Raw genomic sequence first — 922,746 nt, 5'->3', positions numbered from 1 at the left:
TAACCCGCGTCTGATTCAACGCGGGAGGTATATCGTTACGGCATTAGGTAACCATTCTGGATGTCACAGTCCGAACAAAACCCCTAACGATCCAGAGTGGTTAGCTGGATATTTGCCAGGAACTCCAGGGCAACCGTTTCAAATCGGTGAATTCCAAATTTATCCATCCAACATCACCCCCGATCGCGAGACGGGAATTGGTAGCTGGACACCTCAACAAGTTTTCAATGTCTTCCGCCAAGGACAAGACAAACACGGTAATACAATTTGCCCGCCGATGTTTTGGTCTGTATATCAGAACTTGAGCGATCGCGATACTTGGTCGATTGTGGCTTATCTTAAGGAAGGCATCAAACCAGTGAAAAATCAAGTTCCTGAAAATACAACATCTCAAGGGACGCGCCCAGATTACACGCCACTGTTCCAAAACTTACAACCTCTACCTGCTTATCCTGGAAAAAACGAGATTGGCGTGTGGCGCAGATAAGGATTGTTCGTATGCTCATAAAATTGGTGCGGGTACAGGCGTACTGGGCATCGGCACTGCTAACAATGACGTTGGCACCGTTACTTCTCCCAAGGGAAGACAAATTGCGATCGCAGTATTTGTCGTTGGTTCAAAAGCAACTTTAGAGGCACGCGAAAGAGTAATATCTCATATTGCTGCCGCAGTGGTCAAGGCAATCGAATAAAGTTGAATAAATTCATTAAATTGTTTTGTCAACCGGTACAAAACTTCCTTAATTGATAGTAGCAAAGAAAAAATATACTCCTAGATTTAAATCAGGAGTATCTGTATTGAAAAGATTTGTCGCTTAATCCTACTAGAATGGAATATCTAATTCATTAACGGACACACTATTACTAGCTGTGGCTGCTGTAACTAAAGTGTGTTCTGCTAGTTGAGATTGTAAATGCTTCTCAGTAAGTTTGGATTGACCAAATTCAGTTGGAATGAAGTTACGAATAAATAGAGTACATTTCTTTTCCTTATATCCGTTACCAGTGTCTACTACTTCCATGTCTGGATAACCAACGGCTACACCATCTGTTCCGGCTTCCACTCTAGCGATCGCAACGGCAGCTGCTCCTTTCGCACGAAAAGACGTGGTGCTTTCTACTAATCCATCTTTGGAGTAAGAATGAAACGAGCAATCGCCGTAGACTATTTTTACTCCTTGAGGATCGTGGGTTTTGTCACAAGAGCGAATTTTCACTGTAAGAGTTGCGTTAATCATAATATTCCATTGCAGACGAATAGATTCTGTTTAGTTGCGCGTAGCGCCATGAAGTAGCAAGACCGCACTCTGACTCAAGAACAAAGTACGGTCTGACTTTCGTTAGAAATTGGCGTTGGCTATACTAGCTTGTAGACTATTGCTGGAAGTATTGGGTTCTTCACCGCGCTTAGAGGAGCTAATTAGCTCTAATTCGCTGACTCTAATGACAGGTTTGCTACGAGGTAAGCCGCTATTTTTATCAACCCAAACATCAAATTTGAATTCTCCAGCGACACCAATCGTCGAACCTTTACGTACCCAATCAGTAGCAACTTGGGCAGTATTTCCCCACAGTTCTAAGTCCCACCACATAGGTGAATCACTTTTATACGGTGGTTTGACAGCAAGAGTCAAGGTAGTTTTCATCGCACCCGACTCGAAGTAGTGGGTAGCTGGATCTTGACCGACGCGACCGACTAATTCGATTCTATTGATGAATTGTTGGGTCATATTGCACTTCCTAATTTTTCATAAATTTTGCGCGTAGCGCCTGCTGCGTTACCCGTTTTCAATTGAGAAGCTAAGCTGCGATCGCGGGACTATCCTAATAGCAACAATATAAATCTCTTCTTGGCAGATGCGCCTTAGCGCTCAACACCTATCAAAATCTACTTTCTTACCCTGCCTCCCAGTCTTCAAGGTTGAGTTGAGGTACCCTACTAAACTCTCTAATATTGTGAGTCACTAGTGTTAAATTGTTAGCCAGAGCGATTGTAGCAATTTGGAGATCGTAGGGTCCAATGGGCGTACCATTGATGGCAAGAAAAGCTCTAATCCGTCCGTAAATTATGGCAGCTCGATCGTCAAATGGTAAGGAGACATATTGATTGAGAAACTCTTGCTGCCCTTGCAGCGTGCGTTCTGGATTTGAGCTTTTCATCGCTCCATAAAATAACTCAGCCTTAACAACAGAGCAAACAAAGACATCCGTAGATGGTATTGCTTCCAAACGTTGCCTCACACCAACTGCTCGACCCTTCAAGTATCCAATACAAGTATTGGTATCTAGTAAATACATCAGTCCAGCGGCTCCCGCTCTGGGAGTTCCCCTTGTGGTTCTCGCTCCAATTGCTCATCACTTAAACAGCCAAATGTACGTTCAAAAAAATCCGATGAATAGCCTAATTCTTCGGGTGATTTTGTCGGCGTTGGGGTGACGGGTTGAACCGTTACCGTAACTTCTAAGTCGGTATCTTGGAGCGCAACTGGTACATCTAAATGCAAAATGCCATCTTTACCAACGCGAGTACGTAGCACGATCTTTTGCATTACGATTTCTCCTTCCAGGAACTACACTATTATTGTCGATTTTCATCTAGGAATGACGCATCCAGCTAGTATGACTATGCGCTAGCCGATAATCAATTACCCAGCAATAGTACTTCCCAAACAAGTCTGGAAGAAGCCATCTTTAAGAGGGCGGCTTTGGCTGCTTCCAGTTTTTCTATCCAATCCCTATTACCAAGCGATCGCCACCATCGGTGTTGAAGGTAATCGAGCAACCACAGTTGCCGCTCGAAATCCAGCATTGTATCTATTTCCTTTGCCAAGCACATTGCAGTCAAAGCATTTGCGGGAGGTAAGACAAGTTGTTCTAGAAGCGCTTTTGGAATCGTTCTGAGTTGATTGTAGTGCGCGATCGCTTGCCCTGGACTACCAGCAGCCAACGCCACGACAGCCGGAGCGTTTATAATTTCTACGTTTCTAAGTCTTTCCAGCAACCGTACCATATTACTGCGATTCAGCCGATGAAACGGGATCGCCTGACAGCGGCTGGTGATGGTAGGCAATAGTTTTTGCGGTTGGGATGAAATCAGGATAATGCTGCCGCTGGTTGATTCTTCCAAAGTTTTCAGCAAAGCATTTGCAGCAGCAACAGCCATTCGATCTGCGTCTTGGATGACTACGACTTTGCTAGGTGCAGTTAGCGCACGGCAAGAGAGAAATTGAGTGACAACTCTGATTTGCTCGATTCGAATTTGAGGCGGCGACTTGGGCTTTACCTCCGAGTGGGCTAGCTTGCTTTGATTAACCAATTCTCCCCGATCCAGGTAGGTTGGTTCTACCCATAATAGATCGGGATGGTTAGTGAGGTTATGGGTGTCAAAGAGTTGAGCGATGAAGGTGCGAGCAGCCAGTGTTTTGCCCACACCATCTACACTAGCAAACAGATATGCTGGTGCAATTCGATTAGTTGCGATCGCTCCCTCAAGCAAAGATACGGCTGTTGATTGCCCCACCAAACTAGAAAATTCAAAAATTCCTCGTTCTTCGCTCTTCACATTTTCCCGCTCGCTTTTTATTGGAGCAACAGGAATAGATGCAGTTATAGGTAATGGCATATTTGACTGGATTATAGTTAGAACTAGGCACAAGTTTTTACGATTTGGGTTTCGAGAGCCATCTTTTCATCCCATCCATTCTTCAGCATTAATTCCAATTCCAACAGCACCGACAAAGCTTTCTGCAAGTCGCCAGCTGAAATACTGGCAACTTCTTGACGCAGGAAGTAAAGCCGTTTGAGATTTTTGATTTCTGCTAAGAACGCAATCGCGCTATCATCTTGATAGTTAGCAGCTATACAAAGTTTGACGACTAACCAAGTTCTAAATGCTGTCGTCAGGGTAGCAACAATTTTTAGGGAAGGTTCATTTCTAGTAATTAAATCCTCAACCAATTTTAATGCCAAAGAGACATTACCCGTGCGAATAGCACTTGCCAATTGCAAGCTGTTTGTTGCATTGTTGGTAACTAATTCTCTCACTGTATCGGCATTGACAGTTACACCATTGGCGTATACTTTAAGTTTTTCTAACTGGGTCACTAATAAGCGCGTATTGTTACCAACTGCTTCAACCAATACTCGATAAGCATCAGGTGTAAACTCGCTCCCCGTTTCTTTTGCTAAGTTACGCGCTTGCTTTATCAGCGTGTCAGTCTGCCACTGGGGAATCGAGGGAAATTCCTTAACTTGGGCAAATTGTAGCAGCAGCTTCACTGACTTGTTCCTAGAATCGGGTTTGTTAATAGTAGTAATCAGCAGAAAGTTAGTGGCTGGTACGATCGCTAAGATGTGCTCTAACTGCTGCAACATTTCTTTCGGGCAAACTCCCAATAGAGTGCTGGATGGTAAGTAAACTAACCGACCTCCCGTTCCTAATGGAGGAGTCATAATATCCGCGATCGCTTGAGGAATGCTATCTTTTGAATCTGGAGGATATTCGGAGTAATTAAAACTCGCCCATCGTTCATCGAGAACGCGCGATCGCAATTGTTTAATCACGCGACTCATCAGGAACTCGTCTTCGCCCCAATAAATCTGGATTGGCATGATTCTATAACTGAATAGAAGATTCTAGAAAGAGATACCCGCACTCTAGATGTAAGTGCGGGTTGTGCTAATTGAATTGAACTAGAGTCTAGAGAGCATCCACTGCTTGGAATGCACCGAAGTGTTCTCTAATTCTGTGTTGAACGGTAGGACTGCACTGCCCCCACCAGCGTTCTGTAGGCTGACCGCCTACACAAGAAAGAACAGCGCCAAAACCCGCTCCTACATATTTAACAGGCAGGCAAATACTACCTCTTGCGGTTTGTTTTGGTTGAGGTGTTACGCCAAAAGAAATGAGTTTTCTTTCTAGCTTGTTGAGAGTCTGAATTTCTGGCATAATCAAAGGTGCGTGTAATCGGTCACAGACAATTAGTGGAGTATTTGTCCGTGACCGTGTTTTCACCTCAATCGGCGCAAAAGCGCCAAAATGTCTTTGACGTAACTAACAATCTTTGCTGCACTGGCTTCTGGTTGGTCTTCACTTAGCTCTCTGCACAACCAGCTAAAGCTAGCTTTTAAGGTTTCCCTTCTTTTGAGCGGGTCTTCTTTGTTAGGATGGCGTGCAGTTAAAAATGTTGCGGCTTCTGCAATTACCTCTAACTTTGTTTTAACCACGATAATTTCTCCAATTTTGTCTCTAAATTTTGTCGATAATGATGAGGCAGCACTCTACACAGGTATAGCGATAACTTCGTTAAGCTTCGCTAACGCTATTGACAAATAATCCCCAAGGCAAATCCTGAACTTGGGCATTAACTGCGTTTAACCAATACCGAAATTGCTTGTAAAAACTGGTATTGTATTGCCAAGGACTATGACTCACAAGCGAGACCAGCCTGCCTCCAACTTTTAAGCATTGATAGGCTCTTTTCACGTGAGATATCTGCTGTGAGAAAGGAGGATTTTGTACGACTCGCTCGTAGCGATCGCGCTCGATGGGAGTAGTCAGAAAGTCCGAGCCAATTAGTAGTAAACCTTGTAGTGATAGGCTCGTTTGCAATTCTGGAATTGGTTCAATAACTTCGACGATCGCTCCTGCTTGCTGTAGAGAAGTCGCTAGCTTACCAAAACCAGCCGATGGCTCCAAACAACTGATTCCTGGCTTAATATTTGCTGCCTCTACTAATAATTCCACGACCCAAGATGGTGAGGGAAAGAGATCCCAAGATTTGAGAATTTCACAATTGTTCAACTGCTTTTACCGATTCAATTCGACAATCGCACTCGTCTAATAATCAAGCTTCTCTACTCGACTGGAATTAGAGCCATCAAGCTATGTTCTTTGAAGCGAAGATCGTTCGAGAATTCGCAAAACGAGCAGGCATGAGAAATGTTAAGGCTAGCCTACAGTAGTTGCGTTATGCCCGTGCTAGCCGCAAGGATAATTCGTTCTAGAAGGGAAAATAGTTGTTCAATGTCACGACCGAAAAAACACTCGGCAATGGTTCGCGAATCAACGCCGAGGTCAAGAGCGAGTTAATGTAATAATTGGTTTGCTGATAGGTTTTCGCTGCCGAATGCCAATGCGCTCGATATATAACAAAGCAGAGCGGCGCTATTGAGTCATCCTAGAGCGCCGCGCCAACCCTGCATTATTTGCCCGATGCATTCGACGATGAGTTTAACCGGCTTTATGACCACGGGATTTGGGGAGTTCTCTAGTATTTAGAGTTTCCGTGTTGAGCGATCGCACTTAGGCAATTCTCACTTCGCCTCTGCCCAATTTCTCTAAAAGTTCTGACACACTGCTACAGCCAGTCGCTTCTACTACCTCCGCCACACCCTTCCAGCCTGACTCGGTTACAGACAGAGTGCGCTTTTTCTTCTCCTCGTCATAGATCTTTTGTTGAGGACGAAGATTTGCCAAGCTATTTTGATGTTGACCTCTGCCCATACCCTTAAAACAAAGTGTTGACTTTTTCTCGAATACGTATACAATGAAATCAACTGAATCGGTAGCGGTTAGTCAGCGACGTAGGAAATCCAGAACTAACCGCTTCTAAGTTCCCTTGTAGAAAAGGAGCTTTTAATATGTATGGTATACTCGAACCCCCTACGATCGCAACTAGCGAGCTGCATTCTCATCTAGAACAGCAAGCGCAAAGCGTTGCCCCTCAAATAGAGCTAGTCGCTGCCACAATTTCTGTGGAGCGCCTGGGCTTAACTAGAAATGCATCCTCTACCCCCTATATTGTCTACCGCGTCAAAGAGCGTCGTTGCTGTACCTTTTTCAAACGCAAGCTGTTGTGGCAGCTAATGCAGGCAATGCTTCGAGCGGAGTACGGGATCGAAGACAAGATCCGCAGCATAATTTCTACCCCAGACTTTAGCTTGTCTTTCTTCATTGGTTCTAGCTGGCGGCACGTTCTCAACCAACAGATTTGTTGCTTTGTGGAACGAGCCAATAATTTGAGGCGGTTGGAGTCGATCGCATCGACCCCTTTATCCGCCGTCTCGCCTCCAGAAGAAACCATCCCAGATCCCGTAGAGATTTTAGTGGCAGCGATGAAACTGGCGATCGCCAAGTCTAACTGGAACTTAGTCAAGGGCGAAATCGCAGCATATCCAGAATACAAGGCGATTGCCTGGTCGCAGCTCACTAGAGACGAAAAACAGCAGCTTTGTGCCCTCGTTCCCGAAGCGATTCAACTGGCCCAAAACTTTGCCTTTCTTGTCGGAGAGCGTCAACCATCGCAACTCGACTCCTGGTTAGAACGGGCACTCAAGAGTCAACTTTCTCCCTTTCACCGCTTTGCCAAACGGCTGCAAGAGGACTACGATGCTGTCAAGGCAGGTATAACACTTCCTTGGAGCAACGGTCAGACCGAAGGTCAGATCAATCGACTGAAGATGTTGAAGCGTCAGATGTTTGGTCGTGCTGGAATGGAACTGCTCTCCCGACGATTCTTGCTAGCGGTGTAAAGCTCATCCCCACGCGGCAAATGAAATCTTTTGGGTTCAGCTAATGGCGATCGCCTCATTCTGTCTCCAGTCAAGAGCGATCGCTCATCCGTAACATTCTTCTGCATCACCAAAATTGCGGAGGACCCTTATTCCTGGCTCAGTTGCATTTAATCCTGGTTCAAACGAAATTATAGTTGCAAATAATCCTGGTTTGAAAATGTCTTGATTGCTGGTTTGAGCATTTATAATTGCAGGTCGCTACAGCTACATCGCGGAAATGGGGGATTTACCAGGGCTTGATTTGGATACTCTCAATGAGTGGCGTAGTTTTGCTAGTCGCGATCCTAATCCCGATGAATTTCTCTATCGTCGTCTGTTGATGGCTCAATGTAAAGCTTTGGCAGAAGGAATTCCCGCACTGTTTGATACTCGCCAAAACTACCAAGCACTGTTTTTGCCTGGGAATCTCTTGAATCAGGATTCGATTGTGCGGTGGTTGGTAAAGGAGATTCCAGAGGAGGATTGGCAAGATATTGAGGTAGTAGGGTGGCTGTACCAGTTTTATATTTCCGAACGCAAGGATGAGGTAATAGGGGCAAAGTCGAAGGTTGCAGCGGCGGATATTCCAGCAGCAACGCAATTGTTTACTCCCCATTGGATTGTCCGGTATATGGTGGAAAATAGTTTGGGGCGGTTGTGGTTAGAGGCGCATCCTGAATCGCGGTTGCGGGAACATATGCCCTACTATTTGGAGAATCCTAATAATAGTAGTGGAGAAAATGAAGATCTTAGATCGCTAACGCCTCAAGATTTAACTGCGATCGATCCTGCTTGTGGTAGCGGTCATATATTAGTGTATGCGTTTGATTTGCTGTTTGAGATTTACAAGGAACAAGGTTATTTAGAACGGGATATTCCGGCGTTGATTTTGATACATAATTTGTATGGTTTAGATATTGATGAACGTGCGGCGCAGTTGGCAAGTTTTGCCGTGTTGATGAAGGCACGGGCGAAAAATTCTCGAATTTTGCGGAAGCCGCCTGTTTTGAATATTACGACAGTACGTCCTACTCATAGTCAGACTTTACCACCTGCTGCGGAGTTGAAGGCTGAAGATTGGGAACCGCTAGTTGAGGCTTTTGAGAATGCCGATAATTTGGGAAGTTTGATTACGCCACCACCTTTTGATGCACAGAGGTTGAAGGCGCAATTGGAAAAGTTGGAAAACAGCGATCGCAATCCACTATTTCGAGAATATGTTCCAGCTTTGCAGGGGTTGCTTTTACAGGCGGAGTTGTTGAGTAAGCAGTATTGGGTTGTAGTAGCAAATCCGCCATATATGGGTAATGGTTCGTTTAATAATGTAGTCAAAAAGTTTGTTAATACAAATTATCAAAACAGTAAAAGTGATTTATTTGCTATTTTTATGGAACTGTGTATAAAGATGGTTGCTAATACTGGGTTTATGGCAACCATCAATCAACAGTCTTGGATGTTTCTCAGCAGTTATGAAAATTTACGAAAAGAATTGTTGACAAAATACACTATAGAGTCAATGGTTCACTTGGGAGCAAGAGCCTTTCCTGAAATAGGTGGCGAAGTTGTACAATCAACAACTTTTGTATTGAGTAAACAAAGCCCTCAAGATAGAACAGGAAATTATGTTCGTTTAGTTAATTACAATAGTGCTGAGTCGAAAGAGAAAAAATACTTCAGCGGCGAACATAGGTATTTTGGAGTTAATCAAGCTGATTTTGCTAAAATACCAGGAAGTGCGATCGCTTACTGGGTCTGTAAAAATATTTTTAACATTTTTTGGCAAAGTCATAACTTAGGTAAAATTGCTGTTACTACTAAAGGAATAGCAACCAATAAAAACGATCGTTTTATACGTTGTTGGCAAGAAGTAAGTATTGAGCGCACAAATTTGAAATATTCAACTAAAGGTAAAAATAATTCAATTAAATCTTGGTTTGCATTAAGCAAAGGTGGAGAATTTAGAAGATGGTACGGAAATTTGGAATACGTTATTAACTACTTGAATGACGGGGAAGAAGTGAGAGAGTATAGGGTCAAAGTTGGACAAGCTGAAGCATTGCCAGGAGCCAAATATTACTTTCTTCAGGGTATTACGTGGTCAAAAATAAGTTCGTCGTTTTTTGGTGTACGTTTTTTACCAAAAGAATTAATTTTTGATGATGCAAGTCCATCATTATTTACAAGCAAAAATTATATTTATTGGCTGTTGGGATATATGTGTTCTAACGTTGCTTTTGAGTTAATTAAAGTTATAAGTTCTACACTTAATTTTCAGTCAGGTGATATCAAAAATTTACCTGCGCCAGTCAATAATGAATCGCATACGTATGCTCAAAATATTGCCTTATCAGCTATCGAAATTTCTCGTCAAGACTGGGATAACTTTGAAACATCCTGGGACTTCCAAACCCATCCTCTTCTTCGCCACAACACCAAACACCTCAGCGAAGCTTTCACCATTTGGCAAAGTAAATCAGAAACCGCCTTCCGCGAACTCCAACGCCTTGAAGAAGAAAACAACTGCTACTGGATAGAAGCCTACGGCTTACAAGACGAGCTTACCCCAGAAGTACCCGACGACCAAATCACCATCCGCCGCGCCGACTTAGATAGAGATATCCGTTCCCTCATATCCTACGCAGTTGGCTGCATGATGGGGCGCTATTCCCTCGATAAACCAAGACTCATTCACGCCGAACAACCTTTTGACCCCACCCTACACCAATCCTTCCCGCCAGCAGCAACGCAATTATTCCGATTACCGACCAAGCATACTTTGATGACGACATCGTTACCCGCTTCATAGAATTTCTGCGCGTCGCCTACAGTCCCGAAACCCTCACCGAAAATCTCAATTTCATCGCCAACGCCCTCAAACTTAAAAACGGAGAAAGTGCCCAAGAACGCATCCGTCGCTACTTTGTGCAAGAATTCATCTCCGACCACATTCAAACTTATAAAAAGCGTCCTATTTACTGGCTATTTACTAGTGGTAAAAAACGAGCCTTTGGCGCATTAGTCTACTTACACCGCTACAACGAAGACACCCTCGCCCGCATCCGCACCGATTACGTTTTGGAATTGCAAGTCAAATTAGACGGTGAAATTGCACGCGCACAACAACAGCTAGACAACGCCAGTTCCAGCGCCGCTAAAAAAGCCGCCACCAACCGCTTAAAAGAACTGCAAGCCCAACAGCTAGAACTGCGAGATTACCAAGCCAAGCTGCAAACCCTAGCCGATGCGCGAATTACACTCAACCTTGACGATGGAGTAGCCTACAACTACACTCGCTTCAAAGGCTTGGTTTATGAAGGCTCTGATTTAAAAATGGCAGATTTAGAGAAAGCTTCTCAATGGAAAAGGGAGTTATTGTAATGAGTCATACCATTTCTTTCAAACTTCGCGCCTAGAAGATCCCCCAACCCCCTTTTTAAGGGGGCTATAGGATTGAAACTGGTGTAATGATAAACAGAAATGGTATTAAGCAATAGCAAATTCTGTCAATTCTCGTTTACTGGGATGATGAAACCCTAAAACAATATCACTTTGAGGGATGCCAGCAGATAGTAAATCGTCAACAACGCAGAAATTAGTTGCATCTGTTTCAACCCAAATTTTGCCGTTTTTAATGCAGAGATACATGATGATATACTTGATCTGCTTTTTTCCCTCCCAACCAAAACGAAACCAAAGATATTGATCTCGTGTTTCATCAAAAGCTAGGCGATCGCTTGCCTCAACTTCTCTATTTTCCGTAACTTGAATATTAGCTATTTCATAATATTCTGTTAATATAACTTTGATAGCACTACGATATTTTTCTAGCTCGTTCATTGCAAAACCTCCTCTTTTTTTAGATTCACAAATATTAACTTTTTCATGTTCGATAATCTCTGTAAGTTCCTAGTCGAGAATTTTTCCAACGATTTCGCTACTTGGCTGCTAGGCGAACCAATAGCCTTAACCCAGTTAAGTCCTAAAGAACTTTCCCTAGAACCAATTCGTGCCGATGCTCTCATCTTACGGCAATCAGATGAAATAGTTTTGCACATCGAATTTCAAACTCAACCGGATGGGAATATTCCTTTTCGCATGGCAGACTACCGTTTGCGGGTATATCGTCGCTTTCCTCGCAAACAGATGCGTCAAGTAGTGATTTATTTACAAAAAACTAATTCAGAACTGGTTGGGCAAACTACATTTACTCTTGAAGAAACATTTCATCGCTTCCAAGTAATTCGTCTATGGGAACAACCAACAGAAATATTTTTGCAAACTCCTGGCTTACTTCCATTTGCTGTTTTAAGTAATACCGATAATAAAACTAATACTTTGCAGGAAGTCGCAACAGTAATTAACAATATTACCAACCAACGAATGCAGAGCAATCTTGCTGCATCTGCATTCATCCTAGCTGGGCTAGTATTGGAAGAAGAAGAGATTCAGCGTTTGCTACGGAGAGATATTATGCAAGAGTCAGTAACTTATCAATTATTACTAGCTGAAGGTCGAGCTGAAGGTCGAGCTGAAGGTATCGAACAGGGGATTCGACGTGTTGCGATCAATATGTTAAAAGAGGGAATGTCTATTGAAGTAGTGGCAAGAGTGACAGGTTTAACGGTGGAACAAGTACAACAATTACAAATTGCTGAAGCAGAAAAACCAGGAGAATGAACACCGCCCGTATCCAAAACACCCTAGAAAACCTCTTCCATGATTCCGCCCGTTGGTCGCACTCAGGACAACGGGTTGTATTTTGGTACGATCCCGATCGGCAATTTGCCAGCAGTTTCGACGAACTCCAGCTCGAAGGTGTAGAGAAAATCCAACTGATTGACACTCCCTTCACCGTCAAGTATCGCCTATTAATCGAGCAACCGACTCAAGCCTTTCTCCTGTACGCCCCTTTTCCCGAACCTGCGCCCCAAGAAAACTGGCTGCTGGATATCCAAAAGAGCGGCTTAACCTTCTCTGCCGATCCTGCTGCTCTGATCTACGCTGATTTAGGACTGCGCCAGCGCCGCCTAGAGAGTGTAATTCGAGAACAGATAAAATTTTTCAAAAACCGCAAGCGCACAGAAGCCCTGCAAGCAATGGCTATCTCCCCTGATAGCGACGAACGGGGATTACTCCTCGCCATGCTTTCCGTTCTCGCAGGCTTAAAAGTCCCTGACGCAGGTACGTTGATCCGACGGGTGCTGCTAGGAGGATTGTTAGAGTCCGATAATTCCCTTTGGTCTGACATTGAGCGTTTTGTCTCCCCAGCAGCCTTCTGGGAGATAGTCCAAGAACACACCGACTTCCCTACGCAAAATCCCAGCTTAAACAAGTTATTCGTGCAGTTGCTAGTCACTCATTTCGCTAAATCGCTGCACGGTGCAATTCCGCCTCAGTTAGCAGATCGAGTTATCACGCCTGGACAACGGGCTTATGCCTTTATCGATTAGTGGATGCGCGACCAGCAGGATTATCCTGGCTGGCAGATCCTTAGTAGTGAAGTAGCAGAACAATTACAGATATTTGATGCGATCGAGCATTTAGAGCCAGAAGTTTTATATGAAGCAGCTAGCTTTGAGGTCGTAGACCAGGTTTTAATTCGTACCTGCGTCAAAACACTACGTTCTCAGATAGGGCAGCCAACAGCACAACTAGCCCCTTGGCGCAATTGGTTACAGGCGCGTCACACTCTAATTTGGTTTTCCAAGTATGAGAAGATTTACCAAGCCATAGAAGCCGCGATCGCGCTGTTGGAATTTAAGCAGCAGTATACCGAAGGATTCCGCCAGCCTGCACCTACCCTCTTCAAAGCCTATGCTAGCAATTTACATTCCTTTGACCGAGCCTACCGCCACTTTATTACGAAGAGTGATGATGCTCATGGGGACATCCTGAAGGGCTTAATTGAAGACGTAGAGAATTTATACACCCAATGGTTTTTGGATGAGCTAGGAGATGCTTGGTCTAATGCCCTTGACGAACGCTGGGAATTGGCAGGTATAGCTTCTCAAACCAAGTTTTTTGCTAGGTACGTGCTACCAATTTTAGAACGGAGCGATCGCGAGAAAGCATTTGTGATTATTTCCGATGCCTTGCGCTACGAAGTCGCCAGCGAACTCCAGGAGATAATCCAGAAAGAAATACGGGGTGAAACTAGTATAGAGGCGCAATTTGGAGTTTTACCCAGCGTCACGCGATTGGGAATGGCAGCACTGCTTCCAGGGTCGAGGTTAGAACTTATTCCAGGTAGTGACGATGTTTTACTCGATGGGCTGAGTACCAAAGGAGCGATCGCAAGGCAAAAGGTACTGAATCAAAATAGCCGTGTAGAAGCTACGGTAATTGATGCCAAAAACTTACTAGAGATGAATACAGACGAGGGACGGGCTGCCGTGCAACCGTATCGCCTGATCTACATTTATCACAACGTCATTGATGCAATTGGAGATAAGGCATCAAGCGAACGCCAAGTATTCTCAGCTTGCGAACAGGCAATTAGTGAACTGCTACGGCTAGTCAAGAAAATTTGTAATTCTATCAACGGTACAAACGTCATTATTACCGCCGATCACGGGTTTTTGTACCAACGCCGCCCGATTCAAGAAGCAGACAAGCGACCCATACCGAGTAGCGAAGCAGTGCTAGAAAGCAAACGCCGCTACCTCTTAGCACGAGAGCAAGTGAGCGACTCAACCTTGCTGCACTTCAACTTGCCATATTTAAAAGATGGTGTTGCCATTGTACCCCGTGGTAGTTTACGCTTTGCCGTCCAAGGGGCGGGGGCGCAGTTTGTCCACGGCGGGGCATCGCTTCAGGAAATCTGCGTACCAGTCATTACCTACCATCACCAAAGGGCAAAAGGCGACGAGGGACCAGCCCGTAAAGTAGGAGTACAGGTAAGTGCGAGAGTCCGACGGGTAACGAATAATCGCTTTAGCTTGACATTAGTACAGACTGAAGCAGTTGAGGGTAGATGGCGATCGCGTCAAATTACAGTTGCCTTATACGATCCCCAAACGAATACACCCATTACAGACGTGAGAGGAGCTAAATTAAGTAGCAATAGCCCCCATCCCAGCGATCGGGAAATTAACCTGCGGTTGACCGTAACTACCGCTAATCCCCCTACTAACGCCTATTTAATCGTCAAAGATGCAGATGACGAGAGTGAATTGCTGCGAGAACCTTGGACAGTTAGTTTAGGAATCGCCAACGACTTTGGAGACTTCTGATCGAAATCTTCACCCAGTAGATGATACCAAATCATCTCCCCCTGCCCCCCTGCCACTTCTCCCCAATGGACGACCTGAACCAAAAACTCAACAACATTTACCCTGGAAAGGTAGTACGGAAAGACTTGAACAAGCGGATCAAAGAGGGTGCTAACGTACCCGTGTACGTGCTGGAATACCTACTGGGTATGTACTGTGCTACTGACGATGAAACCACCATTGAGGAAGGCGTTACTCGTGTAAAAAACATCCTAGCTCAGAATTACGTCCGTCCTGACGAAGCAGAACAGGTTAAATCTAAGATTCGGGAATTAGGGCGCTTCACCATCATCGATCGCGTGACAGTTACACTCAACGAGAAAAATGACATTTACCAGGGCGCATTAATGAACCTGGGTGTCAAGGGCATAGTGATTGATTCTGAAATCGTCAAACCTAACCAAAAACTCCTGGGTGGTGGTATTTGGTGCATCCTGCAACTAGAGTACGAAGCTGGGATGAAACCCAGCCCCTTCATTGTGACAAGCCTCAAACCGATCCAAATGCCCAGCGTGAATATGGATGAACTGTTTGCAGGTCGTCCAGCTTTTACTCGTAGCGAATGGATTGACTTGCTGATTCGCTCGACGGGACTAGAACCCACCACTACCAGTGAGGATGTGAAGTGGCATTTACTTGCCCGCTTAGTACCCCTTTGTGAAAATAACTACAACTGCTGCGAATTGGGACCGCGCTCTACAGGCAAATCTCACGTTTACAAAGAAGTTTCTCCCAACTCAATCTTGGTTTCTGGTGGAAAAACCACAGTAGCAAACCTGTTTTACAATATGTCCAGCCGCTGCGTAGGACTGGTAGGTTTATTTGATGTCGTTGCCTTTGACGAAGTAGCAGGCATCAGCTTCCACGATAATGATGGCGTGCAAATCATGAAAGACTACATGGCATCGGGTTCATTTGCACGGGGTAAGGCAGAGATTACCGCCAATGCTTCTATGGTGTTTGTCGGCAACATTAATCAAAGCGTGGAATCCTTGGTGAAAACTTCTCACCTGCTAGCACCGTTCCCCGAAGCTATGATTGACACTGCCTTCTTCGATCGCTTTCACGCCTATATCCCTGGTTGGGAAATTCCCAAATTTAGCCCCGAAAATTTTACCAATCAGTACGGTTTTATCGTAGATTACTTGGCGGAGTGGCTGCGGGAAATGCGGAAACGCAGCTTTGCCGATGCGATCGACCTTTACTTTCGATTAGGTAATAATCTCAAGCAACGGGATGTACAAGCAGTCCGCAAAACTGTATCGGGACTGCTGAAGTTGCTCTTCCCCGATGGCTCGTTTAGCAAAGACGACGTGCGCGATGCCCTGGTGTACGCCCTACGAGTGCGGCGGCGGGTGAAGGAACAGCTCAAGAAAATTGGTGGGATGGAATTTTACGACGTGCATTTCAGTTACATTGACTTGGAAACTTTAGAAGAACATTTTGTCTCAGTTCCAGAACAAGGTGGAGCGAGCTTGATTAGCCAAGACATACTAACTCCTGGTCACTTATACTTTGTCAGTACTGGGGATAGCGGTATCGTCGGCACGTTCAAACTCGAACTGCAAGCAGTACCAGGTAGTGGCAAGTTGGTACGCACTGGGGGCGCGAGCGCTACCAGGATGAAAGATAGTGTAAACATTGCCATCAATTACTTTAAAGCTAACGCTCAACGGGTTAGCAGCAGCATACACCCAAATAATTGGGATTTCTTGCTCCAGTTACTCGACTTGCAAGGAGCTGGGACACCGGAGGAAAGTGGATTAGCTTTGTTTGTTTCCTTATGCTCCGCTTCCTTAAAACGGAGCGTCCAGACACAATTAGCCATATTTGGTGAGATGACTTTAGGTGGTACGATTAACCCAGTCAACAATCTAGCAGCTAGCCTGCAAGTAGCCTTTGATGCTGGTGCTAAGCGCGTTCTCCTACCAATGGCAAGTGCCGTAGACTTAGTTAGCGTCCCACCAGAGTTATTTGCAAAATTTCAGACATCATTTTACGCCGATCCTGTAGACGCAGTATTTAAAGCACTGGCAGTAGATTGAAGAGGCAGGGGGGCATCGCTGCGCTTGGGAGCAGGGGAGCAGAGGGGAGAAGCTACATATAGATTCCCCCTTCCCCTGCGTTGAATTAAACGTCTAACATTAAACTCAGGTAATAACCCAACCCATCAGCAAGTAGTTGCTGACGTAAAGCGGATGGTATGGGAACGGCGCGAATTTGATAATTCCCTTTTGGTGAGGTGGGCTGCAACAACCCCGCATTGACCAGTACCAGTAAGGTGTTGCTTGCAACTTTTTTGTAGGTAGATTCTGACCACGCAGCCACAGCAGAACAAGAGTCTCGCTTGGTTTCAAAGAAAGTCCGTAAGTCAGCAGGAGTTACTAAGCGATCGCAACCCTTAATTTTGTCCAGCAAGACTTCAGCGATAAATTCCCGTAGCAGGCGATCTTCTCGCAGGATGAGGAACAGGATAGTAAGTCGGCGAATGTCAGGATTGCCAGTAGCAATAAATTGAATGTATGCCTCTGTTGTTTGCCCAAGGCGTTTAAGGATAGTTTGCAGCGCCCGTGCGCGAGAAACTTGGGAGCGCAGCCCGAACAAGTCTTCTACTAATACTTGCGTGCGAATCTGCTCCTGGGTTACGCCTTGATGTATCAGTTGGGCAACCGTTGCAGTTTCAGTCAACACAAAAGCGTGGCTAGTTCGAGCAGCATAAGTGGTTTCGGTCATAGTGGTAGAGTAGGAATCTATTAACGATCGCTCTCGTATCGCGCTTACGTACATCCCTCGTAGCTTTCTCATCAACTCTTCTAGGGCTACAATAAATCCTACCCACCACTGATAAAAATTCCAGCAAGCTCAAGCCCTGGATTTCAAATTTAAGCTTTATGCACTTTTGCAGCTTTAATCGATCGCATGAGCGAATATCAATACTATGAATTTCAAACTCTAGACCGATCGCTGAACAAAACAGAACAAGCAGCGATCGCTCAACTCTCCAGCCGTGTGGAGTTAAGTACCACCAAAGCTGTGTTTACTTACAGCTATAGCGATCTTCCAGGCGACCCCAAGCAACTCTTGGCAAAATACTTTGACGCATTCTATTACATTGCCAATTGGGGTACGCAACAGTTGGCGTTTCGCTTCCCCAAAGCCCTCATCGACTCAAATGCTATTGAACCCTATTGTCTTGAGGATTGCATCAGTCTTTCTTACATGGGGGACTATGCCATTTTAGATTGGGAATTTAGCCAAGAGGAAGGATTTGATTATTGGATCGAAGGAGAAGGAATTCTTTCACAACTGGTCGGACTACGCCAAGAGATTCTCCAACAAGACTATCGGGGCTTGTACTTAGCATGGCTCAAAGCCATTACCCGATCGCCAGAATACATCACTTTGGAGCCAACACAACTAGAACCTCCAGTTCCTTCTGGACTGAATCAACTCTCCGATGTTCAAGCAGCCTTTAAAGAAATTTTTCAGCTAGACGAGCATTTGCTCAAAGCTGCATCCGCCTCTAGCAGCGAACCGACAGTTGTTTCAGAACAAACAATCGAGCAAGCGATCTCTCAGTTATCCCGCAGTGAGTGCGATGCTTTCCTGCTGCGATTGGCGAGAGCAGAACCCCACCTATCTGTCAAGTTTAGGCAAGAATTGTTGGGTGCGATCGCCATCGACTCTTCTGGCGATCGGTCTGTCCGAACCATTCAACAGCTTTTAGATGCAGCTCAAAAAGAGCAAGCAGAGGCAGAAAAACGGCAACGACAAGCAGCAGAGGCTCAGCGAATTCAAGAACTACAAGCATTAGCTGGACGGGAAACACAAGCATGGGACGAAGTAGAAGCACTATTACAAAAACCCCAAGCCAAGACCTACGATCGCGCCGTTGAGATATTAGTGCAGCTACGAGATTTAGCAAAATATCGAGATAAATATCCAGCCTTTCAAGAGCGATTGAATCAAATTTATGGGCAGTATAGTAAACGGACTGCTTTGATCGAACGATTGCGCCGAGCTAGGTTACTCTAGCCCAATAGTGCTTTGTCCGATTGACAGTAATTACATTACTGATGCGAATTGCCTTTAAGGGCGATCGCGCTTGGAGAAAAGACTGGCTATCACTTTTCACCAACTCAATCAACCGCAACTGATTTTTTACGGGTGGGACGCTTGCGGTCGGATTTTTTCTTCAATTCAATCGCTTGGACTCGATCGCTATCCGATCCATCGCAATGCAGGAGGTTGCACTTACGATGGCACAAAGATGCAAGCACATATTCACGGGATGATATTGGTAAGTATAGGGTATTACAAGTATGATATTTCTAATACGGTTAGTTTCTAAACTACCTACAAATCCTTACTGAAATAAGCTTTAACCGTGAGTTACCAAGATCTCTTTGAACAAAAAAGATACGCCGAAGCTATAGAGGAACTTCAGAGAGAACTGGAGTTAGAGCCAAATGACAAGAAGCGTAGTTTACTAGCTGTTTGCTGGTTTATCCTTGGTAAATCTAGAGACGCTTTAAGGATCTTGCAGCAGATTGAATATCCCACAAATCTAGATTATGAAATTTGGGCTGATATCCATTGGCAATCCGAAAATTGGAACGAAATGGCAATTGCTTTAAGATCGGCACAACGAATCAGCCCATCTGCTTATACGTATTATCGCTTAGCACTTGTCGAGGGAAAGGGGCGTTATTCCTACGAAATTGATGCTGCTAGTAAGGAGATAATGCAGAGTTACCTTATAAGAGCTATTGAGTTTGAAGAGTGTCCTGTTGAAGCATACCTCTTACTTGCAGATTTGTATGAACTTAAAGATATAGAGAGTAGAGTCAATACACTAAATAAAGCCTTTCAAAAATATCCGGATAAAGCTATTGTTCGCCTTGAGCTAGCCCCAACTCTCATCTACCGTAAGGGAGAATATGAAAGAGCAATTGTACTATTATCTCCTCTACTTGGGACAGAAGAATTTGATCGAAGGGCAAGATGGTACACATTTGAAGCCTTGGTGTGTCAGAAAAAATTTGCTGATGCTATTCGCTGTCTAGATGGTATTTTAATCGAGGACGAGAGTTTTATATCTAGAATTAAAGCCGATCTATTGTTTAGACAAGGACAACTTGGTGAGTGGCTAGCTTCTTCTGCTGAATATATGGATAGTACAAATCTCGAATCTGTCATTCGGCATTATTTCCGAAAAGCTTATATCAATTTTCACAGGAACAATCTGAAGCAAGCGGTTAGTGATTTTAGGTCTGGCGCAGAGTTATTCCTTGGCATTGATACTTATTTAGATAGTTTAATAGGAGTTTGGGCTAGTGTTTATTATTTTTCATATCAAGAATTTGATGTTATCGCTGATGTCTGTGAAACCTTAGTCTTACTGAAAGATGAGACTGAACTACTGGCACAACAAGATAGAGGTTTATTGCTATACATAATTCAAAAATATTTCTGTGAAGAACAGCAAGAAGAACTACTTCAATTCTTTCCAGATCTATCAGAATCACCACTTGTATCCGCAGCAGAATTACTTGGATGCCCACCTTGTTTAGGTTACGAACTAGCTCAAGAGATTTTAGATAAGAATCTTCTGCAAGCTATACATTATTACTTAAAACACGCTATTTGGAAATGCGAGAGTGATGACTATCTTTTAAAAAGTTTTTCGGAGAAAGTTTTTAATGAGAAAAATAAGCTTAGCAATGAGGATAAAGAAGAAGTTTATTTAATAAATAATATCGTTTTACCTGAATTGAGGAAATGTAAAAATCCAGATGTAATTTCCAAGGTCTTTCTACCTTTCTATAATACTATTTGGCGTAAGCTTCTTTTCGAGACTAACTCGTTTGCCATTGTTGCTGAAGTTAGCAAAAAGTTTGTAGATAATTCTAAAAACCTTGAGGGTCTCTTCGATTATGCTTATAGTATGGATTGTATAGGAAATCAAGATGAGGCAGCAACTACCTATTTAAGGCTGATTGACCAACAACCGATAAATACAGCAGCTCTCAACAATTTAGGCGTTATCTATGAGACAAAAGGTATGCTTGATGAAGCCTTTTCGCTTTTTTCTCAAGCAGTAGAGTTTTCTCCATCTGATAAAATTTTTTCTTCAAACTACAACAGATTAAAATCGCAAATTAACCGCCGAAATCAATCACTTCAGAGCTTTCGGGACGCTATTGAAAAAGTAAGAACTAAAGCAGCTAGTATCGGTTTCTCTGAAGAAAGCTTAGCGGAACTCAATAAAATTTACTGGGAAAGCGATATAGCTGTAAAATCTATTCAAGAGAAATTCGATGTCAAACGTTATGGCTATAGTAGTATCTACAGCTTTGTTTTCCCTTATCTTGCCAGTGAGAAATGTCCTAACTGCTTCATTGATTTAGTTTATAAAAACCGTTCGGCAAAAGCTTCAGAAGATAAAATCTGTCTTGGTTGTGGACATCAAAGTAGAGGTTGGTGCGCTTGCCAATATTGTAAAAAAATTCAGGAAGAGCGGAAACAGCAAGCAGAAAGAGCGCGTCGTCAGGCTGCTATGGAGGATTTTAACAAACTTAAAGAGCAATATTGTAGACAAGAATATGTTCAGTGGGCTATTACTAAACTCTCACGAAGAGAGAAGATTTTTTTGAAATCATTTATTGAAATCGTTCAAAATAGTGGCGAACCAACTTGGGAAGAAATTTGTGAACGAGCAGGTGTTGTTTCTCAAAAGATATATGTAGAGAAGCTAAGAAATCTAAAATTGTTATTAGTCGATCCCAACAATCAATTTCTAAGTAATTCTGCTGTTCAACTGAGTATGCTTGAGGTTGAGAGCGTTCGTAAAATTTCACCTTCAATTCGTTTTGATGTTTTTCAAAGAGATAACCATACCTGCCAGTACTGTGGGCGTACTCCGCCAGAAATAAAATTGGTTGTAGATCATCTTATTCCAGTAGCTCAAGGTGGTACTGATGTATTTGAAAATTTAGTGACAAGTTGTGAAGACTGTAATTCTGGTAAATCTGACAAGTTAATAAAAGATTTTACAGGTGGATTCAATAAAGAAGAATGGGCTGAGCATATTCAAACTAAACATTTATATATTCTTAAGGAACGTCGTGAGAAGCTAGATGAAATTAAGCAGCATTGGGCATCTTCACTGAGACGAAGAAGTTTATCAGAACGAGATATTACAGCTATTCATACTTTTATAGAAAGATATGAGCCTGATTGGATTAAACTAGCAATTGATATTGCAATACGTAAAGGAATTAAGGACTATTCTAAATACACAGCAGGTATTTTAAGGAATTGGGCAAAGGAGGGTCCACCAAAGCATTTGTCGAATTCTAATGCTGGACTAGTTAAGCAGCCTGCAACTCCTAAACAAATTGCCTACATAGCTTCTTTATTAGAGAGGTCTAGGCTTAGTTTAAGCGATGTAAGTGATAAGACTGACTTTAATGAACTTACAATGTTAGACGCAAGAAATTTGATATCTACCCTCACTGAAGAGGCTGAAGAGTAAGTTAATAGGTAACTATTTCAAAGAGCAGTCATGGCAGTATAACAATTCTGGTGCAGTGAATTAATCGAAGCTGCTTGTGGTGTTGCAAAGTTTTGGCAGTTGCTAATCTGGACTGTCAGCGCGATCGCCAATCCTATACCCTACATTAGCTCTTGCGTAACGCATCAAAAATAGCGATCGCTAAAGCTCTACGCTCAACAAGGTACTACAACTAACGTCCCTGGTGCTTTCATTGATTTATTGCAGGGAAACAAATTTAGCAAACTGATTGTTAAGGTGAGTGACAATCCGACAAGACATAACACCGGATGAGTGGGTTATAGGCGAGTATATTACTTCTTACAACCTCGACACAAATTTTATTAACTCCAATGAGAAATACCGCCATTTAAGTTTGAAGCAGTTCTTATCGGGCAAAAGAGTTTCAGCCTGTCAAAGGTAGTTTGGGGAATTCTTGATGAAGCACAATGCCTCACGCCGTCAAGTTTTGCAAGGTGCGATCGCAATCGCGATCGTTGTTGGGTTCGATCTAGTTAACCGAGAGTGGGTGACATCAGCCAGTGCTGCATCTGAATTTGAATCACTGCCACCCCTGGATGGCATACTGTACACCGATGCTACGACGCGCAATGCTGCCGCTGATGATTTCGGTCATCTGGTGCGCCGCTACCCAACTGCCCTCCTCAAACCAGGTTCGGTTGAAGATGTCGTCAGGATCGTGCGGTTTGCTCGCAGCCATAAACTAAAAGTTGCCGCACGCGGTCAAGCTCACTCCACCTACGGTCAATCCCTCTTAGAGGCGGGGATAGTTATTGACATGGGTACGCTCAACACGATTCATTCTATTGATACACAGCGGGCAGAAGTAGATGCAGGCGTGTTGTGGAGCCAACTATTACAAGCATCCCTAGAGGAACAACTGACACCCCCTGTCCTGACAGATTACATCGAGCTATCTGTTGGTGGTACTTTAGCAGTTGGCGGCATCGGTGGTAGAAGTCATCGCTACGGCGTGCAGGTGGATAACGTCTTGTCCCTTCAAGTCGTCACGGGTGCGGGCAACTTAGAAACTTGCTCTCGCGAGCAGAATCGCGATTTGTTTGAAGCAGTGTTGGCAGGGTTGGGTCAATGTGGCATTATCGTTAGGGCAACAGTTCGTCTGGTTTCTGCTGCTCAAAATGCCCGCGTATTTCTCTTGTTTTACAACGAGCTGGCTGCTTTGACTCGCGACCAACGCCTACTAATTGCTCAAAAACGATTCGACTACGTAGAAGGTCAAGTCGTACCCGATGATAGTGGTGGATGGCGCTATTTGCTGGAGGCAGCTAGCTTTTATACTCCACCGAACGAGCCTGACAATGCTAGTTTGCTTGCTGGATTAAGCTACAACCAGGGGACTCAACAGATTGAAGACAAGTCTTATTTTGATTTTGCCAATCGGTTAGCTCCAACTGTGGCTTTTTTAAAGGAGAATGGTGCTTGGTTTTACCCGCATCCTTGGTTAAATTTATTTGTCCCAGGAACCGCAGTCGATCGCTTTGTGGGTGAGATCGTTTCCGACTTGACTTTAGCAGATACAGGTCAGGGTCCGGTGTTGCTATATCCCGTGGCGACAGACCGCTTGAAGCTACCACTGTTTCGGGTTCCCAACGAGGAGATCGTGTTTCTGTTTAGTATTCTCCGCACTGCACCGCCTGATGCTAGCGCGATCGCATCTATGCTAGCCGACAACCGCACGTTTTTCGAGCGCAACCGCGACAGTGGTGGATATCGCTACCCAATTGATGCGGTTCCCTTTTCTCAAGCCGACTGGAAGCAGCACTTTCATCCGGTTTGGGGTAGGCTAGTCAGCGCCAAGCGCCGTTACGACCCCGACAATTTACTTACGCCAGGTCAAGGGATTTTCTAGCACGGATTTTCGCGCCTCAAGTCATACCCATTGGGTTTCAAACGCATCTTCACCCCTGCCATAGATTAAGTCACCATATTTCTGCCAACAAGCTATTTCTGCTGGTGAGAGGGGAGGTGCTTGCAAAACAGCTAAGTTTTCCTGCAACTGCTGTAAATTCTGCGGTGCGGTAAGTGCTAAGCTGACTGCCGAATGATTCAGGACGTAACGATAACAGTCGGCGGCGGTTGGCGGTTTTTCTTGCCAGTTGGGATGTCCTTTCAACAGCGTCCCCCAGCGCGTACAGGTAAATGCGATGACAGGAATACTTGCTGCTTGAGCGCTAGGTAAAACATTTTCTTCTGCTTTACGATGCGCCATGTTGTAGCGGTGCATTAATAACTCGCACTTGCCGCGTTCGATCGAATCTAAAGCAATCGGTCGATTGTGAGTCGTGATTCCGACGTAGCGCACGAGTCCTTTTTGTTGCCAAAGCTGCAACTGCTCCAGTACTGCCTCAACTTGCTGCATATCCTCACTCGGATAGATATATTCGACAAAGAAGGCATCGACGACATCAATATTTAGTTGCTGGCGCACAGAATCGAAGTCGTGGCGCAACCAGTTGAGATCTCTTTCTTGACTACCCGTGGCAACTAAAACTTGCTCTCGCTTTGTTGCTAACAGCGATCTTAGACCAGCTAAAAATTTCTCATTAGTGAAATCGTAAAAGAAAAAGTAATTGATCCCTGCCTCAAATGCGGCGGCGATACAATTCGCATCCATGCCCCAGAAGCTGCCAAACCGAGAATGCTGGCTGAGTGTCCCTGTTGCGTGACTATTTCCACGAGCTTCACTCCGACATCAAAAATTCTTGCTACGGGGCAGTTTGAAAAAATGGTTCATCTACTACCCCAGCCGTTGCAGGCATACTACTTACCAGAAATTCTAGCCTAAGCCGATCGGGGTGAAAGACGCGATCGTGCCTCTTGAAAAGTTAATGGCAAGAGTGCAAACAACAGTAGAAACAACTTTTATCAGTCCTACGGTGGAAGACATACTTAGTAATCAATTTATCTTTTCAAACACGTAACGATTGAAAGCTCCTGCATTTCCTTGTCGATCGAACCAGAAGACAGTAAATGGCTCTTGTCTCTCGCCATCCTCCATCCCAGGCGTACCGATTGGCATCCCAGCTACGGCGATTCCAGCTACTTGAGGCTGTTGTGCCAACAGGCGTTTAATGTCTTGAGCGGGAACGTGTCCCTCGATCGCATACCCCCCAATTGTTGCGGTGTGGCAGGATGCCAAGCGATTCGGTACACCTTGTTGCTGCTTGACTAGATTCATCTTGGATGTGGCGATCTCTTCGATCTCAAAGCCCTCTGACGCTAGGTGAGACATCCAGCCCCCACAGCAACTACAGGAGGGATCGCGATAGACAGTGAGTGTTGAAGCTTGAGTAGCTGCCAGACTTGGAACACTCAGCAGTACCAATGTTGCAGTAATTGTCGCAAAAGCGATCGCTAGCCACTTAAGGGAGCGACGAACTTGAGAGCTAGATCTCTTAAATTTCATACGACTTCAAGTCAAGTAAGTAGCGGTAGGTGCGCTGACTTTTCTTTACAAAGGAACGAGCTATTATTGCTCTGTTTGCTTCCCTCTCACCCTCCTCACGATAGCGAATTTTCCAGTGATTCAAGGTGGCGTGAAACCACACTTCACAGGGAGAGGTTCTACGAATGTCACTTTGATGAGGGTAAATTCTGGAACCCGCTTTGGGCTTAGATTTCTATCCTAGCAGGCTTACCCACTGACGAATACCACCCGAGCTACCGATGCGGTAGCGACGGAGTTCTCTGGCAGCAATGACTCCTTTGGGCGGTTGCAGCCCAAACCAGTTAGGATACTTGCCAACCGTCTGAATAAAATCTTCCTCGTGTAAGTCGCAACTAAGTCATCACGCCCGACTCTTTGTTCAATCTAAAACACTACCCCTTTCGACAATTGGCTCAGCCGCTTGTAAACAGGGATGAGGCGATCGCCCTCCAGTTCTACCGAGGTAGCTGGATAGTGACGAATAGCTCCTAGTAGCGTGACTTCACCAGTTTGCTCGATCGTCACCGCCAAAGCAGTACGCAACGCCTGTTGGTCGAGTTGTTGAGCGGGAGGATGAACGACTGAGCCAACTTGGTCGAGCAAGATTGGTCCTGCCCAGCTAGATAGCAAGTTATTTAAAAAGGCTGGCTCGGCTTTTAATCCGGCGGTTAATGCTTTGCGAGCTACTGCGGGGTCTTGTTTGGCTGTCTTCAAATAAGCTTCTAGTGCTGGGGTAGTCTTGCCAGTTTTCACAAACTGATTTAACTGTTGAACAGAAACTGCTCCCCGAAAGCCACCGTACTTTAAAAACACCTGTTCGGCTGCATTTACTCCAGTGCTGTAAAGTAAAATACCGCTACTGACTCCCAAAACGACTAATTGGCTAAATAACCGATTAGCCCTCCAGTACTTTAACCAATTGATTCGTTGAAAAGTCTGCATCTTGGTGAGATATCTTTGCGATCGCATTCTTTCACTAGGATAGCTAGCGAAAGCTGAAACTTGGATTGGTCGCTCGCGTCCGGTGAGACATGATACGCAAGCTACTACTATTGGAATGGATGGTTGAGTTGGGCATGAATTTCGGCTTGACTGTAGAATATTCAAGTCTTTTGGTAACCTACACTGCTAGAGTCCTAATGCGTTTTGATGATTAGCTTTGTGGGATGCAACTGCATGAGTTTTTGCCACTAGAGCAAATCCGAGCGGCACAACCGCCCAAATCGCGTCTATTGCCCAATCCTTTCTTCTGTTATGCTTTGCCTGAAAATGTCGCACATGATGCTCCCACTATAGCTTTACAGTTACAGTGAAAAGACGAGGGGTGCTATAACGAGGGGACAGGGGCAGCGCACTTGCTCCTCAATGAGGGGATGTGGCGCACGTAAGTGGCTCCCCAACTCATCGGGGGATGGAGGGAACGAACCTTCTCCTCTGAAGTATTGCATTACCAAGAGTATCGACGCACAAATGACGGAATTATTCAGTCGCGATCGCCAATCGATAGCCAACTCCTCACCCCTAGCAGATCGAATGCGTCCCCGCACGCTCGATGAATTTGTCGGACAAGACCACGCGATCGCCCCTGGTCGTCTCCTACGCCGAGCGATTGAAGCCGACCAATTATCTTCTGTCATTTTTGCTGGATCACCTGGAACTGGAAAAACTACCCTAGCCAGAATTATCGCCAATACGACTCGCGCTCACTTTATCGCTATTAATGCCGTACTTGCGGGAGTCAAGGAAATTCGGGCAGCGATCAAAACTGCTCAAGAGCGAGCTAGCGAACGCAAACAGCGCACGATCCTGTTTGTCGATGAAGTCCACCGCTTTAATAAGTCGCAACAAGATGCGCTGCTGCCGTGGGTAGAAAATGGCACAGTTATCCTAATTGGCGCAACGACTGAAAATCCTTTCTTTGAAGTCAACAAAGCCCTCGTCAGCCGAAGAGCGGATTTTCCAACTCAAACCCTTGGGCGATCGCGACTTAGAGCAAGTTGCCCAACAAGTACTGTCCGACTCAGAGCGCGGCTATGGCAAACTCAAAGTCAAGCTAGAACCGGATGCCCTAGCTCACTTGGTCAATGTTGCTAATGGTGATGCCCGCTCTTTGCTCAATGCATTGGAGCTAGCAGTAGAAACTACACCTCCAGGCGATCGGGGAACGATCCACATCGTTAAATCGAACCGTAGATTGGTCTACTACAGTTGCTTTTCTCAAGGCGATCGCTCGATGAAGATGCGCTCTTGAGCGATCGCACTCCCTAGAGTCAGGAAAAAAACCCCGCGATCGCTTCACAGCAATATCTGTCGTTTATGTTTCTAGTTTTTTGACATAGGCTGGACGTAGTGTCAATGTATTGAGTAAAGATTGGTCCGCCGTCCAGAATTCGGCTTCTTCTAGCTCGGCGACTGCCAAAAAAGCAGCATCATAGAGTGTTGCAAGGGAAAACTGTTCGGCGATTGCCCATGTTTTGGCGCGAATAGTATCGCTATCGAGGTAGTCTACAGGCATTTGGCAGAAGTCATCATAAAATCCTTCTGCCTGTGCCGAAGTCATTGCTCCCAACCTCACTTTTTTTCGCAACACTGAACCCACTTCCGTCCAAGCAAACGCCGGAGCAACCAAATGCACGTTTGATGTTAGTAAGGGAACGATTAAGTTTCTGGCTTGAGGTTGCAATGGCTCAGGTACAAGATAAGGAATCCAAACACTGGTATCAATACACTTAGTCACGCCGTCCCTCCGAAGCTCGCAACTGATGAATTAAGTCCACAGAGCTTGGCTGGATACCTGTTTGGGCTTCTACAAGAGCACTACGAGCTATAATCCGCTGATGAGCTGCCAGAGAACGCCGCCGCCGCACTTCACGAGCGATCGCTTCGACAACCATCTCGTTAAAAGACTCGCTGCTCTCTCGCAACTGCCTTGCTTGCTCAAGTAGCTCCGCAGGAATACGAATGGTTACAGCTTCTCGTTCCATAGTTGTCTTGATACACTTTGATGTGTAGTCATACAGTGATATCGTATAGTGTAACCATTTTCTGCTTCAAGCTGCTACTACTATTTGCAACGGGTTAGCGATTGCTGTTAGAACCGTCCCGCTCGGCTTTTAAGAGAGCAGCAACAGTGAGTGACGAGCGTTATTTTCTCAAGGGATCTCAAATCTCCCTGTCGGTCACGGGTTCGCTGAAGGCGATTCTATAAAAAACTATCGTTTCTTTCTACTAGCATTGTGAGAAGAAGCTAGATCGGTGACAAATCAGCAAACATTTGATACAGAAATGGTATAATAATTATACAAAAATGGAATTTGAGTTTGACGAGACTAAGAGTCAATCCAATCGCGAAAAACATGGAATCGATTTTGTCGAGGCACAAGAATTATGGGAAGACTCTCAAAGGCTAGAAATTCCCGCACGGACGGAGGATGAACCTCGATATTTGGTTATCGGAAAAATTGGGGACAAGCATTGGTCGGCTGTTATTACCTATAGAAATGTAAAAATCCGCATCATTTCAGTGCGGCGGGCGCGTCAAGAAGAGATGGCAATATATGAAAGCAAGTGAATTTGACCAGAAGTTCGACAAGGGCGAAGACATTAGCGAATTTCTCGATCTAGCGGCAGCACGTCGTCCTGGATACGAGCAAAAAAGGGTGAACGTGGATTTTCCCGCCTGGATGATTGAAGCACTAGATCGGGAAGCAAAGCGTTTGGGTGTAACTCGTCAATCGATTGTCAAAGTCTGGATTGCAGAACGTTTGGAAAAATGCCCTCATAGGTAGGTCTACAACAGGCGATAAAATGCGATCGCCCAAACAGAATTAGCAGAAAAATTGAATCAGTTTAGGAAACTAATTCTAGTAATGTCAGGAAATCTTGAAATTGAGATAGATTTGAGATATTAATAGTTGAGAATAGCTGGAAGCTTTACGCCGCATCAATTACAGACTTCTATCATCTGCGATCGCACCGCAGAGGTCAGGGGTTCGAGTCTCCTATTCTCCATCGCCTGTAACCCTTTCTATTAAAGGGTTTTGTAGTTTATCAGCCTAACTTTGTTTACGAGTTCATTCTCAATAAGCAACCCAAAAATGGGTACAGATCGAGATATCTAGAGCTGGTGTCGATTAACAGGGTTGTTTGTCGCTTTAACAAATTAATGTTATCCGATCGTCAACTGCTGAAAACAAGTTGGCTCTGGGAGTTGTAGTTTTTTGAGCATACTTCACAAGGCGCGGTTGAGCAATCGCTTCAACAACTGATACCATTTTGAGCTGACTGCGCCACGGAAGAGCCCCCCAACCCCCCTTAACAAGGGGGGCTATGAGCGACCGATTTAGTGCAAGGATAAATAGAATTGGTATGAAACCGCTTGTGCTGCAAGGTTTTCTCTTTCGATGACATCAATCTGTTAAGACGGTAAATAATTTGTTAACCAACATCAAGTGCGATCGCAGTATCTCCAAATTAAAGTTTCTATAAAGTCTCAGTAGACTACTGATTTTTTGACTTCAGTGAAATTTTCAATGACATTCTTTAGTGGAAGCAAATAGGATGTTGCACGTAGCAGATTAAATGCTATGTCAAGTAACGCGCTCCAGGTTCAAAGGTCAGATGTCTGTCCAAAAGCTGCTCAACCAATTACAAATTAGCCAGTTCATTCGAGAACTAAGGGCTTTGACGGGTTTAACCCAAGAACAGTTTGCTGCTCGGTTGGGCGTGACATACTCCTCTGTCAGCAGGTGGGAAAGGGGGCGTGGTATTCCTTCACCTCTGGCTGTGCAGAAGATTGAGGGAATGCTGCAACAGATGGGCGATCGCGGTAGGGAGTTGCTGGCTAAATATTTAGCTAGTTAGTCTTCCAGACAGATTGGACGAGAGCCTGTTCCACGTCTATAAACGGCTCAATTTTTATCACTTAAAAGTAATCAGGGATTGGTGGCTTATGGCTCTCACCAAGGAGCATTTGCGTGTAGTTATGACTAGGACGCAAGAGAATCGCGTTGAGGAATTGCGGAAAATTTTAGGATACCCAGTTAAAGAACTCGATCGCGAAGGTTCTCGGTTTTGGTATTTGCGTCCTGGTGAGAGTAAAGAGGATGCAGCTGATACTTGTCCGATCGCGGTTGGTTTTTATGCAGAATTGAATGATGGGAGCGATCGCGACATCAGGCAGTTTTTGACCGCACCAGAGCAACAAAACAATATTTACGGGCATTATGTTGGGCGGGTGACAACAGAGCAACCCGTAATGTATCTGCTCTTACCCGAAGCAAATCTGCAAGGGCGCGTGGTATTAATCTTACCAACTGAGGGAGGGTTACGACAGCGGCAGATTCAGACTTTTGAGTGGAGCGATCGCGAGTTACCAGGACGATTGAGCCGATTGCAACAGGGAACGGTACGCATAGCCGATCGCCTTACAGCTTTGATTCCCCAAGTTGATTGGGTGTTCTACCCAGGCGTGAAGACGGCTGAGAAGCTGGCGCAGTTGATGGCAGAAGTCGCCAGACGGATCGAACAAGCGATTCCCTCGGTTTATGAAACCGAAACAGCAGGGGGATACTTGCATAAGCTATTCGAGAGCTTTAGAAAGGAATTACTACCAACGCTCAAACTTCAAGCAGATAACGAGAAAGATTACAGCTTTGCAGATATCTACGCTCAGACTGTTGCCTACGGGTTGTTTACAGCAAGGGTGTTTGGTTTTCTCAAATTCAAGCGAGAGAGAAAGAATCTGAACGATCTGGAACCAGACTTTTACCGCGATAATGCTTGGGAATTTCTACCAGAAACTAATCCTTTCCTCCGTAAACTATTTGAAGATATCTCAAAACAACCACCCGAAGATTTGGGAGAGGATCTAGTTAGTGCTGTCTCAGAATTATTGTCAGTGTTAAGAGCAGCAGAAATGGATGCTGTACTATCAGATTTTGAGCAAAAGATCGGGCAAGAAGATATTATTATTCGGTTCTACGAAGATTTTCTCAAAGCATATAAACCACAGATGCGGGAACGGCGAGGGGTTTACTACACGCCGGAACCTGTGGTTTCTTATATGGTGCGATCGGTAGATATTTTATTGAAAGAGAAGTTTAATAAGCCTTTGGGACTAGCCGATCCAGAGGTGATGATACTCGATCCTGCTTGCGGCACTGGGACATTTTTATTGTGGATTTGTCAACTGATTTATCAGCGTTTTCAAGAGTTGCCAGAAGCACTTACGGAAGGATTAGCGGATAAGTCTTGGTCTGGTTATGTAAAAGAGCGGTTATTACCAAGAATATTTGGTTTTGAGTTGTTGATGGCTCCCTATGCGATCGCGCATCTCAAACTCAGTTTATTTTTAAAAGAAACAGGGTATCAGTTTAATAGTGGTAAGCGGCTAGGGATTTATCTAACTAACACGCTAGATGATGCAGTTAGAAAGACTGAAACTCTATTTGAGGAGTTCATTGCACAGGAAGCTGACCAAGCGACAGAAATCAAGCGTGACTTGCCAATTATGGTAGTTGTTGGTAATCCTCCATATTCAGCTAACTCTGCTAATACAAAAAAATGGGCAACTGATTTAGTTCGAGATAGCTATTATCCAAAAGATGAAATTAAAGAACAAAATCCTAAACTTTTATTAGATGACTATGTAAAATTTATCCGCTTTGCTCAATGGCGAATTGAGCAGACAGGTTATGGAATTTTAAGCTTTATTACTAATCATGGCTACTTAGACAATCCAACTTTTCGTGGTATGCGTCAAAGTTTAATACAGACATTTGATACTATTTATACTCTTGACTTACATGGGAATTCTAAAAGAAAAGAAAAAACTCCTAATGGCTCAAAAGACGAAAATGTTTTTGATATTCAACAGGGTGTAGCAATTGGTATCTTTACTCAAGTCCAAAAAAAATCTCAGAATATAAATACTACTTATCATACCAATTTATGGGGTAGTAGAGAAGCAAAGCATGAATGGTTGAATAAAAATGATATAGCGACTACAAAATGGAGTTGTATCAATCCCAAACTACCTTTCTCTCTTTTTTCTCCTCAAGATGTTTCTCTGTTACCGGAATATGAGCTTTGCTGGAAGATTACAGATGCCATGCCATTAAATTCAACAGGTGCTAGAACTCATCGTGACGATTTCGTCATGAATTTTGACTTGTCAAGACTTTACGATGGTATATCAAGCTTTAGAAATTTAGATATTTCAGATGTAGAAATCTCTGAAAATTACAATCTTAAAGACACTCGTGATTGGAAACTCAGTAAGAAACGACTCTCTTTAGCTAAAAACAAAGAATGGGAAAAATTCTTTACAAAGACTCTTTACCGCCCTTTCGATTTTAGACAGTACTATCATCACGCAGATGTGGTAGAGTTTCCAAGAAATGAAATAGTAGGTCATCTTTTAGTAGAATCTAACTTTGCTCTACTTTGGACTAGACCCCTTTCTCCAAGCTATGAATTTTCTATACTTGTAAGTGGTTATATTCCTCATCAGTGCGTTATTGGTAACAAAAATGCTGGTGCTGGTGCATCTTACATTGCTCCTCTCTACCTCTACCCAAACACTAATAGTTCTCTACAATTAGCCTTAGAAGAACAATCCCGACCTAATTTTTCTCCAGACTTCCTCAAAGACATCACCTCAAAACTCGGCTATACTCCCACCCCAGAAGCTATCTTCTACTACATCTACGCCATCTTCCACTCCCCCACCTACCGCACCCGCTATGCTGAATTTCTTAAAATCGACTTTCCTCGCGTACCCCTCACCAGCAGCGACAAACTCTTCCACCAGCTAGCTGCATACGGTGAAGAACTGGTATCACTGCATTTGATGAAATCTCCTAAATTAGACAACACAATTACCCAGTATGAAGATCGCGGTGGCGATCGAGTTGTTGATATTGCACCCAAATACCAGCAGGGTGACGTAATCATCAACAAAAAAGGCGACAGATTCACCGGAGTACCTGAAAACGTCTGGAACTTCTACGTTGGCGGCTACCAAGTCTGTCAAAAATGGCTCAAAGATCGTAAAGGGCGCACCCTTAGCGATGAAGACATCCTACACTATATGCGGATCGTCGTTGCCCTGCAAGAGACAATAGAGCTAATGGCAAAAATTGACGCAGCCATTCCTGGCTTTCCCATTCAATAAACTTCATCATGAGTACCAACGTCCAACAAAATTACAAGTATTTCACCGCTTTCTTCCTCCGTTTCAATCGCAAAGACAATACGACAGTCATACCCACAAGAACAAGATAGTAAACCCGATAATTTTCCTTCTAGCTTATGAGTACCCAAAGATGGATTGAATATGTCATCAGACAACGCAGTAATTGTTTCCTCAATCCGTACTTGCAACTGCGTATTACGGCGAGTAAATTTGCGGAACGCTCTCTTGAATTTACTGGAGATGACTATTTTACTCATTATTCATGAGTTAAGAAATTCTCGTAGTTCGGCGATCGCTTCAGAAGCAGTTTGCGCTTTTAGCTTACCTGCTCTGAATTGGGCTAAAGAAGCTGCGGCATCAGCAGCAATTTCATCTCTGCGCCGCTCTATTATGCGACGTTGTAGGATTTGTACCAGCATTTCCTGCTGTTCTAGTGGCAAATCCATTGCCTCATCCAAAACTTTATCTAGGTTTGCCATCACGCTGACTCAGAAATCTACATATTATTATGGATAAGTTTTAGATAACAGTAAAGAAACGTAAGGATTAACCCATGACTATTAAAAAACAACTACTTCAAGAAATAGAATCTACTCCAGATACTCTTTTGGCTGAAACGCTAGACTTTTTGCGCTTTTTGAAAACAAAACAAAATCTAGAGAAGTCAGAAGCCGCATCTACTGTACCAACCAAATTGGAAACAGATTCAACCAAAAATTCTCAACAACCCTATCGCCCTGCTTCTGGGCGTTCTATCCTCAGACACGCTGGGACGTGGGCTGGCGACGACTTTGAAGAGTGCCTTCAGCAAGTTTACGCCACACGCGGCAAAGCCAAATTTGAGTATGACCTTAATCCCTTTGAATAATGTACCTGCTCGATACGAACCACTGTAGCGCTATCATTTCAGGCGAACCAAACGTTATTCGCCGAGTCGCCCAAGTGGGAGAGTTGAATATTGCTACCTGCGTCATCGTGCAGGGAGAACTCACATACATGGTGGAAAAATCAACTCAAAAGGAAACTAATCGCGCTCGCTTGGCAGAATTTCTCGAAGATATACGTATCTATTTAGTTATAGATAATACCGCTACTATTTACGGACAACTAAAAGCAGCACTATTTAACCAGTTTGCTCCCAAAGAAAAAAGCAAGCGCCGGAAGACAAAAATTACCGATTTAGGATTTGATGAAAACGATCTCTGGATTACTGCTATAGCGTTGCAACACAGTCTTACCGTTGTATCAATCGATAGTGACTTCCCGCGCATTCAACAAGTAAGAACATTGTCAGTTGAATCCTGGCTTTAAATCCCCTCGCGTCCCTCTCATGCTTGAAAACGTTATCCAAGATCTCATTCGCAAACAACGCCCTTACTACCTACCCCAAGGTAATCCCATCAAGGGCATTGACAACCAACATTGGCTAGTTTTCAAGCACCGCGACGCTGACACCTTACTGAGGAATATCGTCACCTTTTTGGGTATCGGTGGCAAACACGCCACGCATAAACTGCTGCGGATCGATCCCAAACGCGCCAAAGTTTTCACCTACGCCCCCCGCTTCACTGGCAGCATCCCCAGCACCACGCTGCTGCGAACCAGTCCTCTCACTGAGATCGCCCCCTTCCTAGAATTAGAAAGCACCACAGAGGAAAAGACTTTACTTGCAGGCAGTTTCATTGAAGTCCAAAGCGATCGCCGCCGCAGATTCAACCTGCCAGACGAACTAGAGAAATACAATACCTTTATCGGTAACGTTTTAGAGCGCAGCCACATCTATCGGCGATCGACAGCATATTTTGACAGTGGGGTACTAAAACTGTATGAAGAACCGCTGCAAAAAATTATTCAAAACGAAGGTGAAATTCGCCTGCTACTAGACTGGCACGGCTTCACCAAACAAGCAGACATAGAAGAACTAGAGAAACTGCAAGATCCCGACTACCGCGCTCAATACTTCCACCGTACCCTGAAAGAATTTTTACAGGGATTAGCCGATCGCGCTTTTACGGGGACAGAAATTCTCGCCGAGTTAGTCCGGCTGGGATTTTTGCAAATCAAACTGGTAAAAATGGAATCGGGACGGGCGATTTACCACAAGAAAACGGGTATATTCAGCGATTCGCTCGACAATCACATCCTACACGAAGGTTCCGACAACTTTACGCGAGCGGCTCATGGCAGAAATGCCGAAAGCTTGTTATTTCTCTATTCCTGGGAAGAAATGGATGCAGAAGCGATCGCCGATAGCATCCGTCAATTTGATGCCGAGTGGCAGCGCCAAGACACCACCTTCGACCTGTCGCAAGAATTTTTACAACAGGTACTAGCCGAACGCGATCGCCGCGCTCAAGCCGATCGACCAGTCATCGAGGCGATCGCCCCTGACGAATTTACCCCTGGTGAAACAACCCCAGTTGAAATTACTGGTCGCAACTTAGATTTAGCGGACGAGATTACTGTAGCAGATAACGAACTCGTCAAAGTCACGATCGACAGCAAAGAGAAAGAACGAATCGTCGGTCGAGTTGAGGTAGATCCCCAACATCCACCGATTCCCCTCACAGATTTTCAAGTCAAAACCAGCACGGGCGTTTATCGTACCTCACCCAAGCAACCCGCAGCCGTCGAGAGATCGCTAGAAATTCCAGAATTTAGTGAAATTCTCGGATTCAAGCAAGCCGTAGAAACGATCCTCACCAGAAAGCACGGCACTCCCCAAGATTTTCTCTATTGGCTTGCCCAGCAACGCCCCCACCAATTCCGCGTCGAACGCAGCGATCTACTCGACGAACTACTCGGTCAAGATGTCCTATTCGAGCATCAAAAATCTGGGGCGCAGCACTGCTTGCGGGTAATGCAAGACTTTGGTGTTGCCGTCTGTGCCGATGCTGTCGGTTTGGGCAAGACTCGTTTAGCAGCTGCCGTCACCAGGTTGTATCGTCAACAAAACGTAAGTGCCAAGATCGCGATCGTCGCTGCTAAGAAACTCCATCCCAACTGGGAGCGAGAGATGGCTGAATTGGGCTTCAAACCCAATGAATACGAGCTTTACAACAAAAACTTAATGAGTCGTAAGGGGAATAACTTTCTCACGGACTTCAACCGTTACGGCGGTCCCGACTTAGTAATTATCGATGAGGCTCACGAAGGCATCCGCAACTACAACAACCGGATTCATAAAACCTGTGCGGCAATTCAAGCAAGCGATCGCGCAACGGGAAGACAACGCCATTTCCTCCTCCTGACTGCTACACCTTGGAACAACCGCCGTGCAGACATCTACAACATCCTTTCCCCTTTTCTCAGTCGTCCAGAAGGATTCAACGATCTAGGATTTCCCCCAGAACTAAGCCAATGGTTTCAAAATCGAGAAATTGGCGTAGAGAATTTCACCGACAACACAGAACTATTCCGCCGCACCTACCGCGAATTGTTTCTCCAGCGCACGCGGCAGATGCTACGCGATGCTACGCCAGACTTAAATATGTATGCCAAGCGGGTAGCAGAATGGTTGCCCGTAGAATTTGAAGCCAGTACCGAACTTGCACTCGATCGGATATTTACTTCCTTTGAAACTAGCTTGTTTATTCCCTTTGCCGACCCGATCCGTTATTTGCGCGGCAATGTCGAACAGCGCAGTCTCCTTCAAAACCAGCGCCGCTTTTTCCTGCAACGAGCAGAATCGAGTATGTATGCCCTCAACCGCACGATCCAAAACTTTAGCGATCGCATTCGGCAACTTCAGCAACGGTTAGAAAATGTCTCCCCCGATGCTGATGGTTTGAAAAAATTTCTGCTGTTGCACTACGGGTTCGAGTCTGAGAAAAAAGAAAAACAACAGGACTTCTCGGACTACGACGACAGTTTCGTCTGGGATGAAGACTACGAAGAAGACGAAGAGGATGAGGACGAAGAAACCCAGGCTCAACAGCAACACAAGCGGCAACAACTGCGGCGTTCGATTGACATCGCAACTGATGCACTGGGCAACGACTTGAGTAAAGCTCAATCCATTTACGACCGGATACTAGCTGATTGTGACAGCGACTTAGAGCAATTGGAGCAGATCCAGCAGCTTCTAGCAGGTGAAATCGCGATCGACCACAAGCGAGAGCAAGTGACCGGGAAAGTGCGAGAATTGGTGAGTCAAGGTCATAAGGTGCTGTTGATTTCCACCTTCTCGGATACAGTCATCGACTACTACCGTTACATGGCTAGAGATGAGGCGATCGCGGATCGAGGAATTGGGATGGCAATTGGTTCTACCAAGCGTTACTATCCCAGCCATTCTACTAACCCACTTGTTTTCAGTCCTAATAATGCTTCGCGAGGAACGCGCCAACTGACAGGCATGAAGCGACAGGAGATATTTCGGCTATTTGCCCCAGCCGCTACCTGTAAAGACCCAGCAGCAAGACCAAAGCCAGAGGCAGAACTCGCCGTCCTGATTGGATCGGAAACCCTATCTGTCGGGCAGAATCTCCAAGATGCCGATTATTTAATTAACATAGATTTGCCCTGGAACCCGATGATTCTAGAACAGCGAATCGGTCGGATCGATCGCCCCAAACAACGTCGAGTTGAAAACATCTATATCTATTACGCCAACAGTGAAAATCAACTGCTACGTCAAGCCAGTCGCTTGAGCAATCTACACAAGAAACTCGTCGGCGAACTTGCTCTAGACGAGCGACAAATCCCCACCATTTCTAGTATTGAGGCTTTGGGGGCTTCAATTTACGGCGATACACAATTCGATGATGAGGTATTACCTGGCTACATTGACTTTCTCAATAGCTTAGTCAAAGCGAGGCGGATGGAGCAGGGGAACTTACAAGAGGATACCTATCAAAAGCAAGAAACCAGCCGCGACCTTTACACCCACAACGAAATTCTCCATAGCGAGGAGTTAGGCAGGCTAGTTCAGCACTTAGGCGAAGATTATCAAGCCAATCCGATTGCTTTGGGGTGTCGTGCTGGTGAGAAAGAAGAACCTACCGGATTAGTAGCCCTGACAATTGAATATTTTGGACCCAATGGCGAACCAATTCCAGACCGCAAGCAGACTCTTTTCTGGAACGATCGAACCGGAGAAAAGGATGGTTACGGGATGGCGATCGCCACTGCCTTCAAAACTCCTCCCATAGCGGACGTGCTACCAGCCACAGATTTTATCTCTCATGCTCAAGAAATCTATCAACAATTGGTTGCCCTCAAACAACAGCGCCTTGCCCAGATCGAACAGCCAGAATCGCTAGAGAACATTAATATTACCAGCGATCGCATTAGCAGAATTAACCGCCGCGTCAGTCAACTCGATTGCTTCCCTGCTGGTATAGATCGAACTACGGTGAGGAAGACTTTTCAGAAATTGAATGCCTGGAAGGAGATGAAACAAGTACAAAAGCTGTTGCGGGATTACACGGATGGAGATAAAGCCAAATTAAACGATATCGATTTTGTGATTCAACTAGTGCAAGATGCTGACAAACTCAATCTCATTGCCAATGAGGGCATCCAACCTAGTATGTTACAAGTTTCTTTAGCCGCAATCCTGATTAGAATTTAACTAAATTGAGCCAATTTCTATTCCAACGCCTCAATTTCCGCTTTTATTTCTTGCTGCTCCTTGCGCCGAGCTTTGTAATATTCCATCCCTGCTTGAATTTGTGCCGCACGGGAACTATCTGCCATGCCATAAACTAAGCTGCCAACAAATGCAGCTAAACCAGATGGATCTTGCTCGTAGGCTCTCATCCGCTTTTGTCTTAGTTATCGGTTGGACGCGGTTATACTTGGGCGTGCATTATCAAGCGCGACATTTTGGCAGGCTGGACGGCTTCAATTGCTTGGGCAGCGGGGGTTAGTTGGGTCATCAGACCTTGGCGGCGACGTAATTTGAGTCAGGAAGCAAATAACTAACCGTGCTGCACTGAGTATCTGTTACGGGAAAAGCGCGAATCTACACTCATCCAGACAAAGATCGCTCCCTTTTGGGAGAATAAAATCAGTATAAATGTACTAAATCGTCATGCACATACTTTGGTTTCGCCGCGACCTGCGACTTAGTGACAACGAAATCGTTACCCTAGTAGCAGCCAACAGCGCTCAAGTTTTACCTTGTTTTATCATCGATCCCTGGTTTTACCAACAGCCGGATGTGGGTAAGGCAAGGGTCAGGTTTTTATTTGAGTCGCTAGAAAACTTAAACTCAAATCTCAAACAGCGGAGCAGTCAGCTGTATTTATTTGAGGGTAATAGCGTCGCCGTACTCCAAAGTCTCACTAGAGAGCTACTGCAACAAGGTCATCGTCCCAAACTATTCTTCAACCGTGACGTGCAGGTGGAGTATGGGATTAAACGCGATAACTTCGTTAAGCTTCGCTAACGCACTGTCCTTGACTTCTATCGTCAACTAAATCTTGAGTGTCATCTGGGTTTGAGCAGCTTCCTGCAAACCGAAGACCGCACCGACTCTTGGTATGAAGAATACTACACTTACCAAAGACAACCGCTACATCAAGCTCCGACTCAAATTAATACCCCGCAGCTATCTCTCAACCTGCCACAACTAACATTTGAGGAATTGAAGCAGAAGTACAGTCAGTTTTGGACTGCGGATAGTGGCTATTTCAATGGAGGAGAAGACAGCGCGATCGCCACTCTAGACTCATTTCTTCGCTCTCGATTCCACGGCTACCACTGGAAACTGTCTCGCCCTTGGCTGGCACAGAAGGGTGCGACTTCTCACCTGTCGCCCCATATAGCTTTCGGCACTATATCAACTCGACAAATTTATCAAAGCACCAAAGCTAGGGCAGCAGAGTTAGCGAATCAGCCCAAAGCCGAGTTTTCCCTCAAAGCATTCCGCGTTAGCGAAGCTTAACGAAGTTATCGCCTACGATGGCGCGATAGTTTTACTCAGAGACTCTACCACCATCCAGAAATAGCCCACACCAACCGCTACCCAGAATTTGACGAGTGGTATTTACCGGACGAGCTAACACCCCAAAAGCAGGAATTGTACGGGGCGTGGCAGGAGGGAGAAACTGGATTTCCCTTAGTAGATGCTTCCATGCGACAGCTCAAGACAATGGGATGGATGAATTTCAGGATGAGGGCGATGTGTGCCACCTTCCTAACCATCAACTGTGGTGTTTCCTGGCATCACGGGGCGCGGCACTACATGAATTATCTGGTCGATGGTGACTTGGCGATCGATAACTGGCAGTGGCAGATGCAAGCTGGGGTGACTAACCCGCTGTCCGATACCTTCCGCATCTATAACCCGAATAAGAATATAGAAGATAAGGACTCAGATTTAAGGTTTATCTACCATTGGATTCCAGAGTTACAGGGTTACAGCTTGCCCGAAATTCTCTCACTCGTTTACCAGGGTGAAAGTCACTATCCTGCACCTATATTGAATTGGTCGCAAACTCGGAAAGTTAACGGCAAAATTGTTTCGGATTTGCGTAAACGGGTGAGGGAGCGGCTAATTGCCCAAGGAGGCGATGAGTATGAAGGGGCGGCGATTGCTAAAACTACAGTAGATAAATATTGGGAGGTTAAGGATAAGCAGTATCAGGAGTACCGATGTAGACAAGAGAAACTGGATTTTGAAGCACTAAAGAATTTCTAGCTATTGGGGCGATCGCTACTTTTTCCTGGTGGTATCTAAAGTAATTATTGTCTCACTAACTGGAAGAGCGCGATCGGATCTACATCGGACACGAGCAAACAACGATAAATCTTTTCGGCAAAATACCAAGATAGCAGCAGATAGTGGACTGTTAATTGTCGTCTGGTCTTTACATAACTTAAAATTGTGAGAGGGAGAGATGAAAGCGCGTTATGAAGAAGTCGCCAGATTTAGCACCTGAAACTATTGACCGGATTATTGAAATGGCATGGGAGGATCGCACCCCATTTGAAGCGATTGAACTTCAGTTTGGTTTGTTAGAAAAGGATGTCATCGCCCTGATGCGTCGTCAGATGAAGTCGTCCAGTTTCAGAATGTGGCGGGAGCGCGTGACTGGACGCAAGACCAAGCATACCCACAAACGGGGTTTCATTGAAGGAAGATTTAAGTCACAGCGCCAGAAAACTTAATCCCTTGTGCGAGAGGCGATCTAATCTTGTAATCTTTTCGGGCTTTGTTTAGATACTCCAGCTCTATGTGCTGCCAAAATTCTCAAATTCATCTCAATTTAGTTGGCATTATTGAGGATGACTGGAGTATATTCCAGTGCTGCTCGATCCCAATTGCCTAAATTAGCAGCCGCCTCGTAGGTGCTTTGGAGGAAACTAAGTAGCATGGTATCTGGATCGTCAGCTTGTCGCACGGCTTCGTAGGGCAGGATGAACTCTTTCATTTGGGAGCTATAGAACGCTGAGTGCGGCTGCACTAGGTAATCTTTGAAGCCTTCTGGTTCTGGATAGGCGTAAGCATAAAACAGCGCTTCGGTCGAACCGCCTCCAAACCAAAAACCACAACTGCTCACCTCGTGGGAGTATGCTTCTCGCGTCACCCAGTCTGCCATATTGGGGACACCACCAGGATGTTCTGGCGCACGACGACCAGAGAAGCGAGTTACAGCCAGGTCAAAACTGCCCCAGAAAAAATGTACTGGGCTACACTTGCCAACATAGCGAGAGCGAAATTGGCTCATCACTCGGTTCGCTTGCATCAAAATTCGCCAACACCGTCGAGCATATTCTGGGTCGTAGGCAGCATGAATCTGGTCTTGCTCAAACGGAATCGGCTTGTCAACTTCCTGCGGCATCGTCCAAATCTGCACCTGGATGCCAATCGCTCTCAAGGTACTCATCACCGCTTGATAAAAATCAGCCACGGAGCGGGGAGCTAGTGCAATGTTCTTGGTCGTGCCGTCGCTAGTCTCGATGCGTAGCTGATGGTCGAGAAAATCAAAGTCGATTTGAAAGCTGCCCGTTTTGTAGGGGATGGCGGAAGTTGTCAATCCGCGTGGAGTCACGTACAGCGTGGAATGCCACCAGTGATTGATTTTAGGAGCCAAAGTCAGGCGAATTTTCCCAATAATCTGAGTCCATAGGTGCAGTGTTTCATAGGTGTCCTGCCACTCGGCAAGCGACAAACTAGACCAGATGGTAGCGTCAGACGTGTCAGGTGCAGGAGCGACCATAATGGAAACCTCCGAGGCGGGAAAGAGATCGGCGAATTGATTGCTAACAACAGTCTATAATCTACTTGGTTGTGTTACAAAAATTGTTGCCAACGGTAAGTACGCGATCGCCGCTATTAATCTTTTCGGGCTTTGTTTAGATACTCCAATTCTTGGGAGCTAGCCAGTAGTCCTGGGGATACCCTGGAGGCGGGGGAACAACAGGAAAGCACCGAGCAGGTAATCGATAATATTCTGATAAACTGCGATCCCTGCAAAAGCTTTGATTTTTTCCAGTGCTGCTTTAAAAGCTGCGATCGTAGTTCTGTCGATGGCGCAGATGAAGCGGGAAAGGTAGATTGGCGATCGCTCCGGCTTGTTGAATGATGTGGTGTAGCGATCGCTCGCTGAGCCGCTGCTTGCGTTCCGAGGCAAATAACCAATCTGTAGTGCGCTGCTCCTCAAGCTGCTGGAGAATGTCAATTTTTGTCTCACATAGAAATAGAAGTTGTATGTTAGTAGGGGCTTGAGTTTGGGGTTGTAGGTAATCAGGCTTGGAACGGATGCGATCTACACGCAAAATCTTTTCGGCAAAGTTAATGTCGCACCAGCGCAGCCAACATAACTCTGCTGGCTGTAGGGCTTGGCAGAATAGCAGGATGGCGAGTGCCTAGTTTCTAATGGGGGAGCGGGTATATTCCAATGCATCAATCAGCGCGTCCACTTCACTCAGGTAGAGAAATTCGCGATCGCGTCGCTGGGAGAAGGGAGACTTGCGTGGGGGTAGAGGAGGGGGCAATCTATAACAAAGCCCGAAAGAATTAATCGTTGACTCAAATAATTATAGGTTGAATCGCCATTGGGCAGCTCATCTGCCTTCCTCCCAAAAGGGCAAGCCAGCCTTCTCAGCTTTGGTTTAGCTATAATCCAGCAATATTTGAGAGTTGTAATTTCGCTTCCAATTGCGGTAGTGAACCGCTAGTAGGCTAAATCGCTTCATTGAAGCGGTCACATAAATAATAGAATTTGGGTCATGATAAATTTTCTAAACTTGACAAAAATCTCAAAGGCTCAAAGAGCTAAGATTAACTCTGTAATTGAGAACTCACCTGATTTTCACAAAATTTACAAGCCTTACAAAAAAGTCAAAAATTATCCTGACTTTAGAGAAGCTACAGACTCCCTAAAACTACCCAACCTGAATTTTCTGCAAAACTAATTTGTCGAATCTCTCTGCCCGAACGATGATATTTCCACAACGTATTAATCAGATCGTTTGGGATGTTACTGTACCAGAAGTCATTGCGCTCCCTCAAGATTACCCATCCTCCATTTGGGGCAAAAGCGATTTGCTTGATTTCTTCACCTGCCCCACGAAACTCTAGAAGTTTGTCGCTCATGTCATCTGGAATGTGACTATGTGAGAAAGTATTTTGTCCACTTGAGATAATCCAACCTAGATTGGCTGCGATCGCGATGTGCTTAATTTCTTGCCCTATATTGAAGGAACTCCAGAGCTGATTAAACATCCTTTTGGGTAGATTAGATTGCCAGAAATCGCACCGATTACGTAAAATAACCCATGCACCATTTGGAGCAAAGGTAACTTGCTTAATTTCTTCACCTGCATTGCTGAATTCCCACAACTTGTCAATCACATCATTGGAAATATCACTATAGAGAAAACCATTTCTTTCATATAAAACCACCCATCCTCCATCAGATGAAAACGAAACCTGCTTAATTCGCTCTCTTGCATTATGAATATGATTTAACTTGAATAGAAGATCTTTTGAAATTTGGCTACTATTTAGCGTATGAATATTTATCCGAAATCTTGCTAAGACTTTACGTTTAATTATAGCCAAAGGGCGAAAGATAAGAGCTTTTACTTTTCGTGAGAATCTGTTTGTTGAAACAGGTGTTCCCTTTTTTCGGGATACAAGACTACTTTCTCTTTCAGCAGGCAATTCAGTTTCAAAGATGCTTTGCGATTCTTCCAGTTCAGGCATCCAGCCGTATGACGTTGCTCTCTCAACAACATCAGCTTGGGAAAAAAAATTGTATGCATCATTGATTGCGATCGGTATCTCGGCAGCCTCAAGTACATCTGACTCTCTTAATGTGTATTTTTCAAGCTTCTGTACTCTTAGTTTGCCCTGACGCAATCTCAAAGCATCTTCCGGCACATAGAGTAGCCGTACAAAAGAATCTAATCCCATAAATTAGTGTTAAGGTCGATTCTGCCTTATATAGTTTGGAGCGCTGGCTTCAGAGCTATGTCAACCAAAAATACAGCGGTGTTCCAAGACAGGGCAATGTTAAAAAAAGGAGGCAAGTTAATCATTAGATGCGATGAACTCCGATCTCTATACTCGTTCTAAAGCCATAAAGGAATTGGTCTGTAGGCAGCAATGCTTCATGCTTGGATTGACATAGAAATATCGCCAAACTTCAATTAGTAAAATCTCCAATTTGTAGTAGAATTACTTGTTATTTACTAAAAGTTATATCTCGTGAGCCATTCTACTCAAATATACGATCGTGTAAGTAATTGTCGATACGTTGCTTGGCTTTGGTTTAAACGCGATCGAGCTTCAGTTAATTTCAAGATTTAAAACCTGCATAATTCAATGAAACAATAATCGGGAAAAGTTAAAGAGCAAGTCACCAGATTAGCAATTTTACTCTCAGTTAAAATTTATAATTTCAAAGCCTCGTCTTCTAGACACTCAGCAAGCTTCTCGATAGCTACAGAAAATCCGATACACGTAGAGATTGCTTGTCTAACATGGATGCTGCTGCACAACGCTGATTGAAAAAATAAACCTAGCTTAATCTATGCAAGCCAACTTTTTTACTGCCGTCCTCTTACCGATAGGTCTAGCAACCGTAATGCTAGGCATGGGGTTAACCCTCGTGCCAGAAGACTTTCAACGAGTCACCCGCTATCCCAAAGCCGTCGCTATTGGTCTAGTCAGTCAATTGCTCTTTCTCCCCATCGTCGGCTTTCTGGTCGCTTCGATCGTACCGATGCAGCCAGAAATGGCAGTGGGATTAATGGTACTGGCTTTGTGTCCAGGCGGACCTTCTTCCAACATGATTACTTATTTGGCGAAAGGAGATGTCGCCCTTTCCGTGACTTTAACGGCTTTGAGTAGCGCCATTACCGTATTCACAATTCCCATATTTGCAAACCTGTCACTGCAATATTTCATCGGACAAAATGCGGCGATCGCCTTACCAATTGGGCAAACGATGCTGCAAATTTTCGCGATCGCCATATTACCAATTGTTTTGGGAATGTCGATTCGGCAAAAGTTTCCCGACTTAGCCCGCCGACTAGAGAAGACCGCGAATCGGCTTGCCGTTGCCTTCCTCGCTTTAATTATCGTGGCAATTATAATTCACGAGTGGAATCGCATCCCCAGTTTTATCGCCCAAGTTGGAATTGGAGTAGCACTACTAAATATAATCTCAATGGCGATCGGGTTTTGGTTTGGCAAGTTGTTTAATTTGAATTTTGCCCAAAGGATCTGTATTGCAATTGAGGTGGGAATTCAAAATGCGACGCTAGCGATCGCGATTACTGCCGGACTGTTAAACAATCCCGATATGGCTGTTCCTGCTGCGATTTATAGCTTACTTGCATACGCCACCGCCATTCTTACCATTTTTTATGGGAGAAGATCTGTTCAAAAGATTTATCAGGAGGAGAGCGCCAACAATCTATCAACTCGACTTTAGCGATCGCACTACACGACAAAATAAGTTTGACCGAATCTTCAGCAAAATCTTCTTACCTTTTTTTCGCCCGAAGTTAACCGATGATTTCAAAATCTCGACTATGCGAGTCGATCTTTGTGACATATGACACGCTCATTTAAATTTAGTAGTTGAGCAAACACTAAAAATATTCAACAGAATGTAGCATAGTCAACCGTAGGAAACACAGCGATCGCTGAATGCTTTACTGCTAGGTTGACATGTTTGTCGAGCCAAACTTCAACCACCTACTAGTGTTGACTATATAAAGTTGGGAGTTACGGTTGAGCTGATGTACGAAAGAATCTTTGACCTCCAAACCTTCGCCTGCTTTTCTGACCAATGCGCTCAAGTCACTGAAGTTGTGGTGACGGATAACTCTAGTGTTGCAGTTTGGGCGGTACAACCTGGACAAAAGGTTGAAGCTCATCTTCACCCCAGCGGACAGGATACATGGGTAATGCTAAAAGGAACGCTGACTTATTATTTAGGGGACGGTCAGCGCCAAACACTGAGTGTGGGTCAATGTGCTGTTGCAGATCGATCGCAGATTCACGGAGCCGTGAATGAGGGCACAGAAGATGCTGTATTTGTTTCTATCTATTCAGCTCCACAGATTGGCTATGTCAAAGCATTGCCCTAGTTCGACATTATTCAGCCGAAATCTCGATTGACTCAGAGATTTTTTAGTAGGAACTCAGCGATTTCTCAGGCAATCCTTTTAGAGTAATTCTTTAAAGGTCATAGTTGGATTGGGACGATCGAGCTAATCTAACTCTGAAACATCAGTATGACACAAATTCAACAGAAGGAAACTCACTCGCATGAATACTCTTGTAAAAAGTATTGCCTTTACAACTATTAGCTTAGCTATAGCAACTACCTCCGCAAGTGCTACACAGTCAAATAATGTAGATACTCGCATGACTAACCATGCTAACACCATCGAACTGAATAGCCAAATAGCTCAACAATCTCCATCTAGTCCCCTGAATGAGACAAGATCTAGGCGTTTCATTGATGAGATGATTATGCTTCGGATGAAAATGGTTGAAGCAGCAGAGTCAGCACTTCAATCTCCAAATCCTGAAATCAAACGTATGGCACAGGAAACCATCAAAACTAGTAACACTGAAATTAAAAAAATGATGGAAATGCGGGGAAAATTTGGTATATATGAAGATGGTTAAGTTAGCCAAAGAACCACTTTAAATAATTCAGTACTTAGCAAAGCGCAATTTCTTGTTCTCTAATTCGACCCAGAGTTTTACGCGATCGCTGTTTATCCTCAGTCCCATTTCCCACTCGATTACCTGTAAAATCTTATTCTCTTCTATCTGAGCGGAAATAGTTGGCTTTTCTACCGTCCTCTTACTGTTTGTGGGACAAGGACTAACTGGGACGCGCGACTTGCTAGAAATTCCTTTGGGCTGGCAGAAACATTACATTGAGCAATGCGACTTCATGAATCAGACCTGTCCAGCCAAAACTTCACAGAGCCAGGTAGAGCAGGCACTAAAGGTAGCGCAGGCATCTCGCCTGTGAGGAGCAGAATAGAATTATGCAGGGAAGCAGGGGGACTTGGAGTCCCCGTCCCCGAAGGGGATGGGGAGAGGGGGACAGAGAACATTTCCTGAAGTATGGCGGCTCGATCCGTTTTCATTGCGATCGCGTTTAACAATTGGCATTGCAACTGTTTCCTCGGTAGGCTTGGGTAGCATTGCAATCTGGACGGGATGGCAAATGCAGCGCATCCTAATTAACAGCCACAAACAGGGAATTGAATACATAGCTGAACGCCTACCGCACGATGTAGAACTCTACAGTGAAATGTTGCCAGTAGAAACCGGATTAAGCAAAGCAATTAATAACCTGACGACTGCTGATACCCTTCTATGGGTAAAGCATCCTGATGGGAAAATTACAGCTAAGTCTGTCAGTCTCAAGATGCAGAACGATCGAAGTACGGCTGCTGCTTTAATGTCCCTAACACAAATGCCGTCTCAAGCCCAAGTCTCCGAAGTTAACGGACGCTACTTTGTGCTACGTGGCAGCTCATTGCAAGTCCGAGGGAGAGCAATCGGTCAACTGTTCGTGGCAAGAGACATTTCGCGCGATCGACAGATGTTTTTGGCAGTGGTGGGGAATTTGGGCATTATCAGTATAGGAGTACTGCTGGCAGTGACAGTAGCGATCGCTTTCTACCTGAAGCGATCGCTTCAACCTCTGCGCCAATTAAGCCAAATGACTCAGTTAATTTCGGCTGAAGATTTAGGGCGATCGCGATTGAATCTCGAACGCGCACCTAGCGAAGTGAAGGAACTGGCGCAAACATTTAATATGTTATTATCTCGCCTCTCTCAAGCTTGGGAACGAGAACGGGAATTTGTCAGCAATGTTTCCCATGAGTTGCGCACGCCGCTGACAATCGTGCATGGATACTTGCAAAGCGTATTGCGACGACAGCATAACTTAACAGAAACTCAACAAGAAGCTATAGAAACTGCTGCATCTGAAGCAGAACGTACCATCCGCCTCTTACAAGATTTACTCGATTTAGCCAGAGCAGATAGCGGTTATTTGCAGTTTCGGATCGATTCTTTTATACTCAACGATCTAGTAGCGGAAGTGGTGGGGATGGCGCGTCAATACAGCGATCGCGCGATCGCAATTGAGACAGAAACTTATCCCATCGTTGTGAAAGCAGACTACGATCGTCTCAAGCAAGTTTTGCTCAATTTAATTGATAATGCAATCAAATATTCTGAGCCAGATACGTCTATTCAAGTAAAACTAGACACTCAACCAGCAACAGCGATTATTCAAGTTTGCGATCGCGGCTATGGGATTCCCTTGCAACACCAATCTCGGATCTTCGAGCGTTTTTATCGCGTTGATGAAGCCCGTACTCGCACTACTGGAGGTTCTGGTTTAGGATTGCCGATTGTCAAAACTTTAGTAGAGGGAATGGGCGGTAGCGTGACATTGCGCTCAAAATTAGGCGAAGGTAGCGTATTTACAATTAGTTTACCTGTATAGCTCTGCTAAATACCAGTAATACGATCTCCGGTTAAATATCTGTCGTTATAATCGCAGCCAAGAAATGAAAAAATTATGGTGGCAGACTACTACATCAACTGTTTCAACAAATAATCGCCCACTCGTAGAGCATTAGCAACGATCGTTAATGTTGGATTTACTGCGGCACTGGAAGGAAAAAAGCTACCATCAACGACATAGAGATTATTAATTTCGTGAGTGCGACAATTGAGATCCAATACAGACGTTGTGGGATCTTCGCCAAAGCGACAAGTTCCGCATTGATGCCCTACTGCTTGTAGCGGGATTGTGTTGCGGGGGTAAAGACTGAAGGGCATGAAATGTTCTGCTCGATCGACCTGCTTGAGAACAGTCGCCCAACGTTGAATCAGTCGGCTAGCCGCTTCGGTATTATTGGGTTTGTACTCCAGGTAGAGGCGATCTCCTTCTACTCGCACTCTGTTGTCAGGGTCGGGTAAATCTTCGGTCTGTAACCACCAGCCTACACTACGGTCGGCGATCGCTTTCAGTTCTGCTCCCGGTCGAAGTTTTAACAAAGGAGCTAGTAAAGCAGGGGCTTCCGCAGGTAACATATCTGCTAGCACGTTGCCCGTGTTCTGCACCAAGCCCATTGGATAAGGAAAGCTCAGCTCCCCCCAATAGAAATCGCTGATGCAAATAGTCTTTTGATAAACATCTGAATTGAGCTTGGTACTCAGTTGCACCATCGCCGTGCAGTTGTGCTTCATCAGGTTCCGCCCTACCTGACCGGAACTGTTTGCCAGCCCGCTAGGATGCCGATCGTTTCGCGATCGCAACAGCAACGCTGCTGAATTAATTGCACCACAGGCAACTACGACAATATCGCTTGTGAAAAATTGATGCTCTCCATCAATTTCCGCTTCAACACGAGCGATCTCTCGACCAGAGGGACTGGTGTGCAGGCGCGTTACTTTGGCTGCTACGAGCAAGGTAACGTTTGTGCGATCGCGAATTGGTTGAATGCAGTTAACTTCAGCATCTGCTTTGCCGCGAGTTAAGCAGGGAAATCCATCACACGTATTGCAGCGAATACAGTTCTCCAAGCTGCGATCGACTTCATTGAGTTTCAGTCCCAAAGGTAGGTTAAATGGATGTAAACCTACCTGGGTTAGCAAATTGGCAAGTTCTTGCATCCGAGGTTCGTGGCGTACCGCAGGGTAGGGATAAGGCAAGCTTCGAGGTGGCTCAGTCGGGTCGATACCAGACTGCCCATGCACGTCGTACAATTCTTCTGCGCGATCGTAATAGGGTTCAAAGTCACGGTATTTCAGCGCCCACTCTGGCGAAATACCCTCTTTATGTTCGACCTGCTCAAAATCCCGTTCTCGCAATCGCAGTAAAGCCGCACCGTAAACTTTAGTATTGCCACCTACCCAGTAGCCAGTTGCGGGACGAAAAGTTTTGCCGTTCGTGTCATGCCAGCGTTCCTGGGTGTGATACCGCTCTCGTTGATAAACTTCTAAAGCACTCCAGTTCTCTTTCTCGATGGGTAAAAATGTGCCTCGCTCCAAAATCAAAATCTTTTTACCACTAAAAGCGAGACGATACGCCAGCGTACCACCGCCTGCTCCCGTTCCAATGATAATGACATCGTAATGTTGTGCGGTCATGAGTGAGTTCCTCTGAGCTAGAGAATAGGGGTCAGCGGTTAGAACACGCAAGAAGTCACATTCGGGACTTCATCAAAACTAATCAGGACGAAGTGGTTAGGGTTTTCCAAAAGTGTTTTGGAAACCAGAAAAGCCGCGATCGTCCAAGTCTGATATTTTCTCGCTGCTTTACGGCGATCGACGCTTCTGGCAGAGATGGTGCCTTGATTGTGGCTCATAAAATAGATCGAAAGATGATGAAACACTCAGAAAATTCACGTAAAAAGCTGATATGTGTATGAAAAGTAGCTGAGGAGTTTCCGATCGATCTCTCATATCGAGATATTTCGTCCGCTAAATTGGCTTTCACGGCAAGAGAGTATACTTTTATTCATCAAGATTCGAGTCGCTAAGGATCGATTATCGTGCAGCCTGAAGCACAGCAGGATGGAGTCAATGTAGCAGCCTTTGGACATCCAAAACAGCGCGTTTTAGAGGTTTTATCCTCCCTCAGCTATCGGACTGGCGAACTAAGTAGCTACCTGCTAGAAATTGCCCAAGGCGTGAGCGAACTAAAGAACTTTAGTTATGGGTTTAATGCCCGTTAAAAACCAACAATTATGTCGAGATACTACGCGGATGGACACAATTGTCAGCGTGCAATTACCCGTAGCACATTGTATCATTTGATATTACTCTCGCAATACATAGCCGACACCACGCACGGTGTGGAGCAAACGCTTTTCGTTGTTTTCTTCCAGTTTCAGGCGCAGGTAGCGAATATAAACTTCAATCACGTTGGAATCGCCTACAAAGTCATAACCCCAAACCTTTTCTAAAATTTGGTCTCTGGTAAATACCTGACGCGGATGGCTGAGGAGGTATTCTAGTAGATCGAATTCTTTGACAGTTAGCTCAATTGCTCGTTGACCGCGCAACACTTCGCGAGTTCGGCGATTCAAGCTTAAATCCTCAAATTGCATCAAATCTAAGTCTGGTTCGCTGGTACGGCGCAGATGGGCGCGAATTCGGGCAAGTAATTCCTCAATGCTGAATGGTTTAACTACGTAGTCATCAGCTCCAGCATCCAATCCAGCAACGCGATCGCCTACCTCATCTCTTGCCGTTAATAAAATCACGGGGATCTTGTTGCCAGTAGCACGCAGACGACGACATAGTTCCACTCCAGTTAACCCTGGTAGCATCCAATCCAGAATTGCCAGATCGAAAGCTGACTCTCGTGCTAAAGTCAGTCCCGCCACACCATCGTGCGCTACGCTGACGCAATAACCTTCGCTGTTCAATTCCAGTTCCAGGAATCGAGCCAGTTTGACTTCATCTTCAACTAGGAGAATATGTGCTGTCACGGTCTTATTCCTAATCAATGATGTTTTGTTGCTGATGAGGAGTCACGAGCATCTGTTTTTTCCATCTCATCCATATTGCCACGCTACCCAATTCGAGCCGAAAAATAATAGCGATGTCTACTTGAGTAATTTTTCCATGAGACTTATTATCGCAACTCATATCTACACAGAAGTTATCCGATTTCCGTTCGAGTAGGGGCGATCGCAGTACGTAGAATATCTGCTGCTAGTTTAAACTTCAATTTGCTCGTAAGCGGATAACTGGGGCGCTTTATCCCGTCCTTCGTACTCGCCAAACTGCCCGATTAGCTTTGCGACTAAACCCGTCCATCCAGTTTGATGACTAGCACCAATTCCCGCGCCGTTATCACCGTGGAAGTATTCGTAAAATAGAATCAAATCTTGCCAATATGGATCGGTTTGGAACTTTTGGGTTCCACCATAAACGGGTCGATAACCAGATGTGTTTTTCAGAAAAATCTGAATTAACCTTTGGGATAATTCAGCAGCGACTTCCCACAAAGTCATCATTTGACCGGAACCCGTGGGGCATTCAACCTGGAAATCGTCTCCCAGATAATAATGAAACTTTTGTAAGGATTCAATCAGGAGAAAATTCACGGGAAACCAAACGGGACCGCGCCAATTAGAATTACCCCCAAACAAACCGCTACTAGACTCTGCCGGTTCGTAATCAACTCGAAATTGAGTGCCATTGACATGAAAAATATAGGGATGTTCGGCATGGTAGCGAGAGATTGCCCGAATGCCATAATCTCCCAAAAACTCAGTTTCATCCAGCATCTTTTGCAGAATTCGCCGCAGCCGATCGCGGTAGACAATTGCTAGCAATCTTCGCTCTCCTACTCCCTCAGATTTCATGCAAGCAATATTTTGAGTCAGATCGGGGCGATTTTGAATAAACCACTCCACTCGCTTTTTAAAGCCTGGAAGTTTTTGTAGCGTTTCTGGCTCGATGGTTTCTACCGCAAATAGCGGAATCAGCCCCACAAGACTTCGCACTTTCAAAGCAATCTGTTGCTCGTTAGGTAAATGCAAGACATCGTAATAAAATCCATCTGCTTCATCCCAAAGAGATGCTTCCATTTCGCCAATGTGGTTCATGGCATCAGCGATATAGAGAAAATGCTCGAAAAATTTGGTAGCGATGTCTTCGTATACAGGATTGGTTTGTGCTAGTTCTAAGGCGATCGCCAGCATATTCAAACAATACATCCCCATCCAACTCGTCCCATCGGATTGATCGATATGTCCGCCCGTTGGGAGAACGGCACTGCGATCGAACACGCCAATATTATCTAATCCCAGAAATCCTCCTTGAAAGACATTTTTACCCTCGATATCTTTACGATTTACCCACCAAGTAAAATTGAGCATCAATTTCTGAAACACTCGCTCTAAAAAAGCGCGATCGCTACGTCCATAAATCTTTTGTTCGATTTTGTAGACGCGCCAGGTTGCCCAAGCATGGACGGGAGGGTTAACATCTCCAAATGCCCATTCATAAGCAGGAATTTGCCCGTTCGGATGCATATACCATTCCCGCGTCATCACGTCTAATTGGTATTTGGCAAAATCTGGGTCGATCGTTGCTAAAGGAATAGCGTGAAAGGCGAGATCCCAAGCGGCAAACCAAGGATATTCCCACTTATCGGGCATAGAAAGAATATCGTCGCTGTAAAAGTGAAACCATTCATGATTTCTGGCTTTTTTGCGATCGCGTGGCGGTGGGGGTGCAGATGGATCGCCCTTGAGCCAATCTTCGACAATATAGTGGTAGTATTGCTTATTCCACAGCATTCCGGCAAATGCTTGGCGTTGCACGTTACGCATATCCTCGCCCAGTGGAAAGGGAGTAATGCGTTGATAAAATTCGTCGGCTTCTCGCTGGCGGGTGGAAAAGATTGCATCGAATGCCGCAAATGGAGATCCCCCAACCCCCTTGAGAAGGGGGTAAGACGATCCCCCAACCCCCCTTGAGAAGGGGGGCAATCAGATCCTTCTAATCCCGCTTGAGAAGGGGGGTAATCAGATCCTTCTAATCCCGCTTGAGAAGGCGGGCAAAGAGATAGATCGCTGAGTCGCAATTTAATAATTTGAGTTTCGCCTGCACTGATAGTTAATAGATAATGAGCCGCAGCTTTAGTGCCAAATTGATTTGGGTTTACTGCCTCCTTTCGACCCTGCACGATGTAGTCATTAATGCCATCTTTGACGTAAGCAGAAGCATTAGGGACATTAAATAATCGTTCGGTATTCGTTTCATTTTCTGTAAATAAAAGCTCCGTTTCCCCCTGACAATACAAATATCTTTTTCCCAAAGTGGGATGAAAAGCCGCGATCGCACATAAACCGTTACCAGATTCAATTTTTTGTAGAATCGGCTTGTTCTCGTCTTTAGTCCAAGACCAAGTGTTACGAAACCATAGTGTTGGTAAAATATGTAGCGTTTTCGCTTCTGCTCCCCTGTTGATTACCTGAATTTGAATCAGAATATCTTCAGCAGAATGCTTGGCATATTCGATAAAGACATCAAAGTAACGATTTTCATCGAAGATAGCTGTATCTATTAGTTCAAGTTCTGGCTCTCTACGATTTCTGCGTCTATTTTCTTCCAGTATTTGAGTGTAAGGAAATGCTTGATGCGGGTATTTGTACAGTGCTTTCATGTAAGAATGAGTCGGGGTATTGTCAAGGTAAAAGTAATATTCTTTGACATCTTCTCCATGATTTCCTTCATTACCTGTCAGACCAAAAAGCCTTTCTTTGAGAATCGGATCTTCACCATTCCAAAGCGCAATCGCAAAGCACAATCTTTGATGGTTGTCGGAAATTCCAGCGATGCCATCTTCACCCCAGCGGTAAGCACGCGATCGCGCTTGGTCGTGGGTAAAGTAGTCCCAGGCGGTACCATAAGCGCTATAGTCTTCGCGGACTGTACCCCATTGGCGATCGCTCAAGTATGGCCCCCATTTGCGCCAGTGCGTTTCGTGCGTCAGGGCTGCTTTTAACCTGATTTCTTCTTGAGTTAAGGTTGTCATAATAAGTCTTCTTTGCAAAAGTCAAGGCTACCATCAAGATTTAACTACTTCTCTACCAACCGCATGACGTGACCATCGGGATCTCGCACTAAAAACCCTTTTTTAAAGCCTAACTTCTGCCCAGGAATGACTACGACACTAGGAGAAATAAACGTAGCTCGATGTCGTTGCAACTTTTGGGCTGTTGCTGCTGCATCTTTCACGACTAGTGTAGTTTGCCAATGCAATAAATCGTTAGGACGAGCATCAGTTGGGAAAGGTCGCCCATCTCTGGGGGTGAGGTATTCGAGAAACTCAATTCCAGGGGAAGCAAGGCGCGATCGCAAATTACTAATATGCAACCTTGCCCCAAATACGTTGTTGAGATGCTCTTGTTCTGTCCCGTAATTTTCACTTTCTCCCGCTAGCCTCATACCCAGGAGATCGCGATAGAATTTCAGGCTAGCTGCGGTGTTAGAAACAACGAGCGCGGTGTGGTCAATGCCTAAAAATAGTTGGTTTGTCGGCTGTTGCCATTTTGGATCGCCTTTACCTGGGGGAAAATAAATAGCTTCTAGGTAATGACCATCTGGATCGCGAAAATAGAAGGCACGAATTCCTGCTGCTGCTTTGTTCCAGTCGGGGATGCGTTGCGGGGCAGTGGAGGCGTATTGTACTTTAAACTTGCGTAAGTGTTGGTAAGCTTTATCCATATCGCTAACAGCGATCGCAATATGTTGAAACCAGCGATCGTGACTGCGCGAATCAACTGGAAATGGTTTGCCCTTGGGGGTGAGATACTCAGTTAGCTCGATAAATTCGCTACCTAGCTGCATTCTTACCACGCGCATCCGCACGCCAAACACTCCTTGCAATTGTTCGTATTGGGTTCCCAAAACTTCTACATCAGAGACTTTTTGGAAGGAAAGGACTTGGGAATAAAAATCAATGGAACGATCCATGTCTGCAACTGTCATTCCTACCGATTCTACAGCAGTGATAGCTGACTGAGCTGGCTGAGTTACAGATGTCGAAGCTAGCCGAGCGCTTGGCTGTGGATATACTTGAGTGTGAGTAGTAGCAATCGCGACAAATGCACCAACTGCGAACAATATTCTGGCGATTTGAGTTAGTTGCTTAGTCATAACTGTAGTGCTACTTATCAAAGATCGAGGACAACTCTTGCCGTTTTAGGTTTGGAAATGCAGATCAGTACCGCACCCTCATCAATTTCTGCGGTTGGTGCTTCCTGATAAGTCACTTCGCCTGCTTGGATTTTGCACTGACAAGTACCGCAGATACCCGCACGACAACTATAGGCAGGATCGAGATCGTTAGCTTCGGCAAACTCCAGAATCGTTCCTTCAGTCTCGTGCCAAGTTAAGGTTTTGCCCGATTTAGCAAAAACAATTTCTGCTGCTGCAACTTCCTCATCCCCACTTGCAGTAGGAAGTTGTTTCTCGGACGTGGCTTTCATCGGTTTACCAAAAGATTCAAACAAGATGGAACTACTAGCTACTCCCGATTCCTGAAGTCCTGCCATCAGAGACTCCATAAAAGCTGGAGAACCACAGAGAAAATACTCAGCTTCTTGCCTTACTAAGCTTTTAACCAGAGCTGCATCTACATAACCGATACCGTGATAATGTCCTTCATCTTCTACTCGCGGACGGCTGTAGCAAAAGTGTACGTGTAGGTTAAGATTCTGCGGCGCGATCGCCAATACTTCATCTCGAAATGCATGAAATCGACCATCTCGCGCCCCATGCAAAAACCAAATTGGTCGGTTGGGATTGAGACGACCACAAGCTTTTACCATACTGAGCATGGGAGTAATTCCCACACCATTGCTAATGAGTACGACTGGTAAAGACTTGTTGAGATCGAGAACAAATTTACCTTTGGGTGGTTTAGCCGGAACGATCGATCCCTCATGGATGCGATCGTGCATGAAGTTAGACGCAATCCCTGGTGGGACATCTAACCCTTGGGGAGCTGGTTCCCGCTTAATTGAAAGGCGATAGTATTCGCAAGGTTCGGGATAATCTGAGAGCGAATAGGTACGAATAATTGGTTTGGCTTGCCCAGGAATGTCTAGTTTGATGGTTAAAAACTGCCCTGGTTGAAAGCTAGGAATTTCACCGTTATCCTCTGGTTTGAGATAGAACGAGGTGATTTCCTCGCTCTCTTTTACCTTGCGAACGACAACAAAATTGCGCCAGTCTTGCCAAGTTGTGCTAGCAGTTGTGGGTTGAGCGATCGGTGCTTGTGTGCTTACCCTTCCAGCCGCAACTAAACCAACCAAAACGCCGCCACCAGTTCCCAGTAATGAAGCATACACGCTCAATCTAGCTTTGTCTCTAATATTTACTAAACCAACGACTGCACCAGAAACAATAGTTGCGATCGCAAATGCCGCGCTTGCTCCCGTAACAGTTCTGAGGACGGGATTTTGAATTTGTCTAAGACTTGCAAGCATCAATTCTCTCCTAGTAGTCACTGGTCACTGGTCACTGGTTACTGGTCACTGGTCACTGGTCACTGGTCACTGGTCACTGGTCACTGGTCACTGGTCACTGGTCACTGGTCACTGGTCACTGGTCACTGGTCACTGTCCCCGATAGCCACAGCGAAAGATGCAGCGTTTGTGATTGTGGTGGTGGAGTTTGGCGCAGCGGACTGCTTTACGCCCTTTGAGGCGCACGTAAAGTTCGGCTGCTAGCAGCATTCCTAACACTGGGGCAGTGAAATAAATCCAAATTGCCGTCCAAGTCTGCGCCCCAATTGCCGAAGCAAGGGTACGGGCGGGATTCATGCTCATACCTGATAATGGTGCTTCTACCGTGATGTAAGTTGCAACTAATAAGCCTGCAAATAGCCCAGTAAATCGAGCTAGTTTTGGGATATTCGATACAAATAGAATCGTCAGCATTATGCCAAAGGAAATTATTAGCTCGGCGCAGAAGGCAACACCTACACCAGCTTCCCCAGGAACAGTGACAACATAATTGACTGCTGGATCGGCGATCGCATCTCTCCATACCACTGCAACTAACCACAGCCCCAACAATCCGCCGACAAATTGCGCCACGATGTAGAAGAATGCATCCCATCGTTTAATCTTGCCCAAGCGCCAGAATGTAAATGTAACGACTGGATTGATGTGCGCTCCAGACTGCTTACCCCAAGGGGAATAGACGATCGCGATCGCGGTTAAACCCATTGCTATCCCAATAATGCAACGGCGTAATAACGGGTCGACAATTGTTTGTCGCAGCGGTGAAGCTGGATGCTCCAGTAGGGCTGTCACAACGACAGCAGAAACCATGAAGATCCCAAGTCCCGCAGCTTCCATTAAATATTCGGGATAGTGACGGTAGAGAGCATTCATATTTAGCTAGTCAAAAGTCAAAAGTCAAAAAATAATTAAGCAAGTAAACTGGCTTCTACTGCGTTTGTCTCACAAGATTGGCTAATTTGGAGAACGCTATCCATTGCATCAGTACCCATACGTGCAGCCATTTCAGGGCAGGGCTTATTTGCATGATGAATCGTGGCAACCTCTTCCTGCTGCTTATCCAAACTCACCTGCGTGCGTCCATACCTCAGCACGGTTGACATCCAAATTAGCTCTTGCATAAACCGCTCTAGGCGGCGGGTATAAGTCGGTTTGTCCATTAAATTTCCAGACTCATCAAATAGCGTTTGGACGTTGCTAAAGTTGAGGTCGTAGAAAATTGTCACCAGTCCCAACTCGCGCATCACGGGCAGCAGATTCTGGATGACTCGCGTACCGCCAAACGGTCCAGCAGAAACGCCGCATAGCCCGACAGCTTTGTGAATGTATTCTTTCAGACAAGTATCGAGTACGTGTTTGAGCAAGCCTGGATAGCCGTGGTTGTATTCTGGTGCGACAACAATTAATCCATCTGCTCGCTCCATCAAGGCTGAAAACTGCGGGTCTTTGAGCGATTCACCAGCATCGTTCGTGGCGATTGCGATCGCTCGAACATCAATTAACTCAGTCTCTACACCATCCCTTACCGAAAGTTGCTCGACGATAAATTTAGCAACGTATTCGCTTTGACGACCTTGGCGGGGAGTACCGAGAATGACGGGAATAAATAGAGGTGAGTCTGACATGAATTGATTCTCCTTACTGCTCTTGATAATTCCAAAGCAAGCCACCATCGACAAAGAAAGTGCTACCCGTAACGTAGTCAGCATCGGGGGATGCTAAAAAGGCAACCAAAGAAGCAACATCTTGTGGTTGTCCCAAACGACCGAGGGGAATATTTTTCAACAATGCACCCAACTTTTGGGGGTTGTGCAAGAGCTGGGTATTGATTGGAGTTTCTATTGCGCCAGGTGCTACGTTATTAATTGTGATGCCCAAAGAACCTAGTTCGACTGCTAAGTTGCGAGTTAGCATTTTCATGCCACCCTTACTGGCACAGTACACTGTAAAGTTAGGAAAGGACAGTTCCTCATGCACCGAACTGATGTTAATAATCTTTCCAGATCTTTTAGTTTCGATTAGGTGTTGCACAAAGGCTTGAGTTGCAAAGAAGACTCCCTTCAAATTGACATTCATTACCGCATCGTAATCGGCTTCCGTAACTTCCCAAAATGGAGCGTGTTTTTCAATTCCAGCATTATTGACTAAAATATCTAGCTTGCCAAAATGCTCGATACTTTCGCCAATCAATTGACGTATCTCATGTACGCTACCTAAGTCTGCTTGAATCGTATATCCCTGGGAACTGGGGGATTGAGCCATGAAGCATCTACCACCAGCAGCTTGTACTTTTGCTAAGGTTTCTGCCGCTCCTTCTGGATGCGAGCGATAGTTAATGACAACATCTGCTCCTTCTTGGGCAAGTCGCACCACAATTCCCTGTCCGATTCCTTGACTGCTACCCGTTACCAGGACAACTTTACCTTCAAGTCTCATATAAATTCTCCTTGAATAGATAGCAATTAGTTCTCAAGTGAGTAGCATAAGTAATAATCGATATCGTTCGTGGAAAGACCGAGCGAACTCATGACTAAATACGGATTGTTAAGTCATGCTTGAGCGATTTCATCATACGAAATTGCTCTAAGCAGCTTAAGTTCATTGTTGCTCGATTGACGAAATGATGAATGATAACTCTTTAAAAGTATCAGTTAGTAGAGCTGAGATTTTGGCTAGAAATTTATTATGTTTTTCTCAGTAAAATCTAATTTTTCCAGAATTATGCTGGGGCGAGCGATAGATGCAGGCGTTGGAGCAAGGTGGGTGTGCGCTGATGCACTGTATGGCACTGACCCTCGGCTATGGCAATTTAGTAAATTGTGACCAAACAATTTGGGTAGACAAGAGCCAACACCCTTGTGGATGCAATTATGAGGAGAATAGAAGAGTCTGCGATCGCAATAAAACAACATTTCTAAAACATTTAACGCCTACGATCGATATTAATTTAGCTCTAGAGAAACATCATTATGGCAACTGTATACTTGGTGAGCCTGATAAAACCATTCAAAGAATCTACTTAAACTTTGCTGTTTTCGTTGCACTTCAGCTTTGTTATCAGCGCAACAATCAACTTCCTCTAAAAATACTTTAGTTGCGTGTAAGCATAAATGGCTGGCATCACGTAACTGTTGAAAATCAATTTTCTTTAGCTCTGATTGCCGACTACGAATAGCATTGAAGTAATTGATCCGAACGTCTAGCCAGCTACCTGGTGTAATCTTGTGTACCATTTGCCGCGCTGGATTGCTGAGAAAATCTAATCCCATTGATGCTGCACGTTGATTAGTCATATCAAATGTTTCTAAGTGCCACAAATCTGCTGTTAAGTTGGGAAGCTGGCAGTTAGTTGCTAGTAGTTCGGATTTAGACATAAAAGTTTTCAACCATTCACACAGCAGTGCTAACTCTAAATTAGGAGAAACCGATTGTAATTGTGTTTCTATTCTTTCGACTAAAATATTAGCTTGGTAAATAGACTCAGAAACATATTTTTCAAAAATCTCACGTTCCGAGTTTTCTAATAAATATACGAGCGCGATCGCGGCTGAATACAAATGTTCAATTAAAACTTGACTGCCGACACGTTCGCGGTGTATCTCTAATAGAATATAAGAGTAATAGCTTTGAATCATTTTAGAAAATAAACTGACTATAGCTATAGTGTAAGGCTCGGTAGATATGTTAAAAACTGAGGTACTTAAAAGCTGAATATCTTGTAGATAACTATATAAAGTTTGAGCGGTTTGAAAAAAAGCACGACTGAAATTCAGTTCGGTTTTATCAAGTGTATGGATCGGTGGTAGAGTAATTTTTTCTTCTGAATTACTAGAAAAGTTTTGTTGCATTTATCCTCCAAAAAAATCATGAGTTTAAAAGGAACCTTAGTTTCGATGTCACTTGAAGTTGCGATTTCCGATTATTAACTGAGACTGTTGCATCATGCTGCCTTATCTCCTTTTCAAGCTAACTGAGGTTAGCAGAGAGAGTTAAGTATGATTTCTGGTGCTATCACATCTATACTCCGGTCAAATTAAAATCTTGTCAATTCAGTGTTAGTGCCATCATTTGTCAATCTAGTAAAGTTCAGAAAAGTTCTGGAGTTGAGATTCTTTTCTATTAAGAAAGGTTTTTTTTAATAACAAACGTGGTTTGCAATACTGAATTTGCAGTAGCTTTTGTTGTGAATTTAGCCTGTAGTCAGCAAATTAAGTTGCTTGCCTTGTTTGAGAATAAATGAATGCTATTCCTAGTAACTCGCATTAGTGGTTTATTGGTGTAAAGTGATGAGCTACGTCCAGCCTATTTATCGCAACCGAGATGATGTAACGATATCTCCAGCGACCCCAACTAAATTACAGTTTCAACGCCGCGATCGCTTACCAGAAAATCAAGAAGTTTTATGGCAAATTGAATCCGGGGTTGCCCGCAGCATTACTTGGAGTCAGGAAGGTGAGTTGGTTTGCTTGGGCTACTGGGGAGCGGGAGATGTTGTTGGACATGCACTATCACGAGTGCAGCCCTATGAAATCCACTGTCTGACAAATGTAGAAGTTAGTCGCTGGAACCGCAATCAGTGGGCGCAATTAACAGATGCGATCGTTCACCACCAGCAGCAAACAGAAGAACTACTGAGCATCATTCATATCAATCCTATATCTCAAAAATTGTGGCAGCTACTCGTGTGGTTGAGTCAAAAATTTGGTCGTAATGTCGATAACGGGCAGACGCTTGAGCTACCACTCACCCATCAGCAGTTGGCTCAGACGCTAGGTACGAGCCGAGTGACGGTGACTAGAGTTCTCCAGCAGTTAGAAGCAGAGGGAAAAATACGACGGCAGCGGCGGCGACTCGTTGTAACATGAAACACCAAAGAGAGTAAACACGGATAAAACCACCTTCGTTTATGTGACAAAATTATGAGTCATCAAATTGAGCATCAAATCGTCGAGGCAGAAGAAAAGCTCAGGCTAGCAATGCTTCACTCCGATGTGAAAGCATTAGATGAACTGTTGTCGCCTAAATTACTTTTTACAAATCACCTGGGGCATTTGGTAGGAAAAGAGGAAGATCTAGCAGGTCATAAGTCTGGCGCTCTCAAACTCAACTCGCTGTCAGCTTCCGAGCAGCATATTTTGTTAGCAGGTGATGTGGCGATCGTTTCAGTAAAGATGCAATTATCGGGTAGTTATAATGGTACGCCCACAAATGGCGTTTTTCGGTTTACTAGAGTTTGGTCGCAGTCTCAGGATGGGACTTGGCAGATTATAGCTGGACATTCAGGCATAGTGTCTTAACGCTTTGCTACTCCCTGCTCCCTACTCCCTTGTTGGTCACTTTTCTTACAGTGAATTTTGTGCCACAATTAAGAGTGTTTCTCATTTAACCAAAGGGATATAGCTAGCTGGAGCGTTCAATGTCAATGCGATCGCTGCAACCTCGACTGTTTGATGATGAAATGATTCTCATTAAATCATGACAATAATTCTTACAGATACAAGCTGGAATGAATTATGGCAAAAAACTTCCGATCGATCGAAGGATTTTGAAACGAGCGATCGGGGAAAAATTCCAAATGTCTGTAATACCTACGATTGGCAAGTAGAGTTACGTAGTGGGTTAACTCTTTCAATACATGAAGTAGAGTTAACTGAAGATATTGTATGGACTAGAGATAGATGGGATGATTCTCAATTCGGCTTGAGCTTTTTTCTCTCAGGAAAGGTGAGGATTGAGCGTTACAGCTTAACTGATGAAACTGATGAATCAGTAGGGAAGTACTATTCAGAATGTAACTGCGATTTTAAAGAGACTGAGTGGTGGAAAGCGGGAGAGAAATTTTCCCGAATTTATTTGAAAATCGAACCGCAGCAATTTTTTCAAAGTTTTGGTGAACAAGAGCTAGAACAGATTCCAATTTACTTGCGCCAAGCCGTAATTGGCGATCGCGTACAACCTTACTACCAACAACGGGAAATTACACAGCAAATGTGGATGGTGTTATCTAACATCCTCAAATGTCCCTATCAAGGCTTAATGAAGCGAATGTATTTGGAAAGTCAGGCGATGGAATTGATTGCATTTCATTTCCAGCAATGTCAGGAACAGGATATAGGCGATCGCCACTTCCCTACCAAGAACTTGAGCGATATTGACAGAATTTATCAAGCTAAAGAAATTTTACTAAAAAACTTAGAAAGTCCACCTTGCTTGATAGATTTAGCAAGGCAAGTAGGACTAAACGAGTTTAAATTGAAGCGGGGGTTCCGGAAAGTTTTTGGGACATCAGCATTTAAATATTTACACGACTATCGACTGGAACAAGCAAGGCAACTTTTAGCATTAGGAGACATGAATGTTGAAGAAGTAGCATTGAAAATAGGTTTTGATAGCCGCAGTTACTTTGCCTCAGCTTTCCGCAAAAAATTTGGCTTGAATCCCAAACAATACTTTCAGCATTGCCAAAAATCCCTCTAGCGTTCAAAAAAATCCCTCTAGCGTTCAAATTGGAAATACCGATCGCCTATTATACATACACTTCTAGTTTAGTTAGGAAATTTTCCTAATACTATCAGGAGTTACGCAGTCGATCCCCCCAACCCCCTTAAACAGGGGGCTTTATTCCTCCCTTTTTAAGGGAGGAACTAGGAGGGATCGTCGAGGACTGAAACTCAAGTGCGTAACTCCTGACTATCAAATGGTGTGAGGGAATGTAGGTGGAGCGATGAAGGTAGATAAATTGTGTCAAAGTTTGCTGCTAACAAGTGCGATAACCCTAACGGGATGCTTCGCTTACGCGCTTTTGCTCGGCACTCCAGCAAAAGGCGAGGAAATGGAAGCGCAGATTCGAGAAGTTGACAAAAATATTTTACAGCCAAACGAAATTAGACTTCCAACGACAAGCGCTCAAATGTTGGAATCGCCAACACCAACTAACCCACCTGCCGTCCTGCCTAACCAAGAAGGGAAGGGAAGCATTGTATCAATTACGGGAGTTGTGACAAATCCCACCGATAAAGGTGTAGAGATAATTCTACAAACTACTCAGGGTAAAGTGCTTCAGCCTGTAACTCTGGTTTTGGGCAATACGTATATTGCGAATATTCCCAACGCTGTACTAGCACTTCCTCAAGGAGAATTTCGCGCCTATAACCCTGCAAGCGGCATTACTCGCGTAGCTGTGACTCAAGCTACCGCTAATAGTATTCGAGTCGCGGTGACGGGGGAAACAGCTTTGCCACAAGTGCAATTATATGACGCTCCAAATCAGGGGTTAATTTTTAGCTTCACGCCAGGTACATCTGCTGCTCAGACTCCGCTACCACTGGGTGAAACCCAACCAGGAAAACCAACGGCGCAAACTGACGAGCAGGAAATTGTAGTAACGGGGGAGCAAGATGGCTATCTCGTCCCCGATACCAACGTGGGAACGAGAACCGATACACCTTTGCGAGATATTCCGCAATCAATTCAAATTGTCCCGCAACAGGTGCTAGAGGAACAACAAGTTAACACCTTAAATGAAGCATTCAAAAATGTTCCTGGTGCGACTCAAACCGCTCCTAATTACATCCCTGGATTTGCTGGTTTTACGATTCGAGGATTTTCTGTTGGCGACTTTGGACCAAACGTCACTAGAAACGGATTAAGTGTCAGACTTCCAGCAGGTACAAACGCAATTTTCTCTAACATCGAACGGGTTGAAGTTCTCAGAGGACCTGCTTCAGTTCTATTTGGTGAGGGCGATCCTGGCGGAACAATTAATATTGTCACCAAACAACCCCTGCGCGATCCTTATTATTCGGTTGAAGCCACTATTGGCAGCTATGACCGTTACGGAGGTGCGATCGATTTAACTGGTCCGTTGAATGATTCCAAAACAGCATTGTATCGACTAAATGCCTTTTATGAATCTGCCGACAGTTTTGTCGATTTTAGCGAGTTAGAAACCTCAGCAGTTGCAGGTGCTTTAAAGTTTGAACTTGGCAAAAATACCGATCTAAAACTTGATTTAGAGTATAGCAAAATAAATCAGAGTTATCCCTCTGGTCTTCCCGCCATAGGAACTGTATTACCCAACCCAAACGGAGAAATTAAGCGCGATCGCAATTTTGCCAGCGAAGATAGTGAATATAGTCCAGAGGTTTTCCGAGTTGGGTACGACCTAGAGCATCGCTTGAGTGAAAACTGGTCGTTGCGAAATGCTTTTTACTATTCCTATCTTTATCAAAAAATTAGAGGTGTCCGTCCTGCTAGCCTCGAACCCGATTTCAGAACTTTACAGCGTGAAGGTGACGATCGCGATTCCAAGGAATATATCTTCGATCTCTTCACAAACGTTGTTGGTAAATTTTCCACAGGCGCGATCGATCATCAGCTGCTATTTGGTGTCGATTTGAGAAAATATAATTCTAGCAGCTTTGCCTTGAGGACTTTCCAAGGAACGCCCATTGACATTTTTAACCCAGTTTACAGTTCCCAAAGACTTGATATAGTTGACCGTCCTTATGACGATGAAACATCAATCAATTTAATAGGTATTTATCTTCAAGATCAAATAACCTTGGCAGATAATTTTAAATTACTGCTAGGTGGTCGATTTGATGCCTTTGAACAAACTGACGAAGATCTGATCGAAGATACTGAAACATCTCAATCAGGAGATGCGTTTAGTCCGCGTCTGGGTCTAGTCTACCAGCCAATAGAGCCAATTTCGCTCTATGCCAGCTATACTCGGTCGTTTTCCCCCACTATTGGTAGATCTGTTGATGGCGAGCCATTTGAGCCAGGACGCGGTACGCAATATGAAATTGGAGTTAAAGCAGATATAAACGATCGCCTTTCTGCCACACTTGCATTGTACGACTTAACTCGCACTAACGTTACTACTGCTGACCCAGATAATCCTGACTTTGAAATTCAAACAGGAGAACAAAATAGTCAAGGTGTCGAGCTATTTGTTTCGGGTGAAATTTTACCAGGATGGAACATTATTGGCGGTTATGCCTATACCGATGCACAGATTACACAAGATGAAACTTTTACAATTGGTAATCGTATAAATAACGTGGCAGAAAGTAGCTTCAATTTATGGACGAGCTATGAAATTCAATCTGGGAATTTGCAAGGATTGGGTTTTGGTATAGGGTTTTTCTATGTCGGCGATCGCCAAGGAGATTTAGACAATTCATTTACGTTACCTAGCTATTTTCGCACTGATGCAGCGATCTTTTACAATCGCGGACAGTTTAGGGCAGCACTGAACTTTAGGAATTTATTTGATGTAGACTATTTTGAATCTGCTTATGGCGATCTGAGTGTTTATCCTGGGGAACCTTTCACCGTTCTAGGAACAGTTCCCTGGCAATTCTGAGTAGTTATTACATTCATGAAAATCTCTTTACGCCGCTTTGCCTATCTAGTATGTTTGGGAATTGTAATGGTAACGCTGATTTCGACTTGTAACGCGATCGGCGATCGCAGCCTTACACGCTCAAAACCACTGGTAGAGAATTGTCGGTTCGTGAAGCATGTGATGGGTGAAACTTGCATTCCTCGCAATCCTCAACGTGTCGTAACTCTGAGGACAGATACTTTCGCTAATAGTTTGGCATTAGGGATTAAACCTATTGCATCAGTGTATATTGAATTAGCCAATCCTATTCCTAATTATCTTCAAGATAAAGTAGATGGAATAGAACTTGTCGGAGGACATGACGCTCCTAATTTAGAAAAGATTTTGCGACTTAAACCCGATCTAATTCTGATTGGTTCTTATTACGCAAAAGCTATTTATAAACAATTATCCCAGATTGCGCCTACAGTTGTATTGAATATTCCTTATCCTCCTCCTTCTTGGCAGCGGCAATTAGAGGAACTGTCTCAAGTATTAGGTAAAGAAGATGTGTATCAGCAATTAATGAATGATTATTGGCAGCGAATTGAAAAACTCAAAAAAATATTAGGCATTGGCGCAGCCTCTCCAAAGGAGAATCGCCGTCATAATCGCAAGGTATCTGTTGCAAGTACCAGTTTGCAATATGGAATTTGGGCATATGGAGAAAAGCATTTTTCTGGGACGGTGCTAAGCGATATTGGATTCCAACGTCCGCGATCGCAAACCGGAGATTACTTCTATGTAGAAAACCTGTCGGAAGAGACAATATCTGAGATTGATGGGGATGTTCTTTTCTTTTTGACTTGGGATGATAAAGATGATAAGAAGACGCTAGAAAAGCTCAAACAAAGACCCTTATGGCGACAGCTTAATGTCGTGCAGCGCGAGCGCGTTTATTTCGTAGGTCAACATTGGCATAGTTCAGATATTTTTGCAGTTCATGCCATGCTGGATGACTTGTTTAAGTATTTAGGTGAAACACCTTGAATGATTGTTTCTTGAGAACGATATACAAATAGCGATCGCCATCGTTCAACTCAGCTGCGAGAACTCTGCGATCGCGACATCCCTCATCGTTATAGCGGTTTTCAATTGGATGCAATACACATCTGGTAGGGGCGCACGGCTGTGCGCCCCTACAATATATCATCCACACAATCGAGAATTGCTATTAAGCCTATGCAAAAGACTGCTAATCCCAAGTTATCGATCCGCAGTCACTTTTCTTATAGTCAATTTCGTGCCACAATTAAGAGTAGTTCTCATTTAAATTAGAGAGATGTAGCTAGCTAGAGTGCCGAATGCCAGGGCGATCGCTGTAACTATAGGTTTTTAATGATGAAATTAATTATCATTAAACTATGACAAAAACTCTGACAGATACAGATGAGCAAGAACTGTGGGCAGAAAGCGAGCAAAATGGTACGCTTTCTAGTCAGTCGAAGGGTTTTGAAACTATCACGCTCGGAAAGTTTTCAGATATCTGTAACATCTATAGTTGTTCGACAGAATTACGCAGTGGATTATCTATTGCGGTAGACGAGGTAGAGTTTATTGATGACCTTGTGTGGATGAAAGATAAATCGGATAACTTACGATTTGGGTTAAGTTTTTTTCTGTCAGGAAAAGTGACGGTTGAACGTCACGGTTTAATCGATAAAACTGATGAATCAGTAGGTAAATACTATTCGGAATGTAACTGCAATCTTCAAGAAACTGAGTGGTGGAAAGCCGGAGAGAAGTTCTCACGAATATATCTAAGAATTGAACCACAGCAATTTTTTCAAAGTTTTGGCGAAGTAGATTTAGAACAGATACCAATTTACTTGCGCCAAGCCGTAATTGGCGATCGCATCCAGCCTTATTACCAGCAAGAAAAAATCACGCGGCAAATGCAGCGAGTGTTACGCCAGATTTTACAGTGTCCGCATCAAGGCTTGATGAAGCGGATGTATCTGGAAAGTCAGGTAATGGAATTGATGATGCTTCATTTCCAGCAATTTCAGGAGCAGGGGAAATGCGATCGCCACTTTCCAGCTAGAAATTTGAGCGATGTGGAAAAAATTTATCAAGCCAAAGAAATTTTACTGAACAATTTAGAAAATCCGCCTAGTCTGCTGGAATTAGCAAGGCAAGTCGGGTTAAATGACTTCAAATTAAAATGCGGATTTCGGCAAGTTTTCGGCACATCTGCATTTAAATACTTGCACGACTATCGGCTGGAGAAAGCCAGACAACTTTTAGGATCGGAAGACATGAAAGTTGAAGAAGTGGCATTTAGAGTTGGTTTTGATAGTCGCAGCTACTTTGCTTCAGCTTTCCGCAAAAAGTTTGGTTTGAATCCCAAACAATACTTGCAGCATTGCCAAAAATCCCGCTAGCGTTCAGAAAAAAAATCCCTCTAGCGTTCAAATTAGAAATACCGATCGCCTACTATACATACACTGCCAGTTTAGTTAGGAAATTTTCTTAATACTATCTTGTGGTGTGAGGGAGTGTAGGTGGAGCGATGAAGTTAGATAAATTATTTCAAAGTCTGCTACTAACAAGTGCGATAACCCTAACGGGATGGTTCGCTTACGCACTTTTGCTCGGCACTCCGGCAAAAGGTGAGGAAGTAGGAGCGCAGATTCGAGAAGTTGACAAAAATATTTCCCAACTAAGCGAAATTGAACTTCCCGCGACAACCGCTCAAAATTTGGTACAGCAACCAACGCCAACTAACGAAACTTCAGGGGAAGTTATTGCGATTACGGGAGTTACGGCTAATCCTACCGAGAAGGGTGTGGAAATCATTTTACAAACTACTCAGGGCAAAGTGCTTCAGCCTGTAACTCTGGTATTAGGCAATACCTATATCGCGAATATTCCCAACGCCGTACTAACACTACCACAAGGAGAATTTCGTCAAGATAATCCTGCTGGTGGAATTACTCGCGTGGCTGTGACTCAGGCTACTGCCAATAGTATTCGAGTCGCGGTGACAGGGGAAGCAGCTTTACCACAAGTGCAATTATATGACGCTCCAAATCAGGGGTTGATTTTTAGCTTCACGCCAGGTACATCCGCTGCCCAGACTCCGCCAGCGCCAGAAGATGACGAGCAGGAAATTGTGGTGACAGGGGAGCAAGATGGTTATCTCGTCCCCGATACCAATGTGGGGACAAGAACCGATACTCCCTTACGCGATATTCCCCAGTCGATTCAAATCATTCCGCAACAGGTGCTAGAGGAACAACAAGTTGACAGCCTCAATGAAGCAATCAAAAATGTCCCTGGTGTAATTCAAAATACTCCTGATGACACCCCTATATTTAACTCGTTCACAATTCGGGGATTTGATGCTGGTGAGAATCAAAACTTTACCAGGAATGGATTGAAATTGCGATTTGCAAATTCGACAACAGCAATTTTCTCGAACATCGAACGGGTTGAGGTTCTCAGAGGACCTGCTTCAGTTCTATTTGGTGGAGGTGAACCTGGAGGGACAATTAATATTGTCACTAAACAACCCCTGCGCGAGCCTTTTTACTCGGTTGAAGCGTCTGTTGGCAGCTACGATTTTTATCAGGGTGCGCTCGATTTGACGGGTCCATTGAATGATTCCAAAACAGCATTGTATCGACTAAATGCCTCTTACGAATCTGCCGAAAGTTTTGTCGATTTTGTCAATCGAGAAATCTCAGCCGTTGCAGGTGCTATAAAGTTTGAACTTGGCAAAAATACCGATCTAACCTTTGATATACAGTATGTTGGAGCTACGCAGCGTGGCGGTTCTGGTCTTCCCGTTGAGGGAACGATATTACCGAACCCAAATGGCGAAATTCCTCGTAATCGCAATCTCGCAGAACCAGATAGTAGATTTATCATAGATAGGCTCATTGCTGGGTACAACCTAGAGCATCGCTTTAGTGAAAACTGGTCATTGCGAAATGCTTTTTACTTTGCCGACAATAATTATAGAATCAGAGACAGCGTTGCTGCAATAAGCCTCGAACCCGATCTAAGAACTGTAGAGCGATTCGCTGATGAGGTTGATACCAGGGATCAAACCTTTGATTTCGTGACGAATGTTGTGGGTAAGTTTTCTACAGGAGCAATTCAGCATCAACTTCTACTAGGTGTCGATCTCAGCCGATTTGATTCTAGATTCTTTACTGATGGGGCTTTCCGAGGAACACCCATCGATCTTTTTGACCCAGTTTACAGTACGGAGATACTTGAGCGAACTGACCCCCCTAGCGAAACCACCACTTTAACCGATTCGTTGGGGATTTATCTTCAAGACCAAGTCACCATAACAAATAATCTCAAGTTATTACTGGGTGGTCGATTTGATGCCTTTGAGCAAACTGAGGAAGATCTGCTCGAAAATACTGAAACATCTCAATCTGGGGATGCTTTTAGTCCGCGTCTGGGCATTGTCTATCAACCCATCGAGCCGATTTCGCTCTATGCCAGCTATACTCGCTCTTTTGCCCCAAGTTATGGTAGGTCTGCTGATGACGAACCATTTGAGCCAGGACGCGGGACGCAATATGAGATTGGAGTCAAAGCAGATATAAACGATCGCCTTTCTGCCACGCTGGCATTGTACGATTTAACTCGCACTAACGTTAACACCACCGATCCTGATAATCCTAACTTTGAAATTCAAACAGGAGAACAAAATAGCCAAGGTGTCGAGCTATTTATATCTGGAGAAATTTTACCAGGATGGAATATTATTGCAGGCTATGCTTACACTGATGCGCGAATTACACAAGATGAAACGTATGAAGTTGGTAATCGAATTAATAACGTGCCAGAAAGTAGTTTCAATTTGTGGACGAGCTATGAAATTCAATCAGGGAATTTGCAAGGATTGGGTTTCGGAATCGGATTTTTCTATGTGGGCGATCGCCAGGGAGACTTAGAGAATACCTTTACCTTACCCAGCTATTTTCGCACTGATGCGGCTATTTTCTACAAGCGCGGTCAATTCAGAGCAGCGCTTAACGTCAACAATTTATTCGATGTCGAGTATTTTGAAAATTCTAATTCTGGTCTGAGTGTTTATCCAGGAGAGCCATTCACCGTGCAAGGCAAGGTTTCATGGGAGTTTTGAGTGGTTAGTACATTCATGAAATCTCTGCACCGTCTCACCTGTTTTTTGCTTTTAGGACTCTTGGCAGTAACTCTCATTGCCGCTTGCAACACTGCTAGTAATACCCGCGTGACAAACACCCATACTACAAATGACCAGCCGCTAGCGGGAAATTGCCGAATGATTCGGCACGAATTGGGCGAAACCTGCGTCCCACTAAAACCACAGCGGATTGTTGCCTTAAACCCTGACATTAATCTCGATCCTCTAATCGCTCTCGGGATCGAGCCAATTGGTTACACGTCCGATCGCATCAAAGGGAAAGAAGTTCTTTCTGGTGTATCGCTTGATGATGTGAAAGGAGCTACGAATGTTGGGAAGCCAGATCAGCCTTCAATCGAAAAAATTTTCATGCTCAAACCGGATTTGATTTTAGCAACAAAGTACCATCCGTATCAATTCTTATCCGCGATCGCACCTACCGTTGTAGTGCCTTCTCCGAACCTTGAGATGGCAGGTCATGAAGCATTCTTTAAAGAAAATCTACGATATGTAGCCAAAGTTCTTGGTGAAGAAACAAAAGCTGAGTCAGTTTTAAGTCAATATCAGAAACGAATTGAAGACTTGAAGCAACGCTTGGGAAATCGGTTGTCACAAATCAAAGTTTCCGTAATTTATTATATTCATGGTCTTGTTTATACACCAGCAAAAAACTATGATGCAACTGCTGATGTTCTAATCGATCTGGGGCTACACTATAAACTGCCACCTTCTGGTAAGTCCTTTAGCATTGAAAGCGTCGATGAATACAACACTGACATCCTATTTATTATTAATCTGGAACGAAAGCCACTCAGCTTTTTTCTTCAACATCCTATATTTAGTCGCCTCAAAGCAGTCAAAAACAATCGAGCTTATCTCGTGCCTTTAGAAAGATGGGATACCAGGGGGATTTTAGGAGCGAATCAAATCTTAGATGACTTGTTTAAATACCTGCCGGAAAATCCATAAAATCTCTGTTTTCTTGAACAATCCAATTAATGTCACAATAACTGAGTCATCGATCGCCTTTATACATTCATTGTTAACACACTTTAAACTATGTCCAAACACGTTCTCTTTGTCTGCAAATCTTGTCACCGTGGCTCTGAAGAACTACCAGAAGGTCAGCCTGCTGACGGCACTATCTTACTTGACAAAATTAACAATTTATGTCATAAAGAATTCTCATCTGATGAAGTTGAAATTCAGCCAGTTGGATGTTTGTGGGCTTGCTCTCAAGGCTGTGTGGTATCGGTATCTAGTCAAGATAAACCGACATATCTGTTTGTCAATCTTTCACCAGAAGAAAGTGCAGCAGCATTAATAGAGTTTATGCAATTATATATCAAGAGTCGTAAGGGAAATATCGCTTGGGAAAAGTTTCCTGAAATATTGCGCTCTGCTATCTTCGCGCAAATTCCCCCTGTAGCTACTACGAAAAAGTCCGCGTAATTTTTAGTCAATACGTTGTCTGCGTTGGACGTTTATCATGTCATCTACACCAAATTCTTATGTGCGAGTCTCCAAAAAGCATCCACTTCTACGATTGTTAGGCTACGCCAAAAACTACCGTCCTCAAATCTGGATTGCTGTCACCTGCACAATTCTCAACCAACTCTGCGACCTAGCGCCATCCTATCTAATCGGTGTTGCAGTCGATGTGGTAGTAGAAAAAGAGAATTCTCTGATTGCTCAAATTGGCATCACTAACATCATTGGTCAATTAGCAATACTATCCCTATTAACTCTATTAGTTTGGAGTCTAGAATCACTCTTTGAATTTCTGTACGATCGCCTCTGGCGCAACCTTGCCCAAACCATCCAACACGAATTACGCCTCGATACCTACAGCCATTTACAAGAACTAGAACTGAGCTATTTTGAAGAACGCTCCACCGGAGAACTTCTCTCGATTGTCAACGATGACATCAATCAATTAGAAAGATTTCTCAATTTTGGCGCAGCAGAAATTCTGCAATTTCTCACCGTTGTTTTGGCTGTGGGTGGCTCGTTTATTCTGATTGCTCCTAGTGTGGCTCCTTTCGCAATTCTGCCGATTCCTTTCATTTTTTGGGGTTCATTTGTTTTTCAAAAACAACTCGCTCCCCGCTATGCAGATGTACGCGAAAAAGCGGGATTTATTAGTAGCCGTTTAGCCAACAATCTCTCAGGAATTGCGACAATTAAAAGCTTTACTACCGAAGACTACGAGCGCAGCCGTGTCCTTGATGAAAGCGATGCTTATCGACGTAGTAACCGTAAGGCAATTGCCCTTTCTGCTGCTTTTTATCCATTAATTCGCTTCCTAGTTGTCGTAGGTTTTATCGCTACGCTATTTTTTGGTGGTGTGGCTGTGGCAAACGATCGCCTCACCGTAGGAACTTACGGTTTCTTGGTATTTATCGTACAGCTATTACTTTGGCCCTTTGCCTCTTTAAGCCAAATTATGGACGAGTATCAAAGAGCAATGGCTTCGATCCGTAGGGTGATGGGATTGTTAGATACCCCGATCGCGATTGGGGGGGGCGATCGCACCTTACCATTAACAGTAGTACGCGGTGAAGTGCAGATAGAGAATATCGCCTTTGCCTACAAAGAGCGCCACAAGATCTTGAAAAACCTATCATTGCATATTCCCCCTGGTGCAAATATTGGTATTGTCGGTGCGACGGGTTCGGGGAAAAGTACGCTCGTCAAACTCTTGTTGCGCTTTTACGAAATTCAAAGCGGACGCATTAGGATTGATGGAGTCGATATTCGAGAATTACAACTACGAGAACTGCGACGTTGCATTGGTTGGGTGAGCCAAGATGTATTTTTGTTTCACGGTACGGTAGCTCAAAACATCGCCTATGGTAACTTAGCAGCCAGCGACGAAGAGATCGTCCATGCTGCCAAATTAGCCGAAGCACATGAGTTTATTGTGGAGTTGCCGCAAGGGTACGAGACGATTGTGGGAGAACGGGGACAGAAGCTTTCTGGCGGACAAAGACAGCGAATTGCGATCGCCCGTGCGATTCTCAAAGACCCGCCCATACTGATTTTAGATGAAGCAACGTCTGCGGTAGACAACGAGACTGAAGCCGCAATTCAAAAATCCCTGACCAAGATTACTCAAAATCGTACCACAATTGCGATCGCTCACCGCCTTTCCACAATTCGTCACAGCGATCGGATTTACGTGATGGATCGAGGTGAAATTGTCGAGCAGGGTAAACACGAAGACTTACTAGCACTTAATGGCATTTATGCTAGTCTTTGGCGAGTGCAGTCTGGGATTTGATAACGCTGTCAAGTTCCTTGACTTCTCAGCAGCAAATAGAGATTATTGATATTATTTCTCGTTAGTCTGCACTGCAATCTCCCATTCTCCTATGAGCCTTGAGCTGACCGAACAAGAGGTAGAGAAAATTTGTATGGAAGCCGAGCAGCAGTGTCCGCCAGTAACTTCCATAGATCGCCTGGAAACAATCTACAGCGTACCAACCTTGGTGGGCAGTGGCTACAGTCGGGACATAAAACTGTATCCTAGTTTGGAACTGTGTATTTTCCACGAAACCTATCGCGATCTGACAATAAAGGTACCAGAGAACAGGCATCTGGTGCAGTTTAAGGTGCTTTTATCAGGAGTGGAAGATAGTGGAAACCACGTATTAATCGATGCCAAGCAAAGTTATGTTGGTGGTAGCGGTATTCAACGCCGCCTGAAGGTGTTTTTGCCTCAGTCCCAACCCCAGGTTGGAGTTAATATTCACATACAGTCGCACTTACTGAGTCAGTTTTTTGCCACACCAACAGGAGAACTACCCGCAGAACTGCAACCTTTAGTACGCGGCGACGACTGGCAGCAGGTGTTTTCTCCCAAGACTACGGAGGCGATGCGATTAGTAGTGCAGCAGATCGTTGACTGCCCGTTTTGGGGGGCAACCAAGCGGCTCTATTTACAGGGCAAGGTGTTTGAGTTGATGGCGCTACAGCTTAGTAGTATTATGTGCGATCGACAGTCTGCACCAGAGACATCGCTGAAGCCCAGCACGATCGCTCGGATTTACTATGCAGCAGAAATTTTGCGATCGCGCCTAGAACAACCACCCTCACAGACAGAACTGGCGCAGCAAGTAGGAGTGAGCGATCGTACTCTCCGGCGAGGCTTTCAAGCATTATTTGGCACAACTGTGTGGGGCTACCTAACCGAGCAACGGTTGATTCAGGCAGAACAGCTTTTGCGCTGTGACAATTTGACGGTTGCTGAGGTAGTTCATCGCAGTGGCTACAGTAACCAAGGACACTTTGCTGCTGCCTTCAAACGCAAATTCGGTATTACTCCCAAACAATGCGCGATGGGTAAGAAATTAGCTCAAGATTAGGTTTTGCTAAGGTCGCGATTTATTGTCATGACTTGGGCAAAATTACTGAGTTAAAAATGTCCGGTTCGGGATCTATTTCCGGTTTTGAGTAGACACAGCGCGATCGACTTCTCTACACTGCCTTTTACTGCAATCGATAAAAGTTGGCAAGAAGGCGTTTTTTCAGGTGTGAGGAATTGAGATGCGCGTTTGGTGGTTTGCGGATTTAATGCGACTGGGATCGATCCTGGTATCGGGAAGTTTAGTTGGTGCGTTAGCTTTGCCTAGTTGGGCGCAAGTTTCTGCTTACCAAGGAGAGCAAGCCGCAGGGGAAATTGAGGGGAGTGCAAAGCCTCGACTAACAACCAACTCTCAACAAGGCGTTGGCGAAGCCCGCCGAAGGCATCGCCCTGCTACCACTGTTGCAGAATGGCTTGCCCAATCGCCTTCTGCCAACGACTCCCAACTCCCAACTCAGATCGCTGGAGTTCGCTTAAATCCTACCAAAAACGGCATTGAGTTGATTTTGGAGACTGCAAGTGGCGAACCATTACAAGTCTTAACTTCTAGTTACGGTCAAACCTTTGTTGCCAATATTCCCAATAGCCAGCTAGCACTACCAGAGGGAAAGATGTTTCGTGCTGACAATCCGGCAGCAGGAATTGCCACCGTGACTGTAACCCAGCCAACTGCTAGCGGGATTCGAGTCAGTGTAATTGGTAAAGCTGGTGTACCTACGACGCGAATAGTCCAGAGCAATCGCGCTTTGGTATTCAATTTATCTGCACCCGTCAATCCTACAGTCGTCCCTCCTACAGTCCAACCGCCACAACTGCCCTTGTCACAGGGGGAAACAGCGCAGCCACAACCCCCTACCAAACCAGAGCAAGTAACACCAGCGCCAGCCACGCCTCAACAGCCAACTAAGCCAGCGCCAGGGGCAGAGGAAATAGAAATTGTGGTGACGGGGGAGCAGGAAGGCTATCGCATCCCCGATGCCAGTATAGGAACTAAAACTGACACGCCCTTGCGCGATATTCCCGCATCAATTCAGATAGTACCGCAACAAGTGCTGCAAGAGCGGCAAGCGCGAAGCATCGCCGATGGATTAGAAAACGTCAGTGGCGTAGCTCCGATTACTGGTCCTGCGGGGACTCGAAATTATTTTACAATCCGAGGCTTCGCTTATAATAACTTCCTTGTCAACGGCATCCCCGACCCACAAATAAGTAGTGATGGTAGCTTTGCCAATATAGAACGGTTAGAGGTATTGAAAGGACCTGCCTCCGTCTTATATGGTGAAACTGGAGAAGGTTCTATCGGCGGTCTTGTTAACTTTGTTACTAAGCAACCGTTGCGCGATCCGTTTTACGAAGTGAGTGTAAGTGCTGCCAGGTTTGACGACTATCAAGGGATAATTGATTTCTCTGGACCCCTCAACGATTCCAAAACGGTTCTCTACCGCTTCATCGCTTCCTACCGGAATAGTGAGAGTTTCATTGACTTTAACGAATCTCAAGAGTTTTTCGTCGCTCCTACTTTGAGCTTCAGCCTGGGTCAAAATACTGACCTGATTGTGGAGGGCGATGTCAACGCTATGGAACGAAACGGACAGCAACCCTATGGAGTGCCAGCTGTAGGGATTGTGCTACCGAATCCCAACGGGGAGATCGACCGTAGCTTTAACCCCACAGGACCCCAAACAGATAACCTAACCATCAATGGCAGAGTTGGATATCGCTTGGAGCATCGATTTAATCAAAACTGGAAGCTTCGTAATGCATTCCGATACACATTCTACGATGATGACGATCGCGATGGCGCACCTAGTTTCTCTGGCGAAAGCCTAGCTGAAGATAACCGTACGCTCAATCGAGCTGCTAGTGTTGGTAGCCAGTTTTATGATTTCTACTACCTCAGTACCGACCTACTTGGCGAGTTCCGCACTGGTTCGATTGACCATCAACTCCTGTTTGGCTTCAGTTTGAGTCGAAATGAAATCGAGCTTACCTTTGAACAAGATAGTCCTGCCGCTCCGGTGGATATCTTCAATCCAGTTTTCGATCAAACCTTTGTTCGTTCCGGTATTCTTGAAACTGACAGTTTGACAACTAGAGATACGCTCGGTATTTATCTCCAAGATCAAATTGCACTGGCAGAAAATCTGAAACTTTTGCTAGGCGGACGGGTCGATTTCTTTGAGGAACGCGCCCTAGATCGACTTGCAGACGAGGAAACAACGCAATCAGATACAGCATTTAGTCCGCGTGTGGGGATTGTCTATCAACCGATCCCAGCGATTTCGCTCTATGGCAGTTTTACTCGCTCTTTTTCGCCGAGTATTGGTGTATCTGCTAGCGGCGACCCATTTGTGCCAGAGCGCGGCAAGCAGTATGAGGTGGGCATTAAAGCAGATGTCAACGACCGACTTTCGGCAACCCTTGCCCTCTACGATTTGACTCGCTCTAATGTCACGTCAACAGATCCAGAAGATCCTGACTTTTCGATTCAAACTGGAGAGCAGAACAGTCAAGGCATTGAATTGGATGTTAGGGGCGAAATTCTACCTGGATGGAACATTATTGGCGGTTATGCCTACACCGATGCCAAAGTCACAGAAGACACTGAGATTCCCGTTGGTAATCGGTTATATTTAGCGCCCGAACACATGTTTAATCTCTGGACATCATACAAAATCCAAACAGGGAGTTTGCAAGGTCTGGGGTTTGGTTTAGGCTTCTCCTATATTGGGGAGCGACCTGGGGATCTAGAAAATTCCTTCGATCTACCCAGTTACTTCCGCACCGATGCTGCTATTTTCTACGAACGGGATGCATTCCGTGCCGCACTCAACTTCCGCAATCTTTTTGATGTGGAATACTATTCAGGTGCTTATTCTATAGATAGAGTTTTTCGAGGCGACCCTTTCACCGTCCAAGGAACGGTTTCTTGGCAGTTTTGAGCGATCGCTAGATTCATGAAAATCTGTTTACGCCGCTTTGCCTATCTAGTATTTTTAGGAATCTCAATGGTATCACTGGTTTCGGCTTGTAATATAGTTCACGATCCTAATATTGCTAGCGATAAACAGCCTGTTGAGAATTGCCGAACCGTGCAACATATCATGGGTAGCAGCTGCATTCCTCGCCATCCTCAACGAGTAGTAACTCTTAATAGTTTTGAAAATACTTGGGCGTTAGGTATCCGTCCTATTGCATCGGCTTATGTTACAGGTTTTCCTATACCCAAATATCTTCAAGGTAAAGTAGATCGAGTAGAATCTGTCGGAGACTATAATAATCCGAATATAGAAAAGATTTTGAGACTTAAACCAGACCTAATCATTTCTGGTTCCCAGTTGAAAGGGATTTACAAACAGTTGTCTTATATTGCCCCTACAGTAGTACTCAATACCCCCTTTCCTTCACCCCCCTGGCAGGAGAGTTTAGAGGAACTTGCTACTATTTTGGGCAAAGAAGAAGTGAGCCAGCAATTCATAGATAAGTATTGGCAACGAGTGGAAAAACTAAAGCAAGCTTTGGGCGATCGCCATAAAACTATGGTGGTATCTATTGCCAATACATCTTCAGAATATGGTATTTGGTCTTATGGAGAAAAGCATTTCTCTGGGTCAGTATTGAAAGATATTGGTCTGCAACGTCCCAGCTCGCAGAGAGGGGATTTCTTCTATATTGAAAATATATCCAAGGAAAAAATATCAGATCTTGATGGAGATGTTCTTTTTTTTGCATCTTGGGAAAGAGAAGACGATAAGAAAACATTAGATAAGCTCAAACAAAGTCCTTTATGGTCACAACTCGAAGTCGTTCAAAAAAATCAAGTTTATCTTGTCGGCACACACTGGCATAGCTCAGATATTTACGCAATTAATGCCATCCTCGACGATCTAGAAAAGTACCTCGTCAACACACCTTAAACTATGCCCGACGATCGCACTCTGTTTGTCTGCAAATAGAAGCGATCGCGCTTTTGATTCTTCTACTTTTAACCCACTGCATAATCACTCATTTCACGCATAAAAGGGGGATAAAAACCTAACACAATATCTTGCTTTGGCACGCCTAAATTTACTAAATCATCTGCAATATCATGCTCCGTTGAGTTGTAGAGAATCCAGATTTTCTCATTCCGAATATCGAGATGCATTACACAATGATGTACCCACCGCTTATGATGCCAACCCAAATGCACAATTTGATAATGATTTCTCTGGGTATCAAAAATAGTTTCAACTTCAAGCTCGCCGTAAGCAGGCTTACTTTGGGCATAGCCCGTTAGTAGTTGCTGCACAATTTGTTGATAATGCGTTAATTTATCTGTCAATTTTTCCATAGGACGAGCTGCTCCATTTGAATATCGTAAACAATCAGTTTCACATGATTTTCTTGCAGCATTGAAACTGGAAAATCAAGTTGAAAGAAGCTGTTAGAGATAAAATCGGGTACGGCTAAATAGAGAACGCGATCGGGATCTTCACGACGCAGTGCTGCTCGATAGTTAATAAACTGCCCCAGTGCTGTATGAAACTCTGAAATTGCCGATGCACTAGCTAGAAAACTTTTGACTTCAACCGCAATCTTTTCACTTCCTCGCTCCGCTGCGAGTAATCGTTCTGCTCCTAAGTCGATTTCCATCTCTACACTGCCTACTTTAATCTGAAGCGGATCGTGAGTCACATTCCACCCATCCTTAACAAGAGCCGTCTTAACAACTTGATGAAAACGCTCTTTGGCAGCCACGACAAACGATCAAACTTAAAATTTCCTCTTTTAACCTATCACAGAGGTTTCAAACAACACGACGATTCGTTACAGTCATTGCATTTACGTGATGTATCAAGGCGATCGCCCTACTCGATCGCAAAGACTTACTAGCACGGAATGGCATTTATGCTAGTCTTTGGCGGATGCGATTTGGCAACAATTAACCATCGCTCGGTCATTTACCTGTAGAATTATTGTCAATAGTTGGCAACTAGCGTTCAAATTCTGGCTCGATAAGTAAAACTACGCATTCCCAATGACAAAAATTGACAATGTCAAAAGCGATCGCCAGCTCACCTAGAGGAGCGAACAAGCCCAAACTATCGCCCTTAGTTGGTCTAATCGTCGGGCTAGTCATCTTGCTCGTTTGCTTTTTGTACAGCATCAGTTTAGGCGCAGCAGAAATACCTCTAGCTCAAATTTTGGCATCCTTCACTGCTTTTGATGGTTCCTACAATCACTTAATCGTCCAAACTGTACGATTACCGCGATCGCTCATTGCTCTACTTGTCGGTTCTTCCCTAGCAGTAGCGGGAGCGTTAATGCAAGGCTTGACGCGCAACCCTTTGGCAGATCCAGGAATTTTAGGGATTGAGTCGGGAGCAGCACTAGCTGTAGTGGCGACAATTTTTCTGCTTGGCAGTTCTAGCTTGAGCGTTGTAACTCTTGCTGCCATGCTAGGTGCAGCAGCCACGGCAATTTTAGTCTACTTTCTCGGTTCTCTGGGACGGGGAGGAGCTACCCCACTGAATTTGACAGTAGCAGGTGCGGCGCTGACGGCTTTGATTTCTTCTCTGACTACGGCAATCCTGATTGTCAGCCAACAAACCCTAGAAGAAATTAGATTTTGGTTAGCTGGTTCGCTGGCAGGACGCGATACTGAGATTCTATGGCAAGTATTACCTTTTCTTGGAGTGGGTTTAATCGTCGCATTTGCTTTGGGTAGACAAATTACGACAATGAGCCTGGGTGAAGATGTGGCAAAAGGCTTAGGTCAACAGACTGCTTGGGTCAAAATTGTTACGGCGATCGGCGTGGTTTTACTGGCAGGAAGCTCGGTGGCGCTAGCCGGACCAATTGGCTTTATCGGCTTAGTCGTTCCTCACATGGTGAGATTTTTTATTCCCACCGATTACCGTTGGATTTTACTTTATTGTGCCGTTGTGGGGGCAACTTTACTCTTGGTGGCAGATGTAGCAGCGCGTGTCTTACTCAAGCCGCAAGAATTACCTGTAGGGGTGATGACAGCAGTAGTTGGCGCTCCCTTTTTTGTCTACTTGGCTAAGTCAAAGGTGAAAAAATGAAGTTGGATTGGCTAGTCATCCGCTCGCAGTCGCTCTCCTTTCGACTCGATCGCCGCGTTCCACCAGTGCTACTGTGTTTAGGGGCGATCGCCTTGGTAGGGATGGTGGCAAATGTAGGACGGGGTGAATATCCGATCGCGCCGTTAGATATAGTCAAAACTTTACTAGGTTTGGATACGGGAAACCCAGACCATGCATTCGTAATTAACGTCCTGCGTCTACCTCGCACGTTGGTTGCTTTGATGGTAGGTGTAGCATTTGCTATTTCTGGCACGATCTTTCAAGGTTTAACCCGCAATCCTTTGGCTGAGCCTAGTATTATTGGCATTAATGCAGGGGCAAGTCTCGCCGCAGTTACGGCGATCGTGTTATTTCCCGCAGCCCCAGTTTACACCTTGCCTCTCTCAGCTTTTGCAGGCGCTTTGTTGATGGCTATTCTAATTTATACGCTCGCTTGGAACAACGGTAGTTCGCCGATTCTGTTAATTTTAATCGGCGTTGGTTTATCGGCGATCGCTGGTGCTTTTACCAGTTTACTGATTACCTTCGGGCAAATTGATGACGTGAGTAGTGCTTTAGTTTGGTTGGCTGGCAGCGTCTACGGACGAACTTGGGAACAAGTCTTTTCTTTCTTGCCTTGGTTAATTATTTTCGTACCGCTAGCGTTGACAAATTCCAGACATTTGAATGCATTGAACTTGGGAGATGATGTTGCCAAAGGTTTAGGTAGTCGCGTGGAATGGCAGCGCGGAATGCTGGTGTTAGTCGGTGTAGCCTTAGCGGGTGCAGGAGTCGCCACTGCTGGCACGATTGGCTTTGTTGGTTTAATCGCACCTCATTTAGGTAGACAGTTGGTAGGGACAAACCATCAAGGGTTAATTCCAACATCAGCACTGTTGGGGGAATTATTGTGGTTTTGGCAGATTTGCTCGGACGAACTTTGTTTGCACCGCTCGAACTGCCTTGTGGAGTGGTGACTGCTGCTATCGGCGCTCCTTATTTTCTCTATTTATTAATTCGCCATCATCAAAAATAAAGCTGATGAAAGGCAGGAGTTACGCATTTGGTGCGGCACTCACCGCTCACCATAAGGCGGTGAGTGCCGCACCAAAGAAAGACACTGATATGAGTTGATACTTACCTCAATTCATACCTCATATTATGCAACGCCGAAATTTTTCTCCCCTTGACTCTCTAGTCAACTAGAGAATTCACAATAGATTTAGTCACGTTATGGAGTTGAGCAAATGTTAATCCAGCTCAAAGTTCCCAAACTCGCTTGCGCTGCTTGTGTCGATACTGTAACTCAAGCAGTGAAGAAGGTTGATGCAACGGCAAAAGTAGAAGCCGATCCGAAAACAAAAATGGTTAGTATCGAGACGCAACGATCGGCAGCAGAAATTGAAAATGCGATCGCTGCTGTAGGCTATCCTGCGGCTTAAGCAGCAATTGGTTACCAATAAAAAGTAATCGCCATATGGATAACATCACGCTGAAACTAAAAGGCATGAGTTGTGCCTCTTGTGCTAACAACATTGAAGCCGCGATTCGCTCTGTTCCTGGGGTGAGTCATGCCAGCGTTAACTTTGGTGCAGAACAAGCTACAGTTACTTACGATCCCGACAAAACAGATGTGGCGACACTGCAAAATGCGGTTGACGCAGCCGGATATTCCGCTCAGCCGATGCAAGAAGATGTGTTGGCAGCAGATGACGATGCCGAACGTCGGACGCGGCAGGTAGAAAATCGCGACTTGACTCGTAAGGTTTGGATTAGCGGGATTATTAGTGCAGTGCTGGTCATTGGGTCGTTGCCTGCTATGACGGGGTTATCTATCCCCTTCATCCCCATGTGGCTGCACAATCCCTGGCTGCAACTGATCCTCACGGCTCCAGTGCAGTTCTGGTGTGGTGCATCCTTTTATGTCAATGCCTGGAAAGCTTTCAAGCGCCATACAGCCACGATGGATACTCTAGTGGCGATCGGTACGGGTGCGGCTTACTTATATTCCCTGTTTCCCACCTTCTTTCCTGGGTGGTTTATCGCTCAGGGTTTGAACCCAGACGTTTACTACGAAGCCGCCGCTGTCATCATTACCTTAATCTTGCTGGGAAAACTTCTAGAGAATCGCGCTAAGGGACAAACCTCAGAAGCAATTCGCAAACTAATTGGCTTACAGGCAAAAACAGCGCGTGTCATTCGCAACGATCGCGAGGTGGATATTCCGATTGCCCAAGTCATAGTGGGGGATATCATCCTAGTTCGTCCTGGGGAAAAGATTCCCGTGGATGGAGAAATCGTTGATGGCTCCTCCACGATTGATGAGTCAATGGTGACGGGTGAAAGCTTGCCTGTGAAAAAGCAGCCTGGAGATGAAGCGATTGGGGCTACGATCAATAAAACTGGCAGCTTTAAATTTCGGGCGACACGAGTTGGTAAAGATACATTTTTGGCGCAAATTGTCAAGCTCGTACAGCAAGCTCAGGGTTCTAAAGCACCGATTCAACGGTTGGCAGACCAAGTGACGGGATGGTTTGTACCTGCGGTCATCGCGATCGCGATCGCTACCTTTGTCATCTGGTTTAACATCATGGGTAACCTGACGATGGCATTGATTACCACCGTTGGAGTGTTGATTATCGCCTGCCCCTGCGCTTTGGGTTTAGCTACACCAACCTCAATTATGGTAGGAACAGGTAAAGGTGCGGAAAATGGCATTCTGATTAAAGGTGCAGAAAGCCTGGAACTAGCGCACAAACTGCAAGCGATCGTGCTTGACAAAACGGGTACGATTACGCAAGGTAAGCCAACTGTCACCGATTTTGTCACGGTGAACGGTACGGCACATAGCAACGAGCTAAAACTCTTGCGCCTAGCTGCTGCTGTCGAACGCAATTCAGAACATCCTTTGGCTGAAGCGGTGGTGCAATACGCCTCTTCTCAAGGAGTAGAATTGACTGACGCACGAGAATTTGCAGCGGTTGCAGGTAGTGGCGTGCAAGGATACGTAGGCGATCGCCTCGTACAAATTGGCACGCAGCGCTGGATGCAAGAATTGGGAATTAACACTAGCCAATTACAGCCACAGTGGGATCGACTGGAGTATCTCGGTAAAACAGTCATTTGGATTGCTGTAGACGGCACAGTCCAAGCCATTATGGGAATTGCGGATGCCGTCAAACCATCTTCTGCTGCTGCTGTACGCACTATGCAACAGATGGGATTAGAGGTAATAATGCTGACTGGTGACAACCGCCGCACGGCGGAAGTTATTGCGCGGGAAGTCGGGATTAACCGAGTCATGGCAGAAGTTCGTCCCGATCGCAAGGCTGAGGTTGTTAAGTCTCTGCAATTAGAGCAGCAGGGGAGCAAAAAACGATTCACGACTCCCAAAATTGTCGCAATGGTTGGCGATGGGATTAACGATGCACCAGCCTTGGCGCAGGCGGATGTGGGAATTGCTATTGGTACGGGAACGGATGTGGCGATCGCCGCTAGCGATATTACGTTGATTTCCGGCGACTTACAAGGTATTGTGACGGCAATTCAACTCTCGCGTGCCACGATTCGTAATATCAGACAAAATCTGTTTTTTGCTTTCATCTACAACGTGGCTGGCATTCCAATCGCCGCAGGTATTCTCTTTCCTTTCTTTGGTTGGTTGCTCAGTCCGATTATTGCAGGTGCGGCAATGGCATTTAGTTCTGTTTCAGTGGTGACAAATGCACTGCGTCTGCGTAACTTCCATCCGAAAACTGGGCGCTAAATTCATGATGCTGAAGAAAGTGACATTCTTTGCGGACGTTATACCATTTCACTCAAGCTATGTTAGAGACGATTTTCTATAGCCCCCCTTGAAAAGGGGGTTGGGGGATCTTTCTGCCGTAGTCAAAAAGTCAATTGGTATTAGCAGGATTTAGATTTTTGTTAGGAGCCAGGAGCAGTTTTATAGGAGGTTTTCAATGGTAAGCAAAACTGCGATCGTAGGTGGTATTGCGAGTATAGGATTGGCATTAGGCATTGCTTCGGGACAAGCAGTGGCACAAATGTCTCATGAAGGGATGCAACGCTCCGAAATAGAGCAGAAGGGTCAGTTCCACCGGATCGAACAACCGCTATGGTTGAAAGGAGCCGTTACGGTTAGTGGTTTGGGATTAATTGGACTAGAACTGTGGTGGTTTTTGCTCAGCAAGCCTAAGTCACACAAAGCCAAGACGAGTCAAGGGATTCAGGCAGTCGAGATTGCTGTTGATGGTGGGTACGAACCCAGTCGAGTTGTGGTAAAAGCAGGTCAAAGAGTCCGACTCAACTTCCACCGTACAGATCCTAGCAGTTGCCTCGAAGAAATTCGATTTCCTGACTTTCATATCGCCCAGAATCTCCCCCTCAACCAAGTCACACCCATCGAGTTCACGCCGGACAAACCAGGGACTTATACTTTCACCTGTGGCATGAATATGTTTCGAGGAGTCATCGAAGTTCAACCTGCCGATTCTACTTTTGTTGCCAGCTTAACGCCTGTTGCCCCATCTACTACTGTCAAATAACTGCTTTGAACGGCTCGAACTCATCATGCATTAGTCCGACACAAATTTTATTGCTTTCAATGAGAAATACTATCATTTAAGTTTGAAGAAGTTCTAATTGAGCAAAAGAATTTCGGTCTGTCAAACGCTAGTTCAGGGGATGCTGGATGAAGAATGCTTCACGCCGTCAAGTTTTGCAAGGTGCGATCGCCAGTGCGATTATTATTGGGTTCAATCCTGCCATGCGATCGTGGGTTACATCCGCCAGTGCTGCATCTGAGTTTGAATCTCTGCCACCCCTGGACGGTATACTTTACACCGATTCTGCCACCCGCAATGCTGCCGCTGATGATTTCGGTCATCTCGTGCGTCGTTACCCAAGTGCCGTACTCAAACCAGGTTCGGTTGAGGACATCGTGAGAATTGTCCGGTTTGCTCGCAGCCACAAGCTGAAAGTTGCTGCACGCGGTCAAGCGCACTCCACTTACGGTCAACCGCTCATAGAGGCGGGAATAGTTATTGATATGAGTTCGCTCGATACGATTCATACTATTAATGCAGAGGGGGCAGAAGTGGATGCAGGTGTATTGTGGAGCCAATTGCTGCTGGCATCGTTAGAGCGACAACTGACACCCCCCGTCTTGACAGATTACATCGAGCTATCCGTGGGTGGCACTTTAGCCGTTGGTGGAATTGGTGGCAGGAGTCATCGTTATGGCGTGCAGGTGGATAACGTCTTATCCCTTCAAGTCGTCACGGGTGCGGGCAACCTAGAAACTTGTTCTCGCTCCCAAAATCGCGATTTGTTTGAAGCAGTGCTGGCAGGGTTGGGTCAATGTGGCATTATCGTCAGGGCAACAGTTCGCCTGATTCCGTCTGCCCAAAATAGCCGTGTATTTCTCTTGTTTTACAACGATCTGGCTGCTTTGACGCACGACCAGCGCTGGCTAATTACCCAAAAACGATTTGACTACGTAGAAGGTCAAGTCGTACCCGATGCTAGTGGTGGATGGCGTTATATGTTGGAGGCAGCTAGCTTTTATACACCGCCAGATGAACCAGACAATAGCAGTTTACTTGCTGGGTTAAGTTACAGTCAGGGTACTCAACAGATTGAAGATAAGTCTTACTTTGATTTTGCGAATCGGTTGGCTTCAACTGTTGCTTTTTTAAAGGAGAGTGGAGTATGGTTTTATCCGCATCCTTGGTTAGATTTATTCGTACCAGGAACCGCAGTTAACGGCTTTGTCGGCAAGATCGTTTCTAACTTAACTTTAGCAGATACGGGTCAGGGTCCAGTACTGCTGTATCCCGTGACAACAGACCGCTTGACGCTACCCCTGTTTCGAGTTCCTGATGAGGCAGTCGTGTTCCTGTTTGCTATTCTACGCACTGCACCACCCAATGCTAGCGCGATCGCCAAAATGCTAGCTGATAACCGCACGTTTTTCGAGCGCAACCGCAACAGTGGTGGATATCGCTACCCGATTGATGCCGTTCCATTTTCTCAAGCCGATTGGAGACAGCACTTTTATCCAGTATGGGGTAGGCTAGTCAGCGCTAAGCGCCGCTACGATCCTGACAATTTACTTACACCTGGTCAGGGGATTTTTTAGCACAACTCTAAAAAGAAATTACTAAATACGGTTCCTCAAATTTACCAGATTGTACAGATTTTCCTTTCAACTCTGGTGGTAAGACAATCTGTCGCCTTTGGTCGCCAGCTTCAATAACTATTTCTGCACCAGACTGCGTTAACTTAACTTGTTTTTTATGAAATCCTGGTAAAAAAACGTGAACTTGGCGCTGGACGAGATCGATGTTGAGTGGCGGTGTTACGGAAATACTAGCGTTAAAATCTGGCAATTCCTGAATAATTGCTTCCCAATTCCTCTCCTGCAAAGTAGAGATATGATGGACAGCTAATGGGGTGAAAGCCGACTGTATAGCTTCTCTACTTAAATCTCGATCTTGATACGCTAAAACACCACTGACAGTGAGGTTAATTTGTTGGGCGCTGCCCCAGCACCAGCGAGTATCGGCGATCGCTTCTGGTGTATCGTTAGTCACGAGATAGGCTGTTAACTGACTTGCATCGTTAACCACTGCCACTCCTTGCTCGATCCAATGCTGAATTTGAGCCAGTCCTTCTTGCATTTTCTGGCGATCGATATTAGCGTGAAGAATTGCCGCAGCTAATGGACCACCAATTGAATTAGCAATTTCGCTAATATCTAGATCTGCAAATATTTGGTGAAAGCGCCGAAAATACCAATCCAAAGCACTAGGAATCCCTAGCATACGCAGTATCTCTAAATTTTCCCGATCGCTATAAATAATGACATCATAGCTACCACTTTGATAGTATTGTCGTAGGGCATTGAAAGTTAAAAAACTATCAAATCCAGGTAGTATAATCAATTCGGCAGGATAGATTTGTTCGGAAAAAGAATCTGGGAAATAGGTAGAAACAAGTTTTTTGACTTCATCCCAAGCCTGTTCTAACAGTACAGTTGTTTGTAACTGTACAACTTGCAGATGACTCTCAACGCTTTGAGGATGCGTACTTAAAGAAGTTTCTAAAAGTAGCTCCGTACTGGGATTAACATAGGTAGCCAATAAAACTCTTTTACCTTGTCGGGCAAACCATTTCGCAGTAGCAATTGCTAGCGTTGTCCGTTCTCTAGATCCATCGCCCAGAAATGTCATTATTCTGCTCATTGAATCAATCCCGTTGCTAATAGGGAATTGTAGGGGCGAGTCTACCAAAAAATTGCTAGGTGCAGGTATTCTAGTTAAATTCGCCCTTCCGAAATGAGGGATTTACAAGAGTGCATCGAGCGAAAGCTTCACAGCAAATAAGTAACTTGGTTCAACTCTCTCCTACACAAGAAGGTAAGAGATGACTGATAACTTTGTCCAGACATTACATGTAACGTCTCTACGCTGACAACTGACAACTGACTCAATTTACTGTTCGATCGCGCCGAAACAAGCTGCTGCTACTAATAAGAAGGGAGTACCAGGAATCAAAGGTAATAAAACACCAATGACACCTATACCCGCGCAGAGTGTACCCGCAGCAATTAAAGCTGCATTCTTGATTTGCTTGAGCATATTGACTTGAGTGATATCTTGATAGTTTTCAGTCTAGTAATCTTCAGTTTTGTAGTTTTTACACTACCATGTAATAGTTACTACTGTGCATCAAAATTGCAGATGATAGCAACAATCTTTACTCTTCTTAGCATTTTACCTCTTATGTTTGCTCTACAAAGTTTTGCTTTTAGTAAGTGCTAACTGCTAGCAGTCTTGTTTCTGAAAAGAACAGGAAACAAAAGACAGAATAATTTGTAATTATAACCCTCAACAGAGTCATAAAATACTCATAACACTGTCATTAGCTTATCTCGCATGGCAAATGACCAATAACAAGATTGGTCTTTCACAAATGATAAATGATAATTATCAATGCTGTTCGTAACAGTGAAGGTGAGTTGAATTGTTTTGGCGATCGAGATCGCCGCTAGTTATTTGCGTATCCGTCGTAAAAAAGGCACTAAGAATTGTTTCTAGTCCTTCACTATAGTCTACTTCCCGATCTAAACAAAACTGCTTAAAGCGGCGTGCTACATCTTTTCGCACATGACCTCTGATTTGCACGTAGTTCCGATCGTCTTTTTTTCCCACAGCTCTTCTCAATCAGATTATAATTTTTGCCAAGCGCTGAAATCTAGCCAAATTTAATGTCTATGCGTACCTGAGCCAGCTATTAAATTAAACCAATGGTTTGCATATAAAAATACCATCTCCTAAGCATTAAAGGTTATCTTTCATCGTAAAGTATTACGAATAAAACATAAAAGGTTTAAATGTTCAGTTTTACCTAACGTTACATTAACTTATAGTAATCAATGTAACTTTTTACAATGAGTAGTGGGGAGCCGTAAGGATAGTTTTTCTCTAGTTTCTCAACTCGCGTTGATAGGTTTGCAACTTTGCACAAATGCAAAGTTGCAAACCTATCAAATTGATAAGTTTGTTTCTATGGCGATGCAGTCAAGCACCCAAGGGACGTAGTGAGTCATTAGATTAGAATCCTTCACGACTCACTCTTGTTCATCCAAGTTCACACTACTTAACCATGCTAAGGGTATGCAAGGCATATAGTTAAATGATATAGGTTATAAGAGCATTCCTGAGTTTTTGAGAAGTAAAATAATGTCTTCAAGCACTGGCACAGACTTAGCAGTGGCTAAGCCTGCCGGAGAGTCTTACGCTTGGCATACTCTGGAAGCTGAGAGAGCCACAGATGTTCTCCAGAGCGATCGCACCTCCGGCTTAACTTCCTCTGAGGTTAATGAAAGATTACAACGCTACGGTTTCAACGAATTACAAGAAACAGGAGGACGTAGTGGTTGGGAAATCCTCCTAGACCAATTCAAAAACATCATGTTGCTGATGTTGATAGCAGTTGCCGTCGTTTCAGCAATTTTAGATGTGTTCGGTACGAGACAACCAGGAGAAATACCGTTTAAAGACGCGATCGCGATTGGCGTAGTGGTCGTTCTGAACGGGTTGCTGGGATATATCCAAGAAAGTCGCGCAGAAAAGGCTTTAGCTGCCTTAAAAGGCTTGTCTTCGCCCAAAGTGCGAGTTCTGCGCGACGGCAAAACCGTGGAAGTCGATTCTAAAGAATTGGTTCCAGGGGACGTAATGTTACTGGAAGCGGGCGTGAAGATTTCTGCTGACGGTCGCCTCTTAGAAGTTGCAAATCTGCAAATTCGGGAAGCCGCCTTGACAGGAGAGGCTCACGCCGTCAACAAACAAGCCACGCTCCAACTACCAGATGATACCGTATTAGGCGATCGCGTCAATATGGTTTACGAAGGTACGGAGGTCGTCCAAGGGCGAGGAACAGTCCTCGTCACGGGGACGGGAATGAAGACTGAACTAGGGAAAATTGCTACAGCACTGCAATCGGTAGAAGCCGAACCCACACCGTTACAAAAACGGATGGCGCAACTAGGCAATACCTTAGTCACGGGGGCGATGATTCTAGTACTGTTGGTGGTGGGATTAGGAATGCTCCATACACCAACCATGAGTAATTTCGAGAACCTCGTGAAAGTCTCGCTCAGTATGGCGGTTGCTGTCGTTCCCGAAGGGCTACCTGCCGTGATCACCGTTACCCTGGCGTTGGGAACTCAACGCATGGTGAAGCGCAACGCCCTGATCCGCAAACTCCCAGCTGTAGAAACTCTTGGTAGCGTCACCACAATTTGCTCTGATAAAACAGGGACGCTGACTCAAAATAAAATGGTCGTCCAGGCAGTTGCAACAGCTAGCAACTCTCTGCGAGTCACGGGCGAAGGATACGACCCCATTGGCGAGTTTCGCCACCAAGATCGAGTCGTCTCAGCGCCAGACCAACCGGAACTGCAAGCCTTACTCTTAGCTTGCGTACTTTGCAACGATGCCATATTGCAAAGAGATAAAGGCGAGTGGGCAATCCTTGGAGATCCGACCGAAGGAGCGCTGTTGTCTTTAGCAGGTAAAGCAGGGCTAGAAAAAGACCAGCAATCGAGCTGGTTTCCCCGAATCGCTGAGTTTCCGTTCTCCTCAGAACGCAAGCGTATGAGTACGATCTGTGAAGTGAGAAACGAGGACTTAGTGAACTTCCTCGCCTCTCATCCCTCACCGCTTACCGCTCATCCTTATTTGATGTTCACCAAAGGTTCGCCCGAACTGACTTTAGAGCGTTGCACTCATATTCAAACGGGCGATCGCATCAAACCGCTGACTGACGAGATCCGGCTAAACATCCTCGACCGGAACAACCAGTATGCCAGTAAGGGGTTACGAGTTCTGGGCTTTGCCTACAAAGCAATTGCAAGTATTCCCCCAGAGGGTTCGGAAGAAACCTCAGAGAACGATTTAACTTGGTTGGGCTTAGTGGGAATGTTGGATGCACCCCGTCCCGAAGTTCGCGAAGCCGTGGCTAAGTGCCGTACTGCTGGTATCCGTCCTGTGATGATTACAGGCGATCACCAACTGACTGCCCAAGCAGTAGCTGAGGATCTAGGGATTGCTCACCCAGGAGATTTAGTACTGACAGGGCGAGAGCTGGAAAAATTGAGTATGCCAGAACTTGAGGCACACGTCGATCGCGTCAGCGTCTACGCCCGTGTCTCGCCAGAGCATAAGTTACAGATCGTCCAAGCACTACAACACAAAAACCAAATTGTTGCCATGACAGGGGATGGAGTCAACGATGCTCCCGCCCTCAAACAGGCAGATATTGGTGTAGCAATGGGTATTACAGGTACGGATGTCAGTAAAGAAGCTAGCGATATGGTGTTGCTAGACGACAACTTCTCAACAATCGTCTCGGCGACAGAAGAAGGACGAGTCGTCTACATCAACATCCGTCGCTTTATTAGATACATTCTAGGTAGTAACTTAGGAGAGGTTTTAACTATTGCTTCAGCACCGCTATTAGGTCTGGGAGGAGTACCGCTTTCACCGTTGCAAATTCTCTGGATGAATTTAGTGACAGATGGAATTCCGGCGCTAGCTCTGGCTGTCGAACCAGGTAGACCAATTGTCATGCAACAACCCCCAAAAAATCCCAAAGAAAATATCTTTGCGCGAGGACTGGGTTCGTACATGATTCGGATCGGGATTATCCTCGCCATCGTGACGATTATACTGATGGTTTGGGCTTATCACCATTCCCAGGTAGTTCAAGGCGGTGGATTGAGCGCAGACCGCTGGAAAACAATGGTATTTACCACCCTTTGTCTGGCGCAAATGGGACACGCGATCGCGATTCGTTCTAACACCCGCTTAGCGATTCAAGTCGATCCGTTCTCTAATCCCTATATTCTGATTTCAGTAGTCGTGACCACCCTTTTACAACTACTGCTAATCTACGTTCCACCGCTGCGTAGCTTCTTCAGCACCTACTATATACCACCTATAGAACTGTTGATTTGTTTCGGCTTCAGTTCCTTGGTATTTGTTTGGATCGAGCTAGAGAAGCTATTCATCCGTTGGCAAAGATCTCGGCAATCTTAAGTGAGTAGTGCGTAGTGAGTAGCGATCGGTGATTAGAAGTAAGAATCTAGCTAGTAGCCACCGATTGCTAACCAATTACCAATTACCAATTACCAATTACCCCTCTTATGACTTGGTTAATCTCATTTGTGACTGAAACTTTAGTTGAGGCGATCGCGGTCTGGATTGCGGAATTAGCGATCGCGGCGATCGCAGAATGGATGCGAGAGGCGATCGCCGTTACTCTAGTTGAATGGATGCGAGAGGCTGTAACTCAGCTCATCGCTTTACTGAGCAGCCACAGAGCATATTCTTAAAACCGCGATCGTCTTTATTCCCTCCCGCTTCCCAGGGAGGGAATTTTGTGAGAGACAGCACAGTAGAGACACGAAATAGAGACACGAAATAGAGACACGAAATAGAGACGCACAATTGTGCGTCTCTACTGATGGTTCATAGTTTTCGATTTAGGTAAGTAGGGGCGTACATCTGTGCGCCCCAGAGAGAGCGTGTATTTCGTTATTTTTGACTCGTATACTGCACCTGGTTAGGCGAACAATGATTTCCACTGGGTTGTACGACTCCAGTAGAACTTGCAACTTTGATACATGAGCGATCTGCTTGCCATACTTGCCACTGATGCGAGGAAAAATCAATTCCAATCAGTAATAGCAGAAAAGCCAAGGGACCAACTGCAAGGGCGATCGCGGTCTTACGCACGTTAAAAAAGTCTGGATGCTCGATCATGATTACCTCTTGAGAGTGAGTAGTGAGTGGCTGGTGGCTGGTGGCTAGATTCATTAGTTATTGGTCTAGTCACTAATCAGCAGTCACTGATAACAGAATCCTGATTCAGTCATGCAAGTAAAAAGCTGTTAATAGCATTGTGTAGGTCATCAGCAACAACACGCCCTCTAGCCAATTAGACTTACCATCCGTACTGACTGAGTTTGTCATCAGTACAGCTACACCAACTGCTAAAACTGCAAATGTATCAAAGGCTAAATTCATCGGTTGCCCCATTGCTTGTCCCGCTAGAACTAACGCTGGAGCTACAAACATGGCGATTTGCAAGCTAGAACCGAGGGCGATGGAAATAGACAGATCGATTTTTTGCTTCGCAGCACACATACCACAGGTAATAATTTCTACTGCTGAACCGAAAATCGGCAGTAGCATGACACCTGTAAATAAACTAGTCAAGCCGAGACTAGAGACAGCTTCTTGCAAACTATCAACCAGTACTTCAGAGACAAATAACAGCGCAACCGTAAAACCTAAGAGCAAACCAACATGTATCCACAGATCGTACTTTTGTCCTGTAGCCTCGCTACCATAGCTCTCAGGTTCGGCATCTTCCTCCAACTCATACATAAATCTATGAGTCTTCATCGAGAAAAATAGCATCATGGCGTAGAAGCCTAGTAACAGTATGGATGCTACAAAAGAAAAATGATTGGCATTGGCGAGTTGATGACTAGAACTTGTCGTAAATTTGAGCGCTACAGGCATCAAAATAAATACAACTGCCAGATTGAGCGAACCAGAATTGATCCGCGCTACAGTCGTTCGTTTGATGTTGTGCTGAAAATCTAGCCTTTTGAAGCTCAAGCCGTCTAAGATAAATGCGAATCCTAGACCTAATAAAAGGTTAGCAATAATTGAGCCAATTAAACTCGCTTTGACCACCTCAACCATACCCGCTTGCAGGGCAACGATTGAGACGACTATTTCGGTGACGTTACCAAAGGTGACGTTGAGTAGACCACCCAGAAATGAACCAATTTTGTTAGCGATCGCCTCTGTAAAGTTAGCAATCCATGCTGCTAGAGGGATAATTGCTAAGCCTGCTGTAGCAAAAACAACTAATGGTGGTAAACCAAGTTGTCTAAACAGCAGTGCCAAAGGAACGAACACAAGCATACGTAACAAGAACGCATCCTTGCGTGACATCGTTCGGCGCGACACCACTTTCCCCGCAGTGGGTTTGTCTGGTTTTGTTGATACTGACATTATTCCGGCTCCAAAAGTCTGTTGTGCTTTGGAGGGGATGGGGCAATCTCACATACCTAATCCTGCGGAGATTGCTTGGCTGCTTTTCAAGCGACACCCAGCCCAACCTCATTCCATGTAAGGGCGAGTTTAATTCTTGGCAATCCTATCTACAGCCGTTTTCAATTACCACACACCTAAGCAAGAAGCTGATGTTGTGCAACAGCTATCTCTATAATTCATTTCTCAGCTTGTAGAACAGGTTATTCAATCGAGATAGTAGGCACTGCCATTGCTGTTCAGTACGTCAACTAGAGCGACACTTGATTTGGATATGGGATATCTGAATGAATTAAGAAACTGCAATCGACCCGAAGGTAATGATGCAGCTTTGAAACTCTAAATGCACTTGACTTTAAATCTACAATAAACTCGCTGAGAAAATCTAAAATTTTTGTTAAGTGCAAACAAAGAAAAATAATTATCCTTCTATAGATACACGTAAAAAAGCTGCTATCTCTTGCCCTGCAAGGATTTAGCTCTAATGTAGTAAATCCCCTAAAACTTTTCAAATTGGACTTTATTGATGAGCAAACTATCTGAAATACCTAAACTTATGTAAAACAGCGTGAGGTAAAAATTGACAGATTTCCAAATTTTCAGATGTCAAGTTTTTAACTATATAAAGTGAGAAAATATAACTATTACTTGTTTGCAATTTATTTAATTTGCGAAGTTGTGACTTTCAAATATATTTGGAGGATAAGCTGAGGGATTGCCAAAAATTCGCTCCCTCAACCTCTGACATTTATAAGAACTGCTGGGCGATCGCCAGCAGATTTTGAGATATATATGCTTTGACTTCGCTGTAAGTGAAGCTATAGCCGTTCTGTTTGCCTAGTTCCACTGCTAGATTTAAAAAACTTTCGCGATCGCCCGACTGTTTCAGCTTTTCTTTAAGCGATGAGTCTTGCAATACCAGTTGATGAAACTGTTCTATTTGTTTTGTCATTGGTCATTGGTCATTGGTCATTGATTGTGAATTAAGAGTGGTAGGGGCGGGTTTAGCAAGCATATTCACCGTTCCCAGCGTCAATCTGGAGTCAAAACCCGCCCTTACCCAAGTAGGTTTAGCAAGCATATTCACCGTTCCCAGCGTCAATCTGGAGTCAAAACCCGCCCTTACCCAAGCAGAGAGTAATTACAAATTCGGAATTCGGAATTCGGAATTCCGAATTCCGAATTCCGAATTCCATTGTCTCCCAGTCCTTTTTTAGCCAATTTCCACTTGATGCGGAATTGAACTCTGTTCGGGCTTGGCTTTACTCTTTTTCAAGTCAGTTTTGGCTTCCGCCACCAAGTCCTGAAAAGATTCTGATGCTTCAGCTACGGTACTTTGAGCCTTGTCATAAGCATCTAACATCCAAACCATACCCGTTTTCGCTAAGGATTTGGATGACTCTGACAAAGAATTACCTACAGCTGAATTAGACCCTCCCATAGCAGAACCTACGACACCAACTACAGGTGCTAGGGCTAATGCTCCTAAACCAATCCCTGCTGCTGTTAACGGTTCTAGTCCTAGCAATAAAGCTTCTAGTTCAAGCATGTTGATTCAGTTTCCAAAAAAGAACAATTGCAACTCGTACCGGACGCAACGACTACCTCATGCCTATCGTGGGAAGCGATCGCGCTAAAGCTATTTGTCACTCGTTATTAGCTATTTGCCTAGATCGATGACCGACAGCAGATAACTAATAACCAACAGCTGCTAATCGCTCTGAGTGCGAAAGACAGTCGTTATCTCTGAATTTGGGTCACAAGAGCAAAATGTATTTGCACTCAATCAAACTCTGTCACCCTACGTAGCTTCTAAAACTCAATTTTGATGATAGCAGGAATAACACAAATCTAATTGAACTACTTCAAAGATTTTTAAAAAAGTTAATTGAACCTGAGTTAATACTATAATTTAATTTTCTTAATCTAAGTTATTAAATCTTAGAACATCTGTTATTGAAAAGTAACTCCACGTACCTGAGCGATCGATAAAATTCAAAACAATTGAAAAATTTGAACTGTTCAATAACTTTACATGCGATCGCTGCCAACTGTTCTTCAGCTTCAGACTATCCGTAACTTAATCGTGTTTTTCACTCTATTCATTTTGCAGCTCGATCTCGTCTAAGCCTTGATATACGAGGAGTTCGTCGTAGTCTTCCGAGCGATCGGCTCTATAACTAACAACAACTTTTAATCCACGATCTTTTAAAACTTCTACTAATTCGCTAAACTTATCTGGTCTAGTGTAAATCTTAAACATTACTGCTTCCATATGACTTTGCCTCCTTTAGTATTATTTTTTAAATTGATTTCTTTAACAAGTAATCTAACCAAAGTCAGAAATTTTAACTCCATGAACTAGTGGTTTGGCAAAGCTAATGAATGAGTTAAAGCTAAATTATTGTTTTCCTTTTCTCCTGCTTATAAGTGATATTGTTTATAATTAACATGGACAATCGCTCTGTTCGATAATTATTTAATTATCGAACAATTTTGTCGATTTGAGAAATATTAATCAACTAAAATCTGTCATTTTTTCTGATTATTTGGATTGAATTTTATATATACAACTGTCTAGTTTGAAATTATCCAAGCAGCTAGCAGTAAGCGTTACAAGCTTGTTTTCACCTATAACACACCCTCTAAGCAAACTGAGTCATCACTGCTTGCAATCGAATATATTAGTGAAACCAATGTATAAAATTGAAATTTGCGATTTATACTAAATCTAAACAAAGTCTTAAAAAAAATCTTGAGTAGGCAAAGCAACTCTTATAGTAACGATAGACTAAGACTTAGTAAGTTTTCTTCCCGGAGTGTTAGCTGGACAAAACAATTAGCAATAAAATTTCTAAAACTTTATGTTTCTCTCTCACACTGTAGGTAGGCTTTTTGTCTGTATCTCTACTCGTGCGATCGCCTGACTTGGCGAAGTCGGTGCAACTTAGCAAGAATAGTTTACACTCATCAATTCAAAGCCGTTTAGATAGAGTTCTCGATCGCGAAGTTGCAACTATGCCTATTCTGAATATAATAGTCATGATAGGGAGGCAACACATGCCTGTCCAAAGGCAGAGGAAACAAAATTTTCTTTGAAGTAAAAAAGATAAATATCTGGCAAAACTATATTGATAGCGGGTTTTAACAAATGAATAGAATGCCAGTCTCAGTAATCGACGCGGCTCGAAAAGAGTTTAATTATACAGAGCTAGAAGCAGAAATCTCTCAATTTGTGCGACAGCAAACGGGAGAAATCCAAGCCCTGGTGAAACGCACTGCCCAAGATATTATCGAAATCGGGCAGAAGCTTAATGCCGTAAAAGATAAATTGAAGCACGGACGCTTTATTGATTGGATTGAGGCAGAATTTCATTGGAGCTATCCAACTGCGGCGAGATTCATGCAAGTTGCCGATCGCTTTGGTAGCCAAATCTATCAAATTGATAAATTTGCTCCGTCGGCAATGTACGAGCTAGCAGCGCCGTCAACTTCAAAACAAGCGATAGAAGAAGCGATCGCCCTAGCTGCATCGGGGGAAAGTATTACCTACTCGAAAGCGAAAGCACTCAAAAAAAAATACAAGGTTTCTTCGGCAAAGCCAAAGTTAGAAGCTCAATCCACAGTTAGCGAAACCGATCCGAGCAGTCATCAGGCAGTTTCGGCACAAACATCGCTATTATCCCCCCAAGTGGAGATCGTTGAAACAAAGCCTAACACTGTAGCGCGTTTATCTCCCAACCAAGCAAGCAGGAACAGGAAAAGTTCAACTAGCCAGCCGGAAGTTTGCTGGCACTTAGCCAAAGATCACATCTTATATTGCGACGAGCCAAATTCTCCTGCACTCCGTCAACGGCTGCCAGAAAAGCTAAAACTTCTGCTTGCTTTTCCGCCAGTTCCCAATTGGCAGACAGATATTCCCGCAGATACGCGGATCATTGCCACGCGGTATTTACCTAAAGGTAAGAATTCCGAACTACTGGAAAACACTTTAGAGGCATTACTCGATCTCTATACGGAAGTGGGAGAGACAGTCGCAATTTGTTATTTGCCTTTTCCTAAAATCTTAGATGTTTTGAATCGATTTGAACGGCGGGGAATCTTGGTAGAGCCAGATCGCCAGCAAGTACATGAGATCGTTTCTTACTGGAAGAAAGGCTGGAAGAAAGGCGAGACGAAAGTGAAAGAAGTGAGTTTGTGAAAGAAGTCAGAAGCCGGAATTCAGGAGATGGAAGTTAATTTGGCTAACGTTACGTGAAGCAAAAGTTACAAAAAAGAGTTAAAAATGGCAAAATTTCAGGATATTTTTAGCTTTACTTAACATAACGCAGCTTAGAAACGAGAAAATTCTCAGAAATTCTGTGGCGTGAGTGAGGGCGATCGCCAAAAAAATTCCGCTGAACTCTCAGTGAAGCGATCGCCTAAAAGCTAATCAAATTAAAGCTATAACTTTTTCAAACGCAGGATCGAACCAATATCTAATGTAGGCTTCAGAGTCGAATCAATCGATTTAATTGTAGTTTACAAAAGTTTTCTGTTTATTCTGGAAATTTCATAGTAAGCTTTAGAAGAACTCTAAATGCACTCGCTGTAGCACTGTAAAGCTGAACTATAACGCGAGGTCAATGTCTGATTTTTGTCGATCGCCCATATTTTCTATTCGTCCTGGTGAGCTGACGGATCGGGGCAGCATCCAGTTGTTATCAACTGCGAATACCTCAGTTAGTAGAGGTTTCAGCTTGACATCTACAAGGTCTAAAAATTACCCATACAGCTTATATCTAGCAAGTAATGCCTCACAATTGTGTGGTTTGGTATGCGGGCAATCGTAGTGAATTGTGGATTTTACCGCCCCATTCATTAGCAAGCCTCAGCAAACTCAGTATTGCAGGATAAATGCAAGGTATTAGCCAGGGTTTGGAATAACTAAAATTTTGTGTTTTGTCAGCCACTTTGGAGATAACTGTTTGTCATGATTGCTACAAGCGTTACTAATGATTTGACTCCTACGGTTGCTGCGGTTGAACCAACGATTCAAATCGAAAACATCCATTACCAAGTTGTTCACTGGACTGAGGGACGTTTTCGGATTCGCATCCCCAGACTGGCAGACGATCCAGAATATGTCGGCAAGCTTCATTACTTAGTTGACGGGCTAGATTTTGTCAGCGATGTTCAACTCAACCCAGCCTCTCGCTCGTTGACTGTAGAGTATGACTACGAAGCTAGTGCCAAAGCGATCGCGATCGTTCAAGAAAAGCTATTCAGTGCAATTCAAACAGCGCCGCAAGTAGAAGTTCCCATAGGATGGACACCAAAAACAGAGGAGGAAAAAGCTAGTAACGAAGTAGACTTCGTAGAACGGTTAGCTTTTCCTGCGGCTGGTTTAGCACTCTCTGTAGGCGCGATGATAGGCTTACCAATTCCAGGGTTTGTTATTGCTGGCGTAGTATTTGTCGGTGCTATCCCTGTCTTTAAACGAGCCTGGGAAGCAATCCAACAAGACAGACAATTGACAATCGACTTCCTCGATGGTTTGGCACTGAGCTTGCATACTTTGCAAGGTCACTACTTTGCACCATCGTTCATGCTCGGTTTAGTCGAAGGCGGTGAGGCGATCCGAGACTTGACAGCTCGCGGTAGCGAAAGAGCTAACCTCGACCTACTCGACTGTTTGAGTAAGACGGCATTCGTCATTCGTGACGGACAAGTAGTAGAAATTCCTACAGCTGAAGTGGTAGTAGGCGATCGCATTATCGTCTATCCTGGCGACCAAATTCCGGTTGATGGGAGTATCATCAGCGGCACTGGCATTATCGACCAATGCAAATTAACAGGTGAATCAGTCCCCGTTACCAGACGCGAAGGTGAAGAAGTATTTGCTTCCACCCTATTAGTTGACGGGACATTAACAATTGATGCCGAGCGTGTCGGTAACAACACCCGCGCAGGCGTGATTGTCAACTTAATGCAAGCCGCACCAGTACACGATACCAGAGTTGAAAACTATGCGGCAATGGTAGCCAACCAAGCCGTTCTTCCCACTCTGGCAATTGGTGCTGGTGTCGGTCTAATGAGTGGCGATCTGAATCGTGCCGTTGCTCTGTTAACTTTAGACTTTGGTACGGGCATTCGCGTATCAGTACCGACCACGATCTTATCGGTTCTGACTTACACAGCTCGTAACGGTGTCTTGATCCGCAGTGGTCGAGCCATTGAAATTCTTGCCCGCATCGATACAGTCGTCTTCGATAAAACGGGAACCCTAACTGTCGGTCATGCTGGTGTCAACGACATCGACATCATGGACGATCGCTTTACTAAAGATGATGTCTTGTGCTTGGCTGCAACCGCCGAACAAGGATTGACGCATCCAATCGCTGAGGCGATCGTCCATAACGCCAAAGATAAAGGCATAGCGCTGAAAGAATGCGAAGAGTGGGAATACAAAGTCGGTCTGGGTGCAGCAGCCAAAATCGACGGAATGCAAATCATCGTCGGCAGTCCGCGCTTCATGAACCAAGAGAACGTTTCTCTGGATGAATACGATCGCAGGTATCCCGATGCTAAATCCGGCGGACAATCTCTAGTTTACATTGCAGGCGACGGCAAACTCATCGGCGTAGTCCGCTACAGCGACCCAGCTCGCGAAGAAAGTCGAGAAGTCATTGCCGAATTGAAGCGCATGGGTATTACTGCTTACATGCTCAGTGGTGACGTATCGCGAGTCGCGAAAGCCGTTGCTGGTAACTTGGGCATGAATCCCGACAACATCTATGCTGAAGCATTCCCAGAGCGCAAAGTCGAAGTTGTGAAGTCCCTGCATGACAGTGGCAAGACAGTTGCTTTCTGCGGTGACGGAATTAACGACTCAGCCGCACTCGCTTACGCCGATGTTTCGATCTCATTTGCTGGTGCAACGGATATTGCTAGAGAAACCGCTGATGTCGTGTTGATGGAAGACGACCTGCGCGGCTTACTGATGGCAATTAAGGCAGCAAGACAGGCGATGGATATCATTTGGCAAAACACGGCGATCGTTGCCGTTCCTAACCTTGGCGCATTGGTCTCAGGTATCTTCTTCGCCCTCGATCCACTACTTGCTGTTGTGATCAACAACGGTACGGCTATCCTTGCCGAACTGAATGGCTTGCGTCCGCTGATGGGACCTGGAATGGAAATTCCCGCCCTCACCGGAGCCAAGGCAGTACCTCAAGAAGCAATCGCCGCTCCGTCAGAAACATCCACTCCAGTAGTTAGTGCAACTCCAATTGTCGAGTCGAAACCACAGCCAGCTAAGGAAGACATTGTAACTTCAATTGTCGAGTCGAAACCGCAGCTTGCTGAGGAAGTCAGTGTAGCGATCGCGCCTGAAACGAATGGCAACGGACACTATACAAACGGCAATGGCAACGGACACTATACAAACGGCAATGGCAATGGTAACGGCAAGCATCCAGCAGTAGAAACGGCGATCGAGCTAGAAATGTCGAAGAAACCATCACCTCTAGGTCATTTAAAGCAGAGCGACTTAGCAAGACGTTTGGGTATGTCTCCTCAAACCCTGACATACCGCAGATCGAGAACTGATTTCGTTGAATGGAGCATGACCAAAGATCCAGAAGGTGTTGCATGGCTCTACGAACCAGGTTCGAGGTACTTCTACACGGTTGAATTCGACGATTCCAACGTTCAGCAAGAACAGCTAGCTACAGCAGGAGTGCGCTAATGTTTGAACAAATTCAATTGGGAGAAAAGCCCAAGTTCAACTCTAACGTATACGCTGCTTACGATCGCGCTCTTGCTTACGATGAGTTAATTGCCGAGGCATGGGACGGACGCAACCTAGCAGATGCCGATGCCAAGCATGACTCTCACCATACGCTGAATGAGTACCACGCCGCCTACAAAAATCAAAATGGCGAGTATTATATTTACTCATTCACCCACATTGGCTACACACCGGCGATCGCGGTGACGGCGGAAAAACTCGAAAGAGCGCACGCTGCCGAACCCGAATCGATCCATGTCGAACATTGTGGTTGGCACGACAGCGACAACCCGCAAGCAAGAGCAATGGAGTGGTGGAATAGTCATGTCATTGCTCACCTTGCTAGTCGTGTTGTTCCACAACCAACGTAGTTTAATGTCCGTAGAGACGTTGCGTGCAATGTCTCTACGGACCTCATCCCCTCGTTAAAGATGGATTGCCAAGTTATTCACAGCACGGAGGGGCGCTTGCGGATTCGCGTCCCTTGGATTGCCGACAATTCAGAGTATACCGACAAGCTGAATTGGCTATTAGAGTCGCTGAATTTTGTCACCAGCATTCGGATCAATCCGGCGGCGCGATCGCTGATCGTGACTTACGAAACTCATTTAGTTTCCGAAACGATCGCCGAAGCAGAACTGCTCGATCGCATTCAACGATTCTGTAATGCAGATGGCAGTACCGATCTAATTCTGCCAGAGACAAAACCACTAGACCGACCGCAGGTCAATGAGTGGGAACAACTAGGACTACCAGCGATCGCCCTCGGACTTGCCTTGGTAGCTGCTCCACTGGAAATTCCACCCCTAATTATTGGTGCGGCGATCGCAAGTGCTGCCGTACCTTGGTTCAGTCGGGCAACTGAGAGTTTAGTTGTCAATCGCCAGCCCAATGTCGATCTGCTAGACTCCCTGTGGATGACATTTCACACCCTCAACGGGCAGTTTGTCGCTCCATCACTGAAGACAGCTTTGGTAGGCGTGCGGCGGACTCTGCGCGGTATGAGTGGAGAGGAAAAAGAACGACAATTTCAACAGTTGTTGAATGGCTCCCAACAGCTTGTTTGGGTCGAACGAGATGGGCAAGAACAACAAATTGCTTATCAAGAGGTGGTAGCAGGCGATCGCGTCATCGTCTATCCTGGCGATGTGATTCCCGTAGACGGGCAAATCTTACAGGGAACGGCATTAATTGACGAACGGCACTTAACTGGCGAGCCGCAGCCAGTCGTTGCTACAGCAGGCGAAGATGTCTGTGCCTCTGCCCGATTGTTAGAAGGTAAACTCTGCATCCAAGCCAAACGCACTGGTTACAATACCCGCGTCGGATTAGCTTTTCAATTGTTGCAAGCAGAACCCGTATACGACACCCAGATCGGTACGCAGCAGGCAGAATTTGCCAAAAGTGCTGTCGTACCGACTATCTTTTTAGGTGCATCTATTTTTGCCTTGACTGGGACGTATGGTCCGGCGATTACGCCCTTCCAACTCGACTTTGGTAGCGGCATTCAAATTGCCATGCCCACAGCTTTTCTGGGCGCTCTCACAGCTGCGGCACGTCATGGCGTGTATATTCGTAGCGGTCGCGTTTTAGAGTTGCTGGCTCAAGTTGATACTATAGTTTTCGATCGCACTGGTACTTTGACGCAAGGCAATGCAGTTGTAGCCGTCCATACCACAGATCCAAGTATCTCCCCTACTGAAGTATTAAAACTCGCCGCAACCGCTGAAGCCTCTCTCAATCATCCCGTAGCAACTGCGATCGTCTATGCTGCTGAAACCCAGGGAATTCAGTTATTGGAATGCGAAACATGGGATTACTTTGCCGGCATGGGAATTGCTTGTCAGATCGACGGGCAAGAAATCTTAGTTGGAGGCGATCGCCTATTGCAACAACACCATGTCGATGTCAGCTGCCTTCAGCCTGAAATTGATGCTAGTACTGACTCCTACATATACGTGGCTAAAAACGGGCAAGTTATAGGAGCAATCTTCTATACTGATTTTTTACGCCCAGAAAGTGCAGACATAATTGCAACTTTGCAACAATTGCAAATTGAGATTTATGTAGTGACAGAAGACAATCCCAAAGTTGCCAACGCTGTTGCAACGCAACTGGGTATGACTCCTAATTGCGTTCACGCCCATGCAACTAGCCAGAACAAAGCCGAGTTAGTACAAGCACTGTGCCACCACGGTAAAACTGTGGCTTTTGTCGGGGATGGAATTAACGAAGCGGCGGCGCTATCTTTTGCCGATGTCTCAATCTCTTTTGCATCTAGTAGCGACATAGAAGCAGAAACCGCAGATGTCGTACTGTTAGATCGCGATTTAGCTGGGATAGTAGAAGCGATCGCCCTAGCCAAAAGAGCGATGGAAATTGTTTATCAAAATGCTGCGATCGTCATCGTTCCTAATCTCGCCGTAGTCACTGGCGGGATCTTTTTCGGTCTTAACCCGATTGTCAATGTCGTCACCAACAACTTTACTGCCTTCCTAGCTGAATTCTTCAACAGTACGCGCCCCCTCTTGAGGACAAGGAGGACAAGGGAGACAAGGGAGCAGGGAGCAGAGGAGCTTCAGGTGCAGAGGGGCGACTACCAATTACCAATTACCAATTACCAATTACCCATGATGAAAAAACTCGCCCAGGTAGAAACCTAAAAGCGAGTGTTGAGAGGGTTGTTTAAGAGCGAGAGGGGAAGGCGGTTACCTTCCCAGGTTATAGCGTGTTACGACATCACTCCTCATCCACCAAAAAATATCCAAAGCTCAGAGCTTATTGAGATACGATTGATACCTCACGGGGAGCTTCTGGAGCGCCATTAGTCGGTTTAGTTCTTTCTGATTTAGCTTCAGCAACTAAATCTTGGAAAGATTCGCCAGCTTCGGCAATCAAACGTTGTCCCTTGTCGAATGAGTCGAGGGCAAAAACTAAACCATTTTTAGCAGCACCTCTTGCCGAGTCTGAAAGAGAGTTACCCGTCATTGAATCGATCGCGCCGATCGCCGGAACTAAAATTAATGCACCAGCACCAATAGTTAATGCTGTAATTGGCTCAAGACCTAGTAACAAAGTCTCTAGTTCGAGCATCTTTATTTATCCTCCAAAAATTACTGAACGGTTAGGTATCGCGTAACTACTATAGATGTAGCCGACAGCTAATTTGACTGTATGAATTAGCCTCTGTTTGCTTCACATCGCACGCTATGTAGCAGACTAATAACTATTAACTACCAGAAATAATGGTTACGCGAAATGTCAGCCACGACAGGGTGAAGTAACAAGGTTGATAATTAGCAAACACAGATACATTTTCTCGTTACTTCGGCATATACCTTTAGTGGTATTGCTTTCTTGTAGAATACAATATTTACTAGCAATAAGAGCGCAAATTTAGAAATCTTAAAAGAACAATAGTATAAATAAATATAATCTGTTCTGCGATTAAAGTGTTGGTTTTACTAGTAGCAGAACTCTATAATATCTGATACAATCTTTTTAAATTATTTTTTATTTATCTTTTCAAATTCAATTAGGTTTTATTTTGGATAGAGTAAAGATTCTCAGGAGATTTTGAAGCTATAAAATCTCCTAAAATTACAAAAAAGTATGGCGGACAGGATTTAAAGATTCTGGGTGCTTCACCAACCCGCCCCAAGTATCGAAACGTGCCTCAATGGAAGAACTTTTCCTTTCTACATGGCGCGACGATCGAGTTGAGAGTTCGGTTGCCCGAACTGCTAAAAATAGCGATTTAGCAACTTTTCGATAGTGCTATCGTGTTTAATTGCAACTTTTAAAACCAAGCTGCAATAAACATTGACTCAAGAATTGACTCAAGCAGAGTCGCGAAGCAGAAGAAAGCTAAAATTAAAAAAGGAGTTCCTGGTAATATAGGAAGAATAACTCCTACAATCCCAACCACCAAGCTAATCGTTCCTGCAACTAGTAAAGCAACGTTCTTAAGTGTTCTTAGCATATTTTTTCCTCCTGCTCTTGGTTTCAACTTTTCAACAATTTCAACTTTCTCAAAGCATTGAATTGCAGAACAGTTTTCAGTATAAATTGAAGGAATTGAAGCGAACATCTACCAAGAGGAATGTAACATTAGGTGGAAATTGAGACGATTTACCTTACTTTTAAATAGTCAGCTATTAAACTCATGATTGCTTATAGTTTTGATTTTCTGAGTGTGGCGATTGCTGGCAACTGATAACTGATTATCCGGTTTCCTAATCATAGAGTTATGAATATACGAACACTTTGTGACCTGAACTTGTGCTAATAGTAGAAAGCACATGGATAGTTCATCTCAGCCCAAAAGCTGAAAAACGGCACATAGCCCGTCCAATGAACTTTGAGTTTATGCAGGAATCAATCGTAACTGTCAAGAAGAGTTTATCCTTCTTGCGGTTCTTGCTTAATTCCTGCATTTTTGTAAAAATCCCCTTAATAATCAAATAAAAAAGTTGTGGATGTTTAATAAGGCGAAAATAATATGCTGCAAGCAATCCAGCCTGAGTCCATAGAAGAGCGATCGCTAGAATATGAAGTCATCCACACAATTGAGGGTCGCTGGCGCATCCGCGTTCCTCGGTTAATCGATGACTCAGAGTATGCTAGTAAACTGAAATGGTTATTTGATACTTTCGAGTTTGCAATTTACGTCCGAATTAACTGTCTGGTTGGTTCGCTCGTGCTGGAATATGATGTTTGTGCCATTGCTCCCACACAATTAAAAGAGAAAATTGGCACTGCCATTCAACAGGCTTACGTTATCGAATTACCTGTGGCGGCAGCACCCGAACAACTCGACCAAAGACCCGAAATCGATTGGGTAGAACGCCTGGGTTTGCCGATGTTAGGGTTGTCTCTATCTTTGCTTGCCAATCAACTAGCAATGCCAATTCCGGCAATCTTGGTAGGCGGAGCCGTGGTTGCCGCAGCTTTACCGTTTTTGACGCGAGTGTTCGAGACGACGGTAAAAGAAAAGCGACTAGATGCCGACCTGCTCGATGCGCTATGGATTAGTCTTTATACTGCCAAAGGCGATTTTGTTGCTCCGGCTTTGATGGTCAGCATGATTGAATCTGGCGAGTTATTACGCGATGTCACCGCCAGCGCCTCAGATCGACAAGCATTAGATTTGGTGAATAGTTTGGGTGAATATGCCTTAGTAGAACAGGACGGAGAAGAACGGCGAGTTCCGCTCAAAGAAGTACAAATAGGCGATCGCGTTGTTGTCTACCCAGGTAGCATAATTCCTGTCAGCGGTCGCATCCTGCGGGGTAAAGCTTTAATCGACGAACACAAACTTACTGGAGAATCTACCCTTGTTTCCCGCTGTGAAGGGCAGGTAGTACACGCCTCTACTTTATTAGTAGAAGGAAAGCTTTGCGTTCTGGTCAAACGGGTTGGTGATAGTACCCGCATTGGTGTTGCATTCCAGTTAATGCAAGCCGCTCCCGTCCACGATACCCGCGTAGAAGATTACGCCTCAAAACTCGCCAATGCTGCCGTATTACCTACCTTGGGCTTGAGTGCCTTGATTTTTGCCGTGACGCGAGACTTCTCTAGGGCAGTGGCTCCCTTACACCTCGATTTCAGCCAAGGCATTCGGCTTTCCGTTCCCACCACAGTGATTTCTGCACTCTCCTATGCAGCACGCAATGGCGTATATATTCGTAGCGGCAGGGCATTGGAAATGCTAGCGCGGGTCGATACCATCGTATTTGATAAAACGGGAACGCTGACGCAAGGCAATCCGGCTGTCGTGGCAATTCGTACCGCTAGCGATCGCATTGACGCAGATCGAGTCCTGACAGTCGCCGCCTCCGCCGAGCAAACCAACACTCATCCCGTTGCCGACGCGATCGTCCGCTACGCCGAAGCTAACGGCATCGAACGGCAAAAGTGCGAAGTTTGGGATTATCAAATTGGCTTAGGTATTGTTGCTCAAATTGCCGGACAAAGAGTGCTAGTCGGTAGCGATCGCCTAATGCGGCAAGAGGGCATTGAGTTGAATGCATTTCACGCTCGATATCCTGACATCACGTCCGGCAACCACTCCCTCGTCTACGTGGCGCAAGATAGCGAACTGCTGGGGGCAATTTTATATACCGATCCCGTGCGTCCAGAAAGCCATAGCGCCGTTGCTGCTCTTAAAGCTCAACGTTTAGATATTTATACACTCAGCGGCGATCGGCAGCGCGTTGCGAATGAAGTCGCCGAAAAATTAGGCATAGAGCCTGACAATACCTATAGTTCCTGTTCGCCCCTCCAAAAAGTTGAGATCGTTCGCCAACTGCGCGATAATGGATGCACGGTGGCATTTGTAGGCGAGGGCATTAACGATGCTGCGGCGCTTGCCTATGCCGATGTTTCGATTTCGATTGCCTCTGGAAGTGACATTGCACGGGAAACAGCAGATGTGTTGCTGCTAGACGACGACTTGCGAGGACTGACAAAAGCGATTGAAATTGCCAAAAGGTCAATGGATATCGTTTACCAAAATACAGCTTTAGTTGCCATTCCCAACATTGGAGTTGTACTTGCAGGTATTTTCTTCGCCTTAAACCCAGTTCTCTCAGTCATTATCAGCAACGGTTCTGCCCTCCTTGCCGAGTTGAATGCTTTGCGCCCGCTATTCGATGCGGAAGACGATCCGATCGCCAAAATCTCCACCGCTAAGTTTTCTAACTCCAACACGAGCAATGATATTCCAGATTTCTCACCTCTGATGGCAACTGTCTGAATCAGCGATTGGTTATCAGTGACCAGTGACTAGTTATCAGCGACCTGTTACCAGTGGTAATGGGTAGTTGGTAGTTGGTAGTTGGTGGTTGGTGGTTGCTCCCCCTGCTTCCTTGTCTCCCTTGTCTCCCTTGTCTCCCTTGTCTCATAAAAATTCTAGCCCTTAGCCCCTAGCCCCTCCTATGGCTAAATGTCCTGTTTGCCAGACGGAATACATTGAAGGCGAAATTGAAAATTGCCCTGTCTGCCATTGGCAACTCCAGCCTTACCCATTTTTAGTTAGCTTACTGCCAGATTGGATCGAGCAAGAGAAAGTCAAACTAGAGTGGGCGCGGAAACAGTGGATGGCAACTAAGTTGCAAAAAGAACAAATGCATCAGTTGCAACTGCAAATCAAACAAGCCAGACAAAAAGAATCTCATCTTCAGTTTCAGCTAGAACAATCGCTCCAAGAGCGATCGCGCTTGCAAAGCAAATTGTCTCAAGTCGATCGAGAGCGATCGCAACTACAAGTAGAGTTAGAGCGCGTACCATCATTACTGCTGGAGAGCATACCTACTAGCAGATCGGAATTTTCTTTCTCTGTCCTAACCTTAGACGATCGCGGCAAACAAATCGATCGTCATACCAGCTTTGCCCAATCTTGGAGCGAGCAACTGGGAGATGGGATCGAGTTAGAAATTGTTTCAATCGCATCTGGTACGTTTTGGATGGGTTCGCCTCCGAATGAAGAGGGACGGGAAGCCAACGAAGGACCGCAGCACCAAGTTACGGTCAAATCTTTTTGGCTGGGAAAATATCCAGTCACTCAAGCTCAGTGGCAAGCAGTCGCGGCTTTACCTAAAGTCGAACGATCGCTCAATCCCGATCCTGCTCATTTTAAAGGCGAAGATTTACCCGTAGAACAAGTCACTTGGTACGAAGCAGTTGAGTTTTGTGCCAGACTCAGCCGCAAAACTGGACGCGAGTATCGGTTACCCAGTGAAGCCGAGTGGGAGTATGCTTGTCGGGCGATCGCCTCGACTAAATTCGATCTGAGTCAGGCAGCGTTTAAATACACTGAGGATCGAGAAATCTTTAAAGCACAGGCAACAAAGCCATTTCACTTTGGCGATACGATCGTTTCTGATGTTGCTAACTACGACGGCAACTATACTTACCGCTCTGGAATCCGAGGAACTTATCGACAGCAAACAACTCCTGTAGGTAGTTTTGGTGTCGCTAATGCCTTTGGATTATACGATTTGCACGGGAACGTCTGGGAATGGTGCGCCGATCCTTGGTACTCCAACTACAAAGGCGCTCCTACCGATGGTAGCGTTTGGGATTTTGGGGGAGACAACAGCCAGAGACTACTACGAGGCGGTGCTTGGTACTGTATTCCAAAGCTCTGCCGTGCCGCACAGCGCCACTGGGATCGAGCAGATAATGGTGGTAGCGGTATCGGTTTTCGCATCGCCTGTTCCTTTGTTTAGGGAGCAGGGTGTAGTGAGTGGCTAGTGGCTAGTGGCTGGTGGCTAGTAGTAAATAGGGTGTGGAAGTGTGGGAAGTGTGGAAGTGTGGGGTGTAGTGGATTGTTAACTGGTTAGGAGTCACTGCTCCCGGCTCCCGGCTCCCGGCTCCCGGCTCCCTGCCTCAGCTGGTACTTCTGCCTGTTTGTAATGAGGCTCCTCGTCGCTACTTTTGTTAGTCTTGCCAGCAGTCTGCTCTTTTTTGGCTTCAGTCACCAACTCTTGCATGTATTCCTGGGCTTGGTGGCTAAACTCCTGCACTCGATCCATGCTTTCTAAACCCCAAACGATAAAAGCTTTTGCCAATGCTCTAGTTGATTCTGCAAGAGATTTATTGAGGTCGTCAGAACTCATATCGGTTAGTCTCAAACTAGATTTTAATTCTGTTTTATCTGTATTTAAAGGCGATCGGTGCTTTTGTCAGTATATTTCGATATTAAAAATACACGACGGCTTTTTCCAGCCAGCTATTTAACAACCAAAATAGGCTTTAGATCGCATATTTAATACTACACCATTCTCGTAGAGAATCGCGCAGTTTCGATCGCAAACTTTTGCCGATCGCGAGTTCTATTTAAAAGAGGTCAGCCTATTATGTTAGCAATGTTTGGGCTGCCTGAGTTTGAGTTTGTTCAATGCAGATCGCTTCTCAACTGTCCACAACACAGCTACGGTAATCGCGATCGCCATAATCCCCAAGCCGATACAAATAGCTAGAGTTTCCATATCTCACACTTCCTCTGCTTCAAATTTTGTTTGTTAATCGCGTAAATAGATTTTGATTATATACATAAGTTAATATTTCTGCAAAAATGAATACTTAAGTACTAGCTTTAGCTATTTTTTCACAGAGGCAAAGCCACAGCAGCTTTGATTTTCGATCTTTTTCAACCGCTCGCACGCTTAATTTTTGACAGTAAATCTTTAGAAATAATACAGATTTACACAAGTGCGAGCGATGCTTATTAAAGGAATTGAATATACTTATATACTTAGCATTTAATATCAAAAGCTGTTTTCTATCTAATGAGGTAAGCCAAAGACTGTGGTAGTAAAATCTATCCACGGATCGAGCCATCAGGCATAGTTGTTTTAAAAAACTTAGCTTGGGAAAAGTTAGTACGATTCGCGATCGCGGCGTGAAGATTAGCACCGCTTAAATCGGCTTCGCTCAGATCGGCTCCAGTTAGATCGGCTCCACTCAAACTAGCTCCCGTCAAGTTTGCGCCAATAAGATATGCATTGTTGAGATTAGCACCACTAAGATCGGCATCGGTTAAATCAGCAATATTGAGGTTAGCCCCAGTCAAGTTTGTAGCACAGAGATTAGCTTTACTTAAATTGACAGCGCACAGATAAGCTCTGATTAACGTAGCTCGACTCAGGTTTGGCATAACTCCCCCATTCTTTTTGCGCCAATCATTCCAAACTGCTATTCCTTGAGTTAGTAGAGCAAGTTGCACCGGATCTGCCATTTTATTGCCTTAACCTGAGGGAGTCTTACGCTCTTTAAGTCTAAGTTACAACGTCTAAGTTACAACGTCTAAGTTATAACTCAAGTGGAAAGCAGCGTGAAGCATACTAACTGCTCGATTTAGTCATTATGCCGCAAGTCCTTCAACAGATGGCGGCGGACGCGATCGCACTTGATGTTCTGGGAATTTCTAAAGTGCATTTCGCCGCTCATTCAACAGCGGATGGAGCAAGCAAAGCTACTGCTGACGACTACTGACTTAGCGATCGCCGCGATTTCTAGGCATGATGGTCGGGTACGAGGCTTTCCACGTCACGTAATACTGGAAAGGCATACCCTCCAAAGCCAATCAGCATACTACAGCAAGAAAAGAGACTATATTGCAGTGCCATCCCAGCACCATTACCAGTGCCGAACAAACCACCAAATATTCCAGCCATGCTACCTCCTGGCATCATCGCTGGCTCAAAAAAATAGTCAGCTAATGGTCCGGCGATCGCTAACCCTAACGGTGTAGTAACCTGGGCAATCAGATAGCGGGAGGCGAAGACTCGCCCTTGTACATCTGGTTCCACCTTCGACAGCCAAATTGCTTGATTGGAACTATCGATCGCCGGAGAAACGAAAGCTGCTAAAAAGCCAGCCGTCATCCAATGCCAAGCTACACGTCCTAAGCCAAAGATGATTTTACCCAAGCTCATCAGTGCTGTACCAAATAACAGACCGTGAATGCGGCGTTTAGGTCCACCCCAAACACTCAACCCCGTAGCACCCACTAAACCACCTATGCCGATCGCGAATTGCACGCTAGCTAAGACTGCGGCATCATTTGCCGGAGCCATGATGTAGGAGCCAAAATAGGTGACATACGAACTCATCGCCGTAGCACGAGTGTAATGTCGCGGCGGAACGATCGCCGACATAGAAGCTGAGAAGGCTAGACTTTGGATATAGCCGAACAGTCCGTTGATAGCAGCAGTGATGTAGAAATGCCAGATTTCTAAGCGCCCGGTCAACAACAACAGTAGAATGGCAATGGTAGAAATTCCTGCTGCTGTGTCGCCCCCCATCATCAATTGCTTGCGATTCCAGCGATCGACGAGTAACCCAGCAAAAGAGGCAGCAACTAATTTTGGTGTATATGTAAAAAAGAAAATTAAGGATAAGGGCGTTGCTTGACCTGCAATCTGCCAAGCCCAGATTGTGATGGCGAAGTTAGTCATCTCAGAGCCAAGGATCGAAGTCATCTGACCGATCCACAAAATTAGGAAAGTGCGTAAGCTAGTTGGTTGTTCTGGCTGCAAGAAATGGCTCTCCCGCTCGTTAGGTGGGCAATGCCCACTCTACATTTAAATTTACTTTTGAATTTTGAATTTTGAATTTTGAATTTGTTAGACGGCTAGCTTTTTTCCGCTACTAGATATTTAAATAAGTCATCCAGAATCCGATTTGCCCCTAAAATGTTGCTGCCGAGATGCCAAACCTCAGCGTCCACTTGATACACCTGTCCTTTTTGGACGGCATTCAGTTGAGAAAAGAGCGGATCTTTTGCAAACTGGTTAACCGTAAAACTACCTGGGACTTTATCTGAATCGACGCTGAGCAGGAAAATCGCATCGCCATCTATACTATTAATGTCTTCCCGCGATACTTGTTCCCAGGATTTCCCCCTCACGTCTTGAGCTGGGGACGAGCTAAACCTACATCCTGCAACACTAAACCAGGAAAGCTGTCTTGCGTATAAAAAGCTATCCAACCTTCAGTTGTAATAACTACAGATACCTGTATATTACTAGGTTGAGCTTTGAGCTGTTGTTGGAGTTTGGCTACCCGCCGATCGTAATCGTCAAGGAGTGGCTGAACGGCATCAGCGCGATCGAGCGCTTGGGCATAGAGTTGGAGTTCTTGCTTCCACTGTCCGTCAGTGCTATTTCCTGCTGTTAAGACCGTGGGGGCAATTTGCGATAACTTGTCATAGATTTGTCTATGAGCCATCGTATTGCCCAAGATCAAATCCGGCTGGAGGCGCAGAATTGCCTCAAGGTTAGGTGGGGTTTTACCTACAGGCGTAATTCCTGCCGCGCGATCGCCTAAATAGGCTGGCAAAGAATCAGTTCTGGGAAGACTGGAGCCGATCGGTTTAACACCCAACGCTAAAGCAGGATCGAGGGGGGCTGTATCCAGCATCACCACTCGCTGCGGCTGAGCCGGAACTTTAGTCTCCCCCATTGCGTGTTTTATGACTCGTGCGGTTGCGCCTGATGTAGAAACAGAATTAGCAATCTTGTTATTGCTGGGCAATTCTTGGGAAGTATTGCTACTGCACCCATAGACTGTTAAAACTGTCAAGAGCATCAGGGTATAGCCAAAAGATTCTCCTTGTAGTTCGCCCAGATCGGTACGCGCCCCTACGACTAACTCTGACTGAATTCTTTCGTCAGTCGGTTGACGAGTAATAATATTGATGACTCCACCCGTTGCGCCCTGACCGTAAACAGCACTGGGACCGCGCACGACCTCGATCCCTCGATCGATGACGGGTCAATGGCATTGAGTTGGCGATCGAAACCAGCACTCGTATTTTGAACGACTCCATCGATTAAAATTAGCGGCGGACGACCCCGCAGAGTTTGCAGACGACCAGTCCGGCGGTTTTGGGTCGGCGGACCAAAGCCAGGAACCGCCTGACCGAGAATATCTGGCAAATTCCTGGTCACAGAGGTCTGAGTCTCGATCTGTTCGCGAGTAATTGTCGTCACCGATCGCGGCACGTTCTGTAGTAATTCTTCTACGCGACTAGCAGTCACGACAATATCGAGTTCCTCTGCCTCGGCTTGAGTCGCTGGTTGTTCCGCTGGTTTAGGTTGAGCTTCCGGTGTCTCTGGTGCTGGTGCGGGTACTTGACCCGTTTGAGTTGTTGGGGTCAAACTGAAAATCAGCCCTTCTTTACCGCTCTCAAACACCTCAACTTTCGGTGCTGCTGCCGTTCCTGTCACCCTCACCTGAATGGTGTTGTCATTCAGATTCACGACTCTAATTGCAGAAATGCCCTCAGCCGGATTGTCAGCCTGAAACTCATTGCCCTCTGGTAGAACTAGCTGGGCGTTGGCAACGTTGGAAATTAAGGTAGCTTCCTCGCTGGTAGTGGAGAATTCCAGCTTTTGCGGAGCAGCTGTCTCTAGGATAACTTCCAGCCCCTTATCAGTTGGGATCAGCCGTACACCCTTGACTTGTACGATCGCACTCGCTGGCGCTAACGGAGAAGTTTGAGATAGGGACTGTACGGTTTTGTGAGGCTGTTTTACCTCACGCAGACGCGCAGCTAAAGGATTTTGTGGCGATCGCACTTTTGCCGCGACAGGCAGCGAGCTCTGATGGGAATATTTGGCAACTTCCTCAGGAGACTTTGGTGATGCCATTGCTGTCGGCATCATACCAACACTGAGCAGTGCGACGCAGGAGAGCAATAAATGCAGCTTCATGACTTTACCTCACACCCTATCTACCTAAACTGTTGCACCGTATGTCATCGTCAAAAGCATTGATGACAACTGGGAACGAATAAGAGTTGTCAACCACACAAAAAATTCACCCACACACAAGCCTGGGAGTAACGACTGTCTTTTCAATCCGGTTTTCTCACGTCTAGTCAATCCACTTAAATCATTCTCAAATCTAAGTCGATATTATTGCGAATATTTTTTATAAGCTTGAGCAGAATAGAACAATTTGCGGGTCAATGTCAAGTTAGTAACAATTCAAAAACAGCAGTTTTTATACATAAATCTGCAATAAATACACCCGTAATACCATTTTACTTTAAAGATGCTACAGATAGTAGGAGGTATCAAAAGGTGAAATGCTATGTCTGGCGTGGTTAAAATTGACATCATTGAATCAGTTGAAGAGCTGAAAACGTTATTAGCGGCACAAACAACAGCTTTTGGCAAGGAAAGAGTACAAGCATTATATCTGCTGAAAACAAAACAAGTCGAGACAGTACAACACTTGGCAGCAATTCTGGGACGGAATCGAGTTACAGTTCAACGTTGGTTACGCTCTTATCGTAGTGGTGGACTATGCCAATTGTTGTCCCAACACAAAAGCCAAGGGAGACCGATGGTGAGATCAGCAGAGGCGATCGCATCGTTAAAAGAAGAATTAAAAGATCCAGAAGGATTTTCTAGTTATAAAGAAGTGCAGTTATGGTTCAAAACTGTACTAGGAGTTGAAGCAAATTATCACGTTGTTCACCGTTTAGTTCGTGACAAGCTAAACGCCAAACTGAAATCATCACGACCATGTAGTAGCGAACAGAACCCAGAAGAACTTAATAAGTTTAAAAAAAACTGCCAAGCCTTTTGCAAACAATAGTTACATCTCTAGGCAGTCAAGGAATAGAAGAGAGTCAATTACGCTACTGGTGTCATAATGGTATCTCGATTTGGGCTAAAAACTATTGAGCGCCGACTGCTCACAGGTTTTGGCGTTAAACCAATCGGAATCGGACAATGGAAACGTGAGAATTATTACCTTTACGGCATAGTTGAGCCAACAACAGGTTGTCGCTTTTTCTACGAGTTTTCTCACTTGGACACTACCTGCTTTCAAGCTTTTTTAGAGTTATTTTCTCAGACTTATCCCAAAGATTTTCACATTATACAACTTGACAACGGCTCCTTTCACAAAGCTGATGATTTAACAGTACCAGACAACATGCTCTTGTTATTCCAACCATCACATTGCCCAGAACTCAACCCAATTGAAAGGTTATGGCAGTATCTCAAGAGTTTTTTAGGTTGGCAGTTGTTCAATAATCTGGATGAATTGAGAGATAAAGTTCGGCATATTCTGAATTCTTTCACACCAGAAATCGTTGTTAGCTTAACAGGTTGGAATTATATTCTCCAAGCTTTATCTGTAGCAGGTATTTCATAAAATGGTATAAAAGAGGGTGTCTACAGCCTGAATCCGCAACAAGCGCCAGATTACGAGGCTTTGCTGCAAGCACTGCACGCCCGACAGCAGTTTCCTGATTCTGTTATTCATCTGTGGACGATCGCACCCTATACCCAGATTGCGTTGGATGTTGAAATATTTGAGCGATCGCAAGTTAGAGGATTCTATAGTTTGCTGTTTCTCACTCAAGCATTGGGGAAGCAAAATTTGGGCGATCGCTTGCAATTAACGGTTGTCTCTAACCATCTTCACGGCGTGACGGCAGAAGAAATTGTGTCTCCAGAGAAAGCGACTGTATTGGCAGCGGTGAAGGTAATTGGGCAAGAATATCCCCAGATTCGCTGTCGCAGTATTGATGTGATGATTTCTGATGCGGAGAAGCTAGTGGAGCGGTTGTTGGGGGAGTCGATCCCAAGTCAAGCAGAAGATTTGGTGTCACGCATTAGCCGAAGGCAAAGCGAAGCGTTAGACGCAAAGGCGCAAAGGGCGCTTAAGGTAGATGTGTCTGATGATGTGGCGATCGCTTATGGAAAGGGACAGCGTTGGGTACAAGCGTTTGAATCAGTTAAGTTACCAAAAACAAATACATCTGCACTCCTTAGAACGGGTGGAGTACATCTGATTACTGGTGGACTTGGCAATATTGGATTGGTGTTGGCGGAGTATTTGGCTAAGAGTGTCAAGGCGAAGTTGATTCTGACGGGGCGAGCGGTTTTTCCGACGAAAGATGAGTGGGAAAAATGGCTAGCTACTCACAATGAAGATGATGAAATTAGTGGCAAAATTCGGAAAGTTCAACGGTTAGAAACATTGGGCGCACGGGTGATGGGAGCTGCTGCTGATGTGGCTGACATCCAACAAATGCAAGCTGTTATCGCTCAAGCTGAGTCGCAATTTGGTCGATTGAATGGTGTGATTCATGCTGCTGGAGTTTTGGGAGAAAGCTCGTTTAATACTATTGAAAAGATTGAAAAAATACATTGCGATCGCCAGTTTCAATCGAAGGTTTATGGATTATTGGTATTAGAAAAGATTTTACAGGAAAAACAACTAGATTTTTGCTTGTTGATGTCTTCTCTTTCTTCTGTTTTAGGAGGCTTGGGTTCTGTTGCTTATGCGGCTGCGAATCTGTTTATGGATGCTTTTATCCATCAGCAGAAGCAAAATAATTCGATTCCTTGGATTGGTGTAAACTGGGATATCTGGCAGTTTAAAAATAACAAAAATATTTTTACTAGTGCTAGTTTGGCTGAATTCGCGATCGCACCGAAAGAAGGTATAGATGCTTTGCAACGAATTTCATCCCAAGATGAATTCGAGCAGGTAGTTGTTTCAACGGGAGATTTACAAAGCAGGATCGATCGCTCGATTCAAGTGAATCTACGCGAAACGGATATTCCCCAGCAAGACAGTTTATCCTCGGCATACTCTAGACCGAATTTACCGAATTGCTATGTCGCGCCGCGCGATCGCCTGGAACAAATAATTGCTAACCTCTGGCAACAACTTTTCGGGATCGAGCAAGTAGGAATTCACGATAACTTTTTCGATCTGGGTGGTGAATCGATTAATGGGATGACATTTATCAACCAGTTCCAAAAACAACTGGGGCAGATCGTGCATATTTCAGCAATTTTTGAAGCGCCAACTGTTAACGAATTTGCTGCATACTTGCAGAAAAAATATCCTGAAGCGATCGCGAAAATGTTGAAACTCGAAACAGTTCTGGTAGGCGATCGCGAGGAGGGAGAACTATGAATATTGATGAGTTTTTATCCTACTGCCGCAGTCTAGATATAAAAATCTGGCTCGATGGCGCACGATTGCGTTATAGCGCTCCGACGGAGCGCTTTTTGACAACTCTAAGATTGCTTCTTGGCTGTCTTGGCGGAATTTTTTCAGCCAAGATGTCTGCAATCAGCTTGGTGAAAAAAAAGGTAATTCTTCTGGTTGGAGATCTTGAAAATCACTAATCGCGCGTCGAAGGACTTTAAGCGTACCAGTAAAACCCAAGCGTAGCGGCGCTATTCCAGCTTGTTGGGCAGCAGTAAATATTAAATGTCGCACGGCATAATGACCCAAAAGCCAGTCATAAATTTCTTGAACAACTTCACGAGGTTTGAGAGAGCGGATGGGAGTTTTGCGTCCATTCAAATGGGTTTTAAGTTCATCAAGTGTGTTTTCTATTTCAAGAGCGTTGATGGTATTCAGTAGCTAGTAATGAAGCCGGAAACAGGGCGATATCTAGCAAACTAGAAATCAGACGATACGTTTGTTGCTGCTCACCTGTATCACTCGTGTAAGCTGTTCCACATATAAATTGCATAAAATGGAAATTAAATAAGCGCGTGAAGCTAATGCTATGCCTGCCAAAGGATATCTAAATCAATCGCAGAAAGAGAATTTACAGCAAGCACTATCAGAGAGTAAAAATCCACAGTTTACATAGAGAATATTAATGTTGTTACTGATGGATGACGGGAAAATAACCCACGAAATCAGTAATTGATTGGGCTGTAGTTATAGAAGTGTAGCATATTGGTGTATACACGGAGATCCAGACAATTTAGACAGTTTAAAAGATGGCAGAAGTTAGGGAAATTATCGAAAAGCGACTGAGGAATATATCAATTTATTAATGGATGTGATTGAAAAAGACAAGAGCGAATTTGGATATGAGTTTGGACAGTGGACAACAGCCAGATTAGCTACATATATGAAAGAACAAACAGGAATCGAGCTAAGTGGAGAACAAATTCGGAGGATTCTTAAACAAAAAAGTTCGCTTACCTCTGGGGCGCGGGTTCGCTGGACAGAGTACTCTGTCCGTCGAACCCGCTTCAAAATACAGTCTAGAAGACAGACAAAGTCTAACGAAAAAGGAAGCATTTAAAGAAAAAAATCCAAGGATACTTAGAAGCCTCAGAGACTGAGCCGACAAAGATTCAAGTATGGTTTTGGGATGAGAGTGGGTTTAGTTTAAGAGTGATTCGCCGAAAAACTTGGGGCAAAAGAGGGTCAAGAAAAAAAGTGACAGGGCAACGGAGTCGTGGACGAGTAAATCTCATGGGAGGAGTGAGGTATCATGACAAAAAAAGAATCTGCTATTTCATTGAAAAAGGTAATGGTGAAAGCTTTTATGAACAATTAGAAAAGTTGAATGAGTTGGGAAAAACCGAATGGGTTATGCAAGGTAATCTCGAAGCGAATTTTTCTGAATCGGGATCAAAAATTTTGCTAGTCTTGGATAATGCTAGTTGGCACAAGAAGAAAGCAGTTCTAGCAGAGATTGAAAAAAACCTCTCGAATATTCAACTATATTTTCTTCCTGAATATAGCCCTGATTTTAATTTAGTAGAGCTAGTGTGGTATTCAGCTAAAGAATATATATCTCATAGGTTATTTAAATCAGTAGATGAGCTAAAGAGTTTATTAAATAGGTTGTTAAATCAAGGAGAACTCATAATTAAATGGGGACGAAAAGTTAAAAATAAGGGTATTACTGTTATTGCAAGCTAAATGTGGAACAGCTTAGCTAACTTTGTCGATCGTGCCGTGCCGTTAGGTGATGCTTACCGCTTGGAAACACGGATTGTGGTTTGGGAGGGTCACAATGTTTTAACTGTTCCCCTCAATGCTCTTTTCCGTTGTCAGGAAAACTGGTGTGCGTTCGTGGTAGAGAACGGTCATGCAAATAAACGTCAAGTCAAGGTCAGTCACCGCAGCAATTTAGTAGCAGCGATCGCAGACGGATTGGTAGAAGGATAAAAAGTTATCCTCAACCCATCTCAGGAAATGCAAGAAGGAACGCCAATTGCAGACCGTTGAATGCCGACAAGAGGGCTAGTGTACTCGGTTAATTACACTGACATTTGAATCGAAGGAGTCACCTACTCGATAAACATAGTTAAAAGCATCTTTGTCTTGAAGGATGTTTGCTCGTAAGAAAAGAGCGCTCCAACGGGCAAGTGTTTCTATTCCTACATTTTGGTTAATGGTAGGAGTATTGCGATCGGGTACTGTGCCTACAGGATTGTTAGTATTTGTAATGCTGTAGTGGTTAGCACCAATAATACTAATAAAAGATTTGGGTGGTTTTTGAATTTGGTTGTATGTTTCCTTGACTGAATCGAACGTGGCTAAACCATCTAAAACACCAGCTAAAGTAACTATGGGAATACCGTCATTCTCAATTGTCGGCGTTTGCTCGAATTGACCTAAAAGATTGAAGTTACTACCATAGAATGCCCCACCTACAAGTTCTTTTGGTCGAGTAAATTCGCTTTTGCAATACGGCAAAATACAAGTACCCTGAATTGCATTGAGTCCAACTACTCCTCCAGATGAGTGTCCGAGTAATACTAATTTGCTAGGATCGAGTAGTTTAAAAACAGGAGAATCTGGATGACGATTTTCTTGTTTCATGTAGTCTAAGACTTGATTCACCTGTTCCTGTTCGGAGAAAAAACCTTCTGGAAACCCAAAAGGCACAAGCACGTCATTTAAGTTATTGGGAACGACGACAACAAATCCGTATCTTGCTACTATACTAGCAAACTCCGAATAATTAGATTTATCTACAAACGTGCCTTGCAAAAATAAAGCTATGGGTAACAATTTAGTGTCAGTTTTAGGCTTAGATACGGGAAAGTATATATCAGCCGGATCGCCGCGATCGCCTATTGTTGTTTCGTAACTACTGACCTGTTGAAATAATGGAGCAACACTAAAATTGGTAGCCTCAACAGAGTCTCCAGGTTTCAAAGATATGAGAAGTGTTCCCAGCAGTGCTAAAAATGCTAATAATAATTCTCTTTTAATCTGCTTAATTACAGGAAAGCTCATAACTTAAAATAAATTCCTCTTTTTCGAGCGAGTAAACTTCGCGATTGCCATAGCTTAGATATTCTATAATACTTGGGCGATCGCTTGCAGTAACAGTGGCTGTGCAGTATTAATAAAAAAGTGGTTGCCTGGAAACATTTCGATTGAAAAAGCAGTATTAGTATGTTCGCGCCATGCTTCTAGTTGTTCGGAGTTTGTTTCGGGATCTTCTAAACCTCCAAAAACAGTAATCGGACATTCTAATCTAGGTTCAGAAGTGTAAACATAGGCTTCGTCAAGCACCAAATCTGCCCGCAGGAGGGGAATTAACAGTTGCATCATTTCCGTATTTTCCAACACTTCTTTAGGCGTACCGTTAAGACATTTTATTTCCTGCAAAAACTCTTGTTCTGGTAAAGCGTGTCTAGGCGACGGATCGGGAATATGAGGTGCTTGGCGACCAGACACGAACAAATGGATGGGACTGCTACTGACATTACGGCGAAAATATCTAGCTAGTTCAAAACCTATTAGCGCACCCAAACTATGACCAAAAAAGACATATGGCTTGTCTAAATAAGGAAAAAGAGCGTTACCGAGGGTCTGGACTAGAGGAGAAATCTGAGTGAAAGGAGTTTCCCTCAGGCGCGATCCTCTTCCAGGTAGTTGAATAGGACAAACTTCTACAAAACTTGGTAAGTCACGATTCCAAGTACGAAAAACTGTAGCACTACCACCTGCGTAAGGAAAGCAGAATAAACGTAACTTTGCTTGAGGATTGGGCTGATAATATTCAATCCAAGGAGTATTTGTGATTGACACCGCCATATAGTTATCCTATTTGAATTGTGCGAGAGTGACTATGATTATCAGTTGATAGTAAGCGATCGAGCGTTGACAAATATTGTCTGTTAAATTAGGTAAATATAATTTTTATAATATTTTTAGCAATTAACGAGATAAAATAACATATTTTCTGCCAGTTTTTCTATTTTGTCTCGCTCTATTAAAGGTTCTGAAAACATAAAATTCAAAAACATTTTGTCAGTGAAGGTGGTTGCGGCAACAGTGAAATTATTATTGACAATAGACTGAACTGGAAAAAAGCCGATTTCTTCTAGCTCCAATGAACCGTACATCTTTGCTATATCGATACTACCAATATTTGTCACAGCAACACTATCAGGTACTATTTTAGGATTCGCCAAACTCATATCGGTCATTAACTTATATGTCATGACTTTGCTAAAAAGTTCGTGGCGATTCATTAAACTAATATCAAGCTGGCTTTTCACTTGCCGAGCTAGCTGCCAAAAAGATAAATTCTTACTTACATTAAAAAATCCCGTGGCATAAGAAAACGCCACGATCGCATTTTCATCATTAATAACTGGGTCTAAAAATCTTCTGATGTCTATGGATGAATGACAGATAATTTCTACTGTTTCTTTCTCTACACTAATTATTCTTGTAGTTGCTAGTAGCATGGCAGCGCATAAAGCACCTTGCACAGTTGTTTTTTCTTGCTTGCAACGCGCTCTAAGTTTTTGGGTACAATTCTTGTCAAGCTGTCTGCGAACAAATCGATTGTAACGCTCTGAATTAGTAAAATTAGACCGATCGAATCCTAAAGATATTGGTCGATGCAAAAGAGATTTCAGAAAAGTACGCAATACAAATAATCCATTTGCGATCGCGCCTCTCACTCCTTTAGCAGAACTAGGTAGTAGTTCTTCAATCGATGAAAGTGCAGGTAAACTCACGATTGACAAATCTTTCTCACCCGCACTAATTTTTTGATAATAAGTTAATATTTCTGAGTGTAGTCTAACAACTGTTGAAGCAAGAGCGATCGCATGATGAACTGTAACGATTAAGTAACTAATATTGTTCTGGCTAGCAATCCGAACGAGTACTGCTCGTACTAATACTTTACTACTATCTAGTTTTTCGTTTAACTCCTCCTGAAGGATTTCTTGCCACTGTTCGGGATGAGATGCGATCGCAACCCGTAAAGGAATTTCGGGCGTACCTTCAGTTTCAAAATGAAGTAGTTCCGCCGAGCCAATAATTCGTGACTTTAGCCGAGGATGGCGATTTTGCAAACAGTCTAGAGCCTGTTTCAAAGTTTCTTCATTGAGGTTTCCTTTAATGCGGCTTGCCGTCACTATGAAGTACTTATCATAGCGATTCATGATTTCCATTGCTTGCTCTGTCGCACCGAGTTTTCTGTTATTATTCACAGTGATTTTTCAATGAATATCTAGTATTTTTTGCAGCTAAACAAAGGAACGTTTTGTCTTTGCTAAATTGGGTATTGCTTTTTCCTCCTTGTTCCAGACCGTAACAGTTGATATCGTGTAGAAAATCAAATTAGAACCGAAGAAAAACACTGGTGCTAAATATTCGGCAATAGTTTGTGGCAGCAGTGATAAAACTAATACTAAAGAAATCCCAATGAGAATTGGATTGAAAAGTGCCATCCAGCGAGGATAAAGAGTTTCTCCACCTAATACTAAAACCACAAAAATTATCGACCACAGTGCTAATCCGCTCAAAAAAACAAACTGCAACCCAATTTGAAGATCTTGAAACTCAGACAACATTTGAATTAAATAGGATTGCATTGATTCTGGCAAAGTATTTTTTACTCGCACGGCAGTGCCAAAAAAAGGTATAGTGCCGTTATAGACTGTGCCGATAGTTCCAGTAGCAATTTCAACGGCGATCAGAAGTAGAGTACCCAGTTGTCCGCTCGGTTTGAGAGCAAGGTAAATGTGCAATACAGAATATATAGCAATTGGGAAGCTCAAAACCACTAAGTAGTGACCGAGTACGAGTCGCCAATGCGGAACAGAAAATGGACTGGTTAAACTGTTGACTAAATTAGAAAATCCAGGTTCAATGTTTGGGCTGTAGAACATTAAATCCGCACCAATACATAGGAGAACTGATGCAACAATCCCAACAATGCCAGTTAATCTCAATATGTTACGACTTTCAAGATTCATGCGTGAATTCCTTCCTAGTTAAGACTAGCGATCGCAATGTATCGACAAATTTCTCAGACAGGTTTTCAATTGTGGCGCGTTGGTAGAAATTTTCACTGTAGATCCACTCAAACTGAAGCTTGCCCGAGCCAATTTTGGCAACAACAGCCAGTAAATGCTTGCGAATTCCTTGCGGGTCAAAATTCGAGCCAGTAGATTCTGGAGCAAGTTGAAACAGAGACGTATCGGAAAAATGCTGGTTTGTTTGACCGATGTAGTTAAAGGCAATTTCTGCTTCAGGTAGAGTTCTAAGTTGTTCGCTGATGTTTGGTTCTAAAGCCAAATAGCGGAGTAAACCGTAGCCAATGCCGCGATTTGGAACTTGACGTAACTGCTGCTTGACTGGTTGCAATGCTTGCTCTGGAGAATGAGCATTACCTAGCTGGAAAAAGACAGGGTAAATAGTAGTAAACCATCCCACTGTGCGAGACAAGTCTACATCTGCCAGGATGTCTTCTCGTCCGTGAGCCATCAAGTCTAACAAAATCGAATTTTTTCCCGTCCACTGACTGATGACGTGCAGTAAAGCACTCAACAAGACTTCTTGAATTTGAACGCCATAAGTTATCGGTAATTCCCGTAGTAAAGCCTGACTGTCTTTAACGTCGAGAAACCCAGAAACAACGCGGGTGGAAGATTCTGTATTCTTGCCAAGAGAATAATCCACAGGTAAGCGATCGCTCTGATGAGGCAGAGCTTTTAGCCAATAATCAAGTTCCTGCTGCATTTGAGCTGACTGAGCATACTCTGTCAGTTTTCTCGTCCATTGTTGGTAAGAGGTTGTCTTTGGTGGCAACTGAATAGTCTCACCCTGACTGAGCTGTTGATAAGCCGTTTGCAGATCTTCAATTAAAATTCGCAGAGAAACTCCGTCAATTCCCAAATGGTGGGCAGCGATCGCCATGCGATCGCCATGCTGGGAACCGAGATCGAAGAGTGCGAACCGAATTAGCGGTCCTGACGACATATTCAGCGTTGTCTGTAACTTGGCAGCAGCAGCTTCAATGGCAGGCGATCGCTCGTTCTCTGGGAGCTGTGATAAGTCAATGCGCTCAAAAGCTACAGTTTCTCCTAGAGCCTGGTTGTACTGCTGCCAACCCGATTTCTCGACACAACGAAGGCGCAGAGCATCGTGATGACACAAAAGATGCTGGCAGGCAGTTTCCAGCAGTGAGGCATCTAATTTCTGTTGCTGCAACAACAAACTTAGATTCCAGTGATGGGGATTGGGTAGATTTTGTTCTAGTAACCATAGTTGGATTGGAGCCAGCGGAACTAATCCGGTTACAGGTTGCTGTGAGGCTGGAATAGCTGGAGTCAGATCGGCTACAGCTGCTAGTTCGGCAATTGTAGGAGAGGCAAATAATTGTCTGGGAGTCAGTTGAATTCCGGCTCGATCGGCTTGGGCGATCGCCTGAATGCCAACAATTGAATCACCACCCAAATTAAAGAAATTGTCGTAAATACCAACTTGCTCAAGATGAAGCAGCTTTGACCAAATCTGTGCCAGTGTTTTTTCAATAGAGGTACGAGGTGGGACGAAACCTTTTTCCAATTCTACGATTTCCCCAGGTATTGGCAGCGATTGCCGATCTACCTTGCCATTTGGAGTCAGAGGCAAAGTATTCAGCAGGACAAAGCTGGATGGCATCATGTAAGCTGGCAGCTTTTGGCTCAAAAATTGCCGCAGTTCCTCGTCAGTGGGGGCTGGCTGTTCGCCTGGAACGACATACGCCACCAATCGTTTATGACTTTGTTGTTCGCTAACGGCTGCAACTACAGCATGAGCAACTGCTGGATGCAACTCTAGTGCTGTCTCAATTTCTCCTAGCTCGATACGATAGCCTTGAATTTTAACCTGAAAGTCTTCCCGACCGATAAAGCAAATGTTGCCATCTGGTAAATAATAACCGAGGTCGCCAGTGCGGTAAAGTCGCTCTTTTGTTATCGGATGAATGATAAAATTATTGGCAGTTTTTTCTCGATCGCGCCAGTAACCTTTAGCGAGTCCGACACCACCGATATACAGTTGCCCTGGAACCCATACGGGGACTGGCTCTAGATTGCGATCGAGTATGTGAAACTGTTGGTTGGTCATGGGACACCCATATGGAATACTCTTCCAAGCTGGGTTTACCTGTTGAATTGGGTAGAGAATAGACCAGATCGAGGCTTCAGTTGCACCACCCAAGCTAATGACTTGCGCTTTTTCGCTCGCAGCCATGATGCGATCGGGCAAACCGAGCGGAATCCAATCGCCACTGAGCAATACCAATCGCACAGAGGTAAGATTGACTTCAGCACGAACGGCAGCATAGTCTACCAGCATTTGCATCAAGGCAGGTACGGAATTCCAAACAGTAACCTGCTCTTGCAAAATTATTTCTGCCCAGCGTGATGGGTCTTTGGTAGCCGAAGCTTCAGGGATAACTATAGTTCCCCCAGCGGCAAGAATGCCAAAAATATCGTAAACGGACAGGTCGAAACTCAGGGAGGAGAGAGCTAGCACCCGATCTTGCGATCGCACGTTAAAACGTTGATTAATATCAACAATCGTGTTGATAGCACCACGATGATCGATCGCGACTCCTTTGGGCGTGCCAGTAGAGCCAGAAGTATAAATGACGTAGGCGAGATCTGTCTGTTGCTGTAATGGTTCTAGGGGGCGATCGCTTTCACCTGCTAGCTCTTGGGTGTCAACGCACAATCGGATCGTACCTTCTGGAAATTCTAATGCTGAATCCCACTGTGACTGAGTTAGTATTATCCGTACCTCTCCTTGCTCTAGCAAATACCACTGGCGCTCTTGAGGCAGAGATGGATCGATTGGTAAATAGGCGGCTCCGGCTGTAAGGATACCTAAAACGGCAACGACCTGCTCCCAACCTTTTTCCATCACGACAGCTACTAATTGGTTGGGGCGAGCGCCCAATTGTCTCAACCTGCGTCCTAGTTGATTGGTAAGATGAAATAATTCTGCATAAGTAAAGGTACGGTTGGGTGTCACTACAGCAAGTTGATGCGATCGCGCTTCTACCTGCCGAGCAAACAGCGTGTGGAGCAGCCCTGCTGGTATTGGTGCGGTGGTGGAGTTGATTGCTTGCCGTTGCGCCAAATCTACTGGTACGAGGCTTGTTGTTTGATGCCATGCCTCTTCTTCATCAGCTAGGCGCTGGAGGAGATGACAATAGGCACTGAACATATCATCCAGCAGCCCTGGAGGAAAAAGTTCTGCAACCACATCCCAATTGAAAACTAAAGTGCCTGCCTGTTCAAACACCTGATGATCTAGCCATACCTGCGGTGTCTGAGTAATACCGTAGACAGTTTCCCCAGTCTGATTTGCGATCGCCGTGTTGTCTTGACTTAAATTGTCTAGAGTTAGAGTACTGGTGAATACAATCGGCGCGATCGCTTTTGTCTTGCCTCCTTGCGATCGCGATAATTCCCGCAAGACGCGCACGCCACTAAAGTGCCGATACTCTAGATCTGCCCATAACTGTTCCTGTAAACTTCTTGCTCGTTCTGCAAATGTTGCTGGGGCTGATTCTTTAACTTCCAGCAACGTCATCGAGGTAAAATCTCCGACCAGTTGATTTACCTGGGGATGTAAAGGCAGACGGTTGAATAAGGTTAAATTAAGCGTAAATTTAGAGGTTTTGCCCCAAAATTTGAGAATATCGACAAAAGCAGTGAGTAAAATTCCAGAAGGGGTAATCCCAGCCTTTTTTGCTCGATTTTTCAGTTGCATCCATTGCGGAGGCGATAATGTAGCACTCATCCGCTGAAATTTAGGTTTTGTCAGCAGAGCTGGATTTTGTGCCAAGGGTAAATCTGGTGCTGGTGGCAGCGTGGGGATGCGATTGAGCCAATATTCTTTCGCCCGTTGGTAAAATTCTTCTGTTTGTAGCGATAATTCTGTTAGAACGTAGTCTCGGAATGATATTTCTATGGGAGAGAGGGCAGCATCGGGATTTTGATAAAGAGCGTCGAGTTCCTGAAACAGGATTTGCAAACTCCACTGGTCGGCAATTAAGGCATCGATACTAAAGTGAATTCTGGTGCGCCGATCGTCTAACCGCGAAGCGCAAATTTCAAACAAAGGACAGCGATCGGTTGGTAGGACTTGATGAGACATCCGCTGCCGAATTGCCTCTAACTGAGCAGCCACCTTCTCTGAGCTTTGTCCGCGCAAATCTACAACTGGAATTTGATAAGCAGGTACGGATGCTAAAATTTGTTGCTGTCCGTGAGGATGTACGATCGCCCGCAGCATATCGTGACGCTCGATTAATCGCTGCAAGGCTAAGTTATACCGTTCTAAATCTAAATTGTCGCTTTCAAATTCCGTATAACCTTGGCACGACACATTACCAATTTCAAAAGTATCATTGCGACCGATCAGGTAGGCTTGTTGAATGTCGGTTAATGGGAAGGGTTGATACCGTCCTTCTAGATCGGCTCTGAGAGATGGCAGCGATCGCTGCTGGGATTGAATGTCTTCTTCCTCCAGCAAATACATTAGCAACTGGCGCTGCTCGGCAGAAAGTCCACCCATGCTCATCAAACGCGACCTCCTTTTTGCTTCACGTCAAGCTCTTCTCTCACTTGTTGGGTAGACATTTCCTTAACCCGCTTTAGAGTCCGAGCAATTTTTGCTGTCTGTCCTGGTTTTGCTTCGTTGTCAATAATGACTTGTGCTAAAGCTGCTACATTAGCTTTGTTAAATAGGGTGGGTAGAGGTAGTTCTACCTGAAAGGTATCCCGTAGTTGAGCCACCATTGGCAGGGCAACGAGGGAATCTCCACCCAATTCAAAAAAGTCATCGTAGATCCCGATTGAGTCAATGCCCAAAGTTTCTTGCCAGATGTCTGCGATCGCTTGCTCGATCTCATCACGGGGAGAGACGTAAGTATTACTTAATGTCGGTCGTGGGTGGAATTTGGACTCGCGATCGCGATCGGCTACGGTCTGTAGGGGTGGTAACGTCCAAGTCCGGTCTTGCTGAATTTGCGTTTGCAGCTCGTGGGTGGAAACGATCGCCTGGGACAATTGACAACCCAGAATCCGGCTCAACGCATCCAGCCCTTCTGAGGACGTCATGCCTTGCTGCCATTCTTTGCCTGTCAGTGCTTTCTGCCGAGCTTCGACAGCAATTGACATACCGACACTTTGCCAATTTTCCCAGTTAATAGACGCGGTGAACGTGTTATCTCTCAAAGATTTGTAGTGAGCAAAAGCATCCAGAAATGAATTGGCAGCGCAGTAATCTGCATATCCCACTTGACCGCGAATGGAAGCAATTGAAGAAAAAAGGATGAAAAAGTCTAGATGCGTATCCTTGAGGACGAGATCTAGTACTTTTGTTCCTTGAACTTTGGGGACTAAATTACCATCTGCTGTTTCTGGAGTTTTGAGTTGAATTAAACCACCGCCATAGACTCCTGCTGTGTGGAACACTCCTTGAATCTGACCGAATCGCTCAGTTGAAGAGGCGATCGCGTCTTGCATTTGTGCCAAATTAGCTACATCAGCACTCAAGACTAGCACCTCAGCACCCAGATTTTCTATGGCTTGCAATCGCCGAATTTTGCAACTAATCTCATCAGTGGCTTCGTGGCTTGCCAGCCATTGTTTCCATTCATCTCGGTGGGGAAAAGCCGATCGCCCCAATAAAACTAGCTTTGGTTGCACTGTCTTAGCTAGGTATTCAGCAATGACCAAACTCATGCCACCCAATCCACCTGTGAGTAGATAGACTCCGCCTTGCTGCAATCGCGTTTTCTTGGCGACAGTTGACTCTAATTTGACTGGCTCGAAAGCTTCTACCCAGCGATGAGTTTCCCGATAGGCGATCGCGATATCTGACGAATTTGCGGCAAATTCTGCTATCAATTGTTCTGTGAGTTTTTCTACTGGTTTTCCGGCTTCAGGCAGCACGATATCAATGCTGCGACAAGCGATTTGGGCGTATTCCTGTGGAATCACGCGACATAGACCCAGAATAGTTGCTTTTTCTGGGTAGAGCAGCTCCGATCCCCAGACTCCCTGCATATTATTGGATACAACCTGGATTTGCACGGAATGCTTAATTTCCCTAGCTCCCAGTGCTTGTGCTAAATATACTAGGCTGTCATAGCTGAAAACTTGAGCCTTTTCCAACGGGCGATCGCTGGGCGTGATATTCCACAAATGGGCGATGACTTGAGGCTGCCGATCTCGATCGCCCAGTTCTGCCAATAAAGCTTGATAGTCTGCGCGGGTTGCTGGATTAATGGTATAAACGCGATCGCTGATGCGGCAAAACTCCTCTCCAACCAGCACTGCGATCGCTTCTCGACCCTCAAGTTGTAACCGTTTGACTATTCTCTCACCCAAGCCACATTCATCAACAAACACTAACCAACACTTACCAGCTAATTCTCCTGGTGGTAATGGCTCTGGTGGTAAGGAGCGTTTCCACGATGGGATGTAAAACCAGTCGGTAATATCGGGTTTTCTGCCAGTTGTTACTTTACCGTTACTGGCAGCAGAAAGTTGCTCTTGTGGCTCAATCCAATAACGCTGGCGTTCAAATGGATAGGTTGGCAAGGGTAGGCGATGGCGTTGTTCCCAGGCATAAAATCCCGACCAATCTATCGTTACGCCAGCAAGCCACAACTGACCGAGGGTATTGAGCAAAAATGCTAAATCTGATTCCTGGCTCTTGGGATGGCGCACGCAAGAAAGTACGACTTGTCCAGCCAGTTGCGAAGAATGCTGTCGCACCAACGTACTTAGCGTGTTTCCAGGTCCTACTTCTAAAAAAATTTGCTTTGACTGTTTTAGTAACTCTGTAATTCCTTCTGAAAATCGTACTGGTTGACGTAAATGTTTTGCCCAATAATTCGGGTCTGTTGCTTCTGCTGCGGTAATCCAACTACCAGTGACATTAGAAATAAAAGGAATTTGTGGCGGCTGAAGGTGAATTTTCTGAACTTGTTGAGTGAATGGCTCAATGATGGAATCCATCATTTGGGAATGAAAAGCATGGGAAGTATGCAAACGGCGAGAGTTTATTCCCTGTTGTTGCAATTGACGTTCTAGTTGCTCTATAGCTGTAAAGGAACCCGAAACTACGCTCAGATTCGGGGCGTTGCTGGCTGCCAACTGTAGAGACGTTTCATGAAACGTCTCTACTAGTAGAGATTTTACCTCTGATGCTGACAGGGGAACTGAAAGCATTGCACCTTGGGGTTGTTGCTGCATCAGCCGTCCTCTTACAGCCACGAGTTCTAAGGCATCCTCTAGGGAAAAAACGCCAGCAATACAGGCTGCTACATATTCCCCAATGCTGTGACCGATCGCAGCTACTGGCTGCACGCCCCAAGAATTCCACAGTTTTGCTAGGGCGTACTCGATCGCAAATAATGCTGGTTGAGTAATCGCAGTTTGTTCTAATGTAGCTCTGGCTGTTTCTAGCTGCTCGTCGCCAGGATATAGCACTTGGCGTAGATCTAGCCCTAGATAAGGTTCGAGTTGTTGGCAGCAGCGATCGATTTGTTCTCGAAATGTCGGTTCGTTATCGTAGAGTTCCCTAGTCATGTTGGGATACTGAGAACCCTGACCAGTAAACATAAATACAACTGGATGCTCTTTACGTATATTGCGATCTTTCGATGCTTGGGACTTGGTAAAAACTCTTTGCGGATCGTTTGATTCCAGCACTTTGATTGCATCATCCAAGTCTTTGACGACTGCAACTTTTCGGCGATCGAACGCTTTTCGACCTACCTGTAGGGTGTAAGCTACATCTGCCAAGTTGAGATCGGGATGTTGCTTGAGGCGATCGACCAGATTTACTGTAGCCGCTTCTAGGGCAGAATCAGTTTTTGCCGATAGCACTAAGAGTTGATATTTTCTCCCTTGTTCCTGCTGCCTAGACATAACAGGAGCTTCTTCTAAAATTGCATGGGCATTAGTACCACCGACACCGAAAGAACTCACTCCGGCACGGCGGGGAGTGCCGTTTGCCTTCCATTCGGAAAGATGGTTGTTAACGTAAAAGGGGCTGCTGGCATCAATTTGGGGATTCAGCACCTCAAAGTGCAGGCTAGGTGGCAGTAACTTGTGCTGGAGTGCTAGGACAGTTTTGATTAAACTACCGACACCAGCAGCAGCATTCATGTGTCCCACATTCGTCTTTAAAGAACCGATCGCGCAGTAACCCTGCTTTTGAGTACTAGCATGAAAAACCTTTTTCAAAGCAGCAATCTCAATTGGATCTCCCAATGACGTTCCAGTACCATGCGCTTCTACATAGCCGATTGTTTCAGGTTCAACTCCAGCCATAGCCAGTGCTTCGGCGATCGCCTCCGCCTGTCCATCTACGCTAGGCGCTGTGTAGCCAACTTTGGCAGCACCGTCGTTGTTGATTGCTGCACCTTTGATAACTGCATGAATGTAGTCCCCATCTGCGATCGCCTCTGCCAATCGTTTTAAAACCACAACTCCTACACCATTGCCTCCAACAGTTCCCCGTGCTTTGGCATCAAAAGCCCTACAATGTCCATCCGGTGAAAGAATTCCCCCTTCTTCATACCAGTAACCGCTCTTTTGTGGCACTTTAATTGAAACTCCACCAGCCAATGCTATATCGCATTGATAATCGAGCAAACTTTGACAAGCTAAACCGATCGCGACTAATGAAGTAGAGCAAGCAGTTTGTACGTTGATACTGGGTCCAGTCAGGTTTAATTTATATGAGGTACGTGTAGCCAAGTAATCCTTATCATTGGCAATTAAGACTTTTAAAAATTCTTTTCGCAAAAGTTCTGGAGATAGATTAAACAATAGATATGTATTCAAACCTGCACCAGCATAAACGCCAATTCGTCCTTCATAGCGATCGGGAACGTAACCAGCTTGCTCGATCGCTTCCCAAGCACTTTCTAAGAAAATACGATGCTGCGGATCTGTGAGTTCGGCTTCTCTAGGACTAAAATCGAAAAAGGAAGCGTCAAATAATTCTACATCATCTAAGACAGCCGATGCTTTCACAAAATGCGGATGATTTTGAATTTCCGGTTTCGGCTTTTCCTCTAATTCCTGCTCGGAAAAAAATGAGATTGATTCTACACCGTTTTTCAAATTGTGCCAAAATTCTTCAAGATTCTTAGCTCCTGGAAAACGACAGCTCATCCCAATTATTGCTAAATCGTTAGTTACGTATGTATCTATCATATTCACAATCTGTATTGTTTTGTATTTTTATGCAATGGTATTAGCAATCGATTCTCAGCCCCAAACCCCAGTAAATAGAAGTTAAAATTTTTAATTTTTAACTTTTAACTTTTGACTTTTCTATGTTGCATTTTTTGAGCTGATTGTTTACGCTTTTGAGCGCGATCGCTAGCTTGTTGAAATAAAGGTTTGTCAGTTTTTTCTTGACTTAAATTGTCAATTCGATCGTTTTCAGGCGTTACTTGCGCGATCGCAGTAAGCGATCGTAAATCAACTCGACCATTTTCATCCAGAGGTATATTATCTAAAAGCCTGTAAGCAGAAGGGATTTTATATTCAGGTAATCTATCCTTCAGAAAATTGTGTAACTCATATGGTTTAAACTGCTTTCGCGATGCAGATTTCCGAGCAACTATGAGATTTTGTCCCATAAAATCGGTTGGAGAACCAGTTTCAGGAAAAGCTACTATTTTTTCAAAGCCATGAGATTGTAGAGTGTTATGCCATTTTTCTACCGATAGAACTGGTATATTGTTTTCCACTCTTTCATCTTCAAATTTACTAAAACCATGTACGAATCCCATTGTGGTCATAACTGTGCGATTGTATTGCGTTAGTTCGATGAGTAACAGCAGACCGTTGGGGGCTAGTAGCGAACGAATATAGGATAATGTTTTTGATAGGTTGCCAGCAATATGAAGTACGTTTGCTGCTACAATTACATCAAAACTTTGCAGTTGATATCCTTGTTCTTGAGGACTTTTTTCAATATCTAGTTGCTTGTACTCAACAAATGGATAGTTTCTAAACTTTTTCTTAGCTGGCTCCATAAAAAAAGTTGAAACATCCGTGTATGTGTATACCGTTCGATTTAGTGGTAACACGGGTAGTAGTGATGCTGTGGTTGCACCAGTCCCAGCTCCAACCTCTAGTATTTTCAAGGGTGTTTCTGGCTGCCAGAATTGCACCACCGAGCTGAAAATTTCTCTAGCAATGCTGTTGTAGTAATTAGCTATGGGATTAAATTGATATGCACTATCTGCTGTATCTAAAGCACCTTGAGCAAAGAATAACTCTAGAGGATCGACTTCACCTTTGAGCATTGCCACATGATTGTCAGCACTTTGTTGGAGATAGCGGAGATTATTTTCTAAATGTGGAATTGATTCTCGTGGCATCAATTTCATATGTTGTTGAACCTGATGCCAACAGTCGTCTAGAGCAATCGGTAAGGGGTGAGGATTGACAAAGGTTTCTTCGCTTTCTCGCTGTAACAACCTATCTTCTTCTAGGACGCTTAACCATTGTTGAATCAATTTTTGGTAGCGCGGTTGAATCTGACACCGACTGAGTAACTCGCGTGTAGAATACCTTTCCTGGGGATGGATGTAAACACCCATGTTCCTAAGGGTGTGACATATATAGGCAGTACTCAAACGCTCCACAGATGCTGATAAGGATGAGAAAGTCTGAAGATCTATCCCCGATTCAGGTGGTTGCTGAGCTTTTTGGTGTCCCGTATTTACTAGAGATTGCCAAAGGTTTTGTATCTGTACAGGATTACCTTCGATCTCAAATAGAGCAGATGCATTCTTTAGATCTGGAACTACATAAGCCACCAATTGTTGATTCTTATCCGATTCTCCTACAGCAGTGACGGTAACTTCGCTAACTGCTGGATGCTGCATTAATGCAGTTTCAATTTCTCTGATTTGTTCTCTGATTTGAGTATTGGTACTACCTGAAATGCTCATAGTTGTTTTTCCTAAAACTAGAAAAAAGATTATGGAATTCCAAAACTCTCCCAGCCCCTAGTTCCTCTTATCTTGCCTACGGCGTTTTTGTTGAGCAACTTCTTTTCGCTTCTCACCGCGATCGCTACCCTGTTGCAGAACAGGTGTTTCGTTTGCCTCATTACTTAAATAGTTAGCCAAAGAGCTAATATTTGGATATTCAAAAATTTTGACTAAGGGAAAATCTCTTTGTAGGGTAGTTTGTAACTTGTGGTGAACCTGAGTCGCGACTAAAGAATCTCCACCCAAATCGAAAAAGTTATCTTGAGTCCCGACCTGCTCAATGCTAAGGCACTCAGTCCAAATCGCTGCGATTGTTTCCTCTAGTGGAGTTTGTGGTGCTACAAAAGTTTTTTCTCGATCGAGTTTTACCAATCTGATAGTAGAAAGTGCTTGCCGATCTATTTTGCCGTTAGAGGTCAGTGGTAAAGCTTCTAGTAAATTATAAGCACAAGGAATTGCATATTCAGGTAACTTTTTCTGCAAAAAACTGTTCAATTCATTTGGCTTAAATCGCTTGATAGAAGCTGGTGCTTGAGCAAGTAAAACATCAAAGCCGAGAAATTCAGGGACAGTATTTGCTTGGTTAAAAATGACACAATTTTTAAATCCTTGTGCGGCTAGTAACTGCTGCCATTTTTCTCTTGATAGCAGCGGATGATTTTGACGTAGTTCTTCATCCTCGAAGCGATCGAAACCTTGTTGGAGTCCCATACCTAAATCGAAAGGTCGGTGAAACTTGGTTTCTTCTATCAGTAGCAGTAAACCGTTAGGAGCTAACAAAGACCGTAGATAGCGCAAAGTCTCTTCTAGATTACGAACAACGTGGAGTACGCTCGATGCAACGACTACATCAAAAGAATGGGGTTCGTAACCCTGTTTTTGCGGATCTTCTTCTATATTCAACAGGCTTGTTTTCAGAAATGGATACGCTCCAAACTGTTGCTGAGCCAACTGCATGAAATAGTTAGAAATATCAGTATAAAAATAGGTAGTCCTTTCTGGGGGTAATACAGGTAATAAATAAGCTGTGGTTGAGCCTATGCCTGCACCAACTTCTAGAATTCGCAATTGTGCTTCTGGTTGCCAAAATTGCACTACTGCACGTATAACCGTGCTGGCAATGGTATTGCAATACTTAAATAGTTTTTGGTAAATTTCTGCGGTTTCCTCAGAAGCATAGATCTGTGCCGAGTGTAGGTTTTCTGTGAGGATATCTGGTAAATGGTTAGCAGTATGCAACAAGGAATTGGTCATTGCTTGGGATAACCCCAATTTTTGAGCAGCTTCAGATTGAAAACCTGCCGCTAGCGTTGATAAAACTTCTGTAGATAGGGGAAGAGTATTTTCAAAAACTTCACCATGCTGTTGTAGCAACCCCTCTTCCACCAGTGTTTTTAAGGCTCGTTTCAACCATTTATCATAACGAGGCTTAATCTGACACTTCTGCATTAGATCGTCTAGGGAATATTTTTCATGCGATCGCACAAACACATCTAGTTTTTTCAGCGCCAAACGTACAGAGCTAATGTATAACTTATCCAAAAGCTGCCAGTAAGCTGAAAAAGTAGAAACATCAACCCAGTCAAAGGTTTGTTGAGCTTGTCGGCAACCTACTTCTACTAGAGATTTCCAAAGAGATTGCATTTGTGAAGGGTCTGCCTGCTCTATTTCAAATAGAGTTGTTGTCTCCTCCTGTGGCACTAAATAAGCTACTAATTGTTTGTTTCCTTGTTTTTCACCAACAGCTGCGATCGCCCCATCTTTAACATCTGGATGCTGCTTCAGTGCGGTTTCAATCTCCCCTAATTCAATTCGATAACCTCTAATCTTGACTTGAGAATCTTCCCTACCTAGAAACTCAATATTACCATCAGGCAAATAGCGACCTAGATCGCCAGTACGATAAAGGCGATCGCCCGTGACGGGATGAGTGATAAAACTATTGGCAGTTTTTTCTTCGTTCCGCCAGTAACCTTGGGCTAGTCCGACTCCACCAATATAAAGTTGCCCTGGAACCCATACGGGAACTGGCTCTAACTTGTCATTGAGGATGTAAAATTGCTGGTTTGCCATTGGATACCCATAAGGGATACTCTTCCAAGATGGGTCTACCTGTTGAATCGGGTAGAGAATAGACCAGATCGAAGCTTCAGTTGCACCTCCCAGACTCACTAACTCTACTTCTTGCACCCGTGCGCGAATTTGCTCTGGTAAATTCAAGGGTATCCAATCGCCGCTCAGCAGCACTAACCGCAAGGAATCGAGGCTGCACTCAGAGCGATCGCTGACGTATTGTACGAGCATTTGCATTAGGGCAGGTACGGAATTCCAAATTGTAACCTGCTGTCGCAAAATCATTTCTACCCAATGTGCAGGGTCTTTAGTAGCGGCTGCGTCTGGGATTACAATAGTTCCACCCGCTGCTAAAGTGCCAAAAATATCGTAAACTGACAGGTCAAAACTTAGGGAGGAGAGAGCTAGCACTCGGTCTTGTGAGTTGATACTAAAGCGTTGGTTGATATCGACAATTGTGTTGACAGCGCCACGATGATCGATCGCCACTCCTTTAGGTTCCCCAGTAGAGCCAGAGGTGTAGATGACATATGCTAGGTTCTCTGGTGATGGGTAATGGGTAATTGGTAATGGGTAATTGGTAATGGGTAATTGGTAGTTGAAGGAATCTATACAAATCTGTTGAATACCTACTGGGTAATCTAGTTTTTCATTTAACTCCGATCGCGTTACAACTAGCTGGACTTCACCCTGTGCCAGCAAATGCCACTGACGTTCTTGGGGTAAAGCCGGATCGATGGGTACGTAGGCAGCACCAGCGATGAGAATACCCAAAACTGCCACGACTTGCTCCCAGCCTTTCTCCATCACTACGGCTACTAGGCGATCGGGGCTGGCTCCGAGTTGTCGCAGTTGTTGAGCTAGACAATGAGCGTGGTGAGACAGTTCCTCGTAGGTAAGAGTATGGCTGGATGTAATTACAGCAGGTTGCTGCGGGCGTTGGGGGACTTGGGCAGCAAATAAGGTATGGAGTAATTCAGTCGAGATGGGAGTGTTGGTAGCGTCGATCGCGGCTCTTTGTGCCAGTTGAGTCGGCGGTACTAATTGCAAGCTTGTCTCTTGCCATATCTTTTCCTCGGATACCAAACGGTTGAGGAGACGACAGTAGGCATCAAACATATCTTCTACCATGCCTTCAGGGAAGAGTTCTGCAACAAAATCCCAGTTGATAGATAAGCTACCATCGGATTTAACCGCATATTGATTGTCTATCCAAACTTGCGGTGTTTGGGAAATGCTGTAAACAAGCTTTGTCTGTTCTTCTAGAAAAGCGATCGCTGTCGGATTTTTATCATCTACTTGAGGTCCGTGAGTGAAGACAATTGGCATCGTGCCTGCCCTGGCAGCTTTGTCTTGAGCATTAGTCCACTCCCGTAGGACTCGGACTCCACTAACATATTCGTGTTCCAAATCTTGCCACAGCTGTGTCTGAATTCGCTGCGCTCGGACTTGAAAAGATTCCTGTCGCGTGTTGTCTATCTCCAGTAGGGTAAAGGAAGCACATTCACCAACAATCTCGTTTACCTGGGGATGGAAAGGCAGGCGATTGAAGGAAGGTATATTGATGGTGAATTTGGGAGATTTACTCCAAAGGGTGAGAACTTCTGCATAGGCGGCAAGCAAAACCCCTGTCGCAGTTAAGTTTGCTCGTGCAGCTCGCTTTAGCAGTTGCTGCCAGGTTTGAGAATCTAATGCGGACTGAAGGCGGATAAACTCAGGTTTGGCGATCGCGCTAGGATGTTTCGCTAAAGGTAATTCTGGCGCAGGTGGTAAGCTAGGAATGCGACTGCGCCAATAATCTAGAGAACGTTGGTAGATTGGAATATTTTCTAGGGTGCGGGAAGCTAGAACATAGTCGCGGAAGGAAATTTCCAAGCAAGGCAGGGGTTTCTCTGGTTGGTTGTAAAGTTGAGATAAATCTTGAAACAGCTTGATGCTACTCCAGTAATCGATGCACCAGCCATCTAAGCTCATATGGAGTCGGAAGTGGCGATCGCCCAGGTGAGTGGCAACAATCTCAAATTGGGGATACCGATCCAGGGGTAGCACTTGATGGGAGAGGCGATCGCGAATGGTTTGGATCTGGGAATTAATTGTTTGCTCGTCTCGACTCCGCAGATCCAAGACCTGAATTTCGTAAGGTGGTACGCGATCCAAAATCTGCTGCTGACCGTTTGGCAACACAACCGCTCGCAGCATATCATGATGGTCGATTAAGCGTTTCCAAGCGCAATTGAATCGCTCGATGTCTAAATCGACAGCATCAAGTTCTATGTAGTTATGCATGGACACGTTGCCCAAGTCAAACACATCGCTTCTACCGAGCCAGTAAGCTTGTTGCATTTCCGTCAGCGGGAAGGGTTGGTATCGGCTCTCGCGATCGGGAACAAGCTGAGGTATTGTTTCTTGTGCCTGCTGGGGATTGGGGGTTGCAATTTCGCCCTGTAGCAGCTTTGCCAATAGCTCTCGTTTAGATGCTGATAGTTTGGAGTTTTGAGCAGAAATGCTGCGATCTTGTACCATTTTCAGCTTTCCATATGATTTTTTAAAGCGAGCGTTCGCTGATATTTGCGGTCAAAAATTGTCTATTAGATAGACTTATGCAAGCAGTCCGTTATTGATGAGTTGTAGCAAATGTTCGGCTTCTTCTTCTGTCAATTTGGCAATTTTCTCAATTAATTTGTCTTCAATAGCTCTAGCTAATTCTGCAATTGTGGCAGCAGTTAATAACTGACGCAGACTTATTTCTAACATCGGTAATTTTTTACGAATCTCGGTTAGAATTTGTGTTGCTTGAAGAGAGTTTCCACCTAATTCAAAGAAATTATCGTTAATGCCTATTTGCTCTAGGCTCAGCACCTCACGCCAAATTTGGGCTAACATTTTCTCTTGAGGAGTCTGAGGAGCAACATAGGTTTTTTCTAGTTTAGGGGTAATAGGTGCAGGTAATGCCTTCCGATTCACCTTACCATTAGATGTCAGTGGCAGAGCATCCAAATTGACATAAACGGTAGGGATCGTATATTCAGGCAATTTCTGCTTTAAGAAGCTACGCAATTGTTCGTTAATGTCTTGCGCGTCCTCTTTAACCTCTGGTTGCAGCCATTGTATTGTTTGAGTATGTTCTACTTGACCACCCAGAAAACTATGCAATAATACGTGACTCGATCCTAACTCAAATAAATTTTGAATCGTTGCAGAATCCATGCGATCGCCAATCGGACACAGCCCAATTTTATGTTCGGGGGCTTCAGTCATGAGTAATTGGCTCATGTAACCAGCCTCCAACAAACAAAATTCTTTGGCTGATTCTCCATACAGTGGAGCGATCGCATCCAGTTGTCCGACTAGAAATAAGGAGAACGCCGAGCGATCGAAAATAGATTGATTGTATTCGCTGTAAAGTCTATTTTCAACCTGAGTGTCAGATGAAAGTAAGATCAATTGTCGCTCGACTGGATGATAATAATAAGTACCAGCTTCTATTCCTTCAACTCTGCCTGACTTGACATACAGATAAGTTTGAACTGGATAGAGATGTCCCGCAGAGGCATAGCGATATTTTGGTAAAGGAGAACCATCAAACTTAACTGGTGATAGACAGTGTAAAATTTCAACAAACTGTTTTAAAGGAATTGGAGCGGAGTTAAATTGTCGATAGCTTTGGCGTTTGACGTATTTTTGTAAGCTAGTTCGATCGAGATCGGGAAATGGCAATTGAATACACTTGCATTCTTGATTAATCTGTCGTAAGCCTGGTTGTTTGAGCCTAAATTCTAGGCGATCGACTGGATCTAAAATTAAGTTTTTGGCTTGCCGATCGACTAAAAAATCAATTTGTTTAGCGGGTTCTGAGCTTTCAGGAACTACATATGCTACTAATTGTTCGTTTCCTCGTTCTCGCATAGCTGTGACAACTGCTGCACGAACTTGCGAATGTTGCATCAGAGCCGCTTCAATTTCTCCAGCTTCAATCCGGTAGCCGCGAACCTTGAGTTGAAAATCCTCTCGTCCTAAAAATTCAATATTACCATCAGGTAGATAGCGCCCTAAGTCACCAGTCCGATAAAGGCGATCGCCCGTTTCTGGATGGGTGATAAAGCTAGCAGCAGTTTTTTCCTCATCGCGCCAATAGCCTTGAGCTAGTCCGATTCCACCAATATATAACTGCCCCGACACCCACACCGGACAAGGTTCTAGCATCTCATTTAAGACGTAGAAACGCTGATTTTGCATCGGTCGTCCGTAGGGGATACTTTTCCAAGCTGGATCGATGTCTGCAATGGGGTAGAGAATCGACCAGATCGAAGCTTCGGTTGCACCGCCTAAACTAATAACCTCGACCGTTGGCATTAAATCCTTGATGCGAGGAGGTAAAGTCAGCGGTAGCCAATCGCCACTCAACAGCACTAAGCGCAGTGTTTCAAGTTGAACTGGCTGTGCTGCTACATGGTCAACGAATAACTGCATTAAAGCGGGTACGGAGTTCCAGACAGTCACGCGATCGCGCACGACTAATTCTGCCCAATGTGCCGGATCTTTAGCAGCGATCGCATCGGGGATCGCAATAGTTCCACCCGCTGCTAACGTGCCAAAAATATCGTAAACTGACAAGTCAAAACTCAACGCTGAAACCGCCAGTACCCGATCCTCAGCACCAATTTGAAACCGTTGGTTAATATCGACAATAGTATTTAACGCCCCTCGATGGTCGATTGCCACACCTTTAGGTAAACCAGTCGAACCAGAGGTGTAAATGACATAAGCTAAATCTGTTGGTTGTTGCACAGCCTCTAAAGACTCGTCGCTTTCCCGATCCAGTTCAGCTGTATCTAGGCAAATTCTCTCAATTCCTGCGGGTAACTTTAATTTCTCAATCAGCCAAGATTGACTCAGCACGATGTTAGCGGCGCTATTTTCCAACAGATAAGCAATCCGCTCTTGCGGTAAGTCTGGGTCGATGGGTAAATAGGCGGCTCCAGCAGTGAGGATTCCCAACACGGCAACCACCTGCTCCCAGCCTTTTTCCATCACCACGGCAACTAACTGGTTGGGAGTTGCTCCCAAATTTCGCAAGCGATGCCCGATTCGATTAACGCAGCAGAACAACTCGCGGTATGTCAAAGTGCGATTAGATGCCACTACTGCCACTCGATCCGGTTGCTGTTGCACCTGCTGGAAAAACTTGGTGTGGAGTAGTCCTTCTGGAATGGGAGCATCAGTGAAATTGCTCGACTGTTGTGTTAATTGGACTTGCCGCTTTGTTGCCTGCCAAGCCGTCTCTGTCGTCGCTAACTGCCGTAGGAGATCGCAATAAGCAGCGAACATATCGTCCAGCAGCCCCTCTGGGAACACCTCATCCACGCTATCCCAATTTAAAACTAGCGTTCCCCCATCTTCATAAACCTGATGGTCTAATATGACTTGGGGTGTCTGGCTGACACTATAAACTAACTCACCAAACTTACTAATTGCTGAAGGTTGCGATGCTGCGCCTTGTTGGACGAGGTTACTAGTAAATACCACGGGCATGAGAATGCCACCCCCGCCTTGAATTTTGCTCCACTCCCGCAGAACTCGCACGCCGCTGACGTAGCTACGGTCTAAATCTTCCCATAGCTGTTTTTGCAGGCGTTGGGCGCGAATTTCAAAAGATTCGGCTTGGGAGTTATCAACTGCTAATAAAGTTAAGGAGGTAAAATCTCCTACTATTTCGTCAACTTCAGGATGGAGTGGCAGACGATTGAAGAGGGTTAAGTTAAGAGTGAATTGCGATCGCCTGCTCCATATTGTCAGCACTTCGGCAAAAGCTGCAATCAACAATCCTGAAGGAGTTAAGTTAGACTGACTGACTCGATGCTTCAATCGTCCCCAAATTTCTGCATCTAGTTTGTGAATCCGACGATGGAATCGCGATCGACCGATCGCAGCAAGATTTTTCACCAGTGGTAATTCTGGTGCAGGCGGTAATTGGGGTAAGCGATGCAGCCAGTAATCTAATGCACGCTGATAGTTTTCAGAAATTTGCAGTTTTTCTAAGGCTAAAACATAATCTCGAAATGAAAGTTCGCTGCTTTTCAGGGAAACATGAGGATTTTGGTAGATTTCATACAGCTGTTGCAGAATAATTTCAATACTCCTCAAATCTGCAATTAAAGCATCGAAGCTGATGTGAATCCGCACTCGCCCAGCATCTAACAAAGATACACAGATTTCAAACAAGGGAAAGCGATCGCTGGGTATGACTTGGTGAGATAGGCGATCGCGCACCTGCTCTATTTCTAATTCGATCTCTTCCTGACTTTTTCCCCGTAAGTCTTGGACTTGAATTTGAAAAGGCGGGACTTGCTCTAGAATTTGTTGCTGCCCGTCAGGACGTACAATTGCTCTCAGCATCTCGTGTCGCGAAATCAACCTCTGCCAAGCTCGGTTATAGCGATCGATGTCTAAATCGATGCAGTCAAATTCGCCGTAGAAATGAGTTGAGACGTTACCCAATGCAAAATCGCTACTGCGACCGATCCAGTAAGCTTGTTGAACTTCCGTCAAGGGAAACGGTTGAAATCGCTGTTCTGGAGCAAGCGCGATCGCAGGTAGGGAATTAGCTACATCCGGCTGTTTTGTCTCCTGTATTGCTTCTGTGCCAATTGCCGCAGCTAAACTAGCCACAGTGGGAGACTCAAACAACTGGCTTAAAAGCAGTTCTACACCAAAAACAGAACTCAACTTGGTTACGAGGCGGGTTGCAAGTAGAGAATGTCCCCCCAGTTCAAAAAAATCATCGTGAATACCTATTGGCTCTATACCTAGATATTCTTGCCAAATCTCGATAATCTTTTGCTCGGTTTCGTTTCTTGAAATAATATAAGAACTACTCAGTTCCGGTCGCGGATATGTTTGTTTAGATGAGTCAAGCCGCTCTGAATCTACTACTGTGTCTGTATTCTCTTGCTTGTTTTCAAGTACAAGATTGCGAGTTGAGACTAAAACTTGAGGTAGCGTACTGCCTAATATGCGACTAAAAATATCGACTCCTTCTGTAGGTAATAGTCCTACTTGAGGTAAGTTTCCTCGATTGATACCTGGAGTTACTACAATAGATTTTCTTTGTTCTTCTTTTCCTTGAAAAGAGACAATAACTTTGCCAATATGCTTGGCTTCAGACATATACTCAAAAGCACGAGTCACTGACTCGATGGGAAATATATGATGGGGTAGGGGGCGGAAGTTGTTAACTTGAAAATGCTGCACTATTTCGCGCCATATCCCTCTGAATTGAGGACGATCTGGTTCGATATTAATAGCAAAGAATGATATGTTATTTTCAAAAGGTAGTAGGCTCAGTTGACTATTCTTTAAAATATCTCTTCGTCCTAGTTCTAAAAAGCGTCCATAGGGTGCTAAAATTTTCAGATTTTTAGAGATAGCTTCACCTCCTAGTGAGTTTAAAACTACATCTACTCCTTTGCCAATACTGCGCTGCATCACTTCTTCAGCAAAAGCTAAAGAGCGAGAATTCATAATATGCTCAATACCCAAAGAGCGCAAAAATTCCTGTTTTTCAGGATTGCCAGCCGTAGCAAAAATTTCTGCTCCTATCCATTGAGCAATTTGTACGGCAGCCAACCCTACACCACCAGTAGCAGCATGAATCAGAATGCGATCGCCTTTACTCAGCCTACCCAATGTTATTAGGGCGTAATACGCTGTCATAAAAGCAACTGGGATCGTTGCTGCTGCTTCTAGGCTGAGATGAATTGGTTTTAGTGTTACGCACTGAGCGGAAATTGTAATGAATTTGCTAAAACATGAAGAACCAAAGGCAATAACTTCATCGCCAATTTCAAAACCTTCAACTCCTTCCCCTACTGCTACTATTTTTCCGGTACACTCTAAACCAAATTCAATCTGAACATCTGGCGAACAAGGAATTAAACCTAGTGCTAGTAAAACTTCTTTAAAATTAAGTCCAGTAGCACAAACTTCGATTTCTACTTCATCCCAGTCTGGTTTTTGGCGCTGAACGCTTTTAAATTCAAGACTATCCAATAAACCAAGTTGAGAGATTTGTAGAAAAAAGTTTTCGCTGTCAGGAATAGTGGCAATATCTTTACTTTGAGAGAGAGAGACTGTGTTGCTTGGTGTCATGGAATTGCCTCAAAGTATAATCTTCAATTTCTATCAGTTCTGTTCCCAGGTCGTCTAAAATCGTAAGATTGAATTTTAAATTTCCTGACGGAGAACGATCCAATAAACGGCTGTAGCTATAAATTTTTGCTGGCAAAGAGCCTTTAATTGTTAGCTTTTTGTAAGAAAAAGGTAGATAATAGCTTTCGCCTCTAAACTCATCAACTAAAAAATGAACCGCTAAATCAAACAAGGCTGGATGCAATTTATAGGAACCGATATCATCTATAAATTCTTGAGATAATTCTAGGAGAGCCAAACCTCGATTTTGTCCTAGATTAACCTGTTTTAAATTATTCCATCTAGAACCAAATTCTGCAAATCCCTTGAGAGGGTGATAATTGTTCTGAATAACATTTTTGCCTTCGTTGCACTTTGATTCCAGTTCTGCGATCGCTAATTTTTGAGATGAATCTACATCGAGAGAAGTTATTTCACCGATCGCGTGTTCTAACCATTGCTCTGATTCTGAATTCAAGTAACTGACAATCTTAAACTCAAAGCGATCGCCCTTCTGTTTCAGAATTGTCCGTACTTCTTTTTCTACATCGTCTTCTACAATTAAAGGCGTTGGGAAATAAACTTCCCTCATTTGAGTCGCACGAGTATTTTGTTGATGAGTGTGGTTTGCCCAAGCTGCCAAAGCCATTTCAAGAAAAGCTGTGCCTGGAACCATTGCTTTTCCCATTAACCTGTGTTCCTTCAGAATCCAGTGCTTGCTAACACTCAATTTAGAAATATAAAATTCCTGGGAATTCTCAATAATGCAAGAGTCGAATAAAGGATGGTTGACTGCTAGAGATTGAGTTTTAGTAACTGAGTTGGCTGGCGATCGCTTCGCCGTTGCTGCCATCCCGACTTCTTGCCATACATCCCAATTAATCCCTACTGTAAATGTACCATCTGTGGTAGTTTTGTAGTGAGCGAAAGCATCCAGAAAGGCGTTGGCTGCACAATAATCTACCTGTCCGAATCCGCCTTGTGCTGAAGCTAGGGACGAACAGAGAACAAAGAAATCTAACTGGGTGTCTTTGAGCAGAGTATCGAGAACTACTGTACCCTTGACTTTAGGGGCGAGGACTCTTTCTGCTGCCTCAAAGGTTTTGCGCCCGATCGCACCACCGCCAGCAACGCCAGCGGCGTGAATAATGCCGTTAAGTTGTCCAAATTGCTGTTTTGCTTGAGCGATCGCCTGTTGCACTTGTTCTAAATTAGCAACATCAGCATTTGCGACGATCGCCTGTGCGCCTAGTGCTTCTAGTTCCTGCACTTTGCGGATTTGATAACTGGTGCGATCGCTTTCGTCGTGAGTCGCTAGCCATGTTTGCCAATCTGCTCTAGCAGGAAAAGCAGAACGCCCGATCAGTAATAATTTGGCTCTAACTGTTTTCGCTAGATATTCCGCCAGCACTAGCCCAACTCCTCCGAGTCCACCTGTAATCAGATAAACTCCCCTTTCCCTCAGTCTTGGTGTCTTGGCGGCGGTTTCCTCTAATCGAACTGGTTCCAAAACTTGCACCCAGCGGCGATCGTCGCGATAGGCGCTGATTTGCTCAAAAGTAGGAGCTGTAAGCTCTGTTAGCAATTGGTTGACTAGTTGCTCGTTTTGCCCAACAGATAGATCGATGCTGCGACAGGTGATATTTGGATATTCTAAAGGAATGACTTTAACGGCTCCAAGTAGAGTTGCTTTTTCTGGATGGATTTCTGCTTGAGTAACTGGCTGCATATTACTAGATACAACCGCAATTTGTAGCTTTTGCGTCACATTCTGCTTGCCAATTGCTTGAGCGAGAAACAGCAGGCTATAAAAACCTAAATATTGAGCTTGTTCGACTCCTGCCAGTTCCGATCCGGCATAACTTTGCGATGTAACATTCCACAGATGGACTATTGTAGCGGGGAGCTGGTTTTGGGCGCGTAGTTTGCTGAGTAAGACATTGTAATCATTGCCGTTTTGAGGATTGAGACTATATGTGAATTCATCGATCTGTGCAAACTCGGAACCAATTTGCACCGCGATCGCATTTTGTCCCTGTTGTTTGAGTTGTTTTAATAATTGCACGCTCAAGCCGCACCGATCTGCAAATACCAGAGTGCAACCCAAAATCGATGCATCTGAAGATTTATTGAGAGAAATATTAGTAGGTTTCCACTTGGGGACGTAAAACCAATCTGCAATATTGCGTTTGTCCTGTGCTGTGACCTGGGGAATATAGTTCTCTTTTTCTAGGGGAGTTGGAGGCATCTGTACCGCAGGAAGCGCAGCAGGCGGATCGATCCAATAACACTGGCGTTCAAAGGGATAAGTTGGCAGTGGTAGGCGACGGCGTTGTTCGCTAGCAGAAAATCTCGACCAATCCACCTGCACCCCCGTTAACCAAAGCCGCCCTAGCGCGTGCAGCACGAAAGCAACATCTGACTGTTCTTCCTTGGGATGACGCAGGGAAGATAATACAACCCGTCCAGGTGCTTGCTGTTTAGCTAAAGTGCTTAATGTTCGTCCAGGTCCAACTTCTAGGAAAACTCGTTTGGCATCTTGGAATAACTCGGCAATTCCTTCTGAGAATTGCACTCTTTGGCGCAGATGCCGCGCCCAGTAATTTTGGTCTGTTGCTTCTGCTGTGGTAATCCAAGTACCAGTGACATTGGAAATAAAAGCAAGTTGTGGGGGTTTGAGATCGATCGTTTTGAGATACTCGGTGAAAGGCTCGACGATCGCCTCCATCATTGCAGAATGAAAAGCATGGGAGGTATGCAGGTGGCGAAAGTCTATTCCCCGTGCTTGTAGTTCGCGTTCTAGTTGCTCGATTGCTAGCTCACAACCAGAAATTACGCTCAATTTGGGGGCGTTACTTGCTGCTAGTGAAAGGTTTTCATTGAGGAAAGATTGTACTTCCTCTGTCGATAAACCTACAGAAAGCATTTTTCCTGGTGGCATTTGTTGCATCAGCCGCCCGCGAGTTGCTACAACTGCTAAAGCATCTTCTAGAGAAAATACGCCAGCGATACAGGCTGCTACGTATTCTCCAATGCTGTGACCGATCGCCGCTACGGGGCGCACTCCCCAAGACATCCACAACTTAGCAAGGGCGTACTCGATAACAAACAGTGCTGGTTGGGCGATCGCAGTTTGTTGTAGTTGCTGTGCTGCATTTTGGGTGTCTGTGGTGGGAAACAATACTTCTGCTAAATTCAGCTGAAGATGAGGTTGGAGCAATTCAAAACAGCGATCGCACTCTGCTTGGAATGTCGCTTCACTTTCGTAGAGTTCCCGCGCCATGTTTGCGTACTGCGCTCCTTGACCGGAAAACATAAACACGACAGAGCGATCGTCCTCCTGAATCTGTGTCATGACTCTTTGTGGAGTTGCTGATTCTAGGGTGGCGATCGCGTCTTCCAAGTTTTCTACTACAGTCATGCGGCGATGATGAAATTCCCGCCGACCGACTTGGAGGGTGTAAGCTACATCAGGTAGATTGAGTTGTGGATGCTGTTTTAAGTGCCGCACCAAATTAGTTGTAGCCGCTTCTAAGGCAGAACTAGTTTTCGCAGACAGCACTAAAAGTTGATATTTTCTCCCTCGTTCCTCCTGATTGCATTCAACAAGAGCTTCTTCTAAAATTGCATGGGCATTAGTACCACCAATACCAAAGGAACTAACGCCTGCTCGACGGGGAGAGCCGTTAGCTTGCCACTCCCTCAGCTTGTTATTGACATAGAACGGGCTATGCTCGAAATTAATTTGAGGATTAGGCTGCTCGAAGTTAATACTGGGTGGTAGTAACTTATGGTGCAGTGCCAAAGTTGTCTTGATCAAGCTAGTAATTCCTGCGGCTGCATCTAGATGACCGACATTAGTTTTCACTGACCCAATCGCACAATAGCCTTTTCGATCGGTGCTGAGCCTAAACGCTCGTGTCATCGCCGCTACTTCAATTGGGTCGCCCAAAGGAGTTCCAGTGCCGTGAGCTTCCATATAGGTGATGGTTTTTGGCTCGACTTCAGCCATGACTTGAGCAGCATGAATTACTCTGGCTTGACCGTCTTCGCTGGGCGCGGTGTAGCCTATTTTTGAACTTCCATCATTATTAATCGCTGAGCCTTTAATAACTGCATAAATATAATCTCGGTCTGCGATCGCATCTTCTAATCTTTTGAGTACAACTACGCCAATGCCATTGCCACCTAGAGTACCGTTTGCCTTGGCATCAAACGCTCTACAATGTCCATCGGGTGAAATAATTTCATCTGGAGATAAAGTTAATTCATTCTGAGGAACTTTAACGGCAACACCAGCAGCCAAAGCCATATAACATTCACCGCCCAGTAAGCTTTGACAGGCTAAGTGAACTGCAACTAACGAACTAGAACAAGCTGTGCCAACACTGATACTTGGACCTTTGAGATTAAGTTTATAAGAAACGCGGCTGGGGACATAATCTTTATCTACTCCAATCAGACTTTGTAAGCCGCCAATCGATTGCAGTAAATCTCGGTGAGGATAAAGGTTATAGTACAGGTAATATCCCATCCCGACCCCAGCATATATTCCTATAGCTCTGTTTTCTCGTTCGGAGTCATACCCAGCATTTTCTAAAGCTTCCCAAGCACACTCTAAAAACATTCGGTGCTGGGGGTCCATAATTTCAGCTTCTCTAGGATTGAAACCAAAGAATGAAGCATCAAAGAGTTCTACATCTTGCAGGACAGCTCCAACCTTAACTTTCTGCTTTGACTGCTTGGACTTATCTGAAACGCGATCGGGAAAACTAGAAACAAGTTCTACTCCATCGAGTAAATTTTTCCAAAATCCATCGATATCTTTACTACCAGGAAAACGCCCTGACATTCCAATTATTGCTATTTCTAAGCCATTAGTTTCAGAATTCATAAGCTATAGTAATTTTATCAAAGTCTAATTTGTGAAATGATAGATCGCCTCTCTACACAGCTTGATTTTCTTGCCTCAAACTGGACTCAACTTATGGCGGCTGATTTTTTATACCTTTGCTTGAGCCGATTTTTCCCTGCTGCTAATTCTTTATCCGACTCAGCACTTTGCTGCTGTAAAGATGATGCTGTTTGATTCGCGCTTAAATATTGAGCTAAAGATCTGACAGTCGAGTAGTTAAATAAATCGACTATTGACAAATATTGTACCGCATCTGGCATCACTTTTTTGAGATTGCTATAAATTTTTGTTAGCAGTAACGAGCTACCACCAATTTCAAAAAACTTATCATTTACACCCACTTTTTCTAGGTCTAAGACTTCTTGCCAAATAGTAGCAATACCTTGTTCGATCTCGTTCTGAGGTGCTACGTAAGTCACTGCCAATTGCAACAATCCATCTGGACTAGGCAACGCTCGACGGTTAACTTTTCCATTTGCAGATAGTGGTAAAGCATCCAAAAATAGAAAAACTGACGGCAGCATATAGTCTGGTAGTTTGTCACCTAGAAAACAGCGCAGTTCCTCTAAAGAAATTTCCCATTCTGGGACTACGTAAGCTACTAGGCGCTTGTAAGTTGATTGTTCTCCTGCAACAGTGACGACTGCTTGCCGCACGGCAGAATGTTGCATCAGTACCGCCTCAATTTCCCCTAACTCAATCCGGTAGCCACCAATCTTGACTTGAAGATCTTCTCTACCGAGGAATTCAATATTTCCATCAGGAAGGTAGCGACCCAAATCGCCCGTGCGGTACAAACGCTCTCCTGTAAGAGGATGAGTGATAAAACTAGTTGTGGTTTTAGCTTCATCCCGCCAGTAACCCTTTGCTAAACCAATACCTCCAATATAAAGCTGCCCTGGAACCCACACGGGACATGGTTCGAGTAATTCATTCAACACCTGAAAATGTTGATTTGCCATCGGACGACCGTAGGGAATACTTTTCCAGCTTGGGTCAACGGTTTGAACTGGATAAAGAATAGACCAGATCGATGCTTCTGTCGCACCCCCTAAGCTAATTGTCTGGACGTTTGGCACGAGGGCTTTAAGGCGATCGCTCAAGCCTAGCGGCAGCCAATCTCCACTTAGTAAGGCTAACCGCAGACTTGCTAAGATTTGAGGATTATCCGCCGCGTAGTCCACCATCATTTGCATCAATGCTGGTACAGAGTTCCAGATCGTCACTTTGTGCTGCACCATCAATTCTGACCAACGGGCAGGCTCTCGCTCTAACGATGCTTCGAGGAGAACAATTGCTCCTCCAGCTGCCAACGTGCCAAAAATATCGTAGACCGACAAATCAAAACTGAGGGCAGAAAGGGCTAAAACTCGGTCGTCGGAACTGACACCAAAACGCTGGTTGATATCGAGGATGGTGTTGACAGCACCGCGATGGGCGATCGCTACTCCTTTCGGCAAACCTGTGGAACCGGATGTGTAGATCAGGTAAGCTAAATCGTCGGCTGTTTGGATTAGTTCTAACGGTTGCGTGCTTTCGTCGGCTAAATCTTCAGTATCTAGGCACAGTTGTTGTACTTCCGCCGGCAATTCTAATGTCTCATTCAGCCAAGATTGGGTGAGAACAAGCTTAGCCTCACTATTTTCTAACAGATATAGTATGCGCTCTTGAGGTAGACCAGGATCGATAGGAACGTAAGCAGCTCCAGCAGCCAGAATACCCAAAACAGCTACAATTTGCTCCCATCCCTTTTCCATCACAACAGCCACTAATTGGTTGGGAACGGCTCCCAGCTGCCGCAATCGGCGACCAACCTGATTGGAGCGATCGTAGATCTCTCGGTAGGTGAAGCTGCGTTGAGGCGCAATGACAGCAGTTGCTTCTGCCCTTGCTCGTACTTGGGCTGTAAATAGAGCGTGCAGCGTGGATTCAGAAACTGGCACTGTCGTGGCGTTAACAACATCCCGTCGTAGCAACTGAGCAGGTGGTACGAGCTGTCGAGTAGGAGCCAGCCAAGCAGATTCAGAAGTTACCAGTTGTTTGAGCAGGGAGCAATAAGCCTCAAACATATCAGCTATTAACCCTTCAGGGAAGAGTTCTTCCACCACATCCCAATTGAAAGTTAAGGCTCCCTTTTCCTCCCAAACTTGTACGTCTATCCAAACTTGGGAAGCTTGGCTGATGCCATAAACTAGTTCGCCAAAATGACTAAACGTTTGAGTTTCCTGACCGAGAGAATCTAAGCCTAAAGTGCTGGTAAATACAACTGGTATGGCGCTGGGAGCCGTACCTTGCCTGCGGGCTAGTTCTCGCGTTACGCGCACTCCATTGAAGTAACGGTGTTCTAAATCTTGCCACAGTTGTCGTTGAATGCGAACGGCGCGATCGCTAAATGATGCGGGGATGGAATTGTCTACTGCTAACAAAGTGGCGGAGGTGAAATCTCCTAAAATGTCATAGACTTGAGGGTGTAGCGGCAAGCGATTAAATAGGGCGAGGTCGATTGTAAAGCGCGGATTTTTACTCCAAAGCGTCAAAATTTCTGCTAGAGCAGCGAGTAGGACTCCAGAAGGGGTCAATCCGGCTTGAGTTGCCCGTAGCTTCAACTGTTGCCAGTCGGCTGATTCTAGCCTTCTATCATAGCGCCGACACCGAGGTTGTTTGAGTTCTTTGGGATTCTTCGCTAAGGGTAAGTCTGGCGGTGGAGGTAAACTGTCTAAGCGGCTGAACCAATAATCCTGCGATCGCCTGTACAATTCTGTTTGTTGCAGGTTTTGCTCTGCCAAAACATAATCTCGGAATGAAAGTTCTAGAGATGGCAACACCAAGTCAGGATTTTGGTAAAGTTGAAACCACTCTGCGAATAGGCGGAACAAACTCCAAGCATCAAATACAAGCAAGTCGTAGCTAACGTGCAACCGGACGCGCCCCCGATCCAACAGCGTAGCGTGACATTCAAATAGGGGGCATCGATCGGCTGGTAACACCTGATGGGAGAGCCGATCGCGAATTGCTTCTAGTTGAGAGATTACTGCTTCTTCGTCCTGTCCTCGCAGGTCTAAAACCTGAATTTCAAAAGCAGGTACGGATTCAAAAATTTGTTGTTGACCGTCAGGTAATATGACTGCCCGCAGCATATCGTGGCGGGCAATTAGTTGTTGTAGCGCCCAGTTCAAGCGTTCTACGTTTAGATCGTTTCCCTCAATTTCGTAATAACCGTGATTGGAAACGCTACCTAGATCGAATACCCCACTACGACCCAGCCAGAAAGCGTGTTGCATATCAGTCAAGGGAAAAGGTTCGTACCGCTGCGTTAGGGCTGGTGCAATTGCTGGTAGGGCAACTGTTGCGATCGCGCTATGCTGCCGTAGTAACAGCAGAAGTTCGGCTTTATGCTCAGTTAGTGCCTGCCGCAGTTCTGGAGCGATCGCCCCTTTTGGTGCGTCAACTAAGAGTGAATCTCCATCGGCAGATAGTTTTACGCCTCGATCGGAAAGATTGGTTAAAAGTGAATGCAAATCCATTTCTCCCCCCCTATCTACTAGCTGTAGCTAACTTGACAGCAGCTAACAAATCTTCTGTATCGTAGTCAAAATATTTCTTAATCTCTGGTTTTTTAGCAGTTTTCACCCAAGACAAAAAGCGCGAATATTCAGATTTAAATAGTTCGGATTCCATATCTACATCTTTTTGTAGAGGATCTGCCATGCGCCAAAAGTTAGGAGGTAGAAAATCTATTGAATTAATTGCCGACATTAATTGACTGGCTGCTTCATCTGGAGATAGTAAACCTGCTTCCACTTTTTCAACTGTTGCAGTAGCTGTTTGGAAAAAGTTTTCTCCCAACCCTTCATAACTAGGGGTTAGGCTATCTAAATTTTCATCATCTTTAGCTAACTCTTTACCTTTACCTGCGGCAATCTTTAGCCTTTTTCTCAAACCAGCTTTTGCCTGACGCACAAAGCTTCCCAGTATCCAGACTCTTCTCCAAGCATTCCAAAGATTAAAGTTAGAAAAAGCAATATACGAACAGTTTACTAAGTTATCATTGTAATTAAAAAGTTTTTGCTGTAAACACTCAATATCGGCAAAATGCTCTGAGGAATAGTCGTTATCTGCTAGAGCTTTCATAATCCGAGCAGCTAAAGCAGTAATAATCGTACAACTATTGACTAATCCAAAGGAATAGAGCGCATCAATAAATCCTGCTGCATGAGGTAGTAGATAAAACCTTTCTCCCATACAGGAACGAGATGAATATTGCAAGCGATCTGTTGACACCCAGTTACGCACGGGTTCAGCATCTTCAAACTGATTGGCAATACTAGGAAATCGTGCTAGAAAATTTTGAAACTCCTGTTCGGGAGATACATCAGTTTTAGGAAAGCGCCTAGAATCAAAGTTCAATCCTACGCTACATATTGGGTTAGTCGAGCGAGCGTGATTATTGAATGGAATTACCCACATCCACCCACCATCAAATACATGATGCAGAGTACCTTGATGCCATAGTAAGTTATCTTGACTTACTCTCACAGATGATACGCAATCATCATATTTTTTCACACCTACCATGTGAGTGAAAATACTTCTTGAATGCGTTTTATATCGAGTTGGATTTTCTTGCAACTCTAACTTACGGCTCAGTAAAGAATTATGACCGCTAGCATCAACTAAATAGTTAGCGTTGAACGAAGTGCCATTTTCAATTTCAACTTCAACTCCTGTATGCAAATCTATTTTTATATCTGTAACTTTCGTATTTTCTAAAATTTTAGCTCCATAGTTTACGGCAACTTTTGCCATGTATTGGTCTATATCTTGGCGAAATAGATGGCTGCTAGGGTGAACGCCAACTTTGTTAGCTTCCTGCAAAGTTTGTTCTTCTCCTTCGCGATGGTATACGAAATTGAAAGAACGCTTTAATCCACAGGCAGAAGGTGAGATATGGTTACAGATATTCTCAAAAGAACTCAGGTATGAGATTTCTGGCACGGAATATTTATAACTCAAAATACTCATCATAAGATCTGTATCGGGAGTCATTGCTTCTCCAATCGCAAATCTAGGATGAGTACCTTTGTCAATCGTCAAAACTCGAATATTATGTCTTGCTAAAATAGTCGCCAAAATCGAACCTGCAAGTCCAGAACCCAGAATAATGACATCAAATTGTTTATTGCCGTTATAGCTCATGACGGGTTTTCTCTCATTTGGCTAATATTAATTTCAATTCAACACAATTGATTTAGATGCTCAATTGCTCTCTCTTTTCATTGCCCTCTGTGGCGACAATTGGTTTTGAGGTAACTAAATCTGTTAAAGCTAATTGGTACAGCACAAATTCAGCTAGATGAGCTATGGTGTTGTTCCCGATAAATTTCTCCATTGGCACTCGCACTGCAAGATCGGACTCAATTCGGCTTTTGAGTGCCACAGCTAGTAAAGAATCGAGTAACGAGACAAGTGATTGTTGTGGGTTGAGTTGAGTCAATGGCAGTTGGAGTGAATGAGCCAACCACTCTAAAACATAAGATTGTAATATCTGATGTCGTTGGGCTGATTTTGTAGCCAACAAGGTTTCTCTGGATAAACCAACTAATTTCTCGTTGCTAACGACAAGCCGATTGTCTCTATCTAGATTGCTGTCATGCCAAAGAACCAAATTTGTGTGAGTCACGTCGATCGGGGGAGTTGGAGCCGCACCTAACGCCACATCGCCCCAACGCATGACTGTAGCTGCTGCTGTAGCTGCCGCTCCATTAGTGTAGACAAGAACAAGATCGTTTTCCCGAATCTTACCCTCTTGTGCGGCATGGTACAGGTTCGCTAGAGGCAAGACTGAACCAATATTTGCATATCGAGGGTAAAGATCGATCGTGCGTTCTGGAGGGATATCTAAAGCTCGCGCACACACGCTAGTATACCAGGCTGTAGGCGCATTGAAAGCGAAAAAGTCAATTCGATCGAGGGTGAGATTGGCAGCAGCAACAGCTCCTTTACAGCAGGTACGGACAAAATCCACGGCTGTTTCGGCAAGCGCACTAGCGTTTTCGCCCGTTCGCGTGCAGATGCGCGGCTTGCCCTGTGCGTCTGCTACCAGTTCATACGAGTAAGCACCGCAAGTTGAGGTAGTCGGAACAATTTTCATACCGAGGATGCCTTGCTGAGGTTGAAGGGAACTGACAACGAAGGCTCCAGCACCGTCACCCATCGATCGTGAAAGAGTATCTTCCTCTGCAACCGCCTGAGAACCAATTTGCGAAACAACGACTAGTACGTTGCGATAAGCTCCTGCTTGCACCAAAGCACAAGCATTTTGCAGCGCTACTAAGGCGCTAGAGCAAGTCGATTCTAGATTCCATGCAGGGCAGTGTAATTCTAACTGTTGAGCAAGGTAGGTGGCATGACCAAGAGTAATCTGTTCGGAGAAAAGAGAAGAAGCGATCGCTAACTCAACTTCCGTTGGAGCAAGATTTGCTGCTGTCAATGCTTCTCTAGCAGCACGAACCTCTAGCGTTAGTGCTGACTCGTCTGCACCCAGTACCCGCCGCTCGACATTTCCCCGAAAAGGATCGGCTAAGTAGGGCGCTACTGCTTGCGACCAAATATCTAGCCCATTATTGGTAAAAGTGTCAGAGGTAGGACTATGCCTCTGCTGTCTAGCTCGTCTTGGCTCAACTTTAGCCAACTGGGGATACTTCTCCAGCCAATAATCGTTTGTCCGAATGGTGCTGGGAAAGCTAACTGCGAGCGAACGAATGCCCACAGGATGGTGGATCGTGACAGAACGTTGTTTCATGGCGATTGAGTTTCACAGTCATTACGGAATGCATGGCGCGAACGTTGACTCTCAACAGTCAACCGCTAACCGTCTACTCTTCCAGTGCTATACGAGAGAGTTGGTACAGATCGAAGCTGTGTTTCCAGTACTTCTATGCGGGCGATTAAAGCTTGAATTTCCTCTAGCAGGACATCTGGAAGGCGATCGTGGGCAAGGGGTTCTAGCTTGACTCCAGCTTGGCAAACAATCCGACCAGGTACATCCACTACAGTACAACTATCAGGAATATTTTGCAATACCACCGAACCAGCTCCAATGCGGACATTGTTACCAATTTGGATGTTCCCCAACACTTTTGCACCAGCGCCAACAACAATGTTTTCTCCCAAAGTAGGGTGGCGTTTGCCACTCTCCTTACCAGTGCCGCCAAGAGTCACTCCTTGATAGATTAAGGCATAATCACCAACAATTGCTGTTTCCCCAATTACAACTCCCATACCGTGGTCGATAAATACTCCTTTGCCAATGACTGCGCTAGGGTGAATCTCAATTCCAGTCAAAAACCGAGCTATATGAGAGCAAAAGCGAGGGATAAACAGAATACCTTGCTGCTGAAGCCAATGAGCAATGCGATAGAATAATAAAGCCTGAAAACCAGGGTAGCAAAACAGTGTCTCTAACCAGTTATTGGCTGCTGGGTCGCGCTCAAAAATGACGCAAAAATCAACTGCTAATGCAGACAGAATCTCTGTGATTTGTCTCATGACACGCTAGTTTTAGGAGTAACGGGTTCTGAACCTGTACCAAGAGCGATCGCGCAAGCTGCGGCACAAGATGACACATGGCTGATGCTGATTAGCCACTTTCTAATCCCAAGCTTTGTCGCAATCTTTTGACAATTACCATACAAGACAACGGAAGGTTCACCTGTTGGCATTCGCTGCACCTCAATATCTAACCATGAAATACCCTGACTCCATCCTTGACCCAGAACTGTAAGAATCGCTTCCTTAGTTGCAAAACGACCTGTAAGGTACTGGATACGTTTAGCGTTAGATTCAATGACATTCAGCTCTGTAGGGGTGAATCGTTGAGTTTCAAATCTCGCTCCCAATCGTTCCATTAGCTTTGCAATCCGTCTGGTTTCTACAATTTTTAAGCTGTGACCGACGATGTACAAAGTTTCAAGCTCAGAGATGGGTAATTTTGACAGGATATTGTCATCTTCTAAATTCTCAGCTTTCATCCCGATCTCGTTCGCTTTGATTAAGAATGCAAAACAAGATTGGTCAACATGGTGTTCATTTTGTTAACGGACTCGATGTACTCTCTTTGAGGTACTGATTCCGCCACAATTCCAGCTCCAGCATTTAAATAGATACTGTTACCGTACTGGTAAACTGAGCGAATGGCGATCGCTAAATCTGCCGTATTATTGCTATCTACCCAACCAATACCTCCAGCATAGATACCTCTGGGTTCGTCTTCTAGGCGATCGATCCACTCTAAAGCTTGTGCTTTATCGATTCCAGAAACTGTAATTCCAGGAAATAAAACCTTCAAAGCATCCCACAAAGTATGCTCTGGCTTGAGACAACCGCCAACTTGAGATGATAAATGTTGTACGCATCGATACTTTTTCACCTCCATGAAATTAGAAATTTGTACGGTTTCAGGTAAACAAAGCGAAGCAATCTCTCTTTGTGCCAGCCAAATTGAGAGTGAATGCTCTTTGACTTCTTTTGCATCTCGCAGCAACTCATCATTTAGTTGTTTATCCTCTGCTAAACTCTTACCACGCGGTCGCGTTCCTGCTAATGGATTTGTTGTCACAAAACCATCTCGATTAACTTCCATCAGGATTTCAGGACTAAAGCCAACTGCTCGCACGTCTCCTAAGTTTAAACAGTACGATCGCACTGCATTATTGACTCTAGATCCAACAATATAAGTCCCAAGTACATCGAGATCGCCATCGATTTTCATGGAACGAGAAATAATCGCCTTTTGCAACTCGGTGCGTTGAATGGCTTGAGTAAGAGTGTCAACGTGCTGCTGATAAATTTCGCGATCGCCAAAGTTAGCTGCTAAAGATACTGGGACGTAATCGATTGGTTGATACTCGCTCGACAAAGCTTCTTGGACTAACTCTAAAGAACTAGTACTTTTAACATATATTCCTTCTTCCGTGCAACGAAGTTCTATTTCTGGAATTAGAAAATAAAGCAGTGCTTGCTCGATTGCTTTGGAGTAAGAAGAATAAAAACGAGCGATATCAAATGCTATGTAACCATATGCCGTCCAATTTTTAATTGGTAAGGACGCAAGTAGTTGCTTTACCTGTTGAAAAGGATCTTTAACTGGTTCGGAATAATGTTTTCCTAAACCTTCTATTGAAACAATCTCCTGACTGACCGATACTTTAGCTATCTCGTTACCAGCTATTCTGACTTCATTTTTTCCTTCATACATCACGTATTTGGAAAAAAGATTGGCTTTCAGGAGATTTTGTAAAACCTCAATGGGAGAACGTTTACCAGGTATGAATATTTCACAATATGCGATCGCAGTTTCTAATTCTGTTGCCATTCACTGTCTCCTTTTCGCTCTAATTTACACTTGCTTGCCCAGACAAGCTTAGGCTTTTCTTTAATAACTGACGATGAATTTTGCCAGTTGAAGTACGTGGCAATTCTTCCACAAAATGAATAGTTTTTGGAGCCTTGAAATGAGGTAAATTCTGTTTAGCAAATTTACGAATGCTCTGTTCTATTTCCGATTCAGGTGTTTGCCCTAGTTTGAGAGTGATATAAGCAACAACTTGAGTTAATTGTTCTCCATTATCGGACTCAGGAACTACTGCTACCTCAAAAATTTGAGAATGCTGATGTAAAACATCCTCAATTTCTAGCGGGGAAATCCACTGTCCATTGACTTTAAAAAGTTCGTCCTTACGCCCCATAAACCAGAAATATCCATCTGCATCGCGTAAATATTTATCTCCAGTTCGCATAGTACTGCCGTAAATCGCTTGTCGTGTCTGCTGCAATCGATTCCAATACCCCAACATCAAGCTCTCTCCACTGACTTGTAGATTGCCTATTTTTCCAGGAGGGCAAAGAGAACCATTTTCATCCACAATTTGAACATCATAACCAGCAACAGAGCGACCAGAACAACCAGGTTTACACTCCCCAATTCGATTGGAAAGAAAGATGTGCAAAAATTCAGTAGTGCCAATTCCCTCACAAATTTCGCGGTTATAAGTTGCCGACCATTTTTGCCAGATACTTTTAGGCAATTGCTCGGCAGCAGATACGCACAAACGCAAAGAAGAAACATCGAGGGGAGAAATTTCGTGTACGTTCAAAATGCCAGCATAAACGCTAGGAATGCCAAACAAAACTGTAGGTCGATAGGATTGCAGATCGGAGATAATATCAAAAATGCTGTTAGCATCAGATAAAACAGCAGCTGCTCCAACTGCCATTGGCATATATAAAGTATTTCCTAAACCATAAGCAAAAGGCATTTTAGCAACTGAGTACGCAATGTCATCTTTGTGTAAGCCAAGGATAGTTTTACCGTACTGTTCTGCACAAACCACCATACTCTGATGTGCGTGAACTACACCTTTTGGTTTACCCGTACTCCCAGAAGTGTAAAGCCAGAAAGCTGCTTCGTCTTTCGATGTTTCAGCACAAGATTGTAGTTTATCTTGTTCAGTAATTAGAGAAATAAACGATCGCTCTCCATTGACCAGCAGAACATCATGCAAGAATTGAGACTGGATGGGAGTTAATTTCTCTTGCCATTCTTTAGTAGTTAACAAGACCTTAGCGCGTGAGTCTTTCAAGATATAACGAATGTCGTCAACGGTACAACTAGTGTTAATTGGTACTGGCACTACCCCTAGCCAAATTGCACCCCAAAATGCGAAGATAAACTCCGGCATATCTGGTAATAAAATAGCAACGCGATTTTCTTGTTCCAGATTCAAATTAGAAAAGAATTGAGCCGCGCGCCGCACGTAGCTATTCAATTCAGTATAGGTGTATGCCTTGCCTTGGTAGTAAAAAGCTGTTCTTTTACTATATTCTTCTGCTAGATTTTTTTCTAAGAAATAAGCCGCTACATTAAATATTTCGGGTAATTGCTCTGTAATCTCGCTCATTTTATTTCTCATCCTCTACAATTTCTGCTAATTGCAAATTGTTGCTGCATTCTTCTAATTAAAGCTAATCGAGTTTGTTACTCACGACTCGCTTCTGAATAAGCAAGCACATGAACGAGTATGTGGTCATCCCAACACAACCACTGAGCTATCCATGTTTGTATACCTCGTTCGATCGCTTGCATTCTTGCCTTGCCATAAAGAGCGATCGCGATCTTGTTATGAGTAATATTTGCTTCAATTTCATTCCAATCAATTCCAACTAGTCCAGTACCTAGCGCCTTTCCTACAGCCTCTTTAGTCGCAAAGCAAATTGCATAAGACCGATCGCGATCGCAATTCGATTGGCAACGCTCTATTTCTGTAGGAGTGAACAACATTAGTAAAGTTTCGCGATCGTAGCGATCGATGAATTTGGCAATTCGGTGAATTGAGGCAATATCTATACCAAGTCCCACAACTCCATCTGTCAGTTCTGATTCTACGTACATTTTTCCCTTCTGTTTCTGCCTCTTGCCTTCTTGTACTAGCCAGATTCAGTACTAGCAGGCATTGCCGCTACGACCAGATGACAGACTTGAGCTAGCGTCATATCCTGCCGAGTCTCCAGCTTCACGCCGATTCCCAACTCCCGTTTCAGTCCTAGAGCAATTTCTACTGTCTCAGTGGAGTCAAGCTGTAAGTCTTTGCGTAACAATGTATTTTCATGCAGTGTCTCTTCTGGAATCCCTAAATCGGTAAGTATTGCTCTGAGAGTATCCATCACTTGATAGGTATCCATAGATCGCGACTCCTCAACAGTGCAATTTAATCTCTGACTCCCATATATCTGACTTGCGTTTAGAGGATGTTATTTCTGAGTAATGCAGGTAATAGTCTCGGTCAATCTTGCACCGATCTAATTTCACGCCACGATTATGTAATTCATGCCAACTTTGGAGGAGTTGCTGCTAATCGGACTCGTTTTTTCGCAGCGAGGCTAGCCAAACACCTTTTCCTGACGGTAAACATTTGCGAACCATTTCTATCAATACGGGATTGGCACAATAAAAGCACCTGCCTCCTCTTACGTCTAATTGAGTAGAGACTCATACCCGCTAGCTGTAGGTGTAACTTTGCTTCTTGTTATTTGGGCAGACATACGATTGTCAAGTCGTAGTGCTGCCTGTACGACTTATTATCAACTACAAGAAGTATTTCAAATATTTAGACAAATTGGTGCTATTAGCTGAAAATTGGAACGATAGAAAGTCTATGCGATTAGTCATGACAATACACCCTTGATGACAAACAATGGATAGACTGAACTAATCAAAAAGCGAATACTTCCAACTAAAATTACATCGAAAAGTGTTCTGTTTTCATTTCTAGTCCTTTTAGGCACTAGTCTTTTCAATCTATCGATCTCTAGTTCAACCTGACAGTCCAACCTCTTCAGCCCGAATAAATCTGCTGGCTCTGCTTCTAAATCTGTCTCAACTAAATTTGTTGAGAGCTATTTTCATTAACAGTAAACAGCCTAATACAGATTCTTGGCTGAAACAAGCAAAAAATATAAAGTTTTGTTTAAGACAAAGCTACTACTACTGAATAATCGGCACGGCTTATAAAGTGCGATCGCAGTCAGATTGGATGTGTCTTAATCGCTAAAGTTACTTAGGTTAGGACAGTTTGACAGATTTGTTGCGAATAGTATTCTGTAGTTGTAGCTAGCTAAATCGGTTTAAAATAATACATGTATATGCACAAACTTTTTTTGTGTCAAAGTGAATAGTATTACAACAAACAATCATTTTCCGATCGAGTATGCGTTAAAACTATTGAGTTCAAATTGCAATAAGTTTCAACAGAGCTATTGACTACTGTTACTGCTGACCAACCTGAAATAAACGTAATAAATAGAGAGTAGCTATCATTCTTGGCGATCGCCAACAGTTGAAACATTTATATTGAGGCAGAAATTGACAAAGCGATAATACTTGCGAACACTTCAACCTAACTAAAAATCTTTCTAGTTAAACGCCACTGCTTAAACCCATGAGACACCGATCGCTCTTCATATTCCAGCACCATTTTTGTTCATCTTGTGCGGGCGATCGTCACCACGTATGCTAATTTGACTTGTCATTGCAGATAGCCATTAATCCAACAAGAAGTCAGCAAAATAGTGCGATCGCTATCTTGCTTTCTTCGATTGCTTGCGAGTCAGCAATTAGAAGCAACGCAGTCAATTAACTGCTGTACTATCTCAAATTTATTGATAAAAAATTTCAATAATTTACTATAGAGTTTATCACAAAATCCTGATATCTTTCGACGCTCGATATGAAAAACCTCTTAAAATGTTCATCATAATAATTTTTATAGAAATATTATTAGCAGTTGAGATAATTAAGATAAATGGTTGAAATGTGATTGTTTCACAGCGTTTACTATATAGTTTACCTCCCCTTTTCCCAAGCTGCCTAGACCTAATCTAGTAGTATGAGAATGATTATCTTAATTTTTGTTGATAATATCGACAAATCTACTTGCATTTTATTCTCAAAAACCACAGAATATTTTTTTGATAAGCCGCGAGTCAAAACGAGCCGAGTCGGAATGCTACCAAGCACTTTGATTGGCGTGTAACCTAAGTGACAAAGAAGCGCGATCGCCGTCCAGTTAGCTTTTACTAACAAATCATGGCGTTCCTGCTGTGTAAGTTAAGAGCGAGCGTTTGTTGAGGATTGTAGAAAGAGTTGCTTACTGACAAGGTAGCTCTGTTTGATGAAGAGATTGGGTGTGAGGAGAAGAAATTGCAAATACATAGATTAATCATATGTTTTCTGTTCGCGGGATCGATACCTTGGCTCTTGATAACTCCCGTTATGGCTGGTTCAGAAGTAGAAGTAGTGAAAGGTACTGATACTAAACGAGTATCATCCGCTACATCATTTTTGAGCGATCGCAAATCGGAAAATTCCCATCAAACACTTAACACCAGAACAAACTCTCAAATTCCACGACTGAGCGATCTAAAACCTACCTTAACTAACGCTTCTTGGCTGACTCAACAGCCGTCCCCCAATGAAGCTGGTGCGTCAGAGGCGATCGAGGTTACAGGTGTGAGGTTAAAACCAACCGAACAAGGGTTAGAAGTCCTCTTAGAAACTGCTACTGGGCAACAGCTGCAAGCTACAACTACCAGCGAAAACAATAACTTAATTGCCGATATTCCTAACGCTCAACTGCGTCTGCCAGATGGTAAAACTTTTCGCCAAGACAAGCCAGCGAACGGAATTGATGCAGTTATTGTGACACAGCAAACAGAAAATAGTATTCGGGTGACAATTACGGGTACGGCAGAACTGCCACAGGCAGAGGTTAATCAAAGTGCACAAGGGTTGGTACTCAGCGTCACTGCTTCCCCAGAACTAGAAATCACAGTTACATCTGAAAAAATTGAACAAAACCTTCAGGATGTACCAGCTAGTATCACCGCAATAACAGGCGAAGAAGTTAGAGACTCTGGAGTTACATCAACACGGGATGTTGCCAAATTTACTCCCAACTTTAGTACCTTACGCAGCAATGGCGGTCGGACGAGGGCAACCTACAATATTCGCGGTCTGGGTAACACGAGCAGCATTAATAGTAGTGGCGGCTCTGCGGTTGGATTGTATGTAGATGGCGTGCCTTATTCCGACTGGTTCAGTTACGAGAGTGCCTTAAATGGTGATGACATCGAGCGCATTGAAGTACTGCGGGGTCCGCAAGGTTCTCTCTACGGTCAAAATACCCAAGGCGGTGTCATCAACGTCATTACGGAACCCCCTGGAGATGTTTTGGAATTAGGCACTTCTGCTACTATTGGCGATCCTGGTTTGTTTGACGGTCAAGTCACCCTAAAGGGACCATTTCAACCGGAAGAATCGAATTTATTTTTTAGTTTGTCCGGTTTATATGGGGAACAAGATGGTTTTGTCAGAAACACTTTCTTAGATCGGGATGTAGATACCCGTCAAAATTATAGCTTCCGAGGACTACTGCGTTGGTTTCCCCCCGAAGAAAACTGGGATGTGAGACTGAGCGCCAACTACGAGCAGTATAACGACGGTTCTTTATTTACAGTGCCGCTCGATGCGAGCGATCGCGATGAAATTCAAAATGATTTTGAAGGTGAAAATACAGTTTATACTAACAATCAAGCTTTGACAGTCACTCATAAAGGCAGTGACTTTGATTTCACTTCGATTACAGCTAGGCGACAGTGGAATAATCTTCCTGGTTCGGCTGATGGTGATTCCACGATTCAATCGATCGCCAGTGCTGGCGTAGATATTAAAACACTAAGTTGGAGTCAAGAGTTTCGCTTTCAATCTCCGGCAGATTCTCAACCCTGGCAGTGGGTAGTTGGTGCTTTTTTGGAAGATAAAGATACTGACATCAATCTCAAAACTACGTTTGGTGCTGACGCAGCGAGTATAGGCTTTCCCTTGCCACCAGGAGCAACGCAATCTTCTCCTAGTGATTTTCAAGATACAACTTATGCCCTTTTTTCTCAAGCGACATATCAAGCAACACCACAGTTAAGTTTTACAACTGGCATAAGATTTGAAACTCGCGACTTTAGTATCGATCGCCGTCAATTACTCAGCGTTGGGGGAGTCACCGCACCAACAGCTGACGATATTAATCTGGAAGACAATGAGAGCATAGTACTGCCCAGGTTTGTAATGGAATATAAATTCAATCCCGATTTATCGGTTTATGGAAGTGTCGCTCGTGGTTACAAAAACGGGGGTTTTAGTACGCTGCCAAGAACGCCTGAAGAAACTCAATTTGAAAGAGAAACGAGCTGGAGTTACGAAGCGGGATTGAAATCAGCCTGGTTTAATAACCGCCTCATTGCAAATTTAGCTGTATTTTACACGTCAGTTCAAGATTATCAGGTCATTGGTTTTATCCCGCCAAATGTATCGACAGTTGTTAATGCTAACGGGGTAGGTATTTGGGGTGCTGAACTGGAACTGAGAGCGCAGCCCTTGCAAGGACTGGATTTAATTGCTAGTTTTGGCTTTGTCGATGCTGAATTTACTGACTTTACTGACCCTGGAACAGGCGAAGATTATGAAGGTAATAAAGTTATCAGAACTCCCGAATATACCTTATTTTTGGCGGCTCAATACCGCAGTACTGGTGGATTTTTTAGCCGTCTGGAATTACAAGGATTTGGTACGTACTATTTTGAACCAAACAACAGGCGCAGACAAGATCCCTTTGCTCTAATTAATGCTCGAATTGGATATGAGTTCGATAATTTTGGTATCTATCTATTTGGGAATAATTTGTTTGATAAAGATTACTTTACCGAAGCATTTGATAGTTTTATCATTCCTGGGTTGGCTTTAGGTACAGTAGGAGATGGCAGAACTTTTGGCGTTCAGTTAAGGGGGAATTTCTAAACTGATATGTCTTTTAGATAGAAATGAGAAATTTTTCGGCAGCAGCGTCAGCGTTGCGTCAGCGTAGTTATTGCATTTCTCCAGAACTCACAAGAAAGTGTATTTATGTCGCAAATTACATTAGAATTATCAGGCGTACCGCGCACTATGCTAATGACTCTCCGAGGACGAGCAGACGAGCAGGCGCGATCGACTCCTCTGTTTCAAGACGAACTAGCTGTAAAGTGGCGCAAATCCCTACCTTGGGACGACCAGTTAGAGGCATTCTACAATCAGTTTGCTCAAATTGCTTGGGCTATAAGAGCTTACCAATTCGATTTAGTGGCAAATAAGCACGTTGCTAGCGTTCAAAGTCCCCTAGTTGTGGAATTAGGTGCGGGACTGTCCACCCGTTACCATCGAGTTAGACAAGAACAACTACACTGGATCGAGCTGGATTTGCCTGAAGTTACTAACTTGCGTCGGCAATTGGATATCGAGACAGACAGGCATCAGTTTATCAGTAGTTCGGTCATGGACTTTAGCTGGATGGATGCTTTACCTTCAAGGTCGCCTGAGAGTATTTTATTCATTGCTGAAGGTCTGCTGATGTATTTTGAAGCGAACCAAGTACAGCAGTTAGTTAACCAAATGCGTCAGCGATTTCCTGGTGCTACTCTGGTGATGGATGTAGTAGGTCAATTAACTAAGAAAACTGGAAATAAGCTGGCTCAATTAGGCGCACCGCTACAATGGTACGTTAAGGGAGAACAAGAGGTAGCCCAAATGGGACTATCGCTCGTCAACGTTTGGTCTTTATATCAATTGCATCCCGAACGCTGGTCTTTTTTGCTGCGATCGCTTTCTTGGATTCCATATATCCGCAATGGTTGTTTGATTTTAGAAACCAAGCTTGAACCATTCGAGCGATAGTTGGTTAACAAGTGAGTAAATAGTTAGCGAACGATATTTAATAGCTCGTAGTCGTTCGCTATTAACGATTAGTTATGACTCACCCCGCAACTTAAAGCGTATGACAAAGCCTATTTCCAAAACTCAGCCTACCATAATATCAAACTTGGTGAAACAGCGGCTAATGCCACTCAGTTTCTCTGTTAGTTTTGCCGCAATCGGTACGCTATTAGAGCTAGTACCGCTGATTCTAATTTACGCGATCGCGATTGAGTTACTCGCCCCACCAATCGACCCAAATTATGTTTGGAAATTGGCAGCAATTAGTGTTGTAGCAATTTTTGTCAAGTCATTGTGTGCTACTGCTGCAAAAGCGATCGCTCACAAAGCTGCCTACGAAATTGTTTATGACGTGCGGATTGCCCTTGCTAATAAACTCAATACTCTACCACTTGGCTATTTCAATCAGAAATCTTCTGGTAATTTGAAAAAAGTCATGGAAGAAGATGCAGAGAATATTGAAGAAGCTTTAGCCCACGTCATTCCCGATCTAGTATCGGCGATCGCGTTAGTTTTATTCACCGCTATATATCTATTTACTGTTGATTGGCGGATGACTTTGGCAACCATTGCGACTCTACCCATTGCTATTGCCGGTCAAATCTATACAAGTCAAGCAATTAAGCCACTTTACCAACCCTACCACGATGCCCTCGAACAGATGAATAGCACGATCGTCGAGTACGTGCGAGGGATGAAGGTGGTTAAAGCTTTCCAGCAAACGGCAACATCCTACGCAAAGTATCAAACAGCCGTCAACCGCTACCACGCAATCTATGAAGATTGGGTTTGGAAGTCATTACCTGGTCTTGCTACCTTTTTTATTTGCATCACGGCTAACATCGTCACTGTTGTACCAGTTGGAGTATGGCTTTACCTGCAAGGTAGCCTCGAACTATCGACGCTGATTTTATTCCTAGTACTTGGACTCAGCTTCAATGCCCCCTTGTCGAAGGTGATGACAATTGCCAGTGAGTTTTACTACATCAGTGAAGGTGTAAAGCGGATTAACGAAATCTTTAATGCAGAGTCACTGTCGCGATCGCAAGGTAACAGTTACCCAACTAATTGTACTATCGAATTTCGAGATGTTACCTTTAGCTACAACGAAACACGGGTACTCAATGGAGTTAGCTTTACCGTACCACAAGGGGCGATCGCCGCTTTTGTTGGAGCTTCTGGAGCAGGTAAAACGACCGTAGCGAGACTGATCCCTCGTTTTTGGGATGTGGACGGTGGAGAAATTCGGATTGGCGGAGTTGATATTAGGGAGATGTCCGTCGAAACCCTAATGTCGCAGGTTGCGTTTGTATTTCAGGACGTATTTTTGTTTAACGATACTATTTTAGAGAACATTCGCTTTGGTAATCCTACTGCTAGCGAAGCTGAAGTCATCCAAGCAGCTAAACTAGCGCGGATACACGAGTTTGTGGAGACTCTACCGCAAGGTTATCAAACTATAGTAGGCGATCGCGGTGCTAAACTCAGTGGCGGACAGCAGCAGCGAATTTCTATTGCTAGAGCGATTTTGAAGCAGGCTCCGATTATTATTCTCGACGAAGCGACAGCCTTTATCGATCCAGAGAATGAAGCTCAAATTCAGGATGCGATTAGTACTTTGATTGAAGACAAAACCTTGATTGTCATTGCCCACAGATTATCAACCATCACCGCAGCAGATCGGATCTTCGTGATGGATAAAGGCACAATTGTTGCTGAGGGAAAACACGAAGAACTTTTGAAAACAAGCGATTTGTATGACAGGATGTGGCATTTTCATATGCAAGCTTGTAAAAGTCAAAAGTCAAAAGTTAAAGGTCAAAAATTGACAGTAAGATCTCATAACTAAAGCTAGAGAGTTGCATATTGAAATGTATTGACTGTTCATTGTCAGCAATCAGAAACTAGATAGAAAACTATGCTTAGTTTGGTCAAAAATCTATATAACTTGGGTACTCAGCAAGATAAAGCTGAGATGATTCGAGCAACGTTACTCAAAGCGATCGAGTCATTTTTCACTAGCGCACCCGTTATCTTTCTCTACTTAATTTTACTTGAGCTATTCAAAGGAAGCATCAATCGCCAAACAGTTATTTACCTAACGCTAGGTATGGTTAGTTGTATCGTATTTCAGTTTATTTTTGGCTATTTTGCTTATGGTGCTTACGGTACAATTCAGTCCCGTGTCGTAGGGAGAATTCATAATCAAATTGGCGAACATCTGCGAAAGCTATCAATGGGGTTTTTCTCAAGTACCAATGTGGGCGATATTAACGCCGTTGTAACAACAGACTTGGCAAAAATTGACTATATGTACGCACTACCTACAACCATTGATGCGATCGCGGTTCCTAGTTTTGTCGCTCTATTACTGTTTTTTGTCGATTGGCGGATGGCTTTAGCAACCGTTGCAGGTATTCCCTTGGCAATGGGAATTTATCGTTGGAGTCAAAGTCAATTGAGGCAATTAACTCAGTTTCAGGCTCAGTCACAGATAGAGGCAAATTCTCGCACGATCGAGTACATTCAAGGTATGAATGTCATCCGCGCTTTTGACCAAACAGGAGCGCAATTTAGCAAGTTCGACCGAGCCATTCAGCACTATAGAGACACTAACATTAATCTGGCAACCAAATTAGCACCAGCGGAAGTAGCATTTGACACAACACTTGAATTAGGTTTCGCTGTCATCCTCGTGTCTGGTGCATATCTACTTTTGCAAGGTCAACTGACTACACCTACATTTTTAATGTTTTTAATTTTGAGTTTACGATTCTATAAACCCCTGCAAAAAATCGGCGATTTATCTCGTCATCGACAGTTAGTAGATACTGCTATAGAGAGAATATCGAGCGTATTTAATATTAAGCCACTTCCAGAACCAGAGCAGAGCCAAACTTTAAAGCAGTTTGATATTGAGTTCAAAAATGTTTCTTTCAGCTACGAACAACAGCCAGTGCTACAAAATGTCAGTTTCACCGTACCCGAACGCAGCATGACAGCACTAGTGGGACCTTCTGGTGCAGGCAAAACAACTGTTATCAATTTGATTGCTCGTTTCTGGGATGTCGATGAAGGAGAAATTTTAATAGGTGGAGTCAACGTTAAAGACTTGAAAACCGACTCTTTACTATCCTATATCAGTCTGGTATTTCAGGATGTATACTTATTTAACGATACTATCCTTAACAACATTAAATTTGGTAATCCTGATGCTTCGGAAGAGCAGGTATTTACAGCGGCAAAGGCGGCTAGATGTCACGAGTTTATATTAGAGAAGCCTCACGGCTATCATACCATTATTGGTGAGGGAGGAGCTACTCTTTCTGGTGGAGAAAAGCAGCGAATTTCTATTGCCCGCGCTATCTTGAAAGATGCACCGATCGTTCTTTTAGATGAAGCAACAGCATCAATCGATCCAGAAAATGAATTAGTAATTCAGCAAGCGATCGATTCACTAGTTGCCTCGAAAACTTTAATTATCATTGCTCATAAGCTCTCAACAATCGAAAATGCCGAGCAAATTTTGGTAATCGATCGCGGTCAGATTATAGAGCAAGGTAAACATGAAGACCTAATTACTAATAATAGCCTTTATAGTCGCTTTTGGGCTGAGCGGCAAAAGGCACGCACTTGGAAAATCGCACGTCGATAATTTTTAATTTGTAGTTCGTAATTAATAGAGTTCAATGACGTACTCGAAGTTATTAGCTAGTAATTGAATTTAGCCTAGAAATTTTTTGCTTAGTAGATTTTAGCTTGTAGGAGTAATAACATGATTTTACCTAATGGTCCACGCTCTCCTAAATTAATAGAGTTAATTAAGTTAGGTACTAACCCTTATGAGTATCTATATAACTGTAGCCAGCGTTATGGAGAATGCTTCAAAATAGGTGGCACAAAAAATCCTACTGTGTTCTTCAGCAATCCCCAAGCGAACGAAACCATTTTTAATGCCGAGCCTACCCAGTATTACGATTGTAAAATGACCGCTGAAGTACAGCAGTTTTTTGAATTTCTTTTGGGAAAAACGCTGTTCAACTCTATTGATGAAGCTCAACTGCAACGCCTGCGACACTTGTTGAAAACTTCCTTTATGAGTAACGTGTTAAAGAGTTCTGCCGTAGGTAACTGCATGGAGAAATACGGTCAGTTAATCTGTGATGTTACTAGTGAGACAATATTGCAGTGGAAGGTCGGTAAACCTTTTTACGTGCAATCAGTAATGAAAGAAATTACTACCCAGTTTATGACAAAAGTATTGTTTGGATTGAAGGAGGGAGAGCGTTACCAGGAATTGAAGACAAATTTTGTCTTTCTGATGGAGTCCTACAAAACTCCCTTTAATCTTGCTTATATCATGTTGGGACTTTTTCAGCAAGAAAAAAAGTATTAAGTCCTTGGGCAGCTCTGTGGCGTTCTAGGAATGAAGTTCATCGGACTATATTAGAAGAGATAAAAGAACGCCGAGAACAAAGTAATCCAGCTGAGAGCGACGTTTTGAGCCGTCTGATGTCAGTTCGCGATGAAGCGGGACAGCAACTGACAGATGCAGAGTTGCTCTACTTTTCCATGATTACCCTATTCAATGGATATGAAACAACTTCCTCTACATTAACCTGGATTCTTTACTGGATTCATCATCAACCAGAAATTCATGACAAGCTGCGCGATGAGATTAACGCTTTGGGTGCTAACCCAGACCCAATAGAAATCTATCGGCTGCCTTATTTAACGGCTATCTGTAAAGAAACACAGCGTCTTTGCTCAGTTGTTGTCAATGGCTCTGGACGAATTTTAAAATCTCCACTGCAATTTATGGGCTATCAACTAGAACCTGGAACGCAATTGATTCCTTCTATTTATTTAATCCATATGCGGGAGGACTTATACCCGCAGCCTCAGCGATTCATCCCAGAGCGCTTTCTCGAAAAGAAGTATTCACAATACGAGTATTTTCCCTTTGGCGGCGGTCACGCTATTTGTAGCGGGTTGGCATTGGCGCAAACTCAAATGAAACTGGTACTCGCCGTTCTGATGTCGCGCTTGCAATTAGCTCTAACAAACAATCGTCCAATTAAGACAGAAAACGTAGGTGCTTTCCTTGTCACGCCTCAAAGAGACTTGCAGATGGTTGTGACTGAATTTAAGCGATTGCAGATACAGATTTGAGCAAAGCCGTGCAAATTTTGACAGCAGCAGGGTGGCGCGATCGCAACGGTAATGGAACGGTAGATAAAAATGGTGTAGAAGCAGAATTTACTCTGCCCGTCCACCCAAGAACTCAGTGGCAGTTACAGGTGGTACGTGGCAGAAAATCATTGTCGGCTGCTTGGCGTGCTGGGTTAAGTCCTGACGCAGAAATGCCAGTTGTTTTTCTGTAAACTCACCGACGAACTCCCCAGGGGCGGTCAGATGGATGTTGTCAAGTACGACAAAATGCCAATTGTTATGGTTGAAACTGTAGGACAGGCTTTTCATCCCCAGCTTGTCCATCAGTAGTTTCATACCGAATTGAGGATGTTTTTGAGGAAAAGTCTCGCTGCTCCATCCGGCGGGATCGTGGTTGCCCAGGCTGTGGTAGGTGGGTAGCTTGGTGTGTTCCTGCCAGATTTTGACAAACAAGTTGGCAGTCTCGTTGGCTTCCTTTAACCCTTGAGAGCGCAGGTCGTGACATAAATCGCCACCTGTAACGATAAACGCTGGTTTAGGGGAGAGTCGTTCGACCGCATCCAACGCCGCCGCCATGCCTTGGGGCGATCGCAAATCCTTTCGCAAGTGAATATCTGACAAAAACACGAATCGAAAAGGTTGAGTCGCTGACTTTGGGGTGAAGATTGAGCCAGCGCCGTTAATCGAGTTAGTCCTCCAAAGCTGGCTACCAAAGCCATACCGCCAAAGCCGAATAGGAAATCTCGTCGGGTGGGAGTGGATGAGTTTTTTTGAGTTGGCATCGTTGTCTCTCAATTCGTCACTTTATTATTTAAAGATGTTTCTGGTACATTTAGATCGCTACAATTGGCAAGGCGATCGCCCACGAAGAACAAACCTACTTTACAATCTAATCCTTTTAAATCGCTACTTTAAATTTCATATATAGCCTATAAACTAGCAACTAACGGCTTTATGTTTTCATTTTTTATCTTCTACTAAATATTTAAATAGGTCATCTAAGACAGCATTGGCAGCTATAACACTACCCCAGAGCCAGTAACTTCCATCAACCTTGAAAACTTGCTTATTTTGAACAACTTTTAACTGCTGCCACAGCAGATTTTTCTGATATTTTTGGAAATACTTTTCTGAATCTTTACTCCTACTAATTACGGCAAACATAACATCTCCATCGAGCAAATTCAAGCACTCAAGGCTAATATTTAACGGAGAATATGCGTTAACTTGACGTTGTTTAGTGGGTATAAAAAATCCAATGTCCTGCAAAATACTGCCAGCGAAATACGAGGGATGGTTTTGAGTATCCATTCTGCCATCCCAGTAAAAGCGAGCAATAGAAACGTCAATCTCAGATAAATGCTTGCCGAGTGCTTTTCGTATTGTTTCTACTCGCTGTTGATAATCATCGAGCAATTGTACAACCTGTTGACTTTTATCTAGAAGTTCACCAGTACGTTGTAAACAATCTTTCCAATTAACCCCGCCACAGTTATTTAGATCGCTTTGAGAATAGTTGAGTACAACTGTTGGCGCTATTTGTGAGAGCAGATTATAGTCTTTTTTGATTTGACTATCCCAACCCAAAATCAAATCTGGCTTCATCTGCAAAATAGTTTCTAAATTTAAAGATTCCCCTATTCCCAGAGACGCTATACCATCAATCTTTCCCGACAAATGGCGCGATCTGCCACGCTGGAGTTCAGGGAATCGAGATGCTATAGGTTTTATATCCAGTGCCAATAGTGGTTCCAGGAGCAGTGAATCTGTAGTAACAATGCGATGGGGGTTTAGAGGAACACAAGTTTCGCCCATTACGTGTTTAACAACTCGGCATTTAGATGTGGATGAATGTGAATTGAGAGAAGGATTTTGAGTAGGTTTACCACTACAAGCTAAGATTAACCCGAAGACGATAGTTGCAAGCGAAAACATCCTGAGCAAACGATAAATTTTAGTAGCTATTTGTTTCTTGTTATCTTTCATCCGCAAAAACCTTCTGCTAACTCATCAAAACTCCCATGAAATCGTTCCTTGGACGGTGAAAGGCTCGCCAGGAGGAATGTTTCTTCTGTTCTGCACGCCCACAAAATATTCGACATCAAACAGGTTTTTGAAATTCAATACTGCTTTGAAGCTTTCTTTTTCGTAGTAGATGGCAGCATCGACACGAGTATAACCAGGCACTTCAAACGAGTTATTTAAATCTCCCTGGCGACTATCAACATAAAAGATACCTGCACCAAATCCCAATCCTTCCAAAGAGCCTTTCTGAATTCTATAAGTTGTCCATAGGCTAGCAGTATTAAACGGAACGTTGTTGAGGCGATTACCCACTTCATAGGTGTTATCTTCTGTAATTTCAGCATCGGTGTAAGCGTAGGAAGCAATAATGTTCCAACCAGGTAAAATTTCCCCAGCAAGATCGAATTCAATCCCGCGACTGCGTTGTTCTCCTACCTGAATTGATAAATCTGGATCGCTAGGATCTTCCGTGAGAACGTTACTTTTTGTAATTTCATAGGCTGCTAGAGTGGAAGAAAGGCGATTATCCAAAAAATTGGCTTTTACACCCACTTCGTACTGAGTGCCTCGTTCTGGTTTAGCAGCACCGCCACCAGTAATTCTGCCAGCCTGCGGCACGAAGGCGCGGCTATAGTTGGCATAAAGAGAAACGGCTTCACTCGGTTGGTAAACAATCCCCGCTCTTGGGGAAAACTCGCTAGCTTCGGAACTGCTGCTGGAAGAATCTCTATAGCTTTCCTCAGCGTCGTAGCTATCAAATCTACCACCTAGCACGAGTTTGAGATTATCGAGTAGTGCAATCTGGTCTTGCAGATAAACTCCAATCGTGTTTGCCCTCGTGTTGCCATTGCTACCAGGTTGGTCTTGAAAATCGATTGGTGGGAAGTCGTAGCTTGGGTTAAATATATCAATAACGGCAGCATCTTCAGCGCTCTGCTGATCGAAATTGACCCCAGTTTGTCTCGCCAGTTCTAGACCAAGCAAAACTGTGTGCGCGACTGTACCAGTATTAAATTTGCCAATTAAGTCAGTTTGTAACGTGTAAGTTTCGTATAGTTCGCGACCGAAAGAAGCGAACAGAGGTAAAAGCTGTTCCCCAAATTCCAAGCCACCGCTAGATTCTAGCGAGTTATAAATTTTTTTAGCTCTAGTGAACCGCAAGGCGTTGCGAAGTGACAGGTTTTGATTAAACCGATGATCCAGGTAGAGATAGGCTCGCTGTTCTTCAATCTCGTAGCGGCGGCGGGGGTCGCCTAAAAATCGGGTGAAGGGAATATCAGCTGGCTCGTCCCCGACAGCAACTAACCCTCGGTCGATCGGTCGCTTGTCATGAAAGTATTCGCCTTCTAGCGTTAGGGTGGTGTTAGCTCCAATTTGCCAGGTGAGTACGGGAGCAATGAAAAATCGCTCTGCTTCCACGCGATCGCGAAAGCTCTCGGTATTTTCATAGGCAACGTTCAACCGATAAGCCAAAGTTTTATCTGAGTTGAGCGGACCGGAAAAATCCAAAGTCGGACGATAGAAGTCATAGCTTCCTGCCGTAAACTCGACTTTGTAGAAAGGATCGGGCAGTGGTCTTTTTGTTACCTGGTTGATGAGTCCGCCAGGTTCTGCTTGTCCAAACAGCACTGAGGCTGGTCCTTTCAACACTTCAATCCGTTCGAGGTTTGCCGTTTCAGGGATAGAGCGAGTAGCAAATCCTTCCTCTAGACCATTTTTGAATTGATTGACAGTGAAACCTCGGGCGTTAAATGTTACACCTTGAGCGCCAGAGTCTAGCGAAAAGTTGACACCACTGACATTACGTACTGCCTCTTCAAGGCGAACTACTCCTTGATCTTCTAGCACCTGCTGGGGGATTACTTGAATATTTGTCGGAATGTCTCGCAGTGGCGTGTCAGTTTTGGTCGCAGTCGAAGCATCTGGTGCGCTATATCCTTCTCGATCGCCCGTCACCACGATTTCTTGTTCTTCATCTCCCTCAGCCATTGCTGGTGGCTGTTGGACACCTTCTGGGGTAACATTATCCATCTCTGGTGTTGCTTCTGGTTCTATTTCGCTTTCTGGCTTTACCGTCTGGGGTACATTTGGCGGTGGTGTCGGTTGTTGCGCTGTCGGAGCAGTGGGGGCAGTTAAGCCCAGAACCAAAGCACTATCGCGCTGTACTATGTTTGACGAAGGCACGCCCGTTTTTCCAATCACCGTGACTCGGACGCTATCAGCAGCAGGTTGGGTGACAGTGACGGTAGTAATTCCTGCTACTGGGTTGTCAGTACGGAAAGTTTTATTTTCTGGCAGTGCTAGCTGAGCATTTAAGATGTTGGCAACATAAGTGCGATCGTAACTAGAGGACAACACGCGCATCTGTTGCTCGCCAGAAGTTTCTAAAATTACCTCCACGCCTTGAGCAGTGGGATTAACTTTGACTCCAGTTACTTGCACGACTTCTGATGCATCTTTGAAAGTCGATCCATTTGGTAGTGTTGGCGCTTGGACTAGCATTTGGGCGCTAGTCATGGGACGTTCTATTTCACTTAGTTGCCGAATTTTGCTGCTAGATGTGTCTCGTACTTCCCCAGCAATCGCAGAAATTGTGACTAACACCCAAACCGAATTTGCCATCAACAGAATTGAAATTAATTTTTGTAGCTGCATAATTTGCCTCACACCTCATTTTGAACGGCGATCGCGACAGAATAGATCGCCCAAAAATTTATCCAATCGCTCTTTCCCATCCAAAATCTAAAATCTAAAATGGGATTAGCTGGTACTTGCTTCGCAATCTGGCAATCTCCCTTCAACATCGCGCAGCACTGGAAAAGCATAACTACCCAAACAAATCAGCACGACGATAAAAGAGAATAGGCTAAATTGCACTGCCATGCCGCTCCCCGTACCCGTACCGAATATGCTGCCAAAGATAGGAGCTAGCATTCCTCCCGATCGCATTGCAGGTTCAAAGAATCGATCGGCAAGCGGTCCTGAAATCAACAATCCCAAAGGAACAACTAATCCGCTAAACAGCGAACTAGCAGCAAAAACACGTCCCTGAGTGGCTGGCTCCACTTTAGACAGCCAGATGGCATCTTCACAGCTATTCGCCAAAGGCTTAAATAAACCCGCACAAAAGTTGGTTCCAATCCAGAGAGTAGGCGATCGCAAGACTCCTAGCATTGTCTCAAAGCCAAAGACGAAGGCTCGACCGATTAACAGTCCGTGAATGCGCCGTCTCGGTCCACCCCAAAACATCAGCAATATACCGCCAATTAAGCCGCCAAGTCCCACCGCTCCACTCACCATCCCCAATACAGCCGTGTTGTTGTTGCTTCGTGCCAAAATCATCGGTTCGCCCACAGCAGAAGCGGTGTCGAAGAAAATGAAACTCAAGGAAAAAAGTTGCAATGCCATGAGGCTGGGACGTTGCCAGAGATAGCGAAATCCAATGGTCAACTCTTGCCAAGCAGCTGCTAAATTCGACTCTTTCTGCTCTATTTCTCTGTGTGGTTGAGAAATTCGTACCAGTGCCAGCGTGCCGACTGCAATGGCAAATGTAGCCAAATCGACTGATAAAATACCGATTAATCCCACAATGGGATACAATACGCCTGCCAATGCTGGAGCTATGACACCAGAGCCAAAGGTTCTAATCGATCCCATTGCACCGACTCTGACATAGTGTTGTTGAGAGACAAGTAGAGCTTGAGAGGCAGAGAAGGCTAATCCATGAAGGTAGCCGAATAAGCCGTTGACTACAGCGATAATATATAGATGCCAAATAGCTAGCTGGTTAGTAAAAAATAAAATCAAAATCGTGACAGTAGAAAGTGCGGCAACGGTATCGCCGCCAATCATAATGAATTTGCGATTGTAGCGATCGACCAAAACCCCTGCAAAGATTGAGGCGATTAAAACTGGAACTTCTGTAAAAAAGGCAATGAGAGAAAGTGGAGTGGCTTCGCCTGTTTGCTGCCATGCCCAAATGGTAAGAGCAAAGCTAGTCATGTTAGAACCAATTAGAGAGGCGCTTTGACCTAGCCAGATGAAAGTAAAGGTGCGTAGACTTTTGGGTTGTTGCTCTAGTACCATATCAATTTGCCTGAGCCAGTTTCTGCTTCATGCGGGCAAGGCGAGCGCTACCAGTAAAAGCGAGTTGAGCCATCGACCGAAACACCAAAACCTCATCTTCAAGCTGCTGCTCACGCCATAAATTGAGAATTAGTTTCAAATAGATTACAAGGATATGCCAACCATTTGGAAGTATTTCACTTCTTCCAAACGGAACTTTTCTTGTTCTAAACGGAATTTTTAGATGAATTGCCGCGTGACAGAGGCGATCGCCTGTGCAAAAAAAAGATAGTCTAAAAAAATACCTGACGGCGATTGGTAGCAAGATACGTGCTAGGATTCACGCCAAACTTCTTGCGAAATGCAGCATGAAACGAACTGGGACTAGCATAGCCAACAGAACGGGCAACTTCCCGAACACTCATGCTTTGCGCTTCCAGCATTTGTCTAGCTCGATTCATGCGGTAGTCGTGCAAATAGCCAAATACGGTTGTGCCAAAACAGGCGCGAAATCCTCGCTTTAAAGTGCAGTCATTTATACCGACTTGACGTGCTAATTCTAATAGCGAGGGAGGATGCTCGGCGTGTTGAATCAAAATCTCCTTAGCTTGGTGAATGCGATCGATATCATCCGCTTGCAGCTTAACTGGCGATTTTGCTGGCTGTGTCATCACCGCATCGAGATATAATGCCAAAATTTCCACGCATTTGCTCTCTAAATAAAGCTGCTTTGTCAAGCCTTGGTAAGGACAATTGAGAATTTGCTCCAACACGAGCTGCATGGCAGGAGTTGTTGTTTGTAGTGATGAAAAGGGTAAACTCTCATCACCCTCAGCCATACGTTGCAAGTCAGGCGGTAACAGATGAAAGCGATCGCCTACTAAAGTCTTAAATAATTCCGGCTCTAGATGAAGATCGACTTCTAATCTGGGATCGCGGGCAAGATCTAAACTTTCACCACCAGGCATAAACATCCCAGCTACATAATGCCGTCCCGCCGTAACGTAAGAGCCGTTCCAAAACTTGAAGGTCGATGAAAGGTTGAAGATCCACTCCATACAGCCTGTTTCATACGGTTGTCCGTCTACGGTAATTACATCTTCATGAAATGTATAGCGATGAAGCGTGAGATCGATGCCGTTACGTAGACCGATATTCCGCTTGTAACCCTTGGCAAGCTGTGCGGGATACTCAGCGATCGCATCAGAATTATCCAAAGGGTCTAGATTGCGAGTATGTTGCCAACTTTCGTCCCAGAGTTCGAGCCAACTTGTTGATGAGAGGATAATGCTCATTTGATGACTGGTATGTTTTAGTTAGTGCGATCGGGAAAAAGTAGACGATTTAGCTATATTTTTAGTCAAATTGCAAGTCGGAAGATTTTGTTTGTAATTTCCTTTCCCCCTTACGTCCTATCGGTACGCACAACGGTGTTTTCACCACTGGGTCAGGCACAATCCGACACTCTAAGCCAAACACTTCTCGCACCATTTCCTCAGTCATGACCTGCTGTGGCGCTCCAGCCGCAAAAATTCGACCATCTTTGACAGCAACTAAATAATCGGCATAACGACACGCTTGATTTAAGTCGTGCAATACCATCACAATTGTCCGTTCCTGGATCTGGTTCAACTCGTACAATAAATCTAAAACTTCTACCTGGTGGGCTAAATCGAGAAAAGTCGTTGGCTCGTCCAAAAGTAAAATCTCCGTATCTTGTGCTAGCGCCATTGCAATCCAAGCTCGCTGTCGTTGTCCGCCAGATAAAGTATCGAGCGATCGCTCTGCCAGATTTAGCAAATCTGTAATCGAGAGCGCCTGTTGGACGATTTTCTCATCTTGTACCGACCACTGCTGCAACCAATTTTGATAAGGATAACGCCCTTGCGCTACCAAATCTCGCACTGTTAATCCTTCTGGTGCAACTGGACCTTGAGGTAAAATCCCTAACTGCTGGGCTACCTCCTTAGTGGAAAGCTGCAAAATTGAAGTGCTATTGAGATAAACTGCACCACCAATGGGTTTGAGCAATCTTGCCAGTCCCCTTAACAACGTTGATTTACCACAGCCGTTTGCACCGACTAACGCCGTAATTTGTCCAGTTGGAATTGCCAAATTTAAGTCACGCACAATCGGCGCACCGTCGTAAGCAAGAGAGAGATTTTTGGTAGACAATCCTTTCATCAGCTTTATTTTTGACGATGGCGAATTAATAAATAGAGAAAATAAGGAGCGCCGATAGCAGCAGTCACCACTCCACAAGGCAGTTCGAGCGGTGCAAACAAAGTTCGTCCGAGCAAATCTGCCAAAATGACGATCGCTCCTCCTAACAATGCCGCAGTTGGAATTAACCCTTGATGGTTTGTCCCTACCAACTGTCTACCTAAATGAGGTGCGATTAAACCAACAAAGCCAATCGTGCCAGCAGTGGCGACTCCTGCACCCGCTAAGGCTACACCGACTAACACCAGCATTCCGCGCTGCCATTCCACGCGACTACCTAAACCTTTGGCAACATCATCTCCCAAGTTCAATGCATTCAAATGTCTGGAATTTGTCAACGCTAGCGGTACGAAAATAATTAACCAAGGCAAGAAAGAAAAGACTTGTTCCCAAGTGCGTCCGTAGACGCTGCCAGCCAACCAAACTAAAGCACTACTCACGTCATCAATTTGCCCGAAGGTAATCAGCAAACTAGTAAAAGCACCAGCGATCGCCGATAAACCAACGCCGATTAAAATTAACAGAATCGGCGAACTACCGTTGTTCCAAGCCAGCGAGTAAATTAAAACAGCCATTAGTAAAGCACCGGCAAAAGCTGATAAGGGCAAGGTGTAAATGGGTGCTGCCGGAAATAGGACAATAACCGTCACGGCTGCCAGACTTGCCCCTGCATTGATGCCAATAATGCTAGGGTCAGCCAAAGGATTGCGGGTCAAACTTTGAAAGATCGTGCCGGAAATGGCAAATGCTACACCTACCATCAAAGCAACCAGGGTGCGGGGTAGACGTAGGACGTTAATGACGAAATTATGGTCTGGGTTTCCCGTATCCAAACCCAACAGAGTTTTAACGATATCTAACGGCGCGATCGGATATTCACCCCGTCCTACATTTATCACCATCCCCACCAAGGCGATCGCCCCTAAACACAGTAGCACTGGTGGAACGCGGCGATCGAGTCGAAAGGAGAGCGACTGCGAGCGGATGACTAGCCAATCCAACTTCATTTTTTCACCTTTGACTTAGCCAAGTAGACAAAAAAGGGAGCGCCAACTACTGCTGTCATCACCCCTACAGGTAATTCTTGCGGCTTGAGTAAGACACGCGCTGCTACATCTGCCACCAAGAGTAAAGTTGCCCCTGCAACTGCTGCATAAAGTAAAATCCAACGGTAATCGGTGGGAATAAAAAATCTCACCATGTGAGGAACGACTAAGCCGATAAAGCCAATTGGTCCGGCTAGCGCCACCGAGCTTCCTGCCAGTAAAACCACGCCGATCGCCGTAACAATTTTGACCCAAGCAGTCTGTTGACCTAAGCCTTTTGCCACATCTTCACCCAGGCTCATTGTCGTAATTTGTCTACCCAAAGCAAATGCGACGATTAAACCCACCCCAAGAAAAGGTAATACTTGCCATAGAATCTCAGTATCGCGTCCTGCCAGCGAACCAGCTAACCAAAATCTAATTTCTTCTAGGGTTTGTTGGCTGACAATCAGGATTGCCGTAGTCAGAGAAGAAATCAAAGCCGTCAGCGCCGCACCTGCTACTGTCAAATTCAGTGGGGTAGCTCCTCCCCGTCCCAGAGAACCGAGAAAGTAGACTAAAATTGCCGTGGCTGCTGCACCTAGCATGGCAGCAAGAGTTAAAACGCTCAAGCTAGAACTGCCAAGCAGAAAAATTGTCGCCACTACAGCTAGTGCTGCTCCCGACTCAATCCCTAAAATTCCTGGATCTGCCAAAGGGTTGCGCGTCAAGCCTTGCATTAACGCTCCCGATACTGCAAGCGACGAACCAACAAGCAACGCCATTAGCGATCGCGGTAATCGTACAGTTTGGACGATTAAGTGATTGTAGGAACCATCAAAAGCAGTAAAAGATGCCAAAATCTGAGCTAGAGGTATTTCTGCTGCGCCTAAACTGATGCTGTACAAAAAGCAAACGAGCAAGATGACTAGCCCGACGATTAGACCAACTAAGGGCGATAGTTTGGGCTTGTTCGCTCCTTTAGGTGAGCTGGCGATCGCTTTTGACATTGTCAATTTTTGTCATTGGGAATGCGTAGTTTTACTTATCGAGCCAGAATTTGAACGCTAGTTGCCAACTATTGACAATAATTCTACAGGTAAATGACCGAGCGATGGTTAATTGTTGCCAAATCGCATCCGCCAAAGACTAGCATAAATGCCATTCCGTGCTAGTAAGTCTTCGTGTTTACCCTGCTCGATAATTTGACAATTCCTGCGCGGTTTGATTTTCTGACGATCCCTCAAAGGAACGATCGCTCCTATTTGCAGACAAATGGATTTATGGTTTGTTGACAAGATATTTATATAGGTCGTCAATTACTGCATCGGCAGCTAGCAGGTTCGATCCAAGCCAGGTTAACACGTCTACAGTGTATACTTGCCCTTTTCGGACAGCTTTGAGCGTTTTCCAAAGTGGCTTGTTTTGCAGTTGTTCCAACTTTTTACTGTCACGCTCTCTCAGAGTTAAGATGAAGAGAATGTCGCCATCTACTTCTTGTAGCCTTTCCTCTGAAATACCATAAATGCGATCGCCACGAGGTAAGATAACATCTTGTGCTTTTGGTTGTTGCAATCCAATATCATTCAGAATTGAACCAGGAAATGAACTTTTAACCCAACTTATAATTCCGTAGCTGCTACTAAAAGAAACAATAGATATTTTCTTGTCTTTATATCGGTCGTTTAAAGCTATTTTTAATTTCTTAATTCTTTGAAAATAGTGTCTCCAAGCTTTTTGATATTCTTCTTCTTTCCCTAATGCTTGAGCTAGGAATTGAAAGTGTTCTTTCCAAGAGGATGTACCTTTCCAAGTGACAAGAGCTGTTGGACTAATTTGAGAAAGCAAAGGATAAATTTTGCGAATAGGTCCCCAACCTAAGATTAGATCGGGTTGCAACAAAGCTATTTTCTCTATACTAGGCTGATATTGGTTGCCCAACATTACTACGTTTTTTGTGTAAGTTTCTAAGTAGCTAGGAAAACCATTTAAATCAGTCAAGGCTGAAGCACCAGCAATGGGATAAAGACCCAAGACAAGAAGATTACCCAAGGTAAATTGAGAGACTGTAATAATGCGATTAGGATTTTTAGGAATACAAGTTTTTCCCACTACGTGCTGTATCAATCGACAGTCTTTCAGGGGTTGCAACAAACTTGTAGCATGGTTATTTATGCCCACACTACAAGCTGTAGCAAATATAAACGTTGAGAATCCTAAAAGCAATAAATAAGTCAACTTATGCCAGAACACTTTTATTAATCTCAACTTGTTAAAACTCCCATGAAATAGTTCCTTGTACTGTAAATGGCGCACCATAGGAAACACGTAATCTACCAAAAGAGTTTTCAAAGTAATCCACGTTAAATACCGGTCTTTCCTGGCGCGTCACAATTCCATCAGTACTGTTGTAGTATTGTGATGCTAGTTGCAATACGGCTGCTGCGCTTTCTAAAGGTGGCAAGTCACCAAACATGAGAGTTGTTTTATGCGGTGCAGCTAAAGCTACAGCACAAGGACGTTTACACGCGCTCAGGCATTCTACTGGTTGAATGACAAATGACGCTCGCAATTGCCAACTTTCCGACAGAGATAGCAATCGATCGAGCAAATACCAGCCTCCTCGCTTACCCATATATTCTCGTTGATGAAGAGAATACATGCAAGATTTACAGACAAATAAAGCGTGTTTAGTCATAAAAAATTGACTCGATTCCCATTACTTTTGTTGAAGAGTGCGAGCAATATCTGTAAATGCTATTTCGGCAATTGATTTATGAATTTTGTAGGTTTTGGTAGGAACGGTCATCACGGCGATCGCTGTTTCCAGTAGCGGACAGCCAGGTTCGTTGCAGCGTAATTGAATAATAGAAATAGGAGTATCTAGATTGAGTTGCAATAGTTCGTAAACCCAGATTTTGATTTGTTGGACTTTCTCTGGTTCTGCTTTGGCGTTAGGTTGAGAAAATAAATTCATTGTTCGCAGAGGTGCGAAATCAATAATCAGCGTGTTATTTGCGCTCGCCTGACTAAAAACATATGTGCCAATGCTAGAGAAACTATCCAGATACCTTCCTTAATTAGCAGGCGTGCTAGCAGTAGTGGAGTGAGATCGTGAGAAATTCCTGGGAGAATTCCAGTCAGGAGAACTAAGCCTTCAAACAAGATAAATCCACCCACAAAACTGACTCCCAGCCAGAGAAAATGACCGCCGATTTTCTCACGACTAAACTTATACCAATTTACTCTTTGACTACGACAAAAGAGTAAATTGGTATTAACTCAACATCCTGCAGTAGAAGTGCTCTCAAGAGATCGCTCTACCGCAGATAAAAGTGGCATGACACAAGGAGCGCCAGAAGCATTACAAGTAGCGGACCGGTTTCATCTAGTGCAAAACTTGACTGAGACTTTAGAAAAGGTACTCAGCAGCTATGATGCCCAGCTCAAAGCAATTGTGCACTCATCAGCGTCAGGCTTTAGCTGCAACATAGACAGCTGTTGTGAGTCCTAAGCCAACCGCAACGGCGAAGGCTCAAGTGCGAACCCCAGCTGCTCATCAACACCGAATCGAGCAACAGTAGCAGATCCAGTCACTGCACCAACAACAGTGGTCTCAAATCGCCATTGCCCAAGCGGTGGGTGTCAGCGTTCGGACTGTACTACGCTTCCTAACTCTGCCGCGACTGCCAGAAACTCCACCTCGACGCAAATCGTTTGGCACAAGTGTTCTTGACCCTGACAAACAGCTTCTCCTAGAGCAGTGGAATGGGGGCATCCGGCAGCCGAAACTGCTGGTGAGCTTGCTACAACAGCAGGGATACAATGGTCGTGAGCGAACATTGACTCGCTACATCAGTCAATTACGTTCCTCTCAGGGTCTGTCCGTCAAACAGGGGCATTCTGTTCAAGCAACAGTGAAAGTCATCGATCCACAGTCCCCGCCTTTGACGGCTCGTCGAGCGAGTTATTCGATCGTCAAGCGGCGAGAGAATCGTAAGAGCGAGGATACCAAACTGCTGGAGCAGATCGTGGCAGAGCATCCAGACTTGGCACTAGCAGTTGAGTTAGCCGATGAATTCTTGCTACTACTACCTCAGCAGAGAGCTGATGGATTTGACAAGTGGTTGATGCAGGCGATGCAGAGTTCATTAAAACCTTTCGAGCAGTTTGCACAAGGGTTGTTAGAGGACTATGTTGCGGTTAAGGCGAGCATGATGTCGAGCGTGAGTAATGGTGCAGTTGAGGGATTGAACAATCGCTTGAAGATGCTCAAGCGACAGATGTATGGACGAGCTAGATTAGAATTACTCAGCAAACGTTTCATCCTGGCTCATTGAGCCGCTCTCAAACACTTTTTTTAGGTTGTCCTGCTTCACCAAAAGCTGCGAAGACCCCAAGTTAGTTGACTTGGAGGTAGTGCCGCAGGCTTTGAACGATGATGTGTTTTTGGTTTTAGACAATTGAAGTGCTTTGTCTAACTGGTTTTCTAGCATCCTGCTTAACACAACTTTACATTGTGTCCTATTTTGCACGTATCTCACTTTTCCCCAATTTATATAGTATACTATTTTTGCATAATTTTCTCAATTACTTCTGATAGGATGGCAACTTACACAATAGTCCTGGTTAAAATTTAGCGACGTTATGAAAATTGGTCTAAAACAGTTTGGCAATTTATTGATAGACTACCTCAAGCCTCAGAAAGGACGCGTTGCCAAGTTTGCGATCGCTCTACTCGCTAGTATCGGTTTACAACTGCTCAACCCGCAAATTTTACGTAATTTTATTGATACAGCTGTAGCAGGCGGTTCAGCGCAGAGCTTATTTATCGCCGCATTTCTATTTATTGGTGTAGCTTTAGCGAAGCAATTAATGTCAATTGCGGCTACATACTATGGCGAGAATGTTGCTTGGACTGCTACTAACGCTTTACGTGCCGATTTAGTTGAGCATTGTCTCAAACTCGATTTATCTTTTCACAAGATTACTACGCCAGGTGAATTAGTAGAACGAGTTGATGGTGATATTCACAATCTTTCTCAGTTTTTCTCAAAATTTAGCGTTTATATCTTAGGCAGTTTGCTGCTGATCTTGGGTGTGATTGTGGTGATGTTCGTCGAAGATTGGCGGGCTGGCATGGCTATTTCATTTTTCGCCCTCATCGCATTATCAACTCTCATTAGTCTGCGTTCCATTGCCGTTCCTTATTGGGGAAAATATCGCCAAATCAATGCAGAGTTCTTTGGGTTTTTGGGTGAGCAACTAACAAGCATTGAAGACATCAGAGCAAATGGTGCCAAAAATTATGTTATGTACCGCTTCTATAAAATTTTACAACGCTGGTTGCCTACCTATCACAAAGCGCGTTTTGCTGATACTATCCTCTGGACTACTACTAATGGTATATTCACACTAGGCTATGTTATCGCTTTAGCTTTAGCTCTTTACCTTTGGAATCAAAAAGCGATCACTATCGGAACTGCATACGTATTTTTTTACTATACTACACTTCTGAGCGAACCAATTGAGCAAATTCGCAATCAGTTAGAAGACCTTCAACAAGCGGAAGCTAGCATTTATCGTATTCAAGACTTATTTCAAGTGCGATCGCAACTGAATGCTGGAGGCAAAGAGCAACTTCCTAGTGGCGCACTCTCTGTTACTTTGACTAATGTCTCATTTAGCTATAGCGATGTCCAAGGACAAGCCTCTACGAGTCTACGCATCAAAAAGCCAGATATAAAACCAGAATTGATCCTGCAAGATATATCTTTCCATTTACCGCCTGGTCATGTCTTGGGACTGTTAGGACGTACAGGTAGCGGTAAAACGACATTAGCACGCTTATTACTGAGGTTATATGACGCACAATCAGGCTCAATTAGGTTGGGAAATGTACCCATCAATCAAACTCCCTTAACAAACTTATCAAAGCACGTCGGATTAGTAACTCAGAATGTACAGTTATTCCAAACCACAGTCCGCAACAACCTCACCTTTTTTAACGAAAATATCAGCGACGAGCGCATATATGAAACTTTGAAGATGCTGGGATTATCTGGATGGCTACATTCATTACCCAAAGACTTAGATACCCAATTGGGTCCTGATAATAGTGGCTTATCAGCAGGACAGGCGCAACTGTTAGCATTTGCCCGTGTTTTTCTCAAAGATCCTGGTCTAGTAATTCTAGATGAAGCATCCTCACGGCTCGATCCTACAACAGAAAAACTCATTGAAAAAGCTATAGATCAGCTATTGATTGGGCATACCGGCATCATTATTGCTCACCGATTAGCAACTGTGCAAAGAGCAAATCAAATTCTGATTTTAGATAAAGGTCGGGTCAGCGAGTATGGATTACGAGAAGAATTAATGCAAGATTCTCATTCACGCTTTGCTCAATTACTTAAGACTGGTTTAACAAATTTATTAGTTTAATTCTCGTCGCTTAACGCTTGTATTGTAATTAATAATTAATATGTTGTTAGCGCCTAAAAAAATTCAAAGCTGGAAATTATTATGGAACTTAATTTGCTATCAACCTAAACTGTACACAACTGATAGTCTTTTATGGATTTTAATTATGGGTTTGCCTGCAATTCCTGGGTTAATTATTCGGGAATTCTTTGATAGCCTAACAGGTAAAGCACAATTTGGGTTAACACCTTTAGTTTGGATTTTGTTGTTGCTTGCTTTAAGCTTAGGACATATTGGAACCATATTTGCAGGGCGCATAACTAAAACTCAGCACCGTTTTACCATGAGTTCCTTGCTGCGGCGTAACTTATTAGAACGTCTGTTAAACAATCCTACTGCTCAACCTGTAATTGTTAACAGTGACGTGGAAAAAGCTGTATCTCAAGGTGAAATTATTAGTTATTTTCGTGATGATGCCGAGCAAATAGAAGATAGTGTGGCATGGGTATCAGAACTGCTTGGGGAAGGATTATTCACTGTTCTTTGTCTAGTAATTTTATTAAGTGTTAATGTCCAGATGACCTTGTTTGTTTTTCTGCCTTTGGTTGGCACGATCGCGATTATTCAAAAAGCAGAAACTTACATCAAACGATACCGTAAAGCTAGCCGCGAAGCCACAGAAAAAGTGACAGGAATTTTAGGCGAAATGTTTAGTTCAGTGCAAGCAATTAAAGTTGCTGGTGCAGAACAAGATGTGCTGCATCACTTTCGCACTCTCAACGACAAACGCCACCAAGTGATGGTGAGAGATAGCTTATTAAATTCCCTGTTAGATTCAGTATTTCAAAATATGACGAATTTAGGGACAGGGTTAATTTTGCTGCTAGCTTCTGTGTTAATTCAGCGTCAAAGTAGTAATTTGACTGTAGGCGACTTTGCTCTGTTTATTTATAATCTTTCCTTTATCACCGGCTTTTTCAATTCTTTAGGGAGATTCATGGCATTGTACAAGCAAACCGAAGTCTCCTTTGAAAGGATGACGGCTTTGCTTTCTGGTGTGACCGCAGATACTTTAGTGGCTAAAAAGCCACTTTACCTGAATAACCTGCGCGGTCGCAAACCACCACTTCCACCATTAGAACAACCACAAATAAAAGAAAGCGATCGCTTAAAATCATTAACTCTATCTAACCTCACTTATCACTATCCCGATACTAACCAAGGAATAACAGACATCAGCTTTCAGCTACAGCGCGGTAGTTTGACTGTGATTACTGGTCGCATTGGTTCAGGTAAAACTACCCTGCTACGAGTGTTATTAGGATTATTACCCAAGCAATCAGGTGCTATTTATTGGAACGGACGGCTAGTAGAAGACCCTGCTAATTTCTTTGTACCACCTCGTAGTGCTTATACTCCTCAAATTCCCCAACTTTTTAGTTATACACTGAGAGAAAATATTTTACTGGGGTTAGAAAAAGATGATGATGAAATCGAAAAGGCACTAAAAATGGCTGTATTTGAACAAGATTTAGCCACTATGAACGCCAAAATGGAAACTTTAGTAGGAGCAAAAGGAGTTAGGTTATCGGGAGGACAATTGCAACGTTTAGCAGCTGCCCGAATGTTTATTCGTCAACCAGAATTGCTAGTTTTTGATGACCTTTCTAGTGCTTTGGATGTAGAGACAGAATTAGCTTTATGGTTGCGGATATTTAATAATAGAAGCGAAGACAATTGGATACCAACTTGTCTTGTGATTTCCCATCGGCGTTCTGTTTTAAGCCGCGCCGACCAAATCATTGTTATGAAATCAGGGGCAATAGCAGCACAAGGAAAGTTAGATGAAATTTTTGATAAGAAAGGTCAAGATTTAAATTTTTGACCCTCTTTGCTTTCCTTAAACTAAGCTCTTGTCTCAGGTGTAGGAGGGATACGTGCTAGTAGATGGGATCGCAGTTTTCCCGGTAGTTTACCAGGTAAAACATATCCGTCTTGACTTTCTTCATAAAGCTGGCTGAATTGTAACAAATCAGTTGTACAATCTTCAGTCAGATCGACAAAATGGTATGTATGTTTTTGCGGACAAACAAAGGTAACAACACAAGAGCGTTTGCAAGTCCACAAACAGCTATCAGACTGAATATTGAGCGTGTTGTAAGTAGAATTATTTTTTTGAGCGTCTAGCAACTTGAGAAATAATTGGTTTCCTTCAGCGCGATCGTCTGCTTCGTCGTGAGAAAAAACAGCACTGCACGATGTACAAACAAATAAGGTATGAAGTGTCATAGTCAGTTCCTTCGTAAAAAGTAAATAGAAATTATTTAACGATAAATTGGTATAAATATTTCTTGAGAAATCTTATGGTTGCTTTATGAGATACTTAAATAAATCATCAATAATTGCATTTGCTACTAAAACACCACCCCCACTTTAATAGTCTGGAACTAAGTAAACCTTAATAATTAACAATCTTTTCCAAGTAATTTACTGAGATAAATAAATTTATTACAATCTTTCATTGGTTTTGGGGTATTGTACTTTCACGAAGAGTATGACTAAACCAGATATTTAAACAAATCATCAAGTAGCTTATTGACTCCAAAAAATCCGAATGTCCACCATCTATCTATTTGGACTGCATACACTTGATTATTTTTTGCTGCTTTGAGTGTAGTTAAAAGAGGATTATGAAAAAAATCCTGGAGCAATTGCTGATTATCATTCATGACAAATAAAACATCAGCATCATACTTGTTTAATAGCTCGATACTTGCTACTAAAGTCCCTTCTTTTTGATTTGCTAGCGTAGGTATAAGTTTGATACCAATGTCTTGGAAAACTTGATTATAAGTTTCATTATCTGAATATGTAGCGATGAGACTTCCTTCAAAAAGATTAATCACTGATACTTCTATATCTTTGAGACGCTCGCCTATTAAATTTTGTAACTTTTTGACTCGTTCGTAGTATTGAGCGATGACTTGTTCTGCCTTTTCACTCTCACCTAACACTTGAGCAATAAAGCGAAGATTTTCTTTAAAAGAATAATTCAGACCTGGTAAATCTACAATAACTGTAGGTGCGATCGCTGATAATTGTTTGTAGGCGCTTTTCTGGTATTCACGCATCAAAATTAAATCGGGTTTGAGCATGAGGACTCTTTCCAAATTAGGCTGATTTCCCACACCTACTATTTCGATCCCAGCCGCTTCATCATTGGTTACACCACGGAATAAAAAGTCGTATTCTGGAAAAAAACTTACTGTACCAATTGGTTTGATACCCAGAGATAGCACGGGATCTAACAGACCAATATCATTTAATACAATTATTCGCTGTGGCTTGATAGGAATTCTTGTTTCACCCAAAGCGTGTTTGACTACTTTTGTAGCTACTGGTAATTGAGAAGTGGGTGAAGTCCTATCACCTTGAAGTTGCTGTGGGAACAAATACTTATGACTTACCCAAAGTAAAACAATAGTAACAATCCCTAGCAAAAGCAATTTGATGGGACTCTTGATTTTCATACTGTATTCTCCACCTTCACGCCACTTACTCAGCAATAGAAAGCCACTACGCAGCTATAAGTATGGCAACAAACGTAGTGGCTCCTATAATGTTGACTAAAATTCAATCGAAAGTGTCCCTACCACCGTGAACGGTGCGCCGGGAATAACTGTGTTTCTGCCAAAGTTAAATGACTCAATATACCTGACACCAAAGATGTTTTCAAAATTAATTGCGGCTCTCCAGTTATCACGCTTGTAATAAATTGTAGCATCAGTTCGCAGATAACTAGGTAATGTGAAAGTATCATCAGATGTGAGGGTAGGAATGTCACCACCTACTCTATCTGAAAGGTAATATAGTCCCAAGCCAAAACCTAAACCTTCCAAATCACCTCGGAGCAATTGATAAGTTGTCCATAGGCTTGCTTTGTGTTCGGGTACTTTGGGGACTCTAGAACCCACTATAGGAGCATCAGGAGAATCACTACTTTCTGTGATTTCAGCATCGGTATAACCGTAAGCAGCGATGATATTCCATCCAGGCAAAATTTCACCAGTTACATCTAGTTCAATTCCTCGGCTTCTCTGCTCTCCAATAGGAATGCTAAAACCATCAGGGTCATTTGGATCGGGTGTAGCAATATTTGTTTTAGTAATTTGATAAGCTGCTAAAGTCGCTGCAAATTTTTCATTAAAATCTGCTTTGATCCCCACTTCATACTGAGTTCCGCGCTCAGGTGGCAAAAACGTAGAATCAGCACGTTGGGCAGAATTCGGGGCAAACGAGCGACTATAACTGGCATAAAGTGAAATGGGTTCAATTGGCTGGTAAACAACACCAATTCGAGGGCTGAACGCTTCGTCATACTGAAGAGTACGAGTATCTGAAAGGCGATCGAACACGTCTTGATCGAGAATGTCAAAACGACCACCCAGCAGTAACTTGAAATTGTTTGAAAGTGCTATCTGATCTTGTAAATAAATACCTAGTGTATCAACCTTATCCTTACCATCTCGAACTACATCGGTGAGTTCAGAAAGCGCAGGTCTAGGAATAACGTTGTAAACTGGGTCGAAAATATTTATAGATGGAGTTAGCCCTTCAGGTAGTCGGCTCTGTGAACCATTGCTCTTTTGCCGAGCGAGTTCAAGCCCAAACAAGAGTGTGTGTTCGATTGAACCCGTCGCAAACTCACCAACAAGATCCGTTTGAAGCAAGTAGGCTTCACGGTAATCATCATTGGAACGGAAGTTGCGTGTTAATTCGCCAGTTTCTTCGTCCACTTCTAGAGGCTGGGCGCGGTAATCAGCAGTATCTTGTGAAGTGTAGCGAAAGGCATTGCGGAGGGTTAAGTTGTCATTGAAGCGATGTTCTAGGCGATAACCAATATTTACCTCTTGTGTTGTACGTTCATCTCCTGGTTCGCCCAAGAATCTACTATAGGGAATGTCAGCAATTCCTTGACCAAAAGCAACTATGCCCTGGTCAAATGTGCGCTCGTCGTTGACATAACTAACATTAAACAATATGTTAGTGCGATCGCCCAGTTTAAACTCAAACACTGGTCCGACAAAGAATCGCTCACTATTGACAAAATCCCTGAAGCTACCAGCATTCTCATAAGCAGCATTCAGTCTATACAGTAATATTTCATCTCGATCGTCGAGAGGTCCAGATAAATCAATAGCAGAACGGTAGTAATCGAAGTTGCCTGCTGAGAAATCAGCCGAATAATAAGGGATATTCAGAGGTTTTTTCGTAACTAAATTAATGATTCCTCCTGGTTCAGCATTTCCATATAATACAGAAGCTGGACCTTTAACAACTTCTATCTGCTCAATATCGGCAAGTTCTCGCAATGCAAAGCCGACCTCTCTTAAACCATCACGAAAAGTAGAATTAAAATCAAAACCTCTAATATTTACATTGTCATTTGTTCCACCAAAAGTATCGCCTTCTACAACACCACTAACGTTACGAATTGCGTCTGTGAGCCGAATGACTTGTTGGTCTTCTAGAACTTGTCTTGGGATTACCTGAATTGACTGGGGAATGTCACGAATTGGGGTATCGGTTCTAGTAGCCCCTGATGCTTCTGGCACACGATATGTATCTTGTTCACCTCTTACAACTATCTCAATAGGTTCTTCATCTTCAGGTGTCTTAGCTGTGGATTCTTCTGAAGGAGCCTCACTAGAACGTTGTTCTGCTGGTGGTGTCTGACTAGCGGATGTAGTTGGTGTCACCCCAAAAATTAAACTTTCATTATCATCAAACAACTCTACAGTTGGCGCACTTGCTTCACCTGTCACAGTTACCCGAACTGTATTCGCATCTAAGTTTGTTACGGAAACTGCTGTAATTCCTGTAAATGGTTTTTCTTGAGTGAATGCGTTACCAGTCGATAGACGCAATTGAGCATTGGGAATATCTACAATAAAATTATTCCCCTCACTTTTGTTGAGAGGTTTCAACTGTTCGCTTTGAGGTGATTCTAAAATTATCTCAAGTTGCTTATCGAGTTGCTTGAGTTTGACTCCGGTAACTTGTACAACTTCCGTTGCTTGAGCTAGCTTTTGAATATTTTTGCCGCTGTGTTGTGATGTCTTTCTTGCCAGTCTATGAGGTTGAGTTTTAGTTTTTTTATAAGTCGCATTTCGATCGGTAAAAGTTGTTTCTTGCTGCTTTTTAGAATGTTGTAGTTCTTGACTTAAAGCGGGAGTTGCTAACAATAAAGCAAATGAGCCTGTAAATATTAAGCTTTTAAGCAACAGCACTAGTTTCATTTATTTCCTCACACATGGTTAAAAAGCTGTTAACACCCTGATGCAGATGCTTATTAAAATTTATTAGCACCAGTCCTATTCAGATTAGATTATTAGTTTATCAAAAATTAGTTAACATATACATATTTTTGCATAGTTATGTCAATTAGCTAAGATTAAGTTATTGTACTTACGTAGCTCCCATGTCAATTGTGTAAAAAGTTACTAAGTAGGAATGCAAAATTCCTGCCTTAATGATTTTAGAGCAATATCGATCGTTTTGATGGTTTTTTTCTAGTGATGGCTATGCTCAGGGAAAGCAGGCTTGTAACAAAAATAACTATACAGCATCTATCTAAAGAATGAAACTTTTCTAAAAATCCGAGGTGTTTAGGATCGGAATCTCACAAATTTTAGTGAAAAGAAAAATTAAAAGAGAATTATTCGCGTTAATGTGATATACATGAATGTTGAGAATAAATTGCAAGACTGCGTGTAAGGTTCTTATTTATGGATTCTGACGATCGCTAAACTCACCCTTGACCGAGACTGTGCGCGAATTTGGATTTGGTCAAGAAGTCTACAAATCGCTAGTACAGTTTCAGCTACACCACTTATGACAGTTACACTCCAAGATTAAGCGTGCATCTCAATGTCTGAACAAAACAATATTCAAAGCTGTAATGCTATTGAAAGCATGAGCAAATTTTCGACTATTGTTGAACTTTTGCGTTATAGAAGCAATATACAGGGCGAACAACTTAGTTACACATTCTTAGCAGATGGGGAAACCCAAAGCGATCGCCTCCTTTATCAAGATCTAGATAGATGTAGTCGGGCGATCGCCTCTCAACTCCAAAGCTTAGGTTTAAGTGGAGAGCGTGCTTTACTGCTTTATTCACCAGGTTTAGAGTATCTTGCCGCCTTTTTCGGGTGTTTGTATGCTGGGGTTGTAGCAGTTCCAGCTTATCCACCACGCAACCAACGTAATACCCCCAGAATTTTAGCAATTTTAGAAGATGCACAAGCAGCGATAATTCTGACCACCACAGCCATTTTGCCGCAATTGCAATCTTTGTTTGTCGACAAAATCAATAATATTCACTGGCTAGCTACTGATAACCTCGCTCCTGGTATAGAAGAAGCTTGGCAAGAGCCTTTTATTAATATAGATACATTAGCCTTTCTGCAATATACATCTGGTTCTACTGGTACGCCCAAAGGTGTAATACTCAGTCATGGCAACCTACTTCACAATGCTGAGGTAACGCGCCAGTATATGGAACATACCTCTAGTAGTAAGTTTGTGAGTTGGCTGCCTGTTTATCATGACATGGGTTTGATTGGTGGCGTACTACAACCTTTATATGGTGGTTTTCCTTGTATTATGATGCCGCCAGCAGCTTTTCTCCAACGTCCTTATCGTTGGTTACAAGCAATTTCTCGTTATGGAGGAACCACCAGTGGCGCGCCTAACTTTGCTTACGAGCTTTGTATTGAAAAAATTACGCCCGAACAACGCTCAACCTTAGATTTAAGCAATTGGAGTGTAGCTTTCAATGGTGCTGAACCCATTCGTCAAGAGACTCTAGAGAAGTTTGCAGCCACCTTCGCTGAATGCGGTTTTCGTCCAGAAGCTTTTTATCCTTGCTATGGCATGGCAGAAGCCACTTTAATGGTATCTGGGAGCGTCAAAGCTGCGTTGGTAAGTAGCATATTTCTGCAAAAAAACGTTTTAGAACATAACCGTCTGACTCATGCGGTTGCTAACACAGAGAATTCAATACAATTAGTCGGATGTGGTCGAGTTGTACCACAACAAGAGGTTGTAATTGCCAATCCAGAAACCTTAACTCTGTGCGATCCCGACCAAGTTGGGGAAATTTGGGTTGCAGGTCCTAGTATTGGTCATGGTTACTGGAACCGACTAGAGGAAACTGAACAAACCTTCCACGCTTATCTACAAGACACGGGACAAGGACCATTTTTACGGACTGGGGATTTAGGCTTTCTGCACAATGGCGAACTCTTTATTACAGGTAGAGCTAAAGATTTAATTATCATCAGAGGGCGTAATCTCTACCCACAAGATATTGAGTTAACCGCAGAACGCAGCCATAAAACATTACGAGCAGGAAGTGTTGCAGCTTTCGCTGTAGAGGTAGAAAAAGAAGAACGATTGGTAGTTGTACAAGAATTAGAGTTTCGTGCCAAACCTAATATAGATGAAGTGACAGATGCTCTTCGCCAAGCAATCACAGAAGAACATGAAGTAGAAGTTTATGCAGTTGTTTTAATCAAAGCCGGCACTATTCCCAAAACTTCTAGCGGTAAAATCCAACGTCGAGCTACCAAAGCAGGATTTTTAGCAGGTACATTAGAGGTTGTTGGTAGTAGTATTCTGGAAATTACCCAGACAACAGAACTAGAAGAAGTTCTGACAGACAAAGAATTACTAACACTAGAACCAAAACAACAACAACAATTATTAAACTTCTATTTACAAAAGCTGGTAGCGCAGGTACTAAGAGTAAAACCTTCGCAAATAAATCTAGAGCAACCTTTAAGTAGTTTGGGTCTAGACTCCTTAAAAGTTTTCGAGTTAAAAAACCGGATTGAGGTTGATTTTGGCGTAACTCTATCTGTAGCTAACTTCTTTGATGGTGCTGGTATTAGTGAGCTAATAATCCAAATATTAGATAAAGTTAACAACAACCTCACTAGTGAATACTTGCCTATCTCTAAAGTAGAGACAACCATTAACCAACATCCACTTACCTTTACTCAACAGCAGTTGTGGTTTATCAATCAACTGCAACCTGGAACAGCTACATATAACATTCCCGTAGCTATTCATCTGACAGGAGAGTTGAATGTTCCTGCATTAGTCCGTAGTCTCAACGAAATTATTCAAAGACACGACATCTTACGAACCAGCTTTGAGTTAGTGAATGGTGAACCTATCCAAAAAGTTGCACCTATAGCCCCATTCACTTTACCAGAAGTTGATTTGTGTCATTTGTCTGATGAACAAAAACAGGCTGAAGTACAAAAGCTATCTTTGCAAGAGGCTCAGTCATCTTTTGATTTAGGACAAGCACCTTTGTTGCGGGCAAAACTGCTGCACTTGCAAACAGAATCGATATTACTCATAAATCTGCATCATTTGGTTGGTGATGGTTGGTCAATCAAGGTACTAGTTCAAGAATTATCTACAATTTATCAAACTTTTGCTAATGACAAAATATGTCAACTACCTCAGCTTCCTGTACAATATACAGATTTTGTGTATTGGCAACGAAATTGCTTGCAAGATGAAGTTATAGAAAAGCATTTAGTTTATTGGAAGCAGCATTTAGGTGGAATGCCTGTATTGCAATTACCGACCGACCGCCCCAGACCACCAATACAAACTTTTAAAGGAGCGCAGCAGAAGTTTGTATTGTCTCCACAGTTAACCCAAGCAATCAAACAGTTAAGCCAAAAAGAAGGTGTAACCTTATTCATGACCTTGCTAGCGGCTTTTCAAACATTGCTTTACCGCTATACAGGTCAGGAAGATATTCTTGTCGGCTCACCAATTGCTAACCGTACCCGTACTGAACTAGAACAGCTAATTGGGTGTTTTATTAATACTTTAATATTGCGTACCACTCTAGAAGGGAATCCCACATTTACAGAATTGTTGAGGCGAGTGCGAAAGGTAGCAGTTGAGGCTTATACTCATCAAGATTTACCTTTTGAGAAGTTAGTAGAAGCATTACAACCAAATCGGGATCTCAGCTATAACCCATTGTTCCAGGTGATGTTTGTGCTTCAAAATCCTGCTACAAACAGCATCTGGAAAACTGAGGAGATAGAGACGGGAACAGCCAAATTTGATGTCCTTCTATCAATGATTGAGAGCGAAGAAGGATTAACAGGAACGCTAGAATACAACACCGATTTATTTAATGCAGATACCATAGCTAGGATGGTTGGACATTTCCAAACCTTGCTAGAGGGTGTAGTTAGTGATTCCCAGCAGCGTATTGCTGAGTTACCAATATTGACACCTGCTGAACGTCAGACGCTACTAGTAAACTGGAACAGCACGCAGGTTGATTATCCTCAATACGCTTGCATTCATCATTTGTTTGAGGCGCAGGTAGAAAAAACACCAGATGCGATCGCGCTCATTTTTGCTAACCAACAACTTACCTATCGAGAGTTAAACAATCGAGCCAATCAACTAGCTCACTACCTACAAAATTTAGGGGTGAAACCAGAATCCTTAGTTGGGATCTGTATGGAACGCTCTATCGAAATGGTAGTTGGAATATTAGCAATTATGAAAGCAGGCGGTGCATATCTGCCGCTAGATCCTAACTATCCTCAAGAGCGTTTGGCATTCATGCTAGAAGATGCTCAATTATCATTATTGCTAGTGCAACTGCATCTAGTTAATGAACTACCAGCACACACAGCCAAAGTAGTAACTATAGATACTGATGGTGCAGCATTTGCTGACTACAGCCAAGCTAACCCTTTTATTAGCGTTCAGCTAGAAAATGCAGCTTACATAATTTATACTTCTGGTTCCACAGGAAAACCCAAAGGAGCAATTAATACTCATAAGGGTTTATGCAACCGCTTACTATGGATGCAAGATACTTACCAATTGGAAGAATGCGATCGCGTTTTACAAAAAACACCCTTTAGTTTTGATGTTTCTGTCTGGGAATTCTTCTGGACTCTATTTACTGGCGCAACTCTAGTCATAGCTAAACCCGGTGGACATCAAGATGCAAGCTATCTATTGCAACTCATTACCCAGCAGCAAATTACGACATTGCACTTTGTTCCTTCAATGCTGCAAGTGTTTTTAGAGGAACCAGAACTAGAAAATTGCCATAGTATTAAACGTGTAATTTGTAGTGGTGAAGCACTACCCTTTGAACTACAAAAACGCTTCTTTGAGCGTTTGGATGCAGAATTACACAATCTCTATGGTCCCACAGAAGCGGCAATTGATGTAACTTCTTGGAAATGTCAAAAAAACAGCAACGAGAAAATAGTTCCTATCGGTCGTCCTATCGCCAACATCCAGATATACATATTAGACAATTATTTGCAACCTGTTCCAGTTGGTATTCCTGGTGAGTTGCATATTGGTGGTGTAGGTTTAGCGCGGGGCTATCTGAATCGACCAGAATTGACTAATGAAAAGTTTATTTCTAGTCCGTTTGAACCAGAAAAACGCCTTTATAAAACAGGAGATTTAGCGCGTTACCGTTCTGATGGTAGTATTGAATACTCAGGCAGAATTGACTATCAAGTAAAAATTCGAGGTTTCCGTATTGAACTAGGAGAAATTGAAGAAGTCATAGCAGAATCTTTCAATGTGCGAGAAACGGTAGTTCTTGCCAAAGAAAACCGCCTGATTGCTTATGTAGTGCCTAAGGAAAAAATTACATTTTCTATCAATGAATTGAGGCATTTCCTCAAGAAAAAGCTGCCTGAATATATGCTTCCTTCTGTATTTGTAGTTTTAGAAGCATTACCTCTTACATCTAATGGCAAAGTAGACCGTCGTGCTTTACCTGCGCCAGATAAATTGCGTCCAGAATTAGCAAATAATTATCAAGCGCCTCAATCTGAAGTAGAAAAATTAATAGCTAAGGTTTGGAAACAGGCGCTACAGCTAGAAAGAGTAGGTGTTCATGATAATTTCTTTGACATTGGTGGGCATTCATTGTTAGTGGTGCAGGTTAGTAACCAACTTAGAGAAATCTTGAACTGGGATTTATCAGTTGTAGAAATTTTTCAAAATCCGACTATTAAGTCGCTGGCGGAACATTTAAGACAAAAATCATTAGCACAAAAAAATTTAGAGAAGACGCATGAAAGGGTAGGTAAACAAAGAGAAGCTTTGAACCAACGCAATCAAGTATTAATGAAACAACGGAAGAATCTTAAGTAATAAGGAAATTGTTAGTTATGGAAGGCATTGCCATTATTGGCTTGGCAGGGCGTTTCCCTGGAGCAAAAAATATTGCGGAGTTTTGGCAAAATTTATGTGATGGAGTTGAGGCAATTTCTCAATTTAGTGATGAAGAATTAATTGCTGCTGGAGTAGATCCATCATTACTCAAGGAGCGTAACTATATAAAAGCGGGTGCTGTATTAGAAGATATAGATTTATTTGATGCTGGGTTCTTTGGTGTTAATCCTAAAGAAGCTGAGATGACCGATCCGCAACATCGGTTGTTTTTAGAATGTGCTTGGGAAGCATTGGAAAATGCTGGCTATGATGCTCAAAGATGCGAAAGCCGAATTGGGGTTTATGCTGGTGCTAGTTTAAATAATTATTTAACTTTTAGTTTAAATAGCGATCGAATTGGTTCAGCGCATAGTTTCCAAAAGCTAATTGGAAATGATAAAGATTTTTTGTCTACTCGCGTTTCCTACAAGTTAAATCTGACTGGACCTAGTCTCACCATACAAACGGCTTGTTCGACTTCCTTAGTTGCAACTGCTTTAGCTTGCCAAAGCTTACTAAATTATCAATGCGATATGGCTTTGGCTGGTGGGGCTTCGATTCGTGTACCCCAAAAAACAGGGTATTTACATCAAGAAGGGGGTATATTATCACCTGATGGTCATTGTCGCGCCTTTGATGCCAAAGCAAGAGGGACAATTATTGGTAATGGCGTAGGAGTGGTGCTATTAAAGCGGTTATCAGAAGCGATCGCAGACGGCGATCGGATCTATGCTGTGATTAAAGGTAGCGCCATCAATAACGATGGTTCGCTTAAAGTCGGCTATACTGCACCCAGCGTCAACGGACAAGCAGAAGCGATCGCCGAAGCAATAGCCCTGGCTGACGTCGATCCTGAGACAATTACCTATATCGAAACTCACGGTACAGGAACCGCTTTAGGCGATCCCATCGAAATTTCTGCTTTGACAAATGCTTTTCGGGCAGAAACTGAGAAGAAAGGTTTTTGTGCGGTCGGTTCTGTCAAAACAAATATTGGACATTTAGACGCTGCTGCTGGGGTAACAGGTCTAATTAAAACCGCTTTGGCTTTACAACATAAGTTGATTCCTCCCAGTTTAAATTTTGAGCAGCCTAATCCAGAAATTGATTTTGCTAATAGTCCTTTCTACGTCAATAATCAGCTGACTGAATGGAATGCAACTTCTACACCACGTCGTGCAGGAGTGAGTTCTTTAGGTATCGGTGGGACGAATGCTCATGTCATTCTAGAAGAAGCCCCTTCTTTAAGAGAGCAGAGGAGCGCTTTAGCAGGGGAGCAGGGGAGAAATTATCAGTTGTTAGTACTTTCGGCTAAAACTGATTCGGCTCTGGAAACTGCTACTAATAATTTGGTTCAACACCTCAGACAGCATCCTGAGTTGAATCTGGCAGATGTAGCTTACACATTGCAAGTAGGGCGTGGCGTATTTAATTATCGCCGTGCGGTGGTTTGTCAAAGTACCCAAGAAGCCATAACCGCATTAGAAACTATAGATCCTCAACAAGTATTAACTCACTTTGAGGAACCAATCCAACGCTCTATTACTTTCATGTTCCCCGGACAGGGCGCTCAGTATGTGGAGATGGGTAAAGAACTTTACCAGACTGAGCCTACATTCCGTGAACTAGTAGATCGTTGTAGTTTGCTACTTGAACCGCATTTAGGTTTAGATTTGCGATCGCTTATTTATCCACAAGAGTCTGAAAAACAACCAGCAGCAGAACAACTCAAGCAGACGCAGTTTGCACAACCAGCATTGTTTGTAATTGAGTATGCCTTGGCTCAACTGTGGATGTCTTGGGGTATTTCTCCACAAGCAATGATTGGTCACAGTATTGGGGAATATGTAGCCGCTTGTCTTGCTGGTGTGATGAGTTTGGAAGATGCATTAACGTTGGTTGCTGTGCGTGGGCGGCTGATGCAGCAAATGGCTACGGGTGCAATGCTGTCTGTTTCCGCATCAGCAGCAGAAGTTAAAACTTTCCTCAACGAAGATTTAGCTCTAGCTGCTAATAATGCACCTTCCTTGTGCGTGGTTTCTGGAAGTTATGACGCAGTAAACAAGATTGCAGAAAAGCTAACAGCAAAGGGTATAGAGTGTCGCCGTTTGCATACCTCTCATGCTTTTCACTCTCACATGATGGAACCGATGTTAGAACCATTCATGGCGGAACTGAAAAAAGTCAACTTCAATCCTCCCGAAATTAGGTTTATTTCTAATTTGACGGGTACTTGGATTACAGCAGATCGAGCAATATCTCCAGATTATTGGGCGCAGCATTTACGTCAAACAGTACAGTTTTCATCGGGTTTATCAGTATTGTTGGAGGAAAGCGATCGCATTCTCCTAGAAGTAGGTCCAGGGCGTACTTTGTGTACTCTCGTCAAACAACACGCCCAAAAAGCAGGCGGACAAGTTGTATTACCTTCCTTACGTCATCCCCAAGAAGAAAAATCAGATATTAATTTCCTACTCAACATTTTAGGGCGGTTGTGGTTAGCAGAAGTTGAGATAAATTGGTCTGTTTTTTACGATCGCGAGCAGCGTTATCGAGTATCTTTACCGACTTATCCCTTTGAACGCCAGCGTTACTGGATTGAACCAGAAATACCAACTCAAGTATCTGCTAAAGGTGAGAGCAAGCAAGGTAAAAAGCCTAATATTAGTAACTGGTTTTATGTTCCTTCTTGGAAACGAGTTCCCCTCGTCAAAACAAAAGAGATTAGCTCTGATTGTTCTTTAGTTTTTATAGATGAATATGGCTTAGGTTCAGAACTTGTTCAACAACTACAACAACTTGGACAGAATGTAATTACCGTTAAGGGAGGAAAAGAATTTAATCAACTTGATAGCAATACATACGCTATCAATCCATCTCAAGCGGATGATTATCTCAACTTGCTGCGACAGTTACGAGAACAGGGTAAAACTCCTAAGACAATTACCCATTTGTGGAGTCTTCACCAATCGCAAACTTTATCTTGGGAAACAACTCAAAATTTAGGTTTCTATAGTCTTGTTTATTTAGCACAAGCCATTGGACAACAGCAGATAAGCGATCCAATTCAAATTTTAGTTATTGCTAATCATCTGCACGATATAACAGGAAATGAAGAATTATTTCCTGAAAAAACAACCATATTGGGTGCTTGTAAAGTAATTCCTCAAGAATATCCCAATATCAGTTGTCGTCTGGTTGATATTTTACTGCCCACATCAACAAGCGAAAATATTCTAGAACAGTTATTGGCAGAATTAACAGCAGAATTAGAAGAATCGATAATTGCCTACCGCAATAATTACCGTTGGGTACAAACATTTGAGCCTGTTACATTAGAACCTACTACCGAAGATAATATTCGTTTGCGGCAACAAGGAGTCTATCTAATCACAGGTGGGATGGGAGGTATTGGTTTAGTTTTAGCTGAATATCTGGCTAAAACTGTACAAGCCAAACTGATTTTATTAGGGCGTTCTCTCCCATCCGATCGCGAAAAAATCAAACAATTAGAAGCATTAGGTACAGAAGCATTGGTACTGGCTGCTGATGTGACGAATGAGGAACAGATGCACAGTGCGATCGCACAATCTTTAGAACGCTTTGGTACAATTCACGGTGTCATTCATACTGCGGGTGTTGCTGGCGCTGGGATGGTTCAACTCAAAACACCAGAAATTGCTGAAAGAGTTTTTGCACCCAAAGTTCAAGGAACAATAACTCTAAATAATGTACTCAAAAACATCAATTTAGACTTCTTAGTTCTTTGTTCATCCTTAAGTTCAATACAAGGAGGATTTGGACAGGTAGATTATTGTGCTGCAAATACTTTCTTAGATACCTTTGCTCATTGGAATACAACAACAAATAACAGCTTTACAGTTGCGATTAACTGGGACGCTTGGCAACAAGTTGGGATGGCAGTTAATACTAATGTTCCTGATGAAATTAAAAACTGGCGTGAAGAAAGTTTAAAGAATGCTATCTTGCCATCAGAAGGGGTAGAAGCTTTTAGCCGCATCTTAGCAAACTCGCTACCTCAAGTTATAGTTTCCACCCAAGATTTACTAGCAGGAATTGAGCAACTTAACCAATCAGTTTTATCTTTATCCTTTGCTAAAAAGTCTGTCAACTCTTGCCAAGTATCTGCCAGCAGGCATTCACGTACTCTGCAAGAAAATACCTATGTAGCTCCTCGTAACGAAATTGAACAAACTGTTGCCAATATCTGGGAAGAACTCATCGGTATTGAAAAAGTAGGGATTTACGATAACTTTTTTGAATTAGGTGGACATTCTTTACTAGCAGTCCAAACTATTTCCCGCCTTAGAGAAGCGTTTCAAGTCGAATTACCATTGCGTACCCTCCTTTTTGATGCGCCAACAGTTAGCGAATTAGCTAATGTCATTGCCCTGAAACAACCACAATCAGAAGAACTTGATGAAATCGCAAAATTATTAGCAGAAGTAGAAAACTTATCGATTGAAGAACTCCAAAAACAACTAGCCCAAGAATCACCAGTTAGTTAAATCAACTTTAATTTTGTATGTCCTTCTTTGCGCCCCTGCCATAATATATGGAATTCAGCATACTCTACTTTTCAGGCGACGGCTCAACAACTGAATCAGATAAATATCAACTGTTATTAGAAACAGCTAAACTCGCTGATAAACATGGATTTTCAGCAGTATGGACTCCCGAACGCCATTTTCATCCTTTCGGGGGTTTGTATCCAAATCCCTCGGTGATTAGTGCCGCCTTAGCAATGGTGACAGAGAAAATTCAACTCAGATCGGGTAGTATTGTAATGCCATTACAACATCCTGTCAGAGTAGCTGAAGAATGGGCAGTCGTTGATAACTTATCTGGTGGTAGAGTTGGACTTTCTTTTGCACCAGGTTGGCACGCCGATGATTTTTTATTACGACCAGAAAATTACACTGAACGTAAAGAAGTTATGTGGCGTGACATTGAGATTATGCAGAAACTTTGGCAGGGGGAAGAAATTGAATTTGTTAATGGTTCAGGCAATAAAGTTCAGATAAAAACATTTCCCTGCCCTATACAATCGCAAGTACCAATTTGGATTACTTGTCAAGCTGACGCTACATTTATTGGCGCGGCTAAGATAGGGGCTAATGTTTTAACTTCTTTGTTGTATGCCACCATTGATGATTTAGCTCAACAAATCTCTCTTTATCGTCGGACTTTGGCTCAACATGGTCACGATCCAAAAAGTTACAAAGTGTCTCTGATGATGCACACCTATATAGGAGATAATGAACAATTAGTTAAGCAACAAGTAAAGCAACCTTTTTGCAATTATCTCAAAACCCATTTTGGCTTAGTTGAGAACTTAGCTAAACGCATCAATTTTCAATTCAATCCCGAGAATTTTACAGAAGAAGACCGAAAACAGCTTTTAGAATTTGCTTTTGAGAGATATTTCCAACAAGGTAGAGTTTTAATTGGTACGCCAGAAAGTTGCCGTCAAACAATCGCACGTCTTCAAGAGATAGGAGTGGATGAAATAGCTTGTCTCGTTGATTTTGGTCTAGATTTTCAGACAGTGATGGCAAGCTTGAATAAATTAACAGATTTTAAGCAAAACTATCAGCTAAGAAAAGACACAAGTAAATATTCGAGTCTCAGCTTATTTGGGTGATTAATTGTGAAAGATATAAATGCAAGAATTGCCGCATTATCTCCAGAACAACGAGCATTGTTTGAAATGCGGCTTAAACAGAAGGGTTTAAATTCTGCCACAATTCAGTCAATATCTAAAAGAAAAGATACTAATTCATTGCCCTTGTCTTTTAACCAGCAAATGCTCTGGTTTCTTCACCAATTAGCCCCCCAAAGCCCTGTTTACAATATTCCTGTTGCTATTTTATTAGAGGGTCAACTGAATGTAAAAGCACTGGAGCAAAGCCTTAATCAAATCCGACAACGGCATGAAGTTTTGCAAACGTGTTTTCAGATGGTAGAGGGGCAACCTATGCAAGAGAGAGTTGCCGATTTAACCTTAGAGATGCCTGTCATTGATTTACAAGAATTTGCTGAAAGTAAACAGCAAGAATTGGTGCAAAAATTAGCAAAACAGGAAGCTCAATGTCCTTTCGATATATCGCGGGAACCATTGCTAAGAGTCAAGCTATTGCGGTTGCGTGAGACTAAATATGTAATGTTATTTACAATGCACCATATTGTTTCTGATGCTTGGTCTCGTGGCGTAATTATTCGAGAATTAGCGGCTTTGTATAAAGCTATTTGTTCTAATCAGCCGTCTCCCCTAGCGGAATTACCTATTCAATACGCAGACTTCGCTGCATGGCAAAGGGAATGGTTACAGGGAGAGGTTTTAGAGTCTCAGCTTTCTTATTGGAAAAAGCAACTGGAGGGTAAACTTCCGGTAATTAACTTACCTACAGATAAACCTAGAACAGACGTGCAGACTTTTCAGGGTGCAAGGCGATCGCTCATCTTACCAGAATCTTTAACTAAAGAGCTAAAGTCTTTTAGTCAACAGCAAGAAGTAACACTATTTACGACATTATTAGCTGGATTTTATATATTAATTAATTGGTATACACAACAAGAAGATATTCTTGTTGGTACAGATGTTGCGAATCGTACCTGGGCTGAAACTGAGGTATTAATTGGCTTTTTTATTAACCAATTAGTGCTAAGAACAAAGGTATCAGATAACTCTAATTTTCAAGAATTTCTTATGCAGGTGCGAGAAGTAACATTAGGTGCTTACTCTCATCAATCTCTGCCTTTTAGTAAGTTAGTAGAAGTTATCAATCCCGCTCGCGATCTCAGCCGTAACCCAATATTTCAAGTTAAGTTTGTCCTGCAAAATACCCCGATGCCGCCTTTGGAAATTGCGGGTTTGACTATCACTGTTTTGGATGATGTTGATAATGGTACTGTTCCTCTTGATTTGTTGTTAGACATGATAGAAACAGACAAAGGAATGGCGGCTATGTTGAGATACAATACAGACCTGTTTAATGTAAATAGTATTGATAATATGTTAAAAAATCTCGTGCAGGTTTTAACTACTATAATTCAAAACCCAACCTCTACAATATTAGAAATAAAAAATAATTTAACTTCTTTTAATCGTAAACAGACTGAGTCTCACAAAAATCAGCGTAAAGCATCTGAATATCAGAGCTTAAAAAAAATTAAAAGAAAAGAAGTATTTTTACAATAAATATAAACTAACGCTATTACACCTAAAACCTTCTGAATAACATTGTAAGAAAGATGCAAACACAAATACATGGATTTAGACTTTCGCCACAACAACGGCGTTTGTGGTTATTACAAAAGGACTCTTCTGTTTACCAGTCATATTGTGCAATCCTTTTAGAAGGGAATTTAAATCAAGAAATTTTAAAAGCAGCCTTACATCAAGTCGTCAATAGACATGAAATTTTGCGAACAAACTTCCACACTTACAATGGAGTCATGAAAATTCCCGTTCAGGTAATTAGCGATCGCGTTAATAATATATCGCTTTCTGAACATTATTTTCCGCAACAAGAAACTTTAGAAAATAGATTGGAACAGCTATTGCAATCTTTATGTCAAAAGAATTTTGATTGTGAGCAAGAATCACTTTTACACGCTGACTTAGTGATTATATCGCCAAAAAAACACATATTGTTGATTAGTTTACCTGCTCTGTGTGCTGATTTAGAATCATTAAATATTTTAGTTGTTGAGCTTGGTAGATGTTATAGTGCTTGTTTATCTGGGGAGGAAATTGCTGAAGAACCGATGCAATATGCCGAAATTGCTGAATGGCAGAATGAGGTTTTAGAGTCAGAAGAAGCAGAAATAAATGGTGGAAAACAGTTAAACATAAATAGTATTTTTAATTTAAAACTACCTTATTCAAATCAGCAAACAAGAGATTTATATTTTAATCCTCAATATTACAGTAAAGAAATCCAGCCCAATTTGGTGGCTCAGATAGATGCGATCGCCCAAAAATTAAATATTACTACCTATGTATTTTTCTTAACTTGCTGGCAAATATTACTTTGGCGTTTAACTCAAAATACCGACTTAATTATCGGCACTGCTAGTAATGGTCGTAACTACGAGGAATTGCAATATTCTCTAGGAATATTAAGTAAATATTTACCTTTATATTGCCAATTTGAAGAAGAACATGAATTTATAAATTTATTATCAGAGGTAAAAGAAGCTACAGAAGACCTATTTGAATTACATGGTAGGTTTGCCTGGGAGAAAAATATAGAGTTAGATCCAGAAAGTTTATTCTTCCCATTTTGCTTTGAATTTACTTCTGCTGTAGCCAAGCAATATGCTGGTGATATCTGCTTTTCAATATATCAACAGTATGCTTGTATTGACAGATTTCACCTCAAATTATCTTGTGTCCGTCAAGATGATGTTATAAAGCTTGAATTTTTCTATGATGCCAATGTCTACACTTTAGAAGCTATTAAGCGTTTAGCAAGTCAATTCGAGACACTGTTAACGAGTGTAATTGAGAATCCCCAAGGAGCGATCGCTAGCTTTGACATCCTCAGTTCCCAAGAACGCACTCAACTTTTAGTTGACAACAACACGAAAACCGTTGCTCCTCAATACCAATGTATACATCACTGGTTTGAGTCGCAGTGCGATCGCACACCAAACTATGTTGCAGTAGTGTATGACAACCAGCAACTAACTTACAGTGAACTAAACGCACGCGCCAATCAGTTAGCTCATCACCTACAACAGATGGGTGTAGGCTCAGAAGTCATAGTAGGGATTTGCTTAGAGCGATCGCTAGAGATGGTAATTGGAGTGTTAGCAATTCTGAAAGCAGGTGGCGCTTACTTGCCATTAGATCCCAACCATCCCAAAGAACGGTTAGCTTTTATTTTAGAAGAAACCTCTGCACCCATACTCTTAACTCAACAACACCTGCTCCCAGTTCTTCCTGCTCACAATGCTAAAGTACTCTGCTTAGACTGTGATTGGGAAAAAATTGAGCAGCAAAATATATTTAACCCGACTAGCCAGACCATTTCTGACAACCTAGCCTATATTATTTATACCTCCGGCTCCACTGGTAAACCAAAAGGAACGCTCATTCCCCATCGAGGACTAGTTAATTATCTTACTTGGTGTACCCAAGCCTATGCAGTCCAAGAAGGCAAAGGAACTGTAGTTCACTCTTCTCTAGCCTTCGATCTCACTATTACTAGTCTATCCCCCTTATTAGTAGGACGTTGCATAGAACTCCTCCCAGAAGACCAAAGCATCGAGTCTTTACGCAATGCCTTATCTCAAGGCTCAAACTATAGCTTAGTAAAAATTACACCTGCTCATTTGCAATTACTCTCACACCAATTATCACCTTCACAAGCAAATGGTCGCACCAGAGCCTTTATCATCGGTGGTGAAAACCTTCTAGCACAAAGCGTTAGCTTCTGGCAAAAGTTTGCACCAGACACAATGCTAATTAATGAATATGGACCAACAGAGACGGTTGTGGGTTGCTGTATTTATCAAGTACCCCAGGGTGAAACACTCTCAGGCTCAATTCCTATTGGTCATCCCATCGCCAACACCCAACTGTACGTCCTCAATAAGTACTACCAGCCAGTACCCATAGGAGTTCCAGGTGAACTATATATTGGTGGCGCTGGTGTAGCGAGAGGATATTTAAATCGTCCTCAACTCACAGCAGAAAAATTTATTCCCAATCCCTTTAGTGACGAACCGGGTGCAAGGCTATATAAGACGGGTGATTTAGTTCGTTTTCGTTTAGACGGAAATTTAGAGTTTTTAGGAAGAATAGATAATCAAGTAAAAGTAAGAGGCTTTCGGATCGAATTAGGAGAAATAGAAGCATTACTGGTACAACACCCAGCCGTAGAGGAAGCAGTAGTCATAGTGCGCGAGGATACACCAGGCGACGAGCGTTTGGTAGCTTACGTTGTGCCTGATAGTCATGTAACTCCAGTCCCTAGCGAACTGCGGAGTTATCTAAAAGAGCAACTACCAGAATATATGCTGCCATCAGCGTTTATCCAGTTAGATGCTCTGCCATTAACAACTAATGGTAAAGTGGATCGTCAAGCTTTACCTGCACCGAACCAAGCAGATATTGCTCAATTAGGAAATATCTTTGTCGCTCCTCACACACCTGTTGAAGAAATGCTGGCTGGAGTTTGGGCGCAAATCCTCCGCTTACAGCAAGTTGGCATCCATGACAATTTCTTTGATTTAGGTGGACACTCTCTCATTGCTACTCAGGTAATCTCCCAAGTACGAAAAACGTTTGGGGTAGAACTAACGCTACACCATTTGTTTAAATTACCCACAGTAGCCGGACTTGCCAAACATATAGAAATTGCATTGAAGGCTGAACCACAATTAAATTCCGAACCTTCTCTAAAACGTGTTTCACGCGATGAAGAATTACCCTTGTCTTTTGCTCAACAAAGGCTGTGGTTTCTCCATCAATTAGATCCCAACTCAACAGCCTACAATGGTTCTAACTTGGTGCGACTGCAAGGAACACTAAATGTAGCTGCATTAGAAGACAGTATTAACGAGATCGTGCGGCGACATGAAGTTTTACGGACGTACTTTGCAGTTGTGGAAGGGCGACCAATTCAGAAAATTATTTCTGAGTTAAAAGTACCTTTACCAATTGTAAATTTACAGCATTTATCAGTAATTGAAAGAGAAAAAGAAGTACAAAGGCTAGAGGTAGAAAATGCCCAGCAGCCATTTGATTTGACACAAGCGCCATTGCTGCGGTTGGCGCTTTTGCGTCTCACCCAAGAAGAACACATCTTGTTAATAACAATGCACCATATTATCTCTGATGCTTGGTCAGCAGGAGTGTTTATCCGCGAGGTGACAGCACTTTACGAAGCCTTTTCAACTGGAAAACCTTCTTTGCTACCAGAGTTACCAATTCAATATGCTGATTATGCAGTATGGCAACAGCAATGGTTACAAGGAGAAAGGCTTGATACCCAATTAACCTACTGGAAGCAACAGTTAGAGAACGCTAAAACAATTCTAGAATTACCAACAGATAAACCCCGCACCCAACTACAAACTTCTTTAGGAAAAAAACACTCGTTCACTCTATCTGCAACACTAACTGACAAGCTCAAATCTCTCAGTCAGCAAGAAGGTGTAACTTTATTTATGACTCTGCTGGCAGCTTTCAATACTTTGCTATACCACTATACAAAGCAAGAAGATATTCTTGTAGGTTCTCCTATTGCTAACCGTAACCGTAGTGAATTAGAGGGGTTAATTGGCTTTTTTATCAACACTCTAGTATTACGTACTAATCTCTCTTTTTCTCATAACCCCAGCTTTCAAGAGTTATTGCAACAGGTAAGAAAAACAGCTTTAGGAGCTTATGCACATCAAGAGTTACCTTTCGATAAGTTAGTAGCAGAACTACAACCACAGCGTAATTTAAATCATTCACCACTATTTCAAGTATGGTTTGTTTTGCAAAATGCTCCTAAATCCAACCTTGAAATGAAAGGGCTAAATCTCAGCCTTTTAGAAAGTGAAAGTGGCACTGTTCGCCATGAATTAAAGCTACAATTCACACAAACACCAGAAGGGCTAGAAGGTTTTTTTGAGTATAAAACAGATTTATTTCATGCAACTACTATTACTCGCATGGCAGTTGTTTTAGAAACACTACTAACAACCGTTGTGGAACAACCTGAGATGTTACTTGACCAGCTAGTACAACTAATGCAGGAAACAGAAAAACAACAGCAACTTATTCACAATCAAGAACTACAACAAGCTCGGGTTCAGAAGTTGGGCAAAATTGGGCGCAAGGCGATTACTGGCAAAATTGAATCATAATTAAACAAAATGAATTTAAAAACATTCAAAAGAAAATCAATTACAGTTTCTTCAGAAAACTTGGTTACAACCAATTTCTTAGAATCTACTCAACAACTACCTCTTGTCATTCAACCTGCTGTCGATGGTGTGAATTTAGTCAGTTGGGCTAGCAGTAACCGTGACTGGATAGAAAAACAATTAATTCAATACGGAGGTCTGCTTTTTCGCAATTTTCCGATTAATACTCATAGCGAATTTGCTAATTTTATGCAGGCTGTAGCAGGAGAATTAATCGAATACTCTTATCGTTCAACTCCGCGTAGTCAAGTTGATGGTAAGATATACACATCAACAGAATATCCACCCGATCAATCAATTCCTTTACATAACGAAATGGCCTATTGTCTTAATTGGCCAATGAAAATTGCCTTCTTTTGTGTAAAGGCAGCAGAGCAAGGCGGAGAAACACCAATTGCTGATAGTCGTAAAGTATTTCAACGAATAGATCCAAAAATCAAAGAGCAATTTATTCAGAAAAAGATTATGTATGTCCGTAATTATGGACAAGGGATTGATTTACCTTGGGAAACTGTATTTCAAACTAACGATAAAGCCGAAGTTGAAGCTTATTGTCAATCTACTGGCATTGATTTTACATGGCTAGATGTAAATAAACTTAGAACTCGTCAAGTTTGTCAAGCTGTTGCTACCCATCCTCAGACTGGCGATTTAGTTTGGTTTAATCAAGCACATTTATTTCATATTTCAAGCTTAAAAGCTGAAGTTCGTCAATCTTTACTTGCTGTACTAAATTCTGAAGAATTACCACGAAACTCTTATTATGGAGATGCTTCAGAAATTGAAATATCTGTATTAGAGGAAATTCAAGCAATATATGAGCAAGAAACAGTAACATTCTCTTGGCAAGAAGGAGATATTTTATTATTAGATAATATGCTAGTTGCTCATGGACGTAAGCCATTCACAGGCGCGAGAAAAGTTTTGGTAGGTATGGCACAACCTTATAGCAACAAATAGTTTAAATATAGTAAGTACATTAGAAACATTATGCAAGTATCTATAGAAGGCTTTCAAATTTCACCTCAGCAAAAACGCTTATGGTTATTACAACAAGAAAACAACTATCAGCCATATCGCATTCAGTGTACAGTTTTAGTAGAGGGAAATATTGAATATACAATTTTAGAAAAAGCCATACATAATGTTTGGGCTAAATATGAAATTTTACGTACTAGCTTTCCTACCTTGGCGGAAATGGCAGTTCCTTTACAAGTTATTGGAGAAGCATCTATTAAGAACTATTATGATTGGCATGATTTAGATACAGAAAGCCAACAACTAAATATCGAACGTCTATTTTCAGAAGTTAATAAATTATATTTTGAGTTAGAAAAAGGTTTTACTAGCAAGGTTGATGTAATTAAACAATCCGATCGTCATTGTATTTTACTAATAGCAATATCAGCTATTTGTGCAGATAGAATATCCCCGCACCATCTCGTGCATGATATTAGCGCCACTTATGATGCTTATTTGCAGGAACATGAGTTAGAAGATACACCTTTACAATATGCAGATATTGCTGCTTGGCAAAATGATTTATTAATGGGAGAAGAAGCAGAAACAGCAAAAGATTATTGGCACAATCAAAAAGTGCCTAATTCTCTTATAGGTAAATTACCAGACGAAAAAAAGGTTAACCAAAAACAAATATTTGAACCCAAAGCTATTAACATCAACTTTGATGCTGCTACGACAACTAATATTGTAGCGATCGCACAAAAATACTCTGTTGATATTTCGACAGTTTTGATGGCTTGCTGGGAAGTCCTATTATGGCGTTTGACTAACAAATCTGAACCTGTTTTAGCTTGGTGTTGTGACGGGAGAAATTACGCAGAATTACACTCAGCAGTCGGATTATTAGCTAAATCTTTACCTATTCGTATTCAAGTACAAGAAGAATATATACTTGCTGATATATTAAGACAGTTAGATAAAACAATTAGTGAAGTTTCTCAATGGCAAGACTTTTTGAATCCAGAAGAGTTTTTCGCTGAGACTAAAGATACTCAATCATCATCATTTTTACCCTTTGCCTTTGAATTTGTATCCCAACCCAGTAAATATTTTGCTGGTGACGTAACTTTCTCTATTCAAAAAATATATAGCTGTATTGAACGCTTCAAGGTGAAATTATTATGCTGGCAACAAGCTGATTCACTTGCAGCAGAATTATATTATGATGCTAACTTATTTGAGCAAAAAGACATTGAACGTTTAGCAGCACAGTTTCAGACTTTTTTAAGTAGTGCAATAAACAATCCAGAGACTTCAATTGCTCAACTAGAAATTCTGTCTCCACAAGAACGTCAGCAACTATTAGTCGATAACAATACAAAAACTACTTCTCCATATCAGTGCATTCATCACTGGATTGAAGCACAGGCTAATAGCACACCAAATAATATTGCTGTTGTTTTTGACAATCAACATTTAACATATCAAGAACTAAATGCCAAAGCTAACAACTTAGCTAATCATTTGGCATCATTGGGAGTCCAACCGGAAACTGTAGTTGCACTTTGCATTGAACGTTCTTTGGATATGATAGTTGGTATTCTAGGCATTTTCAAAGCAGGTGCAGCATACTTACCTCTAGAACCTTCTTTACCCGAAGCAGCATTAGCCTTCAGATTGCAGGATGCTCAAGTATCGGTGCTGTTAACTCAAAAGCACCTTGTTGAAAAAATAAATTTCCAAGCGCAGATAATTTGTATTGATGCAAATCTAAGCGTGCCTCAAGATAACATTCTCAAGCCTGCTAGTTCAGAAAACTTGGCTTACGTTATCTACACCTCTGGTTCAACAGGTAAACCCAAAGGTGTTGCAGTTGAACATCGGCAAATAGTCAATTATGTTAACGGTATATTAGAAAAACTCGATTTACCAGATACGGCTAGCTTTGCCACTGTTTCTACCTTCGCCGCAGACTTAGGTAACACAGCAATTTTCTCAGCCTTGTGTACAGGTGGATGCTTGCATATCATTGCAGAGGAACGTGCTACCGATCCAGTTGCATTTGCTGAATATTGCGATCGCTATTCTATAGATTGCCTCAAAATAGTTCCTTCACACCTATCAGCTTTATTATCAGGTTCATATCCCGAAAAACTTCTACCACGTCAGCACCTCATTCTTGGTGGTGAAGCTGCAACCTGGGATTTAATTAAACGGGTACGTGAATTAGCACCACAATGCAAAATTCTTAACCACTACGGTCCAACAGAAACTACCGTTGGTGTACTCACCTATCCTGTAGAAGAAATCTCTACTGATACGTCATCAAATACTGTACCTCTCGGTCGTCCTTTAGCCAATACCCAAATATATTTACTCGATAACTATTGCCAACCTGTCCCCTTGGGTGTAACAGGAGAAATCTATATAGGTGGAGATAATGTAGCTAGAGGATATATAAATCAACCAGAACTAACTAACGAGCGATTTATTCGTAATCCATTCAGTAGTGAACCTGAAGCAAGACTTTATAAAACTGGGGATTTAGGATGCTACAAACCTGATGGTAACTTAGAATTTTTGGGTCGAATGGATGACCAAGTAAAATTACATGGTTATCGCATTGAACTAGGGGAAATTGAAGCTGTACTTTGTCAACATTCACAAGTAAGAGAATTAGTTGTAGTTGCAAAAGAAGCTCATCCAGGGAAAAAGCAGCTTGTAGCTTATATAGTTGGACAAGAAGATTTAAAACCTGCCCAATTGCGCAATTTTATCAAGCAAAAACTGCCTGAATATATGGTGCCTTCACAATTTGTGTTCTTGAAGGCTTTACCACTAACAGCTAATGGTAAAATCGATAAAAAAGCTTTACCAGCAACAAATGCAGTTAAACCAGAATTCCTTGCTGCTTTTGTTGCACCGCATACTCCAGTAGAAATTGCATTAGCCAAAATTTGGGCAGAGCTTCTCAATTTAGAGCAAGTTAGTATTCACGATAACTTCTTTGAATTGGGTGGAGATTCGATTATTAGTATTCAGGCGATCTCTAAAGCAAATCAAGTAGGTTTACGTCTCACTCCTAAGCAAATTTTTGAACATCAAACTATTGCTAAACTTGCATTAGTTGCCGATACTAGTTTAACAACAGAATCAGAACAAGGATTGGTAGTTGGTATTGTACCTCTGACACCAATTCAACATAGCTTTTTTGCTCAAAATTTACCAGAGGCGCATCATTTTAATCAATCGTTGTTGCTAGAATTACAGCAAGATATCGAACCTAACATTTTACAGCAAGCAATACAGTGTTTACTAGCACACCATGACGCACTTCGCTTACGTTTTCGCCCCACAGCTAATGGTTGGGAATCGTTTAATGCTGGTGTTGAAGCTGAAGTACCATTTACTAAATTCGATTTTTCCGAACTACCTCTACAACAAAAAGTGGTTATTGAAGCCAAAGCCACAGAACTACAGGCAAGCTTGGATTTATCAAATGGTTCCATTGTGAGGGTGGCACTATTTGATTTAGGTTCTCAGCAAAATAATCGCTTACTGTTTATCATTCATCATTTAGCTATTGATGGCGTTTCTTGGCGAATTTTATTGTCAGATTTGCAAACAGCTATAGAAAAACTTCAGCAAAATCAAGCAATTCAATTACCAGCCAAAACTACTTCTTTTAAACAATGGAGTGAACGTCTGCAAGAATATGCAAATACAAAGACGCTACACTCACAATTAGATTTCTGGTGTTCTGAGTTGAGAAAACGAGTTTCTCCGTTACCAGTGGACTATGTAGGCGGATTAAATACTGTATCTACAAGTCAAACTTTTTCTGTATTCCTCAATGAAACTGAAACACAAGCACTACTGCAAGAAGTTCCAGCCAAGTACCATACACAAATAAATGATGTTTTGTTAACAGCACTAGCAAGAACCTTTGCAGCATGGACAGGAGAACAAACGCTGTTAGTTAACTTAGAGGGACATGGACGAGAAGACATTTTTGCTGATATTGATTTATCTCGTACAGTCGGTTGGTTTACTACCGTCTTTCCAGTCCTGTTGAATTTAGAAAATAGTGCGATTGGAGATGCTTTAAAAGCAATTAAAGAACAGCTACGTAGTATACCCAATCGAGGTTTTGATTATGGTGTATTGCGTTATCTGTGTAGCAATACTGCTGAAAGTTTAGCTGCTATACCTCAAGCAGAAGTTTGTTTTAACTATTTAGGACAATTTGACCAAGTTTTACAAGAATCTTCTTTATTTAAATTAGCATCAGAATCGAGTCGTACAGAACGTAGTCCTTTAGGAAACCGTCGTCATCTCATAGATATTAGCGGGTTTGTGAGTGGAAGCCGCCTGCAACTGGATTGGACTTATAGCACCAAAATACATAAAGACACTACTGTGTCAAATCTAGCGGATAAATTTGTCCAAGCACTGCGGGAAATTATTAGTCATTGTCAATCAGTTGATGCAGGAGGTTATACCCCTTCTGATTTCTCCAAAGCAAAAGTAAGCCAAAAAGACCTCGACTTTTTACTGGCAAAAATTAACCGAGGGAGTGGGAAGTAAAACATATGAAAGCTGACAATATCCAAGATATTTATGAACTATCACCTTTACAACAAGGAATTCTCTTTCATAGTTTGTATGCTCCCGAATCGGCTGTTTATTTTGTCCAGTTATGTTACTTCCTGAAAGGCAATTTTAATGTTGTAGCTTTTGAACAAGCTTGGCAAGAAGTAGTCAACCGCCACACTATTTTACGCACAGCTTTTTATTGGGAAAATCTAGAAAAACCTTTACAGGTTGTGCATCGGGAAGTCAAAATATCGCTAATACAGTACGATTGGCGAAATCTAAACCCAAATGAGTCGTCGCAGAAATTGCATAATTTTTTGGAGAGCGATCGCACCTGCAATTTCGACTTAACACAACCATGCCCAATGCGGCTGAATTTAATTCGCTGTAACGATGATTCTTATTACTTGGTTTGGAGTAAACATCATCTTATTTTAGATGGTTGGTCAACAGCTTTAGTTTTAAAAGAAGTAGTAGAAATTTACCAATCGTTTTGCCAAGGTAAAAATTTACCTTTAATATTAGATACTTCCTTTGGTGATTATATTGGTTGGTTACAACAACAAGATTTAAACAAAGCAAAGGAATTTTGGCAACAGTCATTACAGGGCTTTACAGCACCCACGCCCTTAATTAATTTAAATAATAAAAACTTATCCAACCAACCAGAGAAATACGATCGGCAAGTAATCAAGCTTTCACAAACAACCACCGCAACGCTAGAATCTTTAGCAAGACAGAATCAACTCACACTCAACACCCTTGTCCAAGGAGCTTATGCTCTACTTTTAAGCCGCTACAGTAGAGAAACAGATGTAGTTTATGGTGTAACAATCTCCGGTCGTCCAGCAGATTTAGCCAAAGCCGAGTCTATAGTGGGGATGTTTATCAATACTCTACCTGTACGAGTCACAATTGATGCTAAAGAATCTTTGTTATCTTGGTTGAGAAAATTACAATCACAACTAGCAGAAATAAGGCAATATGAATATAGCCCACTGGTAGAAGTGCAAGGTTGGAGTGAAGTACCAAGAGGGATGCCTTTATTTGAAAGCATATTAGTATTTGAAAATTACCCAGTAGACAGGATTTTAAAAGAATGGCAAGGGAATTTAGTAGTTCAAAGCATTAGTACTGTCGATCGCACTAACTATCCCTTAACAGTTAGTGTTCTTCCTGGTGAAGAGTTAGAAATTGTTATAGATTATCAGAGCGATCGCTTTGATTTTGCCACCATCCACAGAATGTTAGGACATCTCCAAACATTGTTGCAAGGCATGGTGAGTCATCCTTACAGTGAAATAAAAGATTTATCACTGTTAACAGATACAGAGAAACACCAGCTATTAGTATGGAATAGCAACAAAGTTGATTATCCCCAAAATATTTGCCTTCATCAGCTATTTGAAAACATTGTTAAGCAAACACCTCAGGCGATCGCAGTAGAGTTTGCAGGTAGAAGTCTTACTTATCAACAACTAAATCAGCAAGCTAATAAAGTCGCTCATTATTTACAGAAATTAGGAGTAATACCCGACCAATTAATTGGTATTTGTGTAGAACGCTCATTAGAAATGGCGATCGCACTTTTAGGTATTTTAAAAGCAGGTGGTGCGTATGTACCATTAGACCCAGATCAACCACAGCAACGTTTAGAATTCATGTTGCAGGATGCGGGTTGTAATATCCTACTCACTCAAAAGCGACTGGTTGAAACTATTTCCACCTATGCAGAGAAAGTCATATATTTAGATGCAGATTGGGAATTAATTGCTAACGAAGAAGAGTCTAACCCAACCAGCAACGTACAACCAGAAAATTTAGCCTACCTGATTTACACCTCTGGTTCTACGGGTAAATCAAAAGGGGTAATGATTCAACATAACAACCTTGTTAATGCTTACTATGCTTGGGAAAAAGCTTATCAACTAAGTTCTCAAGTTCGCTGTCATTTACAAATGGCTAGCTTTTCCTTTGATGTCTTTTCTGGAGATTTAATTCGGGCTTTGTGTTCTGGTGGAAAGTTAGTGCTGTGTCCAAGGGAAATACTTCTAGAACCCCAACAACTCTATGAATTGATGCGTCAACACAAAATTGACTGCGCGGAATTTGTACCAGTTGTATTAAGAAACCTTGTGCAGTACCTAGAAAAAAGCCAACAAAAACTCGATTTTATGCGGTTGGTTATCTGTGGTTCTGATAGTTGGTATGGAGCCGAGTATAGTAAATTCCGTGATGTTCTTGGTAAAGAAACACGGTTAATTAACTCTTTTGGTGTAACCGAAGCCACAATCGACAGTTCATATTTTGAACACGCCACAGTAGAGTTACCAGCTCAACAGTTAGTACCAATTGGCACACCTTATGCTAACAGCCAACTTTATATATTAAATGACTATTTACAACCAGTACCAGTAGGCGTTACTGGAGAACTTTACATTGGTGGTGAAGGTTTAGCCAGAGGGTATCACAACCATCCAGAATTAACCACCGAAAGGTTTATTACTAATATTTTCAGCCAAAAACCACAAGAACGGCTTTATAAAACTGGTGACTTAGTTCGCTATCTTCCAGATGGAAACATCGAGTTTTTAGGACGCATTGACAACCAAGTCAAACTTCGCGGTTTTCGGATTGAACTGGGAGAAATTGAGGCAGTCCTGAGTAAATATCCACCCCTCCGAGAAGTTGTGGTTATAGTTAGAGAAGATAACCCTGGTGACAAACGTTTAGTAGCATATATCGTTCCTACTACTGGGAATTTTGACTCAGCAAATAATAGTGAACTGATACCACAGTTACGAAAATACTTGAAAGCAAGTCTACCACAGTATATGGTGCCTTCTGCTTTTGTACTCTTGGAAAAATTACCACTGACACCAAATGGTAAAATAGACCGCAAAGCCCTGCCTATACCAGATGCCGCTAGACCCGAATTACAAACGGTTTTCATCACACCCCGCACTCCAATTGAGGAAACGCTGGTGCAGATATGGACTGAAACCCTACGACTCAAGAAAGTTGGTATTAATGACAATTTTTTTGAGTTAGGTGGAGATTCGATACTGAGTCTGCAAATTATTGCTAAAGCTAAACAAGCTGGGTTGCAGCTAACCCCCAGACAGATATTTGAATATCAGACAATTGCCGATTTAGCTGCTGTAGCAGGTACAATTACAAAAATTGAAACCGAACAAGGTCTTGTTACGGGTTCTTTACCTCTAACTCCTATTCAAAGTTGGTTTTTTGAACAGGTACTTGTTGATTCCCATCACTGGAATCAAGCGGTATTGCTAGAAGTAGATCGAAGTTGTAACCCAATTTTATTAGAGCAGGTTATCTGCCAATTACTGACTCACCACGATGCACTGCGTTTGCGCTTTATGCAAACTGAATCTGGTTGGGAGTCAATTATTGCAGCTCCCGATCGAATATCACCTTTTTCGATTATTGATTTATCAAGCCTATCCCAAAGCGAGCAGAAGCAGGCTATGGAGGCTAAAGCTACTGCTCTACAAGCCAGCTTAAATTTATCAAAAGGTCCATTAGTTCAAGTTGCTTTATTTGTAATGGGGGCAAAACAACCCAACAGATTATTATTGACCGTTCACCATCTCGCCATTGATGGAGTTTCCTGGCGGATTTTGCTAGAAGACCTACAAACTGCTTACCAACAACTCAGCCGAGAGCAAGAGATACAACTACCAGCGAAAACTACTTCGGTAAAACAGTGGGCTGAAAAACTTCAAGAATACGCTAACTCGGAAACTGTAAAAGCAGAAATAAATTATTGGTTGAGTCAGTCTTACCAAAATATTTCTTCTTTGCCTATTGACGATTTAAATGGAGAAAATACTGTAGCTTCAGCTTGTACCATTTCAGTTAGTCTTACCCAGGAAGAAACCGAAGCTTTATTACATGAAGTACCAGCAGCCTATCAAACTCAAATTAATGATATTTTGCTAACTGCTCTTGTGCAGACATTTTATCAATGGACTGGTCATAGTTCACTTTTGATTAATTTGGAAGGTCACGGACGAGAAGACATTTTAGAAAACGTGGATTTATCCCGTACTGTTGGCTGGTTTACTAGTATCTTTCCGGTGGTGTTAGATATCACAGCCACTTTTAGTAATGGAGAAGCATTAAAGACGGTAAAAGAACAATTGCGTAATATTCCTTGTAAAGGTATTAACTATGGTGTATTGCGTTATCTCAGTGAAAAGTCAATTGCTGATGTGCAAACTTTACCCCAAGCAGAGGTAACATTTAACTTCTTAGGTCAGTTTGACCAAGTAATTTCTGAAACCTCTATGTTTCGACCTGCTGCTGAATCTGCTGGAGAAACACAAAGTCCTAGAGGAAGCCGCGACTGTTTACTGGAGGTAGGTGCATTAATTGTTTGTAGTCAACTGCATATAAATTGGACTTATAGCAAAGCATTACATAAACAAACCACGGTTGAAAAGCTGGCTCAAGTATTTATTGAAGCGTTGCGATCGCTCATTGTTCACTGTCAGTCCCCGAAGCTGAGGGTTACACTCCTTCTGATTTTCCCCAGATGCAGTTTAGTCAACAAGAACTGGATCGATTAATGGCAGAACTCGGTTAGCCTTAAGGTAATTAATAATGAATAAGAAAAATATTGAAAATATCTATCCACTTTCACCTATCCAGCAGGGTATGCTCTTTCATACCCTTTCCGCACCAGAATCAGGGGTTTATTTTGTTCAAAGTTGTTATACGTTTACTAAAACTATTGACATTCCAGCTTTTAAACAAGCTTGGCAACAAATCATAAATCAGCATCCAATTTTACGCACGTCTTTTTACTGGAAGCAGCACAAAGAGCCGTTTCAGGTAGTGCATAGATTTGTGGAGTTACCTTGGCAAGAATATGACTGGCAATCCTTGTCAGTTGTTGAGCAGCAAGAAAGCCTAGAAGTCTTCTTGCAAGCAGACCGCCAGAAAGGGTTTGATATTTCTCAGCCACCCCTGATGCGCTTGATTTTAATTCAGCTAGCCCAAGAGACTTACCATTTTATTTGGAGTAGCCACCATTTGCTTTTAGATGGGTGGTCTACAGCTTTAGTGCTTCAGCAAGTTTTTCAGACTTACGAATCACTTTGTCAAGGGCAAGTTTTACCATTACCACGTTCTCGTCCTTATGCAGATTACATTGCTTGGCTGCAACAGCAGAATTTAGATCGAGCTGAAGCATTTTGGCGTAAGGTTCTGAAGGGTTTTACTGCACCCACTCAGTTGAGAATCGGTAGTTTGTCAAATTCAGCTACAGGATCTGGGGAAGAATCAATCAAGCTATCACCAGTAACAACAGTCGCCCTGCAAACATTAGCGCGACAGCACAAGTTGACCTTAAATACTGTTTTACAGGGAGCTTGGGCTATCCTCCTGAGCCGCTATAGCGGTGAAGAAGATGTTGTTTTTGGAGCAACTTCTGCTGGTCGTCCACCTGCATTAGTCGGTTCGGAATCAATGGTGGGGCTGTTTATTAACACTTTACCAGTGCGGGTACAGGTTTCTGGGAATGAGTTGCTGATTCCTTGGCTGCAAAAACTCCAGGCGCAACAATTAGAGGCGCAACAATATGAATATAGCCCTTTAGTACAAGTACAGGGATGGAGTGAAGTTCGTAGAGATTTGCCCCTGTTTGAGAGTATTTTTGTATTTGAAAACTATCCTGTAGACGCTTCGTTAAAAGAATGGGCTACAGAAATGCAGATCCATAATATTCGGTCTGTAGAATCGACAAACTATCCCATCACGTTTTCAGTTGGGGTAAGTACAGAGTTATCGTTAAAGATTTTATATGATTGCAGCAGGTTTGATGTAGCCACCATCAGAGCGATATTAGTCCATCTAAAAACTTTACTGGAGGGTATAGTTGTAAATCCTAGTCGATCGCTCTTTTCACTACCTTTGTTAACAAAAACTGAGCAAAATCAACTTTTAGAATGGAATACCATCACAACTGAGTACCCGCAGGATAAGTGCATTCATCAATTATTTGAGGAACAGGTAGAAAAAACACCAGATGCTGTAGCTGTAGTTTTTGAAGAGCAACATCTCACCTATCGAGAACTAAATCAGCGAGCCAATCAACTAGCACATTACTTGCAAAAATTGGGTATTGAGTCAGAGGCATTAGTGGGAATTTGTGTCGAGCGTTCTTTAGAAATGGTAATTGGCATTTTAGGGATTCTTAAAGCTGGTGGTGCTTATATCCCTCTCGACCCAAGCTACCCCCAACAGCGTTTAGCTTTCATGCTAGAAAACTCCCAAATTCAGGTTTTATTATCCCAGCAGAACTTAGTCGCACAACTAGGGGATTATGCAGCCAAAGTCATCTGTTTAGATACCGATTGGGAAAAAATTGCTCAAGCAAGCCAAGAAAACCCATTAACTGATGTCAGCAGCCATAACTTAGCTTATGTAATTTACACCTCTGGTTCCACTGGTATACCCAAAGGTGTGTTAATTCAGCATTCCAATGTAGTAAGACTGTTAGCAGCTACTCAAGCTTGGTTTGAATTTAATAGTAATGATGTGTGGACTTTATTCCATTCCTACGCATTTGATTTCTCAGTTTGGGAAATTTGGGGTGCGCTGCTTTATGGCGGACGGTTAGTGGTTGTGCCTTATTGGGTCAGTCGCTCTCCAGAAGAGTTTTATAAATTACTCTCCACTCAAGGGGTAACGGTTCTCAACCAAACGCCTTCCGCCTTTTACCAACTGATTCAAGCCGATGCTGTTTTGCAGCAGCACTCATTGAATCTACGGTTTGTTATTTTTGGTGGCGAAGCCTTAGTACTGCAAAGCCTAAAACCCTGGTTTGAGCGACATGGCGATCGCTCACCGCAGCTCGTTAATATGTACGGTATTACCGAAACCACCGTTCACGTCACTTATCGTCGGTTAACCCAAGAAGATGTGATGCAGTCTTTAGGTAGCGTAATTGGTCGTCCGATCCCAGATTTACAGGTGTACCTACTCGACCAAAACCAGCAACTTTTACCTATTGGCGTAGCCGGTGAAATGTATGTTGGTGGTGCTGGAATAGCGCGGGGTTATCTGAACCAACCAGAACTAACTACACAAAGATTTATCTCCAACCCCTTTAGCCGCAAACCAGATGCACGTCTTTACAAAACAGGTGATTTAGCTCGTTATTTACCAAGTGGGGAACTAGAGTACATTGGTCGGATTGATAACCAAGTTAAAATTCGGGGCTTCCGCATTGAACTAGGAGAAATTGAAGCTGCTATCAACCAACACCCATCTGTATCTACGAGTGTGGTTGTCATGCGCCAAGATGAATCCGCAAATCAAATAGTAGCTTATATAACTCTATATCCAGAGCAAATAGTAACAATTGCTCAACTGCGCCGCTTCTTAGAGTCAAAGCTGCCAAACTATATGGTGCCAACAGCTATTGTAGTGTTAGAAGCGTTACCTTTGACACCCAATGGTAAAATAGACAGACGAGCATTGCCAGCACCTAACCTAACACAGCTAACATCTGAATCTAATTTTGTAGCTCCTGCCACACCAGTAGAAGAAATGCTCGCTGGAGTTTGGGCGAAGGTACTGGGTTTAGAAAAGGTAGGTGTAAACGATAACTTCTTTGATTTGGGCGGACATTCCCTTCTAGCAACTCGTGTTATATCCCAGATCCGGCAAGTATTTGAGGTAGAGATACCAATACGTCGCTTGTTTGAATTGCCAACACTAAGCGAGTTAGCTAAAGAAATTCAAACAGCAATTAACGCCGACAAAAGATTAGAGTTACCACCGATCGAGCGCATTGAGCGATCGCCAGAATTACCCTTATCCTTTGCCCAACAGCGATTATGGTTTCTTAGCCAGTTAGAGCCGGATAGCCCTTTTTACAATATTCCTGCTGCTGTGCGCCTAGAAGGACAGTTAAATCTCGCAGCACTAGAACAGAGTTTTAATGAAATTCTCCGCCGTCACGAAGTTTTGCGAACCAATTTTCGGACAGTCGAAGGGCAAGCCATAGCAGTCGTTTCACCGACAACACCAGGGTTATTATCAGTAATTGACCTGAGCGAATTACCGCCAGATCGACGAGAAACCAAGGTCAGACAACTAGCCCTAGCAGAGGCGCAGCAGCCGTTTAACCTAGAGGCTGACACTCTGCTACGAGTGAAATTACTCCGCTTGAGCGAACAGGAATACGTCACACTATTGACCATGCATCACATTGTCTCTGATGGTTGGTCAATAGATGTGCTAGTGCGTGAGGTAGCAATACTTTATCAAGCTTTTTGTGAGGGGCAACCTTCGCCTTTACCCGAACTCGAAATTCAGTATGCAGACTTCACAGCTTGGCAGAAACAATGGCTTGAGGGAGAAGTACTAGAATCCCAGCTTGCTTACTGGCTAAAACAGCTAGATGGTGCGCCAGCCGTACTAGAGTTAGCAACTGACTATCCGCGACCGACTATTCAATCCTCCCGTGGTGCAAAATATTCTTTCTGTTTGTCTCCTGAGCAATCTCTGGCGTTAAAATCTTTGAGCCAGCAACAGGGAAGCACTTTGTTCATGACCTTACTGACAGCTTTTAAGACACTGCTACACCGCTACACCGGAAGCAATGATATTGTCATAGGTTCTCCCATCGCTAATCGTAACCACAGCCAGATAGAAGGTTTAATTGGTTTCTTTGCCAATACCCTGGTGTTGCGGACTAATCTTGAAGGCAATCCCAGTTTTCAAGAGTTGCTGCATCGGGTTAAAGAAGTAGCTTTAGGAGCTTATACCCACCAAGATACGCCTTTTGAACTGCTAGTGGAAAAAATACAGCCACAGCGAGACTTAAGCCATACACCCCTATTCCAGGTGATGTTTGTGCTTCAAAATGCACAAAACTCAGAGGTAGAGTTACCTGGTTTGACTTTAAGTACTCTCGAAAGTGACAGCGGTACTGCGAAGTTCGATTTGACACTAAACATGAGAGAGACAGAGGAGGGACTAGTAGGAACTATAGAGTACAGTATCGATTTATTTGAGCCGCAAACTATACAAAGGATGGCAGGGCATTTACAGATGTTACTAGGTGGTATCATTGCTAATCCAGAACAACAGCTTTCTGAATTACCCCTGTTAACAGCAGATGAGCAACACCAATTATTAGTAGGCTGGAATCAAACTCAGGTTGAATATCCCCAAGACAAGTGCATCCATCAACTATTTGAAGCACAGGTAGAACGCACGCCAGATGCAGTTGCAGTAGTATTTGAAAATGAGCAACTTACCTATCACCAACTAAATCAGCGAGCTAACCAAGTAGCACATTACTTGCAAAAACTGGGAGTTGGGACAGAGGTACTGGTGGGGATTTGTGTAGAGCGTTCCATAGAAACGATCGTCGGGCTATTGGGAATTCTCAAGGCAGGCGGGGCATATCTACCACTAGATCCAAATTACCCTCAAGAGCGTTTAGCTTTCATGCTCCAAGATGCTCAAGTAAAAATACTACTGACTCAAGCACATCTATTAGAGACATTACCTCCTCATCAAGCCAAAACAATTTGTATTGATAGAGACTGGCAAATTATCAAGAATGAAAGCAGAGAAAATATTAATACTCTAGTTTCATCAATTAATAATGCCTACATTCTTTATACATCTGGCTCAACTGGTCAACCAAAAGCAGTGGTCATCGATCGTCAAAACGTTATTGGCTTAATATATTGGGCGAAAGAAATATTTAGCTACCAAGACCTATCTGGTGTTTTAGCATCAACCTCTATCTGTTTTGATTTATCAGTATTTGAAATATTTGTGCCTCTAAGCTGGGGTGGTAAAGTAATTGTTACAGAAAATCTGTTGCATTTGCACTCTTCAGTTGCTGCTCAAGAAGTAACTTTAATTAATACTGTTCCATCCGCGATCGCTGAATTACTTAGAATTGATGGTATACTCGCTTGTGTACGTACCATTAATTTAGCAGGTGAAGCTTTGCCTCAAAAAGTGGTGCAACAGTTGTATCAAAAAACTTCTGTACAAAACGTCTTTAATCTTTATGGTCCTACGGAAGATACGACCTATTCTACATTTTCTCTTGTTAACGCAGAAGATGATTTAATTACTATTGGTCGCCCAATTGCTAACACTCAAATTTATATATTGGATAGTCAGTTAAAACTATCACCAATTGGTATACCTGGTGAAGTATACATTTTTAGTACTGGTCTTGCACGAGGCTATCTTAACCGCCCAACGCTAACAGCAGAAAAATTCATTCCCAACCCATTTAGTCATAAACCAGGTGCGCGTCTGTACAAAACTGGCGACTTAGCCCGTTACCTACCTGACGGTAATATAGAGTTCCTTAGACGTATTGACCACCAAGTTAAAATTCGCGGATTCCGAATTGAACTAGGAGAAATTGAAGCGGTACTTAGCCAACATCCAGCAGTACAAGCATCTGTGGTTATTGCTGAAGAACAGCGAATAGTTGCTTATTGGGTGGCGAAACAACAACCTGCACCTGCAATTAGTGAATTGCGTCACTTTCTCGGTCAGAATTTGCCCCAGTATATGATTCCGGCTACATTCGTGCAGTTACCAGCTTTACCACTGACACCAAATGGCAAAGTAGATAGAAAAGCATTGCCAGCACCAGATGACGTTAGACCAGAATTAGATAAACAGTTTATAGCTCCGCGTACCCCGATAGAAGCTAAACTAGCTCAAATCTGGGCAGAAGTTCTGCGTGTAGAACAAGTGGGGATTGAAGACAACTTCTTTGAACTAGGTGGAGATTCAATTTTAACTATTCAGATAGTTGCTAAAGCTAACCAAGCAGGTTTAAGGCTGACTGCAAAACAGTTATTTCAGTACCAAAATATTGCTGAATTAGCTACCGTCTGTCTGACTACTGACGAGACTACTCAAGCCGAGCAAGGGATTGTTACAGGTTTAGTACCTCTGACACCCATCCAGCAATGGTTTTTCCGTCGAAATTTACCAGAGTTACACCATTACAACCAAGCTGTTTTATTAGAAATTCAACCAGCGATCGCTCCAGATGTGTTAAGGCAGAGTATACAGCATTTATACATCCACCACGATGCTCTGCGGCTACGGTTTGAGCAACCTAATTCTGGCTGGGAGCAGGTAATAGCACCACCTGAAAAAGAAGTAACGTTGGCACGATTCGATTTTTCTACACTATCAGCAGCAGAACAACAGCCAGCTATCGAAGCAGCGGCTACCAAATTACAGGCAAGTTTCGATTTGTCCAGTGGAGTTTTAATTCAAGTAGCGTTGTTTGATTTGGGTAGTCATCAGCCAAGCCGTTTATTGATTATCATCCATCACTTAGCTGTAGATGGGGTTTCTTGGCGAATTTTGCTGGAGGACTTACAAACAGTTTATGAGCAGCTAAGTCAAGGCAAAACTGTTAAGTTACCAGCGAAAACTACTTCCTTTAAACAGTGGTCATACGATCTACAGGAGTATGCCAAATCAGAAGCCTTAGCGCAAGAACAGCATTACTGGTTAGCTTTGTCTCAAAAAGAAATTTTCGCTCTGCCAGTAGATGATCTCAATGGAGAAAACACAGAAGCTTCTAAAGAGATCGTATCAATAGAGCTAAATGCCGAAGAAACTCAAGCACTCTTAAAAGAAGTGCCGCAAGCTTATAACACTCAAATTAATGATGTGTTGCTCACGGCACTGGGGCAAACTTTTGCTAGTTGGACTGGGAATCAATCTCTATTAGTAGAGTTAGAAGGTCACGGACGGGAAGAAATTTTCGACAATGTAGATTTATCTCGTACCGTCGGCTGGTTTACAAGTATCTTTCCAGTCCACATCAATTTAGAAGCAGCTTTAGATCCAGGGACAGCTTTAAAGATAGTCAAAGAAGAACTGCGGAGTATTCCCAATCGAGGTATTGGTTATGGTGTACTGCGCTATTTAAGTCGCGATCGACAAATAACAGAATCGCTCAATAGTACCTCCAAAGCTGAAGTGCTTTTTAATTACTTGGGTCAGTTTGACCAGACATTTTCTCAGTCTTCTTCGTTTAAGTTTGCTCGAGAATCTAGCGGATTAGCTCTGAGCCAGCACGGTCAAAGGAGCCATCTATTAGAAATCAACGCTTTAATAACTAACAGCAAGCTAAGAGTGAATTGGGCTTATAGCAAAAATATTCATCGTCAAACTACAGTCAAGTTTATAGCCGAAAAGTTTAAAGAAGTGCTGTGTGAACTCATTGCTCATTGTCTATCTCCAGAGGCTGGGGGTTATACTCCTTCAGATTTTCCTGATGTAATGCTTGATGAAAATCAATTAGAAAAAGTTCTTGCACAAATGGGTTTGGATTAGGAGGAAAATGCAATGAATAAGAAAAATATTGAAGCTATTTATCCATTGTCTCCAACTCAGCAAGGGATGTTGTTTGAGACATTATTTGCTCCCAATTCAGGTATTCATCTTGAGCAATCTACTTTCACCTTACAGGGAGAGGTAAATGTGTCGGCTTGTGAGCAAGCTTGGCAGAGGATTATTGCACGGCACTCAGTTTTAAGAACAGGCTTTGTCTGGAAAGAGCAAGAGCAGCCACTTCAGGTAGTGTTGCGACAAGTAGCAGTCCCATTGGAGCAGCAAGACTGGCGAGAATATTCTTTGCTAGAACAACAAGCACAATTGCAAGCTTATCTTCAAAGCAATCGCGATCGCGGTTTCAATTTATCTCAACCACCTCTGATGCATTTGGCACTTTTCCAAACTGGCGATCGTACTTATCAATTAGTTTGGACTTCTCATCATATTCTCATGGATGGCTGGTGTAACCCTTTATTATTTCAGGAATTCTTATCTTTTTACCAAGCTTTAAGCCAAGGTCAAGATTTACACCTTAAACCAGTTCGCCCTTACAAAGATTATATTGCCTGGCTCAAGCAACAAGATGAATTACAAGTTCAAGAATTTTGGCAAAAAAACTTAAAAAATTTTACAAAAACCACTCCATTAGGAATAACAGCAGAACCCTTAACTAATAGTGCTAATAAAGCAAAATATGATGAGCAAAAAATATATTTAGATGCCACAAGTACAACAGTTATTAAATCTTTAGTAAAATCTCATCGCCTAACATTGAACACTCTAGTTCAAGGAATTTGGGCATTACTTCTTTGCCGCTATAGTAATAAAGATGATGTAGTTTTTGGGATTACAGTCTCCGGTCGTCCAGCAAATTTACCAGGAATCGAATCAGCCATCGGGCTTTTTATTAATACTTTGCCTTTAAGAGTAAAAATCGATCCGCAAGAAAAGTTATGGTACTGGTTCAACAATATCCAAAATTTTAATCTTGAGTTACGACAATACGAACACAGCAATGCAGGGCAAGTTCATCAATGCAGTGAATTACCGGGACATTTACCTCTTTATGAAAGTCTCTTAGTTTTCGAGAACTATCCTGTAGATGTAAATGCATTACAGTCTGCTGAGCTAAAAATTAACATATCTGATTCGCGTTCCATTGGCGCACAAACTAAATATGCTCTCACCCTCATAGCATCTGTTGAATCAGAACTCCATTTGAAATGCGTTTACGATCGACGTCGTTTTGATAGTGCTGATGTAGGGCAGATTTTAGAACATTTTTTAACTCTATTAAACAGGATTGTTTCTAATCCAGAAGCAACACTGCAAACACTTTTAGCGCAAATTCCTCTGGCGCAAATTCCAAGAGTTAGACCTTTACAAAAATCTGCACCAGTTACAGAAAACCAAGTTGTACAAACTCAACGCACTCCTGTAGAAGAGGTACTAGCAGGAATATGGGCACAAATTCTTGGTAGAGAATGTATAGGCAATCATGATAATTTTTTTGATTTAGGCGGACATTCACTGTTAGCAACTCAGGTAATATCTCGCCTTCGGGACGCTTTTGGAGTAGAGATACCGCTAAGTTATTTGTTTGAGTCGCCAACCATAGCAGAATGCGCCCAGAGAATAGAAACGAAAATCAGAACTGGGGAAAAGTTGGAGACTTTGCCAATAAAACCTGTTAGCAGGAGTAAAAACTTACCCTTATCTTTTGCTCAACAACGACTCTGGTTGCTCGATCAATTAGACCCAGGAAATCATACTTATAATATTCCTACGGCTGTGCGCTTAACTGGGTCACTCAACATCACAGCTTTAGAGCAAAGTCTGAAAGCAGTCGTCAGCCGTCACGAAACCTTACGTACAGTTTTTACTACAGTTGAAGGGCAACCAGTTCAGAAAATTCAACCGATTACAGAGATTACTATAGCGAGAGTAGACCTAAGAGGAAATGAGCGATCGCCTCAACAACGAGAAACGGAAGCAACGCACATTGCACTTGCAGAAGCACAAAGTCCTTTCAACCTAGCCCAAGGACCACTACTACGAGCCACATTACTACAGCTAGACGAAGCAGAGTATGTTTTACTGCTGACAATGCACCACATTATCTCCGACCTGTGGTCAATGACGATACTCATTCGGGAACTAGCAGACTTTTACGCAGCTTTTAGCCAAGGGAAATCGCTGACACTCCCTGACTTGCCAATTCAGTATGCAGATTTTTCTGTATGGCAGAGAGAATGGTTGCGCTTAAAGGTACTAGAAACCCAACTAAACTACTGGAAACAGCAACTCAAAGACGCACCTATAAAGCTAGAGTTACCCACAGACAGACCTCGACCTTTGCAGCCAACTTATACTGGCACAACCCAATCATTCCAACTATCCAAAGACCTCAGCGATGCACTGAAATTACTTAGCAGGCGGGAGGATGTTACTCTCTCTATGACCATGCTAGCTGCATATAACACCTTGCTCTACTACTACACTAAGCAAGAAGATATCCTTGTAGGTTCAGCTATTGCCAATCGCAACCGCAGCGAAATTGAAGGATTAATAGGCTTTTTTGTCAATAGTTTAGTTCTGCGAACAGACCTTTCAGTAAACCCTAGTTTTAGCCAATTGCTCCATCGGACACGTGAAGTAACTTTAGGAGCTTATGCGCATCAGGATTTGCCTTTTGAAAAGTTAGTTGGAGAATTGCAGCTAGAGCGCGACCTAAATTATAATCCCCTATTTCAAGTGTGGTTTGCTTTCCAGAATGTAGCCACAGCAGATATTCAAAAACTCACTTTGTCTTTACCAGATCTCACCCTTAGCCCATTCGATACCAACAAGCAGAGAGTTCCTTTTGATTTAGGGTTATTACTTTCTGAGCAAGCAGAAGGTATTAATGGTTGCTTTGAATATAAAACTGATTTATTTGAATCCAGCACTATAGTCCGCATGGCAGAACAGTTAGAAACACTTCTACAATGTGCGATCGCACAACCAGATATTCAACTATCCCAGTTAGTAGAAAAACTTAAAGAATCTGACTATCAAAAACAACTCAATCAAGAAAAAGAGTATAAAAACACAGTTCGTCAGAAGTTAATGAATATTAAACAAAAATCTAACATTAGCAGTAACTCATAACCCTATTTCCTTGGCGTAAATATAATTTTTGGTTTCAAATATGATGCAACCCCAAATTCTTGAAGGTGTCCGAATTTCCCCACTCCAGAAACATCTATGGTTGTTACAGCACGCAGATAAACAAACACCATTTCGCGCCCAAGTAGCAGTTTTAATTGAAGGCAAGCTAGACAGAGATAATCTGAATTTAGCCTTAAAAAATGTTGTTAATAAACATGAGATACTTAGGACTAAATTTAAATGCTTGCCGGGGATGAAAATTCCAGTTCAAGTAATCAATGATAGTGACATTAATTGGGAAGATGAATACGATCTAACTGGCTGGGAAACTCAGCAACAAGAAGCTAAAGTTGATGAAATTTTTCAGGATATGCTTCAGTTGCCTTTTGATTATGAAAAAGGGCAAAATTTGCGGATCGCCTTCATAACTTTATCGGCGCTAAAATATATATTGCTTTTAAGTTTACCCGCTTTGTGCGCGGATTCTGGAACTCTGAACAACCTGGTGCGAGAAATCAGCATTTCCTACGCAGCTTGTTTCCACCAGGAATTATCTGACGAAATTTTACAGTATGCTGATATTGCTGAATGGCAAAATGAATTACTTGAATCAGAAGATACAGAAACAGGTAGAGAATATTGGCGTAAACAGGATATTGCTCATCTTCTGAATTTAAGTTTGCCATTAGAGAATCAATCGCAAGCCGATCGAGAGTTTAAACCTCAAGTTGTCAGCTTGCAGATAAATCATGATTTAAATCAAAAAATTAAAATTTTAGCCGAGAAATATAATGCTTCTGTTTCCGTATTCTTATTAGCTTGTTGGCAAGTGTTGCTCATGCGCTTGACTGGACAATCGGAAATAGTTATCGGTACGGCTACTAATGGTCGTAATTACGAAGAATTAGGAACAGCGTTAGGATTATTTGCTAAATATTTACCGTTACATACTCATTTAACATCAATTAATTCTTTTAGTGAAGTTCTACAGCAAACTCAAGAATGCTTCCAAGAAATTTCTGAATGGCAGGATAGTTTTAATTGGGAGCAAATTAAACAAAATAATAAAGATATAACAGAATCATGTTTACCATTTTGTTTTGATTTTGAATCACAAAATGAGAAATATATTGCTTCTCCTACTAATATTTACTTTTCAATTTACAAACAGTATACCTGTATTGACAGATTTAAAATTAAATGTTCCTGTCTAGAAAGCGACAATTATTTAAATTTAGAATTTCATTACGATGCTAACTTATTTAGCGCCGAAAATATCAATCGCTTGGCAGGCGAATTTGAGACTTTATTGCACAGTGTCTTAAAAAATCCGTTATCTGCAATTAGTGCGTTAGAGATATTACCGCCAAACGAGCTACATCAACTGCTAGTTGATTTTAATACTACTCAAGCTGAGTATCCCAAAAATAAGTGCATTCACCAATTATTTGAGGAGCAGGTAGAAAAAACACCAGATGCAGTAGCGGTAGTGTTTGAAAATGAACAACTCACTTATAGTGAACTCAACATTCGTGCTAACCAACTAGCTCATTACTTACAGCAATTAGGAGTTAAGCTAGAAGTACCTGTGGGGATTTGTGTAGAACGATCCTTAGAAATGGTCATTGGCTTATTAGGTATCCTCAAAGCAGGTGGAGCATATCTACCGATTGAGCCAACCTATCCCCTAGAACGTCAAGCATTTATCTTAAAAGATGCTCAAACACCTGTACTACTAACTCAACAACATTTAGCAGCAAATCTACCAACTTCTGCAACTCAAGTAATTTACTTAGATATTGATTGGCAAATCATTAACCAACAGTCAACAAATAACCCAGTCAGTGATATTACAACTCTGAATCTAGCTTACATCATCTACACTTCCGGTTCGACTGGTAAACCCAAAGGGACATTAATTCACCATCAAGGATTAGTTAATTACCTCAGTTGGTGTAGCCAAGCTTATGGTGTGGAGCAAGGTACAGGAACAATAATTCACTCTCCTTTAGGATTTGACCTAACGATTACCAGCCTTTTCTCTCCTTTACTGGTGGGGAATCAGGTAGAAATTCTTTCACCAGACGAAGGTATTGAAACTCTGGCTAATGCTTTACGCGATCGCTCTAACTTAAGCTTGGTGAAAATTACACCGGCTCACTTGAAGTTACTATGTCAGATTTTATCACCGCAATCAGCCGCAGGTCGCACTAGAGCCTTCATCATTGGTGGTGAGAATTTGTTGGCTGAAGATATTGCTTTTTGGCGCGAGTTTGCACCAGAGACAATGTTGGTAAATGAATACGGTCCGACAGAAACAGTTGTCGGTTGCTGCATTTACAAAGTACCACCAGGAGAAAATCTTTCAACTTCAGTCGCTATTGGTGAGCCTATTGCTAACACCCAGTTATATGTTCTTGACCAACACTGTCAACCTGTACCGATTGGTGTAGTGGGTGACTTACACATTGGTGGCTTAGGATTAGCTAGAGGTTATCTCAATCAGCCGCAATTGACAGCACAAAAGTTCATTCCCAACCCATTTTCTCAAACACCAGGAGAGAGGCTGTATAAAACAGGTGATTTGGCGCGTTACCGAGCAGATGGAGTTCTGGAATATCTGGGACGCATTGATGACCAGGTAAAAATTCGCGGTTTCCGCATTGAATTAGCAGAGATTCAGTCTGTAATTTTAGAGTATTCAGGGGTAAAGGAAGCCGTAGTCATAGCACGGGAGGATGTTCCAGGTAACAAACGTTTAGCTGCATACATTGTTTGGAATGCAGAATCACCCAGTTCTATCGACGTTATGCAAAGCTTTTTGCAAGAAAAGCTGCCTGATTATATGGTTCCCTCAGTTTTCGTGCCATTGAAGGAATTGCCTTTGACAAATAACGGCAAAGTAAATACAAAAGCATTGCCAGCACCAGAACAAGTTAGAGCCGCGTCAGGTACTTTTGTACCACCTACTACACCGACTGAAAAATTATTAGCAGACATTTGGACTCAAGTTTTGCGTGTGGAACGCTTAGGTATCCACGATAACTTCTTTGAGTTGGGCGGAGATTCCATCTTGAGTATCCAAATTATTGCTAAAGCTAATCAAGCTGGTTTGCAACTGATTCCTAAGCAGATGTTCGACCATCAAACAATTGCAAAATTAGCAGCAGTGGCGGGTACGGTTCGCACTATCCAAGCAGAGCAGGGATTAGTCAAAGGGGATGTATTTCTCACCCCGATTCAACATTGGTTTTTTGAGCAAAATCAGCCTGAGCCACATCACTACAATCAGGCAATTTTGCTGGAAATGCGACAAAATCTCGACAGGGAGATTTTACAGCAGGTCATGCAGCAGTTAATATTGCATCATGATTCACTTCGCCTACGTTTTGTCAAGGAATCTGGATGGAAGCAAGCGATCGCTACTCCCACAGATATTGTGCCAGCGATCCGCTATGATTTTTCTACATTGTCACAGCAAGAACAACAAAAGGCGATCGCCTCCACAGCTACAAAATTACAAGCTAGTTTTAATCTCTCTGTGAGTCCCTTAGTACAAGAGGCTATTTTTGACCGTGGTACAAATCAGCCCAGCTACTTACTACTAATCATTCACCATTTAGCTGTTGACGGTGTTTCTTGGCGCATTCTCCTAGAGGATTTCCAAACTGTTTACGCCCAAATACAAGCGGGTGAGGCAATTAAATTACCAGCTAAAACAACTTCGTTCCAGCAGTGGGCGCAAAAGCTAAAAAACTACGTACAATCAGTCGAACTTCAAAAAGAACTAGACTACTGGTGTTCAGAATCCCGCCGTCAAATTGCTCCCATCCCAGTAGATTTCCCCAGAGGCGAGAACACACAGGCTTCGGCTCGTACTATATCTGTTTCCCTGAGTGTGGCAGATACGCAAGCTTTGTTGCAAAAAGTACCAGCTGCTTATCAAACCCAAATTAACGATGTATTACTAACAGCATTGGTACAAACTTTTGCTGAGTGGATGGGAGAGCCAACACTGCTATTAGATTTAGAAGGACATGGGCGGGAAGAAATATTTGATGATGTGGATTTGTCAAGGACTGTGGGCTGGTTTACGACCATTTTCCCAGTACTATTAAAATTGCCAGCAACTGCTGACCTAGCCACGACGGTTAAAACTGTCAAGGAGCAGTTACGCGAGATTCCCAATCGCGGTATCGGTTATGGTGTACTGCGTTATCTGAGTAGCGACGCAATAGCAGAAAAACTGCAAACTCTACCGCAAGCTGAGGTGCTGTTCAACTATTTGGGACAATCCGACCAAGTTCTTTTTGAATCATCGCCCTTTAGTCTAGCAGACGCAGATATTGGCGCTGCACGCAGTCCCAGGGGAAGCCGTTGTCATTTATTAGATATCAACGCGATTGTAGTTGCAGAGCAATTACAAATCAGTTGGACTTACAGCAATACGATTCATCGCCAAAGGACGGTTGAAAATCTAGCCCAGAATTTTATCAAAGCATTGCGTTCAGCTACGCTGGGCGGAACGCCATCGCTAATTCACCAAGAATCTGAAAATAACTCGCTTCGTGCAGATTTATCAGACTTTCAGTGGAGCGAAACTGACCTCGAAAACATCATTGCAGCAATTGGAGACGTTTGAAATGGGTATGCAAAATGTAGAGGATTTCTATCCTCTTTCACCAATGCAGCAGGGATTACTTTTTCATACCCTATCTGCACCAGATACAGGAGTTTATTTTAATCAATTAGTATGTACCCTTTCTGGTCAACTGAATATTCCTGTCTTTGAAAGAGTTTGGCAGCAGGTAATTGAGCGTCATCCAATTTTGCGGACTTGTTTTTGCTGGAAAGGTATAAAAGAACCTGTACAAGTAGTGCTGCGTCAGGTGCAACTGCCTTTAAAGTATTACAACTGGCAAGACCTTTCATCTACTGAGCAGCAAGAAAAGTTAGCAGCTTTTTTAGAGAGCGATCGCACTTTAGGGATCGATCTCACCCAAGCGCCATTAATCCGTTTGGCGTTAATTCAACTGAGCGAAAACACTTACCAATTCGTCTGGAACACCCATCATCTAATTACCGATGGTTGGTCTACATCATTGTTGCTGGAGGAAGTTTTTAAATTTTATACTGCCTTTTGTCAAGGTAAAGAATTACAGTTAGAGCCTCCCCGTCCTTACCGAGATTACATCAAATGGCTACATAAACAGGATTTAACAAAGGCTGAGACTTTTTGGCGACAGACGTTGAGTGGTTTTTCTGCTCCTACTAACCTACGTATTGAAAAATCACACAGTAGCACTCATAGCCAAATAAAAAATCATGCAGCCCAACAAATCAAACTGTCAGCCAGCCAAACCGCAGCGATGCGATCGCTCGTTCGTCAGCAGCAAATTACCCTCAATACTTTAGTACAAGGTGCTTGGACTTGGCTTTTGAGCTATTACAGTGGTGAGACAGACGTAGTTTTTGGTGTCACCGTCTCTGGTCGTCCGGTAACGCTGGTGGGTGCAGAATCTATGGTGGGATTGTTCATTAACAGCTTACCTCTGAGGGTGCAGGTAGCAGCAAATACTTCTGTTGTAGCTTTCCTCAAGCATATCCAGGCTCAACAAGCAGAAATTTCTCAGTATGAATACAGCCCCTTAGTACAGGTGCAGGGGTGGAGTGAAGTACCACGGGGAATGACTTTATTTGATAGCATTTTGGTATTTGAAAATTACCCGGTGGACACTTCAAAACGGCAAATTGATAATCTAGAAATTTTGAATGTTGTTACCGATGAACGGACAAACTATCCTTTAACGGTGACAGTCGTACCTAGCCAAGAGTTGTCATTAGAAATTGCTTACAATCGCGATCGCTTTGATGATGATGCGATTACTCGAATGTTAGGGCATTTGGACAACTTGCTAGCAGGTATAGTTGCAAATCCCCAGCAGCGCCTGTCAGACTTGCCTTTGTTGGCAGAAGCAGAAAAGCAAACTTTATTAGTTGAGTGGAATAATACTCAAATAGAGTATCCGCAAGACTTGTGCATTCATCAATTATTTGAAGCACAGGTAGAAAAAACACCTAATGCAGTAGCAGTAGTACACGAGAATCAACATTTAACTTACCAACAGCTCAATCAAAAAGCTAATCAACTCGCTCATTACCTACGAAAACATGGAGTAGCGCCAGAGGTATTAGTGGGGATTTGTGTAGAGCGTTCCCTAGAAATGATAGTAGGATTATTGGCAATTCTCAAAGCAGGCGGGGCATATCTCCCACTAGATCCAGCATATCCGCAAGAAAGGTTAGCGTATATGTTAGCTGATGCTCAAGTGTCAGTGTTGCTTACCCAGGAATCTTTGTCAGCAAATCTAGATACCTCAGCCAAAGTTATATGTATAGATAACGCAGAGTTAATCATACAACAACCGCAAACTAATCTTATCAATCAAAGCCAACTTGACAATTTAGCATATGTAATCTATACATCTGGTTCAACAGGCAAACCCAAAGGGGTGATGATTGAACAAGGGTCTTTAGTTAACTACACCCAAGCAGCAATCACGGAATATGAAATAAATTCTAGCGATCGCATTCTTCAATTTGCTTCCATTAGCTTTGATGCAGCCGCCGAAGAAATTTTTCCTTGTTTAGTACAGGGAGCAACCTTGGTACTGCAAACTGATGAAATGTTAACTTCAATTCCTTACTTTTTAGAAAAATGCCAACACCAATCGCTGACTATATTAGATTTACCCACCGCTTTTTGGCAGCAATTAACTTCTGAGTTATATGCGTTCAAATTAACTTTACCGTTATCTGTAAGATTAGTGATTATCGGTGGTGAAAAAGCATTAACTGATAAAGTATTAATTTGGCAAAAATGTGTAGATAAAAGAATTAGACTAGTCAATAGCTACGGTCCTACTGAAACCACAGTAGTAGCTACAACTTGTGATTTATCAGAGCAAACTTTTACCCAAGAAATACCTATTGGCAAAGCTATTTCTAATATTCAAACTTATATTTTAGATTGCTATCTGCAACCAGTTCCTATTGGTATTCCCGGAGAATTGTATATTGGTGGTCAAGGTGTAGCACGAGGTTATCTCAATCAACCTGAATTAACGGCTGAGAAATTCATTCCCAACCCTTTTAACAAAGCAGGAGACAAAAAGTTATACAAAACAGGAGACTTAGTACGCTATCGCAGTGATAGTAATATCGAAATCATTGGTCGCGTAGACCATCAAGTAAAAATTCGTGGTTTCCGTATCGAACTAGGAGAAATAGAAGCCAAATTAATTCAGCATTTGATGGTGCAAGATAGTGTAGTTGTAGTTAGGGAAGATAACCCTGGTGATAAACGCCTAGTAGCATATATTGTTCCTAGCACTCAAAATTATGACTTAAAAAATCATAGCGAACTGATACCAGAATTACGACAATTACTCAAAGCAAGTCTACCAAATTATATGCTTCCTTCTGCTTTTGTACTATTGGAAAAACTACCACTTACACCCAATGGCAAAATAGACCGCAAAGCCCTACCTATAGCTGACCAGACTGATTCCAATATTGGAACAACCTATATAGCACCACGTACACCAGTTGAAGAACAACTAGCGAAAATTTGGGCTGATTTGCTCAAGGTTAAACAAGTTGGAATTGAAGATAACTTTTTTGACTTGGGAGGACATTCTTTACTACTAACACAGCTTGTTTTCCGAGTACGTCAAATATGGCAAATAGAATTACCTTTAAGCAGTTTGTGGGAAATGCCGACAATTGCTAGTTTAGCCCAAAGTATTGAAACGGCTGAAAACAGGGGTTATTCTACTGTCGCTATTACTTCCAAAAATCAAATTAATTGGCAAGCCGAAGCTGTCCTTAATTCTGCAATACGTCCTGAAGCACCAATTAAGTATCCAACTGAGCCTGCTAAAATTTTCTTAACTGGTGCCACAGGTTTTGTAGGATCGTTTTTACTTTATGAACTTTTACAACAAACTCATGCAGATATTTATTGCTTAGTACGTGCTGCTAACTTGGAAGAGGGCAAAAACAGAATTAAAAATAGCCTCGAATCATATTTACTTTGGGATAATTCTTTCAGTTCTAGGATTATTGCAACTGTAGGTAATTTATCTGAGCCACTCTTGGGACTTTCTCAGCAGAAATTTCAAGAATTGGCGGAGTTAATTGATGTAATCTATCACAATGGGGCTTTGGTTCATCATGCTTCCCCATACGCCACACTCAAGGCGGCAAATGTATTAGGAACCCAGGAAGTTTTGAGACTAGCATCTCAAGGTAAAGTCAAACCTGTGCATTTTATGTCAACTGATGGGGTTTTTTCTGCTAAAGGTTATTCGGGTGTAAAAGTAGTACGAGAACAAGACAGCCTTGATGATTATCAAGTACCATCTGGTGGGTACACTCAGAGTAAATGGGTTGCCGAAAAGTTAGTCACCATTGCCCGCGATCGCGGTCTTCCTGTATGTATATATAGAATAGGACGTGTTTCTGGACACAGCCAAACCGGAGTATTCAATCAAAATGACTTTTTATATAGGTTAATCATCGGCTGTATCAAACTTGAGAAAGTGCCAGATGTCAATATGATTGAAGACATAGCACCTGTAGATTATGTAAGCAAAGCTATAGTCTATTTATCCAAACAAGAGCAATCTATTGGTAAAGCTTTTCATTTTGTAAATCCGCAACCTTTTCATTCCAATACACTCATCAAATTACTCCGTAGCGTTGGCTATTCACTGCAACAAGTTTCTGAGCAACAATGGCAAGCAGCTTTAATTAACATTGCGAAACACCATCCAGAACATCCATTATTTCCACTTGTACTATTGTTGAATGCGCCGAAAAATCATAACTCAATATTATTAAATTTTGATTGTCAAAATACAACCAAGGGGCTGGCTAATACTGGCATTACTTGCCCGCCAGTGGATGAGAAGTTACTCAATACTTACTTGTCATATCTGCTGAAAACAGGTTTTTTAGAAAATCCTAAGCAGAAATTATTAAACATTTAAATTTCCAATAATTCACCACATATTACTGCCATGCAATTAACCAATTCAGCATCTACAAGCAACTTAAATTTTCAACAACAGCTACTAGAAAATTTCATTGACCGTTACATCAATAAAACACAAACATCAAAGCAGTTAACCCAAGTCTATCGTTCTGTACTTGCCGATAGAAGAAATTCTATGGAATTTCACAAGGTATTCAAAGAAATGGTCTATCCCATTATTGGCAAACGTGCTTCTGGTTCTAAAATGTGGGATATTGATGGTAACGAATATCTAGACCTTGTGATGGGCTTTGGAGTCAATCTTTTTGGTCATAATCCATCTTTTATTAAAGAAGCCATACAAGAGCGATTAGAGCAAGGCATACATATTGGACCACAATCAGATTTAGCTGGTGAAGTTGCACAGTTATTCTGTGAACTCACAGGTATGGAACGTGTGACTTTTAGTAATACTGGCACAGAAGCTGTGATGACAGCAATACGCCTAGCACGCGCTACAACAGTCCGGCAAAAAATTGCCATGTTTGCAGGTTCTTATCATGGGCATTTTGATGGCACTTTAGTTAAAAGACAGAAAATAGACGACCAATTCATTGTAGTTCCACGTTTTCCTGGTGTCTTGCCGAACGTAGCTCAAGATATTTTAGTTTTGGATTATGGTGATTTCAAATCATTAGAAATAATTAAAGCTTATCAACATGAATTAGCTGCTGTTTTAGTCGAACCTATTCAAGATGAACGACCAGATATACAACCGCAAGATTTTCTTGTTCAATTGAGAGAAATCACTCAAAAATCTGGCATCGCTTTAATCTTTGATGAAATGCTTACCGGCTTCCGGATTCATTTAGGTGGAGCGCAAGCATGGTTTGGCATTGAAGCAGACATAGCAACTTATGGAAAAATTGTCGGTGGTGGCTTACCCATTGGAATTATCGCTGGCAAAGCAGCTTACATGGATAGAATAGACGGTGGGATGTGGAACTATGGAGACGCATCTTTTCCTCAAGTAGAAACAACATTTTTTGCCGGAACTTACTGTAAACATCCCCTGGCTATGGCTGCTGCACGAGCAGTCCTTAAATATTTACAAAGCCAAGGTAATGCCCTTCAACAACAATTAAATGAACGTACTTCTCAGTTTGTAAAAAAACTGAATACTTATTTTCAAGAAGATGAAGTACCGATTCGCTTGGCAAACTGTGGTTCCATATTTACTTCTGTTTCCTTAGGAAATGCTGTTGATTCTGAAGATTCTGCTTCAGGAAATTTGGATTTGATTTTTTATCATCTTATCTCTCGTGGAGTTTTTATGATTCCCAATGGCGGTTTATTATCAACAGCCCATACTGACGAAGATTTAGAATACATTATTCAAGCTGTGAAAGATAGTATCAAGGAACTTCGAGAAAGTGGCTTTTTACCTTAAAAGTTACATTGATAAATCAATTCAATAATCAATAGAAAAATAAGGACATGGTTACAATTCAACCTAATGCTACATATGACCCTTGGGCTAAAATCTATAATGATTATTGGGGTCAAAGATACTGCCAAACAGTTTTGCCAGCTTTTGAAAAGCTACTACAACAATATAATGTTCATCAAGGGGCAAACCTTCTTGATTTATGTTGTGGTACTGGACACGTAGCACAAAGTTTAAGCGAGCAAGGATATCAAGTAACAGGTCTTGATATTTCGGCAGGAATGTTGCAATATGCGCGTGAGAATGCCCCCAGTGCAAAATTTATCCTTGATGATGCCAGATTTTTTAATTTGCCGTCTACTTTTCATGCAGTGATTTGCGCTAATGCAGGTCTTAATGAAATATTACTTCTTGAAGATTTGCAAGCAGTATTCAAAAAAGTATATGATTCACTTCTGGATAATGGAATTTTTCTGTTTGGATTAAATTTAGAAGATTTTTATAAATCTTGGCATGGTACAATTTCAGATGGTGATGTAAAAGACGATTTCGCCTGGGCTTGTTGTGATAGCTATAACCCAGAAGCAAAAATAGGTCAATTTAAAATTACTATCTTTCAAAAAGTAGAGGAATTTTGGCAACGTTTAGATATTAATAATTCAGTAAGAGGTTATTCTCGAATAGAAGTTATTACAGCTCTCAAAAATGTAGGATTTACAGATATTTATATCTATGGTAAAGAGGGTGATATAGTAAAATCTGAACATAATTTTCATGTCATCTTTTTAGGAAGTAAGCAATCTAAATAGACAAATTTGGAGTCGATAAACAATGAATAACGCCGATACAGAAAACCAAACTATTTATAAAGTTGTGGTTAATCATGAAGAACAGTATTCTATTTGGCCTGCTGATAGAGAAAATGCTCTTGGTTGGAGAGATGCAGGTAAAAGTGGGCTGAAATCAGAATGTCTAGAATACATTAAAGAAGTATGGACTGATATGAGACCTCTAAGTTTGCGAAAGAAAATGGAGGAGCTATCTGGTCAAAATTAATACTTCTATAACTTTGCCATTGCTATTTGTAGAGGGTTTTAACTTCTCTACAATACTTGTATTATTGAAACTTAAAATACAAGGAAAAATTTAATTTTAGTGCGAATTCAAATTGTCATGAAAACAAACATATTAAATCTTAACTCTTGGATAATTTGCCCTCAACTTTACCCTATTTACTTGAATAATTTTATTTCTTTGTTGTGTGGTTCATTTTTAGTTACAGGCTTGACTGTTAGCCGTATTATTCAAGTACATCCTTAGTGGCATAATCATTTTGCCACTGCTGGGCTTGAGTGTTGTGACGATCGCTTGAATTATTGAGCAGGAATGCTGCTAGCCTACCGCGATTGCTTACTGCTGTTTTGCTGATATCTGCTGGGCGATCGCAGTCTTTAATCTTTTACTTCAAATCAAATGTTTTTTACGGATAAAACTAAGCTTGATAGTCCTTTGGGCTGGCAGAAACAATTTAGAAGGCTGTTACCTTTTTTACTGAGCATCATATTTACGTTGGCAGTGAGTAGCCAGAGTATAAGCTCTGCACCCAAAAGTACAGAAATTCTTTGGGACACCTACGGTATACCCCATATTTACGGTAGTAATGCCCAAGGAGCTTTTAAAGCCTTTGGGTGGGCGCAAACGCAAAGTCATGCTAACTTGCTGTTGCGCCTTTACGGACAAGCAAGGGGAAAGGCTGCCGAATATTGGGGAGAGGAATATATAGATTCAGACAAATGGGTACTAACGATGGGTGTACCCAAAAGAGCGATCGCTTGGTATGAAGCCCAAAACCCGGCGTTTCGGAGTTACATAGATGCCTTTGCAGATGGGATTAATGCCTATGCCAAAGAACATCGCAATTTAATTGACGATGAAGTAGAAGTAGTGTTACCAGTCAAGCCAGAAGATGTACTCAGCCACCTGCAACGGTTACTGCTGTTTACTTTTGTGGTCAATCAGGGGAGTGTTGCACAGGTGAGTCAACATCAGTCTCCAGCAGCCTCTAATGGTTGGGCGATCGCACCAAAAAGGTCTGCTAGTGGCAAGGCGATGCTGTTAGCTAACCCTCACTTGCCTTGGGGAGACTTATTATGGTACGAAGCTCAAATTACTGCGCCTGGGATTGATGCTTACGGGTCAACATTGGTTGGTATTCCCGTATTAGCGATCGCCTTCAACGATAATTTAGGTTGGACTCACACTGTCAATACTCATGATGGTTGGGATGCCTACGAACTGAAATTGCAGAACAATGGCTATCTTTTTGATGGCAAAGTTCGCCCCTTTGAAACAGCAAGCTTTCCATTAAAGGTGAAGCAGAAAAATGGCTCGTTGCGCGAACAAATATTTACAGTCAAAAGTTCTGTTCACGGGCCTGTAGTGAGCAAGAAAGATAGCACTTTAGCACTGCGTGTTGTTGGGCAAGACAGTTCTGGTGTATTAGCCCAGTGGTGGGATATGGCTAGAGCCAAAAATCTCAACCAGTTTCAGAAGGTACTACAACGGTTGCAACTTTCCATGTTTACTGTCATGTATGCCGACCGCGAAGGACATATCATGCACCTATTCAACGGTCAGGTTCCCGTGCGTCAACAAGGAGACTTTATATACTGGCAAGGTATAATCCCTGGTGATACATCCAAAACTTTGTGGACTAAAAATCATCCTTACCAAGATTTGCCCAAAGTCATCGATCCTGCTAGTGGTTGGTTGCAAAATGCCAACGATCCACCTTGGACTACAACTTCTCCACTAGCTATCAAAGCAAACGATTATCCACCTTACATGGCTCCAAGAGGACCAATGTATTTCCGGGCGCAGAGTTCTGCTAGGATGTTAGCTGAAGATGAAAGCATTTCGTTTGACGAAATGGTTGCTTACAAGCATTCTACCCGGATGGAATTAGCCGAAAGGATTCTCGATGAGTTGATTGGGGCTGCTCAACAGCAACAGGATGAATTAACACGCCGCGCCGCCCATGTCTTAGCAGCATGGGATCGCAAAGCTGATGCTGATAGTCGAGGTGCTGTACTGTTTAGTTTCTGGGTTGACGCTATAGACTTCGATACGGTGTTTAAGACTCCTTGGAACGAGAAATCTCCATTCAAAACACCTGACGGCTTGGCCGATCCTCAAAGTGCAGTGAAAGCGTTGGCAGATGCAGCAGCAAAAGTAGAAAAAGCTTACAAAAAGCTAGATATAGCTTGGGGTGATGTCTTTCGATTGCGGTCTGGCAATTTAGATTTACCAGCTAATGGTGGTGATGGAGATAGAGGTATTTTCCGTGTAGTGAATTACGCCCCAACAGGTGATGGACGCTTTCAAGCAGCCGGAGGTGATTCTTACGTTGCTGCTGTTGAGTTCTCTCAGCCAGTCAAAGCATTGGCTCTCATCGGTTATGGTAATTCCAGTCAACCTAATTCGCCCCATGTTAGCGATCAACTGCCACTTTTTGCTCGTCAACAATTGCGTCCGGTTTGGCGAACCCGAAAGGAGATTACAGCCCACTTAGAGGAGCGCAAAGCATTCTAAAAAAGGAGCAAAAAGCAGGATTTTAACCTAGTTCTGTTTTCCCAAATGAATGTTAACCAAAAATTATAGGTAATGTTTTCTGATGCGAAACAAAGAGAATAGCAAAAGCAACTACAACGTTACCTAAAGGAATAAAAAATCCACAAATATCACCTTTACTAGGTCTGGTTCTGGGAATAATTATCCTGCTAATCAGCTTGGTGTTCAGTGTCACTCTTGGTGCAGCAGAAATACCTCTAGGCAAGATTCTGGAATCCTTTAGACCTGTCCGAAATATAAATCTGGATACAAAAAAATGGTAGAACGGTAAATTGAGTGTCTACCGTTGGTCTACCATAATGAAAAATCCACTTCATTATATTCACAAATATCCACTCCGTACCAAACAAATATTGGGAATTAGCTACGAGCAATTTCTTTTATTAGTTAAAGGGCTGCGACAAGTAATGGAACAAAAAACCGGAATAAGAAACCGGACAATTTTCTTATCTCCTCAGCCATGTATATACATATATGGCTACTATGCCTTACCATGTATATACATAGGCAAGAGGAGAAAAGCGGTAAAAACTTTATACGCTAAAAACTTTATACGCTTTAGCACTCAGGTTGCAGATACAGTGCTAGTTTTGTAAGACTGCCCGCAGTATGGGCAAAATCTGAACTTGATTGACACTATGAGTTCGTTACAACTAACGCAGCGATCGCGCAGTTGCGTCCCACAAGCAAAACAAAAAAGAGAGCGTGGATTTAACCACATGAGTTCGGCTTGGGTTCCTGGTGTCCAACAGTTAGGGCAAATTTTCAACTGCTGTACCGCTGCTACTGGCATTCCTCGACATACTGCCTCCAAATACTCTTCTGAAATCTGCAAAGCTCTCGACAATCCTGTTAGTGACTTGGAGTTGAGGCGAGTTGTCAATCCTTTCTCAATCTTGCCTACACTTTGTAAGTGAATACCCGCTTTGTGAGCTTATTCGGCTTGACTCATTCCAAGCGCAGTTCTAACTCGCCGGACGTACTCTGTCAGCTTTTCACCTTGAGCTGGTAGTTTATCAGTTTCAGAAATAAACATAAAAGTAAGTAACAAAGTCACTTATAAAAGTATATGATTAGCTAGCTCATCTGAGTTATCTTATTTTAGATAAGTGATAAAGTATGAATGTGTTTCTTGCTACTGTGGCTACATAATTTTTAGAGCGTTCGGGATTGAGCCAGAGTACAATTCGTTCGTTTGAGTCAAAGAAAGCTTCCCTTGTTACAGCAATACGGACGATCGCCTGTTAGTTCGCTCAATCGTCAACAACTAGAGCAATACCTTAATAACTTGACTCATTTGTCCTACACGACTCACAATCGCCACTCCTCTATTATTCAATCTTTGCTTAACTTTGCCTTAGAACAAGGCTATATTGAATCCAACCCAATCGCCCGCCTCAAACGCCGCAAGCCAGATCGTGAAAAGGGCGAACACAATAGTGATGAAGTGATTCACTATCTAAATCCACAGCAACTTAAGATTTTTTACAGTTTGTTAGAACCCAACTCCAGGCTACACACACTGGTACTCCTACTACATCGAACTGGAGCAAGAATTGCAGAAGCCTTAGCTCTAGATCTAGAACAAATAGACTTAAAAGAATACAAATTCCAAGTAGTGGGTAAAGGAAACAAGCTCATGTGGTGCTTCTATGGTGAGGACTTAGCTACTGTACTAGAGAAATATCTTAGACTCTATCGACATCAAGATTCACCTGCCCTATTCACTGCTCAAAATCCCTTCACAAAAGAAGTCTCTAGGCTGTCTTACCGTACTGCTTATGAAGATTGGAGCCGAACCACGCAGCAGAGATTAGAGCTAAAAGGCTGCCGTCTACACGATTTGAGGCATACGTTTGCCACCGAACGGGTGGGGCTGATGGGGATTGAAGAATTGAGAGCGCTGATGGGACATACTAACATCCAGACGACATTACGCTATCAAAAAGTTACATCAAGTCGTGCGCAAGAAGTAGCCAAGAAAGCGTTAAAAGCTTTACTGAAAAGCTGAATTTTATCAAATAGTTTTATTCAAAATAAATGTTAATAAAATAAATTTGTCTACAAATTTTTCTGTGGAGTGCAGAGTATTGACCGTACTCTGTCTATACAAATTGAGACTACCTACTAGGGTCGGAAGTCTATCCCCAACAGAAAAGTTTTGTAACAATTTGTAACAATGCGTGTAAAAGTAGCACTGGTATCTCAGAGATAGGGATAAGTAATTTACTTTGGCGATATTCGCAGCTTGAAATGACCAACGATTCGCGACAAGCGCTGGATGCACATCTCAAAGAACTAATACTGCTTGCCCAGCAACACTCACACGCGACTAAGGGGCGGCGGACAGCCTTAAGTCAGCTCGTCAACGTTATCTGGCAGTCGGGTAAACTTTGTCGTCCCCACAAGGGTCAATTTCAACTAGCTTACGAAGATATTTATGAAGAAGCAGTACAAAATCTCTTCTTTTATCTTTGTCGGGATGACAATATTCATAACTATAATCCAGAGCGTGGCGAAGTTATGGCTTGGGTAAATATGCTACTAACCAAACGTTTTTTTCCCGAAGCTATTCCGAAAAATATTGGCAAACCGAACGAAATCAATCTCGAAAGCTCTCATCTGGAGAATTTATCGTCATCTGAGTCTGTATCACTATTCGAGCAAGTCAGACAATACATAGAATCCGATCCAGACAGAATTTTTACCAGAAAACATATAAAAGAGCGCCCTGAAGCAAATTTTCAAGCAATAGCTAGAAGAAGGTATTCAGGAGTTTCTTGGCAAGATATATCGACAGAGTGGGGAATTGGAATTACAAGATTACATAACTTTTACCGCCGCTGCCTGAAAAAATTTGCTCCTCAAATCCGAGAGAATATACAAACTACAAATTGCTAATCAAGTAGACAAAAAATTATGAATGCCATGAGAGTTCTTTCCACCTTCACAGCACCTATATCTCCAAAAGAGCGAGAGCGAGCCGAACAGTTCTCCAGACAGCAAGCTACACCCGAAAAAGGCGAACAAGTTCGTCTCAACACCTTGGCTGTATCTTTTGTAAATTTCTATCTAGAATGCATGGGATTTGAAACCCATTTGGAGAACAGCGACAGTTGGAATCCCGTGCAACAGACGCTGACGGATACAGCCGCTCTGCGCTTGAAAAATTTGGGAGATTTAGAATGCCGTCCGGTATTAGCAAATACGCAATTTATTTACATACCACCTGAAGTCCAGTCAAGCCGAATTGGTTATGTCATCGTGCAAATTCATGAATCATTTCGAGAAGCAACAATATTAGGGTTTGTTAAGCAGGTATCGACCGAATCACTATCAATCGTTCAACTGCAACCTCTAGAGAAATTGCTAGAGTACTTAGAAGACCTTTCTCAAGCTCGACAAGCTAAACTATCTAGTCGATCGCCTGCTGTCAGTAAAAATCGCATTAATTTGAAACAATGGTTGGACAATATTTTTGAGGCGGGTTGGCAGGAAATTTCAACTGTTTTAGAGCTTCAAATAGCCGAGCCAGCTTGGAGGAATGCCAGAAATGCAAGTGCGAGTAGGGGCAAGAAGATCGACTTAGGCAAACAGACGATCTCTCAATCGGTGGTTCTAGTCGTTGCCGTCAATCCAGAAAACTCGCGAGAGATGAACATTTTTGTAGAAGTGCATCCGACAAGCGGACAGACTTATCTACCGTCAAATCTTCAGGTGTCGGTGCTGGATGTTGCAGGAGTGGCTGTGATGGAAGCCTCTTCTAGGAATACAAATAAGAATATTCAATTGCAGTTTGGTGCTGAATCGGGAGAATATTTTAGCGTTAAGCTAGCTTTGGGAGAGGCGATCGCGATCGAGGATTTTATCATTTAAACATGAGAAGCATAGCAAGCTGACAAAGGCACGTAGGCAGTGAGCAAGTTAGTTATTTTAAAGCTAGATGGCAGTTTAGAACAAGGCGTTAGCGTGACGCTGGAAATTGGCGAACAGAACGCTCGTCCCTTTATAGAAGTTACAGGACAGTTGCCTCCAGCTCCCAATTTACTCGTGACATACGATCGCTGGCATTCAGCTTATCGCAGCTTGGGTAAGTCGGCTCGCATCAAAGCAAAACAAATCGTCTACGACGGCTCAATAAGCCAGCGACGCGAAGATTGTCGGCAATTAGAAGATCTACTGCGAGCGCAACTGAACTCTTGGCTGCGATCGGAGTCCTTTGGTTCTATCCGAGATAATTTACTGCCACACCTCAGGTTTCCCAAAGACGAGGTGCGATTACTCATCAGTACTCGTTCGATTCAATTGCGAAAGATTCCCTGGTTGCTGTGGGATTTAGTCGAGCAGTCGCCCAAAGTGGAAGTCGCCTTGAGTTTCCCAAACTATGAATCACCGCCTACATCAAAAAAGTTTTTGACGCGAAAATCCGTCAGAATTCTAGCGATTTTGGGTAAGAGTACGGGGATCGATATCCAAGCAGATCGGCAGTTATTGGAAAGTTTACCATATACTAAAACAACATTTCTCGAAAACCCGGACTCTCAGGAAATTAAAGACCATTTGTGGGGGTGCTCTTGGGATATTCTCTTTTTTGCCGGTCATAGCAGCACCGAGGGAGACAGCGGACGAATTTACATTAACGAGACAGAAAGCTTAACAATTGAGGAGTTTAGCAGGGCTTTGAGCAATGCCGTTGCGGGTGGACTACATTTAGCAATTTTCAACTCCTGCGACGGATTGGGATTGGCATCTGGGCTACAAAAAGCCCAAATTCCGCAAGTCATTGTCATGCGAGAACCCGTACCGGACTTGGTAGCGCAAAGGTTTTTAAAGTACCTGCTGGAAGCTTTAGCGGGTAGAAAATCGCTTTATCTAGCAATGCGGCAAGCGCGATCGCGATTAAAAGAGGATCTAGAGGTTCAGTTTCCTTGTGCTAGCTGGTTGCCAGTCATTTGCCAAAATCCCGCTGTCACGCCAGCAATCTGGCCACCTCCCATTTTGCCCAACAGCCGTCACCTAACAACGGTGCTACTTCTGAGCGTGGCGATCACAGCTAGCGTATTGGGGGTGCGGCTGCTGGGAGAATTGCAAACGTGGGAATTGCAAGCTTACGACAGCTTGATGCGATTGCGATCGGATACAGGGCAAGATTCGCGGCTGTTGATCGTCACCGTCACCGAGGATGATTTTCAACTGCCCGAGCAAAAGCAAAGAACTGGGTCGATATCGGATTTAGCACTAGTACAACTGTTGCAGAAACTCCAACAATTTCAAGCGCGAACTGTTGGGTTGGATATTTATCGCGATTTCCCAGTTAAATCCGATCGGGATTCTTTAGCCACTCGCCTGCGCGATCGTAACTTCTTTGCAATCTGCAAAGCCAGCGATCGCGCTAAAAATCATCCTGGAACTGCACCCCCTCCCGAAGTTGGGCCAGCGCGTCTGGGGTTTAGCGATGTCATTCAAGACTCAGATGGCGTTTTACGCCGACATTTATTAGCAATGAAACCAGCTCCGACATCGCCTTGTACTACACCCTATGCCCTAAGCGCCCAACTAGCGTTTCACTACTTAGAGCGATCGGGCATTTCTGCCAAGTATAACGCCAGAGGAGATTTGGTATTAGGTGATGTCGTTTTCCAACGTTTGCGATCGCGTATGGGTGGCTATCAGCAAATGGAGGATTGGGGCTATCAGATCTTGCTCAACTACCGCTCTTACCGCCATTCGCCTCTAGATATTGCGCCGACAGTAACGTTGAGCGATCTTCTTCGTGGTGCAGTGAAGCCGGAAGTCGTGAAGGATCGAATCGTTCTCATCGGTGTCACTGCCCAAAGCGCCCACGATTATATACCTACGCCTTATAGCGCCCAGCCAGGATTTTACCAGGAAATGCCAGGGGTAATCGTACAAGCGCAAATGGTCAGTCAAATTATCAGTGCAGTTAAAGACAAGCGACCTTTAATCTCAGTTTGGTCTATCTGGGGTGAAGTCTTGTGGATTTGGAGTTGGTCTGCGGTCGGAGTGGCGATCGCCTTTGCCTGTAGGTCTGGACTATACCTTATACTAGCGGGTGGAAGTGCACTGGGTGTTTTATGGGGTCTTTGCTTAGTTTTCTTCAGCCACGGCTATTGGGTTCCCTTTGTGCCATCAGCCTTAGTTTTAGTAGGTACTGGTAGCACTGTGACAGTCTACCTTGCTTTACAAGAGGGACGACTGTTTTCTTCAACGGCAGAAGCATGACTTTGATTGACTGACAAAACTACTAACATCCTTATGTGAAAAATTTCTTCGTTAAATTGTTGCATTCACCTTAAAATTATGGGGTGTATAAATCTCTATACAAAGTAAAGTTGTGTCGATGGGTACGGCTAATAGTTATGTTGCCCGTGCAAAAGATTAAACTTACCCTCGCGATTAGCTGTGCAATCCTTAGCTGTACGCAAGTGCAAGCACAACCTTTAAACTCTCTATCTGGACAAAACCAGAGTCCAGACCCTAGCAGGAAATCACACGGCTCGTTGACTTTTGCTGCACCACCTCCACCAGAGGACATCGGGGAACCAGGTCAGCGATCGGAAGCTGGAAGCCGTGGCTGCTTTAATCTAGAGCGACAGCTTCCAAGCAATACCCAAAAGCAGCAGCTCGCAGCACTAGTACCAGTTTATTCCGATTCAGCATTGGTCTTAGGCACGACAATCAGCGCCGCACCCACTTTTTGGTTTTATACTTCTTATGTAGCACCTGTTCCAGCTAAGTTTGTGTTGCGGAACAAGGATGGTGGGTTGGTTTATCAAACTGATGTCGCGTTGCCCCAAACCCGAGGAATTATCAGCCTGTCTCTTCCGAAAACAGCACCACCGCTTTCAGTTGGTCGGCAATATCGTTGGTTTTTGAAGATTTATTGTCGGGAGCAAGAGCCGCCTGCTTTTGTGGATGGGTGGATTCAAATAAACCCGCTCGACCCTACCCTCAAGGAGCAGTTAGAGAAAGCTACACCACGCGATCGCGTAGCTCTTTATGCCGTCAACGGTCTATGGTTTGATGCGCTAACTGTCGCAGCCCAACTGCGTCGTCGCAATCCGAATAATCCTTCTTGGGCAGAGCTTTTGCAGGTCATTGGTTTGAACGAGCTGGCGATCGAACCAATTGTAGAGTGCTGTTCAACTACTAAAGCCAATTCCCCAATAAAACGTAGGGTGCCCAGAACAGGGGACGTTGATATTTAGGATTTTGTAAAAGGGACAATTGGGCGCGACGAAGTGCTTCGGCTTTAGTGAGCGATCGATCTGCTAACTCTCGGTAGAATTCACTCATGAGCGCTGCGGTGGACTCGTCGTTTAAACTCCATAAGGAAGCAACTGTACTACGCGCCCCCGCCCGTACAGCTACACCAGCAATTCCCAAGGCAGCCCGCTTGTCTCCAGCAGCCGTTTCACAGGCACTCAAGACGAGCAATTCAACGGCATCAGGTCTGTTTTGCTCTCGATTTCGGACTAAGTTATCCAACTCATTGACGTATATGCGCTTATCCCAGGCGACGATAAATGTCTCCTCAGCTTTAGAGCTGAACTGTCCGTGAGTTGCCAAATGAACGACAGGGAAAGGCAGAGAATTAATTTGGTTTTGCAGAGCCGTGCTGGTAAATTCGTTGTTCAGCAGGACGTTACTCGGTATTTCGGCGCGAATTTCTGCTAATTCCAGCTTGACGTTGGGTAAGGCAGAAAACCCTTGACGTGGTTGGGACAGTCCGGCAGCTATTGCCTCTAATGTTTTCTCTTGCAATGGTTGGGGATTAATCAGTTGCAGCCCAGGAGTGAGTGCAATGCCATATTTTTCAATTAGATACTGTTTGCCATCGTACAGAGCCGCCATCGGGATATTCCGCAAAGCACCATCTAGTACGAATACCAGTGTTTTGACTTGACTTTTGGCTAAGTCAGTGACGGCTGGTTGAATTAACCAGTTATAAACCTGTTGAGATAAGGCTTTAGCTTCGACCAGCGTATCGGGTTCTATGAGGTTTTGCCTGAGCGCATCCAAGGTTTTTTCAACTTGGGTTTGAGCCACAGCAGCCGTGTAGTGCAGCACGGGCTTTTGAGGCAACTTGAGGATAACCTCTAGTCTGTCTGGTAGGATAATTGGATAGATCGCTGCGGCTGTTTGGTCTTTCTGGTCGATAACTTGGTCGATCTGAGACACAGTATCCAAACAGGCTTCTCGAAAGAAGTTATCCAATTCTGCTAATTGCAATGATTCAATTGTTTCGCGGGCTTTTTGAAGATTTGCTTGACTGGTTTGGTTTCCCTGCGGCTGCAACAGCAATTCGACGAGCTGCCGATAAACTGGTTCGACTCGATCGCGAAAGTCAAACTGCACGTCAGGATTGATGGCGACTAAATCGTAGCGCAGAGACTGGAGCGACTTGACTGCTCGATCGTATGCCGCGATCGCTTCTTGAATATTTCCCCTAGCTTTGAGCAAACGCCCTAGCTGCCATTCCCAGCGATAGGCAATATCTCTGGCATCTATAGTTTGAGCGAGAAATAGGGCTTGTTGAGTCAGGTTTTGGGCATCAGTCAACTGCCCCTTTTGTTCGTATAGATTCCCCAAGACACCAAGAGCGTAAGACTGAGTACGCCGATCTTGCAAGTCTTGCGCCTGCTGTACGGCAGTTGACAAGATTTGAGCAATATCCAGCCATGAGGGGCTATCTGTGGCGCTCTTTTGTTTGAATTGCATTAAGCTTTCAGCCAGGTTGATTCTGGCATAGATTGCCGTTCGGCTAGGGGGTAAGTTACCGATCTGAGTTTGAATTTGGGGTAATAATGTCTTAACATCTGCCAATCGCTTAGTTTCCAGCAGTAGTCTCAGTTGATTGGTTTGGGCGTTGATGCGGGTGATTGGCGATTTGGTAGCATTAGCAGCTTGTTGGTAGAAGTCTATTGCTGCTTGAGAATCTTGCTGAGCGCGGGCTGTATTGCCTAAACTCAGCAAAACATCGGCGATCGCTTGTTTATCTGGCAACTTGGAAGCTACTGCTAAACTTTGCTCTAATACTTGTCGCGATTGTTCTAAGTCACCTATGGCAAGCAAAACATTGCCCAAACTCCGCACTCCTGTAACCTTAAGCGCTGAGTTGGGCTGATTTTGTAAAAGCTGGGTAGTTTCAGTTAAAGTTTTTTGCGCTTGACGGAAAAGCCCTAAAGCTTGCAGAGCTTGGGCAGAATTGATGCGGTTGCGAATAATTGAATTGCGATCGCCTAATTGGGTATAAATGTCAGCTGCTTCTCGCCAAGTATTTAAGGCATTTTCAGCCTTGCTTTGAGCCAGTTGCAGACGACCTTGGATATCTAGAACTTGAGCAAGAATCTCTAAATTTTGAATTGGAATTTCTCCTCTGCCCCTCTGCCCCTCTGCCCCTCTGCCCTGCTTCACGGGATATCCCTGTAAATTTAAACTAGAGGCGATTGCGCTTTGAGCCTGCGTCCACTGTTCCAGTTGCTGATAAGCTAGCGATATATTGCCCAGTGTCATAGCTTGTCGGGGTTCGTCGCCACTAGCTTTGAATGCAGCTACTGCCTGTTGCCATATCGTAATTGCTTGAGCAAATTGTTCGGCTTCATAGAGTTTTCTGCCTTGTTCTACTAAATTTTCGGCGTTGGGCAAGCTTTGTGTAGTAGGGGTTTGTGCAGTTATATAGGCGAAGGTTGGCGGTAATAACCCCGCGCCCAAGAACATAGCTAAAAGCAGCAGCACGCTTAAGAGACGTTTGATTTTCCGAAATCTAGATTTTTTTCTTATCATGTTTTTGCCCCGATCCGCGCCACATTTTTCTGCTATCTTCTAATTCAGCTTCTGCAATTAGCTGTGTTCTGCCAGGAATTGTGGGGCGTGACAGTATTTGCATTTGCGGTGAGAATAACTTCGCCATTAGCAGCGATCGCCCAACCTTGAGCTTCTACGATAGGAGTTGGTGTGGGGCTAGTGGGGCTTGTGGAAACTGCTGTAGTAGTGGATTGATTGACTTCTGGAGCGAGAGTCACCAAATCTACCTGTATGGCATCAGTGTTAAGGGCTTCACCTGGATTTTGGGGTAAGCCGCCGCGACCAGTGACCACAAATTCACTTTGTTGTTGACTCCCACCAGGAGTACAAGTCTGTGCCATCTCAGTATTAATTGGCACTGTTGGCAAGTTGACTAAACCACTGTTAAGGTCAGTATCGGGTGTATTCAGTTCTACATTACCACTGAACTCAGGACTTGCCCCAGTAGCAGTAATGTCACTTGTTCTATCAGATTCCACATCTCTCAATTGTGTGCCAAAGATACCTTGGGCACTGATTCGCACATTTCCGCCACGAAAGTTAGCAGAATCAGCCCTGATATCGCTGTTTTCTAAGGCAGCGATGATGTCGCTATTAATATTGATGTTGCCGCCGATGACGTTTTCCCCCTCAGCATTAGTTCTGATGTTGCTGCCACGACGCATGAGCAAATTTTGTGAGTTAATGTTAATTGTTGCTTGCTCAGAGTTAGGGTTAACTGTAGCGCTGCGTGTATTGGCGCTGAGTAAGGCATTGTTGTTTAAACGGATGGAGCGAGCATCTATTGTTAAGTTACCTGATGTTCCAGTTCCTTCACTGCTCACACTTACTTGTGCGCCATTTTCGACAATTATCTGTCCAGAAGTAACCGTCAAGCCTCCCCCCTGACCTGTAGAATTCTTAAATGTACTGGCAAACAGCCCACTAGCAGATCCTGCACCAGCAACTATTTGCTCTCTAGTGGCAAATTTTCTATCAAATTCATCAACAAATTCTCCTACTTCTTCGCCAGATTGGGCAAGCCGTTCAAAATAGGTGGGGTCGCTGCCAGAAAGGGTGACGCTGCCAGTAGCATTAACAATGATGCTACCTGCCTTGCCACTACTACGGCTAGTAGTAAGAACCTGTCCACCATTAACTGCTTCCAAATTACTGATGTTAAGCGTGATATTACCCCCATCCCCCTCTCCTCTGGTGCTGGCACTCAGGTAAGCACCGTTGGTTAAAGAAAGTGAATCAGTTGTAATATTGATACCTTTGCCATCACCAACTGCTGTAGTTTCTACAGTACTGAATGCGGCGCTAGGTAACCCATTACTACCCACTCCATTAAAGGAGACGCTATCACGAGCATTAATATTTACACTACCTGCATCTCCTTGCCCAAAGGTACTGGCACTCAGATAAGCACCATTAGTCACCCAGAGTGACCTACCAGTGATATTAATATCGCCTCCCTTACCTATGCCTTCTGACTCCACAGCGCTCAAAGCCGCACTAGACTGTACATTACCAAATATCCCATCAAAGGAGACGTTATCGTGGGCATTAATATTCACACTGCCTGCGTTCCCCGATCCTTTGCCTTTGATACTGGTACTCAGTTGAGCGCCATTAGTCACCCAGAGTGACCCAGCAGTGATGTTGATGCCCTCACTGTTACCAATAGCTCTAGCTCCTATATTGTTGAAGGCAAAACCTCTATTAAAAAAAACGTTATCGCGGGCATTGATATTCACACTGCCCGCATCTCCTTGCCCAAAGGTGCTAGAACTCAGTTGAGCGCCATTAGTCACCCAGAGCGATCCAGTCTTAATATTGATGTTGCCAGCATCGCCTATGGCTTTTTCTTCCATGTTACTCAATGCTGCACTGGGTAATCCATTGCTCCCCACTCCATCAAAAGAGATGCTATCACGGGCATTGATATTCACGCTGCCCGCATCTCCTTGCCCACGAGTTCGGGATTGCAGCCGAGCACCATTTGTTACAGAAAGCGACCCTGTAGTCGTGATATTAATGTTACCGCCTTTGCCTACTGCTCCAGTTTCCACACTGCTGTATGCTGCACTGGAGAATCTATTGCTCCCTACTCCATCGAAGGAGACGCTATCACGGGCATTGATATTCACGCTGCCCGCATCTCCTTGCCCACGAGTTAGGGATTGCAGTTGAGCACCATTTGTTACAGAAAGCGACCCTGTAGTCGTGATATTAATGTTACCTGCCTTACCCTTGCCTGTCGATGTCACAGTGCTGTATACCGCACTGCTAAATAACTTACTTTGAGAGCTATTGCTCCCTACTCCATCAAAGGAGATGCTATCACGGGCATTGATATTCACGCTGCCTGCATCTCCTTGCCCACGAGTTAGGGATTGCAGTTGAGCACCATTTATTACAGAAAGCGACCCTGTAGTCGTGATATTAATGTTACCGCCTTTGCCTACTGCTCCAGTTTCCACACTGCTGTAAGCACCACTTAACCAGGCATAGCTACCTACCCCCTCAAAGGTGATATTATCACTGGCATTGATATTCACGCTGCCCGCATCTCCTTGCCCACGAGTTCGGGATTCGAGTTGAGCACCATTAGTCACCCAGAGCGATCCAGTCTTAATATTGATGTTGCCAGCATCGCCTATGGCTTTTTCTTCCACGTTACTCAATGCTGCACTGGGTAATCCATTGCTCCCCACTCCATCAAAAGAGACGCTATCACGGGCATTGATATTCACACTGCCACCGTTTCCTCGCCCAAAAGTGTTGGTACTTAATCGAGAGCCTTTAGTGACCAACAGCGATCCAGTCTTAATATTGATGTTGCCAGCATCGCCTATGGCTCCTTTTCCCACATTATTGTAGATGCCACTGCTGTCAGCAACCGTTATTGCCCCTGTAACATTGAGCGTAATATCTCCCACCTGACTGCCAACTGACCCTAAACCCTCTCGTATTCCTGCAAAGATAAAGCTTTCTCCTAAAACATTTAAATTGTCAGCATTAATGGTAATACTGCCACTATTCTCAGCACGAACATTTACTTCAGCAGCATTGGTAAGTGAGACATTTGTTCGTGCTGCGTTATCAGGAAACCTCAGACGTAAATTACTGCCTTCCACATTCAACCCAACCGTTCCCGCACCAGAAGACCCACCTAACTCGACTCGCCCACCAAAAGCATACAAACCTCCACCATCCATATTGATATCACCGCCTACCAGCAGCAAACTCTTGCCATCTGGTACGCGCAAACCCCTTGCTGTAAACTCAGAAGATGGATTTAAGCCGGAGTCAGCAACTGAGTTATTTTTGATAGATGCGGCACGAATTTGATTAAAGAGTAAAGCTGAAGGATTAACCGTTAGCAGGGAAGGATTACTCGGATTCGTTGCACTAAAAAAACCTTGATTGCCAAATCCAATTGCATTAGCTGTTGTCCCAACAAACGATCCCCCGACATCTAAACGGGCATTCGCCCCAAAAATAATTCCATTGGGGTTAATCAGAAACAGGTTGGCATTACCGCCCACTACACCCAGCGTTCCAAAAATATTAGAGGGATTAGCCCCTGTTATCCGACTCAAGATATTCTCTATCCCAGCCGGATTATTGAAATAAGCTGCCCGTCCTTCCTCAACGTTGAATTCCCCAAAACTATGAAAGAGATTAGTGCCTCTGGTTGCGCCACCATTAATAGAATCAACCGCACCTGTTGATGTCACTGTAGAGTTTTCACTACCTAGTGTGGTGTCGGGTGTAAGCTGAGCTAAAGTGTTATTTCCACTAAAGGCGATCGCTCCACTAATTACCAACCAACTCGCTAACCCTAATCGACAGCACCAATGTTGACAATATCGAGTCATTCTGAATGTGAGACTCCCTCTAAAAGTAGTAGCTGAGTATGCTACTACTAGTTATCGCTAAATAGTAAACGAGCAGCCAACCATGAAATAGCAAGAGGTTGTGACATAGATATTTCACTGCTCTATTTGCTAGAAAGAACCAATTGATTTAATTGAACAATTGAGTTGCTAGTCATTTTAGTTCTCGCTTTATTTGCTGTCATTATTGAGTAATCATTGAATTTTTAAGCTTGGTTCGTGATATAAACATTTATTTTTTCTACACCTAGAATAATCGATTTACTCTGATTGTATTTACATATGTTAAAAAAATTAATAGTCAACTTTCTAGCTAAATTCATGGACGTGCATTAGCACATTTCAATCATGTAGACTTAATATTTTTTAACGGGGAATTTTTAGTAATCTAGTATACTCGTCGAGTTCATTAAATTTACTTACGCAAAGGTATACTATATTTCAGATTAATTGTTTGAAAGATTTTTGCTTAATAAACTCAGTTGATTACGAATCCAATCTAAAATTTAAAAAATAGATGCAGATTTCGTAAATACCTTGACTCATCTAATGTAGCTGGGATACCCAGCTTAAAAGAATGCTGACTCAGCTTTGAACCAATATTAATATTTAGGCTGTTGATGAAGTACCGATCGTATTCTTTAACAACCTGAATTTCGATCTCGGCTCTGCTTTTTTCAAATACTACTTCAGTTGTATAGTTTGCAATAATCTTCCAGTACTTAGTTTGGTCTTGTTCGTGATATAAAATTTTCCATAAATTTTTTGGATGCAAGTCTGTTAGTACCCAAAGCCCAACACCGTTTTTCAAGCACCTGCTACTTGCTTGATAGTAAGTCAGTCTTCCAAAAATTTGAGAATGGGAATAAAAGATTTTTTGCAGCTCGTCTTTTCCTAAAGTTTTTAGCAGGTTGAATGAAGCTTTTCGAGTAAATTCGCAAAAATCCCAATCAGAAAAAATTTTAGGAATAACAGTATTTAAATATTCATCTAATTCCCGTTTGGTTTCCTCGAAAATCGTAAGATACTTCGGCAACTTCAGAAAAAGTGCTATAGAGAAGATAGCTACATAAGGAAGAGCTAATCCGTAAAACAATAGTTGAAAAACAAATTTATTTATTGCAGATACTTTTTTGATAAATCGCTGATAGTGACCTTTCCAAAAATAGGAAAAATCTTCGTTACTACTCCTGTAAATAGGGTTATTTTTATAAGAAATTCGAGTGTTGCTGTTTCTACTAAGCTGACCGGAACGGTAAAGAGTTTTTTTGATATTAAATACATTGATAATTAAGAACAAACAACCAGTTAATACTAACAAAATCAAAACAATAAGTTTCATTGCTAGACCTTTTGTAGAATTCTAACTAAGCTTTCTTAGCTGTCGAGTCGGATTTTGTAAAGCTCTACTTGCTCGAACTCCCATTTCTATTCAAAAAAAGTATATATAGTTTAAGATGAAGATTTGGTTATGTTACACTCAGGTAGTTTTTGCCAAGAACTATAGGCTGTATGAGTGGAAGAAGAGGCTATAAGTACAACATTGCCTTTTTTGTCAATCGCCCAACTTTGAGCTTCTACGATGGGAGCTGAGGTTAAGCTGGTAGAATTTGTCGAAACAGATGGAGTAGAGGGGCGATCGCCTTGGGGGTTAAGAGTCACCAAGTCTACCTGCACCGCATCAGTGTTGAGAACATCTCCTGGATTTTGAGGCAAGCCACCGCGACCAGTGACAATAAATTCGCTTTGTGCTTGGCTGCTACCTGGAGTACAAGCTTGGGATACTTGGGTATCAACTGGCACGACTGGTAATTCTGATAATCCTTGATTGGGTTCGCCTTCGGGCGTGTCGATTTCTACAGCACCGTCTACGCCAAACTCCGATCTAGCGTTGATGTCACTCGTTGTTGGGGTTGGGCGATCGCGATACTGAAGCCCAAAAATGCCTTGAGCTGTAATGTTAATATTACCCCCACTGCCTTCAAAGGCATTAGCTGTAATGTCGGTATTCTCAGAGGGAATGGCGAGAATAAAGTTAGAGTCAATATTGATATTGCCACCATTGGCAGCATTAAGAGCCTTGGCAGATATAAGGCTGTTGTCGCGCATTCGCAGTAAGTCTAACTCTTGCAATGTGATATTCCCACCTTCACCTAGTCCAGTTACCGCTGTGAGTTTTCCTCGGTTTAGGAGAATGGAATTAGCTGTGACATCTAAATTGCCTGCTTGCCCTGATTCACCGCTTACCGTAACTTCCGCTCCATCTAGAACTTGCAACTGCCCAGTATTAATTGTCAAGCTTCCAGCACTTCCGGTAGCCCTAGTTCGAGCAAATAAGCCACTGGCAGGACCATCCTCTGCTGAAACTACACGCCTACGGGCAAAGGTGGGATCGCTGCCAGAGATAGTGATGCTATCAGTAGAATTGATATTGATGTCACCTGCCCCTCCGCTGCTGAATGCAGTGGTAACGAGTTTTCCACCGGTAGTGACATCAACGGTGTTGGCATTAACAGTGATATTGCCACCACGAAAGGCACTGTTGGTTCGTGCATTCAAACTCGCCCTATCCGATATGCGTAAAGCACCAGTAGTAATTGAGATATTGCCTCCTTGACCAGTTGCTGTTTTATCACTGTCTGTAAACAACCCGCCGTACGACGATGACGAACTACCTGGTTTAACGCCAGAAATGCTTACAGAATTAGATGCGTTGACCTGAATATTTCCTGCATTCCCACGTCCATTGGTGCTGGTATTTATAACAGCATCCCCACTCAGCAAGAGCGACGCAGCCTCGATTTGGATATTACCACCTTCGCCTACTGCTGTAGTGTTGACATTGCTAGTAATATAGCTTGTGTTTGAAAGAGAAACTGCGTCCTCAACCTGCACTGATATGTCGCCAGCATTTCCTCTTCCCAAGGTGCTAGCACTAATATAAGCGTCAGCAAGCATAAAAAGAGACGCAGCTTTGATTTTGATGTCGCCACCATTGCCTACTGCTCTATAGTTCTTACCATAGAAGTTTACAAAGCTGTTGATATTGCTTGTTGTGAGAGAAATCGTATCCTCTACCTCCACAGATATGTCACCAGCATCTCCCTGTCCATTGGTTCTAGTACTCAAAATAGCTTCATCAGTCATAGATAGTGACCCAGCCTTGATTTGGATATCACCACCATTGCCTACTACGGAAGATCCCACAAAGCTGTCGATAGAGCTGTCTATTAAATCAACCGCGCCCTCAACTTGTACAGTTATACTGCCGCCATTGCCTTGTCCATAACCGACATCCCTTGAATTTCCAGAACGATAGGTGCTGGCAACCAGCCGTGCACGATTCATAGAAAGCGACCCAGCTTCGATTTGGATATTGCCACCATCACCTACTTTCGGTACAGAGCCAGCAGAAGTGCTGTCGATATAGCTGTCGTCTATGAGATTAACCGCGTCGGAAACTCGCACAATTATACTGCCTGCATCCCCCTGTCCAGAAGCACTGGTACTCAAATAAGCACCATCATTCATAAACAGTGACTCTGCCTGGATGTTGATATTGCCACTGTTACCAGTGGCTTTACGATTTACGTTGTTTTCAATTCTGGTTAAAAAATTTCTGCTTGACTGTCCTATTGTTATTGCCGCTGTAGCATTCAGTGTAATATCTCCCGCCTGACTTTCAACTGACCCTAAATCTTCCCCTATCCCAGCCAAAAGCCTGCTTCCTTCTAAAACCTCTAAATTTCGAGCATTAACCGTAATACTACCGCCACCACCAGCAGTTACATTAACTACAGCACGATTGGTGAGTAATACATCTGAAAACTGCGTTCCATTAGGAAAACTTAAGCTTAGGTCACTACCATTAACATTCAGCTCAACAGTACTAGTGCCTGCTATACCTCCCAACTCTACACGTCCTCCTGGTGCGAAGAGCCTCCCACCTTCTAACCTGACATCGCCACCCACTAGTAACAAACTCTTAGCTGGAGGCACTTCTAATCCCGTATTTGTTGCTGTAGAACGGTTAACGATCGCCCCAGCGTTAATTTGATTGAAGAAAAACGCATTAGGATTCACATTCAATAACTGGTTTGGCAGGGGTTCTCCTGGGTTGACACTAAAAGTATCTCCATTAGCTAACCCAATTCCACTAGCTGTTGTCCCGACAAACGAACCCCCGATATCTAAACGGGCATTCGAGCCAAAGATAATACCATTTGGGTTAATCAAAAACAGGTTAGCATTGCCCCCCGCTACACCCAACGTTCCAAGAATGTTGGAAGGGTTAGCTCCTGTCACCCTAGTTAAAATGTTCTCAATTCCAGTAGGGTTAGTGAAAACGGCTGCTCGTCCTTCACCAACGTTGAATTCTTGAAAACTGTGAAATAGGTTAGCGCCTCTGGTTGCGCCACCATTGATAGTATCAATCTCACCTGTTGATGTAACCGTAGAATTTTCACTACCTAGAGTGGTATCCGGTGTAATTTGAGCAAAAGCGCGATCGCCACTGGATCTGATGGGAGACAAGCCCCCGCCCAAGGCTAATGCCCCACCTATAATCAACCAACTTGCTATCGACAACTTCCAGCTTTGAGTCATTCGGTGTTGCCTCCAGCAAGAAACAATAGTTGAGCGAACCACAGCCAATTGCAAATCTAGAATAAACGGAAAGCGAAAAGTCAGATGACTACAAATAATTACGAATAGTGAGACGAGTATATAGAGTCGCCTCACTATTCGCAACCATCTAGGTTAATATTGTGTGATGCTATTTTAGATTAGGCTCTGGGTTGCTGCTTGCCTGTAACCAACCCTGGAAAAGGGAATCTAAAATTTCCTCTCTGACTGATTCATTCAGTTCAGCCGGAAACCATTTTTCAACTCTAACGATGTGATAACCGAGTTTCGTTTGCACTGGTTCGATCGCTTCGCCTTCCTTTGCTTGGGAAATTGCCTGGGCAATTTCCGGCATTAGTTTTGTAATGAAGCAAATCCCAACAAAACCACCATTTTTTTTAGACTGCTTACCCTTCGAGTATTCCAATGCTAAAGCACAGAAGGAAGCATTTTCCTCTCGGAGCGCATGGGCTACTTTCAGAGCATCTAGCAAGTCACTTACTAGAATTTGAGACAGAGCAACACGCTTATAATCGTTTCGATTGCTAATGTAATGAGCATCAACAGCGTCTCCAAAGAGATATTCTTTTAACTTTTTCGTGAGTAGCTCTACTCTGATACCTCCAGACCAATCTTCTACAGTAATGCGCTGCTTTTGAAGCCAAGCGAGGGTTTCTGAAGCTCCGATCAACTTGTATTCTAAGCGAAACGCATCTCCCGCTGCTTGCAATTCTTCATCAGAAATAGAAATACCAAGGCGATCGCAAACCTCTAAAATTAGTGCATCACTTTCAGCTAGAACTGCAATTTCAGCAAGTTTGTAAGAGCGGCGCAAGTAAGCAATAATATCTTCATTTGTTGCTGGGGCAGTTTTTGGCAGTGCAAACTCCTGCTCAGGTTTTAATTCAGTTGTTGACAAAGTTTCAATCATTAGTTTTTTCTCCCAAGAAATGGTATGTATCTAGAACTCTGGTGGTAGAGTAGGACGGATAGGACGCGGAAGCGAAGGTTTACAGAGGGGACTACGTATTGTGGGATAGCACCAAGGACTGTTTGGTGTTGGGCTTGGTGTCCTTATACCGCCGTTAATACTGCTTGGTTCGTTATCAACTATCTCACTCAGAAAGCTTTCTGAGTCTTTGAATAACTCGAAACCTACAGCATATAAGTTAGTAATCTTAATATTTGCCATTTGAAACTTTCTCCTCAGTAAAGTGATTTAGATTGCGATCGCTCTGTGTCAAGTTTTTCCAATTTATGGCTTTGTCCTTCTTAGTAAGTAGTAACTGTGCTTGCATTACTTCCTAAGTTCGGTAAATCAGTTGCTCTGGAGAAACTTCTTGAATTTTGAGCTTGTTACGATGCAAATCGCCGTAAAGATTAAGGTAGTCGATTTCAGCAGGTGTTAATTTGCCCTGTTGGACTCCAGCGATCGCAGCATCCACTTCTTCGCGCCGAGTCAAACCTGTCAAGCAAACATCGACACAGTTTTGACTTAAGGAGTAGCGGTATAGATCGGGAACAGTAGGTCGCCAGCACCCTTGTGGTAAATTAAGAGGGGCATCCCAGAGGACACCTGTATGAGAGCCAGTAGACTTAAACGTGACAATGCCAGGGCGCTGCGGCTCTTGGGTATCTAGCTGATTAAAAACCTGGTTCTGGGCAGACCGATGAGCAACGTTGTGTCTAACCATGACTACATCTAACAAAGGACTATGCAACCACTGTTGAGCTAGATTAATATCGTGAAACGAAGCGCCAATATAGCGAACGGCTCCCATTTTCTTGAGGCGTTCTGATGTGCCAAACATTCTTTCAATGGTGCGTTGATAAACGCTATTAGCGCCTCTCAAATCTGGAGAAAGCTGTAAACAATCCTGTAAAGCTAACCCATCATTCGATCCAATCCAGCCCCAGAACAAGACATCAATGTAGTCAATCCCCAATTCCTCGAACTGATCGAACAAAGCAGCCAGTGCCATTTCTGGACTCTTGATGTAAGTCACAGTTGCTAGCACTACTTTCTCTCGCACCGCAGAACCACGCCCGCATAACTGACGCAGCGCACCAGACATTGAACTATAAATGTAGTGGTGCAAGTCATTAGAGTAGAAAAAGTAGTTAATCCCCCTGTCAAAAGCGTAAAGAGTATCTTCACTGGAGATACCGCCGCCTCCGCCTAAGCCAAGACAACTAACTGTTAAATTAGTTCGCCCTAATTTGCGGTAAAATGGCAAATCAGTCTCTGGAAATTTATTTGCTACATGACTAACTTCGCTGGTTGAGACTACTGGCGGCGGTACGAGATCGGTTAGTTTCATAAGTCTAACTCGGTGTAGATGTCTTCAGAGGTGGCATTTAAATAGAGATGCTTTAAATCGAGTCCCAGCAGAGAGAAGTGTTGACGAATAAATGCCATTCGACATGCGGTCGATTCGTCACCTTTTTGTCGAGCTTCTAATAAGCCATTAGCAACAATTTGGCAGCGATTCATCCCAAAACTTTCTTGAGTAGCAAATTTGCAATCTGGTTCTTCTGCTAAACCAAGACCTGGTGCCAATAGTTTAGTAAACAACGGTACTTCTGCTCGAAAATGCGATCGCGCTTCTATGTAAACACTTGTTAGCACTTGCCAAACTGTTTTGTAATTACTGCGATCAAAGTACAATACCCCTGAGTCATAGCGCCCATAATCAGATGGGTTGTATAGCACTTTAAAAGTGAAGGGAATTTTAGTTTCGTTTAGTTGGCGAGTTAGACTACTCATAACAGCAACAGCGCCTTCAGGACTTAAATTAAAGTAGACTCTCACTGTATGAGGATAAGTATCCGGTCCCGCATTGCTAACCGCCATGTAAAACCCATTTTGAACCAAATTGCGGGGCATACGGATAGCAACTGAGTCACCTACTTCAACAGATTGCTCTTCAGTCCGTAGATGTTGTTCGCGCTCAATGTGCAAAGTTAGACCACCCTTTGTCACTGCAAAGCTACCATCATCCTCTTGACGCAACACCTGCCAACCTGGATCGAAATAACCTTCTCCGCTATTGCTTTTGTGCAAGCGATCGTAAAACTCTTGGTCTATTCCTAAGAACGTGTTGTTCTCTAGATTCTGGTGAAGTGCGAGATCGTCTGAACTGGCATTTGGTGCTAGGGCAGTTTTTAGGGAGCCGTTGTAGTAAATGCCGTAGAGAAAATTTTGCAGTTGTAGGCTCAAATACTTGTTCTGAAGCTCCAAAGGAATTCGCTCAAAACGAGATACTATCTCAGCCGGAAGCTCCAAAGGTTTGTATGCTGGATGGCTGATGCAGAAGTTAGACTGAATCTCAATATTGCTGACAATATCTTGTAGCGATTCCAGCACTCGCTCTGGTGCAGAAGCTGGCAGTTGCTTTGTTTTTGGATCTAGTAATTGCATAGTAGTTGTGCGATGAAAAATATTTAGACGCAAGTATGGCTGAGAGATAATAATTCTGATTCAGCCATGCCAAAAACAGTTGGGATGGATTGTTCTGGGCGGCACAATAAAGACTTAGCGACTTGGAGCATACAGATACCTGTATTGCCAAAAGATTTTTGATACTGAATCATTGCCTGGATTTGTTGAATCAAGGCAAGCCCAGAAAATTGCACTACTCGTTTTAAGAAGTCAGGACGATGCTCTAAAATTTCTGGAAAGTTCCTTAAATAAGCTTTGGTAAGAGCAGCAATAGAAGGCTGAAGCTGTTCGAGCGGTGTCATAGCTAGACGCAATGCTTCTTGGATGTCAAGTGCTTGACTAACAACCAAACTACCGAGCCAGATTTGCAAATAACTGCCAATAATCGTTCCTAAATCGAATGCAGGATCTCCCCAGCTAGAGCGTTCCCAATCAATCAGTCGAATGATGCTGTTACTCGGTTGCGCTGTTTCGGAAAGTACTTGCTCCCAATTATTGTGCAGGAGAATATTGTTTAACTTGAGGTCATTGTGCGTTAAACAACAAAAATCGGGGGTAGAGGTAAGTTGTGAAATCGCCTTTCCCAGGCTGTCGTAGCGTTGATAAAGAGCAAAGAATTTGAGTCCATCAGCTGGAACCAGACCGAAAACTTCAGGGCTAATTCGTTCTAATCCATGAGTCAATGTTGATGTTTGCTCAACAGATACATCCTTAGAATCTTGAGAGAAGAAATCCTGGTATTCCTGACGATTGAAAGTAGCGGAATGGATTGTAGCTATGGTAGTTCCTACTGATGCTGCGATCGCCGTTGGAAAAATGTTTTCCTTCGTGTAGAACTCAGATAGATCGCAATAATTGTTGAGGTAGTTGAAAACAATAATTGAATTCTCTGCATCAAAATGAAGTATTTCTGAAATCATTTTAAGAATGTGGCTAAGCTCTGGAAATCGTTGTAAAAACTCTTGAATTCGCCATTCATTAAGAAACTCGCCAATCGTTTTTCCTTCGTGAACAAGACGCTCTTGTTTGACAAGGAGTTTACAACCAGATTGCAAGTTTAGGAACAAGTTGAAGTTTTTGGCAATTTTTAGTTCAATTTCACTCGGTTCTGGTTCTAACTGAGTGCAGATCCCTTGACCAACTAAATACTCTAAAACATTTTTAGTGCTTAACGGAAATGTCATGATTAAAATGTCCTTAACTATTAATCAGTAAATTCATTTCTATTGTTGTTGATTTTGTAAGTGAAGCAAAGCTCATGCTTGATAGAAGAAGTGCTAAATCCGTTTAGCACTTCTTCGTATCCCTTAAGACTCTCCGTAGCCAAGCTAGTTTTGTAAACTAACTGTCACTAGGCTTAGCTAAAGAAGAAATTATCCCCATTAATACAGACCACCGCCAGGTCGAAAAATATCATTCAGCGATTGATTTATTTGCGGAGAATAGCGATATACGGCAGACTTAGCTCCTCTATAAGCTCTTGATGCACCTTTTCCCACACCTTTTGAAACAGCAATAATACTTCTAATTAGACCACCTGTTCCACCATTAATATCATCAAGCTCATTATCCCCCAGCTCATTCATGTAAGTTTCAGAATCAGAAAATAGTTCAGAACCAGTAGGACGCAAATCTGAAATATTGATAGTAGCCATTTTTTCTCCTAGATGAAATTTTGAAGAATGTAATTAGCTGTATAGCGCTAATCACATTTCAATATTCTGATATAAAACCTATTATTTCAAGTCTTTAAAAGCTGTTTTTAAAACATAACTAAAGTAGTTTTGTTCTCATTACTCAAATACTTCATGTTCAGAATCTAAGTTACTTCAGTCTTCAAAAATAAAGTATACTAATGCGTTGAACCATTGTAATTCGCCCGCACTTTCACTAGAGATATGTCTCTAACTGCGTGGACACAAGTGATCGCAACTCCTAAACTCACCACTGCACTACTGCCTCAAACACCCACTTCTAACCGTTTATCAGCATAATGTGAACTTTTGTAACAAATCGTATAAAACCTGGGCTTTTGATTCCGAGAAACAAACAGAGGTTCGCAAAAAGCGTTTAGAGCGATTTTCATCCCAATGTTGCAAGCACAAGGAGTAATTGCAGTGGAAAAGCAGGGTCAGTATTTGACACCTTTTCAGCGAAAGCTTTTGCTCAAAAGCCTACAAGCCGACTTGCGTCCAGAATACCGTCGCCGGATTGATATCATGCTGTTAGCAGATACAGGTCAATCTCAATCCCAAATCTGCGAAGCCTTGGGGTGTTCGGCGGAGATGACACGGTACTGGATTAGCATGGCGCAGACAGGAAATGCTCACCAGTGGAGCGATCGCCCAATGGGACGACCCAAGAAGGTGAACGAGCAATATCTCAATCGCTTGAAAGAATTGGTAAGCCATAGCCCACGCCAATATGGCTATGCATTTCAACGTTGGACAGCACAATGGTTAGGAAAACACTTAGAAAAAGAACTAGGGATTAAACTTAGCAATTGCCACATCAATCGGCTGCTGAAACAGATGGGGCTTTCTACCCGACTGAAACCCGCCACAGATGAGGTGGCAACAAATCAGACCAGCACTGGTAATTCCAGCTTGGCGATCGGCGACTTGACATCTACTTCAGTGCCTGAGTCTACACAGTTTTGGCTATTCAATTCCATCCGTTGAGATTTCAACCATGGTTCAGAATTCATTCACTACATCTGTTTCTAAGCAACAGCTAGCCGAAACGCTAGGACAAGTGCTTCCAGAACCGGAACTCGACCGCTGCCTCAAACACGCCATCGTTCAAGAACCTGCTGCTGGAAAACAGTTTTGGCAGGCAACCGATGCCGAACCTGGAATTTATATAGTTATTGCAGGTAAGGCGAGGTTACTCGATCGCAACAATGACTTACTTGTAACCCTAGAGGCAGGAGCATCCTTTGGTGAGAGCACTCTATTTCCAGCAGGCTCCTTCGAGCCTTACTCAGCCAGAGCTTCTGTAAATCTGAAGCTTTACTATTTTTCCGAAAGGCTGTTACAAGAACTGAGCCACAAATATCCAGCAATTCAAGAGTATCTTTATCGTCAGGCAGTATTGCGGGATTGGCTGCTGCTATGCCCCCAAATTGCTGCATTACGTAAGTTGCCTGGATTGCTGAAAGCTCTATCACTGCTGGAGCGGCATAATCTGCCAATAGGTCAACTCCCAGCCTCCCTCAGAAATCAGAAGTTGTGGCTCCTGCGGCGGGGGCAGTTAGTGCATACTTCAGGTCTAAGCCTGACGCAGGGAAATATTTACTCGCCCTCCCTACTAAGGGGGCAGTCTTGGCTAGTAGAACAACCAACTGAACTATATAGTTTCAGTGAGACTCAATGGGAGACAGCGCTCGGTTACTTACCCCAACTGGAGCAGTTGATTTCATCCGATTCCTTACCAGTGGTAGCAGAGCAGGGGAGCAGGGGAGTAGAGGAGCAAAAGAGAATCTCCCTTCATCCTTTTAAAGAGCCAGTTATTAACCGAAAACATCAGAAAAAGATTAGCAAGGCTTACTTCCCCAGCCCCACATTACAAGTTGGTCATTTATGGCAGCGATTTACCCGCCGCTATCCATTCTTTGAACAACAGAGTGCTTCTGACTGCGGTGCCGCCTGCTTAGTCATGGTCAGCCGCTACTGGGGCAAGCACTTCAGTGTCAATCGTCTGCGAGATATTGCTAATGTTGACCGCGATGGTGCATCGCTGCGAGGTCTAGCAGCAGCAGCAGAAAGCATCGGATTTACGACTCGACCTGTAAAAGCTAGCATCAGTAAGCTTGCAGAACAAAGCTTGCCCGCGATCGCCCATTGGGAAGGAAGGCACTACATCGTTGTTTATGAAGTGACATGCGATCGCGTCATCGTAGCCGACCCTGCAATTGGTCAGCGTAGCCTAACTCACGCACAATTTAAAGCTGGTTGGACTGGTTATACATTATTACTCCACCCCACAGCTTTACTAAAAGATGCTGATGAAGCTAAACAATCCTTTTGGCAATTCTTTGAGTTAGTGAAACCTCATCGACTCGTGTTGCTGGAAGTATTTATTGCCTCTGTCCTGATCCAAATTTTTGGACTGATTACGCCATTATTTACTCAATTGCTGTTGGATCGTGTAGTCGTACAGCGCAGCAATTTGACTTTAACCGCCATAGGGTTAGGGTTACTTATTTTTGGCTTGTTTCAAGTCGCTATGAATGGACTGCGGCAATACCTGCTAGACCATACAGCCAACAAAGTAGACCTAGCATTAATTGTCGGTTTTATTAACCATACCTTTCGATTGCCCCTGAGCTACTTCGAGTCCCGCTATGTTGGAGACATTATTTCTCGCGTCCAGGAAAATCGCAAGATTCAGCGCTTTCTCACCGGCGAAGCACTATCAATTCTACTTGACTTGCTAACAGTATTCGTTTATGTAGGACTGATGTTCTGGTATAGCTGGAAAATGGCACTACTAGTGTTAGTCATTGTGCCGCCATTTGTATTACTGGCACTGATTGCTACGCCATTTTTGCAACGAGTCTCGCGCGAAATTTTTGGTGCCTACAACGAAGAGACTGGCTATCTAATCCAATCTCTAACTGGCATTCGCACAGTTAAATCAATGGCGGTCGAGCAGACAGTGCGCTGGAAGTGGGAGGAACTATTTGGTAAGTCGATTAAAAAGACCTTTTCTGGACAGGTGATTGGCAATACACTCCAGATTTTTAGCTCAACTATTGAAACGGTGATAACTACAGCTTTACTGTGGTTTGGAGCATGGTTGGTAATCCAAAATGAATTGACAATTGGACAATTAGTTGCTTTTAACATGTTGCTAGGGAATGTGATTAATCCCTTTCAGCGGCTAACCGTGCTGTGGAATGAGTTGCAGGAAGTCGTCATTGCCGTTGAGCGCCTTGATGATGTGATTGATGCCGAACCAGAGGAAGATTTACAGCATCAAGCTCGTCAATTCCTCCCACCAATTCGGGGCTATATTCGCTTTCTTGCAGTTACTTTTCGCTACCATCCAGAAAGCGACGTTAATACTCTAGAAAATATCAGCTTTGAAGTACAACCAGGACAAATGGTAGCACTGGTTGGGCGGAGCGGTTCTGGGAAAACAACTATTTCCAAGCTGCTTTTAGGTCTTTATCCCCCGACTGAAGGAAAGATTTTAATCGATGGCTACGATGTGACTAGTTTGTCCCTGCGATCGCTCCGTTCTCAAATTGGTGTCGTCGATCAAGATACCTTTTTGTTTGGTGGCACGATTCGAGAAAACATTAGTGTAGGTCACCCACAAGCCACATTGGAAGACATTATTGAAGCAGCCCAACAAGCAGGAGCGCATCAGTTTATCAAAGAACTACCAATGGGTTACGAAACCCAAATTGGAGAGGGGGGAGGAATGCTCTCTGGCGGACAACGACAGAGAATCGCGATCGCCCGCGCCCTTTTAGGAAATCCTCGCTTGTTGATCTTAGATGAAGCAACGAGCAGCCTTGATGCCGAATCAGAGCGGATTATTCAAACCAACCTCAACACTATTCTCATTGACAGGACAACGCTGGTAATCGCACATCGTCTCTCCACGGTACGCAATGCCGATCTAATTCTGGTATTAGATAAAGGCATTTTAGTTGAAAGTGGCACCCACGATGAATTAATGGCTAAACGCGGTCACTACTTCTACCTTAACCAGCAACAACTTGCCGTAATAGGCTGAAACTAATTTTTGAGTAATTATGCCAAACTCAATTTATCCAAACAATCAACTGAGCCAAAACGGACACTACTCCAATAATCAAGGTTTATCGGAGCAACTTCTAGACTCCGAGCGATCTGATCGGACACTACTAACTCACTCACAATCTTCTGAATTTATTAGTGATGACTGGTCTTCTTTAACTAAAGAATTGATCGATACGTTACCACGGGTTTGGACGCGGGGGCTGCTGTATTTTCTGATTGTATTTGTCGCGATCGCGTTACCTTGGGCAACGCTAGCCAAAGTTGATGAAACAGGTAGTGCTAGAGGGCGGCTTGAGCCTAAAGGCAAAACGCTGAAACTAGATGCACCAGTTGCTGGAACTGTCGCCGCGATTAAGGTAAAGGAAGGTCAAGCTGTCAAAGCTGGGCAGATTTTACTAGAACTGGAGTCAGAGATATCTCGCACTGAGCTACAGCAATCTCAAGCTAAACTTGAAGGTCTAGTGAATCGAGAAAACCTGCTGGAGTTGATGAAAAATCAACTTCAATCCGAGCAGCTAGCTCAACTCAATCAAGTTCAGCAGCAGCTCAATTCCAGTCAGAAAATATCTGCCCTAGAAAAATATCGTTTAGCCGTAGCACACAAAGACGTGCAACGCCATCGGAATTTATGGCGCAAAGGTGCGATCGCCTTGGTCAAATTAGAAGAAATAGAAGGCGTGAAATTCGAGCGACAGCGGCTTCTAGAACAAAATCAGCTAGACGTACAACAAGCTCGGACGGAATTGGAAAAACAACAAAGTGTATATCAAAGACAACTCAAAGAACTCCAATCTCAGATTAGCGACGTGCGATCGGAAATTGCCCAAACCCAAGAACTAATTCAATCTTTACAATTTCAACTGCGACAGCGAGTTCTCCATGCTCCAACTGACGGCACGATTTTTCAGCTATCTATTCAACATCCTGGTGCAGTTTTACAGCCAGGGCAGATAATTGCTCAAGTTGCACCCGCAGAAGCACCTCTCGTATTTCGAGCGCAAATGCCAAGTCAAGAAAGCGGGTTTCTGCGCGTGGGAATGCCAGTCAAACTCAAGTTCGATGCTTATCCGTTCCAAGACTACGGAATAGTACAAGGACACCTGCGTTGGATTTCACCCGACTCCAAAGTTGAGGAGACACCACAAGGCAAGGTAGAAACCTTTGAACTAGAAATTGCGCTGGAGCAGACTTATATTCAAACTCAAAACAAACGAGTTGCTTTAACACCAGGTCAAACAGCTACAGCGGAAGTCATTGTGCGGCAGCGCCGCCTGATTGATTTCGTTCTCGATCCGTTTAAGAAGCTGCAACAAGGCGGTATAGAACTTTAAGCGATCGCTATCACCTTAATTACTAGGAGTTGTACTATGTCAAAAGTTGTGACTATTTGCCGAGAAGAAATTATTCAGCAAATCAAGCTTTCCTGTCAAGTCCCTTCTGTTGTCGAAGGTATTCTGACTCGTAAAATTATTGCGCGTGCAGTAGAAGAACAAGGCATAAAAGTAGAGCCGGAAGAACTACAGCAAGCAGCAGACAACTTACGAATGCTAAGCAATCTTCGCAGTACTGACGCTACTTGGTTATGGCTACAAAAGCATAACCTTTCTTTAGATGAATTTGAAGAGTTGGTTGAAGTAAGCGTCGCTTCCTCAAAGTTAGCTCAACATCTTTTTGCCGATAAAGTCGAACCCTTTTTTGTCGAGCATCAACTTGAGTATAACCAGGTAGTCATGTATGAAGTAGTCTTAGATGAGGAAGATCTAGCTTTGGAACTCTTCTATGCCCTACAAGAGGGAGAAATTAACTTTCATGAAGTTGCTCGTCAATATATTCAAGATCCAGAACTACGTCGAAGAGGAGGGTATTTAGGAGCTTTGCCTCGCACAAAGCTAAAACCAGAAATTTCTGCTGCTGTTTTTGCAGTCGAGCCGCCTCAAATTATTAAACCAGTTCTGACATCTTCAGGAGCGCACCTAATTTTAGTTGAAGAACTGATTCAACCAGAATTGGACAATACGCTGCGCCGAGAAATCATCTCGAACTTGTTTTCTGAATGGTTAAAGCAACAAGTAGAAACATTTGAAGTCGAGATTGACTTGAGAGCGAATAGCGTGCAAGCTCTGAATTCAGAATCTCGCTTGTTAGTAGCATCTAGTTAAAGTTGAATCCACTCATTCTGACAAAGTAGATTTTGTCAGTGTTGGCTTGTACGAGTGCAGAGTATCGCCACTACTCTGCACTCCCGCAAAGAATCGGCAGCCCTAACTCTACTTTGGTTGCTGGAAAGTATGCTCTCACGTCGCCCTTGTCTTACCATGTATATACTAGGTTATGGCGGAGAATACGGATCGGTATTCTGGAACTAAACAAAAGTCACCGCGACGGCTGCACACAGCGGCAGGAAAGTTTGCACCTGACTACCAGGAAGAACCAAAACGTTTGCGGACGATGAGACTAACTGATACAGCTTGGGCAAAGCTAGCTCAAATAGCGGATAGAAACCAGATCACTCGCTCTGAAGTCATCGAGATTTTTGCTCGTGACGGCGAGTTGTATTAAGCGACTTGAGGTTATTTTTTGAAACTTTTCTTGCGTGCCAGTTGAATTTCTCACAGCCCAGCATCGAGCTAGTTATGGGCGTTATACCCAAGACCCAACTTCAGCTCAATTAGCCCGCTATTTCCATTTGGACGATACCGACAAAGCCTTCATCTACAAACGGCGTGGCAACCACAATCGCTTGGGTTTTGCCTTACAGCTATCCACAGTGCGGTTTTTAGGAACATTCTTGAGCGATCCGACGGATGTACCTGCCTCTGTTATGAGTTATGTTGCCTCTCAACTAAGTATTAGCGATTTTCAGGTGTTAGCACGCTATCGCACTGGAGAGAGTCGGTGGGATCATACATCCGAAATCCGTGCTGCTTACGGATACCGCGATTTCAACAGCCAACCAGAACATTGGCGGTTGGTGCGCTGGCTTTACAGTCGTGCTTGGTTAAGCGACGAGCGCCCGAGTATTTTGTTTGACTTGGCAACAGCGCGTTTGGTAAAACGAAAAATCCTCTTGCCAGGAGTGACGGTACTCGAACGATTAGTCGCCAGCGTGCGCGAGCGGGTGCAAGAAAGATTGTGGAGAGTCTTGGCTCGACTACCCAGTACTGCTTGCCAAAGGCGGTTAGAAGATTTGCTGGTTTGTGTGGCACAAGGTCGTGTATCTGCTCTAGAACGGCTACGTCAACCTCCTACTCGTACTAGCGCTCCTGCTTTAGTGGCTACTTTAGAGCGGCTGGTGGAGATTCGTTCTTTGGGGGTGAATCAGATAAATTTGTCTTTTGTCCCACCCAATCGACTCTCAGCCTTGGCACGTTATGCCAATACTGCTTGGGCACAAACTTTGCTGCGGATGCCTAAAACTCGCCGCCTAGCAACGTTGCTTGCCTTCGTTCATGTTTTAGAATTTACTGTCACTGACGATGCGCTATCCTTGCTAGAGTTACTGGTCGGCGAGCTGCTAAGCACTACCGATCGTCAAGCAGAGAAGCATCGCTTGCGGACGATTAAAGACTTAGATGCCGCTGCATTGCAACTGTATAAAGCTTGTGCTGTGTTGTTAGATCCTGCGACTGAAGATGTAGCAGTTCGAGCCACTGTCTTTACCCAAGTTTCCCCAACCCAATTGACTACCGCGCTTAACTCTGTCATCGCCATCGCCCGACCGCCAGACGACAATTATTATGACTTAATGCTATCCCGATGGCGACACGTCCGGTTATTCTTCCCCAAGTTATTGCAGACGATTGATTTTGAAGCAACTGCACTAGGAGTAGAAATCCTCCAAGCACTGCAATTTCTCAAATCTCAACACGAACAAAGAAAACCTGACATGAGTGCCGCTCCTTTGGGAACGATCGGCAAGAGTTGGGCAAAGCTAGTATTTGCTAAGGATGGGACTTGCGATCGCAAAGCTTACACGTTCTGTATGTTAGAAAACCTGCGTGCTGCTTTGCGCCGTCGCGATCTATTCGTCAGTCGCTCTTGGCGCTGGGGCGACCCTCGGCTCAAACTGCTGCAAGGAGATGCTTGGGCTGCGGCTCGTGCCAATATCTGCCGTACTCTCAATCTGCAACCGACTCCAGAAGAAGAACTCAAAGCTTTGACACAGCAGTTAGATGAAGCCTACCGTCGTACTGCTAGTTCATTTCCTACTAATGCGGCTGTACGGATCGAAATCGAACAGGGCCGTCCCACTCTTTCTCCTTGAGGGGTTGCTCGATCGGACAACCAGCTTGCAGCCCAAAGAAGTTATGACTGACACGGCGGGTTACAGCGATCTTGTCTTCGGGCTATTTTGGCTATTAGGTTATCAGTTCAGCCCTAGATTAGCAGATTTGGGCGAAGCTCGCTTCTGGCGGATCGATCCCCAAGCGGATTATGGGGTACTGAATGGATTGGCGCGACAGCGGGTAAATACTGCTTTAATCGCTCGTAGCTGGGACGATCTATTACGGGTAGCAGGGTCTTTAAAGTTGGGAACGGTTAGCGCTTCTGAGTTGATGCGGACTTTGATTAGGCGGTAAAAATCCTACCACTTTATCTAAAGCAATTACCGAGCTAGGGAGAATAGTCAAAACTTTATACCTGCTAGCTTACATCGACGATGAAACATATCGCCGCCGCATCTTATAGCACTCGAAGTATAAGTTAGGACATAATAGAGTCGGAGTGAATCGGAGCAAAAAATGCCAGCCCCCTACAGCTATGACTTGAGAAGAAAAGTCATTGAGGCAATAGATAGTGGCATAGGAAAAACCCAAGCTAGTAAAATCTTTAAAATTAGTCGTAATACCATCAATTTGTGGCTGCACAAAAGAGAAGAAACAGGAGATGATCGAGCGCCTGTGGGATACCAGCGAGGCTATGGGGCGAAAATTACCAATCTAGAAGACTTTAAAGAGTTTGCTCGAAAACATGGAAGTCAGACTCACGCATGAAATGGCTCAGGCGTGGCACTTAGAAATCAGTGACAGAACTATTGGTAAAGCTCTAAAGAAAATTGGATTTACTAGAAAAAAAACTTACGGGTATCGAGAAAGAGATGAAGAAAAAAGACAAGAATTTATCGAAAAAATTGAGCGAAAGAAACCAGAGGAGCGAGTATATATAGATGAGTCAGGGATAGATAATCGAGATGACTACAGCTACGGCTGGAATGAAAAAGGACAAAGACTTTATGACTTAAAATCGGGAAAAAGAAGCATTAGAGTCAGTATTATTAGTGGTTTATGTCAAGGAAAACTGTTAGCTCCGTTCACCTTTGAAGGAGCTTGTAATCGGTTGGTTTTTGAGCAGTGGTTATCCGAAAAACTACTGCCACACTTAAAACCAGGACAGACTGTAATTTTAGACAATGCAACTTTTCATAAATCCGAGAAAATTCGAGAATTAATCAAATCGGCACAATGTGAAATCCAATACTTACCACCATTATCTCCAGATTTAAATGAGATTGAGCATTACTAGTTTCCGATTAAAAATCGAGTCAGAAAGTCTCAAGGAACTATTGAAGACTTTCGCGAACGAGTAGATACATCTGTCAGTTTAGCGTCCTAATCTATACTTCGAATGCTATAATTATCCTTTGCATAATCAAATTTTTTGTAAATATTTTCAACAATTACGGGAGCAATTAATATTTGCAATTAATTCTTTCGATTGAAAAAACTAGCTTTATTGGAGTGATTTTCTGAACTTTGCTACTGGAACAAAAGTAGGCGATCGCATCTCTCAAATGCCTATTTTACGATTCAATTGTTATCTGCTCAATTTGATGCATTTTTTCCTTAAACGCACTTCGGTAAGCGATGAGGAGACGCTCTGGTAAACAGATGCTAACTAATTTGGCTCGCAAAACATCCCGATACCAATCAATCCCCAGTTCCAAACCAATACCTGCTTTATGAGCTGGTTCGTAGCCATTGCTATTTTCAGTCCATGTTTTAGCCCAATACTCTACTACTTCTTGAGCTTTATCCAATTCATTGCACTCGAAATGTCCTGGCTGGTCTGCGCTGAAGAGAGCTTCCCCACTGCTATAGTCAAGCATATGTTCAAAGGGGTCGTACCACAAGCCTAGTAGATGCCCTGCAAATGCTTTGGCTTCCCACCCTAATTCACTCATTAACTCTAAGTAACTTGGAGTGAAATGAATCCGGTCATTTTCGTCTAATTCTGCAATCTGCACCCATTTTTCATCACGACTAACTGGCATGGCTTTATTCTTGGATTATAGGGAACCTGCCGCTGCATTAACCGATCGTTGTCTATCCGCGCTGCTAGTTTAACTGTTGCAGAGCGCTTTCACTCATGACTTTAGGGTTTTCACGCTCAAGAGCGCTATTGAATCTCCAAACATCAACCTCGATCGCACCGTTTAATAACTTCACCACGCTACCAGAATCTAGTTCGCTTGTGTAGTATAAATGTAACATAATTACTGCTGTCGATCGCCGTCATCCTCCATTAAATTGAGCAAATGTGACGTGATTCGGGCAGGAGTTTTCGCCTACGCCAGCACTCATACCTAATCCCACCAATAAATCACAACGGGGGGCGGATCGTCGCAACCACCATATCCAATAAACTTAGAGGCGCGATCGCGATCCATCACTTGAACGTCATCCGCTAGCCACGTATTCCCCAAGTCAACCAGGGGATACACGCAATCGTCGTCTTGGCTCCACACGTAAAGCGTATCTGCGTGCCACCGATCGCCTAAATCTCTCAGTGCAAAGCCCAAATTGCTGTAAAGCCGACCGCTTGCTTCACTCTCGCCAATCAGTGGCAGCATCATAAAATTTAGCCAGAGGTGTTGATTCTGGTACAGGTCTTCTAAAATTGGTTCTGGGTTGAAATTGTTCCAGCGTCCGCCAGTCAGCATCAACGCTTCCATCAATTGCTGTGGCGTGCATTGACCGACCTCAAGCGATAGATCGAGTCTCTTCTTAGGTTCATCTTGACGAGGCGATCGCCCCCAAACCGCTCTTCGCTCTTTTAACGTCTGGCGGCGCTGGTCGCGGGGTTGCGCTTCAAAGATCCACGCACCTCGCGAGTAAGTTGTAGGAGTGCCAACGGTAGGTAATGGTGCTGGAATTTCCCTAAATCCTGTTAATAGTCTTTGATATCCGTCTACTTCATCGAATGCCGTCCAGTCCGAGCGCCACACGCACTCTAAAACAAAGCCTGCCGTCACGCAAGGATGGCGATCGCCATCCATTAAGATAATTGCCCAGCGATCGCTATCGTTAAAATGCGATAGCCATTGTGAGGCTGCTTCCCACTTGCCAAGCGGAGCGCCATCTTTAAGTTGCATTCTTTCCCAAGAGCTGAACATGGTGGGTTAGCGGTCAACTTGTTTAGTAAATTTGTACCATACAAGCGAGAAAGTTAAAAGGCGCAGATGCGTATCTGCCGCTGTTAGCTAGCAACACCATTTACTGAGATTACTAACAAGGCGATCGCCTTTCGGTAGAAATCGACTTATTTAAAAACTCGCTACCTTCAAGTCGCTCAATCTTACCCAAATGGTTACGCGCTGTTAAAGCCGATCCGTTGTTCGCGACAAGTCCGTTGGTAAGTGGCATCTAGATCGACAGGCAGGCAAAGCTCTCCAGGCAACCACAGCGGCAAGATTGGTAATTGGGTTCCCAAGCTCAGTGTTTCTTGCCACATATCTAAATTGAACTGCTTAGTTCGCTCGACAACGCGATAGGCAACTGCGTAAAGGTCTGCGTCCAATTGATTCAGGTTTGCTACACCAAGCTGCTGCATCAAAGCAACGTGCAAATTAGCATTGCGACTGGTGACAACATCCACGACTACTAACCCAATGCCTAGATTTAAGTATGTTTGGCATTTAGCAACAAAGGCATCTCGATGATTGGCACGATCCTTATTGGCAGGACTAACTAACTCGATGGCTCCAGCTAAGGTAGGTCCCGCTTCACTGCTGAAAATGCTAATTTCGACTGTCTCGCGGGTGGGTTGAAAGGGAATGGTTTGGGTGGGGGGTACTGGTTGCCAATCCGCAGCAGTCAAAGGCAGCGCAATTACCGTACCGCTGGCATCGTCAGCGAGAGTGCTTTCTTCAAAGGCTGCAACATCAATTTCAATCCCAAACTGCACGTTAGGTTCGGCAAAGTAGCCTTGAGGCAAGCGCTGGTTGAGATCCGACGCGATGTATGTTGCCCATGCGTTATGAAAGGCGTGCCAGTGGCGGCGCACGCTTAGAGGCGGATGAAAGTGATCTAGTAAGACCATCGCCGTCGATTAGAGCAGGCTAGACCTGCATACTATACATTCGTATCGTATCTATCTTCCATTATTTTTCATCGGCGTGCTTGATCCCAATATGGAAGGCATGGATCGGGATGTTGCTATCCACCTTTTTTACTACAAGCAAATTCCTCATTCAAATCCGATCCCCAAAAATAACTTTCAAGCTTCTGTTCCTAACGATATCTCAAGCTGCATAACGTTACCCATTGGGAGACGACAATAAAACACTGACTTACTGTTGAGGCAGATGCGTGTTATTCATCAGCTCGGTTTGGGAATACTGTTAGTTAGGTAGAAAGTTATTTGTGAGGGATGGTAATGTTATCTGCAAAGCAAGATCAAATTGAATTCCTAAAGCAAGAATTAGCAGATGAAATTGCCAGAAGAGAGAAAGTTACTGAGAGAACAGTACCTAGTTATATATGTATTAATAACTTGAAATCTAAACTTAACCGCTTGAAAGAAATAGCTGAAATTTTAAGTATAGAAAAGTACAAATTAGTCTTTATCGGAACTATTGGCGAAGGAAAAACAACAGCTATTTGCCACTTATTTAATTTAATCGGTGATTTCAAAGTCTCAAAAACTATCGCTGGCAAGGCGATAAACGTTACAGAAGTACAAGAATTACTTGCTACTGGTTCAGGAAAAACAACTATCTGCGAAGTTATTATTGAAGCTGCTGCAAAAACTTACATAGAAATTGAGCCTTATAGCTTAGAGCAGATGGAAAGCATGATCGTCGAGTTCTGCGAATCTCTTGCAGATTCAGAAGATATGCAGGGGGAGCCGAAAGTCATGATTTCCAAAGAAATTGAAACCGCCATTAGAAACGTTATAGATCTTAACAAAGTCTCTGAAACTACAACTGAAGGTGATAAAAGGCAAACTTTACGAATTGATAGAGCAAAGGAAGAACTTGAGAAGTCTGGGATAGATGGACTCAAAGATATCGCACTTCGTAACGCCGATCTTAAAAACAGGGTTTCAACTAAAATCGAGTTTACATCTGATGAAGATGAGCGTACTTGGATCAAACGTACTTTCGCATTAATCAATAGTGCTAAATTAAAGGAATTTGCAATTCCTAGAAAAATTCGCATCTACGTTAGCGATCGCATTCTTTCCGGTTCTAATCTATTTCAGTTTCAAGCAGTAATTGATACAAAAGGTATTGATGAAAATCCAATTCGTAAGGATTTACAGGAATATATAGAAGGGCAAGATTCGATTTGTTTATTTACAACTCACTTTAAAGATGCTCCAGAAACTAATATTCGGGAGCTGATGAGGTATTATCTCTCTTCAAAATCTAGAGATTTCCATTACAGGTTTGTAACCCTTGTGATAACTCATAAGGGTGAGCCTGAAAGAGTGAATGGTAATGAAGATGGTACTTGGGAACTTGGTACTGAGATAAGACGAGAAGATATTCAAAGTACCTTCAAAAATCTAAATTTAGAGTTCTTTCCAGAAAACATCATATTTTATGATGCTTTGCGCTATTACAACTCCGAGATCGCAAAACTCTCCGATCTCTACACAGAGGACGATGTTCAACAAGATCGCAATGCTTGTATTCAGAGTATTGCATCTGTAATAGAGCGCAGACAGAAAATTCTGCAAGACGAAGTTGAAGCGATTAAAAATAGTTTCCAAAAGATCAAAGCAGGTGAGACACTAACAGATAAAGAACTAGAAGCCATTAAGGATGCAATTCAAAAAATCAAAAACCTACGCGCTCTAGGCAGCAGAGTTCCTAGCTTTGTGTATGAAGAATTTATTAATAATTTCATCTCTTACTACCACAACAACTATCGAGCCTGGAACACAAAACATGCAATTCACCGCAATTTCGGATTTTACGCTCCGCGCAATATAGATATATATTACGATGCGAGGATCGTTGCCGAAGGTTTCAGCGAAGACGAGATGCTAAGAAAATTCACGAAAGAGGTCAAAGAAGATTTAGAAGAGATTTTGAATAACTTAAAGGTTGCCAACGAAGCTCTAGAAACGTTTATACCTGAGCTGCTCGTTCAACTTGATACTTACTATGATGACTTTATTGAAAAAGTTGGACTAAGCGTTGAAGAATTTCTTTACCAAGAAAAGCTTGCTCCTCAAAGTAATAATTCCGACTTCTGGACGGCTTTAATTAACGAAAAGGGTAAACCACGTCCTAAAGGAGAGAAATATAACGATAATGTCTGCCAGACGTTAAGGCGTGAACTAGAGTCGGATTATAGCTTAAATTTATTTCTTAAAGATCGAGCTAAAGAATATTGGGCAGAACTAATCGGCAAGGTATTACAGTTCTTTGGCGAAAAATAGATGAGCTATGGAACAGCTATGTAAAGAGATTCTTGGACAACTGAATATATACGAGAGAAACCACACGCACTACACGAAATGTTTGGGTAGAGAAATAGAGCTGATTATCTCTAATAAACCAGAAGAGAGAATTCGTCAAATTTTTCTCTACTTTTTGATTAATAAAAGTGGTTTGTTTCCGAATCGGATCAATTTGAAAGTCGAGTACAACAATCTTGATATTGCTATTTATAAAAATTTTGAGTTAGAAGACTTTAGACCTTTACAACATCCAATAGCAATTATTGAAGTCAAGCGAGAAGAAGAAAGTTTACTATCTCATGAGAATCAACTACGAAGATACCTTGACGAGCAACGTTCATCTCTAGGGATTTTATTCAATGGTAAGAATTTGGTTCTATTTAAGAAAGCTTACAAAGAAGCTTATTTCTCAAAAGAAGACTTAAAATCTATAGAAGATATACCAGGCATACTTCGGGAAGCTTTACATCAAGAAAATAACGATCGCTTAGAATTTGAGAAGGCAAGGGACGGTGATATAAATAGTTTTGTCTATTTAGTCAAGAAATATGGCAAGTATACTCTTCATAAATTTACTTTTGCATTAAAAGATAGTTGCGATCTAATTATAGGGTGTTGCTTTAGGGCTGAGCAAGATTGTATTTCCTACGATCTTTATGGAAACTATTCACGTAAGAATAGGTTTTCCTTCAAATATCATGCTTTTGATAAACTAATTTCTGTCATTTATTAAAGTTTAAGCAGTAATCGAATGACTCTGTATTGGTGAATAGTGTTTGCGTCCACAAACTGCCCTGTAGTTAAATTGTTTGGCTTTTTAAATCAAATAAAAACTCAATTATTCTGTTGAACAATTATCCAATATTTGAAAAAATTTGAATAATTTTGAAAGTAGTAATTCAGCAACAAGCTAGCTAAGATTAATTAAAAAATAGAAAACTTTTAATTTTATACAAGTATTAGTTTTGTTAGATTACGGACGGCGGCAAGAAATTGGACTAATACCAGGTGGGAAACCGCTACTAGGAGGAAATAAGGGAAAGCAATCTATACGCGATGTAGGTAAGATATCAAACTCTCTGATTCTTTGCTGATATTTCTTTTGATTGAGATTAAGCTGCTGTTCTTGCAACTTTCGCTTATTCTGCTGTTGCCCACCTGGAAGATTGAGTTGTCGATCGGAGTTTGGCAAACTCAACAAGGAAGCAGGCAATTTAGTAGGAATGGTATTGATTTGAGCAATCAGAATTAGGTGTAGCATAACGATACTTCCGTGCGGAAAACACTTTTATATGTAATCTTGCTACCTAAGCTTTTCTTCTAGCCAACGCTCCTGCTGTTGCCGCAAAAATTGTTGTTTGTGCAAAAGCTCTCGCTTGGTACGTAAACTGGGGGGTGATGCTAAAGTATTCTGTTGCAGATATTTGATTTCAGTTTCTAATCGCTCTCGTCCTTTTTCAAGAAAACGCTGTGAGCTTCTGGGGTAGGAAAGAGCATTTACAGCTTCCTGTAAAGTTGGATGGGCATTGGCAGAAGAAATACCAATTTCTAATAGACTTAGACTGACCAAAGCTGAAGCTATAAATCTCCTTATTGGTGGAAAAAAAGGTGTGGTTTTCATATGCCCTCCTCCCAGAATTAGTACTGGGTGGTATTTGGCTAAGCTTCCACTTTTATTCTAGATAGTGCCTGTTAGTTCTGCTTTCTCCTACGGCAGGTCTTGGCAGCTACAGTACTTTGAAACTATTCTCCATAAACGGTCACGGTTATCTTTCGAGAGCGTGGTTTGATATCGCATTCCAAGTGAAAAATTTGTTGCCAGGTTCCTAGCTGTAACTTACCCTCATGTACTGGCACAGTTAGAGAAGGTCCAAGCCATGTCGCCTGCAAATGAGAATGTCCGTTGCCGTCATGCCACATCTGTTCATGTCCGTACTCTCGGCTCGGTGGAATTAGTTTATTTAGAAGTTCGGGTAGGTCGCGTTGTAGTCCTGGCTCAAATTCAATCGTGCCGATCGCTGCCGTACTACCAATGTTGAAAATGTGAACCATTCCCGTTTTAATCCCAGAATTTTTCACAATTCGACTAACTTCATCGGTTAGGTCGTGCATGTCTCCATGACTTTTGGTGGAAATTTCGATTTGTGACTGATGAACCATAGTTAATAACAATCCTCTACTTTCTAGTCATGTTACATGGAAGTATTTTGGTTGCGGCAAGTAGGCGATCGCTTCTTACTGTAAATGCTTGCAGTTTGACTCAGGTAGAGCAAGGGGCGATGGTAGCAATCTACTCAGCTCTGTTTTAAGTAGTTAATCAAGTGCGATCGCAGTATCTCCAAATTGAAGTTTCCATAAAGTCTCAGTAGACACTGATTTTTTGACTTCGGTGCGATCGCTACTGACATTTTCTCTTTAGAGTAAATAAGATGTTGCACATAGCTAGGCGAATGATTAGCTATTAACGTACTTAGGAGTAAGTCGCGCACTTATGGCAGTCAAAAGAGCGATAGTGATGGATCGGGCGCAAGTTAGCAACCTCATTCGCGACCTTCGATTATTGAGTGGACTGACGCAAGAACAGTTTGCCGCAGAGCTAAGCGTAACTCATTCTTCAGTTAGCCGTTGGGAAAGGGGGATTAGTAAGCCTTCACCACTAGCTATGCAGAAGGTTGAGGGAATGCTGCAACAAATGGGCGATCGCGGTAAAGATTTGTTGGTAAAACATTTTCCAGAAAGTGAAGGCTAATAGCTTACTAGCTTTTTAAGGCAACCCCAACTGTTACTGCATCGTTGATGCACAAATGGCTGAGAAAAAATTAATGTCTGCACCTCATGGAGGAGGTATATTTATGATTCCACGCAAACACTTACAAATACTTTCTTTGTTTCTGTTAGTTTTTTTAGTTTCTTGTCAGAACAATTCCAAACAACAGAATGAGTCCCAGCTCAATTCCCCTAAAGTGCCTCTACCAGAAGCAGTAGATGCTCCCGCAGAAACTACTTCCCCAGAAGCAGTAGATGCTCCCGCAGAAACTATTTCTCCAGAAGCAGTAGATGCTCCCGCAGAAACTATTTCTCCAGAAGCAGTAGATGCTCCCGCAGAAACTATTTCCCCAGAAGCGACATCAAATGAAAATCAATTAAATAACAACATTTTCGTCCGAGCTGAAAAGATTAAGTTTCAATGTGGCATTAAACAAAATTTTCTAACTCTTGAAATCTCAAGTGAATGTCCTGTAGATGAAGACAAGGATGGACGACCCGACCGAGAGTATTCAACTGTTGAATTTTCTAATCCAGAGAAACAAGAAATTTATGTAACATACCCTGATTATATGGATAATAATGTTTATAACACAGCCATTATTAAAACAAATGAAAAAATTAAATTTGAGATCGATAATAAATCGTTCAATTCGACAACACAAAGCTTTCCATACACTCTAGGATTAGGGCGAGTTCATATTCCGGCTAGTGATACTTTTTCAGAAAATTTATTGTCCTGCCAAAAAGAGATTAGCGGTACTGAAAAGAAGAAGTTTGGAGTTGTTTATAGCTTAAAATGCGAACAAAATCAAACCTTATTAAATATTCATAATGCAGCGGCTGGAAAGAGGGCAGTTGTTGTTAAATATTCAAAGGATGGAGTGGAATGGATACGTTCTATTCGCGATCCTTATCATCTCGCTCTGTCCTTACCCAACACTGACAGCTATCAAATAGATATCTTAATTCCCGAACCATAACGGGGTGATACAAGAGGCTACGATGCAGAAAACGCTGAAATTCAGACGGGAAATATAAATTTCCTAGCTACCATTCAACTTCAGGCGAAGTGGAATACAGCAGCAGCAATCGCATCTGCAATGACAGCGTTTTTCTAGATTATCGCGACAGCGAATACACCATAACACTGTGCTGCAAAGGAACAGAGAGATCCACAATAGGTTGTGTCCTAAAGATTCTCGCCGTCCGTTGAGCAACGACGTTAACCGGATAGTGCGAACGCTGCTACCAACGCGCTGACAAATTTACAAGTACAGCAGATCCAACACCTGCAAGGCGCGGCGCTTGGTTTCTTCTTTGCGCCTGTTATACCTGACTGTTGTGGCTGAGTTGGCAAAAGTCATAAGGTGAAAAACTTGCCACGCTTACCCCTGCGCCACTCTACCCAACACCACCTCAAGCCGCTGGACAAATTGAGAGGAGCGATCGCACATCATTGTATAAAAATGATTTGCTAAAAAGTTGATACTTATTCCAATAATTTTAGAAAAATCTGAAGAGTCAATAGCAGCTAAGAATGAGAGTGAAATATGGATGAAGCTATCAAAAAAGTTGCGGCTTTGGGATTGCCTGGTGTAGTGCTGGTAATTACGATGGCAGCTACGGGTTTGACTGGCGCGGCTGCGATTACAGCAGCCTTAGCTTTTTTAGGTGGACCCGCTGGAATGCTTGGCGGAATTGCCGTCTTGGGACTGACGGGATTAATTACAGATGCCCTAGCCAAAGTAGGTTTGGAGGATTTTTTGACAGCAGTTTATTGCGAAAGGCGAAATTTAGAACCGCATGGCAAGCTCTTAAATGAAATTGACTCGATGTCGTTATTTGATGGCGATCTCAAAGATAGACTCAAGCTGGCGGTGACAGACGGCTGCGGTTGCAAGACTGTGGTGGATGTTTACTTAACTGACGTGACTAAAGAAGCGATCGCGATTTTAGAAAACGTACCTGGGATAACTCCCGCGCACCATAGAGACTTTAAAAGTTCCAACCCAATCGCGAGGCTGAGGGATGGGACAGCAGTGAGAACCTGGAAAAACCCGTTGGGGGTTGACCATGTTTTCTTGGCAGATCGCAATGACAGAATGGTTTATGGCGGTTATGTCGGCTGGATTCACAGTGAGGGATTGAGTCAAGCAATCGATCGCATCAGAAAAGACTTGACTTGAAGTCATATACTTGGGTTTTGGGTTAAAGTGCTTGGCACAGCATACATAGTCTCGTGTTGAGGGGAGCAGTACAACAAACATGGTCGTGTCATTAAATTTCGCCTTCCTAGAAGAACACGACCCGCAGCTAGTGCGGCTGGGTGGTCTAGCCGAGCAGTATTTTACCTCCGACCCCAATTCAAGCCTAATCAAGCTGCGTCAATTTGGGGAATTGCTAGCTGGGTTAATTGCAGCGAAAGTAGGTTTGTATGTTGCTGATGGCGATCGCCAGATAGACCTATTGCGCCGTCTCAAAGATCGCGGCTTGTTAAACCCAGATGTAGAGCGCCTGTTTCACGAATTGCGACGAACGGGCAACGATGCCACCCACGCGCTGACAGGCGATGCTAGAACGGCTTTAAGTCACCTGAAGTATGCCCGACAGTTAGGAATTTGGTTTCACCGAGTCTCGACCAAAAATCCCAACTTTCATCCAGGTGCTTTCGTCCCACCCCCAGATCCAACCGTCGAAACCGAGGCGCTCAAACAAGAATTAGAATTACTGAGAGCCGAATTAGCTACCAGCGTCGAAGCAGCCGAATTAGCCCAGATCGAAGCCCAACAAGAGGTGATGCGGCGTAGAGGTGCGGAAGACTTGGCACGGGAAGCAGAAGCAAAGGCGCAAGCAGCACTAGACCATTTAGCTGCCATTCAAGCCCGTGCGGAGAGCGCCCCAGCCCAATCTATTCAACAAACGATTCAAACCGCGCAGCAGACAGAAATTGACTTAGACGAGCGGGAGACGCGCCGCCTCATTGACATCCAACTGCGAAACGCTGGCTGGTCAGCAGATTCAGAACAACTCACTTATAACAACGGCACTCGCCCCCAGAAAGGTAGAAACATGGCGATCGCCGAATGGCAAACAGCCTCTGGACGCGCCGATTATGTATTATTTGCCGGATTGCAAGCGGTAGCAGTCGTAGAGGCAAAGCGCCGCAGTAAAGACGTGCCTGGGATGGTTGACCAAGCCAAACGCTACAGTCGCGGCTTTTTTGTCAAGGGAGACGAAACCTTACCCAACGGTAGTCCTTGGGGAGAATTCAAAGTTCCCTTTGCCTTCGCTACCAATGGTAGGGAGTTTTTGCAACAACTGCGTACCAAAAGCGGGATTTGGTTTTGCGACCTGCGCCGAACAGACAACCTGCGCTATCCCCTACCTACCTGGTACAGTCCCCAAGGGTTGCTCGATACCCTTGCCCAAGATGTAGAGCAAGCCCACCAAAAACTAGAAGCTGAAGGCTTCAACTACAACTTAGAATTACGCCCCTATCAAGTTAGAGCAATTCAAGCAGCAGAGTCGGAGTTAGCCAAGGGACGCAGGGAATTGCTCGTAGCAATGGCGACGGGGACGGGGAAAACCAAAACCTGTATCGCCCTAGTCTACCGCCTGCTGAAAACCAAACGATTTCGACGAGTGCTGTTTTTAGTAGACCGCACGGCATTGGGAGAACAAACAGCCAATGCCTTCAAAGATTCCCGCATGGAGAATCTGCAAACCTTTGCCGACATTTTTGACATCAAAGAATTAGGCGACACCGCTCCCGATCGCGATACTAAGGTACAAATTGCCACCGTTCAAAGCTTTGTCAAACGCATCCTTTACAAAGCCGACGATGCAGCAGTACCTACAGCCGACCTCTACGACTGCATTGTAGTGGACGAGTGCCACCGAGGATATTTGTTAGACAGGGAATTGAGCGATCTAGAATTTACCTTCCGCGACGAGTCCGATTACATCTCCAAATACCGCCGCGTCTTGGAGCATTTTGATGCCGTCAAGATTGGCTTAACCGCTACTCCTGCCTTACATACGACTCAAATTTTCGGGGAACCGATCTACACCTACAGCTACAGGGAAGCGGTAATTGACGGCTGGCTCGTTGACCACGAACCGCCGATTCGTATCGTCACCGCCCTAGCTGAGGATGGGATGGTGTGGAAAGGGGGGGAGGCGATGGAATTCTTTGACCCTAAGACGGGTCAACTGGACTTGGTTCACGCCCCAGATGAAGTCAGGATCGAAGTCGAGCAATTTAATCGGCGGGTCGTCACTCCAGAATTTAACCGCGTCGTCTGCTTTGAGTTAGCTAAATATATCGATCCTTCCTTGCCAGAAAAAACCTTAATTTTCTGCGCTACGGACGGTCATGCCGATATTGTAGTTGACCAACTTAAAATCGCCCTAGCCGCTCGATACGGCAGTGTAGAAGACGATGCAGTGGCAAAGATTACCGGATCTGCCGATCGCCCCTTGCAACTGATTCGGCGGTTTCGCAACGAGTCTAACCCCCAAATCGCCGTGACTGTAGACCTGCTGACGACGGGGATCGACGTACCGCCCATCTGCAACTTGGTCTTCATCCGCCGCGTCAATTCCCGCATCCTCTACGAACAAATGCTGGGGCGGGCAACTCGTCGCTGCGACGAGATCGGCAAGCAAGTCTTTCGCATTTACGACGCGGTAAACTTGTACGAGGCTCTAGCCCCCGTCTCGGCGATGAAACCCGTCGCTGTCAATCCCAACATTTCTTTCGGGCAACTGCTACAGGAGCTATCTAGTGTTACAGACAGCGCTGCCGCCAGCGAAATTATCGACCAACTTCTAGCCAAACTCCAACGCCAGCGCCAGAATTTAGCTACAGACAAGCAAGAGGCAATAGAAGATCTTGCCGGAATGTCATTAGCGGATACGATCGCCTATCTGCGTCAAACCGATCCCATGCAGCTGAAACAGTGGTTCTCCGACCGCGCCGCGATCGCCCAAATTTTAGACCTGCGGGATGGTGGCACGCAACCGCTGCTGATTTCCCGCCATGCTGACGAATTGCGCTCGGTAGAACGAGGTTATGGAAATGCTCAAAAGCCTGAAGACTACTTGGATAGCTTCAAAGCCTACCTGCGGGACAACTTAAATCAAATTCCCGCCCTCATCGTCGTTACCCAGCGCCCCCGCGAACTCACCAGGGCGCAACTGAAGGAAATTCGGCTATTGCTGGATGCTGCTGGCTACTCCGAAACAACATTACAAGTAGCGTGGCGGGAAATGACGAATGAAGACATCGCCGCCAGTATCGTCGGCTTTATCCGCCAAGCGGCTCTGGGGGATGCCTTAGTATCTTACGAACAGCGAGTAGACAGGGCGATCGCCAAAATTCTAGCCAGCCGCGCTTGGACACCGCCGCAGCGCAAGTGGTTAGAGCGGATTGCCAAACAGTTGAAAGTAGAAACCATTGTAGATAGAGAAGCCCTAGACAAAGGCGAGTTTAAAACCCAAGGAGGATTTACGCGGATTAACAAAATTTTTGACGGGCAGCTAGAGACTATTTTGGCGGAAATCAACGCCAACCTCTGGCAGGATGCCGTTTAGTTTCGGCATTTGTGTCCGATTTCCTAGAAGAGATCGTATAATTAACGTACAGATTTGCGTACATTAACTTATGCTGTCTTATGAAACAACTTCTCCTACCGAGGCAAGAAGCAACTTCTTTAAGTTGCTAGAGCAAGTGGTGGAGAATCATCAAGTGTTTATCATCCATCGCCGCGAAGGTGAGAATGTGGCGCTGATTTCTGAGTCAGACTTACAAAGTTTGGTAGAGACAGTTTATTTGTTGCGATCGCCTGCGAATGCGCGGCGATTACTGGATGCAATTGAAGAGTCTCATTCTGGCAAAATTGCGCCGCAAACACCGGAAGAATTGAAGCGAGAGTTAGGTTTTGGGCAAGAAAAAGAAACCCCCTAAACTAGATCCGCCGCCCATACAGGTAAGAGTCCCTGGCTTTAGTTCCCGCTTCAAAGAGGACTTGGGCTGGTGGTACAAAACCGATCCTGCTAAGGTAGACAAGATTCTTGACCTAGTGACAGCCGCGATCGCAGACCCATTCCAAGGTATCGGTAAGCCAGAACCTTTGAAATACTTGGGTGAAGGTCTTTGGTCGCGGCGGATTGACCTAGAGCATCGCTTAGTCTATCAAGTCAGTCACTCAAAAATTGATTTTCTCACCTGCCGCTATCACTACGAATAAGATTACGAATGACCGCTACCACCGATATCGTCCAAAAACTCTGGAATTTGTGTCACGTCCTGCGCGATGAGGGCATTTCCTATCTTCAGTACGTCACCGAGCTGACCTACCTGCTGTTCCTGAAGATGATGCAGGAAACGAGTAATGAAAACCAACTCCCAGAGGGCTACCGTTGGGCAGATTTGGTAGCAAAAGAAGGAGTCGAGCAGATTACCTTCTATCGCGCTTTGCTACTGGAGTTGGGGACGCAAACAGCACAGCCAAGAGTGCAAGCAATCTTCGCCAATGCTCAAACAGCACTGAAACAGCCCCGCATCCTCAACAAGCTGGTGACGAGTATTGATGCCCTGGACTGGTACTCTGCCAAAGAGGAGGGGCTGGGGGATATGTATGAAGGGCTGCTCCAGAAAAACGCCGAGGAGAAAAAATCGGGAGCAGGGCAGTATTTTACTCCCCGTCCGCTGATTGACTGCATGGTTGAGCTAATCCAACCCCAGCCAGGAGAAGGAGTGCAAGACCCCGCCGCCGGAACGGGAGGTTTTTTAATCGCCGCAGATCGCTACATCAAGCAGCGCACCGATGACTTATTCGACCTTTCCGAAGCCGAGCAGTCTTTTCAACGCTATCAGGCATTTTACGGCATTGAGTTAGTGCAGGATGCTCATCGCCTGTTGCTAATGAATATGATGCTACACGGGATCGAGGGGGCAGTAGGATTAGGCGATACTCTCTCCCCTGACGGGCAGCGGTTGACCAAAGCTGATGTAATTCTCACTAATCCGCCTTTTGGCACGAAGAAAGGCGGTGGTTTGCCGTCGCGGGATGACTTCACCTATCCCACTTCCAACAAACAGCTAGCCTTTTTGCAGCATATCTATCGCAGCTTGAAGCCTGGGGGACGGGCGGCGGTGGTCTTACCCGACAACGTATTATTTGAAGACGGGCAGGGTCGTCAAATTCGGGCTGATTTGATGGACAAATGCAACCTACACACGATTTTGCGCCTGCCTACAGGGATTTTCTACGCTCAAGGAGTCAAAACCAACGTGCTGTTTTTCCAGCGCGGTTTGACGGACAAGGGCAACACAAAAGCAGTTTGGATCTACGATCTGCGGACGAATATGCCTGCTTTTGGCAAGCGCATACCCCTAACCAAACAGCATTTTCAGGAGTTTGAGGCGGCGTATGGGGACGATCCGAATGGGGAGAGCCAGCGCACCGATCGAGGGGAGTCAGGACGCTTCCGCTGTTTTACACGGGAGCAAATTGCCAAACGAAATGAAAACCTAGATATTTCCTGGCTCAGGGATGAAAGCTTGCAGTCGGGGGATAACCTACCCCAACCGGATGAAATCGCGGCTTTAATTATGACGAAGTTGCAAACGGCAATGGAGGAAATGGAGGCATTAACAGCTTTGCTGGAGGGGGATACAGTGGAAGAAGACCAGCCACTTGCATTTGAGTCAGATCGGGCAGAGCCAGGAATATCGGCTTTAGAGGCGGCGGGTGACTTGGTTGGCTGCGTGGAAGGATCGGAGGATCTATCTGCTAACCCAGAGTATATGCAAGGATTTGGAGAGTAGTAATGATGATTCAGCCTTCATCCCTACTACCTGACGCGATTGAAATCGAGCAGGTAAAGAATTTTCATTTGTTCAAATTTACTGATGATTTACAGGCTCGTTCTGATGAGCTACTAGAACGTAATAAGGCTGGATTACTTACCCCAGAAGAAGCAGCAGAACTAGCAGGGATATCTGAGTTATTCAGAATTTTTACTTTAATTAATGCTATGATTGTTGCCCAACCGTGACTATCAACAATAACGCTCGGCAGTTAGTGCGGAAACAGACTAAGTTTTTGTGTGAATACTGCTACTCTCCCCATAGGCTTGCTTCTAATACTATCCCGCCTTATATCCCTGTCCTCAATGCTCTAGTTTCTACAGTAATCTCGCTCGACATGAATTGTAATGTAAATAATTATGAAAAATCTAGAAGAGATTAAGCAACTGCTCCAGCAAAGTAAATCGGTATTGCAGGAGAACTATAGGGTGACGGAATTAGGCATTTTTGGTTCTTATGTTCGAGGGGAGCAAAATGAAGAAAGCGATGTTGATGTCTTGATCGACTATGAAAAGGCTCCGACTCTGTTTAAGTTAGTAGAGCTTCGTAACTACTTAAATGAATTGACGGGAATGAAGGTAGATGTGGTGACTAAAAAGGGTCTAAAGCCAAGAATTCGAGAACGGGTGTTGTCAGAAGTCGTCTATTTATGACAGAACGGCAGCTTTCAGAATTTTTACAGGATATTTTGGATGCGATCGCAGACATCGAAACTTTTACAGATAATGTCGAGTTTGAAGCATTTCAAGCGAATCGAGAAAAAGTTTTAGCGGTTGTCAAATCAATTGAAATCTTAGGTGAAGCGGTCAAAAAAGTTCCAGACGACATTCGCAGTCAATATCCCGATCTTCCTTGGAAATCTATTGCTGGAATGCGTGATGTGTTGGTACATGAATATTGGGGGATCGATGTCAATATTATTTGGGCGACGGTACAGGAAGGATTACCATCTTTAAAGGCGGCGATCGCTGCAATTGCTACAGATGTTTCACAAAGGTGAGATTTGGATGGTTGAACAATTATGAGAGGTGGTTAATGGCGATCGCTCGTTTACAACAAACTACATTTCGAGTTTCACCAAAATTGATTCAATCGCTTTTGCAACAGTACCGCTCAAATGATAAATAGGAAGGGGGTTAAAGTTATGTGGGGAGTTAGTGACTTGCGATTTAGATGCGCTTTTTGATAAGCAGAATGAGGATGATGGAGCTGTTTGAAGGTGGTGAGGAAGTGGTTTGATGATTGATGAACTAACCAAACTTCCATTTGGATGGAGTTGGATTTCACTTGAGGAAATAACTATAAACTATGACGGACAAAGAGTGCCAGTAAGTAGTTCTGACCGCAGACCTGGAACTTTTCCATACTACGGTGCTTCAGGAATCATTGATTATGTTGATGAATATCTTTTTGACGGACACTATTTACTCATCGCTGAGGATGGAGCCAACCTACTCAGCCGTTCAACTCCAATTGCTTTTGAAGCCGATGGCAAATTCTGGGTAAATAATCATGCACATATAGTGCAAGTACCTGGAAATACCATTCCACTCTCGTACTTGCGAGAATACATAAACTCTACTGATTTAAGATTTTATATATCTGGTTCAGCACAGCCTAAATTAAATCAGAAAAATCTTAATCGCATCAAAATTCCGCTTCCACCCCTTAACGAACAACGCCGTATTGTTGCCAAAATTGAGGCGGTGAAGGCTCGAAGTCAGCAGGTGAAGGAGGCGCTTGAGGCAATTCCTTCCCTCCTAGAGCAGTTTCGTCAATCAGTCCTCGCCGCTGCCTTTCGTGGCGATTTGACTGCTGATTGGCGAGAAAAAAACCCTGATGTTGAACCTGCATCGGTTTTACTAGAGAGGATTAGGCGAGATCGTCAGCAAAACAAAGCAAAAAATAAAAAGCAAGAAGAAATAAATCTAACAAATTTGCCAGAATTACCTAAAAGTTGGTGCTGGGCTAGTTTAGGCGAAGTAAGTGCAATTCAGGGGGGGATTCAAAAACAACCTAAACGAGTACCTAATAAAAACGCATATCCATTTCTGCGAGTTGCTAATGTTCCCCGTGGAGGACTTAATCTTGAGAATGTTCATCAAATTGAACTCTTTGGTAATGAGCTGGAAAAGCTGCGTCTTCACAAGGGAGATTTATTAATTGTTGAGGGGAATGGTAGCCCATCGGAAATAGGTAGGATGGCTATTTGGGATGGTTCTGTAAAAGATTGCGTTCACCAAAATCATTTAATCCGAGTACGATTAGATAAAGGGCTTATGCCTGAGTTTGTTGAAGCATATTGGAATTCTCCTCATGGTAGATTCAGAGTTTTTGATGTTGCCCATACAACTACAGGACTCTACACTCTTAGCGTTTCAAAAATAGCAAAACTCCCAGTACCATTTGTACCTGAAGCAGAACAGGTAGTATTAATGCAAATTCTGGAAAAGCTTTTCAAAATTGAAACATACGTGCAAGCAATAATAAGGCAATCTGAAGATGAGTTGGATTCACTGGATCAATCCATCCTCGCCAAAGCCTTTCGCGGCGAATTGGTTCCCCAAGACCCCAACGATGAACCAGCATCCGTCTTACTAGAACGCATCCGCGCAGAACGTGCCAAACAAGAAACCGCAGCTAAAACCGCTAAAAAATCTACAACTAAAACATCAGGAAAACGCCGCAAAAAAACACAACAGCAAGATTCAGAATCAGTTCAACTAGGATTACCAGGATTAGAATAGCGGGCTAAAGTAGTCAAACAATCAAATAGGGATATGCTTCAAGAATGTCGCTCTTGCTATGTCCTGATGCCATTAAGCCAACGACAGCGCCAACGGTGACAAAAAGACTGGCTCAAACCGGAAGAAGAGGCAGCATGGCAGGATTTGAAAGTTGACAAATTATCCCTTACAAGGTAAATCAACTCAAATCCGAAAAGCGCTTAAGAGCGATCGCAAAAATTATAGAAATTATACAGCAATGACAAAAAAGACTACTAATGTGACAGATGCGATCGCACGAGAAAAACAAATAAAGGGATGGCTGAGAGCGAAAAAAATTGCTTTGATTGAATCAGCTAATCTACAATGGTATAAATTAAGTATTGAATAAAAAATAACGCTTTATTATGACTATCAAAGAACAACTACTTCAAGAAATAGAATCTACCTCAGATACTCTTTTGGCTGAAACTTTAGACTTTCTACGCTTTTTAAAAACCAAGCAAACCAAAACACAACCAACACCAGAAGTAGTAGACTCCACCACCCACACGCCAGTTAATTCTACAGGGCGATCGCTCCTAGAGCATCTAAAAACTATCGGCACTTGGGAAGGAGATGATTTTGAAGAATGCTTAGAAATGGTATACGCAACTCGCGGCAAAGCTAAGTTCGATCGGTCTAATCCTTTTGACGAGTAATGTATTTATTGGATACCAACCACTGTAGCCGTGCAATTCTCGGCGATTCTAATGTTTTGAATCGCATTGCCGAAGCGGAAAATACCTTGATTTCAACCTGCGTCATTGTGCAAGGGGAACTAATAGACATGGCAGAACGTTCTGGGCGCAGGGAAAGCAATTTAGCTTTAATTAATCGCTTTCTTCAAGGTATTTACATTTATTCTGTAGACGGAGTAACAGCAGATACTTACGGACAACTAAAAGCAGCATTATTTAATCAGTTTGCGCCTAAAGAGAAAAGCAAACGCCGGAAGACAAAAATTACCGATTTAGGATTTGATGAAAACGATCTCTGGATTACTGCTATAGCGTTGCAGCACAGTCTTACCGTTGTATCAATCGATAGTGACTTTCAGCGTATTCAGCAAGTAAAAACATTGTCAGTTGAATCCTGGCTTGGAATTCCCAATCTTACCCCTCCCATGCTTGAAAACGTTATCCAAGATCTCAATCGCAAACAGCGCCTAAAACTAAATTCCCTATATCTCACATCTTGCACCAAGTCTCAAAAGATGGGAGAAAAAGGCGTGAAACATATATAACGCAAGAACGATGTCAACCATCCTTGCTCACGCCCAAGGGCTAGTTTACACCCTACTTAGTTTGATGCCGAGTCACTACCAACGAGATAGCTTGCAAGCAATATTGGGTCTGTTTCTGCAAGCACAGGGACATCCCCTACCACAACAATGTCAAGCCAAATCTGCCAGTGCCTTAAGTCGGTTTCTCAACGTGTACCCTTGGGCAACTCGTCGTTTGATTCGGGAAAGCCGTCGAACAGTCATCCAGCGAATCTGATCTCAACCACGAATGGGGCGCAAACCGATACTACAAGTCATTATTGACTTAACCACGTTGGAAAAACGCGGCAAGTTCAAAGCACTCGATGGATTGGTACGAGTGTATCATGGCAAGCGAGGATTACATTTGGTGGTAGCGTATTTAGTGATGGGGCAGTGGCGTGTGCCTTGGAGTTTTCGCATCTATCGAGGCAAAAATACGCCCTCACCTGCTCAACTGGGATTAAAACTAGTGGGTAGCTTACCCAAAGCACTCACCAATCATTTTCAAATATTGATTCTGGTTGATACTGCTTTCGGTAGCATCGAGTTTTTAACAGGCATTCGCAAATTGAAATATCATGCCATAGCGGGAGTCCGTTGTGACCGCCAACTAGAGAATGGACGCAGCGTCGCACAACTGCACAAACGCGGGCAACAAGTGCGATTAATCGGGCTGAAGTTCCCTGTATCCTTGTCTTGGTATTATCTGAAGCGAGACAATGGTAAGAAAGAAAAGCGTTATGTCCTATCCACTAAAGTGCTTAAAGGTCATACCATTACTTGGTGGGGGAAACGTAGGTGGCAGATAGAAGGCTGGTTCAAAACTGCTAAGCATCGTTTTGGTTTACATCGTTTTGGTCAAGCAACTCTCAAAGGCATTTATCGTTGGTTAGTACTATCATTGATTGCCTACCTGTTGGCACATTGGGCGTACTTATCTACTGCTTCACCAGATTTGCCGGACTGGGGAGAGGCAGCTAAATTAGCACTTGAAGTTTTTCTACCGCAATTGGTTGTACTACTTCTGTTGCTAGAAGTTCGGCGCTTACAACCACTGGTAAGAACACAGGGTCTAGAGATTCAAATCACCAGGTGCAAGATCTGAGTTGAGGATTTTGGTGGATGGGATGTGAGCGATTAACTCTCAGTACGTTATCTGAGTTTTTCAACTTGCGTATTTCAACTAGTTACAGCGAGAAACTGAATTAAATATGATGCAATATATAACCTTTTGTGTGCTGTGTTGTTTGGTCATGCCCTAGACAAGTGTGGGATAGCTAGCGATGTCATTCCAAGTCCAAGCACAATCGGTTAAAGAAAGCTCGCTGTGCCGCAGTAGTTCCTAGACAGGAGTGGTGCCAAATCCAGTTAAAGTAGCTAACTACAAGCCTTAGAGTAACTTTTGTCTGCTGCCACGCTTTGCTAAATTTGTTTTGTCGCCGATGCCAACGTCCAGTTTGTTGACGTACAATCCCATTGGTTCGCTCACTTCTTTGCGTCAGCGCTTTGCTAATATAATGCTCTATTTCATCTGGTAGTACTCGCTCATACCCACTCCAACCGTCAGTATGCCATTCTTTGCAATCGGTCTTAGCTTGGGTACTCACTATCAATTCTGCCGCTAACTCATCAGTATGCTTACCCACACGACCACAGAGAATCAGTCCACAAGGGCTGTGCCAAACTCACAGCTATCCAGCAATCTCTAGCTTCTAGCTCTTGGGGTAAGCAGTGATGAGTGTTTTTTTCTACAAACGACCACAACTCATCCGCAGCAATAGCATCTGTATCAACATCTTGTACTTCGGCATTGTGTACGAGCTGCGCTTTTTGAGCCGAGGAACGAACAATGCTGACTACTGTGTCGTAAGCTAAACCACTAATCCGACTAATGCCTCGTAAACTGCTACCGAGACTCATGGGATTGTTACGATCCGCACGTCTTCTTCGCTCACTTGCCGTCGATAATACAGCGTATCAAAGGTATCGGTGAAGCTTTGCTTGCATTTAGGACAGAAGTAACGTTGGCTCCCTTTACTTGTCAAGCCATGTTTATGCGGTTTGTCATGACCACACAAAGGACACTTCATCACACTACTCAAGATTAACTACACAATGCTTCAGTCTAGCAATCCCACACTTCCCTACTGCATGACCCGCGAGTTTGAGAACAAGGGAAAAAAGCCCCACCTCCGTCACCCACTGTATTTTGTTCTCGGCGAAAATGATGATTTTTTTGGCAAGAATGGTTTCTTCAGTGACAAAGAGCCTGCAAAATTTCAGCTTCCTCTGGCTATTTTTACCAGCGACATGATTTCTTTTACATATCCTGACAGCATGACTAGCCTGAATCTAGTGAGTCCTCCCCCACCCGATACCTATGAACTTAGACCTCGTGAGGATGGTCAAATGCCGACATTAGAGGAAATTGATGCAGAGATGAGAAGGTTTGCAGAATCATACCGCCAGCCTCAACACGGTCAAGTGTTTACATTATCAGAAATTGCAGATGTAGTGAAAAGGTATGGAATGCCAGGAACGAGATGGCAGTCCGAGCCGCAATGGAGGATCGATCGCTATATTGAGGCTCAAGTTTGGGATGAGCGCCCGATCCGGAAGTTTCTCTCCACTAGCACCTTTGATGCAAGTTAAGCTCACTGTCATATCGATACTCAAGAGGACTTTTCTACCAAGTGCATCAGAAGTAAATTACAAAACTTTACAACGTGTTCCATTTACCACGTATTTCGGCATACCCCCATCAACAGCACTTTGGCTCCCCGTGCGATCGCCCCTACTGCCAAATGTCCGCTCGTCAGCCCACCACCCACAATCAATACTCTTTCACCCGCTATTTGTAAGCCGCGCAAATCGATCTGCCCCCAGTGGCAGAGGCGATCTTGGGGATAATTTGACTGAATCTAGTTGACCCAATCAGGTAACTGTGGTTCACCACCACCAGTCGCCAGCACAACTCGGCGAGCAACAATCGACTGTCCTGTTTGCAACCACACGCGGAAGCGGGGACGAAGGGAATGAGGTAATGGCTCAATCCGAGCAACATCAGCTTTGATGACTCGTTCCTGTAACTGCCACCGCTCAATGACATCAGAGCAAAAATCTTGAAAAAGTTGGGTTCCTGGTAGATCGTAGGGTGGGAATAGTTCCCAGGAGCGTGACTCGGCAAACCGTCACAGTGCATAGGGATTGGGGTCGGGATGGTGGACGGCATTTGCGAACGCAAATGCGGAATCTCCAAAGCAGCAAACTGTTGCTGCCATCGATATAGCCAAGTGCCGCTAGGGTCAAACACTAAAAATCGATGCCGCAAACGCTGGCGCTTTTGCAACAAATACGTTACTAAAGTCAGAGCCTGGGGACCCGCTCCGATAATCGCAATGTCAGTTTGGGCAGGTAAGAATGTAGACGCGATCGCCATGCTAAACTATCCAAAAGATACATTGATAATGATAATCATTATATTGTTATGACTCCAGCGGTAATTACTGCTGTAGCTGGTCCACCAGGTGCAGGCAAAACAACTTGGATTCGCCAGCAGCTAGCTGAAGCGCCAGCGACAGGGCTGTATTTGTGTCTGGCTGACGATGTGTCGATCGATCGGACTTACATTGCGATTGAATGTCCGCAAGTGCAAACCTTGACAGCAGAGCGCAAGTCTCAACTCCTAAGTCAGTTAAATACTGGAGATCGCGCTTATATCGAGCTGGGGTTTCACCTGGACTTAACTACAATCGATCGGCTTTTGGATCTCAACTGTCGCCGCGTCGCGATCGTCCCGCCAGGGATAACAGACTCAGAGTGGCACAATTGGGCTGATGAGATTGTTGTTGGCGCTCCAGCCCAGACGGTAGTAGCTTCACCTCAACTGTGGCGATCGCTCTTACAAGGTCATGTCATCGACTTCAATAGTTTAGAAGTTTTTTGGTACGAACTGAGCCAGGGAGCCTACGGCAAAGCCACCCGTGCTAAGGGAATTTTTGACATTACCGACGGTCAATCTGTCTACGGAGATTTTGCGATCGGTTTGCCGCCAAGAGATTTTGTGCCGTTGAATCTCCCTCGTTGGCTAGAAGGTAGACCGCAGCGCTTCAGTGGGTTGGAAGTGTGGGGACAAAACTTGGATGAAGCGGCGATCGCCTCTTCCTTGAAAGATTGCTGTCTGTCGAGTGCAGAGATTCACTACTACCAACAACAAATCAAACAGTTACTACTAGAGGAGGCGAGAAAATGAAATTAGCTGTCATGTCCTGCATTCACGGAAATCAACCCGCATTGGATGCAGTTTTAACCGATATCGACCGACAGCAACCGGATAAAATCTTCTGCGTCGGCGACTTGGTTGGTTATGGTCCCTATCCCAACGAAGTTGTAGAGCGGATTCGCTCTCTAGATATTCCCACCTGCGCTGGCTGTTGGGATGAAGATATCGTTGAGGGATTAAATGCTTGCGAGTGTAGCTATCCTTCATTGTTAGCAGAAAAACGAGGTCAATTGGCGCATCAGTGGACAAATCGGGAAGTCACGTCCGAAACAAGGGAATTCTTAGCCGATCTGCCCCAGAGTTTGAGAGAAGGCAATCTGTGTTTCGTGCATGGCAGTCCTCATAGCGCCCACGAATACTTGTTACCAGAAATAGATGCTTTCCTGGCTCTAGAACGGGTACTAGCTACGGGTGCTGATATTTTATTTTGCGGTCATACTCACGTACCTTACGTTCGGACTCTCGATCGCGCTCAACTCCAAATTAGCGTTACAAGTCCTAGCATGGAAGGCGAACAGTCTTTAAATTTCACAACTCATTTGAAGCGAATTGTGAATGTCGGTTCGGTCGGAGAACCGCGCCACGGGCGACCGAATGCTACCTACGTCCTCTACGACACCGACACCGAACGAGTCACTCTAAGAGAAGTTCCCTACGACCATCAAAAAACTTGTGCTGCAATTATTGAAAAGGGATTGCCGCCGATTTTTGCATGGCGTTTAGCAAGGGGACTGGAGTTTGCAGAACGAGCCGATGACCCAACTCATGTTTGCGAACGGTGAAACTATGACTGAAAACCTGTTTGATTTTGATACAAACCCTAATTTTTTAGCAACGGATTATGACATCGGAGTTCGTCAAAGTATTCCAGGTTATGATGCCCTACTGAGTATGTTGGCGGCTTTATTCCAAATCTATCTAACCGATTGCGCCCATATTCTCATTGTTGGCGCTGGTGGAGGTAATGAGATCGGTACATTGGGACAAACTCATCCCACCTGGCAGTTTACGGGTGTCGATCCATCGGAAAAAATGCTAGCAGTTGCTTGCACGAAAGTTGCATCACTAGGACTAGAAGATCGCGTCACTCTTCACAATGGACTCGTACAAGAACTTCCGTTGCATCCATTCAACGCCGCTACTAGCTTATTAGTCATGCATTTTCTCCCAGACGATGGCACCAAACTGGACTATTTAAAGGCGATCGCCGCTCGTCTACGATCTGGTAGCCCGTTTGTGCTGGTAGATTTGCAAGGAGATAAACAGTCTGAGGGATTTAAGCGATTGGTTAACGGATGGCAGACACGAGCGCAGATGGCAGGAATGGAGTCACAGCGGTTAACTGAATTGGTCAACAGGACATGCCAACATCTCCCATGCATTCGGGAAGAACGAACGCTGGAACTACTCACTCAAGCCAACTTTAAACAGATGACTCGTTTCTATACTGCGTTTGTTTTTACGGGCTGGTTGGCGTTTGCAGGGTAGTTTCGATCGCTCGGTGCGCGAAAAATTGCAGTAGGGAAATAACGATCGATGTGGGCAATTTTGAGTGGAATTGACGGAAATCTGGCAGCTTACGAGGCGGTACTTGCCGATCTCAAGCGCCAGCGAGTTGCAGTGGAAGAACTGTATATTCTGGGAGATTTAGTGGGACCAAACCCAGAAACAGAAAGATTAGTCCGACGGGTGCGATCGCCACGTCAAGGGGAACTCCATCCTCAAGTCTGCCGGGGATGGTGGGAGGAGCAGTGTTTTATTCTACACGGAATCGGCTCTACCACCGAGCCTATTGAGATCGTCTCGCAATATGGAGTAAATATAGTCAAGCTGCTTTGGGATAGCATTTCTCGCCAGAGTGTAGAATGGCTGCGAACGCTTGACTTTGGATTTCACGACCTCGGCTGCCTGTTAATTCATGGCAGCACGGTCGGCGTTGATGACAAGCTCACTCCAGAAACTCCCCCGCCACAGATGTTAGATCGTCTCCTGCGTGCCGATGCCAACAATTTGTTTTGCGGTCGGTCGGGTTTAGCCTTTGTGTATCAGGTGCAGTCAGGTTCCGTAGCTGTAGGGGTGACAACACTCGACACTCAACCATCTCCGGCAACACTCAGCGTTACACCACGGCGAATTATTGGTGTAGGAAACGTTGGCAAAGAGCCAGGAATTGCTACCTATACTCTTTATCATCCCAACACCGAGCGGGTGGAATTCAAAACTGTTCGTTATGGTACTAGCAAAGGATTCCCAGTGCGTCACGCCATGAGGAATTAGAAAACTATCGAGATCTTTTCTTGCAAATAATTGCCAATTATTTGCATTAAGCTTTATACTGCTTCTTAGTCATAGAGTCAGCGTTAGTCATCTTGATTCAGATTCAAATTATATGGTTCTAACTTGTACCCCAGTCTTACCGACTGGGCTAACGCAGCGTACCTTCCACCGCCGCGATGCAATCGCACTACAACCCAATATCTTGTGGCGCATTGAACGGGGAGTTGTCCGCACCTTGACGTGGAGCGAGTCAGGAACGACTGTCGTGCTGGGATACTGGGGCAGTGGGGATGTCGTAGGTCAAGCTCTGTCTAGAGTTCAGCCCTATCAAATCGAGTGCGTTACGGGTGTAGCAGCTAGCTATATTCCTTCACACGAGTGTGACAAAGTATTGGAGGCGATATTTTGCCATACTCAACAAACTGAAGAACTCCTTTCGATTGTTCGCCAGGAAAGCGTGTACCTGCGCTTGCTACAACTCTTGACTTGGTTAGCTGGAAAATTCGGTCATCCCGTCGAGCAAGGACAGTCGCTCGACCTGCAACTGACTCATCAAGCTCTAGCAGATACAATTGGTGCAACGCGAGTGACAGTAACTCGTCTACTCGCTCAATTCGAGCATTCAGGAATCATTCATCGCCACCGCCGCCATATTATTCTCTTACAGTAGGCGAGTCCAACTGTAGTTGGCAGGGCAGACACATCCCAAAAAACTCTAGAGTGTGATAGTAGATTTTGAAGGGTAGGGACTGGTGCAAAGTCGCTTCTAGTTCGCGGACGGGACAATCCTCTAGAGGAATGGAAGTACCGCAGCCAAGACAAGTCAAGTAGTGCGTGTCTGAATGCACCAGACTGTAGAGCGACTCGCCGTTAACCGTCCGAGATTGCACCAATCCCCTAAGTTTCAAAGCTTCTAAACCACGATAAACTGTCGCCAACCCAATAGTGCGATCGCGGTTGCGTAGTTCTACATACAGGTCTTGAGCGGAGATGGGGCGGTCTATCTGTTTGAGCAACTGGAGAATAGATTCTTGAGAGCGAGTTATTCGAGGACTCATAAGCACTTAATGCGTATGTGAATACTTCCAATTAGAGGCATGACAGCAGTTAAGCGGTAGGTCAAGCGCCCCGTTCGGTATCCACGTTTGCCCACAATCACATTTGGGTAGTTGGCAACTTTGCCACAGTAAAGATGGCAATGCCAGTCTTATAATAATGATTATCATTTTTATTCTACCCATGTCTGACGTAAATCGTTCCACTGACAGCACACCAACCCTTCTCTATCGCCCTCGTCGCCTGCGTCGATCGCCAGCTCTACGACGAATGGTGCGAGAAACTCAACTGGGTGTAGACGACCTGATCTATCCCCTATTTGTGATGGAAGGTGAGAGGCAGAAAATTGAAATTGCTTCCATGCCAGGTTGTTACCGCTATTCTCTGGATTTATTGCTTAAAGAAGTGGCGGAGGCATGTGAGTTAGGCATTAATGCGATCGCCCTGTTTCCAGTCATTCCAGAAGCGAAAAAAGATGCGACTGGCACGGAGAGCTACAACCCTAATGGATTGGTACAGCAAACAGTCAGGGCAATTAAGCAAACAGTACCGGAGATGGTTGTCATTACCGATGTTGCCCTCGACCCCTTCAGCACTCACGGACACGATGGCATTGTCGATGAAAATGGCATTGTTCTGAACGATCCCACTGTTGAAGTCTTAGTAAAAATGGCGCTTTCTCAGGCAGCAGCCGGAGCTGATATGGTTGCTCCTTCCGACATGATGGATGGGAGAGTTGGTGCAATTCGTAAGGCGCTAGATGCAGCAGGCTACATCGATGTGGGAATTCTTGCCTACTCTGCTAAGTACGCCTCTGCTTATTACGGTCCGTTTCGAGATGCGCTGGATTCAGCGCCCAAGTTTGGTGACAAGAAAACTTACCAAATGGATGCTGCCAATGCTAGAGAAGCTTTAAAAGAAGTTAGCTTGGATATTGCCCAGGGAGCAGATATTGTCATGGTGAAACCCGCTTTAGCTTACCTCGACATCATCCATCAAGTTCGCAACGCTACAAGTTTGCCAGTTGCAGCATACAACGTCAGTGGCGAGTACGCCACGATTAAAGCAGCGGCTCAGATGGGTTGGATTGACGAGAAAAAAATTATTCTAGAAACCCTGACCAGCATGAAACGAGCTGGTGCTGACTTGATTCTGACTTATTTTGCTAAAGAAGTGGCTCTGATGTTGCGGTAGCTGTTGAAGTTATGTCGGTAACTTAAAAGCCAGATCTGCGATCGCTACCATTCTCCTCTATCTACCCCGATAGAAATTGACTAACTCGGTATTCTCCATTCTTACCTGAGTTAGAATGATAATGATTATCAAAATATAAGTCATGGTTGGATCTTTAGTTCGGTCTAGTTACCCAATGCAGCAAAGCGACGAGCAGCAACTGCTGCTAATTCGTCACACTTGCGCTCATCTGTTGGCAATGGCAGTACAAACGCTATTTCCAGAGACAAAAGTTACCATTGGTCCAACCACAGAAACAGGTTTTTACTATGACTTCGATCGCACTCAACCCTTTACGCCGGATGACCTACCCGCGATCGAAGCACAAATGCGACGGCTGATTCGGGCTAACCTACCAATTATTCGGGAAGAAGTAGACCGAGAACAGATGCGGGTTGAGATCGAGCGGCTAAACGAGCCTTACAAGCTAGAAATCCTCGACAGCATTCCCACAGGGGAGACAATTAGCCGTTACTTTATCGGCAATCCCGATGCTGGTAGAGGGACAAGCGAGATAGAATGTTCATTATTTGACCCAGCAACTTTACCACCAAGCGAATTTTGGTGGGATTTGTGTGCGGGTCCTCATTTAAACTTTACTGGCGAAATCGATCCCGACGCTTTCACGCTCTTAAGTATTGCTGGTGCTTACTGGCGTGGCGATGAAACTAAGCCTCAGTTGCAACGGATTTACGGCACGGCTTGGGAAACACCAGCACAATTGCAAGCTTACCTGCAACAAAAAGAAGAAGCACTGCAGCGCGACCATCGCAAATTAGGACAAGACTTAAAACTTTTCAGTATCCAAGAAGATGCTGGCGGTGGCTTAGTCTTCTGGCTTCCCCGTGGAGCAACTATCCGCAACATTATTGAGGATTACTGGAAAAAAGCTCACCTAGAAGCGGGTTATCAGTTACTTTATACCCCTCATCTTGCCGATTTGGAACTGTGGAGAACATCAGGACACTTTGATTTTTATCGAGAGAACATGTTTGACTCGATGCAGATCGAAGACCGAGATTATCAAATTAAGCCCATGAACTGTCCCTTTCATGTTTTGGCTTACAAACACGAACTGCATTCTTACCGCGAGTTCCCTTTGCGCTTTGCCGAGTTAGGGACAGTTTATCGCTACGAGCGATCGGGCGTGCTGCATGGCTTGATGCGCGTGCGGGGATTTACTCAAGATGACGCTCACATTTTCTGTTTGCCCGACCAAATTACGGCTGAAATTTTGGGGGTGCTGAATCTGACCGAGAAAATCTTATCGGATTTTGGCTTTAAAAATTACCAGGTGAATTTGTCTACTCGTCCGCCTAAATCGGTTGGCAGCGATCGCGTCTGGGCATTGGCAACAACCGCTTTAAAACAAGCCTTGAATACTAAAGCCTGGGATTATGTTGAGGATGTTGGCGGTGGTGCTTTCTACGGTCCTAAGATTGACATCAAAATTCAGGATGCGATCGGTCGTCTGTGGCAATGTTCTACGATTCAGGTAGACTTCAATCTGCCTGAAAGATTCGACATGCAATATGTCGCCGACAATGGCACGCGCCAACGCCCGATAATGATTCACCGCGCTATTTTTGGCTCGTTGGAAAGATTCTTTGGGATTTTGATTGAAAATTACGCTGGCGATTTTCCGTTGTGGATTTCCCCTGTACAACTGCGTTTATTACCGATTAACAACGAAGTCCGAGAATATGTGGAGTCAGTGGCAGCTACTTTGAAAAAGGCAGGATTTAGGGTAGAAGTCGATCGTAGCGGCGATCGCTTGGGTAAGCTGATTCGCACGGCTGAATTAGAAAAAATTCCCGTCGTGGCTGTGGTGGGGAAAAAAGAAATAGAAACACAAACTTTGAGCGTACGGACGCGCCAGCAGGGAGAATTAGGACAGTTAACTTTGCCTGCATTGCAAGAACACTTGCAACAGCCAATTCAAGCAAAAACTACACTGTAGTTCATGAGGTGAGTTTATGGGTTCTACTCAAACTATAACTGGCTTGTCTTCTACTTCCAATAGTCGTTGGGCGCGGGGTTGTGACGCGATCGCGCGAGGTTGGTTGTGGAATTTCTTACTCATCTTCCTCGGTAGTGCTAGTAGTGTAGTTTATCCTCATCCTCCATTAGTCAGTTTTGCCACCATCGCAGGTGCAACCCTTACTTGCAAGAAAGCGGCGATCGCGACTATGGCAATTTGGTTAGTCAATCAAGTTTATGGCTACAGCCTCCGCGACTATCCCCGCACTAGCGAATCGATCGCGTGGGGTGTAATTATAGGTTTGGGAACGCTACTCGTGACGCTGCTGGCAAGTCTCAAACCTAAGTTTAGTCGCGAGAAAATCGGCGGTCATTTTCTCTGGCTGGGAGTCAGTTTTGTAGGTGGATTTATCTTATTTGAAGGCTTGATTCTCCTAACTGGAATTTTTCCAGGCATCTCGCACAATCTAACTCCAGCAATTCTCATGCGCTTGCTAATTAAGGAAAGTATCTGGATAGTTCCTCTAGCATTGGCACATATGTTTTTAGTCAGGCGATCGCAAATTGTAAGTTGATTGTTGAGTTTGGCATTTTTGGCAACGATGAATTTATTCTCCAAATCTAACGCTAGAGCAGAACCAGAGAGAGTCCAACAAATAAAAACTTGGATTTACGAGCTATTGCAACTCGATCTAGATACTCCTATTTCTATTATTCAATTACGCTGCAACGAACCTGGCTGTCCGCTACTGGAAACAGCGATCGCCGTGATGACTGTTCCTACCAAAACCTACAAAATTCATAAACCAATTGCCGAAATAGCATTTACAGATATTGCTAACGCTATGCAGCAGAAGTAGTAGAAATCGAGTCAATTTTCTATGACTAAACACGCTTTATTTGTCTGTAAATCTTGCATGTATTCTCTTCATCAACGAGAATATATGGGTAAGCGAGGAGGCTGGTATTTGCTCGATCGATTGCTATCTCTGTCGGAAAGTTGGCAATTGCGAGCGTCATTTGTCATTCAACCAGTAGAATGCCTGAGCGCGTGTAAACGTCCTTGTGCTGTAGCTTTAGCTGCACCGCATAAAACAACTCTCATGTTTGGTGACTTGCCACCTTTAGAAAGCGCAGCAGCCGTATTGCAACTAGCATCACAATACTACAACAGTACTGATGGCATCGTTCCGCGCCAGGAAAGACCGGAGATCTTGCAAAAAGGGATTTTGGCGCGAATTCCGCCTTTCCCTCAAGAAAGGCAATGCAACTATGAAAACGACTAGAAAAAACTTGGATGTAGTCATTGTAGGCGCAGGTGCAGCTGGGGTGGGTTGCGGTGTAGTACTACACGATCTGGGCATCAAAAATTTTGTCATCTTAGAGCGCGATCGCGTGGGCGCAACATTTAGCCGCTGGTCCGCAGAAATGCGCTTTATCACCCCCTCTTTTCCCAGTCACGGCTTTGGTTTGTTGGATCTCAATGCGGTTGTTTGGGATACTTCCCCAGCCATAGCATTCAAGCGCGAGCATCTCACGGGCAAGGAATACGCGCTCTACTTGCAAACCGTTGTCGATTATTACCATCTGCCCGTACAGACAGGGGTAGATGTGCAAAAAATTGACCCATTACCCCAGCAACAGGGTTTTCTCCTCAAAACTTCAGCAGGCGAGATCCGCTGCCGTTTTGTCATTTGGGCGGCGGGAGAATTTCAATATCCTCGCCTTCACCCATTTCCTGGAGCAGAACTATGTATCCATAACTCTCAGGTAAGTTCTTGGAGAGAAATACCGGGCGATGAATTTCTGATCGTTGGCGGCTATGAGAGCGGGATGGATGCGGCTACTAATCTAGTAGCCTTGGGAAAACGAGTGCGAGTTATAGATCGTGCTACCAGTTGGGCGAACGACCACACCGATCCGAGTATTTCCCTGTCTCCCTACACGGTAGAGCGATTGAAAATTGCTTATTCCACTGGTCTGCTTGAATTGGTTAACGACACCTGTGTAGAAGAGGTGAAGCGCGTCAAGGACGGCTATGCAGTGTATAGCGAGTATAACAAATGGATGAGTCTCACTCCTCCGATCCTGTGTACGGGCTTTACGGGAAGCCTCAGCTTAATTGCTAACTTATTTAGCTGGCAAGACGGGCAAGCATTGCTGACTGCTCAGGATGAGTCTACCCGCACCCCTGGATTATTTGTGGTAGGACCGAGCGTGCGTCACGGGCAAGTCATCTTCTGTTTTATCTATAAATTTCGGCAGCGGTTTGCAGTTGTTGCCGAAGCGATCGCCTACCGCATGGGATTAGATACTTCACCCTTAGACGTTTATCGCCAAAACGGTCTGTTTTTAGAAGATCTTTCCTGCTGTGGCAATGACTGTATCTGCTAGAGGAAACTATGTACCCGACGACAAAAGAATCGCCTGGTTCAGATTATTCGGATTGCGAATATTCCTAATTGGTACGAAGAAGCGCGTGATTTTTCCCAGACAGCGCCTCTTATTTGAAGCATTGCCCCAAGCACAATTAGAAATTTATACAGGTGAGTTCCCTAGTGCCGTTCTCTCGGATCGAATTCCATACCAGTGCCTGCGAGTAATTAGCTAAGCTCTCCATTATGCATGGTTATGACTCCGAGCTTTGAGCTTGACAGCTTGCTAAAACATTCTCAAGGGCTAACGATCCAGTATTATGAGAATGGTTATCATTATATACATGCTGCTTCCAAGTTTATATGCCGTCTGTCACCAAGCCTTTACCCCCTAGCTTAGAGCTTATTGTGCGGCGGTTCCAGCAGATTTCGGAACCTAAGCGACGCTATGAATATCTACTCTGGTTTGCCAAGCGGGTGCCAGAATTACCCGAGACTGAGAAAATCCCAGAGAATAAGGTGCTGGGGTGCGTATCCCAGGTTTATATCGCGGCGGCTTTAACAGATGGTAAAGTCACCTTCTGCGGAGATGCCGACGCTCAAATTACCAAAGGACTAGTAGGTTTGCTGATGGAAGGATTAAATGGATTAACACCCGACGAGATTGCTCAACTGACACCAGAATTTATCCAGCAAACCGGACTGAACGTGAGTCTTACCCCTTCCCGCAGCAATGGCTTTTACAACATCTTCCAGATGATGCAGAAAAAGGCTGTGGCGTGCCAACTTACCAATCCACAATTATTCAAATAGGGGGCATTATGACTAGCACCATCACTTCTCCAACCGAAACAGCTCTAGCAATTCCTAAACGGGGAATGCCCGTGACCATCATTACAGGTTTTTTAGGCAGCGGCAAAACAACTTTGTTAAACTACATTTTAAGCAATCGCCAAGATTTGAAGGTGGCAGTTTTAGTCAACGAGTTTGGCGATATCAACATCGATAGTCAATTACTGGTATCGATGGATGAAGACATGGTAGAACTCAGCAATGGTTGTATTTGCTGCACGATTAATGATGGGTTAGTAGATGCAGTTTATCGAGTGCTGGAGCAAGGCGATCGCGTAGATTACATGGTAATTGAAACAACAGGTGTTGCCGATCCACTACCAATTATCCTGACGTTTTTGGGGACAGAATTGCGGGACTTAACCCACTTGGACTCAATTGTAACCGTTGTTGACACTGAGACATTTACACCAGAGCATTTTGAGAGTGAAGCGGCGTTGAAACAGATTGCTTATGCAGATATGACTTTGTTGAACAAAACCGATCTTGCCTCTCCAGAGAAGGTGAAGGAGTTGGAGGCATACATCAACACGGTAAAAGTAGGAGCCAGAATTCTCCACACTCAACATGGTAAAGCGCCATTGCCATTGATTTTAGATGCCCAGTTGACTCAGCCAGAGGCATACCGAGAATTTCTGGATGAAGAAGCAACCGCAGGCGAGGAGCATGACGAGCATAAGCATGACGAGCATCATCACCACGAACACGATCGCCACGAACATCATCATCACGAGCATCACCATCACCATTCCCACCACTTAGAAAATGATGGATTTGTGTCGGTATCGTTTGAGAGCGATCGCCCAATGGATGTGAAAAAGTTTGAATCTTTTTTGCAAGAACAGTTACCCAAAGATGTATTCCGTGCCAAAGGCATTCTCTGGTTTTCAGATAGCGATTTGCGTAACATTTTTCAACTGAGCGGTCCCCGCTTCGACCTGCAAGCAGAAGAGTGGCGCACCCCACCCAAAAACCAGGTTGTTTTCATTGGGCGCAATCTGAATGCAGATGAAATCAAGCAAAATCTGACTTGCTGCCTTGCTTGAAACTAAGCTTTCAGCAGTTCAGCCGTCTGCTGGAAAAAGGGGCGCTGCGTGCCGCACCCCCATTTTTACGGCTGTTTATCACCTCATCTAATTCACTCATGACATTTTCGATTTCACCAGACGAGATTCTGAAACAATCTGCGATCGCCACAGCAAAGTCACCCGTTTCTGAAGCAGAGATGATGCAAGCCGTTCGCACGTTGCTGTTAGGCATGGGTGAAGATCCCGATCGCGAAGGTTTGCGCGATACGCCTAAACGAGTTGTAAAAGCACTCAAATTTCTCACATCTGGCTATCGTCAATCCCTAGACGAACTGCTCAACGGAGCTATCTTCCACGAAGATGCGGATGAAATGGTTCTGGTACGGGATATCGATTTGTTTAGCTCTTGCGAACATCATATTTTACCAATTATTGGTAGAGCGCATGTTGCCTATATTCCCAACGGTAAAGTCATTGGCTTATCCAAAATTGCCCGCATTTGTGAAATGTACGCTCGTCGCTTGCAAGTGCAGGAACGCCTGACGGTTCAGATTGCCGATGCGCTTCAGGGTTTATTGAAGCCACAAGGAGTTGCGGTAGTGGTCGAAGCAACTCATATGTGCATGGTGATGCGCGGCGTGCAGAAACCTGGGTCTTGGACGGTTAGTAGTGCCATGCGTGGGGTCTTTGCAGACGATGCCAAAACTCGCCAGGAGTTTATGAGTTTAGTGCGGCACTCTCCAGCATTCCATTAGATCGACTCTTTCACCTTAAGGTAACGATCTTCATGCCACCGTTGCCTCTTTTCTCCTGTTCTATTCTGCCGATTCTGAGTTTATACATGCTGGAAACCCTTGCCATCTCGCCTCAACTAATCCCTGTAACCATCATCACCGGATTTTTGGGGAGTGGTAAAACAACCTTACTCAATCAAATTCTGCAAAACTTGAATGGCTGGAAAGTGGCTGTTTTGGTTAACGAGTTTGGTGACATCAATATTGATAGTCAGTTGTTGATTGCTGTCGATGAGGAGACGATCGAGCTGACCAACGGCTGTATCTGTTGCACGATCAACGACAATCTAGCTGATGTCGTCTATCGGCTGTTAGAACGGCGCGATCGGCTCGACTATCTCGTAGTAGAAACTACAGGAGTGGCTAATCCGCTTCCCATTGCCCTGACATTTCTGGGGACAGAACTGCGAAACATGACGCATCTGGACTCGATCGTCACCGTTGTGGACGTGGAAAACTTTACGTTGAAAGAGCATTACGCCAGTGAAGCCGCTCTGAGTCAAATTACTTATGGTGACATAATTCTTTTGAATAAAACGGATTTAGTGTCTGAGACAACTGTAGATGCGATTGAAAATCAAATCCGCGATATTAAAGAAGGAACCAGAATTTTGCGCTCTGAATATGGAAAAGTTCCTTTGCCATTAATTCTAGATGTCAATCTTGCCGAAGCCGGATCTTTCCCCCAAGCATTAGCCGCCGCCGATCTCCCTTCCAACCATCTCAATAATGATGGGTTGATGTCAGTATCATTTCGGAGCGATCGACCCTTTGCCTTGAAGAAATTTCAACAGTTTCTCGATTACCATCTGCCGGAAAATGTATTTCGAGCCAAAGGGATTTTGTGGTTTGTCGAAAGCCCCAAACGCCATATATTTCAACTCAGCGGTAAACGCTTCACCATTAACGATAGCGAGTGGGAGTCATCCCCCAAAAATCAAATGGTGTTAATTGGACGCAAGCTCAATCCTTTATTTCTGCAACAGATGTTGAATAACTGTTTAACTTGGTAACGTCAATGAACTCAAATACTCTGACAAACGAAAATCTGCTCTGGATCGAACGACTGAAGTTTAACGATCGGGGAATAATTCCGGCGATCGCTCAAGATTATCGGGACAATACCGTTTTGATGATGGCATGGATGAATCGGGAATCGATTCAGCGCACCTTAGAAACAGGCGAAGTTCACTACTGGAGCCGCTCCCGTGCGGAACTTTGGCACAAAGGGGCGACAAGCGGACATATCCAGAAGGTGAAACAGCTTTTTTATGACTGCGATCGCGACACGATTCTAATTAAAATCGAACAGGTAGGTGATATTGCCTGCCATATGGGAGCGAGAAGTTGCTTTTTCAACTTCGTGCCTATTTACCCTCGCTAAAATACTCTCCGTTCCGCTTTAACAGATTTTTAGCCAGAATGCTTGGTGACAACTCCCACCGCTAACTGCACTGACCCTAGCACAAAAGGCAGAAAACAAGGCTCTCAGTCGAGAACGAGTGCTGTGTGAAAATGCTTTTGCAGGTGTGAAGCGATACAATGCAGTGGCAGCAATTTACAGGCATCGCGTGTCTGATTTTGATGACCGACTGATGCTGATTGCCGCAGGATTGTGGAACTTCTATTTAGATGCTGCCTAAATTGGCATAGTCGAGAGAGTCATTGGTTGTTTCCACTTTATAATTTTTATTTCCCCACAACTCTAATGTCTGGTGGGTGGATCGCCCACTACACCGCGCAGCGTACAATTGACTGCTTTAGTTGCACGCGATCGCACAAGTTCCTGCACTTGATGCAGAGCAGTCAATCGAACCGCTATGCACGCTAGGTTAATTTACCAGGTTTGGGACTGGCTTGAGTTAGTGACCCTGCCACGATGAGGTAAAATTGCCGCTACGGCGCTCCCTAACAGGTCAAACCAATTCGGGATCGCACACTTTTGCAATGCCAAGTTGTTTGACGTTGAGAAAGCTGCATTCAATCTTGAGCCATATCGAACCAGTTGTTATCTTCTCCAGTCTTAAATAATTAGCTAAATTTAAGATGTATGTTTTCGATAGCTGCATTTTGGTTGCAGCACTACGCTCTCGACGAGGTGCTAGTTTTTTGATTCTGAGCGCTCTGAGGCAACGAGTTATTACTGGATGTCTTTCAGAAGCCCTTTTTCTGGAATACGCTGATGTGTTGAAGCGCGATGAGAACCTACGACAGTTTTGGACTTCACCAGAGGAGGTCGATGTGGTGCTAGGAGTGCTGGCAGATGTTTTGCAGCCAGTTCCTATCTATTTCCAATGGCGACCGCAACTAAGCGATCCCAATGACGAAAGAGTTATAGAATGTGCTATTAATGCTCAGGCTACGGCAATTGTCACGTTTAACGAACGAGATTCCCTGCCCTCTACATCACAATTCGGCATTGCAGTAATTCAGCCTGGAGTTTTAGTTCGAGCTTTGAATTTAAAGGAGCGTTTAAGCGAATGAGTTCTTATCTATTGCAATTACCGGAAGAGTTAATCCAAGAAGTACGGCAGTTAGCTGCGGCAAGTCAAATCCCCTTAGAGCAATGGTTGATTGCTGCGATTACCCAACAGCTAGAAGTCGAACGCTCTCTATCTCGCTTGCGGCAAGCTTCCCAAGTCGCTGATTACGAGAGATTTGACCAGATTTTGGCAAGAGTGCCAGACATCGAACCAATGCTGGGAGATGAACTTTAACATACTTGTCGCGTTCCTCAATCGATGTCCTGGGTTCCACAGTATCTACCCCTGTCTTATAGCCTTTGATTCTTTGCTCTTCCACGATCGCTTCAACCAAGTTGGGCAAAACCTACTAAGCGCGAGCAGATGCAGCCATTCTTCCTGCGATCGCGACCTCGAACAGCGGGCAAAGCAACAAGGAACTCGCCCTACATCGGAACAGCCCTTACCTCAAACCGAGGTGATGCAAGCCAGTTATCATGCCGTGCTGCGGCTCGCTGCTAAGAATAACCCATTCATTAAGAAATTCGACATGAATTCACTAGGTTTATATGAAACAAACTGATTTTTAGCAACGAGGCGATCGCATCATAGCTCTAGCCAGTGGTAGTGTATTCTTGGGTGTTCTAGTCGGTCAAATTCCTGGAGCTATTGTTGGGACTACTTGCTGCTGTATACGCTTGGTTTACGGATTGAGAAACATAAACAGCACTCCCTTGTTACACTGGCTGTTGAGCTGACTCTTGCCCAGAACTTGTGTTGAGTCTTGAGTATGCCTTGCCTGTGCCTTGCTCAAACTTGCACTGCCTCACTCCCCTCACTAACTCCTAAATTCCCTCTGATTAAACGTAGAACAAAAAAGCTATTGTACGCCTGGTTAGAGCTAATTGCCGAACTAAACGTATACTAAAATAACTGTATACTTGCTCTAAGTAGATTTAGGCGACCCCTACTGCTAACTCAACTGCCAGCTTAGTGCTACTAGCAACAGCAATTAAGCGATCGCTATGACCAAATTGAGCCACCTTAGCCTTGAAGCTTGGTAGGAGCAGAACATGCTTAATAAGATTTTTCTGGTAGTGAATCAGCTCTGTCAAAGTTATTTCCCTTTACGATTGCAGTTTTCTAGCCACTCTATTTAGGGCTAAGCGCTGCTCGTATTTGCGATCGATCTCTAAGGTAAATTCTGCTAGCTCTTTAGCCTTCTGTTCTGTGGTTTTCACTAGTTCTAGCACTTCTTTTAGTTTCGCTGCTTCAGTGTCAGTCATGGGGGATTGTGTCATAGTTAGTCATCTAAACGAGTCTTGTCTTGATGCTATTTGCATTCATTTTAACTTCGATCGCTTTTCCCAGAATTAGTCCTAAATCTTCGACTGTATCCCGAACAAGCTCAACAGGCACATCTTCTGGTGAGATTCGCTGCACGAGAACTTGAATTCTGAGTCTATGAATTTCTACAAAGAAGAGAATATTATTTAACAAGGCAAATAATTGAGCGAGAATCTCATTGTCAAAAGGGACAGCCTTTGTCTAATTATGTTTAGTCCCTCTGATGAAGTCCACCAGCAACTCAAACAGCTATTCGATTAGTGGTTCGATCGTCGCAGCAAGCTCTGTTGGTTAAGTCTTCATGAGTTTAGCCAATCAAGCAGCGATCGCATCCTCACTAGCTCGTCCAACAACTCCTTGCAGGTGAATGATGGCAGTAGACTGGAACCAGCTCAAATCTCGCTACCTCCAAGACGACTTCTCAACTCGGCTTGGTGGAATTGCTTCAAACTTAGCTAGGGCTAGATCGTTGCTTGACTCTGGCACTAACGAGCAAGTCGCCCTTCAACTGCTCCGCGAAAGCTAGTTTTTTATCGAGTGGACTGCTCCAGATGCTAGTGAGGATGTCGCTACCCAGTTAGTCGAACTCCAACGCCTACTTAGCTTCTGGCACTACCACTGGTCATCACTGTGGTCTAATGCCGAGCAGCGCCAGAGTATTGCCCACCAAGCTCAAGAATGGTCCAATCGCCTTCTCGACTACTCCGGTCTCCTCGCCAGCTAGCCACTGCTAAAACTCCTACAACCTAAAGGGAGAGAAGGAACCAACTTCACTGCCCCCTAGCCTCTAGCTAGCTCGTTCGATCCGATCGCTTGAGGATGAAAATCTGCTAACTATAGCAGTTGCTAGCGGCGATCGTTCGCGGTGGCTCTAGCTGAAACCTTTGCGCTTAGTATTTAAGGGGATTAAATAACAGTATCTGGCAGATGTCGAGCACCGTGCACAACGCGCGCGATTTCGATGCTCGACTCGATTTCACGGTAAACAATCAAGTGGCAACTAGGGAATACCGCAGTTGTGGCACAATATCAGAACGTGCTTGACCAAGCCCTAGATTATCAGCTAGCATCCGACCGGAATGTCTCTATCCGGTCAAGCAATCTATCTGCTGCTGCTGGATTGTCAGTAGCAAAGCTTACTACCAATTTTCAAGTGATGCAGACTGACACAGCAGTTTTGATACTGCTGGAAACATTGGCTCTGGCAAGTGGTTTATACAGTCTCCTACTTCCCAGCAGCGATCGCTATCTTCTCCTCTATAACCGTACATTCTTTCCGCTAAATCGTATATTTATACGCTTAAGCCAGCTAGCCTTAGAGGTAGGCACGTTCGACTGCACGCCAAAGCAGTTCATTCAAAACTTGCTACTCAACACCGCGATCGAAATCGCTCAAAACTTGACTTCACCTACCTACCCCTCATCTCTTATCCATAACCCAAGCGCCCCTAACAGTACCCATGAGCAATGCCACTCGGTTTGACCTCAGCAGAGAAGAAATTATTGCTCGATACCGTCAACGCATTGCCAAAGGCGATCGCACCAAGCTGACCAAATACGAGTTAGAACAACTAGCACTACATTTTGTCGAGCGATTAAAGACACTCAACTCCCAAGCTGAAATTCAAGCTTTGTGCGAAGCTGAAATTACATTGCTAGAAGAGGGCTATCCCCAAGCAACGATCGCTGGCAACCAAATACCCTTATACCGCCGATCGATCGAAGATGCAATTTCTACAGGCGCTCTGCCCCTAACTGATGAAAATAGTCATGTAGTGACTTGGACTAAGCACAATACTGGAGAACCTGGACAAACCCAGGAACACTTCGCTCTTTACTACCTCAAATACGATCGAGCTATCTACCAACAGATTCATGGAGAAGGTACGGCAGCTAATAATAGCAGACAAGATAACCTACAACCCGTACCACTGCAACGCTACCTCGATACAGCCGTTGAATTGCTATCATCAAACGACGAGCGACAGCTAGCGATCGCTCTGGCTGCACTCACGGGTAGGCGGCACACCGAAGTAATTAGCAAGGGTCAGTTCCAACCGACTCACCATCCCTACCTTCTACATTTTCAGGGGCAGCAGAAAAAGCAGATTGGTGAAGGCGAGGCTTCCCCTGCATTCGACATTCTCACGCTCGTACCTGCTGCCCAAGTGCTAGAGGGTATCGAACGGTTCCGCACGCTGCCTGCTATCCAACAATTAGAAGGAGTGAATAGCAAAGACCCCAAAATGCGCGTGCTCAATACTCGGATTGACCGAGAGGTAAAGCATTTGTTTCAGGACAGCGGCATCGTACCCGTGTTGGCTGGCAAGAAGACTGTTTCGATTCATCGGCTCAGAGGCGTGTATAGGGCGATCGCCATTCATTTCTTCTGCCCTCCCACCAAACACGAGCATCGCTTCCTTCAGCACTACCTCGGACACGTACTCGACCAACAGCAGGCTGCACCCAATAGCATAGCGACTAGTCATTATTTTCATTACCGATTAGTTAACCAGCAGGGTCAACCCTTAGAAGGTCAAGGAGTGCTACTGGATGCTAATGGGCTACCACCCCTAGAGCGGGATGAAGTACAGCTAGAGCCAACACAGCCACTACCTCAAGAGGAATCAATCGCACCACTAGAGTCTGTAGAGCCAGTGCCACCAGCCCAAAGTGTACGGGTAGAACCAGAGCAGATCGAACTTACCTCCAATGAAAGCCAACGTGCGATCGCTTCACCAAATGATTCAACCAAGAGCGATCCCACTCCACCACGCCAACATAGTTTGTTAAGAATTTTTAAGGACGAGCATGACCGCTGGCTGGCTGTATTGGATGCTCTCTGCCCTCAATGCGACAACCAGCAGGAGAAAACCGCTGCCCTGCTGCAATGGGTGGAAGCACGACTTAATAGCTCTACAACAGATATCGCCCAAGCCTCTCCAGCAGCTAATGGAGTCACGCCAGAGCTGGTCGAAGCAAAATCTGCTTCTGCTGAGGCTGCTGAAGGGAGTCAACACGAACCCACGCTCCCAGCCATGACTCCAGCAGTAGCAGAAGGAACGATCGCGCAGGTAGTGGTAGACCAAGCTCGAACCTTAAGTTGGCTTACAGGCAGGATTGAAGCACTTGAAGCTGAAATTGCTACGCTCAAACAACAACGCGAACAAGCCAGCGCAACTGTCGAGCAATCTAGCCAGTTACAGCAGGAGATCCAACGCCTCAAACTAGAGAATCGGCAGCTCCAGCAGGCGGCAGCACGATTTGAAGCTGCCAGAGCTGCTCTGTTGGGCGATCGCAACTCCACACCCCAAACAGCCCCAACAATAGCTCGAAGTGTTGATTCTGCTCCTAACTCTGGGTCAGTATGGCATGACCAAGAGCAAGTGCAAGTGCAAACCCAACAACAGCAACTGCCGAATACTACCACTCCTACCCCGACTCAGATTTCCGGCTCGGCTGCACCTAAACCAGCTAGAAGTGGTGGAGCAAAGGAGCGGGCTCAACGTATCTTTGCTGCTATTTGTGAATGGAACCAACAACATCCCCAAGATACTTGGGCGATGACTGTTGGTTTACTAGAAGAGACTTTCGGCATCAATCGTAAGGCGGCTAAGGAGTTTATTAGTGCGAATCAGAATTTAATTGAAGAACACCACGCCCAGATTGGTGTTGACAATCAACGCGGGCATAATCGCGGTAAGGATGCAGCAGCACTCAAGGCATTTGTGCAGCAGTTTGAAGCATGAAGCGATCGCCTCATTCTGTTCAGGCATCTTTCGTGCCTAACTTTTCTGGGAGACGACAAATAAAGTTAGGCTCTACAACAAGTCGAGCTGGCTGTTTCTACAGTGAAAAAGTTAGGCTCTACAATAAGTTAGGCTCTACACGGTGTTTATCCGCATCAAACAAGTTAAAGGCAACAGCTGTTTCTATTTGATGCAGTCGCAGCGGGTCGAAGGTAAGCCCCACCCCGTCCCCAAGACGATCGCCTATTTGGGCAATCGGGATCGGGCGATCTCTCGCTTGGAAGCTTCCGATTATTCAGCCAAAGATAAACTGCTCTCACAAGTGCGGGCGGCAACACCTTCTGTCGGTAAGAACCACAGTAAACGCGGTCGTCCCAAGCAAAATCCTCCGGCATAACAATCCAATTCCAACAATAAATTCGACATTGGTAGGAAAGATGAAAGTGTTTAAGGAGATGATTTCAGATGACCGAGCCAAATATTCGCCACCAAGAATTAGACCTTGAAGAATGAAAGAATATATCGTTGCGATCGCTATCTAGTGCATCGCCCGCTCGACGCGAGCGCAATTGAAATGATTTGGCGATGCTTTGCAATTAAATTACCAGGAAAATGAAACCAGAAACTAGAAATGCATTGCTAAAAGCTTACACACAATTACAACAAATTATTGACGATCTGTATGAAGCCGCCGATCATGCCTTAGAAAATGATGACTTTGAGTCCGCCAGCGAACCTAGCTACTAGAGCGGATAAACTTTATGAAGAAGCTGAAAATTTGGAATTTGTCATTTCCGAACTGGAGGATAGATGAAAACCGTTGAACAATTAAGGACTCGCATTCGGGAACTCAGTAAGCAAGCTGTTGAACTGAGACGAAAAGGTTCCCAAGTATACGAAACTAACCAGGAGCAAGCCAAACACTTCCGGCAACAAGCAAGAGAAGCTATGAAGCGTTGCCAAGTTCTCATACAAGAATTGAAACGCCAACAGACTCATAGCTAACAACTAGCTCACCGATCTTGTTAAAGTCAAGTTTGCCTTTGACTGCTATGTGGGAAGAGCCATAAAAAACTGACAATTATCGATGAAAAGTACACCAGCTGCGAGAGCGCGATCGCATCAATAGCAGTATCATGGCATCTACAAACCTTTTCGGCAATGTTCTGCTCGTGCCTCCATCTCCACCACCGAAGAAGATACCGTTTCAACAGCGGCGCAAACGCGAGTTCCTCTACCTGCACGAAATCGATGCCATTATCGCTGCCCTCGCGCAAACCCGCGCCGCGACTCGTAATACGGCAATCGCAATGCTACTATTTTGCCAAGCCCTGCAACCCGTCGAAGCTTGTTATCTGCGTTGGCATGACGTTGACTTTGCCGAAAACATCATAAGAGTCGCACGCCTTCGCACCCTACCAACTCGTTGGGGTCAACCCCCTAGCAATGTGCAACCCCTGAGTTCAACTGAAATTGACATCCTGCAACAGCTCCATGCGATGCGCGGTGAGAGTTGGTTATTCGTCTCCGAACGGCAGACCCGTCTGGCGGAGCGCTCGCTGCACCATCTGATTCAACAAGCTGGAAAGAGCGCGGACATTCCATTCCCTATCCACCCTTACATGCTGCGAACTACTGGTTTATTTTACCGCGCTGCCCTGCTACTCCAACCTACCTCTCTATCTTTACGGCAATGTTGTCTGCTATGGAACTGGCACGGCACGAAGGTGGCGCTTACCCCAGAGCAAGAGCAAGAATATCAGACAATTACAAAATTTCAAGAAGACTCCTTCTTAGCTGCAATTAGGCGTTTGCGGGCTTTTACGGGGATCGGGCACTATCAAAACGTTATCGATTACCTGCTGGGTGCTTACGCTTTATTTCTCCAGCTTCAAAGCATTCCCCAAGACTACTGGCTCGCTGCTATTGACTGGTACGCCTAATACATTGCCGAAAACATTCTAGACCAACTAGGTCTTCTTCAACTTTAGCCCTCGCACGGCGTTGCGCTTCGCCGCCTCAGAGCGTCGGTCGTACTTAGCGGTAGTCGCTAAAGAGGCGTGACCGGCTAACTGCTGCACCGAGAAGGGGTCGGTATTAGCGTCAAACAAGTCCGAGCAAAAGGTGCGACGGAAGTCATGCGGCGAAAACCGTTCGACTCCCGCTTTAGTCGCCCGCTCCCGTATCAGCTTGTAGATGCCATCTCCATCGGGGGCAAAATGTCGCAGTTCGACCCGACCGCCCTTGTTGACGGGGCAAATCAATGCCCCTGGACAATTCCCTCTAACTGCCAGCCACTCCTTTAAGATCCCGAGCGCTTCAGGGGTGAGATAAACAACGCGCTTTTTCCCACCTTTACCGCGCCAGATAACGAGGGAGCCATTGCTACGGTTTAGATCGGCAAGCGTCAGTTGCGCTAGCTCTTGCCGCCGCATCCCGCCAATTCGCAGCAGGGCAATAACAGCCGCATCCCGCAGGTCGAGGGGCGTATAGGGAGAGCAACTTGCAATCAGAGCGTCAATTTCTGCTGCGCTTAAGGCACGACCCCGCAGTTCCCCCGACGCTTTGACGTTGGCGAGATCGGTCACTTTGGTATAGTCGGCAAATTCCATCAAGTCCAACCGATAAGCTTCTTTAAGCACCCGCCGCAGGGCGACGAGCATTTTATTTACCGTTGCAGGAGCGAGACGCTGCTTGAGGGCAGTGCGGACGGCAACCGTATGGCGGTAGCGTAGTTTAGACCAGTCTAGAGTCAAGCAATCGCATTCCCCATCTGTCAATACAGAAGCGATCTCATTCAAGGAAGAGCGCATGGCACGCTGCGACCCCTCACTTAAAGTGCCGAGGTAAACGGCAGCCGGATGTAGGGTGAGAGCGATCGGCTCAATTCGTTTGAGTCCGGTAATTTCAGCCCGATCTAACAACGCCATTGCTCTTGGAAATATGCCTTCTCAAGAGCTATTGTTTCATAAAACTACCCCGTTTTTTCGTTGGTGTCGGGAAAGCGCAGAAGTTGAAAAGTGTGATATTACGTGCAAAGTGAGATCGCGCTGGAGCACTCGGGCGATCGCCTCTGCAATTCCAACCGCCTTTTTTTCTCGGTTGCTGCAACCAAGCCGTCAAGTCAGTAGCAAAGAGCAAAGTTTAACAGTAACTCACTTAATTCATCTAGTTGCTCGATAGACAGGCGGGCATGAGTTTATAGGTTTGCTCTCCTAAACACTACAGCTCGGTACCACCACCTCACCAGCTCCCTTTAGCCAAAATTAATTCAGCCACTGCTAGACTCGTCCGCATCCTAGCGAACGAATAGAGACGGGATTCGCCTCGATGAACTGCGGTTTGAGCGAGTAATATATAACCGTCATTCATGCTCAAATTCTTGAGTTGTAAATTTCAAAACTCGACAGTTTTCAGTAACGGCGCGAGCCACATTGTCTGGTACTCCATTCGGAATGCTCGCTTGAACTTCCAATGTAATCTCGACCTCTGCACCCACCAAGCTGGCGAAGTGTTGAATGACTTCATCAGCTATTAGTCCTGCATCTCGCCGCAGTCGCAATGCATCTAACTTAATTGAGCCATAGAAACGTTTTGGTAGAACTGTTGGAGCAGGAGTAGTTACAGATGACGGATCGTAAGTGCCTGTTTTTTCTTCTACTTCTCTACTTGTCTGTCCCTCTACTCCCTTATTTCTCTGCTCCCCACTCTCTAAGTCATTAGGTTGTGGTATTTGAGTTGTCGCGATCGCGGCTCTATCTGCCTCAAACTGCCGTTGCGCTATTTCTGGCTTCACAATTAGACATTGACTGCTGAGGCTAGCGTTAATGTGCTTGCCTGCTGTTAAGCCCAGGTAACGTCCTTTGGATTCATCCCAGCCAGTAGCGTAAGCAAAATTTTCATTCCAAAGTAATTCTGCCACTCCCGTCTCTACAGCAGCCAGTAGTACCTTTTCATCTCGCAAGCGCGGCAAATACAGGTAATAAGCCAGATACTTCCACAACTTCTTCAAGTCGAGATGGTTGACATCCCGCCATAGATAAGGGTCGAGTGCTTCTAGACCCAGACGACTGGCAGCATAGTTAGCCATCAAATGTTCTTCGTGTGTGGCTTTGCGACTCGCTTGCACTATGGGCGAGTCTGATGCGTGCAGCCGAATTTCTTGCCACTCGATTGCTGCGTGAGGATCGGGTTGCGTTGGTACGAGCAGCCAAATATAAGCTTCTTGAATTAAGTTTTTAACAATTTTGTCAGTCTCTTGCTGTTTGGTTGTCGCTTGGTTGCTTTGAAACACACCGAGTTCTAGGGCTTCCTTTTCTCGGACAATTGAATCCCAAGCTAGATACTGGCAAACAGACTTTTCTAGCAACTCAAGTTTAGCCTTGTCTGGTGCGAGGAACAGCAACATATTTTTGCAGTAACGGGGGCTGGCTCCTTTATGCTGTAAAATCTCTTCTGCTCTGACACGGGCTGGAGTATCGGTTTCTTTATTTTTATGCGGATACTGCGCTCCCAAGACAACCAACCTGACAGCCATTTCATCGGGTACGTCAGCACTGGAGTCGGGAGCAATGTGAACTCCAGCAAATTCACCGCGCTGCTTATCAGCCCTTAACCTACGGATAATTTCATCCCAAACTTTATCCCGCTCCTGTTGCTCGGCTCGGTCTTGAGCGAGGCGGGTGACGCTAGGTTGAGTTGAGAACCAGTAGCGACTGCCATCAACGTAGAGGTGGGTAGCGCGATCTGTGAGACGGCGCAAGGCATCCCCGAAAGTTGCTACGCTTTCCCCTGGTTGGACGCAACCGAGTTTAATCCGTCGATCTTCCAAGCCGCGATTGGCAGCGCGGAGAGTCGGGGCTGAGCCGAGATAAATGGTACGGGCGACGCGGCGACAGGCAGAGTAACGTCCTAAATTTGGATTTTGGCGATCGCACTCCAGAGGCAGTGAATTATCTCCGTCTACGTCTTTTTCAATCACGGGAACCCAGTGGTCTTCTAGGTAGCGCGTCAATTCTGCTTGCACCTGTCCGTCATCCATCGGCACGTTGGCAGGCATGATTAACAAACTTTTGTCTTGTCCCTCCCACAAGGTATGAATTACTTTTGCCATTAACCGCAGTACGCCCCTGGTGCGTTGAAACTTGTCCAGACTCGACCAGTCGGTGTAAAGTCGGTCGAATAGTTCAGGATGGATGGGATAGGCATTTTCCAACCGTCGCTTGTAACTAGCTTCTCGGCACTCGCTAGGAAATTCCTGCGATTGGGCTTGGTACATTTCCCCGAAGGCGCGAACGACGGCATCGCGGGCGACAAAGGCAGTTTGTTCGGCGATCGGTTGAAACAAGCGCCGTCGCACGATTTCAAAGCTTTCATCGGCACTAGCAGGTCGCCAAGGGGATTCAACTCTGCCAATGGCATTTTTGAGCCGATCTAGGGCTGCTAACCCTTGATCGCCGCCAATTTCATTATCAGAAGCGGGAATACTGGCGACTAGCAAGGTCTGGTTAGCATTTTTTGCCGATTCGCTCAAAGTCTGAGCAAAGGTAAAGTGAGTGTCAAAGCTACCCCCTGGCAAGTCATTTTCTTGATGCAGCTGTCGGGCGTAAGCTACCCATTCATCGATTAAAATCAGGCAGGGCGCATAACGGTTAAACAACAGCCGCAGGGTATCGCCAGGGTTAGTTGAGGTTTCGTCTGCTTGCCGCAGCATCTCGTAGCCTTCTTTACCACCCAACTGCCAAGCCAGTTCGCCCCAGAGCGTCCGCACAACCGTACCATCTTTTTTACGTTGGGGCTGACCTGGAGAAATTTTGTTGCCAACTAAAACTGCCGTGTTGACTTTTGCCGGAGGCATGACACCTGCTGCTGACAGCACTGGTTCTAATCCTGGCAACTGTGATGCAGGGACTCCCATGAATAGGTGATACAGGGCAAGCATGGCATGGGTTTTGCCACCACCGAAGTTGGTTTGCAGTTCGATGACAGGATCTCCACCCTTACCTGAAAGACGCAGCAAGGCATTTGTCAGCAGTTGCTTGAGTCCTTCTGTCAGGTAGGTGCGGCGAAAAAACTCAGTGGGGACGCGGTATTCGTCCGATCCTTCGTCTAAATAGACCTGCCACAGATCCGCCGCAAATTCCGCTTCTTGGTAGCGACCGGAGGCGACATCTTGGTGAGGGGTGACAATTTCTCGCCAGGGTTTTAAACCACCTGTAGGGTTGCCTTCTAGGGGTTGGAGATGAGCGCGGCGAGTCTCGCGACGGGCTTGTTCGGCAAAGCGTACCCGCAACAGTTCTTGTTTTTGCTTGTCAACTTCATCGGCTTCTGGCGCAGAGATGGCGGTGAGCAAGCGGGAGACGCTATCGAGGGCGCGATAGGCATCGTCTGTAGAGAAGGGATCGTTATGCGCCCAGGAGTTACGGGTAGATATTAACTCCCCGACTAAACTTCTTTCGGCATTGCCCAGAGTTTTTTTGAAAACTTCGCGCCACTGATTTGACATTAGTTTGAGCAATTCTGAAATGTCCTGCTTCAGAATTTGCTCGACGCTGCGCCGTAAGGTACGGTCTTCCGAGACAAAAGGGGTGGCGGCGACTAACCACTTATCGCTGTAGGCAGAACGCATTTCTCGTTCTACAAAGGGATATAAGCCATCTTTGAGCAGGTCTAAGGCTCTGCCAACACGTTCGCGGTTGCTAATCATATAATTTTAGATTTTAGATTTTAGATTTTAGATTGGAAGAGAGGAATTTTAGATTTTAGGTTGGGGTTTAGTTTTAGTTCGTAGAGTCTTGATTGAAGCAACTATCATAGCTACAATTTCGTTTGTTTCTGACATCAAACTCTTTAATTTTTCAGCAGCGACTAATTCAGCTTCAATTAAAATTTCCATCCAGTAAAGGCATTCGTCGGCTTCCTCTAAAACAATTCCAAGCTTGGCAATCAGATCGGCAGTTGATTTACCCCGACAAGCAGCGCGATAGTTAGCTCCTACTGAAGTAGCCGAACGCAAAAGTTGTTTACCAATAACTTCCGCTATATAGTTATTAGGCAGTTTTCCCACAAGGCGGATAACCCGCAGTGCTAGTTTTTTCGTTCTATCTTTAAATTCCTGCTCATTCATAATAATTTTAGATTTTAGATTTTAGATTTTAGATTGTTTTACTCGTTTTTGATTAAGAGTTCAATGTTTCTCTAGCTACTTGCATTTTTCCTGTTTATCTTTGACTAAACGTTATTATTTCATTAATTACTCATCAGTAGAAAACCTCTTTTTTTATTCGCTAAATCTAAATTTCCCTCCTTCTTCAATCTAAAATCTAAAATCTAAATTTCCCCTCCTTCCTCCTTCTTCAATCTAAAATCTAAAATCTAAAATCTAAAATTTCCCTCCTTCTTCAATCTAAAATCTAAAATTTCCCTCCTCCTTCTTCAATCTAAAATCTAAAATCTAAAATCTAAAATTTCCCTCCTTCTTCAATCTAAAATCTAAAATCTAAAATCTAAAATTTCCCTCCTTCTTCAATCTAAAATCTAAAATCTAAAATCTAAAATCTAAAATCTAAAATCTAAAATCTAAAATCTAAAATCTAAAATCTAAAATTTCCCTCCTCCTTCTTCAATCTAAAATCTAAAATCTAAAATCTAAAATCTAAAATCTAAAATTCCAACTCACCTTGTAATGGCGTGGCTTCTTTCTTTTCGTCAGCGAGACGGGAAATGTCCGACCAGGAAATTACCAAGCTGTTGTAAGCGACACCTTCAGATGCCCAACCTTTGCGATCGCAAATGTTATACAGCCGATAAGCTAGCTCCCGCGCTGCTTCTCCTATATTTCCCAATTGCGAGAGTAAATTCGCAGCGCCTCGATCTCCACCACCATCTTGCAATTCTCGAATCATGTGCTGTGTGGCAGCCCAAATGGTGATTTTAGATTTTAGATTTTTGATTTTCGATTCAGATTCACAATCTAAAATCTTCAATCTAAAATCTAAAATTTCACTGCGGCGTAGCAGTCGTACTTTCCCTGCCTTGGCAACGAGGATGCCAGCGTCTACCATGCTTTGTACGGCGGTATTTTTAGCTTTGGAAAGGGTTTCAGCATCGCCAAACAATCCTTCACTGAAGGCATACTGTTCAAACCAAGTCAGGGCAAAGCGGGTTTCAGCGTCAAATTCTCCTTCTTGTTCGGCGAGGAATTCATCTAAGGTTTGGTTGATCAGTTGCAGGGCGGTACGCACGCGCATTGGTGTACCGTCCGATTCCAACACTTTCGTGTAGCGAGAGTAGATTGCCATGCCAGGACCAATGCTAGCTTGTGCCAAGTCTACAGGGGCGATGTTGCCTTGTTGCAGTTGATGCAGGGCGGCTGGAAGTTCGCGCTTGAGGGTGTTGACGAATTGGCGGCGAGTGGTGGATGGTGCGGTTTCTGGACGAGGACGGCAGACGAGGGCGATAGATGAGGCGAGGGCATTTGTACCACTGGCAACTGTACGGTTACTTAGTTCTGTTCGCATGGGCAATGTACCAGTGATAGTAAAACCAGCCTTGATTAGCCCTTCTAGCATGGTTTCCCATCCGGTAGAAGCAACTGCTAGATCGTGACTATCTTCATCTGTTGCTTCGGTTTCTGTTTGTTTAAAGGCATAATAAACAGTGAGAGGATATTCATCATGTGCCATCTCACGCATTCGCTTAAAGACTTGACCTAATCCGGCTTCAAAAAATTCCTTGGCTTTTTGTTTATTTCCACCAAAGCGATAAGGTGTAGCGACAAGTTCTTGTGCTTTGGGAACGAGTAGAGTAGCGAACAGATCGGGATAGATTGAACCTAAACAACGACGCAGCCAGACATAGAAAAAGTCCGAGAGGTCAGCGTAGCCGATATTGTCGTAATAGGGTGGGTCTGTAGAAACAACTATTGATTTTGCAAAGACATCCGATTTGGTTGCATCGATTTGTTTGACAACTCCTTTGGTACTGCAAGGAGAAATTTCAATAACTTTAGTTACCCAATTAACTGCACCGATAAAGTTACCACTAGAACTACTAAATGGATTTACTTCTGCAAAATCCCAAGTCATGGGGATGGCTTGGCGGGCAAAAGTATTTCGCATTTTCTCACCTGACGAGTGCCAGCCACAAATGCTTGAATTGTAGTCACTCATACGATCTACTGCGATCGCTAAATAAGTTACCACTGCATCTGCATAAGCTGTTGCACCCGTACCACCTTCATTAAGCGGTAAACCATCATCAGGCATTCCAGCAGCTACAGCATCCGCAAGTACCTTTTCCCGTGCTTCGCTTACCAAGTCGCTAAAAGTGGTCAAGGCTACAAGCTGACGAGAAGTAAAGAGTTTATCAAAAGTGTCAATCCCATAAATTGGTGTATTGAAATTGCGGGGATTATGTGGTAGAGGCGATTCAGGTGTCCATTCCGGTTTTGCTGAAGCTGCAATTTCCTCATGTTCCAGAGTTGGTGACAAATACACCCGTCCGCGTTGCCCTTCGGCGACAATAGCCATCAATTCAGCGTCCATCCGTCCCGCTTTTCCTTCACTGCGGATGTAGTCAAATGGCACTGGCGTACTGCAACAGATGCAAGTTGCACCCTTACGGTTTACGGTTCCGTCTGGGGGGTTTTTGATTTTTGATTTTTGATTTTTGATTGAGAGGTTTCGTCTTGCACTTCAGAATCTAAAATCTGCAATCTAAAATCTAAAATTTTATAACGTACCACAGACGGCTGCTGAGTGCGATCGATTATAGGTTCTACCCAAGCTTCTTTATTTTTCTTAGTTGAGAGACAAAACTTACTTGTGAGGGGCATTTTTGCGCCACAACCAGGATTAGGACATTTCACAGTCCTTACCCACAACCAAGCAATTACCGTCGCCTCACCGCCGCCATACTCCTGCGGTAAATCTACTTTGGGGTAAAGATGCCCAATTTGCTTAAAAGCTTTATCCCGCATCCATTGCCCGTAATAGCGCACGTCCTCAGCTAATCCCTGCGCCCCATAGTGGAATTTTAGATTTTTGATTTTAGATTTTTGATTGGGGATGATTGTACTTTGAGAATCAGGATTAACAGGAGGGCGATCGGCGAATTTTGGCGGAATTTCAATCAAAGCTTTGGTAATCAAAACCGCCACTGGATTCAAGTCGCTTCCATGCGCTTCTAATCCCAATCTTTGCGCTTCTAAAGGTATCGAACCTCCACCGCAAAAAGGATCGAGGACAGGCGGCGGATTATTATTAGTCGATTTCAGAATTTCGGCTTTAGCTGCGTCTAAAATATCTTTATTATTAATATTTTCCCACTTCACCAATTGTTCGATAATTTCAAATAGGCGTTTCCTCTCTGCCTCCTGCGCCTCTTCTGTAGGAAACTTATCGGGATGACTCGAAGGATCGTCCACCAAAGATGCAAACAGAACTGCCCGACACGTTGCTAATGGCTTACGCGACCACCATAAATGTAAAGTTGAAGGATGCCCGTGTCGAATTGATTTTTCCCGTGCTGATTCTTTATTAATAGCTTCTAGTGGTAAGGAAACTTCAATTAACTTCTTGCGATAATTTCCGTGGTTATACTGAATTGAATTTAGATTTTTAGATTGAGCTAGAGACGAGGAAATATCAATAAATTGTGAATTTACTGGGTTGTCGAAATTATCTGCATGAGAAGTCATTACAGTAGCCTAACAATCCTGGTGGGATTATTAGAATTTGCCCAGGAATTACTAGCCAGCTGTCCGTAAGATCACTGATATTTATTTTTCTTCAATCTAAAATCTAAAATCTAAAATCTAAAATTCTCTCACCCAATTTCTAAAAGCTTTCATCGTCGCATTTCTACCTACTACTTTACTCTGCTCTACATATTGAGGAATCGCATCAACGAGTGGGAATTGAGAAAAGTTTCTACTGGTATTCGATTTCACATATTTTCCATCTTCCAATACATTTATCTCCAAGCTCTGCCCATCATACCGCCAAAGCTCACTCACGCCTAAAGCCTCATAATTATTGAAACGAGTGCGGGATGTAATATCAATTTCAATTGCTAGATCTGGTGGAGGATCTATAGTTAGGTCTATTCGCTTCTTCCCTATAATAACAGCTTCATTCTGGATGTAGAAACAGTCATCTGCTTCTACACCTGCTGCCATAGCTTCGTTTTTAAAAGTTGTAGAGGCAAGACTTCTACATTCAATGTCGAGTTCTTCAAGTAATGCTTTCACCAAGTCACCGATCGTTACTTTGTTAACTTCATGTTCTAGTAGTGGTGTTACGATTTCTAGCATTCCTTGGTAGTAGTTAATCTTGGTAGCTCGACCTTCTCCTAGCTCTGATAAAATGTTTTCATACATCTGCCAGGAAACATTTTTTAATAACAATTGCTGACCTGGTGGAACGATAATTTGATTTAATTCTAGTAGCATAAATGAATTCCTAAAGCACAAGAATTTACCACTACTTGAGAGTCTGCACGTTAGGGTAGTTAAGAATTTTATCGTCAACCGTTAATAACGGACAGTTATAGATTCTTGCAGTTGCAACAATAATCTGGTCGGCGGGGTCGCGGTGAAAACCGACTAATTGTGTTGATTCAACTACAATTGGCAGCGTCAAATCGAGTAACTGTACTCCTGGATAAGCCAAAGCATCATTCAGCCACTCACTGACCGAACAGGATAGAACAAGCTTATTGTTTTCTACTAATTTAGCGACTTCCCAACAAGAAATAATGCTCACTCCCAAACCTTGAGACTGGTATTGTTGTATCCACTGTTCATTAGCTGTTGTAAGTCGCCGATTGCCATCAACCCACCAAACCCAAATATGGGTATCGAGTACAATCATTTCAGCACTTCCCAATCTTCCAGGGCAACAGGCTCAGTTGGGTCATCGTAGCGAATGACTGTACCGCGCAGAGGATAAGGATTTGAGTCTGGGGAAGGTGTAGGCGCTTCGGGAAGTGGAGTACGACTTTCTAAAACAATCACTTCAACTGCATCCCCCGCCCGAAAAGGCAATCCTCGCAGTGTTAGAGTTCCATCTTCATTTAAAACAGTCTCTATTTTATGAGCATTCATATTAGAATTTTAGATTTTAGATTTTAGATTTTAGATTGAGAAAGATTGCTCTTAAGTAGATTTTAGCGATTATTGTATGGCAGCAATAGAATCAATAGGTCTAAGCTATTGCCTCAGCGTCTTAGTATGACCGGATACTGGTATTTTAGACATAGCTATAGAACCAATCCAAAATCTAAAATCTAAAATCTAAAATCTAAAATCTAAAATTGCCTAAAATGGCTCAGTTCCTTGCTGCCACAACTCGCGCCAGTCATAATTTACACTCGTCACGGCGAAATCTGGTTCTTTATGAAACGGTTGCCGCAGATAACGAATGACACAATCATCGTCATGCACCTTGTAAGTTCCCTGCGATGCCTTGACTTTCCAAACATCCCCTTGGGTAAATTCCTCTGACTTCGGCACTTGCACCAAAGCCAAGATGAAAGCGTCCGGCTGATTCAGTGCCGCGATAATCTCATTCTTCGTCACCGTCACCGTTGCTGCACCTGCTATCCGCCCCTTCACCTCGATAAAGCGCAACTGTCCCGTTTGGGGAATGCGTGACTCAATATCGTAGCCGCACTTTTGGGAACTGACATCTTTCGGTTCGTAACCCAACTGGGATTCTGCTGCCATCACCGCTGCCATCGCTGTTTTCTCTACCCGTTGAGTTTCCCTAGCAAACATCGCCGCATCTGACTGTCGCTTTCCTTGTAGCCGTCGCAGCAATCCCAGCGAAACTACCAGCGCACCCCCGACGACGACTGGTGGTAAAGGCGATAATCGGCGTTCCTGTTCCAATTCCTCCAGCCGATGCAGCAACCGCGCTTGCAACTCATCCGCCCGCTGACGCGCCTTGGTTGAATTGATCTTGGCATTCGCCTTGCCAGCTGACTCTTGCATTTTCAGGTCTTCTGCCCGATGGTCCCAATAATTAATCTCTTTTGTGAGTCGGTCTTTCACCGCTGCCATCGTCTTAGCGATGAGTTCTTCCTTGCGCTGCTTGACTTCCTGGAGGTGTTGCCCGACAAGCTGGGAAATGGCGTAACTCGTCGCCTCATTTTCGATTTTAGATTTTAGATTTTGGATTTTAGATTGAAACGTTTGGTTTGAGTCAGTAAAGATTGTATCTATAATTTCCTTTTCTTCATCTTGAGGGGATCTATAGTTGAGGTAGGGTGCATAACCTGCGTTCCAAATTTCAGATTTTTGATTTTCAATTTTCGATTGAGTTTCTGAATCTAAAATCTGCAATCTAAAATCTAAAATCCCTATTTCCACATACTGCATCCGTCGCGACACCACCCGTCGAGTCCCAGTGGAATTAGTTCGCGCATCCTGGATACCATGTTCTAGGTAGACTAAAGCGCGGATGCTTTCGCCCATGTCGTTGTCGTCCACCAAGATACTGCCTTGTTTCAACAAATCCCGATGCCGTTCCAGAGTCAGATCGATCGCGGCATCCAGTAGGGGATGTCCAGGACAGACGAACGCCGCTAGTGGCTTACCTGGAATGCTAATCGACTCTTTTTCAAAGCAGATGCGTTCGTAGCGTCGCAGCAGCGGTTCTCCCACCCCAATTTGTCGCCCGCGATCGCGAATCACTGCGGGGACGTGGGTGATTTCGTAGCGATCGCCTTCTCGCTGACGCGCCGTGCCACCCAACTGCTCAAAAGCTTCCAGAAAGAAAGAGGCAATAAAATGAGGTTGCAGCCGTCGCGCTGCTGCTCGTTCCATGTCTGCTTTAATTTGCTGCACTTTGGCGATATCCATTGCATCTCGCGCCAAAGCTCTTTCTGACAGCAGTTCCCGCAGCCTTTGTTGATCTAGTTTATCTTGTACCACTTGGTTGAGGCGATCGCGTACATCTGGGCGATCGCCATAGCGAATCGCTTGGATCAGCAACTCTCGTAACTCAGTAGAGGCGATCGCTTTCCCTAGCACGTCAAAGACTTTACCCCCCAGCGCCTCTTGTTCTATTTCCAACTTTTTCAACAGCGCCAGATAGACATCCCCTTCACGAGTTTCCTTTGCCACCAAATTCCATAGGTGACACACCTCCGTCTGTCCGATCCGGTGAATCCGCCCGTACCGCTGTTCTAAGCGGTTGGGATTCCAGGGCAGATCGTAATTCACCATCAGGTGCGCTCGTTGCAGGTTAATTCCCTCTCCCGCTGCATCGGTGGCGATTAAGACTTGCACGGCAATATCTTGGGTAAAGGCTTCCTGGGCTTTGCGGCGTTCTTCTCGTCCCATACCGCCGTGAATTGTCACCACGGCTTCAGTCCGCCCCAGCAGCGTCCGAATTCTCTGGGCTAAGTAATTCAAGGTATCTCGATGCTCGGTAAAAATTACCAACTTTCGGGATTTTAGATTTTTGATTTTAGATTTTTGATTAGGATCTTCGAGTTCATAATCTAAAATCTGCAATCTAAAATCTAAAATAATTTTTGATAGTTCTTCCCATTTCTTATCCGTGCCACTACGCCGCACTTGTAGTGCTAGCTGCTCTAATTCTTGTAAAAGACTAATTTCTACTTGTAATTCGGCTATTGTCCGCGAAGCCGTGGCGAGATCGGCAACTTCCTCTTCTTTCGCTTCCCGTTCTTCGCTGGGGACATCCTCCAGATCGTCTTCTATATCTTCTAAATCGAGAACTTGCCCAAGTTCTATACTAGCGCTACTGCCTCGCTTCAACAATTCTTCTTCGCGCAACCGTTTTTGCAACCGTTCTCGGCGGCGGGTAAGCGATTGATAAATTGCCTCTGGCGATGAAGCAAGACGGCGCTGCAAAATCGTCAAAGCAAAACCTACAGTGCCTTTACGCCCTTCATTACCCAAAGCATCAGCACGGTTGAATTCTTCGCGCACGTACTCGGTGACTCGTTTATAAAGTACCGCTTCCAAATCCGAAAGTTTGTATTCTACAGCGTAGGCTTTCCGTTCTGGAAATAGCGGTTTGCCGTCAAATTTCAGTAGATCTTCTTTAACTAATCGCCGCATCAAGTCGGAAGTATCCGAGACGTGAACTCCATCCCGAAATCGTCCCTCAAATCTGTCTCCATCTAGCAACGCCATGAACAGCTGAAAGTCTTCTTCTTTACCGTTGTGGGGTGTTGCCGACATTAATAAAAAATGTCGAGTTAAACTTGACAGCAGCTTGCCGAGTTTGTAGCGTTTCGTTTCTCTAATTTCACCGCCAAAGAACGAAGCCGACATTTTATGAGCTTCGTCGCAGACGACCAAATCCCAGTCCGTTTGGGCTAATTTGGCTTGTAGGTCGTCATTACGGCTAAGTTTGTCCAGGCGCACGATTAATAGCGGCATCTCTGCAAAAGCATTTCCCGTCCGCGCCGCTTCAATCCGATCGTTGGTGAGAATTTCAAAGGGCAGGTGAAACTTTTGGTACAGCTCGTCCTGCCACTGAGCTGCTAGACTGCCAGGACAGACGACAAGGCAGCGATGCAAGTCGCCTCGAATTAGCAATTCCCGCATTAGCAATCCCGCCATAATTGTCTTACCCGCGCCAGGATCGTCTGCCAATAAGAAGCGCAGGGGTTGGCGGGTTAGCATTTCCCCATAGACGGCTGTAATTTGGTGGGGTAGTGGCTCAACTAGCGATGTGTGTACGGCTAGCAGCGGGTCGAATAGATGGGCAAGGCGAATGCGGTATGCTTCTGATACCAAACGAAAGTTAGCGCCATCGGCAGTAAAACTCCAAGGGGTTCCTTCCGTAACAAGTTCCAGGGTTGGTTCGCGATCGCGAAATACCAATTCATGTCCTAAAGAACCGCTAGCATCTTTATACGTCAGCTCGACAACATCAGAGCCATGCCACTGAGCATCGACAATGGTGACGAGATTGTTTGGCAGGATGCCCCAACTTGAGTACCCTTCGTCAATTCTTCTAGTCGAACCATGTCGAATCATTTTCCTTATTTGCTGGGAAAAGGCATTGCATAGAAGATTTTGGCGGCAAAATCGCCCCCAAAAGCCTCAAATTCTTTGAGCTTAGGATCGAACAAGTCTTTTCATACACGGGATAAATACGGATCTTTGGCGCTAGCTAGAATGCGATCGAGGACTCAACTCGCTCTCGCTGCTTAGGTTACTGACTGCTGGCGCTAGCTAATCTTATTGCGATCGGTTTAAAAGCAGTCTTTCTAACAATTGCGGCTGCAAGTCCCAGAGGTTGGCGCAGGGTCTTTCTCTGGAATGAAAATCGTTAAAATTTGATGTGCTGAGCAGTTCTTATTAATACATTTGTACTATAAGCTACTAAAATAGTATTATTTAATGTAGTAACTAGTTCCTATAGATATAATAAGGGAACCATCATCGTCAGCAGCGTTGTTTCCTGACCTCCATGAGTGGAGGCGGTTGAGGTAAACAAGCCTGCTGGTTTGCCTTCCATCTCACCGTTTAGCCATAAGCTAGAGGTAGAATCGATTAGTTGTTTCATTTGTGCCGTCATATTGCCGTAGCGCGTCGGAGAGCCAAAAATGACTCCATCTGCCGATCGCAGATCGTCAACGGTACAAATAGGAATGTCCTGCTGTTGCTCTCGTACTTGACGAGCCGCTTCGTTTTGGTCGATGATTTGATCGACCGCTTCAAATTCCTGAACGCGACGTAGCATCACTTCAGCTCCAGGGATTTTGCTGGCTCCTTCGGCAACAGCTTGCGCCAGTTTTAAGGTATGACCGTACATTGAGTAGTAAACAACCAAAATTTTCATCATTCCTCCAAAATCGATCGCTTCAATTTTTCTGTCTAGTTATTGGGTCAGGTTATCTAAAGGTAGAGATTGCACTAAACTCAAAGTTAAAGGTGGTTGACTAATAAACCGAGCATAATCAGCACTCAGATAGGGACGGTACTGCTGAGAAGTAGCAATGTAAGTTTCAAAAAAAGCCACGCTCCAAGCTCCCAGATAGCCACGAGCCAAGGCGGGATCTGGACCGATGACTGATTCGGGAATGGGTAAAGGTTCGCTACCTGGATCGGATTTATCGGCAGCAGAAAAGTGGGTTCCACCTGCGAGTAAGAGAAGATATTTATTCCGAGCAGTCAGCCATGTAAAGGGTAAAATTTGTTCTGGTAAAGCAGGTGCAACTTTATCCTCGCTGCTACTAGCGATCGTCACCGGAATTTTTATTTGACTCAACCCAGCTTTACCAAAAAGGGAGCTACCAATCGGATTAATCGCGATCGCCGCCTTAATTCTTTTATCGCGTAAATTATACTGCGTGCGCGGTAATTCTAGCGTCCGACACTGAAGTAGTAGAGACAAATTAAAAGTCTCGCCCAAATTCTGACAGTCTTGTTGCAATTGGTCGAAATTCAACGTAGCACCTGCTAAAGCTAATGCTGTATAGCCGCCGTAGGAATGACCGACAACTCCAACTTGTTGTAAATTCAGGGCAAAAGATAGATCGGTGCGATTCAGTTGCGCCAAAACATCGAGCAAATAAGATACATCCAGAGGACGATTGATAAACTCCCTTGGAGGTGTCACGGCAGTAGCGCGACCATTCAGGAGCGATCGCAATTGTTCGGCATTGCTATTGGGATGTTCGGGAACGGCAACGGCAAAACCATAACTAGCTAACTGTTGGGCGAGATATCTAAAGGTATTGCGGTCTGAACCTAACCCGTGGGAGATGACTATGACTGGAAAGCGTCGGTGGTTGGTAATTGGTAATTGGTAATTGGTAAAGAGTTGTTGGTTGAGTGTTGTTGGTTGTTGGTAATTACTTTCTTGTCCCCCTTGTCTCCCTTGTCCCCTTGTCCTCTCTTCCCCCAGCTCGTCCCTGCTCCCAACTCGTCCCTGCTCCCTGGGTAAATAAAGATCGGCAATAAAGGCGCGATCGCGGCTGGGATCGTAAAGCTCTAAGGTGCGTTTCGTCCAAGTAAAACTTCCTCGTTGGCGCAAGTCTGGCAACTGGGAGAAATTGGCTGGCTGTTGGTTAATGGCAGCGGCAGCCGATTGTCTTTGTACCAGAGCGATCGCTTCGTTTGTGCGATTGATGACAGCTTGTAATTCTTCTACAATCTCTAAACTTTGCCCTAGATTGACTCGAATTCCATTTGTAGGAAACTGACGCAAGACATCGAGTAGGGTGAAGCCTTGGCGATTTTCTGCTGCGGCTAAGATGAGCGCCGAGCGAATGGCATAAAACCCTGGAAGTCTGGCTTCAGTTTGAACGATCTGTCCCAGGCGTTGTAATAAAGTTTCGCCAATCGAAGAGTAAAGAAATTGAGAAATTGCCACTGGAGTGAGATCCACTGGTGCAGTTAGTATGCTTCGTAGCCGCGCTAGTTGTGCGGGGGTGAGCCTGCGGGCGTAATCGATCAGTCCGCCCTGAATTTTGCCCGTTTTGGCAAACTCTGCCAAATCTTCGATCGCCACCGAGCTTTCAAAAGCGCCGTATGTCGCATAAATGCGATCTGCTGCGACTGCGGTTTGAACTCCCGTAGCTGGAAATAACAATAACGAAAGTGCAATTCCCAAAGATTTATGGAGTTTTGAGCTGAGAAGTTTTTGCAACACAGTTAAGACATAAACTAAAATCTGGTTTCGTACTCCACTAGCAGCCGACTCTCACCGCTCAAATTGGTGGAGCCACGTACCAAAATTTGGTCGTTGAGGCGATAAATTAGGTTGTAACGCAGGGGGTCATTAGCAGCAAATACTCGTGAGAGGGAGACAGAGAAATCGTTGGTGATGGCAAACACTGCCTCTGCTGCTAAACCGAGGACAGAAACGTTTTCTGTTGGATCGGTGACGATGGTAGGAAACAGGCGTAATTCATCAATACCTAAAGCCTCGCCAATCTCGGTAATATTGTCTTGGAAGTTGGACAGTAGGGCAGATCCTGCAATTGTGGCAAGCCCTAGGGTAGGATCTCCTCTACCCAAGGTATTGACAAAGGAACCGCCTAAGAGTGCGACGATCTCTGCTTCGCTGCGATTCGGTTCGCTGGTCAGTTCTAGATTATCCGCCAATTCACTCGCGGGTCCCTCTACTGCTGCTTGCACGCGCACGGTGCGGAAAGTGCCGAAGTTGGTAGCCCCAACGTCGCGGATCTCGCCAGAAAAAGGTGAAGTGGGAACTCGCCCAATGCCCGTTGTCTCCGGTACGGTTGCCACTAGAGTGACATCAAGGATGGGGTCTAGTCCTCCTTTGGGCGTGAAGCGTGCCGTCTGTTCTTTGCCCCGCGCTAAATTAAACTGAGTCGTAAATAAGTTGACTTGTCCCCCCGTCAGACGCACCACTCCTTGAGGACGAGGATTCGTTAAAGTGCCATTAATCGCCAGGTCGCCTTCTGCCTCAAAGCTGAGTAGGGGTTGACGGACGATCCGCACGTCATCACCGAGAATCAATTGCAAATTGGTAAATTCAATCGGAGATTCCTCTGGGGTGTTGCGATTTGTCGCTGTGCTACTTGTAGCCGTACCTGCTGCGGGCGTACCTGCTGCGGCAGTAGGAGTCTCTTCAGTTCCTCCCAAAGAGACTTGACCGTTCGCCAAGCGAATCTTACCGCCAATATTGGGAGATAGAGCTGTGCCTGTAATAACGACATTGCCGCTAACTCCGCCTTCATAGCGTCCTTCGATATCTACCTCTAGGTCGTTGAGCGATACCGTGAGGGGATTGGTTGCTGGCTGTGCCTGTTGGGTGGCAAAAATCGGTAGAGTTCCTTCAGCAATAACTTTGCCTGAATTGTACTGCCCTGTAATATTAGGAACGACGATGCGATCGCCATTAAATTCTACCGTCCCCGTGACGTTTCTCAGTGGTTCGGGCAAAGCCTCAGCTTTTAAAGTGGCATTCTTCACCACAGCTTCCCCCGTTATTAATGGCTGGTCTAAAGTTCCCTGCACTTCGACATTGACTTGTCCCTGACCGTTAACCCAAGCAACTTGCTCGGTGAATAAATTCAACAATGCCAAACCTTCATCTTGGACGTTTGCTCGGATGCTAATTTGGTTACTATCGGGCTGGACAGAGGCAAACGGTAACGCTACGGGAATACTGCCTGTAATTTCAACTGGTTGAGTCCCAGATATTAATACATCGCTGGCAAAATTCAACCGCGCATCATTATAGTCAAAGCTCAGCTGGGCTGTCTGAATCGGTTGTTGATTCAAGCTTGCTTCTACCAGCGATACCTCACCGATCGCTTGAGGGTTTTCTAGACTACCTGCTAGGGTGACGAGGGCATTCAACTGTCCGGTGACATCAAATGGTAATGCTTGTGGTAAGCGATCCAAAAAAGGCTGTAAGGTTGCTACAGGAACGCTGACGACTCGCAATTGTCCCGAAAGATCCTCTCCTAGTTGTCCGGTAAATGCAATCAGTCCGTCACCGAGATCGAGTCGCAAGGGCAGCAGCGTCACAACGCCGTCTTCAAAAGTCCCTCTGGCGATCGCTTCATCGACTTTGTAAGTCCCCCATTGCCAATCTCGACCGAGTAGTTCAAAGTCAACATCGAACGATGGCTGCAAACCTGGGGGTAATGCTCCGGTTACAGCAATTTCGCCGCTAATTGTACCGTTTAAGGCTGAAAGTGGTGGTAATGTGGCTGAAGCTCTTTCTTGCTGTTGCTGTTGTGCAATTAAAGCTCTAATTTCCGAAAACAGTCGCAGTTGGGCGAGTAAGGATTTTTCTGGTATACCTACAGATACCGTTGGTAATGCCTCTGCTCCAGGGAGATCTTCGGGTAACAAGCCACCTGCTAAGTCTTCAAAACCGAAAACGCTCAGTGCTTGCAAAACGTTTTCAACTCTGGCGCGATCGAAATTCGTTTGAAACTGAAATCGTCTGTCTCCTTGTGCTGCTAAATTTCCACTCACGGAAATGCGGCTTTCACCTTGTTGCAACTCGCCTTGGGTTAAAGAGAAAGCCCCTGCATCATAACGAAAGCGGGCTTGCACTCGGTCGGCTGTAAACCTGCCCGTTCTGGGTCGCGCAATTGCTAAATCTCCTACTACAGTAGACTCAGTGATATTTTCAGCTAAATCAATAACTAACTTGCCCGATAAATCTCCCCCGATCGCACCAATTTGCTTGAGGCGATCGCCTGGAATCACGTTTCGCAGTACGGCTACGGGAAAGTCTTGCACGTTAACAACTAAGTTTTCGCCTTGGGTTGCACCCCTAGCTACTGCCTGATTTCGCCGCACGAAAAATGAAACGGGGCGATTATTCTTATCCAAGGTAAAGGCAATTCTATCTTGTTTACCACTAACATCTAGTTGAGTCTGCTGTCCTGCCTGATAATTTAATTTGCCAGTCAATACCGGATCGAAGGCTAAACCGTTGACGCGCAAGTTTTGCAACCCTAGATTTCCAACCGCATTGGGAGCATCGGGAGTACCTGTAACTTTTCCGGTAAAATCTGCTTGTCCTGCTAGCGTTACGTTACCAGGGATATCCAAACCAAACTCTTGCAAGTCGTAATCTCGCGCCCGCACGTCTAAGTTAAACCCAGCAATTTCTGGCGCTGCTTGTTCTGGTAAACGCACGTCAACCGTTCCACTGGCATTCAGCCCTGATGCAGTTGCTTTTTGAACGATAATTCGCTCGCCATTCCACCTAACTTGAGCTGTTAAGGGTTGCTCGATAACGGCTAAACCTTGAGAAAAGCCTACTTGTCCTTGGGCTTGAATCTCGGATAAATCGAACGAATTTCCCGTGACGCGCACTTTATTGGCACTCAATTGTCCTCGTAGCTCAGGGGAAAAGGATTTCAGTTGCACTCCAGAAGCATTCACAACCGCTTGAAAAGAGCGATCGCGATTGATTTGACCGTTCGCCGTTACCTTACCACCTGCAACTTGGAAAACAGCATCTCGAATCAGCGTATTTCCCTCGTTAGTAACGATGACTTGAGCCGTACCAGGATAGGTAGCTTCAGGTGCTTGCACTTGCGCTACAGTACGGATATTGCCAGGGGAACCAGAAATTTTTGCCGTTCCTGCTACATCGCCAATGTGAATTGGGGGTGTAGTGTCGTAAAGCTTGGCTATAGCATTCCCTGGTACGTTTTGACCCTGGAAATTAAATGCGACTTGAGGTTGAGTCCCTAACTGGATTTGACCCTTGCCTGTAATTTTTCCCCCAACTGCGGGAGTTGCTTGAATATTGGTAAAGGTAATTTCTGGTGTTGCCCCTGCTGTTGTCAACTCAAAGCGACCGCTAATATCTTTAAATGGAATCCGGTCGATCCGTGCAGTTTTAATCGTGCTGACAGTGCCACTCAAAACGGGTTGCTCGATCGCACCCCGCAACTGAATATCTGCTCTGAGAGTTCCCTTTGTCGGAAACGGCGACTCAACATTCAGCGTGTTTAGCAGATTGTTTGCGCTAACTGCTTTCACCTGACCTGATAAGTTATAACCTTTAAGAGTATTGAGCGTCCCGCCGATTTGAACCGGAATTTTGCCATAGCGGGTTGTCACATTTTGCAAAGCGATCGTCCGATCCGGTTTAAATAAAAGTTTCCCTTGGGTATTCGTAAATAGATTCGGCACGTTTTCAATCTTGGCAGTAACGTTACTCAGGCTAGCCGTCCCTGCGATCGCGGGTTGTTGTCCTTCTGGTTGCAACTGCACTTTTAAGTCACCATCGACCCGACCTGCTTGTAGGTTAATGGGTAGATCGATTAACCGACTAATCTCGGTGGCGAGTAAATTCTCTGCCTCGATATTAAGAGTTGTCTGTTGTAATGCCGCAGGGCGAGTTTCTCCAGATAGTGCCAGTTTGCCCCCTGTTTTCGGTTGACCAGTTAACTCGAACTGAATTCGTTCATTTTGGTCTAGAAAGCGGGCGACTCCGCTCACATCGGCGTTAGCGAAGCGGCTCCTCTGGAGCATCGCCACTGCACCTTTAGGTCTATCTGGGGCTGGGTTTGGCACTAAGACAATATCGGCATCTCGTACCCGAATTGTCTCCAACTCAGTTTGAATGAAACCAGCACCGCCTTCGGGAGTTTTAATTTGAGTTGAAACCCACTGCCCATTTTTTGCCTGTTCGACGTAGACATCCGGTTGGACTAACGTAACGTTTAATTCTAATCTTCTATTAAACAGGAGTGGCAAAAGATCGAACTGGACTTCTACCGCTTCTGCTGTCACCCGATCTGGATCGCTAGAAGTTGCTGGGAGTGCTGCCGAACTAAATCGCAAGCTATTGAGCGAAAACCTTTCCACTACCCCTATATCTACAGGTCTTCCAAGGAGCTGCTCTAAATTCCTTTCAACCAGCGGTACTAACCTTTGGTTGATAAAAACCCAACCCCACGATACGCCCCCTGCAATTGCTACGAGTAGAAACGCTCCGACAGCAAGACTGCTGCGGCTGAATATCAACAGCCACAAACGCCGACGAGAATTTGCTTCTGGCGGGCGACGAGGGGAATGCGTCATCTTTATACCTGAATGGGACTGGATTGAAACGTGATGCTGTTTTTCAGCGTGGCAAATTTACTGCCCCACAACTTGAGTTCTCTCAGCAACAATTGCGGGCTGTTTCTGGACGTAGACTTCATACTCCTTAGCTGGACCTAAGTTAAACTCCCGCTCTAAATCTCTTGTGGTCAGCTTGCGGACATTTCCCGTAACTTGGACACGGCTACCTTCGGTAATATTCTTGGCTGGCGCGGCACTAACAATCAGTATGTCATCGTCCCCAAGCACTTCATTGTTGTCAACCATAAATGCAGTTGGACTGATGACTCTCTCAACATCTCCTTCAATTGCGACTGTGCGACCTAAGAACGGGACTGGGTTTTCGGTAATTTTTTCTAGATTGGGATTGAGAGCCACCTGCGTAGCAACGATAACGGGTTGTTCTCTAATTTGAGCTTCCAAACCAGGGTCTAGATCGAAGCCGTACTCTTTTTCTACGTCAACTATAGTCAAATCTCGAACTGTACCTGTCACCCGCGTCAGAGTCCCTTCGACAATTGGAACTTTATTGGCATTGACAACCAGTACCTCTTGACCGTTAACAAACTCATCGCTTTGAATCGTGAAAGCTTGGGGGCTGACTTGCCTTTGAATGTCGCCGCTGATAGTTACAGTCTTGCCGATGAGATTAGAATTCGATCGATCTGCAACTTCGCTAGTGGTAGTAGCAGCTTCGCGACCTGCTGAGTCGGAGTTTGTGCCAGTACAAGCGGGAAGCACTAAAGCAAACAGTGCTAGGGCGATCGCTGCTGGAGTTTTGCCGAAAACTTGAGTGATGCGATCGCGATGAGAAGTTGTGTTGTTACTAAGTTTGTTTATCATGGAAATCTCCTTTTGGTATTGATGAGAACCAATGTTTTGACGATAAGCTGCAATAGTGGAAAACTAGTGGAAAACTCAAAAACACTAACTTCAAACTCGCCGAAACAGATTAGCCCCCGCGTATTTCCAAGAAATTTGCTCTGGATCTTTGCTTTTCGACCATTCCACAAACTCTTTACCATCAGTTTCGTGTTGCGCGATCGCAGTTTCTTCAATTCCTAATCGTTCAGCCAATTGCTGTCTATCCAATAAATCGCTTTGACCATCCGTATTGCTAGATCGATCTGGGCGATCGCTATTGGAATTTTGCTGTAGTTGTGAAACCTGTCTTTTCAAGTCGCTGACTTCACCCCTTAAGTTCTCCACCATAATCGTGATGGGTTTGTTCGTGGTAGTTTGACAAGAATCTAATCCAAAGTAATCTTCTAGGATGAGATTTATCGCCTCAGCAATAGAGTTTAAACTCTGCTGCTCTTTAAACTGTTCTACACGTTGATAAAGCTGCGGGGGGTGGAAAACTTGGGTAGAAAGAAGATTAAATCAGTTACCAGTTACCAGTTACCAGTTACCAGTTAAGAGATGTCAGTTGTCACGGGCGATCGCATAGCATTTTCCGCGCCACAAGTGTTTACTTTGGTCAAGAGCCACTGATAACTAGTCACTGTAAAAGAGGTTGAACTTGAAACGCTCCCAACTACAGCGTTATGGTATTTCTATACTAGCCACCGCAGTAGCACTGCTACTAACACAATGGCTGTGGTGGCAGCTTCAACTATATCTAACTAAGCCAGTCGAGCCAAATGAATTGATTGCAGCTATTGCTAGCCTTGCTCAAAGTAGCGAACGACTTTAAAGGTTTTTTGTATTCAGATCGAATTACCGAGTTCTCCACCACTTTTCCACGATTGAAATCTATCCTGAATTGAAAGGAAGCACAAAACAGGATGCGCGATCGCCATTCCTAAATAGTATATGAGGGAGCCGAGAAAAATTTTGTGGAGTCAAACTAATAATTCGGCGTTAGTTCGCTTTTTACTATTATTTGCTTCCGGTTGGGCTTTATTACAGCTTTTATCTTACTTTAAAACTGTCATTTTTATTTTTGCATTTGCGGCAATTTTAGCTTTTTTACTTAGCTATCCTGTTCGTTGGCTCAGTCGTTTCTTACCTCGAATTCTAGCAGTTATTTCTGTTTTCTTACTCAGCTTTACGAGTATTACTGGTTTGATAGTTATAGTCAGCTTATCTGTTTTTTCTCAAGCCCAACAACTGATTCAAAGCATAATTTTGTTTTTAAATTCTCTTTTGCCATCAGTAGAGCGATTAGAAAGATTTATGCAGCGTTGGGATATGCAGATAGACTTAAATGTTATTCAGCAGCAACTACAAGAAGAAATCGCATCGTTTTATACTAGAAGTTTGACGTATCTTTTCATACATTCACAAGTGTTTTTTACTAATTTTTTGACTCTTATTCTCATGGCTGCTGTGACTTTTTTTATGTTGTTATACGGTCAGAGGCTTTGGCTTTTTGTCCTCAGTCTTTTACCTGTAAGCTCGCACAGCCGTTTTTCTAATCTAGTTGAACGTAAGTTTCTAGCTTTTATTAAAGGTCAGTTCTTACTAGTTTTATTTTTATCATTTACTACTTTTATGGTATTTCTAGTATTAGAAATACCATTTCCATTGATATTGTCACTCGCGATCGGATTTACCAATCTCATACCTGGAATTGGAGCGATATTGGGAATTAGTATAGTTTCTTTAGCTGTCTTATCTCAAAGTGTTTGGCTAGCTTTAAAAGTTTTAGGAGTTTGCTTTGTACTTCAGCAGATTCAAAATAACTTGATTGCTCCTAAAGTCATGCAAGATTCAGTCAATCTTAATCCAGTAATTGTTCTGTTTGCTATCCTGGTTGGGGCTAGAGTTGCAGGAATATTAGGAGTTTTTTTGGCAATTCCAATTACAGGCATACTCGCTAGTTTTTTTGAAATTGAAGAAATGCAGGCAGAATTATAAGTTTAACTGCGGGTTACGTAGTTTCAGATTAATTCACTTTTTGCTCTGGTTCTATTCGCTCGCTTGCTAACTGCTGAGAAACCCATCCAGCAAATCGATTTTCAAAATTATTCGCCATAATTTCCATGATATTATTTGCGTAATTCTGACCTGCCTTTTTATACTCCTTGAAATAATGATAGCCAAACTGACTTGTACCACCTAATTGTTCGCATTGCCTAGAGTGTACGAGTTCGTGAGCTAATAACGCCAGTTGACGAGAATCTCTAGGTTTGTACGAGCCTTCTAGATAAATCCGCTGACAATAAGTTTGAGCAACAGCATCAACTTGTCCGATATCTATTTTGAAATCAGCGTACAACCAGCCGTCCATCAGTTTAGCATTGTAGGCGATCGCCACGCGATCGACTAAATCTCCAAAATAGGGGCGTAAATACTGTTTCTGTATATCGTCTAATTCTTGACTGCTGCCATTATTAGCATACATCCACCGAGCCGCTGCTTGATATGCTACTACACCTGCTTGACCCCATAATTCTTCAGCAATTACTGTTGTAGATTCTCGAAAATGTGGATAGCAAGATAGATCGAGCCAATGACAGCGTTTGAACTGAAATACTTGAAGTTTGTAGCTCTGAAAAACTAATATAGTTAAGAATAAAAAAACACTAATAAAACTCAAGCAAATAATCTTCCTTCTTTTCATGATAGTAATTAAAATGACTAATGACCGATGACAAATGACAGCCATAACGCGCCTATCTTTTGAATCGGCTAGATTGCTATAGAATAGTTTTGCTCTTGAGAATAGCTATAAATAGTGCAAAACTCGTGGAGAATGGTAGGTATTGACGATGGGTAGTACGGCAAAGTATGCAAAAGCTCATTACTGATAACTCGTGGATTGAGCGGATTGCACGGTTTGGCTATGCGGTTAAAGGAGTGGTTTACTTCATCGTCGCTTTGCTAGCAATGCCAGTGGCGCTTGGCATTGGTGGTGAGGCGGCTGGGACGAGTGATGCTCTCCAAATAATCGTGGCGCAGCCATTGGGAAAATTTTTGCTGACGATAGTGGCTGTAGGTTTAACGAGTTATGCAGTTTGGCGTTTCGTTCAAGCGTTTGTAGATCCCGAACATCGAGGCAGTCAGGCAAACAGAGTTATCCCCCGCCTAGGCTATGCGATTAGCGGCGCGAGTTATGCAGGTTTAGCCGTGACTGCCATGCAGATTATTGCTGGTGCGGGAAGTCATAGTAGTAGTTGGAGACAAGATTGGACGGCACGCTTGCTAGCACAACCTTTCGGTCAATGGTTAGTGGGGATAGTGGGAGCGATTGTGCTAGGTATAGGTGTTTCCTTTACATATCTAGCCTTTACCAAGCGATTCCGCCAACGGCTGCAATTAACTCAAATGAGTACCGCTGGGGTAAAATGGGCGATGGGCATCGGTAGATTTGGCGTGACTGCCCGTGGCGTTGCTTTCGGTGTTATCGGTCTGCTGCTGATTCAAGCCGCCGTTCAGTCCGACCCAGATGAAGTTCAAGGGCTGGGTGGGGCGCTGCAAACGCTAGCAGAAGAACCATTCGGTCGGTTGCTTTTGGGTATTATCGCTATTGGTCTTGTCGCATATGCCATCCACTTGCTGATACTGTCACGCTATCGACGGATTAGGATTTGACGGCGATCGCATTTCTTTGCCTGCCAACTTATTCTAATATTTGGATTGACCGAGCGATCGCTGCAGCTCTACCCTCATATCTTGCTTTTAGCTCAGGTTGTAGCTTAATATCCAAGTCTTGTTCAATCTCTGCTGCAACGAAGTTGCGAATCTTTCCAGTCACTCGCACAGTCTTACCTGCATCAATACCACCAGTAGCACCAACAACTAATAACTCTTTACCACCAATTAACTCTTCGTCATCCAGCGTGAATGCATTTGGAGTAATAACTTCTGCTACTTTGCCGCTGATGGTGACGTTCTTATCAATAAATGGGGCTGGCTCCTCGGCAACTTCACCTGGTTCTGGTGTAAGGGTTAGTGCTATAGCAATAAGTACAGGCTTACCCCTAAATTCTGCTGCCAACTCCTGAGTTAATTTCAAATTAAACTGTTTCTCAATTTCCGATTTAGAAAACTGGCGAACCGTGCCTGTTACTTGGATATTACTATCATTAACTATGGGGGAACCACTGAGATTTACAACTAGTAACTCTGGGTCATTAAAGAAGCAATCGCCTTCAATAATAAATACCTTCGGACTGATGACTTCTTCAATTTCTCCGCTTACTGTTACAGTCTTACCTATGAGTTGACTGTTAGGTCGCTCGGTAATTTCGCTTATCTTTGTGCCCTTCTTGGAACCATCCGAGTTAGTCATAGAGCAGGCAGTCAAACCCACTAAAAGCAACAGCAACAAGGCAATTGCTCTATGATTCCACAAAGCTTGCATTAAATTGCGATCGCAGGCGAACTCGCACTTAGGGAGGCAATTGTGACTAAGTTTATTCATCGTTATCCAAAATTTTTTCTCAAAATTATCGCTTTATAGACTACTCGATCTACTTCTGTCTTAGGGATGAAGAAGTTTCATCCAAAGTTAGACAAGATACATCGAGCTATTTTTGATTCGGTAACTGTAGCCATGACAGAACCGCGCCCCAGCAATATCATCATTAAGGTCTTTTTGGCAATTGCACTACTCTTTGGTTTCTTCGCGCTCGGCGCAATAATCAATTACGCTTCTCAGCAATTCCAACAAAATGAAATAGAGACTGAAAAGCCTCAACAAGAGCTATTAGATCGGTGACTCCTTTTACAAAGACCAGCGATCGCAGCAGATAAACCGAGGGTAACTGATAACTGGTCACTGGTAGAGGGTCACTGTATAAAGTTGCCGCTCTCTCCACCAGTTTTCCACTATTTAGATCTATTCTGACTTCAAAGCCAGTACAACCATTGATGTTAAGAAGAAAATTCTGGAGCGAAACTATCTCCTCCCTTAGTCATTGGTCATCGGTCATTTGTGAATTGCTCATGACCGATGACAGCTCTTATACATGAGTTCAAGTTGCCATACGGTAAAAGATTGAATCAGTGAGCTAGAAATGTTGCCACAGAGAAGAAAGGCGATCGCCAAACGCAAGTTTGCCCGTAAATTAGCTTCTTGGGTACTTGTCATTATCCTATTTCTCTCGCTATCGGGGCTTCCGGCTTCGGCGCGAAACACACCAGCCGATATACAAGTTATCGATCGCCAACCAGAACAGCCAGTGAACGAACCAGAGCAATCTGTACCTGCGGCTCTGAGTGCGCCTGGATTAAATAACCCACAAGAGTTTGAAGCATTTGTAGACAACTTTTTTCAAGAAGAGATGTCGAAAACTCATGTCCCAGGTGGAGTAATTTCTGTGGTGAAAGATGGCAAACTTTTTTTTGCTAAAGGTTATGGCTATGCCAACTTAGAAAAGAAAATACCAGTTGCAGCAGATAAAACTCTATTTCGCGTTGCCTCGCTTTCCAAACTGTTTACAGCTACAGCCGCAATGCAACTATACGAGCGGGGACAGCTCGATATACATGCTGATGTTAACAAGTACCTGACGGACTTTCAAATCAAAAATCCTTTTTCTGAGCCAGTCACGGCTGCCAGAATGATGCTGCATACAGACGGTACGACAAAACGGCGGATTGGACTTGCCGCTCGTACTGCTGAGGAAATGGAGCCACTAGGAGACTATCTAGCCGACCATATGCCACCTGTTGTCTGGCAACCTGGCGAGTTATACAGTTATTCCAGTCACAGTATTGCTTTGTTGGGATATCTCGTAGAGAAAATCTCTGGTACTCCCTTCGCTGAATATATTGACAAAAACATTTTTCAACCGCTCCAGATGCGGCGGAGTACATTTCTTCAGCCACCTCCTCCACCTCTAGCTAACGATTTGGCTGTAGGTTATCAGTATCAAAGTGGCAAGTTTAAACCCGTCCCCTACTTGTATCTCAACATCGCTCCAAGTGCGTCAATGCAAGCCACTGCTACCGATATGGCTCATTTTATGATTGCCCACCTGTTGCACGGTCGCTATGAAAACTCCCGCATTTTAAAGGAAGATACAGTGCGGCTAATGCACGAGCAGCACTTCACCCACCATCCCCTATTACCTGGTACTGGCTACAGTTTTCGCGAACGGTTGGAAAACAATATCCGTACAATCGGACACTTAGGCAGTTTGCGAGGGTATTCTAGCTCTCTGACCCTACTACCCGATCGCAACATCGGTATTTTTATTGCCACCAATAGCTTTAGTGGGATAAATGGCAAGCTATTGACTCAGTTTTTCGATCGCTATTTTCCCGCTCCACAGCAAACATCACCCAAGAAACCTCTGGCTCTAAGCGCAGAGCAGCTAGAACGATTCACTGGAACTTACCGAGATTTGGAATATCCTCGCCATACCTTCGCCAAGCTCACTGCACCGTTTGAACATATTAATATCAAGCGGGGTGACAACGGGACTCTACTCGTTAGCACTCCTGGTTTGTTCTTCATTGGCAATGCTCCAAAGATCCAATTAGCTCCCATCGAACCATTGCTATTCCAACGAGTCAATGATGATGCTTTCACAGCCTTTGAGCCGGATGAAAGCGGGTGGATTAGGTATGCATTTAATCCTCTGTGGGCTAAAATTGGAGCCTACGAGCATATACCTTGGTATGAAACAAGTTGGGTGCAGCTAGGGATTTTAGGATTTTGTACAGTCCTGTTTCTATCAGCTATCTTTGTTTATCCGATTAAGCCTTTAATTCAACGTTTGCGTGGCAAACGGTTTCAAGTAAAGCAATTGCGTTGGGCTTGGAGATTAGCAGGTTTAATCGGTACTTTAAACTTAGTTTTTCTGATTGGCTTTCCTCTATCAATTTGGCTGTATGGCTTTTGGCGGCTAGTATATGGCGTGCCTGCTGTAGCGATCGCATTTCTTTGCATTCCCCTACTCACCACTTTTTTGACGCTAGGATTGTTTATCTTTACCGCTTGGGCTTGGAAAAATAATTACTGGTCTCTGGTAAAGCGATCTCATTATTCCTTAATTACCCTCGCTGCTTTGGTCTTTATTCCCTTCCTGACCTACTGGAATTTATTGGGATTTCAGTTCTAATACCTAACTAATTCAGACCGGAAAACAGGAAGTCAAGCTAACTACTTCTTCAGGCGTAATTTTGCCAGCGATCGCCATTTTCCCCGATTTTTCCACTATTTAATCTTACCGTCGATCGGTAGAGAGTAAGTAGGAGAAAATTGTGTTTAAAAAACTAAATAACGAAAGAGTGAGTTCTCGTTCGACTAAGGGCGGTTCGTTGCGGTTGTGGAGTGCTAAAGGAGCATTTGCCCTAGCCGCGATCGCGATCTCTTTACCTATAGGTTATCTCAATGCCCAAGAAGTCACGCGAACCATCAACAAAAACAATATCATTGCTCAGGCGGATAGAAGAACGCCACAAGAGCGACGCAACGTTACTTCCGAAGAGTTAGCTGATAAATTCAAAGCGTTGGTTGGTAAAAGGGTGACTGTTAGAGGTAGATTTCTGGAGAAAATTGGTAACAACACTTTTACAATTGCTGACGAAGAGTTTCTTGGTGTTGAGCCGATTTTGATCGTAAATCTTTCTGGCAATCCGCTCGATCTCCCTTCTAATGACATAGAAGTGCAAGCAACGGGCGTAGTGCGGAGTTTTTCGCTGGCTGAGATTGCCAAAAGATACAACGTGCAATTCGATCGCGCCACGTATGCCCAATACGAGAACGATCCGGTAATTATTGCCCGCTCAGTTGCCCCAGCACCAGAACCAGAGGAGATTACTAGCAACCCCAGCCCTTATTACAACAGACGGCTTGCCGTACCAGGTAACGTCCAGCGTGTCTATAGCCCTAATGCTTTTGTACTAGAGAACAATTTGCTGGTTTTGAATCCATATCCGAAACAGGCTGCTAGACCAAGAGTGACTCAAGGTGAGAGAGTAGTTGCGACTGGGGTGCTAGATCGGCTGGTTATTGCTGACATAGAACGGGAATACGGCTTTACTTTAGATGCTGGTATACGAAAACAACTGGAAGCTGACTACGCCGACAGACCTGTATTGATTGTCGATAACGTGTATCCATCGGCAGTGGACGAATAGTATAGATGGCGAGTGGGAGTAATCTCGCTCGCACCCAATCGGGTAATTTTTCCTAATTATTTTCCCCATTTATTCATCACATCTTTGACCAAAACTTCTTTGAGCCAAATTTGAACTACAATCAATAGCGGAATAGCAAGAAATAACCCTAAAAATCCGAATAAACTGGCAAAAATCACTACTGATAATATGGTAAACACAGGCATTAGATTCACCTCGTGTTTCATAATTAAGGGAACTAAAACTAAGCTTTCAAACTGCTGAATTGCAATATAAAGTAATATAACTGCCCCTGCCTTCCAAGGAGCATCAAGCAGGGCGAGCAGAGCTGGTGGAACAACGCTCAAAGTTGGTCCCACATTGGGGATAAACTCTAATAATCCGGCTAAAGCAGCATTGACTAAAGGCAGAGGGACTCCCAAAATTGTCAGCCCGATAAAAGATACTAAACCAATGACGACCATTGCTATGAGAGTACCTTTAATCCACCCAACTAAGGATGCTTCAGATTCAGACAAAATTTCGTCAATTCGTCGTCGATAAAAGTTAGGAAAAGCTAGAATGAAAACTCTTCGATATTGGGAAGGGTTCACCAATAGCATGACGGTCAGTACCAGAAACAATAAAAAGCTCAAAACAACGGTAAGCGAGTTATTTAGAATGACAAAGAAGTTACCTAATAGCTGCGTTATCCATGCTTGAAGCTGTTGGGGAATATTTTCTAATACACGGAGCTGTTCAAAAATTGCTCCTGGAATCGTCGATTGCAGCCAATTCAACCAAGCCGCTATTCTTTCTGATGTTTGGGGCAGTACACCCAGTAATTGTTGTAACTGATCGACAATACGCGGCACGATGAACGCAAAAAAGCCAATAATTAGTGCTAATAAGACTGTAATAGTAATCGCGATCGCAATCCCACGCTGAATGCGGTATCGCTGGATTCGTCGTACAACGCGATTTAAAACTGTTGCTAAGATTACAGCTGCAAACAACAGTAAAACAACTTGTCGAATTTGCCAAAGAATATAAAGAGAGATCGCCAGGGCAAATAAGCCGAGCCATTGACCTAAGCGCACAATACTGCCTCCATAGATTGCTTTTTTGAACGGTTGGCTCTCGCTGATTCCAACCTATACGAGCATCTCTTAGATCGGCGATCGCTCTTTAATGTGGAATCGCGCATACCCACGTTGAATGAAACTCGCCACCAATCATGAGGTGACGGTTTCTGACTCCCACAACAGAAAGTCATATTTACTGGTCACTGGTCACTTTTTTCTGCACCTGTTAGCGATCTTTATCCACAATTGGACGACCTTCGCTATCTATATCTAACTCTTCTCTACGCACCTGTTCTTGGGTGCTAACCATCTCCTGCTCTACTTCTTTCCTGATTCTGACTTCTTCGCGCAAGACTGCTTCTTTGCGAATATCAGGTTTCTCTTCATAGAGATCCACATGGGCAACTTCTCCTTCACGGAAAGTGGCTTCACCAGGAGAAACAGGCTTGCCAGCATTGTCAGGAGTGGTTCGCTCGACGACTACGCGCTCTTTTTCGACGGGAACTGAAACTCTTTGCGTTTCGGCTTCAACGTGTTTGCCAATCGATACTTCTCCAGCTTTTCTGCGGGTTTTGTTAGCAACTAGCCGTTCTTCATACAGTTTGAGTGTATCTTGGTTGCGATCGCCCATATTGTATAGGTCTGGTTCTTGCTCGTAGTTGTAGGTATTGCGATCGTAAGCCGCCCCAGCTACATAAGGCATGGATGCAGCAGATGTCTCTAAAGGTGTTGCCGTATCTGCGCGATCGCGATACACTCCCCGCACTTGTTCTTCATAGTCGTAATCAACCTTCAAATCGTCGCTGAACTCAGGCAGTGCTTCCGCTTGTTCTTTGGTAAAGCCGACAGCATAGACACGGCGATCGCCAGTGTCAATCCGAATCCGTCCTACTGGTAGTAAGACTTGCTTGCCAAAAATCCAAAAACCAGTGTCAACCACCAGATACCGGAAACGTCCTGATTCTTCAACGAGTATGTTTTTGACAGTACCAACTTTTTCATTGTCTAGATCGGAATAGACTTCATAACCTTTGATATCGTTTCCATCAAAAGCATCTTGGTAGTTTGTATCAAAATCTTCTAATTTGTAAAGAACCATTTGGTATTTATTTCCTAATTCAATTTGACTTAATATCAGGATAGAAGTTCGACTAAGATATCCATCTTTCTAAAGAGAGATTTGCATTTTTAAAAATTTAAATAATTTAGATGAAGATGAAAAAACAAAATTTGGATTTTCTATCATAAATAATGATAGATAGATTGCGTTTATTTGCCGAAATCAATTTGATTTATTCCAAAATTACCAGCATTATTACCATATGTCCAGTTCTTATAGCTGTAAGTACGCTATCTTCGACGCTCACCTACATGGCGTTAATTTTATTCAACAAACTGACGGCTTTCAGGCTTTGTTACGAGAAATGGACAAAGCACGAGTTGAAAAATGCGTAATTTTTGGTTTGCCAGTCTCTAAAACATGGTCGGAATGGGAAAACGAGGAGCCAAACTACTATTTGTCTGACGAAGGACGCTGCTATTATTACTCCCTCACTGATGCGATTATTGCTCAGGCTTATATGGATTTAAGCGCCGACGATAAAAAGCGGATTATTCCTTTAGTCTGTGGGTTTTCTCCTGTCGATCGCTATGCAGATGTATCGTTACGAGGACGATAATCTGGGCAGTCGATAGCTCGTCTAGTGAGAACTACAGATGGATTTACAGCACACTTGAGATGCGGATTCATGCTATAAAAATGACAGTTTATACAAGGAACTTGATGGAGACGATTCAAGAAATCGCTAGCCAGGTTTTGTTTTCTTTTACGCGAGATCTGAAAAATAATTAGCACTCCTGTTGCTATTGCCAAGTAAACAGGTAAAACAATTCCTATATATTCAACCGCATTTACTAAATCTACTTTTTCTCTATTTAGTTGTCTTCCCTCTAGTTTTTCTGCGATTATATTTGTTCCCTGCAAACTTTTTGGGTTTACAGTTTCCGAGTGAAGGTTTTTCTGAACGAGTGTCTTTTCCATCAAATCTTTGGCATTCATACAATTTGCTCCCCGATGTTAAGAAGTGTCAGGGCAGACGAGATGCCTACCCCACAAAACATTGCATACTAAGCACAAGGACAACAGGGAATTACTGCAACTGACTCAGATCCAAATTTGGTGGTAAGAGAACTTCATTTACTGCATGAATAATTCCATTGCTGGCTTGGATATTTGGTTGAATTACTCTGGCATCATTGACTGAAATTTGATTTCCATTTGGATCGATTTGAATATTTACAGGTCTATCGGCAAGCGTTTTCAATTCTCCTGCCGAGAGTTGTTTAGCAGTTTGTTGCCCTGGAACCAAGTGATACATCAAAATTTGCATCAGGACTTCACTATTTTCTGGCTGTTGCAACTTTTTCAAAATTCCTTGAGGGAGAGCTGCAAATGCCTCGTTAGTAGGAGCAAAAACTGTATACGGTCCTCGTTTTTGTAGACTTTCTGCTAGTCCTGTAGCTTTAAGTAAAGAAGTCAACGTAGAAAAAGATTGGTTTGATGTTGCTACTGCAACCAAGTTATTTGCAGCTGTCGTACCAGAAGTTTGAGGAGTTTGAGTATTTGGGGTGGTTTGACTCACATTACTATTGCGACCCACAATATATTGAGTTGCTGCCACATTACTAGCTAGAGGTTGCACCTGTCCAAGCCGTACCAAAGCTTGATACAAGTGAGCTGCGGCTTCTGCCCGTGTCAGAGGTTGTTGGGGATTGAGTTGTCTAATATTGGGATAGTTGACAACCAAGTTAGCTTGGGTTGCGGCGGCGACTTCACCTGTAGCATAAGCTGGAACTGCTTCAGCATCTAAATAAGAAGTACTGATAACATTTTGGAGAGAACGGTCGGCTTTCAAATTCAAGCCATCTGCTAAAGCAATTATCGCCTGTAACTTAGTAATGTCTTCTGCTGGCTGAAAAGCTCCTCCAGGTACGCCTCCCATAAACCCTGTTTCGTATGCTGACTCAATCGCAGCAGCTGCCCAGTAGTCAGGTGGGACATCTTTAAATCCAGGTTCAGCTAACTGCCGCACGCGATTTTGATTAAAAGCTTTTTGAATCATGGCAGCAAATTCAGCCCGCTGCACGGGTTGTTCTGGTCTGAAAGTGCCGTTGGGAAAACCAGTAATGATGTTTCTAGCTGCTAGGGCTTGAATAAATGGTTGCGCCCAGTAGTCAGCCCCAACATCAGAAAAGTTAGTCGTTGCGCTTTGAGTGGGGGATGGAGAAGCAGGAGTTGCAGAATCTTGTGCGAAGGCAGATTGAGAAATTGCGATTGGACTAACGACACCAACTGACACTCCGAAAGCTAGCAAGGCGGCACTTAAAGCAGACGAGCGACGAAATAAACTCTTCATGGAATCCTTTTTTGCGGTATTTTAGTTAAATTTGGATTATGTTTGATAAATTTAAAATCAACTTAAATAATCCACGAGCGACCTAGATCGCATCAACTGTTGAATCAGTTGAATCAAGTGTTGAAATAGCTATCTTCTTGAGGTTAAGTTGTAATAGTGGAAAACTGGTGGAGAAATTGAAGTTGTCTTTAACTGCTACTACGTAACTTACCGAGCGGCACAAACTTTATCGAGCTTGAAACAAAAACAAGTATCAAAAGTTATATACTGTTATCTATCTAGCGTTAGGTTTGTCTCGCTTTAGATATCGATTGATAAAATTAAATGAATATCTCACACCGAATCGTATTTATTTGCAATTAACTTCTAGGCGATCGCAGTGAACGTTTCCATGTAGAGACATTACATGTAACGTCTCTACATGGGCAATCGATTTCACAATTTATCTAGGATTGCTATAGCAATGAAAAGTTTTGTGAGTGAAGAAGAGATGCGTTAGTTAAGAAATAATCGATCCAAGTTTGCTTTATCGGGAGCTTGCTTTATTTGCTCCTTTAACTCTTCTAAGAGTTGACACAGACGCAGACAATAAGTAAAGAGATCGCCGTTTTTATCTTCTAATAAAGACTCGATCTCTTGAGCTAATTGCGAAGCTTGAGCAAAACCAAAACTACCTAAAGCACCTGCAAGTTTGTGAGCTTCTCGCACAGCCTGTTTTTGTATTCCATTGTCGAGCGTACCGCGACATAAAGCTTCCACCGCTTGTTCTAACACTGCAAGGCGATCGCCAATTCCTGCTGTAAAAACTTCCCTAAACTTAACGACTACCGATAGAATTTCTTGTTGCATCTCATCCAAATCCGACGCAGTTGATTCTGGATGAGATGTTTCCGACTCTAGAGGTTTGAGGCGATATCCCAGACCGTAAACTGTTTCAATCAAATCGCTGGGCGCACCTGCGGTTTTAAGTTTGTGGCGCAAGCTTTTGATGTAAGACTTGATTGTATTTTCTTGCGGTGGGTCTTCTAAATTCCACAGGCGATCGACGATCGCGCTGCGGCTAAACGTGCGCCGAGGGCTGCGGAGAAACAACTCTAACAGCGCGTATTCTCTAGGGGTTAAATGTAAAATTTGCTGCCCGTATGTCGCCTCGCAACTACTTGGATCGAGCCGCAGATCGCCCCATTCTAATACTGGTGGTAAAGCGGTACTACCTCGACGCAATAAAGCGCGAACGCGAGCAATTAATTCGGGAAAATCAAACGGTTTGACGACGTAATCATCCGCACCAGCATCTAAACCCACAACTTTATCAGAGCTGGTATCTTTTGCCGTCAGCATTAAAATCGGTATGCGATCGCCTTTTTGCCTCAGTTGCCGACATAAACTCATACCATCTAATTTGGGCAACATCACATCAAGCAAAATTAAATCGTAACTGAATGCTGTGGCTAGTTCCCAACCCTCTTGACCGTCAGCAGCAATATCGACAAGACAACGCTGCTGTTGTGATAGCGTTGCTGCAACAGCTTGAGCTATGGAATTATCGTCCTCAACCACCAGAATTTTCATTGGCGATCGCCTACCTCTAGATAAATTGTTCGTGATAACAGTAGACTCTCTAACTCCACTAAAGACTTTTTTAGCTGCATCAAACATCTATCAAAAGTAACGCCAGCTCATTTATAGATGTATGCGATAACACTCAAAAACGCAGATAAAGCATAGAAACACTCTAGCTCAGAGTTTTCCAGCCATTTTAGCCAAGCTCGTAACCACAGCCACTAACTCAGCCGCCCTAATTGGTTTAGCGACGTGAAGCTGAAAACCTTCTGCTAGAGCCTTGGTGTAATCTTCTTGCCTGGCATATCCTGTCAAAGCTACGGCGGGAATAGTTCCGCCCATTTGGGGTTCCAATTCTCTAATTTTCCGGATCAGCGTGTAGCCATCTTCCCCTGGCATTCCAATATCGCTGATGAGTACGTCTGGTCTGTGTTGTTCTATTACCTCTAGTGCCTTGCCCACTGAAGCAACAGCAATGACTTCTGCGCCTGACTCTTCCAGTACGACTATAATCCACTGTCGCGCATCAGCTTCATCATCCACAACCAATACTCGCAAGCCACGTAGGGAAGGGGCTGGGGGTTGGAGGCTAGGGGCTGAAGGATTTTCTTCTCCTGTTTCCCCTGCTCTAGATACTCTTTCTGAAACGGGGAGTTCGATTGTAAATGTAGTCCCTTGTCCTCTGCCTGAACTATCGACTCGAATTGTGCCATTGTGGAGTTCTACTAGGTGGCGGGCGATCGCCAAACCCAAGCCCAAGCCTTTATTCGATCTCGCACTAGTACTATCTGCCTGACGAAAGCGATCGAAAACATATGGTAGAAAGTCGCGATCGATTCCTATACCTGTGTCGATGACTTGGATTTGAGCAAAGTTGGTAATTGGTAATTGGTAGTTGGTAGTTGGTAGTTGGTCTTGGGCAAGATTTTTGACATTTAACCCTTCACTTCGTTCGAGGGCAAGCTTTTGACCCTTCACTTCGTTCGAGGGCAAGCTTTTGACTTTTTCTAGCTGCACCTCAACTCTTCCGCCTTCAGGAGTAAATTTAATTGCATTGGAAAGTAGATTCCACACTACTTGTTGCAAGCGTTCTGAGTCACCCCAGATAAGTAGTGCGTGGTGCGTGGTAGGTGGTGCGTGACTAATCTCTCCCTCAGCTTCCTCAGCTCCCTCAGCTCCCTCAGCTCTCTTCCCCGACTCCCGCACAAATTCCAGCGCGATCGCTTTCTCATTCGCGGCTGGCTGCACGACTTCAATTGCTGCGGTGATGACTTTAGCAAGATCGACTCTAGCAAAATTGAGCGAAATATCTCCTCTGACAATGCGGGAAATATCGAGCAGGTCTTCAATCAGTTGCATTTGCAAGTTAGCATTGCGCTCGATTGTTTCCACTGCTAAAGCCGCTCGATTATCATCTAGCATACCCGACCGCAACATCCCAGCCCAACCCACGATCGCTGTCATCGGGGTACGTAGTTCGTGGGACACCACAGCCAAAAAATCATCCTTGGCGCGATTGGCTGCTTCTGCCTCGGCGCGGGCAGCTTGTTCGCGTACTAGTAATTCCTCCCGTTCTTCTTCAGCTAGCTTGCGCTGGGTAATGTCTTGCATAATTTTGGCAAATCCCCGCAGATTTCCCTTCTCATCTCGCAAGACGGTGATGATGCAATGAGTCCAAATGTACGTCCCATCCTTGCGAATGTGCCAGCGATTCTCTCTAGAAAAGCCTTCAGCGATCGCCATTTGCAGCACTTGTGCGGGTAAGCCTTGCTGTATTGCCTCTGATGTAAAAATCCGTGCAAAAGGTTGACCGATAATTTCTGCCTCAGAGTAGCCTAGCATCCGCTCCGAACCGACATTCCAACTTGCAAAGATTCCGTTTGGGTCTAGCATGAAAATGGCATATTCGGTGACTCCTTCTACTAATATGCGGTAGCGTTCTTCACTGCGGCGGAGATTTTCTTGACTTTGACGTAAAAACTCATAATTTTGCTGAGCTTCTCGCGCATTACGTTCGGCTCGGTGCTGAGTCGAGCGCAGCCTGGAGTTGAGAAAGCTAATGAATCCTGCTACTAGTCCAAATTGAATCAGCCCGACAATTCCATCTCGACCAGGTAACGACGAATAAAGTGGGGGGACAAAGAAGTGGTTGCATAGTACGGCAGCTAAAACAGTCGCCAGCAATCCTGGTCCAATACCACCATACCAAGAACTTACCATTACCGCAGCTAGGAATAGCGGATAAAGGTGAGGTTGGATCAACCCCCATACTAGTTGTGTTAAGAGAAAAGCAATGGCGACGGCAACAACAGCAACACCGTAGCCCTTAAGGTGACGGATCGAACTGAGCATATTCTGCGGTTTGGGCTAGCTTTTCTATGTTGACGCAACAGGTTGATTCATGACAGGTAATTTCTTTTTCATCTTTATCTGCCCGACTTTTCCACTTTTGCGCTTTAGCTTAGGAATCGTAAGGTTCGTAAGACCTACGCCTTTTCTGAAGTTCGACAGTTGTATAGGTAGTATATCTCACACACACTCCTGCTCATTGCAGGCACTAACTTTAGAGTCAGCAGCACTTACTGTCTGTATGACTCTAAATCAACAACCCAGCAACATTCATCAAGGTGGCGATCGCTATCCTTTGAATAATTGCTTTTGTGTTGGTGCATCTGACTGGTTCGCACTGCCTGTACTTCTGTCGTGCCAGATGAGGCAAATTCAACCTCTATCTAGCGGCAGATGTTTTCAGGCGATCGCCCAATTCATATTTTCCGCCTCACTCCAGCACTAGCCTTGCGTTGGAGTAGTTTGAGTATCATCTTGTTTGTCGTCACGGCAGCAGCTATCAGTACCTTTTACCAAGTTATTCACGGATACAAGCGATCGTGGATTTTTGATGCCGCAGTCTATTCTGAACAAGCATGGCAAATTATGTTGTTTTTAGTTTATTTTGTAGCAATTCCTCTCGGTACGTTTATTCTCCACGAACTTATACACGGTTTGGCTTTCATTGCCTTTGGCGGTAAACCGCGATCTGGAGTAGGAATCGAATATTTTCTTCCCTACGCTTACACGACTGCACCGAGAAGGCGTTTTTCCCGCAACGCTTTTTTAGTGATTTCGCTAACTCCTTTATTTATCGTTAACGCAGCGGCTATACTTCTACTAGCCGTTTTACCTCAAGCACCTTGGTTAGGCTGGATAGCCATTCTCAATACTGCTGGCGCGAGTGGCGATATTTGGATTGCAACGCTACTGCTGCGCTGTCCGCGATCGGTTACAGTGGAAGACCGTAAGACAGGAGTAGCAATTTATGCGCCTGCTGATGTCGATACACGTTCCTTGCCTTTTCGACAACGCGACAAGTTTAAATCTACATTCCGAAAATGGCTAGATTTGACCGTTTTAGTGCTTGGATTAATCGTTTTCGTAAGTTTTCTCTTGCCTATCTTATTCGATCTTTTGAACGTGCCTTCATTTATGGTTGGCACGGATTCGTTACAGTTTTTGAATTGGGAGAATAGTGCGAAAGGATTTGGGATCTCGTTTAACCCGTGGTTATGGATAGCGATCGCTACCGTACTGAGTTTAGTCGGAGTGTTGTTTAAATCAATGGGCGATCGCTAAAGCTCATACAACCATTCTGTTCAAACGTTTTAACTCTCCACCACTTTTCCACTTTTGGTCCTTAATATTATAGGGAGTAGGGAGTAGGGAAGAAAAAATGCGCTAAAAGGGTTTGAAGCTTAACTTCAATAATGATAGTTATGTCGAGAGTCGGAGTCCGAGACATGACATAATAAATCGATATTTCAATTTTTGTATTATTCTATTTCAATAAATCAAAACTTTTTCAGGCAAAAATAGCCAGCAACAACATTAACGCAACGCTTAATCAAGTCGCAGGATGCTTGAAATTGAGAAGGAGAAGAAAATAGTGACAAGCAAACGAATTTTAGTTATTGATGACGAAGACGATATTCTAAAATTAGTTCAAACCTGCTTAGAAATTATGGGGGGATGGCAGGTAATAACCGCTCATTCAGGTCGGGAAGGCTTAAACTTAGCTCAAGATAACCAACCAGATGCAATTCTCTTGGATGTCATGATGCCAGATGAAGATGGCTTATCTACTTTAAAAAAACTGCAATCTAATACAATAACTAGCAACATTCCTGTTATTTTACTAACGGCTAGAGGGCGCTTTGTCGAGCAGAAATTTACTCAATTAGGTGTTAGAGGTGTACTCAACAAACCGTTTAATCCTCTAAAGCTTGCCGAACAAGTGGAAGCGGCTTTGACTTAAAATAAAAACATTGAGTGCGAACCTAACCAAATCTATAAATAGCAATAGCGATCTAAAAAATTAGAAATATATTATTTGTTGTTTGTTGAGATTTTGAATTCGATCGACATCACACTTACATGTTTAATATCACGAGAACGATCGTCATTTATCGTAATATAATTTACATATTAAATCAGTTCCATATCCTTCTAGAGGATGAGAAGAAAAGGAGAGCTGCATCGCTAGCATAGTGACCGATCGCAAGTGTGATGCAGTCTATAAAAACTCAGTTTTTGGCTAGAAACATCACCGGAAAATTTAGCATCGGCTGAGATATTTTCCGATCTGCTGCCGAAACGATCGCTCGTGCTTTAGTAGTGACAAGCTCGGTACTGGCTTCAAATTAATTCGCTAAGAGAGCTGTTGGATCGATGTAATGCTCCGTCTCAAGCGTTAGCCAAAGCCAGAACGCTGAAGGTGAAGTTAGTGCCAGGAGTCGCAGCCTAGTTAATGTTTAGTTCTTGCTTCCTCGATTCTGTTGAAGAGGCAAGAAAATTGCAAATACGAGCGGGCAGAAGCGATCGCATTTCTCCACGAGTTTTCCACCATTGCCATCTAAGTTGAAGTTAGCTCTATCTTCCAATTCAGAGCGAGTTAAAGCTAGTCAGAATTAATAGGCTTACGGTCATGGAATTGAAAAAACGGCGTGGGGAGACAAGTAAACAAATTTTCCAGCAACCAATTTTATATTTAGGCATACTTATAATTGGTAGTTCTGCGGGATGCGAATCTTTAGGAAATAGAGAAGTCCAAGTCCAACCTTCACCTACCCAACCGACAGCTAATTTACAAAACAATCCTAACTTTGTTGCTGAAGTTGTCAAAGATGTAGGACCCGCAGTTGTACGAATCGATGCTACCCGTACAGTAGAAGTACCCACAGCAGTATATAGCAATCCTTTGATTGAGCGATTTTTTGGGGAAAACTTCTTTCCGCCTCAAGAGAAAGTTCAACGCGGTATCGGTTCGGGATTTATTATTAGCCAAGATGGTCGCATTCTAACTAATGCCCATGTGGTAGAAGGTGCGGATAAAGTATCAGTCGTGCTAAGAGATGGTCGCCGCTTTGCTGGAAAAGTTGTGGGTGCAGACCCAGTTACAGACGTAGCAGTTGTTGATATTGAGGGGACAAATTTACCTACAGTTGAGCTGGCTAATTCCGATAATATTACTGTTGGACAATGGGCGATCGCCATTGGTAATCCTTTAGGTCTAGATAACACCGTAACTCAAGGAATTATCAGCGCCACAGGACGCAGTGGTTCAGATATTGGTGTCAACGACAAACGACTTGACTTTTTGCAAACTGATACGGCAATTAATCCTGGTAATTCTGGCGGACCTTTGCTCAATGCTCAAGGCGAAGTTGTAGGCGTGAATACTGCTATTATTGGCGGAGCGCAAGGTTTAGGTTTTGCCATTCCGATTAATACAGCCCAAAGAATCGCCGAGCAGTTAATTACAACTGGTCGAGTCGAACATCCCTATATCGGCGTGCGACTAATTGAATTAACACCGGAAATTCAGCAGGAAATTAACCAGAGTAACCCTGGTTTTAAAGTCGAGCGCGATCGGGGAGTTTTAATTGTACAAGTTGCTCCCAACTCTCCCGCAGCTCGTGCTGGTTTGCGTCCTGGTGACATTATTACTCAAATTAACTCAACTGAAGTTCAAACTGCTGACTCTGTACAAGATGCTGTAGAAGCAACAAATTTAGGCAAATCGCTACAGATTACAGTCAACCGTAATGGCTCGACTCAACAGCTAACTTTGAAACCAGAACAGTTACCATCTCCCTCCAGATAGAAGCTCTTTGATTGTAAATAGACAACTCTACTTCTAGGCAATTATTTTGTGTTGAAGATTTTTCTAAATTAATTTGGCATCACCTAATAGGAGAAAATCATGTCTGAACTGCTCCAAACTTCGCTGCCAACCCCAACGAAACAAAGATTTGCAGCAACTTTCCGCGTTGTTAGCCGCTTTAGCTTTTGGATACAGTTGGCACTAGCTAGTACTTCCGGTATTGTTTTAATCTTTGCCATCTTTAGCCGCAGTCTCAGCGTAGCAACAGACAATGCAGCCATTAGTCTAAGTATCTTTCTAGCCATCGTTGGCGTATTACTCGCCGCCTTTAGGATATTTTGGGCATTTAGAGGTCGGGTTTTAGCCAGACGCTTGCAGTCAAGCGATCGCGAACTGCATCCGCGCAAAGAAGAAGTGATTCAAGCTTTGAAGATTGGTTTAATCGTGAGTTTTGTCGGGATGTTACTAGCATTTATCGCATCTGAGGTAAGCGCGATCGCAATACTTTCACAATCTTTAGCTGTACCTCAAGGTGTAGCTGTGTACCAGCAGGGAAATGTGATTCGTTCGTTTGATATTCTGGTAATTTTAGCCAATGTCAATTTAATTGGTACTCACTTAGTTGGTAGTCTTACATCTTTAGGACTACTCGAATGGATAGACTAGCAAGCGAAGTCAGAAGCCAGAAGCCAGAAGTCAGAAGTAAAAAACCTTAAAAGTCTATCTAAAGTAGCAACTGGCGGAGAAACCTGATTTCTCCACCAGTTTTCCACTTTTTGAATCTAACCTAAAAATAGGTTCAATCAAAACGGTTGAATTCTACACCAGTTCAAACAATTGAACTTACACCCCCTAGTTGGGCGCTCAACTTTTTCTCTTGACTTCCTAGGACAATCAACTCTAATTGCAAACGATCGTTTCTCTGGCAGGCTCTCCCACTTGAATGAGGCTGGTAGTTATGCATACGCGCAGTCTATTCGATCGCCCAAACGGCAACGTTAGTTGAAAAAATGGCTTTACTAAAACTGAAAGATATCTATCCACAGATGATAAACAGAATGAGAGATTGTGCTGTTATTGGATTTACTGTATATGCAAATGAAGACGAAAAAGTTGGCACGGTCAAAGATATTTTAGTTGATGAAGACACGGGAAAATTCCGGTATCTGATTATCGATCTTGGCTTTTGGATTTTTGGCAAAGAAGTTTTACTCCCAATAGAAAGAGCGCGAGTTAGTGCGATAGAAAGCAGAGTAGATGTTGAAGGATTAACAAAAGAGCAAGCCGAGAATTTACCCCAATTCAACGACGATTTGAAGCTCGATCGCGACTATGAGGTTCGCGTCAGCAATGCTTATCGCCCTGCACATAACAAACCTTCAATTCAACCCGCACCGATCGCACCAATCGATCCAATGGTACTCAATACTACAGCAACTTTAAATGAGCCATCATGAGTTGTTTTGTTAAAAAGTAGCAAAGGCGATCGCTTCTTTTAGCTAATGCAGATTGCCAATAAATAAAATCAAAAAACCCAAAAAACTTAAAATCGGAGTTACAGATGCTTAAAAAAAATAGAAGTCAACCAAAAAAAATAGTAGGAACAGTCTTTGGTGGCTTACTAATTGGTATACCAGCAATTCCTCTAGTGGCATCGGCACAGGGATCTCAAGTACTCAATCCTTGCCCGAGAATCTACTACGAAGAACCTTTCAATAGTACACGTCTGGCTCCCGAAGGCTGTCCGCCTAATGCTGCAACTAGAATCGTGCAAGGACAAGGTACGCCTGAAGTTACCCGTCCTAGTGCTAGGTCAGCAGATCCTTACTACACCCCCAGAATGCGCGATCGAACGAACCCGCCTGTAACACCGCCTCTACCAGAAAACCGCTCCCAGGCAGTTGCTAAAATCATGTCGATGGACGGCAATGTAGAGGTGAGAGTGAAGAACAATACAAACGCGATCGTCACCTATGAAGCAGTTGGGCATACACAACGCCGAGTTCTGCAAGGTGGAGAAGAAACTGTTTTACGATTACCCGTGCCTGTAACCGTGACTTTTACACGTCAGGATGATGGTTTCGTGCAAGTTATGCCCATGTCTGCATCTCAGGATGGAGTCTTAGAGGTAGCGTTGGATGAAGATGCGAACCCTCGCGATCGCAACCAGGGTGTTCTGAGAATTCAAAAAGATGGTCAAGTTTTCTTGAACTAATTCGCTTCCACAAAGACTAGATAATTCGTACCCAAAATTATCTAGCACCAGTCAAAACTGTATCTAAACATTTTGACTTATGAGTTTTAACTTTTGACTTAACTAAGAGGAGTAAGGAGATTTTCTCAATGTTAAATAAGATCTGGAATACTAAAAGCGCGATCGCCTTAGCACTAGCCGCGATCGTTCTTCCCGCTTGCACGAATCAATTAGAGACAAATAGACCAGCAGCTCCCACAGGAGAGACTGCAACAACAAATGCTCCTACATCTCCAACTGGAAACGTCACTACAGAGGAAGTGACCGACAACACAAAGCAACTCATCGGTAAGACTGTAACGGTAAGAAGCGAACCCGTGAGCAAAGTTGGTAACAACACCTTCACAATTAGCGACGAGGAATTTTTTGGCAACGAAACAATTCTAGTTGTTAATGCTTCAGGACAGCCCTTAGCTCTACCTACTGACAATACAGAAGTTCAAGTCACAGGTGAAGTACGTCAATTTGTCGTGGCTGATGTCAATCGAGACTACGATTTTCTGGACTTGGAGCCGAACTTATACGTAGACTACGAGGGCAAACCAGCAATTATTGCTCAGTCGATCGCTCCTGCACCCGAACCAGGGGAAATTACTTCCAACCCAAAACAGTATTATGGCAGAACTCTAGCTGTCACGGGTGAAGTTGAGGAAATCCTCAGTCCAACTACTTTTACTCTGGACGAAGACCAACTGTTTGGTGCTACCGACTTACTAGTATTAGTCGCCAATCCTAAAACAGGCACTACTCAAGCACAAAACACAGCAGTTAAAGAAGATCAGACGGTTGCTGTAACAGGTGTACTGCGTCCCTTGGTCGTCGCTGACCTCGAAAGAGAATACGATTTCAATTGGGACGAGGGTTTTGTCAGGCAGCTAGAAGCAGAATATAGCCAAAAGCCCGTACTTGTCGTTCAATCTGTGTACCCGTCAGCAATTCCCAGAGCAGCTAAATAAATTAACTTGAGACAGACGGCTGTTACTAAATCGACCGATCGAAACAGCGTAGATCGAAACAGCGTAGATGATACAAGGGTGTATCTCTACGTTGTTTATGTATTTAGATTTTTATACACTCAGAAAACAAGAAACAAAGTTAGAGTGTAGCAAATTAGGCAAATAGCGATCGCAGCATAGAAGAATGAAATTCAGATGAAATGGTTGTCTTTCATTTGAGAGAAATTGTGATTACCTCACGAGACAGAGATATAAATTTTTTTTTCAATTTATAGACTGACAAAATAAGCATTTGAACGGGAGGATTTTCTGCCTCATCAACAATATCAAACCAGTATTGATGCTGCGATTCACTGCGCGAGGAACTGCGAACACTGTGCCGATGAGTATCTGGGTTCTATGCCAGAATGCGCTCGTCTGTGCCGCGACTGCGCTCAAATCTGTTGGACGAGCGCGGGTTTTATGAGTCGTAGTTCTCGCTTCATTCCGAATGTCGTCCGTGCCTGCATCGATATCTGCGAAGCCTGTGAAGCGCGAATGCGAACAGCACGATAATCCACACTGCCAGAACTGTGCTAAAGCTTGCCGCAATGCAGTAGAAGAATATCGAAAAATTTCAGGTATTGCCACAACAAGAGCATAATTCAATGAATTCGTAATTCGTAATTCGTAATTCGTAATTAAAAAGCAATAATTACGAGTTATGCGATGTGCGACTTTCTCTTGTTCCCCCTTGAGAAAGGGGAGCCACTTGCGTGGGCGGGTTTCCCGACTTGAGCAAAGTGGCGTGGGCTAGGGGGATCTTTTCGCGATCGGCATAGTTTTCGATCCCCCAACTGAGTTAACAAGGGGGCTAAGAAAAAAGTCGCGCATGGGGTGAGTTAGTAATTATAAGTGGGGTCAGCTAGATGACAGGAGATGGTAGTTGAAAAACCACACGCGAATTGCTTGGGTTCATAGCACAAAGCTAGCGAATTTCTTCTCGCTTATCCACAATCTCGACTTCGGGCTGAGCATCTCTATCTATGTCTATGGAGGAGCGATCGCTCACAGTCTCTTCTCTATACGTTGCTGTTTGCCGATTCATCGGTGCAGCAGATGTACTAACATTAGCGCGATCGCCGTCAGACATATTGTATACGTTCCACTCTTCGACACCGCGATCTCTTAACAGCGAACCAGCGCGATCGATCTCTGAGGGCGTACCTTCGATCATCACTAAGTAATCACCTTGAGACACTCGCTTGTCGTAAGCTTTAGCGTCCTCTTCGGGAATTCCCAATCCGGTCAGCGCACCAACAATCGCACCTGCTGCTGCACCAATGCCAGCACCAGCTAAGGTAGTCGCTACAGTACCAGCTGCCAGAAATGGACCTACGCCTGGAATGATTAAAGCTTCCAAACCTACTAATAAACCACCAACGCCACCTAGAGCAGTACCAGCTACAGCACCAATACCAGCACCTTCTGGAGCTTCATTATCACCGCGATCTTTCATTTGGTTGCGGTCTTGTACGTCAATACCTGCAATCTCTTCGTTGCGGTTTGCATCTTTAGCCAACACGGATATTCGATCTGTCGAAAAACCTGAATCTCTTAATGCGTTCAGTGCGTTTTCAGCTTCTCTACGGCTGCGAAATACCCCAACTGCACGTTTGTATTGTTGAGTTGCCATTTTTCCTCCTAATACTCAAATAAATACATCTACGCGATCGCCACACTAGGATAAACCTAAGACCTTCAAATAACAGCCTTAGCATATTCTTCTGCTACAAATAGATAAGGCTCTGCAAGTTTTGCATTCTTAAAAACTTTGTCAATCTGAGTAGTTAAAGTTTAAATATCGCTACTCACAATTTGTCTTTGCTTGCAGTCTCTTGGTCAAGACTATCCTTCTTTGACCAGTCTAGGCTTTAGGTTTGCAAACTGCTCAGACTAGGCAGCAGCCTTTTTTTGCTGGACTAGCAGCCGATCGCGTTATTACTAGTCTCTTTGCTAGAGCCAAAATCTACATCAGTCCATAGGTTTAGCTTGAGTCTACCAAAAGAGAGGGATAGGCTCAGGCAACACTTTTCTGTGACACGATACGTAACAAAAAATCTGAAAGCATACAGTTAGTTCGATCGACAAATTCAATCAGGAAAAAATCAGGTATAAGTACAAGTGAAGTTTCGCTTGATTTCGATTCTACTTCTCCACTTGAGCGGGATTTGGCTGTGATTTATTTCATCGTAAAATGCCCGAACTCGAATCCCAAGAGCGACATTAGTATCGGAGAAATACAGTTTTCAGCCTTGGGAAGTGGTAGCTCTGGGTGGGGTTTATCTCGTTTGTCTAGCCATGATGCTCTTTGGCATTTTGAATGTTATTTAAATAGATTTTTATGTAGAACTCTAGCCCAGGAAGATTAGCGTTCTCCCCAACTTTTCCACTTTTTTAGTTCAAGCTGGAATTAATCTTGTTTCTCAAGCTGGAGTGCGATCGCTCAAGCACTCATCGAATTATGTCTAACATTCCTCGTTCCCATCGCCCTTGGTTTTATCCGTTAATTACGTCTTCAGTCGCAATTGGTGTAGTTGTTGGTGCGCCTCAAAGCGCGCCAGCTGCTCCTTTGTGGGAATTACTGCTTCGCGGCGCTCAAGTGTATCAACTTTACAACGTTTCCGATAAAGAGGAAGTTCAACTAGGCAAGCAGATTAATCAACAGCTAATTGGCGAACAGTTTCAACTTTATAACAATGCGCGAGTCAATAACTATGTCGATCGCATCGGTCAGCGGTTGGCAAAAAACAGCACTCGCCCTGACATTCCCTATACATTTCAAGTTGTCAAGGATGACAGTATCAATGCCTTTGCGACTGCTGGCGGCTACGTTTACGTCACTACGGGCTTACTCAAAGCCGCAGATAACGAAGCCCAACTAGCGGGTGTATTGGCACACGAAATCGGTCACATTACCGAAAGACACTTAATCGAACAGATGCGAGAAACTGCGATCGCACGCGGTCTAGCTTCTGCGGCTGGACTAGATGAAAGTACGGCGGTGCAATTAGGTGTAGAACTGGCTTTGCGCCGTCCCAACAGTCGCTCAGATGAGTTCCAAGCTGACGCAAGAGGCGTGCAGACTTTAGGAAAAGCTGGTTACGCTCAAGTGGCGATGATTAACTTTCTCGAAAAATTACGCAGCCAGCGATCGGTTCCCACATTTTTGAGTACTCACCCAGCAACAGGCGATCGCATTGCCAGACTGGAAAAAATTATCGATTCCCAACAAGCAAATCGCGGTCAAGGTTTAAATGAATCTTACTATCAAGCACAAACCCAACCATTGAACTAGTAGTGCCATATTGTGACTCTTACTTCAGATAGAAAAAATCACAACTTTCATCCGCTTGCATAAGTGTAGCAGTCTATAAATTTCCGAGGTAATGTCTGAGTAATAGCACCATTGGCTCTAGCTATGGAGCAGCAAGTTCTTTAGTTATCGTATTAATTTGGTTTTTTTTCAGCTCAAATACTCCTATTGAGAGCAGAATTTACACAAGTTTATACTCAGCGATACCAGTCCAAGTAATGGCAGCAATTTTAATGTTTAGACCGAGATCCATATGCAAATGTTTCCTTTGATTTGTTACTACTCATAGCACTCGAACTAAAGGTCAGGACATTAATGCAGCTTTTACCCTTTGCCTTGCAAGGTTTTTCCTTCTGCCGTCTGCCCTGGAGCCGTCTGTCTTCTGCTATAATCCCGAAGGAATCGCTCGTCCTTAAAAAGAGAGATGCTATAGCGATCGATTAATTTACCAATCGCTCTAATTTTTAGAAACTTTCGTTTTTTTACTCTATTAGAAAATTTCCAATTCTTTTAGTAACGAACAATTTATTGTTAAAAAAAACTTCGGTCTTTAGATAGGTGCGAATATCAAAACTAATGCCGTAGCAGCGCGCAAGTATTTACTGAAACTTCGTGATTTTCAAAAGATCGAAACTGGTATTTAAACTTGTCCTGACATAAATTTGTCTATAATATAACTTTGCATTTAAAAAGTCAAAGCTCTGTTCAAACAATAAAGTAGATAAGTCAAATACAGTTAATTCATAGGTTATAAATTATTTTTACGATATGCGATCGCACTACTAATTGTTTGTAACTAATACAAATTTCTATGGAAGAATCTTTAAAAACTACTGTTTTGCTGAGTGAAACTGTTGTTGCTGGTATCTTTGCTCAAGTAATAGCCAGCTATCTTCAAATTCCTAGCATTGTCTTCCTACTCTTATTTGGGATTCTTCTGGGATCGGACGGTTTTGGTTTTTTACATCCATCGCTATTGGGTGATGGTCTGGAAGTACTCGTTTCGATGTTAGTGGCGCTAATTTTATTTGAGGGTGGTTTAAATCTACAGCTACGAGAGTTAAAAGAAGTTTCTAGTAGCCTGCGTAATCTCGTGACTATAGGGGTGCTAATTACCTTAATCGGTGGTGCGATCGCCGCTCGCTGGCTGAGCGAGTTTCCTTGGTCAATTGCTTTTCTTTATGCCTCGTTGGTAGTTGTCACGGGTCCGACGGTCATTCAACCACTGCTCAAACAGGTAGGTGTAGATCGACAGGTATCGACACTTTTGGAAGGGGAAGGCGTTTTTATCGATCCGATTGGTGCAATTTTAGCAGCGATCGTACTTCATTTAGTTTTAAGTGGAAACGTGGAGTTGTTCGTCTCAATTGAGAGTCTGCTCGTCCGTTTAGGCATAGGTGGAGCAATTGGTGCAGTTGGAGGCTGGTTGCTTAGCTTGATTCTCAGGCAGGACAGCTTTCTGTCGCAAGAGTTGAAAAATTTGGTGGTTTTAGCTAGCGTTTGGGGCTTGTTTAGTCTGGCACAGGTAATACGCGGCGAATCGGGTCTGGTGGTTGTCGTTGTCATGGGTATAGTTTTACGCGCTGCTTACCTCCCCTCTGAGCCATTGCTGCGTCACTTTAACGAGCAGTTGAGTATTTTAGCTAATTCGGTTTTATTTATCTTGCTAGCGGCAGATTTATCGATCGCCAGTGTTTTCGCTCTAGGTTGGGGAAGCGTCCTCACTGTTCTAGTATTAATGTTTGTGGTACGTCCGATAAATATATTGGTCTCAACTTGGAATCAAGGTTTCAACTGGCGACAGCAGTTATTTTTGTGTTGGATTGCTCCGCGTGGAATTGTGGCTGCTTCTTTAGCTTCTTTGTTTGCGGTGGCGCTGACGAAGCAAGGCATCAATGGCGGCGATTCGATTAAAGCTTTGGTATTTTTGACGATTATGATGACAGTTTTTTGTCAAGGACTAACAGCTCGTTGGGTTGCCAGCCTGCTTAATCTCCGTATCAGTCAGGTGGATGAAGGGCGATCGCGATCTGTTCGCGAAGAAGTAAAAACGCTAGAAAATAGAGAAAAACTTGGTCTTGCTTCCGAGTCAGTGGATTCATAATTTTATGATGCGATCGCGAATTATATTAATTCACAACAATTATTCGCGTTACATCAGCTCAATACAACCAGCTCTGATACTCTGGATTTGCATCTTTCATGTCTTGGTACAGCCAAACCATGCGATCGACAAACCATAGTTTACCGAGGTAAATCAGGGCAGTTCCCAATAGAGTAGACCAAATATGGAGAACAACCAAACCCCAGATTGCAAAAACCATACCCAAGGCAGAAACACTAGTGAGAATGTTGGGTACGTGACGATGATGCTGTGGTACGGGAATTTTATCGCGGTTCAACCAGACTCGTTCGCCAAAAACTCCTTTTGAAGCCCAATTATTAGTTGAGCGCGGTTTGGGAAAGATGCGTGGATTTAACCAGATCCAAACAACTGCTATGGCAACCGGAATCAGCGACAACCAACCCAGCCAAACGCGACTCCAAACTGCCAAGATGAAAAGTGGTAGTGCAGTAGTCACCCGCGTCCATACACTCCAAGGGTTAGCATGACGCGCCCAAGCGTCTTCGCTCATGTTAAAGGCTGCGGCAATTTTTCTTTCCAGAGTCATGGGAAGATCTCCTTGCTACCCTTGACTATTAGTTTATTGTTTCCGTTCTACCTTTGGGATTTTAGCTGTAATTTACAGGCGCGATCGCGCTGTTGCACGGATATATCCTCGCTATCCACCATCCGAGTCATATCATCTCCCAATACGGCTGAATTTCTCTCTACAGTGGTTCCATCTGCACTGTGCCAGTAGTCGCGCTGCTGCTGGAAGGGCATCAGGAAAAGATGCTGTATTTTGTTGTCCTGGGAGTCAGAATAAGCTGGAATACCAATGGTAATTTCTGAGTGTGGTATGTTCAAGCGCAAGGTGCGATGCAATCTATCCCACCAAGGAAAAACAACAGAATAGTTAGAGTTGGTTTCCTGCTGCACCTGAGAGTGATGGATGCCGTGCATTCGCGGTGTCACTAATACCAAGTTCAGCCAGCGTTCCAACCATAGGGGTAACTTAACATTGCTGTGGTGAAAGAGTGTATTAACTTGGAAAACCAACTCGTAGATCGCATAAACTCCAGCAGATACTCCAATCAAAGCAACTTGAAGCACCCGAAATCCAGTAGAGAAAGCAATTTCGATAAAGTGAAAGCGAAATCCCGTGGAAACATCCAAATCTGGATCGATATGGTGGACGTTGTGAAACCGCCACAGCAAGGGAAATCTATGGGTAGCGCGATGCCAATAGTAGAAAGTTAAATCCATCAGTAAAAAAGCGATCGCCCCTTGCACCCATACAGGTAGTTCCACAAGATGAATTAGTCCAAAAGTCTGATGCTGCGTCCACTGCAACATGAATGAGGCAGCAGGTTGCACCATAGTTGCATTTACGCCAAAGGCTAGGGCAGTCACGCAGAAGTTGATGGCTAAGCGTCCTATCCACCAGTTTTTAGCTTGGCGCAGGGGGTCGATTCTTTCTAACAGCAAAAGCAATAAAAATACTCCGGCTGTCACGATTGGAATGTAAGACATTATCGTTAGCCTTTTGGCTCAATTTCTTTAATTGCGCTCTTAGTAATTTTATCGCGATCGCTCTTAAGGTAGAGTTCGTACTTTCTCCACGAGTTTTCCACTATCTCTGTCTATCTTCTAACTATAACCAATTGAATTTGGCTCAAAGTTGATGTTGAGGAGTTTGGATAGATCGCATGACTCTTTACAAATCCCTTACGGTTTAGCTCGGATTACAGTTCAGTAATTATCTCAGCGACAGGGGTATGTTGGACTGAGAAATAAAGTTAGAGCAAAATCTGCCCTGCTCCCATTGGCATAAGGTTAAATGCCAAGCAGAAAGTTATTGGTATGGAGGAAAATTTTTATGAAATATTCAATTGGATTATTGAGTCTGGCGATCGTCTCTGCAACAGCTCCACCTGTGGAAGCACAACAAATTCGGTCTGTTCAGTTTAGCTATCCTCAAATTCTCAGCAGCAGGGCAGTAGGTAACACTCATTACATTACTTTGAATACTGGAGCTTACCAGCCTTTGTCCTACCTAGAAATTCTTCCGATGTCCAATGTTGTCGAGCTTACTCAAGGTAATATTCTCGTTACAGATCGATACGAGCGCGTCATTAATACAGACGTGTCTCAAATAGGTGGGGGAATTAGAATTAATTTTGAACGACCGATTCCCCCGCGCACCACTTTACGAATTGCAATGGACGACGTGTATACTGCACCGCGAACCAATGCCAGAGTTTACAAATATCGCGTGTACGGTAGGCATATTGGTTTTAATCAAAATATTACCTACGGTATAGCTTCAATTAATACTTATTGAATATTTGTTCGTACTAGTGACGTTTGCCTAAAAGGAGATAAACAAAGTAATGTTTACGTCCTATGCATAGAGATAAAATATTAAGAATTTGCCAGCAAACTATGAAAAGAATTAAGTACGTTTTATTAAGTTTATTAGGTTTAGTTAGTGCAATTCTGATTTGGGGTTTGCTCGAACCATACCTAATTGACGTAGAACCACAAGTTGCAATAATTCCCAATCTACCTGCTGCTTGGTCAGGGCAAAAAGTTGCGGTTATTGGTGATTGGCAGGTAGGAATGTGGTTGGACAACACTCCTACTATTCATCGCATTGTTCGGCAAATAGTTAAAGAGCGTCCCGCGATCGCGTTGATTATTGGTGACTTTATTTACTCTCCTGGCGAGAACCCTAACGAAGAAATTAGTCGGGCGATCGAGCTTGTTCGTCCGCTGCCTGCCTCTGGTATCCCTACCTACGCCGTATTGGGCAATCACGATTATGGCATGAAAGCAAAAGATGCTCCTCCAAATGTGACTTTAGCCGCTAAATTAGCTGAATCTCTGGAAGCGGCAGGCGTGCAAGTGCTGAAAAATGAGGCTGTAGAACTCGTACCGTCTCAAGGTCAAAGCCAATCGTCAGCTAAAAGCGATCGCATGTATTTAGTAGGTGTAGGATCGCATTGGGCTAATCGGGACAAACCAGCAGCACCACTGGCTGAAGTGCCGGACTCAGCGCCCAGGGTTGTGATGATGCATCATCCCGAATCTTTTGCCCTATTTCCCGCCAACACTGCACCTGTGGCTGTAGCAGGACACACCCACGGCGGACAAATTCGCTTACCATTCACTCCAGAATGGTCTTGGCTGACTTTTAGTAAGCAAGATCGGGTTCATACAGACGGCTGGATCGATGGATATGGAAAGCCAGGAAACCAGCTTTACGTGAACCGAGGGATTGGTTTCAGCATCATACCAATCAGAATCAACTGCCCGCCTGAAATCACTCTGTTCACACTGACACAAGCCCGCGAATCTACCTGAATATTGTTACATAAACTCTAAACTTTAAACAGCTTAAAGTAAATAATAAGTTGAAAGTTGAAACAGGGACTCATCATGTCTATTAAATGGAAAAAAGTAGATAATAAGTTTTCTTTAAATGAGCTTTTTCTTTGAGATATTGTTATAAAGATTTGCAAAATAAAGATTGATAAAAATCTATTTCTTTAGAACGAGATTGCAAAACTATCTTTATAGCTAAAGAACGATCTATTTTAGATTCGTAAGTATATAAATTAATAAAAAAGTAGATACATAAGGAGAAGATGAACGATGCGACTTTCTAGTTTTTCTAAAATTATTGGCATCAGTGCAATTGCAGTAAGTGCCACAATTCTACCGCTAAATCTACCTGCTAACGCCCAGATTATTGCACCTGAAGTCGAGCGTGAAGACATTTATGAAGATGATGATGATGGTTTTGATTGGGGCTGGCTGGGATTGATTGGTTTATTTGGTCTGGCTGGTCTAGGGGGTAAGAACAAGCGCCGAGAACCCGTGGTAGAACGAGACGCTCGCTTAGGAAATCGGATTGAAGATCGCGAACCTACTGCACATAGAGATCCCGATTCAATGAATGGTATTGGCGATCGCGAACCTACTGCATATAGAGATCCCAACCAAAGCGATCGCACGGGTTATCGTTGATAGCATTTTTACTTGATGTTGAGAGCTTCAAAAATCCAGATAAGACTTTCAGCATCAAAGCTCTGAATTCGATCGGTTTTTAGCAAAAAAACACTTAAATTATGATGAGTTTCAAACTACCTAAAATTGTGAGTGCTAGTGTCCTCATCTTGAGTGCAGTAGTTTTAATTTTCACTTTGTATTCCTGTGCGCCAAGACCAGTAACTCCCGTTCCTCCAACCACAGTTGCGCCAAGAGTGGTTTATACTGATGGCGGTTTTGACTGGGGATGGTTGGGATTAATTGGTCTATTTGGTCTAGCAGGTTTAGCAGGCGGTAGGAAGCGGAGAGATACTACTCGCTAGTAAGAAAGTTAGAGCATGAGCTAGTTTTAATAGCTGTAAGGAGATAACTTTTTGTACCTAGAGTGAAAGGCTGAGTTTTCTTGCCCTTGTTATCTCCTTCTAAATTAAATAGCCTGCCTACCTACGTGTAGATTAATAGCCATGATATTCTCTGCGATCGCCAACAAGCTAGCCAGGAAAATTCCGACAGTAAACCAGTTGAGCTGATGGTACATATCCCTTAAAAGGAATGGAAATTGGCACCCAACCATTTGCTCCTCTACCTGTGAGTATGACTCTCCGACCACTAGAGATATATCCGACCACTTTACTGTCACTAGAAGGTTCTTGTCGAGCTGGAATTCCTCGATTGGCAACGACTCGACGGCAACTGCTGGGTGGTGGGGCTTTAGCTTGACAGCGACCGATCCAATCTGCATAAACATATCCCTTTAAAGGTGCAGAAATAGGAACCCAGTTATTTGTAATCCCGCCTGCAACTTCTACGTTACGCCCGTAGGCAACGATCCCAACTGCATTACTATAAACTGTGGGCTTTTCTCGAACGTATAAACCTCTTTGGGCAATGACTTGGTGACAACTATACGACTGTTGAGCTATTTGAGTTCCTATTATAGATGCCAATGTACTGTTTGAGCTGGAAGACGTACTATTTTGCAGTTCAATCGCACTGACGGAAAGCATGGGAGTGACAAGAATTGCTGCTGTTAAGAAAGGTATTGTTAATGCTGAATATTCTTTTGGGCTATTTTTTTGACTCATAAATACCATCCTACAATTGACAATTGAAGATTTTTGATTTGTGCCGAATGAAACATACTCGAGCTAAGCCTTTAGATAGATGTTTACTCGGTTTGCTTATACCCATATATATTCTGCTCGAAAAAAGTGCAGATCTCGTGGAAAAAATAACTTTATTTTCTCCCCTAGTTTTCCACCTTTTTAGTTTTTAATGGAAGCACGCAATTTATTTCCTACTTATGTCTTTCTCGAACTTATGAACCTCGAATTATTAGCAGGAGAGCGAGAATGCGCTTTTTCAAAAAATTAATTTCTTTAGCGTTGGTGTTGCTCGTGTTAGTTGCCATAGCCGTGCCAGTCTTAGCTCAAGCTCAAAATCCCCTTCTGCCTGATGCGATTAAAGCAGCGCCAGGTCAGCTTGGGGTGTAGTGACGCGACAGGTTATCTATACCGTTGCAGACATTACTTCAAAGGTGATTTACGGAGCGATTTTGAGCTACATTGCCCAGAAGTGCAGCGAGACTTTGAAATACGAACCCGCGATCGCCACTTCACGACGATAATAAGTTCATCAATCGCAGCGAAATCGAACTCTGTGAAAGAAATGGCATTGTAGTTGTTGTCCCTGTACGGGTGTTTCGCGATCGTCTACCCAGGCTTGCTGCAACGACACGCCATGTACGTGCAATTGTACGCTTTGATAAGGGAAGTCATAGTTTCCCTGCTGCTCCCATGTCAGTTCTAAACTGTCTTCATACTGAGTCAGAGTGAAGCGATCGCGCCGAGATCCTCCATAACCATCTCCGGCATCAGTGTAGAGGGTGTAGGAATTTTGGTCACGCAAAGGCGCAAAGGCGCAAAGAGAAGAATTTGTTCCTCTCTCTTCAGCTTTCTTCACAGGTGGGTAAAGGTGAAGAATGAGTTGCCGATCTTCTTCCATTGGTAAAATACTTCCTGCCTTTACTAATAAGGGAATTTGTTCGAGTGGGGAATCTAGTTCGATTGTCTTTCCTCCTTCGATCGCCGTATCGTTCCAGAAGTTGTACCAATATCCTTGAGGTAGGTAAAGCGATCGCGATCGCTCTTTTTCTCGGACAACTGGACAGACAAGCAGCGCGTCACCCAAATAAAAAGCATCTTCTATATCCCAAAGGGCGCGATCGCCGCGATCGCCCCAGAATAAAGGACGCACGGGTGGATATCCTTTTTGGGTTACTTCCCACGCTAGGGTATAAAAGTAAGGCATCAATCGGTAGCGTAATTGTAAGAAGCTACGGACGATACTTAAATAAGGTTCGCCATAAGTCCAAGGTGTACGCGGAGCAACGCTAGTGGAACTGTGGGTTCGGCAAAACATCAAAAACGTTGCCATCTGAAACCAACGCAGATAGAGTTCGGCTGAGGGGTTGCCTTGAAAACCGCCAATATCGGGACCAGTATAGGGAATACCTGATAATCCCAATCCGACGACTGTTGCTACTGTCTGGCGCAATGCTTCCCATGTCGAGATGGTATCCCCCGTCCAAGTCCACGCATAACGCTGTAATCCCGCCCAACCCGATCGCGATACGATGAAGGGGCGTTGTTGCGGTCGATATTGACGAATGCTTTCGTAGGCAGCTTCAGCTTCTAGTAACCCGTAGACATTATGCGCTTCGCGATGATCGCCCCCCCTGCCTTCCAAACAATGTTGTGCGACTTGAGGTAAGGAGGGATCGCCCCAGGAAACGAATGCCGCAGGTTCGTTCATGTCGTGCCAAAATCCCGCGACTCCTACATCCAGCAAATAGGCATATTGACGGCTCCACCACGCCCGCACTTTGGGGTTAGTAAAGTCGGGGAATGCCATCGCGCCCGCCCAGACTGAGGCGATCGCTAGTTCTCCGGTAGGATACGTGCAAAAGCCATTTAGGACTTGTCCCTCTAAAAATAAATTACTTTTACGACTGAACTTAATACCAGGGTTGTTAATGGCAATTAATCGCACGCCTGTCTCTGCCAGTTCTTGAGTGAAACTGTCGATTTTGGGAAAGCGTTTGGGGTCGATCGTAAAAGCGCGATGTCCGACTTGACAATCAATATCGAGATGAACGGCGCTTAACGGTAAATTGTAAGTTTGAAACGCCTTGACTTCTGGGCGCACGTTTGCTTCTGTGCGGTATCCCCAACGCGATTGGTGATAGCCTAATGCCCAGCGCGGGGGTAGCGGCGCACGTCCTGTTAACTGGGTATAGCGATCGCTTAGTTGTGATGGTTCGCCAATCGTCATGTAGTAACGCAGAGACCCACCTGCAAAGTTGGCGATCGCCATGTCTGCAAATGTAAATTCAGCCCGAAACGAGTTTTCATAAAAAATCAGGTAACTGCCTCGATCGTGCAATCCTAAGTAAACTGGAATGCAGATATAAATTGGATCTGTCCCTGGCGCATACCTACCACCAGGATCTCGATTCCACATCTGGTAGGTTTTAGGCTTTTGTAGCTCGTCCTTAGTAGCGCGTAAATTTAGAGATGATGCTCGTTCTCCTAATCCATAAATGCGTTCTTCCGAGCGCAATTGCGATCGATGCACCCATTTTTCTCCTTGTCGCTGGGGCGGTAATTCTGTTCTGAGGATTTGCCCCGTGCGATCGCAGAATTTGAGGCTGCCATCTATACCAACAGTCACGCTCAATGCATCGCTGGCGATCGCCCAACCGTTACCTATTTCTGATAGGGTTGTTTCAACAGTCTCCCAGTTGCGATCGACAACAGCATAGGGGAGCGGTGGCAGATCGGGAAACCAGTTCACTCGTACCAGATCGGCAGTGAGAAAAGAAATTTCTAGTTCAGCTTGCTCGAAATAGAAATATGCACCTCGGTCTATTGCTTGAGCCTGAAGTAATTTTCCAGGTTGGATAACCGGATTGGCAGATGGATCGGGAAGATATTGGCGCTGGAGGCGATCGCGTTTTAAAGAATAGAAAAATGCGTGCGGTATATACTGGAGAAAAAATAGCGACTTGAAAACGTAATTTATTTGCAGCGATAGCTGTTTGAAAAATGTCATGATGTCAAAATAATTTGGACTTATGAACTTGCGTTCGCCCTAATTACGAACTTCAAGAGAAACAAAGGGCTTCTTTTTCTTGACTCTCTATAAATTGCTTCATATAACTCAGAATTTTAACTATCGATTGCGATTTACTGAGTCATTCTTTTCAGATTAATTACTGAGTTGCTGTCGTTCTTCTCCTCAAAGAATTAATTATCCATCTATCTAAGGAGCGATTCAATTTTAAGCCCACTCTTCTATACATAGTTAATGAGAACATTTACTTAGATACTACTAATAACAAGCAACTTCTAGGTAAATTTTGCGCGATTGAGAAGTCAAGTGTTCTTAGCGCAACGAGCGTATTGGGTTATTACAAAATAGCCAGTAAGTTACAAGGAAGGCGTATGCAATTTTCCTCACCCTATTTAACAATAACTAATCAACTGGCATCATTGGGAGTCAAGCCCAAATATATTACGGATCTTGATTCGGCAACGACGGCATTACGTGCAACTGCTAAATTCTTGCATGGCAAAGAGTTGCGATCGGGGGGCTTTGCACCATCTCTTGCCGCTTCAATCACAGATGCCGTTAGCTATCTCCCTAAAGAACTTGGGAAAAATCTGTCTACTCGGTCGGGCTGGCTTAGTGCCTCCTCGCCCAACGTTGTAAACGACGTGCGGGCAGAAACCATGTCCCAATGGGTAGTAAACCAATATCCTCAACGGCGTTATCCTGGTGCCGTCATTGGTTCTTCAAATGGTGCTGCCGTGCATCTGTGTGCCGCACTTGGTATCCCCTGGTTGCCGCAAACACTCCTCATCTCTTTGCGACACCCTGTCGATCCTGACGAACCAAAACAGGAACTAGAGTGGGCTAAAGCACCAGCCCAACAACTGCTAGCAAAGAATCCCGATTTGTGCGTGTACCAAATGCACGACCCGAACCAAGATCGCTTAAAGGTTCCCCGCGTCACTTACTTTCGGCTGAAGCGCACTCGTCTCGGCACGCAATTCCAGCAGTTTCTCCAGCAGAATTTAGAGCCAGGGGCGACGTTATTCTTACTTGAGTGTCAATATAGCTGGTTGTCCACACAAGTTAGCGATCGCCATGTCTTTCAATTTGGTGGCAAAGGCAAATTAGCTCCAGATGATTATTTTCAGCACAGCCAGCAGATCGCTGACTTCCTGCAACAGAACGGATCTCAACACCGATATTGGGAACCGCCTACCCCAGATGGTAGATTGCCAGAGTCAGAGTGGGGGTTTGAAGGGGCTTTACGCGACGATGTAGAGCAGTTTGCCCGTCAGCACGGCTTTCGCGTTCGTCGGATTGTTTTCGATTTTCCCCAAGATCTGAGTCCGCTAGTTGCTGACTTATATCGCTGGTGGTATCGGGAACGGGGTCTACCAAGCGATTGCCTCTTGGTGGAATCGTTCGTTTACCTTCTAGCCTTGGTTGGCGTTACGCCTGGGATTAGTGCCATTTTGGACGGTATTTAACGATCGCATGTCGGCAGAGCGGCTCAATAACTATTTAGATACTGCCAAGCCCTACGATGAAATTTACATGACTTTGTTCTCGAATGGTTTGAAAGCACTCGGTCAGGCTTCCATTGAAGAATGGCAATCTATTCTCAGTCGCGCCCGTACTCGCGGTCAATTTATTGGGGTAAACCAGCAGACATATCCTGGAGATTTAGCATCGTATACTCGCCACTACACCGATTTGAAGAAACTTGAGGAACGCTACCCAATACCAGAATCGCTGACAATACAACAACTCGATAAATTTTTATCGCAAGCAGGCGCGCGCTATCCAGTGCAATGGATCGATCGGTGTTGTCAGGTTAACTGATTCCACGAGTTTTGCACCTTTTTTCCCTAAAATACAGCAGGCGATCGCAACTGAATTGCAACAACAATGACAAAGGGACAGAAGTTATGAACTCTAACAAAAAAGCAAAAGTTGCTAGATGAAATCCTCAGAGAAACACGTACTCAATCGAGAACGACAGGAGATTTTGCAACAGCTAGAAGACTGGCTGGAAACACCCATGCTGCTGTTAGGCTTCGCGTGGTTGGCGTTGTTTGTCGTTGAGTTAATTTGGGGTTTGACTCCGTTACTCCAAGCGATCGGTACAGTTGTTTGGATAATTTTTATTCTTGATTTCATTCTCGAATTTACCCTAGCTCCACATAAACTTGCCTATCTTCGACGCAACTGGCTGACAGTTATTGCTCTACCACTACCAGCATTGCGCTTGTTCCGGTTCGTGCGCGTTTTACGGGTGCTAAATACTGCAAGAGCGGCTCGTGGTATTAGGTTGCTACGTGTCATTACTCGCACGAATCGGGGGATGCGGGCGATCGGTGCTAGTTTAGGTCGTCGCGGTTTCGGATATGTTGTAGCAACAACGTTGGTAATTACCCTAGTCGGAGCAGCAGGGATGTATGCGTTTGAAAGTAATATTCCCAACGGTGAGGGACTAAATGACTACGGCTCGGCACTCTGGTGGACGGCAATGCTCATGACTACGATGGGTTCGGAATACTGGCCCCAGACTCCTGAAGGGCGAGTGCTTTGCTTTTTCCTGGCGCTGTATGCTTTTGCCGTATTTGGTTACTTGACAGCCGCGATCGCCACATTTTTTATCGGTCGCGATGCCGATGATGACGAGGCGGAAATCGCCGGGGCTAAATCTATCGCCGCACTACACGCCGAAATTACAGCTTTGCGTCAAGAGATTCAGGCGCTATCTCGTCAGCAATCGGAACAGTAAATTTGGTGACTCATCCGTGAACGAACTGAACACGGAGCTAGTAAAACCTGTAATAGCTGCAAATGCTCCTACAGCAGCGACAATACTTCTCCTGTCTCCTTTTTTCGGAATTTCGCTGAAATCTCCCCGACTTTTCCACTATTTAAATCTAACTTCAAAAAAAGAGGCAGTTAAACCGAGTAACTGTTGTTCATAACTCCTGTTTCAACAAATGCTGGCGTTGCGTGTCTTATGAGCGATTTAGTCAAGATTTTCACTAGGAAATGGCTAAATCGCCAAAGCGATCGCGCAACGCTCTTTATTACTCAAACACAACATACTGAGGCGATCGGCACTATGAATAGTATTTTTTCGCGGCAACTTTCGCTGAGTCTAGCATTGTTAGCACCAATAGCCACAGGTGTCGCTGTCTTTGGTAGTGGGTTGTCAGCACAAGCACAAACAATGACTCTCTGAACGATAATAGATTCAAGTACTACAACGGTTTTGACATTTACGCGATCGCATCTAAATAAAAGGATAACGTGCGTCAGTTACTAATACAGGTTCCGCGTGGCTGTGGCAAACAAGTGTTGGCAACTGCCAAAGCTTTTGACGGAGCGAATTTAACACTAATTGAAGCGACTGGGAGCGATGGCGCGATTGACTTAGCGATCGCCTACATCTCCAACAGCAAAGTTGAAGGACTGTTAGGAGAGTTGCAATCTTTACCACAACTACACGTCACGCTGATCCCGCAGGGGGTGATGGCACTACAGCCACCACCAGAAGAAGCACCCCAGCAAGTCACAAATGTAGAACTTCGCAGCCCAATTGAAATCTTTTTGGCTGGTCTGCAAAGCGTCGGTTCGTGGAAAGGCTTTCTAGGATATGCGGCGGCTGCGGGTGTAGTGGTTTGGATTGGCTTGTATACAAATACGAATTATCTGCTGGTTGCCGCGATGCTGATTGCACCGTTTGCAGGTCCAGCAATGAATTTGGCGATCGCGACGGCAAGGGGCGATCTAACTTTGCTCAAGCGTAGCATCATCCGTTACTTTAGCGCCCTGGGCGTGACAATTTTAGTTGCTCTAGCACTCAGCCTGATTCTGCAACAGGAGATTCCCACAACTCAAATGGTGCAAACGAGCGAACAGTCTTCAGTGGCGGTGTTGCTACCGTTAGCAGCTGGCGCAGCTGGGGCGCTCAATCTCGTACAATCTCAAAGAAGTAGCCTGGTATCGGGTGCATCAGTAGGAATGCTCGTCGCTGCTTCGCTTGCACCGCCTGCCGGACTCGTGGGGATGGCTGTGGCGATCGGCAGGTGGGATATGGTCGCGAGTGGATTGTTCGTCCTCTTGCTGCAACTGGTAGGAATCAATTTGACTGCGGCGCTGTTGTTTCGCGTCTTTGGCTTGTCCACAAAAGGTTCTCGCTATCGGCGGGGTAAGCAATGGGTGTTTGCGGCTACTCTGGCTGTGACTGTGGCAGCTTTGGTAGGATTATTAACTTGGCAGTTGAGCAACCCACCAGAATTTCAACGTTCTACCCGCGCCCAAAGAGCTACGGCTGAAATTCAGCAAGTGGTAGAAGCAAATAATACTACCAATTTGGTTGAGGCTAATATCCGTTTCACTCGCTCGGAAGTTCCAGGGCAGAATACGCTGCTGGGTGTGGTTTACGTCCAACGGCGATCGGGAGTCACCGCATCAGGGGAGGAAATTCGCAATACGCTCACCCGTCAGATCCAAACGCGCTTATTAGAACAAGGTTTTAATGTCACACCGTTGATTGATGTCAATGTCTTAGAAGCACCCTAAAACTTGAGCTATTCAGCCCCTCAAGCACTTGTGGAACACTATGACTATACATCTGCTGGAAATATCCGTTATCGATCGCAGCTGAAACAGGAGGCAACAGTTGGAGCAAGTTTTTAAATTGATTAGCTTCAATACCGAAATCGGGCTAAAGGTATTATTCACGCTTGCCTTCCTGATTGTCCTCTGGCTACTGCGTCGCGTCGCGAATGCTTTTATTAGAGAATCAATTCGCGATCGCTACAACGGACGGATTTGGTTCTGGGCAGGGCAGGGATTAAATTTAGTTACAGCAGTATTGTTAATCTTAGGGTTGCTGGAAATTTGGTTTGACAACCCCAATCGACTTGCTACTGCAATTGGGTTAGTCACAGCAGGTGTAGCCTTTGCCCTACAAAAACTGATTACGGCGATCGCGGGTTACTTTGTGATTTTGCGGAGCAATATTTTTAGCGTTGGCGATCGGATTACGATGGGTGGGGTGCGCGGCGATGTCATTGCTCTAGGTTTTATCCACACGAAAATCATGGAAATGGGACAGCCAGTTTCATTTCAAGATACAACTTCTCCAAGTTGGGTGAAAAGCCGTCAATTTACTGGCAGAGTTGTTAGTATCACCAACGACAAAATTTTTGACCAACCAGTTTACAACTACACGCAAGATTTCCCCTATCTTTGGGAAGAAATTAGCGTGCCGATTTCTTATACAGCCGATCGCGATCGCGCCGAACAAATTTTATTAGAATGTGCTGAGCGTCACACGGAAAATATTAATCAGATGAGTCAAGAATCGTTGAAAATAATGCGCGATCGCTATTTTCTCCATTCTCACGATTTGACACCCAAGGTTTACTATCGCATTACTAATAATTGGCTAGAAATGACTGTCCGCTTTGTCGTCAGAGAACATGGAATTCGCGATCTCAAAGATGCGGTTAGCCGCGATATCCTCAAAGCTTTCGATGTGGCTGGAATTAGAATTGCCACGACGACTTATAACGTTGTCGGATTTCCTCCACTTCAGATCGAGAATAGCTTTAGTAATCCAAAAGAAAATTCGCAACACTAATCTACATTTTAAGCATTAGGATAAACAGCTATGGATATTCAAGCAGCAATAACAGCAGCATGGCAGAAAATTGGGGGACAGATTGACAGCTTTATTATCATGCTGCCAAATATTATATTGGCAGTTATTGTTTTTTTCATATTTTTCTTCGTGGCTCGCTGGCTGAAGCTATTAGTAAAACGCCTTACCCGCAGGCATCGGCAGGCACGAAATTTAGGTATGGTACTAGGGCGATTGGCTCAAGGAGCTGTGATTCTCTTGGGCTTATTTGTCGCATTATCAATCGTTGTCCCTACATTTAGAGCCGGAGATTTAGTTCAGCTACTCGGTATTAGTGGTGTAGCAATTGGTTTCGCTTTCCGCGATATTTTGCAAAACTTCCTAGCTGGGATTCTGATTCTGTTGACCGAACCATTCAAAATTGAGGATCAAATTGTTTTCAAAGACTTTGAAGGCACGGTGGAAAATATCGAGACACGCGCTACGACAATTAGAACCTACGACGGTCGCCGAATTGTGATTCCCAATTCCGAACTATTTACAAATTCGGTCACTGTTAACACTGCATTTGATGCTCGTCGCATCGAATACGATGTCGGCATCGGTTACGGTGACGATGTGAATGAAGCAAAGCGGTTGATGCTAGAAGCAATTTATGGCGTGGATGATGTATTACGAGATCCTGCTGCTGATGTTTTGGTACTAGAATTAGCCCAAAGTAGCGTCAATATCCGTGCCAGGTGGTGGATTAAACCGCCAAGGCGAATAGACGATCTCAATTCGCGAGACAAGGTAATTTCTGCGATTAAGCAAAAGCTTTATGTAGAAAATGGCATTGACTTGCCTTATCCGACACGCCAAATTTTATTCCACGACCAAACCGAAGAGACAGATGGCGATCGCACTCGTCAGCGTGAAGGATGGCCCGCTGGCAGCAACGAAGTTCCAAAACCACGCAGTATCAGCGGTTCTCTTAAACGAATAGCCCAAATCCAAGCCTCAAAAAACGGTAATGGCAGCGATCGAAATCTGGCAGCGGACGATAACAGATGAAAAACGTCAAAATTGGGAAAATTTGGGATAACTTGCACTCTAGCTACTGGTTCTTGCCCACAATTATGGCAGCGATCGCGATCGCCCTGGCATTTACAATGCTGAACCTCGATCGCGCTGGTTTCTACGGACCGTTGGAAAAATGGGGCTGGATCTACGCGGGTGGTGCTAACGGGGCGCGAGAGGTACTTTCATCTGTAGCTGGTTCGGTGATTTCTGTTGCGGCTACTGCTTTCTCAATTACCATCGTGGCGCTTCAGCTGGCTGCGTCTAACTACAGTCCTCGCGTGCTGCGTAACTTTATGCAAGATAGAGGCAATCAAGTTGTCTTAGGGACATTTATTGCTACGTTCGTCTACAGCTTGCTGGTACTGCGGACTGTGCGCGGTGACGGCGATGATTACGACTCTTTTGTACCGCAATTGTCAGTTACAGTCGGGTTGCTGTTAGGACTTGCCAGTATTGGCGTACTGATTTATTTCATCCATCATGCCGCCACAATCATTCAAGTGTCCCATATCATTATGGACGCTAGTAACGATCTTCACGGCGCGATCGATCGCTTGTTTCCCGAAAAGTTAGGGCGGAGTTTGCCCAAGCCGCACGAACATGCAATTCCAGCTAATTTCGATTGGGATGCTTATCCAGTCAAAGCTAATAATAGCGGTTATGTCCAAGCAATTGATAACGAAGAATTGATGCAAATTGCCTGCGATCGCCAACTATTATTGCAAATAAAATCTCGACCAGGTAGGTTTGTGGTCAAGGGTAGCGATTTAGTCATGGTGTTTCCAGGAGATAAGGTCAATCGGAAACTGAGCGATCGAATTAACGATGCTTTTATGTTTGGCAGACAACGCACCGAACAACAGGATGTCGAGTTTCCCGTGAATCAATTAGTTGATATTGCCCTACGTGCCATTTCTCCTGGGATCAACGATCCGACAACTGCGATTGAGTGTATCGACCAACTAAGTGCTGGGTTGTCTCATTTAGCTCAAAGGGAGATTCCTTCTGCTTACCGCTACGACGACGATAACAACCTGCGTGTCATTGCCGAACCGTTCATGTTTGCCGGATTGACCGACGCTGCTTTCAACCAAATTCGTCAATATGGGAAATCAGATGTAGGAGTAGTGATTCGGCTTTTGGAAGCGATCGCTACGATTGCGCGTTATACCCAAAATGAAAAAGACCGTGCGGCACTACGCCGCCACGCCGAAATGATTCGGCACGATAGCCACCAAGCTGTTTCTCAGGAGTTGGATAAGCAAGATATTGAACAGCGATATCAGGCAGTTTTGGAAGTGCTTTAGATGACTTGTGGCGATCGCCAAAATTATTCTTATTGGCAGAAGCAATATTGTTCTACCCAGCTCAGCCTGAAAAAAGAAATGACTTGCAATGCAGGTAATTTGCAATCTCAGATCGTCAGAAAATGACTTTAACTAAAAATGTCTAGAATTTTGTTCGCAGTTGCTGAGCCAGCAACATCTAAATTCTCATATCGTTTGGTTATCGGCACTATTTGCTGTCATTTTAGCTCTAGTGCATCTATTTTCCGGTAAACTCCGCTTTCTCGAAAGAACTCCTCGCACTGAAGGGGTGACAAGGAGGTTGGAAGGACTGGTGTGTGGGAGCGTTACGGTTTTGCGGTAGAAAAAGATAGGTCGAAAAATTGTCAAGCCGACCTATCAGACAAATGTTGCCTCAATTCTACCAGACCTGTTTCCAAAAACTGCTAACTCCCACGCAGTACAAAATGTTACAAATTTTGGTAATGCTATTACAATTTCATAAATCTGTGACAATAGAAAAGCTTGCGACTATCTTTCCACAGCCGATACTATTTGAAAGCCGTCGTCGCAGTATCCAACGATTCTTATTCGTACCACAATTGAGTATTAAAGCCCTTTGGTTTCCATTACTGAAGCGATGGGTAAAAGACCGGAAACTCAAACAGGGGAAACGACTAACATTAGCGATTGACCGTACCCAGTGGCGTGACCAAAACGTTTTTGTTATCAGTCTCATAGAAGACCGACGAGCAATTCCGATTTATTGGCAATTGTTATCGAAAAGAGGATGTAGCAATCTGGGTGAGCAAAAAGCCTTAATCCGTCCAGTCTTACAGTTGTTTAAAGGATACAAAGTCTTGTTGTTAGGTGACAGAGAGTTTCATAGTGTAAGATTGGCGAACTGGCTACAGTCCAAGCAAATTGGGTTTGTCCTACGTCAAAAGAAAGGGACATATATTCGCCTCTGAAAATCAATCTTACCAACGCGCTCGTAATGCTAGGGATAGTTCCAGGAGTCTCGTTCTTTTTAGAAGATATTCAAGTGACTAAACAACAGGGATTTAGTCGGTTTAATTTAGCTGGATATTATCCCCGTAAATATCGAGGAAAAGTCGAGCCATCCGGTTGGTATCTACTCACCAACCTTTCCAGTTTGAAAGCAGCACTTCAAGCATTTAAACAACGTAGCGGTATAGAAGCAATGTTTAAAGACTGCAAAACTGGTGGCTACAATCTAGAAGCTTCTCATACTACCAATGAACGCTTAATTGTCCTAATTTTATGAATCGCCATTGCCTATAGTTGTGCTGTTTTATCTGGTCGTCGTAGCAGACACATGGGAGTACAAAAATATGTGGGACGGTTAAATGAGTTACGGCGAACGTGCCGCCGACATAGTGCCTTTTGGGTTGGTTTATATGGTCAGCTATGGGTAGGTGCAATGGAGTCATGGACAGATTTAGCATCTGCATTAATGCAAACTAAGCCCAATAAACTGCTCTATTTCCAGAAAGGTCTACGGGCTATGGTACTGATTCAGTCTGCTTTGTAGCCTCGTTGTCACCCCTTCAGCAGCAGCAGGTAAAGGTAGCGACGACTTGCCCTTACCCGCGATCGCAATTAGATCGATGGGAAAACCATCCCCCTGCCTGTGGTAGAGGTCGCCCCAGATCGAAAAGTGATGGATGACATTGTACTCCTGGTACAAGGTAAAGTAAAAAGCCCGACTCGATCGCAAATTGTAGCGGTTGGAACGCTCCGCCTCTGCCCCTAACTTTCCCCTCAAAATCAGAACTGCCCTCCCCTCTGGTTTCATCGCCTTGAGCGCGTTGAGGGCGATCGCGTGGTCGATTTGCGTCGTGCTGTAGCGCCCTAAGTTAAATAACTTGACTCGTCCGCGCTCGTCCATCACCGAGTTAAAAGGAGGATTGGCAATGACGATATCGTGCTGTTGGGCGGGAAGGTAAGTCACGGCATCTTCTTGAGTCACCGTATATCCCTGTTGCCGCAGGTCAGCCGCTCGTTCGCGGTTGAGTTCGTTGACCGAAGCAAGAGTCGGATTGGCTGCGGGCAAAAGCGCGCCGTTGCCAGCTGTCGGTTCGTAGACAGTCTTTTCTGAAGTCATTTAGGCTAGCATTGCCGCCAAATACGCGATCGGAACGGGAGTGCTGTATGCTTGTTGAGCGATACTGGTACTAGAGCGCGTACCGAGCGTTGGCTGACGTTGGTATAAGTCTACCAGTCGAGCGTATGCTTGACGAGGATCTAGCTGGGCAGTAGCAATAATTTTGGCAGCTCGGACTAACCCTCTCTCCACTGACTCATCGACTAACTTGGCGATCGCCGTTCCAGGTAAAACTGAAGTATCTAATATCTTTGATGCTCGTTCGCGGGCTGAGACAATTGTGGCAAAACTTCCGCCTTGGATGAAGCGATCGGCGAAAGCCGAAACTAGTTCGTATTCTCGATCCATATTGCTTAAAAGTTCGGTTGAAGGTCAAGCAGAGGATGATGCTGGATATTTGTCTCCCAATCGCAGATCAAATTTTCCTCTCTTCATGCCTTATAAACAGATGCTCGCCAACCAATTTACCGCTGGACTGACTTGCTTTTGTACTTTAGTAATTGCAATATAATCTATCATGCAAAAATGTCGGAATTTCACTCTCAAATATTAAGTAAAGTAAAGCACGTTGCGAACGATTGATTGTCAAGAAGCTATTGAAGCAATAGACGAGCTAATGCTTCTCAAAGCAGGTAGACGCTTGAGCCAGGATGAACAGCTCGTTATAGAAGCGGCTTGGGAAGACAAACACTACAAGGAGATAGCCCAAACTCACTCCTCCACAATCGATCGGTTACAACGCGATGTCGGGCAAAAGTTGTGGATTTTGCTGACAGGAATTTTAGGGAATGGGGAAAAAATTACCAAGAAACGGCTGCGGAGCATCTTAGAACGAAGAATGGTAACAGGCTTCCTTTTGTCATCCGTTCCCAGTCAGTCCAATCCTGTTAATACCTCTGCTATACCTGTGATTGGGGGACAGCCTCCTAACGTGCAAACTTTTTTTGGACGCGAGGTAGAACTGAATCAACTGAGGGAAGCGATCGCTCATAGTCGATGCGTGGTGCTTTATGGCGCACCAGGAATTGGCAAAAGTGCTATGTCCGCAAAACTAATTGACCAAATTAGTAAACAGCCGCACTCCCAATTCAATTACTTAATTTGGAAATCAGTTCATAATAGTCCGCCACTGAAAGCCTTACTCGCTAACTTGCTCAAAGTTTTAGCCCTAAAAGCATTTCAAGAGCAGCGGTTACGAGAGGACACACACCAGCTAACGGCACTTTTCATCGAGGCACTCTCGATGCGTCGCTGTTTATTAGTACTAGATACTGCCGAAGTCTGGTTGCGACAACAGCGAGATAGTAGCTGCAATCCCTACTCTGAGCAATACTCGGAATATGCTACTTTCTTCCGCACAATCGTCGAAGAAAAACATTCTAGCTGTATTATTTTGACCAGTAGAGAGCCTTTCAAAGACTTAATGAAATTACAACGTTCGGGACGACCGAGTGATTCGTTCAAGCTAGAAGGTTTGGATGTGAAAGCAGCTAAGGAGATTTTGCAAGCTAGAGGACTAACTGACGAGCAGAAATGGTCAGAATTGCTCGAACCCTACTTAGGCAATCCCGCAGCAATCGAATTAGTTGCCAGCCGCATTGAAAAGTTCTTTAGTGGAAGTGTAGCTAAATTCCTTCACTACAAAACCGATCTAATTTCGGAAATATTTAGAGAAATCTTAGCCCAACAGTATCAACCAGGTCGATTAACTCATTTAGAGAAGCAAATTTTGCTTTATTTAGCAGAAAAGACAATCGATGCTTCTGGAACAATTGGTTTCACCCAGATGTTTGAAGAGTTACAAACTCGCACAAAAAATACTTTATCTTGCTCAGGGTTAGTTGAAGCTATAGAAACTCTGGGCGATCGCTCTTTGATTGTAGTGAGCGCGGATAAAGTCACGAAAGAATTGTTCCTCAAGCTCCCACCAATAATCAAAAGATATGTAATTCAACAGGAACAGACGGGATTGCTAGGTACAGCTCCTGAATTATTCAGTTTATCCAAGCCTCCTGAGAGCTTTGCCGTGTGAGTTATTGTATCAATCCTTATTGCAGAAATCGCATCAATTGTGACGATTTAGAACAGTGCCAGTATTGCGGCACTCAATTACTCGTTAACGGACAGTTTCGTTTACTCATGCCCCTGCGCCCGCTAGATACAGACAGCTCCACGGAAGTATTTGAAGTCGTAGACGAGCAGGGAACGTGGGTAGACCCACCAGGAACGCACAAAGTTATGAAAATCCTCAGCTCCACAAACTCTAAGTTAATTGAGTTGATGGAACGAGAAGCTAATGTGTTATCGCTAGTGGATTCTCCAGGTATTCCTAGAGTTGACGTAGATGGATATTTCACTTTTCAACCAAATGGAAATGCCCCACAGTTACACTGTTTAGTGATGGAGAAGATTCCTGGTCACAACTTGAATGATTGGATAGAGCTTCACGGGAAGATTTCTCAAGTTTTGGCTCTAGATTGGCTTAAACAAATCGTAGAAATTCTCGGCAATCTACATTCTTATGGATTCTTCCATCGAGATATCAAACCAACAAATATTATTCTTAAACCCGATGGACAATTAGCATTAATCGATTTTGGTGCTGTCCGCGAGACGACTAACACTTACATGGCAAAAGTGAGTAGAGGTTTGATTAGTACAACTGATGTAGGTGGATTCTATAATGTCACTGCGATCGGAACGGCTTGCTATACGCCGATAGAGCAATTGAACGGGAAAGCCGTACCGCAATCAGATTTTTATGCATTAGGACGCACGTTTGTCTATTTGCTCACAGGTATTCCTTTGCTCGATATCCCTAGCGATCCCAAAACAGGGCAGTTGATGTGGAGAAAACTAGCAGCGCAAATTGACGAGCCTTTTGCTGACTTTATTGATGAGCTGATGGCTCACTTACCAGGTAAGCGACCGCAAAATACTCAAATTATTTTGCAACAACTGGATCGTTTACCTTTCAAGTCGAAGCTGAATCGTCTAGTTAAGTCAAAACCATTTAGATTTGGTGCGATCGCCTTAAGTTTATTCTTAGCTTTTGGAGTTTATAAAATCTCTTTGCCTGCAATCGTTAATTCTCTATTAGAGCAAGGAAAAAAAGCTCAACGAGAAAATCGCTTGTCAGATGCTCGACAAAATTTTGACTTGGCAATTTGGCTGAAGCCAAACACTGCTGATTCAGTTTCCAGCTTTTACTTCGAGCAAGCCTCTCGCCATCAAAATAATCCGGCAATTGCTAAGAAAAATTATGAGCTGGCAATAAAATATAACCCGCATGATGTAGATGCTTACAATAATTTGGCATTGACCTGTCAGCAAATGAATGACTACAGATGTGTGGCAGATAACTATCAAAAGGCATTTCAATTAAAACCTAATAATTGGGAAGGGCATTACGGCTTGGGAAGCTTTTACGACGATCGCGGAAAATACGATCTCGCGGAACAGCAGTACAAGCTGGCAATTGGGATCGATCGCGATCGCGCCGTCGGTGCTATTAACAACTTGTCGCGCCTGGGAAATCTAAATGGAGAATATGATGCAGCCATAAAACTAGCGCAAGAGGGTTTAAGTAAAACTCAGGTTCCTGACTCTCAAGCTGCTTTATACAAGAATCTAGGCTGGGCAAAATTTGGACAAAAACGCTATCTAGCAGCGAAGAATCACTTACAAAAGTCATTGCAATTAGACCCGCAAAGGGTTGATGCCTATTGCCTACTAGCACAGACGCAGGAAGCTTTAGGAGAAAGTGCCAAGCTGTCCTGGGAGGTTTGCCTGCTAGCGAGTTCGGATTTACCAGAGGTGCAAGAATGGCGACAACAAATATTACAGAGACTTTGGCAGCGATAGGAATCCTACCATCGGCATATGCAAAAGCATCAACCATCCTGCCATTACTGTAATAATCACTGCAATCATTGGTATTCCTTCTCTGATAAATGTCGAAAAACTTGACCAGATGTAGTTTATCGATCGTGCTTCTACTCACGTTCCTAGATGGGAGTATTGCTGTTGCTCAAGCTTCATCTCCCAGACGGAACGCCAGTCAGTTAAAGTGTACTCCTATTGGGCGCGTGCTGAACAATAGCGATCTCGACTTAAAAGCTGGTAGCCTAATTTGTCCAGGCGATCGCTTACAACCAAAGAGTGGAAGAACGGTTGAAGTTTTGTGCTACTTCAACCAACAAATTTTACAGTTAAAAGGTGGTAATGCTACTAACCAACTCAACGGTTGTCTGCCCAGAGCCACAAGATTTAAACCATGTACTCCAGAAAATCGCAGTGCTTGTCCCAAATTCAAAGGTCCAGGTGAAGGTAACAACAATCCAGCGATAATTAGCCCCTACAGCAGCGCACTATTGAATCGCCGTCCAACCATCTCCTGGTATGCTGTCACTCATGCTACCAGCTATACCGTGCAAGTGAGCGGTCAAGGCGTGGACTGGCAAGTTGTAGTGAAAGATCGGGTGTTAACTTACCCCAAGAATCAGCCAGCTTTGCAATTTGGCAATGCCTACAAAATTACTGTAATTGCTAACCGCAATGACTCTGCTGTGAGTGCTAGTACTTCGGTAGTTAACTTAGTGCCGGAAAATAATGCTCAGAAGATTGCAGCGAGAATTAAGCAGATACACAATTTAAGCTTGCCTAAAGATGAGGTTGCTTTCCTCGACCTTGACGCTATTTATATGTCACAGAATTTATTGAGCGAGACAATTAACACCCTCAACGGTAGAGCCAAGGCAGGTAGCCGAAATCCCACTTTATATAGAGTGTTGGGCGATCGCTATTTAGAAGCAGGATTACCCCAGGAGGCTAGGCGCGAGTACACAACAGCAGCACAATTGGCAGCAGCAGTTAATAATTCAACCGAGCTGGCTAAGGCACGAATCGGCTTGAGGCGGGCAAATGCTATAGCCAGCTTCCAACCAGGATAAACGACGACCAGTAGTACGGGTGTTGAAACTTGGGATTTGACAGTAATGTTAATTGCGCTTGCCTCAATGCTTCTGCCTTGTCAAGACCATTCTTTAACCCACTATAGAACTCGCCCATCAGTTGAGCGGTAGAAGTCGCATCAACTAACCACAAAGTGGCGATCGTACTCCGCGCCCCAGCTTGCGCCGCTACTCCGGCAATTCCCAACGCCGAACGCTTGTCTCCTTTAGCAGTTTGACAAGCACTTAAAACCAATAGTTCGAGGCTAGTTGACTCGCTTGGCGCTCGATTTCGTAGCAGCCCATTCAGTTCCCTGACATCGAGCGCCCGATCCCAGGCTAAAATTACCGTTTGCTGCGGATCGGAGCTGAATTGCCCGTGTGTCGTGAGATGAATGACTGGAAAATCAGTAATATCTATCTGTTTGCGGAAGCGATCGCTCGTAAACTGTTCGTTGAGTAGTTCTACTGCCGCAGTAGTATTCGCTTTGACATCCGCGACTTCTTCTGCCACTTCAGGTAGAGGAGTCAAATTTGGCGGAGCGTTAGGAGCAGCAAAACTGGGACTTTTTTCAGATAGACCTGCAATCAAAGCCTTCAATCGCTCTTTTTGTAGAGCTTGAGGTTGCCGCAACTGCGAACCTAATGCGACTGAAATACCGTACTGTTTGACTAAATAGTTTTGTCCGTCATGCAATAGTGACATCGGTAGATTTTGAAAAGGGCTGTCTAGGACAAATACTAATGTTCCTGCCTGTGGCAAGTAAGATTTTATTGGTGTAATAAGCAACTTATAAAGTTTTTGAGTATATGTCAGAATTTCTCTTTCATCCGTATAGACAAATTTTGGCTCTTGCAAGTTAAGCAGCAAATTATCAACGTAACTTCTGATTGATGATGCATTTTGAGTGTAGCGATGTAGAGAGCGATCGGGCGAACGAACTATGACTTCGACATTCTCTCCTAGTTGAATAACATGAACGATCGCTGGTGGATTTTTAGAGAATTGAATTTTATCTAAAGAAACGAGATCGAGTTTACCGCACCCAAGAAAATTTTCTAATTCTGCTACCTGAAGCCTTTCGTTGATTTGAATTGCGCGTTCGAGATCGGGATGAGGAGTTGCTAGCAACAACTTAATGTATTGTCGGTAGATGGGTTCGACCTTCTCCTTAAATGAAAATTGCAGTTCTGAATTAATTGACAGAAGATTATCTCTCAGAAGATCGAGGTTGTTAATTGCAGCTGCATATGCCTTTCTCGCCTTGTCCAATTCCCCTGTAGCTTGATATAAGCGAGCCAATTCTTGCTGCCACCGATAAGCAATATCCCAAGCTCGAATCGATTGAGCTTTCCCTAAAGCTGTTTCTAGAAATGGTTTGGCTCGTTCGGGTCTTTCTAGTTGGAAGTAGATCTTACCTAGAGTTCCCAAAGCAAAAGATTGCGCTCGGATATCGGGTAATTTTTCAGCAGCTTGTAGAGACTTTTGAGCTAAAGATAGTGCTGTCAGTAAGGGCTGTTTCTCTGCTAGGAAAAGAAACTGGCTTAACTCTCGCTCTCGATCGATCTTTATTAAGCTCTCGGCAAAATTGAGTTGAGCGTAGATAGATGGTATGGCTGAAAATTGAGCAAATTGAGCTGTTAACAGCGGTTCAATTACTTGTTGAATTTGAGATTTGTTGTTACCTAACAACGGTTTAAAAGCTGAATTAGCCTCAGATGCAGTTTCCCTAAAATTTAGTAGTAAACTCAGTTGGTTGAGTCGTGCTTGTGTTGCTGTACTTGCTCGCTCGAAGTTGGCGATCTGTCGATACAGTGCGAGTGCTTTGCTGATATTCTCCTGCACTTGCTTTTGTAACCGATCTTTTGCCAATGGTTCTTCTGTTAACTGGTATCGATCGAGCGATCGCCTGTAGAAAGTTGTTTGGGTATTAGCTAAACTCAGCAGAAGATCGTTGAAATCCCGTTTGGCGTTTTGGCGTTTGGTGATCGAGAGTGCTTTTTGCAAAGCAATTTCAGATTCATCGGGTTTACCAAGCAGCCGCAGTACATCACCTAGACTATGTAATCCAGCTACTAAAACGGTTGTATCCGAGCGCCCTTCAAGCACTTGATCCAGAGATTCTCCAAATTTTTTGGAAGTAGAATTGTCTACCTCCACTGGCTCGCAAATCCATTCTTCTAGCTCGATGACTTGTAATAGAGTTTTGCAGGCACGAGGATATAAGCCTTCTGCTTGTAAAGCCAAACTTTGATTCACCAAGCTGCCTTTCACGCCAACGCGATCGCCTAATTGCTGATAGATTTTTGTAGCTGACTGCCAAGTTTGTAAGGCATGACTTGTCTGACCCCGATCCAATTGCTTGTGACCTGCTTGGGTTAGCGATCGCGCTTTGTGATGCTGTTGTATGTTTGTTTGAGTTGCCTTAGCCAAGAATACAGGTAATCTTGCTTGGCTAGTTTCTGAGTGACCCAAAAAAAGCAACAAGGACAGACCGATCCCTAGCAAAAAATGCTTCCACCAGTACCAAGACTTACTCATGCTGTCGTGCTGTATTTTCTGAAGGTAAAGATTCTCTAGCCACGGGTTGCAACCGACATGAAAGAGTAGAAGCAGAACTATCTGAGATGGCAGCGTTAGGCTCTGCCGTTAGAATAATTGTCCCATCAGGATTTTGCCTCCAACCTTGTGCCTCGACTAGCTGTGTTGGTTCTCCAGATATTGATGAGTTTGGTTCTCCCAAATCCTCGCCAGCAATAGGGACAACAGAATTGTCGTGCCAGCCCCCATTACTAGAGAGCAAGTCATCAGGGCTAGATGGAATACCACCAGTACCAGTGATGACATATTCACTTACCCCTGCGTTCGACCTTCCTTGACAAACTGAGGCAATTTCAGGAGTCGAGCGGACGACTTCTGGCTGAGTTAGATCGCGGCTAGGATTGACCAGTAAAGTATTAATTTGGACAGTGCCATTAATTCCTAGCTGCGAACTAGCAGCGATCGCCGTATTGGGCGAGCGAAAGAAGCCTTGAGTATTAATGCTAACTCTGCCACCATTACCTCGGATGGCATTAGCTACAATGCTACTGTTACCTGTAGTGGTAAGGATACTGCTGTCGATTTTGATGTTGCCACCATTGCTATTCCCTCCAGCACTAGCAGTAATCGCACTATTGCCTAGCTGTAGGTTTTCAGATTGTAAGTATATATTACCTCCTTCACCAGCAGCCGTAGCAGCAGTAATACCTCCGTTATTGTTCAAGTTAATGGAACGAGCATTAACCTGAATTTGTCCGGCATTGCCTGACCCATCGTTACGGACGTTGACTAGACCTCCATCTGTCACGCTCAGCTTTTGGGTGTTAATTGTCACATCTCCAGATGCTCCAGTTAATTGAGGCGGCGTTCCAAAGGCTTGAACTAAACTTTCATCCAGGATGTTAGCAGACGAAATCACCAAACTAGGATTGCGAGATCCTGGTACTACGCCACTCACCTCTACGGAATTTTGGGCATTGATATTGACGCTACCAGCCGCACCAGCAGCAATCGTAGAAGAATCAATCCTACCGCCATTACTCACAATTAATCTCGATGTATTAATCGTTAGCTTGCCAGCTTCACCAGTGCCAACAGTTGAGGCGGTAACGGCACTAGGCAAGAATAAATTTGGTTTAACTCCATTCATTTGAACCGAGTCAGTCGCATCGATTGTGATGTCTCCTCCTTTTCCACTGCCACCGGTTGTCGATGACAAAATGCCTCCTCCAGCCGCAATTAAATCTTTAGTTGACACTTTCAAATCGCCAGACTGACCCGAACTGAAAGTAAAAGAAGAAACATTGCTGACTGCTCTGGGAGTAATGGGTGAGCCGCCGATGACTTGTAGAGATTCGGTCGCATTTAAGATGATGTCGCCTGCTTTTGCATTGCCATAAGTTCGAGTTGTAATCGTGCCTCCTGCTTGTAGAACTAATTTAGGTGCTGCAACTGCTATCTCTCCTCCATCTCCCAATCCTAAAGTTTCATTCCACAAACTACCGAGAATTCTGGCTTCTGGATCTGTACCGCTGATTTCCACCGAATCAGTGGCATTGACACTAATATTTCCAGATGGTTGTCTGCCTTGATTCTGTGACAAGATTACAGAACCATTACTCAAAGTTATCCGTTGACCTTGTAGATGAATCGAGCCACTTGGATTACCGCTAACATCTAATAAAGAGCGTTTTGAGAGCTGAATATCTCGGAAATTTGCAGCATTTTGATACTGCACGCTCAATTGCGAGTTAGTAAGGTCGAGAGTGGCAGTTCCATTTTCGACACTGCCTAATTCAATTCGACCCCCTGCCGTCGTTAGCAGACCCCCTTCTAAGTCAATCTCTCCTCCTACCAATGCCAGCGTTTTACCTGGTTTGACACTCAAACTAGCATTCAAGCTATTGTTCCTACTCACTGGTACATTACCAATTCCGCCAAGATTGTGACCGACAGTCCGTACCCGAATCGAACCTGGATTACCTTGAAAATTTAATCCAATCGGTACGCTGATAGTTAACAGGGGTGTATTTCCAGTAGCTTTAGCACTAAATTCCTTGCCATCCACAAATTTGACGCTACTCGCCGTACTGCCAACAAAAGAGCCACCAATATTTAATCGTGCATTGGGACCAAAAATCATTCCGTTAGGATTGATTAAAAATAGGTTCGCAGTACCGTTGGCTCGGATGATGCCATCAATATTAGAAATCGAGCCACCTGTAACTCTGCTAAAAATGTTTTGTAGATTTTGAGCAGAATTGAAGTAGGCAGTATTGCCAGTAGGGAGAGAAAATCGCTCGAAACTATGAAATAAGTTGCCACCCGCTTGAGTGCCTCCAGTAATAATTTGCTCTTTGCCAATAACCTCAACTTGAGAATTATTTAGTAGCGTAGTATCTGGAACAATTTGAGCGGAGATTGGCAGTGAAGCAACAAAGCAGAGCGTTACATTTGCTGCAATCAGCTCCAATCCGCGCATCCAATATCTCTGAATCATTTCTATTCGCGAGTGCGACAGTTTTTGACCAAATTTTTAGTCATGAATATCTGCTTAGCTAATCTGGCTGCGATCGATTGTAAGACAGATGTAACCACAGTTTCTTTTTTTGTAGAATTTTGCTCGATAATCTGTCAAAAGATATAATGTTGCCGAAAAAAAGGATAAAAAAATGCCTGCGTGTCACAGCAGCTAGTTGTGGGTTAATCGTCACCCTTCTGGGGTTAGATATAGCTGTATCGGGTAGTGTTTACCATCCTCTAACTTATGCTTATCGCTTCATCAGTTGGTTAGAGTGTCAGCAGTTGACAGCACCGAGCTGTGGTAGAGTCACTATTTCTAACTCGCCCAACCCAGTAACGGGGAAAAACGGTGTTGTCGTCACCACACAACGCGAAGCATCTAGAGTCGGATTGTCAGTTCTCAAGCAAGGTGGCAATGCTGTGGATGCAGCTGTAGCTGTGGGTTACGCGCTAGCTGTTACCGATCCTTGCTGTGGCAACGTTGGCGGTGGGGGATTCATGCTAATTCGCTTTGCCAATGGTAAAAATACTTTTCTCAACTTCCGCGAGCAAGCGCCATTAGCAGCACGCCCGAATATGTACCAGGATCGGCAAGGTCAAGTGGTTTCTAAGTTAAGTAAAGAGGGTTACTTAGCTGTTGCCGTACCAGGGACGGTTAAAGGATTAGAGCAGGCATTGAAACAATATGGCACTCTCAGCCGCGCTACTGTGATGGCGGGAGCGATCGCCCTAGCCGAAAAAGGCTTTGTCTTGCAGCCAGGAGATGTCGATATCCTTAACTCGAATCTCAAGCAGTTTCAGGCACAACCAAACGTTGCAGCCATCTTTTTGAAACATGGCAAAACTCCCTATCAAGTAGGCGATCGCCTGATACAAAAAGATCTGGCTCAAACTCTCAAACTGATTGCCAAGGGGGAGCGGATGGTTTTTATCGGGGTGCGATCGCGGCGGAAATTGTCAAAGCCAGCAACAAAAATGGTGGAATTCTGACGCTGGAAGATTTTACTAACTACAAAGTCGCTCAAACGTCGCCCCTTTCGTGCAGCTATCGGGGATATGAGGTGATTTCTGCGCCTCCCCCTGGTGGTGGCGTGACTTTATGCCAAATGCTGAATATTCTCGAAGGTTATCAGCTCAAACAGCTAGGCTGGCACTCAGCAAGCAGTCTACATCTGATGTTTGAGGCAATGTTACATGCTTACGGCGATCGCAATACCTACTTGGGCGATCCAGCTTTTGTCAACAATCCCACAGAACGACTGCTATCGAAAGAGTATGCGGCTAGAATTCGTCAGCAGATTTCGACAACTCGTGCCACACCTCCACGGCAAGTTTACTCTCGCATCACATCTGGTCGAGAAGGAACGAATACAACTCATTACTCAGTTGTGGATCGTGATGGAAATGCCGTATCTGTGACCTACACGATTAATTCTTACTTTGGTGCTGGAGTCATTGCCCCAAGAACGGGTTTTTTCCTCAACAATGAGATGGATGACTTTGCAGCAAAACCTGGTGTCCCGAATCAGTTCGGCTTGGTACAGGGAAAAGCCAATGCGATCGCACCTAGTAAGCGACCGCTCAGTTCTATGTCTCCCACAATTGTGATGAAAAATGGCAAAGTTGTCATAGTGACGGGTAGTCCTGGTGGTTCCACCATTCCTACTACTGTTCTCCAGGTTCTTACCAATGCGATCGACTATGGCATGAAGATCGACAAAGCTGTCAATACTCCTCGCGTTCACTACCAGGGATTGCCCAATTTTGTGATTACCGAACCCTATACCCTTAACTCCAGTGTCTTTGGACAATTATGGGGAATGGGATACAGGGTAGTGCCATTTGGCAGTTGGGGTGCTGCCGAATCGATTGCGATCGATCCTCAAACTGGGCTGCTTTACGGTGCTAACGATCGCCGTAAGAGTGCGGGAGCGGCTATAGCATACTAACTTGGTGTACTGTGGCGGTCGCCCCGCTCAATTTTCTGCATTCAGACTTGGCGATTAGAAAATCTCGCTCAAGTCCATAACAAAACCAGGCAGTACATCTTCCCCTGATAAAGTCGTAGGCGATTGTATTACCTCTACATCTATCCCAATGCGATAAATTTCCACAATTTGTCTTTGGGGATCGAGCAGCCAACCTAAAAGAACTCCATTATCAAGGTACTCCTGCATTTTTGCCTGTAATGGCTTGAGATCGTCAGTAGCAGAACGCAACTCGATAACGAAATCGGGTGCTAGAGGCGGAAATTTCTGGCGTTGTTCTGGCGTGAGAGCTTCCCATTGCTCTAATCTGACCCAAGCAGCATCGGGAGAACGATCTGCGCCATTGGGCAGTTTGAATCCTGTGGAGGAATCGAATACTTTTCCTAAGCGAGTTTGCTTGTTCCAAGCTCGCAGTTGAAAGTTCATCTCCGAGTTACGATCGCCTGTTTCTCCCCCTGTTGGTGGCATAACAATCAATTCACCTTCTGCCGTGCGCTCAAATCTGACATCCCGATTTGCCTGACACAGTTGATAAAACTGCTCGTCAGTTAAATGGATTGCTGGTTCTAAGTTTAAAGTAATTGCTGTCATAAGCTATGGAGCGGTAAGTCTACCGATCGAGAACGCAAAGGCGACTGGGAAACAAGAGCCAGGTTAGAGAGAGTATTAGCTATTACTCTTACTTTATCCTTAAGAGCCAACAATTGAGTACCTCATCCGCTAGCCTGCCCCTCTTCTTTTGTTTCAAGAAAAGAACATTCTGCACGCACAAGTTTTAACAATTACTCAAGAAATCTGACGCGCTCTACCTACTCGTTTAGGTTGGTTGCTGGGCAGGGAAGCAAGATATGTCTCAATAGCTCGCCTATGAGTTTTTGGATCGGAGCGTGTTGCGGCGTAGTCTCTCAATAGCTCGGCATTGTATCTGACACAGTATTTTCCATAACGTACAAAGTGAATTCCTTCAAGCAAACGATCCTCTGGACGTGCTTTTTCACTGCGAAGTTTTTTTAGAGTATGGATTGATAAACCAAGAATCTTTGCCGCAATATGTTTGTTAATCCAAATTTCAGGAATGGGATAATTTTGAGCAGTCGAGTGGTTCATTACCATTTATAGCCAACCTATATGAAGCGAGTATTCTGAATGCCAAAAATCGATAACTTCCTTCGGGTACAGGACTAACAATATCTCTGAATGGCAGTAGTATGTCAGTTAGGAGAATTGTTGCATTCCAGTTCCAAAGTGTCTTCTTTATGGTCGATTGTTCAGTAGAAAGGCAACGATCGCAACTACTTAGTAGCTTTGTAAACTACTGTTTGCTCAACCACAAGTAACGTTGAGTTGTTTATTTTATTTCTTCGCTAATTATACCCAATAATATTTATTTTCCCTAGAGTTGTTTCATCTAGAGAACCATATCTTTCTGAAGTTACATAGTATTTAATTAAACGCAAATCGGCAGTAGAAAATATAAAAACCTCAGTTAGATAGTAAAACTGAGGTCGGGATTAATTAATGAAATTTAGGTTAAGTCACACAACTTTTGTGGCACTCAAAGTTCTGGCAGCCGAGGTCTAGAGTTGACGTTGCCAGCGTAGTTCTTGAACAGCACCTGCACGTCATGTCCTGTCAGTTGAGCAACCATAACTGGGTTCATTCCTAGATCTAAAGCATGGCTAACGAGAGTGTGACGAGTAGTGTAAGGTTTGCGATAGTCAATTTCTAAACGAGTAAGTACTGTTTTCCAGGCACGGTTCCTGAAATTGTTATCATCGATTGCTCCTCCTTTGGGAGCAGTAAAAACCAATCCCTCTGGGTCAAATTCAGCAGGTCGTTTAGCTAGTAATATTGCTTGTAGCTTGGGTGTTAGGGCGATCGTTCTGGCGCGATTGGTTTTGGTGGACTTTCTCACCTTGCGACTCAAGCTTTCGCCAATCCATACGGTTGAGCAATCATTACTAACGTGTTTCCATTTCAATCCAATTGCTTCACCTGTGCGGCAACCTGTACCAAATAAAAACTCTACGTAGTCAGCATAGTGATGGTAGTAGCGATCGCTTCCCAAAGCATGAACGATCGCCCCCATCTCTTCACGGCTGAAAGGCTTAGGCGGTTGCTTTGGTGCGGGCTTGATGCGCTTGGACATTTCTTTCCAAGGATTAGATTCAATCAGGTCTTGCTCGATTCCCCATCGCCAGCAAGCCTTAATTAGAGCTAATCTATCTTTTGCTGTAATTGGTTCGATCTGAGTTAACAGCCAGTCAGTGAAGGTTTCTGCATCAACCTCTGCGATCGCACTTGCAGGATTGTCTCCAAAGCACTGCTTGAAATACCCAACAATCGCGGCATATTTAGATAGAGTCGGAGTTGCTAGATACTTAGCTTTACTCTCTGTAAACTGTTCAAACAGAGCAACTGCTGAGAGCTGGCTTCGTTTGGATATAGCTTCAAATTTGTACTTTTTCAGAGTTGGGTCAAAATTACCTGTAGCCATGTCTCCTTCTATCTGTCTAGCTTTTTGGTCAGCTACGATTCGGTTCGTCTTACTATCGGGTAGCCCCAAGTAGAGAAAGTAACGCTTTCCGGCGTAGCTCCACACTAAACGCAGACGTTCCTTGAATATCTGAACTACGACTGTCCCCTTAGCTGCTTTCTTCTTTTGTTGAGATTGAGATACAGATTGAGATAAAGATCGAGAACCTGAATTTATCTCATGTGGTTTCTTCGTAGCGTCCGAAACCCTTGCCATATGGTTAATAGTCCCGATTAAATTATCTCAATTTTATCTCAATTCCAGCTCTAGATATCTCGATCTGTACCCATTTTTGGGTTGCTTATTGAGAATGAACTCGTAAACAAAGTTAGGCTGATAAACTACAAAACCCTTTAATAGAAAGGGTTTGCGACGATGGAGAATAGGAGACTCGAACCCCTGACCTCTGCGGTGCGATCGCAGCGCTCTACCAACTGAGCTAATTCCCCGTACTAATTTTAGATTTTGGACTGCTAGTCTCAAATTCCTATATGCCACTTGGTATTTTAACATTCAGCGACGGTGGCTTGTGAGTTTGCTTTGGAAAGTACTTGTTGCACCCATTCCAAATCTAACTGGTTGAGGTAATCTACAGCCCAGTTTGCTTGACGTTGCATCATGTGAAATGGATAGGTATTTGCAACTCCAACAACCGGAATTTTTGCTGTCTTCGCTGCTTGGATTCCTGCTGGAGTATCTTCGATCGCAATACACTCTCTTGGCTGCAACCGAAGTTCGGGATAGAGTTGGTTGAGGCGTTCTACTGCCAACAAATAGCCATCTGGTTCTGGTTTACTGGTAGTAATATCATCGCCAGCAACTAATACAGAAAAGTATTGTGTCAAATTCAAACGCTGCAAAACTAATTCAATTTCCGATCGCATTGCGCCACTAACTACAGCTAACTTTAATTGTTGGCTACGGGCTTGAAAAACCAAATCTTCTAAACCTGGATACGTAGGTAAGTTAGGAATTTTTTCTAATTCTTGCTGGTATGCCTGCGCCTTGCGCTGCATTAATTGGAGTAAATATGTCTCACTCACAAATCGACCTCGACGTTTGAGCAATTCAGCTAAACAAACGCGATCGCTTCTCCCTAGACAAACTTCTTCAAACTCACCCGGGATTGGGCGTAAATTTTCTTCAACTAATAACTGTTCGATCAGTTGTTTATGAATCGGTTCGTCATTAATAATAACGCCATTAAAATCAAATAAAACTGCCTTTAACGCCATACTATATTATTACCTTAATACCCAGGAGCCGGAATCCATTCCTCTGTTATTACCATATCTTCTTCTGTCTCCTGTCTCCTGTCTCCTGTCTCCTGCATCAAAGGCTTAATTCCACGAGTTACTTGATTGACTAACCACACATCATCAGTCTGCACTGCTGCAAAGCCTGCTTTACCCATCCAGACATCCAAATTTCCCTGCGCAAATTCTCGAATGTATGGTTCCTCAAACACATTATTCAACCAATCGAGATGGCGTAAAGTCTGCTGATTGCCATCCAAAACGATCGCCTCGCCGCCTGCTTTCAGCAATCGAAAGCTTTCCTGCAAGATCGCTTGAGTTACCTGTGCTGGCGTTTCGTGAAATAACAAGGATATCGTCACCAGATCGAAACTGGCAGCTGGTAGTTTTGTCTCTTCAGCATTTCCATGCAGCCACTTAATCGCTAATCCTGCGGTTTTGGCTTTGTCTTCTGCCCTGACTAGCATGTATGGCGATAAATCTAAGCCGATAACTTCTGCTTGGGGAAAAGCCTGTTTTAACATCAGCGTCGTGGAACCAGTACCGCAGCCTAAATCTATAATTCTGCTTGGCTTAACGCGAATACGTTCTAGCAATCCTTGACGGACTAGAGTTTCATTAGGTAGCAGGACGTATTGAGTAATTGGATCGTAAGAAACAGCTGCACCAGAATTAAGATATCCGCCCTTAATTCCGTGAAAATTTTGACTGCTGTAATATACGGGAACCTTGACCTCTGGACGGCGAAAGCGATCGCTTTCTTTCTCCCAGTCTATACTACGGGCGTATCGCCTTAACTCCTCTTCGTCAATAAATAAACGCACGACAGGCGCTAAGAACTGTTCCCAAATTGTATCTTGACGCGCTGCCATAAGTATGCCTCGCTAAGGGACGATCGCGACTTGCTATTTCTATTTACAAATTTTAATACATTCTTGCAGTTGTCAGTGGCTAGTGGCTGGTGACTAGTGACTAGAATTGTCTTGCTCCCTCAACTTCCCCAACTCCCCCAACTCCTGAAATTAGCCAGCTAACAAAACTAAATCGGGAACTTGAAAGAGTGACTGATAGGCAAGTACAGCCCCGCCAATTGCTGCCGCATCTTCGCCAAAAACTGATACGTCAAAACGAGCTTTCGGATCGCTGAAGAATCCACCACCACCATTACCAGGTACGCAGTCTCGCAACATCGAGTCCAATTCCTCTTTAACGTGAGGAACCAATACAGCAAGCGGTCCACCGATCGCGATTCGTTCGGGATTGAGAATATTTGCTAAGTTAATTAATCCCCAGCCTAATATCTGCACCCATTCAGACACAACCGCGCGGGCGAGGGGTTCGTCTTGGCGGAAATGTACGACCAAATCGCCAATTTCTCCTGCTTGTCCTCCCCGCTGGCGATAGTTTTGCAGCAACGCCTCTCTACCGACAAATGTGCCTAAATCTCCGCAGCCAGTTGGCATTGGTAAAATTGCCCCGACTTCCCCCGCAGTGCCGTAAGCGCCGCGAAAGATGCGATTGTTTAACACGATTCCCGCCCCAATTCCCTTATTAATTAATAGATAGAGCAAGCTATGACAGTGCATGGCACTACCTAGATACACCTCTGCTAAAGCGGCGGCGTTCGCATCATTATCTACAAATAAAGGCAATTGAATGTGAGGCTGAAGGTAGCGGCGCAGATCGACACCTACCCACTGTAAAAATGGCGAATAGATGACCACACCTGCTAAGTTCATGGTTGCTTGGATGGCTAGCCCAATTCCTCGCGATCGCTCTTGTTTGGTCGGATCGGACTGCTGCACTTGCCCAATTAATTGTCCGAGTTGGCTGAGGACAATTTCTGGTTCTCGACTACCTATTAGTGGTGCTTGAATGCGGTTGACAACTTGGGCAGCTAAATTCAACTGCACTACCGTTAGCTGTTCGTACTCGATCGCCGCACCAATAAAAAATGCCCCATCGGGATTTAAACTCAGTCCGACTCCTGGTCTTCCCCCTCCAGGAGGCGCGATAATTTCACCGCTTTCTCGAATTAAGCCCTGCGAGATTAATTCGGCTGTAATTACGGTAACAGTCGATCGCGTCAGTCCTGTGGAACGGGCAATTTCAGCCCGAGTCTTTGGCGCACGACATCTAAGAAGTTCCAAAATGCGGGCATAGTTGATTTGTTTTAACAGTGTTGTATTGGTGGCGATCGATGGTGAATGTCGATCTGCGGTCATTTTTCTAATCTTTAGTAAGTTTGTTTTTCTAACAAACAAATTAGCATTATAGAGACGTTATGTGTGTAGAGACGTTCCATGTCACATCTCTGCTGGAGAAAAAGATATGAAAAGCTTCGACTGTGAGGCAGTCCTATTCGATCTCGACGGTGTATTGGTCAATTCAAATGTAGCTGTAGAAGGACATTGGCGTAGATGGGCGCAGCAGCACGGTTTAGATGCAGAGGCAATTTTGAAAATCTCTCACGGTCGTCCGGCGACAGAGACAATTCGCGAAGTTGCGCCGCACTTAATCGCAGAGGAAGAAGGTAGGGCGTTTCTGCAACGGGAGGCGGAGGATTTAGCTGGTGTGGTGGAAGTGGAAGGAGTAGCAAATTTACTTGATTCTTTACCAGATCGGCAATGGGCAATTGTCACGTCAGGGACGCAGGCGATCGCAACCAACCGTTTGCGTCATGTTGGTTTGTCCGTTCCCAAAGTCATGATTACGGCAGATGATATTAGCCGTGGTAAGCCCGATCCTGAAGGATATCTCAAAGCAGCATCAAGGTTGGGTGTCCCACCAGAACGCTGTCTGGTAGTGGAGGATGCTGTGGCTGGTGTCAAAGCGGCACGGGCAGCGGGAATGAGTGTGGTGGCGGTGGCGACGACTTATCAGCCAGCAGATTTAATTGAGGCGGATGCGATCGTACCTGCTTTGGTAGGGATGGCGATCGAGCAACAGGTGATGGATGGCGATCGGGTTGGGTTAAGAGTGTTGTTAGCAGAGGCGTGAGGAAGTCAGAAGTTGTAGGGGCGGGTTTAGCGCATAGATCGACCACTGAAACAGTGAATCTTTGGTGAAAACCCGCCCGTACCCAAGCCAAATAAATGCAGGGGAGATATGGGTGATAAGCGGGTGTTAGGCAAAAATGTGAAGCGATCGCATTTTGGGAAAGAGGCGGTTTGGTTTGGGGTAGCGATCGCGTTTTATGCTTTTGTGGCGATCGCAGTAGCAGAGGCGGGATTGGGGGTTTTGTTGCCTTCGATTTTGGCTGCATATAATTTAAATCCGGCAACTGTAACGCTGCTGTTTATCAGTCAGACGGGTGGTTATGTTGTGGCAGCGTTCTCTAGTAGTCTGATTAGCAGCCGTTTGGGGTTGGCACGGATGCTGTTAGTAGCGGCAATGTTGCTGATGGGGGCGCTGATAATCTATGCGCTGAATCCGTTTTGGTGGGTGATGGTGGCGGCTGGCGTGCTTTTGGGGCTGGGAATTGCCCTGATTGATGCTGGAATTAACACTTTTATTGTGGATAACCAACGGACTAACCATCTCGTGGGAATGTTGCACGCTTTTTATGGTGTTGGTGCATTGTTAGGTCCCACGATCGCCACTTCGCTACTAGCTTTTGGGTTGAATTGGCGATCGATCTATTTGGTATTTGCAGGAGTGGTAGGGCTGTTGGTGGTGGCGGTGGCTATAGCGATCGTCCAAAATTATCGACCGATGACGCAGAAAATCAATGCTTCTGGGACGAGTGCTAAGGCTAATCTCCGCGTTGCTTTACAGACACCTGCTGTCCTGCTAACGGGTTTGCTATTGATGGTTTATGTGGGTGCAGAGGTTTGTGTGGGTAATTGGGCTTACTCGGTGCAAAATCTCAGTCGCGGGATCCCGCCAATCGTTGCTGGATACAGCATTAGCGCTTACTGGCTGGGACTGACAATTGGGCGTTTGAGTTTGGGATATTTCATGCGACGACTCGGTGCAGTCCGCACGTTGGATATTTCTCTAGTGGTGCTGAGTATTGGTTTACTAGCTTGGTGGCTAGTACCAAACCTGTATTTGAGCTTACCGCTGATTGGTTTCGGGTTTGCGGCAATCTATCCGGCAACAATTGCCTTATTACCACAGAGGATATCTCCTGCATTAATACCAGCCGCGATCGGTTTCGTGTCGAGTGTCGCTAGTTTAGGTGCAGCCAGTTTGCCCAGTGCAGTCGGTTGGATCGCCTCCCGTACTAGTTTGGAAATTATTCCTGTTTTAATGATGCCTCTAGCCCTAGTGATGGTAATTGTACATCGATGGCTAGTAGGAACGGGGAGCAGGGAGCAGCGATCGATGTAGGGGCGGGTTTCACCTAAAATCTCTGCTAAACGAAGCGGTTTAATAAACCCGCCCTTACACCCATATTCGGAGGAGTTCTCTTGTTGTATTTTTTTGTAGCACAATGTATTATGTAAAATGAACTTGCATAAGCTAAGTTAGTATTCTCCCCTGTAGAGATAGTCAATCTGGGAATCAAAAACCCAAGTATTCTCTAGGGGCGCACAGTCGTGCGCCCTGGGTCATGTTTCTGTAGGGGCGCACAGTCGTGCGCCCTGGGTCATGTTTCTGTAGGGGCAGCCGTGCGCCCTGGATCATGTTTCTGTAGGGGCGCACAGTCGTGCGCCCCTACAGAAACATCAGTTATTTTTCCTTAATTTTTAACTAAAAATATGCCATACGAAAAACTAGAAATTAATACACCAGCACCCGTACTTTCTTGGGCAAATCATGCTTTAGGACATGAAGAAACCCAGATGGCGAAAAACGTGGCATCGCTACCATTTGTATTTAAACATGTCGCATTGATGCCCGATGTCCACTTAGGTAAAGGTGCTTTAGTCGGCTCGGTTGTAGCAACTAAAGATGCAATTTTGCCTGCGGCTGTGGGAGTAGATATTGGTTGTGGCATGGCTGCCATTCAAACTCCATATCATGCCGAACAATTAGAAGGCAAGTTGAAAAAAATCCGTTTGGATATTGAAGCATCAATTCCAGTTGGTTTTAACGAAAATAAAGATGTAGAAAAATCTATTACTAACTGGCAACATTGGCATGATTTTAAAGATCTACATCGCGGGGTGCAAGACTTGCAAGGAAAAGCCATGAAACAAATGGGTTCTCTTGGCGGTGGCAACCACTTCTTAGAAGTTTGTCTCGATACGGAAGATCGAGTTTGGTTGATGTTGCATTCTGGTTCCCGAAATATCGGTAACAAGTTGGCACAGTGCCATATTAATACTGCTAAAGAACTAGCAAAATTAGCAGGCGATCGCTTGCCCGATCTTGACTTGGCTTATTTTGTTTCCGGTACGTCAGAGTTTGCTGCTTATTGGCGAGACTTGCAGTGGGCACAAAACTATGCCCGTGTCAATCGTGACGTGATGATGGCACGCTTTAAGCGAGTTGTGGAAAAACATGTAGCTGGTGGTAAGCCATTCAAGCCTCTATTAGAAGTCAATTGCCATCACAACTATGCCGAAAAGGAAGTGCATTTTGGCGAAGATGTTTACGTGACTCGTAAGGGTGCGGTAAGGGCGCAGACTGAAGATTATGGGATTATCCCTGGTTCAATGGGTGCGAAATCATTTATTGTCAGAGGTAAAGGTCATGCTGAAAGTTATTGTTCTTGCAGTCACGGTGCGGGGCGTTTGATGTCTCGTAATAAGGCAAAAAATGTCTATACACTTGACGATTTGATCGAGCAAACGAAGGGCGTAGAATGCCGCAAAGACACGGGAGTTTTAGATGAGATTCCTGGGGCATATAAGCCGATAGACGAGGTAATGAATAATCAGTCAGATCTGGTCGAAATTGTAGCAACATTGAAGCAAGTTGTTTGCGTCAAAGGTTAAAGTAGGGTGGGCAATGCCCACCCTACTTTTTAAACTGCAACTGCAACACCTATTTCATTACGGTTGTGGGGAGCCTCAAAATCAATTATTGGTCCTTTAGGCACGATGCGAGTAGGATTAACTTTGGGATGACTCCGATAGTAATGTCTTTTAATATGATCCAAGTTGCAAGTTTCTTTCACTCCTGGTTGTTGGTACAAGTCTTTTAAGTAGTTCCACAAGTTAGGATAATCTACAATCCGGCGTAAGTTGCATTTGAAATGGACGTAATAAACAGCATCAAAACGCAGTAAGGTTGTAAACATACACCAATCGGCTTCTGTAATGCGATTACCACATAAATAACGTTGTTTAGCTAAAACATTTTCCCAACGGTCTAAAGCCTCAAATAACTCCGTTACAGCCTCCTCATAAGCCACTTGTTGAGTAGCAAATCCGGCTCGGTAGACACCATTATTAATTGGTTGGTAAATCTCATCGATAGTTTTGTCTATTTGTGCTTGCAAATCTTTGGGGTAGAAGTTGACATTCTTACTCGCAATATCGTTAAACTCAGTATCAAACATGCGAATAATTTCGCGAGATTCATTATTCACAATTGACTGAGTTTGCTTATCCCATAACACGGGAACTGTTACCCGTCCACTATAATTTGGTTCGGCTTTTAGATAAAGTTGCCAAAAATATTGCGTCCCGTTAACAGTATCGGGAATCGCTCCAGGTTCACTACTAAACTCCCAACTATTTTGGTCGATCTCTGCTGCTACTACAGATAATCCAATTGCATCTTCTAGTCCCTTCAGACGACGCATAATTGCCGTTCGATGTGCCCAAGGGCAAGCCCAAGAAATATATAAGTGATAGCGTCCTGCTTCTGCTTTAAAACCACTCGAACCATCAGCAGTAATTTTATTGCGAAAGGTAGTAGAAGGGCGGATAAATTTCCCTTGGTTATCTTCTTGTTCCCGTTCGGAAATCCATTTACCGTCAGCTAGAATACCTAAACCCATCGATCGCACCTCTTGCGAATTTGTATTTGTGAGTTTCTAAGTTCGCTCTTCATACATGCTAAACCAATAAAGTGAAGTCAGAAGTTAGAAGTCTTCTCTTACTAGTTTGGAGAAAAATGCATCTATCTTATGGTATAAAAAATTAGGCTCATCGAGTGAAGTGAGAATTCAAATGTAGGCGAGCATTGCCTATTCTACTAATAGCGGTTTTGATTTAGGTAAAACACGCAATCTGTAGGGGCGCACAGCTATGCGCCCCTACAAATGTCACGCACGCAGTTGAGAATTGCTATAAGACAAAAATAAAATATTAAGATTGAATCATCAAAAAATAGTAATTTGTTCTCATAAATCAAATATAAATTGCGATCGCCATTCACCTTCTAACCAAATCAGCAGTTGATTTTCACTTTCACTCAGAAGCAGGATGTCTTAAGATGTAACAAAAAGTAAAGTCATCTGCATCAGCAACCACTGATAACTTTGTACAGACGTTACATCTAACGTCTCTACACTGATAACTGATAACTGATAACTGATAAATCTATGAGCGATCGCATATTTATTGCAGCTGCTTTCATTGTTTTTCTAGCTCTGATTATTGGCGTTGGCATCTACTCATCAACTCATAAGAAAAATACAACTGCTGACTACATCCTCGCTAGTCGCGGCGTAAGTCCTTGGCTGACGGCGCTTTCCGCCATGTCAACGGGTCAGAGTGGTTTATTATTTCTCGGTCAAGTTGGCTTTGCCTACACAGCCGGAATTTCTGCTATATGGTTAGTTATTGGTTGGGCAATAGGAGACTATCTCGCTTGGTTTTTATTTTTCAAACGTTTAAGAAAAAGATCCGAAGAAACAGCATCGGATACTGTTTCTGATTTCTTAGCGCAAAATACTTCTGGCGCTCGTTGGATCTCGATTGTCTCAGGCATAATTATTGTTGCTTTTCTCGGTGCGTATGCAGCATCGCAACTCGTAGCAGGTAGCAAAGCACTGAATGTTGTCTTCGGCTGGGATTATCGTCTAGGAATTATCCTCGGAGCAGTAATAGTTGTTATCTACTGTTTTTCTGGTGGCGTGCGAGCGGAGATTTGGACGGATGCAGTCCAAGGGATAATTATGATTGGTTCGTTGCTGCTCCTACTATCCGTAGCAATTACCGACTGTGGTGGATTTGGGCAACTTTGGACAAGATTGGGCGCGATTGATGCAAAGCTAATTAATTTGAGTCCATCTAATCTCCCGTTGGGCTTTTTGCCCTTTTTTATTGGTTGGATTGTGGCTGGATTTGGTGTAGTCGGTCAACCGCATATCTTAGTCCGAGCAATGGCAATTGACTCGCCCGATAATGTCAATAGGGCGCTGAATATCAAAACTATTGCTAGTTTAACCACATCTTTTTCTTCCATTACCATCGGCTTAGCAGCACGGGTGTTGTTACCCGACTTGATATCAGGTGGCGATCCTGAGTTGGCATTGCCGTATTTAGCAGAAGAATTGCTACCCGCAGGCTTTGTCGGACTGATGCTAGCCGGAGTCTTTGCTGCTACTATGTCTACAGCCGATTCTCAGATTCTCTGCTGTTCGGCGGCGTTGACTCAAGACATCGCGCCTCAATTTGCTAATTCCTATCGAATTGTCAAGTTAGGCACTTTAACTGTCACTGCGATCGTTTTGAGTATTGCTTTAGTAGGCGATGATAATGTGTTTCTCTTAATTACATTTTCTTGGTCGGCTTTAGCTTCGGGTTTAGGTCCACTGTTACTATTGCGAGTTGGGCAATTGCCCGTCAGTACGCCTGTAGCACTATTAATGATGGCTGTTGGAATTATCACCGCTATTAGTTGGAACCTGGTATTTAAGTTATCTTCCGTAGTTTACGAAGTCCTACCAGGTATGATTGCAGGTAGCTTAGTTTATGTCATAGCGCGATTGCTTGCTTCTAAGTCTAGATCTAACCAGCATAGATGACGAGAGAATTAGGCTTCGTTGAGGATCTTGGGGACTTTGAAAAATTCCCCATCCTGTTCTGGAGCGCTTTCGAGTATAGCATCGCGATCGCCATATGGTTCTAGTTTATCCGCACGGGTGATGTTACTAGCATCAATTGCCCGCATGGTTGGAGGTACGTCAGTTACGTCAAGTTCGCTCAACTGCTCGAAATAATCTAGAATGCTACTCAATTGAGTGGTAAATTGTTCCTCCTCTTCGGGAGTGAGTGCTAAACGTGCGAGATGGGCAACTTTACGAACTTGTTCTTTGTCGAGCATGGATGGTAATTGGTAATTGGTAATTGGTAGTTAGTAGTTTGTCATCTATAGTTTTTGACTTTTAACTTTTCACTTTTGACTTTCCCATTACCATTAAAAGTAAATATCTTTTGATAAACGTCCGGTGGTTTTGAGCCAGTTTTGTGCTTCGAGATAGTTGTTGGGATCTATTTGGATAGCGCGTTTCCAGTAGTCAGCAGCGAGATCGAATAAACTATCGGCGCGATCGCTATCTCCTTCTTCTTTGGCTTTTTCCCCTTGGAAGTGATAGATGACAGCCATGTTATTCAAGGCTTGCGTCATGTTGGGGTAACATTCGAGTGCTTTTTCGTAGTACTCCAAAGCTATCTCGTGTTCGCCATTATTTGTATAAATTAACCCCATATTGTAGAGAACGTAGCTGCGATCGTATGGATCTTCTTCTAGTTCCAAAGCCTGTCTGTAGTTGTCTAAAGCTTCGGCATACTCTCCAGCACCCTGAGCAGACATACCATCGCGGTAATAGACAAAAGCTTCTTTAGCTTTTTTATTGGTAGGCAGAATCTTCAGAATGATATCTGCCATGACGGTAAATGTTTTATCTACAAAGTTGTCATTACGCTGGCTTCTTGGCATATCGAGTCCGAGCTACCGTTTGGTGTATCGCTTTTGCGATCTATCTTAACGTGAGTGCGGCAGTCTTAATCTCATTGCAACAAAATAGCAAAAAATTTTCTTTGATTCCACAATATTGATAAACCGCTAATAGTTATCAGCACAGTCACAAACTTGTGAAACTGCTCGTTACTCATTTTCTGTAACATTTGCTGTCCTACCCAGTTTGCCGGAATTGCTGCCATCCCAATGACTAATCCATACCAGAGATACGATTTGGTAAATGCTCCCAAGCTAGCGTAAGTACACATTTTGGCTATATGTACTACTAGAACATGGGCGGATTTCGTGCCGATCATTTTTTCTTTGAATAAGCCGTAATTTAAATACAGTGGATTTAAGATTGGACCAATACTACCGAGTAAGCCTGAGAGAAAAGCGTGAATAAACCCAGCGGGTAAGAAAACCCAACCTGGTACTTGAAAAGATGGTTTGCTCTCGCCTACAAACATACTGAAAGCAGAACTGACTAAAAATAGCCCTAGTAGAGTTTGTATCCACTCTAGATGAGTTTGAGTAAATGCGATCGCACCCAAAATCGCCCCCGACACTGCACCAGGCAAATACCACCAAGTTAGCCGCCAGTCTATATCTTGCCAAAAAACAAAAACTCGTTGCAAGTTCCCCAATAACATGCCTGTGGTCACGACTGGCGGAATAGCTGGCGTTTCCAGCAGGAAGTTTACCATCGGAATAATAATAAACGGACTTCCCCCACCAGCTAAGCTACTAATAACCCAAGCAATAAAGCTCGACACTGCCAACAGGAGAACCGTCATAGAGGCGATCGCCTTTAATAAATCTTTATAATCTTAAGTATTTACTTTAACTCTTTACTTGCATCCGTTGCTACTCGAATCTGCACTCTTTACGTTACTGTAGCTAGAGGCAGACACAGAGATTCGTTAGAGGCTTGTACCTTCTGAAATTTTGACTTTTGAATTTGACTTTTGAACTGTTTTACTTACACGGAAATAGGCGAGGGCGTAGGATCGTATTGCTCTGCTTCTTGATATGAGAAAAAGTTGTTACTCAGAGGAATCAGTTGCACCGCACAAGCTTTTAATTCTGGCTGTTTGGAATCAGGACAAGATTCGGGATGGGTGAGGGCATTTGCTTCAGCTTGTTCTGCCCACAATGCCCCCCAGTGCATCGGCACAAACACCGTACCAGGGGCGATCGCTTTTGTTACTTTAGCAGGAAATTTAGCTTTACCGCGTCGCGATCGCACTTCTACCCAATCATCATTGTTAATTTTCAAACTCGCAGCATCGCGGGGATGAATTTCGATAAATGGGTTGGGATGCATCTGTTGAATTTTATCAATTCTGCCCGTGCGAGTTAGGGTGTGCCAATGCCCGTATAATCGTCCGTTTGTCAGGACATAAGGATATTGCGGATCGGGTGGTTCTGCCAGTCCCCGCGAGTGATAGGCGGCGAACTTCGCCCTACCATCAGGGGTATGGAATTTAAAATCTGTATACAACCGTTTGGCTTTTTCGTGACGATCCGATTTACCTAACTCAGATTCGGGACAGGGCCATTGCTGCGGTCCTTCGGCGCGGAGGCGTTCGTGACTCAATCCTGACATGTCGCAAGGGCGATCGCGCGTAACTTTGGTAAATTCAGCGTAAACTTGGGTGGCAGCAGAAAAAGCAAACTGTTCGGTAAAGCCCAACCTTCTGCCGACTTCAGCAAAGATTTCCCAGTCTGCTTTAGCTTCTCCTGGTGGCTGACGAAAGGCACTACACAGAGTTACGCGCCGTTCGGAATTTGTCATTACGCCCGTCTTTTCACTCCACTGTGCGGCGGGAAGCAAGACGTGGGCGTAGGCAGCAGTTTCAGTAGGATAGTAGGCATCTTGGTAAATGGTAAAAGGCGATCGCAATAGTGCTGCTTTCGTCCTTTCCAAATCTGGCATACTTACAGCTGGGTTAGTTGCTGCAATCCACAATACGCCGACTTCCCCTGACTCCAAGCCCGTGATAATTTCCCAAGTATTTCTACCAACCTCAGAAGATATACTACCAGTTGGCAGACCCCAAAGTTGCTCTAACTCGGCGCGGTGTTGTGGATTTTTCACGCTGCGGTAACCTGGAAGCAGATGTGCCAATCCCCCTGCTTCCCGTCCGCCCATTGCATTCGGCTGTCCCGTGAGGGAAAATGGACCCGCACCAGGCTTGCCAATTTGCCCTGTCATGAGGTGCAAGTTGATAATGGTTCTGACCTTTGCCGTACCTTCTGAAGACTGGTTTACGCCCATCGACCACATAGATAGGACGCGCTTCGATTCTTTCCAGTATCGCGCCGCCGTCTCTAAATCGGCAGCAGAGATTCCGCATTTTTGCGCCACCATCTCTGGGGTGTAATCTTGAATTACCTCTGCATAAGCAGGAAAATTACTCGTACAATCTTCAATAAAATCTAAGTCGATACAGCCCCAACGCATTAACAAATGGGCGATCCCGTTAAGTAAGTCGATATCCGTCCCAGGATGAATCGCCAGATGCAAGTCAGCAGCTTCCGCCGTAGTTGTGTAGCGGGGATCGACAACGACCATTTTGACGTTGCGGTTCTGCTTGCAGTATTTGTTGAGGCGGTTGAAAACAATTGGATGACACTCAGCAGTGTTCGTACCGATTAAAAAAGCGCAATCGGTTTGTTCTAAATCTTCGTAGCAACAGGGAGGACCGTCAGCACCAAAACTCTGTATGTAACCAGATACCGCGGACGACATGCACAGGCGAGAATTGGCATCAAAGTTATTCGTCCCCAAACACCCCTTCATGAGTTTTTGCGCGATGTAATAGTCTTCGGTCTGAAACTGACCGGAACCATACATGCAAATTGCATCAGCCCCTTGAGTCAGGCGAACTGTTTGAATGCGATTGACGATTTTTTCTAGTGCTTCTTCCCAGCTTACCTGGCGGAACTCTTCATTGAGCGAGTCTCTCACCATTGGATAGCGTAAGCGGCTTTTGGCGATCGCTTCTGCTATTGTCGCGCCTTTGACGCACACCATTCCTTGACTGGAAGGATGGGCTTTATCACCTCTCACTTTCCAGACTGGATTCCCTTGACTGTCTCGATTGGTCGCTTTGCCAGCAGCGGCTGGGGGTGAGACTTCTAAGCCGCAGCCGACACCACAATAAGGACATAGGGTTTTGGTGGAGTCAGTCATGACAGTGTTACCGCAATTTTTTCGTTAATGGGCTACAGATTTAAAGTTGGAGAATTATTAGAAGCTCTTTCAGTAAATTTGATAAATTTGACAGTTTTTCAGCACTTTAAACCACGATTCTACATTACCAGACAACATACCCACGTTTGAAATTTTAGTCTGTAGAAAATGTTACACAAATACCGTTTTCAAGAGTAAAATTGTCTGAAAGTTCTGACATAATCAAAATCGAAATAGCTCGAACAGATCCTATTTAATTTTGATGTCCAGATATACTATTTACCTCAATCAGTCCTAGTAAAAATTATAACCGTAGATAGAAGCAAACAAATATAGTATTTTAAAGAACTTTTAGCGATCGCTGTGATTGATAATTGGTAATTGGTAATTGGTAATTGGTAGTTGGCAACTGATAACTTTCTTTTATAAGCGTCGTTGGGTGCTAATAATAGAAAACTAGGATAACGCAGTTTAAAATTTACCTGCGTTATCCCGTATAAAGATTAGGTAGGTGGAATGCAGCAAGAGATTTTATTCTAATTCCTCTGCCAATATAGAACTACTTGGTAGCGCGTGTTCTGGTGTATCTGTTGCAGCAGTAGCCTCATAATCTTCAGCAAAAGAGCCTTTTGGTTCCTTCAAGAAGAAGGCGCACAAGCTAGCACAAATTAGAGCAGCAATTCCCATTGTGGCAAACAAAGTACGGGCATTGGTTAGGCTGAGAATTGTTAAATAAATTACCCCACCAAAGTTACCATATGCTCCGACGTTACCAGAAATTTGTCCGGTAATTTCTTTTTTAATCAGAGGTACGATCCCGTAAGTTGCACCACAACCAGCTTGAGCAAAGTAAGCAGAGAGCATTGTCACGGCGATCGCTAGTGGTAAAGCCCAGCTCCCATTAATTTCATAAGCGAGTAAGTAGCTAATCCCAATTCCAACCGAAATAACTGTCATCGTCCATTTGCGCGAACCTAATTTATCAGAAATTAAACCACCACTAGGACGAGAAACTAAGTTTAAGAATGGATAGCATGAGGCAATAATACTTGCCATATGATGATCCAAGCTAAAAGTTGTTTCAAAGAAGATTGGGAGCATAGAAACTGCTGCCAATTCCGAACCAAAATTAGTGACGTAAGTAAATTCGAGTAAAGCGACTTGACGAAATTGATAGCGTTCGGATGCAGAGTAGATTTTTTGTCCGGTTAATAACTCTTTATTGACGCGCCAAGCTTGATAAGTTTGGTAAGCATACAATCCTAATAGTCCAATCCAAACAATATACATTTGGCTTTGGCTGAGGAAGTGAATTTTAGGTTGAGCCAAACGCCAAGCTAACAAACCAAGAGCGAAAATCAAACCGAAATTTGACAGCAGCATGGCATAAAAACTGCCTTTGCTGGTGACTTCCATCGCGCCATTTTTCTTAGGACGCTTGTAAACTTTACCGCTAGGAGTATCTTGGACAGTATTGAAGTAGATAACACCGTAAATTGCAGCAACAATACCTGTAAAGGCAACTGCCAAACGCCAGTTAGATGCACCACCTGCAACAAAGCCAGTAGCTACTGCAAGAATTGGGAGAGCAAATTCAGCACCAAAAGCCCCAAAGTTACCCCAGCCGCCATACACACCTTGAGCAATACCAATATCTTTGGGCGGGAACCACTCAGACACCATGCGAATGCCGATGACAAATCCAGAACCGACAATCCCCATCAACAAACGACTCCATACCAATTGGTTGAAATCGTGAGACATCGCTGTTGCCATACAAGGAACTACAGCAAACATCAACAGAAAAGAGTAGGTAATTCTTGGACCAAACCGATCCAGCAGCATACCGATAATAATACGAGCTGGAATTGTCAGTGCTACGTTGCAGATGAGGAGAGTTGTTTTTTGCGGATCGCTTAAATGAAGTTCTTTCTGAATTAATCCGGCAAAGGGTGCAAAGTTAAACCAACAAACGAAAGTTAAAAAGAAAGCAAACCACGTTTGATGTAAGATGCGATAGCGACCCTGGAATGAAATTAAGCCTTTGAGCATGAGATGACTTCCTAAGTCAAAAGAAGAGGAATTGCAAAAGTTGTGCTGTTAGCAATTCTGTGAATTGCCTCAAGAGTGTTGTAAGAGCTATTGGGTTCTATAAGTCTGAATTAGGCTATCTTTTACCAGTTTGAAAAAGTTCTATCAGTGTCGAAAATATTGGCGAACCATACCGTAAACATTTGCTGGCTTGACTTTTTATTTGCACAAATTACATCCATAACACTGATAGAAAAGTGATTGTGTCTGAATTTTTAATGGCACTTTCAATACTGGTTACTACTCTAGATTGGATTACTAAAGCCAGAAGTTTCGTATATTTTGTAACGAAATTACATTAATTATGAAATAAACGCATAGTGTTCATGCATTTTCATGCATATTTACCACCCAAAGACAGATTGCAAAAAAATAGCGATCGCCTAAATGTCGGAGCGATCGCCGTTTTCAGCTATCAGTGATTAGTGACTGGTGACTAGAAAATAGTCCAGCCACTCTCTACTCCACATGGGCATGACGATGATACAAGAAGTCGAGGATGTGGTTGCGCAGTTCGTAGTAACGGGGATCTTCGATGATACGGGCGCGTTGGCGCGGACGAGGGAAGGGAATCTCCACAACTTCACCAATCGTTGCCGAAGGACCGTTGGTCATCATGATCGTTCGATCGGATAAAAATAGGGCTTCGTCAATGTCGTGCGTGATCATCAACACGGTGACGCGGTGTTCTCGCCAAATTGTTAGCAGTTCTTCTTGGAGTTCCTCTTTGGTAATGGCATCCAGCGCCCCGAAAGGTTCGTCGAGGATCAGGATTTGGGGACGAATAGCTAAAGCACGGGCGATCGCCACTCGTTGTTTCATTCCTCCAGATAGCTGACGCGGCTTTTTATCGGCAGCTTCCGTCAGTCCTACCATTGCTAAATGCTCTTTAGCGAGCGCTTTTTTCTGCGCCGCCGGCATATTGGGATGGACGGCATCAATGGATAGATAAACGTTATCAAACGCCGTCATCCAAGGCAGCAGGGAGTAATTTTGAAACACCATCATCCGTTCCGGTCCTGGTTCGGTGACGCGATCGTTTTGCAGCCGAACTTCTCCCGTAGTCGGTTTGTTAAATCCTGCCACCATGTTTAGCAGGGTAGTCTTGCCGCAGCCAGAGTGACCGATCAGACAGATAAACTCACCTTCGCAAGCTGTGAAATTAACATCTTTTAAAACTGTGTATGGACCATTTTTTGTAGGATAGACCTTGGAAACATCCTCTATAACTAGAAATGGTTCGCGAGTTTGATTTTGAGTGACTTGGACTAAAGATTGAGTTTCTCTAATTTGCATGTTTCTTGAGGGAGTAGGGAGTTGTAGGGGCGGGTTTACCAAGAGTTTTTACTACTATCAGAGATTTCGCGTGAACCCGTCCGTACACAGGAGTAGTTGGTAATTGGTAGTTGGTAATTGGTGGTTGGTAATACCCATTACCCATTACCCTTTTTTAAACAGTGACTATAGGATCGATCGCAATTTCTTCGACGCGGATTTGGTGTTTGATTTCCAAACTGTTGAGGTAGTCAATCGGGCGATCGGGATAGAGAATTTTGCCGTCAAATAGCTTGATGGGTTGGGGATCGTGTCCAATGTCCATAAATCCAAGTTCGCGGGCGGCGATGCCAAATACATCGTTACGGCTGACGCGATCGAGGACTTCCACCCAGTTTTTCGGAAATGGAACTAATCCCCAGCGTGCCAACTGAGTCAAGATCCACAGCAGATCGGTGCGATCGCGATAGTTGGCTTTGTCTACGTGGAATTGGTTGAAATGCAATAGTTGTTGGGGTGCGGAACCGTCGCCGCGATTGTAGGGATCGAGGAACCCAGGACGGGTGTAAGCGGGATCGGAACCGACGTATTCCGGTCGGCAGAGTAATTCGAGAATTTCTTCCCGATGGCGGCGATCGTCGCAGTAGTCGCAAGCTTCTAATAAGGCTTTAACTAGGGCAACGTGGGTCTGTGGATATTGGTTTGCCCATTCTTCCCGCACGCCTAAAACTTTTTCTGGATGTCCCGCCCACAAGTCTAAATCGGTGGCAACGACAAATCCTAATTCTTCGTAAACGGCACGGGAATTCCAAGGTTCGCCAACACAATAACCGTCGATGTTTCCAGCTCTGAGATTAGCTACCATTTGCGGTGGCGGAATCACCGTTAAGCTGACATCTTCATCGGGATGAATGCCACCACTCGCCAACCAGTAACGCAGCAGCAAGTTGTGCATTGAGGCTGGGTGTACCATACCGAAGGTGTGGACGGTATCGGAGTCAGAAGCGATCGCGGCTTTTAAGTCGGCTAGGGTTCTAACTCCTTGCTCGAAAAACTTTTTGCTCAGCGTAATGGCGTTACCGTTACGGGAAAGAGTCAGGGCGCTGACGATGGGGATAGGAGTTTTACCACCCGCCCCTAAAGTCATGGCTAAGGGCATTCCTGCAACCATTTGGGCAGCGTCTAAGCGTCCCGTACCTACCCCCTTAGCGATTTCCTTCCAACTCGGTTCGCGGCTGAGGGTGACATCGGTTAAGCCGTATTTAGCAAAGAAGCCTTTTTCTTTGGCGACTAGCAACGGGGCGCAGTCGGTCAGCGGAATAAAGCCGATTTCTAAATTGACTTTTTCTAAGCCATTGCCAGCAACGACGACGTGTTGTTTTGCTTTGCGCTGCTTGATGCGTTTTTGTTGGTTGAGGAAGTAAATCAGCTCGTTACGCATAGCGTAGTAGCTGGGATGATTGACAACTTCCATCCGCTGACGGGGACGGGGAATGTTGACATCCAGAATTTGTCCGATTTGTGCTTCAGGACCGTTGGTGAGCATGACAATGCGATCGCTCAGCAGCAAGGCTTCATCTACATCGTGTGTCACCATGACACAAGTAACGTGACTTTCTTCGCAGATTTTCATCAACTGTTCTTGCAAACCGCCCCGCGTTAAAGCATCTAACGCCCCAAAGGGTTCGTCGAGTAGCAGCAACTTAGGACGAATTGCCAAAGCACGAGCGATCGCCACCCGTTGTTTCATTCCTCCAGAAAGTTCGCCCGGACGCTTATCTCTAGCGTGACGCAAGCCGACTAAATCGATGTGATGTTCGACAGTCGATCGTCTTTCTGCCTTGGTTTGATTTTTGTAAACTTCATCAACCGCCAGCGAGATATTCTCGTACACTGTCATCCAGGGCAGTAGAGAGTAGTTTTGAAATACCACCATGCGATCGGGTCCAGGTTCTTTTACCTGCCGTCCTTCTAGAATTACACCACCACGACTAGCACGGTCTAGACCAGCAATAATATTTAGTAGCGTAGATTTGCCGCAACCAGAGTGACCGACTAAGGAAATAAACTCACCCTGTTTAATTTTTAATTCAATATTTTTCAGTGCCGTATAGGTACTACCATTTGGCAATGAAAATATTCTATCAACGTGGTCAACTTCAACAAAAACTGACATGGTAATTGGTAGTTGGTAATTGGTAGTTGGTAGTTGCTAATTGCTAATAGTTGATTGCTGATTGCTATTAACTATTAACCATTAGCTATTAGCTAGTTTTGTTCTTCTGGAACGACTTTACTAGCAATGAAAGCCACTAATCTGTCTAATAGCAGACCGACAACACCAACATAAATCAGTGCGATGATGATTTGACTTAATAAAGAGCTGTTATAAGCATCCCAGATAAAAAAGCCGATGCCGACTCCACCAACTAACATTTCTGCGGCAACAATTGCTAACCAAGATAAACCGATCCCGATTCTCAAACCTGTAAAGATGTAAGGCACGGTGGCGGGAAACAGAATTTTAAAGAAATATTTTTTTCCTCTGAGTTTGAGAACTCTGGCGACGTTGCGATAATCTTGAGGCAGTTGTTGTACGCCCACTGTTGTGTTGATGATGATGGGCCAAATTGCTGTAATGAAAATTACAAAAATTGCGGAAGGATTGGATTGTTGTAATGCTGCTAACGATAATGGCAACCATGCCAAAGGTGGAACGGTTCTAAGAACTTGAAAAATCGGGTCTACAGCGTTGTAAACAAATTCATTCGAGCCAATTAGAATTCCCAGAGTAATTCCGACAATAGCTGAGAGGGAAAAACCGATTGCGACCCGTCCCAAACTAGCCAGAATTTGTAATGCTAATCCCTTATCTGTCCCGCCATTATCAAAAAAGGGATTGATGATGTAAGGGTCCCATGTTTCTTGAATTACCTCGATCGGCGAAGGCAAAGCAAGAATCCCACTCATTGTAAGTAACTGCCAAATCAATGCAAAAATGGCGATCGCCACGATGGGCGGAATCACTTTTTTAGCGATAAACTTGGCGATCGCTTTCTGCTGTAAACTTTTTCTCGAACGATCTAACGTTGCGGTCATGCTCCTCCTATGCTTCTACGTTTATATAAAGAATTGCGGGAGTCGGGAGTCGGGAATTGTAGAGACGTTACATATAACGTCTCTACAGGAGTTCTTCTTTCCCTAGCCCATCATTAAGCTTTCTTAATCTTTAGACTCTTCAAATAAGCTTCGGGATTAGCCGGATCGAATTTGACCCCATCAAAGAAAGTTTCCACACCACGGGAAGAACTCTTAGGAATCTCTGCATCTGGTACGCCAATTGCTTTAGCAGCTTCTTTCCATAGATCTTCGCGATTTACCTGGTCTACGAGTTTCTTCGTGTCGGTATTTGCCGGAATATAACCCCAGCGAATATTTTCCGTCAAAAACCACAGGTCGTGGCTCTTATAGGGATAAGAAGCATTGTCTGCCCAGAACTTCATTTTGTGGGCGTAGTTCTCTTCTGTACGACCGTCGCCGTAGTCAATGTTGCCCTTAGCTCGCTCGATAATATCTTTAGCTGGGACTCTAAACCACTTCTGCTGGGAAACGATATTCACCATCTCCTCTTTGTTTTCTGCTTTTTCACACCATTGTTGGGCTTCTTGTACTGCCATCAATAATGCTTTCGCCGCATTGGGGTTCTTATCTACCCAGTCAGCCCGCATTGCAAAAGCTTTTTCTGGGTGGTCGTTCCACAACTCTCCAGTTACCAAAGCTGTATAACCCCGCTTTTGGTTTACCAGTTGGGCATTCCAAGGTTCTCCGACACAGAAAGCTTCCATGTTGCCCACTTTCATGTTGGCGACCATTTGCGGTGGTGGAACGGGGACGACCGAAACATCAGAGTCAGGATTAACACCACCAGCCGCTAGCCAGTAACGAATCCATAAGTCGTGTGTCCCGCCAGGAAAGGTCATGGCTACCTTGAGATCTTTGCCAGCAGCTTTAGATTTAGCGAAGGCTTCCTTGAGTGGCGTGCTTTCCTTAGCTACCTTTAACTCCTTGTAAGTTTCAGCAACAGAAATTGCCTGACCGTTGGTATTCAACCTTGCCAGAATGTACATGGGAACCTTTTTACCCTCAGTAATCGTTCCCAAGCTCATTAGGTAAGGCATTGGCGTAAGGATATGTGCCCCATCAATCCCACCACCACCAGAACCTAGTGTTAAATTATCGCGGGTGACGGGCCAAGAGGCTTGCTTTTCCACCTTCACATCAGTCATGCCGTATTTGGCAAAAAGTCCCTTTTCCGCAGCAATAATCAAGGGTGCAGAATCAGTCAGGGCGATAAAGCCTAACCTTGCTGTAGTCGTCTCCACTTTGGGAGCGTCGGCAACGGGACTAACATTAGCTGTCGAACTAGTATTCGTAGTAGAGGTATTGTTACTTGCCGTGTTGCTTGAACTACAGCCGTGAACTAAAGCTGAACCTGCCGCTGCTGCACTTGTGGTAATGATGAATTGCCGTCTTGTAAACTTGGTCATTCTTGAAGTGGTAATTGGTAATGAGTAATTGGTAATTGGTAATTGGCGAGAGGTAGATTTTGACTTTTGACTTCTTTCCCTAGCCTCTAGCCCCTATTGCAACTTCTTGCCTCGGTCTAGCGCCGAAATGCTCGACGAGTAAATTGCGCAATACTGGCTGCAAATCATCGCAGGGAATTCCCTTCGTGATGCAGCTACCTAAATGAGCATCCTTGCCGACTTTGCCACCCATGTAGATATCAACACCTTCTACAGCTTTGCCATCTTTACGGACTTTGGTTCCCATCAGTCCAATGTCCGCTACCTGGGGTTGTCCGCAGGAGTTAGGGCATCCCGTCCAGTGAATGCGGACTGGTTGAGTAAATCTTAGTTCTGCCTCTAGCGCCTTAATTGTTGCCAGCGCTCGATTTTTAGTTTCAATCAAGGCAAAGTTACAGAACTGAGCGCCCGTACATGATACGAGTCCTCGGGTTAGCGTTTCGGGTTCTATGGAGAAGCGTTGTAAGAGTGGTTCCGCCAGGAAGGTTCCGAGACGCGAATCGGGAATGTTGGGAATAATTATGTTTTGTTCTACAGTCAGGCGAATCTCACCACTACCATAAACTTCTGCCAACCGCGCTACTTCAAACATATCTTGAGCGTAGAGCCGTCCGACAGGAACGTGTAAGCCGATGTAGTTTAGTCCTGGCTGTTTTTGAGGGTAGACGCCAATGTGGTCGCGTTTTTCCCAGTCAATTTCGTCTTTAGCGGCTGCCGATCGCAAAGATTTACCCATTCGGGTTTCTACAGCTAGACGGAATTTTTCCATCCCCCACTCGTCAATCAACCACATCAAGCGAGCTTTTTGTCGATTGGCTCGCAGTCCATTATCTCTATAAACTTCCAAAACTGCTTTGCATACAGCAACTACATCTTCTGGTGCTACCCAAGCATCTAAAGGAACCGCCGCCTCGCAACGTTTAGCAGAAAAGAAACCACCAACTAGGATATTAAAACCAAATTCTTTTTCCTGACTCTCCTGTACGGGCGCACAGCCGTGCGCCCCTACCGACTCCCGACTCCCGCCCTTAAACGCCGGAACAAAAGCAAGATCGTTGATCTCTGCATGGACGGAGTTATCGCGACCACCAGTAATGGCAATATTAAATTTTCGCGGTAGGTTGGTGAATTCTGGGTTTCCTTCACCGTAATTGGTGATTGCGTCTTGCACTTGATGCACTAAGTCTCGCGTGTCAAATAACTCTTCGGTATCGAGTCCTGCTAGTGGATCGCCAGTAATGTTACGGACGTTATCCATCCCCGATTGGATGCTGGTTAATCCCACAGCAGCAAACTTTTGAAAGATCTCTGGCAAGTCTTCAATCCGAATGCCCCGCAGCTGAATATTCTGTCTGGTAGTGATGTCTGCGCTACCGTCATCGCCATAGCGTTGCAGGACTTCACCCAGGACTCGCATCTGATGGGTGGTGATAATGCCATTAGGCATCCGCAGCCGCATCATGAATTTACCTGGAGTGACTGGACGAAAGAACACGCCTAGCCACTTAAGGCGATGGTCGCGATCTGTTTCATCCATTGCTTCCCAACCAATAGAGGCAAATTGCTCGATCTCTGCTTTAACCGCAAGACCATCTTTCTCTGCCTTAAATTTTTCAAATTTATTCAGACTTGCCTTGGAGGTTGCTGCGTCCGTCATATGGCTTTATTCCTGTTATCTGCTATGTCCGTGCCACTACCAGCACTTATGTTGAAAAAATCAAAAATTCCGCTAGTTCTAAGTTTCTGTCATCTGTTAGATTTTGTTACAACCTGCTGTCCGTTGTCTTCCTTGGCAAAATCTTCTTTTCATCGGTATGATGGGCGTTCGCGACGCACCTTCTTTTCGTTTGAGGTTGGAATCAGACAAGACACCACGCAGTTATTTTAAAATGGCTTTAAAATGGCATCATATGAAAAGTCATCCCTGTATTTTTGATACATTCGATACTTTGCGATCGCCTTCTGTACGATTAACCCTCCGAATTTGAGCAACAACCCCAGTCTTTGCAGTCTGAATATTTGATGGATCGCAGTTCGATCGAGTGCCAACCCGTGTTGCTTGCTCGTTAAAAACTAACTTACGCGGATTTTTCCTACCAATTCGTAACTTAAGTAACAAATCATTGCTTTTATTGAATTTTTTGCATCATTTCTATGCAGATATGACATAGAAATCGGTACAAAGACGGATGTAGCATGTCTCAATTAGGTCAGACTGAAATCAGTTATCAGTTGCCAGCGATCGGCGAACGGGGTGTGGGAAATTGGTAGTTGGTAATTGGTAATTGGTAATTGGTAGTTGCTCCCTCAGCTCCCTCAGCTCTCTTCCCTGCTCCCTGACAATCATCTAATTCAAATCGCAGTAATTTAACCGTGAATTTACAAACTGCTAATTTGTTAGAACAGGCACAACTCGCCCACGCTGCTTCTAACTGGGCGTTGCTACTCCAATGCCTTCAGCAACTCATCTCAGAATTCGGAATTCGGAATGCGGAATTCGGAACTCCATTTTCTCCCTCAGCTTCCCCAGCTCTCTTCTCGCCGACTCCCGACTCCTCTGTACGGGCGCACAGCAGTGCGCCCCTACCGTCTCCCCTAACATGGGCAATCGATATTTTGACGTGGGGAGATTTTCATCAACGGTGGGATGTGGCAAAGTTACTGCCTAAATTCGGACGAGAGGCGATCGCATCTTTATTGGAGATTTTGGCAGATGAAGATGCGGATGAAGAATTGCGCTGGTTTGCCGTGCGGAGTTTGGGGACTTTTGACGATCCAGAAGCGATCGCCGCTTTGGTAGAGTTGTTGCAAACATCAGCAAATCCAGAAGAACAGGGAATAGCAGCCGCAGCTTTAGCAGAAATTGGCTCGAATGCTGTATCTGCAATTACAAAGTTGTTAGAGCGAGAGAATACCAGAGCGCTAGCTACGCGATCGCTTGCCTATATTCGTACTAAAGAAACAATCGAGCCTCTACTCAGCGTTGTGCGAGACTCAGATGTGGAAATTAGAGCGATCGCGATCGAAGCTTTGAGTAGCTTTCACGATCCTAAAATTCCCCCCATTTTAATTGAAGCTTTAAGCGATTTGAGGGCAAAAGTGAGAAAAGAAGCCGTTACTGGCTTGAGTTTTCGCCCCGATTTACGTGAAGAATTGAATTTAGTCGATCTCTTGCTGCTGAGATTGCATGACTTCAGCATAGATGTTTGTCTAGCTGCTGCAAACGGTTTAGGTAGATTAGGAACGGATCGAGCTGCAACAGGTTTGTTCCGAGTCTTGCAGTCTCCTCATACGCCGAGCGCTTTACAGATAGAAATTGTCTTAGCTCTAGGCAGAATTGCAACCTCAGCTAGTCTGGAATATTTACGGCAAGTTTTCGAGCAAATAACTTCAATCGCAATTTGGCAAGAAACAATTCATGCTTTAGGACGAGTCGAACAGTTAAGTTTAAAGCCACAAGCAGCAGAGATTTTACTCGAATTGCTGCGTACCAATCGCTTAGCAGCACAACATGCCAAACTCAAGCAAGCGATCGCTTTGTCTTTAGGTCAATTGGGTGAAATGCAAGCAATTCCATCGCTAATTCAATTACTAGCAGACTCAGATCTTGCCGTCAAATTGCACGCGATCGCTGCTCTCAAACAGTTAAATTCTACTGCTGCCTATCAACAGTTAACTCAACTTGCTGCTGATGCTAACATTTCACCGCAACTACAACAGGGAGTGGCGATCGCTTTGCGAGAATGGGATCTTAATTCTTCTTTTTAAGTAAATATTTACCCCACTCTACAGCAATCGGGATCTCTGTAAAGGGAATTCGCACGGTATCTTGTGAATCTTGCATGACAAATTCTAGCGCGATCGCTTTCCCTTTATTTGGTGGTGTCTCCAACGCTACTGGTTTTTCCTCTACTAGTAAGTGAATTTCTTGTACCCGATCTAAAGAAAAAGTTTTCAGGTCAATGGGTCCCGTGCGTGTTGGTTTTCCCCAAGTTAATTCGTTCCCATTCTGCCCCAAAACCGCATAAATATCGTATTTTGACTTTTCAAATTGTTTTGCCCAATTTTGGTAGGCTTCTACTTTTTGAAATTCGTTTCTTCCCTGCCAAGCTAACCAAAAAAATAATCCTAGCAGTGGCAACCAAATCAAACCACGTTCCATTGTTTTACTGAGTAGCTATCCTTCTCTAATTATAGAAATTGCTATGGTAGTTCTATTTCATCAGTAGGTAAGCTACTTGATTTTGTGCGAAGTTTTTGTTACTATCTATCTCATAATGGAAACATATTCAGATTTTTAAAAATTGCAAATATTACCATTGTAATATAGGTATTATAAAACAAAGCTCGGAAGAAATAAAGTAGTTGGTACTAATTAACGCTTAATTCTTCGCAATTCGCAACTAAAACAACAATGACAAAGTAATAATTACGAATTACGAATTATGAATTAACCATGCAGTGCCCTAAACAGAGCATCTGTCAACTCAACAGCTTGCTTGGCTCGTTCTGGGGCTGTTGCACTAGCATCAGTTGCGGCTAGGGCGATCGCGGCAATGTATTCGCGTTTAGTCAATCCTTTATCCAACATGGTTGGGTCTGTAGGATGGGCAGGCGCATTAGCATCATGAGCAGACATAAATCTAACCCTCCGGTATTACAGGTAGCACGAAGTCAATATATACTGCGTTGGCTACCATTTGTCATATCAAACGAGGTTGTTGCCAATCGATCTCTCACAGCTTTTCGAGGAGAGCAAATACAACCCGTGCTTGATTTTCCGCCGCGATCGCAAAAAATGTGCCGATTTGCGTTGCTGCTGCCTCTTCGCCACCACCCGCTAAATCGGAAACGCTTCTGACAGCAATAAAAGGGACGTTATTAGAATAGGCTACCATTGCCGATGCGGTGGTTTCCATATCGACAACTAATACATCCGTTTCAGCGTTACGGTTGCCTTGTTCGTCAAAATTGAGAGTTGTCGCTAGAAATCTACGATATTGGGCGTTGTCAACAAATGTAGGTCCGGCGACCCCATTTTGACCGACGATCAGTTGAGGTGGTGGATCGATCGGCGTAGTAGCGCAATTTCCCGCCTGGTCAACTTGAGGACAATCCAATAACTTAACTTCCAGCTGACTTGCTTTTTTAAACATTGCCTCATCCACCGTAAACCAAAATTTTAAGTCCTGATCTGTCTCTGGATTTACAGATGCACCTGGGAATGGAACTTGACGGATGATTTGTTCGTTGTTCTGGTTGAAATAAAATTGTGGTGCGCGATCGGAACTGACATTTGTATTGCGTAAAAAAGCATTCTTAGCATCTGGTTGAAAGATTCCTGCTGGGTTAGCTTGCCCTGGTTCTGATGCTTGTCCTAATAAAAAATTGCAAGTCTTAGCTTCCTCTAAGGGGTCTTGCAAGACGTGATTGAGCTGAAGTCCAGGTGAGAAAGCACACGGTACAATTTCTGCCGTGTTATTGAAATACGTCTCTTGGGGGAAAGCCCACCGTTTGGGGATCGTCACCGAACCGATGGGTGTCTCGTTCGGGGTATTAGGGTCGTCGTCGTTTGCCCCAACCCCACCAACTCCACCAGCGATCCCGCTAAAAATCACTTTCGAGACGTTAAATTTGTCTAGCGTTAATTGCGTCACCATTGTAGCGTTGACAATACTAATATTAGTCAGCACGACAACGACATTCTTACCGCGCAATTTTCCCTTACTAAAGCGATGTCCGTTAATATTTAGACAGCCATCGAATTTATTTTGACCGTCATTCAAACGCATTTCATCAATAAATCGATCTGCCTCACCAGAAAATGCCGAAACGAGAGCAATTCTGGGAACTGTATCAGTATTAGCTTTACACTCCCCTTGAATCGGTGCGGCTTGAGTGGTGCTGACGGGTAACTGAGACGCAAAAGAGAGCAAAACAGGCAGTTGCCACCAACGCAATCTGCTAATAGTTGTATTCTTGCTAAATTTCATGGTTTTGCTCTCCTACCCTCTTGTTGTAACGCTAGGTCATTAGGATAGTAGTACTGGCAACCACGCAAAATGGTAGTATTTGCAACTTAACTATTAGTTAGAATCAAACATTGTATTTTGTCGTGAAACTATAGAAAAGTTGACTTATTTGTCAGTGCTTGCTGTAAAAAGCGGGAGTCGGTAGGGGCGCACAGCGGTGTGCCCCTACATGTGCGCCCGTACAGGGGAGTCCGGAGTCAAGAAACAGATTTTGATACCTATTCGATCGCATAATCAGTGCTAGCGCGCGGGAACGTTGCAACGATTGACGATCGCCGGATTCGCGCGACTCCCTTTAGTTTGCAGATCTGCTAGCGTACTTCCGAGTAGATACAGTCCACCACAAAGCATGGGTAAACCGATGAGTACAGTTAGCCCAAAAACGAGTATTTGACTTGAATCTGATTCAGTTACAACTTGGCGATCGCTAGAAGTTCGATCGCCACTTAAGGGTTTCCCACAAACACTACAGCAATTAGAACGAGTTCCTGCATGGTGAGAGCGTTGCACAGTCACTGCTAAAAGCTGTTCTCCCAGAGTTTTTGCCATAACACAGGGGTAAGTAATAAGTCGTAAGTCGTAAGTAAAAAAACACTTACGGCTTACGATAACTGATAACTGACTACTGATAACTGATTAAGTAATCACAGTTGGTTTCGACATTTCAGTATGTTCGCGAATTTGAGCAACTTCCTGGGCGATCGCAATTGGTTCGGCTAGCGCTTGTTGTACCTCTAGATCTTGTTTGCTAGAGTCACCTTCATAACTTTCAAAGTAAACCCGTAATGTTGCTCCTTGGGTTCCTGTACCGGAAAGGCGGAAGACGATCCGAGAACCGTCAACAAAACCAATCCGCACGCCTTGTTTGCTGCTGATACTACCATCAATCGGGTCGGTGTAGCTGAAATCGTCTCCATATTCGACTTCATATTGTCCGTAACGCTTACCTTTGAGTGTGGGGGCGACAGAACGCAGCTTTTCCATTAAGGTATTGGCGCGATCGCTATCTACTCCTTCATAGTCGTGGCGCGAGTAATAATTGCGTCCGTATGTCTGCCAGTGTTCGCGCACGATGTGTTCTACCGATTGTTGGCGCACGGCAAGGATATTCAACCAAAATAACACCGCCCACAGCCCATCTTTTTCGCGAATGTGGTTGGAACCCGTACCAAAACTTTCTTCCCCGCACAGGGTGGCTTTGCCTGCATCGAGGAGATTGCCGAAAAACTTCCATCCCGTCGGAGTTTCGTAACAATCAATTCCCAATTTAGCCGCTACGCGATCCGCCGCTTGACTTGTGGGCATAGATCTTGCGACTCCAGCAAGTCCTGAAGCATAACCAGGGACTAACTTAGCGTTGGCTGTCAGCACTGCTAAACTATCGCTAGGGGTGACGAAGAAATGTTTGCCCAAGATCATATTGCGATCGCCATCTCCATCGGAAGCAGCACCAAAGTCAGGCGCATTATCTCCAAACAGAATTTCTACGAGATCGTGGGCATAGACTAAATTCGGGTCTGGGTGTCCGCCGCCAAAATCTTCTAAAGGCGTACCGTTGACTACCGTACCTTGCGGTGCGCCCAAGCTTTGCTCGAAAATTGCCCGGGCATAGGGACCCGTGACTGCGTGCATGGAATCAATGCAGATGCGTTTACCAGAGGTGAGAAATTGACGAATGCGATCGAAATCAAATAGCGACTCCATCAGTTTTTGGTAGTCTTGAACTGAGTCGATAACTTCAACCGTCATCTCTCCCAAACGAGACTCGCCTAACGTGTCTAAATCGATATCTGGTGCATCCAGAATTTTGTAGCGATCGATTGTTTTACTACGGGCATAGATTGCCTCAGTCACCTTTTCCGGTGCGGGTCCACCGTTGCCAGTGTTGTATTTTACGCCAAAGTCCCCATCCACCCCACCTGGGTTGTGGCTGGCAGAGAGAATAATTCCACCCAGGGTTTTGTATTGGCGAATAATACAGGAAGTAGCAGGAGTAGAGAGAATACCGCGATGACCGACCTTAATTCGGCTAAAACCATTCGCAGCAGCCATTTTCAAAATAATTTGGATCGCTTTTCTGTTGTAGTAACGACCGTCACCACCCAAAGCTAAAGTTTGTCCCTGACAACCTTCGAGACTATCGAAGATGGATTGGACGAAGTTTTCTAAATAGTGGGGTTGCTGAAACACTTTGACCGCTTTTCGCAAACCAGAAGTACCTGGCTTCTGGTCGGTAAAGGGAGTAGTGGAGACTTCAAGGATATTCATGGAATAGGTTATTGTTCCTGACCGAGCGTTTGCAACTGTAAACTTCTCAAAAAGGGCGATCGCGCTACTTTGAACTTTCGATCTATATTCGTGATTGCACTTAGCACTGTGACACTTTGCTTGAAATATCAGAATGTCTGGCGCTATTCTCACATTACCATCCTCCCTTGCCATCACTCTCAAGTCAGTTATCAGGGAGCGCACGAGCGATCGAGCAGTGAATTGCGTGGTGCGATGAAAGCTGAGAGGAAGGTGCAGAGGCGATCGCTACGCTCATGCTTCGCGCTTCGCAGCTATGAGGCAAAAGCCGATCGCGATCGCTGAAGGTATGAAAGGTTTTGCATTACCTCCAAAATCATAATTTATCGAGCTTTTTCGCACTGAATTGCCTAATGCTTTAGTTGTTGAGTTGGCAAATGCAGGTCATTTTTTTCAACCTACTTCTACTAAACGAGTTTACAAATTAAAAACCTGCCAAGCAAGCGTTCAATTCAGAAAAACAATGTGCTGTTGTCCCACTTTCAATTTCACGATTAGAGACGTAAGTACAGACAAAAGTTGTAATTTTGATAAATCGCATCTTGTATTATTATTATGGCGAACTATTCAACCTTAAAACTTCAAGTTAAGCTTCTAAATACACAACTTGCCATGACTTTTGGTAAATAATCTATGTTAAAGAATGCTAAAAGTAGGTTGAAGCTTTTCGTGTTCCTCGGTCTGATTGTTATTATTTTTACACTAAATACGATTGTTGTTAACGTTCATTCTCAGGGTTCGACCAGTTTATTTGAACCATTTAAAATCGTAGTTAATTCTAGCTTTATTAGTCCGTTGGATGAGTTTTTTGGTGATGTTTTAATTGGGCGAAAAGTTTTTATTGCTAGTAACACTATCATCCGAGCGGAACCCGACACTCGCATTTGTATTGGCGATCGGACTAATTTTCAAGACAATATTTTATTTCTAGCCCTCCGTAGAAATACGGCTCCTCCAAGTGCTTGTGCGGCAAAATCAAGTAGTACTGGCGAACGAGTGAGTATTGCTCATCAGGCAAATATTGAGAATTCACAAATTGGCAACTTCACCTTTATCGGTTTTCATACTCGCTTGCGCAACGTAGTGCTAGAAGACGGTGCTTTTGTACTACATGGTGCGATTCTGTCGAACGTGCGGATTGGCAAAAACCGTTTAGTACCAATCGGGGCAGTTATTACGACTCAAGCGCAGGCTGATGCTCTCCCACTCAAAACGGAAGCTAATTCTAAGTTTCAAGAAGAAGTATTAGAAGTCAATGCCGAGTTTGCTGAAAACTACAGCCACCTATACGAAGAAGCAGGATTTGATGCCGTAACGGGTGTTAGTACAGCACCAAAAACATCTTGGAATCCGAAACCAGTCAAACCCACGATCGGTCAGAATGTGAAACTCGATGAGTTTGCTCGCATCGTTGGAGATGTCAGGCTTGGCAATAATAGCACCGTGGGACAGCGAACTTCAATTCGTGCTGATGAAGGCACGCCAATTATCATTGGGGAGAATGCCCAAATTGAGGATCGAGTCACGTTTCATGCGCTCAAAGGTACGAGCATCCATATTGGTAAAAACTTAGATACGAGCGATAACATCGTTTTTCACGGACCTCTCGAAGTTGGCGATAATCTCACAATTGGAGATGATACTGTATTATTTCGTTCTAAAGTTGGTAATGACGTGACAATCGGCAGCGAGGCTATAGTGGTGGGCGTAACGCTGCAAAACGGCGTAAAAGTTCCCGATCGCGCTATTATTACCACCCAAAAGCAAGCAGATGCCTTAGTGCGATAGCCAAGGCTACAAATCTGACAGCGCAGAAGTCTTCCTATGTTGCAAATTCTTTCCCAGTTATTCTCGAAGCGGCGAAAGCAATTTTGGTTATCTATAGCCATGTTTATCGTAGTCGCGATCGCCATCGGTTCGATTCAAATCTCTCTAGCTCGAATAGTCACCCCTACTCATCCACTCGATTCATTAACGGCACAAGAGATTACAGCAGCCGTTGCACTCATTAAACAAAAAATGCCCCAACAGGAAATTCACTTTCCCATCGTTGCTCTGAATGAACCAGATAAAACAGAAGTCTTGAATTTCAAGCCAGGACAACCCTTCAAACGAGAAGTTTTTGCCGTGGTTTACGATCGCTCTCAAAACAAAACCTACGAAGCTGTTGTAACTTTAAAACCTAAAACTAAAGCTAAAGCTGCGGTTTTATCATCCTGGCAAGAGATTCCTGGCGTGCAGCCAGCCATCATGGAACCAGAATATGAAATAGCAGCGGCAGTCACTAAAGCCGATCCGCGCTGGCAAGCAGCCATGAGGAAGCGAGGCATTACTGACTTCAAACAAGTTGTCGTTGAAGGCTGGGCAGTAGGGCTGGTGACTGAAGCAGAAAAGTCAAGTGGGGCGCGTCTGTGTCGCACGTTATCTTACTTCAAAGGCGATCGCTGGAACTATTACGGCACGCCAATAGAGGGAGTCGTTGCAACTGTCGATCTCAATGCGAAAAAACTGGCTAGTTTTAGCGATATGGGTGTCGTAGCTCTCTCCAAGGAAAATTGGGACTACGATCGGCGATCGCTCAGTCCCCTAAGAACGGCAGCCAAGTTACTAAAAATCCTGCAACCAAACGGTCACACCTTCAAACTCAGTGGTAATGAAGTGAGTTGGCAGGGGTGGAAATTCCGCTACATGATGCATCCACGGGATGGCTTGATCCTTTACCAAGTGCAGCATGAAGACGGTCGCGAATTTCGTCCAGTTATGTATCGTGCCAGCCTATCTGAAATGGTCGTTCCCTATGGCGATCCCAATCCGCAGTGGTCGTTTCGCAATGCCTTTGATGTCGGAGAATACAATTTCGGTACGCTAACTAATACTCAGGAACTAGGCAAAGAAGTTCCTGAAAATGGGGTATTGCTAGATGCAGTGCTAGCAGACTCGCAAGGCAAACCTTATGCCATGCCTGATGTTGTCGGGATCTATGAAAAAGATAATGGCGTGTTGTGGAAGCACTACGATTATAGATCCGAACGCAAGGATGTCCGACGCGATCGCCAGCTCATTGTCACAACGACAGCAACAATCGGTAATTACGACTATGCCATCAACTGGATCTTTCACCAAGACGGATCGTTAGACGTGCGGACTGACTTGCACGGACTTGTTTTAGCCCAAGGATCGGATTCCGTCACCACTGCAAGTCGAGATAGCTACGGCAAGTTAATCGCCAAAAATATTGTCGGTGTCAACCACCAGCACTTTTTTAACTTTCGCTTAGATCTAGATGTAGACGGCGAAGCAAACATGCCGATGGAAATGACGGTTCAATCCCTACCTATCAGTGCAAATAATCCTCACGGGAATGCATTTGTTACCAAACACGTACCCTTAACATCAGAGGAAAGCGCCGTTCGGGATTTGAATATGACGGAAAACCGAGAATGGGCGATCGCCAGTACGACTCGCAAAAATCAACTCGGCGCACCCACGAGTTATATGCTCATGCCGTCTGGAAATACAGTCTTTTTTCCCCGCCAAGACGCAACAATTCGCGATCGCGCGGGCTTCGCTACTCACCATTTCTGGGTGACTAAGTATAAACCTAAAGAACTCCACGCTGGAGGAGAATATCCCAACCAAAGCAACTCCCAACGGGGCTTACCTACCCTTGTTGCGGATAATGAACCGCTTATAGGTCAAGACTTGGTAGCTTGGTACACGTTCGGTACTACCCACGTTCCTCGCCCTGAAGACTGGCCTGTTATGCCCGTTCACCATGCTGGTTTTAAGTTGATGCCCGTAGGGTTCTTCACGCGCAATCCTGCTATTAACCTACCAGAATCAACGCCCATCAATCACTCTTCCTAATTAGAACTGTTGACATAGCAGTTCTAAATGATTTGTAATAGTAGGCTTCTAGCCTGTGGCAGGCTAGAAGCTTGCTCCACCATGAATCAAATAGGATTGCTATAGTTAATGGCTCATAGTTGATGGCAATTTACTATCAACTACCAACAACAGAGTTCTTGCAAAAGCGCTAGATTTTAAAAAATTTAATACTTATAGAACGCAGATGGAGTTTGAATGCGCACAAGAGAACATCATGAATGGAATTCACAACCAGGAATGAAGATTCTTTCTCACTCCCGACTCCTGTACGGGCGGGTTTTGACTCCTGGTTTACTGCTGAGGTTGTGAATTTGTTTGCGCGCACCCGCCTCTACGACTCTTATTCTCCATCAGATCGCAATGCAGGCTCTAATATCTACTGTCCTAAACCAGCTAAATACCCAAAGATGCCGTGACCAGTCAATACTTCCATTGCAATCAAAGCCACAAAACCAATTGCTGCTAAACGCCCGTTGAGTAGTTCTGCGTACTCGGTAAAACCAATGCGAGGGGTCTCATCTACATACATTTTGGGTTCGACTGCGAAATTGTTAAGCTTTTCGCCTTCGCCAGGTGAAGTAATATATCCAGAGCGTGTCATGAGGTTGTTTTTGTCTATTTGTTACTTTGTCTTAAATAAACTTAACAAACTTTATTAAGTTTTGCAACATTTATGAACGAGAAACACACTGTATTTGTCTGTACAACCTGCGCCAGTACTTGGCAGGACGGTAAACGAGTGGGAGTGAGTGGTGGTCAAATCTTGTTCGATCGCTTAACCCAACTTTATGAAGAGTGGCAACTCGCACCAGAATTTTCTTTACAAGCGGTGGAGTGCATGAGTGCGTGTAACTCTCCCTGCGTTGTGACGTTTGCGGCAGCAGGAAAGTGTACTTACGTATTTGGGACACTACCAGCTGAAGATAGCGCTGCTGCCATACTCGAGTGCGCTAGCAAGTATCATGCTAAGAACGACGGTCTGCTGCCTTGGTCGGAGCGACCGGAACCACTGAAAAAAGGTATTGTGGCGCGAGTTCCGCCCATGAGTAGTTGAATTCTCAGGCTGGTTTCACCCCAGCCAAAGCGCCACTACCTACCCCTCATTTACAAATTAACAATTGATTCTGTAGTCAAAACTACAGTTGAAATGCGATCGATATTCTATTTGGTAAGGTAATTCAATATTGACGACAGACAAACTGCGATCGCTAAAAAGTAGCAAGTCGGAAGAACTTCTGACTTACGACTTACGACTTACGACTTACGACTTTCCCTCTTACCCCTACCCTTTCTATTGTGCGATTCGACAATTACGAACCAGGAGACTTTTACGACGAGCTATTCGTCACTAAAGACAAACCTCGTGCGGAGGCAATTCCACTGCTAGAAAGAATTAATTCTCTACCAGCTGGAGAATTACAACGGCGACATCAAGCAGCGCAAATTGCTTTGATGAACATGGGAGTCACCTTTAATGTCTACAGTGAGGGTGAAGGTACAGAAAGGATTTTTCCCTTTGACATCATTCCTCGCATTGTCTCAGCCGAAGAATGGCAGTCTCTAGAAAAGGGACTGAAGCAACGGATCTTTGCCCTGAACTTGTTTATCAACGATATTTATAACGAGCAGAAAATTATCAGAGATAGCGTGATTCCGAGCGAGTTAATCGAATCGGCTACGGGATTTTTAAAGCCTTGTATTGGACTAAAACCGCCTGGTGGGATCTGGTGTCATATTACCGGAACAGACCTAGTGCGCGATCGCGATGGTCGTTGGTACGTGCTAGAAGATAACATGCGCTGTCCTTCTGGCGTTTCTTACGTGCTGGAAAATCGTCGCGTCATGAAAAGCACTTTTCCCAAAGTCTTTGAGTCGATGACAATTCAGCCCGTTGAGGAATATCCCAGTCATTTACTAGAAACCCTACTCAACCTGGCTCCTCCTCAACTCTACGATCCAACGGTAGTTGTTTTAACACCAGGAATTTATAACTCAGCTTACTTCGAGCATTCGTTCTTAGCACAGCAGATGGGTGTGGAGTTGGTAGAAGGACGAGATTTGGTAGTGGCGGATGGCTACCTACAAATGCGGACTACCAAAGGCTTAAAGCGCGTTGATGCCGTTTATCGCCGGATTGACGACGATTTTATCGATCCATTAGCATTTCGCTCCGATTCTTTATTAGGCGTACCTGGACTGATGGAAGTCTATCGTGCGGGTAGAGTGGGGCTGGCTAACGCACTAGGAACTGGTGTAGCTGATGATAAAGTCATCTATGCATACGTTCCAGCGATGATCCGCTACTATTTGGGCGAAGAACCGATTTTATCTAACGTTCCTACATACCTCTGTTGGGAACCTAATCAACAGGCTCATGTTTTGGCAAATCTCGATAAGTTAGTTGTCAAAGCAGCGAATGAATCTGGTGGCTACGGAATGCTCATTGGTTCTTCTGCCACCCCAGAACAACGCCAAGAATTTGCCGAAAAAATTAAGGCTAGTCCGCGCAACTACATTGCCCAACCAACTTTGTGTTTGTCTCGCGTGCCAACCATTCTAGAAGACCAATTTGAAGGCTGTCACGTAGACTTGCGACCGTATATCCTCTACGGCAAAGAAATTTACGTCAATCCAGGTGGACTAACCCGCGTTGCCCTCAGAAGAGGTTCTCTAGTAGTCAACTCCTCCCAAGGTGGAGGGAGTAAAGATACTTGGGTGGTATGTAAATGAGTGGATAGTGGCTGGTGGCTAGTGGCTAGATGAAGAATTCAGCTACTAGCCACCGATCGCTGATAACTGATAACTGATAACCGATTATGCTAAGCAGAGTTGCTGATTCAATTTACTGGTTAAACCGTTATGTAGAAAGGGCAGAAAATGTTGCCCGTTTTATTGATGTTAATTTAACTCTATTGTTGGATGCTCCTACTGGAGAAGCGCAGCAGTGGAAACCTTTGATTTTAACTACAGGAGATTTATCATTATTTCAAGAACGCTACGGTGAAGCGACAGCAGAAAATGTGATTCAGTTCTTAACGTTCGATCGCGAATATTCTAATTCGATCGCTTCTTGCTTGTTTGCTGCTAGAGAGAACGCGCGATCGATCCGTGAAATTATTTCCTCGGAAATGTGGGAACGGGTAAATGCATTTTATTTCCTAGTCAAGGAAGCGGCTCAATCTCATACCGTTCCTGAATGGTCGAATTTTTTTGCTGAAGTCAAGCTAGCCAGTCACTTGTTTGCTGGGGTGATGAATGCAACCATGACGCACAATGAAGGTTGGCATTTCGGACAAATTGGACGTTTGTTAGAACGAGCTGATAAAACTGCTCGAATTTTAGATGTAAAATACTATATTTTGCTACCTTCAGCTAAAGATGTGGGGACGACTCTAGACCAGTTGCAATGGATAGCATTGCTAAAATCTGCGAGTGCTTACGAGATGTATCGTAAATGGGGACGACATCGCATTGCGCCTACAGCTGTAGCGGAATTTTTGATTCTCAACCGCGAATTTCCTCGTTCGATTCAATTTTGCTTACTCCAAGCAGAGCAATCGCTACATCAAATTACTGGAACTCCCATCGGTACTTGGCAAAATCCCGCCGAACGCGCCCTCGGTCGATCGCGATCGGAATTGGAATACATCACAATTGAGGAAATTGTCAATATTGGACTGCATGAATTTCTCGATCGCATTCAGCATCAAATTAACGATGTGGGTGACAAGATTTTTACGACTTTTGTAGCGGTCGATCCTGTTTAAGCGCGTAGTGAGTCGTAGAGTTGAATTTTTGGTATAAACCTCGGCAAGCGCGATCGCCTCGCTCCTCACTTCTCGCCATTACCAATACTATTCAAATCGTAAAAGGATCGATCGCGTATCTGTGCCACTGCTTTTGATATCGTTCGGTAACAAAAGGACGGATGACAAATTTGGGAGGACAACCATCTTGTACGTCAATTCGCAAACAAGTGTAGGGGCGACGTTTTTCGGTAGCATAACCGTTGCGACCGACAAACAGATGCGATCGCGCTACTAACCTTTCTTCCGCCTCTCCTTCCATTAGATCTGTCCCCTCTTGGCGCTGGCGGCGCAAGCTGTAACCGCTTCCACCACAAACAATCCAATTGATATTGGAGTCAGCGTGTCCCGTGTCCATAGTTTTTAGGTATTCTAAACAGTGGGCGTGACCGTTTAAAACTAGATCGACAATTGGACGACCTTGGGGAAGAGAACCCACAGCCTCAGCGACTCCGTTGAGGACGTTACGCAAGCGATCGCGCACTGCTAAAGTTTGCGCTTGATGCCATTTTGTCGCCTCAGTCACGTAAGGGGGATGATGGAAGTACAGCACCCTACCCCGTACCTCATCTGTATGCCACGATTCAATTAATCGCTGTTGCAACCAATCGAGTTGTTCGGTGTCGGTGACAACTGCTTTGTTAATAGCTAATTGCTTTTCGATATCGACAATAATTTCCTCAATCTGCGACAGTTTGACTTGCAAATCGTCTAGTTGTTCTGCATCGTCGGGATCGTCGGGATTCAGTTTATCCGATGCGTCAAGAATTTGTAGCTTTTCTTGTTCTAGGCGATCGCGGCGCTGTATTAACTGCTGACGACGTGCTTCTCCCTCTGGGGTGGTTGATAGTGGGATCGGGTCGTTAAACGTGTTGGAATCTAAAGCAAAGAAATCAATTCCGCCATAGCGAAAAGTATAGTAACGATTGGGCAAGCGCGTGAAATGCCCGGGTTCGTAGCGCAAGCAATAACCCGTATCTGTTTTCGCCGTGTAGTGTCTATTTAAGTGATTATCTAATTCGCCAGGTAGTCTCAACGCTTTGAGATAATCTAAAAATGCTCGTGCATAAGCATCACCCTGTTTCGATCCGTGCCAACCTACATCAAAGTCTCTTCTAAATTTAAGCAGACGGCGCACGGGTAATGTCGTCAAAGAGATTGCGCCAAATAATAATGGCAAATTGTAATAATCGTGATTTCCCAGAACCGGGAGGATGGGTCGGCTAAAAGTCATTTGGTCGTAGGCGATCGCTTTGGGATTTTCGCCACCGACTAAAAACTCTCGATAAGGCTTGATGAAATTATCCAGATAAAACTCGCTCGATCCAACTAGATAAATGACATCGCCCGTATGTAGCATAAAACTACTGTCGGCAAGATGCGGCTGCAATAGTCCAGCTACCTCGCGTTGGGGATTATTATATCGGTGCGAACCAGTGCCAGTATCGCCGATAACTAAAAACGAAAACTCTGGATCGTCCGCTCGATTGTCTTCCAGCACTAGCCGAGTTTGGTCAATTCCTCGTCGTTGAATGACAGGATCTTGCCACCGGACTCGTTCCTTCATTCTGCTAATTTTGTCAGCGATCGCGGGATCGGACACGAGTTTCAAGGCTACTTACCTCTAGATGCTCAACTGCAAACCACAATAATCGTAATTGTAGGTCTAGTTATAGGGCATCTATCAATATGGGAATTTGGTAAATTGAGGTCATTGATGCTGACGGACAGGTAAAAGTTATCCCCTTAAATGTTCCTGCCAATGCGTTGTCGGGAATTCTGCATCGTGAGGGAATGAAAGCAGCAACGATCGAGGAAATGGAGCAAGCGATCGCACCTGGGTACGAGTGATTGGACTTGATATGAATGTCTTGCTTCGCTAACACGGGATGACGAAAGCCAGTGGCAACAAGCTTGTGAGGTAATAGAAAGCAGGCAACTGTGCTTTATCGCCAACATTGTACTGTGCGAATTAGTGTGGGTTTTGCGAGGCAACCCCTATAAATTTGGTAGAGAGGAAATTCTTAATACCTTATACCATTTCACTAAAACTATGCTATAGAAGATCCCCCTAGCCCCCCTTGATAAGGGGGGTTGGGGGATCTCTTTTGTCGTAGTCAAAGAGTAAATTGGTATTATGCGATCGCTCATTCCTATAGCTCCGGTAACAGGGGACGACTATTAACGTTTCCCGCATAGTTTTCGTACAGTGTCTTAACGTTATGTCCTGTTAGCTGAGCAACATTGACAGGATTCATCCCTGAATCCAAAGCATGGCTGACCAAGGTGTGGCGAGTTGTGTATGGCTTGCGATAGTCAATCTGTAAGTGGGATAGTATTTTCTTCCAAGCGCGAGTTCTAAAGTTCTGGTCTTCTATAGCTTTACCTGGAGGAGAGACGAAAACTAAACCTTCTGGATCTGGGTTTGCAGGTCTACGCGCTAGTAGCATTTTCTGTAGTTTAGGAGTGAGGTTGATAGTTCTATCCTTATTACTTTTGGTAGGTCTACGATTGCCTCGGCTCAGAATTTTACCAATCCAGACAATGGAACAGTCATCTGTGAGGTGCTTCCATCGCAGTCCAATCGCCTCCCCAGTTCGGACTCCCGTACCAAACAAGAACTCGACATAGTCGGTGTAATGCGAGTAATAATGGTCTGTCCTAAACGCCTGGACGATCGCCTTAATTTCCTCTTTGCTAAACGGCTGGGGTTTCTGCTTCGGTGGTACTTTGATCCGCTTAGCAACTTCAGTCCAGGGGTTGTTAGACGCGATCGCATTTTTGGCGATCGCCCAATTCCAACAAGCCTTTAATTCTTCTAACCTCCGCTTGCATTGGTTTGGTGCTAAACCTTTGTCATTTAGATGCCGAGCAAAGCCTTCAGAGTTAGAGCTAGTAACTGATTCGGCGGCTACATCCTTAAAAAAGCATTTTAGATAGACAAGGGTAGCTCGATACTTCTCCATTGTTTTAGGTGTGACATCTTTAGCTTTTTGTTCCATGAAGCGTTCAAACAGCTTGGTAACGCTAATACTTTGATGTTGTTGGTACTCCGGTTTATATTTCCTTAAGCTTGGATCGAAGTGACCAGTCGCCATGTCGCCTTCTATTTGTCTGGCTTTTTGTTCGGTAACCACTCGATTAATCTTGCTATCGGGCAACCCAACATACAAAAAGTAACGTTTGCCGTAGTAGCTCCAACACAAACGCAGCCTGTCTTTGAACACCTGGACTGAAACCGTCCCCTTGGGTGCTTTCCTTCTTTGTTGAGATTGCGATTGAGATAACGATTGAGATAAGTGTGGGAGTTCGCTCGTCTTCTCGACAGCATTCCTAATGCTTGACATAAGGGCAATACATCTAAATTTTGTATCTCATTGTTATCTCAATTTTTGATATAAACAAGACCTAAAATGCCCCAAACTAGCACCCTTATTGAGAATGAACTAGGGCTGCTACAGCTCCTCACAAACGCGAAAACCCTCTCCAATAGAGGGTTTTGACTAAAGCCCGTGATGAGGATTGAACTCATGACCTCACCCTTACCAAGGGTGTGCTCTACCACTGAGCTACACGGGCAAATTTATTCTTTTTGTGGATATGGGCCGAGCTGGATTTGAACCAGCGTAGGCATAGCCAACGGATTTACAGTCCGCCCCCATTAACCGCTCGGGCATCGACCCATTGAATCCACCGATTCACTATATTAACATGAGTTATCTGAGATGACAAGGCTTATGTAAGCAATTCTCCAGTTTCTTGCAAAGAATGCAGACGGTGGTAAATTCCGGCGTGGTTTAATAGCTCTGTATGGCTGCCAACTTCCGCAATCCTACCGCGATCGAGGACGACAATTTTATCTGCTTCCCGCACTGTACTGAGACGGTGGGCGATAATGATGGTAGTGCGAGTACCGAGAATCGAGCGCATGGCTAGCTGAATCGATCTCTCTGATTCGTAATCCAGGCTAGAGGTAGCCTCGTCAAAAATTAGAATATCTGGGTTTACTAACAATGCTCTAGCAATTCCTAATCGCTGTCTCTGTCCGCCAGATAAGCGCACGCCCCTCTCACCTACTACAGTAAAATATCTTTCAGGTAACTGCGCGATAACTTCATCTAAACGGGCGATCGCACAGGCTTGTTCTACTTCCTCAAAACTAGCACTACGATTGCCATAAATTAGGTTATCTATCAAACTACCATTGAATACATCCACCTCTTGATGCACGATCGCCAATCGTCTGCGGTAAGCGGCAATATCAAATTGCCGAATATCTCGTCCATCTAGCAAGATGCGTCCTGCGTTTGGTTCAAAATAGCGATACAGTAGTTTAACCAAAGTAGATTTGCCCGAACCCGATCGCCCTACTAATGCTACTGTTTGATAAGGTTCGATCGACAAGTCAATCTCTTTCAATACCGGACGTAGCGGATCGTAGCCGAAAGTAACGCTAGCTAACTCCAATTTACCGGTAAAACGATATTGAGTTACATCAGATGAAGTCTCTAGACTGCCAGCATCTTTACCTATGGGGTGTTGCATAAACTCATGCAGTCGCATCATAGAAGCATACCGACGGGCAAAAATTTCGGCAAAGTTGCTAATCGGTTCTAACTCTGCATAAGCCATACTAGAAACAGTCAAAGTCGTGATAAAATGTCCGAGCGAAATTTGTCCTTGAATTGTGGATTTGAGCGTTAATCCCAATACGCCAAAAACGCATAATTGAATGACAGTTTTTTGCCAAGTTCCTAGTTTTACATAACCTAAATGGATGCGAAATAGTACGACCTTTAACTCGCGATTGAGGCGCTGATGCTGGCGTTTTAGTTCTAAACCCTCGGTGGCAAAAGCTTTGACTGTTTTAATGTTAGTGATAATTTCTGAAGTTCGACTTTCGGTATTTTCCATGTACCGATCGAGTCGTTCTTCTTGTTTAATCAACCGGGTTAAATCTTTGAGACTAAAACCGAGAATAACGATAAACGAAATTAGAAATAAAACAGCAATACGCCACTCAATAAACCAAATCACTACAAAAATTCCCAGAACGCGAAACAGTTTAGGAATTAACTGTCCGGCTATCTCTGGATATGTCCAAGTATGATTGCTTAATCCTCTGGCGACTCGACCGGAGATTCTACCAGGGTTATTTACATCGTAAAATTCTAACGGCAGAGTCAGAATTTTAGCGATCGCTTTTCGCGTGTGATACTGACGCGATCGCAAGGCTATATACCAGTGAAACCAACCACTTAACCACATTTGCGTTGGACCTTTGCCAACAGTGACGACAAAAATCAAACCCATCAGGACGATTAAAGATAGAAAGCGATCGCGTGGCAAATGAGTCAGTTGAGAAATGGCAGCGATTGCTTCTTGGATGGGACGATCTAAGGGGTGGTTAGACAGTACGTTTAAAATCTGTCCGATTGCATAAGGAACTACTAAATCGACAATCTCGAAAAAACAGGCTGCGGCAATGCTAAACAGGGCGATTGTCCGCCAGGGACGATAATATTTGAATAAGTCTTGAAATTTCGCCATAATGCTTGGGAGCCGAACTCTTTAGCACGGTGCTACTGGGAAACTTATACTACACTATACTACAAAAGTTAAGTTGTGGCGATCGAGCGGCAATGTTACAGATTTGTTAAGTCAAATTGAGACTTGCTCGAACTCAACATTGCTCCCAGTCAATATTGTGTTAGTCTACTAAAAGAAAAGTAGATTCGGTGGTAGTGTTTGTTCAATTATTCACAAGCGCCTCTCCGGAAGTACTTCGACAACACAGTGAGGGACGCAATGTCAGTATACGTAGGAAATTTGTCTTATCAAGTCGCAGAAGAAGAACTCAGCAAAGTATTTAGCGAATATGGCACCGTAAAGCGGGTGCAACTACCCACCGATAGAGAAACTGGTCGTCCGCGCGGTTTCGCTTTTGTAGAAATGGAAACAGAAGCAGCGGAAGCAGCAGCGATAGAAGCTTTAGACGGTGCTGAGTGGATGGGCAGAGAACTTAAGGTCAATAAGGCTAGACCGCGCGAAGAAAAGAGCCGTGGTGGTAGCTGGGGAAATAATCGCGGCGGTGGTGGCGGTGGTTACTCGCGCAATCGCTACTAAATTCCTTTGAGACGAAAGTAGACAGTTACAATTAGAGCAGAATTTCCAATTTCGATCGAATGCATTAGCATTTCCGACAGAACTTGCTACTGTAATTTAGCTGGATAGCTTGAAGTTCAACGTTAGTCTTGCACTCACTGTCAGGAGTGTACCAGTTTGAACGGGCAATTTAGCACAAACTCTTTTCAGAGGAAGTGCAATTGCCCGATCGTCAACGCAAGTTTAGGAGGAAATACGATGACCCAAGTGGTTGTGGGTGAAAATGAAAATATAGAATCGGCATTACGTAGGTTTAAGCGTCAAGTCTCGAAGGCTGGAATTTTCCCAGATTTAAGACGGCTGCGCCACTTTGAAACTCCAATTGAAAAGCGCAAGCGCAAAGCGATCGCCAGACGACGTAAGAGAAGCCGCTTTTAAAGATCGGTTTGTGGGGAAAATTCCAAGCGGTAGCGATAGAGCGCAACGGGGCGATCGCCCGCTTTAAAGTAATCTGGATCTTGAGCAGACAGATAAACAGCCGTAAACTGGTCGGCGACAATTTTAACAGTAGAATTGGGTACGTAGTGATATGCGGTTGTCAATTCTACTTGGTTGAAATAGGGACGCACCCTATTACCGCGAAATTGCTGCCCGAATATTTCTGTAGTAACATATCCATTCTCTGCTGTCACTTCTGTAGTACGACCAGTCACAATCGAAATGAGTTGGCGATCGCCTTGTAATAAGGTAATCTGACGGTTGGGCGAGTCTGGATCGACTTTTACTGCTTTCACGGTGCGATCGCCCAGATATGCTCTTGCTAGACTTAGACCATTAAAAGCTCGATCTGCTACCACAGCCGATTTTACCTTCACAGGCTGGGGAATTAACTTTGAGGGCTGTCCGAGTAAGTTTTGTTTGATAAATTTGACTTGAAACTGGACTGATTGGTTCAAATAACGCCGATTACCTTCAAATCCAGGGGTAGTAATCTCTGGGGCTAAAGGAGCAATCAAATCAACTAAAGTACTTTTTACCATCCAAGTTCCTGCCATCCACTCTGGATAGACTAAATCGCCAGATGCAACCTGTACCGTAGGCTTATTATCCCACTTAGGAAAGGTTGCAATGCGATCGCTTAATTGTCCGGCATTAGCTTCACCTATCCAGAATAAGAATAAGACTAGAGTTAGGGATAGCAGCAAAATTTTTTTCACGAGAAAGTTTTTCAACACTTATAAACTTTCAACTGGTACGGGTTCCCATGCTTCACCGTACTTTTCTCGTAAGGAATGCCAAGTTTCTACCTGTCCAGGTTCGTATTCTCCTGGTTTGCCCCATTGTAGAAATAAACTCAAAGCAGGCTGATTTTGTTTGTCTAATAATCGAATTGCATATGTTGTAAAATTACCTCGTTTCGCTTCCCCAGTCTCGAACTTAACTTGCTGAATTTCATCCATATTCAAGTGAAATTCAAAGTCTTCGGCGTGCATATTTGCATATTTTCCTTTGGGTAATTCAGCATAAAACAGCTTTTGTAACTTACTGCGGACTTCTAAAACACCCGCGCTGCTAGTGACAATGATCCGCAGCGTGGAGAGGCTTTCGCAGGCTTCCAAGAATTCTTTTAGTGTGGCAGACATGAGGAGATAAGGAACTAAGGCTGTTATTTGTCAATTTCTAACAGTGTTGCTAGAGAAAGTTTCTGACGCAGATCTAACATTTCTGCTAAAGATCTACTACAAGGAGAGTATACATCATTTTCTGGTACTGAATTCGATTCAGTTTCAGAAGGGGAGATATCTTCTACTGAAGATAATTCCGATCTCTGATGAAAAACAATATTTTCAAAGATAAGATTTTTCTCTTCTGGTGTTAGTTCTAGCGTCTCTAAAAAGTGTTCTTTTCCATCGTCTAATGAATCTTCTTCTATCAAAATAGTAAATTCGTCTGTTTCTGAATAGATATTTAACTTCGATTCTGTCTCCATAGAAGATTCTACCCAAGTCGGTTTCGGTTCTGAAAGTTTGAGAGAGGAAAGACTGAGAATTGATTCTCGCAATGGCGAAAATTGTTGCTGAGGAGAAGAGTGAAATTGTAAGAAAAATTGAGACAAGTCCGACGATGACTTAGACAAACGTTTGGCGATCGCAACTCCACCTACAGCAGCCCCCAGAGTAACTGCACCTAGCAACCACGAAGACAAAGAATTATCAGACGATGCATGTGAAGAATTTGAAGTATTTACAGGAGTTATAGATGTCGTTCCAGTTTCTTCTTTCAGAACGCCAATCTGAAATATACTCGTGATAGAAGAGTAAATAGCGAATAATAAAAAAGCACTAACTCCAAGCAAAACCCACCTTGGATGGCGCTGAATCAGTTCTCGAAAAAAATAAGAATTAGCTACTTTTTTTCGTTCGTTTTGCTTTTTAACTCTTTTAATTTCATCGTCTGAAGCAAGAGGCTTAGTAATAGTATGTTGCGAATTATTTTGATACTGCATTAGAAAAAGTAAGTAGCTAGTGGAACTAGTGGCTGGTGGCTAGATAACTTGTACAGACGTTACAGGTAAGGTCTGTACACTGATAACCGTTAACTGTTTCTTTCTAAAGCTAATTGAATTAATCGATCGACTAATTCTGGAAAAGGAATACCACTTTTTTCCCACATCATGGGATACATACTAGTCGCAGTAAACCCAGGGATGGTATTAATTTCATTGATTAAGACTTCGCCGCTTTCGGTATAGAAAAAGTCTACTCTAGCCAATCCCGCAGCATCGACAGCTGCGAAAGCTTCGAGAGACATTTGCTGAATTTGAGCGGCAACAGCTTCTGGAATGGCGGCGGGAATTATAATATCTGCCATCCCTGCACTGTATTTGGTTTCGTAATCATAAAAATCGCTTTGGTAAGTAATTTCGCCCACTACTGAGGCTTTGGGTTCATCATTACCTAAAACCGCACATTCTAGCTCTCTTGCAACCACGCCAGCTTCGACAATTATACGGCGATCGTAGCTAGCAGCGTTGTCGAGAGCAGTTTCTAATTCCGATCGCGATCGCACTTTACTAATTCCAACTGAAGAACCTAAGTTAGCAGGCTTGACAAAACAGGGATAACCCACAGTTTCTTCAATGCGATCGCAAAGTTTGGGGAATACGCACGGATTTGACCAGATTTGAGAACGATTGACGGCGACGTACTTTACCTGCGGTAATCCCGCTTGGGCAAATGCCATTTTCATCGCGATTTTATCCATTCCCAGCGCCGAACCCAAAACACCAGAACCAACAAAGGGGACTTGCATTAATTTCAGCAGTCCTTGCACCGTCCCATCTTCTCCATTAGGTCCATGTAAGATTGGAAACCAGACATCGACAGATGCAACTTGGGGTAAAGAAGCTGGGATGCAATCGAGCATTTTTGCATCGTGGAAGTTGTCTAGTTGGCTGCTATTTTTCATCTCCTCATCTTCCCATCCGCCTAAGTGAGACTGAGAAGCAACAGAATCAGCCGTTGTGAGTATAGGAACCCCCGACTCTAAAACCTTGTGAGATGCTTGTCCTGCCAGCCAGCGCCCGTCTTTCTGGATATAAAATGGTAGTAGCTCGTACTTATTTCGGTTTTCTCCGGTTGAGATGGCTTTAGCGATCGCCCTTGCCGAATTAATTGACACCTCATGTTCCCCAGATCGTCCACCGAATAACAGTCCTACCTTCATTTTTTTATCCTCTCAGCCTCTAGACACTATTAATGCGCAATAGCCTATCACAACTGGGGAAAGAGTGGTAATTGGTAATTGGTAGTTGGTAGTTGGTAGTTGGGTGGTACTTGAAAAGATGTCACTGATAATCGATCGCCGATAACTGATGGCTGATAACTAAGTATAGGTGTAAGCACGATCTGTGTCAGGCTTTTAAAATCTATACAGAACTTCATACCTGAACTTTATAACTTGGGAGAATGGCATGGAATTGCGATCGCTTGGGACATCGGAGATTAAAATTACTCCCGTGATTATGGGAACCTGGCAAGCTGGTAAGGCTATGTGGGTAGGAATAGAGGATGCCGAAACTATTAAAGCGATCCGGGCAGCATTTGAGGCTGGGATTACGACTGTAGATACGGCGGAAGTTTACGGAAAAGGGCATTCAGAACAAATCGTTGCACAAGCCCTCTCTGACGTGCGCGATCGCGTGGTTTATGCAACGAAGGTATTTTCCAATCATTTAAAACACGACCAAGTTATCGAAGCGTGCGAGCGATCGCTGCAAAATCTCAATACAGATTATATCGATCTCTACCAAATTCACTGGCCCTCTGGTTCGTATAAAAGTGAAGTCGTACCGATAGAAGAGACGATGAGTGCTTTAAATACATTGAAACAGCAGGGTAAAATTCGGGCGATCGGCGTTTCTAATTTTTCCCGTACCCAACTAGCAGAAGCAGCCCAATACGGGCGGATCGATAGCGTTCAACCACCTTATTCTCTGTTTTGGCGTTGGGCAGAAAAAGATCTCACGCCTTATTGTGTAGAAAATAAGATTTCTATCCTCGCCTACTCTCCTTTAGCGCAAGGGTTGCTGACAGGAAAATTCGGACCCGAACACAAATTTCATCCCGACGATCATCGCAACAAGAATCGGTTGTTTCAGGGAGAAAATTACGTGCGGGCGCAACAAGCTTTAGATCGACTGCGCCCAATTGCCGAGAAACATCAAGTCTCGTTAGCTAATTTAGCGATCGCTTGGTTAATTGCCCAACCGCAAACCAATGCGATCGTTGGGGCGAGAAACACCGAACAAGCCGTTGCTAATGCTAAAGCCGCAGATGTCTATCTCTCGCCGGAAGAGTTGCAGGAAATTGACGCGATCGGCAAAAGCGTCACCGATCGTTTAGATGAAAACCCTGTGATGTGGAATTTTGATGTTTAAATGGTTGATGGTTGATGGTCAAAGATTGGCAGTTAATTGTTAACTGTTAAGCTGTCACACATTTAACTTGCATTATGAGTGCAATCAAATCGCCTGCTACGAGCGGGCTTAAACATTTTGACTTTTAACTTTTAACTTTTGACTTGCTGAGCGTTACCTAATATTGCGAGAAGTTGGAGAAATTTCACAACTTTTTAATTTTAGTAAATAGTAGGTTGTGGTAAGAAGATAGCAGTGCTAGTTTTAGATACATAGGACACAAACAAAAACAAAAAACAAATCTATACGGGCAATGACCTAGTGTCCCCTGTCAAAAGCCCACTTGCGATCGCTCAAGCATAGACCAATAGGTAAATCACTCAAGAGTGAAGGTAGCCAACCTACGGTCTGGAAAGACGCAACTATGCTAGAGATCCAAGAGTTGTTCACCTTAGTTGTTGTGCATTAATTGAGTCTGCTTTGAACGAATTAAATCCAACCGACGTTGTAGGGGTCTAGCAGTACTAGCTAGACCCCAAAAAGTTTTTACGCGATAGGTGTAGAGACGTTACATGTAACGTCTCTACATGTAACGTCTCTACACTTACGCCGCAACATGTTTTTCAACGGCAGAAACTAAAGTCTCCGTCCAATGGTGAGTGAGTTCGCTACAGGCAGCTTCGACCATGACGCGGATTACGGGTTCCGTACCGGAGGCGCGGACGAGGATGCGACCGCGATCGCCCATTGCAGCTTCGGCTTGCGCGATCGTCTTTTGTAAGGGTTCGCACTGTTGCCAATTCATGCGGCGATCGCGATTTTCAACTCGCACGTTGCGTAAGAGTTGCGGATAAGTTTGAAAGCTTTGGTCTACTAATTGGGTTAAAGAGACTCCTGCCTGTCTAACCAATGCAGCTAAGTGGAGGGCAGTTAATAAACCATCTCCAGCAATACCATAGTGACGGCAAAGGATATGTCCTGACTGTTCTCCGCCTAACATACCTCCAGTTCGTACCATTTCTGCTTGTACGTATTGGTCGCCTACAGCCGTCCGAATCAGTTTACCACCTTGCTTTTGCCACGCCCGCTCGAAACCCAAGTTTGCCATGACAGTAGAAATAATCAAGTTATCTGGCAACTTTTGCGCTTGTCGCAAGGTTTGACCCCATAAGTAAAGGATGTAATCGCCATCTACAGGTCTACCTTGACAATCGACTGCTAGCACTCGGTCGGCATCCCCATCAAAGGCAAATCCCAGGTGGGCTGAATTTTGGTTAACGGCTGTTTTCAGCAGTCCGAGGTGAGTGGAACCGCAGTTGACGTTAATGCGATCGCCATCGGGTCGATCGTGCAAACAAATTACCTCTGCACCTAGATCGCGGAACAAACTCGGTGCTAATCCAACTGCTGCCCCCCAAGCCAGGTCTAACACGACACGCATTCCACTAAAATCGCCATGATTGGGCGATAGCGGCACTTTTAAAGATTCGACGTATTTCTGAACTAACTCCGGTCGCCGAACATAATATCCCTGACCTTGAATAGAGGTGGGTACTGCCTTTCCTCTGATCCCTGCTTCAATTGCTTCTTGTAAGGGTTGAGAAAGTTTAGCGCCATTGCTGCCAAAAATTTTAATTCCATTGTCTTCTGGAGGGTTGTGGCTGGCGGAGATCATAACTCCACCTGCGGCATTGCTAGCACTAGTGAGATAGGCAACGCCAGGAGTCGGACATAGACCGATATGCCAAACATCTAGTCCCGCAGCTACAAGACCTTGAGATAAGGCAGTTGCTAGCATTTCACTCGAATTTCTGGAGTCTTGCCCCACGATAACCGGACTGAGATCGTTGTCTGTCTGCTGCTGTAAAACTTGACCCGTCCAGAAACCTACCTGCCAAGCCAAAGCTTCATCGAGTAAATCTCCTACTCGTCCCCGAATGCCGTCTGTACCAAATAAAGCTGTAGCGGGAAGATCGAGTTGCGAGTTGCTATTTGATAGTATATTTGTTTTATTTTGGCGATCGCGTTTATAATTTTGCTTTAGCATATTAAACTATTGACTCCTAACTCCTCACGTAATACCCACGTTTGGAGAATAACACTTCCTTAAAAATTTCGGTAGATTTTTGTAAAACAAAAATATTTTTAGTATTTTCTTAGTACTACGTTAGTAGACTTTCATTCGCAATCCTACTATCTTCTGAGTGCAGCAAGAGCGATAGAAGGTGTAATTTTATTCAAAATTTAAATTTGTTTGCTTAAATTTGCCTGCAAGCAGCGCTATATCCCCAAAGCCGTTAGTAACGGTTGAAATTCCTCCCAAGTCAGCCCCTGCTGAATGTACTGAGGAGACTGAGGATTGTAGGGACTGGCGACGCGATCGATCGCCACAATCCTCGCCGTATCTGGAATGACTGGAACGTCTGGATCGAAGGCTGTAGGACTGGTCAACGAACTGGAGAAACCTTTGAAGATGGCAATGCGATCGCCAACACCGTCAATCTCCACAGTGACGATCAAAACCTCTTGTTTGGCGATCGCCGAATATTTTTCCAGTCGTTTTCCCGCAGAATCTATCATTGTCTGACTGCAAATCGTCCTTGTTTACCTAGTTTAAGGAAAACAAAATAGATTAAGTACAAGACGTAAACAACTAAACCCATGCCACCAATAAAGCCGAGGAAACCTGCTTGCGTGTTTGGATGAAAGATATCTTTATAAACTAAAGGCACTTCCAGCCAAGCTTGACACAACGGATCTTGCAAGAACGTATCTGAAAAGGCACACTGCAAACTCGGTAATTGAGCGATCGCGCCGATAATACAGTAAAGCGTCACCGCCCAGCGCCAAGCATTGAAGCTGAGTTTCAAAGCACTACCTGGCAGGTCTTCAATTTCTTCGTTGAGATCGATCCAAAACCAGAGAGATAGTGGAATGAGAATGCGTGACATCAATCCCGCAATGAATCCAACTTGAAACGGTGCGATAGACACGTACAATGCGATCGCTAGCAAACTCGCCACCCGCCAGTAAATTGCCAGCAGGTGTTGCATAGGTTCTACTTTCCGCACGAACGCCCAGATAATTAAAACTAATGGTGCTATGACGGTAAATAACAGCGCCAAACGAAAATCCATCCAAATGAAAGGTCGAAACCAAATATCGCTTTGCATATATCGGAGGCTAGAGATCGAGGACTAAGGTTTGTGTATTCAACCACCGATAACAATAATAATTGCTAATCGCAAAGTGCCAATGATTTAATGAAAAATAGCAACAAAGGATACAGAAAAGTTATCCTTGTTGCCATCTAAGTTAATGTTCGGTAATGCTAACTCGAACTTTATTCGTCGTAAACGCGGCATTCAGCAGCATCAGGATTTTCATCGCAGTACATTTCTAGAGAATTTTTGGGCTTGACCTGCCGTTTGTGGGAAGCCTCAGCTTGTAATTCTTCTACTGTGTCCCAAGCTACTGCGCAATCAGCAGAATCTTCACCGCTGGTTTCACAAGCTTGCCTGGCTTGCTCTCTTGCTTGTTCGATTTGATCTTGGATGTTGCTCATAGATATTAAGTAGTCCAGTATTCCTCTTCTCAGTATAGAAAACCTTCGCAATTGTCAAAAGCGATTGTCAAAGGTTTTTTCGGCGATTGTGATGTAAAGCGATCTTTAACTCGCTCTAGTTGGCTGTAGCAAACGAACAGGGCAGTCACTTATCATTGAATACAAGCAACTACAATCATATTCTTTCACCGATCGTACAATCTAACCTCTGCGTTTAGATCGGACAAAAGGAAGAAATACCTACAAGTCTAGATGCAACAATAGACTATGCAGCTCATTAAACCTGCTGGTAATGAATAGTAGACCCAATCCTTTTCTGTCCCTCGACTACGAACCTGCTTTAGAATCTCTCGGCGACGATTATTTTGATGAAGTTAGCGCTGCCGAATTTCCGCAACATATTTTGCGCTATCGTAGCGATCGCCTGTTACCTCAAATTGGACTAGATCCCGCAGCAGTAAAGGATATAGATTTTATCGAGGCTTTTGGTAAATTTCAAGGACGAGAACCTTTACTAGCATTGCGCTACCACGGCTATCAGTTTGGCGAATATAATCCGTTTTTGGGTGATGGGAGGGGTTTTCTCTACGGTCAAGTGCGTGGTGTAGACGGCGAACTCTACGATTTTGGCACAAAAGGGAGTGGCACAACTCCTTATTCCCGTGGCGGCGATGGTAGGTTGACTCTTAAGGGAGGGGTGCGGGAAGTTTTAGCAGCAGAAGCTTTGCATTACATGGGTGTGCGGACTTCTCGCTGTTTCAGTTTAGTCGAGACGGGGGAACAACTGTGGCGCGGTGACGAACCTTCCCCGACGCGATCTTCGGTAATGGTAAGATTTAGCCGATCGCACATTCGTTTTGGGACGTTTGAACGCTTGCACTATCTCAAACGTGCAGATTTAATTAAGAAACTTGTAGACCACGCGATCGAATATTACTATCCACACATTTGGGGTAAATCTGATGCTTATGCCCTATTTTATGCCGAGCTAGTCCAGCGAGTGGCGGAATTAACTGCTCAGTGGATGGCGGCTGGATTTTGTCATGGGGTCTTGAATACGGATAATATGTCGATTACGGGTGAAAGTTTTGATTACGGTCCCTATGCTTTCATTCCTACTTACGATCCGCTATTTACTGCGGCTTATTTTGACTATTCAGGGCGTTATTGTTACGGACAACAGCCAAATATTTGTCAGTGGAATTTGGCAATGCTTCAGAAGCCGTTAAAAGCGGTTATTGATGCGAACGATCTGGAAGCTGGATTAGCAAAATTTGATGAATGTTATGCGATCGCCTATCGAAGTTTGATGCTACAAAAGTTGGGGTTGGTTGCGACAAATTCATCTGAATTAGATCGGTTGTTGCAATTGACGGTGAGTTTGCTTAAAGAGACTCAGATTTCTTACCATCATTTCTTTATTCAATTGACTGAAAGCTTTTCGCCTAGTTGGCGCGAGGAGGTGAATTCAATTCTGTTTTTGTTAGATGTTTTACCGCTAGATTACTGGGATGAATGGCGAAGACTTTATCATCAGGTTTTAGGTCAACTTTCTCGGGAAGAGATGGATAATGTTTCTCGGAGATTGCAAGAAGTTAATCCTAATGTTGCTTTGCTAAGACCAGTTATAGAATCGGTTTGGGAGGCGATTATAAATGAGGATGATTGGCAGCCTTTTTACGATTTGGTAAGGCAGATTCAAGGAGGGCAGTAAGGTCTTTTTTTGTGTCGCGCAAAGACAAGGACACTTACGTGCGGGGGTATCCCCCGTTGAGGAAAGTGTCCGCGCAAAGACGCAAAGTAAAGACACAAAGAGATTTCTAATATTTTATGGAATTCTATCGCGTACAGTAATACGACCGACTTCTAATCCTTCAATGAAAACAACTATTTCGTCAGATAAGCTGTAGTCTTGGCGTTGTTGATATGTTGGTTTTATTGTTGAGGTTGTAGGCTGTGTATAAACTTCTACTTTTTGTTCGGGAAGATTAACAAGCCAGTAAAATAAAATGCCTGCACGCGCATAAAGGCGGTTTTTAGAATTGCGATCGCGCTCTAAAGTAGAGTCTGCAACTTCTATAACTAATGCTACATCTTTTGCACCTGGATGGCGATCGAGATAATCGCGAGTATTACCTTTAACAACTACGACATCAGGCTCAGGTTCGCTGTCATCCAGAGTAATAGGTTCTTGTGCATCTACATACCACCCCTCCGGTACAATCTGTTCTAGGGCGTTGCGAGTTAGTTTTGTTGTCGCGCGGTGTAAGGGGTTTTTTGGCATTTTTCGGACTATCCACCCTTCTAATAATTCCACAGGATCGTCCTTAGTTAAAATGCCAAGATGAATCATTTGATGATATTGCTCGACACTGAAGCGCCATACTGGTTCAGTTGGCACGATCGGAGGTTGCTCGAAGTTTAGGACGCTAGATGAAAGAAAGGTAGACACGAGTTTATCTACTACTGGATTTTTATATTTGATCGTAACATTTTTAGTTAGAGATGTGATGGCAAATTTTCAGTATTCTATTTTTGTTTGATTATTGTAGCTTGTATTCCTTCGTTTGCTAAAATCTCTTTTAACCATTGCATCTCAATTAGAGTCCCCTTTATGAGGATATTAGAATAGTTTTCTAACATTTTTTTTACTTCTACAATTGATAGATTCAGAGCTTGACGTAATATTTTGATTGCTTTGACTTTACTGACCTCTAATTTCTCGATTACGAGAATCCACTCACCTTGTTCGGATAAAATACTCTGTCAGATTTCATCTGGTGGAAAACCGGTATCGTCTGATTCTACTGCTGCCCCACAAAATGAACAAGTAGATGAAGTAAACCATCTAAGACAGAGGTTAACTACTGCTTGTCCTACTTTTATGTCGATTGGTTTTTGGCAGTCATAACAGAAACTCTTTATTCCGATCGAGTTTTTTTCATCCGCCTAATTCACTTATTTTCTTCTCTGTGTCTGCTTTGTAAGACGCTGCTGAAATGCATTTAACAAGTAATTATACTGCACTACATTCGTATCATCAAAAGCTTCTTCTCTAGTTGCAGCTAAATCTAAATACTCTATCGGTAAACCAAATTGCTCTGCTGTAAGATCGTAGCGCATCCTATTTATGTAGTTATAGAAATGCCAGCTTTCACCAACTCTAGTTTTAAGTAATTGACCACCATAGCAATCTTGAATAACAAGAGCAGTCACGCTACATTGTCCTTTTGCAGGATTGTCTTGAGTATAGAGAGAGCTTGATTCTCGCGACCAACATTTTTTCAGCAGATGTGTAATTAATTTCTCGTTCATAGCAATTAACACCATTGAATTAACTCGGATGACCTGGACGATAAATCTTGCCAATAGACCGATCGCAATTAATTTCTATCACTAAATCTACTCGCTGGGAGTCTTGAATTAGAGGTTTAATAAATAAATCTGGGTGAAGCGATTTCCAAAAATATTCTACAAATTGCTCGATTTGTAAATCTGTCATTCCTGTTTTACCTGTTGCTATCATTTGATGTTCGGCATCTTTACGCCACTGTTGGCTGAGACGATAATCAACTGGGTAAAGAATTATTAATCGGTCTAGTTTGTCCCATAAAGGTAAATACTCTTGCAATCGAGTATTCATATAGATCGCGAATTGCCGATCTTCGTAAGTATTAATCGGCGGCGGTGGACGATCGAAATTGCTCGGATCGATCGGTCGAACTCCTACAAACCAACCTTCAAATAAAACAATATCAGCACCATTCACAATTTCAGGCGTACCGCGATCGCCCGCACCATGCCAAGCTGATTTATCAAAACGGGGAATTTCAATGGGTGAATGGGGCTCGGATTGGCGCAATCGATCCAAAACCTGCAAACCTAATTGAATATCGTGAGTTCCTGGTGGACCTCGCCAAATGAAACGCGGGTCTTGCTGTTGTAAAGCTAGGCGATCGCTATAAGTCTTGTACAAATCATCAAGGGATAAATTCAGAGTTCGATAACCCAAATGTCCTAAAATTAGACTAAGGATTTTTGCTAGAGTCGTCTTCCCCGTCCCTTGTCCGCCCAAAATACCTTGAATTAAAGTACGTGACTGCGCCTGACGGTAGGAGGCTATCTGCATAGCCAAGGGTAGCCACAAACCCCGTAGCGTCTCCTCTAACTGCTGTGGTGGTTTGTGAAGGGTGTTTTGACAAAAATGCTCGAAAGTCGGGTAAAAAGAGCGTAAAAGCTGCGATTGGTCATTGGTCATTGGTCATTGGTTGATGGTTGATGGTTGATGGTGAGTGGCTAGACTCTTTTCTAGTCACTGGTTCCACTAACCACTAGCCACTAGTCACTAGTCACTGGTCACTGATTCAAGACCCTAGCTTAAACGCTTCTAGAAACAAACTATAAGTTAAACCAATTTTGAGCGCGTTTAGTGCTTCAAGCCACAACCCGCGCCTTGCTTGCCAGATACGGTTGTAGTAGATGCGATCGATAATTTCGCTGCCAGCAACCAAAACCCCAGCGCCGATGATATCCCAATCAGCCGCTTGTCCGGCTATGGTGGAGAAAGCAGAACCGAGGAAAAAGCCAAATAGCAAGCTGACTATTAAAACAGATAAGCGCCGCCAAGGATTGAAAAACCAGCGCTGTGTTGCTGCCGCAATTGCCCCTAAAAGCCCGTTAATTCGAGTATTTTGCATTTGTTGAAATTGGTGCTAACTATGACACAACAAAATTTGAGCTAATATTTCCTTCGCCGTATTACATACCAGCTTTAAGCCTGTTTCAATAGTAATAGGGAGCGATCGCAACAGTTACCAGTTTTACAGTAACCAGTTAATAAAAATAGCATCCCGCTCAGTCACCAAACCGCACGTTAATTTCAAGAATTATCTTTATCTGTAGACAATATGAACGCCAAATCTCCCGGATCTTATCCTGCGGTAATTATTGCTTCTGTATTGGGTGTATTGGGATTGGTAGGAATATTACTGCTGTGGTTTCAAGTCTCGATTACTGTCGAACCAATGGGATCGGATACAGCAGTCTTGCCAGGGAAATCAGCGATAAATTCCCCAGATGAAACTGACGTAACTAACAGTACTGCCATTGTTTCACCCGCCTCTACCCCATCAGAGCGATCGCCAGAACCAACAACTATAGCTCAGTCTACTCCACAAGCACCAACCGCAGCACCGGTTCCTGGGGCTTTGCGCGTTAGCAACCAAAGCGAGCAACCTTTGCGCGTCGCACTACTGACAAAACAGCCTGAAACGAGTTCTACAGCTAGCAAGGATAAATACAGCGAACCCATCCACTGGGACTTTGCACCTGGAGAAGGTAGCAGCCAAGGATTAATCTTATCCCTACCTCAAGGCAGCCTGAAACTGAAAAAAGGAGATGTGATTGTCGCTTTCGCCGAAGATGGATCGCGTCGTTATTGGGGTCCATATATCGTAGGCGAGACACCAGCACCAGTTTTAGATCGGCAAACTTCTGAGTGGCAATTAGTTTTACAGCCTTAAATCGGGAGTCGGGATAAGAGAGCTGAGGGAGCTGAGGGAGCTGAGGGAGCTGAGGGAGCAGGGGAGCAAAACTACCATGCACCACGCACCACGTACCACTTTTTAACCAACTACCAACTACCAATTACCCATTATCCACACCCCACACCCTATTTACTGGTCACTGGTCACTGGTCACTGGTCACTGGTCACTGGTCACTGGTCACTGGTCACTGTCACCCCACTCCCTACTACAATTAAACACGACCACTCATACGAGTCGTTTGACTGCGCGATCGCATGAAACTGAGTTTGGCTCGCAGCCTCGACCATTGGCTGCAAAACAGATCGGATCGGACAGCCTTAGCTTGGCTGTTGGCTATTATCTGGCTGTTGCTACTAGGAGGAATGGCTTTTTTCTGGCGCTTGGGTAGCAACGGGCTGCTGGATGAGACAGAACCTTTGTTTGTAGAAGCTGCCCGCCAAATGACAGTGACGGGAGATTGGATCACGCCCTATTTCAATGGCGAGACGCGATTTGATAAACCACCTCTGATATATTGGTCGATCGCGATCGCCTTTCACGCTTTAGGAGTCAACGAATGGGCGGCGCGACTTCCTTCAGCGATCGCGGGATTGTGTTTAGTTAGTTTTTGTTTTTACGTCCTGAAGCGTTATGGCATTGCAGCCAGGGCAAAAAAAGAATTTCTGCCAGTGAAAAATCGGCTCTCTAGTCCGAGTCAATTATGGCTGACGGCGGGTTTAGGGGCAACTATGCTCGCCCTTCATCCCTTGACTTTTTTCTTCGGGCGCTTGGGCTACTCAGATATGTTATTGAGCGCTTGTTTTGGCGGCGGACTGTTTGCTTTTTTTCTGGGTTACGCTCAAACAGAATTGCCAAAGGTGCGATCGCGATGGTATCTCACTTTTTACATTCTGATTGCCTTAGCGATTTTAACTAAGGGACCAGTGGGAATTGTCTTGCCAGGATTGATTATCTTCAGCTTTTTGGTTTATCTAGGCAAAGTTAGAGAAGTGTTGCGAGAAATGTCCTGGTTGCGCGGGATGGCGCTGGTGTTAGCCATTACCGTACCTTGGTATATTCTCGTCACGTTGGCAAATGGTGAAGCTTATATTGATTCTTTCTTTGGCGTTCACAATTTCGAGCGATTTACCAGCGTCGTCAACGAACACCAGGGACCTTGGTATTTTCACTTTATTGTTGTTTTATTAGGTTTTGCTCCTTGGTCGATTTATTTACCAGTGGCGATCGCCCGCATTCAGCCTTTACAGCGCCAGCACTGGCAAGATCGACCGCGATCGCACCACCTCGGCTTATTTGCCGTATTCTGGTTTGTGGGAGTGTTGGGCTTTTTTACCGTTGCGGCAACGAAATATTTCAGCTATACCTTGCCGTTGATGCCTGCGGCTAGCATTATTGTGGCTTTATGGTGGAGCGATCGCATTGCTCAAACGCAAAGTTTTCGCCGTCCTGGGTGGGGATTTAAACTCAGTTGCATTGCCAACCTAATTTTCTTAATTGTCCTCGCATTTGCCTGCTATTACAGCCCCAACTGGTTAGAAGACGATCCTTCTATGCCCAATATTGGCGCACGCATACAACAGGCGACTTTACCAATTATGGGGGCGGCGATTTGGTTAAGCAGCGCGATCGCGTGTTTAATTCTAGTACTTAAACGCCAGCATCATCGCCTCTGGGGAGTCAACTTAATTGGATTTGTTGCTTTTTTGATTTTTGTAGCATTCCCCTTCTCTCATTTAGTCGATCTCGAACGACAACTTCCTCTACGTCAATTAGCCCAAGCTGTTACCCAAGTTCGCCAGCCTGGGGAAGAATTAGTTATGCTGTCTAAGGGATTTCCCAAACCCAGTTTAGTATTTTATACCCAACACCCCGTTACATACGTTCTGCGATCGTCCCGCACTTCGCGCAAGATTCGGCAAATTCTGGGCGATCGACAGTCGGATACTAAGTCAGTGTTATTAATTGCCCCCAGTAAAGCTCTAGCTAAAACAGGCTTGACACCCCAGCAATCCGAACCAATTAGTCAGGCTGGAATCTATCAATTACTTCGAGTTAGGTAAGAGGCAAGAGGACAAGGGAGACAAGGGAGAGAAGAGAGCTGAGGGAGCTGAGGAAGCAAAAATACTCTACCCCCTATTTACCACTAGCCACTAGTCACTCTCCACTGACAACTGATAACTGATAACTGATAACTGATAAATGACAAATGACCAAAAAGTAGCAGCTTTATTAATTGGAGGACTGATATTTAGGATAACCATTGCAATTTTGCTTTATCCTGGTTTTGACGAAGCTTATTACTTTCTCTACACGTTAAATTTAGATTTAAGCTATTTCGATCATCCGCCTTTAGTGGCTCTGATGACGGGTTTTGGTTGTTGGTTAACAGGGGAAGTATCTCAATTTACCATTCGGTTAGGAGCCTTAATCTTACATACAGGCTCTCTATTTTTACTCTATTTAACTGGGACAAGATTATTTTCACCTTCAGCCGGAATATTTGCCCTGGCGATCGCCTCTCTCGTCCCCATTTTTCAAATCGGTTTTGGTGTTTTAACTTTGCCTGATAGTCCTTTAATCTTTTTTTGGACGGCTAGCCTATACTGCGCTAGCTGGGAATTTTTTCCTAACAAACAAGAAAAAGATCGACCTAAAAGATACCAGCCCAGCTATCGTTTGGCAATTCTGGGCTTACTTGTTGGTTTAGCCTGCCTAAGCAAATATCACGGGTTTATTTTAGGACTAGGATTAGTTGGCTTTTGTTTGACTCGTTCCCGCTATCGTTCTGCCTTATATTCTCCTTGGACTCTGTTTGGACTAGGATTATTTTGCTTAACAATTTCTCCCATCTTAATTTGGAATAGCCAGCATGAATGGGTTTCTTTCCGCTTTCAATCACGACGAGGAATTCCCTCGGGAGGATACAATTTTTTAGATTTATTTGTCACTTTCTTGTCTGGAATTGGCTATTTATTTCCCACATTAGGACTTCCTTTGTGGTGGGTTAGCTTAAAGATATTTTTTAGAAATATATTGGCAAAGTTACCTCGATCGAAGTTTAAGAGAACCGGAAGCGGGGAACGGGGAATAGTAACTGGTAGCGATCGCGAAATATTCATTCTCTGGGTTTCTTTACCCCTAATTTTAGGTTTTACTTGGTTGGGAGGATACAAACAAATCTTACCAACTTGGGCTACACCTGGATTTTGGGGAGCTACTTTGTTGTTAGGGCAAGCAGCAACAGCCTGGAAAATCGCCCATCCTCGCTGGGTACGTCGCTGGCTGTGGGGAACGGGAATCACATTGAGCAGTCTCTTGCTCTTTGCATTGCTGCACGTAACTACTGGAACCTTACAAAAACCAAGTCAGTATGCTTTATTTGGCGGCTTTGTCCCTCCAGAGGACGATCCTTCGATCCAAATATTCGACATTCAGCAGTTGAGACAGGGATTTGCCACATCACCAGTTTTACTCTCTGCTTTACAAAATTCCAGCTTTGTGTTTACCAATCGTTATTATCTCGCCGGACAAATAGGGATGGCTTTGGCTCCTCTCGCGCCAACACCGATGACAACCTTCGATCGCGATTTGCGGGGATTTGCATTTTGGTCAAAGCCTGACGAATGGATTGGCAAAGATGCTTTGTACGTCACCAACAATCTTTTCGTCCAAGACCAAAAATTTCTCGATCGCTACAATCTCTACTTCCAATCGATTGAAAAGATTGGCACTGTACCCATCAAGCGTGGCGGAGCAACTATAGATACTTTTCACATCTACCAGGCAAAAAATCTCCTTAAACCCTATCCGCGTCCCTATGGAAACAAGTAGGTAGAGGAGCAGAAGGGCAGGGGGCGAAGGGGGACAAGGGGGACAAGGAAGCAGGGGAGCTGAGGGGCTGAGGAGCTGAGGAACTGAGGCAGCAGAGGAAGCAATTCTATCCACTAGCCACTAGCCACTAGCCACTGATAACTGATAACTGAAGTAAGATGCTTTTAAGGAAGATCGATTGCCATAATTTTAGATGAAATGATGCATAAATCTAGATCGAGAAGGGATGGTAGAACTCATGGCAGATAAAATGCAGTGGGCAAACGCCCTATCAACTCGCCCTTCTTTAGAGGCTGCGGTGGCGGAAGTTGTGGAAGTGGCAACTTCTGCTTTACAAGCACCAATAGATTTAGGCATAGTCTTTATTTCGTCGGCTTTTACCAGCGAATATCCCCGCCTGCTACCTTTGCTGAAAGAACGCATATCCATCCCAGTGCTAATTGGCTGTAGCGGTGGTGGAATTATTGGGATGGATGGGCAAAAACAAACCCAAGAAATAGAAGATTTACCAGCCCTGAGCTTGACGTTAGCACATCTTCCTGGCGTGCAAGTCACGCCGTTTCATATCGTCTCAGAGGAATTGCCTGACTTAGATAGCTCTCCTAATACCTGGGAGGAGCTTTTGGGCGTTCCTGCATCTCCTACACCGCAATTCATTTTACTAGCTGAACCATTTTCATCTCAAATCAACGATTTACTTGCAGGACTAGACTTTGCTTATCCTGGTTCGGTGACTGTTGGCGGACTTGCCAGCAGTAGTCAAATGGGTGGTCGAATCAATTTGTTTTTCAACGATAAAGTCTACCGTGAAGGAGCAGTCGGTGTTGCTTTAAGCGGAAATGTCGTGTTGGAAACTATTGTGGCGCAAGGTTGTCGTCCGATTGGCAAACCTTATCAGATCGGCGCTTGCGATCGCAATATCGTCTTAGAACTAGAAGCTCAACCCCCCTTGACAGTGTTGCGAGATATATTGGAAGACTTAAGCGAAGACGATCGCGAGTTGGCACAAAATTCCTTATTCATTGGTGTAGCGCGAGACGAATTCAAGCAAGATTTAGAACAGGGGGACTTTCTCATCCGTAACTTACTAGGAGTAGACCCGAAGTTTGGCGCAATTGCGATTGGCGATCGCATTCGTCCAGGACAGCGCATTCAGTTTCATCTGCGCGATGCCAATACCTCAGCTGAAGATTTAGAATATTTGTTGCAACGCTATCAAATTCAAACTCAATCTTCTCCTGCTGCGGCTGGAGCGCTGATGTTCTCCTGTCTGGGCAGAGGTGAAGGACTTTATGGTAAAGCTAATTTCGATTCGCAATTATTCCGCCAATACTTACCAGGTCTACCCTTGGGTGGCTTTTTCTGCAACGGTGAAATCGGTCCTGTCGGCAATAGTACCTTTCTGCACGGGTATACCTCTGTTTTTGCTATATGTAGGGAACAGTAACCAGTTATCAGTTATCAGTTATCAGTTATCGGTAAAGAAAGGGTGTGGGGCGACAGTGACTCCTGACCAGTGACCAGTGACCAGTTAGTTATTCGATCTCCTCTGCTCCCTCTGCCCCTCTGCCCCTCTGCTTCCTTGTCCCCCTTGTCCTCCTCTGCTCCCTCTGCCCCTCTGCTCCCTGCTCCCTGCTCACTGCTCCCTAAACTAGTGGTTATTCGCGTTCGTCAGCACGTTAATCCGTTAGCTAACAAGTATCAAACTCCGGTCAGTCCGCCAGAGTGGGATAAGATATTTGTTCTGCCTACCCAACCGCTACATCTAGATATAGGTTGCGGGAAGGGACGTTTTGTGTTAAGGATGGCGCAGCTAGAGTCTAGTTGGAATTTTCTCGGACTGGAAATTCGGGAACCGTTAGTAGATGAGGCGAATAAGTGGCGGGATGAATTGGGATTGACCAATTTGCATTACCTATTTTGTAATGTGAATAATTCGCTATTACCTATCCTCAGTTCTTTACCAGAGGGAGTATTGCAGCGCGTCACGATTCAGTTTCCCGATCCTTGGTTTAAAAATCGCCATGCTAAACGGCGAGTCGTACAACCGGAGTTGGTAGAAGAAATCGCCAAATATCTCATTCCTGGGGGAATCGTATTTTTACAATCAGATGTTGAAGCGATCGCAGTAGAAATGCGCGATCGCTTTCTCGCCTGTTCTGTGTTTCAAATCCAGAGTGAAAATTGGTTGTCAGAAAACCCTTTACCCGTAGCTACGGAAAGGGAACAGTCTACTCTGTCGCGTGGAGAACCGGTTTATCGGACTGTATTTCTCAGAAGTTAGTCATCCTGCTATGTTCTTGGTGGGAAGAGTAACCTGGAGGTTAGCTGTTGCGCGATCGCTGGGAATCAGCTTTTCAGTTCCATGTGAGCTGCTGTTTCTTTAGTTTGAGCTAGGAATGCTTCTAGCAGAGGTTTGCCAAACTGCATCAAAGATTGTGACACTCTTTCACCTGCTGTTTCTGGCGTACCTGCATTAAAAGGCGGTTCGGGACTGTACTCCAGCATCAGTTGAGTCATCTTCGCCATATCTTCCCCACAGAGTAAGCCTAGCAGAGTTAAACCAAGATCGATTCCTGATGTGACACCAGCCCCCGTCACTCGATTGCGATCGATCTGCACCCGTTGAGGAACAACTTCAACCCCAGCATTGCCAGTTGCTCTCGAAATGCCCAATGACAGGTTGCTTTATAGCCTTGCAATAAACCAGCTGCTGCTAAAATCATCGACCCCGTGCATATACTAGTCACATATTGGGCTGTCGTACCCTGCTGTTTCAGGAAATTTAGAATTTCAGGATCTCTCATTATTTCAACTTGTCCCATCCCACCACCAGGGACACAGATCGCGTCAAGGGGTGGACAATCTATCAGTGTTGTGGTTGGAATCAGGGTTAGTCCTTCATTACTGACGATTGGATCTAGCGTTTTCCAAATTAAATGTACTTGCGTATTGGGCGGAAATGCCAGAACTTGGTAAGCTCCCGTCACGTCGAGTTGAATAACGCCAGGATAAATCAAAAAGCCGAATTGTAGTAGGGTCATATTTTCACTATTGCCTGAAATTTCCGATCGTGAAACGATTGTAGGCAGAGGCTCCAATCCTGGGAAGTCCTCAAGTGGGTACACTTTTAGCACGATTATGGTTAGTTCTCTTCGTTCTAGGCGATCGCTACTGCATCAACCGAACGAGAATTGCGATGCAGGTTCATGGATGGTGTCGGCACGTACTTCGGGATACAAAGCTGGGGGATTTACTTTCTAGATCGAGAGAACCGCATAGCCAATTGCGATATCCAAGGTGTCTCAGATACTTTTGTTAAGCGGCATAGGATTGCAGATAGAAGACCGTTCGATTAAACCCAAGACGGCAACCACATCCGCCAGCGATAACCTTCAGGAGACAGCGGTAGACCTAAATAAAGCGGCATCCAAAAGACAAAAGCCAGAAGAATCAAAAATATTGCCGTTACGCCTAACAGCCGTAGGTTTCTGTGATAACTGCGCAACCATCGATCGACGATCCAAGCCAAGGCTAGCACGGCAAACACCGAAGCACCCATGTAGTGGTACAAAAACGTACAGCGCGTCACCCGCATCCACGGTAATAAATTGGCTAACCAATTCAGGGTGAAGAACAAATAAATTCCAGTATTTTGAATTCCAAAATTTTGAATTCTAGGATTTTGTGATGTAGCAGAATTAACAGTTGCAAACGCAATCGCGCTTTTAGCAACTACCCAAACAGCATACAAAATTGCAACAGCGGAGAACCACCACAAGATCGGATTTCCCATTGCGTGTACGTCGTAGATGACTTTTGCGCTCGCTTCTGGTAGAGGTGGTCCCACGACTGGTACTGATTCGTCAAGAGAAATGGTAGTTTTGTAAAAATAGGCAACCGGACGCAACATCAACAACCAGGTGTACCAGCGAGAACAATATGGATGCACGTCTGCACTACTACCGATGCGTTGGTGATAGAACAAGATCTCGCGCTGCATTTCCCAAAAGTTAGGTGTGGGATTGAGCATGAGGTGAGGAATCCAACTGATACTGTAAATGGCAACAGGGATGATTGCTAGGTAAAAAGCTATTTCTAGGAGAGTTGGTAATTGGTAGTTAGTAGTTAGTAGTTGGTAGTTGGTAATTGGTAATTGGTAATTGGTAGTTGCTCCCTTGTCCCCCTTGTCCCCCTTGTCCCCCTTGTCCCCCTTGTCCCCCTTGTCCCCTTGTCCCCCTTGTCCCCCTTGTCCCTCCCTACTCCCTGCTCCCTGCTCCCTACTCCCTGCTCCCTTGTCCGTTTGACAATCCAAGCTACAATCCACAACAAATATGCTCCTAATAAAAAACCTAAGCCGTTCCATTTAATTGCAGCGGATGCACCGAAACCTATTCCAGCTAGGGTAAGCCACAAGTAGCGCTTTTTTTTAGGTGCTTTCAATGCTATTAACAAAAACCAATGCCCAAGTAGCCCTAAGATGACTAAATATATATTGTTCAAGGCGTAGCGAGATTCGACGAGAAATAACCCATCGGCGGCGGCGAAGATGGCTGCAATTACAGCATAACTGCGGCGATCGCTCAACTGATAGGCAATTCCCCCCACAACTAGCGGCACAAACGAGCCTGTTAAGGCATTCAGCCAGCGATAACTCCAAGGAGAATGCAAAGAACCCGTCAGTCCGTTCACTATGTCTCGGTCGATCGGCATGTGTCCGCCCAACCACATTGCGATCGCGATAATGTATTGACTCAGTGGTGGATGGGCGTTAAAAAATTGCGTTTGCGTCAGATAGTTGTTCGCAAATTTTGCATAATACACTTCATCAAAGACTAGTGTATTGAATCGACTCAATTGCCAAAACCGCAAGCCAGCGCTGAATGCAAACACTGCAACCATAGCGATCGCCAACCAGGGAGGACGCGGAAACTTTCTAGTAGAGGGCATATGATGTCACTCAACTCAAAAGAGTTAGCACATGCTAAAATCAGTCTTCTATCTTAACGACCTAACCGTGCAATGGAGCCACTCCCAAGGCGATTGTACTCACTTTTGCTAGTTTTTCACTTGATTCAGACTATTTAATGCAGCCCATCTTTTAGCTAGACATAAGCTATACAAGTACTTTTGCCAGCAGTAGCGGTTATTAGTTTAAATATATTAATCAATCATGGATTGCTTCTGGTATGGCAAATCTAGTATAAATCTACATGAACTAAAAATATTGTTAATTTCAGTCTTCAACCTGTTCGCCCTCAAACACGAAAGCACGTAACCCCAAAACTGTTAGATGCTCTGTTTCCAGAAAAAATCTCTCGCTGGAGAAGACTAGACTATCTGTTGTTGTTAAAGCTCATTTAGGCTGAGAAGCCTTCAAAATTCTGTCATGTTTCGTAGTGGCAAAGTTAGCCGTAAGGCAAAAGACATGGTAGAGAGATTGCAGCAGAGCGAAAAATAACGACTGCCGATCGAGTAGGTGACGTTCTTAACTTGACCTAATGTATTAAATTAGTATAAATTTTATAACGCCAAGTAAAATAGACGAAAAATTCAGTTTCTGAAGCAAACTAGAATGCGAAAACCAGTTTTAACCATTTTTTATCAGTTTAATCCCTGGTTTCCCAGCATAGGAGGCATTCAAACCGTCATTCGATACTTTATCAAATATGCTGCTAGCGAGTTTGATGTCAGAGTTGTAGGAACTTCAGACCGAGCTAATTTCTCTTCTAGAAAGTGGCAAGAAGCAGAGCTGGAGGGAAGGGCGATCCAGTTTTTCCCCTTGCTGACCGTGGAGAATGATGATGTAAGGGGTTTGCTGCCGACCACGGTGAAATATACCGTAGCGTTATTGCAGCATGACTTCGCTTCAGATTTCATGCACTTTCATCGAATCGAACCAACGCTAGCCTCGCTTAATTGGCAGGGAGATAAGACTCTTTTTATTCACAACGATATTCGCCAGCAAATGACTGCCAAGGATAATAAGAAGGCAATCTTATGGCGATATTTTCCGGCAGGCTATTTTGCGCTAGAAGGACTATTAATAAAGCAATTCGCCGAAATCTTATCGTGTAATACGGAATCAGTCAAGCTTTATCAACAACGTTATGCTAATCTAAGCGAACGAATTAAATACATCAAAAATCCGGTAGATAATGGAGTATTTTACCCGCTTTCTCCCGAGCAACGCGAGGAAGGAAGACGCGCCTTAGCAGCGCGGATGGGCAAATCGGCGGAGACTCGTTTTTTATTATTTGCCGGACGCTTGCACCCGCAAAAAGATCCCGTTTTGTTGGTGCGATCGCTGTTTGCCATGCAGCAGCCAAACGTACACCTCCTAATTGCAGGTGCGGGAGAACTAGCTGAGATAGTAAAAGCAGAGATTGCTCGATTAGATCTATCTCAGCAAGTGACTCTTTTAGGCGCGGTTCCACCAACCGAACTCGCAAAGCTACAACAAGTTTGTAGCGCCTTTGTATTAACGAGTGCTTACGAAGGCTTGCCGCTAGTAGCGTTAGAAGCATTAGCTTGCGGTACGCCAGTAGTCACTACAGATTGTGGAGAAACACCTAAATTACTGAGTTCAGGTAGCGGGATCGTTTGTCAAGAACGCACGCCAGAAGCGATCGCCTCTGCCATAAGTCAGATCCTTTCACGAGATAAAAATTATACAATCGAAGCTTGCGTGCGGGCTGCTGCACCATACGGGGTGCGTCAAATTGTCAGTGATGTGTATCAAAATATGTGGGTGCGCTGGGAACAGCGTCAGTTAGCATCTGGTGTGTCTACAAGTTATGTCTAGCTGGTCAACCTATGGATGAGGAAGTATGACAGGGATAAGATACGACCCGAATCAACTTGCCGCACCTGTGGCAAAAGAAGCGGTCTCCGATGCCAATCTAAAGACCGCTAGGCTCCCAAACACACGTAAATCTCAGGAGTCCACTCTTATACTAGCCAACAAAATTTGCCTCGCCCATAGTTTCTAAGGGAAAGCTCAAGATTCAACAATTGACTCATTGGAACGAGTAAGGACAAAAAAGATCGACAAATTGAATGCAACAAGCCAGCTAGTCTTCTAAGCCAATCTAGAGACGACTGGTATACCCAAACACACGTAGATTTAACAGACACACTTTGCATGAGAATAGCCGTTATTGGTGCTAAAGGATTGCCCGCCAACCAGGGTGGTATCGAACATTACTGCCAGGAAATGTATCCCCGTATGGTGGAACGCAATCATTCCGTAGACCTGTTTGCCCGCTCCTCTTATCTAGGTTCTTCCTGGCTGGAACAGTATAAATACAAAGGGGTGAGAGTTATTTCCTTGCCCTGTTTGCAGCTAAGAGGAGCAGATGCCTTTTTCACTTCCCTACTAGGGGCGATCGCGGCAAGCGGCAGTCAATACGACATCATTCATTTCCACGCTCTCGGACCCTCGGTATTTAGCTGGTTGCCAAAATTTGCCTCCACTGCCAAAGTCGTTGTCACCTGTCAGGGCTTAGATTGGCAGCGGGCAAAGTGGGGTAAAATCTCCAGCCGCATCTTACATGCAGGCGAACGAGCCGCAGCACGATTTGCAGATGGAATTGTCGTCGTCTCTGACGAACTGCGCACCTATTTCAAACAGACATACAATCGCGACACGGTTTACATCCCTAACGGACCCGCTAGATACGCTCCTACAGATGGTAGTTTTGCCTACGGTACTTCCTTAGGACTGACTCCAGGCAAATACATTACCTATGTCGGCAGACTCGTACCGGAAAAGCGTCCAGATTTGCTAATTCAAGCTTTTCAAAAGCTAAAGCCGCGTGACTGGAAACTCGTTCTCGTCGGCGGGACAAGCGATACTAATGCCTTTGCCACCGAGTTATCAGAACTCGCTAATAACAACCCTAACATTGTCTTTACAGGAGAACTCCGGGGGCAAAAACTAGCAGAAATCGTGCGTGGGGCGGGATGTTTTACTCTCCCTTCCGATTTGGAAGGACTACCCCTAGCCATGCTAGAAGCCATGCAAGAAGGCGTACCAGTCGTCGCCAGCGATATTCCCGCCCACCAGCAATTAATTGCTCAAGATCGGGGATTGCTGTTCGGGGCTGGCGACGTAACAGATTGCACCCAGACTTTAGAGCGAGCGATCGCCCATCCCGAAGCACTGGCTGCAATGGCAAATCGAGCGCAAAAATACGTTCAGCAGCACCATAACTGGGATGATATTACTACTGAAACTCTGAACGTGTACAAAACACTGAATCAGACAACAACAATCCGCCCCAGTGTTGCCAAGCAACTGGCTACTACCCCTCCCGTTCAAGCTTCAGAAAAAATAAGTCGCTAACCACGTTAACCAACAGGCTGATAGATGAAGGTGTTGTGATGGAACAGAAATACGCGCTTTTACCGACAATTTTTTATCGGCGGCGCTTGCCCGCTTTAGCCACCTTCATCTCAGTGATGCTTGGTGCGCTGGTCTATCTTATATTTGCCCCCAGGACTTACGAAGCAGAAGCGCGGCTGATGCTTGATGGCAAACAATTGAGCCTAGCTGGAGAAACAGGACGCGATTTGACTCAAGAATCAGCCCGACTTGACTCCAACCCAGTCGCAACCCAAGCGGAACTCGCCCTTTCCCAAAAAGTTTTACGTCAAGCAATTTACGAAGCGTATACGGCAAATAATCGCAATAGTAACGCAGAACCACCAACGGTAGAAGAACTCAGAAAACAGTTAAAAGTTAAAACCGTTCCTGCAACTAGCATTCTGGAAATTAAATACAGCAACAAAGACCCCTTAATCGCGGCTAAACTGCTCAATGCTTTAACAGAAGCCATGATTAACGAGGATACGGCAGTGATTCGGCGCGAGGCTGGCTCGGCACGGCAATTCTTAGCAGTAGAAGTTCCGAAAAAACGCGCCCAGCTTGCCCAAGTAGAAGCAACGCTATCGCAGTACAAGCAATCGCAGGGAATTGTCTCGATCGCCGACGACCAAGGACGGGACAACGCCCAGACGACGAGTATAGTCGAAAGTCTAGCCCAGATAGAAGAACAGGAACGCACCACGCTTGCCCAACTGCAAGAAGTTAAGGCACGCAATAGTTCGCTAGAACAGGTGACAGATAGCAGCACCTTAAAAAATACCTATGCCACCGTCCGCAGCGGGCAGAACGAGCAACTGCAAGCACTACGCACGCAATTAGTAGAGTTGGAGGCAAAAGTTGCTAGCGCTCAATCGAAATATAAAGCCGACAGCCCACCACTGCTGAATTTAATCGAAGAACGGGATGCAGCCCGCGCCCTCTATCAGCAAAAAATCGGTAGCGAAACAGGCAACCCAGCGGCTAGTACTCCCAACGCCGCTACTGACAAGTTAAGCCAAGATCTTGCCACGCAATTAATTACTGGAGAGGTTGAGGCTTCAGCATTAGAAGGTAGACTTGCAGCAATTCGTCGCGATCGCGCTACCCTGCAAGAACGCCTCAACCAACTGCCAATCCGCGAACAAGGATTAGCCGCCTTGGTACGGCAACGCCAAGAAGCAGTCACCTCCTTAGAGTTTTTGCAGCGCAAGTTAGAAGAAGCACGGATTGCCGAAGCGCAAAAAGTCAGCAACCTGCGTCCGGTTGACCTTGCCGAGCCGCCCAGATTACCGACTTGGCCCAATCCCGCGATCGTTTTGGTACTTGCCACCGTCGCTGGAGGTACGCTAGCCCTCGGGACTGTGCTGTTACAAGAAGGACTCGACGGCACGCTACGCAATGCTACAGAAGCAAGCAGTCTAGTCGAAGTTCCCATCATGGGGGTGCTGCCTGTGATCTCACCAGAAGTCAGGGGCAAAGAATACGCTGATGCTTTGATGCAAGAGCCAGCGATTCTAGAATCCTATCGCAGCCTGCTGAGATCCTCAGAATTTGCTGCCAACGAGGATATTAAAGTTATCGTCGTCAGCAGCGCTCTGTCTGGTGAAGGCAAATCTTTAGTGTCTTCCTACCTTGCCGCAGTCGCCGCCACCCTATCGCGCCGCACCTTACTCATTGATGCCGACTTACGTTGTCCGACACAACACAAACTTTTTAAACTTGCTGCCAAACCAGGTCTTGCAGAAGTGGCACAGGGTAAGCTAGCTTTGGCAGAAGCCGTTCAAACTACGGGTATTGACAAATTAAAAGTTCTATGCAGTGGCAGACCTCGCAGCCATCCTTCGGAATTATTTGAATCCAAGCAGATTCAGCAAGTTATCGCCGCTGCTGCGAGTCAATACGACCTGATCGTCATAGATACTCCCCCCGTGACGAGTTGCGTCGATGCCGTGAGCTTGTGCGGCAACGGCGAAAAACTACTCCTAGTTGCCCGTCCGAGCTTTACGCAAAGGGATATCTTCACGCAAGCAGTGGCAGAACTCAGGGCGAAACGAGTCGAGATCTTGGGAGTTGCCGTCAATGGGATCGATCCTCAAATTGACAAGTACTACCGTTATGCTTTCCAAAGCTACAAGACTCTGACTAATGTTTCCTAGAACTAGCTGCTAAAACCAGGTGTTATGAACGTGAGAAATGAAATCAGAAGGTTAGCCACCAGCTACCTGCCTGCTTCACAGGTCTCTTTTTGGATCGGAGTGGCGGGTGTCTTGGTAGGGCTAGCTGCGGGCATCCTGGTAGCTGCTCAGCCTGTTTATCTATTTGCTGGGGCGATCGCTTTTGCGATTATTATCAACTTCTTTGCTGATTTTGAACGCACGGCGATCGCCCTGTTAATTCTTCGCAGTTCGCTGGATATCTTCTCGGCGCAGCAAATTCCGGCATTATTTGCGCTAGGACTAGCGGCTTTAACATTACTCTACGTCGCCGCTGCGTTTTTAGAACGACGCACCATACAGACAGATTGGTTTTGGTGGTTTTTGTTGGCGTGGGTGATGCTGCAAGGTTTGTGGCCCGTGCTCTGCATCTTGGGAGGCTTGGGACTCGATGCCTCGCCCTACCTAGCAGATAACGTCAGAGAGTGGACGCGCTTATTCTCGTGGGCAATGGTCTATCTATTAGTCATGCAAATGAAAGATAGAGTTGCGCCGCAAAAGATTATCGCGCTGCTATTTTTCTCGTTAATTCCCCCAATAATTGTCGGCATGTTGCAGAAATATGCTAATTTCTGGCTACCATCTATCCTGGCATTGAAAAAGCCAGCGATTGTTAGTCAGTTTGTGCCAGCGGAGGTGGTCTCAGGCACGCGGATCAACAGCACGTTTGCCCATCCGAATAATTTCGTACTTTATTTACTACTTTTTATTTGTTTGGCTTTCTGGCAACTGTTACGGGGAAGCAAACCACGCTGGATGTGGTTGATTCTCTTATTTTTAATGGCAAATCTCTACGTCGGTACTGGGGCAATTTTTGGTTTAGTCATGCTCGTGACGGCTCTAGGAATTGCGATCGCCCCCAGGTTGAAATTTTATAATGCCCTTGGTGGCATCATGTTACTGCTGTTGGTTATAGTTCTATTTGCCAGTACGGATTACGGACGCAGCCGCCTGGATGGAATTGCCAATACACCACTGCTGAACCCAGATATCGACGTTTCGCGGGCGATCGTTATGTCGTTTTCCGACTACAACAGTTTTAACTGGCGGATTGCCCAGTGGTATTATCTTTTACGCGCATGGCTGTACGAACCTTGGTTTGGCTACGGACTTGGTACTGGCGTTTACTTGAGTCCGTATAATTTAGTACCGCACAACGACTACATTCGCGCTTTAGTAGAAGGAGGTATTATCGGTTTGGTAACGTTTGTGGCACTCTTGGTGGCACAGGCGATCCGACTGCTCCAACTGCTGCGACAAGCTCCTAAAGGTAGCGATCGCTGGAATTTCTGCTGGAGTTTGTTAGCCCTACTGATTGCAACGTCCTTGGGTATGGCAACGGATAATGTTTGGAGCGGTACGGCTTTTTACTTTTACTGGTGGACTGTAATGGGCATAGCAGGCTGGAACTGGCAAGAGCGGAAGGATCGCAGTGCAGGCGATCGCGCCATGCTGTTGACGATGGAGACTGCTATCGAAGTGAAAAATTAATCCTCATTCCAAATGAATCCGTGAAAACACAATCTCCCATTTCCTTATCAACTGCTGACAGTACTCCTTCGTCCCTGCGTCTATCTGAGGAAACACAACAATTGTTGTGTTGTCCAGTTTGTTCCGCTCAATTAGAATTGGACGAGTCTCAGCTCAAATGTACGAACACTCTATGTCAGGCTTGTTTTCCGATCGTGAATGGCATCCCCATATTGATTGACGATGAGGCAAGCGTGTTTGCGATCGACGATTATCTCGATATAGACAATTCAACTCTCAAACCAAAACCTTTATGGGAAAGACAACTCATTAATTTAATTCCCAGCATTCATTTAAATCTTAAAGGCAAGCAAAACTATCAAAAATTTGTTGCCCTACTTCAGCAACGCCATTCCCGTCCAAAAGTTTTAGTTGTTGGTAGTAGCATCAGAGGTCAAGGAATGGAACCCCTGTATTCTGCTCCTGACTTAGAACTTGTAGAAACAGATGTTGCTTTTGGCGCGGATGTCTCAATTATCTGCGACGCTCACAGCCTACCTTTTGCAGACAATTCTTTCGATGGAGTTGTCATTCAAGCCGTCCTCGAACACGTCGTCGATCCTTATCAGTGCGTCGCAGAGGTGCATCGCGTTCTCAAACCAGAAGGAGTTGTTTATTCCGAGACTCCTTTCATGCAGCAAGTCCACTTGGGGAGATATGATTTTACTCGCTTTACCCACTTGGGACATCAGCGTTTATTTAGAAATTTCGCCGAAATCGCCAGCGGTCCAGTTTGCGGTACGGGAATGGCACTCGCTTGGAGCTATCAGTATTTTCTGTTGAGCTTTGTCAAGTCATCCGCTGCTAGAGCTTTAGTAAAGACAGTAGCAAGGCTAACTAGTTTTTGGTTGAAGTATTTCGACTACCTCTTAATTGACCGCGCCGGAACGTATGATGCGGCATCTGGTTTCTATTTTCTCGGTACGAAAAGCGATCGCACTGTTTCAGATCGAGAATTGCTGGCTCAATATAAAGGCGCTCAAGCTAGCTCTTTTTAAAAGAGCTTTACCATACAATGGTATATTTTACCTGATAGAAACCAAAGATAGCTGCAAAGCAGAATCTTTCCCTGAATTTGCCGCTATCGCAATTTAATGCGATCGATCGCACTCTATCTCGATACATTTCAAAGCCCAATTATTAACTAATATAGCAATCCTATTTGATTCATGAACGCTTCTAGCCTGCGGCAGGCTAGAAGCCTACTTTACAAATCATTTGAAACCGCTATATCTGCATAGCAATATACCGATTTATCGTAGAAAGTGAGATAAAGACAAGTCAATGAATGACAAGCTCGTGCTTGTATCAAGACTTGTTCATCTGTGAAGAGATGTTGCCCGATCGCTGTTTCTTGTCATGAAGATCGAAGCGATCGCATCAAGTCAAAAAATGATTTCAATTGGCTATTATGTATTTCCGATATCTAGACGAACTGAAAAGAAATACTCTAGTTTAAGAAACATAATTTCCCAAGTTGAAATTTAACAATATGCCTAAAGTTTCAGTCATTATTCCAGCCTACAATTCCATCACCTATTTACCAGCAACTCTGGACAGCGTGCTGAGACAGACGTTTACTGATTTTGAAGTCTTAATTATTGATGATGGTAGTTCGGATAATACTTCTGCATGGGGCAGTCAAATCCAAGACCGGCGCGTCCAATTCATGACTCAAGCCAATCAAGGTACTTGTGCCGCACGCAATACAGGTATTGCTCTGGCGCAAGGAGAATACATAGCATTCCTCGACGCAGATGACTTGTGGCATCCAACCAAGTTAGCTAAACAAGTCCGCTATTTGGACGAACATCCAGAAGTCGGCTTAGTGTATACTTGGACAGCATTGATCGATCCCGAAGGTAGACCTACGGGCAGAATCTTTGCCAATCGCGATCGGGGTGACGTGTGGCAGCAACTCGTACAGCGCAATATTACGGAATCTGGCAGTTCGTTTATGATGCGCCGTTGCTGTTTTGAAACTGTAGGGGTATTCGACACGACCTTATCCCACGTTGGCGACTGGGATATGTGTTTGCGAATTGCCGCTCGCTATAATTTTGGGGCGATCGAGGAACCTTTAGTGTACTATCGCCAGTACTCGAACAGCATGTCCAAAAACTGGCAGCGGGTGGAGAAATGTTTTTATACAGTGCTGGACAAAGCATTTCAATCTAAATTGCCAGAACTACAAGATTTAAAAGACCGTTGTTATGGCTTGGTAAACTTAACCCTTGCTTGGAAATGCCTGCAAACTCAAACCAAGGATTACAAACAAGCGATTCAATTTCGTACCACCGCGATCGCCTATTCCCCTCAACTGCGGTACTCTAAAGAGTACGTTCGCCTGAGTGTAGCAATTGCGATCGTGCGCTGGTGCGGTGCTGATGGCTACAATCGTCTCTTGGCAATATTTCATGCTCTGCGGCGGCGAATCTCAAACCTCAGAAATCGGCTTTCACTTCCTCTCAGTACGGGTTAAGTGTTGCTTGTAACTTATGCTTCAAGTAGTTCGAGTCCTCAATCGTCTAGCTTAGTGCGACCGGACGGCGACGAACTACCGTCTAAAACCAAGAATTAATGCATACCAACCAATCTCTCAAAACTCTCAAAAACAAAGTCCTCCAAGGAGGTATTTATCTAACTATTAGACAGTTGGCAGCATCAGCGCTTTCCTTAGTCAGCGTGCTGGTAATTGCTCGCGTCTTAGGACCAGAAAATTATGGCGTAGTTGTCTCGGCTGCATTTATTCTTTACTTTACTTTCTGGACGGCAAAATGCGGCTTAGATGTCTACTCGATCCGCCAACCCACTTTACCGAAAGATGCCGCAGAGCAGATTTTAGCGTTTTACAATACGGTAGGAATCGGGCTGTGCGTGTTGCTGTGGTTTGCTACGCCTCTAGTGGGTGCGTGGACGGGACAAAGCGTGCTAGTCGAAGTTCTGCGGTGGCTAGTTCCCGTCATTTGGTTGGAAATGGTAGCTAGTGCCTCGATCGCGATGATGGAGCGAGAACTGCGTTTCCCTCAAGTTGGTTTAGTTGAAACTTTGGCACAGGTATCGAACTATGCAGTCTCCGTACCGCTCGTACTCCTAAATTGGGGCTATTGGGGACCAATCGCTGGTTTTGTCGTTCAGTTTACGCTACTAGCAGTGATGGCTTCTGTTTGCTATCCGATCGCGTGGCGTTGGCGCTGGCAACCGCAATTCATCAGTTCTGCACTGCGTAGCGGTCTGGCTTACTCCGGCTCTAATTTAATTTGGAATTTTAAAACTCTCACCGTCCCCCTAGTTGTGAGCCGTCTAGGTGGGTTAGAAGCGGCTGGAATTGTCGGTATTGCCATCCGTCTTTCCGATCAGTTGGGAATGCTGCGGATCGTGATCGCTCGGCTTTCGATCAGCACTCTTGCCAAATTACTCGGCGATACTGATGCATTGCGCCGCGCCATCAGTCGTGGGATTATCTATCAAGGTCTGTTGGTTGGTCCAGTGTTTGCTCTCTTTTCTTGCTGTGCTAACTGGATCGTCCCTTTAATGTTTGGCAAGAGTTGGCTACCCAGCACCCAAGTCTTTACGTTCGTTGCCCTAGCAACCTTGCTCTACACGGTATTCAACATGCATATTTCGGCGTTATATGCCGCAGGACACAATCGCGATGTGGCTCGGTTTAACGCCATCTATATTAGTCTGTTTTGGCTAGCTGCTTGGCTGCTCCTACCAGTTTTAGGAGCTTGGGGTTATGGCGTGGCAGAATTATTTGCCTTACCTAGTTTTTTGGCGCTGCATTTTTCCATCACCAGATTGTGTGGCGCACCGGATTACGGGGATGCAATTTGTTTAATTATCGCCACGGCAATTCCCCTACTTGCTGGTCCCTGGCTACCGTTTTACATCAGTTTGAGTTTGTTGGTTGCCAGCTACAGTATCTTATTTCTGGCTCGACCCACCCTCAGAAGCATTCCTCTAGAATTGTATGCAGCTTGGAAAACGCCTAAGCCTGCTAAGTAGTAGAAAGTCATTTGTCAATTGTCATTTATGGCGATCGATGGTTAGTTCTCAGTTTTGACTCTTCGTTTTGCTCAAGAGCAAGCTTTTGACTTTTGACTTTTGACTTTTGACTTTTGATCTAGACTGCCAAAAATCGCTGAATGACATCCTGACTGAGTTCGCTGGTAGTACCAGATGCGACAATTCCGCCTTTTTGCATCGCATAGTAACGGTCGGCTTGGCGGACGAAATGCAGGTGTTGTTCTACCAACAGCACGGAAATTCCAGTTGTAGCGATAATATCGCGAATTGCTGCCTCAATTTCTAAAATAATGGAAGGCTGAATTCCTTCTGTCGGCTCGTCTAATACGAGTAAGCGGGGATTTCCCATTAAGGCACGGGCGATCGCCAGTTGTTGCTGTTGTCCGCCGCTTAAGTCACCACCCATCCGCGATCGCATTGTTTTCAAGACGGGAAACAAGGAAAAAATGCGATCGGGAACCTTTTGATGGTTTTTTCTACCTTGGGGTAGCGCTTCAAAACCGAGTAGTAAATTTTCTTCTACTGTTAAGCGAGGAATAATTTCTCGCCCTTGAGGAACGTAACCAATTCCTAATTTTGCTCGTTTATCTGGAGACTTCAAAGTTATCGGCTGTCCGGCAAAAGTTACTGCACCGCTACGAGGTTTAATTAACCCCATAATTGTTTTTAGCAGCGTCGTTTTTCCCACACCGTTGCGCCCGATCAGACAAACCATTTGTCCTTCTGTAACGCTAAGATCTACGTTGCGTAAAATATGGCTTTCACCATAATAGACATTCAATCCAGCAACTTGTAACACTGGTTTTTGGGCAGTAGAAGAATTGAATGATGAGGCGATCGCGTCTGTAGCAGGATTCATATTTGATTTTTGGTAATTGGTAATTGGTAATTGGTAATTGGTAATTGGTAATTGGTAGTTGGTAGTTGCTCCCCCAGCTCAAGAGCAGCTCTCTTTTCCCTACTCTCTACTCCCTGCTCCCTGCTCCCTGCTTGTGTTCTACTTCCTGTCCCAAATACACTTCAATCACGCGAGGATCGTTTTGTACTTCGTCAATGTTACCTTCACACAGTACCGAACCTTGATGCAACACTGTTACCTTACGCGCAATCTGACGCACGAATTCCATATCATGCTCGATCACCATAATGGAATGACTTTGAGCCAAAGCTAAGAGTAAATTCCCGACATTTTCGGTTTCTTCATCGGTTAACCCTGCAACAGGTTCGTCAACTAATAATAAATCTGGCGATTGCGCTACAAGCATTCCAATTTCCAGACGCTGTTTTTCTCCGTGAGATAGTTTTGACGCAGGTAGATCTGCATTTGCAGTGAGTCCAATTGTTTCTAATAACCCAGATACGGTTTGGCGTTCCGCACTCTTAGGTTTACCAAATAAAGTTGACCACAGCTTTTTTTGTTGATTGCAAGTGATTTCTAAATTTTCTCGTGGAGTTAAGTTGAGATATATTCTAGGCGTTTGAAACTTGCGACCGATCCCCATGCGGGCAATTTGATGTTCTTTGAGCGATCGCAAGTTTTTTCCTTTGAACAATACCCGTCCTTGAGTTGGTTTTGTCTTCCCTGTAATCACGTCCAAAAATGTTGTCTTTCCTGCTCCATTAGGACCAATAATAACTCTTAATTCACCTTTGTCTAAACTAAAATTAAGGTTTTTCAGTGCCTTAAATCCATCAAAACTGACCGTAACATCTTCTATTTCTAAAATTTTTTCGCCCACTTTATACCCCCTGTTTCAGTTATCAGTTATCAGTTATCAGTTATCAGTTATCAGTTATCAGTTATCAGTGGTAGTTGGCAATTGGGTGGTGCGTGGTGCGCTCAGGCGTGGTGCGTGGTGGGTGTAGTGTTTTTTCTCCCTCAGCTCCCTCAGCTCTCTTCTCTCCCTTGTCTCCCTTGTCTCCCTTGTCTCCCTTGTCTCCCTTGTCCCCTCACTCCTCACTCCTCACTCCTCGTCTCTATCTCCTGCCGTTCGCTTTGCACTTCTGGGTTGACTTCAATTTCAGGATAAGTTGATAGCTGCCGACGATGACCGAGCTGCAACAAGTCAGAACTACGCAACCAACCGACAATACCATCGGGTAGCACGGTCACAACGATTAAAAATAGCGCCCCTTGGAAAAATAGCCAGATCTCGGCAAATTGTTCGCTGAAAAAACTTCTGGCATAGTTGACGAGCAATGCTCCTACAACTGCGCCTACTAAGCTGCCACGTCCGCCAATTGCTACCCAAATAACCATTTCAATTGAGAAGGCAACATCCATCGCTCTTGGAGATACGGAGCCGCTTTGGAGAGTATACATTGCCCCTGCCAACCCCGCGATCGCCCCTGAAATTGCAAAAACTAGCACTTTAAATTCTGTCGGGTCGTAACCGGAAAACCGCACTCGACTCTCATCATCCCGAATCGCTACCAGCAGCCGTCCGAAGCGTCCGCTAGTTAACCAGCGACACAAGGCATAGGTAGCAATGAGTAGCAGCACCGTCAGAACGTAAAAAGTAAATTGCGACGGTCGCGACCCTACGGCTGTACCCAAAAGAGTTTTGAAGTTAACGAGTCCATTCGTACCGTTAAATAGTTTTTGCTGCCCGTTAAAAAAGTTGAAAAAAACGATGGTTGCTGCTTGAGTCAAGATCGAAAAATAAACGCCACGAATGCGATTACGAAAGACCAAATAGCCCAACAAGGCAGCCAAGATCCCAGGAATCAGCACCACAGCAGCCGAAGCAAAGGGAAAAGCTTGAAATGGATGCCAAAACCAAGGTAGTTCGGTCACGCCATAAAGTCCCATAAAATCGGGAAGTTCCCCTTGAGGGACTTGGAGTTTCAAGTGCATACCAATCGCGTATCCACCCAAACCAAAGAAGATCCCGTGACCTAAACTGAGTAACCCGGTGTAACCCCAGATCAAATCTATGCCCAAAGCGACAATTGCCAGGGATAAAAATCGTCCTAACAAATTGAGGCGAAATGGGGAAATTAAAGTTGGAATAATAAAAATTAATAAGAGTGCGATCGCGCCTATTATACCTGCTTCAATTAAGAGCGATCGCTTCTTACCTCGCTTTAATCCTCGTCTCCCTATTGCTGCGTCTGCTGTCATTTTTAATTCCTTCTTGATTGGTCATTGGTCATTAGCCATCGATCGTTTGTAGTTACTAGCTTTTGACTTTTGACTTTTAACTTTTGACTTTACTAAGCATCCACAGTCCTTCCTTTCTGTGGGAAAATCCCCCCTGGGCGCACTTGTAGAAAGGCAATAATTAAAGCAAATACCATAACTTTCGCCATACTCGTAGTGGCAAAAAAGGTAAAGAACTCAGATAAAGGCGGGATGGGTGCTGTGAGGATTGCTAGAGTGCCAGAACCAACTAGGTAATTTACCGTACCAATTGCTAATGCGGCTACAATTGTGCCGACCAATTTACCAACACCACCGACAACCACCACCATAAATGTATCGACAATGTAGTTCTGTCCTGTATTTGGTCCCACAGAACCGAGATAGCTAATCGCACATCCAGCAACTCCAGCTAGTCCCGAACCAATTGCAAATGTAAGGGCATCAACTTTTTGAGTCGGAATGCCCAAGCAAGAACTCATGCTACGATTTTGCGTTACAGCACGAATTCGTAATCCCCAAGCAGTGCGTTGCAAGAATTGATAAACTCCAATGACGCAAATAATTGTCAGCGCAATGATAAATAATCTGGCATACGGTAATTGAAACCCACCTACAGGTAAACCGCCACGCAGCCATCTCGGTGCTGAAACATCCACGTTTTGCGCCCCAAACCAAGGCTGATTCACTGCGAGTTTGTAAGTTTGACTCAAAATATTGCCAACTGCGATCGCAATACCTAAAGATAAAGGCAGCATCACTAGTACAAACCAATTACGAATGCGATCGAAGTCCGAACGACGCTGGACGATCCACAAACTGCCAAAAAATAACAGACAAAATATAACTATTCCAATTGCCAGTACCCAGTTCACGCTACGAACGAACTGTTGCAAGATTAAACTTACACCCCAAGTTGCTAGTAAGGTTTCTAATGGTCTGCCATAAAGATAGCGAATGACTCCTCTTTCTAAAATGACTCCCACCCCAGCAGCGACTAAAAAAGCAAATATGAGAGCGAAAAAAATATAAAAATCGAACCAAGGTTCGCCCAATTTTTTAAAGCCTGCTTGGACTACAAAAGTCGTGTATGCTCCTAGCATCATCAACTCGCCATGTGCCAAGTTGATTACACCCATAAGTCCAAATACGATCGCTAGCCCTAGTGCTGAAATTAAAAGCACGGAACCGATACTAATACCGTTAAATAAACCGTCAAATAATCCAATTAACACGCTTCCCCCTATTCAGTTATCAGTTATCGTAGGGGCGGGTTTAGCAGATAGATTGACAATTCAAACAGTAGATCGAGAGTCAAAACCCGCCCGTACAGCAGTCAGTTATTAGCAATCGGTGTAGAGACGTTACATGTAACGTCTCTACTATTAAACAATGAAATAGCGATCGCAATTGTTTATGAAAAACAAAATTTCTCCCGCTGATTCATACTGCATTTGACAACTGATAACTGATAACTGTCAACTGTTTAAGCTGACTTGTATTTTCCGCCTTTATTAGGATCTGACCAATCGCAGCTATATCCCTTAGTTTCTTTAACAAATTGATTCCAGGGAAGCGGTGCAACTGCTTTATCAGTAGAGTAAACGATTTCAAACAAACCATCGTCTCTCACTTCACCAATTCGGACAACTTTAGAGATATGATGATTCTTATTTAGAGTAATTTTACCTTCTGGTGCATCGAGAGTTTGTCCGTAAGCAGCAGTTCTGACTTTAGCTAAATCGTCAGCCGTACCAGCTTTTTCTACTGCTTGTTTCCACAAGTAAACCGCGATATATGCAGCTTCCATAGGGTCATTTGTAACTCTATCTTCGCCATATTTTTTCTTGAAGGCTTCGACAAACTTTTTATTAGCAGCTGACTCAACTGTTTGGAAATAATTCCAAGCAGCGTAGTGACCTTTCAGATAATCTGGACCTATTGCTCTGACTTCCTCTTCCGCAATACTGACAGACATGGAAGGATACTTATCTGGATTCATTCCAGCGCCTTGTAATTGCTTGAAGAAAGCTACGTTGCTGTCTCCATTCAACGTGTTATAGATGATGCCACCATTAGGTAAAGCTTGCCGAATTTTGGTAATAATTGGTGTAACTTCTGTGTTACCAAGTGGGAGATAGTCTTCACCAACAACCTTACCACCTTTTGCTGCTAATTGCGCTTTGATGACGGTGTTAGCAGTCCGGGGAAAAACGTAATCGGAACCAACTAAAAAGAACTCTTTCCCTTTATTTTGCAGCAACCAATCTACTGATGGTTCGATTTGTTGGTTAGGGGCTGCACCAGTATAGAAAATATTTTTAGAACACTCTTGTCCTTCGTACTGCACTGGATACCAGAGCATATGGTCTTTAGATTCAAATACTTCTAGGACGTTCTTGCGGCTAGCAGAAGTCCAACAGCCAAATACTGCAACGACATTATCTTCGTCGATTAACTTGTTAGCTTTTTCTCTAAAAGTATCCCAGTTGGAAGCACCATCTTCGGTAATTGGGAGAATTTTCTTTCCTAACACGCCACCAGCAGCATTGATCTCTTCAATTGCCAGCATTTCTGCGTCTACGACACTCTTTTCGCTAATCGCCATCGTACCGCTAAGGGAGTGTAAAATACCCACCTTGATTCCATCTCCACTAGCAGCAGCCGTGCTGACATTAGCAGCTGATGGCGATGCAGTTCCATTAGGACTCGATTCAGTCGTAGGCGAATTTGCACAAGCTTTTAATAGAATACTGGTTCCCAAAGTAGCGGAACCATACAGTAAAAACTTCCGCCGATTAAATTGTGTTGTCATAAGTGGAGAAATTATTTCGTGCAGATATATGCTTTACAGCAGCTATATCCATGGATGGACATTGATAGATACTATGGCTCTACTTGCACGAGAATTGTATTTTATTATACTAATTTTATATTTTCGAGACGGTAAGGTGTAAATTAAGGTAAATATTTTCAATCTTAAGGTAGAATCCGCTCTTGATGGCACTGTGTTACTCCAGCGATCGCTGCCAACAAAATCCAGAATAGAGTGTTGAGACGAGCATCAAATATAGTGACATCTGTGGTGTTAAAAAGCAGACAAGCACAAACAGCCACTAGATAAGTGAAAACAATGAGGCGATCGCTGTGATGCGGGAATCGGGAGTCGGTAGGGGCGGGTTTATTCGGGATATCTGTCAAAGGAAAAATCATTTTTCGATCGAACCCACCCGTACAGGAGTTGGGAGATCTCTTAGCTAAGAATTGAATCGATTGAAACAGAATCCAGCCGATCCAAGCACAAAAAACGATGGTTGCTGGAAGACCGATTTCCGCTGTCAGCATCAGAAACAGATTGTGTGGATGACCCATCCAAGTTTGGGTTTGTGCCATGTAGAGAGGCTGAAAATTCCGCAACCCCCAACCCGTCCAAGGGCGCTGTAGGGTCAAATTCCAGGCAAACCGCCACTGTGTCGTTCTCAGCGTTGCTTCTGGACGAACGTAGAGTTGGTCTGTTAACCTCTGCCAAAAGTAAGCGGGAACGATAAGCCGCAGCCATTGTTGCAGGGGTGGAGGTGAAAAAGCTGCGCCAACAATAGCCGATGCGATCGCACTCACTCCCACCAGCAACCAATGCCAACCCTGATACACCGCAAAAGCGATCGCCGCGATCGCGGCGATCGCCCAAGCATTGCGAGAATTCGTCAAAATCAAAGCTGCCAAATTACCCAGTACAATTGCACCCAGTAAGATTTGAGTGGTAAGGGGTGAGGAGCGAGGAGTGAGGGGTGAGGGATAAAATAGTTTTGACTTTTGACTTTTAACTTTTGACTTTTCCAAAAAGCTTTCAATCCACAATCCCACCGAGAGAATAAAGGCGATCGCGAGATATGCACCAAGGACGTTGGTATACATAAAAATAGAAGTCATTCGACCAGGCGGATTACCTTGAGGGACGATCGCGCAACCCAGTGTCACTAAAATATCGTGCCACGCTTTCGGAGTTGCCCAGCCCCAATATAGTTGACCAAAGCCCGCGATCGTTATTGGTACGGATGTGAATACTAAGATTTGTGCTAATCGTCTGAGTTGAGCTGGTGTTTGTAACAAGACGCTAAAAGTTACAAATAAGCTAAAAAATGGCACGAAATTAAATAATCCTAACCAAGCGTCCCGGCGATAATAAGCGAATAGACTCATTACCACCAACCATCCACTCAAGATTATTAGTACCCAGTTGAGCCGCCTGCGGAAAATCGTGCGGTACTGTCGTCGCCAAATAACAAATTGCGCCCAGAGCAAAGCGATCGCTCCTACCAAAGGTAGTAACGGAAACAGTAGCAGCCCTAATTGGATGCTGTTCCAAGCATTGTGTAGGCGTTGGTCTTTGATACTCATCAGTTACCAGTAGAGAGTGACTAGTGACTAATGGCTGGTGACTAGAGATAGAATCTAACCACTAACCACTAGCCACCAGCCACTCATCAATGACCAATTTATGCCATTTCCCAACATTCAGCACGGGTAAGGCGAATTTGCGCTAGAGCAAAGATTGCTGGAATAACGCGACCGTAATTGGTTGAGATTGCCCTCCAACCTAAATCGGCGAGAAACCACGACCACATAATCGGTCCTAGAAAGGTAAATGCTCCCCTGACTGCTCCATACCTAGCTGCACTTACAGCCATACCTTGCTGGGCTGTTTTCAGCGTGACGTAATTTTGAAACTGAGCTGCTGCAACTGCACCACCTTGAACGATCGCTTCTTTAGCCATTTGATAGCTGGCAAAATGCAAAGCAAATTGCTGGGCGATCTGTTTGAGCAGTATTGGTTGGATAATCGAGCTAACGGCGATCGCACTCCCACCTTTGACCAGCAAAGACATCGGGTCTTTTTGTATGGATATCGGTAGCGGTTGTGATGGGGAAGACGCTGCTAGCGATCGCTGTACCCGTGCTGTCAGTTGTTGCTTTTCTGAGGCAGGTAGACGCTTCCACGTCCGTCCTAAGAGATTTAAAAAGACTTCTACCTCTAAATCGGTGGTACTCAGCGCCGTGGAGTAAGAAATTTTGAGATAGCGACAAACTTGAATCAGAGCTTGTCTGTAAGTAAATTTGTTCGTGTCTCCACGCAACACAGTCATTCCATCGGCAGCTAAATAGCGGAATCGTTCTTCTAGCGTATCTAACCACGCTTCCCTATCTAAGCTTTGAACATCAATCGGTTCGGGAGTGTGAACGTAATCTAGGGGATTAAACTTACGGCGAAATAACAGTTGGGTTAAATGCTGTAATTCTTCTTCCGTAGCTAGTTCTAATGCCGCTCTCAGTTCATCCAAAATCCCGTCCTCCCGCAAGTCCAGCAACAGTCACTCACGATCGCTATTTTACTTCTAAAGTGAAGGATAAGGAGTAAGTCAAAAGTCAAAAGTCAAAAGTCAAAAATTAGCAGTCAGGAGTCAGGAGTCGGGGGAAGAGAGCTGAGGAAGCCCAGGGAGCTGAGGAAGCTGAGGGAGGAAGAAATTTAAAGTCTCCACACCCTTTCTTCACTAGTCACTGATAACCGATCGCTGATAACTGGTCACTGGTCACTGATAACTGCTCCCTACTTCCTATTCCATATTCCCTATTCTTATGTATGACATTGCTGTAATTGGAGCTGGAATAGCTGGTTTGGCTTGCGCTCAGCAGTTGCACCAAGCTGGATATAACGTGCTAATTTTGGAAAAATCGCGGGGTTTGGGAGGCAGAATCGCCACGCGCCGCTTGCATGATACTCTTGCCGATCACGGGACTTGTTACTTAAAGCCAAAAGGCGAGTTAATGCAGCAATTTGTGCAATTGTTATGCGATCGCCATATTCTTCAAGTCTGGACAGAGAATTCCGAATTCCGTAAGGGCGCACAGCTGTGCGCCCCTACAAATTCCGAATTCCGTTACGTTGCACCGGCGGGAATGAATGCGATCGCCAAGTTTTTAGGACAAGGTTTGGCAGTTTGGCGTTCTCAAAGGGTAGAGGCGATCGCTTTTCATAATTCTTATTGGCAGCTATCTCTAGAATCTGCTTCTTCTGAAGCTACTGCTAACCAACCGTCAGAAGTCATAGCTAAAGCTGTTGTTTTGGCGATTCCCGCACCGCAAGCTTTAGCAATATTGGAGCCATTAACCGAGCTTTCTACAGTTTGTCAGCAGCTGCGTTCTGTAGAATTTCATCCGTGTTTGAGTGTCATGGCTGGATATTCATCTCAATTGGAACCACAACCGGATTGGCAAGCAGTGAGTTTTGTTGACAATCCCGTTCTTGCCTGGGTTGGTTGGGATAGTAGCAAACGAGTCGAAAAAACTGGTAATTTTGAAGTTTTTGTCGTGCAAAGTAGTGCGGATTTTGCTCGGCGTTATTTAGAAACTTCCGATTTACAAGCTGCTGGTTATGAGTTATTAGCAAAAGCCTCTGAATGTTTGCTTCCTTGGTTAGCTAAACCGGAATGGTTACAAGTTCATCGTTGGCGCTACGCTTTTCCCAGTCGTCCTTTAGGGCAATCTTGTTTATCTACTGAAACTAACTTACCTTTAGTTTGTTGCGGTGATTGGTGTGGCGGAAATTTTGTCGAAGGTGCAATGCATTCCGGTATAGCAGCAGCGACAGAGATTAATCGTCAAATGGAGGGGCGATCGCTCCCTGGATCTAACTTTTTACAGGCGATCGCTCTAGAATAATATCGATTCGACATAGATATTATTTAATGTCATTTCCGAGCGGGGATCGCGAATCTTGAGTTAAAAATATGCTTAAACTCAAGAAAAATGTACAAATCTCAAACCTTAATTTCTGTCAATTATTTCTCAAATTTTCCTCTTTTTCACTCACTTTGAAGTGGAACCAAAAAACTGGACAGGGAGTTAAGCTCTGAACCACTCAAAATATGATAGGAGTAGTTCATGAGTAACAAACGCAAACAGTACAGTTCCCAATTCAAAGCCAAAGTTGCACTGGAAGCCGTCCGAGGTGAAAAAACCGTTGCAGAATTAGCAAGCCAGTACCAAGTGCATCCAACCATGATTAACAACTGGAAAAGACAGTTGTTAGAGGAAGCCAGCAGTCTGTTTGAAAAGGGGAGTGAGATCGGCAAAGCCAACGAGAGCCAACAAGCTCAGATTGATGAGTTGTATCGCCAAATTGGACAGTTGAAGGTAGAACGGGATTTTTTAGCCATCAGGTCAGCACAATTGGGGTTGAAGAGCGAAAAACCTTGGTAGTGACTGACCATCCGCAACTGAGCATTGTGCGGCAGTGCCAATTATTAGGAATTGCCCGTTCTAGCTTTTACTACCAGCCGCAAGCCCCGTCAGAAGAAGAGTTGACCTTGCTGCGATTGCTCGACCAGCAATACCTGAAAACGCCGTTTTATGGCAGTCGTCGGATGACGGTAGTGCTGCGTCAGTACGGCTATGAGATCAATCGTAAACGAGTGCAACGGTTGATGCGACAGTTGGGAATAGAAGCAATTTATCCCAAACCACGCTTGAGTCAAGCCCATCCGGAACATCAAGTGTATCCTTATCTGCTGAGAAACTTGGAGATCGCTCAAGCCAATCAAGTCTGGTGTACCGACATTACTTATTTACCTGTCCTCAAGGGGCATTTCTATTTAGTGGCAATGATGGATTGGTTTAGTCGCAAAGTATTGTCCTGGCAGATCTCCAACACGTTAGATGCAACATTTTGCCTTGAAGCGTTGCAGCAAGCAATCACAGATTATGGCACACCTGAAATTTTCAACTCCGACCAAGGTAGCCAATTTACCTCAAGCCATTTCACTAGCTGTCTCAAGGCAGTGGGAGTGCAAATCAGTATGGATGGTCGAGGACGTTGTCATGACAACATTTTTATTGAACGATTGTGGCGAGCGCTAAAATACGAGTTGATTTATTTGATGGCGTTTGAGGATGGAATTCATTTGAACCAGGAGGTACGAAAATGGTTTGAATGGTATAATCAAGAGCGTCCACATCAAGCATTGAATTATCGCACCCCTGAAGTTGTCTATTGGGAAACGCGATTGAATCGTAAAAATGCTTGAGTTAGGACATAGAGATCTCCACTTTTCAGAGCTTAGAGATCCCTCCAAATTGTCTAACTGGTTGGAACCACTTCACTTGTATATTAAGTTGAGTAAATATTTTACTGAGTTTTGTATAGATTCGTGCTAGAAAATCTTGGCATTGAAATAATTGTAAGTGAGAGGTAGATCGATTTGCTGCAAGAGGTTTTTCAGACTTAGTAACGAGTTTAGGAACGGAGTTTATGTAATTCTACTCGCCATTCTAAATCTACTTACACAATTGAGCGATCGCTTTACATCTATCAAAAGAAATAGATTTTATTAAAATACACTTTTGCTGGGGAATTGGGGGGAATGAAATATGTCGAAAACATTAGTTAATTTAACCCATCAAGCACTAATAGCAGAAGTTGAGGCGGTTTTAGATAATTATCCTTACTATCCTCACTGTCAAGCTTTTGCTAATCCCGATTTGCGGCAAGAGTTAATTGCTTACGTCCTCAGTCGGATTCCTTGTGCTTTTAGTGCAGTAGACGATCGCGATTTAACTTTTCTAACCTATAGGCTTCCTGGCGATCGCGCGGAGTATCGCATCCAGATTGAAAATTTAATTCATCAAGGGATTTGCTGTGTCTTACAGGATAAAGCAGATTGGGTCAGCTGTCACATTCCCGAGCCATATCAATGTAGTGTAGAACCTTCGCATTGGTTCGGTTAAAGATCGTAATCAACTACTACTCGCCACCTTGAAATCCCTTGACAATTCGCGATAACTCTGCTTTTTCATCTGTACTAACGCGACTGGGAGAGCCGCTGATGATTCCCTCGTAATTACTAAAGGAATCGGTAATTTCAGGACCGTCAGCACTAATTGTATACTCGCGAATCCCATTATCGTGCCAGGAACCGCGCATTTTAAACACGTTAATTGCCCGCGACATTTGCCCGCGAATTTCTACATATTGCAGCAATAAAATCGTGTCTGTAATTGTCGAAATATGGGATTCTGTAATTGAATGCGCTCCCATGAATTGATCGGTAGTATTGGTGAAAAAACCCGTGATCTCTTCTTGTTTAGCAAAACCAGTTACGCCAATGACGAATTGTCGAAAAGCATTGTTACTGACTCCTCTTGCTAAAGCTGAAAGCGAATCGATCGCCACTCTAGCTGGTTTAAATTCAGCAATTTCTGATTTAATAATCTGTAAATGGTCTTCCAATCCTGCCGATTCAGGATAAGCACAGATAATCTTTAACAGTCCTTTTTTCTCTAAGTCTTCAAAGTCAATTCCCCAAGAATAAGCATTGCGTGACAATTGAGCGCGAGATTCTTCGTAGGCAAATAAAATTGCTCGTTCGCCGCCGCGACAGCCATTTTCGAGAAACTTACTGACGAGTAACGTCTTACCTGTACCAGTAGCCCCCGTTGCCAAAATAATCGAATCTTTAAAGAAACCACCGCCGCACATTTCATCCAACGTCTTCACGCCGGAGGAGACGCGCACGTTAGAAGAACGCTGCGTTAAGCGCATTGCACCCAAGGGAAAGATATTCACTCCATCGTTGGTAATTGTGAACGGATATTCTCCTTTCATATGCGTCGTGCCACGCAGCTTTAAAATCTCCATCGTGCGACGACGGCGTTCCCCTTCTAGAACGTTACGCACGATCGCCACGTTGTCAGCGACAAACTCTTCTACACCAAAAGAGGCGATCGCGCCATACTCCTCGGTGCGTTCGGTTGTAATTATCGTGGTTACGCCAATCTGCTTGAGTCTGGCAACCAAGCGAAAAATTTCTCGCCGGACGACGGAAGCCGCTTCATACTGTTGAAAGACAGCCGTGATCGAGTCGATCGCTACCCTTCTTGCCTTATATTTATGGATAGCGTATTGCAACCGCTCGATCAACGCCGATAAGTCGAAGTTTCCAATCACCTCTTGTCCTTCCGGATCGGGCGAAGCGTCTAAAATAAACAGCTTGCCTTCCTCGATGAGTTTTGGTAAGTTCCAGCCAAAACTGTAGGCGTTTTTAATAATATCGCTGGGAGATTCTTCAAAAGTGACGAATACACCTGGCTCGTCAAAAAAAAGTATCCCATTGTACAAAAATTGCACGGAAAATAAAGTTTTCCCAGTTCCCGAAGTCCCGCTAAACAGAGTGGTTCTCCCTAGTGGCAAACCGCCATGACTGATATCGTCAAACCCCTCAATCATGGTGCGAATCTTTTGCACGCCTGTCCCATTTGGGCTATTCTTATTTTGCTTACCGCTGGAAGTGATTTCGCTCATCGCTTTAGAATCAAAGGGTTATTAAACCAAATTAAAACCAAATTAAAATTAGTTTATTTTTTATAACAATCCAATTTTACTGAAAGATTATCCCATATTGAAGTTATAAAATCACTCCTCAAGTGCCTCTGCCTCAACGAGTTCTTCATAGAGTAAATCCAAGCCAATTAAAACTTTTTCTCGGTCGGAAAGATCTCCGATAATTTTCCGTACAGGCGGCGGCAAGATTTTCGAGAGCGTTGGCGTAGCTAAAATTTTATCTTCCTCTGCAAGTTGAGGGCTTTTCAGCACATCAATTACTTTCAGGGCATAGACTCCTTTAAATTCTTGTTCTAGGATGTTTCTGAGCGTTCTTAATGCCCGAATGGAGTTAGGAGTATTCCCAGCTACATACAGCTTTAGAACATAAGTTTTTTTAGGCGCGTTCATAGATAAAGACGCAGAGGTTGTTTGGAATGAAATCTGACCACTTATTATGCTATCAAAGTTTAATTGATACATCGCTTGCTCAGGATATGGAGGTGCGATAAATTTCGCACAGGTGAGCCAAAATATCAATGAGAGTCAAGCGATAGTCTAACAACACTTCGTCATTTCGCCCTTCTAGCTTCAACTGCTTGGAAAATTCGTCAATTAATTCCATATGAATTTCAATAATCTGAGGCACGGGAACTTTAGCATCAAAAGCTACATTAATAAATCGCTCGATCTGTTGTTTTACTGTATTATCGTTATTAAAATAACGCAATAAGATTTGACAATAATCAGCTTTTAGTTGCTGTATAAACTCCCGATCTCGATTCAGTGTCATCTGCTGTGATAAGCTTTGGCGTTTTCCGAGGTGATGTTCATCCATGCAGTTAACTGGCAATTACTCTGAGGGAAATAGCTAATATCAGGGCAGTCATGTTACATAGCATTATATGGTTGCTTAATACTATTTTTAGATTTGCAATTCGACTAAAAAAAAGCAGGTAGTTCAATTTAACTGCTTTGCAATCTAGGAGGGGATCGAGCGATCGCCATCAAAAAGAAATTGAGGTTGAAGCCGCGCGCTCGGTCAGTGCATTACTAGTCATAATGAGTTCATCAAACAATCGAGACGACAAAAAATAAAATTATTTGTTTGTTTATGGGCGACAGCAGACAGAATAGAGTAAAAAAGATTCTAGATCGATCCAGTGGATATATTTCGATTGCTCGCTACTAAGTCAGCATTCATATCTCCAGAGTTCAAGAAAGGTGTCAGTTCCATTACTTTTATGAAGTTAATTAAACTAAATTAAAACATTATAGCGTTTTCTCGTGCGCCTTTCCTTCCACAACTTCAGTTTGAGAGACTATAACTGGTATATGCGTAGCTCTATTGCTAAAGGAGCTATAACTGTAATCGAAAGTCTCTATTGCTTGGCAGTTTTAGATTCAATTATCTATCCAGCAAAACACTAGAGCCAAAGATGGCAGCGCCAAGCGTTCAATTCGTGGATCGAGTACCGCATTTTTGCTTTCTCCCCACTCACTACTCTGTTAGCTCATGTCAAAGTCCAAGTACAACTTAGGTGACTTTATCGAGACTGTCCCTAGCTGTTTACAGACAGCTACTTTGGCTATGGCATGGGAAATCTTCAGCCAGGAGCAAAGCGATCGCCTGATTGTGTTGGATCGGCAACGATCTCCCCTGGGAGTGCTGCATCTGCGGCAATTTTTCCCCCACTGGTTGGCAGCAACAAGCAATAGCAAGAATGCCAAGCAATCCTTATCCAAAGCAACCGCTCGCATACTAGAACCTATAGAAAAGCTACCAAATGAGTTTAGCCTAGAACAATTCCAATCGTATATAGATTCCCGTCTCGAACCCAGCGACATCAAGCAGACTTTTGCGATCGTCGATGCTGAGGGAAAGTTTTTAGGGCTATTGGAGCAAACAAAGCTCTGGAAAGTTTTAGCCGCAGCCGCGAGAACCAAAAAGCGCGATCGTTTAGCAAAAACCACTTTACTCAAAGCAACCATCGAGCGTGGCATCGAGCCAGAGCAACTCGATCCGATCGTCCAACTGCTAGAAAGATTACCCTTACCATTGATGTTACAAACAAGCCTGGGCGAAGCGATCGCCCAGAATCCTGCCTGGAATCGGCAATTTGGTAACATGGGCAATCCCGAAGCAATTCGGCAAGAAGTCGAAGCAATTTTGAATGTGGCGGGAACTCAGCAATCGGTAATTGACTTGGAATCGACAACAGCAGAAGCTACTGAGGCTAGTCGAGAAGTCGATCGCGCCAAGTTAAGCGATTGGCAGGCAACAACTCATCACTTCAGTCTCACTGCACTACAGGAGCAAGTATCTTTACTATCCACACCCGATGCGGCAGAACCCAACATCATACGCTACTGCCAGCAGGGAGAGCAAGAAGGGACGTGTATCTGTATTTGTCCCGGACAACAGGGACAAGACCGAGTGTGGCAATTTCTCAAAATTCCTTTACAAATGTCAGTCGTCAGCCGCCAACAGCAATCCGAGCGAATTTGGTTGTTGATGGCTACAGATGTGACAGAACAGCGACAGATGGCATCGGAACTAGCCGCCAAAAATGCCGATTTGATTCAACTCAATCGCTTGAAAGATGAATTTCTTGCTTGTATCAGTCACGAGTTGCGGACACCCCTAACAGCAATGCTGGGGTTATCTACCTTACTAAAAGATCAGGCACTAGGACAGCTCAACGAGCGTCAAGCACGCTACGCGCGGCTAATTCACGAAAATGGACGACATTTAATGAGCGTGGTCAATGACATTTTAGATTTGACCCGCATGGAGACAGGACAGTTAGAATTAACCCTCGAACCAGTCCACATTCGTAAAGTATGCGAACGCGCGGTCGAGCAAGCTCGGCTTGCCTTTAGCCCGAAAAACAACAAAACTGCTGTGGTGGAGGCAGGGACAGACAGCCATCTCGAACACCGCTTTACCTTAGCGATCGAACCCGAGTTAGATATCATTGTGGCAGACGAATTGCGCCTGCGCCAGATGCTAGTTCACTTATTGGCAAATGCCTTCAAATTTACGGCATCCGGCGGGGAGATCGGTTTGCGAGTCAGCTATTGGGCAGGGTGGATTGCCTTTACAGTTTGGGATACAGGAATTGGCATTCCCGAACACCAACAACACTTAATTTTTCAGAAATTTCAACAGCTGGAAACGCCGTTGACGCGACAATTTGAAGGTACGGGTCTGGGTTTGGTTTTAACCAGAGCCTTAGCTCGGCTGCATGGTGGTGATGTCAGCTTTTTGTCTCAAGAAGGTAAAGGCAGCCAATTTACCCTATTGCTAGCACCTACGCCGCCCAAGAAGAGAGCAGGGGGAACGGGGGAAGTAGGGGAGGAAGTTGGAGAGCAAGTAGGAAGAATGTCCGCAAACATACAACGGCAATCTCCCGCCAATAATTCCACTGGCAGCAACGCACTAGGAGTTCAGAGCCGGACTTCTGGACGTGGAGAAAGTAACTTTTCTCTGGGATCTTTGGGTTCTCCACCCCCCGATCGCCATTTGGTGCTGGTTGTGGAGGCTGCACCCCGATTTATTGAAGACTTGGCAGAACAACTGACGAGTTTGGGATATTGGGTGGCGATCGCTCGTTCTGGAACTGAGGCGTTAGAAAAAGCCCGTCGTTTGCAGCCAGGAATTATATTTATCAATCCCTTACTACCTTTACTCTCTGGCTGGGATGTACTGACTTTGCTCAAATCCGATCCAGCTACGAGTCAAATTCCAATCGTCGTCAACACCACAAGAGCCGAGAAAAATCAAGCTCTTTCCCACCGGGCGGACGAATTTATCAGCTTACCCGTACAGCAGCAAGTCTTGCAGCAGGTGATGACTCGTTTGTGCGGCGCGCCAGTGACCTACTCTCAGGTCGAATTATCGCAGCGCGTTCAAAAGTACAAACAGCTGACGATTCTACGATTAGTGACTCCCAACACCGAACTTTTAGCCAGAGGCGATGTCAACCATTTAGAATCATCTCTAAATCACTGTCGCGTTCTCGAAGCCGATGACTTAGAGCAAGCATCATTGCTAGCGCGGATTTGGCGACCAAATGTCATTTTACTGGAGCGAGCGATCTGCGAACCCCTCGATTTCTTACAACAGTTGACCGAATATCCTAGCTTGGCAAATTTACCCATCGTGACGCTAGATGCCGCGATCGCCCAAGTTGCGAGTCAAATAGAGCAACTCAATATATTTCCTTGTTTGACAAATCCGCCAGAGCCATCGGCTGAAGTGTTACTATCCGTTCTGCACGTGGCAGCAGGCGTGAGTTGGGAATATAGCGTGTTAGTTTTAGATATTGCTAATTTGGACGATTTGTCTGACGAACACAGCCACAATACTCAAGCTTCTGCCGGATCGTTGCGAGCGGAATGGTTGCAAGCTTTAATTCAATATTTGCAAACAGCTGGTTTTCGAGTCGTGATGCCGCATACTTGGGAGGAAGTGCAGCAGCAAATTCAACAACAAAACGTCGATCTGATGCTCGTTTGTTTAGGAGAGATGCAACAAGTCGAGAAAGCCTGCACGGCGATCGCAACTTTAGAGCAGCAGAAATTACCACCTATCATCGCTATGGAGCGATTATTTACCCAAAATGAAGTTAGAGAGCAATTTTCCGCTTACTTAGAGTCAGAGGGGCGATCGCTACCTTCAGAACAACTACACAATTTGGGTAACGCAAACGCAGCATCCGATTTGGAGTCGATCGAACACGCATTGGGGGCGATCGCAACTAAAGTCCTGCCTTCCTCTATCTCTATGGAAGAGTTATTGAACAATATTCATCAAACTCTGTTGGCTCACCCTGTAGAAAAGGATTGAGAGTGCAGAGGAAGGCAACATAGCCGCAACATTGAGAAACGCAATCGCGGATAAATGCAACTAGATGCAACGCGATCTGAAAATTTGTATTGATTTGTAAAAATGTTTTTAAAAGATTGTACTACTTTGCCAGAGTCAATCGAACGAAGTGGTGAATTATACCTGGCAGTACTTCTCGGTTGAAAAAGTGACTAATGCAACGGTACGAACAGTAGAAATTATTGATTAGAACGAACGCGATTGAGCGAGGTCGCGAATCAAAGATGTTTTCCCGCGCAAGTAAGTACTCACATTCGCGATCGCTTCTCGATCCAAAGGTTGCTGGTTGCCAAGTTCTGCGAGCAAGTGCGAAACCAGTTCTGAGTCACTCAGTCTGAGTAGAATGCTGCTTTGAGTATGTTCTACCGCAGACCATAGCTGCCGTAGGATGGTTGAATTCATGTTGCGGGTTTCGGTTGCGTACATAACAAACAAAAAATTAAGGTTTTCTTTAGACTTTCTTTAGAATAGCTCATCGCCTTTTCGAGGCAACAGAAGTTGAAACATTGCTACACATAAACTCTGACTTCTATAAGAGACTCCGTAATGTTTGCAGTTATGTACGCAATTTTACTCTGTCTGTAGAGGCAAAACCTGCGTAACCGTAGATCTACCCAAAGCTAGAAAGTCGGTGGGCATTGCCCACCATCAATCACTCTTGCGGTACTTGTGCTATTAACCTTTCCTTATCCAACCTCCGCTTTTTGGCGTAAAGTTGAATTGTTGCTGCCATTGCCACAATCATGCCGAAAATTGCCCAGACGGTAGCATTTGTAGGTAAGTTATTTTTAAATACGGCTAGCAATACGATCGCCACTAACATCACAGTTGGGGCTTCATTCAATGCCCGTAATTGCTGACTGCTCCACTTACACTCATTTTTTTCTAACTGTCGCATCAGCCGTTTGCAGTAGTGGTGATAGCCCAATAGCAGTACGACAAATGCTAACTTGACATGCAACCATCCCTGTTTCAGGACTTCCGGTTCCGTCGTCAGTAATCCAATTGCCATTGCAACTGTCACCAGCATCCCAGGAGTGGTAATAATGCTATACAGTCGCTTTTCCATCAATTGATACTGATTCTTGAGAATAGTACGGGCGGGTTCCGGCTGTTCGTCTGCCTCGACATGATAGATAAATAGCCGCACCAAGTAAAATAACCCAGCGAACCAAACAACAATGCCAACCAGATGAAACGCTTTAAACCAAAAATAAGCCATGATACCAATTTTGGATGTTGAATTTCAGACTTTGGATGTTATACCATTTCAGATCTTTGCGCCTTTGCGTCTCTGCGTGACATTAAATCCAACAAAATTTACGCTTGTCGCCACGCCCCATGAAATCCCATCGGTACGACGCTAGGTAATTCCAATTTACAGACAGGTGGTGCATCTAAGCGATCGCTATCGAAAATCCAGACCTCACTGCGATCGCGATTTCCGTCATAGACTACCGTAACGATCCAACCAGAAGCAGGATTTTGCGGATCGGGGGCAAAAATTGGTTCCATTGGGTAGCAATTTTCGCCAAAATCTGCAACCGTCAGAGATTGAGTTTGCGAGTCAAATTTAGCGATCGCATCAAACATTTCTGCACCGCTATTTACCCCCGAACGATGAACGGAGAGAAAAGTAGGAGAAGCAGCTTGCCCAATTAAATGAGGTAATCCGATCGGAAATTCACAATCACGATCTAGAATTTGCTCGATCGCCGTCACTTTACCCAAGTTTGGATTCAAATGAACTCGCGATAAACTACTGGGTGCAGGCGTATGAGTTTCTCCCGTTGCCACTTCCTTTAAGTATTGATTGGTCTGAAAGTCTTCATACCGCACCAAATCCACAATAATCGTACCGCTAGGATCGACGTAACCGTTAGCAAAATGCCATTGATACCAAGGTTCAGTTTCGCCACGACTGACAAGGGTAAGGGTTTCGCGATCGAAGATCAGAAACTGAGTACCGAGTTGAGGCTGCCATTTGATCGCATCGCTGTAACAACTCAAGCCTAACAGCACGGGTAACGCATTTACCCTAACTGGAGGCACGAAAAAGACTAAATACTGTCCTGCTATGACGAAATCATGAACGATCGGCACGCCATCTAAGGTAAATGTAGCTTTTTGCAGAATTTTACCCGTGCGATCGCTTTTATAGAGATTCAAGTTAGCGTTAATTCCAGGGCTAATCCCAAAGTTGAAAATTTCTCCCGTGTGCGGATCGCACTTGTAATGAGCAGAGTAAGGTAAACCATTACTTAATCCAGATAAATTGTCCTCGCCTTTTGTCTCCAAAGTCTGCAAGTCTAAAGCGTGCGGTTTACCACCTTCCCACAATGCTAAGAGTTTATCCGGTAGAGGTAAAACAGAGGTATTTGCCACATTTTTTATTGGCTTCAACCATCGATTCCAGAACGCACCTGGGGCTGTCATCCCATAATTACCATACACCAAGCGATTTGCGGCAGCTTCTTCTTGATAACCAGCAGTTTGCACGTAGCGGTATGAGGCGATGGCACGCCCCTCGCCCCCCTGAAAAAGGGGGGAATTAGAATTAAAATCAACGGCGAGAATTGCCCCATCACCATCAAACCAATGCCCCATCCGCATTCCACCCCGTTCTAATCTGGCGGGACCGTTGCGATAGAGAGTTCCGCGTAAATTAGAGGGGATTTCCCCAGCTATGACAGGTAGGGGAGTGGGAGAAAATTCTGTTGCAGGTTGAGCGATCGCTTTCGCCCAGGCTTTCGTTATGGAAGGTTTTGTAGTTGTCTGCATCAATGTTACAAATTGTCATTGGTCATTCGTCATTGGTCATTTGTGAAATTTCCATGACGCTAGAAATATACTCAGTCGCGCCTCTTAGAACTCAAACGAGAATGTCGTGTATTCCTATTTCTATAGTCGTAACAATCTAAGCGCGATCGCTCGTCCTAAAGACAGTTATCAGTTGTCAGCGATTAGTTACTAGCGGCTAGAAAAGAATTCAGCCACCAGCCACCAGCCAGTAGTTCCACTGGTTCCACTCACTACACCCCACACCCATCTACTACTAGCCACCAGCCACCAGCCACTAGCCACTCACCCCACGAGTTCAGGAACTGAGAGAGGCTAAGCTTAGTCTGTTTGTGGGGAAACTCAATTTAACAATCGACTTTGTGTATTTTATTACATTTGCTCTGAGATGCCTTACTCTCCTGGCAGAACGATAATTCTATGGTCGCTGATTGGTTTTGCATCTACCACGGTCATTGCTGGTAGCATACTGAGTATCTGGCGCTGGGTGCAACCTTGCGCCGTCGGGGAAAAAAGGTTTTGGACGAATTGCTATCGAGACTTGCAGGCACAACCGCTGAAAATTGGAGTGAGTGCTACCTCTCCAATAGAAGATTATCAGGCTTTAGCTTCCCATTTACAGGAGCAATTAGGCGTTCGGGTCATCGTCGATCGCAATACGCCTTTTCCAGAAATTCGCGATCGCCTCGATCTCGAAGATTGGGATATTGCCTTTACTGGTTCTCCCGGCTTTTCTATTGCTGCTGAGGATAATAATTATATTGGTGTGGCTGTCATGTACCCCGATCGACCACTTTACGATCGAGCAGCGTTATTTGTGAAAGCTGATAGTAAGATTAAATCTATTGCCGATATTCAACCAAACACGACAATTGCTTTAGGTAGTTCCGCATCAGTCCCAACTTTTCTCATCCCAATTTATGTTTTATATGGCAAAACACTTAAAATTGGTAGAGGCTATCACCCTAGAGAAGCGATAAATTTAGTTAAGACTGGAAAAGTTGATATTGGTGCTGGTCTGTATACCGCAATTAAAGATGACCCAGCATTACGAGCGATCTATATTAGTCAGCCTCTTCCTGGTGTAGGAGTTTATTTATCTCCTCGGCTTTTGAATTTCGATCGAGAATTAATCAAAATAGCCATGCTCAACGCCAATCCAGAAATTAAAGCTAAAGCTAAATATATTGCGGGTCAAATTCCTGACTATAGCGAACTCAGAAAAATTATCACTAGAGCTGAAGAAGTTTCTAGCTGCCTCAAATCGACGCAAAATTACTTTAACTGGCAAGTCCCAGTCAACTTATTTTGTCAAGAGCGATCGCCAAGGAAATCAGCGATTCGCTAACGAATAGAAGAATACAAAATTTCAAATATTGGCAATATTGAAAATCGTCGTAACTTTTCTAAATCGTAAAAATGTCTGAATATTCCAATAATTTATTAGCGATCGCCCGTGAAGTTCAAGCTACAGAAAGCAAACTGTCATTGATAGCAGAAACGACTGGCTCGCAATTTTTAATCCAGCCGAATAGTGAAAAAATTTGTCTTTTCTTTCATGGATTTACGGCAGTTCCAGAACAATTTGCCCTGATAGGCAAAGCATTTTATCAAGCTGGATATCACGTTCTCATTCCCTTGCTACCAGGACATGGTATTGCAGGTGAATGGAATGGAGATAATCCACCACCACTACCAGAAGATCCCCAAATTTATCAAGAATTCGGTCGTCATTGGTTAGAAATTGCTCGATCTGGAGGCAAAGAAATTATTATTGGCGGTTTGTCTGGTGGGAGTACTTTAGCTGCATGGTTAGCTTTAGAATATCCCGATCGAATAAATAAGACTTTAATATTTGCACCCTATTTAAGTGGAAGTAATAAAGTCGTCGATCTATTTGTCAGAATTTTTAATATCTATTTTGAATGGTGGCAAGACCCTCAAGTAGCTAGTTTTGGTTATGATGGTTTTGCCATGCCAGCTTTACGAGTTTTTTTAGATATGGGAACGGAGGTATTAGAAAAAGCCCAAACTCAAAAGGCTGCACCAATGTTAATTGTATCGAGTGAAAGCGATCGCGCTGTAGGAAATCGAGAACACGAAAAGTTATTTAACGCCGCAGTTCAATTACAACCTAAATCTTGGTATATCTGTTTTGATGATGTGTGGGATATTCCCCATAACATGATGACTCAAGCAGAAGGAAACGAACACGTCGATCTGTTGATTTCCCTGACTTTAGCGTATGTTAATAGCAATGCTACCTGGGCAGAAATGGTAACATTGTGCGATCGCCTGAAACAAGTCGATTTTCCAACTGCGATCGCACAACTAAACTTGCATGGGCGAATTGCATCTGCAATGGCGACGATTATGGGAATCATTGATACTTCTATCGAAAAACTGAGGGACTAGGCTACTGCACGGATTCAATTTAATAGTTTGACTTCAGCAAATTTCCAAAAACACTCAAGTATCGATCGAGCCAACCAATTGCCTTAAAATAATTTTCAAACGCTTTTGGCGGGTTAGAAATGAGCGTATCTCGATCGATTAACTGCCGAAAATCAATTTCAACTTTACCTTGGCGCAAGTTACCTCGATCGTCATAAAACTCCACGCCAGCTGTTTGCATAATTGCAATTAGCTCTTGCGCCATAATGCCATAACCAATGGTTGTGGGATGAATGCCATCAAGGGAAAATAACCCACCTTGCTTACGTCCCGTAGCATCAGAGATCGAAAAGCGCGAGTCTGGCTTTGGATCTAATTTTTGCAACTGTGACGGTAACTGATATTCACCACCAATTTCTTTCCACCAACTCGGTCTAGCTCTAGGAGTTTCAATATAGCGTCTTTGTGCCAAGCGATCGAGTAGTCCAGCCAGATCGAACAAATACCAATCTCGACCTTCTGTTCTTGCTTTTCGCACGGCATCAATAATACAGTCATTATACTGGTCGATCGCACTGTCTATCGCTCTGACTTCTGATGCAGTCAAGTTTGGATGTCGGTCTTGATTGAAACCTGCATCGCTAACCCAAGGCAATGTATAGTAAGGGAAATAGCGAGAATCTTTTCTAATTTTAGTATCTACTCCACGGGCAAACGGGGCGATCGTCACGTGAGGAACTGTAGCCCAAATAACGTGACGGGCGCGAATTTGCTTAACTTCCGCCACAACTTTGTCTAACTCAGCTTTAAAATGAATCGGTCGCCAGATTGTATAGCGATCGTTGATCTCCATATCATCGTAACCTTCATCGCTCCAAGCAATCTTGAAGGTGAGGAGACTACCGAGAGCGTTATTGCTACCAATTATCATAATTAGCGTCTCAATGCCATCAGCATCGCCATTTTCTGGCGTTCCCTCAGCACCAAGTGTGGTTGCAGCTTGCAAAGGAGTTAATGTCTCACCTGTTTGACTCCGCACTGACGAGTTTAATACCCTCAGCGCCGCTCGTTCGTTATGGTAATCGACCAATTGACGAAAAACATCTTCTCTCGGAATCTTGCGACTCATTAATTCCAAACAGCTACTTGCATTACGAGATAGGATATTCCGTAAATCCCAACCATAAACTCCTAAATTGTGGTTAATCTCTTTTTGAGAGGGTAGTATAGTCCCTTCACCCCTTTCCCAATAATCTTCTAACTTGTCTAAATAGTTGCGTAAAAACAATAGCGTTGGGATAAAATTCCAAACATCAATGCGATCGCCTACTTTTTGTTCTAGTTCTCGTACCAACCGTTCTAAATTTAACGGCAACCCATCGCCAGGAGTATTGTAAGTCGGATAGCGGAACTCAGTCCAACCCATTTCCCGCGCAATTAAAGCTGGAAAAGAAATTTGAGTATTAAAAATTGCGCCACTTTGAAAGCCTTGCGTTAGAGAATCACCAATTGTGACTAGACGATGCCGAGGCGTACCTTCCCTATTCACTTGTACGCCAATACCAAGAGTGGGATCTGTCTCCGGTTTGCGTGCTTCAGCCCGAATGATGACATCATCCGGTGTTTTCAAGTCACGCATATCATCTGTAACTGGTTTTGCCATGTCGTCTTTACCCAATCGTGGTAAAGATTATATCTGGCATTGGTCATTTGTTATTGGTTGTTGATTGTTGGTTGTTGGTTGTTAGTGAGAAAGTGGTGCGTGGTGCGTGAAGAAGGGGTGTGAATTTTGAATTTTGAATTTTGAATTTTGAATGTTAACTCTGTTGGCTGAGAATAGTATCGTGTTCTGTAGTTTGCCCGTTCTTGACGTTTTCCCAGGTGGGCATCAAAATTGACATGTGCAAGCCTTTGCGACTTTCCAAGTTGAGATATCGCTGTTGTAGAGATTGCCATTGTTGCCAAGCTTGGTAATTATGCTCTGCTAACAAATTAGCGAGAGTTGGCATGTTTTTTTCAATTTTTGATTGCAAAGCATCTGCTAAAAACTCAGACAGTACGGCACTATCTTGAAATTGTCCTAAAATACTCTGAATGGCTTTGAGATCTTCAAGGTAAGTTTCGTAAGAAGCTCCATAAAAGTTGGCAAAGACTTCCATTTGATAGCGAGCGCGTTTGGTTTCTTTACGCAGACTGTGGAGAAGAGGGGCGTTATCGATGAGTTGTTGTTTTGCCTGTTCTGGTGTTTGTCCTGTTTGTACTACTACCTGTTCGTCTTGTAATTTGGTTCCTACTAACCAACTTGGGTGTAACAGTAGCCTACCAACCTCAGATAGAAGTAGATCTGGTAGAGTCGCCTGAATTGGCATCTGGGCGATTGGTTGCAGTTGGGGCTGAGATAGCCATTTTTCTAAAGCCTGCTTCAGTTCTTGATAGCGATCGCCTGTTAAAGTTTCATGTACTTTCGCAAAAACCTTCCGCCGCCGCTTATACAGATAAACCAGCGCTGTATCCAATTGTTCTTGTTCGTCAGCAGGTAAAGCGGGTTTGTATTTGTTTTCTAATGATTCTCGCAGTACGTCTAAATCTCGCAAACTACCCAGAATACGGGCAATTTTACCAATTTTTTTTTCTTGGACTGGTTTCGGTAAGTCGATGGCTGGAGCAAAACCCGCGATCGCACTACGCAAGCGCCGCATTCCTACGCGCATCTGATGCAATGCTTCTGGGTCGCTATCTGCGATTACGTCTGCTTCGTGTTTGAGAAATTTTTCAAAGTGCTTTTTAATTGCCAGCACAGCGCGATCGCCTAAAGTATTCTTGCCGCTTAATGTAGACGATGCCATACTTTATACCCCGCTCTATCTGCCTTATAGCTCTATCTTATTTTTGAGTTTCTCATACTAACACGCAGTCGCGATCGCCTTGATTCCACCTCAGACAGAAAGAACAGCAAAAAGCCGCAAGCAATAAGTATTTTCACTTATGGCTCGCGACTTATCTAGGCTACTCGAAATCTATATTTTGAAATTTTGAATCGTTCTGAATCACTTCATGGCAATACGCCAATTGCTAAATATTGGTTGCTAACTTTTCGATTAGGCGGCTAATTCTTGCAACTGTGCGCGCTCCGTATTGTACTCTACGGCACTAAGCGGTAGTTGTTCTGCTTGTGGAGCTGGTACTTGTTCCAAAACCTTGACTTCAATATTGACGGACACTAGATACGTACCAGGTTCCGCACCAATAGCTTCAGCAATCAATTTTGCGATCTCTGGACGCTTGGCAGTAATTGGATCGCGCAGGATACACCGATCCCAGTCATGCTTAGCAGTGGGGTTAAGGCTGAGAATATAGTGCTTGGTCATAGAGCAATTTTGAGTTTATCTTGCATCAAATCGAGCTACCATCAAGCCGTTTTTTGCTTCAGCTAACTCGACAACATCTATCATTATTATAGTACAAATGTACCAAATCAACAAAGAGACAATACAATTCAAAATCAGTCAATTCACGAGAAAACCCGCCCGTACCAGTGCAGGGGCGGGTTTTGAACCAAGATTTCTTCTTCCCAGGCATGAATCCTTTGCTAAACCCGCCCGTACAACTCCTGCTCCCTAACAACTATTCAAACAATGATTATTGAGATAGTATATATATGCCCCAGGGGGGATTTACATTGTGATATATTGAATAAGATTAAAATAAGTAACAAATTTTAATATTCAATTGATTAATTCTACTTTGCCTACCTACACCAGTCCCACACCTACGATTCGCTCAGTCTCAACTGAAACGAGCGATACCATCGTCCAGCCATCAAATTTAGAATCGTCAAACTTAGATCTAGTACAATCCATCTCAGCTCAAAAAGCCAAGCAGCAAACATGGTGGGCATTTGGAGCGGCTGTATTTTTGGTATCTGTACCAGTTTTTATCGAAGCGCCGCTGGTGCGATCGCTACCACTACTAAGTTTGGGAATAACCCTAATTTGGGTGTGGCTGAGTTTAGTATTGATGTCTCGTCCTTCTAGCCATTTATGGGGCGATATTCTCTTGGGGTTTAGCTGGAGTTGGTTAGCTGGCTCGATTTATTGGGGATGGTTGCGCTGGGAACCACTGCTACATCTTCCAGTTGAGGCGATCGGGCTACCGTTTGCGATCGTCTGTTTGCGGCGTAATTGGGGCAAAGTCGGTAATTTTTTCTATCTAGGCTCTTTATTAGGTACAGTCGTCACCGACCTCTACTTTTACATCGCCGATCTAATTCCTTACTGGAAGCAAGTCGTACAGGTCGAACCAACATTAGTCGCACCAATTCTTCGCAGTGCCTTGGCACAAGTGTATACCCCCTGGGGGTTGAGTTGGGCAGCGGTCTTAGTGTTGGTGTTGCTAGCAGGGGGAGTCTTGTCCTTGCGCGCTCGACAGACTCACTGGTGGGCATTTAGTGGAGCAGTGTTGAGTACAATTTTAGTAGATAGCTTATTCTGGCTAGCTGCGGCACTAGCTTAAATTTTTGCAGATAGCGATCGCCTTGTCTGATACTCAGGTAGTCAATAAGCTATATATTAGTTTCTGATACTAGCTGTGTGCTGATTTCAGTTGGATGCAAAGAGGTAGAGAAACTGTGAAAAAATTGATCCGTTTATTAACAATTTTGAGTGTATTGGTAGGTTGTTTGGGATGGCTGGGCATATCCCAACCCGCGATCGCTACTAATCTTAGCGATTTTAGCCTGCGTACCGTACCAATCCTAGCTGTAGAGTCTCCGGCTCGATCGAGCAATCGAGCAGATGCGAAGCTGGCAACAGACTTTGGCAAGAAAATCGATTTAAATAACACAAACGTTGCTGCTTTTCGGAGATACCCAGGACTTTATCCCACTCTAGCTCGTAAAATCGTTCAAAACGCTCCCTACGAAAACGTAGAGGATGTGATGGAATTACCTGGACTATCCGAGCGTCAAAAACAAACTCTAGAAGCTAATATCGGTAACTTTACCGTTACTGATGTAGAAGCTGCCTACACAATGGGTGACGATCGCTATAACAACGGCATCTACAGATAAATCCTTTTTGAATTGACAATTTAGCCTCAGCCCACCCTATTTCTAGAGTGGGTTATTTTTTACTCGGTTATTGGTTATTAGTGACTAGTGACTGGTGACTAGAAAAAATCCAGCCACTAGTTCTACCGGCTACTATCCACTTACCGTCAACCAACAACTATCAACTATCAACCAACAACCCTTGCTACAAAACCTCAACCATTTTGATGTCATAGTCGTAGGAGCCGGAGCCGCTGGACTCTACACGGCACTGTGTCTACCAAGCCACTTTCGCGTCGGTTTAATTGCAAAAGAAACGATAAATCTGTCTGCAAGTGATTGGGCGCAGGGTGGAATTGCTGCGGCGATCGCGGCTGATGATTCTCCTCAGTTGCATGTAGAAGATACGCTACAAGCGGGGGCTGGGTTGTGCGATCGCGCATCTGTAGAGTTTCTGGCTCACAAAGCACCGGAATCCATTCAATCTTTGGTAGGCATGGGGGTTGCCTTTGACCGTCGCGATCGCGAATTAGCATTAACCATAGAGGCTGCTCACTCCCGTCGTCGCGTCCTCCACGCCGCCGATACTACTGGTCGCCAGGTCATTGCTACCCTGACAGCGCGGGTTCTCGAACGCCAGAACATTCAAGTTATTCCCCAAACCATAGTTTTAAGTCTGTGGCTTAACCCCCAAACTGGACACTGTGAAGGTATTAGTCTCTTTGATAGCAATCGCATTCTCTGGTTGCGCGCTCGTGCTGTCGTCCTAGCAACAGGTGGCGGAGGTCAAGTGTTTGCCCAGACAACCAACCCCAAATTGAGTACGGGTGATGGCGTGGCGATCGCTTGGCGGGCTGGAGCCATGCTGCGAGACTTAGAATTCGTCCAGTTTCACCCGACTGCTCTGACCAAACCTGGAGCAGACCGATTCTTAATCAGCGAAGCGGTACGCGGTGAAGGAGCGCATTTAATGGATGATACGGGTAAGCGCTTTGCTTTTGACTATCACCCAGCAGGAGAGCTAGCACCCAGAGACGTTGTTAGTCGTGCCATATACAGCCATTTGCAGCGTACCTCAGCCGATCCTGCTACTGCCTGCGTCTGGTTAGATTTGCGATCGATCCCAGAGGCAAAAATTCGTCAGCGGTTTCCCAATATCATTCAAGTGTGTCAGCACTGGGGCATCGATGTTTTTCAGGAGCCAATTCCAGTTGCTCCCGCCGCCCACTACTGGATGGGAGGAATTGCCGCAGATTTAACAAACCGCACTTCAATCCCTGGTTTGTATGCTGTCGGAGAAACAGCTAGTACGGGAGTTCACGGCGCGAATCGTTTAGCAAGTAATTCTTTGCTGGAGTGTGTCGTCTTTGGGGCGCAGATGGCTCTATTGAAAGATGAAGTAGAAGGGAGGAAGGATGAATACACCGGATCGGATTTTAGTCTTTACCCTTTGTCGTTTAGTTTGTCAGAGATTGATTGGCTGAGCCAGCAAACCACAATTGAAGCTATCCGTTACGAACTGCCGCGTTTGGTCTGGCAGAGTGCGGGTATCTGCCGCGAACAGCAAGGATTAGAGCGGGCGATCGCGCAGGTACAATTGTGGCAACAAGCATTTATTACTCTGCCCTTGAGTCAGTTTTTGCTTCAACTTCCGCCTGGACAACCAGCCCATATCAATGTTTCCGATCTTTCAGCCAATCTTCCGGCAAATTCTCTTGAGATAGAGCAGTCTTTGCGTCTGTGGAGCGAAACCCGCAATCTTCTTGATATTGCTTACTTAATTCTCAAAAGTGCTGCCTTTCGTACCGAAAGCCGAGGCGGACATTACCGCTTAGATTATCCTCATACCGATCCTCACTGGCAAGCTCATACTCTGATCCAGTACGAACAGTGGTGGAAATCCGAACCGACCGCAACTTAACAACCAATTTGCTTACCTCGTACCAGATCCGATTGTTCTACTAGGACTACCGATTGAGATTGGTGGTTGGTACTGACTGATTTGGGCGATCGCCGGAGGAGCATCCGAGAAACTAGTTACAAAATTGACTAAGGTATCAACACTGCCAGTAATCCAAAAAACAACCAATTGCAAGCCAAGTACGACTGTAACAATAGTATTCTTGAGGCTGTCGGACATGGCTGTTGCTGAACTACTACGCATTTAAATACCTCGTATTTTATCTGACTTCCTCAGTAGTATTACTAGTTTTTAATTTGGTTTATGTAATTTTTATACATTGATAAACAGAATGTAGAGACATCTCTTATAGTTACTACAATCACATCAGACAATTTACGGAACAGACATGATTTTATTCAGCCGCAAATTAAATTTCACTCTGTCTACAGATAGAAGAACTAGTCTCTCCAAAGAGAGAAGTAAAAATTGATGGTTCAAGTTAAGTTGTTAGAGCTAGAAAGCCCTTTCAGCTAAAGGTAACGTAGTTTTGCATCTATCTCACAGCAGAGATAAATAAAATGCTTGTTCTGTGGCAATTGAAGCTAATCCGTCTTTAGCAGGATTTACGTGTTGCGATCGTTAATACAAATTAGCTTTACAAATTAGTTTGACTAGAGATAGCAACCGCTATTTGATAGCAGTTTTTTCCTAGCTGCTTTGCTCGGTACATTGCAGTATCAGCCTGCTTAATCAGACTATCAATAGTATTGCAATGCAGGGGATAAACGCCAATTCCCACACTAGCTGTAATTGAAAGAGCTTGTTCGTTAAGCGCAAAAACCTCGGACAGAGTTGCCAAAATCTTATTTGCTACTTTTTCGGCAACGCTGACTTCTGGAATTGCAGGCAAGATAACGGTAAATTCGTCACCACCCAAACGAGAAACAATATCGCTGTGACGCAAACACCCAGATAGTCTTTGGGAAACAGCAACTAACAAGCGATCGCCCCAGTCATGTCCTAAAGTATCATTGACCTGTTTAAAGCCATCTAGATCGATATACAATAGTCCTACCAACAACTGATGGCTTTGCGCCCAAGCAATTGACTGGTTCAGATGTTCGAGGAATAGCTGTCGATTTGGTAAACCCGTCAGTGGATCGTGTAAAGCCAGATGGCGGAGTCTTTGTTCGGAAAGCTGTAGCTCGGTATTATATTGGACTAAATCCGCTGTCTGACGCTTCAGTTCCTCTTCCAACCGCTTGCGTGCCGTGATATCTCGGATGACACCCACGAGATATAGATTGCCAGCCGCATCTCGATGGAGCGATCGCTTCGTAGAAATTAAATGAGTCGTCCCGCTGGCATCGCTAAATTCTTCTTCGTGTTCCATAGTCATGTTACTACGAAAAACCAGATCGTCCTGCTGGCGAAAAACTTCTGCTTCTTGGGGAGAAAAAAAATCGACTTCCGACTTGTCAATTAATTCTGCTAACGGATAACCAATCAGGCGACAGTAAGCTTCATTCAATACGATCCAACGATACTTTTTATTCTTGACAAAAATCGGATCGGGAATCGTATCGATTAGCCCCTGCAAAAAATCTTTAGAGCGCTTGAACTCCTCTTGTAACTGAGCATTACAGGCAGTCATCAGACCGGATACAGCAAATAGCGCCAGTAAAGGTGGGATAACAGGCAGCCACCAACCTTGAAAAAAAGCAAGATAAGTAATACTAATTAAGCCTAAAACCGCCAGCAGCACGTAAATTGTGGAATAGACGATCTGCCAACGGCAACTGAGATTTGCTGCCACCACGATCCAAGCCACTATCCACGCACTTTCCCAAAAATCCGACCAGACGTGGATTAAGGGGCGTTCTCCTAAAGCTGCGCTGACAATTTGGCTAACAAAATTAGCATGTAGTTCTACTCCGGCAATCGGTTGAGCTGCTCCCCATAGGGGACTGGCGCTATCGGGAGTATAGAAAAAATCCTTTAAGCTAGGGGCAGTAGAACCGATAATGACAATGCGATCGCGAAATGTTTCTGCTGGTACTCGCTCAGCCAGTACGTCACTCATCGACACTCGGAGAAAATTCGTGCTGGGATGACGAAAGTTAGCGAGGATTTGATATCCACCAGCATCAGCACCGACATAACCGCCATCGTGAGGCTGAAAGCGGTGAAACACGGCTTGACCCAAATGCAACGCCTGAAAATTCTTATCGATTGATAGGGACGCGATCGCTTCTGCTTGCAGGTACGTTAAAGCTAATTTCAAATCGAAGCTTTCATGTAGTTTTGTAGGTGTAGACCAGTACAGCAACCCTCGCCTCACCCTACCATCAGCATCTAAGACAACATTGTTAAAACCAACGCGATCAAGTCGATCCAAAAAGGGCGATGGGGCGACTCTAGAGCGATCGCCCAGTTGTTCTATACCGATTAAATTGTCAACGATCGTCAAAGCTTGGCGCAATTCCTGCTGACCTGGAGGTACGGGCAAGTCGCGATAGATATCTAAACCTATAGCGCGAGGCTTGGCAACACTCACTTTTTGCAACAATTCGGCAACTACCCGATCTGGTAAGGGCCACTGCCCGACTTGCTGTAAATCTGCCTCATCGATCGCCACAATTGCAATCCTAGTGTCTTGCGCTTCCCAAGGACGCAGGCGAAAAAACCGATCTAAAGCCGCCCACTCCAAAGGCTGTAGTAAACCACTGAAGCGTAGCAACAAGCAAATAGCAGCGCTAAAAATTGTAATCCAAACTCGCTGTTTACGAGATAGCAAAGGAGGGTTAAGGAGTGAGGAGTGAGGGGTGAGTGGCTAAATTCTGAGTTTTGTTCTAGTGACTAGTCACGAGTCACTAGTCACTAATAACTAACTACTGAAATGCATTCGGAAAGTTCTTGAAATTCGTCTGTCCTTTATAGCCTGAAATTTCTGCTAATTCCTTCAAAGACTTCACACCTGCATATTGTTTACCGTTAATCTCCCAAGTGGGAAAACTTTGAATCTTGGCTGCTTCGCATTCGGGTGCTAGCTTCTTGGCTTTAGGGGGAGCGCACTCAATATGGTTGATATAACTGTAGGCTTCTTTGCCAAATAGTTGCTTTTGTTCGTGACAGTGGGGACACCACCAAGCGATGTATTCTTTAGCTCCAATCTCTTTGAGATGTTTTGCCAGTGCGATTTCTGATTCTCCAGAAGTCGTTGTAATCTGCCAACCAACTCCTGGGATGGGATCTCCCGCAGGCTCTAGCTGGACTTGTTGTGCAGTAGTAGTATCATTTGGTTTTTCTACGTCCGCATAAACGGCAAGCGTACCAACTAGCGTGACCATTCCTACTATCAATGCTGTAAATAATATTTGCCCTACGTCTTCCCAGGAGCGACCTAATAGTGTCAGGGTTAGCATACTAACCGAGAAGAGCGCCGAGGCAATACAGTACAAGCAAAAGGCGTTGATTTTAGCAAATAACACGTACATTAAGTAGCCGCTAAAAACGGACATGGCGATCGCCCCTGCTAATAGCAGCATCCACGTCACATTCTCCAACTGAGAGCGGAGTGCTTTATTTTGAGTTGGATTAACTGCTAGGGGAGTCAGGGCAAACACGACCATACTCGTATAAGCCAAACAACCGAATAAAGCCAAAGGTAAGCCAAATACAGTTGCCCAAGGACTTGAAAGGACATCCGCGCAGCTAGAACTCGCCTCAGCACCCGCGCTAGCGAGACATCCAGGCGTGCGTCCCATCAACTTTTCTATAGTTAAGTATGCCGTGACCAGCGCCCCCACTCCGGCGATCGCAGCGATCGCGGGGCGAGACCAGCGATGAATCCAAGGTGTAGAACGTCGGCGTATCATAAACAAATGACAAATGATAATTAATAAATGACAACTAATTATTAGCTTTGTCAATCATAACGGAACCTTTTTACGACCCTTGGGCAATATCACAACTCCGTTACATAGTAGGGAGCAGGGAGTAGGGAGCAGAGGGGCAGAGGGGCAGGTGGGCTTTGTGTGCAGGTGAGCTTCAGGTGCAACAACCAACAACCACCAATTACCCATTACCCATTACCCATTACCAAATCACCAATTCCAAATCACCAATTCCAAATCACCAATTCCGAATTCTCCCCACTCACCACTTATTCCCGACTCCCGTACGGGCGGGTTTAGAAACCCGCCCCTACCGACTCCCGACTCCCTTCAAACTAGCTACTTTTGTAAAACTACGACGTGCGGCTTCGACAAACTGGCTGACGCGAATCGGATCGACTGGCTGTTCCCGTCGTCCGTGACGTTTGAGAGAACTAGAAACAATCACTCCATCTGCGGCTGGCATTAAAGTAGAAATATTTTCCCAATCCGCACCACTGCCAATAAAAACTGGCGTGCCGTTGGCTGCTGCTGTCGCCAGTTCTAGGTCTTCTAAGTTGGGCGGGTTACCCGTTGCCCAACCAGACAGAATCACTGCGTCGGCTAGTCCCCGCTCGATCGTGTCTTGTACGGCATTGGTTAAATTGGTAGAACTGAGAGGACGAGCGTGCTTTACCAATACGTCCGCAAAGATTTTGACATCGCTACCAAGTTCTCGCCGATAGCGCAAAAGGCTGTGAGCTTGTCCTTCAATAATGCCTTGATCTGTTGCCATTACGCCTGTCAAGACGTTAACACGAATGAATTGTGCCTGCACGCAACTGGCGATCGCTAATCCACTATGAGCGTCATTTCGCAATACGTTCAGTCCGATCGGTAGAGTTACTAGCTGTTTGAGCCGCTGTACGATCAGTGTCATGGCGCTGACGACTGCTGGATCGACTCGCTCTTTAACAAACGGTGCGTCAAAAAAATTTTCGACAATAATTCCATCTACTCCACCAGAAGCTAAAGCTGTAGCTTCCTGTTCTGCCCTGTCAATGACAGTAGCTAAACTTCCACCCCAGCGAGCCGAGGTAGGCAGGGGTAATAAATGTACGACTCCAATGATAGGGCGATCGGTTTTAAATGTCTGATTCAGATCCACGTCTTTACAATACTTCGGACGCACTTATTTAGAAGTAGGCTAAGACAAATCATAACTTCTTTCAGTTATCAGTTATCAGTGGTTAGTGACTAGTGGCTAGTGATTTGAAGAATCTAGTCACTAGTCACTAACCACTAGTTACCGCATAATTTTTGTAAAATATTGTAAATTTTCATTCATTACGCTACTATATAGATTGCATAGGTTGAGCGATTGCATTGACCGCATCCGGTGAGCAGAGAGCCATAGGGGTGTAGCATCAAACGGATAAGCCGTTTTGGAAGCGATCGCTACAATAGAACGACTGAAAAACCCTGTCTCTACTTACACTTAAATTGATTTCATGGGCAAAAAGCCAACAATTGCATTTTCTCATCTAGGCTGCGAGAAAAATCGAATAGATACGGAACACACGATCGGACTCCTCGTTCAAGCTGGATACGAAGTCGATAACGACGAAGAACTAGCTGATTATGTTGTCGTCAATACTTGTAGCTTTATTCAAGCAGCGCGTCAAGAATCGGTTCGTACTATAGTCGAGCTAGCAGAAGCAAATAAAAAAATTGTCATTATGGGCTGCATGGCGCAGCACTTTCAGGAACAACTGCTAGAAGAGATCCCAGAAGCGGTAGCCGCGATCGGTACGGGAGACTATCACCAAATTGTAAACGTAATTGAGCGGGTAGAAAAGGGAGAAAAAGTAAAGCTTGTCTCGCCCGAACCAACATATATCGCTGACGAAACTACACCTCGCTATCGCACGACGACAGAAGGAGTTGCATACCTGCGGGTGGCAGAAGGATGCGATTACCGTTGCGCTTTTTGCATTATTCCTCACTTAAGGGGAAATCAAAGATCGCGCTCGATCGAATCGATTGTGGCAGAAGCAAAGCAACTCGCTGCTCAAGGGGTACAGGAAATTATCTTGATTTCCCAAATTACCACTAATTATGGTGTAGACTTGTACGGCGAACCAAAATTAGCGGAACTGTTAGTTGCTTTAGGTAAAGTCGATGTTCCTTGGATTCGGATGCATTATGCTTATCCAACAGGGTTGACACCGAAAGTCATCGAGGCAATTCGAGCCACGCCAAATGTCTTACCGTATTTAGACCTACCCTTACAACACTCCCATCCTGAAATTCTCCGTGCGATGAACCGCCCTTGGCAAGGTCGGGTCAATGACAGTATTATCGAACGGATTAAAACGGCAATCCCAGAGGCAGTTGTACGGACAACATTTATAGTAGGATTTCCTGGCGAGACAGACGCGCACTTCGAGCATCTGATGCAGTTTGTCGAACGCCACGAATTTGACCATGTGGGTGTGTTTACATTTTCTCCAGAAGAGGAAACTCCAGCTTACAGCCTGCCGAATCAAATTCCTCAAGAAATTATGGATGCAAGACGAGATGCTTTAATGGCACTCCAGCAACCGATTTCTTGGCAGAGAAATCAGGCGCAAGAAGGCAAAGTTGTGGATGTTTTAATCGAGCAAGAAAATCCTGAAACTGGAGAATATATCGGACGTTCAGCTCGGTTTTCACCAGAAGTAGATGGTTTAGTCTACGTCAAAGGTGTAGCTAGGTTAGGTTCAATCGTGCCAGTCAAAATTACCGAGGCTGAGCCATACGATCTCAAGGGTGAGGTTGTGAGTAGCTAATAGCGCATAGCTATCGATCGATAACAATCGATAACAAAAGTAGAAAAAACAGAGTAGTTTAGGAGCTTAAATGAATTTATCCTTTGAAAGCTTAGGTCTTTCAGAAAGCCGTATTCAACAATTAGAAAAAATTGGATTCACTACACCAACCAATATACAAGTACAGGCAATCCCCCAATTATTAGCAGGGCGCGATGTCGTTGGTAAATCTCAAACAGGTACGGGTAAAACAGCCGCATTTTCTTTGCCGATTCTAGAGCAAATCGACCATCAAAGTAAGGCAGTACAAGCGCTGATTCTCACTCCTACGAGGGAATTAGCAGTACAAGTCTGCCAAGCAATGAAAAGCTTTGTAGATCGAAATGAAAGCCGCATTCTAGCTATCTACGGCGGGCAATCAATTGAACGCCAAATTCAGCAGCTCAATCGCGGCGTACAAATTGTGGTTGGTACGCCAGGGCGAGTGATTGACTTGCTCGATCGCGGCAATCTTAAGCTAGATAAAGTGAAATTTGTCGTACTTGACGAAGCCGATGAAATGCTGAGCATGGGTTTCATTGATGATGTGGAAAAAATTCTTGCTTCCGCACCAAAAGAGCGACAAACAGCTTTGTTTTCGGCAACAATGCCAAGCGCAATTCAGATGTTAGTCGGGAAGTTTTTACACTCGCCCGTCACAGTTACGGTAGACCAGCCAAAAGCTGCTCCTACTAAAATTAGTCAAGTCGCTTACCTCGTACCGCGTCATTGGACAAAAGCAAGAGCATTGCAGCCAATTTTAGAATTGGAAGACCCAGAATCTGCAATCATATTTGTCAAAACTCGCAAAACAGCAGCAGATCTCACCAGTCAACTGCAAGCATCGGGTTATAGCGCCGACGAATATCACGGCGATTTAACCCAACAAGCACGGGAGCGCCTGCTATCGCGGTTCCGCAACAAGCAAGTACGGTGGGTGATTGCAACAGACATCGCCGCACGCGGTTTAGACGTAGATCATTTAACTCACGTTATTAACTACGATTTACCTGACAGCGTAGAAACTTACGTTCATCGGATCGGACGCACGGGTAGAGCCGGAAAAGAAGGCACGGCAATTTCCCTCATCCAACCGTTCGATCGCCGCAAACAGCAGCAGATCGAACGTCACGTTCGCCAAAGCTTGAAAGTTAGCTACGTCCCCACCAAAGCGCAAATCGAAGCGCGGCAAATTGAAAAACTGCAAGAACAACTGCGGGAAGTTCTCTCTGGGGAAAGATTAGCCTCCTTCTTGCCAATCGTGCGCGAACTGAGTGAAGAATACGACGCACACGCGATCGCCGCAGCCGCTTTACAAATGGCTTATGACAAAACCCGTCCAGCGTGGCTCGACTCCGCTGAAGACGACATAGCAGACGAAAAGCGCTCCACTCCCAAGCCTCGTTTAGCCAAACGCGATCGCAACGGAGAAAAAGAGTTTTCCAGCTCAGACAAGCGCTCAGTTGCTAAACCCAAACTGCGCACGGCACGAGAAAACTAGAGCATAGGGTTTTTAAAGATAAGAGAGACAAGGAGGACAAGGGAGACAAGGAGGACAAGGGAGAAATTCAATTCCATTATCCAAAATTTCCCAACCCCCGACTCCCGACTCCCTAATAAAGCCACGGACGAGTTACTTGCTCTAACTGAGTTATTTCTTCGTCCGTCATTTGCCAGCCGAGAGCGCCAGCGTTTTGCTGGACTTGGTTGGCATTTTTTGCACCCGCGATCGCAACTAGGTTACCTTGAGCAATTAACCAATTAAGGGCAACTTGAGCGGGGGTGCGTCCGTGGCGATCGCCAATTTTTTTCAAGATCGAAATCACTGGTTCGATTTTTTGCAAACCTTCTTTGCTAAAACGAGGATCGATCCGGCGTGCGCCTGTAGGCTTCTCGGCACTACTAGCCGTGTATTTTCCAGTTAGCAAGCCTTGTGCTAGAGGGCTGTAAGCCAAGATTGTTACGCCTAGCTGTCGTGCCGTGTCGAGAATGCCGTTCGTTTCAATTTGCCGCGTTAAAAGCGAGTAGCGGACTTGATTGCTAGCCAGCTTGACTCCACGGGCTGCCAAAATTTTGTATGCTTGCTGCATTTGTTCTGCGGAATAGTTGCTGACTCCTACTGCTTCGATTCTGCCCCGTTGCACTTCATCGGCAAGGGCATTCATCAGCGTTTCTTGACTCATGAAAAAGCTGAAAGGCCAGTGGACTTGGTAGAGGCTGACTCGCTCCAAACCCAGACGCTTGAGGCTTTCCGTCAGCGCATCAGAGACGGATTGAGCTGTAAACCGCCAAGGCGCGGGACCGAATTTCGTCGCAATCTGAATGGGGCGATCGCTTTGTTGGATGAATTGCCCCAAATACTTTTCCGATAATCCAAATCCGTAGACTTCTGCCGTATCAAAAAATGTCGTACCCGCATCTAGTGCGGCTTGGAAGGCTACCTGTAGCTGCTTGGCATCCTCCTCATCGCTGCCATAGTTCCAAAATAGTTTGTCGCCCCACGCCCACGTTCCAATGCATAAAGGACAAACAGCAGCGCCATCCTGACCTAATTTGATAGTTTCCAATTTTACCGTACCTATTTACACTTCTTTACACACTCTTAGTGTAGCGTTGCCGTCGCGATCGCAGTTCTGGCTAAGGTTTATCCTAAAGAAAGCAGAAAATGTATCGATAAATAGTTGTTTTTATAAAAAATATGGCGAAAAGTAGCTTGTCCGAACGAGAACAGTTACCTCCTAAAATTAATATCCTGACTATGTTCCGGTTAGGCTTATTTCAAATGGGACTGGGGATGATGTCCGTTCTCACTCTGGGAGTCCTCAATCGGATTGCGATTAAAGAATTGGCAATTCCGGCTACCCTAGCAGCAGGAACGATCGCCATGCATCAGTTTGTGGCTCCCTCGCGCCTGTGGTTCGGGCAAATGTCTGATGCCAAAAAGATGTGGAGCAATCACCGCACGGGTTACATTTGGATTGGTGCGGCATTATTTGCGATCGCTGCCTTTCTTGCAGTTCAAGTTATGTGGCAACTTGGCAGCAGTATATACAACCAAGGCTGGAGTTTCGTTACCTATGGTTGGATAGCGTTATTAGCGGGAATCTTTGCTTTGTACGGGTTGGCACTTAGTTCTAGTTCTACCCCATTTGCTGCTTTGCTCGTCGATGTTTCCGATGAAGACAACCGCTCTAAACTCGTAGGTGTTGTGTGGTCAATGCTCATGGTAGGAATTGTGATTGGGGCAATTATCAGCTCCAAACTTCTGCCCGCTGCCTCCACTTGTCAAGAGTCAGCTGTAGGAACAGTATCGCTTTACAGTCAACCCGCTCAACTTGCTATCCTACAAAGCTCGATTAACCGCTTATTTTTCATTTTGCCGGGAGTTGTCACTGGGTTAGCTCTACTATCAACGTTTGGTGTAGAAAAAAAGTATTCTCGCTACACTGCGCGATCGATAGTCGCAGATAGAGAAGACCAAATTACCATATCTAGGGCGCTGAAAGTCCTAACCGCCAGCCGTCAAACGGGTTTATTCTTCACCTTTCTCCTCGCCATGACACTCAGCTTATTTATGCAAGAAGCAGTGATGGAACCTTATGGCGGGGAAGTCTTCGGAATGTGCGTTGCGGAAACTACGAGGCTGAATGCTTTTTGGGGTACGGGTACGTTACTAGGAATTGGTAGCACGGGCTTTTTAATCGTGCCACGGATTGGCAAGCAAAAAACGACTCAAATCGGTTGTATCCTAGTTGCTCTGAGTGTAGGACTCGTCATTGCATCGGGTTTTACTGCTAATCGCCAAGTTTTGCAGGGAGCATTAGTCCTATTCGGCTTGGCTTCTGGCGTGACTACCACAGGTGCATTAAGTTTAATGCTAGACTTTACGGCAGCAGAAACAGCAGGGACATTTATTGGCGCGTGGGGGCTGGCGCAGGCATTAGCGCGGGCAACGGCAACAGTTAGTGGAGGGGCAATATTAGACGTAGGCAAACAGCTATTTTCAGCCCCAGTGCTAGCTTACGGTTTGGTATTTACCATTCAAGCGTTGTTAATGGTGTTAGCAATTTGGTTACTCAGTCGCGTAGATATAGTCGAATTTCGCAGCAACGCCAAAAAAGCGATCGCTTCAGTATTTGAAAACGAATTGGATTGATAAATGGGTAATGGGTAATGGGTAATGGGTAATTGGTAATTGGTAATTGGTAGTTGCTTTCTTGTCCCCCTTTGCCCCCTTGTCCCCACACCCTACACCCTACACCCTACACCCCACACCCCACACCCTCATTCATGACTGATTTCTGGACGACGATTCTCGATTTTGCCGCTACCACCTCCCAGAGGGTAGGGGCGCAACTGATGCAGGATTTCGGGCAGGTACAAGCCTCTCAGAAAGCTGATGGTAGCCTCGTTACCCAAGCAGATAAATGGGCAGATCGAGAAATTCAAGATGCGATCGCCTCCAACTTCAACGGCTATGGTATTTTGAGCGAAGAAGGAGAGACAATTTTTCCTGATGCTGAATGGTGCTGGGTTATCGATCCGCTTGACGGAACGACAAACTTTACGCGGGGACTGCCCATCTGGGGTATTTCTTTAGGACTGCTGTACCGAGGTACGCCTGTTTTTGGCTACGTCCACTTACCACCGCTAGGACAAAGTTTTCACGGCTTTTGGGCAGGAGATTCGGGGCTAGCAACACCTACAGGGGCATTTCTCAACCATCATCCGATCCATGCTAGTACCGATGTGGTTAGCAAAAATCACTTTTTCAATCTCTGTTCCCGCAGCACTGCTGTCATGCAATCTGGCTTTCCCTGCAAAATTAGGATGCTGGGGGTTGCCAGTTACAACTTTCTCACCGTTGCTGCGGGTGCTGTACTGGGTGGGGTAGAAGCGACACCGAAAATTTGGGATTTAGCAGGGGCTTGGGTAATTTTACATGCAGCTGGAGGAACTTGGGTAGAGCTGCGATCGCAATCTATTTTTCCTTTATTACCTGGGAACGATTACAGCAATATCTCTTTCCCCTCTCTTGTCGTCAGTCGTCGCGAACTGATTTCAGTATTTCAACCCTTCTTAGAATCTTTAAAATAGCAGCACTAATTAACTACAGACAACTTGAAATCTTTAAAAAAACACTCCGTCAAACTACGGATGAAGCGCTAAGATGTACCAGAAGCCGTACATTACTTAACATATGCACGTTCATCCGTCTGCCAGCAACTCAACTATACGTAGTCTGCGCCAATTCTTAGTTAAAAGTGCGCCCTACATTGTTATTGCTAGCATTCTTCTTGTAGTTATTGCCACTCTTTTCCCTTTCAATTTCTCTAGGGATGAAGGTGGCTCTCTGAGATATTTTTTTAGCAATTTCAAACATTCTAGTCATTTGGGCGATAAGATTAAGAATATATTTTTATTTATTCCATTTGGCTTTAGTCTAACCTGTTTTTTGCAGGTCAGAAAGTTCAGTTTATTATTAAAACTAGTTTCAGTTATATTTCTTAGTTTTATTCTATCTTTCGTTGTAGAAACGCTCCAAATTTTCTTGCCTTCTAGAGAAACCTCACCTGCCGATCTCTTCACTAATAGCTTAGGTGGATTTATCGGGTTTTTATGTTTTTATATCTGGAAATTTAAATTTGTTAGTTATATTTTAACTTTAATTGAAAAGAACAAAAATCGGTTTAGTTTTCCTATAGTAGCAATTGCTTTTTTAGGTTATTTAGCTACATCTATCCTGTTTACAGTTCCGTTACAATCCGCAAATAACTTAAGTACTTGGGATTTAAATTATCCTCTCATATTAGGCAACGAACGTACAGGCGAACGTCCTTGGGAAGGATTTATTTCAGAAGTCGCTTTTGCAGATAAAGCATTCTCTTCAGCAGAAATAGAGCGCGTGTTTGCCAGCCAAAACTGGTGGAATAATGTAGATACACCTTTGATAGGAAACTATCAGTTAGACAGACAAAATTACAGCGATCGCGCGGGAAACTTGCCCGATTTGAGCTGGCGAGGGCAACTACCAGAAATAACAGACGATCGAGGAGTCTTTCTAAGCGATCGCCATTGGCTGCAAACAGATACTCCTGTGAATCGACTCAATCAAAGATTACAAGAAACCTCTAAGTTTACAATAATAACAACAATTGCAACTGCTAAGTTTCAACAAAAAGGACCAGCTCGAATTATTTCTATTTCAGATAGTAATGGTAGGCGCAATTTTACTTTAGGACAACAAGGCAATAATTTAAACCTGCGACTGCGAACACCGATCAACGGTGTTAATGCTCAGTATTTAGACACAAACGTGCATAACGTTTTTACAGATAAACAGTTTCACAAGCTAGTTATAACATATGCTAATTCAGGGTTGCATGTCTATGTAGATAACTTACAAAACCGATACAATATTAACCTTCTAGAAGTATTACCAAAAGAAGATCGAATTCTTTACTATGGCTTGATATTCATTCCTTTAGGAGCGCTATTAGCAATTGTTATTACACTAGCAAAACAACAATTCATCCGTTATACATTGTTTTATGCTGGTATTTTATTGCCAACTCTGATTGTAGAAACAATCTTAGCAATGAGTAGTGGTAGAAGCTTTGAAATAGCAAATATTTTACTTGGTATGCTGATGACAGCCTCTACAACCTTAATTTTGAAGTTGCAAATTCCTTTTTGGTTGAGAAATAAAGTCTTAAATTTTGCTAATCATAAAACCTAAATTAGCACCGTATAATTCAGTTTGATTCAGATAAGACGATCCCCCAACCCCCCTTAAAAAGGGAGGCTAGCCGAGATAGTACAATTTAATCTTACTGCCAAATATAATCTGCTATCGGCTGGTTGGAATTAGTAGCAGGATCTTGAGGAAGACTTAACAACACAGAAACCTGTGAGAATTGCGGAGGCATTCTTCTAGCTACGCGGCTAAGAATACCATAACCATAAATAATATGTCCTTGCCCAGCAATCACGGCAACTTGATGCTTAGGATTAGCTTTGACAAACTTAGCAACTTCTGCTGCCATAGTCTCATCCCATAAAACCTGTGCTAAAAAAAAGCGATCGAACCCGCTACTATTACCTCGATTGGAATGTTGATGCTGTGCAAAAGTTTTAGCTAACATCTGACGGTAAGCAGCATTATCAGTCCGAATTTCTGAAGCAGGAGGAATAATTTTTCGCTGTTGAGGTGTGAGACTATCTAAACCTGCTTTTGCAACTTGACGAGTAATTTCAGAAGGCGTGTTCACAGCTAAAACTGACAATTGTTTCTCTTTCGCAAATCTGAGTATAGGCGCATAAGACTCCCAAGAATATCCCCATCTTTGCTCGTATTCAGTTTGTTCTAGCAAGTCTTTTTCAGTCAAATTACCAGCTAAATAGCTATCGATCGCATCTTGATATGGTATTTGAAACATCTCCATCGCGATCGCAACTTGAGGATTTCTTTTTTGTAACTCTTGAATTATTTTTAACTGAATTTTGCGATCTCGGTCGCGATCGTGAGTTTCTCCCAAATACAGCACACGTGCTTTTGCTAATTCTTGTAAAGCCCTTGACTGAGTAATCGTAACGTCCTCTATACTACAACTTTGATTCTGAATAGAGACATTTACCTTAGAGAAGTCTGGTACAATAATTTGTGGACGACAATTGTTGACTGTTTTTTGAGCATTTACAGACCAATTGCAAATCAAAAAAATACTTAACACGCAAATTAATAAATAAATCGAACTTCGCCATTTCCACTTTTTGATTAACTGCTGCATCTTCTTCTTTGAGCTATTTATAAAACATGCAAACAACCTTTTGCGGTCTTTCTTAGCGTCTTCGTGTCTACTCTACGAGAAGCCGCTGCGCGTCTATGCGTGACATTAAAATAAATCTCAGCTTTTATCAACTAGCTATCAAAATGAAAGGACTCTGGCTCGAAAACAACCAATTACAACTGCGTACAGATATCCCCACTCCCGAACCTTCCCCAGGAGAAGCCTTAGTGCGCGTCCTACGAGCGGGTATTTGTAACACCGACTTAGAACTGATCCGGGGTTACTATCCTTACACGGGTATTCTAGGTCATGAATTTGTTGGCGTAGTCGAACAAGGACCCACTCATCTAGTTAACCAAAGGGTAGTAGGAGAAATCAATGCTACCTGCGGTCAATGTCGGTTCTGTCGCAACGGACAGCCAACCCACTGCGAAAACCGCACCGTATTGGGAATCGTCAACCGTGATGGAGCCTTTGCCGACTATCTAACTTTACCAACCACAAACCTACATCCCGTACCAGACAACGTTTCTACGGAAGCTGCTACATTTACCGAACCTATCGCCGCAGCATTAGAAATTCAGCAGCAGGTGCAAATTCAGGCAGCAGATCGCGTGTTAGTAGTGGGAGATGGTAAGTTAGGGCAGCTAGTCGCCCAAACCTTAGCTTTAACTGGTTGCGATTTATTAGCTGTAGGCAGACATCAGGAAAAACTGGCTAACTTAGAAGCAAGAGGGATTAAAACAGGCTTAGCTGAAACCGTAACCGACAGATCTTTCGATCTTTCCGTCGAGTGTACGGGCAATCCAGCAGGATTTGCGATCGCCCGTCGTGCGTTGCGTCCTCGCGGTACGCTAGTACTCAAAAGCACCTATGCAGGTAACTTGAGTTTTGACGCTTCCGCTTTGGTTGTAGACGAAATTACCCTCATCGGTTCCCGTTGCGGACCTTTCCCCGCTGCCCTAAATTTACTCGCCACTCAAAAAGTAGACGTTCAACCGCTAATTCACGCTCGTTATCCGCTGAGTCAAGGACTAGCCGCCTTTGAACGCGCTCAAACACGCGGTGTGATGAAGGTCTTATTAGAAATGGATCGAGATTGAGCTAATTTAGTACAGCAAGGGATTGGTTTTCGCTTGGTAATCCATGCAAGTAATTGCTGCCTCGGTATTAGCAATCGTAGGTTGTACCGTACATTTCAGTCGATAATCTCCTGTAAAAAATTGACAATTCGTACAGGGAATTTGGTGCAATTTTTGACTGGTAGCTACACTGTCTCGCACGGCGCTATAGAGACTCCAAACGATGAGAGCTACAATTGCCCAAGCACTAACAAAGCAAACCGGAACTAAAATTGGTTGGATAGCCTGAATGACAAAATAGATGAATTGCAACACAAAAACTCCAAAAAGCAAAAAACTGAGAACGTAAGTACGAGTATTTGTCTGTTTGATGACTTGTAGAAAATTCTACAAAAAACAGCTTGAATTCACACTCCTCCCTATGTTGGGTTTATATAGAAATTAAGTAGCTTTTGACACAAAGCTGTCAGTTATCAAGCAGCAGGGAGCAGTGACCAGTGACCAGTGACCAATGACCAACTTAACGTAAAACTACTGAGACATTAGGCATGACTTCACAAATAAAATAAATTCCTCAGTAAAAATGCGCTTGGAGCGATCGCAATAAAGAGGATACCTTGTGTCCAGTTGCGTTCCTTTATACCAACGATAGTCACTTTAGGGGATTGCCTGGGAAACGGGAACGATTGTTTCTCCTTTCCCCTTTCCCTTTAATTGCTGACTTGCTCTTTCTATGAAAAACTTAGGCTCTCCTGGTAGGTATGAGACGAGCCGCGCTACCTAGAACGACATCCCCTGATACATTAATAGCAGACACCAGTAGAGCCAATACTAAACTATGTCTCATGGCGAACATCCCGAGCATTTACATCTTTTAGAGGCGGGATGGGATGGCTTTCATTTCATCTATGAGTTAGAACCCGCTGATGAAATGCCTGCGAGCTACATGAGTCAGCATCTCGTGATTATTGCTTTAGACAATTTTCGGGCAAGCTTCGATTTCAATGGCAGCTGGCAACATATAGATTACACTCAAGGCGATATTGGCATTTTTCCAGCCAGCCAATTGTTCCCCAGAACGCAAGTGGATCGCGAAGTCCCTATTTTAGATCTATTTCTCGCTCCTGCCACTCTATACCGTGCTGTTGATGAATCTATCGAGGAAAATTGTATCGAACTCATACCCCAGTTGCAATTACGCGATCCGTTGATTCAGCAGATAGGGTTAGCGTTGAAAGCTGAGTTAGCGGTAGGAGGTGCGGAGAGTCGGTTATATGCAGAATCGATGGTGACGGCGCTTTCGGCTCACTTGTTACGCCGCTATACTTCTCGCCAGCAGACAATTAGAGATTATCGAGGTGGATTACCCAAGTATAAGCAAGACCGGGCGATCGCCTACATTCACGAAAATTTAGATCGCAACATCACTTTGACAGAACTCAGTAATGTCGTTAACATGAGTCCCCATTATTTTGCGACTTTATTCAAACAATCTACCGGACAATCGCCGCATCAATACATTACGAAATGCCGGATTGAGACAGCAAAGCATTTACTCGCCAAGCAGGAACTCACAATCGTAGAAATCTCTCAGCAAGTAGGTTTTCAAAATCAAAGTCACTTCACGAGAATATTTCGCCAACACGTCAAGACTACGCCAAAAATTTATCGAGACAAGCAGAGATAAGTCAAAAGTTAAAAGTTAAAAGTTAAAAGTTAAAAAGCTTTTTACATCAATTCTGTTTTGCTTTTTCTGTTTTTCTTTGCAATAAACTCAGCATTGTAGTCCCCCTTTTTAAGGGGGGTTGGGGGATCTTCTAGCAGCGTAGTCAGAAAGAATTAGTATTACGGGAAAAGTTTTTGGAAGAATAGAACATTTTTCGGAACAACAGACAAGACAGTACCTAAAGGCGATCGCTAAATTAACTACCAATTGGTATCCTCAGTTGGAGTCGTAAACTATGACAGATACTAAACTCCCATTACAAAAATGGGGTATTGTCGGTTGGTCGGCGCTGGTAGTTGGTACGATGGTTGCTACCATCTGGCTGATCGATGGATTAGACGAACAAGGGATGCGGATGGCAATTAGAGCCACTGCTCGTACTTCTTGCCTTCTGTTTCTCTGCGCGTTTGTCGCTTCGGCACTGCATCGAATGCGATCTACTCCTCTTTCAGTCTGGCTGCTGAAAAATCGGCGTTATTTTGGGGTATCAATGGCAGTTTCTCATACCTATCACGCGATCGCAATTTTTGGCTTATGGTATGTCACTGCTGGAACTGCGCCTAAGTTTGAGTCTTTCACAGCGCTCGCCATACTAGGCTATGTCTTTCTAATTGCCATGACGATAACATCTTTCGATCGCCCAGCTGCTTTGTTGGGACAGAGAAGATGGAAAGTTTTACATACTACAGGGATGCACTTTTTCTGGCTGGCTTTTACGGTTGAATTCAGCTTCAAAATTGCCAATTCACCACTGATTTATTCACCCTTTGTTGTCTTGTTAATCGGGGTTATGGTGCTGCGTTTAGTGACTCCTAGAAGGCAAAGAAAGTTAGCTAGCTAATGTTTAGCCTTCTTCTGCCAATCTGAAGAACAACCAGGCTAATGGCTTTATCTCGGTGGCACTGCCAATGGATGATGGGATCGAAATATTCTGTCAAACTGTAAATATACTTCATGTCTCAACTGCAACGAATCGTCATCGCTCCCGCACAACTGCAACAGCAGCAAATTGCCCTCACATCGCAGCAACAGCATTATCTCACGCGAGTCTTGCGGCTGCGGCAGGGCGATCGCTTTATTGCGATGGATGGCAAAGGTCAATGGTGGCTAGCGGTAATAGCAGAGACAACAGCACAAATTTTAGAACAAATGCAGGTGCAAACTGAGTTACCTGTAGAGATAACTCTGATGGTGGCGCTACCCAAAGGGAATGGATTTGATGAAGTGGTACGCGCTTGTACTGAATTAGGAGTCAATTGTTTTGCTCCAGTAACCAGCGATCGCACTTTACTCCATCCCAGCCCGCAAAAACTAGACCGTTGGCGGCGAATTGCAATTGAGGCGGCGGAACAATCGGAACGCCAAATCGTACCGACGATTTTAGATCCCGTCCCGTTTAGTACGGGATTGTTGTCGGTGACAGGCGATCGCAAGTATATCTGTGTGGCGCGGGGAAATTCGCCTCATTTATTTACAAGTTTGCAATCGATCCCCCTAGCCCCCTTCAAAAGGGGGGTTGCAGGATTCTCTCCCCGCTTTATCAGGGGAATTAGACAGTTCTCACCCCCCTTTACAAGAAAATTCTAGCCCTCCTTCGCAAGGCAACTCTAGCCCCCTTTACAAGGGGGTTGGGGGATCTATCGTCATTGCCACAGGTGCAGAAGGCGGTTGGACGACAAACGAAGTCGAAAATGCGATCGCGGCAGGATTTCAACCCGTCTCCTTGGGTAAACGGATCTTACGCGCAGTTACCGCTCCCATCGTCGCTGTATCGCAAATATCTGCGATTATAGAAATGAGTAGGAACTCTGAAAACCCTGCATAAAAGTCATTTCTTCAGAGCTTGTACCCTAAATTTTGACTTTTAACTTTTGACTTTTGACTTTCTTACGAATTCTCTTTCTCACCGCGATCGCGAATATATTCTGCCAAGAAAGCAACGCACCCAGAAATAATAATTAGGATGACGCTCAAGGCATTAATATCGGGTTTGACTCCCGTGCGAATGCGACTAAAAATTTCCATCGGTAAAGTATTGATGCCGCTTCCAGCCGTAAAACTAGAGATGAGAAAATCATCTAGACTCAAAACGAAAGCCAGCAAACAACCAGCAACAATTCCAGGCATTAACTGCGGTAACAAAACCTTGACAAAAGCTTGCAATGGTGTAGCACCGAGATCGAGTGCGGCTTCTTCTAGGTGGGGATCTAACTTTGCTAGTCGCGCTGTCACCACAATTCCCACGTAGGCAAGGCAAAAGACAATATGAGCGGCTACAATCGTCCACAAGCTTAATGGAATGGCAAACGTAGCCAGAAAGACGAGAGTAGCTACGGCGATCGCAATATCGGGAACAATCATTGGTAAGTATGAAATACCGCGATAGATCGTCTTCCCAGGAAATCGATATCGTCCTAACCCCACTGCCATCAGGGTTCCCAAAACAGCCGAAATGATGACAGCACATACAGCCACAACCAAACTATTTTGTAGTGCTGTCAGGATGCGACTATCTTGAAGCAACTGTTGATACCATTTGAGTGTGAACCCTTGCCAGCCAGCACTGTAGGGAGAAGTATTGAAACTATAGAAAGCAAGAACGAAGATCGGCAGGTACATGAATAAATACATCAGTACCGAAAACGTGGTTTGCCAGGTAAAATCACGAGCTTTAGTTTTGGGATGTTTCACGCAGATACTCTTCTCCCGTCAGATAACTTAGTATAAACAGGCAAAAGGTAGAAAAGCTCGAATCTTTACTTGTCATCACTGCTGCTTAATATACAATTAATCGCATTTTGCAACTTATCTCTGAATGCTTGAGCTTCTTGATATGCTGCAACTCTCTCGCGACGAGAGGTACGATCTTTGAGGTCTACTCGATATACAGGTTGGATAAAGTAACGCAAACGCGATCGCATTGCCCATACTCCCATAGAAGGAAATAATGCGAACAACGGCATTAAAGGCGATAGAGGTAAGAAAGGTAAGCCGAATATCTTACCAATGTGTTGCAAATTCAAATTAATGGCAAATGGATGTAAAAGTTCATTGCCAAGACAAACAACTGGCAGAATTGGGATTTGGTGGCGATCGCTCAAACGAATAAAACTCGGATCGAAACTTGCCAATTGATACCTTTGCTGCCAGCCTTTACTAGGTCCCCGCAGTCCTTCAGGTGCGTATAATAATACAGTTTTTTGGGCGATCGCTGTCTCAAATTCCTCTTTTTCTGCCCTCACGCCGCCTAAAACTTGCGACCATCCAGGGGGTAACCACCAAATCATCCAAGGATGATCGAATAAAGAAACTCCGGCTAATGGTTTAACGTTCCATTCCCGTGCCGTACCTAGTAGATAAGCTAGTACGATAAAATCCCACGGAAAAGACATTCCGGCGTGGTTCATCGCCACAATCATCGATTCTGTTTCCGGCAAGTTTTCGATTTGCCTCAGTTCGCCGCGGTAGTAATATTTGGCAATTGGCGCTAAGACTTCATCGCGAAAAGCCTGTTGATAGTTGCGATCGAATTGCACCGCTTGTTGACGCGGAAATCGACAACCCAAGCGCAACCACCGCAGTAACAAGGCGATGTAAAATCCACCTGGGAGTAGAAATAATCCATACTCTAACCAATTCCAACCATCAGGATCGGCGTGATAGTGTTGCCAGTGACGGTTAAATAGGATCAGCCAGCCGGGAGGATACCAAAGGCAAAACCGATCGAACCAGGTAAACTTATAGCCACTCACGCTTTTGTTACTGCCAAAAACCACCCTACCTCATCCTAAATCATTCCCACATTACAACCTGATAGCTGTCTGTGCGTCTATGCTGCTTGCGGGGAATTTTTATCTTTCTTATATCGCGTACGCACCTAGAGCTTAAAATTACTAATTCACATCTATTTTTTTCTACGGATTCAATAGTATTTTCGTAGAGATTGTGAGCCAGTTGAGCTACCGCGACAACATACACTAAGTCGTAAAACAGTTCCATCCATGTCACACGACGTTGTTCTGCTTCCATTTCGTCACCGATTCTTAACTGGGGTTGCCACCTACTTTTCATGAGCAAGTCGTAAGTCGTAAGTAGGGGAAGAATATAGTATTTAGTCTCCCTTGTCTCCCTTGTCTCCCTTGTCTACCTTGTCCAAACTTAAAATCGCCTCACAATAACTCAGTAGCATCTGAAGGCGTTGAGTCATCTGCTGCTGGCGGGTTTGTAAGGTCTGAGGTTGTCTAGCAGCTTGCAAAAATGTCACATCCATGATTAACAAGTTGAATTGCTTGCTAATTTCCGTTTGCAGCGATCGCACTCTCGACTCTACCGCTGGATCGATATCTTGACTATCTAAACTGGCAATCTGTTGCTGAAAGTATTGTTGTGCTGCTAATACATTCTGGCGCAGTCTGGGGGGTTCACCTCTGGTGCTGTCGCTGCTTGTTGTATTCCCTTTAGCAGTTCACTCAGTTTCTGATAGCACTGATAATAAAGATCTGGCAACATAGAGCGGATTAATAAGATATTATTAGTGTAAAGAATTATTTTTCAAAGCATAAAGTCCATTAATCTACCTGAGCGAATAAATTTGAGATTAAACCAGTTCGAGATTGAACCAGCTTGAAATTCAACCGCTTTGAAATTTGTCTTATTGCGTGCAATTTGGCAAGATATTTTCTCAATACCCCGATTTCTACAGATCTATTGCCATATGTACACTTCGGCAATAATTTCAGCCACAAGATTGTAGTTTATGCTACGCTTACTCATCCCCCAAAATTAAAGAGTGTTTGAAGCCGCCCCCATGAACACCCTGACTGCTACTGCCACCACTGTTTGTAATTCCTACGAATGTACTATACCTGACTGGTTACAAACCTGCCTTGTAGAGAATTCGGAATTAGAGACACAACCTACTGCGACAGATAATCAGCTAATTTGTCGTGCTTTTAACTTTGCTTACCAACTGCATCAAGGGCAATACCGCAAGTCAGGAGAACCTTACATTTGTCACCCCGTAGCTGTAGCGGGTTTGCTCAGAGATCTGGGAGGTGGTAGCGCGATGATTGCAGCCGGATTTCTTCATGACGTAGTAGAAGATACGGATGTAACCCTAGAGGACATAGAGCAACAATTTGGCGCAGAAGTCAAGCATTTAGTAGAAGGTGTTACAAAACTATCTAAGTTTTCCGAAACTTTTTCGAGTAAAACGGAACGACAAGCAGAGAATTTTCGACGCATGTTTTTGGCGATGGCGCAAGATATTCGCGTCATTGTCGTGAAACTTGCAGATCGCCTGCACAATATGCGAACTTTGGAACACTTACCCGATGAAAAACGCCGTCGCATCGCTTTAGAAACAAGAGAGATTTTCGCTCCACTGGCAAATCGGCTAGGTATTGGAACATTTAAATGGGAATTAGAAGATTTAACCTTTAAATACCTTGAACCAGAAGCATATCGTCAAATTCAAGACTTAGTAGCGGAGAAGCGCACAGACCGAGAAGCAAGGCTGACGCGGGTGATTGAAGTTTTGCAGCAGGGAATGGCGCAGTCACACATTCAATGTATCGATATTAGCGGTCGTCCCAAGCATCTATATGGTATCTACCAAAAAATGCAGCGGCAGCAAAAAGAATTCCACGAAATCTACGATCTAGCTGCAATTCGGATCATCGTCAAAACTAACGAAGAATGCTACCGCGCTTTAGCTGTAGTCCACGACGCTTTTAGACCGATTCCCGGTCGGTTTAAAGACTATATCGGCTTACCCAAACCCAATCGCTACCAGTCTCTACACACTACAGTAGTCGGCTTTACAGGTCGTCCTTTGGAAGTGCAAATCCGCACGATCGATATGCACCACATTGCCGAGTATGGGATTGCCGCGCACTGGAAGTATAAGGAAACGGGTGGCTCTAGCCATACCAAGTTTACGCCTGTAGATGAGAAGTTCACCTGGTTGCGCCAACTCTTGGAGTGGCAGAACGACCTCAAAGATGCTCAAGAGTACTTAGAGAGTATCAAGGATAATTTATTTGAAGACGAAGTTTATGTCTTCACTCCCAAGGGTGATGTCGTGCCTCTCTCCCCCGGCTCGACAGCAATAGATTTCGCTTACCGGATTCATACAGAGGTGGGAAATCACTGCGCGGGGGCGAAAGTTAACGGCAGAATGGTAACGCTGGATACAGCCTTAAAAAATGGCGATATTGTAGACATTTTAACCCAGAAAAACAGCCATCCCAGCTTAGATTGGCTGAATTTTGTCAGAACTTCAGCAGCGAAAAATCGGATTCGACAGTGGTACAAGCGATCGCGGCGGGAAGAAAACGTCGCCCGCGGACGGGAATTGTTAGAAAAAGAATTAGGGAAAACAGGTTTTGAAGCCTTACTCAAGTCAGAACCGATGCAAGCTGTAGCCGAACGCTGCAACTATCATAGCGTCGAAGACTTACTTGCTGCCCTGGGTTACGGGGAACTGACGTTAAACCTCGTTCTCAACCGCTGGCGAGAGATCGTGAAGGGGCAGCAACTCATTCCTGCCGAACCAGAAGTTCCTCTCAGTTTAATACCTGCAAATGCAAAATCACCCCGCGAAGCAGCAGTTGCACCTAAATCTCGCGCTAGCGAATCGCCGATCGCAGGTGTGGAAGGATTGCTTTACCACCTGGCAAAGTGTTGCAGTCCAATCCCAGGAGAATCCATTATTGGTGTCGTAACCACCCGTTCTCAGCGTGGGATCTCGATCCACCGTCAAGGCTGTCAGAACGTCGATAACATCCCTTACGATCGCCTCGTCCCCGTCAGTTGGAACGCTAACGGCGATCGCAATCCCCGTCCGCAGACTTACCAGGTCAACGTCCAAATTGAAGCGATCGATCGCGTCGGCGTATTAAAAGACATACTATCGCGCCTGAGCGACCAAAGTATCAACGTTCGTCACGCTTCCGTCAAAACAGCCAACGGTCAGCCAGCAATCATTGAATTAGGCTTAGATATTCGCGATCGCCATCAACTCGAACAGATCTTCAACCAAATCCGCAAAATGAGCGACATTATCGACCTGCGCCGCGTCGGTCAAGTAGATGAATGATAGTGGCTGGTGACTTGCGACTAGTGACTAGAGAAACATCTAGCCACCAGTCACTAGCAACTAGCAACTAACAAATCTGACTTTTTCAGACCTTTCCTCACTAGTCAACTAGGGAGCCATTTAGCGTCGTTTGGCGAAGTGCTGTCTATTTCTGACTTTTTCATGCTGGCAAAATCGAAGCCGTATTTTAATCTGTATTCATGGTCACATCAGCCTTGAAGCAGTTACCAAAAGTTTCAAGTAATGATTTTTGTAGAGACGTTACATGTAACGTCTCTACACTGTTAACTGACCACCCTTGGGAGGATTGCTAGGAACGACAAGACTGCAATTGTTGCGCTCCCGATAGGGGTAAAAACCAGAATACAACTGCTGCGATCGCGCTATTCGTCCAACTAAGCACGATTGACCCAGCAGTATTGAGTAAAGTAAGGAGTCGCAAATGCAGGTTGTCACATTACCTTTAGAATCAAAATTTACAGCTAGCCAAAACGCTACATTTGAAAATATATTGCAAGCTTGGCACTGGCAATTGGCATTCGACTATCCCGATCGCCGTGTAGCTACTAGAGACAGTATTGTTTGCTGGCTAATCGGAAACCATTTCGCGCAATTCGACCAGCTTGATGCAGAGCAAATCCGACTGATCCAGCAAGGGATGGCATATCGCTATCGGATTTTGCAGAATCGTTATTTGGGACAAGCGCCAAAACAAGGCTATTGTCGTCTCATGACTCGCTTAGGTAGCCTAGCCGTGCTGCAAAATAAGATTCGGATGATGGTAGATCTCAGCCGCGATCGCCGCCGTCAGGTAACGGAAGTACTACAAGAATTTTTGCAAGATTTACTGCAACGCGATTGCTACTTACAACAACAAATGACGGCGATCGCTAAATGTACGGACGATATTTGCCTACGACATGCCTTACTATTTACGACGATTGAAGAATACTGCTTGCGACCAGTTCGCAATCAACCGCTGATCGTTTATCGCTTGATCAATTACATGCGCCGCCTCTCGCCAGGAGGAGTCACGCAAGTTCCAAAACATGGAGAGATTCGGATTGTCTTTGCCCAAATTCCCACAGAAGACAGCGATCGCAGTTTCAGTTTGTTAGATGCCCAAGCAATCGAGCAAGATCGCGAGCAACAAGAAGCAGTCGAACAACAGCAGCAGCGAGATGAAATCAAACAGCAGCTATCGAAATACTTAGAGCAGAAGTTAGGACGTTTAGCCGTAGAGTGGTTAAGCTTATACCTCCAAGGACAATCGCAGCAAGCGATCGCTTCTCAGTTAAATTTAACGACTAAAGATGTTTATCGTCTGCGCGAAAAAGTCTGCTATCATGCTATGCGGCTTTTTCGGAAGTAACGCGGCATCTTTCTTTATGTTCCCCCTTTTTAAGGGGGGAGCCAGGGGGATCTTCTTTCCGTGAGTGGCGTAGTGCTGCGATCCCCCAACCCCCTTATAAAGCGGGCTAAGAGCAAAGACGCACATGAGATAAGTAACATCTTGTAGGGGCGCACGCGCCTCTACAACTCTTCTTTTTTCGTCAGTTTTTGAATTGAAAGTTGAATCGCAAGTGCAACTAAACCAATAGCGACAATACCGAATATACCCGTACCTAGTGCCATGATTCCTACAACCAGAGTACGGACGGCAGCAGCAATATTAACGACAGTAAAATTATCAGAATGAATTGGTTTGCGGGCAAACGTTTGAGCGATCGCGGCTGTGAGAGAATAGGCTGCAAAAGCAATTCCTGCCGAAATAACTGCCCCACTCAGACAGCGTAATGGAGTGGGTTCTGGCGTTTGTGTGGTTCGATCGTCTGACATTGGTAGTTGGTAGTTGGTAGTTGGTAGTTGGTAGTTGGTAATTGGTAATTGGTAGTTGGTTGACCGCTCCCTTGTCCCCCTTGTCCCCCTTGTCCCCCTTGTCCCCTTGTCCCCCTTGTCCCCTTCTCCCCTGCTCCCTATTAACTGACTTGAATTCCCCCACTACACATTCGAGCAATCCATAAGTCTAGATCGGGATCGGGGATCATTTGGCGGACTTGCTGGTGTACCTGCTGAGCTTGTTCTAAAGAAGTACATAAAGCAAATACTGTGGGACCAGAACCAGACATCATCGCACCATTAGCGCCGCTGGCTTGAAATGCTTGTCGCAGTTGCGAAACTTTTGGGTATTCTGGTAACACGACTTTTTCTAAATCGTTGTGCAGTTTTTGGGCAATTTCTGCCCCATCTTCATGAATAATCGCTTTCACCATCGAACCTGAGTGGACGGCTTGAGCGCGAGATTCTAAGTTTTGAATATTTCTCGTGTAGGTATGACCGAAGGTGGCGCGATAGGTTGAATACGCCCAAACTGTAGAGACTGCCAAACTACGGTGTTTACCGAGAACGATGTATAAATTATCGAGACTGGGGAGAGGAGAAAGCTGTTCTCCCCGTCCTGTGGCGATCGCTGTTCCGCCTGCAATACAAAAAGGTACGTCAGAACCAATTTGGGCTGCGAGTTCCTGCAATTCCGATTGCGTGAGTCCCAGTTTCCACAATAAATCTATACCGACCAAAACGGCAGCAGCATTGCTAGATCCTCCTGCTAATCCAGCAGCAATTGGGATCTTTTTGTGAATCGTAATTTCTACCCCGCCATATTGAGCAAAACTTTCTGGAAATTGTTTCGCCATCAGTTCGGCGGCGCGATAAGCGAGATTGCTCTTATCTGCTGGAACTTGGGCATTATCGCAGTGAACGCGGATTGTATCGGTACTAATTGCCCGCAGATCGATTTTGTCAGCCAGATCGATACTTTGTAGGATCATGACCAATTCGTGATATCCGTCTGGGCGATCGCCTAAGATTTCCAGATACAAATTTATTTTTGCCGGAGCAATCAGAGAATAGGAACGCATTCAGTTATCAGTTATCAGTTATCAGTTATTCAGTTATCAGTGACTAGTGGAACTAGTGACAAGAATTGAGTCTGGTTCCACTAGTCACCAGCCACAAGCCCACTCACCATCAACCAACTACCAACCACCAACTACCAACTACCCATCACCTAACCCATTACTCAAATTTACCCATTGAGTCACGCTTAAATCCTCAGCGCGGGCTTGGGGGTTTATATTCAATTCTTGCAGTAAATGGTTGAGGCGATCGCTATCGACTATTGCTTTTAGATTATTTCGTAACATTTTCCGCTTGGCACTAAAACCGATTTTGACTAAAGCTTCCAATTGCTTCGGATTGTTGGCTACAGTTGACAACGTTCGCGGACGCAACCGTACCACGGCAGAATCTACTTTTGGTGGTGGTTGAAAAGCTCCTGCTGGGACAATACAAATCTGTTCGCAGGCTGCTAAATACTGCACTCTGACAGACAAAGCCCCAAATGCTTTCGATTCAGGTTTAGCATATAGTCTATCTGCCACTTCTTTTTGAACCAACAATACAATTGATTCATATGGCTCTGGGTTAGGTGCGGCAATTGTACCCAGGAGTTTTTCTAGAATTGGACCAGTAATGTTGTACGGAATGTTAGCAACAACTTTATTTGGCTTTTGAAAATTTGGCAGTGGAGCTAATAAAGTCGCTAAATCTAAATTTAGAAAGTCACCTTGCAATAGTAAAAAATTTTCTACTTTCTTTAATTTTTGTGTTAGCAACTGACAGAGATCGCGGTCAATCTCCACCGCTACTACAGATGAGGCGAGGGGTAAAAGCCGCCGAGTTAAAACAGCCGTACCAGGACCAATTTCTAAAATGCGATCGCTTTGTTGAATCTCAGCCGCCTGTACGATCCGATCCAAAGCTTTCTCGCTCTTAAGCCAGTGCTGGGCAAATTGTTTTCTAGTTCTTATCACTTAACGGGTAATTGGTAATTGGTAATTGGCTCTGGATTTATCTGCGTTCCTCCGCAACAGCGAAAAAAATATCAAATAAGGTAGAAAAATTTGCATAGTTACTGTAGTCAGACATTCCCTACGATGAGACAGAAGCGATCGCAGCCTGCTTCATCTTAGCTTTGTGGCGCGGGAAAACAATATCCGAGCGTAACAATCGATCCATCATGTCAACCGTTAGGGAAAAGAAAACTCAGTTCGAGGAGGAATCAGGTGCGAAACCCAAGGGTTGGTGGCGGATTGCCTTAGCTCTAATTCTGGGAATAGCAACGGGAGCTTTGGCGCTGAGTAAATTGCAGCAGAGTCAAACCCCCGCACCTGTACCCGTAACTCAAAAACCCCCAAAGATAAATGCTGTTAGTGCCTTGGGACGTTTAGAGCCGCGTGGAGATGTGATTCAATTATCTGCCCCTAGTTCTTCCTTTGCTCTGGAAGGAGCTAGAGTACTTCAGTTGATGGTAAGAGAGGGTGAAAGAGTACGTAGCGGTGATGTTATAGCCGTTTTAGATAACCGCGATCGCGCTTTGGCAGCTTTAGCCAAAGCCAAGGAAGATGTCAAAGTCTCTCAAGCAAATTTAGCCAAAGTCAAAGCAGGGGCGCAAACTGGAGAAATTGAGGCACAGCAAGCAACAATCGCCCGTCTGCAAGCCGAACTCGCCGGACAACAGCAAATCTTACGAGCAGCGATCGCCCGCCTAGAAGCCGAGCAGCGTAACGCCGCGATCGATTTGCAACGATACCAGCAGTTGTATCAAAACGGTGCGATCTCCTCTCAAGAACTCGATCGCCGCAGTTTGAATGCTAAATCTGCTACCGAACAATTAAACGAAACTCAATCGACTCGCCAACAGACGATCGCGACGTTGCAAAGGCAAATTGAAGCAGCAAAAGCAACTTTAAATAAAATTCAGGAAGTTCGTCCAGTGGACGTACAACTGGCACAATCTGAAGTTGACAGAGCGATCGCGGCGATGAAACAAGCTCAAGCAGACTTGGCACTCGCCTACGTGCGCGCGCCAGCTGGCGGCGAAATTCTCAAAATTCACACTCGCGCCGGAGAAAAAATCAGTTCCGCAGGCATTGCAGAAATGGGACGCACCGAGCAAATGATCGCCATTGCCGAAGTCTTAGAAGAAGACATTGGCAAAATCCGCCTCGGTCAAAAAGCCGCTATTAGTAGCGAGAATCTCGCCTTCGCTGGTGAACTGAGAGGCACAGTCATTGACGTTGGCAGGCAGATCGGTAAACAAGATGCACTCGACAGCGATCCCGCCGCCGATGTCGATGCCAGAGTTGTAGAAATCAAAGTCGGTCTACCCCCAGAAGCCAGCCAACGAGTTTCCGGTCTTACCTACGCCAAAGTTATCGTCAAAATTAATATTTGATTTGGAAATGGGTAATAGGTAATGGGTAATGGGAAAGAAATCTTAGGGCGGGTTCACCTAAAATCTCTTTTCATAGCGAATTAGGCGTGGTAAATCCACCCTATCCAAGTAGGAGCGAGTTTCTCGAATATCCCTGAAAAAACAAAGAGTTTTGCACTTAAACCCTTTCATACCCAAATCATCAGAATTTTACCAATTACCAATTACCAATTACCAATTACCAATTACCAATGAGAAAATTCATTCAACGCAAAATTCCGTTAGCGTGGTTGCAATTGACTAGGGAAAAGCCTCGGCTGCTAGTTGCATTAGCTGGAATTGCCTTTGCTGATATTCTCATGTTTATGCAACTGGCTTTTCAGCAAGCTTTATTTGATAGTAACGTGCGTTTGCATTCTAGTTTAGATGGCGAAATTGTCTTAATCAACCCTCAATCTAACGCCATCAATTTTTTAGAAAGCTTCTCTCAAAGACGCTTGTATCAAACTTTAGCACTTTCAGAAGTTGCATCCGTACATCCTATATATTTAGGCTTGACTGAATGGAAAAACCCCGAGACTAGAGCGCTAGCTGAGGTTTTAGTTATTGGAACTAATCCCAGAGATAAAGTTTTCAATTTACCAGGGGTACAACAAAATATAGAAAAAATTAAATTGCCCGATGTCGTCCTCTTCGATCGCGGTTCTCGACCGGAGTTTGGCGCGATCGCTTCTGAGTTCGAGCAAGGGAAAAAGATTACAGCCGAGGTAGGCGGAAGACGAATTAAGGTAGGAGGCATCGCTGAATTAGGAGCATCTTTTGGTTCTGATGGAAATTTGATTACCAGCGATCAAAATTTTTTGCGCTTATTCAAAGATCGAAAGTATGGCTTAATCGATCTAGGTGTCATTAAATTAAAACCAGCGGCAAATGCTGAGATAGTTTTAGAAAAGCTAAGGCAATATTTACCTGATGATGTCAAAGTTTTTTCTAAACAAGAATTTATCGATTACGAAAAAGACTACTGGGCGCGCAGTACTCCAATTGGCTTTATATTTACCTTGGGAACAATTATGGGTTTCATTGTCGGAACCGTCATCGTTTATCAAATTCTTTATAGTGAAGTTTCCGATCATTTATCTGAATACGCCACTTTAAAAGCAATGGGATATACGCAAACCTATTTATTGTTAGTCGTTTTTCAAGAAGCTTTGATTTTAGCCAGTTTGGGTTATGTACCTGGGTTCGCTTTTGCAATTTTACAATACAATTTAGCTAGAAACGCAACTTTGCTGCCAATTTTTATGACTGCTAGTCGAGCAGTCATGGTATTTCTATTAACGGTTCTCATGTGTTTTATTTCTGGTTTTATTGCGGTGCGTAAACTACGTTCTGCCGACCCAGCAGATATTTTCTAAGCAAATGAAAAAAGAACCTGCGATCGCTATCCATAATCTCAATCATTACTACGGTAAAGGGGCGCTTAGAAAACAGATATTATTTGATATTAATTTAGAAATTAACCCTGGAGAAATTACCCTTGTAACTGGAGCATCAGGATCGGGTAAGACGACATTACTAACTTTAATTGGCTGTTTGCGTTCCGTGCAAGAAGGAAGTTTAAAAATTTTAGGCAAAGAACTTTTTGGTACGAGTGAAAAACAGCTAGTAAAATTTCGTCGGCAAATTGGTTATATCTTTCAAGCTCACAATTTATTAGGATTTTTAACAGCAAAACAAAACGTACAAATGTCAGTGGAATTAAACCGCGATCTATCTCCATCATCAGCTGAGGCTAGATCGATAACTATATTACAAACTGTAGGTTTGGGTCATCGAATTGATTACTATCCAGACAATCTTTCTGGAGGACAAAAACAACGAGTTGCGATCGCGCGTGCTTTGGTAAACCATCCAAAAATCGTCCTAGCAGACGAACCTACAGCCGCATTGGACAAGCAATCGGGACGCGATGTCGTCGAACTCATGCAATCTCTAGCTAAAGAACAAGGATGTACTATTTTGATGGTGACTCACGACAACAGAATTCTCGATATTGCCGATCGCATTGTCGATATGGAAGACGGTCGTTTAACCTAAAAAATTGCCAACAAACAAATAAAGAATCGACAACCATATTGATAACCAGCGACCGATTAAAGCGATAGGCTATTTTTAAGTCAAAAGTGAAAAGTCAAAAGTGAAAAGTCAAGACTGTTAACAACTGAGCATGAATTATCCCAACTGATAACTGACACCTGACAACTTTGTACAGACGTTACATGTAACGTCTGTACTGATAACTGGTAACTGACAACTGAAAGAATATGCCTAAGACTCAAGATCCCTTTCCTCAGTCCAAAAATGGTAAGGCAAATTCTAGTAACACTCTGGGTACAGAATCTCATCAAGGGGACTTGAAGAAAAGTAACACGGTACGACCAATTCAGCAGATGCGATCGTGGAATTTGAAATTGAAAGCAACGATCGCGGCTGTTGTTGCTAGCGCCCTTCCAGCACTAGTAGTTGGTACGACGAATTACTTGGGAACTCAGGCAATTCACAAACAAGTTACTCAAGCCAGACAGCAAAATGTCACTGAGTTAACCACAACAGAAAATGCCCTGCAACGGCAACTACAATCGCAAGTCCTGGAAACTGGATTAATCGCAGCTTGGGCGGCGGCGATCGCATTTTTTTTAGTGCATCGTGCTATTCGTCCAGTGCTAGATGCTACAGCAGTTTCTACTAAATTAGTCAATAGATTGAGTCAAGAAGATCTAGATGCTCGCGATCGCGTTGCTGGTCAAGACGAATTAGTTGCCCTAGAGTCAAATATCAGCGCGATCGAACAACAATTGCCAAAACTGTTATGGCAGCAAGAAGCTGAAGCCGAACGTGCCAGAATCTTGATGAAGATCGCGCACCAGATCGGGGAATCGCTATCGGAAGCAGATGTTCTTAGAACGACTGTAGAAGAAGTCCGTAAAGCCTTTAAAGTCGATCGGATCGTAATTTTTCGGTTCGATCGTGACCGAAAAAATTCCGAACTCCGAATTCCGAATTCCGAATTCCGAATTCCGAATTCACTCGACTGGGATGGAACTTTTGTAGAAGAATCGGTAGCATCGAGCTATCCCAAAATGCTGTGGGCGACAATCGATACAAACTTTTTCCAAGGAGAAAACATCGAGTTATATCGCCACGGTCGCGTGCAGGCAATTGATAATATTTATCAAGCGGATCTGCCTGATGCTCGGATTGGACTACTAGAGAGATTCGCGATCGCGTCACAATTGAGCGCTCCAATCATCAAAGACAATCGGCTATATGGCTTATTAATCGCCAATCAGTGTAAGCAGTCACGCTCCTGGCAGCACTCGGAAATCGATTTAATTGCCCATGTAGCAACACAAGTCGGGTTTGCGCTCAAACACGCTGATTTGCTCGAACAAATAGATACGAAAGCCAAGCAAGCCAAGCTATCGATCGATATTACCCGTCGCATTCGAGCTTCGCTCAACGAAGAGGATATGCTTAAAACTACCGTTGAAGAAGTCCGTAAAGCGATGAAAACAGATCGGGTCATCGTTTATGGCTTTGACTTCAATTGGTACGGTACGGTCATCGCTGAATCAGTCGTACCAGGGTTTCCCAAAGCTATGTGGGCGCAAATTCAAGACCCGTGCTTTGCTGAAGATTATGTAGATAAGTATCAGCAGGGTAGGATAAATGCGATCGAAGATATCTATGCTGCTAATTTAAGCGAGTGTTATTTACAACAACTCGAACCATTTGCAGTCAAGGCAAATTTAGTTGCACCCATACTCAAAGACGATCGCTTATTTGGCTTATTGATTGCCCATGAGTGTGCTAAAACCCGTCATTGGCAGCAATGGGAGATCGATTTATTTACCCAGTTAGCCGCTCAAGTCGGATTTGCCCTCGACCATGCTAGGTTGTTACAACGTATCGATGCTGAGGGTTCTCGCAGCCAACTACTCGCCCAGGTAACGCGCCGAATTCGAGCCTCGCTCAACGAAGAGGACATTCTCAAAACTACCGTTGAGGAAGCCCGTAAAGCGATAAAAACAGATCGCGTGCTGGTGTATGGTTTTGACGCTGACTGGTACGGTACGGTCATCGCCGAATCGGTCTTACCAGGATTTCCCAAAGCTATGTGGGCGCAAATTCAAGACCCGTGTTTTGCACATGGTTATGTTGAAAAATATCAGCAGGGAAGGGTAAACGCGATCGATGATATCTATGCTGCGGATTTGAGCGAATGCTATTTGCAACAGCTAGAACCGTTTGCTGTCAGAGCGAATTTAGTTGCCCCGATTTTGAAGGACGATCGCTTGTTTGGTCTGTTAATCGCTCATGAGTGTGCCAAGCCGCGCCATTGGCAGCAATGGGAGATCGATCTATTTACCCAGTTAGCCACTCAAGTCGGATTTGCCCTCGACCATGCTAGGTTGCTCAACCAAATCGATCGAGCCTATCAAACGGCTACAGCGACATCTCAAGAGGAACGCCAGCAAAAAGAGGGACTTCAGCGTCAGATATCAGAACTGCTGCGAAGTAGCCAAACCTCTGTCAAAACTCTTTCCCAAGAAGCGATCGCCCAAATGGATTCGGTTACACTTGCCTACGATCGCGTCCAGGCTGTGGCTCAAGTCACGGAAAAAATCGTTGCTACCGTTCAACAAACAGAACGGCAGGTTGAGCAAGCCAAGCCAACAGTAGAAACTGGCGGTCGGGTTGTCAGTCAAGCTGTAGATACGATTGTTGCTGCCCAATCGGCAATTATAGACGTTACCCAGAAGTTAGATCGCCTCGATCGCGCCACTCAAAAGCTACCGAGGATGATGGAGACGATCGCTCAGGTGATGTATCAACTTCAGTTGCAGACGATGAATATTAAGTTTGCTGTCTCCCGCACTAGCAACGGCAGAGGTGAAGAATTTACTTCTATGTCAGAGAAGATACTCTCTTCACTTCAGCAATTGGAGACAGAATTTAGCCAAATTAAACTTTTGGTTGCCAACATTCAAGCGGAAACAAAAGAAGCCGCGATCGCAATTGACGGTTCGGAAGCAATTTTCAATCCGCAATTAAGGGCAGAAACTCAGCAAAAGCTAGATCGAATTGTTGCCTTCAGCCTACAGATGATTGCCTTTTTTGAGCAAGTTTCTCAAGTTGCAGCTAACCAGTCAGAAGTTTCAACTTCAGCCGAGCGAGCTATTGTCGAAGCAGCAAGCATCGCTACCAAAACTTCAGCCCAAGCAATGGCAATGGCAGAGTCTTTAACAAAACTCGCCGCCGTCACTCAAGAGCGATCGCAATAGGTAATTGGTAGTTGGTAGTTAGTAGTTGGCGAGAGGCAAGAGGTTTATTAATTGTGAATTGTGAATTGGTAATTCTTCCCCTAGCCTCTAGTCTCTCTCAATTGCCCATTTCCGTTCTCAACTGCTGTTCCAAATTTTGCAGATCTACGCCTAAATTTCCCAGCACTATTACCGCCATTCCTTGCCCTTCACGGAGAATTCCTAGTAATAAGTGTTCCGTACCAATATGACGATGTTTGAATTCTCGTGCCTCTGTTAGGGCGAGTTCTAAGCATTGTCTTGCCCTTGGGGTAAAGGGAATTTCTGGCGGCGAACCCGTGCCTCTACCAATTCTTTTTTCTACTTCAGCTCTAGTATTCTCAAAATTGACTCCCATTGCAGTCAGAACTCTTGCAGTCATTCCACTTTGTTCGCCGATTATACCGAGTAATAACTGCTCTGTACCGATATAATGATGTTTTAAACGCTTCGATTCGTACTGAGCCAAAATAATCGCTTGAATTGACTGTTGGGTAAATCTTTCAAATCCTATAGGTAGAGCAATTTTATGAAAGACACTGCCGAAAAAACTTTCTAGCGATCGCAAAAATCCTTCAAACATAAATCCTGCCTGAATAGATTCATTGTGAATTAATTCCGCAGTCTCGTAAGCCTTATTTGTAGATAAAGCCTGTGGGCGAATACTGCAACCGTTGTACAAAAAGGACAATAAATCTTCCATCGTTGCGGCATTGGCTGAATACCAGAGAAACTGTTTATCGCGTCTGGAAGTTACTAAACCCTCATGTCGTAACTTTTCCAAATGGTGCGACAAGGTGGAATTAGGAATATTCAGCACGGCTTGAACTTCCCCTACCGTTTTCCCTTCTGGATAAGCAGCAAACAGCAGCCGCATAATTTCCAACCGAGGTTCCGATCCCAGCGCCGCAAAAATATCTGCGTACTGAGCCGTATCTTTATTTTCCATATTTCTAGTTTAATCGAAATAAAAAGAATGTCAATAGATTTGACCAAACTACTTAGCCCCCTTTTTAAGGGGGTTGGGGATCTAAACCTTACCACCACCCATGAGATATAACAGCGCCATCCGCACCGCTACCCCACTCGTCACCTGCTGGGAAATTAGACTGAACTGGGGATCGTCCATCAGATCGGAACTAATTTCTACGCCACGATTGACAGGACCTGGGTGTAAAACTTTAACATCAGGTTTACAAAGTTGTAGGCGATCGCGCGTAATTCCAAATAACTGATGGTACTCTCTAATACTGGGTAAGAGGTGCTGCGCCATGCGTTCCCTTTGCAACCGCAGCGTCATCACAAAATCTGCATCTTGTAATGCGGGTTCGATTTGCCAATGTAAAAATAATTTGCGATTTGGCTGACAGTTTACAGTTGACGGTTGATTATGGTTTCCCCGATCTCCCTCACTCCTCGCTCCTCGCTCCTCACTCCTCGTATCAACGAACTCCCCAAACATCTGCGGTAACAATGTCGGTGGTGCAGCAAGGTGGACTTCTGCCCCGCTAGCGGTTAAGCTCCAGATATTCGATCGCGCTACCCGTGAATGAAGGATATCCCCGACGATCGCAATTTTTTTCCCCTGTAACAGTTCCAAGCGCGGACGATCGGGATCGAGCAGAGTGCAAATTGTAAATAGATCGAGTAAAGCTTGAGAAGGATGTTCGTGCTGTCCGTCCCCAGCATTCAAGACTCCGACGCGGACATTCAAGCGATCCATTTCAGCTGCGATCGCTTGAGGAACTCCCGCTTCTCGATGGCGGATCACCATCATATCGGTTCCCATTGCCAAGTAGGTTTTTGCCGTGTCTAATATTGTTTCCCCCTTCGTCAAAGAAGAGGTAGAGGCGGTAAAGTTTAGCGTATCTGCCGATAAACGTTTGGCTGCTAATTCAAAACTGCTGCGGGTACGAGTCGAAGATTCAAAAAATAAATTCGTTACCACCTGTCCTTGTAAGGTTGGGACTTTCTTCGTCCGCCGCGTCAACACCTCTCGAAAACTTGCAGCGGTCTGCAACACCGTGTTGTATTCTTCCGGCGTAAAATCTTCTAGAGACAAAATGTGATGGCGATTCCAGATCATGGGGAGCGATCGAGCGCACGAGCAGGGAAGGACAAGGGGGACAAGGGAGATAAGGGGGACAAGGGGGACAAGGGAGACAAGGGGGACAAGGGAGATAAGGGGGACAAGGGAGACAAGGGGGACAAGGGAGTAATTCCAGCCACTAATTACCAACTACCAATTACCCATTACTCACTTAAGAGATTGTTAATTGCCAAGAGCAATTCGTTTAAGTTTACTGGTTTATGAAAGTAACCGTCAGCCCCTTGTTGTAAAGCACGGCGACGAGTTGCCATATCTGCTTCAAATGAAAGAAACCAAATAGGTATACTAGCTGTAATCGGTTCATCACGCAACTGTCTTAAAATTTCGTATCCATTTTGTTCTGGCAGCTCCAGTTCGCAAATAATTAAGTCTGGCTGTTCTCCTCTGGCTAATTGTAAGCCCGAGCGACTATTATCTGCGGTCAAAACCTGAAAGTTATTCAAGGCGAGAAAGTCAGAAATTAATAGTAGAGAATATGCATCATTATCAATTACTAGAATTTTCCTCACTGCTATCTCGCGATAAACTTCATTTCAGAACAGAATTAGTATTTGCCCTAACTAATTTGGAGATTTTGACTGTAATCCCCAGTAGTTCGTAGTAATTACGGACTTGTTTTTACAACTTTGTAACGCTATAACTATTGTCCTACAGTATCATATTATACCTAAATTTTACTAAACTAACTTTTTGAGTAATGGATAGACAGTCCAAATCTATTAGCAGTTCAGGTGCTATAATGAAATGCTTAAGATTTTCATCCGCTTTAAACTAGTAATAAACTTCACAAAGAGCGTGGGTAAATTCTCTTCTACACGGATGCGATCGATTAGATGATAAACAACGCGGCAATTACGATGAGTTGATGTAGCAGTCCGATTGGTACATTAGAGCGATCGCGCTTTGAGAAAGGTAGCTAAACAGCTTACGATCGAGAATAGAGACGCTTATGGGGAAACACTGCATGGATACGAAAGCTTTTAAACGATCGCTCCAACACTCGGAAAACTACCATCGTAAAGGGTTCGGTCATGAAGCTGAAGTTTCTGGGATGTTGCAGTCGGAATATCAAAGCAATCTGGTGCAGCAAATCCGAGATAATGGCTATACTCTGCAACAAGGTGACGTAACGATCCGCTTAGCAGAGGCATTTGGTTTTTGCTGGGGGGTAGAACGAGCTGTAGCAATGGCATACGAGACGCGCCAACATTTCCCCACGCAGCGGATCTGGATTACCAACGAAATCATCCACAATCCCTCTGTTAACCAGCGATTGCAGGAAATGCAGGTTGGGTTCATTCCAGTTATCGCCGGAGTTAAAGACTTTTCAGTTGTGGAATCGGGAGATGTGGCGATCCTACCCGCTTTTGGGGCTAGCGTGCAGGAAATGCAGCTGCTTCAAGAGAAAAATTGCAAGATTGTCGATACGACTTGCCCTTGGGTTGCTAAAGTCTGGAATACTGTCGAAAAGCACAAGAAAAGCGAGTATACCTCGATTATTCACGGCAAGTACAATCACGAAGAAACCATTGCCACCAGTTCTTTTGCAAATAAGTATTTAGTCGTGCTAAACATGGCACAAGCCGAATACGTGTGCAATTACATCTTGAATGGTGGTAATCGCGACGAATTTATGGCAAAATTCAGCCGTGCTTGTTCGGCAGGATTCAATCCCGATACAGATCTCGAAAAAGTTGGGATTGCCAACCAAACCACCATGCTCAAAAGCGAAACTGAGCAAATCGGTAAACTATTCGAGCGCACGATGATGCGAAAGTACGGTCCCGATACACTCAACCAACACTTTATCAGCTTTAACACCATCTGCGATGCTACCCAAGAAAGGCAAGACGCGATGTTTCAGTTAGTTGAAGAAAAGTTAGACCTGATGGTCGTCATTGGTGGTTTCAACTCTTCTAACACGACTCATTTACAAGAAATCGCGATCGAGCATCAAATTCCCTCGTATCACATCGACAGTGCCAACCGAATCGGTACAGCGAATCAGATCGAGCATCGCTTACTCAGTGGCGAGATTACAGCTACAGAAGATTGGTTGCCCAGTGGCAAAATTACCGTAGGTATTACCTCTGGTGCTTCCACACCCGATAAAGTTGTGGCTGACGTGGTAGAGAAGATTTTTGCGCTCAAAATGTAGAGACGTTACATGTAGAGACGTTACATGTAACGTCTCTACAATGCGGACGTGCTAACTCGATATACACAACGCCGTCCGCCTGCAATTAAATGTTCGGTACGGGCGATCGCCACGTCTTCACCTAGAGTCGATTGAAAGACTTCTAGTTCTTGGCTGCACAGTCCCGTGCAAGCTGTGGCGGCGGCGCAGATCGGACAGTGATTTTCAATTAAGAGAAATGAGCCGTCTGAGAGAGATTCAACGTCTGCCATGTACCCCTCGTCGGTGCGTAGGTTCGCTAGGGCTTCTAGCCGCTGCTGAATACTGCTAGTGGTATGAATCTGCTCTCGATATGCCTCAATTTGTTGGCGAGTTCTAATTTCTAGCAACCGTTCTAATCCCTCCGATCCAAAAGCTTCTGTGACTGAATTGATTAAACTCAACGTTAACTCGGCATATCCGTGCGGGAAAAAGCGGTCTGCTGCGGGTGTGAGTTGCCACAATTTTGCCGGACGACCCATCGCCCGTTGTTCTTCCTGATAGGTAACTAGTTGCTCTTTTTGTAATGCATATAAATGTTGACGCACTGCCATTGCTGAGATGCCAAAATGAGAGGCAAGCGCCGCCGCATCCATTGCGCCCTCTTGTTTTAGTAGCTTAACAATCGCTCGTCTTGTACGAATGTTTTGATTTTGTGACTCGGTTTTCATGGGGATAAGGGCAGGAGGCAGAAAGTAAAGAAAAATATTTACAAAGTTGGCTTTGTCTTTTAAACTCTAGTTTATAACGAAATATCTTTAGAAAGTGAAGGCAAGTACGGATTTCGTATTGCATGATTTACGTGGTTTTAAAAGATTTTGCCAAATAAAATTGCTGGCGATCGCAATTCAGATGGTAGGGGCGCTTTCTCTGTGCGCTCCTACGAACCATATGTATTTCATCTGTTATTCGGAGTCAAAAGGATGAATAGAGAAATTCAACGCATCAATCCAGTCGGGTTATATGACCCTTCTCCAAACGGTTACACGCATGTTGCGATCGCGCCACCAGGAGCAACTATTATCTATATTGCTGGTCAAGGTGGAGAGGATGAACAGGGCAATCTGGTTGATGATTTTGCGACTCAACTGAAACAGGCGTTTGCTAATCTAGACACTGCTTTGAATGCAGCTGGCGCACGCCCAGAACATGTGGTAAAGCTGACTACGCTTGTAGTTAACCATGACGAGTCTAAACTACAGCATTTAGGAGCAGAGATCGAGGCAAGGTGGGGCGATCGCCCACCCACTCAAACTCTCATTCCAGTCCCCAGATTAGCACTCGATCGCATGTTATTTGAAGTTGATGCTGTGGCAGTACTAGCTTAGCTTTTCAACTTTCAACTTTTGACTTTTAACCTTCAACTTTTGACTTTCAATACTCTTACAGAGTGACTTGTCTGTGACAAAGCACACAGTTTCAGGTGTTAACTGCAAAATATATTTATGAAGAACTACAAACTGAATTTTCAGTTTTTCTGTCTTGTTTGGAAAAAACTGTATTTAAAAATACAGTTTTTCAGTTTTAATTATGCATTAACTGAAACGACAAAACTATTAACTAATAATCCTTTCAAAATCCAAAGTCTCAAATCTAAAATTTACAATGTTAGGGTTCATTCACAAAATATTCACAGCTTTTTTTTAGAGTCAGAGGTAATTCTGTAACGATCGCAATACATCTTCACACTTAGGTAACACAGGGTCAAGGAAAGTTGAATACGCACCTCCCGAAATCAGCAGCAACCAACCAAACTTGGAGTCAGCGATTTGAAACGGCTTTGCATCCCGCGATCGCCCGTTTTAACGCTAGCATTGGCTTTGACATCGAACTGATTGAATACGACCTGACAGGTTCGATCGCTCATGCTCAAATGCTGGCGCATACAGGTATTATTACCCAAGAGGAAGCGCAACAACTGGTATCGGGTTTAGAACAAATTCGCCAAGAATATCGTAACGGACAGTTTACGCCTGGAATTGAAGCAGAGGACGTGCATTTTGCGGTAGAACGACGCTTGACAGAAATTGTAGGCGATGCGGGGAAAAAACTGCATACAGCGCGATCGCGCAACGATCAAGTCGGTACGGACATTCGCCTTTACCTGCGTCACCGAATTCAAGAAATTCAAGCTCAAATTGAGCAAATGCAAACGGTTTTGCTCGATTTAGCAGAACAGAATATAGAAACGCTGATTCCTGGCTATACTCACTTACAACGCGCTCAGCCTCTAAGTTTAGCTCACCATTTGCTAGCATATTTCGAGATGCTGCAACGGGATAAAGAAAGACTTGGTGATGTCTATAAGCGAGTGAATATTTCTCCTTTGGGTAGCGGTGCGTTAGCTGGAACTACCTTCCCTATCGATCGCCATTACACGGCGAAATTATTAGAATTTGATGGAGTTTATGCTAACAGCTTAGATGGAGTGAGCGATCGCGATTTTGCCATAGAATTCTTAGCAGCAGCAAGCATCATTATGGTGCATTTGTCGCGACTATCTGAAGAAGTAATTTTGTGGGCATCAGAAGAATTTAGTTTTGTCAAACTCAAAGATAGCTGCGCGACTGGTTCTAGTATCATGCCGCAAAAGAAAAACCCTGACGTGCCGGAATTAGTACGGGGTAAAACTGGGAGAGTTTGCGGACATTTACAGGCATTATTGGTACTGATGAAAGGTTTACCTTTAGCTTACAATAAGGATTTACAAGAAGATAAAGAAGCGTTATTTGATGCCGTTCGTACCGTTAGAGCAAGTCTGGAAGCAATGACAATTTTGTTTGCTGAAGGATTGGAGTTTCGGACTCCGCGCCTCGCTCAAGCAGTAGCAGAAGACTTTTCTAATGCTACAGATGTCGCCGATTATTTAGCTACAAAAGGCGTACCATTTCGGGAAGCTTATAACTTGGTAGGTAAGGTCGTTAAAACCTGTATCGCCGCAGGCAAACTTTTAAAGGATTTAACTTTAGCAGAATGGCAAGAATTACATCCAGCATTTGATACTGATATATACCAGGCGATCGCTCCTCATCAAGTCGTTGCTGCCCGTAATAGTTACGGAGGTACGGGATTCGAGCAAGTACGAAAAGCATTGGCAACAGCACGAGAGAAAATGCAGCAGTCGTAGTACGGGCGGGTTTGGGAACCCGCCCGTACGGGAGTCGGGGAGAAGAGAACTGAGCAAGCAACTACCAACTACCAATTACCCATTACCCATTACCAATAAAAACATCATTTTAGGACTAGTCTATGGATGGCAAGCGTATGAATCGAGATCTACATAATACAAATACTATTGAATCAGTGAATTCCTACGTGGAACCTAGATGGCTAGTAGAAGAAAGAGATGCGTGTGGAGTTGGACTGATTGCCCAGCAGCAAAATATTCCCAGCCACGGTATCGTAAGTGCAGCACTCAAAGCACTGGGATGCTTGGAACACCGAGGTGGATGCAGCGCCGATAACGACTCCGGTGATGGTTCGGGAATTTTAAGCGCTATCCCGTGGGAACTGCTTCATGCTTGGATGAAAGAGCAAAATATTGCCATTCCACCGCAGGAAAACACGGGAATTGGAATGGTATTTTTACCCCAAGAACCACAACAAGCCCAAACTGTTAGAGAAGTCATCGAACAAGTTGCTACTGCTGCTGGACTAACAGTCTTGGGTTGGCGAGTCGTCCCCGTAAAACCAGAAATTTTAGGTATTCAAGCACGGGAAAACCAACCGCAAATCGAGCAAATAATTGTCAGTTCCGAGCTAACAGGCGAAGAACTGGAACGACAACTCTATATTATCCGCCGTCGCATTGGTAAGGCGATCGCGCAACAAACTCAACTTCAATGGTCGGAACACTGTTATATCTGTTCCTTCTCCTGCCGTACCATCGTCTATAAAGGTATGGTACGCGCTGAGGTCTTGGGCGAATTTTACCAAGACTTAACGAACCCTGCTTATCAAAGTGCTTTTTGCGTCTATCATCGCCGCTTCAGCACCAATACCTTACCCAAATGGCCCCTCGCCCAACCGATGCGCTTGTTGGGACATAACGGCGAAATTAATACGCTACTGGGTAATATCAACTGGATGCGGGCGAGACAAGCTGACTTGAACCACCCTGTATGGCAAGGGAATTTGGATGCCTTGAATCCAATCGTACAGCTCGATAATAGCGATTCTGCTACCTTAGACAACGTATTTGAATTGCTGGTGCGTTCCGGTCGTAGCCCCTCGGAAGCCTTGATGTTGATGGTTCCCGAAGCTTACCAAAATCAACCAGAACTAGCACAATATCCTGAAATTGTAGACTTTTACGAATACTTCAGCGGTATCCAAGAAGCTTGGGATGGTCCCGCCTTACTCGTATTCAGCGATGGTAAAACTATAGGAGCTACGCTAGACCGCAACGGCTTGCGTCCGGCGCGATATGTCGTGACTAAAGATGGAATGCTAGTGGTTGCTTCCGAAGCTGGAGTGGTAGATCTCAAAGAAAGCGAAATTCTGGAAAAAGGCAGACTTGGACCAGGACAAACCATTGCTCTAGACTTAAACAAAGGTAGCATCCTCAAAAACTGGGAAGTCAAACAGCGTGTTGCCAAAGCACATCCATATGGCGAGTGGCTGAAACAATATCGCGTGGAACTAGGTAAGGGCGCACAGCTGTGCGCCCCTACAGAAACCGCAAACCAGGACAACGGTAACGGTTCTTCCCCTCACTCCTCACTCCTCACTCCTCACCCCTACACCGACAGACAAACTCTCCTGCGTCACCAAATCGCCTTCGGTTTTAGCAGCGAAGACGTAGAAATGACAATTCAGCCGATGGCGGCGGAAGGGAAAGAACCGACATTTTGTATGGGTGATGATATCCCCTTAGCCATCCTTTCAGGCAAGCCGCACCTGCTTTACAACTATTTCAAACAGCGGTTTGCCCAAGTGACTAACCCCGCGATCGATCCGTTGCGGGAAAGCTTAGTCATGTCATTAAAAGTAGAATTGGGCGCTCGTGGTAACTTGCTCGACCCGCAAGCAGAAGATGCCCGACGCTTGCTGTTAAATTCTCCCGTATTACAGCAAGCAGATTTAGAAGCAATTACCCAATCTGGTTTTGAGTGCGCCACGCTTTCGACGCAATACGACATTACAACGGGTCCCGCAGGATTGGCAAAAGCTGTAGAAAAGTTACAGGCTGATGCAGTTGCAGCCGTCAAAGCTGGCAAGCAAATTTTAATCCTCAGCGATCGCACGCCCAATCCAATTAGCGCCGAAACTAGCTATATTCCGCCCCTACTAGCCGTAGGAGCAGTACACCACCACCTGATCGGAGCTGGAATGAGGATGAAAGCTTCGCTAGTCGTCGATACGGCACAATGTTGGAGTACCCATCACTTTGCCTGTCTGATTGGCTACGGTGCATCTGCTGTATGTCCTTATCTCACCTTAGCTGCAGTGGAAAGTTGGCATGGCGACCCGAAGACCCAGCAGATGATGGAACGGGGTAAGATGTCTAGTCTGACATTACAACAAGCCCTGGCTAACTACCAAAAAGCTGTCGAAGCAGGGATTTTGAAGATTCTTTCCAAGATGGGGATCTCGCTGCTATCGAGCTACCAAGGAGCGCAAATCTTTGAGGCGATCGGCATCGGACACGATCTACTCGCGATTGGATTTTACGGCACGACATCGCGTTTGGGCGGTTTGAGCGTTGAGGAATTGGCAAGCGAAGTGCTATCCTTCCATACTCGCGCCTTCCCAGAAGTGACGGTGAAGAAGCTGGAAAACTTCGGTTTCGTCCAGTACCGTCCAGGGGGCGAATATCACATGAATAGCCCCGAACTGGCAAAAGCATTGCACAAAGCCGTTGCTAGTCCAGAGAATCAGGATCATTACAATATTTACAAAAAACACTTGCAAAACCGTCCGTTAACTGCTTTGCGAGACTTACTCGACTTCCAATCCGATCGCAGTCCCATCTCGATTGAGGAAGTCGAACCAGCTAGCGCTATTGTCAAGCGCTTCTGTACGGGTGGCATGTCTCTAGGCGCATTATCGCGGGAAGCGCACGAAGTATTGGCGATCGCCATGAACCGGATTGGTGGTAAATCTAACTCTGGTGAAGGTGGAGAAGATCCAGTTCGGTTCAAGGTTCTAGAAGATGTGAGCGAAGGGCGTTCCTCGCTGCTACCGCATCTCAAGGGTTTGAAAAATGGCGACACAGCATCCAGCGCGATCAAACAGGTTGCTTCCGGTCGATTTGGCGTGACACCAGAATACCTGATGAACGCCAAGCAGATCGAAATTAAAATCGCTCAAGGGGCAAAACCAGGGGAAGGCGGACAACTTCCAGGCAAAAAAGTCAGCCCCTACATTGCCATGCTGCGCCGTTCTAAACCAGGAGTCACTTTAATTTCGCCGCCACCCCACCACGATATCTACTCGATTGAAGACTTGGCGCAGCTAATTTTTGACTTGCACCAAATTAATCCCAAAGCTCAAGTTTCGGTGAAATTGGTCGCAGAAATCGGCATTGGGACGATCGCGGCGGGGGTAGCTAAAGCTAACGCCGATATCATTCAAATATCCGGTCACGATGGTGGTACGGGTGCGTCACCCTTAAGTTCGATCAAACACGCGGGTACGCCGTGGGAATTGGGACTGACGGAAGTACATCGATCGCTGATGCAAAACAGTCTGCGCGATCGCGTAATTCTGCGCGTTGATGGCGGAATTAAGAGCGGTTGGGATGTGCTAATGGGTGCGTTAATGGGAGCAGAGGAATTCGGCTTCGGTTCGATCGCCATGATTGCCGAAGGTTGTATTATGGCGAGAATCTGCCATACCAACAATTGTCCTGTGGGTGTTGCTTCCCAACGGGAAGACTTGCGCCAGCGTTTCCCAGGGATTCCAGAACACGTTGTCAACTTCTTCTTATTTATCGCGGAAGAAACACGTAGCTTATTGGCACGGTTGGGATATCGTTCTCTCGATGAAATTGTCGGTCGCGCTGACTTGCTGAAAGTTAGGGAAGAAGTGCGTTTAACTAAGACGCAAACTCTCAACCTCGACTGCATTACCAAGTTACCCGATACGAAAAGCGATCGCGCTTGGTTGTCGCATGAAAGCGTCCACAGCAACGGACACGTACTGGATGACGAGATTCTTGCCGATCCAGAAATCCAAGCCGCAATTCAAAATCAATCTGCCGTTAGCAAAACCTATAATGTCGTCAACACCGACCGTACCGTAGGCGCAAGAATTGCAGGGGCGATCGCTTCCCTTTATGGCGATGATGGATTTGAAGGACAACTCGACCTTAACTTTACGGGTGCAATCGGACAGAGTTTCGGTGCATTCAACTTATCGGGAATGACTTTGAAACTCGTCGGGGAAGCCAACGACTACGTAGGTAAAGGGATGCATGGTGGCGAAATTGTCATCACGCCTCCTCCAGAAGCTAACTATGCAGCGGCTGATAACGTTATCGTCGGTAACACTTGCTTGTATGGGGCGACGGGTGGAGTGCTTTTTGCTAACGGGATTGCAGGCGAGCGTTTTGCAGTCCGTAACTCCAAAGGCGTTGCAGTGATTGAGGGTGCGGGCGATCACTGTTGCGAGTACATGACTGGTGGTACGATTGTCGTCTTGGGCAAAGTTGGCAGAAACGTCGGTGCGGGGATGACGGGTGGATTAGCTTACTTCCTTGACGAAGAGGGGAATTTCTCGGAGTTAGTCAACCACGAAATTGTCAAGCTGCAAAAAGTCAGCTCGCCTGCAGGAGAACGACAGTTACGCCAGCTGATTCAAACGCACGCCGAACGCACAAACTCTGCAAAAGCGCAAGCTATTCTAGCGAATTGGTCGGAATATTTGCCTAAATTCTGGCAAGTCGTACCACCTTCTGAAGTTGATACGCCGGAGGCTGTTGTGGGTAAAGAGTTGAGTTCTGTTAATTAAGGGAGTCGGGAGTCGTAGGGGCGGGTTTAAAAACCCGCCCGTACAAGAGTCGGTGGAAGTTCTGCGTTTGAAGTTGAAGATCTCGATCCCCCTAGCCCCCCTTGTTAAGAGGGGAACCAATAGCCCCCTTGTGTTTGAAGTTGAAGATCTCGATCCCCCTAGCCCCCCTTGTTAAGGGGGGAACCAATAGCCCCCTTTTGAAGGGGGTTGGGGGATCTCCCAAGGACTGTGCATTTTAACCGATGTCTATTGCTGTCCAACCTGACGGGGTAACTCGACGTAAAATGTCGTGCCTTCACCTAGTTGACTTTCAACTGAAATTTTGCCTCCCATCATCTTGACTAGGGAATCTGTAATTGCTAATCCCAGTCCCGTACCTCCATGCTGGCGGGTTAGAGTTTGGTTCCCTTGGCGGAATGGTTGAAAAATCGATTGCAAGTCTTCTGGAGCAATACCAATTCCCGTATCTTCTACCGCGATCGCAATCCGGTCTGAACCTAATTCCCACACCCTAACTTCAACCTTACCCACTTCAGTAAACTTGATGGCATTCGATAGCAAATTGAGTAAGATTTGCCGCAGGCGAACGCTGTCATTAGTAATTATGGAGGATTGAATAGCAAACGATCTCTGTAACTCCAAATGCTTCTGCTCGGCTAAACAGTGCATTTCTTCTGTTGTTGCTATAACTAAATCGACGACATTTAAAGGCTCTAATTTTAGAGTCAGCTTGCCAGCCTCAACTTTAGAAAAGTCGAGAATATCCTCAATTAAAACTAACAAATGCCTTCCACTACTAAGGATACGCGACACCATATTTTCTTGGTTGTGAGGCAAGGCACTTTGAGTCTGACGCAGTAATAACTGAGAAAACCCCACGATCGCATTTAAGGGACTGCGTAGCTCGTGAGACATAATTGCCAAAAAATGCGCTCTCAGCTTTGCGGCTTCTTGTAATTGCAAGTTTTGCAGTTGAATGGTGCGAATCGTTGCTTCCGCCTGTTTGCGGGCAGTGATATCTCGGATCAGCCACCGCCATCCCATAGGAATACCACTTGCATTGTACATGCTTGATACCGTCACGGCAGCATCAAAAGCTACAGCATGGCGCGGACAAATTGTCAACTCCCATTCTTGCATCTGTTGCATTTGAGACATTTTTTGCAACTGAGTGCGAAAAACTTGTCGTTGGTCGTAGGGAACGTAGCTAGTCAGAGGTTTACCGACTAAGAATTGCTGTGGTACGTTGAGTAGCTTTGCAGCAGCGCGGTTAGCTTCGCGAATTTTTCCCGTTGCATCTGTCACAATGTAGCCATCGGGAGCAAACTCGAATAAGTCTAGATAACGCTGGCGCTCGATCTCAATTTGATTCTGAGCGATCGCCAATTCTTGATTTTGGGCTAATATTTCTTCTTCTGCTACGTGCAATTCCTCTAGAGTTATCCGTAGTTCTTCTAGCGATTGTTCTAGCAATTCTGCCCGTTGCTCTGGCGATGCTACTTGAGTGCGCTTGTATAGTTGGGCTGCCTGTTTATATGTGGTTTCTATTTTTTGATTAAATAGCCTCGCGTCCATTTTACACCTCCACCAATCGAGATTGCAGCAGCGGGTTGACCATATATTGTATGGCGATCGACCTTTGAGCTAAACCTATCCCTCTAAGGGTAGAAACAAGGTAGTGATTTGACTTGAGATTAACGGTGGTGTGAAATAAAACAGCGGGCAACAATATACACATGGTTTTTAAAAAATTCTGTCAAAATTGCTGTTTTTTGGTAATTTTAACTAATCGACTGGCTTGAATTGGTGAAATCAGGTATTATTTTTAACGCGAAGGTTTTGATGCAAATGCAATATTTCAGCAATAACATTAATATAAGTTAAGGAATGCATGTACGCTAGCCAACATTATTTTCTTTTCACTTTTATACTGCTATTCACTAAAAAAATAGCTAATAAAGTGATTCTCTCAAACCTACTGAAAGGAAGAGAATAACTCAGTCAAAAGCTTTATTTATAGCCTTTTTCAATTCGATGAAATACAAGATCTGTAGGGGCGCACAGCTGTGCGCCCCTACGAATGTATCGCATCATAACGAGAATCGCTATAAACAGTTATCAGTTATCAGTTATCGAGGAGTCACTGGTCACTGACCCTTGTTCTTCCATCAACATGATGACCCCGTGAATTCCTTGCCGATAATCCATTAAAGGGGTGAGAGTGACTTTACATTGGATCGCCTTACCACGCCGATTGATTGCATCTAGAAACACTTCAATAGAGCGAGATTCTCCCGCTAGGCAAGAGCGAATTTGCTGTCGCATCTGCCCGACTGGTAGACCGATATCCAAGTTTAAAAAATGTTGTCCTTCAACTTCGTTACTGCGCAAGCCCCATAGATCTTCAGCTTTATTATTCCAAACTTGGACTTGCAGTTCGCGATTCACGACTACCACTCCACCGCGAAGACTGGTGAGGATCGACTCTAGAAAGGCGTTGACTTGATTCAGTTCCTCGCTGCGCAATCGCAGTTCTTCATTAATTGTCTGCAATTCTTCGTTGGAAGATTGCAGTTCTTCATTCATGGTTTCCAATTCTTCATTAGTCGATTGCAGTTCCTCGTTCGTTGTCTCCAGTTCTTCATTAGAAGATTGCAACTCTTCGTTGGTTGTCTCTAATTCTTCATTGGTTGACTGTAATTCCTCATAAGCCATTTCCAATTCTTGATTGGAATGTTCTAGTTCCTCTTGCAACCGCCGAGAGCGACTGACATCGATAAAAACAATGCTGCATCCCAGCATTCTCCCGTTAATATCTTGCAGGAGCAATACTTGTACGTCAAAATACAAAGTCTCTCCAGAGGCAGAAATCCACTCTACCTCTGTTTGGCTGATAGCACGCCGTTCGGCATAGGCTTGCTCGATCCGAGAGCGCAGTTCTAGAGGGCGGTAAGAAATTTCCAGGTCTTGCAGGGGACGACCCAAATCTCTAGGGTGAATGTTAAATAAGTTGCGGGCGCGTTCGTTAGCTAATGTGAGTAGTCCATTGACATCGATCGCGATCTGAGCGGTGGAATTGAGGTCGAATGCTGTATCCCGAATGCGGACGTGGCTAGCTAATTAATTTGCTTCGTCATCGACGTGATTGTTACCCATAAGCAACAAGCGATCGCGCATATTTCCTTTAGGGACTTTAATGAAAATTCGTCGCTTCAAATCGACTGGCGTGAAAGAATCGCCGTGACTGAGTAACATTTCTGCTTTACCTAAAAATAAGAAGCCAGCATCATTTAAAGCAAAGTGAAAGCGGGCAATAATTCTCGATTGAGCTTCAGCATTGAAATACATCAACGTGTTGCGGCATAACAACAAATCAATGCGGGAAATAGGTGCATCTTGTAACAAGTCATGACGACCGAAAATTACCGAACGGCGGAGGTCTTTACGAAAAGTATAAATCCCGTTGGAATTCTCAAAATAAAGTTCTAACATTTCCGGCGGAACGGAACTCACCTCTCGTTCGTTGAAAGTAGCTTGGCGGGCTTGGTTGAGCGCTTCTTCATCCACATCTGTTGCATAAATTTTGACGCGCTGACGCAACTGCTCGACTCCCACTGCTTCAGCCATCACCATTGCTAAAGTGTAAGCCTCTTGTCCCGAAGCACAGCCAGCACTCCAAATCCGAATTGGTTCTGTAGGTTCCTTGCGGGCAGTAATTCGAGGCACAATTTCTGTCGTCACGTAGTCCCAGGTAGCGCGATCGCGAAAAAAGGACGTGACATTGATCAAAATTGTGTTGAACAAAAGGACGAATTCCTCTGGCGCTACCTCTAGGCGATCCATGTAATCGCTGAAGTTCTCAAGGTCGAGTGCCTGCATTCGTTTGCGCACTCGCCGCATCAAACTAGAACGCTTGTAACCTGTAAAATCAAATCCGCGATTGCGTTTAATGTAGTTAATTAATGCTTCAAACTCAGCATTAGCCTCATCCGTCATTCCTCATCCCTCATCCCTTCACCTCAACTGCAACTAGTTTTACTAAGGTAGGGGCAATCTCGTTTAAAGGTAAAACCAGATCGACAACGCCAGTATTAATGGCTGCTTCTGGCATTCCCCCAAATTCAGCACTTTTGTAGTCTTGAACAATTACAGTCCCGCCCATTTCTGCAATTGCCCTGACTCCCATTGCACCATCGCTACCCGTACCCGTCAAGACAACTGCGATCGCCTGCTGTTTAAAACTAGCGGCTACCGATTCAAAGAGTAAATCTGCTGAAGGACGGACAAAATGTACGAGTTCTGAATGAGTCAACGACAGGCTACCATCTGTATTGACCAGTAGGTGATGGTCTGGCGGCGCAATATAAACTGCTCCCGATCGCAAATTATCTCCCGCTCGGACTTCTACGACGGGCATTTTTGTGCGACGGCTGAGAATATCTGCCATCATGCTAGGGTAGTGAGGGCTGACGTGCTGAACTACTGTAATAGCAGCTGGAAATTCTGTTGGTAATGCCGATAGAACTTGGCTCAGAGCATTCAATCCTCCAGCAGAGGCACAGATCGCTACAACTTTCTGAGGCAGCGAGGAGGAGTCTTCCACGGCAGGATGTTTCATTTCTGCTTCAGGAGTACCTCCTGTGGCTGCACTACTCTGCGATCCTACCACCTGTCCATTCGCTGTTGATGTGTCGCTGCCATTACTTCCGTTTCTCAAGATCAGTTGGCGCACTAAAGCCGCCTGGTGATGTGCGGTTCGCGCTTGTTCTCCAAACCGTTTAGCAGAATAAGTTTGCTGGCGATCGCGGGCGCGGTTTCCCAATCGCTCTGTCAGGGCAGCTTTTTCTTCTAATGCCCGCAGTGCGTTCCACAGTGCGTCTTCCAATGACTCTGACTGAGCGGCAAGCAAACTATCTGTAGAGTAAGCGTGACCCGTGCGACAGCGAAATCGGACGAGCTTGCCTTCATCCAGTTCCCACAGCACGCCACCGCAATCTGGACAACCATATGGGGAGGGTCTGCCAGGGCGATCGGGGTTCTGCATCGCATTTAACTCTAGTTCTGCCATGTCAGCCTCCATTTCCATATCATCAGATACACCTGTTGTTTCTGTTGCTACAGGTTGGCGAGCTAGCTCTGCGATCGAGGCTGCTATATTTACCACAGGTAAAATGCGATCGACTTCTACATTTTCAATTGCACTGCGGGGCATTCCCGAATACATTGCCTCTTCAGGGTCTTGAACGATCGCCACGCCGTCTCGTTGCTTCACTGCCATTAGTCCTGCTGTCCCGTCATCTAGCGTCCCCGACAGCACTACACCCACAACCCGTTGTCCGTATGCCCGTGCTGCCGAACGAAACAGCGGGTCTACCGCAGGGCGATGACCGTTTTCTTTGGGACCGCGAGCCAGAGAAATCGAGCCGCGTTTGAGGAGCAAGTGGCGATCGGGTGGTGCGACATAAATTTTGCCATATTCGATCGGCTCGCCATCTTCAGGATGTAATGCCTTGAGTGAAGATTGTTGCTGACGCTTAGCGATCGCCCGATTGAGAATTTTCGGGAGAATACTGGGACTTTCAGAGGGAACGTGCAGCACGACAAAAATTGCCGCTGGAATATCCGACGGTAAATGGCTCAGCAATTGAGATAGAGCTTCTACCCCACCAGCAGAAGCACCGATTACAATTATGTCGTGTCCAGGCATTGGTTAATTAGGGAGCAGGGAAGAGGGACAAGGGGGACAAGGGGACAAGGGGGACAAGGGGGACAAGGGGGAACTCGCTCTTCCCCACGACCGAAGGGAGTGGGGATTAGGGGGACAAGGGGGACAAGGGGGACAAGGGGGACAAGGGGACAAGGGAGCGATCGAACTAAGTTCACGCTAACAGAATATTGAACTAATAGCTTCATTCTTTAGAGAGTCGGGAGTCGGGAATCTGGAATAAGTGGTGCGTGGTGCGTGAATCAATTTTGAATTTTGAATTTTGAATTTTGAATTTTGTCCCCTGCTTCCTACTCACCAGTCACTGTCTTCGGTAACTCAACGTTAAATGTCGAACCTTTACCTAATTGACTTTCAACTGAAATTTTGCCTTGCATCATGTGGACTAGCGATTTGGTAATTGCTAAACCTAAGCCAGTTCCACCATGTTTACGGGTTATCGTTTGATCGACTTGACGGAATTCTTCAAAAATATGATCTAGTTCCGATGTAGCAATGCCTATACCAGTATCCTTGACACTCAGCATAAATTGCGTATTTGAAAGTTCGCAAGTTTTGATTTCTATACAACCAGATTCAGTAAATTTAATTGCATTAGAAAGTAAGTTGACTAATACTTGACGCAGGCGGTTACTATCATTAACAATTGTCACATTTTCTGTTTGCAAATCGACATGTATAGGTAACTGCTTCTGCTCCGCTAGAGGTCTAAGTTCGTCAATAGTTGATGAGACCAGACGATCTAAGCTAATTAATTCTAATTGCAGTTCTAGCCGACCTGATTCAATTTTAGATAGATCGAGAATATCGTTAATTAAAGCAAGGAGATGTTTGCCATTACTCAAAATGCGATCGATCATGCCAGATTGAGTTGCAGACAAAGCCGCAGAACGCTGACGTAACAAAACTTGCGCAAAACCAATCACGGCATTCAAGGGCGTGCGTAGTTCGTGAGACATGGTGGCGAGAAACTGAGATTTCAGCCGTGCTGCTTCGATCAACTGGAGATTTTGCTGCTCGATCCGTTGTCTAGTTAACTCTAATTCTCGATTTTGCTGGGCTAAAGTCAAATTTTGAGCAGCTAGGCGTTCTTCCCGTTCCTCTAAAGCCTGGATTAAACGGGCATTTCCGATCGCGATCGCCGCCTGTTCTCCTACCGCTGCCATTAAATTTTGGTCTTCAGGATCGAAAGCATCAAGATTTTGCCAATTTCCCACCACCAATACACCCAAACGCTCTCCATTCACCGAAGCGATCGGCACTGCATACAAGGAACTAGGAGCCAAAGAGAATTCGGAATTCGGAATTCGGAATTCGGAATTAAATTCTCCTCTTCCCCCTTGTCCTCCTTGTCCCCCTTGTCTCCCTTGTCCCTCTTCCCTACTCCCTGCGCCCTTCGCCCTACTCCCTTGTCCCCCTTGTCCCTCTTCCCTACTCCCTGCGCCCTGCGCCCTTCGCCCTCTAATCAGCCGCGCTTCCCCAGTCTCAAATACCTGCCTCAAGACTCCCAAGTCGGGATCGAGAATTTCGGTTAAGAGCAATCTTTCCTTGCCAATACCTGCTGTGGCAGAAGTTTCTAATTCGTCAGTCGCAGAATTGTAAGTGGCGATCGCGGCAAAATCTGCATCGGGGATTCCATCACAGACAGCTCCGACGATAACGTGTAGTAGCTCGGATACGTCGGTTAGGCGTTGGTTGAGCAGGTTGCCAATCCGCTGCAAGACGCGCAGTTGTTGCTGCTGTTCGCCTAAAATTACGATCGCCTGACGCAGATTTTCGCCAATTTCATTCGCCTCTTGGTAAAGCCGCCCGTTATCTACTGCTAACCCAGCTCGACGACCGAGATCCTCGGCAAATATTAAGTCGGCATTAGTATAGACTCGCTGTGACTCAGCTGCCACAAAACTAATTGCTCCAAGCGTCCTACCGCGCGCTTGAATTGGGACGCACAGCGCCGATTTCATCTGAATTTGACGTAAACTCTGCAAATGGTCGCGATCGCGGGCGAGATTTTGGAGTAAGCGATCGTCAATCTCTGGGTATAAAACTGACTCCCCAGTATGGATCACCTGGGATACGCCCAACGTACTATTTGAACTAACAGGATAGTGGCAAGCTAAAGCTTCTAGCCACCGTACCTGAGATAATGCGGAATGAGCCACGCTCACCTGCCGGATCGAGCCGTCTGCTTCGAGAATGTGAATGCTACACCAATCTGCTAGCTGCGGTACGATCGATTGAGCTAGGTTATTCAAAATAGTTTGATAGTCCAGAGAAGCAGCCAGAATGTTGCTAGCTTCAACTAGGAATCGTTCTTGATCTTCAATCCGTTTGCGCTCTGTAATATCAACAAACGCTCCGATACTGCCTCGGCATTGACCTTGCTCGTCAAACAAAGGTGCGGCGTTGCCAAGTAATTTGACTGGGGGCGTACCTTCTTTGGTTACTAAGTCTAACTCCACATCCAGCACTGGTTTACCGCTGCTTGCTGCTTGTTGCATGGGTAACTCGGAAGCAGGAATTTCTTGACTTTGACGGAAGACTTTGTATGTCGGTCGTTCTTCTAATGGCGCGCTTTTAGAAGCATTAGCAGTTGATGATAGCCCCATTAGCTTTGCCATTGCTGAGTTGACGCGAATATACTGGCATTTCGGATCTTGGGCGATCGCAATTCCCAGGGGAATCACGTCGAGCAGCGTTTCCAACTCATTGACTCGTCGCGCCAAATCTCGGTTGAGGCTAATAATTTCGGCTTCCGAACGCTTGCGATCGCTCAAATCGACAGTAAAACAAATTGCCGTGTCGGGTGACTGCTCTACAACTGCCGCACCTAATAGTATTGGCACTCGCGTTCCGTCTTTACGGATATACTCTTTTTCATAATAATTAAAACTACCAGCCGTGCGCAGTTGTTCGATGACAAGTCGATTCTGCTCGGCATATTCTGGTGGGGTCATTTTTTGCCAGTGCAACTTTCCCGCTTTTAAGTCCTGCTCAGTGTAACCCACCATTTGTAGAAAAGCTTGATTTGCCTCAAGAATTTCTCCACTCAACTTTGTTAATATCACACCTACGATATTTGTTTCCGCCAAGCGCTGGAACCGAGATTCGCTAGCTTTAAGCGCAGCATCCAGCCTTCTACTCTCCGTGATGTCGCTCACAATTCCCGACATTCGGTACGGATAGCCGCGAGCATCTCTTTGAGCTTTTCCCCTAGCCACGCAATGACGATATTCCCCAGAGGAATGCAGAATCCGAAACTCAGCTTCGCATTTTTCTCCGTGTAGCAGGTGGTTTCTGACTACGGTTTTGATCTCGGGTAAATCTTCTGGATGAATTAAATCTAATAGTGCTGTGGGGGTGTGAGTAAATTCTGCCCGCTCGACCCCAATAATTTCTAATAACCGATCGTTGCAATAAACTTCATCGGTAGTACAGTACCAATCCCACACCCCATCATTAGCAGCTTCTATTACTAATCGATAGCGTTCCTCGCTTTCTCTTAAAAGATTGTTTGCCTCTTGAGCTGCCAATTCTGCTTTATGCAAGCGAATGGCATTGCGGAGAGTCTGGCTTAGTCCCTCTACCGACAGTTTAGATTTCGACAAATAGTCATATGCCCCCGCTTTCATTAGCTGGACGGCGATTTGCTCGTCTCCTTGCCCTGTCAATACCACCAAAGGAACGGTAAAGCCCAAAGAGCGAATTTGTTGCACTAAACTCAAGCCATCGCCATCAGGCAAGCGATAATCTAAAAATACGCAGTCAAACTGCTGCTGTTGCAACTGGGCGATCGCTTCAGCACAGCCATTTGCTTCTGACCAATCCATCTTCACCCCAGCAGTGACTAGCGCTCGCTTCACTGCCATGCGATCGACTTCATCATCATCTACAACTAGAATTTTGACTGGTTCTTCCATAAAAATCAGGAATCGAGAGTCTGGAGCCGGGAGTGGTAGTTTTCACTCACCACGCACCACGCACCACGCACCACTCATTTAAGGCATTTCACTTAAGGTCCAATAATTATTCAGCGTTGCCATGACTTGGACAAAGTTATCAAACGTGACTGGTTTGAGAATATATCCAGCAACATTCAGGTTGTAAGCCTCAACTTTATCTCTGTCTTCGTTAGATGTCGTCAACATAACGACAGGGATCTGCTTGAGATTGTCATCACCTCGCAATTCTCGTAAAAATTCAATTCCATTCATTCTGGGCATGTTTAAATCTAATAAAATCAATCGCCGCTCTTGCGGGATTGGCGATGGTTCGCCTTCACTTCCTCGCAAGATTGACAATGCTTCTATCCCATCACTAGCTGTGTAGAGTGAATTGGTAATGTTATTTTTCTTAAACGCTCTTTTTACGTTCATGACATCCACTTCGTCATCCTCGACAAGTAGAATATGAATCATTTTGTCTTTCATTATGAAGTTTTATATATTCCATCTTGACTAAAATTGGAGCATATACACCTCAATCGTTTGTAGTATTTTTGAGGGAGCAGGGAGTATTGAGTAGTTAGTGGCTGGTGGCTAGTGGCTGGACTTTTCTCTAGTCACTAGCCACCAGCCACTAGTCACTGATAACTGCTCACTTCTTCCAAGTAAAATAAAAAGCTGCTCCTTGTCCTGGCTGTGATTTTAGCCGAATAGTACCTCCTTGTTGTTCGACAATTTTTTTGACGATCGCTAAGCCGATTCCCGTGCTTTCGATTGTGTCACGGGGCGACAGGGTCTGGAAAATACCAAATACCTTGTCGTGGTACTCGGGCGCAATTCCATCCCCATCATCGGCTACGACAAATTCATAATTTGAGGCATACTCTTGCACGGAAATACTGACTCTGCCATCCTGCCTGGGGTGGTATTTAATGGCGTTGCTAATTAAGTTAGTGAAAACTTGTTGTAAAGGTAATTTTTCAGTCACGATTGTCGGCATGGGTGCAATCTCAATTGAGAACGTTTCAGGTGGAGAGAGGGAGTCAACGACCTCTGCTAACAAATCTCCTACAGAAACTTCAAATTTTGGCGTGTCCATTCGTCCGACGCGGGAATATTGCAGCAATCCGTTAATTAAAGCTTCCATGCGATGGACGCGCCCCCGTAGTAGGTTCATTTGGTGGCGCGTGTCTGCTGTCAGTTTGTCTGATAGATCTTCTTCAATCCATTCTGATAAATTGGCGATCGCTCTCAATGGTGCTTTGAGATCGTGAGAAGCAACATAAGCAAACTGATCTAATTCTTGATTGCGCTTTTCTAACGTCACGTTAGTTTGCGCTAGTACGGTTGTGAGATAAGTTAATTCCTCTGCCCGCGTTTTGAGTGCGTCTTCCGAAACTTTGCGATCGCTAATATCCAAACAGCAGCCAATATATCCGGCAAAACTTCCGTCGGGGGTAAACCGAGGACTGCCTTTTTCAAAGATCCAACGGTACTTACCATCCGCCCGTCGCAGGCGAAATTCTTGCGCGAACTCTTGCCGACTGTGAAAAGCTGATAAATAAGTTTTCACGCAACGAGAGACATCTTGCGGGTGTACTGCTTCCGTCCAACCTTCTCCCAATTCCTGTTTTAAGCTGCGTCCGGTAAAATTTAACCAAGACTGATTGGCAAACTCCCACAAACTATCAGTCCCAGCCATCCAGATCATCACGGGTGCGCCGTCTGCCATCGTGCGAAATCGAGCTTCGCTTTCCCGTAATTCTGCTTCTGTTTGCTTGGCTGCGGTGATATCCAACATCAATCCCCGCAGTTTAGATTTTTCCTCGCGATCGCGGGCAAAGTGCAGGCGATCGCGCAACCACACTACACGTCCATCTGCGGCTATGCAACGGTATTCCAAACTACAATCGCGCTCTCGCTTTTCCTGGTGGTAAAAATGTCCTATATTTACCCGATCTTCAGGGTGAACGAGATTCTGCCAAAAGTTCGGCTGCTCTAACCACTGTTCCACCGGGTAGCCTAAAATTTCTGCTGCACTTTGACTGACGAAGGTAAATCGCGCTGTTGCTGCATCGTATTCCCAAACGATTGTGTCTTCCAGCCCGTTGACTAAATCTTGAAATCTCTGTTGTACGGCTTCTAGTTGTGCTGTTTTTATTGGTGTCTTTGCCGATTCCGGTTCGGTCGAGTTTACTTCGGTTCGATCGATACAAGTGACTTGCCGATCCGGTACGTCACTCGCTTCTGGGATAACTTGTTCTTGCCACCAATAATAGTTTCCATCTGCTGCCAAAACTCTGTAGGAGACAGTGTAAGCCTGCTGGCAAGCGATCGCTTGCTGCCGTTGCTGGTAATAGCGATCGCGATCTTCAGGATGGATGGTCTGCCAAAGTTCCCCAGGAACTGTTTCTATTTGGCTCATTTAGTTTTTGACTGTATTAGCAACTTTATTTTTATGCTAGAGAAAATTTTATGACACTGCTCGATTCATAAAATTTATCCTACCAGTATCTCAGCTAAAATATTAACTTAATAGAGTGGTATGGAAGGGTAAAATCTAAATATTAGAATTTTCAAAAAGTCTTTACATATAGCCTTTTCGGCAGTTTTTAATAAAAATTGTTGTCCTTTATGCCAAAAAATTTACAACCATTATCGAATTAAGTTTTATGATAAATTTAAGCTAAAATACCTTAAATTTAAAAAAATTTAAAATAAGAGAAGAGTCAAAAGTTCTCTCTTGAGGGGGATGAAAAAACCCGGGCAAAAGTATTAAAGCCATAAGTAGAGGTTTTTGCAGGATAGCAAAAGATTGTCTAGGCAATGATGGAGCATGAAAGCTGATGAGGATGGCAATGTAAATAAAAGTACTAAGATTGAATTGTTGAACAAAGCTAGAGTTAAAAACTTACTTCATATAGCACTCCTACAAGAGTTTATGGAATGGCTAGAGCAGTGAGTAAGGGCTGCGTCTACCTCGCTTTGAATCCCACTTGACTTTCAGTTGTAGGACATGCAGCCAAAGCATCATCTGTCATTTAGTACCAGACCAATGACAAATGACCAATGACAAATGAACAATGTAAAAAACATGAGTAAAATTCGCGTTGCTTTAATTGAAGACCACGACCTCACTCGCGTCGGGATCAGAACAGCACTACAACAGCGGCAAGAACTTGAAGTGGTAGGCGAAGCTGCCAACGCTAGCGAGGGTTTGCAGTTATTGCAGACAGTCCATCCCGATATTGCGATCGTGGATATCGGTTTACCTGATAAAGATGGCATTGAACTAACTAGAGAGATTAAGGCAGCCGCAAGCGAGGGAGAAGGATTCACTACCAAAGTTTTGATCTTGACTTTGCGAGACAATCGAGAAGCAGTGTTAGCTGCTTTTGCGGCGGGGGCTGATTCTTATTGCATGAAGGATATTAGTTTCGATAACTTACTAGAAGCATTGCGCGTCACCCACAGCGGTAATGCTTGGATCGATCCCGCGATCGCCCGCATTGTTTTACAGCAAGTCAAACCCGCACCTGCCGAAGTTCCTGCTGCTGTAGTCGCCGAAGTTAGTAAAGAAGACAAAGACAACAAAACTGTTGCTATCCACGCAGCTGATGAAGACTACGACCAAATGTTAGCTGCTTACCCCCTCACCGAAAGAGAATTAGAGGTATTGCAACTAATTGTAGAAGGTTGTAGTAATGCCGTAATTGCGGAAAAACTATACATCACCGTCGGTACGGTAAAAACTCACGTCCGTAACATTCTGAATAAGCTCTGTGCCGATGACCGCACTCAAGCCGCAGTCCGCGCTCTCAGATCTGGATTGGTTGGTTAGGTTTTTGTAGAGACGCGATACATCGCGTCTCTACAGATAGATATTTGCAAAAGTTAAACTTATAGCGAGTATTACTATAAATTTTGTTAAGTTAGGTTTATCAATCGGTAGTGAATGTCTAATAGTAGGGTAAAGGGTTGCATGGCAAGGTCACACGAGGCAAGCTATGCGATCGCTTGAAATTGGGCGTAAGATTCAGAACCCAGATATACCCATGACACAGTTATTTGCTTTGTCTCCGCGCTACCGTCTTGATGATGAACTACCCTGGTTGGAAGCAATCGATCCTAGCCATCACTACTGGATTGCTGTTAATGGCGATCGCAGCGCGATCGTAGCAATTCCAGGGCTAACAGTCTCCTCTTTTGACGAGTTCAAGCAAGCAATTCGTCAATTTAGAGCCTTGCAAGCAGGGGAACAAATGACTGTAGCGCGGGCAGCCAGTACTTCTACTATTTACTGCATCAGCTCTAACTGTTATGCCATCTCCGCAAAGGTGAATGGTGCTACTGTATGGCACTTATTCGATTATGAAACTTTAGAAAGTCTGCTAATGACTGCATATCCAGACTGGCAATGCAGTCCTAAAGATATCGAAATGGGTCGCCAACTCCTAGCAAAATCTTTTCAGCAAGTGTTGGCTTAAAGTACCTAAGTGTTGGCTTAAAGTACCTAAGATATACAACTTTCTACCGCTTCAAACTCAACAACTCCTGCGGTGAGGCTAAGAGTTTGATTTTGGTGGCAGCAATTTCTTGCTGAGAATTGAGTAAAAAGAACCAAGAAACGTTCACGCCAAACAGAGGGGTTTGCACTTTCCCCACGACTTGCACCTCTAAATCGCCTTCCACAACCTGGGAAATTCCTCGCTCTGGCTCCAACTTCATCCCCTGGGCTTCCCGTTGCAAGAAGGAAGCGATCGCCTCTCGTCCCACAATTCCTTCTTCAAAAGGAGGATACATCACTCCATCTGTAGCGAATAAATTTGCACAGGCTTGATAATTTTCTGTGTTTAATGTGTCAAAGTAACGAATAATGGTAGATTCTGTAATTCCTGCTATTTGTTGTACCGTATCCTGCGGCGATCGCGTTGATGCTTCCATGCGATTCATTCATCCCTCTTGACAAAAACAGCCTGCTCTTAACGCTCACGATCGCATATAAGAGCAGGTCAAAACCTGCCCCTATAGAAGGATTCTAGGAATTGTCATTCGTTATCAGTTATTTGTGGGTACTATCCGAATGACAAACGACCAATGACAAATAACGAACAACTAATCTGCTAAAGGATCGACACCCATATCAGCGACAAGTTTCCGCAAAACGGTAATTTGTTGACCGAAATCGAGCTGTTTAATCGTTGCCAGTGTTTCATTCACATCGCGAGAAGGCTGGTATCCTGTAGGCATAGGAACGACAAAACCTTGAACCATTAGCTCTGATAACTCATACCAAAAAGCTAATTTAGTGTTATTGCTTAAAATACCGTAGCTGCGGCTAATTGGAGTGTTTTTTCGCTCTACCAAGTCGCGCATTGCCTCTAACTGCTGAGCGTGAGACATTTGTTTCAAAGAATTGAGCAAACCTTCTGCAAGTTGCAATCGAGCTGCCCCAGGAGCCGCAGGCGTGATAGAACGACCCATTTCCGTGTAAGCGTACCATAGCAGCGCTAATTGGTCGTCGGTGCTGAGGCGCTTCACCAAAGAAATGGTAGCAGGCACGGCATCAGCTAGCTGAAAATCAGACTTAAGGCGATTGGAAGCAAAAGAAAAAGCTGATTCGGTTGTATACGTCATGTCTGCACTAGAGATTCTTGACAAAGTGGTGAAAAAATGCTCAAATCTCTCCTCCTATTTCATATACTGCAATACTTATTTACGAAAAGCAAATAAAATTAACAAATCAATGAAACAGTTATCAGTTATCAGTAGGGAGCCCAGGGAGCTGAGGGAGCCCAGGGAGCTGAGGGAGCCCAGGGAGCTGAGGGAGCAAGAACTGTCAACCAACAACCAACAACCATCAACCAACAACCATCAACCAATGACTAACTTAACCAGCGACCAAATCAAACAAAAAGCCTTAGAATTGGGGTTTCACAAAGTCGGCATTGCCGCAGTGGAAGCAGTAGGAACTGCGGAGCGGCAGAGGTTGCAAGCTTGGCTGCAACTGGGATACCAAGCAGATATGGCATGGATGGCAAACCCCAAGCGCGAGGATATTCGTTTAGTCATGCCAGAAGTGCGATCGCTAATTTGCGTGGCGCTCAACTATTACACTCCTCACCAGCATTCTACAGATCCAACAAATGCAAAAATTTCTCGTTATGGCTGGGGTAGAGATTATCACAAAGTATTGCATAAAAAGCTCAAAGCCTTGAGTCAGTGGTTGCGATCGCAAGCAGCAGATATCCAAACGCGGTTCTATGCTGATACGGGTCCAATTCAAGATAAAGCGTGGGCGCAACAGGCAGGTATCGGTTGGATTGCTAAAAATGGTAATGTGATTACACGAGAATATGGTTCTTGGGTATTTTTGGGTGAAGTGTTGACTGACCTAGTTTTGACCCCAGATCGACCCCATACGCAACATTGCGGTAATTGTACTCGCTGCATAGAGGCATGTCCCACACAAGCAATTACGCAGCCTTTTGTTGTCGATGCCAATCGCTGCATTGCTTATCATACAATCGAAAATCGTGCCGAAAAGCTACCTGAAGCGATCGCTTCCCGTCTTGACGGTTGGGTAGCTGGTTGCGATATTTGTCAAGATGTTTGTCCTTGGAACCAGCGTTTTGCTCGCACGACAGATATCAATGAATTTCATCCTTATGCACACAATCTCGCACCAAAACTCACAGAACTAGCAACAATAGAAGACGGCGAGTGGGATCGGCGCTTTACAGGTTCAGCCTTGCGGCGGGTCAAACCCGAAATGCTGAGAAGGAACGCCCGTGCTAATCTTGAATCGTCGGCTACGATTGTTTATTCCGATTCACTGTAATGACCATTAAGGTGATCTTTTTTGATTTTGACGGTACTATTGCCGATACACTTCACTCCATTGTCGGTATTACTAATCGCTTAGCTGTAGAATTCGGACATAAACCCATTAGCACCGCAGAAATTGCTCAGATTAAAAACCTGAGTTCGCGTCAAATTATCAAACAATCAGGAATTTCAATTCTCAAATTTCCCTTGTTAGTTGCTAAAGTCAAATCAGAGCTGAATGCAGAAATTTCTAAAATTCAACCTTTTCCCGAGATTAAAGAAACTTTACTCGAATTGAGAAAACGAGTCGATAAAGTCGGCATCCTGAGTTCTAACTCTAAAGATAATATTTTTGCTTTTTTGGAACTCAATGATATGGATTATTTATTTGATTTTATTTATACAGAAGCCGCTCTCTTCAGTAAAAGTAGAGTCATCAAAAAGATTTTGAAGCAAGAGAAGATTGCACCGTCAGAGAGCGTCTATATCGGAGATGAAACCAGAGACATAGAAGCAGCAAAAAGAAGTAAAGTCACTGCGATCGCCGTTAGTTGGGGTTTCAACTCCGCCGCAGCCCTGGAACAATATCAGCCCGATTTTCTCATTCACCAACCAGCAGAACTCATCGCGGCGATCGATAAATTAAAGACTAGTTGATGGTTGTTGGTAATGGGTAATGGGTAATGGGTAATGGGTAATGGGTAATTGTTGGTTGTTGGTTGACCGCTCCCTTGCCCCCTTCTCCCCCTTATCCCCACTCCCTTCGGTCGCGGGGAAGAGCGAGTTCCCCCTTGTCCCCCTTGTCCCCCTTGTCCCCCTTGTCCCCTTCTTCCCTGCTCGTGCGCTCCCTGCTCCCTAATAACTGCCTACTCCTCGTCTGTCTCCATTTCTTCCATCAAGCTGACTCGATCGATCGCAAATCCTATTTGCGTCGCTAACTGAACAAATAAGTCAATTTCTTCCTGTTGCCAATTTCTCGGTTCGGAACAGTGATGGGCAATTAATAATCCCAGTAACTCATTGTTTTTCAAGATTGGTGCTACCAAATTAGCTTTAACTGCAAACTGCTCTAATAATCGGCGATAGCAGTCTTCAACTCGTCCCGCTTGGTAAATATCATCAATGACTGTGACATGACCTTGCTTGTAGATTTCGGCATACTTTTCTCTCATGCAAGGATCGTCAATTCTCACTCTTAAAGTTTGGGGCCAGCCTGGGGCAACAGACTCTGCCACGACAATGCCATCCCAATTACTAGAATCTAGACCGTAAACGACTACGCGATCGGTTTTGATCGCACGCCTGACTTCTTTCACAGCAGTTTTCAGTAACTCTTCTAAAAATTGAGCTTGCTGAATTCGCAAAGTAATTTCTGTGAGTAAATCGGCACGTTCGGCATCGGCTTCCTGCTTTTCTAAAAATGTAACTTGTTCGGATGCTACTCCTACCTGTTTTGCCAAATGGGAGAATAACTCAACTTCATGAGGTAGCCAAACTCTAGGTTCAGAACATTGATTAACAATCAATAAACCAAATAGTTGACCGTTTTTGGTAATTGGCGCTACCATCTGCGCTTTGATCGCAAACTGTTCTAACAATTTAATATGACAATCGGTCAGTTCTCCCCCATAAATATCGTGAGTTACGCAAATTCGACCATTGATATACTTTTCTACGCCCTCGTTCGATTCAGAAAAATATGTGTCGGTAATTTTAATCTTTAAGCAGGAAGGTAAGCCAGGTAAAACAGATTCAGCGACAACATTACCACTCCAGTCAGGATTAAATTGATACACGAAAACTCGATCGGCACTGAGAGCGCGACGTAGTTCCTTCGTAGCGGTTTTTAATAACTCGTTGAGATATTGTGCTTGTCGAAATTTGAGCGAAATTTCCGTCGCTATTTTAGCTGACTCAATCGTGGCAATTTGTTGATGGCTAACATCCACCTTTTCCAGTGCTGCACTATTGAGAATTGCTAGCGGAGAGTAAGATTCATCCGGTTCTAATTTTGGCTTTTCACCTGCATCGACAGCAGATTTTGCTGGACGCATAGCTCGATTAGCAAAAAAAGCAGTCAACAAACCAATTAGTAGCAGCGATGCGACAACAGTTTCAATTAAAAGAGTCACTGGTAGCTGAGTGGGAGAATCAGCCAGGTCTGGATTGTCCACGCGGGCTTCAGCTTGGGCATTAAACTGCGGGACTAGGCGATCGTCGGCTTGCGCAAGGGTTTTGTCAGTCAAAACTGGCAAAATTCCAACAGCAATAATTAACGCTACGAGCTTGGTTCTAAAACTGCTTTTTTGCCACCAAAGGCGATGCTTGGAAAGCTTAGTCCCTGGGTCTGGATTATTCCGGCAAGATGGCGGATAATTATCTCTAGAGTCGTAAATTTTTATACTGCTAAAATTATTAATTTGGATACATTGAGAGGTAGGGGTACGTCTACGGGTGGAATACTGCTCGGCAAAATGGAAAGGGATTTGACTCATTGTGCGCTCGCTTGGCTAATACTCTGAAAACTACTGCCGAAAAACTTTCACATTTAGCATATTGAGGTCATTTTTAAATTTTTGCAATACTTTTCAACATAGGTAGCCGCATTTAGCTTTTTAAATTTAGACATATGTACTTACTTCTCGGTCAACTTGTTTATACCAGCTTTGCAGGCAAAGGATTCAAAACTGTTTGCAGTCCGCAGGTTTCGCCAGAAATTCAGCAAGCTTTCTTGCAACATGTAGTTTCCCAACATTGGGATTCTTACAATCCTCCAGAACCCAAATATCGTGCGGCTTACATATATCAAATCGACTCAGAGCAAACTTTGTTTGGCTGGTTATACAACGATGGCGTGGACGAGCTAGGACGCGGCAACGTACCATATTTTATTTGTTATTACATTTCAGAACCACTGTTTGATTTTCAACTAGCAAATATATTTACTTGTTTGGAGCGAGGACCAGTAACAATCTTAGATCGACATCAACCTCGCGCATATATAAAAACCAAGGTTTTATCAAATTTGTGGGACTACCAACCAGCAAAAGCAGGGGTGTCAACTCCTCTGTACCTGCGACAGCAAAGCTATACAGACTTGCGCCAAGGAAATTTGTTGGAGCTATTTGTGCCGATTGACGCACAGGAAAGTGCCGTCGATTTTCCAGAAAGAACTTACGAGCAGCAAATGGCGCATCTCTCTATTTATACTAGTTATGCAATTGATGGCTTAGGGCTTGAACCGGGGCATGTTATTACAGCAGATGCTGCGACTATTGCAGTCGATCCGATCGCCTCTAAGAGTCAGTCAAAACCCAAGTTACCGTTGTATCAGTTCTACAAACAATCATTAGGTAAAGATCGAGAGTCAGAAAGTGTGATTCAGAAGGGCTCGACAAATTTATTATCTAAATACAAAAAAAAATCGACTGCTAGCCGCGATCGCCACTCTGTGTCAGCAAATTCTAACTCCGGTCGCTGGGCATTAGCAGGAAATAACTTCTCCCCAGTCGATTTGAAGCCGGTAGCATTAGGACAAACAGTTGATAATAACGCCGAACGCCTGACTTGGGGTTATAAAAACTCTCAACTTTGGCTCAAAGTTGGCATTTTAGCAAGTGCGGTAGCGCTCGGGTTTTCGCTATACGGTCTGATGCATTCGGGTATGTCTAATACCGATTCGCGAGTCTACGTAGCATCGCAAGTCAAGCGCGATCGAAACTACAAAGCTTTGGCAGCAGTTCCTAACGTCCCTTTAGGTACGTTTCGATATGGTGGCTCTACCACTTTTGCGCCACTGCGATCGCCCACAACTGTCGCGACGATTGCCCAAGCTCAGCCACAATTTGAACTACTCTACACCGATCCTTATCAAAATAGACATGGCTCTACCGTAGGCATCCAAATGTTGCTAACAGGTAAACTCAGCTTCGCACAATCTTCTCGCCCGATTCGAGCGGCAGAATTAAGACAAGCCCAACAACTCGGTTTTACTTTAGAACAAATTCCCGTGGCGATTGATGGCATTGCTCTATATGCCAATCCTCAAGTTGCCGTTACCGGGTTAACTCTGTCCCAAGTTAAAGATATTTTCACTGGGAAGATCGTTAACTGGAAACAACTCGGTGGTTCGGATTTACCGATCGTACCCATTAGCCGCGATCCTCAAGTCAGCGGTACTGCTAATTTTCTGCAAGAAAAAGTTCTAGCAGAAGAAAACTTTGGCTCCAACGTGCGATTAGTTAACACGACAACCGATGCTATCCGTACCGTCGCCAAAACTCCAGGCGGAATCAGCTACGCTACTGCCTCAGAAGCAGTTCGCCAGCAGAGCATAGATCCTATTTCTTTAGCAACCATCTCTCCCTTGCCACTGGCTGCGAGTAACGGTGGCTTTGTTTCTCCTTTCGATCTGCAACGCAAAAATGTCGCTAATACTACAGCTTTTGCTAACGGTACTTATCCCTTAACTCGTCGCCTTTACATCATCGTCAAGCGAGATGGCAGCGTTGACGAACGCGCTGGGATTGCCTACACAAATTTATTGTTTTCTGAAGAAGGACAGCAACTCGTGGAGCAAGCTGGTTTTGCCCCCTTGCGCCTACGCTGAGATCTTACCTTTTAAATACTCGCAAAAGTGAAAAAAATCTATTTTTTTACGTCTGGAGATTTCTTTTATCGGATAATCTTTTTTTATCTAAATATATTGGCTTTTACGAATTGTCTAGCCTGCCTCTAATGCTCAATGAAGACTCTAAGTTTTTTCTTTAAAACAGTGGACTAGCTGATGACTTGCCACTATGCTCGAAAGAGAGGGTTTGTCAGCCTAATAACCGCCAACAACTGTTTTATTCAAATGCAAGACATTATGGAGATACACGGCTGCGAACTTCACGGAGTTGCACGCCTCGTTCAACTAGAACGCGCTATATGCAATCTCTTTAGAGTCTAAATGTGCGTTTTTAGGAGTAGCGTCAGAATTGCAGGTAGATTGACCGCAAATATATTTATTCTGCTGCCGCAGCAAAATCAAGTGTAATCCTTGGAGTTATTTGCTAGCGATGCAGTGAATAGTGATGTATGGTATTTAACTTTCAGGAATAATAACTTAGTGGTATGCTGCTGCTAATCAATCTCACCTAGCACTTAAGCTAATGTTACAAAAACTATAGAGCCAAACCAACTATGTCAGTGAAACTTCGCAAGCAGCATCTAACCGTGTTACCTCAAAACTTACCAAAAAACAGAACATTTAATCTTTTAAGCATTGGGCAAAGAGGCGTAGGAAAAACGGTTTTCCTCGTCGGTAGCTATACGGAGCTACAGACTGAAAATTCCAAAAAGCAGCCGCACAAATTATGGTTTGAATGCCAAGACAACCAGGTAAAGGAAAACGTAGATAAAATTCTTAAATATATAGACCAGACGGATCAGTATCCACCACCGACGATGAAAGTCGTCAACTTCAGCTTTAACCTAAAACGACAAAGCTTTTGGGGTGAAAAAACAGTATGCCATTTCCGCTGGAATGATATCCCTGGCGAAATCTGCGACGTTCACAACTCTGATTTTCGCGAACTCGTGTTTAACTCGCATGGCTGCTGCGTGTTTATTGATGCCTACGCTCTCAGGCACAGCGATGCTTACATTCAAGTATTGGAAAATATCTTTGAGCAAGTCATGGCATTGACGAGCTTAGTTTATCTCAATGGATTAAATTATCCATTAGCTATAGTGCTAACTAAGTACGATCTATTAGAATCTAATGCAACAACTCAAAAAGTCATAAAAAATAAATTAGAACCTTTGATCGCTCATCTCAATACCGTCAAAGCGCGCTACGAGATTTTTCATTCCTCTATACCTCTAGTGCGAGAAAACAACACAGTAACTCTCAAACCCAAAGGAACAGCCATCGCTTTTCTTTGGTTAGTATGGGAGCTAAACAAAATACATAGCTCCAGTGCAGAGAATCAGCTTTTGGGATTAATTCATCGCATTATTCCTGGCGATGCCAACGCTCGCTCGAAGAACCCTAACGGAGTGATGCAATCTTTATTCGATTCTAACCGCAAACCGAGTACTCAAAGCGATCGCCGCTCCTCTGTTAGAGAGAAAATGGGGTCGAAACTCTGGTGGTTCCTTGGCATTGGTATAGTTGGAATAGCCCTATTGTCCCTACTCGGTTACCAACGGTCTACTTCACAGATTCGCACGGGTGAAGCATTGTACGATGTTGAAGCTTTACAACAAGCTGGAAAACTAGATAAAGCGATCGCTTCGTTGGAACAACTAGTGCAAAACAATCCCGATAATATAGATTTGCGTTTGCGTTTAGCAGAGCAATACGAGCTAACAGGTAATGCTGCTGGTGCAGAAAAAACTTACGACCAAATTTTGGCAAGACAAAACAATAACCTTAAAGCTTTAGTACGCAAAGCCGTGCTGCGTCAAATTCAGAAAGATAGTCAAGGTGCGGCTCAGTTATTTGAGCAAGCAGAAGAAGCAGCTCCAGATGCTCTGAAACCACAAATTCGCACCTTAGCCAAAAAAACCTTAAATTCTTCTCAAGAAAATCAGAAGTTGAAAGGAGCAAAAACCACAGAACTCAAGAGCGATCGATCGGTTTTATACTCCAGATAATTGCGGCTAGCCCTCAAATCTTCTCTGTCCGTATAGGGGAAAGTGTAGCATTGATAGCTGCTCAAAATTTGCAGTTCGATTGGCAACTTGCCTCTAGCCTCTTTTTGATGAGTGTTGCGTTCAGAGAAGTTCTTCCATTAAAAAAGTCTTTACTAGAAGTGAATTGGCTGTATAATAATTTACAACGCTATCAAGATCGTTTATATAATATGCAGTTGTCAGAGAAAAAACGTTACAGTCTTGAGACGCGCACTACTAGTAAAAGCTAGCTTAATAACCAACAGCCAATCGGCAATTTATAGGTTGAGTGCTAGCAGATTTACCGAAATAATGTATGAAGAAAAGCCGCAAGTTGCAATTAATAATTCTGTGGTTACCTATATCTAGTTTTTGCTTCTGTTTCAATTTCCTTTCAATCGATATAGTAAGAGCAGAAGCATGTTCCGATCGGGAAATTAATTCTTATATAACAAAACTAGGCAACACTAACGAATGGATATTTACTGTAGCAGCGCTGAAAAAGTGTGGCGATCGCGCAGTAAAAGCATTGAGTCAAGAATTACAACAAAAGGACGAAAACATTAGAATTAATGCGGTTGCCGCTTTGGGAAGTCTGGGAGCAGCGGCACACTCGGCAATTCCGGCTTTGAGCGTTACAGCTTTAGCAGATAAAAGTCCCGTAGTACGTTCTAGTGCAGCATACGCGCTTGGTAGTATGGGAGTAGCAGCAGAAAGTGCTGTCCCCGCGCTCACAGTCGCACTACAAGATGAAGATAGATCGGTGCGATCGATGGTCGTATCTGCAATTGGTAGCATGGGAGCAGCAGCAGAAAGTGCCGTTCCCGCACTGAGCCAGACGCTTCGCGATCCCGATCGCACGGTGCGATCGAACGCTATCTATGCTTGGGCTAAAATTGCAACTGGCTGGCAGCAAAGAGCCGCAACGCTTTCCTATCTCCAATTAGAACGAGACATTCGAGAATTGGAAACGGCGCTGAAAATTATTGAAACCAGTCAAGAGTTATTTCCAGAAGCAGAGGTAGCGCTCTTACGTCAGTCATCGCAAATACTCAAATCGCATCGATACCCCAATTGGAGCGAGAACGGACTGAAATTGCTTTCACAGTATCGATGGCTACCAATTGGTGTAGTATATATCGCTACGCTGACATTATTTTGGTCGCTACTCCTCTGGCAGCGTCCGCTGTGGATTTTAGGTATCAACAATGCATTACAACGATACTCTAGCATTGGGTTACCTGGTTTTTCCGGCAGAATGAAATTGCCAATTAACTGGTTAGTTTTAGTTGGTTTTTTCCACTATCATCCCAGAGTGCTGAATGCTTGGTTTGCTACCCAAACGCTCGATCCTCAGACACAGCAGGCACTCGCTCAATCTAATTCTGCAAGCAAACCTACTGATGTGCCGTTGTTAGAAGCAGACAGCGTGCAAAAATATGCCAAAGCGATCGCCTGGGAATGTATCAAGCAGACATTTCAGCCAGCCGCAGTCAAACGCGAACAATTACTCAGTGAGATTGGGGCGATCGCAGGATACGATACAGCTAAAATTTACCTAGAACATTTAGAACAGAATCTCGGTTTGCTGCAAGCGATCGGTAAGGCACAAGATAAAGTGCGCTTTACTCACGATCTGTTAGCAGAATATCTAGCTAGCCAATATCTCGTAGAATTATGCTGCGACAATGAAAACAACTGGCGCAAGTTCTTGGCGCGAGTAGACACCGTTCCCGATTGCGTGGCGATGAAGAGATTTTTATTATCTGTACGAGACTGCTGCATGGCTTTACAAGCAACAGTAAAAGTTCCTAGCTTTGTGACTGAAGAACTGAGTCAACGTGCTGGCATCGCTCAAAAATCACCGTCACAGATCCAGGCTGTATGAGCTATTGGAAATCGGAAATGGACTGACAACTTTGTAGAGACGTTACATGTAACGTCTCTACACTGACAACTGATTAGCTAAACTACTCGTATAAGAACGATAGTATTAGCAATTCATGACACCCGAAGAAATTGCCAACACCCTAACAGATTTATTTCATTCTGCACCTGTACAAGCGATCGCTCCTGGTTCCTGGCAAATCGAAACACCGGAATTTCGCTTGTTAGTACTGCTATCAGACGATCGCTCTTGGCTGCGAGTATTGTTACCAATTTTATCGGCGCAGGCAGCTCAACCGTTTTTGGAACAGTTACTCGAAGCTAACTTTGACGAAACTCAGGAAGTGCGCTACGCCTTACATCAAGGAGTCGTGTGGGGAGTCTTTCAGCACAGTCGTGAAAGTTTGAGTACGACAGATTTTACCGAGGCGATCGCGCGCTTAATTTCCTTAAATCAAGCGGGGTTAACAAATGCATTTAGCCAATTGGTAGAAACGAAACTACGGCAAATCGTCACAGCGCAAAAGCAGCAAGGACAATCTCTAGAAGCTACCCTGCAAAATCTGAGCAGAATGTACGACGAGGGATTGCTAGGCGACTTACAACAAGCAGCGGAGTCGCGGGAGCAAGTCATGGCAGCATGGAAATATCAGCTAGAAAGGTTGTGGTTGGAAGTAGAACCATAATGGATATTATTCAAATCCTCCGGCAAGATTACCAAAGATTCCCAGACAACCAGACATATAGCATCTATGCTTCAGATGTCTTTTTTCAAGATCCCCTCAACCGTTTTCGTGGTGTCGAGCGATACAAACAGATGATTAATTTCATCAACACCTGGTTTATTGCAGTCAAGATGGATTTACATGATATTCGCCAGGAAGAAGACACCATCAAGACAGAGTGGACGTTGAGTTGGAATACTCCCCTCCCCTGGAAACCCCGCATTGCTATTCCTGGCTGGAGTGAGTTACACCTCAATCCCCAAGGATTAATTGATTCCCATATCGATTACTGGAACTGTTCGCGATTAGATGTGGTAAAACAGCATTTTGGTAATAGGTAATGGGTAATGGGTAATGGGTAACTGAATCCTTGCCTAATTGTCGAAGTTCTTTCCCCTTCTACAGAAGCATACGATCGCGGTGGTAAGTTTGCTCGATATCGTCAGTTGGAAACTTTGCAGGAATATGTTTTAATCGATTCCGAACAAATTGGTGTAGAGTGTTTTCGGCGCAACGAACAAGGTTTGTGGGTGCTTTATCCTTACGCGACAGAAGATACGATAACTTTGACAAGTGTAGGGTTATCTTTACCTGTAACTGCACTTTATCGCCAAGTCAAATTTGATGCTAAGGAAGGAGAAAATTAAATCGCGATCGCATTTTGCTCTTTCATCTTTTCCGACAGATATATTCAGCCATAGTTGGTGAAAGATAGTTTGATTCAAATTCAAATCCAACGCGAGCCAGCATTCCTTCTATAATCCAAGTAAAAGTGCTGTATTCTTCCCGAACGTGCGTTTCAAAAGCATCTGCGAGATCTTCAAAATCAACCCCAAGTTGTTGTAAGTCATTGTAGTGCTAAGTAGGAATCTGCATAGTTCTTTTGCCTCAGTAATTCCTTGCTGCAAACAAGATAAGACATTAATTCGAGCCTAAGCGCAAAACAATACTACCCTGAAGCACGTCGGTGCGATCGCCATAACTACTTACAGTAATCGATTGTGTTTTGTCAAAAAATGGTTTTGCTGCCACTTCTAATAGTTTGACTAAAGGTAATTGACGTTCTAAAATTTCTCGACTTCTAGGTAAATCCAAATATAGATAACCCTGATTTGGCTGAGGAATAGCTTTTATGGCAGATTGGAACTGAGAACTCTTCAATAAAGAATCGGTTTCTGCTGCTTTTAAAGCTGCATCCATTGCTGCAACTGAAGACGTGAAAATTTCGTATTTATCTATGGTAGTATAAACACCTTGAACTTTAGCTTTAAGAGTGAGTAACGAGCGATCGCCTAACTCGGATGGACTAGATGGAACTGTATTTAACTGCGTCCAAGCATAGATTTTTTGCTCTCCAGAAAATAGAGGTGTAATACTTAAACCTCGATTTTCAGCAATTGCATTAAAGCGCTCGATCGCTAAATCTGTTCCTTCAGACTTCTCGGCAACAAAAATCCAATCAGCACTCGTACTAGCATCTTTTTGGGGTAGCATTCCTAAAGCATATTCCCCTTGCACCCAGCTAAAAATATCTTGCGAGATATTTAGACCCCAGCTATCTTGTAATTTAGCTAAAGGTTGAGCGATTAAGCGCGAAATTGCATCATTACTAGAACCAGATAAGACAGTTGTAATTTGTCTCCACAACTGATTTAAGTTGGTATTTTGTAAATAGCTTAAATCTAAACCCGCGATCGCTAAATTGGTTGTAGTAGGTAAATATTGTAATGCTTGCACGGGTTCAGATAGCATCTTGCCAGTGGGAGCGAGTTCTATCTGATTAGCAGCAGCGATTGAAGTTTCTGCGATAATTCCTTGTGGATTTAATTTTAAGCCAATAATTTGACTATCATAAATTTGCTCTTGCGGTTCTTTCCCCAACAAAGTTGTCACTTGAGGCAAATTGAGGAAAATTATGCCAATTCGCTCAGTAGGTAATAAACTTAATGCGTGTTGATATTGAGCAGAATCATTCAAACTCAGATCGGGTGCTTGGACGTTATTAATTGCTTCTCGCAATACTTTAGGATGATTGGCAAATAAAATAAAGCGATCGCCCACTGCTGCGCCGACAAGAGAGATTCGTTCTTGTAGGGGCGCACGGCTGTGCGCCCCTGCATTTACCCGATCGCGATCGGAGAAAATATTAACACCTTGATAAGTTTCTGAAACTAAATCTCTACCCGCGATCGCTCGTTGGGAAAATAATAATTGTAAAAATTCTCTACTTTTAGCTGGATTTCTGCTAGTTAATACCATTAAATATCCTGGCTGATTGCCATTTGTCGCATCGCGATCGATATCTGGACTCGTCAAAGCCAAAGTAACTTCTTCCCCCAACCAAGGTTGAATATCTTGGCGATAGTCGAGACTGCTACTAGCTAGTAAACTAGACTTAAAGCGTTCTAGTTCCTGACGCGACTGCCTGCGATCGCTCGGACGCGCTGCCAATTGCCGCAAAGACTCTAGTTTTTCTGGATTGACTAGCAAAGATACCATTGCAGGTGCTTGCTTAGGCACAAATATCGCTGCTTCTGGTGTATTTGTCGTACCACCTCGTAGTAAGCTGAGAGGACTTTGGCTATTAATCCAATAAAAACCGCCAACGCCAATTAGTAGCAGCACCACCACAACAGTTGCTATGGCAGAAAAAAATAAGCTTCGCTTCATGATAATTTACAACTGTCTTGCTAATCGTCATTGGTCACTGGTCACTGGTCACTGTCCCTAACCCACAGCCCCTCATTATGAATCCTTTTAGCCAAATTAGTGTAGAAGAACTGGCTCAGATGTTAAGTTCTGATGCTAGAGAGCAATTGCAATTGATCGACGTGCGCGAACCGGATGAAGTCGCGATCGCTCGTATTGATGGGTTTGAAGTTCTACCCTTGAGTCAATTTGCTGATTGGGCTGATTCTATCCCCGCACGCTTCGATCCTCAAGTAGAAACCGTAGTTATGTGCCACCACGGTATTCGTTCGGCTCAAATGTGCCAGTGGTTGAGCCGTCAAGGTTTTACAAATCTTAGAAATTTAGCAGGGGGAATTGATGCTTACTCCACTGAGATCGATCCATCTGTTCCTAGATACTAGGATAGTTATCAGGGAGCGCACGAGCAGGGAGCAGAGGAGCAACAACTGTCTTCACGCAGTGTAGCGTAGCGTTTACTGCCAACCATCAACCGTCAAACCCTTCACTACTAACTGTTTCCCGTTCCCCATTCCAATCGCTTTCAGTAATAATTGCTACCAAACAGTTTTTAATTTTAAGCAAAAGTACAGTCTATATTAGATTTAGGGTTGCCGAAGTTACACAGAGTATAGCTCCGGTCGAATTTGTCTAGGTAGAAGTTTTAACTCTGCCGGATATAGGTCATAAGATTTAACATGTATATATTGACAGACAGTAAGTTTTATGTAGACTCAGGGTATCTTTCTTGAGAAATAGCTAAAACCGTGCAGGAGTTGAGGCACAATCGAAATATAACTTTGTATTTATTTAACACGGTCTATCTTTTTTGCTATCTTGAATAACTAAAAATTAAAAAAATCTAGAGATTACATTTACATTTCTTAAATTCGCTTCTCATCTCACTATTCTCATTTCACCTATGCAAGTGCAGCTAAACGATCGCCAACAGCATATACTTTGGGCAACGGTACGACATTACATCGCCACTGCCGAACCCGTGGGTTCCAAAGCTTTATTGGAAGAATATAACCTCGGCGTGAGTTCTGCAACCATTCGTAACGCGATGGGAGTGCTAGAAAAAGCTGGTTTACTTTATCAACCTCACACCTCGGCGGGAAGAATTCCATCTGACTCTGGCTACCGAATTTATGTCGATCGCCTCATAACTCCTTCCGATGTCTGGGGACGACAGGTAGAACAGCTACTCCAAGAGCAATTAAAGTGGGAAGATTGGAGCTTGGAAGCTTTATTAAGAGGCGCAGCGCAGATTTTAGCCAAGGTGAGTGGGTGCATTACTTTAATTACCATGCCTAGCGCTAATATGGCACGGTTACGCCACATTCAACTGATTCAAATTGAGTCAGGGCGGATAATGTTGATTGTGGTAACCGATACTTATGAAACCCAATCAGTCTTGTTAGATTTGCCGACTTCAGAAGCGGAAACAGTCTTAGAATCAGAACCAGAAGTTATAGAAAGAGAGCTACAAATACTTTCCAACTTCCTCAATAGCCAACTGCGCGGGCGATCGCTGTATGAATTAGCATCACTTGACTGGAATCAATTAGACCGCGAATTTCAACAATATGGCGATCGCTTAAAAACTGTATTTGCAGATATTTGTCGGCGAACTCAGCCACTCCCGGCTAGCACGCAAATTGCCATCCGAGGCGTATCCGAAGTCTTGCGTCAGCCTGAATTTGCCGAGTTACAGCAAGTTCAAACGATTCTACATCTATTAGAAGAAGAACAGCAGCAGCTACTACCTTTTATTTTTGAAGAACCGGAATTAGATTCTAACTCCAGGCGGCGAGTCACAATTCGCATCGGTTCAGAAAATACGCTCGAACCTATTCGTGGTTGTACCCTAATTTCATCTACCTATCGACGCGGTACAGTTCCCGTTGGTAGTGTAGGAGTCTTAGGACCAACTCGTTTAGATTACGAAACTGCGATCGCCATAGTCGAAGCTGCTGCTGATTATCTATCTGATGCATTAAGCAACTAGCGAAGTCAGTAGGGGCGAGTTTAGCAAAGAGATTGACAACCTGAGTTATAAATTTTTGGTCAAAACCCGCCCTTACATAAGTGTTTTACACGCACCTTTTTGACCAATGACCAATGACTATTCTACATCTTGCCTTTTTGCATCACTTCTTGTAAATGTTGCCGGATCTCTTGCGCTTGCTGTTTATCTTGTTCGCGTAATTTTTGGAACAACTCTACACAAGGTTGAGAATCCATTGACTGAGCGTCATTGATGTATGTTTCATATGCTTTGACAGCTTCAGCCTTATGATGTAACGCTGTGAGCAAATCATATTCTAAATTGCTCATTGCTCTTTCACTTCCAGTAGCAGTCATAGATTTACCCTCCGAAATTCAAAATCGTAACTAATAACCACCTTACTTACCCAAATAGGAACTGCATCTGTCAAAAAGTGGATGCACGAGGAGTGAGGAGTGAGGAGTGAGGAGTGAGGAGTGAGGGGGACAAGGGGGACAAGGGGGAACTCGGGGACCCCACGACCGAAGGGAGTGGGGATTAGGGGGCGAAGGGGGAACTCGGGGTCCCCGCGACCGAAGGGAGTGGGGATTAGGGGGCAAAGGGGGACAAGGGGGACAAGGGAGAATGGCTGCAATTAACCAATGACAAATGACCATTGACCAATGACCGACAAAAACATTGACTCTATCCTGAAACCATATCAGCGCTTCGGCGTACATCTTGGTTTAGAACGAATTCAAAAACTGCTGGCTAATTTGGGCAATCCTCAGCAGCAAGTTTCAGTCATTCACGTAGCAGGAACGAACGGTAAAGGATCTGTCTGCGCTTACCTGTCTGCCGTACTTAAAGAAGCAGGTTACCGAGTTGGGCGCTATACTTCTCCTCATTTGGTAGATTGGACGGAACGCATTTGTCTAGACGAACAACCGATCGCACCAGAAACCCTACAGCAAATATTGCTACAAGTACAGCAGGCAATTTCGCTAGACGAGGAAACCCCAACTCAATTTGAAATTATTACTGCTGCGGCTTGGTTGTACTTTGCCCAAGTTCAGGTAGATATCGCAGTCATAGAAGTTGGGTTAGGAGGAAGATTAGATGCTACCAACGTTTGCGATCGCCCCTTAGTCACGGTGATTACTTCCATCAGTCGCGAACACTGGCAGCAGCTAGGACCAACCGTAGCAGATATTGCCCGAGAAAAAGCAGGAATTCTCAAGCCCAACTGTCCCGCAGTCATCGGACAATTACCCCCAGAAGCAGAAACCGTCGTGCGATCGCGCATTGCAAAACTCGATTGTCCCGCTGTCTTTCCCCTACCCTCGCGTCAAATTAAACCAGGTTGGGCAGAATTTCGGAATTCGGAATTCGGAATTCGGAATTCGGAATTGAAGATGCACCAACAACCAACAACCAACGACATCAAATATCCTCTACCTCTGTTAGGAGACATCCAGTTGATGAATTCCGCTTTGGCAATTGCAGCTTTACGAATTTTGCAGCAACAAGGGTGGAAAATTTCGGCTGAGGCGATCGCAAATGGGATGGGAAAAGCAAAATGGTTGGGGCGTTTGCAATGGACGACTTGGCAAGGACGTAAACTCTTGATTGATGGGGCGCACAATCCAGCAGCGGCGCGAGCTTTACGTCAATACGTCGATACCCTCGAACAGCCTGTTTGTTGGGTGATGGGGATGCTATCTACCAAAGACCATGCAGATATTTTACGCGCCTTATTGCGCCCCAAGGATGAGTTACATCTCGTCCCTGTTCCAGATCATAGTACTGCCGATCCTGAAACACTAGCAAAGCTAGCCCGTGAATGTCCCCAACTAGCTACGTGTCACACCTATCCAGATCTCTTCGCTGGATTAGAAGCGGCGACAAAATCATCAAATTTAATGATTCTCTGTGGTTCGTTGTATTTGGTTGGATATTTTTTACGCATTGCTGGGTAGGGGCGCACAGATGTGCGCCCCTACATAGAACCGTTATTTTCCAGCCTTAGCATCCCACTCTTTCGCAGCATCGGCGATCGCTGCATCGACGGTTTTTTCTCCCAGCATGGCGGCTTGGAGGTTTTCGTAAATGGCGCGTTTGAGGACGTTGATATTCTCCATTGCGGGAATTAGCACCTCTGCTTGTTTTAACTGGCTAGCACTCACCACCCGCGCCCGATCCATTTCAGATTTATCCCCTGTAGGCACGGATTTGAAATAGCTATCAGCCAAGGCGGGAATTGTTGAAGGGAGGACGTTGGCGGCTTTGGCAAAGGCGAGTTGATTATCGCTGTTGGTCACAAATAAAGCAAATTTTATCGCTGCGTCGGGGCGATCGCTATCTTTGGGAATCACTAAATTCATCACGGCAACATTCTTTTTACCTGTGGTTCCGGTGATTTCTGGTGCAACAGCAGAAACTTTGGCAATTTCTGGGGCATTAGTTGAAATTGTTTTGAGAAATTCTGCTCCCGTCCCTAATAAAGCTGTTTCTCCTGCTTGATACATCTCAATTCCGTGGCGATGCCCTTGGGTTAAAGATTCTTGAGGTAAGAGTTCTTGTTTATACAAATCTACCCAGTACTGGAAAGCGGCTTTGCCTGCGGGTGTATTAAATGCTGCTTTGCCTTTGTCATCTACCAAGGTTACCCCCATCTGAACAAAAGATTGCAGCACTTCCGATGAATCTTCTGGGACAAACGTGGCAAAAAAGGCGTACTTACCTGTTTTTTCTTTAACTTGCTTCGCCACCTGCGCCAGTTCTGCATAAGTTGCTGGCGGCTTGGCAACACCTGCTTGTTTGAGTAAATCGCTGTTATAAATCGTAACTCGCGTGGTGAGATACCAGGGAATGCCGAAACTTTTGCCGTCGAGCGTACTTGCTTGCCAAATGTTAGGTAAATAAGTGGAACGTACCTCGGGCGAAATTTTATTATCCAATGTCAGCCAAGCATTGCGACCAGCTAACACAGAAGCAAAATCTGGATTTAAGTTAACGACATCTGGAGCTGTTTTTGCTGCGACAGATGTTAAAATTTTGCTCTCCATTGCCGACCAAGGTACGTCTACCCAGTTGACTTTCATCCCAGGATTTTCTTTTTCAAAAGCTTGAATCTTCTGGTTGAAAAAATCGGTGAATTCTGGTTGCAACTGCATCGTCCAAAACTCAATTTCTTGGCTGTTAGAGTTAGATTGAGGTGCTTGAGTAGCGACGTTCCCACTACCGCAACTGACTACCCAACTCAGAACAAAACCTAATAAGGTAAGAATTATTAACTTCGATGGTTGTAATCTATTTACAAGTCTTTTGGTCATTGACATTTTTAAGATCGTATGTATTCATTGAACAAGCTTGGTGATTCTAGGTTAAATTGAGTAGCTGTAATGAGTATCAAGTCTTTCAGCTAGACTAATTCTTTACTTCATAGACAAGTAGTAAAACAGTGATTGACCGTCTCAAAAGTTTACTGACAAAGCGTGGATGTGGAGTTGGCATTGAACTAGCTCCTGAACGAATTAATATAGCTCAACTGAAAAAGCAGCGACAGGGTTACAAACTGACAGCTTTTTCCTCCACCCCGGTTCCAGAAGGGCTGTTTCAAGATGGTCAAATTGCTGACCCTCCAGCCCTGGCAGAATTAATTCAAAAGGCACTAACTGACACTAAAATCAAAGCCCAATGGGTAGCGACAGCCGTGCCTGGGCGAGAGTCAATCGTGCGGCTAATTCCCTTGCCAGCAGAGCTAAATGACCAAGAACTAAGGGAAATGGTACTGAATCATGAAGCTGGTTTGTACTTACCCTACCCGCGCGAAGAAGCTGATGTTGACTATCAAAAGCTAGGCTACTTCGTCGATGAAGATGGAATTGAGAAGGTACAAGTATTGCTGGTGGCGACTCGCAAGCAAGTTACAGACACCTATATGGATACCTTCCAACATGCAGGGTTAAAAGTTAATGTCATAGAAATTAACAGTTTTGCTTTAATTCGCACGATTCGGGAGCAATTACGGGCATATAACTCGAATGAAGGCGTAGCGCTGGTCGATGTTCAATTTGATAATACAGAAATTGCCATTATTGTTGATGGAGTGCCGCAATTTTCCCGTACTATTCCGATTGGGACGTATCAAATGCAGAGCGCTCTCCTGCGATCGATGAATTTACCTGCATCTAGGGACACTCAAATGCTGGAGTCATTCAATCTGCCACTGACTAGTGGAGATGATGATGACGAACCAGAAGATATGCCAGATGTAGATTCTGGCACTTTGGCAGTGATGCGGGTTTTAGCCGAATTAGCAGACGAATTGCGTCGCTCGATTGATTTTTACCTCAGTCAAAGTGAGAATTTGGAAATGGTACAGGTTCTTTTGTGCGGACCTGGCGGTGGTTTGGGCAACTTGAGTGAATTTTTCCAACAAAAGTTAAACATTCCCACAGCGCCAATCGATCCAGTAGCAGCACTGTCTTTAGATGTAGACGAGGAGAAAATTACTCCAATGCAAAGACCGGGATTGGGAACGGCGATCGGTTTAGGACTCAGAGGTGCATGGGGCAATGTATAGTTTAGATGTCAATTTTCTCAAAGACCGCGCCCCCAGAAGTCAGGGTTTGCGACTGGTGGAAGCAAAACGCGGATGTCAGCGGTCGGTCAAACACCTCTATTTGTCGGAGCGGCTGTAGCGGCGGTGATTCCAGTGGTGGTTGGGGCTTGGTGGTTGTTGTTACAAACGCAAAACACCCAGATGGAAAACAAACTAGCTGCGTTAGACGCAGAGTTAAACCGCTTGGGCTTGCAAGAAGAAGAATTGAAAAAAATTCAGGCTGAAACTAGCACATTGCAAACGGATACGAAAGCATTAGCTACTGTTTTCAACCAAATTCGCCCTTGGTCGGCAATGTTACAAGACTTGCGCGATCGCATTCCCAGAGCAGTGCAAATTGAATCGATCAAGCAAATTCCGGCGATCGCCTCATCTGGCGCAGCGCCACCGCCTGCGGCAGCGGGTAATGCAGCTCCACCACCATCTGCAAACCCAGCGGGTGGAATTGAAATTACTGGCAAAGCGCGATCGTTTAGCGACGTGAACGATTTCCTATTAACTCTGAAACAGTCAGCATTCTTCCAAGCGACTGACACGCGAATTATTTCAGCAGAACTAGCCGAGGCTGCGGCATCGAATGAAAAATCAGCCGTAAAACCACCGTCACTTGTGAGATATACAATTCAATCTAACTTAAGTAATGTCCCAGCCGCCGATCTGCTCCAAGAGTTAGAGCGTAAAGGGACATTAGGACTGGTGACTCGGATTCGCACCCTGCAACAAAAAGGAGTCATTCAACCATGACTATTAGTGAAGAATTTATTTCTGTAGAAGAAGATTTTGAGGCTGCACCGTCCTATCCTACTGTTTTTGGCGTGACTCTAACTCCAACGATTAGCGGCGCGCTGCTAGCAGTTGTTGGTCTTGGTTTGGGGGGTTACTTGTTTACTTCGTTCGTCACGCCAGCAATGCAAAAGCATGACGAGCTAACAGCAAAACAAAATGAAAAGCAAAACTTGGTGCAGCAAAAATCCGCTAGCATGGCGCAGAAGCAGCAAGTAGAAACAGAATTAACGAAAGCGAAACAGCAAAAAGCAGATGTTTTAACTTTATTTGCTAATGAAAGTACGCTCGATACGCTACTAATCGATTTAAATCGACTCGTACAGTCGGTTAATGGCAAGCAAAACGCTACTGCTAAATTGAAAAAATTTACTCCCGCCAATCAATCAGCCGAAACGATTTCAGATGGTTCGCTTGGCTCTGATGTCAACGGCAAACTCAAACGTCGAATAGTTGATATTAATATCTCTGGAACATTTGACCAAACTCAAGAGATTTTCCGAAGTATTGAACGATTGCAACCATTATTAATCGTGAGAGACTATCAATCGACAATGGTAGCTGCTACCGATAAGGATGGAAAACGTGCTGGCGGTGCGCCAAATATCGATACTTCCTTTAAATTACAGGCACTGATTCCCGTATCTCCAGAGGAAGCAGCAGCAGCGGCAGCGGCAGCGGCTAAGGCAGCCGAAGCAAAGAAATAAATTCGGAATTTGGAATTAAATAGCGGTCAGTTTGTAGGGGCGTGTTTATCAAAAATCGCTGAATTTAACTGAAGACATTGATAAACCCGCCCTTATAGATGTTGCAATCAAGTCGTCAAAGTGAGTAGGGTGGGCAACAATACTTTTCGGTTAAGAAAAGATCCCCCCTAACCCCCCTTAAAAAGGGGGGAACTTAAGCCCCTTTTTAAGGGGGTTGGGGGATCTTCCAAGATCTTTGCATCACTAATCGAGATGTAGGGGTGGGCGTTGCCCACCAAAGCTAAATCATCTATTATTCATGAATGATTTAGGCTTGCTATATAATTTTGAATTGTTAATAGGGGTGGATTTTCTAGTGAAATCTCGTATAAATTCGAGACACGCTACTAAATCCGTCCCATACAAGTATTGCGATCGCTATGTGGCATTGGAGCTAAAATATGAGGTTGCGATCGCAATCTAATTATCTAATTTTGTAGATATCATTATGTAACAAAATTACCGTATATTTACTGAGATTAGAGATAATACCAAGATGAAGTCAAAGATTTATAAGTAAAAATTCGCTTGGGAAAAATGCCGAAATAAAGTTAGCTTGCTTGTGGAGTTTTTCAGGTGAAATTATCTCCTTAATTCAGCAAACAGTTATCAAGTGCATAGTCAGGAATTTATCCTACAAAAGCGCTTTCCAGTTCTTAAAAAATAGTTCTTTCATCTAAGGAATGAAATCATAACTGATAACTGATAACTGTTATAACTCATTCTATTTCTGTAAATTGTCAGGCGAATTTGCGTTTATTCGCTTTCAAATTTAAGGCGATCGCCTGCAATGCGCGTAGAATACCTAAACTTTACTCAAAGTAGAAACAGAACTGTGAAACAGCTTCAAGGTAGTAACATACTATTTATCGGGGTAGCAGTCGCACTCGTTGCAGCGCCGCCAGTATGGGCAAAACCTGCAAAGGTAACAGGAGTCAAGCTAGATCCAACAAATAACGGCTTAAATGTGGTTTTGGAGACTTCCACCACGGCTCGTCCCCAAGTCTTAACCAGCCAGCAGGGTAAAACTCTAGTTGCAGATATTAGTAACGCTCAGTTGAACTTACCCGAAGGACAAGATTTCCGTCAAACCAAGCCAACTTCAGGCATTGATTCAGTAGTTGTTACCCGACTCGACTCTAATAGCATCCGGCTGATGGTCACTGGTACTACCAATGCTCCCAGCGGTCAAATGCAACGTAATGGTCAAGGTGTAACGTTTAGCGTTAGCTCTACGCCAGAAAGAATTGCCCAAGCAAATCCCGCTCCAACATCTAGTACGACATTTAAACCAGGGCAATCGGTAACAGTTCAAAAACCCCTTTTTCCCAATCCAGAAATTACGGTTGACGGAAAGCCAGTACCACCCTCACCAATGCGCGGAAATCAAGCCGAACCGCCATTCTTGCCTAGAGCGGTTGCCCCACCCGTGGGAGATATGGCAATTTCCAACACCGATGCTTCTCCAGCTCTGATCGATCTTGGCAGCCAAGAACGAGTACCGCGCCTAGTCTTGCGGGATGCTCCCGTGCGCGAAGTCCTCTCCTTACTCGCCCGTGCTGCTGGTCTCAACTTAGCTTACACGACAGCCACACCTCAAGGACAACAAGGTCAACCAGCTCCGACTGCGCCTGGAGCAGGGGGGGCTGAGGGACCCAGAGTCACTCTCGATATTCAAGACGAGTCCGTACAAGATGTTTTCAATCACGTACTGCGGATTACAGGCTTGCAAGCCAATCGGGAAGGACGCACGATTTTTGTCGGTCCCAGACTGCCTAATGAGGCTCGTAATCTAGTCACGCGCAGCTACAGGCTGAATCAAGTCACGGTAGGCGTAGCACTTAACTTTTTGGTCGCAATGGGTGCAGAAAGTGCCGTCAGCCGCGAACGCACGATCACCAGCGTTCAAGCTGTACCTGTAGGTGGCGGACAAGCTCCCGCAACACAAACCCAAACCAGTACAGAGACGCGGATCGAAACCCAACGGATCGATTTTCAAGACTCTACACCCCTACTACGGGGATTAGAAGTCGTCGGTGACGAGCGGACGAACTCCGTTACACTGATTGGTTCTCCCAAGCAAGTTCAGGTGGCTAGCGCTCAACTAATCCAACTCGACTCTCGCCGTCGTCAGGTTGCAATTAACGTCAAGATTGCTGATATTAACCTCTTAGCAACTGAAGACATTAATACTAGCTTTTCGTTTGGGCTGGGTGATACTTTCTTACAAAACGATCGCGGCAGTGGAATTATTAATTTCGGTACGAGGAATCCTCGATCTGAAAGAAATGTAGCGCTACAGCCTGGGTTTGCCAAACAGTTTCTATCTCGTTTACAAGCTCAAATCGTTAGTGGCAATGCCAAGGTTTTGACCGATCCTACTCTGATCGTTCAAGAGGGGCAGCAGGCTACTGTCAACTTGACACAACAAGTGGTAGGCAACGTCACCAGAACCATTACTGGGGGTACAACAACTATTCCTCAAGATAGCACGACGATTCAAAAAGAGCGAGTAGGTTTGACTGTTGGAATTAAGATCGAACGAGTTGATGACAATGGTTTTGTTGCCCTATCTGTAGCTCCTACAGTAACAGCGGTACAAGGAACAGCTACAACGCCCCAAGGCGATGAAATTGCTTTGATTAACGACAGATCGCTGACTTCTGGGCTAATTCGCCTGCGAGATAATCAAACTTTAATCTTGTCAGGTATTATTCAGGAATCAGACCGAACCAACGTTAGCAAGGTTCCTATCCTTGGTGATATTCCTATTATTGGTGCGCTATTTAGAAGTACTAATAAGACGAACCAACGTCAAGAAGTCATCGTGTTGTTGACTCCTCAAATTATTGACGATTCAGAGCGATCGTCATCTATGGGATATAACTATAATCCCAGTCCTGATGCGCGTCAAATGTTAGAACGCAGCCAAAATCGCAAAGTTCAAGCACCTAATAGTAGTCGATAGATCGCTAAAGATTTACCATTGATTTCAAACTTCGGCACGGAAGATCCCCCCAACCCCCCTTAAAAAGGGGGGCAATAGATCGAAAAGGGTGCAATGGAATCAGTGCTAGTGTAGCGATCGCTGAAAATTATGCTAAGTTAAATTTCCTGTAGGATGCGAAATTTCGCATCTTTTTTATTATTTTTTATAACTATCATCGATCGCTATTTTCAGCGATCGCTTCTATCTAAAGTCTGACACATACATTTTGTAAGTGGCTCTATAGAAAGATGTCATCTCTATTTATATTTGTTCAGCTAGATAATATCTAAATAAATTAGGAAAACAATATGAGAATCTTTTTTTGGACAACTCTGTCCTTTGTAATTGTAGGTGCAATTATGCTACTTCTCCAACCTATTATTGACTTTCACTAGCACATTCTCTCTTAAAAACCTTCCCAATCCCTACAAAAATCTAAGGCAACCCTTTGCGCCTTTGCACGCCAGTTGCTACAACGGGGGGCGACGAAGTCCGCGATAGCGCCACCCCCGCAACGCACTGGCTAGTCTTTGCGTGACATTTTCTTTAAAACCATGAATTATCTAGTAGCAGTCTTACCAAACCGCATCCAAGCAGAAGCAGCCTATACAGCACTTGAAAAAGAAGGACTACCCAAAGATCAAATTAACATCTTAGGTCAAGGCTACAAAAGTGCAGACGAATTCGGTTTCATCAACCCCAACGAACAAGCCCGTAAAGGAGCAAGTAGACTCGTAACCTGGCTCGTACCCTTTGGCTTTGCCGCAGGCTATCTCTTCAACTTACTCACGGGTATTGAAATTATCCCTGCAATAGGCGCGATCGGCAACCATCTAATTGCAGGTGTCTTAGGCGCAGTTTCCGGCGGATTAGGCGCGTATTTCGTCGGTGGAGGCGTAGGTTTATCTGTAGGTAGTGGCGACGCATTACCATATCGCAACCGCCTGAACGCAGGCAAGTATCTAATTGTCATAGAAGGTACAGAAGAACTAACCCGACAGGCAACACGGATACTGCGATCGTTTGAACCAGAAAACATTCAGGGATATGCTGGCTAGTAAGTCAAAAGTCAAAAGTTAAAAGTCAAAAATTTTAGGGGCGGGTTCACCAGAAATACTGGTCAGAGTCAAAGACAATTGGTAAACCCGCCCGTATAGAAGTCAGAAGTCAGAAGTCACTGGTCACTGCTCCCTGATAACTGAAAATAGCTGTTCCATCTACAATACTGATAAAAGCCTACAGATCGAGCAGCTATGCAAGCAGAGTACAGCCAGCGTCGCGAACAGTTGATGGCTAAGATTGGCAACGGCACGGCAATTTTTCGCAGTGCGCCAATGGCAGTCATGCATAACGATGTAGAATATAACTTTCGCCAAGATAGCGACTTCTTTTATTTGACAGGGTTTGACGAACCAGAAGCCGTGGCTGTCTTAGCACCACACCACACCGAACATCGCTTTATTTTATTTGTCCGCCCCAAAGAAAGAGAAAAAGAAGTCTGGACGGGCTATCGTTGCGGCGTAGAAGGGGCAAAAGAAATCTATGGGGCAGACGAAGCTTATCCGATTACCGAACTTGATGAAAAGCTGCCGCAGTATTTAGAAAAAGCAGACAAAATCTACTATCGTCTGGGACGCGATCGCAATTTCAACGAAAAAGTCCTGCACCACTGGCAGCGTCTCATGGCAACTTATCCCAAACGCGGTACGGGACCAATCGCCATTGAAGATGCTGGCGTAATTTTACACAGCATGAGACTAGTAAAAAGTCAAGCAGAATTAGAATTGATGCGACAAGCTGCTGCTATTTCTGTTGAGGCACACAATTACGCCCAAGAAATCGCCAGTCCAGGACGTTACGAGTACGAAATTCAAGCGGAAATGGAACGCATCTTTCGCTTGCGGGGTGGGACGGGTGTAGCCTACCCTTCAATTGTGGCTTCGGGAGACAATGCTTGCATCCTGCACTACATCGAAAATACGCGCCAGATGCAGGATGGCGACTTACTATTAATTGATGCAGCCTGCGCCTACGGTTATTACAACTCCGATATTACCCGTACCTTTCCCGTGAATGGCAAGTTTACAGGCGAGCAGAAAGCACTGTACGACATTGTACTAGAAGCGCAAAAACAAGCGATCGCCCAAGTTCAACCAGGCAATCCCTACAGCGCTTTTCACGATACCGCCGTCCGCGTCCTCACCGAAGGTCTAGTCGAACTCGGCATCCTGCAAGGGCAAATTGACGATTTAATTAAAGAAGAAAAATACAAACCCTTCTACATGCACCGTACTGGACATTGGCTAGGGTTAGACGTTCACGATGTCGGTGTTTATCAACACGGTGACTCCCCTCAAATTTTACAACCAGGACAAGTACTGACAGTAGAACCAGGACTTTACATTGTACCGCAGACTCAACCCGCCGAAGGACAACCCGCGATCGATCCGCGTTGGGAAGGAATTGGTATTCGGATTGAAGATGATGTCCTCGTCACCGAAACCGGACACGAAATCTTAACCGCAGGAGTACCTAAGTAACAGTGACCAGTGACCAGTGACCAGTGACCAGTTATCAGTTATCAGTGGTAATTGGTGGTTGCTTCCTTGTCCCCCTTGTCCCCCTTGTCTCCCTTGTCCCCCTTGTCCCCCTTGTCCCCCTTGTCCCCTTGTCCCCCTTGTCCCCCTTGTCCCCCTTGTCCCCTTGTCCCCCTTGTCTCCCTTGTCCCCCTTGTCTCCCTTGTCCCCCTTGTCTCCCTTGTCCCCCTTGTCCCCTTGTCCCCCTTGTCCCCCTTGTCCCCCTTGTCCCCCATATGTCTCCAAAAGTCGTTGAGATACTCTCCGCCGATGAACTCCGGCGAACGGTTAACCGCCTTGCTTCTCAAATTGTAGAAAGGTGTCGCGACCTTTCCCAGTTGGTTGTTTTAGGCATCCACACTAAAGGCGTTCCCTTGGCGCAAATCTTAGCCAGCCAAATTGAAATGCTAGAAGGTGTTTCTGTTCATGTGGGGGCGTTAGATATTACTTTCTATCGGGACGATTTAGATAAAATTGGTGTACGAACACCAGCTAAGAGTGACATTCCGCTAGATCTAACTGGCAAAATAGTCTTATTAGTAGATGATGTTATTTACAAAGGGCGGACGATCCGCGCCGCCCTCAATGCTGTAAACGAGTATGGTAGACCAGAATCGATTTGGTTAGCGGTACTTGTCGATCGCGGTCATCGTGAATTGCCAATTCATCCAGATTTTATCGGCAAACAGCTACCTACAGCAAAAGACGAACAAGTCAAGGTATTTTTGCAAGATTTGGATGGCAGAGATGCGGTAGAGTTAATTGGAAATTAGACCAATAGCATTACCAACGGCTGGAAGTGACTTCAGCCTGGACGCGACAGCGAACGAGATATTCAAAATGATATAGGTAAGCGGCGATAATAGTCCGCCCGATAACTGGTGCTGAAAATAAATGTTTCGGATCGTCCCAAGCAGACAACATCAATAAGTATTTAATTAGAGAATTTTCTGAAGAATCGTAGGGAAATATTGCAATAATAATTGCTATAGCCAAGATTGTAGATACTGCGATCGCTAACCAAGCAAATAGCCCTTCCCACCAACTCATTAAACCAGGAAAAAAGCTATCGCTTTCCTCTGTTGTAGCAGATTGAGTATCGGGGAAAAAGCGGTCTAATAAGAGGTGGAGCCAATGATGAATGAAGGCAATAATCAGAATTGGTGCAAGCAAAGATAAAACGGATAAACACCAACTCATCTTAGTCGATAAATGTTCGCCAATGAATCGACTCAAGGGAATACTAGTTTGTTTAATAATTAGCGTGACGACTCCCATCAACAGTGTTAGTAGAATGGCACTCATCCAAGCACCTGTAGCGGGAAACCAAGTGATAGAGTTCTTTTTCATAAATAGAAAACCATAGATATGCAAACGGTAATTATTTCGATAATCCGTGCGATCGCGCTAAATTTGCTTCCGTGAGAATACCAGATATTTAAATCTGTATTTTCACTGTTGGAAATATATCTTCATAAAGCATATGTTTTTGTAGAGAGTGGTGCTTGGTGCGTGACACACGATCGCCAATTACCAATTATCAATTCCCCAAAAACATATGAAAAAACTATTGTTATACAGTTCTATTTGTTGTCTAGTTACTGCTGCGGGATTAACGGTAAATGCAGAAACACCATCCCTAGTTAAGCAACAAGCAAAAACTCAAATAGCATTTGCTACGGCACAGCCTCAAGTCGAACTTTTAGAAGCAGGAAATGAACCACGGCAAGAACTACGCTTTCGTCCCCAGGCAAATGCAAAACAAACATCTACTATGACCTTACAAATGGATACAGATGTATCTATGGCAGGTCAAACAATGCCGAAAGTCGATCTACCACCGATAACAGTTGCTATAGATACAGTAGTAACAAAAGTCGAACCTAACGGTAACATTCACTTTAAATCGTCTTACTCTAATGTAGATGTGATGAATTCTAGCAGCTTGCCACCGCAGGTATTGGAAGCAATGCGATCGCAAATGAAAAAGATGGTTGGCACGAGTGGATCTTTCATAATTGATAATCGGGGACAAATTCAAACAGCTAAATTTGCAACGTCTCAGAAGTCAGATGCAAACTTAAAACAATTCTCAGAGCAGATGTCAACTTCTTTCGACCAAATGTCTTCACCTTTACCTCAAGAAGCTATTGGTATTGGAGCCAAATGGCGCGTCACAACTACACCTTCTCTTTTGGGAATGAGCGTTCAGCAAACAATAACATATGAGTTAGTTAATCTAAAAGATAATATAGCAACTTTAAATATGTGGTTTGAGCAGCACGCTAACCCACAAAAATTAACTCTACCAGGGATACCAAATGGAGCTACTGTAACTCTAAAATCGCTTGAATCCAAAGGTGATGGGCGATTGATGATGCAACTGGATCGCCCTTTTCCGCTGCGTGCTAATCTGATTGCGAACTCTAAAAATGAAATGAGTATTCAGCAGGCTGGTAAGGCAGGCGAAGCAATTAGAAACGGCAAATTTTACATGAGACTTAATCTTCTATCGAAGTAACACTATCTGATAATGAAGGCGCTAAATTTAGCATCAGGCGAATTCTATTCGCCCAAGCTTAGCTGCGATAAAGAACGACCCGTACCACCTCGACGCACTAAAATTAATTCAGCGCAGATACTTACAGCAATTTCTTCTGGTGTCAGCGCCCCAATATCTAAACCTATCGGTGCATAGAGCGATCGCAATTTATTTGCAGCCATACCCTCTGTTTCTAGCGCTTGAATCACCTGACGTACCCGCTTTTCACTGCCGATCGTACCAATATATTTACACTCAGGATTTCGAGCTAATAAGACTTTTAAAGCTGCTAAATCGTACTGAAAACCCCGCGTTACCAGTGCTGCATAAAGTTGCGTATGAGTTGCTAATTGTGCCACAACTGAGGCGATCGCTTGGTTATAAATCGCTGTTGCTTGGGAATAGCGTTCTCTATTTGCCCACTGGGGGCGATCGTCTTGAATAATAACTTGAAATCCAATTGTATGAGCGACTTTTGCTAATTGTTCTCCTACGTGTCCCGCTCCGACAATTAATAAAGTTGGTGGCGGTTGTAGAGTTTCAATAAAAGCTTCTTCGGTGGCAATTAAAGTATTTTCTGATAATAAATATGGCGATTTGTCAAGGGTAAAAGGAGTGACGAGAGTAGCTGTCTGTCCCGACTGGAGTAAATCGAGAATTCGATCGACAAGGGCGATCGCCTCTTGACCAGACCACCTTTCCAACCATATCTGCATGACTCCACCGCAAATTCCTTGAGTTTGCCGTTGGGGTGCGCCAGTCAGATCGATCTCTACCAATTGCTTTTCGCCTGTTTCCAGCACTATCATGGCTTGGCGAATGACTTTTGCCTCTCCCGCACCCCCACCGATGGTATTGTAGGTACGACCGTCAGCACAGATAATCATCTTGGCTCCTACTTCCCTGGGAACCGAGCCTTGAATGGCGATCGCGGTTGCTATTACGACTGCTCCTTTTTCTAATGCTTGAGCGAGTTGCTGGTAGCAATTGATAGTCATTTTTACTCTGCAAACATTTCGGCGAGGATATCCAAAACAGCTTTTTGTTCGTTGGAATTGATTTGACCGAGTTTTTTGACCAATCGAGTTTTATCAACAGTGCGAATTTGGTCTAAAACGATCTGCCCATCTTTACCTTGAAACTGGCAAGCGATCCTTGTAGGATACGGCTGACCTTTTGTTGTCATCGGCGCAACGATAACAGTGGCAATGTAGTGATTCATTTCATTTGGTGAGACGATGACGCACGGTCTTGTTTTTTGAATTTCACTACCAACTGTGGGAGGATGGAGGTTAATCAGAAACACATCAAAACGCTTAACTACCATTTCCACTCAGTCCGATCCCACTCTGTTATATTGACATCATCAAGTAAAACATCATCTTTTTGTTCTGCCATTGCAGCAAATGCTTTATCCCAGCCGATACGCGATCGCGATGCTGCACGCACAATTAAGCACTCGTCTTGAACTTCAATCTCTACTTCTGTATCAATACCACTTTGCTCCAATAGTGGTTTAGGAATGCGGATGCCTTGAGAATTACCAATTCTGACAATGCGAGTTCTGATACCCGTACCCATAATTTTGAGTATGCTTATATTGTAATTACATTGTAAACACCAAAAAAGTAGGCAGTCAACCCCTCCCTTGGAATTCGCGCATTATGAATTCAAAATTCACGCATTACGGTCGCGTTTGAGCTTGTAGACGCTACTGACCGAAAACCACGCTCAATCGTAGATGGCTGTTCTCGACTGTACTCTCTTAAATTTTGAATTTTGAATTTTGAATTTTGAATTTTGAATTGTTTTGGTCAACTTGAGCTGAAACACATTGCTACTAAATAAGGCTACTGCACGTAGCCAGTAGCCTTAATAACTCTTAGTCCGCTTGGCAGACTTTGCCTGTGTAGAAGCGAATTCGATTCGCCCCTAATATTTCTACGCCGTAGCTGCTGCGGGTTCAGCCGCAGTTGCAGGAGCATATACGCTCACCTTCTTGCGGCTTTTACCCTTTCTTTCAAATGTCACCACGCCATCAATCAGGGCAAACAATGTATCATCGCTACCGATGCCAACATTGTTACCAGGGTGAAACTTCGTTCCCCGTTGCCGTACCAAAATATTACCTGCCCGCACGACTTGACCGCCGAAACGCTTAACACCTAACCGTTGAGCATTAGAGTCGCGACCGTTGCGAGTACTACCTGTTCCTTTCTTATGAGCCATTGTGTCCTCTGCGCTATTTTTTCTATCTCTACTTCATTATTGCGAGCCAAGCGCGATCTACCCAAGATTTAAGAATGTAGCGATCGCACCCTCATTCTATTCTGATGCAGTTTCCTCTGTGGTTTCAGCAGGTGCTTGACTAGCTGAAGTCTCAGTCGTAGCCGCTGCTTGAGCTGTCAACTTGGAACCATTAAGGTTAATCGAGTCAATCATCAGTCTGGTGATTTCTTGCCGATGTCCCCGCTTTTTGCGCGTCTTTTTCTTGGGTTTCATCTTGTACACCAAGACTTTACGTCCCCGCAGGTGGCGCACCACCGTTCCTTCTACGGTTGCTCCGTTAATTAACGGTTGCCCGACGGTAACATTGCCATCGTGCTGCACCAACAAAACTTTTTCAATAGTCACTGTTGCATCAGGTTCGGTTGCCAGGAGTTCGATATCATAAAAACGCCCTGGTTCTACCCTCAGCTGCTTACCACCGGTTTCAATAATTGCGTAGGTCATGAGATTATAAGGATTGTGCCGTACAGGTAGCTGATTGCTCAGATTTGAGAACAGTTCAGCTTTTGTTTTCGGTCTACCTGATCCGAGCCAGAATTAGACAGACAATCTCTAATTATATGTTTAGATAGTCGTGATAGTCAATAAAATTGCTCATCTGATAACAACTTAACATCCATACGTCCTACTGAAATATCCAACCGATTCGGCTCTTTTCGTGAGTAGCGCAGATTTTCGATCTCCTAACCCTCTGAAAAAAGGGGTAACATCCGCTAGTTATCATAAAGCGATCGCATGAAAAAACTTTTAGTTACAGGCGCAAGTGGTTTTTTAGGTTGGCACTTATGTCAGATGGCAAAACAGCAATGGGATGTATATAGTACGTACTTTTCCCATGAAATAGAAATTCCAGGCGTGACGATGCTTAAAATCGATTTACGGGATTTTCAAGCACTCAAGCATCTGTTTCAACAAATTCAACCTTCAGCTACAATCCATACTGCGGCGCAATCAAGTCCCAATTATTGCCAAACTCATGCAGAAGAGTCATACGCGATCAATGTTACGACTTCTTTAAATATTGCTGGATTGTGTGCAGATTTTGGCATCCCCTTTATTTTTACTTCTACTGACTTAGTTTTTGACGGTTTAAATGCGCCTTATCGGGAAACAGATCCGGTATCTCCTGTGAATGCTTATGGAGAACAAAAAGTTCAAGCTGAAGAGGGAATTTTAGCACGCTATCCTCTAGCAACAATTTGCCGAATGCCTTTAATGTTTGGTATGGCAACGCCAACAGCTACTAGTTTTATACAGCCTTTTATGCAAACTCTAAAAGATGGAAAAGAATTAGCATTATTTACAGATGAATTTCGTACTCCTGCTAGCGGTACGACGGCGGCTAAAGGGTTGTTGATGGTGTTAGAGAAGCAGGTTCAAGGTATGATTCATTTAGGTGGAAAAGAGCGGTTATCGCGTTATGATTTTGGTCGGTTATTGGTAGAGGTATTTCAACTTCCTGCAACTAGGTTAAAATCGTGTCGTCAGCAAGATGTAAAAATGGCTGCACCTCGACCTGCTGATGTTTCTTTAGATAGTTCTAAGGCTTTTCATTTGGGATATCAGCCGCTTTCTGTAAGAGAAGAACTAGAGATGTTGCGAGGGTAAGTTTGTTCCGTTTGCGATCGCACCAGCTTGTTATTTATCTTCTATAAGCAATCCTATTTGATTCATGAACGTGGAGCAGGCTAGAAGCCTACTTTACAAATCATTTAGAACTGCTATACTAGCTTAGCAATCGAAATTGCTAAAGTATTGTATCCAATGTCTTCGCAAGCAGAGACTAAATCGCTTAAAGCATAATCTCGCTCGTCAACACTTTCTAATGTTTTGGCAAGTTGTAAAGCTCGATCTAATAGATCTAATCCTCGATCTTCTATACCGAGCTTGACATACATACTACCTATTTTAATAAGTTCAGTTACTTTTGTAATTCGAGTGGGAATTGCTTGAGTAGTTTCTAAGGCTCGATCTAAAATTTCCAAACATTTATCTGCTAATTTTATTTCTATACACGCGATCGCCAATTCGTTTAAGTAATGTGCTTTAGTAGCAATATCGGCGATCGTTTCAACTTGTTCCAAGGCATCAGCCGATAATCGCAAAGCATTATCTCTGTGTATTGGCTTAACTTGCTTGCGCAACTTACTAATTAGAAACTGAATTCTTTCTTCAATTGTAAAATGGTTCTCCATTCCCACTCTTCTGGATTGGGCATCTTTACCCGCCCAGACATGCAAGCTGACTATAAAATATCTTACCAATGACAGATGACTAAAGATCGAGGACAAAAAATTACTGGATCTAATCGCCACTTGACTCAACTCATCACTTACAGCAAAACCGTTAGTTATAAGTCGAATCAGCGTGGAAACTAGACCCAGTGAATTAAATCAAAAATAAAGCTGAAATTTAATCAACTCTATTTTCTACCACGGGATGGTACTAGACTTAGATAGTCAAGGTCAAAGGCAGAAACGCGCTGAGCGTAATTACCTTTGTTATTAATCGATGCTGCCATATCAGCATACTTGCGAGGATCGCCTTCCCGTAGTTGTCGTTCTTTCGACTTGCGGCTGTAGAACTGATCCAGGGTAAAGCGCCAGTCTGTTTTGACTGTACCAGCAGTTTCGCGGAAATCGTCACCGTAACGAGGGGTAACGAGATTGAAGGGTCTACCTTCCATCCGCTTGCGCTGGAAAGGAACGATGTAATCCCCAAATGCATCGGTGTATTCATCGCTGTCTAGCAAGGCATCTACTAAACCGTAGAATCCTTTCGTACCGATGACAATTGACCAAGCAATTTGTTCTTCTTTGTTGTAAGAAGAACGACCTAAGAAACGCTTGAGGCAAATATCTACAAGCCGATAGTTATTATTAACTGAAACTACCATTTCGTAGAATCTTTCCGACTTAGCTAAGCCGCGAATGAAGTCGCGCACGGTAATTGCACGATTCTTCAACTGCGATTCTAGTTGAGTTTGGCGGTTGATTCTAAGAGTTTCGTGTTCGCTAAATACCTGACGGTAAGCAGCCCAAATTAACTCTTGAATCTCTGCTGGAGAGTTAGCATCTTCCACACGATAGATGTATGGAGTGTCTTCGTTTTGATCCGCAATGCCGAAGCTGCGAACTCTGTGATTTTGCGTAGTTGGTTTGTAATCGAGTAACGGCAGTGCCATGAGGGATTCTCCCGTCTAGGTTAATCGCACAAAATGAAAACAGATAAATTCAAACTGAATTTATCGATCGCTTTCCATGAATTGGAAAGTTTTTGAAACAAGCAAAGCCTATATATATAGAGCTTTCTAGCTTATTATCCCACGTAGGGTAGGCAGAATGTTGGTTCGTGAGTAAGTCAATCTGTGGCTGTTAGATTTTCCTACTATTAAACTTGCAAAATTACAGCCGCACGGGAAAACTTGCTGAGGGATTGATTGAAACTGGCGTTGCTGATTTTTCCTTCCGTGACGTATCAGGAATGCTAATATTAGCCGTGCTAACTGGCTGGGGTGTTACGGTTCTAATATTCAGCGATCGCGCCATATCAAAGAAGTTGCTAATCGCACCAGATTTATAGCGTTCGGTTTCCTCTTTATCGCGCCAGTAGTCGGCGTAACGTGGTGTCACCAAGTTAAACGGTCTGTCTTTGAACCGTCGCCGCTGGTAGGGTACGGTAGTATCGCCAAAATTCTGCTGGTACTCTTCGCTATCAATTAGTGCATCGACAAAACCACCCCAGCCAAGGGTAGCAATTTTAATCGACCAAGCAATTTCTTCGTCTTTGTTGTAAGATGCACGTCCTAGCAACCGCTTTAGGGCAATATCTACGAGTCGATAGTTCGAGTTTGTTTCTACCACCAAGCGGCGGAACGATTCTGACTTAGCTAAACCGCGAATAAAGTCCCGCACGGTGATAGCGCGATTCTTCAGTTGAGATTCTAGCTGTTCTTGGCGATAGAACTTGAGAATTTCGTGTTCGCTAAAAACTTGGCGATACGCAGCCCAAATCAATTCTTGATTATCGCTGGGGTCGATACAATCTTCCAAGCGATAAATCCAAGGAGTATCTTCACTGGGAACTTCGTAACCAGCCACCCGCTGATTTTGCGAACTGGGTTTGTATTCGAGTAGAGGTATTGACATATGTACAGTGAGTAGTGAGTAGTGGGGAGTGGGAGAGTGGGAGTCGGGAGTAATTGCGAATTGCCAATTGAATTGTCTTCCTTGTCCCCCTTGTCTTCCTTGTCTTCCTTGTCCTTAATTCCTCGGAGCGGAGGGAATGTAGTCGTAGGGTAAAGCGACTTTGGTAGGTTTGATCGTAGTTTGGGGCAATGTGTCTTTGCGTGTTGTATCGGGGATCTCCATTGTTGAGATTTGAGAGAGAACCCGATCGCGCGATCGCTGATAGTTGACTTCTGGGGTCAAAATACTACCAGCCATTGCCAAGAAGTTAGAGGGAATTGCCCGACGTACCACTTCTTTAGTAACATCGCCAGTCTTGCGGGCGCTGTAGAAGCCACGACCTTGCAAGTTGCGGATACTTTCGCGATCGCGCCAGTCGCCGTTATAACGTGGGTTTACCAAGTTAAAGGGACGACCTTTATAACGACGACGTTGGTAGGGTACGATGTCGTTGCCGAAGTTTTCGCGGTACTCTTCGCTATCGACGATCGCATCGATAAAGCCGTTCAAACCTTTGGTGGCGATGACAATCGACCAAGCAATTTGCTCTTTTTGGTTATAGGTAGCGCGTCCCAAAAACCGCTTAAAGGAGATATCCACTAAGCGATAGTTAGAATTGGTTTCTCCAACTAATTCGCGGTAGACATCCGATTTACCCAAACCGCGAATAAAATCCCGCACGGTAATAGCGCGGTTGCGGAGTTGAGATTCGAGGAAAGGCTGGCGATAGCTTTCAATAATCAGGTGTTCGCTGAAGATTTGGCGATAACCCGCCCAGATAATTTCATCGATTTCCGATACCGAGGAAGTATCTGTGAAGCGATAGCCAATCGGCGTATCTTCGCTAGGAACTTCGTAACCCTCAACCCGCTGATTTTGGCTGGAGGGTTTGACTTCAAGTAATGGTATTGACATTTTTCACTTATCAGTTGACAGTTGTTGGTTGTCGTAGGGGCGGGTTTTTTTAAGCAAGCTGTACTAGAACAAATAATTCTGCGGTTAAACCCGCCCGTACCGATCTGCGGAAACGCCGAGCGCGAGTTGGGCGCGGGCGCGGACTGCTGAATCGGGATCGGACTCAATAATTTGGATTAAATGAGGCTGAATTTTTGCTTGCAGGTCTGATAGTTGTAGCAAACCATGCAAGCCCACCACAGCCGCGTAACGAATCGACCAGTCGGAGTCTTGAGAGACTGAGAGTAAGGTTTCCAGGGCTTGATGCTGTGCTGCGGCGCGATCGGCGGGAGTGGCAATATTCTGCCAATGCAGATTACCCAAACCCTTAGCAGCTGCCCTGCGGACGCTAGGAGCAAAATCCGTCGCTGCTGCTGTCGCCAATACTTCTAAAGCAAGAGGGTCGGCGATCGCAGCTATAGCGCGAATGCTATAAGCCCGCGCCCCGTAGTTATAGCCATCCAATTTATCAATTAATGGCTGTACTGCTTTCGCACCCAATTGCGTTAACCCCTCTACCGCTGCTACTGCGGCAACTGGGTTGTTGTAACCCAGTACGGCAATTAAAGTTGCAATCCCCGCCTCATCTTTTGCTGCTGCCAGCGATCGCACCGCCGCCACCAAGCTTTCGGGCGAATCTGCCCGATCTACGGCTTGAATGAGGTTTTGGGTTGAGGTGGTCATGGCAGTGGCTAGTGGCTAGTGGCTAGTGACTGGGGAAAGAGAGAGAGAGGCTAAACTCTACACTTTTTGCCTCTTGCCTTTACAATAAGGAATCCATCAGACTCATCAAATGGATGGCTGAATCGGAAAGTTGAGTAGGCTGGGTTTGCAGTTGCGACTCTAGGAGTCCTTTGAGGGAGAGAAGTTTGAAGCTATTTTCCGCCCTACAGGAGGCGATCGCTGCGGCTGCACCGACGTAACCAATTGCCCCTAGATCTGATAAAACGACCCGCCGCAATTTCAGGTCGTCGCTGTTCAACCCAGCTAATAAGCGCTGTCCGTAGCTATCTTCTTGAGTCAGCTGGTACATTGCCCGCAGTGCCGCATATTGGATTTTGGGACTCGGATGCTCTGTAAATGGCTGAATCAGAGGAATGGCTGATTTGGCTTGTAGCGCTCCCAAAGCTTCGAGAACGCTATCGTAGGGCTGAGTCAGATGGGGTCTACCTGGTACGTCAACGGCAGCATCAACGCCGCCATCTAACAGTTTCACTAAAGCGGAGATAGCAGATGAATCGCCTAACATTGCTAAAGATTGGGCTGCGGCTTCTCTGACGTAGAAATCGTCGCAGTCCAAACAGCAAATAAGCCCTGGGACTGCTCGCCGATCGCTCAGCTTGCCCAAGGCTCTTGCTGCATTACGGCGCAGGGGATAACCGCCTAATTCTGTCCGGTCGGCTTCATCTTCTAGGGCAGCGATCAAAGCATCAACGGCGGCTGGTTCTCGGACGCGAAATTTGCCCAACCACCAAGCTGCGTAATAACGCAAGCTCAGATCTGGCGATCGCAGGTTGGCGATCGCTTGTTCCACCGTTAATCCCGTTGCTCCTACCTCTAGTTCTTCCGCACTAGACTCCATTGCGTCAAACCTATGCCTACTTCACAGTCGATAGTGGTTCGATCTTGACGATTTTGCCACCCAAGCGAGTAATCCGCTGCATTTCTTCGTTCATCCGGCTGTAAGGAACGGTGACGAATACGCTACCGCTGCGACGGATCTCGTAGTTATTTTTGTCGGTTTCGTCGTTCTGCCGCAAGCCTACGACTTCATAACGAAACATCCGGCTAGAGGCGGAGGAAACTCCGTTTGCACCAACAGTTGTTTGACCGAACATTGCTTCTATATCTCCATATAACCGTAAGCTATTCAGTTAAGTGCAGATCTCCGATCTTTATTTATCGGCTTTTGTCGCCTTGCTTTTGCCTTCGGCTTTGACATTTTGATGAGCTGCGGTCGCATCGCTTTTAGGTTTACCGTCGCCATCAAAAGTTACGGGTGCAATGCTCACGATTCTGCCACCCATGCGGTGAATTCGCTGCATTTCTTCGTTCATGCGGTTGTAGGGAACCGTAACCACAAAACTGCCACTACTGCGAATGGGATAGCTCAATTGGTCAGATTCGTAAGTCTGACGCATCCCCTCAACTTCATAGCGAAATATGCGATTTTCGGCGTTACTGAGCCTACCACTGCCAAGTGAGGTTTGACCAAACATAGTTTAAGAGGCGCTGCAATGATTAAATGTGTGGTTTGTCATTTGTCATTTGTCATTGATTGGAACAAATGACGAATGACAAATGACTGCTAAGCTGGATTCACGCTGACGATTCTGCCACCCTTTTTGGCGATTTCCTGTAGCTTCTGCGATAACCGCTCGTAGGGAACCATGATCGCAGTGCTGCTCCGGCGCACTTTGGGATAACCTGGTTGCAATAGTCCCGTGACTTCAATCCGGTAGACTCGTCCGCTTTCTTCTTGTGTCCCGCCGATCGCTTTTTTGGGAGCTGAATCTTTAGGAATCGCTGCACCAAAATTCCAGCGCGTACCGCTAGACGGTTGAACGATGGTAGAAGATTGGTTGCGACCGATTTCTCCCATGAGGCGGGGGGATTTGCCTCCAATCGAACCGCGATCGCTTGTAGCGTAACCGCGATAGAGGCGGAACATCCGGCTAAAGCCTACTGTTCTCGATCCTGGTTCGACAGAAAATCCACGATAGTACGGTACGACATTGTTACCAAAGTTGTTGTCGTACTCAACGCTATCTAAGTAAGAGTCAATCTCGGCATCGTAGCCCACATCTTCGCAAAGCTCTGTATGATAGGCTAGTTCTGCCTCGTCGTAAGGAGGGCGACCCAACAAATGCTTAAAATTGAGTTCGACAAAGCGTTGGTTGGAATTGGGATAGAAAAACTTGTTTTTGTATAAATCTGATTTGGCAACAGCGCGGACAAAATCTTTGACAGTAAAGTTTCCTTGCCGTAGTAAAGATTCAGATGAAGTCAGGCGTTCTGCCTTCATCACGTAATCGTTACCTAAAACTTGACGATACACGGCTCGGATGACCGATTGCAATTCTTCCTCTGTCCAATCTGGTCGTAGTTCGACTCTGGATGAGGCATCAAATGCAGAAATACCCAGCCGTCCTGCTGCTGCTAAAATATCTGCTGGTAAAACGCTCATACACCGCTCTCCCGAAGCAACTAATCTTAAAGTGGGTTTGCTGACTATTGGTTTTCTGGCACATGCGAAAAACAATGCCCAGAGCTAGGTGCAACTGCTAGTTCTCTCGATCCAGCACTTGCACCCCTCTCTGGGCAAGCTTGATGCTCTCTAGCTTAGAGCGTTGATAGCGTAGTCGAGGTAGGTGTTAGCTTCGTTAGCAGCTTGTCCAGACAGACCGTGGTTGGATTTGATGTGCTTGAGAGCTTCAACGTACCAGCTAGGAGACAAATCGAAGGAACGGTTGATTTCGTCTAAACCAGCGATTAGGTACTCATCCATTGGACCTGTACCACCAGCTACTAAGCAGTAGGTAACCATCCGCAGGTAGTGACCGATATCGCGAGCGCACTTGGATTTACCGCGTGAGTCAGCAGCGTACTGAGGTCCTTGCATTTGGGTGGTGTAAGGAAACTTGCTGTATACAGCTTGAGCAGCACCGTCAACGAGTTGTTGAGCTTTGCTGGTCAGAGCGCGAGCAGCTTCCATGCTAGCAGCAGCGCGATCGAAACGACCGTTGATTGCTTGTAGCTCGGTGTTGCCTAAGAAACGACCTTGGGTATCGGCAGCGCCAATTGCTTCAGTAATTGGTGTTTTCATTGTTTGAAATTCTCTAAATATTTGCAGTTGGTTAACTTGGGTCAGGTTAAGGACGATTGGCGTTTAGCTAGTCATTGCTAATCGCTAAAAGCCTTACTTATGCAACAGCAGCAGCAGCGCGATCGAAGTAGCTAGCAACTTCAGACATCAACTGGCTGCAGTCGCCTTGGGTGATACCGTTGGGATCGTTAGCAATCTTGACAGCAGCTTCCTTCATTTTTTGAACGCCTACAGCTACGGAAGAACCAGGAGTTCCCAAAGCTTGGTAGGTTTCGCGCAGTCCGTTCAAGCAGCGATCGTCGAGTACGCTTGCATCACCTGCCATTACAGCGTAGGTGATGTAGCGCAGAATGATTTCCATGTCGCGCAAGCAAGCAGCCATGCGACGGTTGGTATAAGCATTACCACCAGGAGCGATCAACTGGGGCTGCTCTTCAAACAAAGCGCGAGCAGCGTTGGTAACGATGGTGGAAGCGTTGCTGGTGATGCGGTTTACGGTATCCAGGCGCTTGTTACCATCTCTTACTAGACCGGAAAGAGCGTCAAATTGCTCGGTGCTCAGGAACTCGCCTCTGGAGTCGGCTTGAGCAACAACCTTTGCAAATGCGTCTAACATGAACTAATTTCTCCTACTTGCGAAAGTTGAGCGCAGTTTTTTTGATTAAAATTGGCGGTGTTTTATCAAGTTTGGAATGAATCACAACAAACACGAGCCGCATCCTCGGTTAAGCTGGTTTTTTATTTCCTCTACCAACGATTGTTATGTTGTCGTCAGAATTATGAGAAAAACTTCTACTTTTATGAGAAAATATCCAACTTGTTTTTTTCCTGAGTTTTGCTGAACTTCTGTCTGTTATTGATCCCTCCAGGTTATGTTTATACAACGCCATAAGTGCATTATTTATTACGAATTGTTAAGCTTAGCGTGATTCCGTCAATAAAAGCTCCAAATCCTTTACATATAAGAGATTTCACGGTTAATTTTTGTGATTTTCTTTAAAAAACTTAGTAGTATTTATACTTATTATTCAGTATAAACATGTTTTCATATTTTCTTAATATTTTCTTGATGTAAGTAAAAAGAGCAAATACAGAGTTTTTAAATCTTTATAGTTATGAAATAAATGTAAATAAATATGAATAGTTTGCTGATAAATATTACCGATAATTACGAAAATATGGGTAATGGGAAATTGGTAATGGGTAGTTGGTAGTTGACAAGAGAGTGGTGCATGAAAAGAGGCAAGAGGCGAGAGGCTTGTGACTTATAATTGCTCCCTCAGCTGCCTTAGCTCTCTTCTAGCCCCCGCCAGCGCCATGCGGATGCGGATTTGAACTACACGGTCTGATTCTTGAGTTAAGGCTTGTTGCAAGACAGCGATCGCCTCCTGCGTGCCTATTTCTGCTAAGGATAAGGCAGCAGCGTAACGCAGCGCCCAATCTTCGGGTGACAGCAACGCCCAACTCAGCTTATCCACGGCACGGTGAATTATCTGAGCATCGATCGCCGTACTACCAATTTTGCCCAAACCTCTAGCAGCAATGCGCCGAACGTTTCCCTGACAGTGGTTTGCTACAGATACCCCGACGACTTCTTCTAAAATGGCGATCGCTTGACAATCACCAATTTGAGCTAAAGCTTGAATGATGTGTGCTTGTACCCCTTGGTCTGTAGCCGTGTAGTAGGTGGAAATTAGGGCTTCTAACGATAGAGAAGCTAACTGAATGAGTTGAGAGGTAGCAACTGCTCTTACACCTGGATAATGATGGCTTAATGCCTCGATGAGAGGGGGAATCGCATCGGGGGTACGATCGGCGGCGATCGCCTCAATTATCGCGATCGCCTCTGCTGGAGTCGAGCTAGCACGTAACTGTTCGATAATATTTTCTAATGAATCACTGACTCGCACGGAAGTACAGTCAGCTTGGCTAACATCAAATTGAGTCATTTTGATTTCTGTACGGGCGGGTTGACCTGCAAATCTTTTGACTTCTGACTTTTGACTTTTCTAAAGTTGACCTACAAATCTTTTGACTTTTGACTTCTGACTTTTGACTTTTCTAAAGCTGAATTAACAAATCGTCGATCGCATTGAAAAGCAGCCCAGAATCAGATGAGATTGTATCTCTTGCATCACCATTCAATCCAGCTTCTAGAATCTGCTTTAAATTCAACAGCTTCAAATTGTTGGGAACCCTAGCCGCAATAATTGCCTGGATAACCTCTTGACTTTGACCGATCGCGCCTAAATCGAAAATTGCTGCCCAGCGTAAATAAACATTGTCGTGGTTGAGAGTTTTGATAATACGTTCTATGTAGTGCGATTCGCGGGTTAATAAATACATATACCGCGCTGCCGCACACTGCACCCGCTCTGAGGGATGCTGTAGGCAAGGCTCGATCTGCGGACGAGCCGACCAAACTTGTAGGGTTCCCAAAGCTTCAATCAAAGCCTCATCTGGCTGCTGTTGAGAATGTAACAAATCGAGCAAAGGGTTAATTGCACGTCGATCGCCAATAGCAGCTAAAGCTTGAATGACTGCTTCTCGCAGTTGTAGATCTTCCTGACAGCTTAGTGCTTCAATTAGAGCTGGCACGGCTTGGGAATTTTTCAGTTGCCCTAATGCTCTAGCTGCCTGACGACGCAAGGGATATCCCCCTGTTTCCAACCGATAGCGATCGTCAAATAGTGCTTCACACAGCGCCGCACAAGCCGACTGTACTTGATGCTTTCCCAACCACCAAGCGGCATAGTAGCGAATTTGATTATCTTCTCCTGCCAAAGCTGCGATCGCGGCTTCTGGGGTCAAAATTGGTTCGTTCATTCGGATTAAATCTTAAATAGTAGGGGCGCACAGCCGTGCGCCCCTACTGTTATTTCCCAAATCTACACAGGCGTAATTCTGACGATCTTGCCACCAGTTTTATGAATTTCCTGGTAAGTCGCTGACAGCCTCTCAAAAGGTACGTTGTATACTTGTACGCTACGGCGCACGGGTACTCTACTGCCAACTGTACCCGCTATGGCTTCGATGACAAACATCCGACTGTCACCTTGAGCGGGAGAAACTCCCAGCGTTCCAGCCGAGCTGGAGCCAAAAGACAAGCCAGAGGGCGATGAAGGTGGTGTAATCCAGTTAGTTTGATTGCGAGATATTTGGGTTCTCAAGCGAGCATTACGCCGCCCATATTGCGAGTTATCGCTACTAGCTGCACCGCGATACAAAGCAAACATCCGAGGAAAGCCTACAGTCTTTTGACCGAGTTGAGATTGAAACCCGCGATGGAAAGGTACAACCCAATCGCCAAAAGCTGCATCGTATTCGGGACTATCTATGTAAGCATCAATATCTGCATCCAAGCCTTTTGAGGCATATAAATCGACATGGTAGGCAACTTCTGACTGGTCGTAGGGTGCGCGTCCTAATAAATGCTTGTAGTTTAATTCGATAAAACGCCCCTGAGAATTATTGTGGAAAAAGCATTCTCTGTAAAACTCAGATTTTGCTAAAGTTCGCACGAATTGCCGCACTGTCGTTTTGCCATTGCGTAACAGCGATTCAGCGCTAGCAAACCTTTGGCTAGCATAGACTCCTTGTCGCCCGAAAACTTGCTCGTAAGCAGCTCGAAAGACTTTTTGTAAATCGTCTTCAGTCCAATTTTGTCGCAGCTCGACTTTTCCATCGGCGATCGCATCATTTACAAACTGAGCTATAACTGTTCCACTCATTTTTTATTCCCTTGATTTTGCTGATTACTAACAATTAATTGGTAATTGATAATTGGTGTTGAGAATTGGAAACATTCCATTACCCATTACCTATTACCCATTACCAATTAGGCAAAAATCTATGTTGATGTTGTTTTAACTCAAAGCGTTGATCGCGTAGTTGAGATAAGTATTGGCTTCACCAGCAGCATCGCCAGACAAACCATGATTGTCACGGACGAATTCTAGTGCAGCAATATACCAACTAGGAGACAAACCGAGGGCGCTGTTGAATTCTTTCAGTCCAGCGACAACATATTCGTCTAGGGGACCAGTACCACCGACAACGCAGCAATAGCTAATGGTGCGAAGATAGTGATCGATATCGCGCACGCACTTCGATTTACCTTCGGGAGTGGAAGCGTATTGAGAACCCTGCATTTGAGTTGTGTAGGGAAACTTTTGATAAACGTGATTGGCAGCTGCTTCTGCCCATTTTTTCCCATTATTAGCAAAAGCTTTGGCTGCTTCTATACCAGCTTGAGCGCGATTGAAACGACCGAAAATTGCTTGCATTTCGGTATTACTAACATACGAACCACGAGCATCAGCAGCAGCGATCGCTTCAGTTAAAGGTGTTTTCATTTGTGAATTCTCTCCAAATTAATTAGTAAGTAATGAGTGATGAGCCGTGAGTCGTGAAAAGAATTAATTGTAGATTCTGAATTCTTCTTTTCTTCTGACTCCTGACTTCTGATAAATTAAGCAACTGCACCAGCAGCGCGATCGAAGTAGCCAGCTACTTCAGACATCAATTGGCTACAATCGCCGCGAGTAATGCCTTTGGGGTCGTTGGCAATTGAAATTGCTGCATCTTTCATTTTTTTAATTCCTGAAGCGACTGCATCACCAGGAGTACCTAAAGCTTGGTAGGTTTCCCGCAGTCCGTTCAAACAGCGATCGTCCATGACGCTTGCATCTCCAGCTAATACGGAGTAGGTAACGTAGCGCAAAATAAAACCTAAATCGCGGATACAAGCAGCTTGGTTGCGATGGTGGAAACAAGCACCACCAGGGTTAAATACTTCTGGTCTTTCGGCTACTAATGCGCGATACGCATTTGCCACAATTGTAGAAGCGTTGCTCGTCAAACGATTCACTACATCTAAACGCTTGTTGCTATCAGATACCATCGCCTGAAGTCCGTTCAGTTCATCACCACTCAGGTAAGAACCCTTGCGATCGGCTTGTTCGACTACGCGAGAAAAAGCGTCAAGCATTTTTTCAATTCTCCTAAATTTTATTGCTTCTATTTCTATCGGTGCGAGCGCACGGGAAAGCACAAACAAAACTTTGTCTCAGGCAGCATGTTTCTCTATACCGACGATAGCTACTCCGATAAATATCGCTGTTTAGCTATAAAGTATTCTGAGAAAATATCGCTAGAAACAAAAGTTTTATTTGCTATAAATTCCTCATAAGTTTTTTATACAATGCGCTCGATCGCCAATTGGTTAAATAATATTAAACTGTGTAAAAATGCACGGAAAGCTAACAAATTGATTTGCTCAAATAGCTTTCAGTTATCCTAAATGAAAATCAAGTTACACAACTTAATTGTTTATGTCAAAACTTTATGTAATTCGACTAGGCAATTTTACAGAGTAAGACCTTGTCCGATCTGACCCTGAGAGCATTAATACTTATCGATATCCCATCCCAAAAAACTACGTTTTGTAACTAAAAATTAAGAAATCGTAGAAATATTTTTCAGTTTTTTCACTCTCATGAAAGATGGCGCTCGCGAGAAAACATATCTATGGGGCGCACATCTGTATGCCCCTACAATCACAATCAATGCGTAAATTATGTTTTTGCCTAACGAGAAGCCGCCATTCTCCGCCGTAAGACTTCCAATAGCGTGTTAAATTCTGCTGGAGGTGCTGCTGTCACCTCGATCGCCTCTCCAGTTACTGGGTGTTGTAGCGTGAGTCGCCAAGCGTGTAAGGCTTGTCCAGAAAGATTGACACCAACAGAACGCCCAGACCCATAAATCGGATCGCCCACAATGGGATGACCGATATGGGCGCTATGGACGCGAATTTGATGAGTGCGCCCAGTTTCTAATTGAAAATGAACTAAAGTATAGTTTCCTAACCTTTCTTTAACTTGCCAGTGGGTGATCGCTGCCCGTCCTCCCTTGTCTACAGGAACGATCGCCATTTTTTTGCGGTCTGTAGGATGGCGACCGATGGGCAAATCTACAATTCCATTGGGCGATCGCGGCGCACCGTAAATAATACCCAAGTACTCGCGGCGGGCGGTTTTTGCCTTGAGTTGTGCTTGTAGGTGTTGTTGGGCAAGGTCAGTTTTGGCAATCGCGATCGCCCCCGTCGTATCTTTATCCAAACGATGAACGATGCCAGGGCGTTGCACTCCGCCTATGCCTGGTAAGTTTGGACAGTGGGCAAGTAAAGCATTAACTAAAGTACCATCAGCATGACCTGGGGCGGGATGAACGACTAACCCGCAGGTTTGTTAATTATGAGTAGCGAATCATCTTCGTACAGGATATCGAGGGGAATTGCTTCGGGTTTGAGTTCTAACGGCTGAACGGCAGGAATTTCGATCCGAATGCGATCGCCTGTTTTCACCTCTGTTTTTTTTGCCGTGCAAACTGAATCGTTAATCTGGACGCAGCCTTGTTCGATCAACTGTTGCAGACGCGATCGCGACAATTGTGTGAGTTGTTGGGCAAGGTAACGGTCTAGGCGATCGTCACTGGCTGTTACCTGTAAATGAATTTCTGTCACGACTACTCTAAATCGATTCCTCTGCACTTCGCATTGTTAATTTTATCTAAGTCGCCCTTCATTCATCTTTGAGCCAAGCAAGAGTGCAGGTTCGATTGTTAGAAAAGATACGGTGTATCAATTACTTTTTATCACAAAGGTTCATCTTTCTCCGAAATACAGCACTATAACAGATTTAATTTTGCATCGATGAATACAGAAATAACTATATGGCGATTTTTAGAGGCACGATAAATAACGACACGTTAACTGGCACTGTAGGCGACGACCAAATCTACGGTTTAGCTGGGGATGACACTTTGCAAGGCAGTTCGGGCAACGATCGCCTCTACGGTGAAGACGGAAACGATTACCTCTATGGCGACAATGGTAGCGATCGCATCTTCGGTGGGAACGGTGACGACCATCTTCAGGGGGGTGACGGCGACGACTACATTGAAGGGGGTGAGGGTAGCGACTATACAGAGGGTGGTAACGGCAACGACTATTTAGTCGGAGGAAATGAGAGTGAAGCCTTATGGGGAGACTCTGGAAACGACAAAGTTTTCGGTCAGAGTGGCAATGACTACATTCATGGAGGTGATGGCGAAGACTATTTAGAAGGCGGAGAGGGTAACGACGAAGTTTCAGGCGATAGCGGTAACGACAAGCTTTATGGCAATATCGGCAATGATTTTCTAGATGGTGGCGGCGATCGCGATATCTTAGAAGGCGGCGATGGTAAAGACCACTTGGTAGGAGGTGGAGGTAAAGACACGATATATGGTGGGGCTGGGGATGACTTTCTCGCTGGCGGTTACGATTCCGTGGTTGGCTTTGGCGGGAATGATTCTATTGGTGGCAAAAACGACATCGATTTGTTATTTGGCGGTGCGGGAAAAGACACTTTTGGAATCGGTTACAGTACCGACGATGGCAATCCAACCACAGACGGCAGGCGAGATTACAGCTTAATTAAAGATTTCAATCCCCAAGAAGATACGATCCGGCTGAATGGCGCTAAAAGTAACTATATTCTGAAACCATCTCCTCAAGGTTTACCTCAAGGTACGGCAATTTATTTTGACAAACCAGGCAGTCAACCGGACGAACTGCTGGCAATTGTAGAGAATAAATCGGGATTGAAACTGAGCGATCGCTACTTTACTACCACTGCTGAGGATAACTTTTACGGAACCTCTCAAGACGATTATTTTGACGCTGGGGTAGGAAATGATTACGTCAGGGCATTTGACGGTAACGATACCTTATTAGGTGGCGATCGTGATGATTTCATTGTTGGCGACAAAGGCAACGATATCCTCTTAGGTGGTAATGGTAATGATTCACTTTTAGGAACAACTCCATTTAGCCCGATGGATTCAGATTTCGTCAGTGGCGGTCGTCCCAATCCGTCAGTTCTGGGCAAAGGGCAGATAGACACTCTTACAGGTGGTGCAGGTAAAGATAACTTTTGGCTGGGCGAGTCATTAAGTGGTAAATACTATTCCTCTTATCGCTACTACGACGATGACAACGCTTCAACTGTTGGCAACAATGACTATGCGTTAATTACAGACTTTAACCTTCAAGAGGACAAGATTACACTGATCGGACAACCGACTGACTATCTGCTAAAAGCAACCTCTGGCAGTTTACCCGCAGGTACGGGAATATACATCAACAAACCTGGAAGCGAACCAGATGAACTCATCGGCATTGTTAAGGATATATCGCCAACAAAGCTAAATCTGGGCAATTCCTACTTTTTCTACACCAATCCCGAACCCATTTCTGTTCCAATTTAAGACACGAGTAGGTCATACCATTTCACTAAAACTACGCTACAGAAGATCCCCCAACCCCCTTGATAAGGGGGTTGGGGGGATCTCTTTTGTCGTAGTCAAAGAGTAAATTGGTATCAGTTATCAGCGAACAAAAGTTGTAGAGGCGGGTTTAGCAAGTATGTTCGCGGCTAATGACCAGAAATCTCGACCCAAAACCCGCCCGTACCGGGAAATTTTGAATTGAAATTTTGATAGCGGGTTTCAATTGGGTAAAACAGACGATCTGTAGGGGCGCACAGCCGTGCGTCCCTACAAATGTCACGTCAACGCGATTTTCTTCGATCGCTAATGAAAGTAACTAAATTGTATTAAAAACTTTATTCTTAATTATAACACAAAACCGCAATCAATTGCTTCATGATATACGATTTACTGATGCCATGAGCAACTATCTTAGAGATGGATTTAAAGTTAAGATTTTCTTGCGACTTGCTAGAAAATTTTGTTATGTAGAAAGCTATCAAGATTTACCCAGAACGGTTTTTCTACCTTTCAATTCAATTCAAAAATGCTAAAATAAAGAGGAAAGCAGCAGGTTAATTAGCATCAAGATTGACTCCAATAAATCGCTGCTAATAGCTTAATTTCACTTGCTTTTTCGTGAAAAAATTTGAGTTGGTCGAAGATTGATAATGGTAACGCAACTGAATCACTACCCAGCCGCGATCGCCCAAGCAGCCCAGAGAGTAAACGAACTGGACTCGCAAATTATGGCAGTTCAACAGCTAATTAGCCGTGAAGAAGGAAACGCCGATCGGCTATCGGCGTTCGATGTAGACTTAAAAAACGACACTCAACGTAAGGCACGTCGCTTTGAAGTTCTGCTAACTCATCAAGAATATCAAACGGCAGTCAATACACTCATGCGACTGACGGCTGATAAAGCTAATGCGATCGCGCACTTAGAATATTTACGCAATCAATTTAGTGTTGCCAAACTAGAAGCAAGACTAGAAATTGCCAAGCAACTCACTGATTTTGAGTCGCGAGAATTAGTAGGTTTGTAAGAACAGTTATCAGTTATCAGTTATCATCACAAATAATCCATAAGTTGTTGGTCAGGAGTCACTGTCGCGCCTGGTCATCGATAACTGGTCACTGATTTAATTCTCGCTCCCAACCTTTCCATGACGCAAGTTACTTTAGAAGAAATTACTAAATTGCAGGTTGAATTGACAAATTATCCCAATGCTCTTGCTGCTTTGCAAGAAATAGAAGAGTGTGAGGGAGATTTAGAAGATGCAGCTATGGTACTAGCAATTCGAGCCGGACAGCAACCAGATATAGCAAATGCAGAGTGGTTATCGAGTTTGGCAAAGAAATGTCGTGCCTTTATTTGTCGCCAAGAATTGCGATCTGCGTTAGCAAATGAATCTTTTGCGCCAGTAGTAGAACAACTAACAGCAGCTAAAATCTGCCCTACCCTACTGGTAATGCCTGTTTTGTTATACGTTCAAAAACAAGGCGTGGATGAATTCTGTCAACCTCTCGATCCGGTAGCTTAAAAAAGTCAAAAGTCAAAAGGTAAAAGTCAAAATGAATTTCTTAGCGACTCAAAGTCCGTAAGAATCTTTGCATACTAGCGAAAATTCCTGGTTTTCTCGATCCAGAAGCATTAGCAGTTTCAGTTGAATTGGATTGACTCGTACCTCCGTAGAGAATGGCATCGATTTCATCGCCCATTGGTTTTGTTGGTTGTTCGGTAATTAACTGAAACTCTTCTTCTATTTCCCGCCAGATTTGCCATTCACCGGGGTAGGAACGGAATACGGAGATATTTTCGATGGGGCGCAAATAGTAGCAAGATTCAATATTATTGAGAAAGCGGGTGCGTAATTGTCTTCCAGCGTAACCAATCCCGACAATCGCCACGTCTTCCAAACGAGGATTGAGCATCACTGTAGGACATGTAGCTAACTCGCACAACTTTTCTACTCGTTCGACTTCTACCGCAGAAGGCGAAATAAATAACAAAGCCTCATCTTCTGGTTCTATTTTTTCTTCCAGCGGCGATCGCGTGCCGATATCGACAATTTTAAATGGTACTTCTCCCCAATCCCGCCGTGCTAGCGCCGCCGCACCCGCATCGGGAAAAAACACCTTAAGTTGGGAGCCGAACTGAGTAAATTCTGCTAAAAATTGCTCGGCAACAGACATCGGTTTGAGTTCTGGGATCGCTAACTCCACTTGCAGGCGAGTATATCCATCCGCGATCGCTGCTGAAGTGGCTACTGCTGCTTGGGCGATCGCCTGTTCTAGCGTTTTGGGAAATTCTGTCATATGAGAGGGAGCAGGGGGGAGCTGAGGGAGCTGAGGGAGCTGAGGGAGCTGGGGGAGCTGAGGGGGAGAAGAGAGAGTTGCAGAGCAACTACCAACTACCACTGATAACTGATAACAGTTAACTGTTAACTGATAACTGTAATTTTACAGGTATGAGGCGATCTAAAATTTGTTTCAGTACCGTTGCCGTCCAGTCAATATCGGCTGCTGTGGTTTCTCTACCTAGAGTTAAGCGAATTCCACTCAAAGCCGCAGCTTTGTCATATCCCATTGCTAGTAATATGGGACTGGGAGAAAGCTTACCACTATGACAGGCAGAACCAGCGCCGATCCCAATTCCCGCCAAATTCATTTGCCGCACGATAGTTTTCCCGCTGACTTTCTCGCCATCTGCGCCTTTAATGTAGAAACTAGCGTGGTGCGGTAGACGTGACTGGCGATCGCCTGTAGGGATGAGTTGAGGTACGTCAGCTAATTGAGCGAACAAGCGATCGCGCAATGACACCAAGCGCGATGTTTCCGTGGGCATTTCTTGAGCGGCGAGTTCTGCGGCAATGCCAAAACCAGCAATAATTGGTACTGCTTGCGTTCCCGATCGCAGTTTTGATTCTTGTCCGCCGCCACCTAGTAACGGCACGATCTCCACCCCAGGACGAATGTAAAGCGCTCCTGCCCCTTGAGGACCGTAGATTTTATGACTGGAAAGGGATAATAAATCTACAGGTAGCTCTTGCAGATCTATAGGCAAGCGTCCGGCAACTTGGACAGCATCTGTGTGAAACAATGCGCCGTGGGAACGGGTAATCTTGCCCAAAGTCTCAATTGGTTGTAGCGTGCCAACTTCACTTTGACCATAAACGATTGAAACTAAAACTGTATTTGGTTGAAGTGCTGCTTGCAAGCGATCGGGATTCACGCACCCGTTGCCATCTACTGGTAAACGAGTCACCTGCCAACCCCACCGTTCTAGTAACCTTGCTGGCTCTGCGATCGCCGAGTGTTCGATACTAGAAATAATCAAGTGCTGGGGACTACTATAGCGTTGGGCAACCCCCATAATTGCTAAGTTATCTGCCTCTGTACCACCGGAAGTGAAGATAATTGACTCGGCGTTACGGGCGTTGACTAAGCTAGCCACCTGCATTCTGGCTTGTTCCAACACCGTTGCAGCGCGTCCGCCCCACTCGTGCAAGCTAGATGGGTTGCCCCATTGTTGAGTTAACACTGCTTGCATAGTCGAGATCGCCTCTAAACGAGTCGGCGTTGTCGCGCTGTAGTCGAGATAAATCTGCATGGATGTCAAGAGAATATGTGGTGCGCGATGAATGGGGTGTGGGGTGTGGGGTGTGGGAAGTGTGGGAAGTGTGGGAGGATACAAGAGAGAATTTTGTCCCCGCTCTCCCTTGTCCCCCTTCTCCCCTAATCCCCACTCCCTTCGGTCGCGGGGTCCCCGAGTTCCCCCTTGTCTCCCTTGTCCCCTCACTCCTCACTCCTAATTAGACACTTCTGCCATCTCAATAATCTGTCCTTCAAGATCTTTGACTAAGAAGTTTAATGGCTTCTGGCTGAGAATTTTGTGCTTTAAATTCATCATTTCCACCCGCATCAAGACTTGTTCCAAACATTCGCGATCGAAACAGACATGGCGCTGCTGGTTTTTCTTCCCTAAACTAGCTCCAGTGATGATGTGGAGTTGGGTGTTTTTCTTGAGTTGATACCACAATCCATCGGGACCGTTAAATCCTTTGGTGCTGGTAAAACTCGGACTAGGAGAGATGTAGTAAGGATCGATCGTTCCAGCTGCGCCCAAGGTTTGCTCGTAGTTGTAGTAGTAGTGTAAAGGAACTTCGGCAGCGGGGAGATTGAGCATTCCTTCGTAAAGCTGACGGGCAATCTCTAAGTCAGATACCATAACGGTATAGACCTTCGGGGCGCTGGTGAGAAACATCCACATAGCAACCGCATAGGCTGCTAGTAGCATCACCATAATCCCCTGTGTAGAGAAGAGGCTATCCAGGGGTAGGGAGGGCAAAAAAGCACCTAAAGTAGGCGGAAGCAGAAACGATGTCGAACTCACTGCTGTAACCATGAATGGGTGATGGGGAATAAATAACTTGAGTTTTCGTGTGCTAGCACAAAATTAATCCAATGATACTAGTCTATCAAGAGGAGAATTATTCGTTTGTAAATTGTGATTGAGTCAGTAGTGAGTCGGATCTAATTCAGAAATACGTCTCCAGTCGGTTGAATTTGCAGAGATTGCTTATCTATCCCGAGGTCGGTGGTTGCATCTAGCATTAATTCTAGTACTCCTGGAGTTGGCGATCGCCCAGTTGCGTTCAACAATCCGCCATCTTCGCGCTTGAATGTCACCGTTGTAGGTGTAACTAAGTTTTTGAGCGTGACATCCGATTTTCCTGGGAGCGATCGCGGTGCTGTATTGCCAATTGCTTGATAAGTGATTTTTGCTCCTGTCTGATTGATCAGCTTAATACTAACTTTGCCTTGATTCAATAGCACTGTCGTACTGGGAGGCTGCTGCTGTTCGGGTAGGGGTGGTTGAATGGGAGAAGGCGAAACTTGTGGAGTAGGGGACACTTGCGTATTAGGAGGCTGCTGCTGTTCGGGTAGGGGTGGTTGAACGGGAGCAGGCGAAACTTGGGGAATTTGTGTAGTTTGTGAAATATAGCTATTGTGTGGTGCTACTGTAACGATCTGAGAAAGAGACGTAAGTACTGACTTTTGCTCTGCTTGGGGTATAGCAACGGCAGGTAAATCGATTGTCAAACTGCTACAAATAACACCTAGCATTGCGATCGAGCCGCGCAGCCTCATACTACAGTTCTTCATTTTTCTCCAGTTACATATATATTTACGTGAATCTAGATTTGACTGTTTTTCCAGCCAAGGCTGCATCTGAACTGATGAGTTATATAAATCAACCAAATTTCTCTAGCAATAGTTAGTTAAAACTTTGCTTTTCGAGAAGCATTTGGGTAGTTCGACATTGAATTATAGCAACAAATAATACATACCACCTGCTATTTCTCAAGAGGGGTTGGATCGTTTAGTAACAAATGACCAATAACCAATGACAAAACAGGGTAGGAGACAACTCCTACCCTGACTCAAAATTAACTTCAAATGTTCCTAAGCTGTTTCCCACATTTGCCGAACTCTTGGAGGTAAGCAGTTAGCAATTTCTTTAACTCTTTCTTCCGATAGTTCGTCCTTGGTAGCAGAAAATACAGCCTTAACTACTTGTTCGGTATCTAAATCGAAAGCAGTTTTTGCTGTTGGTGCTTCACCTTTAACTCGTGCCAAGAAGCGATTGTCATTAACGTTAGTAATGTCAGAACTATCTGAGTGGTAGAAAGGCGGACGAATTCTACTCAAAAAGCGAACGATGGGATTGGTATCATTCCACAAGTCAGCTATTTCCATTTGTAACGCTTTGTCTTCTGTTGGCAGAACTTCCTTATCTTCTAATTCTTCTGCCACTCGATCTGATGCTTCCGTTGTCATTAAATCGCGCATGACGCGATAGACGACTTCTGTGACATCTCTAGCATCAAACAGATCCTCAAGTCCGCTTTTAAGCATGACTTTCTCTAAGAAAGGCATGTCTTTAGTCGCAATGGGAACTGAGGGACCTTCTTTTAATTCTTCTGGAGGTTTTGCCTCCATCTTCTCCAACATTCTGCGACCTTTTTCTGTCAATTCTGCCTGTTTGAAAGTAATCAAATGTGGCAAAGGACCATCAGATGAACCAAAAGTATTGGCAACTCTAAAATCAACTTCTTTAGGATTTACAGCATCGGGAACATCTTCCTGGTTGCCATAAGCATTACCACTAAATTCAGCCTTAATATACTGCTTTTGATTCAGATAATCCAAGTGTCCTAATAGTTCGGCTTTTGTTGGTTCGCGACCGATAAAGTCATCAGCAGTAAATTTTACTGGATGCAATTCTTGCCCAGTTTCATTGATTTTTTTCAAAATAATGTAGGCAACATCTTCTCTTAATGGAATGGTCATGAAATTACCCCTTAGCTTTTTATGCAGATTTTGACTGTAGCTAAAGAGAACCAACAAATTGTTTTTCAGTCCCTCTAGTGCTTGACTCAATTCAAGTCTTAGTGTAAATGAACTGAAGGAGGATCGAATTTAGTTCGGATCTACAGCCATTGCCATTTAAGGTATTAAGAATAAATACTTGCTTACATCTGTCACAGGAAACATATTCAGAAATTTTGAGGCATGAGCTTGAAGAAACAGTTTGGTTGTTATTGTCTATTTCCCTAAAGATATATTTTTTCAGAAAAGCTTTGAGTGGCTAAAATTTGCGGAACAGACTATTCTCGAATCCAATTCAGAGCATTACGTTCAGTGACTTGTGATGTTGCGATCGCCACTTTCGAGCGTTATGCCACAGCAAAACCTGTATGCTGCCCTAATTTTGGATGTCGAAAACCAAGCACTATATTCTCTCTAGGAATACCTGCTTCCATCAGATCGGTGACTACACTTTCTTCTGTATCATCATATTGCACCCAGACTTTATCACCGATCGCACTCAGATGTATAGGTGTCGCATGGAGATATTTATCGCCATTCCAGCCTAGATCTAGAACCAGATACTGCCCTATACGGTCGGCGTGCAAAGGGATTGTTAGATGGGAGGTTCGGTCATCAAGAACCAACCGATCCAAAATTGCTTCTCCCGCCGGAGTCATCTGGGGCTACAGTATCTTGGATGCGTAAGAGCATGATGGTCAGCACCACGACCCATAGCATGTAGCCAAAGATGTTAATACGCTCCCAAACTCCCATCCACGGCGTAGGCAAGTTTGCCGTAAGCCGGGAACCGTCCAAACCTGCCAAAATGCCAAACACGAGAAGTATCAGGATTGTCGCGATGGAGTAGAGGCGAAACCGCTTTCCGAATGCCGTAGCCGCGAACCCTATGGCGAGCAGCATGAAGAGAACGCCCACACCCGTGAGAATTGCGTGCATGGTATCGGTAAGCGTTCCCTCGACCCCACGTAGGTGCATCGGGAAAAATAGCGTTACTACCAAGCCGAGAACCTCCTTTCCGACCAGTCCGACCGCCGCGAAGCGCAGAGCGCGCTTTCGACCAGCCGATCGCCAGATGCCCACTCCGAATGCGTACACGAGTAGGGAATACGTGATGAAAAGCGGAACGACGAGTGGTGTCGTCGGAGCGTCGATAGCGATTAGTTCGCTGACGGTTTGAGAGGTGGAGCTATAGCCCTCCCACCGTATAGCTGCGAGTACGACGGTGGCAACATAGAGTAGTGAAGACAAGATACCGCAGACGAGCAAAACCTTTCGTACCATTGTTCACCTCCGAGCCGACTTTGGCTTTGAGTTTTTTGCTTGCGCGCATACTACGCTACATAAGTGCGGCACCATCGGTTGCTATGATTCTTCTTGGTGTCGCGACATTGCTATGTCCGTCTAAGCTGTTTATTATACGGAAAGTTTCCGTATATCTAATCTTATATAGGCTATTTCTACGGACTTTTTCCGTATAACACCCCACGTTTGACTGTTATACGAAAACTTTTTGTATAACTCCTTGTGTGGGGTGATTAGCTAGAAACTTTCCGTAAGATTACAGCTTTATTCCCAGCTTTCTAATTCTCGAATCCAAGTTTGCATCAAGGCGATCGCTTGAGTGCGACGCGCTTCAAATGTGGCAGCAATCCAAATAAATAGCAATCCGACTACAATTCCAATTGCCCATAGTAGTAAAGAATAATTATCGATAAATAGCCAAAGCTGACGCAAGACTTTTGTAATAAAAGTTAGCGTTCCAACATATAAATAAGCGCGGGTGCGAAATACGATTCCTGCTAAAATTAAACCTACACCCAGAAAGATAGTTAAAATTCCTTGCCACAAGCTGTTATCTGATTGATATAAAGCCGTTAAACAAAATAACCCTACAGCCAAAGTGCGGAGAATGTGACGCTTTTCCTTTTCGGTAGGCGATCGCAATGTTGGATCGACTTGGACAACATATAGCAACGAACCACTCAAGATAGAAACATACCACAAAGGATCGGTGAACTGCCAATTTTGAATCAGTCGAATAATTGCCCAATCAGCTAAAACAATACTTATATAACTGAGACGAATCTGATTTTCTATCCTTGCCAGCCAAGCATAGAAAGCAGCGACGAGAAATAAACTTGAAATTGAAATTTCACTAAATGTAAGCAAGACAATTGCCCCTGGTAAAACAGTAGCAGAACGCTGCCAAGGTTGTTTCGACCATCCCCAAGTTTGCCAAGGTAAGGAGTATAAAAGGTAGGCGTAGACACAAGCGATCGCGGCTGACCAATCCAGGAATGCAGATAGGGGTAAAATTCGATTCAAGAGGTGAGCAATTGCAATTGTTAATTGGATGACTCCCAAATAAACCCAGAAATTTCGATTCCGTCCTTGCCAGGCTGCATAAGCTGCTAATACTACTGTAACCACTAGCCAAAGATTGCTGCCAAAATTGCTTAAACTGACTCCTAATGCTAATAAGGAAAAAAGACTACCAATTCCCCAGTGAAGATGGGTAATTACGAGTAATTCTTGAGATGTAAGTCTCCAATAGAATAGCAACCAGCGAGAACAGAAACGATAGATAATTGCGATCGCACAGGCTAGGGTTGATAGTAAGACTATGCCATCCCCTGCTTGCCCTCCTTTGGATTGGATCAATTGATAAATTAAAAGTTCGTAAGCAGCAAAGGAAATACCAAATACAGATATAAATGTAATTGGTTTGAGCAGAGGTAAACGCCTTCCAACACCAATTCCTACTAATGCTGCTGCTAACGTGTAAAGTCCTGTGTAGGCAGTAAATGTATAGTGGGCGAAAATTAATCCTATGACTGCATATATAAGCGAGATAACGTGCCAACTAGAAAGGTAAGGTAAGGCAGAACGACGTACCCACCAATCACCACCTAATTGCGTTGCTAGTCCTAATCCTAAATTAGCGATCGCAATATTTATAAAAGACGGTACACTCCACCATACGATACTAGCTACTACTAATTCTGTACCCCAAGCAATCCCATAAAAACCTAAATTTGTCGGCTGTTCCCAGTTACGATAAGTAATTGCTCCTGTGGTTATAACTGCGGCAAAAATTATGTATAAATCTTGTATGGGGTAAACTTCTAGCCTACCTAAAGTTAGCAAAGTTAAATTAATTATACTCAGCGCGATCGCCCAACCGTCTAATGCTGGGGTATAAATTCCCGTGGAGAGAAATCGCCGTAACATCCACAACCCCCATAAAGCAACGCCAATCCATGTTGGTAACCAATTGAGGGGAACCCCCCAAATTTGCCACAGGCAAGTTCCCGCAAAACTCAAGCCAAATCCAACAGTTATTGCTGCGGCAAGTTGCGATCGCAATTTTTGCGTGTTGAATAACATTAAACTGGTGGCGACTGCCGTACTTATTAATAAAGGAGTTACTCTAGCTTCAGTTAGGATTTGGGCTAGAAGTAAGGCAACAACACTCAGCCAATTTGCTAATCTTGCTTGAGGAATGGTACGACTACCGAGAAATGTGAGACAGGTGGGAGTGGCTAGCCAAATTAATCCCCAGTATGAATTTGTTTCTATGAGTAGGGGATAACTCAATCCTGCTAAGACTAAACCGATATACCACGCACTGCGCTGCCAAATTGGATGCGTAAGGGCGCACGGCTGTGCGCCCCTACATGCAAACCCCCATTCTGCTATCATCCCAATTAATAAAATGACTGCCCAAAATCGAGTATCAAGATTGGGAAAACCCCAACCTATCCATGCATATAAAGTTAATATTCCTGTTACGTGCGTGAGATAAATTAACCATGCAACCGGAGTAGGGCGCTGACGTAGAACAATTATTAAGGTAAGAGTAGAAGCTAATAAGTAGAGCGATCGCACCAAGGGATTGAATAAACTAAATAAAGCAAGAACGCTTCCTAAAATCAATGCCACGCCTTCGGTATAACTAGCTAAATTTGGTTGAGAGGCACGCCGGAGGCGCGAGGCAACAATTAAGGTGACAATAATATAAGGAAAAAGCGCTAGCCCGATGAGTTCTCCTGGGAATAAATAACCTCCGGCGATTTGGGTTGCCAAGGCAATAATTTGTTGCCTCCCTGCAATGGGAATCAGCCGCCATAGCAAACAGTAAGCCTGCAATCCAACAAAAAATAGGGCGAGTAAATCCCATACTTGCCAAAGTCTTTGCAGATGATTTGCTAATAACCAGATACCTAAAATACTAACTGCGATCGCTTGCCAAGGTGGTTCGACATTGACAGCGACTATCCAACCCAATACTAATAACCCGATACCCGTGCGAGTCAATAGAGGTTGTACCTGACGGCGAGTTAACCAACAAAGTACCCAGCCGCAAATCCCTAACGCCAGTCCAATTGCATCTATGGGTACGCCTGCACGTAGGACTCCCCTACCCAAAAGCAGTAAGGTGGAAATAGCCAGAACAACGCCACTCATCCCTAAATCAATTAAACTTGCCTGACGCTTTTCTACCCGATGCCATAATACTCCTGCTGTCCCTAACGTACCGCTATAAATAGCAATGAGGGGAAACCCGGGTATTATCCAACCCAATTGCAGCCAACTCAGTGCAAGAGTATTCACTCTAATCGGTAATGCAGCTTGCAGTAACATCCAGGCGATCGCAGATAAACTTAAGATTGCGATCGCTCCTACTATTAATCCCAATCCATCCCACCACAGTTGAAACCCATCGATTGCCCAGAAGTTAACTGGAATTAGGGATAGGGTGGTGACTTGTAAAATCCTGCTTGTCAAACTCAAATTCGGTCGTTGTCGCGTCCACCAGCAAGCAACCCAAAATGCTAAGGTGTAGCCGAATAAAATGGCATATTGTCCGACTGCGGAAAAGTTCTGCCACTGACTCGCCGCTAGTACCCCAGAGGATACGACTACCATGAACACACCTAGAAATAGCAGCCACACGACGCTAATTTCTTCCATCAAGGAAGATAAAATTCGGCTGAGTATGGGTGCGGGACGAGTTCTCGCTGGAAGTGTTTCTGTTGCTGGTGTGGTAATAAAGTCTGCTTGAGGAGTTACTTCAGGTAGGGGTAAGGCACAAACTAGGTAAGTGCGACAAATTTGGATAACTTGAGTTTCAGAAAGCAACCCCAAGCGCAACCACAGATCTAATCCTTCTAACAACTGGGGTTGTGTAGCTGGTATTGTTAGTTTTATCTCGATTCGCTCTGGTTGTGAGGTCATGGCTAGCTATCTCAGCGCATACCTCATCATGCCGATTGTAGGGAAATTTAACTCTCGGTAAATGTGCTAGTTTTTAAGTTGGCGATCGCATTTGGGCTTTTACAGACTTATTTGTAGTTTTTAAAAACTTTAAAATACCGATAGAACTAGATATATTCAGAGCAGCCAATTAGAGTTAGAGCTATGGCAAGCAAGCTAACCAAGTCAGAATATTCACGCGGAAAACATCCCAATTCTATAGATAATTTGATACATGAAGGGAGACCGAGTGGGGAACCTATCTATGGAGAGCCAAAAAAGAGGCGTACCCTTACAATTACAGAATCGGGTTGGCAAGGTTTAGTCAATGCTGCTAAAGCTTCTGGATGTAGTAGCGTTTCGGAATATTTAGAACAAGTAGGACGCAATCCTGTAATTTATTCATCCTAGCTATGAGTCAAAATTTTGCTGCCAAGCGCGTTTATCCTAGCGAACAGGGATTGCATATCGAACATTACACTGAAACTGAGGCTCAAGCAGCCTATGTTGATGCCAAAAGTAAAGGGATGAATGTAGAACTTAACGGTCTAGTGATGACTTGGAAGTTCCACAATCCAAAAGTAAACCCCCACCTAGTAGCGTCACCTACTAGGCAGGGGCGATTGCGTCAGAGAATTAGTCGATGTAAGCTACAACAACTTCAATTCCGACGACTACTGGGCGCAGCCTTGGATAAAAGGCAATCCCACGTAAGAAAAGCTGCACGCCCTCCTCGCGCACAAAGCTAAATGCTATAGTGTTGCTCGATACAGGTCTATACCTCACATCAGGGCAAGCAGCTATTGCCATCAAGACGGCAGCTTGTAACTCTTCCAATACATCACCTCCTTATCTATGCGTTGTTTATAGAAGAATCAATAATCAAGCCGAACTCCCGCTTTCACCTTTAACGACTGCCGCACCAATTAAATGTGCTAATCTTAGGGCTTCTGGTACGTGACCGCGATCGCTTAATCTTTGTAATACAGCTGAGATAACATCTGGATCTTCCCCGCAGACTTGAAAGAAAAATGGCGGATATGCGTGAACTTTTCCCGCACGGCGCATCAGTTCTAAACGGCGATGGGGTTGGGGTAAGCGTTGTAGTGCTGTTTCTATCTTTGTCATGTTTGGTTGTCGGCGCATGACGGTAACGCAGGGAATTTTTAGTTTGTCTGCAAGTTTGGGTAAGTCGATGATGTTAAAGCCACCAAAGCCGATTCCATCCAATAGCAATATGTGGAGTTGAGGCAGAAATTTTTTGCCTAAAAGTAACTGACAGATTGTATCTGTAGCGTTCCAGCCGTCTTGTCGCACTTTTCCCCATACCATCCCTTCAAATCGCGTCTCTGCACAAATAACACCGACGATTGAGACACTGCTACTGCGTCGGCGCACGAATGGCGCATCGTCAAAACCGATAACGCGAATGGTGCGATCGCGTGCTAGTAATGTTTCTAGTTTCACTGGGTTTGCAGTACTTCGTTTCTAGAATTATTGAAACGCAGTTATGCAAATGAATATAGATGTGCAAAGCAATATATTTTCAGGATTAGATTACATCAAAAAAATACCCAAATTTGGGATGCTGTACCTAAATATTTTAAAAAATCAGTTTTATACCTAGAATACATGAATTATACCCAAACCTGGGTGAAAAACTCTTGAAACGCGATCGAGTGAAGATTCAGTCAATTAAATACCTAAAATATGCTACTTATACCCAAACTTAAACAATCAATATTTTTACATTAGAATATCTCGCTTTGATACCCAAATAGTTTAATCTATACCTGATATTCTCTAGCGCTTGTTGTCTCTGTCCTCTCGCTTGTATACCTAAAACACGAAATAAATACCCAATAATGAAGGCAAGTAAAGGTTCGGTTGTTGTAGAAAGTTTTAAAGATAGGCTGAGACTGCGTTGGCGAGTTTCGGGAAAGCGGTATTGTTTATCTCTAGGATTGCCAGATACTCAAGAGAGTCGAATGTTGGCAGAGTTGAAGGCGCGTCAAATTGAGTTGGATGCGATTTCTGGTAATTTTGACACCACTCTGGCTAAATACAAACCCCAAAGCTTAGCTGAAAAACCAGTTAATGACGCGCAACTTCTTACTTGTGCCGAATTATTCCAACAGTTTATGGAGTATAAGTCTCAGTCTTTACATCCCAGAAGTTTAGATCGGTACAAGACAACTCTGAAATACCTGCACCAGTTTTACTATCGAGAGGATGAGACGCGGAAATTACTAGCCGCACAAAACGCGATCGCAATTCTACAAACTCATGCAGAACAATTCAATGCTTGGCTTCAGAGTAAGAATGCCGAACGCGCCAGGAAAGAAAGGCTGATTTTACTCAGTGCTTGTTGGAGTTGGGGAATAACGAAAGGTTTTGTGGAAGCGAACCCCTGGAAAGATTTACAAAAGCAGGTGGAGTCAGCACCCAAACAACCACTCAAACCATTTACACAAGAGGAAGTTAAGGCAATTCTCGCTGCTTTCAAAACTCACCCTCAATACAAACACTATGCCGATTTTGTCGAATTTTTATTTTTAACTGGGGTACGAACTACAGAGGCGATCGCTTTACGTTGGATGCATATTAACTCTAATATGTCAAGTATTTGGATTGGAGAATCTATGAGTCGGGGTGTCCCTCAGACAAATAAAGTTCGCTCTATTCCCTTAAATGACAGAATTAGATTATTGCTTCAAACTAGAAAACCCGAAAATTATTTACTAGAAGATCTTATCTTCCCGAGTCCTGAAGGATTGCCAATTGACGATCGCAATTTTCGCAACCGTGCTTGGGTGAAAATGTTGGAGTTGGCTGGTGTGGAATATCGCAAACCTTCCAATACAAGACACACGTTTATTTGTACGTGTTTGAGTGCGGGTGTAAATCCGGCTGTGGTGGCTCAAATTACTGGTTGCGATCTGCAATCTCTCGATCGCGATTATGCTGAGTATATTCCGTCTGTTTCTGTGCTTCCAGATTTGTACGCTAATGGGTAATTTTTCCCTCTGTACGGGCGGGTTTTGAATGAAGATTTGCTGTTGGGGTTTTTAGGCTATCTGCTAAACCCGCCCCTACGATTCTCCTTCAATCAATGCTGCTAATAATCCAGTGACTTCGGCTTGGTGATTTTGGCGATTGTCGTCGTAAACCATTAATGTATCTAACCTGGCATGACGAGATAATTTCTGTACCATGCGAACGTTTCCACCTGTTGCATCCAATGCAGCTGTAATTCCAGAGTGTCTAACTCTGTGGGGACTGAGGCGTTTTTTCAATCCTGCTGTTTCTGCCATTGCCTGTACGATCTTATATATAGCAGTACCCGTGAGACGATGACCGTAACTGGCGCGATCGAGTGCAATAAATAATGGTTCGTTACGCTTAGCTTTACCGCGTTCGCACAACCATTCTTGTAATGCTGCTACTGTAGACTCAGATAAACTGACTGTCTCGGCTTGAGTGCCTCGACCTTTTCCATATATAGTTAGCGATCGCCTATCTGGATCGAAGTCACTTACATTCGCTTTAACTAATTCTCCGCGTCTCAAGGCATTATCCCACAGCAATCGTAATATCGCATAATCGCGTTTGCCTTTAAGCGAGTTGCGATCGACAATATCTAACACCTGACGATACGCTTCTAAACTCACTCCACTCGTATCGCGATAAGCCTTTACCTTCTCTCCTGCAATATCATCCAAACTGTAATCGCACATCCCAATTTGACGTGCGTAGTTAACTAAAGATTTTATTGCGGCTAATCGACGGTTAATTGTTGCTTCCGATAAATTGCGATCGCTCAGAACTGCCTTATATTTAAGTACTAAGGCTGTGGCGTTGAATCGAGAAAGTTGCAGGAATTCGGCAATCAAATTGCGATCTGGTTCAACTCCTGCCATCGTGACGAAGAAATCTTTTAAATCTTTAGCATAGGCGCGACGAGTATTTTCGCTGCGCTTATTTGCCAATAAATTTCCCAAAATATCTTCTTGGGGTTGAATGTTGAAACTCGATTTAGGGGCTGTCAGCCGACTTAATTGGCTCATGGTTACGATAATGCGCCTTTCCGCAACCTACTATAACCTCCATATATCAATATGTCTAGGGTTTTTTAACTATTTTGGCTGAAAGCGGATTTGTTGCAGCGATCGCACGCTACTAATAACTTCAAAGTCGCGATCGTCATGAATTAGAGTTAATGCATGGTCTATAGCTAATTGAGCAATACAGCAGTTAATCGGACTACACACGGTTAATCCTTGTCTGCGTAATTCAAAGTATATACGTGCGGCAGCTTGCCAAGATTCAGCATCTAATTCAACATAGTCTTGGGTTTGCAGATAGTTTTGTAGTAGTCTCCACTCGCGATCGTCTCGACATCCTTGTAACAGTTCTAACTGGCTGAAACGAGTTAGAATCACATCGCGATCGCTAATGATTGATTGAAGTTGCTGGCGTACAAGTCCTGTTTTATCTCGAAATACACTTACCCAAACAGATGTATCAATCAGCAGCATGGCGATTTGTTCTGAGTGCTTTGGGATCGTAATCGTCGTAAAACTCAATTTTTCCAGCCAAATCGAGTAGATTTTTCTTTTTCTGAGAGCGAATTAATTCTTGCAACGCTAGATGCAAAAGTTCCTTTTTAGTACGGACGTTGGTAAGTCGAAAGGCTTCTTCAACTAATGTATCGTCAAGCTCGATATTTGTTCGCATTTTTATGTGTATAATGTGTTTATCTAAGTGTATTATACACAAAAAATCCAGTTTTCTCTACAAGAAGATCGGTTGAATTCGGAGTAAGACTTCTTCTAGTAGGGAAATAGGACATTCACCTAAAAACTCTGCATTTCTGATGCGGTAATCTAGCGATCGCAATTGGTCGCACATGATGACTCCAGTTACAGCTAAACCTTCTGGAATCGCAATATAAAAAGGATTTTTCCGCCTAGTATTACTGATGGGACAAACGAACGCAAAACCACGCTTGCGGTTAAAAGCTGTATGGCTAACAACTAAAGCAGGTCTTCTACCCATTTGTTCGCGTCCAGATTGCGGTTCAAAATTCAGCCAAATGAAAGTACCTCGCGCTGGAACTTCTACCACGCTTCTTCACCCATAGGTTTACCCCAGTCGATTTCTGGTTCGGGTTCCATCTCTTGAGAAAGCAATTCCTCTAAGGTGTATTTGCGCTTGTGTACGACCTCAACAATCAATCTACCTTTTTCAACGCGACACTCAACTTCATCATTTGGATGCAGAGATAATTCTTCTACAATATGTCTGGGTATCCTCAATCCCAGCGAATTTCCCCATTTACCGATTGAACTTCGCATTGTCTTATAGCTATACTTTGGATATACAAAGTATATCAATATTGAATTACAATTTAAGATCGAAATAGAAAACAATTTGTATGTTTGCCCAATTTCTTCCCCAGCTTGTCACGCAACTCACTGAAGCGACATCGATCGCATTAGCTCAGAATATACAGCAACAGGCGATCGCCACTCCATTATCTCCAGAAGCGATCGCAACCACATACGTCAGACAAGGTAGTGGAGAAATCCCCATATTATTAATTCACGGTTTTGATAGTTCCGTGTTAGAGTTTCGTCGATTATTACCACTATTAGCAGCTCATCACGAAACTTGGGCAGTAGATTTATTCGGTTTTGGGTTTACCGACAGAGTTGCAGGAGTTAAGATTACTCCCGATACGATTAAGACTCATCTATATTATTTCTGGAAAACTCTGATTCAAAAGCCTGTAATTTTAGTGGGTGCGTCGATGGGAGGCGCAGCAGCCATAGATTTCACGCTGACATATCCAGATGCGGTGCAAAAGTTAGTCTTAATTGATAGTGCTGGAGTAGCTGGTGGTTCGGTGATGAGTAAATATATGTTTCCACCACTAGATCGTTTAGCGACTGAGTTTTTAAAAAATCCTAGAATCCGTCATAGTATTAGTCGTGCTGCTTATAAAAATAAGACACTTGCTTCCATTGACGCTCAAGTCTGCGCCGCACTGCATTTAGAATGTTCTCAGTGGAGTCAGGCGTTAATTGCTTTTACCAAGAGTGGTGGATATAGTTCCTTTAAAAACAGACTTAACCAAATCCAACCACCAACACTAATTTTATGGGGAAAAGACGATCGGATCTTGGGTACTACCGATGCTTCTAGATTTAAACGCGCGATCGCCCAAAGTCAACTGATTTGGATTCAAGATTGCGGACACGTTCCTCATCTAGAACAGCCACAAATGACAGCACAACACATTTTAGAATTTGTCGATTCTACTCTACCGTGTGACCAGTAGCCGTAATAGCTTGTTTAATGGACTCTTCAGACTGTGCGCCTTCCACTTTAACAGTCTTAGCCGAGACATCCACATCAACTTGAGCATCTGCATCCACAGATTTAACCGCTTTGGTAATTGTTTCTGCACAGCCATCACAGACAATACTCGGAACCTTCAGTTGTAGTGACATAACTATAAAACTGAATTCTACTCAAGTTTAGAGTATCAGATTTATGCTTCAAGTTGAATATATAGGTATAAATCTCAATTTCTGGGTATAAGCAGGACGTACTCTAGTAGAGCGATCGCTTGAAATTTGATAATTCTCACCACTGCTCAATTTCTACAAAAATCGTTCGACAATAATTTCGTCTAGATAGATTCGATCGATCTTGGCATGTCTTTTTGCCGTACCGACAATCTGAAAACCTTGGTTGAGATATGTCGTTAAAGCTGCTGTGTTATCTGCACGAATGAATGTGAATATTTTCTCATATCCCTTCAGGCGTGAAGCCTCAAACATGACTGCAAATAGCTTTCTAGTATGACAGATCTACATAAGTTCCTAGTACACCTACATGGTCGAAAGCATGGGTGTATGTAGCAAACGGTTCCATACTTTAAAACCCTACCACCTGGCGATCGCATATCGCTACATCAGATTTTCTCCTCGCACTTTAGGTTTTGGGTATTTTGTTTTCTATTTAGGTATGCATTTGATGTATTCGCTCTACAACAACGCAAAGCATCGTATCCAAGCGCGATCGCTTGCGTTATACTTGTATAACAAACAGGAGTACAAACATGGGACTAATAGCTGTCAGACTAGACGCAGAAACCGAGGCGCGGCTAGCTGAGATTGTGGCGCACGAACAAGCAGATAGAAGCGAGACAATAAGGAGAATCATCAATCAGAAGTGGTTAAGCCTGCAAGCTGGTAAGCAAACACTAGCAGAACGGATGGGAAGAGAACCCCACTTATTTGATGGAGTGCCAGATTTGTCAGAACGGAAAGCGCGTAAACGCTATATTGCCAAACGATTGCTGGAAGAAAATCCAGAATGAGCTATTATCCGATTTTTCTGGTAGATACGGGTATACTCGTTGCTTTCTTTAATCGGAACGATCGCTATCACGCTCAAGTCTATCCATTCATGATGAACTCTACCAGTATCATGTTGACAACGGTAGCTTGCATCACGGAATCTCTACACTTACTACCGCGAAATCCACTGGTACAAAATGACCTATTGCTCATGGTCGCACAGGAAATAATTGCGATCGAACACCTGCAACCAAACGATTTCACCCGTATCGTAGAATTAAATCTTCAGTATGCCGATCTGAAGCCAGACTTTGCCGATCTTACTTTGGTGACTATATCAGAAAGATTGGATATCAGCGCGATCGCCACATTAGATGCAGACTTCGACATCTACAGACGCTACCGCAAGCAGCCATTCGATCGCGTCTTTCGTCCCAGTTAAATTTGGGTATTAATCCCGCATACTGGGTATAAATAAAAAAGTCAAAAGTCTTGAATTCCGAATTCCGAATTTTCCCCCTACTCTCTGTTTCTTGTGAAACTGAAATACTACCACCAACAACCAGCTTGCTTTCCCAGCAACTACCTCAACGACTTATGGGGACAAATTCAAGCGTGTCCCTACTTTACTACCAACAATCTCAACCGTGACTTTGTAGGAACCAAAGGATTTTCTGTAGTATTTCAACGTGCTGGAATAGCAGAAGTAGAACAAAAATTTCCTTACTTCAAACCATATATCAATCTAGCCCTGCGATCGGATTGTAATGCCTTTTACCTCAATCCCTTACTCCTAACCGCAGGCTCCCGTGTCGATCCGCATATCGATCGCTCCTTACGTTCCTATTGTAAAATCATCGAACCACCCACAATCGTCAGCGTCCTTTACGTGCAACTACCACCAGATATGCAAGGAGGAGAATTGATACTGCGCTGCGATAAGCGTCAAGTCGGACAGATTAAACCACAAGCTAATACATTAGTATACTTTCAAGGCAATTTAACCCATTCCGTCAATCCCGTACAAACCCCAGGAAAGCGCCTCAGCTTAGTTTGCGAACAGTATAGTTTGAGCGAGTCTGAACTGCGGGAAATCCCAAAGTTTACTGTCGAGTCAAGAGTGAATCAGTCTTCAAAGAGAAAAAAGTAGTTTTGGGTATGCTGGTTGTTGCTTGGGTATAAACGTGGGATCGAGCGTCATTGATAAGCGATCGCCTCGGGGTATAATTGGGTAGAATTTTCACAATTTGGGAATCAAATTGATGTACTCTAGTCGAGTTGACGTATCTCTTCTTATTGCCATTAGTCTTGAGCGTCTTCAATAGTTTCAATGACGGCTAAACCAATTTTAGAAACTGTAAGTAATAGCATCACTGAGATGAGATAAGCTATTACTAAAAGCTGAAGCGCACTTTCAAAGAAAATGTATGAATTCATGAAAATTCCTCCTAAATGTTAGGATTATATGGCTATACTTTTACCGTATTCCTCTACTAAACTGCATATAAATTTGAAGCGAGTACTTACAACTTGCTTGAAAACAAAAAGATAGGAAACAAAGTTATAGAACTGGAACTTTGATTTCACATTCGACTACAATTTAACTTAAAAAAAGTGACAGAACTGGAACAAAAAAGTAACAAAACTAGGAAAGTTGCGATCGCCCGCCACCAATCCTCAATTATCCAAATAACATACGGCAAAAATCTAGAGCCACTGATAAATCGCTAGTTTGCTGCGGATATTCAATATTTGGACGATCGATCGCAATTAAATCGATCCCCAATTCAGCAGCCACAGTTCGCTTCACATCCTCTCCCCCAGGCGCACCAGAAGCCTTAGTCACCACTACAGAAATATTCCATTGTCGCCACAAAGCCGCCTCCAAAGCTGCCGAAATTGGTGGACGCAGACAAATTAAGCGATCGTTAGCAAACCCAGCCTTCAAAGCAGATTCTAATGCGATCGCACTAGGTAAAATACGGGCAAATAAAGTTGCCTTATCCTGCCAAGATTGAAACAGATGCAGAGGTCGATAACCAATAGTTAGTAACACCCTTTGTCCCTGTAAGTAGTCCCCCGACAGCAAAGATTCAAAACCATCTATTCGTTTCTCTGCTCCCTGCTCCCAGCCCGTCCCTACTCCCTTGAAAACAGGACGCTCGTACCGCAAATAGGGAATTCCCAACTTTTGACAAACTGCGATCGCACTTTGGGAAATTTCTACAGCATAGGGGTGTGATGCATCCAACACACCAACCACCTGCTGTTGCACGAACGCTTCAATCTCCAAACAGGTAAAACGCCCCACCCGTACTTGCAGACAAGCCGCATCGGGGTAGAGCGCGCGAGCTGATTCCGTTGTGACAGAAATTATACACGGCAAATTAGCCCGTGCGATCGCCTCAGCCAATTGAGCGCTTTCCTGCGTTCCACCAATGAGCCACAGAGGAGTGAGGAGTGACGAGGAGCCAGTGCGCTCTTGCGGTTCCTCGACTTGAAACATCTGGCGTTGAGGAGTGAGGGAAATTTTAGACTTTAGATTTCGGATTTGAGAGTGAATCTCTCCCTTATCCCCTTGTCTTCCTTGTCCCCCTTCTGTCTCCTTTCCATCATCCCTTCAGCGCTCTTCTAAAATTCTGGCGATAAGACTTATTTGCCACGATCAAAGCAGGCCACAGTAGAGATAATCTTAGCCTGTTAGTAAAAGAGCGAGAGAAATTTGTGCGGTGAAATCCAGTCCAGAACTTCCAAACACCACCGCCATAAGCTAAGACTAATAACAAAGTAATTAAACTACTCATTCCGCATCTACCTCTACAGTTATCAGTTATCAGTTATCAGTGACCAGTGACCAGCGATCGGTAATTTCTCCTCTGCTTGCCTTGTCTCCCTTGTCTCCCTTGTCTCCCCCCTCTCCCTTGTCTCCCCCCTCTCCCTTGTCTCCCTTGTCTCCCTTGTCCTCACACCCCACGCCCTACACTCCACACCTTCTCCCAGTTTAGCTGACACAATTGATACCGCTTCTAGCGCTATTGCAGTTGCTTGAATGCCCGTAGCATGATTAGTTGGAAAGCGTGGTAGGTAGAATCCATCGAGTTTGTTGGTGGGATGTAACCTGTGGGAGTGCCGCAAGTGGGAGAGACATAGGAAACTAGATAAAGACTAGCGTTGCTCGAAGTGTTGGCTTTACACCACTAATGGGTGGAACATCTAAGGAGGAATTATGCGCGCAGTACTGATGGCTGGAGGATCTGGAACGCGGCTTCGACCGCTGACTTGCGATCTTCCTAAACCGATGGTTCCAGTGCTGAATCGACCGATCGCAGAACATATTATTAATCTGCTCAAACGGCATCAGATTACAGAAGTGATTGCCACTCTACACTACTTACCTGACGTAATGCGCGACTACTTTCAAGATGGTAGCGACTTTGGCGTACAGATGACTTATGCCGTTGAGGAAGATCAGCCGCTAGGAACGGCAGGCTGCGTCAAAAATATCGCAGAATTGCTCGATCGCACGTTTTTAGTGATTAGCGGTGACAGCATCACAGATTTTGACCTCACCGCAGCCATAGAATTTCACAAACAGAAAAAATCGAAAGCCACTGTAGTTTTAACCCGCGTTCCCAACCCAATTGAATTTGGTGTAGTAATTACAGATGAATCGCAACGCATCCGCCGCTTTTTAGAGAAACCTTCTTCTAGCGAAATTTTTTCCGACACGGTAAATACTGGTACTTATATTTTGGAACCAGAAGTATTGGAATATCTGCCAGAAAATCAAGAAAGTGACTTTTCTAAAGAATTATTTCCCTTATTATTGGAAAAAGACGAGCCAATGTACGGTTACATTGCTCAAGGCTACTGGTGCGATGTCGGTCACTTAGATGCCTATCGAGAAAGTCAGTACGACGCACTCGATCGCAAAGTTAAACTCGACTATGCCTACGAAGAGCGGTCTTCAGGAATCTGGATAGGACAAAATACTCACATCGATCCGACTGCCAGCCTAGAAGCCCCTTGTTTAATCGGTGATAATTGCCGCATTGGAGCCAGAGTTCAAATTTCTGCGGGTACGGTCATTGGCGACAACGTTACCGTTGGCGCTGATGCCAACCTGAAGCGCCCGATTGTCTGGAATGGAGCGCTGATTGGAGATGAGGCGCACTTGAGAGCCTGCGTTATTTCTCGCGGTACGCGGGTAGACCGTCGCGCCCACGTCCTTGAAGGCGCGGTAGTAGGCTCTCTCTCTACCGTGGGAGAAGAAGCCCTGATCAGTTCCAGCGTCAGAGTTTGGCCCAGCAAGCAAATTGAATCGGGCGCAACGTTAAATATTAACTTAATTTGGGGTCACACCGCTCAGCGCAATCTCTTCGGTCAGCGAGGCGTGACGGGATTGGCAAATATTGACATTACACCCGAATTTGCCGTCAAACTGGGAGCCGCCTATGGTTCGACATTAAAACCAGGGGCGCAGGTAACGGTTTCCCGCGACCAGCGCAGTATTTCTCGCATGGTCACGCGATCGCTAATTGCGGGATTGATGTCAGTCGGGATCAACATTCAAAATCTCGATGCGACTGCAATTCCAATGGCGCGAACTGTAATCTCAACAATGGGAGTGTCTGGAGGCATTCACGTAAGAGTGCATCCCGATCGCCCAGATTACATTTTGATTGAATTTATCGACCCCAAAGGCATCAATATTTCTAAAGCTCTAGAAAAGAAAATTGAAGGAGCTTATTTCAAAGAAGACCTGCGGCGCGTACAAATTCACGAAATCGGTAATGTCGTCTATCCGACCCAAATGGTATCTACCTACTGCACTGCCTTTGAAAAGCACCTCAATGTCGAAGCGGTTCACCACAGCAACTCTAAAGTCGTGATCGACTACTCTTATGCGGTGACTGGGGCAGTCCTGCCGCAAATGCTAGCTAAATTTGGCTGCGATGCAGTGGTGTTAAATGCTAGCCTCAAACCAACCGCCGTCAGTGCCGTAGAGAAAGAAGCATTACTGATGCAACTCGGTCACGTCGTCGAAGCACTCAAAGCTAATTTCGGCGTGCAGGTATCTGCGAATGGCGAACAAATGACCTTAGTAGATGAAGCAGGTATCCCAATTCGGGGTGAAATGCTGACGGCTTTGATGGTCAACATGATGCTGACAGCACACCCCAGAGGCACTGTCGTCGTACCCGTTCACGTTTCTAGCGCTGTCGAGCAAATTGCCCGTCGCCACGATGCGAAAATCATTCGTACCAAGGCAAACCCCACCGCCTTGATGGAAGAATGCCGTCGCACGCCAAACGTAGTTTTAGGCGGAAGTGGAGAAACAGGCTTTATTTTCCCGCAATTGCATCCAGGGTTCGACGGGATGTTCTGCATTGCCAAGCTAATCGAAATGCTGACTATTCAAGAGCGATCGCTTGCCGCTATTCGCACCGAACTCCCCCGCGTCTACCACAAATCTTATACAGTCCGGTGTCCTTGGACGGTCAAGGGAGCTTTGATGCGCCATCTCGTCGAAACCCATCCAGCAGAAAGACTCGAACTGACCGACGGTGTAAAGATTCTCGATCGCCATGAAGATAATTGGATTTTGATCTTGCCAGATGCAGGGGAACCAGTGGTACATTTGTTCGCAAATAGTAACGATCGAGATTGGATAGATGAATCCCTGCGGGAATACCGCCACCGCGTTCAAGAGTTCGTGGAACAAGAACAAGGAGTGGAGCCATCCGTCTCATCTCTTGAAGGACTAGAGGCAAGATAGGGATGAAGTATAAAGGAGAAGTGAGTTGAAAGTAGACGGTTAACCGTCTACTTTCAACCACCAATAACGACTCCCTACACCCTACACAAAGGAGACGAAGACATGAACAGCTGTATTTTGATGGCAGAAATTAAAGAAGAGCCGCAACTACGTCACGTCAATAACGACAACCTGCTGGCGATCGCCGAAATGATGGTTAGTATTCCTGGGCTACGGGCAGAAGACCCCCAGCGACTCTAAGAGTTGTCGGTTGGGGCAAAATGGCAGACGAAATTCAGCAAAACTACCACAAAGGCGATCGCGTCATTATTGAAGGTCGTTTAGGTATGAATACTGTAGAGCGGCAAGAGGGCTTTAAAGAGAAACGCGCTGAATTAACCGCACAACGCATTCACAGGCTGGATGGTGTTAACCTCATGTCTTCCGCCACCGAACGGGAAGAAACAAGTAGCTACACCCCACCAGCACCCCAGCCGCGTGCTTCAGCGCCAGTCGAAAGACAACCCACCCCTGTCGCCGTAGCCGCACCTCAAGAGTCACCCAAAGCGCCTGTAGAAGTCGATGAGGATGATATTCCATTTTAATGGTTAATGGCTAATGGCAATGAGCTATTAGCTATTAGCTATTACCAACTACCAAGCGGTGCTGTTAAGATCCAGTTAATTTATCGATCGCCCCGCTAACTCCTATGAGTGATGTCCTCACAGTTCGCGATTTACACGTAGAGTTTGCTACAGATGACAATAGACTCATTAAAGCTGTTAACGGCATTTCGTTTGAACTGAAGCGGGGGCAAACCCTGGGAATTGTAGGGGAATCGGGTTCGGGAAAATCAGTCACGTCCTTGGCGATGATGGGACTGATTCCGACTCCTGGGAAGGTGACGGGGGGACAAATCAAATTTTGGGCAGCAGACGGGCAGGCAGTAGATTTATTGCAACTATCTCCTGCCCAGATGCAGAAATATCGGGGCGATCGCTTGGCAATGGTGTTTCAAGAGCCGATGAGCGCCCTCAACCCAGTCTTTACAATTGGGTTTCAATTAACTGAAGCCATTCGCTTGCATCAAAACGTATCTCAAGCTGAAGCCCGTCGTCAAGCCACGGCACGGTTGCAGGAAGTCAAACTTTTACCCAGTGACGAAGAGTTACAACAGAAATATTTCGCCACCGTCAAGCAGCCAAATGCATCGTCAAGGGAAATTCAAACCTGGGTCAACCAACAAAAACTCGCCATACTCGATCGCTATCCCCACGAGCTATCAGGAGGGCAATTACAGCGGGTGACAATTGCAATGGCAATTTCCTGCAATCCCGCCATTTTGATTGCTGACGAGCCTACCACAGCCCTAGACGTGACCGTACAAGCGACGATTATGGACTTGTTGCGGGAATTGCGCGATCGCCGTCAGATGTCGATGATGTTTATTACCCACGACTTGGGATTGGTGGCAGAAATTGCCGATGCGATCGCGGTGATGTACAAGGGGAAAATTGTCGAGTACGGTGCGGTAGAGCAGATTTTTTCCCAACCCCAACACCCTTATACCAAAGGCTTATTAGCCTGTCGTCCGGCGCTAGATTCCCGACCGCAAAAACTCCTGACAGTTGCCGACTTCATGACTGTGAGGGAAACCCCTACAGGAGAATTGGAAATTGAGTCAAAACAACCGCATTATCCCGCTTTAATTCCATCAGAAGCCACTCACCAACGGGTAGAGCAATTACAACAACAGCCACCTCTGTTAGAAGTCAAAAATCTTCAAGTTGGCTTTCCCATTCGAGGAGGGTTCGGTCGAACGAAGCGCTATTTCATGGCAGTAAATAACGTTGAGTTTCAAGTTTATCCAGGAGAAACTTTAGGATTAGTCGGTGAATCTGGTTGCGGCAAAACAACTTTGGGGAGAACGATTTTACGGCTGATTCAACCGATGGGCGGGAAAATCTTCTTTGGCGGGAAAGATGTCACCACACTTAAAGGCGAACAGTTACAGCGACTCCGCCGCGAAATGCAAATCGTGTTTCAAAATCCATACAGTTCTCTCGATCCTCGGATGAAGATTGGCGATGCAGTGATGGAACCAATGTGGATTCATGGCACGAGTAAGACAACGAGACAGCGACGAGAAAGAGCCGCAGAATTTTTAGCTAAAGTTGGGATAGAACCTAAATTGATGAACCGCTATCCTCATGAATTTTCTGGCGGACAAAGGCAGCGAATTTGTATTGCTAGAGCGCTAGCTCTTTATCCTGAAGTTAAATTTATTATCTGCGATGAATCTGTTTCCTCATTAGATGTGTCGGTACAAGCACAGGTACTCAATCTTTTAAAAGAATTACAACAAGAATTAAAGCTCACTTATATATTTATCTCTCACGATTTGAGCGTGGTAAAATTCATGAGCGATCGCATTTTGGTGATGAATCAGGGACAACTTGTCGAACAGGGAAGTGCAGAAACAATTTATTCCCAACCGCAACAAGAATACACGCGCAAATTAATCGCTTCGATCCCTACGGGTTCGCCAGAAAGAATTCACCAACGCCAGCAACATATATCAGTGACCAGTGACCAGTGACCAGTTATCAGTAAGCAATACTTCTCGATTAAAATTCGATCCCCCTAGCCCCCCTTAAAAAGGGGGAACAATACCTCCCTTTTTAAGGGGGTTGGGGGATCTCCAAGGGCTATGTACTCTAACCGAGAAGTATCGATCAGTAATGTTTATCTAGTTATTAGTAGGGTGGGCAATGCCCATCTTAATTGATGCATTAAAGTCTGTTTTTAAAAGTATTAAAGACAGCAAACCCTGAAAGATCGGGAGATCGGTATCTGAAATCGATAATTTTTGAATTGCAACAAGATGAAAGTAGTTGCTCTCACTCTTGAGTTACTGCGATCGCCAGCGAGTTAGTCAAGTTCAAGATATTTTACAGTAATAGCATAGCGAGTTAGTCAAGTTCAAGATATTTTACAGTAATAGCATGAAGACACCAGCGATCGCCCCCCAAAACAGACTCCCAAAGAGAATTCCAAACAAAACTCCCCGAGTCGCGTAGGGATAGCAATCGATTTCAGCGCGATCGATGAGACATTCACCGATGTGGCATTCAGATGTTTGCTCGGATAAGGTGGGATTTAAGGTAATTTCGCTCAGCATTACGTAACTCCAAGCCGAAATAATTTTTATTATTCGTTAGCCAAGTTCTAAGATTCAGCTATAACGTAAGCATAGGCAACGAATGTGACTAATTTGTGAAACTTAAATGCGATCGAGATCGAAACGATGCGTATTTTAGTAGTCGAGGATAACGAACTGATTGCGGAGACATTAGCAGACGTGCTGCAAGACCAGCATTATGTCGTAGATATTGCCCTCGATGGAGAAGCTGGTTGGCAACAGGCGGAGGCTTTCGACTACGACTTGATTTTGCTAGATCTGATGCTACCTAAGCTCGATGGCATTAGTCTCTGCAAGCGTCTGCGTAGTTCTGGTTATGGAAAACCAATTTTGATGCTGACAGCACGGGACTCCTCTGCTGATAAGATTGTCGGTTTGGATAGTGGGGCTGATGATTACGTCATTAAACCTTTTGATGTCAACGAATTAGCAGCCCGCATCCGCGCCTTGTTACGTCGAGATAGTCCGGGGCGACAACCGATTCTCAGTTGGGGAGAGTTAAAGTTAGACCCCAGCACCTTAGCTGTCACCTATGGCTCCCAAGCAGTTAATGTCACCTCCAAAGAATATCAAATGCTGGAATTGTTTTTGCGCAATCGCCAGCGGATCTTCAGCCAAGCTGAGCTTTTGGATCGCCTCTGGGCATTAGAAGATTCGCCGAATGAAGAAGTCGTGAGGGCGCACATTAAGCGCCTGCGCCATAAGCTGACAAACGTAGGAGTCCCGAAAGACGCAATCCAAACAGTCCACGGCTTGGGTTATCGCCTCAAGGAGCGATCGTGAATTCAAAAGCTCTTAGATACCGCTTGTTTGGCACGTATTTGGCAATTATGGCAGTGCTATTAGGTGCGTTTGCGGGAGTGACCTATTGGTTATTTGCTCGCAGTCTCTACTGGGATTTAGACCAGCAACTGACGGCTATGGCAAGAATTGCAGCCTTGAGTCTAGGCAAGCAGAAGCATCCTCAGATCGATTTGAATGATGATATTTGGGATGATTTAGAAATTCGCGGCGTGACATTGGAATGGTTCGATGCTAATGGTAAACCCTTGGCAACACAGGGAAGGCGTAGATCGTCGCTGCCCCCCCAAGTGTCTGACTCGGTGCAGCAAATTGGGCAGTTACGCCAGTTAACGATCGCCGTTCGTAGTCCTGACATTCAAAGAGCAGGACAATTGCAGGGCTATGTTCGAGTCAGTAAATCTCTCAGAACAGTGGATGAGTTGCTGGAAAAGTGGCGCTGGCGGTTGAGTCTCGGTCTGCTTACAGAACTGGGATTGTGTGGATTGGGTGGATATTGGCTGACGCGCCAAACAGTGCAACCGATCGAACAAAGTCTGATGCGAGTCAAATGGTTTACTGCCAACGCTTCTCACGAACTAAGAAGCCCTTTGACAGTGATTAAAAGTAATATCGGTTTGATTTTAAATCATCCAGAGCGAATTCATGCTGCGGATAAAAAAAGAATAGCAGCGATCGCCTGGGCTGCCGACCAAATGACAAACCTGATTGAGGATTTGCTCTTTCTCGCTCGCTCCGACCAAACTCAACAGATACCCCACTCAGCAAAAGCCCCTTTAGATCTGGAGCCAACATTAAAAAGTTTAGTAGAGTCCTTTGAACCCCAAGCTCAAGCAAAAGAAATTCTCCTAACATCAGATTTAACTTCAGGGCTATATGTATTGGGAGACATCGCTCATATCAATCGACTATTCTCTAACTTAATTGGCAATGCAATTCAATACACCCCAAAGGGCGGGCGAATTTGGGTAACAGCGCGGACTCAAGGCACGCAGATTCAAGTTGACGTTCGAGATACTGGAATTGGCATTGCGACAGAAGATAGGGATCGAATTTTCGATCCCTTTTGGCAGGCAGATGAGGCTCGCTCCTATCATTCAAGCGGCTATGGCTTGGGTTTAGCTATCGCCAAGACAATTACAACTCAGCACTCAGGCAAGATTTATGTCAACAGCGAACTGGGGCAGGGAACGACTTTCACAGTCGTTTTACCCCTGTCATTCTCAGTGATGTCTTAGCGCAATACCTCAATTGCCCTGTTTGGTAACTCCGATTGTGTCGTTTTGACCGGAAAGCGAAAGACAGCAACGATCGCTCTCATCGTAAACACAAACATTGTCAACGCACCGATCGCAAAAATAATATCACCTGGAATCCGCAACCATACAGTCCATCGCATCCACGGGCTACTAATCACCTCAGCACTACGAGCATACCAAGTGCCGTGTTCGATCGACTGCGCCAATTGGTAGAAGCCATTGGGAATTAGTCCTAAAACTAGCATTCCAACTAAACCGCCATTAATCGTCCAGAAGCTAAAACGCAAGAGCCGCTCGTTCCAAGCCTGTTCTGGCACAAATTCCCGCAAGGCAAACAACATCAGCGCTAGAGCTAAACAACCATACACGCCAAACAAAGCAGAATGGGCGTGAATTGGAGTCGTGTTCAGTCCTTGAGAGTAATACAAGACAATCGGAGGGTTAATTAAAAAGCCAAACACTCCCGCACCGATTAAATTCCAGAAACAGGTGGCAATGAAAAAGCGTAGCGGCCAACGGTAAAACCCTTCTGCTTCCTGAGATAGTCTCAGAGTTTTTAAGACTTCAAAGCCAATCAGTGTCAGGGGTACGACTTCCAGCGCCGAAAATACCGCTCCCATCGCGGCAATAAATGTCGGCGTACCGGAGAAGTATAGGTGGTGCAATGTACCGATTACCCCACTGCCTAAATAGAGAATCGTGGTGAGATAGGTGGCGCGTAATGCCGAGGATTTCTTGAGGAATCCCAGTTCGCTACACAAATAGGCAATTACCACTGTCGCAAACACCTCGAAGAAACCTTCCACCCATAAGTGAATCACCCACCAGCGCCAATACTCTGCAATGCTCAGGGATGTGTGGTTGGTGTAGGCTAACCCTACTGAATAAAACAGAGGAATCGTAATCGCACTGTAGAGGAAAAAGTGACTTAACCCCGTCGGAGTTTTTTCCTGTTTCAGGGCAGGCTTGAAGGCACGGTACAGCAGCCACAACCAAAAGACCATGCTGCCAATCAACAGCAGTTGCCAAACTCGCCCTAATTCAATGTACTCGTAGCCCTGATGTCCCCAAAGGAAGCTATCTTTTACGTCCAGCACCCCTGTCACGGCTTGCCAAGTGCCAACGATCGAGCCGACCACTACGATCGCCAACGCTCCCAGCAGAACGGTATTGCCCAAGGCTTGATGCTTGGGTTCGTGTTGACCGAACCGAGGCGCAAAATACAATCCAGCTGCTAACCAACAGGTAGCAATCCAAAACAGAGCGAGTTGCAGATGCCAGGTGCGCGAGGCAGCATAGGGAAGGAATTGCATCAGGGGAATACCGTAAAATCCTTCCCCTTCCACGGCATAGTGCGCGGTAAACATCCCCATTAAAATTTGCACCAGAAACAATGTCATCGCCACGCCAAAAAATAGCGAGGTTACTTTCTGGCTGGGCGTAGGAATGCGGACGGCTGGACGAGCCGGAACGGGCTGGACTTCATCTGTTTCTTCTTGCGTCAGGTAGATAAATAGAAACACGCCAATACCCGCAATCAAAACCACCACAGATAGGATCGACCAGGTGATAAACTGTCCTGGAGCTTGATTACCAATTAGGCGATCGGCGGGCCAATTCGCCGTATAGGAAAAAGGAGCATTGGGGCGATTGGCAGAAGCTGCCCAAGCAGTCCAGGCAAAGAAGCCAGTGACATTGCGAATTTGGGTATCGTCTTTGAACCAGCCATCAGGAATAGAGTGGATGGCAGAACCATGCGCTAAAAGTGGCTGATAATCTTGAAAAACTTGTTTCAAGCCTTGAGTTTGAGCATCCGTCAGGAGTAGCGTGCGGGTTTGGGGATCGTAGCGGTTGGTCTTGAACTGCTCGCTTACCCTTGCTGCCAAACTGGCTCTTTCGGGAGCGGGTAAAGCATCCAAGTCTGCTTGAGAAAAATCTGGCTGACTGTTATAGAGAACGCCAGCAGTGCTTAATCCCCAGCGATGCAGCACGTCAGCCGTCCAATCGGGCGCGAGATAGCTGCCATGTCCCCAAATACTGCCAATGTGTTGCCCGCCGCGAGCTAGATAGATTTCTTGTCCCGCTTGGATCTCGGCTCGTGTCAGGATAATTTCTTGCTGCGGGGATTGCACCACATCGGGGACGGGTGGGGCATTTTTCCAGATCGCTGCTCCGGCAGCTAGCAAAGTCGTAAAGGCAATGATGCAGATGAGTACTAACCAGGCAGGTAGGCTGAGCGATCGCCCTCCAGTTGCGGCGCGATCGCCATTCACCGATATAGAATCAGTCATTGCCGCACCTCCAAATAAAGATAAAAGAATGCCGATCGCAAATCGAATCGTGCAAGTCGAACTCAGTTCAACCCACATTCGCACTCGCAACCTTCATCTTGGTCGTACTTTTAGTTTGACAAACTTGCTCGCTAGTATCTCTGAGCTAGCTCATAGTTCGATCCTTGGATGAGACAAATCACATCAAATTGAGCGGATCGACATCGACGATCATACTCACATTATGAGGACAAAGCGATCGCACCTGTTTCTACTTCAGTTGTTATTATTCTTGAGTCCTTGCAGCCGCGATCGGATTGGTTTTTGTATCTGCTTGAAGTTCAATAGGATGCTCGTGAACAAATTCATCAAACAGCTGGAAAAACTGTTCTAGGGCAGCACGATCGTCCTGAGAGAAAAACATTACAATCCGATCCCAGGTTTGATTGGAAGTTAGATTAAATTTTTGCTGAATCCAAATTGGAAATTCTGCAAATCGCTGTTCTTGTGAAGTTTGAGGAATTCCTAGTTGGCGACGAGCAAAGCAGTAGCCTGCCAGAAAAGTGCGGAGATTGGACACGGAAGCTTGTCCCAAATACATAGCAGGACGTTTCTGGATATTGCGAATGAGATCGTACAAATCAATCATTTGTTCCTCCAGCTTAAAATGCAGTTTCAGTAATTTGGAAGCTGCCACCTAAGTCCTGAGCGGGACAGTAGAGGTTATCAATCCAGTCTACTTTGGAAATTCCTTCGGGATGGATGTTGTCAAAAATCAGCTCTTGTCCGTCAATTTCAACAGAGATAGCTTCATGTCGTCCGTTGACGGAGATATTTTGTTGGAGGCGTTCGTGATAAATGTTACAGAATGGATCTTCTATACTACCTGTAAAAAGGCTAATCTGTTTGCCAAAAACACGCTGCTCAATGAGGAATTGGCGCAGAGCAATGGCGCAGGGAACACATTCAAAAATCTGGAACTGTTTAGCGATCGCGCTCAGTTGACAATGAAGATTAGCGCTGGTCATGATGCAGTTTGGTCAAGCAGCGATCGTAATGGGTATTGGATGAGAGACATCACATCAAATTGAGCGGATCGACATCAATGGTCAAACTCACATTATTAGGACAAAGCGATCGCACCTGCTGCCAATCAGGTAACACTGGTTGCAGATCGGTCGCAATCTTCAGGAGAATTTGCCAACGGTAACGATTAGCCACTCGCAAAATATTCGCTGGGGCAGGACCCAAAATTTCCCAACTAGGCGTAATGTAATTATTTAAATAGGATGCGATCGCTCCAGCTGTATTTTCTACCGCACTCGCCTCAACACTACTCAAACGCAACAAAATCAATCGTCCGTGAGGCGGATAATTCAACGCCACCCGCTGTTGCAACTCCGCCTCTACAAACCCTTCATATTCATGTTGCCGTACGGCTTGAATCACCGGATGATCGGGAGTATAGGTTTGTAAAATCACTCTACCAGGATCGTCACCCCGTCCTGCCCTTCCCGCAACCTGAGTCAGAGTTTGAAAGGCACGTTCTGCGGCTCTGTAGTCGGGTAAATGCAATAACCCATCCGCCGCTACCACACCAATCAGGGTAACTTGAGGCAGATCCAACCCTTTCGTCAGCATTTGCGTCCCAATTAATAAATCTGCTTCTCTGTTGGCAAACTGAGTTAACAGCGTCCGGTGCGCCCCCTTAGTCCGAGTTGTATCGCTATCAAACCGAATAAACCGCAACTGGGGAAACAACCGCGTAATTTCCTGCGCCACCCGTTGCGTCCCGCTGCCAAAAAATTTCAAATAGGGGGAACCGCATTCGGGACAATTACGAGGATGAGATTGACTGTAATTACAGTAATGACACCGCAACAACTGCGGCGCACCTTCTTCCGTATGGTGATAGGACAGCGACACATCGCAAGCAGGACACTCCAGCACGTTACCGCAACTGCGACACGAAACAAACGTGCTGTGTCCCCGTCGATGGATAAATAAAATTCCCTGCTGTCCCCGTGCTTGCAACTGCTGCAAAGCCTCCAACAGCGCCCGGCTGAAAATCGAGCGATTGCCCTCCTGAATCTCCTGACGCATATCCACCACTTCTACAGGTGGGAGAGGGCGGGATTGGATGCGTTCTGGTAAGGAGAGGTAATGGGTAGTTGGTAGTTGGTAGTTGGTAGTTGTTTGTTGCTCCTCTGCCCCTCTGCTCCCCTGCTCCCTACTAATCACCCAACTTTCCAAAGAAGGGGTTGCAGAACCCAACACTAAGGGACAGTTTTCTAATTCAGCGCGCCACTGGGCGACGGTACGGGCGTGGTAGGTGGGGATGGGGGAGTCTTGCTTAAAGCTGCTGTCGTGTTCCTCGTCTAAAATAATTAAGCCAAGACGGGGTAAGGGGGCAAAAATAGCAGAACGAGTACCAATGACAACTTGGGGTTCTCCTAAGAGCATTTGTCGCCAGGTATCGTATCTTTCTCCATCTGAGAGGGCGCTATGGTAAACGCATACTTTGCTACCGAAGCGGGCGCGGAATCTGTCTGTAAGTTGGGGAGTTAAACCGATTTCCGGTACTAAAACTAAAGCCGATTTGCCTTGACGTAATATGGGCGCGATCGCCTGTAAATAAACTTCAGTTTTACCCGATCCCGTCACTCCATGCAATAAGACGCGATCGCATCCTGCTAATTGAGTAATTGTTTCTACTGCTCGTGACTGAGCTGCTGTCAGCGTTTTTGGCTCGTCTGCTGCTTGCAATACTCCTTGTTCTTGCCGCAGCATTTCCCGTTCTTCAATGACAACATAACCCTTCTGTTCTAATGTTTTGAGGGTGCTAGGACTGGCGTTACACAGTCGTAACAATTCGCTCAACCAAATATCGCCGCCCTGCCGTCGCAACACGTCTAAAATTTCCTGTTGTCGAGACGTAATATCTCGTTCTAATCCCGTACTTACCAATGTCACCGCTTTTTGCAACTTGGGGCGCGTCAGGCGGGGTGGTTCTAGATAACTTTCTACCAACGACAGGCGCAACAATTCTCGCACTCCCCGATAGGCATTTCTAACTTGCCGTTGCAGATAAATAAAGCTGTAGTCTTTATTAGGTTGAGCTTGCAGCAGTGCCAAAATTTCTTTCGCCGCCGGAGTACAGAACGCATCAACACCTGGTTTAATTTCCCCAATTAGTTTAATCCGACGCTGCGATCGCCCCAATAGTCCGGGTGGCAAGGCAACGCGAATCGCTGCAATCAAGGGAGTGTAGTAATATGCTGCCACTCGATTGAGTAGTTCCCAATAAGCAGGCGGGAAAAAGCCCCGACTCACCACATCTTCAACAGCACGAATTTTGTCTGGCGATAGATCGACGGGAGGATGTTCTACAAATCGTAAGGCGATCGCACCAACTTGATTTGCCCCAAACGGCACGCTGAGGATATCTCCCGGTTGTACCGTCAATTGAGCTGGCAACTTATAAGTATAGACTTCCTGCGTTCCAGGACAATCTACCAAAACTTCCAGCCAACGCTGGTTCGTTTGCGATTGGTAGTATCCTTGTAATTCAGCTACCACAGATCTGCCTGTTAAATTTACCCCGACCATACCTAAATTAGCCTACTCCTACAATTATCCTTGGCGCGACCTGTGGTAATCCATATTACAATTTGCCTTCTGAATTCGCAATGAAGGGAGTGGGGAGCAGTTAGTTTTGACTTCTGACTTTCGACTTTTGACTTCCAATAAGTATTTTCTCCCTATTGATAGAGATTTAAACCGTTAATTCTATGCCATCCTAATTTTTAGGAACAAATACTTTAAGAAAATTTAATGAATCAGCTAATTATATGTGTATAATTGGTAACTTTTATTAACAGAGCTAGCCTACATTTAGGAATACTAAACATCTAATTGGCTTGGTATATCTCATAACTTTTGGAGAACCTATTCATTTTTCTGAAATACAGAGCAAATTTTAATAAAAACTTAATAGGTTTGCCATAGAAAAACAGGAAATCTCTAACTATTTACATTGCATTTCAAACGATAATTAGCCTACGATAAGCATGGTTGGAAAATTTAATAAAACTCTCGCTCTCAATTTACAGTGTTTATTGCCGAGCGAACTTGGTGATAAAAAATACGAATTTGAAAGGTCTTCAAGTCGAGAAAAACTGATAATAAGCTTCTAATCAGAAGATAATTACCCAGACAAGTTTCAAGCCTGAAACTTAATTTTTAATTAAGTAGTCTCCCATCTACCTTGTGCCAGTGTTTATGTACGAAAGAAAGCAGCCGTACCAACACGATCGCTTCCCTACCCCTGAATTCAACAGCGATATAGATATTGCCGAAATAGAGGTAATTACCGCTTTGAATCGAGAAGTCGAATCGGAACCAGAGCAGCTACCCGAGCTAACAACACCCAATATAGAAGAAACAGCGATCGCCTTGACAGAAGGGTGGGAGGCTGACGAACGAGACTTTGATGGGATTGGAGCAGCAAGAGCTTCGGAGTATCAAAAAACTCAGTTTGACGACGCAGTGGGAGCGTTTTTTAAAGAAATGGCGCGTTATCCCCTGCTGAAAGCAGACGAAGAAGTAGAATTGGCGCGTCGAGTTCGGTTTTTAGTTGAAGTTGAAGAAATTCAAAGAGGATTGCAAAAGCAACTCAAACGTCAACCAAACCGAGAAGAATTGATAGCGGAGTTAGGAATTTCAGACAAGCAATTAGAACATCAACTGTATTTGGGACGAGTGGCAAAGCGAAAAATGATCCGTTCCAATTTACGCTTAGTAGTTTCTATCGCCAAACGCTATTTAAATCGTGGTTTGCCATTTCTAGATCTGATTCAAGAAGGCGCAATGGGACTCAATCGCGCCACGGAAAAATTCGATCCCGACAAGGGATATAAGTTTTCTACCTATGCCTATTGGTGGATTCGTCAAGCAATTACGCGGGCGATCGCTAATGACGCTAGAACAATTCGGTTACCAATTCACATTGTTGAAAAATTAAATAAACTTAAAAAATATCAACGAGAGTTAAAACAAAAACTCCAACGCAATCCTTCAGAAATTGAATTAGCCGCAGCATTAGAAGTTCCACCAGAACAGCTACGTCAATTACAACAGTTACGGCGCAAAGCTTTATCTCTCAATCATCGAGTCGGGAAAGAGGAAGATACAGAATTAGTCGATCTCTTAGAAGACAACGACGCTCAATCTCCCGAACAACAGATGAGCGAAACCATGATGAGACAGGAAATATGGGATGTTTTAGGCGATGTCCTTACTCCCAGGGAAAAAGACGTAATTTCTCTGCGTTACGGGTTAACGACAAGCGAACCTTGTACCTTAGAGGAAGTCGGTTGTTTGTTCAACCTCTCGCGCGAAAGAGTCAGACAAATCCAAAGTAAAGCCATGCGGAAACTGCGTCGTCCTCACATTGCTAAACGCTTGAAAGGCTGGCTGTTATAATTTTGGTCGCGCAAAGACGCAGAAGGGCAAAGCGTTACTGAGGACTAGTAGCTTGTTGCTAAGCATTGCATACGTGAGATCTCCTTGAGACTCGGATCGCCCGCGAAGATACTCTTCATTTCTTTGCGCCTTTGCGTCTTTGCGCGATATTCTCTTTCAATCGGCTCCAATTGCTACCATTTCTGTAGGGTGCGACACGTGCATTGCACCCTCCAAAGCACGAATTACGAAATATGAACTATAGCGATCGCCTCACTTCGCGCTATGAAATTCAGCAGCAATTGGCAAAAAAAGCCGGACGCAAAACGCTACTAGCGCGAGATTTGAAAACAGAAGCATTAGTTGTTATCAAACTCCTCTCCTTCGGGATAGATTTTGAATGGGAGGCATTGAAATTATTTGAACGGGAAGCAGAAACTTTAAAAGCTTTATCTCATCCCGCTATTCCTAAATATTTAGATTTTTTTGAACTCGATACACCCTACACTAAAGGTTTTGCTCTAGTACAGTCTTATGTAGAAGGGAAATCTATAGAAACAGAACTCAAAGCTGGACGAAGGTTTAGCGAGGCGGAAGTCAAACAATTAGCTAAGTCAGTACTAGAAATTTTGATTTACCTCCACGGACAAAAACCACCAGTCATTCACAGAGATCTGAAACCCAGTAACATTTTGCTTGGGGATCGCATAGAAAAAATATATTTAGTCGATTTCGGTTCCGTACAAACTTTAGCTTCTAAGGAAGGCGGAACTATGACAGTTGTGGGGACATATGGCTATATGCCACCCGAACAATTTGGCGATCGCGCTGTTCCCGCCTCCGATTTATACAGCTTAGGTACAACTTTAATTTACTTGGTTACGGGGATTCATCCTGCCGATCTGCCGCACAAAGACGGCAAAATTCAATTTGAATCAGTGGCAAATTTGAGTCCTGAATTTACCCGCTGGTTGAAGTGGATGATTGAACCAAACTTAGATCGGCGTTTGAGTTCGGCTCGGGAAGCATTAGCAGCTTTAGAACAACCTGTAAATATCGTACCGATAATTTCGCAACCGTTTGGAAGTAAGATTAAATTACATCAAGATGCCAATTCTGTAGAAATTTTACTTCCTAGCAAAGGTTTTAGTCCTGAAATTCTTTCTTTAAGCTTATTTGCGATCGCCTGGAATTCGTTTTTAGTATTTTGGCTAGCCTCGGCTCTCATCACAGCACCGATGGGAATGAATCTTTTCTTCGCCTTATTTTCACTCCCTTTTTTGGGTGCGGGTGCAAGCATGGTCTGGCGGATATTATCAGCTTTATTTGGGAAAGTCCGAATTACTCTAGATCCTCAACAAATAACCCGCAGTTACGAAATGTTCGGCTTTCGATTTAAACAGCCGCGCCATCAACTGCCGAGACAAGAAATTGAAAAACTGGCGATCGCCTCTTTTGGCAATGTTTCTCGTTTGACAATTTGGGCGGGAACCAGAAAATACGAACTGGGTAACGACGGTTCAATCTCTCCCTCAGAAATTGACTGGCTAGCCCAAGAACTCAGTGCATGGCTGGAAATACCAATTACAAAACAGTAGCGACTCATTTCTTAACTACTCCCTGCTCCCTGTTACGAAGTTATCGCACCCCATCTATGATTAGTAAGAAGGAAGGTTGACAGGAGAATTTTATGTTTGGTCTAGGATGGGCGGAAGTCGGAATCATATTCATCATCGCAATTCTAATTTTTGGTCCCAAGAAAATTCCCGAAATCGGCAGTTCCCTGGGTAAAACCCTACGTGGCTTCAAAGAAGAACTGAAAAATCCCCAATCAGACGATCCCAATTCTGAAGAGGAATGAGGAAGTCAAAAGTCAAAACCATATTTTTGCAAATGACCAATGACCAATGACAAATGACTAAATCTGATTCACCGACGACACGATCCCCGTTGCATTATCTTGCGCCGCCACGCTGGGAGGCTGGAGAGAATTATCGCTTAGGGGATTACGGGCTTGAATTAAGCTAATAGCACGGCTGACGCTTTCTGGGAGGATCGCAACCAAACTACCGTTGGAAGCAGTGTCTAAACCTGTATTGATTGCTGTCGTCTCATCTAAAACGATCTCGTAACGACAATCGGACTTGACCTGCATAATTCCCTTGGAAATTAATTCAGCTGCGTCTCCCCTGGGGCGACCTCTGTTATCGTCGTCTTCTTTAATAATGATGCGATCGAAAATTTCTGCTGAAAGCCTACCCAACATAATAAAATCTTCGTCACGGCGATCGCCTGGACCCCCAATAACACCAATTCTTTCTCCTGCCGTCCAGTTGCGAATGAATCCCCCTAATGCCTCATAGCTGTGCGGATTGTGAGCGTAGTCTACCAAGGCATGATATTCACCCAGGTTGAATAAATTCATCCGCCCAGGAGTCTGACTGCTGGAAGCGCGGAACGTAGCCAATCCAGCACGGATCTGTTCGATCTGCACGCCATAGGCATAAGCTGCCAAACTTGCGGCTAAAGCGTTGGCAATCATAAACGGTGCGCGTCCGCCCATAGTTAACGGTACGTTCGCTGCCTGTTCGATCCGCAGCGTCCAATCTCCTTGCAAAATTGAGAGGTAGCCGTTTTCATACACTGCTGCCAAGCCACCCTGCTGGGTATGCTCTTGAATCAAAGGATTGTCTGGAGACATGGAAAACCAAGCCAGCTTAGACTTGACGCGATCGCGCATTTGTGCTGTAAGAGGGTCGTCGGCGTTGAGGACGGCATAACCATTTGGTTGCACGGCTTCCGCTACTACACTTTTGAGGTGCGCCATTTGTTCGAGCGTGTCAATGTCGCCAATTCCTAAATGATCGGCAGCCACATTCAACACCACCCCAATATCGCTAGCATCAAAAGCCAGTCCCGATCGCAAAATTCCTCCCCGCGCCGACTCCAGTACGGCAACTTCCACCGTGGGGTCTTGCAAAATCAACTGAGCGCTTTGGGGACCAGTATTATCACCTGGTTCTACCAAATAATCGCCGATATACGTGCCATCAGTTGTGGTGTAGCCGACAACCTTACCACTCTGTTTAATCAGGTGTGCCGTCAGGCGTGTAGTGGTTGTCTTACCGTTCGTCCCCGTCAAGGCAATAATTGGAATTCGGCTGGGCGTACCTGGGGGAAATAGCATATCTAATACTGCCCCAGCAACGTTACGCGGAATGCCGCGACTGGGAGCAACGTGCATCCTAAAGCCTGGAGCCGCATTCACTTCGACAATTACACCCTCAGTTTCCCGCAACGGGCGGCTGATATCGGAGGTGACAATATCGATCCCCGTGATATCTAAGCCAACGATTTTCGCGACTCGCTGCGCTAACCAAGCATTTTCTGGGTGAATGTCATCGGTACGGTCTACAGCGATCCCGCCCGTACTCAAGTTTGCTGTTGCCCGCAAGTAGCAAACTTCGCCCTCTGTTAATACCGTATCTAAGGTATATCCCTGGCGTTCGAGCAATTGAAAACTGGTGCGATCGAGTTGAATTTTGGTCAGAACGTTATCGTGTCCCTCACCTCGATTCGGGTCTTGGTTCGTTTCTTCAATTAACTGTTCGATCGTACTCTCACCATCACCGACAACGTGAGCGGGGACGCGCTCGGCAACGGCAACCACCTTGCCGTCTACGACTAATACTCGATGATCGCGCCCGACGTAGTAACGCTCGACAATGACAGCGCGAGAAACTTCTTTCGCAGCATCGTAGGCGGCTTCAGCTTCTTCCCAGGTTCTAATATCGATCGTGATCCCCCGCCCGTGGTTGCCATCCAAGGGTTTAATCACAATTGGATAACCGCCAACAGAGGCGATCGCATCTTCTAATTCATCTAAATAGCTAATTGTCGTCCCTTGGGGAACGGGTACGCCTGCATTGCCTAAAATCCGTTTCGTACTCTCCTTATCGCAGGCAAGTTCTACACCCAAAATTCCCGTGCGATCGCTCATGGTAGCTTGCACTCGCTTTTGATTCGCACCGTAACCCAGCTGAATCAAAAACCGCGCCCCCAAATTCATCCAGGGAATTCCCTTAGCTGCTGCCTCTTCTATAATCGCTTCCGTACTCGGTCCTAGCGCCGCATCCCGATACAGTTCCTTGAGATCCTGCAAATCCTGCTCTAACTCAGCTTGGGGATATCTTCCTTGCTCCACAATACTTTGGCACATCCGCACGGCAGCCCTTCCCGCATAGCGTCCTGCCTGCTCGTCTTCATAGTCGAACACGACCTGATAAATCCCTGGCGTTGAGGTTTCCCGCGTCCGTCCAAAGCCGACTGACATGCCTGCCAGTTCTTGTAACTCTAAAGCGATATGCTCCACCACATGCCCCATCATAGTGCCTTCCCGCACCCGCATCAGGAAACCACCGCGACACCCAGGAGAGCAGAAATGCGATTCTAAACTCGGCAGAGTTTCGACCAGTCCTTCATAGAAGCCTGGGATTTGATTCGTTGGTTGCTCGGCTAACTCTTCTAAATCGAGCCGCATCAAGATCAGCTTATGTCGGCGAATGCTCCAATAGTTGGGACCGCGTAAAGTCTGGATTTTCAGAATTCTCATGGGATTGGGAAATGGGGGGTGCAACCAATTAACTAGTGTCTCGCTCAAGACTTAGCGACAACTGTATCGAAAATCACATTTTCACTGAAAATCAAAAATGCAACTCATATTCTTCCCAATGAAAGAATATAATTCCGAATTCCGAATTCCGAATTCCGAATTCTACTGAGGTAGTCTTTGCACGGGAGCCAAAACGATCCGCTTTTGTAAATGGTAGCGATCGCCATAACTCAAAATATGCACTCGTAAGTTATGCAAACTCAAAGGCTCGGCAGCACCAATATCGGCATGGTTAGTGTAAGACATTTCCCCAGGATCGACAATCGTAACTGTACCTTTGCCCATTACCCTTAAAGTGCCATCTTTCTCGACCATAGCGCAAGTATCTTCATCGATCCCGATCCCCAGACGATCTGGATGACAGGCAACTGCACTGAGCAACCGTCCCATCCGGTTGCGATTGTGAAAGTGCTGATCCACGATCGCATCAGGGATGATTCCCAGACCGATCGCCATATCTACCAGCGCTCGATTTGGTGACTCGCCGCTGCCACCGCCAGCAATCATGTGATGCCCCATCACGGCAGCTCCCGCACTCGTACCAGCTAAAGTCAACTGTCCCCGCTGCACCCGCATCCGAATAATATCCATCGCTGGGGTATCTGCCAACACCGCACACAGACGTAGTTGACCCCCCCGGTCAAAAAGACTCCCGTACAAGCAGCCAGACATGCCTGAACGTTTGGCTCATCGCACTGTTGTCGTTCTCGGATATCCAAGACTTCAACTTTTTTTGCTCCCATTTCTTCAAAAATGCTAAGATAGCGTGCGCCAATAATTGTCGGTTCGCGAGAAGCAGAAGGAATAATAGCAATATGGGCATCTGTCGATCCGGCACGAGCAAAAAACGTGTGCAGGATTTCCCTTCCGTGAACCTTATCCTCTGCTCCACCGATCACCAAAATGGCTGTTTTTGTAGCTTGGGGAGTCCTCATTTCCAGCGATTGAGCCTCTAATTGCACCATTGTTTCTTTCCTTCTCGTCAACCTCATTCAAAGTCCGCTCCCGCGATCGCTTCAGTGCTGCAAAGCATTCAATCCGAGGTTGAGACCGTACCAATTGATTTTTTTTTACCCTGACCGCTCAGTAATTTGCCAGACGTGACAATATTTAAACATAATTTAAACAATAAGCAACACTTTTGTCATTCGTCATTCGTCGTTTGTGAGCAGCTAGCCACCAGCCACTAATCACTGATAACTGTTTAATATAGTCATTTTTCTGGTTGAGTTTTTGTGCGTTTTGATATAGTTACTCTCTTCCCCGACTTCTTCACCTCTCCTCTTAGCTCAGGATTGATGTGTAAAGCTTTGGCAAAAAAAATTGCTGAGGTAAATCTGGTTAATCCTCGTGACTTTACCACGGACAAGCACCGCAAGGTTGATGACGAACCCTACGGTGGTGGTGTAGGGATGTTGATGAAACCAGATCCGATTTTCGCTGCCGTTGAATCACTCCCAATTTTACCGCGTCGAGAAACGATATTAATGACTCCTCAAGGTCAACCTTTGAATCAATCGTTGCTCAAAGAATTAGCAGGTAACTGCGAGCAAATAGTCATTATCTGCGGGCATTATGAAGGGGTAGACGATCGCGTACTGCATTTAGTCACGCGAGAGATTTCTTTAGGTGATTTCGTATTAACTGGAGGAGAAATTCCCGCTCTAGCATTGATGAATGGAGTTATCCGGCTACAACCAGGAACGGTAGGAAAAACAGAGTCTCTTAAAGCCGAAAGTTTTGAGGCAGGGTTGTTAGATTATCCTCAATATACTCGTCCAGCAGAATTTCGCGGCTGGAAAGTTCCAGAAGTTTTACTTTCGGGCAACCATCAAGCGATCGCCCAGTGGCGCTACGAACAGCAAATTCAACGCACCCGCGAGCGTCGTCCTGATTTGTTAGAGGGAGCAGGGGAGCAGGGGAGCAGGGGAGCAGGGGGACAAGGGGGACAAGGGGGAACTCGGGGACCCCACGACCGAAGGGAGTGGGGATTAGGGGGCGAAGGGGGACAAGGGGGACAAGGGGGACAAGGTTGCTGAGGGAGCAAGACAAGTCACAAGTCACAAGTAGTTCACGCAACTACCAACTACCAACTACCAACTACCAACTACCAACTACCCATCACCACTCTCTACCTGATAACTGTCAACTGTCTAGTCTTTTTGCTGCAAATGCGATCGCTTCTTCTACAGTCGAGATTTTACCTTCGATTTGCGCTAGTTGAATCTGTAACAGCATTTCCCCAATCAGCGGACTAGGTGAGAGTTGGAGGGCTTTCATTAAGTCATTACCCGTCAGAATTGGGGTAGGATGGGCAACTGGATCTTTGGGGTTGAGATAGCGGTGAATCAGCGAAGAGAGTAAATCTAGATTCATTCCTTGTACTACAGCTAAAATGACAATCGCGGGAAAAACAACACCAGCAGCACGAAAGAAAAAGTATTGCTCTGCTAAAGTCATTTGTTCGGGCGATTTTGCTTGGAGTTGAGGTAATAGTTGTAAGGCTGTAGTAACAGCTTTAATTTCTGAGCGACTGTAAGCTAATTTATCTAACTCTATTTCTGCTGTAGCTGAATTTGTAGAAACGAGACAAGTCAGTTTGACAATTCCCAACCAGGAAGTTTTGATTGTATTTCGTACTGGTTGACTGAGTTCTCGAACTAACTGGGGAAATGATGATAAGCTAGCAGCGGCAGAGTTAACCTTGAGTAATCGCTCTATATGCGATCGCGTCATACTGGGAAACCAAGGTGTAAGTAACCCATCTTCCCCAGCAACTTCCAACCATGCCGTACCGCGATCGCTATTGAGGAGATAGCCTAATTCTACTCGTACTCGTTCGGCTGCTACTCGTCCAATTAAAGGTGCAAGCTGACGAATTATCGATCGCGTATTTGGTTCGAGAGCAAAATCTAACTGAGCAGCTTGACGATAACCTCTGAGCAACCGTAGCGGATCGTCTTGCAAATTTGCAGGCGATATCATCCGTAACAAGCGTTGCTGTAAGTCAGTATATCCCTGTAAAGGATCGATGAGTTCTTGAGTGTGAGGATTGTAGGCGATCGCATTAATCGTAAAATCTCGCCGTTGCAAGTCGGTTTCGAGCGTAGCACCTTCTTGTAAGGCAAAATCAACGGTAGCATTTTTAAACACAACTCTAGCAATCTGCCTTTGCGCGTCGAGTAAGACAAAACCAGCTTTGTAATGTTTGGCGATCGCCCTAGCTGTCTCAACCGCTTTTTCTGGTAAAACAAAATCTAAATCCAAATAATCTGAGTTTCTCCCGAGTAGGCGATCGCGGACTGCACCACCTACTAGGTACGATGGTTGAGGCAACCATTCCCACTCAAAGGGCAGATTGGTAAATAATTGAGATAATAAAGGGGGAGACATCGCAACAAAAATCAACCCAGCAGTTGACTCACATCCAATTTGTATAAGCTAAATTAACAGAAAAGCCAATGGAGAAGGTTCTATGTGCATCTGCGTCAATTGCCATTACGTGGATCGCTGCATGACCTATCATGCAGTAGAACACCAACACCAGCAACCCCACTTGACCGAAAACCCAACTTTTGAACCAGTCGAACCAAGCATTAACGTCAACATCCGTCCTAAAGAAGACTACATTGAAATGGAATGGGACGTAGTAGGTTGCCTCAGTTTCAAAGCCGAAATGGGTAAATGGTCAAAACTGCGCCCCGGCGAACTCGTACCGACATGAAGATGGTAATGGGTAATAGGTAATAGGTAATAGCAGAGAGTCAACAGTTGATGGAAACAAAAAATTAATCATGAACCACCAACTACCAATTACCAGTTACCAATTACCAATTACCAACTACGCCCTTGCCCTACACACGACAACACCAGAGTTAGGACTGGCAATTAGTAATTTTCAGGAAAATAGACGCGATCGCGTTGTACATTTAGGGCGCGATCTGTCAAGTTTTTTGCACCAAAATTTAGCTGAATTTCTGCAACCTCAAACTTGGTCTGACTTGGCATTTATTGCTGTAGCTAAGGGACCAGGAGGCTTTACAGGAACGCGAATTGGTGTAGTAACAGCGCGGACGCTAGCGCAACAACTCGATATTCCCCTATTTGCCATCTCAACTTTAGCCGCAGTCGCCTGGGGACATCGAGGCGAAAAACCTATCGCCGTACAAATGCCAGCCCAGCGAGGACAATTATTTACGGCAATTTATCAATCGACTTCAGATTCGCAAGCCTTAACTCCCCTATTAGCAGATACAGTTATGTCTCCCGAAGCATGGCAGCAAACTCTGGCTGATTTTTCAGCTCATTGTCAACTAGTTTCTGTCGAGGGTAATTTAGGGGCTTCTGTTTGCCAAATTTTAGAATTAGCCGAACTCGAATGGCAACAAGGCAAACGCCCCCACTGGTCAGCAGCATTACCTTTTTACGGACAGCATCCGGTAGATTGAAAAGTCAAAAGTCAAAAGCTAAAAGTCAAAAATTAGGAGTCAGGAGTCAGAAGTAATTCTCCCTCAGCTCCGTCGGCTCCGTCAGCTCATTGGTTGCGGATAACTGGTCGCTGGTCACTGGTTACTGATAACTGTTCCCTGCTCCCTTATATCTTTTCAGCTAAATAACTATCTTTAGTCAGTTTCAGAATTATCGACATTAATTGATAGGGATTGATGGGTTTAGAGAGATGTCTTTGAAAACCAGCAGCGATCGCGCGCTCGCGGTCTGATTCTCTGGCAAATCCAGTCAAGGCGATCGCTGGGGTATGAGTACCTAGTCCTATCTCCAGCATTCTAATTTGGTGAATCAAAGCATAACCATCTTCTCCTGGCATCCCCAGATCGCAAACCATAATATCTGGTTTGAACTGGGTAAAGGCAGCGATCGCTTCCGGTACTGAGCCAGCAACAACAATCTCAGCACCGTACTCCGTGAGAGCTACTGCCAATAATTCCAAAGTATCGGGTTCGTCATCAACCGCTAAAACTTTTCTCCCCACTAAGGGATATGGTTCTGATGTCTCCAACCAGAGATCGGCAGTAGAAGGCTGCCGATTTTGACTCAATGTTTGTTTTGGTAGTGGTAGCTGAACTGTGAAAGTTGCTCCCTGTCCAACTCCGTCGCTAGAAACACCAACTGTCCCACCGTGCATTTCGACGATGTGACGGACGATTGCCAGTCCCAATCCCAACCCGCCATGCGATGCGCTAGAGCTATTTTCTTGCCGAAAGCGATCGAATACATGCGACAGAAACTCGGCACTAATGCCTTGACCGCGATCGATAATTTGAATTTGAGCGTAGCTGTCAATTTGAGATTGGCTGTTAGAATCGTCAGCAACTAATGATAGGCAAATGTCTGCTTGTTGACCTTCGGCAGAAAACTTAATTGCATTACTTAGCAAATTCCAAAAGACTTGTTGCAATCGGTTAGAGTCAGCCAAAAGCAAAATTTGTCTTTCTATTTCTGCGTCTTCCCAATCAGGATCGACTGTAAACTTAAGTTGAATTCTTTTTGCATCAGCCATCGGTTGTACTGCCTTAATTGTTGCAGCAATAATCGACGGTAGATAGACCGGAGTAAACTGAAGTTCGAGCGTACCTTGAACAATGCGGGAGACATCTAATAAGTCTTCAATTAAATGTTGTTGCCATTTCGCATTGCGTTCGATCGCTTCTAATATTTCCCATTTAGTAGTCGTCGTAAATTTTCGCGTGCGAAGTATTTGCGACCAACCAAGAATGGCATTGAGCGGTGCGCGTAGTTCGTGAGACACAACAGCTAAAAACTCATCTTTGATCCGATTTGCTGCTGTTAAACTTTCGGCTTGTTGTCTTAGGGTATCTTCCATCTGCTTCGTGGAAGTAATATCTGTATGGGAACCAACCATGCGGATTGCAGCGCCAGTTTCATCCCACGAGACTTTGCCGCGAGACAAAATCCATTTGTAAGTGCCATCTTTACAGCGAAGGCGATGTTCTGTGCGGTAAAATTCAGTTTGTCGGGCAAGATGCTCTTGTAGCGATCGCATCACCGATGCCACATCGTCTGGATGCACGCGATTCGCCCATTCTTCAAAGCGATTGTCAATTTCATTTTCTGCATAACCCAGCATTGCTTTCCAACGGGCTGAAAGAAAAGCTGTATGATTTTTAATATCCCAGTCCCAAAGTCCGTCATTAGCACCATCTAGTGCTAAGTGCCAGCGAGCTTCACTTTCTTTAAGTTCTAACTGAATGCGTTGGCGTTCTCGCCTAGAAGCAGCCTCTTCAATCTCTCGTTCGATCGCGGGGACTAGACGCGCCAAATTCCCCTTCATAATGTAGTCGTGCGCTCCGGCTTTCATGGCTGCGACAGCAGTTTCTTCACCAATGTTGCCAGAGACAATGATAAATGGAATGTCTAAAGCTTTAGATTGCAATACGTGCAAAGCAGCAGTAGCATTAAATTTTGGTAACGAGTAATCGGCTAGAATGATATCCCACTGTTGGCAATCTAGGGCGCTCGACATTGCCTCTGGAGTTTCTACCCTCAGCCACTCTACATCGTAGTTATGGCGTTCTAAATGACACACCAATAACTCAGCATCATCTTCTGAGTCTTCAACTAGTAAGATACGTAGAGGTTTACTCACGGTATGAGTTACATAGCGGGAATTCATTTAAGTGGAGCCAGTATAACCCAAGCTGCCGAGAAGCTACCAAAAAATCCGTAAAGTTTACAGGTTTGCGCACATAGCTATTGCAACCTAATTCGTAGCTGTTAATCATATCTTCCTGTTCGTTGGAAGTTGTCAGTACGACAACGGTTAACCGTCAACTACCAATTATCAATTACCAATTACCCATTACCAATTACCATTACCGTAATGTAAAGAAAAATGTTGTCCCTCGACCTATGATACTCTCTGCCCAAATTTGCCCTCCGTGACGTAGAACGATCCGCTTGACTGTAGCCAATCCAATGCCATTCCCAGGAAATTCATCTTCTGAATGGAGGCGTTGAAAGGCAACGAACAATTTAGCAGCATATGCCATGTCGAAGCCAGCACCATTATCACTAATAAAATAAACATTAGAGGAATTAAAAGGAGATAAAGAGCGTTCTGTAAAGAATTTGAGCTGTTTTAATGGAAGTTTGCCAAATTCAATTCGAGCAGATTTTGTGCGCGAGGTAAATTTCCAAGCGTTATTGAGTAAATTCTCAAATAAAACTCGAATGAGTTGTGGATCTGCTGGTGCGGTGAGATCGGGAGCGATCGCAAATTCTACGACTCGTTCTGGTTGTGCCTGTTGTAATTCTGAAGCGATATTTCGTACCACTGCGCTCAAATCGAGATTTTGTAACCGCATTTCGCTGCGCGTCACCCGCGATAGGTGAAGCAATTCTTCAATCAGTTCTCCCATTCTTTGACTAGCAGCACGAATACGTTGCAGATAATGCTTCCCTTTTTCGTCCAAGTTAGTACAACGTTCTAGTAAAGCTAGACTGAAACCGTCGATACTGCGTAGTGGGGCGCGAAGATCGTGGGAGACAGAATAGGAAAAGGCTTCTAGTTCTTTATTCGCAGCTGCTAATTGTGACGTGCGCTCGGTTACCCGCTGTTCTAGATTATGATTGAGTTCTTGTAGAAGTGACTGTTCTTGTTTGCGCTCTGTAATATCTTGCAAATAAACTGATAATCCGTTCGCCGCCGGATAAACTCGAACCCCTAACCATTTGTCAAGTGGTGCCAAGAATTCTTCAAATTGAACGGTGACTTGTTCTGTTGCAGCTCGGCGATATTCGCGCTCGAAAACAGTTCCTACAATTGCGGGAAATTCAGACCAAACGTGACGATTGAGTAATTCTTCTGGCGATCGCTGCAACAAGTTTTCAGCTTGGGAATTAATGTAGGTAAATCGCCAGTCGCCGTCCAAGGCAAAAAACGCATCGGAAATGCTTTCTAGTAGTTCGGTGACTGCTTGACGAGCCTTTTGTTCGCGTCCCAACAATTCATCCAGTTGTTGATTGGCGTGTAATAATTCGGTGGTGCGTTCTACAACCGCATTCTCTAAATTGCCTTTTGTTTGTGCTAGCTCGGCGATCGCTTTCGCCAATTGGCTTTGAGTCTGAGCTAGCAGCAACGGACCATCAACGAGTAAAGAGTACTGTCGGCGCAGTGCAAAGTAAATGACAGCAATACTAGCAGTCAGCAAGTCCACAACAACTTGCACCTGCATTGTCAGTTGCGAATATTGTTCGTCAACAATTCCACCTACAACATGGACGGAGTGACCCACAGCACAGGTGAAAAAGATAATAACAGTTGCTAGAACGAGTGGGTTCTTGAGTAAATGCTTTTGTCCGCGTCGGAGTCCCTGAAAGATCAGGAAGGATATTGCGAAGTAGCAAACCGCAATGACACTATTTGCACCCAACAACAGACTACTAAGCATAAGCAAGAAAAGCTGGAAAGAATATTAAGGAATAATCCAGCTTAATCCACCTCTACAGTTATCAGGGAGCGCACGAGCAGGGAGTAGGGAGCAGTGACTATTTACTACTAGCCACTCCCGACTTACGACTTACGACTTCCAACTTGTCTCCTACCGTCTGACACTACGAGGATCGAGGGCATCGCGCAAGCCATCTCCTAATAAATTAAATGCCAGCACTGTAACAATAATTAATATCGCGGGAGGCCAAACCAACCAAGGTTGTAGCACTAAAATTGAGGCATTTGTTGCTAAAGAGAGCAAATTGCCCCAAGATGGATCGGGTTGCTGAATGCCCAATCCGATTAGACTTAACACCGATTCTGCCGCAATAAATCCAGGTACGGATAGAGTCGCTGAGATGATGATATACGTTGCTGTTTGAGGCAGAACGTGACGGATGATGATGTAGAAAGGATCGCCACCCATAGCTTTAGCTGCTTGAACGAATTCTCGCTCTTTAATCGATAGAACTTGTCCGCGAATGACTCGCGCCAGTCCAGACCAACTGATAAAAGAAGTAATTAAAACAATCAGCATAAATCGCTGAGCGCTACTTAGTCCTGGTGGTAAAACTGCTGCCAAAGCAACCAATAGATAAAGACCAGGAATCGTCATTAAGACTTCTACAAGACGCATGATGATGCTATCGATCCAGCCACCAAAATAGCCAGAAATACCGCCGACAATCATGCCGAGGGGAAAAGAGATAGCGACTCCGATTAAACCAACGCTGAGGCTAACGCGCCCCCCATGTAACAGGCGGCTAAATTGATCGCGTCCCTGTTCGTCAGTTCCCAACAAGTTAAATTTAGCCCCAGTTGTACCGAATAAATGTAGGTTAACAGGAATGCCACTAAATACTTCCACTTCTTCAAAATTATTGCCCAGTGGTAAGCTGAGACGAAATAGTTGGTAGCGATCGCCTGCAACAAACAAGCGGAACCAAGCAGGCTTAGTCCGGTCTACAATCAGTTGGCGATCGCCTGTATTTAAATCTGTCTTACCTTGAGTCGTAGGGTAAACGTGAGGTCCAACAAATTGCCCTTGTGTATTCTGCCAATAAATTTGTGTGGGTGGCAGCAGGGAACCATTAGCTTGAGACTCATAAGGGTCGTAGGGTGCGACAAAATCAGCAGCGAAAACTGCAATGTAAAAAATGAGTAGCAGAATCGCCCCAAAGCGGGCGAGGGGATTCTTTTTAAGTCTTTGCCACCAGTTCATGATTGGGGAGGAGAGTAGGGGTGCACAGCCGTGCGCCCTTGTAGCCAGTTAAATCTGTATTTTAAGCTAAATACAAAATTTCACCTTATTCCACATCTTTAATTCGAGTTTTCCGTTCCAAAATTTCCTTCAATACCAACGTCACTACAGCCAACAGTGCTAATAGTACAGCAGCAGAGTAGGCAGCTTCAGTTTCATACTGCTTGTAAGCATCTTCAACAAATAGCGGTAAACTTTGGGTTTTTCCCGAAATATTTCCCGAAACCACCGAAACCGCCCCAAATTCGCCCATAGCTCTCGCATTAGTCAAAATTAAACCGTAGAGTAAACCCCATCGGATATTGGGTAAGGTGACGCGCCAAAAGATCTGCCAGTCGTTTGCGCCTAGAGTTTTTGCCGCTTCTTCTTGATCTGACCCTAATTCCTCCAATACGGGAATCACCTCACGGGCAACAAACGGCATACTCACGAACGCTGTTGCCAAAACCATACCTGGAAAGGCAAAGATAATATTCAGCCCGCGATCTTGCAACCATCCACCAAACCATCCTTGTCGTCCGTAGAGCAAGACGATCGTTAAACCTGCAACTACAGGCGAGATGGAAAAGGGCAGATCGATCAAACTCAAAACAAAAGCACGACCTGGAAATCGATGACGGGTCAGCGCCCAAGCCGCACATAGCCCAAAAACTGTATTCAGCGGTAAGGCGATCGCGGCTAACATTACAGTTAATTGGACGGCATGGAGAAACTCCGGTCGAGTCAGGTTAGCAAAAAATGGACCAACTCCTCTGCTAAAAGCTTGGATGAAGACGTTTAAGGCAGGGATGTAAAGCACTAAACTGACATAGGCGATCGCGACGACAATCAAAATTGCCGGAACCCAACTCTTTTGTTCCCTGGACTTAGCTTTGCTATTATTCATCCGAGAATTCATATCCTTCCTAGTCGTCATACCGTCTTCCCCAAGCCTGCAAAAGATTAATCAACAGCAGCAACACTAATGAAATCAACAGCAACACCGTACCGATGACAGTTGCACCAGAGTAATCATATTGCTCTAAGCGTTGAAAAATCAGTACGGGTGCAATTAAATCTTTAAAAGGCGTGTTGGAGGAAATAATTACGGTTGAGCCATACTCTCCTACAGCACGGGAGAAACCCAAAGCCACACCAGTCAAGATGGCTGGAAATAGAGGTGGTAAAATCACCCGCACAAAAGTTTGCCACCGATCTGCCCCTAAAGACCAAGCAGCTTCTTCAATTTCTCTTTCCATTTCTTGCATGACAGGTTGCACTGTCCGTACCACAAAAGGTAGCGAAATAAAAATCATGGCTACCCATACGCCCAAACGGGTGAAGGACACTTTAATTCCCAAAGGAGCAAGCAAAGAGCCAATCCAGCCATTATTGCTATAGACTGTTGCCAGCGTTAGCCCCGCAACTGAAGTTGGTAAGGCAAAGGGCAAATCGATCGAAGCGTCAATTAATCGTTTAAAAGGAAATGTGTAGCGCACTAAAACCCAGGCAATCAGAGTGCCAAAAAGTCCATTCATCAAAGCCGCCAAGATTGATGTCACAAATGTGACGTTGTATGTTGCCAGCGCCACGGGACTAGTAGCAATGCGCCAAAAGTTAACAGGACCTTCTGTACTCGCTTTGAGGAACATTGCCGCAATGGGAAGGAATAACATCACTGTGAGATATCCCAGCGTAATGCGCCACGTCCAAGGCATATGAAACAACCATTGCCGCAACTTTTGAGCTACTGAATTGCGAAAACCAAATCGAGGTGCAGGAGATACAGCCATCTGAAAAGTTAAAAGTCAAAAGTTAAGAATCAAGAATCAAGAATCAGGAGTCGTAGGGGCGGGTTTATTCGCGTTAGCTGTCGCTAGACGGATATGTTCTCCGTCAAACCCGCCCGAAAAGGAGTCAGAAGAATGTATGTAAAATTTCTTCCACGCACCACGCAACAATTAACGATTAATTTTGGCTTGAATTTGGTCGAAAACTGCTCCGTCTTCAAAGAATTTAGCTTGGACTGCGTTCCATCCCCCAAAGTCCTTCACCGATCCGAGATTTTGCACTTTGGGATATTTGTCAGTATTTTCCTTGGTTTGAGCTACTGTCTCGTCCACGGGTCGAAATCCGACTTTGGCAAACTCTTGCTGAGCTTCGGGTGTAAATAGGTATTTCACGAAAGCTTCGGCGACTTCGCGACTGCCGTGCTTGTCTACATTTTTATCCACTACAGCGATGGGATTGTCGATGGAGATATTGACATCGGGAATGATGTAAGCAACGTTCTCGCCGCCTCTTTGCTGTGCTAGAAGAATTTCGTTTTCGTAGTTAATTAAAGCATCTCCCTGCCCTTGCTTGAAAAAGACATCAGTTGCTTCTCGCGCATCTTTAGTTAAAATTGGCACGTTGCCATAAACTTTGCTCACAAAGTCGAGTGCTTGTTCTTCGCTTGCACCAGTTTTGATGGCAGAATTCCACAGCGTCAGAAAATTCCAACGGGCAATGCCGGAAGTCTTCGGATCGGCTGTAATCAGGCTGACTCCATCTTTGGCTAAATCTGCCCAAGTCTTAATACCTTTGGGGTTATCTGGACGAGTGACTAATGCGGCAACAGATTTAGAGACAATGCCATTATCGGGAACTTCTTTTTCCCATCCTGGTTCGATCAGTCCCGCTTTCTCGATCCGGCTCGTGTCGAGGGCAAGAGCTAAGTGAACGATATCTGCTTCCAAACCATCAATCACGGCGCGAGTTTGGGAACCAGAGCCACCATAGCTCGTCTTGAAGGTCACGTTTTGATTATGCTCTTGCTTCCACTGCTCGACAAATTTAGGAACGATCGCATCGTGAGCGGCTTTGGTGACGGCAAAGGAAACGAGAGTCAGTTCCACATCCTGCTTATTTGCCGCTACAGGACTAGCAGCAGGATTTTGAGCAGAATTACTACCATTACCACTACAAGCGGCGATCGCCACGCTCAAACTCACCCCAACTAAAAATAGCGATGCCAAGCTTTTGACCGAATTCCACCTGAGTCTACCAAGCTGCTCAACCGCCCGCTGCCATTGCTTCCAGGTCTGCTGCCACCACCTCATGTCATTGTCTCCTAATAATCTACGAATCTTTGGTAGAACTACCGTATTTAATCTATCTGGTCATAGATATTACAGAGTCAAACCGAAAAAAGCAAGAAAAATCCTCGTTCTCCGAGCGAGAATGTGGGGTTTATAGACAATGGATGAAGATTTGAGCGCGATTGCTAATGGCTAATAGTTAATTATTCGCGACTATTAGCCACTCTTCTCAAGAGCTGTTCAGTTGACGATTCTTTTGCTAAAAACGCTAAGGGCTAGTGCGTCGTTGCACTAGCCCTTAGTTTCTAATTCCATAGCCCTTTTAATCGTTATCCCATTGTTCTCTACCAATCAGATCGCCGATGCGATCGCGTAGCAAGAAATCACATTGCTCTAATTCGCACTCTATGCAAACCCATTCCCGTGCTGGAATGTACTGACACAGAGTATAGATTGGCTGCTGGCGGCTAACCAATCCTTTTTGAACCAACTGACGGGCTTCATCTTGGATTACGTCCAAAGAATATCGGATTGGTGGCACCGTATTTACACTCATAGTTTTAACCTAAGTTTCGATCGGGGTATCGGATGTGTTGTTCTCTCAAGGTGGCAGATGGGTAAATAATTAATTGAAGTTGAAAATTTTGTAGTTGACTATACTGAAATTATCCCTATTTTGACGTTATATCATTCAACTATATATTAACAAATATTGAGACAGTCAACAAATCTTGACAAAATGTTCGCCACCTGTCTATGCTTGAACTTTTTCAAGAGCTGGTGCATAGCCCTTTTAATCCTATATTTTTTGGTTTAGGAATGGGTTAAGGTTTTGTCATATCTAACTCAGGTGAGATAGAAGAGTCAAAAAAATCTATCTTAAGATAGAGAACTAAATCGACCTAGCAAACAAAGCGGACAAGGAAACTGCCTGAGCTGTTGGCATTTGCCCGTAAGAGAAAGCATAAGGAATAGACGGTAGCATAGGCAGCAACTGCTGGAGGACATACGGACTACCGTAAACTACCAGTGCTTGAAGATTACCTGAAGCTAATAATTTCTTAACCCACACCTGTCCTACTTGGGCGATTCCAGCACTTCCGCGAAAAGGATTACCGCGAATGAACAGCTGGAGTAAAGTTGGGCAATCGTCATCAGTCTCAAAAACAACAGGGGTATGGCGATCGCAAAGCTGTGTTGTATAGCCGTGTAAAGTAGGGAGAGCGATCGCAGGTGCTTTGCGGTGCAAGAAATCGCATCCAAGCAACTCATCGACCACAATCAAATTCCGCAAATTTTGTGACTCTGAGGCAGATTGTGCTGGCATCACTGGCATCAAAGGCACATTTCCCCCTACAACCTGGGAAGCACTTAAAATCTCATTCACGACCGCAAAAGCTTCCGGTTTAGCCAACTCAAAAATTGTCTCCCTTGTCTCCCCCCTCTCCCTGGTCTCCCTGGTCTCCCTTGTCTCCCCCCTCTCCCTGGTCTCCCTGGTCTCCCTTGTCTCCCCCCTCTCCCTGGTCTCCCCTGTCTCCCCCTCTCCCTGGTCTCCCCTGTCTCCCCCCTCTCCCTTGTCTTTCTTCCCAGCTCCCAGCTCGTCCCAGCTCCCAGCTCCCTATTTTCGCCGCTAACCTGTAACTTAGCCTTCCAGATCCGCTCTACAGAAGCACGAATTCGCTCTTTGGAGATGCGTCCGGTTTCAACAGCAGTACAGACAGCTTGAATTGCGCCTTCAGGATCGACTGGCATCAGTAAAATATCTGCTCCAGCTTCCACTGCGAGTACAGGCGCTTCGTTGGCTCCATAGCGATTGGCGATCGCTCCCATAACTAAGGCATCGGTAACAATTAAACCCTCAAAACCCATGTTCTGGCGTAGCTGTTGCGTCAAAATGTGCGATGAGAGGGTAGCAGGATGTTCTGCATCCCAACTGGGTATAAGTAAATGGGCGCTCATCACCGCATCTACCCCAGCCGCGATCGCCGCTTGGAAAGGTGGTAGTTCGATTTCTGCCAATCTTGCCGGAGAATGAGGAATGACTGGTAAATCTAAATGAGAATCAGCAGCCGTGTCCCCATGCCCAGGAAAATGCTTAGCTGCTGTGAGTACGGGATAAGATTTTGCCCCTTGAATATAGGCACTAGCTAGCTGGCTGACGATCGCTGGATTGTCGCCAAAGGAACGGACGTTAATTACAGGATTGTCAGGGTTGTTGTTGACATCTACTACAGGAGCAAGCACCCAGTTAATTCCAACTGCTAAGGCTTCTTGAGCGGTAACTGCCCCCATTTGAGCTGCATATGTTTGGGCGAGACTGAGGTTGTGGGATGCGATCGCTCCTATTGCCATTGGTGGAGGAAACCAAGTTGCACCAGCAAAACGCTGTCCTACCCCTTCCTCAATATCAGCGGCAATTAATAACGGAATTGTCGCCCAGGATTGCAATTGTTGCGTTTTTAAAGCGATTTCTGCCGCACTTCCACCCAACAGGATCGCACCACCTACACCTAGTTCTACCAACCGCTTGAGCTTATCTGTAGTTGGTTCCCAGCTAGGATAGAGAATCTGGTGGTCGAACAAGTAGCCAGAAGCTCTCACCACAAGCATCTGAGCCACTAGTTCTATCAAGGAAAGAGAATCGAGATTAGGTAGCGATCGCATGAACGGGGATTATGGATTGCGGATTAGGGGTTAGGTTGATAGTTGAAGGTTAACACTCAATTCTCAACTGTCAACTACCAACTACCCATTACCCATTACCCATTACCCATTACCATCGTCACCGCCAAGTTGGAGTTGGGGTAACCGTACCATTAGGCATGATTGTCGCTCTATATCTTGCCCCTCGTGAATTGACTAAATCCATAATTGCTCCTCTGAGGTTAGCACCTTCTAAGTTAGCAGCCATTAAACCAGCACCAGTCAAGTTCGAGTTGACAAGAACAGCAGACTTGAGGTTTGCGCCAATCAGTAATGTCTCAAATAAATTAGCACTTGAAATATTTGCTGTCTCCAGATTTGCATCGCTTAAATCTGCACCTGCCAGAATAGAACGAGATAAGTTAGCACCTTGAAGATTGGCATTACGCAAATTGGCTCTGCTGAGGTTTAAGTTATTCAGGGGTGCGTTACTTAAGTCACATCGAGGACAAGCATTTGTCCGTTTTAATTGTGCTAGGTCTTGGGGATTATAAGCCTGAGCTGAAGCCATGAAACAAAGAGGAGCTAGCAAAGTAACGGTAGCAAGAATCGAAATTTTCATTGTCTAGATAACTTAATAATCATGTGTGGATGATTTGTGGCTGCTGGAGCCAGGCATAATAATTCGCGCTCCCGACTCAAAATCAGAGCGCCTCAAATAGTTCGGTTTAACAGAGTTGCTCAGAAGCAAGACTCTAATTATAAGATTCCCAAATCTGCTCCTTTGTTTCCCTTTTTAGCCGTAGTAACTAGGTTCATTACCAGGTTTCCACTTAATATTGCATCCAACACTAGGCTTTTGCTCGGTAGGCACGGGACGCGAGGCAAGAATTGCATCAATAGCAGCTCGTAAATCCGCACCCGTTACAGGCTTACCATTACTAGGACGGCTATCATCTAACTGTCCGCGATAAACTAATTTTTGCCCTGCATCGAACAAAAAGAAATCTGGAGTGCAAGCAGCAGTATAAGCCTTAGCTGTTTCCTGGCTCGCGTCATAGCATACGGGGAATGGCAAATCTAATTCCACTGCCATTGCTTTGAGCTTTTCGGGAGCGTCATCGGGGTAGTTGTGAATATCATTGGCACTAATAGCAACCATCCCTACATTTTGGTGATTGTAATCTTTACCGAGTTGTGCTAGTTCCGTTTTAACGTGTTTGACAAAAGGGCAATGCTGACAGATAAACATCACTAGCAAAGCCTGTTTGCCAGCAAATGTAGATAAAGAGATCGTGTCGCCAGAAACAACATCTGGAAGTTGAAAATCTGGGGCAAGAGTCCCCAGTGGCAACATAGTAGAAGCTGTTAAAGCCATAACTTAAGAACTCATAAGTTAAAATTCTCTATTACTCATTTTCTGGATGATAACCAATCGCTGTTAAAGTACAGGGGGTGTAAAGTACAGTAGTTTTCAGCAAGAGCGCTCGAATTAGCTCACACTTATCGTCTCCAGATTTAAAATCTTACAGTAAAAGATATTACAAGATTTAGTGTTGTGCGATGCCTGCGGCAACTAATTCTACACAAAAAATCAGTACATTCGATTCAGAATGCGATCGCGCCCGAGTCAATCGTGGGTGACTTTTTATGGTGATGTTGGTTGCGCTTGAGGCTGATTTGGCGGCTGATTTTGGGGTTGTTGGGTGTTTTGCGGCTGCTGTTGTGCTTTCAGGGCTTCTTGAGCCGTCATCCCCTCACCGCCATTACCAAAAAACCAAATTGCTGATGCAGCTTCGGCGCGGGTAACGGGTTTTTTCGGCTGTAACAGCGTGGTATATCCAAAAACCCTGCGAATATTTGACTGCTCTCCGTTTTGAAAATCTGCAATTACCGCACGTAAAGCTTTGGGATCGCTCCGCGCTGCATCTTGGAATCCCCATGATTCTTTGACAGCCTCTAAGGAGGCGTTAGGCAAGGCTTGGCGGGTATCTAGAGGGACTTTCCAAAGAATCAACTGTTCCCGCGTTAACGGGGCATCAGGACGGAATAAAACCGCCGTTCCGTCTCCTGACAAGGAACTGGGAATTAACCCGGCTTCCGCGAGTCCCTGGATAACGGAGAAATCGGGATCGTTTCGCGGTACATCTCGAAATGCTGGTTGAGCTGCGGCTGATGCGGCTCGAATTTGTAGTGCTGGACGAGTGGCTTGAATGCGGTTATTAGCTTCAAACAACCAACGAGCAAATTCCCGGCGGCTGACAATCTTGCTTGGATTGAACTGGCGGACGGGATCGGCTTGGCTGCTTTTGGCGTTAGTTGGTTCGAGGGGCAATACACCCAAAGCTGCCAGATCTGTAATATATTGTTGCAATTCTTGAGGAGCTTGGCTCAGGTCGTTGAAGCTTCGCTCGGCTGTGTCAGAAGTGACTGAGTTGCCTGTCTGTGTCTGAGCTGAGTTTTCCCCGCTGGTTTGGGGTGAGGGTGTAGGAGTGGCGGCTGTAGCTGGAGCATTTCGCTGATACTGAATGGTAAATTCCGTGCTAGCAGCAGGATCTATTCCAGGGTTCGGCTGGTTGGGTGTAGGAGTCGCATTAGGCGGAGGGGTAGATGTCGTTCTTGGCGCGATCGCAATTTTTACTAACAGATCGTTCCGTCGCGCCTCAATCGTCGTGTTATCTGTTTCTCCCCCCGATGGCGGATTGACAATTTGCCAGTTATTCGACTGAAATTCTTTTTGGTAAAAGCTTTGCACGACGTTGATCGGATCGCCAGTTACCCACCGAGTTTCTGGCGGCGAAGACTCGTTTTCCGCTGGTACAGATGCCACTAACTGAGCCTCGGGATAGCGCGGAATTTCTGAAGGGAAGTCAGATGGTAGCTGGGCGATCGCCCCATTCGGCTGATTTTGCCGAGCTGAATTGGTGGATGGCGCAGAAGTGCCAGAATTACTAAACGGTCGATTGGTCTCCAACTCAGGATCGGCAGCTAAAGTGCGCTCCAACTGCTGAGCGTTAGGACTATTGGCGCAGGCAGTTACAGCCAGCAATAAGCAGGTTAAACTAGCTAATCGAGCGCTTTTTGAAAACAACACGGTTTTTCAGTATATGTACTAGTTTTACGCTAGCGTAGGACTGCCCAATATCTGTAATTCTACGCTCCTTAACATCTTAGCTATATGCAAAAACTAAAATAGATATTAAATTTAAGAGGAGGCTGATTTATAATCCGCTATGGCTACTTCTTTGACCTCTCACTAAGCGTTACCTGTTAGTTGCCCGTGCTGAAACAAGATTGCATGCAGGTTTCTTCTGAACAGCCGACCTCGACTGAAGCTAGGCTTCAACTACTGCTATTTGTAGATGAGCGTCCCAGTTCGCGACAGCAAATACAGCAAATTCGTCGTTATCTCAAGCAGCTACAAGCTGAGTACCCGTTTGAATTACAGATTGTTAATGTCGGGGAACAACCGTATCTAGCAGAACACTTCAAACTGGTGGCTACACCAGCTTTGATCAAAATTTATCCAGAACCAAGACAAATTCTGGCTGGAAGTAATTTGATCGAGCAACTAAGTAACTGGTGGCTGCGGTGGCAGCAATCAGCTGAGGCTCAGGCAAATTTGGTAGCAGAGTTAGCCGAAACCTCAACGAAACCGAAGGATTTAGAAAACTTAAACAACTCGGGCAATTACGGTACTTCCAATGTCGCCGCAATTCGTTCTGTAGCTGATTCGGTAGAAGTAATTCGGCTTTCCGATGAAGTCTTTCGCCTCAAACGCGAGCAGGAGAGGTTATTGGAGCAGCTTCAGTTTAAAGATCGAATTATTGCAATGGTAGCGCACGACCTGCGCAATCCTCTGACCGCTGTGTCTATTGCTGTAGAAACTCTCGAAGCTCAATTTCTATCGACTAAAAAGGGGGGTTTTTCTGCATCGCCTGCTTTATTAACCCAGTTGTTCAAACAAGCCCGCAGCCAAGCTAAGATTATCGATCGCATGATTGCGAGTTTGTTACAGGTAACGCGGGGTTCTAGTGCCGAACTACAAATTCAACCCCACAAGCTAGATTTGATCGAGTTATACCAAGATGTAGAAGCACATATCCAAGACCGCGCTTTTACCAAATCGCAATCTATCCAAACCGATCTTCCTAACGATTTACCTGCGGTTTATGCCGACCGGGAAAGGGTAAGGCAAGTCTTGATCAACTTGCTTGACAATGCGATGAAGTATACTCCTGAAGGAGGTACGATCCGCATTTCTTGCCTGCACCGCACAACGCAGAAGGTACAAGTCAGCGTTTGCGATACTGGACCTGGAATTCCTGAAGAAAATTACGATCGCATCTTTGAAGAGCGGTTCCGCCTCAAGCGCGATGAAGCTAAAGATGGTTATGGTATCGGTTTAGCTTTGTGTCAACGGATTATTAGAGCGCACTACGGGCAAATTTGGGTAGACTCAGCCCCTAATGGAGGCAGTTGTTTCCATTTCACGCTGCCGGTTTATTCTTTGTAATGAGTAGGGGCGCACAGGTGTGCGCCCCTACTCATTATTTATAATCTTTTATTGCAGCAATAATCTGCACGTTAGCCGCAGGAAAGTTGTATTGTTCAATTTCATCTAGAGTTACCCAACGGATCTCCGCACACTCGATCGGCTGAGGGACTCCACCCAAATAATGACAGTGGTGTACTGCTAGCGTTACGCGCAAATGAGAGTAGTCGTGTTCGATAGTGATGAGGCGATCGCCGACTTCAACTTCTACCCCTAACTCTTCCATCAGTTCGCGCCTGATGCATTCTTCTACCGTCTCTCCTGGCTCCAATTTTCCGCCGGGGAATTCCCACAATCCGCCCATTGCCCCCTCTGGGCGACGGCGATCGATTAAAATTTGTTGTTGAGCGTTCCACAGAACGCCCACGCCGATGATTTTATGCGGAATTGAAATGGGTTTTGAAGTCATGGACGGTTTGTTTTAGTTATTCCTGTGTCCCGATGACTTCCGTTGCTTCTAGGGACTTTTCAAACATCATGCGTTGTTCGGCATTGCGTAAGAAATAACCACTAATCATTGCTGAAGCGAGTAATCTACCCAAACTTTCACGGTTAGTTGTAATTGTTATACCGAAATTTTCTCCAGGTAAACTACCTAACATACCGATGATATTACGCTCGATCATCTGGAATACTTCAGTAGAGCTAGGCTGGGATAGCTGAGTAATAGCCTCTGGACTTAGCGACTGGACGTATTGCCATAAGGAATCGCTGTCCTTTGATTCTCCTGGGAAAAACTCGGAAACTTGATGTGATGAGTCGTTCACTGATGACCTCCCTTACAGTTCGGTTGCCAAATTGTAACCGATCGACTTGCTGTTAGTGTTGTTTACAATTTAGCCGACAAATAGCGTCTTTATGTAAATTTAATGTAACAGGTAGGCGCGGATATGATAGGTGGCAAAACCGAACTAAATTTGGAGGGTTGTTGCTCCACGATGGGGATTACAAGTAATTGGTAGTTGGTCGTTTTTTCTCCCTCAGCTCGCTCAGCTTTCTTTTCCCCTGCTTCCTAGCTAGCCAAATACTGGTCGAGGTCTGCTTTACGCTTGCGGAGCTTGGTGAGGGCTTCGCGCTCGATTTGGCGTACCCGTTCGCGGCTGATATTGAGGCGATCGCCAATCTTGGCTAACGTCATTGCTTGTCCGTCAGCTAAGCCAAAGCGTAATGATAAAACTTCCCGCTGCTGCGGAGTCAAATCCGCCATCAGCTTCTCAATATCGGTAGATAAGCAGGACTCAGTCACGAATTCTTCTGGGGAAAGACTCGTATCCTCTAATAGTTCGCCCAATTCTGTATCTTGGTTGTCTCCTACCCGCAAATCTAACGATAGTGGTAATCTCGCTCTTTCTAAATACTCGCGTACCTGTTTGGGTGTGAGTTCTAGTGCTGTAGCTAACTCCACGATACTTGGGGCGCGTCCTAGATTTTGAGAGAGTTGACGCTGTGCTTTTTTGATTTTGTTTAATTTTTCTGTAATGTGAATCGGTAGGCGAATGGTTCGTCCTTTTTCGGCGATCGCCCGCGTGATTGCTTGCCGAATCCACCAATAAGCATAAGTAGAAAATCTATAACCTTTAGTTGGGTCAAACTTCTCTACACCCCGCTGCATCCCGATCGTCCCTTCTTGGATTAAATCCAATAAGTCTACGTTACGCTTGATGTACTTTTTAGCGACGGAGACGACTAGTCGCAGGTTAGCTTCTACCATTCTGCGTTTAGCAATTTCTCCTTCGGCGATCGCTGTAGATAAGGCTGTTTTATCTATTCGTGCTGCTTCACTCCACTCTTCTAGGGTTGGTTCGCGCCCCAGCTTTGCAACTAACTCTTCTTGGAGCGCGTACAGGGTGCTGAGTCGCTGCACTTGCTTGCCATATACAATCTCCTGCTCGTGGGTCAGTAATGGAACACGACCAATCTCACGCAAGTAAGTACGTACAAGGTCAGTGGTTGTCTGAGCGGTTTTCATGGCGCTAGGTTTCTTTATCAGTAGTAAGCAGCTGTGTGGAAATAAAAGAGTAACACTTATTTCACTACCAAGCCCTCTGCTGATGAGACAAGCTTTTTCTGTTACGTATCCAGACAGCAGAAGGCTATAGTGTTACAAGAATTGGACAACATCTAGTTGTTTGCGGAAATTTAATTTTAGAGCTGTCTCTACAGGTAGAGCAGCTTTACTACCCTCCAATCGGTCATTGGATCGCTTAAGATTAACATTCTACACTATTAATAATTGTAACATTTCTGAGAGGAAACTGCCACTGCCTGCATTTTCTATCTCAGCTTGAGAGTTGAGTTAGCTCCACGACTCGCCCTCACAGGGCGATCGCACTCCAAAGTTAAACTGTTTCACGCACACAAAAGTTGCATTTTTTAGTCAAAGTTAACTAGTAATTTGACTAATGAATGCATCAGAGGAGACAAAAAACAGTAAATGTTTTAATATTTTGCGTTTTGAGTGACTTAGGTTGATGTAAGGCAGGGAGCAGGGGACAAGGGGGACAAGGGGGACAAGGGGGAACTCGCTCTTCCCCACGACCGAAGGGAGTGGGGACAAGGGGGACAAGGGGGACAAGGGGGACAAGGGGGACAAGGGGGACAAGGGGGACAAGGGGGACAAGGGGGACAAGGGGGACAAGGGAGCTGAGAACAGAAACCTGGAATGTCCCTACGATTCGATCTTTAGCTAGCGATCGCTGCAACGGAAGTCATAAACAAAATCTTATAGAGAGAAAAGAGGGAGAGGAGCGAAAAGTTGCTTAGTTGCTTAATTGCAAATTGCGAATAGCAGTTGCTCCCCAGCTCCCTCAGCTCTCTTCTTTCCCTCACTCCTCACTCCTCACTCCTACCTAGAACCGTTCCCCATAAAACCTAACGTTAGGCTGTCGTGGGCGAGGAAATGCCCTAAGTGATATGCTCTTTCTTCGGTTTCGAGTAGGATTTTCTCGTATAAGTAACGGGTAGCGCGATCGCCTAAACTTTCTGCTTGAGCGGCTTGACGACGGATTAACCCAATAATTGCCTGTTCTGCTGCTAAGTCGTGTTCTACCATTTGACGGCAAGCAAAAACACCGTCTGGTTCTGGCTCGAAGCAGCACATCTGGGCGAGTTGGCTAAAACTAGCTACGGGTACGCCACCCAGTCCATCTAAACGTTCGCCAACATCGTGAACGTGTCCCTGGACTTCTTCATAGCTTTCGCTGAAATACTGATGCAGCATATAGAATTCTGCACCCTCAACAACAAAATGATGTTTTTGGTATTGCAGGTACAAACCCTGAAAGCTAGCAAGAGCAATATTTAATCCTTCGCAAACAGGAGTGGTGACACTGCGATCGAGCAGAATAGGGTTGTCATATACCTGACCGAAGTTCCGTAGAATTGTTGCCTCAGACATGGTTCTCCTCTCTTTGCTGGTTGTGATGCTGTTATCGATAACTCACTGCTACTTTCATTATCGCTCTCTAGTCAAGCTTTAAACAGCGCGAGCGCTATGTATTTCAGTGCTTTTGACTGTTGAGACAACCCTTGATTAAAGAAAGTTTTTTGCAAATATCATGAGAATTATTTGCATTTAGGGTATGCTATTGGGTAAAGTTAAACTGTCGGCAACTAGCACGGCTAGTCACGGCAATAAGATGACGAAATGTAATTTGAGCATCGGAGGGTATGGGGTTGAAGCCGTTAGGTTGCGAACCGGAAGTTAGAGAAATTGTGGAAGTGAAATGGGCAGATAGATGGCAGGTGTATCAACGTTTACAAGAGTTAGAGATTCCTTGTTGGTGCGATGCCGGACAGCCATTAAAAGTTGAGATAGCCGATCCCACAACGGCAGTTCAATTGAGTAGTGTTTTGAGACAATTCACTGCATCTCGCCAAGATTTGGTGTGGTGGTTAAAACAGTGCTGGTAAAACCGTAGATCGAGCATTGGTTGTCGTTCATCCGAAGGTGATAAAGCAATGAGTAGTCGCTTTGGTAAAGAAGTATCGGCTTTTAGCTTAGAGGGAAAATTTCTCAGGTTTGAATTAGAAGATGGCTATAAGCGTAAATATTTGCAAGTTGGCACTTTAGAAGGTGAATATCGAGTCAAACTACCCAAGTATCTGCGTTCACCTATGGAGTTAAACCTGAATTTAGGGGATGTAGTACAAATTTTTGGTGAGAGAAAGTTTGACTATAAAAAAGATTCGCTCAAATTGAAGGCAGAACGAGTGATCGTTATCGATCGCCAACCGCCAGCTATGACTCCTGCTACACCTGTTAAACGACAAACCAAAGCAAAAGCTAGTATCTTAGTGTGTCAGAAGTCTGATTGCGTCAAACGGGGTGCAAACGGAGTTTGTAAAGCATTACAAGCATCTTTGAATGAGCGCGGTTTGGAAAATGAGGTAGAAATTAAGCCTACTGGTTGCCTCAAACAGTGCAAAGCTGGACCAAATGTCGTGGTGATGCCCGATAAAACTAGATATACCCGCGTACAAACCGAGCAGGTTGCAGAATTGATTGACAAGCACTTTACTACAGATGAAAATACTCATAATGAGAATGTGCAGCAATTAGCATTAGTTGGCAATCGAATTTTTCCTGTTAGCTGAGAATTGTGCTAGATGAAAAGATTTACCAACTAAATTTGAGGAGGATCGCTACTGGAGTCTGGGAGAATTTATTACAAATTCTTGGTAGATGGTAAATTGCTCTGGGATACAAAAATATACGTTTATATGTTTGAAAAAATGAAATAATAGTTAAATTATTGAACAAATCTTCAGGTAATGAATCCAGGTGTGGTTGCGGCGATCGCGTATGGGATTTTAGCCATAGTTGGCGGCGCGATTGGCTATAAGCAAGCTCAGAGTAAGGCTTCGCTGATTTCTGGTACTGCTAGCGGGTTATTGCTGATTCTGGGAGGAGTTGCGCGATCTTTTGGTCAAGCCTGGGGTCTCGGGTTAGCTGCTATAGTTACAGCAATATTAGTGATTATTTTTACTACTCGTCTGATAAAAACACGCAAATTCATGCCAGCAGGATTAATGACTGTTGTAGGTGTAACAGCGTTGGTAGTTATGTTGAAAAATTTGTAGAGACGCGATCTCGTGCATCTCTACATTGGTTATGAGGTACATTTGGACAAAGTTAATTCTCTTCGCTAGGATCTGATTTATAGCGAATCTTCAGCATCAAAATCATTCCAGCGAAAATAAATGTTACGATATTGGCGGCGATGATAGGAATATCGTGTACGTAAAAGCCGTAAACCAACCACAGAATTATTCCCGTACATAAAACGATGAGCATACTCCAAGAAAGATCGTGAGCTGATTTCGTCTTCCAAGTTTTGACCAACTGGGGTAAGTATGCGATCGTTGTCAGGACTCCTGCAAATAGTCCCAGAGGGGTGATGAAATTAAAATCTTCCATGTTTATGCGTTCTAGTGACAATATCCCCTATTATTCTCGCAGAATTCCGATCCCTGCTTCTCTTTCTATGTAATCGACTAAGCTAATAAAATCATCTCGCGGATAACACTTGCCACCGATAAGCTGAAATGCTAGTTCACTCGATGGATTATCGGGATTCTCTAGAATATGGATTCCCCAGTAGTATAGTTGGTCGCTAGTACGAATGCAAACTTGTTCTGGATCGATACAATGAAACTTCTTATCGTTCTGGCTAATATGTTTATAAACCGATAAAAATGACTCTTTTAAAATTTTGAATCGTCTAATTCCTGGATCTCTAAAATTATTAACTAAAACAAATAGGTGAGCAGCTTGATTAATACTTCTAATTTTTTGCACTGTATCTTGAATCACGATTCCATGTTTATTAATACCTAGAGGATTCAAAGTTGTAGGAATAATACAATAATCAAATTTCTCAATTAGTTCTCTTGGGTTGCGTTCTAAAGCAGGAGAACAATCACATATAACTATTTTGCAATCACGGGCGGCGTTTTCATCCCAAGCTCTTGCATCGTAGACTTCAATAGTTGTACCCGTACCTTTACTATTAGGAACGTAAACCCCATCTCCTACTAATTTATGTAAGTTTTGTTCTGGATCTAAATCTACCAAAGCAACATTGAATCCTTGTAAGGCAAATGCTCCTGCTAAGTGCGCTGCAACTGTGGTTTTTCCAACTCCACCTTTACAAGTGAAAATCCCAAAATAAATCTTGTCTTGTTTTGGTGGTTGGGGTGGAGGTGTACCGTCATCGCCATTTACCCAAGTAATTTTATGTTCGGAAGCGATGCCACAGCGAATTCTCGCATCTTTTCCCCAAGATTTAATTAGGGCGCGAGCTGGTCCACTATAATCTTTTGTAGTAATGAAAATACCATAATTAAACTGACAAGCTGCTGGAGATTCAAGAAAATCAACAAACTTTAAAATTTGCGGTGCGGCAACGTTATTTTTGAGCCACTTGACTTGAACAGCTGCCACAATATTGCTTTTACTGACAACTAAATCGTAACCTGCTTGGTTTTGTTCGGGAGTCACAACCGTCCACCCGTGTCTGTGAAAAATTCTGGCTACGTGCTGCTCGAAGTGAGTGAAATCCTGTATGTATGGTGGTTGCAGGGATGAGGACATAGACAGATAAGACGCGGGGCTAAGATCATTAAAACCCTTATTTGGTCTAGTGTCTATGGGTGAAAGGAAGGATTGCTTTTTTACCCATTAAGATGAAAACAGTTGATTATCGTATCTATTCCCTTCAATGACTTTGTCGATTGATACTAACTACTCCAGTTCTCTCAGCATCGAAACCGAAATTTTAGGCGATCGCAAAATGGTAGCAACTAGCAAATCAGTAAACTGAAACAAGCAGGGCGATTTTAGTAGTAGAATGTGACAAGTAAGCATCAGTTTTTATTAGTAGCAATTTTTACCAAAAAAGTTGTATTTCACTTACAGTAAGTTTGGTTACATAAATTCAAACTAGAGAACTCTGACTTATGGTAGATTGTCTGCTTTTCAAAGACAGTACAATTGAAAAAAAAGAAAAAAATAGAGTATACTCTGTAACAGAATAAAGAATAAAACACTCATACTTTTTTAGATTCAAGTTGGTATCGATAAAAAAATAAGAGAGAACAAAGAGAACTCAAGTTTCTATTCTCAGGGTGTCAAGGAATTCCAATTTCTCTAGATCGGGGACTGTCTATCTTCTACTAGGCAGTCAGTTCGCGGCAGCTAACTCAAAATAGTTAGAGAAAAATTTACAATATGTCATTATTAATCCTTGTCGTCGATGACGATCCGGCTATTCGTCTGCTGGTGAGTTGTTCTTTGAAGCAGTGGGGATATTCAGCGATCGCAGCTGAGAATGGGAAAGAAGCGCAGAAGCAGATTGAGGAATGTCAACCGCATCTCGTCATTACTGATATTAGTATGCCAGAGATGGATGGCTACGAGTTAATTGAGTGGATACGTCAGCATCCAACATTTCGACTCCTACCCGTAATGTTTTTGACAGCACGAACAGATACTGAAGGAAGAATTCGCGGCTATCAAGTAGGGGGAGATGCATATTTAGCCAAACCCTTTGAATTGAATGAATTATATGCTGTGGTGCGTAATTTACTAGAGCGATCGCAGTTAATATCCCAATTAATGCAGTGGGAATGGCGCTTACGGCTTCAACAACAAAATATGGAACAGCAACAAGGCAAAACCTATAATACAATACACTATCCTTCAAGCCAAGAAGAACCAACTATTCGAGTCGATACACCGCGCTATAATCCTTACCAGCACCAACAGGAAAGGACAACTGATACTAAGACGTTCGATGATTTTTCCTTAACTAAGAGAGAACAAGCAGTACTTCAACTTTTAGTCAAAGGTTTATCAAATTCTCAAATAGGTTCTAGCTTATACCTCAGTCCTCGAACAGTAGAAAAGTATGTTAGTAATTTACTGTGTAAAACTGGAACCAACAATAGAGTAGAACTTGCGTGCTTTGCCAGAGAACGCCATCTAATTAATAGTTGATGGTTAATAGTTGACGGTTAACAGCGCTAAGTCTAAAGATTGAAAATATTTATTTTCTCAACCAAGCTAGATGCAGAAGTTGCTAATATTTTGCCTTTGAGTAGCGATCGCTAACTCAATAGACAGAATAGCTTCTGCAATAGCTTGGTTTTATGTTGCAGACTATTTTTGATGGTAAATCAGCAAGAAAAATAGTCTCTCTTAACGTATATCATCTGAAAGATAGATGTTAGTTTGAATTTTTTAGCTGAGCGTAATCTCACTCAGGGGACATACCTAGTTTTTTAGGTAAATACACTATAGAAATTAAATGTGTAATTCTGTATTAAAGAGAAAAACGCCAGTAGATATACTTAGGGTAAATACCTAGTGTATTGGGGAGATACGCTGTGGAATTCGACAGTTGCTTTTTCTATCTTGTTAATAGATAGATATTCAATTTCTTATGCAGTTAGTGGTTGAATATCTAACATCTAATTTTAGAAGGAGCTAAAGCTATGTTCGATACAAATATGCAATCTGGATTGTTTTTAGATTTATCCGACGAGCAACAACAAGTAGTTACAGGTGGTGGTTCTACAGGGGATGAGCTTCGCGACAAACTTGCTACTTACTACAAAGCCAATAACAGTTTAACCAACCTGGATGTAGCTCAACAGTCAGGTCCTGAAGGTAGCACGAATCTACAAAGCTTCAAGCACGGTACTCTCGATATTAGTACCGCAGCTTATAAAGATTTCTTTGCTAAATTAGGTTAATTTATTTCGGCAATAAATCCGCAAGCTCTTTACTAGAGATAACTCAATTAGTAAGCGCTATCACTAGTTTAAACACAGGAGATTTTCCCATGATCGCTAATAATATCAAGTCTGAATTATTTGTGGAATTGTCTGAGGATCAGCAGCAGTTGGTTGCAGGTGGTGGCAGCTCAGGCGATGTTTTGAAAGATAAGCTGGCGACTCATTTCAAAACTGATGAAACCATAACAAACCTAGAAGTGGCTCAGGAATCGACTCCAAAGGGCAGTACGAATCTGCAAAGCTTCAAGCACGATACTCTCAATGTTAATACCGCAGCTTATAAGGATTTCTTTGCCAAATTAAGCTAATTTACGTGACGTGCAACATTTGACAAAAAACTGCGATAAGGTAGAGCGTTTATCTGCACAAACTACCTGAGAATAGATTCCAGAGCCTCCTAAATTCTTCATTTTGCACGCTCCGATCGTCTCGTTGCACAAATAAGAACAATGCAAAGGAACAAGGCTCTGGAATCTTTTTATTAGACTTCCTACAAGGAGGCGGGCAGTTTTCTTGTTGATAGTTTTAGCTTGACTAAGTGGATAGCAATCAATAAGCGAGGTATCAAACATGTTCTTTTCCAAGAACCAATCCTTAGAATTATTTCTAGACTTATCTGAGGAGCAACAAGAGACTGTGGCTGGTGGTAAGGTGTACGAAAACAACAAGCAGTATTACATTAAAACCGAAACATCAGATGGAGGTAGTACAGACTCAGATTCTCAAAAAGGGAAACGAGACAAACCAGTGATAATAGAGCCAATTGCATGGCAATCTCCATTTGGAGTAGGGGAACAATTGATGTTTCCCAAGATGATTATCTAGAAACTTCCTCTTTCTAACTGCCTGAATAACCTAGTTTTTCTAGGTATGGAATTTAAGTGCCGAACTAAGAGTTTGTAGCCATGATAAGCGAAATCGATCCCAATTTTGGTGCAGTTGAAACTGATGAGTTTATCCCCCCAATCGGTTCTTTGACAACGCTCGGCGGCGGGATGGCGATCGCTATTTTTAGTGTAGGAGTGTCTCTAGCTGCCACGCTCAGCTACAACGTCACAGTCAAAGCACCTGCAAATATCCGTCCGAGCGGAGAACTACGGGTTGTTCAGGCAGCAACAGAGGGAACGATTACAAGCATTAACGTGCAAGAAAATCAAGCTGTAAAAAAAGGTGAGCCAATTGCTGAGATCGACAATTCACAACTTCAAACTAAGAAACAACAATTGCAAACCAACATTCAGCAGAGCCACTTACAATTAGTACAAATTACAGCTCAACTTAATTCCTTAGATCGTCAGATAGCTGCTGAGACAAACTTAATGCAGCGTTCTGTAGCTGCGACAGCCGCGGAACTGATGTTGCAACGTAGAGAATATCAAACTAAGGAAATTGCCACAATTGCAGAAGTACAAGCAGCTCAAGCTGCTCTAGGATTGGCACAGGAAGAGAAGCAAAGATATCTACAACTAGCAAATACAGGTGCGATCGCCCAATTGCAAGTTAAGGAAAAAGAACAAGCTTTCAAAGCAGCTAAAGCCAAACTCAAACAAGCTGAAGCCAGCCTCAATCCTAGTAATGCCACGGTGATTATAGCTAACGAGCAGATTGCTCAAGCCAAAGCCAGAGGACTTGCAACTGTAGCTGCATTAAACAGAGAGCGCGAAAACCTGATCGTTAACAAAATTGCCCTGCAAAATCAACAAGAGCGGGATACAAAAGAACTACAACAAACTGGCTTGGAACTGAGAAAGACATTTATTCTTGCCCCTACAGATGGCACAATTCTCAAGCTAGAACTGCGTAACTCAGGACAGGTGGTAGGCATGGGGGATGCGATCGCCCAAATTGCTCCCCGTGACGCTTCCTTAGTGGTGAAAGCTCGTGTCGCAGAACCAGATATTAGCAAAGTCAAACCCGGGCAACAAGTTCAAATGCGTGTTTCTGCTTGTCCTTATCCCGATTACGGCACTCTCAGAGGTGTAGTTCAAGCTGTTGCTCCAGATGCAATACCCGCAGCTAGCGCGGGGTTAGGAGCGATCGCCCCGTCTATCTATGAAGTGACGATTCAGCCGGATAATGAATTTGTCAGTACAGGCGATCGCGTCTGTCGGTTGCAACCTGGGATGGAAGGTGCAGCCGATATTATTTCTCGCTCCGAGACCGTACTGCAATTTATTCTGAAAAAAGCAAGACTACTGACGGATTTGTAAATTGGTGCGTGGTGCGTGAAATACTTCTGACTTGTGTACGGGCGGGTTTAATTGTAGTACTGTTTGTTTTTTCATCGGGATCTTCAAAAAACCCGCCCCTACGACTTACGGCTTCCCAATTACCAACTACCAACTACCAATTACCCATTATGGTTAGCCTGTTTAACAAAAAATATCCATGTGTCTTACAGGCAAGCGAGGAAGATTGCGGGGCAGCTTGTCTGGCTACAATTTGCAGACATCACGGACGGGTTTTAAGTATTAATCGTTCGCGGGAAGCTGTCAGTACTGGACAGTTGGGAACGACGATGTTGGGCTTAAGGCGTGGTTCGGAGTCCTTGGGTTTCAATACTCGACCAGTTAAAGCTTCGCGAGAGGTGGTAGACCGTATTAATGATGTTCCTCTACCAGCGATCGTGCATTGGCAGGGCAACCACTGGGTAGTATTGTACGGGCGACAGGGTAAGAATTACGTCATTGCCGATCCAGCTGCGGGTATTCGCTACTTAAGCAGGCGAGAATTAATGAAAGCATGGAATGGTATCATGCTTTTGCTAACTCCCGATCCTAGCTGCTTTTATAATTGGGATGAAGAAGATTCTTTAGGCGGATTTATCCGTTTTTTTCAACGGATATTACCTTATCGAGCCATACTGATTGAGGCTTTGGGCATTAATCTTGTCTTAGGTTTACTTGCCTTAGCTAGCCCATTTTTAATTCAAATTCTCACAGATGATGTTCTAGTACGGGGAGATGTTCAACTGCTAAGTGTTGTTATAGCTGCTGTGGTAGTTACAACTCTGTTTAGCAGTACGATGCAACTATTACAAACTACAATGATTGCTCATTTTAGTCAAAAGTTGCAGTTAGGATTAGTCTTGGAATTTGGACGCAAACTTTTGCATCTACCTTTAGATTATTTTGAAACTCGCCGTAGTGGAGAAATTGTCAGTCGCTTGCGAGATATTACTGAAATCAATCAGTTGGTCTCGCAAATTGTTGCCTATCTACCCAGCCAGTTTTTTGTTGCCCTAGTTTCGTTTGGCTTCATGCTGTTTTATAGCTGGAAACTAACTTTGGCGGTGATGGCGATCGCCACAATTATGATTTTATCAACGCTACCGTTTTTACCAGTTCTACGGCAGAAAACGCGCAGTCTCCTCGTTTTATCGGCAGAAAATCAGGGTGTTTTGGTAGAAACTTTTAAAGGCGCGATGGTGATGAAGACTACAGCGGCTACACCCCAATTTTGGGATGAATTTCAAAGTCGTTTTGGTCGTTTAGCACATTTGACTTTTAGTACAATTAAAATTGGCATTATTAACGGTGTTTTCACTCAAACGTTAAGTAGTCTTGGTGGCATCGCTTTACTAGGATTCGGTAGCATTTTAGTAATTAATAAGGAACTCAGCATCGGGCAAATGCTAGCGTTTAATACGATGCAGATTAATGTTGTTGGTTTAATTAACTCTCTAGTTGGTTTAACAGACGAATATTTTCGTTCTCAAACAGCAGTCAATCGCCTTTTAGAAGTAATTGATGCAACTCCAGAAGCGGTTGGAGACATTCATAAACCCTTTGCTGAAATCTTACCAGATGCAGATATTGAGTGTACGAATCTCTACTTTCATCATGCCGGCAGAGTCGATCTACTAGAAGATTTTTCAGTCACGATTCCTGGCGGACAAGTTATTGCTTTGATCGGTCAATCTGGATGTGGTAAAAGTACTTTAGCCAAATTAATTGCAGGTTTATATGAACCCCAATCAGGAAATATTCGGATTGGGACGTATAATCTGTCAGATATCGCGATCGATTGTCTGCGTCAGCAAGTCGTATTGATTCCTCAAGAACCTCATTTTTGGAGTCGCTCAATTTTAGAAAACTTCCGTTTAGGAAATCCTCACCTTCCGTTCGAGCAAATTGTTAAAGCTTGTCAAATTGCGGATGCTGATAGTTTTATCAGTCAGTTACCTAATAAATATCAAACAGTTCTAGGGGAATTTGGCGCAAATTTATCTGGAGGACAGCGACAAAGATTAGCGATCGCCCGCGCTATTGTCAGCGATCCACCTATTCTTATCTTAGATGAAGCGACCTCTGGTCTCGATCCGGTGAGTGAATTTCAAGTTCTGGAGCGATTGTTAAACTACCGTAAGGGCAAAACTACAATTATTATCACCCATCGTCCGAGTGCGATCGATCGCGCTGATTGGGTGGTGCTACTCGATCGAGGAAAGTTACAACTTCAAGGTTCTTTATCAGTTTTGCGTAACAAACCTGACGAAAATTTAAGATTTTTCTTACCTTAAGTGGAGTAGATATTAATATGTCTGAACCTAATGAAGATAAGAGCGATCGGCTGTTAGATGAGTTATCCGATCGGGAACAAGAAGCTGTAGTGGGTGGATTTGGCTGGGAAGATTTCTTTGGTTCTTTCTTTTTTCAAAAAACTGATATAGACACTTTCGCTGATGCTCAAGATAAGTTTACGGATGGCAGTTCTATTTCTCGCCGTACGAGTTACAAATTATCGCAAATTACTTTAGCGTTTACCATGCCGCTTTTTGGTGGATCTGGTAGACGTAGATCTCGTTCTAGTAGCTCTAGAATGCGAAATATATTTAATTTATTTCAATCGTTTTGGGACAACTAGTTAGCTCGAATTGGAAAATTATAATGAGATTTTTTGTATTAAGACGCAGCTTTTATCTTACTTAAAAAGCCTTAATAGTCACCACTTAACTTACTCAATATTACGATGACAAGTGGTTGTATTTATGAATCCCGCACCCCAGTCCGTTGATTTTTTTGGTTTACCTATAGAATTTGCTGAGATCGTTAGTTACTTGCAAAAGAGTTTGCAATTAAAGGAAGTCTGTCAGCAGATTTTATATCGCCGAATCATCGAACGTGTGGCACGGGAAAGAGGCTTAACAGTTGAAGCTGAGGAAATTCAAGCTGAGTTAGAGCGCCAGCGTCGCGATCGCGATTTAGAAATGGATGCCGATTTGTTAACTTGGTTGACAGATCGGCTGCTCGATCGAGAAACTTGGGAAGCTAGTATTCGCGATCGCCTGTTGGCTGAAAAATTAAATCAACGTCTTTTTTCTATAGAAGTAGAACGATTCTTTAACCAACATCCAAGTGAATTTGAACGAGTCTTACTTTATCGAATTGTCGTGTCTAGTGCAGCTGAAGCATTAGAGATTTTATATCGATTGCAAGAGGGTCAAATTAGCTTTTATGAAGCTGCACACTTCTACGATATTAGCGAACAACGGCGACTTCAATGCGGTTATGAGGGGAGAATCTATCGGTCTCAGTTACAACCAGATATAGCAGCGATCGTCTTTAGTGGTGCTGTGGGACAGGCGCTCGGTCCTCTGCAAACTGATACAGGTTATTGTTTACTATTAGTAGAAGAATTTTTTTCAGCTCAGTTAACTTCGGAAAGATTTCAAGAAATTTTAGAACGGCTATTTCAGCGGTGGTTGGCGTTGGAGTTAAGTTCGATGCTGCAAAGTGATAGTTAATGAGCTGTTTGTTATTTTTAATGGAAATAGGGGGTGCGATCGTATCTCTCTAATACTAGATTAAGGGAGGGTTGTTTCATTGCCTCTTACTTAGTTATATTCTCCGGTTGATGTCACGCAAAGACGCAAAGACGCGAAGAAGAATGCAAAAAGTAGCTGTTGATGTGATTCAATAAGTTTGGCGACTCTAGTAGCAGGCTGTCATGATAGGGAAAGAAGCGATCGCGCTTTCTCCTAAAGGTACTTGTCATGGCTGTGGAATACGATCTTGTGGTTATTGGTGGCGGTTCGGGTGGTTTGGTGGTGGCTGGTGTCGCCGCTGCACTTAAGGCGAAGGTAGCGTTAGTTGAAAAGCATCGGCTGGGTGGTGATTGTCTTTGGTATGGTTGCGTCCCTAGTAAGTCTTTGATCCGCGCTTCTCGCGTGGCTTATGAGGTGAAACAGGCGGGAAGATTTGGGATCTACTGTAACGATCCGCAAATTGATTTTGCTAAAGCGATCGCGCACGTCCAAAATACAATTACTACCATCGAACCTCACGATTCGCCAGAAAGGTTTGAGGGTTTGGGTGTAGAAGTGATTTTTGGTGATGGTAAGTTCGTTGACAAGAAAACGTTTGAAGTTAATAACCGCCGCCTCAAAGCCAGAAGTTTTGTCATCGCTACAGGTTCTCGTCCCGCCACGCTACCAATACCAGGACTGAAGGAAGCGGGATTTATTACTAACGAAGAAGTGTTTGAAATTACCGAACGTCCAGATACACTCGCAATTATTGGTGGGGGACCAATCGGTTGTGAGTTAGGACAAGCATTTTCTCGATTAGGATCGAAAGTTACCATTATTGCTAGCCGCGATCGTCTCCTTCCCAAGGAAGATCCAGAAGCAGTTGAAGTTATCCACCAACAATTTAAATCTGAAGGTATTAATTTTCTCCTCAATACCAAAGCGGAAAAAATCGAAGTTGTAGATGGTAAAAAATATATTTGGGCAGGAAAAGAAAAGATCGTTGCCGACCAAATTTTAGTTGCAGCCGGACGATCGCCAAACGTAGAATCTTTGAACTTAGATGCAGCAGGCGTAAAAGTAGGTAAAAAGGGAATTGAAGTCAATCCTAAACTGCAAACTTCCAATCCCCATATCTACGCTTGTGGGGATGTTTTGGGCGGTTATCAATTCACCCACGTTGCTAGTTATCAAGCAAATATCGTTCTCAAAAATGCTTTGTTTTTACCAATATTTAAAGTCAGCGATCGCGTCATTCCTTGGGCAACGTTTACCGAGCCAGAATTAGCAAGGGTGGGATTGATGGAACAAGAAGCCAGGGAAAAGTATGGTAACGATATTCGAGTTGTCAAACAAGAATATGCAGATGTGGATCGCGCTCAAGCTGACGGAACGACAGCCGGATTTGCTAAGATTATTACCAAACGTAACGGGCAAATACTCGGCGCTCATTTAGTTGGTGCAGCGGCGGGCGAACTTATTCATGAGATTATATTGGCAATGTCGCATAATCTAAAACTATCTGCTCTGAGTGGAATTCACATCTATCCCACCTTATCAGAAGTGAATAGTAAGGCAGCTTTTGCTCAAACTCGCCAAAATTACGAACAAAACCACAGATTGCAGCAGATGTTATCCAGTATATTTCGCGTCATCCGTCGCTTCGGCTAAGCTATAATCGCGCTGTTTGAGGAGTGAACCCAAGCTTGTATGCACTGGCTATTGACTGGATCTTTGAGTGTAGAGAAACTGACGGTAGCGATCGCCGACTTACCTGCATCTTTGGTAGGGACGAAGATAGTGCAACTGTCCGATCTGCATTACGACGGTGTTAAGCTCTCAGAAGAGATGTTAAAGCAGGCGATCGCGGCTACGAACGAAGCCGATCCCGATCTGATCGTTTTAACTGGCGATTATGTGACCGACGATCCCAGCCCCATCCATCAGTTAGTCTTGCGACTCAAGCACCTGCAAAGTCGCTATGGAGTTTATGCTAGCCTGGGCAATCACGATATCCATTACCCCCATTCCAAAGCCGAAGTAACTAAAGCCTTGACAAGCGTGGGTATTTGTGTGTTGTGGAATGAAATTGCTTACCCATTTGGGAAAAAATTACCTTTAGTTGGACTAGCTGATTATTGGTCGCGGGAGTTTGATGCTAAATCAGTGATGAAACAGCTAGACCCGCAAATCCCTCGAATTGTCTTATCTCACAATCCAGACACAGCCGTACCGTTAAAAAAATGGCGCGTCGATTTACAATTATCCGGTCACACTCATGGGGGTCAGTTTGCCTTACCTGGTATTGGTCCCGCTATTACCTGGTATCAAGATTTGCGCCGCAGTCTGCCTAAAAATATGCGGCGTTGGATGCCATTTATGCAAGCTGAGTGCGCTAAAGTCGTGCGTCACTGGGAATGGGCGCAGGGTTTTCACCAAGTTGGTGAGAACCAAATGTACGTCAATCGCGGCTTAGGAACTTATGCCCCCGGTCGATTTTTGTGTCCCCCAGAGGTGACGGTAATTACTCTGGTATCTCAATCTAATCTCCGCGATCGCCTTTGCTAGGTTGACTGACAAACAGCTTCTTTTTACCTGTTATTTGTCTCTAAATTGTCACTTTGTTGTCTCGAATAAGTCACTTTCTTTGTCTATATTTTGATTTCATGCAAACAAAGACAACAGGAGGAACTTATGAGAGGTAGCCATAGAATCGACAAATCCAAGCTAGTTGATAAAATCTATATGCTTCATCAACTCCATCAACAGAATATTAAAATGTCAGAACGATCTCCTAAAAAATATGATTCTCAAGTTAAGAGAATTCACGATATAGATGAAGACGATTTCAGGAAAGCTGCGTAACCAAAATCTCACAACCATAAGTTAACAGCAGGGGAAGAAAAACCCTGCTTTTATTTTCAGTTTTGTTTTGTTAGATGCTTCTATAGAGACGTTACACGTAACGTCTCTACAAGAATTATGGTTCCATCGGATCTGGTAACGGTCTACCCTTGGGTTCGGGTAATCTCGGACGGCGATCGCCATATGGCATCGGGATATACTGGACGCTGGGACGACCTCCCTGCGGTTGAGGATACAATTCCATCAGGTCGTAGATCGATCTTGGCAATCCTACTGTAATTGGCAGTCCCAGTTCTGTCGCTTCTTCTACGGTGATAGGGTAGTCGTGAGTGACTTGTCCCGTCGTTAGCGTCTCGACAATCTTTTCAATATTTTCCGGCGAGATTTTCTGTTTGGGAATATCGTCTTTTAACAACGTGCGGACAAAGCGCTGAACTTGAGCGATCGCTTTACGCGACAAATCAGCCATAATTAGGGTTTGATCGTCTACATCGCCGATAGGCTTATCTTCCACTACTTTGAGAATACTTGCAGCGGGAAAGTTGCCTAACTGCGGATCGACTGGTCCCAAAACAGCGTTAGCATCCATCACAATTTCATCAGCTGCTAGTGCTAGCATCGTGCCACCACTCATAGCATAGTGGGGGACAAACACCGTTACTTTAGCTGGATGGCGAATTAAGGCTCTAGCAATTTGCTCGGTTGCTAAGACTAAACCCCCAGGAGTATGCAGAATTAAATCGATGGGGACATTAGGTGGAGTGAGGCGAATTGCTCTCAAGACTTGTTCTGAGTCTTCAATCGTGATGTAACGAGAAAGGGGAATTCCCAACAAGCTAATTGACTCTTGACGGTGAATCAGCAGGATCGTACGACTATTGCGACCCCGTTCAAATTCTTGGATAGTTTTGACGCGACGAAATTCCATCTGACGACGCTGCCATACTGGTTGCAGCGAAGAAAAGAAGAGAAAAACCCAGAATAGGTCAAAAAAACTAAAGCTCATAGTGTTTATGACTTTTAAATTAGAGTTACCCTCCCTATTGTTTCAATTTCTCACAAATTGCAAGTCTATCTGAGGAACTATGGTGTTGTGTAAGAGCGCACAACTGTGCGCTCTTACATCTCCTTTAATAGCCGCCGCGATCGCGTTTGAGGTCGTAGATCACCTTTTCCATGTACCAATCAACTGACTGGTGCGGGTTTTTCTTTTGAGCTTGAGATAAAAGGCGGTTGGCTGTTTCTCTTTCGTCATGCAGCAGACTCATTAATCTTTTCTGAAGATGACGGCTACCTTGCTCGACGCGAACGGAACCTCCTACAGCAACAGGACGCGATGTCGCTGGAGATTTGAAGTGTCCGTTGTTTCTAGCGGCTAAGGCGATCGCCGCAGCGCCACCTGCCAAGCCTGCTAAAGCTAGCATCAGGTTAGGATCTATTCCTTCTTCGTTCCTGGGGTTCGATCGGTATATTTGTGCCGTCAAAAATTCACGGTGACTTGGCTCAACTTCTCTGGTAACGGTTTGAGCGGCAATAGGCAAACTGCTGCTACTAATCTGAGCGCCAAGAATAGCAGCGATCGCAGCACTCAAATGCAACAACTTTAACATTGGATTAGTTCAACTTCCGAACTCTTTAGATGTTTCTATTCTGAGGTATAAATATGACAAGAATGTGTCAAGACAACCCGTATAAATATGTTGCAAACGACTCAATTCAATGCTGACGATTCTAGCAGGCGATCGCAATTTATCGCTACTACAAAACACCCAGTGAAGGTGCTTTGTTTCTAAAAAGTAGCTCCTGTCGCCGACAAGCGATGTACCAAAGTCAGAGGCTGTTCTAATACCTCTTCTAAAGCAGAGGAGAATAACAGTCAATTACCAATTACCAATTACCTATTTAGTCGCGTTTCACCTCGTTCGATCGCTTCTAACTGGCTCCAGAGTAGATCGCACTTGAACGCTAGGGCTTGAACTGCTCGTTCTTGAGATTCGCGGCTGCGACAATACTTCAAGACTAAATCTAAAGCATATCGGGCATCTCGCGGTGCTTGCTCCAGTCGCTTCCTAAAATAATCGAATCCGGTAGGATCGATCCAGGGATAATGTTGTTCTAGGGCAACCAAGCGCACTCGGATCGCATCTGGACCAAATAATTCTGTCAGTGAAGCAGCGACAGCCTCAATCCAAGGTCGAGTGCGACAAAAATTGACGTAAGCATCGACAGCAAATCGTACTCCTGGGATGACGTGTTGCTCGTCTAACAACTCTTGGCGGGACAAACCAACTGCTTCACCTAATTTTAGCCACGCTTCAATTCCGCCTTCGCCCTGACTGCGTCCGTCGTGATCGATGATGCGATCGATCCATTGCCGTCGCACTTCTAAAATGGGACAGTTGGATAGGATAGCAGCATCTTTGAGTGGAATGCTTTTTTGATAGTAAAATCTATTTGCCACCCAACGACGCACCTCTTGGGGTGTCAAATCTCCATGATTCATGCGGACGTGGAAGGGGTGTAAGTGGTGGTAACGTTGGTGCTGCGATCGCAGTACCGCTTCTAATTCTGCCTGCGTCCACGCTTTTTGTTCTGACTGCATCAATTCCGGCACGGCTCTCTTTCTCCTGATGGGATCTTATAGCTCAATTGTCAAACCGTCATCACCCACTTCAATACCTGCTTTCTCGACAACTTGCCGCTCCTGAGAATTAGCCATGAGAATTGGATTGGTATTGTTGATATGAACCAAAATTTTGCGCGGGTGGCGTAGTTGCGCGAGATGCTGAATGCTGCCTTCCGCTCCTGAAAGAGGTAGGTGTCCCATCTCCCGTGCTTTGCGATTGGCAATGCCCAAACTTACCAACTCGTCATCTTGCCAACACGTCCCATCAATCAGAATGCAATCGCTAGATTCAAACCGTTCTAATACGGTCTCATCTAACTGAGCTAAACCTGGGGCATATGTCATCACTTTGCCACTGGCGCGAAACGTAAAACCTACAACCCACACTTCATCTGCTACAGCCTTGTGACGCATGTATTTTGGTGGTTTGGCAGCCAGAGGAAACGCCTCTACTTCTAGTTGATTTGCTGCATCCAGTCCCAGGTTTATCGGTATGCCAGGTTCGAGTAACGACCATTTTACCCCGCAATAGCCTGCTAAAGTCGATAGTAATGGAAACCCTTCCGTCAGTGCTATACGAACTGTATCAGTGCCGTAAACACGCAGTGGTTCGGAAGATTCCCGCAACAAAATCAACCCTGTGGTGTGGTCAATTTCTGCATCTGTGAGCAGAATCCCAGCGATCGGGCTAGAGCGGATGGAAACTGGTTTGCCGTCCCGCAATAACTCAAGTTGCTGGCGCACGTCTGGGGAAGCATTGACTAAAAACCAAGGTTGGTTATTTGCCCGTACTGCAATTGAGGACTGATTGAGCCAGCATACACCTGCACTAGAGGCGCGGACTGCTTGGCAATTAGGACAGTTACAGTTCCACTGCGGCAGTCCCCCACCTGCGGCAGTCCCAAGAATTTTTACTTCCATAGCTTTAGTAGAGGCTATCAGTTATCAGTAGAGAGTGAGTAGTGAGTAGTGTAAAGAGGTTACATGTAACCTCTTTACAAAGTTATCAGTAATTGAAAAAAGCTACCTGGGCTAATATTCCTTGGATATTAAATTTAAATTGCCCCTAAATTTGCATACCGGATTGTAATTCTCTGCCTCCAGAAGCAAGGTTTAATTCGCGAGCAAGTATAGTTTGTAAAGCGATCGCATTAACATTGGGAAACTCAAATCGTAACTTTTTCACTGGCGATTTGGTAATCTCAATCTCAACTTCAGTAAACTCTAACTCTCTCTCGATCTCAGCTTTAACCACTATTGCTTTTACTAGTAACTGTACTTGGAGATGGGAATTTTCAGCTTGTAGCTTATCTAGTCCCACGAAGGAAAGACTTAACACTCGATTTGTGAGTGGCTCGCCAAACAGTCCAAAAGCAGCTAAGAGTAATGGTAAAGGTAGCAGAAACTTCAGCGGTAAAGCAGGCAATTTTAGCAACCAATGGAACATAGATAGGGATTGGAACTGGTACTTCAAAGGAGCGATTTTGGAGCGAGTTTTTCCCAAAGGGTCAATCTGAGAATCTCACTGGTGGGGGATATGCCAATCGGTTGATATTTCCTAGTTTAAAGATAATCAGAAAATAGTTAACTCCAGAACACGCGATCGCAGGCTGGGATTATGAGAATTTTATTGGTGGAAGACGACAGCGAACAGTTAGAACCACTGCAAACTGCCTTGACTGAAGCCGGACATATTGTCGATGGTGTTGATGATGGGGCAATGGCACAATGGCTGCTGTCTCAAAAAGATTACGACTTATTGATTTTAGACTGGATGCTGCCAGAAGTAAGTGGGGTATCGCTCTGTCGTCAGTATCGACAAACGGGCAAAACGTCCCCCGTACTGATGTTGACGGCTAAAGATACGACCCCAGATAAAATTACGGGCTTAGATGCAGGGGCGGACGATTATCTGGTTAAACCGATAGATATTTTAGAACTTTTGGCACGAGTGCGGGCATTGGGGAGGCGATCGCCCATGTGGCAGGGAGATATTCTGCGGCTGGTAGATTTACAACTTCATCTTGACACCCTAGTTTTGGAACGAGATGGAATTGCTATAGAATTGGCTCCAAGGGAATTTCATTTACTAGAGTATTTTCTGCGTCATCCTAACCACGTTCTCAGCCGCGACCAAATCGAACAAGCATTATGGGAATGGGGTTCTGAGCCTGAAAGCAACGCCGTGACTGCACTGATACGACGGCTGCGTCAACGCCTGCAATTAGTCAATGCCGCCGACTGGATTGAAACCATATATGGTATGGGTTATCGCTTTAAACCTACCGTTGAGCAAGTCGTAAGTCCTAAGTCGTAAGTTAAAACTGTTTCGGATCGTTAACCGCTCACCAATTAACAACTACCAATTACCAACTACCACTGTTCATGTTTAACCGCAGGTTTGCTCGTAGTCGTATTAATATTGCTCTGTGGTTTACCGTGACGATGGGTGGTATTTTAGTCGCGTTTGCAGGGGTAATCTACTACCTGACGATCTTAGATGAGTTGGAGGATCTCGATCGCCTACTTTACAAAAAAACTAGCGTCATGGCGGTGAACGCCGAGTATAACTGGCTGACAAAGCAAGTAAATTTAGAAAATGTACCGCTGGTAGGGACTAACACCCCACCCATTGGGACGGATGTTGTCTACGCGCGGTGGTACAACTCTCAAAGGCAACTCGTACAATTTTTCGGTACGACACCCCCATCTGAGCTAACTGTATCGCCTGGATTTTCCACGTTAGAAACTGTTAACAACGACACCCAGACAGCACCTACTTCTGTCTGGCTGCGCCAAGTGACTTTGCCTGTTTACCAAAGCGAGTTGTTAATTGGTTATCTGCAAGTCGCCATTCCACTCGCACCTACACAGCAAGAGCTAGCCCAATTACGATTAGTTTTATTGCTGATAGTACCAGTGACTATAGGAATTGTCGGCTTAGCTGGTTGGCTGCTGGCAGGGTTAGCAATGCAACCGATTCGAGACAGCTACGACCAACTCCAACGCTTTACGTCTGATGCTTCCCACGAATTACGAGCGCCACTAGCAGCAGTGATGAGCAATGCTCAAGTTGGAGTGATTTCCAAATCGAGCGATCCTTCACAACAGCGGCTGCGATTTGAGAAGATTGTCAAAGTGGCGAAGTCGATGGAGGCTTTGATCGGTCAGTTGCTATTTCTCGCAAGGCATGAAGGGCAATTAACGACTCAGTCTTTGGTAGAGGTTGACTTGACAAGCTGGCTAAAAGAATTAGCAGATAATTATACTTCTCAGATCGCAACCCAAACCACAACCCAAAATGTAAATTTTGCCATCAAATTACCTCAACATACAGTCAAGGTGAAAATCGACTCAGACTTACTGCAACAAGCAGTTGTAAATTTGTTGAGTAACGCTTTTAAGTACACGCCAGCTGGCGGGAGCGTGCAATTACGACTTTTTACCCGTTTTCATCAAGCTGTAATTCAAGTTGAGGATAGCGGCATTGGCATTCCCCAATCGGATTTACCTCGGATTTTCGATCGCTTTTATCGTGTCGATTCTAAGCGAGCGCGTAAAACAGGCGGTTTTGGATTGGGGTTAGCGATCGCCCAACAGATCGTTCGCGCTCACGGCGGTGAAATTAACGTCAAAAGCGTTTCTGGGCAGGGTTCCACTTTTCAAATTCAACTCCCGCTGGCTTAGAACACTACCGCCTAATTGTCACTCTATCTCTTGGGTGGACTGCTCGGTTACGCTTAAAGAATTACACCTAAAGATAGATAAATAAAATACATAAACCCAACCAAGTTTACTAGTTCACAATTCATGCTATATGGAGCTAAAAAATAAGTTTTATAATTTTATTAGAGTCTTTTGGTTAACAACAACTCGAATATCAAATTAAAAGACAACTTCAGCTCCTGAACAACAACGGTCTCACACAAATGTGACGCAAAAGGTAGTGCGGTAGCGTTCGTGTCAGATTGTGCTGCCTCGGTAACGCAAATAAAGAGTTAGAAGTGTCTGCGTTTCAATCGCTCCAATTGTCTGATGAGATTCAGTCGCAGGTTGGGCAATTGGACAAGCTTCTTCAAAGGAGAAATCCCAATGAGCGATTTTTGCCCGATTAAGCGATTTGACCACCTTGAGTTCTATGTTGGGAACGCAAGGCAGGCAGCACTGTTTTATTCCAAGTGTTTTGGATTCACGATCGCTGCCTATCGAGGACTAGAGACTAATAGTCGCGCCACTGCCTCATACGTACTAGAGCAAGGAGATATTCGCTTTGTTTTGAGTACGGGACTGCATCCAGAACATCCCATCTCTAAAAGCGTACTCAAACACGGCGACGGAATTGCCATTATTGCTTTAGAAGTCCCTGATGTTGTTAGCGCCTATCAAGAAACAACTCGACGAGGTGCGGTGGGAGCGATCGCCCCGACGGAAGCACAAGATAATTATGGAGTGTTACGCTACAGTGCGATTCATGCTTATGGCGATACCTTAATCGAGTTCGTCGATCGCAGTAATTATGCAGGTGTTTTTGCTCCTGGTTTTGAACCTCGGAATCTACATGCCAACCGCAAAGGAGTGGGACTGAAAACCATCGACCACGTAGTTGCAAATGTAGAACTAGGGGCAATGGAGAGGTGGACGCAGTTTTTTGCTGAGACGATGGGCTTTAACCTATTAATACATTTTGACGATCGCGCTATTTCTACTGAGTACTCAGCCTTAATGTCCAAAGTAATGCAGGACAGCACGGGTACGATTAAATTACCCATTAACGAACCAGCTTTAGGCAAGGGTAAATCTCAAATTGAAGAGTACTTGGAATATTACCACGGAGCCGGAATTCAACACGTTGCCTGCGCGACCGACAGCATCGTCGAGACAGTCACTCAGATGCGGGCAGCAGGAGTTGAGTTTCTCTCGACACCAAAAACGTACTACGAAAACTTAGAGGAGCGAGTAGGAAAAATCGAGGAGCCAATCGAGCGGCTAGCCGAGTTGGGCATCTTAGTAGATCGAGAAGAAGATGGGTATTTATTCCAAATTTTTACCCAGCCAGTACAAGACCGACCGACGCTGTTCTTTGAGGTCATTGAGCGACACGGAGCGCAAGGCTTCGGTGAGGGGAATTTCAAATCCTTGTTTGTCGCGATCGAACGCGAGCAAACGTTGAGAGGCAATTTGGCGATCGCCACGGTGTGAAACCATGACTTATTACTACTATTTGGGGAACATTCCTCACAAACGACACACTCAATTTCGTCAACTAAATGGCTCTCTGTATCACGAAGAATCGATCGGGCTTCGTGGCTTCTCAGGCGTGCAATCTTTGCTCTACCACCTGCATCCACCCACGCAAATTCAGAAAATTTGGATCGAGGGCAACGTAGAAATTCCCTACGAAGACCAAAGCCCCTTGCATCACCGCCACCTACGCACGGCAAATATGACAGCGAAAGGCGATGCGGTGGAATCGCGCATCCCCTTGATGGCAAATTCAGAGATTTGCATATCAGTCGCTTGCCCGACACGACCCATGCACTATTGGTATCGGTTCGCCTGCGGCGATGAAGTCATTTTCATCCATGACGGGAGCGGCATACTAGAAACTCAGTTTGGCAATCTCTTCTACCGACGTGGCGATTACTTGGTAATTCCCACGGGAGTTCTTTGGCGTATCCTCCCTGATGCAGCAGTCGAGCAGCGCATGTTGGTTGTAGAAGCTTACGGACACATCGAGCCACCAGCACGTTATCTCAATCGCTACGGTCAATTTCTCGAACACTCCCCCTACTGCGAGCGCGATATTCGTCCGCCAAACCAACTAATCGTCCACGATGAGGAAGGAGAATTTGAGGTTCGAGTCAAAGCTGGAAACCAGATTACTAGCTATCTCTACCACCATCATCCCTTAGATGTTGTGGGATGGGATGGGCATCTTTGGCCCTTTGCCTTCAACATCGAAGACTTTGAGCCAATTACAGGTCGGGTTCACCAACCGCCTCCAGTACATCAAACATTTGAAGCCCCCGGATTTGTTTTGTGTTCCTTTGTACCACGTCTGTTTGATTATCACCCTTTAGCAATTCCGGCTCCATACAACCATTCCAACGTCGATTCAGATGAGGTAATTTACTACGTTGAAGGGAAATTTATGTCGCGTAAAGGAATTGAACGGGCATCGATTACCGTTCATCCCAGGGGTATTCCCCACGGTCCTCACCCAGGCATGTACGAGGGGTCAATTGGAAAAGAACGGACTGACGAACTCGCTGTGATGATCGATACCTTTCGTCCGCTGAAGTTGACACAGCACGCTCTTAAATTTGAGGACAAAGACTATTCGTATAGTTGGGTTAATCATTAGTCATTGGTCATCGATCATTCGTAACTGCTTCCTTGTCCCCCTTGTCCTCCTTGTCCTCCTTGTCCTCCTTGTCCTCCTTGTCCCCTCTACTCAAAAGCTCCATTACCGTTAGGAGTAATAAATTATGACTTCTCTTTTGACAACATCTTCAAGTAGATTAACTATTTCTGCGCGGATTGAGGAACGCTTGCGCCAAGGCGAACTGACTCAGGATCGAGTAGACGAGTTTAGAGATTTTCTGGTCGAAGTCGATCGCGAATTCATGCAGCACCGCATCATTACTAATAACGCCTATACCCGTTGGTTTCGCGAGGGTAGGGCTACAGATGAGGAGCTAGTCTACTTTATTCAACAGTTTTCAGTTTTTTCTAACCAATTTTTGATTGCAGCTTTACAAAAAGTCATTAATTCAGCGACGTTGCAACAATCGCGTGCTAGCCGAGAAATTTTGCTCAACGAGCTAGGCGTAATCTATCGCAAGCTAGGACAGACAGGTAGTAGCCGCGTTACCCAGAGTGCAGAAAAAGACCGCGAAGGCGATCCTGAACTGGTCAGCACTGAGGGTACAGTAGACGGTGGAATTTGCCGTTTTCAAGCAGCTCATTTTGAGTGGCTAGTTGGTGTTGCTGAGGGGTTAGGTCTGAGCTATGGCGACATTGGTAAGCGCAAGCAGGGTAGTCCGACAACTTTGCACTTCTGCGATGAATTAATCCGCCTCTACGGTAGCGCCGATCCGCAGATCGCTGAGGGTGCTAGCTTTGCAGTCGAAAACTGGGCGGCGGCTGGCTTTTGGCAAGAACTAGAAGATGGCTTAACGCGCATCAAGCAAACGCGACACCCGCACTTGCGCCTCGCGTTTTTCACCTGGCACAACCGTGTCGAAGCGCAACACGCCGGACACACGCTGGAGGAACTGGAGGAAGTTTATTTCAAACCAGACTTCGATCGCACCAAATTTATCCAAGGTGGTCGAGAAATTCTCGATGCGATCGCTGTCTTTTGGGACGGACTGAATTCAGTGACCAGTGACCAGTGACCAGTGACCAGTGACCAGTGACCAGTTAATTCTCGACTTACGAATTACGACTTATCAATTATGGCTAGCACGCTTTCCTTTCCCTATATTGGCACGATAAGCTCGATCCGAGCCTTTGTTCAGCTTTTTCGGCTGCCAGCTGGTATCCTCGCAGCTTTAGCAGGCTGTGCCACAATCTATGCTCTCGATGCCACAGTTGCACTACCGCAATACCTGCTGACGGCAATTATCTTAGTCTGCATGACCTCTGCTGCTTGCGGCATCAATGACTACTGGGATTTAGCTAAAGACCGCATCAATCATCCCGATCGCCCTTTGCCTTCCGGTCGGCTTTCATTGCAACAAGCTTGGTGGGCTGCGGCAATTCTGTTCGGCTGTGCCGCGATCGCTGCTATCCCTTTAGGTTTGTCTCCCTTTGTTCTGGTTGCTATTAGTACTGTTTTGCTCTGGAATTATTCGCATCTTTTATCATACAATGGTATTTTTGGCAATCTACTTGTAGCTGCAACTATTGCGGCTTTGATTTTTCTGGGTAGTTTGGTTGCCTGCCGACCATTGGCAATGCTTTATCCAATGGGGTTTTTATTCTGCTATGCCTTGGCTAAAGAAATTGTCTGGGACGTGCATGATGCGGAAGGCGATCGCATTCAAGGGATTGTCACAGTTGCAAATCGGTGGGGAGATCGAGTGGCTTTCGCGATCGCTTGGGGTTTGCTGGGGGTGTTGATGGGTTCTATACCTGTGGCACTTCGCCTCTTATCGATGGCACGTCCCCTGTTATTTGCCACGTTCTCGGCGATCGCTTTATTGAGTCTGGGAATGGCGCTGGCGCACTACCAACAGCGACGTAGCGAGAGCGCTTACCAAAGATTTAACTTCTGGGAACGTATAGGTACGGCATTTGGAGTCATCGCCCTGTTAGGTACTGCATGAGAAGGCAGGAGGTGAACGGTGAAGCAATTATCGTTGGAGCAAATAGTAAACTGTGGAGTCGATCGACAGACAGCGATCGCAATTCTACCGCAAGTCGAGCGGTGGCTGGCTGCCTTACCTGCTGTGGAGTGTTGGCAGCAGCTAACTCGTCACATCCTCAAGCCCGATTGCCCCTTTGCATTGCACGAACTCCTTTACGAAACTACCTTCTCCGACTGGGACGCATCCCAGAAACCTGCTCCAGCTTGGTTTCCCTCTCAAGAAGAAATTGAGTCTACCAATATCGCTGCTTTAATGCATCAGTTGCAAATTGCTTCCTATCGAGAATTTCATGCTTGGTCGGTGCAGAATCGGGATCGGTTCTGGGAGATGACGATTCAACGATTGGGTATTCGTTTCCGGCAGAAGTACACTCAAATTGTCGATCTTTCGCGTGGGGTAGAATTTCCTCAATGGCTGGTAAATGCTCGTTTCAACATTGTTGAGAGCTGTTTTCAAGCGCCTGAAGATTCTCCCGCAATCGTCTTTCAACAGGACGGCGTGCTTTCCACCATGACCTATGGAGAGCTGCACGCCTTGAGCAACCGAGTTGCTAATGGGCTTGTGGACTGGGGCTTCCGTCCTGGCGATGCGATCGCGATCGCCATGCCCATGACTGCGGAATCTGTAGCGATTTACCTGGGAATTATTAAAGCTGGCTGCGTGGTGGTTTCTATCGCCGATAGTTTTGCTGCCAACGAGATCGCCGTCAGATTGCAAATAACTCAGGCAAAGGCAATTTTTACCCAAGACTATATTCAGCGTGGTAGCAAACAGTTACCCCTTTATACCAAAGTTATCGATGCCGATGCCCCTAAAGCAGTCGTGCTGTCGCTCGATATTTCCGTGTCTGGAACACTGCGTTCTGGCGATTTAGCTTGGCAGAAATTTCTCAGCTCAAACGAACAATTCGATGCCGTAGCCACCGCATCGGAAGCTTATACTAATATCTTATTTTCCTCTGGCACTACGGGAGAACCCAAAGCTATTCCTTGGACTCAAACAACACCGCTCAAATGTGCAGTTGACGGACACTTGCACCAAGATATTCACCCTGGAGATGTCGTAGCCTGGTCAACCAATCTAGGCTGGATGATGGGACCTTGGCTGATTTATGCCAGTTTAATTAATCGGGCAACTATTGCTCTCTACTACGACGCACCCACCGAGAGAGGATTCGGTCAATTTATTCAAGCGGCACGGGTGAATATGTTGGGGGTAGTACCAAGTCTAGTCAGCATTTGGAAAACAACTGCTTGTATGCAAGGGCTGGATTGGAGTGCGATTAAAGCATTCAGCTCGACGGGTGAATGTTCCAATCCACAGGACATGCTGTTTTTGATGTCCCTAGCAGGATACAAGCCGATTATCGAATACTGTGGTGGAACTGAGATTGGTGGAGCCTATATCACTGGCACGCTGGTACAGCCTGCGGCTCCTGCAACTTTCACAACCCCTGCATTAGGATTAGATTTTGTCATTCTCGCAGGCGATCGCCCTATCAACAAAGGCGAGTTGTTTATTATCCCCCCTTCCATCGGACTTTCTACCACATTACTCAACAAAGACCATCACCACGTCTATTTCGCCGATACCCCCTCTCTTCCGTCTGCTGTCAGGGCGGGTTTATCAGACCAATTCGCGAATCAACCAGTTACCCCCCAAGTAAACCCGCCTCTACTCTCCCTGCGCCGTCATGGAGATTGGATCGAACATCTCCCCAATGGGTACTATCGCGCTTGCGGTCGCGTTGATGACACGATGAATTTGGGAGGCATCAAGGTCAGCGCGGTGGAAATCGAGCAAGTCCTCAATTCTGTAGCGGGAATTTATCAAACTGCCGCGATCGCTGTCTCTCCTCCAGAAGGGGGTCCTAGCCAGTTGGTAATTTTTGCGGTGGTTGCACCAGATCGACAGCAGGACAAAGCAACGCTCAAAACCCAGTTACAAAAGGCGATCGCTTCGCAGCTCAATCCCCTGTTCAAGATTTACGATCTGGCGATCGTTGATGCTTTACCTCGTACTGCCTCAAATAAAGTGATGCGACGTGCATTGCGCGATCGGGCTTCTAGCACAAACGTATTTAACAAATGACTAATGACCAATGACGAATGACAACCATAACGCGCTAATCTTATGAATGACTGAGATTGCCATATGTCCAAATTCAAAGTTTTTGTGACTCGTCGCCTGCCGATCGCCTTAGATCGACTTGACCCAATTGCTGATGTCGAAGTTTGGTCGGAGCGCCAACCACCTCCTGACGACGTGTTACTGGAAAAGATCGGCGCGATCGATGGCTTGCTGTGCCTGCTTACCGACCAGATCGATCGACACTTAATAGAGGCAGGAACGTCACTCAAGGTCATTAGCCAAATGGCAGTTGGCTACGATAACATTGACATCCCAACTGCGACTGCCAGACATCTTCCCGTAGGTCACACGCCTGATGTTTTGACAGATGCGACCGCAGACTTTGCTTGGACGTTGTTGATGACAGCCGCACGGCGAGTTGTGGAGGCAGATCGGTTCGTGCGTGCGGGTCAGTGGCAGACTTGGGAACCGGACTTGTTGCTAGGAGCGAATATTGCTGGATCTACTTTAGGTATTGTCGGTTTAGGGCGGATCGGTCAAGCCGTAGCTCGCCGTGCCAAAGGGTTTGACATGCGCATTTTGTATGCAGATCGACAGCGTTTGGACATAGAACAATCTCTCGGTGCAGAGTGCGTGACATTCGATCGCCTACTGCAAGAGTCAGATTTTGTCACGATTCACGCTCCTTTGACTGAAGATACTTATCATCTTTTTAGCCAGCCGCAATTTCAACGCATGAAGCGATCGGCAATTTTAATTAACACGGCACGAGGACAAATTGTAGACTCAGAGGCTTTGTATCAAGCACTGAAGGAGCGACAAATCGCTGCCGCAGCCTTGGATGTCACCGATCCAGAACCTATTGCGCCTCAAAGCTTGTTGCTGACGTTGGATAACCTGATAATTACACCTCATATTGCTAGTGCCAGCCGTCCGACACGAGAAAAAATGGCAAGCATGGCGATCGCCAATCTCGTTGCTGGACTTAGGGGCGATCGTCTGCCACATTGCGTTAATCCTGAAGTGTATCAATAGCGATCGCCAGAAAAAAGACAGCATTTGGACAGTGCGATCGGTATTTTCGTCTGAGGAAAAATTATACGTGACTGGCTGGATTAGATCGATCGAGGGAGGCGTGTATCTTAAGTTAAGTTTATTGCCAATCGCCTCGGGGTGAGTGCTGAATGCAATTCGATCTACAATTCATTGAAATGTCCTAGTTTTTATAGCAAAAATCCTTTTTACAAGTGCAGATTGTCAGTTGAAATCATGTTAGCTCAGTCAATTTTATTACTTAACTGCTTACAGTAGTTGCATGTAAAATTAGATTTCGCTGTAATTTTATACCTTTAGGTGGATTGCAAAATTGAAACTGATGCGATCGAAGATACATCTTGAATTCGGTTGCAAACCTCCGCGATCGGCAGATATTATGTCATCGGCAGACGAATGATACATTTCTTAAAAACCCGCTGTTCTAATGAACTTAAACAAGCTAAGGCGTAAGCGAGGGATCGTTTTAACTCGTGAAGGATGGCAAAAGTTTCAGAACGCAAAACTAGAGTTAGAGTTTCATGAAAAATATGGGGAAAAATTTACACTAGAAGAATTAAGCGGACGCACTCAATTAACAACTGCTACCCTCGCCAAAATACTAACTCGTGAAGAAGGGGTTGACAAGCGAACCCTAATTAATTTATTCGCAGCATTTAACTTAGAGCTGAATACAAGTGACTATTCACAGCCTAGCCTAGATGCAAAGCAACCAGAATGCGCGATCGCATTTACACATCAAGACTGGGGGGATGTGATTGATGTATCCATATTCTACGGACGTGCGGCAGAACTAGCCACGTTAGAGCAATGGATTATCGAAAGTCGCTGCCGAGTCGTAACGCTGTTGGGTGTGGGAGGCATTGGTAAATCTACTCTAGCTGCTAAGTTAGCAGAACAAGTTAAGGATAAATTTGAGTTTTTTCTTTGGAGATCTTTGTCCAATGCTCCATCACTCAAAGATCTTCTCGATAGCTTGCTGCAATTTTTCTCCAACGAGCAACAGGTTGAAACCGCTTTGCCAGACAATAATAGTCGGAGATTGTCGCAACTGATCGATTATTTACAAAAATACAGATGTCTACTATTACTCGATAACACTGAAACAATTATGCAATGTGGCGTTCAAACTGGGCGCTACTGTCAGGGATGTGAAGATTACGGTCAGCTTTTCAAACGGTTGGGAGAAGTTCCCCATCAAAGCTGCGTGCTGCTTACTAGTAGGGAAAAACCTAAAGAATTAGCCTTATTAGAAGGAGAAGCACTACCTGTTCGATCGCTACAACTGAGTGGTTTAAGTAAGTTAGAAGTAGAAAAAATCTTTCGCCTCAAAGGAATCTCCGGTTCTGACAAAGAATGGCAAACATTAGCCGAGCGCTATGCAGGCAATCCATTAGCATTAAAAATTATTGCTACGACTATTGGCGATATTTTTAATGGTAGCATATTAGAATTCTTGCAACAAACTACTATTGTATTTGGCGAACTACGCGAACTTTTAGAACAACAAGTTGAACGGTTATCAGATATAGAGAAAGAGTTAATCTATTGGCTAGTCATCAATCGAGAACCAGTCTCGATATTGCAATTACAAAATGATATTTTCTCTCAGTTAACATTGACAAACTTGTTAGAGGCTTTGGAGTCGTTAAGGAGGCGATCGCTAGTTGAGAAAAGTGCGGCACTTTTCACCCTTCAGCCTGTAGTCATGGAGTATGTGACGGCTCAATTGATTGGATTGATTTGTGCAGAAATAGTCAATCAAAAGATTGTCATTCTGAGAAAGATAGCTTTATTAAAAGTACAGAGTCAAGAGCAGGTAAAAGCTGTTCAAATTAGCTGTTTGATCGAGCCAATTCTAGAAGAACTACTGACTATTTTTAGAACCAAAAGTCAGATTAAGCAACGGTTATCTCAACTTTTATCTAAGTTAAGAATAGAATCTCCACATGAACCGGGATATACAGCGGGCAATCTGCTCAATCTACTTTGTTATCTCCAGACAGATTTAACTAATTATGACTTTTCTCATCTGAATATTTGGCAAGCCGATCTGCGCCAACGCACCTTACACAATGTAAATTTTGCCTACGCCGATCTCTCCAAATCTATATTTACTAAATCCTTTAGTAATATTTCCGCGATCGCCTTTAGTTACGATGGTAAAGTTGTGGCTGTAAGTGACGCTAGAGGCGAGATTTGCTTATGGCGAGAATTTATCGATGGCGAACAAATTTTGACCTTGCAAGGACATACAGATTGGGTGCAAGCGATCGCCTTTTGTCCCGATCGCGAACTCATTGGGAGTGTTAGTACTGACCAAACTTTAAGATTATGGAATATCAGCACTGGTCAATGTCTGAGAACTTGGCAAGGGCATTCTGAAAGAATACACTCAGTAGCATTTAGTCCTCAAGGTCATGCGATCGCTAGTAGTAGCGACGATCGCACGGTAAAGTTGTGGGATATCAGCACTGGTGAATGTATTAGGACAATGCAAGGACATACAGACTGGGTGTTTTCAGTCACATTTAGTCCTCAAGGTCATATCTTGGTCAGTGGTGGCAGAGATCGCACGATTCGCTGTTGGGATGTCAACACTGGTCGAATTGTGCAAACTTTACAGGGGCATACTGATTGTATCCGCACAGTTGCTTTCTGTCCTGATGGACAAACTTTTGCCAGTGGTTGTGACGATCGCACGGTGAAAATTTGGGATGTTAGTACTGGGAAATGTTGCCAAACCTTGCACGGACATACGGGTTGGGTGTTGTCAGTATGCTATAGCCCAGATGGACAAATTCTTGCTAGCAGTAGTAGCGATCGTACCATTAGATTGTGGCGTGCTGTCACTGGTGAGTGTATCAAAGTTTTGTCAGGACATACTGGAGCAATTCAGTCAACTACTTTTAGCCCCGATGGTAACACTCTAGCCAGTAGCTGTGACGGTCAAACAGCTATGTTATGGGATGTTAGTACTGGAGAAGCCTTGAGAACTGCACGAGGATATCACGACGGTGTCTGGTCGGTAGTCTTTAGTCCCGATGGTAAAACTATAGCGACTAGCGACAATAACCAGAAGGTGAAGTTGTGGGATACTAGCACTGGTCAATGTCGCAAAGCTTTGCAAGGACATACGGGTTGGATCAGAACAGTTACCTTTAGTCCCGATGGACAAACTTTTGCTAGTGGTTGTGACGATCGCACAGTAAAAATTTGGCATACCAGCAATGGGCAATGCTGCCAAACTTTGGAAGGTCATGCTAGTCGGGTAAAATCAATTACCTTCAATCCTCAAGGAAACGTTTTAGCTAGTGGTAGTGACGATCGCACAGTGCGACTCTGGAATCTTAGCACTGGACAATGCGTGAATGTTTTGGAACATACTCATGGAGTGTGGTCTGTTGCCTTTAGTCCTCAAGGTAAAATCTTAGCCACTGGCTGCGACGACCAAAAATTATGGTTGTGGGATTGTAACACCGGTGAATGCGACAAGATTCTCCAAGGTCACGCGGGTTGGATATTGTCAGTGATTTTCTTACCGATCCCCCAACCCCCTTGAAAAGGAGGGCGAAGAGGGAATCTTGGCTAGTGGCAGTAAAGATAAAACCGTGAGATTATGGGATGTTAGCACTGGTCAGTGTCTCAAAATTTTAGAGGGACATACAGGTTGGGTAACATCAGTTGCCTGCTCTGCGCAAGCACCTGCGGCAAACAGTCGAGATAGCCCAAATCTGTTGGCTAGTGGTAGCACTGACGCAACTGTCAAATTGTGGAATGTTAGCACTGGTCAGTGTGTCAAAACTTTTCAGGGACACACTCACTGGATTCGGTCAGTTGCTTTCTGCCCTCAAGGTAAAATTCTGGCTAGTAGTAGCGAAGACGAGACAGTTAAGCTGTGGGATATTTCGACTGGTGAGTGCATCAGAACTCTTAGGAGTAAAAAGCCTTATGAAGGCATGAACGTTACTGGCGTTACAGGTTTAACAGTAGCAGCGATCGCCTCTTTAAAAGCTTTAGGCGCAGTTGAGCATCCAGAAGAATAGTCATACCATTTTTTCAAAACTACGCTTGGAGGCGATCCCCTCTAGCCCCCCTTGACAAGGGGGAACTTAAAACTCTATTAAAAAGAGGGGAACGTAAAGCCCCCTTTTTTAAGGGGGTTGGGGATCTTCAAAAGCTATGCATATTAACCGAGAAGTATCGATTCATAAATAGATTTTTATCAAAAAATACATTAGAATTATTGAGAAAAAGTCTCTAAAAATCCGAACCTTGGTGCAAATAGACCTATCAGCATCGAGTTTCGGAAATTTTTCTGGATGCAACTCGGCTAAATCTAACCAAACAGCAGCAAATTCCAGTAGGGCTAAGAGTATAAAAAAATACTTGATTTGTCTATGGACTTGTTAAAACCAAAACGCAGTCGAGGTGTTATTCTCACTCGTGAAGGGTGGCAAAAGTTTCAGCAAGCAAAACTAGCTCTAGAAATCTTGGAGAAGGCTGGCAACAAGTTCACGTTGGAAGAATTAAGCGATCGCACGGGTTTAACGACTGTTACTCTGGGAAGAGTAATGAGTTGTAAAGAAGCAGTTGACAAGCGCACGCTTGTCAGCTTGTTTATGTCATTTAATCTAGAGTTGCAAAAAAGCGACTATGTTAACCCCAACCAAGTTAACACAAACCAAAATTTGGAGGAGCAACTAGAAGTTCAGGTTACTCCTAAGCGACAAGATCTCAAAGAAGCAATTTGCGTTTCAGTATTCTACGGGCGTATAGAAGAAATTGCCAAGTTGGAGCAATGGGTGCTAGAAGATCGCTGCCGAGTGGTAGCATTATTGGGCATGGGGGGAATTGGTAAAACTTCTCTGGCTGTCAAGCTGGCAACACAAATTCAGGATCGGTTTGAATACGTCCGGTGGATTTCGCTACGAGACGCGCCACCTGTCGAGACTGTTTTGGCTCAAGCGATCCAATTTGTATCTGATGAGCAAGAAATAGATTTGCCAGAAAGCATTGGTGAGAGAATATCGCGATTGCTTTTCTACTTGCGATCGTCTCGCTGTTTGCTGATTCTCGACAATGCGGAGTCGATTTTGTGCAGTGGTAGTCGAGCCGGACAATATCAGGAAGGATATGAAGGTTATGGAGAACTGTTAAAAAGAGTGGGAGAAACTCCCCACAATAGCTGCTTGCTGTTGACAAGTCGGGAAAAACCTAAAGATTTAGTCCCGCTTGAGGGCAAAGGATTGCTCGTGCGATCGCTTCCATTGAATGGTCTGAAGGCGACGGATGGTGAGAAAATCTTTAAAATTAAGGGGGTTTCTGGAGCGATCGCCGAATTAGAAACACTGGTCGATCGCTATGCAGGGAATGCTTTAGCATTAAAAATAGTGGCGACGACGATTCAAGATGTCTTCGATGGTAGTGTTTCGGAGTTTTTGAAACACAATACCGTAGTTTTTGGCGATATTCACGAACTTTTAGAGCAGCAGTTTGAGCGGTTAATAGATTTAGAACAGGCGATCGTCTACTGGCTGGCGATTAATCGGGAGCCTGTTGCACTGTCAGAATTGCGATCGGATTTTGTTACGCCAGTAGCGCAGGCAAAATTTATAGAAGCCGTAGAATCTCTGTCACGGCGAAGTTTGATTGAAAAAACTGAGGCACTTTTCACCCTCCAGCCTGTAGTCATGGAATATGTAACTGAGCGATTGGTAACTCAGGTTTGTTTAGAAATTTGTAGTGAAAAAATTGACTTTTTCAATTCCTACGCCCTGATGAAGGCTCAAGGAAAAGATTACGTTAAGGATACTCAAATTCGCCTCATCCTCAAACCAGTTAGCGATCGCCTGTTGAGTATCTTGAGAACGAAAAAAAGTCTAGAAAAGCAGCTAAATAAAATTAGAGTGACACTGCAAGAGCGCTCTCCGTTAGAACCAGGGTATGCAGCAGGAAATATTCTCAATTTATTTTGTCATCTGGAAACCGATCTAAGCGGTTATGATTTTTCTCATCTATGTGTTTGGCAAGCAGACCTACGGCGGGTAAAGTTGCACAATGTCAATTTCCAAAATACCGATTTATCTAAGTCTGTTTTTGCAGAAACTTTTGGTAGTGTTTCCTCGGTAGCTTTTAGCCCTGATAATAAAATCTTAGCAACGGCTGGTACTGACGGTGAGATCCACTTGTATCAAGTTTCGGATTGGAAACAACTTCTAACCTGTAAGGGTCACACTAACTGGGTTCCGTCATTAACCTTTAGTCCAGATGGTAGCATCCTTGCTAGCGGCAGTAGTGACTGCACAGTAAGGTTGTGGGATGTTGATACAGGGCAATGCTTGCAAACCTTTCAAGGACATGACAATGAGATTTGGTCAGTTGCGTTTGGTTCGGATGGTAGCACGTTAGTAAGTGGCAGTAACGACCACACGACGAAACTATGGAGTGTTAGCACAGGTGTTTGCCTCAAAACTTTCCAAGGACACACAAGTTGGGTAATATCAGTTGCTCTTAGTCCAGATGGACAGACGCTGGCAAGTGGCAGTGATGACAACACGATTAGATTGTGGGATGTTAGCACAGGCGAGTGCAAAATAATTTTCCGAGGGCATCGTGATGGAGTAAGGTCAATCGCGATCGATCCTGATGGTCATACACTAATAAGTAGCAGTGATGACCAGACTGTGAAGTTGTGGAATTTCAATACTGGTGAATGCATCAATACTCTACAAGGGCATCATGATGCTGTCTGGTCTGTTGCCTTTAGTCCTCAAGGTAATCTCATTGCTAGTGGCAGTCTCGATCATACAGTGAAGCTATGGAACGCTAGCACGGGTGAATGCCTTAAAACCCTTCAGGGACATTCTGGTTGGGTGTTTTCTGTTATCTTTAATTCGCAAGGGGATCTTCTTGCCAGTAGCAGTGACGACCAAACAGCAAAGCTATGGGACGTTAGCACTGGTCAATGTCTTAAATCTCTCAGTGGATATACCAGCCATTCCTGGTCGGTTGCTTACAGTCCGGATGGGCAATGGTTGGCAAGCGGCAGTCACGACTGCATAGTGAGATTGTGGGATATCAATACAGGACAAGCCTTGCAAACTTTTCAGGGACACCGTGCTGCGGTTCGAGCGGTTGCCTTCAGTCCAGATGAGCAATGGTTGGCAAGCGGCAGCGACGATCGAACAGTGAGGCTATGGGATGTCAATACGAGACAAATCTTGCAAACTTTTCAGGGACATGGTGCTGCGGTTGTGTCCGTTGCTTTCAGTCCAGACGGGCAAATGTTGGCTAGTGGCAGCGACGATCGAACGGTGAGGCTATGGGATGTCAATACGAGACAAATCTTGCAAACTTTTCAGGGACATGGTGCTGCGGTCGCATCAGTTGCCTTTAGTTTAGATGGGAAGACGGTGGCGAGTGGCGGATGGGATCAAACAGTCAAGCTTTGGAATGTCAGCACTGGTGAGTGCAAAGAAACCCTAAAAGGGCATAGAAATTGGGTTTGGTCAATTGCTTTTAGTCCGGACGGTCAGATGCTGGCAAGTGCCAGTTATGATGGTACAATCCGGTTGTGGAATGTTAGCACTAATGCTTGTTTAAAGATTTTCGAGGTTGGTGAGAATAATTCTATTGTTAAGACAATCGCCTTTAGTAAAGACGGTCAAATCCTAGCCAGTAGTAGTCCCGATCACACAATAAAGTTGTGGGATGTCATCACTGGTGAGTGCAAAAGAATCTTGCGTGGACATTCGGCTTTTGTCTGGTCAGTTGCCTTTAGCCCAGATAATCAAACTTTGGCTAGTAGTAGCACTGACGATACAATTCGACTTTGGGATGTGAGCGCGAGTGAGTGCTCAAAGACTTTGAGACCCAGCAAATTATATCAGGGAATGAATATCAGGGAGATTACAGGTTTGACTGCTGCGACGATTGCTACGTTGGAAGCATTGGGGGCGGTTACTTAAGAAAAACAGCATATTTAGCAGTTATGTGCAACAGTGGAGATTTCACTACTGTCAGAGAAGCCCACCGGAAAACTTGTTTGAAACGTCGGGTCAATAGACAGGAGATATCCTCTGCTTAATAAATGCCAATCCCTGATTGTCAACTATTAGGATAGCTAGGTCTAATCAGTCTCAGAGCTTCTTTAGACCCATACTTGACAGAGGCTAGACAATCAGGGACATCAACTATTAACTCAAGTCCGATCCATAAATTGTATAGATAGACGGAAACTAGATATCAGCCATGGGAATATCGCTTGGTAATCCTTGCGCGAATTCATCAAACATGATTCTTGCCAATTCAAACTCTGTGTCATCCAACACTTTTAGGCTGCTCTCACTGGGGCTGCTAACAGAATCGTCAGGACTCAAAGATTGCTGCTTAATGGCTGTGGCAGCAGAATCGTAAAAACTCAAAGATTGCTGCTCAATAGCTGTAGTTGTTGTAGTTTTCATTGACTTCTCCTTATGGTTTTGCTGAGTCATACTGCTAAGAGTGCCTTAACCAAGTTGTGCTAGGTTGTTGGCTTACTACGTAAGCAGCTAACAACTAGTTCTCAGTTGCTGCTGTCCTTACGCTCTAATGGTTTCAACACATCTTGAATTTCTCGATTTGATATGTAAGGTTCCTGAGGTGGGCTGAAACGCAACAACGCGACTTTGTAACAAGCATTAGCCACGCGAATGCGCTCTTGCGGAGTAAGCTCTGCAATCATCGCAATCGTCTCCTCTACATGCTTCACCTCAGTGGTGCTAGCAGCACTATGTACGCGCAGGCAGCGGGTAGCATTAATACCCGCAGGTAGCAATGCCTCCACCTTTTGGATGTATGCCTCTCCTATGCATATTCCTAAGCGTTCCGCAGTGTAGGAGTACCCTACACAATCGATTGGATCTGAGTCTTTTGCGCTTCGGGTGAAGTAATCTACTAAAACCTTTGCAGCGGGAGGAACAAGCGCTTCCACAACTGCTTCGGCTCTATATCCCATCGATTGAATATCCAGCAGAGCGAGTCGGTCGTGACCTGCCTCCTCTCTAGCTTTCTGTGCAGCCCACTGCGTCAATCTCCTGCGATCTGTTGAAGCAAAGCCTTGGGAGGCTTCCTCCATCAGTTGCGGGGTGCAATGGCACAGATGGTAAAAAGCTGCAAGTCGCCATACCCAGCGTGTAGGAGTCAAGGCTGGTGGTCTGCGGCTCGTCGTCACATCCCTCCAGGCACGCACTATTGCTCCATCCAACAGCTTCTGAGTCTCAGCCTTACTGCTTGCGTCAGCTAACTTCTCGGTGAAAACAGCGCCTTTCTTCATAGAATCAAGCTGATGCGCCCAACTGCATTTAGCAGTCTTCACCACCGTTGTGTCAGCCACAAAACCCGCTGATTCATTATCAGTTGCAGATTGTTGGTTACTATTAGGCTGGCTACTATTAGATGTATACTGCCAAGAACAGCTAGCCGTCTTCACCACCGTTGTATCAGCTACAAAACCCGCTGATTCAGCACTCTTGAAAGAAGTCATGTCACTTGGCGATGATATAGAAATCTCAGATGTTTGTTCGCCAGCCTCAAACTGTTTGGTCATTTGCACTTCCTCGGTTTGATGTTTAGCGTTCATTGTTAGCGAACTAGCTCCAATAAAGGTTGACAAACAGCTTTAATCGTGCATTAAAAAAGTATTAGACGACTTTCCTCATCTCTAAATAGCAGATTTATTCGCGATCGTGAGGACAAGATACGTAGTGCCGCTTCTGTCGATTTCGCCTTGCCTTCTCGAATGCGTCTATCGAGAGAGGCGTTATGAATTTCAGTTTGCTAGCTTCAAGATAATTTTCCAAGCAAAGATAACAAAGTTAAGAAAAAAACTTGAATTTGTGGATGTCAACAGTAGCTTAAAGCTAAAGCTGGAAATAGTTTTAGCTTTCCAAAAGTGTACGAAAAGACAAATTTTTATAATTTCTTAACATTCTTAAGTTTTAGATTGTCGGCTTAACTTGCTTAACTTTTAAAACTTTATAAAATTCACGAGGGTGAGCAGATAACACCAGTTTAGTTTGTCAAATATTAGTGATAAGGTATGATTATTTTACTGTGGCGATCGCGACACAATCGCCACAGAGGATACACTAACGCTTCAGTCACAACTTGGCGATCGCCATGAGTTTAGCCAAAATATAAGCAATTGCTTGAGCGTCGATAAAAAAACTAAATTTAAGAACGTTAGCCAATTCCAGCGTTTAGAGCAGCTAATTACTGAAATTCTTTACCAATGGGAGTTAGACCAACTTCCAGCCAAAGGATTTCATAGAGATTTCAATTTTTTGCTTATCTTTTTTATCTTTACTTGCTAAAACCCGATCCAAGTAGCACATTGGTAGTCACTGGCAATAATTTCCACGCAGACATCAAACTCTACAGTCAACCAAAGGATTGACGATTCCAACAAAATTCAGCTTCTACTCCTTTTTACATGGTAGAGGTTTTTAGGTGATGCAGCGGTTCAATTACTACAGAGACTTGCTTACAGATTATTCCAAGCCAGATTTGATTTCCAACGAGTTAGCGGTAAAGCTACTCAACGATGCAGAAGCATACATGTCTCTGCGCGAGGAGACACTTCCTCAAATTACCACAAACTATAGCCTAGTACAAATAGAACGAGAAAACAAAGATTGGTGGTCTACGCATTGTGAAGCCTGGCGACAGGGGCGGGGTGATATTCTAGCAAGGGAGTACACTGATGGACTGGTATACCTTTGTGCGGACGGACCTTTTTACAGCAGAACCGCAGCGAAGCACAGAGAAGAACATTGGTGGGCAATTACCGCTCAACCAGGTGTCACGATGAGTTGGCCCATTGTAATGTTCCATGATGAAGTCGTCTATACAGAATGGTGCTGTATAGATAACGAGATAAATGAAACAATTGCTAAAGGTAATGAGACTATACTACGACGCGGACACCGAGGCGGCTGCTATTTAAAATGCTCGCATCTAGATTTTTCTCGCGATGTTTATGCACCAAGGGAATTCTTATACTGGCTCAGGCGCGAACCAGAAACTTAGTAGATATTCGGACGAAAAGCTGACCCAAAGAATTGTTTTTAAGTACTGAAAAGTGAAAAAAATCTAAGTTCAATTAAATGTAGGAAAAGACCAGCAGAAAATTGTAGTTTCTTTAAGTAATGGGTGTGATTTTATGAACTCTAATCGCTTACTTGAGAGCCAAGAATTCCACACTGTCGATATAGATTCGCTGATTGAAAATGCTAGAATGGTCGGATTTCAAAAGTTCTTGCTTCAGTCTCATCCTCTTTTGAGTAAAGTTTTTGAATTTATCGAAGCACGTTATTGCGATTCAATTAGTCTGCGAGAGGTGGCTGAAGCGGTTGGTCGTTCTCCAGCGTACTTAACTGACCTTGTGCGACGGGAAACTGGAAAAACTGTGCTGAGCTGGATTGTGGAACGCCGCATGGCAGAAGCACGCTGTCTATTACTTGAAACTGGTCAGTCAGTAGAGCAGATTGCTGAAGCAGTAGGTTATTTTGATAGACGGCATTTCAGTCGCTTGTTTCTCCGGTTCCACGGATTGACTCCACAAGCTTGGCGGAGAAAATATCAAAGTAGGAGCGTTCCACTTTTGCAAGTAGACCTGAAAGAGGAAAAGCCAAGTAATCTGATTGAGCAAAGAGCCAAAACTATAACTGCTGTAGAAGCTCAAAGACTACAGGTTTGTATACAAGAGATTGTTGAGATTCTGTATCAGAACATAACAATTGGTCAAGAGAACTTGAATGAGGCATTTCTGTAGAAACTTGTAGATGCTATTTATTGGGGGTTGTTCAAATCATGAACCAACATCTATTTCACGATGAAATTACTCTGGCAGAACAAGCGGAAGAATTAGCAAAAAAGGCAATTAAGTTAGGATTAATTCCAAGTTTTGTTGTTCGACATTTTCCAGATAGTTGGGAATTCTATATCCCTAACGAAAAGGAATCTGCTGCTCTGACTCCAGAAGAAGCATATCTTCAGTTAAAGAAAATAACTGGAACTTTTAGCAAGTAGAGACGGAATAAATCTGCTAGTCTTCACTTCAATTGAGAACCAGAAAAAAGATAGCAGACTTGTCCCCAAAGTTTAGCCCTTGTGTTTGTATTTAGAGAGACATAAACTAATACAAAGTCACGTTCCTAACAACCAATAGACGGAAGCAGTGCGGAACGTATTGTGTATACGATCTATGTCTTTCACAATACGTTCCGCTTTTTCATATTTATGAAAATACAATTGGTCAGCCAATCGAGAGCTGAGAAAAACTAGTTTTTATTTAACCTTGTTTATTTAAGTCGCGATGACCGTAGACGGAGTACGCCTTGTTTCAATCAATCGAGTTGATGAGAAAAATGGCAAAAATTATCCAAATCGACTTCAAGCGCGATCGCTCGCAGAAGAAAACAGCTAGTAGCAGAACAGTTATGCTAGATTTTACCCAAGCGCTTGCTCAAGTTCCGGGGCTAATCCAGAAAATTTGGATGATTAACAACGAAAATACTTCAAAAGCAGGGGGTATTTATTTGTTTGAGGATGAAGCGAGTGTTTTTGATTATTTTAACGGACCAATATTTAATCGGATTATCAGCGATCCAAACTTTGAAGAGATTGTCGTTAAATCATTCGATCTTAATGAAAAATATACTTTTCTAGCTGAAGGTTCTGTTACCGATCTACTCAGAGGTTTAAGTAGTTTCAAGTCAAATAGTTTTAAAACTAGTAAAATTATTTTGTTTCAATAAGAAACATTTTATGTTTCATGACTGTATTAGTGTAAATGCGATGGACTGAATCTGACAATTTGATTTAGTAGGAAAATTGTAACAGATGGCTCTCATATTTGCTCCTCCACAAACTCAGCGTTCTCTAAAGCTTCTTTGTTGCTATGTGAATAGCACTCGAAAAATTCAGATTCTCCGAATTGCAAATGTTTCATATTGTCACTTTGAGCGCGTTATTTTCTCAGGTCAACGTATTTTATTTGAGGCTCCGAGAAATGCTCATTTAGAAATCCATACATGCGACATGTACAGTGCTATTTTGTCGGATAAGATACCCTGCGATCGCCTCCGAATAGATTGACTGGCAGCGCTCTTTTGAGTAAATTTAAGCTGGCTCAGAGAAGGCGATCGCAAAAATAAATGTCGCTACGACTAAATTAATGAATTCATTAAAAAAAATATAGAAATAAGTTTTTAAATATACGTATTTGTTTGCCCGCTCTCCTGTAGTTATCCATTTAGCGAGGTCTTAAGCAATGTCCATGCAAGATATGGTTAAAGGTGTAGAGAAGTTCCGAATCAATTACTTTTGCTCTCACCAAGAGATGTTTGGGCGGCTGGCTCAAGGTCAGGCTCCCCAGGTACTCTTTATTACTTGTTCTGACTCTCGAATCGATCCAAATCTAATTACTCAAACTCAACCAGGCGAACTGTTTGTCATTCGCAATGTTGGTAACATCATTCCACCTTTTGGTACTACAAATTTTACTGAAGCCGCAGCAATTGAATATGCAATTCAGGCTTTAGGAATAAAAGATATTATTATTTGCGGTCATTCTCACTGCGGCGCTATGAAGGGGTTGTTGCAGTTAGGCAGCCTCGCTCAAGAGATGCCTTTAGTTTACGAATGGTTACACCATTATGCAGCAGCCACTCGTCGCCTAGTTCAGGATAACTATCAAGAATATGAAGGCGAAGAACTTTTAAGTCTTACCGTTAAGGAAAACGTTTTGACGCAGATAGAAAACTTAGAGACTTACCCAGTCATTCGCTCTCGACTGCGATCGGGGCAACTCTTTCTTCATGCCTGGGTTTATGAGATTGAGAGTGGAAATGTTATTGCCTACAATGCCAACTTAGGTCAATTTGTCCCGATTAAAGACCCACTACCTGTACCTGACCCCATAGCTAGCGCACGCTCAGGTTTATCGGAGTTAATGGAGTTTTAAAATATGAGCTTTATCAAGCCTAGTAATGCTTTAGAGCAGTGCAAGCGTTTGCTCAATAAGGCAAGAAACACATTTAAAGGAAAGCATCACCTGTACACTGGTGAAACACTAAATTGGTTTCAAGTCATTTTACGGCTTGAAAGAACAGTTATTCCAGTCATTTTTCCTTGGGTACTTTTTTGTAGTGGATATGGTTTTTTCATATCATTAATTCACTATTTTGACACGGATATAGTATTTCCCGAAAAAAATGGTGTTATTACTAATGCCATTTTAAGTTTCAATGTGGGTCTAACTTTATTGTTAGTTTTTCGCACGAATACAGCTCACGATCGCTTTTGGGAAGCCCGCAAACTTTGGGGAAGGCTAGTTAATACGGTTCGGAACTTAGCTCAGGGAATTTACATAGTTATCAAAAATAGCTCGCCTCAAGAAAAAGTAGAAAAAGAGGCAATACTCAAGCTATTAGTTGCTTTTCCAATTGCCATGAAATTACATCTAAGAGCAGAGCCAGTGGACAAGCAATTAGCCTCATTGATGTCAAAAAATCAGTACTTTCAACTCAAAACCGTTCGTCATTCTCCACTACAGATTGCCTTTTGGCTCAGGGATTATCTACAACATCAGTATGAACGTAACTGTGTGAATATTTATCAATTAACTGCCTTACACGCTCTGTTAGATGAGTTGATCGACATTTTGGGAGGCTGCGAACGCATTTTGAAAACACCACTACCTTTAATCTATTCCATTAAATTTAGACTACTGGTATTAATCTATTGTTTGATATTACCGCTAGAATTAGTGAAAAACTTGACTTGGTGGACTGGGTTAATTATGGCTTTTGTCAGTTTCACTTTGTTAAGTATTGAGCAAATTGGCTCGGAGATAGAAGAACCTTTTGGTTACGATGCCAACGATCTACCCTTAGATGTAATTTGCAACACTATGCTACAAAATGTTGAAGAGTTAATTACAGTTGCTCCCAGCAGTAGTTGTTCTTGGCGAGTATAAGATTGCGAACAAGTTAACATTTAGTAATTCTCGATCGGCACGAAAACATAGCAATTTTAGCTATGCTGTTGCCGATCTAGAGATTGCATGTGAGCAGGCGATTGAAGAAATAGTTAGTCATTTTTGAACCAAAGGGCGAATTCCACCACCGCGAGGGATGACAACCTATCGGCGCAGCAAGAGTGTAATCGAGGCGATCGCATTTTTGCCATTTGCCATCTACGCGCCAACCTATGCGATCGCCGAAGCGCTCGATAACAGTATTATCCTGAGCAATAGTGGTATTAAGAGAACCGCCTACGTTTTGATAAATCTGCATCTGCACGCTGAAGCCAAAGCGACCCTTGCTATAAGTTGTCCAGAGGCTATCAATTACGTGCAGTTCGTTGCAGGGAAATTGCTTCACGTCTTCAGGAGTGATAGATTCAAGCTCTCGCTGCCCTGTTATTGCCAGGATGACCCGAATAGTTTCCCAGTCCGCTTCTTGTAAATTCCCTGCTGCTAATAAATCTCGTAGCTTTTTGTATTTGTGGATATCTGCAACTAGTCGCAAATTATCCTCTGACTGAGTAACTCGTTCGCTCAGGCAAGATAAAAGCTGGTTGAATTGCTGTAATTGCTCTTCCATCGCGGCTAAACGAGCAATAACTTCGGATTCATGTGTAGTAGACATTAGATTCCTAATTAAAGTACTTGTTTTGAGTTTCCGATCGGATAAACAAACGAGCAGCTACTTGTTTTATTGCTCTATTTCTCTATCCCTTGCAGTCTTCAACTCTCGAAGGCATTCTTGTCCAGCACCGACAAGGAATCCTAAACTAGCACCAATCAAAGCATATTTTTTATGCAAATTTTGGTAAGACTGGCTTTCGTATTGAAGTTGATTAAAGTTACGCTGACCAATTTTGGTAGCAGCTAAACTAATAACTACGCCGACAAGAGCGGTCATAATTCCTGACAAAATAATTAGTCTGACCTTCATAGTTGTCCTATAGAGTAAATTGGATTAGTGGTGTAAGAAAAAGGAATAGAACAGATAGAAAATGGTGACAGCAAACAAGATATGGTTAAGATAGTCGTTGAAATTCCATTTACGAAACATTACCGTTACCTCGGAATATTACCTTGACTAAATCGAATAGTTCATTCGTTTTGAGAAGAAGCTTGAAAATTGGGAAGAACCTGCTCCCTCTCGTCTTGAATCTGCGGTTGTTGAAATCCTGACTCGCCAGGTGTACCTGATTTACCTGATTTTAAGAAACGCTCTTCTAGTTTCTTGATCGTGACGTACAGAACTGGTACTAAAAACAAGCTTAAGATTGTCGAAATGAGGTAGCCACCAAAGAGCGCTGTCCCTAAAGACCAACGACTCATTGCTCCAGCTCCTTTAGCAATTACCAGGGGCCAGAAACCAACGAGACCAGCAAAGGCAGTCATCAGAATCGGTCGCAAGCGTTCTTTAGCAGCTCGAATTGCTGCCTGGGTAATATCCATACCTGTCTCTAACGACTGGTTGGCAAATTCTACAATCAGAATTGCGTTCTTACTCGCTAGACCAATCAACATCACCAAAGCTACCTGGGCATAGATATTATTGTTAACCGCTGGCCAAACTCCACCAGCTTGAAAAATATTTGCCCGTAAGACAACTGCACCAATAGCACCCAAGATCGCCAACGGTACTGTAATCATAATGATGGTGGGATCGACGTAGCTTTCATACTGAGCGGCTAGCACCAGAAAGACCATCACAAAAGCTAAACCAAAAATGATCGGTGCAGCACCCCCAGAGGATTTTTCTTGAAAAGCAGTTCCCGTCCAGGCGTAGCCAAATCCCGGTTGCAACACTTCTTGAGCGACCTCTTCCATCGCTTGTATGGCTTGTCCTGTACTGTAGCCTGGTGCTGCTGCGCCTTGGATTTTGATCGCAGGATAGGCGTTGTAATGGCTCACAATTGGCGGATAGTTCAATCTTGTCAAGTTTACGACATTGCTCAGTTGGACGAGGTTGTTATCTTGAGAGCGTACGTACAAACGACTTATATCCTCAGGATTAGAGCGCACCGTTCCTTCTGCTTGGGCATAAACTCGATACAGCCGCCCGCCAAGAACGTATTGGTTAATGTATCGTGCGCCTAAATATGTCTGTAAGGTATTGAAAATGTCGTTAATTTCGATGTTCTGTGCCTTGGCTTGGCTGCGATCGATAGAAATTTGCATCATTGGCGTACCGAAGGTAAATTGAGTAAACACTCCCGCCAATTCTGGTCGTTTCTGGGCTGCGGCGATCGCCTTTTGAGTATTGTCGATCAGCGCTTCCATAGGCAGGGCAGCTTTATTTTGGATGTATAACTCAAATCCACCTGTAGAACCTAGTCCATCCACTGGCGGTGCGTTGACTGCAATTGCCCGGGCTTCTGGAACTTTTGCCTGTAACCCCTGGTTAACCTTTTGCAGAACCCCAAAAACTGACTTATCTGCACCAGGACGCTCCTCCCAGTTTTTCAACTTGACAAATAGAAGTGTCTTATTACTAGCATTTCCTTCAAACCCATAGCCAGCAGTGCCAAATGCATGTTCGACTTCGGGTAACGGCAGCATCACTTCTTCAGTAATCCGCGTCAAGAGGTCGGCACTGTAGTTTAAAGAAACTCCTGCTGGAGCTTCGACAATCGCAAACAAATAGCCCTGATCCTCTTCAGGAATAAACCCTTGAGGAGTTGTCTGATAGATCCAACCCGTCGCGATCAATCCGGCAATAAAAACAGGAATGACAAGCAGCCGAATCCGAATCAGAAATTCTACTGTCTTGGTATATCCCGTTTTGAACCAGTCAAAAATTTGATTAAACCAACGAAACAACACTCCCAAAGGTCCGTGTACTTCCTCCTGCCTGCGCAGGAGAATAGCTGACATACTAGGAGAAAAGCTCAGGGCGTTAAAGGTAGAAATGGCGATCGAGAAAGCAATAACTAGCGCAAATTGCTTATAGACAATTCCTGTCGTACCAGGGAAGAAAGTCACGGGAATAAACACCGCCATGAGTACAACTGATGTCGCAACAACTGCCCCCGTCAGTTCCCCCATAGCATCTAGAGCTGCTTGCAGTGGTTTCATTCCTTGAGCTAACTTTGCAGATATTGCCTCCACCACCACAATGCCATCATCTACTACTAAACCAGTTGCTAAGATGATGCCAAACAAAGTCAGTTGATTGAGACTAAACCCTAATACAAACGCTAAAGCCATTGCCCCAACTAGCGAAACTGGGATGGCAATCGCAGGAACGATGGTAGTGCGCCAGTCTTGTAAAAAGATGAAGATGACTAAGAACACCAACGCGATCGCATCGATTAGAGTTTTGAAGGCTTCGTCGAGGGAAGCTGCCACGAATAAAGTATTATCTAAGGCAACTTCTGCTTTCAATCCAGGCGGAAAATTCTGTTCTAGCTCCGCCATTTTTTCTTTGACCAACTTAGCCGTGTTCCAGGCATTTGTACCGGGAAGTTGGTAGACTAAAAGACCGACTGCTGGCGCACCATCGAACATAGCATTGGTGCTGTAATCTTGCGCCCCTATTTCGGCTCGACCTACATCTTTAATTCTGATCAGCGTGCCGTCCGCACCGACTTTCACCACAGTGTTTTCAGCTTCTTCGGGAGTCGTGAATCGACCGGCTGCTCTCAGGGCAAATTCGTAACGCTGCTCGGAGGGAGTCGGCTGCTGACCAATTTTACCTGCTCCTACTTGAATATTCTGTTCTGAAATGGCATCGATCGCATCCTGAGCTGTCAATTGTCTAGCGGCAAGGGCATCGGGGTCAAGCCAGATCCGCATGGCATACTTCCGTTCTCCCAGAATTACGGCGTTCCCCACCCCCTCGATCCGCTTGATTTCATCGAGAATTTGGCGATCGACATAGTTACTCACGAAAACAGGATTGTATGTGAATCGATCGTTCTTATCCTTGTCGGAATAAAAGGCGTAAGCAATCGTAATCGTGGGAGATTGTTTTTGAGTGATGACACCAGTTCGGTTCACCTCTTCAGGTAACTCGGCTTGAGAAACGGCAACATTATTTTGGACAAGAACTTGAGCGGTGTTCCTGTCCATTTCCGTTGGGAAAGAGATGTTGATACTTGTATCACCATTATTCGTCGTTTGAGAGGACATATAGACGACCCGCTCTGTGCCATTGATTTGCCGCTCCAGAACGGTAGTAACGTTTTCTTCAGAGGTTTTGGCATCACTACCCAGATAGTTAGCAGTTACAGTCACCTGCTTTAGAGCCATTTCCGGCAGCTTATCCAAGGGAAGCAGGGGAATACAAATTCCGCCGATCAAGAGAATAAGTACAGTGCAAACCGTAGTTAAGATCGGTCTTTTGATGAAGGTGTTAGCAATACTCAACAGCATAGTCCAGGAGTTCCTATTAATTGTTGGGACAGTGGAAGTGTTGGGACAGTAGAACAGAGCTATTGCTTAGAATTTAGGATTCAGACGCTATCGGCTGAACGGGGGCGTTATCTCTTAAGTTCAAAATTTCCGTGATAGCAATCTTTTCTCCTGGCTTCACTCCATTGAGTACCTGGTAATTCTGACCTTTGATGTTTCCCAACTGTACGGGCTTTTGCCGCACGACTGTTTTGCTCCCTTGTTGCTCAACGCTATAAACAAAGCTTTGGTCGCCGATCGTAAATACGGCATCCGTAGGGATTAACACTCCCGGGCTTTGGTTCCAAATCGCTATTGCTTTGACAAATTCCCCATCACGTAAATTACCATTACGATTAGAAAAGCGAGCCTTAGCTAAGATTGCTTGATCCCCAGTGTTGACTTGAGGGTTAATAAAAGAAATACTGCCTGTGGCTATGCGCTTATTTGTGTTGGGATCGATCAATTCTACAGGCAACCCTAATTTTAGTTGAGATGAGTGTTTGATCGGAACCGAGAGCCGTAGGTCTACGGAGTCGTTCTGGGTGATGTTGGTCAGAGTTTGACCAATATTAACGTAGTCTCCCACTTTGACAGGAAAATCTCCAACTACGCCTGCGATCGGTGCTAGCACTTGTTTGTACTGAAGAGAAACATTAACAGCATTTGCTTCTGCCTGAGCCTGCTTAATTTCAGTCTTCATCTGATTAGAGCTGGATTTGGCAGCTTCTACATCTTCTTCAGCAGCGTGGAGGGCTGCAATGGCTGTATTCAAATCTCTATGCGCAATATCTAATTGCTGCCTAGCTTGTACTCCTTCGTTGACTAGTCGCTCGGCTCGCTGATACTGTATCTTCTGAAGTTCTACTTCCGATGCAGCTTTAATTTTGTTAGCTTCTGCTGCTTTTAGTTGCGCTAATGCAGTGATGCTAACTGCTCTAGCAGAGTTGACCTTAGCAGTAGCACTGGCATATTCGGCTTGAGTGCGATCGGAGCGGAGCTGTACAATTGGCGTTCCCTTGTCAACTCGATCTCCATTGGAGACGTGAATTTTGACAATCCGACCCTCAATCTCTGGTTGTAGGACAACTCTCTTGACAGCTTCTAACGTTCCGACAAATTCAGAATTATCTTGAACTAAACTAGATTTGAGTGTTTGCAACTTGACAGGAATAGCAGCAGGGGATTTGCTTGCTGTAGCAGGAAGCGTACTCGATTTGCAGCCACTAGTGAAGGTGGAAGCTAGAAGGGCTACACCTAGTAGTTTTACTGTTAGTAAAGCGTTGTATTTCATTTTAATTTTCCATTAGTATGCTTTTACTTTTTTTACTTTGACTTGATATCTTTTGCTAAATATTAAGTGGAAATAAAGTCGTAGCTTTTTTTCTAATGTAAATAAGAATTAAAAAAGATTAAGTAATAAAAAGTTTTTCTGTTTCAAGCAGATGAAAAAAGAATTTGAGCAATGAGGAGATCGCACTGATAGTATTGAGCCTCGTGTTTGACGGTCGATGTATACTCGCCCATTCTAAGAGTGAGGCTGCAAGGTCACTAGGGTTAATATTTCTGAGTAAGTTTGTTTTTTTTTGCTCAGTACAGAGCAAAAGCTGAAAAAATTTAGTGAATAAAGGGTTTCACAAGTATTACCAGATTGTTTTGGCAATTGTTTAAGTAGTATTTCAACCAACAAATTGTTTGCCAAGCAGCTCTTAACAAATTCAATTGACGATCGCAGGCGATCGCTATAAATATTAATGACAAAATAAATGACAAAATACAGACTTATCGGCTTTAAAAGCTTCGGCTTAAGTTTGTTATAGTAGCTCGATTTGTCATACTTCTTTTGTACAAAGAATACAGACTTGCTCCGAAAGAGCAACCCTTGCGATCGGACTTGGTAATTCTTACTATCTTAGTTAATCATAAGAGCGAAATTGCCACTCCTAATTCTAAGATCTACGGACCGATCGACTGCTTAGTTTTTACTTCGTCCGCTACCGCTCAGCTTCTCGATTTCATCCCAATCTGGTACATCTTTGGAGGTCAAATGAGCCAATCAACGCTGCGAACTGCGATCGTGGGTAGTGGTTTTACTGGATTGTTTACTGCCCTTTACCTGAGTCATCTAGGCTATAAGGGTCAAATAATTTTGATCGATCGCTCCGAGCGTTTTGTTTTTAAGCCCTTGCTATTTGAATTTCTCAACGGGCAGATGGATGCAAACCAGGTTTGGCCCCAATACGAGGAACTACTTCAAGGAAGTGGCGTGACGTTCGTGCAAGACACCGTTGAACAGATTGACTTAGCCGGACGCAAGATCGAACTGGCTTCTGGCTTGCATTATACCTACACTCATCTCGTGCTTGCTGTAGGAAGCACAGTGGGATACTTCGGAACTCCAGGAGCTGAAGCATACTCTTTCCCATTTCGCAGCGGGCTGGATGTCCTCGCCCTACGTCAGCATTTACGCCAATCTCTACAACGCGCTAGCCAAATTGAAGATTCCCAGTTACGCCAGAAATTACTGACAATTGCTGTCATCGGTGCAGGTCCAACGGGTGTCGAACTGGCAAATACACTGGCGGATTTGTTGCCTAACTGGTATGCCACGTTGGGAGGCAATCCTCACGAGATCCGGCTAGTGTTGATGAATCGCAGTCAAAATATTCTCTCTGGTGATGTGAATGCTTGTTTGCGCGAGACTGCTTATGCTGCTCTACAAAAGCATGTCGTTCCAGTTGAACTATTGACTGGAGCTGCTGTCACTGCTCTAGATTCAGGCAAGGTGGAGTATACTCGCGACGACCAACCTGCCGTGCTTGAAGCTGAAACGATGATTTGGACGGCAGGTACAGCCATCAATCCGCTAGTCAAAAAACTCCCGATTCCCGACGAGCAGCGCGACAAGCAAGGTCGTCCCTTCGTCACGCCAGCCCTTAACCTAGTCGGCTATCCAGAAGTTTTTGCTGGAGGCGACTGCGTGACATTGCTCAAGCCTGAGCCAGCTCTGGCACAGGTTGCCTATCAACAGGCGAAGGCGATCGCCCGTAACCTAGTTGCTGTTTCAGCAGGTGAGAAACCCAAGGCTAGTCGCATATTCTTGCGCGGAACGTTGATGAAACTGGGTACGCAAGAGGCTGCTGCCGAAATATTTAACAAGCACGAAGTTAAAGGTAGGATAGGTCATGCAATCCGTCAACTAACATACCTGGAGATGCTGCCTACACCAGTCCACAATTTAAAAGTCACTACTGAATGGCTCAGCGAAGAAGTGTTTCATCACGCTAAAAATTTGGTTTGATTCCACAGAAATTGTAATGAAACTCAGAAACATTCTGCGATAACTTGCGATCGCAATGACAATTAACTACTTGAGTGTAAAGAATGCGCCCTTGCTGCAAAAATTCAACTCTTGTTATCGTATTTTGTGAGGTCTAAACTTTGAAATATTGAGACCAAGGAAATTCACTTAGAACGAAAAAAATAAGAGCAACATTATTGATGCGAGATATATACACAACAGCTCATAAATTGTGATGTGGAGGTTTTATGGTTCATAAACTACATAAAAATGATGAGTCTGTAGAAGCTCTTGTTATCGGTAGTGGTTTTGGTGGAGCCGTTGCAGCTTTACGCTTGGGACAAGCAGGCATCAATACAGTAGTGCTAGAACGAGGTCGTCGTTGGCAAATTACGCCTGCCCAAAATACTTTTGCTACTCCCCATAATCCTGATGGTCGAGCCGCTTGGCTTAGTCCAGCAACTATATTCGGACAGCCAATCGACGTACATACAGGTGTGATGGAAACCTTAGTTGAAGATGGAATTATTGTTTTAAATGGTGCTGGAGTTGGCGGCGGGTCATTAGTTTACAACAGTATTATTTATCAACCCATTCCTGAGTTATTCCAGAAGGTTTTTCCTGGTTCGATTAGTTATGATGAAATGGATACAGTTTATTACCCTCGCGTCCATTCAATTTTACAGCCTTCGCCAATTCCTCCAGATATTTTAAATACTATTTACTATGATACGACGCGGCTATTTATTCAACATGCTACTCAAGCAGGATTCCGCAATCATCTACTAGAATTAGCCGTTGATTGGAATATAGTCCGGGAAGAAATTAACGGAACAAAAGTACAGTCTACTATTGTCGGAGACCATTGGTGGGGTATCAATAGCGGCGCTAAAAAAAGCTTGGATCGCAATTACTTATCCCAAGCAGAAAAAACTGGTTTCGTAGAAATACTTCCTCTACATGTAGCAGTAGAGATTGCTGAAACCCCTGAAGCTGGTTACCGGGTTTCATGTCATCAAATAAATGAATCAGGAGAGGTTGTCGAACAAAAATCTTTTCGCTGTCGCTATTTGTTTTTAGCAGCTGGGTCTATGGGAACTTCTAAACTTTTGGTCAAAGCTAAAGCAACAGGCTCATTACCTAGACTAAATGACTACGTTGGTAAATTTTGGAGTTCTAATGGCGATACCATTGCTACTCGTTCAAATTTACCACCTGTATCTGGTAAAGGAGGACCCGCAGGTGCAGTGTTAGAAAACTTCGATGACCTCGATCGCCCGATAGTACTGATAAATCTTGAAAATTGGGCTAGTCCTGAAGGAACGCAACAGTGTCTTGGTTTAGGTCTACCCTCACAAAGTGGAACCTTCACTTATGATGCGTCTACAGATTCTGTCAAGTTACACTATCCCCGAGAAACTCAACTCATGGTAGATACAGAAAAAACCTACAAAACTCTTGACAGTAAAAATGCCATTTCTACCAAAACACCCATGACGGAAATGAAATTTTATACTCCCACAACCACAAACCGACCCGCTCCTGAAACTGATGTCGTTATCACTGCCCATCCACTGGGAGGAGCAGTTCTAGGAAAAGCGTGCGATGACTACGGGCAAGTATCTGGTTATCGAGGACTTTATGTCGTCGATGGTGCGCTGATTCCTGGCTCTACAGGATGTACAAATCCTGCATACACGATCGCCGCTTTAGCAGAACGCTGTATGGATCGAATCATCGCAGATATTCACTAAACTGTTTGCTGCACTTATTGACAACTGTAAATACCAAGGAGTGTATTTCATACCATGAAGATTCTCATACTAATGACCAACTCAGCTACTCTCACCCTATCAACTGGAGAGAAACATGCTTCGGGATTTTGGGCTGAGGAGTTTGTCCTCCCTTATCAGATCTTTAAACAAGAGGGATATGAAGTTGATGTAGCAACTATAGGTGGTCTTACGCCAAGCGTGGATAAAACCAGCATCGATCCGAACTTCATGCCATACGTCAGACCAGTAGGATCGCAGGTCAATGACTCCGAGCAAGCCAGAGAGTTTATCAAGTTTATTGAGGAATCATCCGATCTCAAAAAACCCCTGAATTTGGATGACTTTACCAAAGCACAAGTCGCTGCCTACGATGGTATTTTCCTGAGTGGAGGTCATGGTGCGATGCAGGATATGCCGAAATCAGATGCGATGACACAACTCTTCCGTTGGGCGATCGAGTTGGACAAGCCAATAGCAGCTGTTTGCCACGGAGGAAGCGGAATTTTAGCGCTGAGAACCCCCGAAGGTCGCTGGCCGTTTGAGGGCTACCGCATGACCTGCTTCTCCCACGAAGAAGAACTAGTGACACCAATAGCAGGGATGCTACCCTTCATACTACAGTTTGAGATAGAGCGGTTGGGTGGTATTTACGAGAAAGCCAATGTTATCTGGGGTTCGCACGTAGTAGAAGACCGCAACCTTGTCACGGGACAGAATCCTTATTCCTCTGATGCGGTAGCTAAAGCCTTTGCTAAGAAATTAAACAAAGTTAAAGTTCCAGCCTAGAAGTTGGCACACCTGAAAATAATCGGGATTGGGGGTAAAAGAGTTTGGCAAGTGCGATCGCGAGGACATCTGTATAGGCAGTATAGTTACTTGCCAAAATTCCCCAAATTAAATTAAAGTTGCATTTTTTAGGAGGAGCAGTCTTTAATGTAAGACAGTCAAACGACAAACAATACTTTTTGTGAGTCAAGTTTATGGATTTACAGCTACGTGACAAGCGGGCGCTGATTACCGGTAGTAGTAGCGGTATTGGTGAGGGCATTGCGAAGGTGCTGGCTGGGGAAGGCGCGATCGTTGTCATACACGGTCGAAAGGAAGAACAGGCGAATCGAGTAGCTCAGGTTTGGTACAACCAAGTCGGTCGTTTGGCACGAGTTGAAGACATCGCAAATCTTGTTGCTTATGTAGCAAGCCCCCTTGCAGATTTCATCAACAGTGCGAACCTCCGAGTGGACGGTGGGGGTACAAGTACTGTCAATTGAGTTAATAACTTACATTTCTAACGCGCTACGCTCTTTTTCGTACAAGTTGAATCCATCTATGGAGAAAGCCTCATGGTAATTGAAATCATTAGGTACAACATTCCTGCCGGTCAAGAAAGTGCTTTTGAATCTGCTTACGAACAGGCGCAGCAATATTTAGCAGAATCTCCTAACTGTCTGGGCTATCAGCTGGCTCATTGTGTAGAGGAACCAAATCGTTACATTCTTCGTATTGATTGGGATTCCATTGAAGGTCATATGCAGGGTTTTCGGAATAGTCCGTATTTCCCAAAGTTTTTTCAATTGGTATCTCCTTACATTAAGTCAGTTGATGAAATGCAGCATTACAAACAGACACCTATTTTCCTGAAAAAATAGAGGTCTCAGGAGTTACGCACTTGAAGTTTCCGATCTCGACGATCCCTCCTAACCTCCCTTAAAAAGGGAGGCATAAAGCCCCGGAGTTTGCAGGGGTTGGGGGATCGACTGCGGATCTCCTGTAGCTTTTTAAGAGGAGATCCGCACAGTTACTGCTAGAGTTAGCAGTGGCGCTGGATCTCCACAATCTTAGTGCCTTTTTTTAAAAAACCTAGTTTTATCCATATAGGCTTCCTCCGTGCTAAACCCCATGTGGTGACTCGGGGCGATCGCGCGTTGAGTTCGATGTCTCAGCTTACACCAGAAGATACGACATCGACTCCCTAACCCAATCGCAAGAATCATTAGAGCTGAATGCAGCAATTTAACTGACAAGAAGGAGCAAAAAGCATGACAGATCGATTGTCTGGAAAAGTCGCGCTTGTTACTGGGGCTTCATCAGGTATTGGTCAGGCAACAGCACTTGCGTTTGCACGCGCTGGAGCGAAAGTCGTGGCTGCCAGCCGTCGCGATGCCGAGGGACAGGAGACCGTGCGTCGCATACAAGAGGCAGGAGGTGAAGCCCTTTTCATCAAAACTGATGTGTCAAAGGCTTCTGAAGTAGAGGCGCTGGTTAACAAAACTATGGATACTTACGGTCGTTTAGACTGCGCTTGCAACAGCGCTGGTGTTATCTCGGCATCCAGTCTACTCACCGATGTGTCAGAAGATGAATGGGATCGTCATATCAACGTAAACCTCAAAGGAACGTGGCTTTGTCTCAAGTACGAAATTCCAGCGATGCTCAAACAGAAGAGTGGCGCGATTGTGAACTTGGCTTCTGCTGCAAGTATTGTTGCTTTTGCGGGCTATGCCGCTTACGCTGCGACTAAAGGCGGAATCCTTGCTTTAACGCGATCGGCAGCGATAGAGTATGCCAAATCTGGTATCCGTATCAATGTCGTGAGTCCCGGTTCCATCAATACCGATATGTTGAATAGTGCCACTGAAGACATAGTTTCTCAACTTGCAGCAGCGCATCCCGTAGGACGTGTTGGCGAACCAGAGGAGGTAGCGGAAGCTGTGGTGTGGTTGTGTTCAAAAGCAGCTTCCTTCGTCACCGGACATAATATGCTGATCGATGGGGGATATAGCGTCCAGTAAGGTGAGCGAGATAGAAGCAAGCGCGATCTCGGCAACAAATTAAGTACGATCGTCAAAGAGGAGCAGCATGGCTAACAAAATCTTAGGGACATCAGTTAAGCGACGCGAAGATCCAGAACTTTTGCGAGGGGAAGCCAAGTTTACAGCCGACATCACGCTGCCTAATATGCTACACATGGCAATTTTGCACAGCGATCGCGGTCATGCACTGATCCAAAGTATAGATACCAGTGCCGCAGAGCGAATGCCTGGAGTTGTACGGGTGATTACTGGAGCTGATACTAGTTCCATTCTGCCCCTACCGTGCATCATGAATCCTGGTGGCGCAGAATCTCGTTTTCCCTCCTACCCCTACGGACTACCCGGAGCCCAAACTGTTCTGGCTACAGATAGGGTTCGTTACATTGGCGAATTTGTGGCAGTGGTGGTAGCCTTAACCCGTCAGCAAGCCTATGATGCCCTACCAGCGATCGCGGTGAAATACGAGCCGCTGTCGGCGGTCGTTAATGCAGAAGAAGCACTTCAGCCCGATGCACCTCAACTACACGACACAGTACCCAACAATCTCAACCAGTACATCTCTCACGGGAATAAACAGGCGACGGAGCAGGCGATCGCCAACGCTGAGGTGGTTGTCAAGCAAAGAATTCGCTACCAACGAGCGATCCATAACCCCGTAGAACTCCGCGCTTCCATCGGCGATTACAACCCTGAGACTGAGGAGTACACCCTGTGGACGAATACCCAAATTCCTCATGGTAACCGCTTTCTGCTCTCTCAACTCGTGATGGGTATTCCCTACAACAAGCTGCGTGTCATCGCTCCCCATATTGGCGGTGGATTTGGTTCTAAGGGTTATCTTTACCCAGATACGGCTCTTGTACTTTTTTTATCTAAGGAGCTAGGTCAGCCTGTCAAGTGGGTTGACACGCGCCGAGGCTTAGCCCGCTCTACAGTGCAAGCTCGCGATCAAATCCAGTACGTAACTATAGCTGGGACGACAGACGGTCAGATTACTGCCCTTCATTGCACTAACTACGCTAATTTAGGAGCTTACCCAGCTACGAATGGTCCAGGCGCTCCCGCGATCCTCACAGGTTGCAGCATTACGGGAGTCTATGCGATCGCGCATCCCTTCTATGAAGTCTACTGTACGTTCACGAACCTCGTTCCCAATGGTCCGGCTCGGGGTGCTGGTCGTGCTGAGGCAATATTCCTCATCGAGCGTATGGTCGATCTCTTCGCACAGCGTATTGGTATAGATCCTGCTGAAGTACGCCGTAAAAATATGGTTGCTGCCGATCGGTTTCCCTATAAAAACGGTCTGGGCTGGACTTATGACTCTGGCAACTATGAGGTAGCGCTCGATAAAGCTCTGGCGACGATCGATTACAACAACGTCGCACAACGGAAGGCGGAAGCTAGAACGCGCGGCAAACGTCTCGGAGTTGGAATTGGTTCATATGTAGCGATCGCAGGTGTTGGTCCCTGTCCCCTAATGGCTAGAGATATAGGTTTGAATGGGAGTACCTGGGGAAGCGCGCATATCCGCGTTCACCCAACGGGTGATATCACTCTTATTACTGGCGCACAACCTCACGGTCAGGGACAGGTGACATCTTTTTCTCAGATTATCGCTGAGGAGCTTGGTGTTGACTTGGAGCAAATTGAAGTGCTGCACTCCGATACTAAGGGTACTATCTATGCACAAGGAAGCTATGGTTCGCGCTCCTTCAGCGTGGAAGGAGCGACAGTGTACAAAGCTACCCAAAAGATCGACGAGAAAGCACGTCAAATGGCAGCCCACATCTTCAAAGTGGCAGAGTCAGAGGTGGTAGCCGATCGAGGTAAATTTTATGTTAAAGGTGCGCCCGAGCAGTTCAAAACTTTAAAGGAGATTGCGCTGGCGCTTTGGTACGCTTGGGATTTACCAGCGGGTATGGAGCCTGGTTTGGAAGCGATCGCCTACTTCGATCCGCCAGATTTTAATTATCCTTTCGGCACTCACATTGCCTTAGTCGAAATTGACGAACAAACTGGTCAGGTTGAAGTCGTTCGTTATGTAGCGGTAGATGACTTCGGGAATGTGGGAAACCCGATGATTGTAGATGGTCAAACACACGGTAATATCCATTTTGGGATCAGTCAAGCCCTGTTTGAGGAGGCTGTATACGATCGCGACGGACGAATTCTGACGGACGAATTTACGACATACGCGATCGCTAAAGCTTCGCAGTTACCAAAGTTTGAACTCGATCGCACTGTCACACCTACTCCTCATAACCCGCTGGGAGCAAAGGGAGCAGGTGATGTCAGCATTACGGCTGTACCTCCGGCGATCGTCAACGCTGTTTGTAACGCTCTTTCCGACTTGGGGGTCACTCACATCGATATGCCTGTAACGCCGGAAAAAGTTTGGCGGGTGATGCGTGAAACTCCCAGGAATAATGACTCTTGAGTAGGGCGATCGCGAGATCGTTAGTTGTGGGTTACGGACAGAATGCTCCTCTACTCCCACTTGATTTTTTCTACTAACGCAGAACAACTGATAATGGATAAAGTCACATGATTCCAGTTCAATTTGACTACGCTGCACCTGAAACTCTGGAAGCTGCGGTAAATCTGCTAAAAGAGAACGAAGGAACAGAGATTCTTGCCGGGGGTCACAGCTTACTGAGAGAAATGAAGCTAGGTCGAGTTTCCCCCTTACTACTAGTAGATTTAGGGAAAATTCAAGGTTTGCAAGGGATTGGACTCAATCGCGATCCGAACGGTGTCGTCCAAATTGGTGTCATGACTACCTATGCCCAAACCGCTAATGCTCTCAAGGTCAAGGAAAACTATCGCGCTCTGGCTGAAGCAGCGTTGAGCATTGGAGATGCTCAGATCCGCAATTGGGGCAGAATCGGTGACATCTTTGCCTATCATGACTTAGCCTGCGATCTACCTGCCGCTGCTTTGGTTCTAGAAGCAACGTTCAACACGATTAGTCCAAGCAGTCATCGTGCGATTCCGGCTGAAGAGTTCATCAACGCCTCTTTCAATATGGGGCTGGAGCCTGGTGAAATCGTCACTTCGATCGATCTGCCACCCTATGTTACCGGAACTAATAGTGCCTACGAAAAGTTCCAGCACCCAGCCAGTGGCTATACCATTTGTGGCATTGCGACCTTGATTAGGCGATCGTCCAGCGGTATTGTGAGTAAATGCCGTGTGGCTGTTACTGGCGCTCATGCTCGTGCTATCCGTCTGCGTCAGGTCGAGGCAGCACTGGAGGGCAAAGCACCGACAACAAAAAACATTGCGGCTGCGGCTAATCTGGCGACAGAAAGCGTGTCTATCAGCCAGGAAGCTAGCAAAGAACTGAATAGCCTTTCTAACAACTACGTCTCGGCAGAGTATCGCACTCACCTCATGGGTGTGCTTACTGCTCGATCGCTCACTCGCGCTACCGAACGTGTCGAGATTCGCAGTTATATTTGATTTGCAACCGGGAAATGCGATCGCAGTCTTTTCACTATTACTTTATCATCTCTAAACCCATTTGCATCTGTAAGCAGAGAAACTAAAGTAGCTGTAGGAAAATGTCTATAAACTAGTGCCTGCAACTTATGTGCTGGGAATACATTGATATCATTATGTTTAGGAGGTAATGTTGGAAACGAAATTCAGTAGTTTTGTACCAAATCCGTTAGTTAGTATTCTTATTAATAACTATAATTACGGTCAGTTTTTAGGAGAGGCGATTGACAGCGCCCTTAACCAAACTTATTCTAACGTTGAGGTAATTGTAGTTGATGATGGTTCTACTGATAATTCTCCTAATGTAATTTCTGGATACGGCGATCGAATTATTTCAATTTTCAAAGAAAATGGCGGACAAGCTTCTGCTTTTAATGTAGGATTTCTTGCTAGCAAAGGTGAAATTATTTGCATTTTAGACTCCGATGATGCTTTTGACCGAACGAAGGTAGAAAAAATTCTAGAAATTTTTCAACTAAATTCAGATATTGGTTGGTGTTATCACCCTCTCAAGTTGCTTGATTACAGTAAAAATACGGTTATAAGAAGCGATCCTGATGGCATTTCTAGCCACAAAGTAGACTTTAGACAACAGGTACGGCAAGGAAAATTACCATATTTTGTTCCTGCAACATCAGGACTTTGTTTTCAACGATCGCTGCTTCAACAACTCTTACCAATGCCAGTTGCTCAAAAGATCTCCTTAGGAGATCATTACATCAAATTTACAGCTTTAGCATTGTCGTCTGGATACTTTCTAAATGAGGACTTAGCTATTCAGAAGGTGCATGAGAATAATGCTTTTACCTTAGATTTTTTTCATGGTAATAAGAAACAAGTTGAAGCCAGAATTTTAACTTTAACTGCTTACTGGATGCGAAATAAATTTCCAGTTACGATCGATTTTGCCAATAAGATTTTTGGCATTGGTCTGGGTATATATTGGCAAACAGGTGGCATTGAGCCAGGGTATAAGTCCTCGATCGAGGAATACTTGTCTAATACTTCCGTAATAGAAAAGATTGAAATCTACTTGCGGGCATATTATCATGCAAATCCACTCTTTCTAAGCATTCGACGTTTTCGGTTGCTCCGCGATCTGCAACGAGTCAAAATAATCGCAGATGCAGAAGAACATTCGACTGCTACCACACCCATCTAACATTGTGGGAGTTCTGAAATAAACATTTCCTACGCTAATGAAGCAATTATCTTAGATGATCGACGAGTGAAGCGATCGCTCGTTGTATCACTTCATTCAACAAACCAGAGATTTTTGACTATTTAGATTCTTTGAGTATTTTTCTCGAAAACACTAATCTTTTGGTGGATGAGCGGTGAGCCAGTGCCTACAGTACACTTCATTAATCATACCTACATTTCACCGATATGGAAGACACTTTGTTCAACCGTACTTTTCGGGACAGCCAGGGCGAGATTGTTATTGCTCAAAAGCCCAATCTGCCGATTCTGGTCTGGCTAGCAGCAACTTTACTCAATTTGATTCCCACGACTGGCAACATCCACACAGGGCTAGACGCACTCGCCTTTGGCTCCTTGTTCACTTGGGCGTGGCTGGAACTGTTCCAAGGTGTTAACTACTTCCGGCGGGCGTTAGGATTGATCGTGCTAATAGGCGCGATCGCCTCTAGACTTTCCTGGTCGTAACGGGTTCACCATGCCAAAACTGTAATACTTACATCGATCGCCTTCATGCTCGCATTCCGCCATTCATGTTGAGAATTGACTTGTTGTTTGCATTGAAGCTGTTCGCAGCACTCGGTTCTGGACTGGTAGCAGGAGTTTTCTTCGCCTTCTCGACTTTCGTAATGCTTGCTCTGGCTCGAATTCCGTCTGCACAGGGAATTGCTGCCATGCAATCCATCAACATTACGGTCATCAATCTGTGGTTTATGACCGCATTCCTCGGAACAGGTGCAGTTTGCATATTTCTGGCTATTGCTGCGTTATTCAATTGGCATCAAACTGGTGCTGCCTACCTGCTTGTTGGTAGTCTGCTCTACCTTGTCGGCACTTTTCTAGTTACGATCGCCTTCAACGTACCGTTGAACGATGCACTAGCGATCGTTAAACCAGACAGTTCTGAAGGTGCAAATCTATGGAATAAATACCTGAGCGATTGGACGCTTTGGAACCACATTCGGACGATCGCGGCACTGGCAGCAGCAGCATTATTTACGCTCGCGCTGTGCGATCGCACAATGTAATATCGGGCTGTGGATCGCATTAGGTTTTAGGATAAAGCTGTAACTTTTGGGTGGCGATCTCTAGCTGCACTGGAGTGTTAACCGCTAAATAAGTGTTTGTGGGAGTCCGCGCCACAATCTCACGACCGCTAGGTGTATGGAGGACGTAGCGATATTCGCGTCCGAGGAACTGGCGATCGCGAATTAAAATTTGACTGGTAGGAACGGGGGTGAGAACGATCTCTTCTTGGCGCACCATCAGATCGACGGCATCCCGCCGATCGCAATTGCCAGTTAGGGTAATAGGGATAGTGCCGATTTCTGTCTGCCACACGTCACCTTGACGCTGAGCTGGAATTAAATTGGCTTGGGTGACAAACTCAGCAACAAACCGCGATGCTGGTTGCTGATATAGGTACTCTGGCGTATCAATTTGCTCCAGATAACCATTACACATGACTGCAATCCGATCGGCGATTGATAGCGCTTCTTCGCGATCGTGCGTGACCAGTATCGCTGATACACCCGCAGCTTTGAGGATCGCGCGCAACTCGTGCCGCAACCGCAATCGCACTTGTGCATCTAGATTGCTCAGCGGTTCGTCGAGCAGAATCAGCGCTGGACGCGGAGCAATGGCACGAGCGAGAGCAACACGCTGCTGTTGTCCGCCAGAGAGTTGGTGAGGATAGCGGTTTTCCATGCCAGTCAGATTGACTAAGGCGAGTGCATCTTTCACCTGCTTGGCAGTTTTGGAGGAGCGATCTAAGCCAAACGCAATATTTTGACTCACCGTGAGATGCGGGAACAAGGCGTAGTCTTGAAACACCATCCCCACATTTCGCTGTTCTGGGGGCAACCAATGCCCGTTGCCCGATACCCGCCTCTGGGCAATGTCAATCGTGCCGTTCTGGGGCTGTTCAAATCCAGCAATTAACCGCAGGAGCGTAGTTTTGCCACAACCAGAAGGACCGAGCAACGCTAGTAAATCGCCTGCTGGCAACGACAGGGAAACCTCACAGACGGCGGGTTGAGTCCGGCGGGAAAATTGTCGAGTGACCTGATGCAGACAAAGAAGAGGAGAGGGCATGAAACCAGAAAAGCCAGTATATAAACTTAGACTTGCCTTTATAGTGTAATGGAGTCCTGCAATATATTCTCATCAGGAATTTCATCTTGCTGGACAAATTGTTTCTGATTATCTTTTTGCTTCATTGTGTCCCTATGCCTACGCTTGACTCTCGCCGTCTTTTCAAACGTTCCTGGAATGGCTGGACGTTCTTAGTTATAGCGATCGCCCTGCTGATTCTCGCTCCGATTGGAGTGGTACTCAGTAGTGTCTTGACAAACTCCGGCACGGTATGGAACCATCTCCTAGCCACAGTGCTGCCAGACTACATCAGTAGTTCTCTGTGGTTAATGCTGGGGGTTGGGCTGTGTACGGTGGTGATTGGCGTGGGGACAGCGTGGTTGGTGACAATGTGCCGATTTCCCGGACAGCGGCTATTAGAATGGGCGCTACTGCTACCATTAGCTGCTCCAGCTTACGTACTGGCGTATGTATATACAGAAATGTTGGAGTTTTACGGTCCGGTGCAGTTGGCGCTGCGAGACATGTTTGGCTGGACGAGCGTGAATGACTACTGGTTTCCCACCGTTCGATCGCTAGGTGGAGCGATCGCCATTATCAGTCTCGTGCTGTATCCCTACGTTTACTTGCTCAGCCGAGTGGCATTTTTAGAGCAGTCAGTTTGTACGCTGGAAGCAAGTCGGTTGCTGGGATGCAATCCTTGGCGCAGTTTCATGCGAGTCGCATTACCGTTAGCTCGACCAGCGATTGTCGCAGGGGTATCGCTGGTGCTGATGGAAACGCTAAATGATTTTGGAACGGTGCAATATTTTGCTGTGAATACGTTTAGCGTTGGGATTTACCGCACCTGGTTTGGCATGGGCGATCGAATTGCTGCTTCACAGCTGTCGGCGTTGTTATTGGTATTTGTGCTGTTACTAATCGGGCTGGAGCGCTGGTCTCGGCAGCAAACGCGCTATCACCACACGGGACGCTATCAGCGATTGTCTGCGTTTAGGTTGCGGGGATGGCGGGCGATCGCTGCTATTATCGTTTGTGGACTGCCGATCGTGCTGGGTTTTTTGATTCCTGCCGGACGCTTGCTGTACATGGCAACTAGCGATATTACCCACAACTTTAGCCAACGCTTTTGGGAGCTATCTCGCCATAGTTTAATCCTAGCGGCAGTAACGGCAATAGTGGCAGTCTTCGTGTCACCCATCCTAGCTTACGGTCTGCGGCTGAGCGCCAATTGGGGTATGCAGGTAGCAGTCAGAACGGCAACGGTGGGCTATGCAATTCCTGGCGCGGTGATTGCCGTGGGCGTGCTGTTTCCCATTGGGGCGATCGATAATGCGGTAGATGCTGGGATGCGATCGACTTTCGGGATTTCGACTGGCTTGTTGCTCAGCGGCACAATTATAACGCTGGTATTTGCCTATTTGGTGCGATTCTTGGCGGTGTCGTATAACACGGTTGAATCCAGCCTCAGCCGCATTAAACCCAACCTGGATGACGCGGCGCGATCGCTCGGCTGTGGCACAACTCGCACTCTGGTGCAGATTCACGCACCGTTGATGAGTGGTGGCTTACTCACGGCAGCAATTTTAGTGTTTGTCGATGTGATGAAAGAATTGCCTGCGACGCTGATCGTTCGTCCGTTTAACTTTGATACGCTGGCAGTAGAGGTCTATCGGCTGGCAGCAGATGAGCGTTTGGCAGAGGCAGCTGCACCCGCCTTGGCAATTGTTGCTGTTGGGATTATTCCTGTGATTGCTTTAAGTCGGCAGATTACCCGTACTAGACCGGAGGAAATTGACTACAGGTAGTTCTTTTGACACGAGATCGTGGTATATTCCTCTCTAATGCAAAAACTTATCATTAGCAGACTATCTGCGCTCGAAAAGGCGTTTTGTTAAACGCCAGATCGTGTCTTGACTAAATAGTGCTGAATCGATTTTCGAGTAGCACGTAGTTCCCTGGTCTTAGTTAATTAATGTGGTTAGTGAGTTATGAACTTAGGTAAGGTAAAAATCTGGGTAGGTGTGGGTGCTTACGTTCTTTCAGGCGCGGTAGCGATCGCGGCAACCGATCGTGCCGTAGAAGCAGCTGCGGAAAGGGCGATCGAAATACCCGATCGCGCTTCAGTAATGCAGATAGCCCAAGGTGGCGAAGGTGGCGAAGGTGGCGAAGGTGGCGAAGGTAGTACCCCTGCCAAGCCTTCTACAACTACCCCTAGCCAGGGTGGTGAAGGCGGTGAAGGTGGCGAAGGCGGTGAAGGTGGTAGTCCTGCCAAGCCCCCCACTACTTTTACTCCCAGACAGGGTGGTGAAGGTAGTACCCCTGCCAAGCCTCCTGCTACTACCCCTAGCCAGGGTGGTGAAGGTGGTGAAGGCGGCGAAGCAGGAACATCATTCAAAGATAAGCTCAGTGGTAAGCAACTGTTAAATGCCTTGCAGAATGGTGGATATGTCATTTACTTCCGACATGCCCAAACTGAAAAGGATTATGCCGACCAAGTGTCTGCAAAAATGGGAGATTGTTCGACTCAGCGGATGCTAAGTGAAGTTGGCTGGCAGCAGTCGCGAACCATCGGTCAAGCCTTTGAAGCGTTGAAGATTCCTGTAGGTCAAGTTTACTCTAGCGAGTATTGCCGTGCGTGGCAGACAGCAGATATTGCGTTTGGTCGCACTGAAAAGAGAGCAGCCTTAAATTTTCCACCTGCTGAAGATTACACCGAAGCCCAGAAAGCCCAGATGCGGACTGCGGTGATGCCATTCCTCACGACTACGCCTGCTGACGGAACCAATACAGTAGTTGTGGGTCACGACGACGTGTTTGATGCGGCAACAGGAATTTATCCAGAGCCTCAAGGTGTCGCATACATTGTGAAGCCAGATGGCAAGGGGAAGTTTGAGATTGTCGCTAATATGTTGCCTGAAGAATGGGCAAAAATGGCACAATAAATCAGTTATCAGTTATCAGTTATCAGGGCAATTGGTAATTGGTAATTGGTAATTTGGCTGGTGGTTGACAATTATCAGGGAGCAGGGGTCGAGAGTTGGGAAATTTTGAATTGCTCTCCTTGTCTCCCTTATCCTTTCCCTAACTCCTCACTCCTTCTTACAGCATTGCGATCGCCATGATTCTGTGTATTGGCAATATTCTTAACCCTACAGAGCTAGAAACGACGATCGCCAAACTGGAGATGGCTGAGTTCGTGGACGGTAAAGCTACAGCTGGCTGGCACGCACGCCAGGTCAAACACAATACCCAACTCCCCCAGGGATCGCCAGCACTGGCGATCGTGCGAGATATCATCGATGCAGCTTTACAGCGGCACGCCTTATTCCAAATGGCGGTGCGTCCCTATATCGTTCGTCCGGTAACTATCAGTCGCTACGATATCGGCATGTCTTACGGCACTCATATTGATAATGCTCTGATGTACGATCCTTTCATGCGATCGGACGTATCAATGACAATATTTCTCAGTGACCCCACCACTTACGAAGGGGGAGAACTGATAATAGAGAGTACCCAGGGAGAGGTAGCATTTAAGTTGCCGGCGGGGTCGGCGATCGTTTATCCTTCATCAACGTTGCACCGCGTGGAAGCCGTGACTCAAGGCGTGCGCCTAGCAGCAGTAACTTGGATTCAAAGTTTGGTACGCGATCCTCAGCAGCGAGAAATTTTGTTCGATCTCGATACGGCACGTCAAACGCTGTTTGAAGCCTCCGGCAAAACGCCCGTATTCGATTTAATTTCTAAAAGCCATGCCAATCTTTTGCGCCAGTGGACGGAGTTTTGAGCTAATGCAAAAAATTTTTAAAAGTCTGTACCTATTAATGACATTATTATTATTAAATCAAAATTGCGATCGCGAGAACGTAAGCTAGAAGGATTTATGAGCAAGATGACTCGTCGCACCTTTTTGGGTGCTAGTGCTGGTGCTGCGGCAACTGTGACAATCGGGACGTGGGGGCTGGGAGTGTCAGCCCAAACAGGTGGTAATCGAGTAGTCAATCTCTATTCAGCACGTCATTACGATGCAGATAGTGAAATCTATCAAGCTTTTGCAGATGCCACGGGAATTCAGGTGAACCTAATTGAAGGCGAAGCCGATCCGCTGATCGAGCGGATTAGAAGTGAGGGAGCCAATAGTCCAGCAGATGTTTTGGTGACGGTTGATGCAGGGCGTTTGTGGCGGGCAGAACAAGCAGGGCTGTTTCAACCTGTCAAATCGGCGCTCTTGACCAAGGCTATTCCCAAAAACCTGCGTCATCCCGATGGTCTGTGGTTTGGCTTCTCGAAGCGGGCGCGGGTGATTATGTATGACAAAACTAAGGTAAAACCAGCAGAGCTGTCCACATACGAAGACTTGACAAACCCAAAATGGCGCGGTCAAATTTTAGTACGACCATCCAATAATGTTTACAACCAATCCTTAGTAGGTTCGATTTTAGCGGCTAATGGTGAGTCCAAAACGGAAGCTTGGGTACGGGGGCTAGTAGCAAACTTTGCTCGTCCAGCTCAAGGCAACGATGTCGGACAAATTCAAGCCTGCGCTGCTGGGGTGGGGAGCTTAGCAATTTGCAATACCTATTACCTAGCACGAATTGCAGCTTCCGATAAACCTGCCGATCGCGCCGTTGCTGAAAAAATTGGCGTGTTTTTCCCCAACCAAAAGGGTCGCGGCACTCACGTCAATATTAGCGGTGGTGGATTGGTCAAGACCTCTCCCAATAAAGAAAACGCAATTAAATTCCTCGAATTTCTGGCAAGTTCTCGCGCTCAGGAAATTTTTGCCAAAAGTAATCACGAATATCCAGTCGTAGCAGGTGTAGCAGTCGATCCGATTTTGGCAAGCTACGGAAAATTTAAGGAAGATTCGCTCAATGCGGCTGTGTTTGGTCGCAATGGTGCAACAGCTCTACAAATTATGGATCGAGCTGGGTGGAAATAACGCGGGTAGCTTTGTAGGGACGCACAGCTGTGCGTCCCTACAGATCGTCTGTTTTACCAATTGCAAACCGCTATCAATCAATCTGTACAAAAAGAAATCTGCTTGTCGTTAACCGAAACAAGTTTATCCAATCGAATTTCTATACCATTATTCATCCTCAGAAAATCAGCTTGGTTTGCAGCATAAACATCCACAATCAGACCTTCAATTTCAACTGATTCACCAGCTGCATTACGATATACAATCCGACATGATTGGCGCAAGGTTGCTAATGCTTCTAGCTCATCGTGAAACCCGCAATCAATAAGAATATATTTGTCCACGATCCTTTGATTATATGGCGTACGAGTTAAAGGTTTAGCTAGGGGTTGAAATGCTAAGTCGGTTAACGATGTAACTTGGGGTCTTTTCTTTCAGTGTTAGATTACTTCGGATGTAAGTATGGTCGGCAAACAATAGCCATCAATCCGTACAATACTTCTCAAATGTATAGCTACTATGGGGTTTTAGTCGCTAAAACATTAAACAACAGAACTCATGTTTATGTCTGTGGATTAGTTTTAGACTGTGCCACAAACGCTGCCATCAACATTTTAAAACTAAATACCCAGGGGCGCTAGGAATCTCAAGCCGATGGAGAGGAAACCTTTACTCTGCTTGCAGCAAACCTGGTACAAGTTCTCGATGTGAAGTAGGAATCCCCCGCGCGATTCGGTGGGAGCGTCAACAAAAAGAATACATGACTCATGCTGCAATGCATATGTTAATTTGACCTGTCATGGCAATTAACTACTAACTAACGGATTTCAACATTTCTGGTAATCTCAGAATATAAGTAAAGCAGCAGGGTCAGTGTAGTATTGGTATGAACTTTGACCAAGCACTTGAAATAACCAACAAAGTTGTGTTTGCCCAGTGGGGCAGACACCTGAGTGACGTGGAAACTGCTATTCTCATAGGTGCTTGGCAAAGTCAGACCTACGAGCAGACGGCTGAGGCTGCGGGTTATTCTGTCAGTTACTTGACACGCGATGTCGGTCCCAAATTCTGGAAGCTCTTGAGCAAAGCTTTAGGAGAAAATGTCAGTAAAACTAACTTTCGCGCTGCCTTAGAGCGTCAGTGGCGCGAGTCGATGCATGAATCTCAGGGACAAAAAGGAAGAGAGGTGCAAAGTGCATCCATTAGCCCCAAGCCTGACTTTTTAGAATTTCCTGACGGACCAGTACCGCTTGATTCTCTGTTTTACATCGAGCGTCCGCCGATTGAAGAACTTGCCTATACCCAAATTAGCAAACCTGGAAGCTTACTGCGACTTAAAGCTCCCAGGCAGATGGGAAAAACATCCTTGATGCATAGAATTTTGGCTCATGCCAAACAGCAGGGGTTCCACACCGTGCTGTTAAGCTTGCAACGGGCAGACAATAGCATTTTCACGTCCTTAGATAAATTCTTACGCTGGTTGTGTGCGAATGTTAGTCGTCAGTTGAATTTAGAGCCGAGGCTGGATGACTATTGGGATGAGGATATTGGCAGTAAAGTCAGCTGCTCGATATATTTCCAAGAATTTTTACTGGCAGAAATTGACTCTCCAATGGTTTTGGCTTTGGATGAAGTCAATCGAATTTTCGAGTATCCTGAAATCTCTAGCGATTTCCTACCACTGCTGCGCTCCTGGTATGAAGATGCCTCGGAATTAGAAATCTGGAAAAAACTCCGACTGGTGGTAGTTCATGCTACGGAAGCTTATATTCCTTTAGATATCAATCAATCTCCTTTTAACGTCGGATTGCCAATTAAATTACCAGAATTTAGTTTGGCGCAAGCGCAGGAGTTGGCAGTACGTCATCGTCTGGATTGGAGTAAGAGCGAGGAGGGGGTGAAAAATCTAGCTCTCTTGCTAGCAATGGTGGGGGACATCCCTATCTGATCCGCATTGCGCTCTATCATTTGGCACGCCAGGAGGTGAGTCTAAATCAACTCCTACAAACTGCTCCTACAGTTTCTGGAGTCTATAGCGATCGCTTACGGGGTTACCTGGCGAATCTCCAAGAGCATCCCGAACTAGCGACAGCATTCAAGCGAGTCGTAACATCCAATGAACCCGTGCAATTAGAAGCGATCGCTGCCTATAAATTAGAAAGTATGGGGCTAGTCAAGCTGGAGGGAAATTTGGCAACGCCAAGCTGTGAGTTGTATCGATTGTATTTCCGCGAGCAATTAGGCTAAGCCTATGAACGCATACGAATATCAAGTTGGTGGCAGTCTCAAAATGGATGCTCCTAGCTACGTGGAGCGACAGGCTGACGCTGAACTCGATCGTGCTTTGCTCAGAGGCGAGTTTTGTTATGTTTTTAGCTGCCGACAAATGGGCAAATCTAGCCTGCGGCTAAGAACTCGGCATCGCTTAGAAGCACGAGGTTTTAGGTGTGCCTCAATCGACATGACGCGGATCGGCAGCGAAAATATTACTCCCGCTCAGTGGTACAAGGGTGTGATGGTCGATCTATTAAGAGGCTTCAATCTCTTTGGCAAAATCAATTTCAAAGCTTGGTGGCAAGAACGAGAAGATTTATCTCTCCTCCAGCGATTCAGCCAGTTTATCGAAGACATTTTGTTAGTCCAAATTAACAACGAGAAAATCTTTATTTTTGTTGATGAAATTGATAGCGTTCTAGGACTTAATTTCCCAACTGAAGATTTTTTTGCCTTGATTCGAGCTTGCTATAACCAGCGAGCGGAGAATCCAGAATACAATCGCCTCACTTGGGCGCTATTTGGGGTAGCAACGCCTTCAGATTTGATTGCCGATCGCCATCGGACTCCATTTAATATCGGTAAATCTATCGATCTGCATGGCTTCGATCTATCAGAAGTCCAGCCGCTAGCATCTGGCTTGGAGGATAAGGTAGCCAATCCGATATCTGTACTTAAAGAGATCTTGGCTTGGACGGACGGACAGCCATTTCTGACTCAGAAGCTCTGTCAAATTGTCATTCACGAAAGGATGAGTGGGAGTCAGGACTTACAAAAACCTACAAGTCTAGAAGGCGGAGATCGTTTCAAGTTAGATTACCATCTGCCGATCGTTAATTATCATCTGATCCGCTTTTATTACCAATTTCCACCATTAATTTTAGAAAAACTTGTCAGAATCCACATTATTGAAAACTGGGAAGCGAAGGATGAGCCAGAGCATTTGAAGACGATCCGCGATCGCTTGCTGCGAAACGAACAGCGTGCTAGTGCTTTGCTGGGCATCTATCAGCAAATTTTACAAGGAGTTGAAATCCCCGTAGATGACTCTCAAGAGCAGATCGAGTTGTTGTTATCGGGTTTGGTTGTCAAGCACCAAGGACAATTGCAAGTCAAGAACCGCATCTATCGAGAAGTATTTAATCAAACTTGGGTAGAAAAACAATTAGCAAAACTGCGACCCTACTCCCAGGCGTTAGATGCTTGGTTAATCTCACAAAGGCGCGACTCTTCGCGGTTGTTGCGCGGGCAAGCCTTAGTTGAGGCTCAAGCTTGGTCACAGGGTAAAAGCTTGAGCGAATTGGATTATCATTTTTTAGCCGCAAGCCAAGAATGCGATCGCCGAGAAGTTGAGACGCGATTGGAAGCAGAACGGACTCAAGAAATAGCAGCGCGATTGCTGCAAGAGCGAAAAGCTGCCAGATTCCAAAAGTTATTTTTAGGCACTTTATGTTTGGTCTTGGCGATCGCTTTAGGATTGGGGCTAGCAACTTTCTTTCAATACCGTTGGTGTGCGGTCGGGCTTCAATCGGCGATGAACTGAGAAAAAATTCTGATAAAATTTAATCATTGCTAATCTTGCAAAGTTCAACCTGCCCGCCTTGAAAGACCTGCATCGTTAGCTGATAACCTTCCATCAACGACATTCCAACGAGTGGTTCTGAATCAGCTTCGTCTACTGGAATTGTTAGCAGCGTGCCATCCCAAATTACGACTGCTTCATAAACGTTGAATACACACTCACTGCCATCTCCAAGAATTGCTCGTCCTCGTCTCTTCCATCTCAATTTCAACTCAGCAATTAAATCGGGAGGCAATGAAAGCCAACCATTAAATCCTGTGTCTACGATCGCATCTTGGGCGAAGACTTTGCCATCAGAGCAGCGAATTGAAAGTGAAATAATCGGTTCAAATTCCTTGTTAACTACTCCAATAATCACATAGTTCTCCGGCTACGCCCACCAAATCGACGGACATAGCGAGAGCCAATGCGGACAATCCAAATTTGAGCATCTGGACGACGAGCTTCGAGGCGATCGCAGGCTACAATCTCACTCGGATCAACTTCAAAGTCTCCGGTTTCAATATCGATAGCTGCAATCTTGCCGTAATTACCTTCCTCGACTTGAGGACGCACCTGAGATTCATAAATCTCATCGCCCCGTCGAGCATACTCTTCTTTGCTGTAGCGGGGTTGTCGCACTGCCATTGGCTTGACCTTTCAATATTACCTTTGCATTTTAACCTGGGCGATCGCCATCTGTGCGATCGCGAAATTGCGTTACAAAAATTCGCTCAAATATTAGCTGTCTGGTTGTAAATAGTTATTATTGCTAGTTTTTTTAGTTCTCTTACCAAAAAAAACTATAAATTTCGACCTGTTTTTTTAGCATTTGGTATTTTTTTAGCTGAGTTGTAGTTTGATGTTTTACAATTTTATAGAACTTATTAATTGGGTACGTACTTGGCGATCGCGACACACGAACTTTCGCTGGCGATACCCATTCATAACGATCGCTCTCATGGCGATCGCCATTGCCTGCACTAACAGCACTGAAACAAACTTATCCTCAGTCAACGAGTCTTCAAATGAAAGTCAAGTCTTGAAAGTCTGGTGGGATAAAGGCTATACCTTGGAAGAAGATGAAGCGCTGCAACAACTTGTGAGCCGCTGGGAGCAACAAACTGGCAACAAAGTCAAGCTGTCTTTCTATAACAATGACGAACTCTCGCAAAAAGCTCAAAGGGCAATTCAGGCGGGAAGTCCGCCCGATATTTTAATGAATGATAATGCCGATCGGGTGTTGAATCCGCGTTTGGCTTGGGAAGGCAAATTAGCAGATGTCTCCGATGCGATCGCACCAGTGAAGCAGTTTTATCCCGATACCGTATTAGCCAGTGTTTATTTTTATAACAACCTTAAAAAACAGCGCAGCTATTATGCAATCCCGATTCATCAGGGTATACCTCATATTTTTTACTGGCGCGATTTACTCAAGTTAGCAGGACGGAGCGAGCAGGATATTCCCCAGGATTGGGATGGCTTCTGGAAGTTTTGGCAACAGATGCAGGATACTCTGCAAACCCAACACAATCGGAAGATTCATGCAATCGGCTTTCCGATCTCAGCTGGAGTTGTAGATACCTATGAAATTTTTGAACAAATTTTAGAAGCCTATGACGTTCAAATTCTAGATTCTCATGGTCAGCTGCGGGTTGACGATCCCAAAGTCCGCCAAGGCATTATCAAGTGTATAGATTGGTACACTCAATTTTACAAACAGGGCTATGTACCACCAGAGGCAATCAACTGGCTGAACCCAGACAATAATCGCAGCTTGCTCAATCGCCTGATCGTTATGACTCCCAACAACTCCCTCTCGATTCCTGCCGCTGTACGCCAACAACCAGACGTTTACCGCTATAAGCTCGGCACAATCGGATATCCTAATAAACCTAGTGGCAAGCCAATGCGTTATTTAGCTCTAGTTAAGCAAGCGGTTGTCCTAGCCGACTCCAAGAACCAGAAGTTAGCCAAGGACTTTCTTGCTTATTTAATCCAACCGGAGATCATCGGAAGTTTTCTCAAAGCTGCGGGAGGGCGTTTTTTGCCAGTCCATAAACTCGTCTGGAAAGACGCATATTGGACAGACACGAGCGATCCTCACATCTCCACTGCTGCCAAGCCAGTCATTCAGGAACAAACGCGCCTGATTGCTACTGCCCAAAACCCTGCCTACAGCCTAGTTCTCAAGGAAAGTATTTGGAGTAAGGCTGTTAATAAAGTTGTTGTCAATGGCGTTGCTCCCGAACAAGCCGCAGATGAAGCGATCGCCCAAATTAAGCAAATTTTCGCTCAATGGCAGTGAGTAAACAGTGACCAGTGACCAGTTACCAGTGACCAGTTCTGACTTACGACTTAAACGTCGCGATCGCTTGAGATTGAGCTGTCGCTACAAATTTCTGGCATTATTTCTCAGCCTTACAGTTGTTGCTTGCACTCAAAACTCTCAAGAACAAAACTCTAAAGTCAGTGTATCTCCAGCTAGCAGTTCCTCTATTGAGAGTAAAGCGTTAAATATTTGGTGGGATAAAGGCTTTACTTTGGAAGAAGACGAAGCACTGCAACGAGCTGCGAGCCACTGGGAACAACAAACTGGCAACAAAGTCAAGCTGTCTTTCTATCCCACCGACGAGCTACTACAGAAGGCGCAAAGGGCAATTAGGGCAGGCAAGCCACCCGATATTTTAATGAGTCATCGTGCTGGGGAGGAGCTAAATCCGCGTCTGGCTTGGGAGGGCAAATTAGCAGATATCTCAGAGGCGATCGCACCAGTGAAGCAGCTTTATCCCAATTCGGCACTACAAGCTGTTAATTTTTATAACAATACAGCTAAAAAGCGAAGTTACTATGCCGTGCCAATTTATCAGGCAACTATCCACATCTTCTACTGGCGGGACTTGCTAGAACAAGTAGGTCGGCACGAACGGGATATTCCTAAAGATTGGGATGGCTTTTGGGATTTTTGGTTGCAAGCACAGCGCGATCTGCGGGCAAAGCAAAAGCGACAGATTTACGGTTTAGGCTTTCCTTTCTCGATGGGAGCGGTGGAAACCTACTTCTTTTTTGAACAGATTTTAGAAGCCTACGATGTCCAAATTCTCAACTCCCAAGGTCAACTGCGCGTAAACGATCCTGAAGTTCGTCAAGGCATCGTTAAATGCTTAGAGTGGTATGCCAAATTTTATCGTCAGGGCTACGTACCACCAGATGCAACTAACTGGTCAAATCCAGATAACAATCGCAGCTTGCTCAACCGCATTGCGCTGACGACACCCAATTTGACGCTTTCAATTGCTGCTGCTGTGCGTCAAGATCCAAATGTCTACCGTTATCATCTGGGTACGATCGAGTTTCCCAATAAACCTAGTGGTAAGCCAATGCGTCTGTTGGTTACACTGAGGCAGGCTGTTGTATTTAACCAGTCCCAGCACCAGAAATTAGCCAAGGACTTTCTCGCTTATTTAATTCGACCAGAGGTAGCTGGAGAATATTTCAAAGCTGCGGGAGGACGTTTTTTGCCAGTCAATCGACAAGTTTGGCAAGACCCTTTCTGGACAGATCCAACAGACCCCCATATCTCGACTGCCATGAAGCAACTGATCCAGGGTCAAACTCGCCCATTCTATCACGTCCAAAATCCCGCTTACACCTTAGTTGTGGCGGAGAATCTTTGGGGCAAAGCTCTCAATCGCATAGTTGTAGACCGCATATCTCCAGAGCAAGCAGCGGATGAAGCGATCGCGCGGATGAAGCAAATTTTCGATCGGTGGCAGCGAATAAACAGTGAATAGGGAGCAGGGAGCAGGGGGGGAACAAGGGGGACAAGGGGGACAAGGGGGACAAGGGGGAACTCGCTCTTCCCCACGACCGAAGGGAGTGGGGATTAGGGGGCGAAGGGGGACAAGGGGGACAAGGGGGACAAGGGAGCAATTCTAGCCAATAGTCACTAGCCACTACCAACTACCAATTACCAATTACCAATTACCAATTACCAATTACCAATCCAAAATCGAGTGACTTAATCTATGAAGTCTTGGAATCAACACCTGACTGCTAAAGTCGCCAGTTCCTTCTTAGTTCTATCCCTGGTGGCTGTTGGCGTGGTGGGAAGCGTTGCTTTCTTCAGTGCTAGAGAGGCTCTCAAGCAGGCTGCTTTCAATCGCCTCAGCGTTGCTGCTACCCTGAAAGAAGAAGAAATTGGGCGTTGGTTTGAAGACCAGCAACGAGATTTTCTCCTTGTAACTCAGCATCCAGAACTACAAAGGAATATCAAGATATTACTAAGTGGCAAAACCACCGATCCGAATTATCTTGCCGCTGACAAAATTCTCTCCAATTATCTCATCAGTGTCACCCAAACCAAGCCAGCTTTAAGAGAAATTTTCATCCTCGATCGCAGCAATCAGATCGTTCTCTCAACTGACAAGCAGCGCAAAGGTAACTACGAAATTCTAGCTAACGTTAGCTATTTTGAACGAGTCGAGCTAAAAGATACTTTCGCTCCGATTTTCTACGTTTCACCCGTCACTGGTAAACCGTCAGTTACCTTGGCAACACCTCTACGCGATGCAGCAGGAGTGCGCCAAGGCATTGTTTTAGCTCACCTCAACTTAGACCGCATCGATCGAATCGTCCGAGAACGCACGGGCTTGGGTAATAGTGGCGAGACATACTTAGTCGGCTCTTTGGTATCAAAAAACGCTTTTATCTCCAAAGCAGAGAAAACTGAAGCACGGGAATTTCCAGAAGGAATTAGCAGTCAAGGCATTGATGCAGCGATGAGTGGTGTCAGCGGCTCTGGACTTTATCGCAACTATGCCAAACTGCCAGTTATTGGTGTCTATCGCTGGCTGAACGAGCAAGATCTGGCTTTGTTAGTGGAGATGCAGCAGGAAGAAGCTTTTGCCCCTGCTCGCCAACTGGCAGGAACAATCGTACTCGTAGGACTAGCATCGGTAGGTTGTCTGTCGATTGGAGTGTATTGGCTAACGCGACAGTTAAAAATCTCTCGCGAGCAGTTAGAGAATTACAGCCATAAATTGGAACAAAAAGCACAAGAAGCTGAAGCTGCCAACCTTGCCAAAAGCGAATTTTTGGCTAACATGAGCCACGAACTGCGGACTCCACTCAACGCCATTCTTGGTTTCACCCAACTGATGAGCCGCGATCGCTCGCTCAGTGCGGCACAGCTAGAAAATTTAGACACGATTAATCGCAGCGGCGAGCATTTGTTGACCTTAATTAATGATGTCCTGTCAATGGCTAAAATTGAGGCGGGGCGCACAATTCTCAATGAAAATAGCTTCGATCTCTACGAATTACTAGATTCACTTGAAGAGATGTTACGGCTCAAAGCAGAAGCCAAGGGCTTACAGTTGATCTTTGAACGCACCCCTGAAGTTCCCCAATGCGTCCGCGCAGACGAGAGTAAATTGCGCCAAGTCTTAATTAATCTGCTGGGTAATGCAATTAAATTCACTCAAGCAGGCGGAGCAATCTTGCGCGTGAGAACCAAGCAGGATAAGCAAGAGACATCCCATCTGCCACCTACTCCTACCTGTATCCTACACTTTGAAGTTGAAGATACTGGTCCTGGCATTGTAGCATCAGAGTTGGAGAGATTGTTTAAACCCTTTGTCCAAACGGAAGCAGGGCGAAAATCCCATGAAGGAACTGGTCTGGGTTTAACTATTAGCCAACAGTTCGTGCGCTTAATGGGAGGAGAGATTGCGGTTAGCACGACTTTGGGTCATGGCACGATTTTTAGTTTCGAGATTCCAGTTAGCCCCGCAGCAGTGGTGGAAGTACCGCCTCGACAGCACTATCGGCGAGTCATTGGACTCGCGCCCGACCAACCGAAGTATCGTATCTTGGTAGTTGAAGATAAATGGGAAAACCGCCAACTTCTAGTCAAGATGCTGGAATCCGTCGGCTTCGAGGTGCGCGAAGCCGAAAATGGTGAAGAAGGAGTGGCAATTTGGGAAAGCTGGCAACCACAATTAATCTGGATGGATATGCGAATGCCAGTGATGGATGGCTATGAAGCGACTAGACAGATTAAAGCCCATCTAAAAGGTCATGCGACGATTATCATTGCTCTAACAGCAAGTGCCTTTGACGAAGAACGCGCTGTAGTTTTATCTGCTGGGTGTAATGATTTTGTCCGCAAGCCCTTGCGGGAAGAAGTTATCTGGGAAAAAATGATGCAGTATTTAGGGGTGCGTTATATCTATGAAGACACCCAGCAGGCAGCTATTCCCAGCCAGCTAGAAGAGAAAGAACCCTATGCGCTGACAGCCCAAAGCTTGAGAGTCATGCCTTCTGAGTGGGTGGCGCAACTACACCAAGCAGCACTGCGGACTGATGAGAAGCTGATTTTCGATCTTCTAGAACAAATTCCACAGGATTATGCTCCTATGGCAACTGCTCTAGCCGATTTAGTAAATAACTTTCGTATTGATAAGATTATCGATCTAACGCAACTAGATTCAGCATGAATGACGATCGCGCTCAGGAGCCTAAAGCGAATATTTTAGTAGTTGACGATAAGCCGGATAACTTACGACTTCTATCTGCGATGCTATCTCAGCTGGGGTATGAAGTCCGTAAAGTGATCGACGGAAAAACAGCCTTGATGACCGCGCAAGCTGCCCCGCCCGATCTAATTTTGCTTGACATCATGATGCCAAACATGAATGGCTATGAGGTCTGCCAACACCTGAAAGCTTCGCCAACAACCCGCGATATTCCGGTAATTTTTATCAGCGCCCTAGATGAGGTCATCGATAAAGTTAAAGCTTTTGCAGTCGGGGGAGTTGATTACATCACGAAACCCTTCAGTGAAGAAGAAGTTTTTGCCCGCGTAGAGAATAATCTGACGCTGCGGCGGTTGCAACAGCAGCTGACAGAGCAAAATGCTCGCCTGCAACAAGAAATTTGCGATCGCCAAAAGGCAGAATCAGCACTATGGCTGAGTCAGTTTTATTTAGACAAATCTAGAGATGCAATCTGTATCATTAATGCAGATGCACGGTTTGTCTATGTCAATGAAGCAGCCTGTCGCATCCTGGGATACTCCCGCATCCAACTGCTAGATATGGCTGTTTGCGATGTCAATCCCAATTTCCCAACCACAATCTGGCAGTCACATTGGCAGGAAATTCGGCAGAAAGGCTCCTTCACCTTTGAATCGACCTCACGGACTAAAGATGGTCGGGACATCAGCGTGGAAATAACTGCTAATTATTTAGAGTTTAACGGTCAAGAGTATAACTGTGCGATCGTGCGCGATATCACTGCTCGCAAACAGGCAGAAGCAGCATTGCTTGGCAGCGAAGCGAAGTTTCGCCATTTGTTCGAGTCTGCGCCCGTAGGGATTTTCTCTCTACGCCTTTTCGATGGTTCGCTGCTGGATGCTAATCAGCAGTTTGGGCAAATACTCGGTTATACTTGTGCCACAGCTATTGGCACAGATGCGATCGCGCAAAAATCCATAACTGACTTTTTGAGCGATCCGACTGCCCAACAGCAGATCTTGGCAGCAAAACAGGCGGCGGGAAAAGTCTGCCAGTGCCAAATCCAGATCCGCAAACAAGACGGAACGATAATTTGGGTGCTATTAGCACTACGAATTGATGCAGCAGAGGATTGCTTGGTAGGCGCGATCGCCGAGATTAACGATCGCTTTTAGGGACAAACAAAAGTCAACCTGAGATTACCAGAGATTTTAGCTCCTCAAGGTTTCCTTGAGAATTTCAAGTTCCTCAAAACAGCAACCACTTGCAGCTTTTCAACTATAATCGCCGATCCGTAAGTATCGGTCGATATCTCTGTTGTCCTAAGATTAGGACTCAAGCAAGTCCAGAGATTTCCTGTAATGACAAATACAATCTATCAAATTACATTAATGAACGAAAGGTATGCAGCAACAGCCTCTAAAAAGGTAAGTTTGCAGTAGATCATCTGCAAGAGTTCTAGCAATAAATATAACTCTCATTTGAGAGCTGGCGATCGCGCAGCTTGCATTTGTAACACTGCCTGCCTTGACGCTGCCCGTTCTTGACCGTAGCAATTGGAGCTGGAGTTGAGGCGTATTCTTTATTCTAGCGAAATCATCATTACCCTTTCAGCAACGCCAGGAGTCACAAATGCAAGTTGTCACATTACCTTTAGAACCAAAATTCGATCCCAGCCAAGGGATCGCGCTCAAAGATCTAGCTCAGATTTGGCAATGGCAGTTGGCATTTGACTATCCTAATAGCAGTGTGGCTACCAAAGAGAGTATTGTCTGCTGGCTACTGGGAAACCGTTTGGAACATTTAGACTCAGAGCAGTTTAAACTCGTACAGCAAGGGATAGCTTACCGCTACCGGATTTTGCAGAATCGTTACTTAGGACAAGCACCAGAACAGGGCTATCGCCGCCTCTTGACCCGCTTGGGTAGCTTAGTCGTGCTGCAAAATAAAATCCGCATGATGGTGGCTCTGGGTCGCGATCGTCGTTGTCAAATTAGCGAAGTATTGCAAGAGTTTTTGCAAGATTTACTGCAACGCGATTGTTACCTACAACAGCAAATAACAGCGATCGCTGAATGTACTGATGACCTTCGCTTGCGAAACGCCTTACTATTTACTGCGATCGAAGAATACTGTTTGCGACCAGTTCGCAATCAACCGCTGATTGTCTATCGCTTCATCAACTATATGCGTCGCTATGCACCAGGAGGAGTGACGCAAGTACCGAACAACAGTGAGATTCGGATTGTTTTTGCTCAAATTCCTACTGAAGATAGCGATCGCAGCTTCAACTTGCTAGATGTACAAGCGATCGGGCAATACAAGGAACAAGAAGAAGCCGCAGCGCAACAGAGCGAGCGGGATGAAGTTAAACAGCAGCTATCTCAATATCTAGAACAAAAGTTGGGACATTCAGCTGTTCAATGGTTAAATTTATACCTCCAAGGACAATCGCAGCAAGCGATCGCTTCTCAGTTAAATTTGACCGCTAAAGATGTTTACCGCTTGCGAGAAAAAGTTTGCTATCACGCTACGAGGCTTTTTCAAAAAGGAAACAGGAAATAGGAGACAGAAGATTGGAGAATTCAGAATTAATGTTCGATTTTTGTAGGGACGTACGGTTGTGCGCCCCTACGACTCCTCTAGTTTATTACCTGAGATTACCAGAGATTTTAGCAGCAGATATTACTACCGAGCTTAGAGTTTCTTTAAATTAAGCGCGATCGCTTCTCAAAGTTTTAGTTAGTCAACCTGTATTTTTCTGAGATTTATTTATGAAATTCCAGAGAATTTCTGTAACGACAAATATAAAATTATAAATTAACTTAGTAAGTAGAAGGGTTGCTAAAAACTATAATAATTACTTCGACTTGAAAATAACCAGAGGTCACAACAAATGTCTGGCTTTACTATCAGCTTAACTCATTTCAAATGTAATCTATTGCGATCGCCATGCCAATGGCTTGACTCTATTGAAATTCATAACTCCAATCTAGCTCGATTGCTGTGCATGACGATCCCTGCTCGTTGTCCCTTTGAGCGAGAAATCAAACTTTGCGATCGCACTATTTTCCGAATTCCGCCTCTATGCAAATTGAACCCTTTCTACGAACAAATAATTGGTCTACGCTTCAAGTGCTTGTCCTATTTGGCAGATAAATGCGGTGAAGATGTAGCCGTATATTGTTAGTCAGTTCGAGCCTAGATGAAATATGCGGAAAGTTCTCTACATATTAATTGAACGAAAGGATCGGGAAAAACTTATATCGGATGAAGAAATTCTTCAGGCGATCGAATTGTTACGACCTGCTGCCTCAATTTAAATCATCTCATCAAAGTTGTTATGTCGCTTGCGATCGTGGAAACCCTTGCAGATTCCCCTCTCACCCCAGAATCACCGACTGATACCAATCTTCGAGTCTTGGCTTGCTTGGCAGAACGCAATGTGACGTGGCGTTATTCACTGCTATCGCGCGATCGCCTGCGAGCAATCTGTACTTTTGATGCCCCCGATATAGAATCTGTCCGAGAATCCTATCGCAAAGGTGGCGGCATATTTAGTCGGATCTGGGCTGGGGAATTGATTCAGCCACAGGACATTCAACCACGGCGCAATCCATCAATGCTCAAGGTGATTGAAAGCACCTATCCCCCGTTCGAGCAGGAGGAGTGGAACAAAATCAGCAGTAGAACCTTAAGCTGTTACGCCCACCGAGGAATTGAGTGGGTGCGATCTTACCTGTCGCTCGATCGCACCCGCGTTATTTGCGAATTGAACGCACCTGATACCCAGTCCATTCGGGAAGCTCAGCACCAAGCTGGAGTTTCTTTCGACCGCGTCTGGTCGGCAACGATCGTCAAACCGTAAGAGCATGTCCTCTGGGAACATTATCATTCTACTCACCCCCACTGGCACTTGTTAACGATTACTGACGGCGACACACCAACAGATACAGAAAGTATGGCGCGCCCACTGCTGCTGTCACTACGCCACTATTGCGCGTTACACCCAAAATGAAAAAGACCGTGCGGCACTACGCCGCCACGCCGACATGATTTTGCACGACAGTTGCGAAGCCGTTTCCCGGGAGTTGAATCGAAAAGATATTGAACGGCGATATCATACAGTGATGAAAGTGCTTTAGATCGCAAGTGGCGATCGCCGCAAAATCCTCTCATTGGCAGAAGCAATATTCTGCCAACCAGCTCAGCCTGAAGAAAGAAATGACTTGCAATGCAGGTGATTTGCGCTCTCAGATCTGAGGAAAATGACTTTAACAACACATGTTTAGAATTTTGTTTGCAGTTGCCGAGCCATCAACATCTAATTTTAATCTTGTTTGGTTATCGGCACTATTTGCCCTGATTTTGGCTCTAGTGCATCTGTTTTCCAGTAAACTCCGCTTTCTCGAAAGAACTCCTCGTAGTATTTGGCTGTCTGTAAGTGGCGGTGTTTCAGTTGCCTATGTCTTCGTCCATATCTTGCCCGAATTGAGTCAAGCACAGGAGACAGTTAAAGGTACGGTAGGCAAGGCACTATTATTTCTAGAACATCACGTATATCTTTTAGCACTATTAGGATTAGCCGTGTTTTATGGCTTAGAACGGGTTGCTAAAGTATCGCGCCAGCGCAACCGCAAAGCAGGTAGGGGAGATGTTGCTTCATCGGGTGTTTTCTGGGTGCATATTGCCTCGTTTGCTCTCTACAATGCCTTAATTGGCTATCTGCTCTTGCATCGAGAGGAACCAAGAGTTCAAAGTTTATGGTTTTTCTTTATGGCAATGGCTTTGCATTTCATAGTCAATGACAATGGATTACGCGAACATCACCAGCGTACCTATGAAAAAACTGGTCGCTGGATACTGGCAGCAGCAATTATTTGTGGTTGGGCGATCGGGCTGGGAACTCAACTGTCTGAGGCGGCGATCGCGTTACTCTTTGCTTTTCTCGCCGGAGGAATTGTACTTAATGTTTTGAAAGAAGAACTCCCAGAAGAACGCCAAAGTCGCTTCTGGGCTTTTGCCCTCGGTGCAAGTATATATTCTGCGCTTTTAGTTGCACTGTAATGTCGATAGCCTGTTGTCGATCGCGAGTACGGACACTGAAACGTGTTAGGCTATTGGTGTTTCGATCGCGACGCGCGCTGTTGAATTTAAAAATTCAACTCACACAGGGATTAGGTGATGCAATTTCACCTTGACGTTACAAAGTTAATCATCGAGCTAGAGCGGGTGCAAGAGATGAAAGGCAGCAGAACTGTTTGCACGGCTGTGTCTCCACCTTAATAAGTGAATTTTCAGAAACGAGCGATTAAAAGTCACAACTGGGTCAAACAATCGCCGACGGTATTTAATCTTTAAGTCATCGAGGACTTTTTGAATCTCTGAGTGGGGCAATAGGTTTTGAAACGGCAGTCCCAGACTCTGCTTAAATTTCTGAAGCGAGAATTTCCACACGATTTGTCACAGTAGTAGTCTTATCAGCTTTCAAGTACTATCGATAAGTATTTTATGGGCTTGAAAGCTTTTTCTACCTTGAGAAAAACATTTTGGACAATCCCGGCACTATGACTGCATCTATGAGCTGCACTTGCTTGCCTGCAATACCTTGACTGGTCTCCCAGAGCCGAACCACTCAAAAGCCTGCAACGCTTCTCGATGGAGCTTGGTATCTCAACTACTCTGACAACGGTTATGGTAGCTGGGATGCGACATACAACAGATATGGCGATACTAATGACGCTCCCGTTCCTGCCGACGATGATGGCGATGCTAAAGCCGACCTCAGTGTTTAGGGTAACAATGGAGCTTAGTATATTGACTACTTTGCACTTTAACCGGCTTTGCAGATAGCTGAATCTAAGGCTTGAGTAGTAGGCGAACAAAAATGTACGTGCTTGTTCGACTTTACCTAAAAAGAATCAAGCAAGGCAGGTGTTGAGCCAACGCTTAAATGCTTCCTTCGTCTACGTTTTGGGCAAGTGCGTACAAGCATCTTTCCATTGCTACTAAAACCCTAACTCAGCCGTTTCAGCAAGGTTTCAGCAAGATTCTATGGTGCGGTTACATGCTATCCATTCTTTATTGCAAGATAGCTTTCCTAGCAGCGGTTTTCAATTGGATGCAATGCACGTCTGGTAGGGGCGCACAGAGAAAGCGCCCCTACAAATGTCATCCACACAACCGAGAATTGCTATAAGACTGCAATAGACACTATTGACAAACTTTAGAGACATATCTGCCTGACTTATATCTAAAGAAGTAGCTGATGAAACTACTATGTTTATAAGGTTGCTTGAGCAAGAGTGTCTTAACTAAGCTACTGACAAAACTCTAAAGTTAAATTCAGGGTACGCTCGTGCAGATTCAACAAAAATTAGTTAAAAAATATATAGTAGTTCTAAATAATTTGTAAAGTAGGCTTCTAGCCTGCGGCAGGCTAGAAGCCTGCTCCACGTTCATGAATCAAATAGGATTGCTATATATAGCTATCTAAATTAAAGTATTCGCAAACTTCAGAGACATAACTATTTTCGTTACGTCTAGAAAATTTGTCTTAAAACCTTGATTTAATCAATTTAATCCTTCACTATGAAAGCAAGATTAAGCAATCTCTGGCTGAATCTCACTCAAATTTACTTCGAAGTACTTTCTTGAGGAAAAACAAATGGCTAGAATCACAATATTGGAACTGAGTTTTGAGGATTCTCAACTATCCCGAAACTCCAACAGCTTTCTTAACGACTTAACGGCTGGAGAAATAGAAGCTGTAGTAGGTGGTTCAGTTGCTGCTTCAGTACTAGCAAACATCGAAGATCTTGTTACAGATTTCGATGCTCAAATGGAGCAGTTGTTTGATAGTTGGGGTCAGCAATTTTCTACAAATACAGGCTCGAGTTCTTCTACAAACACAACTCCAACCTCCGATAACGGTTCCAGACGTTCTAGGGTTTATGGAACTTACGGTGCATACTCTTAGGGTTAGTGACTCACGCCTAACACATACAGCTAAGCTAGCGCTCAACTAAGACATTTGGTGAACAGGATGAATAATGGTTAATTCAAGAGTTTATAAACTCTTGAATTAACCATTATTTTTATCATAGAAAGATAGAATCAATATTGAATTATACATATTAAATTAACACTTAAATATAAAAATAAGTACTATTGCACTTACAGTTGGGATACTCATACTGACATTAATACTGTAGCACTTCTATTTCAACGGGATTTCTAATATCTACTCAATGGAACTGATTAGTAGGTATTAGTACCACCTATGGTTGATTTAGTCTATGCAGATTGATATTCTTGGAGTATGAAAGCGTTTAGGTAGGGAAGATGTCATCTACCAAGTTATTTCTTGAGTTGTTCTAAGAGCCTCATTCAGAAAATTGGTAGACGCAATTACCTGATTTATGTCTAACAGAGCAATTAAAAAAACACGTAATTTTGAATGTAAACCGCCAAAAATAGACTGACAGAAAGACTCTTTTTAAGTCGCAGAAACCCGTTAACAACCCTTGATTTTCTAAAGTTATTGCTCGATTATTGAAAGTAACGATTAGGCAAGCAAAAGCTGAATCGCACTACTCTAGAAAATGGTGAGGAACACAACAAATGGCTAACATCACAATCTCTGAACTGCGTCCTGCTGGCTTCGATCTATTCCAGGACTCCGAAAGCTTTCTCAACGATCTAACCGATACAGATTCTATGTCTGTGCTGGGCGGTTCAGAGAACGGTTTTAACGATTCGCAATACGCTTATCATGCAATTGTAGACATCGCTGTCATCCACCATCTATCGTTTATCGCAGAGCTAGTAGGAAGCCTAGCAAGTAACGTTGGCGGCGGTGGTGGCAACGGCGGCGGTAAATAGAATGGATTCATGAGTTGAGTCCCAATAGTTACTAGCTAGTCACCGACTAAGTTCCTGTTATCGGTTCATTCATTCTTCACGCTGAAATCACTATTCTGCATCCCTATGGGATGGCTGACCGATAACAGTTTTTTGTTGCTACTTTAAGCATCGCATTAAGGGTTAGATGAATGTAACGACTAGGCAAGCAAAAGCTGAATCACATCACTCTAGAAAAATGAGAGGAATATAACAAATGGCTAACATCACAATCTCTGAACTGCGTCCTGCTGGCTTCGATCTATTCCAAGATTCCGAAAGCTTTCTGAATGACCTAACCGATACAGATTCTATGTCTGTGCTGGGTGGTTCAGAGAAAGGTTATAACGATTCGCAATATGCTTATCATGCAATTGTAGACATCGCTGTCATCCACCATCTATCGTTTATCGCAGAGCTGGTAGGAAACCTAGCAAGTAACGTTGGCGGCGGTAACGGCGGCGGTAAATAGAATGGATTCATGAGTTGAGTTCCAATAGTTACTAGCTAGTCACCGACTAAATTCCTGTTATCGGTTCATTAATCCTTCACGCTGAAATCACTATTCTGCATTCCCGTGGGATGGCTAACCGATAACAGTTTTTTTGTCGCTACTCTTAAGCATCGCGTTGGAGTTCAGAAGCGGTAACTTGAAGACTTGCCGGACATAATTATAGGAATTAGGTCTGAAAAAGCAGTTGAAAAAATTTGATTTTCTGGTGTTCATCCCGAAAAATTGTAATTGAGAGTTTTGGAAAAAACACTAATGGCTAGGATTAAAATTTCCGATCTGCAACCTGCTGAATCTGAAAGTTTCTTCACTGAGCTAACCGATGCAGACTTGGCTATACGAAGTGGTTCAGCTAATGAATTAAATCAGTTACTTTCGGCTGTGCTGATTGTATATGCTATTAGTCAAATCGTGTCCCTAGTGCAGAGTTTTTCTTCTACCAACCAAAATAGCGGCACTCCATTGAATAATATTCTAAGTAATATTCAAGGAAACAATGAATTATGACATTTTTATTAAGCTCTCAAAATGTTTTTGACTATTTGATTAGGCAGGGACTCTGTACTCAAGAAGATCGATCTTCGAGTAAGATTGAGAGAAAAACTGCCAAAAATTTTAATTTGTTACTCACTCTGCCAAGGGGTCGCCAACTTTTAGTCAAGCAAGAACTGCACGACAGAGAAGGGAAAACTGCTAGAGAGTTTCTAAGAGAATGGCGAGTTCAAGAGTTTTTACAACGATTCCCAGAACATAGCTATCTGCGCACTTGGCTTCCAGAGATACTCCATTTTGATGAGAGACATTCAATCATTGTTTTTAATTACCTCACAGACTATCGAGATCTCATAGATTTTTATACTAAAGTGAATATATTCCCAACTACGATCGCAACTTCAATCGGAACCCTTCTGGCTAACATTCATCGCGTGACTCTAGACCGTCAAGACTATCAAGAATTCTTCTCTCAAAAGTCAGAGGATGAATCCATTAACCAGGCTCCTCATCTCATTCGTGTCTTAGACCGGATCGGTCCTGAAGTTTTTGGTCTAGTTCCCGCAGATGGGTTGAGATTCTTTGCACTCTATCAGCGCTACGATAGCTTAGGGCAGGCGATTAAAGAGCTTAGCGCTGCTTTAGAGCCTTGTTGTCTAATACACAACGATCTCAAGCTAAACAATATCCTACTATCCAACAGTTGGGAGCAAGCTATCTCGACATGCTCTCCCCTTGATTCCCTTGAAGTCCGAGCGGTTAGAGAGGATGGCATTATTCGTTTAATTGATTGGGAGCGCTCCACTTGGGGAGATCCTGCTTTCGACTTAGGAATGCTCATCTCTAGCTATCTACTAATCTGGCTATCTAGCTTAGTTACTAGTAAAGCGATCGCGATCGAAGAGTCTTTACGCCTTGCCATGACTCCCCTTGAGGAACTGCAACATTCGATTGCTGCTCTGACTAGCGCTTATTTGAGTCACTTTCCAGAAATTTTAGAGCGTCGTCCTGATTTTTTGCAGCGCGTCGTGCAATTTGCTGGTATGTGCTTGATTAATGCCATTCAGGCAAGACTCCAGCACCAAAAATTCTTTGGCAATCCAGGTATTTGCATACTCCAGGTTGCCAAGTCTTTGCTGTGTCGTCCAGAACAATCAATGCTGACTGTTTTTGGCTTACCAGCGTCGGAATTTCTTCGCTTTAGCTATTCTTCCGTTTGAGTATTTTAGTTGTAGGCAGACTGTTATGCAATTGCTGGATTCGGCGCAAAATCAACTATCGGACTTTGAGACCGATAAACTACTGGCTGCTCTTCATGACATTGTCCGCAAAATTCAAATTGAGTCTACATTCTGTATTCGTCATCTAGATTACCAAGCTTGGCAACTTCCGGCTGATAGATTACCGCGTTTTCAACAACTACCCTTAGAGCTTCAGACTAAGTACTTAAGCCAGCAGCTGTGCGGTTTTCTCTACAGCATCTATTACAACGGTTCTCTCAAATCTGCCTTGGCTCTAGACGCAGATTCAGTTGGTTTAGAACTGCACCAGAATCTAGAGAATAATACGTTTCTGGGAGTGGACTTGGAATTTTATCAGCGATTGCACTCTAGCAACAGCGGTAAAGGCTACTTTGACCCTGGTTGGCAAGTGCTAAGAGAGGAGAGTGATGGCAGCCTAGCAGTGAAAAAGACCGACTTGACCCTGCATATCGAACGCGATCGCCATTTACAACCAGTGGAGCAATCTGCAACCGTTGGAGACTCAGTGGCAATCCTAATGCCGCGCAACCTAGTGCAAAATGGATTCTACATGGCGGTAGGCGATGCAGGTCCGACCAGACTCGGCAATATAGTACGCATCTACTTCAATCTCAGTTCCGAAGGTGCGGTTGTAGTTATGGGCAACCTCACGCGGCAGCTGAATGACATTAATATTCCTTTCAGCTTCAAGGTGCTATACAATCCCCCAGACTACAAGCGCTATGATTCAGGAGTACTCTACTTTGATAAAAGTAACTATGAAGATGTACAACCACTATTGCAGGCTGTTTATGTAGAACACCAATCGCATTTTCAATCAGAAGTGCCATTGTTTACCAAGCTTTTAGCACCCGGACTCGCTCTTGCAGAAGAACCAAACCGCAAATTTTCTGCCCAAGAAAGCTTTGGTCTGAACCGTTGTAAAATCGTTGCCAATGGCTTACTCGAAGCTTGGCAACAACAGGACAGTTCGACCGAAGGTCGGATGGCATCTATCAGCAAACACTTTTCATTGCAAGAAATTGATTTGCAGCGTCCTTACCTTAATCCTAAATCTGAGGACATTTACACTCCATTAGACTGGCGTTACATAGTCATCAAATAATTTTTCTAGGTTGAGTTTAGTTCCAAAAATCAAAAGTTTCTCTTCATAAACTAGCTTCTCTTGCTCAGATATTAGCCTACCACTTAGGGGGCTTTTTCTAGCTTCAAACACTCTGTACTAATAACGAATACGGGCATTTAGAGTAGATTTAGCAATAACGGTAAATCGAGGATTTTTAGAAAGCACTACATAACTTTACCATATGTCTCCTAAATCTAGGGTTCTCGGCTTTTTACCTAATTTAAATATTGGCAGCTAACTTTCCGATCGGTAGAGAGTAATAATGAATACAAAAGTTTGGTTAATTCAACCTCAACCATGCTTACCAAACATCAATTTAATCGAACTTTCTAAGCAATCCTTTGGTAACGCTTTTCTCAAGGCTGCTCAAGTTTTATGCCAACAGCTCGAACAGATTGAATTAATTCTAGGAACCACTAAAGACTTTACAAAAAAGCTTTTTAACTTGGCTATTTTAGGTTTATTTTCCAAAATGCACCGCATTTACTATTCTTACATTTTACTCAAAATCCACCAAGACGAAATAGGAAGTCAGTTCTTACTCGAACATTTAGTTGAAACTGCTGTTACGCTCACATACCTGCTTGAAGGAGCAGGCGAATATGTTGTTTCTGAGTATATTTCTGCTTCGTTGTACCAGGCTCAGTCTTTATTAGTTGACGTGAAAAAGCAATTACAGAAAGTTCCTAATCATCCAGATTTATTAATTTTAAAAGATGAACTTGAGGCTTTCATTGCTCAACAGCAAGAGCATGATGCTGAACCTGAGTTTCCTACTGATTCAGAAGCATACTTGTGGGGACCCCAAGAAGCAGATACTACCTTTAAGCGTGGAGCAATTGTTGGATTGAATTTTCTCACTAATCCAGCTCGACAAATAGCTTTAAAGATTGTACCAGCAAGCTGGCTAGATCTTCAATTCAATTATTTGAATTCCTTTACCACAAGCTCTCGTACTAAAGTCAATCCCGATCCCAACTTCACATGCGTGCGCGATGCTACCCATTTATGCTTGCACGCTACTCAAAGTTTCCTTGAGGAAGCGATCGAGCACCAGAATATCAATTACCCTGGCATAAAACATCAGCAAGAGATCCTTAATCTGCTGTATGAGTGGTTCCACAATGCTCACCATGTCTATCAACTGCACTAGCGGGCAATAATTCAGGAGAAAAACGACTGCGATCCACGTTTTCAATCTCGATCTTCTATTTATAACTCAGTGAGGCAGCAGAACCAGCCAAGCTTTCTCAGGGTAGAAACAAGAGACTAAAGCTTTGCCTCAGCTTAGTATTAATGCAAGAGCTTGTGATATTTGGTTTATAGCCGATCGCTAATTAAACCATTGGAAACTTGGGACTCGAAATTAGCGGCTAGGTTTTCTGGGTCAAGATACTTAACAATTTCAACTTGCTCGATTTGTTGCTTTAGCCATGTAGTAAATAAATCTGCAAGGATTTTTAAGCGCAGCGTATCATCCAATTGTGGTTGCACGATCTCCTCAACCAAGATTAGATGCGTTCCCTTAGAAGTAACAATTGGTTTGAGCATCTGGGGCGGAGTAGCTGCAAAAACCGCAGCAGAAATTTCTGGTTTGAGTTCGCTGCGGCGTAGCATCCCCCGATATCCCCAGCACGGCGTAGCTCTTTATCCTGGATATACTGACGAGCTACCTCACAGAAACCGATCTCGCCTTCTTGAAGAGCATAAAATAATTCCAGAGCCAAGTCGCGATCGTCCAAGACAACTTCATACATCACCACTCCGCCATAATTTAACTGTTGCTCAAAAAAAACCGATTCGACTTTATCTGCAAACAGATGTCGAGCTAATTTCTCTGAGATGATAGTAGTGTAAATCAATTGCTCAAACTCATTTAGGGACAAACTCTGCTTGTGCAGCCACGACCAGGTATCGTCAGCGCGTATGAGATTGTTGCTTAACCGAAAATTATCTGCTCCCTGCTGCAGTTCTGCCAGTTCCACTGTAATGCCTGCTTCTTTTGCAGCATTAGCAATAATTTGGCGAGACACTATAGCTTCAATAATGGAGGGAATTTGGCACAAAAGTTTGATCTGCTCGATAATATCGTCACGGGAAACAGCGATCGCTTCTAACATGATAAAACTCACTTGAAAATGGGTGAAGGGATGGCGAGAGGCGAGAGGTTTTCATCATTTGCCGATCTAGAGTTCCAAGCCGCCTGCTTGCAACCTCTTAAACGGATCTAAAATGAAGTCAATGACGCGACGCTGCCGGATAACCACCTCTGCTGTCGCTGTCTGACCTGGTTTTATGGCAATACGCTTGCCGGCAGTTTGGATGTAGGGCTGTTGCGGCGCGATTTCCAGCTCAAAGCTTTCTATCCTACCCTGGTTTGTTTCCTGAGTCTTGGAGTCTGGTGAAATCCAACTCACGCGACCTTCCACCACTCCATAGTCTTGGAAGGGATAGGCATCAAATTTGATCTTGACCGGCAACCCCAAACGTAGAAAACCGCTTTCTGGACTAGCCATTTGTGCCCTAACTACAAGAGAAGTCCCTTGTGGCGCAATCTGAGCGATTGTGTCACCAGGTTGTACTACGGCTCCAGCACGTTGGATGGGCAACTGAAAAATTGTGCCGTCAATTGGTGCGCGTAGCACGCGTTGCTGCAACTGAAATAACAGAGACTCAATCTGTTGTCTGGATTGGGCGATTTCCGCTTGCAGGTCTGTGATTTGGGCTTGGACTTCTTTGATACTTCTCTCACTCTCCATGACTGCCAGTTCACCTTCGCGAAGAGTGCTTTCATAAGTACTTTGCTGTTTTTTGAGTTCGTTTTGAGCTTGTTGGATGTCTGACTTAGCTTTTATAAGACGCTGTTGGTTGTCAATCATCGTGCGTTCTGCTTCGTCTAGCTGTAGCCCCGAAATTACACCGCTCTGCCGCAGCTGTCGGAAGCGTTGCACCGTGCTTCGATCCTTTGCTAACAGCTGCTTTGCCGAATCAATCTCTGTTTTATGAAAGTCTATCTGTTGCTGACTTTGGTGAATTTGTGCCTGTTGCCCTGCTGCTTGGGCTTTGCTCTGCTGTCGCTGCGTCAGGGCAGTCATCTTCAGTTGGTTTTTTATCAGTTCCACTTGTGGGAGGCGATCTAGCTGACCTTCTAACTTTGCTCTAGCTTGTTGGAGTTGGGCAAGCATTTCCTCTGATTCCAATGCCAATAATGTTTGACCAGCCTTGACAAATTGACCTTCCTTTACCTCAATCTCAGCAACTGCTCCAGTAACAGGTGCATCAAGCCTTACGGTTTTGCCCTTGGGTTCAAGCCGCCCTCTGGCGCTACCTGTCTCATCGACCTTGGCAAGCATTGACCAGGGTAAGATGATGCCTGCAAAAAACACTAACAGATACAGCAAGCCCCGCGTCCAAACCCGTGGCAAAGTATCGAGCAGCTCTTGGGTGTCGTAAGACCAGTCTCGATCGCTCTGTGTTGCTACCGTTGGCTGAGAAGGTGGCGTTTTACCGTTGTTGATATAGCCCTGTTCGCCTGCGTTCTGGTTGGATAGAATGTGTGAATTAGGTGTATATGACATAGTTGTGAAGAAATTTTTATCAAATAGTGGTTCCAGCTAGTTGTTGCTGGTTCAGGTAGAAGTAGTGACCGCGCTTTGCCATCAATTCTTCGTGGGTACCACTTTCGACCAATACCCCTCGATCGAGCACCAGAATTAGGTCAGCCCTGCGGATGGTGGAGAGGCGATGAGCGATCGTTAGCGTTGTCCGATTTTTGAGAATTGCGTTCAAGTTAGTCTGAATAATCCGCTCTGATTCAGCATCGAGGTGGCTGGTTGCTTCATCTAAAATCAACAAGCGGGGATTACCTAGTAGGGCGCGGGCGATCGCTAGGCGCTGGCGTTGTCCGCCAGAAAGCAATCCTCCAGCCTCACCAATTTGAGTTTCATAACCCATTGGCAGTTGCTGAATAAACTGATCTGCACCAGCTTGCTGCGCTGCCAACCTAATTTCTTCTAAGGTAGCTTCTGGGTGACCAATGCTAATATTTTCCCGAATGGTACTACCAAAAAGAAAGGTATCTTGATCGACAACGCCAATTTGAGAACGGAGCGATCGCAGGGATAGGCTGGTCACATCATAGCCGTCAATCAGAATCTTTCCTTCTGTGGGGGGATAGAGACCCAAAATCAACTTGGCGATTGTTGTTTTCCCAGATCCACTGCGCCCCACAAGTGCTATCATTTGCCCTGGTTGCGCCTCGAAGCTAACGTTTTCTAAGGTGTTAACATCGCTTTCTGGGTGGTAACGGAAAGTGACTTGGTTAAAGCAAATGTGACCCCGAATCGGTGGCAGGGATTGACGATCTTGTTTCTGTAAGTCTTCTTCTGGTTCAGCTTCAAGCACATCATTAATGCGCTCAACTGAAATGATGACTTCCTGTAACTGATTCCAGAGGACAATTAGCCGCTGAAAGGGTCTAATAACATTGCCCAATAGCATATTAAAAGCAACTAACTGCCCAATAGTCAGTTGATTTTGAATGACCTGCCACGCCCCAAACCACAGTAGTGCCGCACTTGCTGTAGCTTCAATGGTTGCACTGAAGATTTGGAGGCTGTTGGCGATAACTTGTCCAGAAAAGTTAGTTTTAATGAACTTACTCAGGAGTCCTTCCCAATGCCAGCGAACCGTATGCTCCAGCGCCATCGATCTAACAGTACGAACGCCTGTGAGCGCTTGGATCAGATAACTACTTTCAGCGGCAATGGCACTAAAGATCTCTCTTGAGATGCGTTGCAAGAAGGGCGTTGCAATCAGCGCTAGTAAAAAAAATGGTGGCACAACTACCAACACTAGCAGCGCCATTTTCCAGCTATACCAAAACATCAGCCCCACGTAGACAAAGACTGTCAGCAAATCGAGAAAGATTGACAGTGCTTCACCCGTTAAGAAGCGCTGAATTTTATGGTTTTCCTGGATGCGAGCAATAATGTCTCCTACATAGCGCGACTCAAAGAAGCTGAGTGGCAGGCGGAAAGTATGTCTAATAAAACCTACAATCAGCGCTAAATCGACTCTATTAGCCGTATGATCCAGCAGGTATTGCCGCAGTCCGGTCATAGCGACTCGAAACAGACTAAAGATGAGCAAACCTAACCCTACAGCATTTAAAGTCAGAGTACTGCGCTGTACGACCACTCGATCCAATAATAACTGGGTGAACAGCGGCATGAGCAGCCCCAAAAGCTGGATCAGAATGGAGGCAATTAACACCTCCAGTAGTATCAGCCAGTGAGGTTTTACTAACTCAAAGAACTGCCAAAAGGGTTGACGGGTCTCTTCAGCGTCTTTAAGTAGAACGGTGGGCTGTAGTAACAACGCATAGCCAGTCCAACTTGCTTTGAATTGTCTATGGCTGAGGGTTCGTTGACCGATAGCAGGGTCGATAATGACGACGCGATCGCGCGTCACTTCGTAGACCACAACGTAGTGCTTCCCTTCCCAATGAACAATAGCAGGCAAGTTTGCTGAAGCAAGTTTGTCGAGGCTAGCTTTTACAGGTCGGGTAGCAAATCCAATACTTTCTGCGGCAGCTGCAATACCTCGTAGCGTTGCCCCATTACGGTCAACATTGGCTATGTCCCGCAAGCGATTTATACTTAAGTGCTTGCCCCAGTAGCGACCAACCATCACCAGACAGGCTGCACCGCAGTCTGATGCACTTTGTTGTGCAATGAATGGATAGCGTTTAGTGACGCGCTGCCACAAATGACCTATTTTTACAGTTGGGTTTGGGAAATAGGCTTTACTGATTATTCTCTTTTGTCGATTTCTTGGCTCAACAGTAAACTCTGGAAATTTTGGCTCCTCCCTTGTTAAGGGAGACTGGGAGGAGCGGATTTGGGATTTTGCATCAGAAATTGAAATTTCTCCCCCGAATTCCCCAACTTCCTCAGCTCCCTGCTCCCATGATTCCACTACATCGGCTAGTTGTGGCAAATATTGCAGTGCCATCTCCCAACGAGAACGGCTTAAAGTATACAGTTGGGTCGGTTGAGTTACCTGCCAAGCTTGTTGTTGAGGTAACTGGGAAAGTTGATAAATTTTTCCAATACTTAGCTTTCGGTCTGATGAATGTATAATTTCCCCTCGACGCAGTAGCACCAGCCGCCGATCTTTGAGCAGGGAAGTTGGAAGTTTGCCTACTTCCAGATTATGCCGCTCCATGAGTGACAGCGTTTTCATTAGCTCTTCAACAGGTAGAGCGCGAAAGATTTTACTGTTACGACATATCAGCAGTAGATCCCAAAGTACTGCTTGGTGATAAAGATGCTCCAGTATGATGGGATACTTGTAAGCTAAAGCGTGCAACAACTCACTAGGTAGATAGCAAAGCTTTAAATTGACAGAAGCTCTAGCTGAGTAAGGGTGAAAGTACTCTGGAAACAAAGTTTGCTCGCCGAACGACACCCCTGCCCCAAAAGAAGTAATTAAGTTATCAGTGCTATCGAGTAATCTGACTTTTCCCGTCAGAACTATGTAGATGCCAGGGGTTGTGTCTGCTGTCTGCCAAAATAGTTTGCCAGCAGTTGGCTCCAAAATTTGAATTTGCTCGAAGCATTTCGAGAGTTCCTGCTCTGTAAGAGCCTGACCTAGAGATTGGGCGAGGTATTGACCTAGCTGTTGCTTGGAAAGTGGGAATGACTGTTGAATCATAGCTTCCTAGAAACTCAATGGTATAACTAGCTACCAAATTTGATGAAATTGGATGACCACAGGAAACTAGACGGTGAGGAAGATGGCAGATCGCCAATGTTAATACCGTAATTCTTGCTGCCATGAGTTACTGTTTCTGTGCCCGAGCGTCTAGGTCGAGTAGAAAGCCCCAGTTTTTTTAGCAAACGGTTAATGTGGCGATCGCTCACTGCGATCCCAAATTCTTTCGTTAAATGCTTACTTAACCATCCAGCTGTCCAACAGCGAAATGAATATCCATATTCACGAGGGCTACTACTCACCAATTCTTTCAGACGATCGAGATATTGCTCGTTCACTGTGGTGGGTCGCCCAATTACATTCTCATTCCAGTTGTCAGCCTTTCCTGCTTGTGTCATAGCAATCCAGTACCGTGCTGTTTCTTTGGAACACCCCAATGCTGCACAAATTTGTGCCTGAGAGTAACCCATATCTGCCAGTAACATAATTTCGATCCGACGGCGGTATTCTGAGCGCAAATCCATTTGCAGGCTTTCTAGCAGATGTTTTCGCTGCACTGTTGTTAAGAACTTGCTTTCTTCTGTATAGAACCTATCTAAGGTGCTATACGTTCTCAAACGATTAGTAGACATATTAGTTAGACCCGAGCTTAATTTCTAGACAAAATTTAGCTTTAGCATTTGTGAGTGCAAATGACTAAACCTAAACGCTGAGGTGTAATTGTTGTTTAAAAACGTTGCTTCCACGAACTCTCCATTGAAACACGTTGATTAAGATTCATCTTAATCAAAGGAGCAGACTAGAAGAATGAATGTAGGGCGTGCCTGCAAACTACAAAATTATTAATTTTGCTCTTGTGAAATATTTATCATTGCCGACCTTCCTTTGACGTAGGATTTCGGTCTCTGTATAATCACTTGACAAAATTAACTTCGCATACAGCCTCTATGGTTGCAGCCAAACCGTTCTCCTACAAAGTATCAGGATTTTTCATCCGCCTGCTTTTAGAGACATTAACGTTGATAATTACATCGCGATTGATAAAAAAAACAAATGATTGATTGATAGTAGATCGATACACCCTAACTTATCAAAAAAAATGAAAGATTGATAAAAATCCAAGGTTTATAGCACCATAGGTTGCTTTTTATAGATCTGTATAGCAATCCTATTTAATTTACAAATGTAGAACAGCCTTTTAGCCTGTGGCAGGTAGGGCATCTACCTTACACATCATTTAGGACTGTTATATCAATTGAAGTTTGTTCCTTTTTTTAATTATGTAACAAATTGTAATCAATCGTCGTCGCCCTACTGTTCAATTAAATTTACTGAACGATAGAGAAGGAAGTCTGTTAACGTAAGTAGATGAGAAGTTGCATGTGGATTTTATCGCCTTATATTAAATTAGTTTGTAATAGTACAATACTGACTATTATTATTAAACCATATCTATCTAAAGTATGAAACTGATTTGTAGTAGATGTGGTTATAAATATAAGTAATTTTAATCTGCAAACACAAGCATTTAGACATCGATCTTAACTTATTAAAGCATCAGAATAGCGCTCGGAGTTTTCAAAGATTTGCAGACAAAAATAACTGAGTTTTGTCAAAAAAAATAGATAAAAATTTTGTTAAATTTATAGACATAAATAAGTTTATTGCGGCAAAAAAAAGATTTAAAAGACATGATTTTTCTATTTTATTTCTACTCAAATTTGGTAAAATAAGTTGCAAGTAAAAGAGTGAGTGTTTCTTAATCACTCCTATATAGAGAATTTTTAACTAGCTTCAATTTTAAGAGTTCAAAACTTATATTTCATTGCCGATCGCCTAGTACTTGCAGATTGTGTTCTGCTGTATTCAGCGAAATTGAAGCTAGGCAAGTCCTACAAGCGGTCATTTCCTGCCGATCCCAAAAGGATTAACTAGTCATAAGCCAAGGCATAGTTAACAAAAAAGTTTGTAAATAACTCTAATAAAAACATGAACCTATCATCCATGCCACTCAAAAATCAAATAAAAGCATTTGTAGATAGTAAGGGAATAACCCGCTATCAATTTTGCAAAGCTACTGGTCTAAGCCAGAACACTGTATATCGGCTATATAAAGACCCTAATTATATTCCTGGTTCAGAAGCTTTGCTCAAGATCTGCGAGGCTTACAGCATCCAACCTGGAGTTTTGATTAAATATCTTCCTAAGGAGGACGACAGCAACCAAGAAGCTATATGATGGGGGCAGTTCTTTCAGATCGTAATCGTCTCTCAGTTTTGAGTAAATTGTGCTTTGGTCTAGCTAGCAAGCAGTAGCGAACAAAAGATAATGCTGCTGTTAGTTTTATAACTCCTATAATTGGTGAGTTTTTCTTTAGCAGATACTGCATGACCAAATCTCGTATTTAAATAACGATACTTGACTGTCTACTATCTTTTTTAGAAGACTTGTATAGAAAATTTCTACCAAGGAAAAATTCTTTTTTTTTACAAAAGGTAACTCTCCAGCTTGATAGATATTCAAAATTAGCAATGCTTAAAAAACCGAGCTTTCAAACATTGCTCTAAAATATTTAGATGCTGGACAGAAGACTTGATAACAAAGACTTTCTCAGGAGTTACTCGATAACTGAGTTGATAGCGAAAATAAATTCATAACTCCCTAACCTACCTCAAACTACTTTCAATAATTTGAACTCCCATAAACATTCTTAAGCTTCGCTTTTAGGTGCTACTAGCGAACAACATAGCTGAGTCAAAATCTCCTATTTTTTCTGAACAAGTAGTTGAAGCTAAGTTTTCTTGGCTTCAAAACTTAGCCAAAAATTTTAGAGCAGTGAGAGTTTTTAACTCAAAACCTTTCTTTCAGGTAAAAATTTACTGCCTAATCTTAGAGACGATAGTGAAGTATTAACTCAATAGTAAGTTAAGCTACCCGATAAGTTTCCTACCCATTAACTTTAAACCATCTTCTTTTTTACACTGAAATAAATTCACATTTGGTAATAATATACCAATCACCCACTTAAGCTATTGGTATTGTTAATCTAGCAGTATTCTCGCTCTATAGCTTTAAGGATTCTTCCCTGCTCTCAATCCTTGAAATCAATTCGAGGAGTCTTTTTGGTACGGGGCGATTGACTTGCGATCGTTATCGTCGCTCCCCTCAATAACTCAAATTTTATTAGTAATGAGCAACAATCCTGCTGCCAATAGATAATTCTGCTATAACTTGTTACCCAAAATTTGATGCAATTGAGCCAGAAGTTTTAACAATTGCCTTTGTTGCTTGGGAGTGCAGATACCTTGGCAATTGCTAGCGAGCGACTCCCGCACCTGCCGGGAAATAGTTTCTATTTGAGTTAATGTATCTATCTGGATGTCAAGTGCTTCTTGGAAGGGAGGCTCCTCGATATCTTGCTGACCTGATTGAGTAGAAATACTATTAGGTGCAAGACTGACTTGCTCGCCAGTTGATTGTTCTAATTGGGTTGCATGAATCAACGGCACGATTTGAACTATGCCTAACTCTGTTTCCAGCCTTAATGGCTCAGCAGCCCCAGTTTCGCTCGCAGGGCTCCAGGTCTGATTTTCAGTTGTATTAGCTTTTGTGTTGCGATCTTCACAGATTGCGCCATATGCCTCTAAGTCAGCCTCAAAATTGGTTTGAAAGCAACCGCTCTGATGATTGAATAAGTTTCTGCCTATTTGGTTTGGTGATTCGAGCTGCTGCAACTGGCGAATTTGGTTCTGAATTTGGCGCACGGATAAGTTTTGTTCCAACACCTGCCGCAGCAGAAGAGAACGTCGTTCGTCATCTTTAAGCCGAGAGAGAGCGAGCGCTTTGGTGTAATTAAGTGCTTGAGTTTGAATCGCCGCTTGCAAATCCAAAGGCAAATTGAGTAAAGGCAAGCGACATGTAACAAATGACTCCCAGCTCATCTTCCCCAGGGAACTAAACACGTCAATCACAATTGCAGTTGTAGTTGAGTCCAAAACGTTTTGGGCTGTTTGTCCTTTAGCCTCCTTTGCCATGCGCACGAGCAGCGAAACTATTGCCTCGCACCCCATCTGTAAACGGAGAGCTAGCAGGCGCACGATGCCGCGTGTCTCTTCGATGGCATCAAGGTTTTCACGTTGGAGGTTTTCGACTAAGGTTAGAGTAGCTGCTTCGAGATCGCCCAGTTCCCGTATGACTACAGGTACTGCATCCAACCCTGCTAGCATAGCGGCACGAAATCGCCGTTCCCCTGCAACTAGTTCGTATTTTACAGTTGCACTGGAAATCGGTCTGACGAGTAATGGATGCAGAATACCGTGTTGCAGAATTGATGAAGCGAGGTGATTTAAGGCTTCAAACTCAAAGTGATGCCGTGGTTGCTCCAGGTGGCTGAGCTGAATTTGTGCGATCGGCACTAGCTTGAATCGATTGGCTTCACCCTCTGCCATAACTACTTAAACCAACGAGCGAGACACAGGTTAAGTTAGATGAGTCTCAACTACTAGAAACTTGCTAGCTAGGTCGCTCAGAAATGCTTTGTTTCTTGGGCGATTACGCATTTCTAGCAGTTCTCCAAACATGACGATTTTTTAGCAGTTTGTTGATAAAAGAATCTTCCTGGATGTTTTTTTGAAGAATCTATTGATGTTAGAAGTATAACCCTAAATTTAGGTTGTTCCAACAACAATCGAATACTGCTGAAGAAAGATTTATCACATCCTACTTCCAGAGGAGCCAACAAACTTAGTATTACTAACAAACTCAGTATTCAACACGTTTTCTATTTTTAGTTTCAGACCGTCCGCTATAAAGCTTTAGGTAAAGGTTTAGAAGTCTCAGCCAAGCTGTCTGTCTAGTTATAGAGTTACTAATATACAGCCCTAGTGTGAAGCACTGGCACGGCACGAAGCTCGAATTCTCAACCGCGCACTAATATCGGGCAACGAGGGCTTTTTGTGTAGAAGCCCTCCTCGCATTGAGCTTCACCAAAAGTTGGCTCGAACCCACTCGTTAAAAAACTTGACACGAGTAGGAAAGTAAAATTTAATAATTGTTGAGTGCGATTAAAACTGTGAAAGCATCTGATGACGACCAGTGAAGCTGTTTAGGTTAGGCTCCCCAATTAGTAAAGCTCGCTTGCTTAGTTGTAAAGTTTCTTGCACGTATCCCGCACCAACAGTCATCGGCGGTAACTGATGCTGTTCTAGTATTGCTTGGATACGGTGAAAAGCTTCTGGCAAGCGATTGAATGGAATACTTGGAAAAGCATGATGGATGGAATGATAATTCAACCCCCCCATCAGCCATGCAACCAAGGGAATGGTCTGAAGGTTACGGCAGGCGTAAAGTTGGGTCAATTGGTGTCCGCTTGCTTTACCCCACTGTCCGTAGTGTTCTAAATGATCTCTTGCCTGACTCATCATGCCAACGACACGTTCGAGAACCAGCCAAAACAGCACGTATTCCAAAACTTTATTGTGCCAAATCGCAAATATGATACAAGTACTTTGCACTATAAGAATGCCAATGCCATCTAGCAGTAACATCCAAGGTAGAGAAGGCTTGTGCTGCCTCAATCGAAACGCATTCGCGCTCGTTTTGGCAATTAGCCCCACCCCAGCTAATCCGAATAGATCGATAACTAATTGATGGCGTATATACCACTGCATCCAAGGACTTGTTTGCTGGTACTCACTCAATGTCCATTGCACGCGCTCTGGGTCATCTAGATTAATTCCATTCCAAGCATGATGTAGTCGATGTAATTGAGCATAGGTTCCATGAGGCCACATCATAAAATAAGAGATCGAACGCGGTACTAGCTCGTCGAACCACGTCCAACCAGTCAGCGTATGATGCACTGCATCATGGGTGCAAATCAGCCAAAAAGTATAAAATATTCCCATCAGCATCGTATAGCCAAAGAACAGGATGCTGTGGTGGGACGACCAAGCAAGGGTAGCAAGGCTTAAGACCACCAACCCCAAGCTGATAAAACGCCATAATCCTAGCCAAGGATTGACTGTTTCAAGATCGGCAATCGTAGGTCGTAGATTTTGAGGAAGATTGTGAGAAAGCGCGTTATTGTTTTTCATATTCCACCTCTACTAATATAGAGATGAATTCAGGCGTTCTTAAAATTCATGCAGCCTGATATTGTTGATACTTTAACGATAGCGCCACCAGAGGCTAGACAGTTTTCTTTTTCAAGATCGGGCGACATAATTTAAAGAATCTCCGATGAGGTAATAATTTCGCCGCAATTAGAAATAGCCCTTTAGACTGTTATCAATCGAGGCGAGTAGCAGGGAGAGTTAAATAAAGTCACCAAATCCGGACAGGAAATCGTTAGTGCAAGTCGCTGGACTCTAATGCGCGATGCCACGCTGATTGTGAAGTAAACATTTCCCCCAATCAACAGGATCGGTTTACTTGACGATCGCTTGCCACAAGTAGTGTTTAGATTTACAACTCACTCTTAAAGTCTTGCCTAACGTAGGATAAGCTGAAATTGGTCGCAAATGTGCAGCCAGTTACTGTTTTGTTGACTTTGCTGCAGTTGATTTTGATAAATTTTGCGGTAATCAACCGCTATGAGAATCCTACTAGTTGAGGATGATGAACTGGTTGCCAAAGCTTTAGCTCAATTCCTTACCGATCGGCACTATGCTATCGATATCGCTACAGATGGTGAGGTAGGTTGGGAACTATTAGCAGCATATACGTACGACTTAATTCTACTAGATGTCATGTTGCCCAAGCTAGATGGCATTACCCTTTGTCGGCAGTTGCGACGCATTGGCGATCGCACCCCGATTATCTTAGTGACTGCTAAAGACAATGGCACTAGTAAAGTTATTGGTTTGGACGCAGGGGCAGATGATTATGTGACTAAGCCTGTTGACTTAGCAGAATTATCGGCTCGGATACGCGCTCTACTGCGACGAGGGGATTTTGCCGTACCTCCCGTATTGGAGTGGGGCGACCTACGCCTCGATCCGAGTATATGTAAAGTCAGCTACAGCAACCAGCCGATCGATTTGACTCCAAAAGAGTATGTACTACTAGAGCTTTTCCTCCGCAATCGCCATCGTGTTTTTAGTTGTGGAGTAATCCTCGATCGCTTATGGTCTTATGATGAAGAAACTCCAGGTGAGGATACGGTGAGATCTCACATCAAGGGGTTAAGGATGAAGCTGCGAGCGGCGGGAGTGCTAGACGATCCAATTGAGACAGTCTACGGCATTGGCTACCGCCTCAAATCGGTAGAACAGACAAAAACCAAGGAAAAAGCCAAAGTTGGGAAGAAAGCAGCTCGTCTTTCACCCCAACAAGAACAGCAGACGCTTACAGGGGTGGCAAGAGTTTGGGAACGAGTTAAAGAAAAGTTTATTGGGCGAGTCGTAACAATCGAGCAAGCGATCGCTTTACTGCCACAGCGATCGCTGGACGAGCAATTGCGTTCCTCAGCAGAGCAGGAGGCGCACAAGCTAGCAGGTTCGCTGGGAATGTACGGCTTTGCCTTGGGTTCTCGCCTCGCTCGGCAAATCGAAAACTTGCTGCAAGCTGGGGACTTGGTAACTCCAGAGCGATCGCGGCAACTGTCCGAACTCGTTGCGGCACTGCATCGAGAATTGCAACGCCCAACCGTTCAGAATCCAGAACTGCTATCGCAAGATGAATCTCCTTGGCTATTGATCGTAGAGCCAGACCGCTCATTGTCTGAAGGCTTAGTCATGGAGGCGGCTAGTCGGGGAATGCGCGGCGAAATCGCGACAGACCCAGTTGCCATTGAGGAGCAACTCAAAGCGCGATCGCGTCCTGATGCGGTGCTGCTGGACTTCTCGGCTGATACGGCTCAAGCAGGCGTAAAATTGCTAACAGAGCTGAATGCTTATACCCCACCTGTGCCAGCACTAATTCTCACAGACCGAGATAGCTTGCTCGATCGCGTTACAGTTGCTCGTTTGGGTGGACGCGGGTTTTTACACAAGTTTCTACCTCCAGCGCGAGTCCTCGATGCCGTGACGCAAATGTTGCAGCGCTGCCGTACTGCCGCAACGAGAATTATTGCTGTGGACGATGACCCGCAGGTATTGCAAGCCCTACACGTTTTACTAGAACCTTGGGGCATCAAAGTCTCGACCGTCAACAATCCCTTGCAGTTCTGGGACACTTTAGAAGCTGTAGCACCGGATCTACTCATTCTTGATGTAGAAATGCCGCAAATTAGTGGGATTGAGCTTTGCCAAGTTGCACGCAACGATCCGCGTTGGAGTGGACTACCAATTCTATTTCTGACCGCGCACGCGGATGCTGAAACGATGCAGCGCGTATTTGCTGCAGGTGCCGACGATTATGTTAGTAAACCAATAGTCGGACCGGAACTGGTCAGCCGCATCCTCAATCGGCTAGAGCGATCGCGCCTATTGCAGAATCTCGCTCAAACCGATGCTCTGACTAAAGTTGCCAATCGCCGCCAGTCAACCCAAGAGTTATCCCAACTGCTGCGCTTAGCCCAGTTGCACGACCGACCGCTATGCTTCGCTATTCTAGATTTAGATCGTCTCAAGCAGATCAACGACCGATACGGTCATGCAGTCGCAGATGAAGTGTTGTCCCGCTTGGGAGAGCAGCTGCGACGCACCTTTCAAAGTGAAGATGTTGTAGGTCGATGGGGTGGGGCAGAGTTCGTTGTTGGGATGTATGGGATGACGGCAAGCGATGGAGTGCGGCGGCTGCTTGAAGTCCTGCTTAACTTGCGTCGGCAGGATTTTACTCCCGATCGCGGACAATTGACCGCGACTTTTAGTGCTGGTGTCGTCCAGTATCCCCAAGACGGTTCCGACTTGCAAGCGTTATATCGAGCTGCGGGTATTGTATTACAGCAAGCTAAAGTCGCGGGAGGCGATCGCGTACTCAGCGGTTAGTTAAATATCTAGTTTACCCGTTGGGGCAAGCTAGGGGAGTAGGGGAAGTAAGGGAAGTAGGGAAAGAAACGTTATGAAAGCTCCATTGCCTAAAGATGAAGCAGCTAGACTAGAAGCCCTGCATCAATACCAAATTTTGGACACCGACCCAGAAGTAGCTTTTGACGACCTAACTCGATTAGCAGCACAGATCTGCAACACTCCTATTGCCCTAGTCAGCCTGATCGACGATTGCCGCCAGTGGTTCAAGTCAAAAGTGGGATTGCAGGCAAGAGAAACACTTCGCGATCTGGCGTTTTGTGGTTATGCCATTCTGCAACCCAGCGATGTTCTGATTGTCCCCGATACACTTGAAGACGAACGATTTGCCACTAATCCGCTAGTGACTGCTGTACCTCACATTCGGTTTTATGCTGGCGCTCCGCTCGTGACTCCTAAGGGATATCCATTGGGGATGCTCTGCGTTATCGATCGGCTACCACGGCAGTTAACTGAAGCACAGGTTGAGGCACTACGCATCCTGAGTCGTCAGGTCATGGCTCAACTGGAGTTGAGGCGGCATTTAGTAGAATCAGCGCGACTCAATACTCAATTGCAAGCTGAAATCAGCGATCGCCAGCGGATCGAAGCGGAACGACAGCCACTTTTGGCTCGCGAACAAGCAGCACGGACAGAGGCAGAAACAGCCCGCAATCGAGTGACAAGCATTCTAGAAAGTATCACCGATGCGTTTTTTGCTTTGGATGGCGAGTGGCGATTTACCTACTTGAACGATCGCGCAGAGCAACTCTTACAGCGATCGCGCGATCGCTTGCTAGGGCAAAGTATTTGGCAAGAGTTTCCTGAAGCCGTCAATTCTAATTTTTACCAAAAGTATTGCCAAGCAAGAGCGCAGCAGGTTAGTGTCGAATTTGAAGAGTTCTATCCGCCGCTTCAGACATGGTTTGCAGTCCATGCCTATCCTACTAAAGAAGGTTTGTCTATTTATTTCAATGACATTACAGCACGCAAATCGGCAGAGCAGAAGCTAAAACAGATTACATTGCTACAGCAGGCAATTTTAGAGAGCGCCAACTATACGATTATTTCTACCACTGTTGACGGTACGATTTGCACCTTCAACTCCACCGCCGAGCGCTGGTTGGGATATACTGCCTCCGAAGTTGTCAACAAAACCACACCCGCACTCATTCACGACTGGAACGAAATCGTCCAACGGGCGCAGGAATTATCGCAGGAGATGGGAGTACCGATTGAGCCTGGATTTGAGGTTTTTGTTGCCAAGGCACGGCGCGGAGAGCCAGACGAGTGCGAATGGTCTTACATCCGCAAGGACGGCAGCCGCTTTCCAGTGCTTCTATCAGTGACGCGCTTGGTAGATGCGGCAGGCAACATTACCGGATTTCTTGGCATTGGCAGCGACATCACAGAACGCAAGCGTTCGGAAAGAGAATTACAACGCCAGAATTTGCGCTTGCAACTGTTTGCTGAAGTCTCGCAGAAGATCCGTCAGTCTCTGCATTTAGAAGAAATTCTCCAAACTGCCGTTACAGAAGTGCAAAGAATTCTCCAAGTAGATCGAGTCCTGTGCTATCAGTTGCGCTCGGATGGCTCTGGCACAGTCGTGCAAGAAGCAGTAGTACCTGGCTGTATGCCAATTCTAGGACGGAACATTGTTGACCATTGCTTTCGAGAAGAGTATGTCCAATTGTACCGTCAGGGACGAATCAGCGCGATCGCTGACATCGAGCAGGCTGACATCCAACCTTGCCACGTCGAATTTTTGCGGCAGTTTAATGTCAAGGCAAACTTGGTAGTACCGATTTTACTACGGGAAGACCTTTGGGGTTTGTTAATTGCACACCATTGTACTGCCCCCCGACAGTGGGCTAGTTTTGAACTAGAACTGTTGCAACATCTAGCCAACCAAATCGGCATTGCGATCGCCCAAGCTCAACTTCTAGAACAAGAAGTCCGGCAACGTCAAGAACTACACGCCCTGAGTCGGGCGCTGGAAAGTGCAGTCGAGGGCATCTCGCGGCTAGACACGCAGGGACGTTATATCATGGTCAACCCAGCATACGCCAGCATGGTAGGCTACCAACCAGAAGAATTGGTTGGTATGCAGTGGCAGCTCACCGTCCACCCCGAAGACCGAGAAAAAATGCAGGCTGCTTACCAAAAGATGCTACTACAAGGCAAGGTAGAAGTTGAAGCTAGGGCAGTGCGTAAAGATGGCTCAGTCTTCGACAAGCAACTCGTCATGGTCAATGAATACGATCGCCAGCAGCAATTCATCGGTCATTACTGCTTTATGAAAGACATTAGCGATCGCCGAGAAATCGAACGGATCAAAGATGAGTTCGTCTCGGTGGTGAGCCACGAGCTGCGGACACCCCTAACTTCGATTCGCGGTGCTTTAGGTCTTTTAGCCAGCGGCGTACTGCACGTTAACCCTGAAAAGGCGCAACGCATGTTAGATATTGCCGTAAATAATACCGATCGGTTAATTCGCCTGATCAATGACATTTTGGATATCGAGCGCATCGAGTCAGGCAAAGTCGCCATGAACAAACAAGCTTGCGATGCTGCTTCCCTGATGAGCCAGGCGATCGAAGTCGTGCGACCCCTGGCAGAGAAGGCAGAAATCAGTTTATCCGTAACTCCAATCTCCGCTCAACTGTGGGGTGACCCCGATCGGATCGTTCAGGTCTTTACCAACTTACTCAGCAATGCGATTAAATTCTCACCCCCAGGATCTACTGTGTGGCTCAGCGCCGAATTAGGGAGTCGGGAATCAGAAGCAGAGGAGCAGAGGAGCAGGGAAGCAGGACAAGGAGACAAGGGGGACAAGGGGGACAAGGGGGACAAGGAGGACAAGGGGACAAGGGGACAAGTGGGACAAGGAGGACAAGGAAGCAGAGGAGCAGAGGAGCGATCCAAAATCCAAAATTTCCCGACTCCCGCTTCCCGGCTCGCGACTCCCTATATCACGTTCCAAGTAAAAGATATAGGACGAGGCATTCCAGAAGATAAGCTCGAAACCATCTTTGGACGCTTTCAGCAGGTGGATGCCTCTGACTCGCGAAAAAAAGGAGGGACTGGCTTGGGTTTAGCCATCTGTCGTAATATTGTGCAGCGTCATGGAGGGCGAATTTGGGTGACTAGCACTCTTGGCACAGGCAGCACTTTTTACTTCATCCTGCCCATCCTCCAGCCTACGCCACCCGCTGAATCAGAAATATCAACCGCTACCTCACTCCTCACCCCTTACTCTTCACCCCTCATTTTAGTCTGCGACGACGATCCCTCTGTCCGCACTGTAGTGCAAGCCATGCTCGAACAGGGAGGATACCGAGCGATAACAGTAGCTTCTGGGCAGGAAGCAGTCGTGGAGGCAGCCCAACAGCATCCTGACGCGATCCTCCTCAACTTAATGATGCCAGGGATGAACGGCTGGGAAACTCTAGCAGCGCTAAAAGCACAAGCGAAGACAAAAGACATTCCAGTTACGATCCTCAGCGGCTTACTGCCAGACGCATCACCTCATCCAGGGGTAAGCGATTGGATTGTTAAACCTCCAGATGAGCGATCGCTGTTCCAGGCTTTAAGTCGAGCCTTATGCGATCGCAACATCAAAGTTTTGATCGTAGAAGATGACACCGATCTCGCGCGAGTCCTGATTGCTATGTTTGAACGCTATGGCATTGAAACTTTTCATGCCCAAACAGGTACAGAAGCGATCCAACTGGGTCAAAAGATTATCCCTGACTTGCTGGTACTCGATCTGCTCGTGCCAGAAGGCGATGGGTTTGCCGTAGTAGACTGGCTGCGACAGCATAACCGTCTGTGCCAAGTGTCGCTCGTCGTCTACACTGCAAAAGATATCAGCGTTACCGACCGCGAGCGATTAAAGCTAGGACAAACTTTATTTCTTACTAAAGGACGAGTTAAACCAGAGGAATTTGAGCAACAGGTCATTAGCTTGCTTAACCGCATTATTCATCATCGGGAGAGAAATAGCAATGGTGGCAGCTAAGCGTATCCTCATTATTGATGACGAAGACGATATTCGAGAAGTAGCCCAACTTAGTTTAGAAGCAGTAGGTGGCTGGGAAGTTGCAACCGCCGCTTCGGGTATAGAAGGATTGGAGAAAGCAGCAGCCGAACAGCCTGATGCTATTCTCTTGGATGTGATGATGCCCGACATGGATGGCATTGCTACCTTTAAACAACTGCAAGCCAACCCAACAACTGGGCATATCCCAGTCATTTTACTTACGGCGAAAGTGCAATCTGCCGATCGGCAGCGCTTCGCTCAACTCGGCATGGCAGCAGCAATCGACAAACCTTTCGATCCAATGGAATTAGCCGATCGAGTGACAGAAATCTTAGGCTGGAATTGCTGAAAAAATCTTTTCCCTCTCCACGAGTTCTCCATTTTTTCACTCTAACTTCAAGATAGAGCTAACCGATCCTGACTTTCACTGAAGTTGAGTAGCTCAACCAGGTACAAAGATCGTTTCGCAGCTCTGAGTGACTGAAAATTTCAAACTCTAGTACAGTGCTTGTAGCTAGCTGGAGAGATAGATAACTCAGATGGAGTGATATTTATCGTGCATAACATCGATCGCACAGAAGAATTTGATTCAAGCGTCGCTTTATTAGTTGATATTTTCAAGCTAAAAAACAAGGCACTTGTAGAATCTTGCCGCAAGACTTTTATTGCTCTGTTTGGTTCTGATTGTACAACAGATATGATGACTGCCGCAGTCTTTCAGTTAGCTGCAACTGATTCCGATACTTGTCACTGGGCTTTACACACTTTTTACGAGCTGGATGCTTGTCTTCAATTAATCGAAGGAGCTATTAAGTTTGCTATCCAAAAATTAATTGAGTTAGGTTTTGTTCTGGGCAAAGACTTTAGTGCCAATGCCAACGGAGAAATTTTACTTAATCGAGCAGCTAAAATATCTTTGCTAAAAAATATATCAGATGCAGATTGGAACTTTCTCAAAGAAATTTTACAAGTTGTTGAATAATCGTACAAAATTACTGAAAAGTAGAACTTAAAAATCAAAGTCAGGTAATTAAAACATGAACGCACTGAGTTCAAACCGCTCTCAAATTAGTTTATTTTCACCGCTGCGTCAGTGGATTGAATCGATAAAAATTGTTGATTCTGGAATAGCTCGCTTGGTATGCCGAGTTATTCCTGCTCGTTGTCCATTCGAGCGCAAGATTCAACTTTTTAACCGCACGTTACTTTACATCCCACCCTTGTGCAAGCTTAATCCTCTCTACGAGCAATTAGTTGAACTACGCTACAAATCCTTATGTTATTTAGTAGATGAATGCGGTGAAGATGTAACTATTTACTACCAAACAATGGGAGACTAATATGTCTCGCGATCGCAATGGTTCGCCATTTGTAAAAATTGTCTATGCCAAGACTATATTGAATGGAAAACTAGAGATATAGCAGTTCTAAATGATTTGTAAAGCAGGCTTCTAGCCTGCGGCAGGCTATATATATGCCGATAGTTCGTTGAAACAAAGGGAGTATTAAATGACCGACACTCAAGTAAAAACTCTAGACGAGGCGAGCAAAAAACAGGCGATCGCGCCTCAGCCGCAGGTAAAGCAAAGTGTTAGTAACTGCTACATGAAGCGCGTAGAAAAGAAAGTTGCTCTCACTCGCGGTGTAGAAGGTTCATTGAACCTATCAACCTCGCTCTCTTTACCAATACCTAGATTTCGCAAGCGCCAGATGGTTCGCTTCATTGGTGGTATAGGCACGATCGAGAATTGTAGAGCCAGTGCTGGCGCATGGCTTTATATGGTAGAAATGGCTCAAGGTCCCGAGCCAGAAATGGGTAGAATTGGTCCCGAAACAACGATCGTGCTGTATGAAGCAGATCTTCAGGCGGTGATAAACTAAGAGCCACAACGGACTTACTATGAATCAGTTGTGCTTTTTGGCTTCCGGCTCGAATCAAGCTGACTCCGGTATTGTAGGACAATCCACTCACCCGACTAATACCACGTAGGCTTGTTGCTTTGCAGTCTGCCCGTAAGATGATTCGTACTTGTTCTTCAGCGTGAATGTTTGCTGACAATTTGGGCAATAATATCGTTGACAACATGAGCTTGTTAAACCCTTGTTTATGGGTCTTGTCATGGCTACATAGTGGGCAAGGCATAGCTTGGTAGAACCGGAGTAGTTTTTTTTACCCATAACATAAGATCGGTTCCACGCTTTCCTGCCACACAACAGGATTTTTGACATCTAATAATTTGAAATCTAACAATGTCACCCCTTATTTCGCTAAGCCTCCTCATCGTTGGCTAGATTGAACTTTAAATCGTCCAAAACGTACTTGGATGAAATTCGGCGATCCTGTTGACGGACAAAAATTTTGTACAGAGCCATTAACGTATGTAGAAAGTAAGAGCAAGTGGTGATGAGGAATACAACTAAAATCGAGATCGAACTGAAGGTGAAGAAAATTTCTAAGTGTGACATAAATTTATCCAAATTCTCTCTTTAATGTCTGACTAAATTTCAGAGTAGTTATGCCTCTGCCTACTGCTAGGTTTGTACTTTGATGCCCATAGCATCTCTGCTGGCGGAAAAAAGAGGAATAACACGAACGACCACAATGAGAACGAACGTGAGAACGAACGACGGGGAAAAGCAGGTTGAGTCAATCGCGATCGCTCTTTGCTACTCCAAACAGTAACTATGCCAGCTAGCAAGGCAATGAATGTCAGTAAAGGGAGCAACATAAAACCTCCTGATAGTAGAAATACTCGATCTCGTCCTGTCATGCATACGTTAGCAACTACAGCAAGTAACGGCAATATTTCTTAACTGTTGCAGAAAATTGTTACAACTCTAAACAAAGCTCTTAGTTTGCTTTGGCGATCGCCCGGTGCTAGAAATGTGGCTCGAAGCTAGACAGGAAATAAGCTTGAGCTGTACTACGGTTTCACTAGGAAGTGTCAGAACTATGAGACAGATGTAGAACGCGCGCTCAATTATGATTCTCAAAAATCAACTTGGGGAAGCTTGGCAAACTCAAGTTGGAGTTTCTATAAAGTCTCAGGAGACGCTGGTTTTTAAATTTCAGTTTAATGACTGCGAACATTAGCTGGGTTGCTAGGTAAATATTCTAGTTATTTTTATCACAATGAAACTTGAGATTTATCTCTTTCCTTAGTTAGAGGATTGAGCTTTGAAGAGTAGTTATCTTGTTGATTACCCATAGGAAGAAGCAAGAATAATACGCTCGAACAGCACAAAGTGTTTTGTGCCAGTAACAGCAAAACCTCAATTTTTTGAATTGCTATTTACTTAGCAATTCAAACTTTTTATGCTCGAATAAGCAAATACAGCAAAGATAAATAAAAATATTAAAAATAATTTTTATTGTTTTCTTTTTTAACCAATTTATCTCTAAAATGTTGTTATCTATCTGGTGTAAAACACCATGACGCTAATTCATGTTGCCCTTGAGTTGAATAATAAAAAAGCGTAGATTTACAGTAAAGTATTGCGATCGCGCTTCAACTCAAATCGGCAGTTAGAGAAAATGTGAGTAAAATTCATGGCAACAAAATTTCCTAAGTTTAGCCAGGATCTCGCCCAAGACCCGACAACTCGTCGGCTTTGGTATGGGATTGCTCAAGCTCACGACTTTGAAAGCCACGATGGGATGACCGAAGAGAACCTTTATCAAAAGATCTTCGGGACTCATTTTGCTCAAGTGGCAATCATCTTTTTGTGGACATCTAGCTTGCTATTCCACGTTGCTTGGCAGGGCAATTTCGAGCAATGGATTAAAGATCCACTGCACGTTCGTCCCATTGCTCACGCAATTTGGGATCCTCACTTTGGTAAAGCCGCAGTCGATGCTTTTACCCAAGGTGGGGTAAACTATCCCGTTAACATTGCCTACTCTGGGGTTTATCACTGGTGGTACACCATCGGGATGCGGACAAATGGCGACCTCTATATGGGCGCTGTATTCCTGCTACTGCTAGCGTCTCTGTTCCTATACGCTGGCTGGCTACACTTACAACCTAAATTCCGTCCCAGTCTTTCGTGGTTCAAGAGTGCCGAGCCTCGCCTCAACCACCACCTAGCAGGGCTATTTGGCGTTAGCTCTCTGGCTTGGGCTGGACACCTAATTCACGTTGCGATTCCCGAATCTCGCGGTCAGCACGTCGGTTGGAGTAATTTCCTCACCACTCCGCCACACCCAGAGGGATTGAGACCATTTTTCACTGGGGACTGGGGTGCTTATGCTGTTAGTCCCGACACGGCGAACCACGTATTCGGCACGTCAGAGGGCGCAGGAACTGCAATTCTGACTTTCTTGGGTGGTTTCCATCCCCAAACCCAGTCCTTGTGGCTGACGGATATGGCACATCACCACTTGGCGATCGCAGTCATATTTATCATTGCCGGACACCAATACCGCACCAACTTTGGGATCGGTCACAGCATCAAAGAGATGCTCAATGCTAAGAACTTCTTTGGGATTGAAACAGAAGGTCAGTTCAACTTGCCTCACCAAGGGCTGTACGACACCTATAACAACTCGCTGCACTTCCAACTGTCTATTCACTTAGCAGCGTTAGGAACGGCGCTTTCTTTGGTGGCACAGCACATGTACGCCATGCCTCCCTACGCCTTCATCGGGCAAGATTTTACGACTCAAGCAGCGCTGTACACGCACCACCAGTACATTGCGATCGCCTTTATGATAGGAGCGTTCGCCCATGCGGGGATCTTCTGGGTACGCGACTACGACCCAGAACAAAATAAGGGTAACGTTCTCGATCGCGTCTTGAAGCACAAAGAAGCGATTATCTCCCACTTATCTTGGGTGTCTCTCTTCTTAGGCTTCCACACTCTAGGGATTTACGTCCACAACGACGTAGTGGTTGCCTTCGGAACTCCCGAAAAGCAAATTCTGATTGAACCAGTGTTCGCACAGTTCATTCAGGCTTCCCACGGTAAAGTTCTATATGGCTTTAACACTCTGTTATCAAATCCCGATAGCATTGCTTCCACAGCTGGCGCGACCTATTTACCAGGTTGGTATGAGGCGATCAACAACACCACGAACTCTCTGTTCTTGACCATTGGTCCTGGTGACTTTTTAGTACACCATGCCTTTGCTTTGGCGATCCATACTACTGTTTTGGTTTTGGTCAAAGGTGCGTTGGATGCCCGTGGTTCCAAACTGATGCCCGATAAGAAAGACTTCGGTTATGCCTTCCCTTGCGATGGTCCCGGTCGGGGTGGCACTTGCGATATCTCCGCTTGGGACTCCTTCTACTTAGCTGCTTTCTGGGGACTCAATACTGCTGGTTGGGTGACGTTTTACTGGCACTGGAAGCACTTAGGTATTTGGCAAGGTAACGTGGCTCAGTTCAACGAGTCTTCTACCTACCTCATGGGTTGGCTGCGCGATTATCTCTGGCTATACTCGGCTCAGTTGATTAACGGCTATAACCCATACGGCATGAATAACTTATCTGTCTGGGCTTGGATGTTCTTATTCGGACACCTGGTATGGGCAACTGGTTTCATGTTCCTGATCTCTTGGCGCGGTTACTGGCAAGAGTTGATCGAAACTTTGGTCTGGGCGCACGAGCGGACACCTCTAGCCAACCTAATTCGTTGGAAAGACAAGCCTGTAGCTATGTCTATTGTTCAAGGTCGCCTGGTTGGTTTAGTTCACTTTGCGGTTGGCTACATCCTTACCTATGGCGCTTTTCTCATTGCTTCAACCGCTGGTAAATTTGGTTGAGGTTGTAGAGGAGAAATACATGTTTAATTGAGACTTTACGAACGTTAGATGTAGCGTCTCTACATAAAACCCAACCTATTTCTATCTTATAGGTAGGGTTTTTTATTATGAGTATTTCTTGCTTTTCTCAATTAGGTAAAATACTATTTTTTAGAGACTTATGTTAATATATCTCTACTACCTATACCGACGAAGAGCGGTCTTGAAATTAGTAAAAATTCGTGTCGTTTTCTAACAGCAACTTGTATCCATATAAACATAACTTTTTAACAACTATCTCTTTCTTTAGTTAGTGTTGAGCTTCTAATACATTTAGTTAATCTATAAATAAGTGAATTCTCTGCCTCATGCAGACTTACTGTCCTAGATAGCTTTCCTAAAAGAGACAGAACTGGTATAGTTTTTCTTCTCTGATTGGGCACTGGTTAGCTTTCTAGGATTTTTACTTTATTGGTGCAAGAAAAACCGCCAGGGTTATATCGCAGGCGGGTAGGAAAGGAGGAGAAAATTAGCTTAAATATTAGATTTTGACACTACTTTTGAGTCGAACTCAGCTAAGGGTTAATGATGCCGAAGTAGAGAGCAGCAATAAAAACGAGAATTGCTAGAGTCACTATGCTGAGAGTGATACGAAACTTGGTATTAGGCAGTTGCTCGCGGGTTAGTACGCTATCTGCTTGTACCTGAGTTATCGGTTCAGATTTCGAGTCAGGATTAATGTGAGAAGTTGTGTCGTTTGCTAAAGCAGGAGGGGTTTTCGATGCCGGATCTGGGCGCGCAGTTTCGCGGTTGTCTATTTCAGGAGATGTATCCTTGGGGGAGTCGGGGGTTTCAGTGTTTGGTGTTTGGTTGTCTGGCGATCGCATGATTGTTTAGTGGTTTTTTAGTAACACATGTATTGCCATAGTTTCAAATATTGATTAGTGACTGCATCTTTCTATAGAACCAACTGCTTGAAAAAGGTTTCTATCAAAGGAGTTAGCTCGATCTAAAGTTTAGTTGTAACGCTAAATACAATACCAATCACTCGTTGTTTGTACGTCTTCGCTGCCGCACGAAACAAGGGATCGATTCGTAAGCTTGAATATCAGCAATTTTCTCACTACGTCTGTAACTTGGCTGAAGCCTTAGCAAAGTGAGATGGTCGCTTTGCGAACCGCCAAAGGCATCGCTATATTTTGTATTCAAAAATACAATTTTTTCTCAACCTAAAATATATCTTCAGTCTAGGTAAAACAGACTGAAAGGATGAAGCTGTAATACTTAGAGTTTTTCATCATAAGAGATGAAAAGGTGCTTCACTAACTTCACCAAAAGAATAGAAATTTATGTTCGGCATTGGAGAGTATGTGCTTCATCAAAAGACAGGGCACATCGGTAAAGTCATTGGTTACGGACACGAAATACTTAATGGTGTTTATACAACGACACTGAAAGTACTGGTAGATTACGCTGAAACTTCTGGAAAGCGAGGAGTTGTAGAAGAGGACTTGTATTCAGCCTGGGTAAAGTGGATAAGGTTTTAACGCTTCTACATAAGAGGTAAGCACAAGAGTTGGCTAAGCATTTATGGCGGAAATTTTCGATCTAGGCATGAGTGATGAGGAATACTTGCAACTGACTGCTCAAGGTAGAGATCCAGTGCAGGAACAGATTCTTGTCAGGAACCTTATCCGCGCTGGAGTACCAGCAGCAGAAGCCAATCGAGTTGCACCATTACTGCAAAAATTAGTTCGTTCGCCTCAAGAGGAAACTTTGATTAAAAAGGTTTGGCAGCAAGTCAGAAGCCAATAAGTCGAGTTGCTTCGCGCCAATTTACGCATTATGAAATCACGCATTAGTTTTTTGCAAATCTGGTCGTTCTTCTGAAAGAATTGCTCCTTCTACAGGGCATACTTGCAGACAAATACCGCAGTCAATGCAGCTAGTAAAGTCAATCCAGTTCCAATCAGTATCTTTGGCATTTTTGCCTGAACCTGGATAAATACAGGCAACGGGGCAGGCATCAATGCAATCGCCAATACCTTCACAAGTGTTAGCAATAATTGTATATCCCATAACATCTCCATTCAAAATACTTTTACCCATGAGCTTTGGGGAAAAAATTATTAATTGCTTTTTAGGTTTCTATAATTCTTATTTTTCTTCTTCTATCCAGGGTCAGAGCGTAATATTAAGCGGCTTTGTACTCGTTAATACAAGACATCTCTTAGTTACTGCTGCGTCTAAACTTTAGCAATTGAGAATAACGCACTAAATTTAGCTCGAAGTAGCGTATTAAACATTTAGTATTAGGCAAGATATTCATATGAACAGTGCAAAAAGATAAGTATAGATTTACACTCAGAAGCTAGAAGCGAGCAATGCAATATGTATGTGCGATATGTATGTTGTACAACAAATTTTTGTTCTAAAAGCTATCTCTTTAGGGATATATAAATTACTCTTTGGTATTTAACAATTGATGTATTGGCAAGAATAATCAAGGTGGAAGCTCGACCCTATTTATAGTTTTATAAATAGAGTTTGAATGAAGTAGTAAACGAGGCTAGCGTTTCAAGAATAATTTAGGCAGCAACTAAATTTTGCAAAAAATGAAATAAACTCCTCTAGTTCTAGCTGTAAATACTTAAGCAGGTAATAAAATAATACTTTTTCCACGTTTAGCACTGGACAATTATCCTTTGGTATTTCATAAAAGATAAATTTTCAAAATCATTTTTGAGTAAAAAGGTGGTACGAGATCGTGTCTGATTTCTCTCAAGATGAGTATTCCCAGAAGAAAGACGATTTGTCTAATCTACGCTTTGAAGCAAAGATGATGCGGCTTCGAGCTTGTAAAATGCGGATTGACGCTCTAATCATACGTATTAGAGTAAGGGCTATACGCGAAAAAAATCGGAATTTAGTTGCTATCTATCAGGAATGGTTTGTCGAGTAATACTTGTAGTTTAGCGATCGCCTAGATCCACCCTAAATTCCAGCAATTCATCTAACTACCGATATTTGGAGCGGTCTGTTACCCTTGCCACAACTATATAAAACTTGACACTAAATAGCGGCAGCCAAAAGCTAGGATCGTTGTTACTTGCTAATTTCAACGATGGATTTCTAGTATTGGATCGAGCTGTTTTCGTCAATTCATGGCAATGAAAGATGAGCAAAAGACAAAAGAGCAACTGATTCGAGAGCTGGTCGCACTGCGTCAGCACTTGGTTGAGCTAGAAAGTGCTGCACGGGAACAGCAGGTGACAGAGATATTACAACAGCAAACTCAGCGAGAGCTATTGGTAGCAAGAATAGCGCAGCGCATTCGGCAAAGCTTGCAACTAGAGGCAGTGCTAAACACAACTGTAGTAGAAGTGCGGCAGTTGCTTCAAGCAGATCGAGTGTTTATTTACCGTTTTGAACCAGACTGGGGTGGAGTCGTAATAGTTGAATCTGTAGCGCCTGAATGGACATCAATTTTAGGTAGCAGACCTAAAGATCCGAGTTTTGCTCCAACTTACGTTGAATTATACAAAAAAGGTCGAGTGCAGGCGACAGCAGATATTTATGCTGGAGAGCTAACCGAGTGCTATGTGGAGTTTTTGGCGAATTTTCAAGTTCAGGCAGACTTAGTAGTACCAATATTACAAGCAGAAGAGTTATGGGGACTGCTTGTCGTGAATCAATGTGCAGCACCACGACAATGGCAGCAATGGGAAATTGACTTGCTGCGACAATTAGCAACACAGTTGGCGATCGCACTTCAGCAAGCGGAACTTTATCAACAGTTGCAAAGCGAACTGGAGGAACGGCAAAAGACGGAGAAGGAATTAAAACGCCAGCAACAACTTTTAGCACAGTCCAACAGCGACCTGCAACAATTTGCTTCTGTTGCTTCCCACGATTTACAGGAACCACTACGCAAGATTCAAGTTTTTGGCAATCAGCTCAAAGAGAAATTTAGCGAAGTACTGGGAGCGCAGGGACGAGATTATATCGAGCGAATGCAAAGCGCTGTCGGTCGGATGCAAAGCTTGATTGATGACTTGCTCGTTTTTGCACGGATTGCCACCAGATCGCAGCCATTCGTAGCAACGAATTTAGAACAAGTGGTGCAAGAGGTATTGTCTGACTTGGAAGTGCGGTTGCAACAGACAGGAGGAAAAGTAGAAGTTGACAAGCTACCCACCATTGATGCTGACCCAGTACAAATGCGACAACTGTTTCAGAATCTCATCGGAAATGCACTGAAATTTCATCGTCCTCACACACCACCAGTAGTCAAGATTTATAGCCAACTGGTCGCTCCACTCCAGAGCGAAGCAGAGAACTCAGAGGATGTCGCGGCGTGTCAAGTAATAGTGGCAGACAATGGAATTGGGTTTGAGCTAAAGTATCAAGAGCGAATTTTTCAGACATTTCAACGCCTACACGGTCGCAGTCAGTACGAAGGTACGGGCATGGGGTTGGCAATTTGCCGCAAGATTGCCGAACGGCATGGAGGTAGTATTACAGCTGCAAGTACGGCGGGACAAGGAGCAACATTCATTATTACACTGCCAATGCACCATCAACAGGTGCTACCAGATGAAGAGTTGCTGTAAAGTTTCCCAGCCTCTACGAAGGACGTGGGAAACTTTCTACCATAATTGCCGATCGCTTATCGCTTTATGACGAATTTAGGCAGGCGAAACGACTTGTTATTTTCATTGTTGCTGCCAGCAAAGTAAGCCCAAGAACCAATAGCGGCAGCTAAGAGCCAACCGAGGATTAACACTGCTACTGGGAGCGCGATTGAATCTACCATGACACAACCTCCTTGAATTTGGGATTTACCGAGTTAGTTGTGTGCGCACACCATACCTTCTTAACAACGGGATCGAAGGACAGCAACATTTCTGAACAGAAAATTCTAAATTGTTACATATCTACGTTTGTCTCTCAGAGAATAACAGCCTCAACCGCAGTTTGGGGATCGCTACACAGTCGTTGCTGTTTTACTCAATCGTTGTGTTTTGAGTTTAAGTCAGCGATCGCAATTCTGAGAAATTGTCACTTGTCTGAATTTGAATTATGCGCTTTTTGCATAGCTTAGTTGCAAGAACCGTTTCGCTCGTACAGCAATTTTTGAACGCGATCGTATCGTTAAGCGAACGTTCATCGCTATCTCAGAAAAGTGTAAAGAAGAGAAAACTTTTTGCAATTTGCGATTGCGATCGCAAAAATTTCGATAACATGTGTAGCAAACATGCAGCGCGATCGATTTCTTCTCAAAACTTAGATTGTTTATCTATTGTCTCAGTACATAAAGAGGTGCTGTAGACTGGGTGGAATTAGCCTAATAATGTAGTTACGTCTATAGGAAATGCTCGAAAATGAGAGACATCAAAATAGACTTCTTGAGATTTTTAGGTTTATCTCTGATTATTCTCGCTCACGTCGATCCACCAATTTGGCTGGCTCAGCTCAGAAACTTTGATGTAGTTTTAATGGTCGTAGTTTCTGGACTAGCATTTACACAATCCCGAAAAGTAGAATCTTATCAAAGTTATCTCTGGAAAAGAATTAAACGATTACTCTTTCCCGTTTGGCTTTTCTTATCTTTCTACTTTTTAGCGAATACTGGATTGTCACTCTTAGGAAAGACCGCGTTAATTCCTCCAGAAGTTATATTAGATAGCTACACCCTGACAGAGGGAATTGGCTATGTTTGGATAATTCGAGTATTTCTTTTAGTCGCTCTCACAGCTCCTTTTATTTCAAGAGTGAATCAAAGAGTCAAAAACCATAGAGTTTATTTCTCCCTTTTAATCTTTTCGTATTTACTCTATGAATTGCTTCTAGCTCTAACTTTGCCATACACAACTACCAATTTCGGAGAAAATGTATCGTTGTTTGTCTATTATGGAATCGCATTTTCGTTGATTTTTGCTGTCGGCATTCGGATCCCGCAATTGAGAAAAGAGCAATGTTTTATTTTAGCGGGATTTTTTCTCTTAACCTTTGCTGCTTTGGGAATAGTTTACTTTATCCAACGGGGCGAATTAGTTAATACACAGACTCATAAGTATCCACCTTCGGCGTATTATCTTTCCTATGCTATGGGTATGACTGTTTTAGCTTACCTAGTAGCAGACAAATTTATTCCAATTATCGGGAAGTTCAAAAAATTAGAGTTTTGGATTTTATTTATTGCCCAGAATAGTATGTGGATATATCTCTGGCATATCCCAATAGTTGAGTTTTTTGAGCAAAATAACACTTTTAACTTTTTAATCGAATATTTTGTCACCTACTTAGGGGCAACGCTCATTACATTCTTATAAGTTTTCGCCGTCAAAAAGAGGCTGTTACCGACTATCAATAAAGAATCTTTGAAAAAAGACTTAACAATTCTTTTGACGGGCTAAATAATAAGTAATGTCAGTCTTGAGCGAAATACACAGGCTGTAAGGGCGCACCGCTGTGCGCCCCTATCCATGCACGCGATCGAGAATTGCTATAAATAACGTAAACAAGTCATACAAACTAGAACTGAAGTCATACATTTTCTTAAACGTAACTGTAGACAAGTCGTTTGTAAGCTTAATAAATATAAGCCTTTTGCCTGCTTGCCATGAGGACAAGTATTTTTTGTAAAACGTGCTGTTTTTAACACGACACAATACTTTGTAAACTAATTTAGTTAAGTAAGGTTAAGATGATAAAATTTCAAATCGAACACAGAAGCTTTTCTCGAAAATATCAGCGTTGCTATTTCTGTCAGCGAGATTTCGAGAGAAAAGAAGCAACAATAATTTTATGCAATGAATGTGGAGAAACCTGTGGCGAAGCTTGTCCGAATTGCATTGATAAGGGGTATACGTGGATGCAAAAACAATTTCATACAGCTAAGCTAGTCGGCAATCGATTTATCTAAACTGAAAATTAGGAGTGCTTGTTGTTGGGCTAGACTGCTAGCACCTTTTGAGACTATGCAGACCGCGACGAACAGAGGTAAAAATGCGATCGCTGTTAATATGACTGAGTGGTATGTATAGAATGATTAAGGGCTATAGCTATCTATTGGAATCATTTTGAACACATTTAGACATAACTGGGGCAGTAATGACCAAATCTCTCAACAACTCTCCGATTTACTGGAAAAGATCGGCATTGTCACAGGTACGAAAAGCCATAGCGCCACAACTTCTAAGCCTAGATTCGATGGTTGGTCTTTATCAGAACGCAACCCTGAAGCGATAAAAGCTTGGATGCCGATCTGGAAATGGTTTTACCATAACTATTTCCAAGTTCAAACCGATGGCTGGCATCATATCCCATCAACAGGTAAGGTGTTGCTGGTTGGTTCTCATAATGGGGGTTTGGCTTCCCCAGATACATCAATGTTTTTGTATGACTGGTTTAGTCGGTTTGGCTACGAACGATTAGCCTACGCCTTAATGCATCCCTCTGCTTGGCAAACGCCGATTTTCGCTCGACCAGGTTCGCAGGTTGGAGCAATTATAGCTCATCCAAAAATGGCTCGTGCGGCACTCTCAAAGGATGCAGCACTACTTGTTTACCCAGGCGGGGCAGAAGATTTGTTTCGTCCCTATGCAATGCGGAACCAAATTCATCTAGCAAATAATAAGGCGTTTATTAAGTTAGCTCTGATCGAATCAGCACCAATTGTACCGCTTGTCTCCCGCGGCGCTCATGAAACTCTCATTATCTTGACCGATCTTTACTCGCAGGTGAAGCAGCTACAGGAGTGGGGTTTTCCCTGGTCACTCGACGGGAATACAGGTGTGTTTCCAATTTTTCTGGGGCTACCTTGGGGTGTGGGAATCGGTCCAATTCCCAATTTTCCCTTCCCCGTTCAGATTCATACTCGCGTCTGCGCGCCAGTTGTATTCGAGCGTTACGGTCGTAGCGCCGCACGCGATCGCGACTATGTAGATGCTTGCTACCAAAGGGTTTGCAGCCACATGCAGGCAGAACTAGACGATCTGATCGAGCAAAGTCACGGATGATTTGTGATTGAAATTGTCTGGCTCAATTATTCGATCGCTTGGCGAATGTCTCAAACTCAACAGCGTCGTGACTGCAAAAGAGGCGCACGTCTTTGCTGCGATCGAGCGACAGTGCGTGTAACCGTTGTTGGTTGTAGATTCGAGCTTGGCGATCGACTTCCATCATCCACTGGTAGGCGCGCAGACCAGGCGTGCAGCGACGCTGGGGCGAACCCATCTCGTGTCGATAAAAGTAGGCATCGCCTGCATGAAGCAGCCAGCCTTCGGGGGTGTCGATCGCAATCCCAGCATGACCCCGGGTGTGACCGGCGAGCGGAATCATCAGGATTTCTGGTGGTAGTCCCTCAAGGTTACGCACTGCCTCAAAGCCAAACCAAGGTTCACCCCCAGCAGAATAATACTTCCAGCTTTTGACCTCATCCCACTGATTGGGACGATAGCGTCGGCTGGCAATGAAACCGCGCCTTGACTGGGTAGCCTCAATCTCAGCCTGCATCACATGTACGGTTGCTTCGGGAAAATCTTCTAAACCGCCAGCATGGTCGAAATCGAGATGGGTTACGACAATATGGCGCACGTCATTTGCACTAAAACCGAGTTGTTCGAGCTGGTGGAGCGCTGTATATTTGCGATCGAATTGAATGTTATTAACTTGAATGAAGAATGGGCTAAGTCGCGAGTAAGGCGCTTCAAGATCGCGCTGACCAAAGCCTGTGTCAATCAAGACAAGTCCCTGTTCTGTCTCGACTAGCAGGCAGTGGCAGACGAGACAAGCACTCAGACCCCGACTGAAGCCGTCAAATAGCGCTCCGCCCAACGGACACATACAACCGCAATTAAGATGATGAATATGCATAAATGCTCCCTCTCAGTACTTCCGAATTGGATTGACTAAGGTTCAAATGCTGCTAATGTCGCAATAAAATCAGTCGTTGACTCATAGGGCAAGACATTGCGACCGGAAATCTTGACACCTTTAGCTTGAGGCAAACACTTAAGATAATCGGCTAATCGTCGATCTGGCGTATCCTGCTTGTCTTTACTGATACTCGATGCTCGATCGCCTACAACAACCAATGTTGGTTGAGCGATCGCCGCGATCGCATCTCGATAATTCTGTCGCCAGAAACCCGCTAAGAAGGAAAAGACTGCATAACGGCTGGCGGGATTTGCCGCACCTTTGACCAACAGATCCAACCATTCACTATCGACGCGATCGCTACTAGCAAATAGCTGACGGGTCGAGAAAGAACTCAAAAACTGCGGTCTGCGAGCATAAAAATAAAAAGCAGTGCCAAGGGGCGAATCTAGCAAATTCCATGTCAGTTTTTGCTGCCTCATTCCTGTTGGTTGAGTCACGAGTGCGATCGCTGGAGGGCTAGCCAATACCAATTTTTGGATGAGATTTGGTTGAGTTTGCAACCGGACGGTTTCAAGCGCTACAGGTAGCAGCGCCCCTTGCACGACCAAGGTGACGGGTTTTTGGATGACTGTTTGCAGAAAATGTTGCAACTGCGCAGCCCAATCAGCCGGAGTGTAGGCGATATGTGGCATCTCGCTCTCACCGCAGCCGAGGAGGTCGGGATTGTAAATCGGATTATTGTGTCCGCTTTGATACCAAGCTTGACAGAAGCGATGCCAAAATCGACGCGATAAGCCAACTCCAATCGGGTGAATGAGTAGCAAAGGAGTGCTATCTTGAGCTTCTGTGGGGTAGTGTTCGTAAGCGCAGCGGTAGTTTTTCCAAGTGTAAAACTCTGTATTTGGGATTATTATCTGGCTCATGACTCATACCTTTGCTTGCTGTAAATGCCAGTATTTGGCTAGCCGTCCATCCCTACCATATTGGGGTAACTTCACCGCATTTTGGTACAGAACTAGAGGAAGTTTTTCATTATTAGGAAATCTGCCGTCATCTGCAAACACCTGAATGAGGGGGTTTGAGCGCTGCAATAGTGCATCTAGATGCGAATTGCTCGTAGTCATTGGTTTTTGCCAAAAGTACAAAGCAGTTCTACTATGCCTATAACTTTACTCCCACTACCTCCACCAGAGGTCAGGGTTCTTTAGGACACAATTTGAGTATGTTTACTCACAAGCTACACAAAGCGATCGCGACACCCAATTTGTCAACTTATCAACTCAGACTAGATTTTCTGGAATCGAGCTGGCGAGTTTTGAAGATATAAGTAACAACGGTTCAATTCTAAATTTAAATCTCTATACTAAACCCGGGGTGCATTTCTAAAACTGCACCCCTTATTATTTGTCCCATATGTTCCAATACAGTTCAGATAAGACGATCCCCCAACCCACCTTAATAAGGGGGGCATTATTCCCCTTGAGAAAGGGGGGCTAGGGGGATCTTCGAGGATCTAATACTTTCTTTTAACTGAACTGTATTGCCAAATGTCCAAGCTGCAATGCGATCGCCCCCTAAATCTTCCCTAACACACCGACTGATAAAAGTAACCCTAGAGTTAGTGGTCGTCAGCCTATTGAAGAAGTTACCGTTTTTAGAGAGGCAATCTAGCCCCCAAGCCTCGTCTAGCACAATGAAGACACTCACAACACTTTTTAACGAAAGCCGCAGCGATCTACACTCAGAAATCGAGAGAGCGACTAGCTTAGAGCAAGTAGTTAAGGTGGTGCAGAACCGACTTGATGAACTTGAAAGAAGTTATGTTGGCGAACTCAGTATCGCTCAGGTGCGTTTGGCTTCCTTTTTTTTAGAAGTGCTGCGGCAGTCTCTAAATACTCTGAGTGCGATCGACTATACGCAAGCCTCTAGTACAGAACAGGGACAAATTGTTAGTCGAACTTCTAAGCTTTCTCCAAAAAACTTGATTTTAAAACTGCTACAAGGACTCAGTTGTATCGGCATTTTAGGAGCGTTATTCTCATCGTATTCAAATTCTTCGCAAGTCTGGATTGCAATTTTGTTGCTCTTTCTGCTAGTCGGACTAGAAGTGGTATTTCAACTCAATGCCAGCCAAGAAAATCGCTTAGATTCTGCTGTGCTGAAGGAATTCCTTCCATCAAAAGTGCAGGTCGATAAATCTGCCCTTTTAAATAGTTTAGGCGATGCCCTAAATACTATCGATCTTGCCGTTGCAGCTTCGGAAAACAATAAGACAATTGATGCTAGTGGCATAGAAGAATTACCAGAACTTTTAAATTTTTTACAAAGACTCAGTGGCGCGTCATTTCTAGATCGACCGCAAATGACGCTCGAACTCGTGAAACTTCTGCCACAAATTTTAATAGAGCAGGGAATTAGAATTCAGATGTATCGATCGCAAGACGAATCTAGCCGCCGTGAGTATTTTGACTTTGAGCCAAATATAGACCGCTCGGCTCAAGAATACATTACTATAACTCCTGCCTTATGGAAGGGCGATCGCCTGCTGCTACGCGGTCGAGTCATTGAGCCAGCTCGTTCTATGACCGAAAATGAAAATATTGTGTCATCGTGAGTCGGTCTAAAATTGCATTCAAATTCGAGCGAGATTGAGATTAAATATTGAATATAAATAATAGTATGAACGTGAAAGTTTCCGAAATCATTGGTTTCGATTTGGGACATGGTGAAACAGCTGTAGCTAAAGCACCAGCTCAAAGTATTGAGTCTCCTCAGATGCTAGAAATAAATCATAAAAAGAACCAAATTACCGCACTTGGATGGCATCCCGATCTCGGCTATCTTGTAGGAGAACAAGCATTAATTCAAGCTGGCGTGACTCAACTGACAATTGCTTTTAAGCAAAAACCAGATGACGATCTTAATTCTAGAGAGACAATTCGTCGATTTTTAGAAACTTACTATCGCCTGCTGAAAGAAAGCAAACAGATTGAAGGTGGAATTAACAGTCACTTCTATGTTGGATGTCCTTCAGGATGGTCGTTGGAAGAGCGAGAGAAATATCAACATCTATTAGAGTCAACTGGCATCCCATTATTAAGTGTCGTACCCGAATCGCGAGCTGCTTTCATGCAAGCCAAAGAAGTCGGTAAGTTTGGCTACGACCAGCTCAAATCATCAGTGCTAATTGTCGATATTGGTTCTTCAACTACAGATTTTACCTTAGTTAAAAGCTTTCACGAAATTCCACTAGATTTTGGCAGTAATGCTTTAGGAGCTAGTTTGATCGACCAAGCGATTTTTGCTCGTACTCTTGCTAACCACGAACAGAAAGTTCTACTAGAAAAAGTATTTGCAGAATACCCCCATCATCGATCGCGGTGCGAACTTGCCTGTCGTAAAGCGAAAGAAGATTACTTTTCTAATGAACAGATATACAACGATTCTCAATCCTTCGCACGCGGTTTTGAGTCGATTAACGAACAGATTTTTTTTATTCCTAAAGTCAACCAGCAAATTATCACAGAAATTTTAAACCAGCCCCTACCCGAACTAGGAAATAAAAGTTGGCAAGAGTCGTATCGTCAAGCAATTAATGAAGCAAAGGAAAAGCTAGAAAAACTTGGGGTAACGCCCAAAGTTTTATTGATGACGGGTGGCGCATCTCGCATGAGTTTTACGCGCCAAATTTGCGAAGAAATTTTTCCCGAACCCGAAACTCAAGTTCGTCCCGATCCAGAACCAGAACGATGCATTGCATTGGGTCTAGCACGGGTAGGAAGATGGGAACTACGTGCTAGTGCATTTAAAGCAGAAGTTGACAAACTATACGACTCGCACCAGTTGAAAGAGGCGATCGCCAGAAATATTCCAAGCCTAATTGAGCTAATAACTCAGCCATTATCGGAAGCTTTGATTGAAAATGCCGTCAAACCTGGCTTAAAAAACTGGAAAAACGGTCAAATCCGCACTCTGGCAGAGCTGGAAAGTTGGATGAAAAGCCAAGCAGAACAGTGGTTGAAAAGCGATCGCGGTCGGCAACTAATCGATAATAAATGCGTGACTTGGTTCAACAGCAGCATTCAACCTGAAATAGCCGAGCGAACCGATCCGATTTGTCGTCAGTTTCAAATTCCTAGAAGCAGTTTAAGGTTAGAAAGTGGCATCGACCCAACTCTAGTCAATCCTGACTTACCCATAGGCGATGCTATCCTTGCCGATGCAGTGGCATTTACGATTAATTTGGTCATTGGCAGTGGTACTATCGGTAGCATTATCGCTCTACTCTTAACTGGGCATTTAGTCGTGCCGATCGCACTAGTTTATGGTGCAGCTCTCGTTGGTGGAGGAGTGGGGCTAAATCGGGAGAAAATTGAAGACGCGATTAAGGAAAAGTTGGATATTCCTGGTTGGATTCGTTTTGTGGCATTGGGAGATAAAACAATAGATAGTATCTGTAACACAATGAAGCCCGAACTAGAGTCAAGTCTGAGGGAAAAAATGACCCAAGAGCCGCAGGCTTTTGACGAGCTGATTGAAAAGATCGGGCATCAGGTGAAGAAAGCTTTGCATACCAAAGCCGAAGAGGTGACAATTCTCATCCAGTAGCAGGCGTTTTTTATTGACTACGCCGCAGAAGATCCCCCCAACCCCCCTTAAAAAGGGGGGCTTTGTTTCCCCTTTTTCGAGGGAAGAGACAAGCGCGAGCGCCTCTTTAATTCAACCGCCTGAAAAATGGGCTTTGTTTCCCCTTTTTCGAGGGAAGAGACAAGCGCGAGCGTCTCTTTAGTTGAATCGCCTTCAAAAGGGGGGCTTTGTTCCCCCTTTTTCAAGGGGGCTAGGGGGGATCGGATCTGTAGCAACGATCGACGAGATGGGTAGTGGAGGAAGTGTAGGCTGTCCATGTTTTTTCTCAGGACTTACCTGTCAAAACTCCTCTAAAAGGCACAGTAGTACTACTTCATTGGAAAGACGCGATCGCACTGTTGTTTTTCTAGGATCGTAAGGGTTAGAAGTATGCAGTTATTAACCATTCATGGATAATTCATTCACCCGTCCCTTAGCTGTCGTTACAGGTGCTTCCAGTGGTATCGGCTACGAACTTGCCAAACAGTTCGCCCAAAACGGCTTCGATCTCCTCATCACAGCCAATCATTCAAACCTGAACGAAGTTGCTCAGACATTGGAAGGGATGGATGCCAAAGTCGAGACGGTGCAGGCAGATCTTGCTACTTATGACGGTGTTGAGGCGCTATATCAGAAAATTCAAGACTCGAATCGAGCAGTGGATGCGATCGCCATTAACGCCGGTGTTGGTGTTGGCGGTGAGTTTGCCCGCGAAACCGATCTACAAGACGAACTTAATTTAATTAACCTCAATGTTGTATCGTCCGTCCATCTTGCCAAACGGGTTGTCAAGGATATGGTAGATCGCGGCAAGGGGCGAATTCTATTTACTTCGTCAATTGCTGCCCTGATGCCTGGTTCGTTTGAGGCAGTCTATGCAGCTTCTAAAGCATTTATCCAATCCTTCTCGGAAGGGTTACGCAACGAGTTGAAGGATACAGGCGTAACTGTAACTGCGCTCATGCCTGGACCAACTGAGACTAACTTTTTCCACCGCGCGGGAATGGACGACACTAACGTAGGTGCAAACCAGAAGGACGATCCGGCTGAGGTTGCCAAGCAGGGGTTTGAAGCCCTGATGAAAGGTAAAGATAGTATAGTCGCTGGATCGCTCGCGACCAAAATTCAGGGTGCGGTGAGCAAAGTCTTGCCCGATACCGTCAACGCCGAACTGCACCGCAAGCTGACTAAGCCAGGATCGGCAAATAGTTAATATCATGATGAGGCGATCGAGAGCATGAAAGACTTACTGCAAAAATTCTCATCGTTGCGAAATGCGATCGTTGGATTGAGCGATCGCTCTGGGGAAAATCGCGTTCTCTTATTCGATTCACGCGATGCAGCCTATAATGTTGCTTTCATGCTCGACGGTCAATGGGATGAGTGCAACAGTATTGTCATACCTACCTCGGATGAAATAGCAATTAAAACTGCTGCTAGTTTGGTGGAAGCTAGATGGTGCGACAGCGGTAATTTCTGTATTTTATTGCCCAAATTAAGTGTTGAGACATTAAAACGGCGCTACGCGGTTGGAGACAGGCACTTTATCAATGCCAATCTCATGTGCGCCGATCTCAGCTATCTCAATCTCAGTCAGATAAATTTCGGCTGGGCAAAGTTGAGAGGGGCTAACCTCAGTGGCGCAAATCTCAGCGGAGCTGACTTGACTGCGGCAGATTTGAGCGATGCTAATTTGAGTGGAGCCGATCTGAGCGGTGCAAACTTATTGCGGGCAGACTTAACAGGCGCAAACACGAGCGATACCAATCTCAGTGGTGCTTGCTTGAGGGGGGCGATCGCCTTTAATCTAAGTTAATTTATCCCTTGCAAGCTCCAAAGTTTAATAGTTTTATCTTCACTGCCACTAACAATTAGCTTGCCATTGGGAGTAAAGCTGAGGCTATTTACGTTACCCTGATGTCCAGAAAAAGTTGTCAATAGCTCTCCAGTATTGAGCTGCCAAAGTTTGATTTGGCGATCGTCACTTCCACTAGCAATCATCTGACTATCTGGGCTAATTGCAACTGAATTAATATAGTCTGAATGTCCCGTCAAAGTGCGTAATCGCTGTCCGGTTTGTAGTTGCCAAATTCCGATCGTTTTGTCCCAACTACTCGATACCAAAGTCTGTCCATCAGGACTAATCGCCACAGATCTGACTCGATCTGTATGTCCCAAGAGAGTACGGCGTAATGCTCCGGTACGAAGATCCCAAATTTTGATCGTTCGATCTTTACTACCACTAACTAAAGTTTTGCCATCAGGACTAATGGCAACAGACCAAACTGTGTCCGCATGTCCGATAAGAGTGCGGCGTAACATTCGTGTAGATAGATCCCAAATTTTGATACTTGCGTCTGCGTTGCTACTTACAAGAGTCTGGCGATCGGGACTTATGGCAACAGACCAGACTTTACTAACATTTCCAATTGTATGTTGTAATTCTTGAGTAGATAGATCCCAAACTTTGACTGCTGGCTGAGCTGAGTAGCTAGCACTTGTCAGCATTTGTCCGTCTTGACTTAAGGCAAGCGATAAGACTTCAGCTGAATTGCCAGTTAAGGTACGTAGCAATTCTCCAGAACTAAGATCCCAGAATTTAATTGTCTTGTCCCCGCTACCACTAATTAGGGTATGTCCGTCACGCGCGATCGCCACCGCCCACACTGCGTTAGTATGCCCAGTCAAGGTGCGCGTCATCGAGGTGTGAGGAGAAGTGCTAGGCTCAGTTGTATGAGATGCTTCGACAATTTGCGATCGCGCCATTGTGGGTGAAATATTTGTTGTCGGTCGCAAAGCATAGTAACTACCAAGTAACAGCGCAAATGCAGAAGTCACTCCCAATGCTGTTCCTAACCGTGAGGCAATGCGTTTGCGTACAAGCTTCACCACTCCTACGATCTTATCTGCTGGTTTTGGTACTGAAAGCATGACTGGAGCGGTATTTACTTTTTCCGGCGCATCCACCAGAGGCGCTAAAGCATTTAATGCCTCTGTAGTAGACTGGTAGCGCTCTAAAAAGTGGTAGCGTACCATGTTATTTAAAATGGCTGTTAACTCTGGCGCGATCGTTACCAGATGTTGCCAAATCATTTCCCCAGTTTCAGCATCTTCTAATAATTGCGTTGGTTGCATTCCAGTTAAGGCTTGAATGCCAATCATCCCCAAAGCATAGATGTCGCTGTTAGGTCGCGGTCGTCCGTGACTTTGCTCGGAGGGCATATAACCAGATGTACCTACAGCTATGGTGGCAGGAAGACCGATGGCATAATTAGCTTGGGTTTGTCCTGATGATGTCACTACCTGCGTCCAAGCTTGTTTAACGCTACCAAAGTCAATTAGGACTAATTTTCCATCCGATGCTCGGCGAATTAAGTTATTGGGTTTGAGGTCGCGGTGAATGAGTCCCTGTGAGTGAACGATTTCCAGAATGCTGAGGATTTCATACAACAACTCGATGACTTGCTGCTGACTCCACTTGACTCTTACTGGTGGCATGAGTTGACTTAGCGGTTGCCCGACAATATACTCTTGCACCAAGTAAAATTGTCGATCTTCCTCAAAATAGTCTAATAACTGCGGTACTTGCGAATAGGACTGGAGTTTCTCTAAAGCCGCAATTTCTCGGCTGAACAAGCGTTGCCAGCGATAACTGAGATCGGTGATTTTGTCTGTGGATAATAAATGCTTAATGACACACTTAGCAGGCTGGTTGCGATCGAGATTGCGTGCTAGGTAGGTCTGACAGTAGCTACTACTACCGAGGATTTGTATGACTTGATATCGCCGACCAATGATTTTCCCTAGCATGGCGCGAGACCGATGACAATTAAGTGCTTGATTATTGGGTAAAACACACGATCTGTGGTAAGGGCGCACAGAGAAAGTGCCCCTACAAATGTCACGCACGCAATCGAGAATTGCTATAAGTGTCGTCCCCCTAACTAAGGGTAGGATCTTCTGATGAGCCGTGAGTTGTTGTTTTTATCGCTCACCTTTGGCAAAAATTTCGATCTAGATCGACAGTCATACCTGCATGGCGCAACCGTTCTGCCAGAACGTCACCAAGTCCAGTTGCAGGGGTGAGGATACCCCCGCGCCGATCGCCGGGGAGTTTGTCTTCATTCAACGCCAAACACAATGCTGACTCGCACAAAAATTTCACTGTAGCGCGGTTGCCAGGATCGCCGCGATCGCAAATCAGTCCCCATACCTTGCGTCCGTCGCTCGTCAATCCTAAAAGTTCGCAGCGAAACCATCCCTCGTTCATTGTTTTCTCCGATGGTCCGCTACCTGGTTGGGGTAAAAGGGGTTGCAGCAGGCTACGGATTGGCGGTTGCTGGATTGCCCCTATAAATAGAGCCGTTGCTGCTGTAATCCCAACTGCTGGCAGCCACCCTATCGGGGGGTCGAACTTCAGATATTCCTGGTAGGTAAAGTCAACACCGTATGGCTCCTGCCACTGACTGTATAATGCACTACTACGGCGTACCACGCGAGTATTAACCGCACCCATGAAAAATGGCGCTACCCACGTATCAAGATCGGGATCGTATTGCGGAAATTCTGGATCTCGATTGCGTTCTATTTCTTCTGGCGAGCGATCGCTGGTTGGATTGAGTAGGAAAGGATTGCTTACCTGACTTACCTGAGTGGAATTGTAAATGTTAAAAGCAGAAGCTAGAGTCCCACCGTTGAATCCGCCCATAGCTTGATAGTAAGCTTTCACCGCTCGGCAGGATGTTCCTAGTTCTCGTTGGATGTAGCGGACGATCAGGTAAGTCCCCAGATCCGAAGGCACGGAATCAAACCCACAGCAGGGAATAATGCGAGTTCCATCGGCTGCGGCTCTGTCGTGGTAGCGATCGCAGAGTTGCTTCACCCAAGGAGTCTCGCCGGTAATGTCAACGTAGTGAGTTTTGAAGCGCACGCAGGCATCAACAATTTTATTGCCATAGAGAGCGAATGGTCCTGCCGTATTCAGCAGTACCCGCGTCTGGGACACGATGTTATCTATGGCAGTTTCATCTTGGCTGTCTGCGACTAATACATCGACATTGACACCAACTTGCGCCTTTACCTGTTCGAGTTTTTCACGGTTACGACCTGCGATCGCCCAACGTACTTCGCTTGGAGTTACATGCTGGGCAAAGTATTGCACTGTTTGCTTTCCAGTAAAACCACTAGCTCCGTAAAGCACGACATCGTATGGACGAGCGGTCATCGAATGGCATCCTCCTGATGAGTTAAATCTGTTTTACCAATTTCCAGCAGTTGTTTTGATTAATCACCTTATAACAATACCTCAATCGATCTTAAAAGTTCTGAGAGTTTATTTTGAACTACATCCCATACAACTTACCTCGTGTGCGACTTTGTAATAGCCCCCGAATTCGCGGGGGTTGGGGGATCGAAAAACTACGCCACTCACCTAAAGATCCCCCTAGCCCCCTTAAAAAGGGGGGAACAAGAGAAAGATGCACCGAAGCGTAACCTCAAAATCGAGCTGGTCGTATTCGTGGACAATGACATCTCGCATTCCCGCTATTTATCACCTAAGAGATTCTCGATCGCGCGACATAGATAGTTTGTGCTGATTCCAAAATGTTTTTACGTCTCAACCAATTTTCACTGCGCTCGATCGCAGCTTTAACGATTAGGTCTACTTTTCGATGAAAAATTCCTTGGAGTTCATCACGCATTTGTAGGGTTTCTGTTAACCCACGTTTTGCAGTTGGAGAAAAAGCGATCAAAATATCAATGTCGCTGTCGGGGCGAAAATCATCTCGGAGAATGGAACCAAATAGAGCTAATTCTGATACTTGCCATTTTTTACAAAAGTCTCGAATTTCATCCATTGGCAGTTCTATTGCAGTAATGGTCATGTTAGTTTTACCTCCAAGACTTCAATTTGCCGATCTATCTAAGCGATCGCCTTTTCTACTACTGTTTTAGCAACTGGGCGATCGCTCCTACTCGCTAATTCTAATTTTTCCCTCAACTCGCTCGCCTTTAGTCACGAACTAGGGCAGGAAGTCGGTGTTGCGTTAAACTGATTTGGCGAGGTGCGATCGGCATTGGTAAGGATAATTTCGCCTTTAGAGCCAAATTGCCAAGTAGTTGCTTCTACTAAGGAAGTGGTTGTATCGTTAATTACTTCTGGGGTAGTTGTTTCTACCGTTGCACGGTTTTCAGTTTCCGGCGTTTGTAGAGTTGCCCAATCGGTGAGAAGGGCATCAGTGCTGAGTTTATCCCCAGGTGCGGGAGGTAAGCCGCCGCGTCCGGCAACAACAAAGCGGTTTTCTGCTCCAGATGGACAGCCAGTAGCTACTAGAGTGGATGCATCTACTGGTGTTGTGGGTAGTTCGACCAGATCGGCGGCAGAGAAGACTCCACTGGAGTCAAAATTGAATTCTAGTGAACCAGAAAGGGATGCAACATCATTACTACGCGAATCATTCAAAAAGTTAAGAACTTCTTCAACTGTAGGATTGTTTCCAAATAGAGACAAAACTGTTTGGCGACTGATGAGTGGTGAGAATCCAATAATGTTTGGGGCATTAATCCTAATGCCACCACCGGAGCCAAAAAAAGCATTAGTAATAATGTCGTTATTACCGTTAAAGTTTGCTATGACCAGAGGAGAGTTAATTGTAATATTGCCTCCATTACCTGGTTTCTGTTCCGTGCCTACTGAGGTAGTTATTTGACTTCCGTTGCGTAATCCTACACGCTGCCCTGCCTCCAAATCAATATCTCCGCCATCACCAGATATGGATTGAGCAAAGATGCTGCCGTTATCTAGGTTGAGGGAGCGAACTGCTACATTAATGCTACCAGCATCTCCCTCAGCACCTAGAAAGCTGTTAGCAGTGATTGCGCCACCATTAGTCAGAGATAAGGTATCAGCTATAGTGATATTGATGTCGCCCGCATCACCCTGACTAGAGGTAGAAGTATTTAAAGAACCACCATTAGTCAGAGATAGCGATCGCGCATTAATTGTGATGTTACCGCCATTGCCTCTGGCTGTTTCTCGTACCCGACTGGCAATCACACCGTCATCTAAGGAAACGCCATCAGCAGCAGTTATATTCACATTACCTGCATCTCCTCTGCCAGAAGTACCGGCACTAATAAAAGCACCGTTGGCAAGTGACAAAGAACCAGTTTTAATGTCGATATTCCCACCTTTGCCTATACCCCCTGTTTCTACCTGGCTAAAGACTCCGCTAGCAAAGCCATTACGATCTACTCCAGTAACAAAGACAACATCGCTCACAGCAATATTGATATTGCCTGCATCTCCCTGCCCTGCCGTACTTGCAACCAGTTGAGCACCATTATCTAAAAACAGCCTCCTAGCAGTTAGATCGATATTACCACCGTTGCCTCTACCTTCCTGCCTTACACTACTGTAAGCTCCAGCAAATTCATCACTACCGCTATTGTCAAAGGAGATAGTATTACCCGCTTTCAGCATCACATTTCCCGCGTTTCCTTCACCTGAAGAGGTAGCACGTAGGAAGGAACCACTGTTAGCAATGACCGAATCAGCTACGGTAATTTGAATATCACCAGCATCTCCTTGTCCTAAGGTTGCACCTGTTAGCTCCGCTCCATTGGTCATATTCAGCGATCGCGTATTAATACTGATATTGCCACCGTCACCGATAGCTGTTTCATTAACTCGGCTAAAAATTGCACTGTTATCTAAAAAAATACGATTGCTAACAGCTATATTCACATTACCTGCATTTCCAATGCCAAAGGTGCTGAGACTAATCCTGCCACCATTGGTTAGGGATAAAGAACTGCTTCTAATATTGACATTGCCACCCTTACCTATGCCTCCTTGGTCTACGCCATTGAAGAATCCACTGCTGAAAACTCCATCTGGAAATTGACCCACACCGTCGATTGCGATCGCGTCTTGGGCATTAATGTCTATACTCCCTGCTACAGCAGTAGTTGAACCTAAATTTGCTCCAATCCCAGCTATAAGCTGACTACCTCCCGAAAGCATTAGGTTCCTGGCATTGACGGCAATATTACCACCACCTCCAGCCCTCACATCAACTAAAGCAGAATTTGTGAGTGATATATCTCCTAGAGTTAAATCTGTAGGAAAACTGAAGCGGAAACCACTACTATCTGGACTGATTCCTACAACTCCTGGGGCTGCAACTGCACCTAGTTCAATTCGTCCTCCTTCAGCAGTTAATCGACCCCCTTCTAAATTAATATTGCCACCAACTATTCCTATAGTCCTCCCAGGCTGAACTTGCAAACCTACGCCGCTAGCACGGTTGATGATATTTCCCGAACCAGTACCAAATTGCAAACCCAAGGGAACGCTCACGGTTAACAGTGGCGCACCTGTACTAGGTGTAGCACTAAACTGTGTTCCATCAGCAAAATTGATACTGCTAGCCGTAGTAGCAACGAACGAGCCGCCAATATTCAACCTGGCATTCTGACCGAAAACTATACCGTTAGGATTGAGTAGAAACAAGTTGGCTGCGCCATTAGCTCCAATTAAACCATCAATCTCAGAAATTGAGCCGCCCGTGACCCTGGTAAGGATATTTTGAATATTTGTAGCATTGTTAAAAAAAGCTGCTCCGTTGGTAGGCACGGAAAACTGTTGAAAGCTGTGAAATAAATTCCCCCCTCGCGTGGCTCCACCGGAAATTGTATCTACACCGCTACCTGTATCTGTAACAACAGAATTTTCTACTCCTAGTGTATTATCTGGTACAACCTGAGCCAGGGTAGCATTCCCAAATGCGATCGCGCCCCCAAGCACTACACCAACTAGCCCTAACTTTACTCCCCAGCACCCGAGAATCGGAGATAATTGAAAATACATTTTATTTTTATAATTATTCGAGTTAAATCAATCGCAAATGACGAAGCACCAGTAACTATAAATATCTAGAGAGCAAAAATCAACCCAATGTCATAAAAATACGATCGCGATCGCTCTAGCTAGTGCATCCTTACTCGTCTGCTTTGGTGGTTGTCACTCTGATGCTTGCATAGTACAAATGTTTTATAGTACGATACCAACGTGTGCAATGCACTTTTATGTGTGAGTGTATTGTTTGTTGTCAGCAGCCCTAGTGTGTTGTAATTCTGGGGCTGCTTTAATTTTGGAGCAATAGGAATTGCCCGATCGCAACTGTATCTGCGTAGAACATCTGTGATTCGACAATTTTGCCATCACGCATTTTATACACGCTTACGACTGGCGAATCAAGCTTTTTACCGCTACTCGCCGCCAGCCCTTTCAACTGCCAAAGGACGATGACATAATCTTCTGCATCTAAAAAGACTGCATCCATCTTCCTCTCGGCTGGCGGTTGAAGATGATTCCAAGTTTGAGCAGCGCCTTCAACGTGTTGCTTTGCACCTTCAAGACCGGAATGTACTCCACCATAAGGTAGTGACTCTGCATCGCGGATGACAATTTCAGGAGCGTAAGCTGCAAGAACTCCACCAATATCGCGTTCTTCGACAGCCTCGAACAGACGGCGAACATTTTCTAGATTCTGTTGTGACATAAATTCTCCTTTCTCGTCAGAATTTATCGACTGACGCATTCAGTATCCAACTATTCTCAACTTCTTCTCTTCAAGGTTCTTGCGATTGTTTTCAACGTTCTTGCGACAACTGCCAAAAAACTTTGGGCGTAACTCCGACAAGGCGTTTGAAATGGTAAGTGAAATGTCCTTGGCTAGCAAAACCAACCGTCTGAGCGATCGCAGCCAGTGACAAATTACCTATAACTATTAGTTGTTTGGCTCGTTCGATCCGACAACGAATTAAATATTGATGCGGTGAAATATGAGTTGACTGCTTGAACAAATGCGCAAAATGATACGGACTCAACCGCACTATTTCTGCTAACTGAGTTAAGCTAATATTTCTATCTAAATTGGCTTCTATAAAATCAACAATTTGCTGCCATTGCTGTTGCGTAAAACTACCCGTAACAGTTTTGCGCTGACGTGAGTTGCTAGAATATCTCGATAAAAGATGAACCACAAGTGCATGGGCTAGCGAGTCAGCATAAAGATGGCTGTTTCTCCCATCAATTTCTAAGGATGTTTTGAGTGCAAAGCCAATCTGCCCAACTAACGGATCGAATAGTGTAGCTAAATGTGGAATTAGTTCGAGGCGATCGCTGCCAAATACCTCATAGCCAACTGTAGCGAGAAATGACGGTGCTAACAACAAATTGAAAAACTCAGCTTCTTTATCCCAGTGAAACCATTGGCTGAGGTAGGCTGGGTAAATTTTCAAATCTCCAAATCCCGATCCTACCTTCTCATATCGTCCGCCAACTGCTTGCTCCAACTGCACGGGCTTTCCGACATTCAAACAAATAACGTGCTGGGACGATACGTGTTCTGGAACATCGCAAGGTGGTTCTCGAAAATAAGCAAATTGAATGTTTTTCCAGTTAGCGCCATCGCTAGCCAGAATCGGCGAACGGGGAAGGATTAGCGGTAAATTGCTAGGAGTCGGATCGCTCACAATTACCCTGATGCCAATCGCTCGGTGAGAAAAGCTTGAAAGGCTTGAAGAGAGAGGGAATGCGGATGAAAGGACTTGAACCTTCACACCTCTCGGTACTAGAACCTAAATCTAGCGCGTCTGCCAATTCCGCCACATCCGCATATCGGCTTTACGATTATAGCAGAGAAAAAAATATTTTTACTCGCTTCTCAAAGCGGCAATCGGATCTAATTTAGCAGCATTCCGAGCTGGGATAACTCCCGCTAGCAATCCGACGACGAAAGAAAGCCCAAACCCACTCGCGATCGACCACAACGATACGATGAGGGGAAATTTGAAAATATTAGCAGCAGTAGCCGCGATCGCCACTCCCAAACCAATTCCCATCCCTCCACCAACGACAGAGACGACAACTGCTTCGGCTAAAAACTGAATTAAAATCGCTGCATTAGTCGCGCCTACAGCTTTGCGAATGCCAATTTCTTTTGTGCGTTCGACGACTGAGACTAGCATGATATTGGCAATCCCAATCCCGCCAACGACTAAGGAAATTCCCGCGATCGCCACTACCATGATGGTAAATAATCCTACTACACTACTAAACGTGTTGATAATATCGACCTGATTGATAATCCGAAAATCATCTGCTTGCGGTGGGTAGATATTATGACGCAAGCGTAAAAGGTTCGTGACTTGGAATTGTGCCGCATCTAACTGCGTCTCGTTACTGGCTGCTAACCAAAATCCGTTGATGGAAACTCCAGTTAAAGCATTATTTCCTACCAACCGCGCCGACATATTCGTTAACGGTACGTATACGCGATCGTCTTGATCTTGACCTCCAACCGCGCCTTTTGGCTCCATTACTCCCAAAACCTTATAACTTTGTCGCTGAATCCGAATATCGGCTCCTACTGGATTAACTTCTGCGCCAAATAACTGATCTCGTACCTTAGAACCCAAAACAACAACTGGTTGAGCCGCATCTAAATCTGCCTGAGTAAAAAATTGCCCGACTTGGGGGCGGATATTTTTCACCTCAGAGTAATATAAATCCGTCCCGAGAACGCTAGTAGAAATATTCTGTCCGCCATAAACAACTTGAAACTGACGTTGTAAAAAAGCAGTCACGCCAATCGCTGCTGGAGCCTGTTGCGCTACCGCTTTAGCATCTTCCCAAGTCAAAGTTGAAGCTGAACCTACTCCTTGGTTAATCCCGCCACCAGTCGTGGACGCACCCGCAAGGACGAGCATCACATTCGTACCCAAAGCTTGAATCTGTTGCTCGGTAGATTTTTGCACGCCTTGTCCTACCGAAGTAATAGAAATTACCGAAGAAATACCAATAATTACGCCCAGCATCGTTAAACCCGTGCGTAACTTGTGATTCCATAAAGATTCCGCCGCCATCCCGACAACTTCAGCAGTTGACACGGCGTTAGTATTGGCGTGAGGGGGTTGTTTTTTGGGCCATGAAGAATAATTGATGGTTAATGGTTAAGGTTGATAGTTGTTGGTTAACCGCTCCCTTGTCTCCCTTGTCTCCCTTGTCTCCCTTGTCCCCCTTGTCTCCCTTGTCCCCCTTGTCTCCCTTGTCTCCCTTGTCCTCCCTTGTCCCCTTGTCCCCCTTGTCTCCCTTGTCCCCCTTGTCTCCCTTGTCCCCCTTGTCTCCCTTGTCCCCTTGTCCTCCCTTGTCCCCCTTGTCCTCCCTGCTCCCTACTCCCTGTTCACCGTCGCGAACCTCCCATACCTGGGATTCCCGGCGTTCTGGTTTGGGGGCGAGTTCCTGGTGGAAAGGTGATGAAGACTTTTTCGGTTCCCGTGAGTCCTGATAAAACTTGGGTTTTGTCATTTACAGTCACTCCGGTTTGGATGGGGGTAAAGACGGGATTGTTATTCTCGCTAGCGACAAATACACCCGTACCGTTAGGTTGACGAGCGATCGCAACTGTGGGGACGGCAATCGCATTTTTCAGTTCGCCTGCTTTAAAATCAACATCAACGTTCATACCCGATCGCAACAACTGAGGATCGGTGAGAATTGCAGCTTTAACTTGAAAACTCGTTACGTTTTGTTCTACCGTAGATTGAACGGCAATTTGAATTACTCGCCCTTTGAAAGTTTTACCTGGATAAGCATCAGCTCGAAAGCTAATGTCTTGTCCGATCCGAATTTGAGCAATATTACTTTCTGATACGTTGGCGACAACCTGATTGTTCGCCGCCAGTGCCAAGATCGAGTTGGAAGTTGCACCAGAAACGGAACTACCTGCGGTGGTGGGAGTGACAAAAGCACCAGGATCGGCATATTTTTGCGCCACTACGCCACTAAAAGGAGCCGCGATCGCCGTATCATTCAATTGAGTTTGAATATTCTGTAATGCCCCTTGTGCTTGTTTAACTTGAGCGCGGGCTTGAGCGATATCTTCAGGGCGCGAACCGTTTTGCTGTAGAGTTAAAGCTTGCTGCGCTCTATCCACAGCTGCTTTGGCACTATTGTAAGCAGCGCGGGATGTAATTAAATCTCGACTGGAAATTGCTCCAGAGGCGAATAACTGCTCGTTTTGGCGCAGATTTGAGGTTGCTTCTTCTAAGGTTGCTTGAGTATTTTGTAACTCTGCTTGCGCTTGAGCAATATCTTCAACGCGATTCCCCGCCAGCAATTTTTGTAAATTTGCTTGAGCTTCTGCTAATCTTCCCTTAGCTTCGATTAATTGTCCCTGTAGGTTTGAATCATCCATGTAGGCGATAATTTGCCCTTGCTTTACCCAATCACCTTCTTTTACCAACAAGCTTTTCAGCCGTCCAGAACTTTTAGGGCTGACATTAATCGATCGCTCTGGTTTAATTGTGCCGTTAGCTGCAACAGTTACAGATAAATTTAATCGTTCTACTGGAACGGAGAGTGCTTGTCGCTGGGCGGCTTGACGGGGAACAATGACAATTTGACGATAAACAATATAGCTACCTGCGGCTACAAAGCCAAGCAAGAATACCCCCAGCACCCACTTAGTAATTCCTACTTTCTTGAAGTTTTTCACGCGCGATGGGAACGTCTCTGAATGAGGCAAATCAGTTTTCATTCTAGCTTCACGCTCGGTAATACACCCGTCATAGCAATTCTGTGCCACTATCTTATAAACGAGTTCGCTCAACCTCATGTAGAAAAAGTCACGATCGCCCTATGACTTTAGTAATGGTTATCAGTTATCAGTTATCAGGGAATCTATACTAATTACGAATTCCGAATTCTCCCTTGTCTCTCTTGTTTCCCTTGTCCCAATTTTGACTTTTGACTTTTGACCTTTGACTTTTAAACCTTGTGACTCGTCCCATTCAACCTCACAATCACCCGTTTCCATTTCTGCTCTATCTAGAGTGGGCATTATTGGCGATCGCAATTTGGACTGAATTATTACCTAATCCCAGTTTGCGGTTTCCAAGGTTTCCTTTGCTAACGCTGTTAAGCATTACTGGCTTTGGGTTGATGGGTTTGAGATTACCCACGGGTAAGTTAATTTACAAAGTTATTTATACTGCTTTTGAAATTGTACTAATTTTATTCACTTCTCTAACTGGTAGTCGAGCAATCCGTCTGTTTCCTTTCCTTTACTTACTTCTAGTCACTCGAAGTTGTCTGATTTTTAACCTACCAGGAAGATTATTAATTACGGGTTTATCTTTTACTTTTTTCCTATTGACGCTACAGCGCCGTTTTCATCGCATTCCCGCACCACCAATGGCTCAAGAACGGTTGCGTTTTTTTCCGCTCCTTCTAGCATTATTATTTGGGTTAGTTTTAGTTTTTGTGTTGTTATTAATGAATGCAGTTTTAGCTGAGCGTCAAAGTCGAGAAAAACTGGCGATCGCCAACGAGCAACTGCGAAAATATGCTGTGAGAATTGAAGACCAAGCAACTTTGCAAGAACGCAGTCGCATTGCACGAGAAATTCACGATTCTCTCGGACACTCATTAACGGCGCTCAATCTGCAAATAGAAACAGCACTTAAACTTTGGCTCAGCGATTCTACCAGAGCTTACACGTTCCTCAAACAAGCAAAAAAATTAGGTTCTCAAGCTTTGCAAGATGTGCGCCAGTCAGTTTCGGCGCTGCGCGATCCGCTGTTGGGACGTTCTTTAGAGCAAGCGATCGCATCTTTGGCTGAGGATTTTGGGCGCTCTACTGGCGTTGTTCCTTCATGTCAAATTCAACTTGCCGATTCCATAACGACAGAAGTTTCTACAGCTATTTATCGCATTGCTCAAGAAGCATTGACCAATATTAGTAGACATGCCTCGGCTACTGAAGTGAAAATTCAATTACAGGTTACGAAAAACCATTTAAAATTCACAATTGCTGACAATGGTAAGGGATTTCAATTAAGTCAAAATACTACTGGTTTTGGGTTGCAAAGTATGCGCGATCGCGCCCAAGTCTTAGGAGGTGAATTAAATATTAATACCGCTCCTAACTCAGGTTGCACGATTGTGGCTGAGATTCCTTTACATACATGAAAAAGCGATCGTAGAGGGAAATGAAGCCAACGAACAAAGAATTCGCGATTCTAAAAAACGCACTGCCGATTTAGTCCTACAGTTAGCACAAAACGAGGAACAGCGCCAAAATGCTCTCACCGCAGTTATCCAGCAGCAGATCGACCTGAGATTGCAGAAATTTAAGAATGCGATCGCGCTGGAAAACCTGGAATATATCAAGCAGCAGAATTTACTCGAAGTTCTCAATAAAAGTGCTTGACACTTATAGGAAGATTGGCAATAATAATTTAGGGGAGATATTTTATCTCCCCTAAAAATAAGGAGGTGATGCAAAAATAACTAATCCAAATAAAGACGGTAACGGCAACGGACAAAAGGAATACAATCCTGAAATCGAGTTCGAGTACCTTGCAGAGGATATCTGGAGCGAGATAGACCAGCAAGGAAACGAATACGTTGCTTATACCAAAGACGTGCTAGAAGCCTTGGAAGACGAGGACTCTGAATCTGATTCCAACGGCGAGTAAAATTAGCACCATGCCTCTAGTAAAACTAGGGGCATTTCCTGATAGTCAAGAAAAACATAACATATGTCTACTAGTATTATCCATCCACTGCACTACCTAGTCGTTGAAAAAAAGGGGTCTGCCTGGTGTTTCAAGACAGGCGACAGAATATTCTACAACCCCCGCAACGTGCCAGCATCTCTGTCTCTAGAAGACCGACTGCGCCAATTTGGATTAACCATACCGAAAATTGCGATCGAGTTATTTCGGATAGAGGCAGGTAAGGGAGGATATTACCTTGCTAATTTACGTTCTAAGCAGTATTACTACTGCGGGCTCGATTGGCAGGATGTTAAAACAACTCTCCAGCAATTGGGAATAGGACGACCAGAGCCCTTGGAGAACAGCAATGGGTAGAAAGAAACTCAACCGTTCTGTCGTCAATGTCAGAACCGCTCCCGATACCCCCAGTAAGCTCAAAGATCTAGCTTATACCCTCGGTTATATCTATGACGGCGAGGGTGCGACGGGGCAATTACTAGATGCGATCGCCAGTGGTTTAATTCAGTTAACATCACAGGAAGCTAAAGAAAATGAGCGTAAACCAATTACAGAATCTAACCCTGGAGCAATTCTGGCTGCTACCAGAAGGGGAGACGGCATTTGAATCACAGATCGCCAACTCAAGAGCGCCCAAAAAGTCTCAAGAATACCCAAACTTTTTTGGTAGGGGGTGGAGAAACTCCTGAAGCACCACTCCCTGAAAGTCTTGTTCTTTCGTAGATTGGCGTTTTATCAAGGTTTTTATCTTTTACGAGCATAGAGGGATTTGAACCCCCGACCCTCAGAACCGGAATCTGATGCTCTATCCACTGAGCTATATGCCCTTGCACTCGGATATTATAGCATAGCAAGTTAATTGGGAAGCGATCGCGCTTTTTAACCTGGAATATTGAGGTAGGGGCGTACATAAATTTGTAGGGACGCTTTCTCTGTGCGCCCTTACAGATCGATCGCTAAATTACCCCAGCTAATCCCAAAGATAACCCCGCTTTCCAACTAGCAAGATCGAACAAAGAGCGATCGCGATACCTACCATATCTAAGCTGTTTATTCTTAATCTTCTCGCCTAACTCAGGCAAAATGCCAAAATTAGGTGGCATCGGTTGAAAATGTTTCGGGGCAGCAGAACTGATAAATTCAAATAACGCCCCCATCATCGTTGTGGGTGGTAAAACTAACGAATCTTTACCCAAAGCAATTCTCGCCGCATTCGTTCCCGCCAGCCAGCCGCCAGCCGCCGCTGCTGTATAACCTTCCGTACCAATTAATTGTCCCGCACCTAAGAGAGTCGGACGGTTTTTAAATTGTAATGATGGTTGCAACAACTGAGGAGCATTAATAAACGTGTTGCGGTGCATCACTCCCAAACGCACAAATTCAGCATTTTCCAAACCTGGAATCATTTGAAATATACGCTTTTGTTCGCCCCAGCGTAAATTTGTCTGAAATCCAACCATATTCCACAACTGCCCCGCCTTATCTTCTTGGCGCAGTTGTACTACCGCATAAGGACGTTCCGACTGATTTTCTGGGGCGCGGAAGTCTCCCTTGCGGGCATCAAACAAGCCCACAGGTTTGAGGGGACCATAGCGCATGGTATCTTCCCCGCGTTGGGCAAGTTCTTCTATAGGTAAACAAGCTTCAAAGAATTTAGCATTTTCTCGCTCAAAATCCTTTAATTCTGCTTGTTCTGCCGTGCATAATGCTTGCCAAAACTGCAAGTATTGCTCTTTATTCATCGGACAGTTGAGATAGGCTGCATCTCCCTTGTCGTAGCGAGAAGCGAGAAAAGCAATATCGCGGTCAATTGATTCTCCTACAATAATTGGGCTTGCGGCATCGAAAAAGCTGAGATATTCCATTCCCGTAAAGCGGTGCAAATCTGCGGCTAAATCGGGGCTAGTTAAAGGACCAGTCGCTAGTACAACAACGCCTTCTGGAATGACGTGAAGTTCGCCCCGCCGCAGTTCGATGAGGGGGTGACGAGAGAGCGTTTCGGTCAAATCTTGGCTAAATTGTCCTCGATCTACAGCTAAAGCACCACCAGCAGGGACGGCGTGACTGTCGGCTTTGCCAATCACTACAGAACCCAATTGACGCAGTTCTTCGTGCAACAATCCCGATGCGCGATCGCTTGCTTGCGCCCCAAAAGAATTGCTACAGACTAATTCTGCTAAATGTTCTGTATGGTGGGCGGGACTCGATCGCAAAGGACGCATTTCGTGCAAAATCACTGGTATTCCCGCCTGGGCAATTTGCCACGCCGCTTCTGTCCCGGCTAATCCACCACCGATAACTTGAATTACGTTGTCATTGGTCATTGGTCGTTGGTCATTGGTAGTTGCCAAGAGGTAAATTTTAACTTCTTCCTTGTCCCCCTTGCCCCCTTGTCCTATCCCTTACCCCTCTAAATTTGTAATAAATTTGTAATAAATCTGGGTGCTGGCAGGATAATTAAAACGAGTAAAGCTAAGACTAGCAGACCGATGATATCGCGTTTGTTGTCTAGTTCGGTTACATCGTTGAGGGCTGGTTCGTCAGCTATGGGCATGAAAAAGAGAATTATCGCCCACAACCAAAAACCAGGTTGGACTAAAGCCAATCCTAAAACTAAAAACCGAGCAATTTGACCGATCGCGGCTCCAGTACGCTGTCCAAACATAGCATGGACGATGTGACCGCCATCGAGTTGTCCTACAGGCATTAGGTTGAGTGCCGTAACGACAAGTCCTAGAAATCCCGCGATCGCCACTGGGTGTAGGTCGATCGCTTTATCTGCGGTTAGTTGAGCGCCTAATGCTAATTTACTCAGGACTGCTAGTAAAATCGAATATCCTGGGTTGAGGGCATCGGGGTCGAGAGTTCCTGCTTTTTCTGGGATTGGCACGACTTGAGAGTTTGCTAAACCCCAGATCAGCAGCGGTAGTGTTGCCACAAATCCAGCTACAGGACCAGCAATACTCACATCAAACAAGGCTTTACGGTTGGGTACGGGGCTGCGCATTTGAATAAATGCCCCAAACGTACCAGGAAAAAAGGGAATGGGAATGAAATAAGGTAGTGTAACGAGAATTTTATGAAATCTAGCTGTTAAATAGTGACCCATTTCGTGAATGCCTAAAATCGCCAGTAAAGCTACGGCATAGGGCAATCCTTCATGTAATTGGGTAATAGTTGCTGATGGTGTGGTGTTATTGCTACTAGCTAATTGCACGCCAACGACGGCAGTTGTAAATAAGGTGGCTATAACTAAGCCTACGGCTAAAAAGGGTCTAGAGAGCTGCGATCGCTCCGCTGGTCTATCTTTTCGCGCTTGGGGATTGGGAACTAGGGCAAAGAAAGGCTTGTTGTTGAGTCCTTCTTGCAACAGGACTAAAAAGCGATCGCCAAATTGATTTTCAATATTTCGCCGAATTTTCTCGTAAGCATCGGTCGGAGAAGTGCGGAGTTGTCCGCGACAGATCACGGCTTGAGGTCGATATTCAATATTGTGAATGTAGAAAGTTGACCAAGGAAAGCAATCCCTCAGTTGAGCTTCTTCTGCTGGCTCGATTGGGCGAACTGGTGTCGGTTCTGGTGTCGGTTCTGGGTTAGAATTGACTGCTGCTGGGTTAGCAGTTGGTGGCGCGGGTGACATTCCTCTCCGTCCCCACTGAATCAGCAGCCAGTACAAAACTGGGCAGATGACAAACGGACCGATCGCTAAAGCAATAGGCAGTGGTTGATCTGGACCGTAGACTGCCATCCATATGCTCCAAATTAAGGCTGGTGTCATGAGTACCAGCCATAAAAGCCAAACGGGTGTCCGCGTCATGCCAGCGACACTGCGCCGCACGATGATATAAGTAAATAGTCCCAGGAGGAGGAGAAACCAAAATTCCATGTCTGTTGCAGTTGTACTGAGTGGGTATCGCGTTTAAGCGATGGAGACAAGTCAGTTGAGAATACTTATCTTTCACCTCCTATTTGCCGTGCCAGTGCCATAATTTTACTCGCCACATAAGATCGCAATTAGACTCTCAATTTAACTTTTACCCCTCACTAATCGTTCCCGAACTTTGCAAAACCAACCTACTCGTTCTCCCAAACTACCACAGGCAATTTGGCATAACGTATTTGCGTTTCCACCCAATAGAGAGACGTTAGGAGGAACTGCTTATCTTATTGTAGAAAATCAAGGCAATATTCTGATAGACTCTCCAGGCTGGGACGAAGTGAATCGGGAATACATCAGTTCTCTTGGTGGAGTTCGCTGGTTATTTATGACGCACAGAGGTGCGATCGGTCAAACGCGACACCTGCAAGCAACGTATAACTGCGAGATTATCATTCAACAACAAGAAGCCTATTTGTTGCCAGGATTAAAAGTTACGACTTTTGAGCGAGAATTTGACCTGGGAAATGGCATTGAAATTATCTGGACTCCCGGACATTCGCCTGGTTCTGCTTGCCTTTACTATCCGCAGCATGGAGGTATTTTATTCTCTGGTCGTCATATTCTCCCCAATCTTCAAGGCGAACCAGCACCGCTGAGAACGGCAAAAACTTTCCACTGGTTACGCCAATTACGCAGCGTCAAACTCATTTGCGATCGCTTTACCCCAGAAACCTTGCAATATATCTGCCCTGGAGCAAATACAGGGTTTCTGCGGGGTCAGCGAGTTATTAGCAATGCGTATGAGAGATTGAATTGTGGGAGTTAGTAGTTGGTTATTGGTCATTGTGTAGAGACGTTACATGTAACGTCTCTACACTCGTTTCCTCTTTCCGATGCAACCGAATCCCTAGAAAGACATCATATAAAAAGCTCCAAAAGTCTTTTCCTTGCCAGATACCTAGAGTTTGAGGACTGCCTTTGGCATCCAAAAGATGCTTGGTGGCATGGTATGCGGGTTGATATTTATACCAGGGAATTGAAGGCCATAGGTGATGGGTGAGGTGATAATTCTGTCCGCCGATCAATAGATTCAGTACCGGATTGGGATAAACTCTGGCATTTGTCCAACGCCCGCGATCGCTAAATGGACGATGGGGTAGATAATCAAAAAATAATCCTAAAGTCAGCCCAACAATAGCAGTTGGGATAAACCAAAAATTGAGGATATAGCCCAAAAAGTGATATTGAATTGAGATGTAAAAAATTGCTGCGACAATTGCACGGCTAATAAACCACTCTAATAATTCGTATTTTCGCCACAATCGCCGCTGAAAGAAAAATACTTCATGATAGAAGAAGCGAGCATTAATTAACCACAGAGGACCACCAGTAGAGACAAAATGATCCGGATCGTTTTCTGGGTCGTTAACATGGGCGTGGTGCTGTAGGTGTACCCGCGTAAATACGGGAAACGAGAAAGCTAACATCATGGCGCTGCCATGCCCTAAAATTGCATTGATAATTCGATTAGGATGGGCAGCTTGGTGACAAGCATCGTGAATCACAGTGCCAGACATATGAATGGCAAGAACGTTAATTGTAAAGCAGCACCAGTGTTGCCACTCCCACAGCCAGTAACCGCAGTTGGATAATACTAATAAGGTCATGGCTGCCAGAAACATCCACACATCGGGATTTATTTTCTCAGGAGGTGCTAAAAACTCCTTGGGAACTGTCAGTGGCTTCTTTGCCTCCGACGCGATCATCTTGACTCCTTTTGTTATCGGTTGTTGCAAATTATGTTGCAAATTATTATGGTACGTTCACTAGAATACTAAAGTTTTGTGTAGCATGAGTCATTTTTACTACTGCTACTAGCAATTTATTCTCTGGCGATCGGGTGATATACCGATCGCAGTACGATCTGTAGTTTGTTATCCCCTTGAAAGTTGCCTTCATGCAGTCACTAGACTCCGTTCGTCGCACTAAAATCGTCGCTACCATTGGTCCCGCTACTAGTAGCCCAGAAGTCCTCAAAGCATTGATTGAGGCTGGAGCAACCACTTTGCGGCTGAATTTTTCCCACGGCACTCACGCCGACCATCAACGCAGCATTCGCCTGATCCGGCAGACCGCTTTTGAATTGGATCGTCCGGTTGGAATTTTACAAGACTTACAGGGACCGAAAATTCGCCTGGGTAAGTTTGAGACTGGCTCGATTCAAGTGGGTCGGGGCGATCGCTTTACTTTAACTAGCGATCGCATTGTCGGGACTCAAGAGCGCAGTTGCGTGACTTACGATCTGCTAGCCGATGAAGTCCCCGTAGGAGCGACAATTTTACTGGATGATGGGCGAGTCGAAATGCTCGTGGAAGATGTCGATCGCGATAACAAAGAATTGCACTGTTGCGTCACTGTGGGGGGCATTCTTTCTAATAATAAAGGGGTAAATTTTCCTGGGGTCTATCTATCCATTAAGGCAATGACAGATAAGGACCGCGAAGATTTACTTTTCGGTCTAGATCAAGGTGTAGATTGGGTAGCCCTTTCTTTCGTGCGCAATCCTCAAGACATCTTAGAAATTAAAGAAATTATTTCTAATGCAGGGAAGCAAGTGCCTGTAGTTGCCAAGATTGAGAAACACGAGGCGATCGATCAGATGGAGGCGATTTTACCTCTGTGCGATGGTGTGATGGTGGCTAGAGGGGATTTGGGGGTAGAACTACCAGCGGAAGACGTGCCGATCTTGCAAAAGCGGTTGATCGTGACGGCAAATCGCTTAGGTATCCCAATTATCACGGCAACCCAAATGTTAGACAGCATGGTTCACAGCCCTCGACCGACTCGCGCTGAAGTCTCGGATGTGGCAAATGCAATTTTAGATGGTACGGATGCGGTGATGCTGTCAAATGAGACGGCTGTGGGGAAATATCCGGTGGAAGCCGTGGCGACAATGGCAAAAATTGCCGTGCGGATCGAACAGGAACAGGCTCTAGCCTCGCCTCCAGCTCATATCAAAGATGCGCGGCGATCGATCCCCAATGCGATCAGTCAAGCAGTAGGACAGATTGCCGAACAATTAGAAGCATCTGCAATTATGACGATGACGAAGACGGGATCGACGGCGCGAAATGTGTCTAAATTTCGACCTCAGACTCCAATTCTTGCCGTCACTCCCCATGTCGATATAGCTCGACAGCTACAAATGGTGTGGGGAGTAAAACCGCTGCTGGTACTGGATTTAGCTTCGACGGGACAAACGTTTCAGTCGGCTCTCAATGTGGCGCTAGAGAAAAATCTCTTAACAGAAGGAGATTTGGTCGTGATGACGGCTGGGACGCTTCAGGGAGTATCGGGATCGACAGACTTGATTAAGGTAGAAGTGGTGACAGCTTTACTCGGTCAAGGTGTTGGCATCGGTCAGGGTTCCGTCAGCGGTCGCGCTAGGGTAGCTCACGCCGGAATAGATGTGAGTAAGTTTAATCCTGGGGAAATTTTAGTTGCGCCCCGCACTTCTGCTGATTTTGTCGATGCGATCCGCAAAGCCGCAGGGATTATCACCGAAGATGAGAGTCTTACCAGTCATGCTGCGGTCTTGGGTTTGCGTTTGGGGATTCCTGTCATTGTAGGAGTCAAACGCGCTACCGAAGTGATTCGGGATGGGGCAATTTTGACTTTAGATATGCAGCGGGGTTTGATTTATTCTGGGGCTGTGGGGGGTTAAGTAGAAGAGGCGATCGCATTCTATTTGAGAAATTGAGTTAGGGGTGCGATCGCGTTTCATAAGAAGAAACCCCACCTTGGCGATCGTTACTTGAGGTTCCACATTTGCCTCTTAATTAGCCATTCTCCCGAGTCCTCTTGATGGAAAAGCCAGGTCTTCGTGGTTTTGTATGAATTTGTCACCCCATCAGCGTAGGCGACAGTGTTTACATTGCCTTGTGCAACTCCATATACCCATCGATCGTCGATCCGTAGAGCATCAAGGGGTGTCAGCTGAACAGTCCATTTTGCAACATCATAGTCCTTCTGTTCGCTCTTTGAAATCTCATCCGAACCGCGCTCAGGCTCCGATCCTGGTGGAATCCGAATCGCATCTGTGGCGAATAACTTCCGATAGGCTGTCGAATCGTTTGCACTAACAGCTGCCTGATACTTTTCACACATTGCCTTGAGAACCTCGTTCGCGTCAATCATAGTTCGCTCCTTGGTTAGGTTGCTCTTTCCTATTCCACAGCAGGTGAGCAGTATTGGTATAACCGAAGCCAACTTCTCGCACCGGATCTCATGGCAGCATCTCCGTGCAGCTGAATATCGTCGAACTTATCGACGCAAGACTAGTTTTGAGTCAAAACTGAGTGAGATCGCTATGCGTCCTTGTTGGAGCGAGTAATTAGAATAAACTCCACAAAAGTTACTCAAACTAAATACTTAACTGCCACCAGAGTGACATATTTATATTTTTATACTACTTAATTCGTAGCGGTTTTCGCAATAGTAAATTACAAATCTTTGAGAACATTAAACTGAATCGAAATATTGGGTAAAGCGATCGCATATTCTGATTACTTTGATTTTAAGGATAGGCGATCGCACGGTCTATTAGGCACTCAGCCTGTTTCAGCTTCTCGACTAAAATAGCCGTTACTTTGGCTTTTGTCAGTCAGTCCAATGCACTAGGGACGGTCAGCTTTCGCCAATTGCTCAGTTAGTTCTCGATCTTCTTGTTTATAGATCGCATTTTCTTTTTGAATAAAGATGTTTGCTAAAGCATTATAGGCTTCAGCCCATGCTGCAATAACCTCATCAGTTGCGGCATCTTGCAAAACATCTTTCATCGCCTGCAACAGCTTTTCACCAATCAGCGGATATTGCTCTGGTAGTATGCGAGTTCCTACATGACGATGGGCAATCTTATCTACTGCGGTAGCCAACTCATCTAGGTGGTCAATATGAGTCGCATAGGCGTAAACAGCCGCAGCTAACTTGCGTGCTTGCCCGCCACCGTCTAGATGCTGCATCCAAGTCGTTTCAAAGCTGCGTTTATAGTCAGGTCGTTCTTCAAATGCAATTTGATACATTCGCCTGGTAATTTCTTCACCTTTTTCTTTAATAATTGGTGCAGTTGCTTTAACAATTTCAATCGTTTTTTGACTAACCATTACTAAAACTTCTCCTCTTCTTATCGGAACTGTTGGAGAATAGAAGCTAACGATGGATTAAACTGACTTGTTCTGTCTAACTCCCCGATCTAGGAATTCATTGTCTAATGCGTATGTACGATATTATACATTGCTTTTTAGGTTGCTGCGTAGAAAACTACAGTATATTTTTCTATAAAAATTAAGAAGGCTTTGCGCGCTCTATAAATCCTTTTAAAGCGATCGCTCTATATCAAAATATTCGATCGTCCGATCGCATATTCTGAATTATCTGAGTTTTAAAGAGAGGCGATCGAAGAGCCTACCGAGCGAGCTCATGACGAATTGGTAGCTCTAGTAATTGTTAGTAATCCCCAAAAAACTAGTATGCTACCAATGCCAAACCAAAGCGATGGAATTTCTTGTAAAGCTATAGAGGCAAATAACACGGCAAACACTGGCTCTAGCAGCAATATTGCAGTTGACAGTACTACTGGGAGCCGCTGAGCTGCTACCGTATAACACAAAAATGGCAAAGCAGTGGACAAGATTCCTAGCCCTGACAATACAAGGATCGCCTGTCTATCAATTCCGATTCCAATTGATAGTTTAGAGAAGAAAATTGCACCCAATATAGATAAAACACTGCCAAGCAAACAAGTAACGAAAACGACATCAATCGATTTTGGTGCCATGTTCTGGTTGGCAAGAGTCTTAAACCAAAGCGTATAAAGTGCAAGCAAACCCGCAGCACCTAATGCCAAAAGATAGCCGGTCGTTGTTTGCCAAGAAACAGCTTTATAACTAGATAACTGAGGGAACAAAATCGAACTAACTCCAGCCGTAGCTAGTAACATTCCAATGCCTTCACTTCGCTTAATGGGTAAGCGTGCAACATACTTGTAAGCAATAATAAACAAAGGTGAAGTCGTAAATAACAATGTAACTTCCCCCACAGGTGCCATCTGAAAAGCTGTTGTACCTAAGACATAACCCCCAACAGCCAGCAAACTCAACCACCAGATTGGCAGAGTGCGAAAGGAGAAAGCCAGATTATGTCGAAAACTTGGTACTAGCAACAGGATCGGCAGCATCGCAGCCGTAGCGGCTAAAAAGCGACCTGCCAGAACTGCAAAGGGAGACCACCCTGGAAGCCACCGGACAAAGACGCCCACCATACCCCACGTAGCAGCGGCACACAGTGCTGCTATTAAGCCTTTACCGTCCAGGTTCGATCGAGTCATACCGGTGAGAGATCGAAAATAACAGCGTGGTCGAGGGGTGTGTATTCTACTCGACCTTTGAGATTTTGTTAGCTCTAAATCACGCTGGATGAAAATAGAAAGCTAAGCCCAAGACTGTATAGGTTGCTAATAGCAAAGTTCCTTCTAACCAGTTAGAACGCCCATCTAAACTAATCAGATTTGCAACTAACACAGCGATCGCTACAGCTACGGCTTCAAAAGGATTGAAATCTAAATCCATTGGCTGTCCGATTACCTGTCCGACAATTACCAACACAGGAGCCATAAACAATGCTACCAAAAGGCTCGAACCCATTGCGATCGAGACGGACAAGTCCATATTATTTTTGACCGCAACTCGCACTGCTGTCACGTATTCTGCCGCACCACCAACTAGAGGTAACAGCACCACACCTGTAAATAAGGGAGTTAACCCCAATCCAGCGGTAGCTTCCTCCACCTGACCGACAAACAACTCTGACTCGTAAGCAACAGCAAGCGTAGCGGCGGCTAGAACGCCAACCCACAGCCAGAGATTAGGTTTGTGGGTAGACGATTCAGACTCAGGTTGAGCTTCATTTTCCAAATCTACCAATCCCACGTCGTATAGATAGCTGTGGGTTTTTAACGAAAATAGCAGCGTCATCCCGTAGACAAGAATCAACACGACTGCGGCTGCAATGGAGAGATTTTTAATCGCTACTGGTTCTATGCCGCTAGAAGTTTCAATCACCAGTGTCGGTAGAATAATTGCGATCGCGGCTAATGTCATGGAAGAACCATTCACTCGCGCTACCACAGGTTGAAAATCCTGTTCTTTGTAACGCAAACCTCCCAACAACATCGCCAAACCCATAGCTAGGAGTAGATTGCTGATAATACTGCCCGTAATACTGGCTTTGACAATATCAACCAATCCTTCTTTAAGGGCAACTAGGGCGATAATTAGCTCTGTGGCATTGCCGAATACGGCATTTAACAACGCACCAATTGAGGAACCCGTAACAATCGCCACTTCCTCCGTCGCCGTACTCAGCCAAATTGCTAAAGGGACGATCGCGATCCCTGACGTGATAAATATTGTTAGCGATCCCCATTCTAAATAACGAGCTGCGATCGAGATGGGAATGAAAACCAACAATCCAAGCGAGATAATATTCTTGATTGACATGAGGGATTATCCGATACCGTCAATTACGGGGTGGAAATAAAACGCCAACCCCAACACTGCATATGCAGCTAACAGCAATGTACCCTCTAACCAGTTCGAGCGACCATCGGAACTGATAGAATTTGCAATTAATACCGATACTGCTACTGCTACCAGTTCAAACGGATTGAAGTTGAGATCCATTGGCTGTCCCAACATCCAGCCAGTTATTACCAGTACGGGAGCGACAAATAACGCAATCTGCAAGCTCGATCCCAAAGCAACAGATACCGAAAGATCCATTTTATTTTTCATTGCCACGGTGACGGCTGTAGCGTGTTCTGCGGCATTACCGATAATTGGGACTAGAACCACCCCTGTAAACAAAGCCGTTAAACCTAGCTGGGATGTCGCAACTTCTAAAGCATCAACTAGCAATTCTGATTCCACTGCCACGAGAATTGTCGCCCCTAATAAGACTCCCACCCATACCCACAACTTAGATTTTGCCTCTTCTGCATCATCTTCACTTGGTTCGGCTGCTGCTACTCCGGCATCGTAGAGATAGACATGAGTTTTCATCGAAAACACCAATGTCATTATGTACACTGCCATCAAGACGATCGCGATCGCAATGGAAAGATGTTGAATTGTAGCTTCGCTAATCCCACTAGAGGTAAAGTCTACAGCCGTGGGGATCAAAATGGCGATCGCGGCTAAGTTCATTAAAGAAGCATTCACCCGCGCTACCACAGGCTGAAACTCCTGTTCTTTGTAACGCAACCCTCCCAGCAGCATCGATAAACCCATCACCAGCAGCAAGTTACCAATAATCGATCCTGTGATACTGGCTTTCACCACATCAACCAATCCAGCATTGAGCGCCACGATTGCGATAATTAACTCAGTGGCATTACCAAAAGTCGCATTCAACAACCCGCCTAAAGTTGGACCCACAACTACTGCAAGTTCTTCAGTTGCACTTCCCATCCAAGCCGCCAGCGGTAGAATAGCCAACCCTGCCGTAATAAATACCGTCAGCTCTCCCCACTCTAGTATGTGAGCGGCGATCGATACTGGGACAAATAGCAGCAAGACGGAGAATAGAATATTTTTTCCTGACATTAGCAGATTAATTATCGGTACAACCGATTTTAGGCGAAGGTTGTTGGTTGTTGACAATAAACCCTGTAAGGGCGGGTTTTGCGCGCAGATTTTTGGTTATAGACGTGACTCTTTGCTAAACTCGCCCCGACAAAATCTGAACTTGTACGGGCGGTTTTGTAAGTAGATTGCTGGTTATAGGCGTGAATTTGTTGTTAAACCCGCCCCTACGACAACTGATAACTGATTTGTAACCAATCGTGTAGATTCGTGAACCGATCCCCAAAGCTAGTTGCAAAAATATTAAGCCAATCTTAAATAAACCTAAACTTGCAGTTTAATAAGATCGAGTGCGATCTCATGCTGAGGAGCAAGGTCAAGCTAGGGTGCGACTGACTTCAACATCTGCCATCAGTTACGATTTACCGCCCAGCTATCTCGATCTCTGCTTCATTTGAGTTTTAATCTAGAGTCTTAAGCACGTTATTTCACATAGCTACTCCTTTGAGCAATGTAGGGTAGCAGATTGTAGAGCTTGTAAAAATTAATTTGTAATTTGGATATAACTTTCATGACCTCTGCTGCCGATCTTCCAGCTGCTGAATCAAATTTTCCGCTCGATCGCGATGCCAAGCATCAAGTAAGTCTCAATCCCCTGCAAACGGCTACAGGTGTATACGTGACCGTTCACGGTCATTTCTATCAACCACCGCGCGAGAATCCTTACTTAGATGCGATCGAGCGTCAGCCTAGTGCTGCACCCGCTCACGACTGGAACGAACGCATCCACCATGAATGCTATCGTCCAAATGCTTTTGCCAGGGTATTGAACGATCGCGGTGAAGTTTTGGGGATCGTTAATAACTACGAGTATTTCAGCTTCAATTTCGGTTCTACGCTGCTGTCTTGGTTAGAGCGATACGATTTAGAGGTATATCAGCGAATTATTGAAGCAGACCGCAACAGTTGCGCCCGTCTTAACGGTCACGGGAATGCGATCGCTCAAGTTTACAATCACATCATCTTACCTCTAGCTAACGAACGAGACAAATACACTCAAATCCGCTGGGGTATAGAAGATTTCCGCTCTCGTTTTGGACGCGATCCTGAAGGGATGTGGTTGGCGGAAACTGCGGTAGACTATCCCACCCTAGAGGCTTTGGTAGCAGAGGGAATTCGCTTCATTATTCTCGCTCCCTCCCAAGCCCAACGCTGTCGGACGATCCCCACAGACGAACAACCAGTAACCCAGTGGCACGAAGTCGGAGGCAGCCAGATCGATCCCACTCGTCCTTATCGTTGCTTTCTCGAAGGGGTGAGGAGTGAGGAGCGAGGAGCGAGGGGACAAGGAAGCAGAGGGGCAGAGGAGCAGAGGAGCAGAGGAGAAAAACAGCCCGACTCCCGACTCCCTCTTCCCGACTCCCGCCCATATATCGATATTTTCTTCTACGATGGTCCAATTTCGCGGGATATGGGTTTTAGCGATGCACTCAGCAATTCCCATCACTTTATCGGACGGATGGGACTGGCAATTCGCGGGGATCGCCGTCCCGCACAGTTAATTTCTGTTGCTACAGATGGTGAAACTTTCGGACATCACAAAGGTGGTACGGAAAAAACCTTCGCCTATGCCTTTACAGAAGAATTTCCCCGCCGAGGTTGGACGGTAACGAACTACGCCCATTATCTCAGCCTCGATCCGCCAACCTGGGAAGTAGAACTCAAACCCGTCACTGCTTGGAGTTGTTCGCATGGTGTAGACCGCTGGCAAGATGATTGTGGTTGCGGTGGTGGTGGTGAGTGGCATCAAAAATGGCGGCGACCCCTACGCAACGCCCTTGATTGGCTGCGCGATCGCTTAATTGATGTTTACGAAACTGCTGCTAAAAGTTTATTCTGCGATCCCTGGTTAGCACGGGATGAATATATTCAAGTCATTCGCGATCGCTCGGTGGCTAACGTTCAACGCTTTCTCTCTCTCCATCAATCCCATTCGCTGACGGACTCAGAACGAGTCGATGCCCTGCGGTTGTTGGAAATGCAGCGCCATGCCTTGTTAATGTATACGAGTTGCGGTTGGTTCTTTGAAGAAATTTCCCGTCCCGAAGGCACGCAAATTTTGCGTTATGCTGCTAGAGCTTTGGAACTTGCCGAAGATGTAGCAGGCGTGCAACTTGAAAAAGAATTTATCAACCGTCTCAGCCTTGCCCCTAGTAATGTCGAGTTTTTCGGTCATGGGGCGGAAGTTTACCGACAGTTGGTGTTAACTGCTCAAGTTAACTTTCAGCAAATTGCCGCTCAATATGCCATTACGTCCTTATTTAGGAAACAGGAGATCGGCTCTAACGGTCAACGCTCAACGGTCAACAGCCAACTGGATCGCTTTTCTACAACCCACTGCCCGCTGCCTACTCCGCATATCTATTGCTATACAGTCAATCAGCTAGACTACCAATGGCAGCGCGTCGGTACGCTGACTCTAGCCGTAGGGCAATTGGAACTCACGTCAGAAATTACCTGGGAGAAGGAAGAGTTGGTGTTTGCCGTGTTGCATCTCGGTGGCTGGGATTTTCATTGCTGCATTCAGCCATTTACAGGGCGGCGATCGTACAACCAGATGAAAGAGCAAGTGTTTGAGTCTTTGCAACAAGCTAGCGCTGCCCATACAATTCAGAAGATGATTCAAATATTTGGCGATCGCTCGTTCAATTTGCAAGATTTAATTGCAGAAGAACGTCACCGGATCGTCCAGATGTTAAGTCAGGAAAGCTTGACACGGTTAGATCTGCTCTACACCCAAGTTTACCGCGATAATTATGGGGTACTCATGGCTTACCACCGCGATTACTTACCCGTACCCCAAGAATTGCAAGTTGCGGCTGAGATTGCTTTGGGTAGTCGCTGTTTAGATTTGGTGCGATCGCTATGTGAAGAAATTGGGGATCGCGACACTTGGGAACACTGGGCAGAATTAGAAGCAGTCGCTACAGAAGCTAACTTGTTACGCTGTCAGTTGAAGTTACCAGAAGTTAAACAGAGTCTAGAACAGCTGATGCTGCGATCGCTCTGGCAACTATTACACGGTAATGTTGCTGTAGAGGACATTCAAAAAATCGAGCGTTCAATCGATATCGGTTGTCAGCTCAATCTCGGTTTATCATTGGCGCGCGTCCAAGAAGTTTACTGCCGCTGTCTGCACAGTCAAATTATCCCGCAGTGTCTCCAAACTCTTGACGGTGACGCAGAAAGTCGAAATGGCGATCGTCTTTGGGATCTGACTCAACTGCGCTATCTTTTGCGGTTGGGGCAGAAATTATCTGTAGATGTTGGCGGCTGGTTGGATCGAATTGGGTAGTGGCGAGATTGAGATAAGATGGCATACGTTGGTAGGGGCGCACAGCTGTGCGCCCCTACTACAGGTCTTGTATCTCATCCGGTTGAAAATCACGATCGAAGATCGCATCTCTACCCAGGCAAGAAATTTCTCCTTAAGATCGAAGTAGAAATTTCTTGACATCTGGGCATGAAGCGCATAGTACTGATCGCTGGGTTTGAATCTTTCAACGCTGACTTGTATCGTCAAGCGGCAGATTTGGCACGTTCCCGCTGCCCAGAATTAGAAATTTCCGTATTTAGCGATCGCGATATTTCTACCAAACCTACAGAAATAGAGGCTGCACTCGATAACGCTGATGTTTTCTTCGGTAGCTTGCTATTTGACTACGATCAAGTTTTGTGGTTGCGCGATCGCCTCACCGCGATCCCAATTCGCTTGGTATTTGAGTCAGCCTTGGAATTAATGAGTTTAACCAAACTCGGTGCATTTGCGATCGGTGACAAACCCAAAGGAATGCCCAAACCAGTTAAATTTATTCTGGATAAATTTAGTCAAGGACGAGAAGAAGACCGACTCGCAGGATATATCAGCTTTTTAAAAGTGGGACCAAAACTATTAAAATACGTCCCAGTTCAAAAAGTGCAAGATTTACGCAACTGGTTAATTATTTACGGCTATTGGAATGCGGGTGGATCGGATAACGTTGCGGCACTATTTTGGACGCTAGCCGAAAAATATTTAGGGTTAAAAATAGGTGATATTCCTCCCCCGATCGAAACACCCAATATGGGGTTATTACACCCCGATTATTCAGGCTTTTTCACCTCACCCCGCGAATATATAAATTGGTATCAAAAATGTAGAGAGGTTACATGTAACGTCTCTACACAACCAATTGTTGGAATTCTACTCTACCGCAAACACGTCATCACCAAACAACCTTATATTCCTCAATTAATTCGCTATTTTGAACGGGCAGGATTAATCCCTTTACCAATTTTTATTAACGGTGTAGAAGGACACGTTGCAGTCAGAGATTGGATGACGACAACTTATGAAACCGCACAAAGACAGCTAGGAAATGTCGAAACTCCTTCTTTATCGAGTGAAGCTGTTACAGTCGATGCAATCGTTTCTACTATTGGCTTTCCTTTGGTAGGTGGTCCGGCGGGTTCGATGGAAGCTGGACGACAGGTAGAAGTTGCTACGCGCATTCTCAGCGCCAAGAACGTACCCTATATCGTTGCTGCACCACTCTTAATTCAAGACATCCATTCTTGGACGCGCCAAGGAATCGGGGGCTTGCAAAGTGTCGTATTATATGCACTACCAGAACTCGACGGCGCGATCGATACCGTGCCTTTGGGTGGCTTGGTGGGAGAAAAGATCTATCTGATCCCCGAACGAGTCCAGCGTTTGGTAGCAAGGTTGCACAAATGGATTGTTTTGCGTCAGAAACCTGCGGCTGAAAGGAAAATAGCCATTATTCTCTATGGTTTTCCCCCTGGTTACGGAGCTACAGGGACGGCAGCCTTATTAAATGTACCGCGATCGCTGCTGAAATTTCTCCAAGCTTTAAAAGATCGAGGCTATACCGTTGGAGATTTACCAGAAGACGGGGAAGAATTGATCCGGTGGGTAAAACAGGCAGATGAAAATATTCCTGTAGGGGCGCACAGTCGTGCGCTCCTACAATCTATCGTTCCAACCGATGCGCCCCTACAAAATACCGTTCCCACGCAGAGGTTAGAAAAATGGCTTGGTTACTTGCAAACATCCCGAATTGAGAAACATTGGAAATCTCTATCTAGCAGCGGTATTAAGACTTACGGCGATGAGTTATTTGTAGGTGGAGTACAGTTAGGTAATGTTTGGATTGGCGTACAACCGCCTCTAGGTATTCCTGGCGATCCGATGCGGTTGATGTTCGATCGCGATTTAACTCCCCATCCTCAATATGCAGCTTACTACAAATGGTTGCAGCAAGAATTTCAAGCGGATGCAGTGATTCATTTTGGAATGCATGGGACGGTGGAATGGTTGCCTGGTTCTCCTTTGGGAAACACAGGCTATTCTTGGTCGGATATTTTGTTAGGCAATCTGCCCAATTTGTATATTTATGCCGCGAATAATCCCTCTGAGTCAATTTTGGCAAAGCGGCGGGGATACGGGACGATTATTTCTCATAACGTTCCTCCTTACGGTCGGGCAGGCTTATACAAAGAGTTAGTAGCGTTGCGCGATTTGATTGCTGAATATCGCGAAGATCCAGAGAAGAACTATGCTTTAAAAGAGGCAATTTGTAAGAAAATTGTAGATACGGGAATTAATACAGATTGTCCCTTGACAGAAGCAAAGCATTTAGGGATTGCTTTTACTTCTGAGAACGCCCGGTTATTTAGTAAAGTTGTCTTCGATCGCTATTTATTACAGGTATACGAGTATTTACAAGTATTAGAGAACCGCCTATTTTCCAGCGGATTGCACGTTTTAGGAGAACCGCCCAGTGGAGAACAATTAGCAAGTTATCTGCAAGCATATTTTGGCGAAGAATTATCAGCAGATGTGGTAGACGCGATCGCAAATGGGAAAATTGTAGGGGCGGGTTTAGCCCAAGATTCACAGCCAAAACGAGACGGCTTTCCTCAAAACCCGCCCGTCAATGCGATCGCACAATTAGAAGAAGCGTTACAAATCCGCGATTTATTGATGCAAACGGATGAGGAATTAACCAATTTACTACGCGGACTCAATGGTGAGTACATCCCTCCTGCACCTGGAGGCGATCTGTTGCGGGATGGTATGGGTGTGTTACCTACAGGACGCAACATTCACGCTTTAGATCCCTACAGAATGCCTTCACCTGCGGCATATGAAAGAGGAAAGGCGATCGCGCAAAATATTATCAGCCAACATCTACAAGAACATGGGGCATATCCCGAAACCGTGGCGGTGATGTTATGGGGACTGGATGCAATTAAAACGCGGGGCGAGTCTTTAGGAATTTTACTGGAATTAGTCGGAGCGGAACTCATCAAGGAAGGTACGGGGCGGATCGTCCGTTATGGATTGAAGCCACTTGCCCAAGTGGGACATCCTCGAATTGACGTGTTAGGAAATCTTTCCGGCATATTTCGCGATAGCTTTGTCAACATTATCGAATTACTCGACGATCTATTCCAACGGGCGGCTATGGCTGAGGAATCGGAAACAGAAAATTTCATCCGCAAGCACTATTTAGCCTTACAAGCGCAGGGCGTAGAAAATCCGTCGGCGCGGCTATTTTCCAATCCAGCAGGCGATTTCGGTTCGATGGTGAACGAACGAGTCACGGATGGAAATTGGGAATCGGGGGATGAGTTAGGCAATACTTGGCGCGATCGCAATGTATTTAGTTATGGTAGACAAGATAAGGGACGGGCTAGACCGGAAGTCTTGACGCAATTATTGCAAAAGTGCGATCGCATCGTTCAAGAAATCGATTCTGTCGAATACGGTCTGACGGATATTCAAGAATACTATGCTAATACGGGTGGTTTGAAAAAGGCAGCGGAAAAGCAGCGAGGGAAAAAAGTAACTGCGAGTTTTGTCGAAAGTTTTTCTCAGGATACGACACCGCGTAATTTGGACGATTTACTCAGAATGGAATACCGCACCAAATTACTCAATCCGAAATGGGCGGAGGCAATGGTAAATCAAGGTTCGGGAGGTGCGTTTGAAATTTCTCAACGCATGACAGCTTTAATTGGTTGGGGTGGGACTGCCGATTTTACCGATGATTGGGTCTATGACCAAGCTGCAGATACTTACGTTCTTGACGCAGAGATGGCAGAAAAGTTACGCAAGGCAAATCCCGAAGCTTTTCGTAATATTGTTGGTAGAGCGATCGAAGCACACGGACGCGGTTTTTGGAATGCAGATCCTGAAAAGTTAGAAAAGTTGCGTCAGATGTATGAAATGACCGAAAATGAATTGGAAGGAGTGAACAGTTAGCAGAATTTGTAGGGGCAGGTTTTGTTGAAGATCCCTGTACCATCGCCAATCATTTTGCGGTGCAACTACCAACTACCTATTACCCATTACCCATGACCTCTTTCATAAATCGCTGCCAAGTATCATCAGGAACCCAAAGTTTGTGTAAGTCTTTTTGTGCTTCTTCTTCATCTATGTTTTGATAAATTCGTCGATAGAGATACATAAATGCAGAAACGCGAAAGTTACCCGCACAGTGGACAAAAACAGGGCGATCGCTATTAGCTTGCATGACTTGAGCAAAGCGATCGAAGTCTTCTAAAGTTGGTTTATTCCAAATGACGGGAATGTGAACGTACTCCATACCCAGAGACTCCACAAATGCTGCTTCGTTCGGTAATGTAGTTTCAAATTTTTCGAGTGGAGCAAGATTAATTAGCACTTGATAACCCGCTTCTTTAATTGCTGCTATTTGTGACTCAGTTGGTTGTCCTGATGTAGCAATTAAATCTGAAATTTGGAGATAATTAAAAATATCTTCAAGTTTCTCGCCCATGACATTCACACCTAAGTTTGTACTAACAACCATTTTCAGAAGACTGTAAATAGTCTTTACTGGATTTGTTATTCTCCTATGTTCTAGAACATGTCTATTTAAGTTACGAACACTCGTGAAGGTAGTCATTAGTCATGTGTCAAAGCAGTCTCTTCCACATTAGACTTAGTCGATAAAATGCGCCAAACATGATGAACTAAGGTTGTGGATGCAGAAAATAACGCGAATCCAAACAAGGGATGAAGTACACCTAAAGGTAAGGGTGACTTCAGATGAATCGTGAGAAATTGTAACCCCAGCAATATTGGCATACTTGTTGTCAAACTCCGCACTCGACGCGGATATGGAATTAGGTACACCCACACCAATAAAACTAAAGACAATCCACTGTAACCACGCACCAGCCAAACATGAACATTCCACCATTGAGGATTGTAAAAGTAGGCAAGTCCAACGGTTAACACTTGGATAGTCAGGCAAAGGTTGAAAAGTACTGCTACTATGTAAAAACCCATTTGAGTCCAGCGCCGAGATGCTGTCGGTGCAAAGTTGAAGTTAGAACTTAATGCCATGCTAAAGTTTTCTCTGAGGGTGAATTGACAAAAGATTGACTGTCACTGAAGTTAAGATAATATTGCTCTCCCAATTGCATCTAGTCCTCGATCGGGTACAGTTTGCACTCACAATGATGAGAGATTCTTTACAATCTTTATTTACGGCGATTGCTCAGGCGCAAAATCTTCCAGAAGTACACCAGCGTGTCATGGTAACAGTCAGCGAGTACTTTGCAGCCCGCCGCTGTAGGCTATTTTTCTTTGATGAACTTTCCTCTGTCGATCCCAAGTGGCAAGGTATTCTCAAATTCGCTACATCGGTAGAATACAATCCAGTTTTACGCTACTTGGTCGAACACCACGCACCCGTACATGAAGCATTAGTCGTGTCACCTAAAGCCTGGAGAGCAATTTGTCCCCGCGCCGATCATTGGCATGTCATGACAGGACCAATTGTCTGCAACAGCCAGCTAGTGGGTGGAATTGGATTGACTCGCGAACGGGGCAATCTTGCCTTTACCACTCAAGATTTAACCGATCTGGGTGCAATTTGTTTGCATTTATCTACTCGCATGGCAACAATGCGATCGCCTTCTGTTAGCTGCCATTTAGAGATAGATCGATCTAAATCCAGCGCTGACAATTCTCTTCGTCTTACGCCGCGTGAAATTCAAATAGCCGATTTAGTGGCTCAAGGATTGACAAATGCCGAAATTGGCACGCAACTTTGGATTACTGAAAATTCTGTCAAACAAGCGCTCAAACGTATATTTCGCAAATTGAATGTCTCATCCCGCGCTCAAATGGTGGCACAATTACAAAATGCCCTATCTAGGGCATTCTGATGGCTGAGTTGCTAGTCATCAAGCGAGTCGGGTTCTTGCTGCACAATTCTGTCATACAGCGGTTGAAAGCTAAACCAGCCGATATGGTGAGAACCTACTTGGCTGTGGGCAGTACTTGCTTGTTGAGGATCGATGACGCGAGGCATACCAGCGGCTTCTGCCATGAGTTGCGCTTGACAGGAACGATCCATTGTAATGAACCACCAAGCTGCTTCGTCTACTGTTTCTCCTACAGTCAGTAAACCGTGATTTCTCAGAATAATGGCTTTGTTTTGTCCTAGAGTTTGGGCAATGCGTTTGCCTTCGGCTGGATCGAGTACGACTCCGGTATAGTCGTCAAATAAGCTGTGGTCTTGGTAGAAAGCACAAGCATCCTGAGTGAGGGGATCGAGGAGGCGACCGAGGCTAGACCAGCTTTTACCGTAGAGAGAGTGGGCGTGGGCGGCGGCGACGATATCGGGACGGGCGGCGTGAATTTGAGAATGGATGGCGAAGGCGGCTGCGTTAACTGGTTTGTTGCCTTCTACAACTTCACCTTTGTCGTTGACGAGAATCAAATCTCGCGCGCAAATCTGTCCGAAGTGCATTCCAAAGGGATTGACCCAAAAGCAATTGCGGTATTCAGGATCGCGGACTGTGATGTGTCCGGCGATACCCTCATCAAAGCCGTAGTGAGAGAAGAGGCGGAAAGCAACCGCTAAGCGTTGTTTGCGATCGCGACGTTCTTCTGCAACTGTGGCAAAAGTTCGCGGTACTGGCATCTGAGGAATTGATGTGGATACTGTCATGCGATCGCCTCCTTTATTTATAGCCATACCCGCACAAATTAACTAACTCTATTTTACCGTTCAGAAACAATTTATTAGTGTATTTCTCAATCTTTTGTATAGAAAATTACAGAGATTTTAAACCTACATGGGATATTTTTGATCTAACTTTTTTGGAAAAGTATTAGCTTTGATTGTTCCTTGTAATTCGAGCTCGGCTATTTTTTCGACTAAATCTTATTAATTTCAGAATGAATATGAGATTAAAGCAAGTCAAACAGATAGATTTATTAGTTTGTATAGGCTTTACGATTTTAGTTTTTCTCTTACGGTTGCCAGCCTTCTTTGAGTTTGGGATCAACAACAACGGTGATGAAGGTTTGTACTTTTTGATAGCCAGAGATTTTCTGGCGGGTAAACTTCCTTATACAGAAATTTGGGACAACAAACCCATTGGGATATACCTAATTTATTGTCTGGGTATAATTCTATTCGGCAATTCAGTTTTTTCAACAGCTATTATGGCTTGTTTGGCTGTTGCACTGACCTGCTTTCTCTTATATAAGTTTGGTACATTACTGGGTAACGGTCAGCGTCAACTTGGATTAATAGCAGGTTTGCTTTACGCTACTTTTTCAACAGGGAACGATGAACTTGCCGCTAATACAGAAATATTTTTTGCCGTTTTTACCACATTCTCATTTTACCAGTTATTTCAAATAAATACTGAGGGTTCAGTGCGCCGCAATTTCCTACGGCTATTTACTATTGGTTTGGCAATGGGAATAGCACTATCAATTAAGCAAGTCGTGATATTTGAGTTCATTGCTATTGTAATTTTAACGGCGATCGCTTTGCGGTTTTTGCCACCAAAAACTAAAAAGTATCGATTCAAACACCTTTGGCGAAGCTACGTGTTTCTGCTTTCTGGTTTTATCCTTCCTACTATCTTAATCGCAGTTTATTTTTGGATTAACGGTCACTTCAACGATTATGTATCTGCTAATTTCACAGCTAACTTATTGCGTGTCACTGGTGAGAGAGTGACATTGGCAAGCTTGGCATCGGGATTGACAATTCAAATTAAGAGGAACTTATTTCTATTATTGGGTTTATTCGCAACACCTCTTTATATGAGAACAATTGGTAGAAATAACTTAGGCGAGAATAAAAAGCTAGTTTATATACTTGTGTGGATATTTGCAGCCATTCTTGGTGTTTCTTCTCCTAAAAGCTTTTATGCAAACTATTTTATTCAAGTTTTACCTTCTTTGGCTTTGTTAAATGCTTATTTAATTAACAATATAGTTTTAAAAATCAATAAATTTACGAATTTTAAAAACATTCTTTTATTGACTTTCATCTTAGTAACGCCGATATTTAATAATTTATATCCTCAAATTCAACTCAGCGGAAAGTATATATACTTTCGCGGTATTAAAGGAATAGAAGATTGGGGAAACACTCCCTCTGCAATTGCTCGATACTTGAATCAAAGAGTGAGTTCTACAGATTATATATATGTCTTTAACTATCACGCAGTAATTTACTGCTTAGTACCAGCTCAAGTACCAACTAGATATGCGTTTCCTCTATTTATCACCACAAAACTAGCAAAAATCACCGGTCAAGATCCGGCTAGAGAGCTAGATACAATTATGGCAAAAAAACCACTTTATGCGATCGTGTCTAGCGATCGCACTGAAAATAAAAATATTTTAGATAGAATGAAAAACTATCTTCGACAAAACTACAAGCTGGAAAAAACTTTTGTGGATCTAGAAAGGGAAATTCCAGGAAGAGAAAGATTACAGATTCAGCTCTATAGAAGAGTGTAGCGGGAAGAGAATTCAAAAGTCAAAAGTCAGAAGTCAAAATTGGGACAAGGGAAACACAATCAAGTCACGAGTCACGAGTCACGAGTAATTCCCTCTACTCCCTGCTCCCTGTTAACTGATAAATGTTAAGCGATCGCTCTTTAACTGCAAGAAGATTAGATAATAATAGTAATTAGGAATTAATCAGTAAAGAGGTTCTCATGGCTTACGTATGCGAGATTGGCACGGGTCAAAGAGCCTACCTCGACAATCAAGGTAAGCAAACAATTGTGACTACTGCTAGTAGTAGCCTCGGACAGCAGCAACAATCGAGTCAAAGTTTTGTGACGGGAAGTTGGACAGCATCCCCAGAATCATTCCGAAATGCTAGCGGTGTAGTCGTCAAAATTACGACTAGTCAGGGACAATACTTTATCCAAATCCAGGGTAATAGTATGGGCATGATGGCTGAATCTCCTTCACTTCAAGGCGCTCAACAAATTCAACTACAGCAGGTCGATTATATTCCTACCTCATTGATGCCACCGATGGAGCCGATGAAACCGATGGAGCCAATGGAGCCGATGAAACCGATGGAGCCAATGAAGCCTATGAAAATGGGTGACATGGAAATGAGTATGAATCCAATGCAAATGCGCATGGGTAACATGGAACTGCGCATGGATAAAGCAGTCTCAGGTACGCACCGCTTTTGCAGTCAGTGCGGTACGGAAGTCAGTCCGAGCGATCGCTTCTGTTCTGCTTGCGGACATCGCTTGCAGTAATTCATTTAGTTTTAGGGGGCGTACAGCTAGCTGTACGCCCCCATAAATACCTGATTAGCCTTTTTTAGCTTTTAGAATTGTTCGGTCTGACCAGGCGTACCGCCAGATTGCGTCAGATAGAAATTCTTGGCTCCGTCATTTTGATAAACGCAATTAATTTCTGGAGAAGTGCCTAAATCTCCCGTAAAACCAAACGTATTCATTCGGTTTTTGCAATCTCGCACTTGTTCGTTAGTCACTAATTTACGGTCTTCTAAAAGATTCCAGCTGTTGGTTCTCAGCACGCAACCTGGGCGCATACTAGGCTGAGATACATACACGTTGAAGGGGTTGAGAGAAACAAATAGTCTAGTATCCATGACCATTGCACTAGCGCCATACTGCACGCACAGATCGGCATTAGGTGCGGCGCGATCGATAAACTCGCGAGAGGCAACGTTTCGAGTATCGGTAATTGTCGTGGAACTAAAAGCAATGCCAATACCAATTCCTAAGATCAACACAGCCGCCAGTACCATAACCGAAAGGTAATTAAAGGCAGTTTTGACTGGTGAAGACTTCGGAGCAGGTGCAGTTCTAGTAGTAGCTTTACGTCTCATCGTTGATAGGGGTGTAGGGTGTAGGGATAAGAAAGACTTAGGGACGAGGGAGACAAGGGAGACAAGGGGGACAAGGGGGACAAGGAAGAAATTCTAGCCACTAGCCACTAGTCACTAGTCACTCTCTTTCCCGACTTCCCGATCCCTGATTTTTCATAAAATTAAGAAGTATGAATTCGTAGTTCGGACTCAAAGTAAGTGGATTTTCAAGTTGGCACGTTAAAAGCAAGAAAGAGTTATCTACAAACCCTGATAGCAGATAGTTTAACGATATTTTGGGGCGATTGGCTAGAATTACGAGTGCGGATTGCCCAAGTTGCTGCTTCAGGCTTAGTGTCGCCCTTGATTTATATTTTGGCGTTTGGTCTGGGTTTGGGAAGTTCGTTGCCCAAGCCTGCTGTAGGTGATAGCTATCTAGAGTTTATCTTGCCTGGAATGGCGGCGCTATCGTCCATGACCATTAGCTTTGGTGGCACGACATTTTCAATTTGTGGCGATCGCCTATTTGCCAAAACCTTTGAGGAATTGCTCTTAGTCCCCGTTCATCCCCTTGCCTTACACATGGGTAAAATGCTAGCTGGAGTTGTGAGGGGGTTAATGACTTCAGCGGCGGTGGTTTTAGTGGCGGCGATCTTTACTGGTAAGGTTTGGAGTTTTCTCAATCCCTTGTTCTGGCTGCTGTTAATTTTGAACTGTGCTGTATTTGCCGGGTTGGGGGTAATAGTTGGGTTAAAGGTGCGATCGCTCGAAAGCGTAGGTTTGGTTAACAACTTTCTCATCGTGCCAATGTCATTCCTGGGAGCCACATTTTTCGAGCCTGGGACGCTACCAGGTTTCCTCAAAGTGGTTGTTTACCTTTTACCACTAACCTACACCAGTATTGGGCTAAGAGCGGCTGCGTATTTACCACTATCGCAGTTTCCTTGGTATAGCATTCTTGTTTTATTCATAGTCGCGATCGCCTTATCTCTTTACGGTGCTTACTTGTTCTCCCACCAGCAGGATTAGTCAGGGAGCGCACGAGCAGTGAAGAATCGGGTGTGGGGTGTAGGGTGTGGGGTGTGGGGTGTAGTGAGTGGTGCGCGATCGCTTCTGACTTGTGACTTGTGACTTGTCTTGCTCCCTCAGCAACCTTGCGCTCCCGATCGCTCCGCGACTCTCTCTTCTCTCCCTTGTCCCCCTTGTCTCCCTGGTCTCCCTGGTCTCCTATAATTCCGGCGATATCAGCAATTTCAAAATCTTAGCCGTGTTATCTAAGTCACCTACGAGTCTTCGGACTGGGTGAGGCCACGCTCTGACTAAAGTAGGGGTAGCAGAAACTTGATATAGTTCGGCTTGCTCTGGATGTTTAAAGACATCGACAACTTTTAAGGTGTAAGGATGGCGTAGCGATTGTTCTAGCAGCTGATGTAAAGTCTGAAGGATTCGCTCGGTATTTACACTGTGTCCCGCTACAAATAAGCGCAGCACGTAACCTAGCTTTTCGGAATATTGAGATTCTGCTGGGGTTGCCTCTGTAGCTGTAACTGTGGTTTCTATTTCCGGTGCTTTTAGCTCCGTCTGAGAGAAATTAGCAGTCGCATCATATCTCATATGTGGGGTAGCAGTGGATGGATCGAACCGCACGATCAAACCACGATCGTCCCACAATTGGGGAAAACAAGCGCGATAGGTAGCTAATGCGATCGGATCGCAAAATTCTTCCGACCAAGGAGCTGCCTGCCACACTAATTCTCCGACATCAAAAACTGCATTGAGTAATGCCTGATGGCGCATCACTAATGGATAAGCTTCAGCAAAGGTTTGGATGTGCTGAGTCTGTGGATCTAACCAACAATCTAGCGTTGCTGTGTAGCAAGGAACGAGAAAGTGGGGTGGCTCTGGCAGTCCTAGTATTTGTTGTAGCTCCATGCATAACTGTAAATGCCAGCGCTGCTGTTTAGAGCGATCGATACAATAAATCAGATCCCCCCCCCGCGTAAACAGGGCGATGCCTTTAAATACTTGGAGCGATTTGGAATGACTCAATTTTAGCGGGGGTTAGAGTAAGGACAAGAGAGACGAGGGAGAACAAAAGAGACAAGGGGGACAAGGAAGCAGAGGAGCAATTCAAAATGAGCAATCCAAAATTCAAAATCTAAAATTTCCCTCACTCCTCACTCCTCACTCCTCACCCCTCTTCCTAGACTCGACCTCTAAGGGTCATAGCCATTTCATTGGGTTTGGGTGAGGCTTCTAGGGCTGTTTCTTCCGTGATTCGTCCTTGTTCGTATAGCTGATACAAAGACTGGTTCATGGTACACATACCCTCGAAGCCACAACGAGGAATAATTGCCTCTATTTCTTCAACCTGATTACGTATAATGTAATCTTTAATTGCGTCTGTATTAATCATAATTTCGTGTACGGCTGCTCGTTTGCTATCTGTAGTACGAACTAAGCTTTGAGCGATGACTGCTACGAGCGATTCAGCCACCTGAATTCGCATGGGTCCCTGTTCTTCGGGATTGTAAAGGTTCAAGATCCGTTCGATAGTTTTTACAGCGCTGTTTGTGTGCAACGTACCAAATACTAAGTGTCCGGTTTGTGCTGCTTTGAGGGCTGTGTTCACTGTCTCGCGATCGCGCATTTCCCCAATCAGAATGATATCTGGGTCTTCTCGCAAGGATGCTTTGAGGGCGTTATCGAATTTTAATGTATGAATTCCTACTTCCCGTTGCTTGATCAACGACTTTTGACTAACATGCACGAATTCAACTGGATCTTCAATTGAAATGATATTCTTCGGCATCGTCTTGTTGATAAAGTCGATCATTGCTGCCATCGTGGTAGACTTACCCGAACCTGTCGGTCCTGTCACCAAAATTAATCCTTTGTGGTAGTGGCATAGATCTCTAAATACCTGTGGCAAATTCAGTTGTTCCATTGTTAAGATTTTTAACGGAATCAGCCGCAGTACCATTGCTGGACCATTCAGAGCAACAAAAATATTGATCCGCACCCGCACCAATCCTTCATATTGGGTTGCACCGTCAAATTCTAAATCTTCTTTGAATTGCTCGATTTGCCGATCGCTCAGAATTTCTCGCAGCCAACTGAAAAAAATCTCTTCGTCGATCGGGGGATGATCGGTAAGTATAATTTGACCGCGATCGCGAAAGCGCGGTACTTCACCTACTCCTAAATGTAAGTCGGAAATACCGCGATCGTATGCTTCTCGTACCAATTGTTCTAATGTAGGCGCGTTACTAATTTTACTTTGTCTGGGACGGACAGCACTAGGTGGTGCTGGTCTAGGTACGTTGAGACGAGGACTTGTAGATGGTAAGGGTAACGGTTCTTCCGGCGGATTCACCGCTACATGAGTGCTGGGTATCGGCTGGATTGGCTGCGTCGAATTCACCCCTGTCACATTCACCGCTACATGGGTGCTGGGTATCGGCTGGATTGGCTGCGTCGAACTCACCACTCCCGTATCTCCACTGGAATTCATTCGCTGCGGTGGTGGTGGTATGGGAGGAACGCGGGGTGCGGGAGGTGGATAATTTGGCTGACGTTGGGGTTCTGTCATATGCCTCAAGTCTGTGTGATTACACGTTTAGTTTTCCCCTAATCAGTTATCAGTTATTCAGTGACTAGAGACTGGTGACTAGTGACTAGATGAAGAATTCAGCCACTGGCTACTAGCCACTTGTGACTCACTATTCACTAGTTATAAAAATTCAGTTATAAAAATTCATGAACTTGCTTTGAGGATAGTTTTAATCTAACGATTATCAAAATGAGGAATTAAGGTGGGCGATCGCTTTCTTTTTGGTCAATAAGTCTGGGAGGAATTATGAGAAACCACCACTGTATTTATACGAAATGTTAAGCCAATAAGGGTGCGATCGTTTTCTGGATTGACTCGTGGTTCTGCTTCACAAAAGATTTATCGCTCGATCTTTGTGAAAGCTAGTATCTAAAAGACTTTGAGGTTATATATCTCAAGATAGATGTTGTGACTTGCAAAGCATTTTCATATGCTTTTCCGTTCGGATTTATAAACAGAAATTATCTAGTGTAAAGATTAATAACTATCCGATCATCTTATCTATGGGTATCTGTATACTAATTTTCAATAGGGCTTAACTGGCTCCGACTCGGCGTACAGAATTTTACAAATCTGAATTTTTGCATTGACTTTGGAGAGAAACTATGGCTTTAACTCAAAGCTCCAATTTAGGGACATCTTCTTCTTTATTTACACTCAAAAGCTTTTTAATCTGGAGTTTCACATTAGCAGTTTGTTTGCTCGTTGTGGGCTTTCCTTTAGTCGTTTTGATGGCTACAGTAGCCTTCTTGTTGTCGATGGTACTGCAATCTGTGATGCCAGTAAGTGCGGTTTTATTAGTAGCAGGAAGTGTAATTGGTTTCAACGTTTTGGCAGTGCTGATTGGAGCTAGTATGTTGACTTTGAAAGGAATTCACCCACATGAAGTTAAATGGTTGAGCTGGCTGCATGGCGAGGCAGATGACATTGATACTTCCGTCTATGCAGCTTGTCCTTTGACCTGCGATACGGAGCCAAAGTTCTAGCGGAAGCTAAGTTTATTTCATCCAAATAATGCATCTGCCCAGTGACCAGCTGGGTTTTTTCATTTTTGTAGAGCTGTCGATAAGTAGCTAACGATATACTATCGGGTCTATTGGGAATAACCTTGTCTTTTATAAGCAAAATAACGATTTAAATCTTTGCTACTTGCCATATAGACCGGAATAATAGCGCTAAGAACGATCGCGATCGAACTTCCAACGATCGAAATAGTAGAAAGCCTTGAACTCAGTGCCACAATCACTGCGATTAGACTGACAACAAACAAACTACAGATACCAATTAGAAGCCATTTTGCCCATTTTCGCCCCTGCATCACAAAATACATCACGACAATTGTTAGTAAGATACGACCGATAGCCCACCTGTCCCGTACTGCGATCGCTAATGTAACGTCTAAAATGCAGAGTAGTAGAAACATAGCGAGTAATTTATTTCGAGCTTGCATAGCTGCTCGGTCGAGCTGAGTCATGGTTTTTGTAGTAAGGGTAAGACATTGATATTTACTGTACGATAAATGACCGTTGACCAATTACCATTGACCAATGAACCACTAGCAAAACCAGCTCAATGAAAAAAGTCTGCATTATCTTAGGCACTCGCCCAGAAGCAATTAAGCTAGCACCAGTGATTCAGGTGTTTCAACGCGCACCTCAGTTTGATACCCAAGTTGTTCTAACCGGACAGCATCGAGAAATGGTTGCTCAAGTCATGCAACTATTCAACCTTAAGGCAGATGCAGATTTGGAAATTATGCAATCGCAACAATCTCTGAGCGATATTACTTGTCGCAGTCTGCGAGGATTGGAAACCCTGTTTGAACAGCAGCAGCCGGACTTAGTTTTAGTTCAAGGGGACACGACTACGGCTTTTGCAGCTGCTTTGGCAGCATTCTATCAAAAAATTCCGGTAGGACATGTAGAGGCGGGACTGAGAACAGACAATATATACGATCCATATCCAGAGGAAGCAAATCGCAGATTGATTTCTCAGTTGGCACATTTGCACTTTGCCCCCACGCCGCAAGCAGTAGAGAATTTGCAACGTTCTGGCGTTTTAGGAGAAATTCATCAAACGGGTAATACGGTCATTGACGCATTGCTATCGGTAGCAGAACAGCAACCAGCTTGTCAGATCGATGGTTTAGAGTGGGACAAATATAGAGTTTTATTAACTACAGTGCATCGGCGAGAAAACTGGGGCGAACCGCTTCAGGGAATTGCCCAAGGTTTTTTGCAGATACTAGAAAAGTTTGAGGATACAGCTTTATTGTTGCCATTGCATCGCAATCCGATCGTGCGCGAACCGCTACAAGAGATTTTAGGTCAGCATCCTAGAGTCTTCTTGACAGATCCGCTAGATTATGGAGAATTAGTAGGGGCGATCCAGCGATCGCACTTGCTGTTAACTGATTCTGGTGGTTTGCAAGAAGAAGCACCGAGTTTGGGTAAACCAGTTTTGGTCTTGCGTAAAACGACAGAAAGACCTGAAGCAGTGACGGCTGGAACGGCAAAATTGATTGGAACCCAAACAGCAGAAATCGTCATGGCGGCGGCTGAGTTGTTAAGTAACCCAACTGCTTATGAAAAAATGGCAACAGCTATTAATCCTTTTGGAGACGGACACGCAGCGGAACGAATCTTACAGGCTGTGACCAATTACATATGCTAATAACTTATGCAAATTAACCTGATTGCAGATTATGGAAATGGCGACCCAGCTTTTGCTGAAGTTACCCAACGGCTATTGATGTCGTTACCAACAGCGCAAATTCATTGGGTTTCCGTACCACCATTCAGCACGCTAGCCACTGGCTTTTGGGTGGCTCAACTCGGACTAAATCCCGGTACAGCAGAAAGGCTAATTTATCATAATTGTGCGCCGCGCCAGGACGACGCACAACCCAGGAAAGACAATGAAGGGGAGGGACTGACATACGTACTGTTACCCAACAACGTCAAAGTTGTGGGAGTTAATGCAGGTTATACTCTGTCTTTCATTAAGTCGGCAGCACAGACGATCAAAATTGTCAAGGTTTCTCGCGGCGGTTCGCAATTTCGATCGCGAGACGTATTTCCTCAAGCAGCAGCAGCGATCGCCTCTGACGATCTGAGTTTGTTAGGCGACGAGTTAGATCCGCAGCAGATTCCCGATCCACCAAGCGATCGCGTGGCGTGGATCGATGGCTACGGTAACATTAAAACTACCATTTCCGCCGATCGCGTCAACTTAGAACCAGAAACTAAGGTAACGATTCGAGTAGGGGATACGGTCAGCGATGCCGTGTATTCGGATGGTAGTTTCCGCGTTCCCGAAGGGACGTTGGCTTTTGCGCCAGGGAGTTCTGGCTGGCAAGATCCGAATGGAAAGCAGATTCGTTGGATGGAATTATTTCTACGTGGGGGCAATGCTTGGGAGAGATTCGGCAGACCTCGGATCGATCGCGTCGTGACTTATAGCAAGTAATGGGTAATGGGTAATTGGTCGTATTACTGTAGGGGCAGGTTTTTCAAAGATCTCTGTCAATTACGAAGAGATTGAAAAACCCGCCCTCAAAGGATTGACTGGGTAAGCAATTATTGATGCCGAATGCGATCGTAAATTTTCAGATATTCCGTGCCTGGATGGTTCCAAGAGTAGTCGTATGCCATGCCTTGTAGGGCAAGCTGGCGAAACTCTTGAGGATGGTTGTACCACAAACCAATCGCCCGATCCATTGCCGATTCTAAAGCACCGTAATCGGTCTGATAGAAGACGTAACCGTTACGTTCTTCTGGAGATTTGTTGGGATCGTAGTCGCGATCGAACACCGTATTGACCAGCCCGCCAACTCCGCGCACGATCGGTACAGTACCGTATTTCATCCCAATTGTCTGCGTCAATCCGCAAGGTTCGTAATTACTGGGGACGAGAATCATATCAGCGCCAGCATAGATGAGGTGAGATAATTCTTCGTTAAAACCGAGTTCTAAATGGCAGTCGGGGTTATCGTTTAAAAAGTTTTTCTCATGTTTGAAATGAGCGTTGATTCCTGGTTCTGTCGCCGAACCTAGTAAGACGAACTGCGCTTCTCTCTGGAGAGCATAATAGATCGCGTGATGGACGAGGTGAACCCCTTTTTGATTATCTAATCGACCGATGTAGGCGATAACTGGTTTTTTTGGTTCGTCGCGCAGTAAAAGCCGTTCTCGCAAAGCTTTTTTGTTATAGACTTTTTGCTCAAAATCGTCTGAGCTGTAGTTAAAAGGTATGTATCGGTCTACTTCTGGATTCCAGAAATCGTAATCAATACCGTTGAGAATGCCGCTAAATTTATCTTGATGCTGGTGTAGGGTATGACCTAGACCACTGCCAACTTCTGTATAATGAGCTTCCCAAGCATGGTTAGGTGATACAGTCGTGACGGCGTTAGAGTAGACAATCCCCCCTTTCATCAGGTTGATGGCAAAGGGATTGAAATTATCTTGTAGCTTGTCGTATTGGAAGTAATACTCTGCCTGATTCAGTCCTGTTGCTTGTAAGACTTCGTTTCCAGCAATCCCTTGGTGTTTGAAGTTGTGGATCGTGTAACAAACTCGTTGGTTCCCCATGCCATGATATTTGTAGATTTCATACAGCATCACGGGTACTAGCCCTGTTTGCCAGTCGTGACAATGAATCACATCGGGGCGCTTATTACTCTGGTGCAGAAACTCTAAAGCGGCTTTGCTGAAAAAAGCAAATCGCATATTGTCATCATTACAACCGTAATAGCAGCCGCGATTGAAGAAGTCATCTTGAGAATGCGGTTCGATAAAGAAACAAACTCGCCCGTGTACCCAACCACAGTAGACAGAACAGTGAACTCTACCGTCGTACCAAGGAACCCATAAGTCGCGGTAGGCATCGTGCAATCCCCATATGTGATCGTAGCGCATACAATCATATTTGGGCAGGATCAGCTCGACACTATTTCCCCGAATCTCTAATTCCCGACTCAGCCCGTAGACGACATCGCCTAAGCCGCCTGCTTTGATAACGGGAGCGCATTCAGAGGCAATTTGCACGACATACATCTTTAACTTTCTCCTCGCTTAACAGCTTAATAAAAGTTCATTTTTATATTTCATCCATTATATGAAAAATGTACTCATTGACAATAGCTGACGTAAGTGATAGCTAATCGTGTTTTAGTCGTGGTGATTGTTATAGGGTTTTGGAGAGTTGCCAGTTGACGGGAAATGTCACTCTCCGCACATGATGGCTTGTACTGAAAGAACAGTTAATAAAAATGTAAGGTATCGTCATACATTTCTCTCGTTAGATAGAAGACAGCTTTTTCCGATTTTTTGAAGTAAAATTTTGTGAAAATGTTTGAACCAAGTTAACAATTACTGATTTACTAATAGCCAGGAAAATACAGAATAAGCTAGGCTGAAACTGAGCCACAATTAGCACTTCTGCATGATTGAATGCGATCGCCTGCCTTCATTGATATTAAAAGTTGAGCGAGATAAAAAATGTGGCAGATGTGACGCAAAGTTGGTAAAAAAATCTCAAAAATGTTGGTAAGCAGTATGGAAATTAAGTTATGAAACTGATTTACAACAAAGAAAAACCAACCGCAATTGAAAAGGCTGAAATTGAAAATACCTTAATTGAGATGTGCGATCCTCAAACGAGGGCTTTGTTACGTCTGGCTGTAGATTTTAACGTTTGGTCTTGCGAACAATCCAACCGCCCTAAGCTGATGGTACACTGCAAAAGCCGCGAAGTGACGGCAGCAATCGGTTCCAGGCAAGAGATCCTCAAAAAACTACTTCAGCGCATCCTCGGTTGCGAGGTGACAATGGAAATCTACTACAACATTCCTGAAGGACTCGTGTACTTCGACACTGAAGGCGCAGTTGCACCCGCGAAATGGTATCTTTGCAATCGCAAAGATTGCGGTTCGATGAAAATTCCTCTACCGGATTGAATTGGTAATGGGTAGTTGGTAGTTGGTAGTTGCATAGCGATCGCTGACAACTGAATTCGCTATACTGACTGTGAGATGTTGACTGCGATGTTGCTGATGACAGCGGGTCGGCGATCGCATCTACTTTATTACCTTTTATTACTCTACAAACTGGTTCGCAATACTCATGTCTTCTCTCAAGACGCAGTTAGTTGGGCTTAAAGCAGATTCTTTTCGTCATCCTTTAGACTTAGAAGCAACTAAAGCACTCAAACAAATTCCTGGTGTCGATTTGTTGGTGCGAAATTTATTGGGACAGTTGGCAGAACAATTTTTCTATATTGAAAATATTGCCTCAAGTATTCTGGTGAGCGATCGCCAATTACCGCAATATCATCAACTGTTAATAGAAGCGTGTCGGGTTTTGGATCTGGAACCGCCGCAGTTGTATGTCAGACAGCACCCAGTCCCCAATGCTTACACTTTTGCTATGCGGGGCAAACAGCCATTTATTGTCATGCACACTTCACTGATCGATCTGCTGACACCAGAGGAAGTGCAGGCGGTGATTGCTCACGAATTGGGTCATCTCAAATGCGACCACGGGGTCTATTTGACGTTAGTGAATTTGATTGTCCTCGCAGCCGGACAACTGCCTAATGTGGGTCAGTTACTCGTCCAAACCCTACAGGCGCAACTATTAGAATGGGTACGCTGTGCTGAGTTTACCTGCGATCGCGCTGCCTTGCTAGCGACTCAAGACCCCAAAGTTGTGATGTCGATATTGATGAAACTCGCTGGTGGTTCTCCCGTTCTGGCTTCCCAGCTCAATCTCGATGCTTTTATCGAGCAAGCGCGCGCTTACGACAATATTAGCAATACTGAAATTGGCGAAATGCTGAAATCAGCTCACTCCTCTCAACTCACCCATCCCGTGCCAGTCTTACGCGCTAGAGAGATCGATCGCTGGGCATCTGGTCGCGAATATCAAAACTTGTTAGAAAATACAAAAATAGATTACAATGGTAAAGCTGAAAAAAAGGGCGGGTGGCGAAACTGGTAGACGCACTTGACTCAAAATCAAGCGGGCTTAAACCCATAGGAGTTCGATTCTCCTCCTGCCCATCAGCACAATACCAGAAAAGCTGCAAAGGAGCAGAGTATGCGACTCAAACGATGGGAGTCGCCCCGTCGCGAAGGTAGAAACGACAAAGGTAGAGGCGGTGCGGCAAGAGCCAGACAACTGAAGAAACAGGCGCAGATGATGCGTCAAAGGCTCAAAGAAGGCGATAAAGCCGAAGACAGTAAAAATAACCGCAAGAAAGAGGGGAAGGAAAACAAAAATCCTTCCCCTCTTTTTTTAAATATGTAGGGGCGCACAGCTGTGCGCCCCTACATTCAAATGAAATACATACCGCGAGCTATTGCATTCTCCCCAATTCAGGCAGCTTGCGCCCGTTTAATTCATATTCCGATTCAGCCAAGCTATCACTAGCAAAATGGTTGTTGTACAAAGCACAACGAGGTAGGACGCGCAAGACTTCTTGTACGGTGGTCAACCCAGCCATCACCTTCTCTACCGCTGCCTTGCGGAAAGATGCATAGTTAATCTCTCGTAGGTAGCGCTGTAACTGGGTCATCGTACCTTCGTAGATAATATCGCGGATGCGATCGTCTACGTCAATTAACTCGACCACTGCTTCCCGTCCCAAAAATCCAGAGTTGAAGCACATCGAGCAACCTCGACCTTTACGCCACGTATCAGTACGTATGTCTCGTCCCAATCCCAGCACTTTCAAATCTGTTTCTGTAGGGGTATAAGGCTCGCTGCAATGGGGACAAACACGACGTACCAAACGCTGAGCCACTACTCCCAACAACGCATCGCTTAACAAACCAGGATCTATACCTAAATCCTTCAGACGCGGAATTGCCCCGAGTGCATCATTCGTGTGCAGAGTGGTAAATACCAAGTGTCCGGTTAGCGCTGCTCTGACTGCGGTTTCTGCGGTTTCGCTATCGCGAACTTCACCGACCATGATAATGTCTGGATCTTGACGCAAAATTGCCCGCATCCCTGCGGCAAATGTCATTCCTGCGGCTTCGTGAACTTGAGTTTGAGTAATTCCTGGCAGGACGTACTCAACCGGATCTTCTACCGTGACGACGTTAACGTGTTCTTTAGCAACATTCTGCAAACTCGTATAAAGTGTACTAGTTTTACCGCTTCCCGTGGGACCTGTCAGAATAATCATGCCTTGGGGTTGCTCTAACCAAGCTTTGTAGGCGTTCATCGTTTCTGGAACAAAGCCCAGGTTACCCAAGTGAGTAAAGGGGTTTTCTCGGGGTAAGAGGCGGATAACTGCTTTTTCGCCATTGACGCAGGGCAGGGTACTGACGCGCATGTCCATGTTGAGTTCTGCTTCATCGCCTGAAGCATACTTTTCCTCAATCCTGCCATCTTGCGGGCGGCGGTGTTCGGCAATGTCCATGTTGCACATCACCTTCAACGCCATCACGACGCGGCGGCTCATTGTTATTGGTAAGGTGGTAATGTCACGTAGCACGCCATCAATTCGATAACGCACTCTCAAGCCATCTACCATTGGCTCTAAGTGGATGTCGCTAGCTCGGTTGCGTAATGCTCCAGAGATGATAGTTTTGATCCGCTCGATTTGATCGCCAGCTTTGCTCAAATAAATTTCTGTAGTTTCGCTGATGTCCTCTTGCTCAAGTTGTCCCGTAATCGGGTTAACTATGGGCATAGAGCTGATCCGATTGGGATTGAGGCTTTGAGAGTGAAACCAAGTACGGTAGCTTTTGTCTGCAATGGGGACGACTTCGATTTGGCTACCCGTGCGCTGTTGTAGTTGGGCTAGCGTTTCTGAGTCGAGGGATACGGGCGAACCGAGATAGTAACATCCACGCCACAATAGCAAGGGAATAGCTGGAGGCAAGGAAGTTTTATCGGGAAAGTGGCGCAAAAATCTGCTACTAACTTCCTTATCTAGTAGTGTTTGGTTGACAATTCCTTCATTATCTACTAGAAGGGCGATCGCTTCAGAACAGCTCAATTCGTTCTTTTTGAGCCGTTGCCAAGCGGAGGTAATGTTTGGGGAAGCTTGCATGATTCCTCTGTAAAAGATTTGTGTAGCAGCATTGACAGATATTGCACGCCAAACACTTCAAGCAAAACTATAAATTGCCCAACTTGCCGACGCTAGGGGATGTTCTCGAATTAATTTACTAACATAATTTAATGAACTTATAAAAATTCCTTCATAAACTTATCTTCACTTTCATTCAATCTTCAAGCGGACTTTTACTGTAACTTCATTTTATTTTTTATACCAACTGCTCGTTACTTCCGTGAATGTACAGTTATATTCTAGAAAAATCTCGTCCAAATATGAGTTTGATTATAACGTTTTTGACCTACTAAAGTCACATTTTTTACATTAAATTTAAGCATATACGTATGAGAAAATATTACCGCCAAATCCGATCGCGTAATTAGTTTCGTTGTTGATAAGAAAGTAGTGCGTAGTGCGTGAGTTAAATTATTCTTCCCTACTCCCTGCTCCCTACTCCCTTTCTTCACCGATGACTGATAACCCAGACCAGCGATCGCGCAACAGTCCGGCAAGGGATTTTAAACCCCATTGTTCGCAACGGCGATGTCCCACTGCGATCGCACTAATTTCCGTTTCCTTCAAAGCTTCAACGGCTGGCTGCCGCATTTGTCCAGTGACATACAAATTAGCGCCGCGTGTTGCAGCTTCCCTAACTAGTTCATCGTTCATTCCTCCTACAACTGCTATACGCGAAACTTCTACTGTTCTACTTAGATGTACTTCTTCTAGTCCGCCAAAAATTTCGGTAATGCAATGTAAATATTCCGCGATCTTTTGCTGAGGTATGTTACCAATCGCACCAATCGCTCGCCCTTGTTTTTCTCCCAGTACCTCCAAGTCTGACATAGATAATACATTCGCTAGACGGGAATTAAACCCCAATGTCATGCACTCGTCAAATGCCAAGTGATAGGATAAGACTCCAATATCTGGCAATAATTTCGCTTGCAATTTCCAAGGACGATGGAGAAACAGTGCATCCAATTTTTGTTTCTCAACCCACTGTGGCAAATTTTCCCCCGGCTCTAAAGCTAGTCCTATTCTACTAATTGGGCGCGGTGATGGTATGTAAACACCACCCCTTTCAGAAGCAGAATAGCGCTCGATCGCAAAAAAGCGATCCAGAAATTGAGCTAAATCGTTTAAGTAAGGCATGGAGGTCAGTTCTTAGTGGCTAGTGATTGGTGGCTAGTGACTAGATAAAGATTCTAGCTACTAGCCACTAGCCACTCACAAATGACAAATGACAAATTTAAACGGCTGCTAATTCTTGCGGTTGAGAGTCGGCTGGCGTTTCGGCGGGAGCGCCTTCTGTTACTAAAGAACGTGGTTTGTCTTTGCCTTGAAGCATATTGCTGGTAAATGCGATGAGAGCATTGACTTTGCGGGTGCGCCACTCGTCTACGAGTTGTTGCACTTGGTTTGCAGGCATTCGCCGCATCATGGCTTCATAGAGGTAGTTGGCGTGACCAGTTTCATCTTGAGCTACACTCAGAAGGCTCTTTTTCAGGTTACGGCTAGTTGGTTCGTCTTCAGGTAATACATTTGCCATGCGGACGAAATCTTTGCTAGCATCCAACTCTAAAATGTAGGTGCTAGCTAGAAATACATTCCACTCCATATTTTCCGGCTTAAGCTGCTCTGGGGAGTAGCCTTTGAAGAAAGCATCAAAAAAGGGACTGCGCTGCTGTTCCTTGGGTTTTTCCTCTGGCGTTTTTTCGCGCTCCCGCTTGAAATCGATGACTTGTTTATTCAGTTGTTTCAAAGCATGGGCGAAAATTTGACCGTGCCTAGTTTCATCAGCTGCGTGTTTTGCCAGTTTCTCAGCCAACCACTCATCGCCTTCTACGCCAGCACGTTGACTCAATTTTGTCAAGAAGGGAACCGAGCCTGATTCTGCTAATTGGAAGCCAGCGAGAGTATTGGGACGTGTGAGGGGATCGCGGATTTGTCGAGCAGTATAGTACGCGATCGCACCCGAACCTACCACATGGAGAACGTAAGTTAAAAAGTTCATGCCTGCTGCATCTGGAAGATTTCTCTGTTTTATCCTAGTACATTTGTTAGGGAGCAGGGAGGTAAGAGAGCTGGGGGAGCTGAGGAGGCGCAAGGTTGCTGAGGGAGAAAAATGACTTACGACTTACGACTTCATAATGGTTCTTTTTTGTCGGTTGCGATGATGTGCAGATCGATATTTTTTAGCAATCGGACTAATTTTTGAGTTAAGGAGCCTTTCAATAAGATTTTCCAACGAGATCGTTGGCTTTCCCCAATGACGATTTGCGTGACATGATACTTACAGGCTACATCCGCGATCGCTTTGGCAATGTCATGATTTTTGACACGAATAAATGTACCGCCAAATTCTTGACACAATTTTTCACAAGTCTCGACGTGTAGGCTTTCTTCCCTAGTGAGGAATTTATCTGGATCTTCCACAAACACAACGTAGAGTGGTGCATTCATGTAACCAGCAATTCTTGCCCCTCGCCGCAAGAGCTGAACGGAGTTAGGATAAGTTGATACGCAGACTAATACTCGTTCGTGAATGTTACAATACTGTCCGTCTAGGTCATTGCCGTTGTTACGGGCGCTCAGTTCTAGGGCATCGTCTTCAACGTTATCGGCGACTTCTCTTAGTGCTAGTTCGCGCAAAGCGATCAAATTGCGGCGTTGGAAAAAGTTTTGCAAACATTGGTCGATTTTGTTAGAAGCGTAAATTTTACCTTCTAACAATCTTTCTTCTAAAGTTTCTGGCGTGACATCGACTACCACCACCTCATCTGCTTCGTCGAGTAGGCGATCGGGAACGCGCTCTCGTACTACAATTCCTGTTATCCGCGCTACGAGATCGTTAAGACTTTCGAGGTGTTGAATGTTGACAGTAGAGTAGACATCAATTCCCGCTCTTAAAATATCTTCTACATCCTGATAGCGTTTTTCGTGGAAGGAATCAGGGACATTCGTATGAGCGAGTTCGTCTACTAATACTAACTGAGGCGATCGCTTGATAATTGCCTCTGTATCCATTTCTGTTAATGTCATACCGCTACGCATAATGTGTTGGCGCGGTACGATCTCTAGTCCTTCAGCTTTTTGTGCTGTTTCTTTCCTTCCGTGGGTCTCTAGCAATCCAATAACAATATCAATTCCTTCTCGCTTTAAGGCGTGACCTTCATCTAGCATTCGATAGGTTTTTCCTACCCCAGGAGCCATACCAATAAAAATTTTATGCTTGCCTTTTTTCGCCATTTGTCATTTGTCATTTGTCAGTAGTGAGAAGTTAGTAGTTGATAACTTTTGACTTTTAACTTTTGACTTTTGACTTACGACTTCCCCTTTGTGATTTCCAAAACATCTAATTCTTGATTTAGCTTTAATACATTAACTCCAGGTTCGCCAAATATTCCCAAGAATCTACCTTGAGTATGCTTATTTACAAAAGGTACAATTTCATCAGTTGAAAAATTCCGTGCTTTGGCAACTCTTACTAACTGTGCTTCTACTGCTTCTAATGTAATATGAGGATCTAAGCCAGAACCAGAGGTATAAACCAGATCGGCAGTGGGTTGAATACCGTTCTCTTGCAACTGTTTGGCTTGTGCTTCAATTCGTTTGAGTAATTCTGGATTGCTAGGAGCTAAATTACTCGCACCAGATACACCAGTGGATGCAGTTTCTGTGCTAGTACTATAGTCAACTGTACTAGGACGACTTTGAAAATATCTTTCAGATGTAAATGGTTGACCAATTAAAACCGAGCCTACAGGTTGATTTTCTAAATTTACTACTATGCTGCCATTAGCTTGACTTTGTAAAAATGGTAATTGTCCCACTAAGAGAATTAAACCGGGATAAATAACTGCTGTTAGTACCCACAGCGCCAGAGTTAGACGAATTCCTCGCAGAATTTCTCGAAATATAGACATTAGTATCGCTCCGGTCGAAATACGACATCAAATAAATAAATTACTAGTGCCAATGTTATGAAACCTAAAATTCCTAGTGCATAGGCTTGGGTTCGTTGCCATGTTTCATCTGTGGCTGCATATACTATTGGAGCGAGGATGGCGTTAAGGGATAGAACGAGGAAAATGACGAGGGGTAGTTTGGGACGGATACATAAATTGGTAGTTGGTAGTTGGTAGTTGGTAGTTGGTAATCGATTTAATTTTGTCTGTCGTTTCATTTCTTTGTACTCCTTGTCAGGCTAATCCCACTGCTGACACCAAAACATCAATTAACTTAATTGCAATAAATGGTGCAATTACCCCACCTAAACCATAAATTAGAATATTTCGCTGTAGCAACTGATTTGCTGATAGCGGACGAAACTTTACACCCTTCAAAGCTAGAGGGATTAGAGCCGGAATAATCAAAGCGTTGTAAATTAATGCTGATAATACAGCTGAGTTTGTGCTAGTTAATCCCATCAGATTCAAGCTTTGTAAATTAGCTGAAGCAAAAATGACGGGGATAATTGCAAAATACTTAGCGATATCATTGGCAATAGAAAAAGTTGTCAGCGCCCCACGGGTAATTAGCAGTTGTTTACCAATAGTCACGATGTCAATTAGCTTTGTCGGATCGGAATCTAAATCGACCATATTCGCTGCTTCTTTCGCCGCCTGAGTTCCCGAATTCATCGCAACTCCCACATTTGCCTGTGCTAATGCTGGCGCGTCATTCGTTCCGTCTCCTGTCATGGCAACAATTTTGCCTTGCGCTTGTTCTCGTTGAATTACCTCGATTTTGTCTTCGGGTGTGGCTTCGGCAATAAAGTCATCTACCCCAGCTTCTTGAGCAATTACACTAGCAGTAATGCGGTTATCTCCAGTTAACATGACTGTGCGTACACCCATGCGCCGCAACTGATCGAAGCGATCGCGTATGCCTGGTTTGACGATATCCTTGAGGTAAATTACGCCGTAAATTTCGCCATTAAGTGCAACTGCTAAGGGCGTACCACCTAATTGAGAAATGCGTTCGTAGGCTGTATCGAGTTCGGGGGTTTCACGTCCGTTACGGGAACGCACGAAACCTTTAATTGCCCCTACCGCACCCTTACGCACCTCACTCCCATCGGGTAAATTCGTCCCACTCATGCGGGTTTTAGCAGAAAATTCAATTCCTTCAGCAAGGTTGCGATCGAAGTCTACTGTTGCTCCCAATTTTTCTGCAAGGCGGACGATTGATTTTCCTTCCGGTGTATTGTCAAACAAGCTGGCTGCTAACGCCACTCGCGCAATGTCATTCATCGTATGACCGTTGACAGGCACAAACTCCTCTGCCAAACGGTTTCCTAACGTGATCGTACCTGTTTTGTCCAAAATGAGAGTGTTGACATCGCCGCAGGCTTCTACGGCGCGTCCAGAGGTGGCTATGACGTTAAATTGTGCCACCCGATCCATACCTGCAATTCCGATCGCGCTCAATAAACCGCCGATGGTAGTTGGGATGAGTGCGACTAATAAGGCAATTAAAATTGCGATACTGACGGGACTATTTACATAGCTAGCAATTGTTGGTAATGTCGCTACAACAAACAGAAACACCAACGTTAAAACTGCTAATAACACCGTTAAAGCAATTTCATTGGGAGTTTTAGCGCGTTCTGCCCCTTCTACCAGGGAAATCATGCGATCGATAAAGCCTTTACCAGGATCGGCTGTAATGCGGATACTGAGTTCGTCGGAGAGAATGCGCGTCCCACCCGTGACGGAACTAGCCACGTCCGAACCTGGTTCTTTCAATACGGGTGCGGATTCCCCCGTAATTGCCGATTCATCGACTGAAGCTACACCTGCTAACACTTCACCATCAGCGGGAATAATATCGCCAGCCACCACCTTAACCATATCGCCGCGATGCAGTTGGGTAGAAGAAATTTCTTGAATCGATCCATCGGGTAAAAGTTTTTTGGCGATCGTATCTGATTTTGTCGATCGCAAAGCATCGGCTTGCGCCTTGCCTCGTCCTTCTGCCACAGCTTCAGCAAAATTGGCAAATACTACAGTAAAGAATAAAATTAATGCGATTAACCCATTAAAAAATCTCAGGTTTTCGCCTTGAACTGGTCCAAATAAATAAGGGTCAAATATCATCAAGACGGTGATAATTGTTCCTACGTAAACCACAAACATGACGGGATTTTTTAACATCACTCGTGGCTTAAGCTTGACAAAAGATTCCTTAATTGCTCTTTTGTAAAGTCCTTGAGTGTTGACTTTTGGTGTATGTTTGCGATCGCCGCGAGGTCCTTGCGGTCTAGGACGTGGAGGTTTTGTAGAGGCTATAGAATTCATAGATGGGGGACAAGGGGGACAAGGGAGAAGTGTTAAACCAATTACCAATTACCAATTTGAAATCCTTCTGCGATCGGTCCTAAAGCTAGGACGGGGAAGAATGTGAGTACGCCAAGGATGAGAATTACACCAGCCGTAACGCCAGTAAATAGCAGCGTGTCAGTTCTCAAAGTGCCAGTTGTTTCTGGTACTGGTTGTTTGCGTGTCATGCTGTCGGCTAATAGCAACAAGGCAGTAATTGGTAAATAGCGTCCTGCTAATAAGCTGAAACAAGCACTTAAATTCCACCATAAAGTAGCATCCCCTAATCCTTCAAAACCGGAACCATTGTTAGCTGATGCTGAGGTATATTCGTAGACAACTTGAGAAATACCATGAAACCCAGGGTTGCTAATTCCTGCAAGCGTATCGGGAAAGGCAAGAGTAATCGCGCTAGGAATTAAAATCGCGATCGGGTGGACGAGTAAAATAACGCTAGCGAGAACGATTTCTCTTTTTTCAATTTTGCGTCCTAAAAATTCTGGGGTTCTACCTACCATTAAACCTGTGAGAAACACGGTCAAAATTAGGTAAACGAACAAATAAGCCGTTCCCGTTCCTTGACCACCCCAGACCATTTGCACGAACATATTAAATAGGGTGGAAAAGCCGCCATTTGGCATCAGAGAATCGTGCATTCCGTTGACTGCACCGCACATCGTTCCTGTAGTTAAAACTGCCCATAATGCTGTTTCTGCCCAACCAAATCTAACTTCTTTGCCTTCTAAGTTGGGACTATCACCAATTAAATTATTTACTAGAGGATTACCTTGGTATTCGCCTACTCCTGTCACCACAACTAGCGTGACAAAAATGATAAATACCATCCAAAACAGCAACCACCCTTGCTTTTTATTATTTGCAAAAATGCCGTATGTGATAATTAAAGCAGCGGGAATAGATACCATCGCTAGTATTTCTACTAAATTAGTAAAAGCATTTGGATTTTCAAATGGATGAGCGGAATTGATCCCAAAAAAGCCACCGCCATTTTCTCCCAGTTGCTTGATAATTTCAAAATGAGCAACCGGTCCTCTGGCAATAACTTGAGTTGCACCTTCTAAAGTTGTAACTGTAGCTGGTGCTGCTAAAGTTTCTGGAACGCCTGCCATGAGTAATGCGATCGCCCCAATTATGGAAATTGGCAGTAAAATTCGCGTAATCGATCGCACCAAATCGACATAGAAGTTTCCTAAAGGTCTACCTGTTAAACCGCGAATAAAGGCAATTCCTACAGATAATCCAGTGGCGGCTGAGGTAAACATCAGAAATCCTAAAGCTAGCATTTGACTAGCATAACTAAATGTTGTCTCGCCAGAATCATGCTGTTGATTGGTGTTAGTAACGAATGAGATGGTTGTGTGCAGTGCTAAGTCCCAACTGGGGGCTTGTAAGTTGGTCGGATTTAGGGGTAAGATTCCCTGCAACATGAAGATGAGGTAAACAAAAATGCCCATGACGATGTTGCTGTAAAGTATCGCCTGAGCATATTGCCATCCAGTCATATCACTCTTGGTAGGAATGTCACCTAAAGCGTAGATGACACGTTCTACAGGCTTCGCTACTGGATCGAGAAATGTTTTCTTTTCTAAGAAAACGGAGGCAATGTAGCTACTAAAAGAAGGGGTAATAGCTACCAAAATAATTAGTGTTATTGCGATTTGAAGAAATCCTTGCCACATATATATTTAAAATTGATATGTTTGATAGCAAAGTAGGTTTTATTTACCTTATGCTTGAGATTCTGCTGACTTCATCTTGTAGAGTAGGCTCACCACCTGCTAATATCAAGAGTTTTTTCTGTTCCAAACTATAGCAACATAATTATTTGAGCAGTCTGCTAAATATTTATGACTTGTAATAACTTAGCTGATGTTACTTAAATTCTACAATTGAGTTTAGATATAAGTTTTATATTGCTACTGTTTAGACAATGACAATAAAAATAGCAGCGATCGCATAGAGCAGACTATATATATAATTTATTCTCTTGCTATATCTGTCGGTATAGTTAGAACTAAACACTGACTAAACACTACCTCCAGTAGAAACAAACAGTAAGATATATCGGAGATTGCCTAGATTGTCTCGTTAAAGATGACAAAATAATAATTAAAGAATCGAACGAGGATAAGACCATCGCACTTCACAAAAACTTTAGCTGGAGTTCGCTGTGGCAAGTTATTAGCCTATTTGTAGTAGTGCTGATACTAGAGTTCGTGACTCCTGTAGATTATGTCTTTGGCTATCTTTACACGGGACCAATCCTAATTTCAGCTTCCCGCTTGGGTAGGAAAGCAACATTTTACACTACTCTTGCTGCTGTAGGACTGACAATTTTAAATTTATGGCTGCCTGGAGATGAGATTGCAAAAGCTTCAACGATCGCTAGTCGGATCATTGCCGCGATCGCTCTGATTGTGACAGGAATCTTGGGCGATCGCAACCATCAATACGAAATTGCGATCGCTTCTCAACAAGCCAAATTACGGTCTCAGGAACAGTTAGCTAGAGTGAGAGAAGATTTTGCCTCTACGCTTACCCACGACTTGAAAACTCCGCTACTCGGTGCGATTGAAACTCTCAAGGCTTGGGAACAAGGAAAATTTGGTACGGTTACGCCTACCCATTACAAGATTTTAGAAAAGATGATCCGTTCGCATCAGTCTACACTACAACTGGTGGAAACCTTGCTAGACGTTTATCGCAATGATACGGAAGGATTGCAATTACAACTAGCGCCTGTGGATTTAGTCACAATAGCGCAAGCAGCGATCGCCTCCTTGACAGATCTCGCTGCTTCGCGTCAAGTTTATATTAGTTTGGGGTACGGAGACTCAGATTTTCGTCGTGCCATGTGGGTTCAGGGTGACGCGCTGCAATTAGCGCGGGTGTTTACCAATCTCCTCACAAACGGAATTAATCATTCCCGTCGCGGTGGTAAGGTAGAAGTGGTATTTGAATCTCAGGCGGAATATTGTCTTGTCAAAGTTTTGGATAACGGTTTGGGAATTACTGACGCACAATTACCACATCTATTTGAACGATTTTATCAAGGACATAGCGATCGCCAAGCGAAAGGTTCGGGTTTGGGACTCTATCTAACACGGCAAATTATTTCCGCGCATGGCGGTACAATTTGGGCAGAGAATTGTTTGCCTCAAGGCGCGCTTTTCTGTTTTCGCTTACCAGCTTTGTCAGTTTATACATAAGAATGTCTCCTTCCTTACGGTTACTCCTGGTTGAAGATGACGAACTCTTTCGCCTTGGTTTAGAAGTCAAATTGCAACAAGAATCAGGTATAGAAATCGTTGCTGAAGCGGAGGATGGGGAAACAGCCGTAGAAATGGTACAGCGTCACGCCCTCGATGTGGTATTACTCGATGTAGGATTACCTGGAATTGGCGGTGTAGAGGCGTGTCGGCAAATTAAACAGCAAAATCCCCAGTTACCAGTTTTAGTCTTAACTTCTCATTCCCAAAAGTCTTTAATTGCGCGGTTGATTGCCGCAGGGGCGGCGGGTTATTGTTTGAAAGGGATTGCTGCCGAGACTTTGATTTTAGCAATTCGTTCGGTGGCTGCTGGTGCTTCTTGGTGGGATCGCACGGCAACTACAGAAATTCGCACTACATTCGAGCATAACCCAGATACGAGTGAGGCGATCGCAACTCCAGCAGAATCTAACCAACCGCTAACGCAACGAGAACAAGAAATTTTAGCTTTAATTGCGGCGGGTAAGTCTAACCAAGAAATTGCTTCTACCCTATACATTACTCCTGGTACGGTTAGGGTACACGTCCATACCATTATCCAGAAATTAGGAGTACGCGATCGCACCCAGGCGGCAGTGTTGGCAATTCAAAAGAAATGGATTGCAGGTGGGTAATGCTTAAATCACTAAATTTCATAAAGATATTCAAACAATTTTCTCCCATTTATGCAAGTGCAGCTAAGCTATTCGGAGATTCAAACCGACCAAGAGCTGTATAGCGAGGATGTCAAATATGACCTATACGATCGCCACTGCTAATATGAAAGGGGGTGTCGGCAAAACAACTCTCAGCGTTAATCTAGCCACGGCGCTAGCAAAAGAGCATGGTAAGCGAGTCTTGATTTTTGACTTAGATACCCAAATTAGCGCCACTCTCAGCTTGATGGCTCCCACAGAGTTTGCTAACTATAGAAAAAGAAAACGCACCCTCAAGAATTTTATCAACCAAATTATTCAGCCAAATCCACAAGCTAGAATTACCATCCAAGATGCAATTCATCGTTCGGTCTGTAATATTAATAACCTGGACTTATTGCCAGGAGATATTGAGTTATATGACGAATATATGGTAGCAGAAATGCTACATGAAAAAGCTTTTGAAGTCGATCGCTTAGACTTTGAAGTTGTCTGGAATCGGTTTGAGAGAACTTTGCTCAGACAGATTTTGCAGCCAATTATGTCTGACTACGATTGCATTATTTTTGATTGCGCTCCTGGCTACAATCTCATGACTCGTAGCGCCCTTGCTGCCAGCGATTTCTATATTTTACCAGCTAAGCCAGAACCGCTATCGATTGTAGGAATTCAGTTATTAGAAAGACGCATTGCCGAATTGAAAAAAAGCCATGAAGCCGAGGCTGTCATGGGAATTCAACTGATCGGTATCGTGTTTACAATGGCTGGTAACCTATTTACAGGTAGATACCAAAGGCAAGTCGTACAGCGAATCAATCAGGATTTTACCCCTGATAAAATCTTTAATACTCAAATTCCAATGGATGTCAACGTTGCTAAAGCAGTTGATAGTTTTATGCCCGTAGTTTTGAGCAATCCTCACTCTGCTGGAGCCAAAGCTTTTAGTCAGCTAACTCAGGAATTCGTTCAGAAGTTAAACGTAGCTCAAGAGCAAAAAACTCAGCCGATGAATCCTAGTTTTGCCACTATTTAAAATAGTCAGGTGCGTTAATAACGCACCCTCCGACTATCCTTTAGAAATTTTTCCTTCAAGAATCACTCTGTTAGCGATCGCAATTAATGTTTCTGCAACCTCATCGCGACTCATTAAGTTAACTAACCCAATAATTGAACCAGATAAACAGCTATTATCAATAACAACATTTAAGCCTGAGTGTTCGCCAATCAACCGCTGTACTAATTCAGCTTTATCTTCTAGTGGCAAACTTTCTGCAAGAGGCAGAACTTCATCTAATGTACGTTTAATGTTACCGTTTGAAGCCACAACGCACCTTTTGTTTTCTAAGTGAAAATTGAATATGAGATCATCCTAGAATGAGGCTGATTTTTATTTAACCGCAAATTCACTGGTTTATTCTGCACTTGTGCAGCTGTCTCCGCATTCCTACTTAGATGTTACTAGGTATTTGTTGGTATATTCTCAGGTGAGAAGATGCGATCGCCTATTCTAAAAGGTATATCGGTAAGGTTACTGAATTGCTGAGATGAAACACGTAACCTGTAGTAGGGGCGCACACCTGTGCGCCCCTACAAGTATCATGCTGTATAGAATATTTACGTTCTCATCCCCCATGTCAAAAGATCCTTATGCTTGGATAGAACAATCTTTAGCAACCATCCACAAAGCCGATTGGTATCGTGCCGTACAGACAATTGACAGCCGCCCTGGTGCTATTATCCAAATGGAAGGGCGATCGCTGATTAATTTTGCTAGTAACGACTACTTAGGGTTAGCAGGCGATGAAAGACTAATTCAAGCAGCTATAACGGCTACGCAGATATACGGTGCGGGAAGTACGGGTTCTCGTTTACTTAGCGGACATCGAGAATTGCATCGAGAATTGGAACGAGCGATCGCAATTCTAAAACAAACTGAAGATGCTGTAGTTTTCAGTTCGGGATATTTGGCAAATTTGGGTACAATTGCGGCTTTAGTTGGCAAACGAGATCTAATTCTTTCAGACCAATACAATCATTCTTGCTTAAAAAATGGAGCGATTCTCAGCGGTGCAACAATTGTTGAGTATCCCCATAACGATATTTTATTTTTAAAAACCCGGTTAGAACAACGCGATCGCTACCGTCGTTGTTTAATTATGACTGATAGCGTCTTTAGTATGGATGGAGATTTATGCCCGTTACCAGAATTAATAGATTTAGCAGCTCAATTTAACTGTATGCTATTAATTGATGAGGCTCACGCTACCGGAGTTTTTGGTAAAACTGGGGCTGGTTGCGTCGAACATTTCAATCTTACTAGTAGCCCGTTAATTCAAGTTGGCACGCTGAGCAAAGCCTTGGGAAGTTTAGGCGGTTACGTCGCAGGTTCAGCCGCTTTAATTGATTTTCTACGCAACCGTGCGGCTAGTTGGATTTATACCACAGCTCTTTCTCCTGCCGATACTGCGGCTGCGATCGCGGCAATTTCTATTGTACGAGAAGAACCAGAACGCAGACAGCAACTTTGGCAAAATATTAATTATTTAAAACATTTAATGACTCAAGAATTACCGCAATTAAAATTATTACCTTCTGAGTCGCCAATTTTGTGCTTGCAATTAGCAGATGCAGCCACGGCTTTAAAATTTGGTTCAAATTTGAAAGAGTCGGGAATTTTTGCGCCAGCAATTCGTCCCCCTACCGTACCGACAAGTAGAATAAGATTTTCTGTGATGGCGACTCATGAATTGAGTCAGATTGAGCAATTAGTAGAAATTTTGTGTCAGCTTAATTCTCAGGTGCATTTCAAGATATAGTTTTGTGTCGCGCAAAGACGCAAAGACACAAAGAAGAAGATTTTAAATTACAAATCCTTTGTCATAAACACACTGTTTGGATCTTCTTTATATTTAGAAAAAGGCGCACAGTTCTTAAAGCCGTATTTCGCATATAAATTGCGTGCTGGCTCAAAAAAAGGCATCGATCCAGTTTCTAAACTTATACGCCGATAACCTCGTAGCTTCGCTTCGTTCAAGATATGCTGAAGTAGCATTGATGCAACACCTTTCCCTCTATATGAGGTTGTTGTACGCATCGACTTAATTTCAGCATGGCTTGCATCTAATTCTTTCATTGCACCACAGCCTATTAAGCAACTACTATCCCAAATCGTCCAAAATGTAATTTGTGGTTTTCTCAACCCTGCCAAATCTAGAGCATGTTTACTTTCAGGAGGCGAAACGGACTTCATTTCTCTGATATGTTCTTCCAAAAACTCAGCAATTTCAGAGCCAGAAAGATCGTCAATCTTTATTTCCATTTATATTTCCATTTGTCTCCTTTTCTGCTGCTGTCGCGTCCGATAAGCGGATGATGGACTATTGCGAATATCTGCTTCTGCACTTGCGATCGCGCGATCGAGTAACTCATTCAACTCGTCAAACTGACGACAAACTTCCTTTAACTTCTCAACAGATCGCTTTCTGGTTTCTGGATCGGGTATTCTAGGTTGGTTACTCATGGCAAATTCCAGTTCCTTTTGACATCCATAATACTTGCTGCTGCTGAATCAACGTAGGCTTGTGTCTGCTCTATCGATTGCTCCAGTGAATAAATTTAGCGTAGCTGAACTAGCTACTGGTTGAGCCTCTGCCACTCTTAACAAAAGAGTGTAGAGTCGAGTGTAAGCAGATGTCGATCTCTCCCTAATACTTTGGAGTTCTTCTAGTTCTGGTCTTGTTTCCTCCACTTCTCCAAACCGCTCAAAGATGGCTGCATCTGTAGCTGTAGCTTCGTCGATGCGTTCTAGCAGTCGTCGTTGCAAGCTAAAGATAGTAGAAAATGTTTCATCGGGTAATTTCGCCACTTCGCTCACCATTGCACTTTTGAATCATATGGCATATTACCTTTAAGAGAGACTGCATAAACTGACTCGATGGTAAACATTCCCCAACTACTAGCTCAAGAACTAAATCTCAAACCCTTCCAGGTGCAAAGCGCACTCGAACTGATGGCGGAGGGTGCAACAATTCCATTTATCGCTCGTTACCGCAAAGAACGCACGGGGGAGATGAACGAAACCCAACTGCGGGAACTAGCTGAGAGACACGCCTACCTCACAGAACTAGAAGAAAGAAAAGCAGCGATTTTAAGCGCGATCGCCTCTCTTGGTAAACTGACAGAGGAACTACAGGCAAAAATCACCGCCTGCTTGCAGAAAACTGAATTAGAAGATTTATACCTTCCCTATCGCCCCAAACGCCGCACCCGCGCTACGGCGGCGCGAGAAAAGGGATTAGAACCACTCGCCGAGTGGATTAAATCTCTCAATGTCAAAAACGCCCCTATCGTACCTTTAGAATCAGAAGCAGTAAAATATATTTCTGAGGAAAAGGGAGTTAAGTCAAAGGAGGAAGCGCTTAAAGGTGCAGCTGATATCTTGGCAGAGGAAATTGCTGAAAAAGCCGAATTACGCGCTTACATCCGCGAATATCTACTCAACGAAGGGGTGTTTGTCTCGCGCGTCAAGGACGATTACCCCGAAGGTACGACAAAATTTGAAATGTACCGCAACTATCAAATTCGAGTTGAAGATATCGCACCGCACAATCTACTCGCGCTATATCGCGGTGAAGCCGAAGGAATCTTGGATTTCGATCTCAGTTTTGATGAAGGGGTGGTATTGTCCTATCTAGAATCGCAGGAAATTCGCACGAAGAACCCCAGTTTGAGGAAATTCTACCACGATTTACTCAAAGATGGATGGACGCGATTGATGAAAGAGTCATTAATTAGTGCCGTCCGTAATGAGAAAAAAAGCTTTGCCGATGTTGAATCAATTAAAACTTTTGAAGCAAATTTACGCGATTTATTGTTATCCAGTCCAGCCGGAATGCGTCCGACACTGGCGATCGATCCTGGGTTTAGGACGGGATGTAAGGTAGCCGTACTATCGCAAACAGGGCAATTTTTAGCATATCAAGCAATTTTTCCCCACCAATCAGCAGCAGCCCGATCGCAAGCAGCACAAACTGTTAAGCAATTGTTGGAAAAATACCGCATTGAGTTAATTGCGATCGGTAACGGTACGGCAGGACGAGAGACGGATGAATTTATTTCAGAAGTCTTGCAGACGGTGGAACGCAAACCAATTAAAGTGATGGTCAATGAATCGGGCGCATCGATCTATTCTGCCAGTCAAGTTGCGATCGCGGAATTTCCCGAACTTGATATTACCGTGCGCGGTGCAATTAGTATTGGCAGACGCTTGCAAGATCCGCTAGCAGAATTAGTTAAAATCGATCCCAAATCAATTGGTGTGGGACAATATCAGCATGATGTAGACCAAAAACTTTTGAAGCAAAAGCTAGAGGAAACCGTAGAAAGTTGCGTGAACTACGTAGGCGTAGACCTTAATACTGCTTCTCAGGAGTTACTGGGTTATGTATCTGGAATTACGACAACAATTGCCAATAACATTGTTGCCTATCGGAATGAAAACGGTGTATTTAAAAACCGTCGTCAGTTACTCAAGGTAGCCAAATTAGGACCAAAAGCCTTCGAGCAAGCTGCCGGATTTTTACGGATTCGAGGTGGAGAAAATCCTTTAGATAATACAGCCGTTCACCCGGAAAGTTATAAAATTGTGGAGGCGATCGCTAACGACTTAAACGTATCATTAACTCAAATTTCTCAAGTTGCATCTAAGCTCAAAGGAACGAATCTGAAAAAATACGTGACTGAAACTGTAGGCGAACCAACATTAAGAGACATTATCGGCGAATTAGAAAAACCCGGCAGAGATCCTAGAGCTGAATTTAAATATGCTACATTTCGAGAGGATATCAAAGAAATCTCCGATCTCAAATCGGGCATGGAATTAGAAGGAATCGTCACTAACGTAGCCAACTTTGGCGCGTTTGTGGATATTGGCGTACACCAAGATGGTTTAGTTCATATTTCTCAACTAGCCGATCGCTTTGTGGACGATCCGAAAAAGTTTGTCAAGGTTGGACAAATTGTCAAAGTGCGTGTATTAGAAATTGACGTGCAGAGAAAACGAATTGGGTTGTCAATGAAGTTAAATAAATAAAACGTAGGGGCGGGTTTACCAACAATCTTTATCTTCTCACGAGGAGATCGATAAACCCGCCCTACCAAGACCCAGTAATTCCCACATATTGTATTAAATTTGCGATCGCAGCAACATTTATCAAAATGCGTCAATTTTTACAGATCTGCTGGGGTGAGGTTATCAATAAACTGCAAGTATTTCAAGTATTTTTGGTGAACCCACCCCTACACGAATATGATATTCAAACCAATAAAATCAAATTTAAATTACTCGTTCGCCTTAATTTGGCTAATGATTTCCCTTAATGTTTCATCCACTACTTCATGCGCGACTTGACAAGTTCCAGCGTTGGCATGACCACCACCACCATACTTTAACATCAACTCGCCAATATTAACTTGAGAACTGCGATCGAAAATCGATTTGCCAACTGCAAACACTGTATTTTGTTGCTTCAAACCCCACATGACATGAATTGAGACAGTACACTCAGGATATAAAGCGTAAACCATAAACCGATTCCCCGCGTAAATTGTCTCTTCTTGCCTCAGATCTAATACAACTGTTTTGTCACGAACAGTCGCACACTTTTTAATTTGTGCTTGAAATTTAGCTTCGTGTTCGCGATAAACATCGACCCTTTCTTTCACGTCAGGAAGATTTAAAATCTCGTCAATCGTGCTGTCTTTACAAGCATCGATCGAATTCATCATCAAATCGTAATTAGAAATTCTAAAATCTTTAAATCTACCTAACCCCGTTCTCGCATCCATCAAAAAATTCAGCAGTACCCAGCCTTGAGGTCGTAAAACTTCCTCTAAAGTAAATTGAGCCGAGTCCGCTCGATCAACTGCTGTCATCATCTCTTGGGAAATATGAGGGAATTTTTCCGCTCCACCAAAATAATCGTAAACAACTCTGGCAGCAGATGGAGCGTTAGGATCGATGATATGAGTGGAGGAGCGATCGCGATTTCTCAGCGTTTCGCTAAAATGATGGTCGAAGGCTAAATACGCACCTTCAACATAAGGTAAATTTGTAGTAATATCATGATTAGTAATTTCAATTTTGCCATCTTGCATATCTTTCGGATGGACGAACTTAATCTCATTGATTAAATTTAAACTTTTTAGTAAAACAGCACAGACGAGACCGTCAAAATCGCTTCTCGTAACTAATCGATACTGTTGGGCTTTTAGTAACATAGTAATCTTGACCTCTTGAGTAAGCGTTCAAAGGGATTTGCATAGACAGCACGCTTATTGGTTTCTAGCTATGCTCGATCTAGTTTTCCCAGGAATTTGCTTAAATAAACAAATAAGAAGGGAGTCGGGAGTCGGGGGAAGAATTCACGCATTCACGCATTCAAAATTATCTAGCCACCAGCCACTAGTCACTAGCCACTCTTTACTGATAACTGACGAGAGAAAATTCTTGAACACACTCTACTTACTGGAGCAAATTTCAGCCGCAGAACGCCTACAGATAGGAGAAAAGGCATTCCATCTCGGTCGGATTGCGACAAACGGTTATCCAGTAGTACCTAGTTGTGTCGTTCCCGCTCAAACTCTGTGGAAATTTCTCGCGCAGTTAAATTCGTCCGATCCATTAATTGCCGATCTGCCAGAATCTTCATTGAGAATAAATGTTGATGATAGTCATCAACTCCAGAAAGTTGCCCAACGCCTACAGCAAGAAATTCTTGCCGCACCCTTACCAGAAGAGTACTGGCGATCGCTGCTAGAAGCGACGCAATCGTGGCAAGCATCAGCATTAATTTTTCGCCCTTCTTTAATTCTGAAAACTACGGCAATCCAAAATCTCAATTTCTCTGGACTGCTAGAAGCTCAAATATGTTGTCCAGAACCGGAAGCGATCGCCCTAGCTTTGAAGCAAACTTGGAGCCAGTTATTTCGCGCTAGAAGTCTTTTGTATTGGCAGCGCCACAGGATTGAATGGCGAGACATTCATCTAGCAGTCTTGGTACAACCCCTACAAAATGCGATCGCCTCGGGAATTTTAACGTGTAACCCCTCTGAGATTGAGATTAGCGCTACTTGGGGTTTAGGGATAGCGATCGCCCGTGGGGAAGTTTCACCCGATCTCTACTTCGTTTCCACCGCAACGAATCAAGTGCGATCGCGGCAGTTGGGTAATAAAATATTGGCTTATGGAGTCGGCAATATTCCCTTCATTTCAGATTTAACTCTTTGTACGACTTCTCTTTTACCCTCATCTGTCACCCCTTGCTTGCAAACATACTTGTTGAGCGAAGCACAACAGCAGCAGTATGCTCTCAGCGATGAGTCTCTCCAACAACTGATTCAACTCACGCAACAACTAAAAACAGATTTGGGCGCAGCATTCTATTTAGAGTGGACGTTGGCTCAAACAGGGATCGACGCAAAACCGCAACTCTACCTGACCCACGCGAATACCTATAGAGTTCGGGAGCCAGCAGCCAACAGCCAACAGCCAAAAGAAGATTCGGAATTCCGAATACCTCCTCGCTTAAGCAAGCTACGGAATTCGGAATTTATCTCAGGCATCGCAGCAGCAAGGGGAGAGGTCATTGCTCCAGCATACGTGATCGCAAAAAGCGAACCGCGACCTGTAACTATACCAGCAGGATCGATTTTAGTCGCTCCAGCGATCGCCCCTGACTGGCTACCCCTATTGCAACAAGCAGCGGGAATCATCACTGAGCAAGGAGGATTGACTTCTCACAGCGCCATCCTGGCTAGAGAATTAGGTATTCCGGCTGTTGTGAGTGTTGCGCGCGCCACAGGATCGATCCGAACAGGAGAATTATTGGAATTGAATGGCGATCGCGGTGAAGTGTGGAGAAGAGGCGACAAGGGAGACAAGGGGGACAAGGGAGAAGTCAAAAGTCAAAATTCAAAAGTCAAAATTTCCCGACTCCCGACTCCCGACTCCCAACTCCCGACTATAGCCACTCAACTCATGCTCAATTTGAGTCAGCCGAGTTTAATTGCTCAGGTTAAGGATTTACCCGTCGATGGCGTGGGGTTGTTGCGATCGGAACTGATGATGTTGAACGTGTTAGAGGGACAGCACCCGAGAGTGTGGTTGCAACAGGGACGACAGGCAGAATTATTAGATTTATGGAAATCACAAATTAGTCAATTCGTCAATGCTTTTGCTCCCAGACCCGTATTCTATCGCTCTTTAGATTGGCGATCGCCAGAATTTCAGTCTTTGAATCTGGATGGTGTGGATGCTGCTGCTGGTAACAGCCGTAATTCCATCCTGGGACAGCGCGGGACGTTGAGTTATCTCAAAGATCCGAAAGTTTTTGACTTGGAACTAGCTGCTTTAGCCGCCGTGCAGCAGTCCGGTCAAACAAATCTTCACCTCATGTTACCGTTTGTCCGCAGTGTCGAAGAGTTTAGTTTCTGCCGTCAGCGCGTCGAGCAAGCAGGACTAACTCAAGTTGCGCAATTTCAACTGTGGATCGTGGCAGAAGTGCCTTCAGTGCTATTTCTACTACCCCAATACGTCAAAGCAGGAGTTCAAGGAGTTTCCATTGGCACGAACGACTTGACTCAATTGTTGCTGGGAGTAGACCGCGATCGCGGCGAGTTAGCCGCTAATTTAAACGAACGCCACCCAGCAGTCCTGCAAGCGATCGCCCAAATTATCCAAATGGCGCAGCAAGCTAATATTTCCTGCTCGATCTGCGGTCAGGCTCCCGTCCTTTATCCAGAAATTATCGACTCTTTGATCCAATCGGGCATTACCTCTATTTCCGTCGAACCGAATGCCGTCGAACAGACTTATAGGGCGATCGCCCGTGCCGAGCAAAGATTGCTCCTGGCTGCTGCCCGTAAGATTGGAGCAGAGGGGCAGAGGAGCAGAGGGGCACGGGGGAATTAACTATTCACCACGCACTACTTCTCTTTCCCAATTTTCTGATACCTGTACGGGCGGGTTCACCCGAAATATTTGTGAGTTACAAAGTTGCTCGGTCAACCCGCCCCTACCATACCTGGCTCCCGCTAGTACGCTCTAGCAAAAATGACTCGCCGATCTGTTTGCCTACCCGTATAAAAACATTTCCCCGTACCTTGTTGTAAGTCGAAAGGAATGCAGCGTCCGGTTGCTTTAGTTTCTTCTTTGATTTTCTCTTCGTCGTCAGAATTACCATCAAAGTAAGCAACATAAAAACCTGCTTTTTCTTCGATCTGTTGCTGAAATTCAGCGTAGGTTTCGACAAAGTGCAAATTCTGTTGCTGAAATTCTTGCGCCCGTTTGAATAAGCTAATTTGGATATCCTCTAATAAAGTTTTGATTTGCGATTCCAAATCACTTTGAGCCACATTAATTTTTTCACCAGTATCGCGACGAACTAACACGGCAGTACCATTTGCTAAGTCTCTCGGACCCATTTCTAAACGTAAAGGAATGCCTTTTAATTCCCAATCGTTAAACTTGAACCCAGGGCTTAAATTATCCCGCGTATCGACTTTAAATGAAAACGCTTTTGTGGCTTTAAACTGCTCTTGTAGTTCGGTAAATCGAGCTAATACTTGCTCTTTTTCCGCGTCCTTACGATAAATCGGCACGCCAATCACCTGTAGAGGAGCAATGCGCGGCGGACAAACAAAACCGCGATCGTCGGAGTGAACCATAATGAGAGTACCGATCATTCTAGTTGTAATGCCCCAACTCGTTGCAAATGGATACTCTTGTGTTCCTTCAGCAGACAAATATTTCACGTCAAAGGCTTTAGAAAAAGTCGTGCCTAAATTGTGGCTCGTACCGACTTGAATGGCGCGTTTATCTTGCGTCATTGTTTCGATTGTATAAGTATGTACTGCCCCAGGAAACTTTTCATTTTCTGTCTTGCGTCCGGCAAATACTGGAATAGCTAAATACTGCTCGACAAAAGTTTTGTAAATTTCTAACATTTGCCTTGCTTCAGCTTCAGCTTCATCAGCAGTTGCATGAGCTGTATGTCCTTCTTGCCAAAGAAATTCGGTTGTGCGTAAGAAAGGTCTAGTTCTCAACTCCCAGCGACAAATATTTGCCCATTGATTCAACAGAATTGGTAAATCTCGATAGCTTTGAATCCAATTACGATATGCTGACCAAATAATAGTTTCGCTAGTCGGTCTGACAACGAGTGGTTCGGATAGTTCAGCGTCGGGATCGACGGTAATTTCTCCCGATTCAGTCAGTTGTAGCCGATGGTGAGTCACAACAGCGCATTCTTTGGCAAAGCCAGAAACGTGTTCGGCTTCTTTAGAGAAGTAGCTGACGGGAATAAATACCGGAAAGTAAGCATTCGTGTGTCCGGTGTCTTTAAACATTCCGTCCAGGGTTTGCTGCATTTTCTCCCAAATCGCAAATCCTTCCGGTCGAATAATCATGCAACCGCGAATCCCAGAGTCTTCGGCTAGCTTAGCTCTGTCTACAATGTCTAGATACCAGCGGGAGTAGTCTTCATCGCGTCTGGTGATTTTGAGTGCATCAGCTTTCTCTGCCATTAACGTTCCCTTGTGCCTTGACGATCTCAGATTTAGTCTAAAGCATTAGCTGCCACTGTTAAGGATGTCATTTAGGTTGGATGCGCGATCGCAAAACCCTGGCAAGAAATACAATGTTAAGATGGCAAGCTCTGAGGGTCAAGAATGGATTATTCAGTTGCGATCGCGGCACTTACAAAATCCGATCCTATCCTTGCTACTCTGATTCACCAAGTTGGTACTTGTCGCCTCGATCGAGTCCAGCAAACGGGAGATTTATTTTTCTCCCTCTCCAAAGCCATTATCCATCAACAACTTTCAACTAAATCTGCAACTGCGATTCACCAGCGATTTTTGAGAATTTCTCCCGCACAACTTCCCTCCGCCTTAGATATCCTCAACACTCCAGATGAAGTTTTGCGGGAAGTGGGTATTTCTCGTCCCAAAATTGTTTACCTCAAAGATTTGGCTGCTAAAGTCCTATATGGATTGCCTACCATCGCTGAGTTGGAATTATTAGACGACGAAACAATCGTTCAGACGCTTACCCAAGTCAAAGGAATTGGACGTTGGACGGTGCAGATGTTATTAATTTTTCGATTGCATCGATGGGATGTGTTACCTATAGATGACTTAGGTATTCGAGCTGGCGTGCGCAAAGTCTACAATTTGGCAGAGCTACCCCACCGTAAAACTGTAGAACAATTGGGACAGCAATGGAAACCTTATTGTACGATCGCATCCTGGTATCTTTGGCGTAGCCTGGAACAGTTATCAGCGAACAGTGACCAGTCAGGGGACAAGGAAGACAAGGGGGACAAGGAAGACAAGGGAGAAAAAAACAACAGTCAACTACCAATTAGTACTCCTCACTACCCACAAATGACAAATGACAAATGACAGATGACAAAATTATAGGTATTTGGATTTTAGGCGATCAACTTTGGATGGGACAATCAGCACTACAAAGTTGTGTCGATAAAAAACACCATCAAGTTATTTTTATTGAATCTTTGCGCCATGCTCAAGAATTACCCTACCACTTACAAAAATTGGTATTAGTATGGTCGGCGATGCGCCATTTTGCCGAGGAGTTAAAACAAGCAGGATGGAATGTTACTTACAAGCAAGCTGAAGATTTTCAAACTCCTCTAATAGAGTGGATTAAACAAAATCAGATTGCAGAATTACGGGTAATGACACCGAGCGATCGCCCTTTTGCTAAATTAATAGAAAGCTTAAATCTCCCTTGTCAAGTTACATTTACACCTAATAATCGTTTCATTTGGGGTGATGCAGAATTTATCCAGTGGGCGAGTTCTCGCAAGCGCCTGATTATGGAAGATTTCTATCGAGAAGGTAGAAAGCGGTTTGATATTCTTATGGTAGGCGATTTACCCGCAGGCGGACGTTGGAATTTTGACAAAGACAACCGCCAGCCACCTAAAGGTAAACTAAAATTACCGGAAGCTTTATGGTTTGAATGCGATCGCATTACTCAAGACGTAATTGATTTTGTCATACAGTCACCTGCATTTAAAGATAGTCAAAAGTACTGGCAAATTCAACCTTTTCGCTGGGGAGTTACCCGTCAACAAGCATTACAAGTTCTTGACTTTTTCATTCAAACTCGCTTGTCTAATTTTGGACCCTACCAAGATGCAATGGTAACGGGAGAACAGACAATGTGGCACGCGATGCTGTCTCCTTACCTCAATTTGGGGTTAATTCATCCTTTAGAAGTCGTGCAAGCCGCAGAAAAAGCATATTACGAAAATCAGGGTGAGTGGGAACTCAATAGTATCGAGGGATTTATTCGTCAAATTTTGGGTTGGCGCGAATATATGCACGGCATTTATATCTATATGGGTGAAGATTATCCCACAAAAAATTGGTTTAATCACGCTCAACCCTTACCTGAGTTTTATTGGACTGGAAATACGCAAATGAATTGTTTGTACCAGATTCTCAAGCAGGTAAAAGAAATTGGCTATGCTCACCACATTCAGCGGTTGATGATCTTAAATAACTTTGCCTTAATTGCAGGGATTTCACCGCAAGAATTAGAAGATTGGTTTCACGCCGCATTTATTGATGCTTATGATTGGGTAATGCAAACAAATGTCATTGGCATGGGACAGTTTGCTGATGGGGGAATGATGGCATCGAAGCCTTATGCAGCCTCGGCAAATTATGTCAATAAAATGAGCGATTATTGTAAGAATTGTTATTATAACCCTCGCGATCGCACGGGTGAAAAAGCTTGTCCTTTCAACTTCTTCTACTGGGATTTTCTCGCCCGTCATTACGATAGTTTAAAAAACAATCACCGTATGAGTCAAATGTTGCGAAATTTAGAAAGAATGCCAGGGGAAGAATTGGAAAAAATTCGTGCTAAGGCGGCGGAATGGCATGAGGTTAATTCGTTGACGTAGTAGAGTGGCTTTCATTGGCAACCTCAAGCCAACCTTCAATAGCATCTTTCAAGTTAGTCATTACTTCTTCCATTGTTTCTCCTTCAGTAATGCAACCAGGAAGTGCAGGAACCTCTGCCCAGTAGCCTCTCTCTTCTGCTGAGTGAATTATTGCTTTAATTTTCATATACTTAGCCAGTTATTTTTGTATCAGCATATAGTACAGCCTATGTTATTCTTGATTGTATATTAATTTTCTAGCTTTAATTTCTTGAGTTTTTTATAATCGCGCTCCCAAGATTTTTGTTGTTCTATAGTTTCTTCTGGCAATGGATCTTTAAACATGGTCTCACAATAAAGTACTAATTCTTCTACAACTCCTTTTACTCCAAAAGCCTGGATATAAGCTTGCAATGCATAGTTGAAAAATATGTCGCTTAATTCATCTTCATTGAGACTTTGAAAATATTTATCAATAGGAAGGGGATGATTCATATAATAAATTTTGGCTCTACTTGTCAAAACTAATTTTATTAAGCAGTTAGTGACCGTTTCTAGTAAAAATTGTGTTAACATAAACAGTAAGATTACCTCAATCAACATAGTAATAGTAAAAATTGTTATGGTGTTAACAATCGTAGCTGAAACTGCTCCACTAGATACTAATGCTGATGGCGTGGTTCGAGTAGGAAAGACTCGCGTAACTCTCGATACTGTGGTTGCTGTTTTCAAACAAGGAGTAACGGCAGAAGAAATTGTTTATCGTTTTCCATCGCTCAAATTAGCTGATGTGTATGCAACGATTGGATTTTATCTCAACCATCAGCAAGAAGTTGAAGCGTATCTCCGGCAACGGCAGAAACAATCGCAAGAGATTCGCAAAGTCAATGAATCGAGGTTTGATTCGCAAGGATTACGTGACAGATTGCTTGCCCGTAGAGTAGAGCGTTCTTCAAAATGAAGTTTTTAGCTGATGAAAACTTCGACAACACAATTATCAGGGGTTTAATTCGCCGTAACTCCAACATTGATATCATTCGCGTTCAAGATGTAGGTTTATCGGGTAAAGATGACCCAACTATATTGGCATGGGCAGCACGAGAAAACCGAATATTACTTACTCATGATGTTGCTACAATTACGCGCTATGCCTATGAAAGAGTGGTAGCAAGTCAGCCGATGCCAGGAGTTATAGAAATTAGTTTAGATGCAGCAGTTGGTAAAGTTATAGAAGATATTATCTTGCTGCTAGAGTGTAGTTCTGAGAGTGAATTAGAAGGGCAAATTCAGTATCTTCCTCTGTAATTAAGGGATAAGTCAAGTATTAATTTTTATACTCACTAGCCAAAAACTCCAATACCAAATTATTAAACTTCTCTGGATATTCTAAATGAGGATGATGTCCGCAGCGATCGAAAATGTGGAGATGAGCGTTAGGTATAGTTTTAGCTGCAATATGCGCGTGAGCTACTGGTATAATTCTGTCTTGTTTGCCCCAAATTACTAAAGTTGGTACGGTAATGGTAGCAAGTTGACTGAGAATTGGACGAAACACTTGCGATCGCACTCCTAACAAGTGAAAATTCGTCTTAACCATCGCCATCAGTGCGGGTTTTCTTCCAGGTAAAGCAAAGATGGGATATCGCAGTTCCACCCACTCAGAAGGAATGCTTTGCGGGTTGAAAAAATTATTTTTTAACATCGGCGCTAGCAGGCGGCGTGACGGACGCAGTAACCTAATCAGCAAGGGTAAAGTTGTTAGGCGGATACCTAAAGCGATTTCCTTACCAAATCCCATGCTATCTACCAACACCAACTTATTCACCCGTTGGGGAAATAGCAAAGCCAGTTGTAAAGCCGCACCACCACCCATAGAATTGCCTATTAAAGTCGCAGATTCAATCCCAAGGGTATCCATAAAATCTTTGATAAACTGAGCCTGGTATGTGAGTGAATAGGAAGCTTGAGGCTTATCCGAACGTCCAGAACCCACCATATCGAGTGCGTAGACGCAGTGAGATTTTGCTAGAGTACCAATGTTATACAACCAAAACTCTACCGAACCTTGACCCCCATGTAACAAAATAACGGGATTTCCACTTCCCATCATCCAATAACGAGTATTAATAGAATCAACTTTAACGTATCGATCTACTGGTACTTGCGTCTGATTCATAATTCAAAAGTCAAAAGTCAAAAGTCAGAAGTCAAAACTGAGGAGATAGGATTCATAACGATTCCCCTACTCCCGACTCCCACTCTCCCACTCCCTCATTCCGAATGTCTAAATCTTACAAACATCTAGACGCGATCGCGACTTTATTTGTTACTGTTTTACTCATCTCAAATATTACCTCGACTAAAATCGTTAGCTTAGGATGGTTTACCTTTGATGGCGGAACGCTAATTTTTCCACTCAGTTATATTTTTGGCGATATCTTAACTGAAGTATACGGATACTCTCGTTCTAGAAAGGTTATTTGGTTGGGGTTTTTCTGTGCTTTTTTAATGGCTGTAACTTTTAGTCTTGTTGGCGCGTTACCTCCAGCAGCAGATTGGAAATATCAAGAGGCGTATCATCAAATTTTAGGCTCTACTCCGAGAATTGTCGCTGCAAGTTTAATAGCTTACTGGGTAGGAGAGTTTTCTAATTCTTTTATTTTAGCAAAATTGAAGATCTTAACTCGCGGTAAGTGGCTGTGGACTCGCACGATTGGCTCAACTTTAGTAGGGCAAGTTTTGGATACGACAATATTTATTTTGATTGCTTTTTTTGGAATTGTTCCCAATAGTGTAATATGGGCGCTGATTGTATCTAATTATTTGTTTAAATGCGGAATTGAGATTTTATTTACACCTATGACTTATATGGTTACTAATTGGTTAAAGCGTCAAGAGCAAGAAGATTACTACGATACCAATACGAATTTTAATCCGTTTCGTTTTTCCAAAACAAGTTAGTGTAAGAATATCTAGAGTTCCGCGCTTGAAGTTTTAGATCTCGCTTCTCCCTAGTTCCCTCCTTGAGAAGGGGGGAACAAAGCCCCCTATAAAAGAGTTTTAGGAAATCAATTTCGTAACCTCTAAGAGTAAAAAGTTAGCATAACTCACCATCAATTGCTAGTACAAACCAAACCAAAGACAAAATCTTGAATCGTCGTCTTAAAATCAGGATCGCCAGCAGCAGGCTTCACCGACAAACTCAACCTTACGGGATTTTTGACTCTTCCCAAAGCAAAAAGATTGCCAATATCTCGCCGAAAAAGTTCTGCCTCTGGTAATTGTCCCGTTACCGTACTCGGATCTCCATTCGTCAATGTTGTTATTTCTAAATCGGCGAAATCTTCAAAATTTAGAAAATCATTCCATAGACTAGCTACAGTTAAAGTATCCCAGAAAAATAGTGTATCAAAAACGAAAACACCAGGAGCGGGCGAATTAGCAAATTGAACATTTTTGATATATTGTGCGGGGGCAGTATTACACTGAGAAGGATTATCTTGAATGCGTTGAGCAAACCCTTGCAAGCGGGCGAAATTTGTAGCATTTAACGGGACGACATCCGCCGGAATTCCTGAATTGAGAACTTTATCTACCGCAGGCGCATCAATCCAAAAATTGACTTCGGCATTATTCAGGGAATTAAAAGCTTTTTTGTGTTCTCCAGTTTGAATATTCTCAAAATTCGTTCCTGGAAATGGTAAATGGTGCGAACCAAAAACATGTTCTCCATCTTGATAGTAAATGTTACCTTCCGTCCAAACTGGAAATGGTTCGTTTAAACGATAGTTACCATTAACATCAAAATTATCGGCTTTATTTTCATCCAAAACACCACCCATGTGAATAGTAGAAATAACAGAATTCAAATCGGCAAGTTTGATTTTCTTAGGACAGCCGTACTTGCGAGGATTTTTTTCTATGTAAGAATAGGCTCTTGCTAAGTTAGTTACGGGTCCAACAGTAGCGATTGTCAGTGGATCGTCTTTTTTGTATGCTTCACAGATAGAAGTTGCTAAATAATTAGCCGCTTTCTTTTTCGGATCGATCAGATCTACTTCTCGTAGTTGAAATTGCTCTAAAGCTGCTTGAGCTTGCGGCAGAATATACCTTAAAGTTTCATCGCGAAACGTTCGATTAAACTCGTTCCAGCAGACAAAATCGCGGGGAGACGACACGAATTCTTGATGGAATAGACAAGGTTCTAAAGCTGGTTTACCTGCAAATGGCAACTGTACCCGTACTGGAGTAAATTCAGTTCCAGGGACGGGTTGACCAAAATCGTCAGCCTCGTTCGGTACGTCAATAGTTGTCGCACTTTCATCACAACCAGAATATATTTTTGCATCGCGATATTGAGCGATCGCTAAAACTTTTTGTGTCAGTCCGTCAATCGATCCTGCTTCAGGACTAAAATCGCCTAGCAGCTCTCGTTTTAATTCTGGATAACCTTCAGAATTATTACAATAAGATTCTCCGTGTGCCATCGTGGTGATTCCAATCAGTTTGACTGGCGGAGATTTCTGTTGCGAAGCAAGGGCTAGAGTTAAGATGGCATAATAATCTTCAAACGCGCCATCGTGATCGAAAATGACTCGAATTGGACGATCGCTAGCTATGGCAGAATTTGGCAAGCAAAAAGTAGCGGCAATAGCTGCGATCGCTAATCCAGAAACGAGTTTTTTCAGTTGACAATTTAACATAATTCACTTGTCTGCAAATGGAGACAAGTTAGCACGAGCAAAGATTGTTCTTGGTATCGAATTTTACTCCTACTATTGCGATCGGACTACGCCATAGAAGATCCCCCCAACCCCCCTTACAAAGGGGGGCTTTGTTCTCTGGCTGTGAAGCAGGGCTTTGTTCTCTGGTTGTGAAGCAGGGCTTTGTTCCCCCTTTTTAAGGGGGCTAGGGGGATCTGCGAAGAATTGAACTCAAGCGCCCGAAATGCATTAAAATCAAATCCTTTGCACCTGACTAGAGTGCATTCACCTCAACTAAAGCATCGCCAACAGCGGCGGCGTGACCCATATCTGCAAACGCAGACGAGGTAGCAGCATTGATGGTATTATTGGCAAGGCTGAGTTTACGCCAATATCCCAAAGGTGCGATCGCCACCCCAGAGCGAGTCATATCGCTGACAATTGCAGGGACTTGGAAAGAACCGCGATCGTTAAATACCTTCACCACTTGACCGTCAGCTATACCCCGCTTAGCTGCATCGTCGGGATGAATAATCACTCTCGGTTCGCCTTGAAGTTTGGCGTGCTTGGGTAAATTGGCAAAACAGGAATTGATGAATTGGTGTGGTTTCGCCGAGAGGAGATTCAACGGATACCGCTTTGCGAGTTCGGGGTTGCTTGCTGCTGATTCCCGTTGTGGCGTGTAGGTAGGTAGAGGATCGATTGGTTCTCCTGGTTGATATTCCTCATATCCCTGACGAAATGCTGGCAAGACGAAGTTACTATCTACTTTTGCGGTAGCCAGAAACTCGCATTTCCCTGACGGTGTGGGAAAATTACCCTCAGCATGGGGAACGAGATCGACTTTCAACTTGCCATACCCTTGCTGTTGCAGCGACTCCATACTCATATCCTGCATGACGGGAGCCGACCAGTCGAGGACTTCCATCGCCAGTTGTTCGTCAGTCAATTTGAAGCATTCTTCCTCAAAACCCATCCGCGCCGCCAAACGGCGGAATAATTCGGTATTGGGGACGGCTTCACCCAAAGGTGCGATCGCGGGTTGGTTTAATGTTACATAGGTATGACCCCAAGAAAACATCAAATCTAAATTTTCAACTTGAGTCGTTGCAGGCAGGAGAATATCAGCGTAGTCGGCAGTATCAGTCATAAAATGTTCGCTGACTACTGTAAATAAATCTTCCCGCGCCAAACCAGCGACAATCTTGTCTTGCTCTGCCGATTGCGTCACGGGGTTGCAGTTGTAAACAAATAGCGCCTTAATTGGGGGTTCGAGACTCAGTTCACCCGTTAGCGCCGCACCTAACTGCCACAAGTTAATTAATCGCGTCCCAGGCTGAATAAATTCAGGGCGATGCACGACTTCCCAACGGATGGGGAAGGGCCACATCGGAGCTTGCAGCAATCCGCCGCCCAAATGTCGCCACGCACCGACTAGGGCAGGCAAACAGCAAATAGCTCGGACACCCTGACCACCACCTGTTTGTTTTTCTAGCGCCACTCCCAAGCGGATTACTGATGGCTGGCTAGATGCATATTCCCTTGCTAGTGTCAAGATATCTGACACGGGGACACCCGTTATTTGGGCAACTTTCTCTGGTGGATACTGGGCAACTCGTTCTTTCAGTTCTGCGTAGCCGAGAGTATACTTTTCTACATACTCGGCATCGATCAGATTTTCGCTAATAATAACGTGCATCATTCCCAAAGCCAACGCCCCATCCGTACCTGGACGCAAGGGGATATGCCAGTCAGACTGATTTGCAGTACGAGTTCGCACGGGGTCAATTGAGACTAATTTCGCCCCGTTTTTACGTGCCTCTTGGATAAATGACCATAAATGCACGTTAGTGCTGAGAGCGTTACAGCCCCAAAGAATAATGTATTTAGAGTGCTTGAATGTATCGGGGTCAGTACCGTGAGTTAGTCCGCAAGTCATCATGTAAGCGGTACTGGTGCAGGAAGCGCAGAAGGTACGTTCGCTAATAGTTGCACCCAAGCGATTGAAGAAAGCATCACCCACAGTTAAGCCATTCAGCAAACCTTCATGTCCGAGATAGCTACAGGGCATAATTGCCTCAGCCCCATATTCGTCAATAATTTGCCCAAAGCGGCTGGCAATCTCATCTAAAGCATCATCCCAAGAAATACGCTCGAACTGTTTGCTACCCTTCGCACCCACGCGCCGCATCGGATAGAGAATGCGATCGCTACTGTAAACTCGATCTAGATAATCGCTCACTTTGCCGCAGAGCGTACCACGGGTAAAGGGATGGTCTGGGTTTCCTTCTACCTTAGTAGCGCGACCGTTTTCAACTGTCACCAACATCGCGCAAGTATCGGGGCAGTCGTGGGGACAAGCACCAAATACGACTGATTTTTCCTTGGCTGACTTCTCACTGGCAGTACTGACCATAGATCTATCTCTGCTAGAGCGAATGTTTAATATCTAAAGATCGAAGCAGTAATTGTGTCGTACTATTTGTAAGCAAATTTACAGTTACTTGCTTGTCTGATGAATCCTTAATCTTTCTTCTGTCACCTTAGCGGGAGAAAAATAGATGGTAAAACTTTCTCTTTCACTGCTAGAGCATGGTTGAGCCACGTCCTGCCGTTACTACTGTTGGCTTCGTCGATGATGAGTGCAATGACTACCAAGACCTGTTTGGCGATGTGCGGACGCAGCGCACCCCGTGGCAGGTGGAACAGATTCGAGCCAGGCGGTTAGAGTCGATCGAACAGTTGGTTGGAGAACGTTCAATCCAGCGCCTGTATTGATGCAACAGGCGATAAAAAAGCCGGAAAAACTACCGATTCTGTTGCCAAGCAATACATTGGTAACTTGGGTAAAACAGATCGTGGAATTGTGTCGGTCAACGCTGATGCAGTCGTAGATCACATCACGTACCCATTGCAATTGAAGATATTCAAACCACGCTCACGACTGCAACCGGGTGATGTATGTAAAAGGCGCGCCCCAATTAGCGGTGGAAATTTTACAAGCACTTGAGGAATGGAAATTCCGCTCTTGTGCTAGTACTAGCAAACAGCTGATATGGAGAAAGTGGAGATGTGATTCACGAATTTCTTCGCTTAAAACTTCCTTTTCTGGTTGCAATTCGTAGTCCTCATGGTGTGCTAGTAGTAGCAGGTCAGAAAGTCCATTACAACCGAGCCGCGTGCATTCGTTCAAGCTCTCTCTCATCGACCAGATGAAACTCGCTAGAGAGCGCGAAATTGTCTTTAGCAAAGCCCATCCAATCCGCTACTACAAAATCAGTCAAACAAACAGCCCAACTACAAATCCACTTGAGACTTGGTTTGTGATGACTAATCTACCTAAATCTTGGCAGTTACAATTGGGGAAACGCTATAGCCTTCGCGGTTGGATTGAGTATGGATTTAAACAGGTGAAAAATGAACAGGGGAAGGGCAGATTTTCGAGTCACTGACTATACCAGTATTGAGCGGTGGTGGGAAATAGTTTTGAGTGCCTATTTATGAATTAGTTGGCACGCAAATGACTTTCGCACCCCAGCCCAGACTCGTCATACTCAATCTACTTCAACTTCAACTTTTATTCTGCTAGTGTGACAGAAGAAAGATTAGTATTTGTGAGATCGGAGTTAAAAGCGGCGAGAAAATTCTCGCTATTGAAGAGGTTGCCTTCGGTAGTTTGAGTCAATTCTGTTTGTCCAGAAGGGGAACCGCTACCAAGCGACGTTAGTAAATCTTGTTTGATTTGTTCGGCTAAAGAGTTAATACTAATATCCAGCTCGGTGTTGACTTCGCGATCGCTAAAAATGCTTTCATTGATGTCAATACTTGGAGTCGTTGTTGATGACTCGGAATTCCAACCACTACCGAGTAAACTCAAGAAATCTTTCCCGACTCGATCGATCAGCGAGTCAATACCTTGACTAAGTTGGTTGCTATCGGCATCGCTATTATAGAAATTTCCCAAACTACTGGTTAGCAAGCTGTCAACCTCATCGCTAATGGCATTGCGATCGGTAACAAACGTCCAATCGCTATTCCCAATAACTAGCTTCCCATCACCAATATCCTTGAAGCCATTGGCTAAAGGATTACCAATAACTAAGTTATCGTTACCGCTAAATCTGTTGCCATTACCAATCGTTGCATTGCCACTACCGAAATACCAGTTACCATTGCCAATCGTTGCATTTTCACTACCAAAATGCCAGTTGCCATTACCAACGGTTTTGTTGGCATCATCAAAGTACCAGTTACCGTTACCGATGCTTTCATTAGCATTAGCAAAAAGCCAGTTACCGTTACCAATGGTTGCATTCTCAGTTCCAAAATACCAGTTACCATTACCAACAGTAGCGTTATCGTTATTGTAATACCAGTTGCCGTTACCGAGAAGATCGTTGTAACTAGCAAAAAGCCAGTTACCGTTACCAACAACTTCATTACCACTACCATAATGCCAGTTGCCATTGCCAATAGTTCTATTATTAGTAGCACTAGCCGCACTTTCAGGATCGGCTAAATCGGCAAGACTCGTCAGCCAGTCACTATTATTAATAGGTATGGGTAGATTGTTAAAGGCAAGGTTACTATTACTATCGCTAGAAGACGAGTTATTATCAGTGGTTAAACCGTTACCTTTGAAGTATGCGATCGCACCTTGAAGAGTAGTATCGCTACCAAAAGGCGAGTTGCCTTCACTAGAAGAATTAAGATCGATTAATTGCTGCCAGTCTCCATTAGCAAATATCCAATTACCGCTACCAGTAATAGAATTGTTGTTGTCATGGTACGTGCTACTACCACTCGTACTCAGGTTATCAGTATTGATAAAAGGATTGCCACCTCCAGCAAACGGGTTACTATCTTCGCTACCTGTAGGCGGATTATTGCTGTCAGCAGAGGAAGCTGTACTGCCTTCAGGAGGACTACCAATACCGCTAAAGATATTAGTTAAACCTTCTTCGCCTGTAACTTCGCTTAAAGGACCAAATGGCGACTGTTGCAGTAGGTTATTTAAATCGGTAGAGGAAAGATCGTTTTGAGTCGGAACGAGATTATCGCTACTAGTAGTATTGTCTTCGCTAACTAGAGGGCTTTCAGCACTAGTAAATGGATTATCCTCTTCACCTGGATTAACACCACCAGCGAATATATTCCAAAAGTTATCACCAGCAAAAGGATTACCACCGTAAGCTAAATCGCTTTCTGAATTGGGATTGTCGCTAGCAAATGGATTCTCTGCATTATTGCTATCAGCAGCATCACCAACACCACTAAAAATATTAGCAAGATCCTCAACATCTAAGACTTCACTTAAGCGACCGAACGGCGATTGTAGCAGTAAATCGTTTACGTCGCCCGAGGAACCATTGTTACCTGGTTCAAAAGAGTTAGACTCAGAGGTGGACATGAAGCTACTTCTCCTAATTACTAGTACAGAGTTCTAAGTGGCAAAAATATTCTATATATCCAGAAATTAATCAGTATTAATTGCTAATGCTTTGCGCATTATCTTTGCAAAAAATACTTATCTTGCTATCAAAGCTGAGTTGCTAAGAGTTAGCACTTGAACTACGAATACAATTACAGGATTAATTAATACTGTATTTGATACTAAAATAGTCTATACTTCGTAAGACATGATTGTCAGTGACGAATCTTTCGAGCAATTTGTTATTTATTTTTTTCTAATCGATCTAAAATCAATAAGCTGCAAGTCATGATTTGCAGCTTATTGATTATTTTTACTTACGTCCTGCAACGCCTCTAATATGGTTATAGCCAAATTACCGAAGCTGAATTTGTGTCAAGACTGGCTTGGGCTTGAGGAGCATTTAGCAATAAATTATTGTACTCATCGCTATGAGGAACTACGATCGCGTCATTACTAATAGTTAAGACTTGACTCGGAGTAGCTGCACCACTGAAATTCCAATCGCTACCAATCGGATCGGGAAAATTGCCACTATTCTGATTGTTCCCGTCAGCAAAGATATTCCAAAAGTTGTCACCAGCAAAAGGATTGCCACCGTAGAGGAAATCGTTACCCATAGGAGAAATATCCTCCTCGTTGGTATTGCGATCGAACGAATCGCTATTACCAAAAACGTTGCTCGACCTGTCCGGTTCGAGAGCTTCACTGAAGCGACTAGAAGGCGAACCTAGCAAAATATCGCTGTGATTACTCGTGCGATCGCTAGCAGCGCTACTATTATCCAACATACTATGTTATTCGTTTACGAGTGGCAGATTATTTCTGAGTTTTTGCTTTTTGGTTTGACTACCTTTCACTGTATTGGCAGTACCGCGCCAAACCATTAGGAAAAAAGCTCCAGCAATTAAGGTTCCCAAGCCAGTTTTTATGACATTTTTTGTCAAGTTTAGACTATTGGCTGTATTTTGTGATGCTTGTGCTTGAAATTTCTGCTCAGACTTAGCAATTCCAGCTAGAATTTGACTTTTTAATTGCTGAGGATTTTGAGATGTTGGCGCATTAATTCGTAAATTAAACCGAGACAATGTATCTGTAATTTCTCGATCTGTTTGAGCTTGACTGAGTTGTTGCTTGATAACTTGAAGCTGTGCTGATTGTTGCGCGATTTGGCGATCGCCTCCTTCGTGTATGCGCCAAGCAGAACTGACAATTAAAGGCAGTAGCAATAGAAACAATATGCCAGCTACCAGAGCCGCTCTAGACAAAAACTTGAAAATTTTAAAGTTTTTCTCGCCAATTAAGAGAAATACTAATCCAATTAATGGCACAGGCGATCGCTCAACCAGATGGCTTGCCATTTGAAACTCCCACGCAGGATTGGTAAAACCTGGAGGAATAAAAATACTAATAATATCTAAAAGTGACAAAGCCAATAAGACATAACCAGCTATGCGAAAAAGCGGACTAAACCAAAATTCTTCACTACTAGATTGAGACATGAAAATTTACCTTTTTGAAGTCAAAAGTTAAAAGTCAGAAATCAAAAAATTAGAAATCAGGTATTGTAGGAGCGAGTCAATTATCGTACACACTCACTAAGTTATCAGTCATAATGAACTCGCGAAACTGAAGGAAATATGTCTTGGCAGTACCATCAATTAATGAATGTCTGCTAGTACGAATTGCTGATTCTATGTCGTAACTTTTGTCTACTAGATACAGTGCAAAAGCGGCATTTAAAGTGACGAGATCGACCAGTGCTTTTCGTCCCTGTCCGCTAAGAATAGCTAGAAATTCTGCGGCGTTATCTGTAGCATTGCCTCCAGCTAACTCCGATTCTGGGACGGTTTCCATACCAAAATCTTCAGGCACGATTTGCTTTGTACTGATGCGATCGCCCCGTACTTCTATAACTTGAGAAGCACCCGCTAAGGTGATCTCATCTAGTCCATCCGAACCAGTAACAACTAAAGCCTCTATCCCTAATTCCATTAAAGTTTCTGCAATAATTTGCGCTACTGCTGGATCGCCACAACCGACAAGTTGATGTTTGGGTTGGCTGGGATTGAGTAATGGTCCTAGTAGATTAAACACAGTAGGATAACCGACTTCAGCCCTAGCAGCTGCGATCGCCTTAAAAGCTGGATGCCAATCCCGGGCAAATAGAAAACTCAGCCCAGTCGTCGCTAAACTTTCAACAGCCTGCGCTGTCATCGCTGTTAGAGAAATTCCCAAAACTTCCAGCAGATCGCAGGAACCGTTAGGTTTAACTGAGCCTCGATTACCGTGCTTAGCAACTCGAATCCCCAAAGCGGCGACAATAAATGCTGCCGTGGTAGAAACGTTATAGCGCGGTCGGCGCACCCCGCCAGTACCGACAATATCGAGATCGACATGACCGAAGTTTGCTCGCCGCCTTCTGTTCCAAAGGACATCGCGATATCCCAGGAGTTCTTGAGTTTGGGCATCGACTACTGGTCGAGTTTGCAAAAAGCTGACAATTTCATTGAACTCAGCTTCACCCGACAAGAGATACTCCATCACCTGACGTGCTTGTTCTCGCGATCGCGGTGTTTGCATGTGATTGGTAGTTGGTAATTGGTAATTGGTAATTGGTGGCTAGTGACTAGTGACTAGCCACCAGCCACTCCTCACTTTCCACTGACAACTGGTAACTGATAACTGTTAACTGATTCTTTAGTCCAGCGATTCATGGCTTTACCGACAACGGCGAGTTCTTGCATCAAGGAATCGAACCGTTCTGGAGTAAGTGATTGAGGTCCATCGGATAAAGCTTTGGCGGGATTGGGATGGACTTCGATCATTAACGAATCCGTACCTGCCGCGATCGCTGCCATTGCCATTGAGGGGACGTACTCGGCTTTACCCGTACCGTGGCTGGGATCGATCGCGATTGGTAGATGGGTGAGCGATCGCAACACGGGAATAACTGATAAATCGAGTGTATTCCGTGCATACTGGCGATCGAAACCGCGAATACCCCGTTCGCAGAGAATCACATTTGGGTTTCCTGCTGCCATGATATATTCGGCTGCCATCAGCCACTCTTCAATCGTGGCTGACATTCCCCGCTTGAGGAACACTGGTTTGTCCTGCGCTCCCACCTTCTTGAGTAGGGGAAAATTCTGCATATTTCTCGCCCCTACCTGCACGATATCTGCTACCGCTGCCACCTTTTCCAGATCGGCAGTGTCCATCACTTCAGTAATAATTCCTAAACCCGTTGCATCGCGGGCTGCAATAAGTAAATTTAAAGCACTCTCCCCATGTCCTTGAAATGCATAAGGGGATGTACGAGGTTTGTAAGCACCACCGCGCAGGAACTTTGCGCCTGCTGCCTTGACTCTTTGAGCAGTATAGACGATCATTTCTTCGTTTTCTACCGAGCAAGGACCTGCGATTGTTACGAGCGGGTGGTGTTCCCCAAAAGGGACGAAACCATTTGGAGTTGACACAACGACTTCGCTAGGTTCACCATGACGAAACTCGCGGCTGACGCGCTTGAATGGTTGTTCGACCCGCACGACTTGTTCGATCCAAGGACTGAGTTCTTGGACTCGGAACGGATCTAATTCAGCTGTGTTCCCAACTAGACCGAGAACAATTTTGTGTTTGCCAACACTTTTTTCTACTTTCAAACCCCAGCTACTTAACTCTTCAGAAATTCGAGCGATTTCCCCTTCTGGAGTACCGCTTTTCATCACTACGATCATGTTAATTTTCCTGCTAATTTTTTATTTGGTAATGGGTAATTGGTAGTGGTGCGTGGTGAATGTTTTAATTCCGAATTCCGAATTCCGAATTCCGAATTGAGTACTAGCTCCCAATCCCTAACTTCACGACAGTTTGTACGTCCTTATCGCCACGTCCAGAGCAATTGATGACAATACGCGGACTGCCACTTAATTGCGGACAGAGAATATCTAAATAGGCGATCGCGTGGGCAGTTTCTAGAGCTGGAATAATCCCTTCTAGTTGAGCCAAATTTTTGAATGCATCTAATGCTTGGGCATCCGTGACACTGTAATATTCGCCGCGTCCGATATCCTTTAAATAGCTATGTTCGGGACCCACACCAGGATAGTCTAGTCCAGCGCTAATTGAATGTGCTTCTACAACTTGACCGTCTTCATCTTGCAGTAAGTAGCTCATTGCACCGTGCAACACGCCAACTCGTCCTTGCGTGAGAGTTGCTGCGTGTTTTTCCGTACTTACCCCTTCCCCAGCTGCTTCAACTCCAATTAACCGCACTGTTGGTTCGTTGACAAACTCGTAGAACATTCCAATTGCGTTAGAACCTCCTCCGACGCAGGCTAAGAGAATATCTGGCAACCCGCCCCATTTTTGCTGACATTGGGCGCGAGTTTCCGTACCAATAACAGCATGAAAGTCTCGTACCATCATCGGATAGGGATGAGGTCCAGCAACGGAACCTAAAATATAATGAGTTGATTCTACGTTTGTGACCCAATCCCGAATTGCCTCCGAAGTTGCATCTTTTAACGTTCCCGTACCTGCCTCTACTGGGCGCACCTCCGTCCCCATCAGCCGCATCCGAAATACATTTAGGGCTTGCCGTTCCATGTCGTGAATGCCCATGTAGACGATGCACTGCAACCCAAAGCGGGCGCAGACAGTAGCAGTTGCAACCCCATGCTGACCCGCTCCCGTCTCGGCAATAATTCTTTGCTTGCCCATCCGTTTTGCTAATAAAACTTGAGCGAGAGCATTATTAATTTTATGAGCGCCCGTATGGTTTAAGTCTTCTCGCTTTAAATAAATCTGCACTCCCGTGCCATCGGGTCGCTGGTAGTGTTGGGTCAGACGCTCGGCAAAATATAAAGGGCTGGGTCTGCCAACATAGTCATGCAGTAGTTGTTGCAACTCAGCCTGAAAGCTGGGATCGACCCGATATTGCGCGTAGGCTGCTTCTAGTTCGGTTAGTGCAGGCATTAATGTTTCCGGCACGTACTTACCACCGAAACGCCCAAACCGACCCAAGGAATCGGGTTGTACTTGTGAAAGATTATTAGTTTCTTTGATGCTAACCACGGTTTTTATTGGTAATTGGTAGTTGGTAATTGGTAGTCGCTTCTCCGCCCCTCTGCTCCTCTGCCCCTCTGCCCCTCTGCTCCTCGCTCCTCGCTTCTCACAGAAATTGCTGATTTTAGTTCTCGACATAATTGAGCGATCGCCTGCAATCCTTCAGTTGAGTTTGCGGCTGCTAAATGTTTGACAAAGGCACTACCGACGATCGCCGCATCTGCGCCCCAATCTTTGACCTGACGTGCTTGTTCGGCTCCAGAAATCCCAAAACCAACACCAATCGGTTTATCGGTAATGCGGCGCATGTCTGTTAGCAGAGTTTTTACCCGTTCTTGTAAGTGCGATCGCACTCCCGTTACACCCGTAACGCTGACAAGGTAGATAAAACCTTGCGATTGACGAGCGATCGCGGCTATCCTTTCGGGAGAGCTAGTAGGTGCTACGAGTAAGGTTGTCTCAATGCCAGAATCAGCCGCAGCTTGAATTAACTCTGTCGCTTCTTCTAGAGGTAAATCCGGCACGACTAACCCCCGCACCCCAGCGCTGGCAATTTGTTGGCAAAAGGCACGAACGCCTCGGTTTAAAATCGGGTTGTAGTAGGTAAATAAAATCAACGGTGCTTTGAGATTGGGGCTGACAGTTGCTACCATTTCTAGCACCTGCTCTAAGCGCGTACCTCTTTGCAACGCACGGGTTGCCGCTGCTTGAATTACAGGTCCATCAGCCAGTGGATCGGCATAGGGAACGCCCAACTCGATAAAATCCGCACCATTGCGATCGAGAGTATATAAAGCTTCAGCCGTCGTTTCTAAGTAAGGATCGCCAGCTGTAATAAAAGGAATCAAAGCACACTCTTGGCGGCTGCGTAGAGATTGGAAGCGATTTGAAATTATTTGGGTCATGGGTAATAGGTCATGGGTAATAGGTAAGTCGTAAGTCGTAAGTCGTAAGTCGTAAGTCGTAAGTTAGAAGTACCTAACAACTAGCAACTACCAATTACCAACTACCAGTCTTAGTATTCAATAAACTACGTACAGCTTGTTCTACATCGGGTTGTTTAACGAGTGACTCTCCGACTAGAACTGCACGAACGCCAGCGTTGGCAACC

The 922,746-nt window shown here is 44.4% G+C and carries 773 protein-coding genes, 6 tRNA genes and 30 pseudogenes (2 of these 809 only partly in view); 413 read left to right on the top strand and 396 right to left on the bottom strand.

Annotated elements, in window-relative coordinates; translation table 11 throughout:
* Nucleotides 1-487: the 3' portion of a hypothetical protein gene (locus tag M5J74_RS20400; RefSeq protein WP_250013001.1), read on the top strand. Its footprint begins 56 nt before the window's first position; 487 of the gene's 543 nt are visible here — the last part of the coding sequence; its start codon lies beyond the left edge, outside the window; the stop codon is at nucleotides 485-487.
* Entirely contained in the window at nucleotides 468-692 is a 225-nt protein-coding gene (locus tag M5J74_RS20395; RefSeq protein ID WP_041462543.1) for a hypothetical protein, read from the top strand. The genes M5J74_RS20400 and M5J74_RS20395 overlap by 20 nt, the downstream gene beginning before the upstream one ends.
* A gap of 132 nt (nucleotides 693-824) precedes the next feature.
* Here the strand turns inward: M5J74_RS20395 and M5J74_RS20390 are convergent, their stop codons facing one another.
* From M5J74_RS20390 to M5J74_RS20345, 10 genes are all read right to left on the bottom strand, one after another.
* Nucleotides 825-1,238 (bottom strand): hypothetical protein, encoded by a 414-nt coding sequence (locus tag M5J74_RS20390; protein ID WP_250013000.1) that lies wholly within the window; start codon nucleotides 1,236-1,238, stop codon nucleotides 825-827.
* 102 nt (nucleotides 1,239-1,340) lie between these two features.
* A complete protein-coding gene (gene ssb / locus M5J74_RS20385; protein ID WP_250012999.1) occupies nucleotides 1,341-1,730 on the bottom strand; it encodes a single-stranded DNA-binding protein in 390 nt (129 codons plus the stop codon).
* Nucleotides 1,731-1,896: 166 nt separating this feature from the next.
* Entirely contained in the window at nucleotides 1,897-2,301 is a 405-nt protein-coding gene (locus M5J74_RS20380; RefSeq protein ID WP_371934062.1) for a type II toxin-antitoxin system VapC family toxin, read from the bottom strand.
* Nucleotides 2,298-2,549, bottom strand: coding sequence for a hypothetical protein (locus M5J74_RS20375; protein WP_250012997.1), 252 nt, complete (start codon nucleotides 2,547-2,549; stop codon nucleotides 2,298-2,300). The genes M5J74_RS20380 and M5J74_RS20375 overlap by 4 nt, the downstream gene beginning before the upstream one ends.
* Nucleotides 2,550-2,641: 92 nt before the next feature.
* Complete coding sequence (locus M5J74_RS20370; protein WP_250012996.1) at nucleotides 2,642-3,622, bottom strand: AAA family ATPase; 981 nt, start codon at nucleotides 3,620-3,622, stop codon at nucleotides 2,642-2,644.
* 23 nt (nucleotides 3,623-3,645) lie between these two features.
* Entirely contained in the window at nucleotides 3,646-4,611 is a 966-nt protein-coding gene (gene holA, locus M5J74_RS20365) for a DNA polymerase III subunit delta (RefSeq protein WP_250012995.1), read from the bottom strand.
* A gap of 88 nt (nucleotides 4,612-4,699) precedes the next feature.
* Complete coding sequence (locus M5J74_RS20360; protein WP_127024489.1) at nucleotides 4,700-4,948, bottom strand: hypothetical protein; 249 nt, start codon at nucleotides 4,946-4,948, stop codon at nucleotides 4,700-4,702.
* Nucleotides 4,949-5,010: 62 nt separating this feature from the next.
* A complete protein-coding gene (locus tag M5J74_RS20355; RefSeq protein WP_250012994.1) occupies nucleotides 5,011-5,226 on the bottom strand; it encodes a hypothetical protein in 216 nt (71 codons plus the stop codon).
* 79 nt (nucleotides 5,227-5,305) lie between these two features.
* Nucleotides 5,306-5,803 carry a hypothetical protein gene (locus M5J74_RS20350; protein WP_250012993.1) on the bottom strand — a complete coding sequence of 166 codons (498 nt, stop codon included), beginning with the start codon at nucleotides 5,801-5,803 and terminating at the stop codon, nucleotides 5,306-5,308.
* Nucleotides 5,804-6,304: 501 nt separating this feature from the next.
* Nucleotides 6,305-6,505, bottom strand: a complete 201-nt coding sequence (locus M5J74_RS20345; RefSeq protein ID WP_106217820.1) for a hypothetical protein — start codon at nucleotides 6,503-6,505, stop codon at nucleotides 6,305-6,307.
* A gap of 749 nt (nucleotides 6,506-7,254) precedes the next feature.
* On the opposite strand from M5J74_RS20345, the pseudogene M5J74_RS20340 reads away from it, so the two are divergent.
* The 3 genes and pseudogenes from M5J74_RS20340 to M5J74_RS20330 all read left to right on the top strand — a co-directional run.
* Nucleotides 7,255-7,533 (top strand): annotated as a pseudogene (locus M5J74_RS20340) (transposase); the annotation flags it as partial.
* A 259-nt stretch (nucleotides 7,534-7,792) separates the two neighbouring features.
* Entirely contained in the window at nucleotides 7,793-10,360 is a 2,568-nt protein-coding gene (pglX, locus tag M5J74_RS20335; protein ID WP_250012992.1) for a BREX-1 system adenine-specific DNA-methyltransferase PglX, read from the top strand.
* A gap of 116 nt (nucleotides 10,361-10,476) precedes the next feature.
* A complete protein-coding gene (locus tag M5J74_RS20330; RefSeq protein WP_250012991.1) occupies nucleotides 10,477-10,932 on the top strand; it encodes a BREX-1 system adenine-specific DNA-methyltransferase PglX in 456 nt (151 codons plus the stop codon).
* Nucleotides 10,933-11,037: 105 nt separating this feature from the next.
* On the opposite strand, the gene M5J74_RS20325 is transcribed toward M5J74_RS20330, so the two are convergent.
* A complete protein-coding gene (locus M5J74_RS20325) occupies nucleotides 11,038-11,391 on the bottom strand; it encodes a XisI protein (protein WP_015155850.1) in 354 nt (117 codons plus the stop codon).
* Nucleotides 11,392-11,436: 45 nt separating this feature from the next.
* Between M5J74_RS20325 and M5J74_RS20320 the strand changes: the two genes are divergently transcribed.
* From M5J74_RS20320 to brxL, 4 genes are all read left to right on the top strand, one after another.
* A complete protein-coding gene (locus tag M5J74_RS20320) occupies nucleotides 11,437-12,231 on the top strand; it encodes an Rpn family recombination-promoting nuclease/putative transposase (RefSeq protein WP_250012990.1) in 795 nt (264 codons plus the stop codon).
* Complete coding sequence (locus M5J74_RS20315; protein WP_181246558.1) at nucleotides 12,228-13,004, top strand: hypothetical protein; 777 nt, start codon at nucleotides 12,228-12,230, stop codon at nucleotides 13,002-13,004. Before M5J74_RS20320 ends, M5J74_RS20315 begins: the two co-directional genes overlap by 4 nt.
* Before the next feature lie 3 nt (nucleotides 13,005-13,007).
* A complete protein-coding gene (pglZ, locus tag M5J74_RS20310; protein ID WP_219335963.1) occupies nucleotides 13,008-14,786 on the top strand; it encodes a BREX-1 system phosphatase PglZ type A in 1,779 nt (592 codons plus the stop codon).
* Nucleotides 14,787-14,851: 65 nt separating this feature from the next.
* Nucleotides 14,852-16,870: a protease Lon-related BREX system protein BrxL gene (brxL, locus tag M5J74_RS20305; RefSeq protein WP_250012989.1), complete on the top strand. Its 2,019-nt coding sequence runs from the start codon at nucleotides 14,852-14,854 to the stop codon at nucleotides 16,868-16,870.
* Between the two features lie 85 nt (nucleotides 16,871-16,955).
* Here the strand turns inward: brxL and M5J74_RS20300 are convergent, their stop codons facing one another.
* Nucleotides 16,956-17,558 carry a DUF1819 family protein gene (locus tag M5J74_RS20300; RefSeq protein ID WP_015155848.1) on the bottom strand — a complete coding sequence of 201 codons (603 nt, stop codon included), beginning with the start codon at nucleotides 17,556-17,558 and terminating at the stop codon, nucleotides 16,956-16,958.
* 186 nt (nucleotides 17,559-17,744) lie between these two features.
* Here M5J74_RS20300 and M5J74_RS20295 point away from each other — a divergent pair, with 186 nt between their 5' ends.
* The 4 genes from M5J74_RS20295 to M5J74_RS20280 all read left to right on the top strand — a co-directional run bounded on the left by M5J74_RS20295 (nucleotide 17,745) and on the right by M5J74_RS20280 (nucleotide 24,271).
* Nucleotides 17,745-18,860 (top strand): hypothetical protein, encoded by a 1,116-nt coding sequence (locus M5J74_RS20295; RefSeq protein WP_250012988.1) that lies wholly within the window; start codon nucleotides 17,745-17,747, stop codon nucleotides 18,858-18,860.
* 70 nt (nucleotides 18,861-18,930) lie between these two features.
* On the top strand, nucleotides 18,931-19,176 hold the full coding sequence (locus tag M5J74_RS20290) for a hypothetical protein (RefSeq protein WP_250012987.1): 246 nt from the start codon (nucleotides 18,931-18,933) through the stop codon (nucleotides 19,174-19,176).
* A gap of 36 nt (nucleotides 19,177-19,212) precedes the next feature.
* Nucleotides 19,213-22,362 (top strand): HNH endonuclease, encoded by a 3,150-nt coding sequence (locus M5J74_RS20285; RefSeq protein WP_250012986.1) that lies wholly within the window; start codon nucleotides 19,213-19,215, stop codon nucleotides 22,360-22,362.
* A gap of 457 nt (nucleotides 22,363-22,819) precedes the next feature.
* Nucleotides 22,820-24,271 carry an FAD-binding protein gene (locus M5J74_RS20280; RefSeq protein ID WP_250012985.1) on the top strand — a complete coding sequence of 484 codons (1,452 nt, stop codon included), beginning with the start codon at nucleotides 22,820-22,822 and terminating at the stop codon, nucleotides 24,269-24,271.
* Nucleotides 24,272-24,292: 21 nt separating this feature from the next.
* On the opposite strand, the gene M5J74_RS20275 is transcribed toward M5J74_RS20280, so the two are convergent.
* Nucleotides 24,293-25,036 carry an aldo/keto reductase gene (locus M5J74_RS20275; protein ID WP_250012984.1) on the bottom strand — a complete coding sequence of 248 codons (744 nt, stop codon included), beginning with the start codon at nucleotides 25,034-25,036 and terminating at the stop codon, nucleotides 24,293-24,295.
* Between the two features lie 48 nt (nucleotides 25,037-25,084).
* Between M5J74_RS20275 and M5J74_RS32860 the strand changes: the two genes are divergently transcribed.
* Nucleotides 25,085-25,207 (top strand): hypothetical protein, encoded by a 123-nt coding sequence (locus tag M5J74_RS32860; protein WP_256498546.1) that lies wholly within the window; start codon nucleotides 25,085-25,087, stop codon nucleotides 25,205-25,207.
* A gap of 111 nt (nucleotides 25,208-25,318) precedes the next feature.
* Here the strand turns inward: M5J74_RS32860 and M5J74_RS20270 are convergent, their stop codons facing one another.
* Both M5J74_RS20270 and M5J74_RS20265 read right to left on the bottom strand, forming a co-directional pair.
* Entirely contained in the window at nucleotides 25,319-25,828 is a 510-nt protein-coding gene (locus tag M5J74_RS20270) for a DUF411 domain-containing protein (RefSeq protein WP_250012983.1), read from the bottom strand.
* Between the two features lie 405 nt (nucleotides 25,829-26,233).
* Nucleotides 26,234-26,818, bottom strand: a complete 585-nt coding sequence (locus M5J74_RS20265) for an alpha/beta hydrolase (protein WP_250012982.1) — start codon at nucleotides 26,816-26,818, stop codon at nucleotides 26,234-26,236.
* Between the two features lie 501 nt (nucleotides 26,819-27,319).
* Here M5J74_RS20265 and M5J74_RS20260 point away from each other — a divergent pair.
* Nucleotides 27,320-28,025 (top strand): annotated as a pseudogene (locus M5J74_RS20260) (AAA family ATPase); the annotation flags it as partial.
* Nucleotides 28,026-28,163: 138 nt separating this feature from the next.
* Here the strand turns inward: M5J74_RS20260 and M5J74_RS20250 are convergent.
* On the bottom strand, nucleotides 28,164-28,586 hold the full coding sequence (locus M5J74_RS20250) for a type II toxin-antitoxin system VapC family toxin (RefSeq protein ID WP_250012979.1): 423 nt from the start codon (nucleotides 28,584-28,586) through the stop codon (nucleotides 28,164-28,166).
* The gene (locus M5J74_RS20245) at nucleotides 28,579-28,833 is read right to left on the bottom strand and encodes a YlcI/YnfO family protein (protein WP_250012978.1); all 255 of its coding nucleotides are present in this window, start codon (nucleotides 28,831-28,833) and stop codon (nucleotides 28,579-28,581) included. Before M5J74_RS20245 ends, M5J74_RS20250 begins: the two co-directional genes overlap by 8 nt.
* A 323-nt stretch (nucleotides 28,834-29,156) precedes the next feature.
* Here M5J74_RS20245 and M5J74_RS20240 point away from each other — a divergent pair, with 323 nt between their 5' ends.
* The 4 genes from M5J74_RS20240 (at nucleotide 29,157) to M5J74_RS20225 (ending at nucleotide 34,025) form a co-directional block, all read left to right on the top strand.
* Nucleotides 29,157-29,420: a BrnT family toxin gene (locus M5J74_RS20240; protein WP_250012977.1), complete on the top strand. Its 264-nt coding sequence runs from the start codon at nucleotides 29,157-29,159 to the stop codon at nucleotides 29,418-29,420.
* A complete protein-coding gene (brnA, locus tag M5J74_RS20235) occupies nucleotides 29,407-29,637 on the top strand; it encodes a type II toxin-antitoxin system BrnA family antitoxin (RefSeq protein WP_250012976.1) in 231 nt (76 codons plus the stop codon). The genes M5J74_RS20240 and brnA overlap by 14 nt, the downstream gene beginning before the upstream one ends.
* A gap of 832 nt (nucleotides 29,638-30,469) precedes the next feature.
* Nucleotides 30,470-30,712, top strand: a complete 243-nt coding sequence (locus M5J74_RS20230) for a DNA-binding transcriptional regulator (protein ID WP_250012975.1) — start codon at nucleotides 30,470-30,472, stop codon at nucleotides 30,710-30,712.
* Between the two features lie 88 nt (nucleotides 30,713-30,800).
* Entirely contained in the window at nucleotides 30,801-34,025 is a 3,225-nt protein-coding gene (locus M5J74_RS20225) for a type ISP restriction/modification enzyme (protein WP_250012974.1), read from the top strand.
* Here the strand turns inward: M5J74_RS20225 and M5J74_RS20220 are convergent.
* A complete protein-coding gene (locus M5J74_RS20220; RefSeq protein WP_015155588.1) occupies nucleotides 34,019-34,303 on the bottom strand; it encodes a type II toxin-antitoxin system YafQ family toxin in 285 nt (94 codons plus the stop codon). The two genes, M5J74_RS20225 and M5J74_RS20220, sit on opposite strands and share 7 nt — an antisense overlap.
* A 3-nt stretch (nucleotides 34,304-34,306) precedes the next feature.
* A complete protein-coding gene (locus M5J74_RS20215; protein WP_250012973.1) occupies nucleotides 34,307-34,525 on the bottom strand; it encodes a hypothetical protein in 219 nt (72 codons plus the stop codon).
* A 74-nt stretch (nucleotides 34,526-34,599) separates the two neighbouring features.
* Between M5J74_RS20215 and M5J74_RS20210 the strand changes: the two genes are divergently transcribed.
* The 3 genes from M5J74_RS20210 to M5J74_RS20200 are packed head-to-tail and all read left to right on the top strand — an operon-like array spanning nucleotide 34,600 to nucleotide 39,621.
* On the top strand, nucleotides 34,600-34,914 hold the full coding sequence (locus M5J74_RS20210) for a hypothetical protein (protein WP_015155590.1): 315 nt from the start codon (nucleotides 34,600-34,602) through the stop codon (nucleotides 34,912-34,914).
* Nucleotides 34,914-35,357, top strand: a complete 444-nt coding sequence (locus M5J74_RS20205; RefSeq protein ID WP_106166588.1) for a type II toxin-antitoxin system VapC family toxin — start codon at nucleotides 34,914-34,916, stop codon at nucleotides 35,355-35,357. Before M5J74_RS20210 ends, M5J74_RS20205 begins: the two co-directional genes overlap by 1 nt.
* A gap of 19 nt (nucleotides 35,358-35,376) precedes the next feature.
* On the top strand, nucleotides 35,377-39,621 hold the full coding sequence (locus M5J74_RS20200) for a helicase-related protein (RefSeq protein WP_250012972.1): 4,245 nt from the start codon (nucleotides 35,377-35,379) through the stop codon (nucleotides 39,619-39,621).
* Between the two features lie 17 nt (nucleotides 39,622-39,638).
* Here M5J74_RS20200 and M5J74_RS20195 read toward each other — a convergent pair whose 3' ends face one another.
* Nucleotides 39,639-39,809, bottom strand: a complete 171-nt coding sequence (locus tag M5J74_RS20195; RefSeq protein WP_158631919.1) for a hypothetical protein — start codon at nucleotides 39,807-39,809, stop codon at nucleotides 39,639-39,641.
* Here M5J74_RS20195 and M5J74_RS33570 point away from each other — a divergent pair.
* The 6 genes and pseudogenes from M5J74_RS33570 to M5J74_RS20170 all read left to right on the top strand — a co-directional run.
* Nucleotides 39,803-39,974 (top strand): annotated as a pseudogene (locus M5J74_RS33570) (phosphatase PAP2 family protein); the annotation flags it as partial. The gene M5J74_RS20195 and the pseudogene M5J74_RS33570 sit on opposite strands and share 7 nt — an antisense overlap.
* 109 nt (nucleotides 39,975-40,083) lie before the next feature.
* Nucleotides 40,084-40,440: a deoxyribodipyrimidine photo-lyase gene (locus M5J74_RS20190; protein ID WP_250012969.1), complete on the top strand. Its 357-nt coding sequence runs from the start codon at nucleotides 40,084-40,086 to the stop codon at nucleotides 40,438-40,440.
* A gap of 51 nt (nucleotides 40,441-40,491) precedes the next feature.
* Nucleotides 40,492-40,938, top strand: a complete 447-nt coding sequence (locus M5J74_RS20185; protein ID WP_250012968.1) for a hypothetical protein — start codon at nucleotides 40,492-40,494, stop codon at nucleotides 40,936-40,938.
* A 60-nt stretch (nucleotides 40,939-40,998) separates the two neighbouring features.
* Nucleotides 40,999-41,694, top strand: coding sequence for an FAD-binding domain-containing protein (locus M5J74_RS20180; protein WP_245570561.1), 696 nt, complete (start codon nucleotides 40,999-41,001; stop codon nucleotides 41,692-41,694).
* A gap of 28 nt (nucleotides 41,695-41,722) precedes the next feature.
* Nucleotides 41,723-41,884, top strand: coding sequence for a hypothetical protein (locus tag M5J74_RS20175; RefSeq protein ID WP_250012966.1), 162 nt, complete (start codon nucleotides 41,723-41,725; stop codon nucleotides 41,882-41,884).
* Between the two features lie 22 nt (nucleotides 41,885-41,906).
* Complete coding sequence (locus M5J74_RS20170; RefSeq protein ID WP_106166590.1) at nucleotides 41,907-42,164, top strand: TIGR03643 family protein; 258 nt, start codon at nucleotides 41,907-41,909, stop codon at nucleotides 42,162-42,164.
* A 98-nt stretch (nucleotides 42,165-42,262) separates the two neighbouring features.
* Here M5J74_RS20170 and M5J74_RS20165 read toward each other — a convergent pair whose 3' ends face one another.
* Nucleotides 42,263-43,216, bottom strand: coding sequence for a DUF5996 family protein (locus M5J74_RS20165; protein WP_015155594.1), 954 nt, complete (start codon nucleotides 43,214-43,216; stop codon nucleotides 42,263-42,265).
* A 283-nt stretch (nucleotides 43,217-43,499) separates the two neighbouring features.
* Nucleotides 43,500-43,796, bottom strand: coding sequence for a hypothetical protein (locus M5J74_RS20160; RefSeq protein ID WP_305883642.1), 297 nt, complete (start codon nucleotides 43,794-43,796; stop codon nucleotides 43,500-43,502).
* A gap of 101 nt (nucleotides 43,797-43,897) precedes the next feature.
* Between M5J74_RS20160 and M5J74_RS32855 the strand changes: the two genes are divergently transcribed.
* Nucleotides 43,898-44,020, top strand: coding sequence for a hypothetical protein (locus M5J74_RS32855; RefSeq protein ID WP_256498545.1), 123 nt, complete (start codon nucleotides 43,898-43,900; stop codon nucleotides 44,018-44,020).
* 347 nt (nucleotides 44,021-44,367) lie between these two features.
* On the opposite strand, the gene M5J74_RS20155 is transcribed toward M5J74_RS32855, so the two are convergent.
* Nucleotides 44,368-45,417, bottom strand: a complete 1,050-nt coding sequence (locus tag M5J74_RS20155) for a hypothetical protein (RefSeq protein WP_106216518.1) — start codon at nucleotides 45,415-45,417, stop codon at nucleotides 44,368-44,370.
* A 619-nt stretch (nucleotides 45,418-46,036) separates the two neighbouring features.
* Here M5J74_RS20155 and M5J74_RS20150 point away from each other — a divergent pair.
* From M5J74_RS20150 to M5J74_RS20130, 5 genes are all read left to right on the top strand, one after another.
* Entirely contained in the window at nucleotides 46,037-46,942 is a 906-nt protein-coding gene (locus M5J74_RS20150; RefSeq protein WP_015155597.1) for a bile acid:sodium symporter family protein, read from the top strand.
* A gap of 310 nt (nucleotides 46,943-47,252) precedes the next feature.
* Nucleotides 47,253-47,603, top strand: a complete 351-nt coding sequence (locus tag M5J74_RS20145) for a cupin domain-containing protein (RefSeq protein WP_015155598.1) — start codon at nucleotides 47,253-47,255, stop codon at nucleotides 47,601-47,603.
* Between the two features lie 181 nt (nucleotides 47,604-47,784).
* Nucleotides 47,785-48,150 (top strand): hypothetical protein, encoded by a 366-nt coding sequence (locus tag M5J74_RS20140; protein ID WP_015155599.1) that lies wholly within the window; start codon nucleotides 47,785-47,787, stop codon nucleotides 48,148-48,150.
* A 190-nt stretch (nucleotides 48,151-48,340) separates the two neighbouring features.
* On the top strand, nucleotides 48,341-48,505 hold the full coding sequence (locus tag M5J74_RS20135) for a hypothetical protein (RefSeq protein WP_158631970.1): 165 nt from the start codon (nucleotides 48,341-48,343) through the stop codon (nucleotides 48,503-48,505).
* A 60-nt stretch (nucleotides 48,506-48,565) separates the two neighbouring features.
* Nucleotides 48,566-49,999, top strand: a complete 1,434-nt coding sequence (locus M5J74_RS20130) for a cell wall metabolism sensor histidine kinase WalK (RefSeq protein ID WP_041462517.1) — start codon at nucleotides 48,566-48,568, stop codon at nucleotides 49,997-49,999.
* 89 nt (nucleotides 50,000-50,088) lie between these two features.
* On the opposite strand, the gene M5J74_RS20125 is transcribed toward M5J74_RS20130, so the two are convergent.
* Both M5J74_RS20125 and M5J74_RS20120 read right to left on the bottom strand, forming a co-directional pair.
* A complete protein-coding gene (locus tag M5J74_RS20125; RefSeq protein WP_015155601.1) occupies nucleotides 50,089-51,651 on the bottom strand; it encodes a GMC oxidoreductase in 1,563 nt (520 codons plus the stop codon).
* Nucleotides 51,652-51,689: 38 nt separating this feature from the next.
* The gene (locus M5J74_RS20120) at nucleotides 51,690-51,869 is read right to left on the bottom strand and encodes a glycoside hydrolase 100 family protein (RefSeq protein ID WP_127025309.1); all 180 of its coding nucleotides are present in this window, start codon (nucleotides 51,867-51,869) and stop codon (nucleotides 51,690-51,692) included.
* 186 nt (nucleotides 51,870-52,055) lie between these two features.
* Here M5J74_RS20120 and M5J74_RS20115 point away from each other — a divergent pair, with 186 nt between their 5' ends.
* Nucleotides 52,056-52,238 (top strand): hypothetical protein, encoded by a 183-nt coding sequence (locus M5J74_RS20115; protein WP_106170429.1) that lies wholly within the window; start codon nucleotides 52,056-52,058, stop codon nucleotides 52,236-52,238.
* A gap of 84 nt (nucleotides 52,239-52,322) precedes the next feature.
* Here M5J74_RS20115 and M5J74_RS20110 read toward each other — a convergent pair whose 3' ends face one another.
* From M5J74_RS20110 to M5J74_RS20075, 8 genes and pseudogenes are all read right to left on the bottom strand, one after another.
* The gene (locus tag M5J74_RS20110) at nucleotides 52,323-52,997 is read right to left on the bottom strand and encodes a response regulator transcription factor (protein WP_015155603.1); all 675 of its coding nucleotides are present in this window, start codon (nucleotides 52,995-52,997) and stop codon (nucleotides 52,323-52,325) included.
* A 231-nt stretch (nucleotides 52,998-53,228) separates the two neighbouring features.
* Nucleotides 53,229-56,059 (bottom strand): annotated as a pseudogene (locus M5J74_RS33565) (glucosidase).
* A gap of 44 nt (nucleotides 56,060-56,103) precedes the next feature.
* Complete coding sequence (locus M5J74_RS20100) at nucleotides 56,104-57,183, bottom strand: VOC family protein (protein ID WP_250012962.1); 1,080 nt, start codon at nucleotides 57,181-57,183, stop codon at nucleotides 56,104-56,106.
* 17 nt (nucleotides 57,184-57,200) lie between these two features.
* Nucleotides 57,201-58,517, bottom strand: a complete 1,317-nt coding sequence (locus M5J74_RS20095; RefSeq protein WP_371934061.1) for a 2Fe-2S iron-sulfur cluster-binding protein — start codon at nucleotides 58,515-58,517, stop codon at nucleotides 57,201-57,203.
* A 129-nt stretch (nucleotides 58,518-58,646) separates the two neighbouring features.
* The gene (locus tag M5J74_RS20090; RefSeq protein ID WP_015155608.1) at nucleotides 58,647-59,429 is read right to left on the bottom strand and encodes an MIP/aquaporin family protein; all 783 of its coding nucleotides are present in this window, start codon (nucleotides 59,427-59,429) and stop codon (nucleotides 58,647-58,649) included.
* A 35-nt stretch (nucleotides 59,430-59,464) separates the two neighbouring features.
* The gene (locus M5J74_RS20085) at nucleotides 59,465-60,181 is read right to left on the bottom strand and encodes an NADPH-dependent FMN reductase (RefSeq protein WP_015155609.1); all 717 of its coding nucleotides are present in this window, start codon (nucleotides 60,179-60,181) and stop codon (nucleotides 59,465-59,467) included.
* A 13-nt stretch (nucleotides 60,182-60,194) separates the two neighbouring features.
* Nucleotides 60,195-60,992 (bottom strand): SDR family NAD(P)-dependent oxidoreductase, encoded by a 798-nt coding sequence (locus M5J74_RS20080; RefSeq protein WP_250012960.1) that lies wholly within the window; start codon nucleotides 60,990-60,992, stop codon nucleotides 60,195-60,197.
* A gap of 506 nt (nucleotides 60,993-61,498) precedes the next feature.
* A complete protein-coding gene (locus M5J74_RS20075) occupies nucleotides 61,499-62,404 on the bottom strand; it encodes a hypothetical protein (RefSeq protein ID WP_015155611.1) in 906 nt (301 codons plus the stop codon).
* A gap of 438 nt (nucleotides 62,405-62,842) precedes the next feature.
* On the opposite strand from M5J74_RS20075, the gene M5J74_RS20070 reads away from it, so the two are divergent.
* From M5J74_RS20070 to M5J74_RS20050, 5 genes are all read left to right on the top strand, one after another.
* Nucleotides 62,843-63,421, top strand: a complete 579-nt coding sequence (locus M5J74_RS20070) for a Crp/Fnr family transcriptional regulator (protein WP_106166844.1) — start codon at nucleotides 62,843-62,845, stop codon at nucleotides 63,419-63,421.
* A 54-nt stretch (nucleotides 63,422-63,475) separates the two neighbouring features.
* A complete protein-coding gene (locus M5J74_RS20065) occupies nucleotides 63,476-63,853 on the top strand; it encodes a nuclear transport factor 2 family protein (RefSeq protein WP_106166843.1) in 378 nt (125 codons plus the stop codon).
* 178 nt (nucleotides 63,854-64,031) lie between these two features.
* Nucleotides 64,032-65,033 (top strand): AraC family transcriptional regulator, encoded by a 1,002-nt coding sequence (locus tag M5J74_RS20060; RefSeq protein ID WP_250012958.1) that lies wholly within the window; start codon nucleotides 64,032-64,034, stop codon nucleotides 65,031-65,033.
* Nucleotides 65,034-65,280: 247 nt separating this feature from the next.
* Entirely contained in the window at nucleotides 65,281-67,929 is a 2,649-nt protein-coding gene (locus M5J74_RS20055) for a TonB-dependent siderophore receptor (RefSeq protein ID WP_250012957.1), read from the top strand.
* A gap of 15 nt (nucleotides 67,930-67,944) precedes the next feature.
* Nucleotides 67,945-68,940 carry an iron-siderophore ABC transporter substrate-binding protein gene (locus M5J74_RS20050; protein WP_250012955.1) on the top strand — a complete coding sequence of 332 codons (996 nt, stop codon included), beginning with the start codon at nucleotides 67,945-67,947 and terminating at the stop codon, nucleotides 68,938-68,940.
* On the opposite strand, the gene M5J74_RS20045 is transcribed toward M5J74_RS20050, so the two are convergent.
* A complete protein-coding gene (locus tag M5J74_RS20045) occupies nucleotides 68,915-69,103 on the bottom strand; it encodes a hypothetical protein (RefSeq protein ID WP_250012953.1) in 189 nt (62 codons plus the stop codon). The genes M5J74_RS20050 and M5J74_RS20045 overlap by 26 nt on opposite strands.
* 211 nt (nucleotides 69,104-69,314) lie before the next feature.
* Here M5J74_RS20045 and M5J74_RS20040 point away from each other — a divergent pair, with 211 nt between their 5' ends.
* The 8 genes from M5J74_RS20040 (at nucleotide 69,315) to M5J74_RS20005 (ending at nucleotide 81,364) form a co-directional block, all read left to right on the top strand.
* Entirely contained in the window at nucleotides 69,315-70,334 is a 1,020-nt protein-coding gene (locus tag M5J74_RS20040; RefSeq protein ID WP_250012951.1) for an AraC family transcriptional regulator, read from the top strand.
* A 128-nt stretch (nucleotides 70,335-70,462) separates the two neighbouring features.
* The gene (locus M5J74_RS20035; protein WP_250012949.1) at nucleotides 70,463-73,060 is read left to right on the top strand and encodes a TonB-dependent siderophore receptor; all 2,598 of its coding nucleotides are present in this window, start codon (nucleotides 70,463-70,465) and stop codon (nucleotides 73,058-73,060) included.
* Nucleotides 73,061-73,075: 15 nt separating this feature from the next.
* A complete protein-coding gene (locus tag M5J74_RS20030; RefSeq protein WP_250012948.1) occupies nucleotides 73,076-74,050 on the top strand; it encodes an iron-siderophore ABC transporter substrate-binding protein in 975 nt (324 codons plus the stop codon).
* A gap of 90 nt (nucleotides 74,051-74,140) precedes the next feature.
* Nucleotides 74,141-74,533 (top strand): DUF1636 family protein, encoded by a 393-nt coding sequence (locus M5J74_RS20025; RefSeq protein WP_250012947.1) that lies wholly within the window; start codon nucleotides 74,141-74,143, stop codon nucleotides 74,531-74,533.
* 37 nt (nucleotides 74,534-74,570) lie between these two features.
* A complete protein-coding gene (locus tag M5J74_RS20020; RefSeq protein WP_250012946.1) occupies nucleotides 74,571-76,364 on the top strand; it encodes an ABC transporter ATP-binding protein in 1,794 nt (597 codons plus the stop codon).
* Between the two features lie 91 nt (nucleotides 76,365-76,455).
* Nucleotides 76,456-77,448 carry an AraC family transcriptional regulator gene (locus M5J74_RS20015; protein WP_250012945.1) on the top strand — a complete coding sequence of 331 codons (993 nt, stop codon included), beginning with the start codon at nucleotides 76,456-76,458 and terminating at the stop codon, nucleotides 77,446-77,448.
* A gap of 181 nt (nucleotides 77,449-77,629) precedes the next feature.
* Entirely contained in the window at nucleotides 77,630-80,389 is a 2,760-nt protein-coding gene (locus M5J74_RS20010) for a TonB-dependent siderophore receptor (protein ID WP_250012944.1), read from the top strand.
* Between the two features lie 15 nt (nucleotides 80,390-80,404).
* The gene (locus tag M5J74_RS20005) at nucleotides 80,405-81,364 is read left to right on the top strand and encodes an iron-siderophore ABC transporter substrate-binding protein (RefSeq protein WP_250012942.1); all 960 of its coding nucleotides are present in this window, start codon (nucleotides 80,405-80,407) and stop codon (nucleotides 81,362-81,364) included.
* A gap of 68 nt (nucleotides 81,365-81,432) precedes the next feature.
* Here the strand turns inward: M5J74_RS20005 and M5J74_RS20000 are convergent, their stop codons facing one another.
* Together M5J74_RS20000 and M5J74_RS19995 are read right to left on the bottom strand one after the other, a co-directional pair.
* Nucleotides 81,433-81,780 (bottom strand): XisI protein, encoded by a 348-nt coding sequence (locus M5J74_RS20000; protein WP_106166836.1) that lies wholly within the window; start codon nucleotides 81,778-81,780, stop codon nucleotides 81,433-81,435.
* The gene (locus M5J74_RS19995) at nucleotides 81,768-82,187 is read right to left on the bottom strand and encodes a XisH family protein (protein ID WP_250012940.1); all 420 of its coding nucleotides are present in this window, start codon (nucleotides 82,185-82,187) and stop codon (nucleotides 81,768-81,770) included. The genes M5J74_RS20000 and M5J74_RS19995 overlap by 13 nt, the downstream gene beginning before the upstream one ends.
* Nucleotides 82,188-82,483: 296 nt before the next feature.
* On the opposite strand from M5J74_RS19995, the gene M5J74_RS19990 reads away from it, so the two are divergent.
* The 6 genes and pseudogenes from M5J74_RS19990 (at nucleotide 82,484) to M5J74_RS19960 (ending at nucleotide 89,657) form a co-directional block, all read left to right on the top strand.
* Entirely contained in the window at nucleotides 82,484-83,515 is a 1,032-nt protein-coding gene (locus M5J74_RS19990; RefSeq protein WP_250017155.1) for an iron ABC transporter permease, read from the top strand.
* 101 nt (nucleotides 83,516-83,616) lie between these two features.
* Nucleotides 83,617-84,551 (top strand): annotated as a pseudogene (locus M5J74_RS19985) (FecCD family ABC transporter permease).
* Between the two features lie 211 nt (nucleotides 84,552-84,762).
* The gene (locus tag M5J74_RS19975) at nucleotides 84,763-84,957 is read left to right on the top strand and encodes a heavy-metal-associated domain-containing protein (RefSeq protein WP_015155687.1); all 195 of its coding nucleotides are present in this window, start codon (nucleotides 84,763-84,765) and stop codon (nucleotides 84,955-84,957) included.
* A 35-nt stretch (nucleotides 84,958-84,992) separates the two neighbouring features.
* On the top strand, nucleotides 84,993-87,281 hold the full coding sequence (locus M5J74_RS19970; protein ID WP_106169190.1) for a heavy metal translocating P-type ATPase: 2,289 nt from the start codon (nucleotides 84,993-84,995) through the stop codon (nucleotides 87,279-87,281).
* 196 nt (nucleotides 87,282-87,477) lie between these two features.
* Nucleotides 87,478-88,062 carry a cupredoxin domain-containing protein gene (locus tag M5J74_RS19965; RefSeq protein ID WP_015155685.1) on the top strand — a complete coding sequence of 195 codons (585 nt, stop codon included), beginning with the start codon at nucleotides 87,478-87,480 and terminating at the stop codon, nucleotides 88,060-88,062.
* Nucleotides 88,063-88,208: 146 nt separating this feature from the next.
* On the top strand, nucleotides 88,209-89,657 hold the full coding sequence (locus M5J74_RS19960) for an FAD-binding protein (RefSeq protein WP_250012937.1): 1,449 nt from the start codon (nucleotides 88,209-88,211) through the stop codon (nucleotides 89,655-89,657).
* 7 nt (nucleotides 89,658-89,664) lie between these two features.
* Here the strand turns inward: M5J74_RS19960 and M5J74_RS19955 are convergent, their stop codons facing one another.
* The 3 genes from M5J74_RS19955 to M5J74_RS19945 form a co-directional block, all read right to left on the bottom strand.
* Nucleotides 89,665-90,762 (bottom strand): ArsA family ATPase, encoded by a 1,098-nt coding sequence (locus tag M5J74_RS19955; protein WP_250012932.1) that lies wholly within the window; start codon nucleotides 90,760-90,762, stop codon nucleotides 89,665-89,667.
* A 249-nt stretch (nucleotides 90,763-91,011) separates the two neighbouring features.
* Nucleotides 91,012-91,158 (bottom strand): DUF454 family protein, encoded by a 147-nt coding sequence (locus M5J74_RS19950; protein WP_015155682.1) that lies wholly within the window; start codon nucleotides 91,156-91,158, stop codon nucleotides 91,012-91,014.
* 351 nt (nucleotides 91,159-91,509) lie between these two features.
* Nucleotides 91,510-91,731, bottom strand: coding sequence for a hypothetical protein (locus tag M5J74_RS19945; protein WP_106548217.1), 222 nt, complete (start codon nucleotides 91,729-91,731; stop codon nucleotides 91,510-91,512).
* 531 nt (nucleotides 91,732-92,262) lie between these two features.
* Between M5J74_RS19945 and M5J74_RS19940 the strand changes: the two genes are divergently transcribed.
* Together M5J74_RS19940 and M5J74_RS19935 are read left to right on the top strand one after the other, a co-directional pair.
* Entirely contained in the window at nucleotides 92,263-95,121 is a 2,859-nt protein-coding gene (locus M5J74_RS19940; protein ID WP_250012931.1) for a cation-translocating P-type ATPase, read from the top strand.
* 107 nt (nucleotides 95,122-95,228) lie between these two features.
* Entirely contained in the window at nucleotides 95,229-95,417 is a 189-nt protein-coding gene (locus M5J74_RS19935) for a hypothetical protein (RefSeq protein ID WP_015155679.1), read from the top strand.
* Nucleotides 95,418-95,619: 202 nt separating this feature from the next.
* Here M5J74_RS19935 and M5J74_RS19930 read toward each other — a convergent pair whose 3' ends face one another.
* Complete coding sequence (locus tag M5J74_RS19930) at nucleotides 95,620-95,901, bottom strand: hypothetical protein (RefSeq protein WP_106548214.1); 282 nt, start codon at nucleotides 95,899-95,901, stop codon at nucleotides 95,620-95,622.
* A gap of 51 nt (nucleotides 95,902-95,952) precedes the next feature.
* Entirely contained in the window at nucleotides 95,953-97,053 is a 1,101-nt protein-coding gene (cax, locus tag M5J74_RS19925) for a calcium/proton exchanger (RefSeq protein WP_041462524.1), read from the bottom strand.
* On the opposite strand from cax (M5J74_RS19925), the gene M5J74_RS19920 reads away from it, so the two are divergent.
* Nucleotides 97,043-97,234, top strand: a complete 192-nt coding sequence (locus M5J74_RS19920; RefSeq protein ID WP_250012929.1) for a hypothetical protein — start codon at nucleotides 97,043-97,045, stop codon at nucleotides 97,232-97,234. The two genes, cax (M5J74_RS19925) and M5J74_RS19920, sit on opposite strands and share 11 nt — an antisense overlap.
* 666 nt (nucleotides 97,235-97,900) lie before the next feature.
* On the opposite strand, the gene M5J74_RS19915 is transcribed toward M5J74_RS19920, so the two are convergent.
* From M5J74_RS19915 to M5J74_RS19905, 3 genes are all read right to left on the bottom strand, one after another.
* Nucleotides 97,901-98,104 (bottom strand): Nif11-like leader peptide family natural product precursor, encoded by a 204-nt coding sequence (locus M5J74_RS19915; RefSeq protein WP_015155676.1) that lies wholly within the window; start codon nucleotides 98,102-98,104, stop codon nucleotides 97,901-97,903.
* Between the two features lie 261 nt (nucleotides 98,105-98,365).
* Nucleotides 98,366-98,701 carry a hypothetical protein gene (locus tag M5J74_RS19910; protein ID WP_015155675.1) on the bottom strand — a complete coding sequence of 112 codons (336 nt, stop codon included), beginning with the start codon at nucleotides 98,699-98,701 and terminating at the stop codon, nucleotides 98,366-98,368.
* A 549-nt stretch (nucleotides 98,702-99,250) separates the two neighbouring features.
* Complete coding sequence (locus M5J74_RS19905; RefSeq protein ID WP_015155674.1) at nucleotides 99,251-99,427, bottom strand: hypothetical protein; 177 nt, start codon at nucleotides 99,425-99,427, stop codon at nucleotides 99,251-99,253.
* 876 nt (nucleotides 99,428-100,303) lie between these two features.
* Between M5J74_RS19905 and M5J74_RS19900 the strand changes: the two genes are divergently transcribed.
* The 4 genes from M5J74_RS19900 (at nucleotide 100,304) to M5J74_RS19885 (ending at nucleotide 107,586) form a co-directional block, all read left to right on the top strand.
* Entirely contained in the window at nucleotides 100,304-101,353 is a 1,050-nt protein-coding gene (locus tag M5J74_RS19900; RefSeq protein ID WP_015155673.1) for a DUF3102 domain-containing protein, read from the top strand.
* 771 nt (nucleotides 101,354-102,124) lie between these two features.
* The gene (locus M5J74_RS19895; protein ID WP_250012927.1) at nucleotides 102,125-104,881 is read left to right on the top strand and encodes a heavy metal translocating P-type ATPase; all 2,757 of its coding nucleotides are present in this window, start codon (nucleotides 102,125-102,127) and stop codon (nucleotides 104,879-104,881) included.
* Nucleotides 104,881-105,294 (top strand): hypothetical protein, encoded by a 414-nt coding sequence (locus M5J74_RS19890; RefSeq protein WP_106216677.1) that lies wholly within the window; start codon nucleotides 104,881-104,883, stop codon nucleotides 105,292-105,294. Before M5J74_RS19895 ends, M5J74_RS19890 begins: the two co-directional genes overlap by 1 nt.
* A 60-nt stretch (nucleotides 105,295-105,354) precedes the next feature.
* Entirely contained in the window at nucleotides 105,355-107,586 is a 2,232-nt protein-coding gene (locus tag M5J74_RS19885) for a heavy metal translocating P-type ATPase (protein ID WP_250012926.1), read from the top strand.
* 115 nt (nucleotides 107,587-107,701) lie between these two features.
* On the opposite strand, the gene M5J74_RS19880 is transcribed toward M5J74_RS19885, so the two are convergent.
* Together M5J74_RS19880 and M5J74_RS19875 are read right to left on the bottom strand one after the other, a co-directional pair.
* On the bottom strand, nucleotides 107,702-108,016 hold the full coding sequence (locus M5J74_RS19880; RefSeq protein ID WP_250012924.1) for a DUF5132 domain-containing protein: 315 nt from the start codon (nucleotides 108,014-108,016) through the stop codon (nucleotides 107,702-107,704).
* Nucleotides 108,017-108,722: 706 nt separating this feature from the next.
* Complete coding sequence (locus tag M5J74_RS19875; protein WP_051033355.1) at nucleotides 108,723-108,905, bottom strand: DUF454 family protein; 183 nt, start codon at nucleotides 108,903-108,905, stop codon at nucleotides 108,723-108,725.
* A gap of 519 nt (nucleotides 108,906-109,424) precedes the next feature.
* On the opposite strand from M5J74_RS19875, the gene M5J74_RS19870 reads away from it, so the two are divergent.
* Nucleotides 109,425-111,680 carry a heavy metal translocating P-type ATPase gene (locus tag M5J74_RS19870; protein WP_106166133.1) on the top strand — a complete coding sequence of 752 codons (2,256 nt, stop codon included), beginning with the start codon at nucleotides 109,425-109,427 and terminating at the stop codon, nucleotides 111,678-111,680.
* A gap of 1 nt (nucleotide 111,681) precedes the next feature.
* On the opposite strand, the gene M5J74_RS19865 is transcribed toward M5J74_RS19870, so the two are convergent.
* A complete protein-coding gene (locus M5J74_RS19865) occupies nucleotides 111,682-111,828 on the bottom strand; it encodes a hypothetical protein (RefSeq protein WP_250012923.1) in 147 nt (48 codons plus the stop codon).
* Between the two features lie 33 nt (nucleotides 111,829-111,861).
* On the opposite strand from M5J74_RS19865, the gene M5J74_RS19860 reads away from it, so the two are divergent.
* Nucleotides 111,862-113,154 carry a formylglycine-generating enzyme family protein gene (locus tag M5J74_RS19860; protein ID WP_015155666.1) on the top strand — a complete coding sequence of 431 codons (1,293 nt, stop codon included), beginning with the start codon at nucleotides 111,862-111,864 and terminating at the stop codon, nucleotides 113,152-113,154.
* Between the two features lie 117 nt (nucleotides 113,155-113,271).
* Here M5J74_RS19860 and M5J74_RS19855 read toward each other — a convergent pair whose 3' ends face one another.
* The 3 genes from M5J74_RS19855 to M5J74_RS19850 form a co-directional block, all read right to left on the bottom strand.
* Entirely contained in the window at nucleotides 113,272-113,544 is a 273-nt protein-coding gene (locus M5J74_RS19855) for a hypothetical protein (RefSeq protein WP_015155665.1), read from the bottom strand.
* Nucleotides 113,545-113,787: 243 nt separating this feature from the next.
* Complete coding sequence (locus M5J74_RS32850) at nucleotides 113,788-113,916, bottom strand: hypothetical protein (protein ID WP_015155664.1); 129 nt, start codon at nucleotides 113,914-113,916, stop codon at nucleotides 113,788-113,790.
* Between the two features lie 332 nt (nucleotides 113,917-114,248).
* Nucleotides 114,249-114,665 carry a pentapeptide repeat-containing protein gene (locus M5J74_RS19850; RefSeq protein ID WP_015155663.1) on the bottom strand — a complete coding sequence of 139 codons (417 nt, stop codon included), beginning with the start codon at nucleotides 114,663-114,665 and terminating at the stop codon, nucleotides 114,249-114,251.
* 128 nt (nucleotides 114,666-114,793) lie between these two features.
* On the opposite strand from M5J74_RS19850, the gene M5J74_RS32845 reads away from it, so the two are divergent.
* On the top strand, nucleotides 114,794-114,922 hold the full coding sequence (locus M5J74_RS32845; RefSeq protein ID WP_256498544.1) for a hypothetical protein: 129 nt from the start codon (nucleotides 114,794-114,796) through the stop codon (nucleotides 114,920-114,922).
* 20 nt (nucleotides 114,923-114,942) lie between these two features.
* Here M5J74_RS32845 and M5J74_RS19845 read toward each other — a convergent pair whose 3' ends face one another.
* The 4 genes from M5J74_RS19845 to M5J74_RS19835 all read right to left on the bottom strand — a co-directional run bounded on the left by M5J74_RS19845 (nucleotide 114,943) and on the right by M5J74_RS19835 (nucleotide 118,146).
* Entirely contained in the window at nucleotides 114,943-115,968 is a 1,026-nt protein-coding gene (locus M5J74_RS19845) for an MFS transporter (RefSeq protein WP_127023808.1), read from the bottom strand.
* A 95-nt stretch (nucleotides 115,969-116,063) separates the two neighbouring features.
* Nucleotides 116,064-116,339 (bottom strand): ABC transporter substrate-binding protein, encoded by a 276-nt coding sequence (locus M5J74_RS32840; RefSeq protein ID WP_256498543.1) that lies wholly within the window; start codon nucleotides 116,337-116,339, stop codon nucleotides 116,064-116,066.
* Entirely contained in the window at nucleotides 116,336-117,178 is an 843-nt protein-coding gene (locus M5J74_RS33150; protein ID WP_305883592.1) for an ABC transporter substrate-binding protein, read from the bottom strand. The genes M5J74_RS32840 and M5J74_RS33150 overlap by 4 nt, the downstream gene beginning before the upstream one ends.
* On the bottom strand, nucleotides 117,079-118,146 hold the full coding sequence (locus M5J74_RS19835) for an AMIN domain-containing protein (protein ID WP_305883591.1): 1,068 nt from the start codon (nucleotides 118,144-118,146) through the stop codon (nucleotides 117,079-117,081). Before M5J74_RS19835 ends, M5J74_RS33150 begins: the two co-directional genes overlap by 100 nt.
* A gap of 382 nt (nucleotides 118,147-118,528) precedes the next feature.
* On the opposite strand from M5J74_RS19835, the gene M5J74_RS19830 reads away from it, so the two are divergent.
* From M5J74_RS19830 to M5J74_RS33560, 4 genes are read left to right on the top strand one after another with little or no spacing between them, the layout of a single operon-like run.
* A complete protein-coding gene (locus M5J74_RS19830; protein ID WP_250012921.1) occupies nucleotides 118,529-119,038 on the top strand; it encodes a helix-turn-helix domain-containing protein in 510 nt (169 codons plus the stop codon).
* A 57-nt stretch (nucleotides 119,039-119,095) separates the two neighbouring features.
* Nucleotides 119,096-119,602, top strand: a complete 507-nt coding sequence (locus M5J74_RS19825) for an IS630 family transposase (RefSeq protein ID WP_250012918.1) — start codon at nucleotides 119,096-119,098, stop codon at nucleotides 119,600-119,602.
* Between the two features lie 60 nt (nucleotides 119,603-119,662).
* A complete protein-coding gene (locus M5J74_RS19820; RefSeq protein WP_250012911.1) occupies nucleotides 119,663-121,381 on the top strand; it encodes an SDR family NAD(P)-dependent oxidoreductase in 1,719 nt (572 codons plus the stop codon).
* Entirely contained in the window at nucleotides 121,378-121,596 is a 219-nt protein-coding gene (locus M5J74_RS33560) for a hypothetical protein (RefSeq protein WP_181245324.1), read from the top strand. The genes M5J74_RS19820 and M5J74_RS33560 overlap by 4 nt, the downstream gene beginning before the upstream one ends.
* Here the strand turns inward: M5J74_RS33560 and M5J74_RS19815 are convergent.
* Nucleotides 121,541-121,916: pseudogene (locus tag M5J74_RS19815) on the bottom strand (IS4 family transposase); the annotation flags it as partial. The gene M5J74_RS33560 and the pseudogene M5J74_RS19815 sit on opposite strands and share 56 nt — an antisense overlap.
* 69 nt (nucleotides 121,917-121,985) lie before the next feature.
* Between M5J74_RS19815 and M5J74_RS19810 the strand changes: the two are divergent.
* Together M5J74_RS19810 and M5J74_RS19805 are read left to right on the top strand one after the other, a co-directional pair.
* Nucleotides 121,986-123,142 (top strand): annotated as a pseudogene (locus M5J74_RS19810) (IS630 family transposase).
* Nucleotides 123,143-123,391, top strand: coding sequence for a hypothetical protein (locus M5J74_RS19805; RefSeq protein WP_250012910.1), 249 nt, complete (start codon nucleotides 123,143-123,145; stop codon nucleotides 123,389-123,391). It begins immediately after the preceding pseudogene.
* Between the two features lie 75 nt (nucleotides 123,392-123,466).
* Here M5J74_RS19805 and M5J74_RS19800 read toward each other — a convergent pair whose 3' ends face one another.
* The 19 genes from M5J74_RS19800 to M5J74_RS19710 form a co-directional block, all read right to left on the bottom strand.
* Entirely contained in the window at nucleotides 123,467-124,468 is a 1,002-nt protein-coding gene (locus tag M5J74_RS19800) for an alpha/beta hydrolase (protein ID WP_250012908.1), read from the bottom strand.
* A 63-nt stretch (nucleotides 124,469-124,531) separates the two neighbouring features.
* Nucleotides 124,532-125,275, bottom strand: a complete 744-nt coding sequence (locus M5J74_RS19795) for a thioesterase II family protein (protein WP_250012906.1) — start codon at nucleotides 125,273-125,275, stop codon at nucleotides 124,532-124,534.
* A gap of 116 nt (nucleotides 125,276-125,391) precedes the next feature.
* The gene (locus M5J74_RS19790) at nucleotides 125,392-126,690 is read right to left on the bottom strand and encodes a condensation domain-containing protein (protein ID WP_250012905.1); all 1,299 of its coding nucleotides are present in this window, start codon (nucleotides 126,688-126,690) and stop codon (nucleotides 125,392-125,394) included.
* Nucleotides 126,691-126,726: 36 nt separating this feature from the next.
* On the bottom strand, nucleotides 126,727-127,458 hold the full coding sequence (locus M5J74_RS19785) for a DUF6796 family protein (RefSeq protein ID WP_250012900.1): 732 nt from the start codon (nucleotides 127,456-127,458) through the stop codon (nucleotides 126,727-126,729).
* Entirely contained in the window at nucleotides 127,448-132,061 is a 4,614-nt protein-coding gene (locus M5J74_RS19780) for a non-ribosomal peptide synthetase (protein ID WP_250012899.1), read from the bottom strand. Before M5J74_RS19780 ends, M5J74_RS19785 begins: the two co-directional genes overlap by 11 nt.
* Nucleotides 132,061-136,719: a type I polyketide synthase gene (locus tag M5J74_RS19775; protein WP_250017151.1), complete on the bottom strand. Its 4,659-nt coding sequence runs from the start codon at nucleotides 136,717-136,719 to the stop codon at nucleotides 132,061-132,063. Before M5J74_RS19775 ends, M5J74_RS19780 begins: the two co-directional genes overlap by 1 nt.
* A gap of 104 nt (nucleotides 136,720-136,823) precedes the next feature.
* The gene (locus M5J74_RS19770) at nucleotides 136,824-138,473 is read right to left on the bottom strand and encodes a class I SAM-dependent methyltransferase (protein ID WP_250012898.1); all 1,650 of its coding nucleotides are present in this window, start codon (nucleotides 138,471-138,473) and stop codon (nucleotides 136,824-136,826) included.
* A 57-nt stretch (nucleotides 138,474-138,530) separates the two neighbouring features.
* Nucleotides 138,531-143,111, bottom strand: coding sequence for a non-ribosomal peptide synthetase (locus M5J74_RS19765; RefSeq protein ID WP_250012896.1), 4,581 nt, complete (start codon nucleotides 143,109-143,111; stop codon nucleotides 138,531-138,533).
* 75 nt (nucleotides 143,112-143,186) lie between these two features.
* A complete protein-coding gene (locus M5J74_RS19760; RefSeq protein ID WP_250012894.1) occupies nucleotides 143,187-148,736 on the bottom strand; it encodes a non-ribosomal peptide synthetase in 5,550 nt (1,849 codons plus the stop codon).
* A complete protein-coding gene (locus tag M5J74_RS19755; protein ID WP_250012893.1) occupies nucleotides 148,699-153,669 on the bottom strand; it encodes a type I polyketide synthase in 4,971 nt (1,656 codons plus the stop codon). The genes M5J74_RS19760 and M5J74_RS19755 overlap by 38 nt, the downstream gene beginning before the upstream one ends.
* Nucleotides 153,670-153,755: 86 nt before the next feature.
* Complete coding sequence (locus tag M5J74_RS19750; protein ID WP_250012891.1) at nucleotides 153,756-157,214, bottom strand: amino acid adenylation domain-containing protein; 3,459 nt, start codon at nucleotides 157,212-157,214, stop codon at nucleotides 153,756-153,758.
* Between the two features lie 10 nt (nucleotides 157,215-157,224).
* Nucleotides 157,225-158,886 (bottom strand): NAD(P)/FAD-dependent oxidoreductase, encoded by a 1,662-nt coding sequence (locus tag M5J74_RS19745; protein WP_015155646.1) that lies wholly within the window; start codon nucleotides 158,884-158,886, stop codon nucleotides 157,225-157,227.
* 52 nt (nucleotides 158,887-158,938) lie between these two features.
* Nucleotides 158,939-160,492, bottom strand: a complete 1,554-nt coding sequence (locus tag M5J74_RS19740; protein ID WP_250012890.1) for a 3-oxoacyl-ACP synthase III family protein — start codon at nucleotides 160,490-160,492, stop codon at nucleotides 158,939-158,941.
* Nucleotides 160,493-160,557: 65 nt separating this feature from the next.
* The gene (gene cysE / locus M5J74_RS19735; protein WP_371934060.1) at nucleotides 160,558-161,220 is read right to left on the bottom strand and encodes a serine O-acetyltransferase; all 663 of its coding nucleotides are present in this window, start codon (nucleotides 161,218-161,220) and stop codon (nucleotides 160,558-160,560) included.
* Between the two features lie 14 nt (nucleotides 161,221-161,234).
* Entirely contained in the window at nucleotides 161,235-161,720 is a 486-nt protein-coding gene (acpS, locus tag M5J74_RS19730; protein WP_250012884.1) for a holo-ACP synthase, read from the bottom strand.
* Between the two features lie 20 nt (nucleotides 161,721-161,740).
* Nucleotides 161,741-163,063, bottom strand: a complete 1,323-nt coding sequence (locus M5J74_RS19725) for a salicylate synthase (protein ID WP_250012882.1) — start codon at nucleotides 163,061-163,063, stop codon at nucleotides 161,741-161,743.
* A gap of 19 nt (nucleotides 163,064-163,082) precedes the next feature.
* Nucleotides 163,083-164,648: a benzoate-CoA ligase family protein gene (locus M5J74_RS19720; RefSeq protein ID WP_250012880.1), complete on the bottom strand. Its 1,566-nt coding sequence runs from the start codon at nucleotides 164,646-164,648 to the stop codon at nucleotides 163,083-163,085.
* Between the two features lie 77 nt (nucleotides 164,649-164,725).
* Nucleotides 164,726-165,139 (bottom strand): holo-ACP synthase, encoded by a 414-nt coding sequence (locus M5J74_RS19715; RefSeq protein ID WP_015155640.1) that lies wholly within the window; start codon nucleotides 165,137-165,139, stop codon nucleotides 164,726-164,728.
* Between the two features lie 35 nt (nucleotides 165,140-165,174).
* Entirely contained in the window at nucleotides 165,175-165,429 is a 255-nt protein-coding gene (locus M5J74_RS19710; RefSeq protein ID WP_015155639.1) for an acyl carrier protein, read from the bottom strand.
* A gap of 2,089 nt (nucleotides 165,430-167,518) precedes the next feature.
* Here M5J74_RS19710 and M5J74_RS19705 point away from each other — a divergent pair.
* The 6 genes from M5J74_RS19705 to M5J74_RS32830 all read left to right on the top strand — a co-directional run bounded on the left by M5J74_RS19705 (nucleotide 167,519) and on the right by M5J74_RS32830 (nucleotide 176,218).
* Nucleotides 167,519-170,095, top strand: a complete 2,577-nt coding sequence (locus M5J74_RS19705) for a TonB-dependent receptor domain-containing protein (RefSeq protein WP_250012878.1) — start codon at nucleotides 167,519-167,521, stop codon at nucleotides 170,093-170,095.
* A 105-nt stretch (nucleotides 170,096-170,200) separates the two neighbouring features.
* Nucleotides 170,201-171,007 carry a class I SAM-dependent methyltransferase gene (locus tag M5J74_RS19700; protein ID WP_250012869.1) on the top strand — a complete coding sequence of 269 codons (807 nt, stop codon included), beginning with the start codon at nucleotides 170,201-170,203 and terminating at the stop codon, nucleotides 171,005-171,007.
* 100 nt (nucleotides 171,008-171,107) lie between these two features.
* Nucleotides 171,108-172,895: an ABC transporter ATP-binding protein gene (locus tag M5J74_RS19695; RefSeq protein WP_250012868.1), complete on the top strand. Its 1,788-nt coding sequence runs from the start codon at nucleotides 171,108-171,110 to the stop codon at nucleotides 172,893-172,895.
* 69 nt (nucleotides 172,896-172,964) lie between these two features.
* Nucleotides 172,965-174,701: an ABC transporter ATP-binding protein gene (locus tag M5J74_RS19690; protein WP_250012866.1), complete on the top strand. Its 1,737-nt coding sequence runs from the start codon at nucleotides 172,965-172,967 to the stop codon at nucleotides 174,699-174,701.
* Nucleotides 174,702-174,821: 120 nt separating this feature from the next.
* Complete coding sequence (locus tag M5J74_RS32835) at nucleotides 174,822-175,442, top strand: cytochrome P450 (RefSeq protein WP_256498542.1); 621 nt, start codon at nucleotides 174,822-174,824, stop codon at nucleotides 175,440-175,442.
* A 14-nt stretch (nucleotides 175,443-175,456) separates the two neighbouring features.
* Complete coding sequence (locus M5J74_RS32830) at nucleotides 175,457-176,218, top strand: cytochrome P450 (protein ID WP_371934059.1); 762 nt, start codon at nucleotides 175,457-175,459, stop codon at nucleotides 176,216-176,218.
* An 87-nt stretch (nucleotides 176,219-176,305) separates the two neighbouring features.
* Here M5J74_RS32830 and M5J74_RS19680 read toward each other — a convergent pair whose 3' ends face one another.
* The 14 genes from M5J74_RS19680 to M5J74_RS19615 form a co-directional block, all read right to left on the bottom strand.
* The gene (locus M5J74_RS19680; RefSeq protein ID WP_250012864.1) at nucleotides 176,306-177,013 is read right to left on the bottom strand and encodes a metallophosphoesterase; all 708 of its coding nucleotides are present in this window, start codon (nucleotides 177,011-177,013) and stop codon (nucleotides 176,306-176,308) included.
* Nucleotides 177,014-177,178: 165 nt separating this feature from the next.
* Nucleotides 177,179-178,204: an iron-siderophore ABC transporter substrate-binding protein gene (locus tag M5J74_RS19675; protein ID WP_015155633.1), complete on the bottom strand. Its 1,026-nt coding sequence runs from the start codon at nucleotides 178,202-178,204 to the stop codon at nucleotides 177,179-177,181.
* Between the two features lie 24 nt (nucleotides 178,205-178,228).
* Nucleotides 178,229-180,898 (bottom strand): TonB-dependent siderophore receptor, encoded by a 2,670-nt coding sequence (locus M5J74_RS19670; protein ID WP_250012862.1) that lies wholly within the window; start codon nucleotides 180,896-180,898, stop codon nucleotides 178,229-178,231.
* Between the two features lie 105 nt (nucleotides 180,899-181,003).
* The gene (locus M5J74_RS19665; RefSeq protein WP_015155631.1) at nucleotides 181,004-182,329 is read right to left on the bottom strand and encodes an MFS transporter; all 1,326 of its coding nucleotides are present in this window, start codon (nucleotides 182,327-182,329) and stop codon (nucleotides 181,004-181,006) included.
* A 1-nt stretch (nucleotide 182,330) separates the two neighbouring features.
* Nucleotides 182,331-182,468: a hypothetical protein gene (locus tag M5J74_RS19660; protein WP_181245325.1), complete on the bottom strand. Its 138-nt coding sequence runs from the start codon at nucleotides 182,466-182,468 to the stop codon at nucleotides 182,331-182,333.
* A gap of 133 nt (nucleotides 182,469-182,601) precedes the next feature.
* Complete coding sequence (locus tag M5J74_RS19655; protein WP_015155630.1) at nucleotides 182,602-183,603, bottom strand: AraC family transcriptional regulator; 1,002 nt, start codon at nucleotides 183,601-183,603, stop codon at nucleotides 182,602-182,604.
* Between the two features lie 61 nt (nucleotides 183,604-183,664).
* The gene (locus M5J74_RS19650) at nucleotides 183,665-184,492 is read right to left on the bottom strand and encodes an ABC transporter ATP-binding protein (RefSeq protein ID WP_015155629.1); all 828 of its coding nucleotides are present in this window, start codon (nucleotides 184,490-184,492) and stop codon (nucleotides 183,665-183,667) included.
* Between the two features lie 5 nt (nucleotides 184,493-184,497).
* Complete coding sequence (locus tag M5J74_RS19645) at nucleotides 184,498-185,538, bottom strand: iron ABC transporter permease (RefSeq protein ID WP_015155688.1); 1,041 nt, start codon at nucleotides 185,536-185,538, stop codon at nucleotides 184,498-184,500.
* A complete protein-coding gene (locus M5J74_RS19640) occupies nucleotides 185,535-186,566 on the bottom strand; it encodes an iron ABC transporter permease (protein ID WP_250017150.1) in 1,032 nt (343 codons plus the stop codon). The genes M5J74_RS19645 and M5J74_RS19640 overlap by 4 nt, the downstream gene beginning before the upstream one ends.
* A gap of 108 nt (nucleotides 186,567-186,674) precedes the next feature.
* Nucleotides 186,675-186,854 carry a hypothetical protein gene (locus tag M5J74_RS19635; RefSeq protein ID WP_181824194.1) on the bottom strand — a complete coding sequence of 60 codons (180 nt, stop codon included), beginning with the start codon at nucleotides 186,852-186,854 and terminating at the stop codon, nucleotides 186,675-186,677.
* On the bottom strand, nucleotides 186,838-187,668 hold the full coding sequence (locus M5J74_RS19630; RefSeq protein WP_250012855.1) for an iron-siderophore ABC transporter substrate-binding protein: 831 nt from the start codon (nucleotides 187,666-187,668) through the stop codon (nucleotides 186,838-186,840). Before M5J74_RS19630 ends, M5J74_RS19635 begins: the two co-directional genes overlap by 17 nt.
* Nucleotides 187,669-187,828: 160 nt before the next feature.
* Entirely contained in the window at nucleotides 187,829-188,254 is a 426-nt protein-coding gene (locus M5J74_RS19625) for a DUF1636 family protein (protein WP_371933978.1), read from the bottom strand.
* Between the two features lie 21 nt (nucleotides 188,255-188,275).
* Nucleotides 188,276-188,533, bottom strand: a complete 258-nt coding sequence (locus M5J74_RS19620) for a hypothetical protein (protein ID WP_250012847.1) — start codon at nucleotides 188,531-188,533, stop codon at nucleotides 188,276-188,278.
* A gap of 26 nt (nucleotides 188,534-188,559) precedes the next feature.
* Nucleotides 188,560-188,736 carry a hypothetical protein gene (locus M5J74_RS19615; protein WP_250012845.1) on the bottom strand — a complete coding sequence of 59 codons (177 nt, stop codon included), beginning with the start codon at nucleotides 188,734-188,736 and terminating at the stop codon, nucleotides 188,560-188,562.
* Between the two features lie 160 nt (nucleotides 188,737-188,896).
* Between M5J74_RS19615 and M5J74_RS33555 the strand changes: the two genes are divergently transcribed.
* From M5J74_RS33555 to M5J74_RS19600, 4 genes are all read left to right on the top strand, one after another.
* Nucleotides 188,897-189,070 carry a hypothetical protein gene (locus M5J74_RS33555; RefSeq protein ID WP_371934058.1) on the top strand — a complete coding sequence of 58 codons (174 nt, stop codon included), beginning with the start codon at nucleotides 188,897-188,899 and terminating at the stop codon, nucleotides 189,068-189,070.
* A gap of 124 nt (nucleotides 189,071-189,194) precedes the next feature.
* Nucleotides 189,195-189,896, top strand: coding sequence for a transposase (locus M5J74_RS19610; protein ID WP_250012844.1), 702 nt, complete (start codon nucleotides 189,195-189,197; stop codon nucleotides 189,894-189,896).
* A 307-nt stretch (nucleotides 189,897-190,203) separates the two neighbouring features.
* Entirely contained in the window at nucleotides 190,204-192,000 is a 1,797-nt protein-coding gene (locus M5J74_RS19605; RefSeq protein ID WP_015155694.1) for an ABC transporter ATP-binding protein, read from the top strand.
* A gap of 40 nt (nucleotides 192,001-192,040) precedes the next feature.
* Nucleotides 192,041-193,864, top strand: a complete 1,824-nt coding sequence (locus tag M5J74_RS19600) for an ABC transporter ATP-binding protein (protein ID WP_015155695.1) — start codon at nucleotides 192,041-192,043, stop codon at nucleotides 193,862-193,864.
* Between the two features lie 20 nt (nucleotides 193,865-193,884).
* On the opposite strand, the gene M5J74_RS19595 is transcribed toward M5J74_RS19600, so the two are convergent.
* The 3 genes from M5J74_RS19595 to M5J74_RS19585 form a co-directional block, all read right to left on the bottom strand.
* Entirely contained in the window at nucleotides 193,885-194,268 is a 384-nt protein-coding gene (locus M5J74_RS19595) for a DUF1636 domain-containing protein (RefSeq protein ID WP_250012843.1), read from the bottom strand.
* Nucleotides 194,269-194,537: 269 nt separating this feature from the next.
* Nucleotides 194,538-195,509: an iron-siderophore ABC transporter substrate-binding protein gene (locus M5J74_RS19590; RefSeq protein ID WP_106165776.1), complete on the bottom strand. Its 972-nt coding sequence runs from the start codon at nucleotides 195,507-195,509 to the stop codon at nucleotides 194,538-194,540.
* Between the two features lie 96 nt (nucleotides 195,510-195,605).
* The gene (locus tag M5J74_RS19585; RefSeq protein ID WP_250012842.1) at nucleotides 195,606-198,278 is read right to left on the bottom strand and encodes a TonB-dependent siderophore receptor; all 2,673 of its coding nucleotides are present in this window, start codon (nucleotides 198,276-198,278) and stop codon (nucleotides 195,606-195,608) included.
* Between the two features lie 631 nt (nucleotides 198,279-198,909).
* On the opposite strand from M5J74_RS19585, the gene M5J74_RS19580 reads away from it, so the two are divergent.
* From M5J74_RS19580 to M5J74_RS19505, 16 genes are all read left to right on the top strand, one after another.
* Nucleotides 198,910-204,219 (top strand): amino acid adenylation domain-containing protein, encoded by a 5,310-nt coding sequence (locus M5J74_RS19580; protein ID WP_371933977.1) that lies wholly within the window; start codon nucleotides 198,910-198,912, stop codon nucleotides 204,217-204,219.
* Between the two features lie 17 nt (nucleotides 204,220-204,236).
* Nucleotides 204,237-208,808, top strand: a complete 4,572-nt coding sequence (locus tag M5J74_RS19575; protein ID WP_250012839.1) for a type I polyketide synthase — start codon at nucleotides 204,237-204,239, stop codon at nucleotides 208,806-208,808.
* Nucleotides 208,809-208,855: 47 nt separating this feature from the next.
* Complete coding sequence (locus tag M5J74_RS19570) at nucleotides 208,856-209,944, top strand: LLM class flavin-dependent oxidoreductase (RefSeq protein ID WP_015155701.1); 1,089 nt, start codon at nucleotides 208,856-208,858, stop codon at nucleotides 209,942-209,944.
* Between the two features lie 6 nt (nucleotides 209,945-209,950).
* Nucleotides 209,951-211,501, top strand: coding sequence for a condensation domain-containing protein (locus M5J74_RS19565; protein WP_015155702.1), 1,551 nt, complete (start codon nucleotides 209,951-209,953; stop codon nucleotides 211,499-211,501).
* Between the two features lie 53 nt (nucleotides 211,502-211,554).
* The gene (locus M5J74_RS19560; protein ID WP_250012833.1) at nucleotides 211,555-216,168 is read left to right on the top strand and encodes a non-ribosomal peptide synthetase; all 4,614 of its coding nucleotides are present in this window, start codon (nucleotides 211,555-211,557) and stop codon (nucleotides 216,166-216,168) included.
* A gap of 9 nt (nucleotides 216,169-216,177) precedes the next feature.
* Nucleotides 216,178-217,188, top strand: a complete 1,011-nt coding sequence (locus M5J74_RS19555; protein ID WP_250012832.1) for a TauD/TfdA family dioxygenase — start codon at nucleotides 216,178-216,180, stop codon at nucleotides 217,186-217,188.
* 30 nt (nucleotides 217,189-217,218) lie between these two features.
* Nucleotides 217,219-221,778, top strand: a complete 4,560-nt coding sequence (locus M5J74_RS19550; RefSeq protein ID WP_250012830.1) for a non-ribosomal peptide synthetase — start codon at nucleotides 217,219-217,221, stop codon at nucleotides 221,776-221,778.
* Between the two features lie 5 nt (nucleotides 221,779-221,783).
* Nucleotides 221,784-226,382, top strand: coding sequence for a non-ribosomal peptide synthetase (locus tag M5J74_RS19545; protein WP_250012828.1), 4,599 nt, complete (start codon nucleotides 221,784-221,786; stop codon nucleotides 226,380-226,382).
* A 34-nt stretch (nucleotides 226,383-226,416) separates the two neighbouring features.
* The gene (locus M5J74_RS19540; protein ID WP_250012827.1) at nucleotides 226,417-234,168 is read left to right on the top strand and encodes a non-ribosomal peptide synthetase; all 7,752 of its coding nucleotides are present in this window, start codon (nucleotides 226,417-226,419) and stop codon (nucleotides 234,166-234,168) included.
* 12 nt (nucleotides 234,169-234,180) lie between these two features.
* A complete protein-coding gene (locus tag M5J74_RS19535; RefSeq protein ID WP_250012825.1) occupies nucleotides 234,181-237,318 on the top strand; it encodes a condensation domain-containing protein in 3,138 nt (1,045 codons plus the stop codon).
* Between the two features lie 40 nt (nucleotides 237,319-237,358).
* A complete protein-coding gene (locus tag M5J74_RS19530; RefSeq protein WP_250012823.1) occupies nucleotides 237,359-241,960 on the top strand; it encodes a non-ribosomal peptide synthetase in 4,602 nt (1,533 codons plus the stop codon).
* 1 nt (nucleotide 241,961) lies between these two features.
* Nucleotides 241,962-246,371 carry a non-ribosomal peptide synthetase gene (locus tag M5J74_RS19525; RefSeq protein ID WP_250012822.1) on the top strand — a complete coding sequence of 1,470 codons (4,410 nt, stop codon included), beginning with the start codon at nucleotides 241,962-241,964 and terminating at the stop codon, nucleotides 246,369-246,371.
* A 30-nt stretch (nucleotides 246,372-246,401) separates the two neighbouring features.
* Complete coding sequence (locus M5J74_RS19520) at nucleotides 246,402-247,805, top strand: aspartate aminotransferase family protein (RefSeq protein WP_250012821.1); 1,404 nt, start codon at nucleotides 246,402-246,404, stop codon at nucleotides 247,803-247,805.
* A 47-nt stretch (nucleotides 247,806-247,852) separates the two neighbouring features.
* Nucleotides 247,853-248,611: a class I SAM-dependent methyltransferase gene (locus M5J74_RS19515; protein ID WP_250012820.1), complete on the top strand. Its 759-nt coding sequence runs from the start codon at nucleotides 247,853-247,855 to the stop codon at nucleotides 248,609-248,611.
* A 22-nt stretch (nucleotides 248,612-248,633) separates the two neighbouring features.
* Complete coding sequence (locus M5J74_RS19510; RefSeq protein WP_106216956.1) at nucleotides 248,634-248,858, top strand: MbtH family protein; 225 nt, start codon at nucleotides 248,634-248,636, stop codon at nucleotides 248,856-248,858.
* Between the two features lie 417 nt (nucleotides 248,859-249,275).
* Nucleotides 249,276-251,393, top strand: coding sequence for an acylase (locus tag M5J74_RS19505; RefSeq protein WP_250012819.1), 2,118 nt, complete (start codon nucleotides 249,276-249,278; stop codon nucleotides 251,391-251,393).
* A 604-nt stretch (nucleotides 251,394-251,997) separates the two neighbouring features.
* Here M5J74_RS19505 and M5J74_RS33550 read toward each other — a convergent pair.
* The gene (locus M5J74_RS33550; protein ID WP_371934057.1) at nucleotides 251,998-252,153 is read right to left on the bottom strand and encodes a zinc ribbon domain-containing protein; all 156 of its coding nucleotides are present in this window, start codon (nucleotides 252,151-252,153) and stop codon (nucleotides 251,998-252,000) included.
* A 474-nt stretch (nucleotides 252,154-252,627) separates the two neighbouring features.
* Between M5J74_RS33550 and M5J74_RS19495 the strand changes: the two genes are divergently transcribed.
* The 5 genes from M5J74_RS19495 (at nucleotide 252,628) to M5J74_RS19475 (ending at nucleotide 258,661) form a co-directional block, all read left to right on the top strand.
* Nucleotides 252,628-253,443: a site-specific integrase gene (locus M5J74_RS19495; protein WP_250012818.1), complete on the top strand. Its 816-nt coding sequence runs from the start codon at nucleotides 252,628-252,630 to the stop codon at nucleotides 253,441-253,443.
* 242 nt (nucleotides 253,444-253,685) lie between these two features.
* Nucleotides 253,686-254,333 (top strand): sigma-70 family RNA polymerase sigma factor, encoded by a 648-nt coding sequence (locus M5J74_RS19490; RefSeq protein ID WP_250012817.1) that lies wholly within the window; start codon nucleotides 253,686-253,688, stop codon nucleotides 254,331-254,333.
* Nucleotides 254,334-254,351: 18 nt separating this feature from the next.
* Nucleotides 254,352-255,308 carry a DUF1822 family protein gene (locus tag M5J74_RS19485; RefSeq protein WP_250012816.1) on the top strand — a complete coding sequence of 319 codons (957 nt, stop codon included), beginning with the start codon at nucleotides 254,352-254,354 and terminating at the stop codon, nucleotides 255,306-255,308.
* Nucleotides 255,309-255,347: 39 nt separating this feature from the next.
* The gene (locus M5J74_RS19480; RefSeq protein WP_250012815.1) at nucleotides 255,348-257,675 is read left to right on the top strand and encodes a CHASE2 domain-containing protein; all 2,328 of its coding nucleotides are present in this window, start codon (nucleotides 255,348-255,350) and stop codon (nucleotides 257,673-257,675) included.
* Between the two features lie 203 nt (nucleotides 257,676-257,878).
* Nucleotides 257,879-258,661 (top strand): DUF928 domain-containing protein, encoded by a 783-nt coding sequence (locus M5J74_RS19475; protein WP_181245351.1) that lies wholly within the window; start codon nucleotides 257,879-257,881, stop codon nucleotides 258,659-258,661.
* Here M5J74_RS19475 and M5J74_RS19470 read toward each other — a convergent pair.
* The 10 genes from M5J74_RS19470 to M5J74_RS19425 all read right to left on the bottom strand — a co-directional run bounded on the left by M5J74_RS19470 (nucleotide 258,603) and on the right by M5J74_RS19425 (nucleotide 274,864).
* Nucleotides 258,603-261,239 (bottom strand): CHAT domain-containing protein, encoded by a 2,637-nt coding sequence (locus M5J74_RS19470; RefSeq protein ID WP_250012814.1) that lies wholly within the window; start codon nucleotides 261,237-261,239, stop codon nucleotides 258,603-258,605. The genes M5J74_RS19475 and M5J74_RS19470 overlap by 59 nt on opposite strands.
* A gap of 44 nt (nucleotides 261,240-261,283) precedes the next feature.
* Nucleotides 261,284-265,126 (bottom strand): filamentous hemagglutinin N-terminal domain-containing protein, encoded by a 3,843-nt coding sequence (locus M5J74_RS19465; protein ID WP_250012813.1) that lies wholly within the window; start codon nucleotides 265,124-265,126, stop codon nucleotides 261,284-261,286.
* A gap of 517 nt (nucleotides 265,127-265,643) precedes the next feature.
* Nucleotides 265,644-266,486, bottom strand: a complete 843-nt coding sequence (locus M5J74_RS19460; protein ID WP_106218375.1) for a hypothetical protein — start codon at nucleotides 266,484-266,486, stop codon at nucleotides 265,644-265,646.
* A gap of 110 nt (nucleotides 266,487-266,596) precedes the next feature.
* Nucleotides 266,597-269,749, bottom strand: coding sequence for a filamentous hemagglutinin N-terminal domain-containing protein (locus tag M5J74_RS19455; RefSeq protein WP_250012812.1), 3,153 nt, complete (start codon nucleotides 269,747-269,749; stop codon nucleotides 266,597-266,599).
* Nucleotides 269,750-269,918: 169 nt separating this feature from the next.
* The gene (locus tag M5J74_RS19450) at nucleotides 269,919-270,698 is read right to left on the bottom strand and encodes a peptidylprolyl isomerase (RefSeq protein ID WP_250012811.1); all 780 of its coding nucleotides are present in this window, start codon (nucleotides 270,696-270,698) and stop codon (nucleotides 269,919-269,921) included.
* 30 nt (nucleotides 270,699-270,728) lie between these two features.
* A complete protein-coding gene (locus tag M5J74_RS19445; protein WP_250012810.1) occupies nucleotides 270,729-270,959 on the bottom strand; it encodes a hypothetical protein in 231 nt (76 codons plus the stop codon).
* 112 nt (nucleotides 270,960-271,071) lie between these two features.
* Nucleotides 271,072-272,088, bottom strand: coding sequence for an aldo/keto reductase (locus M5J74_RS19440; RefSeq protein WP_250012809.1), 1,017 nt, complete (start codon nucleotides 272,086-272,088; stop codon nucleotides 271,072-271,074).
* The gene (locus tag M5J74_RS19435) at nucleotides 272,085-273,188 is read right to left on the bottom strand and encodes a T3SS effector HopA1 family protein (protein WP_250012808.1); all 1,104 of its coding nucleotides are present in this window, start codon (nucleotides 273,186-273,188) and stop codon (nucleotides 272,085-272,087) included. Before M5J74_RS19435 ends, M5J74_RS19440 begins: the two co-directional genes overlap by 4 nt.
* A gap of 23 nt (nucleotides 273,189-273,211) precedes the next feature.
* Nucleotides 273,212-274,393 carry a phosphotransferase family protein gene (locus tag M5J74_RS19430; RefSeq protein ID WP_250012807.1) on the bottom strand — a complete coding sequence of 394 codons (1,182 nt, stop codon included), beginning with the start codon at nucleotides 274,391-274,393 and terminating at the stop codon, nucleotides 273,212-273,214.
* A 198-nt stretch (nucleotides 274,394-274,591) separates the two neighbouring features.
* On the bottom strand, nucleotides 274,592-274,864 hold the full coding sequence (locus M5J74_RS19425) for a hypothetical protein (RefSeq protein WP_250012806.1): 273 nt from the start codon (nucleotides 274,862-274,864) through the stop codon (nucleotides 274,592-274,594).
* Nucleotides 274,865-275,299: 435 nt separating this feature from the next.
* On the opposite strand from M5J74_RS19425, the gene M5J74_RS19420 reads away from it, so the two are divergent.
* From M5J74_RS19420 to M5J74_RS19385, 7 genes and pseudogenes are all read left to right on the top strand, one after another.
* A complete protein-coding gene (locus M5J74_RS19420) occupies nucleotides 275,300-275,890 on the top strand; it encodes a transposase (RefSeq protein ID WP_371933976.1) in 591 nt (196 codons plus the stop codon).
* Nucleotides 275,891-275,900: 10 nt separating this feature from the next.
* The gene (locus M5J74_RS19415; protein WP_250012804.1) at nucleotides 275,901-278,957 is read left to right on the top strand and encodes a peptidase domain-containing ABC transporter; all 3,057 of its coding nucleotides are present in this window, start codon (nucleotides 275,901-275,903) and stop codon (nucleotides 278,955-278,957) included.
* A gap of 19 nt (nucleotides 278,958-278,976) precedes the next feature.
* On the top strand, nucleotides 278,977-280,314 hold the full coding sequence (locus tag M5J74_RS19410) for an HlyD family efflux transporter periplasmic adaptor subunit (RefSeq protein ID WP_250012803.1): 1,338 nt from the start codon (nucleotides 278,977-278,979) through the stop codon (nucleotides 280,312-280,314).
* 36 nt (nucleotides 280,315-280,350) lie between these two features.
* A complete protein-coding gene (locus M5J74_RS19405; protein ID WP_015155731.1) occupies nucleotides 280,351-281,142 on the top strand; it encodes a peptidylprolyl isomerase in 792 nt (263 codons plus the stop codon).
* A gap of 172 nt (nucleotides 281,143-281,314) precedes the next feature.
* Nucleotides 281,315-281,542 (top strand): transcriptional regulator, encoded by a 228-nt coding sequence (locus M5J74_RS19400; RefSeq protein ID WP_250012802.1) that lies wholly within the window; start codon nucleotides 281,315-281,317, stop codon nucleotides 281,540-281,542.
* Between the two features lie 34 nt (nucleotides 281,543-281,576).
* Nucleotides 281,577-283,669: pseudogene (locus tag M5J74_RS19395) on the top strand (DUF4158 domain-containing protein); the annotation flags it as partial.
* Between the two features lie 56 nt (nucleotides 283,670-283,725).
* Nucleotides 283,726-284,503: pseudogene (locus M5J74_RS19385) on the top strand (IS630 family transposase); the annotation flags it as partial.
* 280 nt (nucleotides 284,504-284,783) lie between these two features.
* Here the strand turns inward: M5J74_RS19385 and M5J74_RS19380 are convergent.
* From M5J74_RS19380 to M5J74_RS19370, 3 genes are all read right to left on the bottom strand, one after another.
* Complete coding sequence (locus M5J74_RS19380) at nucleotides 284,784-285,254, bottom strand: hypothetical protein (protein ID WP_250012800.1); 471 nt, start codon at nucleotides 285,252-285,254, stop codon at nucleotides 284,784-284,786.
* 312 nt (nucleotides 285,255-285,566) lie between these two features.
* Entirely contained in the window at nucleotides 285,567-286,376 is an 810-nt protein-coding gene (locus tag M5J74_RS19375) for a hypothetical protein (RefSeq protein ID WP_106218370.1), read from the bottom strand.
* A 194-nt stretch (nucleotides 286,377-286,570) separates the two neighbouring features.
* Nucleotides 286,571-287,302, bottom strand: a complete 732-nt coding sequence (locus M5J74_RS19370) for a DUF4058 family protein (protein ID WP_250012799.1) — start codon at nucleotides 287,300-287,302, stop codon at nucleotides 286,571-286,573.
* Between the two features lie 336 nt (nucleotides 287,303-287,638).
* Between M5J74_RS19370 and M5J74_RS19365 the strand changes: the two genes are divergently transcribed.
* Nucleotides 287,639-289,654 carry a hypothetical protein gene (locus tag M5J74_RS19365; RefSeq protein ID WP_250012798.1) on the top strand — a complete coding sequence of 672 codons (2,016 nt, stop codon included), beginning with the start codon at nucleotides 287,639-287,641 and terminating at the stop codon, nucleotides 289,652-289,654.
* Nucleotides 289,655-289,661: 7 nt separating this feature from the next.
* Entirely contained in the window at nucleotides 289,662-290,408 is a 747-nt protein-coding gene (locus tag M5J74_RS19360; protein ID WP_250012797.1) for a type I restriction enzyme HsdR N-terminal domain-containing protein, read from the top strand.
* 240 nt (nucleotides 290,409-290,648) lie between these two features.
* On the opposite strand, the gene M5J74_RS19355 is transcribed toward M5J74_RS19360, so the two are convergent.
* From M5J74_RS19355 to M5J74_RS19345, 3 genes are all read right to left on the bottom strand, one after another.
* Nucleotides 290,649-290,936: a hypothetical protein gene (locus tag M5J74_RS19355; protein ID WP_250012796.1), complete on the bottom strand. Its 288-nt coding sequence runs from the start codon at nucleotides 290,934-290,936 to the stop codon at nucleotides 290,649-290,651.
* Nucleotides 290,937-290,978: 42 nt separating this feature from the next.
* A complete protein-coding gene (locus M5J74_RS19350) occupies nucleotides 290,979-291,296 on the bottom strand; it encodes a hypothetical protein (protein WP_250012795.1) in 318 nt (105 codons plus the stop codon).
* A gap of 122 nt (nucleotides 291,297-291,418) precedes the next feature.
* Nucleotides 291,419-291,835, bottom strand: a complete 417-nt coding sequence (locus tag M5J74_RS19345) for a secondary thiamine-phosphate synthase enzyme YjbQ (protein ID WP_250012794.1) — start codon at nucleotides 291,833-291,835, stop codon at nucleotides 291,419-291,421.
* Between the two features lie 331 nt (nucleotides 291,836-292,166).
* On the opposite strand from M5J74_RS19345, the gene M5J74_RS19340 reads away from it, so the two are divergent.
* From M5J74_RS19340 to M5J74_RS19290, 11 genes are all read left to right on the top strand, one after another.
* A complete protein-coding gene (locus M5J74_RS19340; RefSeq protein ID WP_250012793.1) occupies nucleotides 292,167-292,424 on the top strand; it encodes a DNA-binding transcriptional regulator in 258 nt (85 codons plus the stop codon).
* Between the two features lie 103 nt (nucleotides 292,425-292,527).
* Nucleotides 292,528-293,424: a hypothetical protein gene (locus tag M5J74_RS19335; RefSeq protein WP_250012792.1), complete on the top strand. Its 897-nt coding sequence runs from the start codon at nucleotides 292,528-292,530 to the stop codon at nucleotides 293,422-293,424.
* A gap of 570 nt (nucleotides 293,425-293,994) precedes the next feature.
* The gene (locus M5J74_RS19330; protein ID WP_015155743.1) at nucleotides 293,995-294,630 is read left to right on the top strand and encodes a hypothetical protein; all 636 of its coding nucleotides are present in this window, start codon (nucleotides 293,995-293,997) and stop codon (nucleotides 294,628-294,630) included.
* A 79-nt stretch (nucleotides 294,631-294,709) separates the two neighbouring features.
* Nucleotides 294,710-298,039 carry a type I restriction-modification system endonuclease gene (gene hsdR, locus M5J74_RS19325; RefSeq protein ID WP_250012791.1) on the top strand — a complete coding sequence of 1,110 codons (3,330 nt, stop codon included), beginning with the start codon at nucleotides 294,710-294,712 and terminating at the stop codon, nucleotides 298,037-298,039.
* Nucleotides 298,040-298,109: 70 nt separating this feature from the next.
* Nucleotides 298,110-298,412 (top strand): type II toxin-antitoxin system Phd/YefM family antitoxin, encoded by a 303-nt coding sequence (locus tag M5J74_RS19320; protein WP_015155745.1) that lies wholly within the window; start codon nucleotides 298,110-298,112, stop codon nucleotides 298,410-298,412.
* Complete coding sequence (locus tag M5J74_RS19315) at nucleotides 298,387-298,695, top strand: Txe/YoeB family addiction module toxin (protein WP_250012790.1); 309 nt, start codon at nucleotides 298,387-298,389, stop codon at nucleotides 298,693-298,695. The genes M5J74_RS19320 and M5J74_RS19315 overlap by 26 nt, the downstream gene beginning before the upstream one ends.
* An 8-nt stretch (nucleotides 298,696-298,703) precedes the next feature.
* Entirely contained in the window at nucleotides 298,704-300,278 is a 1,575-nt protein-coding gene (locus tag M5J74_RS19310; protein ID WP_250012789.1) for an N-6 DNA methylase, read from the top strand.
* 2 nt (nucleotides 300,279-300,280) lie between these two features.
* Entirely contained in the window at nucleotides 300,281-300,508 is a 228-nt protein-coding gene (locus M5J74_RS19305; RefSeq protein WP_250012788.1) for a hypothetical protein, read from the top strand.
* A gap of 171 nt (nucleotides 300,509-300,679) precedes the next feature.
* Nucleotides 300,680-300,973, top strand: a complete 294-nt coding sequence (locus tag M5J74_RS19300) for a nucleotidyltransferase family protein (RefSeq protein ID WP_250012787.1) — start codon at nucleotides 300,680-300,682, stop codon at nucleotides 300,971-300,973.
* Nucleotides 300,970-301,320 carry a DUF86 domain-containing protein gene (locus M5J74_RS19295; RefSeq protein WP_250012786.1) on the top strand — a complete coding sequence of 117 codons (351 nt, stop codon included), beginning with the start codon at nucleotides 300,970-300,972 and terminating at the stop codon, nucleotides 301,318-301,320. The genes M5J74_RS19300 and M5J74_RS19295 overlap by 4 nt, the downstream gene beginning before the upstream one ends.
* Before the next feature lie 238 nt (nucleotides 301,321-301,558).
* Nucleotides 301,559-303,067, top strand: coding sequence for a restriction endonuclease subunit S (locus M5J74_RS19290; RefSeq protein WP_250012785.1), 1,509 nt, complete (start codon nucleotides 301,559-301,561; stop codon nucleotides 303,065-303,067).
* Nucleotides 303,068-303,080: 13 nt separating this feature from the next.
* Here the strand turns inward: M5J74_RS19290 and M5J74_RS33545 are convergent, their stop codons facing one another.
* Complete coding sequence (locus M5J74_RS33545; protein WP_371934056.1) at nucleotides 303,081-303,140, bottom strand: hypothetical protein; 60 nt, start codon at nucleotides 303,138-303,140, stop codon at nucleotides 303,081-303,083.
* Nucleotides 303,141-303,218: 78 nt separating this feature from the next.
* Between M5J74_RS33545 and M5J74_RS19285 the strand changes: the two genes are divergently transcribed.
* The 4 genes and pseudogenes from M5J74_RS19285 (at nucleotide 303,219) to M5J74_RS19270 (ending at nucleotide 305,457) form a co-directional block, all read left to right on the top strand.
* Complete coding sequence (locus M5J74_RS19285) at nucleotides 303,219-303,437, top strand: hypothetical protein (RefSeq protein WP_250012784.1); 219 nt, start codon at nucleotides 303,219-303,221, stop codon at nucleotides 303,435-303,437.
* A gap of 16 nt (nucleotides 303,438-303,453) precedes the next feature.
* On the top strand, nucleotides 303,454-303,747 hold the full coding sequence (locus M5J74_RS19280) for a DUF2281 domain-containing protein (RefSeq protein ID WP_250012783.1): 294 nt from the start codon (nucleotides 303,454-303,456) through the stop codon (nucleotides 303,745-303,747).
* A pseudogene (locus tag M5J74_RS19275) lies at nucleotides 303,747-304,184 on the top strand (PIN domain-containing protein); the annotation flags it as partial. The gene M5J74_RS19280 and the pseudogene M5J74_RS19275, both read left to right, overlap by 1 nt.
* A gap of 157 nt (nucleotides 304,185-304,341) precedes the next feature.
* Nucleotides 304,342-305,457 (top strand): annotated as a pseudogene (locus M5J74_RS19270) (transposase).
* 153 nt (nucleotides 305,458-305,610) lie between these two features.
* Here M5J74_RS19270 and M5J74_RS19265 read toward each other — a convergent pair.
* Nucleotides 305,611-306,442: pseudogene (locus tag M5J74_RS19265) on the bottom strand (IS1 family transposase).
* Nucleotides 306,443-306,467: 25 nt separating this feature from the next.
* Between M5J74_RS19265 and M5J74_RS19260 the strand changes: the two are divergent.
* Nucleotides 306,468-307,004 (top strand): hypothetical protein, encoded by a 537-nt coding sequence (locus M5J74_RS19260; protein ID WP_250012781.1) that lies wholly within the window; start codon nucleotides 306,468-306,470, stop codon nucleotides 307,002-307,004.
* A 107-nt stretch (nucleotides 307,005-307,111) separates the two neighbouring features.
* Here M5J74_RS19260 and M5J74_RS19255 read toward each other — a convergent pair.
* Nucleotides 307,112-307,791: pseudogene (locus M5J74_RS19255) on the bottom strand (FAD/NAD(P)-binding protein); the annotation flags it as partial.
* A gap of 48 nt (nucleotides 307,792-307,839) precedes the next feature.
* Between M5J74_RS19255 and M5J74_RS19250 the strand changes: the two are divergent.
* The 5 genes from M5J74_RS19250 to M5J74_RS19230 all read left to right on the top strand — a co-directional run bounded on the left by M5J74_RS19250 (nucleotide 307,840) and on the right by M5J74_RS19230 (nucleotide 311,581).
* On the top strand, nucleotides 307,840-308,604 hold the full coding sequence (locus M5J74_RS19250; protein ID WP_106217925.1) for a GTPase, G3E family protein: 765 nt from the start codon (nucleotides 307,840-307,842) through the stop codon (nucleotides 308,602-308,604).
* The gene (locus M5J74_RS19245) at nucleotides 308,601-309,416 is read left to right on the top strand and encodes a metallophosphoesterase (RefSeq protein WP_250012779.1); all 816 of its coding nucleotides are present in this window, start codon (nucleotides 308,601-308,603) and stop codon (nucleotides 309,414-309,416) included. The genes M5J74_RS19250 and M5J74_RS19245 overlap by 4 nt, the downstream gene beginning before the upstream one ends.
* 4 nt (nucleotides 309,417-309,420) lie before the next feature.
* Complete coding sequence (locus tag M5J74_RS19240; RefSeq protein ID WP_181245444.1) at nucleotides 309,421-310,122, top strand: class I SAM-dependent methyltransferase; 702 nt, start codon at nucleotides 309,421-309,423, stop codon at nucleotides 310,120-310,122.
* Between the two features lie 48 nt (nucleotides 310,123-310,170).
* Nucleotides 310,171-310,911, top strand: coding sequence for a metallophosphoesterase (locus M5J74_RS19235; RefSeq protein WP_250012778.1), 741 nt, complete (start codon nucleotides 310,171-310,173; stop codon nucleotides 310,909-310,911).
* 112 nt (nucleotides 310,912-311,023) lie between these two features.
* Nucleotides 311,024-311,581 carry a Crp/Fnr family transcriptional regulator gene (locus M5J74_RS19230; RefSeq protein ID WP_106217921.1) on the top strand — a complete coding sequence of 186 codons (558 nt, stop codon included), beginning with the start codon at nucleotides 311,024-311,026 and terminating at the stop codon, nucleotides 311,579-311,581.
* On the opposite strand, the gene M5J74_RS19225 is transcribed toward M5J74_RS19230, so the two are convergent.
* Complete coding sequence (locus M5J74_RS19225; RefSeq protein ID WP_106217920.1) at nucleotides 311,565-311,969, bottom strand: Fur family transcriptional regulator; 405 nt, start codon at nucleotides 311,967-311,969, stop codon at nucleotides 311,565-311,567. The genes M5J74_RS19230 and M5J74_RS19225 overlap by 17 nt on opposite strands.
* Before the next feature lie 181 nt (nucleotides 311,970-312,150).
* Between M5J74_RS19225 and hemB the strand changes: the two genes are divergently transcribed.
* The 15 genes from hemB to M5J74_RS19150 all read left to right on the top strand — a co-directional run bounded on the left by hemB (nucleotide 312,151) and on the right by M5J74_RS19150 (nucleotide 323,274).
* On the top strand, nucleotides 312,151-313,161 hold the full coding sequence (gene hemB, locus M5J74_RS19220) for a porphobilinogen synthase (protein ID WP_250012777.1): 1,011 nt from the start codon (nucleotides 312,151-312,153) through the stop codon (nucleotides 313,159-313,161).
* Between the two features lie 142 nt (nucleotides 313,162-313,303).
* Nucleotides 313,304-315,160, top strand: a complete 1,857-nt coding sequence (gene thrS, locus M5J74_RS19215; RefSeq protein WP_250012776.1) for a threonine--tRNA ligase — start codon at nucleotides 313,304-313,306, stop codon at nucleotides 315,158-315,160.
* Between the two features lie 16 nt (nucleotides 315,161-315,176).
* Nucleotides 315,177-315,755, top strand: a complete 579-nt coding sequence (locus tag M5J74_RS19210; protein WP_250012775.1) for a hypothetical protein — start codon at nucleotides 315,177-315,179, stop codon at nucleotides 315,753-315,755.
* Between the two features lie 27 nt (nucleotides 315,756-315,782).
* Complete coding sequence (locus M5J74_RS19205; RefSeq protein ID WP_106216942.1) at nucleotides 315,783-316,040, top strand: hypothetical protein; 258 nt, start codon at nucleotides 315,783-315,785, stop codon at nucleotides 316,038-316,040.
* Nucleotides 316,041-316,061: 21 nt separating this feature from the next.
* Nucleotides 316,062-316,466 (top strand): DUF1636 domain-containing protein, encoded by a 405-nt coding sequence (locus tag M5J74_RS19200; protein ID WP_250012774.1) that lies wholly within the window; start codon nucleotides 316,062-316,064, stop codon nucleotides 316,464-316,466.
* Nucleotides 316,453-317,574 (top strand): NAD(P)/FAD-dependent oxidoreductase, encoded by a 1,122-nt coding sequence (locus M5J74_RS19195; protein ID WP_250012773.1) that lies wholly within the window; start codon nucleotides 316,453-316,455, stop codon nucleotides 317,572-317,574. Before M5J74_RS19200 ends, M5J74_RS19195 begins: the two co-directional genes overlap by 14 nt.
* Complete coding sequence (locus M5J74_RS19190) at nucleotides 317,558-317,791, top strand: DUF1830 domain-containing protein (protein ID WP_015155759.1); 234 nt, start codon at nucleotides 317,558-317,560, stop codon at nucleotides 317,789-317,791. Before M5J74_RS19195 ends, M5J74_RS19190 begins: the two co-directional genes overlap by 17 nt.
* Nucleotides 317,792-317,918: 127 nt before the next feature.
* Entirely contained in the window at nucleotides 317,919-318,368 is a 450-nt protein-coding gene (locus M5J74_RS19185) for a SufE family protein (RefSeq protein WP_015155760.1), read from the top strand.
* Nucleotides 318,369-318,376: 8 nt separating this feature from the next.
* A complete protein-coding gene (locus tag M5J74_RS19180) occupies nucleotides 318,377-319,453 on the top strand; it encodes a GTP-binding protein (protein WP_015155761.1) in 1,077 nt (358 codons plus the stop codon).
* A 98-nt stretch (nucleotides 319,454-319,551) separates the two neighbouring features.
* Nucleotides 319,552-320,190, top strand: a complete 639-nt coding sequence (gene folE, locus M5J74_RS19175; RefSeq protein WP_015155762.1) for a GTP cyclohydrolase I FolE — start codon at nucleotides 319,552-319,554, stop codon at nucleotides 320,188-320,190.
* Nucleotides 320,191-320,276: 86 nt separating this feature from the next.
* Nucleotides 320,277-321,242, top strand: a complete 966-nt coding sequence (locus M5J74_RS19170) for a GTP-binding protein (RefSeq protein WP_041462529.1) — start codon at nucleotides 320,277-320,279, stop codon at nucleotides 321,240-321,242.
* Between the two features lie 5 nt (nucleotides 321,243-321,247).
* On the top strand, nucleotides 321,248-321,613 hold the full coding sequence (gene hisI / locus M5J74_RS19165; RefSeq protein ID WP_015155764.1) for a phosphoribosyl-AMP cyclohydrolase: 366 nt from the start codon (nucleotides 321,248-321,250) through the stop codon (nucleotides 321,611-321,613).
* 662 nt (nucleotides 321,614-322,275) lie between these two features.
* Nucleotides 322,276-322,713, top strand: a complete 438-nt coding sequence (locus M5J74_RS19160; RefSeq protein WP_106167494.1) for a putative toxin-antitoxin system toxin component, PIN family — start codon at nucleotides 322,276-322,278, stop codon at nucleotides 322,711-322,713.
* The gene (locus tag M5J74_RS19155; protein ID WP_250012771.1) at nucleotides 322,710-322,946 is read left to right on the top strand and encodes a CopG family transcriptional regulator; all 237 of its coding nucleotides are present in this window, start codon (nucleotides 322,710-322,712) and stop codon (nucleotides 322,944-322,946) included. Before M5J74_RS19160 ends, M5J74_RS19155 begins: the two co-directional genes overlap by 4 nt.
* Nucleotides 322,936-323,274: a hypothetical protein gene (locus M5J74_RS19150; protein ID WP_250012770.1), complete on the top strand. Its 339-nt coding sequence runs from the start codon at nucleotides 322,936-322,938 to the stop codon at nucleotides 323,272-323,274. Before M5J74_RS19155 ends, M5J74_RS19150 begins: the two co-directional genes overlap by 11 nt.
* Nucleotides 323,275-323,647: 373 nt before the next feature.
* On the opposite strand, the gene M5J74_RS19145 is transcribed toward M5J74_RS19150, so the two are convergent.
* The 3 genes from M5J74_RS19145 to M5J74_RS19135 are packed head-to-tail and all read right to left on the bottom strand — an operon-like array spanning nucleotide 323,648 to nucleotide 324,191.
* Nucleotides 323,648-323,806 (bottom strand): hypothetical protein, encoded by a 159-nt coding sequence (locus tag M5J74_RS19145; protein WP_181245443.1) that lies wholly within the window; start codon nucleotides 323,804-323,806, stop codon nucleotides 323,648-323,650.
* A gap of 12 nt (nucleotides 323,807-323,818) precedes the next feature.
* The gene (locus M5J74_RS19140) at nucleotides 323,819-323,992 is read right to left on the bottom strand and encodes a hypothetical protein (protein WP_250012769.1); all 174 of its coding nucleotides are present in this window, start codon (nucleotides 323,990-323,992) and stop codon (nucleotides 323,819-323,821) included.
* Between the two features lie 10 nt (nucleotides 323,993-324,002).
* On the bottom strand, nucleotides 324,003-324,191 hold the full coding sequence (locus tag M5J74_RS19135) for a hypothetical protein (RefSeq protein WP_146139792.1): 189 nt from the start codon (nucleotides 324,189-324,191) through the stop codon (nucleotides 324,003-324,005).
* A gap of 214 nt (nucleotides 324,192-324,405) precedes the next feature.
* Here M5J74_RS19135 and M5J74_RS19130 point away from each other — a divergent pair, with 214 nt between their 5' ends.
* The 7 genes from M5J74_RS19130 to M5J74_RS19105 all read left to right on the top strand — a co-directional run bounded on the left by M5J74_RS19130 (nucleotide 324,406) and on the right by M5J74_RS19105 (nucleotide 329,730).
* Nucleotides 324,406-324,564 (top strand): hypothetical protein, encoded by a 159-nt coding sequence (locus M5J74_RS19130; protein WP_250012768.1) that lies wholly within the window; start codon nucleotides 324,406-324,408, stop codon nucleotides 324,562-324,564.
* Nucleotides 324,565-325,056: 492 nt separating this feature from the next.
* Nucleotides 325,057-325,521 (top strand): hypothetical protein, encoded by a 465-nt coding sequence (locus M5J74_RS19125; RefSeq protein WP_181245441.1) that lies wholly within the window; start codon nucleotides 325,057-325,059, stop codon nucleotides 325,519-325,521.
* Entirely contained in the window at nucleotides 325,499-327,787 is a 2,289-nt protein-coding gene (locus M5J74_RS19120) for a telomere resolvase (protein ID WP_250012767.1), read from the top strand. The genes M5J74_RS19125 and M5J74_RS19120 overlap by 23 nt, the downstream gene beginning before the upstream one ends.
* 142 nt (nucleotides 327,788-327,929) lie before the next feature.
* Entirely contained in the window at nucleotides 327,930-328,184 is a 255-nt protein-coding gene (locus M5J74_RS19115; RefSeq protein WP_250012766.1) for a hypothetical protein, read from the top strand.
* Between the two features lie 215 nt (nucleotides 328,185-328,399).
* Entirely contained in the window at nucleotides 328,400-328,534 is a 135-nt protein-coding gene (locus M5J74_RS32820) for a hypothetical protein (RefSeq protein WP_256498540.1), read from the top strand.
* A gap of 63 nt (nucleotides 328,535-328,597) precedes the next feature.
* On the top strand, nucleotides 328,598-328,792 hold the full coding sequence (locus M5J74_RS19110) for a hypothetical protein (protein WP_015155772.1): 195 nt from the start codon (nucleotides 328,598-328,600) through the stop codon (nucleotides 328,790-328,792).
* Between the two features lie 131 nt (nucleotides 328,793-328,923).
* Entirely contained in the window at nucleotides 328,924-329,730 is an 807-nt protein-coding gene (locus tag M5J74_RS19105) for a tyrosine-type recombinase/integrase (protein WP_015155773.1), read from the top strand.
* Nucleotides 329,731-329,757: 27 nt separating this feature from the next.
* On the opposite strand, the gene M5J74_RS19100 is transcribed toward M5J74_RS19105, so the two are convergent.
* Complete coding sequence (locus M5J74_RS19100; protein WP_015155774.1) at nucleotides 329,758-330,717, bottom strand: tyrosine-type recombinase/integrase; 960 nt, start codon at nucleotides 330,715-330,717, stop codon at nucleotides 329,758-329,760.
* A gap of 109 nt (nucleotides 330,718-330,826) precedes the next feature.
* Here M5J74_RS19100 and M5J74_RS19095 point away from each other — a divergent pair, with 109 nt between their 5' ends.
* Nucleotides 330,827-330,970, top strand: coding sequence for a hypothetical protein (locus M5J74_RS19095; protein ID WP_181824197.1), 144 nt, complete (start codon nucleotides 330,827-330,829; stop codon nucleotides 330,968-330,970).
* Between the two features lie 60 nt (nucleotides 330,971-331,030).
* On the opposite strand, the gene M5J74_RS32815 is transcribed toward M5J74_RS19095, so the two are convergent.
* The 13 genes and pseudogenes from M5J74_RS32815 to M5J74_RS19030 all read right to left on the bottom strand — a co-directional run bounded on the left by M5J74_RS32815 (nucleotide 331,031) and on the right by M5J74_RS19030 (nucleotide 352,544).
* Nucleotides 331,031-331,159 carry a hypothetical protein gene (locus tag M5J74_RS32815; RefSeq protein ID WP_015155776.1) on the bottom strand — a complete coding sequence of 43 codons (129 nt, stop codon included), beginning with the start codon at nucleotides 331,157-331,159 and terminating at the stop codon, nucleotides 331,031-331,033.
* Entirely contained in the window at nucleotides 331,152-334,493 is a 3,342-nt protein-coding gene (locus tag M5J74_RS19090; protein ID WP_250012765.1) for a Swt1 family HEPN domain-containing protein, read from the bottom strand. Before M5J74_RS19090 ends, M5J74_RS32815 begins: the two co-directional genes overlap by 8 nt.
* A gap of 48 nt (nucleotides 334,494-334,541) precedes the next feature.
* The gene (locus M5J74_RS19085; protein ID WP_015155778.1) at nucleotides 334,542-334,913 is read right to left on the bottom strand and encodes a four helix bundle protein; all 372 of its coding nucleotides are present in this window, start codon (nucleotides 334,911-334,913) and stop codon (nucleotides 334,542-334,544) included.
* Between the two features lie 535 nt (nucleotides 334,914-335,448).
* A pseudogene (locus M5J74_RS33540) lies at nucleotides 335,449-338,486 on the bottom strand (DUF1156 domain-containing protein).
* A gap of 117 nt (nucleotides 338,487-338,603) precedes the next feature.
* Nucleotides 338,604-339,239, bottom strand: coding sequence for a Uma2 family endonuclease (locus tag M5J74_RS19070; protein WP_250012762.1), 636 nt, complete (start codon nucleotides 339,237-339,239; stop codon nucleotides 338,604-338,606).
* Between the two features lie 31 nt (nucleotides 339,240-339,270).
* Nucleotides 339,271-339,660 carry a type II toxin-antitoxin system VapC family toxin gene (locus M5J74_RS19065; RefSeq protein ID WP_106170665.1) on the bottom strand — a complete coding sequence of 130 codons (390 nt, stop codon included), beginning with the start codon at nucleotides 339,658-339,660 and terminating at the stop codon, nucleotides 339,271-339,273.
* The gene (locus tag M5J74_RS19060) at nucleotides 339,657-339,893 is read right to left on the bottom strand and encodes a hypothetical protein (RefSeq protein ID WP_250012761.1); all 237 of its coding nucleotides are present in this window, start codon (nucleotides 339,891-339,893) and stop codon (nucleotides 339,657-339,659) included. Before M5J74_RS19060 ends, M5J74_RS19065 begins: the two co-directional genes overlap by 4 nt.
* 213 nt (nucleotides 339,894-340,106) lie before the next feature.
* Nucleotides 340,107-343,808 (bottom strand): helicase-related protein, encoded by a 3,702-nt coding sequence (locus M5J74_RS19055; RefSeq protein WP_250012760.1) that lies wholly within the window; start codon nucleotides 343,806-343,808, stop codon nucleotides 340,107-340,109.
* Nucleotides 343,809-344,190: 382 nt separating this feature from the next.
* Nucleotides 344,191-344,619 (bottom strand): NAD(P)H:quinone oxidoreductase, encoded by a 429-nt coding sequence (gene wrbA, locus M5J74_RS19050; protein WP_250012759.1) that lies wholly within the window; start codon nucleotides 344,617-344,619, stop codon nucleotides 344,191-344,193.
* A gap of 36 nt (nucleotides 344,620-344,655) precedes the next feature.
* Nucleotides 344,656-346,431, bottom strand: a complete 1,776-nt coding sequence (locus M5J74_RS19045) for an alpha/beta hydrolase (RefSeq protein ID WP_250012758.1) — start codon at nucleotides 346,429-346,431, stop codon at nucleotides 344,656-344,658.
* A 14-nt stretch (nucleotides 346,432-346,445) separates the two neighbouring features.
* On the bottom strand, nucleotides 346,446-351,311 hold the full coding sequence (locus M5J74_RS19040; RefSeq protein WP_250012757.1) for a translocation/assembly module TamB domain-containing protein: 4,866 nt from the start codon (nucleotides 351,309-351,311) through the stop codon (nucleotides 346,446-346,448).
* Between the two features lie 57 nt (nucleotides 351,312-351,368).
* Nucleotides 351,369-352,175, bottom strand: coding sequence for a hypothetical protein (locus M5J74_RS19035; RefSeq protein WP_015155786.1), 807 nt, complete (start codon nucleotides 352,173-352,175; stop codon nucleotides 351,369-351,371).
* 90 nt (nucleotides 352,176-352,265) lie between these two features.
* Nucleotides 352,266-352,544, bottom strand: a complete 279-nt coding sequence (locus tag M5J74_RS19030) for a hypothetical protein (RefSeq protein WP_250012756.1) — start codon at nucleotides 352,542-352,544, stop codon at nucleotides 352,266-352,268.
* A gap of 310 nt (nucleotides 352,545-352,854) precedes the next feature.
* On the opposite strand from M5J74_RS19030, the gene M5J74_RS19025 reads away from it, so the two are divergent.
* Together M5J74_RS19025 and M5J74_RS19020 are read left to right on the top strand one after the other, a co-directional pair.
* Nucleotides 352,855-353,028, top strand: a complete 174-nt coding sequence (locus M5J74_RS19025; protein ID WP_158631842.1) for a hypothetical protein — start codon at nucleotides 352,855-352,857, stop codon at nucleotides 353,026-353,028.
* Between the two features lie 119 nt (nucleotides 353,029-353,147).
* The gene (locus M5J74_RS19020) at nucleotides 353,148-354,194 is read left to right on the top strand and encodes an AI-2E family transporter (RefSeq protein ID WP_250012755.1); all 1,047 of its coding nucleotides are present in this window, start codon (nucleotides 353,148-353,150) and stop codon (nucleotides 354,192-354,194) included.
* 28 nt (nucleotides 354,195-354,222) lie between these two features.
* On the opposite strand, the gene M5J74_RS19015 is transcribed toward M5J74_RS19020, so the two are convergent.
* Nucleotides 354,223-354,945: a DUF4157 domain-containing protein gene (locus M5J74_RS19015; RefSeq protein WP_106168091.1), complete on the bottom strand. Its 723-nt coding sequence runs from the start codon at nucleotides 354,943-354,945 to the stop codon at nucleotides 354,223-354,225.
* Nucleotides 354,946-355,067: 122 nt separating this feature from the next.
* Here M5J74_RS19015 and M5J74_RS19010 point away from each other — a divergent pair, with 122 nt between their 5' ends.
* Entirely contained in the window at nucleotides 355,068-355,871 is an 804-nt protein-coding gene (locus M5J74_RS19010) for a DUF1206 domain-containing protein (RefSeq protein ID WP_250012754.1), read from the top strand.
* A 28-nt stretch (nucleotides 355,872-355,899) separates the two neighbouring features.
* Here the strand turns inward: M5J74_RS19010 and M5J74_RS19005 are convergent, their stop codons facing one another.
* Nucleotides 355,900-356,703 carry a hypothetical protein gene (locus M5J74_RS19005; protein WP_250012753.1) on the bottom strand — a complete coding sequence of 268 codons (804 nt, stop codon included), beginning with the start codon at nucleotides 356,701-356,703 and terminating at the stop codon, nucleotides 355,900-355,902.
* Between the two features lie 220 nt (nucleotides 356,704-356,923).
* Nucleotides 356,924-357,061 carry a hypothetical protein gene (locus M5J74_RS19000; RefSeq protein WP_181246384.1) on the bottom strand — a complete coding sequence of 46 codons (138 nt, stop codon included), beginning with the start codon at nucleotides 357,059-357,061 and terminating at the stop codon, nucleotides 356,924-356,926.
* 237 nt (nucleotides 357,062-357,298) lie between these two features.
* Between M5J74_RS19000 and M5J74_RS18995 the strand changes: the two genes are divergently transcribed.
* Together M5J74_RS18995 and M5J74_RS18990 are read left to right on the top strand one after the other, a co-directional pair.
* Entirely contained in the window at nucleotides 357,299-359,350 is a 2,052-nt protein-coding gene (locus tag M5J74_RS18995) for a serine hydrolase (protein ID WP_250012752.1), read from the top strand.
* A 142-nt stretch (nucleotides 359,351-359,492) separates the two neighbouring features.
* On the top strand, nucleotides 359,493-360,371 hold the full coding sequence (locus M5J74_RS18990; protein WP_106168088.1) for a hypothetical protein: 879 nt from the start codon (nucleotides 359,493-359,495) through the stop codon (nucleotides 360,369-360,371).
* 56 nt (nucleotides 360,372-360,427) lie between these two features.
* Here M5J74_RS18990 and M5J74_RS18985 read toward each other — a convergent pair whose 3' ends face one another.
* Nucleotides 360,428-361,450 carry an AI-2E family transporter gene (locus M5J74_RS18985; protein ID WP_106217965.1) on the bottom strand — a complete coding sequence of 341 codons (1,023 nt, stop codon included), beginning with the start codon at nucleotides 361,448-361,450 and terminating at the stop codon, nucleotides 360,428-360,430.
* A 211-nt stretch (nucleotides 361,451-361,661) separates the two neighbouring features.
* Nucleotides 361,662-362,534, bottom strand: coding sequence for a DUF2382 domain-containing protein (locus M5J74_RS18980; RefSeq protein ID WP_106217966.1), 873 nt, complete (start codon nucleotides 362,532-362,534; stop codon nucleotides 361,662-361,664).
* 223 nt (nucleotides 362,535-362,757) lie between these two features.
* On the opposite strand from M5J74_RS18980, the gene M5J74_RS18975 reads away from it, so the two are divergent.
* Nucleotides 362,758-363,114, top strand: coding sequence for a hypothetical protein (locus tag M5J74_RS18975; RefSeq protein ID WP_015155795.1), 357 nt, complete (start codon nucleotides 362,758-362,760; stop codon nucleotides 363,112-363,114).
* On the opposite strand, the gene M5J74_RS18970 is transcribed toward M5J74_RS18975, so the two are convergent.
* The 4 genes from M5J74_RS18970 to M5J74_RS18955 all read right to left on the bottom strand — a co-directional run bounded on the left by M5J74_RS18970 (nucleotide 363,084) and on the right by M5J74_RS18955 (nucleotide 368,766).
* A complete protein-coding gene (locus tag M5J74_RS18970) occupies nucleotides 363,084-363,494 on the bottom strand; it encodes a hypothetical protein (protein ID WP_250012751.1) in 411 nt (136 codons plus the stop codon). The genes M5J74_RS18975 and M5J74_RS18970 overlap by 31 nt on opposite strands.
* Nucleotides 363,495-363,585: 91 nt before the next feature.
* Nucleotides 363,586-364,851, bottom strand: a complete 1,266-nt coding sequence (locus M5J74_RS18965) for a fasciclin domain-containing protein (RefSeq protein WP_250012750.1) — start codon at nucleotides 364,849-364,851, stop codon at nucleotides 363,586-363,588.
* Between the two features lie 495 nt (nucleotides 364,852-365,346).
* Complete coding sequence (locus M5J74_RS18960) at nucleotides 365,347-366,510, bottom strand: response regulator (RefSeq protein WP_250012749.1); 1,164 nt, start codon at nucleotides 366,508-366,510, stop codon at nucleotides 365,347-365,349.
* 81 nt (nucleotides 366,511-366,591) lie between these two features.
* Nucleotides 366,592-368,766, bottom strand: coding sequence for an ATP-binding protein (locus M5J74_RS18955; RefSeq protein ID WP_250012748.1), 2,175 nt, complete (start codon nucleotides 368,764-368,766; stop codon nucleotides 366,592-366,594).
* A 238-nt stretch (nucleotides 368,767-369,004) separates the two neighbouring features.
* On the opposite strand from M5J74_RS18955, the gene M5J74_RS18950 reads away from it, so the two are divergent.
* The 9 genes and pseudogenes from M5J74_RS18950 to M5J74_RS33535 all read left to right on the top strand — a co-directional run bounded on the left by M5J74_RS18950 (nucleotide 369,005) and on the right by M5J74_RS33535 (nucleotide 376,424).
* Nucleotides 369,005-369,208: a hypothetical protein gene (locus tag M5J74_RS18950; protein WP_181824198.1), complete on the top strand. Its 204-nt coding sequence runs from the start codon at nucleotides 369,005-369,007 to the stop codon at nucleotides 369,206-369,208.
* Nucleotides 369,157-370,044: a DUF3267 domain-containing protein gene (locus tag M5J74_RS18945; RefSeq protein ID WP_015155801.1), complete on the top strand. Its 888-nt coding sequence runs from the start codon at nucleotides 369,157-369,159 to the stop codon at nucleotides 370,042-370,044. The genes M5J74_RS18950 and M5J74_RS18945 overlap by 52 nt, the downstream gene beginning before the upstream one ends.
* A 310-nt stretch (nucleotides 370,045-370,354) precedes the next feature.
* On the top strand, nucleotides 370,355-370,723 hold the full coding sequence (locus M5J74_RS18940) for a response regulator (RefSeq protein ID WP_015155802.1): 369 nt from the start codon (nucleotides 370,355-370,357) through the stop codon (nucleotides 370,721-370,723).
* Nucleotides 370,724-371,392: 669 nt separating this feature from the next.
* Nucleotides 371,393-372,571, top strand: coding sequence for an HhoA/HhoB/HtrA family serine endopeptidase (locus M5J74_RS18935; RefSeq protein ID WP_106167928.1), 1,179 nt, complete (start codon nucleotides 371,393-371,395; stop codon nucleotides 372,569-372,571).
* A gap of 99 nt (nucleotides 372,572-372,670) precedes the next feature.
* The gene (locus tag M5J74_RS18930) at nucleotides 372,671-373,237 is read left to right on the top strand and encodes a DUF3611 family protein (RefSeq protein WP_250012747.1); all 567 of its coding nucleotides are present in this window, start codon (nucleotides 372,671-372,673) and stop codon (nucleotides 373,235-373,237) included.
* A gap of 344 nt (nucleotides 373,238-373,581) precedes the next feature.
* Entirely contained in the window at nucleotides 373,582-374,028 is a 447-nt protein-coding gene (locus tag M5J74_RS18925) for a PRC-barrel domain-containing protein (protein WP_250012746.1), read from the top strand.
* 104 nt (nucleotides 374,029-374,132) lie between these two features.
* The gene (locus M5J74_RS18920; RefSeq protein WP_106167925.1) at nucleotides 374,133-374,786 is read left to right on the top strand and encodes a hypothetical protein; all 654 of its coding nucleotides are present in this window, start codon (nucleotides 374,133-374,135) and stop codon (nucleotides 374,784-374,786) included.
* Between the two features lie 128 nt (nucleotides 374,787-374,914).
* Nucleotides 374,915-375,781: a hypothetical protein gene (locus M5J74_RS18915; RefSeq protein ID WP_250012745.1), complete on the top strand. Its 867-nt coding sequence runs from the start codon at nucleotides 374,915-374,917 to the stop codon at nucleotides 375,779-375,781.
* Nucleotides 375,782-376,090: 309 nt separating this feature from the next.
* Nucleotides 376,091-376,424: pseudogene (locus M5J74_RS33535) on the top strand (four-helix bundle copper-binding protein).
* Nucleotides 376,425-376,748: 324 nt separating this feature from the next.
* Here M5J74_RS33535 and M5J74_RS18905 read toward each other — a convergent pair.
* Complete coding sequence (locus M5J74_RS18905; protein ID WP_015155808.1) at nucleotides 376,749-377,456, bottom strand: general stress protein; 708 nt, start codon at nucleotides 377,454-377,456, stop codon at nucleotides 376,749-376,751.
* An 828-nt stretch (nucleotides 377,457-378,284) separates the two neighbouring features.
* Between M5J74_RS18905 and M5J74_RS18900 the strand changes: the two genes are divergently transcribed.
* From M5J74_RS18900 to M5J74_RS18895, 3 genes and pseudogenes are all read left to right on the top strand, one after another.
* Nucleotides 378,285-379,118 (top strand): M48 family metallopeptidase, encoded by an 834-nt coding sequence (locus tag M5J74_RS18900; protein WP_250012744.1) that lies wholly within the window; start codon nucleotides 378,285-378,287, stop codon nucleotides 379,116-379,118.
* 101 nt (nucleotides 379,119-379,219) lie between these two features.
* A pseudogene (locus M5J74_RS33530) lies at nucleotides 379,220-379,355 on the top strand (ribonuclease BN); the annotation flags it as partial.
* A 592-nt stretch (nucleotides 379,356-379,947) separates the two neighbouring features.
* Nucleotides 379,948-381,132, top strand: a pseudogene (locus M5J74_RS18895) (cation:proton antiporter); the annotation flags it as partial.
* Between the two features lie 166 nt (nucleotides 381,133-381,298).
* Here the strand turns inward: M5J74_RS18895 and M5J74_RS18890 are convergent.
* Together M5J74_RS18890 and M5J74_RS18885 are read right to left on the bottom strand one after the other, a co-directional pair.
* Nucleotides 381,299-381,808 carry a DUF6653 family protein gene (locus tag M5J74_RS18890; RefSeq protein WP_015155811.1) on the bottom strand — a complete coding sequence of 170 codons (510 nt, stop codon included), beginning with the start codon at nucleotides 381,806-381,808 and terminating at the stop codon, nucleotides 381,299-381,301.
* 47 nt (nucleotides 381,809-381,855) lie between these two features.
* Nucleotides 381,856-382,773, bottom strand: coding sequence for a sterol desaturase family protein (locus M5J74_RS18885; RefSeq protein WP_250012742.1), 918 nt, complete (start codon nucleotides 382,771-382,773; stop codon nucleotides 381,856-381,858).
* Nucleotides 382,774-383,119: 346 nt separating this feature from the next.
* Between M5J74_RS18885 and M5J74_RS18880 the strand changes: the two genes are divergently transcribed.
* From M5J74_RS18880 to M5J74_RS18865, 4 genes are all read left to right on the top strand, one after another.
* Nucleotides 383,120-383,584, top strand: a complete 465-nt coding sequence (locus M5J74_RS18880) for a hypothetical protein (protein ID WP_250012741.1) — start codon at nucleotides 383,120-383,122, stop codon at nucleotides 383,582-383,584.
* A 101-nt stretch (nucleotides 383,585-383,685) separates the two neighbouring features.
* Entirely contained in the window at nucleotides 383,686-384,606 is a 921-nt protein-coding gene (locus M5J74_RS18875; protein WP_250012740.1) for a metallophosphoesterase, read from the top strand.
* A 291-nt stretch (nucleotides 384,607-384,897) separates the two neighbouring features.
* Nucleotides 384,898-385,272, top strand: coding sequence for a WGxxGxxG family protein (locus tag M5J74_RS18870; RefSeq protein ID WP_250012739.1), 375 nt, complete (start codon nucleotides 384,898-384,900; stop codon nucleotides 385,270-385,272).
* Between the two features lie 101 nt (nucleotides 385,273-385,373).
* On the top strand, nucleotides 385,374-385,616 hold the full coding sequence (locus M5J74_RS18865) for a WGxxGxxG family protein (protein ID WP_015155816.1): 243 nt from the start codon (nucleotides 385,374-385,376) through the stop codon (nucleotides 385,614-385,616).
* A gap of 168 nt (nucleotides 385,617-385,784) precedes the next feature.
* Here the strand turns inward: M5J74_RS18865 and M5J74_RS18860 are convergent, their stop codons facing one another.
* Nucleotides 385,785-386,378 carry an SH3 domain-containing protein gene (locus M5J74_RS18860; protein ID WP_015155817.1) on the bottom strand — a complete coding sequence of 198 codons (594 nt, stop codon included), beginning with the start codon at nucleotides 386,376-386,378 and terminating at the stop codon, nucleotides 385,785-385,787.
* 267 nt (nucleotides 386,379-386,645) lie between these two features.
* On the opposite strand from M5J74_RS18860, the gene M5J74_RS18855 reads away from it, so the two are divergent.
* Nucleotides 386,646-386,786 carry a hypothetical protein gene (locus M5J74_RS18855; RefSeq protein ID WP_158631838.1) on the top strand — a complete coding sequence of 47 codons (141 nt, stop codon included), beginning with the start codon at nucleotides 386,646-386,648 and terminating at the stop codon, nucleotides 386,784-386,786.
* Nucleotides 386,786-386,920 carry a bacteriorhodopsin-like gene (locus M5J74_RS18850; RefSeq protein WP_250012738.1) on the top strand — a complete coding sequence of 45 codons (135 nt, stop codon included), beginning with the start codon at nucleotides 386,786-386,788 and terminating at the stop codon, nucleotides 386,918-386,920. The genes M5J74_RS18855 and M5J74_RS18850 overlap by 1 nt, the downstream gene beginning before the upstream one ends.
* An 8-nt stretch (nucleotides 386,921-386,928) precedes the next feature.
* Here M5J74_RS18850 and M5J74_RS18845 read toward each other — a convergent pair whose 3' ends face one another.
* Nucleotides 386,929-389,406 carry a glycoside hydrolase family 31 protein gene (locus tag M5J74_RS18845; protein ID WP_250012737.1) on the bottom strand — a complete coding sequence of 826 codons (2,478 nt, stop codon included), beginning with the start codon at nucleotides 389,404-389,406 and terminating at the stop codon, nucleotides 386,929-386,931.
* A 392-nt stretch (nucleotides 389,407-389,798) separates the two neighbouring features.
* Here M5J74_RS18845 and M5J74_RS18840 point away from each other — a divergent pair, with 392 nt between their 5' ends.
* The 10 genes from M5J74_RS18840 (at nucleotide 389,799) to M5J74_RS18795 (ending at nucleotide 398,677) form a co-directional block, all read left to right on the top strand.
* A complete protein-coding gene (locus tag M5J74_RS18840) occupies nucleotides 389,799-390,896 on the top strand; it encodes a hypothetical protein (protein ID WP_250012736.1) in 1,098 nt (365 codons plus the stop codon).
* The gene (locus M5J74_RS18835; protein WP_250012735.1) at nucleotides 390,874-391,251 is read left to right on the top strand and encodes a hypothetical protein; all 378 of its coding nucleotides are present in this window, start codon (nucleotides 390,874-390,876) and stop codon (nucleotides 391,249-391,251) included. Before M5J74_RS18840 ends, M5J74_RS18835 begins: the two co-directional genes overlap by 23 nt.
* A gap of 118 nt (nucleotides 391,252-391,369) precedes the next feature.
* Nucleotides 391,370-392,176, top strand: coding sequence for an ion transporter (locus M5J74_RS18830; protein ID WP_015155822.1), 807 nt, complete (start codon nucleotides 391,370-391,372; stop codon nucleotides 392,174-392,176).
* A gap of 231 nt (nucleotides 392,177-392,407) precedes the next feature.
* On the top strand, nucleotides 392,408-392,632 hold the full coding sequence (locus M5J74_RS18825) for a hypothetical protein (RefSeq protein ID WP_015155823.1): 225 nt from the start codon (nucleotides 392,408-392,410) through the stop codon (nucleotides 392,630-392,632).
* A gap of 68 nt (nucleotides 392,633-392,700) precedes the next feature.
* Nucleotides 392,701-393,975 (top strand): DUF389 domain-containing protein, encoded by a 1,275-nt coding sequence (locus tag M5J74_RS18820; RefSeq protein WP_250012734.1) that lies wholly within the window; start codon nucleotides 392,701-392,703, stop codon nucleotides 393,973-393,975.
* A gap of 100 nt (nucleotides 393,976-394,075) precedes the next feature.
* Nucleotides 394,076-395,041 carry a mechanosensitive ion channel family protein gene (locus M5J74_RS18815; RefSeq protein WP_106217905.1) on the top strand — a complete coding sequence of 322 codons (966 nt, stop codon included), beginning with the start codon at nucleotides 394,076-394,078 and terminating at the stop codon, nucleotides 395,039-395,041.
* A 30-nt stretch (nucleotides 395,042-395,071) separates the two neighbouring features.
* Nucleotides 395,072-396,094 carry a mechanosensitive ion channel family protein gene (locus M5J74_RS18810; protein WP_250012733.1) on the top strand — a complete coding sequence of 341 codons (1,023 nt, stop codon included), beginning with the start codon at nucleotides 395,072-395,074 and terminating at the stop codon, nucleotides 396,092-396,094.
* Nucleotides 396,091-397,410 carry a DUF2254 domain-containing protein gene (locus M5J74_RS18805; protein ID WP_250012732.1) on the top strand — a complete coding sequence of 440 codons (1,320 nt, stop codon included), beginning with the start codon at nucleotides 396,091-396,093 and terminating at the stop codon, nucleotides 397,408-397,410. Before M5J74_RS18810 ends, M5J74_RS18805 begins: the two co-directional genes overlap by 4 nt.
* A 488-nt stretch (nucleotides 397,411-397,898) precedes the next feature.
* Complete coding sequence (locus tag M5J74_RS18800) at nucleotides 397,899-398,360, top strand: hypothetical protein (protein WP_250012731.1); 462 nt, start codon at nucleotides 397,899-397,901, stop codon at nucleotides 398,358-398,360.
* Nucleotides 398,361-398,386: 26 nt separating this feature from the next.
* Nucleotides 398,387-398,677 (top strand): hypothetical protein, encoded by a 291-nt coding sequence (locus M5J74_RS18795; protein WP_250012730.1) that lies wholly within the window; start codon nucleotides 398,387-398,389, stop codon nucleotides 398,675-398,677.
* 231 nt (nucleotides 398,678-398,908) lie between these two features.
* On the opposite strand, the gene M5J74_RS18790 is transcribed toward M5J74_RS18795, so the two are convergent.
* Together M5J74_RS18790 and M5J74_RS18785 are read right to left on the bottom strand one after the other, a co-directional pair.
* On the bottom strand, nucleotides 398,909-399,517 hold the full coding sequence (locus M5J74_RS18790) for a hypothetical protein (RefSeq protein ID WP_250012729.1): 609 nt from the start codon (nucleotides 399,515-399,517) through the stop codon (nucleotides 398,909-398,911).
* Nucleotides 399,518-399,865, bottom strand: a complete 348-nt coding sequence (locus M5J74_RS18785; protein WP_250012728.1) for a hypothetical protein — start codon at nucleotides 399,863-399,865, stop codon at nucleotides 399,518-399,520. It abuts the gene before it with no gap.
* A gap of 220 nt (nucleotides 399,866-400,085) precedes the next feature.
* Here M5J74_RS18785 and M5J74_RS18780 point away from each other — a divergent pair, with 220 nt between their 5' ends.
* From M5J74_RS18780 to M5J74_RS18770, 3 genes are all read left to right on the top strand, one after another.
* Complete coding sequence (locus tag M5J74_RS18780; RefSeq protein ID WP_250012727.1) at nucleotides 400,086-401,549, top strand: AAA family ATPase; 1,464 nt, start codon at nucleotides 400,086-400,088, stop codon at nucleotides 401,547-401,549.
* Entirely contained in the window at nucleotides 401,546-403,381 is a 1,836-nt protein-coding gene (locus M5J74_RS18775) for a serine/threonine-protein kinase (RefSeq protein ID WP_250012726.1), read from the top strand. The genes M5J74_RS18780 and M5J74_RS18775 overlap by 4 nt, the downstream gene beginning before the upstream one ends.
* 125 nt (nucleotides 403,382-403,506) lie before the next feature.
* The gene (locus M5J74_RS18770) at nucleotides 403,507-404,469 is read left to right on the top strand and encodes a hypothetical protein (protein WP_250012725.1); all 963 of its coding nucleotides are present in this window, start codon (nucleotides 403,507-403,509) and stop codon (nucleotides 404,467-404,469) included.
* On the opposite strand, the gene M5J74_RS18765 is transcribed toward M5J74_RS18770, so the two are convergent.
* Both M5J74_RS18765 and M5J74_RS18760 read right to left on the bottom strand, forming a co-directional pair.
* On the bottom strand, nucleotides 404,444-407,011 hold the full coding sequence (locus tag M5J74_RS18765; protein ID WP_250012724.1) for a CHAT domain-containing protein: 2,568 nt from the start codon (nucleotides 407,009-407,011) through the stop codon (nucleotides 404,444-404,446). The two genes, M5J74_RS18770 and M5J74_RS18765, sit on opposite strands and share 26 nt — an antisense overlap.
* Entirely contained in the window at nucleotides 407,004-409,511 is a 2,508-nt protein-coding gene (locus M5J74_RS18760) for a filamentous hemagglutinin N-terminal domain-containing protein (RefSeq protein WP_250012723.1), read from the bottom strand. The genes M5J74_RS18765 and M5J74_RS18760 overlap by 8 nt, the downstream gene beginning before the upstream one ends.
* A gap of 146 nt (nucleotides 409,512-409,657) precedes the next feature.
* On the opposite strand from M5J74_RS18760, the pseudogene ggt reads away from it, so the two are divergent.
* Nucleotides 409,658-411,483, top strand: a pseudogene (gene ggt, locus M5J74_RS33525) (gamma-glutamyltransferase).
* 54 nt (nucleotides 411,484-411,537) lie between these two features.
* Here ggt and M5J74_RS18745 read toward each other — a convergent pair.
* The 7 genes from M5J74_RS18745 to M5J74_RS18715 all read right to left on the bottom strand — a co-directional run bounded on the left by M5J74_RS18745 (nucleotide 411,538) and on the right by M5J74_RS18715 (nucleotide 417,539).
* Nucleotides 411,538-412,113 (bottom strand): Uma2 family endonuclease, encoded by a 576-nt coding sequence (locus tag M5J74_RS18745; protein ID WP_250012721.1) that lies wholly within the window; start codon nucleotides 412,111-412,113, stop codon nucleotides 411,538-411,540.
* Between the two features lie 195 nt (nucleotides 412,114-412,308).
* Nucleotides 412,309-412,635, bottom strand: a complete 327-nt coding sequence (locus tag M5J74_RS18740; protein WP_250012720.1) for a hypothetical protein — start codon at nucleotides 412,633-412,635, stop codon at nucleotides 412,309-412,311.
* A 442-nt stretch (nucleotides 412,636-413,077) separates the two neighbouring features.
* A complete protein-coding gene (locus M5J74_RS18735; protein WP_250012719.1) occupies nucleotides 413,078-414,274 on the bottom strand; it encodes a tyrosine-type recombinase/integrase in 1,197 nt (398 codons plus the stop codon).
* A gap of 160 nt (nucleotides 414,275-414,434) precedes the next feature.
* A tRNA-Ala gene (locus tag M5J74_RS18730) sits at nucleotides 414,435-414,507 on the bottom strand.
* A 57-nt stretch (nucleotides 414,508-414,564) separates the two neighbouring features.
* Complete coding sequence (locus M5J74_RS18725) at nucleotides 414,565-415,293, bottom strand: HAD family phosphatase (protein WP_015155585.1); 729 nt, start codon at nucleotides 415,291-415,293, stop codon at nucleotides 414,565-414,567.
* A 14-nt stretch (nucleotides 415,294-415,307) separates the two neighbouring features.
* Nucleotides 415,308-416,186, bottom strand: coding sequence for a class I SAM-dependent methyltransferase (locus M5J74_RS18720; RefSeq protein WP_250012718.1), 879 nt, complete (start codon nucleotides 416,184-416,186; stop codon nucleotides 415,308-415,310).
* Between the two features lie 150 nt (nucleotides 416,187-416,336).
* Nucleotides 416,337-417,539, bottom strand: coding sequence for an ROK family transcriptional regulator (locus M5J74_RS18715; protein ID WP_015155583.1), 1,203 nt, complete (start codon nucleotides 417,537-417,539; stop codon nucleotides 416,337-416,339).
* A 106-nt stretch (nucleotides 417,540-417,645) separates the two neighbouring features.
* Here M5J74_RS18715 and M5J74_RS18710 point away from each other — a divergent pair, with 106 nt between their 5' ends.
* The 3 genes from M5J74_RS18710 (at nucleotide 417,646) to M5J74_RS18700 (ending at nucleotide 421,202) form a co-directional block, all read left to right on the top strand.
* Nucleotides 417,646-418,314 (top strand): HAD family hydrolase, encoded by a 669-nt coding sequence (locus tag M5J74_RS18710; RefSeq protein WP_250012717.1) that lies wholly within the window; start codon nucleotides 417,646-417,648, stop codon nucleotides 418,312-418,314.
* Nucleotides 418,315-418,422: 108 nt separating this feature from the next.
* Nucleotides 418,423-419,649 (top strand): sugar MFS transporter, encoded by a 1,227-nt coding sequence (locus M5J74_RS18705; RefSeq protein ID WP_015155581.1) that lies wholly within the window; start codon nucleotides 418,423-418,425, stop codon nucleotides 419,647-419,649.
* Between the two features lie 371 nt (nucleotides 419,650-420,020).
* On the top strand, nucleotides 420,021-421,202 hold the full coding sequence (locus M5J74_RS18700; RefSeq protein WP_250012716.1) for an RtcB family protein: 1,182 nt from the start codon (nucleotides 420,021-420,023) through the stop codon (nucleotides 421,200-421,202).
* 29 nt (nucleotides 421,203-421,231) lie between these two features.
* Here the strand turns inward: M5J74_RS18700 and M5J74_RS18695 are convergent, their stop codons facing one another.
* The gene (locus tag M5J74_RS18695) at nucleotides 421,232-422,212 is read right to left on the bottom strand and encodes a glutathione S-transferase family protein (protein ID WP_250012715.1); all 981 of its coding nucleotides are present in this window, start codon (nucleotides 422,210-422,212) and stop codon (nucleotides 421,232-421,234) included.
* Between the two features lie 546 nt (nucleotides 422,213-422,758).
* Here M5J74_RS18695 and M5J74_RS18690 point away from each other — a divergent pair.
* A complete protein-coding gene (locus M5J74_RS18690; protein WP_250012714.1) occupies nucleotides 422,759-424,186 on the top strand; it encodes a sodium/proline symporter in 1,428 nt (475 codons plus the stop codon).
* Nucleotides 424,187-424,194: 8 nt separating this feature from the next.
* Here M5J74_RS18690 and gatC read toward each other — a convergent pair whose 3' ends face one another.
* The 11 genes from gatC to M5J74_RS18635 form a co-directional block, all read right to left on the bottom strand.
* The gene (gene gatC, locus M5J74_RS18685) at nucleotides 424,195-424,485 is read right to left on the bottom strand and encodes an Asp-tRNA(Asn)/Glu-tRNA(Gln) amidotransferase subunit GatC (protein WP_015155577.1); all 291 of its coding nucleotides are present in this window, start codon (nucleotides 424,483-424,485) and stop codon (nucleotides 424,195-424,197) included.
* A 93-nt stretch (nucleotides 424,486-424,578) separates the two neighbouring features.
* Nucleotides 424,579-425,100 carry a photosystem I assembly protein Ycf3 gene (locus M5J74_RS18680; protein WP_015155576.1) on the bottom strand — a complete coding sequence of 174 codons (522 nt, stop codon included), beginning with the start codon at nucleotides 425,098-425,100 and terminating at the stop codon, nucleotides 424,579-424,581.
* A gap of 71 nt (nucleotides 425,101-425,171) precedes the next feature.
* Entirely contained in the window at nucleotides 425,172-425,918 is a 747-nt protein-coding gene (locus tag M5J74_RS18675; protein WP_106167776.1) for a sulfite exporter TauE/SafE family protein, read from the bottom strand.
* Nucleotides 425,919-426,103: 185 nt separating this feature from the next.
* A complete protein-coding gene (locus M5J74_RS18670; RefSeq protein WP_250012713.1) occupies nucleotides 426,104-428,320 on the bottom strand; it encodes a molybdopterin oxidoreductase family protein in 2,217 nt (738 codons plus the stop codon).
* Nucleotides 428,321-428,851: 531 nt separating this feature from the next.
* Nucleotides 428,852-430,372 carry a NarK family nitrate/nitrite MFS transporter gene (locus tag M5J74_RS18665; RefSeq protein WP_106167778.1) on the bottom strand — a complete coding sequence of 507 codons (1,521 nt, stop codon included), beginning with the start codon at nucleotides 430,370-430,372 and terminating at the stop codon, nucleotides 428,852-428,854.
* A 498-nt stretch (nucleotides 430,373-430,870) separates the two neighbouring features.
* The gene (locus tag M5J74_RS18660; protein ID WP_106167779.1) at nucleotides 430,871-431,707 is read right to left on the bottom strand and encodes an ABC transporter ATP-binding protein; all 837 of its coding nucleotides are present in this window, start codon (nucleotides 431,705-431,707) and stop codon (nucleotides 430,871-430,873) included.
* The gene (locus tag M5J74_RS18655; RefSeq protein WP_250012712.1) at nucleotides 431,697-431,852 is read right to left on the bottom strand and encodes a hypothetical protein; all 156 of its coding nucleotides are present in this window, start codon (nucleotides 431,850-431,852) and stop codon (nucleotides 431,697-431,699) included. Before M5J74_RS18655 ends, M5J74_RS18660 begins: the two co-directional genes overlap by 11 nt.
* Before the next feature lie 9 nt (nucleotides 431,853-431,861).
* Nucleotides 431,862-433,862: a nitrate ABC transporter ATP-binding protein gene (locus M5J74_RS18650; protein ID WP_106216523.1), complete on the bottom strand. Its 2,001-nt coding sequence runs from the start codon at nucleotides 433,860-433,862 to the stop codon at nucleotides 431,862-431,864.
* Between the two features lie 92 nt (nucleotides 433,863-433,954).
* Entirely contained in the window at nucleotides 433,955-434,785 is an 831-nt protein-coding gene (ntrB, locus tag M5J74_RS18645) for a nitrate ABC transporter permease (RefSeq protein ID WP_106168374.1), read from the bottom strand.
* Between the two features lie 113 nt (nucleotides 434,786-434,898).
* On the bottom strand, nucleotides 434,899-436,233 hold the full coding sequence (locus M5J74_RS18640; RefSeq protein ID WP_106168373.1) for a CmpA/NrtA family ABC transporter substrate-binding protein: 1,335 nt from the start codon (nucleotides 436,231-436,233) through the stop codon (nucleotides 434,899-434,901).
* Between the two features lie 79 nt (nucleotides 436,234-436,312).
* On the bottom strand, nucleotides 436,313-437,929 hold the full coding sequence (locus tag M5J74_RS18635) for a ferredoxin--nitrite reductase (RefSeq protein WP_015155568.1): 1,617 nt from the start codon (nucleotides 437,927-437,929) through the stop codon (nucleotides 436,313-436,315).
* A 103-nt stretch (nucleotides 437,930-438,032) separates the two neighbouring features.
* Between M5J74_RS18635 and M5J74_RS18630 the strand changes: the two genes are divergently transcribed.
* Complete coding sequence (locus M5J74_RS18630) at nucleotides 438,033-438,260, top strand: hypothetical protein (protein WP_250012711.1); 228 nt, start codon at nucleotides 438,033-438,035, stop codon at nucleotides 438,258-438,260.
* A gap of 233 nt (nucleotides 438,261-438,493) precedes the next feature.
* On the opposite strand, the gene M5J74_RS32810 is transcribed toward M5J74_RS18630, so the two are convergent.
* Nucleotides 438,494-438,619 carry a hypothetical protein gene (locus tag M5J74_RS32810; protein ID WP_256498509.1) on the bottom strand — a complete coding sequence of 42 codons (126 nt, stop codon included), beginning with the start codon at nucleotides 438,617-438,619 and terminating at the stop codon, nucleotides 438,494-438,496.
* Between the two features lie 26 nt (nucleotides 438,620-438,645).
* Between M5J74_RS32810 and M5J74_RS18625 the strand changes: the two genes are divergently transcribed.
* Nucleotides 438,646-440,040 (top strand): HEAT repeat domain-containing protein, encoded by a 1,395-nt coding sequence (locus tag M5J74_RS18625; protein WP_250012710.1) that lies wholly within the window; start codon nucleotides 438,646-438,648, stop codon nucleotides 440,038-440,040.
* Here M5J74_RS18625 and M5J74_RS18620 read toward each other — a convergent pair.
* The 5 genes from M5J74_RS18620 to M5J74_RS18600 all read right to left on the bottom strand — a co-directional run bounded on the left by M5J74_RS18620 (nucleotide 440,024) and on the right by M5J74_RS18600 (nucleotide 444,572).
* The gene (locus M5J74_RS18620; RefSeq protein ID WP_106216526.1) at nucleotides 440,024-440,434 is read right to left on the bottom strand and encodes a hypothetical protein; all 411 of its coding nucleotides are present in this window, start codon (nucleotides 440,432-440,434) and stop codon (nucleotides 440,024-440,026) included. The genes M5J74_RS18625 and M5J74_RS18620 overlap by 17 nt on opposite strands.
* Nucleotides 440,435-440,722: 288 nt before the next feature.
* Nucleotides 440,723-440,911 (bottom strand): hypothetical protein, encoded by a 189-nt coding sequence (locus M5J74_RS18615; RefSeq protein WP_250012709.1) that lies wholly within the window; start codon nucleotides 440,909-440,911, stop codon nucleotides 440,723-440,725.
* 97 nt (nucleotides 440,912-441,008) lie between these two features.
* Nucleotides 441,009-442,265, bottom strand: a complete 1,257-nt coding sequence (locus M5J74_RS18610) for a phosphorylase (RefSeq protein WP_106165913.1) — start codon at nucleotides 442,263-442,265, stop codon at nucleotides 441,009-441,011.
* Between the two features lie 279 nt (nucleotides 442,266-442,544).
* Nucleotides 442,545-442,853 (bottom strand): hypothetical protein, encoded by a 309-nt coding sequence (locus M5J74_RS18605; RefSeq protein ID WP_106165914.1) that lies wholly within the window; start codon nucleotides 442,851-442,853, stop codon nucleotides 442,545-442,547.
* An 87-nt stretch (nucleotides 442,854-442,940) separates the two neighbouring features.
* On the bottom strand, nucleotides 442,941-444,572 hold the full coding sequence (locus M5J74_RS18600; RefSeq protein ID WP_106165926.1) for an alpha-D-glucose phosphate-specific phosphoglucomutase: 1,632 nt from the start codon (nucleotides 444,570-444,572) through the stop codon (nucleotides 442,941-442,943).
* A gap of 90 nt (nucleotides 444,573-444,662) precedes the next feature.
* Between M5J74_RS18600 and M5J74_RS18595 the strand changes: the two genes are divergently transcribed.
* The 3 genes from M5J74_RS18595 (at nucleotide 444,663) to M5J74_RS18585 (ending at nucleotide 448,478) form a co-directional block, all read left to right on the top strand.
* The gene (locus M5J74_RS18595; RefSeq protein ID WP_127022766.1) at nucleotides 444,663-444,896 is read left to right on the top strand and encodes a hypothetical protein; all 234 of its coding nucleotides are present in this window, start codon (nucleotides 444,663-444,665) and stop codon (nucleotides 444,894-444,896) included.
* Nucleotides 444,897-445,244: 348 nt separating this feature from the next.
* Nucleotides 445,245-446,399: a carbonate dehydratase gene (locus M5J74_RS18590; protein ID WP_250012708.1), complete on the top strand. Its 1,155-nt coding sequence runs from the start codon at nucleotides 445,245-445,247 to the stop codon at nucleotides 446,397-446,399.
* Between the two features lie 36 nt (nucleotides 446,400-446,435).
* Entirely contained in the window at nucleotides 446,436-448,478 is a 2,043-nt protein-coding gene (locus M5J74_RS18585) for a primary-amine oxidase (protein WP_371933975.1), read from the top strand.
* 397 nt (nucleotides 448,479-448,875) lie between these two features.
* Here the strand turns inward: M5J74_RS18585 and M5J74_RS18580 are convergent, their stop codons facing one another.
* Nucleotides 448,876-449,100, bottom strand: a complete 225-nt coding sequence (locus tag M5J74_RS18580) for a hypothetical protein (RefSeq protein ID WP_015155559.1) — start codon at nucleotides 449,098-449,100, stop codon at nucleotides 448,876-448,878.
* A 72-nt stretch (nucleotides 449,101-449,172) separates the two neighbouring features.
* Here M5J74_RS18580 and M5J74_RS18575 point away from each other — a divergent pair, with 72 nt between their 5' ends.
* From M5J74_RS18575 to M5J74_RS18565, 3 genes are all read left to right on the top strand, one after another.
* On the top strand, nucleotides 449,173-449,553 hold the full coding sequence (locus M5J74_RS18575) for a DUF1636 domain-containing protein (protein WP_015155558.1): 381 nt from the start codon (nucleotides 449,173-449,175) through the stop codon (nucleotides 449,551-449,553).
* 242 nt (nucleotides 449,554-449,795) lie between these two features.
* Nucleotides 449,796-451,229, top strand: a complete 1,434-nt coding sequence (locus M5J74_RS18570) for a circularly permuted type 2 ATP-grasp protein (protein WP_106216531.1) — start codon at nucleotides 449,796-449,798, stop codon at nucleotides 451,227-451,229.
* An 86-nt stretch (nucleotides 451,230-451,315) separates the two neighbouring features.
* Nucleotides 451,316-452,266, top strand: coding sequence for an alpha-E domain-containing protein (locus M5J74_RS18565; RefSeq protein WP_015155556.1), 951 nt, complete (start codon nucleotides 451,316-451,318; stop codon nucleotides 452,264-452,266).
* A 91-nt stretch (nucleotides 452,267-452,357) separates the two neighbouring features.
* Here M5J74_RS18565 and M5J74_RS18560 read toward each other — a convergent pair whose 3' ends face one another.
* The 5 genes from M5J74_RS18560 to M5J74_RS18540 form a co-directional block, all read right to left on the bottom strand.
* Nucleotides 452,358-453,917, bottom strand: coding sequence for a metallophosphoesterase (locus tag M5J74_RS18560; RefSeq protein ID WP_371933974.1), 1,560 nt, complete (start codon nucleotides 453,915-453,917; stop codon nucleotides 452,358-452,360).
* A 541-nt stretch (nucleotides 453,918-454,458) separates the two neighbouring features.
* The gene (locus M5J74_RS18555; RefSeq protein WP_250012706.1) at nucleotides 454,459-455,652 is read right to left on the bottom strand and encodes a tyrosine-type recombinase/integrase; all 1,194 of its coding nucleotides are present in this window, start codon (nucleotides 455,650-455,652) and stop codon (nucleotides 454,459-454,461) included.
* A gap of 160 nt (nucleotides 455,653-455,812) precedes the next feature.
* A tRNA-Thr gene (locus M5J74_RS18550) sits at nucleotides 455,813-455,884 on the bottom strand.
* A 22-nt stretch (nucleotides 455,885-455,906) separates the two neighbouring features.
* Nucleotides 455,907-455,988, bottom strand: a tRNA-Tyr gene (locus tag M5J74_RS18545).
* Between the two features lie 52 nt (nucleotides 455,989-456,040).
* Nucleotides 456,041-457,855 (bottom strand): ABC transporter ATP-binding protein, encoded by a 1,815-nt coding sequence (locus tag M5J74_RS18540; RefSeq protein ID WP_015155554.1) that lies wholly within the window; start codon nucleotides 457,853-457,855, stop codon nucleotides 456,041-456,043.
* Between the two features lie 258 nt (nucleotides 457,856-458,113).
* On the opposite strand from M5J74_RS18540, the gene M5J74_RS18535 reads away from it, so the two are divergent.
* Together M5J74_RS18535 and rpsU are read left to right on the top strand one after the other, a co-directional pair.
* Complete coding sequence (locus tag M5J74_RS18535) at nucleotides 458,114-458,431, top strand: RNA-binding protein (protein WP_015155553.1); 318 nt, start codon at nucleotides 458,114-458,116, stop codon at nucleotides 458,429-458,431.
* Nucleotides 458,432-458,668: 237 nt separating this feature from the next.
* On the top strand, nucleotides 458,669-458,848 hold the full coding sequence (rpsU, locus tag M5J74_RS18530; protein ID WP_015155552.1) for a 30S ribosomal protein S21: 180 nt from the start codon (nucleotides 458,669-458,671) through the stop codon (nucleotides 458,846-458,848).
* Here rpsU and M5J74_RS18525 read toward each other — a convergent pair.
* The 5 genes from M5J74_RS18525 to M5J74_RS18505 form a co-directional block, all read right to left on the bottom strand.
* Nucleotides 458,845-459,627: a DUF6816 family protein gene (locus M5J74_RS18525; protein ID WP_250012705.1), complete on the bottom strand. Its 783-nt coding sequence runs from the start codon at nucleotides 459,625-459,627 to the stop codon at nucleotides 458,845-458,847. The two genes, rpsU and M5J74_RS18525, sit on opposite strands and share 4 nt — an antisense overlap.
* 18 nt (nucleotides 459,628-459,645) lie before the next feature.
* The gene (locus tag M5J74_RS18520; protein WP_015155550.1) at nucleotides 459,646-460,053 is read right to left on the bottom strand and encodes a ChuX/HutX family heme-like substrate-binding protein; all 408 of its coding nucleotides are present in this window, start codon (nucleotides 460,051-460,053) and stop codon (nucleotides 459,646-459,648) included.
* 23 nt (nucleotides 460,054-460,076) lie between these two features.
* Nucleotides 460,077-460,916, bottom strand: a complete 840-nt coding sequence (locus M5J74_RS18515) for a hypothetical protein (protein WP_250012704.1) — start codon at nucleotides 460,914-460,916, stop codon at nucleotides 460,077-460,079.
* A gap of 89 nt (nucleotides 460,917-461,005) precedes the next feature.
* On the bottom strand, nucleotides 461,006-462,136 hold the full coding sequence (locus tag M5J74_RS18510) for a D-alanine--D-alanine ligase family protein (protein WP_015155548.1): 1,131 nt from the start codon (nucleotides 462,134-462,136) through the stop codon (nucleotides 461,006-461,008).
* A 47-nt stretch (nucleotides 462,137-462,183) separates the two neighbouring features.
* Entirely contained in the window at nucleotides 462,184-462,354 is a 171-nt protein-coding gene (locus M5J74_RS18505) for a hypothetical protein (RefSeq protein WP_181245305.1), read from the bottom strand.
* A 29-nt stretch (nucleotides 462,355-462,383) separates the two neighbouring features.
* On the opposite strand from M5J74_RS18505, the gene M5J74_RS18500 reads away from it, so the two are divergent.
* A complete protein-coding gene (locus M5J74_RS18500; protein ID WP_250012703.1) occupies nucleotides 462,384-463,349 on the top strand; it encodes an aldo/keto reductase in 966 nt (321 codons plus the stop codon).
* Between the two features lie 583 nt (nucleotides 463,350-463,932).
* On the opposite strand, the gene glmM is transcribed toward M5J74_RS18500, so the two are convergent.
* The 4 genes from glmM to M5J74_RS18480 all read right to left on the bottom strand — a co-directional run bounded on the left by glmM (nucleotide 463,933) and on the right by M5J74_RS18480 (nucleotide 466,893).
* Nucleotides 463,933-465,375 (bottom strand): phosphoglucosamine mutase, encoded by a 1,443-nt coding sequence (gene glmM, locus M5J74_RS18495; RefSeq protein ID WP_015155546.1) that lies wholly within the window; start codon nucleotides 465,373-465,375, stop codon nucleotides 463,933-463,935.
* Between the two features lie 233 nt (nucleotides 465,376-465,608).
* The gene (locus tag M5J74_RS18490; RefSeq protein WP_015155545.1) at nucleotides 465,609-465,908 is read right to left on the bottom strand and encodes a hypothetical protein; all 300 of its coding nucleotides are present in this window, start codon (nucleotides 465,906-465,908) and stop codon (nucleotides 465,609-465,611) included.
* Nucleotides 465,905-466,501: a DUF3177 family protein gene (locus tag M5J74_RS18485; RefSeq protein ID WP_015155544.1), complete on the bottom strand. Its 597-nt coding sequence runs from the start codon at nucleotides 466,499-466,501 to the stop codon at nucleotides 465,905-465,907. Before M5J74_RS18485 ends, M5J74_RS18490 begins: the two co-directional genes overlap by 4 nt.
* A gap of 170 nt (nucleotides 466,502-466,671) precedes the next feature.
* A complete protein-coding gene (locus M5J74_RS18480; protein WP_015155543.1) occupies nucleotides 466,672-466,893 on the bottom strand; it encodes a Calvin cycle protein CP12 in 222 nt (73 codons plus the stop codon).
* A gap of 292 nt (nucleotides 466,894-467,185) precedes the next feature.
* Between M5J74_RS18480 and M5J74_RS18475 the strand changes: the two genes are divergently transcribed.
* Nucleotides 467,186-468,607, top strand: a complete 1,422-nt coding sequence (locus M5J74_RS18475; RefSeq protein ID WP_250012702.1) for a YdiU family protein — start codon at nucleotides 467,186-467,188, stop codon at nucleotides 468,605-468,607.
* Between the two features lie 114 nt (nucleotides 468,608-468,721).
* Here M5J74_RS18475 and M5J74_RS18470 read toward each other — a convergent pair whose 3' ends face one another.
* From M5J74_RS18470 to M5J74_RS18455, 4 genes are all read right to left on the bottom strand, one after another.
* The gene (locus M5J74_RS18470; RefSeq protein WP_250012701.1) at nucleotides 468,722-469,345 is read right to left on the bottom strand and encodes a Uma2 family endonuclease; all 624 of its coding nucleotides are present in this window, start codon (nucleotides 469,343-469,345) and stop codon (nucleotides 468,722-468,724) included.
* A 506-nt stretch (nucleotides 469,346-469,851) separates the two neighbouring features.
* Nucleotides 469,852-470,223: a hypothetical protein gene (locus tag M5J74_RS18465; protein WP_015155539.1), complete on the bottom strand. Its 372-nt coding sequence runs from the start codon at nucleotides 470,221-470,223 to the stop codon at nucleotides 469,852-469,854.
* A 4-nt stretch (nucleotides 470,224-470,227) separates the two neighbouring features.
* Nucleotides 470,228-471,151 carry a glycerate kinase gene (locus tag M5J74_RS18460; protein ID WP_015155538.1) on the bottom strand — a complete coding sequence of 308 codons (924 nt, stop codon included), beginning with the start codon at nucleotides 471,149-471,151 and terminating at the stop codon, nucleotides 470,228-470,230.
* A 106-nt stretch (nucleotides 471,152-471,257) separates the two neighbouring features.
* A complete protein-coding gene (locus M5J74_RS18455; protein WP_015155537.1) occupies nucleotides 471,258-471,590 on the bottom strand; it encodes a DUF565 domain-containing protein in 333 nt (110 codons plus the stop codon).
* Nucleotides 471,591-471,800: 210 nt separating this feature from the next.
* On the opposite strand from M5J74_RS18455, the gene M5J74_RS18450 reads away from it, so the two are divergent.
* The 5 genes from M5J74_RS18450 to trmB all read left to right on the top strand — a co-directional run bounded on the left by M5J74_RS18450 (nucleotide 471,801) and on the right by trmB (nucleotide 478,555).
* Entirely contained in the window at nucleotides 471,801-472,415 is a 615-nt protein-coding gene (locus tag M5J74_RS18450) for a hypothetical protein (RefSeq protein ID WP_106216538.1), read from the top strand.
* Nucleotides 472,416-472,694: 279 nt separating this feature from the next.
* Nucleotides 472,695-474,500 carry a glycosyltransferase family 39 protein gene (locus M5J74_RS18445; protein WP_015155535.1) on the top strand — a complete coding sequence of 602 codons (1,806 nt, stop codon included), beginning with the start codon at nucleotides 472,695-472,697 and terminating at the stop codon, nucleotides 474,498-474,500.
* Between the two features lie 139 nt (nucleotides 474,501-474,639).
* Nucleotides 474,640-476,271 (top strand): glycosyltransferase family 39 protein, encoded by a 1,632-nt coding sequence (locus M5J74_RS18440; protein ID WP_250012700.1) that lies wholly within the window; start codon nucleotides 474,640-474,642, stop codon nucleotides 476,269-476,271.
* Between the two features lie 238 nt (nucleotides 476,272-476,509).
* Nucleotides 476,510-477,718 carry an FIST N-terminal domain-containing protein gene (locus M5J74_RS18435; RefSeq protein ID WP_041463243.1) on the top strand — a complete coding sequence of 403 codons (1,209 nt, stop codon included), beginning with the start codon at nucleotides 476,510-476,512 and terminating at the stop codon, nucleotides 477,716-477,718.
* Nucleotides 477,719-477,925: 207 nt separating this feature from the next.
* Nucleotides 477,926-478,555, top strand: a complete 630-nt coding sequence (gene trmB, locus M5J74_RS18430) for a tRNA (guanosine(46)-N7)-methyltransferase TrmB (protein WP_250012699.1) — start codon at nucleotides 477,926-477,928, stop codon at nucleotides 478,553-478,555.
* 65 nt (nucleotides 478,556-478,620) lie between these two features.
* Here trmB and M5J74_RS33520 read toward each other — a convergent pair.
* Nucleotides 478,621-479,315 (bottom strand): annotated as a pseudogene (locus tag M5J74_RS33520) (DJ-1/PfpI family protein).
* Between the two features lie 97 nt (nucleotides 479,316-479,412).
* Here M5J74_RS33520 and M5J74_RS32805 point away from each other — a divergent pair.
* Nucleotides 479,413-479,535: a hypothetical protein gene (locus tag M5J74_RS32805; protein WP_256498434.1), complete on the top strand. Its 123-nt coding sequence runs from the start codon at nucleotides 479,413-479,415 to the stop codon at nucleotides 479,533-479,535.
* Nucleotides 479,536-479,626: 91 nt separating this feature from the next.
* On the opposite strand, the pseudogene M5J74_RS33515 reads toward M5J74_RS32805, so the two are convergent.
* Nucleotides 479,627-481,221: pseudogene (locus M5J74_RS33515) on the bottom strand (dolichyl-phosphate-mannose--protein mannosyltransferase).
* Between the two features lie 625 nt (nucleotides 481,222-481,846).
* Between M5J74_RS33515 and M5J74_RS18405 the strand changes: the two are divergent.
* The 7 genes from M5J74_RS18405 to M5J74_RS18375 all read left to right on the top strand — a co-directional run bounded on the left by M5J74_RS18405 (nucleotide 481,847) and on the right by M5J74_RS18375 (nucleotide 492,390).
* Nucleotides 481,847-483,076 carry a glycosyltransferase family 4 protein gene (locus M5J74_RS18405; protein ID WP_106217432.1) on the top strand — a complete coding sequence of 410 codons (1,230 nt, stop codon included), beginning with the start codon at nucleotides 481,847-481,849 and terminating at the stop codon, nucleotides 483,074-483,076.
* A gap of 339 nt (nucleotides 483,077-483,415) precedes the next feature.
* Nucleotides 483,416-484,618: a glycosyltransferase family 4 protein gene (locus M5J74_RS18400; protein ID WP_015155528.1), complete on the top strand. Its 1,203-nt coding sequence runs from the start codon at nucleotides 483,416-483,418 to the stop codon at nucleotides 484,616-484,618.
* 38 nt (nucleotides 484,619-484,656) lie between these two features.
* Nucleotides 484,657-486,795 (top strand): polysaccharide biosynthesis tyrosine autokinase, encoded by a 2,139-nt coding sequence (locus M5J74_RS18395; RefSeq protein ID WP_250012695.1) that lies wholly within the window; start codon nucleotides 484,657-484,659, stop codon nucleotides 486,793-486,795.
* Between the two features lie 24 nt (nucleotides 486,796-486,819).
* On the top strand, nucleotides 486,820-488,343 hold the full coding sequence (locus tag M5J74_RS18390) for an O-antigen ligase (RefSeq protein WP_250012694.1): 1,524 nt from the start codon (nucleotides 486,820-486,822) through the stop codon (nucleotides 488,341-488,343).
* A 20-nt stretch (nucleotides 488,344-488,363) separates the two neighbouring features.
* Nucleotides 488,364-489,380, top strand: a complete 1,017-nt coding sequence (locus M5J74_RS18385) for a methyltransferase domain-containing protein (protein ID WP_371933973.1) — start codon at nucleotides 488,364-488,366, stop codon at nucleotides 489,378-489,380.
* A 494-nt stretch (nucleotides 489,381-489,874) separates the two neighbouring features.
* On the top strand, nucleotides 489,875-490,864 hold the full coding sequence (locus M5J74_RS18380; protein ID WP_250012692.1) for a glycosyltransferase: 990 nt from the start codon (nucleotides 489,875-489,877) through the stop codon (nucleotides 490,862-490,864).
* A 98-nt stretch (nucleotides 490,865-490,962) separates the two neighbouring features.
* On the top strand, nucleotides 490,963-492,390 hold the full coding sequence (locus tag M5J74_RS18375; RefSeq protein ID WP_250012691.1) for an oligosaccharide flippase family protein: 1,428 nt from the start codon (nucleotides 490,963-490,965) through the stop codon (nucleotides 492,388-492,390).
* Between the two features lie 118 nt (nucleotides 492,391-492,508).
* Here the strand turns inward: M5J74_RS18375 and urtE are convergent, their stop codons facing one another.
* The 8 genes from urtE to M5J74_RS18335 all read right to left on the bottom strand — a co-directional run bounded on the left by urtE (nucleotide 492,509) and on the right by M5J74_RS18335 (nucleotide 500,892).
* Entirely contained in the window at nucleotides 492,509-493,270 is a 762-nt protein-coding gene (gene urtE, locus M5J74_RS18370; protein ID WP_015155522.1) for an urea ABC transporter ATP-binding subunit UrtE, read from the bottom strand.
* Between the two features lie 106 nt (nucleotides 493,271-493,376).
* Nucleotides 493,377-494,150 carry an urea ABC transporter ATP-binding protein UrtD gene (gene urtD, locus M5J74_RS18365; protein WP_015155521.1) on the bottom strand — a complete coding sequence of 258 codons (774 nt, stop codon included), beginning with the start codon at nucleotides 494,148-494,150 and terminating at the stop codon, nucleotides 493,377-493,379.
* 57 nt (nucleotides 494,151-494,207) lie between these two features.
* The gene (locus M5J74_RS18360) at nucleotides 494,208-494,372 is read right to left on the bottom strand and encodes a hypothetical protein (RefSeq protein WP_250012690.1); all 165 of its coding nucleotides are present in this window, start codon (nucleotides 494,370-494,372) and stop codon (nucleotides 494,208-494,210) included.
* Nucleotides 494,369-495,535, bottom strand: a complete 1,167-nt coding sequence (urtC, locus tag M5J74_RS18355; protein ID WP_015155520.1) for an urea ABC transporter permease subunit UrtC — start codon at nucleotides 495,533-495,535, stop codon at nucleotides 494,369-494,371. The genes M5J74_RS18360 and urtC overlap by 4 nt, the downstream gene beginning before the upstream one ends.
* Before the next feature lie 92 nt (nucleotides 495,536-495,627).
* Nucleotides 495,628-496,788: a branched-chain amino acid ABC transporter permease gene (locus M5J74_RS18350; protein WP_106165963.1), complete on the bottom strand. Its 1,161-nt coding sequence runs from the start codon at nucleotides 496,786-496,788 to the stop codon at nucleotides 495,628-495,630.
* 251 nt (nucleotides 496,789-497,039) lie between these two features.
* Entirely contained in the window at nucleotides 497,040-498,368 is a 1,329-nt protein-coding gene (gene urtA / locus M5J74_RS18345) for an urea ABC transporter substrate-binding protein (protein ID WP_015155518.1), read from the bottom strand.
* Nucleotides 498,369-498,532: 164 nt separating this feature from the next.
* On the bottom strand, nucleotides 498,533-499,951 hold the full coding sequence (locus M5J74_RS18340; protein ID WP_106165962.1) for an O-antigen ligase: 1,419 nt from the start codon (nucleotides 499,949-499,951) through the stop codon (nucleotides 498,533-498,535).
* A gap of 98 nt (nucleotides 499,952-500,049) precedes the next feature.
* Nucleotides 500,050-500,892, bottom strand: coding sequence for a YaaW family protein (locus M5J74_RS18335; RefSeq protein WP_015155516.1), 843 nt, complete (start codon nucleotides 500,890-500,892; stop codon nucleotides 500,050-500,052).
* Nucleotides 500,893-501,187: 295 nt separating this feature from the next.
* Between M5J74_RS18335 and M5J74_RS18330 the strand changes: the two genes are divergently transcribed.
* The 3 genes from M5J74_RS18330 (at nucleotide 501,188) to M5J74_RS18320 (ending at nucleotide 504,334) form a co-directional block, all read left to right on the top strand.
* Entirely contained in the window at nucleotides 501,188-502,270 is a 1,083-nt protein-coding gene (locus tag M5J74_RS18330) for an NAD(P)/FAD-dependent oxidoreductase (RefSeq protein WP_106165961.1), read from the top strand.
* A gap of 222 nt (nucleotides 502,271-502,492) precedes the next feature.
* Nucleotides 502,493-503,634, top strand: a protein-coding gene (locus tag M5J74_RS18325; RefSeq protein ID WP_371933972.1) for an IS3 family transposase whose coding sequence is annotated in 2 segments (ribosomal slippage) — nucleotides 502,493-502,766 and nucleotides 502,766-503,634 — 1,143 coding nt in all. Because the reading frame shifts where the segments join, the coding sequence is not laid out codon by codon here.
* A gap of 343 nt (nucleotides 503,635-503,977) precedes the next feature.
* Nucleotides 503,978-504,334: a hypothetical protein gene (locus tag M5J74_RS18320; RefSeq protein WP_106165960.1), complete on the top strand. Its 357-nt coding sequence runs from the start codon at nucleotides 503,978-503,980 to the stop codon at nucleotides 504,332-504,334.
* 16 nt (nucleotides 504,335-504,350) lie between these two features.
* Here the strand turns inward: M5J74_RS18320 and kaiC are convergent, their stop codons facing one another.
* From kaiC to M5J74_RS18305, 3 genes are all read right to left on the bottom strand, one after another.
* Nucleotides 504,351-505,907 (bottom strand): circadian clock protein KaiC, encoded by a 1,557-nt coding sequence (gene kaiC, locus M5J74_RS18315; protein WP_106165959.1) that lies wholly within the window; start codon nucleotides 505,905-505,907, stop codon nucleotides 504,351-504,353.
* Between the two features lie 111 nt (nucleotides 505,908-506,018).
* Nucleotides 506,019-506,336, bottom strand: a complete 318-nt coding sequence (kaiB, locus tag M5J74_RS18310; protein WP_041463238.1) for a circadian clock protein KaiB — start codon at nucleotides 506,334-506,336, stop codon at nucleotides 506,019-506,021.
* A 79-nt stretch (nucleotides 506,337-506,415) separates the two neighbouring features.
* Nucleotides 506,416-506,763: a circadian clock protein KaiA gene (locus tag M5J74_RS18305; protein ID WP_250012688.1), complete on the bottom strand. Its 348-nt coding sequence runs from the start codon at nucleotides 506,761-506,763 to the stop codon at nucleotides 506,416-506,418.
* Nucleotides 506,764-507,441: 678 nt separating this feature from the next.
* Between M5J74_RS18305 and M5J74_RS18300 the strand changes: the two genes are divergently transcribed.
* The gene (locus tag M5J74_RS18300) at nucleotides 507,442-510,777 is read left to right on the top strand and encodes an ATP-binding protein (protein ID WP_250012687.1); all 3,336 of its coding nucleotides are present in this window, start codon (nucleotides 507,442-507,444) and stop codon (nucleotides 510,775-510,777) included.
* A 225-nt stretch (nucleotides 510,778-511,002) separates the two neighbouring features.
* Here M5J74_RS18300 and M5J74_RS18295 read toward each other — a convergent pair whose 3' ends face one another.
* The 3 genes from M5J74_RS18295 to M5J74_RS18285 form a co-directional block, all read right to left on the bottom strand.
* A complete protein-coding gene (locus tag M5J74_RS18295) occupies nucleotides 511,003-511,242 on the bottom strand; it encodes a hypothetical protein (protein WP_015155510.1) in 240 nt (79 codons plus the stop codon).
* Between the two features lie 226 nt (nucleotides 511,243-511,468).
* On the bottom strand, nucleotides 511,469-512,038 hold the full coding sequence (hemJ, locus tag M5J74_RS18290; protein WP_015155509.1) for a protoporphyrinogen oxidase HemJ: 570 nt from the start codon (nucleotides 512,036-512,038) through the stop codon (nucleotides 511,469-511,471).
* Nucleotides 512,039-512,136: 98 nt separating this feature from the next.
* A complete protein-coding gene (locus tag M5J74_RS18285; RefSeq protein ID WP_250012686.1) occupies nucleotides 512,137-513,597 on the bottom strand; it encodes a carotenoid oxygenase family protein in 1,461 nt (486 codons plus the stop codon).
* A 406-nt stretch (nucleotides 513,598-514,003) separates the two neighbouring features.
* Between M5J74_RS18285 and M5J74_RS18280 the strand changes: the two genes are divergently transcribed.
* Together M5J74_RS18280 and M5J74_RS18275 are read left to right on the top strand one after the other, a co-directional pair.
* On the top strand, nucleotides 514,004-514,963 hold the full coding sequence (locus tag M5J74_RS18280; RefSeq protein ID WP_250012685.1) for a phosphate/phosphite/phosphonate ABC transporter substrate-binding protein: 960 nt from the start codon (nucleotides 514,004-514,006) through the stop codon (nucleotides 514,961-514,963).
* A gap of 71 nt (nucleotides 514,964-515,034) precedes the next feature.
* The gene (locus tag M5J74_RS18275; RefSeq protein ID WP_041463235.1) at nucleotides 515,035-516,030 is read left to right on the top strand and encodes a carboxylesterase; all 996 of its coding nucleotides are present in this window, start codon (nucleotides 515,035-515,037) and stop codon (nucleotides 516,028-516,030) included.
* 19 nt (nucleotides 516,031-516,049) lie between these two features.
* Here M5J74_RS18275 and M5J74_RS18270 read toward each other — a convergent pair whose 3' ends face one another.
* From M5J74_RS18270 to M5J74_RS18260, 3 genes are all read right to left on the bottom strand, one after another.
* Nucleotides 516,050-517,672: a hypothetical protein gene (locus M5J74_RS18270; RefSeq protein ID WP_250012684.1), complete on the bottom strand. Its 1,623-nt coding sequence runs from the start codon at nucleotides 517,670-517,672 to the stop codon at nucleotides 516,050-516,052.
* A gap of 154 nt (nucleotides 517,673-517,826) precedes the next feature.
* Nucleotides 517,827-518,855, bottom strand: a complete 1,029-nt coding sequence (locus tag M5J74_RS18265) for a CHAD domain-containing protein (RefSeq protein WP_106217439.1) — start codon at nucleotides 518,853-518,855, stop codon at nucleotides 517,827-517,829.
* A 252-nt stretch (nucleotides 518,856-519,107) separates the two neighbouring features.
* Nucleotides 519,108-519,377, bottom strand: a complete 270-nt coding sequence (locus tag M5J74_RS18260; RefSeq protein ID WP_015155503.1) for a hypothetical protein — start codon at nucleotides 519,375-519,377, stop codon at nucleotides 519,108-519,110.
* Between the two features lie 361 nt (nucleotides 519,378-519,738).
* Between M5J74_RS18260 and M5J74_RS18255 the strand changes: the two genes are divergently transcribed.
* From M5J74_RS18255 to nadB, 3 genes are all read left to right on the top strand, one after another.
* Nucleotides 519,739-520,521, top strand: a complete 783-nt coding sequence (locus M5J74_RS18255; RefSeq protein ID WP_015155502.1) for a DUF3120 domain-containing protein — start codon at nucleotides 519,739-519,741, stop codon at nucleotides 520,519-520,521.
* A gap of 115 nt (nucleotides 520,522-520,636) precedes the next feature.
* Nucleotides 520,637-521,077, top strand: a complete 441-nt coding sequence (psbU, locus tag M5J74_RS18250) for a photosystem II complex extrinsic protein PsbU (protein WP_181245407.1) — start codon at nucleotides 520,637-520,639, stop codon at nucleotides 521,075-521,077.
* Nucleotides 521,078-521,258: 181 nt separating this feature from the next.
* Nucleotides 521,259-522,977, top strand: coding sequence for an L-aspartate oxidase (gene nadB, locus M5J74_RS18245; RefSeq protein ID WP_041462515.1), 1,719 nt, complete (start codon nucleotides 521,259-521,261; stop codon nucleotides 522,975-522,977).
* A 12-nt stretch (nucleotides 522,978-522,989) separates the two neighbouring features.
* Here the strand turns inward: nadB and M5J74_RS18240 are convergent, their stop codons facing one another.
* The 4 genes from M5J74_RS18240 to btpA all read right to left on the bottom strand — a co-directional run bounded on the left by M5J74_RS18240 (nucleotide 522,990) and on the right by btpA (nucleotide 528,002).
* Entirely contained in the window at nucleotides 522,990-523,220 is a 231-nt protein-coding gene (locus tag M5J74_RS18240; protein WP_015155499.1) for a hypothetical protein, read from the bottom strand.
* A 394-nt stretch (nucleotides 523,221-523,614) separates the two neighbouring features.
* Entirely contained in the window at nucleotides 523,615-525,756 is a 2,142-nt protein-coding gene (locus M5J74_RS18235; RefSeq protein ID WP_250012682.1) for a CHASE2 domain-containing protein, read from the bottom strand.
* Between the two features lie 94 nt (nucleotides 525,757-525,850).
* The gene (locus M5J74_RS18230) at nucleotides 525,851-526,837 is read right to left on the bottom strand and encodes a vitamin K epoxide reductase family protein (RefSeq protein WP_015155497.1); all 987 of its coding nucleotides are present in this window, start codon (nucleotides 526,835-526,837) and stop codon (nucleotides 525,851-525,853) included.
* 328 nt (nucleotides 526,838-527,165) lie between these two features.
* The gene (gene btpA, locus M5J74_RS18225) at nucleotides 527,166-528,002 is read right to left on the bottom strand and encodes a photosystem I biogenesis protein BtpA (protein WP_106217441.1); all 837 of its coding nucleotides are present in this window, start codon (nucleotides 528,000-528,002) and stop codon (nucleotides 527,166-527,168) included.
* Between the two features lie 343 nt (nucleotides 528,003-528,345).
* Here btpA and rimO point away from each other — a divergent pair, with 343 nt between their 5' ends.
* Both rimO and M5J74_RS18215 read left to right on the top strand, forming a co-directional pair.
* Nucleotides 528,346-529,665 carry a 30S ribosomal protein S12 methylthiotransferase RimO gene (gene rimO / locus M5J74_RS18220; protein WP_015155495.1) on the top strand — a complete coding sequence of 440 codons (1,320 nt, stop codon included), beginning with the start codon at nucleotides 528,346-528,348 and terminating at the stop codon, nucleotides 529,663-529,665.
* Nucleotides 529,666-529,735: 70 nt separating this feature from the next.
* A complete protein-coding gene (locus M5J74_RS18215) occupies nucleotides 529,736-531,184 on the top strand; it encodes a DEAD/DEAH box helicase (protein ID WP_015155494.1) in 1,449 nt (482 codons plus the stop codon).
* Between the two features lie 112 nt (nucleotides 531,185-531,296).
* On the opposite strand, the gene M5J74_RS18210 is transcribed toward M5J74_RS18215, so the two are convergent.
* Nucleotides 531,297-532,250, bottom strand: coding sequence for an aldo/keto reductase (locus M5J74_RS18210; RefSeq protein ID WP_127022748.1), 954 nt, complete (start codon nucleotides 532,248-532,250; stop codon nucleotides 531,297-531,299).
* Between the two features lie 131 nt (nucleotides 532,251-532,381).
* Here M5J74_RS18210 and M5J74_RS18205 point away from each other — a divergent pair, with 131 nt between their 5' ends.
* The 3 genes from M5J74_RS18205 to M5J74_RS18195 all read left to right on the top strand — a co-directional run bounded on the left by M5J74_RS18205 (nucleotide 532,382) and on the right by M5J74_RS18195 (nucleotide 536,422).
* Entirely contained in the window at nucleotides 532,382-533,839 is a 1,458-nt protein-coding gene (locus tag M5J74_RS18205; protein ID WP_250012681.1) for a BCD family MFS transporter, read from the top strand.
* 134 nt (nucleotides 533,840-533,973) lie between these two features.
* Entirely contained in the window at nucleotides 533,974-534,780 is an 807-nt protein-coding gene (locus M5J74_RS18200; protein ID WP_250012680.1) for an inositol monophosphatase family protein, read from the top strand.
* A gap of 103 nt (nucleotides 534,781-534,883) precedes the next feature.
* On the top strand, nucleotides 534,884-536,422 hold the full coding sequence (locus tag M5J74_RS18195; RefSeq protein WP_250012679.1) for a VanZ family protein: 1,539 nt from the start codon (nucleotides 534,884-534,886) through the stop codon (nucleotides 536,420-536,422).
* Between the two features lie 91 nt (nucleotides 536,423-536,513).
* On the opposite strand, the gene M5J74_RS18190 is transcribed toward M5J74_RS18195, so the two are convergent.
* Nucleotides 536,514-537,473: a ChaN family lipoprotein gene (locus M5J74_RS18190; protein ID WP_250012678.1), complete on the bottom strand. Its 960-nt coding sequence runs from the start codon at nucleotides 537,471-537,473 to the stop codon at nucleotides 536,514-536,516.
* A 143-nt stretch (nucleotides 537,474-537,616) separates the two neighbouring features.
* On the opposite strand from M5J74_RS18190, the gene M5J74_RS18185 reads away from it, so the two are divergent.
* Nucleotides 537,617-538,576 (top strand): alcohol dehydrogenase catalytic domain-containing protein, encoded by a 960-nt coding sequence (locus M5J74_RS18185; RefSeq protein WP_106169325.1) that lies wholly within the window; start codon nucleotides 537,617-537,619, stop codon nucleotides 538,574-538,576.
* Between the two features lie 6 nt (nucleotides 538,577-538,582).
* On the opposite strand, the gene M5J74_RS18180 is transcribed toward M5J74_RS18185, so the two are convergent.
* Entirely contained in the window at nucleotides 538,583-538,870 is a 288-nt protein-coding gene (locus M5J74_RS18180; RefSeq protein ID WP_015155487.1) for a hypothetical protein, read from the bottom strand.
* A gap of 523 nt (nucleotides 538,871-539,393) precedes the next feature.
* Here M5J74_RS18180 and M5J74_RS18175 point away from each other — a divergent pair.
* The 3 genes and pseudogenes from M5J74_RS18175 (at nucleotide 539,394) to M5J74_RS18165 (ending at nucleotide 542,106) form a co-directional block, all read left to right on the top strand.
* Entirely contained in the window at nucleotides 539,394-540,242 is an 849-nt protein-coding gene (locus M5J74_RS18175; RefSeq protein WP_250012677.1) for an AraC family transcriptional regulator, read from the top strand.
* A 274-nt stretch (nucleotides 540,243-540,516) separates the two neighbouring features.
* Entirely contained in the window at nucleotides 540,517-541,122 is a 606-nt protein-coding gene (locus M5J74_RS18170; RefSeq protein ID WP_015155485.1) for a hypothetical protein, read from the top strand.
* A 113-nt stretch (nucleotides 541,123-541,235) separates the two neighbouring features.
* A pseudogene (locus M5J74_RS18165) lies at nucleotides 541,236-542,106 on the top strand (16S rRNA (uracil(1498)-N(3))-methyltransferase).
* Between the two features lie 62 nt (nucleotides 542,107-542,168).
* Here the strand turns inward: M5J74_RS18165 and M5J74_RS18160 are convergent.
* The 4 genes and pseudogenes from M5J74_RS18160 to patD all read right to left on the bottom strand — a co-directional run bounded on the left by M5J74_RS18160 (nucleotide 542,169) and on the right by patD (nucleotide 544,647).
* Nucleotides 542,169-542,912 (bottom strand): ABC transporter permease, encoded by a 744-nt coding sequence (locus M5J74_RS18160; protein WP_181246443.1) that lies wholly within the window; start codon nucleotides 542,910-542,912, stop codon nucleotides 542,169-542,171.
* 125 nt (nucleotides 542,913-543,037) lie between these two features.
* Complete coding sequence (locus M5J74_RS18155; RefSeq protein WP_015155481.1) at nucleotides 543,038-544,057, bottom strand: 1-acyl-sn-glycerol-3-phosphate acyltransferase; 1,020 nt, start codon at nucleotides 544,055-544,057, stop codon at nucleotides 543,038-543,040.
* A gap of 154 nt (nucleotides 544,058-544,211) precedes the next feature.
* A pseudogene (locus M5J74_RS33510) lies at nucleotides 544,212-544,352 on the bottom strand (low temperature requirement protein A); the annotation flags it as partial.
* A gap of 40 nt (nucleotides 544,353-544,392) precedes the next feature.
* Nucleotides 544,393-544,647 (bottom strand): heterocyst frequency control protein PatD, encoded by a 255-nt coding sequence (patD, locus tag M5J74_RS18145; protein WP_250017144.1) that lies wholly within the window; start codon nucleotides 544,645-544,647, stop codon nucleotides 544,393-544,395.
* A 441-nt stretch (nucleotides 544,648-545,088) separates the two neighbouring features.
* Here patD and M5J74_RS18140 point away from each other — a divergent pair, with 441 nt between their 5' ends.
* Complete coding sequence (locus M5J74_RS18140) at nucleotides 545,089-547,380, top strand: bifunctional (p)ppGpp synthetase/guanosine-3',5'-bis(diphosphate) 3'-pyrophosphohydrolase (RefSeq protein ID WP_015155478.1); 2,292 nt, start codon at nucleotides 545,089-545,091, stop codon at nucleotides 547,378-547,380.
* A gap of 310 nt (nucleotides 547,381-547,690) precedes the next feature.
* On the opposite strand, the gene M5J74_RS32800 is transcribed toward M5J74_RS18140, so the two are convergent.
* Nucleotides 547,691-547,822, bottom strand: a complete 132-nt coding sequence (locus M5J74_RS32800; protein WP_256498352.1) for a hypothetical protein — start codon at nucleotides 547,820-547,822, stop codon at nucleotides 547,691-547,693.
* On the opposite strand from M5J74_RS32800, the gene M5J74_RS18135 reads away from it, so the two are divergent.
* Nucleotides 547,823-548,752 (top strand): hypothetical protein, encoded by a 930-nt coding sequence (locus M5J74_RS18135; protein ID WP_015155477.1) that lies wholly within the window; start codon nucleotides 547,823-547,825, stop codon nucleotides 548,750-548,752.
* A gap of 161 nt (nucleotides 548,753-548,913) precedes the next feature.
* Here the strand turns inward: M5J74_RS18135 and M5J74_RS18130 are convergent, their stop codons facing one another.
* From M5J74_RS18130 to rsmA, 3 genes are all read right to left on the bottom strand, one after another.
* A complete protein-coding gene (locus tag M5J74_RS18130; protein ID WP_015155476.1) occupies nucleotides 548,914-549,219 on the bottom strand; it encodes a DUF3082 domain-containing protein in 306 nt (101 codons plus the stop codon).
* Between the two features lie 140 nt (nucleotides 549,220-549,359).
* Entirely contained in the window at nucleotides 549,360-550,301 is a 942-nt protein-coding gene (gene ispE / locus M5J74_RS18125) for a 4-(cytidine 5'-diphospho)-2-C-methyl-D-erythritol kinase (protein ID WP_250012674.1), read from the bottom strand.
* 138 nt (nucleotides 550,302-550,439) lie between these two features.
* Nucleotides 550,440-551,255, bottom strand: coding sequence for a 16S rRNA (adenine(1518)-N(6)/adenine(1519)-N(6))-dimethyltransferase RsmA (gene rsmA, locus M5J74_RS18120; RefSeq protein WP_250012673.1), 816 nt, complete (start codon nucleotides 551,253-551,255; stop codon nucleotides 550,440-550,442).
* 206 nt (nucleotides 551,256-551,461) lie between these two features.
* Here rsmA and M5J74_RS18115 point away from each other — a divergent pair, with 206 nt between their 5' ends.
* The 4 genes from M5J74_RS18115 to M5J74_RS18100 all read left to right on the top strand — a co-directional run bounded on the left by M5J74_RS18115 (nucleotide 551,462) and on the right by M5J74_RS18100 (nucleotide 558,006).
* Nucleotides 551,462-552,679, top strand: a complete 1,218-nt coding sequence (locus M5J74_RS18115) for an HlyD family efflux transporter periplasmic adaptor subunit (RefSeq protein ID WP_250012672.1) — start codon at nucleotides 551,462-551,464, stop codon at nucleotides 552,677-552,679.
* Nucleotides 552,680-552,909: 230 nt separating this feature from the next.
* On the top strand, nucleotides 552,910-554,076 hold the full coding sequence (gene devC / locus M5J74_RS18110) for an ABC transporter permease DevC (protein WP_015155471.1): 1,167 nt from the start codon (nucleotides 552,910-552,912) through the stop codon (nucleotides 554,074-554,076).
* Nucleotides 554,077-554,080: 4 nt separating this feature from the next.
* Nucleotides 554,081-554,758, top strand: coding sequence for a DevA family ABC transporter ATP-binding protein (locus tag M5J74_RS18105; RefSeq protein WP_106169071.1), 678 nt, complete (start codon nucleotides 554,081-554,083; stop codon nucleotides 554,756-554,758).
* Between the two features lie 227 nt (nucleotides 554,759-554,985).
* Nucleotides 554,986-558,006: a GAF domain-containing protein gene (locus M5J74_RS18100; protein ID WP_250012671.1), complete on the top strand. Its 3,021-nt coding sequence runs from the start codon at nucleotides 554,986-554,988 to the stop codon at nucleotides 558,004-558,006.
* Nucleotides 558,007-558,103: 97 nt separating this feature from the next.
* Here the strand turns inward: M5J74_RS18100 and M5J74_RS18095 are convergent, their stop codons facing one another.
* Nucleotides 558,104-558,973 carry a helix-turn-helix transcriptional regulator gene (locus tag M5J74_RS18095; protein WP_106169069.1) on the bottom strand — a complete coding sequence of 290 codons (870 nt, stop codon included), beginning with the start codon at nucleotides 558,971-558,973 and terminating at the stop codon, nucleotides 558,104-558,106.
* Between the two features lie 81 nt (nucleotides 558,974-559,054).
* Nucleotides 559,055-560,110 carry an aspartate carbamoyltransferase catalytic subunit gene (locus M5J74_RS18090; protein ID WP_250012670.1) on the bottom strand — a complete coding sequence of 352 codons (1,056 nt, stop codon included), beginning with the start codon at nucleotides 560,108-560,110 and terminating at the stop codon, nucleotides 559,055-559,057.
* On the opposite strand from M5J74_RS18090, the gene M5J74_RS32795 reads away from it, so the two are divergent.
* Entirely contained in the window at nucleotides 560,109-560,243 is a 135-nt protein-coding gene (locus tag M5J74_RS32795; protein ID WP_256498348.1) for a hypothetical protein, read from the top strand. The genes M5J74_RS18090 and M5J74_RS32795 overlap by 2 nt on opposite strands.
* 34 nt (nucleotides 560,244-560,277) lie before the next feature.
* Here the strand turns inward: M5J74_RS32795 and M5J74_RS18085 are convergent, their stop codons facing one another.
* A complete protein-coding gene (locus M5J74_RS18085) occupies nucleotides 560,278-560,643 on the bottom strand; it encodes a PleD family two-component system response regulator (protein ID WP_015155466.1) in 366 nt (121 codons plus the stop codon).
* 455 nt (nucleotides 560,644-561,098) lie between these two features.
* Between M5J74_RS18085 and M5J74_RS18080 the strand changes: the two genes are divergently transcribed.
* On the top strand, nucleotides 561,099-562,292 hold the full coding sequence (locus M5J74_RS18080; RefSeq protein WP_106168726.1) for a 4-hydroxy-3-methylbut-2-enyl diphosphate reductase: 1,194 nt from the start codon (nucleotides 561,099-561,101) through the stop codon (nucleotides 562,290-562,292).
* 35 nt (nucleotides 562,293-562,327) lie between these two features.
* On the opposite strand, the gene M5J74_RS18075 is transcribed toward M5J74_RS18080, so the two are convergent.
* Nucleotides 562,328-562,981, bottom strand: coding sequence for a metalloregulator ArsR/SmtB family transcription factor (locus M5J74_RS18075; RefSeq protein WP_250012669.1), 654 nt, complete (start codon nucleotides 562,979-562,981; stop codon nucleotides 562,328-562,330).
* Nucleotides 562,982-563,128: 147 nt separating this feature from the next.
* Here M5J74_RS18075 and M5J74_RS18070 point away from each other — a divergent pair, with 147 nt between their 5' ends.
* From M5J74_RS18070 to gltB, 3 genes are all read left to right on the top strand, one after another.
* The gene (locus tag M5J74_RS18070) at nucleotides 563,129-563,638 is read left to right on the top strand and encodes a RidA family protein (protein ID WP_250012668.1); all 510 of its coding nucleotides are present in this window, start codon (nucleotides 563,129-563,131) and stop codon (nucleotides 563,636-563,638) included.
* Nucleotides 563,639-564,024: 386 nt separating this feature from the next.
* Nucleotides 564,025-565,437 (top strand): argininosuccinate lyase, encoded by a 1,413-nt coding sequence (argH, locus tag M5J74_RS18065; RefSeq protein WP_127022736.1) that lies wholly within the window; start codon nucleotides 564,025-564,027, stop codon nucleotides 565,435-565,437.
* A 122-nt stretch (nucleotides 565,438-565,559) separates the two neighbouring features.
* The gene (gene gltB, locus M5J74_RS18060) at nucleotides 565,560-570,263 is read left to right on the top strand and encodes a glutamate synthase large subunit (protein WP_250012667.1); all 4,704 of its coding nucleotides are present in this window, start codon (nucleotides 565,560-565,562) and stop codon (nucleotides 570,261-570,263) included.
* A 246-nt stretch (nucleotides 570,264-570,509) separates the two neighbouring features.
* Here the strand turns inward: gltB and M5J74_RS18055 are convergent, their stop codons facing one another.
* From M5J74_RS18055 to M5J74_RS18040, 3 genes and pseudogenes are all read right to left on the bottom strand, one after another.
* Nucleotides 570,510-571,838, bottom strand: a complete 1,329-nt coding sequence (locus M5J74_RS18055; protein ID WP_250012666.1) for an ATP-binding protein — start codon at nucleotides 571,836-571,838, stop codon at nucleotides 570,510-570,512.
* Nucleotides 571,839-572,381: 543 nt separating this feature from the next.
* Nucleotides 572,382-574,259: pseudogene (locus tag M5J74_RS33505) on the bottom strand (CheR family methyltransferase).
* Between the two features lie 10 nt (nucleotides 574,260-574,269).
* Nucleotides 574,270-575,970 (bottom strand): chemotaxis protein CheB, encoded by a 1,701-nt coding sequence (locus tag M5J74_RS18040; protein ID WP_250012664.1) that lies wholly within the window; start codon nucleotides 575,968-575,970, stop codon nucleotides 574,270-574,272.
* Here M5J74_RS18040 and M5J74_RS18035 point away from each other — a divergent pair.
* Nucleotides 575,959-576,162, top strand: a complete 204-nt coding sequence (locus M5J74_RS18035) for a hypothetical protein (RefSeq protein ID WP_250012663.1) — start codon at nucleotides 575,959-575,961, stop codon at nucleotides 576,160-576,162. The two genes, M5J74_RS18040 and M5J74_RS18035, sit on opposite strands and share 12 nt — an antisense overlap.
* Before the next feature lie 116 nt (nucleotides 576,163-576,278).
* Here M5J74_RS18035 and M5J74_RS18030 read toward each other — a convergent pair whose 3' ends face one another.
* From M5J74_RS18030 to M5J74_RS18020, 3 genes are all read right to left on the bottom strand, one after another.
* The gene (locus M5J74_RS18030) at nucleotides 576,279-579,908 is read right to left on the bottom strand and encodes a PAS domain S-box protein (RefSeq protein ID WP_250012662.1); all 3,630 of its coding nucleotides are present in this window, start codon (nucleotides 579,906-579,908) and stop codon (nucleotides 576,279-576,281) included.
* Between the two features lie 78 nt (nucleotides 579,909-579,986).
* Nucleotides 579,987-580,418 (bottom strand): response regulator, encoded by a 432-nt coding sequence (locus M5J74_RS18025; protein ID WP_015155457.1) that lies wholly within the window; start codon nucleotides 580,416-580,418, stop codon nucleotides 579,987-579,989.
* Nucleotides 580,419-580,584: 166 nt separating this feature from the next.
* Nucleotides 580,585-582,357 (bottom strand): PAS domain-containing protein, encoded by a 1,773-nt coding sequence (locus M5J74_RS18020; RefSeq protein ID WP_250012661.1) that lies wholly within the window; start codon nucleotides 582,355-582,357, stop codon nucleotides 580,585-580,587.
* Nucleotides 582,358-583,026: 669 nt separating this feature from the next.
* Here M5J74_RS18020 and M5J74_RS33145 point away from each other — a divergent pair.
* Nucleotides 583,027-583,773 carry a response regulator transcription factor gene (locus M5J74_RS33145; protein WP_039717060.1) on the top strand — a complete coding sequence of 249 codons (747 nt, stop codon included), beginning with the start codon at nucleotides 583,027-583,029 and terminating at the stop codon, nucleotides 583,771-583,773.
* A gap of 214 nt (nucleotides 583,774-583,987) precedes the next feature.
* Complete coding sequence (locus M5J74_RS18005; RefSeq protein WP_041463227.1) at nucleotides 583,988-584,419, top strand: hypothetical protein; 432 nt, start codon at nucleotides 583,988-583,990, stop codon at nucleotides 584,417-584,419.
* 43 nt (nucleotides 584,420-584,462) lie between these two features.
* Here M5J74_RS18005 and M5J74_RS18000 read toward each other — a convergent pair whose 3' ends face one another.
* Together M5J74_RS18000 and M5J74_RS17995 are read right to left on the bottom strand one after the other, a co-directional pair.
* Nucleotides 584,463-584,885: a ketosteroid isomerase family protein gene (locus M5J74_RS18000; RefSeq protein ID WP_015155452.1), complete on the bottom strand. Its 423-nt coding sequence runs from the start codon at nucleotides 584,883-584,885 to the stop codon at nucleotides 584,463-584,465.
* A gap of 162 nt (nucleotides 584,886-585,047) precedes the next feature.
* On the bottom strand, nucleotides 585,048-585,569 hold the full coding sequence (locus M5J74_RS17995; protein WP_250012660.1) for an orange carotenoid protein N-terminal domain-containing protein: 522 nt from the start codon (nucleotides 585,567-585,569) through the stop codon (nucleotides 585,048-585,050).
* Nucleotides 585,570-585,813: 244 nt separating this feature from the next.
* Between M5J74_RS17995 and queG the strand changes: the two genes are divergently transcribed.
* Both queG and M5J74_RS17985 read left to right on the top strand, forming a co-directional pair.
* Nucleotides 585,814-586,773, top strand: coding sequence for a tRNA epoxyqueuosine(34) reductase QueG (queG, locus tag M5J74_RS17990; RefSeq protein ID WP_041463225.1), 960 nt, complete (start codon nucleotides 585,814-585,816; stop codon nucleotides 586,771-586,773).
* Nucleotides 586,773-587,417 (top strand): HAD hydrolase-like protein, encoded by a 645-nt coding sequence (locus M5J74_RS17985; protein WP_015155449.1) that lies wholly within the window; start codon nucleotides 586,773-586,775, stop codon nucleotides 587,415-587,417. The genes queG and M5J74_RS17985 overlap by 1 nt, the downstream gene beginning before the upstream one ends.
* Here M5J74_RS17985 and M5J74_RS17980 read toward each other — a convergent pair.
* Both M5J74_RS17980 and M5J74_RS17975 read right to left on the bottom strand, forming a co-directional pair.
* Entirely contained in the window at nucleotides 587,366-587,518 is a 153-nt protein-coding gene (locus M5J74_RS17980) for a hypothetical protein (protein ID WP_250012659.1), read from the bottom strand. The genes M5J74_RS17985 and M5J74_RS17980 overlap by 52 nt on opposite strands.
* A 108-nt stretch (nucleotides 587,519-587,626) precedes the next feature.
* Entirely contained in the window at nucleotides 587,627-589,255 is a 1,629-nt protein-coding gene (locus tag M5J74_RS17975; RefSeq protein WP_250012658.1) for a GAF domain-containing protein, read from the bottom strand.
* Between the two features lie 134 nt (nucleotides 589,256-589,389).
* Here M5J74_RS17975 and M5J74_RS17970 point away from each other — a divergent pair, with 134 nt between their 5' ends.
* The 6 genes from M5J74_RS17970 to M5J74_RS17945 all read left to right on the top strand — a co-directional run bounded on the left by M5J74_RS17970 (nucleotide 589,390) and on the right by M5J74_RS17945 (nucleotide 596,679).
* Complete coding sequence (locus tag M5J74_RS17970) at nucleotides 589,390-591,369, top strand: PstS family phosphate ABC transporter substrate-binding protein (protein ID WP_250012657.1); 1,980 nt, start codon at nucleotides 589,390-589,392, stop codon at nucleotides 591,367-591,369.
* A gap of 575 nt (nucleotides 591,370-591,944) precedes the next feature.
* Nucleotides 591,945-593,402, top strand: a complete 1,458-nt coding sequence (locus M5J74_RS17965; protein ID WP_250012656.1) for a tetratricopeptide repeat protein — start codon at nucleotides 591,945-591,947, stop codon at nucleotides 593,400-593,402.
* A 334-nt stretch (nucleotides 593,403-593,736) separates the two neighbouring features.
* The gene (locus tag M5J74_RS17960) at nucleotides 593,737-595,308 is read left to right on the top strand and encodes a HEAT repeat domain-containing protein (protein ID WP_250012655.1); all 1,572 of its coding nucleotides are present in this window, start codon (nucleotides 593,737-593,739) and stop codon (nucleotides 595,306-595,308) included.
* Between the two features lie 115 nt (nucleotides 595,309-595,423).
* Nucleotides 595,424-595,993: a hypothetical protein gene (locus tag M5J74_RS17955; protein ID WP_106218721.1), complete on the top strand. Its 570-nt coding sequence runs from the start codon at nucleotides 595,424-595,426 to the stop codon at nucleotides 595,991-595,993.
* A complete protein-coding gene (locus tag M5J74_RS17950) occupies nucleotides 595,993-596,373 on the top strand; it encodes a DUF2358 domain-containing protein (RefSeq protein WP_106171187.1) in 381 nt (126 codons plus the stop codon). The genes M5J74_RS17955 and M5J74_RS17950 overlap by 1 nt, the downstream gene beginning before the upstream one ends.
* A gap of 21 nt (nucleotides 596,374-596,394) precedes the next feature.
* On the top strand, nucleotides 596,395-596,679 hold the full coding sequence (locus tag M5J74_RS17945; RefSeq protein ID WP_371934055.1) for a Uma2 family endonuclease: 285 nt from the start codon (nucleotides 596,395-596,397) through the stop codon (nucleotides 596,677-596,679).
* 274 nt (nucleotides 596,680-596,953) lie between these two features.
* Here M5J74_RS17945 and M5J74_RS17940 read toward each other — a convergent pair whose 3' ends face one another.
* A complete protein-coding gene (locus M5J74_RS17940) occupies nucleotides 596,954-598,702 on the bottom strand; it encodes a DUF3352 domain-containing protein (protein ID WP_250012654.1) in 1,749 nt (582 codons plus the stop codon).
* 77 nt (nucleotides 598,703-598,779) lie between these two features.
* Between M5J74_RS17940 and M5J74_RS17935 the strand changes: the two genes are divergently transcribed.
* Nucleotides 598,780-599,124 carry a rhodanese-like domain-containing protein gene (locus M5J74_RS17935; protein WP_250012653.1) on the top strand — a complete coding sequence of 115 codons (345 nt, stop codon included), beginning with the start codon at nucleotides 598,780-598,782 and terminating at the stop codon, nucleotides 599,122-599,124.
* A gap of 518 nt (nucleotides 599,125-599,642) precedes the next feature.
* Nucleotides 599,643-600,731: a heat-inducible transcriptional repressor HrcA gene (hrcA, locus tag M5J74_RS17930; RefSeq protein WP_015155439.1), complete on the top strand. Its 1,089-nt coding sequence runs from the start codon at nucleotides 599,643-599,645 to the stop codon at nucleotides 600,729-600,731.
* Between the two features lie 122 nt (nucleotides 600,732-600,853).
* Here hrcA and M5J74_RS17925 read toward each other — a convergent pair whose 3' ends face one another.
* The gene (locus M5J74_RS17925) at nucleotides 600,854-601,087 is read right to left on the bottom strand and encodes a hypothetical protein (RefSeq protein WP_015155438.1); all 234 of its coding nucleotides are present in this window, start codon (nucleotides 601,085-601,087) and stop codon (nucleotides 600,854-600,856) included.
* A 120-nt stretch (nucleotides 601,088-601,207) separates the two neighbouring features.
* Between M5J74_RS17925 and M5J74_RS17920 the strand changes: the two genes are divergently transcribed.
* Entirely contained in the window at nucleotides 601,208-601,369 is a 162-nt protein-coding gene (locus M5J74_RS17920; RefSeq protein WP_250012652.1) for a hypothetical protein, read from the top strand.
* A gap of 24 nt (nucleotides 601,370-601,393) precedes the next feature.
* A complete protein-coding gene (locus M5J74_RS17915; protein ID WP_250012651.1) occupies nucleotides 601,394-602,689 on the top strand; it encodes a folylpolyglutamate synthase/dihydrofolate synthase family protein in 1,296 nt (431 codons plus the stop codon).
* 33 nt (nucleotides 602,690-602,722) lie between these two features.
* Here M5J74_RS17915 and M5J74_RS17910 read toward each other — a convergent pair whose 3' ends face one another.
* On the bottom strand, nucleotides 602,723-604,045 hold the full coding sequence (locus M5J74_RS17910; RefSeq protein WP_250012650.1) for a sugar ABC transporter substrate-binding protein: 1,323 nt from the start codon (nucleotides 604,043-604,045) through the stop codon (nucleotides 602,723-602,725).
* Between the two features lie 128 nt (nucleotides 604,046-604,173).
* On the opposite strand from M5J74_RS17910, the gene pilM reads away from it, so the two are divergent.
* The 6 genes from pilM (at nucleotide 604,174) to M5J74_RS17880 (ending at nucleotide 612,395) form a co-directional block, all read left to right on the top strand.
* Nucleotides 604,174-605,298 carry a type IV pilus assembly protein PilM gene (gene pilM, locus M5J74_RS17905; RefSeq protein ID WP_106170308.1) on the top strand — a complete coding sequence of 375 codons (1,125 nt, stop codon included), beginning with the start codon at nucleotides 604,174-604,176 and terminating at the stop codon, nucleotides 605,296-605,298.
* Between the two features lie 72 nt (nucleotides 605,299-605,370).
* Nucleotides 605,371-606,081 carry a PilN domain-containing protein gene (locus M5J74_RS17900; RefSeq protein WP_250012649.1) on the top strand — a complete coding sequence of 237 codons (711 nt, stop codon included), beginning with the start codon at nucleotides 605,371-605,373 and terminating at the stop codon, nucleotides 606,079-606,081.
* Nucleotides 606,078-606,827 (top strand): hypothetical protein, encoded by a 750-nt coding sequence (locus tag M5J74_RS17895; protein WP_015155433.1) that lies wholly within the window; start codon nucleotides 606,078-606,080, stop codon nucleotides 606,825-606,827. Before M5J74_RS17900 ends, M5J74_RS17895 begins: the two co-directional genes overlap by 4 nt.
* 874 nt (nucleotides 606,828-607,701) lie before the next feature.
* Complete coding sequence (locus M5J74_RS17890) at nucleotides 607,702-609,834, top strand: type IV pilus secretin family protein (RefSeq protein ID WP_250012648.1); 2,133 nt, start codon at nucleotides 607,702-607,704, stop codon at nucleotides 609,832-609,834.
* Between the two features lie 575 nt (nucleotides 609,835-610,409).
* On the top strand, nucleotides 610,410-610,913 hold the full coding sequence (locus M5J74_RS17885; RefSeq protein ID WP_250012647.1) for a hypothetical protein: 504 nt from the start codon (nucleotides 610,410-610,412) through the stop codon (nucleotides 610,911-610,913).
* Between the two features lie 195 nt (nucleotides 610,914-611,108).
* On the top strand, nucleotides 611,109-612,395 hold the full coding sequence (locus tag M5J74_RS17880) for an aminopeptidase P N-terminal domain-containing protein (protein ID WP_015155430.1): 1,287 nt from the start codon (nucleotides 611,109-611,111) through the stop codon (nucleotides 612,393-612,395).
* A gap of 41 nt (nucleotides 612,396-612,436) precedes the next feature.
* Here M5J74_RS17880 and M5J74_RS17875 read toward each other — a convergent pair whose 3' ends face one another.
* Complete coding sequence (locus M5J74_RS17875) at nucleotides 612,437-612,667, bottom strand: hypothetical protein (RefSeq protein WP_250012646.1); 231 nt, start codon at nucleotides 612,665-612,667, stop codon at nucleotides 612,437-612,439.
* Between M5J74_RS17875 and pyrR the strand changes: the two genes are divergently transcribed.
* Nucleotides 612,668-613,204, top strand: coding sequence for a bifunctional pyr operon transcriptional regulator/uracil phosphoribosyltransferase PyrR (gene pyrR, locus M5J74_RS17870; protein ID WP_250012645.1), 537 nt, complete (start codon nucleotides 612,668-612,670; stop codon nucleotides 613,202-613,204). It abuts the gene before it with no gap.
* Nucleotides 613,205-613,214: 10 nt separating this feature from the next.
* Here the strand turns inward: pyrR and M5J74_RS17865 are convergent, their stop codons facing one another.
* Nucleotides 613,215-613,781: a hypothetical protein gene (locus M5J74_RS17865; RefSeq protein ID WP_250012644.1), complete on the bottom strand. Its 567-nt coding sequence runs from the start codon at nucleotides 613,779-613,781 to the stop codon at nucleotides 613,215-613,217.
* A gap of 208 nt (nucleotides 613,782-613,989) precedes the next feature.
* Here M5J74_RS17865 and M5J74_RS17860 point away from each other — a divergent pair, with 208 nt between their 5' ends.
* Entirely contained in the window at nucleotides 613,990-614,952 is a 963-nt protein-coding gene (locus M5J74_RS17860) for a DUF6263 family protein (protein ID WP_250012643.1), read from the top strand.
* Between the two features lie 44 nt (nucleotides 614,953-614,996).
* Here M5J74_RS17860 and M5J74_RS17855 read toward each other — a convergent pair whose 3' ends face one another.
* The 5 genes from M5J74_RS17855 to rplU form a co-directional block, all read right to left on the bottom strand.
* Nucleotides 614,997-615,971, bottom strand: coding sequence for an XdhC family protein (locus M5J74_RS17855; RefSeq protein ID WP_250012642.1), 975 nt, complete (start codon nucleotides 615,969-615,971; stop codon nucleotides 614,997-614,999).
* 2 nt (nucleotides 615,972-615,973) lie between these two features.
* Nucleotides 615,974-616,300, bottom strand: coding sequence for a type II toxin-antitoxin system PemK/MazF family toxin (locus M5J74_RS17850; protein WP_181246392.1), 327 nt, complete (start codon nucleotides 616,298-616,300; stop codon nucleotides 615,974-615,976).
* Nucleotides 616,294-616,554, bottom strand: coding sequence for an AbrB/MazE/SpoVT family DNA-binding domain-containing protein (locus M5J74_RS17845; protein ID WP_015155424.1), 261 nt, complete (start codon nucleotides 616,552-616,554; stop codon nucleotides 616,294-616,296). Before M5J74_RS17845 ends, M5J74_RS17850 begins: the two co-directional genes overlap by 7 nt.
* Before the next feature lie 360 nt (nucleotides 616,555-616,914).
* Nucleotides 616,915-617,202, bottom strand: a complete 288-nt coding sequence (gene rpmA, locus M5J74_RS17840; RefSeq protein ID WP_015155423.1) for a 50S ribosomal protein L27 — start codon at nucleotides 617,200-617,202, stop codon at nucleotides 616,915-616,917.
* 96 nt (nucleotides 617,203-617,298) lie between these two features.
* Complete coding sequence (rplU, locus tag M5J74_RS17835) at nucleotides 617,299-617,706, bottom strand: 50S ribosomal protein L21 (protein WP_106168163.1); 408 nt, start codon at nucleotides 617,704-617,706, stop codon at nucleotides 617,299-617,301.
* A 291-nt stretch (nucleotides 617,707-617,997) separates the two neighbouring features.
* Here rplU and M5J74_RS17830 point away from each other — a divergent pair, with 291 nt between their 5' ends.
* Nucleotides 617,998-618,870 carry an NAD(P)-dependent oxidoreductase gene (locus M5J74_RS17830; protein WP_250012641.1) on the top strand — a complete coding sequence of 291 codons (873 nt, stop codon included), beginning with the start codon at nucleotides 617,998-618,000 and terminating at the stop codon, nucleotides 618,868-618,870.
* Between the two features lie 113 nt (nucleotides 618,871-618,983).
* Here M5J74_RS17830 and M5J74_RS17825 read toward each other — a convergent pair whose 3' ends face one another.
* The 17 genes and pseudogenes from M5J74_RS17825 to M5J74_RS33500 form a co-directional block, all read right to left on the bottom strand.
* Nucleotides 618,984-619,457: a hypothetical protein gene (locus M5J74_RS17825; protein ID WP_106168164.1), complete on the bottom strand. Its 474-nt coding sequence runs from the start codon at nucleotides 619,455-619,457 to the stop codon at nucleotides 618,984-618,986.
* A 227-nt stretch (nucleotides 619,458-619,684) separates the two neighbouring features.
* Entirely contained in the window at nucleotides 619,685-620,446 is a 762-nt protein-coding gene (locus M5J74_RS17820; protein WP_015155419.1) for a phycobilisome rod-core linker polypeptide, read from the bottom strand.
* Nucleotides 620,447-620,666: 220 nt separating this feature from the next.
* On the bottom strand, nucleotides 620,667-621,410 hold the full coding sequence (locus M5J74_RS17815) for a phycobilisome rod-core linker polypeptide (RefSeq protein WP_106167415.1): 744 nt from the start codon (nucleotides 621,408-621,410) through the stop codon (nucleotides 620,667-620,669).
* 114 nt (nucleotides 621,411-621,524) lie between these two features.
* Nucleotides 621,525-622,364 carry a phycobilisome rod-core linker polypeptide gene (locus tag M5J74_RS17810; protein WP_250012640.1) on the bottom strand — a complete coding sequence of 280 codons (840 nt, stop codon included), beginning with the start codon at nucleotides 622,362-622,364 and terminating at the stop codon, nucleotides 621,525-621,527.
* Nucleotides 622,365-622,448: 84 nt separating this feature from the next.
* A complete protein-coding gene (locus M5J74_RS17805) occupies nucleotides 622,449-623,087 on the bottom strand; it encodes a HEAT repeat domain-containing protein (protein ID WP_106218286.1) in 639 nt (212 codons plus the stop codon).
* Between the two features lie 79 nt (nucleotides 623,088-623,166).
* The gene (locus tag M5J74_RS17800; protein ID WP_106218287.1) at nucleotides 623,167-623,985 is read right to left on the bottom strand and encodes a HEAT repeat domain-containing protein; all 819 of its coding nucleotides are present in this window, start codon (nucleotides 623,983-623,985) and stop codon (nucleotides 623,167-623,169) included.
* 16 nt (nucleotides 623,986-624,001) lie between these two features.
* Nucleotides 624,002-624,241 (bottom strand): phycobilisome linker polypeptide, encoded by a 240-nt coding sequence (locus tag M5J74_RS17795; protein ID WP_015155414.1) that lies wholly within the window; start codon nucleotides 624,239-624,241, stop codon nucleotides 624,002-624,004.
* Between the two features lie 57 nt (nucleotides 624,242-624,298).
* Nucleotides 624,299-624,622, bottom strand: a complete 324-nt coding sequence (locus M5J74_RS17790) for a phycobilisome linker polypeptide (protein ID WP_015155413.1) — start codon at nucleotides 624,620-624,622, stop codon at nucleotides 624,299-624,301.
* Between the two features lie 89 nt (nucleotides 624,623-624,711).
* Nucleotides 624,712-625,590 carry a phycobilisome linker polypeptide gene (locus tag M5J74_RS17785; protein ID WP_106167419.1) on the bottom strand — a complete coding sequence of 293 codons (879 nt, stop codon included), beginning with the start codon at nucleotides 625,588-625,590 and terminating at the stop codon, nucleotides 624,712-624,714.
* A gap of 150 nt (nucleotides 625,591-625,740) precedes the next feature.
* Nucleotides 625,741-626,229, bottom strand: a complete 489-nt coding sequence (gene cpcA / locus M5J74_RS17780; RefSeq protein WP_106167420.1) for a phycocyanin subunit alpha — start codon at nucleotides 626,227-626,229, stop codon at nucleotides 625,741-625,743.
* Nucleotides 626,230-626,326: 97 nt separating this feature from the next.
* Nucleotides 626,327-626,845: a phycocyanin subunit beta gene (locus tag M5J74_RS17775; protein ID WP_106167421.1), complete on the bottom strand. Its 519-nt coding sequence runs from the start codon at nucleotides 626,843-626,845 to the stop codon at nucleotides 626,327-626,329.
* A 649-nt stretch (nucleotides 626,846-627,494) separates the two neighbouring features.
* Nucleotides 627,495-628,178 (bottom strand): HEAT repeat domain-containing protein, encoded by a 684-nt coding sequence (locus M5J74_RS17770; RefSeq protein ID WP_250012639.1) that lies wholly within the window; start codon nucleotides 628,176-628,178, stop codon nucleotides 627,495-627,497.
* 112 nt (nucleotides 628,179-628,290) lie between these two features.
* Complete coding sequence (locus M5J74_RS17765) at nucleotides 628,291-629,055, bottom strand: HEAT repeat domain-containing protein (RefSeq protein ID WP_015155408.1); 765 nt, start codon at nucleotides 629,053-629,055, stop codon at nucleotides 628,291-628,293.
* 62 nt (nucleotides 629,056-629,117) lie between these two features.
* Nucleotides 629,118-629,960: a phycobilisome linker polypeptide gene (locus tag M5J74_RS17760; protein ID WP_250012638.1), complete on the bottom strand. Its 843-nt coding sequence runs from the start codon at nucleotides 629,958-629,960 to the stop codon at nucleotides 629,118-629,120.
* Nucleotides 629,961-630,095: 135 nt separating this feature from the next.
* Nucleotides 630,096-630,584, bottom strand: coding sequence for a phycocyanin (locus M5J74_RS17755; RefSeq protein WP_015155406.1), 489 nt, complete (start codon nucleotides 630,582-630,584; stop codon nucleotides 630,096-630,098).
* A 116-nt stretch (nucleotides 630,585-630,700) separates the two neighbouring features.
* Nucleotides 630,701-631,219 carry a phycocyanin/phycoerythrocyanin subunit beta gene (locus tag M5J74_RS17750; RefSeq protein WP_015155405.1) on the bottom strand — a complete coding sequence of 173 codons (519 nt, stop codon included), beginning with the start codon at nucleotides 631,217-631,219 and terminating at the stop codon, nucleotides 630,701-630,703.
* Nucleotides 631,220-631,817: 598 nt separating this feature from the next.
* Nucleotides 631,818-632,752, bottom strand: a pseudogene (locus tag M5J74_RS33500) (RluA family pseudouridine synthase).
* 209 nt (nucleotides 632,753-632,961) lie between these two features.
* Between M5J74_RS33500 and M5J74_RS17735 the strand changes: the two are divergent.
* The 3 genes from M5J74_RS17735 (at nucleotide 632,962) to M5J74_RS17725 (ending at nucleotide 636,083) form a co-directional block, all read left to right on the top strand.
* Complete coding sequence (locus M5J74_RS17735; RefSeq protein ID WP_250012636.1) at nucleotides 632,962-634,539, top strand: calcium-binding protein; 1,578 nt, start codon at nucleotides 632,962-632,964, stop codon at nucleotides 634,537-634,539.
* Nucleotides 634,540-635,210: 671 nt separating this feature from the next.
* A complete protein-coding gene (locus M5J74_RS17730; RefSeq protein WP_039717020.1) occupies nucleotides 635,211-635,585 on the top strand; it encodes a hypothetical protein in 375 nt (124 codons plus the stop codon).
* Between the two features lie 120 nt (nucleotides 635,586-635,705).
* The gene (locus tag M5J74_RS17725; protein WP_015155400.1) at nucleotides 635,706-636,083 is read left to right on the top strand and encodes a hypothetical protein; all 378 of its coding nucleotides are present in this window, start codon (nucleotides 635,706-635,708) and stop codon (nucleotides 636,081-636,083) included.
* 40 nt (nucleotides 636,084-636,123) lie between these two features.
* Here M5J74_RS17725 and M5J74_RS17720 read toward each other — a convergent pair whose 3' ends face one another.
* From M5J74_RS17720 to M5J74_RS17685, 8 genes are all read right to left on the bottom strand, one after another.
* Complete coding sequence (locus M5J74_RS17720; protein WP_041463219.1) at nucleotides 636,124-636,858, bottom strand: DUF1995 family protein; 735 nt, start codon at nucleotides 636,856-636,858, stop codon at nucleotides 636,124-636,126.
* Nucleotides 636,859-636,976: 118 nt separating this feature from the next.
* A complete protein-coding gene (locus tag M5J74_RS17715) occupies nucleotides 636,977-638,152 on the bottom strand; it encodes a cysteine desulfurase family protein (RefSeq protein ID WP_015155398.1) in 1,176 nt (391 codons plus the stop codon).
* 198 nt (nucleotides 638,153-638,350) lie between these two features.
* Entirely contained in the window at nucleotides 638,351-638,947 is a 597-nt protein-coding gene (locus M5J74_RS17710; RefSeq protein ID WP_015155397.1) for a hypothetical protein, read from the bottom strand.
* A 128-nt stretch (nucleotides 638,948-639,075) separates the two neighbouring features.
* Nucleotides 639,076-639,708 (bottom strand): hypothetical protein, encoded by a 633-nt coding sequence (locus tag M5J74_RS17705; protein WP_015155396.1) that lies wholly within the window; start codon nucleotides 639,706-639,708, stop codon nucleotides 639,076-639,078.
* A gap of 300 nt (nucleotides 639,709-640,008) precedes the next feature.
* A complete protein-coding gene (locus tag M5J74_RS17700; RefSeq protein ID WP_106167894.1) occupies nucleotides 640,009-640,896 on the bottom strand; it encodes a DUF2267 domain-containing protein in 888 nt (295 codons plus the stop codon).
* Nucleotides 640,897-641,282: 386 nt separating this feature from the next.
* Nucleotides 641,283-641,522: an element excision factor XisI family protein gene (locus tag M5J74_RS17695; RefSeq protein ID WP_199197357.1), complete on the bottom strand. Its 240-nt coding sequence runs from the start codon at nucleotides 641,520-641,522 to the stop codon at nucleotides 641,283-641,285.
* 28 nt (nucleotides 641,523-641,550) lie between these two features.
* Nucleotides 641,551-642,219: a DUF998 domain-containing protein gene (locus M5J74_RS17690; RefSeq protein WP_106167896.1), complete on the bottom strand. Its 669-nt coding sequence runs from the start codon at nucleotides 642,217-642,219 to the stop codon at nucleotides 641,551-641,553.
* Nucleotides 642,220-642,504: 285 nt separating this feature from the next.
* Complete coding sequence (locus tag M5J74_RS17685; protein ID WP_250012634.1) at nucleotides 642,505-646,176, bottom strand: hypothetical protein; 3,672 nt, start codon at nucleotides 646,174-646,176, stop codon at nucleotides 642,505-642,507.
* 183 nt (nucleotides 646,177-646,359) lie between these two features.
* On the opposite strand from M5J74_RS17685, the gene M5J74_RS17680 reads away from it, so the two are divergent.
* Nucleotides 646,360-646,605 (top strand): hypothetical protein, encoded by a 246-nt coding sequence (locus tag M5J74_RS17680; RefSeq protein WP_250012633.1) that lies wholly within the window; start codon nucleotides 646,360-646,362, stop codon nucleotides 646,603-646,605.
* A gap of 2 nt (nucleotides 646,606-646,607) precedes the next feature.
* Nucleotides 646,608-646,943, top strand: a complete 336-nt coding sequence (locus tag M5J74_RS17675; RefSeq protein WP_250012632.1) for a hypothetical protein — start codon at nucleotides 646,608-646,610, stop codon at nucleotides 646,941-646,943.
* A 133-nt stretch (nucleotides 646,944-647,076) separates the two neighbouring features.
* Here M5J74_RS17675 and M5J74_RS17670 read toward each other — a convergent pair whose 3' ends face one another.
* Nucleotides 647,077-647,661 (bottom strand): DUF99 family protein, encoded by a 585-nt coding sequence (locus M5J74_RS17670; RefSeq protein ID WP_015155391.1) that lies wholly within the window; start codon nucleotides 647,659-647,661, stop codon nucleotides 647,077-647,079.
* Between the two features lie 398 nt (nucleotides 647,662-648,059).
* Between M5J74_RS17670 and M5J74_RS17665 the strand changes: the two genes are divergently transcribed.
* The gene (locus M5J74_RS17665) at nucleotides 648,060-649,211 is read left to right on the top strand and encodes a tyrosine-type recombinase/integrase (RefSeq protein ID WP_250012631.1); all 1,152 of its coding nucleotides are present in this window, start codon (nucleotides 648,060-648,062) and stop codon (nucleotides 649,209-649,211) included.
* 75 nt (nucleotides 649,212-649,286) lie between these two features.
* Here M5J74_RS17665 and M5J74_RS17660 read toward each other — a convergent pair whose 3' ends face one another.
* From M5J74_RS17660 to M5J74_RS17640, 5 genes are all read right to left on the bottom strand, one after another.
* On the bottom strand, nucleotides 649,287-650,261 hold the full coding sequence (locus M5J74_RS17660) for a tyrosine-type recombinase/integrase (protein WP_250012630.1): 975 nt from the start codon (nucleotides 650,259-650,261) through the stop codon (nucleotides 649,287-649,289).
* A gap of 69 nt (nucleotides 650,262-650,330) precedes the next feature.
* Nucleotides 650,331-650,732 (bottom strand): PIN domain nuclease, encoded by a 402-nt coding sequence (locus tag M5J74_RS17655; protein ID WP_015155388.1) that lies wholly within the window; start codon nucleotides 650,730-650,732, stop codon nucleotides 650,331-650,333.
* Entirely contained in the window at nucleotides 650,719-650,931 is a 213-nt protein-coding gene (locus tag M5J74_RS17650) for a type II toxin-antitoxin system VapB family antitoxin (protein WP_015155387.1), read from the bottom strand. The genes M5J74_RS17655 and M5J74_RS17650 overlap by 14 nt, the downstream gene beginning before the upstream one ends.
* Before the next feature lie 57 nt (nucleotides 650,932-650,988).
* Nucleotides 650,989-651,321, bottom strand: coding sequence for a type II toxin-antitoxin system PemK/MazF family toxin (locus M5J74_RS17645; protein ID WP_015155386.1), 333 nt, complete (start codon nucleotides 651,319-651,321; stop codon nucleotides 650,989-650,991).
* Nucleotides 651,315-651,551 carry an AbrB/MazE/SpoVT family DNA-binding domain-containing protein gene (locus M5J74_RS17640; protein WP_015155385.1) on the bottom strand — a complete coding sequence of 79 codons (237 nt, stop codon included), beginning with the start codon at nucleotides 651,549-651,551 and terminating at the stop codon, nucleotides 651,315-651,317. The genes M5J74_RS17645 and M5J74_RS17640 overlap by 7 nt, the downstream gene beginning before the upstream one ends.
* An 80-nt stretch (nucleotides 651,552-651,631) precedes the next feature.
* Here M5J74_RS17640 and M5J74_RS17635 point away from each other — a divergent pair, with 80 nt between their 5' ends.
* Nucleotides 651,632-652,537 carry an alpha/beta fold hydrolase gene (locus tag M5J74_RS17635; protein WP_015155384.1) on the top strand — a complete coding sequence of 302 codons (906 nt, stop codon included), beginning with the start codon at nucleotides 651,632-651,634 and terminating at the stop codon, nucleotides 652,535-652,537.
* On the opposite strand, the gene M5J74_RS17630 is transcribed toward M5J74_RS17635, so the two are convergent.
* Together M5J74_RS17630 and M5J74_RS17625 are read right to left on the bottom strand one after the other, a co-directional pair.
* The gene (locus M5J74_RS17630; RefSeq protein ID WP_015155383.1) at nucleotides 652,515-652,709 is read right to left on the bottom strand and encodes a heavy-metal-associated domain-containing protein; all 195 of its coding nucleotides are present in this window, start codon (nucleotides 652,707-652,709) and stop codon (nucleotides 652,515-652,517) included. The genes M5J74_RS17635 and M5J74_RS17630 overlap by 23 nt on opposite strands.
* Nucleotides 652,710-652,862: 153 nt before the next feature.
* On the bottom strand, nucleotides 652,863-653,042 hold the full coding sequence (locus tag M5J74_RS17625) for a GNAT family N-acetyltransferase (RefSeq protein ID WP_250012629.1): 180 nt from the start codon (nucleotides 653,040-653,042) through the stop codon (nucleotides 652,863-652,865).
* 281 nt (nucleotides 653,043-653,323) lie between these two features.
* Between M5J74_RS17625 and M5J74_RS17620 the strand changes: the two genes are divergently transcribed.
* From M5J74_RS17620 to M5J74_RS17610, 3 genes are all read left to right on the top strand, one after another.
* A complete protein-coding gene (locus M5J74_RS17620) occupies nucleotides 653,324-653,584 on the top strand; it encodes a hypothetical protein (protein WP_015155382.1) in 261 nt (86 codons plus the stop codon).
* Complete coding sequence (locus M5J74_RS17615; RefSeq protein ID WP_015155381.1) at nucleotides 653,581-654,006, top strand: type II toxin-antitoxin system VapC family toxin; 426 nt, start codon at nucleotides 653,581-653,583, stop codon at nucleotides 654,004-654,006. The genes M5J74_RS17620 and M5J74_RS17615 overlap by 4 nt, the downstream gene beginning before the upstream one ends.
* A 99-nt stretch (nucleotides 654,007-654,105) precedes the next feature.
* Complete coding sequence (locus M5J74_RS17610) at nucleotides 654,106-654,714, top strand: 2OG-Fe(II) oxygenase (RefSeq protein WP_371934054.1); 609 nt, start codon at nucleotides 654,106-654,108, stop codon at nucleotides 654,712-654,714.
* Nucleotides 654,715-654,866: 152 nt separating this feature from the next.
* Here the strand turns inward: M5J74_RS17610 and M5J74_RS32790 are convergent, their stop codons facing one another.
* From M5J74_RS32790 to M5J74_RS17595, 4 genes are all read right to left on the bottom strand, one after another.
* Entirely contained in the window at nucleotides 654,867-655,001 is a 135-nt protein-coding gene (locus M5J74_RS32790; RefSeq protein ID WP_256498205.1) for a hypothetical protein, read from the bottom strand.
* Nucleotides 655,002-655,245: 244 nt separating this feature from the next.
* Nucleotides 655,246-656,070, bottom strand: a complete 825-nt coding sequence (locus M5J74_RS17605; protein WP_250012627.1) for a cobalt-precorrin-6A reductase — start codon at nucleotides 656,068-656,070, stop codon at nucleotides 655,246-655,248.
* A 106-nt stretch (nucleotides 656,071-656,176) separates the two neighbouring features.
* Nucleotides 656,177-656,368 carry a hypothetical protein gene (locus tag M5J74_RS17600; protein WP_015155377.1) on the bottom strand — a complete coding sequence of 64 codons (192 nt, stop codon included), beginning with the start codon at nucleotides 656,366-656,368 and terminating at the stop codon, nucleotides 656,177-656,179.
* Nucleotides 656,369-656,390: 22 nt separating this feature from the next.
* Entirely contained in the window at nucleotides 656,391-656,576 is a 186-nt protein-coding gene (locus M5J74_RS17595; RefSeq protein WP_250012626.1) for a hypothetical protein, read from the bottom strand.
* A 214-nt stretch (nucleotides 656,577-656,790) separates the two neighbouring features.
* Here M5J74_RS17595 and M5J74_RS17590 point away from each other — a divergent pair, with 214 nt between their 5' ends.
* The 4 genes from M5J74_RS17590 to M5J74_RS17575 all read left to right on the top strand — a co-directional run bounded on the left by M5J74_RS17590 (nucleotide 656,791) and on the right by M5J74_RS17575 (nucleotide 661,921).
* A complete protein-coding gene (locus M5J74_RS17590; RefSeq protein ID WP_015155376.1) occupies nucleotides 656,791-659,343 on the top strand; it encodes a mannose-1-phosphate guanyltransferase in 2,553 nt (850 codons plus the stop codon).
* A gap of 102 nt (nucleotides 659,344-659,445) precedes the next feature.
* A complete protein-coding gene (locus tag M5J74_RS17585; RefSeq protein WP_250012625.1) occupies nucleotides 659,446-659,583 on the top strand; it encodes a hypothetical protein in 138 nt (45 codons plus the stop codon).
* Between the two features lie 20 nt (nucleotides 659,584-659,603).
* Nucleotides 659,604-659,927, top strand: coding sequence for a single-stranded DNA-binding protein (locus M5J74_RS17580; RefSeq protein WP_250012624.1), 324 nt, complete (start codon nucleotides 659,604-659,606; stop codon nucleotides 659,925-659,927).
* A gap of 104 nt (nucleotides 659,928-660,031) precedes the next feature.
* Nucleotides 660,032-661,921, top strand: coding sequence for an ABC transporter ATP-binding protein (locus M5J74_RS17575; RefSeq protein WP_250012623.1), 1,890 nt, complete (start codon nucleotides 660,032-660,034; stop codon nucleotides 661,919-661,921).
* Nucleotides 661,922-662,314: 393 nt separating this feature from the next.
* Here the strand turns inward: M5J74_RS17575 and M5J74_RS17570 are convergent, their stop codons facing one another.
* Entirely contained in the window at nucleotides 662,315-662,503 is a 189-nt protein-coding gene (locus M5J74_RS17570) for a hypothetical protein (RefSeq protein ID WP_015155373.1), read from the bottom strand.
* Nucleotides 662,504-662,629: 126 nt separating this feature from the next.
* Here M5J74_RS17570 and M5J74_RS17565 point away from each other — a divergent pair, with 126 nt between their 5' ends.
* Together M5J74_RS17565 and M5J74_RS17560 are read left to right on the top strand one after the other, a co-directional pair.
* Entirely contained in the window at nucleotides 662,630-663,307 is a 678-nt protein-coding gene (locus M5J74_RS17565; RefSeq protein WP_015155372.1) for a response regulator transcription factor, read from the top strand.
* Nucleotides 663,304-664,563 (top strand): cell wall metabolism sensor histidine kinase WalK, encoded by a 1,260-nt coding sequence (locus tag M5J74_RS17560; RefSeq protein WP_015155371.1) that lies wholly within the window; start codon nucleotides 663,304-663,306, stop codon nucleotides 664,561-664,563. The genes M5J74_RS17565 and M5J74_RS17560 overlap by 4 nt, the downstream gene beginning before the upstream one ends.
* Here the strand turns inward: M5J74_RS17560 and M5J74_RS17555 are convergent.
* The 4 genes from M5J74_RS17555 to priA form a co-directional block, all read right to left on the bottom strand.
* The gene (locus M5J74_RS17555; RefSeq protein ID WP_106217348.1) at nucleotides 664,560-666,875 is read right to left on the bottom strand and encodes a nitric-oxide reductase large subunit; all 2,316 of its coding nucleotides are present in this window, start codon (nucleotides 666,873-666,875) and stop codon (nucleotides 664,560-664,562) included. The two genes, M5J74_RS17560 and M5J74_RS17555, sit on opposite strands and share 4 nt — an antisense overlap.
* 265 nt (nucleotides 666,876-667,140) lie before the next feature.
* Nucleotides 667,141-667,503, bottom strand: coding sequence for a hypothetical protein (locus M5J74_RS17550; protein ID WP_015155369.1), 363 nt, complete (start codon nucleotides 667,501-667,503; stop codon nucleotides 667,141-667,143).
* 13 nt (nucleotides 667,504-667,516) lie between these two features.
* Nucleotides 667,517-667,882 carry a papain fold toxin domain-containing protein gene (locus tag M5J74_RS17545; protein ID WP_015155368.1) on the bottom strand — a complete coding sequence of 122 codons (366 nt, stop codon included), beginning with the start codon at nucleotides 667,880-667,882 and terminating at the stop codon, nucleotides 667,517-667,519.
* A gap of 49 nt (nucleotides 667,883-667,931) precedes the next feature.
* Entirely contained in the window at nucleotides 667,932-670,463 is a 2,532-nt protein-coding gene (gene priA / locus M5J74_RS17540; RefSeq protein ID WP_371933971.1) for a primosomal protein N', read from the bottom strand.
* 672 nt (nucleotides 670,464-671,135) lie between these two features.
* Here priA and M5J74_RS17535 point away from each other — a divergent pair.
* The 3 genes from M5J74_RS17535 (at nucleotide 671,136) to tatA (ending at nucleotide 674,178) form a co-directional block, all read left to right on the top strand.
* The gene (locus tag M5J74_RS17535; protein ID WP_199755541.1) at nucleotides 671,136-672,338 is read left to right on the top strand and encodes an RpoD/SigA family RNA polymerase sigma factor; all 1,203 of its coding nucleotides are present in this window, start codon (nucleotides 671,136-671,138) and stop codon (nucleotides 672,336-672,338) included.
* 233 nt (nucleotides 672,339-672,571) lie between these two features.
* A complete protein-coding gene (locus tag M5J74_RS17530; protein WP_127023192.1) occupies nucleotides 672,572-673,915 on the top strand; it encodes a serine/threonine-protein kinase in 1,344 nt (447 codons plus the stop codon).
* Nucleotides 673,916-674,007: 92 nt separating this feature from the next.
* The gene (gene tatA, locus M5J74_RS17525; RefSeq protein ID WP_015155364.1) at nucleotides 674,008-674,178 is read left to right on the top strand and encodes a twin-arginine translocase TatA/TatE family subunit; all 171 of its coding nucleotides are present in this window, start codon (nucleotides 674,008-674,010) and stop codon (nucleotides 674,176-674,178) included.
* Nucleotides 674,179-674,235: 57 nt separating this feature from the next.
* Here the strand turns inward: tatA and cphA are convergent, their stop codons facing one another.
* Entirely contained in the window at nucleotides 674,236-676,929 is a 2,694-nt protein-coding gene (cphA, locus tag M5J74_RS17520) for a cyanophycin synthetase (protein ID WP_106169994.1), read from the bottom strand.
* A 162-nt stretch (nucleotides 676,930-677,091) separates the two neighbouring features.
* Nucleotides 677,092-677,954 (bottom strand): annotated as a pseudogene (locus tag M5J74_RS17515) (cyanophycinase).
* Between the two features lie 270 nt (nucleotides 677,955-678,224).
* Here M5J74_RS17515 and trmD point away from each other — a divergent pair.
* Complete coding sequence (trmD, locus tag M5J74_RS17510) at nucleotides 678,225-679,028, top strand: tRNA (guanosine(37)-N1)-methyltransferase TrmD (protein WP_250012620.1); 804 nt, start codon at nucleotides 678,225-678,227, stop codon at nucleotides 679,026-679,028.
* Nucleotides 678,974-679,213, top strand: coding sequence for a hypothetical protein (locus M5J74_RS17505; RefSeq protein WP_250012619.1), 240 nt, complete (start codon nucleotides 678,974-678,976; stop codon nucleotides 679,211-679,213). The genes trmD and M5J74_RS17505 overlap by 55 nt, the downstream gene beginning before the upstream one ends.
* Here M5J74_RS17505 and M5J74_RS17500 read toward each other — a convergent pair.
* The gene (locus tag M5J74_RS17500) at nucleotides 679,135-680,382 is read right to left on the bottom strand and encodes a CCA tRNA nucleotidyltransferase (protein WP_250012618.1); all 1,248 of its coding nucleotides are present in this window, start codon (nucleotides 680,380-680,382) and stop codon (nucleotides 679,135-679,137) included. The two genes, M5J74_RS17505 and M5J74_RS17500, sit on opposite strands and share 79 nt — an antisense overlap.
* 82 nt (nucleotides 680,383-680,464) lie before the next feature.
* Here M5J74_RS17500 and M5J74_RS17495 point away from each other — a divergent pair, with 82 nt between their 5' ends.
* The gene (locus M5J74_RS17495) at nucleotides 680,465-680,713 is read left to right on the top strand and encodes a Ycf34 family protein (protein WP_015155359.1); all 249 of its coding nucleotides are present in this window, start codon (nucleotides 680,465-680,467) and stop codon (nucleotides 680,711-680,713) included.
* 70 nt (nucleotides 680,714-680,783) lie between these two features.
* On the top strand, nucleotides 680,784-681,437 hold the full coding sequence (tsaB, locus tag M5J74_RS17490; RefSeq protein ID WP_250012617.1) for a tRNA (adenosine(37)-N6)-threonylcarbamoyltransferase complex dimerization subunit type 1 TsaB: 654 nt from the start codon (nucleotides 680,784-680,786) through the stop codon (nucleotides 681,435-681,437).
* Nucleotides 681,438-681,583: 146 nt separating this feature from the next.
* Here the strand turns inward: tsaB and M5J74_RS17485 are convergent, their stop codons facing one another.
* The 12 genes and pseudogenes from M5J74_RS17485 to M5J74_RS17430 all read right to left on the bottom strand — a co-directional run bounded on the left by M5J74_RS17485 (nucleotide 681,584) and on the right by M5J74_RS17430 (nucleotide 695,516).
* Nucleotides 681,584-683,641, bottom strand: coding sequence for a response regulator (locus M5J74_RS17485; RefSeq protein ID WP_250012616.1), 2,058 nt, complete (start codon nucleotides 683,639-683,641; stop codon nucleotides 681,584-681,586).
* A pseudogene (locus M5J74_RS33495) lies at nucleotides 683,607-683,792 on the bottom strand (hypothetical protein); the annotation flags it as partial. The pseudogene M5J74_RS33495 and the gene M5J74_RS17485, both read right to left, overlap by 35 nt.
* Before the next feature lie 48 nt (nucleotides 683,793-683,840).
* Nucleotides 683,841-685,418, bottom strand: coding sequence for an ATP-binding protein (locus M5J74_RS17480; protein ID WP_015155356.1), 1,578 nt, complete (start codon nucleotides 685,416-685,418; stop codon nucleotides 683,841-683,843).
* Between the two features lie 150 nt (nucleotides 685,419-685,568).
* The gene (locus tag M5J74_RS17475) at nucleotides 685,569-686,681 is read right to left on the bottom strand and encodes an ABC transporter permease (RefSeq protein WP_015155355.1); all 1,113 of its coding nucleotides are present in this window, start codon (nucleotides 686,679-686,681) and stop codon (nucleotides 685,569-685,571) included.
* A gap of 85 nt (nucleotides 686,682-686,766) precedes the next feature.
* On the bottom strand, nucleotides 686,767-687,618 hold the full coding sequence (cysW, locus tag M5J74_RS17470) for a sulfate ABC transporter permease subunit CysW (RefSeq protein WP_371934053.1): 852 nt from the start codon (nucleotides 687,616-687,618) through the stop codon (nucleotides 686,767-686,769).
* Nucleotides 687,619-687,625: 7 nt separating this feature from the next.
* Nucleotides 687,626-688,492 (bottom strand): sulfate ABC transporter permease subunit CysT, encoded by an 867-nt coding sequence (cysT, locus tag M5J74_RS17465; RefSeq protein WP_015155353.1) that lies wholly within the window; start codon nucleotides 688,490-688,492, stop codon nucleotides 687,626-687,628.
* 168 nt (nucleotides 688,493-688,660) lie between these two features.
* The gene (locus M5J74_RS17460; RefSeq protein WP_015155352.1) at nucleotides 688,661-689,800 is read right to left on the bottom strand and encodes a sulfate ABC transporter substrate-binding protein; all 1,140 of its coding nucleotides are present in this window, start codon (nucleotides 689,798-689,800) and stop codon (nucleotides 688,661-688,663) included.
* 301 nt (nucleotides 689,801-690,101) lie between these two features.
* Complete coding sequence (locus M5J74_RS17455; protein WP_015155351.1) at nucleotides 690,102-690,335, bottom strand: DUF4327 family protein; 234 nt, start codon at nucleotides 690,333-690,335, stop codon at nucleotides 690,102-690,104.
* Between the two features lie 336 nt (nucleotides 690,336-690,671).
* Nucleotides 690,672-692,443, bottom strand: a pseudogene (locus tag M5J74_RS17445) (glycoside hydrolase family 3 N-terminal domain-containing protein).
* Nucleotides 692,444-692,561: 118 nt separating this feature from the next.
* The gene (locus M5J74_RS17440; RefSeq protein ID WP_015155349.1) at nucleotides 692,562-693,044 is read right to left on the bottom strand and encodes a pentapeptide repeat-containing protein; all 483 of its coding nucleotides are present in this window, start codon (nucleotides 693,042-693,044) and stop codon (nucleotides 692,562-692,564) included.
* A gap of 174 nt (nucleotides 693,045-693,218) precedes the next feature.
* The gene (locus M5J74_RS17435; protein ID WP_015155348.1) at nucleotides 693,219-693,800 is read right to left on the bottom strand and encodes a thioredoxin family protein; all 582 of its coding nucleotides are present in this window, start codon (nucleotides 693,798-693,800) and stop codon (nucleotides 693,219-693,221) included.
* 270 nt (nucleotides 693,801-694,070) lie between these two features.
* Nucleotides 694,071-695,516, bottom strand: a complete 1,446-nt coding sequence (locus tag M5J74_RS17430; protein ID WP_250012612.1) for an S-layer homology domain-containing protein — start codon at nucleotides 695,514-695,516, stop codon at nucleotides 694,071-694,073.
* A gap of 186 nt (nucleotides 695,517-695,702) precedes the next feature.
* Here M5J74_RS17430 and M5J74_RS17425 point away from each other — a divergent pair, with 186 nt between their 5' ends.
* On the top strand, nucleotides 695,703-696,938 hold the full coding sequence (locus M5J74_RS17425) for a histidine kinase (RefSeq protein ID WP_181245397.1): 1,236 nt from the start codon (nucleotides 695,703-695,705) through the stop codon (nucleotides 696,936-696,938).
* 34 nt (nucleotides 696,939-696,972) lie between these two features.
* Here the strand turns inward: M5J74_RS17425 and mutT are convergent, their stop codons facing one another.
* From mutT to M5J74_RS17410, 3 genes are all read right to left on the bottom strand, one after another.
* Nucleotides 696,973-697,386 carry an 8-oxo-dGTP diphosphatase MutT gene (gene mutT / locus M5J74_RS17420; RefSeq protein ID WP_015155345.1) on the bottom strand — a complete coding sequence of 138 codons (414 nt, stop codon included), beginning with the start codon at nucleotides 697,384-697,386 and terminating at the stop codon, nucleotides 696,973-696,975.
* Nucleotides 697,387-697,402: 16 nt separating this feature from the next.
* Nucleotides 697,403-697,744 carry a DUF760 domain-containing protein gene (locus M5J74_RS17415; RefSeq protein WP_015155344.1) on the bottom strand — a complete coding sequence of 114 codons (342 nt, stop codon included), beginning with the start codon at nucleotides 697,742-697,744 and terminating at the stop codon, nucleotides 697,403-697,405.
* Nucleotides 697,745-697,989: 245 nt separating this feature from the next.
* A complete protein-coding gene (locus M5J74_RS17410) occupies nucleotides 697,990-698,946 on the bottom strand; it encodes an RNA polymerase sigma factor, RpoD/SigA family (RefSeq protein WP_015155343.1) in 957 nt (318 codons plus the stop codon).
* A gap of 578 nt (nucleotides 698,947-699,524) precedes the next feature.
* On the opposite strand from M5J74_RS17410, the gene M5J74_RS17405 reads away from it, so the two are divergent.
* A complete protein-coding gene (locus tag M5J74_RS17405; protein WP_250012611.1) occupies nucleotides 699,525-699,740 on the top strand; it encodes a hypothetical protein in 216 nt (71 codons plus the stop codon).
* A gap of 82 nt (nucleotides 699,741-699,822) precedes the next feature.
* Here the strand turns inward: M5J74_RS17405 and M5J74_RS17400 are convergent, their stop codons facing one another.
* Nucleotides 699,823-700,374 carry a Dps family protein gene (locus tag M5J74_RS17400; RefSeq protein WP_015155342.1) on the bottom strand — a complete coding sequence of 184 codons (552 nt, stop codon included), beginning with the start codon at nucleotides 700,372-700,374 and terminating at the stop codon, nucleotides 699,823-699,825.
* Nucleotides 700,375-700,646: 272 nt separating this feature from the next.
* Here M5J74_RS17400 and M5J74_RS17395 point away from each other — a divergent pair, with 272 nt between their 5' ends.
* The 3 genes from M5J74_RS17395 to M5J74_RS17385 all read left to right on the top strand — a co-directional run bounded on the left by M5J74_RS17395 (nucleotide 700,647) and on the right by M5J74_RS17385 (nucleotide 702,059).
* Nucleotides 700,647-700,889 (top strand): Asr1405/Asl0597 family protein, encoded by a 243-nt coding sequence (locus tag M5J74_RS17395; protein WP_015155341.1) that lies wholly within the window; start codon nucleotides 700,647-700,649, stop codon nucleotides 700,887-700,889.
* Nucleotides 700,890-700,937: 48 nt separating this feature from the next.
* Nucleotides 700,938-701,573, top strand: coding sequence for a (2Fe-2S) ferredoxin domain-containing protein (locus tag M5J74_RS17390; protein ID WP_015155340.1), 636 nt, complete (start codon nucleotides 700,938-700,940; stop codon nucleotides 701,571-701,573).
* Nucleotides 701,574-701,750: 177 nt separating this feature from the next.
* The gene (locus M5J74_RS17385) at nucleotides 701,751-702,059 is read left to right on the top strand and encodes a TMEM14 family protein (protein WP_106216911.1); all 309 of its coding nucleotides are present in this window, start codon (nucleotides 701,751-701,753) and stop codon (nucleotides 702,057-702,059) included.
* Nucleotides 702,060-702,111: 52 nt separating this feature from the next.
* Here M5J74_RS17385 and M5J74_RS17380 read toward each other — a convergent pair whose 3' ends face one another.
* Entirely contained in the window at nucleotides 702,112-702,396 is a 285-nt protein-coding gene (locus M5J74_RS17380; protein WP_015155338.1) for a SemiSWEET family sugar transporter, read from the bottom strand.
* A 30-nt stretch (nucleotides 702,397-702,426) separates the two neighbouring features.
* Complete coding sequence (locus M5J74_RS17375) at nucleotides 702,427-703,572, bottom strand: restriction endonuclease (protein WP_015155337.1); 1,146 nt, start codon at nucleotides 703,570-703,572, stop codon at nucleotides 702,427-702,429.
* 636 nt (nucleotides 703,573-704,208) lie between these two features.
* On the opposite strand from M5J74_RS17375, the gene M5J74_RS17370 reads away from it, so the two are divergent.
* From M5J74_RS17370 to M5J74_RS17325, 10 genes are all read left to right on the top strand, one after another.
* Nucleotides 704,209-704,976, top strand: coding sequence for a response regulator transcription factor (locus M5J74_RS17370; protein ID WP_106169041.1), 768 nt, complete (start codon nucleotides 704,209-704,211; stop codon nucleotides 704,974-704,976).
* 497 nt (nucleotides 704,977-705,473) lie between these two features.
* Nucleotides 705,474-705,734 (top strand): CTB family bacteriocin, encoded by a 261-nt coding sequence (locus M5J74_RS17365; RefSeq protein WP_250012610.1) that lies wholly within the window; start codon nucleotides 705,474-705,476, stop codon nucleotides 705,732-705,734.
* A gap of 89 nt (nucleotides 705,735-705,823) precedes the next feature.
* Nucleotides 705,824-706,084, top strand: a complete 261-nt coding sequence (locus M5J74_RS17360; protein WP_106169043.1) for a CTB family bacteriocin — start codon at nucleotides 705,824-705,826, stop codon at nucleotides 706,082-706,084.
* 262 nt (nucleotides 706,085-706,346) lie between these two features.
* Nucleotides 706,347-706,601, top strand: a complete 255-nt coding sequence (locus M5J74_RS17355; protein WP_106169044.1) for a CTB family bacteriocin — start codon at nucleotides 706,347-706,349, stop codon at nucleotides 706,599-706,601.
* Nucleotides 706,602-706,681: 80 nt separating this feature from the next.
* Nucleotides 706,682-707,986 carry an HlyD family secretion protein gene (locus M5J74_RS17350; RefSeq protein WP_250012609.1) on the top strand — a complete coding sequence of 435 codons (1,305 nt, stop codon included), beginning with the start codon at nucleotides 706,682-706,684 and terminating at the stop codon, nucleotides 707,984-707,986.
* Between the two features lie 149 nt (nucleotides 707,987-708,135).
* The gene (locus tag M5J74_RS17345; protein ID WP_371934052.1) at nucleotides 708,136-710,298 is read left to right on the top strand and encodes a peptidase domain-containing ABC transporter; all 2,163 of its coding nucleotides are present in this window, start codon (nucleotides 708,136-708,138) and stop codon (nucleotides 710,296-710,298) included.
* A 17-nt stretch (nucleotides 710,299-710,315) separates the two neighbouring features.
* Nucleotides 710,316-710,642 carry a hypothetical protein gene (locus M5J74_RS17340; RefSeq protein ID WP_106170498.1) on the top strand — a complete coding sequence of 109 codons (327 nt, stop codon included), beginning with the start codon at nucleotides 710,316-710,318 and terminating at the stop codon, nucleotides 710,640-710,642.
* A 112-nt stretch (nucleotides 710,643-710,754) separates the two neighbouring features.
* Nucleotides 710,755-711,522, top strand: coding sequence for a peptidylprolyl isomerase (locus M5J74_RS17335; RefSeq protein ID WP_250012607.1), 768 nt, complete (start codon nucleotides 710,755-710,757; stop codon nucleotides 711,520-711,522).
* 249 nt (nucleotides 711,523-711,771) lie between these two features.
* Nucleotides 711,772-713,196 carry an NAD(P)/FAD-dependent oxidoreductase gene (locus tag M5J74_RS17330; RefSeq protein ID WP_250012606.1) on the top strand — a complete coding sequence of 475 codons (1,425 nt, stop codon included), beginning with the start codon at nucleotides 711,772-711,774 and terminating at the stop codon, nucleotides 713,194-713,196.
* A gap of 39 nt (nucleotides 713,197-713,235) precedes the next feature.
* Nucleotides 713,236-714,093, top strand: coding sequence for a metallophosphoesterase (locus M5J74_RS17325; RefSeq protein WP_250012605.1), 858 nt, complete (start codon nucleotides 713,236-713,238; stop codon nucleotides 714,091-714,093).
* Nucleotides 714,094-714,505: 412 nt separating this feature from the next.
* On the opposite strand, the gene M5J74_RS17320 is transcribed toward M5J74_RS17325, so the two are convergent.
* From M5J74_RS17320 to M5J74_RS17300, 5 genes are all read right to left on the bottom strand, one after another.
* Nucleotides 714,506-715,396 (bottom strand): hypothetical protein, encoded by an 891-nt coding sequence (locus M5J74_RS17320; RefSeq protein WP_015155325.1) that lies wholly within the window; start codon nucleotides 715,394-715,396, stop codon nucleotides 714,506-714,508.
* Between the two features lie 124 nt (nucleotides 715,397-715,520).
* Nucleotides 715,521-716,000, bottom strand: a complete 480-nt coding sequence (locus tag M5J74_RS17315; protein ID WP_250012604.1) for a hypothetical protein — start codon at nucleotides 715,998-716,000, stop codon at nucleotides 715,521-715,523.
* A gap of 284 nt (nucleotides 716,001-716,284) precedes the next feature.
* On the bottom strand, nucleotides 716,285-716,992 hold the full coding sequence (gene pqqC / locus M5J74_RS17310; protein WP_106216918.1) for a pyrroloquinoline-quinone synthase PqqC: 708 nt from the start codon (nucleotides 716,990-716,992) through the stop codon (nucleotides 716,285-716,287).
* Nucleotides 716,993-717,028: 36 nt separating this feature from the next.
* On the bottom strand, nucleotides 717,029-717,937 hold the full coding sequence (gene pqqB, locus M5J74_RS17305) for a pyrroloquinoline quinone biosynthesis protein PqqB (RefSeq protein WP_106216919.1): 909 nt from the start codon (nucleotides 717,935-717,937) through the stop codon (nucleotides 717,029-717,031).
* A 145-nt stretch (nucleotides 717,938-718,082) separates the two neighbouring features.
* The gene (locus M5J74_RS17300; protein ID WP_250012602.1) at nucleotides 718,083-718,463 is read right to left on the bottom strand and encodes a hypothetical protein; all 381 of its coding nucleotides are present in this window, start codon (nucleotides 718,461-718,463) and stop codon (nucleotides 718,083-718,085) included.
* A gap of 171 nt (nucleotides 718,464-718,634) precedes the next feature.
* Between M5J74_RS17300 and rppA the strand changes: the two genes are divergently transcribed.
* The 10 genes and pseudogenes from rppA to M5J74_RS17245 all read left to right on the top strand — a co-directional run bounded on the left by rppA (nucleotide 718,635) and on the right by M5J74_RS17245 (nucleotide 736,505).
* Nucleotides 718,635-719,333, top strand: coding sequence for a two-component system response regulator RppA (rppA, locus tag M5J74_RS17295; RefSeq protein WP_015155320.1), 699 nt, complete (start codon nucleotides 718,635-718,637; stop codon nucleotides 719,331-719,333).
* Between the two features lie 68 nt (nucleotides 719,334-719,401).
* On the top strand, nucleotides 719,402-720,703 hold the full coding sequence (locus M5J74_RS17290; protein WP_250012601.1) for a cell wall metabolism sensor histidine kinase WalK: 1,302 nt from the start codon (nucleotides 719,402-719,404) through the stop codon (nucleotides 720,701-720,703).
* A gap of 405 nt (nucleotides 720,704-721,108) precedes the next feature.
* On the top strand, nucleotides 721,109-722,215 hold the full coding sequence (gene hppD, locus M5J74_RS17285; RefSeq protein WP_015155318.1) for a 4-hydroxyphenylpyruvate dioxygenase: 1,107 nt from the start codon (nucleotides 721,109-721,111) through the stop codon (nucleotides 722,213-722,215).
* Between the two features lie 4 nt (nucleotides 722,216-722,219).
* Nucleotides 722,220-723,380, top strand: coding sequence for a homogentisate 1,2-dioxygenase (locus tag M5J74_RS17280; RefSeq protein WP_015155317.1), 1,161 nt, complete (start codon nucleotides 722,220-722,222; stop codon nucleotides 723,378-723,380).
* A 124-nt stretch (nucleotides 723,381-723,504) separates the two neighbouring features.
* Nucleotides 723,505-724,416: a hypothetical protein gene (locus M5J74_RS17275; protein WP_015155316.1), complete on the top strand. Its 912-nt coding sequence runs from the start codon at nucleotides 723,505-723,507 to the stop codon at nucleotides 724,414-724,416.
* 60 nt (nucleotides 724,417-724,476) lie between these two features.
* The gene (locus M5J74_RS17270) at nucleotides 724,477-725,349 is read left to right on the top strand and encodes a geranylgeranylglycerol-phosphate geranylgeranyltransferase (protein WP_250012600.1); all 873 of its coding nucleotides are present in this window, start codon (nucleotides 724,477-724,479) and stop codon (nucleotides 725,347-725,349) included.
* 18 nt (nucleotides 725,350-725,367) lie between these two features.
* Nucleotides 725,368-727,482 carry an AMP-binding protein gene (locus M5J74_RS17265; RefSeq protein WP_250012599.1) on the top strand — a complete coding sequence of 705 codons (2,115 nt, stop codon included), beginning with the start codon at nucleotides 725,368-725,370 and terminating at the stop codon, nucleotides 727,480-727,482.
* Between the two features lie 63 nt (nucleotides 727,483-727,545).
* Nucleotides 727,546-728,517 (top strand): D-glycerate dehydrogenase, encoded by a 972-nt coding sequence (locus M5J74_RS17260; RefSeq protein WP_250012598.1) that lies wholly within the window; start codon nucleotides 727,546-727,548, stop codon nucleotides 728,515-728,517.
* Between the two features lie 445 nt (nucleotides 728,518-728,962).
* Nucleotides 728,963-732,581, top strand: a pseudogene (locus M5J74_RS17255) (NB-ARC domain-containing protein).
* A 354-nt stretch (nucleotides 732,582-732,935) separates the two neighbouring features.
* Nucleotides 732,936-736,505 carry an NB-ARC domain-containing protein gene (locus tag M5J74_RS17245; protein ID WP_250012595.1) on the top strand — a complete coding sequence of 1,190 codons (3,570 nt, stop codon included), beginning with the start codon at nucleotides 732,936-732,938 and terminating at the stop codon, nucleotides 736,503-736,505.
* A gap of 270 nt (nucleotides 736,506-736,775) precedes the next feature.
* Here the strand turns inward: M5J74_RS17245 and M5J74_RS17240 are convergent, their stop codons facing one another.
* Together M5J74_RS17240 and M5J74_RS17235 are read right to left on the bottom strand one after the other, a co-directional pair.
* Nucleotides 736,776-737,000 (bottom strand): hypothetical protein, encoded by a 225-nt coding sequence (locus M5J74_RS17240; protein ID WP_250012594.1) that lies wholly within the window; start codon nucleotides 736,998-737,000, stop codon nucleotides 736,776-736,778.
* Between the two features lie 101 nt (nucleotides 737,001-737,101).
* Entirely contained in the window at nucleotides 737,102-738,157 is a 1,056-nt protein-coding gene (locus M5J74_RS17235; RefSeq protein ID WP_250012593.1) for a hypothetical protein, read from the bottom strand.
* Between the two features lie 872 nt (nucleotides 738,158-739,029).
* Between M5J74_RS17235 and M5J74_RS17230 the strand changes: the two genes are divergently transcribed.
* From M5J74_RS17230 to M5J74_RS17200, 7 genes are all read left to right on the top strand, one after another.
* Nucleotides 739,030-739,605: a hypothetical protein gene (locus M5J74_RS17230; protein ID WP_106216939.1), complete on the top strand. Its 576-nt coding sequence runs from the start codon at nucleotides 739,030-739,032 to the stop codon at nucleotides 739,603-739,605.
* A 133-nt stretch (nucleotides 739,606-739,738) separates the two neighbouring features.
* Nucleotides 739,739-740,350 (top strand): helix-turn-helix domain-containing protein, encoded by a 612-nt coding sequence (locus M5J74_RS17225; protein ID WP_015155307.1) that lies wholly within the window; start codon nucleotides 739,739-739,741, stop codon nucleotides 740,348-740,350.
* A gap of 38 nt (nucleotides 740,351-740,388) precedes the next feature.
* Complete coding sequence (locus M5J74_RS17220; RefSeq protein ID WP_250012592.1) at nucleotides 740,389-740,607, top strand: hypothetical protein; 219 nt, start codon at nucleotides 740,389-740,391, stop codon at nucleotides 740,605-740,607.
* A gap of 338 nt (nucleotides 740,608-740,945) precedes the next feature.
* Nucleotides 740,946-741,335, top strand: coding sequence for a YdhR family protein (locus M5J74_RS17215; protein WP_250012591.1), 390 nt, complete (start codon nucleotides 740,946-740,948; stop codon nucleotides 741,333-741,335).
* An 85-nt stretch (nucleotides 741,336-741,420) separates the two neighbouring features.
* Nucleotides 741,421-741,675 (top strand): DUF1830 domain-containing protein, encoded by a 255-nt coding sequence (locus tag M5J74_RS17210; protein ID WP_250012590.1) that lies wholly within the window; start codon nucleotides 741,421-741,423, stop codon nucleotides 741,673-741,675.
* Nucleotides 741,676-741,850: 175 nt separating this feature from the next.
* Entirely contained in the window at nucleotides 741,851-742,543 is a 693-nt protein-coding gene (locus M5J74_RS17205) for a carbonic anhydrase (RefSeq protein ID WP_250012589.1), read from the top strand.
* A gap of 3 nt (nucleotides 742,544-742,546) precedes the next feature.
* Nucleotides 742,547-743,557: a bestrophin family protein gene (locus tag M5J74_RS17200; RefSeq protein ID WP_015155302.1), complete on the top strand. Its 1,011-nt coding sequence runs from the start codon at nucleotides 742,547-742,549 to the stop codon at nucleotides 743,555-743,557.
* A gap of 76 nt (nucleotides 743,558-743,633) precedes the next feature.
* Here M5J74_RS17200 and M5J74_RS17195 read toward each other — a convergent pair whose 3' ends face one another.
* The 4 genes from M5J74_RS17195 to M5J74_RS17180 form a co-directional block, all read right to left on the bottom strand.
* Complete coding sequence (locus M5J74_RS17195) at nucleotides 743,634-744,230, bottom strand: GUN4 domain-containing protein (RefSeq protein WP_250012588.1); 597 nt, start codon at nucleotides 744,228-744,230, stop codon at nucleotides 743,634-743,636.
* Between the two features lie 66 nt (nucleotides 744,231-744,296).
* Entirely contained in the window at nucleotides 744,297-744,539 is a 243-nt protein-coding gene (locus M5J74_RS17190) for a hypothetical protein (protein ID WP_015155300.1), read from the bottom strand.
* Between the two features lie 161 nt (nucleotides 744,540-744,700).
* Nucleotides 744,701-747,973, bottom strand: a complete 3,273-nt coding sequence (locus tag M5J74_RS17185; protein ID WP_250012587.1) for an efflux RND transporter permease subunit — start codon at nucleotides 747,971-747,973, stop codon at nucleotides 744,701-744,703.
* A gap of 73 nt (nucleotides 747,974-748,046) precedes the next feature.
* Nucleotides 748,047-749,285 (bottom strand): efflux RND transporter periplasmic adaptor subunit, encoded by a 1,239-nt coding sequence (locus tag M5J74_RS17180; protein WP_106168126.1) that lies wholly within the window; start codon nucleotides 749,283-749,285, stop codon nucleotides 748,047-748,049.
* A gap of 753 nt (nucleotides 749,286-750,038) precedes the next feature.
* On the opposite strand from M5J74_RS17180, the gene M5J74_RS17175 reads away from it, so the two are divergent.
* From M5J74_RS17175 to M5J74_RS17125, 12 genes are all read left to right on the top strand, one after another.
* Nucleotides 750,039-751,292 (top strand): NAD(P)/FAD-dependent oxidoreductase, encoded by a 1,254-nt coding sequence (locus M5J74_RS17175; protein ID WP_250012586.1) that lies wholly within the window; start codon nucleotides 750,039-750,041, stop codon nucleotides 751,290-751,292.
* A 248-nt stretch (nucleotides 751,293-751,540) separates the two neighbouring features.
* Entirely contained in the window at nucleotides 751,541-753,046 is a 1,506-nt protein-coding gene (locus M5J74_RS17170) for a GMC oxidoreductase (RefSeq protein ID WP_015155296.1), read from the top strand.
* Nucleotides 753,047-753,100: 54 nt separating this feature from the next.
* Nucleotides 753,101-753,853, top strand: a complete 753-nt coding sequence (locus M5J74_RS17165; RefSeq protein WP_106170415.1) for a type 1 glutamine amidotransferase domain-containing protein — start codon at nucleotides 753,101-753,103, stop codon at nucleotides 753,851-753,853.
* 194 nt (nucleotides 753,854-754,047) lie between these two features.
* Entirely contained in the window at nucleotides 754,048-754,335 is a 288-nt protein-coding gene (locus M5J74_RS17160; protein ID WP_250012585.1) for an SDR family NAD(P)-dependent oxidoreductase, read from the top strand.
* 72 nt (nucleotides 754,336-754,407) lie between these two features.
* On the top strand, nucleotides 754,408-754,713 hold the full coding sequence (locus tag M5J74_RS17155; RefSeq protein WP_015155293.1) for an antibiotic biosynthesis monooxygenase: 306 nt from the start codon (nucleotides 754,408-754,410) through the stop codon (nucleotides 754,711-754,713).
* 192 nt (nucleotides 754,714-754,905) lie between these two features.
* On the top strand, nucleotides 754,906-755,040 hold the full coding sequence (locus M5J74_RS32785) for a hypothetical protein (protein ID WP_256498145.1): 135 nt from the start codon (nucleotides 754,906-754,908) through the stop codon (nucleotides 755,038-755,040).
* A 63-nt stretch (nucleotides 755,041-755,103) separates the two neighbouring features.
* Nucleotides 755,104-755,856 carry an SDR family oxidoreductase gene (locus M5J74_RS17150; protein WP_015155292.1) on the top strand — a complete coding sequence of 251 codons (753 nt, stop codon included), beginning with the start codon at nucleotides 755,104-755,106 and terminating at the stop codon, nucleotides 755,854-755,856.
* Between the two features lie 67 nt (nucleotides 755,857-755,923).
* Nucleotides 755,924-758,314 (top strand): xanthine dehydrogenase family protein molybdopterin-binding subunit, encoded by a 2,391-nt coding sequence (locus tag M5J74_RS17145; RefSeq protein ID WP_015155291.1) that lies wholly within the window; start codon nucleotides 755,924-755,926, stop codon nucleotides 758,312-758,314.
* A 107-nt stretch (nucleotides 758,315-758,421) separates the two neighbouring features.
* A complete protein-coding gene (locus M5J74_RS17140; RefSeq protein ID WP_250012584.1) occupies nucleotides 758,422-759,339 on the top strand; it encodes a xanthine dehydrogenase family protein subunit M in 918 nt (305 codons plus the stop codon).
* Nucleotides 759,340-759,508: 169 nt separating this feature from the next.
* The gene (locus tag M5J74_RS17135; RefSeq protein ID WP_250012583.1) at nucleotides 759,509-760,540 is read left to right on the top strand and encodes a glycosyltransferase family 2 protein; all 1,032 of its coding nucleotides are present in this window, start codon (nucleotides 759,509-759,511) and stop codon (nucleotides 760,538-760,540) included.
* Between the two features lie 227 nt (nucleotides 760,541-760,767).
* The gene (locus M5J74_RS17130; RefSeq protein ID WP_015155288.1) at nucleotides 760,768-761,046 is read left to right on the top strand and encodes a hypothetical protein; all 279 of its coding nucleotides are present in this window, start codon (nucleotides 760,768-760,770) and stop codon (nucleotides 761,044-761,046) included.
* 65 nt (nucleotides 761,047-761,111) lie between these two features.
* Entirely contained in the window at nucleotides 761,112-761,606 is a 495-nt protein-coding gene (locus M5J74_RS17125; RefSeq protein WP_106166869.1) for a DUF1772 domain-containing protein, read from the top strand.
* A gap of 19 nt (nucleotides 761,607-761,625) precedes the next feature.
* Here the strand turns inward: M5J74_RS17125 and M5J74_RS17120 are convergent, their stop codons facing one another.
* Nucleotides 761,626-762,672 (bottom strand): ABC transporter ATP-binding protein, encoded by a 1,047-nt coding sequence (locus M5J74_RS17120; protein ID WP_015155285.1) that lies wholly within the window; start codon nucleotides 762,670-762,672, stop codon nucleotides 761,626-761,628.
* A gap of 134 nt (nucleotides 762,673-762,806) precedes the next feature.
* Here M5J74_RS17120 and M5J74_RS17115 point away from each other — a divergent pair, with 134 nt between their 5' ends.
* From M5J74_RS17115 to M5J74_RS17100, 4 genes are all read left to right on the top strand, one after another.
* Nucleotides 762,807-764,480: an iron ABC transporter permease gene (locus M5J74_RS17115; RefSeq protein ID WP_250012582.1), complete on the top strand. Its 1,674-nt coding sequence runs from the start codon at nucleotides 762,807-762,809 to the stop codon at nucleotides 764,478-764,480.
* A gap of 183 nt (nucleotides 764,481-764,663) precedes the next feature.
* A complete protein-coding gene (locus M5J74_RS17110; protein ID WP_015155283.1) occupies nucleotides 764,664-765,617 on the top strand; it encodes a histidine phosphatase family protein in 954 nt (317 codons plus the stop codon).
* Between the two features lie 176 nt (nucleotides 765,618-765,793).
* On the top strand, nucleotides 765,794-766,462 hold the full coding sequence (locus tag M5J74_RS17105; protein ID WP_106166871.1) for a Fe2+-dependent dioxygenase: 669 nt from the start codon (nucleotides 765,794-765,796) through the stop codon (nucleotides 766,460-766,462).
* Nucleotides 766,463-766,558: 96 nt separating this feature from the next.
* Complete coding sequence (locus M5J74_RS17100; RefSeq protein ID WP_051033242.1) at nucleotides 766,559-767,617, top strand: Fe(3+) ABC transporter substrate-binding protein; 1,059 nt, start codon at nucleotides 766,559-766,561, stop codon at nucleotides 767,615-767,617.
* Between the two features lie 77 nt (nucleotides 767,618-767,694).
* On the opposite strand, the gene M5J74_RS17095 is transcribed toward M5J74_RS17100, so the two are convergent.
* Nucleotides 767,695-767,940, bottom strand: coding sequence for a hypothetical protein (locus M5J74_RS17095; RefSeq protein WP_106166872.1), 246 nt, complete (start codon nucleotides 767,938-767,940; stop codon nucleotides 767,695-767,697).
* Between the two features lie 93 nt (nucleotides 767,941-768,033).
* Between M5J74_RS17095 and M5J74_RS33490 the strand changes: the two genes are divergently transcribed.
* From M5J74_RS33490 to M5J74_RS17080, 3 genes and pseudogenes are all read left to right on the top strand, one after another.
* On the top strand, nucleotides 768,034-768,237 hold the full coding sequence (locus M5J74_RS33490; RefSeq protein WP_181245348.1) for a zinc ribbon domain-containing protein: 204 nt from the start codon (nucleotides 768,034-768,036) through the stop codon (nucleotides 768,235-768,237).
* A 245-nt stretch (nucleotides 768,238-768,482) separates the two neighbouring features.
* Nucleotides 768,483-769,843, top strand: a pseudogene (locus M5J74_RS17090) (AAA-like domain-containing protein).
* A gap of 4 nt (nucleotides 769,844-769,847) precedes the next feature.
* Nucleotides 769,848-771,413, top strand: a complete 1,566-nt coding sequence (locus M5J74_RS17080; protein ID WP_250012579.1) for an AAA-like domain-containing protein — start codon at nucleotides 769,848-769,850, stop codon at nucleotides 771,411-771,413.
* Between the two features lie 19 nt (nucleotides 771,414-771,432).
* Here M5J74_RS17080 and M5J74_RS17075 read toward each other — a convergent pair whose 3' ends face one another.
* Together M5J74_RS17075 and M5J74_RS17070 are read right to left on the bottom strand one after the other, a co-directional pair.
* Nucleotides 771,433-771,810, bottom strand: a complete 378-nt coding sequence (locus tag M5J74_RS17075) for a clan AA aspartic protease (RefSeq protein WP_106166875.1) — start codon at nucleotides 771,808-771,810, stop codon at nucleotides 771,433-771,435.
* Nucleotides 771,807-772,079 (bottom strand): hypothetical protein, encoded by a 273-nt coding sequence (locus tag M5J74_RS17070; protein WP_015155277.1) that lies wholly within the window; start codon nucleotides 772,077-772,079, stop codon nucleotides 771,807-771,809. The genes M5J74_RS17075 and M5J74_RS17070 overlap by 4 nt, the downstream gene beginning before the upstream one ends.
* 214 nt (nucleotides 772,080-772,293) lie before the next feature.
* Here M5J74_RS17070 and M5J74_RS17065 point away from each other — a divergent pair, with 214 nt between their 5' ends.
* From M5J74_RS17065 to M5J74_RS16990, 16 genes are all read left to right on the top strand, one after another.
* Nucleotides 772,294-773,739, top strand: a complete 1,446-nt coding sequence (locus tag M5J74_RS17065) for an ABC transporter substrate-binding protein (protein ID WP_250012578.1) — start codon at nucleotides 772,294-772,296, stop codon at nucleotides 773,737-773,739.
* A 28-nt stretch (nucleotides 773,740-773,767) separates the two neighbouring features.
* Nucleotides 773,768-775,225 (top strand): ABC transporter substrate-binding protein, encoded by a 1,458-nt coding sequence (locus M5J74_RS17060; RefSeq protein WP_250012577.1) that lies wholly within the window; start codon nucleotides 773,768-773,770, stop codon nucleotides 775,223-775,225.
* Nucleotides 775,218-775,370 carry a hypothetical protein gene (locus M5J74_RS17055; protein WP_250012576.1) on the top strand — a complete coding sequence of 51 codons (153 nt, stop codon included), beginning with the start codon at nucleotides 775,218-775,220 and terminating at the stop codon, nucleotides 775,368-775,370. The genes M5J74_RS17060 and M5J74_RS17055 overlap by 8 nt, the downstream gene beginning before the upstream one ends.
* An 89-nt stretch (nucleotides 775,371-775,459) precedes the next feature.
* Complete coding sequence (locus M5J74_RS17050; RefSeq protein ID WP_250012575.1) at nucleotides 775,460-777,931, top strand: ATP-binding protein; 2,472 nt, start codon at nucleotides 775,460-775,462, stop codon at nucleotides 777,929-777,931.
* Nucleotides 777,928-779,124 carry a PAS domain S-box protein gene (locus M5J74_RS17045; protein WP_250012574.1) on the top strand — a complete coding sequence of 399 codons (1,197 nt, stop codon included), beginning with the start codon at nucleotides 777,928-777,930 and terminating at the stop codon, nucleotides 779,122-779,124. Before M5J74_RS17050 ends, M5J74_RS17045 begins: the two co-directional genes overlap by 4 nt.
* Before the next feature lie 457 nt (nucleotides 779,125-779,581).
* Nucleotides 779,582-780,514 (top strand): hypothetical protein, encoded by a 933-nt coding sequence (locus M5J74_RS17040; RefSeq protein ID WP_015155272.1) that lies wholly within the window; start codon nucleotides 779,582-779,584, stop codon nucleotides 780,512-780,514.
* A 331-nt stretch (nucleotides 780,515-780,845) separates the two neighbouring features.
* A complete protein-coding gene (locus M5J74_RS17035) occupies nucleotides 780,846-781,139 on the top strand; it encodes a Mo-dependent nitrogenase C-terminal domain-containing protein (protein WP_015155271.1) in 294 nt (97 codons plus the stop codon).
* Nucleotides 781,140-781,292: 153 nt separating this feature from the next.
* Nucleotides 781,293-781,817: a DUF4242 domain-containing protein gene (locus M5J74_RS17030; protein WP_015155270.1), complete on the top strand. Its 525-nt coding sequence runs from the start codon at nucleotides 781,293-781,295 to the stop codon at nucleotides 781,815-781,817.
* Nucleotides 781,818-782,233: 416 nt separating this feature from the next.
* Complete coding sequence (locus M5J74_RS17025; protein ID WP_015155269.1) at nucleotides 782,234-783,016, top strand: hypothetical protein; 783 nt, start codon at nucleotides 782,234-782,236, stop codon at nucleotides 783,014-783,016.
* A gap of 1,600 nt (nucleotides 783,017-784,616) precedes the next feature.
* Complete coding sequence (locus M5J74_RS17020; RefSeq protein ID WP_015155268.1) at nucleotides 784,617-784,928, top strand: hypothetical protein; 312 nt, start codon at nucleotides 784,617-784,619, stop codon at nucleotides 784,926-784,928.
* Nucleotides 784,929-785,572: 644 nt separating this feature from the next.
* On the top strand, nucleotides 785,573-785,833 hold the full coding sequence (locus tag M5J74_RS17015; RefSeq protein ID WP_015155267.1) for a hypothetical protein: 261 nt from the start codon (nucleotides 785,573-785,575) through the stop codon (nucleotides 785,831-785,833).
* Between the two features lie 235 nt (nucleotides 785,834-786,068).
* On the top strand, nucleotides 786,069-786,323 hold the full coding sequence (locus tag M5J74_RS17010; RefSeq protein ID WP_015155266.1) for a hypothetical protein: 255 nt from the start codon (nucleotides 786,069-786,071) through the stop codon (nucleotides 786,321-786,323).
* Between the two features lie 294 nt (nucleotides 786,324-786,617).
* Entirely contained in the window at nucleotides 786,618-786,869 is a 252-nt protein-coding gene (locus M5J74_RS17005; protein ID WP_015155265.1) for a hypothetical protein, read from the top strand.
* Nucleotides 786,866-788,074, top strand: a complete 1,209-nt coding sequence (locus M5J74_RS17000) for a phosphotransferase family protein (RefSeq protein WP_250012573.1) — start codon at nucleotides 786,866-786,868, stop codon at nucleotides 788,072-788,074. The genes M5J74_RS17005 and M5J74_RS17000 overlap by 4 nt, the downstream gene beginning before the upstream one ends.
* Before the next feature lie 25 nt (nucleotides 788,075-788,099).
* Nucleotides 788,100-789,221: a T3SS effector HopA1 family protein gene (locus tag M5J74_RS16995; RefSeq protein WP_015155263.1), complete on the top strand. Its 1,122-nt coding sequence runs from the start codon at nucleotides 788,100-788,102 to the stop codon at nucleotides 789,219-789,221.
* Between the two features lie 283 nt (nucleotides 789,222-789,504).
* Nucleotides 789,505-790,395 carry a hypothetical protein gene (locus M5J74_RS16990; protein ID WP_015155262.1) on the top strand — a complete coding sequence of 297 codons (891 nt, stop codon included), beginning with the start codon at nucleotides 789,505-789,507 and terminating at the stop codon, nucleotides 790,393-790,395.
* A gap of 167 nt (nucleotides 790,396-790,562) precedes the next feature.
* Here the strand turns inward: M5J74_RS16990 and M5J74_RS16980 are convergent.
* From M5J74_RS16980 to M5J74_RS16965, 4 genes and pseudogenes are all read right to left on the bottom strand, one after another.
* Nucleotides 790,563-791,362: pseudogene (locus M5J74_RS16980) on the bottom strand (peptidylprolyl isomerase).
* 66 nt (nucleotides 791,363-791,428) lie between these two features.
* Complete coding sequence (locus M5J74_RS16975) at nucleotides 791,429-792,820, bottom strand: HlyD family secretion protein (RefSeq protein ID WP_250012569.1); 1,392 nt, start codon at nucleotides 792,818-792,820, stop codon at nucleotides 791,429-791,431.
* Nucleotides 792,821-792,839: 19 nt separating this feature from the next.
* Complete coding sequence (locus M5J74_RS16970; protein WP_250012567.1) at nucleotides 792,840-795,959, bottom strand: peptidase domain-containing ABC transporter; 3,120 nt, start codon at nucleotides 795,957-795,959, stop codon at nucleotides 792,840-792,842.
* Nucleotides 795,960-795,985: 26 nt separating this feature from the next.
* Nucleotides 795,986-796,591 (bottom strand): helix-turn-helix domain-containing protein, encoded by a 606-nt coding sequence (locus M5J74_RS16965; RefSeq protein WP_106167098.1) that lies wholly within the window; start codon nucleotides 796,589-796,591, stop codon nucleotides 795,986-795,988.
* A gap of 1,357 nt (nucleotides 796,592-797,948) precedes the next feature.
* Between M5J74_RS16965 and M5J74_RS16960 the strand changes: the two genes are divergently transcribed.
* Nucleotides 797,949-798,197 (top strand): helix-turn-helix transcriptional regulator, encoded by a 249-nt coding sequence (locus tag M5J74_RS16960; protein ID WP_015155257.1) that lies wholly within the window; start codon nucleotides 797,949-797,951, stop codon nucleotides 798,195-798,197.
* A 986-nt stretch (nucleotides 798,198-799,183) separates the two neighbouring features.
* Here M5J74_RS16960 and M5J74_RS16955 read toward each other — a convergent pair.
* Nucleotides 799,184-800,407, bottom strand: coding sequence for a ParB/RepB/Spo0J family partition protein (locus M5J74_RS16955; protein ID WP_015155256.1), 1,224 nt, complete (start codon nucleotides 800,405-800,407; stop codon nucleotides 799,184-799,186).
* Nucleotides 800,408-801,022: 615 nt separating this feature from the next.
* Entirely contained in the window at nucleotides 801,023-802,054 is a 1,032-nt protein-coding gene (locus M5J74_RS16950; RefSeq protein WP_015155255.1) for a fatty acid desaturase, read from the bottom strand.
* 498 nt (nucleotides 802,055-802,552) lie between these two features.
* Here M5J74_RS16950 and M5J74_RS16945 point away from each other — a divergent pair, with 498 nt between their 5' ends.
* The 6 genes from M5J74_RS16945 to M5J74_RS16920 all read left to right on the top strand — a co-directional run bounded on the left by M5J74_RS16945 (nucleotide 802,553) and on the right by M5J74_RS16920 (nucleotide 810,830).
* Nucleotides 802,553-804,889: a response regulator gene (locus M5J74_RS16945; protein ID WP_015155254.1), complete on the top strand. Its 2,337-nt coding sequence runs from the start codon at nucleotides 802,553-802,555 to the stop codon at nucleotides 804,887-804,889.
* A gap of 73 nt (nucleotides 804,890-804,962) precedes the next feature.
* A complete protein-coding gene (locus M5J74_RS16940) occupies nucleotides 804,963-808,928 on the top strand; it encodes a PAS domain S-box protein (RefSeq protein WP_250012563.1) in 3,966 nt (1,321 codons plus the stop codon).
* Nucleotides 808,915-809,298, top strand: a complete 384-nt coding sequence (locus M5J74_RS16935) for a response regulator (protein ID WP_015155252.1) — start codon at nucleotides 808,915-808,917, stop codon at nucleotides 809,296-809,298. Before M5J74_RS16940 ends, M5J74_RS16935 begins: the two co-directional genes overlap by 14 nt.
* Nucleotides 809,299-809,505: 207 nt before the next feature.
* Nucleotides 809,506-809,931: a hypothetical protein gene (locus tag M5J74_RS16930; protein WP_250012561.1), complete on the top strand. Its 426-nt coding sequence runs from the start codon at nucleotides 809,506-809,508 to the stop codon at nucleotides 809,929-809,931.
* Between the two features lie 55 nt (nucleotides 809,932-809,986).
* Entirely contained in the window at nucleotides 809,987-810,289 is a 303-nt protein-coding gene (locus tag M5J74_RS16925; protein WP_106218857.1) for a Mo-dependent nitrogenase C-terminal domain-containing protein, read from the top strand.
* Between the two features lie 169 nt (nucleotides 810,290-810,458).
* Nucleotides 810,459-810,830: a hypothetical protein gene (locus tag M5J74_RS16920; protein WP_015155249.1), complete on the top strand. Its 372-nt coding sequence runs from the start codon at nucleotides 810,459-810,461 to the stop codon at nucleotides 810,828-810,830.
* Nucleotides 810,831-811,217: 387 nt separating this feature from the next.
* On the opposite strand, the gene M5J74_RS16915 is transcribed toward M5J74_RS16920, so the two are convergent.
* Complete coding sequence (locus tag M5J74_RS16915) at nucleotides 811,218-811,415, bottom strand: hypothetical protein (RefSeq protein WP_250012559.1); 198 nt, start codon at nucleotides 811,413-811,415, stop codon at nucleotides 811,218-811,220.
* A 32-nt stretch (nucleotides 811,416-811,447) separates the two neighbouring features.
* Nucleotides 811,448-811,678, bottom strand: a complete 231-nt coding sequence (locus tag M5J74_RS16910; protein WP_250012557.1) for a hypothetical protein — start codon at nucleotides 811,676-811,678, stop codon at nucleotides 811,448-811,450.
* Nucleotides 811,679-812,499: 821 nt separating this feature from the next.
* Between M5J74_RS16910 and psaB the strand changes: the two genes are divergently transcribed.
* On the top strand, nucleotides 812,500-814,713 hold the full coding sequence (psaB, locus tag M5J74_RS16905) for a photosystem I core protein PsaB (RefSeq protein WP_015155246.1): 2,214 nt from the start codon (nucleotides 812,500-812,502) through the stop codon (nucleotides 814,711-814,713).
* 554 nt (nucleotides 814,714-815,267) lie between these two features.
* Here the strand turns inward: psaB and M5J74_RS16900 are convergent.
* Nucleotides 815,268-815,579, bottom strand: coding sequence for a hypothetical protein (locus M5J74_RS16900; protein ID WP_015155245.1), 312 nt, complete (start codon nucleotides 815,577-815,579; stop codon nucleotides 815,268-815,270).
* Nucleotides 815,580-815,736: 157 nt separating this feature from the next.
* Nucleotides 815,737-815,901 carry a hypothetical protein gene (locus M5J74_RS16895; RefSeq protein ID WP_158631830.1) on the bottom strand — a complete coding sequence of 55 codons (165 nt, stop codon included), beginning with the start codon at nucleotides 815,899-815,901 and terminating at the stop codon, nucleotides 815,737-815,739.
* Between the two features lie 381 nt (nucleotides 815,902-816,282).
* Here M5J74_RS16895 and M5J74_RS16890 point away from each other — a divergent pair, with 381 nt between their 5' ends.
* Nucleotides 816,283-816,507: a hypothetical protein gene (locus tag M5J74_RS16890; RefSeq protein ID WP_015155243.1), complete on the top strand. Its 225-nt coding sequence runs from the start codon at nucleotides 816,283-816,285 to the stop codon at nucleotides 816,505-816,507.
* Nucleotides 816,508-816,543: 36 nt separating this feature from the next.
* Here M5J74_RS16890 and M5J74_RS16885 read toward each other — a convergent pair whose 3' ends face one another.
* Nucleotides 816,544-816,771 (bottom strand): 4Fe-4S binding protein, encoded by a 228-nt coding sequence (locus M5J74_RS16885; protein WP_041463191.1) that lies wholly within the window; start codon nucleotides 816,769-816,771, stop codon nucleotides 816,544-816,546.
* A gap of 1,085 nt (nucleotides 816,772-817,856) precedes the next feature.
* Here M5J74_RS16885 and M5J74_RS16880 point away from each other — a divergent pair.
* The gene (locus M5J74_RS16880) at nucleotides 817,857-819,305 is read left to right on the top strand and encodes an ATP-binding protein (RefSeq protein WP_250012555.1); all 1,449 of its coding nucleotides are present in this window, start codon (nucleotides 817,857-817,859) and stop codon (nucleotides 819,303-819,305) included.
* A gap of 56 nt (nucleotides 819,306-819,361) precedes the next feature.
* Here the strand turns inward: M5J74_RS16880 and M5J74_RS16875 are convergent, their stop codons facing one another.
* A complete protein-coding gene (locus tag M5J74_RS16875) occupies nucleotides 819,362-819,508 on the bottom strand; it encodes a hypothetical protein (protein WP_015155240.1) in 147 nt (48 codons plus the stop codon).
* A gap of 568 nt (nucleotides 819,509-820,076) precedes the next feature.
* Here M5J74_RS16875 and M5J74_RS16870 point away from each other — a divergent pair.
* Together M5J74_RS16870 and M5J74_RS16865 are read left to right on the top strand one after the other, a co-directional pair.
* Nucleotides 820,077-821,027, top strand: coding sequence for an acyltransferase (locus tag M5J74_RS16870; protein ID WP_250012553.1), 951 nt, complete (start codon nucleotides 820,077-820,079; stop codon nucleotides 821,025-821,027).
* A gap of 750 nt (nucleotides 821,028-821,777) precedes the next feature.
* Nucleotides 821,778-822,716, top strand: a complete 939-nt coding sequence (locus M5J74_RS16865) for a glycerol acyltransferase (RefSeq protein WP_250012552.1) — start codon at nucleotides 821,778-821,780, stop codon at nucleotides 822,714-822,716.
* A gap of 22 nt (nucleotides 822,717-822,738) precedes the next feature.
* Here M5J74_RS16865 and M5J74_RS16860 read toward each other — a convergent pair whose 3' ends face one another.
* Genes M5J74_RS16860 through M5J74_RS16850 form a run of 3 tightly spaced genes read right to left on the bottom strand, consistent with a single transcriptional unit; the run spans nucleotide 822,739 to nucleotide 824,702 of the window.
* A complete protein-coding gene (locus M5J74_RS16860; protein ID WP_250012550.1) occupies nucleotides 822,739-823,572 on the bottom strand; it encodes an MBL fold metallo-hydrolase in 834 nt (277 codons plus the stop codon).
* A 35-nt stretch (nucleotides 823,573-823,607) separates the two neighbouring features.
* Nucleotides 823,608-824,501: an alpha/beta fold hydrolase gene (locus tag M5J74_RS16855; RefSeq protein WP_250012549.1), complete on the bottom strand. Its 894-nt coding sequence runs from the start codon at nucleotides 824,499-824,501 to the stop codon at nucleotides 823,608-823,610.
* A gap of 3 nt (nucleotides 824,502-824,504) precedes the next feature.
* Nucleotides 824,505-824,702: a hypothetical protein gene (locus M5J74_RS16850; protein WP_015155235.1), complete on the bottom strand. Its 198-nt coding sequence runs from the start codon at nucleotides 824,700-824,702 to the stop codon at nucleotides 824,505-824,507.
* Between the two features lie 569 nt (nucleotides 824,703-825,271).
* On the opposite strand from M5J74_RS16850, the gene M5J74_RS16845 reads away from it, so the two are divergent.
* The 4 genes from M5J74_RS16845 (at nucleotide 825,272) to M5J74_RS33140 (ending at nucleotide 830,020) form a co-directional block, all read left to right on the top strand.
* A complete protein-coding gene (locus M5J74_RS16845; RefSeq protein ID WP_106168639.1) occupies nucleotides 825,272-826,192 on the top strand; it encodes a hypothetical protein in 921 nt (306 codons plus the stop codon).
* Between the two features lie 71 nt (nucleotides 826,193-826,263).
* On the top strand, nucleotides 826,264-828,186 hold the full coding sequence (locus M5J74_RS16840) for an Hsp70 family protein (RefSeq protein ID WP_371934051.1): 1,923 nt from the start codon (nucleotides 826,264-826,266) through the stop codon (nucleotides 828,184-828,186).
* A 427-nt stretch (nucleotides 828,187-828,613) separates the two neighbouring features.
* Nucleotides 828,614-829,417 (top strand): SDR family oxidoreductase, encoded by an 804-nt coding sequence (locus M5J74_RS16835; protein ID WP_015155232.1) that lies wholly within the window; start codon nucleotides 828,614-828,616, stop codon nucleotides 829,415-829,417.
* A gap of 24 nt (nucleotides 829,418-829,441) precedes the next feature.
* Nucleotides 829,442-830,020: a pentapeptide repeat-containing protein gene (locus M5J74_RS33140; protein WP_305883590.1), complete on the top strand. Its 579-nt coding sequence runs from the start codon at nucleotides 829,442-829,444 to the stop codon at nucleotides 830,018-830,020.
* Here the strand turns inward: M5J74_RS33140 and M5J74_RS16825 are convergent.
* The 9 genes from M5J74_RS16825 to M5J74_RS16785 all read right to left on the bottom strand — a co-directional run bounded on the left by M5J74_RS16825 (nucleotide 830,017) and on the right by M5J74_RS16785 (nucleotide 841,811).
* A complete protein-coding gene (locus M5J74_RS16825; RefSeq protein ID WP_250012545.1) occupies nucleotides 830,017-832,014 on the bottom strand; it encodes a serine/threonine-protein kinase in 1,998 nt (665 codons plus the stop codon). The two genes, M5J74_RS33140 and M5J74_RS16825, sit on opposite strands and share 4 nt — an antisense overlap.
* 181 nt (nucleotides 832,015-832,195) lie before the next feature.
* Nucleotides 832,196-833,428, bottom strand: coding sequence for a trans-acting enoyl reductase family protein (locus M5J74_RS16820; protein WP_250012543.1), 1,233 nt, complete (start codon nucleotides 833,426-833,428; stop codon nucleotides 832,196-832,198).
* 331 nt (nucleotides 833,429-833,759) lie between these two features.
* Nucleotides 833,760-834,062, bottom strand: a complete 303-nt coding sequence (locus M5J74_RS16815; RefSeq protein ID WP_106544253.1) for a nucleotidyltransferase family protein — start codon at nucleotides 834,060-834,062, stop codon at nucleotides 833,760-833,762.
* 158 nt (nucleotides 834,063-834,220) lie between these two features.
* The gene (locus M5J74_RS16810; RefSeq protein WP_250012541.1) at nucleotides 834,221-837,076 is read right to left on the bottom strand and encodes a filamentous hemagglutinin N-terminal domain-containing protein; all 2,856 of its coding nucleotides are present in this window, start codon (nucleotides 837,074-837,076) and stop codon (nucleotides 834,221-834,223) included.
* A 277-nt stretch (nucleotides 837,077-837,353) separates the two neighbouring features.
* The gene (locus tag M5J74_RS16805; RefSeq protein WP_250012539.1) at nucleotides 837,354-837,770 is read right to left on the bottom strand and encodes a nuclear transport factor 2 family protein; all 417 of its coding nucleotides are present in this window, start codon (nucleotides 837,768-837,770) and stop codon (nucleotides 837,354-837,356) included.
* Between the two features lie 91 nt (nucleotides 837,771-837,861).
* Complete coding sequence (locus M5J74_RS16800) at nucleotides 837,862-838,746, bottom strand: AraC family transcriptional regulator (protein WP_250012538.1); 885 nt, start codon at nucleotides 838,744-838,746, stop codon at nucleotides 837,862-837,864.
* Between the two features lie 60 nt (nucleotides 838,747-838,806).
* Nucleotides 838,807-838,888, bottom strand: a tRNA-Leu gene (locus M5J74_RS16795).
* Between the two features lie 38 nt (nucleotides 838,889-838,926).
* Nucleotides 838,927-840,138: an ABC transporter permease gene (locus M5J74_RS16790; protein WP_371934050.1), complete on the bottom strand. Its 1,212-nt coding sequence runs from the start codon at nucleotides 840,136-840,138 to the stop codon at nucleotides 838,927-838,929.
* A 317-nt stretch (nucleotides 840,139-840,455) separates the two neighbouring features.
* The gene (locus M5J74_RS16785) at nucleotides 840,456-841,811 is read right to left on the bottom strand and encodes an efflux RND transporter periplasmic adaptor subunit (protein WP_250012534.1); all 1,356 of its coding nucleotides are present in this window, start codon (nucleotides 841,809-841,811) and stop codon (nucleotides 840,456-840,458) included.
* A 239-nt stretch (nucleotides 841,812-842,050) separates the two neighbouring features.
* Between M5J74_RS16785 and M5J74_RS16780 the strand changes: the two genes are divergently transcribed.
* The 4 genes from M5J74_RS16780 to M5J74_RS16765 all read left to right on the top strand — a co-directional run bounded on the left by M5J74_RS16780 (nucleotide 842,051) and on the right by M5J74_RS16765 (nucleotide 844,399).
* Nucleotides 842,051-843,244: a sensor histidine kinase gene (locus M5J74_RS16780; protein WP_250012533.1), complete on the top strand. Its 1,194-nt coding sequence runs from the start codon at nucleotides 842,051-842,053 to the stop codon at nucleotides 843,242-843,244.
* Nucleotides 843,216-843,485, top strand: coding sequence for a hypothetical protein (locus tag M5J74_RS16775; protein ID WP_015155223.1), 270 nt, complete (start codon nucleotides 843,216-843,218; stop codon nucleotides 843,483-843,485). Before M5J74_RS16780 ends, M5J74_RS16775 begins: the two co-directional genes overlap by 29 nt.
* Nucleotides 843,486-843,816: 331 nt before the next feature.
* Entirely contained in the window at nucleotides 843,817-844,149 is a 333-nt protein-coding gene (locus M5J74_RS16770) for a hypothetical protein (protein WP_015155222.1), read from the top strand.
* Nucleotides 844,142-844,399, top strand: a complete 258-nt coding sequence (locus tag M5J74_RS16765) for a hypothetical protein (protein ID WP_015155221.1) — start codon at nucleotides 844,142-844,144, stop codon at nucleotides 844,397-844,399. The genes M5J74_RS16770 and M5J74_RS16765 overlap by 8 nt, the downstream gene beginning before the upstream one ends.
* A gap of 147 nt (nucleotides 844,400-844,546) precedes the next feature.
* Here the strand turns inward: M5J74_RS16765 and M5J74_RS16760 are convergent.
* The 3 genes from M5J74_RS16760 to M5J74_RS16750 form a co-directional block, all read right to left on the bottom strand.
* Nucleotides 844,547-844,619: transfer RNA gene (locus M5J74_RS16760), tRNA-Arg, on the bottom strand.
* 129 nt (nucleotides 844,620-844,748) lie between these two features.
* Complete coding sequence (trmFO, locus tag M5J74_RS16755; protein WP_250012531.1) at nucleotides 844,749-846,116, bottom strand: FADH(2)-oxidizing methylenetetrahydrofolate--tRNA-(uracil(54)-C(5))-methyltransferase TrmFO; 1,368 nt, start codon at nucleotides 846,114-846,116, stop codon at nucleotides 844,749-844,751.
* 86 nt (nucleotides 846,117-846,202) lie between these two features.
* The gene (locus M5J74_RS16750) at nucleotides 846,203-847,678 is read right to left on the bottom strand and encodes a site-2 protease family protein (protein ID WP_015155219.1); all 1,476 of its coding nucleotides are present in this window, start codon (nucleotides 847,676-847,678) and stop codon (nucleotides 846,203-846,205) included.
* A 175-nt stretch (nucleotides 847,679-847,853) separates the two neighbouring features.
* On the opposite strand from M5J74_RS16750, the gene M5J74_RS16745 reads away from it, so the two are divergent.
* Nucleotides 847,854-848,498 carry an MBL fold metallo-hydrolase gene (locus M5J74_RS16745; protein WP_015155218.1) on the top strand — a complete coding sequence of 215 codons (645 nt, stop codon included), beginning with the start codon at nucleotides 847,854-847,856 and terminating at the stop codon, nucleotides 848,496-848,498.
* A gap of 7 nt (nucleotides 848,499-848,505) precedes the next feature.
* Here the strand turns inward: M5J74_RS16745 and crtR are convergent, their stop codons facing one another.
* Nucleotides 848,506-849,438: a beta-carotene hydroxylase gene (gene crtR, locus M5J74_RS16740; protein ID WP_106166444.1), complete on the bottom strand. Its 933-nt coding sequence runs from the start codon at nucleotides 849,436-849,438 to the stop codon at nucleotides 848,506-848,508.
* A gap of 191 nt (nucleotides 849,439-849,629) precedes the next feature.
* Here crtR and pyk point away from each other — a divergent pair, with 191 nt between their 5' ends.
* Complete coding sequence (gene pyk, locus M5J74_RS16735) at nucleotides 849,630-851,396, top strand: pyruvate kinase (RefSeq protein ID WP_106166433.1); 1,767 nt, start codon at nucleotides 849,630-849,632, stop codon at nucleotides 851,394-851,396.
* An 86-nt stretch (nucleotides 851,397-851,482) separates the two neighbouring features.
* Here the strand turns inward: pyk and M5J74_RS16730 are convergent, their stop codons facing one another.
* From M5J74_RS16730 to cax (M5J74_RS16710), 5 genes are all read right to left on the bottom strand, one after another.
* Nucleotides 851,483-851,869 carry a nuclear transport factor 2 family protein gene (locus M5J74_RS16730; protein WP_106166434.1) on the bottom strand — a complete coding sequence of 129 codons (387 nt, stop codon included), beginning with the start codon at nucleotides 851,867-851,869 and terminating at the stop codon, nucleotides 851,483-851,485.
* Between the two features lie 479 nt (nucleotides 851,870-852,348).
* Complete coding sequence (locus tag M5J74_RS16725; protein ID WP_106166435.1) at nucleotides 852,349-852,834, bottom strand: globin domain-containing protein; 486 nt, start codon at nucleotides 852,832-852,834, stop codon at nucleotides 852,349-852,351.
* Between the two features lie 314 nt (nucleotides 852,835-853,148).
* Nucleotides 853,149-854,057, bottom strand: a complete 909-nt coding sequence (locus tag M5J74_RS16720; RefSeq protein WP_106218158.1) for a DMT family transporter — start codon at nucleotides 854,055-854,057, stop codon at nucleotides 853,149-853,151.
* 79 nt (nucleotides 854,058-854,136) lie between these two features.
* Entirely contained in the window at nucleotides 854,137-855,228 is a 1,092-nt protein-coding gene (gene cax / locus M5J74_RS16715) for a calcium/proton exchanger (protein WP_250012529.1), read from the bottom strand.
* A gap of 6 nt (nucleotides 855,229-855,234) precedes the next feature.
* The gene (gene cax / locus M5J74_RS16710) at nucleotides 855,235-856,332 is read right to left on the bottom strand and encodes a calcium/proton exchanger (protein WP_106166438.1); all 1,098 of its coding nucleotides are present in this window, start codon (nucleotides 856,330-856,332) and stop codon (nucleotides 855,235-855,237) included.
* A 550-nt stretch (nucleotides 856,333-856,882) separates the two neighbouring features.
* Between cax (M5J74_RS16710) and M5J74_RS16705 the strand changes: the two genes are divergently transcribed.
* Together M5J74_RS16705 and bchH are read left to right on the top strand one after the other, a co-directional pair.
* The gene (locus M5J74_RS16705) at nucleotides 856,883-859,666 is read left to right on the top strand and encodes a DUF3536 domain-containing protein (RefSeq protein ID WP_250012527.1); all 2,784 of its coding nucleotides are present in this window, start codon (nucleotides 856,883-856,885) and stop codon (nucleotides 859,664-859,666) included.
* 168 nt (nucleotides 859,667-859,834) lie between these two features.
* Nucleotides 859,835-863,641 (top strand): magnesium chelatase subunit H, encoded by a 3,807-nt coding sequence (gene bchH / locus M5J74_RS16700; protein ID WP_250012525.1) that lies wholly within the window; start codon nucleotides 859,835-859,837, stop codon nucleotides 863,639-863,641.
* Nucleotides 863,642-863,720: 79 nt separating this feature from the next.
* On the opposite strand, the gene M5J74_RS16695 is transcribed toward bchH, so the two are convergent.
* Entirely contained in the window at nucleotides 863,721-864,209 is a 489-nt protein-coding gene (locus tag M5J74_RS16695; protein ID WP_241994167.1) for a protein tyrosine phosphatase family protein, read from the bottom strand.
* Nucleotides 864,210-864,304: 95 nt separating this feature from the next.
* Complete coding sequence (locus M5J74_RS16690) at nucleotides 864,305-864,748, bottom strand: DUF6220 domain-containing protein (protein ID WP_015155208.1); 444 nt, start codon at nucleotides 864,746-864,748, stop codon at nucleotides 864,305-864,307.
* A gap of 116 nt (nucleotides 864,749-864,864) precedes the next feature.
* Between M5J74_RS16690 and M5J74_RS16685 the strand changes: the two genes are divergently transcribed.
* Entirely contained in the window at nucleotides 864,865-865,575 is a 711-nt protein-coding gene (locus tag M5J74_RS16685; protein WP_106166446.1) for a LuxR C-terminal-related transcriptional regulator, read from the top strand.
* Between the two features lie 11 nt (nucleotides 865,576-865,586).
* On the opposite strand, the gene M5J74_RS16680 is transcribed toward M5J74_RS16685, so the two are convergent.
* Entirely contained in the window at nucleotides 865,587-866,363 is a 777-nt protein-coding gene (locus M5J74_RS16680) for a class II aldolase/adducin family protein (RefSeq protein WP_371934049.1), read from the bottom strand.
* Between the two features lie 173 nt (nucleotides 866,364-866,536).
* Here M5J74_RS16680 and M5J74_RS16675 point away from each other — a divergent pair, with 173 nt between their 5' ends.
* A complete protein-coding gene (locus M5J74_RS16675; protein ID WP_127022838.1) occupies nucleotides 866,537-868,180 on the top strand; it encodes a glycosyltransferase family 39 protein in 1,644 nt (547 codons plus the stop codon).
* 200 nt (nucleotides 868,181-868,380) lie between these two features.
* Nucleotides 868,381-868,944: a zinc ribbon domain-containing protein gene (locus M5J74_RS16670; protein ID WP_015155204.1), complete on the top strand. Its 564-nt coding sequence runs from the start codon at nucleotides 868,381-868,383 to the stop codon at nucleotides 868,942-868,944.
* 71 nt (nucleotides 868,945-869,015) lie between these two features.
* Here M5J74_RS16670 and M5J74_RS16665 read toward each other — a convergent pair whose 3' ends face one another.
* Nucleotides 869,016-869,543, bottom strand: a complete 528-nt coding sequence (locus M5J74_RS16665; protein WP_015155203.1) for a DUF3172 domain-containing protein — start codon at nucleotides 869,541-869,543, stop codon at nucleotides 869,016-869,018.
* Here M5J74_RS16665 and M5J74_RS16660 point away from each other — a divergent pair.
* Both M5J74_RS16660 and M5J74_RS16655 read left to right on the top strand, forming a co-directional pair.
* Nucleotides 869,488-869,640, top strand: a complete 153-nt coding sequence (locus M5J74_RS16660; RefSeq protein ID WP_250012520.1) for a hypothetical protein — start codon at nucleotides 869,488-869,490, stop codon at nucleotides 869,638-869,640. The genes M5J74_RS16665 and M5J74_RS16660 overlap by 56 nt on opposite strands.
* Nucleotides 869,641-869,741: 101 nt before the next feature.
* Nucleotides 869,742-870,551 carry an ABC transporter permease gene (locus M5J74_RS16655; RefSeq protein ID WP_015155202.1) on the top strand — a complete coding sequence of 270 codons (810 nt, stop codon included), beginning with the start codon at nucleotides 869,742-869,744 and terminating at the stop codon, nucleotides 870,549-870,551.
* 198 nt (nucleotides 870,552-870,749) lie between these two features.
* Here the strand turns inward: M5J74_RS16655 and M5J74_RS16650 are convergent, their stop codons facing one another.
* Nucleotides 870,750-871,571 carry a circadian clock KaiB family protein gene (locus tag M5J74_RS16650; RefSeq protein ID WP_250012513.1) on the bottom strand — a complete coding sequence of 274 codons (822 nt, stop codon included), beginning with the start codon at nucleotides 871,569-871,571 and terminating at the stop codon, nucleotides 870,750-870,752.
* Between the two features lie 154 nt (nucleotides 871,572-871,725).
* Nucleotides 871,726-873,114: a type IV pilus twitching motility protein PilT gene (locus tag M5J74_RS16645; RefSeq protein ID WP_015155200.1), complete on the bottom strand. Its 1,389-nt coding sequence runs from the start codon at nucleotides 873,112-873,114 to the stop codon at nucleotides 871,726-871,728.
* A 626-nt stretch (nucleotides 873,115-873,740) separates the two neighbouring features.
* Here M5J74_RS16645 and M5J74_RS16640 point away from each other — a divergent pair.
* A complete protein-coding gene (locus M5J74_RS16640; RefSeq protein WP_015155199.1) occupies nucleotides 873,741-874,121 on the top strand; it encodes a hypothetical protein in 381 nt (126 codons plus the stop codon).
* A gap of 107 nt (nucleotides 874,122-874,228) precedes the next feature.
* On the opposite strand, the gene M5J74_RS16635 is transcribed toward M5J74_RS16640, so the two are convergent.
* Nucleotides 874,229-874,609 carry a hypothetical protein gene (locus M5J74_RS16635; RefSeq protein ID WP_015155198.1) on the bottom strand — a complete coding sequence of 127 codons (381 nt, stop codon included), beginning with the start codon at nucleotides 874,607-874,609 and terminating at the stop codon, nucleotides 874,229-874,231.
* Nucleotides 874,610-874,707: 98 nt separating this feature from the next.
* On the opposite strand from M5J74_RS16635, the gene wecB reads away from it, so the two are divergent.
* Together wecB and M5J74_RS16625 are read left to right on the top strand one after the other, a co-directional pair.
* The gene (wecB, locus tag M5J74_RS16630; RefSeq protein WP_015155197.1) at nucleotides 874,708-875,808 is read left to right on the top strand and encodes a non-hydrolyzing UDP-N-acetylglucosamine 2-epimerase; all 1,101 of its coding nucleotides are present in this window, start codon (nucleotides 874,708-874,710) and stop codon (nucleotides 875,806-875,808) included.
* A gap of 6 nt (nucleotides 875,809-875,814) precedes the next feature.
* Nucleotides 875,815-876,603: an S-adenosyl-l-methionine hydroxide adenosyltransferase family protein gene (locus M5J74_RS16625; RefSeq protein ID WP_015155196.1), complete on the top strand. Its 789-nt coding sequence runs from the start codon at nucleotides 875,815-875,817 to the stop codon at nucleotides 876,601-876,603.
* 110 nt (nucleotides 876,604-876,713) lie between these two features.
* Here the strand turns inward: M5J74_RS16625 and glgA are convergent, their stop codons facing one another.
* Entirely contained in the window at nucleotides 876,714-878,192 is a 1,479-nt protein-coding gene (glgA, locus tag M5J74_RS16620; RefSeq protein ID WP_015155195.1) for a glycogen synthase GlgA, read from the bottom strand.
* Nucleotides 878,193-878,707: 515 nt separating this feature from the next.
* Between glgA and M5J74_RS16615 the strand changes: the two genes are divergently transcribed.
* On the top strand, nucleotides 878,708-879,094 hold the full coding sequence (locus M5J74_RS16615; RefSeq protein ID WP_015155194.1) for a hypothetical protein: 387 nt from the start codon (nucleotides 878,708-878,710) through the stop codon (nucleotides 879,092-879,094).
* On the opposite strand, the gene M5J74_RS32780 is transcribed toward M5J74_RS16615, so the two are convergent.
* Complete coding sequence (locus tag M5J74_RS32780) at nucleotides 879,083-879,214, bottom strand: hypothetical protein (protein WP_256498136.1); 132 nt, start codon at nucleotides 879,212-879,214, stop codon at nucleotides 879,083-879,085. The two genes, M5J74_RS16615 and M5J74_RS32780, sit on opposite strands and share 12 nt — an antisense overlap.
* A gap of 46 nt (nucleotides 879,215-879,260) precedes the next feature.
* On the opposite strand from M5J74_RS32780, the gene M5J74_RS16610 reads away from it, so the two are divergent.
* The 3 genes from M5J74_RS16610 to M5J74_RS16600 all read left to right on the top strand — a co-directional run bounded on the left by M5J74_RS16610 (nucleotide 879,261) and on the right by M5J74_RS16600 (nucleotide 880,445).
* Nucleotides 879,261-880,136, top strand: coding sequence for a M48 family metallopeptidase (locus tag M5J74_RS16610; RefSeq protein WP_250012511.1), 876 nt, complete (start codon nucleotides 879,261-879,263; stop codon nucleotides 880,134-880,136).
* Nucleotides 880,115-880,198 (top strand) — tRNA-Leu (locus M5J74_RS16605). The genes M5J74_RS16610 and M5J74_RS16605 overlap by 22 nt, the downstream gene beginning before the upstream one ends.
* A 37-nt stretch (nucleotides 880,199-880,235) precedes the next feature.
* Entirely contained in the window at nucleotides 880,236-880,445 is a 210-nt protein-coding gene (locus tag M5J74_RS16600; protein WP_015155192.1) for a hypothetical protein, read from the top strand.
* Nucleotides 880,446-880,494: 49 nt separating this feature from the next.
* On the opposite strand, the gene M5J74_RS16595 is transcribed toward M5J74_RS16600, so the two are convergent.
* The 8 genes from M5J74_RS16595 to kdpA form a co-directional block, all read right to left on the bottom strand.
* Nucleotides 880,495-882,201, bottom strand: a complete 1,707-nt coding sequence (locus M5J74_RS16595; RefSeq protein WP_250012509.1) for a GspE/PulE family protein — start codon at nucleotides 882,199-882,201, stop codon at nucleotides 880,495-880,497.
* Between the two features lie 456 nt (nucleotides 882,202-882,657).
* A complete protein-coding gene (locus M5J74_RS16590; RefSeq protein WP_106218049.1) occupies nucleotides 882,658-883,362 on the bottom strand; it encodes a Nif3-like dinuclear metal center hexameric protein in 705 nt (234 codons plus the stop codon).
* A 97-nt stretch (nucleotides 883,363-883,459) separates the two neighbouring features.
* Complete coding sequence (locus tag M5J74_RS16585) at nucleotides 883,460-884,224, bottom strand: rubrerythrin family protein (protein ID WP_106545902.1); 765 nt, start codon at nucleotides 884,222-884,224, stop codon at nucleotides 883,460-883,462.
* Between the two features lie 131 nt (nucleotides 884,225-884,355).
* Complete coding sequence (locus tag M5J74_RS16580; protein WP_250012501.1) at nucleotides 884,356-885,459, bottom strand: universal stress protein; 1,104 nt, start codon at nucleotides 885,457-885,459, stop codon at nucleotides 884,356-884,358.
* A 74-nt stretch (nucleotides 885,460-885,533) separates the two neighbouring features.
* On the bottom strand, nucleotides 885,534-886,136 hold the full coding sequence (kdpC, locus tag M5J74_RS16575) for a K(+)-transporting ATPase subunit C (protein WP_106218050.1): 603 nt from the start codon (nucleotides 886,134-886,136) through the stop codon (nucleotides 885,534-885,536).
* Nucleotides 886,136-886,396 carry a potassium-transporting ATPase subunit F gene (locus tag M5J74_RS16570; protein ID WP_106218051.1) on the bottom strand — a complete coding sequence of 87 codons (261 nt, stop codon included), beginning with the start codon at nucleotides 886,394-886,396 and terminating at the stop codon, nucleotides 886,136-886,138. The genes kdpC and M5J74_RS16570 overlap by 1 nt, the downstream gene beginning before the upstream one ends.
* A 16-nt stretch (nucleotides 886,397-886,412) precedes the next feature.
* Entirely contained in the window at nucleotides 886,413-888,512 is a 2,100-nt protein-coding gene (gene kdpB, locus M5J74_RS16565) for a potassium-transporting ATPase subunit KdpB (protein ID WP_250012499.1), read from the bottom strand.
* A gap of 41 nt (nucleotides 888,513-888,553) precedes the next feature.
* Nucleotides 888,554-890,233 carry a potassium-transporting ATPase subunit KdpA gene (gene kdpA, locus M5J74_RS16560; protein ID WP_250012498.1) on the bottom strand — a complete coding sequence of 560 codons (1,680 nt, stop codon included), beginning with the start codon at nucleotides 890,231-890,233 and terminating at the stop codon, nucleotides 888,554-888,556.
* A gap of 519 nt (nucleotides 890,234-890,752) precedes the next feature.
* Here kdpA and M5J74_RS16555 point away from each other — a divergent pair.
* The 3 genes from M5J74_RS16555 to M5J74_RS16545 all read left to right on the top strand — a co-directional run bounded on the left by M5J74_RS16555 (nucleotide 890,753) and on the right by M5J74_RS16545 (nucleotide 893,491).
* Entirely contained in the window at nucleotides 890,753-891,763 is a 1,011-nt protein-coding gene (locus tag M5J74_RS16555; protein ID WP_250012496.1) for a sensor histidine kinase KdpD, read from the top strand.
* Nucleotides 891,764-891,765: 2 nt separating this feature from the next.
* Nucleotides 891,766-892,437, top strand: coding sequence for a response regulator transcription factor (locus tag M5J74_RS16550; RefSeq protein WP_015155182.1), 672 nt, complete (start codon nucleotides 891,766-891,768; stop codon nucleotides 892,435-892,437).
* Nucleotides 892,438-892,555: 118 nt separating this feature from the next.
* Nucleotides 892,556-893,491 (top strand): ParA family protein, encoded by a 936-nt coding sequence (locus tag M5J74_RS16545; RefSeq protein WP_015155181.1) that lies wholly within the window; start codon nucleotides 892,556-892,558, stop codon nucleotides 893,489-893,491.
* 33 nt (nucleotides 893,492-893,524) lie between these two features.
* On the opposite strand, the gene M5J74_RS16540 is transcribed toward M5J74_RS16545, so the two are convergent.
* A complete protein-coding gene (locus M5J74_RS16540; protein WP_015155180.1) occupies nucleotides 893,525-893,782 on the bottom strand; it encodes a hypothetical protein in 258 nt (85 codons plus the stop codon).
* A 307-nt stretch (nucleotides 893,783-894,089) separates the two neighbouring features.
* Here M5J74_RS16540 and bioF point away from each other — a divergent pair, with 307 nt between their 5' ends.
* On the top strand, nucleotides 894,090-895,274 hold the full coding sequence (gene bioF / locus M5J74_RS16535) for an 8-amino-7-oxononanoate synthase (protein ID WP_250012493.1): 1,185 nt from the start codon (nucleotides 894,090-894,092) through the stop codon (nucleotides 895,272-895,274).
* A 47-nt stretch (nucleotides 895,275-895,321) separates the two neighbouring features.
* Here the strand turns inward: bioF and M5J74_RS16530 are convergent, their stop codons facing one another.
* Genes M5J74_RS16530 through M5J74_RS16520 form a run of 3 tightly spaced genes read right to left on the bottom strand, consistent with a single transcriptional unit; the run spans nucleotide 895,322 to nucleotide 896,335 of the window.
* Complete coding sequence (locus M5J74_RS16530; protein ID WP_015155178.1) at nucleotides 895,322-895,777, bottom strand: GNAT family N-acetyltransferase; 456 nt, start codon at nucleotides 895,775-895,777, stop codon at nucleotides 895,322-895,324.
* A complete protein-coding gene (locus tag M5J74_RS16525) occupies nucleotides 895,778-895,978 on the bottom strand; it encodes a hypothetical protein (RefSeq protein ID WP_015155177.1) in 201 nt (66 codons plus the stop codon). It lies immediately after the preceding gene.
* Between the two features lie 48 nt (nucleotides 895,979-896,026).
* On the bottom strand, nucleotides 896,027-896,335 hold the full coding sequence (locus M5J74_RS16520) for a hypothetical protein (protein ID WP_250012486.1): 309 nt from the start codon (nucleotides 896,333-896,335) through the stop codon (nucleotides 896,027-896,029).
* Between the two features lie 57 nt (nucleotides 896,336-896,392).
* Here M5J74_RS16520 and M5J74_RS16515 point away from each other — a divergent pair, with 57 nt between their 5' ends.
* The gene (locus M5J74_RS16515; protein ID WP_250012484.1) at nucleotides 896,393-898,549 is read left to right on the top strand and encodes a Tex family protein; all 2,157 of its coding nucleotides are present in this window, start codon (nucleotides 896,393-896,395) and stop codon (nucleotides 898,547-898,549) included.
* 248 nt (nucleotides 898,550-898,797) lie between these two features.
* On the opposite strand, the gene M5J74_RS16510 is transcribed toward M5J74_RS16515, so the two are convergent.
* A complete protein-coding gene (locus M5J74_RS16510) occupies nucleotides 898,798-899,736 on the bottom strand; it encodes an exopolyphosphatase (RefSeq protein ID WP_106218056.1) in 939 nt (312 codons plus the stop codon).
* A 229-nt stretch (nucleotides 899,737-899,965) separates the two neighbouring features.
* Here M5J74_RS16510 and M5J74_RS16505 point away from each other — a divergent pair, with 229 nt between their 5' ends.
* Entirely contained in the window at nucleotides 899,966-902,428 is a 2,463-nt protein-coding gene (locus M5J74_RS16505; protein WP_250012482.1) for a putative PEP-binding protein, read from the top strand.
* 122 nt (nucleotides 902,429-902,550) lie between these two features.
* On the opposite strand, the gene proS is transcribed toward M5J74_RS16505, so the two are convergent.
* Nucleotides 902,551-904,041: a proline--tRNA ligase gene (gene proS / locus M5J74_RS16500; RefSeq protein ID WP_250012481.1), complete on the bottom strand. Its 1,491-nt coding sequence runs from the start codon at nucleotides 904,039-904,041 to the stop codon at nucleotides 902,551-902,553.
* Between the two features lie 144 nt (nucleotides 904,042-904,185).
* Between proS and M5J74_RS16495 the strand changes: the two genes are divergently transcribed.
* Both M5J74_RS16495 and M5J74_RS16490 read left to right on the top strand, forming a co-directional pair.
* Nucleotides 904,186-904,920: a DNA-3-methyladenine glycosylase gene (locus tag M5J74_RS16495; RefSeq protein WP_250012480.1), complete on the top strand. Its 735-nt coding sequence runs from the start codon at nucleotides 904,186-904,188 to the stop codon at nucleotides 904,918-904,920.
* Nucleotides 904,917-906,455, top strand: a complete 1,539-nt coding sequence (locus tag M5J74_RS16490; protein WP_250012478.1) for a cryptochrome/photolyase family protein — start codon at nucleotides 904,917-904,919, stop codon at nucleotides 906,453-906,455. The genes M5J74_RS16495 and M5J74_RS16490 overlap by 4 nt, the downstream gene beginning before the upstream one ends.
* Here the strand turns inward: M5J74_RS16490 and M5J74_RS16485 are convergent.
* Both M5J74_RS16485 and M5J74_RS16480 read right to left on the bottom strand, forming a co-directional pair.
* Complete coding sequence (locus M5J74_RS16485) at nucleotides 906,439-906,621, bottom strand: type II toxin-antitoxin system HicB family antitoxin (protein WP_015155169.1); 183 nt, start codon at nucleotides 906,619-906,621, stop codon at nucleotides 906,439-906,441. The genes M5J74_RS16490 and M5J74_RS16485 overlap by 17 nt on opposite strands.
* A gap of 62 nt (nucleotides 906,622-906,683) precedes the next feature.
* Nucleotides 906,684-907,010 carry a hypothetical protein gene (locus M5J74_RS16480; protein WP_127022816.1) on the bottom strand — a complete coding sequence of 109 codons (327 nt, stop codon included), beginning with the start codon at nucleotides 907,008-907,010 and terminating at the stop codon, nucleotides 906,684-906,686.
* A 46-nt stretch (nucleotides 907,011-907,056) separates the two neighbouring features.
* On the opposite strand from M5J74_RS16480, the gene M5J74_RS16475 reads away from it, so the two are divergent.
* On the top strand, nucleotides 907,057-907,395 hold the full coding sequence (locus M5J74_RS16475) for a DUF433 domain-containing protein (RefSeq protein WP_015155167.1): 339 nt from the start codon (nucleotides 907,057-907,059) through the stop codon (nucleotides 907,393-907,395).
* The gene (locus M5J74_RS16470) at nucleotides 907,392-907,739 is read left to right on the top strand and encodes a DUF5615 family PIN-like protein (protein ID WP_015155166.1); all 348 of its coding nucleotides are present in this window, start codon (nucleotides 907,392-907,394) and stop codon (nucleotides 907,737-907,739) included. The genes M5J74_RS16475 and M5J74_RS16470 overlap by 4 nt, the downstream gene beginning before the upstream one ends.
* Nucleotides 907,740-907,758: 19 nt before the next feature.
* Here the strand turns inward: M5J74_RS16470 and M5J74_RS16465 are convergent, their stop codons facing one another.
* Nucleotides 907,759-908,610 carry an alpha/beta fold hydrolase gene (locus tag M5J74_RS16465; protein WP_015155165.1) on the bottom strand — a complete coding sequence of 284 codons (852 nt, stop codon included), beginning with the start codon at nucleotides 908,608-908,610 and terminating at the stop codon, nucleotides 907,759-907,761.
* A 104-nt stretch (nucleotides 908,611-908,714) separates the two neighbouring features.
* Between M5J74_RS16465 and M5J74_RS16460 the strand changes: the two genes are divergently transcribed.
* Entirely contained in the window at nucleotides 908,715-909,395 is a 681-nt protein-coding gene (locus tag M5J74_RS16460) for a queuosine precursor transporter (RefSeq protein WP_106218062.1), read from the top strand.
* A 152-nt stretch (nucleotides 909,396-909,547) separates the two neighbouring features.
* Here the strand turns inward: M5J74_RS16460 and M5J74_RS16455 are convergent, their stop codons facing one another.
* Together M5J74_RS16455 and M5J74_RS16450 are read right to left on the bottom strand one after the other, a co-directional pair.
* Nucleotides 909,548-911,137 carry a nucleoside hydrolase gene (locus M5J74_RS16455; RefSeq protein ID WP_250012477.1) on the bottom strand — a complete coding sequence of 530 codons (1,590 nt, stop codon included), beginning with the start codon at nucleotides 911,135-911,137 and terminating at the stop codon, nucleotides 909,548-909,550.
* 274 nt (nucleotides 911,138-911,411) lie between these two features.
* Complete coding sequence (locus tag M5J74_RS16450) at nucleotides 911,412-913,553, bottom strand: molybdopterin-dependent oxidoreductase (protein WP_015155162.1); 2,142 nt, start codon at nucleotides 913,551-913,553, stop codon at nucleotides 911,412-911,414.
* A gap of 176 nt (nucleotides 913,554-913,729) precedes the next feature.
* Here M5J74_RS16450 and M5J74_RS16445 point away from each other — a divergent pair, with 176 nt between their 5' ends.
* Nucleotides 913,730-913,915: a hypothetical protein gene (locus tag M5J74_RS16445; protein WP_106169948.1), complete on the top strand. Its 186-nt coding sequence runs from the start codon at nucleotides 913,730-913,732 to the stop codon at nucleotides 913,913-913,915.
* A complete protein-coding gene (locus M5J74_RS16440; RefSeq protein ID WP_371933970.1) occupies nucleotides 913,884-914,147 on the top strand; it encodes a transposase in 264 nt (87 codons plus the stop codon). Before M5J74_RS16445 ends, M5J74_RS16440 begins: the two co-directional genes overlap by 32 nt.
* Nucleotides 914,148-914,714: 567 nt before the next feature.
* Here the strand turns inward: M5J74_RS16440 and M5J74_RS16435 are convergent.
* The 8 genes from M5J74_RS16435 to trpC form a co-directional block, all read right to left on the bottom strand.
* Entirely contained in the window at nucleotides 914,715-916,547 is a 1,833-nt protein-coding gene (locus tag M5J74_RS16435; protein WP_106166617.1) for a hypothetical protein, read from the bottom strand.
* Between the two features lie 365 nt (nucleotides 916,548-916,912).
* Nucleotides 916,913-917,359 carry a hypothetical protein gene (locus tag M5J74_RS16430; RefSeq protein ID WP_106166618.1) on the bottom strand — a complete coding sequence of 149 codons (447 nt, stop codon included), beginning with the start codon at nucleotides 917,357-917,359 and terminating at the stop codon, nucleotides 916,913-916,915.
* Between the two features lie 6 nt (nucleotides 917,360-917,365).
* Nucleotides 917,366-918,070 (bottom strand): HpsJ family protein, encoded by a 705-nt coding sequence (locus M5J74_RS16425; RefSeq protein ID WP_015155159.1) that lies wholly within the window; start codon nucleotides 918,068-918,070, stop codon nucleotides 917,366-917,368.
* A gap of 76 nt (nucleotides 918,071-918,146) precedes the next feature.
* Entirely contained in the window at nucleotides 918,147-919,151 is a 1,005-nt protein-coding gene (trpD, locus tag M5J74_RS16420; protein WP_250012476.1) for an anthranilate phosphoribosyltransferase, read from the bottom strand.
* A 71-nt stretch (nucleotides 919,152-919,222) separates the two neighbouring features.
* Nucleotides 919,223-920,305 carry a 3-deoxy-7-phosphoheptulonate synthase gene (aroF, locus tag M5J74_RS16415; RefSeq protein ID WP_015155157.1) on the bottom strand — a complete coding sequence of 361 codons (1,083 nt, stop codon included), beginning with the start codon at nucleotides 920,303-920,305 and terminating at the stop codon, nucleotides 919,223-919,225.
* 103 nt (nucleotides 920,306-920,408) lie between these two features.
* A complete protein-coding gene (gene trpB / locus M5J74_RS16410; RefSeq protein WP_250012474.1) occupies nucleotides 920,409-921,644 on the bottom strand; it encodes a tryptophan synthase subunit beta in 1,236 nt (411 codons plus the stop codon).
* Nucleotides 921,645-921,649: 5 nt separating this feature from the next.
* Nucleotides 921,650-922,540 (bottom strand): tryptophan synthase subunit alpha, encoded by an 891-nt coding sequence (trpA, locus tag M5J74_RS16405; RefSeq protein ID WP_250012472.1) that lies wholly within the window; start codon nucleotides 922,538-922,540, stop codon nucleotides 921,650-921,652.
* 94 nt (nucleotides 922,541-922,634) lie between these two features.
* Nucleotides 922,635-922,746, bottom strand: partial view of an indole-3-glycerol phosphate synthase TrpC gene (gene trpC / locus M5J74_RS16400; protein ID WP_250012470.1) — the 3' end only. Its footprint extends 752 nt past the window's final position; only the last 112 of its 864 coding nucleotides appear in the window; the start codon falls outside the window, past its right edge; its stop codon occupies nucleotides 922,635-922,637.

This window comes from Chroococcidiopsis sp. CCNUC1, assembly GCF_023546805.1.
Lineage (GTDB): Bacteria > Cyanobacteriota > Cyanobacteriia > Cyanobacteriales > Chroococcidiopsidaceae > Chroococcidiopsis > Chroococcidiopsis thermalis.
The sequence above is the reverse complement of the archived record's forward strand: the minus strand, read 5'-3'. Positions and strand labels throughout refer to the sequence as shown.

Coding starts and splice junctions, on each gene's coding strand:
- M5J74_RS20390 (WP_250013000.1), bottom strand. CDS start 1,238: ATGATTAACGCAACTCTTACAGTGAAAATTCGCTCTTGTGACAAAACC.
- ssb (WP_250012999.1), bottom strand. CDS start 1,730: ATGACCCAACAATTCATCAATAGAATCGAATTAGTCGGTCGCGTCGGT.
- M5J74_RS20375 (WP_250012997.1), bottom strand. CDS start 2,549: ATGCAAAAGATCGTGCTACGTACTCGCGTTGGTAAAGATGGCATTTTG.
- M5J74_RS20370 (WP_250012996.1), bottom strand. CDS start 3,622: ATGCCATTACCTATAACTGCATCTATTCCTGTTGCTCCAATAAAAAGC.
- holA (WP_250012995.1), bottom strand. CDS start 4,611: ATGCCAATCCAGATTTATTGGGGCGAAGACGAGTTCCTGATGAGTCGC.
- M5J74_RS20360 (WP_127024489.1), bottom strand. CDS start 4,948: ATGCCAGAAATTCAGACTCTCAACAAGCTAGAAAGAAAACTCATTTCT.
- M5J74_RS20345 (WP_106217820.1), bottom strand. CDS start 6,505: ATGGGCAGAGGTCAACATCAAAATAGCTTGGCAAATCTTCGTCCTCAA.
- pglX (WP_250012992.1), top strand. CDS start 7,793: ATGGGGGATTTACCAGGGCTTGATTTGGATACTCTCAATGAGTGGCGT.
- M5J74_RS20325 (WP_015155850.1), bottom strand. CDS start 11,391: ATGAACGAGCTAGAAAAATATCGTAGTGCTATCAAAGTTATATTAACA.
- M5J74_RS20320 (WP_250012990.1), top strand. CDS start 11,437: ATGTTCGATAATCTCTGTAAGTTCCTAGTCGAGAATTTTTCCAACGAT.
- M5J74_RS20315 (WP_181246558.1), top strand. CDS start 12,228: ATGAACACCGCCCGTATCCAAAACACCCTAGAAAACCTCTTCCATGAT.
- pglZ (WP_219335963.1), top strand. CDS start 13,008: ATGCGCGACCAGCAGGATTATCCTGGCTGGCAGATCCTTAGTAGTGAA.
- brxL (WP_250012989.1), top strand. CDS start 14,852: ATGGACGACCTGAACCAAAAACTCAACAACATTTACCCTGGAAAGGTA.
- M5J74_RS20300 (WP_015155848.1), bottom strand. CDS start 17,558: ATGACCGAAACCACTTATGCTGCTCGAACTAGCCACGCTTTTGTGTTG.
- M5J74_RS20295 (WP_250012988.1), top strand. CDS start 17,745: ATGAGCGAATATCAATACTATGAATTTCAAACTCTAGACCGATCGCTG.
- M5J74_RS20280 (WP_250012985.1), top strand. CDS start 22,820: ATGAAGCACAATGCCTCACGCCGTCAAGTTTTGCAAGGTGCGATCGCA.
- M5J74_RS20275 (WP_250012984.1), bottom strand. CDS start 25,036: ATGGATGCGAATTGTATCGCCGCCGCATTTGAGGCAGGGATCAATTAC.
- M5J74_RS20270 (WP_250012983.1), bottom strand. CDS start 25,828: ATGAAATTTAAGAGATCTAGCTCTCAAGTTCGTCGCTCCCTTAAGTGG.
- M5J74_RS20265 (WP_250012982.1), bottom strand. CDS start 26,818: ATGCGATCGCAAAGATATCTCACCAAGATGCAGACTTTTCAACGAATC.
- M5J74_RS20245 (WP_250012978.1), bottom strand. CDS start 28,833: ATGGAACGAGAAGCTGTAACCATTCGTATTCCTGCGGAGCTACTTGAG.
- M5J74_RS20240 (WP_250012977.1), top strand. CDS start 29,157: ATGGAATTTGAGTTTGACGAGACTAAGAGTCAATCCAATCGCGAAAAA.
- brnA (WP_250012976.1), top strand. CDS start 29,407: ATGAAAGCAAGTGAATTTGACCAGAAGTTCGACAAGGGCGAAGACATT.
- M5J74_RS20230 (WP_250012975.1), top strand. CDS start 30,470: ATGTCTGTCCAAAAGCTGCTCAACCAATTACAAATTAGCCAGTTCATT.
- M5J74_RS20225 (WP_250012974.1), top strand. CDS start 30,801: ATGGCTCTCACCAAGGAGCATTTGCGTGTAGTTATGACTAGGACGCAA.
- M5J74_RS20220 (WP_015155588.1), bottom strand. CDS start 34,303: ATGAGTAAAATAGTCATCTCCAGTAAATTCAAGAGAGCGTTCCGCAAA.
- M5J74_RS20215 (WP_250012973.1), bottom strand. CDS start 34,525: ATGGCAAACCTAGATAAAGTTTTGGATGAGGCAATGGATTTGCCACTA.
- M5J74_RS20210 (WP_015155590.1), top strand. CDS start 34,600: ATGACTATTAAAAAACAACTACTTCAAGAAATAGAATCTACTCCAGAT.
- M5J74_RS20205 (WP_106166588.1), top strand. CDS start 34,914: ATGTACCTGCTCGATACGAACCACTGTAGCGCTATCATTTCAGGCGAA.
- M5J74_RS20200 (WP_250012972.1), top strand. CDS start 35,377: ATGCTTGAAAACGTTATCCAAGATCTCATTCGCAAACAACGCCCTTAC.
- M5J74_RS20195 (WP_158631919.1), bottom strand. CDS start 39,809: ATGAGAGCCTACGAGCAAGATCCATCTGGTTTAGCTGCATTTGTTGGC.
- M5J74_RS20190 (WP_250012969.1), top strand. CDS start 40,084: ATGCACATACTTTGGTTTCGCCGCGACCTGCGACTTAGTGACAACGAA.
- M5J74_RS20170 (WP_106166590.1), top strand. CDS start 41,907: ATGAAGAAGTCGCCAGATTTAGCACCTGAAACTATTGACCGGATTATT.
- M5J74_RS20165 (WP_015155594.1), bottom strand. CDS start 43,216: ATGGTCGCTCCTGCACCTGACACGTCTGACGCTACCATCTGGTCTAGT.
- M5J74_RS32855 (WP_256498545.1), top strand. CDS start 43,898: ATGCATCAATCAGCGCGTCCACTTCACTCAGGTAGAGAAATTCGCGAT.
- M5J74_RS20155 (WP_106216518.1), bottom strand. CDS start 45,417: ATGGGATTAGATTCTTTTGTACGGCTACTCTATGTGCCGGAAGATGCT.
- M5J74_RS20150 (WP_015155597.1), top strand. CDS start 46,037: ATGCAAGCCAACTTTTTTACTGCCGTCCTCTTACCGATAGGTCTAGCA.
- M5J74_RS20145 (WP_015155598.1), top strand. CDS start 47,253: ATGTACGAAAGAATCTTTGACCTCCAAACCTTCGCCTGCTTTTCTGAC.
- M5J74_RS20140 (WP_015155599.1), top strand. CDS start 47,785: ATGAATACTCTTGTAAAAAGTATTGCCTTTACAACTATTAGCTTAGCT.
- M5J74_RS20130 (WP_041462517.1), top strand. CDS start 48,566: ATGGGGAGAGGGGGACAGAGAACATTTCCTGAAGTATGGCGGCTCGAT.
- M5J74_RS20125 (WP_015155601.1), bottom strand. CDS start 51,651: ATGACCGCACAACATTACGATGTCATTATCATTGGAACGGGAGCAGGC.
- M5J74_RS20120 (WP_127025309.1), bottom strand. CDS start 51,869: ATGAGCCACAATCAAGGCACCATCTCTGCCAGAAGCGTCGATCGCCGT.
- M5J74_RS20100 (WP_250012962.1), bottom strand. CDS start 57,183: ATGACTAAGCAACTAACTCAAATCGCCAGAATATTGTTCGCAGTTGGT.
- M5J74_RS20095 (WP_371934061.1), bottom strand. CDS start 58,517: ATGCTTGCAAGTCTTAGACAAATTCAAAATCCCGTCCTCAGAACTGTT.
- M5J74_RS20090 (WP_015155608.1), bottom strand. CDS start 59,429: ATGAATGCTCTCTACCGTCACTATCCCGAATATTTAATGGAAGCTGCG.
- M5J74_RS20085 (WP_015155609.1), bottom strand. CDS start 60,181: ATGTCAGACTCACCTCTATTTATTCCCGTCATTCTCGGTACTCCCCGC.
- M5J74_RS20080 (WP_250012960.1), bottom strand. CDS start 60,992: ATGAGACTTGAAGGTAAAGTTGTCCTGGTAACGGGTAGCAGTCAAGGA.
- M5J74_RS20075 (WP_015155611.1), bottom strand. CDS start 62,404: ATGCAACAAAACTTTTCTAGTAATTCAGAAGAAAAAATTACTCTACCA.
- M5J74_RS20070 (WP_106166844.1), top strand. CDS start 62,843: ATGAGCTACGTCCAGCCTATTTATCGCAACCGAGATGATGTAACGATA.
- M5J74_RS20065 (WP_106166843.1), top strand. CDS start 63,476: ATGAGTCATCAAATTGAGCATCAAATCGTCGAGGCAGAAGAAAAGCTC.
- M5J74_RS20060 (WP_250012958.1), top strand. CDS start 64,032: ATGACAATAATTCTTACAGATACAAGCTGGAATGAATTATGGCAAAAA.
- M5J74_RS20055 (WP_250012957.1), top strand. CDS start 65,281: ATGAAGGTAGATAAATTGTGTCAAAGTTTGCTGCTAACAAGTGCGATA.
- M5J74_RS20050 (WP_250012955.1), top strand. CDS start 67,945: ATGAAAATCTCTTTACGCCGCTTTGCCTATCTAGTATGTTTGGGAATT.
- M5J74_RS20045 (WP_250012953.1), bottom strand. CDS start 69,103: ATGATATATTGTAGGGGCGCACAGCCGTGCGCCCCTACCAGATGTGTA.
- M5J74_RS20040 (WP_250012951.1), top strand. CDS start 69,315: ATGACAAAAACTCTGACAGATACAGATGAGCAAGAACTGTGGGCAGAA.
- M5J74_RS20035 (WP_250012949.1), top strand. CDS start 70,463: ATGAAGTTAGATAAATTATTTCAAAGTCTGCTACTAACAAGTGCGATA.
- M5J74_RS20030 (WP_250012948.1), top strand. CDS start 73,076: ATGAAATCTCTGCACCGTCTCACCTGTTTTTTGCTTTTAGGACTCTTG.
- M5J74_RS20025 (WP_250012947.1), top strand. CDS start 74,141: ATGTCCAAACACGTTCTCTTTGTCTGCAAATCTTGTCACCGTGGCTCT.
- M5J74_RS20020 (WP_250012946.1), top strand. CDS start 74,571: ATGTCATCTACACCAAATTCTTATGTGCGAGTCTCCAAAAAGCATCCA.
- M5J74_RS20015 (WP_250012945.1), top strand. CDS start 76,456: ATGAGCCTTGAGCTGACCGAACAAGAGGTAGAGAAAATTTGTATGGAA.
- M5J74_RS20010 (WP_250012944.1), top strand. CDS start 77,630: ATGCGCGTTTGGTGGTTTGCGGATTTAATGCGACTGGGATCGATCCTG.
- M5J74_RS20005 (WP_250012942.1), top strand. CDS start 80,405: ATGAAAATCTGTTTACGCCGCTTTGCCTATCTAGTATTTTTAGGAATC.
- M5J74_RS20000 (WP_106166836.1), bottom strand. CDS start 81,780: ATGGAAAAATTGACAGATAAATTAACGCATTATCAACAAATTGTGCAG.
- M5J74_RS19990 (WP_250017155.1), top strand. CDS start 82,484: ATGTCAAAAGCGATCGCCAGCTCACCTAGAGGAGCGAACAAGCCCAAA.
- M5J74_RS19975 (WP_015155687.1), top strand. CDS start 84,763: ATGTTAATCCAGCTCAAAGTTCCCAAACTCGCTTGCGCTGCTTGTGTC.
- M5J74_RS19970 (WP_106169190.1), top strand. CDS start 84,993: ATGGATAACATCACGCTGAAACTAAAAGGCATGAGTTGTGCCTCTTGT.
- M5J74_RS19965 (WP_015155685.1), top strand. CDS start 87,478: ATGGTAAGCAAAACTGCGATCGTAGGTGGTATTGCGAGTATAGGATTG.
- M5J74_RS19960 (WP_250012937.1), top strand. CDS start 88,209: ATGAAGAATGCTTCACGCCGTCAAGTTTTGCAAGGTGCGATCGCCAGT.
- M5J74_RS19955 (WP_250012932.1), bottom strand. CDS start 90,762: ATGAGCAGAATAATGACATTTCTGGGCGATGGATCTAGAGAACGGACA.
- M5J74_RS19950 (WP_015155682.1), bottom strand. CDS start 91,158: ATGCTCAAGCAAATCAAGAATGCAGCTTTAATTGCTGCGGGTACACTC.
- M5J74_RS19940 (WP_250012931.1), top strand. CDS start 92,263: ATGTCTTCAAGCACTGGCACAGACTTAGCAGTGGCTAAGCCTGCCGGA.
- M5J74_RS19935 (WP_015155679.1), top strand. CDS start 95,229: ATGACTTGGTTAATCTCATTTGTGACTGAAACTTTAGTTGAGGCGATC.
- M5J74_RS19930 (WP_106548214.1), bottom strand. CDS start 95,901: ATGAATCTAGCCACCAGCCACCAGCCACTCACTACTCACTCTCAAGAG.
- cax (WP_041462524.1), bottom strand. CDS start 97,053: ATGTCACGCAAGGATGCGTTCTTGTTACGTATGCTTGTGTTCGTTCCT.
- M5J74_RS19915 (WP_015155676.1), bottom strand. CDS start 98,104: ATGACAAAACAAATAGAACAGTTTCATCAACTGGTATTGCAAGACTCA.
- M5J74_RS19910 (WP_015155675.1), bottom strand. CDS start 98,701: ATGCTTGAACTAGAAGCTTTATTGCTAGGACTAGAACCGTTAACAGCA.
- M5J74_RS19905 (WP_015155674.1), bottom strand. CDS start 99,427: ATGGAAGCAGTAATGTTTAAGATTTACACTAGACCAGATAAGTTTAGC.
- M5J74_RS19900 (WP_015155673.1), top strand. CDS start 100,304: ATGAATAGAATGCCAGTCTCAGTAATCGACGCGGCTCGAAAAGAGTTT.
- M5J74_RS19895 (WP_250012927.1), top strand. CDS start 102,125: ATGATTGCTACAAGCGTTACTAATGATTTGACTCCTACGGTTGCTGCG.
- M5J74_RS19890 (WP_106216677.1), top strand. CDS start 104,881: ATGTTTGAACAAATTCAATTGGGAGAAAAGCCCAAGTTCAACTCTAAC.
- M5J74_RS19885 (WP_250012926.1), top strand. CDS start 105,355: ATGGATTGCCAAGTTATTCACAGCACGGAGGGGCGCTTGCGGATTCGC.
- M5J74_RS19880 (WP_250012924.1), bottom strand. CDS start 108,016: ATGCTCGAACTAGAGACTTTGTTACTAGGTCTTGAGCCAATTACAGCA.
- M5J74_RS19875 (WP_051033355.1), bottom strand. CDS start 108,905: ATGCTAAGAACACTTAAGAACGTTGCTTTACTAGTTGCAGGAACGATT.
- M5J74_RS19870 (WP_106166133.1), top strand. CDS start 109,425: ATGCTGCAAGCAATCCAGCCTGAGTCCATAGAAGAGCGATCGCTAGAA.
- M5J74_RS19865 (WP_250012923.1), bottom strand. CDS start 111,828: ATGAGACAAGGGAGACAAGGGAGACAAGGGAGACAAGGAAGCAGGGGG.
- M5J74_RS19860 (WP_015155666.1), top strand. CDS start 111,862: ATGGCTAAATGTCCTGTTTGCCAGACGGAATACATTGAAGGCGAAATT.
- M5J74_RS19855 (WP_015155665.1), bottom strand. CDS start 113,544: ATGAGTTCTGACGACCTCAATAAATCTCTTGCAGAATCAACTAGAGCA.
- M5J74_RS32850 (WP_015155664.1), bottom strand. CDS start 113,916: ATGGAAACTCTAGCTATTTGTATCGGCTTGGGGATTATGGCGATCGCG.
- M5J74_RS19850 (WP_015155663.1), bottom strand. CDS start 114,665: ATGGCAGATCCGGTGCAACTTGCTCTACTAACTCAAGGAATAGCAGTT.
- M5J74_RS32845 (WP_256498544.1), top strand. CDS start 114,794: ATGCCGCAAGTCCTTCAACAGATGGCGGCGGACGCGATCGCACTTGAT.
- M5J74_RS19835 (WP_305883591.1), bottom strand. CDS start 118,146: ATGAAGCTGCATTTATTGCTCTCCTGCGTCGCACTGCTCAGTGTTGGT.
- M5J74_RS19830 (WP_250012921.1), top strand. CDS start 118,529: ATGTCTGGCGTGGTTAAAATTGACATCATTGAATCAGTTGAAGAGCTG.
- M5J74_RS19825 (WP_250012918.1), top strand. CDS start 119,096: ATGGTATCTCGATTTGGGCTAAAAACTATTGAGCGCCGACTGCTCACA.
- M5J74_RS33560 (WP_181245324.1), top strand. CDS start 121,378: ATGAATATTGATGAGTTTTTATCCTACTGCCGCAGTCTAGATATAAAA.
- M5J74_RS19805 (WP_250012910.1), top strand. CDS start 123,143: ATGTGGAACAGCTTAGCTAACTTTGTCGATCGTGCCGTGCCGTTAGGT.
- M5J74_RS19800 (WP_250012908.1), bottom strand. CDS start 124,468: ATGAGCTTTCCTGTAATTAAGCAGATTAAAAGAGAATTATTATTAGCA.
- M5J74_RS19795 (WP_250012906.1), bottom strand. CDS start 125,275: ATGGCGGTGTCAATCACAAATACTCCTTGGATTGAATATTATCAGCCC.
- M5J74_RS19785 (WP_250012900.1), bottom strand. CDS start 127,458: ATGAATCTTGAAAGTCGTAACATATTGAGATTAACTGGCATTGTTGGG.
- M5J74_RS19780 (WP_250012899.1), bottom strand. CDS start 132,061: ATGAGCATGGGTGGACTTTCTGCCGAGCAGCGCCAGTTGCTAATGTAT.
- M5J74_RS19775 (WP_250017151.1), bottom strand. CDS start 136,719: ATGATAGATACATACGTAACTAACGATTTAGCAATAATTGGGATGAGC.
- M5J74_RS19770 (WP_250012898.1), bottom strand. CDS start 138,473: ATGAGCATTTCAGGTAGTACCAATACTCAAATCAGAGAACAAATCAGA.
- M5J74_RS19765 (WP_250012896.1), bottom strand. CDS start 143,111: ATGGTACAAGATCGCAGCATTTCTGCTCAAAACTCCAAACTATCAGCA.
- M5J74_RS19760 (WP_250012894.1), bottom strand. CDS start 148,736: ATGACACCAAGCAACACAGTCTCTCTCTCTCAAAGTAAAGATATTGCC.
- M5J74_RS19755 (WP_250012893.1), bottom strand. CDS start 153,669: ATGAATTCTGAAACTAATGGCTTAGAAATAGCAATAATTGGAATGTCA.
- M5J74_RS19750 (WP_250012891.1), bottom strand. CDS start 157,214: ATGGATTTGCATTCACTTTTAACCAATCTTTCCGATCGAGGCGTAAAA.
- M5J74_RS19745 (WP_015155646.1), bottom strand. CDS start 158,886: ATGAGCTATAACGGCAATAAACAATTTGATGTCATTATTCTGGGTTCT.
- M5J74_RS19740 (WP_250012890.1), bottom strand. CDS start 160,492: ATGAAACAACGTTCTGTCACGATCCACCATCCTGTGGGCATTCGTTCG.
- acpS (WP_250012884.1), bottom strand. CDS start 161,720: ATGAAAGCTGAGAATTTAGAAGATGACAATATCCTGTCAAAATTACCC.
- M5J74_RS19725 (WP_250012882.1), bottom strand. CDS start 163,063: ATGGCAACAGAATTAGAAACTGCGATCGCATATTGTGAAATATTCATA.
- M5J74_RS19720 (WP_250012880.1), bottom strand. CDS start 164,648: ATGAGCGAGATTACAGAGCAATTACCCGAAATATTTAATGTAGCGGCT.
- M5J74_RS19715 (WP_015155640.1), bottom strand. CDS start 165,139: ATGTACGTAGAATCAGAACTGACAGATGGAGTTGTGGGACTTGGTATA.
- M5J74_RS19710 (WP_015155639.1), bottom strand. CDS start 165,429: ATGGATACCTATCAAGTGATGGATACTCTCAGAGCAATACTTACCGAT.
- M5J74_RS19705 (WP_250012878.1), top strand. CDS start 167,519: ATGGCTGGTTCAGAAGTAGAAGTAGTGAAAGGTACTGATACTAAACGA.
- M5J74_RS19700 (WP_250012869.1), top strand. CDS start 170,201: ATGTCGCAAATTACATTAGAATTATCAGGCGTACCGCGCACTATGCTA.
- M5J74_RS19695 (WP_250012868.1), top strand. CDS start 171,108: ATGACAAAGCCTATTTCCAAAACTCAGCCTACCATAATATCAAACTTG.
- M5J74_RS19690 (WP_250012866.1), top strand. CDS start 172,965: ATGCTTAGTTTGGTCAAAAATCTATATAACTTGGGTACTCAGCAAGAT.
- M5J74_RS32835 (WP_256498542.1), top strand. CDS start 174,822: ATGATTTTACCTAATGGTCCACGCTCTCCTAAATTAATAGAGTTAATT.
- M5J74_RS19675 (WP_015155633.1), bottom strand. CDS start 178,204: ATGAAAGATAACAAGAAACAAATAGCTACTAAAATTTATCGTTTGCTC.
- M5J74_RS19670 (WP_250012862.1), bottom strand. CDS start 180,898: ATGCAGCTACAAAAATTAATTTCAATTCTGTTGATGGCAAATTCGGTT.
- M5J74_RS19665 (WP_015155631.1), bottom strand. CDS start 182,329: ATGGTACTAGAGCAACAACCCAAAAGTCTACGCACCTTTACTTTCATC.
- M5J74_RS19655 (WP_015155630.1), bottom strand. CDS start 183,603: ATGAGCATTATCCTCTCATCAACAAGTTGGCTCGAACTCTGGGACGAA.
- M5J74_RS19650 (WP_015155629.1), bottom strand. CDS start 184,492: ATGAAAGGATTGTCTACCAAAAATCTCTCTCTTGCTTACGACGGTGCG.
- M5J74_RS19645 (WP_015155688.1), bottom strand. CDS start 185,538: ATGAAGTTGGATTGGCTAGTCATCCGCTCGCAGTCGCTCTCCTTTCGA.
- M5J74_RS19640 (WP_250017150.1), bottom strand. CDS start 186,566: ATGTCAAAAGCGATCGCCAGCTCACCTAAAGGAGCGAACAAGCCCAAA.
- M5J74_RS19625 (WP_371933978.1), bottom strand. CDS start 188,254: ATGACTAAACACGCTTTATTTGTCTGTAAATCTTGCATGTATTCTCTT.
- M5J74_RS19620 (WP_250012847.1), bottom strand. CDS start 188,533: ATGAATTTATTTTCTCAACCTAACGCCAAAGCAGAACCAGAGAAAGTC.
- M5J74_RS33555 (WP_371934058.1), top strand. CDS start 188,897: ATGACACAAGGAGCGCCAGAAGCATTACAAGTAGCGGACCGGTTTCAT.
- M5J74_RS19605 (WP_015155694.1), top strand. CDS start 190,204: ATGAAAATTGGTCTAAAACAGTTTGGCAATTTATTGATAGACTACCTC.
- M5J74_RS19600 (WP_015155695.1), top strand. CDS start 192,041: ATGTTGTTAGCGCCTAAAAAAATTCAAAGCTGGAAATTATTATGGAAC.
- M5J74_RS19595 (WP_250012843.1), bottom strand. CDS start 194,268: ATGACACTTCATACCTTATTTGTTTGTACATCGTGCAGTGCTGTTTTT.
- M5J74_RS19590 (WP_106165776.1), bottom strand. CDS start 195,509: ATGAAAATCAAGAGTCCCATCAAATTGCTTTTGCTAGGGATTGTTACT.
- M5J74_RS19585 (WP_250012842.1), bottom strand. CDS start 198,278: ATGAAACTAGTGCTGTTGCTTAAAAGCTTAATATTTACAGGCTCATTT.
- M5J74_RS19580 (WP_371933977.1), top strand. CDS start 198,910: ATGTCTGAACAAAACAATATTCAAAGCTGTAATGCTATTGAAAGCATG.
- M5J74_RS19575 (WP_250012839.1), top strand. CDS start 204,237: ATGGAAGGCATTGCCATTATTGGCTTGGCAGGGCGTTTCCCTGGAGCA.
- M5J74_RS19570 (WP_015155701.1), top strand. CDS start 208,856: ATGGAATTCAGCATACTCTACTTTTCAGGCGACGGCTCAACAACTGAA.
- M5J74_RS19560 (WP_250012833.1), top strand. CDS start 211,555: ATGCAAACACAAATACATGGATTTAGACTTTCGCCACAACAACGGCGT.
- M5J74_RS19555 (WP_250012832.1), top strand. CDS start 216,178: ATGAATTTAAAAACATTCAAAAGAAAATCAATTACAGTTTCTTCAGAA.
- M5J74_RS19550 (WP_250012830.1), top strand. CDS start 217,219: ATGCAAGTATCTATAGAAGGCTTTCAAATTTCACCTCAGCAAAAACGC.
- M5J74_RS19545 (WP_250012828.1), top strand. CDS start 221,784: ATGAAAGCTGACAATATCCAAGATATTTATGAACTATCACCTTTACAA.
- M5J74_RS19540 (WP_250012827.1), top strand. CDS start 226,417: ATGAATAAGAAAAATATTGAAAATATCTATCCACTTTCACCTATCCAG.
- M5J74_RS19535 (WP_250012825.1), top strand. CDS start 234,181: ATGAATAAGAAAAATATTGAAGCTATTTATCCATTGTCTCCAACTCAG.
- M5J74_RS19530 (WP_250012823.1), top strand. CDS start 237,359: ATGATGCAACCCCAAATTCTTGAAGGTGTCCGAATTTCCCCACTCCAG.
- M5J74_RS19525 (WP_250012822.1), top strand. CDS start 241,962: ATGGGTATGCAAAATGTAGAGGATTTCTATCCTCTTTCACCAATGCAG.
- M5J74_RS19520 (WP_250012821.1), top strand. CDS start 246,402: ATGCAATTAACCAATTCAGCATCTACAAGCAACTTAAATTTTCAACAA.
- M5J74_RS19515 (WP_250012820.1), top strand. CDS start 247,853: ATGGTTACAATTCAACCTAATGCTACATATGACCCTTGGGCTAAAATC.
- M5J74_RS19510 (WP_106216956.1), top strand. CDS start 248,634: ATGAATAACGCCGATACAGAAAACCAAACTATTTATAAAGTTGTGGTT.
- M5J74_RS19505 (WP_250012819.1), top strand. CDS start 249,276: ATGTTTTTTACGGATAAAACTAAGCTTGATAGTCCTTTGGGCTGGCAG.
- M5J74_RS33550 (WP_371934057.1), bottom strand. CDS start 252,153: ATGTGGTTAAATCCACGCTCTCTTTTTTGTTTTGCTTGTGGGACGCAA.
- M5J74_RS19490 (WP_250012817.1), top strand. CDS start 253,686: ATGACCAACGATTCGCGACAAGCGCTGGATGCACATCTCAAAGAACTA.
- M5J74_RS19485 (WP_250012816.1), top strand. CDS start 254,352: ATGAATGCCATGAGAGTTCTTTCCACCTTCACAGCACCTATATCTCCA.
- M5J74_RS19470 (WP_250012814.1), bottom strand. CDS start 261,239: ATGATAAGAAAAAAATCTAGATTTCGGAAAATCAAACGTCTCTTAAGC.
- M5J74_RS19465 (WP_250012813.1), bottom strand. CDS start 265,126: ATGACTCGATATTGTCAACATTGGTGCTGTCGATTAGGGTTAGCGAGT.
- M5J74_RS19460 (WP_106218375.1), bottom strand. CDS start 266,486: ATGAAACTTATTGTTTTGATTTTGTTAGTATTAACTGGTTGTTTGTTC.
- M5J74_RS19455 (WP_250012812.1), bottom strand. CDS start 269,749: ATGACTCAAAGCTGGAAGTTGTCGATAGCAAGTTGGTTGATTATAGGT.
- M5J74_RS19450 (WP_250012811.1), bottom strand. CDS start 270,698: ATGATTGAAACTTTGTCAACAACTGAATTAAAACCTGAGCAGGAGTTT.
- M5J74_RS19445 (WP_250012810.1), bottom strand. CDS start 270,959: ATGGCAAATATTAAGATTACTAACTTATATGCTGTAGGTTTCGAGTTA.
- M5J74_RS19440 (WP_250012809.1), bottom strand. CDS start 272,088: ATGAAACTAACCGATCTCGTACCGCCGCCAGTAGTCTCAACCAGCGAA.
- M5J74_RS19435 (WP_250012808.1), bottom strand. CDS start 273,188: ATGCAATTACTAGATCCAAAAACAAAGCAACTGCCAGCTTCTGCACCA.
- M5J74_RS19430 (WP_250012807.1), bottom strand. CDS start 274,393: ATGACATTTCCGTTAAGCACTAAAAATGTTTTAGAGTATTTAGTTGGT.
- M5J74_RS19425 (WP_250012806.1), bottom strand. CDS start 274,864: ATGGCTACTATCAATATTTCAGATTTGCGTCCTACTGGTTCTGAACTA.
- M5J74_RS19420 (WP_371933976.1), top strand. CDS start 275,300: ATGTTGCAAGCACAAGGAGTAATTGCAGTGGAAAAGCAGGGTCAGTAT.
- M5J74_RS19415 (WP_250012804.1), top strand. CDS start 275,901: ATGGTTCAGAATTCATTCACTACATCTGTTTCTAAGCAACAGCTAGCC.
- M5J74_RS19410 (WP_250012803.1), top strand. CDS start 278,977: ATGCCAAACTCAATTTATCCAAACAATCAACTGAGCCAAAACGGACAC.
- M5J74_RS19405 (WP_015155731.1), top strand. CDS start 280,351: ATGTCAAAAGTTGTGACTATTTGCCGAGAAGAAATTATTCAGCAAATC.
- M5J74_RS19400 (WP_250012802.1), top strand. CDS start 281,315: ATGGCGGAGAATACGGATCGGTATTCTGGAACTAAACAAAAGTCACCG.
- M5J74_RS19380 (WP_250012800.1), bottom strand. CDS start 285,254: ATGCCAGTTAGTCGTGATGAAAAATGGGTGCAGATTGCAGAATTAGAC.
- M5J74_RS19375 (WP_106218370.1), bottom strand. CDS start 286,376: ATGTTCAGCTCTTGGGAAAGAATGCAACTTAAAGATGGCGCTCCGCTT.
- M5J74_RS19370 (WP_250012799.1), bottom strand. CDS start 287,302: ATGGTCTTACTAGATCACTTTCATCCGCCTCTAAGCGTGCGCCGCCAC.
- M5J74_RS19365 (WP_250012798.1), top strand. CDS start 287,639: ATGTTATCTGCAAAGCAAGATCAAATTGAATTCCTAAAGCAAGAATTA.
- M5J74_RS19360 (WP_250012797.1), top strand. CDS start 289,662: ATGGAACAGCTATGTAAAGAGATTCTTGGACAACTGAATATATACGAG.
- M5J74_RS19355 (WP_250012796.1), bottom strand. CDS start 290,936: ATGCTACACCTAATTCTGATTGCTCAAATCAATACCATTCCTACTAAA.
- M5J74_RS19350 (WP_250012795.1), bottom strand. CDS start 291,296: ATGAAAACCACACCTTTTTTTCCACCAATAAGGAGATTTATAGCTTCA.
- M5J74_RS19345 (WP_250012794.1), bottom strand. CDS start 291,835: ATGGTTCATCAGTCACAAATCGAAATTTCCACCAAAAGTCATGGAGAC.
- M5J74_RS19340 (WP_250012793.1), top strand. CDS start 292,167: ATGGCAGTCAAAAGAGCGATAGTGATGGATCGGGCGCAAGTTAGCAAC.
- M5J74_RS19335 (WP_250012792.1), top strand. CDS start 292,528: ATGATTCCACGCAAACACTTACAAATACTTTCTTTGTTTCTGTTAGTT.
- M5J74_RS19330 (WP_015155743.1), top strand. CDS start 293,995: ATGGATGAAGCTATCAAAAAAGTTGCGGCTTTGGGATTGCCTGGTGTA.
- hsdR (WP_250012791.1), top strand. CDS start 294,710: ATGGTCGTGTCATTAAATTTCGCCTTCCTAGAAGAACACGACCCGCAG.
- M5J74_RS19320 (WP_015155745.1), top strand. CDS start 298,110: ATGCTGTCTTATGAAACAACTTCTCCTACCGAGGCAAGAAGCAACTTC.
- M5J74_RS19310 (WP_250012789.1), top strand. CDS start 298,704: ATGACCGCTACCACCGATATCGTCCAAAAACTCTGGAATTTGTGTCAC.
- M5J74_RS19305 (WP_250012788.1), top strand. CDS start 300,281: ATGATGATTCAGCCTTCATCCCTACTACCTGACGCGATTGAAATCGAG.
- M5J74_RS19300 (WP_250012787.1), top strand. CDS start 300,680: ATGAAAAATCTAGAAGAGATTAAGCAACTGCTCCAGCAAAGTAAATCG.
- M5J74_RS19295 (WP_250012786.1), top strand. CDS start 300,970: ATGACAGAACGGCAGCTTTCAGAATTTTTACAGGATATTTTGGATGCG.
- M5J74_RS19290 (WP_250012785.1), top strand. CDS start 301,559: ATGATTGATGAACTAACCAAACTTCCATTTGGATGGAGTTGGATTTCA.
- M5J74_RS19280 (WP_250012783.1), top strand. CDS start 303,454: ATGACTATCAAAGAACAACTACTTCAAGAAATAGAATCTACCTCAGAT.
- M5J74_RS19260 (WP_250012781.1), top strand. CDS start 306,468: ATGCTTCAGTCTAGCAATCCCACACTTCCCTACTGCATGACCCGCGAG.
- M5J74_RS19250 (WP_106217925.1), top strand. CDS start 307,840: ATGACTCCAGCGGTAATTACTGCTGTAGCTGGTCCACCAGGTGCAGGC.
- M5J74_RS19245 (WP_250012779.1), top strand. CDS start 308,601: ATGAAATTAGCTGTCATGTCCTGCATTCACGGAAATCAACCCGCATTG.
- M5J74_RS19240 (WP_181245444.1), top strand. CDS start 309,421: ATGACTGAAAACCTGTTTGATTTTGATACAAACCCTAATTTTTTAGCA.
- M5J74_RS19235 (WP_250012778.1), top strand. CDS start 310,171: ATGTGGGCAATTTTGAGTGGAATTGACGGAAATCTGGCAGCTTACGAG.
- M5J74_RS19230 (WP_106217921.1), top strand. CDS start 311,024: ATGGTTCTAACTTGTACCCCAGTCTTACCGACTGGGCTAACGCAGCGT.
- M5J74_RS19225 (WP_106217920.1), bottom strand. CDS start 311,969: ATGAGTCCTCGAATAACTCGCTCTCAAGAATCTATTCTCCAGTTGCTC.
- hemB (WP_250012777.1), top strand. CDS start 312,151: ATGTCTGACGTAAATCGTTCCACTGACAGCACACCAACCCTTCTCTAT.
- thrS (WP_250012776.1), top strand. CDS start 313,304: ATGGTTGGATCTTTAGTTCGGTCTAGTTACCCAATGCAGCAAAGCGAC.
- M5J74_RS19210 (WP_250012775.1), top strand. CDS start 315,177: ATGGGTTCTACTCAAACTATAACTGGCTTGTCTTCTACTTCCAATAGT.
- M5J74_RS19205 (WP_106216942.1), top strand. CDS start 315,783: ATGAATTTATTCTCCAAATCTAACGCTAGAGCAGAACCAGAGAGAGTC.
- M5J74_RS19200 (WP_250012774.1), top strand. CDS start 316,062: ATGACTAAACACGCTTTATTTGTCTGTAAATCTTGCATGTATTCTCTT.
- M5J74_RS19195 (WP_250012773.1), top strand. CDS start 316,453: ATGAAAACGACTAGAAAAAACTTGGATGTAGTCATTGTAGGCGCAGGT.
- M5J74_RS19190 (WP_015155759.1), top strand. CDS start 317,558: ATGACTGTATCTGCTAGAGGAAACTATGTACCCGACGACAAAAGAATC.
- M5J74_RS19185 (WP_015155760.1), top strand. CDS start 317,919: ATGCCGTCTGTCACCAAGCCTTTACCCCCTAGCTTAGAGCTTATTGTG.
- M5J74_RS19180 (WP_015155761.1), top strand. CDS start 318,377: ATGACTAGCACCATCACTTCTCCAACCGAAACAGCTCTAGCAATTCCT.
- folE (WP_015155762.1), top strand. CDS start 319,552: ATGACATTTTCGATTTCACCAGACGAGATTCTGAAACAATCTGCGATC.
- M5J74_RS19170 (WP_041462529.1), top strand. CDS start 320,277: ATGCTGGAAACCCTTGCCATCTCGCCTCAACTAATCCCTGTAACCATC.
- hisI (WP_015155764.1), top strand. CDS start 321,248: ATGAACTCAAATACTCTGACAAACGAAAATCTGCTCTGGATCGAACGA.
- M5J74_RS19160 (WP_106167494.1), top strand. CDS start 322,276: ATGTATGTTTTCGATAGCTGCATTTTGGTTGCAGCACTACGCTCTCGA.
- M5J74_RS19155 (WP_250012771.1), top strand. CDS start 322,710: ATGAGTTCTTATCTATTGCAATTACCGGAAGAGTTAATCCAAGAAGTA.
- M5J74_RS19150 (WP_250012770.1), top strand. CDS start 322,936: ATGAACTTTAACATACTTGTCGCGTTCCTCAATCGATGTCCTGGGTTC.
- M5J74_RS19140 (WP_250012769.1), bottom strand. CDS start 323,992: ATGACACAATCCCCCATGACTGACACTGAAGCAGCGAAACTAAAAGAA.
- M5J74_RS19130 (WP_250012768.1), top strand. CDS start 324,406: ATGATGGCAGTAGACTGGAACCAGCTCAAATCTCGCTACCTCCAAGAC.
- M5J74_RS19120 (WP_250012767.1), top strand. CDS start 325,499: ATGAGCAATGCCACTCGGTTTGACCTCAGCAGAGAAGAAATTATTGCT.
- M5J74_RS32820 (WP_256498540.1), top strand. CDS start 328,400: ATGAAACCAGAAACTAGAAATGCATTGCTAAAAGCTTACACACAATTA.
- M5J74_RS19110 (WP_015155772.1), top strand. CDS start 328,598: ATGAAAACCGTTGAACAATTAAGGACTCGCATTCGGGAACTCAGTAAG.
- M5J74_RS19105 (WP_015155773.1), top strand. CDS start 328,924: ATGGCATCTACAAACCTTTTCGGCAATGTTCTGCTCGTGCCTCCATCT.
- M5J74_RS19100 (WP_015155774.1), bottom strand. CDS start 330,717: ATGGCGTTGTTAGATCGGGCTGAAATTACCGGACTCAAACGAATTGAG.
- M5J74_RS32815 (WP_015155776.1), bottom strand. CDS start 331,159: ATGAATGACGGTTATATATTACTCGCTCAAACCGCAGTTCATCGAGGC.
- M5J74_RS19090 (WP_250012765.1), bottom strand. CDS start 334,493: ATGATTAGCAACCGCGAACGTGTTGGCAGAGCCTTAGACCTGCTCAAA.
- M5J74_RS19085 (WP_015155778.1), bottom strand. CDS start 334,913: ATGAATGAGCAGGAATTTAAAGATAGAACGAAAAAACTAGCACTGCGG.
- M5J74_RS19070 (WP_250012762.1), bottom strand. CDS start 339,239: ATGCTACTAGAATTAAATCAAATTATCGTTCCACCAGGTCAGCAATTG.
- M5J74_RS19065 (WP_106170665.1), bottom strand. CDS start 339,660: ATGATTGTACTCGATACCCATATTTGGGTTTGGTGGGTTGATGGCAAT.
- M5J74_RS19060 (WP_250012761.1), bottom strand. CDS start 339,893: ATGAATGCTCATAAAATAGAGACTGTTTTAAATGAAGATGGAACTCTA.
- M5J74_RS19055 (WP_250012760.1), bottom strand. CDS start 343,808: ATGATTCGACATGGTTCGACTAGAAGAATTGACGAAGGGTACTCAAGT.
- wrbA (WP_250012759.1), bottom strand. CDS start 344,619: ATGATGAAAATTTTGGTTGTTTACTACTCAATGTACGGTCATACCTTA.
- M5J74_RS19040 (WP_250012757.1), bottom strand. CDS start 351,311: ATGACGCATTCCCCTCGTCGCCCGCCAGAAGCAAATTCTCGTCGGCGT.
- M5J74_RS19035 (WP_015155786.1), bottom strand. CDS start 352,175: ATGATAAACAAACTTAGTAACAACACAACTTCTCATCGCGATCGCATC.
- M5J74_RS19030 (WP_250012756.1), bottom strand. CDS start 352,544: ATGGTGGAGAACTTAAGGGGTGAAGTCAGCGACTTGAAAAGACAGGTT.
- M5J74_RS19020 (WP_250012755.1), top strand. CDS start 353,148: ATGAGGGAGCCGAGAAAAATTTTGTGGAGTCAAACTAATAATTCGGCG.
- M5J74_RS19015 (WP_106168091.1), bottom strand. CDS start 354,945: ATGGCTGTCATTTGTCATCGGTCATTAGTCATTTTAATTACTATCATG.
- M5J74_RS19010 (WP_250012754.1), top strand. CDS start 355,068: ATGCAAAAGCTCATTACTGATAACTCGTGGATTGAGCGGATTGCACGG.
- M5J74_RS19005 (WP_250012753.1), bottom strand. CDS start 356,703: ATGAATAAACTTAGTCACAATTGCCTCCCTAAGTGCGAGTTCGCCTGC.
- M5J74_RS18995 (WP_250012752.1), top strand. CDS start 357,299: ATGTTGCCACAGAGAAGAAAGGCGATCGCCAAACGCAAGTTTGCCCGT.
- M5J74_RS18980 (WP_106217966.1), bottom strand. CDS start 362,534: ATGGTTCTTTACAAATTAGAAGATTTTGATACAAACTACCAAGATGCT.
- M5J74_RS18975 (WP_015155795.1), top strand. CDS start 362,758: ATGTCCAGTTCTTATAGCTGTAAGTACGCTATCTTCGACGCTCACCTA.
- M5J74_RS18970 (WP_250012751.1), bottom strand. CDS start 363,494: ATGAATGCCAAAGATTTGATGGAAAAGACACTCGTTCAGAAAAACCTT.
- M5J74_RS18965 (WP_250012750.1), bottom strand. CDS start 364,851: ATGAAGAGTTTATTTCGTCGCTCGTCTGCTTTAAGTGCCGCCTTGCTA.
- M5J74_RS18960 (WP_250012749.1), bottom strand. CDS start 366,510: ATGTTTGATGCAGCTAAAAAAGTCTTTAGTGGAGTTAGAGAGTCTACT.
- M5J74_RS18955 (WP_250012748.1), bottom strand. CDS start 368,766: ATGCTCAGTTCGATCCGTCACCTTAAGGGCTACGGTGTTGCTGTTGTT.
- M5J74_RS18950 (WP_181824198.1), top strand. CDS start 369,005: ATGACTCTAAATCAACAACCCAGCAACATTCATCAAGGTGGCGATCGC.
- M5J74_RS18945 (WP_015155801.1), top strand. CDS start 369,157: ATGTTTTCAGGCGATCGCCCAATTCATATTTTCCGCCTCACTCCAGCA.
- M5J74_RS18935 (WP_106167928.1), top strand. CDS start 371,393: ATGGAATTGAAAAAACGGCGTGGGGAGACAAGTAAACAAATTTTCCAG.
- M5J74_RS18930 (WP_250012747.1), top strand. CDS start 372,671: ATGTCTGAACTGCTCCAAACTTCGCTGCCAACCCCAACGAAACAAAGA.
- M5J74_RS18925 (WP_250012746.1), top strand. CDS start 373,582: ATGGCTTTACTAAAACTGAAAGATATCTATCCACAGATGATAAACAGA.
- M5J74_RS18920 (WP_106167925.1), top strand. CDS start 374,133: ATGCTTAAAAAAAATAGAAGTCAACCAAAAAAAATAGTAGGAACAGTC.
- M5J74_RS18915 (WP_250012745.1), top strand. CDS start 374,915: ATGTTAAATAAGATCTGGAATACTAAAAGCGCGATCGCCTTAGCACTA.
- M5J74_RS18905 (WP_015155808.1), bottom strand. CDS start 377,456: ATGGCAACTCAACAATACAAACGTGCAGTTGGGGTATTTCGCAGCCGT.
- M5J74_RS18900 (WP_250012744.1), top strand. CDS start 378,285: ATGTCTAACATTCCTCGTTCCCATCGCCCTTGGTTTTATCCGTTAATT.
- M5J74_RS18890 (WP_015155811.1), bottom strand. CDS start 381,808: ATGACTCTGGAAAGAAAAATTGCCGCAGCCTTTAACATGAGCGAAGAC.
- M5J74_RS18885 (WP_250012742.1), bottom strand. CDS start 382,773: ATGTCTTACATTCCAATCGTGACAGCCGGAGTATTTTTATTGCTTTTG.
- M5J74_RS18880 (WP_250012741.1), top strand. CDS start 383,120: ATGAAATATTCAATTGGATTATTGAGTCTGGCGATCGTCTCTGCAACA.
- M5J74_RS18875 (WP_250012740.1), top strand. CDS start 383,686: ATGAAAAGAATTAAGTACGTTTTATTAAGTTTATTAGGTTTAGTTAGT.
- M5J74_RS18870 (WP_250012739.1), top strand. CDS start 384,898: ATGCGACTTTCTAGTTTTTCTAAAATTATTGGCATCAGTGCAATTGCA.
- M5J74_RS18865 (WP_015155816.1), top strand. CDS start 385,374: ATGATGAGTTTCAAACTACCTAAAATTGTGAGTGCTAGTGTCCTCATC.
- M5J74_RS18860 (WP_015155817.1), bottom strand. CDS start 386,378: ATGAGTCAAAAAAATAGCCCAAAAGAATATTCAGCATTAACAATACCT.
- M5J74_RS18855 (WP_158631838.1), top strand. CDS start 386,646: ATGCGCTTTTTCAAAAAATTAATTTCTTTAGCGTTGGTGTTGCTCGTG.
- M5J74_RS18845 (WP_250012737.1), bottom strand. CDS start 389,406: ATGACATTTTTCAAACAGCTATCGCTGCAAATAAATTACGTTTTCAAG.
- M5J74_RS18840 (WP_250012736.1), top strand. CDS start 389,799: ATGCAATTTTCCTCACCCTATTTAACAATAACTAATCAACTGGCATCA.
- M5J74_RS18830 (WP_015155822.1), top strand. CDS start 391,370: ATGAAATCCTCAGAGAAACACGTACTCAATCGAGAACGACAGGAGATT.
- M5J74_RS18825 (WP_015155823.1), top strand. CDS start 392,408: ATGAGCGATTTAGTCAAGATTTTCACTAGGAAATGGCTAAATCGCCAA.
- M5J74_RS18810 (WP_250012733.1), top strand. CDS start 395,072: ATGGATATTCAAGCAGCAATAACAGCAGCATGGCAGAAAATTGGGGGA.
- M5J74_RS18805 (WP_250012732.1), top strand. CDS start 396,091: ATGAAAAACGTCAAAATTGGGAAAATTTGGGATAACTTGCACTCTAGC.
- M5J74_RS18795 (WP_250012730.1), top strand. CDS start 398,387: ATGCTAGGGATAGTTCCAGGAGTCTCGTTCTTTTTAGAAGATATTCAA.
- M5J74_RS18790 (WP_250012729.1), bottom strand. CDS start 399,517: ATGACTTCAGAAAAGACTGTCTACGAACCGACAGCTGGCAACGGCGCG.
- M5J74_RS18785 (WP_250012728.1), bottom strand. CDS start 399,865: ATGGATCGAGAATACGAACTAGTTTCGGCTTTCGCCGATCGCTTCATC.
- M5J74_RS18765 (WP_250012724.1), bottom strand. CDS start 407,011: ATGAGTAAGTCTTGGTACTGGTGGAAGCATTTTTTGCTAGGGATCGGT.
- M5J74_RS18760 (WP_250012723.1), bottom strand. CDS start 409,511: ATGATTCAGAGATATTGGATGCGCGGATTGGAGCTGATTGCAGCAAAT.
- M5J74_RS18745 (WP_250012721.1), bottom strand. CDS start 412,113: ATGACAGCAATTACTTTAAACTTAGAACCAGCAATCCATTTAACTGAC.
- M5J74_RS18740 (WP_250012720.1), bottom strand. CDS start 412,635: ATGGTAATGAACCACTCGACTGCTCAAAATTATCCCATTCCTGAAATT.
- M5J74_RS18735 (WP_250012719.1), bottom strand. CDS start 414,274: ATGGCAAGGGTTTCGGACGCTACGAAGAAACCACATGAGATAAATTCA.
- M5J74_RS18725 (WP_015155585.1), bottom strand. CDS start 415,293: ATGGCGTTAAAGGCAGTTTTATTTGATTTTAATGGCGTTATTATTAAT.
- M5J74_RS18720 (WP_250012718.1), bottom strand. CDS start 416,186: ATGGCAGCGCGTCAAGATACAATTTGGGAACAGTTCTTAGCGCCTGTC.
- M5J74_RS18715 (WP_015155583.1), bottom strand. CDS start 417,539: ATGACCGCAGATCGACATTCACCATCGATCGCCACCAATACAACACTG.
- M5J74_RS18710 (WP_250012717.1), top strand. CDS start 417,646: ATGAAAAGCTTCGACTGTGAGGCAGTCCTATTCGATCTCGACGGTGTA.
- M5J74_RS18705 (WP_015155581.1), top strand. CDS start 418,423: ATGGGTGATAAGCGGGTGTTAGGCAAAAATGTGAAGCGATCGCATTTT.
- M5J74_RS18700 (WP_250012716.1), top strand. CDS start 420,021: ATGCCATACGAAAAACTAGAAATTAATACACCAGCACCCGTACTTTCT.
- M5J74_RS18695 (WP_250012715.1), bottom strand. CDS start 422,212: ATGGGTTTAGGTATTCTAGCTGACGGTAAATGGATTTCCGAACGGGAA.
- M5J74_RS18690 (WP_250012714.1), top strand. CDS start 422,759: ATGAGCGATCGCATATTTATTGCAGCTGCTTTCATTGTTTTTCTAGCT.
- gatC (WP_015155577.1), bottom strand. CDS start 424,485: ATGCTCGACAAAGAACAAGTTCGTAAAGTTGCCCATCTCGCACGTTTA.
- M5J74_RS18680 (WP_015155576.1), bottom strand. CDS start 425,100: ATGCCAAGAAGCCAGCGTAATGACAACTTTGTAGATAAAACATTTACC.
- M5J74_RS18675 (WP_106167776.1), bottom strand. CDS start 425,918: ATGACGGTTCTCCTGTTGGCAGTGTCGAGCTTTATTGCTTGGGTTATT.
- M5J74_RS18670 (WP_250012713.1), bottom strand. CDS start 428,320: ATGACTGACTCCACCAAAACCCTATGTCCTTATTGTGGTGTCGGCTGC.
- M5J74_RS18665 (WP_106167778.1), bottom strand. CDS start 430,372: ATGCTCAAAGGCTTAATTTCATTCCAGGGTCGCTATCGCATCTTACAT.
- M5J74_RS18660 (WP_106167779.1), bottom strand. CDS start 431,707: ATGCAAATTAGAGAAACTCAATCTTTAGTCCAAGTCACTCAAAATCAA.
- M5J74_RS18655 (WP_250012712.1), bottom strand. CDS start 431,852: ATGGGTAATGGGTATTACCAACCACCAATTACCAACTACCAATTACCA.
- M5J74_RS18650 (WP_106216523.1), bottom strand. CDS start 433,862: ATGTCAGTTTTTGTTGAAGTTGACCACGTTGATAGAATATTTTCATTG.
- ntrB (WP_106168374.1), bottom strand. CDS start 434,785: ATGACCGCAACGTTAGATCGTTCGAGAAAAAGTTTACAGCAGAAAGCG.
- M5J74_RS18640 (WP_106168373.1), bottom strand. CDS start 436,233: ATGACCAAGTTTACAAGACGGCAATTCATCATTACCACAAGTGCAGCA.
- M5J74_RS18635 (WP_015155568.1), bottom strand. CDS start 437,929: ATGACGGACGCAGCAACCTCCAAGGCAAGTCTGAATAAATTTGAAAAA.
- M5J74_RS32810 (WP_256498509.1), bottom strand. CDS start 438,619: ATGATTGTCAGGGAGCAGGGAAGAGAGCTGAGGGAGCTGAGGGAGCAA.
- M5J74_RS18620 (WP_106216526.1), bottom strand. CDS start 440,434: ATGGAACGTGGTTTGATTTGGTTGCCACTGCTAGGATTATTTTTTTGG.
- M5J74_RS18615 (WP_250012709.1), bottom strand. CDS start 440,911: ATGTCTGCTCATGATGCTAATGCGCCTGCCCATCCTACAGACCCAACC.
- M5J74_RS18610 (WP_106165913.1), bottom strand. CDS start 442,265: ATGAAATTTAGCAAGAATACAACTATTAGCAGATTGCGTTGGTGGCAA.
- M5J74_RS18605 (WP_106165914.1), bottom strand. CDS start 442,853: ATGGCAAAAACTCTGGGAGAACAGCTTTTAGCAGTGACTGTGCAACGC.
- M5J74_RS18600 (WP_106165926.1), bottom strand. CDS start 444,572: ATGAATATCCTTGAAGTCTCCACTACTCCCTTTACCGACCAGAAGCCA.
- M5J74_RS18590 (WP_250012708.1), top strand. CDS start 445,245: ATGTTAAAGAATGCTAAAAGTAGGTTGAAGCTTTTCGTGTTCCTCGGT.
- M5J74_RS18585 (WP_371933975.1), top strand. CDS start 446,436: ATGTTGCAAATTCTTTCCCAGTTATTCTCGAAGCGGCGAAAGCAATTT.
- M5J74_RS18580 (WP_015155559.1), bottom strand. CDS start 449,100: ATGACACGCTCTGGATATATTACTTCACCTGGCGAAGGCGAAAAGCTT.
- M5J74_RS18575 (WP_015155558.1), top strand. CDS start 449,173: ATGAACGAGAAACACACTGTATTTGTCTGTACAACCTGCGCCAGTACT.
- M5J74_RS18565 (WP_015155556.1), top strand. CDS start 451,316: ATGCTAAGCAGAGTTGCTGATTCAATTTACTGGTTAAACCGTTATGTA.
- M5J74_RS18555 (WP_250012706.1), bottom strand. CDS start 455,652: ATGTCAAGCATTAGGAATGCTGTCGAGAAGACGAGCGAACTCCCACAC.
- M5J74_RS18540 (WP_015155554.1), bottom strand. CDS start 457,855: ATGGCGAAATTTCAAGACTTATTCAAATATTATCGTCCCTGGCGGACA.
- M5J74_RS18535 (WP_015155553.1), top strand. CDS start 458,114: ATGTCAGTATACGTAGGAAATTTGTCTTATCAAGTCGCAGAAGAAGAA.
- rpsU (WP_015155552.1), top strand. CDS start 458,669: ATGACCCAAGTGGTTGTGGGTGAAAATGAAAATATAGAATCGGCATTA.
- M5J74_RS18520 (WP_015155550.1), bottom strand. CDS start 460,053: ATGTCTGCCACACTAAAAGAATTCTTGGAAGCCTGCGAAAGCCTCTCC.
- M5J74_RS18515 (WP_250012704.1), bottom strand. CDS start 460,916: ATGCAGTATCAAAATAATTCGCAACATACTATTACTAAGCCTCTTGCT.
- M5J74_RS18510 (WP_015155548.1), bottom strand. CDS start 462,136: ATGAAGGTAGGACTGTTATTCGGTGGACGATCTGGGGAACATGAGGTG.
- M5J74_RS18505 (WP_181245305.1), bottom strand. CDS start 462,354: ATGAAGTTCTGTATAGATTTTAAAAGCCTGACACAGATCGTGCTTACA.
- M5J74_RS18500 (WP_250012703.1), top strand. CDS start 462,384: ATGGAATTGCGATCGCTTGGGACATCGGAGATTAAAATTACTCCCGTG.
- glmM (WP_015155546.1), bottom strand. CDS start 465,375: ATGCTAAAGCAAAATTATAAACGCGATCGCCAAAATAAAACAAATATA.
- M5J74_RS18490 (WP_015155545.1), bottom strand. CDS start 465,908: ATGATAGATTCTGCGGGAAAACGACTGGAAAAATATTCGGCGATCGCC.
- M5J74_RS18485 (WP_015155544.1), bottom strand. CDS start 466,501: ATGCAAAGCGATATTTGGTTTCGACCTTTCATTTGGATGGATTTTCGT.
- M5J74_RS18480 (WP_015155543.1), bottom strand. CDS start 466,893: ATGAGCAACATCCAAGATCAAATCGAACAAGCAAGAGAGCAAGCCAGG.
- M5J74_RS18475 (WP_250012702.1), top strand. CDS start 467,186: ATGAATAGTAGACCCAATCCTTTTCTGTCCCTCGACTACGAACCTGCT.
- M5J74_RS18465 (WP_015155539.1), bottom strand. CDS start 470,223: ATGGTGTTAATTGCTATGAACGAGAAATTAATTACACATCTGCTGAAA.
- M5J74_RS18460 (WP_015155538.1), bottom strand. CDS start 471,151: ATGACCAATGACCAATCGCAGCTTTTACGCTCTTTTTACCCGACTTTC.
- M5J74_RS18455 (WP_015155537.1), bottom strand. CDS start 471,590: ATGCAAAATACTCGAATTAACGGGCTTTTAGGGGCAATTGCGGCAGCA.
- M5J74_RS18450 (WP_106216538.1), top strand. CDS start 471,801: ATGAACGCCAAATCTCCCGGATCTTATCCTGCGGTAATTATTGCTTCT.
- M5J74_RS18445 (WP_015155535.1), top strand. CDS start 472,695: ATGAAACTGAGTTTGGCTCGCAGCCTCGACCATTGGCTGCAAAACAGA.
- M5J74_RS18440 (WP_250012700.1), top strand. CDS start 474,640: ATGACAAATGACCAAAAAGTAGCAGCTTTATTAATTGGAGGACTGATA.
- M5J74_RS18435 (WP_041463243.1), top strand. CDS start 476,510: ATGGCAGATAAAATGCAGTGGGCAAACGCCCTATCAACTCGCCCTTCT.
- M5J74_RS32805 (WP_256498434.1), top strand. CDS start 479,413: ATGGTTAGTTCTCTTCGTTCTAGGCGATCGCTACTGCATCAACCGAAC.
- M5J74_RS18405 (WP_106217432.1), top strand. CDS start 481,847: ATGCGAAAACCAGTTTTAACCATTTTTTATCAGTTTAATCCCTGGTTT.
- M5J74_RS18400 (WP_015155528.1), top strand. CDS start 483,416: ATGAGAATAGCCGTTATTGGTGCTAAAGGATTGCCCGCCAACCAGGGT.
- M5J74_RS18395 (WP_250012695.1), top strand. CDS start 484,657: ATGGAACAGAAATACGCGCTTTTACCGACAATTTTTTATCGGCGGCGC.
- M5J74_RS18390 (WP_250012694.1), top strand. CDS start 486,820: ATGAACGTGAGAAATGAAATCAGAAGGTTAGCCACCAGCTACCTGCCT.
- M5J74_RS18380 (WP_250012692.1), top strand. CDS start 489,875: ATGCCTAAAGTTTCAGTCATTATTCCAGCCTACAATTCCATCACCTAT.
- M5J74_RS18375 (WP_250012691.1), top strand. CDS start 490,963: ATGCATACCAACCAATCTCTCAAAACTCTCAAAAACAAAGTCCTCCAA.
- urtE (WP_015155522.1), bottom strand. CDS start 493,270: ATGAATCCTGCTACAGACGCGATCGCCTCATCATTCAATTCTTCTACT.
- urtC (WP_015155520.1), bottom strand. CDS start 495,535: ATGACAGCAGACGCAGCAATAGGGAGACGAGGATTAAAGCGAGGTAAG.
- urtA (WP_015155518.1), bottom strand. CDS start 498,368: ATGACAACACAATTTAATCGGCGGAAGTTTTTACTGTATGGTTCCGCT.
- M5J74_RS18340 (WP_106165962.1), bottom strand. CDS start 499,951: ATGAGTATCAAAGACCAACGCCTACACAATGCTTGGAACAGCATCCAA.
- M5J74_RS18330 (WP_106165961.1), top strand. CDS start 501,188: ATGTATGACATTGCTGTAATTGGAGCTGGAATAGCTGGTTTGGCTTGC.
- M5J74_RS18320 (WP_106165960.1), top strand. CDS start 503,978: ATGTCGAAAACATTAGTTAATTTAACCCATCAAGCACTAATAGCAGAA.
- kaiC (WP_106165959.1), bottom strand. CDS start 505,907: ATGAGCGAAATCACTTCCAGCGGTAAGCAAAATAAGAATAGCCCAAAT.
- kaiB (WP_041463238.1), bottom strand. CDS start 506,336: ATGAACGCGCCTAAAAAAACTTATGTTCTAAAGCTGTATGTAGCTGGG.
- M5J74_RS18305 (WP_250012688.1), bottom strand. CDS start 506,763: ATGGATGAACATCACCTCGGAAAACGCCAAAGCTTATCACAGCAGATG.
- M5J74_RS18300 (WP_250012687.1), top strand. CDS start 507,442: ATGTCAAAGTCCAAGTACAACTTAGGTGACTTTATCGAGACTGTCCCT.
- M5J74_RS18295 (WP_015155510.1), bottom strand. CDS start 511,242: ATGTACGCAACCGAAACCCGCAACATGAATTCAACCATCCTACGGCAG.
- hemJ (WP_015155509.1), bottom strand. CDS start 512,038: ATGGCTTATTTTTGGTTTAAAGCGTTTCATCTGGTTGGCATTGTTGTT.
- M5J74_RS18285 (WP_250012686.1), bottom strand. CDS start 513,597: ATGCAGACAACTACAAAACCTTCCATAACGAAAGCCTGGGCGAAAGCG.
- M5J74_RS18280 (WP_250012685.1), top strand. CDS start 514,004: ATGCCTTACTCTCCTGGCAGAACGATAATTCTATGGTCGCTGATTGGT.
- M5J74_RS18275 (WP_041463235.1), top strand. CDS start 515,035: ATGTCTGAATATTCCAATAATTTATTAGCGATCGCCCGTGAAGTTCAA.
- M5J74_RS18270 (WP_250012684.1), bottom strand. CDS start 517,672: ATGGCAAAACCAGTTACAGATGATATGCGTGACTTGAAAACACCGGAT.
- M5J74_RS18265 (WP_106217439.1), bottom strand. CDS start 518,855: ATGGCATCGTCTACATTAAGCGGCAAGAATACTTTAGGCGATCGCGCT.
- M5J74_RS18260 (WP_015155503.1), bottom strand. CDS start 519,377: ATGACCAAGCACTATATTCTCAGCCTTAACCCCACTGCTAAGCATGAC.
- M5J74_RS18240 (WP_015155499.1), bottom strand. CDS start 523,220: ATGCGTAGTAGTTCAGCAACAGCCATGTCCGACAGCCTCAAGAATACT.
- M5J74_RS18230 (WP_015155497.1), bottom strand. CDS start 526,837: ATGATACGCCGACGTTCTACACCTTGGATTCATCGCTGGTCTCGCCCC.
- rimO (WP_015155495.1), top strand. CDS start 528,346: ATGGGCAAAAAGCCAACAATTGCATTTTCTCATCTAGGCTGCGAGAAA.
- M5J74_RS18215 (WP_015155494.1), top strand. CDS start 529,736: ATGAATTTATCCTTTGAAAGCTTAGGTCTTTCAGAAAGCCGTATTCAA.
- M5J74_RS18205 (WP_250012681.1), top strand. CDS start 532,382: ATGGCGAAAAGTAGCTTGTCCGAACGAGAACAGTTACCTCCTAAAATT.
- M5J74_RS18200 (WP_250012680.1), top strand. CDS start 533,974: ATGACTGATTTCTGGACGACGATTCTCGATTTTGCCGCTACCACCTCC.
- M5J74_RS18195 (WP_250012679.1), top strand. CDS start 534,884: ATGCACGTTCATCCGTCTGCCAGCAACTCAACTATACGTAGTCTGCGC.
- M5J74_RS18190 (WP_250012678.1), bottom strand. CDS start 537,473: ATGCAGCAGTTAATCAAAAAGTGGAAATGGCGAAGTTCGATTTATTTA.
- M5J74_RS18185 (WP_106169325.1), top strand. CDS start 537,617: ATGAAAGGACTCTGGCTCGAAAACAACCAATTACAACTGCGTACAGAT.
- M5J74_RS18175 (WP_250012677.1), top strand. CDS start 539,394: ATGTCTCATGGCGAACATCCCGAGCATTTACATCTTTTAGAGGCGGGA.
- M5J74_RS18170 (WP_015155485.1), top strand. CDS start 540,517: ATGACAGATACTAAACTCCCATTACAAAAATGGGGTATTGTCGGTTGG.
- M5J74_RS18160 (WP_181246443.1), bottom strand. CDS start 542,912: ATGTATTTATTCATGTACCTGCCGATCTTCGTTCTTGCTTTCTATAGT.
- M5J74_RS18140 (WP_015155478.1), top strand. CDS start 545,089: ATGAACACCCTGACTGCTACTGCCACCACTGTTTGTAATTCCTACGAA.
- M5J74_RS18135 (WP_015155477.1), top strand. CDS start 547,823: ATGCAGGTTGTCACATTACCTTTAGAATCAAAATTTACAGCTAGCCAA.
- M5J74_RS18130 (WP_015155476.1), bottom strand. CDS start 549,219: ATGTCAGACGATCGAACCACACAAACGCCAGAACCCACTCCATTACGC.
- ispE (WP_250012674.1), bottom strand. CDS start 550,301: ATGCGTTCCTATTCTCTGATTGCTCCGGCAAAAATAAATTTGTATCTG.
- M5J74_RS18115 (WP_250012672.1), top strand. CDS start 551,462: ATGTCAACCGTTAGGGAAAAGAAAACTCAGTTCGAGGAGGAATCAGGT.
- devC (WP_015155471.1), top strand. CDS start 552,910: ATGAGAAAATTCATTCAACGCAAAATTCCGTTAGCGTGGTTGCAATTG.
- M5J74_RS18105 (WP_106169071.1), top strand. CDS start 554,081: ATGAAAAAAGAACCTGCGATCGCTATCCATAATCTCAATCATTACTAC.
- M5J74_RS18100 (WP_250012671.1), top strand. CDS start 554,986: ATGCCTAAGACTCAAGATCCCTTTCCTCAGTCCAAAAATGGTAAGGCA.
- M5J74_RS18095 (WP_106169069.1), bottom strand. CDS start 558,973: ATGGAAAATAAAGATACGGCTCAGTACGCAGATATTTTTGCGGCGCTG.
- M5J74_RS32795 (WP_256498348.1), top strand. CDS start 560,109: ATGGGGAGCGATCGAGCGCACGAGCAGGGAAGGACAAGGGGGACAAGG.
- M5J74_RS18090 (WP_250012670.1), bottom strand. CDS start 560,110: ATGATCTGGAATCGCCATCACATTTTGTCTCTAGAAGATTTTACGCCG.
- M5J74_RS18080 (WP_106168726.1), top strand. CDS start 561,099: ATGGATACGAAAGCTTTTAAACGATCGCTCCAACACTCGGAAAACTAC.
- M5J74_RS18075 (WP_250012669.1), bottom strand. CDS start 562,981: ATGAAAACCGAGTCACAAAATCAAAACATTCGTACAAGACGAGCGATT.
- gltB (WP_250012667.1), top strand. CDS start 565,560: ATGGATGGCAAGCGTATGAATCGAGATCTACATAATACAAATACTATT.
- M5J74_RS18055 (WP_250012666.1), bottom strand. CDS start 571,838: ATGGACGCGAGGCTATTTAATCAAAAAATAGAAACCACATATAAACAG.
- M5J74_RS18040 (WP_250012664.1), bottom strand. CDS start 575,970: ATGCCTGGACACGACATAATTGTAATCGGTGCTTCTGCTGGTGGGGTA.
- M5J74_RS18030 (WP_250012662.1), bottom strand. CDS start 579,908: ATGGAAGAACCAGTCAAAATTCTAGTTGTAGATGATGATGAAGTCGAT.
- M5J74_RS18025 (WP_015155457.1), bottom strand. CDS start 580,418: ATGAAAGACAAAATGATTCATATTCTACTTGTCGAGGATGACGAAGTG.
- M5J74_RS18020 (WP_250012661.1), bottom strand. CDS start 582,357: ATGAGCCAAATAGAAACAGTTCCTGGGGAACTTTGGCAGACCATCCAT.
- M5J74_RS33145 (WP_039717060.1), top strand. CDS start 583,027: ATGAGTAAAATTCGCGTTGCTTTAATTGAAGACCACGACCTCACTCGC.
- M5J74_RS18005 (WP_041463227.1), top strand. CDS start 583,988: ATGACACAGTTATTTGCTTTGTCTCCGCGCTACCGTCTTGATGATGAA.
- M5J74_RS18000 (WP_015155452.1), bottom strand. CDS start 584,885: ATGAATCGCATGGAAGCATCAACGCGATCGCCGCAGGATACGGTACAA.
- M5J74_RS17995 (WP_250012660.1), bottom strand. CDS start 585,569: ATGACGTATACAACCGAATCAGCTTTTTCTTTTGCTTCCAATCGCCTT.
- queG (WP_041463225.1), top strand. CDS start 585,814: ATGACTAACTTAACCAGCGACCAAATCAAACAAAAAGCCTTAGAATTG.
- M5J74_RS17985 (WP_015155449.1), top strand. CDS start 586,773: ATGACCATTAAGGTGATCTTTTTTGATTTTGACGGTACTATTGCCGAT.
- M5J74_RS17975 (WP_250012658.1), bottom strand. CDS start 589,255: ATGAGTCAAATCCCTTTCCATTTTGCCGAGCAGTATTCCACCCGTAGA.
- M5J74_RS17970 (WP_250012657.1), top strand. CDS start 589,390: ATGTACTTACTTCTCGGTCAACTTGTTTATACCAGCTTTGCAGGCAAA.
- M5J74_RS17965 (WP_250012656.1), top strand. CDS start 591,945: ATGTCAGTGAAACTTCGCAAGCAGCATCTAACCGTGTTACCTCAAAAC.
- M5J74_RS17960 (WP_250012655.1), top strand. CDS start 593,737: ATGAAGAAAAGCCGCAAGTTGCAATTAATAATTCTGTGGTTACCTATA.
- M5J74_RS17955 (WP_106218721.1), top strand. CDS start 595,424: ATGACACCCGAAGAAATTGCCAACACCCTAACAGATTTATTTCATTCT.
- M5J74_RS17950 (WP_106171187.1), top strand. CDS start 595,993: ATGGATATTATTCAAATCCTCCGGCAAGATTACCAAAGATTCCCAGAC.
- M5J74_RS17940 (WP_250012654.1), bottom strand. CDS start 598,702: ATGAAGCGAAGCTTATTTTTTTCTGCCATAGCAACTGTTGTGGTGGTG.
- M5J74_RS17935 (WP_250012653.1), top strand. CDS start 598,780: ATGAATCCTTTTAGCCAAATTAGTGTAGAAGAACTGGCTCAGATGTTA.
- hrcA (WP_015155439.1), top strand. CDS start 599,643: ATGCAAGTGCAGCTAAACGATCGCCAACAGCATATACTTTGGGCAACG.
- M5J74_RS17925 (WP_015155438.1), bottom strand. CDS start 601,087: ATGACTGCTACTGGAAGTGAAAGAGCAATGAGCAATTTAGAATATGAT.
- M5J74_RS17915 (WP_250012651.1), top strand. CDS start 601,394: ATGACCGACAAAAACATTGACTCTATCCTGAAACCATATCAGCGCTTC.
- M5J74_RS17910 (WP_250012650.1), bottom strand. CDS start 604,045: ATGACCAAAAGACTTGTAAATAGATTACAACCATCGAAGTTAATAATT.
- M5J74_RS17900 (WP_250012649.1), top strand. CDS start 605,371: ATGTCAGCGGTCGGTCAAACACCTCTATTTGTCGGAGCGGCTGTAGCG.
- M5J74_RS17895 (WP_015155433.1), top strand. CDS start 606,078: ATGACTATTAGTGAAGAATTTATTTCTGTAGAAGAAGATTTTGAGGCT.
- M5J74_RS17885 (WP_250012647.1), top strand. CDS start 610,410: ATGAATTATCTAGTAGCAGTCTTACCAAACCGCATCCAAGCAGAAGCA.
- M5J74_RS17880 (WP_015155430.1), top strand. CDS start 611,109: ATGCAAGCAGAGTACAGCCAGCGTCGCGAACAGTTGATGGCTAAGATT.
- M5J74_RS17875 (WP_250012646.1), bottom strand. CDS start 612,667: ATGGGGGACAAGGGGGACAAGGGGGACAAGGGGGACAAGGGGACAAGG.
- pyrR (WP_250012645.1), top strand. CDS start 612,668: ATGTCTCCAAAAGTCGTTGAGATACTCTCCGCCGATGAACTCCGGCGA.
- M5J74_RS17865 (WP_250012644.1), bottom strand. CDS start 613,781: ATGAAAAAGAACTCTATCACTTGGTTTCCCGCTACAGGTGCTTGGATG.
- M5J74_RS17860 (WP_250012643.1), top strand. CDS start 613,990: ATGAAAAAACTATTGTTATACAGTTCTATTTGTTGTCTAGTTACTGCT.
- M5J74_RS17855 (WP_250012642.1), bottom strand. CDS start 615,971: ATGACTATCAATTGCTACCAGCAACTCGCTCAAGCATTAGAAAAAGGA.
- M5J74_RS17850 (WP_181246392.1), bottom strand. CDS start 616,300: ATGGTAGTTAAGCGTTTTGATGTGTTTCTGATTAACCTCCATCCTCCC.
- M5J74_RS17845 (WP_015155424.1), bottom strand. CDS start 616,554: ATGGGTACGGGTATCAGAACTCGCATTGTCAGAATTGGTAATTCTCAA.
- rpmA (WP_015155423.1), bottom strand. CDS start 617,202: ATGGCTCATAAGAAAGGAACAGGTAGTACTCGCAACGGTCGCGACTCT.
- rplU (WP_106168163.1), bottom strand. CDS start 617,706: ATGACCTACGCAATTATTGAAACCGGTGGTAAGCAGCTGAGGGTAGAA.
- M5J74_RS17830 (WP_250012641.1), top strand. CDS start 617,998: ATGAAAAAACTTTTAGTTACAGGCGCAAGTGGTTTTTTAGGTTGGCAC.
- M5J74_RS17825 (WP_106168164.1), bottom strand. CDS start 619,457: ATGGAGAACCATTTTACAATTGAAGAAAGAATTCAGTTTCTAATTAGT.
- M5J74_RS17820 (WP_015155419.1), bottom strand. CDS start 620,446: ATGGCACTGCCGTTACTCGATTACAAACCAACTACGCAAAATCACAGA.
- M5J74_RS17815 (WP_106167415.1), bottom strand. CDS start 621,410: ATGTCAATACCTCTACTCGAATACAAACCCAGTTCGCAAAATCAGCGG.
- M5J74_RS17810 (WP_250012640.1), bottom strand. CDS start 622,364: ATGTCAATACCATTACTTGAAGTCAAACCCTCCAGCCAAAATCAGCGG.
- M5J74_RS17805 (WP_106218286.1), bottom strand. CDS start 623,087: ATGACCACCTCAACCCAAAACCTCATTCAAGCCGTAGATCGGGCAGAT.
- M5J74_RS17800 (WP_106218287.1), bottom strand. CDS start 623,985: ATGGAGTCTAGTGCGGAAGAACTAGAGGTAGGAGCAACGGGATTAACG.
- M5J74_RS17795 (WP_015155414.1), bottom strand. CDS start 624,241: ATGTTCGGTCAAACAACTGTTGGTGCAAACGGAGTTTCCTCCGCCTCT.
- M5J74_RS17790 (WP_015155413.1), bottom strand. CDS start 624,622: ATGTTTGGTCAAACCTCACTTGGCAGTGGTAGGCTCAGTAACGCCGAA.
- M5J74_RS17785 (WP_106167419.1), bottom strand. CDS start 625,590: ATGAGCGTTTTACCAGCAGATATTTTAGCAGCAGCAGGACGGCTGGGT.
- cpcA (WP_106167420.1), bottom strand. CDS start 626,229: ATGAAAACACCAATTACTGAAGCAATTGGCGCTGCCGATACCCAAGGT.
- M5J74_RS17775 (WP_106167421.1), bottom strand. CDS start 626,845: ATGTTAGACGCATTTGCAAAGGTTGTTGCTCAAGCCGACTCCAGAGGC.
- M5J74_RS17770 (WP_250012639.1), bottom strand. CDS start 628,178: ATGACTCAATTTGATGTTAGCCAAGCTGACTGTACTTCCGTGCGAGTC.
- M5J74_RS17765 (WP_015155408.1), bottom strand. CDS start 629,055: ATGAACGAACCAATTTTGACCCCAGAAGCCGCGATCGCAGCTTTGGCA.
- M5J74_RS17760 (WP_250012638.1), bottom strand. CDS start 629,960: ATGAGTGGAACAGTTATAGCTCAGTTTGTAAATGATGCGATCGCCGAT.
- M5J74_RS17755 (WP_015155406.1), bottom strand. CDS start 630,584: ATGAAAACACCTTTAACTGAAGCGATCGCTGCTGCTGATGCTCGTGGT.
- M5J74_RS17750 (WP_015155405.1), bottom strand. CDS start 631,219: ATGCTTGACGCTTTTTCTCGCGTAGTCGAACAAGCCGATCGCAAGGGT.
- M5J74_RS17735 (WP_250012636.1), top strand. CDS start 632,962: ATGGCGATTTTTAGAGGCACGATAAATAACGACACGTTAACTGGCACT.
- M5J74_RS17730 (WP_039717020.1), top strand. CDS start 635,211: ATGGTAACGCAACTGAATCACTACCCAGCCGCGATCGCCCAAGCAGCC.
- M5J74_RS17725 (WP_015155400.1), top strand. CDS start 635,706: ATGACGCAAGTTACTTTAGAAGAAATTACTAAATTGCAGGTTGAATTG.
- M5J74_RS17720 (WP_041463219.1), bottom strand. CDS start 636,858: ATGACAGAATTTCCCAAAACGCTAGAACAGGCGATCGCCCAAGCAGCA.
- M5J74_RS17715 (WP_015155398.1), bottom strand. CDS start 638,152: ATGCAGATTTATCTCGACTACAGCGCGACAACGCCGACTCGTTTAGAG.
- M5J74_RS17710 (WP_015155397.1), bottom strand. CDS start 638,947: ATGGTTACAGCAGTGAGTTCGACATCGTTTCTGCTTCCGCCTACTTTA.
- M5J74_RS17705 (WP_015155396.1), bottom strand. CDS start 639,708: ATGAAGAACTGTAGTATGAGGCTGCGCGGCTCGATCGCAATGCTAGGT.
- M5J74_RS17700 (WP_106167894.1), bottom strand. CDS start 640,896: ATGACCATTCCATTAAGAGAAGATGTTGCCTACATTATTTTGAAAAAA.
- M5J74_RS17690 (WP_106167896.1), bottom strand. CDS start 642,219: ATGGTACGAAAGGTTTTGCTCGTCTGCGGTATCTTGTCTTCACTACTC.
- M5J74_RS17685 (WP_250012634.1), bottom strand. CDS start 646,176: ATGACCTCACAACCAGAGCGAATCGAGATAAAACTAACAATACCAGCT.
- M5J74_RS17680 (WP_250012633.1), top strand. CDS start 646,360: ATGGCAAGCAAGCTAACCAAGTCAGAATATTCACGCGGAAAACATCCC.
- M5J74_RS17675 (WP_250012632.1), top strand. CDS start 646,608: ATGAGTCAAAATTTTGCTGCCAAGCGCGTTTATCCTAGCGAACAGGGA.
- M5J74_RS17665 (WP_250012631.1), top strand. CDS start 648,060: ATGAAGGCAAGTAAAGGTTCGGTTGTTGTAGAAAGTTTTAAAGATAGG.
- M5J74_RS17660 (WP_250012630.1), bottom strand. CDS start 650,261: ATGAGCCAATTAAGTCGGCTGACAGCCCCTAAATCGAGTTTCAACATT.
- M5J74_RS17655 (WP_015155388.1), bottom strand. CDS start 650,732: ATGCTGCTGATTGATACATCTGTTTGGGTAAGTGTATTTCGAGATAAA.
- M5J74_RS17650 (WP_015155387.1), bottom strand. CDS start 650,931: ATGCGAACAAATATCGAGCTTGACGATACATTAGTTGAAGAAGCCTTT.
- M5J74_RS17640 (WP_015155385.1), bottom strand. CDS start 651,551: ATGCGAAGTTCAATCGGTAAATGGGGAAATTCGCTGGGATTGAGGATA.
- M5J74_RS17635 (WP_015155384.1), top strand. CDS start 651,632: ATGTTTGCCCAATTTCTTCCCCAGCTTGTCACGCAACTCACTGAAGCG.
- M5J74_RS17630 (WP_015155383.1), bottom strand. CDS start 652,709: ATGTCACTACAACTGAAGGTTCCGAGTATTGTCTGTGATGGCTGTGCA.
- M5J74_RS17625 (WP_250012629.1), bottom strand. CDS start 653,042: ATGTTTGAGGCTTCACGCCTGAAGGGATATGAGAAAATATTCACATTC.
- M5J74_RS17620 (WP_015155382.1), top strand. CDS start 653,324: ATGGGACTAATAGCTGTCAGACTAGACGCAGAAACCGAGGCGCGGCTA.
- M5J74_RS17615 (WP_015155381.1), top strand. CDS start 653,581: ATGAGCTATTATCCGATTTTTCTGGTAGATACGGGTATACTCGTTGCT.
- M5J74_RS32790 (WP_256498205.1), bottom strand. CDS start 655,001: ATGAATTCATACATTTTCTTTGAAAGTGCGCTTCAGCTTTTAGTAATA.
- M5J74_RS17605 (WP_250012627.1), bottom strand. CDS start 656,070: ATGTTTCAAGTCGAGGAACCGCAAGAGCGCACTGGCTCCTCGTCACTC.
- M5J74_RS17600 (WP_015155377.1), bottom strand. CDS start 656,368: ATGAGTAGTTTAATTACTTTGTTATTAGTCTTAGCTTATGGCGGTGGT.
- M5J74_RS17590 (WP_015155376.1), top strand. CDS start 656,791: ATGCGCGCAGTACTGATGGCTGGAGGATCTGGAACGCGGCTTCGACCG.
- M5J74_RS17585 (WP_250012625.1), top strand. CDS start 659,446: ATGAACAGCTGTATTTTGATGGCAGAAATTAAAGAAGAGCCGCAACTA.
- M5J74_RS17580 (WP_250012624.1), top strand. CDS start 659,604: ATGGCAGACGAAATTCAGCAAAACTACCACAAAGGCGATCGCGTCATT.
- M5J74_RS17575 (WP_250012623.1), top strand. CDS start 660,032: ATGAGTGATGTCCTCACAGTTCGCGATTTACACGTAGAGTTTGCTACA.
- M5J74_RS17570 (WP_015155373.1), bottom strand. CDS start 662,503: ATGCTGAGCGAAATTACCTTAAATCCCACCTTATCCGAGCAAACATCT.
- M5J74_RS17565 (WP_015155372.1), top strand. CDS start 662,630: ATGCGTATTTTAGTAGTCGAGGATAACGAACTGATTGCGGAGACATTA.
- M5J74_RS17555 (WP_106217348.1), bottom strand. CDS start 666,875: ATGACTGATTCTATATCGGTGAATGGCGATCGCGCCGCAACTGGAGGG.
- M5J74_RS17550 (WP_015155369.1), bottom strand. CDS start 667,503: ATGATTGATTTGTACGATCTCATTCGCAATATCCAGAAACGTCCTGCT.
- M5J74_RS17545 (WP_015155368.1), bottom strand. CDS start 667,882: ATGACCAGCGCTAATCTTCATTGTCAACTGAGCGCGATCGCTAAACAG.
- priA (WP_371933971.1), bottom strand. CDS start 670,463: ATGGTCGGGGTAAATTTAACAGGCAGATCTGTGGTAGCTGAATTACAA.
- M5J74_RS17535 (WP_199755541.1), top strand. CDS start 671,136: ATGTACGAAAGAAAGCAGCCGTACCAACACGATCGCTTCCCTACCCCT.
- M5J74_RS17530 (WP_127023192.1), top strand. CDS start 672,572: ATGAACTATAGCGATCGCCTCACTTCGCGCTATGAAATTCAGCAGCAA.
- tatA (WP_015155364.1), top strand. CDS start 674,008: ATGTTTGGTCTAGGATGGGCGGAAGTCGGAATCATATTCATCATCGCA.
- cphA (WP_106169994.1), bottom strand. CDS start 676,929: ATGAGAATTCTGAAAATCCAGACTTTACGCGGTCCCAACTATTGGAGC.
- M5J74_RS17500 (WP_250012618.1), bottom strand. CDS start 680,382: ATGTCTCCCCCTTTATTATCTCAATTATTTACCAATCTGCCCTTTGAG.
- M5J74_RS17495 (WP_015155359.1), top strand. CDS start 680,465: ATGTGCATCTGCGTCAATTGCCATTACGTGGATCGCTGCATGACCTAT.
- tsaB (WP_250012617.1), top strand. CDS start 680,784: ATGAACCACCAACTACCAATTACCAGTTACCAATTACCAATTACCAAC.
- M5J74_RS17485 (WP_250012616.1), bottom strand. CDS start 683,641: ATGAATTCCCGCTATGTAACTCATACCGTGAGTAAACCTCTACGTATC.
- M5J74_RS17480 (WP_015155356.1), bottom strand. CDS start 685,418: ATGCTTAGTAGTCTGTTGTTGGGTGCAAATAGTGTCATTGCGGTTTGC.
- M5J74_RS17475 (WP_015155355.1), bottom strand. CDS start 686,681: ATGAACTGGTGGCAAAGACTTAAAAAGAATCCCCTCGCCCGCTTTGGG.
- cysW (WP_371934053.1), bottom strand. CDS start 687,618: ATGAATTCTCGGATGAATAATAGCAAAGCTAAGTCCAGGGAACAAAAG.
- cysT (WP_015155353.1), bottom strand. CDS start 688,492: ATGGCTGTATCTCCTGCACCTCGATTTGGTTTTCGCAATTCAGTAGCT.
- M5J74_RS17460 (WP_015155352.1), bottom strand. CDS start 689,800: ATGAGGTGGTGGCAGCAGACCTGGAAGCAATGGCAGCGGGCGGTTGAG.
- M5J74_RS17455 (WP_015155351.1), bottom strand. CDS start 690,335: ATGAGTGTAAATACGGTGCCACCAATCCGATATTCTTTGGACGTAATC.
- M5J74_RS17440 (WP_015155349.1), bottom strand. CDS start 693,044: ATGAAAATTTCGATTCTTGCTACCGTTACTTTGCTAGCTCCTCTTTGT.
- M5J74_RS17435 (WP_015155348.1), bottom strand. CDS start 693,800: ATGGCTTTAACAGCTTCTACTATGTTGCCACTGGGGACTCTTGCCCCA.
- mutT (WP_015155345.1), bottom strand. CDS start 697,386: ATGACTTCAAAACCCATTTCAATTCCGCATAAAATCATCGGCGTGGGC.
- M5J74_RS17410 (WP_015155343.1), bottom strand. CDS start 698,946: ATGAAAACCGCTCAGACAACCACTGACCTTGTACGTACTTACTTGCGT.
- M5J74_RS17400 (WP_015155342.1), bottom strand. CDS start 700,374: ATGTCTGAGGCAACAATTCTACGGAACTTCGGTCAGGTATATGACAAC.
- M5J74_RS17395 (WP_015155341.1), top strand. CDS start 700,647: ATGGGGTTGAAGCCGTTAGGTTGCGAACCGGAAGTTAGAGAAATTGTG.
- M5J74_RS17390 (WP_015155340.1), top strand. CDS start 700,938: ATGAGTAGTCGCTTTGGTAAAGAAGTATCGGCTTTTAGCTTAGAGGGA.
- M5J74_RS17385 (WP_106216911.1), top strand. CDS start 701,751: ATGAATCCAGGTGTGGTTGCGGCGATCGCGTATGGGATTTTAGCCATA.
- M5J74_RS17380 (WP_015155338.1), bottom strand. CDS start 702,396: ATGGAAGATTTTAATTTCATCACCCCTCTGGGACTATTTGCAGGAGTC.
- M5J74_RS17375 (WP_015155337.1), bottom strand. CDS start 703,572: ATGTCCTCATCCCTGCAACCACCATACATACAGGATTTCACTCACTTC.
- M5J74_RS17370 (WP_106169041.1), top strand. CDS start 704,209: ATGTCATTATTAATCCTTGTCGTCGATGACGATCCGGCTATTCGTCTG.
- M5J74_RS17365 (WP_250012610.1), top strand. CDS start 705,474: ATGTTCGATACAAATATGCAATCTGGATTGTTTTTAGATTTATCCGAC.
- M5J74_RS17360 (WP_106169043.1), top strand. CDS start 705,824: ATGATCGCTAATAATATCAAGTCTGAATTATTTGTGGAATTGTCTGAG.
- M5J74_RS17355 (WP_106169044.1), top strand. CDS start 706,347: ATGTTCTTTTCCAAGAACCAATCCTTAGAATTATTTCTAGACTTATCT.
- M5J74_RS17350 (WP_250012609.1), top strand. CDS start 706,682: ATGATAAGCGAAATCGATCCCAATTTTGGTGCAGTTGAAACTGATGAG.
- M5J74_RS17345 (WP_371934052.1), top strand. CDS start 708,136: ATGGTTAGCCTGTTTAACAAAAAATATCCATGTGTCTTACAGGCAAGC.
- M5J74_RS17340 (WP_106170498.1), top strand. CDS start 710,316: ATGTCTGAACCTAATGAAGATAAGAGCGATCGGCTGTTAGATGAGTTA.
- M5J74_RS17330 (WP_250012606.1), top strand. CDS start 711,772: ATGGCTGTGGAATACGATCTTGTGGTTATTGGTGGCGGTTCGGGTGGT.
- M5J74_RS17325 (WP_250012605.1), top strand. CDS start 713,236: ATGCACTGGCTATTGACTGGATCTTTGAGTGTAGAGAAACTGACGGTA.
- M5J74_RS17320 (WP_015155325.1), bottom strand. CDS start 715,396: ATGAGCTTTAGTTTTTTTGACCTATTCTGGGTTTTTCTCTTCTTTTCT.
- M5J74_RS17315 (WP_250012604.1), bottom strand. CDS start 716,000: ATGTTAAAGTTGTTGCATTTGAGTGCTGCGATCGCTGCTATTCTTGGC.
- pqqC (WP_106216918.1), bottom strand. CDS start 716,992: ATGCAGTCAGAACAAAAAGCGTGGACGCAGGCAGAATTAGAAGCGGTA.
- pqqB (WP_106216919.1), bottom strand. CDS start 717,937: ATGGAAGTAAAAATTCTTGGGACTGCCGCAGGTGGGGGACTGCCGCAG.
- M5J74_RS17300 (WP_250012602.1), bottom strand. CDS start 718,463: ATGTTCCATTGGTTGCTAAAATTGCCTGCTTTACCGCTGAAGTTTCTG.
- rppA (WP_015155320.1), top strand. CDS start 718,635: ATGAGAATTTTATTGGTGGAAGACGACAGCGAACAGTTAGAACCACTG.
- M5J74_RS17290 (WP_250012601.1), top strand. CDS start 719,402: ATGTTTAACCGCAGGTTTGCTCGTAGTCGTATTAATATTGCTCTGTGG.
- hppD (WP_015155318.1), top strand. CDS start 721,109: ATGAGCGATTTTTGCCCGATTAAGCGATTTGACCACCTTGAGTTCTAT.
- M5J74_RS17280 (WP_015155317.1), top strand. CDS start 722,220: ATGACTTATTACTACTATTTGGGGAACATTCCTCACAAACGACACACT.
- M5J74_RS17275 (WP_015155316.1), top strand. CDS start 723,505: ATGACTTCTCTTTTGACAACATCTTCAAGTAGATTAACTATTTCTGCG.
- M5J74_RS17270 (WP_250012600.1), top strand. CDS start 724,477: ATGGCTAGCACGCTTTCCTTTCCCTATATTGGCACGATAAGCTCGATC.
- M5J74_RS17260 (WP_250012598.1), top strand. CDS start 727,546: ATGTCCAAATTCAAAGTTTTTGTGACTCGTCGCCTGCCGATCGCCTTA.
- M5J74_RS17245 (WP_250012595.1), top strand. CDS start 732,936: ATGGACTTGTTAAAACCAAAACGCAGTCGAGGTGTTATTCTCACTCGT.
- M5J74_RS17240 (WP_250012594.1), bottom strand. CDS start 737,000: ATGAAAACTACAACAACTACAGCTATTGAGCAGCAATCTTTGAGTTTT.
- M5J74_RS17235 (WP_250012593.1), bottom strand. CDS start 738,157: ATGAACGCTAAACATCAAACCGAGGAAGTGCAAATGACCAAACAGTTT.
- M5J74_RS17230 (WP_106216939.1), top strand. CDS start 739,030: ATGCAGCGGTTCAATTACTACAGAGACTTGCTTACAGATTATTCCAAG.
- M5J74_RS17225 (WP_015155307.1), top strand. CDS start 739,739: ATGAACTCTAATCGCTTACTTGAGAGCCAAGAATTCCACACTGTCGAT.
- M5J74_RS17220 (WP_250012592.1), top strand. CDS start 740,389: ATGAACCAACATCTATTTCACGATGAAATTACTCTGGCAGAACAAGCG.
- M5J74_RS17215 (WP_250012591.1), top strand. CDS start 740,946: ATGGCAAAAATTATCCAAATCGACTTCAAGCGCGATCGCTCGCAGAAG.
- M5J74_RS17210 (WP_250012590.1), top strand. CDS start 741,421: ATGGCTCTCATATTTGCTCCTCCACAAACTCAGCGTTCTCTAAAGCTT.
- M5J74_RS17205 (WP_250012589.1), top strand. CDS start 741,851: ATGTCCATGCAAGATATGGTTAAAGGTGTAGAGAAGTTCCGAATCAAT.
- M5J74_RS17200 (WP_015155302.1), top strand. CDS start 742,547: ATGAGCTTTATCAAGCCTAGTAATGCTTTAGAGCAGTGCAAGCGTTTG.
- M5J74_RS17195 (WP_250012588.1), bottom strand. CDS start 744,230: ATGTCTACTACACATGAATCCGAAGTTATTGCTCGTTTAGCCGCGATG.
- M5J74_RS17190 (WP_015155300.1), bottom strand. CDS start 744,539: ATGAAGGTCAGACTAATTATTTTGTCAGGAATTATGACCGCTCTTGTC.
- M5J74_RS17185 (WP_250012587.1), bottom strand. CDS start 747,973: ATGCTGTTGAGTATTGCTAACACCTTCATCAAAAGACCGATCTTAACT.
- M5J74_RS17180 (WP_106168126.1), bottom strand. CDS start 749,285: ATGAAATACAACGCTTTACTAACAGTAAAACTACTAGGTGTAGCCCTT.
- M5J74_RS17175 (WP_250012586.1), top strand. CDS start 750,039: ATGAGCCAATCAACGCTGCGAACTGCGATCGTGGGTAGTGGTTTTACT.
- M5J74_RS17170 (WP_015155296.1), top strand. CDS start 751,541: ATGGTTCATAAACTACATAAAAATGATGAGTCTGTAGAAGCTCTTGTT.
- M5J74_RS17165 (WP_106170415.1), top strand. CDS start 753,101: ATGAAGATTCTCATACTAATGACCAACTCAGCTACTCTCACCCTATCA.
- M5J74_RS17160 (WP_250012585.1), top strand. CDS start 754,048: ATGGATTTACAGCTACGTGACAAGCGGGCGCTGATTACCGGTAGTAGT.
- M5J74_RS17155 (WP_015155293.1), top strand. CDS start 754,408: ATGGTAATTGAAATCATTAGGTACAACATTCCTGCCGGTCAAGAAAGT.
- M5J74_RS17150 (WP_015155292.1), top strand. CDS start 755,104: ATGACAGATCGATTGTCTGGAAAAGTCGCGCTTGTTACTGGGGCTTCA.
- M5J74_RS17145 (WP_015155291.1), top strand. CDS start 755,924: ATGGCTAACAAAATCTTAGGGACATCAGTTAAGCGACGCGAAGATCCA.
- M5J74_RS17140 (WP_250012584.1), top strand. CDS start 758,422: ATGATTCCAGTTCAATTTGACTACGCTGCACCTGAAACTCTGGAAGCT.
- M5J74_RS17135 (WP_250012583.1), top strand. CDS start 759,509: ATGTTGGAAACGAAATTCAGTAGTTTTGTACCAAATCCGTTAGTTAGT.
- M5J74_RS17130 (WP_015155288.1), top strand. CDS start 760,768: ATGGAAGACACTTTGTTCAACCGTACTTTTCGGGACAGCCAGGGCGAG.
- M5J74_RS17125 (WP_106166869.1), top strand. CDS start 761,112: ATGTTGAGAATTGACTTGTTGTTTGCATTGAAGCTGTTCGCAGCACTC.
- M5J74_RS17120 (WP_015155285.1), bottom strand. CDS start 762,672: ATGCCCTCTCCTCTTCTTTGTCTGCATCAGGTCACTCGACAATTTTCC.
- M5J74_RS17115 (WP_250012582.1), top strand. CDS start 762,807: ATGCCTACGCTTGACTCTCGCCGTCTTTTCAAACGTTCCTGGAATGGC.
- M5J74_RS17110 (WP_015155283.1), top strand. CDS start 764,664: ATGAACTTAGGTAAGGTAAAAATCTGGGTAGGTGTGGGTGCTTACGTT.
- M5J74_RS17105 (WP_106166871.1), top strand. CDS start 765,794: ATGATTCTGTGTATTGGCAATATTCTTAACCCTACAGAGCTAGAAACG.
- M5J74_RS17100 (WP_051033242.1), top strand. CDS start 766,559: ATGAGCAAGATGACTCGTCGCACCTTTTTGGGTGCTAGTGCTGGTGCT.
- M5J74_RS17080 (WP_250012579.1), top strand. CDS start 769,848: ATGAACGCATACGAATATCAAGTTGGTGGCAGTCTCAAAATGGATGCT.
- M5J74_RS17070 (WP_015155277.1), bottom strand. CDS start 772,079: ATGGCAGTGCGACAACCCCGCTACAGCAAAGAAGAGTATGCTCGACGG.
- M5J74_RS17065 (WP_250012578.1), top strand. CDS start 772,294: ATGTTTTACAATTTTATAGAACTTATTAATTGGGTACGTACTTGGCGA.
- M5J74_RS17050 (WP_250012575.1), top strand. CDS start 775,460: ATGAAGTCTTGGAATCAACACCTGACTGCTAAAGTCGCCAGTTCCTTC.
- M5J74_RS17045 (WP_250012574.1), top strand. CDS start 777,928: ATGAATGACGATCGCGCTCAGGAGCCTAAAGCGAATATTTTAGTAGTT.
- M5J74_RS17040 (WP_015155272.1), top strand. CDS start 779,582: ATGCAAGTTGTCACATTACCTTTAGAACCAAAATTCGATCCCAGCCAA.
- M5J74_RS17035 (WP_015155271.1), top strand. CDS start 780,846: ATGTCTGGCTTTACTATCAGCTTAACTCATTTCAAATGTAATCTATTG.
- M5J74_RS17030 (WP_015155270.1), top strand. CDS start 781,293: ATGTCGCTTGCGATCGTGGAAACCCTTGCAGATTCCCCTCTCACCCCA.
- M5J74_RS17025 (WP_015155269.1), top strand. CDS start 782,234: ATGTTTAGAATTTTGTTTGCAGTTGCCGAGCCATCAACATCTAATTTT.
- M5J74_RS17020 (WP_015155268.1), top strand. CDS start 784,617: ATGGCTAGAATCACAATATTGGAACTGAGTTTTGAGGATTCTCAACTA.
- M5J74_RS17015 (WP_015155267.1), top strand. CDS start 785,573: ATGGCTAACATCACAATCTCTGAACTGCGTCCTGCTGGCTTCGATCTA.
- M5J74_RS17010 (WP_015155266.1), top strand. CDS start 786,069: ATGGCTAACATCACAATCTCTGAACTGCGTCCTGCTGGCTTCGATCTA.
- M5J74_RS17005 (WP_015155265.1), top strand. CDS start 786,618: ATGGCTAGGATTAAAATTTCCGATCTGCAACCTGCTGAATCTGAAAGT.
- M5J74_RS17000 (WP_250012573.1), top strand. CDS start 786,866: ATGACATTTTTATTAAGCTCTCAAAATGTTTTTGACTATTTGATTAGG.
- M5J74_RS16995 (WP_015155263.1), top strand. CDS start 788,100: ATGCAATTGCTGGATTCGGCGCAAAATCAACTATCGGACTTTGAGACC.
- M5J74_RS16990 (WP_015155262.1), top strand. CDS start 789,505: ATGAATACAAAAGTTTGGTTAATTCAACCTCAACCATGCTTACCAAAC.
- M5J74_RS16975 (WP_250012569.1), bottom strand. CDS start 792,820: ATGTCATATACACCTAATTCACACATTCTATCCAACCAGAACGCAGGC.
- M5J74_RS16970 (WP_250012567.1), bottom strand. CDS start 795,959: ATGATTCAACAGTCATTCCCACTTTCCAAGCAACAGCTAGGTCAATAC.
- M5J74_RS16965 (WP_106167098.1), bottom strand. CDS start 796,591: ATGTCTACTAATCGTTTGAGAACGTATAGCACCTTAGATAGGTTCTAT.
- M5J74_RS16960 (WP_015155257.1), top strand. CDS start 797,949: ATGAACCTATCATCCATGCCACTCAAAAATCAAATAAAAGCATTTGTA.
- M5J74_RS16955 (WP_015155256.1), bottom strand. CDS start 800,407: ATGGCAGAGGGTGAAGCCAATCGATTCAAGCTAGTGCCGATCGCACAA.
- M5J74_RS16950 (WP_015155255.1), bottom strand. CDS start 802,054: ATGAAAAACAATAACGCGCTTTCTCACAATCTTCCTCAAAATCTACGA.
- M5J74_RS16945 (WP_015155254.1), top strand. CDS start 802,553: ATGAGAATCCTACTAGTTGAGGATGATGAACTGGTTGCCAAAGCTTTA.
- M5J74_RS16940 (WP_250012563.1), top strand. CDS start 804,963: ATGAAAGCTCCATTGCCTAAAGATGAAGCAGCTAGACTAGAAGCCCTG.
- M5J74_RS16935 (WP_015155252.1), top strand. CDS start 808,915: ATGGTGGCAGCTAAGCGTATCCTCATTATTGATGACGAAGACGATATT.
- M5J74_RS16925 (WP_106218857.1), top strand. CDS start 809,987: ATGAACGCACTGAGTTCAAACCGCTCTCAAATTAGTTTATTTTCACCG.
- M5J74_RS16920 (WP_015155249.1), top strand. CDS start 810,459: ATGACCGACACTCAAGTAAAAACTCTAGACGAGGCGAGCAAAAAACAG.
- M5J74_RS16915 (WP_250012559.1), bottom strand. CDS start 811,415: ATGTCACACTTAGAAATTTTCTTCACCTTCAGTTCGATCTCGATTTTA.
- M5J74_RS16910 (WP_250012557.1), bottom strand. CDS start 811,678: ATGTTGCTCCCTTTACTGACATTCATTGCCTTGCTAGCTGGCATAGTT.
- psaB (WP_015155246.1), top strand. CDS start 812,500: ATGGCAACAAAATTTCCTAAGTTTAGCCAGGATCTCGCCCAAGACCCG.
- M5J74_RS16900 (WP_015155245.1), bottom strand. CDS start 815,579: ATGCGATCGCCAGACAACCAAACACCAAACACTGAAACCCCCGACTCC.
- M5J74_RS16890 (WP_015155243.1), top strand. CDS start 816,283: ATGGCGGAAATTTTCGATCTAGGCATGAGTGATGAGGAATACTTGCAA.
- M5J74_RS16885 (WP_041463191.1), bottom strand. CDS start 816,771: ATGGGATATACAATTATTGCTAACACTTGTGAAGGTATTGGCGATTGC.
- M5J74_RS16880 (WP_250012555.1), top strand. CDS start 817,857: ATGGCAATGAAAGATGAGCAAAAGACAAAAGAGCAACTGATTCGAGAG.
- M5J74_RS16875 (WP_015155240.1), bottom strand. CDS start 819,508: ATGGTAGATTCAATCGCGCTCCCAGTAGCAGTGTTAATCCTCGGTTGG.
- M5J74_RS16870 (WP_250012553.1), top strand. CDS start 820,077: ATGAGAGACATCAAAATAGACTTCTTGAGATTTTTAGGTTTATCTCTG.
- M5J74_RS16860 (WP_250012550.1), bottom strand. CDS start 823,572: ATGCATATTCATCATCTTAATTGCGGTTGTATGTGTCCGTTGGGCGGA.
- M5J74_RS16855 (WP_250012549.1), bottom strand. CDS start 824,501: ATGAGCCAGATAATAATCCCAAATACAGAGTTTTACACTTGGAAAAAC.
- M5J74_RS16850 (WP_015155235.1), bottom strand. CDS start 824,702: ATGACTACGAGCAATTCGCATCTAGATGCACTATTGCAGCGCTCAAAC.
- M5J74_RS16845 (WP_106168639.1), top strand. CDS start 825,272: ATGAAGACACTCACAACACTTTTTAACGAAAGCCGCAGCGATCTACAC.
- M5J74_RS16835 (WP_015155232.1), top strand. CDS start 828,614: ATGGATAATTCATTCACCCGTCCCTTAGCTGTCGTTACAGGTGCTTCC.
- M5J74_RS33140 (WP_305883590.1), top strand. CDS start 829,442: ATGAAAGACTTACTGCAAAAATTCTCATCGTTGCGAAATGCGATCGTT.
- M5J74_RS16825 (WP_250012545.1), bottom strand. CDS start 832,014: ATGCTAGGGAAAATCATTGGTCGGCGATATCAAGTCATACAAATCCTC.
- M5J74_RS16820 (WP_250012543.1), bottom strand. CDS start 833,428: ATGACCGCTCGTCCATACGATGTCGTGCTTTACGGAGCTAGTGGTTTT.
- M5J74_RS16815 (WP_106544253.1), bottom strand. CDS start 834,062: ATGGATGAAATTCGAGACTTTTGTAAAAAATGGCAAGTATCAGAATTA.
- M5J74_RS16810 (WP_250012541.1), bottom strand. CDS start 837,076: ATGTATTTTCAATTATCTCCGATTCTCGGGTGCTGGGGAGTAAAGTTA.
- M5J74_RS16805 (WP_250012539.1), bottom strand. CDS start 837,770: ATGTCACAACAGAATCTAGAAAATGTTCGCCGTCTGTTCGAGGCTGTC.
- M5J74_RS16790 (WP_371934050.1), bottom strand. CDS start 840,138: ATGGCGGCGGAATCTTTATGGAATCACAAGTTACGCACGGGTTTAACG.
- M5J74_RS16785 (WP_250012534.1), bottom strand. CDS start 841,811: ATGAAAACTGATTTGCCTCATTCAGAGACGTTCCCATCGCGCGTGAAA.
- M5J74_RS16770 (WP_015155222.1), top strand. CDS start 843,817: ATGTCTACTAGTATTATCCATCCACTGCACTACCTAGTCGTTGAAAAA.
- M5J74_RS16765 (WP_015155221.1), top strand. CDS start 844,142: ATGGGTAGAAAGAAACTCAACCGTTCTGTCGTCAATGTCAGAACCGCT.
- trmFO (WP_250012531.1), bottom strand. CDS start 846,116: ATGACCAATGACAACGTAATTCAAGTTATCGGTGGTGGATTAGCCGGG.
- M5J74_RS16750 (WP_015155219.1), bottom strand. CDS start 847,678: ATGGAATTTTGGTTTCTCCTCCTCCTGGGACTATTTACTTATATCATC.
- crtR (WP_106166444.1), bottom strand. CDS start 849,438: ATGATCGCGTCGGAGGCAAAGAAGCCACTGACAGTTCCCAAGGAGTTT.
- pyk (WP_106166433.1), top strand. CDS start 849,630: ATGCAGTCACTAGACTCCGTTCGTCGCACTAAAATCGTCGCTACCATT.
- M5J74_RS16730 (WP_106166434.1), bottom strand. CDS start 851,869: ATGATTGACGCGAACGAGGTTCTCAAGGCAATGTGTGAAAAGTATCAG.
- M5J74_RS16725 (WP_106166435.1), bottom strand. CDS start 852,834: ATGGTTAGTCAAAAAACGATTGAAATTGTTAAAGCAACTGCACCAATT.
- M5J74_RS16720 (WP_106218158.1), bottom strand. CDS start 854,057: ATGACTCGATCGAACCTGGACGGTAAAGGCTTAATAGCAGCACTGTGT.
- cax (WP_250012529.1), bottom strand. CDS start 855,228: ATGTCAATCAAGAATATTATCTCGCTTGGATTGTTGGTTTTCATTCCC.
- cax (WP_106166438.1), bottom strand. CDS start 856,332: ATGTCAGGAAAAAATATTCTATTCTCCGTCTTGCTGCTATTTGTCCCA.
- M5J74_RS16705 (WP_250012527.1), top strand. CDS start 856,883: ATGACCTCTGCTGCCGATCTTCCAGCTGCTGAATCAAATTTTCCGCTC.
- bchH (WP_250012525.1), top strand. CDS start 859,835: ATGAAGCGCATAGTACTGATCGCTGGGTTTGAATCTTTCAACGCTGAC.
- M5J74_RS16695 (WP_241994167.1), bottom strand. CDS start 864,209: ATGGTTGTTAGTACAAACTTAGGTGTGAATGTCATGGGCGAGAAACTT.
- M5J74_RS16690 (WP_015155208.1), bottom strand. CDS start 864,748: ATGGCATTAAGTTCTAACTTCAACTTTGCACCGACAGCATCTCGGCGC.
- M5J74_RS16685 (WP_106166446.1), top strand. CDS start 864,865: ATGAGAGATTCTTTACAATCTTTATTTACGGCGATTGCTCAGGCGCAA.
- M5J74_RS16680 (WP_371934049.1), bottom strand. CDS start 866,363: ATGACAGTATCCACATCAATTCCTCAGATGCCAGTACCGCGAACTTTT.
- M5J74_RS16670 (WP_015155204.1), top strand. CDS start 868,381: ATGGCTTACGTATGCGAGATTGGCACGGGTCAAAGAGCCTACCTCGAC.
- M5J74_RS16665 (WP_015155203.1), bottom strand. CDS start 869,543: ATGAGACGTAAAGCTACTACTAGAACTGCACCTGCTCCGAAGTCTTCA.
- M5J74_RS16645 (WP_015155200.1), bottom strand. CDS start 873,114: ATGACAGAACCCCAACGTCAGCCAAATTATCCACCTCCCGCACCCCGC.
- M5J74_RS16640 (WP_015155199.1), top strand. CDS start 873,741: ATGGCTTTAACTCAAAGCTCCAATTTAGGGACATCTTCTTCTTTATTT.
- M5J74_RS16635 (WP_015155198.1), bottom strand. CDS start 874,609: ATGACTCAGCTCGACCGAGCAGCTATGCAAGCTCGAAATAAATTACTC.
- wecB (WP_015155197.1), top strand. CDS start 874,708: ATGAAAAAAGTCTGCATTATCTTAGGCACTCGCCCAGAAGCAATTAAG.
- M5J74_RS16625 (WP_015155196.1), top strand. CDS start 875,815: ATGCAAATTAACCTGATTGCAGATTATGGAAATGGCGACCCAGCTTTT.
- glgA (WP_015155195.1), bottom strand. CDS start 878,192: ATGTATGTCGTGCAAATTGCCTCTGAATGCGCTCCCGTTATCAAAGCA.
- M5J74_RS16615 (WP_015155194.1), top strand. CDS start 878,708: ATGAAACTGATTTACAACAAAGAAAAACCAACCGCAATTGAAAAGGCT.
- M5J74_RS32780 (WP_256498136.1), bottom strand. CDS start 879,214: ATGCGATCGCCGACCCGCTGTCATCAGCAACATCGCAGTCAACATCTC.
- M5J74_RS16610 (WP_250012511.1), top strand. CDS start 879,261: ATGTCTTCTCTCAAGACGCAGTTAGTTGGGCTTAAAGCAGATTCTTTT.
- M5J74_RS16600 (WP_015155192.1), top strand. CDS start 880,236: ATGCGACTCAAACGATGGGAGTCGCCCCGTCGCGAAGGTAGAAACGAC.
- M5J74_RS16595 (WP_250012509.1), bottom strand. CDS start 882,201: ATGCAAGCTTCCCCAAACATTACCTCCGCTTGGCAACGGCTCAAAAAG.
- M5J74_RS16590 (WP_106218049.1), bottom strand. CDS start 883,362: ATGCCTTACTTAAACGATTTAGCTCAATTTCTGGATCGCTTTTTTGCG.
- M5J74_RS16585 (WP_106545902.1), bottom strand. CDS start 884,224: ATGAACTTTTTAACTTACGTTCTCCATGTGGTAGGTTCGGGTGCGATC.
- M5J74_RS16580 (WP_250012501.1), bottom strand. CDS start 885,459: ATGGCGAAAAAAGGCAAGCATAAAATTTTTATTGGTATGGCTCCTGGG.
- kdpC (WP_106218050.1), bottom strand. CDS start 886,136: ATGTCTATATTTCGAGAAATTCTGCGAGGAATTCGTCTAACTCTGGCG.
- M5J74_RS16570 (WP_106218051.1), bottom strand. CDS start 886,396: ATGAAACGACAGACAAAATTAAATCGATTACCAACTACCAACTACCAA.
- kdpB (WP_250012499.1), bottom strand. CDS start 888,512: ATGAATTCTATAGCCTCTACAAAACCTCCACGTCCTAGACCGCAAGGA.
- kdpA (WP_250012498.1), bottom strand. CDS start 890,233: ATGTGGCAAGGATTTCTTCAAATCGCAATAACACTAATTATTTTGGTA.
- M5J74_RS16550 (WP_015155182.1), top strand. CDS start 891,766: ATGTCTCCTTCCTTACGGTTACTCCTGGTTGAAGATGACGAACTCTTT.
- M5J74_RS16545 (WP_015155181.1), top strand. CDS start 892,556: ATGACCTATACGATCGCCACTGCTAATATGAAAGGGGGTGTCGGCAAA.
- bioF (WP_250012493.1), top strand. CDS start 894,090: ATGTCAAAAGATCCTTATGCTTGGATAGAACAATCTTTAGCAACCATC.
- M5J74_RS16530 (WP_015155178.1), bottom strand. CDS start 895,777: ATGGAAATAAAGATTGACGATCTTTCTGGCTCTGAAATTGCTGAGTTT.
- M5J74_RS16525 (WP_015155177.1), bottom strand. CDS start 895,978: ATGAGTAACCAACCTAGAATACCCGATCCAGAAACCAGAAAGCGATCT.
- M5J74_RS16520 (WP_250012486.1), bottom strand. CDS start 896,335: ATGGTGAGCGAAGTGGCGAAATTACCCGATGAAACATTTTCTACTATC.
- M5J74_RS16515 (WP_250012484.1), top strand. CDS start 896,393: ATGGTAAACATTCCCCAACTACTAGCTCAAGAACTAAATCTCAAACCC.
- M5J74_RS16510 (WP_106218056.1), bottom strand. CDS start 899,736: ATGTTACTAAAAGCCCAACAGTATCGATTAGTTACGAGAAGCGATTTT.
- proS (WP_250012481.1), bottom strand. CDS start 904,041: ATGGCAGAGAAAGCTGATGCACTCAAAATCACCAGACGCGATGAAGAC.
- M5J74_RS16495 (WP_250012480.1), top strand. CDS start 904,186: ATGGATTATTCAGTTGCGATCGCGGCACTTACAAAATCCGATCCTATC.
- M5J74_RS16490 (WP_250012478.1), top strand. CDS start 904,917: ATGACAGATGACAAAATTATAGGTATTTGGATTTTAGGCGATCAACTT.
- M5J74_RS16485 (WP_015155169.1), bottom strand. CDS start 906,621: ATGAAAATTAAAGCAATAATTCACTCAGCAGAAGAGAGAGGCTACTGG.
- M5J74_RS16480 (WP_127022816.1), bottom strand. CDS start 907,010: ATGTTAACACAATTTTTACTAGAAACGGTCACTAACTGCTTAATAAAA.
- M5J74_RS16475 (WP_015155167.1), top strand. CDS start 907,057: ATGGTGTTAACAATCGTAGCTGAAACTGCTCCACTAGATACTAATGCT.
- M5J74_RS16470 (WP_015155166.1), top strand. CDS start 907,392: ATGAAGTTTTTAGCTGATGAAAACTTCGACAACACAATTATCAGGGGT.
- M5J74_RS16465 (WP_015155165.1), bottom strand. CDS start 908,610: ATGAATCAGACGCAAGTACCAGTAGATCGATACGTTAAAGTTGATTCT.
- M5J74_RS16460 (WP_106218062.1), top strand. CDS start 908,715: ATGTCTAAATCTTACAAACATCTAGACGCGATCGCGACTTTATTTGTT.
- M5J74_RS16455 (WP_250012477.1), bottom strand. CDS start 911,137: ATGTTAAATTGTCAACTGAAAAAACTCGTTTCTGGATTAGCGATCGCA.
- M5J74_RS16450 (WP_015155162.1), bottom strand. CDS start 913,553: ATGGTCAGTACTGCCAGTGAGAAGTCAGCCAAGGAAAAATCAGTCGTA.
- M5J74_RS16445 (WP_106169948.1), top strand. CDS start 913,730: ATGGTTGAGCCACGTCCTGCCGTTACTACTGTTGGCTTCGTCGATGAT.
- M5J74_RS16435 (WP_106166617.1), bottom strand. CDS start 916,547: ATGTCCACCTCTGAGTCTAACTCTTTTGAACCAGGTAACAATGGTTCC.
- M5J74_RS16430 (WP_106166618.1), bottom strand. CDS start 917,359: ATGTTGGATAATAGTAGCGCTGCTAGCGATCGCACGAGTAATCACAGC.
- M5J74_RS16425 (WP_015155159.1), bottom strand. CDS start 918,070: ATGTCTCAATCTAGTAGTGAAGAATTTTGGTTTAGTCCGCTTTTTCGC.
- trpD (WP_250012476.1), bottom strand. CDS start 919,151: ATGCAAACACCGCGATCGCGAGAACAAGCACGTCAGGTGATGGAGTAT.
- aroF (WP_015155157.1), bottom strand. CDS start 920,305: ATGATCGTAGTGATGAAAAGCGGTACTCCAGAAGGGGAAATCGCTCGA.
- trpA (WP_250012472.1), bottom strand. CDS start 922,540: ATGACCCAAATAATTTCAAATCGCTTCCAATCTCTACGCAGCCGCCAA.